We start from the raw sequence: 902,718 nt of genomic DNA on the forward strand, positions 1-902,718 counted from the left end.
CGTCGACCCCGCCAGCGAAACGATCAGCTCCAGCACCGAATCCACCGTCTCGCGCGAAAGCAGCAGCCCCGACATCCGCGCGGCGACCACGGCGAGCTCGCCGTCCAGCGGCAGCTCGCCGGAAGAGGCCTCACCCAGCGACATGCCGCCGGGTTACCAATCCGCGGGCGTCGGCAAACGTGCCGGGACATGGTCCGGGGTGAAACGGGTACCCGGTTTTTCCGCGCCCGACCGGGAGGAGCCGAAATGGAGCCCGCCGCGACGCCTTCGCCGCTGTTCGACGAGGTCACCGGTGCACTGGAAGCCCTGACCGCCGTCCTGCAGGAGGAGGACGACTTCAGGATCCTGCTGCGGCACGTGTGCCTGCAGGTGCGCCACGCCGTCCCCGGGGTGGACGAGGCGTCGATCACGCTGGTGACCGGGGAACGGCCGCACACCGCGACGGCGACCAGCGACGTCGTGAGCGAGCTCGACGCCGATCAGTACCGCCTCGGCGACGGCCCGTGCCTCGAGGCGGTCCGCAGCGGCAAGATCGTGCGCACGGCGGTGTCCGACGCGGTCGAGCGCTGGCCGGCCTTCGCCCGCGGGGCCGAGGAGGCGGGGTTCTCCAGCTTCCTCGCCGCGCCGCTGGTGGCGGACGAGCAGTTCTCCGGCGCGGTCAACTGCTTCGGGCGGCAGGGCGACGGCTTCGCGGAGATCGAAGCGCAGCGGCTCGAGCTCTACACGGCGGCGGTCGAGGCGATCCTGCGCGTGTACCACCGGTACCTGCTGGCGCGGGACACGGCGGAGAACCTCCGCACCGCGCTGACCTCCCGCGCGGTGATCGACCAGGCCAAGGGCATGCTGATGGCGATCCGCCAGATCGACGCCGACGACGCGTTCGCCTTGCTGGTGGACCAGTCGCAGCGCGAGAACACGAAACTGCGCGAAGTCGCGGAGCGCTTCGTGGCTCGCGTGGTGTCCGGCGGCGTCACGCCCTGACCGGTACCTTGGTGGCGTGGCGGGCAGCCGGATCACGGTGCGGGTGGGCGAACGGCAGCTGACGCTCTCCAACCTCGAGAAGGTCCTCTACCCGCGCCACGGGTTCACCAAGGGCGAGGTGCTCGACTACTACACGCGGATCGCGCCCCTGCTGCTGCCGCACATCCGCGACCGGGCGATGACGTTCGTGCGCTTCCCCGACGGCGTCGACGGCGGCTCCTTCTTCGAGAAGGACGTCTCGCGGCACGCCCCCGAGTGGGTCCGCACCGCGCGCCTGACCGTCGGCGGCCGGGGCGGCGATCCCGAGGTCGTCGCCTACCCGCTGATCAACGACCTGCCCGAGCTCGTGTGGGCGGCCAACCTCGCCGCGCTCGAACTGCACGTCCACCAGTGGACCGTCGGCCCCGGCGACGAGCGGAGCACGCCGGACCGGCTGGTGTTCGACCTCGATCCCGGTCCCGGTGCGACGGTCGTCGACTGCTCCCGGGTCGCCGAGCGCCTCCACGACGTCCTCACCGGACACGGGTTCACGCCGGTGGCGAAAACGAGCGGCGCCAAGGGCATGCAGGTCTACGCCGGTGTCGAGACCGACGACCCCGGTGCGCCGTCGCGGTACGCGAAAGCGCTGGCGGAGCGGCTCGCGGCCGAGACGCCGGACCTCGTCGTGGCTCGTATGACGAAAAATCTGCGTCCCGGCAAGGTTTTCATCGACTGGAGCCAGAACAACCCGTTCAAGACCACGGTGGCGCCGTACTCGCTGCGCGGGCGCGACGAGCCGACGGTGTCCACCCCGGTCACCTGGGACGAGGTGCGCGCCTGCCGGCACGTTTCGCACCTCCGGTTCACCGCCGAAGAGGTCTTGACGCGGGTCGGCGAGACCGGAGATCTTTTCGCGGATCTGGGCCGCACCCGGGTTCCCATTCCTGCGTTCGGCTGAATTTCGGAAACCGCAATTCCGGGGCCGGTGCGGCGGCGTTCCCGCCGTTCGGAGGCCATTGATTGCGGAAGCGTGATCCCGACCAGGCGCTCTTGATCGTCCTCTGTGGACTCGTGCACGTGCAGACGGGCGTGTCGCTGCACGGCGGCACCGCCCGTGCGGATCGTGTTGTGCGGCATAGTGGACGAAGTGGGTACGGTCTACGCGTAAACCGTCAGCATGAGCCGCCGGAGAGCCGGTCATGAAGATCCAGAAACCGCCGCGGCTTTCGCGAGCCTTCGGCCGCAGTTCGCCGGGGGCGTTGTGCGAGCCGTTCTCGGTCACCACGACGTTCGCCGGTGACCGGTGCACGGTCGTCTCCGTAGCGGGAGACATCGATATGGCGACGGTGACAATTTTTGTCGAATGCGCGGAGACCGCGCTGGCGGCGGGCGGGGCGCTCGTCGTCGACCTCGGCGAAGTGGCGTTCTGCTCCGGGGCCGGGCTCCGCGCGCTGCACCGGGTGCAGTGGTTCGCCGACGAGGCGGCCGTCCCGGTCGCGTGGGTGGTGCGCACCCCGCAGCTGTGGCGGTTGCTGCGGGGTACCGGCATCGCCGGCTTCGCGTGCTACCGGGACCGGGCCGACGCGCTGGCCGCGCTCGGCTGAGCCCAGTTCCACCGGCCGCGCAGGGTGCGCGGCCGGTTTTCGGCGCAAGAGAAGGGAAACGGGTGTCCGGCCTGATCGACACCGATCTCGAGTTCTGGTTCCAGCGCGGCCTGCGCGCGTATCTGGGCGAGGTGGCCAGGGCACTCGGCTTCGGCCTCGAGTCCTGCACCGTGGACGTGGACGTCCCGGTGTCGGCCTACCTCGCGGTGGACTGGCGGCTGCGCCGGTACCCCGAACGCGACGTCGCCCTGCTCTGGGACGAGGTGCACGGCTGGGCGGTCGCGGTCGAGGCCGCGTGCGGGGAGGAGATGATCGTGCTGGCCTACCTCGGCGGCGCGGACATCCTGCCGCCGCCGCGCGTGATCGTGGGGTTCCTGACCGCGCTGCGGACCGGCGTGCTGGAACCGGACGGGCCGGGGTCGCCGGTGCTGCGCCGCGCCGGCAGTCACCAGGAGCTCCTGCCGCTGCTGCCGGCCCGGTGACCGCGCCCGCTGCCGGGCCGCCACACTTGACGGTGGCGGGGGAGGTGGCGATGGGGACGGTCCCGGACGCGGTGGCGCCGATGCTGGCCGTCGACGGGCCGCTGCCGGACGACGACCGCCACGGCTACGAGTGGAAGTGGGACGGCTTCCGCGGCTGCGCCCGGATCGCGGCCACCGGCGAAGCCCGGATCACCAGCCGCAGCGGCAGCGACCACACCCACCGCTACCCGGAGCTGCGGGACGTCTTCGGCCCGGCGCTCGGCGGGCACGCGGCGGTGCTGGACGGCGAGGTGGTCGCGCTGAACGCGGCCGGCCGCCCGGAGTTCGAGCTGATGCAGCGCCGCGCGATGCACGAGCCGACGGCGAAGCTGCGGGCCGAGGTCCCGGTCGTCTACTTCGCCTTCGACGTGCTGCGCGTCGGGGGCGAGTCGCTGCTGGACCGGCCGTACGAGCAGCGGCGGCGGCTCCTCGCGGAGCTGGTCCGCCCCGCGGACGGCAGGCTGGTGGTGCCGCCCTGGTACACCCGCGCCGACATCGCCCCGGACCAGCTCCTGGCGACGGCGGCCGAGCACGGCATCGAGGGCGTCGTCGCGAAGCGCCTGGACGCGCCGTACCTGCCGGGCACGCGCTCGCCGACGTGGACGAAGCACGCGCTGACGCGGACGCGCGAAGTGGTGGTCGGCGGCTGGCGCCCGGGTGCCGGCCGCCGCGCGGGCACGCTCGGCGCGCTCCTGCTCGGCGCGCACGACGGCGACGGTGGCCTGCGCTACCTCGGCGACGTCGGCACGGGCTTCACCGACGACGCGCTGGACCACCTCCGCACCGTGCTGGCGCCGCTGGCCCGCGCGGCGAGCCCGTTCGCCGTCGAGGTGCCCCGCGACCGCGCCCGCGGTGCGCAGTGGGTCGAGCCGGCACTGGTCGGCGAGGTCGTCTACCGGCGGCTGACGCCGGACCTGCGCCTGCGCCACACTTCCTGGCGCGGCTTGCGTCCCGACCGGACACCGGACGAGGTGCGGATCCCCTGACGGCCCGGAATCGCCGGGGCCCGCGGTGTCTTGAATGAGTCATTCAGGACCTCCGAAGACCTGAATGAGTCATTCAGGACGTCGACGAAGCCGCCCGGCGCGACTTTGCCGGGGCCCCTGGCGTCCGGCGAGGTGAACGACTCGTTCATGACATTGCAAGCTGTCGATGTGATCGCCGTCACGGCCGGTCACATCAGCTCGGCCCGCGGAGTCGTGGGGGTGAAAGGCGCCGGAACCCCGGCGCCCGCGACCTCCCGAGGAGTTCCGATGTCGACTGCCTACCTGATCGTCACCCTGGCCGCCGCGGCGTTCGTGGGGTTCTCGGCCGTTTCGGTGTTCACCCGCGCGAAGTGGGTCGTCGAACCGATCACCGAATACGGCGTGCCGGAGGCGTGGTGGCCGTGGCTCGGCGCGGCCAAGGCGGCCGGCGCGGCGGGCCTCGTCGTCGGGCTGTTCGTGCCGCTGATCGGCGTCGCGGCGGCGATCGGCCTGGTGCTGTACTTCGCCGGTGCGGTCGTCACCGTGCTGCATGCCCGGTCGTACGCGCACGTGGCCTTCCCGCTGATCTACGTGGCGCCCGTCGTCGCGTCGCTGGCGCTGCTCGCCTGATCGGCGAGCCAGGTGAGTGCGGCGGCGGCGTGGTCCAGCACGGAGAGGTGCCCGTCGCCGGGGGTGAGCCGGAGCTCGGCGCGGGCGCACCGCGCGGCGAGCCACCGGCTGTGCGCGGCGGGGACCATCCGGTCGTCCTCGCCGTGCACCAGCAGCACCGGCGCGGTGATGGCGGCCGGATCGGCGCCCCACGGCGCGACGTAGGCGAGGTCGTCGTCGATCAGCCCGACGGCCCCCAGCGCGGGCTGGACGACGCTGTCGAGCCAGGACCACGACCCCTTCAACGCGGCGAAGTCGGCGTCGGTGAAGACGGCGGGATTGAACTCCGCGGCGGCTTCGTACGCCTCCTTGGCGGCGCGGCCTTCCGTGGCGGCACGCAGGGCACCCGGGTCGGCCATGCCCGCGAACCAGTCGTTCCCGTAAAACGGCGCCACCACGGCAAGACTGGCGGCCGCGAAGACGCGATCGGGTAGCAGCGCCGCGCACGCGAGCGCGTGCGAGCTGCCCCCGGAGTGGCCCAGGACGGCGAAGCGCTCGACCCCGAGCGCGTCGGCGACGGCGGCCGCGTACTCGCCGGCGTCCCCGACCGTCCGCCCCGGCACCGGCGTCGAGCCGCCGTAACCGGGCCGGTCGTAGGAGATCCAGCGGATCCCGAGTTCCTCGCCGAGCGGAAGCAGCGGCCCGGGCGGCGCCCCGAGATTGGGCGTGCCGTGGTGCCAAAGGACGGTCAGGCGCCCCGGACCTCCGCTGTCGTAAGCGTGCAAGGTCCGCCCGCCAGGCAGCGGCACGTCGTGTTCGGCGAAAGCGGTCACCGGGCGAGCCGCTCGGCCAGCCACTTCAGCGAAAGCGGGTAGCGGTAGTCGATCGCCGCGTGGCCGGCGTCGAACAGCTCGAAGTGCACCCGCTCGTCCGGCAGGCCCGCCTCGGCGATCGCCGCCCGGAAGGCCTCCGCGCCGAGGTCGAGGTAGTACTCGTCGCTCGTGCCCGCGTCGATCCACACCGCGCGCAGCGCGCGGATCGACGCCGCGTGGTCCGGCACCATCCGGACCGGGTCCCAGGCCAGCCAGCGCTCCCAGACCTCCGGCCGCACCGCGCCGGTCACCGGGTCGCACGGCAGCTCCGGCGTCCCGTCCTCCCGCGGCGAGAAGCACGCCGAGACGCCGAGCAGCTGCAGCAGCGTCGCGTCCTCCGGCTTGGTGAACGCCGGGCGCGCGCGGAAGTCCGCCCACCACTTGAGGATGTCCTGGTCGTAGCCGCGCAGGGCGCGGGCCGCCTTGCCGAAGTCCTGGAGGTAGCTCAGCTCGTACAGCGAGTCGCCCGCGTGCGTCGCCAGCGCGCCGAACAGGTCGGGGCGCAGCATCGGCGTGATCATCGCGCCGAACCCGCCCGAGGACTTGCCGGCGATCGCCCGGGACTCCGGCACCGGCAGGGTGCGGTAGCGCGCGTCCACCCACGGCACGATCTCGTCGCACAGGTACGAGTGGTAGCGGCCGGTGCCCGGCGAGTCGACGAACTGGGAGCCGCCGTACGCGGTCCACGCGTCGACGTACACGACCACGCAGCCCGGGGTGCCGCCGGCGAAGACCGCGTCGGCGGTCTCCAGGAAGGTCTGCCGGAACGGCGTGCGGTTGGCCCACATCGCGATGTGCCCGGTGTAGCCCTGGATGACGTACACCGCCGGGTAACGCTGGTCGCCGTCGTCGTAGCCCGGCGGGACGTACACCCACAGCGGCCGTTCGTGCGGGTCGCCGAGCGGGTTGCCGCGCAGCAGTTCGGAGTCCACGGTGTGCCGGTCGAGCCGGCCGGCGAGGTCGCCTTCCCAGGGCAGCATGGCGCCAGTCAACCAGAAGTACCCGGTTGCAGGGGCTAAGCGATACCTCTTTTCCGCGCGTAGCGTTGAGCCGTTCCGCCCCGACCTCCGTGTTACGGGCACGGTGGTGGGTCAGGGGAATGCGGGGAAGATCATGAAACATCCGGGGCCGTTGTACACGTTGCTCGCCGGCGTCGCGCTCGCCGGCGGGATCGGGATCGTCAACCTGGCGACCGGGACCGGCGCCGCGCCGGTCGCCGGGGCCGCGAGCGCGGCGGGTGCCGCGAGCAGCACCGCGGCGGCACCGCCGCCGGCCGCGACGACGACGTCGGAAGCGCCGAAGCCCGCGGCGCCCGCGCGGGCGGACTACGCCGGACGGGTGACCGGCGGCGGCGCGTCGGTCGCGGTGTCGGTGCGCGACGGCCACGCCATCGCCTACCTGTGCGACGGCAAGAAGGTCGAAGCGTGGCTGCAAGGCGTGACGACCGGCGGGAAACTGGACCTGAAAGGCGCCAAGAACGCCGCGCTGACCGGCATTTTCGACGCCACGGCGGTCACCGGCACGGTGACCGCGTCCGGCAAGACGTGGCAGTTCACCGCGCCGGTGGCGAAGAAGCCCGCCGGGCTTTACCGGGCGACGCCGAAGGTGCGCGGCCGGCAGGCGAAGGCAGGCTGGATCGTGCTGCCCGACGGCAGCCAGGTCGGCATCCTCGCCACGGACGACGACGCCACGGCCGCCCCGCCGTTCGACCCGGCCAAGGGCACCGCGACCGTCGACGGCGCCGCCGTGCCCGCCGAGGCGATCAGCGGCCTGGCCGGGACCGGTGACTTCTGATGACCACGGCCGGGCACCGCACCGCGGTCGCGCTCCTGGTCCCGCTGCTCGCCGGCGCCGTCGTTTCGGTGGTGCTCGGCGTGTACGGCAGCCTGCACACGCCGACCGGCGTCGCGGTGAACGTCGCCGGGTTCTCCAGCCCGCAGTCGGTGAAGGCGTGGCTGGCCACGGTGGTCGTCGTGCTGGCCATCGTCCAGCTGCTTTCGGCGCTTTCGCTGTACGGCAAGCTCGGGACGACACCGGCGTGGATGGGCGCCGTGCACCGCTGGTCCGGCCGGGTGGCCTTCCTCGTGTCGATCCCGGTGGCGCTGCACTGCCTCTACGCGCTCGGGTTCCAGTCGTTCGACACGCGCGTCCTGCTGCACTCCCTGCTGGGCTGCTTCTTCTACGGCGCGTTCGTCGCGAAGATGTTGTTGCTGCGCAGGGACGGCGCGCCCGGCTGGGCGCTGCCGCTGCTCGGCGGCCTGGTCTTCACCGGGCTGGTCGGGCTGTGGCTGAGCGCGTCGCTGTGGTTCTTCACCCAGTCCGGCTTGACCTTCTAGGCGGAGGACGAAAAGTGCGCGACGACGACACGGACCCGGTGCTGGCGCGCCGGACGGCGCTGACGGTCCTGGGTGCGGGCCTGGTGGCCGGCTGCAGCACCTACGGCGGCACCGCGGCCCCGGCGCCGTCCGCCCCACCGGCCCCGGCGGCCGGCGGCACCGAACTCGGGGCGGCCGCCGACATCCCGGTCGGCGGGGGCAAGGTGTTCGCGGACAAGCAGGTGGTGGTGACCCAGCCGGTGGCGGGGACCTTCGCGGCCTTCTCCGCCGTCTGCACCCACCAGGGCTGCACCGTGGACGCGGTCGCGGACGGCACGATCAACTGCCCGTGCCACGGCAGCAAGTTCAAGGTCGCCGACGGCTCGGTCGCGAACGGCCCGGCGGCCCAGCCACTGCCGAAGAAGGCGGTCACGGTCACCGGCGGCAAGATCACTCTCGCTTAGGTGTAGGCCTTGGCGACAGTCCGGCCGTCGACCGTCCACATCGGACTCGACGTGTCCACGTCGCCGTGCAGTGTGGTACGGCCGTCGGTGCAGGCGTACCCGTCGCCCGCGACGGCGAGGCACTGGAGGCCGTCCGCCAGCGTGAGCAGGAACGGATCGGCCGGCCCGCCGGGTTGCGGTGGCGAGGGCAGGCCGCCGGTGTAGGTCAGCAGCACAGCCCCGGCCGTCGACGTCAGGCAGACGACCCGCGGCTCCGGCCCGGCGAAGCACGGGTCGTAGGTGGTGCCGCCGCTCGTGCACCGGTAGGCGTCGTGGCGGCCGGACACCGCGGACACCGCCCCGCACCGGCCGGTGGCGTGAGCCGTTGCGGCCCCGGTCTTCGGCCGGTACTCGATGGTCTGCGTGAACCGCTGCGCGCGGCTGGTGGTGATGGGGACGTCGAAGGCGGGCCCTGTCCCGCCCGTCACGGCCCCGATTCCGGCGGCGAGGAACCAGCGCACGGTGTCACCGCCGTCCGGGTGACACAGCTTGAGCGCCGCCCAGACGTCGGCGGCCACCTCGGTGACGGGCCGGTCCGCGGTATAGCGGGCGGCCGCGACGGCGGCGGCGCAGGTCAGCACGTCCGGTGCTGGGCTGGGCCCGTCCGCTGAGCCGAACAGCGTGGCGACGCGGTGGGCCGCGGCGGCGAGCGCCGCACCGAGGGCGGCGCCGGGGTCCGGCTGGCCGTGGAGTGTTGCGGGCAGCCGGGTGAACGGGACTTCGTAGGTCACCGAGGTCCCGGGCCACAGCAGGTCTCGCTGCTGCGGCGGCCCGGTCCGCGCGGCCGATTCCGGCCAGCCCGGCGGCACGGCGATCCGGTACGGCACGCGGGCGTGCGAGGTCAGGGTGATGCCCGCGCGTCCGGCATCGGCAGTCACGCAAACCCACACCGGAGCTTGTAGCTGCCCAGGCTCGGCGGCTGCGCTGCCGGGGCCGGTCGCGTGGCTGGGGTCGGTGCTCGCGCCGCCGGAGCTGGTCGTGTGCCTGGTGTCGGTGGTCGCGTTGCCGGTGGCCGCGGCGTGCTCCGGCTCGGCGGCTGCGCTGCCGGAGCTGGCGACCTCCCCCGGATCGACCGTCACCCCACCGGAACTCGCCGCCCTCCCGGCGCAATCCGGCCGCCCCGCCGGAACCGGCTCCACATCGCGGCCGAGGGCGGCGAGGTCGAGCAGCCCGCCCCAGAACCGCCCCGGCCGCGGCAGGTCCGCGACGATGCTCCGCGTAGCGGTGTCGTAAGCGGCAGGCAGCAACCGGGTCCCGTCCGCGGTCACGACGACCGCCGCGAACCCCGGCGGCGGCGCAGGCGCCGCAATCCGCAGCCGCGGCACGCCGCCGGTGAACCCGATGTCCGCGCCGCCGCCGGTCCGGCGTGTCATAGGCGTCGCCACAGCCGGTTCCGGCGCCGGGTGCACGACCGCGGGCACGCCGGTGACCTCGACCCCCGCGACCGTCCCACCCGGACGCGCCGGAAACCCTTGCTGCACCAGGGTTCCCGCTCCGCCCAGCAGCATCGCGACCACGGCCGCGGTGAGGGCGAGCCGGGCCGGGCGGTCGTTCGTGGCCATTCGCGCCTCCCGGGGGTCCCCTGTTCTTCGCGAGTCACCGGACCCGCCGTGGTCGTTAGCCGCCGTGGCCCAACCGTGACCGCCGGGTGGCGAAAGCGGTCGCCGCGGGCGGCGGGCTCTGGCACCATCGGGCGGGTGAGCCCGGTCGAGATCGCCTGCGACGAGTCGGGCTCGGAGGGCGAAAACCTGCTCGGCGGCGAAACCGACGTCTTCGCCCACGCCGGGGTGCGGCTGACTCCGGAAGCCGCGGCCGCCTGCGTGCGCGAGATCCGGGTGCGCATCGGCTCCCTGGCCGAGGAGTACAAGGCCAACCACCTGCTGCGCGCCAAGCACCGCCCGGTCCTCGAGTGGCTGCTCGACCCCGGCGGCCCGCTCGCGGGCCGCGGCCACGTGCACCTGACCGACAAGACGCTCTTCGCCGTGCGCGCCGCGGTCGAGCTGCTGGCCGGACCGGACGCGGGAGAACTCGCCCGCACCCTTTACCGCGCGGGTCCCGCGGCGTTCGGCGCCGCTCGCTGGGAGTACTTCCTGACGGCGTTCACCAGCGTGCTGCGGCTGAACCCCCGGCGCGGCCTGACGACGTCGCCGGAGCGGTTCTTCGCGCTGGTCGACGACCTCGCCGCGACCCCGGGCGAAGCCGGCGAAATCGTCGCCCGCTTCCGCGGCGGCCGCGACCGCGTGGCCGCCTACCGCGCCCGGCTGGCGAGCGAGCCGGGCCTGGTGCCGGTGCTGGACCCGCTGGTGCCCGCGGTGATCCACACGGTCCGCCACTGGAGCGCGGACGGCACGCCGGTCGCCCTGGTCCACGACGAGCAGCTCGCGCTCACCCCCGAGCGCGTGCTGCAGCTCAAGGCCACCCTCGGCCACCGCCTGGCGGGCGTCCGGTTCGTCGACTCCCGCGCCGACGCCCGGGTCCAGATCGCCGACTTCCTCGCCGGCGTCGCCCGCCGCATCGCCTCCGACGAGCTGAACGGCCGCGGCGACGCCCGCCTGACCGGGCTGCTGAAGTCCTTTGTGGACTCAGAATCCGTCTGGGACGGGCTCGGCAGCCGAGCGATCAGCGGAGATTGCTGACTATAGTCAGGGAATGGACCGGGAGCTGATCGACGGCGTCCGGCGGTTCAACCGCACGGTCACCCAGCGCATCGGCGCGCTCGACGACGCCTTCCTCGCCCGCGACCGGCCGCTCGGCCAGGCGCGGGTCCTGTGGGAAATCGGCGCGTCCGGGCTGGACGTGCGCGAGCTGCGGGAACGGCTCGATCTCGACTCCGGCTACCTGAGCCGGCTGCTGCGCGGACTCGAACAGGACGGCCTGGTGCGCGTCGAACCGAGCGGCGCCGACGGGCGGGTGCGGACCGCTCGGCTCACCGAGGCCGGGGTGGCCGAACGCGCCACCCTCGACCGGCTGTCCGACGACGCCGCCGCGTCGATCCTCGGGCCGCTGTCCGGCGGGCAGCGCGCCCGGCTCGTCGCCGCGATGGCCGAGGTCGAGCGGCTGCTGACGGCGTCGGCGGTCGACGTCGCGGTGTCCCCGCCGGCGCGGCCCGCGGCGCGGTTCTGCCTGCGCGCCTACTTCGCCGAGCTGACCCGGCGGATCGACGGCGGCTTCGACCCGGAGCTCAGCCTCCCCGCCGCGGACGCCGAGATGACGCCGCCGGCCGGGGTGCTGCTGGTCGCCACCCTGCACGCCGAGCCGGTCGGGTGCGGCGCGCTGAAGTTCCACGGCGACGCGCCCGCCGAGGTCAAGCGGATGTGGGTGGCGCCGTCGGCGCGCGGTCTCGGGCTGGGGCGGCGGCTGCTCGCCGAGCTGGAGGCGCACGCCGCCGCCCGTGGCGTCCGGACGCTGCGGCTGGAGACCAACCGGGTGCTCGCCGAGGCGATCGGGCTGTACCGCGCGGCCGGCTACCGGGAGGTCGCGCCGTTCAACGACGAGCGCTACGCCGATCACTGGTTCGAGAAGCACCTCGCCGGCCCCCGTACCCTGGATTAGTGCGGACCCGCCCCACCCTCTCCTGGACGTCGGCCGACGCGCCGCTGCCGCGGACGGCCGGCCTCGACGAGCTCACCGGCGTCGTCGCGCGCGGCCGCGTCGCCGTGCTGAGCGGCGCCGGGCTGTCCACCGAGTCCGGGATCCCCGACTACCGCGGCGAGACCGGCAGCCTGCGCCGGCACACGCCGATGACCTACGACGAGTTCGTCACCAGCGCCGAAGGGCGGCAGCGGTACTGGGCGCGCAGCCACCTCGGCTGGCGCACGATCGCCCGCGCCGACCCCAACGACGGCCACCGCGCGGTGACCGCGTTGCGCGAAGGCGGGTACGTCGACGGCGTCATCACCCAGAACGTCGACGGCCTGCACCAGGCGGCGGGCACGGCGGACGCGATCGAGCTGCACGGCAGCCTCGACCGCGTGATCTGCCTCGGCTGCCGCCGCACGAGCCCGCGCGCGGAGCTGGACCGCCGTCTCCGCGCGGCGAACGCCGACTTCGACGGCGCGGCCACCCGCATCAACCCCGACGGCGACGTCGAACTGCCCGACGACGTCGTGCGCCGCTTCACGACCGTGCCGTGTGCGGACTGCGTGTCCGGTGTGCTCAAGCCGGACGTGGTGTTCTTCGGCGAGAACGTCCCGCGCCCGCGCGTCGAGGAGTGCTACCGCCTGGTCGACGACGCCGAGGCGCTGCTGGTGCTCGGCTCGTCCCTGACGGTGATGTCCGGCCTCCGCTTCGTCCGCCACGCGGCAAAGGCGGGCAAGCCCGTGGTGATCGTCAACCAGGGTGAAACGCGCGGCGACCGCTACGCCTCCGTGCGGGTCGACCGCCCGCTCGGCGGGGCGCTCACCGAGCTGGCCGCCCGGCTGGGCTGCGGGGATCGCGGCCGAACCGCCTGAGCACCCGGTCCTGGCGCGCTTCGCCGGACTCTCCCGGCAGCGGCGCGGCGAAGACCCGCGGGTTCAGCTCGAGCCCCGCGAAGATGGCGTCGTGGTCGTCGTCGAGCCACGCGACGAGACCGGGGTCGAGGGTTTCGTCGCGGCCGAGGGCACGGGCGAGGTCCCAGGTGTGCACGGTGCTGTCGGCCGTGCGGACCGCCAGGGCCCGCCGCCCGGTCAGCTCGCCCAGCGGGTAGTCGACGACCCGGTCCAGCGCGCCGGGCGCGGCGAACGCTTCCGCGCACACCCGCACGGAATCGGTGAACGCCGTGACGGGGTCGTCCCCGAGCGCGTCGGTGTCGCGGGCGGCCAGGAACTGGGCGCGGGTGGCGCCGCCGAGGAGCCCGACGTAGTTGAGGTTGCCGCGGGTCATGTGGTTCACCAGCGCGCGCACGTCCCACTCCGAGCACGGCGTCGGCGCGCCCCACGCACCGGCCGGGACCGCGCGGAGGTGGTGCTCGAAACCCTTGCCGGCGAGCAGGAACCGATCCATGAGCATGGGCGCCAGTCTGGCCCGGGCACCGCGGGCGGCGCTCGCGGGTTTCGGACGAGGTGGACGAGCCCGGTCCGGGTGGGTGGGGGAACCCGCCCGGACCGGGCTCTGGCGACGGACCTCCACAGCCGGTCGTCGCCTGCAAGACGCGGCGGCCGCCCAGCGCGTTACAGTGCCGTTCGCACTGATCCGACCACAGCCACGGCCGAACAGCTTTCGTGGCGACGGATACGTGCCGCTCGGGGGCGGCCTGCTTTTGGCCGGATCAGCGCGGGGCCTGCAACCCGTTCCACGACCAATGCGGCATGGCCAGCTCCGCGGGCACCTCGTCGGCCGGGCCGGGGTAGGTGAGCACCTCGGCCACCGCCCATTCCATGTACGCCCGCAGCGCGGCGCGGAATTCGGGATCGGCGGGCAGGCCGGCGTCGTCCGCGGCCTGGACGAAGCAGCTCACGAACCGGCGGCCGAGGTCGCTCATGTCGCCGTTGCCGGCGTGCATCCGCAGCATCGCGGAGTGGTCGCTGCACTCCTGCGAGAACCGCGGCGGGCCGCCCAGCACCTCGGCCCAGTAGTGAGCCAGCCGTTGGACGTGCTGCGGGTGCTGACCCGGGTGCGAGAACGGGTGGTTCAGCTCCGGGTCGGCCAGGCAGCGTTCGTGGTGGGCGGCGGCCAGCGCGAGGAACGCGGGGTCACCGCCGGCGAATTCGTAGAGCGTGGGGCGCACCCGCCGAGCCTGGCACGCGGCGCCCCCGGAAGCTAGCGCGCGCCGGCGGCCGCGCGTTCCGCGGCGGGGGAGAAGCCGCCGTAGGCCTCGACCGCCCGCTCGACGTCCTCGGTGACGAGGTCGTGGTTGAGCGCGCCCGCGGCGGCCGCGCCCTGGGCCGCGGCGATGATCACGGTCGCCCGCGCGTCGACGACGTTCCCGGCCGCCCACACCCCCGGCACGCTGGTCTTCCCGCTGGGGTCGACCGCGCCTTCGGTGTAGCCGAGCCCGCGCAGGAGTTCGTCGTGCGGGACGGTCACGGTGCGGAGGAACAGCGCCGTCCGCGGCACGAACCGGTCGCCCAGCTCGATCCCGGTCAGCCGCCCGCCTTCCCGCCGCACCGCGGTGACGACGCCGTCGACCACGCGGATGCCGCGCGCGTCGAGCCGTTCGCGGTCCGCTTCGGACGGTGGTGCGGTGTGGGCGAAGTAGACGACGTCGGGGGACCACTGGCGCACCAGCAGCGCGTGCTCGACGCTCATCGGTTCGGTGCCGAGCACGCCGAGTGGCTGGTCGCGCACCTCGTAGCCGTGGCAGTAGGGGCAGGTCACCGCGTCGGTGCCCCAGCTTTCCCGCAGCCCGGGCAGGTCCGGCAGGTCGTCGTGGACGCCGGTGGCGACCAGGACGCGCCGGGCGGTCAGCTCCCGCCCGCTCGCCAGCCGCGCGGTGAAGCCGCGCTCGAGCCGCGTGACGCTGTCTTCGAGGAAGTCGACGCCGTAGCCGGCGAGCTCCGCGCGGCCGATTTCGAGCAGCTCGGACGGCGGCAGGCCGTCGCGCGAAAGGAAGCCGTGCATGTGCTCGGCCGGGGCGTTGCGCGGGGCCCGGGCGTCGACGACGGCGACCCGCCGCCGCGCGCGGCCCAGCATCAGGGCGGCGTTCAGGCCGGCGGCCCCGCCGCCCACCACCAGGACGTCATAGCTGTTTTCGGTCATGCCGCCACGATGAACCCGGACTCGCGAAACCGACAACTAATGTTGCCGTTTCCGGGACAAGCGGGTTTCCTGGAGGCATGACGGACGCGATCACCCAGGCCCTCTCCGAGGTCGGCCCCCGGCTCAAGCGGGTCCGCACCCAGCGGCGGGTCACGCTGGCCGACCTCTCGACGGCGACCGGCATTTCGAAGAGCACGCTGTCCCGGCTGGAGTCCGGCCAGCGGAAGCCGAGCCTGGAGCTGCTGCTGCCGATCGCGCAGGCGCACCAGGTCCCGCTCGACGAGCTGGTGGGTGCCCCGGAGGTCGGCGACCCCCGCGTCCGGCTCACCGCCCGCCGCATCCCGCGCCACAACGGCGCGGCGATGACCGTCCTGCCGCTGACCCGCCAGCCCGGCGCGCCCCAGGCGTTCAAGATGATCCTGGAACCGGAGACGGGCGAGCCCGATCCCCAGGTCCACGAGGGCTACGAGTGGCTGTACGTCCTATCGGGACGGTTGCGGCTGGTCCTGGCCGACCGCGACATGATCCTGGGGCCCGGCGAGGCGGCGGAGTTCGACACGCGCTTGCCGCACTGGTTCGGCGCGGTCGAGCGGCCGGCGGAGATCCTCAGCCTGTTCGGCAAGCAGGGGGAGCGGCTCCACCTGCGGGCTAAGTCCCGTTAGCCCAGCTCGCGCTGCATCAGCAGGGTGTCGAGCCAGCGGTCCTGCTTGAACCCGACGCGCCGCAGCAAGCCCGCGTCGGTGAAGCCGGCCGCGAGGTGGAGGTTCCGCGAGGCCGGGCTGCCGGAGTCGACGATCACCGCGATCGCCTGCCGCGCGCCCGCTTCGCCGCACCGCTTCAGCAGTTCGCCGAGCAGCCGGCGCCCGTGGCCGCGGCCGGTGGTGGTCGGCGCGAGGTAGATCGTCGTCTCCACGGTGTGCCGGTACGCCGGTTTCGGCCGCCACGGCGCCGCGAGCGCGTAGCCGAGGACTTCGCCTTCGTCGGCGAGGACGAGGAAGGGCCACGCGCTTTCGCGGATCTTCGCGCGCCACTGGTCCGCGGTCGGCGGCGTGGTCTCGAACGTGACGACGGAATCAGTCGCGTACGGCGCGAAGACGGCGGCGATGCCCTCGGCGTCGGCCGCCGTTGCTTCCTCTATAGTGGACATGATGGCTATCATAGAGGAATGATTGATCCGGTCCTCCTCGGCCGCCGCCTGCACGAACTCCGCGCCGACCGCGGGTTGCCGCTGAGTGCGCTGGCCGGGACGGCGGGGGTCAGCGTCAGCATGCTGTCGGCCATCGAACGCGGCGAGAAGACGCCGACGGTCGTGGTGCTGTCCCGGATCGCCGACGGGCTCGGCTTGTCGCTGTCCCGCCTGCTGGCCGACCTCGAAACCGACCGCGTGCTCGTCCGCCGCGCCGCCGAGCAGGAGCACATCGCCGAACCGGGCGGCTGGCACCGCACGGTGCTCACCCCGGTCGTCCCCGGCGTCAACTTCGAATGGATCCGCACGACGTTGCCGCCGCACTGCGACGCGGGCGCGTTCCCCGCCTACGCCCCGGGTTCCCACGAGTTCGTCGCCGTCGAATCGGGGGTGCTGCACCTGGGCGTCGGCGAGGCGGAGTACGTCCTGAACGCGGGCGATTCGCTCTACTTTCCCGCCGACGCCCCGCATTCGTACGCGAACCGCGACGCGGATCCGTGCGATTACCACGTCGCGGCGCTGATCATGCGGCCACGCGGAAACCGGTGAATTCCCCGTTTCGCCGGTTTCGCGCGCGCCGCGCTGTTACCGTCCGGTGGTGCGGATTTGGTGCTGCGGAGTCGTCCTGGGTGCGGTTGTGCTGCTCGCCGCCTGCGCCGGCGGCGGATCGGGCACCGGGCGGCTGATCCCGCCGACGCCGACCACCGATTTCCCCGTCACGACGGAACTCCCGGTGACGACCACGGCGCCGACGCCGACAACGACACAGACGAGGGCGCACACGGCGACAGCCACCACTAAGCACACGACCACCCCGCGCCGCACCACCACCAAGCGGCGCACGCGCTGAGTCAGCGGCCGCGCAAGCGGGGCCGGGTCAGGCCGATCGCGGCCAGGACGATCAACGCGACCGCCGCCACCGCCGCGATCACCGACAGGACGGGCGCGCGGGTTTCCGCCCTCGTCAGCGTCAAGACACTGGACAGGAGCAGGACCGCCCCCACGCCCAGGTTCAGCCAGCACAACGGGGTGGTGCTCGGGATGAAGTGCCAACGCCGTTCGGCCATCGAACCTCCTTGATCGATCCGTACTCCGGATTTGCCCCGATCGGGTGAGGCTCAAACCGGCGGGAATCCGCCGTGACCCCGAGCTATCGCGAGCCTGCCGGCTTGCGCGGACCGCCGTCGATCCACTGGGCGCATGAACGTGACCCGCCGGCCCGCCGTGGTGTCCGAAGTGGACTTATCGTGACGTTCCTCGTCGTGCTGGCCCACTTCGGCACCTGCACCTACCTCACGCCGCTGCTGCGCGACGTCGTCCGGCCGTGATGACCTGAGGCGGGGCGGCCGCCGTCCTCGCCGCGCTCGTGGTTCCCCGCCGGGTGTTCCGCTCGCCGGAACGCCAGGCTGTCCCGGCCGCCGAGTCCGGTGCGACCGTCGGACCATGGCTCCCGTGATGGCGGCGATCGTCGGCCCCGGCAACATCGGCACCGATTTGCTGGCGAAGCTGCGACGCAGTGAAGTGATCGAAGTCGGTTACGTGGTCGGCGTGGTCGAGTCCGACGGTCTCGAACGCGCCCGCGCGCAGGGGATCGCGGCGTCCGCGGAAGGCGTCGACTGGCTGCTGCGCCAGGACCCGTTGCCCGACTTGGTGTTCGAGGCGACGTCGGCGAAGGCGCACGCGGCGAACGCCCCGCGCTACGAGGCGGCGGGCATCCAGGCGATCGACCTCACCCCGGCGCACCTCGGCCCGATGGTGTGCCCGCCGGTCAACCTCGGCGCCCACCTCGACGCCCCGAACGTCTCGATGATCACGTGTGGCGGCCAGGCCACCATCCCGATGGTGCACGCCGTCTCCCGGGTGGCGACGGTTCCGTACGCGGAGATCGTCGCCTCGGTGGCTTCGCGCGGCGCGGGTCCCGGCACCCGCGCGAACATCGACGAGTTCACGCGCACGACGTCGCAGGCGGTGGCCGAGATCGGCGGGGCGGGGCGCGGCAAGGCGATCATCATCCTCAACCCGGTCGAGCCGCCGATGATCATGCGGGACACGGTGTTCTGCGCGATCGGCCTCGACGCCGACCGCGACGCGATCACCGCGTCCATCCACGAAATGGTGGCCGAGGTGCAGCAGTACGTCCCCGGCTACACCCTGCGCGCCGATCCGCAGTTCGACGACGCGCGCGAGGACTGGGACGGCCACGCGCGCGTCGGCATCTTCCTCGAGGTCCGCGGGAACGGCGACTACCTCCCGGAGTACGCCGGGAACCTGGACATCATGACCGCCGCGGCCGCGCGCGTCGGCGAGCTGATGGCGCGCGCGAAGCAGGAGGTGCCCGCATGACCCGGCCGGAATTGCGCCACGACGTCCGGATCGTCGACACGACGTTGCGCGACGGCAGTCACGCGATGGCCCACCGCTTCACCGAGCAGCAGGTGCGTGACACCGTGCGCGCGCTGGACCGCGCGGGCGTCGAGGTGATCGAGGTGACCCACGGCGACGGCCTCGGCGGCTCGTCGTTCACCTACGGCTTTTCCGCCGTCGACGAACTGAAGTTGATCGCCGCGGCGCGCGAAGAGGCGAAGCAGGCGAAGATCGCCGTCCTGCTCGTGCCGGGCATCGGGACGGCGGAAGACCTGCAGCGCGCGTTCGACGCGGGCGCGGAGATGGTGCGGGTGGCGACGCACTGCACTGAGGCCGACGTCTCGCCGCAGCACTTCGGCCTGGCGCGCGAACTCGGCATGGAAACGGCCGGGTTCCTGATGATGGCGCACCGGACGCCGCCGGAAGATCTGGCGAAGCAGGCCCGGATCATGGTGGACGCGGGCTGCCAGGCGGCGTACGTGACGGACTCGGCAGGTGCGCTGCTGATGCACGAAGCGCGGGCGCGGTTCGAGGCACTGGTCGCGGAGGTCGGCGATACGGCGTGGGTCGGCTACCACGGGCACCAGAACCTCTCGCTCGGCGTCGCGAACTCGGTCCTGGCCTACGAAGCGGGCGTCCGCTACATCGACGGCTCGCTGTGCGCCCTCGGCGCGGGCGCGGGCAATTCGCCGACGGAGGTCCTCGCGGCGGTGTTCGACCGCATGGGGATCGGCACGGGCCTCGACGTCGGCGGTCTCCTCGACGCGGCCGAGGAGGTCGTCCGCCCGTACCTGCAGCGCTGGCCGAAGATGGACCGCAACGCGATCGTCCAGGGCTGGGCGGGGGTCTATTCGAGCTTCCTGCTGCACGCCGAGCGCGCGGCGGAGCGCTACGGCGTCCCGGCCCAGGCGATCCTGCGCCGCTGCGGCGAACTCGCCCTCGTCGGCGGCCAGGAGGACATGATCATCGACGTCGCGGTGCAATTGGCCGCGGAAGGGTAGCAACCGGACCCGGGCTTCGCCCGTGGTGCAGGGGTGACGACCGAAGCTCCCGACGAGACGTTCTTGCCCGAGTCGGTGCGCCGCCGGCGATCCTGGGCGTGTTCGCGTTCCTGATCGACTTCGCGTTGCACCTCACGGCGACCATCGTGGTCGCCGTGCGGCTCGGCCTGTCCTTCTGGCCCGGCCTGACCGGCCGGCCGCCGACGCGGGGGCGGCTGGCGGGGATGTGGCCGTTGACGGCGATGATGGCGCTGCCGGGCTAACGCGCGAAGCGGTCCAAGGCCGCCAGTTTCCAGGCGCGCTTGGTGTCGCTCGCGCGGTGCCCGGACCGGTCGTCGACGAGCAGTTCGGCGCCCGGCCAGGCCCGCGCGAGCTCCCACGCGGTCGTCACCGGGCAGCTGAGGTCGAGCCGGCCGTGGATCAGTACCCCGGGGATCCCGGCGAGCTTTCCCGCGTCGCGGATCACTGCGCCTTCCTCGAGCCAGCCGGCGTTCGCGTAGTAGTGCGTGGTGAGCCGGACGAACGCGAGCGCGGCGGCGTCGAGCGGTCCACTGTGGACTTCGGCGCCCGGCTCGAGGGACAGCACCGTTTCCTCCCAGTCGATCCACGCGAGGGCGGCGCGCTCCCGTTCGCCGGGGTCGGCCATCAGCCGCGCGTAACCGCGTACGACGTCGTCGTCCCCGACGCCGTCGCGGAAGCGCTGCCACGCCTCGGGGAAGAACCGGCCGGCGCCGCGGTAGAGCCAGTCGATCTCCGAGCGCCGCGTGGTGCTGATCGCGCTGAGGACGATCTCCGACACCCGGTGCGGGAAGCGTTCGGCGTACACCAGCGCGAGCGTCGTGCCCCACGAACCGCCGGTCAGCAGCCAGCGTTCGACACCCAGGTGCTCCCTCAGCCGTTCGAGGTCGGCGACGAGGTGCTCGGTGGTGTTGTGCCGCAGGCTCGTGGCCGGGTCGCTCGCGTGCGGCAGGCTCCGGCCGCACCCGCGCTGGTCGACCAGCACGACGCGGTAGCGGGCCGGGTCGAACGTCCGCCGCATCCCCGGCGTGCAGCCCTGGCCGGGCCCGCCGTGCAGCACCAGCGCTGGCTTGCCGGCCGGGTTCCCGCAGGTCTCCCAGTAGACGCGCTGCCCGTCGCCGACGTCGAGCAGTCCGTGGTCGTAGGGCTCGATTGGCGGGTACACCGCCCCATTGTCGCGGGCGCGCCGGAGGTGCCCCGGCGCGCCCCCGGCGTCAGGCCGGCTCGCCGAACCACTTCCGCAGCGCGGCGTCAAGCCCGGCGATCCCGCCGTCCTCGGCCGCCCAGGCGATGAACCCGTCCGGCCGGAGCAGCACCCCGGTGAGGACCGGCTCGCTGTCGCACTTCGCGGTCAGCACGGTGACGCGGTCGCCCCAGCCGGCCGCCGCCTGCCGCAGACCGGCGTCCTCGGCGAGGTCGAGCAGGAGGGCCTTGCCGTCCTGGAGGTGCTCGCCCAGCCGGGTTCCATCGGCGAAGGCGAAGTCCGGCGCGGCGCGGCCGGTGAGGTCGTGCTCGCCGTCGAGCGGGTACCGGTGCAGCACCCCGGAGAGCTTCTTGGCCAGGTAGGTCGCGCCGTCGTCGGTGCGCAGCAGATCGCCGACGACCTGGCGCAGCGCCTTCGTCCGGACGTCGCTGCGCATCAGCGCGACCTGCGCCCGCGTCCATTCGAGCACCCACTCGCCGATCGGGTGCCGTTCTGTCGTGTAGGTGTCGAGCAGGCCCTCGGGCGCCCAGCCGTGGACGGTCGCGGCGAGCTTCCAGCCGAGGTTGACCGCATCGCCGATGCCCAGGTTCAGCCCCTGCCCGCCGAAGGGGGAGTGGACGTGCGCGGCGTCGCCGGCCAGCAGGACGCGGCCGAGGCGGTAGGTGCTCGCCTGGCGCGCGTTGTCGGTGAAGCGCGTCGCGCTGTGCACCTTGAGCACCCGGACGTCGGCGCCGGACACCCGCCGGAAGCTGTCCTCGAGCTCCTGCGCGGTGACCGGGGCTTCGCGGTCCGCGGGCGGCCCGTCGAACTCGACGGTGAGCATCCGCCCGGGCGTCGGCCCGTGGACGTAGAGCCCGCCGGTGCCGTGCTGCCAGCCCCCGGGCAGCTTGTCGACCCCGCTGAGCTCGGCCATCGCCTGCCGCCCGGTGACGGCGGGGTCGGTCCCGGGGAACTCGAACCCGGCCAGCTTCCGGACCGGGCTGCGACCCCCGTCGCAGCCGACGAGCCAGCTCGCCCGGACGGTTTCGCCGTCGTTCAGCCGCACGTTGACGCCGTCGTCGCCGGCCTCGAACCCGGTCAGCTCGACGCCGCGCCGGATCTCGACCCCCAGTTCGAGAGCGCGCGCGGCGAGAATCGCCTCGACGGCCTGCTGCTGGATGACGACAACGCGCGACGCGGGCCCGACGTCCCGGAAGTCGGGATCTTCGAAGTCGACCCCGTTCGAGGCGACCATGATGCCCGCGAAGTGCCCCACGGGCATGGCCGGTTTCGGTCCGCCCCCACCCCGCGACTTGAGGAACTCCTCGATCCGCGCGGCGTTCTGCCGCACGTTCTCGTCCATGGCGGGCAGCAGCCCCCGCCGGTAGAAGGCTTCGGCCGTCGTCAGGTTCACCGACCCGGCCTTGATCGTCAGATCCGGCTCGGGCAGCCGTTCGACGACGAGCACGTCCACGCCCGCCAGCCGCAGTTCACAGGCCAGCATCAAGCCGACCGGTCCGCCCCCGGAGATCACCACATCCCTGTTCATGGCTCCGATGATGCCCCGAAACTTTTACCGAGTCAAACTTTATGCTGGGTCTATACTCTCGGCTCATGGCGGATCACGGACTGCGCGAGCGCAAGAAGCAGGCAACACGCCAGCTGATCTCGAACGTGGCCACCGGCCTCTTCATCCAGCGCGGCTTCGACCAGGTGACGGTGGCGGAGATCGCCGAAGCGGCGGGCGTGTCGAAGATGACGGTGTTCAACTACTTCCCCCGCAAGGAGGACCTGTTCCTCGACCGCCACGCGGAGCGCCTGGCGGAGTTGACGGCGGTGCTCACCTCCCGCCCGGCGGGGGTGTCGCCGTGCGCGGCTCTGCGCTCGCACCAGCACGCACTGCTGGCTTCGGGGCATCCCCTGTCCGGCGCCATCGCCGGCGGCCCGGGCTTCTGGTGGGTGCTGACCTCGAGCCCGGCGCTGATGGCGCGGTGGTACGAGCAGGAGCGGGAGATCGCTTCGGCGTTCACGGAGGTGTTCGTCGCGGAGACGGGCGACGCTTTCCGCTCCCGGATGGTGGCGGGATTGCTGACGACGGCGATCGCGACGATCTTTTCGCACGCGATGGAGCGGATCATCGCGGGGGAGGACGCGGACGTGGTGCGGCGGGAGCAGGTGGCGTTCATCGACGAGGCGTTCGACCTGGTGGAGAAAGGCGTCGGTGATTTCCCGGGCTAGTACCGGCACACTGTCCTGACGCGCGGAGCGAGCGTCGCGCCGGCGTACGGGAGGTTCCGTGTCCGTCGACAACACCGTCACCGGGACGGTCGGTGCGGTGGTGCAGGCGAACACGATCCGGGGCGGCGTGCACTGGCACGTCGACGCGCCGATCGAACTCCCGAAACCGCGGCAGCTTCCCGCCTCGACACGCGATTTCGTCGGGCGCGCGGCCCAGCTGGACGAGCTGAACAATGTGCTCGTCGAAGACGATCGGCCGGGAACCGTCATCGTCTCCGCGATCGACGGTGCGGCCGGCATCGGCAAAACCACCTTGGCCCTCACCTGGGCACACCAGGCGGCCGACCGCTTTCCGGACGGCCAGTTGTACGTCAACCTGCGCGGTTTCGAGCCCACCGCGGCGCCGATGCCGCCGGAAGAGGCGCTCCGGGGTTTCCTCACCGCGTTTCGCATTCCCGCGGACACCATTCCCGCGGATCTGCAGGCGTTGTCGGCGCTCTACCGCAGCCTGCTGGCCGGGCGGCGGCTCTTGGTCGTGCTGGACAACGCCCGGGACAGCGAACAGGTGAGACCCTTGTTGCCGGGCAGTGACTCGTGCGCGGTCATCGTCACCAGCCGCAACCGGCTCACCGAACTGGTGGTGCGGGACAGCGCGCGGCTCGTCACCCTCGACATGCTCTCCCCGGACGATGCACGCGAGCTCCTCGCGCGGCAGCTCGGCGACGGGCGGGTGGCCGCCGAACCGGAGGCGGTCACCTCCCTGGTCCGGTCCTGCGCCGGATTGCCGCTGGCGCTGACCATCGCCGCCGCGCGCGGCGCCGCGGACCCGCGGTTCCCGCTGACCGTCCTCGCCGACGAACTGCAGGACGAGCAGAGCAGGCTCGACAGCCTGGAGACCGGAGACCCGCGAACCGATCTCGAATCGGTGTTCTCGTGGTCGTACCGGTCCCTGCCGCCGCCGGCGGCCGGGTTGTTCCGCTGCCTGGGTGTCCATGCGGGAGCCGACCTCGGTCTCGAAGCGATCCGGACCCTGACGGACGTGTCGGCCGTGCAGGCGAGGGCGCTGGTTTCGAAGCTGGTGCGGGCGAACCTCGCGGAGCAATACCTGCCGGGCCGGTACCGGATGCACGACCTGCTGCGCCTCTACGCCAGGCGTCTGGCTGTCCCGGATGATTCCGCTGCCTTGGCACGGATGTACGCGTGGTATCGCGACCGCGTGGTCGCCGCGGTTTCGTGGCTCCACCCGGGGTTGGCGGGCGATCGCTGTTTCCCCACCTGCAGCGAAGCCGTCTCCTGGCTCGAAACGGAGTGCGGCAACCTGGTTGCGATCATCCTGGACGAGCGACATTCCGAATTCGCGGTCGAACTGGCTTGTCTGCTCGTCCCTTTCTTTCACGAGCGTCGCAACTTCGACGACTGGTCCCGGACCTTGGTCGCGGCTTTACGCAAGGCCGAAGTTGACCGGAAGGGCATGGTCGGCGTCCATGTGAGCTTCCTGGAAGCTGTGTCGCACACGCATATCAACCTCGGGGACGAGCGACTTGGGGCAGTGTCGGCCGACGACGTGGAGGCCCTCGTGTGGGTCGCGAGGACACACCTCGCGTCAGCGCGCGGTAGTCAGGCGAAGGAAGCCGCGACAACGGCTTTGATCCGGGGACGGGAGAGGGACGATCTGCGCGCTGAAGGCTGGGCCCTGACGGTACTCGCCGACGTATGCACCTATCAGCTGCTGTTCGACGAGACGGCCGATGCCCTCGAACAGGCGTTGGCGATCTGGCGGCGGCTCTCGGATCGCTGGTTCGAAGCTGAGGCGCTGATGCGGAGGGCCAAGGCTGACCGCAAGTGCAGCCAGATCACCCACGCACTCGAATGTCTCGATCGTGCGTATTCGATCTATGATTCCTTCGGCGACTTGGCTGGTAAGGCACAGGCCACCTGCCTTCGTGGCAGCATCGTGGGTCAGTTCGGCGATGCGAGGCAGGCTTACGAATGTCAGGTGCGTGCGCACCGCTTCGCGGTCGACGCGAAAGATCTCCGTTTGGAAGTTCAGGTTCTCGAAGAACTGTGCCTTGCGGCGCGGCGTGGTGGGAAGATCGCGGCGTTCCAGGAACACCACGACCGGTGGGCGGCGGTCGCCGACGCGCTCGGAGACCCCGAAGGTCCGGTGATCGCGTCGACGGAACTCGGTGAGGTGTACTCCAGGCTCGGCGACCACGCGCGCGCGATTTCCTTGCTGTGCGAACAACGTCAGCGAGCCTGCGGTCTTCGCGTCGAAGTCGAAGGACGGACGGTCGGCGCTCTCGGGCGCGCCTACGGTCGACAGGGTCGCTTTGCCGAGGCACTTCGCTGCTTTTCGGAAATTGAAGAGCTGTTCGCGGAACACAGTGAACTCCTCGAGGTCGCACTGCAGGGGCCCATGGACGTCTACTGGCAAGCCGGCCGCCTCGTCGACGCCATCGTTTGCGCAAGGCGTCGTATTGTGCTGAGCCAGGGCAGGAGTGATCCCGGGCGCGAATGCTGGGCCTGGGACGACTTGGGTCTCACTCTTGCTGATTGCGGACGATATCAGGAGGCGATCGCGGTGCACACCCGTGCGCTGGATCTCAGGTCGGCGATGGGCGTGGATTCCTATCGACGAGGCTGGGGATTCGTCCACATCGCATGGGTACACTTCGACGCGGGACGATTCGATGATGCTCTGTTGAACTTCGGCGAAGCACTCTCGGTCCGCCAAAATACGGGAAACCGATTCGGCGTCCACCAGATATTAGGGATGATCGCCGAGGTTCACATCGCGCGGCTCGAATTCGACGCCGCACGGCCTCTTGTCGAACAGGTCATGCGATTACCATCGGTGGTGACCGAGCCTGCAGTAGAGGCTTTGCGGGGATTGCTTCGAAGCTATTCCGCCAGCTACGGGTTCGAGGAGTTCGAGGCTTGCTATCGGCGTGTCCTGCCGGTGGCGCGGTTCCTCGGAGACTCGTATGTGGAATTTGTGATCCGACGACTCGCCGCCAAGGCCAGGCTCAGGGCGGGGCGAAGTGCGGAAGCCCTCGAATTGCTCCGTTGCGGTCTCGACCTCGCTGAGGCAGTGACGGACTTCGCCGCCGCGGCGGAGCTTCGCGCCGAGCTCGTCGTCGCATTGACCGGCCTTCGGCGATTCGCCGAAGCCGAATCTGAGGTGGTGCAGGCGATCCGAGCGGCGCAACTGGTGGAGAGTGAAGCCGATCATGCGAGGTTCCTGAGCCTTTGCGGGCAGATCTACCGGAAACAGGGCCGATACGACGAGGCGCGAAAAGCCTTCGTCGCCGGCGTGGCCATCTGTGACCGCAACGGCCATCCGGCGAAGGCGGAACTCTTGGCCGGGCTGGCCGAGACTTGTCTCGACGCCGGCGATCCGGGAGGTGCGGTCGATGCACAGCGTTCGTGCCTCGAGCTGGACCGTGCGGCGGGTGATGACCGCAGGGTCGCCGTCACCCTTGCCAAGCTGGCCGAAGCTCACGGTGCGGCTGTCGAACGCCGGGCAGCCGGACAATGCCTGGACGAGAGCGTCACCTTGGCGCGTCAGCTGGAGGACCCGCGTGCCGCGGCTACCGCGTTCGGTGTGTGCGCGCGGGCCGCGCAAACCTTGGGGATGTTCGACCAAGCCGAGCGGCACCTTGTCGAGCAGGGGCAACGCAGCAGTGCTGTCTTCGATCTGGCGACCGAGGCGAAGTCGTTCGCGGACCGCGCCGAACACCATCGCCGGGCCGGTCGGCACGCGGCGGCGCGTGAGCTTCATCAGCGGAGCCTGGCGTTGCGGCAGGAGCTCGGAGATCCACTCGGCATCGCCGATCAGCTTCGGAACCTGGGCCTGGTCTCCGTCGAACTCGGCCTGCTCGACGAAGCGGCCGGCTTCCTGACCGAGAGCTACGCCATGGCCAGGGACCTCGGTGATACCGCACGCCTCGCGGACGCCTGTCGGGAATTCGTGGCCTTGCACACTCGCCGAGGCGACGCTCGGCAAGGCGGCCAACTGCTCGCTCGATGTCGATCGCTGTACCAGCGGCTGGGTGACCGGGTGGAACTGGGAAGGCTGCCGGCTCGCGTCGGTGAATCGTGATCACGCCTGCCGATTCAGCGTAGCGATTCCTTCGCGCCCCGGGCCACTGCGTCCGCGACGGTTGCCAGGGCAGGGGAGTCCAGCTTCCACTGCTGCCAGTGCAGCGGTACGTCCTGTGGCCGGTCCGGGGCCAGGTCGACCAACGCGTCGCCGCGGGGGGTGGCCTGGAGTTCCGGCACCATGCCCCAGCCCAAGCCCGCGGCTACGGCGTCGACGAAGGACTCCGAGGCCGGGATGTGGTGGCGGACCAGCGTGAAGCTGCGGCGGCGGGTCAGGCTGCGGAGGAAGCGGTCCTGGAGGTCGTCCTTGCGGTCGAACACGATCACCGGGGCGTTGGGGAGGGCGGCGGGCAGGGGAGCGTCCGACAGCCAGCGCTCGATGAACGCCGGTGACGCCATCGCCCGGTAGCGCATGCGGCCCAGGCGGGTCGACGTGCAGCCCTGGATCGGCTGCGGTGAGGCCGTTACCGCGGCCATCACCAGGCCTTCGCGGAGGAGGGCCGCGGTGTGGTCCTGGTCCTCGCGCTGGAGGTCGAAGCAGATGCCGTCGGGGACTTGGGCGAGGGCCGGGAGGAACCAGGTGGCCAGGGAGTCGGCGTTCACCGCGATCGAGAGGGTGCGGACGGACGTGCCGAGACCCAGTTCGGTGAGGGCGTCGTGCTCCAGCTGGGCCAGGGAGCGGGCGAAGCGGATCAGGACCTGGCCGGACGACGTCAGCTGGATCGGCTTCGTGCGCAGCAGCAGGACCCGGCCGGTGTGTTGCTCCAGAGACTTGATGCGCTGGCTGACCGCCGACGGCGTCACGTGCAGGACCGCCGCCGCGGCGTCGAAGCTTTGCTCGTCCACTACGGCCAGCAGCGTGCGGACCTGGTCGAGCGGGAGGTCTGACATCACGAGCACTAATGTTACGTAAGAATCTTTAGCTGGAGTAATCCAGGAGGACGGTCGTACCGTCAGGGTGTGTTCACACTTCTCCTCGCCGGGTTCGGGACCGGGCTCTCCCTCATCGTCGCCATCGGGTCGCAGAACGCCTTTCTCCTGCAGCAAGGCCTGCGCGGCGGTGCCGTGGCGCCGCTCGTCGTCATTTGCGCCGTCTCCGATCTGGTGCTGATCGGGCTCGGGGTGAGCGGGATCGGGGCCGTGCTCGAGCGGTGGCCCACCGCCATCGGGGTCATTGCCGTCGGGGGTGGGGTGTTCCTGCTCGGCTACGGCTTTCTCGCGGCGCGGCGGGCGTTCCGGCCGTCGGTGATGACGGTGGGGGACGACACGACGCCGCTGCGGAAAGCCGTGCTGGCGTGTGTGGCCTTCACCTGGCTCAATCCGCACGTCTACCTCGACACCGTCCTGCTGCTCGGCTCGGTCGCGGTCGCGCACGGCGATGGGCGGTGGCTGTTCGGGGTGGGCGCGGGGATCGCCAGTGCCGTCTGGTTCAGCGCGCTCGGGTTCGGCGCCAAACGGCTGGCCGGGGTGTTCGCCAAGCCCGTCGCGTGGCGCGTGCTCGACGTCGTGATCGCCGTGACCATGACCGGGCTCGGCGTGAGCATGGTGCTCAGCCGCGTCTAGTTACCAGAGTTGGCCGCGTTCGGACGCCGGCGGACGTTCGAGGTCCAGGAGGAACTCCTTTCGCTTCAAGCCGCCCGCGTACCCCGTCAGCTTGCCGTTCTTGCCGACCACCCGGTGGCACGCGACGAGGATGCTCAGCGGGTTGCGGCCCACCGCCGCGCCGACCTCGTGGGGCAGGCCGCCGACGGCCTGGGCCAGGTCGCCGTACGTCGCCGTGTGGCCGTACGGGATCCGGGCGATCTCGGCCCAGACCGCGCGGTCGAAGGCGGGGCCCTCCGCCCGGGTGGGGACGTCGAAGGTCGTGCGCTGGCCGGCGAAGTACTCCTTCAGCTGGCGGGCGGCTTCGGGGAACGCCGTGTCGTCGCGTGGGCCGAACGTCGTGCGGTCCGGGCGGGTCCAGTGGTTCGGGAAGTACAGGCCCGTCACGACCTCGCCGGTGCCGACGAGGGTCAGGGGGCCGATCGGGGAATCGACTTCGAGGTGCTTCATCAGGTCTCCCAGGTTGTGCCGTCCGGCCGGGTGCCGCGCAGGCCGGGCAGTGCGAAGTCCGCCAGTGCGGCGGTGGTAACTGTCCGGTGTGGACTCCAGGACGTCGAGAGCCGCAGCCGCCGCGCCATGCCGGCCCAGCCCGCCGGGGTCGCGCTGACGACCCAGATGTCCGGGTCCGGGGCGGCGAAGCGACGGGCTTGGCGCAGCCACGACGCCGCCGTTTCCGGCCAGGTCACCGTCGCCAGCACCAGGCCGCCCCACGCCGCGGCGATCCGCTCGCCGTCGGCGCGGGAGACGGGGTCGGCCGCGGTGCCGAGCACGATGTGGCGGGCGGGGCCGATCAAGCGCACGAGCGCCGCCAGTTCGCGGGGTGTCATGCCGCGTCGTGGAAGACCAGGCCGAGGGTGTGACGGCGGCCCGAGCGGACCGCCAAGACGCCGTGGCGGACCGTGGCCGCCGACCAGCCGCGGGCCGAGCGGACCGGACGGTCGCGGGTGGTGAACACCAGGCCGTGGCCCTGCGGGATGAGTGTCGCCGTGCCGCGGGACTGGGCTCGCGGGCGCTGCTCCACCAGGAGGAACTCCCCGCCGGTGTGGTCGGTGCCCGGCTCGTTCAGGTTGATCACCACCTGCAGCGGGAACACCTTGTCGCCGTACAGGTCCCGGTGCAGCGCGTTCCAGCCGCCCGTCTCGTAGCGCAGCAGGATCGGCGTCGGACGCCGCTGCCCAGCCGCGTGGCAGACCGCCAGCCACTCGTCCAATGTGGACGGCCACTCGGCTTCCCGGCCCAGCCGTGCGGACCAGTCCCGGGCGATCGGGAGCAGCCGCGGATAGAGCGCCTGCCGCAGCCGCTGGACCGGCTCCGGGAACGGCGCGGCGAAGTAGTGGTAGTCGCCGTTGTCCCCGAAGCGGTGACGGCGCAGGTTCACCGTCGCCCGGAAATGTGCCGGTTCGTCCCAGAGCGACACCAGTTCCGCGCACTCCGCCGGCGTGAGCAGCTGAGGCAGCAGCGCGCAGCCGTAGTCGTCGACCTCCGCCGCCACCGCGGCCCAGTCGGCTGAGGCGACGCGTTTCTCGAAAGTGCTCATACCTGGTAGACGCTGCGGCGGGGTGAAACGTGAGATCGGAAGTTCAAGCCGCTTCCATCGTGAGCAGCAGCCGCTTCGCTTCCTCGCCGCCGGCGTACTGGCCGTACGAGCCGTCCGAGCGGACCACCCGGTGGCACGGCACCACCACCGGCAGCGGGTTCAGCGCGCACGCCGTGCCGACCGCGCGGACCGCCTTCGGGCTGCCCGCGGCCGCGGCGACCTCGGCGTAGCTTTCCGTGTGGCCGTACGAGATCTCCGGCAGGTGCTCCAGCACGGACAGGCGGAACCCGCGAGCCAGCCGGAAGTCGAGCGCGACGTCGAAGGTGTGCCGCCCGCCGGTGAAGTATTCGTCGAGCTGGCGGACGACCGGGTCGAGGCGGGCCGGGGCGCGGAGGATGCGGGGACTGATGATCGAGGCCAGCTCGGCCAGCACCGCGTCGTGGTCCTGGCGGTCGAACGCCACCTTGACCAGGCCCTGCTTCGTCGCGGCCAGCAGCAGCGAGCCGACCGGGGTGTCGAGGGTGCGGTAGGCGACGTCCAGCAGGCCTTCGCGGTCGGCGGCGGCGGCGAGCTTCTCGTGCATCGGGTTCGGGTCGAGCTCGTAGAGCTCCGGAGCAGTGAAGAAGATGTCCGTCATGAGTGCGCTCCTTCCAAGGGGTACGTGGCGCGCAGCGCCTTGACGCCGTCGGCGGCGGCCCGGCGCGCGGCGTCCGTCGTACCGCCGGTGATCTCCGCGATCTCGCGGTACGGCAGCCCGGCCAGGTAGTGGTAGGCGACGGCGAGGCGTTGCTTGTCCGGCAATCTCGCCAGCGCGTCCCACAGGTCGCCGCCGAACGTCTCCGCGCGGCCCGGCCGGTCCGGGATGTCGCCGACCGGGAGCGGGCGGCGGGCTTGCGCGCGGGTGACGTCGACGGCCTTGCGGTGCGCGATCGTGACGAGCCACGCCTGGACGTTCGCGTCCGTCGGCAGCTCCGGGTACGCCTTGAGCGCCGACAGGAAGGTCTCCGACCAGGCGTCTTCGGCGTCGGCGGGGCCGAGCACGGCCCGGCAGACGCGGAGCACCATCGGCCCGTGCTCGGCCACGATCTGCTCGAACGGTTTCACGATCACACCTTGAAGACGTCCGGGGGCGCCGGAACGTGAGGTCACACCTTCGGGGTACCGCTGACGACGGTCGCGCCCAGCTCGTCGGCGGAGTGCACGGCCGGCGTCAGCCCGGCCGCCGTGAAGACGTCAGCCAGCACGGCTGCCTGCCGTTCGCTCGATTCCACCACCACCGTGCCGCCCGGCGCCAGCCACGCCGGGGCGCCGACAGCGACCCGGCGGGCGAGGTCGAGGCCGTCCGAGCCCCCGTCGAGAGCGACGCGCGGTTCGTGCAGGCGCGCTTCGGGCGGCATGGTCGCGACGGCGTCCGAAGGCACGTAGGGCACGTTCGCCAGCAGGACGTCGACCCGGCCGCGCAGCGACGGCGGCAGGGCGTCGTAGAGATCACCCTGGTGGACGTGCGCGCCGGGCAGGTTCTCCCGGGCACAGGCGACGGCGGCGGGCTCGACGTCCGCCGCGTGCAGCTCACGCGGCCGCCGCGCCGCCGTGAACGCGGCGCCGAGCGCCCCGGAGCCGCAGCACAGGTCGAGCACCACCGGGTCCGGCGGCGCGAGCGAGACGGCGACGTCGACCAGGAACTCCGTGCGGTGCCGCGGCACGAACACCCCGGGCCGCACGCGGACGCGCAGGCCGTGGAACTCCGCCCAGCCGAGCAGGTGTTCCAGCGGCAGCCCGGCGACCCGGCGCGCCACGAGCGACTCGAGCTCGGCGGCCGTCGTGGCGGCGTCGACGAGCAGCGCGGCCTCGTCCTCGGCGAACACACAGCCGGCGGCGCGCAAGCGGGAGATGACGGAAGAAGTGTCCACCGGGGACGGACCCTACCGGACCTCCACCGCGTCCCCGGCGTTCAGGCCGTCGAAGAAGGCCGCCGCGTCGGTGGGGGTGAGGTGGACGCAGCCGTGCGAAGGCGCGTCGAGCGGTCCTGCGTGGAAGGCGATCCCGCCGGCCGCGAAGAACACCGAGTAGGGCATGTCGGTGCCGTAGTCGCCGCTGCGGTGCTCGCGGTCCTTCCACACGACGTGGAACGACCCGGACGGGGTCGCCTGATCGGGCGGGCCGAACCCGGCCGGGACCGGGCCGCGCACCACGTGGCCGTCCCGCAGCAGCCAGGCCAGCCGCTGTGCGAGGCTCACGCACGCCCCGGTCGTGACGGCGCAAGGCGGCGAAGGCGGCGGCGTCGGAGTGGGGGTGGGCGTCCGCACCAGCGGCGCCGGCTCCGCGATCGGGCTCGGCGTCGTCTCGCGGGGCGCCGAACACGCCGCCGTGACCAGCGTCAACCCCAGCAGGGTCAGCACCCCGGTGCCGCGCATCCGCCATCCCCTCGTCGAAGGTCCTCCCGGGAGCAGTACGGGTGAACGGCCCCGAAGGTTGCGCCGGGCGTGCACGCGGGTTGTCCCAGCGTGCAGCGCGGCTACCGCGGCGGGTACCCGGGCGGTCAAGGTCGAACCATGACCAAGCTGAGCGCCGAGCAGATCGCCCGGCACGCCTACGCGGCCGGGTTCCGGGGCCAGGGCCTCACCACCGCGGTGGCGGTCGCGCTGGCCGAGTCCGGCGGGCGGACCACCGCGCACAACGCCACGCCGCCGGACAACTCCTACGGCCTGTGGCAGATCAACATGCTGGGCGCGCTGGGCCCGGAGCGGCGCCACCAGTACCACCTGAAGTCGAACGACCAGCTGTTCGACCCGGCCACCAACGCCCGTGTCGCGAACAGCATCTCGAGCGACGGTCGCGACTTCACGCCCTGGTCGACGTACACGAACGGCGCCTACAAGGACCACCTCGCGGCCGCGCGCAAGGCCGCGCAGGACGTCACCGCGCACCACGGCAAGCCGCACGCGCAGAGCGGCGGCGGGGCGCTGAAAGTGGACGACGAGGTGCTGCACGGCTACGTCCGGCGGACCCGGCACGTCGCCGACGCGCTGGACGGCGCGACCGGGCAGCTGCGCGACGTCCGGGACATCGCGGAGGACAGCTTCGGCCGGATCGGCAAGGAGTCCGGGTTCGCCGGCGCGCTGGCCGGCTTCGGGCTGGCGTTGCAGCGGCAGGTCAAGGGCGTCGGCACGCACGCCGACGGGCTGGCCACGGCCGCGCAGCACGCCGCCAAGACCTACCGCGACCACGAGACGGCCACCGCGGCCGCGCTGAACGACCACGCCCGACGGAGCTGACATGGACACCGCCGCACTCGCGCGGTCCTTCGCGAAGGACCTGATCGCGCACCGGAACAAGCTCGCCGGCAAGGCCGAGGACGCCGTCCGCGCCGAATACGCCCTGCACCAGGTGGCCACCGCGCTGGACGACCAGCACGACGCGTACCACAAGGAGAGCACCGCGGTCCTCGGCCACTGGCACGGCCACGGCGCCGACGGGTTCCGCCACACCAGCGCGAAACTGACGAAGGAACTGAAGATCACGGGCGCGGCCGGCGCCGCGGCGGAGAAGATCGTCGCGCACGTGGCGTCCACAGTGGACAGTGGGCACACTGCCGTGCAGCGGCTGGTCGACGAATACACCGTCAAGGCGAAGCAGGTCCTGGACGCGGGCGTCGCCACCGGGACGCAGGCCGCGCTGATGCGGGCCGTCGGGCACGTCGCGGACCTGGCGCCGCACTACACGCGGCAGTCCGCGTCGACGCTGCGGCACGTCCACGCCGAACTCGAGGCCGCGGCGAAGAAGCTGAACGAGCTGCGGAAGGACCTCACCCACGACGGCGTGGGGGACAAGACGACGCACGCGAGCCATATTTCCGGGCGGGGCAAGGAAATCGTGCACGCCGCGCGTAAGGAGCTCGGCACGCGCGAGAACCCGCCGGGCAGTAACCGCAACCCGTACGGGCCGACCGCCGCGTGGTGCTCGTCGTTCGCCACCGCGATGTGGCGCAAGGCCGGCGTGAAGATCCCGGTGCTGCCGTTCAGCGGCGACGTCTACCACTGGGGACAGGCCAACGGGCACGCGTACGGCAAGCACTCGCTGCACGAGGCGCGGCCGGGCGACGTGCTGATCTTCGGCACCGGGCCGCAGAACACGTCGACGAGCACGCACATCGGCATCGTCGAGAAGGTCGAGGGGAACAAGGTCACGATGATCGAGGGCAACTCCGGGGACGCCGTCCGCCGGAACACGCACACGCTCTCGGCGTCGACGTTCTACGGAGGGGTTCACCCGTGATCACCGGAAAAGCCGCCGACCGCACGGTCGCCGTGGAGGTCGCGCCCGGCGGGGCGCTGCAGGAGCTGACCCTGGAAGCCGCGGCGCTGCGGCTGGAACCGGACGAGCTGGCGCGCCGCATCCTGCTGCTGACGGCGGCGTCGTCCGCGCGAGCGACGGCTTCGTTGTGGCACAGCGTGGACGGGCTCGGGTTGCCCGCCGCGGACGAGGCCGCGGAAGCGACGACGCCGGAGAGCTGGCGGGCGCAATGAGCGGGGAACGGACGACGGTGGAGCTGATCGAGGACGCCTTCGCGGAGCCGGGCCCGGGGTACGGCGCACGGCTGGCGGCGATCCGGGCCGAGGCGGCGGGGGACGGGGTGTCGCTGGCGGTGGACCTGCACGGGGCGCTGGTGGAGCTGCGGTTCGAGCGGTGGGCGTTGAACCGGGCGCCGGGGGAGCTGGCGGGGTTGATCCGGCGGCTGGCCGGTGAAGCGGGGGTGGAGGCTTTGCTGAAGGGGCGGGAGTTGCTGGGGGAGCTGCTGCCGGAGGACATGCCGCCTGGGGTGGTCGGGCCGCGGATCGGGGTGCGGCCGGTGGAGGAGCCGGGGTTCGTGGCGGGACCGGTTATCCGGCCGCGACCGGATCCCGAGGAGGACTTCACGCCGGTCACCTGGGCGACGACCTGACTCCCCGAGTCTTGAATGACTCATTCAGGGCTCCGGAAGACCTGAATGAGTCATTCAAGACGGCCGGTCGCGGCGAGGGGTCAGGCGGCCGCGTCGAGCATGCGGGTCAGGCGGTCGGTGAGCCAGCTGACGTCCGCCGGGGTCACCATCACCCACGGCTCGCCGCCCGCGTCCTCCGGGGTCACCGCGTAGCGGCCCGCCGCCGTGTCGAACCAGGCCAGCACCGGCGTCCGGCCCGCCGGACCGGTCACGCCCAGCTGACCCGCCGCGTAGCGCTCCGACGTCGCCAGCGTCGCGAGCGGACGGACCGCGCGCCCGGTGATCCCCGCCGTGCCGAGAGCCCGTTCGAACGCGTCGTACCCGGCACGCGCGTACGCGTCCATCGCTTCCCCGTACACCGCCCGGGGGAGACGTAGCTGGTCGCCCGGTCCCGGTGGCTGCTCACCCAGCATCCGCACCACCGCGGGCACCACGCCGGCCGGGCGCACCGGCTCGAGCACCAGGTCACGCTCGTCCAGGACCGCGAGTACGCCCGCCGCGTCGCGGACCGCCGCCAGCAGCCGCCACGGTGCCTCCCCGAGCACCAGCGCGTCGACGCTCAGCGACGGCGAACCCAGCACCGTGAACAGGTCCGCCAGCTCCGGGGCGACGTCGTCGCCGTCGGTGAGACCGGCTTCGGCGAGGCCCGCGAAGACGCGGACGCCCAGCTCGTCGCGCTCGGCGTGGGTGCGGCCGTGCGCGGCCACGTCGAACGGGTGCGGTGGCGGCCCGCCCGGGCCCAGGTCCTCCCAGAGGAGATCGAATTCGAGATGCGACAGGACTACCCCCGCCGTCGTCGTGGTGCGGCGCGCCACGGTCCCCCTTCCCGTCGTGGGCGGCCGGCGTCGGGCACGATGGTGCCGATGGCCGAGCCGTACCCGGTGGACGTACCCGCGAGCGGGTTCCTCGTCGTCCGCGCTTCGGGCGCGGCGGCGGCGCGGGCGGCGATCCTGGGCGGTGCCGCCGGTGCCCCCGAAGACATCCAGCTGGTGCTGCGCTGCCCGGTGCCGCGGGCGGTCGCCGAGTCCGGCGCGAAGCTGACGTTCGCCGACGCGACCCTGCACCTGCTGCCTTCGGAACGCGGGGTCGTCATGCTGACGGTCGCGGCGGCGAAGCTGTCGATCTCGTTCGCCGAGCTGCGGCCGCTGATGTTCCGGCCGGTCGAGGTCGACGCGCCGCTGCGGGCGCTGTTCGCGAGCGCGGTGGCGCACGTGCTGGCGGCCGGGCCGCGGCTCGACCCGCACGGGCTGGCCCACCACCTGCTGGGCCTGGCCGAACTGGTGCTGCGCAGCGCGCTGCGCGTCGAGCTCGACCGCGTCGACGCGCTCGCCGCCCGGCGGCGCGAGGCGCTGGAGTACATGCGCTCGCACCTGGCCGACCCGTCGCTGACCGCGGACAAGATCGCCGAAGCGCTGTACATCTCCCGGCGCCGGCTGTACCAGCTGTTCGACGACGGCCAAGGCGTCTCCGAACGGCTCAAGAGCCTGCGGATCGACCGTGCGAAGGCCGTGCTCGCCGACCCGGCGAAGGCGGGCCGCGGGATCGCGGAAGTCGCGCGGGACTGCGGGTTCACCAGCGCCCCGCACTTCTCGCGGACGTTCCGCCGGGCGACCGGGCAGACCCCGCGCGAATACCGGGAGCGGGCCCTGCGGGGGTGAGGTCGACGCCGGCCACGAGCGTCCCGGCCAGCCCGGCGACCTCCAGCCAGCCCCGGCCGCCGGGGGAGTGCAGGGTGAACACCGCCGCGCGCGGGCGGTCCGGGTCGAGCACGAGGGCCTGCAGCTGCGCGCCGGACAGGCCGATCCGCTCGACGATCACCACCGGGTAGCCGCGGGCGGTCCGCGCGCTGCTCACCTCGCGCAGGCCCGGGGTCGTGTCGGCGACGAAGTGCCGCAGGTCCGCGGCTTCTTCGAGCGGGACGTCCACCGGGACGACGCCGGCGATCAGCAGCGCCGGGTCCGCGTCGCGGTGCTCGACCAGCGCCAGCAGGCCAGCCCGCTGCTCGTGGGCGATTTCCGCGGACTGCACGGCGGCCGCTTCGAGGCCGAGGTCGCGGGCGGCGTCGGGGCCGCGCAGGCGCGCCATGAGCGCGTGCAGCTCGGCCGTGGTGCGCTCGACCGAGTCCAGGTTCACCGGGGTGATGCCCGGTACGGCGGGCAGTTTCACCGGCCACCCAGCGCGGCGGCGAACGCGGACACCGCACCCGGCGGCGGCGTCACGGGGGTGCCGGGCGTGCGCGCGACGGTCACGCCCAGCTCGCGCCCGGCGGCCGAGAACGACTCCAGCTGTGTGGCCAGGCCGCGGAAATCCGGCGCGGCCGGCAGGGGAGCGCCGTCCCCGAGGGCCCGCAGCTGTCCGGCGACCCGGGCGGCGGCCGTGGCGTGGGCGCGTTCGAGGTCGCGGGCTTCGGCGAGCACGCGGTCGAGGTCCTGCTGCCGGTGCGAGAGCCGGGCACGGGCCGCCGTGAGGTTTCCGGCGCCTGAGGGCGAGAACTGCGCTTCGGTTTCGGCGCGCTCGACGTCGTCTTCGGCGTCGACCACGGCCCGGCGCGCGGTACCGGCCCGGGCGTCGAGTTCTTCGGCGCGGCGGTGGTGGGCGAGCAGGGTCCCGGCCCAGTCGTCCAGCACCGCGGCGGCCGCGTCCATGGCGTCCGGCGTGGTGGTGAGCCCGGTCGCGGCCCGGCCCGCGCGCTCGGCCTGTGCCCGCGCCGAAGGCCCGGCCCACTCGGGGGTTTCGCCGGGCGGCCGGATTTCCCGCAGCCGGGTGGCCGTTTCGGTGCACCGGCGGGCCGCTTCGGCGACGGCGTCGGGGTTGCCCGGCACCGGGTCGAACCCGAGGCCGCGGAAGTCGGTCATCGGCCCAGCTCCTCGGCCGCGTCCGCGTCGGTGGTGCGGTAGGCCTTCGCCGCGGCACGGACAGCCTCCGCCGAAGCGGCGAAATCCTCGTGCACGCCCCGGATCCGGCCCGCCCACTCGGCGGCGAGCCCGGCGAGCGCGCCGGACACCGCGGGCGGTCCGATGTCGCTGACGTCGAGGTCCGGCACGGCGGCCGCGTACTCCGCGGCCGTGTCGGACAGCTGCCGCGCGAGCGCGTCGAGGGCGGCCGGGTCGGCGTGGAAGCCGGTCATTCGCCGAACACCGGCGGGTAGGCGGGCGGGAGGTCGTCGAGCAGGTCGTACCCGGCCGCGTACTTGTCGCGGTGCTCGGTGTCTTCCTCGCGCCGCGCGCCCTGGCCCGGCGGGTACATGCCGTACCCGCCCGCGGTGCCGCGGCCGCCCGCCGAGCCGGGGCCGAATCCGGAGGTCCCGGCGCCGCCGAGGCGGCCGGCCCCGGCTTGCCCGCCTTCGCCGAGCGCCCCGGCGCCGATCAGGCCGGTGAAGCCCGGTCCGGCGGCGCCGGTCGAGCCCGGTCCGGCGGCCCCGGTCGTCGAGGAACCGCCCGGCCCGAGCACGCCGTCCAGCGCGCCCGGCAGGCCGGCCCCGGTGAGCGCCGCGGGCAGGGCGGACGCCGTCGACGTCGCGTCACCCGGCGAGGAGCCGGGCACCCGCGGGTCGGCGGGCGGGTCGTCGAATCCGGGGCCGTGGTCCGGGTCCCGCGGGGTCACCGGGACGCGCTGGACGACGTCACCCGTCGCGCTGACCTGCGGTGCCGTGTCGAACGTCGGCAGGCGGTGCCGGACGTCGTGGCTCGCGCTCTCGTACTGTTCCATCACGCGGACGGCTTCGGCCTTGGCGTCGTCGGCCTGTTTCTTGGTCGGGAGCTTGTCGTCGAGCAGGTCGTTCAGCAGGTACCGGCCTTCGGGCCCGTCGAGCCGCTTGACCGCGTAGCCCTGCTGGAACCAGTGTTCGGCCCAGTAGTGCACGGGCTCCGGCATCTTCGCCCGCGCTTCGCCGATCGCCGAGGTGTAGGCGTCGAGGCCGTCGCCGATCTCGCGGGCGTTCGAACTCGCCGTGCTCGCCCAGCCGGTCAGCTTGCCGATCGAGTCCGCGGCCTGGACCGCGGACGGGCCGCGCCACGACAGCAGCAGGTTCTGCACCAGCTTGTGGACCTCGGCCGTCTCCGCGTCGAGGCCCTTGGCCAGCTCGGCCCACCGGTGCGCCTGCTCGCCGAGCTTCGGCGGGTCCGCCGACTGGATCATGTCCCACAGCTCGCGGTGGTCGTAGCTGTCCCAGTGGATCCGGCCGAACGACGCTTCGCGGGCGTTGACTTCCTTCTCCCGGCGGACGCGGCGAGCCTTCCGCTTCTCGCGCGCGGTCGGCTGGTGGTGCGTGGAGTGGAACTCAGGCATCGCGCTCACCCGCCCGGAGGATCTCGGCGGCTTCGTCGTCGTTGCGGCGGTGGATCGTGGCGACGCCGTCGAGCGCCTCCCGCAGCGACGCCAGCTCGTCGAGGTAGGACCGCAGCGTGGCCTGCACGCCGCCGGGGTCGGAGCCGCCCCGCAGCCCGAACGAGCGGCGCATCCAGTGCGCCACCGGGCCGTGGCCGTCGGTCAGCGGGGTGCTCAGCTCGGCGGCCGCGGCCAGGTGCGCGGACAGCGCGCGGGAGCGCTCGTCGATCGCCGCCTTCGCCTGTTCCACCTGGTCGTAGTCCAGCGTGATGAGGCCGGCGTCCGCGACCAGCGCGGCCGACCCGCCGCCTTCGGGCTTCGCCACGTCCGCCGCGGTCTCCCGCGGCTCGTCCGCCGTGAGCCGGTCCTCTTTGCGCAGCTGCTTCCGCGCGTCGGCTTCGTCCCGCACCGTCGCCATGGACGTCCTTCCCTCGCCACCCAGGCGTCCATCCTGGCCAATGCGCGCCGCGAAGAGAAGTGGGCCCGCCGCGGCTGCACGGGTGGACACGAAGACTGCACAGGCGGATAGGGCAGGATGTCCGGATGATCCCGCGTCGCGTGTCCGGAGCCGTTCTCGCCGCCTTCGCCGGGCTCGTCGTGCTCACCGGGCCGGCCGCCGCCCAGACCGGGCCCGAGACCAGCCCGGCGGCCCCGACGTCCGCGCCGCCCGCCGGCCTCGCCGCCGTCGGCATCCCGACCTGGGTGTGGGCGCTGGTCTCGATCGTCGGCCTGCTCGCGGTGATCGTCGTCGGCATCCGCCAGCTCCGGGGCCGTCCGAAGGACTAGTCCCGCGGCACCGTCACGACCCAGCGTTCGGGACGGCGGCGCAGGTACCCCCACCAGTACAGCGCCGACACGACCAGCACGCCCGCGGTGATGCCGAGGTCGAGCGCGCTCTGCTCGACCAGGACGTAGGCCAGCGCCCCGGCCGCGAGCACCGGCACCACCGGCCAGGCCGGCATCCGCCAGACGTGCGGTTTCCGGTGCGCCGCCCGGCGAGCGCCCAGTGCGGCGGCCGCGACGCTGAGGTAGAGCGCGACGACGGCGACCCCGGTGACGCCGCTGAGCGTGTCCACCGGCACGAAGCAGAGAACTGCCTCGGACAGCCCGACCACGAGGGTCGCGACCCACGGCGCGCCGAACCGCTCGCTGACCACGCTCATCGCGCGGTTCACCGGCGTCGGCCACGCCTGGTCGCGCGCGGAGGCGTAGAGCACGCGCGAGTTCTGGATGACCATGACGATCACCGCGTTGACGATCGCCGCCGCGATGCAGAGGCTGACCGCGGCACCGACGGCCGGGCTGCTCCAGCCGGTGACCAGCGCGGTGAGGTCGACCCCGGCGAGCGCGGCGGCGTCCGGCACGGCGAGGGTGATCGCCACGACCGGCACCAGGATGACGACGGCGCTGATGCCGAGCGTCCAGAACACCGTCCTGGCCACCGTCCGGCGCGGCTCGCGCATCTCCTCGGCGAGGTACACGGCGGTGCTGAAGCCCTGCACCACGAACAGCGCGACGGCCAGCCCGGTGACGACGGCGATCAGCCCGATCCCGCTGGTGCCGAGGCTCGGTTTCACCAGCACGGCCGGGCTCTGCGTGGTGTGCGTGAAGCCGAGCAGGGACACGGCGAAGATCGCGACGATTTCGATGACGAGGAAGACGCCGGTGATCCACGCGTTGGACCGCAGGTTCAGCAGGCCCATCACGGTCGACGCGAGCATCACGAGCGCGCCCGCGACCGACGGGCTGACGTCGACTGCGGCGGCGAGGTAGTCGGCCACGCCGATCGCGATGATCGGCGGCACGACGAGGATCACGATGAACGACAGCATGAAGGTCAGCCAGCCGGCGAACCGGTTCGCCACGGTCGTCACCATCGCGTACTCGCCGCCGGCGCTCGGCACCAGCGTGCCGAGTTCGGAGTAGCAGAAGGCGATCCCGACGCAGAGCAGCACTGCGAGGGCGATGGCGAGCGCGGTGCCGGTGCCGAGGTCGGCGAACAGCGGCGGCACGAGGACGAACAGCGACGAAGCCGGGGTCACGCAGCTGAGCGTCAGCAGCGTGCCGCCGCCGACGCCGATGGAGCGGGTGAGCGTCTTCTTCGCCTTGACGGCGGCGACGGCGTCGGGCGGGGCGGGAGTGCGGGGCATCGGCGTTCCCTCCGGCCGGGGGCAAGGTGCGACGGATGGAACAGCACCGATTCGGTGTTGTCAACGCCACTTTGACGACTAAATCCGTTGTCCTGGCAGCTATGAGGCTTCGTATTCGGTGACGGGACGTGACGGCGTGGCGCGGTTGCCCGGCGTCGCCCGCGTCGGGGATGATCCGGGCGTGAGCAGCCAGGACACCCCCAGCCGGCCCGCGCCGCCGGTGCTCGACGACATCTCCCGGCAGATCATCGCGCAGCTGCAGGAGGACGGGCGGCGGGCGTACGCGACGATCGGCAAGGCGGTCGGCCTGTCGGAAGCGGCGGTCCGGCAACGGGTCCAGCGGCTGTCGGACTCGGGCGTCATCCAGATCGTCGCCGTCTCGGATCCCTTGCAGGTCGGGCTGTTCCGGCAGGCGATGATCGCGATCACCGTGGACGGCCCGCTGGAGCCGGTCGGCGACGCACTGGCCGAAATGGACGAAATCGCGTACGTGATCCTCTGCGCCGGGCGCTACGACCTGCTGTGCGAAGCCGTCTGCGCGGACGACGAGGCGCTGCTGCAGCTGATCTCGACGCGGATCCGCGCGCTGCCCGGCGTCCGGCACGCGGAGGCGATGGTCTACCTCAAGCTGCGGAAGCAGACCTACCAGTGGGGCACTCGCGGAGCGTGACGACTGAATCCGAAGGTCTGTCCCTTGTGGAACTTCTGGATTAGTTGTTCGAGTTCGGCTGGACGACTGAATCGCTTGCATTGACGCTTCGGGGCGTGCGATAACCGAGGCATGACCACAACCGCCGACCGTGCCACCGTCGACGCTTCGAGCCTCGCCCAGGCCGCCCGCAGCAACCTCTGGCTGCACTTCACCCGCCACTCCACCTACGACGAGACCGACGTCCCGGTGATCGTGCGCGGCGAAGGCCCGTACATCTGGGACGCCCGGGGCAAGCGCTACCTCGACGGGCTGGCCGGCCTGTTCGCGGTCCAGGTCGGCCACGGCCGCGAGGAGCTCGCCGAAGCCGCCGCGCGGCAGACGAAGCAGCTCGCGTACTTCCCGCTGTGGGGCCACGCCCACCCGGCGGCGATCGAGCTGGCCACCCGGCTGGCCGCGGCGTCCCCCGGCGACCTGAACCGCGTGTTCTTCACGGTGAGCGGCGGCGAATCGGTCGAAACGGCGTGGAAACTGGCGAAGCAGTACTTCAAGCTCGTCGGGAAACCGGGCAAGCACAAGGTGATCAGCCGCGCGCTGGCCTACCACGGGACGTCGCAGGGCGCGCTGTCGATCACCGGCATCCCCGGCGCGAAGGCGGACTTCGAGCCGCTGGTGCCGAGCACCCTGCGCGTGCCCAACACGAACTTCTACCGCGCGCCCGAGCACGCCGACGACTACGAGGCCTACGGTCGCTGGGCGGCGGACCAGATCGAGCAGGCGATCGAGTTCGAAGGCGCGGACACCGTCGCGGCGGTGTTCCTCGAGCCCGTGCAGAACACGGGTGGGTGTTTCGTGCCGCCGCCGGGGTACTTCGCGCGGGTGCGGGAGATCTGCGACAAGTACGACGTGCTGCTGGTGTCCGACGAGGTGATCTGCGCGTTCGGCCGGGTCGGGTACGACTTCGCGGCGAAGCGCTACGGGTACCAGCCGGACATCATCACGACCGCGAAGGGCCTGACGTCCGGGTACGCACCGCTGGGCGCGGTGCTGGCCTCGGAGCGGCTGATGGAACCGTTCACCCGCGGCGAGACGACTTTCATGCACGGCTCGACGTACGGCGGGCACCCGGTGTCCTGCGCGGTGGCGCTGGCGAACCTCGATTTGATCGAGCGTGAGGGGTTGTACGAGCACGTGCTGACGCGCGAGTCGGCGTTTCGGTCCACTTTGGACAAGTTGACTGATTTGCCGATCGTGGGGGATGTTCGGGGGGCCGGGTTCTTTTACGGGATCGAGCTGGTGAAGGACAAGGCGACGAAGGAGACGTTCAGCGCGGCTGAGTCGGAGCGGGTGCTGCGCGGGTTCCTTTCGGAGGCGTTGTTCGAGGCCGGGTTGTACTGCCGGGCTGATGATCGGGCTGAGCCGGTGGTGCAGTTGTCGCCGCCGTTGATTTGTGATCAGGCGCAGTTCGATGAGATGGAGCAGATCCTGCGGGACACGCTGAGCCGGGCTTGGCAGTTGCTGTAGGCGTGGTTCCGGTCCTCCCGGGCAGCGGCGGTGGCCCGATCGGGCGGGGAAGCCGCGCTTTCCGCCCGGCGCCGCGGTTCCTGAGTACCGTGGATCGCAGGGGGCCGGGGGAGTGGCCGGTGACCGGGTCGCCCGTGTTGGTGCGGCCGGCCGCGCTCCCGGGAGGAGACCCCGATGACCGCCACCACGGACGCCCCGCGCTTGCCGTTCGAACGGCCGAACGTCCTGGAGATCGCGCCGCTGTTCTCGGTGTTGCGGCGAGAGGGGCCGGTGGTGGGGGTGACCACTCCGGCGGGGGATCCGGCCTGGCTGGTCACCGGGTTCGAAGAGGTGCGCGCGGTGTTCACCGATCCGCGGTTCGGGCGGTCGCACCCGGCGCCGGAAACCGCGTCGACGTTGTCGGACGCCGCCATTCTCAGCCGGCCGCAAGGGGACCACGAGACCGAGCACGTCGAGCACGCGCGGATGCGGAAGCTGCTCGTGCCCGCCTTCTCCGCCAACCGGATCCGGCGGCTCGCCGGGCACGTCCAGGAGCTGGCCGACGGCTGCTTCGACGCGATGGAACGGGCCCGCGCCGATGGCGGGCCGGTCGATCTGCACGAGCACCTGTCGTTCCCGCTGCCGGTGCTGGTGATCTGCGAACTGCTCGGCGTCCCGTACGAAGACCGCGAGACGTTCCGGGTGCTGTCCGACCGGATGGGCCGGATGGACATCGGCACCGGGGCGGAAGCCGCGCTGGACGAGTTCGCCGGTTACATGGGGCGGCTCGCCGAGGCCAAGCGGCGCGAACCCGGTGAGGACGTCGTTTCGGACCTGGTGCGCGCGCAGGCCGACGATCCCGCGTTCGGCGACGACGACCTCGCCCGGCTCGCCGCCGGCCTGCTGTTCGCCGGGCACGAGACGACGTCGAACCGGATCGACCTCGGCGCGCTCTACCTGCTCACCGACCTCGCCCGCCGCGACGCGCTGGCCGCCGATCCCGAGGGGCGCGTGCACGGCGTCGTCGAAGAGATCCTGCGGCTGTCCGCGCCGAGCGGGCTCGGGGTCCTGCGGTACGCGCACGACGACGTCGAGCTCGGCGGTGTGCGGATCGCCCGCGGCGACGCCGTCGTCCTGGCGATCGCGGCGGCCAACCGGGACGAGAAGGTGTTCCCGGACCCCGGCGCGTTCGACCCCGGCCGCAAGCCGAACTCGCACGTCGCGTTCGCCTACGGCGGCTGGTTCTGCATCGGCGCGAGCCTCGCCCGCACCGAACTGCGCGTCGTGTTCGGCTCGCTGTTCCGCCGGTTCCCCGGCCTGCGGCTGGCCGTCGACGTCGATGAACTCCGGATCCGGACGAACCGTGTCACCGGGGGAGTGGACCGCGTGCCGGTCCTCTGGTAGACAACGGCTGCCGTGGCAGGAGGAAACGCGTGACGCTGTGGGACAAGCTCGGGATGGACGACAAGCTCGTCAAGGTGCTGAAGGAAATCCCGGTGGGACCGGACGCGGGGGACTTCGGCCCCGCCTACGTCACGATCCACCAGCTCGCCGTCGAGCTGGACCAGCGCTTTCCCGAGGTGCGCCAGCAGCTGGACGTCCCGCTCGGCGGCGGCGCGACCCGGCACGCGGGGCTGGTCGAGCTGCTCGGCAAGGAACTGGTCGACAAGATCAAGCGCTACGGCGACGTCTACCCGATCGAAGCCGCCCAGCTGTCGGCGGTCCGCTTCCGCGAGCTGCGGCTGCGCGGCCCGGGCGGCCGCGACCTCGTCGGCGCGGCGAAGACCGACCTGCCGCTGATCCGCCTGCGCCCGCGGGACTGAGCCGTGCTCGCGCCACCGGTCCGGGTCCTGGTGGCCGAGCGTGACGAGACGGTCCGCGCCCGCCTGGCCGCCCTGCTCGCCGAGGCGGACGGCGTCGAGGTGATCGCCGCGGTCGGTGACGCGACGGCGGCCCGGACGACCCTCCGCCGCCGGCTGCCGGACGTGGTGCTGCTCGACCTGCGCCTCGGCCCGCTCGGGCCGGTCGCCCGCCGCCCGGCGGTGCTGGTGCTGGCGACGTTCGATTCCGACACGGCGATCCTGCGGGCGCTGCGGGACGGTGCGGCGGGGTTCGTGCTGCGGTCGGCACGGCGGAACGAGCTGCTGAAGGTGGTCCGCCTGGCCGCGGACGGCCACGTCGTCCTGTCCCCGGACGCCTCCCGCCGCTGGGTTTCGGCGGCGACCCGGCTGTCGGGCCCGCGAGACGAACGGCTGGCCCAGGTCGATCGGCTGTCGTCGCGGGAGCGCGAGGTGCTGATCGGGGTCGGGTCGGCGCTGACCAACGCGGAGATCGCGGCGAAGCTGGGGCTGCCGGAACCGGTGGTGCGGGAGTGCGTGACCCGGGTGGTGCGGAAGCTCGGGTGCGCGCACCGCACGCAGGCCGGGCTGGTGGCCTACGAACGGGGATTGTGCCGGCCGGGCTGACTCGCCTGACTCGGGCCCGGCGAACGGCGGCGCGGGTAGCGCCCCAATGTGGCGTTGGGTGCGTCAGACGCACCCAACGCCACATTGGGGTGTTGGGGACCGGGGTGGCGCGGAACGCGAGGGTGGGTTAGAAGCCGTCTAGGCCGATCGGGGTTCCGACGCCTGTCGGGGCGTCATAGCCCGGGCCCGCGACACACAGGTAGTCGCCGCCGCACTTCTTCCCCGCGCCCGCCGGGTCGTTGTGGCCCGTCGTGATGTCCGTGAACCGGGACGCGTTCGCGTACAAGCCCGACGGCGCCGGAACGTGCCCCGACCGGCCGATCAGCCCCGCGATGAACGGCGCCGACGCGCTGGTGCCGTTCACCGGGAGCCAGCCGCCCGCGTCCGCGTAGTGGATCGCGATCTCGTCCGCCGCGGCGGCGACGTCGGCCACCGTTCGCTTGCCGCAGTGGGTGTCCTTCTGCCACGACGGCTTCGCGATGTACGCCGAGCAGCCGCTGCCGCCGTACTGCCAAGCCGATTCCGTCCAGCCGCGGGCCGTCGACGGGTCGCGGGCCAGTGACGTCCCGCCGACCGCGATCGTCGTCGCCAGGACCGCCGGGTAGCTCGCCGCCGTGAAGCCCGCGTCACCCGAGGACGCCACCACCGCCACGCCCGGGTGCTGGTAGTGGCTCGCGAACGCCAGCGGCGCACCGCCTTCACGGGCGCCGTAGCTGTTCGACACCACCGAAGCGCCCAGGCGGACCGCCGTGTCCTCCGTCTCCGCCAAGTCGGCGAAGCCCGGCGAGTTCCCTTCGACGACCACCAGCCGGCACGACGGGCACGCCGCCGACACCATCGAGACGTCCAAAGTGGACTCCAACGCCCAGCCGAAGGACGCCTCGGGCAGCGGTGCGGAAAGCCCCTGCTGGTTGACCTTGCGGAAGCAGCCGTTGGCCGTCGTGCACGGCGGGAGGCCGTACTGCGCCCGGTACGCCGCGAGGTCGGCATCCAGGTTCGGGGCGTCGTAGGCGATCGAGATACCGACGACCGTTTCCGGGCCCGGAGTGGCCGGGAGACCGTACGCTGACGCCAGGTCGTCGGCACCCCAGCCGGCCGGCCCGTCGGCCAGGGCGCGGACCGCACCCGGGGTGTACGTGGTGAGGCAGCGCGCCACCCCGGGCTGCTCGGGACAAGCCGCGCGCGGTGCCGGAGCGGCGGTCGCGGCCGGAGCGAACGCGACGACCAGGACGGCGCTCAGCACGCCGATCAGTGATCTGTACACAGTGGACTCCCCTGTCAGACGGCGTAGACGTGGTAGGCGGCGGTGATCGTCTCGGCCACGGTCGCCCCGGCGGCGTCGGACGCCGTCACGCGCAGCGAGACGTCTGTGCCGCGGAAGGCCTCCGTGACCGCGGCGAAGTCCGCGTGGAAGACCCCGCCGCCGCGGGCGGTGACCGGCGCATCGAGCCAGGTCGTGCCGTCGAGCGAGTACTGCACGGTCGCCGCCGTGACCGGCGAAGCCGTGCTCTGCTGCAGGTGCCCCACGCTCAGGTCGAGGCTCTGCGGCCCGGACACCGTGGAGCCGTCGGGCCGCAGCCCGCCGACGGCGTACCCGAGGGTCAGCATCGGCTCGACCGCGCACGACCGGTCGACGCCACCCCGCAGCCGCAGGCAGACCAGCGCCGCCGGGAGCTGCGCGCCCTCGACGTGCTGGGACTTCCACGTCCACTCGGTGTGGGTCGCGGTGCTCTGGTGGTACATCGGCCCGGTGCGCCCGGCGTCGACCGTCAGCCCGAGGGTCGACGGCCCGGCCGCCACCGGCTGCTCCAGGGTGAGCTCGGTGTTCCCGACCGGGCTGCCCTCGGCGATCGTGGTGCCGTCCTGCGTCAGCGCGTAGTGCCCGGTGATGGTGTCCCTAGCCTCGCCGTAAAAGCCCAGACCGGTGTGCCCCGGCTGGTTGTCGCTGAACGGCGTGATCGACAGCCGCAGCAGGTCTCCGGCCCTCGTCGCGGCCGGCGCCACCGGCGCGCTGCCGTCGTCCAGCGGCAGCAGTGCGACCTCGCCCGCCGGGTGCAGCGGGAACTTGTTCCATTCCTCGGTGACCGCCGACCCGCCCCGGTAGGCGTGGAACGGCTCGTACTGGCCGCCGGCCCAGCCGGGGAACGGCCCGGGCAGCACGTACTTCGAGAACCCGCCGAACCAGCGCAGGTCCGGCGCCGCCGAGACGTACTCGACCTGCTTGCGCGGCAGCTGGATCGGGTGCGAGACGCGGCCGCTGACGTCCTCGAACGAGAACATCCCGCTGCGCTGCCGCAACCCCAGCGACGAGTACTCGCTGAAGTAGGTCGACTCGACCGCGGCGACGTCCTTCGCCGTGATCACGTACCGCTGCTGCGGAATCGTGCCGGTGCTGGCCTTCTGCAGCACGTATTCGTACGGCGTGCCCGGTCCCGGCGGGGACACCAGCCTGCTGTACGGGTACGTCTGCAGCGCGCCCGTCTTCACCGGGACGGCCGTCGGCGACACCGCGATCGGCACCCCGGGCCCGGCGTCGAAGTCGACGAGCAGGGCCGGCCCTGTCTTGGCCGCGCGGCGGAACAGGAACCCGGTGTCGTCGAGCAGTGCCGGCCGCGGCGTCACCCACGTCAGCTTGCTCGACGCGCGGGAAGCGTCGACGCGGACGGTCTTGTCCGCTTTGACCGCGAACTCGGGCTGCGCGCTGAACCGCACCTCCGTCGGGTTGCCGTCGGCGTCGGCCGTCCAGAACAGGCCGAGCGCGCTGTAGTTGCCGTCCGGGGCGCTGAACTTCGCCGTGCCGCCCGAGAAGTAGTTGACGCTCTCGTTCGGGTCGAGCAGGTTCCCGTCGTCGGTGTTGTAGAGGAACGCGACGCCGGTGTCGGCCGGCCGGCCGGCGATGTCGGTGGCGTCGACCGAGACCGTGCGCATCACCGAGCGCGGCTGGACGGCCGGGCGGGCCCCGGGGAGGGCGAAGCTCGCGCCGCCGGCAAAGAGTCCTTGCCCGCCGAAGTGCCCGCGCGCGTTGTCCTCTTTGAACTGCTTCGCCAGCGCGGGCCCGAACGTCGCCGGGTCGGCGGGCAGCGGCGCGCCGGCCAGCAGCGCGCCGACGTCGAACAGGCTCAGGTCCAGCCCGCGCCCGAGGTAGGGGAGCGCGGTGCCGGGGACCTCGTAGTCGCGGTCGCCGAGCCGCAGGTGCACGAGCGTCCGCGCCATGCCCTTCCCGGCGGCCGGCCGGACGTCGAACAGGGACCGGCCGTCGGCGGTGGTCCGGACGCTGACGCGCTCGCCGGTGATCAAGGTGGCGGACGTCGAGGGTGCCGCGGCGCCGGCCGGTGGGGGAGCGAGTCCCACGAGCCCGGCGAGCGCGACCCCCAGGACGGACAAAGTTCTTCGCACTGGCACCTCCGTGTGGTGGTTGATCACCACTACCGACGAGCCAGTGGTCCGGGTCGTTGAGACCGGTTCTCGATCTTGGCGTGAATTACCTCGATCGGCTCAACGACGCACAGTCAGGACCGGACCGCCGGCACCGGCCGTGCGACGCCGAAACCGCCGTACGGGCCCGCTTTCGCGCGCTTGCGGACCTCGTCGAAGTGCCGGTGCACCGCTTCGGCGGCGGCGTCGGCGTCGCGCAGCACGAGCGCGTCGACGATCGCCTGGTGCCGTTTCGCGGTGGCGGTCGGGGACGCGGCCGGTCCGCCGAGCTCGCTTTCGGCGATCCGGTAGACGTCCCAGAACAACCCGGTGAGCTCGCGGGCGAGGTCGAACCCGGCCTCGGCGCAGATCAGGTCGTGGAACTCGCGGTCGGCCTCGGCGGCGTCCGGGCCCTTGCGCTTCATCCGCGTGACGCACGCCTGCAGTTCGTCGACCAGCTCGGGCCGGTGGTCGGTGGCGACGCGGCGGGTCAGCTCGGTCTCGAGCATCTCCCGCACCTCCAGGAGGTCGCGCAGCCGCCCGACGTCGGTGGCGCCGCGCGCGCGGGTGCGGAACAGCAGCCACGTCTGCAGTGACTCCGATCCGGCCGATCCGACGAACGTGCCGTAGCCGTGGCGGATCTCGACGATGCCGAGCGCCTGCAGGGCCTTGATCGCCTCGCGGATCGAGTTGCGGCTGACGCCGATGTCCTCCATCAGGCTCAGCTCGGTGGGCATGGGCGCCCCCGGCGGGAGCTCCCGCTCGACGATCAGGTCGATGATGCGCTTGGTGATCTCTTCGCTGCGCTGCGGACGGGCCACTGCTGTCCTCCCCGGATGCGTCGTGAGAGGACATCCTACGTCATACGTCCAGGCCTCTTGACCGGCACGCGAACCCATCCTAGGCTCACGCCGGTCATAGGACGTCCCACGTCCTACCGTTCGAGGCCCGCAGGAGACAGCGATGTCCCAGAGCCCGTCGCTCAGCCGCCGCCAGTTGCTGCGCTACAGCACCTTCGCCGGGGCGGCCTTGGCGTTCCCCACCGTGCTCGCCGCGTGCGGCGGCCCGGCGTCCACCAACAAGACCGGTGCTTCGGCGGGCTCGCTGACCGCCGTCATCGGCTACGGCAACAACCAGACGTGGGACCCGCTGCAGACCGCGTCCGCGTTCTCGATGGCCGCGATCCTGCACTGCTACGAGTCGCTTGTGGAGGGTGACCCGGTCACCCGCGCGCCGTTCCCGGGGCTGGCCAAGGCACTGCCCGGCGCCACCGGCACCAGCCTGAAGTTCGACCTGAGAGACGGCGCCCAGTGGCACGACGGGCAGCCGGTCACCGCCGACGACGTCGTCTTCACCTACGCGCGGGCGCTCGACGAGAAGGAGAACGTGCTGATCCACAGCTTCTTCTCCACCTGGCTGAAGGAAGTCCGCAAGACCGGCGACCGCTCGGTCGAGTTCGTGCTGAAGTTCCCGTTCCCGTACGCCCTGCAGCGGATCCAGTGCTGCAAGATCATGCCGAAGCACGTCTTCGAGGGGAAGTGGGACGACGCCAAGGGCGGCAAGGTCGTCGGCTCCGGCCCGTACCGGGTCGTCGAGCAGGCCCCGCTCAGCCACACCAGTTTCGAGAAGTTCGCCGCCTACAACGGTCCCCGGCCGGCCGCGTACGACAAGATGCTGTGGAAGTCTATTGTGGACGCGGCCCCGCGCGTCGCCGCGATCTCGGGCGCGAAGCCGGACGCGCAGATCGCCGAGAACATCCCGGCCGCCAACGCCGACCAGCTCCGCAAGGCCGGCCGCACGGTCGAGTTCGCCGACGGCGGCAACAACCTCTTCCTGCTCTTCAACACCGCGCACGCGCCGTTCGACAAGAACCTCGTCCGGCAGGCGCTGCACTACGCGATAGACAAGAAGAAGATGGTCGAGATCGGGCTGAAGGGCGCCGGGACGCCGGCGACGTCGTTCATCAACCCGAAGCTCCCGTCTTCGCAACCGGCGGCGCACGACTTCGCGTACAACCCCGAGAAGGCGAAAGAGCTGCTGCGGCAGGCGGGCGTCAGCGACCTCGCGGTGACGCTGTCCACGACGAACACTTCGCTGGTCGCCGACTGCGTCAAGGTGATCAAGGAGGGCTGGGACGCGATCGGCGTCCGGACCACTTTGGACTCCCAGGACACCAAGGCGCTGTTCTCCAAGCTCGACGCGGGCACCGACTTCCAGGTCGTCGCGACGACCAACAACCCGCTGCAGTTCGGCAACGACCCCGACCTGCTGATCCGCTACTACTACGACGCCAAGTCGATCCTCACGGCCAAGTACGCCCGCTTCACCGGTCCCGACGCGCAATCCCTGCAAGCGCTGCAGGACCAGGCCGCGGCGGAACCCGACGAAGGCAAGCGGACCGCGCTCACCAAGCAGCTCCTCGACCGGATCTCCGAGCAGGCCGTGCTCTACCCGGTCGTGTTCACCCAGCTCGGCACGGCGTGGGACCCGAAGGCGATCAGCGGCGTGCGCGCCCAGGGCTACCCGGGCATCTACCTCAACCAGGCCAAGCCGGTCTAGGAGGGGACACCCGTGGCCGTCGTCGTGCGGATGCTGCTGAGCCGCATCCTCGCCCTCATCCCGCTGCTGCTCGGCGTGATCCTGTTCGTCTTCGTCGTGATGCGGTTCGCGCCGGTCGACCCGGCGCTGGCCGCGTTCGACGGCGCGAACGCCACCGCCGAGCAGCTCCAGCAGTTCCGGCTCGAGAACGGGCTGCTGGACCCGCTGCCGCTGCAGTACGTCCACTTCGTCTGGCACCTGGTGCAAGGCGACTTCGGCACCAGCGTGATCACCAAGCAGCCGGTCGGCGAGACCATCGCCACCGCGCTGCCGCTGACCGTCCAGCTCACCCTGCTCGGCCTGGTCATCGCGCTGGTGACGGCGCTCGTGCTCGGCGTGACGTCGGCGCTGTTCCGCGACCGCTGGCCGGACAAGGTGATCCGCGTGGTCACCCTGGCCGGGGTCGCCGCGCCGGCGTTCTGGGTGGCGCTGCTGCTGGTGCAGTGGCTCGCCGTCGGCCAGGGCCTGTTCCCGACCAGCGGCTACGTCAGCCCGGCCGACTCCTTCGGCGGCTGGCTGAATTCGCTGGCGCTGCCCGCGATCTCCCTCGCGCTGCCGGTGGCCGCCCAGCTGACCCGGGTGATCCGGACGTCCATGGTCGAGGAACTGGACAAGGACTACGTCCGCACCGCGCGCGGCGGCGGCCTGCCGCCGGTGGTGGTTATCGGGCGCAACGTGCTGCGCAACGCGCTCGTCACCCCGCTCACCGTGCTCGGCCTGCGGGTCGGCTACCTGCTGGGCGGCGCCGTCGTCATCGAGACGATGTTCGCGCTGCCGGGGATGGGGCAGAACATGATCCAGGCCGTCACCGACGGCGACACCGCCAAGGTGCAGGGCTTCGTGATCACGATCGCGATCGGGTTCGTCCTGGTCAACCTGATCGTCGACGTCCTGTACCTGATCGCGAACCCGCGCCTGCGGAGCCACGCGTGAAGCGGCTGCGCGGGGGCTGGCCCGCACTCGCGATCCTCGGCGTCCTCCTGCTGGTCGCCGTGCTCGGCACGCTCGTCGCCACGCACAGCCCGGACGCGCTGAGCACCGACACCGGCGGCCCGAGCGGCGCGCACTGGTTCGGCACCGACACCTCCGGCCGCGACATCTTCTCCCGGCTGGTCGCCGGCACGCGCTGGTCGCTCGCCATCGGCCTGGGGGCGGTGGCGCTCGCGCTCGTGTCGGGGGCGGTGATCGGGGCGTTCGCGGCGACCTCGCACCGCCGGGTGGACGCGGTGATCATGCGCGTCCTGGACGTCATCATGGCGTTCCCGGGCATCGCGCTGGCGGCCGTCCTGGTCGCGGTGTTCGGCCACGGGATACTCGTGCTGATCCTGGCCATCGGGTTCCTCAACATGCCACCGGTCGCCCGCGTGATCCGGGCGAACGTGCTGGCCCAGTACGGCGAGGACTACGTCGCGGCCGAACGCGTCATCGGGGCGAAGCGGTTCTTCGTGCTGACCCGGCACGTGGCGATCAACTGCGCCGCGCCGGTGCTCGTCTACTGCACGGTCACGGTGGCCGACGCGATCGTGTTCGAGGCGTCGCTGTCGTTCATCGGCGCCGGCATCCAGCCGCCGGACCCGTCGTGGGGCTCGGTGCTCGCCGACGGCAAGGACCTGGTGCTGACCGGCGGCTGGTGGGCGACGCTGTTCCCCGGCCTGCTGATCCTGATCACCGTGCTGGCGCTCAACATCCTGTCCGAGCGCATCTCGGACGCCTGGGCCGCGCCCTCGGCCCGCGCGGTCAAGGCGGCCGAAGTCGCGAAGGCCGTCGAAGCCCGCGACGACGCCGATACCGCGCCCGTGCTGCCGATCGCCGGCCTGCGCGAAGCGGGGGAGCGGCTCGCCCGCACCGCCCGGTCCCTCGACCACCGCGAAACGGTCCTGGAAGTCGACCGGCTCCGGATCGCCTTCCCCGGCCGCCACGAAGGTGTCGACGTCGTCGACGGCGTCTCGTTCAGCGTCCGCGCCGGCGAGGTCCTCGGCCTGATCGGCGAATCCGGCTGCGGCAAGACGCTCACGGCGTTGTCGATCCTCGGCCTCCAGCCGGCGGCGGCGCGGGTGTCCGGCCAGATCCGCTTCGCGCAGCGCGACCTGCTCGCCGTGCGGGCGGGCGAACGACGGCGGTACCTCGGCCACGACATCGCGATGATCTACCAGGACGCGCTCAGCTCGCTCAACCCGGCGATGACCATCCGCGCCCAGCTCAAGCAGTTCACCCGCCGCGGCGGCACGCGCACCCCGGCCGAGCTGCTGGAACTGGTCAACCTGGACCCGGAACGGACCCTGCGGGCGTACCCGCACGAGCTGTCCGGCGGCCAGCGCCAGCGGGTGCTGATCGCGATGGCGCTTTCGCGCGACCCGAAGCTGATCGTCGCCGACGAACCGACCACCGCGCTCGACGTCACCGTGCAGGCGCAGATCATGGCGCTGCTGCTGCGGCTGCAGGAGGAACTCGGCTTCGCGCTCATCCTCGTTTCGCACGACCTGGCGCTGGTGTCCGAGATCGCCGACCGCGTCGTCGTCATGTACGGCGGGCAGGTCGCCGAGCTGGGCGCCACCGCCGAGGTCGTCGGCTCGCCCCGGCACCACTACACGCGCGGCCTGCTCAGCGCGGTGCTGTCGCTGGAGGAGAACGAAGCCCGGCTCACGCAGATCAAGGGCGTCGTCCCGGCCCCGGCGGAGTTCCCGGCCGGCTGCCGGTTCGCCGACCGCTGCCCGGCCGCGCGGGCCAAGTGCCACGAAGAGCCGCCGGTCCGCTTCGGGGAGCCGGTGGCCCACCTCGTCGCCTGCCACTTCCCGGCGGTCGACACCGCGCGCGAGAAGGAGGCGACGGCGTGAACCTCCTGGAGGTCGACGGCGTCCACGTCGTCCACAAGATCCGCGGCCGCGGCCTGTTCGGCCACCAGCACGTCTACGCCCTGACCGACGCCCACCTCGTGGTGAACCCGGGCGAGACGGTCGGCGTCGTCGGCGAGTCCGGTTGCGGGAAGTCGACGCTGGCCAAGGTGATCGTCGGGCTCCAGCGGCCGACCGCCGGGACCGTCCGGTTCCGCGGGAAGCCGTTGGAGTCCGGGCGCGAGGTCGGCATGGTGTTCCAGGACCCGGCCACCGCGCTGAACCGGCGGCTCGCCGTCGCCAAGATCATCCGCGACCCCCTCGACGTCCACCGCGTCGGCACGCCGGCCGAGCGCGACGCGCGCGTCCGCGAGCTGATGGGGCTGGTCGGCCTGCCGTCCAGCGTCGCCGACGCCGTGCCGGGGCAGCTGTCCGGCGGCCAGCGGCAGCGCGTCGCCATCGCGCGTGCCCTGGCGCTGCGGCCGGCGCTGCTGGTGGCCGACGAACCGACGTCCGCGCTCGACGTCTCGGTCCGCGCCCAGATCCTCAACCTGCTGCTCGACCTGCGCGAACAGCTGGACCTGGCGATGGTGTTCGTCTCCCACGACATCCAGACCGTGGCGAAGATGAGCGACCGGATCGTCACGATGTACCTCGGCCGGATCGTCGAGGAAGCGCCGGTCGGGGCCGAGGCCCGCCACCCCTACACGCGGGCGCTGTTCTCCGCGACGCCCAGCCTGCTGCACCCGGTCGAGCCGATCGTGCTCACCGGCCCGGTGCCGTCGGCGACCCGCCCGCCCAGCGGGTGCCCGTTCCGCACCCGCTGCCCGAAGGCCACCGACGAGTGCGCAGCCGAGCTGCCGCCGCTCGCCGCGGCCGACGGTGGCCACACCTACCGCTGCATCCATCCCGAGACCCCTACCGGAGTGAGCGCCTGATGCCGAAGTTCGCCGGAATCGTCCCGCCGCTGTGCACGCCGTTCACCGACGACTTCAGCGTGGACACCGAGTCGCTGCGGCGCCACGTCGAGGTCCAGCTCGACGCCGGCGTCCACGGCGTCTTCGTCCTCGGCTCCTCCAGCGAGGTCGCCTTCCTGCCCGACGCGCAGCGCCGCGTCGTCGTCGAGACGACGGTCGACCAGGTCGCCGGCCGCGTCCCGGTGCTCGCCGGCTGTATCGACATGACGACGTTGCGGGTCGCCGAGCACATCCGCGCCGCCGAAGCCGCCGGGGCCGACGCCGTCGTGGTCACCGCGCCCTACTACACGCGCACGCACGTCGCCGAGATCGACCGGCACTTCCGCTTGCTGCACGAACGCACGGCGCTGCCGATCGTCGCCTACGACATCCCGGTCGCGGTGCACACGAAGCTCGACGGCGGCCTGGTGCTCGACCTCGCCGCCGACGGCGTCATCGCCGGGCTCAAGGACTCCAGCGGCGACGAAGCCGCGTTCCGGGCCGTGCTGCTCGGCAAGCGCGACCGCGGTCTCGACGACTTCGCCGTGTTCACCGGGTCCGAGCTGGTGGTGGACGCGGCGCTGGCGATGGGCGCGGACGGCGCCGTCCCCGGGCTCGGCAACGTCGACCCGGTCGGGTACGTGCTGATCCACGACCACTTCAAGTCCGGCAATCTCGCCGCGGCCCGCCGCGAGCAGGAACGCCTGATGAAGCTGTTCTCGATCACGTCGGTGGCGCCGCCGAGCCGGATGGGCCGCGGCTCGGCCGGGCTCGGCGCGTTCAAGGCCGCGATGAAGCTGCGCGGGTTCATCGACAACGCCGTCATGGCGCCGCCGCAGCTGCCCTTGAACGACGAAGAGCTGTTGCGGATCAAGGAGAAGCTCGTCGAAGCGGGCTTGCTCTGATGATCCGCTACGGTGCCGACTACAACCCGGAGCACTGGCCCGCCGACGTCCGCCGCGAGGACCTGGAGCTGATGGCCGAAGCGGGCGTCACGATGGTGACCGCGGGGATCTACTCGTGGGCCGCCGTCGAGCCGCGGCCGGGGGAGTACGACTTCGGCTGGTTCGACGACGTGCTGGCCGGGCTGGCCGGCGCCGGGATCGGGGGGTGCCTGGCGACGATGACCGCGTCCCCGCCGCCGTGGCTGTCCCGGCTGCACCCGGAGATCCTGCCGGTGCGCGCCGACGGCGTCCGGCTGTCGCCCGGCGCGCGGCAGCAGTTCTGCCCGTCCAGCCCGGTGTACCGCTCGCACGCTTCGCGGCTCGTGACCGAGCTGGCCACCCGGTACGCGGGCCACCCCGCGCTGGCGATGTGGCACGTGGGCAACGAGTTCGGCTGCCACATCCGGGCGTGCTACTGCGACGAGTCCGCCACGGACTTCCGGCGCTGGCTGGAGGAGCGCTACGGCACGATAGAGGCGCTCAACGACGCGTGGACGACGACGTTCTGGTCCCAGCGCTACTCTTCGTGGGACGAGATCCTGCCGCCGCGCGTGGCCCCGACGTTCCCGAACCCCGCGCAGCAGCTGGACTTCCACCGGTTCTCCTCCGACGCGCTGCTCGAGTGCTTCCGGACCGAGCAGCGCGTGCTGCGGCGGGTCACCCCGGACGTCCCGATCACGACCAACTTCGTCGGCCTGGTGCAGAAAGCCCTGGACTGGCACACGTGGACCCCGCACGAGGACGTCGTCAGTCTCGACTCGTACCCGGACCCCTACGACCCGCGCGCCCACGTCGAAGCCGCGTTCGCCTACGACCTGGTCCGGTCCACGAAGGACCAGCCGTGGCTGCTGCTGGAACAGGCGCCGAGCGCGGTGAACTGGCGGTCCCGCAACAGTCCCAAGCCGCCGGGCGCGATGCGGCTCGGCAGCTGGCAGGCGATCGCGCAGGGCGCCGACGCCGTCCTGTTCTTCCAGTGGCGGCAGACCAGCGGTGGCGCGGAGAAGTTCCACTCGGCGATGGTTCCCCACGGCGGCCGGGACACCCGGACGTTCCGCGAGACTTCCGCGCTGGGAAGGGAACTGGCCCGCGTGCCGGAGCTGGCCGGGACGCGCGTGCGGGCGGACGTCGCGCTGCTGCACGACTGGCCGAGCTGGTGGGGCCTGGAACTCGACTCGCACCCGGCGTCGCTGGAGCAGCTGGAGACACACCTCGCGCACTACGCGCCGTTGTTCGACGCCAACATCACCTGCGACGTCGTCCATCCGTCGCGTGATCTTTCGCGGTACAAGCTGGTCGTCGTACCGAACCTGTACCTGCTGGAGCGGCCGGTCGCGGACAACCTCCGCGCGTACGTCGCCCGCGGCGGGCACCTGCTGGTGTCGTACTTTTCCGGAATCGTGGACGGCTGCGACCGCGCGTACCTCGGCGGGCACCCGGCGCCGCTGCGGGACGTCCTCGGCCTGCGGGTCGACGAGTTCTGGCCCCTGGACGGAACGGTCGCGCTCGAATTCTCCGACGGGACAACGGATTCCGGCACGATCTGGTCGGAGTGGATCGAACTCGAAGGCGCCGCGGCGGTCGCCACCTTCGCCGCCGGTGACCTCGCCGGGCGGCCCGCGATCACGCGGCACGCCTTCGGGAACGGCGTCGCGTGGTACGCCGGCACCCGGCCCGAGCTGGGCCCGGTGCTGAGCCGCGTGTGCGCGGAAGCCGGGGTGACACCGGTGATCACGGCTCCGGCGGGCGTCCAAGCGGTCGTCCGGCACGGCGAGGAAAGCGCTTACCTGTTCCTGCTCAACCACGGCACCGAGCCGGTCACCGTCGACCTGCCGCACGCCGCGCCGGACCTGCTCACCGACCCGTCGCGGCCGGTGCGCGAGGTCCGGCTCGCCCCGCGAGGTGTCGCCGTCCTGAAGGGATGACAATGAGAACACTGGGGAGCTGGGCCGCTTTGCTGGCCCTGGCGGGCTCGCTGCTCGCGGTGAGCCCGGCGCAGGCCGAGCCGATGTTCGAGCAGCAGGTGCTGTTCAAGGCGGCGCAGGACCCGGGGTACAGCTGCTTCCGGATCCCGGCGATCGTGCGGTCCGCGCACGGCACGCTGCTCGCGTTCGCCGAGGGCCGCATCGACAACTGCGGCGACACCGGCGACATCGACCTCGTGCTCAAGCGGTCCACCGACGGCGGCAAGACGTGGTCGCCGCTGCAGGTGGTCAACCGCGGCGGCGGGGACACCCACGGCAACCCGGTGCCCATTGTGGACAGCCGCACCGGCCGGATCGTGCTGATCACGACGTACAACAAGGGACGTGACGACGACAAGGGCTGCGATGTGCCCTGCCCGCGCACCCCGCATTCCCAGTACAGCGACGACGACGGCCTGACCTGGTCGACGCCCGTCGACATCAGCGCGCAGGCGAAGCTGCCGGACTGGGACTCGTGGTACGCGTCCGGTCCGGTGCACGGGATCCAGCTGACGCGTGGCCGCCACGCGGGCCGGCTCGTGTTCGGCGTCAACGCGGAAACCAGCGACGGCACGCATTCGATCGAGAACCACGCGGGGCTCGTCTACAGCGACGACGGCGGGCGCAGCTGGCACGTCGGCGCGGTGAACAGCTACCCCCACCCGGTCGGCGGTACGTACACCCAGAAGCCGTCCGAGGTCACCGTCGCCGAGCTGGCCGACGGGTCGATCTACGCCGGCGGCCGCGAGCAGGGCGGCACCGATATCGGCAACCGCGACTACGCCATCAGCCGCGACGGTGGTGAGACGTTCTCCAGGTCCTTCACCACCATCCCCGACCTGGTGACGCCGATGGTGCAGGGCGCGGTGCTGCGGGTCGGCAACCGCCTGCTGTTCTCGTCGCCGTCGGACACCGACCGGCGGCGGTGGATGATGCTCCGGTCGTCGTACGACGGCGGCCGGACGTGGGAGAACGCCGAGCAGGGCACGCGGATCACCACGGACTGGTCGGGCTACTCGGACCTGGTGCAGATCGCCGGTGCGCGGATCGGGCTCCTGTACGAAGGCGGCGCGGTCGACGCCCGGGACGAGATCCGCTTCGCGCGGTTCGACGAGTCGTACCTGGGGTGGCACAACTCGGCGGGACCGTCCACACCGGACGTTTCCGGCCACGCCGACGCGCGGGTGCTCGGCGGTGCTTCCCTTGCTGCGGGGCGCTTCGGTGGCGCCGTTTCCCTGGACGGCGTCGACGACTACGTCCGTGTTCCCTACGACCCGGCGCAACCCCCGGGCGACGGCGACCTGACGTGGACGGGCTGGTTCCGCTACGGCGCCTCGAAGGGCAACCAGGTGCTGTTCTGGCTCGGCGGGATGGGCGGCACCGCCCCGCAGCTGTGGCTGCGCGGCGAACCGGCGAACCACCGGCTGCTCGCGATGATGACCACGGCCGCCGGAAGCGCATCGATCACGACCGCGCAGGCGTACGACGACCAGGCGTGGCACCACATCGCGCTGGAGCGCACCGGCGGGAAGCTGCTGCTGTGGGTCGACGGTGTGCAGGTCGCTTCCGGTGCCGCCGTGACGGGTTCGGTGAGCCAGACGGTGTCGTTCCAGCTGCAGCTCGGCCAGCGGCTGGACAACCAGTTCCGCTGGAACGGCTCGTTCGACGAGGTCGGGTTCTACCGCCGGGCGTTGACGGCCGCCGAGCTGGACGCGATCCGGCTTGGGAACGCACCCGTTCCGGCGGGCCAGGTACTGCGGCTGCCGTTCGACCGGCTCCGCGGCTGAAGCCGCTGGTCAGAGCGTCCGGCAGGTGACGGCCGGGCGGCCGGCGTCGCTGCTCTGGGCCAGGGCGATGAAGCCGAACGTCGTCGTCGCGTTGGCGTTGAGTTTGGCGTTCCACGCCGCGTTGTCGACCGTGACGGTGGAGCCGTCCACGGTGTAGTCGCCGTTCCACAAGCCGGTGATGTGGTGGCCGTCCGGGAGGGACCAGCGGACGCTCCAGCCGGAGAGGTCCTCGCGGTGGTCGTTGCGGACGGTCACCTGCACCTGGTAGCCGCCCGGCCAGGAGTTCGTCACCTCGTAGCTGGCCGCGCAGCCGAGGTCGGCGGCGGTGGTCGGGGTGGGCGGCGGCGGTGAGGTGACCGGCGCGGCGACCACCGGTGCCGAGTCGGGCACCAGGGCCGTCCCGATCAGCACCCCCGCCGCCAGCAGGACGGCGCCGGCCGCGACGGCCAGCACCAGTCGGCGCCGAGGCCGGCGGACGCGCAGCAGCCGCGTGCCCGTGCGCGGCCGGGGGCGCGGGGGCGGTAGCGGGCGGCCGTCGGTGACCGCCTCGAACAGCTGCTGGACCTCCGCCATCGACGGCCGCGCGGCCGGGTCGCGCTGGAGCATACGGGTGAGGACCTCGGCGAGCGGGCCGTCGTGCCGGGGCGGCGTGACGTCTTCGCGGGCGACGCGCAGGAGGAGGGCGATCGCGTTGTCGTCGGTGCCGAACGGGGGCGTGCCTTCCAGCGCGCGGTAGAGCGTCGAGCCGAGGGAGAAGACGTCGGCGGGGAAGCCTGCCTCGCGGCCGTTGGCGACCTCGGGGGAGAGATAAGCGGGGGTGCCCGCGATGAACCCGCCGCCGGTCACGGTGCCTTCGCCGGTCGCCCGGGAGATGCCGAAGTCGGCGATCTTGGCGACGCCGTCCTCGCCGATGAGGACGTTCCCGGGCGTGACGTCCCGGTGCACGATGCCCTCGGCGTGCGCCGCGGCGAGCGCCGACGCGGTCTGCCTGCCGATGCGCGCGACGTCTTCGGCGGGCAGGCACTCGCGGTCGAGCAGGATCTCGGCCAGGCTCCGCGACGGCAGGTACTCCATGACCAGGTACGGCTCGCCGTCCTGCTCGACGACGTCGTGCACGGTGATGGCGTGCGGGTGCCGCAGGCGGGCGGTGAGCCGTGCTTCGCGCAGCGCGCGCTCGGCCGCCTGCTCCCCGGCGGCCTCCCCGATGGCGGCGTCGTAGTCCAGCTGCTTGACCGCGACGACCCGGTCGAGCCGCTCGTCACGAGCCCGCCAGACGACGCCCATGGCGCCTTGGCCGATCCTCATCGTCAGCCGGTAGCGCCCGGCGATCAGCTCTCCTGCGTCGGTCACGACGACCTCCCGGCCTTCCCCGGAACACACGGATGCGGGGAACGATCGGTTCGAGCTTATCGAGGTGCGGGAGGTGCCGCCGAGGAGCGGGCCCGGTTGCCGGATGCGGGCTGCCGCGGCCTTCCGGCCGATGCGCCGGTCGCGGCCAGTCGGCTGTGGCGCCGATGAACGGGCCTGGTTGCGGCGGGCGGGCGGCCCGGCATCGGCTGCCCGACCCGCTCGCCGGGATGCGGGCCCCGACGTGCGCACCCCGGCGCCGACCAGCGACTCCCGCGGCCCACCCACCGCCGAAGCAGCGGGCAGGCCGCGGTCTCACGCGCCCGGCCGGTGCAGCTGGTCCCAAGCCGGCACGTACGGCGTGAACCTCAGCTTCATCCCGGCCTCCGCCGGCAGTTTGTCCGCCTTCCGCGCGTTGCAGCTGCGGGCCGCGCCGCCGCACGCCGCGACCGTGTTCAGCCACGACGTGCGCTCGCCGCCGCGGCTCAGCGGGACCACGTGGTCGATCGTCGTGGCGCGGGCGCCGCAGTACGCGCAGCGGTGGCCGTCGCGGGTGAGGACGCCGCGGCGGGACCAGCGCGGCGGCTGCGTATATCGCCACTTCATCACCACGTACCGCAGCAACCGCACGATCTTCGGGCGCGGGAACAAGCCGTACGCGAGACCGTCTTCGGCCTCGTGGATCTCCGCGACGTGCCGCACCAGCATGCGGATCGCGTGCGGCACCGAAACCGTCTGGAGCGGTTCGTAACCGGCGTTCAGGACGAGCACCTTCACAACACACCTCTTTCCTCTCGGCGAAAATCGTCGCCGAGGGGAAAGAGCCGCGTCAATCGTGTTTCACCGCAGGGGATGCGCGCGGAAGAACCGCCAGATGACCGGCGTCGCGTCGATCACCGTCGGCGTGGCCGAGTCGTTGTTCGGCTGCGTGCTCGGCCAGACGTGCCCGGCGCCTTCGACGCGGTAGTGCTCGAGCGCGCAGCCGAGCCACTTCTGCGCCACGACCCCGGGCACCGGCGTCCACGACACCGGCTCCGGGCGGCAACCGTCCCTTGTGGACCAAGCCGCCAGCCAGTCCGGGATGGCAGGCAGGCCCTTGGCCGGGTTGCCGGCGTACGGGATCGTGGTGTCGGCGGTGCCGTGGAAGTCCAGCACCGGCACCGGGCGGCTCGGGTCGCACGCGCCGCCCTGCGGGTAGAACGCGCCCGACACCGGGGCGAACGCCGCGATCCGGCCCGCCAGGCGGCACGCCAGCACCCCGACGAACCCGCCGCCGTTGGACTTGCCCGCCGCGTAGATGCGCCCGGCGTCGACGCACAGCGTGCGCTGCAGCGAGTTCAGCAGGTCGCTGGTGAACAGGACGTCGTCGGCGGCGGCCGAGTAGGGCGCCCCGGTCCAAGCCGACTCGCCGTCCGTGCCGATCAGGCCCTGGGGGTACACCGAGATCGCGTCCAGCGCCGAGAAACCGGACAGCTCCTCCTGGTACTGGGACGTCCGCTTGTGCCCGTGGAACGACAGCACGAGCGGGTACGGCCGGTGGGCGTCGTAGCGGGCGGGCAGGTGGACGGTGTACTCGCGGTCCAGGCCGCCCGAGACGACGTGCCGGGTCGTCGTCGCCCCGGGCGGGATGCCGGGGGTGCGCCCGCAGCCGGTGGTGCGGACCGGGTGGTCGGCGACGCCCGCCGCGGCGGTGGGGGCGGCGAAGGCGGTGGTCAGGGCACAGGCCGCGGCGAACGCGGCGGCCCACCGGGGAAGGCGTCCGGGCACTCGATCCTCCTTGATCGGCAGCGGGGCGTGGCCAGCATCACACCAGGTCGCGGGCCCTCCTACATTGCGTTCATAAAGTGCGCGGCCGGGCTCGGTAGGATCGACCCACCCTTCGGCCGAGAAAACCGGAAAGGACCGGAAGTGACCACCCCGATCGAGACGCTCGAGTTCCAGTCGGAAGCGCGTCAGCTGCTCCAGCTGATGATCCATTCGATCTACTCGAACAAGGACACGTTCCTGCGCGAGCTCGTCTCCAACGCCTCCGACGCGCTCGACAAGCTGCGCCTGGAGTCGTACCGCGACAAGGACCTCGAAGCGGACACGTCCGACCTGCACATCGAGCTCGAGACGGATCCGGCGGCCCGGACGCTGACGGTGCGCGACAACGGCATCGGCATGACCCGCGAGGAGGTCGTCGCCCTGATCGGCACGATCGCCAAGTCGGGCACCGCCGACTTCCTGACCAAGCTGAAGGAGGCGAAGGACGCCGCGGCGTCGCAGGACCTGATCGGCCAGTTCGGCGTCGGCTTCTACGCCAGCTTCATGGTCGCGGACAAGGTCACGCTGGTGACGCGCAAGGCGGGCACCGGCGAGGGCGTCCGCTGGGAGTCGACCGGCGAGGGCACCTACACGATCCAGGAGGTCGAGGACGCGCCGCAGGGCACCGCGGTCACGCTGCACCTCAAGCCCGAGGACGCCGAGGACCACCTGTACGACTACACGTCCCCGGCGAAGATCCGGGAGATCGTGAAGAAGTACTCGGACTTCATCACCTGGCCCATCCGGATGACCGGCGAGGGCGAGGACGCCGCGCCGGAGACCGTCAACTCGATGAAGGCGCTGTGGGCGCGCTCGGCCAGCGAGGTCACCGAGGACGAGTACCACGAGTTCTACAAGCACGTCAGCCACGACTGGCAGGACCCCCTGGAGACCATCCGGCTGCAGGCCGAGGGGACGTTCGAGTACCAGGCGCTGCTGTTCCTGCCGTCGCACGCGCCGATGGACCTGTTCCTGCGCGAGCGCAAGCGCGGCGTCCAGCTGTACGTGAAGCGCGTCTTCATCATGGACGACTGCGAGTCGCTCGTCCCCGAGTACCTGCGGTTCGTCAAGGGTGTCGTCGACGCCCAGGACCTCTCGCTCAACGTGTCGCGCGAGATCCTGCAGCAGGACCGGCAGATCCAGCTGATCCGCCGCCGCCTGGTGAAGAAGGTGCTCTCGACGGTCAAGACGATGATGACCGCCGACGCCGAGAAGTACGCGACGTTCTGGCGCGAGTTCGGCCGTGCGGTCAAGGAGGGTCTGCTCGACGACTTCGAGAACCGCGAAGCCATCCTCGAGATCTCGTCGTTCGCCTCGACGCACGACGCCGAGAAGCCGACCTCGCTGCGCGAGTACGTCGAGCGGATGAAGGACGGCCAGGAGCACATCTACTTCATGACCGGCGAGTCGCGCTCGGCCATCGAGAACTCGCCGCACATGGAGGCCTTCCGGGCGAAGGGCTTCGAGGTGCTGGTCCTGACCGACCCGATCGACGAGATGTGGGTCGACGCGGTCCCGGGCTTCGACGGCAAGCAGTTCCAGTCGATCGCCAAGGGCCAGGTCGACCTGGAGTCGGACGAGGACAAGAAGGCCACCGAGGTCGCCCGCGAGCAGCAGAACAAGGACTTCGAGGGCCTGCTGTCGTGGATGGGCACGGCGCTGGGCGAGAACGTCAAGGAGGTGCGGCTCTCGTCGCGGCTGACGACGTCGCCGGCCTGCATCGTCGGGGACACCCACGACCTGACGCCGACGCTCGAGAAGATGTACCGCGCGATGGGGCAGGAGCTGCCGCCGATCAAGCGGATCCTGGAGCTGAACCCGGAGCACGGCCTGGTCACCGGCCTCCGGGAAGCGCACGCGGCGCGGCCGGAGGACGAGGGGCTGGCCGAGACGGCCGAGCTGCTCTACGGCATGGCGCTGCTCGCCGAGGGCGGCGAGCTGGCCGACCCGTCGCGGTTCATCAAGCTGCTGGCGGGCCGGCTGGAGAAGACCCTCTGACACCGGGGCCCGGGCGGGCCGCACCCGCCCGGGCCGTCAGGGTGCCGCATTGCCGGATCGGCGCGGCCGACGTCTTGAATGAGTCATTCAGGTCCTCGGAGGTCCTGAATGACTCATTCAAGACACCGCAGGCGGTCACGGTGCCGCGTTCATCAGGTCCAGCGCGCTCTGCTGCCGGGCGGCGTCGGCCTGGTCGAACGGGCCCGCCCACAGCAGCCCGTACGCCTCGGCGCTGTTGCGGTCGTTCGCGTACGCCGAGTTCGCCTGGCGCTGCAGATAACCCGTGTACGGCCGATCCGCAAGGGCCGCGTTCAGCACCGCCAGGTCGCGGACGTACACCCCCTTGAACGTCGGGCCGTCCGCGCCGCCGCCACCCGCCGTCTCGCCCGGGTCGCGGAGGATGCCGCCCGGGTTGAGGGAGCCGTTCGTCGTCGACGCGTTCGCCATCGTGCGGGCTTTCGTCAGCAGCGCGGCGTCGCCGGTCGCGCGGTACAGCTCGGTCAACGCCGCCAGCGGCACGCCCTGGTTGTAACTCCAGACCGCCTGGCCGTTGTTCGCGCAGGCCGACGTCAGGCCGTCGTTGACCAGGTTCGAGCCGTTGATCATCCCGGAGCCCGCGAACCACGACCACCCCGCGCGGGCGCGCGCCAGGTACACCGTGTCGCCCGGGATCCGGTTGTGCAGGGCCGCGTTCAGCTGGACGTACAGCGAGTTCGGGATCGCGTTCTTGTAGCCGCGGCTCGTGCTCCACCAGACCCCGCCGCCGCAGACGCCGTCCCAGTAGGCGTACATGTGGTCCGCGTCGGCGCGGGCGGTGTTGAGGTACTTGCCGTCGCCGGTCAGGTCGTAGGCGTCGACCCACGCGAGGCCCCACCACCCGGTGTCGTCCAGGTAGTCGTTGCGGAACTGGCCGCCCTGTGCCGCGAGGTTCTTCGTGTACGTCGTGTCGATCGCGTACCGGTAGCTGCCCATGCCGCTGATCCGGACGTTGTCGATGATCGCGGTCAGGGCGTTGGCCGAGTTCCACCAGCCGGTGGTGTCGAACAGGCCGGTGCCGAGGTTGTACCGCTCCATCAGCGCGGTGGCGGCCGCGGTGCGGCGGTCCCACGCGTTCCACGTCGGGCGCGCCCAGCCGGTGCAGGCGATGCTCCCCGAACCGGCGGGCTGCCCGCAGGCGCGCAGCAGGCCGACGCCCTTGTTCGCCCAGTCGTCGGCGTTGTACATCAGGGTCCGCCAGCCGGTCGCGCCCGCCGGTGTCGCGGTGTCACCGAGCTTGCTGCCGCTCGCCCACGTCCGGCCGGCGTCGAACGAGCGGTCCAGCCAGACGTGGTCGCCGGCCGCACCGCCGGTGATCGCCGCCCAGCCCATGTCGTCGGCGTCGTCGAGGTGCAGCGAGAGCCGGCGTCCGCCGATGCTCGCCGAAGCGCCTTCGCGATCGCCGGGGGAGAGGGCGGGATCCCGGGCGTCGCAGTACTTGTCGCAGATCGTGGCCAGGGGAGCGACCGGCGACGGGGTCGGTGCCGGGGTGGCGGCCAGGACGAGGGTGAGCAGGGGAGCCAGGATGTGCATCGGTCACCTTCCGCGCTGAAGGGCGATGCTTTCCTTTGTAACAGGGAAAACCGGTTGGTCCAGTCCTTTGCGGGACAGGTTCCGGACAGGAATTCACGCCCGCCGGGAGCCGAGCAGGAGCAGGCACAGCACCGCGATCCCGGTGACGAGCCCGGCCACCAGCAGCATGGGGTCCAAGGTCGGCGACGCGGCCGCGGTCGCCTGCTGGACGGCGGGCTGCTCCGGTGCGGGGGCGGCGGCGGTCGTGGTGACGGACGGCGAGGTGGTTCCCACCGAGGCCGCCGCCGCGCCGGACGTCGGGGTGGTCGCGGTGGTCCGGGCCGGCGCGGGCTTCGTCGCCACCGGCGTGCTCGCCGGCTTCGGCGGGGCCGTCGTGGCCGCGGGCAGGACCGTAACCGACGCCCGCATGTCCGGGTGCACCGAGCAGTAGTAGGCGTAGGTGCCCGGCTGCCGGAACGTGTAGCTCCAGCTTTGGCCCGCCGACAGCCGCGGGCTCCGGAACGCCACCGGCGCGCTCGTCGTGACGACGTCGTGCGGTGCGTCGTCGTGCTGCGTCCAGGTGACCGTGTCACCGACCCGGACGGTCAGCGAGGCGGGGGAGTAGGCGTAGCCCTGCATCATCACCTGCTGCGTCGCCGCGACCGCGGTGGCCGGGGCGGTCAAGAACAGCAGCAGGCCGGCGAGGACCAGCGCGGCGGTCCGCCTCATCGGACGAACTCGATCGCGATCTCGACGCGCAGCCGGCGGCGGGCGAGCAGCCGCGTGATCCGGCGCGCCCGGCGCGGCATGCGCTGGGACGGGAGCACGTGCCCGGCGGCCCAGACGACGACGCCGTCTTCGTCGCGGTGCCGGACGTCGCCGCGCAGGCTGACCTCGCGGCCGGCGACGTGGCCCTCGACCACGAAGGGGTCCTCCGCGACTTCGTCGGCGGAGAAGGTGAGTTCGCCGCCGCGGAACACCCGGCCCAGTAACGGGATCCCGGTCCGCACCGAGCCGTCGAAGGTGACCGTGAGCGCCGAACCGGGGGTCCAGTGTCCCGCGGTCGCGGTGAGCCGGCCGCGGACGAGCGGCGGACGCGGGGAGATCTCGATGACGCACCGGTCGCGGCGCAGGGTGTAGCCCGTCCCGGGCGGGGCGGGCAGGACGGCAGTGTCGGTCATGGGGGAGTTCCTCCGGGAAGGGGGGGGCGGGTGGCCCGGCGCGAACCGGGCCACCCGCCGCGGTCAGCAGCTCGCCTGGTTCAGCAGCGGCGTGAGCACGGATTCGAGCCACACCGTGTGCGTCTTGACGTACTGGTCGAGGTTCAGCAGGTCGGTCACCTGCTGGCCCAGCGACGTCTCCAGGTGCGCGCTCTTGATGTGCGCGACGATCGGCGCGAGCGTGTCGGTGAGTACCTTCCCGCCCGATCCGTCGAACGCCGGGGCGAGCACGGTTTCCAGCCACACCGTGTGCGTCTTGATGTACTGGTCCAGGCTCAGGATGTCCTGCACCTGCTGCCCGGGAGAGGTCTCCAGGTGCGCGCTCTTGACGTGGTCGAGGATCGGCTGCAGGACCGCCTTCGGCACGCAGGAGCCGCCGGCCGGGGTGGACGGCATCGGCATCGAGTGGCTCGGCGCCGAGGTCGGGGCGGACGTCGGGGCCGAGGTCGGCGGGGCACTGGTCGGTGCCGAGCCGGTCACGGTGACGGTCGCCTTCATGTCCGGGTGGATCGCGCAGTAGTAGGAGTAGGTCCCGGCTTGGGTGAAGGTGTGGCTGAAGGTCTGCCCCGTCTGCAGCGTCGGGGACGTGAACTTCTCCGGGCCGTCGGTGACCACGATGTTGTGCGGGGCGGTGTCGTGGTTGGTCCACGTCACCGTGTCGCCGACGGCGATGGTCAGGCTCGCCGGGGAGAACTTGTACCCCATCGCTTCGACGGATTTCGCCGAGCCCGTGGCGGCGGCCGGCGCGGCCTGTTCCTGGGCGAGGCCCTGGTACAGCGGCACGGCGAGCGGGCTCTGCTTCGCCAGCGCCGCGAGGTCGACGTCCGCGGCTTGCGCCGGGGCCGCCTGCTCACTCGAGCCGCCGCGGAGCGTGGCGATGCTGAACAACGCGACCGCCAGGGCGAGGATCGCCACGGCGACCGGCCAGTGCCGTCGGCGCCGCACCTCCTCCGGTTGCCCGGGGGAGACGTGGGGGTTGTCCATTGAGGACTCCTTTCGCAGGGTGTGCGATCAGCGGCCGGGGCTGGCCGTGACGAGGAAGCTCGCCGCGAGGAGAACCACGATGACGAGCGTGGTTTCGGCGGCGACGGAGTGGACGAACGGGCGGACGGTGCCGGCGTCCCCGCGCAGGACGACGGCGAAATCGAGGCGGCGGCCGACCCAGCTGCGGCTGGCTTGCGCGGCGAGGAGCACGACCGCGAGCACGCCGAGCTTGATCAGGAGGGTCTGTCCGTAGGCGGTGCCGAACACCCGGCCGATGCCGCCGAGGGTCTGCCACGCGAGCACCACGCCCGCGGCGACCACCACGGCGACCGAGACCATCGCCAGTTTCGAATAGCGCGGGATCACCGTGGCGAGCTCTTCGGGATCGCGGCGGGCGAGGACGCCGAACAGCAGCACGGCCAAGCCGCCGATCCACGCGGAAGCGCCCGCGAGGTGGGCGAAATCCGCGATCTGCGACAGCCACGGCCGGGTGCTCTCGGCCGCGTGGCCGGTGAGACCGGTGGTGCGAAGCAGTCCGAGCACGATCGCGCCGGCCGCGGCGCGCCAGGGCAACGCCGTCGCCGCGTCGCGGCCGCGCTGCAGCAGCCAGGCCAGCACGACCCCGCCGAGCAGCCACAGCAGGGCCCTGGCGAACCAGATCCGCCCGAACTGGCTGCCGAGGGCCTCACCGAGCAGGTCCAGCGCCAGGAAGTCCGCGGCTGGGCGTTGCGCCGCCCACGCGGCTTGCAGGCCGAGCCCGGCGAGGGTGCCCAGCAGGCCGAGGAGCCAGCCCGTCACCAGCACCGACCGGGCGCCGCGGTGCCCGGCGCCGGCCGGCCAGAGCACGGCGAGGAACAGCAGCCCGCCGGCGAACAGCGTCAGGCCGGCGTAGTCGGTGGTGCGGGCGAGCACGTACCACGCCTTGACGGGATCCACGCTCACCGTCCACTCGGGACGGTCGAGGCCGGGATCCCGACCGCGGCGGCGGGCACCATGGCGGGTTCGAGAGCGCCGTCGGGCGTCCGGCAGTACCCCAGGACGAGCGCGCCGACGCCGTCCGGGCCGGTGACGCCGAGGCCGGTGGTGACGGCGCCCAGCACCGGCAGGCCGCCGACGGTGTCCAGGACCTGTTGCGCCGCACCGGGTTGGCACGCGGGGACGCCGGTGCCCGGTGGCGGTTCCGTTCGCGGTGGCGGGGTCGTCCCCGGTGGCGGTGCCGGGGTGCCGGGGTCGAGGGGCGGTGTCACCACGACGTCGCCGGGCGGGGTGGGCATCGGCATCGCCGGCTGATCGCCCGCCGGGACCACCGGGTCCGCGGGGAGCGGGGAAACCGGGACGTCCGATGGCGGCAAGGCCGAGGGTAATGGTGTGGCGCCCGGGGTTTCGACCGTGGCCTGGTGTCCGCCGTCCGCGATCGGCGGTGGGGTGGCCGCGTCGGCGGCGCCGCCGGGGTGCAGTCCGATGCCGGACGCGTAGCCGACGACGACCACGACCGCGCCGGCCAGGCTCGCGGCGATGACGTGGTCGCGGCGCACTGCGAGACCTCGCACGTTCGGTCCTCCCAAGAGCAGGAATCCGTTCGCCCGGAATGGAATGCGCCGGAATGCCGGAGCGGCCGGGGAACACGGGAATGTGGAGAGCAGAAAACCAGCAGCCCGGTTTCGAGGAGTGTTCTTCACGTGAAGCGCAGGTTAAGTTGGCCGGCCATTCGGCGGCCCGGCTCGGTGAGATGCTGCGCCGAACGCTCCGGAAACTGGACCAAACGGGTGACCGGGGTGGCTAACCCGTGGAGCAACCGTCCGTTTCGCCCAGTTCGCGGGAGCGGGTCCGCCGAGGCGGTGAGAATTGCTTAACGCAGTCGTTTCACGGTTCACCGTTGTGCGGCCGGACGAGATCACTACCGTTCCGTGACGCCCGCCTGTTCCGCGAATCCCGAGAACGCGAGGAAATCATGTCTTTCCGGTGGTCTTTTCCCGTCCGCGTCGCCGCCGCGCTGGCCGCCGCCGGCAGCGCCGTCCTGCTGTGCGCGCCCGCCGCGGCCGCGCACAGCGTGCTGATCTCCAGTTCGCCGGCGAAGGACGCGGCGGTCACCGCGTCGCCGGCCGAAGTGGTGCTCGAGTTCAACGAGCCGGTGGAGAACCGGTTCACCGAGCTCGCCGTGCTCGGGCCCGACGGCGCGTCGCACTGGGAGGGCGGCCCGGTGTCCGTTGTGGACGGTCGGGTTTCCGCGCCGCTGCGCCCGCTCGGCCCGGCCGGGGGCTACACGATCCGCTACCGCGTCACCTCCGGGGACGGCCACCCGGTGTCCGGCGCGATCCCGTTCCGGCTGACGGTGGCGGGGCCGGCGACGGCGGCGGCGGCCGCCACCATGGCGGCGAGCCCGGCCGTCGACACTTCCGTGCCCTGGTGGCCCTGGGTCACCGGCGGCGCCGTCCTGCTCGGCACCGGGTTCGCCGTGGCCCGGCGCGTGGCGCGCGCGAACACCTGAGCCACGGCGGTGTGTGCGCTCGCCGGCCGGCGGGTATCCACCCGCCATGACTCATCTCGACGACACCCGGGCCGCGCAGCTCGACGAGTTCGTGCTCGCGCGGCTGGAGGAAGACGAGGAACGCGTCCGGGCCGGCGAGCTGCCCCTGCTCGACGAGGCCGAGCGGCGGGGCAGGCTGCGGATCATGTACGCCGACGACGGCGACGGCCTGCTGCTCGCCGGCGGCCCGGTCGAAGCGATGGAGGACCGGCACCCCGTGCCGTTCGCCGAGAAGGCCGAATTCCTGCGCCGCGAGATCCGCGACGCCCACGACGACACGTCGGTGAAGCTGATCGCGTCGGTGTACGAAGCGCACCCCGATTGGCAGGACGACTGGCGCCCCTGAGCGTTTCGCCCGCCGTCACAACGGGAATGCGTCAGGCATGTCCGGAACCGTGCTCGACGAAGTGACGGCGATCCGCGAGTCGGCCGCACCGCTGCGCAGCCCGCAGGACCTCGACCCGCTGGTCCGGCGGATCGGCCACGCGCGGATCGTGCTGCTGGGCGAAGCGACCCACGGCACCGCCGAGTTCTACCGGTGGCGCGCCGAGCTCACCCGGCGGCTGCTCGCCGAACGGGACTTCTCGTTCGTCGCCGTCGAAGGGGACTGGCCGGAGTGTCATCGGGTGCACTGCTGCGCCGTCGGGGCGCCGGGCGCGCCCAACGACCCCGGGCAGGTGCTCTGGGGCTTCCGGCGGTGGCCGACCTGGTTGTGGGCCAACGAAGAAGTGGCCGAGTTCGCGGCCTGGCTGCGGTCCTTCAACGCCACCGGCGACGGGCCGCCGTGCGGGTTCCACGGCCTCGACGTCTACAGCCTCGGGGAATCGCTGCGCGGTGTCCTCGGCTACGTCCGCGCCCACGCGCCCGGGCACGTCGAGGCGGCGCTGCGGGCGTTCCGCTGCTTCGAACCGTTCGGCGAAGATCCGCGCGGCTACGGGGTTTCCGCCGAACTGGTGCCGGAGAACTGCCGCGAGGAAGTCGTGCGGCTGCTGACCGAGCTGCGGTCCGCCGCGCCCGCCGACAGCGTGCCGGGGCTCGGCCCGGCCTTCGTCGCCGAGCAGAACGCCGAAGTCGTCGCGGGCGCGGAACGCTACTACCGGGAAATGGTCCGGGGTGGCGCGCGGTCCTGGAACACGCGGGACACGCACATGAGCGACACCCTCGACCGGCTGCTGCGCGCCTACGGCCCGCACTCGAAAGCCGTGGTGTGGGCGCACAACTCGCACGTCGGCGACGCGCGCGCGACCGACATGGCCGCGGCCGGGATGCTCAACCTCGGCCAGCTGGTCCGGGAACGGCACGCGGCCGACGGCGTGGTCACGGTCGGCTTCGGCACCTTCCGCGGTTCGGTGCTCGCGGCCGACCACTGGGGCGGGGCGGTGCGCCGGATGCCGGTCGAGCCGGCGCGCCCGGGCAGTCTCGAAGGCCTCCTGCACGACGCCGTGCCGGGGGAGGAGAGCCTGCACGTCTTCGCCGAAGACACCGCGTGGGCGGAGGAGCTGCGCGAGCACCGGGCGATCGGCGTCGTCCACCGCGGCGGCGGGTACGTCCCGACCGTGCCCTCGGCCCGCTACGACGCGTTCGTGCACTGCGACGAGACGACCGCGAGCACGCCGTTGCACCAGTGGGAGCCGGAAGCGGGTGAAGAGGCGCAGACTTACCCGAGCGGGGTCTGACGCGGAGGGAGCGCCCATGGCCGGCCGGGTGTTCGCCGACCGCGACGACGGCGGGCGGCGGCTGGCGGGCGAGCTGCGCCGCCGGAACTGGGTGGACCCGCTGGTGCTGGGGCTCGCCCGCGGCGGCGTCCCGGTGGCCGCGGTGGTCGCCCGCCTCCTCGGGGCGGAGCTGGACGTCGTGGTGGCGCGCAAGATCGGCGCGCCGGGGCGGCGCGAATACGGGGTCGGCGCGGTGACCCCGGACGGCCCCGCGCACTACGACGAAGCCATCCTGCGCGCGCTGAACCTGACCACCGCCCGGCTGGCGCGGGCGGAGGACCGGGAGCGGGCGGAAGCGCGACGGCGGCTCGAGCGTTACCGCGCTGGCCGGCCCGCGGTTCGCCTGGCCGGGCGCGACGTCGTCCTCGTCGATGACGGGCTGGCCACCGGCGTCACCGCAACGGCGGCACTGCGCGAACTCCGCGCGGAGCACCCCCGGACGGTGGTGTTCGCGGCCCCGGTGGCCGCCCCCGGCGCGGCCTCGCGGCTGCTGGAGGAAGCCGACGACGTCGTCTGCGTCGCCGAACCGCCGAGCTTTCGCGCGGTCGGCCAGTGGTACGCGGATTTCCATCAGATCGGGGACGAAGACGTGCTGGACCTGCTCGAACGGTGACGCGCTGCTCCGCCCGGGGCAGGCCGGATTGACCGACTGGGTGACGGGGTATCACCCGGCAGGGGCTCCGACGGGATGGGCAGGACGCGATGATCGAACGGGACGGACTCGGTGCGGCGGCGCGCGGGCTCCGGCAGTACCTGCTGGCCGTCGCGGCCAAGCTGGACGTGCCCGCCTGGTTCTGCGAGGTGACCGTGCCCGCGAGTGGCTACCTGGCCCTCGACCGGCGCCTCGACCGCTTCCCGGACCACGAAGCCGCATTGCTGTGGGACGAGCGCGACGGCTGGTCGGCGGCGGTCGAGTCGGCGACGGGCGACGAAGTCATCGCGCTCGCCTACCTGGGCGTGGACGTCCTGCCGTCCCCGGACGAGGTCGTGGCGTTCGTGAACGACCTGTACGGCGAGGGCTACCCGGGCCGGCCCGACCCACCGGACTTCCGCACCCCGGGCGCCCCGGACGGCTTCGACGACCGGCTGGCCGCCTACGCCGCCGACCCCGTCGGCCAAGCCTGAGTCAGCGCGGCGGGAGCACGCAGAACTCGTTGCCCTCCGGGTCCGCCAGCACGATCCACGGGTCGTCGGGCGGGTCGTCGAGAACCTTCGCGCCCAGCATCACCAGGCGTTCCACCTCCGCCCGCTGGTCGAGCCCCTCCGGCGCCAGGTCGAGGTGCAGCCGGTTCTTGCCGGATTTCCCCTCCGGTACCGGCTGGAAGAGCAGCGCGGGGCCGTCGGCGAAGTCCAGCTGCCGGTAGTTCAGGCCGTGCGAGTCGGTCCACGTGCGGGTTTCGCCGTGGCCGATGGCCTTCGCCCAGAACTCGGCGAGCAGGTCGGGCTGATCGCAGTCGACCGCGACGGCCAGGATGCGGGCGGCCGTCACGACACGATCCGGTTGATCGTCGCGGCGACCAGTTCGGGTTCGGCGACCGTCACGGTCAGGCCCGGGTGCAGGAGGACGCCCCACGGTTCGATGCCGGGCACGGGGTCGTGGAAGCGGAGGCACACGCCGCCGCGGGTGGTGGTGCCGAACGTCAGGCCGCGGTCGGCCAGTGACAGCCGGACGCCGAGCGCGCGCACGGGGCTGAACGGGCCGGTCGCTTCGGCGCCGGCGATGTTGTCCAGCGGGGTCTCGACCAGCCAGGGCCCGAACCGGACGCGCAGGCCGCCGGTGTCCAGCTCCAAGCCGCTGCGCGGGCCCAGCAGGCGGCGCAGCCAGGGGAACGGGACGGCGAAGTCCGCGTGGAGCCGGTGGTGCACGACGACGGCGGGCGCCGCCGTGCCGCCGGTTGTCATGCGCCGCCGCCGATCGGCGGGACGTCGGTGTCGTCGTCGGGGGCGTTTTCGGGGTCGCGCCACTCCTCGGCGCGGGCCGGGCCGTTGCCCTGCAGCGTCCCGCGCAGCTCCGCCTTCAGTTCGTCGTCCTCGCGCGGCGAATGCTGGTCGCTTTCGCGGTGCATGGGAACCTCCTTCACGCGGTGTGCTTCCGGTTGGCGGCGCGCGCGGCGAAGATGCCGAGCGCCAGCGCGGCGAGCGCGGTGAGCCCGTGCAGCACGTTGCCCGCCCAGTTCAGGTTGATCGGGTCTTCGGGGGTGCTGAACGCGGTGGCCAGCACGCCGTACGCGGTCATGCCGGCGAAGCCCACGAACAGGACCCAGCAGTAGATGAGCGACCCGGCACGCCGGGTCGCGGCGAGCAGCCCGAGCACGCCGACCACCGTGTGGACCAGGCTGAGCAGCGGCGTCACGCTGAAGATCCAGACGGTCCGGCTCGGGTCGTGCCCGACCGCGGCCGTTTCCGGGGTGAAGAACCCGGCGACGCCGAGCACCAGGTAGAGCAGCCCGATCACGGCCACGACCGGGCGGAGCCACGGCGCTCCCGCCCGGGAGCGGATTTCGGCGGACGACATGGGGCTCTCCTTCCCTCCACGCTCGGATACCCGGCCGGAGGTGCGGGAAACGGCGGAGTGGAACGGGCCGGACGGCGGGCTGAGGAAGCCGCCGTCCGGCCCGCGGCCGGGACCCGCGCCGGTCCCTGCAGCCAGGACGCGGGCCCCTGGTCTAGGGGGAACGCCAGTCGTGCTCGCGGTAGGCGGCGCCGTGCCGGTCGGCCCCCGCCACGACGGCACGCCGCGGCGAAGCGGGTTCGGCGGGCAAGCTGGCCGGAGTGGGCACGGACGTCTCCTTTCGGCGTGTCCCCCGGCGGCTACCACCTCGTCCGGCGGCTAAACGCGCGGTCGGCGGACCGACCCCGACCGGTCGTCCGGTGCCGTCCTGAGTTTGTGCGCGCGGCCCGCGGGGGTAATCGCGCGGTTCCCCCGAGTGGCAGGAGAACGCGTGCACGAGCCGGACCAGGACCGGTGCCCCACCACTTCAGCCGTGGCCTCCGGCCGGCGGCTCCGGTTCAAGCGGCAGCTCACCGTCGCGCTCGGGAACAGCGGGCCCTCGCCCGACGACGACCGGCGCGACCGGGGTCCGCTCGGCTGGCTCGCCCGCGCCCTCCGCGTCCCCGGTCGTGAGCGGCGGGTCCTCGTCCAGAGCGCCAAGGCCACCCTCGCCGCGACCGGCGCCTGGCTGCTCGCCACCCTCGTTCTCCGTCTGCCGCAACCGTTCCTGGCTCCCTACGCCGCCGTCTTCCTCGTCGAGTCGACCGTCTACCGGTCACTGCGCGGCTGGGTGCAGCAGGTCGGCGCGGTGGCCTGTGGGGTGCTGCTCGCCGCCGTCGCCGGGCAGCTCATCCCGTGGCAGGCCGTCGCGCTCGCCGCCGTCGTGTTCGCCGGGCTGCTCGCCGGCAGCTGGCAGCGGTTCGGCGAGTCCGGGGTGTGGGTCGGGGTCACCGGCATGCTGGTGGTCTCGTACGGCACGGCCACCGAGCCGGTGCTGCTCGGCGACCGCCTCCTCGAAACCGCGCTGGGCGCCGCGATCGGGGTCGCGGTCAACACCCTGATCTTCCCGCCGCTCCACGGCGAACGCCTCGCCACCGCCGCCGCGCGGCTCGCGACGGCGCTGGCGGATCTCCTGGAATCGACGTCCGACCTGATCCGCCACGACGAACCCGAAGGCGTCGATTCCCTGCTCTCCCAAGCGAACGACGCGCGAAGCCAGGTCTTGGCCGCCGAAGACGCGGCCGGGCTGACGCGGGAAGGCCGGCGGCTCAACCTGCGCCGGGGCCGCCCGGCCGCCGGTGCCGGGCACGACCGTCCCTTGCGGACGCTCATCGCCCTGTGGCCGCCGCTGGCGCAGCTCATCGCCGCCGTGCGGACGACGTCGGCGCGCCAGGAGCACCCGTTCGCCTACCCGTGGCCGGACGCGCGGGACGCCCTCGCGGACCTCGTGCACCGCCTCGCCGGAGCCGTCGAGTCGGTCGCGGCGACCGGGGAGCCGGTCGACCTCGACGATTGCCGGGCGCTGCTGCACCGGCTCGAGCGGCGCCTGGTCTCCGCCGAGGACGACGGCGTGCCGGCCTGGCTGGGGCTCGGCGCGCTGATCCTCCCCGCGCGCCTGCTGGTGGAAAGGCTGGAAAACCGCTGACCGGGTCAGTGCACCGCGACGGCGCCGGTCTCCGTGCGGTGGCGGCGGCACTCGGTGCACACCATCGTCTGGCCCAGCAAGGCTCCGTCGCCCGACACCAGCCGGGCCACGTGCAGAGTGGGCAGGCCGCACTCCTCGCACGGGATGGGCTTGCTGTCGCGGCTGATCAGGACTCGGTTCGGCATGGGGCTCCCTGACTCGATCGAAGTCCGCGCCGGTTACCCCGTGATCGCGCCCACACTCCTCCGGCGCAGTGAACTCACCCGAATGGAGTAGGGGGCTCGGTGGTGGGCCGCGGGACCAGCTCCTGGTAGGCCCGCAGCGTTTCGGCGGCGACGCGGTCCCACGAGTAGCGGGCCACCACGCGGTCGCGCCCGGCGGTGCCGTAGGCGTGGCACAGAGCCGGGTCTTCGAGCAGCCGCCGAAGCCGGGACGCCAGCTCCCTCGGCTCGCGCGGGCGGACGAGCAGCCCGGTGACGCCGTCGACGACGGTGTCGGTCAGCCCGCCGACCGCGGCCGCGACCACCGGGACACCACACGCCATCGCCTCCAGCGGCACGATCCCGAACGGCTCGTACCACGGGGTGCAGACGACGATGTCGGCCGAGCGCAGCAGGACCGGCAAGTCCTCTCGGGACACCCGGCCGGGCCAGCGCACGCGGTCGCCGACGCCGAGCCGGGCGGCGAGTGCCCGCAGCCGCCGCGCTTCCGGGTCCTCGGCGAGCCGGCGCCGTTCAGGACCGCCGGCGATAACGAGCTCGGTGCCGGGCAGCCCGGCGAGCGCGGCGATCGCGATGTCGAACCCCTTGCGCGGGACCAGCCGGCCCACGGTGACCAGCCGGCGCGGGGTCCGGCGGCGGGCGAGCGGGCCGTCCACGGTGAACCGCCCGAGGTCGACGCCGCCGGGGACGAGCGAGATCCGCGACCGCGGCACGCCGAGCCGGGACAGCTCGAAGACCTCGTCCGAGCAGGTGGCGAGCACGCGCCCGGCCCGCCGCCCGATGATCCGTTCCAGCCGGATCCGGTCGGCCGGACCGGTGTCCCCGCCGCCGCGATAGCGCTGCTCGACCACGCCCAGCGCGTGGAAGGTCTGCACCACCGGGGTCCCGGTCGCGCTCGCCGCCAAGGCGGTCGCGACGCCCGACGTCCAGAAGTGCGCGTGCGCCAGATCCGGCCGCTCGGCCGTCCACCGGTCGCGCAGGAACCCGCCGAAATCGCCCGTTCCGGAGAGTGCGCGCTCCTGGCGCGCCGGTCCGGCGGGTACGTGCACCACCCGGAACCCCTGGGGTGCCCGGACCTCGGGCGGTTCGTCGCGGCGCTGCCGGCGCGTGTAGACGGTGACGTCGTGACCGGACCGCGCGAGCGCGGCCGAGAGCTCGCCGACGTGCACGTTCCGGCCACCGGCACCGGGTTCTCCCGGTGCCGTCAGGGGATTGGCGTGCTCGGCCACCATCGCGATCTTCACCGCCCGGCTCCCGTCCGCGAGCCGGGCGCGGGCCGGAGCAGTAGTCTCGGGCCCCGGGATCCGGGATCATTCATGTTTTCTTGGGTTCCCGGACACCGCCGGTTAAACCTCCGGCCACCGCGGGCCCCGCGACGGCCGGGCGTCGACGAAGGGATCTCCATCCATGCGGTTCACCCCACGGGGCACCCGGTTCTTCGACCTGCTGACCGATGCCGCGAGAAACCTGGTGACCGCGAGTGCGCTGCTGCAGGAGCTGGTGGCGGCCCGTCCCGAAGACCGCGAAGCGCTCGCCAAGCGCCTGCACGAGGTCGAGCACCAGGGCGACGAGCTGACGCACACGATCATGGTGGAGCTGAACAGCTCGTTCGTGACGCCGTTCGACCGCGAGGACATCCAGGCGCTCGCCGGCAAGCTCGACGACGTGCTCGACTTCATGGACACCGCGGCCGACCTGGCCGTGCTGTACCGGCTCGAGGCGTTCCCGCCGGGCACGGACGTGCTGGTCCGCGTGCTGTGCCGGTGCGCGGAGCTGACCGCGTCGTCGATGCCGGGCCTGGCGAAGGTCGGCGACCTCGAGCCGTACTGGATCGAGGTCAACGAGCTGGAGAACGAGGCCGACCGCCTCTACCGGCGGATCCTGGCGCACCTGTTCGAGCCGGGCGGGGACGCCCTCGAGGTGCTGAAGACCAAGGAAGTCGTCGAGCAGTTCGAGCTGGCCGCCGACGCCTTCGAGCACGTGGCCGACGTGGTGCAGACCATCGCGGTCAAGGAGTCCTAGTGACGGGGACGGCCGCCCTGGTCACGGTGATCGTGCTGACGCTCGTCTTCGACTACACGAACGGCTTCCACGACGCGGCGAACGCGATCGCCAGCGCCGTGTCGACCCGGGCCTTGACGCTGCGCGCCGCGCTGGTACTGGCGGCGGTGATGAACCTGGCCGGCGCGCTGCTGTCCACCGGGATCGCGGCGACGGTGGCCAAGGGCATCATCGACGTCCCGCCGGGGCCGGACGCGCTCACCGTGGTCTTCGCCGCGCTGCTCGGCGCGATCACCTGGAACCTGATCACGTGGTACTTCGGCCTCCCGTCGTCGTCCTCGCACTCGCTGATCGGCGGCATGGTCGGCGCGGCACTGGCGGCGGCGAGCACGGTGCACTGGTCGGGGATCGCGGAGAAGGTGCTGATCCCGATGGTGGCTTCGCCGCTGCTCGGGCTGGTCCTGGGCTACGCGGCGATGCTCGCGGCGCTGTGGCTGCTGCGCCGGGCGAACCCGCACCGCAGCGGCCGGGTGTTCCGCCGCTTCCAGATCGTCTCGGCCTCGGCGCTCGCCCTCGGCCACGGCCTGCAGGACGCCCAGAAGGGCATGGGCGTGATCGTGCTGGCGCTGGTGGCGGCGGGGCAGCAGTCGACGTTCGCGGTCCCGATCTGGGTGACCCTGCTGTGCGCGGCCGCGTTGTCGCTGGGCACCTATTCGGGTGGCCTGCGGATCATGCGCACCCTCGGCCGCCGCGTCTTCCCGCTGGACCCGCCGCACGGCTTCGTGGCGGAGTCGGTGGCGTCGTCGGTGCTGTACGTGACGGCGTTCGCGGTGAAGGCCCCGATCTCGACGACGCACGTGATCACGGCGGCGATCATGGGGGTCGGCGCGACCCGGCGGCTCTCGGCGGTGCGGTGGGGGATCGCGAGGGACATCGTCCTGGGCTGGGTCCTGACCTTCCCGGCGGCGGCCGCCGTGGCGGCGGCGGTGTACCTGGTGGCGGACCTGCTCACCTGAGGGCTCGCGGCGTGTCATGAACGACTCGTTCATCGCGTCGGGTGTCAGTGGCCCCGGAAAGTCGGGTCGGCGCGGTCCGCAGCGCTGCGCCAGCGTCTTGAATGACTCATTCAGGACCTCCGAAGACCTGAATGAGTCATTCAAGACGTCGGGCGAGCGGGTCACCGACGGCAGAGCGGCCTGGCAGCGTGACTTTGCCGAGACCCCGGCCGTGATGTCGTGAACGACTCGTTCATGTCGTCTGGTGAGGTGAACGACTCTTTCATGACGTCCGCCGCCGACCTGCTCACCTGACGCTGCGTTTGGCGTCTCCGGGAGCGTCGCGAATGACTCATTCGCGACCTCTGGCGTCCCCAATGGGTCATTCGCGACCTCCGCCGCTGCCGCGCCGCGCCCTCCGTCCCACCGCTCACCTGACGCCGCGTTTGTCTCTCCCACCTCCGGGAAACCGGGGCCGAGACCCGCACGCGGAAAGGGAGAGCCATGAAGGCAGTGACCTGGCACGGCAAACGCGACGTCCGCGTCGAAGAGGTGCCCGATCCCAAGATCGAGGAGGGAACCGACGCCGTCATCCGCGTCACCTCCACCGGGATCTGCGGCTCCGACCTGCACCTGTACGAGGTGCTGGGCGCGTTCATGACCGAAGGCGACATCCTCGGCCACGAACCCATGGGCGTCGTCGAAGAGGTCGGGCCCGAGGTGAAGCACATCAAGCCGGGGGACCGCGTCGTCGTCCCGTTCAACATCTCCTGCGGCCACTGCTGGATGTGCGACCGCGGGCTGCAGTCGCAGTGCGAAACCACCCAGGTCACGGCGCAGGGCAAGGGCGCCGCGCTGCTCGGGTACACCAAGCTCTACGGCCAGGTCCCCGGCGGCCAGGCCGAGTACCTGCGCGTCCCGCAGGCCCACTACGGCCCGATCAAGGTGCCCGACGGCCCGTCGGACGAGCGGTTCGTCTACCTCTCCGACGTCGTCCCGACCGCCTGGCAGGCCGTCGAGTACGCGAACGTGCCGCAGGACGGGACTGTCGTCGTCTTCGGGCTCGGGCCGATCGGGCAGATGAGCGCCCGGATCGCCCGGCATCGCGGGGCGGGCCAGGTGATCGGCGTCGACCTCGTGCCCGAGCGGCTCGCGCGGGCTCGCGAACACGGTGCCACCGCGCTGGACACCCGGGACCACAAGGACATCGGCGACACCATCCGCCAGCTGACCAACGGCCGCGGGGCCGACTCCGTGATCGACGCCGTCGGCATGGAGGCGCACGGGGCCCCGGTCGGGCGGCTCGCGCACAACCTGGTCAACCTGCTCCCGCAGGCCATCGGCGCCAAGGTCACCGAGAAGGCGGGCATCGACCGGCTGAGCGTGCTGTACGCCGCCATCGACAGCGTCCGCCGCGGCGGCACGATTTCGCTGTCCGGTGTCTACGGCGGGATGGTCGACCCGATGCCGATGATGGAGCTGTTCGACAAGCAGGTCCAGCTGCGGATGGGGCAGGCCAACGTCCGGCACTGGATCGACGACATCATGCCGGTGCTCACCGGCGACGGCGATCCGCTCGGCGTCGAGGGCTTCGCCACCCACAAGCTGCCCCTTCAGGATGCACCGCGCGCGTACGAGATCTTCCAGAAGAAGCTCGACGGCGCCCAGAAGATCCTGCTGCAGCCGTAACCCTCGGGAGGGAACTGACTCTTGCGAGCCGTCACCTCGCTGCCGTACGAAATCACCGTCGAGGACCACGTCCGGATCCCCGCGTCCGACGGGACCGTGCTGTCCGCCCGCATCTGGCGGCCGGTCTCGTCGGACGCCGAGCCGGTGCCGGCGATCCTCGAGTACATCCCCTACCGCAAGCGGGATCTCACCGCGCCGCGCGACTCGATCCACCACCCCTACCTCGCCGGGCACGGGTACGCCTGCGTGCGCGTGGACATCCGCGGCACCGGCGAGTCCGAGGGCGTCCTGGCCGACGAGTACCTCGAGCGCGAGCAGCTCGACGCCGAGGACGTCCTGGGGTGGATCGCCGCCCGGCCGTGGTGCACCGGCGACACGGGCATGATGGGGATCTCCTGGGGCGCGTTCGCCGCGCTGCAGGTCGCGGCGCGCAAGCCGCCGAGCTTGCGCGCCATCGTGATTTCCTCGTTCACCGACGACCGGTTCGCCGACGACATGCACTACATGGGCGGCTGCCTGCTCTCGGACAACGTCGCCGAGTCCGGCACGATGTTCGCCTACGCCACGCTGCCGCCCGACCCGGCGGTCGTCGGCGAGCGGTGGCGCGAGATGTGGCGGGAACGGCTGGAGGACTGCAGCCTGTGGATCGAGAACTGGCTCGGCCACCAGCGTCGTGACGACTACTGGCGGCACGCCTCGGTCTCGCAGAACTACACCGATGTCCAGGTCCCGGTGCTGGCTTCCAGCGGCTGGGCCGACGGCTACTCCAACGCCGTCATCCGGCTGCTGGCGCACCTCGACGTGCCGCGGCGCGGGCTGATCGGGCCGTGGTCGCACAAGTACCCGCACCTCGGCGAGCCCGGCCCGGCGATCGGCTACCTCCAGGAAGTCGTGAAGTGGTGGGACCACTGGCTCCGCGGCGAGGAGAACGACGCCATGGACGGCCCGATGCTGCGGACGTGGATGCAGGAGAGCGTCCCGCCGTCGACGTCCTACGAGGACCGGCCCGGCCGCTGGGTCGGCGAAGCCACCTGGCCGTCCCCGCACGTGCGGCCGCAGAAACTGCCGCTCGCGCCGCACCGGCTCGCGCGGCCGGGGGAGACCGTCGACGACGAGGCGCTGACGGTGTCCTCGCCGCTGTCGGTCGGGCAGTTCTCCGGGAAGTGGGCGTCCTACAGCGCCCCACCCGATCTGCCCTACGACCAGCGCGAAGAGGACGGCGGCTCGCTCGTCTTCGACACGGACGTGCTCACCGAGCGGTGCGAGATCCTCGGGTCGCCGGTCGTGCGGCTGGAGGTCTCCGCAGACCAGCCGGTCGCGATGGTCGCGGCGCGGCTGTCCGACGTCGCCCCGGACGGGCGCGCCACCCGCGTCACCTACGGGCTGCTCAACCTGACCCACCGCGACGGCCACGACGAGCCGGCGCCGATGGAGCCGGGGCAGCGGTGCGCGGTCGAGATCGAGCTGAACGCCGTCGCGCAGGCTTTCCCGCCCGGGCACCGGATCCGGCTGTCACTGTCCACTTCGTACTGGCCGCTGGCGTGGCCGCCGCCGACGCCGGTGCTGCTGTCCGTCCACACCGGACACAGCGCGCTCGAGCTGCCGGTCCGGCCGGTCGCCGAGCCGGACGAGCTGCCCGCCCGGCCGTTCGGGGAGCCCGAGGGCGCGCCGCCGATGGCGGTGACCGCGCTGACGCCGGGGGAGCAGCGCTGGACCGTCTCCCGTGACCTCGTCGACTACCAGTCGGCGCTGGACATCGTGAAGGACGCCGGCACCGTGCGCTTCGACGACCTCGACCTCGAGGTCACCCGGGACGTCCGCGAGCGCTACACCTGGGTTGCCGACGACTTCTGCTCGCCGGTGGCGGAGACGGCGTGGGACGTCACCTTCGCCCGCGGCGAGTGGCTGGCGCGCAGCGAGACGCGCACCCGCGTGTCCTGCACGGACACCGAATTCGTCATCGACGCCCAGCTGGACGGCTACGAAGGGGCCCGCCGGATCGTCTCGCGCAACTGGCACCGGCGGATCCCGCGCGACCTGGTCTGAGTTTCACCGCGGCGGCACGGGGTAAGCGTCCGGTGTGCGCATAGTGATCACCGGAGCCACCGGGAACGTCGGAACGGCCCTGCTGGCCGCGCTCGAGCCCGGCCACGACGTGGTCGGGCTCGCGCGGCGGCTGCCGGACACGACGGCCGAGCCGTACCGCTCGGCCGGCTGGTGCGCGCTCGACGTCGGCGATCCGGGCGCGGACCGGGAGCTGACCGCGCTGTTCGAGGGCGCCGACGCCGTCGTGCACCTAGCCTGGGCGATCTCGCCGCTGCGCGGGGACCCGCCGATGTGGCGCACCAACGACCACGGCACCCGGCACGTGCTCGCCGCGGCGGCCGCCGCCGGGGTGCCGCACCTGGTCGTCGCGTCCTCCGTGGCCGCCTACGGGCCGGCGCCGCGCTGGGAAAAGGTGCGCGAATACCACCCGTGCACGGGGATCGGGCACAGCGCCTACAGCCGCGGCAAGGCCGCGCTGGAGTCCCTGCTGGACCGGTTCGAGGCGCGGCACCCGGACGTCGGCGTCGCCCGGCTCCGGCCGTGCGCGATCCTGCAGCGGCGCGCGGCGGGCGAGTTCGCCCGCTGGCTGCTCGACCCGGCGGTGCCCGCCCGGCTCGCCGGCGGACGCCGGCTGCCGGTGCCGCTGTGGCACGACCTGCGCGCCCAGGCGGTGCACACCTCCGACGTCGCCGAAGCGATCCGGCTGATCCTCGCCAAGAGCTACGCCGGCCCGGTCAACCTGGCCGCGCCCGAGGTCCTCGACGCCGACGCGCTCGCCGCCGTCCTGGGTGGCACCCGCCTCCCGGTGCCGAAGCCGCTCGCGCGGGCGGCGGTCCGCGCGGCGTGGGCGAGCGGTGTGCTCCCGGTGCACCCCGGGTGGCTGGAGCTCGCCGATCGCGCGGCGCTCGTGGACACCACGGTGGCGGAGACCGTCCTGGGCTGGCAACCTCGGTATGACGCCGCGTCCGCGATCGCCGAACTGGTCGCCGGGCTGCGCTTGGGTGCGGGGGCGGCCGCCCCGCCCCTGGCGCCGCCGCGCGGTTCCGGGGTACTGGCCCGGCTCCGCTCGCTCACCCGGGTCGGGCCGAGTCACCAGTCGCAAGCCTGAACAGCAGGAGGGCCAGTGAGCACGGAAGCCTTCGACGCGGTGGTGATCGGCGCCGGGCACAACGGGCTGGTGGCGGCGAACGTCCTGGCCGACGCGGGCTGGTCGGTCCTCGTGCTGGAGGCGACCGAGCAGCCGGGCGGTTCGGTCCGGACGGCCGAGGTCACCGAACCGGGCTTCCGCAACGACCTCTTCAGCGCGTTCTACCCGCTCTCGGCGGTGTCACCGGTCATCAAGAGCCTGCGGCTGGCCGAGCACGGCCTGCGCTGGCGGCATGCCCCCGACGTCCTGGCGCACGTGCTCCCCGACGACCGGTGCGCGGTGCTGTCCCGCGACCTCGACCGCACGGCGGCGTCGGCCGACGAGTTCGCCCCGGGCGACGGCGACGCGTGGCGGGCGCTGTTCGCGCAGTGGCGGGAAATCCGCGAACCGCTGCTGAACGCGTTGTTCACGCCGTTCCCGCCCGTCCGCCCGGCGCTGAAGCTGCTGCGCCGCACCGGGACCGGGGACGCGCTGCGCCTGGCGCGCATGCTGACGCTGCCGGCGCGCCGGTTCGGCGACGAGCTGTTCGCCGGCGAGGGCGCGAAGCTGCTCGTGGCGGGGAACGCCGCGCACAGCGACCTTTCCGTCGACAACGCCGGCAGCGCCGTGTTCGGCTGGCTGCTCGCGATGATCGGGCAGGACGAGGGTTACCCGGTGCCCGAAGGCGGTGCGGGCGAACTGATCGCGGCGCTGGTCCGGCGGCTGGAGTCCCGCGGCGGGCAAATCCACTGTGGACGGCCGGTGCGTGAGGTCCTCGTCGGCGGCGGGCGCGCGCTCGGCGTGCGTGACGCGGCCGGTGACCCGGTCCGGGCGCGCAAGGCCGTGCTCGCCGACGTGCCGGCGCCGGTGCTGTACCGCGAACTCGTCGGCGAGGACTGGCTGCCGCCGCGGCTGGTCGAGGACCTCGGGAAGTTCGAATGGGACAGCGGGACGGTCAAAGTGGACTGGGCGCTGTCCGGCCCCATCCCGTGGACGGCCGAAGCCGCCCGGGGCGCGGGGACCGTCCACCTCGGCACCGACCTCGACGGGCTCGCGGCGTTCGGCGGCGAGCTCGCCAGGGGCCGGACCCCGCGCCGCCCGTTCCTGCTGCTGGGCCAGATGACCACGACCGACCCGACGCGTTCGCCCGCGGGGACCGAAGCGGCGTGGGCGTACACGCACGTGCCGCGCGGGACGATGGAGAACCGCTCGGCGCTGGAGCGGCGGGCGAAGCGGATCGAGGAGACGATCGAGGCCAACGCGCCGGGGTTCACCGGGCTGATCAAGGCGCGGTACCTGCAGGGGCCGACCGAGCTGGCGGGGCACAACCCGGGCCTGGTGGGCGGCGCGATCAACGCCGGGACCACGGCGATCCACCAGCAGCTGTTCTTCCGCCCGGTGCCGGGCACGGGCCGCGCGGACACCCCGGTGGACCGGCTGTTCCTGGCGGGCGCGTCGGCCCACCCCGGTGGCGCGGTCCACGGCGGCCCAGGCGCCAACGCGGCCCGCGCGGCACTGGCCCGCGCCGGCCGCCTCGGCGGCGGCTACGCGGCGGTGATCCGGGCCGCCCACCGCGCGATCTACAGCTGACTCGCGCCGCCGCCCGGGTTCGCCGGAAGGCCGTGAATGCCACATCGAGGGACCTAAAGGCCGTGGATGTGGCATTCACGGCCGTCACGGGCTGGGGTGGCCGTCGCGCGCGCGAGCGTGCTTGCCGGTGGCGAGGTCGGCGAGGCGGGCGAGGGATTCGGTGTTGCGCGGCTTGACGATGAGCGACTGCACGGCGGCCGGCAGCACCTTGCCGATGCCGCTGACGATGTGCTCGGTCATCCGGACCAGCGTGGCGCCTTCGCCGTGCGGGACGAGCGTCAGCCCGACCGCCGCCGCGCCGAGGGGCCAGCCGCGGGCCTCCAGGGACAGCGACAGGCCCGGCTCCACCGCCCGGACCACGGTGACGTCCTGGATGTGCACCGGCCACGGGCCCACGCTGTGGTGGATCCGGGAGCCGATCGCGGGCCAGTCGTGGTCGACGTCGCGGATGTGCGAGCTGCCGACCACCCACCCGGCGTAGAGCCAGCCGTCGGCGAGGACGTCGAACACGGCGTCGGGCGGTACGTCGATCACGCGGCTGACCTCGGTCACGGGGTTCCTCCTGGTCGTCGGGACGCAGGAGGAATACCCAGTGCCGGACGGGGTATGCCGTCGCCGACGAAGCGGAGGTGGCGGTGGTGGCCAAGCGACGGAAAGAGCCCGAAGGTCCGGGAGAGCTGTCCAAGCGCTCGTGGGGCGCGGTGCTGAAACGCACGTTCAAGCAGTTCGGCCGCGACAACCTGACCGACTGGGCCGCCGCGCTGACCTACTACGGCGTGCTGTCGTTGTTCCCCGGCGTCATCGTGCTCACGTCGCTGCTCGGCCTGCTCGGCCCGGACAAGATCCAGACCGTGATCGACAACGTCAACCAGGTCGTCCCGGGACAGGGCAAGGACATCCTCGTCGGCGCGATCAAGGAACTGACGGGCTCACGCGGCCTGGCCGGCCCGCTGGCGATCATCGGCCTGCTCGGCGCGCTGTGGTCGGCGTCCGGGTACATCGGCGCGTTCATGCGGGCGTCGAACGCGATCTACGGCATGCCGGAGGGCCGGCCGGTGTGGAAGGTGGTGCCGATCCGGGTGCTGCTCACCGTCGGGATCGTCGTGCTGCTGGCGTTGTGCGCGCTGGGCGTGGTGGCGACGGGGACGGTCGCGCGCCGCCTGGGCGACCTGATCGGCCTCGGCTCGACCGGGGTGCTGGTGTGGGAGATCGCGAAGTGGCCGGTGATCGCGGTGCTGGTCAGCCTGGCGTTCGCGCTGCTGTACTGGGTGGGCCCGAACGTGCGGCAGCCGGGCTTCAAGTGGCTGACCCCGGGCGGCCTGCTGGCAGTGCTGCTGTGGGTGGCGGCGTCGGCCGGGTTCGCGCTGTACGTCGCGAATTTCGGTTCGTACAACAAGACTTACGGTTCGCTGGCGGGCGTGATCGTGTTCCTTGTATGGTTGTGGATCTCGAACCTGGCCGTGTTGCTGGGTGCCGAGCTGGACGCCGAGCTCGCGCGGGGCCGCAGCATCGAAGCGGGGCGCGAGGAGGACCAGGAGGAGCCCTTCCTGCCGCCGCGGGACACCAAGGCGATGGACGAAGACGAGGCCGCGGACGTGGCGCGCGAGACGAGACGGAGCTGACCGGATGGCCGCCCGCATCACCGGACTGGTGCTCGACTGCCGAGACCCCGACCGGCTGGCGGAGTTCTGGTGCGCGGTGCTGGGGTACGAGGTGATCGGCCACGAGCCCGACGGGCTCGAGCTGGGCCTGCCGGGCGTCCCGCTGGGGGAGGGGCCGCCGACGCTGGTGCTGGCCCGGACGGAGGACCCGCGCCGCGGGAAGCTGCCGTTGCACGTGGACGTGAACCCGGTGGGTGGTGACCAGGAGGCGGAGCTGCGGCGGTTGCTGGAGCTGGGGGCGCGGCCCGCGGATGTGGGTCAGGACGGGACCGAGTCCTGGGTGGTGCTGCAGGACCCGGAGGGGAACGAGTTCTGCCTGCTGCGGAAAGAGCTGGGCACGGACTGAGCGGGGTGCCGCGGCTCGCTCGGCTGCGGGTTCGCCGACGTCTTGAATGAGTCATTCAGGTCTTCGGAGGTCCTGAATGACTCATTCAAGACACCGCAGGCCCGACCCGCCGGTGACCTTCAGCCGTCCTCTGCCGCGCAGCGGCGCCACTGCACGTGGTCGCCTTCGCGGTCCGCGTGCCACACCGCGGTGCCCGAGTCCGACTCCCACGTCGGCAACAGCCGTCCGGTCACCACGTGACCGCGCGCCACCCGGCCGAACAACTCCACGCCGTCCGCCCGGCGGGCCGCCGGGATCCACGCCGGAAATCGGGCACGGGGGAGTTTTCGTTCGATCCACTCGCGGGCCGAGCCCTCGCTGCCGTGCTCGGACTCGACGATGCTCGACACCGGCCCGTCGCCGCCTACGGCGAGGCCGATCGACGCGCGCCAGCGCACGGGGGACGGGTCGGAAGTCATCGTCCCCAGGGTCCCGGACGGCCGGGTCCGCGGGCCAGTACACGTTCGGATGGATTGGCGTTCACTCACCGTGCCTCCTGCCGCTCGACCGGACCTCCGCACTCAGATCAACTTCCCCGTAAGAGTGACTTCCAATCCTCATGACGCCTTCAACAGCCGAGCGCACGCCTTCTCCAGCACCGCGCGGGCGTCGTCGCCCTCCAGCCGGGCCGCCCGCTTGAGCGCGGGCGCGATCGTGCGCTCGGCGCGGTAGGCCTCGACCAGGCGGGGGTCCACATAGGACGAGCGGCAGACCGCGGGGGTGTTGCCGAGCGCCCGGGACACCTCTCGCATCACCCCGGCTTCCGCGCGCTTGCGGGCGGTCTCGGACGTCGGCGAACGCGGCCGCCGCCAGGACCGTCGCCGTCCAGGTGCGCAGGTCCTTCGCCGTGCAGTCCTCGCCGGCCAGCTCCTTGAACCGCTCGTTGATGTCGGCGGCGTGCACCTCGTGCCAAGTGCCGCCCTCGCGGTAGCAGAGCAGCCGGTCATTCCCGGACCGGCTGCGCAGGAGGGATTTCACCACCGAAGCCAGCGCCGCGTCGCGGATCGCCACCTCGCGGTCGAGGCCGCCCTTGGCGACGTAGCGGAACCGGCATTCGTCGCCGCGGACCGAGGCGTGCTCCCGCTGCAGCGTCGCGACGCCGTGGGTGCCGTTCTCCTCCGCGTACTCCTCGCCGCCGGTGCGGAAGATGCCCCGATCGAGCATGCGCAGCGCCGCCGCCAGGACGCGTTTCCTGGTCAGGCCGCGGCCGGCCAGGTCGGCCGCCACCGACTCGCGCCACCCGGGCAGGCGCCGGGCCATCGCCAGGACGCGGTCGTGCTTCTCCTCGTCGCGGTCGCGCCGCCACTGCTCGTGGTAGAGGTACTGGCGCCGCCCGGCGTCGTCGGTGCCGACCGCCTGGACGTGCCCGTTCGGGTGCGGGCAGATCCACACGTTCCGCCAGGCCGGCGGGATGACCAGGTCCTTGATCCGCGCGAGCAGCTCGTCGTCGGCGACCGGGGAGCCGTCGGGGTGGACGTAGGAGAAACCCCGGCCGCGGCGGATCCGCCGGATGCCGGGGCCGCGCAGGTCACTGCGCCGGAGCCGGGTGCGTCCCATCGCCGCGAAATACCCGCCGGACGGGCCGCGAAACCATGATCGCGGCGGGAAAGCACCGGACCCCGGGGTCAGTCGCGGCGCAGGGGCCGGACGGCGGGGCCTTGGACGACCTCGCCGTCGACGCCGAAGCGTGAGCCGTGGCACGGGCAGTCCCACGTCTTTTCCGCGTCGTTGAACGAAACCAGGCAGCCGAGGTGGGTGCAGTGCGCGCCGACGGTGTGCAGCTGCCCGGCTTCGTCGCGGTGGGCGGCGACCAGCTCGCCGCCCACCCGGAGGACGGCGGCCTCGCCGGGCCGCAGGTCGTCGAGCTTCTCCGCCCGCCACAGCGCCGCCACATGGTCGCCGACCAGGTACTTCGCCACGGTGAGGTTGTCCTGGGCCAGGCTGGGCACCGAACGGGCGTCGAACCGGTTGGGGTCGAACAGGTCCGCGGCCGGGTGCGGCTCGCCGAGGACCCGCGCGGCCAGGACGTGCCCGGCCGCGGTGCCGCCGGTCATGCCCCACTGGCCGAACCCGGTGGCCACCCACAGGTTCTTCGTCCCCGGCAGGTAGCGGCCGACGTACGGCAGCAGGTCCACAGTGGACAGGTCGTGCGCGGACCAGCGGTGGGTCACCCGGTGCAGGCGGGCGTGCTCGTCCGCCCAGGCCGCCAGGCGCTGGTAACGGCGCTCGACGTTGACGTGCGCGCCGACGCGGTAGTGCTCCCCGCCCGCGATCACCATCGGCGTGCCCTGCTCGGTGTACCCGCGCACGGAGTGGTGCGTGTCGGCGTCGAGGAACATGCCCGACGGCGGGTCGTTCCCCGCGGCCGGGCCCGCGACGACGAGGTCGCGCACCGGTTCGAGCCGGGCGAAGTACAGGCCGCGGTCGAGCACCGGGTAGTGGGTGGCGACGACGACTTCGCCCGCCACGACGTCGCCGCGCGAGGTGCGGACGGTCTGCCCGTGCACGCCCGTCGCGCGGGCGTTCTCGACGACGGTGCCGCCCGCCCGCTCGACCTCGGCGGCCAGCCCGAGCAGCCACCGCCGCGGGTGGAAGTGCGCCTGCCCGGTGGTGCGGACGGCGCCGAGCGCGGGCACGTCGAGCGCGACGTCCTCGGTGAACGACGCCGGCAGGCCCGCCGCGGCGGCCGCGTCGGCCTCCCGCTTCAGCGCGTCCACGGTCTTCGCGCGCGTGGTGTAGACGTAGCTGTCGGCGCGGGTGAACCCGCACTCGATCTCCAGCTCGGCCGCCGTGGCGGCGATCCACTCGGTGGCCGCCGCCTGGGTCGCGGCGTAGGCCTTCGCGGCGCCCGCGCCGTGCCGGGACGTCAGGTCCGCGTACTTCGCGCCGTGCTGCGCGCTGACCTTCGCCGTGGTGTGCCCGGAGACCCCGGCGGCGACCCGGTCGGCTTCCAGCACGACGACCGACCGGCCGCCGCGGGCGAGCAGCACCGCCGTCGTGAGCCCGGCGATGCCCGCCCCGAGCACCGCGACGTCGGCGGATTCGGGCACCGGGACGCCGGTGCGGTCGGGGGCGGGCGCGGTCTCCACCCACAGCGAAACCGGTTCGGGCAGCGCGGTCATGCGTGCGGGGTGCCCGCTCCCGCGCCCGTCAAACCGGCCATCCGGCCCCGTTTCGGCGAATCCGCCCCGGGTAGCTCTTTCCCATGGGTATCAACATCTTCGTGATCGGTTTGGACGAGGAGAACCAGCGGGTGCTGGAGCGCCTGCCGTGGGCCGGGAGCTACGAGTTCCACGGCCTGCTGACCCCCGAAGACCTGCAGCACGGGGACATCGACTTCGAAGCGCTGCTCAAGACGGCGCAGCACGAGCTGGACGCGTTCGACGGCGACGTCGGCGCGATCGTCAGTTACTGGGACTTCCCCGGCGCGTGCCTCGTGCCGATCCTGTGCGCCCGGTACGGCCTGCCGAGCGTGCCGCTGGAGGCGGTGCTCAAGTGCGAGCACAAGTACTGGAGCCGCCTGGAGCAGCGGAAGGTGATCGACGAGCTGCCGCACTTCGGCATCGTCGACCTCGACGGCGAGCGGCCCTCGCCGCCGGAGGGCGTCGGCTTTCCGATGTGGCTGAAGCCGGTCAAGTCGTTCTCTTCGGAACTCGCCTTCAAGGCCGGGAACGAAGCCGAATTCGCCGACGCGGTCGCGGAGATCCGGGACGGCGTCGGCCGGGTGGGCGAGCCGTTCGGCTACGTGCTGGACCAGGTGAAGCTGCCGCCGGAAATCGCCGAAGTCGGCGGGGCGGCGTGCCTGGCCGAGGAGGCGCTGCACGGCGTCCAGGCGGCCGTCGAGGGGTACGTCTACCGCGGCGAAGTCACCGTCTACGGCGCGCTCGACTCGATCAACTACCCGGACAGCTCGTCGTTCCTGCGCCACCAGTACCCGTCCCAGCTGGGTGAGGAGCCGGTGCAGCGGATGCGGGACGTCGCCGAGCGCGTGATGAGACAGATCGGCTTCGACAACGGCACGTTCAGCATCGAGTTCTTCTGCGACCCGGAGTCGGGCCAGGTGTGCCTGCTGGAGATCAACCCGCGGCACTCCCAGTCGCACGCCGAGCTGTTCGAGTTCGTCGACGGGGTCGCCAACCACGAGATCATGGTGCGCCTCGGCCTCGGTCAGGACCCCGCGCGCCGCCCCAGCAAGGGCAAGTACCAGATCGCCGGCAAGTGGTACCTGCGCCGGTTCTCCGACGGCGTCGTGACGCGCGTGCCGACCCCGGAAGAGATCGCCGCGGTGCAGGAGCGCATCGACGGGACGCAGATCGAGATCGTGCCCGAGGTGGGGCAGCGGCTTTCGGACCTGCCGGAACAGGACAGCTACAGCTTCGAGCTGGCGCAGCTGTTCGTCGCGGCGCACACCGAGCACGAGATGGCGGAGAAGTACCAGGCCTGCGTGGACGCGCTGCCGTTCGAGTTCGAGTAAGACCTGGTCTCGAAACTCGGCGTGTCGCCAGGTGAACCAACGCCCGCCGGTGGGCCCGGCCGACGGACCGCGCGGTCTGTCAGGGAGACTGGGGGCCAGTGCCCGCCCTCTCGACCTGGAGCCGTTGATGCCGCAAGGGACCGTCCGTTGGTTCGACGCCGAACGTGGTTTCGGCTTCCTCGCGCCCGAGGACGGCTCGCCGGACGTGTTCGTGCACGCCTCCGAGATCGTCGGGGACGGCGGCGCGAAAATGCTCCGCGAGGGTCAGGCCGTCGTGTTCGAGGTCGGCGAGAACGACCGAGGGCCCCAGGCGCTGCGCGTTCGTGTCACCGCCGATGCGGCCACCGGCAGCGCCGTGGGCCTGCTCGGCACCGTCAACTGGTACGAGCCGGGCAAGGGGTACGGCTTCGCGTCGCCGGACGGCGGCGGCGCCGACATCTTCGTGCACAGCTCCGCCATCGTGACCGGCGGCGTGCTCACCGAGGGGCAGCGGGTGGCCTTCCTGATCGTCGAAGGCGAGCGCGGCCCGCAGGCCGGGCACGTGATCCCGCTGGGAGCAGGGGCCGGCTCACCCGCTGCGGCCGGTATCGCGGACGGTGCCGACGGCACGGTGGCCTGGTACGACGAGGACAAGGGCTTCGGCTTCATCAACCCCGACTCCGGCGCCGGGGACGTCTTCGTTCACGCCCGGGCCCTGGCCGAGGGGCTGACGTGGCTCGCGGAGGGCGACCGCGTCGCCTACGAGGTGGCTAGTGGAGACAAGGGCCCGCAGGCCCGCGACGTGCACCTGGTCCGGGGCGCCGAGCCCCAGACGGCGCCGCAGCGGTCGGCACCTGCCGCGGCCGCGGGGCCGGCGGCGCGGGGCGTGCCCGTACGAGGCGGCGAGGGCGTCGTCGCGCGCTACGACGGCGACCGCGGCTTCGGCTTCATCACCCCGGACGCAGGCGGCGACGATCTCTTCGCCCACGCGTCCGTGATCATGGGGTCGGAGCCGCTGCAGAAGGGTGACCGGGTCCGGTACGCGGTGCGTCAGAGCGACCGGGGCCCGCAGGCCGACCGCATCGAACGCCTCTGACGAGGCGGCCCCAGCGATGGCTGATCACTTCCCGACGAGAGTGCTCGTTCATCCCCGTCGATGGTGCCGTCAGCAACGCGGCTGCAGCCTCCTCCAGGAGATCGATCTCCCTCGTGGTGACGGGGGCCCCGGCCGAGGCGGGACTTGCCCTCAATCCCGCGCCGGGCGATACGGACCGTGATTCCGCGGCGGGTCAGGTAGCGGCGGTAGTCGTAGCCCTTGTCGGCGTGCAGCTTGTCCGGTCGGCTCGGGTAGGTCTCCCCGGCGGCAGCCGGTGTCGAGCACGAACAAGATCCCCTGTGGCGCGGCACAGTCATCGATCCGGGGCCGCCCGCCCGGACCGCGCGGCGCTGGTCGGGACGGGGTCAGGGGTTCGATCAGTTCCCAGAGCCGGTCTTCGACCCGCCGCTGCTGCGTCGTCTTCGCCACGACTGCCCACGATCGACGACCAGGACCCGCAGGTTACGCAGTGACACACCCTTGAGTTTTGAGACGAGGTCTAAGACCGAAGCGAAGGGGGCTTTCCTCGTGGCTGCGAGGAAAGCCCCCCTTTCGCCGTGCGTGGGGTCAGCCCGACTGGGGGTCGGTGTCGTCGTGCTGGTCGCCGCCGGACGTGCCCTGCTCGCCGCGCAGGGTCTCGCGCTGGGCTTCGGGGGTGTCGCCGTGCGGGTCGTCGTCGGCGGCGGGCTCGGCGGGGTGCTGCGTGCGGTCCTCGGACGTCATCGTGGGCCTCCTGGCTTCGCGATCCTTTTCGGACCGGATACCCCCGCGCGCCCGCCCCAACCACCTGCGGCGGATCGGTTTGCGGCAATCTTCGCCGGGTAGCCGGGGGCGACGCGGTTGTCCGCCGGCGATCGCGCCGGGCCCGCGGTGAGGTGAAGGAGTCCGAGATGACCACGTCGGCGGAACCCGTCCGCCCGGGCCCCTTGGCCGCCCGGACCGTCATCCCCGCGCCGCGGTTGCTGCGCTTGCCCGGGGTCTACCGCCCGCAGGAGGACACCGCGCTGCTCGCGGCCGCGATCGCCGACCTGGCCATCCGGCCCGGCGCGCGGGCACTGGACCTGTGCACCGGTACCGGCGCACAGGCGATCACGCTGGCCCGCCGCGGCGCGCGAACCGTGCTGGCCGTGGACCTTTCGCGCCGGGCGCTGGCGTCGGCGCGGTTCAATGCGCTGGTCCGCCAGGCCGCCGTGCGCCCCTGCCGGGGAGACCTGGCGACGGCCGTGCGTCAGGGCCCGTACGACGTCGTGGTCGCGAACCCGCCGTACGTCCCGGCACCGGCCCCGGCGGTCCGCGCCACCCGCGGCTGGGACGCGGGCCCGGACGGCCGCGCGGTCCTGGACCCGCTGTGCGCGGCGGCGGGCACGCTCCTGCGTCCCGGCGGGACACTGCTGATCGTCCAATCCGGATTGTCCGATGTGGACAAGTCGTGGACATCGCTGGCCGCGCAAGGGTTGTGGGTCTCGGTGGCCCGGCGCGCCCGGATCCCGTTCGGTCCGGTCCTTTCCGGACGGACGGCGTTCCTGGAGGCGGCCGGGCTGATCGCGCCGGGCCAGCGGACGGAGGAACTGGTGGTGCTGCGTGCCGACCGCTGACCGCCCGCGCCGGGTGACGGTGGTCCCCGGCGGCCCGGTGCTCGTGGAGGGCCCGGTGGAGCTGCGCACGCCGGAGGGGGAGGTCGTGCGGTCCGACCGGTTCGTGGTCGCGGTGTGCGCGTGCCGGCGGAGCAAGCGGTTCCCGTTCTGCGACACCAGCCACCGCAAGCGGGTGCGCAAAGGTCTTGAATGAGTCATTCAGGACCTCCGGAGACCTGAATGACTCATTCAAGACGAGGGGCGAGCTGGTCAGGGCAGGGGGAACCGCAGCGAGGATTCGCCGGCCCGCCAGCGGTCCAGGAGCCGCGCGCCGAACCGGCCTTCGAGGAACTCCGTCGCCTGGATGCCGAACACGATGTCGGCCGCCAACTCGGGTTCCTGGTCGAGCAGGTCGCCGAGCACCTCGTGCCGCATCACCTGTTCGTGTACCGCGTCGGCCTCGATGTGCTCGGTGTAGAAGAACCGGCACGCCTCCGGGGCGCCGAGGCGCTTCAGAGCCTGGTCCATCCGCAGCGCGGACGGCCCGGTCGTGATCTCCGCCGCCGCGAAGTGACCGCACAGCGCGCCGCGCAACGACCGGTGCAGGCCGAAGAGGGACATCATGTTGACCACGGCCAGCATCTCGGCGGGGGCGTGGTCGATGAGCTCCAGGTAGCCGTCCGGCAGGCCGGCCGCGCGCAGGAGGTCCGTGTACAGCCGCGCGTGCGCCCGCTCCGCGCGGCCGCCGCCGAACTCGTCGAACTCCACCGCCACCAGTGCCGCCTTGGCGCGGCCGCGCAGGCGCGGGATCACCCATGCGTGCGGGTCGGCTTCCTTGTGGTGGTAGACCGAGCGGTGCGTGAAGTACTCCCGCACGTGCCCCCAGTCGCCGTGGTCGCGGAGGAAGTGCGAGACGCCTTCCGCGTCGACCGGCTCGACCAGCAGTGCGTCCAGTTCGGCGGTGACGTCGTCGCCGCCCGGCACGTTTTCGCGCAGTGCCGCGAGGAAGCGTGCTTCCAGCGCGCCGCGCAGGCGCAGCAGTTCCGGGTCCCACTCCCAGTCGGGCGACACCCCGGGCAGGCCCTGGTAGTGCAGTTCGTAGCACAGGTGCAGGGCCAGCTGGACGTCGTCGCCGAGCGGGTCGGCGGCCACCAGCCCGTCGAAGCCGAGGTCCGCGCGGGGCTGTTCGCGCAGCAGGGTGCCCAGCACGGACTCCGAAAGCGGGCCGCGCGCGGCGGGCAGGGTGGCCGCCGCGAGGGTCGAGGTCGTCATGGCTCCCGGCTACCCCGTGCGGCGGGTTCCATGCGCCGCCGGCACGCTCAGCGCGCTGAGCCACCCGACCGCGGCCTCCGGGCCACCGCGGCCGGCGACCGCGCGCTGCTGGACCGACCCGTTGCCGTCGGCACGCAGGACCGCGATCAGTGCGCGGACTTCGGTCAGGTCGCCGCTCGCCTCGAGGGGTTCCCGGACGTGCGCCAGCAGCTGCTCGACCAGCGTCCACGCGGGCCGGCGCGTCTGCCCGGCGACGTCGACGAGCTGCCCGGTGAGGCCGTGGCGCGCCGCGGCCCACACCGCCGCCGCGGCCACCTGCGGGGACACCGGTTCCGCCGCGCGCCCGCGGTCGAGGTCGGCCAGCGCCCGCCGCACCAGTGCCCGGCTCAGCAGCGCCTGCAGCAGGGCGTGGTCGACGGTCAGCGCGGTGTCGGCCACCCGGAACTCCACCGTCGGGAACCGGCCGGACGGGCGGGCCAGCCAGAACGTCTGGTCCGGGTCGACGAGCGCGCCGCACTCGACCAGCGTCTCGACAGCCCGGCGGTACTCCGCGTGGTCGCGCAGGTGCGGCGCGACGCCGGCACCGGGGAAGCGGGACTGCTGGACCATCCGCCAGCTGTGGTAGCCCGTGTCGCGCCCGTGGTCGAACGGCGAATTCGCCGACAGCGCGAGCAGGGTGGGCAGCCACCGCCCGACGTGGTTGACGACCGCGACCGCGGTGTCGGGATCGGGCACCCCGACGTGGACGTGGCAGCCGCAGGCTTCGTAGTCGGCGACCACCGCGCCGTAGGCGGCGTCGATTTCGGCGTACCGGCCCTCGCCCGCGGGTGCGGGCGCGGCCGGGCCGGGCCCGATCGGGGTGCCGGTGGCCAGGAGCGCGCAGTCTTCGGCCGCGGCGGCGCCGGCCAGCACGCGCCGGGCCGCCGTCAGCTGGTACCGGAGCTCGTCCGCGGTCGTGCAGACGCCGCTGGCGGCTTCGAGCTGGGTGAGCCGCAGCTCGCGGTGCACCCGGACGCCGTCGGGGAGCGGGCCGTGGTGGCGGTACCGGGCCAGCACCTGCTCGGCGCACGCGGACGCGTGCCCGGTGCGCGGGTTGACGAGGAGGAACTCCTCTTCGACGCCCATCGTGGGCGGGCCGTCGGCCATGGCGGGCTCCTTCCGGGCGGTGCTTCCCGCGGATACCCGCTCCGGCCGGGGAAACGCGCTCGTACCGGGGGTTGTTTGGCCACGAACGCGCACCGGGTAACTCAAGGCCATGACGACCCATGAGCGGCAACGCGCCCCTGCAGCCGATCCGCCGGCCCACGGGCTGCCCGCACCCCGGGTTGCCGCCGACGGGCTGAGCGACCGCACCCGGTGGCAGACCCCCGACGCCGTCGTCGTGGAGGTCACGGGCGAGATCGACGTCTGCACCGTGGCCCGGCTGGAAGCGACCCTCGACGACCACCTCCGGGCCGGTCCCGGCGTGCTGCGCCTCGACCTGGGCGAAGTGCGTTTCCTCGGCGCCGCCGGTCTCGGCGTGCTGATGCGGGCCCGCGAGCGGGCCGCCGCGCTCGGCATCCACCTCGTGCTCGACGCGGGCCGCTCGCACGCAGCCGCCCGCGCCCTCGAACTCCTCGACCGCTTGCGGGCTTAACCGCCTCCGGTCAGCAGGTCCACCACGTCTTCGCCGCGTTCCCGGTCCGCGAAGCGCCGCCGCTGCCGGTCGGCGCCGCCGCCCTCGGCGGTCAGCCGCGCGAGGCCGTCCCGCGCGAAGTCGAGGTCACCGGCGGTGTCCAGCGCGGTGGCCGTCCGCGCGAGCAGGTCGTCGAGCACCGCCTTCGCCGGAACCAGGTCCCCGGTGTCCGGGTGCGGGCAGCAGCCGGTGACGCCTTCGCGGGACGCCCGCCAGAGCTGCGCGCGCAGCACCTCGTTCGGCAACGGCGGCGGGGGAGCGTCGTCGTCCTGCGCGGTGGCGACCAAGGCACGGGCCAGCACCGCCAGGAGCACCGCGTCGTCGGGGGTCGCGGCGACGTCGGCGATGCGGAATTCGAGCGTCGGCTGCTTTTCCGAGAGCCGGACGTCCCAGTAGATCATCCCGCGGTCGAGGATCGAGCCCGCCCGCAGCCACGCGTCGACGATGCTCTCGTACTCGTCGAGCGAGGCGAACCGCGGCGGCGGTCCCGCCGAGGGCCACCGGCTCCACTGCTGGTAGCGCCAGCTGCAGTACCCGGTGTCGTAGCCGTCGGAAATCGCCGAGTTGGCGGTGACGGTGAGCAGCGCCGGCAGCCACGGCCGGACCCGGTTCAGCACCTGGACGCCGGTTTCCGGGTCGGGGATGGCGACGTGCACGTGGCAGCCGCACGTGAGCGAAGTCCGTGCGGTGGCACCGAAGTGCTCGGCCATCCGCTCGTAACGCGGGTTCGGCGTGATGCCCGGCGGGTCCACTTCGGACAGTGGCGGCGCGCCGGCGGGCAGCAGCCGGTAGCCGCGCCGCCGGGCGGCCGCGGACAGGTCGTCGCGCAGGCCGCGCAGCTGGCGCAGGGCCTCGGCGTGGGTCCGGCAGATGCCGGTGGCGGCCTCGGCCTGCGCGCGCGTCAGCTCGTGCTGCAGGTCGCCCTGCTCGTCGGCGGCCGCTTCGGCGGCGTCGACGACGTCGTCGCCTGCCGGGGAAAGGTGACCGCGGCGGTCGACGACGAAGAACTCCTCTTCGACGCCGAAAGTCAGCACGTCGCCGGACGGTTCGTTCACCGGTGTTCTCCTGGGGGTCGAGAGGTTCGGCGAGTACCCACGGCGCGGATCGGGCAAACGGCGTTTTCACCGCGGTACGGAGGGTATCCGGCCGGTCATGAACCCGAGCGCCACCACTTCGCCGTCGCTGCTGGCGGCCGACGCCGGTGCCACCGTGCGCCGGCTGTCCCGCCGCGTGGGCGACGGCGAACTCGTTCCCCCGGCCGAGCTCTACCGCGTGCTCGGCGCCCTGCGGCTGCTGGCCGACGACCTCACCCAGCTGCTGCCCGCCCTCCAGGGACGGCTCGAGGACGGGCTGCTGTCCGGCCAGGTGGTCCGGCACGGCGACGGGGACGCCGAGGCGGCGTGGGATTCGGTCGGCGAGGTCGGCCGGGCACTGGCGCACGCCGGGACCGTCGCCCTGCTGATGACCAAGGAACTGGAGAACTCCCAGGTCGCACTGCGTGACCTGGCCACACCGTGAGGACACCGATGTCGACCGACGCGATCGTGCTGCTCAAGAACGACCACAAGACCGTGGAGAAGCTGTTCAAGGAATTCGAAAAGGCGGGGGAGGACGCGCACCGGGAGAAGCGCCGCATCGCGGACTCGATCATCGAGGAGCTCACCGTCCACGCCTACATCGAGGAAGAGATCTTCTACCCGGCCGCGCGGGAAGCCGTGCCGGAGACCAAGGACCACGTCCTGGAAAGCGTGGAGGAGCACCACGTCGTGGTGTGGATGCTGTCGGAGCTGGTCGGCATGGACCCGGCGGACGAGACCTTCGACGCGAAGGTCACCGTGCTCACCGAGAATGTCCGTCACCACGTGGAAGAGGAAGAGGACGAGTGGTTCCCCGAGGTCCGCTCGGCGATGGGCCGCAAGCGGCTGCAGGAACTCGGGCAGCGGATGATCGACGCGCGCTCCAGCGCCCCGAAGAACCCCTTGGAACTCAAGAGCGCCAAGGCCTAGCGCTTGGCCACGACCCGGACCGACTCCAGCGCGGAGTCGGCCGGGTCGGGCAGTTCCATGCCCGCGCCGAGCCCGCTGCGGAGGTAGTCGAGGATCGGCTGGGTGAGCACCTCGCCGGGCAGCACACCGGGAGCACCGGGCGGGTACGGCGTGATCATCTCCGCCGCGATCCGGCCGGGTGCTTCGGCCACGGACACCTGCTCGGCCGGGCCGAAGAACGCGTCGCGCGGCAGCATCGCCGTCTCCAGCTCCATTTCGGCCGGCGACGGGATGTCCACCTTCGGCGGCGTCTCGAACGACGGCGCGGCCTCCAGCAGGGCGCCCAAGGCGTCGACGAGCGTGCTCGCCGTTTCTTCGTCGTCCGCATGGTTGAACTGGGCCACGATCCGGCGGTGGTCGGACAGGCCGACGGTGACGCGCCGGTGCTCGCGCAGCCAGTCGGCGGCCTGGTAGCCGCTGATGCCCAGCGGGTCGAGGTCGAGCACGACCTTCAGCGGGTCGGCCGAGTCGGCGAGGTCCGGCCCGAGGAACTCGTCGTAAAGCACGGTGAGGCCCTGCTCGCCCAGTCGGCTCCGCACCGACGTCACCAGCCGGAGCGCCCCGTCGAGCAGTTCCTTGCCCTGCTCGGCCATTTGCCGCCGCCAGCCGTCGAGACCGGCGTACACCAGCGAACTCGGGCTCGTCGTGCCGAGGAGGTCTTCCCGCGCCTTGAGCACGTCGGGGTCCACGCGGCCGCCCTGGAGGTGGAACACCGAGCTCTGCTCGACCGCGGCGCCCATCTTGTGCACGCTCGTGACGCACACGTCGGCCCCCGCGTACATCCCCCACGGCGGGAGGCCGTCGTGGAAGGGCAGGTGCGCGCCCCACGCCTCGTCGACGATCAGCGGGATTCCCCGTTCGTGGCACCATTCGGCGACCGCGCGGATGTCCCCGCAGGTGCCGTAGTCGGTCGGGGTCACCATCAGCGCGCCCTTGACGTCGGGGTCGCGCTCGTAGGCCTCGGCGAACTCCCGCACACCCGGCGGGTGCGTCAGTCCTTGTTCGGTGTCCCAGTGCGGCCGCACCCACACCGGCTGGACCCCGCTGACGATCAGCCCGGAGATCACCGACTTGTGGACGTGCCTTGGCACGAGCAGTTTCTCGTGCGGGCCGGCGACCGCGAGCATCGCGCTCTTGACCGAAAGCGAGCTGCCGCACGTCGAAAAGAAGGTGTGCTCGGCGCCGACCGCGTCGGCCATCAGCTCCTGCGCCCGCCAGGACGCCGTGGCGCGTCAGCCGGTCGTCGAGCCCGTTGAGCGCGATGACGTCGGATTTGAAGACGTCGGCGCCGACTACGTCGAGCACCCGCGGGTCGATGCCGCGGCCCTGCTTGTGGCCGGGCGCGTTGAACGGGACGTATCCGGCGCGGTGGTAGTCGCACAGCGCTTCCAGCACCGGTGCCTGGCTGTGGTCCATCGTCGGCGGGTAACCAGCGGCACACCGGGTGAAACCCGCCGCTGGTGTGGCCGGGCGTGGTAGGGGTATCCCGGTGGGCATGGAGTGGGACGACGAGCGGCACGAACGGGCGGACGAGCGAATCCAGCGGCTGAGCGAGCGGCTCTGGGCGGTCGCCACCGAGTTGCACGAGCACCCGGAACTGTCCTATGAGGAGCATCGGGCGGCCGGACGCCTGACCCGGGAACTGGCCGAAGACGGCTTCGAGGTGGAGACGGGGACCGCCGGGCTGCCGACGGCGTTCACCGCGCGCGCCGGCGCCGGACGGCCGTGCGTCGCGCTGCTGCTCGAATACGACGCGCTGCCCGGGCTGGGGCACGCCTGCGGGCACAACCTCATCGCCGCGGCCGGGCTCGGTGCCGCGCTGGCGGCTCGCGAAGTCCTGGCGGACGGCCCGGGCTCGCTGCTCGTGGTGGGCTGTCCCGCGGAGGAACGCGGTGGCGGCAAGGTCGCGCTCGCCGAAGCCGGTGTCTTCGACGACGCCGACGCGGCGCTGATGGTCCACCCCGGCGTCCACTCGTGGTCGTGGGCCCCGCTGACCGCGCAGGTGGAGGTGAAGGTGACCTTCCACGGCCGCGCCGCGCACCCGACCGGGGACCCGGAGGCGGGCATCGACGCCCTCGCCGCGCTGATCCAGCTGTTCGGCGCGCTGTCCGCGCGGCGCCAGCGGTTGCCGGCGGGCTCGCACATCCAGGGCATCATCACCCACGGCGGCGAAGCGACGAACATCGTCCCGGACCGCGCCGAGGGCCGCTTCGGGCTCCGTGCGCTGACGACCGGTGCGCTGGACAGCCTGGTCGAGGACGTGACCGCGGCCGCGCAGGGCACGGCGCTGGCGACGGGCGCGAAGGTGGATGTCGAACGCGTCGGCCGCGGCTACGCGCACTTCCGCGACAACCCCGTGCTGTCCGAGCGGTTCACCGAGCACCTGGCCGCTTGCGGCATCGCCGCGACCCCGCCGGACCCGGGGGTGTACCTGGGCTCGTCCGACGTCGGCGACGTGAGCATCCGCGTCCCGGCGATCCACCCGTTCGTCGCGATCACGGCGGAGGAGTACTCCGACCACACCCTGGAGTTCGCGGCCGCGGCGGCGAGCCCGCGTGGCCGCTCGGTGATGCTGGCTTCGGCGGCGGCACTGGCCCGCACGGCGATCGACCTGCGCACCCACCCGGCACTGGTCAGCCGGGCGTGGGACTGCTTCCACGAGCTGGCGCGGTCCGGGCACTGACCGGACGGCGCAGCAGCCGCTCCACGTGGTTCATCGCTTCGCGGCCTTCCGGGATGGCCTGCATCAGCCAGTTGTGGAACATCCCGGGGTATTCGCGGTAGTCCAGGTCCGTCCCGGCCTCGCGCGCCCGGTCCCGGAACCGGCGGCAGTCCGGGAGCAGGACGTCCCGCGTCCCGATGAACAGCGTGATCGGCGCGAGGCCGCTCAGGTCGGCGTGGATCGGGCTGACCCGCGGATCGTGCGGCGTGGAGCCTTCCGCGTACATCCGGCCCGCCTCCCGCAGCCCGGCGATGCCGAGCATGGGGTCGGTCTCGTCGAGCAGTTCCGAAACCGGGTCCGCCAGCAGGACGTCCAGCCACGGCGAGTACAGCACCAGCCGTTCGGGCTGCGGCCGCCCGGCCGCGCGCAGGTCCTGCGCGATCGCCAGCGCGAGCGCGCCGCCCGCGGAGTCGCCGGAGACCACGACGCGCCCGGCGTCGATCCCGTCGTAGGCCGCCTGCACCATCGGGATCGTCGCCGTGTGGTCGTGGTGCGGGACCAGCGGGTACACCGGCAGCGTCACCGCGCAGCCGAGCCGGGACACCAGGTCGGCGGCGTACTGCCAGTGGTGCTTCTCGACCTGCTCGACGAACCCGCCGCCGTGCAGGTGCAGGACGTGCAGGTCGCTCGACGCGCCGCCGCGCGGCCGGAAGGTGAAGCACGGGAAGCCGTTCACCTCGCGCCGCTCGACAGCACACTGCCGCCGGATCTTCCGCGGCGGCCGGGCCATCGACGGCTTCTGGTGCCGGGGAAGCCGGTGGTGCAGCGCCGAAGCGTTGTCGTAGAACCGTTTCTGGCCCGACGCCCGCAGCAGCGCCATCCGTACCTTCGCCTGCACGCTGACCACACCACACTCCTTTCGTCGGCACGCGGTTACCCGGGTGCGGACGGGGCTTAACCAGGTCTTAACGCATACCCATATAGGCATATGATAGCTCGCGTGGCCCGAGCAGCGACGACAACCGACACCTTCAACGCGGTCGCCGAACCCCGGCGGCGGCAGATCCTCGACGTCCTCCGCGACGGGGAACGATCGGTCGGCGACCTCGTGGACCTGCTGGGCCTGGCGCAGCCGCAAGTGTCGAAGCACCTGCGGGTGCTGCGGGAGGTGGGCGCGGTGGACGTGCGCGGCGACGGCCGCCAGCGGCTCTACCGGCTCAACGGGCCCGCGCTCAAGCCGATCCACGACTGGGTCCGGCAGTACGAGCGGACGTGGGCCGGGCGGTTCGACCGGATGGACGACGTCCTCGAAGAACTGAAGAAACAGGAGCACTGACGTGCAGATCACCACCCCGGCCGAGGACCAGATCCTCATCACGCGCGAATTCGACGCGCCCAAGCACCTCGTCTACCGCGTCTGGACGACGCCCGAGCTGGTGCGCCGCTGGTGGAGCGGCCACCACGGGACCACCACCGAAGTCGAGCTGGACCTGCGCCCCGGCGGCCGCTGGCGGTACGTGCTGAAGACCGGCGACGGCACCGAAGTCGGCTTCCACGGTGAGTACCGCGAAGTCGTGCCCGACGAGCGGCTCGTCTACACCGAGGTGTTCGAAATGCCGGGCGTGCCCCTCGATTCGGTGGACGGCCCGCTCAACACCGTCACCTTCACCGCGCTCGACGGCGATCGCACCCTGCTGCAGCTGCGGACCGAAACCGGCAGCAAGGAGCTGCGCGACACGATCCTGCGGTCGGGCATGGAGGTCGGCGCCCAGGGGCAAATGGTGATCATCCAGGAGCTGGCCGACTCCCTGCGCTAGCGGCCCGCAGGAACCGCTCGCCGGTCTTCGCCAGTTCCGCGGCCAGCTCCGGCGCGTCGAGCACCTCGAAGTCCACTTCGAGTAGCCCGAGGTAAAGGCCGAGCGTCGCTGCGTTGTCAGAGCCGACCTCGGCGACGCAGCGGTCCGGGCCCTCCGGCGTGACGTCGACCGCGATCGGCAGCCGGGCGCGGACGTGGGCCACCGGCGCGTGCAGCCGGACCCGGGCGTGGAACCGCCAGGTCGCCGCGCCCGCGCTGCGCTGGACGAACTGCGCCACATCGCCTTCAGGCGGCTCGCGCGGGGCGAAACGCGGGCCGTTAGGCACTTTCGGCGTCAGGCGGTCGACGCGGAACGTGCGCCAGTCGTCCCGCGCGGGGTCCCAGGCGACGAGGTACCAGCGCCGTCCCCAGCTGACCAGCCGGTGCGGCTCGACCTCCCGGCGGCTCGCCTCGCCGTGATGGCCGGTGTAGTCGAAGCGCAGCCGCTCGCTCGCCCGGATGGCGGCCGAGATCGCGGTCAGCACCCCGGCGGCCACGGCCGGGCCGGCGCCGGGCACCGACACCGTCGCGGCCTCCAGGGCCTGCACCCGGTGCCGCAGCCGCGAGGGCAGGACCTGCTCCAGTTTGGCGAGCGCGCGCACCGACGTCTCGGCGATGCCGGACACGCCGGTCGCGGTGCGGAGGCCGACCGCGACGGCGACCGCCTCGTCGTCGTCCAGCAGCAGCGGCGGCAGCTGCGCACCGGCACCGAGCCGGTAACCACCCTGGACGCCGGGAGCGGCTTCGACCGGGTAGCCCAGCTCGCGCAGCTTGCCGACGTCGGTGCGGACCGTGCGCGCGCTGACGCCGAGCCGCTCGGCCAGGTCGGCGCCGGTCCAGTCGCGCCGGGTCTCGAGCAGGGAGAGGAGCCGGAGCAGGCGGGCGGAGGTCTGCAGCATTTTCCGAGCTTCGCACGAATCGCGGAAGGAAGTCTTCCGCAATGGTTCATAGCGTGCTTCCCATGACGAACGAAATCCACCCCTTCCGCATCGACGTCCCGCAGGCCGAGCTGGACGACCTGCACCGCCGCCTGGCCACCGCCCGGTTCGCCGACCTCGTGCCCGGGGACGAGCCGGACTGGTCCCGCGGCATGCCCACGGAGGCTGTCCGGGAGCTGGCCGGGTACTGGCGCGACGGCTTCGACTGGCGGGCGCGGGAAGCGGCGCTCAACGCGCTCCCGCAGTTCACCACCGAGATCGACGGGCAGGTCATCCACTTCCTGCACGTCCGCTCGCGGCGGGCCGACGCGGTGCCGCTGCTGCTGACCCACGGCTACCCCAGCTCGATCGCCGAGTTCCTCGACGTCATCGGCCCGCTCGCCGAGGACGGCCCGGACGCGTTCGACGTCGTCGTCCCGTCGCTGCCCGGGTTCGGGTTCTCGACACCGCTGAGCGGGCCCGGCTGGGAGCTCGCCCGGACGACGGACGCGTTCGCGGAGCTGATGACCCGGCTCGGCTACGACCGCTTCGCCGCGCAGGGCGGCGACATCGGCGCCGGCGTCACCGGGCGGCTCGCCGCGGTGTACCCGGAGCGCGTCATCGGCACGCACGTCAACAGCGACCGCGGGACGATCGCGCTGGCGGGGGAGCAGCTTCCGTTGCCGGAGAACCTTTCTCCGGCCGAACAGTCCGAATTGGACGCCGCCCGCGAGGCGTGGAAAGCCGGGCGCGGTTACTTGGACATCCAGTCCCACAAGCCCGAGACGATCGCGGCCGCGCTCACCGACTCCCCGGTCGGCCAGCTGGCCTGGATCGCGGAGAAGTTCCAGGCGTGGACCGGCGACGGCGTCGACCGCGACCGGCTGCTGACGAACGTCAGCCTCTACTGGTTCACCCGCAGCGGCGCGTCCGCGGCGCGGTTCCTTTACGAGGCAGCGCATTCCGCGCACGGCTGGCTGGCGCCCTCGGACGTCCCGGCGGGGTGGGCGGTGTTCGACTCGTCGCCGGTGGTGCGGCGGATCATGGACCCGGAGGAGAAGATCGCGCACTGGTCGGAGTTCGCGTCGGGCGGGCACTTCGCCGCGCTGGAGGAACCGGAACTGCTCGTGGCCGACATCCGCGCGTTCTTCCGCGGGCTGCGCTCGTGAACGTCCGGGTGCCGATGTCCGCAGCCGACGACCTTGCGCGTGCGGGCGAGGTCGGCGTCGCCGAGGTCGTCCATTCCGGACGGGTACCCGGCATGATCGCGGGTACTCGCCCGGTCAGGAGGTGCTCCGATGGGCAAGGACTTCAAGAAAGGCGACCGCGTCCGCTGGGACGCGGGCAACCAGAGTTCGGTCGGGACGGTCGAGGAGAAGATCACCGAGGACACGCACGCCGGCAAGCGGGCGGTGAAGGCGTCGCCGGACGAGCCGCAGTACCTCGTGAAGAGCGAGAAGTCCGGGAAGACCGCCGTGCACCACCCGGACAAGCTGCACAAGGCCTAAAGCGCGGCCTTGACCTTCGCCGCGACCTCGGTCAGCTCCTCGCGGGACCGCACCCGCCAGTCGGCGGTCATGACGAAGCCGTCGCCGGCGTGGCGGGGGATCACGTGCAGGTGGACGTGGGGGATCTCCTGACCGGCGGCCTTGCCGTCGGCGAGGTAGAGGTTGATGCCCTCGCACGGCAGGTCGGTGCGGCGCAGGGCCGCGGCCAGCGTCTGCGCGACGGCGAACATCCGGCCGCCCGTCTCGGCCGGCAGCGAGGCCAGGTCCGCGTGGTGCGCGCGGGGAAGGACGAGCAGGTGCCCGGTGGTGACCGGGCGCAGGTCGACGACGGCGGCGAAGTCGTCGTCCTCGTGCACGAACGCCGCCGGGGCGCGGCCGGTGGCGATGGCGCAGAAGATGCATTCGCCGCCGTCGGTGGTCGCCGGCATGCGCTTGAGTTCAGCCATGCGGGTGACCCTAGCCGGGTGATCATCGGGCTGTCAGGTGCTTCTCGGCCCATTCGGCGAACGACGTCAGCGGGATGCCGAGGGCACGGGCGAACTCGGGCCGGGCGGGGTGGCCGACCGTGCCTGCCTCACATCCACCCACGACTTTGCCGGGACACTGACGTCTGGTGAGGTGAACGACTCGTTCATGACCTTGCGGGCCGCCGGCGACCGCTGTGATGTCGCGAATGGGTCATTGGCGACCTCCGAGGTCTCGAATGAGTCATTCGCGACTTTGGGGGAGCCCTTGTCACCGGACCAGGAACCCCGTCTTGACTTGCCGGAGCCCTGCCACTAGATGCCGTGAGGGGACCCCTCATCGCATGTGCGAGGCGGCCGGTGACCCGCTCGCTGGCGCAATGCTGCGGACTGCACCGACGCGACTTTGCCGGAGGCCCGGTTGGCCAAATGCTCTGAAGGGCCCCTTCCCGGCACTAGATGCTGTGAAGGGCCCCTTCACGGCACTAGCGAGACAGCCCCGGGGGTCAGCCCGCATCGCCCAGCCAATGGTGCAGCGCCCACCACGACCGCACCGCGTCGAGGACCCGGCCGCCGCTGTTTTCCGCCAAGGCCAGCGGGGTCAGCTCCGCGAGCCGGTCCAGCCGGTACCGGACCGTGTTCGGGTGCAGGTGCAATGCCTCCGCCGTCGTCCGCAGGCGCTGCCCGTGATCCAGGTAGGCCAGCGCCGTCGCCGCCAGCTCGCGGTGGAACGGGTTCGCCGGGTCCAGCGCGCCGAGCGACGACGTCGTGAGCAGGTCGGCGAGCACCGGCTGAGCGGCCAGCGCGAGACTGCCCGCCAGCGCCGTGAGGTCGTGGCAGCCGGGGCCCGCCAGGCGGGCCGCCGCCGTGCACAGGCGATGGACTTCCCGAAGTCCGGACAGCGGAACCGCGGGCGCGACGACGAGCACCGCGCCGTCGGGCGGTTCGACCGAGGGGGCACGGGCCGCCAAGCCGGTGAGCCTGCCCTCGACCAGGCCGTAGACCCCGCCGAACTCCAGCAGTGCCTGTTCGAGGGTGCGGGCCCGCGCCGGATCGCTGACGTCGGAAACCACGCAGTGGTACCGGCTTTCGGGCCGCAGTCCCGCCTGCCGGAGCTCCTCCGGCGTCGGCGGCGGCCCGGTGAGGAGCAGGGTGCGCAGCAGCTGGGTCCGCGCGTCGCGGACCGTGCGCGACAGCTGGAGCTCGGCCGCGTGGTAACCCTTGACGATGTGGCGTTCCAGCGCGCCGGTGTAGCGCTCGGCGTCCAGGACCGTCTCGAGGATGACGTCGTCGGGCAGCCCGGCCGCCCGGCAGCGTTCGACGGCGACGCGCGCGGCGAGCGTCCGGCCCGCCTGGACGCCGCGCAGCAGGTCGGTGAGCGGGACACCCTGCTCCGCGCGGTCGGCGCCCAGCTTCTCCGCCGTCGTGTAGTCGGCCGTGCCGGGGTTCGTCGTCGCCCGCAGCGCCGCGGAGAGCAGGAACTGGACGTGGCGGCGGTTCTCCGCTTCCGGCAGCCGCGCGACTTCCGGGGACTGGCTGCGGGCCGCGCGCACCAGCTCGTCCAGCACGGTCTCGTCTGCGGCCATCGCGTCGAGCACCTGCCGGAGCAGCGGCAACGCCGGCACGGCACCTCCCGGGCCCGTTGTGGCACGGCCACAACGCCGCCCGCGCGACGTTGGCCGAGCGGCCCTACCGGAATGGCTCCGGGGGCCGGTTATCGTGGCGATACCGGACAGTAACCGCTCTACCGCACGAAAGCCATCGAAGTCCTCGCCGCACCTCTTCAGCGTCGAAAGGTGTTCCCAGTGCGCACTTCCCCGACCCGACGGCGGTCGTACCTCTCGCGCGCGGCGTACGCGTTTTCCGCCGCCGCCCTGCTGGTGACCGGCGCCGCGGTACCCGCGACCGGTGCCCCCGCGGCCCTGCGGGAGGTGATGTTCGTCGGCAACAACTGGGACGGGACGGCGGACGTCATCCAGTCGCGGGGCTCGTTCGCCCGCATCGGGCGCGTGAACATCATCCCGGACAAGGACGACCGGCTGCGGGAGATCTACCTCAACCCGGTCAAGCTGGCGTTCTTCCTCGGCATCCGCAACGGCCCCGGCGAGGGCCACGACCAGTTCGTCGACGACATGTACACCACCCCGGACGGTGCTTCGGTGGTGGCGTCGCGGCCCAGCTTCGCCGACGTCGTGTCGATCAACCTCGGCACCGGGCGGATCAACTGGCGCTTCCCGGTGTCGGGCTTCCGCTCCGACCACATGGCCGTCTCGCCGGACGGGCGCCGCGTCGCCGTGTCCGCCTCGACGTCGAACACCGTGCACGTGCTGGACATCGTGACCGGGCAGCAGGTCGGCTCCTTCGCCACCGGCGACAAGCCGCACGAGAACGTGTTCACCGGCGGCGGCCGGTACCTCTGGAACATGTCGATCGGCGAGGTCAACACCGACCTCGACGACCCGGGCTGGGACTTCACCAAGGGGGACCGGCGGATCACCGTCGTCGACGCCACGACGTTCGCCCAGGTCAAGGTGATCGACATGCGGCAGCGCCTCGACGCCTTCGGGCGGCGCGACCTGTCCGACGCGGTGCGGCCGGTGGCGTTCACCCCGGACGAGTCGAAGCTGTACTTCCAGGTCTCGTTCTTCAACGGCTTCCTGGAGTACGACGTCGCGACCGACAAGATCACGCGCGTCAAGGAACTGCCGAAGAACCCGGCCACCAGCGACGACCGCACCACCTTCGTCAACGACTCGCGCCACCACGGCCTGTCGATGAGCCCGGCGGGCGACAAGCTCTGCGTCGCGGGCACGATGGACGACTACGCCACGGTCGTCGACCGCGCGACCCTGCAGCAGGCCGCGCTGGTGCCGGCGGTGAAGCCGTACTGGGCCACGGTCAGCGGCGACGGCACCGCGTGCGTCATCTCCGAGGCCGGCGCCGACCAGGTCACCGCGATCGACTTCGCCACGGGCCAGAAGCGCGTTTCGGTCCCGGTGGGCGACCACCCGCAACGGGTCCGGATCGGGCACGTGCCCGAGGGCTGGACCGGCCCGAGCGCCTGACCGCGGACGGCGTGGTTCGTCCGCCCGGACGGACCACGCCGTCCCGCTTCGTCGTCGCGCACCAACGGCGCCCGCCGGAATCCTCCTAACGTCACCGGGATCGGCGACGACGAGGAGGCAACGGGTGCGGACACTCTTGCGGGGCGGCCGGGTCGTCGACCCGGGAACCGGGTTCGACGGCACCGCCGACGTGCTCATCGAGAACGGCCAGGTCGCGGCCGTGGGCGCGGACCTGGACGCGCCGGACGCCACCGTGGTCGACGTGACCGGGCTCGTCGTCGGGCCCGGGTTCGTCGATCTGCACAGCCACGTGCACTCCGTCGCCGGGCAGCGGCTGCAGGCCATGGACGGCGTCACCACCGCCCTCGACCTCGAAGCCGGGCTGATGCCGGTCGAACGGGCGTACGCCGAGGCCGCCGCGGCCGGGCGGCCGCTGCACTACGGCTTCTCCGCCTCCTGGGGCGCGGCCCGCGCGCAGGTGCTCGCCGGCATCGAGCCCGACGCGAACATCGACAGTGGCCTGGCGATCCTCGGGAACCCGCGGTGGCAGCGAAGCTCGTCCAAAACGGAACTGGCCGCCTGGCTGTCCCTTTTGGACGGTGAACTGGCGAAGGGCGCGCTGGGCATCGGCGTCCTCATGGGGTACGCGCCGGCCACCGACCCCGGCGAGTTCCTCGCCGTCGCGCACCTCGCCGCGAAGGCCGGCGTGCCGACCTACACCCACGTCCGCGAGCTGGTCGAGGTCGACCCCGCGATCCCGGTCGACGGCTCGGTCGAAATCGCCGTCGCGGCCGGGGAAACCGGCGCCGCCATGCACCACTGCCACGTCAACAGCACCTCCGGCCACCACGTCGACCGCGTCCTCGCCACCCTGGACAACGCCCGCCGCGAGGGCTCGCGCGTCACCGTCGAGGCCTACCCGTACGGCGCCGGCAGCACCGCCGTCGGCGCCGCGTTCATCGAGCCGGACCGCCTGCGGCTGAAGGGACTCCGCCCGTCGAGCGTGGTGATCCTCGAGACGGGGGAGCGGGTCCGCGACGAAGCCCGCCTGCTCGAAATCAGGAAAGCGGACCCGGGCGCGCCGTGCCTGCTGGAGTTCCTCGACGAGGACGACCCCCGCGACCGCGGCCTGCTGCACCAGGCCCTCGCCTTCCCCGACGCGATCGTCGCCAGCGACGCCATGCCGGTGTACTGGAGGGACGGCCGCACCGAGAGCACCGAATGGCCGCTGCCGCCGGGCGGCACGACGCACCCGCGCACCGCCGGCACCTTCGCGAAGACCCTGCGGCTGATGGTCCGCGAAACCGGCACCTGGAGCTGGCTCGAAGCCTTCCGCCGCTGCTCCTACCTGCCTTCGCGGCTCCTCGACGACGTCGCGCCCGGCGCGAGCGGCAAGGGCCACCTCGCCCCGGGCGCGGACGCGGACATCGTCGTGCTCGACCCGGACCGGGTCACCGACACCGCGACCTACACCGACCCCACCCGGCCGTCACAAGGTGTCCGGCACCTCTTCGTGGCCGGTGTGCCGGTGATCGGTGCGGGAAAGCTCGACCCGGAAGCGCTTCCCGGGCAGCCGCTGCGGGGTGAGCCGAAGTGATCGACGACATCGAGGCGCTCGTCCGCTGCGAATCCCCGTCGGAGGACCACGAAGCCGTCGCGCGCAGCGCCGAGGTCGTCGCCGCGATCGGACGGCGGCTCCTCGGGATCGAGCCGGAACGGATCGTCACCGACGGCTGCACGCACCTGCGGTGGCGGTTCGGCGAGCCGCGGGTCCTGCTGCTCGGCCACCACGACACCGTGTGGCCGCTGGGTTCCCTGCGCACCCACCCGTTCGAGGTCCGCGACGGCGTCCTGCGCGGTCCCGGCTGCTTCGACATGAAGGCCGGCGTCGTGATGGCCCTGCACGCCGCCGCGGCGCTGCCCGACCGCGACGGCCTGTCGATCCTGATCACCGGCGACGAGGAGATCGGCTCGCCGCTGTCCCGGCCGCTGATCGAGGACGAGGCCAAGACCTGCGACGCGGTGCTCGTGCTCGAAGCCTCGGCCGACGGCGGGGCGCTGAAGACCCGCCGCAAAGGCGTTTCCCGGTACTGGGTCGAGGTCGAAGGCCGCGCCGCGCACGCCGGGCTCGAACCGGAGAAGGGCGTCAACGCCGGGATCGAGGTCGCCCACCAGATCCTCGCCGTGGCCGCGCTCGCGGACGCGGAAAAAGGCACCACCGTCGTCCCGACCGCGCTCAGCGCCGGGACGACGACCAACACCGTGCCCGCCGCGGCGAGCGTCGCGGTCGACGCGCGCGTGTGGGACACCGACGAGCAGGACCGCGTGGACCGGGCCATCCGCAGCCTGGCCCCGGTCGTCGACGGCTCCTGGATCCGGATCGGCGGCGGCATCAACCGGGCACCGCTGGACGCGAAGGCGTCGGCCGGGCTGTTCGTGCTCGCGAACGAACTCGCCGGCGAGCTCGGGCTCGGGCCGCTCGCCGAGTCGGCCGTCGGCGGGGCGTCCGACGGCAATTTCACCGCGGGGCTGGGCATTCCGACGCTCGACGGCCTCGGCGCGGTCGGCGGCGGTGCCCACGCCGACGACGAACACGTCCTCGTCGCGGAGCTGCCCCGCCGCACCCGGTTGCTCGTGGCGCTCGCCGAAACCCTGCTGGCGCGGGGAAGTTCGTCCGCGCCGACGAACGCGCGGGGCGAATCCGGTGCGGCACAACGGTGACCGGCGGGCCGGGTCCGGAGAGGATCGTCAGCGTGACTGAAGTCGTGACGAACACAGCCCCGCCGCTGCGGGACGAGGCGGCCGCCGCCGCGGCCACCGCCGCCACGACCTCGGGGGTCGCCGTCCGGACCCTGGCCGAGGTCGCCGACCTGGCCGCCGTGACCCGGCTCTTCGAGTCGATCTGGCGCCCCGAACCGGGAAACCCGCCGGTGACCGCCGAACTGCTGCGCGCCATGGTCTCGGCGGGCAACTACGTGGCCGGCGCCTTCGACGGGCCCGAACTGCTCGGTGCCTGTTTCGGGTTCTTCGGCGGACCGGCGAAGGGAGGGTTGCACAGCCACATCGCCGGCGTCGCCACGCGCGGGCACGGCCGCGGCATCGGCTTCGCGCTCAAGCTGCACCAGCGCGCGTGGGCGCTGCGCCAGGACGTCGAAGAGATCTCCTGGACGTTCGACCCGCTGGTGCGCCGCAACGCCCACTTCAACCTGACCAAGCTCGCCGCCCGCCCGGCCCACTACCTGCCCGACTTCTACGGCCCGATGCACGACGGCATCAACGGCGCCGGCGACACCGACCGGCTGCTGGCCGTGTGGAACCTGACGAGCCCGCCGGTGCGGGCGGCCGCGGGCGGTGCCCCGGCCCGGGCGGACGCCGCTGCGCTGCGCAAGCAGGGCGCCGCGGTCGCGCTGGCCGCGGACGCCGGTGGGGCGCCGGTCACTGGCCCCGCAGACGCGGCCACAGTGCTCGTCGCCGTGCCACCGGACATCGAGGCGCTCCGGCGGACCGACCCGGAGCTGGGCCGGGCGTGGCGGGTCGCGCTGCGGGACGTCCTGGGCGGGTTGATGGCCGGCGGGGCGTCGGTCACCGGATTCGATCGTGCCGGCTGGTACGTGGTCGCGAAGGAGCGCACGTCGTGAAACTCACCGGGGTGGAACTGCTCCGCGTCCGGATGCCGCTGGTGGCACCGTTCCGGACGTCGTTCGGCACGCAGGCCGAGCGCGAACTGCTGCTCCTGCGGGCGGTGACGTCGGAAGGCGAGGGCTGGGGCGAGTGCGGCGCGATGGTCGACCCGCTCTACTCCTCGGAGTACGTCGACGGTGTCGAGCACGTGCTGCGCACCTTCCTCGTGCCCGCGCTGCTCGCCGCCGGGGACCTGACCGCGAACAAGGTCGCGCCGCTGCTGGCGAAGTTCAAGGGTCACCGGATGGCCAAGGCCGCACTGGAAATGGCGGTCCTGGACGCCGAGCTGCGCGCCCACGGCGTGTCCTTCGGGACCGCGCTGGGGTCCACAACGGACTCTGTGCCGTGCGGGGTGTCGGTCGGCATCATGGACACCGTCCCGAAGCTGCTCGATGTCGTCGCCGGCTACCTCGACGACGGGTACGTCCGGATCAAGCTGAAGATCGAGCCCGGCTGGGACGTCGAGCCGGTCCGCGCGGTCCGCGAACGCTTCGGGGACATCCTGCTCCAGGTCGACGCGAACACCGCGTACACGCTCTCGGACGTGCCCCAGCTGCAACGGCTCGACCCGTTCGAGCTGCTGCTCATCGAGCAGCCGCTGGAGGAGGAAGACGTCCTCGGGCACGCCGAGCTGGCGAAGCACATCCGGACGCCGATCTGCCTCGACGAGTCCGTCGTCTCCGCGCGCTCGGCCGCCGACGCGATCAGGCTCGGCGCCTGCCGGATTGTCAACATCAAGCCGAGCCGGGTCGGCGGCTACCTCGAAGCGCGGCGGGTGCACGACGTCTGCGCCGCGCACGGCGTGCCGGTCTGGTGCGGCGGGATGATCGAGACCGGGCTCGGCCGGGCCGCCAACGTCGCACTGGCGTCGCTGCCCGGCTTCACGCTGCCGGGCGACACCTCGGCGTCGGACCGGTTCTACCGCACCGACATCACCGAGCCGTTCGTCCTGGAAGCCGGCCGGCTGCCGGTGCCGTCCGGTCCCGGTCTCGGCGTCGCGCCGATCCCGGAGCGGCTGGCCGAGGTGACGACCGCGAAGGCGTGGCTCGCGTCATGACCGCACCGGGCCGCACTTTCACGTGAAAGTGCGGCCCCCTGGTGGTCACTTTCACGTGAAAGTGCCGCCGGTCGCCGGATAGTCCACAACGGACGGAGGGTCCCATGGAGTCAGCCGAACAGGTGCTCAGCCGCTGGGCGGCGGGGGCCGGCGCGCGGGCCCGCTCGTACGCGGCCGGTGCGGTCGTCACGACGTCGCGGGTCAGGGTCCTGGTCGCGGTGCGGTACGCGGCGCTGCGCGCCGGCGTGGGCCACCGGCTGCGGGCGGTTCGTCGCCCGCGATGAAAGTTTCCCCGGGTCTCGTCGGTTTCGACGAATCGGCGGCCCCGGCACCCGTCCTAGCATCCCCGCATCGCCGGGTTCCCCCACCGTCGCCACGAGAGGCAACCATGTCGAAGCTCACCGAACTTTCCGCCTGGCTGGACCGCCGCCTCCCCGCGCTGCTGGCCGAACACAAGGTGCCGGGCGCCGCCGTCGCCGTGTACGCCGGTGGCGAGATCATCGACCACGCGGCCGGGGTGCTCAACAAGGGCACCGGGGTCGAGGCCGACACCGATTCGCTGTTCCAGATCGGCTCCATCACCAAGATCTGGACGACCACGCTGGCGCTGCAGCTGGCCGACGAGGGCCTGCTCGACCTCGACCAGCCGGTCCGGAAGTACCTGCCCGAGTTCAAGATCGCCGACGAAGAGGCCGCCGCGCGGATCACGGTCCGGCAGCTGATGTGCCACACGTCCGGCTTCGAGGGCGACATCTTCACCGACACCGGCCGCGGCGACGACTGCGTCGAGAAGTACGTCGCCACCCTGGGCGACGTCCCGCAGCTGTTCGCGCCCGGCGAGATGTTCTCCTACAACAACGCCGCCTTCTGCGTGCTCGGCCGGGTCGTGGAAGTGCTGCGCGGCAAGTCCTACAACGAGTGCCTGGCCGAGCACCTGTTCGTCCCCTTGGGACTGACGCACGCCGCGGCGAGCCCGTACGAGGCCATCCGGTTCCGGGCCGCGCTCGGGCACGTCACGCCCGGGCCCGGCGCCGACCCGGAACCCGCCGGCGTCTGGGCGCTGGCCGCGTCCAACGCCCCGGCCGGCGCGATGCTCGCCATGCGCCCGCGCGACCTGGTGACGTTCGCCGGCATGCACCTGCGCGACGGCGAAGGCCCGGACGGCACCCGCGTGCTCAGCGCGGAAAGCGCCCGCGCCATGCGGGAGCGCGTGGTCGAGCTGCCCGACCTCGGCCTGATGGGCGACGCGTGGGGCCTCGGCTGGTCGCTGTCGGAGGGCGGCGCGGTCGTCGGCCACGACGGCGGCACGATCGGCCAGTCCGCTTTCCTGCGCCTCGCGCCCGGGCACGACGTCGCCGTCGCGCTGCTGACCAACGGCGGCAACCCGATCGCCGTCTACCACGAAGTCGTCGGCCACCTGCTGAAGGAACTGACCGGCATCGAGCTCACCGCACCGCCGGTGCCGAAGCCGGACGCCCCGCGGATCGACGCCACGCGGTACGTCGGCGAGTACTCGTCGTCCGTCGCGGACATCACGGTCAGCCAGGACGACGACGGCCGCGTCTGGGTCGAGCGGGTCCCGAAGGGGATCTTCGCGGAGCTGGCCAAGCCGGAGAAGACCGAGCTGGTCGCGATGAACGGCGACACGCTGATCCTGGCCGAGCCGATGCAGGGCATGTACCTGCCGCACGCGTTCGTCGGCGACGACGGCACCGGGCGCGCGCTGTACCTGCACACCGGCCGCGCCGACCGGCGGGTGAGCGCGTGAGCAAGGTCGAACAACGGATCGCGGACGCCTTCCTGGCAGCCGGCGCGCGGGGTTTCGTGCACGCGCGGGAGATCGGTGGTGCCGGTGAGGTGGCCGTCGGCGCGGACGACCCGGTGGTGCTGGCGTCGGTGTTCAAGATCCCGGTCGCCGTCGCCTACGCCCGCGAGGTCGTGGCCGGCCGGCTCGACGAAACCGAACGCGTCCGCGTCGGGAAGCGTTACCGCATCGGCGGGATCGGCACCGCGGGCTGCGCCGACGACGTGGAAATGAGCTGGCGCGACCTCGCGCTGTTCATGCTGACCATGAGCGACAACGCGGCGACCGACGTCATTTACCACCGCGTCGGCCAGGCCGCTGTCGACCGCGTCCTCGCCGACCTCGGCCTGGGCCGCACCCGGCTGATCGGCTGCTGCGAGGACCTGTTCGCCTCGGTGCTCGCCGACCTGGGCGCCGGCGAAGACGCCGACCTCGACGCCGTGTTCGCCGGGGCGACCCCCGAGCAGACCTGGAAGCTCGCGGTGCTCGACCCGGAGCGGACGACGGCGTCCACGCCCCGCGAGATCACCACCTTGCTCGAAGCGATCTGGACCGACCGCGCCGCCGAACCGGCCGCGTGCGAGCGGGTGCGCACGATCATGGCGCAGCAGATCTGGCCGCACCGGATCTCCTCCGGGTTCGGCTCCGACGTGCGGATCGCGGCCAAGACCGGCACCCTGCCCGCGGTCCGCAACGAAGCCGGCGTCCTGTCCTTCCCGGACGGCCGCCGCTTCGCCGTCGCGGTCTTCACCCGCGCGGACTCCCTGGCCGAGCGGCAACCCGCCGTCGACGCCGCCATCGGCAAGGCCGCCCGCCTCGCCGTGGACCACCTCCGGAAGGACACACCATGACCAGGACTCGGACGGCGGGGGTCGTGCTCGGGGTGCTCGCGCTCACCGCGACCGCCTGCGGGGGATCGGGCAGCGCCGGCAGCGGGGACGGGACCCCGGTCGACGGCAAGACGTTCAGCCTCGGCGTCGGCTCCGACCCCGGCAGCCTCGACCCGCACATGACCGTGCTGTCGGTGGCTCTCCAGGTCGACCGGTTCCTCTACGACACGCTGCTGAACCTCGACGACGCCGGCAAGCCGGTCGCCGGGCTGGCCGCGAAGTGGGAGGCGTCGACGACGACCGCGTCCTTCACTCTCCGCCAGAGCCTGACGTGCGCGGACGGCAGCCCGCTGACCGCCGCCGACGTCGCGGCCAACATCAACTTCATCGGCGACCCCGCGAACAAGTCGCCGATTGCCGGGCTGTACATCGCGCCGGGCACCAAGGCCACCGCGGACGCGGCCGGCACGATCAGCGTCACCAGCGGCAAGCCCGACGCGTTCCTGGCCCGCAACATCGGCGGGGTGCCGATCGCCTGCGCCAAGGGGCTCGCGGACCGGAAGCTGCTCGCCAAGGGCGAGGCCGGCACCGGGATGTTCACCGTCGCCGAGTCCGTGCCCAACGATCACTACACGTTCACCCGCCGCAAGGACTACGCGTGGGGCCCGGGCGACTGGAAGGCGGAGCCGGGCCTGCCGGACAAGGTCGTCGTGCGGGTCATCCCGAACACCACGACCGCCACCAACCTGCTGCTGTCCGGCGAGCTGAACGCGGCCCAGATCAACGGGCCGGACCGGCAGCGGCTGGAGGGGCGCAAGCTCTTCCACGCCGATTTCACGGCCCCGATGGGCGAGGTGTTCTACAACCAGGCGGCCGGGCGGCCCGGGCAGGACGAAGCCGTCCGCCGGGCGCTGACCCAGGCGCTCGACCTGCCCCAGCTCGGCAAGGTGCTGACCAGCGGCGCCGGCCGGCCGTCGCAGGGCATGATCACGAACGAGCCGGAGGTGTGCCCCGGCGACACCGTCACCGGCAACCTCCCGGCCCACGACCCGGCCGCGGCGGCGTCGGCGCTGGACGCGGCGGGCTGGAAGAAGGGCGCGGACGGCGTGCGCGCGAAGGACGGAAAGAAGCTTTCCCTCACCGTCCTCTACGGCACCCAGCTCGGCCCGACGATGGCGCCGACCGCGGAGCTGGTCCAGCAGACGTGGAAGTCGCTCGGCGCCGACGTGACGCTCAAGGCGGTCGACAGCCCGGGACTCAGCCAGGTCCTGTTCGGCACCGGCGAGTGGGAGGTCTCCCTCGGCCCGGTCGGGTTCTCGCTGCCGAGCCAGCTGGTGCCGTTCGTCTCCGGCCCGGCCGCGCCCGACGGGACGAACTTCGCCCACATCGCCAACCCCGGGTACGAGCAGGGCGCCCAGCAGGCGGCCACCAAGCCCGGCGACGCGAGCTGCGCGGACTGGAACGCGGCGGAGACCGCGCTGATCAAGCGGGTCGACGCGGTGCCCTACTTCGACTCCGTCGTGCCGACCTACGCCAGTGGGGCGAAGTTCGCCCTCAGCCAGGGCAGCCTGACGCCGTCGTCGATCCGGATGCTGGCGAAGTGACCACGGCGGCGGCACCACCCCGGCTGCGCGGCGGCCCGTGGCCGGCGTTCGCCGCGCGGCGGCTGGCCCGCTTCGCCGTCTCGCTGTGGGCACTGCTCACCGCGGCGTTCCTGATGATCCACCTGGTCCCCGGCGACCCGGTGCGCGCGTCGCTCGGGATGACCGCGCCCGCCGCGCTGGTGGCGGCGAAACGGGCCGAGCTGGGCCTGGACGACCCGCTGTGGGTGCAGTACGGGCACTACGTGCGCAACCTGCTGTCCGGGGACTTCGGGACGTCGATGGCGAGCGGGCAGCCGGTGGCGCAGGTGATCGGCGACCGGCTGCCGTCGACGCTGCAACTGGCCGTGCTGGCCTTCGCGGTCGTGGTCGCCGTCGCGGTCCCGGTGGGCGTCGGCTTCGCGGTGCTCACGCGCGGCGGCCGCCGCCGGGGCGCGGAGCTGGGCTTCACGTCGGTGAGCGTGCTCGTCGCCGCCATCCCCGAATTCCTGATCGGGGTCGGGCTGGTGGCGTTGCTCGCCGTCGGCCTCGGCTGGTTCCCCGTCGCGGGCGCCGACGACGTCAGCGGGTACGTGCTGCCGGTGGCGGCACTGGCGATCGGGCCGGCGGCGGTGCTGGCCCGGATCGTCCGGGTCGAGCTGCTTTCCGTGCTGGGCGCCGACTTCGTCCGCACCGCGCGGGCGAAGCGGCTGCCCGCGCGGCTGGTCTACGTCCGGCACGCGCTGCCGAACGCCCTGACCGCGACGCTCACCCTGGGCGGGCTGATGCTGACTTCGATGGTGGCGGGGACGGTCCTGGTGGAGAACGTGTTCGCCTGGCCCGGCCTCGGCTCGACGATCGTGCAGTCGATCGTGACGAAGGACTACCCGCTGGTGCAGGGGATCGTGCTGGTCTACGGCGTCGGCGTGCTGCTGGTCAACCTGCTGGTCGACGTCGTGCTCGGGCTGCTCGACCCCCGCTCGGCGATCCGGGAGGCCTGATGACCGTGCGACGACGTGGTTCGGTGTGGCTGGCGGCCGTGCGCACCCCGGTGGGCGCGTGCTCGGCGGTGCTGCTGGCGGTGGTGGTCGTGCTGGCGGTGGTGGCCCCGCTCGTGTGGGGTGACGGCGCCGCGGCGATCGACACCGACGCGATCGGCCAGGGACCGTCGGGCGCGCACCCGTTCGGCACCGACTCCCTCGGCCGCGACCTCCTGCTCCGCACCCTGGTGGCGACCCGGCTCTCGATCGGGCTCGCGGTCCTCGCGACGGTGATCGGCGTCGGCACCGGCGTCGTGCTCGGGACGCTGCCGTCGGTGCTGCCCCGGTGGGCGGGGCGGCTGCTCGTCGCGGCCGTCGACATCGCGGTGGCGTTCCCCGGGCTGCTGCTGGCCCTGTTCTTCGCGGTGATCTTCGGCGTCGGCACGCAGGGCGCGGTGCTGGCGATCGCGTTCGCGATGGCGCCGGGGTTCGCCCGGCTGGTGCAGACGCTGTCGGCGTCGGTGAGCGGGCGCGACTTCATCGCCGCGGCCCGGATCGCCGGTGTCGGCCGGATCCGGCTGCTGGCCCGGCACGTGCTGCCCAACATCGGGGAGCCCCTCGTCGTCAACGCGACCATCGGGGCCGGCTCGTCGCTGCTCGCCTTCGCCGGGCTGTCCTTCCTCGGGATCGGCGTGCAGGCGCCGGACTACGACTGGGGCCGGCTGCTGCGCGAAGGCCTGGACGGCATCTACGTCAGCCCGGTGGCCGCGCTCGCGCCCGCCGGGGCGGTGGTGCTCGCCGGGCTGGCGTTCAACCTGGTGGGGGAGACAGTCGCCGCGGTGGTCGGGGTCCGGACGTGCGCGACCCGGCGCGCGGCGGGCCCGCTCCCGGTGCCCCGGCCCGCGCCCGCCGGCGAACCCGCGCCCGACGCGGTGCTCGTCGTCGAAAACCTCCAGGTGGCGTTCCCGGGACCGGACGGCTGGACCGTGCCGGTGCGCGGGGTCAGCTTCACCGTCCGCGCGGGCGAAGCGATCGGCGTCGTCGGCGAGTCCGGGTCGGGCAAGAGCCTGACCGCGCTGGCCGTGTCCCGCCTGATCGAAGCACCCGGCGTGGTCACCGCCGACCGGCTCGAGTTCGCCGGGAAGCCCTTGGCGTCGGCGACGGACCGCGAGCTCGGCACGTCGCTGGCCATGGTGTTCCAGGACCCGATGACGTCGTTCAACCCGGCCCGCCGGGTCGGCGGGCAGCTGGCCGAGGTGTCCGAGCGGCACCACGGCCTGTCGCGGCGCCAGGCGTTCGCCCGCGCGGTCGAGAAGCTGGCCGCGGTGCGCGTCCCGGCCGCGGCGCGGCGGGCGCGGCAGTACCCGCACGAGTTCTCCGGAGGCATGCGGCAGCGCGCGATGATCGGCATGGGCCTGATGGGCGAGCCGAAGCTCGTCATCGCCGACGAGCCGACCACCGCTCTCGACGTCACCGTGCAGCGGCAGGTGCTGCGCCTGCTCGCCCGCACGCGCGAAACCGAGGGCGCGGCGATCCTGCTCATCAGCCACGACATCGCCGTCGTTTCCCAGACGTGCGAACGGATGCTGGTGATGTACGCCGGGCGCGTCGTGGAGGACCTGCCCTCCGGCGGCGAAGCGCGGCACCCGTACACGCGGGCGCTGCTGGCCACCACGGTGGACCTCGACACCGACCGCGACGAGCCGTTGGAAGTGATCCCCGGCCGCCCGCCCGCGCCGGACCAGGTGCCGGCCGGCTGCGCGTTCGCCGACCGGTGCCCGCTGGCGTCGGAGCGCTGCCGGACCGAGGACCCCGTGCTCGAACCGGCCGGCGCCGGGCACCGGGTGGCCTGCTGGCACCCGCCCGCCGGTGTCCTTTCCGGACAGTCCCATGAGGAGGGTGCCGCATGAGTGCCTTGGAGTTCGACGGCGTGAGTGTCCGCTACGGCAAGCTGACCGCGGTCGACGGCGTCACCCTGACCGTCCCTTCCGGACAGGTCGTCGGCCTGGTCGGCGAGTCCGGCTCGGGCAAGTCGACCCTGGCCAGGGCGGCGGCCGGGCTCGCGCCCGTCAGCGCGGGCCGGGTCCGGCTCGGCGGCACCGACGTGCGGAAGCTGCCCCGGCGGCGCCCGCTGCAGATGGTGTTCCAGGACCCGTATTCGTCGCTGGACCCGCGGATGGCGATCGGCGAGTCGATCGCCGAGGCGATGCCGCGCGGCCCCGGACGGCAGGCCGAAGTCGCCCGGCTGCTCGAACTGGTGCACCTGGACCCCGATCGGGCGGGGACGCTGCCCGGTCAGCTGTCCGGCGGGCAGCGGCAGCGCGTCGCGCTCGCCCGGGCGCTGGCCGGGCAGCCGGAAGTCCTGATCGCCGACGAGATCACCTCCGCGCTCGACGTCTCGGTGCAGGGCGCGGTGCTCAACCTCGTCCGGGACGTGCAGCGGCGGCTTTCGCTGTCGATGCTGTTCATCTCCCACAACCTCGCCGTGGTGCGGTACGTCAGCGACATCGTCGCCGTGATGTACCTCGGCCGGATCGTCGAAGCCGGGCCCGCCGAGCAGGTGCTCACCGACCCGCGGCACCCGTACACCAAGGAACTGCTGGCCGCGGCGCCGTCCACGCACCGCAACCTGCTCGACGGCGACGACCTCCTCGCCGACACCGAACCCGCCGACCCGCACCACCCGCCGTCCGGCTGCCGCTACCACCCGCGGTGCCCGGTCGGGCCGCTCGTGCACGCCGACCGCACCGTCTGCGTCCGCACCGACCCGGCCACCGACCACCGCCCGCACCGGGCAGCCTGCCACTTCGCCGCGTGAACCCGTTTCCCACAAGGAGATCCGCATGACCCGACGTCTGGGCACCGACGACCTGTACGCCCTCGAATTCCCCGAGCACCCGGCGATTTCGCCCGACGGGGCCCGGATCGCCTACGTCGTGAGCGCCGCCGACCGCGACGCGGACGAAGTCACCCGCTCGCTGTGGCAGGTCGCCACCGGCGGCGGCCCGGCCCGGCGGCTCACCCGCGGCAAGGCCGACGTCGCACCGGTGTTCTCCCCGGACGGCACGCGGATCGCGTTCCTGCGCGCCCAGGACGGCCCGGCGCAGCTGTGGCTGCTGCCCGCCGACGGCGGCGAACCCGAGCAGGTCACCACGCTCCCGCTCGGCGCGGGCACGCCGGTGTGGCGGCCCGACGGCGCCGAGATCGCCTTCAGCGCCCCGATCGACCTCCACGCCGAGGAGGGCGAGGACGCAGCCGCGCAAGGCCGGCGCGCGCACGCCCCGGTGGTCGCCGACCGGCTCGACTTCAAGGCCGACGGCGCCGGGTTCCTGCGCACCCTGCGCAAGCACGTCCACGTCCTCGACGTCGCCACCGGCGAGGTTCGCCGAATGACGTCGGGCGACTGGCACGCGGGCGACCCCGCCTGGTCGCCGGACGGCGCGCGGCTGGCCTTCCCGGCGGCCCGCGACGCCGACGGCGACCTGACCTTCCGGTCGGGTGCGTACGTCCTCGACGCCGCCGATCGCTCGGCCGAACCCCGGCTCGTGGGCTCGGCCGAAGGCGAGTGCGGGACGGTCACGTGGACCACCGACGGCGGCGCGCTGCTCGCCGTCGGCCGCCAGGACACGGCCACGGGCCACGCCGGGCTGCTGCGCGTGCCGCTCGACGGCGGCGAGACCGTCGACCTGGCCGCGCCGCTCGACCGCAACGTGATGCCGGGCGGCCCGGGCTACCCGGGCGCGTTGCCGCAGCCGGTGGGCTCCGAAGTCCTGTTCTGCGTCCGCGACCGCGGCTACACGCACCTCTACGCCGTCGACGTCACCGGCGGCGAGCCGCGGCTGGTACTGGGCGGGAACGGGAACTCCGTGGCGGGCTTGAGCGTCGCCGGGGACACCGCGGCGGTCGTGCTGACCACGGCGACGTCGTACGGCGAGATCGCGACGGTCGGCGTCGGCGGGGGAGCGGTGACCGTCCGCACTTCGCACGGCGACGACGAGCTCGAGCTGTTCACCCACGAGGAGCGCGAGTTCACCATCTCCGACGGGACGGTCGTGCACGGCTGGCTGCTGCGCGACCCGGCCCGCACCGGCCCGCTGCCGCTGCTGCTCGACATCCACGGCGGCCCGCACAACGCGTGGAGCGGCACCGCGGACGCCGTGCACGTCTACCACCAGCAGCTGGCCGCCCGCGGCTGGGCGGTGCTGCTGCTGAACCCGCGCGGCAGCGACGGCTACGGCGAAGCGTTCTTCACCGGCGCGGTCGGCGCGTGGGGCGTGGCCGACGCCAAGGACTTCCTCGAGCCGCTGGACGACCTGGTCGCCGAGGGCGTGGCGGACCGGCGCCGGCTCGCCGTGTCCGGCTACAGCTACGGCGGCTTCATGACCTGCTACCTGACCAGCCGTGACGACCGGTTCGCCGCGGCCGTCGCGGGCGGCGCGGTCAGCGACCTGGTGAGCATGGGGGGCACCTCCGACAGCGGGCACTACCTCGGCGTCGCCGAACTCGGCGCGCTCGCCACCGAGAACCGGGCGCACTACGCGGCGCTTTCCCCGCTGGCGCAGGTGGAAAAGGTCCGCACGCCGACGCTGGTCCTGCACGGCGCGCAGGACGACCGGTGCCCGCCCGGGCAGGCCGAGCAGTGGTTCACCGCGCTGCGCGAGCAGGGCGTGCCGACCCGGCTGGTGTTCTACCCCGGCTCGTCCCACCTGTTCATCCTCGACGGGCGGCCGTCGCACCGCGTGGACTTCAACCGCCGGATCGTGGACTGGGTCGAGCAGCACGCGGGCGAGCCGGGCCGGCCGGCGCGCGTCCCGCTCGACGCCGCGCACTGGCGGCGGCGCCTGGCCGAGCTCGCGCGCAAGCACCGCGTCCCCGGGGCGGCGCTGGGCATCGCGCGCGGCGACGACGAGGTCGTCGCGAGCTTCGGTGTGCTCAACAAGGCCACCGGGGTCGAGGTCACCGACGACTCGGTGTTCCAGATCGGCTCGATCAGCAAGGTGTGGACGGCCACCGTGGCCATGCAGCTGGTCGACGAGGGCCTGCTGAGCCTGGACGCCCCGATCGCCGACGTGCTGCCGGAGCTGCGGCTGGCCGACCCCGACGTCACGAAGAAGGTGACGCTGCGGCACCTGCTGACGCACACCAGCGGCATCGACGGCGACGTCTTCACCGACACCGGCCGCGGCGACGACTGCGTCGAGAAGTACGTCGAGGTGCTGGACCAGGCCGCGCAGACCCACCCGCTCGGCGCGACGCTGTCGTACTGCAACTCGGGGTTCATCCTCATCGGCCGCGTGATCGAGAAGCTCACCGGCAAGACGTGGGACGCGGCCCTGCGCGAGCGGCTGTTCACCCCGCTCGGCCTGACCCGCACGGGCACCCTGCCCGAGGAAGCGCTGCTGTTCCGCGCGGCGATGGGCCACGTGGCCAGCGGCGACGAGGACCCGCAGCCCGCGCCGGCGTGGGGCCTCCCGCGCTCGGCGGGCCCGGCCGGCCTGATCACGGCGTCGGCGTCGGACGTCCTGGCCTTCGCCCGGATGCACCTGGCCGGCGGCGTCGGCCCGGACGGCACGCGGGTGCTGTCGGCGGAGTCGGCCGCGGCGATGACCGAGGAACAGGTCGAGATGCCGGACAAGCACACCCTCGGCGACTCGTGGGGCCTCGGCTGGATCCGCTTCGGCTGGGACGGCCACCGCCTGATCGGCCACGACGGCAACACGATCGGCCAGTCGGCGTTCCTGCGGGTGCTGCCGGCGCACGGGCTGGCGGTCACGCTGCTCACCAACGGCGGCAGCGCCCACGACCTGTACGAGGAGCTCTACGCGGAGATCTTCGCGGAACTGGCCGGTGTCGCGATGCCGCGTCCCTTCGAGCCGCCCGCGGCGCCGCCGGAACTGGACGTCTCGGAGTACCTGGGCGTGTACGAGCGGGAGTCGATGCGCATCGAAATCCTGACCAGGGAAGGGCAGCTGCGCATCCGCCAGACGGTGACGGGCTCGCTCGCGGAGCTGGTGCCGGACCCGACGACGGAGGACGACCTGGTGGCGGTCGGCCCCGGCCACTTCGCGCACAGCCCGGCGGGCATGCGGGGGTGGGTCTCGGTGACGTTCTACACGCTGCCGACGGGGGAGCAGTACCTGCACACAGGCGTGCGGGCGACCCCGAAGGCCGCGGGATGAGCCCCGTCACGTCGGGGCGGCCGAGGGAACACCGCGTGGCGTAGGGCGTTGTAAGGGGTGTCGGTACGGCGGAGTCCCCGGGCCTCACCCCTTGCCTTCACGGAATACCAGTCCGGCTGGAGCCGTGTTGAGCCTTTCGCCGCGAGGCGACCCCCGTACCGGCCTCGAACTCCCGCTTCCGCTCGCAGGTTCCCCCCAGCCTTCGCCGAGCGGAAGCGGGACTTTCTTTTTCCCGGCTTCGAGCGCCCCAATGTGGCGTTGGTTGCGTCTGACGCACCGAACGCCACATTGAGGTTTTCTCAGTAGCGTCCGTGGTGTTCGTGGTGGGTGAGGACGAGGGCTGCTTGGACGATGGTGCCGATGCGGTGTGGGCAGAGGCTGATGCGGTGTAGGGCTGACCAGCGGGTTTTGAGGATGGCCATGGCGCGTTCGCCGAGGGCGCGGGCTCGGGATTGCAGCTGGTTGTAGACCCGTTGGCGGAGGTGGAGGGGTGGTTGGCCGGCGGCTTTCTTGACCGGGGTGTAGATGCCGATGCCGGCGGAGTGGTAGGCCTTGTCGGCCAGGGTGGGCAGGCCGTGGGCTGCGGCGGCGGTTAACGCGCCGATGATGTCGAGGTCGCGGGCGGCGGAGAGGTCGTTGCGGGAGCCGGGCAGCACCGGGGAGACCCACAGCGGGAATCCGTCGGCGCTGGCCAGGAACTGGATGTTTCCGCCGAAGGCTCGGTGTTTGCCCGAGTACCACAGGTGCACGGTCCGGCCGCGGTTCTTGCCTTTGGTTTTGGTCGTGGTCGCCGCGACCCGGTCGCAGGAGATGAGGCTGCCGTCGAGGATCACGTGGGTGTCACCCCGGGCGCGGCGGTCGGCCAGGACTTGGTGCAGGTCCGGGGCTTGGGCGGCGAGGGCGGTGATGGCTTCGTGCAGGTAGCGGTAGGCGGTGGCGGTGCTGATGTGGTGGTCGGTGGCCAGCCGGTGCACGGGGGTGGCGTCGCGGAACCAGCGCAGCGCCAGGACCGCGTGCCGGTAGGGGGTCAGGGCGCGCCGGCCGCGGCGGGTGCCGCGCCGCAGCCGCTCGGTCTGCAGGACACGGGCAACGAACCAGACCAGCTCGCGCGCCACGTCGAGGGTGGCGCCATAATTGATCACGTGGGGCCTCTGGAACCTCGGACTTGATCTTCGCAAATCCAGTCCTACCAGGGGCCCCACGCCTATTCGCGGAACCACACCGCTACTGAGAAAACCTCATTGGGTGCGTCCAACGCACCGAACGCCACATTGGGCTTGTTTCATCCTGATTGTGGCTGGTCAGGGAGCTGGGTTCCGGCTGGTTGCCTGTGATGGCAGGAAGTGGATGCCGGACCAGCGTGGCGGCCCTGGTGACAAGTGAAGCCCTCGGCAAGATCGAGATGTGAGTCAACAACCCGCCGAGGGCTTCGACCCCATTTCCTACCAGGTCGTTCTGCCGCTGTCGCAGCCGACCCTGCAGATGCTGGCCGAGCTGATCCGCGCCCATCGCCGTCAGCTGCGGTCCCGCTGGCGCAAAGCCGACCCCGCCGCCCAGGCACTGGTCGTACTCGCCGTACTGCGCGACGACCCGCGCCTGGCCCACCTCGGAGCCGGCATGGGCGTCTCCGCCTCCACGGTGCGCCGCTGGGTACTGGAAGCCATCACCCTGCTCGCCGCCCGCGCCACCCGCCTGAACCGGGTCCTGCGCCGCCAAGCAGCCCGGGGTGCGCAGGTGGTGCTGGTGGACGGCACCCTGATCCGGACCCGCCGCCGCACCGGAAAAGCCAACCGAGCCAATTACAGCGGCAAGCACAAACACCACGGCCTGGTCGTGCTCGCCCTGACCGACGAGACCGGCCGGCTGTTGTGGATCTCGGCGGCGCTGCCAGGCCGCACCGCCGACATCACCGCCGCCCGCCGGCTACGCCTGCGGGAACGGCTGCACGAGTACAGCCTGACCCCGGCCGGGGACAAGGGCTTCCACGGCTGGCACAAAGACGTCCGCACCACCGGTGACTGCACCGAGTGTGGTGGCCGGTGTGAGCAGGTCGTGCTCACCCCCTACAAAGCCGAAGCCCGACGCCCGTTGACCAAGGCACAGAAGCAGGCCAACGCAGCCTTCGCCGCGATGCGCTGCGCGGTTGAGGGAGGCTTCGCCGCGCTCAAGGCCTGGCGGGTGCTGGACAAGCTCCGTCTCGACCCCCGTCATGCGACGACGTTGCTGCGGGCTCTGCTCGTGCTGACTCAGCACGAGCAGAGCGTCCGCGATGCTGCCCGGTCCGGTCCGGCTTGAGCGTTATCAGACCCGGTCAACCCGCCCTGACCAGCACATACCACGATGAAACAACCCCATTGGGGCGCTTGGGGCTTGTCATCAGTGGTGCGCGGCGGCCGCCGGCGCCGTCCCCGGCTTCTTGGCGCGGATCAGCCAGGTGCCCGCGAAGGCGGCCAGCCCGATGCAGCCCGCCACCACGAACGCCGCGTGCAGGCCCGCAGCGTCCGGGCTGCCCGCCGTCTTGTCGTCGCTGCCGATCGTGGCCACGCTGACGAACACCGCGGTGCCGAGCGCGCCGGCGACCTGCTGGAGCGTCGAGAGGATCGCGCTGCCGTGGGAATACAGGTGCTCGGGCAGCACGCCGAGCGACTCGGTGAACAGCGGCGTCATCATCAGGCCGAGCCCGGCCATCAGCAGCACGTGGATCCCGATCACCGCGATCAGCGGCGAGTTCGGGCCCAGGATCGTGAACAACCACAGTGAGACGGCCATCGCGCCGGCGCCGGGGATGACCAGCGGGCGCGCGCCGACCTTGTCGAACAGCGCGCCGACCGGACGGCCCAGCAGACCGAGCACCAGCCCGCCGGGCAGCACGGCCAGTCCGCTGACGAACGTGCTCGTGTGCAGCACCGTCTGCAGGTAGAGCGGCAGCATGATCGCCGCCGCGCCGATCAGGCAGACGAACAGCAGCGCGGTGAGCACCAGCGAGACGACGAAGCTGCGGTGCGTGAACGGCCGCAGGTCCAGCAGCGCGCGGTCACGGCGTTGCAGCCGCAGCTGGCGCCAGGTGAACACCGCCAGCGAGACGACGCCGACGACGATCGGCACCCAGGCCGGCACCAGCGGCTCGACCCCGGCCTGTTCGCCGCCGGCGGACAGCCCGTACAGCACGCCGCCGAAACCGATCGCGGACAGCAGCACCGACGGCACGTCCAGCGGCACCCGGCGGCGTTCGCTGTCCAGCTTCAGCTGCAGCGCCCCGGCCACCAGCGCGGCGATCGACAGCGGCAGCACGATCCAGAACATCCAGCGCCAGCCCAGCGACGACAGCACGGCACCGCCGATGGTCGGCCCGATCGCGGGCGCGACCGCGATGACGATCGTGATGGTGCCCATGGTCGCGCCGCGCCGCTCAGGCGGCACGAGCCGCATCACCGACGTCATCAGCAGCGGCAGCATCACCGCCGTGCCGCACGCCTGCACCACGCGCCCGGTCATCAGCATCCCGAAGCCGGGCGCGAGCGCGCACAGCAGCGTGCCGAGGCTGAACGCCGAGAGCGAGAAGAGGAAGACCTGCCGCGGCGAGAAGCGCTCCAGCAGGAACCCGGTCGTGGGGATGACGACGGCCATGGTCAGCAGGAACCCGCTGGTCAGCCACTGCACCGTCGTCGTCGGCACCCGGAGGTCGACGGTCAGGTCGCGCAGCGCGACGCTGAGGATCGTCTCGTTGAGGATCATCACGAACGCGGACAGGACGAGGACCCCGATGAGGAGCCCCGCTCGCACCGGAGCGCGGTTCAGGTCGGCGGGCGGACGGGAATCGGTGTCGGTCATCGGGGCGGGAGCTCTCCTGGGTCGGCCGGCCCGGCGAAACCGCGGGCTGTCTTGTGCAGTCTGCCCGTTTCCGGCCCCCGGTGTCACGGCGATTTCCGCAGTGCAGCGGGTCACACCGCACGATGGAGGAGACCCCCGTGACGGGCCTTGAGAGCGTCCGATATGCTTCCGTCAGTACCAAGTTCCGCAGCGCGCGATTAGCTCAGCGGGAGAGCGCTTCCCTGACACGGAAGAGGTCACTGGTTCAATCCCAGTATCGCGCACCACGAAACCACCCCCGGATTTCGTGGAAGTTGGTACCACGGGCGATTAGCTCAGGGGGAGAGCGCTTCGTTCACACCGAAGAGGTCACTGGTTCGATCCCAGTATCGCCCACTCGACAGCCCCGTTCGCTTCCGGCGAGCGGGGCCTTTTCGTTGGTCCACTTCGGACGGTCACAACAGCCTGCGCTGCAGCACGTCCGCGAGGACCGTGTCCACCACCTTCGTGAGTTCGCGCTCGTCGAGCAGGACGCCCCGGCGGCTCGCGAACAGCAAGTGGCCGCCGCCGATCAAGGACAGGGCCAGGGAATCGACGTCCGCGTCCGCGGCGATGCGGCCTTGCTCGCGCTCGGCCTTCAGGTAGTCCGCGAGCATGGCGCGTGCTTCCACCAGAATGGGCAGGCCGTCACCCGGTCGGCGTAACCGGGCGCGGAGTTCGTCGCGGAAGAACAGCAGGCTGACGAGCGCCACGGTCACCGGGTCGAACAGTTCCGTCAGGGTCGCGGCGACGTTTTCCGTGACCCTTCGTGTTCCCGCGGTGGCCTCCAGGAGCGCGGCCTGGTCCTGGAGCCGGGCGATGCGCTCGCGGACCAGCTCCGCCAGGAAGTCGTCGAAGTCGGCGAAGTACCGGTGCAGCACGCCCTTGGCGACGTCCGCTTCGGTGGTGACCGCGCGGCTGGTCAGCGCGTTCGCGCCGTCGCGCAGCAGCACGCGTTCGGCGGCGGTGAACAGCTGCTGGCGCACGTCGCGCAGGTGGACCCCGGTCGGCATGACCCCATTCTCCGGTACGCCGGAGGCGAACGCGCATTGTCCGAGTGGGCGTTTGCCCATTAGAGTGGGCGCATGCCCACTCAACCGCATGAAGCACGCCGAATGGCCGAATCGTTCGGGACGGACGCCGAACGCTACGACCGCGCGCGCCCGCCGTACCCGGAAGAACTCGTGGCCGCGGTGCGCGCCGCGAGCCCCGGGCCGGACTTTCTCGACGTCGGCTGCGGAACCGGGATCGAGGCGCGGCAGCTGGCCGCCGCCGGGTGCCGGGTGCTCGGCGTCGACCCCGACGCGCGGATGGCCGCGTTCGCGCGGTCGCGGGGGACCGACGTCGAAGTCGCGACTTTCGAGGAGTGGGACCCGGCCGGGCGCACGTTCGACGCGGTCGTCGCGGGGCAGGCCTGGCACTGGGTCGACCCGGCCACCGGTCCGGCGAAGGCGGCGCGGGTGCTGCGGCCCGGCGGGCTGCTCGCCGTGTTCGCCCACGTCTTCCAGCCGCCCGCCGCGGTCGAGGCCGCGCTCAAAGCCGCCATGCCCGGCTCGCCGTTCGCCGCGGAATCGAGGAGCGCCGCCGAGCTGTACGAGGTGATGTTCACCGGGTTCGCCGACGGGATCCGGGCGTCGGGTGCCTTCGGCGCGCCGGAACTCCGGCGGTTCACCTGGGAAAAGCGGTACACGCGCGAGGAATGGCTGGACTTCCTGCCGACGACGGGCGGCCTGACGCGGCTGGAGCCGGACGCGCTGGCGGAGGTGCTGGCCGCCGTCGGCGCGGCGATCGACGAACCCTTCGTGCTGCCGTACACGACGCTGGCGGTGTTCGCGATGAAGTCTTGACAAAAAAAGTTGTCGGTGAGAACTTGGGACGGTCACGACCTTTCGCCGACCCACGGAGTCCCCATGTCCTTCCAGGCCTACCTCGACAACGCCGAGAAGCAGACCGGCATCACCCCGCGCGCCTTCCTCGACCTGGCGGCGGGTAAGAACCTCACGAAGCACGCCGAGATCGTCACGTGGCTGAAGACGGACCACGGCCTGGGTCACGGCCACGCGACGGCGATCGCCCGCCTCGTGACGAAGGGGCCGGAGTTCGTGGCCGCGCACCACACCGACGGCGTGCTCCACCTCGACGGCCTGGCCGCCCGGACGTGATCCGGGCGGCCGGGCGGGTCATCCGATCGGGCCGAGGTACGTGCCACCCGAGACGTCGAGGGTGCGGCCGGTGACCCAGCGGCCGTCCGGCCCGGCGAGGAACCCGACCACGTCGGCGACGTCTTCGGGCTCGCCGATCCGGCCGAGCGCGGTCATCGCGGTGAGCCCGGCCGCCGCTTCCGGGATCGCCAGCAGCTGCTCGGTCAGGTCGGTCCGGATCGGCCCGGGCGCGACCGTGTTGACCGTGATCCCGCGGTGCCCCAGCTCGTTCGCGAGCGTCGGGGCGAGCGCCTCGACGGCGGCTTTGCTGACGGTGTAGGCGATCTGGCTCGGCACCGCGATCCGCGAAGCCATCGAACCGACGGTGACGATCCGCCCGCCGTCGTTGAGCAGCGGGAGCAGCCGCCGGACCAGCAGGATCGGCGTCTTGACGTTGACCGCGAGCAGCTGGTCGAGCTCGGCCTCGGTCAGCTCGCCGATCGTGCTGTGCGAGCCGATGCCCGCGTTGTTCACGAGGACGTCGAGGCCGTCGACCGCCTCGCCGACCGCCTCGGCCAGCCGCTCGACGGCGCCGTCCTCGCCGAACCGGGCGAACACGGGGAAGGCGTGGCCACCCGCGTCCTCGATCAGCCCGACAGTCTCCTTCGCCGCGGCTTCGTTGCCGCCGTGGTGCACCGCGACGCGAGCGCCGTCCGCGGCGAGCCGGCGGGCGATCGCGCGGCCGATCCCGCGTGAAGCTCCGGTCACCAAAGCGTTCTTCGTCATGTCCGGCTCCTCCGGTCGGTCCGGGCCGTCCGTGGCCCGGTGCTGACCCGAGGTTTCCGCCCGCCGCTGACCGGACGCGCACCGTGCGCGAACGGCCCGGCGGGCGGCCGGTCAGCGGCCGGCCGCGGCGGCCGGTTCGGGACTCGCCGCCGCCGGCGTCGCGGGGACGCGCCGGGGCAGGAACGCGGCGACCGCCAGTGCGATCAGCGCCGCGGCCGAGCCCATCGCCAGCACCAGCCGGAACCCGTTCTGCGACGGCAGGCTCACCGGTCCGAAGGAGATGGTCAGCCGCGCGAGGACCAGCCCCGCCGTCGCGCTCGACACCGACGTGCCGATCGAGCGCATCAGCGTGTTGAGGCTGTTCGCCGCCGCGGTCTCCGAAACCGGGACCGCGCCCATCACCAGCGCCGGCATGGCGCCGTACGCCAGCCCGATGCCCGCGCCGATGACGCTCGACACCACCACGAGCTGCCAGGTCGCGCTCATCAGCCCGATGCCCAGCGCGTACCCGGCCGCGACGACGACCGCGCCGAGCATCAGCGTCGTCTTCGGGCCGCGCGTGCGCGAAATGCGGGCCGACACCGGGGCCAGCGCCATCATCACCAGCCCCGACGGCGCCATCACCAGGCCCACCACCAGCATCGACTTGCCGAGGCCGTAGCCGGTCGCCGCCGGCAGCTGCAGGAGCTGGGGCAGGACCAGGGACATCGCGAACATCGCGAAGCCGAACACCGCCGACGCGATGTTCGTCAGCAGCACCTGGCGCCGCGCGGTCGTGCGCAGGTCCACCAGCGGCTGCGCCGTCCGCAGTTCCCAGCGGCCCCACAGCAGCAGGACGACGACCGCGACCGCGAACAGGCCCAGCGTCGCCGGGCTGCCCCAGCCCCAGTCGGCGCCCTTGGAAATCGCCAGCAGCAAGCACACCAGCGCGATCGACAGCCCGGCCGCGCCCGGCACGTCGAAGCGGCCGCCGGTGCGGACGGGCGACTCCGGCACGAGCGCGACGACCAGGCCGACCACCACGAGCCCGAGCCCGGTCGCGGTCCAGAACAGCACGTGCCAGTCGGCGTTTTCCGCCAGCAGCGCCGCGGCGGGCAAACCGAGCGCGCCGCCGACGCCGAGGGACGCGCTCATCAGCGCCGTCGCCGACCCGAGCCGCTCGGCGGGCAGTTCGTCGCGCATGATGCTGATCCCGAGCGGGATGACGCCGGCCGCGAGGCCCTGCAGCGCCCGGCCGGCGACCATCGGCGCCAGGCTGTCGGACAGCGCGCCGATCGTCGAACCCGCGACCAGCGCGCCGAGGCTGAGCAGCAGCATCCGCCGCTTGCCGTACATGTCGCCGAGCCGCCCGACCGTCGGCGTCGCCACCGCGCCCGCGAGCAGGGTGGCGGTGATCGCCCAGGTGGCGTCGGCCGCGGACGCGTGCAGCAGCCCGGGCAGGGCCGGGATCAGCGGGATGACCAGCGTCTGCATCAGCGAGACGACGATGCCCGCGAAGGCGAGGACCCCCACGACGAGGTTCGCGCGCGACGGCGTCTCGCCGCCGGGGGTGGCTGGGTCGGGCACGGGTCCTCCGTCGGGATGTCCGAATTAAATCAGTCGCTTGACTTAGCGTAGCAGTCTTCGGTTGACTGATCACGAACTGGAGGAACGATGACGAGCACCGCCGAAATCCCCGGGTTCCCGATGGCGCGCGCCGCCGGGTGCCCGTTCGACCCGCCGCCCGCGGCCCGAGAACTTCAGGCGGAGGCGCCGCTGGCGCGCGTCCGGCTGTGGGACGGCAGCACCCCGTGGCTGGTGACGCGCTACGCCGACCAGCGCGCGCTGCTGGCCGACCCGCGCGTCAGCGCCGACGTGACGCGTCCCGGCTACCCGAGCCCGGCGCCGCTGCCGAAGGGCGGCACCGGCATCAGCTTCATCCTGATGGACAACCCCGAGCACGCGCGGCTGCGCAAGATGGTGACCGCGCCGTTCACGATCCGCCGCGTCGCCGCCATGCGCCCGGCGGTGCAGAAGATCGTCGACGACCTGATCGACGAACTGCTGGCCGGCCCGAAGCCGGTCGACCTCGTCGAGGCGTTCGCGCTGCCGGTGCCGTCACTGGTGATCTGCGAGCTGCTCGGCGTGCCCTACGCCGACCACGACTTCTTCCAGGAGAACAGCAAGGTCATCATCCGGCGGGACGCGAAGCCGGAAGAACGCGCGGCCGGGCACCAGGCGCTCGTCGGCTACCTCGACCGGCTGCTGGGGCAGAAGCTCGAAAACCCCGCCGGCGACTTGCTTTCCGGGCTCGCGGCGCGCGTGCGCGCCGGGGAGCTGACGCGGGTCGAAGCGGCGCAGATGGGCGTGCTCCTGCTCATCGCCGGCCACGAGACGACGGCGAACATGATCGCGCTCGGCACGCTGGCCCTGCTGGAGCACCCGGACCAGCTGGCGCTGCTGCGCGAGTCCGACGACCCGGCGCTGGTGGCGTCAGCGGTCGAAGAACTGTTGCGGTACCTGAACATCACGCACAACGGCCGCCGCCGCGTCGCGCTCGAGGACATCGAGATCGCGGGGGAGACCGTCCGCGCGGGCGAAGGCCTGATCATGGCCAACGACATCGCCAACCGCGACCCGTCGGTGTTCCCCGACGGCGACCGCCTCGACCTGACCCGCGACGCGCACCGGCACGTCGCGTTCGGCTTCGGCGTCCACCAGTGCCTCGGCCAGCCGCTGGCCCGGCTCGAGCTCCAGGTCGTCTACAGCACGCTGTACCGGCGGATCCCCACGCTCGCGCTGGCGACCGGGGTCGAGCGGATCCCGTTCAAGCACGACGGATCCGTGTACGGCGTGTACGAACTGCCGATCACCTGGTGAAGCGGGTCAGACGCTCCGCAGCACCGACACGACCACGCCGAGGATCGCCGCCCGGTCGCCGTCGATGACGTCGTAGGCGGGGTTGCGGGGCTCGAGGTACACGTGACCGTTTCGGCGGCGGTAGACCTTGACCGTCGCCTCCTCGTCGATCATCGCCGCGACGATCTGGCCCGAGTGGGCTTCGTTCTGCTGCTTGACCACGACGATGTCGCCGTCGCAGATGGCGGCGTCGATCATCGAGTCACCGCGGACGCGGAGCCCGAAGACGGTGCCCCGCCCGGTGAGGTCGCGCGGCAGCTTGAGGACGTCGTCGACGTGCTCGACGGCCGAGATCGGCGTGCCGGCGGCGATGTCGCCGACGACGGGCACCGGGACCGAGTCGCGGTCTTCCCGCGCTTCGCCGCCCTGCAGGAACGCGCGGACGTCCATCGGGCGCGACACGCCTGAGCCGCGGCGCAGGAAACCCTTGTCCTCCAGGCTCGCCAGGTGCTTCGACACCGACGACGTCGACTGCAGGCCGACCGCTTCGCCGATCTCGCGGGTGCTGGGGGAGTAGCCGTACCGGACCACCCAGTCCCGGATCGCCACGAGGATCTTCTGCTGCCGTTCCGGCAGGGCCGCGGCGTCGAGGTGCTCGAAAGTGTCGTCGTAGGTGGTCACGGGCGTGATCCTAGAGGCTCGCGTGCCCCCGGCGCCGACCGGTCCGCCCCGGCGGGTCCCGCTGACCGGAACAACGGGTGACGGTTGGCGTCTTACCAACATGAACCAGCACTTTGCCATCTGTTGACCTAGCGGCCGTGGCGACGTATGGTCTAGACCACAATTTTCCTTCGCTCGCACCTCATTCCCGTCGCGGCGGACCCCTTCGGGCGGCCCGGACCGCGGCTTCGCCGTGCCCGGCGGGAGGCGAGCCTGTCCCCGAAGGAGCTGGTATGAACCGCAAACTGGTCGCGGCCGCGACGGGCGCCCTCCTGGCACCGGTCCTGGTCGTGGTGAGCCCCGGCGGCGTCGCGAGCGCGCACGGCTACGTGAACTCCCCGGCCAGCCGGCAGGCGCAGTGCGCCCAGGGCACGGTCCCGTGCGGTGACATCAAGTACGAGCCCCAGAGCGTGGAAGGCCCGAAGGGGCTGCGGTCTTGCGACGGCGGCAACGCGCAGTTCGCCGAGCTCAACGACGACAGCAAGGGCTGGCACGCCGCCCCGGTCGGCACGACGGCGACCTTCACGTGGACGTTCACCGCCCGCCACCGCACGGCGAACTACGAGTACTACGTCGGCGGCCAGAAGGTCGCGGACATCAGCGGCAACAACGAGCAGCCCCCGGAAACCGTTTCACACCAGGTGAACCTGTCCGGCCACACCGGACGCCAGACGGTGCTGGCGGTGTGGAACATCGCGGACACGGCGAACGCGTTCTACGCGTGCATCGACCTGCAGGTCGGCTGAGCCGCCGCCCGCCCGGGAGCGCGCGGCTCCCGGGTGGGCGGTTTTTCCGCGGCGACCACCGGCTCGTCAGGCCTTCGTCGCGGGGGCGTTCCGGTAGGTCAGGATTCCGTCCACGCCGCGCAGGAAGGTCTCGCAGATCGGGGCCGGGTCGGTCAGGCAGCCCGCGGCCATGGCGCCGTCGCGGAGGAGGACGAAGTGCCGGGCCGCCGGGCCGGGTGCGGATTCGCCGGTCGCCGCCAGTAGTTCGGTGACGGTTTCCAGGAACCACTGCCGGTGGGCCAGGACGGCTTGGTGCACCGGGTGGGCCGGGTCGGGATACTCGGCGGCGGCGTTGAGGAACGCGCAGCCGCGGAAGCCGGGGGAGCGGATGCCGTCGGCGATCGACTCCGCGACCGCGCGGACGACGTCGGCCGGTGTGCCGCCGGTGGTGCGAGCGGCCGCCACCTGGGCGCGGATGGCCTGGTCGGCCTCGGTCAGGTAGGCGACCAGTAGTTCGTCCTTGCTGGGGAAGTGCCGGTACAACGTGGCGCGGGTGACGCCGGCGTCGGCGATGACCCGGTCGATGCCGACCGAGTGGAGGCCCTCGGTGTAGAACAGCCGGCTCGCCGAGGAGAGCAGCCGGGCTCGGGCTTCGGACACGTGAACTCCTGCCTCGCGGTGCTGCGCCCAGACTAGCAGATAGAACGGTCGGTCTTGACGGCATGGCGAACCGCTGCCATAGTCGCCATCGCAAGATAGAACGATCTGTCTACCTGACTCCGGGAGCACCCATGACCACCCGCACCGTTCCGGCCGCCGGCCTCGCGCGGTCCCTGCGGCGGCTCTACTTCGCCCGCTTCGCGTTCGCCATCGTCTGGGCCGGCCTGCTGTTCACCACGGCGTCCAGCCTCGGCCCGGTCAGCGTCGCGCTGCTGGTGCTGTACCCCCTGTTCGACGTCGCCGCCGCCGTGGTCGACGCCCGGTCCTCCGGCACGGGCCGGCCGGTACTGGCGCTGTACGTGAACGTCGCGATCAGCCTGCTCGCCGGCGCCGGGCTGGCTTTCGCCGCCGCGTCCGGCATCCCTGACGTGCTGCGGGTGTGGGGGAGCTGGGCGATCGTGGCCGGTGCCGTCCAGCTCGCGGTCGGCGTCACCCGGCGCGGCCTGGGCGGGCAGTGGCCGATGATCCTCAGCGGCGGGATCTCCGTGCTGGCCGGCACTTCGTTCATCCTGCAGGCCGCGAAGGACGGCGCGTCGCTGACGACCCTGGCCGGCTACGCGACCCTGGGCGGCGTCTTCTTCCTCGTCTCCGCGCTGCGGCTGGGGCGTGCGTCGAAGAACGCGGACTGAGGCGGACGGCCGCCGGGCCGCCGCGCACCGCGGTTCGCGGCAGGCTACTTTGCTCGGGTGAGTCTCCTCGAAGACGTCGCCGAGCGCGATGGCTGGCGCTGCTGGGTGTGCGACGAACCGGTCGACCCGGACATGTCCGTGAACGACCCGCGCGGGCCCAGCGTCGACAGCCGGACCGCCGATCGGAAGGCGAAGGTTCCCGAGCGGCTCGCGCACCGCGGGTGCAACACGCGCAAGGGCGCGGTCAAGGTGGTCATCGCCTGGCCGGACCGGCTGCACGTGGCCGAACCCGCGCCGCTGATCACCGTGGCCGGGCGGCTGGAGCGCAAGGGCGGGCGCGAGATGGTCGCCCGGTGCCCGACCGAGCAGGACGCCCGGGAGGCCGCGGACTGGCTGGTGGACCGGTTCTCCCGCCTGCTGCCGGGACTGCCGGTGACCGCCGACGTCCAGCCGGGCGGCGGCCAGTTCCTCGTCGTGCTGGCGGCCGGGCGGCGCTGACCGCGAGGGTCAGGCGGCGTACCCGGCTGGCGGGTACGCCACCGCGCGCTTGGCGGTGGTCAGCCGGACGATGCCGAGGACCGCGTTGACGACGAGGGCGATGAGCAGGAACGGCACCGCCGCCATCTGGACGATCCGGAACCCCGTCGCTTCGGAGAGCAGCTGGCCGATGAGCGGTCCGAGCACCAGGGCGAGCACGGCGAGCCCGGCGGTCACCCCGGCGAGGGCACCTCGCCGTTCGCGGAGCTTCAGGACCAGCGCGACCGTCGTGCCGGCGGCCGCGCCCGTGCCGAGGCCCGACAGGGCGCGGCCCACCATCAGCAGGCCACCGGCGTCGGCGAAGGCGGCCAGCAGTACACCGAGGATGAGGAAGCAGGTCGCGGGCACGGCCACCGCGATGGGGAAGCGGGCGCCGAGCAGGAGCCCGGGGACCGCGCCGAGCGCCGCCCCGGCCAGGTAGGCGACCAAGCCGATCAGCAGCAGGCTTCCGCTGGACAGGCCGAGAGCGATCTGGAGCTCCGACAGGCCGTCGAACCGGTAGATCACGGTCAGCATGAACAGCCCGATCAGCGCGGTGAACCCGGGTCCGGGCACCTGCCACCAGACCGGGGCGGCGGCCGGGCGGGTGACATTCGGCGATGGCGGCGTCACGTACATGCGGTGACCGTATAACTTCGGGAGCACGCGTGTACGACGGATGTCGGAAGTCGGCCACGGCCGCTTTTCGGTACCGTGAATCCCGCTGGTACCAGGGGGTGGTCGACGTCGGAGCAGCCCGCGCGGGCACGCCGGCCGGCGCCGCCGATCGGGCCGGCGACCTCGTCGCGCTGACCCGGCTGGCCACCGGGCCCGGCGCGGTCGGCGCGATGCTCGACTGGCTCGCGGCGCGCACTGGCGGCACCGTGGCCTTGCTCGACGCCGACGGCGGAACCCTTGCCGTGCCGGCGAAGCGGCCCGCCCCCGAGCCGGCGATCCTGGCCGCGGCCGCCGCCGGCGTGCGCCGCGGTGGGACGCCGTCGGTGGTGCTCGGCGACGGGCCGGGCACGATCGACGTCGTCCGGCTCGACGCCGGCGACGAAGCCGCGCGGATGCCGTACCTGGTCGTCGCGAACCGGCCGGAGCGCCGGCCCGGCGACCTGCTCGCCGACGCCGCCCGCCTCCTCGGCCTGTGCTGGCGGCTGGCGGAAGCCGAACAGGCGCGGCACCGGGTCAGCTCGGCGATGACGCTCAGCCGCGAGGCCGTGCTGCACCTGCTCATGATCGGCAGCTTGGCCGCCGCCCGGCGGATCGCCGCGACACTGGGGCCCCGGCTGCCGGACGTGGCCCGCGTGTTCGTCGTGGAGTGCCCGCCCGGCCGGCGCCGCCAGGTCAGCGAGCAGATCGAACGCTTCGCGCGGGGAGGGGCGTGGATAGTGCCCTGTCCCGTCCGCCCGCACCACCTGATCGCGCTCGTCCCGCCCGCGCGGGAACACCGCCTGGAGCTGCTGATCGCCGAGCGCGTCCCGGAAGCGCGGATCGGCACGAGCCAGGAAGTGCCGCTGCGCGAGACCGCGCTCGGCTACGAACAGGCGTTCCACGCGCTGGCCGTGGCCCGCGGCGTGCCCGGCCGGTACGCCCGGTTCGACCGGCACACCGACCTGACACCGTTCCTCGGCGGCCGCGGACCGGCGTGGGCGGCCGGGTTCCTGACGCCGTGCCTGACCCACGTCCCGGCCCGGCGGGCCGACCCCGGCGCCGAGGAACTGCTGGCGACGTTGAACTCCTGGCTCACCTTCGACAGCGGCGCCGTGCGCCACCTCAAGATCCACCGCAACACGCTGTCCGCGCGGCTGCGCGTCCTCGACGACCTGCTCGGCCTGGACCTGACCCGGCTCGCCGACCGGTCGGCCGCGTGGCTCGCCCTGCGCCTGCACACCGCCCACCGGACGGTCTCCGCGCCGCCAAACGGCACGCTCGACGACCTGCTGGCGACGCCGGCCATCGTCGTCTGGGCGCGGTCCCAGCTGCTTCCGCTCGACCGGGCCGGCGCCGAGACTCTCCGGGAGTGGCTGCGCGCCGACGCCCGGCTGCCCGCCACCGCGTCGGCCCTGGGCATCTCCGCGCCGGCCACGCGCAAGCGGCTGGCCGGGATCGAACGGGCGCTCGGCCGTTCACTGCTGCACGCACCCAGCGCCAAGCACGAGCTGTGGCTCGCGATGCGGGCACTCGGCGGGCTCTGAGCCACGGTCACCGGTCACCGCGAAACCGGTGCGGCCGTTCACTGTGCAGTCCGAACCTCGCGGTTCCGGGCGGCGGGCGGCTACGTTCGGCACACTGGCCGGATGGTGTGAGGGGGAACGGAAATGTGCGCGTCGATCGGAACCGCTGTCCTACAGTGGAGTCATGGCCGATCTTGACCTGACGAACTTCAAGGCACTCAGCTTCGACTGCTACGGCACGCTGATCGACTGGGAGGCGGGGATCGCCGCCGTCCTGTCGCCGTGGGCGAAGGAGCGGGGCCTCGGCCTTTCCGAGGAGGAACTGCTGGTCGCCTACGCGGCCAATGAGGCCGCGGTCGAGCGGGAAGCGCCGGCGACGCGGTATCCCGAGGTGCTCGCGGAGGCGTTCCGCCGGACCGGCGCCGGTCTCGGGTCCGAAGTGAGTGACGACTGGGCCCGGCGTCTCGGCGAGTCCGTGCCGGCGTGGCCCGCGTTCCCGGACTCGGCCGACGCGCTCGCCCGGCTGGCCGAGCGCTACCAGCTGATCATTCTGTCCAATGTGGACCGTGCCGGGTTCGCGGGGAGCAACGAGCGGCTGCGCGGAACCTTCGCCGCGATCATCACGGCCGAGGACGTCGGCGCCTACAAGCCCGCCGCGAACCACTTCCGTGCGCTGGACGAGACGTTGCCGTCGCTGGGCGTGGCGCGTGAAGAACTGCTGCACGTGGCGCAAAGCCTGTTCCACGACCACGTTCCCGCGAAGCGCGAGGGCCTGTCGTCGGTGTGGATCAACCGCCGCCACGACCGCCCGGGCTGGGGCGCGACGCCCGAGCCGGGCGCCGAGTGGTCCTACCAGGCCGAGTACCCGTCCATGGCTGCCTTCGCCGACGCCGTCGACAGCGCGTTCGCCGGAGCCTGACGGCGGCTCGAGCCACACCCCGCGGAGGGTAGGAAACACGGGGTCTGGTTCGCCGGTTCCGACCCCGGCACGTTGGGGGTGTCAGCGTCCCGTCACCACCCCCGAGGACCACCATGAACGCGCTTCCCGAAGAGATCACGCTGGGGGACGTCACCGTCACCCGCGTCACGGAGTTCACCGGCCCGGTCGGCATGACCCCGGCCGAGTTCTTCCCCGCCAGTCCGCGCTCGTCCTGGGAGGAGAACCGCGACTGGCTGGCGCCGGACTTCTGGGACCCCGAGACCGGCGAGGTCCGGACGGCGGTCCAGACCTGGCTGCTGCGCAGCGAAGGCCGCACGATCCTCGTCGACACCGGCGCCGGCAACCACAAGGAGCGGCCCTACGCCGCGCTGTGGGGACACCTCGACACGCCGTTCCTCGACACGCTCGCGGCGGCCGGGGTGCGCCCCGGGGACGTCGACCTCGTGGTCAACACCCACCTGCACACCGACCACGTGGGCTGGAACACCCGGCTCGACGGGCGTGCCTGGGTGCCGACCTTCCCCAACGCCCGGTACCTGCTGCCCCGGCGGGACTTCGACTTCTGGAACCCCGTCAACGAGCACAAGTCCGTGTTCGGCCGGGGGAACCAGAACGTCTTCGAGGACAGCGTCGCGCCCGTGCGCGAGGCCGGGCTCGTCGACCTGTGGGACGGTTCGTACCGCATCGACGGCAACCTGCGGCTCGAGCTCGCGCCCGGCCACACGCCGGGATCGTCGGTGCTGCACCTGGAATCCGGCGGCGACCGGGCGCTGTTCGCCGGCGATCTCGTGCACACGCCGCAGCAGATCGTGACGCCCGAGGTCAACTCGTGCTTCTGCGAGGACGAAGCCGAGGCCCGCGCCACCCGGCACCGGCTGCTCGGTGCGGCGGCCGAGACCGGCGCGCTGGTGTTCCCGGCCCACCTGCCCGGGCCCGGCGGGGTGCAGATCCGGCGTGACGGTTCCCGGTTCGCGATCGCGGAGTGGGCCGGCTTCGCGCGGGTCGCGTGAGCTCCCGGCAGCCGGTCGCGCACCTGCCGTCCGGTGCGGTGCGCGGCACCCGCGACCGGTTCGGCGAGCGCTACCGGGCCATCCCGTACGCGGCCGCGCCCCTCGGCCGGGGCCGCTTCGCCGCACCCGCGGCGCACCCGGGCTGGACCGGCGTCCGGGACGGCACGCGGCCTTCGCCCACCGCACCGCAGCCGTCGCGGGACTTCGGCCGGCTCGACCTGAGCCCGTACTTCGGTCCCGGCTGGGTGCGCGGGGACGAGTACCTGACCGTGGACGTCCGCACCCCGGCCGCCGACGGCGGGCAGCGGCCGGTCATGGTGTTCGTGCACGGCGGCGGATTCGTCACCGGCTCCACCGCGGCCGCGCTCTACGACGGCCGGGCCTTCGCGCGGGACGGCGTCGTCCTGGTGACCGTCAACTACCGCCTCGGGATCCCCGGGTTCCTGGTCCTGGACGGCGCTCCGGACAACCGCGGGCTGCTGGACGTCCTCGCCGCGCTGCGCTGGGTCCGCGACGCCATCGGGGCGTTCGGCGGCGATCCCGGCAACGTCACGGTGTTCGGGCAGTCCGCGGGGGCGACGCTCACCGCGGGCCTGCTGGCCACGCCGGAAGCGAAGGGCCTGTTCCGGCGGGCGATCGTGCAGAGCGGCAGCGGCACCGGCGCGTTCACCCCGGAGCAGGCGCGGCGCGTCACCGCGGCGGCGGCCGCCGCGCTCGGGACCGAGCCGACGGCCGAGGCCTTCGCGGCCATCCCGGACGACCGCTTGGTGGCGGTCACGCCCGCACTGTCCGGTGTGGACTTGCGGACGGCGACCGCCACCGATCCGCTCGTCGGGCTCAGCCCGTTCAGCCTGGTGCTCCCGGTACAGCCGGCGGACGCGCAGGGCGACGACGTCGAGCTGCTCATCGGCACCACGACCGAGGAGGGACACCTTTACCTGGTGCCGCAAGGGAAGTTCGACGGCTCCACCGACGCCGACGTGCTCGCCGTCGCGGCGGCGAGCCGGGACGACCCCGAGGCCGCGGTCGCCGAGCTTCGCGCGGCCCGGCCGGACGCGAGCCCGGGCGAGCTGCGATCGGCGTTGCTCGGCGACGCCCTGTTCGGCGCCGGCACGGCCCGGCTGATCGCGGCACACGCTCCCGGGCCGACGTACGTGTACTCGTTCGCGCACCGCTCGACGGCGCTGGACGGCCGGCTCGGCGCGGCCCACACCGTCGAGCTGCCGTTCGTCTTCGACGTCGCCGATGAGCCGTGGCTGCACGGGGACACCGGGCTGCTGGGCCCCGGCCCGGCGCCCGCGGGCCTGGCGGCTCGGGTGCACCGCGCGTGGGTCGGTTTCGCTCGGACCGGGGACCCGGGCTGGGCACCCCACACCCCGGAGCGGCCCGTGGTGGAGGTGTTTCGCTGAGCGCTCGTGCAGCCAGCGGGAGAGCGCGAACAGGGTGCGCTCCACGCTGGACGCCATCTCGTCCCGGAGCCCGGCCACGTCGCGGGCGGTCGAGCCGAGCACGGGATCCAGGCGCAGCAGCTGCCACTCCTGGGTCACGATCGAGCCGGGACTAGCCGAGACCGCCGATGACGAGCGCGAACTCGGCGGGCGCGTCGGCGGGAGGACCTGCGAGCGCGTGTCCCATTCGCGTTCGCCGCCTTCGTCGTGGCGCACGCGGGGCGCCGTCGCGCCCCACAGCTCGATCTTGCCGACGTCGTTGATCAGGTTGTAGACGACCTGCGGCGGAGCGACCACCCAGGCTCGCCGGGCGAACGAGAAGAAGGCCGGGGCGGCACCATCGGACGAGCTGCCCGCCGGGGGCGGCGGTTTCCTACCCCCGGCAGGGGCAGGCTCGGCCGCCGCGGTCCCGGCATACTCGGTGTCATGGTCGATCAGGGGCAGCTGGCCGAGTACCTGCAGGCGTGCCGGGCGCGGCTGCACCCGGACGACGTCGGGCTGCGCACCTACGGCGAACGGCGGCGGGTGCCCGGCCTGCGCCGCGAAGAGGTCGCGAGCCTCGCCGGGGTGAGCGCGTCGTACTACGTGCGGCTCGAGCAGGGCCAGTCGGTGAACGCCTCCGATGAGGTGATCGACGGCATCGCCCGCGCGCTGCGGCTCGACGCGGACGAGCACGAGCACCTGCGCGTCCTGGCCCGGCCGCCCCGTCGCCGCGTCGCGAAGCGGCCGCCTGCCGAGCGGGTCGGTGCGGCGACCACCCAGTTGCTGGCCGGGCTGGGTGACGTGCCGGCGATCGTGCTGGGGCGCCGGACCGACGTGCTGGCGTGGAACCGGGCCGGGCACGCGTTCTTCGCCGGCCACCTCGACTTCGCCGCACCCGGCCGCCCCGCCGACCGCCCTAACATGGCGCGGCTGGTCTTCCTCGACGCGCACACCCGCGATCTCTATCCACAGTGGACAGAGAAGGCCCGCGCGGTGGTCGGCAACCTGCGCCTGACCGCGGGGAAGCACCCGGACGACCGGCTGCTGAGCACCCTGATCGGCGAGCTCGTCACGGGCAGCGCCGGGTTCGCCGCGATGTGGGCCGACCACCGGGTGCTCGCCTGCGCCGCGACAGAGTACGCCATGCGCCACCCGCTCGTCGGCGACCTGACCGTGCACCAGCAGACCCTCACGCTCGCGCACGCGCCCGAGCAGACGCTTGTGGTCGTCACCGCCGAGCCCGGCTCGTCGTCCCAGGCGGCGCTGACCCTGCTCACCGCGGCGACCGCCGAACGGCGGTGAGTCAGCCGGGCTCGCCGTAGTCGGCCGGGCGGGTGCGGAGCTTGGCCGCGATGCGGGCGAGGGCCTGCCGGTCGGTTTTCGTGAGCGGGTCGAGCACCAGCTCGCGGACCGAGCGGACGTGGACCGGCGCGGCGGTGACGACGACTTCGTGGCCGGCGTCGGTGAGCGCGGCCAGCGTGTAGCGGCCGTCGGCCGGGTCGGGGGAGCGGGTGACCCAGCCGCGGTTCTCCAGGCGCTTGACCACATTGGACAGCCGGGAGAGCGAGCCGTTCGTCAGGTAGGCGAGCTCGCTCATCCGGATCCGGCGGTCCGGGGCCTCGGAGATCTGGCTGAGCGTCATGTACTCGAACAGCGTGACGCCCGCGGTGTGCTGCAACGGCGCCTCGAGCCGGCCGGGCATCAGCAGCGCCAGGGAGATCAAGCCGGTCCAGGCTTCCTTCTCCTCGGCGTCGAGCCACCGCGGCTCGTCCGCGGCGCCGCCGGTACCCGGGCTGGTGATCGAGGCCATCGCGTCACTGTACCGCCTCGCCTTGACTTCACTCTTGAAGTCAAGGCAGACTGAAATCACTTCAAGATTGAACTCAAGGAGTGAGTAGGATGCCGGTTTCGCTGATCAACCCGGACGGCCACGTCGTGGTCCCCGACTACCACCACGTCGCCGTGGCCACCGGGGGGACGCAGGTCCACCTCGCCGGTCAGGTCGCGTGGGACGAGAACGGCGCGCTGGTCGCGCCCGGCGACCTCACGGGCCAGGTCGTCCAGGTCTACCGCAATGTCGCCAAATCGCTGGCCGCGGCGGGGGCCACGTTCGCCGACGTCGTCCGCGTGACCTGGTACGCCGCCGGCTGGCGGCGCGAGCGGTACGACGACTTCCGCGCGGGCGTCGAGCAGGCGATGAAGGAACTGGACATCACGGCGACGCCCCCGGCGGCGCTGATCGGCGTCGAGATCCTGTTCGACCCGGAGATTCTGGTCGAAGCCGAGGTCGTGGCCGTCGTGGACCGGTGACCTTCGGGTCGTCGGGGGCGTCGTGCCGGCAGGAGTCGGAGGACGCGGTCGCGATGATCGTGTCCAGCTTCTGCCGCGCGTCCACCAGTTCTCGGGCCAGGCGGTCGATCCGGTCGCGTTCGGTGATCAGCAGCTCGATCACCTCCGGGTTCGCCCGCCCGGCGCGGACGGCGGGCATGATCCCCTGGATCGTCGTGCTCGACAGGCCGGCCGCGTAGAACTGCTGGATCAGCCAGACCTGGCCGACGCCGGCCTCCGGGTAGGAGCGGTGCCCGCCGGCCGTGCGCTCCGGCACGAGCATCCCTTTTTCCTCGTAGTAGCGCAGCGAGCGCACGCTGACGCCCGTCTTTTCGGCCAGCTCCCCGATGCGCACGCGGTCCTCCTGACGTGATCTGCCGCACAAGACGTTGAACCTCACGTCCATGTCAGATTCTAGCCTGGTCGTCAAGCCGACCGAGGAGGACCTGAACCATGGAAAACCGCGCTGTACGAACACTTTCCCGGCCGATCACGCTGGGCGGGGTCACCCTGCCCAACCGCGTCGCGATGGCCCCGATGACCCGCGGGTACGCCCCCGGCGGGGTGCCGGGGGCCGACGTGGCCGCCTACTACGCCAGGCGGGCCGCCGGCGGGACCGGGCTGGTGATCACCGAAGGCAGCTACGTCGACCACCCGTCCGCCGGCCAGCACGACCTGGTCCCGCACCTGTACGGCGCCGAAGCGCTCGCCGGCTGGGCCCGCGTCACCGCGGCCGTGCACGACGCGGGCGGGCGGATCTTCGCGCAGCTGCAGCACGTCGGAATGGCCCGGCTGGCCGGCGACCCGCCGCACCCCGGCGCCCCCGCCATCGGCCCGTCCGGGCGCCCGCTCGAGGGCACCGTCCCGGGGCGGACCATGACGACGGCCGACATCGACGACGTGGTCGGGGCGTTCGGCGAAGCGGCCAAGGCCGCCGAGGACGCGGGGTTCGACGGTGTCGAACTGCACGGCGCCCACGGCTACCTGATCGACCAGTTCCTTTGGGCGGGCACCAACCACCGCACCGACGGCTACGGCGGCAGCGTGCGGGCCCGGACCCGGTTCGCCGCCGAAGCCGTCGCCGCCGTCCGGGCACGCGTGACGCCCGGGTTCCCCGTCGTCATCCGGCTGTCGCAGTGGAAGGCGTCCGACTACGACGCCCACATCGTGGCGACCCCCGAGGACTTCGGGGTCGTCCTGGGCGCGCTGGCCGACGCCGGCGCGGACGCCTTCCACATCTCCACCCGCCGCTTCTGGCTGCCCGCGTTCGACGGCGCCGACCTCACGCTGGCGGGCTGGGCGAAGAAGCTCTCCGGCAAGCCGGTCATCGCGGTGGGGTCGGTCGGGCTCGACACCGAGTTCACCGCCGCACTGGCCGGTGGCGGCGCGGGCCGCACCGGGATCGACGGGCTCCTGGACCGGCTGGAGGCCGACGAGTTCGACGTCGTCGCCGTCGGCCGGTCCCTGCTCGCCGACCCGGAGTGGACGGCGAAGATCCTCGACGGCCGCGACGACGAGGTGGTGCCGTTCACCCCGGAGGCACTGGGCGTCCTGCACTGAGCGGGGCAATCGGCGGTACGGGTTCCCCTGGCCGACGGACATACGCGGCCGGGGGATGGTCCCTACAGTGGGTGTTGCCGATCGTGACGCAGTGACGAAACCAGAGACGTGGTTCTCCACCATGATCGAGGCACACCGGACCGAAGGCAAAGCGGCGGGCGCCGTTTTCGAGGCGTGGGAACGGTTCGTGCGGGGCGAGGACCAGGTCCCGGGCGTCCGGCCCCTCGTGGCGATCTCCTGGCACCGCTGCCGGGAGCGGTACCGGGTCGACCCCCACCTGACGGAGGCCCCGGTGGCCGCCGCGGGGCGCGACCACGCTCCGGAACACGACGCCGTCTTCGCCGAACTGGGGTTCCGCGCCGCCTCGGTGGCGCACGAAATGGGGAGCCTGCACGGGGTCGTCAGCGTCACCGACGCCGCCGGGCGGATCCTGGGGGAGTGGGGCGACCCGGCCACGCTCGCCCGGGCCACCGACTTCAACCTGGTGCCGTGGTTCTGCTGGTCGGAGTGCGCGGCGGGGACGAACGGCATGGGGACCGCGCTCGAGGCGCACGGGCCGGTGCTGATCAGCGGGGCGGAGCACTGGTGCCAGGCGTTCCACAGCTGGGTCAGCGCGGGCATCGCGGTGCGGGACGTGGTGACCGGCGAGCCGATCGGCGGCCTGAACCTCTCCTGCTGGCGCAGCCGGCTGCCGCCGTCCGCGGGCGGGTGGCTGGCGAACGCGGTCGCCAAGACCCAGCGCGCGCTGCGAAGGCGGGCCCGCGACAGCGGAGCCGAGCTGGTCGCCGCCTTCACCCAGGCGGGCGCGCGCTCCGGCGCCCCGCTCGCCGCCGTGGACACCGCAGGCAAGGCGGTGATCGCGGACGACAAGGCGAGCGTGCTGCTGGGCGTCCCGGCGTCCACCCCGGCGATCGACGCGAGCCTGCGGTGGAACCCCGGGCTGCCGGAACTGATCGGCGCCGCCCGGCACGCCACCGGGCAAGCGGCGCGCAACCCCGACTGGGTCGGCTCGACGCAGATCTACACCCACCTGGCCGACGAGCCGACGGCGATCAGCATCCGGCCCGTCTTCTCGTCCGCGCACCTGATCGGGCACCTGATCTCGTTCGGGGTGGCCGAAGGCGCGCCGCTGCCGCCGGCGGAAGGACCCCTGGCACCACCGCGCCGGCTGGTCGGGGTGCGGGACAACCGGATGGTGCTGCTGCGGCTGCCGGACGTCTCGCTCGCGGAGTCGGAGGGCAACGACGTGTGGCTGTCCACCGCGCAGGGCCGCCTGCGCGCCGCGTCGCCCAGCCTGGACAAGCTCGACGCCGAGCTGGCCGGGGCCGGCTTCCTGCGCGTGCACCGCCGGTACGTGGTCAACCTCAGCCGCGTCCGGGAGGTCGAGCGCGGGGTCAAGGGCGAGCTGCTGCTCGTCATGGATGGCGGCCCGGACGAGCTGGTGCCGGTCTCGCGGCGCAACGCCCCGGCGGTGCGCCGCGCGCTGAACATCTGAGCCGCGGAGGGGTTTCGTGCGTGGCAGCAACCGCGAACGGTGGCCGGACCGGCTCGACTTGAGCGTGCTCCGGCGCGCACCGGCCGACCCCCTGGGCCCGGGCTTCGACTACGCCGCGGAGTTCGGGACCCTCGACTTCGACGCGCTGGCGCGGGACGTCGACGACGTCCTGACAACCTCGCAGGACTGGTGGCCCGCCGACTTCGGGCACTACGGGCCGCTCGTGCTCCGGATGGTCTGGCACTGGGCCGGCACGTACCGGATCGGCGACGGCCGGGGCGGCGCGGCCGCGGGCCTGCAGCGCTTCGCCCCGCAGAACAGCTGGCCGGACAACCGCAACCTCGACAAGGCGCGCCGGCTGCTCTGGCCGGTCAAGCGGAAGTACGGGCGCAAGATCTCGTGGGCCGACCTGGTGGTCTTCGCCGGCAACCGGGCGCTGGAGACGATGGGGTTCACGACCTTCGGTTACGCGGGCGGTCGTGAAGAGGTCTGGGCGCCCGGCGACGTCGACTGGGGGCCCGAGCGGGAGTGGCTGGGCGACGAGCGGCACCGCGGGGTCCGCGCGCTGGCGCACCCGCTGGCCGCTGACCAGATGGGCCTCATCTACGTCAACCCGGAGGGGCCGAACACCGTCCCGGACCCGCTCACCTCGGCCCGCGACATCCGCGAGACGTTCCGCCGCATGGGCATGAACGACGAGGAGACGGTCGCGCTGATCGCGGGCGGGCACACGTTCGGCAAGACCCACGGCCCCGCCGACCCGGACACCCACCTCGGCCCCGATCCCGAAGGCGCCGCCGTCGAAGAACAGGGACTGGGCTGGCGCAGCGGCTACGGCACCGGTTCCGGCGCGGACACCATCTCCAGCGGGCTGTCGGGTACCTGGACGCCCACCCCGACGCGCTGGGACAACGCTTTCTTCCAGACCCTGTTCGGCTACGAGTGGGACCTGGCGCTGAGCCCGGCCGGCCTGTGGCAGTGGGTTCCCGCGAACGGCGGGGGCGCCGGCACGGTGCCCGACGCCCACGACCCCGCGAAAACGCACGCCCCCACGATCCTGACGACGGACCTCGCGCTGCGGCTGGACCCGGGTTACGAGCCGATCGCCCGGTCGTTCCTGGCGCACCCGGACCGGCTGGCAAGCGCTTTCGCGAAGGCCTGGTTCAAGCTGACGCACCTCGACCTCGGGCCACGGCGGCGCTACCTCGGGCCGCTCGTCCCGGCGGAACCGCTGCTGTGGCAGGACCCGGTCCCGGCGGTGGACCACGAACTCGTTTCCGCGGCGGACGTCACTGTGCTCAAGAAAGCGGTGCTCGCGTCCGGGCTGTCGGTGGCGGACCTCGTCTCCACGGCATGGGCGTCGGCTTCGACGTTCCGCACCACCGACCTGCGGGGCGGTGCGAACGGCGCCCGCGTCCGCCTCGAACCGCAGCGCGGCTGGGAGGTGAACGAGCCCGACCGGCTCGCGCGGGTGCTGGAAACCCTGACGACGGTGCGGGAATCGGCGCGGAAGAAGAGCTCGCTCGCCGACCTGATCGTGCTCGGGGGCGCGGCCGCCGTCGAGCACGCGGCCGGGTATGCGGTGGAAGTCCCGTTCACCCCGGGGCGCACGGACGCGACGCAGGAGTGGACCGACCCGGAGTCTTTCGCCGTGCTCGAACCGGTCGCCGACGGATTCCGCAACTACGAAGGGAAACGCCTGCGTTCGACGCCGGAGCGGCAGCTGGTCGAGCGGGCGGACTTGCTGGCCCTGAGCCCGCCCGAGTTGACGGTGCTCGTGGGCGGCCTGCGCGTCCTGGGGGCCAACCACCGCGGCTCGCCGCTGGGTGTTTTCACGGCGCGGCCGGGGAAACTGACGAACGACTTCTTCGTGAACCTGCTCGATCCCGGGGTGCGCTGGCAGCCGGCCGGGGACGTCTTCGAGGGCCGTGACCGGGTCACCGGCGAGGTCTGGTGGACCGGCAGCCGGGTCGACCTCGTGTTCGGCTCGCACGCCGAACTCCGGGCGCTGGCCGAGGTCTACGCGAGCGCCGACGCGGAGGAGAAGTTCGTGCGCGACTTCGTGGCCGCGTGGGCCAAGGTCATGGACCTCGATCGCCAGTGGTGCCCGAACGGGGGTGAACGGTAGCCGCGGGCGGGTGAACGGCGCGAGCCCTTGCTGCCCGCCGTGCCCGGCGTAGCTTGATTCCCGGCCACGGAGATCGGGTGAGGAGGACGAAGGCCGATGACGAGCATCCAAGAGCGCGTCGACCTGCTCAACAAGATCGGGCTGGACGCGCAGAACAAGGCGGCGCTCGGCGCTGTGCTGGGCACCGGGAACATCGGGCAGGCCACCGAAGGGCCGGGCGGGCGCCTGCGGGCCACCATCCGCATCAACCCGGACGAGCTGACCTGGGATCCGTCCATTTTGGTCATGCCGCACGAAGGTGACCTGGAACTCGAACTCATCAACGACGACCGGAACACGCACTGCGCCCTGCTGCCGAGCAACGGCGACCGGAAGTTCATCTGGCTGGTGAACCACTCCAAGGGCCGCGCGACGCTCAACCTCGACGGGCCGGGCTACTACTGGTTCAGCTCGCCGACGGGCAACGACGAAGGCCGGGGGCTCACCGGCGCGATCGTCGTGCTGGGCGACGCGCCCCCGGAGGCCCGGCTGGACCGGCCCCAGCAGCCGCGGCCGTGAGGAGGAGGACATGACTGTCGACTACGTGGACGCCGGCGAGGCCATCGACCAGGGCAAGCTGAGCGGCAAGGTCGCGGGCGGCGAGGTCGCGCCGCCGGTGGTGGCCCGGCTCGGGTACGAGCGCATCCTCAACGCCCGCGAGGAGCCCCACAACTGGCTCACCTACTACGGTGCCTACGACGGGCAGCGGTACAGCCCGCTGGACCAGATCGACACCGAGACCGTCAAGCGGCTCGTCCCCGCGTGGATCTTCCAGGCCGGCACGACCGGGCTGATCGCGGGTGCGTCGACCTACTCCTTCGAAGCCGCCCCGATCGTCGTCGACGGGGTGATGTTCCTCTCCGGCTGGGACGGCTGGGTGTGGGCGCTCGACGCGAAGACGGGCGTGGAGATCTGGCGGTACAAGCACGCCGTGCCCTTCGACGTGTCGCTGTGCTGTGGGAACGTCAACCGCGGGGTGGCGGTGGCCGCGGGCAAGGTCTTCTTCGTCTCGGCGAACGCGCGGCTGATCGCGCTCGACGCCACCACCGGCAAGCGCGTCTGGGTCAAGACCTACGGTGACGTGCGCGCCGGCGAGAGCGCCACGGTGGCGCCGCTGATCGTGAAGAACCTGGTCATCGCCGGGAGCTCCGGCGGCGAATTCGGCGTGCGCGGTCACCTCGACGCGTTCGACCTCGAGACCGGCGACCACCAGTGGCGCTGCTACATGGTGCCGAAGCCCGGCGAACCCGGCTCGGAGACCTGGCCCGCCGAGGGCGAGGCCTGGGCGCGGGGCGGCGCGAACTGCTGGCTCACCGGCACGTTCGACCCGGAGACGAACCTGCTCTACGTGGGCACCGGCAACCCGGCGCCCGACTTCGACGGCGAAGTCCGGGAAGGCGACAACCTCCACACCGACAGCATCGTCGCCGTCGACGTCGACAGCGGCCGGATCCGCTGGCACCACCAGTGCACGCCGCACGACCTGTGGGACTACGACAGCATCGCCGAATGCATCCTGTTCGAGCGGGACGGGCGCAAGCTGCTCGGTCACTTCGACAAGAACGGCTACTTCTTCGTCCTCGACCGCACGGACGGCTCGCTGGTGCAGGTCACGCCGTTCGTGGACCGGATCACCTGGGGCGCGATCACGCGCGACGGCAAGGTCACGGCCAAGGTGTACCCGGAGAAGGAAGGCGTCCCGGTTCACTTCTACCCCGGCCCGGCCGGCGCCAAGGAGTGGACGCACGCGTCCTACAGCCCGAAGACGGGGCTCTTCTACGTCCCGGTGCAGGACACCGGGGCCACGGCGACCCGGCGGCGCCGGGAGTTCCGGGAGGGCATCCCGTATTGGGGCGCGGGAGTCGCGGTGGACATCGACGACATGGCCGGTTCGGTAAGTGCTTTCGACGCGACCGGCGAGGAGAAGTGGCGCTGGCGCAACGAGCTCCCGATGTGCGCGTCGACGCTCGCCACGGGCGGCGACCTGGTGTTCGCCGGCGAGCCGTCCGGCGAGTTCAACGCGCTGGACGCGCGCACCGGCGAGCTGCTGTGGCAGTTCCAGTGCGGCAGCGGCCACCACAGCAGCCCGACGACGTACTCGGTCGACGGACGGCAGCACATCGCCGTGCCGGTCGGCTGGGGCGGCTGGGCCGAGGGGTTCCTCCCCGGCATGCTCGGCGCGGGCCACGGCAGCGCGCTGATCGTGTTCGCCCTGCCGGAAACGTCGTAGGTCGGGCTTGCGGACCGGGTTTGCGGATCGGGCAGAGGAGGTGAATCCATGGAGCCTCAAGTCGTGGCGTGGGAGACGCCCGAGTTCGACGAGATCGCCGTCGCGCCCGAGGTGACGATGTACGTCGCCCGGCTGGACGACTAGGGCCGGTACCGAAGTGGTTCAGGGCCGTTCGGCGACCGTGGCCCCCCTCAAAGGTCTTGAATGACTCATTCAGGTCCTCGGAGGTCCTGAATGAGTCATTCAAGACGTCGGCGGACCACCCGCCGGCTGTCCACACCGACGCCGACGCCCCTGCCACTAGGGAGGTGGAGTGCCATGACGATCACCGCGGAAACGACGTTCGTCGAGACGTTGCGCGCACACTCGCGTCGCTACCACGACCAGCACCCGTTCCACGTCCGGATGAACGCGGGCCTGCTGAGTCCCGCGCAGCTGCGCGGCTGGGTGGCCAACCGCTTCCACTACCAGGAGAACATCCCGCGCAAGGACGCGGCGATCCTCGCGAACTGCCCGGACGTCGAGGTCCGCCGCCGCTGGATCCGCCGGATCACCGACCACGACGGCGCGCACGCGGGGGAGGGCGGGATCGAGGCGTGGCTGCGGCTCGGCGAGGCCGCCGGGCTGAGCCGTGAAGAGGTCCAAGACCACCGGCACCTGGTGCCCGGGGTGCGGTTCGCGGTCGGCGCCTACGTGACCTTCGCGCGGACCCGCCCGTGGGTGGAGGCGGTCGCGTCGTCGCTCACCGAGCTGTTCGCGCCCGACCTGATGGCGCAGCGGCTGGCCGCGTTCGAGCGCTGGTACCCGTGGATCGACCCCGCGGGACTGGCGTACTTCCGCGCCCGGCTCGAGCAGGCGCCGCGCGACTGCGAGCACGCGCTCGAGGTCGTCACCGAGCACTGCCGGTCCGCGGAATCCCAGGCGCGCGCCGTCGACGCGCTGTCGTTCAAGTGCGACGTCCTGTGGAGCCTGATGGACGCCATCGACCGAGCGTACCCGGAGTGACCGTGCCCGAAGTGTCCACAACGGACCGGCCGCGGCTGGCGCGGCACGTCCGGCTGAGCTTCGACCGGGCCCGGCAGCGGCCCATCCTCCTGCTGCCCGAAACGGTCGTGGTGCTCAACGGCAGCGGCGCGGACATCCTCGGGCTGTGCGACGGGCAGCGGACCGTCGCCGACGTCGTCGCCGAGCTCGGGACGCGGTACGGGACCGTGCCCGGCGACGAGGTGCGGCAGTTCCTCGCGCGGCTCGTCGCCCGGCGCTGCGTGGAGCTCGCCGATGGATAGCCCCTTCGGCCTGCTGGCCGAGCTCACCCACCGCTGCCCGCTGGCCTGCGCGTACTGCTCGAACCCCGTGCAGCTGACTGGCCGTTCCGGCGAGCTGACCACCGGCGAGTGGCGGCGGGTCCTGGCCGAGGCCCGCGACCTGGGAGTGCTGCAGTGCCACCTGTCCGGCGGCGAACCGCTGCTGCGGGGCGACCTCGTCGAAATCGTCGCGGCGGCCCGCGATCTGGGCCTGTACACCAACCTCGTGACCAGCGCGCTCGGGCTGTCGCGGCGCCGGGCGGACCAGCTGCGGGCGGCCGGGCTGGACCACGTGCAGGTCAGCGTCCAGGCCGACGAACCCGCACTGGCCGACCGGATCGCCGGGATCCGCTCCTTCGACCGCAAGCTCGAAGCCATGCGCGTGGTCAAGGAGCTGGGCTGGCCGCTGACGGTGAACGTGGTGCTGCACCGGCAGAACATCGAGCACGTCGCCGGGCTGCTCGCGCTCGCCGAGGAAGCCGGCGCCGACCGGGTGGAGCTGGCCAACACCCAGTACTACGGCTGGGCTTGGCGCAACCGCGACGCGCTGCTGCCGTCACGGGCCCAGCTCGACGCCGCCGAGGCCGTCGTCCGTGCGGCGCGCGAGCGGCTGCGCATGGAAGTGATCTACGTCGTGCCCGACTACTACAGCCGTTACCCGAAGCCGTGCATGGGCGGCTGGGCGTCCCGGCAGCTCACCGTGACGCCGGACGGCGACGTCCTGCCGTGCCCGGCCGCGCAGGCCCTGTCGCTGCCGCGCGCGAACGTGCGGGACGGCTCCCTGGCCCGGATCTGGGCGGAAGCACCGGTGATGACGGCGTTCCGGGGAACGGACTGGCTACCGGACCCCTGCCGCGGCTGCGGCCGGCGCGAGGTCGACTTCGGGGGGTGCCGCTGCCAGGCGTTCCAGCTCACCGGCGACGCCGCGCGCACCGACCCCGTCTGCCACCTCTCGCCCGACCACCACCTCGTCGAGCACGCGATCGAGACGGCGAACGCTAGTCCGTCCCGATGGGAGCCCCGCCGAAGAGCGCGAAGCTGAGGGCCCAGTAGGCGAGGTAGAGCGCGAGCAGCAGGAAACCGTGCCAGCGCTTCAACTGCCGGGTGGCGAGGAAGCCCGCCGCGAGCGTGGTCATCACGACGAGCACCGGGAGGTGCCAGGTGAGGACGTAGTCGTCGACCAGGATGCTGCCGCCCGCGAGCAGGATGATGCCGAGTTTCGCGGTGACCCCGAAGACGACGCTGCCGATGACGTTCCCGACCCCGAGTTCGGGCGCGCCCTTGCGGGTGGGTTCGACGGTCAGGAACACGTCTTCGAGGGTGAGCACGAGGGTGGCGATGGTGGCGCCGAACAGGCCGCCCTGGAGCCGGTAGTCCGCCAGGATCCCTTTCGTGCCGTAGCTGGTGGCGGCCGCGCCGGCGACGACCCCGGCCAGCGCGACGAGGGCGAGCCCGGCCGCGGCCCAGCCGGGCACCGGGCGGCTCTTGTCGAACGGCATCGGTACGGCGAACGGCGGCTCGCCGGCCGCCGGCGGGGTGCCGGGCCGCGCGCCGACTTCCAGTTTCTCGAGGATTTCCGCGTTCCGGAAGATCGGAGTCGTGCGGTTCAGCTCCCGGGTGGCCACGTAACCGAGGAAAGCGGCGAAAAGCACCACGAGCACTACGCCGTAAAGCGGCGTGAGCGGTTCCGAAAGGACGAACGGAATCAGCGCCAGCGGCGCGGCGGCGAACAGTACGAGGTACGGGCGCGGAATGTCCACTTTGGTCGGCGAAACGATCGCGGCGAGCGCGAGCACGATGCCGATCATCGAGATCGCCGTGCCGAAAACCGTGCCCAGCGCGACATCGCCGAGATCCTCGGCGTTCAGCACGACGCCGAGCGCGACGTCGTCGAATTCGATTCCGGTGAAGACGATCGCGAGCAGGAAAACGGAGACGCGCAACCCGGCCGCCGCGCCGACCAGGTAGACGATCAGCTTTTCCGCGCTGTAGATCAGCAAGGCCGCGCCGACGGCGAACAACACTATCGACATGACACCGGCTTCCTTTCGGGGAAGGCCCGGTATCCGATGATCGCAGGTCGCCGCCGATCCGGCTACGGTCTTTCCCGGCGGGTCAGTTGAGCTTGCGGGTGTCCGCGGGCAAACCCCCACCGGCGTAGACGTCTTCGGCCAGTTTCGCCAGCGCGGTCAGCGCGACGTTCTGGCTCCACGGACCGTAGGAAACGCGGGACACGCCGAGTTCCTGCGCCCGGGCCAACGAGATCGAGCCGGGGATGCCGATGAGGTTCACCTTGCGCTCGCCGAGTTCGCCGACCAGACGCGCCACCTGGTCCTCGTCCAGCTTGCCGGGCACGAAGAAGTTGGACGCGCCCGCGTCGAGGTAGGCGCGGCCGCGGGTGATCGCCTCGGCCATCGCGGTCTCCGGGTCGGTCTTGAGGAAGGCGTCGGTGCGGGCGTTGAGCACGAAGTCGATCCCGGCCGACTCCGCGGCCGCGACGGCGGCTTCGACCGCCTTCACGGCTTCGCCGAGCGGCTTCATCTGGTCCTCGAGGTTGGCGCCGACCGCGCCCACCTCGATGGCCCTGGCCACCGTGCCGCCCGGGTCGCCGTAGCCCGCTTCGAGGTCGGCCGTGACCGGCAGGTCGCCCGCGGTGCGCACGATCAGGGCGACCTCGGCGATCATCTCGTCGCGCGGGATCTTCTCGCCGTCCGGGTAGCCGCGCGAGGCGGCGATGCCGTGGCTGGGGGTCGCGAGGGCCCGGGTACCCGGCGTCTCGGCGACGACCTTGGCGGTGATCGCGTCCCAGACGTTGACGACGAGCAGCAGCTCGGGCGCGGCGTGCAGCTCCTGCAGGAGGGTGGCCTTCTCGGCGGTCGTGCTCATGCCGTCCAATCTAGAGCGGAGCGCGGTGGTTGGATGGACGCCATGCTGGACGAGGTGGCGGTGTTCGAGGGGGCCAGGGCGCGGCTGGAAGCCATCGCCTACCGCCTGCTGGGGTCGGGGCCGACGCCGAGGACGCGGTGCAGGACACCTTCCTGCGCTGGCAGACCGCGGACCGGGAGCACGTCGAGACGCCCGAGGCGTGGCTGACGAAGGTGCTCACCAACCTCTGCCTGAACCGGCTCACCTCGGCGCGGGCCCGCCGCGAAACCTACGTGGGCCAGTGGCTGCCCGAGCCGGTCTTCGCCGGGGACCGGATGCTCGGCCCGTCGGAGACCGCCGAGCAGCGCGAGTCGGTCTCGATCGCGATGCTCACGCTGATGGAGCGGCTCTCGGCGCAGGAACGTGCCGTGTACGTGCTGCGCGAGGCGTTCGGCTACACCCACGGCGAAATCGCCGGGATGCTCGACCTGTCCGAGGCGAACAGCCAGCAGGTCTACCGGCGGGCCAAGCAGCACCTGGCCACCGAGCGGCGCCGGCCGACGGTCGACGCGGCCGCGGCCCGGAAGATCGTCGAGGAGTTCCTCGCGGCGGCGCTCAGCGGCAAGACCGACTCGCTGGTGCGGCTGCTGACCGACGACGCGATCGCCGTCGGCGACGGTGGCGGCGTCGTCTTCTCGGTGCCCGAGCCGATCACCGGCGCCCTGCGGGTGGCGAGGTTCCTGCGCACGCTGTTCAAGCCGACCGACGCCAAGTGGGAAATGATCGGCGGCCGCCCCGAGCTGTTCGCCGTGGTCGCCAACGGCGTGCCCGCGCTGGTGCTGGTGGTCGGCGACCGGGTCGCCGGGGTCTTCGCGCTGGACGTGACCGCCGACGGCATCGCGGCCGTGCACGCCCAGGCGAACCCCGGCAAGCTCGCCCGCGCGACGCGCCAGTGGGCCGGCTCCGCACCGGGGGAGCCGCTCACCGGCGACTGGTGACTCAGGTCACACCGCACACCTGTCAGGTTTCGCGCCGCCATCCGGTTCAGGCAGCGAACACCCACCGGACAGGAGCGAAACCATGAAGCACCGCATCGTCGTACTCGGGGCCGGATACGCCGGAGCCGCCGCCGCGGGGCGCTTGGCCAAGCGGCTGCGCCCCGCCGACACCGAAATCACCCTCGTCAACGCCGATCCCGAATTCGTCGAGCGCGTCCGCATGCACCAGCTCGCGAGCGGCCAGGACCTCAGGCCCCGCCCGCTGGCCGACGTCTTCGCGGGGACTGGCGTGCGGGTGCGCGTCGCCGAGGTCACCGCCGTCGGCGCCGAGCGCAAGACCGTCAGCGTCGGCGGTTCCGAAGAGATCCCCTACGACACGCTCGTCTACGCCCTCGGCAGCACCGCGGCCGTCGGCGGCGTCCCGGGCGTCGCCGAGCACGCCTGCCACCTCGCCGGCAAGCAGTCCGCGCTGCGGCTGCGGGCGCGCCTGGCGGAGCTCGGCGCGGGCGCGAGCGTGCTCGTCGTCGGGGGCGGCCTCACCGGCATCGAAACCGTCACCGAGATCGCCGAAGCCCGGCCCGACCTCGAGGTCTCCTTCGCCGTCCGCGCCGGCCTCGGCGACTGGCTGAGCGAGAAGGCCCGGCGCCACCTGCGCGCGGCGATCGACCGGCTCGGCATCGTGGTGCACGAGCACACCGGCATCGCGACCGTCGGCCCGGACGGCGCGAGCACCGCGGACGGCCGGGAGATCCCGGCCCGGGTGACCGTCTGGACGGCCGGCTTCGCCGTCCACCCCATCGCCGCGGCCACGACACTGCGGGTCGCCGAGACGGGACAGATCGTCGTCGACGAGACCATGCGGTCGGTTTCGCACCCCGACGTCTACGCCGTCGGTGACGCCGCGCTCGCCCCGGGCGCGGACGGCACGCCGCTGCGGATGTCGTGCGCCTCGGGAGTTCCCGCGGGCTACCTGGCGGCCGACGCCATCGCCGCCCGCCTGACCGGGCGCGATATCCCGCCGAACAAGATCGGCTACTCCGCCCAGTGCGTCAGCCTCGGCCGCCGGGACGCGGTCGTGCAGTGGGTGACGCCGGACGACCGGCCCAAGCCGTCCGCGGTCACCGGCCGGACGGCCGCCCGGCTGAAGGAGCTGATCTGCCGGACGGCGGCGTGGAGCGTCCGCCACCCGACGTCGATGCTCCCGAGCCGCCGCCACGCGATCGCGGCCGCAAAGCCCGTCGCGAGCCCGGTCGGCTAGTGCAAAAGGGTCAATTTGGGCGCCGGAGTGCAACCGAAGTACCGGTTCGGGCGATACAGGACGGCTGGGAAGGGGACCCGACATGGCCTTGAGAAAACTTCACGCACTCCGGCACGTCCTGGTGGCGGCGGTACTTACCGGTGCCCTACTGCCCGTCGTGGCCACCGAGGCGGCAGCGGCGGCACTCCCGCCGGGTTTCGTGCTGCAGGACACCGACACCGGACTGGGGCAGTACCAACTGACCGACTTCGCTTACCTGCCCGGTGGTTCCGTCCTCACCACCGCCAAGGACGGCCGCGTGCGCTGGCTGCCCGCGGCCGGGACGGGACGGACCATCGCGACGCTGCCGACCCGCTCGGTCAGTGACCTCGGTCTGGCCGGTCTGGCGGTCGCGCCGGACTACGCCACCTCGCACACGATCTACCTGACACGCTCGGTCAACCAGAGCAGTGGCTTCGTCATGCGCCTTTCCCGCTTCACCGTCACCGTGGACACGGCGGGCGCGCCGACCGGGCTGACCGGCGAGCAGTCGCTGTTCGAGGTGCCGGGCATCTTCGACGTCCACGGCATCGACGAGGTCGCCGCCGCCGCGGACGGCACCCTGTGGTTGTCCATCGGCGACAACGGCGACTTCTCGAAGGTGGACCCGGGCGCGCTGCGGGCCCAGGACGTCAACCAGCCCTACGGCAAGATCTTCCACCTGGCCGCGGACGGCAAGGGGCTACCGGCCAATCCGTACTACGACGCGGCGAACCCGGGCTCGACCGCGAGCAAGGTGTTCGCGCGCGGGTTCCGCAACCCGTTCCGCTTCAGCATCGACCAGAACCTCGGCCTGCCGGTCGCCGGTGACGTCGGCTGGAACACGTGGGAAGAGGTCGACGTCGTGCAGCGCGGGGCGAACCAGGGCTGGCCGTGCTGGGAGGGCAGCCACCCGACGCCGGGTTACAGCGGTCTCGCGGAGTGCGCCGGGGTGGCGAACCAGCCGCCGGTGTTCGAGTACCAGCACGGCAGCGGTGCGATGCAGGGCAACAGCGTCAGCGGCGGGATCGTCTACAACGGATCCAGCTACCCGGCGGGTTACCGGGGCTCGTACTTCTTCGGCGACTACGTGACGCACAAGATCTGGACGATGAAGTACGACGACCAGGGCCGGCTCACGAAGGCGCCGGAGAACCCGCCGGTGTTCACCGACATCGGTGGTCCGGTCAAGTTCGCGGCGGCGCCGAACGGCGACATCGTCTACGCCGACATCCTCTCCGGGAAGCTGCGCCGGCTGAGCTATTCGGCCGGTAACACCGCGCCGGTCGCCAGCGCGTCGTCGACCACCGACCCCGCCACCCGGACGGTCTCGTTCGACGGTTCGGCGTCGGTGGACTACGACAACGACCCGCTGAAGTACGACTGGGACTTCGGCGACGGGACCACCGCCGTCGACGCCGGCGCGAAGGTGTCGCACGCCTACGCGGCGGGCACCGAGACGTTCACGGCGAGGCTCACCGTCCGGGATCCGCTGGGGGCGTCGGGGACGACCACCATCGCGGTCGCGCCCGGCAACCACACCCCGCAGGTCACCTTGACCACACCCGGGGACACCGCCACGTTCGCGGTGAACCAGCAGGTTTCCGTGAGCGCCACCGCGACCGACGTCGAGGACGGCGCCTTGCCGATCACGTGGACCTCCGCGGTGCGGCACTGCCCGAGCGAGGCGACGTGCCACTCCCACCCGAGCACCGGTGGTACCGGGGCGAGCTTCGCGGCGCTGTTCACCGACCACCCGGACTCGCGGATGGAGTTCACCGCGTCGGTGACCGACAGCGCCGGGGTGACCGCCTCGAAAACCTACGTGGCCTGGCCGCGTGAGCACCGGATCACCCTGCTCGGGACGCAACCCGCGGCGCTGAGCATCCCCGTCGAAGGCGGCGTCAGCACGGCGATGGTCGCCGAAGGTGCCACCTTCGACGTCGAAGCCGCGCCGCTGGGCACCGACGGGGTCTCGAAGTTCACCGGCTGGCAGGGCGGCCCGGCGGCCACCACCTGGGTCGTCACCGTCGGCACGACCGACATGACGCTGACGGCGAACTACGCCACGCCGATCGACCAGCGCTACAACGCCGACCCGGCGCTGCAGGCGAAGCTCGGGGCGCCGACCGCGGCCGAGGTCACCGACGGCGGAGTCCACTACCGGACCTACGCCAACGGGCGGCTGTACTGGAGCGCGGTGGGCGGCACCAGGTTCCTCACCGGCCCGGTGCTGGCCAAGTACCTCGCCTTCGGCGGGCACGCCAAGCTCGGCCCGCCGACGACCGACACGACGTCCACTCCGGACGGTGTCGCTCAGTACAACCACTTCGTCAACAACGGCAACGTGGGCTCGATCTACTACACGGCCGCGACGGGCGCGCACGCGCTCTACGGTGAGATCCGGAAGAAGTGGGCGGCGCTGGACTACGAGCGTGGTCTGGGCTATCCGACGACCGACGAGGCCGGCACGCCGGACGGGGTGGGCCGCTACAACCACTTCATCAAGGGTGGCAACGTCGGCTCGATCTACTACACGAACGCCACCGGCGCGCACGCCATCTTCGGCGAGATCCGCAAGAAGTGGGCGGCGCTGGACTACGAACGCGGCCTCGGCTACCCGACGACCGACGAAGGCGTGACGCCGGACGGGATCGGGCGCTACAACCACTTCAGCCTCGGCCACTCGATCTACTACACGGTGGCGACCGGCGCGCACGCGGTGAAGGGCGAGATCCGCAAGCGCTGGGCGGCGCTCGGGTGGGAGCGCTCGTACCTGCGCTACCCGACGACGGACGAGTACGTGGTGAACGGGGTGTACCGCAGCGACTTTCAGGGCGGCTACATCACGTTCACGCTCGCGGGCGGGGCCGTCGACCGGCCCTGGTGAAGCAGGCGTTGAAGGCCGGCCGTCTCCGGATCCTCCCGGAGACGGCCGGCCTTCGGCGTACCCGATGGCGGTTGGGAAGTGTTAGCGCTCACACTTTTCCCCGATCCGCCGTCCGGTCCGGTGGGGGTCGAGCCCGGACTTGCCCAGTTCCGCCCGATGTTCAGCCGAGATCGCCGTGACGCTCGGCTGAACATCGGGTGTTAGCGATAACAGAAACTTCTTGTCGGCACTGTCCGCGACGGTTATGGTGCTGTCTGTGCTCCGGTGGTGCTGACCCGGGGCACGACCCGGCGGCACGCCAAGTTCTGCTCGCAAGGAGGCGACGCATGAGCTCTCACGCGAACGTGGCTCCCGGGTAGCGGCCGTCCCGCACTTTTCCGGCCGCCGTTCTCCACCACGACGGCCAGTTCTGGCACGCCCTCGAAAGGAGACAGCAATGAGTTTTCAGGTTTTCCGGCAGCGCTGGCGGAAACTGCTCGCGGCCGGAGCCGCCGCTTTGCTCACCGGCGCGGCCCTGGCGGCCACGACCGGCACGGCCGCGGCCGCCGGCACCGGGCCGTGCGACATCTACGCGTCCGGCGGCACGCCCTGCGTCGCCGCGCACAGCACCACCCGCGCGTTGTTCGGCGCCTACGGCGGTTCGCTCTACCAGGTGCGCCGCTGGTCCGACGGCGCCACCGCCAACATCGGCGTGCTCAGCGCCGGCGGGTACGCGAACGCCGCGGCGCAGGACTCGTTCTGCTCGGGCACGTACTGCACGATCGTGCGGATCTACGACCAGACCGCGCGCCACAACGACCTGACCATCGCGCCCGGCGGCGGCGCCAACCCCACCGCCGACCAGGGCGCGAACGCCGCGGCCCTGCCGGTGACCGCGGGCGGCCACAAGGTCTACGGCGTCTACATCTCGGCCGGGAACGGCTATCGCAACAACAACACCAACGGCATCGCCACGGGCAGTGCGCCCGAGGGCATGTACATGGTCACCGAGGGCACGCACACCAACGACCGCTGCTGCTTCGACTACGGCAACGCCGAAACGAACAACAACGACACCGGCAACGGTGACATGGACGCCATCTACTTCGGCACCCTGTGCTGGTTCTCGCCGTGCAGCGGCACCGCCCCGAAGGTCATGTCCGACCTGGAGAACGGCCTGTTCGCCGGCGGCAACGGCTCGAACACCGCGAACACCGGGCGCGGCAGCGCTTTCGTCACCGCGGTGACCAAGAACAACGGCACCTCGACGTACGCGATCAAGGACGGCGACGCCCAGTCCGGCGGCCTCGCGACCCGGTGGAACGGATCCCTGCCCACGCAGGGCGGCTACCAGCCGATGACCAAGCAGGGCGCCATCATCCTCGGCATCGGCGGCGACAACAGCAACGGTTCGGTCGGCTCGTTCTTCGAGGGCGTGATGACCTCGGGCTACCCCTCCGACGCCACGGAAAACGCGGTGCAGGCGAACATCGTCTCGGTCGGCTACACCAAGAGCGTCCCGTTCCCGGTCAACGGCGCGACCTACCGCCTGACGAACCTGGCGGCGGGCAAGGTGCTCGACGCGGCCGACTGCGGCACCGCCAACGGCACCGCGGTCCGGCTGTGGGACAACCTGAACAACGCCTGCCAGCAGTGGCGCTTCACCAGCGTCGGTGCCAACAAGTGGACCATCACCAACGTCAACGCGGGCAAGGTGCTCGACGCGGTCAACTGCGGCTTGGCGCTCGGCACCGCCACGAACCTCTGGCAGTCGCTCGGCAACAAGTGCCAGCAATGGGCCGTGATCCCGGCCGGCAACGGGCGCTACGAACTGGTGGTGGAGAACAGCGGCATGGTCCTCGACGACCAGAACTGCGGCACCGCCAACGGCACCAAGACGCAGATGTGGATGTGGCTCAACAACACCTGCCAGCTCTGGTCCTTCTCGTCGTAGGCCTCAGGTGGCCGTTTCGAGGAGCTCCCGGATCCGGGAGCCGACGAGCTCGGGTTGCTCGGCCTGGATGAAGTGCGCCGAGTCGACCTCTTCGAAGCGGCCGTCGGGCAGGCTGTCCGCGTAGCGGCGCTGGTGCTCGCGGATGGCGGCGTTCTGGCGCTCCCGGCCCTTGGCCGCGCGGGTGGCGGACAGCACGATCGTCGGGCAGCCCGGGAGCCGGGGCGGCCGCGCCCGGAACTCCGGGATGGCGGCCGCCACCGCTCGCATCTCCTGCCGGGTCTGCGCAATCCCGGCCGGGGTGAAGTCCTCGGCGAGCATGGTCCGGTAGGTGTCGGCCGGGAACAGGCGCCGGACGTTGCCGCTGAGCAACCGCGCCAGCGGGCGGGCGCGGCTCAGCGGCTGCGTCACGGCGAGCATGCGGTCGACCTTCGCGGTGGTCCGGTCCCAGGTGTCGTACACCGGGGCGGTTTCCGGCAGGGGATCGACCAGCAGCAGCCCGCGCAGCCGGGAGCCGAGGCGCTCGGCCGCGCGGCGGGCGACCAGTCCGCCCATGCTGTGCGCGACGAGCACGAACTCGCCGGGGACGACCGTCTCGGTCAGCGCGACCAGATCGGCCGCCAGGTCGTCCACGCCGAGCTGCCGGGTCGTGCGGCCGCTGAGCGCGCGTCCGGCCCGGTCGTAGGTCACCGACCGGGCCGCGCCCGCCAGCGCCGGCAGTACCGGGTCCCAGCAGGTCCGGCCGCAGCCCGCGCCGGCCTCGAAAACCACCCAGTCCGGCCCCCGTCCGGATTCCTCGACGTAGACGGTCCGGCCGGACGTGGGCACCTGGCGTCCGTGGGCAGTTCGCATGGCTCCTCCACGACCTACGTTTTCACTTATGATAATGGTATCTCATGTGAAATAGTAGAGTCGTGGACACCGCCGACCTGCTCCTGCACCCCGTCCGCCTGCGCATCGTGCACGCGCTGTCCGGTGGGGGAGAGCTCACCACGTCGCAGGTGTGCGCCCGCCTGCCCGACGTCGCGAAAGTGACCGTGTACCGGCAGATCGCCCTGCTCGTCGAGGGCGGTTTCCTGGAGGTGGCGGGCGAGCACCGGGTGCGCGGCGCCGTGGAGCGCCGGTACCGGCTGCGCCAGGACCGGCCGGTGATCGGCGCCGGAGAGGCGGCCGCGATGGGACCTGACGAGCACCGCCGCGGGTTCGCGGTCGCCGCGGCCGTCCTGATCGCCGAGTTCAACGCCTACCTCGACCGCGACGGCGCCGACCCGGTCGCGGACGGGGTGTCCTACCGGCAGGGCGTGCTCTGGCTCAGCCCGGACGAACGGGCCGAGCTGGTCCGCCGGATGCTCGGGGTCCTGCGCGACTTCGCCGCCGAGGGCCCGGCGCCCGGCCGGGTGCCCTACCTGCTCAGCCCGATCCTCTTCCCGGCGGCTACCACGGACTCTTGAACGGCGGCGAAAACGCCTCCTCGTAAGGAGAAGTCCTTACGGGGAGGCGTTTCGGGTGGGCGGACTCAGGAGCAGGCGACGCCGTTCAGCGTCGGTGCCTGGAAGGGCGGCGTGCCGCCGCTGTAGCCGGCGTTGTAGCCGATCGTCGCGGTCGCACCCGTGGCGAGGCTGCCGTTCCACGAGGCGTTGTCGACCTTGACGACGTCGCCGGTGTCGGTCCAGGTGCCGTTCCAGCCCTGGCTGACGGTCACCCCGGGAGCGGTGAAGGTGAGCGTCCAGTGGTCGACCGGCGTGCCGCGGTTCTCGACGACGATTTCACCGGTGTACCCGCTCGTCCAGGCGCTGACCACCCGGTGCGTGACGTGGCAGGTGCCGGACGGCTGCGGGGTCGTGGTGGTCGGCGTGGTGGGGGTGGTGGGCGTCGTGCTCGTGCCGGGGGTCGTGGGCGTCGTCGTGACCGGTCCCGCCGCGACGGCGAGGTCGTAGGCGCGCTGGGGCACGAACTGGCCGGCGGTGGCGATGCAGCCGTCCGCTTCGCCCGGCGGCTTGACCCAGAGGAACGCGGCGATCTGGCCGTCACCGGTCTGGTCGGTGCTCGGCTTGCCGATCGCGCGGCCGCCCGGGTCGCACCACTCGCTGCCCTGCGGGCCGTTGCCGTTGCGGCTCGTGTCGATCACGCCCTTCAGCCGCGAGTCGCCGAGCTGGCCGAGAATCGCCTTGTCGTAGGACATCTCGTCGGCGGTCGCCCGGTAGTTGGACACGTTGGTGGAGATGCCGTCGGCGCTGTTCGAGATGTCGGCGGCCCGCAGCCGCGCGGCGGCGTCGCCCGCGGAAAGCCACGCGGAGTGCCCGATGTCGAAGTACACCTTGGCCTGGCCCGAGCCGGCCTTGAGCTTCTTGCCCGCGTAGGCGATCGACGCGGTGGTCTGGCTCTGCTGGTCGCCGCTCTGGCAGTTCGTCATGAGCGCGAGCACGTCGGGTTCGAGCACGATGGCCGCGGGCCGGCCCGCGAGGCCCGCCGCGACCTGGTCGATCCAGGCGCGGTACGCGTCGTGGGACGGCGCGCCGCCGCCACTCGCCCCGCCGCAGTCGCGGTTCGGGATGTCGTAGACGACCATGATCGGGATCTTCCCGGCGGCGGCCGCCGCGCCGACGTAGGAGTCCACCTCGCCGCGCACGGTCGAGGTGTTCGTGGTGGTGAACCACCGCGCCTGCGGTACCGCGGCGATGCGGTCGCGGATCACCGCGGCCCGCGAGTCGCCGGGGTTCGCCGCGACCCACTGGGCCGCATTGGTGTTCGGGTCGACGTAGAACGCCGATTCGGCGGCCTGCGCGTCACCCCACGTGACCGTGGTGAGGACGCCGGTCGCGACCAGCGCGGCGAGCGCGCCGGCTGCCACTGCCCTGCTTCGCATGCACTTCTCCTTCGGACGGCTGGGTGGCCTGAACCACCGGTGCACGGAATGGGAGCGCTCCCAGGCGACGTGCACTTTAGCTCGGGAAGTCGCCGTGGGGAAGAGTCGTTCGAATGGGCTCGCCGTACGCCGGGAACCGCCGCGGCTACGGCGGACGGCGTAGCCGCACGCCGCCGAACCGTCCAGTGCGGCCGCCGGTGCTTTACACAGCCGATCCGGCTCCTTACCCTTCCGCTCTGGAAGCGCTCCCATCAATGAGGAGGCGGAGTGCGCGGTTCACTGACGAACGCGATGTCCCGGGCGATCGTGGCCCTGCTCGTACTCGGCGCGGTGCTGGTGGCCCCGGCGGTGTCCGCGAGTCCCGCCGCCGCCGGGAAGTTCAACTACGGCGAAGCGCTGCAGAAAGCCGTCTGGTTCTACGACGCCCAGCGCTCGGGCGCGCTGCCCGCCGACAACCGCGTGTCCTGGCGGGGCCCGTCCGCGCTCGACGACGGCAAGGACGTCGGCGTGGACCTCACCGGCGGGTTCTACGACGCGGGTGACCACGTCAAGTTCGGGCTGCCGTTCGAGTTCAGCATGACCATGCTCGCCTGGGGTGCGCTGGAGAACCGCGCCGCCTACCAGGATTCCGGCCAGTGGCGGTACCTGCTGTCGAACCTGCGCTGGGGCGACGACTGGCTGATCAAGGCGCACCCGCAGCCCGACGTGCTCTATGGCCAGGTCGGCAAGGGCGACGACGACCACAAGTGGTGGGGCCCGGCCGAGACGATGGCCATGGCGCGGCCCGCCTACCGCGTCGACGACTCCTGCCCCGGCTCGGACCTCGCCGGCGAAGGCGCCGCGCAGATGGCCGCGAGCTCGCTGGTGTTCAAGGCCGACGACCCGACGTACGCGGCCACCCTGCTCACCCACGCCAAGCAGCTGTACTCGTTCGCCGACGACCACCGCGGCGCTTATTCGAACTGCATCACCGACGCGCAGAACTTCTACAAGTCCTGGAGCGGCTATCAGGACGAGCTGGTGTGGGGCGCGATCTGGCTCCACAAGGCCACCGGCGACTCGAGCTACCTGACCAAGGCCCGTACCGAATACGAGAAGCTGGCCACCGAACCGCAGACCACCACCCGCTCCTACCGCTGGACGCTCGCCTGGGACGACAAGTCCTACGGCGCCTACGTCCTGCTCGCCCAGCTCACCGGCGATTCCGAGTACGTCGCCGACGCCAACCGCTGGCTGGACTGGTGGACCACGGGTGTCAACGGCCAGCGCGTGCCCTACTCGCCCGGCGGCCAGGCCGTGCTCGACCAATGGGGTTCCCTGCGCTACGCGGCGAATACGGCATTCGTGGCGCTCACCTACTCGGACTGGTTGCGTGCCAACGATCCCACTCGAGCGGCGACGTACCATGCCTTCGGCGTCCGGCAGATCGACTACGCGCTCGGCGACAACCCGCGCGGCGCGAGCTTCGAGGTCGGGTTCGGGGTCAGCCCGCCGCGCAATCCGCACCACCGCACGGCGCACGGCTCCTGGGACGACAACATCACCGACCCGGCGCAGAGCCGGCACACCCTGTACGGCGCACTCGTCGGTGGCCCCACTTCGGCCAACGACGCGTACACCGACGACCGCAGCAACTACACGATGAACGAGGTCGCCCTCGACTACAACGCCGGCTTCACCAGCGCGCTGGCTCGCCTCTACGGCGAATACGGCGGTACGCCGTCGGCGAGCTTCCCGCCGAAGGAAACCCCGGACGGCCCGGAGATCCTGGCGCAGGGCGGGCTGAACCAGCCCGACGGCGGTACGTTCACCGAGATCAAGGCGTACGTGCTCAACAAGTCGGCGTGGCCGGCGCGCACGTTCACCGGTTCGCTGCGCTACTACTTCACCCTCGACGGCGCCACCACGCCCGCCCAGATCTCGGTCACCTCGGCGTACAACCAGTGCGACGCGCCGTCCGTGCACCAGTTCTCCGGCCAGGTGTACTACGTCGAGGTGCCGTGCTCCGGCGGCGTCGCCCCGGGCGGTCAGTCCCGCTACCGCAAGGAAGTGCAGTTCCGGATCTCCAGCACCGGCACCTGGGACCCCGCCAACGACTGGTCGCACACCGGCCTCGCCCCCAGCGGCACCGCACCGGCGGACGACCCGCGTTTGGTGCTCGCACAGGGTTCCGCGGTGCTGTGGGGGACCGAGCCGGGACAGTCCACAGCGGACACCACGCCGCCGTCCGCGCCGACGGGGGTCACCGCCACCGCCGGCAGCACCACCGTCGGGCTCAGCTGGACCGCCGCCACCGACGACGTCGGCGTGGCCGGCTACGACGTGCTGAACTCGGCCGGTGCCACGGTCGGCACCACCACGAGCACGAGCTACCAGGTCACCGGCCTGACTCCCGGCACGGCGTACACGTTCTCGGTGCGCGCCCGCGACGCCGCCGGCAACCGGTCCCCGGCCGGCGGCCCCGTGTCGGTCACCACCACGACCGGCGGCGGCGACCCCGGTACCGGCACGCTGGCCGTGCAGCAGCACGCCGGCGGCGGTGCGACGGACAACCAGATCCGCACCAGCCTGCAGGTCGTCAACCGCGGGAGCACAGCCGTCGCCCTGACCGGCGTCACCGCGCGCTACTGGTTCACCGGCGACGCCACCAACCCGGGCTACCAGATCTGGTGCGACTACGCGGTCGCCGGCTGCGCGAACGTCACCCTGCGCGTCGTGAAGCTCGGTTCACCGCGCCCGGGCGCCGACGCCTACGTCGAACTCGGCTTCACCGGCGGCTTCCTGGCCGCCGGCGCCGCCACCGGCGAGGTCCAGATCCGGGTCGCCAAGTCCGACTGGACCGCCTTCAACCAGGCCGACGACTACAGCTTCCGCACGGCGGCGTCGTTCACCGACCTCGCCACCACCACCGCCTACCAGTCGGGGACCCTCAGCTGGGGCGTCGAACCCTGATCTCCAGCCGCCCCGTTCAGTCTTCGAGCGTCCGATCGTCCCGGTGGGCACCGTAGAACCGCGCCTGCCGGGACATGATCTCGCGCATCGGTGTCCCCCTCGGAACGCCGTAGACCGTGCCCGGGAAGTCCAACGTGCGCTGCAGCTCCCACAGTTCCTCGTGCCGGTCCGGGGAGAACAGCTCGGCGGGATCCCCGGCGGCGATCCAGCCGATGGGGAGGACCGCGCCCGGTTCGAGCCGCGAATTTACGTGCAGCACGCTGTTGATCCGCAGCTCGGCACCGGCGCCGGCGACCGAGCCCGGGAACAGCGACGCGCCGGTCGCCACGAAGACCTCGTCCTCGACGGTGGCCCCGTTGACGTGCGTGTGCGGCCCGATCAGCACCGCGTCCCCGAGCACCACCGGATGCCGGGCCCGGCCGCGGACCAGCGCGTGTTCCATGACCACGACGTCCGAGCCGGTGCGTATGTCGCCGTCCTCCGCGCTGAGCACGGCGCTGTGCAGGACCCGGGCCCGCTCGCCGAGCACCACCCCGCCGCACAGCACCGCAGACGGCGCGACGTACGCCGATTCGGGTACCACGGGCCGCCGGCCCCGATGTTCGATCAACATGGCCCGACGCTACCCCGGGCCGGACGCCGTTCGGCCCAGCCGGGTCGCCCTCGAGTGGCCGTCGCCGGGCCGCCGGAACCACGACACGATGGGACCGTCGTTCTCGGGGGACTCGGGAGGCAGACCGTGAAGAAGATCGTCTTGATCCTGGTGATCGGGTTGGCCGGACTCGGGGTGAGCGCGCCCGCGGCCGCCGCGCCACGGCTGGACAGCGTGCGGGTGTGGAACGAGCTCGCGCTGGCCGCGGTCCGCGCCACCCGCGCCACCGACGCCGACGCGGCCCGGACGTACGCGATGCTCAACGTCGCCGTCTACGACGCGGTCAACGGGCTCACCGGCCCCGCCCGCGCCCCCGCGCTGATCCCGGGCCCCGGCCCGCGCGGCGCCGATCCCCAGGCCGCCGCCGTCGCCGCGGCACACGGCATCCTCGTCCGGCTGGACCCGGACCGGACCGCCGGCTACGACACACAGCTCCAGTCCGACCTGGCCGGCCTGCGTCCCGGCCGGCAGCGTGACGCGGGGGTGCGCTGGGGAAGTGAGGTCGCCGACCGGGTGGTGGCCGCCCGCGCCGACGACGGCTCGGTCCCGGTGCAGAGCCAGCCCGCCGGCTCCGGCCCCGGGGTGTTCCGGGCCGAGTGGTCCGGCGCGCAGTACCGCGACGTCCGCCCGTTCGCCGTCGCCGACCCCGCCGGGTACATCCCGGGTCCGCCGCCGGCCTTGGCCAGTCTCGACTACGCCGCCGCTTTCGCCGAAGTCGCGCTGCTCGGCGACGCCGGGATCCCCGCCCCCGACAAGCTCGCCACCTTCCAGTTCTGGTCCGTGCCCGCCGGTACCGACCAGCCGCCGGGCGAGTGGGTGAAGATCGCGCTGACCGTGTCCCACGGCCTGCCGTTGCCCAGCTCGGCACGCCTCATGGCGTTGCTGACGATGACGCTGGCCGACACCACGGTTCCCACCGTGGGCACCAAGTTCACCTACCGCCATTGGCGTCCCGCCACGGCGATCCACGAGGCGGACACCGACGGCAACCCGTCCACACAAGCGAACCCGAACTGGGCCCCACGGGCCGGCAGCGCCGGCGGGACACCGGAATACCCGTCCGGGCACAGTTCTTACAGCGGCGCGGCGGCTGCCGTGCTCGCCGGGTTCTTCTGCGCGGACGACATTCCCTTCACCCTCACCACGGACACGGCACCGGGCGGCCAGGCACGCACTTACCCCGGTTTCTCCGCGGCCGCTGCCGAAGCCGGGCGGTCGCGCGTATTCGGCGGGCAGCACTTCGAATTCAGCGACCAGGCGGGTCTGGCCATCGGCCACGGCGTCGCGGCCGAAGTGCTCGCCACCCGGCTGCTGAAGCGAAGCGGCCCGACACACCACGGAAGCTGTCCCTTGTAGACGGTTCGCGCTCGGAAACCGATGCGTCCTTTTCGCGACGTATGCGCGGGCTCACGCGGTGCACACTCACGTGTGCGATTCCGGTGACGAGAGCGTGATACCGGCGTCACCGGCACGTCCTCGGCGCCGGTTCGACTGGGCAAGCGATCGTCCGATTGCCACAGCCGATACGCCAGAAGGAGTGAACGTGCCCGTTCCGATTTCCGAAGCCCTCAGTCTCCAGGCGGAAGCCGCGCAAAGCAAGATCGCCGAGCTGCGACGGCCGGGCCGGTACCTGCTGAGCTCGGCGTTGGCGGGCGCCTACATCGGGATCGCCGTGGTGCTGCTGCTCGCCGTGACCGGGCCGCTCAACGCGGCGCAGTCGCCGTGGACGAAGCTCGTGCAGGGACTGGTGTTCGGCATCGCCTTGACGCTGGTGGTCTTCGCCGGCGGCGAGCTCTCGACCGGGAACATGATGACGATGGTGCAGGGCATGTTCGCCCGCCGCCGCGGCGTGGGTGCCGGGTTCGCCGTGATCGTCGGATCGTTCGTCGGCAACCTGGCGGGCTCGGTGGTGTTCGCCTGGCTGGTCCACGAAAGCGGGATCCTGCAGGCCGGAGCCACCCCCGGGCACGTCGCGCCCGCCGCCGCGCTGCTGGCGTCGACGGTCAAGGCCAAGGCCGCGGAGTCCGGCGCGATGCTGTTCTTCCGCGGCGTGCTGTGCAACTTCCTGGTCTGCCTCGCGGTCTGGATGGCCGCGCGGACGAAGTCGGACGGGGCCAAGCTGACGCTGATCTTCTGGTGCCTGCTCGCCTTCATCGGTTCCGGTTTCGAACACGTCGTGGCCAACATGACGGTGTTCTCGCTCGGGATGTTCGAGGACGTCCCAAGTGCGACGTTCGGGGCCTTCGCGATGAACCTGGTCCTGGTCGGTCTGGGCAACCTCGTCGGTGGCGGTGTGCTCCTCGGCGCGGGCTACGGCTTCCTCGGCCGCGGCACCCCCGCCCCGGCGGCCGAACCCCGCCCGGTCGGCGAGGCGCTCGAACCCGCGTCCGTATAAGCGGTTTCCTGCCCGCCTGAGGCCGGCCGGCGTCAGGCGGGCACGGTCAGTTTCGCGGCGCCGAAGGAAACGTCGAAGCGGTCGCACCAGATGCTCACGCTGGTGTAGGCGGCCAAGTCGGTGCCCGCGGGCAGCGGGTAGTTCTGGTTTCCCTTGTTGCCCTTGAGCTTGCCCGCGTCGAGGTGCTTGCCGTCGTCGAAGACGTCCCACCCGTCCTTGCCCGGTTTCACCGGCGCGTCGGTGAGCCAGACATGCACGTCGGGGCCGCTGCTGGTGGCGAGGTTTTCCAGGCGCAGCACGAGGGAACCGTCGGCCGCGCGCAGGACCCGGACGGTGCCGGTGGTCCGGTGCTCGTGGCTGATCAACGTGCCGGTCGCGACTTCGGCGGGCTCGGCCGGCGCCGAGGACTCCGCCACGGGCGCGGCAGCCTGCGACTTCGGCGGGGCGGGCGGAAGGCCTTCCTGCACCGTCTCGTCCACCCACAGCTGCCACGGCTGGAACCAGTACAGGGCCGCCACCAGCGCGACCAGGCCCACTGCCAGAACCGTGAGCACCCGGGACCGGGTGAGCAGGCGCCGCGTGCCGTTCATCGCATTCCTCCTCCGTCGTGCGCGCTGCTCATTCAACGGGACGAATCGCCCAGCCGGGCCACCGTGCGGGGTTACCGATCTCTTACGACGGCCTACGGCCAGGAGGCGTGTAGCGCCAGAACGACCGCACCGACACCGCTCCGGCCACGACGAGCACCCCGCACAGCAGCGCGGTTCCGGACCACGCCACCGCGAGCGGCAACGCCGAGGCCATGATCCCGGCGCGGAGGTCGCCGAGACGGGGACCGCCGGCGACGACGACCGTGTACACCCCCTGCAGGCGGCCGCGCATCCGGTCGGGGACGGCGGTCTGCAGGATCGTCTGCCGGTACACCGCGCTGACCAGATCGGCCGCGCCGGCGACGATCAGCAAAGCCACCGCCAGCCACAAGCTCGGGGCGAGCCCGGCCAGCGCGACCGCACCGGCCCAGACCGCCACCGCTGCCGTCAAAGCGACGCCTTGGCGGCGCACCCGCCCGATCCAGCCGCTGGACACCCCGGCCAGTACCGAGCCGATCGCGATCGACGAGTACAGCAACCCGACTCCGCCGTGCCACCGCGTCTCGGCGGCCTCGGGGAACAAGGCGGTCGGCATGGCCAGCACCATCGCGGCGATGTCGACGAGGAACGACATCAGCAGGACCCGGCGGCCGGCGAGGAAGCGCAAGCCGTCGAGGACCGACCGCAGCCCGGGGCGGCCGACGGGGTCCGCCGCGGGCAGGGCCGGGAGCCGGAAGGTGGCGTAGAGCGCGGCCGTGAACAACACCGCGTCGGCGCCGTAGGCGTAGCAAAACCCGTTCGGGAGAACGAGAAGCCCACCCGCGACGAGCGGGCCCAGTACCTGTCCGACCGTCGAAGCGGTGTAGTTCAGCGAGTTGGCCGCGGGCACCAGGCCGGGCGGGACGAGAGCCGGGACGATCGCGCCGCGGACGGCGGAGGACACGGCGAAGCCGCCGGACTGCACGGCGACGAGCGCGAGGATCAGCGGCACCGACCCGAGTCCGGCCACCGCTTGGGCGAGCAACGCGAGGGTGACTGTCCAGGTGAGCGCCGAGGAGGCCAGGTACAGGCGGCGCCGGTCCACGGCGTCGGCGACCGCGCCGCCGTAGAGCCCGAACACCAGGAGCGGGACGAGCCCGGCCAGCCCGGCGAGACCGACGTCGAACGACGAGTGCGAGAGGTCGTAGATCTGCACCGGCACGGCGACTTCGGTGACCATCGTCCCGACCACCGCGGCGCCTTGACCGGCGAAGGTCCGGCGGAACACGGGGTCCGCCAGCGGCCGCGTGTCCATCGCGACCCGGCGCAGGCGGTTCGTCGTCATGCGCTCACGTTCGCAGCCGCCGCCGGGTGGCACTTCCGGTAATCTGTCGACTTGTGTCGGAAAACCGCCACCGGCACGCGGCCGGGCAGGTCATCGAGCGGCACCGGCACGAGGAACACCAGCTGGTGCACGTCATCCGGGGCGTGCTCGCGGTCCGGACCGACCGCGGCGCGTGGGTGGCCTGCGCCGACCGCGCCGTCTGGATCCCGGCCAGCACCTGGCACGAGCACCGTGTCTACGGCGCTTCCGAGGTCCTCACCCTGATGTTCCCGCTCGACGACGCGCCGCTGGACGCCGCCGCGCCCGCGGTCGTCGCGGTCGGCGCGCTGCTGCGCGAACTGCTCCTCGCCAGTACCGATCCCGGTCTCGGCGCCGCCGAGGCTGCCCGGCTCCACGCCGTGCTCCGCGACCGGCTCCGCCGCGCCCACGACCGGCCGCTGACCCTGCCCGAGCCCCGCGACCCGCGGCTGGCCCACGCGTGCCGGCTCGTCACCGACGACCTCAGCCGGCCCCGCACGACGGCGTGGCTGGCCCGGCAGACGGGCACCAGCGAGCGCACGCTGTCCCGGCTGTTCCGCCTCGAGTTCGGGACCACGTACCCGCAGTGGCGCACCACGACCCGCGTGTTCCACGCGATGATCCAGCTGGCGGAGGGTGCCGGCGTCACCCAGACCGCGCACCGCTGCGGCTGGGCCACGCCGAGCGCGTTCGTCGAAGCGTTCACCCGCACCATGGGCCGGACCCCCGGCAGCTACCGGGCGCTGTCGACCTTGGCGTAGAAGTCGAGCACCGTCTCGGCGAACCGGCCGGGCGCCTCCATCGCCACGTAGTGGCCGATGCCGTCGAGGTGCGTGGCGGTCACGTTCGCGGTCACCTGGCGGAAGGTCGACGGCGTGAACTCGCCCGAGCGGCCGCCCACGGCGAGGACGTGCAGGGCCGGCGGCCAGGCTTTGGCGAGGTCCCGGATCTCGTCGCCCTCGGCGAGCATCGACCGGTAGAGCCCGGTCGCGCCGCGGAAGGCGTCCGGGCGGGCGTAGGTGCGGACGAGTTCGTCGACGTCGTCGCGGCTGAACGCCGCCGCGGTCGCGCTCAAGGACGGGATCGCGTACTCGGCGATGAACGGGCGTTCCCGGCCGGCCAGCAGCATTTCGGGAATGCCCGCCGCGGCGAGCACGCCGATGTGCCAGGCGCCGCCGCGCGTGACGTCGGCCAGCGCCTCCACCCCGAACCCCGGGAGGCCGGTCTCGACCGCCGTGTAGCTGCGAAGCAGGTCCGGGCGCGTCGCCGCGACGCGGAACGTGGTGGGGCCGCTGATGTCCTGGCCGGTGAGGTGCACCGGGCCGAGGTCGAGGCTTTCGATCAGCCCGATCAGATCGGCCGCCGCCGTGGTGCTGCTGTGGTCGGTGCCCGCGGTCGCGGAGTCGCCGAACCCGCGGAGGTCGGCCGCGATCACGCGGTGGTGCTCGCTGAGCAGGGGGAGCACGCGGTGGAAGACCCACCAGGTCTCCGGGAATCCGTGGACGAGCAGCACGGGGGAGCCGGCGCTGCCCGCGGTCACGTAGTGCAGCTCGGTGCCGTTGACCCGGACGTGGTGGTGCTCGGCGCCGGGGATGGTCGCGCCGGCGGGGGTGGGTGTCATCGACTGCCTCCGGAATGTTGGACAAGTTACTTGTCCAACGTAGCCGTTGGACAAGTAACTTGTCCATAGCGCGCGCGGCCGTATGATCCCGGCATGGAACGGTCTTCGGGAGCGGATCTGGCGCTCCTGCTGCTTCGCGGCTTCCGGGCGATGGTGGACGACGTGAGCGCGGAGCTGGAGAACCGTGGCCATCCCGGCGTCCGGCCGGCGGATGAGTTCGCGCTGCGGGCGATCAGCGAAGGCGTGGACACCGCCTCCGCCCTCGGCCGGCGGCTGTCGATCACCAAACAGGCGGCGGCGCAGCGGATCGCCATCCTCGAGCGGCTCGGCTACGTCGAGCGCGAGGACCACCCGGCCGACGCACGCCGCAAGCGGCTCCGGATCACGTCGCGAGGAGCCGAGATGATGGCGCTCGGCGGCCGGCTGCTCGACGAGATCCGCGACCGGTGGGCCGCCGAAATCGGCCACCGCCCGCTGTCGGAGCTGGAGGCGTACCTGACCAAGCTCACCGCGGGGGTGCCCGTCCCGTCCGACGACGTCGCCGACTGAGCGGCCCGGTCAGGGGACCAGCACGAGCTTGCCGCCCGGCTGCCGGGACCGGCTCAGCTTGGCCACTTCCCGGACCCGGTCGAGCGGGTAGGCGCCCGCGACCGGGACGGCCAGGACGCCTTCGCCGGCCAGCCGGGCGAACTCGCCCAGCCGGTCGTAGCGCATCGCGATGCGGGTGATCCGGGTCCCCAGCTCGCCCGCGGCGGCGAAGTCCGAGACGGTGACGACGCGGTCGGGGTCCCCGGTCAGCTCGACGAGCGCCGGCAGTGCGCCGCCGGACGGGCTGACCTGGTCGGGGCGGTCGATCCGGCCGCCGCTCGGGGCCGCGTCCAGCGCGCGGTCGACGTGCCCGCCGGCCAGTTCGGTAACGCGTCCGGCCATGCCGTCGCCGTAAGAGGTCACCCGGGCGCCGATCGCCTCCAGTGCCGCGGCCCGCCTCGGCCCGGCGGTGGCGGTCACCCGGAGACCCCGGTGCAGTGCGAAGCGCACCGCCGCCTCGCCCACGGTCGAGCCCGCGCCGTGGACGAACAGCAGCTCACCCGGCCGGACGCCGAGGTCGTCGAGCGCCTGCCACGCCGTCTCGGCCGCCATCGTCAGCGCGGCGGCCTGCTCGTCGGTGACGCCCTCGGGAATGCGGGCCCAGGTCGCCATCAGCGCGTACTCGGCGGCGCCCGCCGTCGGGCCGTCGAAGGTCGCCGGGCCGAATACGCGGTCGCCGATCGCCGCCCCGGTGACGCCTTCGCCGAGCGCGTCGACGACGCCCGCGACCTCGAGACCGAGCCCGCGCGGCAGCGGCGGCAACTGGTCGGCGAGGAGGCCGTCGACCACCGACCAGTCCGCCGGGTTCAGGCCGCACGCCCGCACCGCGATCCGGATCCGGCCGGGTCCCGGCTCCGGAACCGGGACGTCGCGGAGCACGACCATGTCCGGGGCACCGAACCGGTCGAACTGAAGAGCCTTCATGGAGATCTCCTGGGGTGATGACAGCATCTGTTGTCATCGACCCTAGCAGCGTGACGACAGGGTCTGCTGTCATATCCTGTCGGGATGCCGCGATGGGAGTCCGACGCACAGGGGCGGCTCGAGCGCGCGGCGCTCGAGCTGTTCGAGACCCAGGGGTTCGAGCGCACGTCGGTCGCGCAGATCGCGCGCGCGGCCGGCCTGGCCGAGCGCTCCTTCTATCGCTACTTCCCCGACAAGCGCGAAGTCCTCTTCGCCGGCAAGGAGCTGGAAGCCCACCTGATCGCGCAGGTCGAGGCGGTCGATCCGGACGTCACGCCGATCGAGGCGCTGCTGACCGCGCTGGGGACCGCCGACCAGGTGTTCCCGGCCCGTGAGTTCCTGAAGCGCCGCACCAGGGTGATCGCCGCCAGCCCGGCGCTGGCCGAGCGCGACCTGATCAAGCTCGCCGACGTCGCCCGTGCGCTGGGGAGCGCGCTCGAGCGGCGGGGTGTCGAGCGCGGCGAGGCCCGCCTCGTCATCGACGTGGCGATCGCGATTTCCCGGCGGGCCACGTCCCGCTGGCTGGCTGGCTCGGACGCGAGCCTCGCCGAGCTCGTCGCCCAGGCCGCCACCGAGCTGTGCGCGGTGGTCGCGCCACTGGCGCCCACGGTCCGTTGAACCCGCCTCAGCCAGAACGACGGCGGAGTTCCGGCTGGTTCAGCGCGGGCGGAACGTAGGCGACGTCGATCGGTCCGACGTCGGTTCCCGGCGGCACGATCTCGTCGACGCGGTCGAGCACGCTGTCGTCGACGAGCGTGCCGGCGCCCTCAAGCAGGTCGTCGAGCTGCTCGAGGGTCCGCGGCCCGATGATCGCCGAGGTGACCGCGGGGTGCGCGGTCACGAACGCCAGTGCGAGGTGGGGCAGCGACAGCCCGGCCTGGTCGGCGACCTCGGCCAGGGCTTCGACGGCGTCGAGCTTGCGTTCGTCGGTCATGTGCCGCCGCGCCCAGTGCAGCCGGCCGGCCGACGCCGTTTCCCCGTTGCCCTTGCGGAGGCGGCCGGCGAGCAGGCCCATCGCGAGCGGGCTCCACACCAGGACACCCAGCCCGTAGCGCTCGCAGACCGGCAGGATCTCGCGTTCGATCCCGCGGTTGAGCATCGAGTAGTGCGGCTGTTCGGACCGGAACCGGGCCAGCCCGCACCGCTGCGCCGCCCACTGGGCCTCGACGATGTCCGACGCGGGCAGGTTGGAGTGGCCGATCGCGCGTACCTTGCCCGCGCGCAGCAGGTCGGTCAGCGCGCCGAGGGTTTCCTCGATGTCGGTGCCGGGTTCGGGGTGGTGGGCCTGGTACAGGTCGATGTGGTCGACGCCCAGGCGGCGCAGCGACCCCTCGACAGCGGAGACGATCCACCGCCGTGAGCTGCCGCGCTGGTTGACGCCGGGGCCCATCGGGCCGTTGAACTTCGTGGCGAGGACGACGTCGTCGCGGCGGCCGCGCAAGGCCTTCCCGACGATCTTCTCGGACTCGCCGTCGCCGCCGTAGACGTCGGCGGTGTCGATGACATTGATGCCGCCGTCGAGGGCGCGGTGGACGATCCGCACGCAGTCGTCGGGATCGGGGTTGCCGTGCGGGCCGAACATCATGGTGCCCAGGGTGTAGGCGCTGACCTGGATACCGGTCCGGCCGAGCGGGCGGGTGCGCATGGGTTTCTCCTGCGTCGTGGCGGGGTGCGGCCGAGGCACGGCCGCACCCCGGCGGGGCGGATCAGGCCTGGGCGTACTCGGCCGCGACGTCGACGATCCAGGTGACGCCGAAGCGGTCGGCCAGCATCCCGAAGGCGGGCGCCCACTGGGCCGGGCCGAACTCCTCGATCACGGTCGCGCCCTTGGCGAGGCCCTGCCACACGGGAGTCACCTCGTCGACGCTTTCGCCGCGGACGGAAAGGAAGAACGGCTCCTCGGTGATCGTCGTGCCGTTCTCGCGGCGCGTGCGGGGTGCGGCCGGGGCGGCCGGCGCGTGCTGGCCGGGCACGTCGTAGGCCATGACGCGGAAGCCGTTGTCCGCGACGACCTGGCCGAACACGACGTGGGTGGCGCCGGGCAGCTCGGCGGGCATCCCGAAGTCGGCGTAGGTGACGACGGTGAGCTGCCCGCCGAACACCGACTGGTAGAACTCGAGGGCTTCGCGGGCTTCGCCGTGGAAGTTCAGGTGGGCGACAGCGTTCAGCGACATGGTGTTCCGGTCCTTCACGAGTGGTTCCCGCCGCCGGGGGTTCCCGGCGACGAGAGCCACTGTTCCGGGAGTAGCGGTCAGGGTTTGTCCCTTACTCGTGGCATTCTGAAAACATGCCGATCGCCTCCTCGACGACGACGTCCAGCCGGCTCCTGGCGCTGCTGTCCATGCTGCAGGCCCGCCGCGACTGGCCGGGCGGCCTGCTGGCCGAGCGGCTGGGTGTCAGCGAGCGGACCGTGCGCCGCGACGTCGACCGGCTGCGCGAGCTCGGTTACCCAGTCCAGGCGGTCAAAGGACCCGACGGCGGCTACCGGCTCGAAGCGGGCAGCCAGCTGCCGCCGCTGCTGTTCGACGAAGAGCAGGCGGTCGCGCTCGCCGTGGCACTGCGGATCGCCGTCGGGACGGGCGCGGGCATCGAGGAGGCCGCCGCGCGGGCCCTGACCACCGTCCGTCAGGTGCTGCCGGCGCGGCTCCGGCGGCGCGTCGACGCCCTCGAGGTCAGCGCGGCCGGGCGCGGCGCGGATCCCCAGGTCGACACCGAGCTCCTGCTCACGCTCAGCGCCGCGGTCCGCGCCCGGGAGGAGCTGAGGTTCGACTACCGCGCGCCGGGGCGTCCCGAGGACGCCGAGCCGCGCCGGGTGCAGCCGCACCACCTCGTGGTGCGGGCCGGGCGCTGGTACGTCGTCGGCTGGGACCCCGGCCGGGGAGACTGGCGGACCTACCGCGCCGACCGGATGACACCGCGCGTCCCGAACGGCCCGCGGTTCGCACCCCGTGAGATACCCGGCGGCGACGTGGCCGCCTTCCTGTCGGCCCGGTTCAAGGGCTCCGAGACCACGGACGCGTGGCCCTGCCGCGGCGAGGTGATCCTCGACCTGCCGGTGGCGGAGGTGGCCCCGTTCGCCGGCGACGGCGTCGTCGAGGAACTCGGCGCCGGGCGGACCAGGCTGACGGCCGGGGCCTGGTCGTGGGCCGCCCTCGCGGCGTCACTGGCCCGCTTCGACGCCGAGATCGAGGTGGTCGCTCCGGCGGAGCTGCGCACGGCGTTTGCCGAGCTGTCCCGTCGTGCCGCCCGGGCCGCGGGGGAGTCCCGGCCGCCTGAGCGCTGACGGTCGTCAGCCGTCAGCAAGGCGCTGGATGGTGGTGCTCAGCCAGGCCTCGAGAGCCGCACGATCGCCCAGCTGGGAACGCAAGACCCGCCGGCGCGTCGAGACGCCGAGGACGAAGGCGTCGATCGCGGCGGCCCGATCGCGGGCGTCCGCGTCGGCCAAACCGCTCTCGCGCAGGTACCGGTACAGCGGCTCCAGCGAGTTCTCGTCGAGGAAGGCGGCCAGCGCCTCCGCCGCCTCCGGGCGTTCGCCGGACGCCCGTTGCAGCACGAGCAGCGGGTCGTCCCCGTCGCCGCCGAACCAGCGCCGGACGATGCTCGCCGCGAGCCGCGGTCCCAGTTCGGCGCGGTCGCCGTCGAACGAATCCGAGACCGGGATCTCCACGCGGGTCGCGGCGAGGAAAAGGCCGTCCTTGCCGCCGAAGTACCGCGTGATCAGGTTGGGGGAGACGCCGGCCGCGTCGGCGACGCCTTTGACCGTGACCGGCGTGTACCCGTGGCGAGCGAACTGCCGCCGGGCGTGCTCCAGGATCCGCTGCCGGGTCGCCGCCGCATCGCGCGAAATCATGTGTACGAGCATACACATCATGTGTACGCTCATACACATGGACGCCGAATTGCGCGAAAGACTCCAGCGGACGCGCCGGATCACGACTCCCTGGAGCGACGACGGGACACGCGGCCTCACCGCGAGCCGCCTCGACGAACTGCTCGACCACTGGGCGAACGGGTACGACTGGGCCGGGCACGAGCGTCGCATCGGCGCGTACCCCTGGACGACGGTGCCGGCGGCGGGCACCACCCTGCGGGTCATCCACCAGCGGTCGGCGGACCCCGGCGCCCCGGTCGTCGTGCTGTTGCACGGCTGGCCGGACTCGGTGCTGCGGTTCGAGCGCGTCCTGCCGCTGCTCGCGGACCTGAACGTCGTGGTCCCGGCACTGCCCGGATTCCCGTTCGCCGCACCGGTTCCGATGACCGGGATGTCCGTCAACCGGATCGCCGGAATCGTCGCGGCGGCCCTCGCCGAACTCGGCTACCCGCGCTACACCGTGTCAGGCGGCGACGTCGGCGGCACGGTCGCGGAAATCCTCGCGGCCGAGCACCCGGACCGCGTCGCGGCCCTGCACCTGACGAACGTCGCCCCGCAGCACGCGTTCTCGGCCGACCCCGCGAAGCTCGCCCCCGACGCGGCGGCCTACCTGACCCGGGCGGCGCAGTGGTTCCGGACCGAAGGCGGCTACATCGCCGAGCAGTCGACCCGGCCGAACACGCTCGCCGTCGCCCTCGGCGACTCACCCGCCGGCCTCGCGGCGTGGCTCGCCGAGAAGCTGGAGTCCTGGTCGGACGGACCGGCCTTCACCACGGACGAACTGCTCACCTGGGTCACCGCCTACTGGGTCACCGGCACGATCGGCACGTCGTTCGCCAGCTACGCCGAACCCGCCGCGCTGCCGGGCCGGATCGACGTGCCGACCGTGCTGTCGGTGTTCTCCCGCGACACCAAACCGGAGCCCCGGAGCTACGCCGAGGAGTTCCTGAACGTCCGCGAGTACGTGGAACACCCGGCCGGCGGCCACTTCGCGGCCTGGGAGCAGCCCGAGGCCTACGCCCGCGATCTGCGTTCGGCGGTCGGACTGGCTCAGCTGTAGGTGACCTGGGTGGCGCCGGTGGTGGTGTTGTAGGTGATGCCGCCGTGCTGGAAGTCGTTGCGGCGGCCCACGGACACGCCGTACTCGTCGCTGGTGACGTAGCCGAGCGCGCTTCGCTCCCAGCCGAGGGAGGCCCACTTGTCCCGGATGGCGCCGTGGATCGACCACGCCCCCGTCGCCGCGGTCCAGTAGATCGACGCGGAGTTGGTGAAGTGGTTGTAGCGGCCCGCTCCGTCGGGCGTGCCCGATTCGTCGGTGGTGGGGTAGCCGAGGCCGCGTTCCCAGCCCAGTGCCGCCCACTTCTTGCGGATCTCGCCCTGGACGCTGTGGGCGCCGGTGTTGACCGTGTAGTAGATCGACGAGTTGGTCGTGAAGTGGTTGTAGCGGGCGACGCCGTCGGGCGTGCTCGACTCGTCGGTGGTGGGGTAGCCGAGGCCGCGTTCCCAGCCGAGGGCGGCCCACTTCTTGCGGATTTCGCCCTGGACGTTGTGCGCGCCGGTGCTCGGCGTCCAGTAGATCGACGCGGCCGTGCTGAAGTGGTTGTAGCGGGCGGTGCCGTCGGGGGTGGCGGTCTCGTCGGTGGTCGGGTAACCGAGGCCCTTCTCCGCGCCGAGCGCGCGCCACTTCTTCCGGATTTCGCCCTGGACGCTGTGCGCGCCGGTGCTCGGCGAGGTGTAGATCGAGCCGACGACGAAGTCGTGGTAGCGGCCGACACCGTCCGAAGTGGCGGTTTCGTCGCTCACCGGGAACCCGAGCGCGCCGGCGGGGCCGCCGAGCCGCTGGTAGGCGGTCAGGATGTCGCCGTGCACCGCCCACGCGCCGGTGTTGGGGGAGTAGTCGATGACGCCGCCGGTGTACTTCTGCTCCCAGCCGCCCGCGACCGGGGTCTCGCCGCCCACCGGCGTGCCCAGGTAGGACGCGGCACCGCCGAGTGCGGCGTAGTGCTCGGCGATCTTGTCCGGCCCGCTGCCCAGCGCGGCGGCCCGGACCTGGTCGGCCGTGCCGTTGAAGTAGTCCTGGTCGCCGGGGAAGACGCCGGAATCGGCGTACTGCCAGAAGGTGAACGCGCTCCAGCCGCCGGGGATGGTGCCGGCGTCGGTGCCGTTGTGGGCGATCCACAGTGGACTGTTGGCCGCGGTGCCGGTGTCGCCGCCGGTGCAGTTGGCCCACCAGCCGTTGGTCGTGTAGATCGCCGGCCAGCGGTTGGTGCGGTCGTGGATCGTGGTGGTGAAGTCGGTGATCCAGGCGGTCATCTGCGCCGGGGTCAGGCCGTAGCACCAGCCGGGCCAGTCGGCGGTGCCGTAGGGGTTGTACTCGATGTCCAGGACCGGGGGCAGGGTGTGCCCGTCGGCGACCCAGCCGCCGCCCTGGCCGAGGAAGTAGGTGGCCTGCGCGGCACCGGAGGAGGTGTCGGGCAGCGCGAAGTGGTAGGCGCCGCGCATCAGCCCGGCGTTGGCCGAGCCGGCGTAGTTGGCGGCGAACTGCGGGTCGACGTAGGTGGTGCCCTCGGTGGCCTTCATGTAGGCGAAGGTCGCCCCGTTCCCGGCGGCGGCGGTCCAGTCCACGGTGTTCTGCCAGTGGCTGACGTCCATGCCGGGCGCGTTCCCGGTCGCCGTGGCGGCAGTCGCGAGGGTGCTGCTGCGGGACGTGCTGTGTCCTTCGACGCGGTGCACCATCGAGCCCATGAAGTCGGAATCGGGGTGTGCCGGCGTCGTGCTCGCTTTGGCGGGGGCGGTGCTCAGCACCATTCCCGCCAGCAACGCGGGCACCACGACAAGGGCGCGCACCACCATGAAGTCCTCCCCGGTTTGATCCGCTGGGGGACTGTAACCGACGTTCAACCGGCCGAAAAGCCCCGAGTCTTCGGTGGGGGAAACGTCTCGTTGGGCAATTTCTCACTTGTTCGGCGCGAGGTTGCCGCGGAAATGTCGCAATGGTCTCGATCATCGGCCGGACCGACCCTCCAGGTGGCCCGGCTGATCGGCGAAGTAGCATTCGGAGCTCTCTCCTTCCCTTTTGGTAAAGGAATTCCCATGTCTTCCACCGGTACCGCGCCGACGCCGGTTTTCGACCCGGCTGTCGCCTATCCGGAGGCCGGTGTGCTGCGGTCTGCCGCGGAAACGGGGGATTGGGCGACCGTTTCGGGGTTTTTCGCCCGGTTCACCACTCCGGACGAGCACAGTTTCGGCGTCACCACCACGATGTCGGTGCCGGCGGCCGAGCCGATGCTGCGGGCCGTGGCCGCGCGCACCCCGCTCGGAGCTGGCCCGGGTGCTGCTCGCCGCCCAGTTCGTCCAGCAGGGGTGGAACGTCCGGGGCACCGGGCGGGCGGCCGGGGTCAGCCGCGAACAGTTCGCCGCGATGCACGAGCACCTGCGGCGGGCCGAGCAGCTGCTGATCGACGTGACCGCCCGCGAACCGGCGAACGCGGCGGCGTGGTGGTTGCGGCTCACCACCGCGCGCGGGCTCGGACTCGGCCGGAGCGAGGCCCGGCGCCGCTACGACCGGCTGACCGCCCACCACCCCGGTTTCCTGGCCGCGCAGCGCAACCTGCTCCAGCAGCTGAGCCCGAAGTGGGGCGGTTCCTGGGACGTGGCGCACGCGTTCGTCCGAGAATGCACGGCGGCGGCCCGCCCCGGCGACCCCCAGGGCGTTCTGGTCCCCGAGCTGTACCTGGAGCACTGGCTCGAGCTCGAACCCGAGGCGGGTGGCGACTACCTGCGGCAGCCCGGGATCCACGAAGAGATCACCGCCGCCGCCTCGGCTTCGGTGCTGCACCCCGCCTACCGGTCCCGGTTCGGCTGGGTCGCCGCGCACAGCACGTTCGCGATGGCGTTCAGCCTGATCGGCGATCTCCCGCGCGCCGCCGTGCACTTCCGCGTCCTCGGCGGGCGCGCGAGCGAGGCACCCTGGCACTACTTCCCCGACCGGGTCGCCGCGCACGCGCGGTACCGCGACCGCGCCCTCGCGAAAGGCTGAACCGTGCTGTCCACCTTCGAGGTCGACGGCGTCCCCGCCGTGACGGCCAAGAGATCCGGGCCGCCGGCCGCCGGCCTCGTCTTCCGCGTCGGGCGGGCCGACGAGACGCTCGCGACGGCCGGCATCACGCACCTGGTCGAGCACCTCGCGCTGCACCGGTTCGGCGTGGGCGAACACCACTTCAACGGCGCGACGGGCGCCGATCACACGTACTTCGAAATGACGGGCTCGGAAGCCGAGGTCGTCGCGTTCCTCACCGGCGTCTGCACCTCGCTCAACGACCTCCCGATGGACCGGCTGGAGACCGAGAAGTCGATCCTGCGCACCGAGGAGTCCCGGCGCGGCGGTGGCGGCCTGCTGTTCCGCCACCGCTACGGCGCACAGGGGTACGGGCTGGCCGACTTCCTCGAGCTCGGCCTCCCGCGCTTGGGCCCCGCGGAGGTCGCCCACTGGGCACGCACCTGGTTCACGCGTGAAAACGCCGTCCTGTGGGTGGCGGGTGAGCGGGTCCCGGCCGGGTTGCGGCTGCCGCTCCCGCCCGGCGCCCGGCGTCCGGTGCCCCCGCGGCCCGCCGCGCTGACCGGTCCCGCCGGCTTCTCCCACGGCGACGGCAGCGTCGCCTTCAGCACGGTGGTGCGCCGCGGAGCCGAAGCCCGGGTCTTCGCGAAGGTCCTCGAGCGGGAGCTGTTCCGCGCGCTGCGCCAGGAAGGCGGCTACTCGTACGAAGTGGGGACGTCGTACCAGGTCCGCGGCGACGGCTTCGCGGAGATCTTCGGGCTCGCCGACGCCTTGCCGGACAAGCAGGCCGCGGTGCTCGGCGGCGTCGTCGACGTCCTGGCCCAGTTCAAGGCCGGCCGGATCGACCCCCGCGACGTCGAAACAGCGCGCGCCCAGGCCGAATCCACGCTCCGCGATGCCGAGGCGGAGGCGCTGCGGTTGCCCGGGCACGCGGCCGCGCTGCTCGCCGGCAGGCCGCTGCCGTCGACCGAGGAGCGGATCGCCGAGCTGCGCGCGATCGACGTCGAGGCCGTCCACGCGGTCGCCGTCGAAGCGTGCGGCTCGATGCTGCTGCGCGCGCCGCACGGCCACGCCACGGACTGGGCCGGGTATCCGGTGGTGCCGCGCTTCTCCGCGGCGGCGGTGGCGGGGAACCGCTTCCCCGCCCACGGCCGGGCGGACAGCTACCTGATCGTCGGCGCCGAAGGGTGCAGCCTGCAGACCCCGGAAGGCGTGTCGACGGTTCGCTTCGCCGACTGCGCGGCCATGCTCGTCTGGCCCGACGGCGGCCGCCGCCTGATCGGCACCGACGCCCGGTCGGTCCAGGTCGACCCGACCCTGTTCGCCGGCGTGACCCCGGCGGTGACCGCGGCGATCGACGCGGCGGTCGGTCCACATCGGACGCTGCCGCAGGTGTCCCGCGCGCTCCCGGCGCCACCGCCCCGGCCGTCGGCGCCCCCGCGCGAACGCGCGGTGCGGATCCTCGTCGTCGTGGCGGCGGTGTTCGGTGTGATCGCGTTGCTGGCCACGGCGGGCATGGTGCTGGAACCGCCCGACGCCACGGGGTGGGCCGGGGCGGGATTCCTGTGGTTGCTCGCCGGGCTGTTCGCGTTCACGGCGCTGCGACGGCGACGGATGCGAGGGTGATCCCGGCGGGGAGCGACGGGCACCCACATCCGGTGATCCACGGCTGAGTCCCAGGTTGACCACGGCCGCGATCTTCACCCACGCGTCGGCCGGTGGGTACCGGGCGCTGCCGGCTCACCGGCCCGGGGACGCCGCGGCGTGGGGGAGCATGACGTCGGCGGCAGCCGCGGGGGTGACGCCGGGGTACAGCGCGCGGACGCCGAGCAGGCCGAGTGCGCCGCCGAGCACCTGGGCGGCGAGGTACAGCGGCACCGACGCGGGCGCGATCCCGGCGAAGGAGTCGCTGAACACGCGGCCGATGGTGATGGCGGGGTTGGCGAAGCTGGTGGAGCTGGTGAACCAGTACGCGGCCCCGATGTACGCGCCGACCGCCGCGGGGGCCCGCTCGGCGCGGCCGGAGCGGGCGAGGGAGAAGATCATCAGGATCAGGCCGGCGGTGGCGACGACTTCGGCGAGCCCGTGTGCCGCGGTGGCGCGGTGGGTGGTGCTGATCGAGACGGCGCTCGCGGAGAACATCAGGTTGGCCAGGACCGCGCCGCCGACGCAGCCGGCGATCTGCGTGGGCAGGTAGGCCAGCGCGTGCCGCCACGGCAGCCCGCCGAACACGGCGTCCACGAAGGACACGACGGGGTTGAAGTGCGCGCCGCTGACGGGGCCGAACATCAGGATGAGCGCGAACAGGCCGGCCGCGGTGGCGGCCGCGTTTTCGGTCAGCTGCAGGCCGGTGTCGCCGGGGGAGAGGCGCTGGGCGGCGATCCCGGAGCCGATCACCAGCGCGGCCAGCAGCAGGCTGCCGAGGAATTCGGCAATCAGCTTGCGGGGCAACGGCTGTTCCATGCGTGACTCCCTTGTGGACGGTCGGGCGGTCACGCGCGGGCGGGGACGCCGAGCTCGTCGAGCAGCCCGCGGACGCGGCGCTCGATCTCGTCGCGCACCGGGCGGACGTCCTCGACGCCCTTGCCCGCCGGATCGTCCAGCTCCCAGTTCAGGTAGCGCTTGCCTGGAAAGATCGGGCAGGCGTCGCCACAGCCCATCGTGATCACGACGTCGGCGGCGCGGACGATCTCGTCGGTCCACGGCTTGGGGAACTCGGTGGCGATGTCGATGCCGCGTTCGTGCATCGCCTCGATCGCCGCGGGGTTGATTTCGTGGCCGGGTTCGGACCCGCCGGACCAGGCCAGCGCTCGGTCGCCGGCGAGGTGCTGGAAGAAGCCCATCGCCATCTGGCTGCGGCCCGCGTTGTGAACGCACAGGAACAGCACGGTGGGCTTGCCGTCGTGGTGCCCCTCGATCCTCGCGAGGGCGTGCAGGCGCTGGCGGGCGAACCGCTCGGCCAGCAGTGGCAGGAAGTTCGGGATGGTGCTGTGGGCGGCGAACTGGTCGTAGCTGCCGTGCAGGAACTGCTCGATCGTCTCGGCACCGAAAGTGCCGTCGAACTCGGCCTGCAAGCGTGTCGCGGCAGTGCGCAGCGCGAGCCGCTGGTCGATGCTCAGATCGTGGTGGTGCGGGTGGTCGACGTCAGTCATCGTGGTCTCCGGGGAGGTGGACGGCGGGGGCGAGGCGGTCGATCCGGTCGGCGAGGTCGTCGTAGGCGCGGTCGAAGGCGGTGTCGGTGTCGGTGCCGGCCGGGTCGGGGACCGACCAGTGCAGGCGGTCGGCGGCCCGCGGGCCGAGTTCCTCGTGGGCGTTGTCGCACACCGCGACGACCAGGTCGTCGTCGTGCAGGACCTCGTCGATGCGCGAGGTGCGCGCCCGGGCCAGGGAAAGGCCGCGGGCACGGGCGATGCCCACGGCTCGGGGATGGACCCGCTCGGCCGGCTGGGTACCGGCCGAGGCGGCGGGCACCGTGCTGTGCCGGGCCCAGAGCGCGGCGGCCAGCTGGGAACGCGCCGAGTTGTGCGTGCACACGAACACGACCCGCGGCGCCGACAGCGTCCCCGCGGGCTGCAGGCCGGCGAGCGACGCAGGCCGCAGCCGCAGGTAGGTGCGCCGTCGGTCGCCTTCGGAGCGGGAGCGCTCGACCACCCCGGCCTGCTCCAGGAGGTTGAGGTGGTGCGCGAGCAGGTTGCCGGGCAGGTCGAGGTCCCGCCCGAGCTCGCTGGGCGAGGCGTCCCCGAGCACGAGGCGATCCACGATCGCCAGGCGCGCGGGCTCGCCGAGGGCGGCGTGCACCCGGGCGCGCGCCCGCAGCTCCGGATTCCACTCAGTGCTCATTGAGTCAATAATGATTGAGTGAAGTGCCGGATGTCAAGCTGTCCGATGTGGACAGGCGACCCGGGCCCATCATGACCCGCATGGTGAGGGATTCCGGTTCCGCGTCGGCTGCGTCCGGGCTGAGCAGCCGAGAGAGCATCTTGAACGCGGCTCGTGCCCTCGTCGGCGAAAAGGGCTACGACGGCATGGCGATCTCGGACCTGAGCGCGCAGTCCGGCCTTCCACCCAGTTCGATCTACTACCACTTCGGGAACAAGCTCGGGGTGCCGTCGGCGCTGCTCGAGCGCACCTTCGACGAGCTGCACGCGTTGTTCCCGAGCCCGTCGTCGTTCGACGACCTGGCGCCGCTCGAGCGCCTCGAGGCGTGGTTCTCGGCCGCCTGTGGTTCCCTCGACCGGCGGCCGGACTACCTCCGGCTCCTCGTCGCCATCAGCGTCGGCCCGCAGAAGGACGCCGAGGTGGTCCAGGCCACCGTGCGCCGCATCCGCGACTACGCGCACGCGTCCTGGGTGGCCGCGCTCACCCCGATCTTCGCGCCGGACGGCGAAAGCTTCGACGGTACGACCTACCGCTCGCAGGTCGGCCCGTTCGTCGCCCTGATCCGCGGGCTGGCGGAGCAGCGGGCCAAGCGGAAGCGCTGAAGCCGGGACTGTCGCCTATGTCCACTGTGGAACGGAGATCGGGCCCCCGGCCGGGGTGAGCTGCGACCGGATGATCTGCTCGACGATCCCGTCGAGCGTCGCCGGGATGTCCCGGTCGGCGCTGAGGTAACGGCGTACGGCGGCGTACGGCAGGTCGAGGACGATGAGCAGGATCTCCGCCGTCGCGCGGCCGGTCGCCGCCTTGAGGTCGGTCACCAGGCGGCGGATGTGGCGGTCCCAGTTTGCCTGGTCGGCCTCTCGCGCGCTGCGGCTTTCCTCGGGCCAGGCAGCGGGCTCGAAGGAGCCGAGGCCGGCCAGCAGCACCCGGGCGTCCGCCGGGTTGGCGCGGCACCAGGAAACTGTCCGGCGGCCGAGGGCGGCGGCCGCGGTCACCGGCTCCCCGTCGAAGAGCGGGTACAGCTCGGCGTGGAAGCCCTGCACCGCCCGGTTCCAGACGGCGGCCAGCAGGGCCGCGCGGTTGGGGAACCGGTGGTAGACGGAGCCGCTGGACACCGCGGCTTCCCGGATGACGCCGGCGATGGTGATGGCGTCGGCGCTGCCGGTCGCGAGCAGCCGCACTGCCGCGTCAAGGATCGCCGAGGTGTCGTGGACGGGTCGGGGCACGGGTTGACGATACCGAAAGCCCTCTCTAGAGTGCACTCTCTAGAGAGTATCGTCTAGACGGCTTCGGGAGATCCATGCAAAGCCTCGTCCTCTCCGGCCCCCGGAGCCTGGAATGGCAAGACCGGCCGGAGCCTCGCCTGTCCGCCGCCGGTGACGCGCTGGTCCGGCCCACCGCCTCCGCGGCCTGCGATCTCGACCGGCGGCTCGTGACGTCGCCTTCGCCCTTCGAGACGCCGTTCGCGCTCGGCCACGAGGCGGTCGGCGAAATCGTCGACCTCGCCGACGACGAGCCGGTGCTCCGGATCGGGCAGCGGGTGGTCATCCCGTGGCACATCAGCTGCGGCACGTGCGAAAACTGCCGGCGCGGCCTGCCGGGTGCCTGCAATTCGGTGCCACCGCTCGCGTCTTTCGGCACGAGCGCCGGCGGTTCGTGGGGCGGGTTGTTCGACGAGCTGGTGCGCGTGCCCTGGGCCCGGCACACCCTCACGCCGCTGCCGCCGTCCATCGACCCCTTCCTCGCCGCCTCGGCCAGTGACAACCTCACCGACGCCTTCCAGGCGGTCCGGCCGACGTTGGCCGCCCGGCCCGAGGCCGAGGTGCTCGTGGTCGGCGGAACGGCCAGCCTCGGGCTGCTGACCGTCTTGAGCGCCGTCGCGCTGGGCGCCGCGAAAGTCACCTACCTCGACGTGGACGAAGGGCGGTGCGCCAAGGCCGCCGCCGCGGGCGCGACCGTCGCCGCCGCCGACGCGTACCCCGACCGGCTCGACGGCCGGTTCGACCTGGTGGTGGACGCGTCGGCCGCGGCCGAGGGGTTCCGTTGTGCGCTGTTGTCGACCCGTCCCGGCGGCACGTGCGTCATCCGGTCCGTCTACTTCGGAGAGCCGCGGCTGCCGTACTTTTCGTTGTACGCCACGGGTGTCAACCTGGTGGTGGGACCGCCGCACGCGAGCCCGCACGTGCCCGCCGTGCTGGAACTCCTCGGCGACGGAACCCTGGACCCGGCGCCGGTCCTGGCCGGCCCGTTCGGCTATGCCGACGCCGTCGAGGTCCTGCTGGAGCCGCCGCCGGGCAAGCCGGTCTTCACTCGAACGTGCCGTGAAACGCCTCGATCCCGTTGCGCCACGTGGTGGTGAGATCGGCGCCGGGCGGGAACCGCTGGTTCAGTTCCAGGACGACCATGCCGTGCGCGAAGGCCCAGAAGGCCCGGGCTTGTTCGACGTCGCCGCCGGTCGCGTCGAGCAGCGGCTGCGCGGCGGCCGCTTCGACGCCGGGGGCGAGCAGGTCGCGGCGCAGGGGGCGTTCGGTCATCAGGCGGTGCAGGTGCGGGTGCCGGCGGGCGAAGTCGCGGTACGCGGCGGCGAGGGCGGCGAGCGGGTCGTCCGATCCCTCGACGGCTTGTGCGAACAGCTCGGCCTGTTCCTCGAACCCCAGGGAGATCAAGGCGGCTTCCAGGGCCTGCTTGTCGCGGAGGTGCTCGTAGATCGAGGACGCCCGGATCCCGACCCGGTCGGCGACGCGACGCATCGAGAGCGCCTCGGGACCTTCCTCTTCGAGCAGCTCGCGCGCGGCCCGCACGATCTCCCGGGCTCGCGGCGCGAGCCGGTCAAGCACGCGGGAGGCCATCGATCGCCCGCGTTCCCGGCAGTGCGCACATGATCGGGCAAACCCTTTCCGTGTGACCCTAACGGCGTTAGGATACCGGCCGAACACCGTTAGGGTCGCGGTGAAGAAACGTGAAGCGGGGACAGATGAGCGTCGAGGACAACCGGACACGTCAGGATCTCGCGGTTGCACCGGATTCCCTGAGCGCGTCGGTGCCACGGTTCCTGGTCGAGCTCATCGCCTGGGTCGCCGCGCCGTGGGCGCTGGCGGCGTACTCGATCTGGCTGGCCGTGCTGGCCGACGTGCTGCTGATCGGCCTGCCCACGGTTTTCGGGATGCCGGGGGCGAAGAAGCAGAAGAATCCCGTCTCGATCACGGCCCGGCCGGCGATCACCCTCGAACTGCTGCAGCCCGTCGCCGCCTGCGTGGCCGCTTTCGCGGCATGGCCGCCGGTCGTGGCTTCGCTGGTGGTCGCCGTGTCACTCGCGGCCTGCGTTCTTCAGTTCCGCCGCTGGCGCTGGATGCTCGCCCGGCGCCAGGACGGCCTCGGGTAGGAGCCCGGTCAGGCGCGGGTGTCGAGGACGACGCGGAACCGGGCCTCGCCGGACATCATCCGCTCGTAGGCTTTCGGCGCCTCGGACAGCGGCATGATCTCGTTGCGGCTGCGGATGCCGCGGTCGTGGGCCAGCCGGAGGCTGTCCTCGTTCTCGATGGCCGACCCGGTGAGGGTGCCGACCACGGAGTGGGTGCCGAAGATCAGGTCCGGCGTCCGGACTTCGACCGGGTCGGGTGCGGCCCCGACGACGAAGAGCTGCCCGCGGGTGGCGAGCCCGGCCACGAGCGGCGACATCGACGCGCCACTGGACGCCGTCGCGATGATCGCCGCCGCGCCGCCGAGGCGGGCCAGTGCCCGGCCGGGATCCTCCGTGGTGCTGTCGACGTATTCGTCGGCACCGAGTTCGGCGGCCAGCCCGGCCTTGCCGGTGCCGCGGGCGATCGCCGCGACGCGGTAGCCGAGCGTCTTGGCGTACTGGATCCCGAGGTGGCCGAGGCCGCCGATGCCCTGCACGGCAACGAGAGCGCCGGGCCGGGCGTCGGCGGTGAGCAGCGCGCGGTAGACGGTGAGTCCCGCGCACAGCAGCGGGGCGACCTCGAGGGGCTGCGCGCCGTCGGGGACGCGGACCAGCCCGCTGGCGCGGGCGTAGGCGACTTCGGCGTAGCCGCCGTCGGTGGTGGTGCCGGTCCAGGGCTGGTCGGCGCAGTTGACGAAGTCGCCGCGGCGGCAGTTTTCGCACTGGCCGCAGTGGCCGTTGAGGTAGCCGACACCGACGCGGTCGCCGGCGGTCCACGCGGTGACGCCGGGGCCGACCGCGTCGACCACGCCGACGATCTCGTGACCGGGCACGACGGGCACCGACGGATCCGCGCGCAGACCTTCGACGGCGAGGGCGTCGCTGTGGCAGACGCCGCAGGCCTCGACCCGCAGCCGCACTTCGCCGGGCAGCGGGTCGCGGACTTCGCGTTCCACCAAAGCGAATTTGCGCGTGCCGGTCACTTCGAACGCACGATAGGCGGACATCATTGGACTCCCAACGGGTTGCTCGGCGATCGGGATCGGCGGGACGAGGTCGATCAAGCGTCCTGGTGCTCGGCCATGTACCGGGCGTACCAGGTCGGCCATTCCGCGTCGTACTGACCGGTTTCCTTCTCGTGCTCGCCGTGCGCGGCCGCGGCGTCGCGCAGCGCCTGCTCGAGCTTCCCCACCGAGCCGTACGCCACCCCGTCGACCCGCCCGGGCAGCCGGTCCGTGACCTCCTGCAGGAGCCAGGTGTTGCCGTCGGGGTCGCTGAACGACGCGAACGAGGAGTAGGTGCCGCGGTCCGGGTGCGCGCCCGGGGCGAACGCGCCGGTGCTGTCGCGGTGGAACACCTCGCTCACGTCGGCACCGAGCCCTTCGAGCTCGGCGCGGGCCGCTTCGATGTCGTCGACGACGAGGTAGGTGCCGCGGACCGAGCCGGGGCTGGCGTCGGTGATGCCGTTGCCGAAGTGGACCGAGGTGGGTGACCCCGGCGGGGTCAGCTGCACGATCCGCGAAGCGCCGAAGACGATGTCGGCGTCCTCGCGCCAGCCGAGGGTCTTGTAGAAGTGCTTGGTCCGATCGACGTCGGTGACGGGCAAGACCACGACCTCGAGCTTCATGTCCATGATCGGGAACTCCTTCGCTGCGAGCCGGCGGGTTTCGCCGCTCGCCACCACGATCGCCCTTCGCGGTGTCCGTTCGCCCCCGTGAGACACCCTAGTCTTCCCCGGGCCCGCGCCCCGGGGATCGCGCTAGGGTCCGGGTCATGTCGGGTCCGGAGCTGATCGGCCGCGGCGACGAGCTCGCCGCCCTCGACGACGTGCTGGCCGCGGCGCGAGCGGGGCGAAGCCGGGTGCTGGTGCTGCGCGGCGAAGCCGGGATCGGCAAGACCGCGCTGCTGGGGCACGCCGCGGCGCGAGCGGCCGGCTTCCGGGTCGTGCGGACGGCCGGCGTCGAGTCCGAGCGCGAGCTGCCCTACGCCGGTCTGCACCAGCTGTGCGCTCCCTTCCTCGAGCGGCTCGAGCACCTGCCGGCCCCGCAGCGGACCGCGCTCGGCACGGCGTTCGGGGTGACCGCGGGGGAGCCGCCGGACCGGTTCCTGGTCGGGCTGGCGGTGCTGACCCTGCTCGCCGAGGTCGCCGAAGACCGGCCGCTGGCGTGCCTGGTCGACGACGCGCAGTGGCTCGACCGGGTGTCGGCGCAGACTCTGGCGTTCGTCGCCCGGCGGTTGCTCGCCGAACCGATCGCCCTGATCATCGCCGTGCGCGAACCCGCGGAGCAGCTCGACCTGGCCGGGTTGCCGGAGCTCGCCGTCCGCGGTCTCGGGGAGGCGGCGGCCGGGACCCTGCTGGATTCGGTGCTCAAGGGCCCGCTCGACGCCCGGGTCCGCGGCCGGATCGTCGCCGAGACGCACGGCAACCCGCTCGCGCTGGTCGAGCTGCCGCGGTTCTGGACGGCCGCCGAAGCGGCCGACGGGCTCCTCCGGCCGGACGGCGACGCGCTGGCCGATCGCCTCGAGCGGTGCTTCCTGCGGCAGCTGGCTCCGCTGCCGCCGGGCACCCGGAAGCTGCTGCTGACCGCGGCCGCGGAGCCGCTGGGGGACGCGACCCTGCTGTGGCGCGCGGCCGGGAAACTCGGCCTTGGCGCCGATCCGGCGGCGGCCGCCGAGACGACCGGGCTGATCGACTTCGGCCCGCGGATCCGGTTCCGGCACCCGCTGGTGCGCTCGGCGGTCTACCGGTTCGCGACCGCCCAGGAGCGGCAGGAAGTGCATCGGGCGCTGGCGGAGGTGACCGACGCGGGCGTCGACCCGGACCGCCGCGCCTGGCACCGCGCGCAGGCGACCGTCGCCCCGGACGAAGACGTCGCGGCCGAACTGGCGCGCGCCGCCGGCCGTGCCCAGGCGCGCGGCGGTCTCGCGGCCGCCGCGGCTCTGCTCGAACAGGCGGCCACGCTCACCCCCGATCCGGCCCGGCGCGCGTGGCGCGAACTTGCGGCGGCCCGGGCCAAACGCCGCGCGGGCGCGCTGGACGCGGCGCTGAGCCTGCTGGGCGCGGCCGAAGCCGGCCCACCGGATCCCGGGCGGGACGCCGAGATCGTCCGGCTGCGCGGGCAGATCGCGTTCGACCAGCGGCGGGGCGGCGACGCGGCCGAGCTGCTCTTGCGCGCGGCCGGACGCCTCGACGGCGACCAGGCCCGCGAGACCTACCTGGAGGCGCTCGGTGCCGCCGTGTGGGCGGGATCCGGCGTCGTCGAAGCCGCGAAGCGAGCGCGCGGGGCGCCCGCCGCGCAGGAGCCGCCGACCGCCGTCGACCTCGTCCTCGACGCGCTCGCCACGCGGCTGACCGACGGCTACGCGGCCGCCGCGCCGCTGCTGACCGAGGCGGTCGACGCCGTGCGAGCGCTGGACGCCGGCCGCGAAGACCCCGAGCGGGTGCTGTGGCTGCTGGGCAACCGGGCCGGCGGAACCGTGGCGACCGAGGTGCTGGACTACGCGGCCGGACGCGCGTTCGCCGAGCGGCAGGTCCGGCTGGCCCGCGACGCCGGCGCGCTCGTGCAGCTGCAGTTCGCCCTCAACTTCCTCGCCAACCACGAGCTGCTGGCCGGCGACCTGACCGCGGCACAGGCGCTGGTGGCGGAGGACCGCCTGCTCGCCGACGTCACCGGCGGCCGGCCGGTCGGCTACAGCGCGATCCTGCTCGCCGCCCTGCGCGGCCGGGACGCCGACGCCGCCGCGGTCATCACAGCCGCGGCGGCGGAGGCAGCCGCGCGCGGTCAGGGCCGGGTCGGGCGCTTCGCCGACTACGCGAACGCCGTCCTCGGCAACGGCCTCGGCCGGCACGACACCGCCCGCGACGCGGCCCGCCGGGTGTTCGAGCAGAACACCATCGGCCACCAGGCCCTGGCCACGGCCGAACTGGCCGAGGCGGCATCCCGGACCGGGGACGGCGACCTCGTCACCGCCGCGCTGGCCCGGATGTCCGACCGAGCCCGGGCGACCCCGACGACGTGGAACCGTGCACTGGCGGCCCGCCTGCGCGCGCTGGCCGGCGACACCCCGGAGGAGTGCTACGCCGAATCGATCGCCCTGCTCACCGGGACGCCGTTGCGAGTCGAGCTGGCTCGCGGCCACCTGCTGTTCGGCGAATGGCTCCGGCGCGAGGGCCGCCGTGCCGACGCCCGGGAACACCTGCGCACCGCGCACGCGATGACGTCCTCGATGGGCCTGGAAGCTTTCGCCGACCGTGCGCGCCGCGAGCTGCTGGCCACCGGTGAGACGGCGCGCAAACGCACCGCGGAGCCGGCCGAGGAACTGACCGCGCAGGAGTTCCAGATCGCGCGCCTCGCCCGCGAGGGACTGTCCAATCCGGAGATCGGTACGCGGCTCTTCCTCAGCCCGCGCACGGTGGAATGGCACCTGCGGAAGGTTTTCGGCAAGCTCGGGATCAGTTCACGGCGTCAGCTGCGCGAGACTCCCTTCGACGCGGTCGGCGCGCACTGACTGAGGGTGGCGCGGTTTCGGCCCTGGGGCTGTATCGAAGTCGGTGTCAGTGTGGACAGCCGGCGGGTGGTCCGCCGACGTCTTGAATGACTCATTCAGGACCTCCGAGGACCTGAATGAGTCATTCAAGACCTTTGACCTGGCGAACACAGCAGCAGCGCGGCGGGCGAGGCGTGGACGGTCTGCCGGAATCCGGGATCACGGTCGCCGAATGGCTCTGAACGATTTCGATACAGGCACTAGGCCGCCGGGAAGGTGACGAAGACCGGCGCGTGATCCGAACCCGACGCGCTGACGTGCGCGGACGGAAGATCGGTCACCGACGGAAGTTTGCCCGCATGGCTGACGTCGACAGTGGGCAGCGGCTTGACCAACGCGTGGCTGACGAGGATGTGGTCGATGAGTTCGCGACGGCCGTTGTTCACCCGGGAATAGCGGTGGTCGGCGGGAATCAGGGACGCGAGGTTCCAAAGCCGCAAGCGGTCGCCGGCGTCGGGACGGTCGAAGCCGGCGGTGCCGATCTCGGAGCCGGGCGGGCCGAGCAGGATCTGGGTGGTGGCCGCGGTGGCTTCGTCGTTGAGGTCGCCGAGCACGATGAGCCGTTGCCGCTCGCCGGATTGCAGCAGCGACGTGGCCAGGTCCCGGACCGCGGCGGCCTCGGCGGTGCGGCGGTAAAGGGCGTAGGCGCCGTAGCGGCCGCGTTCGCCTTCGTCGCGGGGCGCGAACCGGCCGCCGGGGTAGGTCAGCAGCTTGGACTTCAGGTGGCAGGTGATGAGGGTGAGCGTCGTACCGGGCGCGTCTTCCACGCGCACCACCAGCGCACCCCGGCCGAGTTGCTCGCTGCGGGCGGCGGGCGGGTCGGCGATCTGGACCGGCGCCAGCTTCGGCGGCAGGGACGCGCTGTCGGCGACGACCGTCAGCGGCAAGCGGGAGAGGAAACCGACCCGGATGCCGCGCGAGTCGGGGTGTCCCGAGCACGCGGTGTGCCACTGCCCGGGCAGCCGGCCGGCCAGGTCGTCCAGTGCCGCGGGGTCGCCGACCTCCTGGACGGCCAGCACGTCGGGGCTGATGGCCGTGATGGTGTCGCGGAGGGCGGCCAGCTTGGTGTCGTAGGCCTCCTCATCGGAAGGCCCAGCGGGGCGGAACAGGTTCTCCAGGTTCCACGTGCCGATGACCACCATGACGTCTCCCTCGCGTGCGTTATCCGAGTACTCGCGAGATCCCGGGGATCGGTTACAGCCGTCACCTGATTGCCCTAGCCGGGGTTTCCGCGACGCCGGCGAGGCCCCGGACGGGACGTTCCGCGCCCAGTCACGTCCTGGCCGGACGGGTCACGACCGGAGGACGAACTCGGCCACGTCGCGGCCGAGCTGCCGCCCGGCTTCGTGGTCGAGCCGGGTGTGGACGCCGGCCGCGATGCGGCTCAGCCCCGCTTCGTCCGCGGCGGCCTGGAACGACGTGAACCGCCGGGTCACACCCGGCAGCGCTTCGGACGTGACCGCCAGGGCCCAGCGCGGCCCGTACTCCTGGCGCAGGACCAGCGCACCCGCTTGCGAGATGACGCTGTGCGCGCCGGGGTACGCCGGGTCGGGCGGGGTGGTGGCGAGGCTCGACCAGTCCGGGACGCCGTCGGTGGCCGGGTTGCCGTCCTCTTCGGCCAGCCTGATCGCGGTGATCGGCCGCCAGATCCGGTAGTGGTACTTCGCGTCGTAGAAGGCGATCACGGCGTCGGCGAAGGTCAGGTTGAGGCGGGCGAACACCCGGGCCGCGACGAGCAGGCCGCTGCGCGAGCCGCCGACCACCGACTGCGCGATCTCGTTCCAGTGGTTCCAGATCGGCGCGGCCCAGAACCGCGCCTGCACGGTCTCGTCGGCGGTGCGGGTCGTGCTGGTGTCGCGTCCGGTCGCGGCCACCTCCCGCAGGGCGTCCGCGTACCGCGCGCCGCCGAGCGCCGGGTAGGGCCCGGGCCGGAACCGCTCCGCCCGGTCGAGCACGAACGGCGTCACGGCGGCCCAGTGGGTGAACGCGGCGGGGGCGAACGCGGGCGGCGTCGGCCGGTACTCCCCGGGTGCGGTGCCCGGCGGCAGGACCGGCGGGACCGCCGCCGAGCCGTCGTCCGCCCGCAGGCCCAGCAGCAGCCGGGCGACCAGCCGCCCGGCCCGGACGCCGGCGTCCCGCGCGGCCGCCCGCGGCACCTCCGCCAGCTGACTGGCCAGCAGGGCGGCGAGCTCGCCGGCCCGGGCGGGGTAGAGCGCGGCCAGCACGTCGTGCGCGGCCTGCGCCGCGGACGCTTCCGGCGCCGCCTGCCCCGGGACGTCGACGGTGAACAGGTAAGGCCGCCCGGTGCCCGTCGTCGCGACGACGGCGTCGTGGATCGCCGCGTGCAGCAAGGCGAAACTGCGAGTCGGGTGCACGGTCGCGGGCTGCAGGCCGGTCGTGCGCACGATGGTCAGCAGCTCCCGGTTCCAGGCGAGGACGACGTCCGCGCCGCCCGGTCGCGCGGGCGTCGCGGCGGCGACGGGTGCCGGCAGGCCGCTGGTGGCGAGCACGGCGGCGGCCGCCCCGCCGGTCACGAGCATCGTCCGGCGCGACATCGGTGTGGTCATTTCGCTCCCCAGGTCGTCGGAGGGTTCGCCTGCCGATACGGTCCCGGGTTACGGGCTGTAACCCGGGCGCGTATTCCTCAGGTGGCGGGAAGAGTCGGTGGGGAGAAGGCGGGCGGTGCCGGTGGCACAGCGGTTCCGGCGCAAGCGCGCCGAGCAGGACGAAGCGGGCGTGGCGCCGCGCCCGCGGCTGCACGCGGTCGGGGCGGACGTCTACCCGGACTGGGAGGCGGTCTACCGCGACAACGTCGACCGCGTGTACCGGCTGATGTTTTCGAAGGTGGGCAACCGGCCGGACGCCGAAGACCTCACCACGGAGGTCTTCCTGACCGCGTTGCGGCCGCTGCGCGTCTCGGCGAGCGTGGGCGAGGTCCGGGCCTACCTGCTGGCTACCGCGCGGACCGTGCTGGCCGGCCACTGGCGGCGCACGCTCGGCCGGGAGATCACCACGCTGGACGAGGAGCACGACGTCGCCGCCTTCGAAGCGGGCACTGTCGACCCGACGACGCTCGCCCGCGCCGAAGCGATCCTCGCGCTCCTGCCGGAGCGGTACGGGCGGATCCTGCGGCTGCGCTTCTTGCAGGCTTGCTCGCTGAAGGAAGCGGCGGAGCAGCTGGGCACCACCGTCGGCAACGCGAAGGTGCTGCAGCACCGGGCGTTGCGCCAGGCGGCCCAGCTGGCGGAAGGGATGGAGACGTGAGCACTCGAGGCGTCCGCCGGTTCGTGAAGGACCTCCTGCGGCGGCGACGGCCGCGCCCGTTCGCGGCCGGCCCGGACGAAGAAGCCGAGCTGCGGACCGCGGTGCTGCTGCGCGCCGCCCGGCCCGGCGGCGCCGCGGCGAGCGAGGAGTTCGTCGCCGGGCTGCACCGACGGCTCGCGCAGGAGCTCGGGGAACCGGCGCCGGCGCGTGGGGGCAACCGCCGCCGGTTCATCCAGGTGTCCTCGGCCGCCGCGGTGGCGGCCGCGGCGGGCGCCGGCGTCGAGTACCTCGTGACGTCGGCCGCGGAACCGGCCGCGACACCCCCGCCGGAGGAGACGACGCTGCGGCCGGAGAACGGCGAGTGGCGGGCCGTCGTCGCGGCGCACGACCTGCCCGAGGGTGGGGTGCGGCCGTTCGACTTCGGGGCGGTGGCCGGGTTCGTGCACCGGTCCGGCGGCCAGGTGAGTGCGGTCTCGGCCACCTGCACGCACCTGGGCTGCCGGCTGAACCTCGACGCGCCGGCGCGGCGGCTGAACTGCCCGTGCCACCGGACGTCGTTCGCCGTCGACGGCGTCGTCCTGACGCACCAGCTGCCGGTGACGCCGCCGCCGCTGCCGCACCTGGTGGTGCGCGAAGCCGGGGGAGTGGTCGAGGTGCTGGTGCCGTCCACCGGAGCGTAACCCCCGCGCGTATCCCTGGTATGAGGATTTCCGTTGGGGTGAAACACTTTCTGCTCGCCGGCGCGGCGGCGCTGGCGCTCACGGCCTGTACCGCGCCGGCGCCGCCCGCGGCGTCGCCGCCGTCGATGCCCGCCATGACGAGCATGGCCGCGCCGCCGTCGCCGCCGGTGGCCGCCACCTCGAACACGGTGGCCATCAAGGACTTCGCGTTCGCGCCCGCGGCGACGACGGTGAAGAAGGGCACCACGGTCACCTGGACCAACTCCGACCAGGACCCGCACACGGTCACCAGCACCGGCTCCGGTGGCCCGCTGCGGTCCCCGACCCTCCAAACCGGACAGTCCTATTCGTACACTTTCACGACACCGGGCACGTTCGAGTACCTGTGCACCATCCACCCGTTCATGACCGCGACCGTGACGGTGACGCCGTGACCGAAGAGCGTGACCCGGAGGGCATGACGAGGCGGCAGCTGCTGCGCCACACGGCGTGGTTCGGCGCCGCGGTGGTCCTCACAGTGACCGGCGGCGAGGTGATCAGCCGGATCGCCACACCCGGCGAGGCAGCGGTCGCCGACGACCCGAACGCGCTGCGGTTCGTCCAGATCAGCGACAGCCACCTCGGGTTCAAGGGCCCGGCCAACACCGCCGTCGAGTCGTCGTTTTCCCAGGCGCTCACCCAGATCAACGGGCTGGGCTACCGGCCGGACTTCGTGATGCACACCGGCGACTTGACCCACCTGTCGACGCCCGCGCAATTCGACCAGGTCAAGCAGATGATGGGCACGCTGAACACCGGGGACGTGTCCACGGTGCCCGGCGAGCACGACTCGGTCGACGACGCCGGGCAGAAGTACCGGCAGGCCTTCGGCGCCGGCACCGCGGGCGACGGCTGGTACAGCTTCGACGTCAAGGGGGTCCACTTCATCGCGCTGGTGAACACGCTGAGCCTGGAGAAGCTCGGTCACCTCGGGCCGGACCAGCTGGAGTTCGTCCGCAAGGACGTCGCGAAGCTCGGCTCGGACACGCCGATCGTGGTGTTCAGCCACATCCCGCTGTTCGCGATGTACCCGGCGTGGGGCTGGGGCACCGACGACGCCACCCAAGCGCTGTCCTACCTGCGGCGGTTCTCGTCGGTGACGTGCCTCAACGGGCACGTGCACCAGCTGTTCACGAAGACCGAAGGGAACATCACCTTCCACAGCGCGACGACGACGGCGTACCCGCTGCCGCAGCCGGGCACGCGCCCGGCCCCGACGCCGGTGACCCTGCCGGCCGGCAAGCTCGCCGACGCGCTGGGCATCCGCGAAGTGTCCTACCGGCCCGGGCAGCCGGGCCTGGCGGTGAAGGACGTGAAGCTGGCATGAACCTCCTCCTGCGGATCGCGACAGCGGTGTGCCTGGCGGGCACCGGCTTCCTCCACGCACAGCTGTACGTCGACGGGTACCGGGTGATCCCGGTGATCGGCCCGGCGTTCCTGGTACAGGCGTCGGCATCGATGGCGGTGGCGTTGCTGCTGCTGGCGGGCAGCCCCCTCCTGCTGCGGCTCACCGCGGCGGCCCTGGCGGCGGGCGCCTTGGCGGGCTTCGTGCTGTCGCGGACGACCGGGCTGTTCGGCTTTTCCGAGCGGGGCTTCCAGCCGGCGCCCCAGGCGTTGCTGAGCGTCCTGGCCGAGGTGGCCGTTGTGGTTCTCATCGCGATCGCGCTGCACCGCGACGGCTTCCGGTGGCGGGAGGTGGTCAGGCGGAGCCGGAGTACGGTCCGGTAGCCGGCGAACGGGTAGCGGGGAAGGATGATGGCGTGGAATCGGTCGATGCGGTTGAGGATCCGCGCGCACGCTTCGAGTCGCGGCTGAGCGGGCTCCGAGGCCGTCGGGTCTTGGCGGTCGACTACTGGGACGTCCACAACTTCGACTCGGAACCGGCACGATGGGACTACGGCGACTGGCACCACGCTGTCCTGGGCGTCGGGCTCGCCACCGACGTGGGGCCGGTTTCGCTGACCTGGACCAGTACCTTCTTCCCCTACGGCGTCGAAGTCTTCCACGACCGGATCGAAGACCACCTCGTCTTGGGAGAGGGCGGCCCGGAGCGGGTCGGTCCCGGCGCCGGGAGTACGTGGGACCGGTACCTCGGAACGCCGGTACTCGGCACCGCCGCCCGTTGGCAGCGGCTGGAACTGGGGCCGAGCCGGCGATCCGATGGCAGCGTCGTCGGACCTGCGCGCGCTGTGGACGTGCCCACGGCGGTGCGTCTCGACTTCGCCGCGGGACCGGTGTGGTTCGTCGCTGCCATCCCACGGCCACCGGAGTGGCGGCGCGCGTTCGTCGGCGGCGACGAGATCGTCATCGTCTTCTCACCCGGGAAGATGCGAGAAATCGGTTTTGACGCTGCGCTTTGAACAGGAGCCCTAACTTCGGCGGACTCAGATCTGGTAGAAGTCCGTGTAGTGGTTGGGCGAGAACCACACCACGCCGGTGGTCAGGTCGACGACGATCCGGTAGGCGTCGCGGGCTGCGCCGCACGTGCGTGGGTAGACGTCGAACTCGCGGAACGCGTGGCCGGCCGGGAGTTCGCCTTCGCGGTTCTGGTAGGTGCCGCCCGCGTAGTTGCACTGGCCGCCGGGCCAGTCGTACCAGCCGCGGGTGCCGGGGTAGCCCTTGCTCTGCCAGGTCGTGTTGGCCGAGCGGGCATCCGAGCAGCGCGACTGCGTGCAGGAGCTGTACACGGTCGCATCGGCGACCGCGGTGCTGACACCGAGCGTGGCAGCCACGGCGGTGACGGTCACGGCGAGCCGCCGCGCGGTCCGGGAAAGCAGGGAAGCGGGCACGGAACCTCCTCGTCTCGTTGGGGCTCCGGAATGGTGGCTGCCGCGCGTCGCCGGAAGGCGACCGGGAACGTGCCTGTCCGGTGAATTTCCGGCGACAGACGGCTCCACGTCAGGCACCGGTTCGGGCGTACCGCCACCGGGTGCCGGCGAGCAGGAGCAGCGCGGCGGCCTGGATGGCGGCGACCACGATGATCAAGGCTTCCACCGAATACCCGTAGAGGGCGCCGGTGAGGGCGCCGCCGCCGAGGGTGGCGATGCCCATGACGCCGGCGAAGACGCCGTAGGCGGTGGCGCGGCGCGGGCCGGGGACGAGGTCGGCGACGACCGCGCGCAGGGTGGATTCCTGGACGCCGGTCGCGGCGCCCCACACGAGTGCGCCCAGTACGACCGGCCAGACCGTGTCCGTGAACGCCAGCACCGGTACGGCCGCGGCCAGCAGCGGCAGGATCACCAGGGTGCGCGGACCGGTGCGGTCGTAGAGCCAGCCGGTCGCCAGTGCGGCGAGCGCGTCGGCGGCCATGGCCGCGGCGTAGAGCACCGGAACCACGGCGGGGGAGAGCAGGTGGCGCTCGACGAGGTGGAACGAGAGCACGCCGAAGGTGGCGAACCCGGCCATCGTGGTGGCGGTGAAGCACGCGTACACCCAGAACGTGCGTGGCAGGCGCGCGGGCTTTTCCGTTGTGTGCCGCGGTTGTGCCGGGGTGACGGCGGTTTCGTAGGCCGCCGGGTCGGGAACGCGTCCGCGCAGCCACGCCAGCAGTGCGAGCGCCGCCACGCCCGGCACGGCGAGCACGCCCAGTGCCGTGCCGTAGCCACCGTTCGCCGCGAGGACGCCCGCCACGGTCAGCGGGCCGACCAGGGCGCCGACCTGGTCCATGGCCTCGTGGACGGCGAAGCCGCGGCCGCGTCCGGTGACGGCGGTGGCGTGGGAGAGCAGCGTGTCTTTCGCGGGCGATCGCACGGCTTTGCCGACGCGTTCGGCGATGACCAGGGCGCAGGCCACCCAGAGGACGCCGGTCAGGCCGAGCAGGGGCACGCTGAGTGCGGTCAGCGCGTAGCCGCCGATCGTGAGGCCCCAGAAGCGGCGGGTGCGGTCGGCCAGCGGTCCGGAGACCAGCCGCAGGCCGAGCGCGGCGGCCTCGCCGGCGCCGGTGACGATCCCGACGACGGCGGCGGAGGCGCCCAGCCCGGCCAGCAGCGGGCCGGTGATCGAGCGCGCGCCCTCGTAGACGAAGTCCATCAGCAGGCTGACCGTGCCGAAGGCGACCACGAACCGCCACGCCGAAAGCCCGGGGTGGTGCATGGACACCTCGCTTCCGGTCACTCGCTCGACCAGGAACACCACCACGAGTGTGTCGCCTGGGCAACCCGCGACCGGATCAGGTCGCGGGCGACCGAAGGCCGGTCAAGCGGATCAGTGCCGCGAAGCCGTCGTCGGTGCCGGGCCAGTGGGCGCGGACGGCGTCGAGTCCGGCTCGGCGGACGACACCGCGGAGGACGGCGGTGACGATGATCGCGTCGTCGGCGTAGCCGAGGACCGGGATGAAGTCCGGGATCAGGTCGATCGGCAGCGCGAGATAGGTCAGCAACAACCCGAGCCGGATGCGGACGCCGCGGGGCAGGGACTTGTCGGCGGCGAGCCGGCGGATCAGGCGCAGGACGTCGGGCAGCAGCCGCAGGGCCTCCCGCAGCAGGCCGCCGCGTGGCCGGACGATCACGAGCGCGGTGACCAGGGCGAGCCACGCGAGCAGCAGCGCGGCGGCGACGCCGATGAGCAGGTCCCACCAGAACGAGCCGGTCATGGCCGCTCCGCGGCAGGCGGGAGACCATCGGCGTGGAGGGCGGCTTCTTCGAACGCGGCGAGTTCGGCGGCGGCCTCGTCGACGGCCTCGCGAGCGGCCGCGCTCCCGGGAGCGGCGAAGTAGTCGCGGGCGGCGATCTTGTCCAGCCAGCTGCGGAAGCGCTGGAGGTCGGCTTCGGATTCCTCGACCTCGGCGTAGGTGGCGTTGCCGCGGGCCTGCTCCTCGGCCAGCTCCCGGCGCAGTTCGGGAAGGCGTCCCAGAACTTCGGCGTATTCGGCATCACGGGCGGCGTTGAGCTCGGTGATCACGGCCTGTTCCTCGGCCGGGTCGGTGAAGGCCATCGACAGCACCCGCGCGACGCCGCCCTGGTGCCGGACCCGGTCGGTCAGGCGGCGGATCTCGCGGACGACGCCGGGCCTGGCGGGCAGCAGGCACACGGATTGCTGCAGGTAAAGCGCGCCCAGGGAACGGAGTTTGCGCCAGACCTGCACGCGCAGTGTCGCGGCCGCACCGGCGGTGGACACGCTGATCACCAGCCAGCCCGCGCTGTCGGCTTCGCTCGTCACATCGACATGTTACACCCGTAACATCCGCGGATCTGGCCTGATCTTTCGACTGACCGGCGAGCTCAAGCAGAAAGCCGAGGCTGCCGCGCCGGCGGCGTCCGCCGGTGCGATAGCTTTCCGAGCATCGTTCTGGGGAGGAATGAATGACCCACCGTCTTCGGGCTGCTGTCGTGCTGGTGACGATGCTCGGCCTCGCCGCTTGTCGGCCCGCCCCGGAGACTCAGCTGGGTGGCCTGCGGACGAACATCCTGATCGAGAAACCAGGCAGCGAGCCGGTGGCCCAGTACGAGGGCACGCCGGTGTACTACCCGTGCGCCGTGCTCACCAACGACGTCATCGCCGCCGCCGGGCTGAAGTACACCGACCACGCTCTCGCCGGCGGCACCCGCCTCAGCCCGGGCGCCGACCGTCCGGAGCTGGCAGGCACCACGTTCGAGCCGATCTCCTGCGGCGGCCACCTCCAACGAGCCGCCGGCCGCCGAGACGAACCGGAGATCACGCTCACGACGCTCAATGTCAAGCTCTCCAGCGCTTCCGCTTGGCGTCTGGCCACGTCGCCGCAAGCGGGGAAGGCCGGAACCGCCAACGGCGTCGAGTACCGCCGTCGCCCGGATGACGGCGACGACGAAGTCACGGTGGCCTTCACCGACGGCGGACACGGCGCGGTCAACGCCTTCACCCTCGAAGTGGACCACTTCTCGGCGATAGCGGACGGCGAAACCGTGCTGGCCAAGCTCATCGACGGTATCACCAGGAACGTCGCCGCGGGTCCCCGGCCGATGCCCGAGCACCGCTACCCGGAGCCCTACCAGCTGACCGCCGAGCCGTGCGACGCCATGCCACCCGAGGTCTTCACCGCGGTCACCGGGCTGCCGACCGATGGCCTGCAGAAGGACTTGTTCTCGGTGGACGAGAACTACGTGGTGAACGACAACGCGGTCCAGATCACCTGCCAACGCGTTTCCCTGCTCGACGGGACCGAACGGGATGCGGCGAGCCTGTCCGTCGAGCAGACGATCTACGCGGCGGGCCCGGCCGTCGCGGCCGGCGACGCCCAGCGCATGTGCGCCTACGACGCGACCACAAAGGACAGCAGCCCGCTGCCGGGGCCCGTCGGCGACGTGAGTTGCGGTGCAGTGGGGGACAGCGTGACCGGCGGGGCCACGGTTTACTTCCACGTCGGCCGCGCGCTGGTCCGGGTGAGCCTCACCTCGCACGAGATCACCGGATCGCCCGCGGTCGCCAAAGTGGCCGAGGGCGCCAAGCGGATTTACGCGCTCCTCAACCACTGAGCCGGCCGCCAGGGATTGCGGAATGTTCTCGGTCGGCTTGCGGAGCGGCCCGTCCCGAGCCGTTTCACCGGCGGTGCCGTGGGCGACCGGTGATGGTCACTGTCTCGATGTGGTGATGCTGTGCGACGTCGGGAGGGATCTCGCCGAGGGTGATCAGCCATTCGTCCGCCATGGACGCGATGGTCAGGTCGCCGGCGTCGAAGCTGAGGAGGACTCCACCGACGGATGGCTCCGTGGCGGACTCCCGGATCAGGACGGCATCGCGGAGGCGGGTGCCGACGAACCTCGTGAGGAGGCTCGGCGCTTGAGCGGGACGGACTATGCCTTCGCCGTACTCGCCCATGTCGTAGGAGCTGTCGGGTACTGATTCCGCGAGGTGGAGCAGGTCTCCCGTGCCGTGCAGCCTCAGAGCCGGGACGCGCCGAAAATGGAGCCAGAACCGCAGCAGTGCGCTCCACTGGCCTTGGTACCAGTGCGTTTCTTCGGTTACCGAGTCCAGTGTCAAGCCCAGTCGGGCTCGAAGCAGCGCCGTGGTCTTGGTGCCGTCGTCGGGAGCGAACATCGCCGCAGGATAAGGGGCCGACCTGGCGATAGCACTCGGATTCCCGCGGTTGTCGCGGCGATCGGATTCAGCCGTGGCGTGCCGCCGGCTCGGTGCGTGAACTCGGCTACTCCGTGAACATGGTCAGCGACCGAACCCGGTCGAAGCGTCGGGCGGCCAGATCTTCGTGGCGGATCAGGAAGCGGCCGACGTGTACCTGGTCCTCCAACTGGAACTGGGCCAGCGGTAGCCACTCGCTCATCAGCCGGATCGTCTCCTCCTCCACGAGCCGGTCGCGGTCCGGCACGTCGTGCGCGATCGAGTCTTCCGCCATGCCGTACTCGGCGTTCTCGCCGATGCCCAGCTCCATCGAATAGCCGCCGAGGTAGAGGTCGGCGCCCGTGGTCGCCTGCGGCCAGAGCTCCTCGAACAAGGTGCGGAGGTCTTCGAGGTGGGCGGTGTCGCCCACCTGCAGCTGGACGGCGTCCGACTCGAACTCGAGGTTCTCGGGTTCGTCGAACCAGCCCGGCATCTCCGGCTGGACCAGCGCGACGAGGTCGGACCGCAGCCGGAGGAAACCCGATTCGAACCAGTCGTCGTCGTGGGGCGGTGGCTGGTCCACCTGCGCGGTGGCGGTGCCGGCCGGAACGTGGACGACCCGCGCGAACTCGTGCTCGTCGTCCGAGTGCAGCGCGTGCTCGTGCGCCAAGAAGAACAGCAGCGACCCGTCCGCCGGGAGCTCGAGGCCGTCGGCCCGCGGCAGCTTCGCGCAGTCGAGCGAGGCGATGAACGGAAGCGGCAACCGGCCCAGGCCGCTGATGTCGGCGTACGGCCATTCGGTGCCGACCGGCAGGCGGGGCAGCCCGCCGTTCTGTCCGACGACGCCACCGTGCTGCTCGGCCGATCCGGCGCCGTACCGGTTGGGAGCGCACACCCAGATCGCCACCCGGAGAAAGCGGCCGATCCGGTCGGCCGCTTCGGCCGGGACGCCGCGCTCGATCGCCGTGCTCCGAAGCTGTTCGAGATGGTTCATGGCCGAGCACTCTCGCACATCCGCTGCCGAGGTGAGAACGCCGGAGCTGATCGGGCAAGATCGTCGCATGGTGTCCTCGCCGAATTGGCTCGACCGCTACCGGAGCGGGCAGCGGGAACAGGTGTGGCAGGAACTGCGCGGGCTCGGCAGCCGGGTCCGGGAACCCGACTGGGCCCACGAGGCACAGCTGGTCTGCGACGAGATGGCTCGACGCGCCCGTCACAACGTCGAACTCATCGTCGAGCGGCTGTCCGAGGACGGCTATCGCTTCCACGCCAACGACGACGAGCAGACTCCGGTGCCGGGCCATGTCCCGCCGACCCCGGCGGCCGCCGCGCACGCGGACTGGTTGCAGCAGCGGTTCGGTGCTGTTCCGATGACCTTGGTGTCCTGGTTGCGGATCGTCGGGGACGTCTGGCTCGTGGGCACGCACCCGAAGTGGCCCACGTCGGCGGCCGCTGATCCGCTGGTGATCGAGCTGGAGGGGTCGCGCTATCCCGGTGACGCGTCGATGCGCGAGTACGTCGAGGACGAGTGGGCCGAGTGGCTGGATCGCCGGACGGAGGATCCCGGCGCGGCCGGCCTGTTCGAGTTGCCCGTCGCGCCCGACCGGCTGCACAAGGACAACACCAGCGGCGGCGCGCCGTACGGCATCGTCCTGCCCGACGACTGCGCCGACGGGTTGTTCGCCTGGGAGGCTCGGATGCCGTTCGTCTCCTATTTGAACTGGGTCTTCGGCAACGGTGGATTCCCGTGGTCGTCGGGGGAGCAGGGCCAGTGGGAACTGAAGCTCCGCATCGTCGGGGACATGTTGCCGCTGTAGCGTCACGTGGTCGATCGAGCGAGGGGGATTTCGGCGTCGAGCACGATCGCGTCGGTGGTGTCGGTCGCGAGCAGCGTCAGACGTCCGGAATGCGCGGGGGGTGCCGGAGACCACTGCATGCGCTGCCGGTCCAGATGGTCTCCCGACTCGGCCGAGCCGCCGGTCCGGCGATACGCGGTGCCCGGCTCGTCGCGTAGTTCCCAGGTGAGGTCGGCCAATGGCGAGCCGACAACCACCCGGCCCGGGCGCTCGGTGGCCTGCCCGCGGCGTTGGCGTTTGATCCACTCCAGCTGCTCGCGCGAGGCCCGCACCCGCTCGTCGCGGTGCTCCGGGCCGGGGTTGGTGTAGAGGTCGACCACGAACCGGTCGCTCCACAGCTCCGCCGAAATCAGCGTCACCGGCCGTCCGCCGAGGTGGCCGAGCTGTCGCGGCCCCGCCAGCACACTCCGCAGCGTCGGCGGTTCGAGCGGCTCGCGGGCGACGACCGGCGCCGAACCCGCTCGCGCGGCCACGGCAGCGAAGGCACCCGTGGCCGTCGAGGACGACGACGAGGCAGACACCGTCCGGATTTCCGGCCTGATCCCGGCCTCCTCGAGGGCGTCGAGCGCGGCGCTTTCCTGCTCGTCGGTGAGCACCCCGGTATCACCGAGGGCCTCGACCTGCGCCGCGAGCCGACTTCCCAGCAGGCGCAACGGATCCACGGAAACCATGCCGACGGACCGCTCGCGCCGAGCGCGGCTGACCCCGGCTATCGCGGGTCGAAAGACCTGCGCCAACCACTGTTCCCCGGAAAGCGTCACGACTCCATTCTACTGCTGGAAGGCCGCGTGGATGTCGTGTTCGCGCGCGCCGCTGCTGACCACGAGGAGCGTGTCGCCGGGATGGAGCCGGTAGCCCGGTTCCGGGACCGCCGGTTGTCCTTTGTGGACGACGGCGGCGACGACGGTGGCCGGGGGCAGGGTCACGTCGGCCAGCCGGCGGCCGGCCGACGGCGAGGTTTCCTCGATCCGGGTCTCGATCAGTTCGACGCCCGCTGCGGCGAGGCGCATCAGGACGATGGTGTCGCGGACGCCGGCGGCTTCCTCGATCAGGGACACCAGCGGCGCGGCGGCGGGGAGCGCGACGTCGACGCCCCAGCGCTGGTCGAAGAGCCAGGCGTTGTCCGGGTCGTTGGTGCGGGCCAGCACCCGGCGGACGGCGAACTGCCGCTTGGCCAGCAGGGCGATGACGAGGTTGTCCTCGTCCTCGCCGGTGGCGGCGATCAGCAGGTCGGCGCGCAGGGCACCGGCGGCCTCGAGGACGGCGGGTTCGCAGCCGTCGCCGTGGACGAGGCGGTGTTCGCCGTCGAGGCGGTCGAGGCGGCTCTGGTCCTGGTCGACGACCGTGGTCCGGTGGCCGGCGGCGGCGAGCAGGTGGGCGGCCTGTTCGCCGAGCCGGCCGGCGCCGACGACGAGGATGTTCATGTCCCGAGCTCCTTGTCGAGGAAAGCGGACAGCCGCGGCAGTGCGGACGCCGCGACGGCGAAGCTGACCGTGTCCCCGGCCGTGGCGACGCTCGCGCCGGTGGGCAGGAACGACGCACCGTCGCGGGTGACCGCGATGACGCGGATCTCGCCGGCGACTTCGAATTCGCCGAAGGACCGGCCGGTGAACCACGCGGGCAGGGTTTCCCGGACGAGCAGGGTTTCGCCGTTGCCGAAGACGGCGTCCGGGTCCAGGTTGCGGTGGGAGAGCAGCCGGTGGATCCGGTTGGTGGTCCAGCGGACGCTCGCCACCGTGGGAATGCCCAGGTCGCGGTAGATGTCGGCCCGGCGCGGGTCGTAGATGCGGGCCACCACCTGCGGAACCCGGTAGTCCTCCTTGGCGATCCGGGCCCCGACGATGTTGGTGTTGTCCCCGGAGGTGACCGCGACGAAGGCGTCGGCGTCGTCGATCCCGGCCCGCCGCAGGACTTCCCGGTGGTAGCCGTTGCCGACCACGAAGCCGCCTCCGTAGCCAGCGGGCAGCAGCTCGCGGGTCGTGGAGTCGCGGTCGATCACGCACACGTCATGGCCGTCCACGGCCAGCTGCTGGGCCAGGGTCGAGCCGACCCGGCCGCAGCCCATGATGATCACCTTCACGTGCGGGCCTCCTTGCGGCGCAGCACGGCTTTGCGGATTTCGTCGGCGACGAGCACCAGCGAGCCGAGCGCGATGAGCAGCCCCCAGTCGGTGAGGGACAGCGGTGCGGTGTGGAACAGGTCCTGCAGCGGCGGCAGGTAGCTGATCGCCGCCATGATCGCCAGCGCGACGCCCTGGGCCGCCAGGTAGTGCGGGTTGGACCGGAAACCGATCCGGAAGATGCTGAGCCGGTCGCTGCGCACGGCGAAGCCGTTGAAGAACTGGCAGAGCACGATCCCCGCCTGGCTCATGGTGAGCGCTTCCCGGTACACGGGATTGTCGTAGGTGAACGCGGCGAACGGGATGCCCGCGCTGTGGATGCGCCAGAAGAACGCGCCGGTGACGACGACGGCTTGGACGCAGCCGAGGAACAGGAACCGCCGGACGAGCTCGGCGGAGAACAACGGCTGCTTCGGGCTTCGGGGCGGCCGCCGCATGATGCCGGGCTCGGGTGGCTCGGTGCCGAGGGCCAGCGCCGGGAGGACGTCGGAGCCGAGGTCGATCGCGAGGACCTGCACCGCGCTCAGCGGCACGAGCGGGAACCCGACGGCGGTCGCGACCAGGATCGGGACGAGCTCGCCGAGGTTGTGGCTGAACAGGTAGATCAGGAACTTGCGGATGTTCTGGTAGACCGAGCGGCCGAGCTCGACGGCGGCGGCGATGGAGGCGAAGGAGTCGTCCAGCAGCACCATCACCGCGGCTTCGCGGGCGACGTCGGTGCCGGACTCGCCCATCGCGACGCCGATGTCGGCCCGCTTCAGCGCGGGCGCGTCGTTGGCGCCGTCCCCGGTCACCGCGACGATCTCGCCGCGGTCCTTGAACGCCGCGACCACGCGCATCTTGTGTTCGGGCTTGACCCGGGCGAACACCACGTCGGGACATTCGCCGAGCAGCGTGCGCAGGTCCGCGTCGCCGGTCCGGTCCAGCTCGGCGCCGGTGACGGTGCGCGGGACGGTTCCCGGGCCGAGGATGCCGACCCGCCGGGCGATCGCTTCGGCGGTCAACGCGTAGTCGCCGGTCACCATGACCACGCGGATCCCGGCTTCGTGGCAGGCGGCGACCGCGGCGACGACCTCCGGCCGGGGCGGGTCGAGCATGCCGGCCAGGCCCAGCAGGGTCAGGCCGTTCTCGGCTTCGTCGTGCCCGGCCCCGGGACCGGAAACCTCCCGGACCGCGACCGCCAGCACCCGCAGCGCCGACCCCGCCATCTCGTCGTTGGCCGTGAGCACCCCGCGGCGGGCGGCCTCGTCCAGCGTCCGATCGCCGTGTTCGTCCCGGATCCGCGTGCAGCGCGCCAGCAGCTCCTGCGGCGCACCTTTCACGTAGGCCCAGGTGCGCCCGTCCCGGGTGTGGATGGTCGTCATGAGCTTGCGCACGGAGTCGAACGGCAGCTCGCCCGCGCGAGGGGCGGCCCGGCGCTCGGCGTCGAGGTCCAGGCCGGCCTTCGCCGCCGCGACCAGCAACGCGCCTTCGGTGGTGTCACCGAGCACGCGCCAGCCCTGCCGCCCGCTCGGCGGAACCAGCCGGGCGTCGCAGCAGAGGGCGGCCACGCGCAGCAGCTCACGGACCGGCCCGGGGTCCGCCACCTCGCCTTCGGGCGCGTAGCCCGCTCCGGTGACCTGGTGGGCGTGGCCCGCCGCCCACACCTGCTGCACGGTCATCTCGGCCGTGGTCAGCGTGCCGGTCTTGTCGGTGCAGACGACCGTGGTAGACCCGAGCGTCTCGACGGCCACCAGCTTCTTGATCAGCGCGTGCCGGCGGGCCATCCGCCGCACGCCGACCGCGAGCGCGACCGACAGCGTCGCCGGGAGCCCTTCGGGCACGAGCGCGACCATCACCCCGAGCGCGAACACGAAGGTGGCCACCAGTTCGCTGCCGGCCGACAGCCGCACCGCGAACAGCAGGACGCCGAGCGCGAACGCGGCGGTGGCCACCCGGCGCGCCATGATCGCGACCTGCCGCCGCAGCGGGCTGACGTCCGCGGCGGTCTGGCTGGTCAGCCGGAAGATCCGGCCGAACTCCGTACCCGGGCCGGTCGCCGTCACCACGGCCTTGCCCGCCCCGGCGGCGACGGTCGTGCCCATCCACACCAGGTTGCGGGCTTCGAGCCGGGGCACCTCGGCGGGCACGGCGTCGGCGGTGCGCCAGACCGGGGAGCTTTCCCCGGTCAGCGCCATGTTGTTGACCGTCAGCTCGTGGGCCTCGACCACGCGGCAGTCCGCGGACACGGCGTCCCCGGCGTCGAGCACGACCAGGTCGCCGGGCACCAGCTCGGCGGCCGTGACCTCGACGCGCTCGCCGTCGCGGATCACCCGCGCCCGGTGCGGCACCATGGCCTGCAGCGCCTCGGCGGTGCGCTCGGCCATGTACTCCTGCCCGAACCCGATCACCGCGTTGAGCACCACGACGGCGAGGATCGCGACGGCCAGCTCCAGGTTGCCCGGATCCGGCGGGTTCCCGAGGACGTAGGCGACGAACGTGATCCCCGCGGCGACGATCAGGACCACGGCGAACAGGTCGGTGAACTGCCCCGCGAACCGCCGGAGCAGTGACGCTTGCCGCGCGTGGACCAGCTCGTTGCGCCCGTGCGCGGCGAGCCGGCGGGTGGCTTCGGAGCCGGCCAGGCCGCGTGCCGAGGACCCGAGCGCGGCCAGCGTCTCGTCGGCCGGACTCGCTTGTGGTGCGCTGTCACGGGTCTCCGCGACAGCGTCGGCCACGTTGAGCAAGCCCCCCACCTCCTCGGTCACCGGGTACGGAACGCGCGGTGTCCAACGGTAAGGACGGCGGGGCAGGCCGCTCAGAGTCGAAGGTCATCGAGGAAACGACCGGAGGGCCCTTCGCACCGGCCGACCGCTCCAGCTTTATTTCCGGGTGATCCGGTAGCGCTCGGTCAGGTAGCCGAGCAGGACCAGCCCGAGGCTGGGCAGGGTGTACTTCAGCTGCGGCCAGTTGTCTTCGCGGGGCGGGTCGACACTGGCGGTTCCCGGGTAGAGCACGGCGGAGAGCTGGGTGAGCCCGTACAGGCTCGCGATGACCGCCGCGCTGTCCAGCGACTCACGCGACCGCCGCGGTTTCCACAGCTGGTACAGGGCGGCCAGGGACAACCCGGCGCCCATGCTCATGGTTTGGGCGTTGTGGAACTTGGCGTGGGGCGGCCACGTCGGATTGTGGATGTGCGTCTCGTTCCAGTCGGCGACGTACGAGCCGACCAGTGTCCCCGTCGCGGACAACGAGATGAGCACCTTGCCGAGCGGGAACTTCCTGCGGTTGAGCATTGTCATTTCCCTTTCTCCACAGTGAAAGTGGCGGCTCACGCTCGCGCTCGGTGCGCGACCTCCGCGGGATCCGGGGGAGTGGTCGGGTAGACGTCGGCGTCGAAGAAGCGGGCGAAAGGCAGAGTTGCCAGCGTCTCCGCGACTTGCGCCTCATCGGCGGCGACGACCTCGATGAACGTCGCCCGCCGGGCGGGGGAAACGTAATGGGCGCCGATCCGCCCTTCCGAGCGCAGCACCTCCAGCTGTTTCTGCTCGTCCTCCCGCAACGCGGCGAATTCCGCGAGGTCGGTGTCGTCGCGGAGGGTCGCGAACACCATGAACGTGGGCGTCGCGGCGGTGTCCTGGGGCAGTGCCATGGCCGGTCCTTTCGCGGGTGATGTCAGCTGATGACATCACCGTACCACGCTCATGTCATCAGCTGACATCACTGTGCGGGGCCGGGAGCGGACGCACTAAGCTCGCGGGATGGGACGATGGGAGCCGGGAGCCGGTGGCCGGCTGCGCGAGGCCGCACTGAACCTGTTCCTCGAACGCGGCTTCGACCAGACCATGGTGAACGACATCGCCGAACGGGCCGGCGTGACCGCCCGCACCTTCTTCCGCTACTTCGCCGACAAACGCGAGGTCCTCTTCGACGCGGCGGCCGAAGTGGAGGAGAAGTCGCTGGCCGCGCTGGAGGGGGCGCCCGCCACGGCGTCGGCGCTGGAGCTCGTCGCGGCCGCGCTCGGTGCGGTGGCCGACACGATCGGCCACGACCGCGAGCTCGCCCGGATCCGGCACACGGTGATCACGGCCAACGCCGATCTCCGCGAACGCGAATTGATCAAGCACGCCCAGATGACGGCCGCCCTCGCCGACGGCCTCCGACGGCGGGGCATCGGCGACGCCGAGGCCGACCTGGCCGCCGAAACGGGCTCCGCGGTGTACCGGGTCGCCTTCCGGCGCTGGGTCGACGCCGACGGCGACCTGGAGCTGCGCGACGCCATCGACGAGTCGTTCGCCCAGCTCCGAACCCTGACCGCGGCCGACTGATCACCCCTGCTCGCCGACGCACTCTCGAGTACGGCGGACTTCACCCGAGGTGGGTTGCCGCGATGTCGTGGAACGCGGGCTCTGATCCACCTCTGGGAATGCTCAGAAGCCGGAAGGGTGAGCGGAGAGCCAGCCGGTGTGACGGCGTTTCAGGTCGTCGCGTTCACCGGTCGTGGGCAGCAGGATGTCGGCGCCTCCGTCGTAGGGGTGATGGACGCGGTCGAAGGCAAGGCTGGTGATCATCACGCCGCCGGTTGCGTAGTCGGCGGCGGCGCGGAGCAAGTCGTCCACGAGGCCGGGCTGCCAGAACCGGCGACCGGCGTAAAGGTGGGTGTAGGTGATGAAGTCCGGGTCGGTTTCGTCCTCGCCGGTGAGCAGGGACGTCCAGTGCCGGGCGCCCGGATTCCAGAGTGCGTGTTGTGCCGACAGCGCTGGGAGTTCGGCCGTGTCCGACCAGTCGGCGGTGATGATCCGGACCTCTTGGCCGTGGAACAGTTCGTCCAGAATGGTGTTGTAGCGGTGGAGAACGATGTCGTACTCGGCTTCTGTGCCGGGATAGCGTTGCGATTCGGGCAGGCTGTGAAAACGCACCCATCGGTCGCGGTAGGCCAGCTTCAAGTCATCGGCGAACGGACGGCACTCGTTCCACTGCTGCTGCCACAGGGCTGACAGGCCGTCGTCCGGCACGTGATCACCTTTCCGTGGGCGGTCTCGTCGACTCCCCATTGGGTCGACTGAGCCCGCTGAACCTACGCGCGAAGTGACCCACCTGCAGCCTGTTATCCGCTCGCGGGGCTGTGCTGGAAGCGCTGCCGGCCGCGGGCGCGGCCATCGGCAGCCTCGACGAGACGACAGGTTCGTTCGCCCCCTGGGAAACTCATGGGGCAGTGGAGCCGGTCATGTCGGCGTGGCGGGACCTCGGCCGCGACCCGAACATCGGCGAACGTGGTCCGAAAAGGACTGGAACCCGGCCCGGTGCGCGTAAGCTGAGGGCATGACCGACTCGAGGTGGGGTTCCGGCGAAACGCCGGAGGAGCTGGCAAGCGCGTTGCGGGACAAGGCAAGGAGCGCCGCCACGCAGGCGTTGCGCACGGGCCTGGAAGACATCGAAGACCGGCACGGCCAGCACGTCGCCGACAAGGTCGCCGCCCTGGTCGACGTGGACGGTGTGTTCGCCGGCCTGGACGACCCGGTCACGGCTCGCCGGGGGCGGCCGCAGCCGGAGGACGACGAGCCGTATGAGTTCAAGCCGGTGGGCTCGCGGTAAGGGTCATTTCCGCCAGTCGTAGCTGAGCGTGGGCGGCTGGTCGGAACCCTTGGTGACGGTGAGGTGGTCATCGGGGTGCGCGGCGGCGTACCGGACCATCTCGTTGTACATGCGGTCGCGCATCTCGACGCTGCGCACCTCGATCGTGGAGCGCTGGCCCAGCTGTTCAGGGTTCACGTTCGGGTCGGTGCGGATGGCCAGGTTCCAGAAGTGCTTCTTGTCGGTGCCGTCGGCGCCCTGGCCGTCGTTGGTGAAGTAGACCTCGCCGCTTTCCTTGTTGTAGATCGTCTGCGTCACCTTGATCTGGTCGTCACCCTGGGCGGCGTTGAAGTGCCCGTTGTTGTTCGGTGAGTCGCTGGTGTAGATGCCGACTTCCCCGCCGAACGACTGGTTCTTCCCGTACTGGCCCTTCCACAGCTCCAGCCGGTAGGTCTTTCCGGTTTCGGGGTCGGTGAACTCCATGTTGTCGCCGTCGGTTCCGGTCTCGTCGAGTTTCATCCCGAGAAGGTGGCCGAGCTTGTCGTAGGAGTCTTTCCAGCCCAGGTAGCTCTGCACCGAATGCTCGCCGGTGGTGTAGAAGTCGCCTTCCTTGTTGTACCGGAAACCGAGGTAGTCGTAGATCTTCTGCGCCACCTCGGGGTTCTGCATGATCTTGTCCCAGTCCCCGTGACGCAGCGCGGTCCACAGGTCCGGGTATTTCTTCAGCAACGCGAGGAGGCCGGGTACCTCGCGGGCCAGAATCGCGCCGATTTCGACGCGGTTCCGCTTCTCGGAACCCGCGAGTTCCCACACCTGACCGGTCTTGAACCGCAGCTTCTGGCCCTCGATGAGCAGGATCGCGTCGTAGGTGGTGGTCACCCGTTCCAGGTCGGCGAGCAGGACGAGGGCCTGGGCCTTGACGGCCTTGTCCTGCGCCCACGCGACGGCGAGGTCGATCCGGCGGATCCCGAAGCCGTGCCAGCCGTGGTCGAGCTTCTTCTGGAGGTTCTGGGCGTCCGCGCGCTTGTTCCGGGCTTCCTGCTGGGCTTTCGCCAGCGCGTCGCGGATCGTCTCGAACGACTTGGCCGACTCCTCGAGGTCGTGGGCCTGGTCGTCGCGGTTCTTCTTGAACGCTTCCAGCGACGTGAGCGCCGCTTCGCCGGCCCCGCCGTGCCAAGCCTCGCCCAGCTGGACGCGCACGCTTTCCAGCAGGGTCTTGGTGTCGATGACGGTTTCCTTGGTGGCCCGGCAGGCCCGGGCGCGGTCGTCCAGTTCGGTGGTGCTGCCCTTCTCCACCTGGTCGGCGAGCGCGTAGATCTTGTCGAACACCGCCGTCACCGGTCGATCCTCCCGAAGCTGCTGTCGAGTGCCTTCAAAAAGGCGTCGCGGGCCCCGGAATCGGTGCTGTGATAGCTCTTCACGGCTATCCGGATGCTTTCGACCAGGTTGTCGACCTGCTGCTTCGCGGCGTCGAGGTCGTCCTTGCGCGTCGCCAGCCAGACGTCGTAGTCCCCGGCGAAGCCGGCCGCGCGCGCTGTGGCCCCGACATTCGGCGATCCGCCGATGGAGAGCGCCGGCGCCGTCCCCGCACTCAGCTTGGCCGCCGCGGCGTTGATGTCCGCGACGTCGACCTCGAAACCCACGGCAACTCCTCTCCGCCGTCCGAGTGACAGGTCTCGGCGGCAATGTAACAGTTTGCCGCAGGTCGGAGCCCAAGGTGCTGTTTTCAGTCCCCGGTCAGTGGCCAAAACCGGACACGGACCGTCAGCCGCAGTCGGTGCGGATCGTGGCCGCGCACTGGTCGAACAGCGCGCCTCGACGTCGATCCGGTCGTCGCAGGCGACCCACGTCTCCAGGGCCGCGTCCGCGCACGCGGGTCGCGGTCCGGTTCGCCGATCCCCATCCTCGCCTCGATGATCGGCAGCACCGCGTCCTGCAGGCGCAGCCGCTTCTCGATGAAGCGAGCTCGCAGGGACGCGGTACCGAGGATCACGCGCATCCGCTCCTGCCGGGCGGGCGCCAGAACGGCCAGGAAACCCGCGCGCAACGCGGTCCAGGCGGGCACATCGGCCGGCTGGCTCTCGACGATCTCCGTCAAGACGGCGGCGAACGTGTCTTCGCCGCCGCCGATGAGGTCTTCCTTGGTGCCGAAGTACCGGAACAGCGTCCGTTGCGAAACCCCGGCCTCGCGGGCGATCTGCGCGATCGTCGTCTGCTCGAAGCCCTGCTCGGTGAACAGCCGCAGCGCGGTGTCGCTGATCTCCTGCCCGATCATCAGCCGCGACCGTTCGCGCAGCGTGAGCGGCATCCACCGCGCCGGTGGTCTGTCCCTGGACTTTGCCCGCTTCCGTCTGGACGACGAGCGAGTGCACGCGGCGGTCACCGTCAACGCGACCGCGGCGCCCAGCCACTTGAGTCTTTTCCGCACCGATCCTCCCGAAACTGAGTGGGTGTCGGTGCAGCTTGAAGTGCCAGGGCTCACCAGGTGACGGCCGTGGTCCGATCACTGGACCGCAGTACGCCGGCCGTTGGTCAGGTGAGAGTTCGCAGCCACTCACGCAGCAGGGCGGCCTCGGCAGGGCTGAAGCCGGCGTCGACGACGGGGTCGGCGCTGCCGCCGTCGCCGAGTGCGGCCAGCAGCGCCAGGGACCGTTCGGCGATGGTCGTTCGGACGTCGGTAGCCGGTTCGGTGCTGATGATCGAGTCGATGACCGTGTCGCGCAGGGCGGTGAGCGGGCCCGGGTCGCGCTCGCCGTCGGGCTGCGCGAGCAGCAGCAGCACGGCGCCGGTGGTCGAAGCCTCGATGGCCCGGGCGGCCGACTCGACCGGAACGCGAAGCCGGCCCTGCTCCCGGGCGCGCTCGAGCAGCCGGCGCAGGATCTGGCCGTTCTCCTGGGCCGCGGCCGGGCGGCGGCCGGGGCGCAGGTTGCCGTACATCAGGGCGTAGAACTCGGGGTTGCGCAGTCCGAACTCGACGTGGATGTTCCAGCCGCGACGGATGTCGTCGATGGCGTTCTCGCTGGGTTCCAGCGCCCGCTTCTCGACCAAATAGCTTTCGAATCCGTAACTCGCCAGGGCGTCGAGCAGGCCGTCCTTGTCCCCGAACAAGCGGTACAACGCGGGTGTCTGCACCCCGGCGGCGGTCGCGACCGCCCGCGTCGAGATGCCTGCCGGACCGTGCTCGGTCAGCAGTCCGGCCGCCGCCCTCAGGATCGCCTGCTGCTGGTCGCTTCGTTCGGCCCCGGTCTCGGGCGTGGCAAGCTCGCTGCGCATATTTCGATGATAACAAGAACCGGGTGACGTTGACACTGACACTGATACGCGTTTAGCGTTGACGTTGTCACCGAAGCGCCTCGAGATCGGAACAAGTCATGTCCACCATCACTGTCGGCATCGCCTACACCTCCGGCTACGGACACACCCGCGAACTGGCCAACGCCGCCGCCCAGGGAGCCGGATCGGTACCCGGCACAGTCGCCGAGACGATCGACGTCGCCGCCATGACCGACGACGGCTGGCCCACCCTCGACCGCTGCGACGCGATCATCTTCGGCAGCCCGACCTACATGGGCAGCGCTTCCGGCGCCTTCCACGCCTTCGCCGAAGCGACCTCCGCCCGGTGGATGACTCGTGCCTGGCAAGACAAGATCGCGGCCGGGTTCACCAACTCCGGCTCGATGAGCGGCGACAAGCTGCACACCCTGCAGTACTTCTCGATGCTCGCCGCCCAGCACGGCATGCACTGGATCAGCCTCGGCCTGCTGCCCGGCTGGAACACCACCACCGCCAGCGAGCACGACCATAACCGGCTCGGGTTCTACCTCGGGGCCGGCGCCCAGACCTGGAACGACCAAGGCCCCGAGGCCGTCCACGACGCCGACCTCTCCACCGCCCGCTACCTCGGGCAGCGAGTGGCTACGCACACCCGCCGGTTCGTGGCCACCTCCGAGGTCGCCAGACTTTGATGAGTATGTCGTGTCGGATTCCCGGGGGCTTGTTCGTGGAAGATACGAACTCGGCACCGGGCCGGGGCGCAGGGGAAGGGCTTCACCATGGTGGGTCACCAGGCACGCGAGAACCGGCCGTTGCGGTTCGGAGTCGTCGCGCCGATCATGACGGACATGCCGACCTGGCGCGATCGGCTACGGGGTCTGGCCGACAGCGGCTACTCGACGATCTTGATGCCCGATGTGCCGCAGTGGCAGCCGGCACCGGGCCCGGCGCTCGCCGTGGCGGCGACCATCACCGGCCTGCGCGTCGGCACCTGGGTGTACGCGTCTCCGGTCCGCCCGGCGTGGATCACGGCGTGGGAGGCGCACTCGCTGTCCGTGCTCACCGACGGCCGGTTCGAGATGGGCATCGGCACCGGCCGGCCGGGGATCGCCGACCAGCTCCGTGAACTGGGGCTGCCGGCCACCCCGGTCGGCCGGCGGGCGAGCCAGGTGCGCGAGGTCGTCGCGGCCCTGCGCGACCTCGACGGCCCGGACCGGCGCACCCCGGTGGTCATGGCCGTGGGCGGTGCGAAGTCGCAAGCGCTCGCCGCGGAATTGGCCGACACGGTGACCTTCGTGATGCCGCAGATCGAGACGCGGGCCGAGACGAGGCAACGGGTGGAACGCTTCGACAACCGCCGCGGTGCGGAACTGGCGTTGCACGTGCCGGTGGTCGGCGAATCGGTCGCCGCGTTCATGGCCGGACCGGACACCGACCCCGCCGCAGTCCGAGCCGCGGACTCGCTGGCGTTCCTGCCCGATGATCCGGCTGCCGCCGCTGAAGAGATCCAGCGGCGGCGCGAGGAGTTCGGTTTCTCCTACTTCGTGTTCGGCGTCGACGTCGCCGGTGCCCTCGCGCCGGTCGTTGCCGAGCTCGCCGGACGGTAGCCGCGAACGGCATCACGTCACGAATTTGATCGATTCGTCGAGGAATTTCGCCTGGTACAGGTCCCCTTGCTGCCCGTTGGCGGTGAACAGGTCCGAGGTGCTCAGGTAGTTGATGTTGGTGAACACCCTGACGTTGTGGCCCGTGCGGTTTCGCGCCGACCTGGCGTTTTGCCAGACGCACAGGCCGCTGCCGGTTCCGCTTCCCCGGAACTCGTAGCACGTCGGCTGGGTCGGACCGAGATTGGGGATGTTGCCGACGGCGAAGTCGGACACCGCCCCGCCGGATACGCCCACCGGGTAGTAGAACAGGCAGAACTCTCCGTCGTCGCAGTGGCCGTCCCGTGCACCGGTCGCGTGGGCTGTACCGGCCAGGGGTATCGCCAGCCCGACCACGGCGCCGACGACGGCCATCCGCCTGGCCACGCGTCTGCTTGCCGCGGCAATGCCGGACTTCCTGATCAATGATCGCATCCTGCCTCCTCCTTCGGACCCGCGGCAGTCAAGCCGCGTGGTCGACCATCCACACCACGGCCGGCGTGCCGGGGCCGTTTAGCCGCGGACTCCGCGATCACTCGGATGGTCGAATCCGTTGGAAGACCAACACGCCCGTCACAGCTTCTTGAGCCGCCGCCGGTTGACCGTCAGCACCTCGTCCGACAGGTCCGGGGCGGCGTCGGCGATCGCGCGGGAGAGGAGCATCGCGCCGACCATCTGGCTGAACAGCGCCACCGCGCGCTCGCGGGCTTCGGCGGGGGTGAGTTCGGCGCCGGACTGGCGGGCGCGGTCGAGCAGCATGTCGGTGATGGCGGCGAAATAACCGTCGAGCCCGCGCCGGTACTCGGCCTGGGCGGCGGCGCCGTGGCGGCCGGCGTCGGAGACGAGGGCGGCCGAGGCGCAGCCGATCTCGGGGTGGTCGCGGTGCTCGGCGTCGAGGTACCCGTCGACCATGTCGTGCAGGGCCGCGCGCGCCGAGCGGGGGTGCGCTTCGCGGATCGCGTCGAGCGCCTCGAGCGAGTCGGTGAAGCCCTGGTGGAGGACTTCGAGAGCGAGGTCGTCCTTCGAGGCGAAGTGGTTGTAGAACCCGCCGTGCGTCATGCCGGCCGACTTCATCAGCTCCTCGATGCCGATGCCGTCGATGCCGCGCAGCCGAAAGCCCGCACCGGCCGCGTTGACGATCTTCTCGTGGTTGAGCCGCTTCTGCTCTTGCGTGATACGGGGCACGTCGACGACCTTCCAGGCGAGCTACCGCTTCCGATGATACTCATCATCAAACGGAGTGTCCACGGAGGAGCCTGGCTTGACAGTTAATGATGATGACCGCAATCATAAATTATGATGACGGACGTCATCGAAGACTGAGAGGACGGTCATGGACTTCGCAACCATCGGCGCCGGGACGGTCGCGCAGGCGATCGCCGGGCACCTCGTGGCGGCCGGTCACAAGGTGACACTCAGCAACAGCCGCGGCCCGGACACGCTCCAGGACGTCGTGACCCGGCTGGGGCCGCTCGCGAGCGCGGGCACACCTGCGGAAGCGGCCGCCGCCGACATGGTCTTTCTCACCGTGAGGTGGCCCCAAGTCGGTGACGCGCTGGCCGGGCTGCCCGAGTGGGACGGCCGCATCCTGGTCGACACCACCAACAACCTGGACTCGATGCGGCCGTCCGTCGCCGATCTCGGGGTGGAGACGGCGAGCGAGTTCGTCGCCGAGCGGGCGCCGGGCGCGCGCGTGGTCAAGGCCTTCAACACCCTCTTCGCGCAGTACATCGCCGCCGATCCCCGGCACGCGGACGGGCGGCAGCTGCTGTTCTACGCCGGTGACGACGAGGCCGCCAAGGCGGATTTCCGCGCCGTCGCCGACGCCCTCGGATTCGCGCCGGTCGACGCCGGAACGCTGCGCGAGGGTGGCCGCCTGATGCAGGTCGGCGGCCCGCTTTCGGCGCTGCACGCCCTGAAGCAGGACTGAGGCCGTGAAAGCGTTGGCCTACGAGAGGGCGCACGCGCTCGATGCGTTCGCCATCGAGCTGACCGAAGTCGCCGAACCCCGGCCACGGGACGGTGACCTGCTGGTCGAAGTCCGTGCGATCGGCATCAACCCCGGCGAAGCCGCGATCCGGCGGACGCGCGGCGCCGAGCCCGGCGGGCGGGTCGTCCTCGGCTGGGAATTCGCCGGGGTCGTCGCCGCGGCCGGGCCCGCGGCCACCGGATTCGCGGCCGGGGACCGGGTGCTCGGCACCGGTGACTTCACCCGCGACGGCAGCTGGGCCGAGCGCGTCGCGGTCGACCACCGGGTGGTGGCCAAGATCCCGGACGGGCTCGCGTTCACCGACGCCGCATCGCTGCCCATCGGTGTCCTCACGGCCTGGGAATCGCTGTTTCGCGACCAGGACGCGCTGCCGCCCGGTGTCGGCCGCGTGCTCGTCGTCGGCGGTGCCGGCGGCGTCGGGTCGATGGCCACGCAACTGCTCAAGGCCACGACACCGGCATTCGTGATCGGCACGGCCTCGCGGCCCGAGTCGCGGAAGTGGGTGACGGCGATGGGTGCCGACCTGGTCGTCGACCACCGCGGCGACCTGGCCGGGCAGCTCCGCGCGGTGGGGATCGACCACGTCGACCTGGTGTTGTCGACCTCGGGCACCAGCGGCCGGCTGGGGGCGATCGCCGAGGTGCTGCGCCCCTTCGGGCACCTGGCCGCCATCGACCTCACCGGGCCCTTCGATGCGGGGGCCTTGACGGGCAAATCGCTGTCACTGCACAGCGAGATGGTGTTCAGCAAGATCGTGGCCGGCGGCGACGTCGGCAGCCAGGGCCGGATCCTCGCCCGGGCGGCGGACGACGTCGCGGCGGGCCGGCTCCGCCCGATCGCCACCACCGTTCTCGAGGGCCTGACCGCCGAAAACATGAAGTCGGCGCACGCCCTCGCCGAAAGCGGCCGGACCATCGGAAAGACCGTGATCCGGGTAACCGGCTGAAGGAAACGAAAGGATTTTCCTGATATGACAACGGATCTGCTCGACGGCGAATACGTCCCCAGTGCCGACGCGACGACCCGCGGCCAGGTCGAGCTCTACGAGCGCACCGACGGCCGCGAAGGCGCGACGATGGGGGGTGGTCCGGTGGTCGTGGTGACCATGCGTGGCGCCCGTTCGGGCAAGCTGCGCAAGGTCGCCCTGATGCGCATCGAGCGTGACGGCGTCTACGCCATCGGCGCGGCGGCCGGCGGCCAGGCTCGCAATCCCGGCTGGTTCCACAACCTCGTGGCGCACCCGACGGTGCAGCTGCAGGACGGCCCGGACCGCCGGCTGATGACCGCGCGGGTGGCCGAGGGCGCGGAGCGGGAGAGCTGGCTGGCCTACGCCGAGGAGCTCTACCCGTTTTTCGCCGGCCTTCGCGCCCGGGCCGTCGAGACCGGCAACCGGGCGGTGCCGTTGTTCCTGCTCGAACCCGCCGAGAGCTGACCATTCGTTTATTTTCGCGGCAGTAGCCGGAAATGAAACTTTCATTTCCGGCTGGACGTCCGTCGGAAATCTATGCTAAAACGCAAAAACCGTTTAGCAGTACGCCGTCCAGCGCGCCCGAGGAGGACGACGATGCCCGACCTGACCCGGCGGCAGGCGATCCGGCTGGGCGCCGCATTGGTGCCCCTCGTGTGGACGGCGACCGCGCGGCCCGGCTCGGCCGCGCCCGCGGACGTCCGGGCGGTGAACGACCTGGCGCTGTGGTACGACGAACCGGCCGGCACCGAGTGGCTGCGCGCGCTGCCGATCGGCAACGGCAGGCTGGGCGCCATGGTGTTCGGCAACACGGACACCGAACGCCTGCAGCTCAACGAGGACACGATCTGGGCCGGCGGCCCCCACGACTACAGCAACACCCAGGGCGCGGGGGCGCTGGCGCAGATCCGGCAGCTGGTGTTCGCGAACCAGTGGACGCAGGCGCAGTCCCTGATCGACCAGAAGATGCTCGGCTCCCCGGCCGCCCAGCAGCCGTACCAGCCCGTCGGCACCCTCAGCCTCGCGCTGCCCGGCGGCAGCGCCTCTTCGTACCAGCGGTGGCTCGACCTGACCACCGCCACGACGGTCGTCACCTACATCGCGAACAACGTGCGGTACCGGCGCGAAGTGTTCGCCAGCGCCGTGGACCAGGTGATCGTCGTCCGGTTGACGGCCGAGACGCCGGGCTCGATCACGTTCTCCGCGTCGCTGGGCACCCCACAGCGGGCGACGACGTCCAGCCCGGACGGCACCACGATCGCGCTGGACGGGATTTCCGCGGACAGCCGGGGCATCGCGGGTTCGGTCCGGTTCCTCGCGCTCGTCAGTGCCACCGCCGAGGGCGGGAGCATCAGCAGCTCCGGCGGCACGCTGCGGGTGTCCGGCGCCAACGCCGTGACGCTGCTGATTTCGGTCGGCACCAGCTACGTCGACTACCGCACGGTGAACGGGGACTACCAGGGCATCGCGCGGTCGCGGCTGGCCACCGCCCAGGCGATTTCGTACGACTCCCTGCGCAGCCGGCACGTGGCCGACTACCAGAAGCTCTTCGGGCGCACGACCCTCGACCTCGGCCGCACCGCCGCGGCCGACCAGCCGACCGACGTCCGGATCGCCCAGCACAACAGTGTCAACGATCCGCAGTTCGCTGCCCTGCTCTTCCAGTTCGGCCGCTACCTGCTGATCTCCTCGTCCCGACCGGGCACCCAGCCGGCCAACCTCCAGGGGATCTGGAACGACCAGCTGAACCCGTCGTGGGAGTCGAAGTACACCCTCAACGCCAACCTGCCGATGAACTACTGGCCAGCCGACGTCACCAACCTCGCCGAGTGCTACGAACCGGTGTTCGCCATGATCGGCGACCTCGCGGTCACCGGCGCCCGCACCGCGCAGGTCGAGTACGGTGCCCGCGGCTGGGTCACCCACCACAACACCGACGGCTGGCGCGGATCCTCCATTGTGGACTTCGCGCAGGCCGGGATGTGGCAGACCGGCGGGGCCTGGCTCGCCACCATGATCTGGGACCACTACCGGTTCACCGGCGACGTCGAGTTCCTGCGCGCCCGCTACCCGCTGCTGAAGGGCGCCGCCCAGTTCTTCCTCGACACCCTGGTGACCGAACCGTCGCTGGGCTACCTGGTCACGAACCCGGCGAACTCCCCGGAGCTGAACCACCACACGAACGCGTCCGTGTGCGCGGGGCCGACGATGGACATGCAGATCCTCCGCGACCTGTTCGACGGCTGCGCGGGCGCGTGCCAGGTGCTCGGCGTCGACGCCGCGTTCGCCGACCAGGTCAAGGCGGCGAGGCAGCGGCTGGCGCCGATGAAGGTCGGCTCGCGCGGGAACATCCAGGAATGGCTCTACGACTGGGTGGAGACCGAGCAGACGCACCGGCACATCTCGCACCTGTACGGGCTGTACCCCAGCAACCAGATCAGCAAGCGCGGCACCCCGCAGCTGTTCACCGCGGCCCGCAAGACGCTCGAACTGCGCGGCGACGACGGCACCGGCTGGTCACTGGCCTGGAAGATCAACTACTGGGCCCGCATGGAAGAGGGCGCCAAGGCGCACGACCTGCTCCGGCTCCTCGTGCGCACGGACCGGCTGGCGCCCAACATGTTCGACCTGCACCCGCCGTTCCAGATCGACGGCAACTTCGGCGCGACGTCCGGCATCGCCGAACTGCTGCTGCACAGCCACAACGGCGAGCTGCACGTGCTGCCCGCGCTGCCGCCCGCCTGGCCGGCCGGCAGCGTCACGGGCCTGCGCGGCCGCGGCGGCTACACGGTCGGTGCGGCCTGGAGCAGCGGCTCGGCGACGCAGCTGACCATCACGCCGGACCGCGACGGCGACGTCAACGTCCGCAGCCGGCTGTTCACCGCGGCCTACGAACTGCTCGACACCACGAGCGGCGCTCAGGTACAGCCGGTGACCGTCGAGGCCGGCTTGGTCCGCTTCGCCGGCCAAGCGGGCCACACCTACCGCGCCACCGCGCTCGGCGGGCCGCCGCCGGTGGTGGAACCCGGGGTGAACTACCGGCTCGTCGCCCAGCACAGCGGCAAATCGGCCGACATCAGCGGCGGCTCCACCAGCGCCGGGGCGGCGTTGATCCAGTGGCCGGCCACCGGCGGGCCGAACCAGCAGTTCGACTTCCTCGCCTCGGACGGCGGCTTCCACCGCGTCCGGTCCCGCGGCAGCGGCTTGGTCCTCCAGGTGGCGTCCACCGCCACCGGCGCCGACATCACCCAGCAACCCGACACCGGCGCCACGACCCAGCAGTGGCGGGTGACCGACCAGGGCAGCGGCGTGGTGAGCCTGGTCAACCGCGCCAGCGGCCTCGCCATGGACGTGTGGAGCGCCTCCACCGCCGACGGCGCGCGCATCTCGCAGTGGACCGTGACCGGGGCGGCCAACCAGCGGTTCCTGCTCCAGCGGGTGTGACGGCCACGTCGCCTGACCAGCGATGTTAGTCGTGGGGCGACGTAGCCTGAACGCTTTGAGCGCGCGCTGGCAAAGACGGGGTGTCAGGGCGAAGCGAAACCCCGAGGAGCTTCATGTCGTCAGACGCGGAACTGATCGGCAGGTCGCTGCGCGGAGACACCGATGCCTTCGTGGAACTGATCAGCCGGCACGAGACCGCCCTCGGGAACTATCTGGCGCGCAGAGTGGGGCGGCAGGCCGCCGAGGACGTGCTCGGCGACGTGTGGGTGGCGGCTTACGAGTCGCGTGCGAACTACGACCGCTCGTATCCCGAAGCCAGGCCTTGGTTGTACGGCGTCGCGCTGAACCGGCTGCGCCGGCACTGGCGGTCCGAACCGGCCGAAGAGCCGGCGCCGGACCTGACCGGCGTGGCGAGTGACTGGGACCCGTGGCCGGCGGTGGACGCCCGCGTGGACACGCAGGCACTGCTGAGCCGGGCACTGGCTCGGCTCAAACCGGAAGAGCGGGAAGTGCTGGGCCTGGTCGCCTGGGAGGACCTGACGGTCGCCGAGGCCGGGCGGGTGCTCGACATCCCGGCCGGCACGGCCCGCCGCCTGCTGCACCAGGCGCGCAAGGCATTGCGTGAAGCCCCCGAAGTGGTCGCGCTGCTGCAAGTCCCGACGACGTGAAAGACAACCCATGGACGAAATGGATCTCATGAAGAAGCTGCGCGACGTGCCGTCCCCCGGTCCCGAGGCCTACGACCGTGCCCGCACGGCACTGCGGACGGCGATGGCGGAACCCGTAGCCACGGTCGTGCGACCGAAGCGCTGGTTCTCCTGGCCCAAGGTCGGCGTCGCCGCCGTGGGCGCGGCCGCCGTCGCGGCGGCCGTGATGGTGGGTACGTCGGGCGGCAGCGTCCCGGCCGGCCCGTCCGCTCCCTCCGGCGCGGCCCCGCAGGCGGTCGAGGCCCCGCTGGTGAAGCTGGCCTCCGCGGTCAAGGCGGCCGGCACGCAGCCAGGAGACGCCTCGCTGATCATCAACACGAAATTCGGGCCGGACAACAAGCCGGACCACTACTACACGCTCTACACCGACAAGGGGCAGCAGTTCACGGGCGACTCGGCGAAGACCCTGGTGGACGCGGTCGCCAAGGGCCACGCCGAGCCCGCCACGCCGTACGACGGGAAGGTGATGGCGGCGGCCCGGCTCGCCGCGAACGGCGACGTCGAGAAGGCCAGGATCGCGATGATCACCGCGTCCAACAACGCCCTCGGAGTCGGCCTGAGCCCCGCCGAGGCCGAAAAAGCCTGGGCGGCCGCCCAAGCAGAGACCGCGGAGGTGTTCCGCAAGATCGGCAAGCCGGTTCCCGCCCCCAAACCGCGTCCGACGGGCAAGGAGCTGGAAGACCTGATCGACAACCACCTGTGGAGCAACGCGGAACACGCGCTGTTCGCCAACGCCGCCGACGCGGAGGTCCGCGCGGGCGTGCTCAAGCTGTACGCGACCATCCCGGGCATGGTCGTCGGCAAGACGAACGTCGACGGCCAGGCCGCGCTGACCCTCACCCCGCCCCCCGCCATCCTGGGCGGCAGCACGGACGTCCTCATTGTCAACGCGGACAACGGCCTGCCGATCCGTGAGGAGATCACGTCGGCGGAGTCCAAACGCTATGTGGTGAACTACAAGTCTTCTCGCGTGACCCTCGCCGACGTGGCCGCGGGCAAGATCTGATCCTCGTACCGAACGGTCTCGTTGAGCGGAATGTGCCGACCATCGCCTGCGGCCGGCCCGCGCAGGATCCCGTTCGCCTTTTCGATCACCGCTCGCGAATCCAAGGCTTCGTGCGTCCGGTGAAGCCGATCATCCGGCGGGGCCGCCGTGGTTGCCGCCGCCGGGAGGGGCTGTGGTGTCGGCGGCGAGTTCGGACGGAGCGCGCCGGCGGCGGCTGAACGGGGTGTGGTGTTTCTCCTCGTGCAGGCGGGCGACCAGGTGCGGGTAGTGCAGTTCGAAGGCCGGTCGTTCGGAGCGGATCCGCGGCAGCTCGTGGAAGTTGTGCCGGGGTGGCGGGCAGGTGGTCGCCCATTCGAGGGAATTGCCGTAGCCCCAGGGGTCGTCGACGGTGACCTGCTCGCCGAACCGGTGGCTTTTCACGACGTTGTAGACGAACGGCAGCATGGACAGCCCGAGGACGAACGCGCCGATGGTCGAGATGGTGTTGAGCACGGTGAACCCGTCGCTCGTCAGGTAGTCGGCGTAGCGGCGGGGCATGCCCTCCGCGCCGAGCCAGTGCTGGACGAGAAAGGTGGTGTGGAAGCCGAGGAAGGTGGTCCAGAAATGCCACTTGCCGAGGCGTTCGTCGAGCATCCGGCCGGTCATCTTCGGGAACCAGAAGTAGATGCCGGCGAACGTCGCGAACACGATCGTGCCGAACAGGACGTAGTGGAAGTGCGCGACGACGAAGTAGGAGTCGGTGACGTGGAAGTCCAGCGGCGGGGAAGCCAGGATGACGCCGGTCAAGCCGCCGAACAGGAACGTCACCATGAAGCCGATCGACCACAGCATCGGCGTTTCGAAGGTGATCGCGCCCTTCCACATGGTGCCGATCCAGTTGAAGAACTTGATCCCGGTCGGCACCGAGATGAGGAACGTGAGGATGGCGAAGAACGGCAGCAGCACCGCGCCGGTGGCGTACATGTGGTGCGCCCACACGGCCATCGACAGCCCGGCGATGCCGAGCGTCGCGAACACCATGCCCTTGTACCCGAACAGCGGTTTGCGCGAGAACACCGGCACGATCTCGGTGACGATGCCGAAGAAGGGCAGGGCGACCACGTAGACCTCGGGGTGGCCGAAGAACCAGAACAGGTGCTGCCACAGGATCGCCCCGCCGAACTCGGGATCCAGGGCGTGGGCGCCGATCATGCGGTCGGCCAGCAGGGCGAACAGGCCGGCGGTGAGGATCGGGAAGATCGCCAGCACGAGGATGCTGGTGACGAGGATGTTCCAGGTGAAGATCGGCATCCGCCACATGGTCATGCCGGGACAGCGCAGGCACACCACGGTGGTGACCATGTTGACCGCGCCCAGGATGGTGCCGAGGCCGGACACGATCAGCCCGGCGATCCACAGGTTGGCGCCGATGCCGGGGGTGTGGATGGAGTTCGACAGCGGGATGTAGGCGAACCAGCCGAAGTCGGGGGCGCCGCCCGGGGTGAGGAACGCCGACATCACGATGAGCCCGCCGAACAGGAACAGCCAGTAGGAGAAGGCGTTCAGCCGCGGGAACGCCACGTCCGGCGAGCCGATCTGCAGCGGCAGGATCATGTTGGCGAACCCGAACACCGTCGGGGTCGCGTACAGCAGCAGCATGATCGCGCCGTGCATGGTGAACAGCTGGTTGTACTGCTCCGCGGACAGGAACTGCAGACCGGGACGGGCGAGCTCGCCCCGCATCAGCAGGGCCATGAGACCCGCGGCCAGGAAGAACGCGAACGCGGTCACCATGTACATGATCCCGATCAGCTTGGGATCGGTGGTGTGCGCCATGCGCACGAGCAGGGCGCCCTTACGGCCTGGCCGGGCTTCGCGGAGCCGTCCCGGCACCGGCGTGGGCTGGATCGGCTGTCGCGATGTGTCAACCACAGCGCATCACCTTCGATCGACGGTGTCGCTCGGTGCCCATCGAGGGTAATCGAACGCCCCGCGTCGCGTACAGGCTTGCTCGTGGTGGTCGTGCGGCCGGACCGGGCCGGGGCCTCGCCGCCGCGGGCCTTACTGCCTCACCGGACGGGATGATCGGCCCGCCGGCACCGGGCTTTGGCCTCTGCTCGCAGTCCTCCTCCCGACGCCACCATCGAAGAACCGGCACCACGCCGGTACCTCTCCTCCGTTGGGAGGCGTCATGACCTTCGCTCATCGCACCCGCGACCCCGGGCCGGCCCGGGAGGGCGGTTTTCCCGCCGGGTTGCCCGTACGCGCGCACAGCGGCCAGTTCAGCGGGCGGACCGGAGTCGTGGTGGACCGCACGCCCGACCTGCGGCCCGGCTCGGTCTGGGTCGAGTTCACGCCGGGGCACGCCCGGCTCGTGCCCGGCTACCGGCTCGACGCCGCGGAGCTGTCGGACAACTGAGCGCCCCGGAGCGCGGTCGGCGCCGACTTGGGGTCATTGGGCCCTGTCCCCGGGTTCCTTACGCCCTGCCTCGCCGCACCGGCGGCCCGCGAGTATCGAATCCGGCGATCGGGACCGGCCCGGTGGAGCGGACGACGGGAGTACGGCGTGACGGGCGCACAGACGGTCGGTCGGGCGGCGGGCCTCACGAGCGGTGAAGCGGAACTGCGGCTGCGTCGCGACGGGCCGAACAAGCTGCCCGCGCCGCACCGGCGGAACCCGGTCTTCGTGCTGGCGGCCCAGATGCTGCACTTCTTCGCCCTCATGCTGTGGGGCGCGGCCGGCTTGGCGCTGCTCGCGGGCATGCCCGCGCTGGCCATCGCGATCGCGGTCGTGGTGGTCCTCAACGGCGCGTTCTCCTTCGCCCAGGAGTACCGCGCCGACCGGGCCGCCGACCGGTTGCGGGACCTGCTGCCCGTGCGGGCGACCGTGCGACGCGACGGCAAGGCGGTCGTCGTCGACGCCGTCGAGCTCGTGGCCGGTGACCTGGTGCTGCTCGAGGCGGGCGACCGGGTGTGCGCGGACGCCACGCTCGTCGAGAGCGGGCGCCTGTCGGTCGACGAGTCGATGCTGACCGGCGAGAGCAAGCCGGTGCGCCCGGAGGAGGGCAAGCCCGTCTACGCGGGCACCTACGTGACCGAAGGCCACGGCGCCGCGGTCGTCACGGCGACCGGCGCCCGTACGCGGCTCGCCGGGATCTCGGAGATCACCGCCGGCGCGGTGCGGCCGCGCAGCCCGCTCGCCGCGCAGCTGCACCGCGTCGTGCGGGTCGTCGCGATGATCGCGATCGCCGTCGGGGTGGTGTTCTTCCTCGCCGCGCTCGGGCTCGGCCGGACGAGCACGGAGAGCCTGCTGTTCGCGATCGGTGTCACCGTGGCGCTGGTCCCGGAAGGACTGCTGCCCACGGTGACGCTGTCCCTGGCCCGCGCCGCGCAGAAGATGGCGGGCCGCAACGCGCTCGTCCGGCGGCTGGAGTCGGTGGAGACGCTCGGGGCGACGACGTTCATCTGCACCGACAAGACCGGAACGCTGACCCGCAACGAAATGTCGGTCGTGTCGGTGTGGACGCCCGCGGGCTCCGTCGACGTACGCGGTGAGGGGTACCAGCCGGCCGGTGAGCTGACCGGCTCCGCGGAGGCGGTCGCGGCCGCCGCCGCGCTCGCCGACAGCGCCGCGCGCTGCTCGCCGGACGCGCACGCCGTGCAGCGGGCCGGGAAGTGGTTGCCGGTCGGCGACCCGATGGAGGTCGCCCTGCACGTGCTCGCCGCCCGGGCGGCGGTCGGTGCGCCGCCCGAGCCGGTCACCCGGTACCCGTTCGACCCGCACCGCCGTCGTTCGTCGCTGGTCGACGCGGACGGCCTGCACGTCACCGGCGCGCCGGACACCGTCCTGCCGTTGTGCCCGGGGCAGGACGGCGAGGCCGCCGCGGCCGTGACGGCGATGAGCGCCCGCGGCCTCCGGGTGCTCGCCGTGGCCCGGCGCCGCGAGGTGCGCGGAACCGAGGCGGCGGAGCAGGACCTGGAGCTGCTCGGGCTGGTGGGGCTGCAGGACCCGCCGCGGCCCGACGTCGGCGCGGCCATCGCGTCGTGCCGGCAGGCCGGGATCAAGCTGGCCATGGTGACCGGCGACCACCCGGGCACGGCCGCCGCGATCGCCGCGGAGGTCGGCTTGCTCGGTGAGTCGGCCCTCGTCGTCGAAGGCAAGGACCTCCCCGCTTCGGACGACGAGCTGGCCGAACTGCTCGACACCGACGGCATCGTGGTGGCCCGCGTCGCCCCGGAGGAAAAGCTCCGGATCGCCAAGGCACTGCAGTCCCGCGGTCACGTCGTGGCCATGACCGGGGACGGGGTGAACGACGGACCGGCGTTGCGCACGGCCGACATCGGCGTGGCGATGGGGGCTTCGGGCAGTGACGTCGCCCGCGAGGCCGCCGACCTGGTGCTGCTGGACGACCACTTCGGCACGATCGTTTCGGCGATCGAGCTCGGGCGGTCCACGTTCGCCAACATCCGCCGGTTCCTCACCTACCACCTCACCGACAACGTCGCAGAACTCGCGCCGTTCGTCGTGTGGGCGCTTTCGGGCGGCCGGATCCCGCTGGCGATCACCGTGCTCCAGGTCCTCGCCCTCGACATCGGCACGGACCTGCTGCCCGCGCTCGCGCTGGGTGCCGAACCGCCCAACCGCCGCACGATGTCGGGACCGGCACACGGGGGCAATCTCATCGACGGGCGGGTCGTCCGCCGGGCGTTCGGCGTGCTGGGGCCGGCCGAAGCCGTCGCGGCGATGGTCGCTTTCCTGGCGGTCCTGTTCGCCGGTGGCTGGCAGTTCGGGACGGCGCCCACCGGGACGTTGCTCGCGATCGCGTCCGGCACCGCGTTCGCCGCGATCGTGCTGGGCCAGCTCGCCAACGCCTTCGCGTGCCGCAGCGAGTCCCGCTGGATCGGCCGGATCGGCTTGCGCGGCAACGCGTTGCTCGGCTACGCGGTGCTCTTCGAGGCGGCGATGCTGGCGGTGTTCCTGCTGGTGCCGCCGCTGCCCGCACTGCTCGGCGGCGCGCTGCCCGGGCCGGCGGGGTGGGGCTGGGCGCTGCTCGCGGTGCCGGTGGTGTTGCTGGCGGACACCGCCCACAAGGCGTGGCGGGCGCGTCACCGGTGACTGCCGGTGGGGATCCGCCGGGTACAAGGACTCTCGAAGACAGGGCTTTGCGTTCTCGCGGCTGCTTCCGGCACATGGCTACGGTTTCTCCGACCGCAGAATCGCGGGATCGACCGGACGTGTCCGAGGTGAGCAGCGATGACCAAAGTGATCTTTCGCCTGATGGGTGTCGCTGCTCTCCTGCTTCTCTGGCGCGGCGTCGTCACCTTCCCGACGTACGCCGTGGTCGCTTGGGCGGCCATGAGCGTGATGATCGGCATGGGTGTCTGGCAGTGGGCCGACGATTCCCGCGGGCGGGTGCGGATTTCGCCGGCGCGGGCGGGCGTGGGTGCCGCCGCGACCGCGTTCGTCGCCGGTGTCGTGGGTGCCGAGATCCTCGTGTGGTCCGGATTCCTCGTCGGTTCCGGGGTGCTGGCGGTCGTGGTGGCAGCCGGAGCGTGGGGCGTGCGGCGGGGATCTCGCGGCGGGCCGGCGGTCAGTGTCCGGACGACCGTGCCCGACGCGGCCATCGAGGAGCTCTGCCTGGTCTGGCGCCGCAGCGGCGAGGAACTGCGGCGGGTTCCGGACGACGATCCGGAGCGCGGGCAGCTGGCCGAGGTCCGGCAACTCCTGCTCGAGGAGATGGAACGACGCGACCCCGCGGGTTTCCGCCGGTGGGTCGACAACGGCGCGATGACGGGCACCGAGCCCTCGGCCTTCATCCACCCGGACCGCGGCTTCGCCGAACCCGGTTCCGCCGCGGCGGGCTGAGACCGCGGCGGGAGGTGACTTCCGGCCGCGGACCGTGGGCCGGCGTCAGATCAGTACCCGCTCGCGGTCGCGGGCGATCGAGACCGGGAAGCCGGGGTGAGTCGCGCGGAGGCGGTCCGCGAGTGCTTCGGCGCTCTCGGGTTCGCCGTGCACCAGGTGGATCGCCCCCGGCGGTTCGCCGGCGCCGGCCCACCGGACCAGCTCGTCGGCGTCGGCGTGGGCGCTGAAGGCGTCGATCTGGGCCACCTCGGCGCGGACCGGCACGTACCGGCCGTGGATCTTGATCTCCCGGGCCCCGTTGGCGAGGTTGCGAGCCCGGGTGCCCGCCGCGGCGTAGCCGACGATGAGCACGGTGTGGCGGTCGTCGGGCAGCAGGTGCTCGAGGTGGTGCAGGACCCGGCCGCCGGTGGCCATCCCGGACGCCGACAGGATGATCGAGGGCATCGCGGGATCGTTGACCCGCATGGATTCTTCGGTGGTGCGCAGCTCGACGAGGTGGCCGGGGTCGAGCGGGTCGCCGACGCCGAGGTCGGTGCGGATCTCCGGCCACCGCTGGTTCATCGCGGTGCGGTAGACGCGGAGGGCGGCGAGCGCCATCGGGCTGTCGACGAAGATCGGCAGCTCCGGGATCGCGTGGCGGTCGGTCAGCTTCTTGAGCGCGGCCAGGACGACTTCGGTGCGGTCGACGGCGAACGCCGGGATCAGGACGCTGCCGCCGCGGGCGGTGGTCCGGCGGATCACGTCGGCGAACGTCGCGAGCGCGGACGCGTCGTCGTGGGTCCGGGCGCCGTAGGTGGACTCGAGCACGAGGGCGTCGCAGGCGGGCCGCGGCTGGGGTGGCCGGAGGACGCCGTGGGCCGGCCGGCCGAGGTCGCCGCTGAAGACGATGCCGCGCCCGTCGGTGGTGCGCAGGTGGGCCCAGGCGGAGCCGAGGATGTGCCCGGCGCGGCCGAACTCCAGCCGGACGCCCGGTGCCACGGTGGTGACGTCCCCGAACCCGATCGGCTTCAGCAGCCGGATCGCCTTCGCGGCGTCGTTCTCGTCGTACAACGGCAACGCCGGGCGGTGTTTCGACCAGCCGTAGGCGTTCGCGTGCGCGGCTTCGGCGGTCATGAGGTGGGCGCTGTCGCGGAGCACGATCGGGACCAGCCCGGCCGAGCCGTGGGTGACGTACACCGGGCCGTGCCAGCCGGACCGGACCAGGACCGGCAGGTAGCCGCAGTGGTCGAGGTGGGCGTGGGTGATGACGACGGCGTCGACGTCGGTGAGTTCGCGGGGGATCGGGGCCCAGTTGCGGCGGCGCAGCTTCGCCAGGCCTTGGAACAGTCCGCAGTCGACGAGGACCCGGGAGCCGCCGGCTTCGACGAGGTACTTGCTGCCGGTGACGGTTCCGGCGCCGCCGAAGAAGGTGAGTGCGGGTTGCGGCATCGAGAACCTCCGGTGGGCTCAGTGGTCGTGCGCGGCGGCCAGGCTCGCGCGGCAGGCGCGGACCAGCCGGCGGGTGGCGGTGGTTTCGCCGCAGGACGGGCAGTGGACGGAGACGTCGCCGGCCAGCTGGTCGATCGCGACGCAGTCGTGGAGCCAGCGACGGTGGGTGCGGCAGGTGATGCGTTCCAGCGGGTTGAGGCTGTCCTCTTCCGCACGGTCTTCGGTGGTGAGGGTGATCGCCAGGCGCCGGTCGGTGATGGTCGCCGGGGCGAAGCCGCGGGGGGAGTGCTGGCTGTCCACTGTGTGCCTCACTTTCGTCTTGATCCAGGTTCCGCCGGGCCGGGGCCGGACGACGAGGGCCGGACCGCCCCGGTTTCGCGGGACCGGAGGCCCGAGCGGGTGAGGACTTTCTGCTGTCGGGAGGTGGTGCGCGGGGCGCCGCCCCGCGGCGCGGAGGTGACCCGGTTGAGGCCCTTCGGCCCTTTCCGGCGGAACGCCGGCGGCCGAACCTCGGCACACACCCGGGAGGAGCCATGCACCCGAACGCCCCCTTCGCCCACGCGGAGAACACCGCGCACAAGCGGCCGGCCGCCTGGCCGCCCACCGTCAGGGAGCGGCTCACGATCAAGGCGGCGGTCCGCTTCGCGGCGCGGCTGCCCGGACCGCGGGGCGGGTACCGCCAAGGCCGGTCCCCGAGTCCCGTGCCGGCCCGCTGTGCCGTCCCCGGCTTCGTCGCGCCGCTCACCGAGGTCCGTCGTGCGAGCTGAAGCCCGGCGTGAAGTCCTCCTGCTCGGTGCCGTCCTGCTGCTCGTCGCGGGCGGCGGGCTCGCGTGGTGGGCGGACGCGCCGGCCGCCGCGCGGCTCGTCTGGGCCGCCGCCGACGTGGTCACCCTGGTCCCGGCCGTGGTGTGGGTCGCGGCCGATCTGCGTGCCCGGCGCTGGGGTGCCGACCTGCTCGCGGTGCTGGCACTGGTTTCCACCCTCGCGGTGGGGGAGTTCCTCGCGGGCGCGATCGTCGCCGCGATGGTCGCCACCGGGCGCGTCCTCGAAGCCGGCGCGCAGCGGCGGGCGAGCCGCAACCTGACGGCGTTGCTCGACCGTGCGCCGCGCGTGGCGCACCTGCGGACCGCGACCGGGCACGAGACCGTGCCGGTCGACGCGGTGCGGCCCGGGCAGCTGATCGTCGTGCTGCCGGGTGAGGTCGTGCCGGTGGACGGCGTGCTGCCCGGCGGCGGCACCTTCGACGAGTCCGCGCTGACCGGCGAGCCCTTGCCGGTGTCCCGGCCCGCGGACGACACCGTCCACAGTGGTGTAGTCAACGCCGGGGCCGCCGTCGACGTGCGGGCGAGTGCGGCCGCGGCCGACAGCGCCTACGCCGGTGTCGTGCGGCTCGCCGAGGAAGCCGCGGCGCGCACCGCGGGGGTGGCCCGGATCGCCGACCGCGTGGCGGTCTGGTTCCTGCCCGCGTCGCTGCTGATCGCCGCGCTGGCGTGGCTGCTGACCGGCGAGGCGGAGCGCGCGGTGGCGGTGCTGGTGACCGCGACGCCGTGTCCGCTGTTGCTGGCCGTGCCGATCGCGGTGACCGGGGGCATGTCCCGGGCGTCGAAGGCCGGCGTGGTCGTCAAGGACGGTGCCGCGCTCGAAGCCCTCGGCCGCGCTTCGGTGCTGCTGATGGACAAGACCGGCACCGTGACGCGAGGCCGGCCCGAGATCACCGACATCGTCTGCGCGCCCGGGCACGACGTGGCCGAGGTGCTCGCCCACGCGGCCGGTGTCGAGCAGTACTCCCCGCACGTGCTGGCGGCGGCCGTCGTGCGCGCCGCCGCTTCGGCCGGAGTCGCGCCGGCACCCGCCGGGGACATCACCGAGGAGGTCGGTTCGGGCGTCCGTGGCCGGGTCGGCGCGCGGCGCGTGCGGGTCGGCCGCTCCCGCCGGACCGACCTGCCGTCGTGGGCGCGGGGCGCCGCGCGGCGGGGCCGGCTCGATCTCGCGTCCGTGCTGTGGGTGGAGTTCGACGGCGAGCCGGTCGCGGCGCTGCTCGCGAAGGACCCGATCCGGCCCGACGCCGCTCGCACGATGCGGCGGCTGCGTGCGGCCGGGATCGGCGAGGTCCGGCTGCTGACCGGCGATCGCGTCGACAACGCGCGTGAGGTCGCCGCGATGCTGGGCCTGGACGACGTCCACGCCGAGGTGACACCGGCGGAGAAGGTCGCCGAGGTCGACGCCGCACGCGCCCGGGGCGTGACCGTGATGACCGGCGACGGCGTCAACGACGCGCCCGCGCTGGCGGCGGCCGACGTCGGGGTCGCGCTCGGCTCGCGCGGGGCGACGGCGGCCGCGCAAGCCGCCGACGCGGTCATCCTCGACGACCGGCTCGACCGGCTCGCGGACGCGGCCGAGATCGCCCGCCGCTCGCACCGGCTGGCGGTGCAAAGCGCGGTGGCCGGGACGCTGCTGTCGCTGGTGGCGATGCTCGCCGCGGCCGGGGGTTTCCTGGTGCCGATCGCGGGTGCCCTGGTCCAGGAGGCCATCGACGTCGTGGTGATCCTGAACGCACTCCGCGCGCTGGGCGACCGCAAGACCCACGGGCCGGCGCCGGCGGCGATGGTGCGGCGGTTCGAGTCGGAGCACGAACGGCTGCTGCCGGCCCGGGCCGCGGTCCGGCAGGCCGCCGACGCGCTGGCCGAGGGCGCGACCCCGACGGCGGACACGGCCGTGCGCACGGCGTGCTCTTTGCTCATCGAGCAGCTGCTGCCGCACGAGGAAGCCGAGGAAACCGAGCTGTACCCGGCACTCGCCGCCGCACTGGGCGGGCCCGAAGGCACGGTGACGATGAGCCGGGAGCACGCCGAGATCGGCCGCCTCGCCCGCCGGCTGCAGCGGCACCTCGCGGAGGCACCGGACGGGATCCAGCCCGACCAGGTCGACGACCTCCGCGCCACGCTCTACGGGCTGGACGCCGTGCTGACCCTGCACTTCGCGCAGGAGGAGGAAGCGTATTTCACGCTCCCGTCGACGTGAGGACCGCCCGGCGTGCACCCCAATGTGGCGTTGGTTGCGTCAGACGCACCGAACGCCACATTGGGTGCGCTGGACGCACCGAACGCCACATTGGGGCGCTCGTCCCTGGCGTCAACCAACTTTCGACGCGTGCGACTAGTGCGTCGGCCGGCGGGCTTCGGCGCCCAGCACCGCCAATTCGGCGGTGCGGGCGATGTCGCCGGGGCCGACGACGCCCACGAGGACGCCGTCCGAGACCACCAGGGCGAGGTCCTGACCGGGGCGGGCGCCGATCCGGCCGAGGACGGCCGTCACCGGCGTTTCGGGAGCCACCTGCAGGCACGCCGGAGGTCGCAGGCAGACGTCCTCGACCCGGGTCGACGGACGGGCGTCGTCGGGCACCCTGGCGAGCATCGCCAGGCTGACCACGCCGAGCGGACGGCCGTCGAACGCCACCACCGGGTAGGTGCGGAACCGCCCGGACGCGGCCTGGTCGATGAACGCCCGGACGGTGAACCAGCCGGGCGCGGTGACCGGGTTCGGCGTCATGATCTCACCGACGTGGACGCGTGCGAGGACGTCGCGCGCCGGTCCGGCCGTGAGTTCGGCTCGCGCGCTGACCCCCAGGAACCAGCCGATGCCGGCCAGCCACAGACCGGTGAGGTTGCCGAACCACATCAGCTGCACCAGGCCCGCGAAGGCCAGCACGAGGCCGAGGACGTGCCCGGACCGGGCCGCGGCGACCTGAGCCCGCCGTTTGTCGCCGGTGCGCTTCCAGACGATCGCCTGCAGGACGCGGCCGCCGTCCAGCGGCGCGCCCGGCAGCAGGTTGAACACCGCCAGCACGAGGTTCGTCCAGCCGAGCCAGTTCACCGTGACCCCGACGACGCCGGACGCCAGCAGGGAAGCACCCAGGAACCCGGCGCCGGCCAGGAGGCTCGTCACCGGGCCGGCGACCGCGACCGCGAACGCCGTGCGCGGGGTCGGGGGATCCTCGGACATCTCGGTGCTGCCCCCGAAAAGCCACAGCGTGACGCGGTCGACGGCGAGCCCGCGGCTCCGCGCGGCGATCGCGTGGCCGAGCTCGTGCGCCAGCAGCGACGCCAGGAACACCACGGACCCCGCGACGCCGGTCGCCCAGTAGACGGCCGGGGGCCGGCCGGGCACGGCTCCCGGCAGCAGCGACTGCGCCAGGAGCTCGGCCAGCAAGGCCATGGTCAGGAACACGGACCAGTGTGCGCCGACGCGGATACCGGCCGGGCGCCCGAGCGGGATGGTGGCACGCATGCTCCGACGGTCCTCCCGCGAAAGCGCGCGGGCGAGGGCCGCACCGCCCCGGGGCGAGGGACCAAAGACCCCTGTGCCGCCGACGTCCGGCCGCAGCCCGGCGGCAAGCCCGGTTCGTACCGTCGAGGTGTGGCGGAAGGGATCGCGGATCGGCGACCCCGTTGACAGGAGGAAAGTCATGGACGACAAGGAAAAGGCTGTCATCGAAGCCGAAGCCCGCCGCGACGTCGCCGAGCGCGGGCGGCACGGTCCGAAGGTGGGCCGCTACCTGCACGCGGTCGAGCACCACGCGGTCAAGGAGAACGAACAGGACGTCGTCCCGGTCGTCGCGGAAGACCTGCCGCAGCCGGCGGAGGGCCGTCAGCCCTGATCCGTCCTTTGTGGACGTGATCGCGCGGGGGACGTAAGTCCCCGCGACCGGTGACCGACGCCGGTGGTGACCGGGGTCTCGCCTTCCTAGGTTGGCGAGTGAGTCGGCCGACAGCACCTACGCGAAGGAGGAGCGGACACGATGACCGCCATCGACCCCAGGATCACCGTCGGCGTGGACGGGTCGGCGGGCAGTACCGCCGCCGTCGCGTGGGCGGCGAAGATCGCCTCGCTCCGGCACCTCGAACTCAGGATCGTGCACGGGCTCCAGCTCTCCGGCCTCTACTACGGCGGCGGTCTGCCCGGTGCCGGCGCCGAAGCGCTGTTCGACGCGTTGGTGGCCGACGGCGAGAAGATCGTCGCCGACGCCCGCGCGGTCGCCGCCTCGATCGACGAGAACCTCGTCGTCACCAGCGGCCTGCCGAACGAGCCGCCGGTGCCGATGCTGCTCGAGGAATCCCGGCACGCCCGGATGCTCGTCGTCGGCCGGACCGGCGCCGGCGGGTTCACCGGGATGCTGATCGGCGGCACGGCCGCCACGGTCGCCGCCCACGCGCACTGCCCCGTCGCGGTGGTCCGCGGTCGCGAAGGCGCCACGGTCGTCCCCGGCTCGGGGCCGGTCGTCGTCGGCGTCGACGGCAGCGCGAACAGCGAGCAGGCACTGGCCGTCGCGTTCGAAGAAGCCTCGCTGCGCGGCGCGCCGCTGGCCGCCCTGCACGCCTGGAACGACGTCACTTACGAGGACACCCGCGGCACCGCCCGGATCCTCACCCAGCCGGACACCCTTGTCGCGGACGCGGAACGGCTGCTCGGCCAGCGGCTCGCGGGCTGGCAGGAGAAGTACCCGGACGTGGAGGTCCGGCGAGTGCTCGTGCAGGGCCGGCCGCGGCACGCACTGCTCGACGCCGCCGCCGAGGCGCAGCTGGTCGTCGTCGGCAGCCGCGGCCGGGGCGGGTTCACCGGCATGCTGCTCGGCTCGACGAGCCAGGCACTGGTGCAGCACGCCGCGTGCCCGGTGCTCGTCGTCCGCCCGGAGCGGAAGGGATGACCGCGCAGCCCGGGCCGAACCCCGGTTACGCCCACCTCGACCGGACGCGGCACCGGACCCGGACGGGCTGAGGCGTGCCCGCCGCGGCCCTCTTGGTCGCGGCGATCGCGATCACCCTGGTCTTCGACTTCACCAACGGCTTCCACGACTCGGCGAACTCGGTGGCCGCGCTGGTCGCGACCCGCGCGGCCACTCCCGGCGCGGCCCTGCTGCTCGCGGCCGCCTGCCACGTCGCGGGCCCCCTGCTGGCCGGGACCACGGTCGCCGACACGGTCGGCGGCGTGGTCCGGCTGCCGGCCGCCGAGGTGCTGCCCGCGGTCGGCGCGGCCGTCACGGCGGGTATCGGGTGGAACCTGCTCACCTGGTGGCGCGGGCTGCCGTCCAGCTCGTCGCACGCGCTGGTCGGCGGCCTCGTCGGGGCGGCCGGGTTCTCCGGGGTGCGATGGGGCGGCGTCGACGGCTTGCACGTGTCCGGTGTGCTCGGCGTCCTGGCCGGGCTGGCGCTGTCGCCGATCCTCGGCGCGGGTCTCGGTGCGGCAGCCGACCTGCTCGTGCGGCGAACGCTGCGTCGCGCGCGCCGCCGGGTCGACGTCGTGGTCCGGCGCGCGGAGTGGCTGACGGCCGGGGCACTCGCGTTCAGCCACGGCGCGAACGACGCCCAGAAGTCCATGGGCGTCATCACGCTGCTGCTGGTGGCGACCGGGCACCTCGGCGCGTTCGCCGTACCGCTGTGGGTGAAGCTCGCCGCGGCGGCGGCCCTGACGTTCGGAACCGCTTTCGGGGGCTGGCGGGTCGTCCGGACCGTCGGCCGCGGCATCTACCGGATGCGCCCGGTCGACGGGCTGGCGAGCCAGGGCAGCTCGGCCGCGGTGATCCTCGCCGCCGCGGCGGCCGGGGCCCCGGTCAGCACGACCCACGTCGTCGCCGCGTCGGTGGTCGGCACCGGCGCGAGCCGCCGCGCCCACCACGTGCGGTGGTCCGTCGTGGGGGAAATCTGTTCCGCGTGGCTGGTCACCCTGCCGGCGTGCGCCGTGCTGGGGGCCGCCGCGCTCCCGTTGTGGAGGTGGTGGGCATGAGGCTGCCCAAGACGTGGTTCCTGCCGCACAACCCGGACGTGCTCGGGCTGCTGCGCGACCAGGCCGACACGGTCGGCGACGTGCTGACCGCGCTGGCGGGCTGGGCTCGCGGCCTGCCGACCGGCGGGGAGCTGCACACGCCGCTGCTGGTCCAGTCGGCCGAGCGCCGGGAGGTGCTCGTGGCGGTGCGGGACGCGTTCAGCACGCCGATCGAGGCCGAGGACGTGTTCGAACTGGCCGAGCGGCTCGGGGAGATCGCCGAGGCGGCGTACATGCTCGTCCGCGAATCCGACCTGTCCCGCACTCCGCCGGACGATCACCTGCGTGCCATGGTGCTCACCGTGGTCACCGCGTTCGACCTGCTGCACCAGGCACTCGACGTCCTGCCGCACGGTGAGGCAGCGGGCATCGCCGACCAGGCCCTGACCGCCGTGGACGCCGCGGAGCACGCGTACCGGCGGGCGATCGCGGGTCTGGAGACCGAGCCGGACCTCCGCCGGGAGATGCGGCTGCGGGAGCTGTACCGCCGGGCCGAGCACCTCGCGCTGGCTGTCCAGCGGCTGGGGAGACGCACCTGGTACGCCGTCTGCAAGATCTCCTGAGGGCCGACTGTGGCTCAACCGTCGTCTCGCAGGGTGATCGTCGCCAGCGAGAACTCGCGGACGGCCGCCTCGAGCTCGGCGGGGTCCGGGTCACGGTGGTCCGGCAGGGTCAGGCCGAAGCGGCGTTGCGCGTCCGTGCGGCCGAGCCGCACGATCGCCTCGCCCAGCCGGCCGGCCACTGTGGACGGTTCCTCCTCGAGCCGGGCGCGCATCTTCCGGGTGCGCCCCCGGTGGGTGACCGTCACCTCGGTGGCGTCCCGCAGGTTGGCCCGCCACCGGTGCTGGGTGACGACCAGCAGGGCGTCCCCGAGGTCGGCGAAACCGACCGGGATGTCGTACTGCCGCCCGGTGCGCCGGCCCGTGAGGTGCAGGACCAGCACGCTCGCGTCGAGCAGGCGGTGCAGGCTCGAGCCCGCGATGGCCCGTACCAGGGGGTTCACGGCGGTGATCAGGCGTTGGGGCGGGATCCGCCGGGTGATGGTGTCGCTCATCGTCGTTCTCCTCGGGTGTGTCAGTCGTGGTAGCGGCCGAGGTGGCTCAGGAGCGGTTCGTCGCGGTAGGTCCACGTGAAGGCGTACAGGTCCTCGATCACCCGGACGGTGACGACGCCCTCGAAAGCGTCGGTGGCGGCGGGGCCGCCGAGCAGCTGGGTCAGCACCGCCTCCGCCGAACTGCTCGGTGCCGTCGTCCGTCTCCTGCGGCCGGCGCGGCGAGCACGGCCCACATCCGCCGGTGGCTGCGGACCATGTCACTCGTCCTGGCTGATCGAGAGCTTCAGGTAGCGGCTGATGCCGAACCGGCGCCACGCCCGGGCGTACTTCGGCGCTATCTGGGCGAACGCGGCGTCGGTGTCGACGATCCGCGGGTCGGTGACCTGGTACGTGACACCCCGGGACCGGACGGTGGCCGTTCCCGCGGTGAGGACGTTGCGCAGCCAGTCGACTTCGGTGCCGTAGGGCAGGGGAACGATGAAGCCGCCGTCCGGGGTGCGGGCGGCGACGATCGGGGTGGTGTACCGGCGGCCCGAGCGGCGCCCGGTGTGCTCGATCGCCGAGGCGTACCAGTGCTTGCGTCCGGCCAGCCGCAGCATCACCGGGTTGAGGACGCGTTTGTTGAACCGCCTGACGGCGTCTTTCGCCGAGCGGGACCGGTTCGCCGTCCGTGCGTGCTCTTTGTCGGACACTTGTGCTCCCTTCTCGAATCATCACCGGACTCGCCTCAGGGCCGGGTCGTTGCGGCCCCGGCCGGCTCCCGTGCCAGCAGTTCGAGGACCTCGGTGTCGTCGAGCTGGTCGAAGTCGGTGTACCAGTCGCCGACAGAGCCCTTGCGCCGCAGCGGGACCGGGCAGAGGGTCTGGTCGACGCCGGTGGCGAGCGCCCCCAGGATCTCGAGGGGTGCGACCGGCACGGCGAGGATGATCCGGCCGGCTTCTCTGGCCCGCAGCACTCGGATCGCGGCCCGGGTGGTGGCGCCGGTCGTGATGGCGTCGTCGACCAGGACGACGGTCCGGCCGGCGACCGGCAGTGGCGGGGCGTCCGGGTGGTAGCGGGTGGTGCGCCGGGCGAGTTCGGCTTTCGCCGATCTGGCGACCCGGCCGAATTCGGCTGGGGTGACCTTGAGTGCCCGGATGGTGTTCGGGTTGCTGACGATGACGTCTGGCTCGCCGGCCGCGCCGATGACGAGGTGCGGGCGGCGTGGCGCGATGAGTTTGTGGACCAGCAGTGCGTCGAGCGGGGCGTGCAGGGCGTCGGCGACCTCGCGGGCGACGGCGACGCCGCCGCGGGGCAGGCCGAGGACGATCGGTTCGTGCCCGCGTAGGTAGTGCAGCCGCGCTGCCAGGGTTTGGCCGGCTTCCCGCCGGTCCCGGAACCGCATCGTCGCCTCCCGCCGTCGGCCGTTCCCCACCCTGCCCGGTCGGCGACCGGGCCGAGCAGGGCTGGAAGTCACGGCCTTCGACGGCACAAAGTCCTTCACGGCACGGCAGCGTTCTCGGAACGACGGGCACCAGTGTCGGCCGGGGTCGCGGGCGTGGACGAGCAGGCAGCCGGAAGTGCGTCGGTCGCTCCGGTGGTGCTAAACATGCAGACGGCCTGCCCGGTGGAGGAACGAGGCGTGATGGAGCAGAGCGTGGACTTCACCGCCGTGTTTCTGGCGGGCCCGTCCCCGATGGCCGTGTTGTCCCCGGACCTGGCTTTCCTCGCCGTGAACGACGCCTACCTGGAAGTCTCCGGTCGCGGTCGCGAGGAGCTGGTCGGGCAGGACGTGTTCACCGCCTTCCCCGACAACCCCGACGACCCCCGCGGGGCCCGGACCCTGCGCGCGTCGCTGGAGCGCGTCCTGGCGACGGGGCAGCGGCACGTCATGCCGCTGCAGCGCTACGACGTGGCCGTGGCCGGGCAGCCCGGGGTGGTCGAACAGCGGTTCTGGAGCACGGTGAACGGCCCCGTGCTCGACGAGGACGGTTCGGTCCGGTGGATCCTGCACCGCGTGGAAGAGGTGACCCACTTCCTGGAACGGCTGCCGTCGAACGATGCCGGGGCGGGCGAGCGGCAGGCGATGCAGGCGGAGGTCTTCGCCCGCAGTGAGGAACTGCACCAGGCCAACGAGCAGCTGGCCGCGGCCGCCGGCATCACCGCCGCGGTGCTGGCCGACGCGCCGACCGAAGACGTGCTGGAGCTGATCGCGAGCCGGGCGCGCTCCATCGCCGGGGTCGACCAGACGCTCGTCCTGGTGCCCGACGACAGCCGCGAACACCTCGTCGTCGCTGCCTCGGCGGGAGCGCAGGCCGACGCCTATCGCTCACTGCGGCTGCCGTTGGCCGGCGCCGCCGGACCGGAGCCGGAGCCACTGAGCGTGCGGGTCTTCCGGACCGGCCGCTCCGTGATCAGCGAGGACGCCTCGCCGGCCGCACGCGATGCGGGTCTCGGGCCCGAGGTGGCCGTCGGGGCCGCGCTGGGGGTGCCGCTCGGGCCACCGGACGCCGTGCGCGGGGTGCTGGCCGTGGTCAACGTTCCGGGCCATTCGATCACCCCGACCAGCGTCGTCCGGTCGCTGGAGCTGTTCGCCGCGCAGGCCGCGATCGTCCTGGAACTGGCGGAGCGGCGCCGGGACGCCGTGCTCCTGTCGGTGCTGGACGACCGGGAGCGCATCGCGGGCGAGCTCAACACCGCCGTCGTCGGCCGGCTCTCGACGATCGCCACCGGGCTGACCGCCGCGCTCAAGATCATTCAGCGCGAAGCCGCCGCGCGCCGGGTGGGCGACGCCGTGCGGGCGGTGGACGAGGTCATCCAGCAGCTGAACTCGGCGGTGTTCGCCATTCACGCCGATCCCGTGCGCGAGCGCGCGCTGCACCGGCGTATCCAGGATCTCCTCGACGCGGCCGCCGAAACCCTGGACGTCGCGATGACCTCACGGCTCGACAGCCGGCTCGACACCGCGCTGCGCGGGCCGGTGCGTGACCGGCTGATGGCGGTACTCGACACGGCGCTGGCGGGGGTGTCGCGCCGGTCCGGGGTCCGCCACGTGACGGTGACCGTCGATCTGCGGCCGGAACCCGGCCTGGGGTGTCTGTTCGCCCAGGTCGAAGACGACGGCACCTTCGCGTCGCCGGACAGCGACGCGGTGGACCCGGCCGATCTCACCACCGGGCTCGGTGATTCGCTCACCCTGGCCGCGCGTCCGGCGGGCGGCACGGTCGTCACCTGGCAGATCCTTCACGCCGGTGACACCCCGGTCCGTTCTTCCCGGGAGGGGCGAAGGCACAGCTGAACACAGCCGGCCGTCCGGATACCGCCGATGCCGGGTATCCGGGCGGCCGGCTGCCGAGGTTTCACAGGGTTGCCGAGCTCACCAGGGCCTATCGCCGCTGCCAAGCGATGCCGCGGAAGGTGGCCTGGCCGGGGTCGTAGCCGAGACCGAGGATGATCCCGCCGGTGCCGGTGATGTGCTGCGCCTCCCAGGCTCGAAGGCCGGCGGGGGACGGCAACGGGTGCGCGCGGGTGTCCCAGTAGGCGGGCCGCATGGTGCCTTCGGCGAAGGAATAGCCGACCACGGTCCCGCGATCGTCGATGTCGGAGCACGAGCTCGTGGTGTCGGGTGGCAGCGGGTTCAGCACGGTCGCCTGTCCGGCACGGTCCCACCGAACGCATTTCTGCTCTCCGTCGGCGGTCCAGGCCCACCCGACCACCAAGCCGTGGTCGTTGATCGTCGCGGTGTGCGGCGACCCGAGATCCGGCTCGGTGGAGAGGTTCGTCACCTGGCCCCAGCGGTCCCACACGACCATGCCGTCGAGGATGTCACCGCGGTTGTCGATGGCGGGTCCGGTGGCGGTGTTCGGGGCCGGCAGCTTGCTGATCCGCCCGGCTCGGTCCCACCGCACGGCGAACTGCACGCCGGTCTCGTCCGCGGCGATCCCGACGACCTCGTCCCGGTCGTTCATCGAATATGCCGTGGTGTCGCCGCCGGCGGCCAGTGCCGCCAGCTCGACCGGCCGCCCGGCCGGGTCCCACCGCACCGATCGCCAGCGGTAATCGGGCCGGATGAAGCTGCCCAAGACCGAACCGCGTGCGTTGATCGAGACGGTGTACCCGGAAGCCGCGTCGCCGGGTAGCGCGAGCGCCTGCACGTGGCCGGCGCGATCCCACCGCACGGGCCGGGCGGCGGAGGACTGGGAGACGTATCCCGCGATCTCACCCGACTCGTTGACGTCGACCGCGCCTCCGTCCGGGTAGCCGGCGAGCGTGGGGAGCGCGGTCACGCCGCCCGCGCGGTTCCACCGGACCGGTCTGGTGCCCGACTCGCCGACGATCACGCCGGCGTCGTTCGCCGCGTGGGCGTCGGTCCGCTCGCCGGCCGACAAGGGGCCCAGGTCGACAGCGGTGTAGGTGGGCGCCTGCGCGGCCTGAGCGACAGGTGGATCGGACACGGACACCAGACCGAGCGCGACGAACGCGCACAGCGGAAGCAGCCGGGCTGAGCGAGTAGCCATCTTTTCCCTCCTCGGATGAACCGATGGCGGCCGGAGTTCTCCGGCCGCCCGCGCCAACGCCGACGACGGGCAGGTTCACCCGGCGGGCCGGGCCGACGAGTTCACGTCGGCGGATGCCCGGCTCGCTGCACGACTCCCGGTCGGTCTTCGTCGGTCCGGTCCGTCCGCGAGCCGATCTTTCGGCGGGCTTCCGATGGTGTCGTCGGCGAAGCGCCGATTTAAGGGGCGGAGGACGCCGGATCAAAGGACTTTCGTCGCATCGAGGTCGAGGTGGTCGCCGCTCCAGAACCGGCCGGCGTCGCCGGGGCGCCGTTTCCGGAGTGGCAGGCGACCGCGCAGCCGGCGGGCGGCGAGCTGGGTGGTCGACGGGAACGGCGTGCCGTCGAGCCGGGCGGTGGTGCGCAGGACGGTGTCTTCCAGCTCCTCGGTGACGGGGTTTTCGAGCTGGCGCAGCCAAACCCGCTGGTGGTACTTCTCGGCCCACACCCGGACGGCCCCGCGCAGGTCGTGCAGCTGCGCGCCCCGCTGGTGGCGGCCGGACCAGACGTCCGGCAGCGAACGGCCCAGCTCCGCGTGCCACAGCAGCGGCGGGAGGTCTTCGATCACCACGGCCATGCCGGCGTGGTTGACCGGGCTGTTGGTGACGACCCGGATGGTCCGGTCGGCCGCGGACTTCCCGCGGAACAGCCACAGGTCTCCGGTGCGCGTCACGGCGGCGGCTTCGTCGAGATCGAGCTGGGTGCCCGGCAGGGCAGTAGCCTAGACCGGTGCGCTGGTGGAAGGCAGTGGGTCTGGCGGGCCTACACCCCGGACGAGGTTCGTGATCGGCTGCACGCCCGCCTCGCGAAATCACCGGCCGCGTCCGAGAGCGACCCAGACGACGACAGCTGAGCCGGTCCGGCGCGGGCTCACCGCGCTGATGATCGTGCGGGCCGCCGCGCACGCCCGTCAGCCACGTGTGCGTTTGCCGCGGTGCGGTGGCCGGGCTGCACAAGCGATACGGCGACGTCGTGGCCGTGGCAACCGTCGATCGACCACCCCGGCGCCGCGACTCCCGGTCGCGACGGGCGGCCTTCTCCTCAAGCTCGTGCGCCCAGGGCGCGGATGGCCGGCCAGCCGAGCAGCAGGATCACCAGCCCGACAACGGGTGCCGCGATGCTCCACCACGCGACGATGGCCAGCGGCGCCGTGCCGAGAACGAGCAGGGCTGTGGCGATGAGCCGGGATCGCCGCGCGACGACCAGGGCGGTGAGCACGAGCCCCGCGCCGGCCAGCCCCAGCGTCCGGTCGAGGCCGTACCCGCCGAGGCCGATCCAGACGTAGAACAGGGCCGACACGGCGGTCAGCGCGGTCGTCCACCAGGTCCACGATGTACGAGTCATGACGCCCTTCCTCGTCAGCGAAGCCGAACGTCTTCGGCGGGGCGGCGAGGGCTGGGCAGCGCGTCGCCGGTGGGATAGCCGATCCGGAACGCCATCACGGGGTGCCATCCGGACGGCAGCAAGGCGGCTGTCGCGTCGGTGAACCGCGGAGGCAGCCCGGCGGTGCTCTCCCGGTCCATGCGTTCGAGTACCTGGTTCAGTGGCTGCACGGCCAGTCCTTCGCCGGTGGCCCACAGGTGCATGCGCTGCCAGCTTCGGCCCACCTGGAGGCGCTGCACCCGGTCGCGGGCGTCGCGTGCCACCAGAATCCCGAACGCCGCGGCGGTGGCGACCTGGCTGTCGCGGGTCGCGCGAAGCCACCCGTCGGCGTTCTGCTGCCGGGAGGTGCCCAGCAGCTTGGCGGCGGCGCGGATCAGCGGCGGCCGGCCTGAAGCGTCGATCGTGACTCCGTCCTTTGTGGACTGGATTTTCTGCCGGCTGGTCCGGTACCAGGCGAAGTCGTCGGCCGCTTGGTGCGCGTCGGCGTTGATCGCCTCGGTCGCCCGCACCGTGAGATCGCCGAACGTGTGCCCGTCCGCCCCGGTGAGCCACGCGAGCCGGACGGTGTCCGGCGTGGTGTCGGGGTCGAGCAGGCCGGTGATCGCTTCCCGGGTTTCCGGGGACAGGGGCCGGCCGGTGTCGTAGGCGCCGCGGTCGGTGTGCCGCTTCCCGATCGCGGCGAACAGCGACGATTGCGAGCGGGCTGCGTGGATCAGGCCGATCCGGGCGATGAGCTCGGGGCGTGCGGGGTCGGGCAGCAGCGTGACGGCCGGGGCCAGTTCGTTGGGTGGGCCGGCGAGCACGAGGTTCTCGAGGGCGCAGCCCAGTGACACGTCCAGCTCGCGGTGCAGCGGGTCCATGGTGCCGATGCCGCGGGTCATGTCGGCGTAGAGGTCGATCCGGTCCGGCTCGACGCGGAACAGCCACGGTTGGGTGTTGTGGGCGTTCGCCGCCAGGACGGCGGCGCGCACCAGGTTGAGCACGCTTGCCTCCGGTGGGTTCCACTCGTTCCATGCCGCGTAGGCCGACCCGCGCGCGGTCGCGTAGACCCCGCTGTCCACCGCGCGCCAGGTCAGGCCGCCGGCTCCGGCCACGGCGAGGGTGCCGGCCCCGAGCCCGAGCAGTCCCAGGACCCGGCGCCGGTCGAGCGTCCGCCCGGGACTGTCGTCGTGCTCGCGATTCATGCCGCGACCTCCTCATCGATGTCGGCGTCGGCTCGGCCGGGTGCCTCGTGCAGGTCGCCGCTACCCGCCGGAGAGCAGGTAGCCGAGGACGTCCGTCGCGGAGTAGCCGGTTGCCCCCGGCGGTAGCAGGTGGGGCAGGAACTCGAGGTCTTGGCCGAGGGTGATCAGCGGCGTCTCCTGGTATCCGTCGCGGCGGTTTTGGCCGAGTCCGACGGTCGCGACCAGTCCGTTGCACAGGCAGCGGCGGCCGATCGTGTCCTCGGCCGCCCCATGTTTGGCGACGTAGTCGGCGACCGGCTCGGCGGGGCAGCGGTAGCCGATCCGGCCCTGCGGGGTGTGGTACGGCGTGCGCAGGTATCCGAGGTCGCACAGCCGGGGCCGGGCCGCGTAGGTCTGCTCGTCGGCGAGGGTTCCGGGAAGCCGGGCGAGCTTGAACGGAAACCCGGCCGGTGAGGCGTGCGGGTCGTTGTGCACCTCGAGGGTGCCGTCGGTGGCGCGGTCGAGCAGCTGCCGCTTGAGTTCCGGGGCGATGCCGGACTCGGCGGAGAGCGCGAACGCGGTGCCGACCTGGATGCCGGCCGCGCCGGCTGCCTGGGCGGCGGCCAGGCCGGCTGGGCTCGCGAACCCGCCGGCGAGCCAGAACGGCAGCCCTGTCGCCGCCACCTTGGCCACCTCGATGTCGTCGCGCGGGCCGTACACCGGCTCCCCGCTGCCGGACAGCTGCAGCCGGCCGCGGGGCGGCGCGCTGTGCCCGCCGGCGACCGGGGTCTCCAGCACGAATCCGTCCGGGCGGGTTCGCGGGTCGCGGCTGAGCCTGGTCGCCAGGACCGCCGAAGAGATGATGGCCAGCAGCTTCGGCCTGCGCAGCGGCCCGGCGGCGGGCAGCAGTGCGGAGGGGTCGAAGTGGAGGGTGTGCCGTTGGTCCGAACCGGCGACGGCGACGGGGAAGTCGACCGGCGCGGGCTCGGCGAGAGCGTCGAGCAGACCGGGGAGTTCGGTCGGGATGCCCGCGCCCACCAGTACGTAGTCCACTCCGGCGAGCATGGCGCCGTACGCGGCGGCCGGGGTGGCGAGCTGGATCTTCTCGAGGTAGTTGATCCCGACCGGTCCGGTGTGTCCTTCCTTGGCGAGGAACACTTCGGCGAAGTTGCCCACGACGGTCAACGCGGTGGCGGCCGGACGCGCGGGGAGGCCGAGCCGGGCCACCCCGCGGAACGGCCGGCCGGGCTCGATCCCGCCCGGGACGAAGTACCGGTGGAGGATCCGCTCGACGAGGCCGGGCTCGGGAAAGTGCGCGAGCGCGCGGCGGAGGTGACCGCCGGGGTCGCCGCGCTGGAGGGTACGGGCCAGCAGCGCGTCGAGCGCGACACCGGAGACGACGCCGAGCTGCCCCGCTTCGGCGACGGTCCTGGCCAGCCGCCAGCTCGACACCGCGACTCCCATGCCGCCCTGGACGATCGCCGGGTGGCCGGGCCCGGTCACGAGTGCGCCCGCCCCGGCCGGTGTCCCCGCGCCACGGCGAGCAGAGCGGCGCCCAGTCCGGTGAGCAGCGCTCCGAGCCCGACCACGAGTGTCGTGAGGCGCGCCGCCTGGTAGGCGCGCCGCCTGGTAGGCGCCCAGCAGGGAGGCACGCAGTGTTTCGCCGGCGAACGCGGTCTCGCGCAGCTTGACGAGGTTCTCGTCGGCGCCACCGGCGTCGTGCAGGGCCTGGGAAAGCTCGGCGTAGGTGCGTCCGCGGGTGGCGCGCCGGACGTTGGACTTGATCAGGTCGGAGTACGCTTTCGCGCGTGCTCCGCTGTCCACCGGCAGTTCCGCGAACTCGCCGAGCGGCTCCGGGAGCGCGTCACGTCCGGGAAAACTGATCCGCTGCTGCGCGAGTTCGGACTTCAGCTGTGTCCGGCCCTGCCGGCCGCGCAGCACCAAGATCGGTCCGGCGGCCAGCAGCGAGCCGCCGACCAGCCACAGCAGCACAGTGCTCATCGGATGTGCGTTCCGCAACGGGATCGGCCTCTTTCCAGACGTTGTCGATCAACCCGGGCAGGTGCACCTTTTCGGCCGCGGGCGCCCGCCGCGGAGGGGCATAAGTCCCCATTTCCGCGCGGAAGGTCCTCCCGAAGGCTCGAGCGGTTCCGCGACCTGGTCACCCGGCGGTGGACGCGTAGGTCGGGTCCGTTCGGTGGTCCCGCGCGGTGTCCCGCAGGCACCGCAAGAGCACGGCGCCGTACTTCATGTCCGTGTTCGCCCAGGCGGCCCAGGTGCGCATCCAGTGTTCGGGGCGGTGCGCGGTGAGCGGGAGCCAAGTCCAGCCGGGGAACCACTTCCGGGCCGAAGCGCTGCCGATGAGGACCGCGTCGACGTGGGAGCTCTTGGCGATCAGCTCGCTGTGTTCGGAGAACGCGCGGAACAGCCAGCCTACTTCGGTGCCGCTGGCGGCCGCGGCGGTGCGCAGGCTGATCTCCTCGCCCTTGGAGGAGTGCGCCATCACGCGCAGGCCGGCGAGGTCGGTGACGTCGATTTCGGTCCGGCCCGCCGGGAGGACGTCCGCGCGGAAAACGCAGCCGAGGCGTTGGCGGAACAGCGGTTCGGCGTGCAGTTCGGGTGGTTCGGTGTGCATCAGGCTCAGGTCGAGCAGGCCGTTGTTGAGCATGCGGCGCTGTTCCTCGCTGGTGGCCTCGACGATGGCGAACCGGATTTCCGGTGCCTCGGCGGCGACCGCCGCCAGGTACTCCTCGATCCAGCCGTGGGGGACCCCGGACGGCACCCCGAGGTGCACGAGGTGCCCACCGGCCGAAGCGGCCTGGAGGACCTCCGGGACGCGGTCGACGAGCTCGAAGATCGACGACAGGTGGGTTCGCAGGCCCTCCCCGGCGACGGTCAGTTCGGTGCCGCGAGGCGTGCGTCGCAGGAGCCGGTGCCCGAGGTCCTTCTCCAGCTGGGCGATCTGCCGGCTCAGCGTGGGCTGGGTGAGGTGCAGGGCCGCCGCGGCGCGGGAGATCGAGCCGAACTCGGCCACCGCGCGGAAGTAGTCGAGCTGACGCAACTCAAGCATGAGCCGATGGTATGCCCCAGAGGCATGGGGACGGCCAGTGATGGGCATTTGTCAAATACCGCGCGGGACATGACGATCTGAGCAGCGACGACGCTCTCAGGAGGACCGCATGACCGCCGAGCTGGCTTTCGAACGATTTCCCGGTGGGCCCGCGTCGTTCTCCTTCGTGCTCGTCCACGGCTGGGCGCGCTCGCGGGCGGACTGGGCTCCCGTCCTCGAGGGGCTGTGCGCCATCGCCCCGGTCGTCGCCGTCGACCTGCCAGGGCACGGCGCCTCCCCACCGGGTGGCGGGATGCGTCTTCCGCAGGTCGCGGCCGACGTCCACGCGGTGATCGAACGCCTGGGTCTCGCCCGTGTGGTGCTCGTCGGGCACTCCGCGGGCAGCGAGGTCGCCGCCTTCCTCGCCCGCCGGGAGCCGGAACTGGTCGCGGGACTCGTGGTCGTGGATCCGGCTTTCGGTCTTCCCGACGACGACCGCGCGCGGGTCGAGGCGATGGCCGGGCGGCTGCGCACCGAAGACCCCGTCACGGTCGCGGCCGAGCACTTCGCGAGGTCCGGGCCGAGTCCGCTCCCCGGCAGGCCGGTTTCGGCCACGCCGGAAGCGATCCGCGAACTGTTCACCGAGTTCGCCTTCGCGCCCGAGGCGTTGCACTTCCGGACGCAGACGGCTGCCTTCTTCGCCGGCTTCCCGGTACCGGTGCTCGCCTTCTACCGGAACGAGGACCGGGCCCGCCTGGCGCGGGAAGTCCTTCCCGCCGCGGACATCCGGGTGCTGCCGGGCGGCCACTGGACCCATCACGAACACCCCGCCGAGGTCGTGTCCGCGATCGCCGGCTGGACGCACTGACCCGAAAAGAAAGGGACACATGACCAAGCCACAGCGCGTCGCCATCGTCACCGGAGGCGCGGGGAAACTGGGCAGTGCCATCGCCGGCCGTCTCCTCGAAGACGGCGTCGCCGTGGTGGTGGCCGATGTCAACGCGGACGCGGCGGCGGCGGCCGTCGCCGGCTTCCGCGCCCGGTTCGCCGCACCGTCCCATCCCGTCGCGGTAGACCTCGGCTCGGTCGACGCGATCGAAGCGCTGGTGAGCGAGGTGGGCGACCGGTTCGGCCGCATCGACGTCGTCGTCAACAACGCCGCGGTGAACCGCCGCTCGACGCTGTCCGAGCTCACCGCGGACGCGTGGGACCTGATGAGCGACGTCAACCTGCGCGCGCCGGCGATCCTGGTCAGCCGCGTGCTCGGCTTCTTCAAGGCGCAGCAGGGCGGCACCGTCGTCAACATCGCTTCGCGGAACTGGGTTTCCGGCGGTCCGGTCGCCTACACCACGATGAAAGCCGGCATCGTCGGCATGACCCGGTCGTTCGCGACCGAGCTGGCCAGGTACAACGTCACGGCGAACGCCGTCGCGCCCAGCTTCATCGAATCCGACTTCACGACCTACGACCGTGACGAAGCGCAGATGAGCCGGCTGAAGGAGCAGTACCGGGCGATCACCCCGTTGCCGCGCATGGCCGAACCGCGCGATGTGGCGAACGCCGTCGCCTTCCTCGCGTCGCCGGCCGCGTCCTTCATCACGGGGGAGGTCCTGCACGTCTGCGGCGGAGCCCAGCTCGCTCCGCTGCCGCGGACCCCGCTCGCCGTCGAGCACGCGGCACCGCGATGAGGTTCAGCGTCGCGACGATCTCCTTGCCCACCCTGGATTTCGGCGAGGCGATCGCCGAAATCGCCGCGGCCGGGTTCGGCGGGGTCGAGTGGCGGGTCGAGCCACGCCCCGGCAGCATCCCGGACGGGAAACCCGCGCACCCGTTCCTGGTGGACCACCGGGCCACGCTGCCGCTCGACGTGCAGGCAGCCGCCGACGTCGCGCGGAAAACCCGCGCCGCCGGGCTGGAAGTCGTGGGACTGGCGCCGTACATCGAAGCCGGCGACGCCGAAACGCTGCGCCTGGCCTGCGAACTGGCCACCGCGGCGGGTGCGCCGCAGATCCGGCTCCAGGCGCCGAGGATTTCCCGCACCGGCAAGCCGTATTCGCGGCTGTACGAGGAGACGGTCACGTTCTTCGCGGACGTCGAGGCGGCCGCGCGGGAAGCCGGAATCCGGGCACTGCTGGAGATCCACCACAACACCATCTGCTCCAGCGCCGCACTGGCGCACCGGGTCGTCTCCCGGTTCGACCCGGTGCACGTCGGCGTCATCTACGACCTCGGCAATCTCGTCTTCGAAGGCTTCGAGGCCCACGAAGTCGCCCTCGACCTGCTCGGTGCTCACCTCGGGCACGTGCACCTGAAGAACGCCGCGCACTTCCGCTCGCCGGGTGGCGGGTGGCAGCCGGGGTGGACACCGCTGGAAGACGGCGAAGTCGACGTCCCGCACGTTCTCGGCCTGCTCGACCGGCACGGCTACCGCGGCTGGGTGTCCGTGGAGGACATGAGCCTCGACCGTTCACCTCGCGCGACCTTGCACCACAACGCGGCCCAGCTCCGCGAGTGGGGCCTGCTGCGCTGACCGATCCCGCCCCGGACAAGGAGGTCCCTCATGGGTATCACGCGTTCCCGCTACCGCTGGGTGATCCTGGCCATCTGCTGGCTGGCGTTCACCCTCATCTACATCAACCGCACCGCGTGGGCGGTCGTCGCCGTCGACGCCTCGCACTCGCTCGGGCTTTCCGTGGCGCAGCTCGGGATCTTCGCCACGGCGTTGTCCATCGGCTACGTCGTCAGCAACATCCCCGGCGGGATCGTCGCGGACCTGATCGGCGGCCGCATGGCGGCCGGGATTTCCCTGGTGGCAGCGGGAATCCTCACGGTCGCGTTCGGCACCGTGACGAACGTCGGGGTGGGGATCGCGCTCCAGATCGTCATCGGCCTGGTCAGCGGCGCGGACGTCGCGTCGTTCACCAAGCTGATCAGCCGGTGGTTCCCGCCCGCCGAGCGCGGCACCGCTTTCGGCCTGTACATCACCTCGACCGCGCTGGGCAGCGTGATCGCCAACGCGTCCATCCCGGCGCTGCTGGCGCAGCTGCACTGGAACGGCGTCTACTACGTCCTCGGCGTGCTGACGGTCGTCGTCGGCGTGGTGTGCTGGACGTTCCTGCGCAACGACCCGCCGTCCCCCGTCGAACCCGCGGTGGAGCCGCCGGCACCGGGGGAGCGGCTCGGGCTGCGGGCGATGGTCAGGAACCGGAACCTGCTCGCCCTCGCGGCGGCGGGCCTGGGGATGCAGTGGGCCACGCTGGGGTTCCTGGCCTGGGGCAACTCGCTGATGGTCAAGGCGCTCGGCCTGTCGGCCGCGAAGGCCGCGCTGGTGATGGTCGTCGTCAGCACCACGGCCATCGGGGTCAAACCGCTGGTCGGGTTCCTTTCCGACCGCCTGCGCGGCACCCGCAAGGCGCACCTGATGGTGCTCAGCGGGTACTTCGTGGTCATCCTGGTTGTGTTCGGGCTTGTCCGGGACTACTCGGTGATGCTCGTGCTCGCGCCCTTCCTCGGGCTCGGCGTCTACGGCTACACGGTGCTGACGAACTCGACGGTGCCGCAGTACGCGGATCCCCGGTTCGTCGGCGGCGCGTTCGGCTTCGCCAACACCGCGTGGCAGCTCGGCGGTGTCTTCGCGCCGATCGCCGTGGGCGCGGTGTTCGGCGCCACCGGCTCGCTGTTCCTCGCACTCGCGGCCCTGGCCGCCGGTCCGCTGCTGGGCGTGTTCCTGTTGCTGTTCATCCGCGCGGACGCCGAGACGCCGGTCGCCGGCAAGAGCCGGGAGCGCGTCCACACCAGGTGACTACCGCTTGACCGACCGGGCTTCGCGGCGGGCGAGGACGTCGTCGAGGCGGGTGCCGACTTCGGCGCAGTTGGCGCGGACGACGTCCAGGAACGCCGCGAGCACCGGGGAGTCGTCGGCCGCGCGGAAGGACAGCTGCAGGTCCGGGAGGCGGACGTGCGGGGCGATGTCGCAGAACCAGACGTCCTTGCGGGTGACCAGCCGCATCCGGGCGGGGCCGAGGCCGACGCCGACGTCGCACGCCGCCAGGCCGATGATCGTGTGGACGTCCCGGGACACCGTGGCGGCGTCCAGCGCGGCCGCCCCGGCGCCGAACAGGTCACGCAGGCGCGCGGCCACGGCGGGTTCCTGCGCGGGCGCCGACATGATCAGGCGCTCGGCCGCGAGCTGCTCGAGCCGGATCTCCGCGCGGCCGGCGAAGGGGTGGGCGGTGCCGACAACGGCGACCAGGTGGTCGGCGCCGATGGGGACGGTCACCAGGCCGTCCACGCGCGCGCCGCGCGGGGTGCCGCGGCCGACCGCGACGTCGAGTTCGCCCGCGACCAGTGCGGCCGTCCCGTCCGGGCTGTTCATCTCCCGCAGGTCGAGCCGGACGTCCGGCCGGGCCTTGCGGAACCGGCCCAGCACGCCGGGCAGCGGGTCGAGGAGGGCCGAGCCGATGAAGCCCATGCGCAGCTGCCCCGTCTCGCCGCGGGCCGCGCGGCCGGCTTCGACCGCGGCGGCCGCCATCTCGCCCAGCGCCCGCCGGGCCCGGGCCAGGAACGCGGTGCCGGCCGCGGTCGGGAACACCCCGCGGGGCGTGCGGTCGAACAGCCGCTCGCCGACCTCGCGTTCGACGGCCGCGATCTGGGTGGACAGCGGCGGCTGGGCGATGCCGAGGGACGCGGCCGCGCGGCCGAAGTGCTGGTGCTCGGCCAGCGCGAGGGCGTAGCGGAGGTGACGGGACTCCATACGTTCAGGATATCGCGTGAGGGTGATCCAGCTATGAAAGTGGATAGCGCGCTCGCCGCGCGGTGGGGTGGACGGCATGACTGAAACCACCGCTTGCGTGCTCGTTCACGGTGCCTGGCACTCCTCACTGCACTGGGCCGCCACCCAGCGGGCACTGGCCGCGCAAGGCATCACCGGCGTCGCCGTCGACCTCCCCGGGCACGGCGTGACCGCGCCGCTGCCGTCCGGGTACCTCCGGCCCGGACAGCCCGGGCTGGCGACCGAGCCCTCCGCGCTCGCCGGGCTGACCACCGAGGTGCTCGTCGACGCCCTGATCGCCGACCTCGCGGAGGTGCGCCGCCGGTTCGCCCGCGTGGTCCTCGTCGCGCACAGCGCGGGCGGCGGCCCGGCCTCGGCCGCGGTCGAGCGGCACCCCGGCCTGGTCGACCACGTCGTCTACCTGTCGGCGTTCGTGCCCGCCGGACGGCCGCGCTTCGGCGACTACGTGACGGACCCGGTCAACGACGGCGCCGCCCACGCACCCCGGACCGGCGACCCCGACGTCCTCGGCGCCTTCCGGATCAACCCGCTCTCGCCCGACCCCGCCGAGGTCGAGGCGATCCGGCGGGCGTTCCTGACCGACTGGCCCGCGGACCGGCCGGGCTGGCGCCTGACGTTGCACCCCGACGAACCGGTGGCGTCGCTCGCCGGGGCATATCCGGTGACAGCCGGGCGGTGGGGCCGGGTGCCGCGCAGCTACGTCCGGCTGACCGACGACCTGGCGCTGCCGCCGGCCACCCAGGACCTGATGATCGCCGAAGCGGACCGCCTGACCCCGGAGCACCCGTTCGCGGTGCGTTCCCTGCCCGGCGGGCACTCGCCGTTCCTGACCCGCCCCGCCGAGCTCGCCGAACTCCTCGGCCGGATCGCGAAGCAGGCATGAGGCCCGCCGCGCAAGCCGTGCTGCTGTCGGGGACGTTCGTCCAGCTGATGAGCGTCACCGTGATGCAGCTCGCCGTCCCGCGCATCCGCCACGACCTCGCCGCCGGCTCGGGCGCGGGTCAGCTCGCGCTGGTCGGCTACACGCTGACCTACGCCTGCGCGCTGATCACCGCGGCCCGGCTCGGCGACCGGTTCGGCTACCGGCGGGTGTTCGTCATCGGCACGGCCGTGTTCACGCTGGCGTCGCTGGCCGCGGCCGCCGCGCCGGACGTCGAAACCCTCGTGGTCGCCCGGCTGGTGCAGGGCGCGGGCAGCGGCCTGGTCGCGCCGCAGATCCTGTCGCTGATCCAGACCGCGGTGCCGGCGGACCGGCGGGCCGGGGTGCTGGGCCGCTACGGGGCGACGATGGCCGTGGCGTCGCTGGCCGGCCCGCTGTGCTGCGGCGTCCTGCTGCACTTCGACCCGTTCGGGCTGGGCTGGCGGCTGGCACTGGCCCTGCCCGTGCCGGTGGGGATCGTGTCGCTGGCCCTGGTCCGGATCCTGCCCGGCGGGCGCGGCCCGGTGGACGCGAGCCGGGTGGATCCGGCCGGGGCCGCGCTGTCGTTGACCGGGCTGATCCTGCTCGTGCTGCCGCTGACCCTCGGCCAGGACGCGGGCTGGCCGGCCTGGACGTGGGCGAGCCTGGCCCTCGGGCTGGTCCTGCTCGTCGCCTTCGCCGCGGCACAACGCCGAGTGCGCTACCCGTTGGTGCGGCCGGAAGCGCTGACCGCGTCGAGGACCCGGTGGGGCATCGGCGCGGTGTTCCTCTTCAACGCCGGGATCCCGTCGTTGAGCCTGCTGCTTTCCTTGCACCTGCAGGGCGCGCTGCACCGCGACCCGCTGGTGACGGCGTTGACCGTCGCGCCGTACGCGATCGGCGCCCTGCTGGGCAGCGCGGTCGCCGAAGCCGCGGCACGCCGGTTCGGCGCCGCGGCGCTCGCCGCCGCGTCCGCCGGCCTGGCCGCGGTGTCGCTGCTGCTCATCCCGGCGCTGGCCGGGCCGGCGCCGCTCCTGTGGGCGGTGCTCGGGGCCGGCGGCTTCGCGTTCGGCGTCTTCACGGCATCGGCGTTTTCCCTGGTCCTGAACCGGGTTCCGGTGCCCGTGGCCAGTTCGGTGTCGGGGTTGCTGCCCACCGCGCAGCAACTCGGCGGCACACTCGGCGTCGCACTGGCGGGGGTCGTCTACACCGCCGGGGCGCTGGACGCGGCAATGGGCTACGAGGCCGTCGTGTTCCTGCTCGCGGCCATGGCCACGGCCCGCTTGCGCAAGCCCGCCGCGGAAACCACCGGAGGTGTGTCGTGGACAAGCTCGCTCTCACGGCCGAAGAACTGCTGAGCACCACCCGCGCGGTGCGGCACCGGCTCGACTTCGACCGGCCCGTCGACCCGGCCGTCCTGCGCCGGTGCGTGGAACTGGCCCTGCAGGCGCCCACCGGACGCAACCGCCAGGGCTGGCACTTCGTCGTGGTCACCGATCCGGACCGCCGCGCCGAGCTGGCCCGGCTCTGGCGCCTCGGCCTCGGCCGGGGCGACACCCCGATGTCACTGGACGACCAGCGCCGCGCCTGGCGTGAAGGCGGCTCGATGGACAAGGTCTGGAGCGGACTGCGCCACTTGGCGGAGAACCTGCACCGCGCGCCGGCGTTGGTGGTGCCGTGCGTCGAGGGCCGCACCGACGGCCTCGGCGCGGATCGTCAAGCGGGCCGGTGGGGCTCGCTGCTGCCCGCGGTGTGGAGCTTCATGCTCGCCGCGCGCCTGCACGGCCTCGGCACGGTATGGACGACGGGGAACATGCCGGTCGAACGGGAAGTCGCGGCGTTGCTGGGCATTCCGCACGAGTCGGTGATGCAGGCCGCGGTGATCCCGGTCGCGCACACCGTCGGGACGGACTTCCGGCCGGCGGCCCGGGTCCCGGTCGACGAGGTCCTGCACTGGGACCGGTGGTGACGCCGGCTCAGTTCGTCGCGCGCGCGATGCCCAGCGCGGCGGTGCGCACCGCCGGGGCGAGCCGGTCCACGGCGGCGCGTGAGTGGGCCACGATGCCGAGCGCGGCCCGGACCCGGCCGTCCAGCCGCAGGACCGGGGCGGCGACGGACACCGCGCCCAGGGTCATTTCCTCGTAGGAGTAAGCGGCCCCGGTCCGCCGGACCTCCTTCAGCGCCGCGGCGAGCCGGCCCGGCTGGGTGATCGTGTTCGGGGTCATCCGCGGCAGGCCGGCGGCGGCCACGGTGGCGAGCAGGTCCCGGCCGGAGAAGGCCAGGATCGCCTTGCCGACCCCGGTGGCGTGCAACGGCAGCCGCCCGCCCACGTGCGTCAGGGTGGGGACCGCCCTGGTGCTGGAGATCTTCTCGATGCACAGCGCTTCCGTGCCGTCCAGGACGGTCAGCTGGATGTTCTCCTGGGTGGCCTGGAAGAGGTCGTGCATGTAGGGGAGCGCGGCTTCGCGCAGGTCGCGCTGCCGCGGGGCGAGCGCGCCGATCGTCCACAGCCGGATCCCGATCCGGTAGCGGCCGTCCTCGAGGCGCTCCAACCCGCCCCACGCCCGGAGTTCGCCGATCAGCCGGCGGGCGGTCGAGACGGACAGCCCGCTGCGCCGGGCCACTTCGGTGAGCGTGAGCGCCGGGTGGGCGACGTCGAAGGAGTCGAGGACGGAGAGCAGCCGCTGGGAAACGGTCTGCCCGGGGTTGTTCGTCCGTCCGGCCACGGTGCCAGCGTAACGAGGATTGCCACTGAGTGGCAACGATGACTGGCTTCCGATCAGCCGGGAACTGAGGATCGGTACCGCGGAAGACGAGGAACAAGGAGGTTCTCGCGGTGCTGACCGACAACGAAGTGCGACCATCCGGACGGGCTCGTCTCGCCACTGAGTGGACGCTCCGGTGAGCGGGTTCTGGGCCCGGCAGGGCATCGTCCCGAACCTCCGCTGGGGGTTCGCCGCGCTGACCCTGTTCATGGTCGGCGACGGCATCGAGTCCGGCTTCCTCTCGCCCTTCCTCGACGAGCGCGGGTTCGGCTCGGGGCAGGTCTCACTGCTGTGGGGCGTCTACGGGCTCGTCGTCGCGGTGGCGGCCTGGCTGGCGGGGGCGCTGGCGGAGACGTTCGGCCCCAAGCGCGTGATGCTCACCGGGTTCGCGGTCTGGGTGCTGTTCGAGGTGGCGTTCCTGCTCGCGCTGGCGCGCGGGGACTTCGGGCTCATGGTGGTCACCTTCGGCGTCCGCGGCCTCGGGTATCCGCTGTTCTCCTACGGCTTCCTGGTCTGGGTGGCGATGGAGACGCCGCAGGCGGTGCTGGGGAAGGCCGTCGGCTGGTACTGGTTCTTCGCCATGCTGGGCCTGGGCGTGCTCGGCTCCTACTACGCGGGTTTCGTGATCCCGCTGATCGGCGAGTTCGCCACCCTGGCGTCGTCGCTGGCCTTCATCGGCGTGGGCGGGCTCATGGTCGCGCTGCTGGTCAAGGCCCGCGGCCGGGCCGAGCGCGGCGGCGGTCTTCGCGCGGTCCTCGGTGCGGTGACCATCGTCTTCGAACGCCCGAAGGTCGGCATCGGCGGGATCGTCCGGGTGATCAACACCCTCGGCTTCTACGCGTTCGTGGTCTTCCTGACCACCTACATGGTCCGCGACGTCGGACTGTCCACAGCGGAATGGCAGACGGTGTGGGGCACGATGCTCCTCGTCAACGTCCTGGCCAACGTGGTGTTCGGCTACGTCGCCGACCGCATCGGCCGGGTGCGGACCGTGGCCTGGTGCGGCGGGCTGGCCTGCGCGGTCAGCGTGCCCGCGCTCTACCACGTGCCGCACCTCGTCGGCCCCAATTTCTGGGCGATCCTCGGGGTCGCCGTCGTTTACGGCGCCGCGCTCGCGGGGTTCGTCCCGCTGTCGGCGATCCTGCCTTCGCTGGCGCCCCAGCACGTCGGCGGCGCCGTCGCGATCCTCAACCTCGGCGCGGGCGTCAGCCAGTTCCTCGGACCGGCGGTGGCCGGCCTCGTCGGCCCGCTCGGCGTCGGCGGCACGGTCTGGGTCATCGCCGGCACCTACGTGCTCGGCATCGGCCTGACCTACTGCCTCCGGGACCGTACCCGGGTGGCCACCACGACCCACATTCCGGAAAGGACAGTCGCGTGAAACCCACGATCGTGCTCGTGCCGGGGATGTGGCACGGCGGCTGGGCCTGGGACCGCGTCGCGGCCCTCCTCGAAGCGGACGGCCACCCGTGTGTGCGAGTCACGTTCCCGGGCCGGGACCGGGCTCCGGGGGACGAGACCTTCACCGGGCACTGCGCCCACCTCACCCGGGTGCTCGCCGAAGTGCCGGGAGACGTCGTGCTCGTCGGCCACTCCTACGGCGGCGCGGTGCTGACCGAGGCCGGCGACGCCGCGGGCGTCCGGGCCATGGTGTTCGTCAGCGCGTTCTGCCTCGAACCGGGGGAGTCGGTCGCGTCGGTCAACGACGCCGAAGCCGGTTCCGAGGCCGGCGTCGACGACATCCGGGAGGTCGATGACCACCTGGTGATCGACCCGGAGACCGCGCGAGCCGCGTTCTACCACGACTGCGACCCCGCCGACGCGGCGCGCGCGGCCGGGCGGCTGACCCCCGAACACGTCAGCACGCGGACCGCCGTGGTGTCCCGGGCGGCCTGGCGGGCCGTCCCGTCGCACTTCGTCGTCTGCACGGCGGACCGGGCGTGCACCCCGGCCGTCCAGCGCAAGCTGGCGAACCGGACCGGCTCGTGGAGCGAGCTCGCGGCGAGCCACTCGCCGATGTTGTCCATGCCGGCCGCGCTGGCCGGCGCGATCACCGGCTTCGCGAAGGAGGTGACGGCATGAGCGCTCCCGTCGCGATCGTCACCGGCGGAGCCGGCGGCCTGGGCCAGGCCATCGCCTCGGCGCTGCTGGCCGACGGCTTCCGCGTCGCCCTGCTCGATCGGCGTGGCGCGCGGGAAGCCGCCGGACGGCTCGGCGAATCCGCCACCGGGGTGACCGCGGACGTCACCGACGAAGCCGCGGTCCGCGCCGCGCTCGACGAGGTCGAGGCGACCTGGGGCCGGATCGACGCGCTCGTCAACAACGCCGGGATCGAACCGCGGCACTCGCTCGAGGAGCTGGACCCGGCGACCTGGCGCGCCACTCTCGAGGTCAACCTGACCGGACCGGCGCTGCTGATCAAGCACTGCGTCCCCCGGTGGCGCCGCCAAGGTGGCGGCCGGGTGGTGTCCATCGGCTCGCGGGTATGGCTCGGCGGCGGTGCGACCGGCTCGTACTCCGCGTCGAAGGCCGGCCTCGTCGGCCTGACGCGGGAAGCGTGCCGGGAACTCGGCCCGCTCGGGGTCACGGTGAACGTGGTGGCACCGAGTTTCGTGCGGACCCCGTTGAACGCCGGGAAGGGCGACGCCGGGTTCGTCGAAGCCCATGCCCGTCGCGATCGTCGCCGCCGGCGCGTTCCTCGCGCCGTTCATCCCCTGACCAGCAAGGAGAAAGTGATGGAAGACCGTCTCGCGGTGCGAGAGCTCGTCGAGAACTGGGCCTTGTGGCGTGATTCCGGCGACTGGGAGCGCTTCGCCACCGTCTGGCACCCGGTCGACGGCTGGATGACGGCGACCTGGTTCCAGGGGCCGGCCGAGGAGTTCATCGCCGCCAGCAAGGCCGGGTTCGACCGCGGGGTCAGCATCCTGCACTTCCTCGGCGGGCACACCGCCGAGATCCGCGGCGACCGGGCGATCGCGCAGACGAAGATGACGATCGGGCAGCGGGCCACTGTGGACGGTGTCGAGGTCGACGTCGTCTGCACCGGCCGGTTCTACGACTTCTGCGCCCGACACGAGGGGGAGTGGAAGATCGTGCGACGGCAGCCGATCTACGAGAAGGACCGGCTCGACCCGGTCGACCCGGCCGCCCGGCTCGTGCTCGACCCCGGGCTGCTCGGCCGCTTCCCGGCCGGGTACCGCCACCTCGGCTACCTGCAGACCGAGGCCGGGTTCACGGTCAAGGACGGGCTGCCGGGCCTGACCGGACCGGCGGTCGAGCGGCTGTACGACGAGGGTGCCCGCTGGCTGGCCGGTTCGGTCACCGCCGGCGACCCGCACTGAAGGGCTACGACGTGTTCTTGACTTGCAGCGCAAACACCTTGCGCTTCGCCGACCTGCCCACCCGCGTCGCCTCGGCGGCCGCGGCGGGCTTCACCGGGATCGGCTTGCGCCTGACCGACTACCTCGGCGCCGGACTGTCCGATGAGGACATCCGTGACCTGCTCGACCGGCACGGCGTCCGCGTCCTCGAGCTCGAGCACACCTGGGACTGGGCCGCCGGGGAGGATCCGGTGGAGGAGGCGATGTGGCGGCTGGCCGGTCACGTCGGGTTCCGGCACCTCAACATTCCGATGTTCTTCCCGCACCCGGTGCGTGACCTGATCGAGCCCTTCGGCGCGTTCTGCGACCGCGCGGCCCGCCACGGCGTGCGGGTCGGGTTCGAGTTCCTGCCCTACAGCCACGTCCGGACCATCGGGGAGGCGGCACGGGTGGTGGCCGCCGCGGACCGCCCGAACGGCGGCGTCACGCTCGACCTGTGGCACTGGTTCCGCTCCGGCGCCCGGCCCGCCGACCTCGCCGAGGTGCCGGCGTCGGCGATCACGACGGTCCAGCTGAACGACGTGCGGCCCGAGCCCGGCCCGGATCTCACGGACGAAGCCCGGCACCGCCGCCTGCTCCCCGGCCGGGGTGCCGGGGACACCGCGGGTGTCCTGCGGGCGTTGCGTACGCACGTCGTCACCGCGCCGGTCTCCGTCGAGGTCTTCTCCGACGACCTCGACGCGCTCCCGGCCGCCGAAACGGCCCGGCTGGCGTTCGACGCCGGGGCCGCCGTCCTCGATTCCGCGGGGCTCGCCGCGCCGGCCTGGCGCACGAACCTGGAGGCGGCCCGATGACCGGCTTCGCCGAAAAGACCTCGGCCGAGGTCGTCGCCGCGAGTTTCGCAGGCACCCCCGATCCGCGGCTCAAGCGGATCGTCACCAGCCTGGTCGAGCACCTGCACGCGTTCGTCAAGGACATCGAACCGACCGAAGCGGAATGGCAGCGGGCCGTCGGCTTCCTCACCGCCACCGGGCGGATGTGCGACGAGACCCGGCAGGAGTTCGTCCTGCTGTCCGATGTGCTCGGGGTGTCGATGCTGGTCGACGCGATCAACCACCGCAAGCCCGCCGGCGCCACCGAAACCACCGTGCTCGGGCCGTTCCACCTGGTCGACTCCCCGCCGCGCGAGCTGGGTGCCGACATCTCGCTGGACCACAACGGCGAGCCGTGCGTGTTCGCCGGCCGGGTGTCCTCTTCGGACGGTACCCCGCTGCCCGGCGCGCTGGTCGACGTGTGGCAGGCCAACGGCGCCGGCTTCTACGACGTCCAGCAGCCCGGCGTGCAACCCGAACGCAACCTGCGCGGGCTCTTCACCACCGACGAGGACGGCCGCTTCTGGCTGCGGACCGTCGTGCCGCGGTACTACCCGATCCCGGACGACGGCCCGGTCGGCAAGCTGCTCGCCGCCACCGGGCGGCACCCCAACCGCCCCGCGCACATCCACGTCATCGCCGGCGCGGAAGGCCACGTCCCGGTCACCACCCACGTCTTCGTCGAAGGCAGCCCGTACCTCGACTCCGACACGGTGTTCGGCGTGAAGGAGACGCTCGTCCGGCCGGTCACGACCGTCGACGACCCCGGGCGGGCCGCGCGGTTCGGCGTCGGGAACCCCTTCCGGCTCCTCGAGTTCGACGTCGTCCTCGCCGAGGTGCCGCGATGACCCGCGAATTCGTCCACGAATCCCCGCCGGGGCGGGTGGTCTTCGGTGCCGGCGCCCGGCACCGGCTGCCGGGGGAGCTCGAGCGGGCCGGGCTGCGCCGCCCGCTCGTCGTGTGCGCTCCCGGCGCGGCCGGCCTCGCGGCCGAGCTGGCACCCCCGGGCGCCGGACTGCACCCCCACGCCGCGATGCACGTCCCCGCCGCGGTCGCCGCCGAAGCCGTCGCGGCCGCGGCCGGGACCGACGGCTGCGTGGCCGTCGGCGGGGGCTCCGCGCTCGGCCTGGCCAAGGCGGTCGCCAAGGAGACCGGGTTGCCGGTCGCCGCCGTGCCGACGACCTACTCGGGCTCGGAGATGACCCCGATCTGGGGCATCACCGGCGAGACCGGGAAAACCACCGGCCGCGACCCGAAGGTCCGGCCCGTCCTCGTCGTCTACGACCCCGAGCTGACCCTCTCGCTGCCGGCGGCGTTCTCGGTGACCAGCGGCGTGAACGCCCTCGCCCACGCCGCGGAGGCGCTCTACGCACCGGATTGTTCGCCGGTCACGGCGCTCGTCGCGCAGGAGGCGGCGCGCGTCACGGCCGCCGCGCTGCCGCGGGTGTCCGCGGACCCGCTCGACCTCGACGCACGCGCGGACCTGCTCCACGGCTCCTGGCTCGCCGGAACGGCACTGGGATCGACCACGATGTCCCTGCACCACCAGCTCTGCCACATCCTCGGCGGCACCTTCGACCTCCCGCACGCACCGGTCCACACCGCGGTGCTCCCGCACGTCCTCGCGGTCAACCTGCCCGCCGCTCCCGCGGCCCGGGCCGCGCTGGAGTCCGCCTGGGACACCCCCGACCCCGCCGGTCACGTGTTCCGCCTGGCGCACGGCCTCGGCGCCGAAATGTCGCTGAAGGCACTGGGCCTGCCGGAGAACGGGATCGACGCGGTCGTCGACCGGGCGCTGGCCGCGCCCTACGCCAATCCCGCGCCCGTCACCGAAACCGTTCTGCGGCACCTGCTCCACACCGCCTTCACCGGCGAAAGTCCAACGGAGGACTCATGAGCACCCTCGAGCTGCACGCCCTGATCGACCGCCACCGGGTCGGCCGCCTGCAACGGCGTGTCCTGCTGCTGTGCCTCGGCGTGGTGACGCTGGACGGCATCGACGTCGCGATGGTCAGCTACCTCGGCCCGTCGCTCATTTCCGACTGGCACCTCACCAAAGCCCAGCTGGGCCCGGTGGTCACCAGCGGGCTGCTCGGCCTCGCCCTCGGCTCGCTGGTCGCCGGGCCGCTCGCCGACCGCGTCGGCCGCCGCAAGGTCATCGTCGCCTCCCTCGTGTTCTTCGGGCTGATGAGCGCCGCGACCGCGCTGACCACGGACGTCACCGGGTTCTCGATCCTGCGCGTGCTCACCGGGTTCGGCCTCGGCGCCGCCCTGCCCAACGCGACCACACTCGTGTCCGAGTACGCCCCCGCGCGCCGCCGCGGCGCGATGATGTCGCTGGCCTACTGCGGGATGACCCTCGGCGGCGCCGTCGCCGGGTACCTCACCAACGCGCTCGTCCAGGTCGCGAGCTGGCACTGGGCGCTCGTCGCCGGCGGGGTGCTCCCGCTGGCCTACGCCGTGGTGATCGCCGCCGCGCTGCCCGAATCGCCGAAGTTCCTCGCCCGCCAGGACGGACGGCACGCCGAGCTGGCCGCGTTGATGAGCCGCGTCGTGCCCGGGACCTTCCCCGCCGGCACGCGCTTCGTGCTGGACGAACCGGCCGTCGCCGCCAAGGTGCGGGTCGCCGGGCTGCTGACGCGCCGGTTCCGGGCCGGGACCCTTACGATCTGGGCCGGCTTCGTGGCCGCGTTCTTCATCGTCTACCTGATGAACAGCTGGCTGCCGATCCTGATGACCGACGTCGGCTTCTCGCTGACCGCCGCCGCGACCATCGGGCTGCTGCTGCAGGCCGGCGGCACGGTCGGCAACCTGGGCATCGGCTGGCTGATGGACCGCTTCGGCCGGCACCGCACGGTCGCGGCCGCCATGGGCTGCGCCGCCGTCCTGCTGGTGCTCGTCGCCGTCGCGCCGCAGGACGTCCTGGTCCTCGGCATCCTGATCTTCGTGCTCGGCATGTTCACCAACACCGTCGGCACCGGATTCCCGATCCTCTCGGCGGACTTCTACCCGACGTCGATCCGCGCCACGGGGACGAGCTGGGCGACCGGCATCGCGCGCTTCGGGGCGATCGCCGGCGCGGCCGCCGGCACCGTGCTCGTCGCCGTCGGCCTGAGCTACCGGCAGGTCTTCCTCGCCCTGCTGCTGCCCGCCGCCTGCTGCGTCCTGGCCGTCGTGCTCAAGGCCCGCTCGGCGCGGGTGACCCGGCCCGAACCCGTCGCGGCCTGAACCCGGAAGGAACCACCATGCGGTTGAAGGACAAGATCGCGCTCGTCACCGGCGCGGCCGGGGGAATGGGACGCGCGACCGCCGAGACGTTCGCCCGCGAAGGCGCGACGGTCGTGGTCGCCGACCTCCTCGACGAGGACGGCGAGAAGACCGCCGCCGAGATCCGCGCCGCGGGCGGCGAAGCGCGCTACCGGCACCTGGACGTCACCGACGAAGCCGCGTGGACCGCGGTGATCGGCGAGGTCATCGCCCGGTTCGGCCGGCTCGACGTGCTGGTCAACAACGCCGGGATCAGCGGCTCGTTCGACCCCGACCCCGGCAGCACGGCCTTCTACGACCAGCTGATGCTGGTCAACGCGAAGGGCGTCTTCCTCGGCATCAAGCACGCCGCCGCGGCCATGGCGGGCACCGGCGGCGGCTCGATCGTCAACCTGTCGTCGATCTCGGCGTCCGTCGGCCAGTTCGGGATCCACCTCGGCTACGGCGCGTCCAAGGCCGCGGTCAAGGCGATGACCCGGACCGCGGCGGTGCAGTACGCGGAGCAGGGAATCCGGGTCAACGCCGTCGCGCCGGGCATGCTGCCGCCGATGCGCACGTCCCGCGGCTCCGCCGACCCGGCCTGGCGCGCGAAGCAGATCGCGGCGGTGCCGATGCGGCGGGAAGGGGAGGTGCGGGAGGTCGCCGACGCGATCCTCTTCCTCGCCAGTCCCGAGGCGTCCTACGTGACCGGCGTCGAGATCCTCGTCGACGGCGGATACACCGCGGTCTGACTCACCGGAACACCCGGAGGGCGCGCACCAGCTCGCGGGGCGCCTCCTCCGGGACGTAGTGCCCGCCCGGCACGGCGTGCCCGCTCACCGCCCCCGGATCGGCGTGGTGGTCCCGCCAGACGCCCACGACGTCGCTGGCGGCGAGACCGCCCTCGGCGCCCCACAGGACGAGCAGCGGCGCCGCCAGCCGGCGCCCGGCGGCGTGGTCGGCCTCGTCGCGGGCGAGGTCGACGTCGAAGCCGGTGCGGTAGTCCTCGAAGGACGCCCGGAGGTGCCCGGGATCGCTGAACGCGGAGACGTAGTGCCGGAAGGTCTTCTCGTCGACGGCGCCGGATTTCCGGACCGCGGCGAAGAAGTGCGCGAGGTACGCTTCGACGTTGCCCGCCACCAGCTCGACGGCCAGCTCGGGCTGCCGGTGGAAGAACCAGTGCCACATCGCGGCCGCCGACGTCCGGTCGAAGGAGTTCATCACCACCCGCGTCGGCAGGATGTCCAGCAGCACCAGGGCGTCCACTTCGGACGGGTGGTCGAGCGCCCAGCGGTGGGCGACCCGCGCGCCGCGATCGTGCCCGACGACGACGGCCGACTCGTGGCCGAGGTGGTGGATCAGCGCGCTGATGTCACCGGCGGTGGACCGCTTGTCGTAGCCGGCGCCGGTGAGGCCGGAAGCGCCGTAGCCCCGCAGGTCCGGGACGACGACGGTGCGGTCCCGGCCCAGCGGTTCCACGACGTGCCGCCAGCATTCGCCGGTCTGCGGCCACCCGTGGAGCAGCACGGTCAGCCTCGGCCCGTCGCCGACCACGCGGTAGGCCAGCTCGACGTCCGCCAGCCGGACCGAGTCGAACGCGTCCCAGGTCATGTCGCTTCCTCGCTGTCGCGGTGATGGTGGTTTAACCGTGCCAGCTCCGGAAGCCGCCTCCCAGCCGCGAGTGCCATCCAGTGGCAGCGGGCCTCGACGATGCCCACCGCCTGGCGAGGTCGGGTAGGTGTCCGTCACCGCAAGCAAAATAGGTTACTCGGCCTTTCGGGCGATTGATGCGACTACCCGCGCAATTTCGTCGGTACGTCTCTTCGTGGTGTGCGGTATTTGCCATCCCGGTGCCGGGATCCATTTCCGGTAATGCACGAAAAACGCTACCGTGACCTGGAGGTCATCTGTTCCGGCATGATGGACCGGACAGCACCAGGAGGTACGGATGGGGCCATCCCGGATCGCCACTGCCGCCGCTCACTTCGGGCGCGATCTCTCGTTCGGCACCGCACGTGTCGGCGCGCTGATCGAGGAAGCTCGCCAAGCCGGCGCCGCGATTCTGGTCTTGCCGGACGGCACGCTCGGCGGCTCTTTCGCCGACTTCGGCCGGGCCGATCCCGAATACCCGGCGCCGGCGCTGGATCCGGCCGGGCCCGAGGTGCGGGCGGTGGCGGCGCTGGCCGCGGAACTGGTGGTGTGTTTCGGGTACACCGAGGCGGGTGAACAGGGGGAGCGGTATTCGGCGGCGGCTTGCGTGTCCGGTGACGGCGTGCTCGGCCGGCACCGCAAGGTGCACCTTTCCGCGGCCGAGGCACTGCGCCAGCGACCGGGGCGGGGATTCGCCGCGTTCGACACCCCCGCCGGCCGGATCGGCATGCTGCTCGATTACGAGAAGGCTTTTCCCGAGCCCGCCCGCGATCTCGCCGTCGACGGCGCCGAAATCGTCGCCTGCCTGTGCTCGTGGACGACCGGCAGCCGGGCGCAGACCCTCGCGCGCGACCGCCAGGCGCGGCTCTTCGACGTCTACGACTGCGTGCGGGCCGTCGAAAACCAGGTGGTTTTCGTCTCCGCCAACCAAGCCGGTGTCCTGAACGGCACCCGGTTCCTCGGATTGGCCAAGGTCGTCGGACCGGACGGGGTCACCCGGGCCCGGACCGGTTCCCGGGCGGCGCTCGTCGTCGCCGAGCTGAACGTCGAGGCGGAGATCGCGGCGGCGCGCAGCGTCCGCCACCACCTCGAAGAACGAACGGGGGCTACGCCGAGCGTCGCTTGACCCGGCTCAACGCCGCGTCGACCGCCAGGAACACCACCAGGCTCGCGCCCAGCACCGGCAGGACCCAGGCCAGCACCGCGATCCCCAGCAGGATGACCATCAGCGGGCCGCCGGCCAGCTGGCGCCACACCGGACGCGGCAACGACGTCCACCTTCCCTTGTACGGGTTGTGGATCCACCACATGCGGTAGCCGAGCGCGAGCAGGACGAGCGTCGCGACCGCCACCAGCGCGAGCAGGATCTGGTTAGCCAGCCCGAACAACGTGCCGGTGTGGAACTCCGTGGCGAGGGCGCTCAGCTTCGCCGGCAGCGAGTAGTCGCTCCACGCGATCCGCTCGGTCACCTCCGCCGTGTAGGGATCGATCGTGACCGCGCCGCGGTGGATCGGCAGTCCTTCCGCGATTTCCGTTGCCGTGTAAGGCACATCCGGCCGCGACGGGGCGACCACGGCCAGCTCGCCGCTCAGTCCCGCGGTCTCGGCGGCGGCCACGGCGCGGTCGATGCCGATCGGCTCGGCGCCCGGCCGGACCGGCACCGGGGCCGCGGCCAGTGCCGGGGCGCGCAGGTGGACCGGGTCGGTCGCCGCGTCCGCGCGGCCGCCCGCGAACTGGCTCATGGCCAGCCCGGTGACCGCCACCACCAGCAGTCCCGCCGTGAGCCACAGGCCGGCCGCGCCGTGGATCGCGCGCAGCCGGGCCCACCCCGTCTTGTCCCGGGTGGCGGGCAGGAGCACTTCACGCAGCGGGCGTTTGCGGCGAGTACGGGCCAGCCACAGGATCACGCCGCCCACGGCGACGAGGGGCACCCAGCTCGCGGCGAGCTCGGCGTAGAGCCGGCCCGGCTCGCCCAGCTGCAGGTTGCTGTGCAGCTGACGCAGCCACGTGTTCGCGGGCAGCCGGTTCTCGACCGTGCTCAGCTCGCCGTTGATCAGGCTGGTGTACGGGTCGACGAACACCGTGCGGTCCGCGGTCGAGCCGGGCACGGCCAGTACTACGCGGGTGGTGCGGTCGGCGGCGGGCGGGGTGAGGACGGACTTGAGCGTCGCCTCCGGGTGCGCCGTGAGCGCCGCCCGTACCTGCTCGGCGAGCGGGCGGCGCACCTCGCCGACGTGGTTCACGTGCAGGTCGGTCCGGTAAAGGCTGTCGTGGACCTGCGGGCTGAACACGTAGACGAGCCCGGTGAGGCACAGCACCGCGAGGAAGGGCGCGACGACGATGCCCGCGAGGAAGTGCAGCCGCCGGGAGACGAGCTGGAGAACGGTGCTCAGGCGCGGCCGCGGCGACGGCCGGGTGGCCCGGTGCGAGGGGACGGTGGGGGTCGTAGACAAGGCGGCTCCCGCGCGGCTGGAAGGGGCGTTCATCGCACGTCGATGGGCTGCTTGACCGTCTGCGTGCGGCCGTCCCCGGCCCGCAGCGTCAGCACCAGGTCCCGCCGGCCGGGGCCGGGCGTGCTCGCCTGCCCCGTCCAGTAGCCGGATCCGGCCCGGTCCAGCGGCACCGGCGTGGGGCCGAGCGCGGCGGTCACGGTGGTGCCGGTGGCCTGCGGGCCCAGCACCGACACGCGCACGTCGAGCCGGCCGGCGGCCGGGATGACGACGAGGTCCAGCGCGCCGGTGTCGTACGTGAGCCGTGTCGGCGCGACCTGCTCCCGGATCGCGGCCGGGGCCTGACCCACCGGCCCCTGCGCGTGCGCGCTCTGGCCGGAGTCGAGTGCGAGCAACGTCGCGGTGGCGATGGTGAGCACCACCATCGCCACCGCCACCGTGGTGATCCGGCGGCCGAGCTGCGCGGTGGCCGGACGGCGCGCGACGAACCAGGCGAAGTCGGCGAGGACCGCCGCCAAGGCGAGGGCTCCGGCGGGGAGCCAGCCGAGCCGGTGACCGGACCAGGCCTGGGCGGTTCCCGCGACGGCCAGCAGTGCCGCGGTGAGCAGCACCGCCGTTCCCCTGGTGATCCGGCCGCCGAGCCGTGCCTTCAGTGGACCGCGCGCGACGAGCCAGGCCACGACCGCCGCCAGCGCGAGCGCTCCGGCGGGAAGCCAGCCAAGCCCGTGCCCGGACCAAGCCTGGGCGCTCGCCGCGACAACGAGCACCGCCGCGCACCCCACCACCGAGCGCGCGAACCGGGACGCCGTGTGCCGGTCGCGGGCGACCGGGTACCGCAGCAGCACCAGGCCACCGGCCGGAATCGCCAGGGCGGCGAGGAGGCCGATGTCCGCCGCGAGCGCGAGCACCGGCGGCGTACCGGGCGGCCGCGGATCGGCGAAGGTCCACGTCGTGAGGACCGCCGACGCGCAGCCGAGGACCGCCGCGCCGCGCAGCCGCCGGTCGGCGGCCGTGGTCGCGGGCGGGCTCTTCAGCAGCAGCGCGAGGCCGAGCGTGGCGGGGACGAGCGTGGCCAGGCGGGCGAGCAGGGCGCCGCCGGCGCCGGACTCGAAGGCACCCGCCAGCAGCCGGGGGTCGAGCGCGTCGCGCACCGGCACCCACGCCGCGTACGGCCCGAACGACACCAGGGCGACGAGCGTTCCGCCGGCCAGCAGCCACCAAGTGGTCTTGACCAGCCGGCGGGTGGCTCGGGTCCGCGCGGCGGCGGGCCCGATCGCCGCGACGAAGAACGCGAGGCCGGTGAGCAGCACCATCGCCGCGACCGCGAGCGTCCGCGCCGTCAGGTGGACGGCCGTCACGACCGGGTCGCGGGTCGTCTCGATCTCGGGCACGCCGTCGGGCTGGATCGGGTAGGACACGTCGAACGTGAAGGAGCCGCTGACCGGCTCGAGCCGGATCGACGGCAGGGTCCACGCCACGGCGTAGGTCCCTTCGTGCCGCTCAGCTGGCATGGGCACGGAGATCGTGTCGTCGCGACCGTCCACGTGGGACGGTCGCGTGTGGACGACCTGGCTGCCGTCGGGGTCGAGGACGCGCACGGTGGCCAGCGCGGCCGGCACCGGGCGGTCGAAGGTCAGCACGACGGCGTCGGGGGACTTGACGACTTCCGTGCTGCCCGGGGACGTCGTGACGAGCACCGGGTCCCCGGTCACCGAGGGGGTCACGGCGAGCAGCGTGCCCCAGCAGGCGGCGACCAGCAGCAGGAGCGCGACGAACCGCCCCGCCCCCTCGCGCGGCCGCGGGACCGCGACGCGGGGACGTTCTTTGACCGCCGTCATTCGACGCCCACCTCCGCGCGCGGGGACTCGGGTTCCGGGGCGGGCACGCGCAACCGGCGGCGGTGGGCCCGGTACCCGACGACCGCGATCACGACGAGCGCGAGGCCGAACGCTCCCCACAGCACGGCGAAGGGCGGGCCGCCGGTGCTCTGCGGCACCTGGTCCACCGGGACGGCGGCGGAGTCGTCGGCGGCCGGAACCGGTTGCTGCGCACCGGCTTCGGCCGCGGGAGCGACGGGCCCGGCGCCGAAGGTGATCGCCGGTGCCGGCGAAGTCCGCTGGTTCCAGTGCGCGACCATTCCGTTGGCGAAGGTCTGCGTCGCGTCGAACAGCAGCGTCCCGTCGGCGGGCAGCGGCCCCATGGTGACGAGGAACTGCTCGAACTGCCTCGGCGCGACCGTGCCGCCTTCGACGACGAGGGTGTCCGCGACCTCGCGGACCAGCGTGCCGCCGGCTTCGACCGGCGGGTTCAGCGGCCGCGGGCGGACGGTGGCGGTCCAGCCCGGCGGCGCGTCGACCTTGACGTAGGCGACCGGCGGGGTGGGCGGGAAGACCAGCTCGAGCCGGGTCGACTTCGTGTCGGTCCGCTCGTTGGCCAGCCGGAAGGCGAAGGTGTGCGTGCCGCCGCCGTCGACGCGATCGGGCACGATGGACACTTGGGCCGCCGCGGGCGGGGCCAGTGCCAGGACGCCCAGCACGGCCGTGAGCAACGCGAACAGGGAACTGCGGTGCGCCATGGGGATCTCCTCTAACGGCGGGGTCCGGGGCCGGGTGGGAAACCCGGCCCCGGACCACTACCGTGATCGTCAGCAGGCGGATGTGGCGAGGGGGTTGAGCTGCTGGCAGGTCAACTGCGCCCGCCAGCTCCCCTTGTTCTGCTGGGCCCATCCGTTGTAGACCAGCGGAATGGGCAGCACGCCCTGGCCGCCGTAGCCGGCCTTCCCGGAGATCGAACCGTCCATCTTGGTCGTCGCCGTCGGGTCGAGCGTCAGCTGGCCCGCGACCTTCGCGTCATCGATGTTGCCGTCGCCGTTCGGGTCGACGTCGATGATCTGCATGACGTTGGAGAACTTGTTCGACACGTAGGCGTAGTAGCCGCCGCCCTTCTTGGCCCCGAAGTTGATGCCGTGGCAGCCCGCCGTGCACGGCAGGTCCTTGACGACCTTGTTCGTTCGCGGGTCGACCACGGTGACCGTCTGGGACAGCACGTTCGCCCCGAGCAACGCCTTGCCGTCCGGGCTCACCGGCAGCTGGATCATCAGCCCGCCGAACGGCGCGCCGCTCTTCGGGCCGTCCTGCGGGCTGTAGTTCGCCCACAGGTCGATCGTCTTGCTGTGCACCTTCTGCCCGTTGTCCGCGCAGGCGGCCTGCGCGAGCGAAACGCACGTGATCGATTCGCCGAGGAAGTCCGCCGTGTAGAACCTCGAAGAGTCCGGGGCCATGCTCGAGGCGATCGGGAACTGGCCCGTCTTCTCGGTCCGGACGGTGCCGGTCGGCATGTCGATCACCGACGCGTTGTTGGTCATCACGTTCGGGGTGACGACGGTCTTGCCGTCCGCGCTGGTCCAGTGCGCGTGCGGGTGCCGGATCTCACCGGTCGGGCTGACCGTGATCTTCCGGAGCACGTTCGTGCCGCCCGGCGCCAGTTCGACGACCTCGTTGCCGGCGTTGATGCCGACGACGAGCTTGTCGCTGCCCGTCTCGGTCATCACGTGCGCCGGGTTCTGGCCGACCTGGGTCTGCCGGACGAACTGACCGGTCTCCCGGTCGAACACGTCGAGCTTGTTGGAGAACCACTCCGTTTGGTAGAGGTACTTGTAGTCCTTGTCGGTCCACATGTTGTGCGGGTTGTTCATGTTGATCGACGGGGCGCCGATCTTGCGGTCGACCGTCCAGTTCGTCACGTTGACCTTGGTCGCCGAACCGACCGCCTTCTTGCCGGCCCACTCCTCGACCTCGGTGTCGATCCACACTTCGCCGACACCCGGCGTCGCGGGGAGCTGGTTGCCCTTCGACAGGGTCTTCGGGTAGGAGAACTTCTTGTCGAAGTAGGCGTCCAGGTTCGGGATCAGCACCGGGTTGCCCGCGGCGTCGTACTGCAGGATCGGTACCGGCGGCTGGATCGCGTCGAACTTGTTCTCCGCGTCCGGCTTGAACTGCTGCCAGTTGTTCGGGTTGGTGATGTTGAAGAACGTGTTCACCAGCCGGTTGACGATGTCGGAGTTGGTCGGGACGACCAGGTTCCGCGAGTTCACCATCGACGCCTTGCCGAAGTCGAGGCCGATGGTGAGCGGGTCGTCGACCACGACGGCGCCCAGCATGTACGGCGTCACCATGTCGGTGAACGCGTACAGCCCGGGCTCGGTCAGCTGGATCGAGCGCTGGCCGAAGAACGCGCCGCCGGGCATGTCGTAGGGGAAGCCTTCCGCCCCTTCGGGGGCGATCAGGCCCATCGGGTTGCGGGCACCGGTCGACTCCTTCGGGTCGACCACGAAGTTCACCGTCACGGGCGGGCCCTTGACGGCGAACTGGGCCAGGTCGTTGAGCGCGCCCTGCAGGTCGAGGCCGATCGGCAGGGAGCTCAGGTTGAGCGGCTGGTCGGCGCGCATCGTGGTCAGCTGCTGACCGAACTGCGCCAGCAGGTTCTCCGCCTTCGCCGCCGCCGGCGCGGCCTGCCGGTTGGTCGCCCCGATCGACTTCACCGCGGACAGGGTGCTGTCGAGGTTCAGTGCCTTCCCCAGCTCGCCGCCGAGCGAACCGAGCAGCGGGACCTGGCCGAGGAGGTTCTGCGTCAGGTTCCCGACCGCGCCGGCGAGGTCGGAGTTGAGCAGGCTGGACAGTTCACCCCCGGTCGTCAGGCCGCCCAGCGTGCCGAGGCGGGGCATCTCCGCCACGGCCAGCGACTGGTCACCGAACAGGTTCAGCCCGGAGTCGAACCACTTGCCGTTGTCGTCCTTCATGTGGAACGTGATCGGCACGGGACCGACCCCGATCGGCTGCTGCGCCGAGGCCGGGACCGCGGCCACCGCGGAGGCACCGAGGGTGGCGACCGCGAGGGTGACCGTGACCGCCGACTTGGCGCGACGCCGCCTCGTGCGGGCTCCTGGCGGAGCTTCTGGGGACATGAGTTTCCTTTCGATATTCGTTCGGCCCGGCGGGAAACGGGCCGTCCGGACGCAGGAAAGTGAATCACGAACTCGGCGGGGTATTCCCGGTTTTTCTGTTAACGCGACGTGAAATAATCAGCTCCGAAATGCGGAGCTCTGGTGAGTAATTGTGTCCATAAAAGCGAGGAAACTATTTGTGTTGAATAGTTCCCGGTTCAGCCGAGCAAGCCGAACACGGTGCACAGCAGCGGTCCGAGCAGTCCGCTCGAATCACATTCCGGGGCGGGCGGCGGCGCCGGTTCGGTGGGCGGGGGTTCCGACGGCTCCGGCGGCACCGGCGAAGTCTCGGGCGGTGGCGCCGAAGTGGGTGGCAGCGGCGGTTCCCCGGACGGCGGCGGGTATTCCCCGGTCGGCGCCGGCGGCCCGGGTGTCCCCGGTGTCGTCGTGACCACCGGGACGCCGCCGGTCCCGACCGGCCAGTCGGGGAGGGCCGGATCCGGCCCGGGCACCGACGGCGGTGACGTCGGAGCCGGGGCCGGGGCCGTCGTCGAGGGAGGCGGGCCGGGCGGCGTGACCGGGGGAGGGACCGGCGACGGTGGACGCGGGGCGGCGACCTCGCTCACCCACGGCCGCGGCTCGTCGCCGAGGTGGCCGGTCACCGTCCACAGTGCCCAGCCGCAGGAGGCGGCGGCCAGCAGGGCCGCCGCCAGGGTGCCGAGTTTCTTCGTCGTCACAAGCATTTCACAGGTCCAGTACCAGCTTCCGGCCGCAGGAGCGGGACACGCAGATCATCATGGTTTCGTTCGCGGCCTGCTCCTCGTCGGTGAGCAGCGAGTCGCGGTGGTCGGGAAGGCCGGCCAGCACCGGGGTTTCGCACGTGCCGCACGTGCCTTCGCGGCACGACGACAGCACCGGCACCCCGGCGTCTTCGGCCACCTCCAGGATCGACCGGTCGGCGGGGACCGGCAGGGTCAGGCCCGACCGGGCGAACTCGACGTCGAACCCGGCCGCGACCCCGGTGATCTCCTTGGGGGAGAACCGTTCCAGGTGCAGCTCGAGGTGCGGCAGGGCGGCGCACGCCGCCTCGGCGGCGGCCAGCAGCGGCTCGGGTCCGCAGCAGTAGACCGCGGTGCCGGCGGCCGCGGTGCCCAGCACCCCGGGGACGTCGGGCAGGCCGGCCCGGTCCCGCGGCCACAGCACCACCCGGTCGCCGTACTCCTCCCGCAGCTGCGCGGCGAAGGCCATCGACGAGTGCGACCGGCCGCCGTAGAGCAGCTGCCAGCCGGCCCCGGCCGCGTCGGCCGCCGCCACCATCGGCAGGAGCGGGGTGATGCCGATCCCGCCCGCGAGGAACAGGTATCGCTCGGCCGGCACGAACGGGAAGTTGTTGCGGGGCCCGCGGATCCGGACCCGGTCGCCCGGGAGCAGCGAGTCGTGCACGAAGGCCGATCCTCCGCGCCCGGCGGGCTCGCGCAGCACGGCGACTTCCAGCACCGAGCGGTCGGCGGGGTCGCCGCACAGGGAGTACTGGCGGACGATGTCCGGGCGCAGCAGCAGGTCCACGTGGGCGCCCGGCGCCCACGGCGGCAGCTGGTCACCCGCGGGGTGGCGGAACACCAGCCGGACGACGCCGTCGGCGATCGTTTCCTTGTGCGCCAGCAGCACTTCGAGGTCGAGGTCGGCCGAAGGAAGGGTGTTGACGGTCATGGCTCTCCCGGTTGTCCGCGTCGGTTCGCCCACCAAGTCAAACCAGCACCGGAAACAGCGGCGTAGCTGAGAAATGAATTCCGTGTATCGCCGTTTTCACGGCACGCGAAAGGAGTGGTGAAGTTTTCCATGACCTCACTTCGGCTCTGTTGTCAAATACTACTCATCGAAGGCGACGGCGCAAGAAGCACCTATTCCGGTTTCGAAATCTCAGCTGAGCGCGAAGCGCACTGACAGCCGGCCGTCCCTCGGCTCGGGCCAGGTCCGCAGCAGTTCGTCGTGTTCGACGGGCCATTCGCAGACGACGAGGTTGAGTCCCCGGCCGAACTGGCCGGTCAGCCGCGTCAGGAACTCCTCCGCCCGTCGCTCGTCGAACGGCCCCCGCTGCGCCAGGAAGAACACCATTCCCCGGCGCGACAGGGCGAGCAGCAGGTTGACGTCGCCGTAGTAGTCGCGGAATCCCGTCAGCAGGTTCTGCCGGCCCGCGACCGGGCCGCGCGGCGCACTGGCCGGCCGGCGCGGCAACGTCCAGGCCAGCCAGAGGGTTTCGGCGTCGGGGAGCCATTCGTTGCCGGACCGGGGTTCGCGCGGCCGTCCCGACAGCACCCGCCCGCGCCGCATCTCCAGCAACCGGTCCTCCTCCACCAGTCCCCAGCGGGTCAGGTACTGCGACACGGTCGGCGAGCTGATCAGGATGCCGAACTCGCGGCGGACCAGCTGGGAAATCGCCTGCCGCGTCCACAGCCGCTGCGGCAGCCCGCACAGCTCGGGCGGGCCCGCCACGATCGTCCGCACGACCCACGCCTGCTGCGCGGCCGACAGCGCGAACTGCTCACCGGGCCGCCGTCCCCGCCGCCGCGGCCGGAACGCCTCGTCGCCCTGGCGCTGGTAGGCGGCGACCCACGCGCCGACGGTCTTGCGCGAGACCCCGAACAAGCGGGCGACCTCCGCCCGCGTCACGCCCGCTTCGACGGCCGCGACCGCCCGCCGCCGGAGCGCTTCCAGTGCGTCCGCGGAGAGACTGCGCGCATCACGATCGGTCACGGTCAAGTCCCGGATGGTGGCAGCCGCGCTGGTCATGAGGACCTTCCTTTCGTGAACGGGATGTCACCACTCGTCCCTTCTGCGAAGGTCGCCGTAACCGTGGAGTAACGGAGCTTCGCGGCCGGCGGGATCAGCGGGAGCGGTGGTGGCCCCAGCGCCGCACCAGCTGGGCGCTCACCGCGGCCAGCAGCAGGATTCCGGTCAGTGCCGGCCAGGACAGTTCGTCGCCCTGCGGCGCGGCCAGTGCCTCGCCCGAGCCGGCCGCGCGCCGGGCGTCGAGCACCACGGGGGCCTCGCTGCCCGCCTGCGGCATCCCCGAGCCGCCGGGCACCGGGACGGTGTTCCCCGGCAGCTGCCCCGGGATCGGGGTGCCGAACACCGCGCCGCCGTCCGACGTCGACCCCGGCACGGCCGCGACCGTCCACTGCCGGCCCGCGACGGGCGTGCCACCGCCCGGCAAGCTACCGGCCGCGCCGGGTGGCGCGGGATTCGCCGGCGCGGTCGGTGCGGAGCCCGGGGGCGTGCCCGGGGCCTGGCCGCGCACGAGGATGCCGCACAGCGACGCGAGCGAACCGCGCACGGTCGACACCAGCGGCGCGAGGACCGGTGCGAGCACGGGGAGCTCGCCGAGGCGCGTGACGACCGCGTCGGCGATCCGCGTCCCCGGGATCTCCGCTTCGCCCGCCGGGACGGTTCCCACCGGGATCGGCGCGGTGCCGGCCCAGAGCGACCGGAAGGTTCCGGTCAGCAGGTTCAGCGGGTCCAGGCCGGCCAGCGCGGACACCAGCGGCTCGGTGACCGACGCGGGGGCCAGCGCCACCTGCTCGCCCGGCACGCCGGTCACCGTGGCCGAGCAGCCCACGACCGTGCCTTCGGCCGCGGTCGCGGGTGTCGCGCTCAGCAAAGCGAGCGCGGCCACGCCCGCGGTGAGAAATGGTGTCGTTTGCAAGTGCCGCCTCCTCGGGCGCCGGACTCTTGGCCCGGTCTCAGGTATTCGCGGTCTCGATGTGCCAGGCTGGGAAAACCCGGCGACGGCATCGTGACAGCTTCACCGCTTTCTTGACCAGCAGGGCGAAAACGAGCAGGAGGTTTCGTTGCGGCTGTGTTGCCGTCGCCGAACACAGGCCTCCTACCAGGACTTATGGACATTTCCACGGAATGCCGCCCGAGTCGGCGCGGCGGCCGCGGCGGGCAAATACCGGACACTCCGGTGGCGGGGCGGGTGAGGTGGTGATCAAGGCGGGTGTAACCCTTTCAATGCGAACACGGCACTTCTTTCCGGCGAAATCACCGGGCGTGATCGGGAAACCGGGTATTTGTTTACGGCGGGGTAACACGTGGTGGGCGCAGGAAAAACCGCCGATCCGGATTCCGGATCGGCGGTCGCGGGGAGGCGGGTTCAGCTGGGGAGGACCCGGTCCCGGCCGGGTACCTCGCCGTCGTCGAGCAGCGCCGCGTGGGCGGCGGGCCAGTCGTGCGGGACCAGCCGGACGTCGCGGCCGCACTGGATCCGCAGCCGGCGCCGGAACTCGGCGATGCCGGTGAAAGGCGTTGCCGAGACGAGGAAGTGCAACGTGCCGCGGCCGCTCACCGCGACCAAGGCGTGCAACGCGCCGGTGTCCGTTGGCGAGCGCGGGCGGGTCCAGGTCAGCAGCAGCGTGCCCGGCGGGCAGCCGGGGCGCTGGGAGAACATGCCGTCGCGGCCGGTCAGTTCCCAGCGGAGCAGGTACTTGTCGATCGTCGTCCCGGCCAGCGCGAGGTCGCATTCCCGCGCGATCAGCTCGGCGACGGCTTTGCGCGTCCACACCAGCCACGGCAGCCCGGCTTCGTCCGGGGGCCCGGCGGCCAGGACGTCGACCACCCGGCCCTGCTGGGCCGCGGACAGGACCAGTTGCTCCCCGGCCCGGCGGCCGCGGGGCCGGGGGCGCAGTGTCGATTCGCCCCCGGACTCGTAGGCTCGCACCCAGGAGCCGACCGCTTTCCTGGACACGCCGAACATGCTCGCGACCCTGGTCTGCGACAGCCCCGAGCCGACCGCGGCCACGGCTTGGCGCCGAAGCTGTTCCAACGCGTCCGTCGGCAGGCTCCGGGCGCCCGGGCCCCGCTGAACGTCCACCATCGCCACCTCATCCGAATTCGTCGGGCTGAAGCTTTTCCTCGAGCAAGGACCTCGGACCGTCTGCCGGCGGGCCGTCGTCTCCCTTCGTGGGTTCCGACCGGACCATCGCGGGTACAGCCGGATGGCGGAACGGAGATCGTGTCCGGCCAATGGTGCGGAACCACATGACGGATGGATGACACCGGCGTTGCCAGCTCTTTACCGAAAGTTCTTCCCGATCGGGAAGCGCGGTGATCTGCCCTGCGTCAGGGCCAAAAGCGGTGTGGCTGCCGGAAATACGTGCCACGCGTCCGCCGTGGGCCGGCGTGCCGCGACGCCCGTCTGCCCACTACAGCCTAACAATGCCGGCCCGCTTGTCACCCGATCGAGTGAGTCACGTATTTGCCTGGCTGTCCCCGCTCTTGACTTCGGGTCGGCGGGTTGGCGCGCGCGGACCTGCCGCGGGGAAGACTGTTGGCGTGCCGCGTGCGGGACGACTGGTGGACGCGCGTCCACTGGCGGGTCCGGCCCTTGCTCGCCGACCTGGCTCGTGAATACCCGGACGGACATTTCTCTCCGCCCGGAGGTGGCATGCTGTTGCTTCTTTCGGACGGCGTCGCTGTCGCGGGTGGCGCATTCCAGCACTACGACGGGGAAACGGCCGAACTCAAGCGGATCTGGACCGACCGCGCGCACCGGGGGCGCGGGTTTGCCCGCCGGGTCGTTGCCGAGCTGGAGGCGGAAGCCGCCGGGCGGGGCTACTCCCGGATCTTCCTGACCACCGGCCCCAACCAGCCCGAGGCGCGCGGGCTTTACCTGGCCGCCGGGTACACGCCGCACTTCGACGTCGATACAAGGCGTCATGCGCGGTCCGGGGTCGCGATGCCCACGCGCATCGAGGACGTCGAGGAGGGCGACGCGCACCCGGTGTGGGGCCGCTTGGGTGCCTACTGCGGCCTGCGCACCCGGGTCTTCGACGACGTGGTGCGGGCGGCGGCGACCCGGCAGGTCGTGCTGCTCGGCGCCGGCCTGGACACCCGGGCGTTGCGGCTCGACCTGCCCGCGGGGGAGCGGGTCTTCGAGATCGACCGCGCGGACGTGCTCGGCTTCAAGACCGCGGTCCTCGACTCGGTCGGTGCGCGGGCGCGAGTGCGCTGCGACCGGCTGGCCGTCGACCTCGCCGAGGACTGGGACGGCGCGCTCCTCACCGCCGGGTTTTCGGCGGAGCGGCCCACGACCTGGATCGCCGAGGGCGTGCTGCCGTACCCCGCGCGTCCGGTGGAGGAGCGGGTGCTGGCCCTGGTCGACCGGCTGTCCGCGCGCGGCAGTCGTCTCGGCTACGAGATCGTGCCCGGACAGGAGTCGGCCGAGTTCCGCGACCACGAGCTGTACGCGGGCACGGGCGAGGCCATCGGCTCCCACCTGCCGAGCCTGCTCGACGGCGATGCCCGTCCCGACTCGGCGGCCGCGCTCAGGGCGGCGGGCTGGGCCGTCACCGAACGCCCGGTCGCGGACTACACCGCGCGGTACGGGCGTGGCCCGGACCCGGCCGTCGACGACCCGATCCGAAGAGCGCGGTGGGGCTTCGGCCGGAAGACATAAGCTTCCTCAGCTCAGCGGGACGAGCGCTTCGATGCTCGGTTCGATCCGGGTGCCGGCGCTGTTGAGGACTCCGGCCAGCATCGCGTAGTGGCCGGCGAGCATCACCGTCTCGATCGCTCCGGCCGTTCCGTATCGGCCGGAGAGGTTCGCCCACTGTGCTTCGGAGAGCGAGTGGTCACGCACGACGGCGCCCAGGAGTTCGGCGTCCGGCCCCGGCCATTCGCGGAGATCGGCGGTGGTGATCCGGCGGAGTTCCTCGGTGGAGATCCCGCATTCGCGGCCGATTTTCGTGTGGTGGGCCCACTCGTAGGGACTGCGGCAGTGCCACGAGGTGCGGAGGATGACCAGTTCCCGTTCGCGGGCGGGGAGAATCCCGTCGGTGAGGAAGCTGAGGCCGAACGGCTGGTAGCGCACGGCGAGCGCCGGGTGGTGCAGGAGGAGGTCGTCCGTGATCCGCGTCGCGTGAGTTGTGCTCACAACGGGTCCTTCCTGTCGATCGTCGGTTTCCGGATGCCGTCGACCGGTGCGGTTGCGCGGTATGGCGGTATCGCCGCGCAGAGGGTGGCCAAGTCGCGCCCGGCGCGGTGCACCGTCGCATCGGGACGGACGACCGCGGCGTGGGCGAAGCCGCGGCGCAGCCAGCGGTGCAGGGAACTCCCCGGCCGGGCCACCACGAGCACGGCTCCGCGTTGTTCGATGTCCGCGCGCTGTGCGGGCGACGGTTCGGCGGTGCTGATGACGGCGAACCGGCCGGCTGTCACGTCGTCGAGGCGCCGGCCGCCGTCGACCGGTGCGTTGGGGCATTGCCGGCCGGCGAGGGAAGGCCCCAGGAGCGGGCGCACCACCAGGGCGGAGCGGTGCAGCGCCGGGGTTTCGGTTTGGAGCACGCGGTTGCGCAGGCCGGGTACGAGGTGCAGGCGGGGTGCGGCGACGCGGCGGAGGAGGTTGCCCAGTTCGCCGCCTTCGGTCATCGCGGTGCCCATCAGCTTGGCGAGCCGGATCATGGTGGTGGCGTGGGGTTTGCGTTCTGTCTCGTAGCTGCCCAGGACGGCTTCGGCGAGCGTCCCGTCGAGGACGCCGGCGAGTTTCCAGGCGAGGTTCATCGCGTCGCGCATTCCGGCGCCCATGCCCTGGCCGATGAACGGCGGGGTGAGGTGGGCGGCGTCGCCGAGGAGGAAGACCCGCCGGTCGCGCCAGCGGTCGGCGACCTGGGCGCGGAAGGTGTATTCGGCGACGCGGACGATCTCCAGCCGGTCGGCCGGTGTCTCCCCGGTCCACGGCTTGAGCAAGGGGAGCAGCGTGGCCGGTGCACGGTAGTCGTCGGCCGTTTCGCCGTCGGCCAGCTGGAATTCCCAGCGGTAGCGGTTCGCTCCGACGCGCATGTATGTGGCGGCGCGGGCCGGGTCGGAGACCTGGTGGACCCCTTCCCAGGCGCCGAGTTCGGCGTCGGTGCGGATGTCGACGACGAGCCAGCGCTGGGTGAACCCGAAGTCGCGCAGGACGGCACCGATCGAGGTTCGGGTCAGGCTGTTCGCGCCGTCGCAGCCGAGGACGTACTTCGCGAGCACGGATTCTCCTCGGCCGAACTCGGTGAACGCGACGCGCACCCCGCCGGCCTCCGGGGCGAGGGAGGTGACCTCGGCGCCGCCGCGCAGCGTGGCCGCGCTGTGCCGCTTGAGGCCCGAGCGCAGGAGCGCTTCCAGCTCGGGCTGGTCGAACATGCTGGCCTCGGGGTAGCCGTGCCTGCCGTGCGCCGCGTCACGCCGGAACTCCGCGAGCACGTGCATGTCCCGGTCCACGAGCCGCAACCCGTTGCAGCGCCAGGAAATCGCCGAAAACTCGGCGAAGAGGCCGAGCCGGCCGAGGATGCGGCAGACCTCGTCGTCGAGGTGGACGGCGCGGGGCTGGGGATAGATCGTTTCCCACCGGTCGAGGACCAGGCACTCGACGCCGTACTGGGCCAGCAGGGTGGCGGCGGTGAGGCCGGTCGGGCCCGCACCGATGATCACCACGGGGAAGTCGGTCACGAGGCATCTGCCAGGCGCCAGCCGATCGCGTAGCGACCGAGCACCGCTTTGATCGCGGAGTCGTCGCCGGTGGTCCGTACCACCGCGACCACGGCACCGTCGTCGATCTCGGCCTCGACGTCCAGCACCCCGGGGACGCCGGCCAGCGCTTCGGACAGCTCGCGGCGGGTGGCGTCGGCACGCAGGGCGGGCTTGTACGGCTTGCCGAGGTCGGTCAGCGGCAGGGCGTCGAGCACCGTGACGGTCTTCGGCGCGGCCGCGGACTCGGGGACCCGGTCGCGGGCCCAGTCGCCCAGTTCCCGCTCGGTGACCTCGGCGCCGGGAGCGAGCGTCACGTAGGCGACGGGGACTTCGCCGGAGTGGGCGTCGGGCCGGCCCACCGCGCCGGCGGCGGTGACCGCGGGGTGGGCGAGCAGGGCGTCCTCGACGAGCGCGGGGTCGATGTTGTGGCCACCGCGGATGATGAGGTCCTTGGCGCGGCCGGCGAGGTGGACGAACCCGTCGGGGTCGAGGCGGGCGAGGTCGCCGGTGTCGAGCCAGCCGTCGACGAGCTTGCCGAGGCCGTCGAGGACGTGGCCGTGCTCGTCCCGGCCGGTGACGTAGCCGGGGAACACGGTGGGGCCGCTGATCGCGAGCACGCCGGTGTGGCCGGGCGGGAGGTCTTCCCAGGTGCCGTCCTCGCGGACGCGCACGGTCTTCACCCGCTGGTAGGGCAACCGCTGACCGACCGAGCCGGGCCGGGGCGCGTCGGGGAAGCTGCGCGCGCTGGCACAGGTCGCTTCGGTCAGGCCGTAGCCTTCGACGAGCGTGATGCCGGTGCTGGCCTGGAAGCTTTCGCGGACCGCGGCCGGCAGCGGAGAGGCCCCGACCATGGCGAACCGCAGGCTGCTGATGTCGGCGTTGACCGGGCACTGCGCGAGCACCGCGTAAACGGTGGGGACGGCGCTCATCGTGGCGATCCGGTGGTGCTCGACGATCTTCCAGAACTCGCCGTAGAGCGGGACGTCGCGGTAGCCCAGCGGCCCGGCCCAGACCACGGCCTGTCCCTTGAACAGCGGCGTCAACAGGGTGACGACCAGCGCGTTGACGTGGAACAGCGGCAGCGCGGCGAAGACCGTGGCGGCGTCGTCGAGCAGCGAGTTGGCGGCCAGCATCCAGGCGTCGGCGATCTCGCCGGCGTGGGTGTGCGCGGCCAGCTTCGGTGCGCCGGTGGTGCCGCCGGTCGGGAAGAACGCGGCCAGGTCCGCCGGACCCGGCGGATCACCCAGGAACACCGAGGAGTCCTGCTCGGCCGCCAGTTCGCCGAGGTAGCCGGCGCGGACCCCGGGCAGGCTCGGCAGGTCCGGGGCCGGCTCGGCGGCGCCGGTGGGCCGCAGGACCAGCAGGGAGTCGACGTGCCCGTCCCGGGCGAGGGCTTGCGCGGTCTCCCAGACGGCCGGGGACAGCTCGGGACCGGCGGTGACGAGGACCCGCGCGCCGGACCGGCGCAGGAGCTGGGTGAGGTGCTGGTGTGAGAGGCCGCCGTTGAGGGGCGCCGCGATCCCGGCGAGCTGTGCGGCCAGGGTGGCGGGTACCAGCTCGGCGGTGTTGGGCGACATCAGCGCGACCGCGTCCTGCCGGCGGACGCCGAGTTCGTGCAGGAGGTTCGCGTAGCGGTGGACGTCGCCGAGCAGTTCGGCGAAGGTGCGCTGCCGGGATTCGCGCCAGCGCGCGGCTTCCGGCAGCACGGTGAGCGCGGTGCGGTCCGGCCAGGTGGCCGCGGCGCGGACCAGGAGGGCGTAGGTGGACGCGGGAAGGCCGCGTGCCGTCAGCGGCACGGCTTCGATCGCGGCGACGTCGGTGGGGGCGGAGTACTCCGGCCACAGCAGGTTCCCGGTCATCGGGCGTGCCTCACCACCGTGCGCTGGGTGCCCAGGTCGAGCGCGCCGTCGTCGGTGGCCACGCCGGCCTCGATGACGTCGCCGTCCTGGAGGTACCGGGGATTCCGTTCCTGGCCACGGAAGAACAGCTTCCACTTGAGCGCCGGTGGCAGCAGCGAGCCGATGATCTCCACCGGCTTCGGCGGGGCGGACAACGCCGTGCCGACGGGGGTGCCGGTCAGGACGAGGTCGCCCGGGTCGAGCCGTTGGAAACGGGCGAGAGCCCGGAGGGTTTCGGCGGGGCGGTGGATCATGTCGGCGACCGTCCGGTCTTGGCGGGTTTCGCCGTTGACGGTCAGTTTCAGCCGCAGGTCGGTGAACCGCTTGAGTTCGTCGGTGTCGAGCAGGACCAGCGCGGGCCCGGTGGGGGTGAACGTCGGGTAGGACTTGGCTTCGTAGAACTGGGTCTGGGGCAGCTGGATGTCGCGCGCCGAGATGTCGTTGGTCACCACCAGGCCCGCGACGTACCCGGCGATGTCGTCGCCGATCTCCGTGCCGACCGGGATTTCCGTCCCGATGACCAGGCCGATTTCGACTTCGTAGTCCAGGAGCCGCACGTGGGCGGGCCGCACCACGTCGTCGTGCGGGCCGCTGATCGAGCCGGACGACTTGCGGAAGAACGTCAGCGGCACGGTGTCCGGGTTCCCGCCGGTGTCCTCGACGTGCGAGGCGAAGTTGGTCATCTGGGCGACCACCCGGCACGGCGGGGTGACCGGCGAGACGAGTGCGAGGGTCTCCACGCCGACCGTGCGATCGCTCGACGCCGCCGCGTCGAGGGCTTTGCGGTCGGCCAGCAGTTGCGCGGTGGTCGTGGCGTCGGTGGCGACCTTGGCCGCCCCGGCCGGGGTGGCGACCCACCAGGCGTCGGCGGTGCGGAGGATGGAAATGCTCATGACACAGCTACTTTCAGCAGGCCGCGAAGGCGGTCGAAGTCGAATTCGTTTTCCTCGCGCAGCGCGCCGATGATGGCGCGCAGCTCGCCGAGCGCTTCCCGGCCGGGTTTGACGCCGAGGAAGTCCTTGGTGGCGGGCGGGCCCCACTGGGCCAGTCCCGACGCGGTCATCGGCGCCCAGCCGGGCTCGAGCGAGCAGTCGAACAGGTCGCCGTCGCTGAAGTGCTCGACGAGGAATCCGTCGGGGTCGCGCCAGTAGTCGAACAGCTGGCTGCCCTGGATGTGCCTGCCGATGCCCCACGACCGGCGGTAGCCCCGCTCGAGCAGGTACTCGCCGCCGGCGGCGAGCGAATCGAGGTCGGGCACCTGGTAGGCCGAGTGCACGTACCGGTTCGCCGGGCCGAGCACCATCGCGAGGGTGTGGTGGTCGGTCGGGGTGTCACCCCGGTCGCAGCGGATGAAGCTCATGACCGGGCCCCGCCCGCGCTGCCCGGGGTAGTAGAGGAAGTCGCTCACGATCAGGCCCAGGTGGGCCAGGTACCAGTCGAGCGTTTCGCGGTACTTGCGGGTCTGCAGCACGACGTGGCCGAGCCGCTGCACCTTGACCGGCTCCCGCCGCGGCCGCTGGGTGGCGTTCACCCGCGTGATGTCGTGCCCGAAGTTGAAGGTCAGTGGCTCCTGCCCCGGCAACGCCGGCAACTCGTGCGTGCCGGACACGACCCGCACCCGGGCGCCGCTCGGGTCGTGCAGGTCCACGGTGGTCCCGCCGAGGCTCTCGGGCAGGCGGGTGACCTGGTGCCCGGTCGCCTCCGCCAGGCGGAGCACGTCCGCCGGGTCGGCGGCCCGGAACGCCGGTCCGGTGAACCGCGAGCGCGGGCCGCGGCGGATCAGGACGCAGGGCGCGCCGGGTTCGGTGCCACGCAGCTGCAGCTCGTCCGCGGTGCGCAGCGACGTGGTGAAACCGAAGGCGTGGGCGAACACTTCGGCCTTGGCCAGGTCCGGCTTCTCGAACTCCAGCCACGCCAGGTCGTGCACCTTGACGACCGGATTGGGTGCCCGCCCCGGGTGTTCGCCCGGCAACGAGCCCTGCTCGCTGTGCAGGTCGGCGTGGGGATCGTGGTGGTCGATCATCGCCCCTCCCATCTGATTGACGATATCGTCACTTGAGAGCGAGTCGTCAGTCAAGTGATTCTGACGATTTCCTCATTTCTGAGGCGACCCGCTGAGGTTGCTCCGGAGGTGCGGGTGTGACCGAGCAGGTAACCGGCGACCGGCTGGACGATCCGGCGTCGGCGTTCGCGCAGGGCTTCCGGCTGAGCGGCCGGCTGCACCGGCTGCAGCCCGAGCTGAGCCGGGTGCTGCTGAACAATGGATTCGCCCTGGTCGCGTCCGAGCACGGACTGGCACCCCGGGCTCGCCGGGACATCGAGGCCGCTGCCGAAGCCGGCCGGTTCATCGTGCGCGACCCCGAACTGGCCATGGTCACGGTGGCTGGCGCGATGCTGTGTCTCGGCCGGCCGCTGTACGACCAGCCCGGCCGCGACGCCGAGGCCGCGACCCGAGGATCTCCTGCGCATGCTCGGCCTCTCCGCCGCCGAAGTGAGCGAACTCTGCCGTCGCCCCCTGCCTGACCTCGCCGCGACCGGCGCCCGCGACTTCGCCGCGTCGCTCACGTCCCGGTCGCTGGTCCGGCCAAAGCTTTGGCGCGCACTTCTGGCCGCCGCGCCCGGAATTCATGCGACATCGGCCGCGAACTCGCTTACGCCCAAGCGCATTCCGGTATCGCCGGGCTCAGGCTCGTCCTCGGCGCCGAGCCGTTCACCCCGGGTCGCTGAAGCTACCGGCCGGGGGCGACCAGGGCCGTGAAGAGTCGGGGGAGGACGTCGGTCAGGTACCGGCTGTCGGCCTTGTCGGGGAGTGCGTCGAGGATTGCGCGTTCGAGCATGGTCTCGTAGAGGGCCACGATCGTGACGACGGCGCTGTGCGGGTCGACGGTCAGGCGCATGCCGAGCCGGCCGAGCAGGTTCTGCAGGATTTCCGCGAGCGCGTCGTGGAAGCGGCGTTCGGCGGCCGCGGTCGGTTCGCGCAGTTCCGGCTGCCGCATGGCCTGGGCGCGGAATTCGGCGTTGAGCAGGTACCACGTCTCGTCGGCGGCGAGGGACTCCATGAACAGCAGGCCGGCTTGCCGCAGCACCTCGTCGACGGAACCGGGTGCGGCCTCGACTGCCTCTTCGACGGCGACGCGCAACCGCTCGGCGCGTTCCTGCATCTCCACCTCGTAGATCGCGAGGAACAGCTCTTCCTTGCTGGCGAAGTTGGAGTAGAAGGCACCGCGGGTGAAGCCGGCGCGGTCGCAGATCAGCTCGACCGGGGCGTCGCGGATGCCCAGCTCGGTGAACACCTCGTAGGCCGCCGCCATGACGCGCCGCCGCGTCTCCGCGCGCCGCCGGGTCATGCCCTTCGGGGTGCCGAGACCCGCGCTGGTGGTCGCCATGTCGCTCACCCTACTTTCCCCGTCTCACCCGGTGGAGTGACGGGATCCACTCCGCATCGGATGCATCCTGTATTACGATACACGACGTATCCAACGTGGTCAGGAGTCTTCGTGTCGTCGTTCCTCTACCGGCTGGGCCGCGCCGCCGCCCGGGCCCGGGTGCTCGTGCTGGCGCTGTGGGTGGTGGTGCTGGCGGCGGCCGGCGGGGCGGCGCTGCTGTTCAACCACGGCACCGACGACGCGTTCGCCATCCCCGGGTCGGAGTCGCAGGACGCGCTGGACCACCTCGGCCGGGTTTTCCCCGAGGTGAGCGGCACGTCGGCGCAGCTGGTCCTGGTGGTCCCGGACGGCGCGAAGGCCGACACCCCGGGCAACCGCGCCGCGGTGGCACAGGCGGTCACGCGGATCGGGAAACTCGATCAGGTCGCCACGGTCGTGAACCCGTTCGACAAGAACGTCAACGGCGCGGTGTCGAAGGACGATCGGGCCGCGTTGATCGCCGTGCCGTTGAAGGTGCAGCTCGCCGCCGTCGATCCGGCCACCCGGACCGGGCTCGCGACGATCGCCGACGACCTCGGAAAGCAGACCGGCGCGAAGGTGTACACCGGCGGCGACGCGTTCTCCAACCGGGTGCCCAAGCTCAGCCCGACCGAGGGTATCGGCCTGCTCATCGCGCTGCTGGTGCTGGTGCTGATGTTCCGGTCCCTGATCGCTGCGGTCATGCCGCTCGTCACCGCGATCCTCGGCGTCGGCGTCGCCATCGGGCTCATTTTCCTGGCCACGCTCGTCACGCCGATCTCCTCGACCGCGCCGATGCTGGCGGTGATGATCGGGCTCGCGGTCGGCATCGACTACGCCCTGTTCCTGCTCTCACGGCACCGCGATCAGCTGGCCGAGGGGCTCGACGTCGAGGAGTCGATCGCCCGGGCCACCGCCACCGCCGGGTCGGCGGTCATCTTCGCCGGTCTCACCGTCGTCATCGCCCTGCTCGGCCTGGCCGTGGCGGGGATCCCGTTCCTGACCACCATGGGCGTGGCCGCCGCGGTCGCCGTGGCACTGGCGGTCGCGATCGCCGTCACGCTGGTTCCCGCGCTGATGTCCTTCGCCGGCAAGCGGTTGCGGCCGCGCACCCCGAAACGGAAGCGGCGCCGCCGGAAGCCGCCGATCGCGCGCTGGTGGGTGCGCACCGCGACGAAGGCGCCGCTGGTCACCGTGCTGGTCGTGGTCGCCGGGCTCGCGGTCTGCGCGATCCCCGCCACGAGTCTGCGGCTGGCGTTGCCGGACAACGGAACCGAGGAACACGGCAGCCCGGCCCGTGACACCTACGAGGTCGTCAGCGAGCACTTCGGTCCCGGCTACAACGGCCCGCTGATCGTCACCGCGGACATCATCACCAGCACCGACCCGATCGGCCTGGTGAACAAGCTCGCCGACGAGATCCGCCGCGTCCCCGGGGTCGCCTCGGTTCCCCTGGCCACCCCGAATCCCAAGGGCGACACCGGCATCATCCAGGTCATCCCCACCACCGCCCCGGACTCCACGCAGACCGACGACCTCGTCTCCCGGCTGCGCGGCCTGGAACAGCACTTCCGTGACGGCTACGGGACGCAGACCGCGGTCACCGGCATCACCGCGGTCGGGATCGACGTCTCCGCCCAGCTCGGCAGCGCCCTGCTCCCGTTCGGGATCCTCGTCGTCGGGCTGTCGCTGATCCTGCTCGCGATGGTGTTCCGCTCGATTTGGGTGCCGATCAAGGCCACGGCGGGTTACCTGCTCTCGGTCGCCGCGGCCTTCGGCACGACCTCGTTCGTGTTCGTGCAAGGACACTTCGCGGACGCCCTGAACGTGACCCACACGGGCAGCGTGATCAGCTTCCTGCCGATCATCCTCATGGGTGTCCTTTTCGGACTCGCCATGGACTACGAAGTGTTCCTCGTGTCGCGGATCCGCGAGGACTACGTCCACCACGGCGATCCGCACCACGCGATCGAGTCCGGGTTCATCTCCGCCTCGCGCGTGGTGGTCGCGGCGGCGGTGATCATGTTCGCGGTGTTCGCCGCGTTCGTCCCCGAAGGCAGCGCCACCATCAAACCCATCGCCTTCAGCCTCGCCGTCGGCGTCTTCATCGACGCCTTCATCGTCCGCATGACCCTGGTGCCCGCGGTGCTGGCGCTGCTCGGCCGCCGCGCTTGGGGGTTGCCGCCGAAGCTCGACCGGGTACTGCCGGTGTTCGACGCCGAGGGCGACGCCCTCGTGCACGAGCTGCGGCTCGCCGACTGGCCCGGCACCGACGAGGCGATCAGCGCCCGCGACCTGCGCCTGGAGGACGACCGCGGCCGTCCGGTGTACCGCGACGTCGACCTGCGCGTTCCCCGCGGTGGGGTGCTGGTGCTGCACGGCACGGGGGCCTGCGGCAAGACCGCGCTGGCGTACACGCTCGCCGGCCGGGTCACCAAGTTCACCGGCGACCTCAAGGTGCTCGGCCGGGTGCTGCCCCAGCACACCCACGCCCTGCGCCGCGACGTCGCCGTCATTCCGTGCCGTGGCACGAACGACCCGGCACGGCAGATCGCCCGCGACGGCGACGCCGGGCTCGTCGTGGTCGACGACGTCGACCTCGTGCTGCGCGCGGACCTCCGCGACCACGTCCGCGGGCTCCTCGCCGAGCGGGGCACCACGACCTTCGTGCTGACCTGCCAGGACCCCGAGCGCATCGCGGACCTGCTGCCCGCGGCCGCCCACCTGCACGCCCTCACCGCCGTCCAGCCCGCCGAGGTCTTCTGATGCTCAAGCCCTTCGCCAATTCCGCCCGCGCCCTCGCCACGGGCCCGCTGACCTGGCGCACCTGGACCGGCCTGATCGCCGTCCCACTCATCATCATGGGCCTGCTCACCTGGGCGTTCTGGACACCGGACACCAACCACGGCACCGCCAAGGCCGCCGTGGTCAACAACGACGAACCCGTCCAGGTCAACGGCCAGACCATCCCGCTCGGCCGTCAGCTCGCGGGATACCTCACCCACACCGAAGATTCCGCCTACACCTGGGTCCTCACCGACGCCGACGACGCCTCCGCCGGCCTCGCCGACGGCAGCTACGCGGCCACGGTGACGATCCCGAAAGACTTCTCCGCCCGCGCCACCTCGGCCGCCACCGCCAAACCCCTGGCAGCCCGGCAGGCACAGCTGCGGGTGCAGACGTCCGACGCCGCCGGCGTCAGCGATCCCGGCCTGGCCGACCACATCGCCCAAGCCACGCAACGGACGTTGAACCAGCAGGTCGTGCAGACCTATTTGGACAACGTCTACATCGGATTCACGACGCTGCACCAGCAGGTCGGCAAGGCCGCGGACGGCGCGGCGCAGCTGGCCGACGGAACCCGTCAGCTGGACGACGCCGCCGGGCAGCTGCGCGCGGGCGCCGATCAGCTCGCCGCCGGAACCGCCCAGCTCGCCACCGGCTCCGGCAAGCTCGCTTCCGGGCTCACCCAGGCCGAGCGCGACACCGCCCAGCTGCCCGCTTTGACGCGGCAGCTGGCCGACGGCGCCGACCAGGTCGCCGACGGCAACGAACAGCTCGCCGGCGTCGTCGTGCCGCTGGCCAACCGGATCATCGCCGCCATCGACGCTCTCCCCTCGGCAAGCGGCGCCGCCCAGCAGTTCCGGCAGCTCGCCGACGAGTGCACCGGCACCCCGGCGTTCTGCGGCAAGCTCCGGGAAACCGCGGACCGGTTCACCACCGACGCGCAGAAGATCGACAACGCCAAGGCCGGTGTTCGTGCCAACGCCGTCAAGACCCGCGACTCGATCCAGGCCCTCGCCACCGGAGCCCGCAAAGTCGCCGACGGCAACGCCCAGCTCGCCACGAAATCCGGGGAGCTGGCCGCGGGTATCGCCTCCGCCGCCGGCGGTGCGCGTCAGCTCGACAACGGCGTGCAGCAGGCGAACTCCGGCGCGCGGAAGCTCGCCTCCGGAGCCGGACAGCTCAAGGACGGGACCAAGAAGGTCGACGACGGCGCCGGGGAACTCGCCACCCAGCTGAACCAGGGCCGCGACCAAGTGCCGTCCTACACCGACGCCGAACGCGCCCACCTCAAGACCGTCGCCGCCGACCCGAGCACCGCCACGACCGACGGCACCCCGATCGGCACCCTGGCCCTGACGCTGTTCGCCGCGCTCGCCCTCTGGGCGCTGGCCCTGGCCACCTACATCGTCACCCGCGCCGTGCCGGACGGCGTCCTGACCGCCCGCGAACCCACCTGGCGGATCATCCTCCGCGCCGCCATCCCCGGCGCGACCGCGGCCGCCCTCGCGGCGCTCGCCATCACCGCGATCGCCGTCCCCGTCCTGAAACTCGGCGTCGCCGGCACCATCGGCTTCCTGCTGATCGCGCTGCTCGCCGCGTCGGCGTTCGTCGCGCTCAACCAGGCCGCCACGGCGATCTTCGGCCGCGCCGGCCGGATCGCCTCCCTGGCCGTACTGGTCCTGGCGGGCGCGACCGGCGTCGTCTCGACGCTTCCCGGACCGCTGTACGCGCTCGCGGACTACCTCCCGACCCACGGCGCCGTCCTGGCCCTGCGCGCGGCGGCAACCGACGGCGCCGGCCTCACCACCGGCATCGCCCAGCTTGCCGCCTGGCTGGTGGTCGGCACCCTCGTCTCGATCCTGATCACCGACCGCCGCCGCTACCTGTCCGCCAAGAGCATCCGGCTCCGCCGCGCACACCCGCTCGCGACCGTCTGACCGGGAAAGGATCGCTCCGAAATCCACAACACCCGATCGGTAGCACGATTCCCGTGCCCGGCTCTGACCAACCGCTGTCGGCGAGTAGTCAGGGAGCCGTCGCGACCATGGCGCGCAGCTTCGGCACGGGCTTGCGTATCCCGTAAGCGACCACAGTGGACAGCCCGCCGTCCCCGTGCCAGGTGAGCAGGGCCGAGCCGGACGGCACGCTTCCTTCGACGCGAACCGGCGGCCCCGGCAACGGCAACGGACCGACGACCTTGATCGACAGGCCGAGAATCTCGGTCCAGAAGTAGTCGTCGCGCGGTGGACCGGCCGAATCGAGCCCCAGCACCGACGCGGCGGCGGCGTTGCCTTGCGCCACGGCGTTGGACCAGAACGGCCTGCGCGGCCGGTGAACCCCGACGTCCGGGCGCAGGCAGGTGACGTCGCCGGCGGCGAACACCCCCGGCGCCGCGGTCGCGCAGCACTCGTCGATGCCGACACCGAACGGACCGGCAAGACCGGTGCCGGCCAGCCATCCCGTGTTCGGTACTTCGCCGCAGCAGGTGACGACGAGGTCGGCGGTGAGAAGGGTTCCGTCGGACAGTCGCACCCCGTCGACCGGATCACCGGTCAAGGCCGCCCCACCCCGCGTCGTGCGGACGCGAACGCCGTGTTCGGCAGCTCGTGCCACGATCGCGTCGGACAGGAACGGCCCGAGGATCCGCCGCAACGGCGGGTCCGCGTCGACCACGGTGACCGGCACGCCGCGAGCTGCGCAGGCGCTGGCGACCTCCATGCCGAGGAAGCCGGCGCCGACGACGATCGCGGAGCGAGCGGTGTCCAGCCGGGTTCGCAGCCGTCGGGCGTCGGCCAAGGTGCGGAGCACCACCTCGCCCCGTTGCCCGGGAGCGGCGATCCGCCGGGCGTCCGCGCCGGTCGCGATGACCAGCGCGTCGTACTCGAGTACCCGGCCGTTCGCGGTGCGGACCAGCCTGCGGTCGATGTCGAGGCCGGCCGCCGGTGAGCGGAGTATTTCGACGTCCTGCCCGTCGAGGCGGTAGCCGAGGGTGCTGTCCGAGCTGTCGTCCTTGAGCACCGCCTTCGACAGCGGCGGGCGGGAGTAGGCACCCTGTGCTTCCGCGCCGACGAGGGTGATCCGGCCGGAATGGCCCAGGGCTCTCAGCTTCCGCGCGCTCGTGGTCCCGGCGACGGATTCGCCGACGATGACGACCGAGCGCGGCGGTGTCACCCGATCTCCCTCAAGGCGGCGACCGGGCAGGAGTTGATGGCCGCCCGTGCGGCGGCAACGTGTTCCGGCGGAACGGTGCCGCCCTCGAAGTGGTAGACGAGCTCGGCGTCGTCGTCGAGCTCGAAGACGGCTGGGCCCTGTTCGGCGCACAGGCCGTGGCCTTCACAACGGTCGTAGTCGACGGAAATCTTCATCGGTCGTTCCCTTCAGGCCGGGACGAGTTCGAGCGGCAGCCGCTCGAGGCGGTGGATGATGTTGTTCCGCGCCCACACGGGTTCGCCGGCGGGGACGATCTTCCCGACCCGGGCGACGAGTTCGCGCAGCATCGCCTGGGTCTCCAGCCGGGCGAGGCCCTGCCCGGCGCAGCCGTGCGTTCCGTGGCCGAAACCGAGCTGGCGCGCCGCCTCCCGGCGGATGTCGAAGGTGTCCGGGCTCTCCCATTCCAGCGCGTCGCGGTTGGCCGAGGCGTAGAGGACGAGCACGCGCGAACCCGCGGGCAGCTCGGTGCCGGCCACCTCGGTGTCGAGGACGACCTTGCGGCCGAACGCTCGCAGCGGGGACTCGAACCGGACGATCTCGTTGACCGCGTTGGGGATCAGGCCCGGCTCTTCCCTGAGGAGCTGCCACTGTCCCGGGTGCGTCGCGAACAGGTGCAAGGCGCTCGCGATCGCGCTTAGCGTGGTGTCCAAGGAGGGCGCCAGGTAGTCGATCATCAGGGCCGGGCATTCGGCGTGGCCGAGCTTGCCCTCGTCGGCGGCGCGCAGCAGATCGTCACCCATGCTTCCCGGCAGCACCGATCGCTGCCGGACGACGCCGCGGGCGAAGCGCATCATTCCCAGCCCGCCGGGCACGGCCTTCAGCGCCTGCCCGTTCAGCGGACCCAGGGCGTCGAAGGTCGCCGCACCCCAGCGGAGGAGGTTTTCCCGGCCCCGCCGTGGCCACCCGACGAGGTCCGGAACCACGGCCGAAGGCAGGGCCGCCGCAACATCGACGCCGTCGACGATCCGCCGCGCGACCGCGGCCTCGACCACCTGCGCGGCCTGCTCTTCGACGACGTCTTTCATCGCGCGCAGCGCCCGGGGGGTGAGCCGGTGGGCGACGAGGGCACGGCGGCGGGCGTGGTCTTCGCCGTCGCTGTTGAGCGTCGTGCCCCGCGAAAGCCGGTTCGTCACGGGGTTCAGCGCGACCCCGTCGCCGGAGATGAACGTCTCGTCGTCCAGCAGCACGGCTTTGCATTCCGCGTACCGGGGCAGGGCGTAGACCTTGTGCTTCGGCAGCCACACCACCGGGCCCAGCTCACGCAGGTTCGCGTAGTGCGGGTACGGGTCGAGGATCGCCTGCGGCGAGTAGATGTCCGGCTGGTACACGGGAACATCGGGACGCGGGGGCATCATTGCTCCTTTTCGGCGAGCTCCGGCCACACCAGGTCATGCGCTTCGAGCACCGGGTCTGCGGCCTGGCTAATGACGATATCGTCAGTCACGAGCAGGTCGTCAGTCAAGACCGTCTGCTGAAATCGTCAGGATTGACGCCCTCGGCTATCCTGTGGTCCGGCAGGCCGGGAGGACGAAGCATCCATGCCAGAGCAGGTTTCGAGCCGCTTGGAGCGGCGCAAGGCCCAAACCCGCGCGGCACTGGTCCGGGCGGCGCAGACCCTCATCGCGACGGGGCGGACGAACGTCCCGGTCCTGGAGATCACCCAGGCCGCCGACGTCGGGATGGGGTCGTTCTACAACCACTTCGAAACGAAGGAGCAGCTGTACCAAGCGGCGATCGAAGCCGCACTCGAAGCCCAGGGCGCGCTCCTCGACGAACTGACCACCGACCTGACCGACCCGGCGCAGATGTTCGCCCAGAGCTTCCGCCTCACCGGGCGCCTGCACCGCCGCCAGCCCGAACTCAGCAAGGTGCTCCTGCACTACGGGCTCGAACTGGCCACCGCCGACCACGGCCTGGCCCCCCGCGCCCGCCGCGACATCGAAGCCGCCGTCCGAGCCGGCCGCTTCACCGTCCGCGACACCGAACTGGCCATGCTGACGGTCGCCGGCACCGCACTCGCCCTCGGCCGCCTGCTCCACAGCCACCCCGACCGCGACGACGCCGAAACCACCGATCAGGTGACCGAGGACGTCCTGCGGATGCTCGGCCTCTCCGCCGCCGAAGCTCACGACATGTGCGCCAGGCCCCTACCCGACCTCGACACCGTCTTCAACCGGCCGAACCCCGTCGCCTGACGGTTGTGGCCGGAGACGCTTGAAGCAATGCGTAGCCGGTCGCCGAAGTGCCCCATCAGGGCACCTCCGACGGGCCGGGCGACCATGCCGACGGCGAGGTCGACAACGCGGCGAGCGTGTCCGCGGCGGGGAGGCGCTGGGGAAGAACGCCCGGCCGATCACGAGGGCGGCGGCCGTGCCGTGGATTCGGACGTCGTGGTCTCGGGTTTCGGTGAGCAGGGCCTCGCCCTGACCGAGCAGGGCCCGTACGTCGCGGACGCCCCTCGTCGGAGAGGTCCGCGACCGCCGGGCCGAACCCACCATCGCCGCCGACGTTCTCCGGCTCCGATGGCCCGCTCACCGCTCGCGGTTCACCACCCGCAGGATCAGCCACTGGTCGAACCACGCTCCGGCGGTCGTCACCACGAGCATCGCCAAGCCGATGACCAGGTGCCGGTAGCTGTGCAGCGGCGCGGCTTCGTCGGTCAGCTTCGCCAGCCCGAACTGCAGTCCCAAACGCAGGGCGAAGAGCACGGCGACGAGCACCAGCGCCTGCTTGGAGCGCCAGACCGCGCGCAGGTACCGGCGGCGCCGCGACAGCAGCGTGAACCACAACGTCAGGTGTACCGCGACGAGCACCAGCGGCAGCACGGCGACCCAGCTGTACCGGTCGCTGAACTGCAGGCTCAGGTCGTTGCTCGCCACCAGCAGCCCGACGAGCGCGAAGTACCAGCCCGGCAGGCCTTCGATCTTCCCCCCGTCCGGTCGGGTCGCGGCTTCCGGCATCGGCGTGGGGGCGATTCGATCGTCCATCCCCGAAGCCTGGCGCGGATCAGCGCGGCCGCGATCAGCCGCCGGGACGAGATCACGCCCGGCGTCTCCTACCCGGGTACGAGTTTCGCCGCGCCCGGGATCGGGCACGATCGGCAGATGACCTTCGCAGGCCGGCCGGGCATCCCGTGGACCGGCCGCCGCGGCCCGCTGGTGGCCGAGGCGGCCGTCCTCGGCGCGCTCGTGGTGTTCGACGCGGTGCTCGCCGCCCGCGCCGGTCCGGGCACCGGCGGGCTCACCACCGTCGCGATCGAGTTCGCGCCGGGCATCGGCCCGGTGGTGGCCGTGCTGGCCGTGCTGCGCCGCCGGTTCTCCGGCCACATCGCCGGCCTCGCCACCGCCGTCTCCGGGCTCTCGCTGCTGGGAACGGCGGTCTCCGCGGCGCTCGGCGCGGCGGGAGCGCGGCTGCCGCCTCAGCCCGGTGCGGCCGAAGTCCTCGCGCTGGCGCTGGTGGTCGGCGCGTGCTGCCACCGCCTCTCGCCGAAAGCGGCCGCCCTGCAGGCGGTTCTCGGCGGCTGCGCCGTGACGCTCGCGCCGATCCTGCGCTACGGTGCCGAAAACCCGGCCGGGCTCTACGCGACCGGGGCCGCGGTGGTCTGGGGCGGCGCGCTGGCCGGCGGGCTGGTCCTGCGCGACGCCGACGGCCGTCACCGCGCCGCGATCCTGGAGCTGCGCAACGCCGAGCGGCTTCAGCTGGCCCGCGAGCTGCACGATCTCGTCGCCCACCAGGTCACCGGCATCGTCGTGCGCGTCCAGGCCGCGCACCGGGTCGCCGAACGCACCGGCGGCGACACCGCGACCTTCGCCGAGCTGGAAACCGCCGGGACGACGGCGCTGTCCGCGATGCGGCGGCTGGTCGGCGCGCTGCGCACCGGCGACGAAGCCTTCTTCGTCCCGCCGGCCGACCTGGCCACCGCCGTCGACCGCGCGGTGCCCGACGACGAGCGCGTCCACCTCGACGTCAGCCCCGATCTCGCCGCGCTCCCGGTCGCGCCCGAGGTCGTCACCACCGCGCACCGGTTGCTCACCGAGTCCCTCACCAACGTCCGCCGCCACGCGCCCGAGGCCACCGAAGTGCGGGTGCTCGTCCGCCACGAGCCGCCCGGCGAGCTGCGCGTCGAGGTCGTCAACGACGGTGCCGGCCGACCCGCCCGCCGGGGTGGCTACGGACTGCTCGGGATGGCGGAGCGGGTGGCGGCGGTGGGCGGTACGGTGCACGCGGGACCGGCGGAGGGCCGGCGCTGGCGCGTCGCCGCGCGGCTGCCGCTCGACCCGGGCTGAGGCGAGGGGAGACCGGGGTGCCGACGCGAGTGCTGATCGCCGACGACCAGGCGATGGTCCGCGCGGGGTTCCGGCTCATCCTCGAGGGCGAGCCGGACATCGAGGTCGTCGGCGAGGCCGCCGACGGCGACCAGGCCGTGCGCCTGGCCCGGAAGCTGCGCCCGGACGTGACCCTGATGGACATCCGGATGCCCGGCGTGGACGGACTGCGGGCCACGGAACTGCTGGCCGGCCCCGACGTACCGGAGCCGCTGCACGTCGTGATGGTCACGACGTTCGGGCTGGACGAGAACGTGCACGCGGCGCTGCGGGCCGGCGCTTGCGGGTTCCTGCTCAAGGACGCGGGGCCCAACCTGCTCGTCGAAGCCGTGCACGCGGCCGCGCACGGCGAAGCGCTCGTCTCACCCGCGATCACGACGCGGCTGCTGGAGCACTTCGCGCGTCGCGACCCCGGGCGAGCAAACGCACCGGAAAACCCGCTCACCCCACGGGAACTCGACGTCGTGCGGGCTGTGGCGCGCGGCCGGACCAACGAAGAGATCTGCCGCTCACTCGTGGTGTCGATGCCCACGGTCAAGACCCACATCGGCGCGGCCAAGCGCAAGCTCGGGGCCCGCAACCGCACCGAAATCGCGATCTGGGCCTGGGAAAGCGGCCTGGTCCGCTGACCGCGGGACACGCACGACGAGCGTGCGCGCCACGATGTCGCCGAACCGCTGCCGCCGCCGGCTCACCAGCATCACCACGATCCCGGCCAGCCCCCAGGCGAACCCGTCGACGACCATCAGCAGCTCGCGGACGACGAAAGCCCCCAGCGACGGGTGGCCGCCCTCGACGGTGACGACCCGCAGGCGCAGCCAGCGCATCGCCGGCGTCTGCCCGCCGTGGCGGTACGGCCACCACGCGCTGACGAACCACAGGCCGGCGAAGTCCAGGGCCAGCATCGTGTAGAGCACGACCTTCAAGAACGTCAGCAGACCCGGGCCGTGCGGGTGGAACAGCCAGACCACCGCGATCGCGAGCAGCAGCAATGGCAGGAAGACGAGCACCTCGTCCAGCAGGAACTGCGCGAGGCGGCGCCCGACGACGCCCAGCCCCGGGCGGGAACCGGTCATGGAAGCCATGATCTCGGCCCGGGCGAGCGGGCGCACGCTGAGCGCCCTCATACCGGGGGCCGAGGCGGACGCGTCCGGATCGGCCCCCGGGCTGATCACCGGCGGGCGGCGCCGGGCCAGGCTCGGGCGCACCCACCCGCCGACGGAAGGAAACCCGGTGCGCCTCTCCCGGACAGGACTGGTGGCCGCGACGGCCGCCCTCTTCGCGGCGGCGGTGCCCGCTGCCGCCGCCGATCCGCTCGCGCCGTACACGACGCAGCAGCTGAGCTGGGGTGATTGCCCGTTCAAGCCGGCGGCCGGTGAGCCGGCCGCGCAGTGCGCGCGGGTCACGGTCCCGCGGGACTGGGCCGACCCGGCCGCCGGGCCGGAGCTCGAGGTCTCGATCAGCCGGGTCGCGGCCACCGGCGAGCGGCGCGGCGCGATCCTGCTGAACCCCGGCGGCCCGGGCGGTCAGGGGACGCCGCTCGCGGGTTCGCTGGCCGCGCTGGAGCCGTCGGTCGGCGCGCTCTACGACTTCATCGGGATGGATCCGCGCGGCACCGGGCACGCGGGCACCGACGACCACGGCTTCCTGTGCCAGGTGCCGGTCGGGCGGCTGCCGTCGGGGCCACTCGACGCCCGCGACCGGTCCGCGGTGAGCATCGCGGAGCACCAGCGGACGCCGCGGGCCGTCGCCGAAGCCTGCCAGAGCGACGCGCTCGCGCCGTTCGTCACGACCTGGCAGACCGCGCACGACATGGACCTGGTCCGTACCCTGCTCGGGGACGAGAAGCTCAACTACCTCGGCTATTCCTACGGCACCTGGCTCGGCGCCAAGTACGCCTCGTTGTTCCCCGGGCGCACCGGCAAGGTCGTGCTCGACTCCAGCGTCGACTTCGAAGGCAGGCTGCAGGCCGACTTCGAGGCGTTCCCCGTCATCGACCAGCGGCAGTTCGACGACGTCTACCTGCCGTGGCTGGCGCGCAACTTCCCCGCTCAGCTGGGCGGGACCGCCGCCGAGGTCAAGGCGAAGTGGGAGCGCGTCCGCGCCTACTACGGCACGCACGGCCTCGCCCCCGACACGTTCGACGGCGTCTTCGTCGGCAACGGCAGCCCGGTCCGCTGGCTCCTCGGCGCTTTGATCTTCCTGCTCGGCGCGCAGGCTCTCGATGGCGGCGCGGCTCCGGACCCGGCGGCCCTCGCCCCCGACCTCGACGCGGCGTCGCGGACGACCTTCGGCGTCCCGGCGGCGGAGCTGACGGCCGGCCGCGTCATCGCCGAGGCCCCGAAGCTGGCTCCCGACTACACCCAGGCCCCCGGCACCCGCTACGCCGTCGCGTGCGGCGACCAGCCCACCCGCTCCGCGGCCTGGTACCGGCGGCTCAGCGACCGGCAGGGCCCGCGCTACCCGCTGTTCGGCTGGGCCTACGGCCTCGGCGAAACGTGTGGCCACTGGTCCGATCTCCCGCGGCACGAACTGCCCGAGGTGCCCGCCGAAGTGGCCTCGAACATCCTCGTCGTGCAAGGCGAATTCGACCCGCAGACCGGCTACGAGCAGGCGGTGTCGGGGGCCCGCGCGGCCGGTGTCCCGCTGGTGTCGGTGGACGACTCGCCGTTCCACGGCCAGTACGCGCTGGCCGGCAACCCGTGCGTCGACGGCCTCGTGAACGTGTTCCTGGTCAAGAACTCCCGCCCGCGTGCCACGACCTGCCCGGGTGTGCCGCTGCCCGGCGAGGACCGGGTGTACCCGGTGGCCGGGCCGGTGCGCGGCGTGGCCGCCGGTGTCCAAACGCGACTCTCGGACGGCACGGCGAACGTGCGGGCGAAGGTCCAGGCCGAGATCAGCGCGCTGAACCGGCAGCGCTGAGCGGCTGGTGGAACCGGGTTCCCGCCTTCGGCGTCGCACGGACAGCGCGTCGTCGGAGGCGGGGCTTTACCGAACCCGAACACACCTCGGACCAGGCCTGAGCATCGCGGGCTTAGCGTCCGGGGGCATGTCACCTCGCGTCCGTCTTCTCCTGACTTCGGTACTGGCCGTGGCTCTGGCTTCGACCGCGGCGGCGTGCACCGCCGGCAGCCCGGCGCCGCAGCCCGCCGGCGCGGCGGGCGGCAAGCCGAACGTCGTCCTCGTGCTCACCGACGACCTGTCCATGAACCTGCTTCCGTACCTGCCGCACGTGCAGGACATGGCCAAGACCGGCACGTCCTTCGCGAACTACACGGTGACCGATTCGCTGTGCTGCCCGTCGCGGTCGTCGCTGTTCACCGGCATGCTGCCGCACGACACCGGCGTGTTCACCAACGGCGGCAAAGACGGCGGTTATGGCGTGTTCCACGGCCGCGGCGACGACAAGTCGACCTACTCGACGACGTTGCGGCAGGCCGGGTACCGCACCGCGATGATGGGCAAGTACCTCAACGGGTACGACCCCGAGAGCGACGGGGTGCCGCCGGGCTGGACCGAATGGGACGTCGCCGGCAACGCCTACGGCGAGTTCGACTACGACCTCAACGAGAACGGCACGATCAAGCACTACGGCAAGAAGCCCGAGGACTACCTCGTCGACGTCATGGCCGGCAAGGCCGCGCAGTTCGTCTCCGCCTCGGCGGCCGCGCACACGCCGTTCGCGATCGAGCTCGCCACGTTCGCCCCGCACGGCCCCTATACCCCGGCGCCCCGCGACGCCGATGCCTTCCCCGGCCTCACCGCGCCGCGCGGGCCCGCGTTCGACACCCTGCCGGCTTCGGCGCCGCCGTGGCTCGCGTCCCGGACTCCGTTGACGGACAAGGAAAAGATGACGATCGACAAGGACTTCCGCAAGCGCGCGCAAACCGTGCGGTCGGTGGACAAGATGATCGGCACCGTGCAGGAGGCACTGGACAAGGCCGGGGTCCGCGGGAACACCGACATCGTGTTCACCTCGGACAACGGTTACCACATGGGCGAATACCGCCTCACCCCCGGCAAGCAGACGGCGTTCGACACCGACGTGCACGTACCGCTGGTGGTCACCGGCCCGGGCGTCAAGGCCGGCGCGACGGTGAACCAGCCGGTGGAGAACATCGACCTGCGGCCGACGTTCGAAGCACTCGCCGGAGCCAAGACGCCGGCCGAGGTGGACGGCGAGAGCCTGGTGCCGTTGCTGAACGGCACGGCGCCACCGGTGTGGCGGACGGTCGGTCTGGTCGAGCACCACGGGCCGGACTTCGACCGGACGGACCCGGACAAGCCGAAGAAGAACAGCGGCAATCCCAGCACCTACGAAGCGATCCGCGGTACCACCCACACTTACATCGAATACGCCGACGGAACCAAGGAGTTCTACGACCGCGGCACGGATCCGCAGGAGCTGCGCAACACCGCGGCGCAGTTGCCGCCGGACGAGGCGAAGCAGTTGCACGACACGCTGCAGGCGATGATCACCTGCCACGGAGCGGTTGCTTGCCGCCACTGACCGCGCCGCGGCTCCGGCCGGAACCGGCGGTGTATCAGCTGTCAGACCGGCGGCGCCGCGGCGTGCCGAAGCCGAGGCGGAGAACGCTGGGCGAGTGCGCCGGTCATCGGGTGCTGTTGTCGCTGGGGGAGGGGTTCGGCGTGGTCACGCCGCCGTAGTTCAGCGCGCCGAAACCGACGACCAGGACGAGACAGGTGGCGGTGGCGACTCCGGACAACCATGTTCGACGTCGATGGTGTCGTGTCGGGGGTGCGGGTGACGTGGCTGGGAGCCGGTTGGCGGACAAGGTGCTTGCGATCACGGCGAGGATGAACAGAAGCGTGGCGCAGACGATGAACACGTCGGCCAGGTTGTAGCGAATCGGACCGAGCGCGATGAAGTCAACCGCTCCGCGCACGCTGCCCGGGGCGGTCAGGTAGTGCAACCCCAGGCGATCGAACAGATTGCTGATCCAGCCACCGACCATGAGGCCGGCGGGAACGAGAACGACCGCTGACGGCCGGCGGCGGATCAGGACGACCGCGGCGGCAGTCAGCACACCGAAGTCCATCAGGTCGAGCAGCGCGCCGGTGGCCGGGTCGGCGTACCAGTGACTGATCGTGTCGCCGACGAGGAAGTTGCCGCCGTAGTTGATTTTCGCCAGAGGTGCGTGCCGCCAGGCCCACCACTTGCCGAGTTGATCCACCACGGTGACCACCGCCAGCAGGGCAAGCACCGCCGGTCGGTGCGCCAACCCACCGATCCGTGTCACCTGGGTTGGGCGGACAGCGGTTGTCGTCGAGTCGTCGCTCATGATCGCGTCCCCTGACGGTAGCGTTCAGTGTGCTTGTTGTCGCCCAGGGTGACTGGTGATTATTGCAGGATCTTTACGATCAGTGACCGGCTGTGTGCCAACTGTCCACGAACTCGGCCCAGGAGCTGTCACCTCCCACCGGACCTGGCCGGCTGGACACTCCACCGGCGGCTTCGTGGTGAGCGAGCAGTTCAGAACGTCGTGTGGTGCTGGACGGGCTCGTCATGCGGCCGACGGACCAGCCGTAGGGTGAGCGTGTGCTCGAGCAGTCGAACCCGTGGCCGTCCGCCCCCTCCGGCGCCGTCGATTGGCTGCGGGACAGGTGCGGCGACGGCTTGACCGGATTCATGCCGCCCGCGATGCCGGACGCGGCCTGGGTGCTCAACGCCCTGTACGAACACGAGCGAGGGCCGGGCGAGACGTCGTACCACGAGTACCGCCAGGCGCGGATCGCCGAGGGACACGTCCGGCCCCACGTCTTCGGCGGCATCGACCTCGAAGCCGGGAGCGTGGCCACAGGAGGCGGGCTGGGTCGCGCCGAACACCCCGGCCCCGGCTGGCGGCGGCTGCGCTGGGCCGAACTCGCCCGGCGCACCGGTGACCCCGTCATCCCCGACGGCCTGCTTCCGTCGCACGGCTGCTTCCCCTCGGCCACGAAGGAAGGGAGCTGGCCGCTCGGCATCGTCCCGCCCACTGAAGGAAGCCTGGACCGCGAGACCTGGACGCGGCTGATCGACGTTCTCATCGAACACAGTCCCGCGGGCCCGGACACTCCCTGCCTGGCCTACTACAGCCCGCTGGTTCTCGGGGCCACCGATTTCGAGAACCTCGACGTGCGGGCGGGGAAGCTCGGCAACGCCGAGATCCTGTACGACGACCCCGAGATCGACTTCAGTCCGTCGAACCTCTGGGCCGAGGACCGCTCGTGGTGCCTGTGCACCGACTACGACCTGTGGGCCACCAAGGTCGCCGGCCCCTCGCGCCTGGTCGAAGCACTGCTGAGCGACGTCGAGATCGAGGCGGTCCGGCTGCCCTGGGCACCTTGAAGACGGATCGGCCGTGAGGCGACAGCTCGTACCACGCGTCCGCCGAGACGTTGCAGGGCGCTCCGCACCAGAACTCGTATTGGACTGCGTGCGCCGGGACTACCGGTGGGACCGGCAGGTCGACGAGCGGGCGGTCTATCTCGCCCGGCTGGTCCTCGACGTCGAGTTGTCCATCGACCCCATCGTCGAACAGCTCTGGCGCACCGGGCGAAACACCGGGTACGACGGCAACCGGTTCGGTCAGAGCGTCGACGTACTGGCTGCCCTTGCCCGGATACCCGTCACCGCGGCGGTGGACGCTTTGCGCGAGTATGTGGGTGAGGGTGAACGTTGGGTCGAGGTCCTGCAGGCCGTCGCCGGCACCTGGCCCGGCGAATGGTGGGACGACCTCGCTCCGATCGACGTTCCGTCGGCTTCCTGGCGGTGTCCGAGTCTGTCCTATCGCGACGCTCCGGTCGCCGGGTTGCTCAGCCTGCTCGCTGATCCGGATACGTCCTCCGAAACGCTCTCGGCCGTGCCGACCAGTTGGCCGTCCGCCCGGACGTGCGGAGGATCGGATTGGTCCACGCGCTCACGAAACCGAACACGGGGGACCCTGCCGAGTTCGCTGTGGCACCGAAGCCCCCACTCTTACGAACGGGCCGCCTACGTGAATGCGTTGCTGACGCTGGATCCTGACACCACACGGCAGCAGTTGCCTGATGCGCTCGCCGACTGCGAGGGCGATGTCCGGATGGCGGCCGCGCGACATGCGCCGCTCACCGGCGAGGTACGCCGACGGCTCGGCCGGCTGCGTGATTCTCCCATCGAGAACACGGACGTGCGTGCGGCCGCCGCCGAGCGCCTCGCCTCGGTGTAGGCGCGCACTGCACTGGTCGCGATCTCCCGCCACCGCACCCCGCGGACCGGTCGCAACGAGTACGGCCGGGCCCCATACGGCACGCTACCGACCCGCCGCGACCGGCTGGAGCAGCCGGTTCCGTGCGATGATCGCTTCCTGAGTGGGTGGCACCAGAAGGGCACCACCACCCTCGACCGTGCCCTGGGCGAATTCGACGTAAGGCCGTTGGCGGGCCTCGTATCGCCGGAACGCGGTCACGTGATCTCCCTCCGCACGATCGAGTTCCTCCGCGAGGAACTGAGCTCCGGTGATCGCCAGGGACGTGCCCCGGCCGGCGAGAGGGGATGCGCAGTGGGCCGCGTCGCCCACGAGCGCGACCCGGCCCCGGTGCCAGGTGGGCAGGTGAATCTGGCTGACCGAATCGAAGTAGATGTCGGGATCGGCGCGCACCGCGTCGAGGATCGTGGGGACCTTCCACGAACGGCATTCCGCGAACCGGTCGAACAGGATCTTCTTCTGCGCTTCGACGTCGCGGTAGTCGTAGTCGAGGGTATCCGACGCGAACATCAGCAGACCGATGGCTTTGTCCTTGAACCGGGCGATGCCGGCCATGTGCCCGGGATAGCTGTACATGGGATTGATCCGCTCGGCTTCGGCATCGGCCTGGCCAGGCATGTCGGTGATGGCGACGTAGAGACCGAGATGCCGGATCCAGTCCTGCTCCGGTCCGAACACGAGCCGCCGCACCGCCGAGTGCACACCGTCGGCGCCGAGGGCGAGATCGAAGCTCTCCGATCTGCCGGAGACGAAGCCGACATCCACGCGGTCGTCGTGCTCGGCGATCGAGTTCACCGACTCGCCCAGCCGCAGGTCCACGGTTTCGGGCAGCGCGTCGGCCAGGATCCGGGACAGGTCCTCGCGGGCGATCTCGATGTCGTCGGCCGAATCGCCGATATCGGCGGGCAGCCGGCCGATGGCCACGCCATTCTCGTCGACGAAATGCACCTGCTCGGTCATGCGGATCCGCGCGTCGCGGACCGCGGGCAGGATGCCCATCTTCTCGGTGACCGCGATCGCGTCGCCGCGGACGTCGATGGGCGAACCGTTGCCCCGGAGTCGATCGGCGCGCTCGACGATCGTGACGTGATGACCTCGCATCCCGAGGTCACGTCCGAGCGAGAGACCGGCGACGCCCGCGCCGGAGACGAGGATTTTCATGCGTTCTCCACAAGGTAGCCGGGAATTTTCAGCGCGTTGACCGCGACGGGTGGGCGAGCACGAAATCGCGGAGCAACCGAGCGGTTTCCCGGGCGAACTCCATCGTGATTCCGTGGCGAGCGTCCGGAATCACCGCCAGCCTCGCCCCGGGGATCGCGTCGGCGAGCTTCCGTCCGATTTCGGGACTGGCCGCGGGATCGTCCTCGCCGTAGACGAGCAGGGTGGGCGCCGTGATCTCGGGCAGGCGTCCGGTGAGGTCGAAGCCCGGGATCGCGGCCAGCCGCCGCGCATCCGCCTCCGGTGGGCGATGGACCAGGATCGACTTGAGCTCGGCCACCACTTCCTCGTCTGCTTGCCCGCGTTCGGACAGGGCGAAGGCGAGCATCCGCGCATCGCGCTGCGACGGAGACAGTTCGACGATCTCGGAGGCCACGGGTGCTTGCAGGGCCGAGGCGTCGGCGAAGGTGGCGCCGACCGTCAGTGATTGGACGGCGCCGGGTATCGACACCGCGACCTGCAGGGCGATGAAGCCGCCGAACGAGGATCCGAAGAGGTGCGCTCGCTCGTACCCGAGTCCCCTGATGAGCGCGGCGCAGTCCTCGGCCAGGTCGGGGATGCCGTAGGGATCGGGCGGGTTGACCGACGCTCCGGAATCGCGCTGGTCGTAGGCGATCGCCCGGATGCCGGCACCGAGCAGGGGCCGGAACGTGTCGTACTGGATGCGGGTGCTTTCGCCGCCGTGCAGCAGGATCACCGGCTCACCGGCACCGGACTCCGCGTAGGCGATCTCGATCTCGCCGGTCTTCACCGTGCCCAGTGAGGTGGTCACACTGGCGCCCTCCTTAAAGATACTGTTCGTCTCTTTAAGGTAGCCTCCGTCCGCCGCGCTGTCCACGGCGAGAGATGGGAAAATCGGAGGCGTGCCGGAGAACACGGAGACCTCGGAGACGACCGACGCCGGCGCGCGCCCAGCGCGACCGGGTGGCCGCAACGCTCGAGTGCGGTCGCAGATTCTCGCGGCGACGACGGAGCTCGTGGCCCGAAACGGCGTAGCCGGCCTGCGCTACGAGGAGATCGCCGAACTCGCCGGGGTCAACAAGAACAGCGTCTACCGCAACTGGCCGGACCGAGCCGAACTCGTCAGCGACGCGTTGCTGCAGTACGCGGAGGATTCCGCACCTCTCCACGACTCCGGCGACCTTCGCCGGGATCTGGTCGACTTCTTGGTGGTGTTGTCCGAGCGTGTGTCGAGCTCGATCGGCCGGGCTCTGTTGCAGGCCGGCATCGCGGCTGCCGGGAACACGGATCTGGACGAGGTGGTCCGGGCGGTCTTCGACCGACGGCTCGTCACCGTCCGCCGGCGATTCGACAGCGCCGTCGGAAAGGGGGAGATCCCCCCTGTCGACAGCTACTTCCTCACCGAACTGCTGTCCGGGCCGGTGTACCTCTACGCCATCCGGCGACGCCACCCCTTCACCCGCGAGGTGGCCGAGAAGATCGTCGATGTGGTCTTGGCCGGCCTCCACGCCGCCATGCCGTAGGGCTCAGATCAGCTGGAGCAAGATCCGCCGTCTCGTTCCCGGGGTTGCCGCTCGCCGAGTGCGCGGGGAACAGCGGTGTGCGTGGGGTCGGTCGATCGGGATCGTGCCTCGGGCGGGTGCGAAGGTGGTGGGCCGTGTGAAGAGCGCCGAGCAAACGTCGTTGCGGCTGGTGCACTGCCCGTGAAGACTGACCGCCATGCTCGTCCTGGAACCGGTGATCGACGCGGCCGACGCGACCGGGTTCACCTTCTGGCCGGTCGCAGCCCGTGTCGGGCGTTCCTTTGTCCACATGTCAGCGGGCATGTCCCCGCTCGAGGTCGGCACGGTGATGGCGGCCCTGCAGCCTCAGGGGTCCGATGCCTCTGCGGCACATCCTCGTGACGCTGTCGCCGTGCTTCAGGCCATCATCGAGACCGACTGCCTGATCGCCGCCGGCGGTCTGCTGGCCCGCGACTCGCAGACAGGGGTCGCTATCCCGCCGAGCTGCTGCTGCGGCCTGGAGGGCTGGCGCGAATGGACCACCGTCCCGCACGGTGGCCAGCCGTGGCTCGGCCACAGCCCCGCACCGTGGGTGGAGCACCTCGACAACGCCGTGCGCATCTGGCCCGACGGTGGCCTCGGCGAGGCCCCGCCCCCGATCGAGCGCGCGATCACGGCACCGTTGGATATCGTCACCGCTCAACTGCACAGCACGCACCAAGACCTCCTCGGCTTCTTGGACGCAGCCACCCAATGGGCGCATGAGTTTGCTCCCGGCATGGTCTGGGACCTCGTGGCCAAGCTCGACGACAGTTTCGCGATCACCGAACGGTGAACCCTCTCGAGGCAGTACTCCGTACTCTTTCGGCGGTGGTGACCCGGTGCCAACAGCCGGCGCCGTCCGATCAGCGGCATGACAGTGCGCTCCGCGCAGCGGCGGCAAACCCGGCACGTGCCATCCGAGCCTGCTCACGCGCCCGTTCCGTCCAAACAACTCGTTGAGAGCGGACGCGAACAGGCATCGTTGATCGCCCGTCGGACGGCCTGGTTCCACGCCTACACCGTCCAGAAGAACGTCTTCGCCCGCCCGGCGCGGACCAGAGCAGGGCACCACCGGCCGGGTCGACGGTCGGCGGCGCGAGCACGGTGACGCACCGCGCGTCGGTGAGCAGCGTGTCGTGGCAGCGGCGTCGCCACCACCGTCGGCCCGCGGCTTGCCCCGCCGCGGCCAAGGCGAATACCGGGACAACGGCCGGCCCCCAGCGCGCGGTCCACCCGATGACCTCGGCAACCACGTGGTGGAGGGCGGTCCAGGGACCGCCAAGTAGCCGCCGACCCACCCCCGGTGCTGGCGAAGCCGTCGAAAGGCGCCTGAGGTTCGCCGACATCGAGAGGCGGCTCGACACGCTCGCGTTGCCGGCGCGGTCCAGCCCAGCAGCGTCAAAATTGTCGGTGAGCCCCGGTAGTGTCCGCGATCGTGCCGACCACCCCAGCACCCACCGACAACGGCCGCGAGATCCCGGGGATCACCGAACTCGCGCGCACCGCCACCCGCCTGCACCCGAAGCCCGGCGAGCCCACCGCTCGCGACAGCCACATCGGAGGCCCACTGTGGTGGCCCGCCGCCGAGCCGTGGCCGCATTGCGACGGACGGATGCCCACCTCCAGCGGACGACCGCAGGAGGGCTGGACGCCCGAGCACCAGGTTGAAGAGCCGGTCGCGCTGGTCAGCGCGATCCAGCTCTTCCGCCGTGACTTCCCGGACCTGCCCTTCCCGGACGGCACCGATCTGCTGCAGGTGTTGCTCTGCCCCAACGAGCACAACGGTGCCGACTTCTACGGTCCCGGAGTCCACATGGTCTGGCGAGCGTCCGCGGAGGTGACCGAGCCGGCCGGGCCACCGCCACGGCCGGCGACCGTCGACGCCGAGTTCATCCCGCGTCCGTGCGTGTTGAACCCGTGCCAGGTCGTCGAATATCCGGATCTCGACGAAGTGCCGGACGAGATCAAATCGACTCTGTCGTTTGTGGACAAGGCCGGCTTCGTCGACGACGACTACGAGGGGTGGCCTCCGGTCATCCAGGCCAGCAAGGTCGGCGGCTGGGCTTTCTGGTGGCAAACCAGTCCGTGGAAACTGAACTGCGAGGACTGTGGCACGGGCCTTCGTCTCCTTTTGTCGCTGCACACCTATGAAAACGAAGACGAGCTGTGCTCCTGCGAGGTCGGCCGGCTGGATCCCGTCGGGTGGGAGTTCGGCAGGCAGGGCGCCTTGAACATCTTCGCCTGTCCGAGCGACTGCACGCATGCGTTCAAGCTGCACATCGACTGAGTTCCCGGTGATACCTCGGAGACGGTTCACAGCTCCACCCACTCGGAGCTCGTGTCGGAACCGTCGAGAAGTCGGGACCCTGCGCCACGGCACCGACGTCTGTCCGGACGTCGCGCGCAGTCTTGATCAACCAGCGCGGGCCGCGACGTCGTCGCGAGTGGAGGGTCGTCGGCTGAGCGGATCACCGGTCGCGCACGAGTTCACAGCAGCGACTTCGGCCCACGGCCGTCGTTGTGCGGCGGCCGTGGGCCGGAATCACGATCAACTGCGGAGATCGAGCGTGGAACCTCCGCGGCTTCGTGTGGATCTGGCCGGTGCTTCTACTTGTCAGGCTGGGGACGGATGGCGAGGTGAGCGCTTTGCGATCAGATGACGAAGTCTCCGACGAAGTGGGCCATCATGCCGGTCCTGTTGGCGTACACGCCCGTGAGTCCGTTGTCGTTGAGCGCGGAGATCACGCCGAGTGCGGCGGCGCCACTCGTGCCGAGATCCAGGAAGACCGGGCCGCCGCTGTCACCGAACTGGACGATCGACGTCGCTGACGTTACCCGCGTCTGATTGCACACCGTCACATCTGTGGGAATTCCGGTTTCCGGGTTGGGGCCTTCGACGATCGAGCACTGATCCGGGATCGATACGTGGCCTGAGCACTGGGTACCGGAGAATGATCCATCGAAGCAAACCGCGACGCCTTGGACCGCGACCGTCGTGGCGGCGGTGACCGGCGTGGCTTGCAGTCCACCGTTGGCGCTGCTCCACACGTAGGGGGCGTAGTTCCCGCCGTCGAGCAGCATGGAGTCGGATCCACCCTCGCTGAAGGCGTTCACGAAGGCAAAACCCATGTGGCCGGTTTCCCAAAGCGTGTTGTTCGGCTGGTCGTAGTAGCCCTGCGTCCAGTTGATGTTCGGCTGGCTGCAATGCCCCGCGGACGCCATGGCGTCGGCGCCGGTGCTCCACATTCCCCCGGCCGTGCACTCCTCCAGTTCCTCCTGCCCGGCTACGTTGAACTCCCGCCACATGCGGTCGCCGCCGATGTAGGGCTCGGAGTCGACCAAAGGTGGCCCTGCTGCCGCCGGTGCGAAGCTCTTTCGGGCGGAGGTGCCCGTTTTCGCGTTGTCCTGCGATGCGATTTTCACGACCTTGGGTAGGCCGCTGAGTTTGGTGATTTTGTCGGCGCTCTTGTCGCGAGATCGAGTGACCAGCTCGACTTTGTCCCCGAAGAGCGCCGATGCCTCTTGAGCTATGGCGGGCGTCACCTGGGTGAGACCGACCTCTACTTTGTCCGCTTTCGGATCGATGCCCCAGGTGGCCAGCGATGCCTTGACGTCGGATGTCCACGGCTGCGTGGTGGAGATCTGATCCATGACTCGTTTGAGTTCTTCGTGGCTGTACTTCACGCTGTCGACCTCGATAGCGACGTTTTGCCTCGCGCCCAGTGCTTCGCCGTCGACGTCGTCCGAGGATCGAAGTGCCGGTGTCCCTTTCAGGGCCTCGGGGTGTGCCATGGTCACGTGCAGCGTGTTCGTGGATTGGTCGTAGAAAGGATCCCCGTACGCCTGCGGTGATGCGTTGATCTCGGCTCGGAGTTCGCCGAATGGTGTGGATGAAGCTGCGGATGCCGTCGACGTGGTGAGGATTGCTGTTGTCGGACAGCTCGCTGCGACCAACAATAGTGCCAGCGTCGAATTGGGCATGAATCTTCTGTATCTCAATTCAACTCCTCGTTGCATTCAAGTGATGCCGGCAGGGGAACTGAGGTGATGGAACTTATTGTTCGGAATTCACGACCGTGCGACCGGCCAGTGGTTCGGCAAGGTCGATCATGTACTCGCCGTATCGCGCACTCGCGACGCGGTCGACGTCGCCCGTCGCGCGGAATCCGAGGATCGCCACGGTGACGCTGTCGCTTCCCTCGGTCACCTGTACGCCCGCGATGCTGCTGACTCGTTGCCTCGAGAGATCGACGACGAACGTCAGGCTCAGGTCGTCGTCGGTGCGTGCGACGAGGTTCCACTGCAGCGCAGTCAGCGCCTCCGTGCGGGTCACCGGCGTCAGGCGCTGTACGTGGCGAACGGCTGACGCCGGGACCACCCGGAGTTTTTGCTGTTGCGAGCTCATGTGCCCCCCTGGGCTGCAGTAGTCACCGCAGCGCCGACCACGCTATCCCCGTACCTGATCAACAGTCTTTCCGGCAAAGGAGTGAATCGACGGCTGCTACCTGCGAAAACCTTCCCATAGTGTCGCGAACTTCCGCATGGTGACCTTCCAGTCGGAGCAAGCCAACCGGCGCGAAATATCGATAACGGCCCAGATGCCCCCTTTTGGGAGAAGTGCCTACAGATCGTGTCCGGCTCGTGGCGCCGGCCAGGCTTCCACGAGTGAGTCGCCGCCGAGGCGGCCCGAGCCCGGCGAGCCGAGGCCGAACTGCACCGCCGAGGACTGACGGGTGCCATCAGGAACCGGCTCGGTCCAGGGCCTTCTTCTCGAACGCCTGCCAGTCGTCGACGTGTGTGGCGGCGGCGACCGGGTCCAGGGCGAGCCAGACGCGGGCCTGGGCGAGGTGGCGGATGGCGTCGGCTTCGGTGCCGCGGAGTGCGTCGATCACGGCGTCCGCGTGGTCGCCGAACGCGCGCAGGATCGCCGCGGCGTAGGCGAGGTAGCAGCGGAACTGGGTGTAGACCAGGTTGAGGTCGTCCCGCGCGTCGGCGGCCCAGTGCATCGGTCGGTACGTCAGCAGCGCCGCGCTCGCCGGAGCGAGCCGGCGGGCATTGAGGATGTGCCGGCGCAGCCGGATGGCGAGCCCGTCGAATCGGTCGGCCAGTCGTACCGCGAGCCCGTCGGTCACGGCGTCGAGATCGGCTTTGACCAGTTCTCGGCTGAGCGCGCCGCGTTGTTCGAGGTCGAGTTGGCCTTTGAGGGTGTCGTTGACCGATTCGATGAGCTGGCGGATGGACTTGAGCAGGGGTTCACCGGGGTGAGGCTGGCGGTTGCGGTAGGAGGGCCGATCAGCCGGACCCCGCGTTCGGTGAGGTAGTGGTCGAGTTCGCGGGAGACGTAGCCTTTGCCGGCGATGATCAGCAGGCCGGGTCGGTCGGCGAGCAGGTGGGGTTCGTGGTCGCAGATGGCCATGAGTACCTGCCGCTCGTCGACCTTCGGGTCGGCCAGGGCCCAGGCGATGGGGAGGCCGGCTCGGGTGCAGGCCAGGTGCAGCCGCAGTCCCCAGAACCAGTGGGAATGTGAGCGGCAGAAGCCGTATTTGGCCCAGCCGGCCGGCTCCGAGCGTTTCACGGTGAGCCGGGATCGGCCGCATTCGACCGGGGTGGAGTCGACGATCCAGGTGGTGTCGGTCCACAGGTCGGTGTCCGCGGCCAGCCAGCGCATGACCTGCTTGATCAGCGGCAGTGCGGCGCGCAGGCGGCGGTTGTAGCCGGATTGGCCGGGCAGGTAGCGGAACGCGCCGGGCATGCGGGTGGGCAGGAATCGCAGCCAGGGGGCTTCGGAGGTGAATCCCAGCAGTGCCTGGGCCACCGCCAGAGTCACCAGTTCGGCGTCGGTCAGCCTGGGCGGGCGGCCCATCCGGCGCCGGCCCGTGAGGTGGTCGTCGATCTTGACGTAGAGTGCGGTGAGAAGGGTGTTCAGGTCTGTCGTCACAAACGGATCTTGGGCACCCTTCGTCCGTCTCCGGTCACCACCCAGACTTACGCATCAATCGTCTAGGGCCTGGGAGAAACGCTGGGCGAGGCAGTCGCCTTCCTCGTTGAGATCGGGAGCGGGCGCCGGGCATCGCTCCCGGACTGTCCGACCACGCCGGCAGCTCAGCACGGTGCTGCACCTGGCGCCCTCGTAGAGCACGTGCAGGTCGATGTAGAGCAGGTCCGGCTCGTTTTCGGACCGGTGCACGACGTGCGCGTGCAGGTGCCCGATCAGGTCCTCGGCGGCGATCTTGCCGTGTGCGCCCGGAGTGAAGGGGTATCCGCCGTAACCGCCGGTCGGAAGTCGCTGCCGCACTGGCCGCATTGACCCGAGAACCTCATCCGCTTGCATCGAGCTGGGCCGCGCCCAGAAGACCGGGCCCCTGGCTCGGTACCGGCGCGTTCGCGCTCTTCGGCGGTAGATCAACGAGGGCCGTGGTTGACACGTAGGTGGTCCTCCGTTAGCTTTTTCTGCAACCGATCTCAGCAATCGATCTCAATGAGGGGTTCATGACCACTGGTCCTCCCGATCTGCGTGCCGGTGACAGTGCGCTGGTCGGGCGCCGCCAGGCTCCGCGGACCGGCGAGTTCGCCGACGGGATATTCGGCTCCGGTGGTGCGCAGGCATGAAAAAAGCCAAGACGATCATCCTCGGCGCGTCGCACTGGCATGTGCCCCTGTGCGCGGACCGGATCGCCGAGCAACACGACGTCGTGGGGGTCAGCGACCCCGACCCGTCGCGCACGGAGCACCTTGCGCGTCTTTGGGACGCGCCGCTCTACCAGTCCTGGCAGGAAGTGCTTGCGGCCCACGGGGACGCCGAACTGGCGTACGTCTTCGTCCCGCACGACGTCATGCGCGAGGTCTGCCTCGCTCTGGTCGCCCGGCGCATCCCGCTCGTCGTGGAGAAGCCGGCCGGGGTGTCGTTGCGGGAACTGGTCGACGTCCGCGCGGCCGCGGACGCCGCCGGAGTACCGGTCGCCGTGACTCTCGTGCAGCGGGGAGGCCCGACCGACCGCTGGCTGGCGAAGGCCGGCCGCTCGGAGTACGAGAGCGTGCAGTTCATCGCGGGCCCGCCCGACCGCTACCTCGTCAACGGCAGTCCGTGGATGGTCGACGTCGAGCGCGCCGGCGGCGGGTGCATGGTCAACCTCGCTCCGCACTTCGTGGATCTCTTCCTCCGCTCGGCCGGTGCGGAGGAAGTAGCGGTGACGGCGGCCTTGTCGTCGAGGCTGCACGGCCGTGGTGTCGAGGACTACGCCTCGATGACGCTGACCACGGCCGACGGACGGATCGCCACCATCGAGGTGGGATACGCGTTCCCCGGGGCGCCGCTCAAGCGGCACTGCTCCTTCATGCGGATCGGCGCCGCGGGGGCCGCGACCATCGGGTCCGACGGGAACGCGTCGTTCACCTCCGTCGACGGCGTCACGGAGACCGCGGTCATCGACGTGGACAGCGATCCGTTGTACGGATTGTTCGTCGACCAGGTGGCCGAGCAGCTGAGACGTGATTTCGTGGAACTCCCGCGGATCAGCGATCTCGAGGCCACGATGGCCGTCATCTGGGACGCGTACGCGCACGGCCGACAGGAGAGAACCGGTGTCCACACCCAGCATCGATGAGGTAGCGGCGGCAGCCGGGGTCCACCGGTCGACGGTCTCGCGGGCGTTCTCCCGCCCCGAGGCCGTCAAGCGGGAGACCCTGGAGCACGTCCGCCAGGTGGCGGCCGCCATGGGTTATCGGATGAGCCCGCTCGCCCAGGCGCTCCGGACCAAGGTCAGCACCCTCGTGCCGCTGGTCGTCCCCGACATCACCAACCCGTACTTCGCCGAGCTCGCGAAGGCCATGACGGCCGCCGCGGGGGAGCGTGGCTATCAGCTGGTGCTGTGCGTGACGGAGAACGACGCGGACGCCACGGCCCGGTACCTCGACGCCATGCAGGCGATGTACGCGCCGTTCGCGGTGATCGCCCCCTACGCCCGGGTCTTTCCCGCCGAGTTCGAGTCCCGGGGCTTCGGAAAGCGGCTGGTCGTCATCGACCGGGTCGAGTCCGGTGACCAGGCATCCACAGTGACCGTCGACAGCGCGGCCGGGATCGCGCTCGCGTTGGACCACTTGTTCGAGCTCGGGCACACCTCCATCGCCTACGTCTCGGGAATCGCGGGGACGCACACCGCCGCCGACCGACGCCAGGCCTACCGGACGCTGGCGGAGAAGCACGGGATGACGCCGATCGAGCTCGACAGCAACGGGATCGGCGTCGGCGCCGGCGAACGTGCCGCAGAAGAGCTCGTAAGCCTGCGTGAGCGGCCGACAGCCGTCATCGCGGGCAACGACCTGGTCGCCTTCGGACTCATCAGCGCACTCGGCTCGCGGGGGATGTCGGTCCCCGGCGACGTCTCGGTGGTGGGCTTCGACGGCCTGGCGTTCGGCGCCCGCAGCAACCCGCCGCTGACCTCGGTGCAGCAACCCATCGCCGAGATGGGCCGCATCGCCATCCGGCTCGCCGAGCAGGTGGCGAACGGCGGCTCGGTCGAGCACGTGGTGCTCCAGCCGCAGCTACTCGTCCGCTCCTCGACCAGGCCCGTGCGATGACCGGCCGGCTGCTGCCCGGGCTCTGTCACGTGGACCATGCCGCGTACACAGTCCCCGACCTGGACGAGGCGGTGCGCTTCTTCGTCGAGGTCCTCGGGGCGGAGGAACTCTACCGCTCCCGGCGCGGACCCGACCCGTCGTTCATGCCGGCGAACTTCGACGTCCCGCCGGACGCTGCCCTCGAACTCGCCATGCTGCGGCTCCCGCCGAACCTGAACGTCGAGCTGTTCGAGTGGCGGTCCGCGGACCGGCGGACCCAGCATCCCCGGCACAGCGACCGGGGCGGTCATCACCTGTGCTTCGTCGTCGACGACGTCGACGCGGCGATCGCCCACCTCGCCACGATCCCGGACGTCCGGATCCTCGGCGGCCGCAAGGAAGTCGGTCCCGACAGCCCCCTCGTGGCCGGCAACCGGTGGACGTACTTCGTCACCCCCTGGGGCCTGCTGATGGAGCTCGTCGACCGGTCCCGGGTGCAGAACCCCCCGAACCTCGTCGGCCCGGCGGACTGGAACCGCCCGCCACAAAGGAGCACTCCTCTCTCATGATCATCGCCGGACACACGCTGGGAACCCCGGGCCGTGACCTCGCCGAAGCGCTGCGCCTCTTCGCCGCGGCAGGTCTCGACGCCGCCGAAGTCATCTACCAGGACGACTACCCGGCGGCCATCAGCCCGTCGGACCCGCGGTCCGCGCGGCAGGCCGCCGCGATCGCCGACGCCGAAGGTGTCCCGATCGTCGCCCTCACCCCGTACACGACCGCCATCAACAGCCTCGACGCGGCGAGCCGGCAACAGGGGATCGACGAGTTCCGCGCCTGCATCGAGGCCGCGCACACCGTCGGTGCGACCCGCGTCCGGGTGTACGCCGGCGCCTGGCACCCGGGGGACACCGAGCACGCCCGGCACTGGGAGCAGCTGCGGAGCGCGCTGACCGTCCTCGCGCCCGAGGCCGCGGACGCGGGCGTCGTGCTCTGCGTCGAGAACCACTTCGGCACCATGACGCAGACCGCGGCCGATACCGCCCGTCTCGTCGGCGAGGTCGGCTCGCCCTCCGTCCGCGTCCTGTACGACCAGGCCAACCTGACCTTCACCCATGACGAGACCTGGCAGGAGGCCTTTGCCGTCCAGGGCGAGCTCGTCGGCCACGTGCACGTGAAGGACCTGGTCTTCAAGGACCCGGAGGCACCCTTCCGGGCCTCGGACACCGCCCGGGTCAAGGCCGAGGAACGCGCCGTCCGATCCCGGGTCGTCGGTACGGGCGTCGTGCCGTGGCCCGACATCCTCGAGGAACTCGTGCGCCGCGGCTACGACGACGTGCTCTCCCTCGAGTACGAGTACCGGTGGCATCCGCAGGACCTGCCCGACCCCGCGATCGGCTTCAAGGACTCCGCGCTCGCGCTCCGCAAGATGCTCGCCGCGGTGGTGCCCGCGTGACGAGTCCGGATGTGCTGCGCATCGGGGTGGCGGGCGCCGGCAACATCGCGAGCATCGCCCAGCTCCCGACCCTCGTCGCGCGCGACGACGTGGAGCTTCGGGGCCTGGTCACCCGCAAAGATGACCCGCAGCCCCTGATGCGGCGCTGGGGCTTCCGCCGTGCCTATCCTACGGTCGAGGCGTTGCTCGAGGCGGAGGAACTGGACGCGTTGTTCGTCCTCACGCCCCGGTCGGAGCACGTCCACGCGACGCGACTCGCGCTGGAGGCCGGCGTCGACGTCTTCTGCGAGAAGCCGCTGGCGACGAGCGCGTCCGACGCGCAGTCCCTCGCCGAGCTGGCCGCCGCACGAAAGCGGGTGCTGATGGTCGGGTTCAACCGTCGCTTCGCTCCGGTGTACGAGGCCGGTCGCGCGGCTTTCGGGGAGAGCGGCGCGAGCTTCTGCGTCGCCCAGAAGAACCGGGCAGGCTCCGAGTACCGCGCCACCTTCGAAAACGCGATCCACATGGTCGACCTGCTGCGCTGGTACTGCGGGGGCGAGCCCGTCGACGTCAGCGCGCACGCGGCCGGCGAGGACCGCTGGCAGGAGGACGGCGTGGCCGCGCTCGTCCGGTTCGACAACGGTCACACCGGCGTGCTCGTGGGGGCCCGCGACGCCGGCGGCTGGAGCGAGAAACTCGACGCCCACGGAGGCGCGGCGAGCGCGAACGTCACCGCGCCCGACCGGATCTCGATCACCCGGCCCGACGGGACGACCGTGCGCGAGATGTCGCCCGAGGCCTTCGGCTGGGCGACGGCGACGCAGACGTTCGGCTTCGCCGGAGCGGTTCACCACTTCCTCGACCGGGTCCGGGACCGCGGTGAGCCCTTGACGTCCGGGGCTGACGCGGTGAAGACCCAGCTGCTCCTCGATCGCATCCTCGCCGCCGCCGGGCTCCCCACCGAGGAGCAACCCGGACGAGCCTGGAGCAGCCACGCCAAGAAGTGAGGGATGTTTCGACGTGATCATCAACACGTTTTCGTATCTATGGTCGGCTACGGCGATCGATGCCATTGCGGAACTGGTCGACGATGGGTATTCGACGTTCGAAGTTCCGATCAGCTCTCCGCATTGTTGGCCGGATGAAATTTCCAGCTCGGAGCGCTCGGCCGTAAAGGCGAGGCTCAGTGATTACGGTGCGAGTATCCGATCGCTCAATGCCGGTGGATATGACATCAATCTGGCAAGTCCCGGTGCGAACATGCGTCGCAAGAGTATTGAGCACATCAAGTCGGTGATCGACTTGGCTGTTACTTGGGATGTCCCCGACGTCGTGATATCACCCGGTACGCGACGCCCCATGATTTCACCTTCACTCGAAAAAGCGCACGGATGGATGCACGAGAGCCTGGGTGGCCTGATTCCACTGGCCAAGCAGGCCGGCACGCGGCTACTTCTGGAAAATACTCCGTACTGCTTCGCTCCGACCGTCCGGGATCTGGCGGGTATCGTCAGTACGGTCGACGATGACGCGCTGAAGATCGTGTACGACGTCGCCAACGCTGCCTATATCGAGGAAGATCCCGTGACGGGCTTGCTCTCGTATCAGGATGATATTGCGCTCGTTCATATTTCTGACACGGGGTTGGAGACGTGGGGTCATGATCCGATCGGCACCGGGGTGGTGGATTTCGCAGGGTTGGGAGCTGCTGTCGAAGCAACTTGTGGAGTGAGCAATGTTGTTCTTGAGGTGATTCGCGAAGAAAACACCTTGTTCGAGTTCGGTCAAGCAATGCGCGACCTTGTCGATAAAGGCTGGAAATTGGGAAACTAGTGGAGTGGGTCCGGCTGGACTCTGGCTATCTCCTGGGGCAACTGTCGGACCATGGCGCTGTTGGGCAGGCCGTTCGTCAGCGCTGCGTGGCGGGTGACGAAGCGACGGTCCACGGCAGTGAACACCAGAGCTGACGCCACTGCCCTCGCGCGATCAGGTCGGATTTGCGACCGGCTCGCCACCGCAGTCCACGTAGATTCTTCGACGATGCCGACGGGGTTCCGACGTCCGGGAAGACGGTGGCCAACCCGAAGAAAACGCACATGACCAGCCCGCCGATGAACAGCCATCGACTGTGCCGGTACTCGATTGCGGACGTCCCAGGATCGGACGTTTCCGGCAGTGGGCACATTGAGCCTCAAGAGCTGGAGCTCGGCCGACCGGGAATATGGCTGAGAATAGACTTTGAGAAGCCGCCGTCGACGCAGATGTCCTGCCCGGTGACATAACCCGACAGCGGGCCTACCAGAAATTCGATCACGTTCGCGATATCCGCGGGTTCCCCGATCCTTGCCAGCGGAATGATGTCTTCCCGTTCTTTCTTGATCTGGGGGTCGGCGTACATTTTCTCGGTCATCGCGGTATGGGTCATGCCCGGCGACACCACGTTCACGCGGATACCGTCAGGTGCCCACTCCAAAGCGAGCGTCTGGGCCAGCATGGTCAAAGCGGCTTTGCTGGGGCTATAGGCACCTGACCCGGCATGGGGCAGCTGACCGGACATCGAGGAGGTGAAGCAGGCCGAACCGCGACTGCGCTTCAGGTGCGCGTAGCTTGCTTTGGCGAGAAGCCACGCGCCGCGGAGGTTGACGGAGAACATGTCGTCCCAGTCCTCGACGGACAAGTCGCAGATTGCGCCGGGACTGGCGATTCCGGCATTCGCCACCAGCGCGTCCAGGCCGCCGAACTCGGCTACCGCGGCTTCGACGAGCTGACCTGGCACGTCGGGATCACCGAGGTCGCCCACCAACGCGATCGCAGTACCGCCCAGCGACTGAATCGAACGGACTATCTGCTCTTGACCAGTTGTCAATTTATGGCCGCACACCGCGATCTGCGCCAGCTCGCCCCGCGCAAGAGCGGCCTCGGCGAGCCTGACGCATGTCGACGCGCCGATGCCGCTGCTTCCGCCACTGACCAAAGCTCGCATTGTGCACACTCCTCCAGCTGGGGATCAAAGTCACAGTCACCGCGCGGCTGCGCGCAGCTCTTCAGGTGTGGCGCCTTCGAACCCGAAGAACTCCAGGTACGCGGGAATCAGCTCGAACAGCATGTCGCTGCCGACCTGGATCGGGCAGCCCTTGTCCTTGGCTGCCCGCAACAACGGGGTGATGTCGGTCTTGAGCACCACATCTCCGACGTACGCACCGGGCGCGAGGCGGCCGACGTCGACCGGCAGCGGATCGCCGTCGTTCATCCCGAGGGGGGTGGCGTTCACGATCAGGTCGTAGCCGTCGGGATCCCGCGATCCCACCACGACCTTCAGGTCCGAGTAGTGCAGGCCGATGCGCTGGGAGAGCGCGTCGGAGGCGGCTGCGTCGGGATCGAACAAGCCGATCTCGGCCAGGCCGAGGCCGGCCAGCGACGCGGCGATCGAAGAACCGACCCCGCCGTTGCCGACGACGAGCGCGCGTTTCCCGGCCGGGTCGAAACCCTTGCGCAGCATGCCGCGGACGAAGCCGGCGCCGTCGAACTGGTCGGCGAGCAGCGACCCGTCCTCCCGCCGCAGCACGGCGTTCGTCGCTCCGGCGATCGCGGCGGCCGGGCTGATCTCGTCCACCAGTTCCATGGTGGCGACCTTGTGCGGCATGGTGATCAGCGCGCCGCGGACGTTGGTGAGGGCGAAGATCGATCGGAAGAAGCCCAGGTAGTCCTCGGCCTTGATCCCCATCGGGACGACAGCGGCGTCGATGCCGTTCCTCTCGAACCAGGGATTGCAGATCAGCGACGACTTGAACGTGTGCGTGGGGTAGCCCAGGTGCGCGACGAGGGTGGTCGTTCCGCTGATCATCGGGCCTCCTGCGCGTCGTTGGAGAGCTCTGACAGCCGTACGCCGGTCCACGCGCACCGCAGCCCGCCGTGCTCGGCCCAGTACTCGTCCCAATGGGCGAGCTTGATCTGGTCGCGTTTGAGGCCACGCTTGCGCAGCCGGTCCTGCAGCGTCTTCGGGGAGACGCGGACACGTACCACCTCCACGTCGATCGGCGGCCAGTCGAAGCGCTCCGCGGCCGCGGTGATGAAGGTGGGGTCGGACAGATAGGGGCTGAAGGGCGCGTCGACCACCACGGGGCAACCGAGGCGGAGGTTGGCCCCGGCGACGTCGAGCAGCGAGTCGTACTCAAGCGGCAGGATGTGGTCGCGGTAGAACGGGTTGGCCTCGCGATCGCCGGGGTCGTACCCGGCCGACACCAGGGCGGTCTCGACGAACCGCGCGCTCATCGCGTCCTTGTCGAGGTACGCGGCGCCGTGCTGCCGGGCGAGGCGCTGGGCGATCGTCGACTTGCCGGAGCCCGCCGTGCCGATGACGATGTGCAGGGTCGGCGCGTTCATCCGCGCGCGCCCCGCACCGCCATCAGGAAGTCGCGGGCGGCAGCGGTCACCCGGGTGAAGTCGCCGTCGGGCTGCCATGCCTTGGTGACGGCGCTGCCCACACCGACGCCCGCCACGCCTGCGGCGAACCACTCCTTGACGTTCTCTGCGGTGACCCCGCCGGCGGGCATGATCGGCAGGTGCGCCAGCGGTGCGAGCACGGCCTTGGCGTAGGGGATACCCGCGTTATCGGTCGGGAACATCTTGACGATGTCCGCACCCGCCTCGGCGGTCTCGAGGATCTCGGTCGGGGTGAAGGCCCCACTGATCGTCGGCACCTGGTAGCGGTTGGCGACGCGGATCATCTCTGCGTTGAGCTGCGGGCTGACCAAGAAGGCCGCACCGGCTCGGATGCACTCGTACGCGGCGTGGCCGTCGAGGACGGTTCCCGCTCCCACGGCGACACCGTCCGGTGCGTACCGGGTGGCCAGCCGTCGGATGAGCTCGACGGCCCCGGGGATGGAGAGCGTGATCTCGAGGGCGCGGAACCCGCCCTCGATCGCGGCGTGCGCGACGCGTTCCGCGCTGTCCGCGTCGGGCAGCCGGACGATGAGCACAGCACCCGACTCGTCGATCGTGCGCAATGTCGCAAGCTTGGTGAACACCGGTGTCCCGTCTGGTCGAGAGCGTGATTGACAAATACTCGCACGCTCCTTACGGTCTCTGCAACCGATCTCAGCAACCGATCTCATTGTGGAGCGCTCAATGACGACGAACTCCTCAGACGCCTCCGGGACGGCAAGCCCTTCCGAGCTCTCCGAGGTTCTGGAACGCCCTCGCCGCCCGGTCAACATGGTGGCGGGCACGATCGGCCACTTCGTCGAGTGGTACGACTGGTACGTCTACGGGCTGCTGGCCGCCGTGTTCGCTCCGCAGATCTTTCCGAGCCACTCCGCGTTCGCCTCGCTCATCGCGGCGCTGCTCACGTACGCGATCGGGTTCGTGGTCCGCCCCTTCAGCGGGATCATCGTCTCGCCGCTGGCCGATCGCTACGGCCGACGGGCTGTCCTCACCCTGTCCGTGTCCGGGATGGCGCTCGGCGCCTTGATCATCGCGCTCACCCCCGGGTACGGCACGATCGGCTACGCGGCGCCCATCCTCTTCGTGGTGGCCCGGATCCTGCAGGGCATCTCGGCCGGCAGCGAACAGCAGAGCGCCATCTCGTTCATGGTCGAGCACGCCCCGCCGAACAGGAGGGGCCTGTTCGGGTCCTTCTCGAACATGGCGAGCGGCCTGGCGACCCTCGCCGCGACCGGGGCCGCCGCGATCACCACCTCGGCCTTCTCCCCGGCCGAGCTTGCGGCCTGGGGCTGGCGCATCCCGTTCCTCGTGGGTGGCATCCTGGGTGTGGTCGGTCTCGTCCTGCGGGCCCGCGCCGACGAGACCTCCGAGTTCGAGGCCAGTTCCCTCGTCGACAAGAAGTCGGCACCCGCACGGCTGCTGGCTCTGCTCCGTGAGCATCCGAAGGCTCTGCTGCAGACGGCGGCGCTGTCCGCGCCGGCTGTGGCCTACTACACCTGGGCAACCTTCCTGCCCACCTATGCCCAGCTCACCAGCGGACGGGACAAGTCCTCCACCTTGGTCGGCAGCGTCATCGGGCTCACCCTGCTGGTCATCATCGTGCCGATCTGCGGCGCGCTGTCGGACCGGCTCGGCTGGCGCAAGATCTTCCCCATCGTGGGTGCGGTCGGCATGATCGTGCTCTTCTACCCGCTGCTGCTCCTTCTCGACCGGCCGGGCTTCTGGGTTTACGTCGTGGTGGCCGCATCGGGATGGATCGTCCTGGGCATTTGGCAGGCGGTGTACCCGACCATCCAGGCGGAGCTGTTCCCGGCGTCGGTCCGGGTGTCCGGCATCGGCTTCTCCCACCAGCTGGTGATCGCCGTCTTCGGCGGCACCGCCCCCCTGATCGCGGCCGCGTTCGTCGGCGCCGGGCACCCCAGGTTCGTCGCTCTCTACATGATCGTGGTCATCGTCGTCTGCCTCGCCGTCTACTTCACACTCCCGGAGACGGGCAGCAAGACGCTGCGAGCGACAGTCGCGCTGAAAGACCAGGAGGTCGTGGAAGGTGAGCTCGAGGAGGTCGCTGCGCGCACTCCGACGAAGCGTTCCCTGTCGTAGGCGCCGCCTGCCTCCGCGAGCAAGGCGCTTCGTCGACGAGGGTCGCTTCGCATCGAGGCCTGAGGTTGGTGACACTCCGGTGAGTGCTCGAACTCACGAGAGCCCCGGGCGCTGGGAAGCGTGTCCGGCCGTGGGGCGATCCGAAGCTCTGCAGTGGCTCGTGGTGGGCTGAGTCATTGCGGACGCGGATCGCGATGCGTTGCGCCGGACCACCGTGCGCCCGCCCACCGCGGTGACTGAGACTGCAGGCGGCAAGAGCCGGTGGAGTGCTGGGGAACCGGTCGCCGAGCAGTGCGTTCATCAGTTCCGGCAGCTCGGCCGGCAGCAGCTTGTCCGTGCACGCGGCCAGTGCGGTCGCCGGCCACCAGCGTCGTTCGATGAGGCCGGCGCGCTCGTTGGCGGTGTGGCGGAGGGGGACCTGCGGTGCGTCGTGGTCGGTGTGGGCGAGGTAGACGTGGTCGAGGCGATGGTGGTCGCGGCCGCGCCAGGCAGTGGCTGGCCTCGCTCCGGCGGGCCTGCTTGGACGAGATGGAGCGGCGCGATCCGGTGGGGTTCAGCCGTTGGCTCGCCTGCGGGGCCCGGGCCGGAAGTGATCCGAGCCGCTTCGTCGCGGTCGAACGGAGACTCGTCGAGCCTGGAGCGGACGACGCGAGCTGAATCCGGGCCGGAACGGGGCGGCGGGTGCCCGCTCCCGGCATCAGGTCCAGGTCGTTCCGGTGGCGGCCGGCTCCCGTGCCAGCAGTTCGAGGACCTCGGTGTCGTCGAGCTGGTCGAAGTCGGTGTACCAGTCGCCGACAGAGCCCTTGCGCCGCAGCGGGACCGGGCAGAGGGTCTGGTCGACGCCGGTGGCGAGCGCCCCCAGGATCTCGAGGGGTGCGACCGGCACGGCGAGGATGATCCGGCCGGCTTCTCTGGCCCGCAGCACTCGGATCGCGGCCCGGGTGGTGGCGCCGGTCGTGATGGCGTCGTCGACCAGGACGACGGTCCGGCCGGCGACCGGCAGTGGCGGGGCGTCCGGGTGGTAGCGGGTGGTGCGCCGGGCGAGTTCGGCTTTCGCCGATCTGGCGACCCGGCCGAATTCGGCTGGGGTGACCTTGAGTGCCCGGATGGTGTTCGGGTTGCTGACGATGACGCCGGGCTCGCCGGCCGCGCCGATGACGAGGTGCGGGCGGCGTGGCGCGATGAGTTTGTGGACCAGCAGTGCGTCGAGCGGGGCGTGCAGGGCGTCGGCGACCTCGCGGGCGACGGCGACGCCGCCGCGGGGCAGGCCGAGGACGATCGGTTCGTGCCCGCGTAGGTAGTGCAGCCGCGCTGCCAGGGTCTGGCCGGCTTCCCGCCGGTCCCGGAACCGCATCGTCGCCTCCCGCCGTCGGCCGTTCCCCACCCTGCCCGGCCGGCGACCGGGCCGAGCAGGGCTGGAAGTCACGGCCTTCGACGGCACAAAGTCCTTCACCTGACGGCGCGGTGGTGGTACTTCGGTGGCGCCTGGAGCGGCTCGAGGACGTGGGCCAGGCCTCGCCGTGGTGTTGCCGGCAACGGCGCGGCGTTGGCCGGCGCCCAGCCGACGCGCAGCAGCACTTGGGGGACACCGGCGTCGGTGACGAGATCATCGAGGACCTCCCGCGCTTCCGGAGTCACCAGCGGCTCGGTGAGCGCGCAGGAAGCCAGCCCGAGGGCGGTCGCTCTCAGCAGGACCGCGCTCGTCGCTTCGCCCGCACGCAGGCGCCAGAACGTGTCGTCGCCCGGGGTGCTCAGGACAAGCAGCACGGTCCCCTCGTTGTCCGGTGCGATGGCGGACGGTGCCGCCCGCCGGTGCAGCACCGCGGCGCCTGCCGGACTCCGGACGGGGGACGGACGCCCGGCATCGGGCGGGAACTCGCCGGCGATCGCCGCGGTGACCAGCCGGCTGGCGGAACGGTCCAGCACCCGCACCAGGACGCCTTCGCGAGCCGCTTCCCCGCTCAACGCGGCGAGGTACTCGCGCGGTACCGGCCAGCTCCCGTGCGGTCGCCGGTCCGAGCGGCGGTGGGGGATCGCGGCCGCCAGCACGACGTCCCGCTCGGACGGCTCGGCCCAGTGCGGGGTCACCACGGCGAGATGGCCGGGATCGGCGGCATCGGGTAACCGATCGACGGTCGTGGCCCAGCCGAGCGCACCGAACCCGACCCGCAGGTGGTGCAGGGCCGCGCCGCAGCCGAGCACCAGGTCCCGCCGGTCCCGTTCGCTCTCCGGCGGCCGGGGTTCCGGATCCGCGAAGAGGTGAAAGGTGCTGTACCCGATGCGCCACTGCCAAGGCTGCGCGTTGTGCGCCGACGGGGCGCGGACGGCCATGGCGACCGCGGTCCGCACGGTGGCGGCGTCCGGAATCCGGTGGTCCGGCATCAGTGGCCTCCCGCTCTCGGCCCCCTGCTGCTTCAGTCGACCGCGCTCGGCGGCGGAGCGGGAGGGGCTTGGGACCTTCGGTCCCGGGACTTCCGGACCCGGCTCAGGACGAGGACGCGTTCGCGGTGGGCGAACCTGCGCAGCAGGGCTGATCGCGAGATCCTGTGGGGCCCGCACGCGCACTGGCAAATGCTCGTCCCGGAGCCGGCCGAGCGCGGCGAGGTCGCTCTCCACCCCCTCACGACGCGCTGCCGGAATGTGGACTGCGGCCGTCGGGGCCTTCCTTTCCTTCGCCCGGGCCGGACTCGGCCAGTGCGGGTGCCGGGGTCCTCGGCCCACGGCCGAGACGGGTGGTGAACCAGTCGCGGGCGAGGTACGCGACCTGGTCGAGCGCACCGGGTTCTTCGAACAGGTGCGTGGCACCGGGGACGACGGCCAGGCACGTCTCCCCGGGCATAGCGGCGCGTGCGCGCCGGTTGAGGCGCAGGACGACGTCGTCGGCTCCCCCGACGATCAACAGGGTCGGGGCGCGCACCCGGTGCAGGGCCGCACCGGCGAGGTCGGGACGCCCGCCACGCGACACGATCGCGCGGACGTCGACGTCCGCTCCGGCCGCGGCGACCAGCGCGGCCGCGGCGCCGGTGCTCGCGCCGAAGTACCCGACGGGCAGTCCGGTGGTTCCCGGCTGGGTGCGCAGCCAGTTCGTCGCCTCGGCAAGCCGCCCGGCGAGCAACGGGATGTCGAAGACCTTCGTGCGGTCTGCTTCTTCGGCGGGCGCGAGCAGGTCGAACAGCAGCGTGCCCAGGCCGGCCCGGTTCAGCACCGCGGCGACGTGGCGGTTGCGCGGGCTGTGCCGGCTGCTTCCGCTGCCGTGGGCGAAGACGACGAGGCCGGTGGGGCCGCCGGGGAGGGTGAGGTGGCCGGGCAGGACGGCCCCGGCCGACCGCAGTGCGACCTCGTCGTCCCGCAGGAGCGGCGCCGGTGGTGGCCGCCGGTCCTCGGCGGCTCGCCGGAGGAGGTCGCCGACCTCTGCGTCGGAGGTCGGCCGGAAGTCCCGGTACCACTGGCCGACGGCGCGGAAGTCCGCCGGTGTCCGCAGGCAGACGACGTCGTCCGCGCTCGCGCGGAGGTCTGCGGCGGCGTCCCGCGTGGCCACCGGCACGGCGAGGACCACGCGCGCCGCGCCCTGTGCCTTGGCGACGCGGCACGCCGCGCGGGCCGTCGCCCCGGTGGCCACTCCGTCGTCCACGACGATCACGGTCCGGTCGGCCAGCGGGATCCGCTCGCGTCCGGACCGGAGCCGGGAGACCCGGCGTCGCAGTTCGGCTCCTTCGGTCTCGGTCACGGCCGCGATCTGGTCCGTGGTCAGTCCGGTGCGGCGGACCATGTTCTCGTCGATGACGCGGACCTCGTCTTCGCCGAGGGCGCCGAAGGCGAGCTCTGGCCGCCAGGGCAGCCCGAGCTTGCGCACCACGATGACGTCGAGCGGTGCGCGCAGGGCCCGCGCCACGGCGAACGCCACCGGCACGCCGCCCCGGGGCAGCCCGGTGACCACCGGGTTCTCGTCCCGGAACCGGGTCAGCCGCTCAGCGAGGCGATGGCCGGCGGCGGCGCGATCGGCGAACCGCATGAACACCTCCCGGAACGGGCAGACCGTCGAGGGTGCTCCGGAGCCCTCGCGGTGACCAGGGCACACCGTCCTCGGTCGAGAGGACTTTCGGTTCCCCGCGCGGTCCGGCCTGCCCGGGAACTGCGGACCAAAGGCCGTTCACCCGGTGACCGACGCCCGCGTCGATGCCGGTCCCGCACTCCTAGCGTGGGAGACGGAACCACAGGTGGAGGTGGGGTATGCCAGGACTGCTCGTCTCGGACTTGATGAACTGGCCGGTCATCTCAGCCGACCCGGTCACCCCGGCGGGGGAGCTGGCCACCCTGCTCCGGCGGTACCGCCTCGCCGCGGTTCCGGTGGCCGACACCCGAGCGCGTCCGGTCGGCGTGGTTGCCGCGTCCGACCTCCCCGTGCGGTCCCGGCGCCGCCGGGGCGGAAAACGCGGTCCTGTCGCCCGAGAACTCATGGCGCGGCCGGTCCCCACGGTCAACCCGGACGAACCCGTCGCAGGCGCGGCGCGCCGGCTCCTCGAAGGGCGACTGCCCCGCCTGTACGTCGTGGACGGGGCCGGGCGGCTGATCGGTGTTCTCGCCCGCTCGGACGTGCTGCGCGCAATCGTCCGCCCGGATGCCGAAATCAAGGCGATGGTGGAACGGGAGACCGGTGCGCAGCCGGCGCCGGTCGGCCTGGGCGCGGTGAGCGTGCGCGTCGACGACGGCGTGGTGACGCTCGAGGGCACGGCCGCCCGGGCCGTTGATGTCGAACGCGCAGGCCGGCTGGCCGAAGCCGTGCCGGGCGTCGTCGCCGTGCGGAACCGGGTGCGCCGCGCCGTGGCCCCGTGACGCGGCCACGGTCCAGAACACACGGATCCCGCCCGGGACCACCTTCTCCGGACGGGAGGACCATGACCGATCGCACGAAGACCCGGATGCGCTGGCAGACGACGCTGGTGGCCGGGCGCCCGGCGCACTACGGAGTGGGCGGGGAGGGACCGCCGGTGCTGTTCCTGCACGGCTGGGGCATCGCCGACCGCGCCTTCGGTAAGGCCCTCGAGACGCTCACCGCGGCCGGACTGCGGGTGTACGCACCGGCTCTGCCCGGTTTCGGAGGCACTGCGGAGCTGCCTCGTGCCGAGCACGACTTGGCCGGTTACGCCCGCTGGGTCGCGGCGTTCCTGGAGCGGCTGGAGCAGACCGAGCCGGTAACCCTGGTCGGGTACTCCTTCGGCGGCGGGGTCGCCATCCGCACCGCCCATGACACGCCGGAACTGGTGCAGCGGCTGATCCTGGTCAACTCGATCGGCGGGTCGGCCTGGACCGACGGCCGGGGCGTGCTGAAGGCGCTGGCCGAGCGGCCGCTGTGGGACTGGGGGCTGCACCTGCAGGCCGATCTCCTGCCGACCCGGCAGGCGAGCCGCGTGCTGCCGGTGGTGCTGCGCGACCTCGTTCCGAACCTCGCGCGCAACCCGGGGGCCATCCGGCGGGTCGCGCACCTGGCCCGCTCCGCCGACCTGACGCCGGAGCTGGCCGAGCTGAAGCGGCGCCGGCTGCCGGTGGTCGTGGTGTGGAGCAAGCAGGACAACGTGATTCCCGAGGTGACGCTGTTGTCGTTGCGCGCCGGACTGGGTGACCCGGAGACGGTGACGGTGCCTGGCGGGCACACCTGGCTGCTGGCCGAGCCCGAGCGGTTCGGCGAGGTCATCACCAACATCCTCGCGCTGACCGAGGAACCGCCGGACGTGGCCTGAGCGAGCGCCGCGGGAGGCCGTTGGTCCCGCGGATCGGGGTCTTCCGGCCGCGTCGGCGTGGCGCCCTCGGGTGTTGCCTGGAATCGGGGATGGAGTGCAGGAAAGGAGGGCTCGATGACATCATTGCTTCCGCGGACGATGTTCCCGGGGCTCACGGAGTGGTTCGACGAGGCGTGGCCGTTCGGCGAGCACAATCCGGTCCGGATCGAGGAGGCGGCCGAAGAGGGAAAGTACGTCCTGCGTGCCGAACTCCCCGGCTTCGACCCGGAGAAGGGCGTGCACGTCGCCACGGAGAACGGCTTGCTGACGATCTCGGCGCAGCGGGAGGCCCGCACTGAGGCGAAGGGACGCAGCGAATTCCGCTACGGGTCCTTCTCCCGGACGGTGCGGCTGCCCAAGGGTGCCGAGGCCGCGAAGATCGCCGCGACCTACCACAACGGGATCCTCGAGGTGACGGTCCCGGTGGCCAAGACCGAAGCGGCCGGGCAGGTCGAAATCCCGATCACCAAGGACTGACCGCCGGAACGCGGGCGGTGCGGCGGACGGCCGTGCCGCCCGCCTTCGTCGTGCCCGGACTCCGGGGTGCCGACCGGTCAGGGTGCCAGCTTCGCGTACACGATGATGTTGTCCCGGTAGCTGTGGACCGAGCGGTCGAAGCTGCCGCCACAGGTGATCAGCCGCAGCTGGGGATCCGGGGTGTCGCCGTAGACCGCGTCGGACGGAAACTCGTCCTTGTCGATCTGCTGCGTCCGCGCGACGACGAAGGTGAGGGTGGTTCCGTCCTTGCGCGTCACCAGGACCCGGTCGCCCGGAGCGACTTCCCGCAGGCGGTAGAAGATCCCCTTCTGCCGGTTGCCGTCGACGTGGCCGACGAGCACCGCCGGGCCGGCTTCGCCCGGAGTGGGGCCGAGGGAGTACCAGCCGGCCTGCATCGGCTTGCTCACCGGCGGTACCTCGAGGGTGCCGTCCGGGTTGAGGCCCAGCGCCACGAGGCTCGACTTCGCCCCGATCTTGGGCACCTCCACCGATGTGGGATCCGAGCGCGGCAGTTCCGCTGCGGCGGAGGACTGTTCGATACTGCTCGACGACGGCGCCGTGGGGGCGGCGGTTCCCGGCTCCCGGTTCCGGCCGGCGGTCAGCACCAGGGTCAGTGCGGCCAGCGCGGCGAGGACCACGGTCGCCAGGAGCAGTGCTCCGCGGCGACCGTGGAGCCGGGACGCACCGGTCATGCGTTCGGGCCGTCGGGCGCGGTCCCGCCGCCCCCGGTTTCCACGCCGCCCTTGGGGACCGGCGGGGTGGTGGGCTTTGCGGTGGTCTTCGGCGTGGAAGTCACCGTCTTGGTGGGCCCGGTGGAGGTGGGCCCGGTGGAGGTGGTCCCGGTCGTGGTGCCCGTGGTGGCGGTGGTGGGGGTCGACGTCGGCTGCTGCGCGATCCGGGCGACACCGGAGTGCGGCGCTTCGACGGCCGAAACCGGGCCGGCGGAAACCAGGAAACCGCCGAGCGCGAGACCGGCGGCGGTGACCACGACCAAATTCGATGAAGATTTCTTCATGAGCGAGTTCCTTCCGATTGCGTATTCCCGGCGGATCGAGGATCATTCCGCCTTGGACGGACGGGACTTCGACCGCTACCGCGGCGAATGTGCTCGGCAACCTCCCTCCTTCGCGAGCTTCCGGCCGATCGGCGTCCGCGGAAAGAGGAGAAAGTCCTCTCCCGGCTCCGGTGCCGGCCGGGCGGCGGAGACAGCTCCGGAAATCAGAGGATTTCCCGGGTTCCGTGCGCAATTCCGACGGTCGCGGGCTCGATTGCCGGGTTCGTGTCAGGAGGTGGAAGATGGAAGCCGACGAAGCCGGTCCCGCCTGGTCGCGTCCGTCCGGCGCGCAGCGAACCCTGCGCCTCACCGACGGACGACAGGTCTCGGTCGGCCTGCTCACCCCGGCCGATGCCCCCGAGCTGGGGTCGGCGATCGAGCACGCCGACCCGGAGACGTTGTACCGCCGCTTCTGCGGGTCACCGCCCCGCGTGACCCCGAAGCTGCTTCGGCGTCTGACCGAGCTGGACTACGAACGTCGCTATGCCCTCGTCGCCCGCGCTCCGGACGGGCGGGGGATCGCTGTCGCGCGCTACGAAGCCACGGGCGAACCGGGAGTGGCGGAGGTCGCCGTCGCCGTCGACCCCGCCTGGCGGCGTGCCGGCCTGGCCACCGCGCTCGTCCGGATGCTCGCCGAGGCCGCGGTGGCGCACGGCTTCACACGGTTCACCGCCACCTATCTCGCCGACAACATCCCGGTCGAGGAACTGCTGGACGAAGCCGGCGGCAAGCCGGTGATCGCGCACGGCATCGCGGAAGCCGTCGTCGCACTGGATCCGTGAGCGGCGCCGGGTTCTCCCCGCTGATCGTTGACTTTCGGCCCTCCAACCGCCTGTCCCGGGCTGTCACCATCGGGACCGGGCGTATTCGACCGCGCAGGGTGCACGGAGAACCGCGGAATCGCAGGGAGTCGAGCCATGGTGATCGGACTGGTGATCGGGATCGTGGTGCTGGTTCTGCTCGTCGGCCGGGTCGTGCACCGACGGCGTGCCCAGGACTCGGGGCCCGGCGTCCCACCCCTCGCCGACGCGCACGCCGTCGACCAGGAGCGGGCGCTGACCGCGCGGCTGCTCTCCGGGCAGCTGGCCCAGGACGGTTACCGCGACGCGATGGCCCGCCTGGCCGCGGGCGACAGAGACCGCGCCGGCGACGACGATGTGGCCCTGCTGCTCTGGCGGGCCCGGCTCGGGCCCGCCGGTGACGACGGCGCTCGAGATTTGCTCGACCGGCTCGGGGCGACGCTTCCCGGTGTGCTTCCCGGTGTCCTCTGCACCGCCGCGGTGCTGGCGTCGACCGGGGCCGGCACGGACGAGCTGATGCGGACGCTGCACCTGAGCCGGGTCCAGGCGAGGACGGTCATCGACGCGGTGACCGTTCCTTGACCCAGCGGCAGAAGTCGCCTGGCGTCAGGACTTCGTTCCGTGGAAGGGGAGAGCGGTATCCGGGCGGCGCGGACACGGCCGGATGATCACGACGGGTTCCCTTCGCCGGGCCGCGCGACCGCGGCGGCCCACCGGCGTTGCACCCCGTCCGCCCGTTCCGACTCTTCGAGGTCCAGTTCCACGCGCCGCAGCTCGTCTTCCAGCCGGGGAATCCAGTGGCGGCGCAGGGCCCGGGCCCGGATCCGGGTGGTGGCGATCTCCCGTTCGACGACGTTCAGCGCGGCGAGGTTCGCCGCGTGCCGTACCGCGGCGAGTACGGCTTCGCGGTGCGTGGTCCGCGCGTGCAGCAGCGCGGAACTGCCGAGGATTTCCGCCGGGCCTGGTTCGGGCAGTTCGCAGCGCACGTCGCCGGGGTAACGGACGCCCATCACGCTCGTCCAGGTCAGCGTGACGTCCGCGGACTCCCGGCCGGTCGCCTGGGCGAGCGCGTGGCGGCCACCGAGGAGCGAGGCCCGCAGCAGCCAGGTACGGGCTTCCTCCCACGCGGTGGCCCAGTCGTGTTCGCTGTCCCGGGCGAGCAGGCGGAGGCGGTCCTGCTCGCCGTGGAGGATGCGCAGTTTCCGTTCGAGCAGGCCGACGCCGCGGCCGGCGACGGCGAGGCGGTCGCGCAACCAGAGGCGGCCGGCGCGGCCGGGAGGGATCCGCAGCTTCGCCATCGTCAGCCTTTCCGATGCGCGGCCAGCAAAGCGGCCGGCAGCATGACCAGTTCGCGGCGGGGGAGGCGCAGCAGGACCCGCCAGGCTCGGTCGAGGGTGTCGCCGAGGTCCCGTTTCTCCTCGGCGCCCTGGTCGACGAGCTCGGTGCCGAAGGCTTCGTCGCAGTCGAGGTACCGGCGGTCGGTGTCGCTGAGGGCCCCGGCCCCGATCAGGTCGGCCAGTTCGCGGACCTGGCGTGCCCGCGCCAGCGCGGCCAGCAGCTGACCGGCCAGCGGCAGGTGGTCCGCGCGGGTGCGGCCGGGCCCGGCGCCGTTGCGCATCAGCCGCGACAGCGACGCCAGGACGTCCACGGGTGGGTAGATGCCCCGCGCCTGCATCTCCGGCGACAGCACGATCTGGCCTTCGGTGATGTACCCGGTGAGGTCAGGGACCGGGTGGGTGACGTCGCCGCCGGGCATGGTGAGCACCGGCAGCACGGTCACCGAGCCCGGTAGTCCCTTGATCCGGCCGCAGCGTTCGTACAGGGAGGCGAGATCGCTGTAGAGGTAACCGGGGTAGGCCCGGCGGGCCGGGATTTCCCCGCGGGCGGCGGAGACTTCGCGCAGCGCCTCGGCGTAGGCGGTCATGTCGGTCAGCACGACCAGGACGTGCCGCCCGCTGCCGAACGCGAGGTCCTCGGCGATCGTCAGGGCCAGCCGCGGGGTGAGGATCCGCTCGATCACCGGCTCGTCCGCGGTGTTGAGCAGTAGCACCAGCTCGCCGGCGGCGCTGCGCTCGTCGAGGGCGTCCCGGACGAACGCGGCATCGGCGTGGGTGAGGCCCATGCCGGCGAACACGACGCAGAACGGCTCGCCGGCCACGCTGGCCTGGGCGGCGATCTGGGCGGCCAACGCCAGGTGCGGCAACCCGGGCCACGAGAACACCGGCAGCTTCTGCCCCCGGACGAGGGTGGTGAGCGCGTCGATCGCGGACACCCCGGTGAGGACCGGCTCGGCGGGCGGCTCCCGGTGGACCGGGTTGAGCGGGTACCCCGTGACCGGCGCCGTTCGCGGCCCGGTCACCGGCGGGCCGCCGTCGGCCGGTTCGCCGCGGCCGTTGCCGACCCGGCCCAGCCAGCCTGGCCCGACCGGGATCTGCAGCGGCCGCCCGGTGAACGCGATCCGCGTGTTCGCCGCCGCCATGCCACCGGTGCCCTCGAGCACCTGGACGACGGCCCGGTCGCCGTCGGCCTCCAGCACTACTCCGTGCCGGGTGGTGCCGTCGCCGATCTTCAGCCGCACGAACTCGTCCCAGCCCACCCCTGCCACGCCCTCGACGACGACGAGCGGCCCGCGCAGCTCCCGCACCCCGGTGTAGTCGATCCAGTCCGACGCGGTCATTTCAGTCCCGTCAGCTCGGTGAACAACGCGTCTCGACGGCGCGCGGCAAGTGCGGTGTCCGCGGGGCCGGCTTCGTCGCGGACGCGGACCAGCGGGCCGAAGTCGAGCTCTTCGACGACCGTGGCCGGCACCCCGGCGGCCACGGTCTCCTGACACCGGTCGATCACCGCGAGCACGGCCTCGACCAGCGCGGCGGTCTTTTCCGCCGCGCAGTAGGCGTCGTTGGCGGAAAGCGCGCTCTGCTGCAGCACGGCCTCGCGCAGCAGCCGGCCGCCGAGCACCACCATCCGTTCGTGCCCGGGAAGCGCGCCGACGCCGATCAGCTCGGTCAGGGCGGACAGCCGGTCGGCCTCGGCGAGCAGGCTCACGATCCGCCCGCGGCGGACCACCCACTCCGGGTCGCCCGCCGCGGCGTACCACGCACCGATGGCCTCGGCGTCCCGGGAAAACGACGCGGACCACGACACCGCCGGGTAGTGGCGGGCGTAGGCGAGGTCGCGGTCGAGGGTCCACCGGCAGCGGACGAACCGCTCGGTGTGCGCGGTCACGGGCTCGGTGAAGTCGCCGCCGGGTGGTGAGACGGCGCCGACGATCGTGACGGAGCCGGGGTTCCCGCCCAGTGTGGTCACCGATCCCGCCCGTTCGTAGAAGGCGGCCAGCGCCGAGGCCAGGTTGGCCGGATAGCCCTCTTCGGCGGGCAGTTCGCCGGTGCGCGAGGAGAACTCGCGCAGCGCCTCGGCCCAGCGCGACGTCGAATCCGCGATGACCACGGTGTGGTAGCCCATGTCCCGGAAGAACTCCGCGACCGTGACCCCGGTGTGGATGCTGGCTTCGCGGGCCATCATCGGCATGTTCGAGGTGTTGGCGATGATCACCGTCCGGTCCGCGAGCCGCCCGCCGGTGCGCGGATCGGTCAGCGCGAACAGCTCGGCGACCACCTCGGCCATTTCGTTGCCCCGCTCACCGCAGCCGACGTACACGATGACGTCGGCGTCGGACCACTTCGCGAGCTGTTGCAGGAGAACGGTCTTTCCGGTGCCGAAGCCGCCGGGGACGGCGGCCGTGCTGCCCCGGGCGAGCGGGTAGAGCAGGTCGGTGACGCGCTGACCGGTGTGCAGCGGTTCGGTGAGCCGGCCGCGGGTGCGGTATGGCCGCGGCCGGCGGATCGGCCAGTCCTCGGTCAGGGGCACGGGCCGCCCGGCGACCGTTGCGACGACGGCGTCCGGCGGGTAAGTGCCCTCCGCGACGATCGAGCCGACCGGCCCCGGCAGCCCCGGGGGCACGAGCACCCGGTGGGGCAGGGGACCGGCGTCGAGGACCTCGCCCAGGACATCGCCCGCCGCGACCGGGTCGCCGGAGCGCACCGCCGGGCGGAACCGCCACCGGCGTCCGGCCTGACGTCGGTAGGCGCCGGGTGCCAGCCAGGTCGCCGCACTGGACAGCGGGCGGAGGAGACCGTCGAACACCCCGCCGAGCAAGCCCGGCCCGAGCTTGGCCGACAGCGGCTTGCCTTGGGGCGCCGCCGGTTGCCCGGGGCCGAGGCCCCCGGTGTACTCGTACGCCTGGACGGTCAGGACGGTGTCGCGGATCGCCACCACTTCGCCGGGCAGCTCGTCCTCGCCCAGGGTGACCAGGTCGTACATCGCGGCCGGCAGCCCGCTTTCCACCTCGACCAGCGGGCCTGCCACGCGGCGGATCCGTCCGGCGCCCATCACGTGGTCCAGAGGCGTTCGACGTCCGCGGCGACCCGCTCGAAGGCGCGGACGGCGACGGTGGCGAGGGTCAGGTCGAGGCGGCGGGTCGCGGTCTCGGCGACGATGCCGCCGGCCGGGTGCTCGGTGACGACCGCGTCGGGCCCGAGCAGTTCGCGAGCTCGCGTTGTCAGCCGTTCGAGCAGCTCGGGGTAATCCGGGGCGTCCCGGAGCCGGCGGACCGCCTCGACGGCCTCGTCCCGCAGGTGCTCGTAGGCCTGTCTGCGCACCTCGAGGTCGGCGGTCCGCAGGTCACGGCGGACGCGGGTCAGTTCGGCCGCGCGTTGCGAGGCTCCGTCGGCTCGTCCCTGTGCGCGGGCGTGGTCGAGGATGTCCCGGGCCCGCGCCTCGGCGTCCTCGGTGGTGCGGCGGGCATCGGCCTCGGCCGCGGCGAGCACCGTGTCCGCTTCGGTCTCGGCCCGCCGCAGCAGCTCGGCCCGGACCGGGGCGAGGGCCGTAGTCGTCCGGGTCAGCACGGCAGCACCACGGTCAAGGGCCGGTCCACCGGCAGCTCGCCGGCCAGGGCGCCGGCCGCGGCGACGGTGAGGATCACGACGGCGACGTCGCCGGGCAGCTCCTGCCAGGCCGTGCGCACCTCGCCGTCGGTCGAGGCCGGGAGCACGCCGACGCCGGCCAAGGCGAATCCGCTCACCTCGACCTCGTCCCCGATCGCCACGATCCGGCTCATCGTCACGCCCGCTGGATGAGGATGACGGCGACGATGAGCCCGTAGATCGCGATCCCCTCGGCCAGCCCGACGATGACCATCGCCCGGCCGAACAGCTCGGGCCGTTCCGACAGCGCGGCCAGCGCCGCGGCCCCGGTGTAGGCGACCGCGATGGCGGCGCCGATCGAGGAGCCCGCCACCGAGATGGCGGCGCCCAGCAGTGCCGCCCAGTTGCCCCCGGCGGTCGTGTCCGCCGCTTGGGCGGCAACGGTCGGCGCGGCGCCGGCGCCGCCGGCTCCGGTGGCGAGGACGAGCACGATGAGGGCGGCGACGAGCAGGACCGCGTTGGCCCCGAGGAACAGCCGAACCGCCGGGCGGCCGCGGTGGCGTAGCAGCAGCGTCGCGAGCACGAATCCGACGGCCAGTACCGGCAGGGCGAGGATCCAGGCCATCACGGCTCCTTTTCGGCTGACATGGGGACGTGCCAGGGACGGAAGGGCGTGCCTTCGACTTCGAAGACCCGGGAAAACAGCTCGTAGAACTCCAGTCGCAGGGCCTGAACGCCGGCGACCAGCGCCTCGAGGGTGAACGTGAGGGCGTTGCCGGCGAGGAACACCGCGCCGGCGCCGAGGACGCCTGCCCAGCCCTTGCCGGCCAGCGCGACCGTGCCCTGCCAGACCACCCAGCCGAGCGCGGCGTGCGTCATGCCGAACGCGGCGAGGCGGGCGAAGGACACGAGGTTCGAACCCAGGCGGACGAGCACGTCGAACAGGCCGACGCAGGTCTGGACCACGCCGGTGGCGCCCCCGCCGGAACCGGCGTACAGCCCGGCGGCGGCCAGGACGAAGCCCGCGCCCGCGACGGCGGCACCGGCCAGCGTGAGTAGTCCACTGTGGACGAAAAGGCCGCCGAACACGCCGCCGAGGCCGAGGAACACGGCGGCGCCGGCGATGCCGGACGGCGCGTAGAGCGCCAGCCGGGGCCCGCTCTCACGCCAGCGGTTGACGATGCCGAGAGCGTAGGCGACGGCGAGCAGAACCGCGCCGAGCGCCACGGCCACGACGAGCAGGCGAACCGGTTCCTCGAGGGGCGCGAGCCACAGCACCGGCAGCGCACCGGTGGGGCCGAACAGTTCCCCGTAGAGCGCGCCGAACGCGGTCGCGGCGAGCCCGGCAGTGGCGATGAACGGCCACACCGGGCGCAGCCGGGCCAGGACGCGAGGCCGGCCCAGCCGGGCCAGCACGGCCAGCAGGACGAGCAGCGCGCCGTGTCCGGCGTCGCCGAACATCATCCCGAACATCACGACGTAGGCGGCCCCGGCGACCGGGGTAGGGTCCACGTCCGCGTAGGGCACGGTGCCGTAGGTACGCACCAGGGGCGTGAAGGACCGGCGCAGCTCGGTGCCCCCGGCGAGCAGGGTGGGCGGCTGAGCACCCGGCGGCACCGGGATCGGGGCCACCGCGCAACCGGCCGGAGCCAGCCGCCGCGTGAGCGCGGGCAGCTCCGGAGCCGGGCACCACCCGGCGAGCGCGGCGACTTCGCCGCGGGCAACCGCACCGGCCGCGTAGGCCGCCAGCTGAGCCTCCCCGGCCAGCAGGTCGGCCCGCCCGGCCCGTTCGAGGGCGTCGAGATCCGGCGTCCGCGGGGCCAGCGCGGGCGTCGCGGCGGTCGCGTCCAGGCGCTGGAGCCGCCGGGCGGGGCCGTCGGCCCGGTCGTCGGCGGAAGTTTGGTCGAGCTGGACGGTTCCGGCGTCGGCGACGTGCACCAGGGCGTCGCGAAGCCGGTCCGCGGGTGCCACGACGGCGACGCGTTCCATGCGGACCGGCTGGACGGCCTCAGACCAGGGCATCGAGCACCGCCATCCCCAGCCCGCCCCGGGCCGCCAGTTCGAGCGCCGCCCGGCCGCGCCAGGCGTCCGCGGCGAGCACCGCGATCGTGCCCAGCACCGGGTCGACGCCGAACCCGGGCCGGCCCAGCAGGGCGAATCCGTCGCGTTCGACACGCGTCCACCATCGGGCCTCGGCCCGCCAGAGGTCGCCGGTTCCGGTCACCTCCGCGAGGCTCCACCGGGCCGCGGCCGGGAGCCGCTCGGCGAACCCGGTGAAGTCGGCGGCTTCGACCGCGGCGTGACCGAGCACGTCCGCCGCCCGCGCGGCGGCCTCGTCGGTCAGCCGTCGTCCGTGCAGGAACCGGGTGCGGGCGACCAGCACAGCGGCGCCGCCGCTCGCCCACGCTGCCGCTTCCGGCACCCCCGCGGCAACGCGGCGCGCCCAGGAGAGCTGGACACCGGTCGCGATCGCCGACGGTGCGTCGGCCCCCGGGTCTCCCCAGGCCGAACGCGCCAGGGCAGTGCGAAGCTCGGCAGGCGACGTGGTCGAGGCGAACCGGAGCCACCCGCTGGTCAGGCCGCCGAGCCGGTAGGGCTCCGGGCGCTCGAAACCGGCGAGCAGGCGGGCGTGCTGGGCGATGTTGTCGGCCTCGAACCAGCCGGCCAGCAACCGGACCGCCTCGGCACCCGCCCGCGGCTGCCACCCGGCCAGCACCCGCAGCTGCCACAGCAGCCCGTCCGCGATCCCGCGCTGGGCCTGGGCCAGGGTCTGGCCCGTCCGGACGTACCGGTGGTACGGGCTGTCCGCCACCGCGGGCAAGGCTTCGGCCAGCGAGGGCGCGACGGCCAGCTCACGCAGCGCGGCCGTCCCGAGCCGCCGGTTCAACAGGGCCCGGGCGCGGACGGTGCCGGCAACCCACTCGGCGGTCACCGCGCGCCGGTCCGATCCGGGTGGCCGAGCTGGTCGAGGATCGATCGTGCTTCACCGAGCACGTGCTCGACGAGCGCCGGCATCCGTTCGGCGATCAGGGCACGCACCCGATCGGCTTCGGCAGCCGCGGTCTCGGCCAGCGCGGTCGCTTCCGCCGTGCCTTCGCGGCGCACCCGCAGGGCGGCGTCGGCGCGGGCGGACGCCGCGTCGATCCGAGCCTGCGCCACGATCGCCTCGGCGCGCGCCAAGGCTTCCCGGCGGCGCCGCGACGCTTCTTTCGCGGCTTCGCGCCGGATCTCGGCGACCCTGGCCTGCGTGTCGTCGAGCGAAGCGAGCACCGGCTCGAGTTCGGCTGCCGCCTCGGTCCGGCGGTCGGCGGGCACACCGGGCCGGGCCGCCGCGCCGGGCGTGCCGGCGGGGCGGAAGCGGTCGAGGAGATCCCGTATCGCAGGCATGCTCCGGCTCTCTGGCAGGCGAGGTTCGCCCGTCCATCCTGGAAAGCCGGCGCTCGCGCAGGTAGAGCCCAAGGGCCCCCGCCGGTGGACCTTCTTCCCTGGCGGGTAGGTCGCCGCCGGGGTCAGGGTGCGGTATGACGGAAATCGAAGTCCGTGTCTACCAGGACGGCAGGCTGCTGCAGCGCCAGCTGTGCGAGTCCGAGGAGGACGCCGCCGCGACCGTCGACGAGTGGAGCGAGCTGGAGGGCGTGACGTGCGAGGTCGACGACCTGGCCGTGCGGCACCGCCAGGGCGACATCCTCGAACCCGAGCCGGCGGACCTGATCGAGGACGAACCGGGCGGCTTGCGGTGAGCTGGGCCGGCGGCCTGCACACCGACCTCTACGAGATCCGCATGGCCGCGAGCTACCTGCGCCGTGGCATGACGGGCCCGGCCACGTTCAGCCTGTTCGTCCGCCGGCTCCCGCCGGACCGGGGGTTCCTCGTGAGCGCCGGCCTCGACGAGTGTCTCGATTTCCTGGAACGCTTCCGGTTCACCGGACCGGACCTGGCCTACCTGCGTGACGTGACCGGGCTGCCGGCCGCCGATCTGGCGGCGCTGGGCCGCATCCGGTTCACCGGTGACGTCCACGCGGTCCCGGAAGGCCGGGTGGTCTTTCCGGGCGAGCCGCTGCTGGAGGTCACCGCGCCGCTGCCCGAGGCCCAGCTGGTCGAGACCGCGTTGCTGAACTTCACGACGTACGCGGGCGCCATCGCGGCCAAGGCGGTGCGCTGCCGGATCGCCGCGCCCGGCGCCGATCTCGTCGACTTCGCCGCGCGTCGCACGCACGGGCCGGACGCGGCGTTCGCGACGGCGCGCGCGACCGCCGTCGCCGGCTTCACGGGCACCAGCCATGTGGCTTCCGCGCGGCGGTTCGGGCTGCGCGCGGTGGGCACGATGGCCCACTCCTACATCGAGGCGTTTCCGTCCGAGTACGAGGCTTTCCGGGCTTTCGCCGAGGATTTCCCCGGGTCCGCGGTGTTCCTCGTCGACACCTACGACACCCTCGGCGGCGTCCGCACCGCGATCGCCGTGGCACGGGAACTGCGGCTGCCGGACTCGGCGGTCGGCGTCCGGCTGGACTCCGGTGACCTCGGCGGGCTGGCCGTCGCCGCGCGCGGGCTGCTGGACCGGGCCGGCCTCCCGCGGGCGCGGATCATGGCCAGCGGCGGGCTGGACGAGTTCGCCCTGGCCCGGCTGACCGGCGCGGGCGCGCCCATCGAGGCGTTCGGGATCGGCACGAAGGTCGGCGTCTCCGCCGACGCGCCGTTCCTGGACAGCGCGTACAAGCTGGTCGCCTACGACGGCCGGCCGGTGCTGAAGCTGTCCGCGGGCAAGGTTTCCTCGCCGGGGGCGAAGCAGGTTTTCCGCGGTGCGCCGGACGAGCCGGACGTGATCGCGTTGCGCGGGGAGCTTTGCCCGCCCGGACGCGAGCCGTTGCTCGTGCCGGTGATGCGCGCCGGACGGCGGCTCGTCGCCGATGACGTGCACGCGGCCCGCCGACGGCTGGCGGACGATCTGGATCGGTTGCCCGCCGCGGCCTTGCGGCTGACCGGTCCCGAGCCGCGGGCGGTCCACCGGTCTTCTGCTCTGCGCCGGCTGACGAATGACCTGGTCCACCGGACGGAAGCCGCGGCAGCTTCGGCGATGCAGGTGCGATGAGCCTCGATGGGCGCGCGGCGTTGTTCGCGATCACCCGTCGCTAGTCGTCCGCGGCTCGTGGTGCTGCAGAGCGGGCCACGCTCGACAGGGTGAAGGTGATGGACAGGCCGATCAGGAGGTTGAGGATCGCGGTGGTCAGCCGGGCGTCGAGACCAGTGGTGAGGCTGATCGGCACGACCACGCCGATCGCGGTGACCAGCACCATGATCCACCCGAAGAAGACCAGGGCGCGGGGTGTGGTGACCAGGAGCAGGTGCAGCAGGCCGGTCGCGGCCAGGGCGAGGGCGGCGGCGCCGAGGGTGTAGGTCAGGGTGTTCGCGCCGCCCCAGGTGCCTTCGCCCTTCGGCGCGAGGATCGGGACGTGCACGATCCCGCGCGCGGTCAGGATCCCCACCACGGTCACGAGGAGCGCCACGCAAGCGCTGGCCACACCACCGGCCCACAGCCGGCCGGCGTTGAACGTCCGGCGGTTCTCGACGTCGCGATTGTTCATCTGGCTTCCTTCCTGGTCGGGTTCCGGCGAGACGTGGCCGGAGCGATCGCAAAGCGGATTCCGGGGTTGCTGGACGTGCCTAATCTGCGTCGACGAGGGCGGTTTCCGGCGGGTACACCCAGGTGATGCCCAGCGAGCCGAGGCCGCGGTCGACGAGGTCCCGGCGGATCTGGTGGACCGTGCAGCCGCCGTAGACCAGGTGGGTCAGCCGCCTCGTGTCCGGGGCCGTGATCAGGGTGAGCACGCCGTCGCCGCAGGTGTGGTGCTCGACCTCTTCACCGGGAACGGCGTACTCCGCCTCGATCGCCGCTTCGTAGCCGCTGCGCCCGTTTTCGCCGAGCACCGCGTACAGTTCGTCCTCGATCGCCTTGACCTGCGGCGGATGATCGAGGTGATGGGTGATCAACGTGCTCCGTCGCCAGTTGCCGTCCCCGCGTGCCGTCACCGTCGTGCCCCGTTCCGTCGTCGAACTCCGGACCGCAACCTTCCTTCGCGAGGGCGCCGGCTGGACAGGGCCTTTCGTGGTGACCGCTGGAGGCCGAAGGCTCTTTCCCGCGCGCAAGCCTCCCGGCGCTGCGGGTCAGTCGTGGTAGAGGTTGATCGGTGTCACTTCGGTGGTCCCGCCGGGGCCGGTCGCCCGGATCCCGAAATGGGCCATGACCGGCTCGTCGGGATACGTCCACGTGAAGGTGTGCAGATCGACGGCCTTCGTGCCGGTGCCCAGGACCTTCGCGAGCGGCTCGGTTCCGGTGCCGGTCGGGGTCAGGATGAATTCGACGCGGTCGGCGCCGGACGCCTTGGCGGTGAAGGTGATCGTTCCGGGGCCGTCCGGCAGCATCAGCCAGCCGCCCTCGAGCGGCAGCGCCGGGTTCCAGGAGGCCAGCTCGACTTCGGGTGCCGCGGTCCGGCCGGGGAAGCCGACGCGAACGGATGTCGCGCGGAGAACGTCGCCGTTGGCGGCGGACAGTTCGGTGAAGACCACCCAGCCGCGGTTGCCGGCCGGCGTGGTGAATGTGATGTTCCCGGCGAAGGGGCGGGCCTGGTCGCCGCCGCCGACGACGGAGCCACGACCCAGTTCGGTGAGCCCGCCGGCGCGATCTTCGACCACCCGGACGGTGACAACGCCTTCGAAGGCGTGCGCCTGGCCGCTGACGTGCAGGGGCGAGGAGATCACGGCCGAGGTGACCGGCGTGTCGACGCGGATGGTGCCGGTGGTGGTCCCGGTGACCGTCCAGGTCGTGCCGGTTCGCTGCAACGCCACCACGGTTGCGATCTCGGGGACCGGTTTTCCTTCGGGCGCCCGGGCGTGGAAAGTGGCTTCGGCGCGTCCGGGGCCGGTCAGGTGGAACGGTCCTTCGGCGGGGTCGCGCATGCCTGCGACGCGGACGAGGAACAGGCGTGCCGCGGCCATGGCCGGGCGGACTTCGGTTTGTTCATCGATGGGCGGGACGAGCTGGAGCCATTCGTAGAATGCCGTGACGTCGCCGTTGAAGGAGTAGACGGTGGTTTTCGCGGTGCCGAACTGCTTCAGCGTCGCGTCCAGTTCGGCGAGCAGCGCGGTGCTGCCGAAGCTGGAAGTCGCGTTCGGGAGCAGCGGCCGGAAGTCCCGGAAGTCGGCGTGCGCCACCCCGTTGGCCACCCGGACGGTTTTGAGCGTGCCGGCGGTCGCCGGGCCGAACTGGGAGAAGTAGCCGCGCTGTCGTTCGGCGGTCGTGGGGCCGCCGAGCAGCTGGGTGACCGCCGCGGTGGCGACGGCGTCCGTCTTGGGCACCGTGCGGGTCACGGCTTCGACGCGGGCGGGGTCATCGGGCTGCCCGCGGTGGAAGAAGACCTTGACGGTCGTGGTGGCAGGGGTCGTCGACGGGCCGGTGGGCGTGGCGCCCGGCGGTGCGGCAGGGGACCCCGGGCGGTCTTGGAGGACCGCGATCACGAGCGCGCCGACGACCACGAGCACTCCGGCGATCGCGGCGATCATCGTCCACATCCTGCGGCGGTTGCGAATCATGGCCGCCCTCCTGCCCGGCTTCGGATCGCGTGGATCCTTTTCCACGCACGATTCGATTCCAGACCGGCCGGGAGGTCTCCGCGAGGGGACAAGGCGGTCGGAACGTGGGCCGGAAGACCACTGGAGCCGGATCGCCGGCGGACGGCCCGCCGGGCACAAGGACTCTCGAAGGCGGGCCTTTGCGTTCTCGCGACAGCTTCCGGTGCGTGACTACGGTGCTTGCGACCGCAGAATCGCCGGGATCGACCGGACACCTCCGAGGTGAGCAGTGCGTACGCCGTGGTCGCGTTGGCGGCCATGAGCGTGCTGATCGGCTTGGGTGCCTGGCAGTGGGCCGAAGAGTCCCGCGGGCGGACGCGAATGCCGCCGCCGCGGGCGGGTGTGGGTTCCGCCGTAGCCGCGTTTTCGCCGGTGTCGCAGGTGCCGAAATCCCGCTGTGGTCCGGATTCGTCGCCGGCTCGGGGGTCCTGGCGGTCTTCGCGGTGGCGGGCCTGCGGGCGGGACGACGCGGATCGCGCGGCGAGCGGACGGTCAGTGTCCGGACGACCGTGCCCGACGCGGCCATCGGCGAGCGTTGCCTGGTTTGGCGCCGCAGCGGCGAGGAAGTCTGGCGGGTTCCGGGCGACGATCAGGAGCGCGGGTGGCTGGCTGAGGTGCGGCAGCTCCTGCCGGCGGAGATGGAACGCCGCGACCCGGCGGGTTTTCGCCGGTGGCTCGGCAACGGCGCGATGACGGGCACCGAGCCCCTGGCCTTCCTCCGCCCGGATCGCGGCTTCGCCGGACCCGGTTCCGCCGCGGCGGACCGAGAGGCCGCGGACCGGGCACCTGGCCCGGGGACACGTGGCTCCCGGCCTCGGCGGAGTTCCCGGGCGGGCCACGACCGGCGGCGATGAGGCGCGGAACAGCGGCGCGGACGGCTCAAGGGCGCCGCCGGCACCCGTCCGGCGGTGCTCGATGTCAGGACCGTTCGTCCGGCTGTCTTTCTTCCCGGGCTCGCTGGGTGTCCCGCCGGAGCCGGAAGCCGATGCCGCTGGCGGCGAGCAGGACGGCGCCGGCGGTCAGCACGATCACCGCGCCGCCGGCGGCCCCGCCGGTGAGATCCCAGACCGCCTCGGGAACGGCGAGCGTGATGCCGAGCACCCCGGCGATGAGTAGCGACCAGGTCCGCTGCCGGCGGTAGAGCACCAGGAACCCGGTGCCGAAGGCGAACGTGAGCACGTACGCGACCGGCGCTGTGCTGGTCTCGCCGAGCGGTTGCTGCGCGCCGAACAGGGCGATCGCCGCGCCCAGCCCGAGGCCGGTCAGACGGTGCGGGAGCACGTCGGCCAGGGCAGTCCCCGCGAGGAGCAGCCCGACCGCGGCCACGGCCAGGCCGCCGCGCAGGGGCGTGGTGCCGGCAGTCGCGTCCAGCCCGGCGAGGACCGTCGCGCCGAGCAGACCGGTGGCGGCGAGCAACCCGATCACGAAGGGGACCAGCAGGTAGCCCGCGACGGCGAGCACCGTCCCGAGGCCGCACGCCACGGCGACGCCCGCGCTCCCGGCGTCGTCGGGCAACGCGACCACGACCGTGGCCGCCGCCGAACCCGCCGCCAGTGCCAGCAGGGTCGCGGAGACCCGCAACCGCGGCGACGGCTTCCGGAGCCGGGCAGTGACCAAGCCCGTGAAGCCGTGCGCGGCAACCACGCCGGCCGCGAGCAGGACCGCGGTGGCGGCCGCGACGATCGCGGTCCGCGCCGGCTTCGACCAGTCCGTCCACGACGTGGCCATGAGCAGGGCGGTGCCGATCAGCAGCAGCCCGCCGCCCAGGTACCCGGCGACCTCCGCCCAGGGAATCCGCGGCCGCCTGGCCGCCGCGCCGCGGAGCGCACGTTCGACCTCGGCCGCCTGGCCCGGCGACAGCACCGCCTCCTCGACCAGCCGTTCCAGTGCCTCGCGAACCGGCGACTCCCGTGTCATGCCGGAAGTCTCCGGAACGGCCGACCTCGCCGACAGGGACCCCGGGCCGCACGTCGCGGGACTTTGGACCTCGCCTCGAGCGGGTTCGGCAGGCCGCCGGGCAAGCGGACGCGATCGACTCCTGTGCCATGCCCCCGTCCATGTCGCCCTGGTGGTCACGACCGTGACCGCCGTCGTGTCCCCGGAGCCGGCTCGCGGTTGCGCTCGCCGGCAGAACCGGTGGCGTGGTTCAGCACGAGCTGTGCTGGAGGAGATCGAGTGCGCGGGTCTGGTGCGCGCTCGATTGGTCGAGCTCGCGGCCCATGCGCTGCAGCGCGGGATAGTCCTGATCGTCGAAGCCCTTCATCCCGTCGTGCATGGCTTGGTCCATCAGCCCGGTCGAGCTGCGCATTTCGGCATCGGCGTCGTGGAGGCAGCCGGGAGCGGTGCGGCCGGCCAGTTGCTTCTCCAGCTCGGCATTGGCGCCGTGGACCTTCTTCAACGCCTCCCGGCACTCCTGCGTGTTCGAGGGTCCGCACTCGGCCGGGATGCCCGCCAACGCCGTGCCGACCGCGTTCAAAGCGGGCGCCATGGCGGCGATGTAGGCGTCGGCCTCGGTTCCGGGGATGCCGGTCCCCGGTGGTTCGGCGACCGTGGTCGAGATCGTGACGGAGGCAACCGGGGCGCCCGGCCGGTCGCCGCACCCGGCGATTCCCGCCGTGATCGCCGCGGCCACGAGGATCGCAGATGATTTCCGCACGGTGAAAGCCCCTTTCACATCGGCGCGTCGGTGCAGTCTCCCGCGCGTGTGGTGGGTGGTCCCAGGGTTCTCGGACCGCTACGCCGGGGACCAAAGACTCCCGGTGCCGGTCGGGGCCCTGCTCGCCGGCGCCCGGTGGAGCGGGACCGCGGTGCCGCCGGGCGCGACAGGGCACCGAGACCCGGCCGGTCGTGGCGGGCGTGGACGCTTCCGCGTCGGCTGCGGGGGCCGTGCGGTGGGCCGCACGGGAAGGCCGCGCGGCGCGATCGGCCGCTGGTGATGGTGCACGTGTGCGCGCTGGTCCCGATCACCGCGCCGGACGCGGAGGCCCTCGTGGACTGCCGGCCGGCGGTGGCGGAGGAAGGGCGGCAGTGGCTCGCTGCGGCGACGTCGAGGTGCCCGGCTCACGTGGCCTGGGCGGATTCACCGGCCTGGTCGCCGGGTCGGTCGCGGTGGCGGTCACTTCCCACGGCCACTGCCCGGTCGTGGTCGTGCGTGGCGTGGACGGATCGCCCAGCGACACTGCGGCGATCCCGTTCGCGTTCCAGGCCGCCGACGCCCGCGGCGTCCCGCTGGTGGCCGTGCGCACCTGGATGGACCAGGCCATCGCCATCGGGTGGGCAGCCGCGCCGGCGACGAACCGGACGGCGATCCGCGACGAGCAGCGGCGGCTGCTGGGAAAGTGGCTCGAGCCGTACCGGACGCGGTATCCCGGCGTGCTGGTCCAGCCGCAGATCGCCACGGACAGGCCCGCTCCCGCATTGCTGGAGCACGCTCGCACGGCCCAGCACGTCACCGCGATACGAGTTCTTCCGGGCGGCTTCCGCTGCGGGACCGCGGAGCGGGGCGCGGGTGGAAGCAGCGGTTCGCTCCGGCCGGGACGTTCGCCCACCGGGTCCACAGTGGACACGTAGCCGGCGCGAACACCGCGACGGTCACCGTGCCGGCCGCGGGGATCGAGCTGGTGCTCGGCGGGACGAACGCGTTGTCGCGGTCGCTGTTCGGCCGGACGGTCCCGCCGGGCCGGGAAGTCCGGCACTTCTCGGCCGGCGAACGGCTTCCCGGAGGTTCTCGCCGGCGTCCAGCGTGCCGGGGCCGGTCATGGCTCCTCCGGGGTCCTAGGTCCCGTCGCACGGGGTCTCCCGGCACTGCCCGCCCCCGAAGCAGGCGGCGAGAGTGAGCGGATCGAGGAGGGCGGCGAGTGCTGCCCGGACGGAGGTGTGTCGTGCGGTTGGGTGTGGCGGGTGCGCTGGTCGGTGGCGCTTACCGGCGCGGCGATGTCGAGGTGGACCCGGAAAGCGGTCTGGTGACCGCGGTCGGGGTGGCCGGTCCGGGCTCGGGGATCGCGGTGCCGGGCCTGGTCGATCTGCAGGTCAACGGTTTCGGCGGGGTCGATTTCCTGACCGCCGACGTCGACGGCTACGCCCGCGCGAGTGCGGCGCTGGCCGGCACGGGAGTGGTGGCTTACCAGCCCACGCTGATCACCAGCCGGCCCGAGCAGACGGTGGCCGCCATCGAGACCGCCGCCAAGGCCCAGGCGGCCGCGGAGGGGGCGCGGATCCTCGGCGTCCACCTGGAAGGCCCGTTCCTTTCGCCCGCCCGGCCCGGGACCCACCCGGTCGAGTTGCTGCGGGCGCCGGACACCGGACTGCTGGAGCGGCTGCTGGCCGCCGGTCCGGTCACCCAGGTGACCTTGGCGCCGGAGCTGCCCGGTGCGCTGGACGTGGTCGGCGCGTGCGTCCGCGCGGGTGTGCTGGTGGCGTGCGGGCACAGCGACGCGACGGCGGCCGAGGCTCATGCCGCGTTCGACCTCGGGGCGCGGTCGGTGACGCACCTGTTCGACGCGATGCGCCCGTTCACCCACCGCGACCCGGGGATCGCGGGTGCGGCGCTGACCCGTGACGATGTCTTCGTCGGGGTGATCGCCGATCCGAGCCATCTTTCGCCCGAAGCGGTCCGGCTGGCTTTCCAGGCCGCGCGGGGCCGGGTCGTGCTGGTCACCGACGCACTGGCCGCCGGCGGCTGCCTCGACGGCCACTACCGGCTCGGCGACGTGGAGTTCGACGTGTCCGGTGGCACGGCCCGCCGGGCCGACGGCACGTTGGTGGGCACCACGATCACGTTGCTGGACGCGGTCCGGGACGCCTGTGCGGCGGGGGTGTCGCTCGAAGCCGCGGTCAACGCGGCCACTCGGACGCCGGCCGAGCTGTTTCCACGCGGTGACATCGGGTTGCTGCGTCCGGGAAATCGCGCGGACGTCCTCGTGCTCGACGACTCGCTGGCCCTGCGCACGGTCTTGCGGAATGCGCGTGAGCTGTGAATGGCTAGGTCTTCAGCGGGAGGGTGATGGTGAACGTGCTGCCCTCGCCCGGCTTTGAGGTCGCGGTGACGGTGCCGCCGTGGGCGGTGACGAGTTCCCGGACCACGGCCAGGCCGATGCCGGTACCGGCGACCGACGTCCCGGAGCGGCCTCGCCACAACCGCTCGAACACATGCGGCAGTTCGTCGGCGGGGATCCCCGGTCCGGTGTCGGAGACTTCGACGGTCGCGGTGCCGCCGGCGGAGCGGGTCCGGACAGTGACGCTGTCACCGGGCCGGGCGTAGCGGGCAGCGTTGCCGAGCAGATTTCCGACGGCCTGGTGCAGCCGATCGGGATCGGCCCGCACCGGGATGTGCCCGGCGAGTTCGGTGCGGACCTCGAGGCCGGCCGCGCGCAGCCGGGCGCTGTGGGCCGTCACCACTTCGGTGATCACAGCGGTGAGGTCGAGGTCGGTGCGGCGGAGAGAGACGGCGGCGTCTTCGGCGGCGGTCAGGTCGGCGAGGTCCCGCACCACCCGGCCGAGGCGCAACGCCTGGTCGTGCAGGCTGGTCAGCCGCTCGACGTCCGGCGGTTCGAGGCCGTCACGCAGCTCCTCCAGCCCGGCCTGCAGGGTGGCCAGCGGGGTCCGCAGTTCGTGGGCGACGTCGGCGGTGAGGTTCCGCCGGGCGCGGTCGGCCCGGGTGACCTGGTCGGCCATGCGGTCGAAGGCCTCGGCCAGTTCGCCGAGTTCGCCGGGCGCCCGGACCCGGGCTCTGGCCGAGCGGTCGCCGGCGGCGATGTGCTTCGCCGTGGTGGTGAGCCGGAGCAGGGGAGCGGCGAGGCGCCGGCTGACGAACCAGCTCGCGGTCACCGCGAGCAGCAGCGCCACCGCGGCCGCGAGGCCGATCCAGCCCCACGCGACGTCCTTGGCCGCGGACGCGGTGGACGTGCCGAACGCGAGCTGGACCGACCCGACGGTCTCGCCGTCGACGACGACGGGTGCGTCCACCCGGCCACCGCCGAGTGAGCCGGCCATCGGGTTGCCCATGCCGGGCATGCCGTGGCCTCGTCCGGTGACGGGAGTTCCGCCGGTGTCGCGGACGACGAGCCGGGCTCCGGCACCGGTGGCGATCGCGGTGGCCGCGTCCAGGTCGGCGCCGGTCCAGCTGCCGGTCCTGGTGTAGGCCGCGCCCGCGGCGGCGGCCACCTGGACCGCGACCTGCTCCCGCTCGGCGCGTTCCGCGGCGGCCAGGCCCTGACCGGTGCCGAGCAGCGCGGCCCCGGTGAGCACCAGCACCGACGACAGCGCCACCAGCACGAACGCCGCCAGCAGCCGCCAGGCCAGCGGTCCCCAGTGCCGGTGGCGGTCAGTGGTCACGGCGCAGCCCCAGCCGGTAGCCGACGCCGAGCACGGTCTGCACCACGTCCGGACCCGCGGGGCCGAGCTTGTGGCGCAGGTTCTTCACATGGGAGTCGATGGTGCGTTCGTAGCCCTCGAACTCGTAGCCGCGGACCCGGTTGATCAGCTCGTAGCGGGAGTACACCCGCCCGGGCACGGCCGCCAGCGTGGCCAGCACGCCCCACTCGGTCGGGGTGAGTTCCAGCGGCTCGCCGTGCCAGCGGACTTCGTGCCGTGACTCGTCCAAGCACAGCAGGCCGTCACCGTAGGACGCCGTGGCCGGGTCGGGGGAGCCGGTCGTCCGGTTCAGCACGGCCTGGACCCGCAACACCACTTCGGTCGGGCTGAACGGCTTGGTCACGTAGTCGTCGGCGCCGAGCTCCAGCCCGTGGATCCGGTCGTCGACGGAGCCCCGGGCGGTCAGCACGACGACCGGTACCCCGCCGTCGCGGCGGGCCGCGCGCAGCACCTCCAGGCCGTCGATGTCCGGCAACCCCAGGTCCAGTACGACGATCCCGGCGGCGTGGGTGGTGAGCAGCGTGAGCGCCTGGGCGCCGGATCCGGTGGTCACCACGGCGAAACCGGCGCGTTCGAGGTACCGGCGCAGCAGTTCCCGGATCTCCTTCTCGTCCTCGACGACCAGCACGGTGGCACTCACCCCGGCAGGTCTACCCGGTACGGCGGCGGCGGATCGAGGGTCCAAGGTCCCCGGTGCCGGTCTCCACGTCATCTCCACACCGATCACACGGGATCTCGGCGCGCGGGGCCCACCGTGAAGGTGTCCGAGGAGATCCGGAGAAGGAGGAGCCATGAAGACCCGCACACTGATCACCACGATCGCCGCGGGCGGCATCCTGAGCGTGGGCGCGCTCGTCGCGATCCCCGCGTTCGCCAGTGGCCCGCCGGCCGGGACCGGTCCGGGGCGTGACGCCGGATCGGGCCTCATGGTCCAGGGCGGCATGGGCCGGGGCGGGATGAACCGGGACGGCGGATGCCTCGCCGGTGTCGCCGACCCGAGCGGCACGCTCAGCGAGGCGCAGCGCACGACTCTGGCGGCCAACGCGGAGGAGGAGAAGCTCGCGCACGACCTCTACACCGCGTTCGCCGGCCGCTACGACGCCGTCGTCTTCGACCGGATCGCCGGGGCGGAGACAGCTCACCTGAACGCCGTGCGGAGCCTGATGACCCGCTACGGGGTCACCGATCCCACCGCGGGCCAGGCGCCGGGCCACTTCACCACCCCGGCCGTGCAGGCCACCTACGACAAGCTGCTCGCCCAGGGCGCGAGCGGTCAGGCCGCGGCGCTCGAGGTGGGGCGCACGGTGGAGACGACGGACATCGCGGACCTGCGCAAGGCCCTGGACGGGCTCACCGCGCCCGACGTCCAGCGGATCTACCAGCACCTGCTGACGGCTTCGCAGCACCACCTGACCGCGTTCGACAACTGGCTCGCGCGATGAGCACGACGTGCTTCACCCTTGCGGTGGCACCGGAAGATCCACCACGGCCCGGACGGCCAGCCGGAACGGTTCGATCCAGGAGCGGGCGAGCCCGCGGGCCTGGGTCATGTCGCGCAGGGTGGCCGTCTCGGTGGGCAAGGTGACCGAGCGGAAGGTGCCCAGACCGGTCACCTCGAGCCGGTACACCGGGCGGGGACGCCCGGCGATCTCGAGCGCGCCGGGGAACACGTCGTCCGGCGGGAACGCGAGACCGGTGATCGTCCACGGGGTGAGCACGACCATCGTCGGGACGCCCGCGACGACGGCGGCGCCGAGGACGTCGACCGTGAGCCGGGGGTTGGCGACCGGGTCGCCGCGGAACTTCTCCCGGCCGATCCGGCCGAACGCGTCGCGCACCCGGCCGGCGAGACCGTCGAGGGAATCCACGGCCCGAGTGTGGACCCGCCGGCGCAACGGGGCAAGGTGACTTTGTGCCCTAGTCACCGCCGAGATCGTGACGCAGCATCGAGCGAGTCGCCCGGACGCCGATGCCGGCGGCCCGGCGGAGGTGACGATGACTCCCGTCCGTGGTGAAGACAGGCAGCTCGCGCGCGGCGGTGACGCCCGGCCCTTGCCGGTCCGCTTGGCCGAAGCGGGGATCGGGCGCCGCCGGTTCCTGACGTTCTGCGCCGCGATGGCGACGACGCTGGCGCTGCCGGAGCGGTTCGCGCCCCGGGTCGCCGAAGCGCTGTCCACAGTGGAACGTCCGGTGGTGGTGTGGCTCGAGTTCCAGGACTGCGCGGGCGACACCGAGGCGTTCCTGCGCTCGCGCAACCCTTCGACCGCGGATCTCCTGCTCGGGATGATCTCGCTGAACTACCACGAGACCCTGATGGCCGCGGCCGGCACGGCGGCGGAGAAGGCCCGGGACGACGCGGTCGCCAAGGGCGGGCACCTCGTCGTCGTCGAAGGTTCGGTGCCCACCGGTATCCCGGGCGCCTGCACGATCGGCGGACGGTCGGCCGAGGACCTGCTGCGCAGCGCCGTGCGCGGCGCCGCGGGCGTCATCAACGTCGGTACCTGCTCGGCCTTCGGCGGCATTCCGGCCGCCGGGCCGAACCCGACCGGCGCGGTGCGGGTGGAGGACATCGTCGGCGGTGTCCCGGTGATCAACCTTTCCGGCTGCCCGGTGAACGCCGACAACCTGACCGCCACGATCGTGCACCACCTCACCTTCGGGCAGTTCCCGGCCGCCGATGACCTGGGCCGGCCGCTGTTCGCCTACGGGGAACGCATCCACGACACCTGTCCCCGCCGCGGGCACTTCGACGCCGGGCAGTTCGCCGAGGAGTGGGGCGACGAAGGGCACCGGAAGGGCTGGTGCCTCTACAAGCTGGGCTGCAAGGGCCCGAGCACGTTCCACAACTGCCCGAGCGTGCGCTACAACGACGGGACGTCGTGGCCGATCGCCGCCGGCCACGGCTGCGTCGGCTGCTCGGAGCCGGACTTCTGGGACGCGATGACGCCGTTCTACGAGCGGCTGCCGGGCGTGCAGGCGGTCGGCGGGACTTTCACGGTCGACGAGATCGGCCTGGGGGTCGTCGGCGCCACCGCCGCCGGGTTCGCGCTGCACGGGGTGGGCAAGGTCGTCCAGCACAAGCTCCTCGCGATCCGGGAAGCGCGGCGGACCCCGGAACCCGATCCCGACGAGGAAAAGGACGGTTGACCATGGCCCGGCTGGTCATCGACCCGGTCACCCGGATCGAAGGACACCTGCGCGTCGAAGTCACGGTCGACGGGGGAGTGGTCCGCGACGCCTACTCGTCCTCGACGATGTGGCGCGGCATCGAGACCATCCTCGCCGGGCGTGACCCGCGCGACGCCTGGTTGTTCGCGCAGCGCATCTGCGGGGTCTGCACCACGGTGCACGCGCTGGCGTCGGTGCGCGCGGTCGAGGACGCGGTCGGGGCGGTGCCCCCGCTGAACGCGCGCCTGCTGCGCCAGCTCATCGCGGCGGCGCAGTTCCTGCACGACCACGTCGTGCACTTCTACCACCTGCACGCGCTGGACTGGATCGACCCCGTCGCGGCGCTGCGGGCCGATCCGGCCAAGACCGCGTCGGTGGCACAGTCCCTTTCGGACTACCCGCGGGCCACGACCGCGCTGTTCGCTTCGGTGCGCGACCGGCTCAAGGGCTTTCTGGCCAGTGGCAACATCGGGCCGTTCACCAACGGCTACTGGGGCCACCCGGCCTACCGGCTCCCACCGGAGGTCGACCTGCTGGCGTTCAGCCACTACCTCGACGCGCTCGAGTTCCAGCGCGACTACGTCCGCATCCACGCACTGCTCGGCGGCAAGAACCCGCACCCGCAGACCTACCTCGTCGGCGGCATGGCCTCGCCGGTCGACCCGGACAGCCAGGACGCGATCAACGACAACACGCTGCAGCAGCTCGCCCAGCTCGTGCAGCGCGGCGTCGACTTCGTCGAGCAGGTCTACCTGCCCGACCTCTACGCGATCGCGGCGGCCTACCCCGAGTGGACCACCTACGGGCGGGGGATCGGGTCGTACCTGGTGTTCGGCGACTACACCCTGTCGGCGCCGGGCAAGGGACAGCCGCCGCGGGGCGGCCTGTTCCCGGGCGGGGTGCTCGTGGACGGCAAGCCGGGTCCGTTCGAGCGCGACAAGGTCTCCGAATCCGCGTTCCACTCCTGGTACCGCTACGACGACGCGAAGGCGTCCCTGCCGCCCTGGCAGGGCACCACCACGCCGGACTACACCGGTCCGCAGCCGCCGTTCGACCAGCTCGACGTCGAAGGCAAGTACTCCTGGCTCAAGGCCCCGCGCTACGACGGGCGGGCCATGGAGGTCGGTCCCCTCGCGCGCATGCTCGTCGGCTACACGGCCGGGGACGCGCGCATCAAGCCGCTCGTCCAGGGTGCCCTGGACCGCCTGAAGCTGCCCGCGTCCGCGCTGATGTCCACCCTCGGCCGGGTACTGGCCCGCGGCCTCGAGACCCAGCTGATGGCCCGGTATTCGCTGGAGCTGGTGAACCGGCTGCGCGACAACATCGCCGGCGGCGACCTGACGATCGCCGACAACGCCAAGTGGGACCCGGCTTCCTGGCCCGGGGGCAAGTCCTTCGGCGTCGGCTTCCACGAGGCGCCCCGCGGCTCGCTCTCGCACTGGGTGGTCATCGAGGACGGGCGCATCCGCAACTACCAGGCCGTCGTGCCCAGCACCTGGAACGCGAGCCCGCGCGACGCCACCGGCAACCCAGGGCCCTACGAAGCGTCCCTCGTCGGGACGCCGGTCGCCGATCCGGCCCGGCCGCTGGAGATCCTGCGCACCTTGCACTCGTTCGACCCGTGCATGGCCTGCGCGGCGCACGTCTACGACGCCGACGGCGAGGCCGTGGCGAAGGTGCTCGTGCAATGACGGCCTCGGCGCGGGAGACCGTCCCGGAACCGGCGGTGGTTCGGGTCCGGGTCTGGGACCTGCCGGTGCGGCTCATCCACTGGCTGCTGGTGCTCGCGCTGGCCGTGCTGAGCGTGACCGGCTACCTCATCGGCAACCCGATCCTGGCCCTGCCCGCGAGTTCCGGATGGGTCGCCTGGGTGAAGATCGTCCACAAGCTCACCGCGTACGGCTTCATCGCCTTGATCGGCGCCCGGGTGGCGTGGATGTTCCTGTCCCGGAACAAGTGGTCGCGCTGGACGGAATGGATCCCGACCACCCGCGAGCGCGTCCGCCAGATCATCCCCTCGGTGCGCTTCTACACGTTCCTCGAACGCGACGCCCCGCCGGTGGTCGGGCACAACCCGCTCGCCGGGATGACGTACACGGTGCTGTACCTCATGTTCGGCGTGGAGATCGTGACCGGCGTCGTGCTGTGGGGCGTGGAGGGCAACGGCTGGGCCGCGTTCCTGACCGGCTGGCTCACGCGGCTGTTCGCGCTGTCGACCATCCGGTTCACCCACCACCTGATCATGTGGCTCACGTGGGGATTCATGGTCCACCACCTCTACAGCGGGCTCCTGGTCGACCGCGTCGAGGGCTCCGGCCTGATGACGTCGATCTTCTCCGGGTACAAGTTCCTGCCCGGTGACCGCGGATGACGGGCGTCGCCCCCGTGCTCGTGCTGGGCATCGGCAACGAACTGCTCGGCGACGACGGCGTGGGCGTGGTCGCGGCCCGGCGCCTGGCGGCGCTGGTTCCCCCTGCCGTGGAGGTGCTGGACGGCAGCACGCTGGGGCTCCTCCTGGCCCCGCTGCTGGCGGATCGGTCAGCGGTGCTCGTGCTCGACGCCGTGTCGGAGCGCCACGGTCCGCCGGGGACGATCGTGCTCCTGCGCGACACCGAGATCCGCCGTGGACACGGACTGCGCGCCACGGCCCACGACGTCGGGCTCGTGGACGCGCTGTCCGCCGTGGAGCTGAGCGGCCGGGCACCCGGGTGCATCGCGCTCGTGGGGCTGGTGGCCGAGCCACCCCGCTGCCGGTTCGGGCTCGGCCGGCGGGCGCGCGCCGAGCTGCCCGCCTTGGTCGAGACGGCGTGCGGTGTGCTCCGGGAGTGGCGGGTTCCCGTGCGGCCGCTACCGGTCTGATCGTCACGGCCGCTCCCGCGCCGGGGCATCAGGCTCCGTGTTGCCCGGCTTCGTCGCGTTCCCGGACGAACTCCTGGACCGCGGCGAACGCGCGGGGGCCGTAGACGGTGGCCGGACCGCCGTTCATCATGATCGCGACGCCGATGGCCTCCGCGCCCTCCTCGAGGGTCGCGCCCTTGCGGACCGCCCCACGGGCGTGGGCGGCGATGCAGCCGTCGCACTCCTTGCTCACGGAGATGGCCAGCGCGATGAGCTCCTTGGTCTTCGCGTCCAGCGCGCCGGCCGCCAGCGCGGCCTCGTGCAACTGCCCGAACCCCTGGTAGACCGCCGGAATCGCCTTGCGCAGCTCCCGCGCCGGTTCCCGCAGCTCGTCCTGGACGGTCTTGCCGTATCCCATGACTGATCCCTTCCCGCGCCGGACTCGGCCGCCAGTGTGCGCCGCTCCGGCGAGACGCAGGAGGAGCCGATCGTCCCGCCACGGCGGTACTTTCGGCCCCTCCCGCGGCTCAGGCGCCGGCACCGGTGAAAGCGATTTCCCAGGCGCTGTAACCGCCGGTCAGGTCGGAGACGTCGGTCCAGCCGTGGCGGCGCAGCAGGCTGGCCGCGATCGAGGAACGGAACCCACCGGCGCAGTACACGACCACCAGGGCGCCGGAGGGGATGTCGGCCAGCCGGTTCGGCAGCTCGGCGAGCGGGACGTGCAGGGACCCGTCGATGGTTCCGCCGGCGAGTTCGCCGAGATTGCGCACGTCCAGCACCACCGGCCGCACCCGACCCGCGAGCGCGGTGTGCAGTTCGGTCGCGGTGAGCCTGCTGGCCCGGTCGACCTGGCCGGGCACGCTCAGGAACACGGCTTCGGGTTCGGGCAGGTACCCGGCGACGGTGTCGAGCCCGATCCGGCCCAGCCGGGTGATGACCTCGGTCTCGTCGCCGGGTGGGGCGATGACCAGGATGTCCTCGCCGGGGCGCAGCACCATGCCGGCGCGTTCGGCGAAGCGGCCGTCGGCCGGGACGTTGAGCGAGCCGCGCAGGTGCGCGGCCGCGAACTCCTGCGGCTCGCGGGTGTCGAGCACGATGGCGCCGGCGTCCCGCCGGGCCAGGAATTCCTCGGCCGGCAGGGCTTTGCGGTGGGCGGGCACGTCGAGCAGGTCGCGGTGCTTGCGGTTGAGCACGGCGTCGTGGCCGAAGTATCCGGGGGCCGAGGGCTGGCCTTCGGTGACGATGGCGACGAACTCGTCCTCGCTCATCGGGGTGCACGCGTAGTTGGTCAGCCGCTGCAGGCCGATGGTGGACTGCCGTTCGGTGGACAGGTTCTTCCCGCAGGCCGAGCCCGCCCCGTGCGCGGGGAACACGCGGACTTCGTCGGGCAGGGCCATCAGCTTGTGCTGCACGCTGTGGTGCAGCTCCCGGGCCAGCTCGTCGGCCGAGGAGCCGAGCGAGGACAGCAGGTCCGGGCGGCCGACGTCGCCGATGAACAGCGCGTCGCCGGTCAGGACGCCGTAGGGGACTTCGTCGTGGGCGTGTTCGTAGACCAGCACGCTGATCGATTCCGGGGTGTGGCCGGGGGTTTCGAGGATTTCCAGGGTGACGTCGCCGAGGCTGATGGTGTCTCCGTCGCCGAGTCGTTTGATGGGGAATTCGACGCCGGTGGCGCGGCGGCCGTGCCCGATCCAGGCGCCGGTGCGGGCGGCGATCTCCAGGTGGCCGGCGATGAAGTCGGCGTGGAAGTGGGTGTTGATGACGCCTTCGATGGTGAAGCCGCGGGCGTCGGCGTCGTCGAGGTATTCGGTGACGTCCCGGCGCGGGTCGACGACGACGGCGCGGCCGGTTTTCTCGTCGGCGATCAGGTAGGAGGCCTGCGAGAGGCATTCGAGGTAGTACTGGGCGAAGTACACGGTGGGCTCCAAAGGGGGTTTCAGGCGAGGCCGGGCAGCATCGCGTGCCAGTAGAAGGCGGGCAGGCCGTAGCGTTTGAGCAGCCACATGTCGCGGCGCTCCTTGGTGGTGTCGAGGAAGGGGATCGTGGGCGCGGGTTCGAGGTCGTAGCCGAACTCGGCGAGCAGCATCTTGTCCCGGGCGGTGACCAGGGGGCAGGAGGTGTAGCCGTCGTAGCGGGCCGTCGGTTCCTGGCCGGCGAGTACGGCTTTCAGGTTTTCGACGACGACGGGGGCCTGTTTGCGGATGGCGGCGCCGGTCTTCGACGTCGGCAGGTCGGCGACGTCGCCGAGGGCGAACACCTCGGGGAACCGCTTGTGCCGCAGGGTGTACTGGTCGACGTCGACGTAGCCGAACGGGTTCTCCGGGTTGGCCACCGGGCTCGATCGGACGAAGTCGGGGGCGTGCTGCGGCGGGACTGCGTGCAGCAGGTCGAAGGATAGGGTCTCCTTGGTGCCGGTGGTGTGGTCGACGATCGCGGCGGTGCGCGCGGCGCTGTCGAGCTCCACGAGTTCGCTGGTCTTGCGGACTTCGATCCCGTATCGGGCCGCGACGCGTTCGAGCTGGGCGGCCCAGACCGGGACTTTGAACATGACCGGGTCCGGCAGCACCAGCACGATCCGGATGTCATCGAGCACACCCTGCCGTCGCCAGTAGTCGGCGGCGAGGTAGGCGATCTTCTGCGGGGCGCCGGCGCACTTGATCGGCCCGGCGGGCTGGGTGAACACCGCGGTCCCGGACCGCATCCCGCGGATCAGCTCCCACGTGCGCGGCGCGAGGTCCGCCCGGTAGTTGCTGCTCACCGGCGCCTCGGCCAGCGCTTCGGTGAGCCCGGGAACGCCGCCGAAGTCCAGCTGCAGGCCCGGCGCGAGCACCAGGGTCTCGTAGTGCAGTCGCTGTCCGCTCGCGGTGGTGACGACTTTGGCCGCCGGGTCGATCGCGGTCGCGGCCTCGGCGATGTGCTCGACGCCCTTCGGGATGACTTTCGCTTCCGGGCGGCCGGTGCGCCGGACGTCGACCTGGCCGCCGCCGACGAGCGTCCAGAGCGGTTGGTAGTAGTGCGTCACCGCGGGGTCGAGCACGGTGACGTCCTCGATGCCGGCCCGGTTCAGCCGGGCGGCGACGGTGACCCCGGCGGTGCCGCCGCCGATGATCAGAACACGGTGGGGGACGGGGGAGCTGGCCATTCGAGGCTTCCTTCGCTGGTCGTCGACCCGGGTACTTCTGGTACCCCTGGGGGTATCTGTTCTCCACAGTAACCAGCCGGTGTGCATCGCGCAAGTTCCCTGTGGCGCAAGGGTCTTTCGTCTCGCAAGACGGGGAAGGATTGCTCTGAACGGTCGTCTTGGCATACCCCCGGGGGTACTTGGTACGGTTGTTGGCGTGGCTCGATCGGAATTTGCCGGTCGCCACGGTCCCCGCTCGGAAAGGAACCCAGGTGAGTTCTCTCGATGTCGCTTCCGCGCGCCATCTCATCGCGAACAACCCCGACACACTCGTGGTCGACGTCCGCACCCCGGCCGAATTCGGCACCGCCCACATCCCCGAAGCGGTCAACCTGCCGCTCGACCAGGTCGACACCCACCTGAGCCGGATCGTCGACGACGCCGGCGGCCGGATGATCCTGGTCTGCCAAGGCGGCTCACGCGCCGAACGCTGTCAGCGCGTGCTCGCCGCCGCCGGGCTGGCCGGCACGACGGTGCTCGAGGGCGGGATGAACGCGTGGGCCGCGGCGGGTGCGCCCATCACCCGAGGTGTCCCGCGGTGGTCCTTGGAGCGCCAGGTGCGACTGGTGGCGGGCGGCATCGTCCTGCTGGCGGTCCTGGTCAGTCTGTGGTGGCTCCCGGCGCGCTTCCTGGCCGGGCTGATCGGCGCCGGACTGGCGCTGGCCGCGGTCACCGACACCTGCGTCCTGGGCATGCTGCTGGCGAAGCTGCCGTACAACCGACGCGGCGGAACTGACGTCGAGGGCTCCCTCGCCCGGTTGACGCGACGCGGTTGAGCGAGAGTGGCGCGCCGGGAACAATCCCGGCGCGCCGCCAGTTAACAGATACGCCGGGGGGTATGTGAGAACGAGGAGGGCCCCATGGCCACCGTGGAACTGACCAAGACCAACTTCACCGAAATCGTGGACGGCCCGGGCACGGTCCTGGTCGACTTCTGGGCCTCGTGGTGCGGACCGTGCCGGATGTTCGCCCCGGTCTTCGAACAGGCGGCGGCCCAGCACCGGGACATCACGTTCGGGAAGGTCGACACCGAGGCGCAGGTCGAGCTGGCGCGGGCGTTCGGCATCTCGTCGATCCCGACGCTGATGGCGGTGCGTGACGGCGTCGTCGTCTACTCGCAACCGGGTGCGCTGCCCGCGGCCGCGCTCGAGGAGCTGATCGGCAAGGTCCAGCAGCTCGACATGGCGCAGGTGCGTGCCGAAGCCCGGCCACGATCGTGAGCACGTACCCTGGGGGGTACCAGAGGAGGTCGGTGTGGAGCTGAACGAAGACGTGGTCGCGGACGTGCGCAAGCGGCTGCGGCGGGCACAGGGACAGGTCGGCGGCCTGATCCAGATGATGGAGGACGGCCGCGACTGCCGGGACGTCATCATCCAGCTCGCCGCCGTCTCCCGGGCGCTGGACCGGGCCGGGTTCCGGCTGATCGCCAGCGGGCTGGAGCAGTGCCTGTCCGACGACTCGGAGCAGGGTGCCGCCGACCGTGAGCAGCTGGAGAAGCTCTTCTTGACCCTGGCCTAAGGGGCTACGCAGCCGGGCGGGAGCGGGAACCAGCGCAGGGCTTCGAAGTCGGCGGACAGCCCGCTGGGCGCGTCGACGGCGAGGTCCGGCCGCGACCGGAGGATGCGCTCGGCCCGCCGCAGGTGCTCGGCCAGCGCGTCCTCGCCGAGCCTGCGTGCGGACTGCTCCGGAACGGCGTCGAACGCGCGCAGATCCGGGACCCGCGGGGTGAACTCGGCCGAACGGGCGTGGCGCCAGAGGCCGGTGCGCGGGTCGAAACGGTACTCGGGCAGCAGCCGGTGGCCGTGCTCGGCGAGCAGCGTGACGGCGTCGACCAGGTAGTCGCGGACGGTGTCGGAGATGAAGTAGTTGAAGTTGAGCCGGGCCCAGCCCGGCTTGATCCCGTCGCAGCCGCGGGCGCTCTCTTCGTCGTAGGCGACCGAGTGCTCGGGGTCGATGGCGAGCAGCCGGTGCCCGTACGGGCCGGCGCACGAACAACCGCCGCGGGCCTGGATGCCGAACAGGTCGTTGAGGACGGCGACCACGAAGTTGTGGTGCAGGAACAATTCGCCCGCTCGGATCCGGAACGACACGATCGACAGCCTGGCCGACCGGTGGTCACCGAGCACCTGGATGCCCGGGTGCGCGGACCAGCGGTGCACGGCGTGCTGCCACAGCCGCTCTTCACGGGCCTGGATGAGGTCCGTGCCGACCGCGTCCTTGAGCGCGAAGACGATGCCGGCGCGGATGGATTCCACGATCGCGGGAGTGCCGCCTTCCTCCCGGGCGACCGGGTCGTCGAGGTAGCGGTGCCCGCGCGGGCCGACGAAGGCGACGGTGCCGCCGCCCGGGGCGGTGGGCACCCGGCTGGTGATGAGGTCGCGCCGCGCCACCAGGACACCGGGGGACTGCGGGCCGCCGACGAACTTGTGCGGGGAGAGGAAGAGCGCGTCCTTGTGGTCGCCGCGGCCGGGCGAGCTTTCGGCCATCCGGATCGGCACATAGGGGCCTGCGGCGGCGTAGTCCCAGAAGGACAGTGCGCCGTGCCGGTGCAGCAGGGCCGCGACGCGGTCGGCGTCGGTGAGGATGCCGGTGACGTTGGAGGCCGCGGAGAAGCTGCCGATCCGCAGCGGCCGGTCCACGTACCGGCGTAGTTCCGTTTCGAGCCGGTCGAGGTCGACGTGGCCGTTCTCGTCCTCGTCGATGACGACGACGTCGGCGATCGATTCGCGCCACGGCAGCTCGTTGGAGTGGTGCTCGTACGGCCCGACGAACACGACCGGCCGCTCGCCGGCGGGAATGCGGTCGGCGAGGCGGTAGCGCTCGTCGAGACCGGCGGGGATGCGCAGCTCGAGGATGCCGATCAGCTTGTTCACCGCGGCTGTTGCGCCTGAGCCGGAGAAGATCACCAGGTCGTCTTCGGTGGCGCCGACTGAGGTGTGGATGATGGCGCGGGCCTGTTCGCGCAGCAGGCCGGTGTGCAGTCCGGTGCCGGAGCTTTCGGTGTGGGTGTTGGCGTAGCGGGGCAGGACGTGCTCGCGGATGAAGTCCTCGACGAAGTCCAAGGCGCGGCCGGAGGCGGTGTAGTCGGCGTAGGTGATGCGGTGCGGTCCGTAGGGGCCGTCGAGGACCTCGCCTTCGCCGATCAGGCCCCGGCTGATCCGCTCCAGCAGCGCGGACGCGGGTGCGGTGCCGGGGCGTGCGGTCTGGGTCACCTGGGACTCCTTGCCTCGTGGGCGTGGGTCGAGCCTGCGCGTTGACGGCAGGGGCCGACGCGGGCCATGGTCCCCGGGTGGCAGGACCAACGTCCTCACCGTGGCCGAGTCAGGCCAGCATGCGCAAGTACTCGGTGTCCCCGAGCAAGTGCAGCCGGCGACGGAGGACCGGGTTGTCGGTGGACTGGCTCGCGTGCGCGGCGATCGCCCTCATCTGCCCGCGGCGATCGACGGGCACGGTCCAGTCGATCTCACCGGCCTGCCGCCCGGTGAACTCGGTGCCGAACTCGGCGTTGAGCCGCGTGGCCACCTCGTCCGGTACGGCCCAGCCGAGAACCGGGATGCCGAGCGCGGCCGCGGCGTCGAGTGCGGCCTCGGTGGCGCGGATGTGGTCGGGGTGGCCGGTCACGCCCCCGAGGTCGAAGGTGACGAGGTGGGTCGGATGGACCCGGGCAGCGATGTCGGCGATGCTCGTGGCGAGGTCGGAGACGGCTACCGAGGCCAAGCCGGAGTCCGGGTGGCTGAGCAGTGTCGTGCTGGTGATCCCGAGAACGTCCGCTGCGGCGGTCAGCTCGGCGGCGCGGACGTCGGCTAGTTCGCCTGGCCTGCCGTGCAGCGTCGACGCTTCGCCGTGGGTGAAGCACAGCACCGAGACGTCCGCGCCGCCGCGGACGAACGAGTCCAGGACCGCTCCGAGCCCGAAGGATTCGTCGTCGGGATGGGCGACCACGGCAAGGACTTGCCCGAGTCGCGGAAATGGTGCGCCGCTGGTCATGTTTGCTCCGATCGGGTGGTGACCGGCGGACTGCCGGTCACCACCCGGGTGGTCAGCGGCGGCTGAACAGCCGCCACGGCTTCCGTTCGGGCTGCTCGGCGGAGCAGGAGCAGCGCTGGGCGGCGGGGACGTCGCCGAGTACCTGTTCGACGTGGTTGCCGCAGCCCTGGTAGGACGGCTTCCCGCACTTCGAACAGACGATCCGCTGGCACATCGGGTGTTCCTCCACGAGTCTCGGGGTTGGTTTCCAAGTTCAATATACCCCTGGGGGTATCTGTGGTGCTAGCGGATCAGTGGCGGGCCCCTCGTGTTCGCCGTCCCGATGGCGGTGATCGCGGTGTGGATGCTCGTCTCCGCCCCGACCGTGCTGCTGCGGCCCACCCAGCGAGCCCTTACGAGATCCTCGTGCAATCCGCCGCTGGCGCACCGGCGCAGCCTGGCCCAAGCGCTCGACCCGCGCGTGGTGATTGAAGTGCCCGAACGGGAAGAGCTTCGCCGTCTTTCGTCGCCGGCGGAGGTGACCGAAGGCCCTACTCGCCGCGGCGGCGCGGCCGAAGACTGGCCGGGTGACCAAGCGAATCGTGATCCTCGGCGGCGGGACCGGCGGCACGCTGTCGGCCAACCGGCTGCGCCGTGACCTGGGCGACGGCGCGGACATCACCGTCGTCGACCACGACGACGACCACATCTACCAGCCCGGGCTGCTGTTCGTGCCCTTCGGCCTCAGCGCCCCCGAAGACCTCGTGCGATCCCGCCCCCGGCAGCTGCGCGACGGCATCCACTACCGCCGCGCCGCCGTCGACCGGGTGGACGCCGAGAGCGACCAGGTCCACCTGCAGGACGGCACGGCCCTGCCCTACGACGTCCTGGTGATCGCCACCGGCGCACGCCTGATGCCCGAGGAGACCGAAGGGCTGACCGGCGCCGGCCGGCGCGATACCGTGCACTCCTTCTACGACTACGAAGGGGCCGTGGCCCTGGAGTCCGCGCTGGCCGGGTTCACCGCCGGACGGCTCGTGGTGAACGTGGTCGACCTGCCGATCAAGTGCCCGGTCGCCCCGCTCGAGTTCTGCTTCCTCGCCGACTGGTACTTCACCGAACGCGGTGTCCGCGACCAGGTCCAGCTGACTTATGTCACCCCCTTGGACGGCGCGTTCACCAAACCCGTCGCCTCCCGGACCCTGGCTGGGCTGCTGGCGGAGAAGAACATCGAGCTGGTCACCGAGTTCAACACCGGAGAGGTCGACGGCACCGGCAAACGCCTGATCTCCTACGACGGGCGGGAGGTCGCCTTCGACCTGGCGGTCGTGGTGCCCCTGCACGGCGGAGCGTCCTATGTGGAGCACACGCCGGGGCTGGGCGACGAGTTCGGGTTCGTCCCGGCCGACCCGCACACCCTGCAGTCGAAGGCCCGTCCGAACATCTTCGTCATCGGCGACGCCGCGGCGCTCCCGACGTCGAAAGCCGGTTCGGTCACCCACTTCGAGGGCGAGGTGCTCGCGCGCAATGTCGCCCGGTTCCTCGCCGGGGAAGAGCTGGACGCCGGTTTCGACGGGCACACGAACTGCTTCATCGAAAGCGGCTTCCACAAGGCGATGCTCATCGACTTCAACTACGACACCGAGCCGCTGACCGGGCACTTCCCGACAGTCGTGGGCCTGCCGCTGCTGAAGGAGTCGCGGCTCAACCACCTGGGCAAGCTGATGTTCTCCTGGCTGTACTGGCACACCCTCCTGCCCGGCCGCGACATCCCCGGCGTGTCCACGCCGATGCCGCGCGCGGGCAAGCACTTTCCCGTTCCCGCCGACCACTGAGAACCCTCCGAGGAGGACACCGACATGCCCACCGCGACCTACGCCGGCACCCCGGTGCCGGTGACCGAGGACGGCTTCTTCACCGACCCGGACCGCTGGACCGAAGAGATGGCGCCCGAGATCGCCCGCGAAGCCGGCATCGACGCGCTGACCGACCAGCACTGGCAGGTCATCAAGCACATGCGGCACGAGTACGCGGAAAAGGGCACCGGGCCGACCGTCCGCGCGCTGGGCCGTACCTCGGGGGTCACCATCAAGCAGCTGTACCAGCTGTTCCCCAAGGGCCCGGCCAAGATCGCGGCGAAGATCGCCGGCATCCCCAAGCCCCGCGGCTGCATCTGAGAAGGCGGCACACCATGAGCGACAAGATCGAAAAGATCTCCCTCATCATCTCCAAGGGCTCCCTGGAGGCCATCTACCCCGGGCTGATCATGGCCAACGGCGCCCGCGCCGAAGGCATCGAAGCCAACCTGTTCTTCACCTTCTTCGGCCTGGACGCCGTCCACAAAGCCCGCCACGAGCACATCAAGCTGGCCACCGTCGGCAACCCCGGGCTGCACCTGGCCACCTGGGCCGGCGGTTTCCCCGGTGTCGCGTCGGTGATGACCCAGTACATGGCGCACAAGATGGAGAAGCTGGACATCCCGCCGATCCCGGAGTTCATCGAGATGATCTCCGACACCGGTGCCGGGCTCTACGCCTGCAAGGCTTCGGTCGACCTGTTCGGTCTCGAGAAGGACGATCTGATCGAGCAGGTGCAGGGCATCATCACCGTTGGGGAATTCTACGAGCAGGCCGCGGGCGGTCAGATCATCTTCACCTGAGCGGGACGCCGCAGGAGATGGCGGCGTAGGCGAGCATGCTGATGCCCATCACCGGCCCGACTATCCGGCTCGTCGTGGTCCGTGTCCGGCAGGGGCGCCGGAGGAAGCCGAGCGCGCCCAGCTGCAGCGCACCGAGTACCGCGATCCAAGGCGCTGCCGGGCGCACTACGAAACGGCGCCCCGGAGCTGTGACGGCCGGTCGCCTGCCACTGGCCGAGTTCGGGCTGGACGCCGCGTGCGACGGGACCGCGGTCCTCCTCCCGTAGGCCCAGGCCCGGAGGATCTTTCTTCGCCGATCACCGCCGCGGGCGCCCTGCCGTCACCTGCAGGAACGCGGCGTGGACACGACCGGTCAAGCGGCCTACCCTCGAGGAGTTCCCGGCGGCTGGCCCGGAGGCCACCACGACTGAACACCCCAGACCGAGGACGGCCATGGCAACGTCCCGCGGCAACTTCCCCAGGCGGGGGTCAACAGATCCATCGACGGATCCGCGATGAGTCCCAGTTGCGGGTTTGCGGAGGTTCCTGCGACACCGCGAACCTTCAGGGGGCGTTGATCGCCGATTCCTCGGCCATCGATTCCGCCGACTTCGCCCTGGACGGCAAGCGATACGTGGTCGCCTGCTGCCCGGAACACATGAAATCGTTGATCGAAAATGCCCGGGTCGCCTGGGTTGTCGAAGAACTGTGGTTCGGCAGGTTGTGCCGGGCCAGTCGCTTGCCTGGGGTCAGAGACGCGGACGTCGGCAGAATCGGGGTCCACGCGCGGCTGAGCCCAGCCGACCTGCGCGCGGCTCTCACCTGGAATTCGGCGCAGAACGAGCCGAGGCTGACCCTGCCCGGTGGACAGGTCGTCCCGCTGGTGCCGCCCTCGGACGACCGGTGATCGCTCGTCTTGTCAGGTAATTGTCGTGGCCGCGCTCACGAGCATCAGCTGGCACCCGCGGGGGCCGAGCGGGTCTGGCGGGTGGCAGTCCGGACAGTGGGCGCCGGGAATCTGCACGGGCTCGGCAACGGAGCGGCGTTCATCGGGCACAGGCGGCGGATTGCTGTTTGTCCGGTGTCCAGTCCGTCCTTGCTTGCCGGTCAGCGTGTGGTCGGCTCGGCGACCTGCACGCCCACGACCCCGGGCCGCGCGCCGGCGATGACCGTCGCGATGTGGCGTTCCGCTTCGTCGGCGCCTTCGGCGGTCAGTGTGACGCACCCGTCGGACACGGTGACCTGCCACGGCCGGCGGCTCGCCGTCGACAGGTGGTGCCTGATGTCGTCGGCGATGAGGTGATCCTCACGTGCGATCGTCCGCAGCAGGTCACGCCGGCTGACGACGCCGGCCAGCTTCGTGCCGGCCACGATCGGGATCACCCTCAGGTGCTTGTCGAGCATCAAGCGGCTCAAGGCCGCTTCGTGTGCGTCGGGACCGGCCGTGACGACGTCGGTCGTCATCACCTCGGCGACCGTGGCGGACGGCATCGACGCGGGTGGTGGCGGGGCGTCTTCGTGGATCAGAGTCCTCGGGTCGGGCAGGATCCGGCCGCGCAGAAGATCGGCCTCGGCCACCACGCCGACGAGGTCGCCGTCCTCGTCGACCACCGGCAGCGTCGTGAAACCGTGGGTCGTCAACAGCCGTACGACCTCCTTCACCGAGGTCTCCGGTGTGGCGGTCACGACTGATTTCGTCATCAGCTGGTCGGCCCGCATCATGGTCCTTCCGGGGTGTCGGTGAAGCCGGCTTCCCCAAGGGGCGCCGATGGTCTGGTGCCGATCCTCCCCGGATGGCGGGCCGGTCCCAAGGGAGCTTCGGGTACTCAAGCGAGGACCTTGGTCACGAAGGGGCGATCGGATCATCGGCCCCGGACGGTTACGGGCCTTGCTCGCCGGCGATGGCCACGGTGCTTCACCGCTGTCTTCGTCATGAGTCGTTTTTCCTTCCCCATAGGGACTTTGAGCCCTCGGAGGCGGCGTCGGGAGGGAGAATCGTTGAAGGTCGAGGGAGCGTCCGCAGCCTCCGATGCACTCCCGAAGCGGACTCCCTCGCGCAGAACGGTGGTGGTGGTACGGGCCGCGTTCCCCTCCCCCTGCCGCCCGGCCGCCACCACCGCGTCTGCGGTTGTCCGGCAACTGCTGCGGGCTTCTGCCCGGAACGGAGGTGCCGCACGCGAGCTGAGCCCGCCCTGCCGGCGGGCGTCGTTCGGATGGACTGGTTGTCGGCGAGGCCGCGGCGCAGCGAGCGGACCGAGTGCCGGGCTGCGCAGGTAGGTAGTCGAGCACCGCGTTGCCCGGTGCGCCGTCGTAGCCCGATTGCCGCGACGGCCGCGGTGATGTCGGCGACGTAGCCGACGAACAGCCCGGTCAACGCGAGTGCCGCGACGGTCAGGGCGAGGATGCTCGGGGACTTCGACGTGAGGAACTGCCAGACTTGCCGCAGCCACGGGGGAAGGTTCACCGTGCCACCGGTCCGACACACCGCGTTATGGATTGCCCGCGGGCGCCCCTGCCATCGCGGCGAGGGCCCACGCTCCCGGAAGGGCCTGACGCCCGAAGCGCGGCGGGCTCCACGTCGTCTCCACATCGGCCACACGGCGCCTGCGCGCACGGCGCGAATTCTGAAGGTGCCGGAGGAAGTCCGGCACGGAGAAGGAGGAGACATGAGGACCCGGACACTGATCACCGCCATCGCCGCGGGTGGGCTCGTGACCGTGGGTGCGGTCGTGGCGATCCCGGCGTTCGCCGCCGGCGGCCCCGATGGGGCCGGGAACGCTCCCGGTGCGGGCAACGGCCCGGGCGCCGGATCGAGCCTGATGGTTCAGGACCGGCAGCGGGACGGCACTTGCCTGACCGGCGTCGTCGACCCCAGCGGCGCACTGAGTGAAGCGCAGCGCGCGACGCTGGCGGCCAACGCGGAGGAAGAGAAACTCGCGCACGACCTCTACACGGCGTTCGCCGGCCGGTACGACGCCGTGGTGTTCGACCGGATCGCGGCAGCGGAGACAGCGCACCTCGACGCCGTGCGCACGCTGATGAGTCGCTATCAGGTCACCGACCCGACCGCGGGCCAGGCCCAGGGGCACTTCGCGACGCCGGCCGTGCAAGCGACCTACGACCGTCTGCTCGCGCAGGGCTCGGCCGACCAGAATGCCGCACTCGAGGCGGGGCGCGCGGTGGAGACGACCGACATCGCCGACCTGCGCAAGGCAGTCGACGGGCTCACCGCTCCCGACGTCACGCGGGTCTACGAGCACCTGCTGACCGCGTCGCAGCGTCACCTCGCCGCGTTCGACGCGTGGCTCGCGCGGTGATGACGGGGTGGGCGCCGGTGTCCCGGCGCCCACCCGCCCGAGGTTTCGGTGCGCCGCCGAGTCAGCCGGCGAGTGAGTCGAGAGCGGCGCGGATGCGTTTGCCGGCTTCGTCGGCGACCGGGCGGAGTTCCTCGCGTTCGGGCACGGTGATCATCACCTGCGGGTCGAGTGCCTGGACCAGGCTGCGGTCGTCGCCGTCGGCGCGGACGACGACGTTGCACGGCAACAGCAAGCCGATCATCCGGTCGGCCTCCAGCGCGCGGTGCGCCAGCGGTGGGTTGCAGGCGCCGAGGATGACGTAGGGCTCCATGTCGGCGCCGAGCTTCTCGCGCATCGTCGCCTGGACGTCGATCTCGGTCAGCACCCCGAAGCCCTGGTCCTTCAAGGCCGCGCGCACGGCGTCGACAGCCTTCTCGTAGGGCAGGTCGAGGGTGGTGCTCAGGTCGTATTTCATGGTGGTTTTGCTCCTCTTCGGGTTGATCGGGTCAGCCACCGTGCAGGGCTGCGGGGGCGAACACGGCGGCGGCCGCCACGCCTGTTGCGACGGTCAAGACCACGTAGGCGAAGGCTCGGCGCACGGTCCGGGCCGGTAGCCGGTTGCCGAGCCTGCCTGCGAGCAGGGAGGCCAGCAGAGCGATCCCGGCGAACACGAGAGCGATGCCGTAGTTCAGGTTCGGCACCGCCGCTGCGTGGGCGCCCAGCCCGCCCAGCGAGGTGAGCACGATGACCACCAGCGACGTCGCGACCGCTTCCGGCGCGGTGAGCCCCAGCAGCATCGTCAGGGCCGGGACGATGACGAATCCGCCGCCGACGCCGAACAAGCCGGTCAAGACCCCGACGACGGCGCCGACACCGAGGGCCTTGGGCAGGCAGCTGCGCCAGTTGACCTTGCCGCCGCCGGTGCGGCAGGCGCCGTCTCGTTCCGGGGTGCCGGTGAGCATGCGGATCGCGACCACCGCCATCAGGACGGCGAACGCGACCAGCAGCCAGCGGTCCGGCAGCAGCTTGCCCAGCGCGGTGCCGCCGAACGCGGCCGGGACGCTGGCCGCGGCGAAGACGAGCGCGACGGGCCAGCGGATCACCTTCGAGCGCCACCGGGCGACCAGTCCGCCGGCCGCGGACACGGCCACGACCAGCAGCGACGTCGGGATGGCCGCGCTGAGCGGCAGGCCGACGCCGTAGACCAGCGCGGGGATGGCGAGGATGGAGCCGCCCGCGCCGAGCAGGCCCAGTGCCGCGCCGATGATCAGGCCGAACACCGCTGCCAGCAGGAACGTCATGAGTTCAGCTCACGACCAGGGGGAGCCCGGCCCGCGCCGCCCGGTCGAACTCGTCGTCGACCGCGACGACCTGGTGTCCGGCCGCGGCGAGGACCGAGGCCGCGATCGAGGCCCGGTACCCGGCTTGGCAGTGCACCCACACCTCCCCGGCCGGTAGCTCGCCGAGGCGATCCAGCAGCTCGTGGATCGGGATGTGCACCGCACCGTCGATGTGGTGCTGCGTCCATTCCTGGTTGCGGCGGACGTCGAGGATCGTCACCTGCCGGTGGTGGCGGACCATGGCCAGCTCCCCGAAATCCGCCCGCGGGAACCAGCCGAGCGGGGCATCGCCCGTCCACGCGTCGGGGGTGCCGGTGGCCGCGGACTCGACGCGGTCGATGCCGATCCGGACCAGTTCGCGCTGTGCGTCGGCGACCTGCTCGGCGGTGTCGCCCAGCAGCGACAAGGGAGTGCCCCACGGGATGAGCCAGCCCAGGTAGGTGGCGAAGCTGCCGTCGGCGCCGAAGTTCAGGGTGCCTGCCACGTGGCCGGCGGCGAACGCGGTCCGCGAGCGCAGGTCGACCACCCATTCGCCCTTCTCGATGCGCGCGCGCAGCTCCACGGGGTCGGCCGTCTCCGGCGGGGTCAGGTCGGGGGCGTCCGGGCCGGCGCTGTTGGCCGGGCCCATGTGCGCGTAGTAGGCCGGGTAGGCGTCCAGCCCGGCCAGCAGCTCATCGACATAAGCCTGCTCATCCCGGGTCAGCACCGGGTTGACCTGCTTCTCCCGGCCGATCGTCGACCGGTCGGCCTCGGACTGGGTGGCCGAGCAGAAGCTGCCGAAGCCGTGCGTGGGATAGATCTCGGCGTCGTCGGGCAGCACGTCGGCCAGCCGGTGTGCCGACTCGTACTGGCGCTTGACCAGCTCCCCGGTGTGAGCCGGGCCGAGCAGGTCGGGCCGTCCGGTGGAGCCGTACAGCAGCGAACCGCCGGTGAACACCGCCGGGACGCGCCCTGGCGCTTCCAGGACGTACGAGAGGTGCGTGAAGGTGTGCCCCGGGGTCGCCAGTGCGCGCACGCGCATGTGCGCCCCGACCTCGATCACGTCCCCGTCGTCGATCGGGGTGCGCTCGAAGGACACCGGATCCGCGGCGTTGACGTGGTAGGCGGCACCGGTCACGCGGGCCAGTGCGAGACCGCCGGTCACGTAGTCGTTGTGGATGTGGGTCTCGAACACGTCCGTGATCCGCAAGCCCCGTACCTGGGCCAGGTCCAGCACCCGGTCGATGTCGCGCTGCGGGTCGACCACGAACGCGGTCTCGCCGTCCTCGACGAGGTAGCTGCGGTCACCGAGAGTCGGGGTGTCGATGGCGATGATCTCGATCATGAGTCCTCTCTCCTTATACCCCCAGGGGTATCTGGATCCAGAGTAGCGCACCCGCCGCCGCCGTGCCGGGTACCCCCGGGGGCATACGTCGACACGTGTTGACCTGGGTCACTCCGGCAGTGTCCTGCCGAGTGACCCGGGTGGTCAGAGGCCTTGGTCCCACGGGTAGGTCGCCAATGTCCTGAGTTGCGCTGCGCCCGAAAAGTGCGGCGATCTCACGCGCACCGGGCTTTTCCGTGTGCGACGACGACCGGGCATTGCCTGTGGATGGCGGTGGCCACCGCGATCGACCCGGCCACCGGCCCGGTGAATCCGCCCTGCCCGCGCGACAACGAGCACGATCAGCTCCGCCGAGGTCGACCGCCCGGTCAACTGCTCGGCTGCCCCAGCCGGTGGTGAGCTCGGTGCGCACCATCACGTCGGGTGCTGCGGCCTTGGCGGTGGCTGCGGCGTCCACGAGCCAGGGCGGCCCCGGGCGATCAGTGCGTCCTGGCAGGAGCGCTGCACCGCCCACGTCGACGAACGTGACCCGTCGACACCGGCCGGCTTCCGCGTTCACCGCGTCACGTTCTTCCTTCGGGCCGGACGGGGGTTCCGAGAACATCACCTGACGGGGAATCCCGAGCATCGGTGAGCTGTACCGGCAGGCGGGCACCGCTGTGCAGGGTGTGGGTTTCGTCGTTGACGGCGATCGTGATCGGCGCGGCGGCACCGGCGCGAGCGTGGATGTCGACGTGGTCGTGGGTGAGTTCGACGTGGAGCCAGTGGCCGCGGTAGCGCAGGTCGAAGTCGAGCCGGGTGAGGGCGTCGGGGAGGCGGGGGTGCAGGCGGAGGGTGTTGCCGCGGGTTTCCAGGCCGGTGTAGCAGCGTTGCAGGACGTCGGCGGTGGCGGCCATGGCGCCGAGGTGGATGCCTTCGCGGGTAGTGCCGCCTTGGGTGTCGGCGAGGTCTGCGTCGAGCGCTTCGCGCAGGAGCCGCCAGGAGGCTGGGCGGTCGCCGCGGGAGAGGATCCAGGCGTGGACGATGCGGCTGAGGGTGGAGCCGTGGGTGGTGCGGGCGAGGTAGTGGGCGATGGTGGCCGGGATGGTGGCGGGGTCGAAGCCGTGGCCGAGGCGGTGCAGGGTTTCGGTGAGTTCTTCGGCGCTGAGCAGGTAGAACAGCATGAGGACGTCGGCCTGTTTGGACACTTGGTAGCGGTTGGTGGTGTCGTTTTCCGCTTCCAGGATGAGGTCGAGGCGGCCGATGTTGCCGTAGCGGGCGCGATAGGCGGCCCAGTCCAGCTCGTCGAGGTCGCCGTAGCCGTCGAACTGGGCGAGCAGCCCGTTCGGCAGGAACGGCACGTGCAGCCGGCGGCTGAGCCGGTCCCAGTGCCGCAGTTCGGTGGCGGTGACGCCGAGGCGTTGCCACAGGTCCTCGGTGTGGTGCCCGCCCAGTACTTCGTGGGCGTCGATGACCCGGGCCAGGACCCAGGAGGTCAGCACCGCGACGTAGGCGTTGTCGTCCACGCCCGCGCCGGGCCGGCCGGGGTAGCCGTCGTGGAATTCGTCGGGTCCCATCAGGCCGCGCAGGTGGTAGCGGCCGGTCGCCGGGTCGTGTTCGGCGATCGCGGCCCAGAACCGCGCGATCTCGACCAGCAGCTCGGCTCCGTAGGCGGCCAGGAAGTCGATGTCGGCGGTGACCTGGTAGTACTGCCAGACGTTGTAGGCGACCGCCAGGTTGACGTGGTACTGCCGCCGGGAGCGGTCGGCCATCCACCGCTGTGAGCGCGGGTTGAAGAACCAGTCGGGGGTCTCTTCGCGGCCGTCGCTGCCGCTCTGCCACGGGAACAAGGCCCCCGCACCGCCGACCTCGCGAGCCAGCCGCCGGGCCTGGGGCAGCCTGCGGTACCGGTAGAGCAGCAGCGCGCGGGTCAGTTCCGGGACGCGCAGGTTCAGCAGGGGGAAGACGAACAGCTCGTCCCAGAAGACGTGCCCGCGGTAGCCCTCGCCGTGCAGACCCCGTGCGGGCACCCCGGCGTCGAGGTCGGCGGTGTGCTGGGACAGGGTCTGCGCGAGGTGGAACAGGTGCACGTTGACCGCGCGGCGCGCATTGAGTTCTTGTCCGTCACGGGAGTCGAGGCCGGCCGACAGGTGCAGTCGCTGCCACACGTGCCGCCAGGCCTGCTCGTGCGTCGCGCGCAACGCGGAGAATCCCGGGGCGTGGGCCAGTTCGTCTCGGGCGGCGTCCACTGGTTCGGAGATCGCGTGGTCGCGGGAGGTGTAGACGGCGACGGTCTTGTCCACGGTCACCGCCGCACCGGGCTCGCCCGGCACCGTCCACACGTGACCGACGCCTCCGGAGAGGCGGATCGCCTGGCGCTGCGCGTCCTCGTGACTCACCCGCGTGTGCGCCGCGAACGCGACCCGCACCCGTGACTGGCTGGTTTCGGTGACCAGCCAGCAGGTGCTGCCGTGGTGGCCGCCGACCGGCTCGGTGAGGTGGTCCTTGGCCAGCGCGGCGAACTCGGCCACGTTGCCGTTGCGGACCCGCCCGTCGAGCAGGCTGCGGACGTGCAGCGCGCCGGACCAGTTCTGCGGGGTGAGGGTGGTGCGCAGGCACGCCAGGTGCGGGCGGTCCATCGACACCAGCCGCTCCTGCCGGACGTGGATGCGCCGTTGCCTCGGATCTTCCGCCACCAGTTCGCGCAGGAGCAGCCCGTGCCGCAGGTCCAGCGTGACGTGGTGGTGCCGCACTTGCCACGTCTCCGTCGTGAACCAGGGACCGTCGTCCGCGCGGACCGTGAGCGGCAGCCAGTTCGGCAGGTTCACCAGGCTTTCGTCACACCGCAGCCGACCGTCCATACGGGATTCGAGCCGGTTGTAGACCCCGGCCGCGTAGGTGGCCGGGTAGTGAACGCCGTCGGCCGTGGCTTCCGGCGCGGCGCCCCGGGTGGCCAGGTAGCCGTTGCCGAGGGTCAGCAACGCTTCCCGGGTGCCTTCGGTGGCGGCGTCGAGGCCGGTGTAGGTGAGCAGCCAGTCGCTGTCGGGCTCGGCGCACAGCGTGCAGCCGTCCGGGCTCGTCATCCGCGTCCGCGTTCACGGCCGGACTGGGGGCACGACGGCCACGGGGCAGGGCGCGTGATGGAGGAGGGCTTGGCTGGTGGAGCCCAGCAGCAGGCCACGGAAGCCGCCGCGGCCGCGGGTGCCGACGACGACCAGTTGCGCGGTGCGTGCGTGCTCGAGCAAGGTGCGCGCCGGCCCGTCCATGGCCACGTCCGGGTGCACCGTCACGCCGGGGTAGCGAGCCCGGAGTGGGGCGAGCCGTTCGTCCAGCAGCTTCAGGTGTTCCTGGCGGATCGTCTTCCAGTTCGTCGCCAGGCTGGACTGCCAGCCGATGACGATGGCTTGGTCTGTCCAGGTGTGGACGGCTACCAGCGGGACCCCGCGGGCGTCGGCGGCCCGGAAGGCGAACGGAATGGCCGCCTCGCCGGCGGGGGAGCCGTCGACGCCGACCACGACCGGGCCGTCCTGCCTCGGTGGCGTTTGAGGATCGGCGCCGCGGACGACGACGAGGGGGCAGTGTCCGTGGGCGGCCACCTGCACGGCGACCGACCCGGCCAGCAGGCCGGTGAACCCGCCCAGGCCCCGCGAGCCGAGCACGACGAGTTCGACGGAGGCCGATCGGCCGATCAGGTGCTCGGCGGCCCAGCCGTTGACGAGCTCGGTGCTCACCTGCGCCCGTGGCGCGACCTTCTCGGCGGCGGTGCGGGCTTCGGCGAGCCACCGCTGTCCCTCCTCCGCCACCACGGACTTGTAGCCCACGAACGCTTCCGCGTACGGCGCGGCGATCGGGACCAGGGCGCACACGTGCTCGATCACCAGTGGCAGGTCACGTCGCACAGCCTCCTGTGCGGCCCACCGCACGGCCTCGGTGGCCGAGGCGGAGCCGTCCACGCCGACCACGATCGGCCGGGTCTCGGTCAGTTCCGTCATCACGTTTCTCCTCGGCCTGCTCGGACGATCGGCCGTCACCATGCTGGCTCCGGTCTGGCCCTGCCGGGAGAGACGAAAGACCCTGCGCGGGGTGCTCAGGTGCTCTATTTCGCGATGCGGTGGCGGGGTCGGATGGACGGCAGTGGCCCGACCCGCGGGAGGACATCGGTGATCGAGAAAGTCGGAAACTCGCCTGCGACGTCGATGGTGCGGTCCCTGCGGAGGTGGGCCGAGCCGGCGTTGGTGGTCGTGACTGTCGGAGCGTTGCTGGCCGGTGGTATCGGCTGGCTGGCCGGTGCCGGTGGGTTCGCGGACGTGTGCTGGGTGGCCGGGACGGTGGTGGCCGTGGTGCCCGCGCTGTGGTGGGTGATCGCGGCGCTGCGGCAGAAACGAGCCGGGGTGGACCTGATCGCCGTTCTCGCGCTGGTCGGCACCCTGGTGGTGCACGAGTACCTGGCCGGGGCGTTGATCGCGGTCATGCTGGCGACCGGCCGGGCCCTCGACGCGGCGGCCGAGCGACGCGCGTCGCACGACCTGCGGGCTCTGCTGGAACATGCGCCGCGGTCGGCGCGCCGTCGGCGCGGCGACGCCGTCGAGGTGGTGCCGTTGTCCGAGGTCGCCGTCGGTGATCTGCTGGTGGTCGGCCCCGGCGAGGTCGTCCCGGCCGACGGGCTGATCGAGAGCACCGCGGCGGTGCTGGACGAGTCGGTGCTCACCGGCGAACCGATGCAGGTCGAGCGCGCCGAGGGCGACCCGGTCCGCAGTGGCGTGGTGAACGCCGGGTCGGCGTTCGAGCTGCGCGCCACCGCGACCGCCGAGGACAGCACCTACGCAGGCATCGTGCGGCTCGCTCGCGAGGCCGGCGCCGAGAGCGCGCCGGTGGTGCGGCTGGCCGACCGGTACGCCGCCTGGTTCCTGCCGGTTTCCCTCGCCCTGGCCGGGCTGGCGTGGGTGTTCAGCGGGTCCCTGGTGCGCGCGGTGGCCGTGCTGGTGGTCGCTACGCCGTGTCCGTTGCTGCTGGCCGCGCCGGTCGCGATCGTCTCGGGGCTGTCGCGCTCGTCGCGGCTCGGGGTGATCATCCGCGGCGGTGGCGCGCTGGAAACCCTCGGCCGCGCTCGGACGCTGGTGATGGACAAGACCGGGACGCTGACCGCCGGACGACCGGTGGTCGTGGAAATCGCCGCGGCACCGGGCTGGGAAGCAGCCGAGGTGCTGCAGCTGGCCGCCTCGGCGGAGCAGCTGTCGCCGCACGTGCTGGCCGAGGCCATCACCGCCGAAGCCCGCGCCCGTGGCCTGTACCTGTCCCTGCCGGCCGACGTCGTCGAGGAACCCGGCCGCGGTGTCACCGCCACGGTCGACGGCCGCCGCGTCGAAGTCGGCAAACCGGCCCAGCCACCGGCAGAACAGCCGTGGGCGACGGCGGTGCGCGGCCGGGCCGGGCTGGACGGGGCCGCGCTCGCGTGGCTGACCGTCGACGGCGAGCTCACCGGTGCCGCGCTGCTGCGCGATCCGCTGCGCCGCGACGCTCCGCGCACCCTGCGGCGGCTGCGCGCGGCCGGGCTGCGCCGGCTGGTCATGCTCACCGGCGACCGCCGCGAGCCGGCCGAGGAGATCGGCACCGTGCTCGGCCTCGACGCCGTGTGCGCGGACCAGACGCCCGCGGACAAGGTCGCCGCCGTCCGCGGCGAACGCGAACGGGACGTCACGGTGATGGTCGGTGACGGGGTCAACGACGCACCCGCGCTCGCCGCCGCCGATGTCGGCGTGGCCATGGGCGCCCGCGGCTCCACCGCATCGTCGGAGGCCGCGGACATCGTGCTGACCACCGACCGGCTGGACCGGCTCGCCGACGCGATGGACATCGCCCGCCGCGCCCGCCGCATCGCCGTCCAGAGCGCCGCGACCGGCATGGTGCTCTCGCTCGCCGCCATGGCCATCGCGGCCGTGGGCTGGCTGCCGCCGGCGGCCGGGGCGCTGCTGCAGGAAGGCATCGACGTCGCGGTCATCCTCAACGCGCTGCGGGCGTTGCGGGGCACCCCCGCCGGCGGTGTGACGCTGGCGCCGGCCACCGAACAGCTGCTGCACCGCTTCGCCGCCGAACACGACGAGCTGCGCGGCAGCCTCCCGATGGTGCGCGACGCGGCGAACCTGCTTGCCGAGACCGGCGCGACCCCAGCCGCGTTGGCCGAACTCCAGCGCGTGCACACCTTCCTCGTCGAGCGGCTGCTGCCGCACGAGCGGGCCGAGGAGACCCAGCTCTACCCGGCGCTGGCCGCCCCGCTCGGAAGTGACGAAGCCACCGCCACGATGAGCCGCGCGCACGCCGAGATCGAACGGCTCACCCGCCGCCTGGCTCACCACCTCCGGCTCGCCGAAGCCGCCGGGCGGATCGACCCCGGGCAGGTCGACGACCTGTTGTCGGGCCTCTACGGCCTCTACACCGTGCTGAGCCTGCACTTCGTCCAAGAAGAAGAGAACTACTTCGCCCTGGCCTCGGACACCGAACCGGCAGGAGCACGATCATGACGTCGCACGATCAGCCGCAGCCGGTGTCGTTCGTGGTCGCCGGGGTGCGGTGCGCGGCAGACCTCTACTGGCCGCCGGGAGACGCGCGCCCGGTGCCGTGCGTGGTCATGGCCCACGGCGGAAGCGGGACCAAACGGCTGGGGCTGCCGGACTACGCGAACCGGTTCGCCGCCCGCGGGATGGCCGTGCTCGTGTTCGACTACCGGCACTTCGGGGACAGCGACGGCAGTCCGCGGCAGGTGATCGACGTCCGGGAGCAACGCGAGGACTACCGCGCCGCCGTGGCCCACGCCCGCACCCTGCCCGGGATCGATCCCGACCGGATCGCGCTGTGGGGCACCTCGCTCAGCGGCGGCCACGTGCTCGCCGTCGCCGCCGACGATCCGGCCATCGCCGCGGTGGTGGCGCAGGTGCCGGTCATCGACGGGTGGCGGCGCGGCCGCACCCTCGCCCAGCGGCTGCACCGTGACGTGGTCGAGCTGACGCTGCGGTTCACGGTGGCGGCCGGACGGGACCTCATCCGCTGGTGGCGTGGCGAACCCCCGTACCTCGTGCCGGTCGTCGACGAGCCCGGCCGGGTGGCGGTTTTCGTCGAATCCCGGGCCGGGGAGGTGTTTTCCGCGCTGGGCGGTGAGGCCACCGGCTGGCGCAACGCCATCGCGCCGCGGTTCGTCTTCGCCCTTCCCCGCTACCGCCGCGGCACCGCCGAGCGGCTGGCCATGCCGCTGCTGATGTGCCTGGCCGACCACGACCTCGAAGCCTCCAGCCGCTTCGCCGCCCGGATCGCCGCGAAGGCGCCTCTGGCCGAGGTGCGGCACTATCCGGCCGGGCACTTCGACGTCTACCTGCCACCGTGGTTCGACCGGCTGTGCGCCGACCAGGCCGAGTTCCTCCACGACCGGCTGGGCGCCGACGACCACACGGGCTCGGCCCCGCCTTCGGCCTCCCGGATGATGACCCTGCGGACCGGGACGGGCGAACCCCTGGTCTTCCTGCCCGGCCTGGAGTCACACGAGCACGCGCCACGGGGCCTGGGCCGGTGGTTCGAGACCCGGCAGTGCACACCGCTGGCCGAGGGCCGCGAGGTCTGGTGGGTCGCCCGCCGCGGCGACGGCACCTCACCCACCACGATCGCCGATCTGGCCCGCGAGCACGCCGAAGCCCTGCGCTGGTGGTTCGGGCGCCCGGTGGACGTGGTCGGCGTCTCCACCGGCGGCAGTATCGCGCTGCAGCTGGCCGCCGACCACCCCGACGTCGTGCGCCGCCTGGTCGTCGTCTCGGCCGCCCACCGCCTCGGCACGTTCGGACGCGACACCCAGCGCCGGGCCGTGAAGGCCCTGCGACAGCGTCGGCCACATCGCGCCGGCGCCGCGATGACCGCGATCATGGGTGCCACGCCCGCCGCCCGGCGGATCATGCGGGCCCTGGGCTGGCTGCTCGGCCCCGCCATCGCGCGCCCCACCGACCCGGGCCTGGCCGCCACCATCGACGCCGAAGACGACTTCGACCTCAAGGTCCGGCTCCCCGACATCGCGGCACCCACCCTGGTCGTCGGCGGCGACCAGGACGCCTGCTACGGGCGGGAACTGTTCGAGGAGACCGCGGCCGGCATTCCCGGCGCGGGGCTGATCCTCTACCCCGGTCGCGGCCACCTGAGCGTCTACAGAGGACAGATTGCCCGCGACATCCGTGCTTTCCTCGACACCGAAGCCGCCGCGGCACCGGCCGACACCAACGCCAGGACGACACTGCGGACAATTCCCGGACCGGAGGATGGGCTCGTGCAGGAGTACCCGATTCACGACCGCACCCAAGCCGAACAGCGCACCGCGGTCACCGAAGCCACGCTGACCGTGCCGGAGATCGGGCCCTGGCTGGGCAAGGCCTACACCGCCGTCGCCGAAACCCTGGGCCGGCAGGGCATCGCACCAGCCGGGCCACCGTTCGCCCGCTACGGTCGGCTCGACGGCGGACGCTTCCACGTCGAAGCGGGCTTCCCGGTCGACGCCGTGATCACGTCCGCCGAGGAGGTGCATCCCGCCGTACTGCCGGGTGGGACGGTCGCCGCGACGGTGCACATCGGACCCTACGACGCGATGGAACCCGCCTACGCCGCGCTCATCGCCTGGATCAAGGCACGGGGCGGCGAACCGGCGGGAGCCCCCTGGGAGACCTACCTCAGCGACCCGGCCGGACAACCCGATCCCGCGACCTGGCGCACCGACATCAGCCAGCCCTACCGCTCGGCAGGCACCGCGACGTGAGGCGGTGACGATGACGAAGGGTGAGGCGCCGAAGCAGGCGGCAACCGCGGTGCTCGTGATCGAGGACGACGACAGCATCGCCGATCCCCTCGGTGAAGGTCTGGCCTACGCCGGGTTCCGGGTCCGCCGCGCCCGGACCGGCCTGCGCGCGGCCGCAGACGAGCCTCAGCCGCGGCCGGCTCGGTGCCCGCGCGGACACCCGGGTCGGCGCACCGGACCTGCGGTCGCTCGCCACGACGGTCAACGCAATGGCCGGCCGGCTGCAGCAGCTGGTCGAGTCGCAACGGCTGTTCGTCGCCGACGCCTCCCACCAGCTGCGCACCCCGCGGCAACCGCGCTGTTCGATCCGGTCGTGCCGGCCGGCGATGGAAACCGGCATTACTTGCCGACGAGCGCCGGTGGGCGGCTTCCGCTGCGGGGCGGCGGAGTGTGGTGCCGGTGAAAGCAGTGGATGGCCCCGGCCACGGTGGCGGCGGACATGGCGAGCAGCTGGATCCGCTGCGGAAACCCCGGCCACCCGAGCTGGTAGCCCGCGACGCAGGCGATCCCGGCGACGGCCCAGATCGCGAACAGCACGCGGACCGGCCTCCGGTCGGCCTGGCTGCCGTACCTGCCGGCGAGACGTAAGGCCGCGAACGCGATGACGACCACCGCGAGCTGCGTCACGACGCTGGACCCGAGATGCAGCAGGTGCTGCCTCGACACCTGCCCGGCGAACTCGAGACGTTCGCACACCGGATCCACAGTGGACACGCAGTCCGGGACGAACAGCGCATCGAGCACCGTGCCCGCGCCGAACACGACGAGGCTCCAGCACAGCGCTACCGCAGGAGCCAGGCCGCCGAAACGTACGTGGCCCCGGCGACCAGGTCCGCGGTTCGGAACAGCTGCTGGTACGGCTGGAACACCGGATAGTGCTCACTGACGAAGCTGCGCACCGGGTCCAGGCCGGTCGGCAGAAAGAACTCCAGAAGCCACAGCGAGTACGCGCCACCGGCGGCCAGCAACAATCCGGCTGCTTTCCGTCGAGTCCGGCCGGACTCACGCAGCCGAACCCCTCCCTGCGCCACACCTCGCGCTCAGCTTGTGGCCGGACAGCGTTGCGGAACAGGGGAATACGGCATCGACCCGGTGCCAGAGGTCGCCTTCTTGAAGCCACAAGGCCTCTATCCCGTCCGTCTCCGGCCACTCATGCTTCGACCGATCCGGACGAACTCGCGGAGGAGCGATGGCCACGGTGGACGAGACCGGACACGACGCCGTTCGCCGGCGCGAGCAACGGGGCTGGGTCTGGTACGACTGGGCCAACTCGGTGTTCCCGACGTCGGTCACGACGGTGTTCGGGGCGCTGTACCTGACCGCGGTCGCCGCCGAAGCGGCGCGGCGCGACACCGCCCTCAACGGCCCGAACCCCTGTCCGGCCGACGCCGAAGGCAACCGCGACAAGCTGCACGACTGCGCGATCGGGCTGTTCGGGCTGCACTTCCCGGCCGGTTCCCTGTGGGGTTACCTGCTTTCGGCGGCGACGGTGATCCAGGTGCTGGTGCTGCCGGTCATGGGCGCGATCGCCGACCGCACCCGCGCCAAGCGGCGGATGCTGGCCGTGTTCGCGTTCGGCGGCGCGGCGGCGACCACGGCGATGGCGTTCGTCGCCGGGACGGACTGGCAGCTCGGCGTGGTGCTGTTCGTGCTCGGGAACATCGGGTACGGGACGTCGGTGGTGATCTACTACTCGTTCCTGCCGGAGATCGCCACGGCCGACGAGCGGGACGGCGTGTCCACCCGCGGCTGGGCCTTCGGCTACCTGGGCGGCGGGCTGGCGCTGGCGCTGCAGCTGGCGGTGTACGTCTTCCACGACTCGCTCGGGCTGAGCACCGCGAACTCCGCGCAGATCGCGTTCGCGACGTCCGGGCTCTGGTGGGCGTTGTTCACGCTCATCCCGTTGCGGGCCCTGCGCGGCCGCGCGGCGCCGCCCTCCCCGCGGGGAGGTGGCTGGGTGGTCACCGCCGGGTTCCGGGAGCTGGGCCGCACGTTGCGGGCGGCGAAGGCGTTTCCGCTGACGCTGGCGTTCTTGGGGACCTACCTGGTGTACACCGACGGGATCTCCACCGTGGCCAACGTTTCCGCGCAGTACGGCAGTGAGCAGCTGCGGTTCTCCGACACCGTCCTGATCACCACGATCCTCGTGGTCCAGTTCGTCGCCTTCGCCGGCGGGATGCTGCACGGGCTGGTCGCGAAGCGGCTGGGTGCGAAGAAGACGATCATGGTGAGCTTGGGCATCTGGGTGCTCGTGGTCGCATCGGCGTACTTCGTCCAAGCCGGCCAACTGGTGCAGTACCTTTTGCTGGCCGCGGGGATCGGGCTGGTGCTGGGCGGGACGAACGCGTTGTCGCGGTCGTTGTTCAGCCAGATGGTCCCGCCGGGCCGGGAGGCCCAGTACTTCTCGGTCTACGAGGTCGGTGAGCGGGCCACGTCGTGGCTGGGCCCGCTGCTGTTCGCCGGGATGGCCCAGGCCACCGGTTCCTACCGGTACGCGATCATCTCGCTGGTGGTGTTCTTCGTCGCGGGCCTGGTGCTGATGTCACTGGTGCCCGTGCGGCGCGCCATCCGGGCCGTGGGCAACGAAGAGCCCGCCGTGCTGTGAGTCACGCGGCCAGGTCGCGTCGCCGGAATCCCGCCACGGTCACGGCGGCGAGCACGGCAGTGGTGAGCACGGCGACCAGCACCGCGGCCAGGGAAACGCCGGTGCGGAGCGGATCATGGCCGATGTACTGGTAGAACGGCGAGATCTTCTGCGCGGGCCTCAGCCAGGACACGATGGGGCCCAAGCCGTTGAGCACGTACGCGACGACGGCCACGACGGCCGGGATCGCGCGGCTGGCGGTCCCGTGCCCGGTCAGGCCCCCGATGGCCGCGGCGAGCGCGCCGAAGACCAGTGCGAGCAGCGTCATGTGGAGCATCGCGGCCGCGACGTGACCGATGGGCAGCGTCAGACCGGCCAGGCGGCCTTCGAGCACGAGGGCCAGGCCGGTGACCAGGCCGAGCAGAACTGTGCCCACCACGAGCGCGGCGAGCTTCTCCAGCACGACCCGGGTCCGGCTGACCGGGTTGGCCATCAGGAGCTCGAGGGTGTGCCGGTCCTCCTCGCCCGCGACGCCCGCCGCACCCGTGGTGATCGCGTAGATCAGCAACAGCATCGGCCCCATGAACGACAGCAGCTCAACCTGCACGTACCCGGTGGGCGTGGACATGTCGGCGCCGGACGCGGCGAACAGCGCGCGCATGGCTTCGGGGATGTTCTGCAGGAACTGGCCCATGGACGGCTGGTCGCGGATGCTGGGCCACAGCGCCACGTACATCGCCACGAGCAGGACAAGGCTCACCGACCACGCGAGCAGGCCGCGTCGCTGGTCGTGCAGGGTCTTGAGCAGGATGTCACGCAGCATCGCCGGTCCCGGGTCCGTAGTAGGTCAGGAACGTCTCTTCCAGGTCGGCCTCGACGCACTCGAAGTCCAGGAGGCGGTGCTGAGCGATCCGCTTCACGAGCGCGTCGAGGGCGGCCTCGGGCGCCCCGCAGGTGAGGACCCCGCCGTCGACGGCGACGTCACGCACGCCGGGCACCGCGGCGAACACGGCCGCCGGGACGTCGTCGGCGAACCGGGCGCGGACGTGGTGCAGGGACTTCGCGCGCAGGTCGTCGACGCGGTCCACGGTGACCAGCCGGCCGGCCCGCAGCACCCCGATCCGGTCGGCGACCCGCTGCACCTCGGCGAGGACGTGTGAGGAGAACAGCACGCTGCCGCCGGTGGTCGTGTGTTCGCGCAGCAGGGCGTGGAACTCGTGCTGCACCAAGGGGTCCAGGCCACTGCTGGGCTCGTCGAGAATCAGGACGCGGGGCGCGGACATCAGGGCCAGCACCACGGCCAGCTTCTGCCGGTTGCCCTTCGACAGCGACCGGGCGGGCCGGTCCAGGTCGAGGTCGAGCCGGTCGGCCAGGACCTCTGCCCGTTTCCCGGTCGGGTCGCCGCGCAGGTGCCCGAAGTAGGTGACGTGCTGGCGGCCGGTCAACCGGTCGTACAGTCTCGTGTCACCCGGTACGTACCCGACGGCCCGGTGCACGGCCACGGCGTCCCGCCACGAGTCCGCCCCGGCCACTTCGGCGGTGCCGGCGGTCGGCCGGATCATGCCCATCAGCAGGCGCAGCGTCGTCGTCTTCCCGGCCCCGTTGGGGCCAAGGTAGCCGAACACCTCACCCGGTCCGATTTCGAAGCTCACGTCGCGCAGGGCTTCGGTCCGGCCGTAGACCTTGGTGAGGCCTTCGACCCGGATCACCGTTTCGCCGGCCATCGCTCCAGGATGTCCGCGCCGGCCGCTGGGCGCGTAGGGAATCGCGGCCCGCACGCGGCGGCGAAGGTCCTCGGTTCGGGTGACCTAGGCCCCTGGCTCCCATCGAGGCAGGCGTTCCGGAGCGAAGGTAAAGCATTGCTCATTGAGGGTCGCCTTCGCAGCGGACCGGATCACCGGCGTGGTCCACTGGAGCGATGGCGGAGATCGATGACGGCGAGCTGGATCCCCACGGTGCCGAGCCGCACGGTGACGTCGGTGGGAAGCTGAACTGGTTGCGGGCCGGGGTGCTCGGGGCGAATGACGGGATCGTGTCGGTGGCGGGGCTCGTCGTCGGCGTGGCCGGTGCGACGGCCGACCGCACCACGATCCTCACGGCCGGCATCGCCGGGCTGGTCGCCGGGGCGTTTTCCATGGCGGGTGGCGAATACGTTTCGGTGAGCACTCAGCGCGACACCGAACACGCTATGCTCCGGCTGGAAAAGCACGAGCTGAGGACCATGCCGGAGGCCGAGGAGCAGGAGCTGGCCGGCATCTACGAAGGTAAGGGCCTTTCTCCGGAGCTGGCCCGGCAGGTCGCCCGCGAACTGACCGAAAAGGACGCCTTCCAGGCGCACGCGGAGGCCGAGCTGGGCATCGATCCGGACAACCTGACCAGTCCGTGGCAGGCGGCGTGGGCATCGCTGGCGGCGTTTTCGGTCGGCGCGCTGCTGCCGTTGCTCGCCATCGTCTGGACCGGTGTCTCCCTCCGGGTGTGGGCCTGTGCCGCCGCGGCCGTCATCGGCTTGACGCTGACCGGGTGGATCAGTGCAAGGCTCGGCAACGCGAAGGAGGGCCGCGCGATCCTGCGCAACGCCGGCGTCGGTGCCCTCACCATGGTCGTGACGTACTTCGTCGGCGTCCTGTTCGGAGTCACCGTCGGCTGACGTCGGCGAGGGGCTTCGCCGTTCGGGAACCGTCCGAGGACTTCCCGTGCCTGACCAGGGTCAGCAGCGCGTGGGCCGCTCAGCTCACCCTGCCTGGCTGGGGACCGGCGAAGCAGGAGATTGAACGTGACCACCAACAACCTGCGGGTCAACCCGATCACGAATCGGCGCCGGTGACCCGGTCACCGGCCGACCTGGCTGCGGTGACGGGCGGCTGCGAGCCGAGCTTCGGCGCGTTACCGGCTTCCGGTCGGCTCCACAGGCGACTCAACGCGAAGCGGCCCGGGCCGACGAAGGCGACGAGCAGCAGAGCCCAGCAGAACAACGCCGCGGCCTCCCCGCCGTTCTGGATCGGCCACAACCCGTGTGGTGAATGCGCGGTGAAATACGCATAAGCCATCGAACCCGAACCCAGAACGGCGGCCGGACGAGTGGCTACCCCGATCAGGACCAGTCCACCGCACACCAGCTGGATCGCCGCGGCCCACCAGCCGGGCCACTGCGCGACCGGAGTCGCCGCGTTCGCACCGAACAAGCCGAACAGGCTTTTCAAGCCGTGGCAGGCGAACAAGAAACCGATTGCGATCCGGTACAACCCGACGACGTGTTCGCGAGCTGGGTCGAGACGCAGCATTTGCCCTCCTGCTGTCACGGTTCGCGGGCACGCTGAAGCGCCCGCACAAACGGGGGAGGAGAATCGGGGTTCCGATTCCTGGAATTCTTGACCCGGTGGTCATCAACGGGAAGCAGCTTGATCAGGTATACCGCTGACGCCGGAGGTCGGGGACCCGACGAAAGTCGCACTCGCGTGAAGTCTTACCGACCTCTTACCGGGTGCGTGACATCGCGTCGGCCGACCTGATGCACTCGTTGCGCCGACCGGCCGCGTCCGGTCGTTCGCAGCCGTGGCCGGTTCACGGGGCTCGGTGTCCTTGGTGGCCGATGACGGTTCCGGCGAACCGGTCTGTTGTTCGTTCGGCAGTGCGCACGGGGCGGTGGCGAACCCGGTGAGATCGAGCGGGTCACCGGGGATCGGCGGAGCCAGCCGTTGTGGTCCGGTAGTGCCTGCGGAGCTCGCAGATCCGGACGGTGTCCGCGTGGGGCGAGGGCGTTCAGGGCGATCTCGCGCGCCTGCGCGTCCTCGTCGTCGGCGCCGTCGGGCTCGACCTCGCGATCCGCCTTGTCCAGGCGGGCATTCAGAACGTCGCGTCAATGGACTTCGACACGGTCGAGAAGCTCAACCTCGACCGCCTGATCACGGCGACGCGGCAAGACGCCCGCCTGGTCCGAAGCAAGAAGGATTCGACCTCAGCCTGTGCGAACCGGCTGGGGAGCAGATCGCCCTCGACTACGACGTCATCTTCAGCTGCGTAGACCGGCCCTGGCCACGCGCGGTCCTCAACCAAATCGCCCATGCCGACCTCATCCCGGTCGTCGACGGCGGCCTGGCCATCGTGCCCTTCCCCGACCAGGGCATGCGCAACGCCACTTGGCGGACGCACGTCGCCACGCCCGGCAGGCCGTGCCTGCAGTGCATCGGGCAGATCGACGGCGCACAGGTCGCCGCGACCGCGAAGGGTTGTTCGACGACGACGCCTACATCAAGAACGCGGGCCTCGAGGTACCCGCCCGCGAGTCGCCGAGCGGGCCGGGAGGACCATTCGGTGGCGTGGCGTTCGCTCGACCCGGAGGATCGCGAGCCCGCGTCGTTCTGGACTTGCGTGGTGACGGCGCTCCGGACGGCGGTGCCCGGCGTGGGGTCGGGTGCGCTGGAGCGCATCCATGCCGACCGACGCATGCTGACCTCGCTCCCGAACGAGCCCTGATATCCGTGGCGGCCGTCGACCCTCCCGGCCGCACTGGCGAGACACCGGAGTGACCCACCCGGCGGCACGTGCGCCGCCGCCGGACTGGCAGAGGTCCTGGGAATCGGTGACTTCCGGCCATGGCGGTGGCCTTGATCGCGGGCTTGGCTGGGAACAGGTCGCCGGATGACGGCCGTTTCCCTGCACTCCGGGACTGGAAATGGCGCACCGAACGGGCACCGGGACACCCCGGCCGATCGTGGCCGTGGCGGCGGCTCGATGGGCGGCGGACGAGGCCTGCCACGGTGACCTTCCGCTCCGGTTGGTGCACGCGGTGTCCCAGCCGGCGATGGCCCATTGCGCCGCCGAGCTGCCGGCCGAGTTCTCGGCCGCCCTGGAATCGGACGGGCGCCGCCGGCGCGGCGAGGCGCGGAACGCGGTCGTGGACGGCCGGCCCGATCTCGCGGTGGAGCTCGACCTGGCGGCCGGCGCTCCGGTCGCGAGCCTGGTCGAAGTGTCCGGTGCCGCCCGGCTGGTCGTCGTCGGGTCTGTCGGGCTGGGCGGCCTTCCCGGAATTCTCGCCGGCTCCACCGCGATCGCCCTCGTCACCCAGGGACACTGCCCGGTGGCGGTGGTCCGAGGCGACCCGGGTGCCCCGGCCGGGCCGGTGGTCGTCGGGGTCGACGACTCGGTGCGCAGTGACTCGCGATCGCCACGGCCTTCGAGGCGGCGGCGTCACGGCACGCGGACCTCGTCGTGGTGCACGCGTGGCTGTGGTTCACCTCCGACAGCGCCTACGCCCACGCCCGGCGGTACATCCCGGCGTTGGAAGACCTCGAGCTCCGCGCGCGTGCGTCGCTGGCCGAGCGGCTCGACCGCGGCCGGGAGAAATATCCCGGCGTCGCGGTGCGGTGCCTGCCGGAGTACTCGGCGGACGCGCAGCTGCCGGTGGTCGGCAGTCAGGGGCAGCGGGGCTTCGCCGGGATGGTGCCGGGGCCGATCAGCCAGGCCCTGCTCTACCACGCGACCTGTCCGTTGCTCGTGGTACGGCCCGCGGCCGCGGACTCGTCGTGAACCGCCGGAGCACTTCGGCGGCCGGGATCCGCTTACGATGGGAGTTTTGTCATGAATGGCTGGGTCATCGCCGCGATCGTTGTGGTCGTGCTGCTTCTGCTGGGTTTGTCGATCAGGATCGTGAAGCAGTACGAGAAGGGGGTGTTGTTCCGGCTGGGCCGGGTCGTCGGGGTGCGTGAGCCGGGGTTGCGGTTGATCATCCCGGTCGTCGATGTGCTGCGGCGGGTGTCGCTGCGGATCGTGACGATGCCGATCCAGTCGCAGGGCATCATCACCCGCGACAACGTCAGCGTGGACGTTTCGGCGGTGGCGTACTTCCGGGTGGTGGACGCGACGAAGTCGGTGGTCGCGATCGAGAACGTGTATGCGGCGATCGACCAGATCGCGCAGACGACGTTGCGGAAGGTCGTCGGGCAGCACACCCTCGACGAGACACTGTCCGAAACGGACGCCATCAACTCCGACATCCGCCAGATCCTCGACGTCACCACGACCGAGTGGGGCGTGGAGGTCACGTTGGTGGAGCTGAAGGACATCCAGCTGCCGGAGTCGATGAAGCGCGCGATGGCCAAGCAGGCCGAGGCCGAGCGGGAGAAGCGAGCCAAGATCATCAACGCCGAAGGCGAGGCCCGGGCCGCGGCGGCGCTGGGTGATGCGTCGGACACGATGATGGCGCATCCGCTGGCGTTGCAGCTGCGGAACCTGCAGAGCCTGGTGGAGATCGGCGTGGACAAGAACACGACCGTCGTGTTCCCGGCGCCGTTGATGAGCACGATCGGCGAGCTCGGGACGTTCCTGGCGCGCGAGGCCGCGTCGGCCACCGCCGCGGTTCCGGTCCAGGCCAACGGCGCATCGGTCCCGACCTCGGCATGACGCACTCACGGGTCATCAGGAGAAGGAAGAGGATGGATATGGAAACCGTTTATGTGTCCCGCTACGAGCAGCGCGTGAAGCTCGTCGAGGACGTGGTGAAGGACAATTCGCCCTTGTCGGCCGAAGAAGCGCGCGCGCTGGCCATCCGGCTGCTGCGGACGCTCGAGGAGATTCCCGAAAAGGTCCGCTGAGGGGCTGTCATGGGAAACGAGACGCTCGTGAAGACGAGGTCGGAGCATCGGACGTCGCGGCTGTCGGTGAAGCCGGCCGGTTCTCCCGCCGGTTTCGTGGACGGCGCCTGGTGGCCGCGGACGCCCGACCTGGCCGCCGAGCTGCCGGACCTGCTCGCCGCCCTGGCCGGCCGGCTGGGCGACGCCGAGCGGGTCACCTACAACCTCACGGCCTGGGAACCGCCGGGACGCCGGCTGACCATCGGGGGCCGGTTGGTGCGCCTGGAAGGGTTCCGCTCGCAGCACCCGGCCACCCTGACGGTGATCGGGCCCGGCGGCCGGCGGCGGCTCACGCTGCTGACGGTGCCGCCCGGGACGGAAGCCGGGATCGCCGGGCAGGTGCTGAGGACGGCCTCGGAGCCGGGCAACGTCGAGACCCCCGAGGCACTGCTGGGTGCCGACGGCATGGCGTTCGCGCGGCAGCGGTGGGAAGCGGAAGGCGGCCGCCTGCGGGCACCGGCCTGAACCACGATCGGGAGGTCGAATCATGGACTCTGTCGCGTCTTCGACTCAGCGGGAGTCGGGCCCGAGGCAGGGAAGCGAATACGCTGAACTACCGGACATCATCAAGGAAGCCGGGCTGCTGAGACGCCGTCCGGTGCGCTACGCGGTGAAGGGCAGCCTGACGTTGCTGGCCTTCACCGGCGCCTGGGTGGCTTTCGCTCTGCTGGGTGACACCTGGTGGCAGTTGTTCACCGCGGCGTTCCTGGCCGTTGCGTGCACGCAGATCGCGTTCCTGGGGCATGATGCCGGGCACAAGCAGATCTTCCCCCGCCGCCGGGCGAACGCCGCACTGGCGTTCACCTCGCGGCAAAGCCGCGCGAAGCGGGGTTTCCCGGGCTGGATGGCGAAGTACCAGGCGTTCCGGTGGGTGGAGGCAACCCTGCTGGCGACGCACATCGTCGGCTACCTGACCGCGGTTTTCCTGGTCCTTTCGCCCGGTAAGGCGTTGGTGTTCATCGCGGTGCACCAGGGGCTGTGGGGTCTGTACATGGGGTGTTCCTTCGCCCCGAATCACAAGGGCATGCTGACGTTGACCGAGGGGCACCCTCTGGACTTCCTGCGCGAGCAGGTCCTCACCTCCCACAACGTGACCGGTGGCCGCTGGGTCGACTTCGCGTTCGGCGGGCTGAACTTCCAGATCGAGCACCATCTGTTCCCCGGCATGCCGCGGCCCACGCTGCGCCGCGCCCAGCCGCTCGTGCAGGCGTTCTGCGTCAGCCGGGGGATCAACTACAGCGAGGGCGGCCTGCTGGTGTCCTACGGCCAGATCCTGCGCTACCTACACGAGGTCGGCGCACCCCTGCGCGCCGACGACGCGCGGAAGAAAGGCCGTGCGGCAAGTCAGTGACACGAACGTGGTCCGAAGCGAGGCGTGGTCCCGCTGCGGAGGCCAGCGGCTCTCCGGCCGAGGTGACGACCGGAGGCCGCCTGGCCGGGCATGAGGTTTTCCGGGCGCGAGCCCGTTGACCATCGCACGTGTGGCGGAAGTCCTCCGCTGCGCAAGGAGGTTGTCATCATGATGATCCTGGTCGTCGTCCTGCTGGTGCTCTGGCTGATCACGGCCGTCATCGGCTTTGCGTTCAAGGGCTTGGTCTGGCTGGCCATCATCGGCATCGTGCTGTTCGTCGGCACTGCCGTCATCGGGTTCGTCCGCCGCAAGGCACTTCGTCGTTGACCGAGGGGAGAGAACGTGGCTTGGCGAGCACCTGAGGACGAGAGCTGGCGGCGGAGCACCCTGATCACCCATCATCGGGATCACCCGCCGCAGGTCAAGGCCCTCACCGACGAGCTGTACGCGACGCTGTCCGAGAACGGGCGCCGCGACTACGAAAACATGATTGCGGCGGAGTACGCCGGCCCCGGCGAGCGGGTCGAGCACCACCGGTGCGGTGACGGCGTGCTTACGATGATCGCCGAGCCCATCCGCGGCACCGGGGCGATGCGGCTGACACATCTGGTCTACGGCGGCTGCACCACCCACCAGATCCGGCAGGACCTGGTGGCTCGCGGCCTGGGATCGCTGGCCATCACGCGGGTGTACCCGCCGGAGGCCACTTTGCCCGAGGACGACGGCTAGGTCCCAGGGGGACCGAAGTCCCTTTGGGACGGCATTCACCGCTGGGTGAAGAGTGCGTGCGTCCAGGCCTGGTCGTCGAGGATCGTTCGTGCCAGGTCGGGCAGGTTCGGTTCGACGCGGCTGCCGGCCGCGTCGACGACAGTGGCGACGTCGCGCAGCTTGACGTTGGCGTGCTGGGAGATCTCGCGCAAGGCGGTGAACGCCTCGTCGGTGCTCCAACCGTGGATCAGCATGAACATGCCTTTGGCTTGTTCGATGACGGGCTGGGTGTCCAGCGCGTCCCTGAGCTGGTCGCGCTCAAGCGCGACGGCGTTCGAGTCGTTGTCAATCCCCATGCACCGAACCCAACCGCACTGTCGGCTGTTGCGCTGAGCGCAACCTGACGGGAGGGACTGGCAAGCTGCCATTGCCGGTCGTCACATTCTGCCGCTCGGCTTGACAGGGCGGGTCTCCGTCTCGCAATGTCCCAACAAGTGTTCGATGAATGTTCGGGTGCGCTCGTGTCTTCCCCGCGGGTGTCTCCGGTGCGTGTTCGTGGTGCTGGAGGTGCGTGGTGGCGGTGCCGGAGGCGGTGGCCGGGCTCGCGGGATCCCAGGTGTCCGTACGGCCGCCGAGCTGAAGCAGCCGAGCTCCGAGGCGCCGGCCGCCGCCGGATCGCTACCGGTCACGCCCGCACTCGCGGAGCTGCTACCGGGCGGCGGGCTGCGGCGTGGCACCACCCTGTCGGTCTCGGGCTCGACCGCCCTGGTTCTGGCGCTGCTCGCCGAGGCGACGCAGCAAGGCTCGGGGTCAGCGATCGCCGGGATGCCGGAGCTCGGGGTCACCGCGGCCGCCGAGCTCGGTATCGACCTGGACCGGTTCGCACTCGTGCCGAACCCTGGAGCCGGGGTTGTCGCGGTCGTGTCGGCGTTGATCGACGGGTTCGACCTGGTTGTCCTGGGCCTGGGCGCCGTGCGAGGAGTCCAGCCGCAGCTGGCCCGCAAGCTGGCCGGGCGGGTTCGCAACCGGGGTGCGGTGCTGATCACCGCCGGTGCGTCGCCGGGAGTCGACCTTGAGCTGCACGTCTCGCGACGCAAGTGGCGTGGCCTGACTGACGACAGGTTCGGCCACCTGGAGTACCGCGATGTCGTCGTCACCAGGCGCGGCCGCGGCGGCGCAGCTCGTCCGCAGACCGTCGCCCTCAAGCTGCCCGGCCCGGGCGGTGCGGCCGCCGCGGGCCGTCCGCTCGCCCGGCGCGGCCTGACTGAGGCCGCCGGATGAACCTTCCGCCTCGGCCGTGCACTACCGAGCAGCAGCGTCTCGCCTGATGATCGGCGATCAAGCCGGCGGCGCGGTCCGATCGGGCGCGCGCCGGGAGTTCGGCGAGCTGATTCCGCTTCGGCCATCGTCCGGCCAGCCGGCCACCTGCTTGCGCGGGCATTGGCTGAACCTCGATCTCTATGACAAGCTCGCGCCCTACAGCCATCGCTACCGGCTCCACGCCACCCTTTGCGAGGTCTTCCGCTCGGACGAGGCCTGCAACCCGTCCAAGCGGCGACTCGCCGAATGGGCTCACCTCGACGTCACGAGCCCGCGGGCGTTCGACCCGGCGTTCGGCGACGGACTCCTGCTCATCGTCCGCGCGCCACCGCCCGGGACGCTGGCCAGCCAGATCGACCTCCACCTCGACCGTGCGCAATTCGCGACCACGACGCTCAGCATCTGCGTCCCGTGCCGGGCCGCCACCCTCGACTACGTCCACGTCGCCGCGGGCTACCGGCTGCTCGGCTACGGCGGCACGCTCGTCGCGGCCGCCGTGGCCCGCGCTCCCGGTTACCGGTGGACCGCCCCGCTACCCGACGGACCGGTGGCCCAGTCGTTCCGGGCGCGCATCGCCATGCGCCGCGCCGAACCACCGTGCATCCACCGCGGTGACGGCGACGTCAGGCGGTAAGAGCCGGGGGAGTATCGGGGAACCGGCCATCAAGGAGCGACTGGACGAGCTCCGGCAGCTCGGCCGGGAGCAGCCTGTCCACGCACGCGGCCAGCGCGGTCGCCGGCCACCAGCGTCGTTCGATGAGGCCGGCGCGTTCGTTGGCGGTGTGCCGGAGGGCGACCTGCGGTGCGTCGTGGTCGGTGTGGGCGAGGTAGACGTGGTCGAGGCGGTGGTGGTCGCGGTCGCGGTAGGTGAAGCGGCTTTCGCGGGTCCAGAGCTTGCGGCCGATCTCGTCGATGACGAGCCCGGTTTCCTCGGCGATTTCGCGGCGGGCGGTGTCCTCGAGCTTCTCGCCGGGGTCCTGCCCGCCGCCGGGGAGTTCCCACCAGTGGTGGCCGGGGTCGTCGGGGTCGCGGGCGTGGATGAGCAGGACTTCGTCGTCGCGGTTGAGGAGCAGGACGCGGGCGCCGACCCGCAGGGCCGGTTCGCTGGCGGCGGTCATCCGGTGGGTCCTCGTGCTCGGCGGCTGGCGTGGCGGCCGGGCGCGAGTACCCCAGGTTCAGAAGAGCGTTGCCTCGTGGTCCGCGGCCGGGTCGGACGTTATCAGCGGCGTGGTCGCGGTCAGCGTCAGCTCGACGGCGAGTCCCGAATGGTCCGTCAGCGCCGGGTCGCCGTGGCGGGTGTCGTGGAGGTAGGAGCAGCTGGCCAGGTGCTCGATGAGCGGGGTGGCGGCGTGGGCGTGGTCGTAGCGGTAGCCGAGGTCGGCGCGACGGGCCCAGCTGTGCTCGACCGCGGTCGGGTGCAGCGCGCGGAAGGCGTCGGTGAGTCCGTGGCGCTGGGTCAGCTCGGTGTAGAAGGCGGTCTCGAACGGCGCGAACTGCCCCGGGTGGGGCGGTACGTGTCCGGGTTCGAGGACGTTGAGATCACCCAGAAGAAGGACGGGGACGTCGTCGGCGGTGGCGTCGTAGGCCTGGTGGAAGGCGTCGATCCAGGCGCGTTTGCGGGTGGTTTTCGCTTCGGTGGCGTCGCGGGAGGGGACGTAGGCGCCGAGGACGCGCACCGGTCCGCGGTCGGTGCGCACCACGATGCCGGCCAGTCGGGCCGGCAGGTAGGTCATTGCCGCGCCGATGGGGTCCACGGTGGACTCCAGCCGGGAGAGCAGCATGACGCCGCGTTCCTTGTCGGGGTGGTCGGGGTAGGTGACTGACCAGCCGGCGTCGCGGTAGGAGTCGGCGATGAGGTGGGTGCCGGGTCCGGAGCCGGTTTCGGTGAGCACGAAGACGTCCTCGGTGCGGCGGGCGAGCCAGTAGCGTTGGCGGCGGGCTCGTTCGAGGGCGGGGTTGCCGACGTTGAGCGTGAGGACGGTCAGGGGCATGCCGGGCTCTCCGTGAGGGTGCGGTGGATCAGGTCGACAATGGTGTCAGCTGTCATCTGGGGATCGGCGGCGCAGTCGATGACCTGGATGGGCCAGCCTTGGTCGTGCAGGAACGTGGTGGCGGCCAGGTAGCCGTAGGCTTCGCGGAAGCTGATCCCCGGAGGGCGTTCGAAACGGCTGTGTGTGCCGCGTGCGCGTAGCCGCCGTTCGACAACCGCCGGGGCTGCGCTGAGCGCGAACACGAGGTCGGGGCGGTAGACGCCGTGGTTGAGCGCCCAGACGACGTCGAGCGGGATCCCGTCCAATCGCTGCAGGACCAGCGACGATGCCACGTAGCGGTCGCAGAGCACGACCTTTCCGGCAGTCAGAGCCGGGAGGATTTCCGTGGCGAGCTGGTGATGCCGGTCGGCCGCGCAGAGACAGGCGAGAGCCATGTCGAGGTAGACGTCGGTGCCCTCCCGGGCAAGCTTGCCCAGGGAAGTACTGGATGGCTGGGTGGTCGCGTGGACGGGCACACCGTCGGCATCGAGCATGTCGGCGACGAGCTTGGTGATCGTGGTCTTGCCGACACCGCCGGGGCCTTCGAAGGTCACCAGCTTGCCGGGCAGGCGCGGTGCGGTCATGCGACGTCCAGCGGCAGCAGGCGGTGGTCCTCGGCGACGACAGGACACTGCTCAGTGTCGATGTCGCCGATGCGGCCGCCGCCGGCGACGACCGCGGCCGGGCAGCCTTTGCCGCACGCGGGTTCGAGGCTGCAGGCGGTGCAGGTCGGGTTCGCGCCGACGGTGAACCGGTCGTGGAAGCGGTAGTTGTCGAGGCGGGCGGCGAGGTCGCGGTCGGTGAAGATGTTGCCGACGATGAAATCGGTGTCGGGATGCTGCGAGATGGGGGTGCGGGCGGCGAAGACGAGGTAGGGGCAGACGGTGACCTCGCCCGGGGTGAAGACGTAGATGATCGTCCCCGCTTCGCAGCCGGCGAGTGGTTTGCGGTCGGTGTTGGGGAAGCGGATGTGGGCGATGTCGAGGTCGGGGCCGTCGAAGGGCGCGGTCAGTTCGAAGATCTCCTGCATGTGCATGGTCGTCTTGGCGAGTTTCCGCTGGGATTTCACGCCGCGGCCCATGCTGCCGAGCGGGTTGAGCAGGACGTAGCGGGCGCCGTTGGCGCGGGCGAACGCGCAGAGGCGGACGTACTCCTCGTTGGCGGCCAAGCTGTTCGGCGTGCACAGCAGCCCCTGCAGCAGACCGGCCGCGGCCAGCTTGCGGACGTTTGTCACGGTGACGTCGAAGGAGGCGCGGTCGCCGCGGAAGAGGCCGTGGGAGTCGGCTGCGAATCCGTCGAGGGAGACGTTGACGTGGACTCCGGCCTCGGCGAGCTGGCGGATCAGCGTGTCGTCCAGCTCGGTGGCGTTGGTGCAGATGCCGACGTCGATGCCGGCGTTGCGGAAGGCGTACACGATGCCGAGGAAGTCGGGGTGGATGGTCGGCTCGCCGCCGGTCAGCGTTACCCGCCGGACGCGGGCGTCGGCGAGGCGGGGGACGACCTTCTTCACGATCTCTGTGAGGGGCATGTCCTTGCCGTGCTTGGTGGCGGAGACGAAGCAGTGCGCGCAGCGCAGGTTGCACCGCTCGGTGATCTGGACGAGCGCCTTGCGGTACGGGGTGTCGACGGTGGTGCGGAAGTAGCAGCTCGATGCCTGCTCGGCGACGGCGATCGGACGGACGGTCATCGTTCGGTCCTCCAAGTCGGGCGAGCGGGCGGCGGTGAACCGAGTAGACCACCCAGTGCTCGCGTGGACAACAATTAAGCTTGAAATGCTCGAAAGAAAATTACAGAGCATTCTGACTACACTTGCTCGAACTAGAACTGGAACTATCCGAGTGGAAAACAAGTGAGGAGACGCTGGTGACGGACTCGGAGGTCGCCGAGTTGCTCGGCTTCCCGGCAGAGCTGCTCGACACCAGCCTCGATCAGCTGCGGACGCTGGCACTCGTCCGCGCGACCGGCAGCGCACAGCGCGCCGCCCGCGTGCTCCAGCGGTCGCAGTCCAGCGTGCAGAAGCAGCTCGACACGCTGAACGACGCGGCGATGCGGCTGATGGGCGAGGCGCTCGTCGCGAAGCAGGGCCGCGGGAAGGATTTCCTGTTCACTGGCTCCGGGGACGAAGTCGTCGCGCTCGCCGTGACTACGCTGCGGTCCTGGACTGAACGCGTTCACGGCGCTCGTCGGCGGGTCGGGTCCACCATCACGGTGGGCACCACCGAGTTCACGGTCGAGTTCCTCGGCGAGGTCTGGCCGCAGCTGCGTGACACCTTCGAACGCCGGGGCATCCAGCTCAAGATCGAGCACGTCCGGACCCGCGACCTCCGGGCCAAGCTGGATGCCGAGCAGGTCGATCTCGTGTGCGGCTCGTTCGCCGCTGAGCGCGGCCGCGGTCCGGACGTGCCCCACGACTTCCTCGAGTGGCACCGCGAACGCGTCGCGCTGCTGACCAACCTGAGCGCGCGCGAGCTCCCCGACCGGCCGGTCGCGCGCGGCGCCCTCGCAGAGCTGCCGCTGCTCACGCCGACCGCGGGACTTCTCGCTGACTTCCTCACCCGCTGGTACGGCCCGGAGTACCGGGGCAAGCTCCGCGTGGTCGCCGACATCGACGCGCTCAACTACGGCCTCAACCTGCTGAGCAGCCGGCTGATGTTCGGCTGCCTGCTCACGACCGAGCGGGTCGCCGACGCCGCCGTCGAGGGCCGGTTGCCCGGTGCGAACCTGCGCAAGATCGAGCTCGGTGCGGGCTACGACCCGGAGCTCGAAATCGTCACGGGGATCTTCGCCCGCGCCGGGGAACGGCAGCGGTACGCGACCGATCATCCGCTCAACTTGCTCTGGAACGCCTTCGCGGAAGCTGCTCCGGCCGGCCGCGGCGCTCAGCACGATTCACCCGGCGCGTAGGCAGCCGCCTTCTGGTGGAGCATCTTGAAGGTCGAGCGGTAGTGCGCAACCGTGGCCGGATCGGACAGGTAGATGGTCGCGTGCTCGTGCTTCAGGACAACGGTGAAGACCTTCTCGGCGGTCTCGTAGATCATGAAGGGTTCGATGGTCGATGCGCCGCGTGCCTCGGATGAAACGACGCGGGTCTCGATCCGTCTCCGGGTGCCCGGATCAGTGATCTCCTTGAGCTGGGCCTGCAAAACCTCAGGCGGAACGCTCTCCAAGGTCAATGCGGCCGCGCCCAGCACCAGGAAGTACCGGTGGTGGGGATTCCGATCCAGCTTTTGTGCCTGCCGGGTCAAGATTTCCTGGTCGACGTCGTCTGGCCGGGCGGCGCGCGCGCCCAGAACCGCGTGTGCGTAGTCGAACGTCTGCAGAGGCGCCGGGACGACCTTCGGCGCCCATGCGAACGTGCGAAGGGTGTAGCGGTCGTAGGCTTGCTGGAGGCTGGTTACGTCGGAGTCGAAGCTTTCGACGTACGTCGCGCGATCCGACTCCGCGTGAAGCCGGATCAGGAGCTGGCACTCGGTCGCCGCGATTTTGAGAAACCCGAAAATCCACCCCAGCCGCACCGCGGGAATCGGTCGTTCTCCCTTCTCCCAGCCGGAAAGAGTGGCCGGGCCGATGCCCATCTGCCGGGCCAGTTCGCGGAGGCTCAAGCCCCGATCGTTTCGGTGCTGTCGCAGCGCGCGGCCGAGGACGTAGAGACTGGGGTGGCTCAGGGATGCGTTGTCGATCATGCTGTCTGCCGGTCCGTGAGAACGAGATGGCTAGACGTCGTCACGATGCCCGCAGCGACGTCGGCGGCGTGGGACCTCAGGAGGTCCATCGGCTCTTCGAGCTGGTCGGCGACCTGATGCTGCTCGTCTGCTGGTGCGGTCCCGTCCTGCAATCGGCACGCGAGCGGGCCGATTCGCGCTTGGGTCGTGCGCAGCGCGTCGACGAGCTTGGACGTTTCGCGGGACATTCGGACTCCGGTCGATCGTGATGGTTCTGAAGTGGACAGACGGCGCAGCCCCGTGAGCACGCGGCAAAGGAACACGTACTCGGCGTCTTCCGCGAGCTTCAGGTCGGCTACGGAAGGCCATCGGACTTCGTTTGGTGCCATGGTGATTCACCCCGGGCGTAGCGCTCGCCTGTAGTTGGTGGCGGCGGTGTCGCGGTCGGCGACGCGACACCGCCGCCGGTCTGGGAAGTTATCCGCGCTCACTCACGTAGCTGATCGCGAGTTCCAGCGCGGCGTCATGGTCGGGCGAAGGCAAGGGAATACTGGTGACGTCGAGTTTTTCGGCGACGTGACGCGCCCAGCGATCCGCGAGACGGCGGAATCCTCCGTCGTTGTCGTCCTCGTGACCCGTGTCCGTCGCAAGCGTCGTTCGGAAGAGCAGGCTGTAGTTCGAACTGTGGTGCTGCACCAGGCCTTCGAGCTGTGCGATCTCAGCTTCGACAGGCTCTTCGCCACGGTGCTGTAGTGCGGCGCGGTAGTACGCCAGCGCGTCGGGGACGGCGCCGTTCGCCAAGATGACGTCGGCGTGCAGCCAGGCCTCCAGTTCATCGCTGATGCCCCTCGTGATGAACCACATCGTCGATGCCCAGGAATGGTTGTGGAGGATCGGTATCCCGAGCCGCTGCGCCCGCTCCACGAGAGCTGCGATCGTGGCGACTTGGAAGCCGTTCCGCCGGAGTTCCAGAGCCAAGCGGGAGACGAACGTGCTCTTGCCCGTCAGGTGCGGTCCCATGATCCCGATGGTCAGCGGTCGCTCGGCGACTCCGGGCATCATCGGATCCGTCCTTCCGCGTTCCTCAAATCAGGTAGTGCTTCGCCGGATACCGGCTTGGCGGTTGTGGTCACCGGTTCCCTCCTGCATCGTGACGTCGGAACGATCACCATGGGACCCTGACCAGCTATGATTCGGTAAGGAGGTAAACGGTGACCGCGTCGATTTACCCCCCGCCGAACGAACCGGAGACCGATGTGACCGACCAGCGAAGCGAAGTTCGGCCGGCCGCCGATCAACTCGCGGCGGAGATCAAGCGGTTCCGTGTCGAAGCGAAGCCGAGCCAGGCGGCCCTGGCGCGGATAATCGGCTACACGCGCAACTACGTGTCGATGGCGGAACGGGTGGGCCAGAACCTGCCGTCGCGCGAACTCATTGAGGCGCTGGAACGTGGGCTGAACACGGGTGGCGTCTTGCGCCGCCTGTGGGAAGAGGCGAAGCATGAGCAGGTCGCCCTGAGACGCCGGCATCGGCCACCGCGCGTCGGCCAGCTGCGGGACGACGCCGTCCGGGCCGGTATGCCGGCGCTGCGCCGCGCCCTGCTTGTCTGCGACGTACCGGACGACGGTCCCGTCCGACCGCCGCACGAATTGTGGACAGCCGTCGCTCAGGCGACGGAGCAACGTGTCCAAGCCCGCTATGCACAGCTGATCGCCGAGTTGCCTGGTCTCCTGCTGGAGCTGGGGCGAGCGCGTCAGCTGGCTGCCGATGAACGGGAGCGAGAGGACATCGCGGAGCTGCTGGTCCTCGCTTACCGAGCTGCGGACGGCTTGGCGTTCAAGTACGGCTACGTGGATCTGTCCGCTCAGATCATCACCGCGATGCGCCTGGTGACGACCGAGATCGACAGGCCCTTCCTGGACGCCGCCGTCGCATACGTGCGCACCGAGACGTTCTTCGCCAGCAAGGACTTGGAGGCCGCTGGTCGATCGCTGACACGAGCCATCGATCGGGTACCCGCCCTGAAGTCCACAGTGGAGGAATCAGTCGCTCTCGGGTCGTTGGCGATGCGGGCCGCCGTGGTTGCTGCGCGAGCGGGAAAGCCGGACGAGGCCGAAGACCACCTTGCAGGGGCGTATCGGGCTGCCGAGCACGTGCCGGAAGGTGTCTACCTCGGAACCGCCTTCGGACCGGCGTCCGTCCGCATCCACGAAGTCGCGGTCGCCCAAGAGCTGGGTGACAGCCCGACAGCCGTCCAGCGCGGCACTGGCTGGCACCCACCGCGGGAACTACCGGCCGAGCGCCGCTCCCACTTCTACATCGACCTCGCCCCGGCGCAACTCGAAGTCGGCCGACCCGAAGAGGCGTTCGCATCACTTCAGCTGGCCAAGCGCGTCGCGCCGCTGCACACGCGGGAGCACCCACGGGTAAAGACGGTGCTCAAATCCCTGCTCCGCAGTCAGCGGACGGTTCGCGACGAGCTGGCAACCTTCGCCGCGTGGGCGGACGTGAACTGATCACGTTCTCGCGATCAACCGGGGCAACTCAATCAGCGAGTCGATGACCCAGTCGGCGTTCGCCTGCACGGCCGGGTCGTCTGCCCACAGACGACCCCACGGCCCGCGCCGGATCAGGGCCGTCCACAATCCGGCGCCGTGCCCGGCGACCACGTCGTTGTCGCGGTGGTCACCGACGTACAGGAGCTCGTGGGGAGCGACACCGGCCAGCTCGACAACGCGTCGAAAGAAGGCTGGGTCCGGCTTGGCGACACCCCACTCCGCTGAGGTGGCGATGGCGTCGACGGGAAGATCGAGTCGGCGGAGCAGGTTCCCGGCTTTGGCGGTCTGGTTGCCGGCAAGACCGACCCAGAGCCCCTTCTCCCGCAGCTCGGCAAGTGCCGGTCGGACGTCGGGGTAGAGGTCGGATTCCTCGATCCGCTCGCCGTTCCCGGTTTCCTCCCGGCGTCGCCGTTCGGTGGCTACGTCGAAGTCAGGCTTGAAGTATCGGAACGTCTCGGCGTTGTCCCGCCCGGCCGCGGTGACCGCGCCGAGCACGGTCGAGAACGTGTGCCGGCCGACGCCGATCCAGTCCGCCCAGGCGTGCCACTCGCGCGTGTCGTCGAGCACGGTCTCGCCGATGTCGAGGACGACTGCCCTCACCGGCATGGCGTTTCCTTCCCATCGGCGGCGTTCCGCGTTCGAGTCTGTCACTCCGCCACCATGGAAGTTGCCTGCCCCCTGACCACTACCAGCTGGAGCCGGCCCAGGTTGGCGAGGTCGACGAGGGGATCGCCGGCCGTGACCAGCAGATCTGCGGAGAGGCCCGGCGTGAGCTGGCCGGTCCTGCCGCCGAGACCCAGCGCCTCGGCACTGGTCGTCGTAGCCATCTCGATGATGACCGCGCGGTCCAAGCCGAGGTGTTCGTAGAGCTGGAGGGCACCGGCGTAGTCGTCGAAGCCCGAGGTCCCGGCCCCGGCGTCGGTGCCCGGGATCATCCGGATGCCGTGGGCGGCCATCCACGCGAACCGGTCGACGACCTGATCGGCGCGCGCGGTCCCGAGGCGGTTCATGAAGCCGCGCCAGTCCGAGGGCCAGGCCACGCAGGCGAAGATGCCGCGTTCGGCGATCTTCGCCGCGACGTCGTCGCGAAGGTCGTAGCCGCCTCCGCCTTCGCGTAGCCAGGTGCAGTGCTCGATGGTGGCGACGCCGGCATCGGCGGCGGCCGCGATCGCGTCCGTACCGTGGGCGTGGGCCGCGACGGGTAAGCCGGACTGCTGGGCTTCGTCGACGATGGCGGCCAGCTCGGCGGCCGCGAACTGGCTGTGCCACATCTTCGGGGAGTTCGGGGTGATCTGGCCGCCGGAAGCCATGACCTTGATGACGTCCGCGCCGAGCGCGGCGTTCTGCCGCACTCGCGCTCGGAGTTCGGCTTCGCCGTCGGCGACGCCGCCGAGGAACCAGCCCGCGTCGACGAGCTGGGGGCTGAGCTGCAGGAGGCCGTCCCGGATCTCGATCACACGCCGCCAGTACCGGTGGCCGATCCGGTGGGTGAGCAGCGTGTCCAGCCAAGACCGGGTCGGTGCGTGGTCGAGGGCGTCGGCGAAGAACACCGCGTGCAGCTCCCGCCACAGCGGGCCGTCCAGCCCCGGGGTCGCTGACCCGCGAGGTCGGCTATTCCCGGCCCCAGACCCTGTCTAGGGCGTGGTTTGGGCGTCCTGGATGCGCTGGCGGATTTCGGTAGCGAGGTCGGGGTAACCGGTGTCGTCGTAGACGGTGGCGGCTTCTTGCCAGCAAGCGATCGCCTTTTCGGTGTGGCCGACGTCGTGGAGGCAGGTGGCGAGGACATCCAGCGGTTCCGCGATGGTTTTGTCGCGGTTGATGGGCGCGCTGCGGCCGATGTCGATGGCCTCTCGGCACAGCTGGATAGCTTGCTTGGGTGCCTGCAGTCCTCGCCAGGCACGTGCCAACTGAGTCAATGCGTACGCTTCACCGGTGTGGTCTCCAACCTGTTGTCGCAGGAGTAGGCCGCGCTCGCCGTGCTCGAGAGCGAGCCCATACTGGCCGAGGCCAGTATGGGCGGCGCTGAGGTTGCCTTCCACGACTGCCTCCATGCGTCCAGAGTCAATTCCCCTGCTCAGCGGCAACGCCTTGCCGAGCCACCGCAGCGACTTTTCGAACTCGCCCTGGCGCAGGAACATCAGCCCGCGGTCGTTGAGATTCCAGCCCCGGCGGGCGCCATCATCGAGGTGTTCGGCGAGAGCCGCTGAGCGGTCGATGTCCTCTCGAGCCTGGTCCCAAGCGCCGAGCGAAGACGCTATCTCTCCCCGAAGGGCCACAAGGCTTTCTTCTTGTGCGCGGTTGCCGGCCTTCTGGGCTGCGGTGACTCCCAGACTGCAAGCTTCGAGCTCTTCTTGCAGGCTGCCTGCGGAGCGGAGGAAGCGACAGGCGTAAGCGAGTGGGATGGTGTGGTGGTGGAGTTGGTGGTCGGCGGCATACTGCAACGCCGCCAGGATATTTGTGCGTTCGCAGGTGAGCCAGGCCCACGCCTGGTCGATGTCCGGGACGGGATGCTGGTGATCAGGTTCGGCCACGACCGCCGGCATCTGTCCGAACCAGGGGTGGACAAGCTGGTCTGCTGTATGGCTGGTGTGGGTGTACCAGGTGAGCAGGGATTCGATGGCGCGATGGCGGTCGTCGGCTGTGTCGTGGTGCGTGGCCTGGTCGGCGGCGTAGGCGCGGAGCAGGTCGTGGAACCGGTATCGGCCGTTCGCGGTGGGTTCGATCAGGTGTGCGGCGGCGAGCGCGGCTAGTTGGGGCCGGGTGTCGGCGGGGGATTGACGGGCGAGTGCGGCGGCGGCGGGCAGGGTGAGATCGGGCCCGGGGTGCAGGCCGAGGCGCCGGAATAGTCGTGCGTGTTCGGGTGGGAGTTGCTGGTAGGACCAGTCGAATACGGCGCGGATGGCGGCGCGTTCGTCGCCGGTGTCGCTGAGGATGTCGAGGCGGGTGTGGTCGTCGGCCAGGTCGGTGACCACGTCGGCGACGCTGTGGTGGGGGTGGGCGGCGGCGCGGGTGGCGGCGATCCGGAGCGCCAGCGGTAGCCGGGCGCACAGCCGGATGAGGTCGGCGACGGCGTCGGGTTCGGCGGCGGCCCGCTGGGCACCGAGGATGCCGGTGACGAGAGTGTGTGCTTCGGGTATGTCGAGCAGGTCGAGGGTGAGGCGGTGGGCGGCGTCGGTGACTACCAGTCCGTTGAGGCTGTCGCGGCTGGTTACCAGGACCATGCAGCCGGGTGTGCCGGGAAGGAGGGGCCGGATCTGCTCGGGGCTGCGGGCGTTGTCCAGGACCATCAGCATTCGTTTGCCTGCCAGCAGGGACCGCAGGAGCGCCGATTGCTCCTCGGTGTCGGCGGGAATGGCGCGGGCCGCGATACCGAGGGCGCGCAGGAATCCGCTTAGCGCCTCACTTGGTGTGGCCGGAGTACCGGGGCCGTAGCCGCGCAGATTCATGTGCAGCGTGCCGTCGGGGAACCGGTGCTGGTTGCGGTGGGCCCAGTGCAGCGCAAGGGTGGTCTTGCCGATCCCGCCGGCCCCGTCGACGGCGGTGATCACTACCGACCGAGTTTCCGGTTCATCGAGGTTGTGGTGGTCGGGGTCGGGTGGGGCCAGGGCGTCGAGTGCGGCCAGGTGTCCGGCGCGGCCGGCGAAGTCCCGCACTGCAGCGGGCAGTTGCCGCGGAACCACAACGCCCGAGCCCCGCCTGGAGCCGAAATGGAGTTGACCGGCGCCTCGGCCGCCTCTACCTGGCGGTATGGGGTTGGGTGAGTAGGGGTGGTCGGGGAGAGTGATCCAGCCGGTGGTGTCGGCTTCTTTCACCGTGACCGGGACGGGGCGCCAGGTGGCGGGTGCAGTGGCGGGGGTGTGGCGGATGACGTCGTCGAACAGGACGTCGGAGGCGATCACTGCCAGCACTCCCGGTGAGGCGGCCAGCGCCGCTTTCAGCGGCGGGGCGTCGCATAGTCGGAATGTTCGGATCAGTGCGGCGGAGGAGATGCCGTGGGTGTCGTAGCCGACTTCGCCGGCGTGCAGCGCGACCCGCAGTCTCAGCCGTTGCGGGTCGGGGTGGGTGTCGTTGTGCACCCGCAGCCGCGTGACCAGCGTTGGTAGCACACTTTCCACGAACGCCGTTTTGTCGGTATCTGCCGGTACAAGCGCGACGACGGCGTCTCCGCGCATCTCGCGGTAGCAGTTCTCCCATGTCACCTGGGCTGCGGCGAACGCTGCCTGCATGACCGTGTCGAGCCCATCGCGTACCGCCTGCAGGTGTGGCGCCGTCCGGCTTGGGTCCCCGAAGCTTTCGACATCCGCGACCACGATCAAATGATGCCGCGACCCCGACCCCCGCTCCGCCACCACCATCGCCCACCCTCCCTCATTCGGTCCCGTAAAGTGCGGGACCGGACCACGGTCGCAAGAATCCGGCAGGAAAGGTAGCCACTGCACTAGAGGCATCTGGTTTCGAAGCGGGGGCGTCGAGGATTCTGACCAGGGCGGTGGCCTGGACGACATGCTTGGCCGACAACCGCACCAGCCACCGGATCATCCGCCAGTCCCGCTACCGCGGTTGCTGTGCCCAAACCTGCTTGCCCAGCGCTCCGCCCTCTGCTGGAGGACCGGTGCTTGAAGGCCGCCCAGTTGAAGCAGTCGAACCCCGAGACGCCAGCCGCCCCTGGCTCGCTGCCTGTGACGCCTGCCCTTGCCGAGCGGCGGCCTGCGTCGTGGCGCCACCCTGTCGGTCTCGGGCTTGACCGCGCGTTACCGGTTGGTGTGTCCGGGCAGGACGGTGATCGTCCAGTGTTCGAGCCCGGTGGGGTTGGGGTCGTCGAGCGGCGGCGTAAATGAGGAGGGCGATACCAGCAGGCGACGTGTGATCACGACGTCGCGGGGACCGGATGCGGGGACGGTGAACTGGGTTTCGGGCTGTATGAAGTCAGGGGTCGCGAACTGCAGCTTGCTGTCGGTGAAGGCGAAAGTACCGCTGTTGGTGCGGAGGAGGGGATCGTCGATCGGTTTCGGCTCGTCGAAGGGCTCGGCAGGGAGTTCGATATTGACCGTGATGATGTGGGACTGGAACGCGCTGGCGAGTGCGATGCCGTTCGGTCCGAACGCGCAGATGTCGCCGGTGTCGAGCAGCCCGTCGACGAGGTCGCTCGGGATCTCGGTTCCGGTGGGGGTGACGTTGGCGAGGAAGAACAGGCCGGGATAGACGGCGACGGTGCGGTGGACCCGTTGGATCACGGTCATGGGTTGCACGGTAGCAGGGGTTGGTGCGCGAACCTGGGGTCCGCGCACCAACCCGGTTTACCTGATGGTGGAGTGCCGGATCAGGTTGCGCTTACGAAGTAGCCGTCGCTGTCGAGAATCCGGTAGTCCTTGTAGAAGGTGCCGACGTCGTTGCCGGCGCTGCGGTTCTGGGACAGGGCGATCGGTTTGGCGGAGTAGCCGACGGTGCCGCCGTTGTCGCTGTAGGCGGCGCCTTGGTAGGTGGAGCGGAACGGGTATTCGTCGCAGTCGAGGGTACCGCCTTGGGTGTAGCCGGTTCCCCAGAATTCGACGCAGGTGGCGACGGCTTTGGCGTGATTGCGGTTGTAGGTGGCGGTGTCGTAGGCGGGGTAGAGCCGGGTCAGCGGGGTGTCGGCCTCGACGGAGCCGGGGATGAGGGTGAAGGTGCCGGGTTTGGTGGTTTCCGGGTGGTACTGGGCCGCGGCGATGTGGTCGACGATGTCGGGGTACTTGCTGCGGACGGGGCCGAAGTTCATGACCGGGGTGCGGGCGGTGAACACGCATCCTTGGGCGGCGCCGGGGATGTAGGTGGCGGTGTCGCAGCGGAAGAAGTCGGTGCGGTCGATGACCGGGCGGGTGTTGGTGACCGGGTCGTAGAAGGTCTGGCCGACCTCGTAGAAGGCTTTGCCGTCGCGGGCGGTGGTGGTGCCGCTGGGGGTGATGGTCTGCCAGAAGCGGTGTTCGCCGGTGACCCATTCGCCCATGGTCTTGAGTGTCATGTCGGAGGTGGAGCAGCTGGTGCTGATCGCGCTGCACATGACCTGGATCCCGACCTGGGTGCCATACCACTCCGGCGGCGGGTTGCCTTCCACCTGGCCGTCATGGATGTACACGTCGGCGCGGATGCCTTGGGTGCCGTCGGTGGCTGCGGTGTAGGCGGTGGTGACCAGGAAGGTCAGCGAACCGTCCTCGGGTCGGCCGATGCCGAACCCGTAGGTGCGGCAGCTGGAGAACCGGTCCTTGTGCTGGAAGTTCGGCTCGCCGGTGTCGATCTCGAGGCACTCATCGGGGCTGACCGCGGCAGCCGCGCGTGGCTGCCCGGGTACGACGGTGGCAGAGCCGTCCTTGTTGAACAGCTGGGTGGTGAACGTGCGCTCCCGGGCGAGGCGCTGTGTCAGGGTGTCCATCGGCGCGCCGAACTGGTTCTTCGCCTGACCATCGCCGGCAGGCACCGGGGTGACGCGGTCTTTCTCCACGATGAAGAACGGCGGCGCTTGCGCTGCGACGGCGGCCGGCGCCACGACCGCGGACGCGGTCGTAATCAAGAAAAAGGACAGTAAAAAGCGCAACGATCTACTCACGGTATTCCCCTCGCGCGCACGGGAGCGCGCACCACTAGCCGCTCCAGCGGAGCGGCGGTTGGACTGCAGACAGCCACGTGAGGCGAGGACCGTGGGCCCCCCAACCCGCAATCAGACATTCACCCCAATGTGTGACAAGATCACCATGGCATGAACTGTGACGGCGTCAAAGCAGCTATCTGGGTAACTCTCGGGGCATCCATGACACTCAGCGGTGAACAGTTATGCGCCAATAGGGTGGAGTTGGAGGCTGGCCTCGGCCGTGCCGCACGTTTCAGCGGCGAGACAGGGCACGTGCGCGGATTGTCTGGGTGATCTGTTCCCGGAGCGAATCGTTCCGGACGCGATGTCGCGCAGCTGCCCGCCACCGCCGCGGTTCACCGGGGACGGCATCGCCGACGCGGGCGAGTCTGACGTGGCCGCGGCCGGTTCGCCGACCTTTGTCAGCCGTGGCGCCGGCGACCTGGAACACGCCGGTCAGGTGCGACGACCTTCGAACTTGCGAAACGTTACGGCTTTTCGGCCCGATCGCTCTTCGCGTCTCCGGCATCCTGGCTTCGGGGCAACTGGCGTAGGGCGAGCGCGGTCAGTACAAGCAGAACCGCGCCGAGCACGGTGAGCACGAGGGCCACCGTGTGCAACCCCTCGTCGGAGGCCCGTTCGCCGTAGGCGACTCCGATCAGGCTGGACGACAGGATCGCGCCGATGTAGGTGAACGTGCGCAGCAGTCCGGCGGCGACGCCGATCGTCTCCGCGGGGGCCTGGTGGTAGAGCGCCGCCTGGTTGCCGATGACGCCGAGGCCCGAGATCACCGCGAACGCCATCGTGACCGCGATCAGCAACCAGATCGGCGTCGTCGCGTGGAATGTGAGCAGACAGGCCGGTCCGACGACCGCGGCGATACCCGTGGCCAGCAGGCAGGTCCGGACCTTGCCGCCGCGCGAGAAGGGGATGGCCAGGAGTGCTGCGACCACGGACATCGGCACCATGACGTAGCCGGCTGTGGACGCGGTGAGGTGGCGTCCTTGCTCGAGCCACTGGGTGAACCCGTACAGGATGCAATAGCTCAGCAGGAACATGATCGCCACGCGGACGTAGGTAGCCGACAAAGCGCGGTTGCGCACCAGCATCCGGACGTCGATGAACGGGTGTGCGGCCCGGGTTTCCCACCAGAGCAGCACGGCGCCGAGGACCACCACCAGCCCCGCCAGCACCCAGCGCGGGTGGTGCAGGTCCTGGAGGAACACGATCAGGCTCGCGATGGCGGCGGCGAACAGCGCCATGCCGGGCAGGTCGAGGGCGCGGGCGAGGGGGACCGACGACTCGCGTTCGCGGGAGCGGCGGGGGAGCCAGCGCAGGGCCGTGGCCAAGGTCAGCAGCGCCAGGGGGACGTTGATCAGGAAGGTCACGCGCCAGCCGCCGAACGCGACCAGCAGGCCGCCCAGGGGGAGGCCGATCGTCGCGCTCGTCTGGCCCGCGATCGCGAGGGCGCCGATCGCGCCCTCGGCGCGGCCGCCGGGGTTCTCGGCCGCCCAGCGGCGGACCAGCATCATCGCCGTCGGGTAGCCCGCGGCCGTGCCGATGCCGAGGACTGCCCGGGCAATCAGCAAAAGCGTGAAGTTCTCCGCCAGCGCGCCGAGGAGCCCGCCCGCCGCGACCAGTACCAGGCCGGACAGGAACGTCTTCCGCGCCCCGAACCGTTCGGCGAGCTTGCCCATCGCCGGCTGACCGATCGCGCTGGCCAGGTAGAGCGCCGCGACCAGGCCGGCTGCCGACGCCGCGTTGACGCGGAACGCCTGACCGATGGCGACCAGCGCGGTGGCGAGCACGGAACTGTTGATCGGGTTGAGCGCCGAGCCGAGGACGAGGGGAGTCAGGTACCGCCACCCGGGAGCGATCCGGCCGGGCGTCCCGGCGACGGTCTTCACCGCTCCTCCGGCGCCGCGGGGCGCGAACGGACGGTGCGCGTTGCGGAGAGCCGGTCGAGGATTTCGATCAGCTTCGGCACGAGATCGCGTTCTTCGCCGGTCAGCTCCTGGTCCAGAGCGTCGGCGAGCCATGTGTTCCGCAAGGCGGACGCGGTCCGGACGGCTTCGCGTCCCTTCGCGGTCGGCTCGATCAGGCTCCGTCGGGCGTCGGCGGTGTCGGGACGGCGTTCGATCAGGCCCTCGCGCTCCAGCGCGGAGACGATCTGAGCCATCGACTGCGGGCGCATGTGCTCGGCCGCGGCCAGCTCACTCGTCGTAACGGCGGTGCCGCGGACGATGCGGTCCAAAGCGACGAGCTGGCTCCTGGTCCAGGGGACCGGAAGCCGGAGTCCTTCGACCCGGAGGCGCGCGCGAAAGCGCTGGACAGCCAGGTCCAGGCCTGCGGCGAGGGCCGCCGACGGGTCTGCCGTGTCTTCGTTCATGGGGCAAGAATACAGGCAAACTGAACAGGTAGACTGTCTATCTCGTCACGGTATACACCTGTAGACAAGTCACTCAGTGAAGTCTACAGTCGTATACATCAGCGGAGTCGCCGCTGATCGAAGAACGACATCGAGGCAAACAATGGATCTTCAACTGACAGGCAAGCGGGCGCTCGTGACCGGGTCGAGCTCGGGTCTCGGCGAAGCCATCGCCGGCCGCCTCGCCGCGGAGGGTGCCGAGGTCGTGGTGCACGGCCGCGACGTCGCTCGTGCCGAAAAGGTCGCCGCGGCGATCCGGGGTCAGGGCGGCCGGACCGCCGTGGCCATCGGCGACCTGGCCACGGACGAGGGTGCCGCCGCCGTCGCGGCCGCCGCGCTGGCCGACGGCCCGATCGACATCCTGGTCAACAACGCGGGTGCGTACGAGCACCTGTCCTGGACGGACGCCACTCCCGAGGATTGGCGGAACACCTACGAGGGCAACGTGATCTCCGGCGTCCGGATGATCCGGCACCTCGTCCCGCAGATGCGGGACCGGCGGTGGGGCCGGGTGATCACCATCGGCGGCGGGCTGGCGACCCAGCCGATGCAGTCGCACCCCCAGTACAACGCCACGCTGGCGGCCCGGCACAACCTCGCCGTGTCGCTCGCCCGCGAGCTCAAGGACACCGGCGTGACGTCCAATGTGGTCGCCCCCGGCGCCATCCTGGTGGAATCGGTGAAGGACCTTCTCACCGGCATCGCCCCGGCCCGCGGCTGGGGCGAGACGTGGGAGGAAATCGAGCGCGGCGCGGTGCGGGACATCATCCCGAACGACACCGGCCGGTTCGGCAAGCCGGAAGAGATCGCCGCGGCGGTCGCCTACCTCTGCAGCCCGCTGGCCGACTACGTCAGTGGCGCCAACCTCCGGGTGGACGGCGGCCTGATCCGCAACGTCACCTGACGCCGTGGCCTCAGCGCCGGGCGAATGCTGAGATCGCTTGCCGGGCGAAGCAGGTGGCGGCCAGCGCCGTGATGGCTCCGGCTTCCTCGTCGAGTTGCTCGTCCCGGCTCCTGTTTGCCGCGGCGAGGACGAGGCGCTTGGTCGCCGCCAAAGCGCCGGGCGCCATCCCGGCGAGGCGGCCTGCCAGCTCCCGTGCTTCGCCGAGGAGGGCGGAGTCGTCGATGACGGCCGTCGCGAGGCCCCAATCGCGGGCCTCGTCCGCGGTGAGCGTCCGGTTGGTGAGCGCCAGTTCGAGTGCGCGGCGCGGGCCGACGAGCCGGGGGAGCAGCGCGCTGGCACCGTTGTCCGGCGAGAGTCCGATCGCCGTGTAGGCGAGCCGGACCTTCGCCGAGCGGCCGAGCAGCACGAGGTCGGCGCCGAAGGCCAGGCCTACCCCGGCTCCGGCGACGGCGCCCTGCGCGGCGCAGACCACTGGGACCGTCAGGGCCGCCAGGTGGCGGTGCGCGGCGTGCACGACCTCGGCGACCTGGCTGACGTAGGACGCGAGATCGGCTTCGTGCGCGGCGAAGGCGCGGACGTCGCCGCCGACGCAGAAGTGTGGTCCCTCGGCGCGGACGAGAACGACTCGCGCGTCCGACCTGGTGAGCCGCTCTGTCGCCGCGGCGAGCTGCCGGCCGACGTCTAGGTCGATCGCGTTCGCGGCCAGGACCAGTTCGGCCACGTCGTCGCGCAGGTCGAGCCGCACTTCGCTGTCGGTCATCTCTTCTCCGGAGGTCGAGGACGTCTTATGCTCTAATCATAGTCCTAATTAGCCAACGAAGGGATGCGGTCCCGGTGTTCGAGGTGTATCTGCGTGGCCTGCCCTGCGCGTGGTGCGGGCATCCGGCGATCGCGTTCGTGCCCGCGGTGGGTACGAGGCACCAGTACCGGGTGTGCCGGCTCGGCGAATGTCCGGAAGGTGTACCCGCGGACCGGCTGCTGCCCCGCCGGGATCCCGGTCCGAGCGGTCCTGTCGGAGAGTCGACGGCCGCAGCTTGACGAGTAATGCTCCTATGATTAACCTACAAAGGCGATCGGACGAAGGAGTCCGTCGTCTGCCGGACCGCGATCGCCTGGTCCGGGGCAAGGGAGGACGCTGATGCTGCACCCAGACGTCAACGAGCGCTACAGCCGCGTCGGCCGCGACACGCCCGCCGGTGCGCTCTACCGGCGTTACTGGCTTCCGGTGGCCACCGAGACGGATCTCGACGCCAATCCGGTCAAGCGGGTCCGGTTGCTCGGGGAAGACCTGGTGCTGTTCCGCGCCGAGACGGGTGAGCTGGGCCTGGTGGCGGAGCGGTGCCCGCACCGCGGGGCGTCGCTCGGCTACGGGTTCCCGGACGGCGCCGGGCTGCGCTGCCCGTACCACGGTTGGAAGTTCTCCCCGCAGGGCGAGTGTCTGGAACAACCGAACCAGATGCCGCCGTCGGCTCAGTTGCAGGCGCGGGCGCGCACCACGAGCTACCCGGTCCGGGCGCTCGGCGGGCTGATCTTCGCCTACCTCGGGGAATCACCGGCGCCGGCGTTGCCGCGCCTGGACCTCTTCGCCCTCGAAGAGAGCCCGACGCGGTTCCGCGACATCGGCTACGCCGTGATCCCCTGCAACTGGCTGCAGATCATGGAGAACTCGTTCGACCCGACCCACGTCGAGTGGCTGCACGGACGGCTGTTCAACTACCACCTCGAGCGGGCGGGCGAAGAGCCGACCGTCCTCGGTGGACACCACATCAAGATCGGCTTCGACCTCGTCGACTACGGCATCATCAAACGCCGGCTGCGCGAGGGCCAGACCGAGGACGACGAGGACTGGAAGGTCGGCCACCCGGTCTACTTCCCGAACATCCTCAAGGTGGGCGGCTACGGCCTGAGTTCGTTCCAGATCCGCGTGCCGATGGACGACCACCACACGCTGCACTTCTGGTACTGCTACTACGACGTGCCCGACGAGTACGCGAACCTCGTCGAGGAGGTCCGCGCCCTGCCCGACACCTACGAGGTGAAGCTCCAGGACGCGGACGGCAACTTCCTGATGGACACCATCGACTCGCAGGACGCGATGGTGTGGGTGACCCAGGGCGCGCTGACCACCCGCGACGACGAGCACCTCAGCTCGTCGGACCAGGGCATCGCCCTCTACCGCAACCTGCTGCGCAGCCAGCTGCAGGCCAACGAGACCGGCGGCGCCGTGATGAACGTGCACGACGCGGCGACCGAAGGCGAGCTGATCCAGCTGCCGCAGGAGAAGAAGGAGCTCGGCATCGGCGGTGGCGGCGCCAACCCGATGGCTTCGTTCCTGCGGACGCAGGGCGTCCACAGCCCGCGGCTGAGCACGCTCACGCAGCGGATCGACGCCGTGGTGCGGAAGGCCGGCTGAGCGAGCCGTGGCAAGCCCAGTGGACTCCGCCGCCCCGAACTCCGCGCCCGACGGGGGCTGCCGCGACGGCCGCCACCGGACCGGGACCGGGATCTGCCCGGCCTGCGGCGAATGGCTGCCCACCGCCTGGTGCCGGGCCGCCGGGTGCGGCTGGCGGGAGGCGATCGGCGAGCCGACGATCGCGGCCGCCGTCCGCCACCACGCCGAGACCGGCCACCCCATCCGCGTGCTGATCGACTGACGCGCCGGGAACCGCCCCGCCGCGAATCTCCCACTCCGCGACCGGCCCACGACGAGGGCCCCGGTCGCGGCCACCGAAAGAGGAGCGCATCCCATGCCCCGAAAGATCGTCGACGTGCACGGCCACCTCGTCGCCCCCGCCGAGCTTTACGCCTACCGCGAGTTCCTGATCGGCAGCCGCGGGCACTACGGCCGCCGGCTGAAGGGGTTCTCCGAGTCGCGGGAGGGCCTCGGGCACGGCCGCACCGGCGTGATCCCGCCCGAGGAGCTCAAGCACTTCGCCGAGGAGCACATCGCCTGGCTGGACAAGGTCGGCACCGACGTCCAGCTGGTCTCCGCGCGGCCGTACAGCCTGATGCACTCGGAGAAGCCGGCGCGGATCGTGCACTGGTGGGCCCAGGCGGTGAACGACGCCATCGCGACCCAGGTGCAGTTCTACCCGCAGCGGCTGCAGGGCATCTGCAACCTGCCGCTGGTCTGGGGCGAGCCGGTCTCCGTCGTCTTCGAAGAGCTCGAGCGCTGCGTCAACGAGCTGGGCTTCGTCGGCGTGCTGGTCAACCCGGACCCGAGCGAGGGCCGCGCGCCGATGGAGGTCCCGGGCCTCGGCGACGAGTACTGGTACCCGCTGTACGAGAAGCTGGTGGAGTACCAGCTGCCGATGCTGGTGCACTCCTGCGGCTGCGTTTCCCTGCGCGAGAACCAGAGCCTGCACTTCATCTCCGAGGAGAGCACCGCGGTGATGTCGCTGGTGCAGTCGGATGTGTTCGACGTCTTCCCGGACCTCAAGGTCGTGGTGCCGCACGGCGGCGGCGCGATCCCGTACCAGGTGGGCCGGTTCCGTGGCACGTACTGGCAGGGCACCGAGCGCGGCGGGACGTTCGACGAGGCCATCCGGAAGCTCTACTACGACACCTGCCTCTACAGCGAGGAAGCGCTTGCTCTGCTGGTCAAGGTGATCGGCAGCGACCGCGTGGTGTTCGGCACCGAGCGGCCCGGCGACGGCTCGCACAAGAAGACGCCGACGGCCGGCTGGGCCGACGACATCGCCGGGGTCCTGCGCGGCATCCCCGCGCACTCGGAGCAGGACCTGGACCTGATGCTCGGCGACACCGCGCTGGACATCTACCCGCGCCTGCGCAAGAACCTGGAAGCGGCGGGCTGAAATGACTTCCGAACTGCTCGAACCGACGCAGACCGCGGCCGAACGGGACGCCATCGTCGGCCTGGTCCGCGAGTTCGTCCAGGAGCGGGTGGCGCCACGGGTCGCCGAGTACGACGCGGCCGAGGAACTGCCCGCCGACCTGCTCCACGAGATGGCGCAGCTGGGCTTCTTCGGCGGCGTCGTGCCGGTCGAATGGGGTGGCCTCGGCCTCGACCACGTCACGTTCACCCGGATCATCGAAGAGGTCTCGCGCGTCGACCACTGCCTGGGCGTGCTGATGAGCATGCCCTCGGCGCTCGTCGGTTCCGGCCTGCTGGAGTTCGGCACGACCGAGCAGAAGCAGCAGTGGCTGGTCCCACTGGCCGAAGGCAAGCTGTTCGGCGGCGCCGGGGTCACCGAGCCTCGCTCGGGCAGCGACGTCGCCGGCACGCAGACCCGCTACACCCGCGAAGGCGGCGGGTACGTGCTGAACGGCGCGAAGGCCTGGATCACCAACCTGGACCGGGCGTCGTTCTTCGTCACCTTCGCCACGCGGGACCCGGCGCTGGGCCGCCGCGGCCTGTCGGCGTTCATCGTGCCCGCGGACACCCCGGGCGTGCTCAAGAACCCGGTGCACAACAAGCTGGGCTTCCGGCCGCTCTGCAGTGGCGACCTCGTCTTCGACAACGTCCGCCTGGGGCCCGACGCGATGCTCGGGGCCGAGGGCGACGGATTCGCGGTCGCGATGAACGCCGTGGAGCGCGGCCGCCTTTCGGTCGCCTCGCGCGCGGTGGGCCTGGCGCAGTCCTGTTTGGACGCTTCGGTCCGCTACGCGCGGGACCGGGTCGTGTTCGGGCAGCCCATCACCGACTTCCAGATGGTGCAGCAGAAGATCGCGAACATGGCTGTCTCGGTGCAGGCCGCGCGCCTGCTCACCGAACGGTGCGCCGAGGCGATGCAGCGGGGCGAACGCGCCCGGGTCGAGGCCAGCATGGCCAAGATGTACGCCAGCGACGTCGCGCAGGCCGTGGCCACCGACGCGGTCCAGATCCACGGCGCCTACGGCGTGTCCGAGGAGTACCCCGTGGCCCGGGCCTACCGCGACGCGAAGGTGTTCCAGATCGTCGAAGGCGCGAACGACATCCACCGCGTGCTGATCGCCAAGGACGCCATCCGCGGGGAGTCACGCCGATGACCGCCGACGTCCGCGCCGCGGCTCGGCGGCTGGCGCCGGGTGGCCTCGGCGAGGCCTCGGCGCGAGACCTGCTCGCGCCCCTGGACCTGCCGTTCGTCCCGGCCACGGCGGTGGGTTCGGCCGCCGAGGCCGTGGCCGTCGCGCGGGACTTCGGCTTTCCGGTGGTGCTGAAAGCGCTCACCGACGAGGTGCTGCACAAGTCCGACGCGGGCTTCGTCGAACTCGGCCTCGCGACGGCGGACGCGGTGTCGGCGGCGCACGACCGGCTCGTCGAGCGGGTCGCGGCGCTCGGTGCGGCCGACGCCCGCGTCGTCGTGCAGCCGATGGCGCCGCCGGGTACGGACCTCATCCTCGGCTGGGTCCGGGACCCGACGTTCGGCCCGGTGGTCGTCGCCGGGCTCGGCGGGGTGACCGTCGAGCTGTTCCGCGACGTCGCCCGCCGCGTCGCCCCGGTGACCGCCGACGATGCCGAGGACATGCTGCGGTCATTGCGGTGCGCGCCGTTGCTGACCGGCTTCCGGGGCGCGGCGCCCGTCGACACCAAGCAGTTCCGCGAGCTGGCGGCGCGGGTTTCCGAGCTGGCCGTCGCCGTCCCGGAACTGTCCGAACTGGACCTCAACCCGGTGCGGGTGCTCGCCGACGGCACGTGTGTCGTGCTCGACGCCCGCGTGGTGGTCGAGCCGGTCGCCGCCGAAGAGCCGCGGGGGAGGGGCTACGACCTCACGGCCCTGGTGCGGCCGCGGAGCATCGCCGTCGTGGGCGCGTCCCGGGACGCCACCCGGCCCGGCGGCCGCATCCTGGCGTCCCTGCGCGAGCACGGGTTCGCGGGCGAGCTGCACCCGGTCAACCCGGCCGGTGGCGAAGTCGGCGGGCTGCCTGCCGTGACGTCGTTGAGCGAGCTGCCGGCGGTGCCGGACCTCTCCTGCGTAGCCCTGCCCGCCAAGGCCGCTGTCGAGTCGGTCCGCGACTGCGTCCGGCTCGGAGTGCCGGCGGTGATCGTGTTCGCTTCCGGGTTCGGTGAGGCGGGCGCGGAAGGGCAGGCGCTCGACGCGGAGCTGCGCGCTGCCGTGGAAGGTTCCGCCACGACCCTGTGCGGGCCAAACACGATCGGCGTCGTGAGCGCACACCACCGGATGGCTGCGACGTTCAGCCAGGCGATCACCGGCTTCGCGCTGCGCGAATCGGGCACCTGCCTGATCGCGCAGAGCGGCGCCGTCGCGGGCAGCCTGGTGTCGCGGGAACTGGCCGACGGCTACGGCATCGGCGACTGGGTGACGGTCGGCAATCAGTCCCAAGTGGACGTCGCCGACTACCTCGAGCACTTCGCGACACTCGACACGACCCGGTCGATCGCGGTGTTCCTCGAAGGCGTGCCCGGCGGTGACCGCTTCCGCCGCGCCCTGGCCGCCGCGCGGACCCGCGGCGTGCCGGTGGCGGTGTTCAAGACCGGCGTGACCGAAGCGGGCCGCCGCGCGGTGTCCTCGCATTCGGGCGCGCTCGCCGGCAGCGGCGCGGCCTACCGCGCGGTGCTGGCGCAGGAGGGCGCGGTGCAGGTCACCGAGCTGACCGGCCTGCTCGAAATCGCCTGGACGCTCGGCAACACCCCGCGCCCGGCCGGGCGCCGCGTCGCGGTCGTCACCACCTCGGGCGGAGCGGGCAGCGCCACCGCGGACCTGATCGACCAGCACGGACTCGCGTTGGCGGCGTTCGAGGAGCGGACCACGGCCGACCTGGCCACCGTGCTGCCCGCGTTCGCCCACGTCGACGACCCGCTCGACATCACGGCCGAAGGCACGTTCGCCGAGGGCACCGTGCGCCGCGTCGTCGAACTCGTGAGCGCGGACTCCGACGTCGACCTCGTCTGCGTGGTGCTCACCAGCATCGCGGGCGACGACGCCGTCCGGGTCGCGCGGCAGATCGCCGACGCGGCCGACGGCAGCGCGAAACCCGTGCTCGTGTCCTGGCTCGTCACCCGCTCGCTCGCCGCCGACGGCATGGCCCTGCTGGCCGAACGCGGCATCCGGGTCTTCACCGAGCCGGCCCGCATGGTCGCCGCGGCCGCCGCCCTCGTTTCCGCACCACACCCCAGGAGCACTCGTGTTTGACACCGACGCCGTCGAAGACCTGCGGGCCCTGGTCGCGCTGTCGTGCCGCATCCTCGCGGCCACGGGATGCGTCCGCGAGATCACCGGGCACGTCAGCGTCCGCGTGCCCGGCACCGACCGCATCCTCGTCCGGTGCCGCCCGCCGCAGGACCCGGGCGTGCGGTTCACCATCACCGACGACATCCACCTGGTCGGCCTGGACGCGACGAACGCCGACCTCCCGGACGGCTACGCGCTGCCGGGGGAGTGGCCGATCCACACCGAGCTGTACCGGCAGCGGCCGGACGTCGGCTCCGTGGTGCACGGGCACCCGGAGGCGTCGCTGAAGTGCGGCATCCTCGGGCTGCCGATGGAGCCGGTGATCGGCGCCTACGACCCGGGCGCGATGGAGCTGGCCGTGCGCGGCGTGCCGACGTACCCACGGGCCGTGCTCATCAGCGACCGCAAGCTCGGCGGCGAAGTGGCCGACACGATGGACACCGCCGACGCCTGCCTGCTGCGCGGGCACGGCGTGGTCGCGGTGGGCACAGACCTGCAGCAGGCGACCGTGCGGGCGATCAAGCTCGAAACGCTCGCCGAGCTGACGCTGAGCCTGCACTCGGTGCCGGGCGCCCGGCCGCAGAAACTGTCCGAAGAGGACATCGCGGAAGTCTCGGGCTTCGTGAACAGCCGCAACGCCGCGAAGACCTACGCGCACTGGACGTGGGACTACTACCGTCACACGCTCGGCGACGCCGCCGACGTGACCCGGCGCGGCTGACTCGTCAAAGGAGGAACACATGGCACAGGTAGTGGGCGGCGCCGCGGTGTCGCACAGTCCGCAGCTCTCCATGGAATCGGGCGGGTGGCGCGCGCACGGCGACCTCGAACTGCCCCGGCTCGGCGCGCTCGGCCTGACGCCGACCGAGCGGACCGAGGAGGAGCTCGAGGACGAGCTGGACCCGGCCCTGCTGGCCGAGCGGTACGAGGCCTGCCAGCGCGCTTTGGAAAAGACCCGGGACGAGCTGCTCGCGCAACGGCCCGATGTCCTCGTCGTGATCGGCGACGACCAGCGCGAGCTGTTCCTCGACGACATCATGCCGGCGGTGTCGATCTTCTGGGGCAAGTCCTTGGAGGACCGGCCGCCGGGCGCCGAAGCCTATCCGTCCACTATGGAAACGGCGTACAAGTACTACCACGCCGACGAAGTGGACGTGTACGAAACGCACGCCGGGCTGGGCCTGCACCTGGTCGAGCAGCTCGTCGAGGGCGGCTTCGACGTCGCGCAGTTCACCGAGCAGCCGAAGGACCGCTCGCTGGGCCACGCGTTCACCTTCGTCTACCGCCGCCTGCTGGAAGGCCTGCCCCGCATCCCGCTGGTGCCGATCTTCCTCAACACCTACTACCCGCCGAACCAGCCGACGCCGGGCCGCTGCGTCACGTTCGGCGAGGCGCTGCGCGAAGCGATCGACAGCTGGCCGTCGGACCTGCGGGTGGCGCTGATCGCCTCCGGTGGCCTGACGCACCCGATCATCGACGAGAAGCTGGACCGCGGCCTGCTCGAGGCCCTGGAAGCGCACGACCACGAGGCGCTGTCCCGGATCCCGGTCGACGGCCTGCGTGAAGGCAGTTCCGAGATCCGCAACTGGATCGCCGTCGGCGCGGCCCTGCACGACACCCCGGGCAAGGTCGTCGACTACATCCCGGCGTACCGCTCGAAGGCGGGCTCGGGCTGTGGCATGGGGTTCTTCACGTGGACCCGGGCATGACTCCGGTCCGGGACCGGCTGCTCGCCCTCGACTCGTGCGTGCTGTCGGACGCGCTCGACGCGCTCGGCCGGCCCGGCGCGGTCGCCGGCGTCCTGCCGGTCTGGGAAGGCGCCCGGGGGGCCGGCCGGGTCGTGACGATGCGGACCGTGCCCGCCGACGGCCGCGTCAGCCGCTCCCACCTCGGCACCGCGGCGATCGAACGGGCCGCCGAGGGCGAGGTGGTGGTCGTGCAGCAGGACACCGGCCGGCCCTTCCTGTCGGCGACCTGGGGCGGCCTGCTGGCCCGGGCGGCCTCCCTGAAGGGACTGGGCGGAGTCGTCGTCGACGGCGCGTGCCGGGACGTCGACGAGATCCGCGAACTCGGCCTGCCGGTGTCCGCGCGGGAAGCCATCCCCTTCACCGCGCGGGGCCGGATCGTCGAAGACTCGGTCGGCGTGCCGGTGCGGATCGGCGGGGTCGAGGTGCACGAGGGCGACTACGTGCTCGCCGACGGCAGCGGCGTGGTGTTCGTCCGCGCGGCCGAGGCCGAGGACGTGCTCGCGGCCGCGGAGCGGCTGGTGGCCCGCGAGCGGTTGATGGCCGAGGACCTGCGGGCGGGCCGGCTCCCGTCCGAAGTCCTCGGCACGGACTACGAGGAGATGCTCAATGGCTGACCAGACGGTCGACCGCGCGCGGGCGACCGGCACCGCCGGGCTGTCCGATGCGCTGGACAAGCTCGGCCTGCCGGGCGCCGTGCCCGGGATCGTGCCCTTCGACGCGCGGTTCTCGATCTGCGGGCGGGCGTTCACCGGCCAGTACGAGCCGGTGGACGCGCTCGGCGGGACCGTCGGCGACTACATCGACGACGTCGAGCCCGGCCAGATCGTGGTGCTGAGCAACGACGGCCGGCTCGACTGCACGGTGTGGGGCGACATCCTCACCGCCGTCGCGAACGCGCGCGGCATCGGCGGCACCGTGATCGAAGGGGTCTGCCGCGACGTCGCCGACAGCCTGGTCATCGGCTACCCCGTGTTCGCCCGCGGCCGCAGCATGCAGACCGGCAAGGACCGGGTGCGCCTCGCGCACACCGGCCGTCCGGTGCGGCTGGGCTCGGTGCTGGTGCACCCCGGCGACGTGATCCGCGGGGACGCCGACGGCGTCGTGGTCCTCGCCGCCGACCGGGCCGACGAGGTGCTCGACGTCGCGGAAGGCATCGAGCGCGCCGAAGACAGCATCCGGACGGCGGTCGCGGGTGGGCAGCGGCTCGACGAAGCACGGGCCGAGATGGGTTACCACTCCCTCCAGACGAAAGCCGGTGCGCGATGACCGCGCAGGCGACCCGGCTCGGCGAGTTCGGCACGGCGACCCTGCACGAGTCCGGCGCGACGCCGCTCCCGCCGCAGCTGCGGCCGCTCGACCCGGCGTGGCGGATCTGCGGGTACGCCTTCACGGTCCGGCTGACCCCCGGCAACAACATCTGGCTGCACCGCGCGCTCTACGCCGCCGCGCCGGGGGACGTCCTGGTCGCCTCGACCGGTGGCGCCTTCGAGTTCGGGTACTGGGGCGACATCCTGACCAGCGCGGCGATCGCCCGCCGGCTCGGCGGCCTGGTGCTCGACGGCTGCGTCCGCGACTCGGCCGAGCTGCTGCAGCTGGGTTTCCCGGTCTTCTCGCGCGGTTTGTGCGTCCGCGGCACCGGCAAGGACACCACCGGCGGCGACCTCGACGCCGACATCACCATCGGCTCGGTGGTCGTGCGGCCCGGCGACCTGGTCGTAGGGGACGCCGACGGCGTCGTCGTCTCACCGCGCGAGGACGCCGCCGTGGTCGGCGAGCGCGCGGCACGGCGGGAGGACAAGGAAGCCTCCGTGCGCCGGCGGATCGCCGCCGGCGAGTCCACCCTCGACATCTACGGGTTCTGATGGACACGCACGGGGTGGGCATCGCCGGCTGGGGTGCGGCCGGCCGGCTGATGGCCGCCGCGCTCGGGCACTCGGAGCGGTTCCGGCTCGCGGGCGTCGCGGACCTCGACCCCGCGGCCCGCGACCGCGCCGCCGCCGAGACCGGCTGCCGGGTGCACCCGGACGTCGCTTCGCTGGCCGCGTCCGGAGACGTCGACGTCGTGTACGTCGCCACCCCGACCGCCACGCACCTGGCCGCGGTCCAAGCCGTTGCCGCGCAGGGCAAGCACGTCATCTCGGAGAAGCCCTTGGCGACGACGCTGGCGGACGCGCGGCTCGCCGTCGACGCCGCCGACCGCGCGGGGGTCGTCCTGCTCGTCGGCGCGACCCACAGCTACAACGCGCCGATCCGCGTCCTGCGCCGGCTCGTCGAAGACGGGACGCTCGGGCCGCTGCTGTCGGTGTGCGCCAACTGCCACACCGACTGGCACCGCCGCCCGCGCTCCGCGGCGGACCTCGATGCGGCGCAGGGCAACGGGCTCGTGCTCCGCCAAGGCGCCCACCAGATCGACATCCTGCGCTACGTGTGCGGCGGGCTGACCGAATCCGTGACCGGCACGACGTTCGGTGGCGCGGACGGGACCGAACTCGGGTTCTCGGCCCAGCTCGCGTTCCCGGGCGGCGTCCACGCCAGCGCGTACTACGTGGGCACCGGCGGGTTCGACAGCCGCCTGCAGACGTGGGGTGTCGGCGAACTCGGCACCTTCGACGTCGCCGCAACGCCGGCGACGGCCCGGTTCTTCGCCTTGCCGGGTTCGGGGGTGGTGTCCCCGGTCTTCGGCACCCTGGCGGCGACCTTCACCGGCGGCGGCGCCTGGGTCACCCCCACCGGCGCGCTCGTGTTCGCGGGCGACGACGTCACCGAAGTCGGCGTCGAGGGCGAGGCGTCCGGCTGGCAGGCCCTGCTGGCCGAGCTGGCCGACGCGCTCGACGGCCGCCCGACCGTCCACACGGGACGCTGGGGGCTGGCGACGCTCGAAGTGGCGCTCGCCCTGCACGAGTCCGCCCGCACCGGCCGGCGCGTCGGCCTGCACCACCAGATCCCCACCCAGCCCGACCTTCAGGCGTAAGGAGAAGAAGATGATCATCGACGCGCACGCGCACGTCAACGCCCCGCCGGAGCTGTACGCCTACCAGGCGGCGCTCATGTCGTCGCGCGGTGCTCACGGACGGGGCAGCGCGGGCGTGACCGACGCCGCGCTCAAGGAGTGGGGCGAGCGCACGCTGGCCACCATGGACGGCGTCGGCACCGACCTGCAGCTGATCTCGCCGCGGCCGTTCCACTGCGGGCACTCCATGCGCCCGGCGAAGACCGTGCACTGGTGGACCAGCGCGGTCAACGACGTCATCGCCCGCCAGGCCGCGTTGTTCCCCGGCCGGCTCGCCGGCGTCGCCGGCCTGCCGCAGGCGTACGGCGAGAGCGCGGCGGACTGGGCCGGCGCCCTGGAGGAAGCCGTCACCCAGCTGGGGATGGTGGGCTGCGTGCTCAACCCCGACCCGTCCGAGGGCACCGGCCACGTGCCGCCGCTGGGCGACCCGTTCTGGTACCCGCTGTACGAAAAGCTCGTGGAGCTCGACGTGCCGGCGCTGATCCACTCGGGCAGCTGCCTCAACGACCGGGAGACCTACAGCGAGCACTTCGTCACCGAGGAAAGCATCGCGATCCTCACGCTGCTGAACTCTGAGGTGTTCCTGCGCTACCCGACGCTGAAGATCATCGTCGCGCACGGCGGCGGCTCGGTGCCGTACCAGATCGGGCGCTGGCGGGCGGCCCGCGCGCACCCGAAGCTGCGGCTGGGCCACGTGCTCAAGGACGAGTCGTTCGACGACAGCCTGCGGCGGCTGTGGTTCGACACGGTCCTGCACAACCCCGGTTCGCTCGAGCTGCTGATCAAGACGGTGGGAGCGGACCGGTGCCTGTTCGGTACCGAGCGGCCGGGCAGCGGCACCGCGCCGGACCCGGTGACCGGGCACGACTTCGACGACATCCGCCCGGTCGTCGAAGGCTTCGGTTTCCTCAGCGAGGCCGAGAAGGCCGCGATCCTCGCAGGCAACGCGCAGTCGCTGTTCCGGCTGAGCGAGGCGGTCCCTTCAGCGGGGTGACGTGAGGCGAAGGAGCCCTCCGGCGCGGCGGTTCGTCGCGCGCCGGAGGGCTCTGCGCGTTGTGGCACCTTCACCAGGTTGACGCGATAGGCTGATGCCGGTCAGCGTTCATAACTCACAGTAGTGTACTATCATTAACCTTGAGCCTGGGTCGTGGGTCGGCCGGCGGGGAGTGGGTGCCATCGTGGTTGACGAACCTGCAGACGGCGAAGGTGCACGTGTCGCCCGCCACCGTCCCGATGCCCGGCGGCCCCAGAAGGTTTCGCTGGCGATCGCCCAGCGGATCGTCGACGACATCACCGACGACAACCTCGGACCGGGCACCAAACTGGCGAGCGAACGCGACATGATGGCGCGGTTCGAGACCGGGCGCGGAACCCTGCGCGAGGCGCTGCGGTTCCTGGAGATGAACGGCGTCATCCGCGTCAAGGCGGGCCCGCACGGCGGCCCGATCGTCTCCGAGCCGGACGCCCACGATCTCGCCGGTGTGCTGGGGTTGTTCCTGCAGCTCAAGAGGATGCCGTTCAAGGCGCTGGTCGCGGCGCGCGAGGTGCTCGAACCGGAACTGGCGGCGCAGGCCGCCGAGGCCGCGGACGAGGCGCTGATCGCCGAGATCTCGGATTCGATCGACGGCATGCGGGAGTTCCTCGACGACGAACAGAATTTCCTGGCCGAGAACGACCGCTTCCACGCGGCGGTGGCCGCGGCCGCGGGCAACGAGCTGTTCGCGCTGCTGATTTCCTCGCTGCACCTGATCACGGACGGCATGCCGCTGGGGGTGAGCTACGCGCCACCCCGGCGAAAGGCGGTCCTGCAGGCGCACGAAGCCGTGTGCGACGCCATCAAGAACGGCGACGCGGAGGGTGCCCGCTGGGCCATGCGCCGGCACATGCGCGAGTTCCGCCGGTACATCGTCGAGAAGTTCCCGATGGTCTACGAACGCCCGGTGCGCTGGCGCGACGTCGCGCCCTGAGTCGTCTCCGCCGTCAGGGGACGATGTCGCGCCAGCGCAGGGGCCGGTCCAGCACCGCCGGGAAGTCGGACTCCACCCGGGTGCGGAACCGGCGCAGGTGCTTGCGCATCGCCCACCGCGCGCCCTCCGCGTCGCCCGCCTCGATGGCCTCGAGGATTTCCGCGTGGGACTTCACCACGTTCTCCCGGCGCGGCCGGGCGTAGTCGAGGCCCAGCGGCACGCCGTCGGTGATGGTGTGCAGGGACGAGATCACCAGGGCGAAGAGGTCGTTGCCCGAAGCGGCGGCCACGGCCGAATGGAACCGGTCGTTTTCGGCCAGGAAGTTCTGTTCGTCGTCGAGGAACGCGCTCATGCCGTCGATGGTGTCCTTGATGCGCGCGTGGTCTTCCGCGGTCGCGCGCTCGGCGGCGAGCCCGGCCAGCTCCGGTTCGAGGACCTCCCGTGCTGCGACGACCGACCCGAACGGCACGCCGCGCAGCTGCATGAACAGCCCGAGCACCCAGGCGAGGTCCTGCCCGTCCTGTTCGGCGACCACCGGGCCGCCGCGCGGGCCGGGCTTCAACGTGATCGCGCCGGTCATCTCCAGGAACCGCAGGGACTCCCGCAGCGTGCCCCGGCCCGCGCCAAACCGCTCGAGCATCTCCCGCTCGCCGGGCAGTTTCGCGCCCGGCCCGAGGTCGTCCCGCGTGATGTCGTCGACGATGTCCTGCGCGATCCCGAGCGCGGCCTTGTGTGAACGGCGGGGGTCAGGCCGGCGTCGTGGCCGGCGGGCCCCCTCGGCTGCGTGCGCTTCCCTGCTCGCCACCCCGCGAGCCTACCATTGCCCTGATCCCCGAACGGCCTGCTTGACGGACTGCGAGCAGGTATCTAGCCTCCTGTTGCTCCTATAATTAACCTAATGTGTTGGGGTGCATCCCAGGAGGTTCAGTGTCGAACGTCCCACTTCCCCTCGACCCGACGCTCCCGCGCACGGAGAACTACGAGGACGGCACCTCGGTGCTGCGCTCGACGTCGTTCAGCGTCGACGTCTACCACGAGAACGCGGTGCTGCTCGCCGGCACGCTGCTCGGCTCCGACGGCGATCGCCATCGGCACCTGAAGCGGCTCGAAGGAGGCCTGTTCAACCCGGCCCACCTGGCGCACTACGAGAAATCGGTGCTGGCCGAGGTGGTCGACGAGGAACTGGCGGCAATCGCGGCGGACCGGCCCGGCGACGGCGTTCCCCGCGGCGACCTCATCCCGCTGGTGCGCCGGATGGCCCTGCGGATCTCGGCGGAGGTGGTCGGGCTCGACGACATCGACGACGCGCGGCTGTCGCAGCTGACCACGCTCGTCGCCCGGCTCGGTGACGGCATCCTGATCCAGTGGGCGACCCGCGACCACGCCGAGGTCATGCGGGACGCGCTGGCCTGCAAGGACGAGTTCTGGGCGGACTTCGTGCGCCCAGCGTTGGAGAAGCGCCGTCGGCAGGCGACGGCGGGCAAGGACCTGATCTCGGTGATCCTCGCCGACACCACGATGACCTGGTCGGACGACGACATCCTGAAGGAAGCCCTGCTGTTCATGGCCGCCGCGGCCTTCACCACGGCGACGGCGGTGACGCACGCCGTCGCCGAGCTGACGAACTGGCTGCCGGACCACCCCGAAGCGCGCGAGAAGCTCTCGGACCCCGAGTTCCTGCGCGTCGCGGGCATGGAGTCGCTGCGCATGCACCCCGGGCGGCACGTGCTGTTCCGGGCGGCGGCCGAGCGCACGACCATGCCGGACGGGACCCCGGTGGAGCCGGGTCAGATCGTGCTCGTCGACAAGTTCCACGCGAACATGGACGAAGAGGCCTACGGCGGCGCGGTCGACGAGTTCGACCCCTACCGCACGATCGCCGAAGGCACCGCGCCGTACGGCTTGAGCTTCGGCGCCGGTCCCCACCAGTGCCTGGGCAAGCCGCTGGTGCTCGGCACCGCGGCCGGGCGCCGCGCCGAGCCGCGCGACGGGACGCTCGCCCTCCTGCTCGGGGCCCTGTTCCGGGCGGGTGTGGAGCGCGACCCGGACCACCCGCCGGTGCGCCCGGACAGCGTCCACGACCGCTACGAGTCCTTTCCCGTCCGGTTCACCGCGCTCTGAGGCCTCGGCGCGAAAAGGAGGTCCGATGCGTGCACGGGCGATGGTCCAGCTGGGGCCGGGAGTTTTGGAGGAGCAGGAGTTCGAGGTCCCCGTCATCGGGGACGGCGAGGCGCTGCTGAAGATCGAGGCCACCGGGATCTGCGGGAGCGACAAGACGCAGCTCGACGGCGGTCTGGCCAAGAGCGGGTGGTCCGCCTACCCGGTGATCCCCGGGCACGAGCCGGTCGGCCGGGTCGTCGAGATCGGTGCCGAAGCCCGGCGGCTCTGGGGGGTCGAGGAGGGGCAGCTCGTCGCGGTCGAATCCGTGGTGCCGTGCCAGGTGTGCGACCGCTGCACCGGCGGACTCGTGAAGTTCTGCCGCAACCGCTTCTCCTACGGCTTCACCCCGACGACGTTCGGCAGCGGGCTGTGGGGCGGCTTCGCCGAATACCTCGTGCTGCGGCCGAACACCCGGGTGCACCCGGTGCCCGAAGGCATCCCGGCCGAGGTGGCGACGCTGTTCAACCCGCTCGGCGCCGGGTTCGACTGGACAGTGCGCCGCGGCGGGACCCTCGCCGGCGACGCCGTGGTGGTCCTCGGCTGCGGGCAGCGCGGGCTGGCCTGCGCGGTCGCCGCGCGGGCCGCGGGTGCGGACCGCGTCGTCGTGACCGGCCTCGCCCGGGACCGGCACAAGCTCGAGATCGCGGCCAAGCTCGGCGTCGACGCCACCGTCGAGGTGGACAACCTCCCCGACGGCTGTCCCGACGTCGTCACCGCGGTGCGCGCGGCGCTCGGCGGGGACGCCGACCGGGTGGTGGACACGACGCCGCACGCGGTTTCCGCGATCGGCGACGCGATCGCGCTCGTTCGGCCCGGGGGAGTGGTGGTGGTCGCCGGGCTGAAGGGCGGCGCCGACCTGTCCGGAGTGGACGCCGACGCGATGGTGCTCAAGGCGATCGACATCCGGGGCGTGGTGAGCGTCGAGCCGTGGGGTTACCGCCAGGCGCTGCGGCTGCTCGGCTCGGGCCGGTTGCCGGTCGAGCTGCTGCACTCCCACACCGTGCCGCTGGCGGAGGTGCGCGAGGGCATCGAACTGCTCAGCCGGTCCGACGCCGTGCACGTGTCGGTGGTCCCCGAAACAGCGAGCTAGGGCGCACACGAAAGCGGCGGACGTGACTCCACGTCCGCCGCTTCGGCATGCCCTTTTGTTGCCGGGCAACACAAGTGCTGATCAAAAACTGTCCATTGTGAACAGCTCTTGTGTGTCACGACTGTTGCTCCTATGGTTATCAGGAATGTCATCCGGCCCAAAGGAGGGACCGTGCAACTCGGCTACGGAAGCGGGGGACGCAAGGGGCGGATGGCCGCCGTGCTGTCGCTCTCGCTCGGCATCGTGCTCGGCACCACGGCGTGCAGCGGGGGAGTCGGCGGGGACGCCGGCGGCGACTCGATCAAGGTGGGCGCCGTCTTCGCCCTCAGCGGCGTGTACGGCGCGATCGGCGGCGAAATGCTCGACGGCGTCCGGTTCGCCGTCGACGAAGTCAACGCCGCCGGCGGGGTCGGCGGCAAGAAGCTCGACCTCGAGGTCAAGGATTACCGGTCCGACCAGAGCCTGCTCCCCGGGCTCGCCAACGAGCTGCTGCAGGACGGCGTCGTGGCCGTGCTCGGGCCGGAGACCAGCACCTCCTCGGTCGTGCTGGACCCGACGATGGCCTCGGCCAAGGTCCCGATGGTCACCGCGGCCGGGCTCAACCCCAAGGGCGCCTACAGCTTCAGCGTCCAGCCGCTCAGCGGCTACTTCGACCTCGCGGCCGAATTCGCGAAGAGCCGTGGTGCCAAGGCGTTGTGCGACCTCGGCGTCAGCGGGGCCTCCTTCGAATCGCTGCAGAAGGTCCTGGAACCCGCCGCCGCGAAGGCCGGGCTGCCGATGGGCACGCGCATCCCGTTCGACGCCGCCGCGAGCTCGCTCACCCCGCAGGTGACGCAGCTGAAGAGCGACGGCTGCACGGCGGTCTTCGCGGGCGGCACCGGCCCGTCGGTGCTGGTGGTCGCCCGGGCGATGGTCGACCTCGGGATGACCGACGCGATCCTGATGTCCCAGCCCACCAACGCCACCGCCGCGACGCTGACCCAGCTCGGCGCGGCGGCGCCGTTCACCAGCTTCGGCCTCCCCAAGGTGATGGTGGCCGACCTGCTCCCGGCGGGCGATCCGGCCGAACCGGCGATCCGGCCGTTCGCGGACGCCTGGAAGAAGGCCGGGAAGCCGGCGCTGACGACGAACAACGCGATCGGTTACTCGAGCGTCCGGGTCGTCTCCCAGGCGATCAAGGACGGTGGCCCGACTTCCGAGGCGATCTACACGGACCTCAAGTCCGGCAAGGACTTTCCGACGCCGATGCTGACCTACAACTTCGGGTCGGCGCGCAACGGCACCCTGCCCGACCGCGGGGACGGCTGGTTCACCTTCGCGCGGTGGAAGCCCGACGCCAAGGCGTGGGAGCTCACCTTCACCGGCGCCGCCGCGGCCACCGGCCGCTGAGCGGGGAGAACACCGGTGCGGGAACTCCAATCATTGTTCAACGGAATCGGGCTGGGCGCGCTGTACGCCCTGGTCGGCCTCGCGGCCGCGTTCGTCCTGCGGGTCACGAAGATCATGAACTTCGCGGTGGGCGGGATCGTGGTGCTGGCCGGCCTGACGGCGGCATCACTCGCGGGAGTGCCCCCGCTGCCGCGGCTGGTGCTGCTCCTCGTGGCCGGTGCGCCGGTCGGCGCGCTCGTGCACCTCGTCTCGACGCGGTGGCTCGCGAGCCGTCCGGGGCACGGCCAGGAACACGACCTCGGCGGGGTGCTCGTGACGGTCGCGCTGGCGACCGCCCTGCAGGGGCTGGGCTACCTCCTGTTCGGTTCGGACCTGCGGTTCGCCACCCCGGTGGTGCCGGCGCGCACGCTGGCGCTCGGCGGCGGGATCACGGTCACGACCGGCACCCTGCTGCTCGTCGCGGCGGTCGTGCTCGGCGGGCTCGGCAGCTGGGTGGTGCTGGAACGCTCCCGGCTGGGCCGGGCGCTGCGGGCGGTGTCCGACGACCCGGTCACCGCCCGGCTGTCGGGCGTGCGCGTCCCGACGATGGCTTTCCTCGCCTACGCGCTGCTGGGCGTGCTGTGCTTCTTCGTCGGCGACATCTCCGCCGAGGTCGTCGGGGTCACCCCCGACAACGTCTTCCACATCATCGTCGGCGCCTTGTTCGGGCTGGTGATCGGCGGCGGCGAGCGCATCGCCGGGCCGATCGTCGGCGGCCTGGTCATCGGGATCGCCGAAGCGGTCGTGAACGCGCGAGGTGGGCAGTTCACCGCCACCGTAGTCCAATTAGGACTCGTGCTGGTGATCCTCCTGGTGAAACCCCGGGGCCTGTTCCCGGACCGGACGAGCAGGGTGGTCGGATGAACGAGCGGTTTCTGCGGCGGGCGATCCAGTCGATCGTCGTCGCGCTGTACCTCTACGGCCTCTTCGGTGGCAGCTACGCGTTCCAGGCGACGCTGACGACGGTGTCGTTCACCGCGGCACTGGCGGTGGCCTACTCCCTGGTGCTCGGCTACCTGGACGTCTTCAACTTCTCCCAGCACGCCGTGATCGGGATTTCGGCGTACGGCTTCGCGATCACAGCCGCGGCCACCGGGTCGGTGTGGTGGGCGGTGCTGGTCTCGGCGGCTTGCTCCGTCGCGCTGCTGGTCGCGGTGGCGGGCCTGAGCGTCCGGTTGACCGGGTTCCAGCTCGGCCTGGTCACCATCTCGGCGGGCGCGGTGTTCCTGACCGCGCTCACCACGTTCACCGACCTCACCGGCGGTTCGTCCGGGATCACGGACTTCCCGCGCTGGGTGGACTTCTCGGCCCGCGAGACGGGACCCGCGCTCGCGCTCGGCGTCGCCGTGCTGGTCGGCGTCGGGCTCGTCGTGCGGCTGTTCATGTCCGGGCGGGTCGGCCGCCTCGGCGTGGCGATCGGCGACGACGTGTTCCTGGCCCGGGTGGTCGGCACCAACGTCGTCGCCGTCCGGATCGGCGTCGCCGTGGTGAGCGGGCTGCTCACCGCCGTCGCCACGGTCTTGTGGGTGCAGGAGCAGAAGGTCGTGGTGCCGACGACCTACGGGCTGCCGCTGCTGATCCAGATCTTCCTCGTGCTGATGGTCGGCGGACGGCGCAGCATCTGGGGCCCGGTGGCGGCGAGCGTCGTCGTGGTCGGCGTGCCGGGCTGGATCGGCGGCCTGGACGGCAACGTCCTGACGATCGTGTTCGCGTTGCTGGTGATCCTCGTGGTCGTGCGCCGCCCGACGGGACTGTTCCCCGAGGCGCTGCGCGACCGCCGACGGCGGTGGCTCGTGCGCCGCTCACCCGCGGGTGACCTCGAGGACCGGCCCGAGATCGTCGCCCTCGCCGCGGACGGCGTCCGGAAGTCGTTCGGCTCGGTGGTGGCGCTCGACGGTGTCTCGATCGGTTTCGAGCCGGGTCGGATCACCGCGATCATCGGCTCCAACGGGTCCGGCAAGACGACGTTGCTGAACTGCCTCAACGGGATCTGGCCGCCGGAGGCCGGGCGGATCGGCCTGCGCTGGTCCGACGGCGCCGACCGGGAGGTCCGCTGGGGCCGGGTGCACCGGCTCGCCCGGCACGGTCTCGGCCGCAGCTTCCAGGTGCCGCGCCTGGCCGCGGGCCTGAGCGTGCGCGACAACGTCGGGCTGGCCTGTGACGGCTGGGGCCGGCGCGCCGACCCCGAGCGGCTGGAGGCGGTACTGGAACGGTGGGCGCTGACGGCGTGGCTCGACCGCCCGGTGGCGGTGCTGCCGCACGGCGTGCGCCGGTGGGTGGAGCTGGCGCGGCTGGAGCTCGGCGGCTGCCGCGTGCTGCTGCTCGACGAACCGGCCGCCGGGCTGACCGACGAAGAGGTCGAATTCCTGGTCGAGGCGCTGCGGCGCTGGCGGGCGGACGGGTGCGCCGTCGTGCTCGTCGAGCACGACCACGACCTGGTGGAGCGGATCGCCGACCGCACGGTGGTGATGGTGGGCGGCCGGATCGTCGGGGTCGGCGACCTCGCCGAGCTGCGCGCCCGCGGCGACCTGCACGACGTCATCGGATCCGGGACGAGGAGCTGACCGCGATGCTGCGACGAACGTTCACGAGTGCTCCGGTGCGCGCCCTCGTCCTCGAGGACGCGGACATCGGGTACGGGCAGATGGTCGTGCTGCGCGGGGTCGGCTTCACGGTCGGGGCCGGCGAGTGCGCCGGCGTGCTCGGGCCCAACGGCGCGGGCAAGACGACGCTGCTGAGCTGCCTGGCCGGGGTGCTGGGCCCGGGCCGGGGTTCGGTCATCGGATTGACCGGCGACGGCGAGCGCGTCGACCTGACGCGGGCGGGCCCCGAAGCCCGGCGGTTCGCGGGGATCTCGTTCGTTCCCGAGGGCCGCCGCATCTTCCCCCGGCTGACCGTGGCGGAGACGCTGCGGTTCGCCCACGAAGCCCTGCGCCGGCCGCGGGCGGCCGCCGACGAGGCGATCGAGGAGGTCTACACCCGGTTTCCCAGCCTCGCCGGGCGGCGGCACGTCGCCGCGGGCATGCTCAGCGGCGGCGAGCAGCAGATGCTGTCGCTGGCGCGGGCGATGGCGGGGGATCCCTCGGTGCTCCTGGTGGACGAGCCGTTCATGGGGCTGGCGCCCAAGGTGGTCGACGAGCTGATCGGCTACTTCCGCGAGCTGCGCGCCACCGGCGTGACGCTCGTCGTCGCCGACGAAAGCGCCACCACGATCGACCAGCTCGGCCCGGAACGCACCCTGGACGTGCGCGACCTGCCCACCGCGGTGGGTGGCTGATGCCGGGGGCCGGCGGCGGCCCGGTCGTCGTCACCGGGGCCGCGGGCGGGATCGGGCTGGAGTACGCCCGGGCGTTCGCGGCCCAGGGCCGTCCGGTGGCGGTGTTCGACCGCGCCGAGCGGGTCCTCGACCTCGCTTCCGAGGGGATGCTCGGCGTGGTCGCCGACGTCGCCGACGAGGACTCGGTCGACGCGGCGTTCACCCGCGTCGAGCGCGAGTTCGGCGCGCCCACGGTGCTGGTCAACAACGCGGCGCTGTTCGCGGATCTGCCCTTCACCGGGTGGCGGGACATCGACGTGGCGACGTGGGACCGGGTGCTGGCGGTGAACCTGCGCGGACCGTTCTTGTGCGCGCGCCGGGCCCTGCCGGGGATGACGGGCTTCGGCCGGATCGTCAACATCAGCTCGACGACGGCGCACGTCGGAGGTCACCAGCGGCTCCACTACGCCGCGTCGAAGGCGGGCGTCATCGGGTTCACCCGCGCGCTCGCCCGCGAGGTCGGGGCGGCGGGGGTGACGGTGAACGCGGTCGCCCCCGGCAGTACGCAGTCCGAAGGGGTGCTCGAGCGCTACCCGCGTGAGGTGCTCGACAGTGCGATCGCGGCGCGGGCGATTCCCCGTGCGGCGGTGCCCGCCGACCTCGTGGGCGCGGTCCTGTTCCTCGCCTCGGAGGCGGCGTCGTTCATCACCGGGCAGACGATTGTCGTGGACGGCGGCCATGTCTTCCTCTGAGACCGTCGAAGCCGCGATGGCCCGCTTGCTCGCGGGCCTGGGCTCCGGCCGCCGGCACGGACCGGGCCGCCGACCGGCGGTGGTCGTCGTCGACTTGCAGCGCCATTTCATCGACGCGGACCCGGGTGTCTCCGGCGCCGTGGTGGCCACGGCGGGGTTGCTCGACCACGCGCGCCGGGCGGCGGTCCCGGTGTACCTCGTGCGCATCGGCTTCGACGACCTCGCGGACGCCGACCCGGCCTGGGCGGCCCGGTTCGACCTGAGCCCGTTGCTGCGCGGGGCGCCGGGGACCGCGTTCGACCCCCGGATCGGGCCGCGCGAGGGAGACGTCGTGGTGGACAAGCGCCACGCTTCCGCTTTCGCCGGAACGGATCTGGGGACCCGACTGTCCGAAAAGGACATCGATACGGTGCTGCTCTGCGGGCTCACCACGAGCGGCTGCGTGCGCGCGACCGCGGTGGACGCGGCGTCGCTGGGACTGCGGGTGGAGATCGTGCTGCCGTGCGTGGCGGATCCGCGGCCGCTGTCGGGCCCGGTGGCGTTGGCGGACCTGGCGGACCGGTACGCGGATGTGATCAGCCTCGATGAAGCCGTGCGGCTGCTGGCCGCAGCGGCCTAAAGCGATAAGTGATGCGACAGCGAAACCCGAGGTCATCCCGGAGCCTGCCTGTCCGGCGAGGACGTTCTTCTGTTCTCCGCGGGAAAGCCGGGTCCGACCTCCCCCGCCCTCCGTTCGGATTTTCCGTCGGCGGTCAGGTTTGTCAAGGCGGGAAAGCGTGCCTTGACAAACCTGACCGCCGACTGGAGTGCGGCTGGGGAGGAGGGCGGGGGAGGTCTGGTGATGTTGTGCTCACCTTGCGCTGCCGGCCGCCTGTTCGCGTGGTGGCTTCGCTCGCCGTTACGCCTTTAGGGCCGTCTCCAGCCAGTCCAGCATTATTCCGGCTATCTCCGTGCTGTTGTTCTCCAGCATCGTCATGTGGCCGTTGCCCGTGATGCCTCGGTCGCCCAGCCAGCACTGCTCTGCTCTCGCGCCCGCCTTCTTCAGCCACTCCACCACCGCGCCGTCCAGCTCCCTGGGGTGGTCGATGTCTTCCGTGCCCGTCACCACCAGGATGTGCTTGCCCTCCAACGCGGACTCGTCCTCGATGTGGAGCTGGGCACCGCCGATGTTCGTGCGCTCGAACACTATTCGGCCGCTGATGCCCTGCAGGGAACGGAAATACGCGTCCAGCGTTTCCCTGGGGAAGCGCGTGCTCGAGCCCACCAGCTTCGCGCGGTGGAATGCCGGGGGAAACGTCAACGTCCCGTCGAGGTCCAGCGTCGTCTCGCCGGATGGCATCGCGACCACCTTGCGGCTGCCCTCGTCTCGTACCAGGTGGCCCAGCTCGGCCCCCAGGTTGCCGGGTGGTGCCGGTGCCACCCCGATCACCGCCGCGACCGCGTCCGGGTGCTGCTCGGCCAGTTTCCAGCCGAAAGCGCCGCCGATCGAGTGCGTCAGCACCACCGCCCGGCCGCCTACCTCTTCGATCACCGCCGCCAGGCCGTCCACAATGGTCTGGCCGGTCAGCTCGCCCGGTGGGACGTGGCCGCTGCGGCCGACGCCCGGCCAGTCAGCCAGGACCACCGTGTGGCCGCGGCCGAGGAAGTCGTCGGCCCAGCCCGGGTGGCCGTCCGGTGTTACGTGGTAGCACGCGCCCGAATGCACGCCGCCCGTCACCATCAGGACCGGTGGGTGGCCGTTCGGCTCCAGGGGCTCGAACACCTCGTAGTAGGTCGACGGGTCGTCGGTGAAGCCGCACCGGTGGCGGCACGGTGTCGTCATCGCGCACCCGCCGTGCGCGCTTCCTGTGCCCGCACCGCCGTCACGCCGCCGTCGACCAGGAGGTCGGTGCCGGTGATGAACCCGGCCTCGGGGCCCAGGAGGAAGGCCGCCGCGGCGGCGACGTCGGCGGGCGTGCCGACCCGCCCGGCTGCCGACGTCGCCACTGCCTCGCGCATGCGGTCGCCGCCCGGCCCGCTGAACTCCTGGTGCCCCATGGGGGTGGCGACCACGCCCGGGCTGATCGAGTTGAGGCGGGCGCCCCGCTCGCCCCACCGCGGCGCGGCGGCCTGGACCCGCAGGTGGTTGCCCCGCTTGGCCAGCCAGTAGGCGGTGCGCGGTGATCGCGCCACTTCTCGGACGCACGGCAGGTCCAGCAGGTGTTCGACCGGGGTCACGGCCAGCTCCAGTTCCTGTTCGGGCGGCAGGGCGGACAGGCGGTGCCCGGCCATGCTCGCGATGACCACGCCGGCGCCGCCGGGGGCGATGACCTCGCCGAACTCCTCGATGGCGAACGCGGCTCCCACGAGGTCGACCCGCAGGATCCGGTCGGCGGGCGCCTGGGCGGGGGACACGCCGGCGGTGTGGGCGAGCCGGCTGACCGCGCCGAGATCCGCGGCGGTGGCGGCGAGCGCGGCCACCGATGCGCGATCGGCGACGTCCACGGTCTGCGCCACCACCTGGTGGCCTTCGCCGCGCAGCTCCGCGGCGGCCCGGCCGAGCCGTGCTTCGTCGTGGTCGCCGAGCACCAAAGTGGTCCCGGCGCCCAATCGCCGGGCGATCGCCAGGCCCATGCCGCCGACCCCGACCACCACCGTCACGCTCGAGTCCATGCTTCGTCTCCCGTCCCGCCGGGCCGCGCCACTGGACAGTGACCGTTCAAGAGGTTAATCATAGGAGCAATAAGCGGTCAACCGGTGTTCCCGTGGTGCGCCGGGGAAGAGGAGTGAAGATGCCCGCGTTCGGTCTTTTTCCGCCGATCCTGTACCCGATCAGCCTGCGGGACTGGGAAGCGGACGCTACGCCGGACGACCTCCTCGGCATCGCGCGGCGGGCCGACGAGCTCGGCTACGCCTTCATCGCGTGCGGGGATCACGGCGCCCTCGCCGTCGACGAACTGCGCATCTACGGGCGAGCCCGGTTCTACGACCCGATCGCCACCCTCGGATACCTCGCCGCGGCGACCCGGCGGATCGGCCTGGTCACCCTCGTCTACCAGGCGCACCTACGCAGCCCGCTGATTGCTGCGAAGGAGCTGGCGACGCTCGACCACCTCTCCGGGGGACGGCTCATCGCGGGTTTCGGCGTCGGCAGCCGTCGCCACGAAGCCGACGCCGCCGGGGTCGAGTTCGAGCGGCGTGGTGCCATCGTCGACGATCACATCCGGGCGATGGAAGCGTTGTGGGGCAACGAAGTGGCGAGCTATCACGGCGAGTTCGCCCGGTTCGACGACCTCATCTGCGAGCCGCGGCCGAAGCAGCTCCCGCGGCCGCGCATCTGGATCGGCGGGAACCGGCTGGTCGGCCTGCGCCGCGCTCTCCGGCTCGGTGACGGCTGGGCGCCGTTCGGCGCCGACCGGGACGCGATCGCGGACGTGCTCGGCCGGGTTCGGGGCACGCCCGAGTGGGAATCGCGGCCCGGGGACTTCCGGATCGTCGCGCCGCTGGCGCCGCTGGGCGGCCGGGCGCCGCGAGGAGAACCGGCGCCGCCGTTCGAGGCCCCGGGTGACGCCGCGGCCGAACGTACGGTCGCGCTTGTCGAGGACTGGCTCGAGCTCGGCGCGACGGACTTCATCATCGACCTGCCCGCGCCGTCCCTGGCGGCGTTCCACGAGGCGCTGGCGTGGTTCGCCGAAGTCGCGGCGCCGGCGGCGGGACTGTCGCCCATGGACGCTGGGTAAATCTAGGCCTATCATGCGCATGATAAGAGTGCTGAGCACTCCGGACTCCATTCAACGACGATCGGAGTACTGCGTGACCACCAGCCCGGTTTCCCTTCCCGAAGCGCCCGCGGTGGCGCCCCTGCGCAACGACAACGCGCTCAAGCTCGGCGTCTTCGCGATGAACTGCAAGGGTGGCACCACCCTCACCAAGGTCGAGTCCGGGCGGATCGTCCCGACGTGGCCGCAGCAGCTCGCCATCGCCAAGGCGGCCGACGCCGCCGGGTGGGAGTTCCTGCTCCCGCTCGCGCGGTGGCGCGGCATCGGGGGCGACACCGACCCGAACTCCGCGCAGTTCGAGGTCTTCTCCTGGGCGGCGGGCATCACCGCGGCCACCGAGCGGATCCAGGTGCTCGCCACGGCTCACGTGCCGCTGTTCGAGCCGCTCGTCGCGGCGAAGCAGGCCGCGACGATCGACCACATCGGTCACGGCCGGTTCGGGCTGAACGTCGTGTCCGGCTGGAACGCGCCGGAGATGGCGATGTTCGGCAAGGCCAACCCACCGCACGACGAGCGCTACCGCATCGCCGAAGAGTGGATCACGCTCATCGAGCGCCTGTGGACGGAGACCGAGCAGTTCGACTTCGAAGGCGAGTTCTACCAGGCGAAGAACGCGTACCTCGCGCCGCGGCCTCTCCAGCAGCCCCGCCCGGTGATCGTCCAGGCCGGATCGTCGCCGACGGGCATGGACTTCGCCGCGCGGCACGCGGACTTCGGCTTCCAGGTGCACCCCGACCTCGGCAAGCTGCGGGACATGAACACGAACCTGCGCAAACGCGCCGAGCAGCAGGGCCGGGAGATCGGCGTGCTGACCGTCGGCACCGTCGTGTGCGCCGACACCGAAGCGGAGGCCAAGCGGTACTTCGAGCACTACGTCGACGAGCTCGGCGACTTCGCCGCCGCGCAGAACCTGATCGACGAGCTGATCGGCGGCGACAACCGGTCGTGGCCGCGCGAGCAGTTCCGCGCGATGGCCCGCGGCATGATCGCCGGCTGGGGTGGCCTGCAGCTGGTCGGCACCCCGGAGCAGATCGTCGACAAGCTCGTCGAAGTGAAGCGGTCCGGCGCCGACGGCGTCGCGCTGAGCTGGGTCGACTACGAAAGCGGTATCGCGCAGTTCACCGAGCAGGTGCAGCCGCTGCTCGTCGAAGCCGGTCTCCGGCAGTCCTGAACGGAGGGACCGATGCCCGAGGAACCCGAGCTCCACGTCGACGCGCCCGTCGCCGCGTACCCGGTGTCGGTGACCGTCAACGGCAAACCCCGGTCCCTGCTGGTCGACGGGGCCACCCGGCTGCTGGGCGTGCTCCGCGACGAGCTCGGCCTCACCGGCGCGAAGGCCGGGTGCGCGGTGGGCGTGTGCGGTGCCTGCACCGTGCTCGTCGACGGCGCGCCGACCAGCAGCTGCCTGACGTTCGCCGCCCAGGTGGACGGCGCGGAGGTGCTCACCGTCGAAGGACTCGCGGCCCATCCCGGGCTGCGCGCCCTGCAGGAGGACTTCCTGGCGGAGGGCGGGTTCCAGTGCGGGTACTGCACCAGCGGCCAGCTGGTCACGGCCGCGTCGCTGATCCTGTCCGGCGAGCTCGCCGCGCTGTCCGATGCGGACGTCCGGGAGCGGATGCTGGGCAACCTCTGCCGGTGCGGCGCGTACTACGGCATCTTCCGCGCGATCGCGAAGGCGCGAGAATGAGCACCCGGTTCGTGGCGGCCCGTTCGCTGGAGGAGGCGTTCGAGGCGCTCGCCGGGGAAGACGCGCTGGCCGTCGCCGGCGGTGTCTCGGTGGGCCTGCTCGCCAACCTCGGCCTGATCTCGGCGGCGACGCTGGTCTCGGTGTCCCGGATCCCCGAACTGCGGGGCGTGCGGGCCGGGGACGACGGTCTCGTGGTCGGGGCCGCGACGGCACACGGCCGGCTGGCCGCGGATCCCGTGCTCCGCCGCGAACGGCCCGGACTCGCGGAGATGTTCGGCCACATCGGCAACGTCCGCGTCCGCGCGTGGGGCACGGTCGGCGGCAACCTCGCGCTGGCCGAGCCCGCGCAGGACCCGCCGGTGCTGCTGGCCGCCCTCGACGCCGAGGTCGAGCTCGCGGGCACCGGCGGCACCCGGCGCGTCCCCGTGGCCGAGCTCGGCGACGGTCCGATGTCGACGGTGCTCGGCCCGGGCGAACTCATCACCAAGGTCGTCGTGCCGCCGCCGGTGGCAGGCGAGCGGTGCGCCTACCGCAAGTTCCTCCCGAAGACGGCCGACGACTACGCGACGGTGAGCGCGGCGGTCCGGGTCCGCTTCGACGGCGCCCGGATCGCCGCCGCACGGGTGTTCTGCGGCGCGGTCGGGCCGGTCCCGGTCGCGTGCGAGACGGCGGCCGCCCGGCTGGTGGGCCGGACCCGGGACGAACTGCGGGACCTCGGCGACGTCGTCTCGGCGGTCCGGGACGCGGTGTCGCCGAGGGGCGATCACCGGGGCAGCGCCGACTACAAGCGGGAGATGGCCGGGGTGTTCGTCAAGCGCGCCCTGGCGGAAATCGGCACCGGAGGTGCGGCATGATCGGTTCGGCGAAGGTCGACGGCGGAGCCACGTACGTCGCCGATGTCCGGGCTCCGGGAGCCTTGCACGTGGCCTTCGTGCACTCCCCGTTCCCCCACGCCAGGGTGACCGGCATCGACACGGCCGACGCGCTCGCGATGCCGGGCGTGGCGGCGGTGCTGACCCACCGGGAGATCGGGGAGATCCTGCTCGGCCGGGCGCTGCGGGACTACCCCGTGCTCGCGGGGGACCGCGTGCTGTGCGCCGGGCAGCGGGTGGCCGCGGTGGCAGCGGTCGACCCGGCCACCGCCCAGGCCGCGGCGGCCGCCGTCGACGTCGGGTACGAGCCCCTGCCGGAGATCACCGGGCTCGACGAGGCCATGCGGGCGGACGAACCGCTGCACCCGCGGTACGCGGAGTACCCCGGAGCGGTCGCCGCCCGGCCGGGCCCGAACGCGCAGGGCATCTGGGCCACCGAAGAGGGCGAGGTCGACCCCGCCTTCGCGGCGGCCGGCCGCGTCTTCGACCACACCTTCACCGCCGCGCGCAACCACTCCGCGCCCCTGGAGCCGCACGCGTGCCTCGTGTCCGTCACGGCGAATCGCGTCGACATCTGGGCGACGCACAAGGAGCCGTTCACCCTCCGCCGCCTCTTCGCGGAGGTCGGGAACGTCCCGGTGGAGACCGTGCGCGTCCACCTGAACCCGGTCGGCGGCGACTTCGGCGCGAAGGGGTTCCCGTACGTCGAAATCGCGTGCTACCTGCTGGCCCGGCGCACGGGAAAACCGGTGCGCCACACCATGTCCTACGACGAAGAGCTGACCACGACGGCGACGCGCCACCCCGCGCGGGTGCGCCTGCGGACCGCGGTCACCGACGGCGTGGTGCGGGCCCTGCACGCGGAAACGCTCATCGACGGCGGCGCCTTCGGCGGCGTCAAGGCCGTCCCGATGGTCGTCATCCCCACCATCCACGCGCCCTACGGCTCGTATGCCGTCGAGAACCGGCGCGAAAGCTGCGTGAGCTACTACTCGAACAACCTCCCCGGCGGGCACGTCCGGGCGCCGGGTGAGTTCCAGGCGCTCTTCGCGTCGGAGTCCCAAGTGGACGTGATCGCGCACGAACTGGGGCTGGATCCGCTGGAGTTCCGCCACGCCAACGCGGTGAGCGCGCGAGTCCGGCGGATCGTCGCGGAACTGCGCGCGACCGTCGGGAAGTGGCGGGCCGAGCCGGGCGGGCGGCGGGGCATCGGCGTCGCGCTGACCTTCCGCGACACCGGTCCCGGGCTGAGCACCGTCCGCTGCGTCATCGAGCCCGGCGGCGTGCGGGTCGAACTGTCCGTGGTGGACCAGGGTTCCGGCAGCTACTCCCTCTTCGAGCGGCTGACCGCCGAAACGCTGGGCGTGCCCCGGGACTTCGTCCGCATCCAGGCCGTCGACGTCGGCGCGGACCCGGTGCTGCAGGACTCGGGCACCGGGGCGAGCCGGGTGACCGCCGTGGCCGGCACGGCCGTGGTGGAAAGCTGCCGAGCCGCGTCGGCCGAGCTCGGCGGCGCGCCCGGCGACGAAGGCGGGTACTGGCCGGCGCGACGGCTGGCCGAGCTCGGCGTCCCTTCCGTCGTCGCCGAGGGCACGGCGGCCGCCGGCTGGCCCGCGCCACCGGACGTCGACGTCCGCAGCCACGCCGGGATCGCCGTCGAGGTCGGCGTCGACGAGGAGACCGGGCGGATCGACGTGCGCCGGGCGCTGCTCGTCGCCGACACCGGGCGCGTGCTCAACGAGGTCGCGCACCGCGGCCAGCTCGAGGGCGGGTTCGTCTACGGGCTGAGCCAGACGCTGCTCGAAGAGCTGGTCGTCGAGGACGGCGCGGTCACCACGGCGACCCTCGGCGACTACCGGATCGCGTCCGCGGCCGACGTCCCGCCGCTGGAGATCCGGGTGCTCGACCCCGCCGCGGACGACGACGGTTCCGTGAAATCCGTGGGGGAACTGGTGAACATCGGGGTCGCGCCGGCCGTGGCCAACGCTGTGTTCGACGCCGTCGGCGTGCGGCTGCACGATCTTCCCCTCACCGCGGAACGCGTCCTCGCGGCGCTCCGGGCGGGCGAGTCGCGGTGAGCGGGCCGCTCGGCCCGGACCGGTTCCGCGCGGTGCTGGGCCACTTCCCGACGAGCGTCGTCGCGGTCACCGCGCTCGACCGGGCCGGCACGCCGGTCGGGATGACCGTGGGGTCGTTCTTCTCGGTGTCCCTCGACCCGCTGCTGGTCGGCTTCTGCCCGGCGCGCACCAGCACGACGTTCCCGAAGATCCGCAGCGCGCCCGCGTTCGCCGTGAACCTGCTTTCCCACGACCAGGCGTGGATCTGCCGGCGGCTGGCGGCCCGCGGCGCCGACAAGTTCCGCGGGATCGGCTGGCGGCCCGCGCCGTCCGGGGCGCCGGTGATCGAGGGGGCGCTCGCGTGGCTCGACTGCACCTTCGCCGACGTCCACGAGGCCGGTGACCACTACGTCGTGCTCGGCGCGGTGGCCGCGCTCGAAGCGGACGGCGACGGCGTGCCCTTGGTGTTCCTCATGGGAGCGCTCGAACCCGTCCACCGCGCTTTGGGGGACTGAAGGAACCGGCTGGGGTGGACGCCACCCCAGCCGGTTCCGCGGTCACCGGGCCGGGAGTTCACCCGCCACCGGGGCCGGGACGGCAGCCGGGGCCGCGGTGTCGGCGAGCGACTTTCCGACCGACTCACGGCCGAGCAGCACCGCCGGTGCCGCGATGACGCACAGCCCGGCGATGACCACGACCACCCAGGCCAGCCCGCCGCCGGTGGTCATGAGCGTCGCGCTCACCACCGGCGTCAGCCCGCCGACGATCGCGGCGAGCTGGTAGGAGAGCGAGACGCCCGTCGAGCGCAGCTTCGTCGGGAACAGCTCGCTCAGCAGCGACGCGATGGTGCCCTGCGCGGCGGGGGTGATGAAGCTGAACAGCACGATGAACGCGACGAACAGCAGCGCCGTCGAGTGGCTGCGCATCGCCAGCAGGAACGGGTAGGTGGCGACCGCGACGCCCAGCACCGAGGCGACGTAGACCGGCCGGCGGCCGAGCCGGTCGGAAACCGCGCCGTACCACGGGATCGTGAACGTCGACAGGATCCAGCTGGCGCTGAGCGCGAGGAGCACGGTCGTGCGGGAATGCCCGGCCGCGACGGCGAAACTGACCGCGAAGCTGCCGAAGAAGGCCGCGGACATCGTCGGCGGGATGCTCGCGAGGACCCCGCGGACCAGCGGGCCGAGGTGGCTCGCCAGGCCGAGCTTCTGCCCGCGCGTCCGCTTGGCTTCGACGAACAGCGGGCTTTCGCTGATCCGCAGCCGCAGGTAGATCCCGAGCGCGATGAGGAGGAAACTCAGCAGGAACGGGATCCGCCACGCCCAGCCGAACAGGACGGGCTCCGGCAGGCCGGCGACGACCGCCATCACCAGCGTGGCGATGACCGCCCCGAGCGAGAGACCGCCCTGCCCGATGCCGGTGTACAGCCCCCGGCGGCGCGGCTCGACGTGCTCGGCGATCATCAGCACGCCGCCGCCCCATTCGCCGCCGTGCGCGAGCCCTTGCACCATGCGCAGGAGCACGAGGAGCACGGGCGCGAGCGGCCCGATCTCCGCTTGCGTCGGCAGTAGCCCGATGACGCCGGTGCCGCCGCCGGCCAGGCACACCGTGGTGACCAGCACCCACCGCCGTCCGAAGCGGTCGCCCAGGTAGCCGAAGACGAATCCGCCGAGCGGCCGGACCAGGTACCCCGTGGCGAAGGTCGCGAACGACGCGATGGTGGCCACCGCGGGACTGAGCTGGGCGAAGAACAGCGGGCCGAAGATCAAAGCCGCAGCGGAGCTGTAGAGGACGAAGTCGTAGGTCTCGATGGCGGTGCCGAGGCAGCTCGAGGCGACGACGCGGCGGATCTCCCGCCGGCTGACGGTGCTCATCGGGTACGCCCGATGGCAGGACGGGAAACCGCTGGTCTGGCGGAGGTACACCGGGCACGTGCGAGCATCGTTGCTCCTTTGTGGAAGGTGAGAGGACCGAGAGCCGGCCGGATTGCTCCTACTATTAGCCTCGATGTCTCGTTGGTCAAGCGTCACTTCCGGTCGGCTTGACACCGGGGTAGTTGCTCCTATCATTAACCTGATAGAGACGCGTTCAAGGAGGAATGATGGCTGGACAGGGCTCGCTCGAGGGCCGGGTGGCGATCGTGACCGGCGCCGGCCGGGGGATCGGCCGGGGCGAGGCCCTCGCGCTCGCGGCGGCCGGCGCCAGGGTCGTGGTCAACGACCTCGGCGTGGACCCGGACGGAGCGGGCGCGGCCGCCGGGCCGGCCGACGAGGTGGTGGAAACCATCCGGGCGAACGGCGGTGAAGCCGTGGCCAGCTACGAGTCGGTCGCCGACTGGGCCGGCGCGGCCCGCGTCGTGGCCACGGCGGTCGAGGCGTTCGGCCAGCTCGACGTGCTGGTCAACAACGCGGCCGTGGTGCGTCAGCACAAGATCGAGGACGCCACCGAGGCGGACTTCGACGTCATGGTCGACGTCAACCTCAAAGGCACCTTCGCGATGTGCCGCCACGCGATCCCGGTGCTCCGGCGCCAGGGTGGCGGGCGGATCATCAACACCACCTCGAACCAGTGGGCCGCGCCGCTGGGCAACGCGGAGTACGCGTTGTCCAAGGGCGGGGTGACCAGCCTGACCTACGCGCTGGCCTGGGAGCTGCAGAAGGACGGCATCACGGTGAACGCCGTCGCCCCGTTCGCGCTGACGCGGATGACCGCCGACCAGGCGCAGCGGGACGCGGCGCGGATCGCCGAAGGAGTGATGAGCGAGCGCCGCGCCCGGGCCAAGGAACCGCGGGCCGACGCGGCGCTGGTCGCCCCGATCGTCGTCTACCTCGCGAGCGACCGGGCCGCGGACGTCACCGGCCGGGTGTTCCGGGCCGGTGGCGGCAAGATCGGGATGTACAGCCACCCCGTCGAGACGCGCACGATCTTCCGGGACGAGCACGCCGGGCCGTGGCCGCAGGAGGAGCTCGCCGAGCTGCTGCCGCGCACCGTCCTGGCCACGGACACCAAGGCACCGCACATCGTCTGAGCCACCGTCCCCTCGGACACACGCGCGGGACCCTTGCCGAACCGGGGTCCCGCGCGTGCACCATCACAACGGCCGGTCGACGGCGGTCGCCTCGTCGATCGCGGGCCGCGCGTGGCTCAGCCGGGTTGCCATCGCGATCGTGCGCATCTCGTCGCACAGCTCGGCGCGCCGCTTCAGGTAGGTGTCCTGGAACGCCGGTGCCCGCGTGCACGCCCGCAGCTCCTCGGCCGTGTCGAACCACAGCTCGGTGACCGCGTCGAAGTTGTAGCCCGGCGGCCGGTCGACCACCGCGTTCACCACGCCGCGCCGTGTCCCCGCCGCCACCTCGCCGTGAGCTTCGGTCAACGCAGCCAAGAACTCCTCGTTCGTCGACGCGCGATCGCGCTTGAGGAAGAAGGCGAGGCAGTACGGCCGCATGCCGCCGGGGCTCGCGACGTGCTCGTGCGTCGTCAGCGTGAAGTGGCGGGCGTAGGTGGAGAAGGTCGCGAGCTCGTCCGGCTGCAGCAGCTCCATCATCTCGTCGTGCTGCCACATCGTCGTCGCGACCTCGGGGCCCGTCAGGGTGAGGAAGTTGACGCCGTCGTAGTCGAGGGCGGCGCGCGCGAACACCGTGCGGTCGAACAGGTTCAGGCAGTGCGCGGTCTGCACGATGCCGGGCCGGATCAGCGGCATGCTGCCGGCGAGCAGCGAATGCTGGCGCCAGCGGACCACGAACTCGGCGGCCGACAGTGCGGGGTTGCGTCGGGCCAGGTACACCAGCTTGGTCGTCGGCTCCGGTGTCGTCATGAACTCCTCCTCGAGCGTGCGCGGGCACTCTTGTGATCTCCCGCCGGGCTTTCTATGCTAATTATAGGAGCAACCACGACGACGTGAAGGTGGCGCCATGAGCACAGGGCAGGACCGCGGGACCCGAGCCGGGCAGGTGTGGTCGTGAGCGCGGCCGAGGCGGAGGTCGAGGTCCGCGTGCTCGCGGCCCGCTGGGAGGCCGACGGGGTGATCTCCCTGCGGCTCGCCCGGGCCGACGGCGGGCAGCTGCCGCCGTGGGACCCCGGTGCGCACGTCGAGGTCGTCCTCCCGTCCGGCCGGATCCGCCACTACTCGCTGTGCGGGGACCGCGAAGACCGGTACACCTACACCATCGCCGTGCTGCGCGAGGCCGACGGCCGCGGTGGCTCGGCGGAGATCCACGACACCGCGCTCGTCGGCAAGCAGCTGGTGATCCGCGGGCCCCGCAACCACTTCACCCTGCGCCCGGCCGGGTCGTACGTGCTCGTCGCCGGCGGGATCGGCGTCACGCCGATCCTGAGCATGGCGCGCGAACTGACGGCCCGCCGCGCCGGCTGGCGGCTGCACTACGGCGGGCGCTCGCTGGAGTCGATGGTGTTCCTGCCCGAGCTGGACGAGCTGGCGTGCGAGGCGGACGCGCCCGTCGACGTCCGGCCGCAGAACGAGTCCGGGCTGTTGCCGCTGGAGGAGATCGTCCGGGAGGCCCCCGGCGGCGCCGCGATCTACGGCTGCGGTCCCGCGGCGATGCTGGACGCGTTGCGGGCGGTGGCGAGCCGCCTGCGACCCGAACTCGAAGTCCACTTCGAACTCTTCACGGCCGGGACCGCCGAGCCGGGGGAGGACGGCGCGCCGGACAGCCACGCGCGGCCGTTCACCGTGGTGCTGGCGCAGACGGGCGAGACCGTCGAGGTGGCCGACGGCACGACGATCCTCGAAGCGGTGCGCGACCTGGTGCCCGAGGTCCCGTACTCGTGCGAAGAGGGATTCTGCGGCACGTGCTGCACGAAGGTGCTCGGCGGCACGCCGGTGCACCGGGACACCGTGCTCGGCGACGACGAGCGCGCGGCCGGGGACACGATGATGATCTGCGTCGGGAGCTGCTCCTCCGCGGAGCTGGTCCTCGACCTGTGACGACCGGTGTGGGTTCGATGGGAGTGAACATGGTGGGTCTCGATCGCGCGGCGTTCCGCGCGCGGGTGTCGAGTGGCGAGCCGCTCATGGTGCAGTGGTGCCCCGATGCGCTCACCGCCCGGCTGTGCGAGCGGCTGGGATATGACGGCGGGTACCTCGGCGGTGGCGGCCTCGGCTACGCGATGGCGATTTCCGAGGCGCTGCTCAGCGTGTCGGACCTCGCGGCGGCGAGCTGGCAGATCCGGCGGCGGTCCGGGCTGCCGCTGATCGTCGACGGCGGGGTGGGCTTCGGCGACGCGATCCACGTGGCGCGCACGGTGTGGGAGCTGGAGGCGGCCGGGGTGCACGCCATCGAGCTCGAGGACCAGGTCGCGCCGAAGCGCGCCAGCCACCACCGGCACGTCGAGCACCTGGTCCCGCTCGAGGAGATGGTGAGCAAGATCCGGTTCGCGGCCGAGGCGCGGCGCGACCCCGACCTGCTGCTGATCGCGCGTACGGGCGCGGTGCAGAACGAGGACTTCGAGCGCGCCATCGAACGCCTCACCGCCTACCACGAGGCCGGCGCCGACGTCGTGATGCTGCTGCCCGCGGACGACGAGCAGCTGGCGGCGGCGCCGGCCCGCCTCTCCGCGCCCGTCGCCACGCTCACGTCGTTCGACCTCCACACCGCCGAGGAGTGGCGGAGCCTGGGGTACGCGATCCTGATCGACGCGGTGACCGGCCAGGCGGCGGCGTTCGCCGCGCTGCGCGAGGCGTACGAGCTGCAGCGCGCGGGAAAACCCAGCGGCCGCCCGGCCGCGGAGTCGTTCGCAATCTACGAAAGCTTCCAGGAGCTGGCCGGGTTCGAGCAGCTGTACGACATCGAGCGCGCCACCACCGAACCCGGCACCTGATGCGCGTCAGCCGAGCAGCACGCGGAAGAGCTTCTCGAGGGTGTCCCGCAGCGTCGCGTCATCGGCTTCGTTGAGCGCGGTGCTGCCGATCACCTTGCGCATCAACCAGAACCCGTTGATCAGCGCCAGGGCCATCGCCGCCCGCTCGGTGCCGCGGGTGCCGGGGACGACGTCGACCACGTGCTGCTCGACGTGCTTCTCGATGCCGGCCCGCAGGATCTCCGCGGCCCGGGGGTTGGGGGCCGACCGCAGGACGAGCAGGAACGGGTCGAGGTCGCCGGCGTCGGGCGCGGTGCGGCGCACGAGCGTCGCCGCCGCGTCGCGGGCCAGCGTCGCCGGGTCGGCGCCCAGGACGGTCCGCTCGGTCAGCGACACCTCGACCACCTCCGTGAACAGTCCTTCTTTGGAGCCGAAGTAGCGGTTCACGAGCATCGCGGTGACGCCGGCCGCCTGGGCGATCTCGCGGACGCCGACGCCGTCGTACCCCGCGCGGGTGAAGGCTTCGATGCCCGCGCGCAGGATGGCTTCTCGCGTGGCAGCGGCGTCGCGCCGGCGTGGCTCAGTCATGTATACGAGTGTAGACTGGAGTTAAGTCTACAGTCGTATACATCGGGAGAACGAAATCATGGATCTGCAACTGACCGGCCGGCGCGCGCTCGTCACGGGCTCGAGCTCGGGGCTGGGTGAAGCGATCGCGCTCCTGCTCGCGCAGGAAGGCGCGGACGTCGTGGTGCACGGGCGCGACGAGGTCCGCACCCGGGCGGTCGCGGAGAAGATCGGCGCCAAGGAGGTCGCGATCGGCGACCTCGTCACCGAGGAAGGTGCCGACGCGGTGGCGGCCGCGGCCGGCGAGGTCGACGTGCTGGTCAACAATGCCGGGGCGTACGACCACCTCGGCTGGGAGGACTCGACGCCCGAGGTCTGGCTGCGCACCTACGACGTCAACGTGGTGTCCGGCGTGCGCATGATCCGCCGGTTCGTGCCGGGCATGCGCGCCCGCGGCTGGGGCCGGGTCATCCAGATCGGCGGCGGCCTGGGCGGTCAGCCGATGGCGATGCAGCCCCACTACAACGCGACGCTGGCCGCGCGCCACAACCTCGCGGTGTCGCTGGCCCGCGAACTGAAGGGCACCGGCGTGACGTCGAACGTCGTCTCGCCGGGGGCGATCCTCGTCGACTCGGTCCAGCGCCTGCTGACGGAGATGGCGCCCGAGCGGGGCTGGGGCGCGGAGTGGGCCGAGATCGAGCGCAACGCGGCCGAGGACTTCGTGCCCAACGACGTCGGCCGATTCGGTCGCCCCGAAGAGATCGCGGGTGCGGTCGCCTACCTGGCCAGCCCGTACGCCGACTACATCAGCGGGGCGACGCTGCGCGTGGACGGCGGGACGATCCGTTCGGTGCAGTGACGTCTGGACATCGTGCCTATCAAGGATAATGATAGGAGCATGATGGACGAACTGTTCTCCGTCCGAGACAAGGTCGTGGTGGTCACCGGCGGCGGCCGTGGTCTGGGCGAGATGATCGCCCGCGGATTCGCCGAGCGGCAGGCGAAGGTCTACATCGTCGGCCGCTCGGCGGAAACCCTGACGGCCACCGCGGAACGGCTGGGCGGAACCTGTGTCCCGGTGCCCGCCGACTTGTCGACGCCGGGCGGCCGGGACGCGGTGGCCGAAGCCCTGTCCGCCGAACCGGCGCTGCACGTCCTGGTGAACAACGCGGGCGCGAACGTCCGCGGCAAAGTGGACACCTACCCGGAGTCCGCGTTCGACGAGCTGTTCGCGATCAACGTCAAACCGGTGTTCGGCTTGGTGCAACGACTTCTCCCCAAGCTGAGGCAGGCGGCATCCCCGGCGGACCCGGCGCGGATCGTCAACATCGGCTCGGTGGTGGGGTTGAAGCCCTCGGGCCGCGGGTTCGCGTACTCGACGACAAAGGCGGCGGTGCACACGCTCACGCGGCACCTCGCGCTGGCGCTCGGGCCCGAATCGATCACCGTCAACGCGATCGCGCCGGGGCCGTTCGAGACGGACCTGACGGCGGGGCGGATGGCCGAGATGGTCGGCAGGCTGTCGCTCAAGCGTCCCGGCGTCGACCTCGATCTCATCGGCGCCGCGGTCTTCCTCGCTTCCCGCGCCGGGGCCTATGTGCACGGCAGCGTGCTGCCGGTGGACGGGGGACTCGCGATCACGTGAGACCACGCTCCCGGTGCGGATCCGCCGCTCTCGCGCCTACTGAAGCACTAGATTGCCGATCTCGTCCGGTTTGACGATGTTCGGAGAGTCGGTCGCTGGCAGAACGCTGTTAGAGGTGTTACAAGCGGCCAACAAGAGTACGGCCGCGGAGACGGGAACGGCCAAGACGGACGGACGAATGATCACGAATTCTTCCGGCTCTGTTCAACTGGAGTGCTGGTCGTGCTCGGCGAGCGATTCCTTCGCGGGCGGCGCGGAGCCGGTGTAGCAGTGGGACAGGTCCTCCGCCGCGAACATGGCGATCAGTTTGTGCGCGGGAGACGTGATGCTGTCTTCGACGGGGGCGTGGTGTTCGTCCGTGGATGTCATGGGCAGCTTTGGCCATGCACACCAGGGTGCAGTTTTCGCTGTACCGGTTCGCCTGCCGCCAAAGCGCTCGGTATGCAGCGGTCTTCGCGTCGAGGGGCGGTGCCTGCAGAGCCACGGCTTCCGGGGCGACGAACCACCTGGCGCGCCACGGGGAGAGCCAGCTGGACTGGGTCCGGACACTCGTGCGACCTCGGTCGCCACCTTGGGCTACCTGGTACGGGCATGCGCCCCGGTGCGGAAGCCGCCGGGCTGCCACCGCTCGGCCGTCGTGCCGCGGGCCGGAAGTTCGCCGGCCTGCTCAACGGTTCCGGTCGGAAGAACCACCACTGCACGCGTGGCTGACCGACCTGATCCGGGAACTCGAGCTGCAAGCTATCGCCGCAGGCAGCTCCGCCGTCCGAGACCGGCAAGCTCTGGGAAAGTTCAGAGAGGCGGCCAGCGCGTATGGCCTTGAAGTGCGGGACATCGCCGCCGGCGCGTTGCGGGCCGGCAAGGTTACGTTGACCACCTATCACTCCGCGACGGGCAGGGAGTGGGATGCCGTGATCCTGCCGGGTCTGGTCGAAGGCATCATGCCCGGTCGTCGGTGGTCAGGGCGGTTGCGCGTGCACCCCGAGCCGAACCCGGACCGACTGGCGCAGGACCGGCGTTCGTTCTACGTCGGGCTCACCCGGGCCAAGCGGGCGCTTGTGCTGGTCTACGGTTCGTTCTGGGAGACGGATTGGGGTTCGAAGAACGAGTACGGGGTTTCCCGGTTCGCTCGAGACGTTCTTCGGCACCTGGGTGTGTAATGAGGACGAATCCGCGGCGATCGGCGATGATCCGGCCGTCCACGCCGACAAAGTTGCGCCAGCTGGTGTGGGCTAAAGCTGCAGGTCGGTGGTGAACTTCAATGTGGGGTTATAGATCAACTCGGTCCTCCCAGTGTGACCAAGGGCCCACCGGCCCGTAGGGGACCAAGCGCCCGCTGGAGATTATGGGCTCCTCAAGCCATCCTGCCGTGTGCTGGCTCGGGGCGGGCCACCATCACCTACGTCGATGGATCGGCGTTCCCGGCCAACTTTGGCGCCGTGGAGATCGCCGTTTCAAAAGGTCATGACGAAAAGGTCGTAGGTCTCGAACCCGTACCGGGCTACCGCGGTCGCCCACCTCCGGTACGTGCCGATCTCGCCGTGAACCGTTCTCCCTTGGACGCGTTCTGCTTTGATCAGCTTGGACAGACGGCGTGGAAGTCCGTCGTCGGTCAGCGCGTCGGTGATGTCTTGGCCGCTCGCATCGGCGAGCTTGACCAGCAGTTCGCGGGCGCCTTGCGGATCGCTGACGAGGGCCGCCAGCAGCAATGCGGCGGCCTGGTATTCCTCTCTGACCAGGAAGTACTCCAAGTGCTCGGGCGGGACGGACAGCCTTACCAGGCGGTAGAGGTTGGCGAGCTTCTTCGTTGCGCGCGGGGTCGGGAGCAGCCAGACAAGGTTGGCGAGGAAGTCCTGCTCGAACTGTTGGATCCGCATGCCTTCCGGTGCGAGGTCGACCTCATCAGGTGAGCGGCTCGTTATGAGGCGCTCGGCCGCCATCGGGGTCGGGACGGCGTGCTCGACTTCCGCTCGACTCGGTGCCGCGGTGACGGTGTTCGCTCGCGTGGGGGCGACCTCATTGGTGAGTTCGTCAGGCGACGCGATCTGATCGGGCTCGTGGGCAACGGGCAGCATCGATCTCAGGAAGTCGGCGGCCTTGGTACCCATCGGGCGGAGGGCGAACGGAATGTGGAAGATCTTGTCCAGGTAGTCCAGTGGTGTGACCGCATCGCGCAGCAGGCCGCGGTGGTGCCGACCCAGTGCCTTCAAAAGCCATCGTGGGTCGACTGCCACGACGACCATGAACAGGTCCATGGTGAGGAGGAGATTCACGGCCTGGAGAACGTCGGCGACGCGTTGAGGTGTGCAGCGGTCGAGGTCGTCGACGTAGAGGACGATGCGCTGAAGCGGTGGTTTCCCTTGTCCACCGTCGTCGGACCAGGCGGTGCGCGCGGTCGCGAGGTCCTCGCTCAGCCGTCGTAGGTCGTGGTGGATGCGTCCGGTGAGACCGCGGAAGCTTTCGTATCGCTCGGCGGTGCTGATCTCGGCGAGCAGGCGGTGGAGCCGATGCGCCGGCTCGACGCGGGCGAGTTCATCGTCGGCCTTCCTGATGTCGGCGTCCAGCTCGTCCTTGCGTCGCAGCAGTTGTTTGCGAAGATTCTCGGTGGATTCGCGCAGGGTGCGCCACGCGGCGGCTACAGGTGCGAGCGCGCCGACCGTGATGCCGATCCACGTCAGCTGAGCTTGCCCGAACGAAGTGGCCACCACGATGCCGGCGATTCCGGCCAGCGTGAGGAGAAGGTAGGGCCAGCCTCGGCGGCTGAACAGCTCTCGTCCTCCGCTGATCACTGCGGCTTTCGCCACCTTGACGCTGCGCAGGGGTGCCCGAGCGGCGGCGAACCAGCCGCGGTCGGTCTCGATGCGATCGATCGCTTCGAGGTCGGCGGTTAGCCGGTCTCGATCCGTTTTCCGCGTGGATAGTGTCGTCTTCAACTGCGCGACCTGCTCGGCGGTAGCGTCGTCAGTGGTGATCTTGCTCGCGGCGAGCTCGCGGAACATGTGCTCGACGAGTCCGACCCACAGGTGATCGTCGCTGTAGTGCCACGCGTTGAACGTCACCTGCTTGATGTTCGATACGAACGTGCTGTCCGGCGACTCGCTGGAGCGCCGTGCTGCTTCCGCGAGCCATTCCCGTAGCTGCAACATGAAGGTCGACTTCCCGGAGCCCCAGTCGCCGAGTACCGCGATCGACAACGGCGGACGTACCGTCGTCGCCGCCAGCATCGCGCCGATCAGCCTGACGTCGCCTCCGATGTCGAGTCGGTCTTCGCTGCTTTCGAGATCGCTCTGAACGTCGGCGAGCACCTCCCTGCCCATTGGCGGGCTCGCCGCATCAGCGGACAGCTGCGTGCGGGACCCGAGGGCCCATCTGCGCACTGTCCCGTCCGCGGATCCGGAGAACAGTACGGTGCCGTCGTCGTCCAGGAACGCCAGCGAAGTAATCGTGCCTTCGTGGCTGCCGAAGGGCTCGCCGACCGGGTCGCCGGTTTCGCTGTCCCATTCGCGGATGAGCTGATCGGTCGCGCCGCTGATGATGCTGCGCCCGTCCGGTGTGAACCGCACAACGGTCACCGACCCGTCGTGGCGTTGGTTCGGCGATGTCGTCGGTTGTCCGGTGCCAGCATCCCAGACCCGGATACGGCCGTCGCTTCCTCCGCTGACGATGCGATTACCGGCTCGATCGACCGACACCGTCAACGCGGCGTGCTGGTGCGCGCTGATCGCTTCGCCGATGCGCTCACCGGTCTTGGTGTCCCATCGAAGCAGACGGCCGTCTTTGCTGCCCGCCGCGATGATCTGGGCTCCGTCCGGGGTGACGCAGACGGCGTTCACCTCGCCGCGGTGCCCGGTGAGCGGCTCGCCGACCGGTTGCCCGGTATCTCGGTTCCAGCGGCGTACAGTGCCGTCCGCTCCAGCGGTGATGATCCACTGGCTGTCCGGTGTGAACGTCACCGCGCGCACTCCGCCGGCGTGTCCGGTCAGCGGTTCGCCGGAGTACTGGCCGGTCTTCGGGTCCCATCGGACGATCGGGCCGTCTTCGCCGACGCGGACGAGCTGGTTACCGTCGGGAGACAGCGCGATGGCGTTCACCCAGCCGTCCGGTGCTCGAAAACGCCCAAGCGATTTCCCCGTCCTGCTGTGCCAGCGGCGGATGGATCCGTCGATACTCGCGCTGATCAGCTCGTTCCGCACGGAGTCGACAGCGAGCGCGTTGACTGCAACGGCAGGCCCGCGGAACGCTTCGGTGTGCACCGCCGTGCGACTGAACGTCCATCGGGCGATAGTGCCGTCGTTGCTGCAGCTGAACACGCGGGTGCCATCCGAGCTGGACTGGATGGCGCGAACCCAGTCCGTATGGCCGCGGTGTGGACTGCCCACAGCGGTACCGCTGGTCAGGTCCCAGCGTCGCACGGTCCCGTCATCGCCACCGCTGACGACGTAGTTCCCGTCCGATGTGACGACGACCGTGAACACGGCGCCTTCGTGGGCGCGAATGGGTTCGCCGACAGCGAGCCCGCTTCGCAGATCCCACTGCCGGATCGTGCCGTCACCACCTCCGCTGACGAGTTGGGTGCCGTCCGGCGTCAAGGCCAAGGAATGTACCCAGCCGGTGTGGCCGATGAGCGGATCTTTGAAGGTTCCCTCCGGGGAAGCCCGCTGAATGGAGCTGTCCGTGCCCGCCCAGACGACTTGATCGGTCGCCAGCGAGACGCACATGGCCCGCACCGAGCCTGGATACGGGAACGTGTTGAGCAATCGGCCATCGGTCAAGTCCCACTGCCTCAGCTTGCCGTCATCTCCACCTGCGAAGACCTGGGTGCCGTCAGCGCTGATTGAGATCGTCCAGATCATTCTGGTGCTCGTGCTGAACGATCGGATGAGCCGGCGGGTCGCGACATCCCAGATGCGAACGACGCCGTCGCCGCCACCGGTGACGATCTGCTGGCCGTCGGGCGTGACAGCCACGGCGAGCACCCAGCGCGTGTCGGCATTGATCGGACCGCCGATGGCACGGTGCTTGATGGGATCCCAACGCCGGAGAGTGCGGTCGCCGCCCCCGGTCGCGAGCCAGCTGCCGTTCGGAGCCGCTGCCATCGCGAACAAGGGCCACAAGTGCCGAGCGAAGGGTTCGTTGTCCGCCATGTGGAGGAAGTCGCAATCTTTGGGCAGAACGTAACGGCTGCATGCGCCCGATGAACGCGATTCAGCGGCGACGCGACTCTGCACCAGTGTTCGGCGCGGCGCGCGGTCACAGCTTGTCTCCAAGCTGGCGAACAGCCGGAGTTAGGGGCATGTCTCATCGAGTACGAGCTAGCTTTTGGAGGTTCCGCTGATGACTTGTCGTCTGATAGCAAAGTCGAGATCAGGTCTTCTTGAGCGCCTCCTAGGCCAAGCGTGTGCTATTTGCGTCGCTTGGATGTTGGCCTTGACTTCGAAGCCGGGCGAACTTTTCCATCGATGCCCAATTTGCTTGCCTTGTGCGAGGCTTTGTACGCCTCGACGATCGAGGTTGGAATCCGTCCTCGGTCGGCTACTTCGTGCCCGTTGTCCCGAGCCCAAGCGCGCATCTCGTGGGTGGCGGTGTACTCGCCGGATACCTCCGTATCGGTCTTGTCGCTGTCGGTCGACTGGCCAACGGCAAGCTTGACGCGGCGACCGCCGGTGCGGCGAGCGGTTGTCAATTATGGCTCCATTGCCGTGCGCAGCGCGCTGACGTTTGCGTTGGAGAGGTCGATCTCGTAGGTCACACCGTCGAGTCCGAACGGGACGGTCTGGTCGGCGCGGCTGCCGTCCGTGTCGTCGGATATCTCGATAGAGATTCGTTTGGCCATTGCGGTCATCCTTTCTGGAGTCGTTGGTCGACCTGCTGGATCTGTCGAATAGTAGCGTCGTGCGATCGTGCGCGATCGGCGGGCATGGCTGTTGACGAGGTTCTTTGTGTTTCTTTCGAGGAGCCGTTGACTGCTCGTGTCCGTGTCGGCATGGATGGTTGTGTGCGGCGACGAACACTTCCCTCGAATTCGAATCGTATGAGTGTTGAAAGAGGAGAAACGTGATGGGAATTGAGATGGGTCTGCAGCACGTCGACGGCGTTGCTGCAGCGATCCGCGAACTCGCCGAGGCGGTCCGGTCGGCCGCACCGGAGCCTCCGGCTGACCCGGACGCGTTGCTGACCGCAGAGCAGGTGGGGGAGCTGCTGCAGCTGTCGCCGAGGACCTTGAAGGACCAGGCCGCCGCTGGGGCGGTGCCGCACCACCGGTTCGGCAAGCACTACCGGTTCACCCGCGCCGACGTCACCGAGATTGTACAGCTGAGCGCGGCGCCGGTGAAGCCGCAACGGCGGCGGGTTCCGCTGGCGGAGCTGGCTCAGGACTTCCGCGCCGCGTGATGCGGGGCGGAGCAACAAGAGAAGGAGCAGAGGATGGCCTACGGCCAGGAACAGCCGGGGACCGGCGAGTGGCGGGCCCGGTACAAGCGTCCCGACGGGACGTGGGGGAGCAAGTCGGGATTCCCGACGGAGAAGGCGGCCGAGGACTGGGGGCTGGAACAGGAGGCGCTGATCCGGCGGAACCTGTGGCTGGATCCGCGTGATGGTGAGACCCGCTTCGACGACTTCGCCAAGGAGTGGCTCTCAGCGGTGGAGCCGCGGCTGGAGTTGAACACGATCGCGAAGTACCGGTCGTTCTTGGACAAGCAGCTGCTGCCGCAGTGGGGCGCGTGGCCGTTGATCGCGATCTTCAACGGGTACGTCGAGATCGAGCGCTGGCTGTCGGACCTGCACGAGGACTATGCCGAGTCCTCGGTGTTGTCGTACTTCGCCTTGTTCTCCACGATCCTCAACGGTGCGGTGCGGGCGCGGATGATCCCGGCCAACCCGTGCAACGGCGTCCGGGTGTCCAACGGCGAGTACGACACCGAGCGGCTGGTGGCGACGCCGGCGCAGGCGTTGCGGGCGGCGATGCGGCTCTACGAGATGGGGCTGGGCAGGTCGGGGTTCGTGCTGTGCTTGATGGATGTCTATACCGGCGCCCGATGGGGTGAACTTGTCGGTCAGCAGCGGCATGAGTACGACTCCGAGCGCCGGGGGATCGAGATCCGGACGCCGCTGAAGGAGGTCGGCGGGAAGGTCTACAAAGGAGGCCGGAAGAGTGGTGATCATCACTCGGATGCCAAAAGTCGTCCGGCGACTCGGCGAGGGAACGCCCGGCCGAAGAAGGGGCGCACGAAAACCCCTGCGGGCACTCGATTCGTGGCACTACCGCCGGGGATCGCGGTGCTCTACGAGGAACTGATGGACAGCCACCGGGAGCCGTTCGTGCTGTGCACGCCGGAAGGGCATCCCTGGCGGCGATCGAACATCCGGTTCTGGCGGCCGGCGTGGGACGGGGTTGATCTGGACGAGTCCGGTGCTGGGGAGCGGCGTTCGCCGATCCTGCCGATGTTCACTTTCCATGAAGGGCGGCACACGCATGCGACGTGGCTGACGGAGGACGGGATCCCGGAGGTCGCCCGGCGCGCGCGGCTGGGGCAGAAGATGAAGGGCATCGCGCGGGTCTACGACCATGTGACCCCGGCGATGGTGAACGAGATCCTGGACGCCCTGGAGGAACGCTGGCAGCGATCGCTGGCGTCGCTGTACCCGGGCGAGCGCGCGAAGCTGGTGTCCTGGTTCCCGCACCTGCGGTCCCGCCGGGGTCTGGAACCCGGCTCAGGGCCTATCGCCATCTGACGACTGAAGCCCCGCCCCTCCGGGGAGGGACAGGGCTCCTGACCTGCGAAAACATGTGGTGCGCGATACTGGGATTGAACCAGTGACCTCTTCCGTGTCAGGGAAGCGCTCTCCCGCTGAGCTAATCGCGCGAGGTGGAGACGGGATTCGAACCCGTGTACACGGCTTTGCAGGCCGTTGCCTCGCCTCTCGGCCACTCCACCGTGACAGGCTCGAGAGCCTACCGAGCGGATGACGGGATTCGAACCCGCGACCCTCACCTTGGCAAGGTGATGCGCTACCAGCTGCGCTACATCCGCACTCCGCAGCTCCGGGAAGGTGTTTCCCCGTCGCCGTGGTGTGTGAAAACCATAGCGGACCCCGAAAACGGCGGCGACACCGGGGTGTCACTCCGCCGTTGCAAGCCCGTCATCAGGCCAGATCGTGGGGGATGAGGTGGGTGAGCGCGTCGTCGACGTCGACCCACAGGTGCTCGTTGCCCGGGAGGACGACGTCGTAGGTGCGGTCGAGGAAGTCGGCCAGCTCCTGGGCCGACGCCTCGAACATGGCGTGGCCGGACGGCGAGTTCAGCTCGATCAGCACGGACTCGGGGTCCTCGACCGACGGGCGGATGCGAACGTCCCCGTCACCCGCGTCGGCCAGGAGGCCGTCCGCGAGGAGGTCGCGTGCGTACACCCACTCGACCCAGCCGGCGCGGCCGGTGCGGAAGGCGGCGACGACCGCGTACGGGTCGCGTGTGTCGTAGCGCAGCTCCACCTTGACCGGAACCGCGGGAGTCCGCGGCGCCAGCAGGTCGAAGACCGCCGTCGAGCGGAGCGTCACGTGATCGTTGCGCATCGTCCTACCCTTCGTCTCCCTTCCCGGCCCGGCCCGGCCGAGGGCGTCACCAAGTGGGACGCATCGGGAGGCCTGTTCCGTCGCGGGTGCGCCGCAGATCACCCGTCCGGGCTCATGAGCCGCCGTCTGCCGTCCGTGACCACCCCACGGCGCGCGTGTGACCGCGCGCCCCGCGGGGGCCCACGCCTCCATACTGCGCGGTTTAGTCGCCGGGCGATAGCACCGTCGCACGGATGTCGAACGTGGCGTCGGGCGGCCCCCGGGCCGGACAACCCCGGCTAGCTCGGGGTTGTTCGTTCCGTACTCGCCGGTAAGCGGAGTGTGGTCGGCGAGGACCACCCGTTTGCAGGCGCCCGGAAGTCGTACGCTAAAGTTTCTGCAACACCGCGAGCGGGCGATTAGCTCAGCGGGAGAGCGCTTCGTTCACACCGAAGAGGTCACTGGTTCGATCCCAGTATCGCCCACCGAAGCTCGACGCCGAAGGCCCCGGACACACCCGTCCGGGGCCTTCGGCGTTTTCGCGCGCCCCCAGGTCGGCTCGGCTTTCCGTAGCGGGTGATCGAACCGGAGTGAACGATCCGTTCGAGCCGGTCGTATCTGTCCGGTAGAGCGGTTCGCGCCCCCGTCGGGAGGGGGTGTTGGAACTGCCTCCGCACTTTGCCGCCACGGCGGATTTCTGTCGAACGGGACCCCGTGGGAGGGCTCATGTGATCCTCGGCACGCGCAACAGGGCACGTGCGACAAAAACCGGGACGTGTGACGGTCCGTTGGCGAACGTAACCGTCCGCTCACGCGCCGTCCGCGCGGCCGCGTCCCGGTGGCCGCCTGGTCCACTGTGGACCGCGATGCGCCGACAGTGTCCACAGTGGAGCTCCGGGGCCGGTTCGGCCGTTCGGCGGCACCTGGTCCACCCGGGTGCGGGCATCGCCCATTTTGACTACGGAATGTAATTTTCTCGGGGATACGCCCTATTACCCATCGTCATCATCTTGTTATCTTGCGGCCATTTCTTGGCGGGGAAGACGCGCAGCATGTGGCTGGAAATCCTTGTAACGATGCTGAGAGAGTCGCCGATACCTTGCCGTGTGAAGCCTCTCCGGGCACTGCGCGACCATCGACTTCGGGATGACTCTCCGAAATCACCGGCGGTGACGCAGCGTGCCTGTGAGATCAACCGAATCCTGTTCACGGGAGGTCAGATGGAAGAGTCGGTGCGGCCTTCGTACACGGTGAGCCAGCCACCGCCGCACATCGACCTCCAGGCCATCCCGCGTCCCGCCAAGAGGGAGGAGCACCCGGCGGAGCCGGCCGCGACGCCGTCCCCCAAGGCGTTGCCCGCGGCCTGGGAAGCGAGATACAGAGCCTGGGTCATCGGCAGCGACGTGTTCATCACGCTGCTGGTGATCGCGATCAGCGCGTTCGTCATCGATCGCGTTGCCCCGCACGACATGCACGCCTTCGGCACCATGCTGGCGATCTTCGTCTCGCTGCCGGTCAGCCGGGCCTGGAGCCCGCGCGTGCTCGGCGAAGGCGCGGAGGAGTACCGGACGCTGGGCCGGGGCTTCATCACCGCCGCCGTCCTGGTCGCGCTGGGCGGCCTGCTGTTCGGCGCGCTCGAGGTCCAGGTCTGGGTGTTCGTCGTCGTGCCGGCCATCGCGCTCGTCGCGTTCCCGCAGCGGTACCTGCTGCGCCAGGTGCTGCACCGCAAGCGCGCCAAGGGGCTCTGCCTGCTGCCGGTGATGGCCGCGGGCAGCCCGGAGACGGTCGCCGACCTGATCGCCCGCACCCGCTCGGAAGTGCACGTCGGCTGGCGCGTCGAGGCCGCCTGCACCTTCAGCGGCCACGGCGAGGAGCGCGACAGCGGGGAGATCGACGGCGTCCCGGTCGTGGGTCGGCTCGAGGAGCTGTCCCGCCACGTGCGCCGCGGCGGCTACCGGGTCGTGGCGATCACCGCGGACCAGTACTGGACGCCGAAGCGCCTGCAGCGGCTGGCCTGGGACATGGAGGGGACCGGCGCCGAGATGGTCGTGGCGCCGGTGCTGATGGAGGTCGCCGGCCCGCGGCTCAACGTCACCGGCGTGCTCGGGATGCCCCTGCTGCGCGTCACGGCGCCGATGTTCACCGGCGGGCGCCGGGTGGTGAAGGAGATCGTCGACCGCTTCGGGTCGGCCCTGCTGCTCACCATGCTCTCGCCGCTGCTGCTGGTGATCGCGCTCGCGATCAAGCTGAACGACCGCGGCCCGGTGATCTACCGCCAGCGCCGCGTCGGCCGCGACGGCGCCGTCTTCACCATGCTCAAGTTCCGCACGATGGTCACCAACGCCGACGAGATCAAGCAGACCCTGGCCGCGGACAACGAGGGCGCGGGGCCGCTGTTCAAGATGAAGCGCGACCCGCGGATCACCCGCGTGGGTGGTTTCCTGCGCCGGTACTCGCTCGACGAGGTGCCCCAGCTGTTCAACGTCGTGTCCGGGAAGATGTCGCTCGTCGGCCCGCGCCCGCCGCTGCCGGAGGAGACGGCGCAGTACGCGCCCGACGCCCGCCGCCGGCTGCTGGTGAAGCCGGGGCTCACCGGGCTGTGGCAGGTGAGCGGCCGCAGCGACCTGACGTGGGCCGAGAGCATCCGGCTCGACCTGCGCTACGTCGAGGACTGGTCGCTGGCGCTGGACCTGGTGATCCTCTGGAAGACCTTCCGCGCGGTGATGGGCGGCCAGGGCGCCTACTGAGCCGACCTGCCGCGCGCTTCGCACCACGGCCGCCGACCCCGCTGGAGGGGGTCGGCGGCCGTGTCCGTTCCGGGTACTCGATCGGGTGACCGTCCGCTCGCTCTCGGCTGTGATCCACGCAACTGGTTGAACGCGAAATAGTTCAACGCTCAACTCGGTTGCACCGGGTACCCGACCAACGGAAGGAACCCAGCCCCATGACCACCTTTGCCGAGCAGACCGACGGCCTCCAGGTTCCCGCGGACGTCCAGAACCTCCTCTTCCGCGAGGCCCGCACGGCCAACAGTTTCAGCTCCGAGCCGGTGACCGAGGAGCAGGTCCGCGCGATCTACGACCTCGTCAAGTGGGCCCCGACGTCGATGAACACCCAGCCGCTGCGGGCGCTGGTGCTCCGGACCGCCGAGGCGAAGGCCCGCCTGCTGCCGCACATGGCCCCGGGCAACCGGGACAAGACCGAAGCCGCGCCGCTGACCGTCGTGCTCGCCGCGGACGTCGACTTCCACGAGAACATCCCGCAGGTCTTCCCGCACGCCCCGCAGGTGAAGGACAACTTCTCCGACGAGCAGGGCCGCGTAGAGTTCTCGAAGCTGAACTCGCTGCTGCAGGTCGGCTACTTCATCATCGGCGTCCGCGCCGCCGGGCTGGCCGCCGGCCCGATGACGGGCTTCGACGCCCAGGGCGTCGACGACGAGTTCTTCGCCGACAAGAAGTGGCGCTCGCTGGTCGTGGTGAACGTCGGCAAGCCGGGCGAGAACCCGTGGTTCGACCGCCTGCCCCGCCTCGACTTCGACCAGGTCGTCGAGACCCTCTGACGCCGTTCGGGCGGGCCGCCTCCGGAACCGGGGGCGGCCCGTTCCGCGTTCCCGGACGCGCGTGAGGCGCGCGCGGGCCGCCGACTAGCATCGACGGGGTCGTCTTTGTCACTCCAGCTTGAGGAGCCGATCGTGTCCCAGTCGCCCCCCGTTTCCCCCGTGGCCGCCTCCCGTGTGGTGGTACCGGCGGGCACTACGGCGGGCGCGGCGGTCCGCGAAGCCGGCCTGCCGACCAAGGGCGAGGACACGATCGTCGTCGTGCGCGACGCCGACGGGAAGCTGCGCGACCTCGCGTGGGCGCCCGAGGCCGACGCCGAGGTCGAGCCGGTCGCCGCGAACACCGAGGACGGGCGCAGCGTCATCCGCCATTCGGCGGCCCACGTGCTCGCCCAAGCCGTCCAGCAGCAATTCCCGGATGCCAAGCTCGGCATCGGCCCGCCGGTGAAAGACGGCTTCTACTACGACTTCGCCGTCGACACTCCGTTCACCCCCGAGGACCTGCAGGCGCTCGAAAAGCGCATGAAGCAGATCGTGAAGGGCGCCCAGCAGTTCTCCCGGCGCGTTTTCGACTCCGTCGACGAGGCCAAGAAGGAACTGGCGGACGAGCCGTTCAAGCTCGAACTGGTCGACCTCAAGTCCGAAGTGGACACCTCCGAGGTGATGGAGGTGGGCGAGGGTGAGCTCACCATCTACGACAATCTCGACCCGCGCACCAAGGAACGTGTCTGGAGTGACCTCTGCCGCGGTCCGCACGTGCCGACCACGAAGTTCATCCCGGCGTTCAAGCTGACCCGCGTCGCCGCCGCGTACTGGCGGGGGAGCGAGAAGAACCCGCAGCTGCAGCGGATCTACGGCACCGCGTGGGAATCCATCGAGGCGCAGGACGCCCACCTCGAGCGCATCGCCGAGGCCGAGCGCCGCGACCACCGCAAGCTCGGCGCCGAGCTCGACCTGTTCTCCTTCCCCGAGGAGATCGGCTCCGGCCTGCCGGTGTTCCACCCGAAGGGCGGCATCATCCGCCGCGAGCTGGAGAACTACTCGCGCCGCCGCCACGAGGAGGCCGGCTACGAGTTCGTGAACACCCCGCACATCAGCAAGGGCGAGCTGTTCCACACCTCCGGCCACCTGCCTTACTACGCGGACACGATGTTCCCGCCGGTGCAGTTCGACGAGGAGAACTACTACCTCAAGGCCATGAACTGCCCGATGCACAACCTGATCTTCCGCTCGCGCGGGCGGTCCTACCGCGAACTGCCGCTGCGGCTGTTCGAGTTCGGCACCGTCTACCGCTACGAGAAGTCGGGCGTGGTGCACGGCCTCACCCGCGTGCGCGGGCTGACGATGGACGACTCGCACATCTACTGCACCAAGGAGCAGATGCCGGGCGAGCTGCGGTCGCTGCTCAAGTTCGTCCTCGACCTGCTCGCCGACTACGGCCTCTCCGACTTCTACCTCGAGCTGTCCACCCGCGGTGACTCCGACAAGTTCATCGGCGAGGACTGGGAGTGGGAGGAGGCCACCGAGACGCTGCGGCAGGCCGCCGTCGACTCCGGCCTCGAGCTGGTCCCGGACCCGGGCGGCGCGGCCTTCTACGGCCCCAAGATCTCGGTCCAGGCCAAGGACGCCATCGGCCGCACCTGGCAGATGTCGACCATCCAGCTGGACTTCAACCAGAACAAGCGGTTCGAGCTCGAGTACACCGCGCCCGACGGCTCGCGCCAGACGCCGGTGATGATCCACCGCGCGCTGTTCGGCTCGATCGAGCGCTTCTTCGGCGTGCTGACCGAGCACTACGCGGGCGCGTTCCCGGCGTGGCTCGCGCCGGTGCAGGTGGTCGGCATCCCGATCACCGCCGACCAGGTCGAGCACCTGCAGGGCATCGAGAAGGCGTTGCGCGCCAAGGGGATCCGCGCCGAGGTCGACGCGAGCGACGACCGGATGCAGAAGAAGATCCGCACGCACACCACGCAGAAGGTGCCCTTCATGCTGCTGGCCGGCGCGAAGGACGTCGAGGCGGGCGCGGTGTCGTTCCGCTTCCGCGACGGCGGCCAGATCAACGGCGTGCCGGTGGCGAAGGCGGTCGAGGCGATCGCCGAATGGGTCGAGCGCCGCGAGAACGCGTCGCCGTCGGCCGAGGCGCTGGAGACGGTCGTTCGGTGAGTGAGGGTCCCGAGCTCGTCGAGCAGCAGGGCGTCGGGGTCCAGGACGCGTTCCAGCGCCTCTGGACCCCGCACCGGATGGCCTACATCAAGGGCCAGGACAAGCCGGACGGCGACGAGGACACCGGCTGCCCGTTCTGCCGCATCCCTTCCCTGGACGACAAAACGGGCCTGATCGTCGCGCGCGGCGAGACGGTGTTCGCGGTGCTGAACCTGTACCCGTACAACCCGGGGCACCTGATGGTGGTGCCCTACCGGCACGTCGCGGACTACACCGAGCTGACGGTCGAAGAGACCCGCGAGGTCGCGGAGTTCACGCAGCACGCGATGAAGGTGATCCGCGCGGTGTCGGGCGCGCACGGGTTCAACATCGGCCTGAACCAGGGTGTGATCGCGGGCGCGGGCATCGCGGCGCACCTGCACCAGCACCTGGTGCCGCGGTGGGGCGGCGACGCGAACTTCATGCCGGTGATCGGGCAGACGAAGGTGCTCCCGCAATTGCTGGGCGAAACACGGGACCTGCTCGCCGACGCCTGGTGAGCACCAATTCGGCGCAACCGGAAAACCCTTATTGAGTGTTCAACCGAGGGTATGATGGGGGTATGTCCGAAACCCGATGGCTCAGCGACGACGAGCAGCGCGTCTGGCGTGAGTTCAACGCGGCCACCCGCATGCTCAGCGCGCACCTCGAAGGCCAGCTGCAGCACGACTCGGGCATGCCGCACACCTACTACGAAGTTCTCGTCTCCCTCTCCGAAGCGCCGGGCCACCGGTTGCGGATGAGCGAGCTCGCCGACGCGCGGCAGGCGTCGCGCAGCCGGCTCTCGCACGCCGTCGCGCGGCTGGAGGCCAACGGCTGGGTGCGCCGGGAGGCCTGCCCGACCGACAAGCGCGGGGCCTGGGCCGTCCTCACCAAGGAGGGCTTCGCCGCGCTCGAGGCGGCCGCGCCCGGGCACGTCGAGGCCGTCCGCGAGAGCCTCTTCGACCCGCTGACGCCGGAGCAGGTCACCGCCCTCGGGGAGATCAGCGCCGCGATCCGGCAGCGCCTCTCGCCGAAGTGCGCCGCCGCGCAGGCCGCCGAAGAGGCGCGCGAGCACGAGGGCGAGCTCTCGAAATCGGGCTGAGCCGGGGCGGCGCGTCGGGTTCGCCGAGGCGGGTGGATAGGCTGCATTCGCCCACCCGACCCTCGTAGCCAGGTGCCTCTGACGAACCGATGCTCAATATCTTCGCGCGTGCCTCCGTTTCCCGCGTCACCGATCCGATCGGCCAGGCGCTGGTCCGCGCCGGGCTGACCCCGAACGCGATGACCGTGCTCGGCACCGCCGGCGCCGTCGTCTGCGCCCTGGCCTTCTTCCCGAACGGCTACCTGCTCTGGGGCACCTTCACGGTGTGGGGCTTCGCCATGCTCGACCTGCTCGACGGCGCCATGGCCCGTGCCCGCGGCTACGGCACCCCGTTCGGCGCGGTGCTCGACGCGACCTGCGACCGGCTGGTCGACGGCGCGCTGTTCGCCGCCATCGCCTGGTGGTGCTTCGTCGTCGACGACAACCACCCGGCCGCCGCCGCGGCGCTGCTGTGCCTGGTGCTCGCCCAGGTCATCTCCTACGTCAAGGCCCGCGCCGACGCCTCCGGCCTGCCGGTGGACGGCGGGCTCGTCGAACGCGCCGAACGGCTGATCATCGCGCTGGTCGGCACCGGCCTGCACGGCTTCGGCATCCCGTACACCGTGGACGTGACGCTCTGGCTGCTGGCCGCCGGCTCCGTCATCACCCTGGCGCAGCGCTTCGCGGCCGTGGCGAAGGCGGCCCGTGAGGCGGCCACCGGGGAGCAGCCGGCATGACCAAGCTGACCGAGCGGCTGAGCGCTTTCGGCTACGCGGCGGGCTGGCGGCTGGCCGGCTGGCTGCCCGCCGGGTTCGGCGGCACGGTCTTCTCGCTCGGCGCCGACCTCGCCGTTCGCCGCGACGGCGGGGGCGTGCGGCAGCTGCGCGCCAACCTCGCCCGCGTCGTCCCGCAGGCCGACCCGGTCGAGCTCGACGAGCTGACCCGGCGCGCGATGCGCTCCTACGCCCGGTACTGGCACGAGACGTTCCGGCTGCCGTCGATGGACCAGAAGGAGGTCAGCGACAAGGTCGCGGCCTCCATCACCGGCGTCGAGAACCTCGACGCGGCGCTCGCCGAGGGCAACGGCGCGGTGATGGCGCTGCCGCACAGCGGCAACTGGGACATCGCCGGCGTGTGGCTGGCCGACTACCTCGGCGGGTTCACCACCGTCGCCGAACGCCTCAAGCCCGAGTCGCTCTACCGCCGGTTCGTCGAGTACCGCGAGTCGCTCGGCTTCGAGATCGTGCCGCTGACCGGGGACAGCTCGGCGATGCGCGTGCTGCTGAAGCGGCTGCGCGAGAACAAGGCCGTGTGCCTGGTCGGCGACCGCGACCTGACCACCAGCGGCATCCCGGTCAAGTTCTTCGGCGAGCAGGCGCGATTCCCGGGCGGGCCGGCGCGGCTGGCCGCCACGACCGGCGCGGCGCTGATCCCGGCCGGCTGCTGGTTCACCGAGGACGGCTGGCAGATCCGGCTGCACCCGCGCATCCGCGTCACCGCGCGCGCCGAGGTCCCGGCCGCCACGCAGGCGCTGGCCGACATCTTCGCCGGCGACATCGCCGCGCACCCGGCCGACTGGCACATGCTGCAGAAGTTCTGGCCCGCCGACCTCGAGGCCGGCGAACGGGTCAGCCTCGAAGAAGCGAGCTGAGGCGTGGCCGCGCGCCCGATGCGGGTCGGGATCGTCTGCCCCTACTCGTTCGACGTGCCCGGCGGGGTCCAGGGCCACGTGATCGACCTGACGAAGGCGCTGCTCGTCCGCGGGCACCAGGTCTCCGTGCTCGCCCCCGCCGACGACGACGCCGACCTGCCGGAGTTCGTGCACCCGGCGGGCAAGGCGCTCGGCATCCCGTACAACGGCTCGGTCGCGCGGCTGCAGTTCGGCCCGGTGTCCTACGCCCGGGTGCGGCGCTGGATCCGCGACGGCGACTTCGACGTCCTGCACCTGCACGAACCCGCCGCGCCGAGCCTGTCCCTGCTGGCACTGCTGATCGCCGACGGCCCGATCGTGGCGACGTTCCACACCGCGACCACCCGCTCGCGGACGCTGTCGGCCTTCCAGCCGGTGCTGCGGCCGCTGCTGGAGAAGATCACCGCGCGGATCGCGGTGTCCGCGCTGGCCCGCCGGGTCCAGGTCGAGCACGCGGGCGGCGACGCCGTGGAGATCCCCAACGGCGTCGACGTCGAGTTCTTCTCCTCGGCGACGCCGCTGCCGGGCTACCCGCGGGCCGGCGGCACGGTCGGGTTCGTGGGCCGCTTCGGCGAGCCGCGCAAGGGCATGGGCGTGCTGCTGGAGGCGCTGCGCCGGATCCTGCCGGAGTTCGAAGACCTGCGGCTGGTCGTCGTCGGCCGCGGTGACGAGGACCAGCTGCGCCGCGACGCCGGACCTGAGCTGGCGCCGCACCTGGAGCTGCTCGGGCAGGCCGACGACGTCGTCAAGGCGCAGGCGCTGCGCAGCGTCGACGTCTACTGCGCGCCCAACACCGGCGGCGAGAGCTTCGGGATGATCCTGACCGAGGCGATGGCGGCGGGCACGGCGGTGCTCGCCAGCGACCTCGACTCGTTCCGGCGGGTACTCGACGACGGCCACGCCGGGCTGCTCGTCGCGACCGGTGACCCCGAGGCGCTCGCGGACGGGCTGCGCGAGATGCTCGGCGACCCGGCGCGCCGGGCGTCCCTGGCCGCCGCGGCGGGGGAGCACGTGACGGTGTTCGACTGGTCGGTGGTGGCCACCCAGGTGCTGCGGGTCTACGAGACGGCGATCGCCGCCGACCCGCGGCGGGTCGCGGCGCCGGAGCGGGAGCCTGCTCGGTGAGCGTGCTCGGCTGGCTGCTTCCCCTGCTGGCGCTGGTCGTCGTGCTGGGCGGGCTCTTCCTGGTGGCGACGGCGAACCGGCTCGACCGGCTGCACGTCCGGATGGACGCCGGCTGGGCCGCCCTCGACGCGGCGCTGGCCCGCCGGGCGGTGGTCGCCCGCGCGGTCGCGGTGGTGCTGGGCGACACCGAGCTGCGGACGTCGGCCGAACGCGCCGAAGCGGCGCCGCGCGCGGACCGCGAGGCCGAAGAAGGCGACCTGACGCTGCAGCTGAGCCGCGTCGACCGGACGGGCCTGCCCGCCGAGCTGGCCGAAGAGCTGAACGACGCCGAGCACCGGGTGGTGATCGCCCGCCGCGTCCACAACGACGCCGTCCGCGACACGCTGCGCCTGCGGCGGCGGCGGAAGGTGCGGTACTTCCGGCTGGCGGGCACCGCGCCGCTGCCGGAGTACTTCGAGTTCGCCGAACCGGAGGTCTGACGTGTGGTGGGTGGTCGTCGAAGAACAGCGCGGCGGCGGGGACGCCCGCGCCTGGAACGTCACCAAGACGAAGCCGGCGGGCGGCGACCGCGAACACGCCGACGAGGTGGCGCGACGGCTCGCGTTCGAGCACCAGCCGGTGCACCCGTCGGCGGTCAAGGAGCGCAAGGTGCTGCGGGTCGGTGACGGCTACCTGGTGATCGCGACCGGGCGCACCCAGACGTTCCACTTCCGCGTGACGCTCGGCGAGACCGTGACGGCCCCCGAATGAGCTGGTGGGTGGTCGTCGAGGAGCAGCGCGGCATGGGGGACAGCCGGACCTGGTCGCTGTCGGAGACGTTTCCGCACGCCGACCGGGAGAGCGCCGAGGCCGACGCGCTGCGCCTCGCGCGGGAGTACCAGCCCGCCTACCCGTGGTCGCCGAAGTCGCGGAAGGTCCTGCGCGGGCCCGGCGGGTACCTCGTCATCGTCGAGGGCCGGACTTCGACGTTCCACTTCCGGCTGAGCGTGCTCGAAGAGATCTGAAACCACCGCGGGCGCGGCCGCGTCGGAGCGGCATGGCGTCGACGTGGTGGGTGGTCATCGAAGAGCAGGGCGGCATGGGCGACGGCCGGGGGTGGGGCGTCGCCGACGCGGCGGGGTACGCCGACCGCGACACGGCGTTCGGCGAGGCGTACCTGCTGGCCAAGCAGCACCGGCCGCCGCGGCCGTCGTCGCCTCAGAAGCGGGTGGTGCTGCGCGTGACCGACGGGTACCTGGTGCTGGTGAAGGGCAAGACGGACGTGTGGCAGTTCCGCGTGACGGTGGGCGAACAGGGCGGTGGCTGACACACTGGCGCCATGAGCGAGACCTGCGACGTCGCCCACGGCAAGGCGGAAGCGGACCCCGGTGTGCGGACCCTGGTGGCGGTGTTCGCGTCGCCGGTTTCGCGGTACCTGCTGAAGTTCGCCCGCGACCTCGGTTACCACGTGGCGCTGTTCGAGCCGGACGCCGCCCGCGCCACCGACGTGCCCGACGGCATCGAGGCGGCCACGACGCTGCCGCCGCTCGACGTGTCGGCGGACGTCGTCGTCACCGACCACCACCGGCCCGAGCTCGGCGAGGTGCTGAAGGCGGCGCTCGGCGGGAACCCGCGCTGGATCGGGGTGCTCGGCAACCCGCGGCACCCCGGTCCGCACGCGGCCGCGTTGCAGGGGCTGGGCGTGCCCGAGTCCGACATCGCCCGCGTGCACCGGCCGGTCGGGCTGAACATCGGCTCGCGCACGCCGCCGGAGATCGCCATCGCGACGCTCGCCGGCCTGCTGGCCGACCGCAACGGCCGCCCGGGCGGCTTCGACTTCTGACCTAGTGGACCGCCATCCCTTCCGGCATCGGCTCGAAGCGGGCGTGGCGGCGGGTGAACGTCGCCGTGCCCGACGTCATCGAGCGCAGGTCGATCAGGTACCGCACCAGTTCCGTGGCCGGGACCTCCGCGCGGATCACCGTCCGGCCGCCGTCGCCGGCCTCGGTGCCCAGCACCCGGCCGCGCCGGGACGACAGGTCGCCCAGCACCGTGCCGAGGTGCTCGTCCGGGAGCCGGATCGCCACCTCCTCCAGCGGCTCGAGCATCGTGATGTGCCCGTTCGCCGCCGCCTCCCGCAGGGCCAGCGCGCCGGCCGTCTGGAACGCCGCGTCCGAGGAGTCGACGCTGTGCGCCTTGCCGTCGACCAGCGTCACCTTGACGTCGACCACCGGGTGCCCGTCGGCCAGCCCGCGCTGCAGCTGGGCGCGCACGCCCTTCTCCACGCTCGGGATGAACTGGTGGGGCACCGAACCGCCGACGACCTTGTCGACGAACTGGAACCCGCCGCCGCGCGGGAGCGGCTCGACCTCGATGTCGCACACGGCGAACTGGCCGTGCCCGCCGGACTGCTTGACGTGCCGCCCGTGTCCCTTGGCCGGCTTGCTGAACGTCGAGCGCAGGCTGATCTTCACCGGTTCGGTGTCGACGTCGGCGCCGCCCGCCCGCAGCCGCGAGAGCACGACGTCGGCGTGGGCCTCGCCCATGCACCACAGCACCAGCTGGGCGGTCTCGGCGTTGCGGTCCAGCCGCAGCGTCGGGTCGCCGGCGACCAGGCGGGAGAGGTTGCGGGCGAGGGTGTCCTCGTCGCTGCGGGTCTTCGCGACCACCGCCACCGGCAGCAGCGGCTCCGGCATCGCCCACGGCTCCATCAGCAGCGGGTCGTCGGGCGAGGAGACGGTGTCGCCGGTTTCCGCCGAGCCGACCTTGGTCAGTGCGCACAGGTCGCCCGCGACGCAGTAGGGCACTTCCCGCAGGTTCGCGCCGAGCGGGGAGTAGAGGTGCGCGACGCGCTCGTCGGCGTCGTGGTCCTCGTGGCCGCGTTCGGCGAGGCCGTGCCCGGACACGTGCACCGGGCGCTCGGGGCGCAGCGTCCCGGAGAACACCCGGACCAGTGACACCCGGCCGACGTAGGAGTCGACCGCCGTCCGGACGACCTCCGCGGCGAGGGGGCCCGCGGGGTCGGCGGTGAGGGCGGCGTGTGTCCCGCCGTCCGGCGTGGTGACGTCGGGCGGCCGGTGCTCCAGCGGCGAGGGGAACGCGCGGACGATGCCGTCGAGCACCTCCATCAGGCCGACCCCGCTGGTGGAGCACACCGGGATGACCGGGTGGAACGACCCGCGCGCGACGGCGGTTTCGAGGTCGGAGATCAGGGTGTCCTCGGCGATCTCCTCCCCGGCGAGGTACCGGTCCATCAGGGACTCGTCCTCGCTCTCGGCGATGATCCCTTCGATCAGCTCGTTGCGGGCCTCGGCCATCCGCTCGAGCTCCGCCGGGTCCGGCTCGCCGACCCGGGGCGGGGGCCCGCCGGAGTAGTCGAAGTACCGCTGGGTGATCAGCCCGACGAGGCCGTTGCCCGCGGGCAGGTACAGCGGCAGCACGCCGTCGCCGAACGCGGCCCGGCAGGCGGCGATCTCGGCCATCGCGTCGGCCCGGTGGTGGTCGAGCCGGGAGACGACGACCGCGCGCGGCATCCCGACCGCGGCGCACTCCTCCCACACGGCGACCGTCGCCGCGTCGACACCCTCGGCGGCGCAGACGACGAACAGCGCCGCGTCGGCGGCGCGCAGCCCGGCCCGCAGCTCCCCGACGAAGTCGGCGTACCCCGGCGTGTCGATCAGGTTGATCTTGTGACCCTGGTGCAGCACCGGCGCGACGGAGAGGCCGACCGAGCGCTGCTGGCGGACCGCCGCGGGGTCGTGGTCGCACACCGTGGTCCCGTCGACGACCGAGCCCGCGCGCGACACCGTGCCGGAGGCGGCGAGGAGGGCCTCGGTGAGGGTGGTCTTCCCCGAACCGGACGGGCCGACGAGCACGACGTTGCGCACCTTCGCGGGGTCGTCCACAGCGACGGCGGCCCCGGTGTCGGCGTTCTTGGCTTGTTTGTCTGCCATGACGACTCCTCGGCGAACGGCTGGTGTACGGGATGTGTCCTCGATCACACACCCGCTACCCTGGTCACGGCAAGGCAGGGCTCCCGGGACCAGCCGAATGCCCGGGGGACACGGGGCAGGGGGAGTGACGTGGACAGGCGGGCGTTCTTGCGGGTTTCCGGAGCGGTGCCGGTGGCGGGCCTGGCGGGGTGGCCGCCGCCGGACGACTGGGGGCGGCTGCGCAAGCGGCTCACGGGGCCGTTGTTCCGGCCGGGCGACCCGGGCTACCCGGAGGCCAAGCAGGGCTTCTTCACGATGTACGACGCCCGGATGCCCGCCGCGGTGGTGGGCGCCGCCCGCGTCGAAGACGTCCAGGTGGCCCTCGGGTTCGCGGCCCGGCACGGCCTGCCGGTCGCCGCCCGCAGCGGCGGGCACAGCTATCCCGGGTATTCCACAGTGGACGGCGGGATCGTCGTGGACCTGAGCCGCTTTTCGGGCGTCGAAGTGCGCCCGGACGGCCGCGCGGTGATCGGCGCCGGTGCCCGGCTGGGGCCGATCGCCACGACGCTCGCCGCGGCCGGGCGGGTGCTCCCGGCGGGTAGCTGCGACACGGTCGGCATCGCCGGGCTCGCCCTCGGCGGCGGCGTCGGCCTGCTGGACCGCAAGTACGGGCTGACGTGCGACCACCTGGAGGCCGCGCGGATCGTCACCGCCGACGGCCGGGCGCGCACGGTGTCCCGCTCGGTGGAGCCGGACCTGTTCTGGGCGCTGCGCGGCGGGGGCGGCGGGAACTTCGGGATCGTCACCGGGTTCACGTTCCGGACCGTGCCGATCGCGGACGTCACCACCTTCACGCTGAAATTCCCGTCCGGTACCCAGGCCGCGTTGTTCGCCGCCTGGCAGGAGTGGCTGCCCGCGCAGCCGGACGAGTTGTGGTGCGGGGTCAACATCGACGCGGTCACCGCCAATGCCAGCGGCACGTTCCTCGGCGCCGAAGCCCGGCTGAAGGAATTGCTCGACGACCTGGTCCGCCGCGTCGGCACGCCACCCGTCGACCGGGGCGCGCGGGTGCTGGACCACCTGAGCGCGATGCGGGCGTTCGACGAGCCGGAGTCCCGGCCCGGGGCGGTCGCGGCGCGTGCGGCGTACGTCGGGACGTCGCGGATGTTGCTGCGGCCCGCCCCCGACCCGGCCGCGGTCGTCGAGCTGCTGGTCCGCGATCCGGCCGTGGGCACGCTCATCGACTCCGCGGGTGGCGCGATCGCCCGCGTCGGCGCCCGCGAGACGGCGTTCCCGCACCGCTGCGCGCTCGCCAGCTTCCAGTTCCTGCACGGCGCGGCTCCCGACAACGGCGGCGAAGCGCAGGCACGGCGCGCGCTCGCGGCGGTGCGCGACGGGCTCGGCCCGGAGTTCGGCACCACCGGGTACGTCAACTACCTCGATCCGGAAATGCCGGACTGGGCCGAGGCGTACTACGGGGTGAACCTGCCGCGGCTGCGCGCGATCGCCCGGAAGTATGACCCGCGAGGAATTTTCGCCTTCCCGCAAGGACTTTCCGAGCCCCGCTCGACTGTCCACATCGGAACGTCCTAAACTGCGCGGAATTTCTGCAGAGAGGCAGCGCGTGCTCGATCTGGCATTCTCCACAGAGGACCTGGCGCACACCCGGTTCGCGTTCTCCCCGGCGTGGGAGATCGTCGCGAGCGTCCGCGTCCTCAACCAGCCGGGCGCGCACGCGCTGCACCTGCCGTGGGTCAAGCGCGCCACCGCGGCGCTCGAGCGGGCCGGCCTGGACATCGGGCTGCTGCGCGACCTCGTCCCGCTGCGGCACCTGCCCGGCTTCCTGGCCGGGACGCCGGCGACGCCCCTGCCCGAGCTGGCCGACGAGCTCGCCGACCTGCGCGACGTCCCCGCCCGCCTCGTCCGGCGCGAGCTGGACGCGATGGCCGGGCCGCGGTCGACGGCGCTGAACCGCTTCTACCGCGATCCCGAGGCCGGTCTCGAGCGGCTCGCGACGGTGATGGAGCGGTACTGGGACCTCGTGCTGGCGCCGGACTGGCCGCGGATCCGGGCGCTGCTCGAAGCCGACGTGCTGCACCGGTCGCGGCTGCTCGCCCAGGGCGGGGCCGCCGAGCTGTTCAACGACCTCACCCCGCTGGTCCGCTGGGAGGGCGGCACGCTCACGGTGGCGCACCGGCACCTGCACGCCGCCGTGCCGCTCGACGGGCGCGGTCTCGTGCTCGTGCCGTCGGCGTTCGTCTGGCCGCGGGTGTTCTCCAAGACCGACCCGCGCTGGCAGCCGGTGCTGCGCTACCCGCCGCGCGGGATCGCGACGCTGTGGGAGACCGGCACGGCCACCGCGCCCGGCGCGCTGGCCGGGGTCGTGGGCCGCGGCCGCGCGATGCTGCTGACCGAGCTGGCCGCGCCGGCGTCCACCGCGGAGCTGGCCTGCCGGACCGGGCTGAGTGCCGGGGCGGTGTCGCAGCACCTCGGCGCGCTCAAGGCCGCGGGCCTGGTCAGCGGCCACCGTGCCGGACGTCACGTGCTCTACGCACGCACCCGAGCCGCGGAAGTCCTGGTCGGCGGCGTGCCGGAAGTGGACTGCTGAGATAGCCGCGCACTGGCCTGCTTGAAGGGTCCACCGCCGACCTACGCTCGGAGTAGTCACCTCCCGTTCTTCTTGTGGAAAGGCCTTGTCGTGTCCGAGCAGCAGACCACCCCCAGTGGCACCGTCCAGTCCGTCACCGGCACCGCCAAGGTGAAGCGCGGCATGGCCGAGATGCTCAAGGGCGGCGTGATCATGGACGTGGTCACCGCCGACCAGGCCAAGATCGCCGAAGACGCCGGCGCGGTCGCGGTGATGGCGCTCGAGCGCGTGCCCGCCGACATCCGCGCCCAGGGCGGCGTCGCCCGGATGAGCGACCCGGACCTGATCGACGGCATCATCGAGGCCGTCTCGATCCCGGTCATGGCGAAGGCCCGCATCGGCCACTTCGTCGAGGCGCAGGTCCTGCAGTCCCTCGGCGTCGACTACATCGACGAGTCCGAGGTCCTCACCCCGGCCGACTACGCCAACCACATCGACAAGTGGGCCTTCACGGTCCCCTTCGTCTGCGGCGCGACCAACCTCGGCGAGGCCCTGCGCCGGATCACCGAGGGCGCGGCCATGATCCGCTCCAAGGGCGAGGCAGGCACCGGCGACGTCTCCAACGCCACCACGCACATGCGCCAGATCCGCGGCGAAATCCGGAAGCTGACCTCGCTGCCGGAGGACGAGCTGTTCGTCGCGGCGAAGGAGCTGCAGGCGCCGTACGAGCTGGTGCGCGAGGTGGCGGCCAACGGCAAGCTGCCGGTCGTGCTGTTCACCGCGGGCGGCATCGCGACCCCGGCCGACGCGGCGATGATGATGCAGCTCGGCGCCGAGGGCGTGTTCGTCGGTTCGGGCATCTTCAAGTCCGGCAACCCGGCCCAGCGCGCCGAGGCGATCGTCAAGGCCACGACGTTCTACGACGACCCGGACGTGCTGGCGAAGGTTTCGCGCGGTCTGGGCGAGGCGATGGTGGGGATCAACGTCGAGGAACTGCCGGAGCCGCACCGCCTCGCCGAGCGCGGCTGGTAACGCCACCTCATCGGCGCCGGGGTTCGCGGTCGTAGTAGACGGTCATGGTGAGGTCGTCTTCGCCGCCGGTGACCGCCGAGGCGAAGGTGATGTCGTGGACCTGCACGTCGCCGAGATCCTCGACCGCGTCGGCGACGCGTCGCAGCAGCGCGGCGACGTCGCCCTGCCCCGGTCCCGCCGGGTTGCTCCGGGAGAAGTGGTAGCCACGCCATTGATCACGCGGGTCGGTCATGGCGTCATCTTGCTCGTGGCTCAGACGTACTCGGAGATCTCCACGCCGTAAGTGCCCGGCTCGAGGGCTTCGAAGATGTGCGGCACGTCCCCCGGATAAGAGATGTAGTCCCCGGGCAGGAGCTCCTCCGGCTCGTCCAGGACGCCGACGCGCGCCCGGCCCGCGCAGAGCACGATGTGCTCGACCACTCCGGTCATGTGCGGGTCGGAGCGCCGCGGTGTGCCCGGCTCGCCGCGGACGACGTAGATGTCGCGGCGGGCGCCGGTGGGGCAGGCCGAGAGCAGGGTGCACGCGTAGTCGGCGTGTTCGGCGAACACCGTCGGGCCCTTGCCCGCGCGGACCACGCGCACCTTCGGCCGCTCCGGCTCGACCAGCCGCGAGAACGGTACGTCGAGGGCCACGCCGAGGGCCCACAGCGTCTCGACGCTCGGGTTGCCGGTGCCGGACTCGAGCTGCGACAGCGTCGACTTCGCCAGGCCGGCGCGCTTCGCGACCTCGGTCAGGGACAGTCCGGCGCGGGTGCGCTCGCGGCGCAGCGACGCGGCGATGATGTCGAGGGGTGCGCCCGTGGGTGCTGGTGCCATTCCGTTCGCTCCATCGGTCTTTCTGTTCGTCTTGACGAACACCGGCCCGGGTGTTCACTATAGAACACATGCGTTCGATATGGCGAACACTCGATCGGGGCGTCGCCCGGGACATCGGCCTGGTCTGCGTCGCCGATTGTCTCGTGGGGGTGTCCTACGGTGCCATCGCGGTGAGTTCGGGCTTCCCGCTGTGGCTGCCGATGCTGATGTCGCTGCTGGTGTTCGCCGGCGCGTCCCAGTTCATGTTCATCGGGATCGTGGCGGCCGGCGGCAACCCGTTCGCCGCGGTGCTGGCCGGGCTGCTGGCCAACGCGCGGCACCTGCCGTTCGGCTTCGCGATCGGGGACGTCCTGGGCAAGCGGTGGCCCGGCCGGCTCGCGGGCAGCCACCTGATGATCGACGAATCCGTCGCGTTCGCGCTGGCCCAGCGCGAGGCGCACCAGCGCCGGGCGGCGTACTGGGCCTGCGGGATCGGCCTGTTCGCCTGCTGGAACCTCGGCGTGGTCGCGGGCGCGTTCGCGGGCACGGCGATCAGCGACACCGACGTCTTCGGCCTGGACGCGGCCTTCCCGGCGGTGCTCCTGGCGCTGGTCCTCCCGGCCCTGCGGGATCGCGCGGCGCGGCTGCCGGTGCTGGTCGGAGTGGTGGTGGCGCTGGCCGCGACGCCGTTCCTGCCCGCGGGGCTGCCGGTGCTGCTGGCGCTGGCCGGGGTGCTGGTGGGCGTCGCGGCCAAGGAGCCGGAACTGCAGGAGGCGCGCTGATGGACGGCGTGGAGCTGCTGGCCGGCACGGCGGTGCTGGCGCTGGGGACGTTCGCCTTCCGGTTCGCCGGGCCGGTGCTGCGCAGCCGGGTGAAGCTGTCGCCGAAGGCCCAGCGGCTGATGGCGCTGGCGGCGGTGGTCCTGCTGGCGGCGCTCGTCGCGGTCAGCGCGCTGACGGAGGGGCACGGGTTCGCGGGCTTCGCGCGGCCGGCCGGGGTGCTGGTGGCGGGGGTGCTGGCGTGGCGGAAGGCGCCGTTCGCGCTGGTGGTCGTCGCGGCCGCGGCGACGGCGGCGCTGCTTCGCCTGGCCGGAGTCCCCTGACGGCTCACGCTGTTGTCCGGTCGCCAGCGCCCCAATGTGGCGTTCGGTGCGTCAGACGCACCGAACGCCACATTGGGTGCGTTGGACGCAACCAACGCCACATTGGGGCGCTTGGGGTCGGGACCGGGCTGACCTGCCGGGACGGTGGCGGGGGAGTGCGTCTAGGCTGGTGGGAAGGTCTTTCGGGAGGTCGGGTGTCGTCGGAACCGGTCATCGGTGTGCTCGCCATGCAGGGTGCCGTGCGCGAGCACGTCGCCATGCTGGCCGAAGCGGGAGCGCGGGCCGTGCCCGTGCGCCGCGCGACCGAGCTGTCCGAAGTGGACGGTCTGGTGCTGCCCGGTGGCGAGTCGACCACGATGTCGCGGCTGCTCGAGACGTTCGAGCTGCTCGAACCGCTGCGCGCGCGGATCGCCGACGGCATGCCCGCCTTCGGCTCGTGCGCCGGGATGATCCTGCTGGCGCGGCAGACCCTCGACGGGCGGCCCGACCAGCAGCAGCTCGGCGGGCTCGACGTCGTCGTCCGGCGCAACGCCTTCGGCAGGCAGGTCGACTCCTTCGAGGCGGACCTCGACTTCGCCGAGGTGGACGGCGGGCCGGTGCGCGCGGTGTTCATCCGGGCGCCCTGGGTCGAGAAGGCGGGGGACGGCGTCGAGGTGCTCGCCACGGTCAGCGGCGTGCCCGGCGTCGGCGACGACACCGCTAGGATCGTCGCGGTCCGGCAGGGGGCGGTGCTGGCGACCGCGTTCCACCCGGAGCTGACGCCCGACGTGCGGGTGCACCGGCTGTTCGTCGACCTCGTGCGGAAGGCAGCCTGAGACGCGGTGCCCGGCCGGGGTACGGAACAGATGGAGGAGAGATGAGCGGCCACTCCAAGTGGGCCACCACGAAGCACAAGAAGGCCAACCTCGACGCGAAGCGCGGCAAGCTCTTCGCGCGGTTGATCAAGAACATCGAAGTGGCCGCCCGCACGGGCACCGGTGGTGGCGACCCGGACGGCAACCCCACGCTCTACGACGCCATCCAGAAGGCGAAGAAGAACTCGGTCCCGCAGGACAACATCGAGCGCGCCCGCAAGCGCGGCGCCGGTGAAGAGGCGGGCGGCGCCGACTGGCAGAACATCACGTACGAGGGCTACGGCCCCAACGGCGTGGCGGTGCTGATCGAGTGCCTCACCGACAACAAGAACCGCGCCGCGATGGAGGTCCGCACCGCGCTCACGCGCAACAACGGCTCCCTCGCCGACCCGGGCTCGGTCGCCTACATGTTCACCCGCAAGGGTGTCGTGATCATGCCGAAGGGCGACGCGACCGAGGACGACGTCCTGATGGCGGTCCTCGACGCGGGCGCCGAGGAGGTCAACGACCTCGACGAGAGCTTCGAGATCGTCTCCGAGGGCGGCGACCTGGTCCCGGTGCGCAAGGCGCTGCAGGAGGCCGGCTTCGAGTACGAGTCGGCGGAACTGACGTTCCTCCCGTCGGTCAGCGTCCCGCTGGACGCCGAGGGCGCGAAGAAGGTCTTCAAGCTGATCGACGCGCTCGAGGACTGCGACGACGTCCAGAACGTCTACGCGAACTTCGACGTGTCGGACGAGGTGCTCGCCGAAGTCGGCTGAGTTTTCTGAGATTGGTGCTGGAGGTCGTCGCGGGCCGGAGATGGGCTTCCGCGGCGGCCTTCGGCGGTTTCCAGGGTGGTCTGCCGGATCGGCGCGTGGAGGCGAACGTCTACGCACGGCGTTGCATTCCACGTGTCGGACGAGGTGCTCGCCGAAGTCGGCTGAGTTTTCCCCGTCACCGCAACGCTTTCGTGCCCGGGCCGGAAACTTTCCGGCCCGGGCACTGGGCTCCCGGGAGCTTGTCAGGCAGAATGTGCGCCGTGACCTCGACGACCCCCGCCGCCTCCGCCGATCTCGCCGCCGAACTGACACCCGACGAACAGCGTCTCGTCGAGTGGATCGAGGAGCAGGCCAAGGAACGCGGGAACGCCGTCGTCACGGTCGCCCCGGACGACGAGGGTGCCGGCTACTGCTTCACCGCCTGCGCGTGGGCGCTGCACCACGTGCCCGAGGCCGTCGTCGTCGGGCTGCCGGACCAGATGGGTGCGGTCCTGCTCGACGCCTACGTCGACCGCGCGGCCAACGGCGAGATCTTCGAGGTCGGCAAGCGCTACGACGACTTCTTCGACGGCGTCCCGGTCGTCCTCGAGCGGGTCAACAAGGGGCACTACCCCGAGTACTTCGGCACCGCCTTCCTCATCTACCCGGACGGCGACTTCCCGGCGCTGCAGCTGATCGTCGCGACGCCGGAGGGCAAGTTCCCCTGGCATCCGGACGCGCCCGAGGGCTTCGCGCAGTGGCAGCTGGTGCTGACCGAGAGCGGCGACCCCGAGAGCTGGACCCCGGGCGTCGACGGCCCCTAGAACTTCCGCAGGTCGGCGGCCGCTTCCGGGTACCGCAGCGCCAAGTCCGCGCCGTCCGCGAACTCCACGCAGTCGTCGGTGTACGGCGGCACGACGACGGTCCCCAGCAGGCTCCACGCACCCCGCGTGACGGTCGCCTGCCACGTCCCGGCGGGCACGACCACCTGGGGCCGTTCCCCGGCGGCGACGTCGGTCCCCAGCACCGGCCGCTCGACCGAGCCGTCCTCGTGCAGCAGCAACATCGCGGCCGGCGCGCCCGCGTGGTGGGCGTACACCTCGACGCGGTCCAGCCGGTGCGGCGCGGAGAACTCGGGCGCGACGAGCAGGTAGTAGATCGCGGACCCGGTGTCCGAGCGCCAGCTCTGCGCCCACCTACCCCCTTCGACGGGCAGCGGCTGAAGACCCAGGTGGGTGACGAAATCCGACGGCTCCGGCATGTCACCCATCCTGCCGCAGAAGCGCCCAGTAGCCTGCAATCTCGAACTGGTGTTCGCGGCGGGAAGGAAGAACGGGTGCGGGTGCTCGGGGTCGACCCCGGTCTGACCAGGTGCGGCCTGGGGGTGGTCGACGGCGGCAAGGGCCGGGCCGTCCGCTGCGTCGCCGTCGACGTGGTGCGGACGCCGGCCGATGCCGATCTGGCCCACCGCCTGCTCGGCATCTCCGACGAGGTCGAGCGCTGGATGGACAAGTACAAGCCGGCCGCCGTCGCGGTCGAGCGGGTCTTCGCCCAGCACAACGTCCGGACCGCGATGGGCACCGCGCAGGCGGGCGGTGTGGTCGCCCTGGCCGCCGCGCGCCGGGGCCTGCCGGTCGTCTTCCACACGCCGAGCGAGGTGAAGGCCGCGGTCAGCGGGTCCGGCCGGGCGGACAAGGCGCAGGTCACGGCCATGGTGATGCGGCTGCTCAACCTCGAGGTCGCGCCCAAGCCCGCCGACGCCGCGGACGCCCTCGCCCTGGCCATCTGCCACCTCTGGCGCGAGCCGATGCGGGCCCGGCTCGCCGAAGCCGAAGCCCGCGCCGCCGAAATGGCCCGCACGCACAAAGCCCGCCTCGCCGCCGCGGCGAAGCAGGCGAAGAACCCAGGAGCAGCACGATGATCTCGTCGGTACGCGGAGAAGTCCTGTCGGTCGGGCTCGACCACGTCGTGGTCGAGGTCGGCGGGATCGGCTTCGCCGTGCAGGCCACCCCGGCGACCCTCGCCACCCTGCGCCGCGGCGAAGAGGCCCGGCTCCACACGGCGCTGGTCGTGCGCGAAGACTCGCTGACGCTGTTCGGGTTCGCCGACGCCGAGGCGCGCGAGCTGTTCGGGCTGCTGCAGACGGTGTCCGGGATCGGGCCGCGGCTCGCACTGGCCACCCTCGCCGTGCTCGACCCCGGCAAGCTGCGCGCCGCGCTCGTCGAAGGCAACATCACCGTGCTCACGTCGGTGCCGGGCATCGGCCGCAAGGGCGCCGAACGGCTCACCCTCGAACTGCGGGACAAGGTCACCGCGCTCGGCGGCGCCGACGGCGCGCCCGCGGTCACCGCGCCCGGTGCCCTGCGCGCGGAGGTCGTCGAAGCGCTGGCCGGGCTCGGTTTCCCGGCCAAGCAGGCCGAGCAGGCGGTCGACAAGGTGCTCGCCGACGGCGACGGGCACACGACGGCCAGTGTGCTGCGCGCCGCGCTCGCCACCCTCGGCCGCAAGCGGTAGGCCGCGGCCGTGGAGTATGAAGCGGTGGACGAGGACGAAGCCCTCTCGGCGTGGGCTCAGACCGGCGAGGAGAACGTCGAAGGCACGCTGCGGCCCCGCAAGCTCGACGAGTTCGTCGGCCAGCCGCGCGTGCGCGAGCAACTGGAACTGGTGCTGGAGAGCGCGCGCCGCCGCGGTGTGCCGCCCGACCACGTCCTGCTGTCCGGCCCGCCCGGGCTGGGCAAGACGTCGATGGCGATGATCGTCGCGGCCGAGCTCGGCGCGGCCATCCGGATCACCTCCGGCCCGGCCCTGGAACGCGCCGGCGACCTCGCCGCGATGCTGTCCAACCTCGCGCCCGGCGACGTCCTGTTCATCGACGAGATCCACCGGATCGCCCGCCCCGCCGAGGAGATGCTCTACCTCGCGATGGAGGACTTCCGGGTCGACGTCGTGGTCGGCAAGGGACCGGGCGCGACGAGCATCCCGCTCGAGATCGCGCCGTTCACCCTGGTCGGGGCGACCACGCGGTCGGGCTCGCTGACCGGGCCGCTGCGCGACCGGTTCGGCTTCACCGGCCAGATGGAGTTCTACACCGACACCGAGCTGGAGCTGGTCGTCCGCCGCGCGGCGACGATCCTCGACATCCCGATCGACCGCGACGGCTGCCAGGAGATCGCCGGCCGCTCGCGGGGCACGCCCCGCATCGCGAACCGGCTGCTGCGGCGCGTCCGCGACTACGCCGAGGTCCGCGCCGACGGCAAGGTGACCCTCGAGGTCGCCCGCGCCGCGCTGGCCGTCTACGACGTCGACGAGCTCGGCCTCGACCGGCTCGACCGCGCCGTCCTCACCGCGCTGACCAGGTCGTTCGGCGGCGGGCCGGTGGGCATTTCGACGCTGGCGGTCGCCGTGGGGGAGGAGGCGACGACCGTGGAAGAGGTGTGTGAGCCCTACCTCGTGCGCGCCGGTATGCTCGCCCGCACCCCGCGCGGCCGGGTCGCTACCGCGGCCGCGTGGGAACACCTCGGCATGGTGCCGCCCGCCGACCTCCCGGGGCGCCCCGACCAGGGCGGGCCGTCGCAGTTCGAGCAGGACTGAACTGCCGGCAGCGGCGGGTGGGTGCTGGCGTCCGCGCTGGTACCTGGCACACTTGACAGGAGCACATACCCAAAAACCGGACATTTCGGCTGGGCCCGGTGTCCGTCGAACGGAGAATCATGCAACAGCTATTGCTGCCCCTGCTGCTCGTGCTCGTCCTCGCCGTGCCGCTGGTCATGAGCACGCGCAAGCAGAAGAAGCAGCAGGCCGCGCAGCAGGATCTGCAGAACAGCCTGGCGCCCGGTGACCGCGTGATGACCACCTCGGGTCTCTACGGCACCGTGGCCGACACGAGCGGCGACACCACGATCGACATCGAGATCGCCCCCGGCGTCGTCACCACCTGGCTGCGGCTCGCGGTCCGCGAGAAGGTCGAGCCCGTCGTCGAGACCGACGAGGACTCCGCCGACGAGGTCGAAGCCCCCGCCGAGGAGTCGATCATCGAGTCCGACGCCGGCGTGAAGACCGAAGAGCCGCAGACCACCGCGCAGGTGGCGCCGCCGCTGGAGCACGGCAAGAAGTAACCCCGCGCTCTCTCCCGGGCACGCGGCGAAAGCCCCGACGAAAGTCGGTGTGGCCTGCAACGCCGGGCTCACGCAGCACCGAGTAGTGTCTCGGTGCTGCGTGCGTGTCCGCCGTCATACCCGTGCCCGGGAGTGAATCGCACACAGTCCCTCCCGGTAACCCTCCGGGCGGGCACCGCAACGTTGGGGTCCACCCCGTCCGAGGAGACCGAAGCACTGTGGCAGCTTCAGCCGGGCATCTCCGCCCGGGACGCTATCTCGCCCTGTTCGCCCTGATCGTGATCGTGCTGTACGCGCTGGTGTTCCTCACCGGCAACCACAAGCCGACCCCGAAGCTGGGCATCGACCTGCAGGGCGGCACCCGGGTCACGCTCACCGCCCGCACCCCCGACGGCGGCCAGCCGACCCGCGAGTCCTTGAACCAGGCGCGTCAGATCATCGAACGGCGCGTCAACGGGATCGGCGTCAGCGGCACCGAGGTCCTCCTCGACGGCAACAACGTCGTCATCACGGTCCCCGGCGAGCAGGGCGACCAGGCGAAGAACCTGGGCAAGACCGCGAAGCTGGGCTTCCGGAAGGTCGTCGCGAACGCGACCCAGCCGGTCGTGCCGCCGCAGACGACGACCCCGCCGCCGGCCACCGGCACGCCGACGTCGGGCGCCCCGACCTCGGGCGCGCCGAGCAGCTCCAAGCCGCCCGCCTCGTCGAGCGCCCCGCCGTCGAGCCCGGCCGCCGGTGGTGGCGGTGCCGCCGCCGCGCCCGCGCAGCAGCAGAGCACCACCCCGACCGCCCCGAGCAGCAGCGCCACGCCGCCGCCGTCGTCGAGCCCGGCGCCGGAGCCTTCGGACGGCTCGGTCGACGCCGAGACCGCGAAGGAGATCCAGGCCGCGAAGGCAGTGCGCCAGGACCCGAAGCTGATCGGTGCCGACGGCCAGGCGAACCAGGAGCTCGTCGCGAAGGCGATGGCGTCGCTGACCTGCGCGCCGAACGCCAAGGACCCCCTCGAGGGCAACGACGACCCGAAGCTGCCGCTGGTCGCCTGCGGTGACCACGACACGTACAAGTACCTGCTGGAGCCGGAGTTCCTGCCGGGCACCGAGATCGCCGACTCGACCTCGGGCTACGACCAGCAGCGCGGCCAGTGGGTGGTGAACCTCAGCTTCAAGGCCGACGGCACCAAGACCTGGGCCGACTTCACCTCGAAGAACACCGGCCAGCAGGCCGCGTTCGTCCTCGACACGCAGGTCGTGTCCGCGCCGAACATCCAGGTGGCCATCCTCGACGGCAACACCCAGATCACCGGCAAGTTCACGCAGTCCGAGGCGAAGGACCTCTCGGACATCCTCAAGTACGGCTCGCTGCCGCTGTCGTTCGCCTCTTCGGACGCGACCACGGTGTCGGCGACGCTCGGCCTCGCGTCGCTGCAGGCCGGTCTCATCGCCGGCGGCATCGGCCTGCTGGTCGTGTTCGTCTACTGCCTGTTCTACTACCGGCTGCTCGGCGTGCTCACCATCCTGTCGCTGGCCCTGTCCGGCGCGCTGGTGTTCGCGGTGCTGGTGCTGCTCGGCCGCTGGATCGGCTACACGCTGGACCTCGCGGGCATCGCCGGCCTGATCATCGCCATCGGTATCACGGCGGACTCGTTCGTCATCTACTTCGAACGGCTCAAGGACGAAATCCGGGAGGGCCGGACGTTCCGGTCCGCGGTGCCGCGCGGCTGGGTCCGCGCCCGGCGCACCATCCTGGCCTCGGACGCGGTGAGCTTCCTGGCCGCGGCCATCCTGTACGTCATCGCGGTCGGCGACGTCCAGGGCTTCGCGTTCACCCTCGGCATGTCCACGGTGCTCGACCTGGTCGTCGTGTACCTGGTGACGCACCCGCTGGTGGCCATGGTGTCCACGTCCAAGAACGCGTTCCTGTCCAATCCGAGGCACCTGGGTCTCGGCGCCGTGCAGCAACTGGGTTCGCAGCGGAAGAAGTCGGCTTCGGTCGGTCGCGCGAACGTGAAGGAGGCCTGACGTGGGGGTCGAAGAACTGGGCACGGACGCCGACGGCGACGCCAAGGTGGCGCCGAAGCCCGGCAAGAAGGAAAGCGTCTTCCACCGGCTGTACGTCGGCACCGGCGCGTTCGACGTCGTCGGCAAGCGCAAGCGCTGGTACATGTTCTTCGCCGCGCTGGTGCTGGTCTGCCTCGCGTCGATGGTGTTCCGCGGCTTCAACCTCGGCATCGAGTTCGAGGGCGGCACGCAGATCCAGATGCCGGCCAACGGCATCCACGGCGTGATCACCGAGGAGCAGGCGAAGGAGTCGTTCCAGAAGGCGCTCGGCCGCCCGGCCTCGGAGGCGCAGAAGGTCGGCACCGGCAACGCCGCGACCATCCAGATCCGCACCGACACGCTGAACGCGGCCGACGTCGCCAAGCTCAAGCAGGGTCTGTTCACCGACCTCGGGCCGAAGGCGGGCAACGGCCAGCCCAGCGCGCAGACGATCAGCGACAGCGCGGTGAGCGCGTCCTGGGGCGGTGAGATCTCGCAGAAGGCGCTGCTCGCGCTCGGGGTGTTCCTCGTCGCGGTCGTCATCTTCCTGGCGATCTACTTCGACGCGCGGATGGCCGTGGCGGCGCTCGTCTCGCTGCTGCACGACATCCTGGTCACCGCCGGCGTCTACTCGCTGGTCGGCTTCGAGGTCACCCCGGCGACCGTGATCGGCCTGCTGACGATCCTCGGGTTCTCGCTCTACGACACGGTGGTGGTGTTCGACAAGGTCCGCGAGAACACGCGCGGCCTGCTCGGGCTGACCCGCCGCACGTACGGCGAGGCCGCCAACCTGGCGCTGAACCAGACCCTGATGCGGTCGTTCAACACGGCGTTCATCGCCCTGCTGCCGATCCTGGGCCTGCTGATCGTCGGGTACGTGCTGCTCGGCTCGGGCACGCTGCAGGACCTGGCGCTGGTGCAGCTGACCGGTACGCTCGTCGGCGTCCTGTCGTCGGTCGCGCTGGCCACGCCGCTGCTGGTCGACTTCAAGATGCGCGACCCGAAGTACGCGCAGCAGGCCGAGCGCGTCCGCCAGCGCCGCGTCAGCCAGGAGCGGAAGGCGGCGGGCGACGAGGACTTCGACGCCACGGACGACGACGCCCTGGCGAAGGAGCTACGCAAGGAGAAGGCGTACGCGGCCGCGGCCAGCGTCCCCGCCCGGATCCAGAAGCAGCGCCCGTCCGGCAAGCCCGCAGGCAAGCGGAAGCGCTGACGTGGAGCTGGAGAAGGCCCTCGGCCTCATCGCCGAGGTGCCGGACTTTCCCGAGCCCGGCGTCCTGTTCCGCGACCTGAGCCCGCTCTTCGCGGACGCGGGCGCGTTCAAGGCGGTCACCGACGCGCTGGCCGAGACGCTGGCGCCCGGTGTCGAGGCGCTCGCGGGTGTCGAAGCCCGCGGGTTCCTCCTCGCCGCGGCCGTCGGGTACGCCCGCGGCCTGGGCGTGGTGCTGATCCGCAAGCCGGGCAAGCTCCCGCAGGTGGCGGGCCGGGTGGACTACGCACTGGAGTACGGCACAGCCACGGTCGAGCTGCCGTCCGGCGTGGTCAAGCCCGGCCAGCGGATCGCGGTCCTGGACGACGTCCTGGCCACGGGCGGCACGGTGGCGGCGACCGGCAAGCTCCTGGAGGACGCCGGCGCGGTCGTCGACAGCGTGTCGGTGGTCCTGGAGCTGGGCGCGTTGGGCGGCCGCGAGGTCCTCGGCGACCGGAAGATCCACGCCCTCCGCACCTGCTGACAGGTCTGTCGCGGCTGCCAGCACTCCCGGCACCCCACCCAGACCGCCCGGCACCACCGTCCGTAGTCACAATCAGGCTTCGGGGTGGTGGGCTCACCCGCTCAGTAAAATCGCTGGTCGGGCCGGGTTCGCCGGCGGAATCGCCGGGTGCAGTGCTGTCTTGAATGAGTCATTCAGGTCTCCAGAGGTCCTGAATGACTCATTCAAGACCTCTGCCGGGCCGCTGGTGCTCGGGTCGAGGCGGCTGCCGCTCCGGGTCGCGAGGCGAACCCGCTGGTCGGAGCCTCGGCATCCCCCTGAACGGGCGCACCCGAGAGGGCTACGAGGCGCAACGGCTACCCTGGTGGTCCGAAGGCCGCACGAGCAGCAGGAGGTGCGGGTGAGCCAGGAGCTCGACGCCGCGGTGCCCCCGAAACAGGGCGCCCAGCAGAACGGGCAGGCGGCGGCACAGCCCGCGCCGCCGAAGCCGAACGGCGCGGCGCCGAACCCGTCCGCAACCCGGCGCGTCCGGGCGCGCCTCGCCCGGCGGATCACCGCGCAGCGCGCCGCCCCGGTCAAGCAGGTCCTCGAACCCCTCGCCGTCATCCACCGCGAGCTGCACCCCAACGCCGACCTCGGGCTGCTCCAGCGCGCCTACGACGTCGCCGAGGAGCTGCACCGGAACCAGCGGCGCAAGTCCGGCGACCCCTACATCACCCACCCGCTCGCCGTCGCCACCATCCTCGCCGAGCTGGGCATGGACACCACGACCCTGGTCGCGGCGCTGCTGCACGACACGGTCGAGGACACCGGCTACGCCGTCGAGAGCCTGAAGGCCGACTTCGGCGAGAAGGTCGCCGAGCTCGTCGACGGCGTCACGAAGCTGGACAAGGTCAAGCTCGGGACGTCCGCCGAGGCCGAGACCATCCGCAAGATGGTCATCGCGATGGCGAAGGACCCGCGGGTGCTGGTCATCAAGCTGGCCGACCGGCTGCACAACATGCGCACCATGCGCTTCCTGCCGCCGGAGAAGCAGGCCCGCAAGGCCCGCGAAACGCTCGAAGTGCTCGCCCCGCTGGCCCACCGCCTCGGCATGGCCACGGTCAAGTGGGAGCTGGAAGACCTCGCGTTCGCGATCCTGCAGCCCAAGAAGTACGACGAGATCGTGCGCCTGGTCGCCGACCGCGCGCCCTCCCGTGACATCTACCTGCGGTCGGTCATCACCGACCTGACCAGCAACCTCGTCTCGTCGCGGATCACCGCGAAGGTGGAGGGGCGGCCGAAGCACTACTACTCGATCCACCAGAAGATGATCGTCCGCGGCCGCGACCTGGACGACATCCACGACCTGGTCGGCGTCCGGATCCTGGTCGAGGACGTCCGGGACTGCTACGCGGCGATGGGTGTCGTGCACGCGCTGTGGCAGCCGGTGCCCGGCCGGTTCAAGGACTACATCGCGCAGCCGCGCTTCGGCGTCTACCAGTCGCTGCACACGACGGTGATCGGCCCGGACGGCAAGCCCCTCGAGGTGCAGATCCGCACCTACGAAATGCACCGCACCGCCGAGTACGGCATCGCCGCGCACTGGCGCTACAAGGAAACCAAGGGCACGCACAACGGCAACGCCATGGACGTCGACGAGATGGCGTGGATGCGCCAGCTCCTCGACTGGCAGCGCGAAGCGGCGGACCCGGGCGACTTCCTCGAGTCCCTGCGCTACGAGCTGGCCTCGCGCGAGATCTTCGTGTTCACGCCGAAGGGTGACGTGATCACGCTGCCGGTGGAGTCCACGCCGGTCGACTTCGCCTACGCCGTGCACACCGAGGTCGGGCACCGCTGCATCGGCGCCCGCGTCAACGGCCGTCTGGTCGCGCTCGAGCGGAAGCTGGAAAACGGCGAAGTCGTCGAGATCTTCACCTCCAAGGCGGAGAACGCGGGGCCGTCGCGGGACTGGCTGCAGTTCGCCGGCTCGCCGAAGGCGCGCGCGAAGATCCGGCAGTGGTTCGCCAAGGAACGCCGCGACGAGGCGATCGAGGGCGGCAAGGAAGCCATCACCAAGGAGATCCGCAAGGTCGGCCTGCCGATCCAGCGGCTGGTCTCCGCGGAGTCGATGGGCGCGGTCGCCACCGAGCTGCGCCACGCCGACATCTCGTCGCTGTACGCGGCGGTCGGGGAGGGCCACACCAGCGCGAAGCACGTCGTTCAGCGGCTGGTCGCGCTGATCGGCGGGGTCGACGCGGCGGAGGAGGAGCTCGCCGAGCGGGCCACGCCGTCGACGGTGACCCGCCGCCGCGGCTCCAACGACGTCGGCGTCGTGGTCAAGGGCGCCAGCGACGTCTGGGCGAAGCTCGCGCGCTGCTGCACCCCGGTGCCGGGCGACGAGATCCTCGGGTTCGTGACCCGCGGCGGTGGCGTCTCGGTGCACCGCACGGACTGCACGAACGCCGGTGACCTGCAGTCCCAGCCCGAGCGGCTGGTCGAGGTCGAGTGGGCGCCCTCGGCGTCGTCGGTGTTCCTGGTGGCCATCCAGGTCGAGGCGCTCGACCGGCACCGGCTCCTGTCCGACGTGACCAAGGTGCTGGCCGACGAGAAGGTCAACATCCTGTCGGCCTCGGTGACCACGTCCCGCGACCGGGTCGCGGTGAGCCGCTTCTCGTTCGAGATGGGCGACCCGAAGCACCTCGGCCACGTCCTCAAGGTGGTCCGCGGCGTGGAAGGCGTCTACGACGTCTACCGCGTGACGTCGGCTTCCTAGGGCACCCACGACCCGTCGACGGCGATCCCGGCGGCCGCGGCGATCCGGTCGCGCGAGTCCCGCAGCCGGGCGCGCAGGGCCGGCAGGTCGACGCCGAGCAGCCGGCCGTCGCGCTTGACGGCTTTCCCGGCGACGAAGACGCTGTCGACGAGCCCGGGGTGCCCGGCGGAGACGATCGTGCCCGCCGGGTCGCCGACGGGGAAGACGGATAGGTCCTCGGCGTCGAGCAGGACCAGGTCGGCGTCCTTGCCGACGGTCAGGCTGCCGGTCCGGGAGCCACGCCCGCAGGCACGGGCGCCGTCCACGGTGGCGAACGCGAGGATGTCCCGCGGCGGGATGCCGCGCTCCACCGCGAACACCGTGCGCATGGCGCCGAACAGGTCGCCGCCGGCGGACGGGCAGTCGTCGACCGACAGCGACGGCCGCAGCCCGGCGGCCAGCGCCCGGCCGGCGATGAGTGGCTCGAAGCCCATCTTCAGCTCGACGTCGGGGCTGATCGACACCGAAGCACCCGCGTCGGCGAGCATCGCCAGCTGGTCGTCGGAGAGGCCGTTGCCGTGCACGATGGTCGTGCGGTCGTCGAGCAGCCCGCGCTCCGCCAGTCCCGCGATCGGCCGGTCGCCGTGCCGCCAGCCGCCGGTGCCGTGGACGTGCGTGCTCACCGGGAGCCCGAGTTCCCGCGCCAGCGCGACATCCGCCGCGGTTTCGTCCAGTGTGGACATCACCGGGCCGCGCAGGCCCAGCGCCATGTCGTCGCCCGGCAGCAGTTCCCGCACGCGCCGGATCTCCGGACCGATGTCCGGCCCGTCGGCGCCGTAGCAGAAGATCGAGTGGCCGGGCGCCTCGCGCAGCGCGTCGATCGCGGCGTCGGCGTTCTCGGGGCCGGTGGCGCAGTGGAACCAGTCGAGCATGGTTGTGACGCCGGAGCTGAGGGCTTCGAGGCGGCCGAGGAGGTTGCCCAGGTAGACGTCTTCCGGCCGGTAGTGCGGCTTGAGCGTGCCGTGCACGGCGGTGCGGTACTGGCCGAACGTCCAGCCGGCGCCGAGCCCGCGGAACGCCGTTTGCCAGGTGTGGCGGTGAGTGTCCACGAAACCCGGCAGGACGATCTTGCCGGCGGCGTCGACGATCTCGGCGTCGTCGACGCCGATCGCGGGGGCGACGGCGGCGATCCGACCGTCCTCGATGAGCACGTCCCCGCGGGGGAGCGTGCCCACGGCGGGATCCATGCTGAGCACGAGGCCGCCTTGAACCAGAGTCTTCATCGGTGTCCTTCCCCAAGAGTTGACGTGTCAACTCTAGCGTAGACTGGCGGCATGGCGGAGCTGAGCACCGAGGACTGGGCGTTCTGGGACACCTGGATGCGCGCTCAGCGCCTGCTCGTCCGCGAACTCGACCGGGGGCTGCAACGCGACTGCGGCATCTCGAAGGCCGAGTTCAGCGTGCTGATGACGCTGACCGCGCCGATGCGCGTCGGCGAGCTCGCCGACGCGCTCGACTGGGAGAAGAGCCGCGTTTCGCACCTGCTCACGCGCATGGAGAACCGCGGCCTGGTGGCGCGGGCCGAGGACGGCGCGACCGGCCGCCGCACCGGCGTCGAGCTGACCGCCGAAGGCCGCCGGACAGCGGAGCGGGCCACCCGGGCCCACGGCGGCAACGTCCGCCGGCTCGTCCTCGACCGGCTCACGCCCGGGCAGGCGGCGGCCATCCGGGAGTGGAGCGAGCAGCTGGTCGAGCGCGCCGAGCCCGGCTAGAAGAAGGCGGCGATCAGCGCTCCCAGTGGCGGGAGCGCCTGGGCGAGCGCGCCGCCCCGGCCGGCGCCGCGCGGGCGGCTGAGGGCGAGCAGGTCGGACACGCCGAGCGCGATCCCGGCCAGGAACATGAAAGCGCAGCAGTAGAGCACCAGGGCGCGGCCCGCGCCGGCGTTCCCGGTGTGCAGCAGGACCAGCCCGGTCACCGGGCCCGCGGCGAGGAACAGGTTGTAGAAGCCGACGTTGAACGACCAGAGCCGGGTGGCGGGCAGGTTCGCGGCCGGGATCTTGAAGATGCCCTCGTGCACGCCCCGGCGTTCGAAAAGCAGCACTTCCCAGGTGAACGCCAGCAGGTGCACCAGCACGGCGACCGCCGCGAAGATCTGCGCCACGGCGTTCACGACGCCGGCTCGATCCCGTGCCGCGCGGCGATCTCGGGCGCCTGCTCCGGCGTGGCCCGGTCGACGTCGCGGAAGAAGCGGCCCATGCCGCCGGTCAGGCTGACCGCCAGGAACTGCGCGGAGGGCGTGTGCACGGTGAAGGTGTTGGTCGCGCCCGCCGGCACGCTGATCGACGCGCCGGGGCCGAGGTCGTGCAGTTCGCCGTCGACGTAGACGGTGATCCGCCCGTGCAGCACGTAGAAGGCCTTCGCCCAGGGTTCGGCGTGCGGCGGGACCGTCGGCCCGCGGGGCGCGTCGACTTCGAACACCTCGAAGGCGTCTCCGGTGTGCTCCGCGCCGACCTTGACGGTGATCCGCGCGTCGCCGGTGTCGAGTTCCGGGCCGGCGCCCGGGGAGCTGAAATGCGTCATGCCGCGACGCTAGGAACCGGGGGAGCGGCCGGGTATCCCCGGATTCCGGGATATCGCGCGGGCGGGCGGTGCGCGCATACTGCGTCCATGTGGGAGGGCCGGGCGCAGGGCGTGCGGCGGGAAGTCGCCGCACTCGCGACGGCGGGCCTCGGCGTCGCCGAGCTGCACGCCGCCGCCATCGAGCTGGTCGACCGCGTGGTCCCCGCGGAGCTCGCGTGCTGGGCTTCGCTGGACCCGGACACCGCGGTGATCAGCTCGATGACCAGCGGCCGGGCGCGCATCCCCGGCGAGTACGAGCCGCTGCTGGCGACCTACGAGTACGACGGCCGCCAGCCCCACACCTTCGCCGAGCTGGCCCGGCGGCCGGTGCCGGTGCCGGTGGCGCGGCTGTCGGACCTGCCGCGCCGCGACGCCGAGCGCAGTGGGCGGCTCGCCGAGGTGTGGCGGCCGCTGGGGCTGGGCCACGAGCTGCGCGCGGTGTTCCAGGTCGACGGCACGTGCTGGGCGGCGGCGGGCCTGGTGCGGTGCGGCGAGTTCAGCGACCGCGAGGTCGAGTTCCTGACGTCGGTCGCTCCGGCGCTGGCCGCGGCCACGCGGGTGGCGGCGCGCACGCGTGGCACGGGGGAGCCGGCGGAACCGGCGATCGTGGTGGCCGGCCCGGACGGCCGGCAGCGCGCCGCCACCGCGGCGGCCGCGCGGTGGCGGTCCGAAGTGGACGAAATCGCGCCCGGCCGGTTCGCGGTGCTCGTGCGCGCGGTCGTGGCCGGGGCCCGGGCCGCGGCTTCGGGGACGTTCCGCGCGCGGGTCCGCGACGTTCGCGGCGGCTGGATCCTGTTGCAGGCCGGCCGGTTGGTGGCCGGGGACGACGACGGCGAGACGGTGGTGACCGTCAGCCGCGCGTCGGGCGCCGAGCTGCTGGGCGTCCTGTTCGCGGCCTACGGCCTGACCGCCCGCGAGCGCGACGTGTGCCGCGAGGTGCTCGCCGGTTTGTCCACAGTGGACATCGCGGAGCGGCTGGCCATCTCGGCCCACACGGTGCAGGACCACCTGAAGTCGGTGTTCGGCAAGACCGGCGTCCGCAGCCGCGGGGAACTGACCGCGAAGCTGCTGTCCTGACGTGTCCGGGAATTGTCCGCCGACGATTCCCGGAACCGGAGACCACGGCGAAAATACCGTCCCCGGAATCGGAGGACGCATGCTACGGTCTGCAAATTGCAGGTGGGCCGGAAATGCGCGGGAGGGAGCAGCATGTCCGACGACACCACGCGGTACCTGTGCGCGGCGTCCTACCTCGACCCCGGTTACGGCACCCGGGCGATCAAGGAGTTCCTCGTCGAGCCCACCCGGCCGGTCCCGGCGTCGCCGGGGATCGACGCGGGGCGGGTGCTCACCGAGGCGGTGCGGGCCCGGGCGCGCCGGAAGAACTACGACGCGATCCTGGTGCTGCTGATGGCCGTCGTCGCCTCGCTTTCGTGGGACAACGTGCTGCTGTACGCCTGGATCGTGGTCTCGGTCCTGCTCGTGGCGGCGCGGGCGGGCAAGACCGCCTACGCGACGCAACGCACTTTCAACCCGAAGACGCTCGTCGTGATCGGCTTTTCCATCGTGGCCGTCTGGCTGCTGCTGACCTACTCGGACGTGCTCTTCGACGACCGCAGCCGGGACGCCGTGCGGTACGAGGACTACTACGACGAGTCCTCGGGCGGCGACACGGCCCGGCTCGTCGTCGGCATCGTGCTCGCCGTGGTGGTGCTCGTGGTGGTGACGATCGAGCGGTGGTCGCTGTGGAACCTGCTGACGAGCCGCTTCCGCCGCCTCGCCCCGCCGTCGCCCGACACCGGCCGCCTCACCGGGGCGTTCACCGAAGACTTCCGCGCGCAGCTCGCCCGGTACCGGCGGGAAGACGAATTCGCGGGCACCCCCGGCGCGCCCCTGGTGGTGTATCGCGGCTACAACCCCTTCGTGGGCGCTGGGTTCCGCCGCGCGGCCTGGTCCATGGCGATCCCGCTGGAGCGCGTCGAAGACGGCCCCGAGCTCACCACGGAAGCGTTGTACGACGGGATCCGCACGGCGATCGGGAACCTCCGCAACTCGAGCAAGCTGTCACCGGACCGCCGGCTGGCCGGGCTGACCGTGACGGAGGCGGTGTTCACCCCGGCCGCCGAGCTCCTCGACCACCTGGCGGAGCCGGAAGCCGCGGCCTACCTGCCGGACATCGAGCACCCGCCGCGCACGCGGCTGACCGAGGAGCACGTCGAGCAGCTCCGCACCGAGCCGAAGGAATGGGCGCGCTACTACCTCTGCTTCCAGGTCGAGACGTGGGACCGGGAGCTCGTGCTGACGACGTTCCTGCACGTCGCGGTGGACGACACGACGCTGTACGTCGAGTGGACGCCGTTCATGCTGCCGCCTCTCAAGGCGGAGTACCGGGCGGTGGACAAGATGCGGCCGGACTCGCTGCGCCCGTTCGGCCAGGGACTGCTGGCGTGGCTGGAGATGCCGGCCAGCCTGCCGGGCCGGATCGTGAACCTCGCGTCGTGGATCCGGCAGCCCGGCCGCGAGCCCGGCGTCCTCGACCCGGACCGTTACGGCACCTCGAGCACGCTGCGCGAGCTGGGATCGGTCAACCTGTTCACGGACTACTTCCAGCTCGTCGACATCGAACGCTACGAAAAGATCATCGAAAGCCGGCTCCTGCCGGCGATCGGCAAGCTCCTCGGCGACGCCGGGTTCTCGACGGCCAAGTTCGACGAGCAGGCGGCGGTCGTGATCAACAACGACATCACCATCGAGGGCGACAACCGCGCCCCGATCAACCAGACCGGGGTGCGCGGCCAGCGCGGCCGCCCGCCCGGCAAGCCCGGCGACGCGACGAGGACGGAGACCTGATGGGACACCGGATTTCGAACAAGGTCAGCATCGGCCGCGACAACTCGGGCGACATCACCCAGACGGGCATCGACGGCGGCGCGGTCTCGTCACTGCTGGACCTCGTCGAGCGCCTGACGGCCGAGGTGCGCGGCAAGGAGCTGGCGAAGCAGGAGGTGCTGGAGGACACGCTGACCGACCTGGCGGCCGACTTGCGCGCGGGCGACGCCGAGCCCGCCGTGGTGCGCAGCCGGTGGGAGAAGGTCAAGGGCCTGCTGGGCGGGGTCGTGCAGTTCTCGGAGTTGGTGGCGAAGATCTCGGACCAGGTGCAGAAGATCTTCACCTGAGTCCATTCCGGACGGCACGTGGCGGCTCTGCAAACGTCTTGAATGACTCATTCAGGTCTTCGGAGGTCCTGAATGACTCATTCAAGACGCTGGGGCGAGACTCACCCTTGCAGGAACTTGCGCAGCAGCGCCGTGACCTCCTCCGGCCGTTCCATCGACGGCAGGTGACCGGTGTCGGCGAGTTCGACGTACTCCGCCTCCGGCAACGACTCCGCCAGGTGCGCGGACAGCTCGACCAGGCCGGGCGCATCAGCCGTCCCGATCACCACCAGCGCCGGAGTCGTGATCTCGGCCAGCCGGTGCCGGGTGTCCGGGATCCGCTCCGTCCACTGTGGATCCGTCCAGTCCCGCCGGTAGACCTGCTCGCACATTTCCCGCACCAGCGTCACCATTCCGGCGGGCAGCACCGACACGTCCCGCGCCGGGCCGGCGACCGTGTAGCGGATGTTGGCGTCCGCCAGCGCCCGCACGTCCGCCGGGTCGAGGTCGCCTTCGCGGGCGCGGTAGCGGGTGAGCCGGTCGCCCGGCAGGGCCTCGGCCGTCAGGCGCGCGATGTCCGCCCGCATGTGCTCCGGCCACTCGTGCCCGGTGAGGCCGGAGCCGAGCAGGGCGATCCGGGTGATCCGCTCCGGCGCGGCGAGGGCGGCGTCCAGCGCGCACGCCCCGCCCATGGACGCGCCCACGAGCGCGGCCTGCTCGATCCCCCGGGCATCGAGCAGGGCCAGCAGATCTTCGTAGTGGGCGTGCTCGCCGGGCCCGCCGGCGGATTCGCCGAAGCTGCGGCGGTCGTAGCGGATCACCCGGTGCGTGGCGGCGAGCGCGGTGAACTGGGCGTCCCACATGCGGCGATCGCCGATCGCCGTGTGCAGCAGCACGACCGCGGGTCCCTCGCCCGCTTCGTCGTAGCCGAACGCCGTCCCGCCCACCTCGATCATCGCCATGGGCCCAAGCTAGCGGCACGACCACGTCACACACCGCAGGTTTCGCTCAGGGCGAGCGGTTATGGTGCGGTGCATGACCGACGGATTCCAGCTGACGCGCGACGGCGAAGTCGCGCGGCTGACCTTCGCCCGGCCGGAGAAGATGAACGCGATCACCTACGGCATGTGGTCGGCGATCCCGGACGTGGTGGCCGAGGTGGAGGCCGACCCGGCGCTGAAGGTGCTGCTGATCGCGGGCGCGGGCAAGCACTTCTCGGCGGGCGCCGACATCAGCGAGTTCGGCGAGCTGCGCACCACGGCGGAGGGCGCGGCGAGCTACGACAAGGCCGTCGAGAGTGCAGTGGCGGCGCTGACCTCGATGCGCAAGCCGTCGGTCGCGATGATCCAGGGCAACTGCATCGGCGGCGGCTGCCAGGTCTCGGTCGCCTGCGACTTCCGGTTCGCCGCGGAAGGTTCCCGGTTCGGCATCACCCCGGCGAAGCTCGGCATCGTCTACCACTTCGACTCGACGCGCCAGCTGGTGTCCCTGGTCGGCCCCGCGCACGCCAAGTACTTCCTGCTTTCGGGCGAGCTGATCACCGCGGCCCGCGCCCGCGAGATCGGCCTGCTCAACGACGTCTTCCCGGCGGACTCGCTGGAATCCTCGACGGCGGAGTTCATCGCGACGCTGTGCTCGCGGTCCCAGGCCTCGGTCCGCGGGATGAACCGGATCATCGAGAAGATCGTCGCCGGCCAGGAGACCTCGGACGCGGAGGTCGAGGAGATCCGCTCCGAGGCCCTGCACGGCGAGGACTACGCGGAGGGCGTCGCCGCGTTCCTCGAGCGCCGCCCGCCGCGCTTCACCTTCCGCTGAAGTCCCCGCACCCCAAGGGGAGTCAGGCGTCCAGGTACTCGCGGAAGTGCTCGGCGACCACGTCGGTCACGCCCGCCGGATCGAGCCTGCCGTCGATTTCGATGACCCGGATGCCGCGGGCCCGCGCCGAGCGGACCGCCTGCGCGGCCAGCATCCGGTCGCGCGTCAGCCGGCTGCGCTGCTCCGGGATCGTGGGCTCGTCCGGCCGGTGGCGCAGCTGGTGCTGGCGGAACAGCTCGGTCGGCACGAGCACCACCATCCGGCGCGGCGAATCCACCAGCGGGGCCACCAGTTCCGGGTACAGGCCCCGGCCTTCGGCGACGATCGGGCGCGGGGACTCCCACGCGCGCAACTCGTCCAGCGCCCGCTGGAACCGCTGCTCGAAGTCCGCCAGCTCCGCGGTCAGCTGTTCGCGGGCGGGGACGTCGTCGCCGGGCGCGTTCGCGGGGCGCGCGCGGTCGTCGTGGTGGTAGGTGGTCAGCCCGTGGCGGTCGGCCAGCAGGCGCGCGACCGTGGACTTCCCGGTCCACGGGGCGCCGCCGATCCACAGCGCCTTGCGCAGGGTCCCGAACGGATCCGAGGTCATCGTTCGACTATTGCGGCACCGGCGGGCCGAAGGCCAGCGTTCCGGCGCCGGTTGAGCCGTTCAGCGCAGGGCTGGTCACCGGCTGTCGTCGTCGACGACGAGCACGGTCGAGCCGTCGGCGAAATCGGGTGGCCCGCCCAGCTTGAAGTGGAACCGCGAGCCCGGGCGGACTGCGGCGATCACCTGCGTTTCGGCGGTGTCGAGGACGATGATCGCGTGCTCGGCGGTGACCGGTTCCGGCTGCGGCACTTCCGGCACGACCGGGATCGGCAGCGTGCCGCTGACCGAGCCGCTGCCGTCGTCCTCCGGTACGAACGGTTCGAGCGGTTCGACGGGTTCGGCCGGTTCGAACGGCGGTGGCGGGACGAGCTGCGGGCGCCGCCGCCACCAGAGCCCGGCGATCAGGCCGGTCAGCAGGCCACCGGAGCCGCTGACGGCCGACGCCAGCCCGGCGCTGATCCCGGACGGCGCTTCGGTCACCACAGTCGCGGGCACCGGCGGCGCGGCCGGCAGCGGGCCGAACCGCACGGCGGGGTCCTTGGCGTCCTCGGGCAGCTGGAGCACCTGGCCCGGCTCGATCCGCGTGGCGTCGGTGAACGGCGTCCCGTCGGGCCGCGGTCTGCCTTGGTTGAGCCGGAAGATCTCCGGGAACCGGTTCCCGTCGCCGAGCGCGCGTTCGGCGATCTTGAACAGCGTGATGTCGTCCGGGTTGTCGGCGTGCGGCACGATGTAGTACTTGACCGGCGGCGGGGGCGGCGCGGTCTGCGCGAGCGCCGGACCGCCGGCGAGCACGGCGAAGAGGACACCGGCGGCACCGGCTTGCCCGGCCCGCCCGAGGACGCGGCGCACCGCGGAAGCCCGGTTTTCGGCCATGGTCGGCACCTCTCCCCGGCGACCCCGGCGGGTTTCCGGTGTTGCCCCCTACACGGGGCCGGTGCCGGCGGGGTTCAGATCTCGTCCCAGGGAACGGTTTCGTAGGCCTTCGCGAGCAACGCCACCGCGCGGTCCGCGGGCGGCAGCACGAGGTCGTCCACGGAAGCGACCGCGCGCCCTGGCGTTTCGGAGTTCGTCACGAACACCGCGTCGAAATCGCGGAGATCGGCGGGCCGGACTTCGCGCGTTTCCTGCGGGACGCCGAGCCGCCGCAGGGCTTCCTTCTGCACCAGCATGGTGATGCCGGGCAGCACCGCGGCTTCCGGCCACACGACGGTGTCGCCGGCCAGGAAACCGGCGTTCCAGATCGACGCTTCGCTGATCCGCCCGGCGTGGTCGACGAACAGCGCGTCGTCGAACCCGGCCAGCGCGGCCTGGCGGGAGTGGTGGATCAGCCCGAACGTGCCCAGGTGCTTCACCTGCGGCAGATCGCGCTCGTAGCGGACCGTCCGCAGGCGCAGCGGCGCCGGGTCGGGCGGGCGCGGCGGGAGCGTTCGGACCAGGATCTCCGGTTGCATCGGCTCGTCGAGCGAGTGCGTGAGCACCACGACCCGCACCGACAGCGCGGGTTCGCCGGCGATCGCCTGCCGGACGTAGGAGCGCACCAGGTCGACGTCGAGATCGGTGCCGAACAGCAGCCGGGTGCTCGTCGCGAGCCGTTCGAGGTGCAGCGCGAGCCCGCGGACCCGCCCGTCCCGGACCTGCATCGCGGTGAAGTGGCCGTAGGAGACCATTCCCGCGAGTGCGGCGTCCGGGCCGAGCGGATCCCCGTTCAGCTCGTAGCGGGGCGGCACTACTGGACGGTGACGCCCGTGAACTTGACCTGCTTGGTCGGCGCCCCGGTGCCGTCCTGCGGGTTCGGGTTCGCGATGCCCGCCTTGGCGACCGCGTCGAGCACCTTCAGGCCCTCGTCGCTGATGCTGCCGAACACCGAGTAGTCCGCCGGCAGGCCCTCGGCGTTGCCGTAGACCATGAAGAACTGGCTGCCGCCGGAGTTCGGGGCGGACGTCTTCGCCATGGCGAGGATGCCGCGGCCGTACTTGATCTCCGGGAACGCCTCGTCCGGCATCGTGTAGCCGGGGCCGCCCTGGCCGTCGGTCGTCGGGTCACCGGTGGCCGACGGGTCACCGCACTGCAGCATCTGCAGGCCTTCGGTGCCGAGCCGGTGGCACATGGTGTCGTTGTAGAAGTTCTGCTTCGCGAGGCTGATGAAGCTCTGCACCGCGCAGGGCGCGAGCGACCGGTCGAGCGTCAGCGGGATGTCGCCCGCGGTGCTCTTGAGCGTCACGTTCACCGTGCCGGTCGACGGGACGTTCTTGCCGTCCGGGGTGTTCACCTTCTTCGGCGCCTTGCTGCCCGTCGTGTCGGCCTTGAAGTCGCACGTCGTCGGGTTCGGCAGCGCCTTGGCCCGCTTCGGCAGCGCGGTGCGCTGCGTCGGGATCTGGACTTCGGTCGGCGGCGGAGTGGCCGACGACGACGCCGCGGCGTCGGTGTTTTCGCCGCCGTTCGCGCTGACGATCCACACCACCACGCCCGCGACGACGAGGACCGCCACGCCGACGACGCCGGCGCCGATCCTCCGGCGTCGCTTCTGCTGCTCCAATCGGCGCTCGAGCTGCCTCTCGAGCTTGCGCTTCGCAGCTTCGCGGCGCTGCTGGTTGGTCGCCACCCCGTACCCTCCAGGTTTCCGCTCGTGTCACACGTCTGAGGTAGCGGCAGTGTATGGGCACAGCCTGTGAGGACCATGTACAGGGCCCGCTAGTCTCAACCCGATCGTGATCGGCGCCATCCGGCGCGGATGTCCGGGAGGCGTTCGGTGCTCGTCGTCGGGTTCGGCAGCGGCCCGCTGCAGGCCAACTGCTACCTGCTGGCGGAGGCCGCCGGCGGGCCGTGCGTGGTCGTGGATCCGGGGCAGGAGGTGGCCGCGCCGCTGGCCGCCGCGCTCGCCGAGCACCGGCTGGTCCCGGCGGCGCTGGTGGCCACCCACGGGCACCCCGACCACGTCGCTTCGGCCGCTGCGCTGTCGGCCGAGCACGGCGTCCCGCTGCACCTGCACCCGGCCGACGCCCCGCTCCACGACGGGGCCAGCGTCCCGCTCGGGACCGGGACCTTCGCCGGCCTGGACATCGACGTCCGCCCGGCGCCCGGGCACACCCCGGGTTCGGTGGTGCTCGTCCTGGAGACGGCCGAAGGTGGCCGGCTCGCGCTGACCGGCGACACGCTGTTCGCCGGGTCGGTGGGCCGCGGCGACGTGGCGGAAGCGGTGCGGGAGCTGGTGGCGAGCCTGCCGGACGACACGGTGGTGCTGCCGGGCCACGGCCCGGCGACGACGATCGGCCGGGAACGCGCGGGCAACCCGTTCCTCGCCGGGACGGGGGCGTGAGCATGGCCGACGAGACGACCGAGCGGATCGCGCTGTTCGAGGAGGACCCGCGCGGGCGCCGCCGCCGGGGGATCTCGGGCCTGATCGGCGTGGTCATCGTGGCCGCGGCGTTCGGCGGCATCGCCGGGCTGATCGGCGGCACGGTGACCGGGCTGGTCGTCGCGCTGGTCATCGCCCTGCCGCTGCTGTACGTGATGGCGGTCAGCATCCGCCGCCGCGTCTGGCTGGAGGGCTCGACGCTGCTCGTGCGCACCTGGGGCCTGCGCCGGGTCGACCTGGTCGCCGCGACCCGGCTCGACCTCGTCGTCGGCGACGTCCGGGGGAGCCGCACGGTCAGCCTGCTGGTCAACGCCGGGCAGCGCGGCAAGGTCGCGAAGGTCGACCTCGCGGTGTTCTCCGGGACCGGCGGGCGCGAGCTGGGCATCCTGCAGCTGCGGAAGCTGGCGAACGCGCTGATGAACAACACCGAGGCCAACGGCCTCGTCTTCGGCGAGCTGCTGGTCGCCGAGCTGAAGGCGGAGGCGCGCGGCTCCGGCGTGGCGGAGCGCCCGCTCTACCGGCTGGCGTCGGTGGCGCCGTCGGGGAAGTACGTGCAGCGCTTCACGATGGAAGCCGTCAGCCGGTTCGTGGCGACTCTCGGCTGACGTCGTCCTCTTCGCGGAGTTGCTCGAGCTGGTAGACGAGCTCCGGCACCTCCTGCGCGATGTACGCGGCCAGACGCTCGATGTGGTGCAGCGTGGCCCGGACGTCCTCCAGGGCGGCCGCGATGCGCGGGAGCGACTCCACGGCCTGGACGGTGCCCGTGACCACCCGCAGCGCGCCCCGCACGAGGCACCGCGGTCCGGCGAACAGGAACATGCGGCTTTCCTACCCCGTTCTCGCTGGTCCGGCGAGCCCGGGATGCGCCGCTGTTACGGGTGGGACGGAACGGTCTTCGTGGTGCTGCTGAGGTAGGTCGCGGGCTCGCGGGAGGCGATCAGGGCGGCCAGGACCGTCGTCACCGGGACGGCCGCGACGATGCCGACGCTGCCCGCGAGCGTGCGGATGATCTCCTGCGCGATTTCTTCGCTGCCCAGCAGCGAGCCCAGGCCGACCCCGGAGATCGACGAGTACAGCAGCACCGGCAGCGCGGCCCCGGCGTAGGCCATGACGAGCGTGTTGACCGCGGAGCCGACGTGGTCGCGGCCGATCCGCAGGCCGGAGCGGTACAGCTCCTGCCAGGGCAGGTCCGGGTTGGCGCGGCGCAGCTCCCAGACGGCGCTGGTCTGGGTGACGGTGACGTCGTCGAGGACGCCGAGCGCGCCGATCACGACCCCGGCGAGCAGCAGTCCGCGTGCGTCGATGCCGTGGCCGAGCGACCCGATGAGCGTCGACGTGCTGTCGTCGAGGCCGGTGAGCGACGCCGCGGCGGAGAAGATCGCGGAGAGGATGCCGATGAGCGCGAGGCTGACGAGCGTCCCGAGCACGGCGGCCGACGTTCTCGCCGACAGCCCGTGGGTCAGGTACAGCGCGATGAACATGATCGCGCCCGCCCCGGCGATCGCCACCACCAGCGGGTTCTCGCCGGCGAGGATGGCCGGGAGGATGAACAGCGCGATGACGACGAAGGACAGCCCGAGCGCCACCAGCGCGGCGAGCCCTTGCCAGCGGCCGAGCACGAGCACCGCGACCGCGAACAGCGCGGCCAGCACGAGCAGCGGCGTCCCGCGCTGGAAGTCGACCAGCTGGAAACTGGCGGGATCGCCGGCGTTCCCGCCGTTGTAGGCGAGCACGACGGCGTCCCCGGCGGCGAACCGCGGGGTGCTGGGCTCGATCGGGACGGTCAGCTTGAGCTGCTTCCCGGTCGCCGGCCCGTCGGTCATGGTCAGGTCGACGGTCAGGCAGGGTTTCGCGTTCGGGTCGGTCTGGTCGCCGACCTGCACCTGGCCCTGCGCGAGGCAGGGGCCGGTGTTGGTGGCGGTGATGTTCGCGTGCACGGGCGTGCCCTGGGGGACGACGCTGGTCGGGGAGGCCTTGCCCCACGGGTAGAGGACGACCATGCCGACGACGGTGGCCAGGGCCAGCGGGGCGAGGAGCCAGATCAGGAGCAGTTTGACCCGGCGGGAGGCGGGGGCGGCGGGGCCGTGACCGTGACCATGGCCGTGTCCGTGGCCGGTTTCGGCAGCGGGGGTGGTTTCCGCCGGAGTGCGCGGCTTGCTGCCACGCGGGACTCGCTGGGGTCCGGTGTCGCCTCGGCGAGCGGTGCGCTGGGGCCCGGTGTCGGCTCGGCGACTGGCGTGGGGAGCGGCGGTGTCGGCCGGGGCCCGGCCGGTGTCCCTGCGGCGGGTGGCCGTGGAATCGGCTTGGTCAGCGGCCGGGACCCGTTGCGGGCCGGTGTCGGCGCGGCGGCCGCTGCGAGGGGCCGCGGTCTCGGCCGGGATCCGGTGCGAACCGGTCTCGACGGGTGCGCGCCGCGGGCCGGTGTCCGTGCGGCGGCGAGCGCCCTCAGGCGTGCGGCGGGCCGGTTTCCCGGGCGTTCCCGGCGTTCCGGACGTCCCGGGCCCCGGCGAAGGGGACAGCTCGTCCGTCACCCGGCGAATCGGGCCGGTGTCGTCGTCGGCGAGGTCGGGGCGGTCCACCCGCACATCCTGACAGCGGGATCCCGGCGCCCGCGTCAGGGGCCGCCGTCGGACCGGTTCGTCCGGTTGCCTCAGCCGTACGCCTGGCGCAGGTGCACCCGCCGGTAGGCCGACGGCGGGGTGTCGAAGTGGTCGAGGAACGCCTGCCGCAGGGTTTCCGTCGAGCCGAAGCCGCAGCGGCGGGCGATCGTGGCCAGCGGGAGGTCGGTCCCGGACAGCAGCCGGGCCGCCTGCTCGGTGCGGATCGTCCGGACGTACCGGCCGGGCGTGGTGCCGAGGTGCGCGTCGAACAGCCGGGTCAGCTGGCGGGTGCTGATGCCCGCGCGGGCCGCGAGGGCCGGCGTCCCCAGGTCCTCGTCGAGGTGCTCGGCGATGTACGCGGTGAGGTCGCGGACCTCGCGGTGCTCCGGCGGGGGACCGGACAGGAACAGGCTCACCTGGGCCTGGTTCCCGGGCCGCTGCAGGTACGTGACCAGCGCGCGGGCCGCCTCACGGGCCAGCGACGGGCCGTGGTCGGCCTCCACCAGCGACAGCGTCAGGTCGAGCCCGCTCGTCACGCCCGCCGCCGTGTAGACGTTGCCGTGGCGGACGTACAGCGGCACCGGGTCCACCGTCACCGCCGGGTAGTCCCGGGCGAGCTTGGCCGCGTAGCGCCAGTGGGTGGTCGCGCGGCGGCCGTTGAGCAGGCCGGCCGCGGCGAGCACCTCGGCGCCCGTGCAGACCGACGCGACCCGGCGGCTGGTGCGGGCCAGCCGCCGGACGTGGGCGAGGACGCGCTCGTCGGCCGCCGCGGCCGGGCTGCCCCAGCCGCCCGCGACGACCAGCGTGTCGAGGTCGCCGGTCACCTGGTCGAGCCGCAGGTGCGGCTGCAGCACCAGCCCGGCGCCGGTGCGGATGCCGTGCCCGTCGACCGAGGCGAGCTGGAGCTCGTACGGCGGCCGCGCGCCGAGCCGGTTCGCCGCGTCGAACACATCGGCGGGGCACGCGATGTCCAGCAGCTCGGCGTCGGCGTACCCGACGATCACGACCCGTCTGGGTGACCCTGGCATGATCGAACGCTAGCAGCCGGACCGGGCGCTCGGACGCGGTTCGCAGGAATCCGGACATCGGCGGCGCGTCCGCCGTCCCGGCCCGCCATGGTCGGGGCCATGACCGATGAGCAGAAGACCCTCGCCTTCGTCGTTTACCCCGGGCTGACGCCGCTCGACCTCGTGGGCCCGCTGCAGGTGCTCAGCGCGCTCGCGCAAATGGACGCCGGCTACCGGACCGTCGTCGTCGGCGCGAGCACGGACCCCGTCGGCACGGACACGCCGCTGCGCGTCGCCCCGAGCCACACCTTCGAGGAGGTCCCGGCGCCGTACGCGGTGCTCGTCCCCGGCGGCACCGTGCCGACGCTGCGGGCGATGGCCGACGAGCGCCTCCTCGCCTGGCTGCGCACCGCGGCCGCGGGCGCGGAGCTGGTGACGTCGGTCTGCACCGGGTCGCTGATCCTCGGGGCGGCGGGCCTCCTCGAAGGCAAGCAGGCGACCACGCACTGGATGTTCCGCGACGTCCTCCCCGGGCTGGGTGCCACGCCGGTCGCGCGGCGATGGGTCGAGGACGGCTCCGTGATCACCGCCGCCGGGGTGTCCGCGGGCATCGACCTGGCGCTGCACCTGGTGGAACGGCTGGCCGGGCGGCAGGTCGCGACGAACATCCAGTTCGCCATCGAGTACGACCCCGAGCCGCCGCAGGGCGCGCTGGACTGGGCGAACCAGCCGTACGGCGACCTCAAGCCGTTGCGGGAACACACCCTGCGTCAAGGGCTGGCAGAGCACCCCGAACTGCTGGGGAAGCTGCTCGCGCACACCTGACCGACGTCGTCGGCCATCCGGGTGATCGGCGGACACGCCGCGCGCCCGGCGGTTAGATTCAGCTCGCTCGATCAGGTGATCTCGCGGGTGGGGTGTTGTAGCCGTGCGGTTCCAGGTGCTCGGCCCGATGACGGCCTCCGTCCCGCTGCCCTCGGCGGCCCAGCCGCGGCGGCTGCTCGCCGTCCTGCTCGCCCGCGCCGGCCAGTTCGTCGGCCGCGACACGCTGGTCGACGAGCTGTGGCCGGACGGCGCGCCGTCGAGCGCCGCGGCGATCGTGCAGGTCACCGTGTCGAAGCTGCGCAAGACGCTCTCACCCGGCCTCGGTGCGGCCGAGGCCGGGCAGCGGCTGCGGTCCGGGCCGCGGGGGTACGCGCTGACGGTCGAGCCGGGCGAGCTGGACGCGGACGAGTTCCTGACGTGGCTGTCGGCGGGCGCCGACGACCGCGCCCAGCGCCGTCGCGCGCTCGAACGGGCGCTGGCCTGCTGGCGGGGCGACGCGTTCGCCGACGTCGCCGGCGGGCCGCTGCTGGAGGCGCACAAGCTGTGGCTGGAGGACCGGCGCTCGGCGGCCCTGCTGCAGCTGGTCGAGCTGGAGCTGGCCGACGGCGACGGCGGGTCGGTGGTCGAGCGGCTCGGGCCGGTGGTCGCGGCCCGGCCGGCCGACGAGCGGTTCGCCGCCCGGCTCGCTGCCGCGCTCGGCACGGTCGGCCGCCGCGAATCGGCGCTGGAGGTGCTCCGCCGCACCCGGCGGGCGCTCTGGGAAGAGGCGGGGGTGTGGCCGGGCGCGGACCTCGTCGCGGTGTACCGCCGGATCGCCGGCACCGAGTGGACGACGCCGGGCCCGCCCGCCCAGCTCCCGCCCGCCGTACCCGACTTCACCGGCCGCGCGGCCGAACTCGCCGGCGTCACGCGTGCCTTGCGGGGACCGGCGCCGGTCGTGCTGCACGGCGCCGCCGGGGCCGGGAAGTCCGCGCTGGCCGTGCAGGCCGCGTGGCGCGTCCGCCGCCGTTTTCCCGACGGCCAGCTGACGGCGTCGCTGCGCGGTCCGGACGGGACGCCCGCCGAACCCGCGGCCGTGCTGGCGGGGTTCCTGCGCGCACTCGGGGCGACGCCCGCGGAACTTGCCGACCGCGCGGGCCTGCCCGGCCTCTGGCGCGGCTACACCGCCGACCGGCGGCTGCTGGTGCTGCTGGAAGACGCCGCGTCCGAAGCCCAGGTGCGTGCGCTGCTCCCGAGCGGCCCCGGCTGCGCGGCGCTGGTCACCACCCGCCGCGAGCTGCCCGGCCTCTGCGGCGCGCACCCGGTCCCGGTGGCCGAGCTGTCCACAGAGGACGCTTGGGCGCTGCTGGCCGCCGTCGCGGGAGAGGCACGGCTGCGCGCGGAACCCGAAGCGGCGCAACGGCTTCTCGGCCGGTGCGGCGGGCTCGCACTGGCCGTCCGGATCGCCGGGGTGCGCCTCGCGGCCCGGCCGAACCTGCGGGTCGCCGAACTGGCTGCCCGCCTGGCCGACGACCGGCGGCGCCTCGACGAGCTGACCGCGGGCGACCTGGGTGTCCGTGCCGCGGTGACGTCGGCACTGCGCGAGCGGCCCGCGGCCGACGTCGCGCTGCTGAGGCTGCTCGCCGAGTTTGATGGGGCAGTCCCGGACTGGTCGGCGGCGGCGCTGCTCGACCGCCCGACGGCGGAAGCCCGCGACCGGCTCGACGGGCTGGCCGCCGCGCACTTGCGGGACCCGGCGGGCACGGTCCCGCCGTTCGTGCGGCTGGTGCTGGCGGAGGGTGCGCCGGGGGAGGTGGATCCGGCCGCGCTGCGCCGTGCTTGCGAGGCCGCGCTGGTATTGGCGCGGCATGCGCTCGGCCGCCCAGCGGCTGAGCGGGGATCGGCGGATGCGGCGGGCAGCCCCACCCCAGCCAAGCCCGACCCGGCGGTGCTCCGCCGCATCGCCGAGGACCCCGTCGCCTGGGCCGCCGCCGAAACCGGGCACCTCGCGGCCGCCGTTCGGCTGGCCGGGGCGCATGGCTGGCACGAGCTGACCGAACAGCTCGCGGACGCCTGCACCGCGCTCGCCGGCACGCCGTGGCTCGGGCACGCGGCCCGTGCGGTCACCGTGGCCGGGCTGGCCGCGGCGCGGCGGCGCCGCGATCCTCGCGCGGAGGCCGAGAAGCTCTACAACCTCGGCGCCGTGCACTGGCAGCACGGGCACGCGCGGCAGGCGCGGAACTACTTCGCGATGGCCGAGCACCGCTTCCGGCTCCTGGACGATCCGCGGGGGACCGGTACGGCGCTGGCCGCGCTCGCCGACGTCCACCTCGACGGCGGTGACCCGTGCGCCGCCGAAGCCGAGCTGCGGGAAGCGCTCGAGTTGCTGCGGGCCTGCGGGGACCGGCGCGGGCAGGCGGCCGCGGCGGCGCAGCTGGGGTCGCTGGCCGAAGACGTCGGCGATGTGCGGCGGGCGGTCGAGAGCTTCGAAGTCAGCATGCTGCTCGCCCGCGAATGCGACGACGGCCGCTTGCACGACCAGGCCGCGAAGCGCTACGCCGACGTCCTGCGCCGCCACGGTGGGTGCGACCAGGCGGCGGACCTGCTCACCGGTGCGCTCGGCGGCGCCGTCCGCACGCGGGAGCGGCACTGGGAGGCGCACGTCCTGCGCAGCCTCGGCGACCTGCACACCGAAGCCGGGGAACTCGCCGACGGGCAGCGGTGCCTGACGCGGTCGCTGGCGCTGTTCGACCAGATCGGGCACCGGCACGCCGCCGCCTACACCCACCGCAGCCTGGCCGAAGCCCGCCGCCTCGCGGGGGATCCGGCGGGGGCGCGGCGGCACCTGCTGGCCGCCATGGGCGTGTTCCGGGAGCTGCGCGACCGCCGCGGTGCCGGGTACGCCCTGCTCAGCCTGGGCCGGACGCACGCGGCCGAGGACGCCGCACCCGAGGCGGCGCGGTGCCTGCGCGGCGCGGCCGGGCTGTTCCGCGAGCTCGGATTTCCGCTGTGGGAACTGCGCGCGCTGGGGGAACTGGCGAGCGTGACCGGTGAATCCCCGGCCCGTGACCGCCGTCGTGAACTCTTGACGAAGATCAGGACCTGACGGCCTCGTGCCCCGGTCCGCGGCGGCGGTGTTTGGCGAAGTTATGGCCGCCCCCATTTGGCTGCCGCCGTTCGGATCGTCGCACAAGAAGGAGCAAGGCATGCCGGGACATCGGATTCTGGCGCGGGCGGCACTGGGGCTGGTCGCCGCGGCGGCGACGGTGGTGTTCGCGACCATCGGCACCGCGTCGGCGAGCGTCGAGGTCACCAAGCTGACCCAGGCGCAGGCGGCGTCGCAGCTGTCCGCGGCCGGGGTGACGCACTCGTCCAGCGGCGGCTGCACGGACCGCTACAACTCGACGTGCACGTCGTACGAGCAGATCAACCAGAGCACGGTCAGCGGCGTCATCACGCTGAAGCGGGCGAGCGGCTGCGCGATCAACATCACCGGGGGCACCGAGACCGGGCACGCGTCCGGCACCTACAGCCACTGGAACGGCTACAAGGTCGACATCTCGCACAACAGCTGCATCGACTCCTACATCAAGAACAGCTTCGGCTACATCGGCCTGCGCGGCGACGGCTACCCGCAGTGGAAGGCCGGCTCCGGCAACCTCTACTGCGACGAGGGCAACCACTGGGACATCACGTACTACACCTGCGGCTGCTGACGTCCGGGGCCTGTCCGTCCCGAGGGCGGCGGACAGGCCCCGGTTACCGGCCGCGACGGCCGGGTACCCGCGCGGGTGGAGGTGAGGAGATGACTTCGCACAGCACCCCGGCTCCCCGCCCGCGCACGGCGCTGATCGGCGCCGCGGCGGGCTTCGTCCTGCTGGCCGGGCTCTACCTGGTCCTGGCCCCGTGGATCGCCGGTTTCGGCGGCGCGGGCGTGCTCGCGCTGAGCGACACCCTGGTCGGCCTGGTCCTGATCGCGCTGGCGATCGCCCGCACGGCCACCCGGCGGCTCGCCCTGATCGGCTGGGTCGTCCCGGTACTGGGCGCGTGGGCCGCCGTTTCGCCGTGGCTGCTTCGCCACGGCGGCGAAACCCCGCCGTCGACGGGTGCCCTGATCGGCAACGTCGTGGCGGGCGCCGTGGTCGTCGTCGCGGGCGTGGCGCTGGCCCGGCGGGTCAGTTCTTGATCAGCAGCCAGTCGCCCGAGCCGTCGCCGGGCCGGTACGGGCTGTCGGCCCGTTTCGCGATGACGCCGGGCAGGCCGTGCTGCCGGCTGGCCCCGGCGACGGCCTCGCCGCCACCGGCGTAGTAGCGCGGCACCTGCCAGTGCCGGTCCTCGATGGCCAGGCCGTCGAGGAGCTCCCGGCGTTTCGTGTACGGCAGGTCCAGGGTCGGCTTGCCGTCGAGGTGCAGGACGTCGGAGGCGAAGTAGAACACCGGGCAGTGGGTCTTGAGGCGCTTGGCGGCGGCGCCGTCGGCCTTGCGGCGCTCTTCGAGACCGTCCGCGTAGGGCTTGCCGTCCTTGATGACGACGACTTCGCCGTCCAGCAGCACTTCGGTCGAGCCGAGCTCTTCGCCGAGCTTGTGCAGCTCGGGGTACCGCCCGGTGACGTCGGCGCCGGTTTCGTCGTGCGCGGTGACCCGGCCGCCGCTGACCAGCAGCATCGTCCGCAGGCCGCCCCAGGCGAATTCGTAGGACCACGCGTCGTCGTCGGCGGGCAGATCGCCGGGCACCGCGGTCATCGGTTCGAGGAATTCGGGCGCGTCTTCGTGCCCGGGCTCGGCGGGATCGAGGCGCCGCAGGGTCCAGTCGCGGTCGTCCTCGTCGTGCCGGTTGAGGAACAGGTACTTGCCGCGGGCGCGGCCGCCGTGGAAGACGACCTCGACCTTGTGGTCGTTCCAGTGCAGGGTTTCGTACTTCCCGGTGTCCCACACCGTCATCCGGCCGCCGCCGTATTCGCCCGCCGGGATCTCGCCCTCGAAGGTGAGGTACTCCATGGGGTGGTCTTCGGTGTGCACGGCGAGCCGGGAGACGCCGGGGGAGAGCGGCAGGCCCTTGGGCACGGCCCAGGAGACGAGCACGCCGTCGCGCTCCAGGCGGAAGTCCCAGTGCAGGCGGGTGGCGTGGTGCTCCTGGATGACGAAGAGGTCGTCGTCCCCGGGCTCGGGCGGGCCGTCCGGCCAGGGTTCGGGGGTGCGGTCCTTGCCGCGTTTGCCGCGGTATTCCTCGAGTCTGTCGGCCATGGCCGCCCCGGTACCCCTTCCGCCGCAAGAGCTTCCAGGGTACCGGTCGGGTGCTCCGGCTCGGCCCGCTGGGCAGCGCGCCGGCGGTCGTTCGAGGCCGGCCGGTGTCTTGAATGAGTCATTCAGGTCGTGGGAGGTCCTGAATGACTCATTCAAGACCATCGCCGCGGCTCCCGGCCTCAGTCCGTCTCGGCCATCGCCTCCGCGAACTGGGCCGCGTACAGCCGGGCGTAAGCGCCACCGCTGCGCAGCAGCGTTTCGTGGTCGCCCTGCTCGACGATCTGCCCGTGCTCCATCACCAGGATCACGTCGGCGTCGCGGATGGTCGACAGCCGGTGCGCGATCACGAAACTCGTCCGGCCGCTGCGCAGCGAGTTCATCGCCCGCTGGATGAGCACCTCGGTCCGGGTGTCCACCGAACTCGTCGCCTCGTCGAGGATCAGGATCACCGGCTTGGCCAGGAACGCCCGCGCCACCGTGATCAGCTGCTTCTCGCCCGCGCTGACCGTGCCGCCTTCGTCGTCGAGCACCGTCTCGTAGCCGTCCGGGAGCGTGCGGACGAAACGGTCCACGTGCGTCGCCTTCGCGGCTTCGACGATCTCCTCGTGCGTCGGGTTGTCCGCGCCGTAGGCGATGTTCTCCGCGATCGTGCCGCCGAACAGCCACGCGTCCTGCAGCACCATGCCGGTCTGGTCGCGCAGCTCCTCACGGTTCATCTTCGCGATGTCGACGCCGTCGAGCGTGATCCGGCCGCCGTCCAGCTCGTAGAAGCGCATGAGCAGGTTGACCAGCGTCGTCTTGCCCGCGCCGGTCGGGCCGACGATCGCCACCGTCTGGCCGGGTTCCACGGTCAGCGACAGGTCGTCGATCAGCGGCTTGTCGGGCAGGTAGCGGAAGGACACGTCCTGGAACTCGACCCGGCCGCGCACCGGCGAGGGACGCTCCGGCGAAGCCGGTTCCGGGCCCTGCTCCTCGGCGTCGAGCAGCGCGAACACCCGCTCGGCCGACGCGACGCCGGACTGCAGCAGGTTCGCCATGCTCGCGATCTGAGTGACCGGCTGGCTGAACTGGCGCGAGTACTGGATGAACGCCTGCACCTCGCCGAGGGTCAGGCTGCCCGACGCCACGCGCAGCGCGCCGATCACCGCCACCAGCACGTAGCTCAGGTTGCCGATGAACATCATCGCCGGCTGGATCATGCCGGAGATGAACTGCGCCCGGAAGCTGGCCTGGTACAGGGTGTCGTTCTGCTTGTCGAAGATCGCCGCGGCCTCGTCGCGGCGGCCGAACACCTTGACCAGCGAGTGGCCGGTGTACATCTCCTCGACGTGCGCGTTGAGCTTGCCGGTCGTCGACCACTGCTTGATGAAGTTCGGCTGCGCCCGCTTGCCGATCTTCGCCGCCACCACGGCCGAGAGCGGCACCGTGAGCAGCGCGATCACCGCCAGCAGCGGCGAGATCAGGAACATCATGATCAGCACGCCGATCACCGTCAGCAGCGACGAGACGATCTGCGACAACGTCTGCTGCAACGACATCGCCAGGTTGTCGATGTCGTTGGTGACGCGGGAAAGCACCTCGCCGCGCGGCTGGCGGTCGAAGTACTTCAGCGGCAGCCGCGAGAACTTGGCCTCGACCTCTTCGCGCAGCCGGTACACCGCCTGCTGCACCAGCGTCGTCGTCAGCCGGGCCTGGATCAGTCCGAAGAACGACGAAATCACGAACAGCGCCAGCACGGTGAGCAGGATCTGCCCGACCTTGTCGAAGTCGATGCCGACGCCGGGCACGAGGTCGACGCGGCTGTAGATGTCGGCGAGCGTGCCGTCGCCGCGGGCGCGCAGCCCGGCGACGATCTGTTCCTTCGTGACGCCCGGCGGCACCTGCTTGCCGAGCACGCCGGCGAGGATCGCGTCGGTGGCCTGGCCGAGGATCTTCGGGCCGATCACGGTGAGCGTGACGCTGGCCGCGCCGAGCACGAGCACGCCGATGAGCGCGACCCGCTGCGGGCGCAGCAGCCGCAGCAGCCGCTTCAGCGAACCCTTGAAGTCGAGCGCTTTCTCCGGCGGCGCGCCGCCGGCCATCCAGCGGCCGGGCCCTACGGTCGCGGCACCGGTGTTCTTGTGCCGCTCGGCGGTCGGCCGTTCCCCGGCCTCGGTGACGGCGGCTTTGGGCGATTCCGTGGTGCTCACGCCGCCTCCTGTTCGGTGAGCTGGGACAGCACGATCTCCCGGTAGGTTTCGTTGCCGTCCATGAGTTCGTGGTGGGTGCCGGTGCCGACGACGCGGCCTTCGTCGAGGACGATGATCCGGTCGGCGCCGCGGATCGTGCTGACCCGCTGCGCCACGATGACCACCGTCGCCTCGGCCGTTTCCGCCACCAGCGCGCGGCGCAGGGCCGCGTCGGTCGCGTAGTCGAGCGCGGAGAACGAGTCGTCGAACAGGTAGATCTCCGGCTTGTGCACCAGCATCCGCGCGATCGCGAGCCGCTGGCGCTGACCGCCCGAGACGTTCGTGCCGCCCTGGGCGATCGGGGCGTCCAGGCCCTCCGGCATGGCTTCGACGAAGTCCTTGCCCTGCGCCACTTCCAGCGCGTGCCACAGCTCTTCGTCGGTCGCGTCCGGGTTGCCGTAGCGCAGGTTGCTCGCCACCGTGCCGGCGAACAGGTACGGCTTCTGCGGCACCAGCCCGACCGCGCGGGCGAGCACCGCCGGGTCCAGGTCGCGGACGTCGACGCCGTCCACCTTCACCGTGCCGCGGGTGGCGTCCATCAGGCGCGGGATCAGGTTGAGCAGCGTGGTCTTGCCGGTGCCCGTCGAGCCGATCACCGCGGTGGTCTCACCCGGCCGCCCGATCAGCGAAATGTCGCACAGCACCGGCTTTTCCGCGCCGGGATAGCGGAACTCGACACCTGACAGCTCCAGGTGCCCGTGCACCGCGCCGGGCCGGATCGGCGACACCGGCGGGCGGACGCTCGACTCGGTGTCGAGCACCTCGCTGATCCGCTCGGCGCTGACCTCCGCGCGCGGCACCATCATGAACATGAACGTGGCCATCATGACGGCCATCAGGATCTGCAGCAGGTAGGACAGGAACGCGGTCATCGCGCCGATCTGCATGCTGCCCGAGTCGATCCGCTGCCCGCCGAACCACAGCACGGCGACGCTGGAGGCGTTCATGACCAGCATGACGATCGGGAACATCAGCGCCATCAGGCGGCCGACCCGCAGCGACACGGTGAGCAGCTGGTCGTTGGCGACGTCGAAGCGCTCCCGCTCGTGCTTGTCGCGGACGAACGCCCGGATGACGCGGATGCCCATGATCTGCTCGCGCAGGATCTGGTTGATCCGGTCGATGCGCTCCTGCATCAGCCGGAACGCCGGGCGCATCTTCGTGATGATCGTGCCGACCGCGACCGCCAGCACCGGCACGATGACCAGCAGCAGTGACGACAGCGGCACGTCGAGGTTGAGCGCCAGGATGATGCCGCCGATGCACATGATCGGCGCGGACACCATCAGCGTGAGCGTCATCAGCACCAGCATCTGGATCTGCTGGACGTCGTTGGTGGTGCGGGTGATCAGCGACGGCGTGCCGAACTGGCCGACCTCGCGGGCCGAGAAGTCCTGCACCCGGTGGAAGACGCCGGCGCGGATGTCGCGGCCGATCGCCATCGCGGTGCGGGCGCCGAAGTACACCGCGCCGATCGAGCCGGCGATCTGCGCGAGCGTGATGACGAGCATCATCGCGCCGACGCGGATGATGTAGTCCATGTCGCCCTTGATGAGGCCGTTGTCGACGATGTCGGCGTTCAGCGTCGGCAGGTAGAGCATGGCGATCGTCTGCACGAGCTGGAGCAGGACGATCACCCACAGCGTGCTCCGGTACGGGCGCAGGTGGCTGCGCAGGAGCTTGACTAGCACAACGATTCCCCCAGTGCGGTGGTGGTCGGTTCGGGTTGCGGAGCGGCGGTGCCGGCGGTCAGGGTGGGCATCCCCGCGGAAAGCTCGTTGAGCAGCCGTTCCAGGATCGGCAGGAACGGCTCGCCTTCGGTCGTGAACCAGTTGGTGAAGGCCACCCGGACAGCGCTTTCCACGGATGCCGCCATCAGCCGGCACAACAGGTGGTCCACACCGCCCACCCGTTTCGCGATCGTTTCGGCCAGGACGCGCTCGACGGCCGCGTGGGCGTTGAGGAACTCCCCGCGCAGCATGAGCCGTCCCATCAGCTCCCGGATACGCGCAACATACGCGCGATCGGGTTCGCCTTCACGCGAATATTGCTCGAGCACCGCGTGCTTGACGGACTCCCAGAGCGGCTCGCCGTCCGGCCGCGCGAGCAGGGCTTCGCGCATCCCCTCGTGCCGGTCGACGACGACCGAGCAGACCGCCTGCTCCTTGCTGGAGAAGTAGTTGTTGAATGTGCGGGGTGACACGCCCACTTCGGTGGCGATGTCCTCGACCTTCACGTTCTCCAGCCCGCGGTCCAGCGTCAGCCGCAGTGCCGCCTGGGCGAGCGCCTTGCGTGCTTCGCGCTTCTTGCGCTCGCGCAGGGTCAGCTTGGGTGGTTCGTCCGGCGGCATGAACGGAGTGTAGCGAAAAACTTGCGTGCCCCGCAAAAAAGTGCGTGGCCCGCAACTTTGGGACGAATCGGGCACGACCGGGGATTTCGCGGTGCGCGGGCCGCGGAGCTGCGGTATCGGGCGCTGTGTGCGCTCCGTTGCCGGGTGCAAGATGCAAAAATGAGCCGAATGGCCTAGTCCGCTGCGCTCACCAGCAGCGACGGCGCCGAAATCCGGTCACGTCCAGCGATCGGGCGGAGACCGGTTGTGGACATCCGACGAACCTTTCTGCTTGCATGTCCGGCATCGCCGCCCTGGGGTCGGCGCGATGCAGTCGTTGCCGAACCTGAGCAAGGAAGAAGTGGGACCACATGGCGAGCCGGGCCCGGGAACTCCTGGATCGATCACGCGTCCTGCTGGACCGCTCGCGGGTCGCCGCCGCGCAGTACCTCACCGCGCCGCCGAAGCACCCCGGGTTCCAGCCCCCGGCGGGGCCGGCGATCGCGGAGCTGCCGCGCCCCGAAGTGACGCCGGCGCCGCCTCCCGCGGACGAAGGCGTCCTGGCCGAGATCTGCGCCAGCGTGGCGCTGCGTGACCTCAACCTGCTCGACCAGCTACTCGCCCGTCTCGAGGAGCTCGAAGCGGGGGAGGAGGACCACCACCGCCTCGCCGAGCTCTACCAGCTCGACCACCTCGCCACGCGGCTGCGGCGCAACGCCGAGAACCTGCGCGTGCTGGCCGGGCAGGACACCGCCGACGACGCCGCCCGCGCGACCTCGGTGCTCGACCTGGTGCGCGCCGCGATGTCCTCGATCGACCACTACGCCCGGATCACCATCGGCCGGGTGGTGAACCTCGGCGTCGTCGGCTTCGCCGCCGAAGACCTGGGCCGGGTGCTCGCGGAGCTGCTCGACAACGCCGCCAACCAGTCCTCGCCCAGCTCGCCGGTGCACGTCAGCGCGCACCTGACCGAGCAGGGCAGCGTGCTCGTCCGGATCGAGGACGAAGGCATCGGCATTCCCGCCGACCGCATCGACGGCCTCAACCGGCGGCTGGCCGCGGGCGGCGACCTCGACGACGCCTCGGCACGGCACATGGGTCTCGCCGTCGTCGCCCGCCTCGCCGCGCGGCACGACGTCAGCGTGCGCCTGGACCGGCGCAGCCCGCACGGCACGGTCGCCACCGTGCTGCTGCCGACCGGCGTCGTCACCGAGGTCGCCGAGAACGCGTGGTCGGGCACCCGGACCGTGACGGCCGAACCGGCCGGGACCGGCGCCGAAGCGGTGGCGGCAGGCGGCCTGCCGCGCCGCCGCCCGGGCGCCTTCCCGCACGCGGAGCCCGCGCCGGTGCCGCGCAAGCCCACGCCCCGGCCCCGGCCGGTCGAGCGGGCCACCGGCGGCACGACGGTCAACGGCCTGCCGCGCCGCGTGCCCGGCAGCATCCGCGGCGCCGCCCCGGAACCGCCACCGCCGGCCCCGGCCGCGGAACCGGCGGCGAACGGGCACGAGAAGCTGCTCGCCGACCTCGGCGCTTTCGCCGACGGCGAGCGGGCCGCGCAGGCCGAAAACCACGCCCAGCAGGACGAAACGCCCGGAGGAACCGCCTCGTGAGCGCCCCCCACCCGGCCCCGGCGAACTTCGCCTGGCTGCTCGACGACTTCGTCCGGAAGGTGCACGGGGTCAGCCACGCGCTGATCATGAGCGTCGACGGCTTCCCGCTCACCGCGTCGGACTCGGTCGGCGAAGCGGAGGCCGAGCAGCTCGCCGCGATCGCCAGCGGCCTGCTCTCGCTGGCCGGCAACAGCGCGGCGCTGTTCGGGAAGGGCGCCTGCGAGCAGATCATCATCCGGCTCACCCACGGCTACTTCCTCTTCATGGGCATCGGGTCCGGTGCCGGGCTCGCGGTGCTGACCACGGGCGACGCGGACATGAAGGTGGTCGCCTACGAGATGACCCAGTTCATCACCAACGCGGGCCACGCGCTCACCCCCGAGGTGCGTGCCGAACTGCGACAGGTGCTCACCGCGCGCCGGCCCCGGGTGTGATGGGGATGCCCGACGAGGATGTGAAACCCATGTCCGAAAAGGACACCGCCTTGCCGCGGCGCAGCCGGCGGATCCGGGCGTACGCGCTCACCGGCGGCCGGACCAGCACCCGCCACCAGCTGCTGGTCGAGACGCTGGTTTCGGTCCCGCGGTACGACCCGGCGCTGAGCGACACGCTCATGCCCGAGTCGCGCTCGCTCTACGAACGCGCCCGCGTGCGGTCCTCGATCGCCGAGCTGTCGGTCGGGCTGGACCTGCCGCTGGGCGTCGTGCGGGTGCTGATCGGGGACCTCGCCTCCCAGGGCGCGGTGTTCGTCCACCCCACCGCGCACGCCTACCACCACGACACCAACGTGCTCGAGAGGATCCTTGATGGGCTCAAGCGGCTCCCCGCCTGAGGGCGATCTGCTGACGATCTCCGCGAAGATCGTCGTCGCCGGGGGCTTCGGTGTCGGCAAGACCACGTTCGTCGGCGCGGTGTCGGAGGTGCCGCCGATGAGCAACGAAGCGTGGATGACCGAGGCCGGCGAAGGCGTCGACGAGATCCCGCCCGGCGGCAAGTCGACCACGACCGTGGCGATGGACTTCGGCCGGATCACGCTGCGCCCGGACCTGCTGCTGTACCTGTTCGGCACGCCGGGGCAGGCGCGGTTCTGGTTCCTCTGGGACGACCTCAGCCGGGGCGCGCTCGGCGCGGTCGTGCTGGTCGACACCAGCCGGATCGACGAGTCGTTCGCGGCGATCAACTACTTCGAGAACGACTCGGAGCTGCCGTTCGTGGTGGCGGTCAACCAGTTCGAGGGCAAGCCGGTGCACGACCTCGACGAGGTGCGCGACGCGCTGGCGCTCGACCCCGCCGTCCCGCTGGTCACCTGCGACGCCCGCGACCGCGCGTCGACGATCGCCACCCTGACCGAGCTGGTCAGCCACACGTTGTCGCTCGCCGTCCTGTCGGGGCCGCGTGAGCTGGCCGGCAGCGTCTCGCCGGCCTGAACCGAGGAGAGAAGAGCTTCATGCGCAGAGTCCTGATCGTGGGCGCCGGCCAGTCCGGGCTGCAGCTGGCCCTCGGGCTGCTGGCGAAGGACTACGACGTCACGGTGATGTCCGCGCGGACGCCGGAGGAGATCCGGAACGGCCGGGTGATGTCGACGCAGTGCATGTTCAACGACGCGCTGCAGCACGAGCGCGACCTCGGGCTGAACCAGTGGGAGGACGAGACCGTCCGGGTCGAGGGGCTCGGCGTGTCGGTGGCCGGCCCGGACGGCGGCCGCGCGCTCGACTGGTTCGCCGAGCTCGACCACTACGCGCAGTCGGTCGACCAGCGCGTGAAGATGGCGGGCTGGCTGGAGCTGTTCGAGGACCGCGGCGGCAAGCTCGTGATCCACGGCGTGATGACGTCCGAACTGGACGCGCTGTCCCGGCTGTACGACCTGGTGATCATCTCGGCCGGCAAGGGCGAGCTGGTCCAGCTGTTCGACCGGGTGCCCGAGCGGTCGCCGTACACGAAGCCGATGCGCGCGCTTTCCCTGGTCTACGCGCACGGCGTGCGGCCGCGGCCGGAGCACCCGGACAAGCAGGCCGTCCGGTTCAACATCGTGCCCGGCGTCGGCGAGCTGTTCATGATCCCGGCGTACACGCTGAGCGGGAACTGCGACATCCTCTTCTTCGAGGGGATCCCCGGCGGGCCGCTGGACTGCTTCGACGACCACCCGGCCCCGGCCGAGCACTTCACCCGGCTGCTCGACCTGATGCGGCAGTTCGTGCCGTGGGAGTACGAGCGCTGCCGCGACGCCGAGCTGACCGACGGGAAGGCCGCGCTGGCCGGCGGGTACACGCCGGTGGTGCGCAACCCGGTCGGCACCCTGCCCGGCGGGCCCCGGGTGCTGGGCATGGCCGACGTCGTCGTGGCGAACGACCCGATCACCGGGCAGGGCTCGAACAACGCGAGCCACTGCGCGGCGACCTACCTGACCGCGATCCTCGAGCACGGCGACCGGCCGTTCGACGCCGCGTGGATGGACGCCACGTTCGAGCGCTACTGGGAGTACGCCAAGCACATCACCGAATGGACCAACGCGCTGCTCCTGCCGCCGCCCCCGCACGTGCTCGAGATCCTCGGGGTGGCGGGCCAGAACCCGGCCGTGGCCCGGCGGTTCGCGAACGGGTTCACCGACCCGACCGACTTCCAGCACTGGTTCATGGACCCGGCGAAATGGGAGAAGTACCTGGCAGAGGTCTAGATCGGACTGTCGCCGGGGGACGATTCGGGCTACGGTGGCTACGTAGCGTGAAGGCGACCTCGGAGGTACGTGGCATGCGGGCGATGTGGAAGGGCTCGGTGTCGTTCGGGCTGGTCAGCATCCCGATCCAGCTGTACGCGGCCACCGAGAACAAGAACGTCTCGCTCCGCCAGGTGCACGAGGCCGACGGCGGCCGCATCCAGTACAAGCGGTTCTGCACGATCGACGGCGCCGAGGTCCCGTACCCGGAGATCGCCAAGGGCTACGAGCTGCCCGACGGCGAGATGGTCGTCATCACCGACGCCGAGATGGCCGAGCTGCCGCTGCCTTCGCAGCGCACGATCGACGTGCTCGAGTTCGTGCCGCTGGAGTCGATCGACCCGATCCAGTACGACCGGACGTACTACCTGGAGCCGCAGAAGAACGCGGTGAAGCCGTACGTCGTGCTGCGGGACGCGCTGCACAAGTCGAGCCAGGTGGCGATCGCGAAGGTCGCGGTGCGGCAGCGGGAGAGCATGGCGGTGTTGCGGGTGCACGCCGACGTGCTGGTGATGACGACGATGCTGTGGCCGGACGAGGTCCGCGAACCCGACTTCCCGTTCCTGCGCGACGACCCGCCGCAGATCCGCCCGCAGGAGCTGTCGATGGCCGGCTCGCTGATCGACTCGCTGGCCGAGCCGGTGTTCGAGCCGGAGAAGTACCACGACCACTACCGCGAGGCCCTCGAGGAGATGATCGAGGCCAAGGTCGCGGGGGAGGAGACGACCAAGCCCGCGGCGGTCACCGCCAAGGCCGACGTCGTCGACCTGATGGCGGCGCTGCAGGCCAGCGTCGACGCGGCGAAGAAGTCGCGCGCGTCCACTTCGGAGGCGTCCACTTCGGAAGCGTCCGATGAGGACGCGAAGCCGGCGAAGAAGAAGGCGGCGCCGCGGAAGCGGGCCCCGAAGTCCGCCTGACCCCGGACGGGTGGTCGCGCCGACACGCCGCCGTGGTCCCGCGGCCGCCCGCTTCCCGGTGGTACCAAGGAGTCATGGAATGCGCTTCTTGTGCCGCGCGGATCGACCACTGCCACGGCACGCTGGTGGTGCACCCGGAAGGCGGGTTCGCCGAGTGCACCGATCCGGCCTGTGTGGACGCCGACCGCGTGCGGCACGCGTTGATCGTCGACTGCCCGGCGCTCGGCGGCTGCGGGTGTGCCGCCGCGGCGCCGGAGAAATCGTTGCTGCGCCACGCTTCCTGAGCCTCCCGCCAGGATCCGCGAAGGCCTTCCCGCCGGGTGACGCGCACCGGCCGGGGAGGCCTTCGTGGCGTCAGGACGGTGTCAGCGCGGTAACACGATCGTGTATGCAGCCGTGTACACGGGCTTGGCGATGTGCTAACACTAACGGGGTCCTTCGGCTCTCCCTCCCCCTCGGAGCCGGAGGACCCTTTATTTTCGCCGCTGTCCGGTGTGGATATGTCAGCGAATGATGTACAGTTCAGCGCATGGTGACGTGTGAGACACGGGAAGCGGCGCTCGCCCGGATCGGGCGCGCGCTGTCGGATCCGACCCGCTGCCGGATCCTGACCGCGCTGCTGGACGGTCCCGCCTACCCCGGGCGGCTGGCGGCCGAACTCGGCCTGAGCCGGTCGAACGTCTCGAACCACCTGTCGTGCCTGCGCGGCTGCGGGCTCGTCGTGGCCGGCTACGAAGGGCGTCAGGTGCGGTACGAGATCGCCGACGCGCACCTGGCCCGCGCGCTGCGGGAACTCGTCCACGTCGTGCTCGCGGTCGAGCCGCGGGCCGAATGCGAGCCCGCGTGACGAGCCCCGGGTGCTCGGACGGGTGCTGCGCGCCGCTCGCGGTGGCGCCGGACCGCCGGGCGGTGCTGGTGCGCCGGGTCCGGCTGCTCGTGGCGGCGACCATCACTTACAACGTCGTAGAGGCGGTCGTCGCGCTGGCCGCGGGGAGCGCGGCTTCCTCGGGGGCGCTGATCGGTTTCGGGCTCGATTCCGTGATCGAAGTCGCCTCCGCCGTCGCGGTCGCCTGGCAGTTTTCCGGTGCGGACCCGGAAAGCCGCGAAAGGCGGGCGCTGAAAGCGATCGCCCTGTCGTTTTTCGCGCTCGCGGTTTACGTCACGATCGAGGCCGTCAGTACATTCTTCGGCGGTGCCGCGGCGGAAACCTCGCGGACCGGAATCGTGCTCGCGGCCGTTTCGCTCGCGGTGATGCCCGCCCTGTCCGCGGCGCAGCGCCGAGCCGGGCGGGAGCTGGGGTCGGCCAGCGCGGTCGCGGATTCGCGGCAGACTTTGCTCTGCACTTACCTTTCCGCGGTCCTGCTGGCGGGGTTGCTGCTCAACGCCCTGTTCGGCTGGTGGTGGGCCGACCCGGCGGTCGCGCTCGCGATCGCCGCGGTGGCGGTGAACGAAGGCCGAACGGCCTGGCGCGGCCAGCATTGCTGCTGACGCGCCAGGCCGCGGGCCGGTTGCGGAATCAGTACCAGTGCGCACGCCCACCGATCCGGCGGCCGGTGCCGCCCAAGATGGCCAGTGCCACGCCGGCCACCGCGAGAATGATGCCGATGGTGTAAAGCACCGGGATACCCACGATGAACCCGATGATCAAGAGAATTACACCGAGAACGATCACTTTGACACACACTCCTTCGCATGGGACCCGTCCGGCATGCCGGCCGGGCGGATGCGCTGTCACGGGGAGGATGGCCACTTTCCCGGTGCCGCAAACTGCGTCAAACGGAGCAATCTCGGATCAGTACCGGTAGTGATCGAGCTTGTACGGTCCTTCGACGTCGACCCCGATGTAGTCCGCCTGCTGCTTCGTGAGCTTGGTGAGTTTCACCCCGAGCGCGTCGAGGTGCAGGCGGGCCACCTTCTCGTCGAGGTGCTTCGGCAGCCGGTGGACGTCGGTGGCGTACTCGCCGGGCTTGGCGAACAGCTCGATCTGCGCGATCGCCTGGTTGGTGAACGAGTTCGACATCACGAACGACGGGTGGCCGGTCGCGTTGCCGAGGTTCATCAGGCGGCCTTCGGAGAGCACGATGATCGAGTGGCCGTCCGGGAACGCCCACTCGTGCACCTGCGGCTTGATCTCCTTCTTCACGATGCCCGGGAGCTTCGCCAGCCCGGCCATGTCGATCTCGTTGTCGAAGTGCCCGACGTTGGCGACGATCGCGTTGTGCTTCATGCGGCTCATCTGGTCCGCGGAGATGATGCCGAAGTTGCCGGTGGTGGTGATGAAGATGTCCCCGGTGGCGATGACGTCGTCGAGCTCGACGACGTCGAGCCCGTCCATCGACGCCTGGAGCGCGCAGATCGGGTCGATCTCGGTGACCGAGACCCGGGCGCCCTGGCCGCGCAGCGCCTCGACCGCGCCCTTGCCGACGTCGCCGTAGCCGCAGACGACGACGCGCTTGCCGCCGATCATCACGTCGGTGGCCCGGTTCAGGCCGTCCACAAGGGAGTGCCGGATGCCGTACTTGTTGTCGAACTTGGACTTCGTCACGGAGTCGTTGACGTTCATCGCCGGGAAGAGCAGCTCGCCGTCCTTGGCGAGCTTGTAGAGCCGCTTGACGCCGTTGGTCGTTTCCTCGGTGACGCCGCGGATCTCCTTGGCCATCCGGGTGAAGCGGTCGCCGTCGGCGGCCAAGCTCGCGCGGAGGGTCTCGAGGACGATCCGGTACTCCTCCGGGTCCTCTTCGGACGGTTGCGGGACGGCGCCCGCTGCTTCGAACTCGACGCCCTTGTGCACGAGCAGGGTGGCGTCGCCGCCGTCGTCGAGGATCATGTTCGGCGTTTTCCCGCCGGCGAAGGCGAAGAGCTGGTCGGTGCACCACCAGTACTCTTCGAGCGTCTCGCCCTTCCAGGCGAACACGGGGGTGCCCGACGGGGCGTCGACCGTGCCCTCGGGGCCGACGACGACCGCCGCGGCGGCCTCGTCCTGGGTGGAGAAGATGTTGCAGGAGACCCAGCGCACTTCGGCCCCGAGCGCGACGAGGGTCTCGATCAGCACGGCGGTCTGCACCGTCATGTGCAGCGACCCGGCGATGCGCGCGCCCTTGAGCGGCTGGGCGGCGGCGTACTCGCGGCGGATCGCCATCAGGCCGGGCATCTCGTGCTCGGCCAGCCGCAGCTGGGTGCGGCCGGCGTCGGCGAGGGAAAGGTCGGCGACGGCGAAGTCGAGACCGTTGCGGCGTGCGAGTTTGTCACTCATTCCTCGAGCTCTTTTCCTGACGGCTGGTTGCGGAGCGCGCGGGAGGACTCACCGAAGTGACAACGCAAAAAGGGCACCTCCCTCGCGGGAGGCGCCCTTGGATGCGTGTCGCGGGCCGAGCGTGGCGGAAAGAGTTCCGTCGCAGCGCCTCTCGGCCCGGGACCCAGGATGGCAAAGCCGCGGCGAAGCTGTCAAGCGAGCGAAAGGGCCATGAGAACGTCGTCGACGTCGGTGCCGTCGATGCGGAATTCCCCGCGCAGCACGCCTTCCACGACGAACCCGGACCGCTCGTAGACCCGGCGGGCGGCGGCGTTGTGACCCAGCACGCGCAGCGTCAGCTTGCGGGCCCCGCGCCGGCGCGCCTCCGCCGCGGCCGCGTCCACCAGCCGTCCCGCGATGCCGAGGCCCTGGCGGTCCGGGTCGACGGCGAGCCCGCCGAGCACCAGCACGTGCGCGTGGGCCGGGATGCCGAACCCCGCGGCGAGCCGGACGTACCCGGCGACGACGTCGTCGTGCTCGGCGACGAGGAAGTTCTCCGGCCGCGCGTCCTCGTCGAAGAACGGCGTGCCGGGCGGCGGCGGGGGAGCGGGGGACACCGTGGCGTCCCACGTGCGCTCGTCGATCTTGGCGAGCACGGCTTCGTCTTCGGCGCGGGCCGGCCGGACGGTGGTCGTCACGAAAGTTCCTTCCAGGCTTCTTCGACGATCCCGGCGAGCTCGCGGGGGTCGCGGTTGCCCTCGGCCGAGATGCTGCGCAGCGCGACGGTCAGGTCCGGGCCGCTGCGCTGGCAGTTGGTGACGAACGACCGGCCGGGGTCCGGCGTCGAGCCCACGGGCGCGGCGTCGTTGTGGACCAGGCACTGCACGGCGCCGACGCGCACCAGCTCGGTGCTCGGGGCGGCCAGGCCGAGTTCCTCGGCGTCCTCGTACGGCGCCACCAGTTCCGGCGACCCCGCGCGCACCGCGATCAGCTGGAAGCTGCGTTCCAGCCGGTCGTCCTGGTACTGCTGCACCACCGCGCCCGCGCCGCCGTAAGCCGCCGACGTCCGGGCGGCCGTTTCCCGGTCGGCTTTGTCGACCCGGGCGACCTGGACCTTGCTCTTCTCCACGTCGAACTTCGCGAGCGTGTCCTGGGCCCGGCCGAGCCCGCCCAGGCTCGACGGCGCGGTCAGCGCGTGCCCGCTCGGCCCGCCGAGCAGGCTCAGCACCACCCACGGCACGCCGACCAGCACCGCGCCGACGATGACCCCGATCAAGCCCGCGAAGACGGGGTGGGCGAACGGCGAGCGCGGCGGCGGTGCCGCGGCGGCGGGGAACTCTTCGGTCACCCGGGCATCGTGGCGGAACCGGGCAATCGGCGCGAAGGGAATTCCGCCGTAAGTGCCTCAAACGAGATGCGCGCGCCGCCAGATGCCTTCCGACCGGCCGCCGATCAGCCCCGCGTCGCGCAGGAACGGCACGATCTTCTCGGCCATCCAGCGGCGCGTCTCGTGGAAGTGCGGGTTCGCCAGCGCCGCGGCCCGGCCCTCGCGCGGGTCGATCCCGACGCTGCGGTAGATCCGCGGGTCGACCATGCTGTCGATGACGCCGAACGCGACCAGCGCGGTGCGCACCCGGTGCCGCTGCAGCGCCGCCTTCGACAGCTTCGGCGTCTCCCGCAGCACCTCTTCCTTGGCGAACCGGACGTGCCGGGCCTCCTCGACGACGTGGATGCGGTTGACCGAGCGGATCAGCGGCTGGATGCCGTCGTCGTCCATCATCGAGCGCTGCAGCCGGTCGGTGGTCTCCTCGGCGACCAGCACGCTGGCGAACATCGACGGCCCGGCCGCGGTCGCGCCGAACACCTTGGCGGCGCGGTGCACGACCTTCGGGACGCCGTAGCGCGGGACGCCGAGCCGCTCGGCGGTGCGGGCGAACATCACCGAGTGCCGCGTCTCGTCGCCGATCTCGGTCATCGCGTACTGCGCGTGCTCGCTGCGCGCGTCCAGGTCGAAGACGTACCGGGCGAGCAGCTGCATGAGGACGATCTCGAACCACAGGCCGACGCTCATGATGCTGGCGATCTCGTGCTTGGACAGCTCGATCCGCTGCTCCGGCGTCAGCTTCGCCCAGAGGTCCGTGCCGTAGAGGGAGACGCGCTCGAGCGGCATGTAGGCCTTGCCCTCGGCCAGCGGCGCGGCCCAGTCGATGTCGACGTACGGGTCGTAGGAGTTCTTCGCGGAGCTCTTGAGCAGGCGAGCCGCGGTGACATCCCGGTCCTGGGCCTCGACGCCCATGGCGGCCTCCGGAAAGTAGGGGGTACATGCTGTACTAGTTACTTCGGCGAGCGTACACCGGCTCGCCGGACTTGAGTAGGCTTCCCGGGTGACCAAGGTCGACGGACGGGCGGCGCGCTGGGCGGGCCAGCAGGAGCGGCGGCGCGCGGAATTCGTCGAAGCGGCCCTGGTGGCCATCGCCGAGCACGGCCCGGAGGTCTCGACCGAGCAGATCGCCGAGCGCGCCGGCGTGGCCCGCACGCGGCTGTACCGCCACTTCGCCGACGCGGCCGACCTCCAGCGCGCGATCGCCGAGCGCGCGGCCGAGCTGGTGACGGCCGAGCTCGCGCCGCTGTGGCACCCCTCGGGGTCACCGCACGAGATGATCGCGACGGTCATCTCGACGCACCTGCGCTGGCTGACCGAGCACGAATCCCTGCACCGCTACCTGACCCGCACGCAGCCGGCGCAGACCGACGTCCGCGGCACGATCGCCCGCCACCTCAGCGGGCTGTTCTCGGGGTACCTGACGGCGTTCGGCCTCGACCCGGCCCCGGCGGACACGATCGCGTTCGGCCTGGTCGGCTACGTCGAGTCGGCGACGACCCGGTGGCTCGACCACCCGGGCGCGCTCAGCCTGGCCCAGCTGACCGACCAGCTGACCGGCACGATCTGGGCGATGCTGGACCACACGCTGAAGGCGGGCGGGGTCGAGCTGGACCCGGACCAGCCGTTGCCGCTGCCCGAAGAGTTCTAGTCTTCGTCTTCACGCGCGAACTCGGCTCGGACTCCCAGCAGCCGTACCGCCCGGGTCAGTTCGAACATCCCCAGCACCTCGCGCGCGGCCCGGTCGATCTCCGCCGCGTCCGACGTCGGCGCCGGCAGGGTGATGCTGTGCGTGTGGGTCAGGAACGGCACGAACCGCACCTTGACCGCGATCCGCGCCGCCGGGCGGCCTTCGTCCAGGACGTCCTGCGTGACCCGCTTGGCCAGCGCCGAGACCTCCGCCGCCATCTCCGCCGGGTCCGTGAGGTCGCGCTGGAACGTCGTTTCGCGGCTGCGGGACCTGGCCACGTACGGGGTCGCGCTCACGTCGGCGTCGCTGATGCCGCCGCCGAGCAGCCGCAGCCACGGTCCGGTCTTCGGGCCGAACCGGGCGGCCAGCTCCGCCGCGTCCGCGCCCGCCAGGTCGAGCACCGTGCGGATGCCGAGCCCGGCCAGCTTCTTCGCGGTCTTGCCGCCGATGCCCCACAGCGCGTCGGTCGGGCGCTCGGCCATCACGGCCCACCAGTTCTCCTGCGTCAGCCGGTAGATCCCGCCCGGCTTGCCGAACCCGGTGGCGAGCTTGGCCCGCAGCTTGTTGTCGCCGATCCCGACCGCGCACGACAGCCCCGTCTCGCGGGCCACGGCGTCCTTCAGCTCGGCGGCCAGCGCTTCCGGGTCGCCGGTCTCCGCGCCGAGGAACGCCTCGTCCCAGCCGAGCACCTGCACGACGACCGGGAACTCCCGCAGCACCGCCATCACGCGCGCCGACACCTCGAGGTAGGCGTCCGGGTCGCTGGGCAGGAAGACGGCGTCCGGGCAGCGCTTCGCGGCGAGCCGCAGCGGCATGCCGGACTGGATGCCGAACTCGCGGGCCTCGTACGACGCGGTCGCGACCACCGCCCGTTCGGCGGGATCGCCGTTGCCCCCGACGACGACGGGCTTGCCCGCGAGCTCCGGGTGCCGGGCGATCTCGACCGCGGCGATGAACTGGTCGAGGTCGACGTGCAGGACCCACTTCACGGGGCCAGTCTCGCCTCAGATCCGGTGCCGCGCCACGTGGGTCCAGACGGTGCCGGTGAGCGCGAGGATCCCGCACAGCGTCACGCCCGGGTCGGGCAGGACCAGCCCCACGACCAGCAGGCTCACGGCGATGATGTCGAAGACGATCAGGACGGTGCTCCGGAGCGCGCGCGACTTCGGCCGCTTGCCCTCGCGCAGCGCGGTGGCCAGGTCGGGGTCGCTGAGCTCCAGACTGCGCTCGATCTTCTCGAGCTCGGTGCGATCGTGGTGACTGAGCATCGGGGTACTCCTTCGGCGCCGTACCCGCCGTATCGCCAGAGCGAATACCCAATCGTCCTCCGAACGAACCGCCGAACGCCTTCTGATTTCGTGCTTTTTGCTGCTCCGACCGGGTGATCCGCGCTCCGTGACCGCCCGCGAGCACGTTAAGTTGCCTCTCGAACGTGGCCGGTGACGGCCCCGGGTGACGGAGGGGGCCGTTGCGTCCTCTTCCGCGCGCCGGAACCTTCAAGCAGCTGGAGGACCTCGATGACCTTGCCCACCGAACCGATCGGCAGCATCCCGCGCCCGGCGTACCTCGTCGAAGGACTCGGGGAGTTCGCCGCCGGGCGGATCGACGCCGCCGCGCTCGCCGAGCTGGAGAGCCGCGCGCTGGCCGACACGATCCGCCGGTTCGAGGAGACCGGCTCACCGGTGCTGACCGACGGCGAGCAGGGCAAGCCGAGCTTCGCGACGTACCCGCTGGCCGGGTTGACCGCGCTGGCCCCGGACGGCGTCGTCATCCCGTTCGCCGACGGGCACACCCGGCAGCTGCCGCGGCTGACCGCGGGCCCGTTCCGCTACGCGACCCACGCGGACGAGTACCTGACCCGGGCGAAGGCGCTCACGGGCAAGCCGGTCAAGCAGGCGGTGATCGCGGCTTCGGCCGTCTCGCTGATCTACCCGGCCGACGGCATCGAGGGGTACTCGCAGGAGCAGTTCGTCGCCGACCTGGTGAACGAGGCCGAAGCGGACATCCGGCGCAGCCTCGACGCGGGCGCGGACAGCGTCCAGATCGACTTCACCGAGGGACGGCTCTCGCTGAAGCTGGACCCGTCCGGCGGCCTGCTGCGCCAGTTCGTCGACCTGAACAACGCGGTCCTCGACCGGTTCACCGCCGAGGAGCGCGCGAAGATCGGCGTCCACACCTGCCCGGGCGGCGACCAGGACTCGGTGCACAGCCTCGACGTCGACTACGCGGGCCTGCTGCCGGCGCTGTTCGACCTGAGGGCCGGGCGCTTCTACGTCCAGTTGGCCAGCGAGTCGGACCCGGATCGCGCGCTCGCGACGATCGCCGACAACCTGAAGGCGGACCAGCGGGTCTTCGTCGGCGTGACCGACCCGATCGACCCGCGGGTGGAGACCCCGGAGGAGGTCCGTGACCGCGTCCTGGCGGCGGCCCGGTACGTGCCGGCGGACCGGCTGGGGACGTGCGACGACTGCGGGTTCTCCCCGTTCGCCGACGACACGTCGACCTCGCGTGACATCGCGTTCGCGAAGATCAAGGCCCGGGTGGAAGGCACCCGGCTGGCGGCCGAGAAACTCGGCTGAGCCCCGGCGGCGTGCGCCCGGGGATGCCGCCCCGGGCTCACGCCGTTTCGGCTCAGGCCGTCTCGGCGGCGACCTTCAGGCCGAGCGCGACGAGCAGGCTCCCGAGCACGGCGTCGAGCCCGCGCCGGACGCGGCCGTCGCGGAAGACCTTCTTGAGTGCCCCGACGACCACGGCGAGGGTGACGAACCACAGGACCGTGCCGGCGGTGGCGATCGCGGCGAGTTCGAGGGTCTGCAGGGTGGAGCCGTCGGCCGGGAGGAACTGGGGGAGCAGGGCGAGGAAGTAGACGGCCACCTTGGGGTTGAGCAGGTTGGTGAACAGTCCCTGCCGGAAGGCCGCGGTGGCCTTGAGCGGCTCCGGGTTGTCGTCGCCGAGGTCCCGGTATTCGCCGCGGCGGACGGCCAGCCAGGCTTTGACGCCGAGCAAGACGAGGTAGGCGGCGCCGACCAGCTTCACGACGGTGAAGGCGATGGCGGACGCGGTGAGGACGGCGGCTACGCCGAGGGCGATCGCGACGACCCAGGCGAAGACGCCGAGGGCGATTCCGAGCCCGGCGGCGATCCCGGCGCGCCGGCCGCCGGTGAGGGCGGAGCGGGTGACGACGACGAAGTCCGGGCCGGGGGACATCGCGCCGAGGACGACGACGAGGAGGAAGGAGGCCGCGGTGGTGCCGGGGATCATGGGGTGAGCCTACGGCCGGGCCGCCACCGGTTTTCCCGCGTGCCGAACCTCTCAGGTTCGAATTTGAACTTCGTGTAGGGTCGATCTTGTGGGCGATTCCAGGGGTGACGACGTGACGGCCGAGGTGCGGACCCGGGTGCGGATCCCGCTCCGGCTGCACGGTGGTCTCGAGGTCGACGCCGAAGCCGTCACCTTCCGCGGGCTCGAAGACGGTGGTGAGCACCTCGCCCTGGTCCTCGGCACCCCCGGTGACGTCCCCCTCGTCCGCCCGCACTCCGAATGCCTCACCGGCGACGTCTTCGGGTCCGCCCGCTGCGACTGCGGCCCGCAGCTGGCCGAAGCCGTCCAGCGGATCTCCGAAACCGGGGGCTACCTGCTCTACCTGCGGCAGGAAGGGCGGGGGATCGGGCTCTACAACAAGCTCGACGCCTACGCCCTCCAAGACGGCGGACTCGACACCTACGCCGCCAACGCCGCGCTCGGGCTGCCCGAAGACGCGCGGGACTACGCCGTCGCCGCGCAGATGCTCAAGGCGCTCGGGGCCGGCGAGGTCGATCTGCTCTCCAACAACCCCGACAAGGCCGCTCAGCTGCGGGCCGCCGGGATTTCCGTGCGGGAGCAGGTGCCCACCGGGGTCTTCGCGACCGACAGCAACGTGCGGTACCTGCGGGCCAAGGCCGAGCAGACCGGGCACACGCTGAGCCTGCCCGGGATCGCCAGCTGATTCCACGCGATGTTCGGTTTCGGCCGATCGGCCGGGCAACCCGTCGATGCTGGGCAAGCGGCCCGGAGTGACCTAGTCGCTGTGGGAAATCCGGACACGATCCTCGACGACGCGCCATGGGCGGGACGGCGGATCCGCGGGTCGCCCGTTTCCTCATCACGGTCGCTGTCCACTCGATGGGTTTGCCGTGCGGGTCAGCGTCCTGGTCTGCTGCTGCGCCTGTGCGACTGATCGGCATCAGGTGCTGATGTTCGCCTGCGATCTCACTGTACTGGCTGCCTTTGGCTGCCGAAAAGCATCGAAATGATCTGAACAGTTACCTCGATCGTGTGATGAACAGATGATCGATCGTCGGTAATCTTGGTGTGTGGACAGAGAAACGGTGTGGCAAGCGGACGCGGAGGCCCTGGCCGACCGCCTCGTTTCGCTGCTCACCGTGGTGCGGTCCGCCGAAGCGGAAATCGGTGCGCTGCTGGTGGAAATCGAATCCCGTGGTGTGCTGGAACTGTTCGGCTACCGTTCCGCCGCCCGGTTGCTGGAGCATCTCGCCGACCTCCCGCGCGCCGCCGCCGACAAGGTCGTCAAGCGAGCCCAGGCTTTGCACCCCGCCCACTCTCTCGACGCCACCCCCGCCGTTGCCCCGGCCACCGGTATCGCTGCGCTGGCCGGCCGGTTGAGCACCCCGATGATCGACACCATCATCGATGCCGTCACCCGGATCCCCGCCTCTCATCGCGAGTCGGCCGAGGCGGACCTACTCGCTTTCGCCGCCGAGGGCGGCCACAAACAAGTCGCCGCCCTTGGCGCCCGGATCCTGGCCCACCTCGACCCCGACGGCACTGCCCCCGAGGACGCCGAGCCTGTCATCCCGGTACGGGAACTGTCCCTGCGCCGCAAACGCACTGGCACCTGGGAACTCACCGGCCGCTTCGACGATGAGACCGGCACCCGCGCCAGCGCGCTGCTTGACGCGCTGGCCGAGCGCCGCACCGCCGACGACGGCGGGGACTTCCGGTCCCCGCAGGAACGCTACGGCGACGCCTTCTCCGACGCAGTCGACCTGGCACTCAACTCCCCAGAGTTGCCCACCCAAGCCGGGGAACGCGTCCACGTGATGGTCGCGGTCTCCCTCACCGACCTGCGCTCCGGACTCGGCACGGCGACCCTGGGCGACACCGGTCTGATCTCGGCCGCCGAGGCCCGGATCCACGCCTGCGACTGCACCCTGATCCCCGCGGTCCTCGGCTCCGCCAGTGAACCCCTCGACTTGGGCCGAGGCCGCCGCCTGATCTCGCCGGGCCTGCGCCGCGCCTTGTTCCTGCGCGACCGTGGGTGTGCGTTCCCGGGATGCCACCGCCCGCCGCGGCATTGTCAGGGTCACCACATCCGTCACTGGTCCGAGGGTGGCTTGACCGACCTGGCCAACTTGGTGCTGTTGTGCGGCCACCATCATCGGTTGTTGCATCGGTCGGGTTGGCAGGTCCGCATCGCCACTGACGGCCACCCCGAGTTCCTACCGCCACGGTTCCTGGACAAGCGCCGAAAACCCAGGCGCAATAACCTGCATCAGCCGCTGCCATTTGCAGCCTGAACACGGGACAGGCCCGCAGCCACCGGCTCCAGGCCTGCCCCCAGATGCTGACCCGCTCCGCAGAGGCCAGCGCACCCGCCTGCGACTGGCGCGACTGATCGTCGAGCAGGGCTGGACCTGCACCGCAGCAGCGAGATGTTCATGTTCGCCGCAAAGTAGGATGACCGCCCGCACCGCAGCCCGACTCGCACCCCCGAGCAGCTGGTGCCGGATCACTCGGCTCTCCCGGATCGACCGGCGTACCGCTGCGCCGCTATGAAACGACCATCTCGGCTCGCGGCGGACACCGGTTCGTCGGCCGCGCCCAAGGCGACCGCAACCGCGCCGCGACACCCGGCAAGCCCCGCAACGCCCACGCAACTCCATGATCGGGATCGCGTTCGAGCTGGGCGGCCAACCTCCTCGGACGGCACACCTAGGTGTGATGTCCAGGGACGTTGTCCCGAGTTGAGGTGACCACTGGCGGCCTGTCGCACAGACAAGTGAAGGCCTCCGGTTGTGAAGTGGAGCTGTCTAGGAACCGCTTCACCCACCGGAGGCCTTCGTGTCCCACCCTAACGCCACCCTGACCCCACGCACCCGACTCCGACTCGCCCGCCTGATCGTCGAGCAGGGCTGGACCCACGCCGCCGCAGCGAAAATGTTCATGGTCGCGGCGAAGACGGCCGCGAAGTGGGCCGATCGTTACCGCGTCGAAGGTGTAGCCGGGATGGCTGATCGCAGCAGCCGTCCCCACCGCAGCCCGGCCCGCACTCCGAGGCCGGTGGTGCGGGCGATCGTGCGGTTGCGGTGGCGTCACCGGCTGGGCCCGGTCCAGATCGCCGGCCGGCTCGGCCTGCCTGCATCCACGTTGCACGCGGTACTGGTGCGTTGCCGGATCAACCGGCTCACCCACATCGACCGGGTCACCGGCGAACCTCTGCGCCGCTACGAACACGACCATCCCGGATCGCTGATCCATGTCGATGTCACCAAGTTCGGCAACATCCCCGACGGCGGCGGCTGGCGCTACGTCGGCCGGCGACAAGGCGAGATCAACAAGCGATCCACCGCGGGGCTGACCCGCGGCGCCGACTACAAGCCCCGCACCGGCACCGCGTTCGTCCACACCGTTATCGACGACCACTCCCGCGTCGCCTACGCCGAAATCCACGCCGACGAAACCGCCGCCACCGCCACCGCGGTGCTGCGCCGGGCCGTGGCCTGGTTCGCCGACCTGGGCGTCACCGTCGAACGCGTGCTGTCGGACAACGGGTCGGCCTACCGATCTCATGCCTGGCGCGACACCTGCACCGAGCTCGGTGTCACCCCGAAACGGACCCGGCCTTACCGGCCGCAGACCAACGGCAAGATCGAATCATCATCGACCCCACAGTGCAACCGGCGGCAAGCCACCCATCGCCCGGCTGGCCGACTTGCCCGGGATCGCCAGCTAGGTCAGGCGCTGGGCCGCCGCCGCGGCCGGGCCCGTTGTCAGCTTCTCCAGCAAGCCGATCAGCGTTGTGCGCTCCGACGGCGTCAGCGACGCCGCCCATGCCTGCTCGCGCGCGTTGTGTTCCTGGTACGCCTCGGCGACCGACGCGTGGCCCGACTCCGTCAGGTCGAGCTCGACCGCCCGGCGGTCGTGGGGGACCGTCGCGCGGGTCACCAGGCCGTCGCGCTCCAGGGTCTTGACCAGTGCCGATACCGCCGCGCGGCTCATGCCGGCCAGGCGGGCCACGTGGCGGGACTCCAGGGGGCCGGCCAGCCACAGCACGAACAGCACCCGGAAACCACCCCAGCTCCAGCCGCGGGGGCGGTGGACCGTCGACTCCCAGTCGTAGACCAGCGCGCCGGCGAGGCGGTGCAGGGTCAGGCCGAGGCGCATCGCCACCGGGTCGGTCGCGGGCAGCTCGGCCCGCGTCTTCCCGATCGCGTAGTCGACGAACGAAAGGTAGTCGAGGTCGGCCGGTCGGTCGGTCATGCGGCCAGGTTAGGCGACGAGGGGGTTCCGTGCGGCGGCGCGGCGGGCTAGCCTGAGCCGAGATAGTCAATCCTTTGACGATCAAGGAGCCCTAGCCGTGACGAAGAAAGCGTTCGCCTCTTCGGCCGACCTGGCGGAGAAGGCGCAGACCCTGGAAGTCCTGGACGACGGCGTCTACGCGCTGACGGCCGAGGGGGATCCCAACATCGGCGCCATCGAAGGCGAAGACTTCCTCGTCTGCTTCGAGGCGCTCGCCACGCCCGTCGCGGCCCGCGAGTGGCTCGCCAAACTGCGTGAGCACACCGACAAACCCGTGCGCTACCTCGTGCTGAGCCACTACCACGCGGTGCGCGTGCTCGGCGCGTCCGCGTTCGACGCCGAAGTGATCGTCGCGCACGAGAACACCCGCGCGCTGGTCGCCGAGCGCGGCAAGGAGGACTGGGCCAGTGAGTTCGGGCGGATGCCGCGGCTGGCCAAGGGCGCGGACTCGGTACCCGGCCTGACCTGGCCGACGCTGACCTTCTCCGACCGGCTCACCATCGACCTCGGCGGCGACCGCGGCGACCTCGTCCTCCAGTACTGCGGGCGCGGCCACACCGAAGGCGACATCGTCGCCTGGCTGCCCCGGCAGAAGATCCTCTACGCCGGCGACCTCGTGGAAGCGGAAGCCGCGCTGTACACCGGGGACGCGTTCCACCGCGACTGGGCTTCGTCCACTTTGGACCGCGTCGGCGCGTTCGGTGCCGAGACGCTGATCGGCGGGCGGGGTGGCGTGAGCCGCGGGAAAACCGCGGTCGAGGCCGCCGTCGCGCAGACCCGGCACTTCCTCACCACGATGATCCGCGAGGTCGGCGCGGTCCGCGACGCCGGCGGCACGCTCAAGGACGCCTTCGAACGCACCCACGCGGCCCTGAACGAGCAGTACGGGCACTGGCCGATCTTCGAGCACTGCCTGCCCTTCGACGTCTCCCGGCTGTGGGACGAGCTGGGCGGCATCGAACGGCCGGTGGTGTGGACCGCCGAACGCGACCGCGAAGTCTGGGACCAGCTCCAAGGCTAGGACGATGAGAGTTGCGGTCCTCGGCGGCGGCCCGGTCGGCCAGACGGCCGCGCTGCTGCTCGCGCGCTGGGGCGTGCCGGTCGTGCTCGTCGACGAGCACGAGGTGCGCGATCCCGTGGGGTCCAAGGCCATCTGCCAGCAACGGGACACTTTGGACGTCTGGGCCTCGCTCGGCGCGGGGTGCCTCGCCGAGGAAGGGCTCACCTGGACGACCGCCCGGACGTTCCACCGCGAGAGCGAGCTGTTCTCGCTGAAGCTGCCCGACGGCGGGTCGGCGCTCCCGCCGTTCGTCAACATCTCCCAAGCCCGCGTCGAAGAAGTCCTCGACGGACTGATCGCGCAGCAGCCGTTGATCGACGTCCGCCGCGGGCATCGCGTCACCGGCGTGACCCAGCCCGGCTGCGTCGAGATCCAGTGCGAGACGAAGGACGGGCCACGCCGGATCGAGGCCGACTACGCGATCGCCTGCGCGGGCTCGCGGGGCGACACCGTGCGGCGGGCCCTCGGGCAGCAGCTGGCCGGGTTCTCCTTCCGCGACCTGTTCCTGATCTGCGACATCCGCGCCGACCTGCCGGGCTGGGCGGCCGAGCGCCGCTTCCACTTCGACCCGCCGTGGAACCCGGGCCGCCAGGTGCTCATCCACCCGTGCCCCGGCTCGCAGTTCCGCATCGACTGGCAGGTCCCCGACGACTACGACCTCGCGGCCGAGGAGACCGGCGGCGCCCTCGACCGGCGGATCCGGGCGATCATCGGCGACCGGCCGTACGAGGTCGTCTGGCGCTCGGTCTACCGTTTCCACACGCGGCTCGTCGACCGGATGCGCGTCGGGCGCGTGCTGCTGGCCGGCGACTGCGCGCACCTGGTCGCGCCGTTCGGGGCGCGCGGGCTCAACTCGGGGGTCGCCGACGCGGAGAACGCGGCCTGGAAGCTCGCTTGGGTCCTGCGCGGCGACGCCGACGAGGAATTGCTGGAGAGCTACCACGCCGAGCGGCACGCGGCGGCGGTCGAGAACGCGGCGGTCACCACGGCCACGATGGACTTCCTGGTGCCGCAGGACGACGGGCAGCGCGCGCGCCGCCTGGACGTCCTCACCCGCGCGGCGACCGATCCGGCGGTGCACGAGCAGGTCGATTCGGGGCGGCTGGCCGAACCCTTCTGGTACGCCGATTCTCCGCTGACCACACCCGATCCGGCGCGGCCGTCCGGCGGGCGGCCACCACGTGGTGCGCTGCCGCGGCCGGGGCCGGGGGTGCTGCTGCCGGACGTCACCGTCGCGAGTGGACGGTTGCGTGACTTGGCCCGGCAAGGGTTCCTGATCTTGACGACCCCGGGCGTTCGGGCTGAGGGGTGGCGAAGTGCCGAGATCCCGGTGGGTGGGGCGCTGGGCGCGCGTCCGGGCGAAGCCTGGCTGGTCCGCCCGGACGCGTACGTCGCCGCCGTGTTACGGATAGGCGACCAGCGGGCTCACCTGGTGCCCGGTGTTCGCGGCGTCACCCGAGTCGTTGATGACGTGCGTGATCGTGCCGACGCCGCCGAGTGACACCGAAACGAGGTTGTGGAACCGGACCCCGCTGGTGTTCGGCACCTCGAAGGAGTGACTGGCCACAATGGACGGATTGGTGTTGAAGAAGCAGTAGCTGCCCAGGCCCCAGCCTTCGTGGCTGGTCACCGAGTCGGCCACCTTGTACGCCGCCCAGCCCTGCCGGCCGCCGCCGCTGGACCAGGACGCCTGGTCCGGCGGGTCGTACGGCATCTCGTTCTGGAAGAAATACGTCCGCCCGCCGTTGCCGTTCCAGAGCACCTCGTACTGCTGGTAGTGCTCGACGAACAGGCCGTACATCGTCACGTTCGCGCCGTTGACCACCAGGCCGTTGGCCGCTGTGTTGACGTTCCAGCCGACGCCGTAGGAGTGGTCGCCGCGCCACAGCCACATGTGGTCGCCGATCACGTTGTTCGAGTTGACCACCAGCGTCTGCGTGGCCTTGCCGACGGCCGCGCCGCCGATCCGGAAGAACACGTCGTGCAGCGACGTCGGGTCGGCCGCGTGGTTGGCGGTCGAGCCCGGCGGCCCGACCTGCACGAGCACCGGCGAGTTCACCGCGCCGGCGTCGACGAGCAGCCCGGCGATCTTCACGCCGTCCACATCGGACGTCGTGATGGCCGCGTTCCCGTTGGTGGGCATCAGCGTCGCCAGGCCGAGGCCGAGCACCACGGTGTCCGGACGCGTGACGTTCAGCGCCTGGTCGAGGTGGTAGACGCCCGGCGTCACGAGCAGGTTCTTGCCCGCGGCCAGCGCGGCGTTGAGCGTCGCGGCCGAGTCGGACGGGTGCGCGACGTAGAACTCGCTCAGCGAGATCGACTGCCCGGCCGGCGCGCCGTGACCCCAGCTCGTGCCGGACGAGTTCTGCCGCAGCGCCGGGACGAACACGTTGTAGCTGCCCGAGCCGTCGACGTAGAGGAACGGCTTCTCGCGGATCACCGGCGTCTGCCCGACGACCGTCTCCGGCGGGTTCGGGAACGACGCCGGCGGGGTGCCGGTCGAGCCGACGAACACCATGTTCCACACGCCGCCCTGCCAGCCGCCCAGCTCGCTGTTGCGGGTGAGGAACTGCTGCTGCGAACCGGACACGGCCACGCCGTCGATCTTGCTGTCGGCGATCAGGCCACCGCTGGCCCAGCCGTCGCCGCCGTTCCAGAGCTGGATCTGGCTGCCCCGCAGGTGCATCCGGCGGTAGGGCGCGGCCTGCGCGACCGCCCACCGTTCGACCTGCCCGGCGGGCAGCGTCACCGAGAGGTTCTCGGCGGAGCGCCAGAAGTTCTGCGTCGCGTTGCCCTTGTTGTCCGGGTTGTCGCCCTGCTGCAGCCAGTCCGCCTCGACGCGGACGTGGCCGTTGAGGGTGACGTCGTCAGGGGAGAGGCCGAGGCCCGCCACCTGCTCGTAGAAGCCGAGGTTGACGTCGGCGGTGTACGTGCCCGGCTTGAAGAGCACGGCGTAGCGCTCGGTGCCGAACTGGTTGGTGTGCTGCTGGTTCGCGATCTGCGTCAGCCGGTTCTGGATCGTCGCGGCCGGCGTCGAGGGGTCGAACACCGACACGTTCGGCCCGAGGTCCGGGTTGCGCGGATCGGTCGGCGGGATGGTGGTGCCGCCGCCGGTGCCGTGCACGGCGACTTCCCAGAGCGAATAGCCGTAGCCGGTCGCCCGCTGGGTGCCGTAGACGCGCAGGTAGCGCGCGGTGCCGGTGAGGGGCACGGTCTGCGTGCCGCCCGCGCCGGTGGTGGTCGCGTACGCGCTCGTCCAGCTGCTCGCGTCCGAGGACAGCTGGACGCTGAACGCCGTGGCGTAGGCGGCTTCCCAGGTGAGGACCACGTCGCAGAGCTGCTGCGCGGAACCCAGGTCGACCTGGAGCCACTGCGGGTCGCTGAACGCGCTGGACCAGCGCGTGCCGGCGTTGCCGTCGACCGCGGCGGACGCGGGCGTGCCGCCGTTCTCGGTCGAGGACGCGGTCGCGGTGCGGCCCTGCGCGAGGTTCGTGCTGCCGCACGCGGCGGCCTGCGCGGGCGCGGAGCCGACCACCGCCGCGGTGGTGATCGCGGTGACGAAGGTGGTGGCGATGACGAGGAGGCGGTGTACGGGGGAGAACGTCGTTGATCTCATCGGCCTGCCTGCTGATCGGGGGAGGGCGTGCGAAAGGGACCGGGCGAGCCCCACAGCTCGCGCCGGCGTCGGGTGGTGCGGCGGGTTCGCGCCCCGGCACCCGCCGGCGCCGTGAGCCGGAGGAGCGGTACCGGGTGGTGCGAGGAGCGCGAACCAGTCAGCCCGAAGGGTGCGTGTCGCGGCGGAGCAGTCCCGGGTGGCGGTCACGGAACCGGTTCCGTCGGTGAGGTCGCAGTTAACAGCGCGGGGTTCGGCGGAGTCAAGGTTCCGGCGCGGATTCTCCTCGCCCGGACCAGTCTCCGGTGTGGTCCGCGACCGTCCGGCGCAGGGAAGTTGACATTTTACGGCTCTTTATTTATATCCTGAACTAAGAGCGTGCCGACGAGCGGGACCCACACCCGCGCCGAGGACCACGTGAGCCGGTTCCGCGCCGGGGCAAGGCCGCCCCGGCGCCGGTTCGCCGTGGAGGTGCCCATGCAACGCCGCATGCCGAGAACACGGGTTCTCGCTGTCCTCGTCCTGACCGTGGCCGCCCTGCTCACCGCGCCGGCCGCGCACGCCGCACCCGTCCTGCTCTCGCAAGGCCGCCCGGTGACGGCGTCCTCGACCGAATCCGCCGCCTTCCCCGCGAGCGCGGCGGTCGACGGCGACCCCGGCACGCGCTGGTCCAGTGCCTTCGCCGATCCGCAGTCGCTGCAGGTCGACCTCGGGTCCACCCAGCAGCTGTCCCAGGTCGTGCTGAACTGGGAAGCCGCGTACGCCAAGGCCTTCACGCTCCAGGCGTCCGCCGACGGCGCCACCTGGACGTCCCTCTACTCGACGACCACCGGCGCCGGCGGGACGCAGACCCTGAACGTGACCGGCAGCGGCCGGTACGTCCGGCTCACCGGCACCCAGCGGGCCACGCAGTACGGCTACTCGCTGTGGGAGTTCCAGGTCTACGGCGGGGGCGGCACCACGCAGCCCGGTGACGTCCTGCTGTCGTACGGGAAGTCCGGCACGGCGTCGTCGTACCAGGACGACGGGGCCTGCCCCGGCTGCGTCCCGGCGAAGGCGTTCGACCGCGACCCGGCGACCCGCTGGGCGACGAGCGCGACGACCGGCTGGGTCGACCCCGGCTGGATCACCGTCGACCTCGGCGCCGTCGCGGCCGTGCACCAGGTGGTCCTGCAGTGGGACCCGGCCTACGCGGTCGCGTACCAGATCCAGGTGTCGGCCGACAACGCGAACTGGACGACGCTCTACTCGACCACGACCGGCAAGGGCTTCAAGGAAACGCTGACCGTCAACGGGTCCGGCCGGTACGTCCGGATGTACGGCACCGCCCGGTCCAACGGCTACGGCTACTCGCTGTGGGGCTTCGACGTCTACGGCACCGGCGGCAGCCCGACGACCCCACCGGCCGCGCCCCCGGCCCCGCACTTCCCCGGCACGCTGGTCTGGAGCGACGAGTTCAACGGCGCCGCGGGCGCGAACCCGGACGCGAGCAAGTGGACCGCCGAGACCGGCCCCGGCGTCAACAACGAGCTCGAGTACTACACGAACAACAACAACGCCAAGCAGGACGGCCGCGGCAACCTCGTGATCCAGGTCCGTCGCGAGGCCACGCCGGGCAGCGCGTGCCCGGTCGACCCGGTCAGCGGCAGCGGCACCTGCCAGTACACCTCGGGCCGGATCAACACCGCGGGCAAGTTCAGCTTCACCTACGGCCACGTCGAGGCGAACATCAAGGTGTCCGGCACGCAGGGGCTGTGGCCCGCGTTCTGGTTGCTGGGCGCCAACTTCTTCAGCGGCACGCCGTGGCCGAACTGCGGCGAGATCGACATCATGGAGCACGTCGGGAAGTCGCCGAACCTGGCCTACTCGACCATCCACGCCCCGGCCTACAACGGCGCGGGCGGGATCGGCGCGCCGTTCGACTTCGGCCAGGACGTCTCCGCCGGGTTCCACCGCTTCGGGCTCGACTGGGACGCGTCGCACATGACGTTCTACGTCGACGGGAACGCGTTCGAGACGATCAACCGGGATACGGTGGAGAGCACCCGCGGGCCGTGGGTGTACGACCACCCGTTCTTCCTGATCCTCAACAACGCCATCGGCGGGGACTTCCCCGGCCCGCCGGGGGCCGGCACCGTTCTCCCGCAGGACATGGTGATCGACTACGTGCGGGTGTACCAGTGAGGCTACGCTGACCGGGTCGATTCCCGGACCACCAGCGCGGTCGGGACGATGATCGGCTGTCCCGGTGGCGGCGCCCCGGCGAGCTGCGCGAGCAGCTGCCGGGCCGCCGTCTCGCCCATCGCCCGCAGCGGCTGGCGGATCGTCGTCAGCGGCGGCTGGGTGTGCGCGGCCAGGGGGATGTCGTCGAAGCCGACCACGGCGACGTCCCCCGGCACCGCGCGCCCGGACTTGCGCAGCCCGGCCAGCACGCCGGCCGCGGTGAGGTCGTTGTGCGCGAACACCGCGTCGAACTCCGGGCCCGACGCCAGCAGCTGGAGGATCGCGGCCTCGCCGCTCTCGCTCGTGAAGTCGCCTTCGATGATCAGCCGGGGATCGAGGGTCAGCCCGGCGTCGAGGACGGCTTCGTTGAACCCGTTGAGGCGGTCGGCGGTGCAGCCGAAGTCCCGCGGGCCGGTGACCGTGGCCAGCCGGGTGCGGCCGGTGGCCAGCAGGTGCCGGGCCGCCGCCGCGCCGCCGTGGCGGTTGTCCGTGCCCACCGAGGGGAACGCGGGACGGCGGCCGCGGTCGTCGATCACCACCACCGGCAGCCCGGAGTCGTGCAGCACGCGCAGGTGGCGCACCGCGTCCGGGGGTTCGATGAGCAGCAGGCCGTCGAACGCCTTCGCCGAGACCTGCCGGGAGAACTCGGCCAGGGATTCGGTGCCGCGGTTGGCGGTGGACAGCAGCAGGCCGTAGCCCTTCGACTCCACGACGTCGGCGACGCCCTGCAGCACTTCGCCCATCCACGGCCAGGTCAGGCCGGGCACCAGCATCCCGACCGTGCGGGTCACGCCGCGGGCCAGCCCGACCGCGCCGGCGCTGGGGATGTACCCGGTCGCGGCGATCACCTCGCGCACCCGGATCGCGGTCGCCGCGTCCACATCGGCTTTGTTGTTGAGAACCCTGGACACGGTCGTCTTGCTCACCCGCGCGCGGCGGGCGACCTCGGCGATCGTGACGCGCATCCGTCCTCCCGAGCGGGGGGTGGCAAGTCCTGTGGTGCCAAGGTACTCGCACCGGGCCCCGCCGCGACCGGTCCGAAATCGATCAAGTCCACCCGGACAACCGCGTGAGGCCCGCGTCGCCGCTCCGCCAGTCCGTGCGGACGGCGACGTACCGAGCCGGGCCGGTGAGCTTCACCGTCGACGTGCGGCCGCGGCCCGCGGCGCCCGCCGTCGTGTAGGTGACGCCGTCGGTGCTGGTTTCGACCGTGGCGGCCGGCACGCGCCCGGGCGTCCAGGCGAGCTCGACGGCGGAAACCAAGGCCACCGCCCCGAGATCGACGACCATTCGGCCGCCGGGCCCGGGCCGCCACGCGGTCGCCGGGTCGTCGTCGACGGCGGCGGCCGGGCTCGACATCCCGGGCGGCAGCGGTTCGGCGGGGAAGGCGCGTGCGCCGAGCGCGAGGTCGGCCAGCGGGTACGGCCGGACTTCGCCGAACACGACCGGCACCGTCCGGCGCGGCGGCAGCACCACCGTCCGGGCCCGGCCGCCGTCCGGGGTGACCGTGACGGTCGAGGGCAGCGGCCCCGGCGCGGTGAGGTCGACGCGGCTCGCGTCGCGCACGACCGCCTTCAGCCCGGCCGGGCCGCGCACGGTGAACCGCGGCGGTTCGATGCGGCCCTCGGCGGGGTCGAGGTCCAGCGTGAAGGTGGTGCCGGTCGCGGTGAGGACCTGTTCGCCGCGGTAGAGCCGGCGGGTGGTCCCGCCCTGGGCCAGGTTCGCCGTGCCCGCGGCGGCGGCGCCGGAAAGGTTGACCAGCACCAGGAAGCCGTCGGTGACGCTCGCCCGGACCGCGGGCGCGGTGGTCGCGACGCGGCCGGACGGCTTCGCGCCGGCCGGTGCCGGGTGCAGCTCCGCGAGCAGGGGAGCGGCGGGACCGTCCGAGAGGACGACGCGGTCGCCGGTGACGGTGATCGGGTTCGGGCTCTCGACGACGATCCCGGCCCGGCCGTCGATGTCCAGCCGGCCGCCGGTGCTGCGCAGCGCCGGGACCGGGTAGGTCGCCACCGCCGTCCAGGTCACGCCGTCGGGCGAGGTTTCGAGCCGGTACTTCCGCCCGGCGGCCGCTTCCCAGCTGAGCCGGGCGCGGTCGAAGGCCGCCGGCGCGCCGAGGTCGACGGCGAGCCAGCTGTCCACCCGCGGCCGGTCCGATGTGGACACCGCCCAGCGCGTCGCCGGGTCGCCGTCGTTGGCGTACTTCGCCTCCTTGCCCGCCGCCGCCGAAGACGCCGTCGCCGTCCCGGTCCGCGCGAGGTCGGGCCCGTCGCCGTCGTGGACCTCGAACGCCCAGAGCGAGTAGCCGTACTGCGGGTCCGGCGTGACGCCGAGCATCCGGACGTACCGCGCGGTGACCCGGGCGAAGGTGACGTCGTCGGTGCGGGCGCCGGACGGCGCGGCCTGCGCCTTGACCGTCACGGTGCCTTCGGCGGCGGTGTAGCCGCGGTCGCCGTCGAGGCCGGGCACGCCCGGCATGGCGAGGTTGTAGACGTTCAGGACGCCTTCGCCTTCGGCGACGCCGGTGCTGGCGTAGACCGCCGCACCGGTGGGCAGGGTGGCGAGCGCGGCGTACCCGGTGTCGAAGCGCAGCACGCCGACGGTGCCGTCGAAGCCGTGGCGGACCTTCTCGTAAGCGGTCGCGTGACGTTCGCGCACGGCGATGTTCGTCGCGGGCAGCAGTGCCGGGTTGGCGCCGCCGAGCACGAACAGCCAGTCGTCGTGGCGCGGCTGCCAGGCGAACTTGACGAACCCGGGCTTGGTCACCGTGCCCGCCCAGGCGGCGGGGGAGCGGTGGGCGAGCAGGCCCGGCCCGGCGCCGAAGTCCGCGACCCCGGCCGCGTGGGCGTCGAATTCGTCCTTGCCCACCGCGGTCACCGGGCCGCCGTGGCTCGCGCGCCACTCGTGCAGCAGGTAGCTGATGGCGACTTCGGCGCGGGCCTCCGGCTCGTACTTCGGCTCGCCGGAGAACTTCGTGATCCGGTCGGCGGGCGCGTAGGCCTGGTACGGCTCGAGCCGGCCGGCCAGCTGCGCCTCGGCGTAGGCGGCGTAGCGGTCGCCGAGGACCTGGGCGCGGAAGGCGAGCGGGATGACGTCGCGGCCGTAGAGGTGCTCGCGGTCGGCGACCATCGGCATCAGCGGCTCGCCGGCGTCGCTGGTCATCAGCAGCATGGTGCGCCAGAGCAGTTCGCCGTTCGGCTGCGCGGTGAGCACCTCGGGCAGCGGCGTCCCGGCGGCGAGGAAGTGCATCGCGTTGCGGCCGGACGTGCGCCAGAGTTCTTCCTGGTAGTGCGGGCCGAACGAGCCGTGGTTCTCGACGAGGAAGGTGTCGTAGAGGTTGGTCGCGGTGTTGGCGCTGACCGGGCGGCCGTCGACGAGCCGCGGGTTGGCGAGGTCGGCGGCGGGGAGCCCGGCTTCGTTGCGGCTCCAGGTGCCGAAGGCGTCCCGCCACGCTTGCGCGCGCGGGTCGGTCGGCGCCCAGGCGAGGGCGGGGGCGAGGGATTGGGCGTAGACGCCCATCTCCTCCAGTTTGGTGTCGCCGACGTAGCCGCCCTTGAGGCCGTTGGGCGTCCAGCTGCCGGAGGTGGGGTCGTCGTCTTCGCCGAGGGCGGTCGTGTAGGCGGCCTGTCCGGTGGTGATGCGTTCGACGTTCGCGCGGGTCGCCGCGTCCAGGTCTGTCCACAGTAGACGGGCGGCGAGCAGGAAGTACGACTGGAACGTGGTGTCGAAGAACAGCCGGCGGCCCCATTCGGTGCCGCCGGTGAGCAGGTTGGACGCGGCGAAGTGCCGGATCGTGGCGAGGGTGTGCGCCTTGAGCGTGTCCCGGTCGACGCCGGCGACCTCGGGGTCGTAGCCGTCCCGGGTGAGGAGGACGGCGTTGCCGAGCACGACGGCGAAGGTGAAGTCGCGGGCCGGGTAGACCCCGGCCTTCGTGTCGAACTGCTGCTCGGCCCAGCGGGTGTGCCGCAGCAGGACGCGCAGGTAGGTGGCGGCGACCGGGTCGGGCGGCCCCGCCGCGGCGCTCGCCCGGCCGGGCAGGTTCACCAGCAGTGCGGCGGCGCCGGCCGCGCCGAACAGGGCGAGCGCGTGCCGCCGGTCGAGCTCACCCATGCGCGGCCTCCCAAGCCGTTGACAACCTTGTCAGCGCGGATTCTGGGACGCCGCGCGTCGCGGGGGCAAGCCCGGGCGGGGATCTCGTCCGCTTTCGGACAAGACCTGGGTAATTCGTATAACGACCTATACCTCGGTCCGGGATCGAGATCGATCGCCGTCCGGGTGGGAGCAAGCTCACCGCGGGACGCCGCCTCCGGCGTGTTGGGATGACAACGTGATCAGTGACCCGGCCACCTTCCTCCTGCTCGTGCTCGCCGGCGTGGGCGCCGGCCTCACCGGGGCCACTGCCGGGCTCGCTTCGCTCGTCTCGTACCCGGCGCTCCTCGCCGCCGGGCTGCCGCCGGTCGTCGCGAACGTGACCAACACCGTCGCGATGCTCGGCACCACCGCCGGGGCGGCCGCCGGCGCCCGGCCCGAACTCGCCGGCCAGCGGGCCCGGATCGTCCCGCTCTGCGTCATCACCACCGTCGGCGGCGCGGCCGGCGGGCTCGTGCTCCTCTTCACCCCGTCCGACGCCTTCACCGCGATCGTCCCGTGGCTCATCGGCGGCGCCGCACTGGTCCTGATGGCGGGCCCGCGCCTGCGCCGCCTGGCCGAAGCCGCCGACCACCACGGCCTGAGCCCGGCCACCGGCGTCGCCGCGTTCTTCATCGGGATCTACGGCGGCTACTTCGGAGCCGCCGCCGGCGTCCTCATGCTGGCCCTGCTCGTCTCCGTGTGGAGCCAGCCGCTCGCCCGGACGAACGCGGCGAAGAACCTGGTCACCGGGTCGGCGAACTTCCTCGCCGCGATCGTCTTCGCCTGCACCGGCAAGGTCGTCTGGCTCGCCGCGCTCGCCGTCTGCCTCGGTTCGCTCGGCGGCTCGTGGCTGGGCTCCACGCTCGTGCGCCACCTGCCGCCGACGCCGCTGCGCATCGGGATCGGGCTGGCCGGGCTGGGGCTGGCCGTGGTGCTCGGCTGGCAGGCCTACGCCTGAAAGACTTCCGCTCGCAGGCTGACGGAGCCCCGCCGGACAAGGCATGATCGGCGGGGTAACGGCGAGCAGGAGACCAGATGAGCATTGTCGGGACCCGGGTCGTCCGCCAAGAGGATCAGAACCTGATCACCGCGGGCGGCACCTACGTGGACGATTTGCGGGAGGAAGCGCTTTCCGGAGCCGCGCACGCGGTGTTCGTGCGGAGCCCCATCGCGCACGCGCGGATCGGTGGCATCGATGTGAGCGAGGCGAAGGCGGCGCCGGGGGTGCTGGGCGTGTTCACCGCCGCCGACCTCGGGCTCGACCCGCACGCGGCCGGGCCGGTGGGAGAACCGTGGCTGGCCGACGGCGTCGTGCGCTACGTCGGCGAACCGGTCGCGCTCGTCCTCACCGAAGAGCGTTATCAGCTGGCCGACGCGGCCGAGCTGGTCGACATCGACTACGACCCGCTCGAAGCCGTGGCCGGCATCGGCGCCGCCCTCGCGGACGAGACGCTGCTGTACCCCGAAACGGGCAGCAACATCGTGCAGGTCAACGGCGCGGCCGAGTTCGACGACTCGATCTTCGCGGAGTGCGAGGTCGTCGTCTCGCAGACGATCGTGAACCAGCGCGTCGCGCCGGCGCCGCTCGAAGTGCGCGGTGCTTCGTGCGCGTGGGGCGCGGACGGCAGGCTGACGGTCTGGCTGTCGACCCAGAACGCCCAGATCGCCCGGACGCAGCTGGCCGCGAGCCTCGGCGCCGGCGAAGAGAACGTCCGGGTCGTCGCCCCCGACGTCGGCGGTGGTTTCGGCGCGAAGATCGGCGCCGACCCCGAAGTGACCGTGCTGGGCTGGGCCGCCAAGGAGATCGGGCGCCCGGTGCGCTGGGTCGAGTCGCGCAGCGAGAACCTCACCGCGATGACGCACGGCCGCGGGCAGCTCAACACCGTCACCATCGGCGGGAAGCGCGACGGCACCGTCCTCGCCTACCGCCTCGACGTCGTCCAGGACGCCGGCGCGTACCCGCGGACGCTGTTCCTGCCGACGCTGACCGAGCTGATGGCCGTCGGCGTCTACCGGTTCCCGAAGGTGGAGACGCGCAGCCGCGCGGTCGTCACGAACACCACGCCGATCGCGGCCTACCGCGGCGCGGGCCGCCCCGAGGCGACCGCCGCGGTCGAGCGGGGGATGGACGTCTTCGCCGCGGAGATCGGGATGGACCCGGCCGAGGTCCGCCGGGTCAACTTCATCCGGCCCGAGGAATTCCCGTACCAGACGCCGACCGGCGCCTCCTACGACACGGGCGAGTACGCGGCGGCGCTGGACAAGGTCCTCGACGCCGCCGGGTACGCCGAGCTGCGGGCCGAGCAGAAGCGCCGTCGCGAAGCCGGTGACCCGGTCGAGCTCGGCCTCGGGATCGCCGCCTACGTCGAGATCACCGGCGGCGACGGCGGTGGCGAGAGCGGCCGCGTCGACATCCACCCGGACGGCTCGGTCGTCGCGTGGACCGGCAGCTCGCCGCACGGCCAGGGGCTCGGCACGTCGCTGGCGATGCTGCTGTCCGACCAGCTCGGCGTTCCGCTGGGGAAGATCACCGTGCGCCACGGCGACACCGACGAGGTGCCCAAGGCGATCGGCACGTTCGGCTCCCGGTCGCTGCAGCTGGGCGGCTCGGCGATCCGGCAGGCGGCCGAGGAGGTGATCGCGCAGGCCCGTGAGCTGGCGGCCGACCTGCTGGAAGCGGCGCCGGACGACCTCGAGCTGGACGCCGAGCGCGGCGTGTGGCAGGTCCGCGGCGCGCCGTCGAGCACCGTGCTCAGCTGGGCGCAGGTGGCCGAAACGGCCGGCGAGGGCAAGCTGTCGGCCGACGTCTGGTTCGGCGGCGGCAAGCCGACGTTCCCCTTCGGCGCGCACCTCGCGGTGGTCGAGGTCGACACCGAGACCGGCAAGGTCGACCTGCGCCGGATCGTCGCGGTCGACGACGCCGGGCCGATCGTCAACCCGCTCACCTTCCGCGGCCAGCGCCACGGCGGGCTCGGGCAGGGCGCGGCGCAGGCGCTGATGGAGGTCGTCACCTACGACGAAGACGGCAACCCGACGACCGCGACGCTGGCGGACTACTCGTTCGTCACCGCCGCCGAGCTGCCCGACTTCGAGCTCGTCGACATGGCCACCCCGACCGACCGGAACCTGCTGGGCGTCAAGGGGATCGGCGAGGCGGCGACGATCGGTTCGACGCCGGCGGTGCACAACGCCGTGGTCGACGCGCTTTCGGCACGGGGTGTGCACCACCTGGACATGCCCACGACCCCGATCCGGGTCTGGGAAGCACTTGAAGAAGCGGGGAAGGGAAGCGCGCGGTGAAGGTCTCGATCGAGGTCAACGGGCGGGCGGTGGCCGAGGAGGTGCCGGACCGGACGCTGCTGGTGCACTTCCTGCGCGACACGGCCGGGTTCACCGGGACGAACATCGGCTGCGACACGACGTCGTGCGGCGCCTGCACGGTGCTGCTCGACGGCGAGTCGGTGAAGTCCTGCACGGTGCTGGCCGCACAGGCCGACGGCCACGCGGTCACCACCGTGGAAGGGCTGGCCGGGCCGGACGGGTCGCTGCACCCGGTGCAGCGGGCGTTCCGCGAGCAGCACGGCCTGCAGTGCGGGTTCTGCACGCCGGGGATGATCATGGCGTCGGTGTCGCTGCTGAACGACAACCCGAAGCCGACCCGCGACGAGGTCCGGGCCGGGCTCGAGGGCAACCTCTGCCGCTGCACGGGCTACCACAACATCGTCAGCGCCGTGATCGACGCTTCCGGCCAGGAGGTGGACCGGTGATCCCCGCCGAATTCCGCTACGAGCGCGTGTCCACAGTGGACGAAGCGCTGGCCCGGCTCGCCGAGCACGGCGACGAGGCCAAGGTGCTGGCGGGCGGGCACTCCCTGCTGCCGCTGATGAAGCTGCGGCTGGCCGCGCCGGAGTACGTGGTCGACATCGGCCCGGTCGACGAGCTCCGCTACGTCCGGCTCGACGGCGACGACGTCGTGATCGGCGCGCTGTCCCGCTACAGCGACCTCCAGCAGGACCCGGTGCTGCAGGAGCACGCGCCGCTGCTGGCACGCGTGTCCGGCGAGGTCGGCGACCGCCAGGTCCGCCACCGCGGCACGATCGGCGGCTCGCTGGTGCACGCCGACTCCGCGGCCGACCTGCCCGCGGCGGTGCTGGCGTCGGACGCGGTCCTGGTCGCGCGGGGCCCGGCGGGGGAGCGCCGCATCCCGGCGGCGGAGTTCTTCCTCGGCCCGTTCACGACGCCGCTGGAGCCCGACGAGCTGCTGACCGAGGTCCGGCTGCCCCGGCAGACCGGGCAGGGCTGGGGCTTCCAGAAGTTCACCCGGCGCGCGATCGACTGGGCGATGGTCGGCGTGGCCGTCGCCGGCGGCCGGGTGGGCCTGATCAACATGGGCGGCGTACCGCTGCGAGCCACCGCCACGGAGGAGGCGCTGGCCTCCGGCGCGTCGATCGCGGACGCGGCGGCGCTGGCCGCGGAGGGCACGAACCCGCCGGACGAGCCGCACGCGACGGCGGAGTACCGGCGCCACCTGGCCCGGGTGCTGACCCGCCGTGCGCTGACGGAGGCGTCGGCCCGGTCCTGACCGCCGAAGGCCCGGCCGGTCCACAGTGGACCGGCCGGGCCTTCGCACGTGATCAGGCGAGGTCGAAGCGGTCCAGCTCCATGACCTTCGTCCACGCCGCCACGAAGTCGCCGACGAACTTCTCGCGGGCGTCGTCGCTGGCGTAGACCTCGGCGAGAGCCCGCAGCTGCGAGTTCGAGCCGAAGACGAGGTCGACCGCGGTGGCGGTCCACTTCACCTCGTCGGTCGAGACGTCGCGGATCTCGTAGACGTTCTCCGCCGACTCCGACGCCTTCCACCGGGTGCCCGGCGCGAGCAGGTTGGCGAAGAAGTCGTTGGTCAGCACGCCCGGCTGGTCGGTGAGGACGCCGTGCGCCGCACCGCCGTGGTTCGCGCCGAGGGCGCGCAGGCCGCCGACCAGGACCGTCATCTCCGGCGCGGTCAGGTCGAGCATGTAGGCGCGGTCGACCAGCAGGACCTCCGGCTGGCGCTTCTCGCCGTCACGCAGGTAGTTGCGGAACCCGTCGGCACGCGGCTCGAGCACCTTGAACGAGTCGACGTCCGTCTGCTCCTGGGAGGCGTCGGTGCGGCCCGGGTGGAACGGCACGGTCGTCTCGACGCCGGCGTCGCGCGCCGCCTTCTCGACGGCGGCCGAGCCGGCCAGCACGATCAGGTCGGCCAGCGAGATCTGCGCGCCGCCGGCCTCGTTGAACTCGCGCTGGACGCCCTCGAGGATCTCCAGGACCTTGCCGAGCTGCTCCGGCTGGTTGACCTCCCAGTTCCGCTGCGGCTCGAGGCGGATCCGCGCGCCGTTGGCGCCACCGCGCTTGTCGGTGGAGCGGAAGCTCGCGGCCGACGCCCACGCGGTCGAAACCAGTTCGGCCACCGAAAGCCCGGAGTCGAGCACCTTCGCCTTGAGGGCGGTGATGTCGGCGTCGCCCACGAGCTCGCCCTCGACGGCCGGCACCGGGTCCTGCCACAGCTGCGGCTCGGCGACCCACGGGCCGAGGAAGCGGCTGATCGGGCCCATGTCGCGGTGCAGCAGCTTGTACCAGGCCTTGGCGAACGCCAGCGCGAATTCGTCCGGGTTCTCCAGGAACCGGCGCGAGATCGGGCCGTAGACCGGGTCGAAGCGCAGCGACAGGTCCGTCGTCAGCATGGTCGGCTTGTGCTTCTTGGTCGGGTCGAACGGGTCCGGGATGATCTCCGGAGCGTCCTTCGCGACGTACTGCTTGCCACCGCCGGGGCTCGTGGTGAGTTCCCACTCGTAGCCGAACAGGATCTCGAAGAAGCGGTTGCTCCACTCGGTCGGCTTGTCGGTCCAGGTCACCTCGAGACCGCTGGTGATCTGGTCCGGGCCCTTGCCGCTGCCGAGCGTGTTCAGCCAGCCGAGGCCCTGCGCCTCCAGCGGGGCGCCTTCCGGCTCCGGGCCGACGTGGTCGTCGGCCACGCCGGCGCCGTGGGTCTTGCCGAAGGTGTGGCCGCCGGCGATGAGGGCGACGGTCTCCTCGTCGTTCATCGCCATCCGGGCGAAGGTCTCGCGGATGAAGCTCGCCGCCGCCTTGAAGTCCGCGCTGCCGCGGGGACCCTCGGGGTTGACGTAGATGAGGCCCATCTCGGTCGCGCCGAGCTCCGGCACCATCTCGGAGTCGCTGGCGTAGCGCTCGTCACCCAGCCAGTCGTCCTCGGGGCCCCAGAAGATCTCCTCCGGCTCCCAGGTGTCGACGCGGCCGAAGCCGAAGCCGAAGGTCTTGAAGCCCATCGACTCCAGCGCGACGTTGCCGGCCAGCACCAGCAGGTCGGCCCACGAGATCTTCTGGCCGTACTTCTGCTTGACCGGCCACAGCAGGCGCCGCGCCTTGTCGAGGTTGGCGTTGTCCGGCCAGCTGTTCAGCGGGGCGAAGCGCTGCCCGCCGTCACCGGCGCCGCCGCGGCCGTCGTGGATGCGGTAGGTGCCCGCGGCGTGCCAGCTCATCCGGATCATCAGGCCGCCGTAGTGGCCGAAGTCGGCGGGCCACCAGTCCTGCGAGGTGGTGAGCACCTCGGTGATGTCGCGCTTGAGGGCCTCGACGTCGAGCTTCGCGAATTCCTTGGCGTAGGCGAACTTTTCGCCAAGCGGGTTGCTCTTCGCCGAGTGCGCGTGCAGCACCGTGAGGTCGAGCTGGTTGGGCCACCAGTCCTTGTTGGTGCGCGGACGGCCGCCCGTCTTCGGCTGCGGCGAGCCGATCGCCGGGTTCTCGCTCTCGCTGCCGTGCGAGGTCACGGAGTCGTGCGCGACCGGGCAACCGGCCGCCGCCTTCTGGTCCACGCCCTGCGCGCTGGACGGGGCGTTGTCCTGGGTGGAGCTCATTTACTTCCTTCCGAGAGCGGCGAATCATTTCGGGTGCGTTCGGCCGCGCAGTCGGGGCAGGTGCCCCAGTAGACGACCTCCGCTTGGTCGATCACGAAACCGTGGTCGTCCGAGGCGGTGAGGCAGGGGGTGTGGCCGACGGCGCAGTCGACGTCGGCGATGGCCCCGCAGGAGCGGCACACGACGTGGTGGTGGTTGTCACCCACGCGTGATTCGTAGCGGGCGTTCGCACCGGCGGGCTGGATGCGCCGCACCAGACCGGTGTCGGTGAGCGCACGCAGCACATCGTAGATCGTTTGGTGCGACACCGACGGGTGCTCGGCGCGCACCAGGTCGATCACCGTTTCGGTGTCGACGTGGGGGTTCTCGCGCAGCACCGCGAGCACGGCCAGCCGGGGCCGCGTCACACGGAGTGAGACGGCTCGCAACTGCGCTTCGTAGTCGGACATCACGGCTGACCCTAGGACCGTATCTGGAATGAGTCAAGTTATGACGGCGGTTCCACCCGGTGGTGTCGCGCGGCCCGGTACCCGCCTGGTTAGGCTCCGGGGCATGCCGGACACGCAGTACGAAGACCTCCTCCGCCACGTGCTCGAAACGGGGACCCGCAAAGGGGACCGTACTGGTACGGGCACGCGGTCGATCTTCGGGCACCAGCTGCGCTACCGCCTCTCGGCCGGCTTCCCGCTGATCACCACGAAGAAGGTCCACTTCCGCTCGATCGCGTACGAGTTGCTCTGGTTCCTGCGCGGCGACGCCAACGTCGGCTGGCTGCGCGAGCACGGCGTGACGATCTGGGACGAGTGGGCGGCCGACGACGGCGACCTCGGCCCGGTCTACGGCGTCCAGTGGCGCTCGTGGCCGACCCCGGACGGCGGCCACGTCGACCAGATCGCGGAGGTCCTGCGCACGCTGCGCGAGAACCCCGACTCGCGGCGGATCATCGTGTCCGCGTGGAATGTGGCCGACATCCCGCGGATGGCGCTCCCGCCGTGCCACGCCTTCTTCCAGTTCCACGTCGCCGACGGCAAGCTGTCCTGCCAGCTGTACCAGCGCAGCGCGGACCTGTTCCTCGGCGTCCCGTTCAACATCGCGAGCTACGCGCTGCTGACCCACATGATCGCGGCGCAGGTCGGCCTCGGCGTCGGCGACTTCATCTGGACCGGCGGCGACTGCCACATCTACGACAACCACGTCGACCAGGTCCGCACGCAGCTCGCCCGCGAGGCGCGGCCGTTCCCGACGCTGGCGCTGAAGCCGGCGGAGAGCCTGTTCGACTACACGTACGAGCACTTCGCGGTCGAGGGCTACGACCCGCACCCGGGCATCAAGGCCCCGGTGGCGGTGTGATCGGGCTGATCTGGGCCCAGTCGGCGAACGGCGTCATCGGGCGCGACGGGCAGCTGCCGTGGCACCTGCCGGAGGACCTGCGCCATTTCCGCTCGGTGACTGCGGGGGAAGCGGTGCTGATGGGGCGGCGCACGTGGGAGTCGCTGCCGCCGCGGTTCCGGCCATTGCCCGGGCGGCGCAACCTGGTGCTTTCGCGGACTCCGCAGGAGGGGGCCGAGACGTTCCCGTCGTTGGCTTCGGCGTTGTCGGCGGTGTCGGGTGACGTGTGGGTGATCGGCGGGGCGGCGGTTTACGCGGCGGCGCTGCCGGTGGCGGACCGGGTGGTGGTGACGGAGATCCGGGAGACCTTCGAGGGGGACACGCGCGCGCCCGAGGTGGGGCGGGCGGCGGAGTCCGTGGGGGAGTGGCTGGAGTCTTCGACCGGGCTGCACTACCGGTTCCTGACCTGGGGCTGAGCCCGGCCCGATCGGCTCGGCCGGACGTCTTGAATGAGTCATTCAGGACCTCCGGCGACCTGAATGACTCATTCAAGGCACTTGCCGACGCGGACCGTGGCGCTATACGGTTGCCTGACTAGAACACGTTACAGTTTACGTGTCCGGGCGGACCGAGGAGCGGAAATGGCGAAGCGGGCGCCACGCAGCGACGAAGCCGACTACGTCGTCGTCGGGTCGGGGAGCTCCGGTGCGGCGGTCGCCGGGCGGCTGGCGCAGTCCGGGGCCAGCGTGATCGTGCTCGAAGCGGGCAAGAGCGACAGCCAGCTGCTGGTCACCAAGCCCGGCATGGTCGCGCCGATGCACGCCGTGCCGCAGCTGAAGGGGCTCGTCGACTGGGGCTACTACTCCGTTCCGCAGAAACACGTTCTAGATCGCCGGATGCCGGTGCCGCGGGGCAAGGTCGTGGGGGGCTCCAGCTCCGTGAACGGCATGGTCTACGTCCGCGGGAACCGCGCCAACTTCGACTCCTGGGCCGCCGAGGGCAACGAGGGCTGGGACGCCGACCGCGTCAACGCCGCCTACAAGCGGATGGAGGACTTCGAGGACGGCGAGAACGCCTTCCGCGGCGCCGGTGGCCCCATCCGCATCACCCGCAACAAGATCCCGCAGGAAGGGACGCTGCAGTTCCTCGAGGCCACCGCCGACGCGATCGGCTGCGAGATCCTCGACGACTACAACGCCGAGTCCCAAGAAGGCGTCAGCCGGATGCAGCAGAACGCCGCCGACGGCCTGCGCTACAGCGCCTCGCGCGGTTACCTCCACCACGCGCCGCCGTCGCTCCAGCTGCAGTCGCGCGTGCTGGCGAAGAAGGTGCTCATCGAGAACGGCCGCGCCACCGGCGTCGAGGTGGTCGACGCCGGCGGCGGGCTGCGCACCGTGCGGGCGGGCAAGGAGGTCATCCTCGCCGCCGGGGTCGTCGGGTCCGCGCAGCTGCTCATGCTCTCCGGGGTCGGCCACGCCGAGCACCTGAAGGAACACGGCATCGACGTCGTCGCCGACCTGTCCGTCGGGGACAACCTGCACGACCACATGTTCCACGCCCTGACCTTCCAGGTGTCCTCCAGCAAGCTCCGCGGCACGGCGCCGTTCTTCGCCCGCGGCCTGGCCAAGGAGCTGCTGCGGCCCGGCTCCACCTTCCTGGCGAACTCGGTCTTCGAGGCGGTCGCGTTCCTCCGCACCTCCCAGGCCGAAGCCGTTCCCGACCTGCAGCTGCACCTGCTGCCCTGGGCGTACGTCTCGCCCAACCAGGACGCCCCGATCCGGCACGCCGTCGACAAGCGCGGCGCGCTGACCGTCCTCACCACGCTCATCTACCCGAAGAGCCGCGGCACGCTGCGGCTCGCCTCGGCCGACCCCACGGCCGCGCCGCTCATCGACTTCCAGTACCTCGCCGACCCGGCCGACCTCGAAGTGCTCGGCGAAGGTTCGGAGATGGTGCGCGAGATCATGGCCTCGAAGGCGTTCGGCGGCGCCGTCAAGGAGGAGATCCACCCCGGCGAAAACCTCAAGGGCCAGGCGCTGCGCGACGCGATCCTCAACCGCGCGACGTCGGTCTACCACGGCGTCGGCACCTGCCGGATGGGCGTCGACGAGCTCGCCGTCGTCGGACCCGACCTCAAGGTCCGCGGGGTCGACGCGCTGCGGGTCTGCGACGCCTCGATCATGCCGTCGATCACCGGCGGCAACACCAACGCGCCCTGCATCATGATCGGCGAGATGGGTGCCCAGCTCGTCCTCGGGAGCGAGTCATGACCCTCACCCCGGTCGGCCTCACCCGCCCGGCGTCGGTGACCGGCGCCTTCCTCGAGCAGCTCGTCGCCCGGGTCCCGGGTTCGGCCGGCGCGACCTGGAAGCTGACCGAGGTCTACACCGGCGACGTCCTCGTCGAGCTCCCGCAGTCCACCCCCGAGGACATCGAGCGGGCGTTCGCCGTCGCGCGCGAGGCACAGCGGAAGTGGGCCGCCACGCCGGTCAAGCAGCGGCTGGCCGTGTTCAAGCGGGCGCACACGCTGTTCGTCGACCACGCGCGGGCCGTCGCCGACCTCATCCAGGTCGAGAGCGGCAAGAACCGGCGGATGGCGATCGAGGAGACCTGCGACCCGCCGATGGTGATGAGCCACTACCTCAAGCGGGCGGCGAAGCTGCTGGCACCGGTGAAGCGCGGCGGCCCGGTGCCGCTGGTGACGTCCTCGACCGAGGTCCGGCGACCCAAGGGCGTCGTCGGCATCATCGCGCCGTGGAACTTCCCGTTCGCCACCGGCATTTCCGACGCCGTCCCGGCGCTGATGGCCGGCAACGCGGTCGTCCTGAAGCCCGACAACAAGACGGCGCTCTCCCCGCTCTACGGCGTGCGGCTGCTGGAGGAGGCCGGCCTGCCGAAGGGCCTGTTCCAGGTCGTCTGCGGCGAGGGCCCGGACGTCGGCCCGACGCTGATCGACCAGGCCGACTACGTCATGTTCACCGGCTCGACGGCCACCGGGAAGGTGATCGGCGAGCGGGCCGGCCGCAACCTCATCGGCTGCTGCCTCGAACTCGGCGGCAAGAACCCGATGATCGTCCTGGAGGACGCGAACATCAGCGAAGCCGTGCAGGGCGCGGTGTTCGGCGCGTTCGGCAACACCGGGCAGATCTGCATGCACGTCGAGCGGATCTACCTGCCGGAGTCCCGCTACAACGAGTTCAAGACGGCGTTCGTGGCGGCGGCTTCGGCCCTCGACGTCCGCGCCGCGTACGACTTCGGTCCCGAGATGGGCTCCCTTGTGTCGGTGGACCACATGCGCCGCGTCAAGTCCCATGTGGACGACGCGGTCGCCAAGGGCGCGACGGTGCTGTGCGGCGGCAAGCCCCGCCCCGACCTCGGCCCGGCGTTCTTCGAGCCGACGATCCTCGAGGGCGTCACGAAGGACATGCTCTGCGGCGTCACGGAAACCTTCGGTCCCGTGGTGGCGCTGCACTCCTACCGCACGGTCGACGAAGCGGTCGCGCTGGCCAACGACACGGACTACGGCCTGAACGCGTCGGTCTGGAGCACTGACGTTCCGGCGGCCCGCGCGCTGGCGGCCCGCATCGAGTCCGGCAACGTGAACGTCAACGACATCCTCGCGACGGCCTACGCGGCCAAGGGAACCCCGTCCGGCGGCGTCAAGAACTCCGGCGTCGGGGCCCGCCACGGCGACCAGGGCCTGCTCAAGTACACCGACGGGCAGAACCTGGCGGTGCTGAAGAAGCAGGTAATGGGCCCGCGGCCGGGGCAGCACTACGAAAAGTACGTCGAGAGCATGCTTTCCGGCCTGAAGACGCTGCGGAAGCTGCGCCTGCGCTAGCCGTCCACGAGCAGTCCGCGCAGCGGGCCCTGCAACCGCCCGGCCCGCCGCGACACACCCGGGAGCAGCACCAGCCGGTGCGTGCGCCGCTCACCCTTGCGTTCCCGCTCCGCCTGCTCCTCGGCCAGCGGCCGCCAGAGGTGGTCGACGACGTCCGCCGGGTCGGTGTGCTCCAGTTCCGCGACCGGGCGGCCGAGGTGCTCGGCCCACAGCCGCAGCCGCGTCGTGCGGGCCACCTCCGGGTCGTCGGTGGCGACGTTGACCTCGGTGTCGTTGAACAGCGAGTGCTCGTTGAGGTTCGCCGAGCCCACGGTCAGCCACTCGTCGTCGACGATGCCGAGCTTCGCGTGGACGTACACCGGCGCCGCCGATTCACCGTCGTGCGCGCTGATCGTCGTCGCGAGGAGCCGCCGGTTCCCGTCGTCCGCGTCGAGGAGCCGGCCCAGCTGGCCGCGGGTGGTGTCCGAGCCGTTGCTGGGCTTGCGGGGGAGCAGCAGGACCACGCGGAAGCGGTCGCCGGGCGGGTGCCGCAGCTTGTCGAGGAGCACCTCGGTGATCTCCGGCGACCACAGGAACTGGTTCTCCAGGTAGACGAGCCGCCGGGCCGAACGCAGGGCCCGCAGGTAGCCGTCGAGGATGGTGAATTCGCCCTTCGGCAGGAAGCCGTAGGTGCTGTTCGGCACGGTCCGCTGCAGCTGCACGCGGCTGCCGCCCACCGGTTCCGGCACCGCGGGCTCGGGCAGGTCTTCGCCCGCGACTTCGATCCAGCGCCGCCGGAAGTGGCCCGCGACGTCGGCGACCACCGGTCCTTCGAGCCGGGCCATCAGGTCGTGCCAGCCGATCGGCCGCGGCGGGTGGTCCGGGCTGTCGTGCCGGTCGCCCTCCAGCGCGGTGAAGTCGACGCCGCCGACGAAGGCCACCTCGTCGTCGACGACCACCAGCTTTTCGTGGTGGCAGTGCAGGGTCCGCTCGCGGGAGTCCAGCACGCAGCGCACGGCCGAGCCGTCGGTGAACTTGCGCTGCTCCGACCGCGCCAGCTTGCGCGAGGGCTGGAACGCGGGCACCGGGGGTCCGCCCCACAGCAGCACCCGCACGTCGACGCCGCGGCCGGCCGTCTCGGCGAGCAGTTCCCGCAGGGTCGGCGCGCCGGTCTCGCGCGTCAGCCGGAAGTCCGCGCTGGCGTGCCAGTTCGCGATGTGCACGTGCGACTTCGCCCGCCGGATCGCCGCTTCGACGGCGGGCAGCGACTCCTCGCCGTCGATCAGCACCCGCACGCGGTTGCCGTCGCGGACCGGGGCTCGCCCGCCGAGCCGGTCCCGGGTGCCGCCCGGGCCGAGCACGTCACCCCAGCCGAGCCCGCGCAGCCGCCGCCGGTGGTGGGCGCAGAGTGCGCTTTCGAGCCCGTCGCCGAGCCGCTCGTCCACCTTGTCCAGGAATGCGTGGAACGTCTTCACCCGTCCCATCGCACTACAGAACGGCGGAGTCCGCCGCGCAGTGACGCTCCGTCAAAGATCGAGCACGAGCCGCGGCGAGCGGGAGCGGGACACGCAGAGCATCATGACCTCGTTCTCGGCCCGCTCGGCCGCGGTCAGCACGGCGTCGCGGTGGTCCGGCGTCCCGCCGAGCAGGCCGGTTTCGCAGGTGCCGCACGTCCCTTCCCGGCACGACGACAGCACCGGGACACCGGCTTCCTCGACCACCTCCAGGATCGACCGGTCCGCGGGCACCGCCAGCACCCGCCCGGACCCGGCGAGCTCCACCTCGAACGCCGTGCGCGGGCCGTCGTCCGGTTCCGGGGTGAAGCGCTCGACGTGCAGGTTCTCGAAGCCGAGCGCTTCCACCGCCGCCAGCAGCGGTGCCGGGCCGCAGCAGTAGACCGCGGTGCCCGGCGCGGCCGGCAAGCCGGCCAGGTCGAGGAGGCCTTCCTCGTCCTGCGGCCGGATCGTCACGCGGTCGCCGTAGCGGGCCAGTTCGTCGGTGAAGGCCATCGACGAGCGCGTCCGGCCGCCGTAGACGAGCTGCCAGTCGGTGGCGCGGTCGAGCATCGGCAGGATCGGCGTGATGCCGATGCCGCCCGCGATGAACAAGTGCCGCTCGGCGGGCACCAGCGGGAAGTGGTTGCGGGGCGCGGAAACCCCGACCAGGTGCCCGGCGCGCAGCTCGTCGTGCACGTACGCCGAGCCGCCGCGCCCGGCGGCCTCGCGCAGCACCGCGACCTGGTACGCCGACGTGTCCCCGGGACGGCCGCACAGCGAGTACTGCCGCGGGCCGCCGGGCAGTTCGACGTCGACGTGCGCACCGGGTTCCCACGGCGGCAGCGGCTCGCCGTCCGGGTCGCGCAACGTCAGGCGGACGACGGCGTCGGCCACCTTTTCCTTGTGTTCCACCAGGAGTTTCATCAGTGTCCTTCGGGGTGGGCGAGCAGCCAGTCCCAGAGCGCGACCGGGTCCTCGAATTCGCGTTCGGCCCCGCAGTGGCAGACCGCGCGCAGCCGGTCGGTGCCGAGCACCCAGTGGATCCGGTTGACGCGCTCGCCGGTCAGCATCGGGCGGTTCACGGCGAAACCAGCCGCTGCAGCATCCGGCGCGCGGCCAGGCCGCCGGTGTCGATGTTGACCGAAAGTTCCTGGTAGCCCGCGGGTTCGGTGGCGATGACCCGCTCGAGGACGTCGAGTGCTTCGACGTCCTGCAGCACCACCGTGCGGTTGTTCTCGGCCAGGAACGCCGAAACGCCTTCGTCGTCGAGCGCGAAGTCCCGTGCCACGGCCCAGAAGTCGTGCGTCGAGTGCTCGGTCTCCGGCGTGATCGCGTAGACGACCTCGACGTGGAAGGCGTCCGGATCGCTGCCGTCCGGGCGCGGCACGGACCCGACCGGCGCGATGCGGCTGTGCAGCTTGTACAGGCACGGCGGGGTGTACTCGATGTCCTGCCAGCGCGCGATGCGCCCCTGCAGGCCGGTCGACTTGGCGTAGAAGGGCGGGCATTCCGCGTCGTCCATGTGCCGCGAGACGTAGACGACGCCGTTCTCCTCGTCGACTTCGGTCGTGATCGGCGTCGCGGCGACCTCCGGGGTGCCGATGTAGCCGCCGTGCAGGTAGGTCTCGTGCGACAGGTCCAGCAGGTTGTCGACCAGCAGCGAATACCGCGCCTTCAGCGGTTCCATCCCGGCGACCGTCGTGTAGCCGGGCGAATCGAGGTAGGGGGCCCGGGGAATCCGCGCGGCGTCGGCGTTCGCGGGGTCGCCGATGAACACCCAGACGAAGGAGTCCTGCTCCACGACGGGGTACCGCGCGAGCCGGGCGGTCCTCGGCACCCGGGTTTGCCCCGGCACCGCGACGCACTTGCCGTCCGCGCCGTAGGTGAAGCCGTGGTAGCCGCAGACGACCTGGTCGTCGACGAGCCGCGAAGGCTTCTGGGACAACGGGAACCGGCGGTGCACGCACCGGTCGGCCACGGCCGTCACGCTCCCGTCCCGGGTCCGCCAGAACAGGACCGGCTCGCCGCAAATGGTGCGGCTGAACAACTCCGCACCGATCTCGGCACCGTAGGCGGCGACGTACCACTGGTCACGGGGAATGGCGCTCATCGGAGTTCGTCCTCTCGTGGCGGGGACCCCAGCGTGGGCGGGCGGGCCCCTCGCCGCGAAGGGCGTTTCCATAAGACGGAAAGCTCAGCCGAGGGCGCGGGAGATCGCGCGGGCGCTCGTGCGGACCAGGGGGGCCAGCGCGTGCGGCGAGGCGCTGCCGTACCGCACGACGAGGGAGACCGCCGCGACCACCTGCCCGCGGGCGTCGTGGATCGGGGCGCCGACCGAGAGGCTGTCGAGGGTTACCTGGCGCTCGCTGATGGAGAACCCGTGGGTGCGGACGTCGGCGAGCAGGTGCCGCAGGCGGTCCGGGTCGGTGACGGTTTCCGGCGTGTAGCGCTCGATCCGGCCGGCGAGGACGTCTTCCTGCACGTCGGCGGGCGCGTGGGCGAGCAGGACGAGCCCGACGCCGGTCGCGGTCAGGGCGAACCGGCCGCCGACGCGGGTCAGCACCGGGACCGCCCCCGAGCCGGCGATGCGCTCGATGAACACGACCTCGGTGCCTTCGCGGACGGCGAGCTGGACGTTCTCCCGTGTGATCTGCGAAAGGTCCTCCAGGAACGGCAACGCGCGTTCCCGCAGGCCCAGGCCGCGCGGGGCGAGCGAGCCCAGCTCCCACAGCCGCAGCCCGACGCGGTAGACGCCCGCTTCGTCCCGCTCGAGCGCGCCCCACTCGCAGAACTCGCGCAGTAGCCGGTGCGCGGTGGCCGCGGGCAGCCCGGCCCGGCGCGCGACCTCGCTCAGCCGCAGCTCGGGGTGGTCCGGCGAGAACGCCTCGAGCACCTTGAGCGCGCGGCCGAGCACCGGCCCGGTGGCGCCCGGAACGCGACCTCGATGCGGCACGGCTACCTCCCCGGGATCAGCTGCGCGCGGAGCAGCTCGTCGAGGCGTCGCCACGCCGGGGACTCGGCGTTCACCGCGTTCTGGATCAGCGCCGGGACGGCCGACGGCGCGTCCAGGCCGGGCAGGGGACCGGAGCCGTAGCGCCGCCGGGTGGCCGCGACGATCCGTCCCGCCAAGACGGTGAGCGCCGGGTCCGCCGGGTCCAGGTCGTGGGCGCGGTCGTAGTCCAGGTAGAGCTGCCGCAGGCCGGGGTCGGTCAGGGCCTCCGCCTGATCGCGGAAGGACTCCGCGGCCAGCTCCGGGTGCGTCGCGTAGACCAGGATCCACAGGTCCGTCTCCATGGCGACCCAGCGTGCGGAAAAGCCCAGTCCGGGAAGGTGCTCGAGGTGCCGCGCGACCTCGGGTGGCAGCCCGTGCACCAGGCCGGACCCGAGCCGCCGGAGCCGCCGCTGCGTTTCCCGGAGGTCCTTGATGCGCGCGGTCAGCTCGCGATCGACGTCGTGCAGGGCTTCGCGGACCTCGTCGGGAGTCGCGTCGCCGAGTTCCTTGATGCGCGCCAGCGGGACACCGGCTTCGGCGAGCGTGCGGATCTTGAGCAGGTCGATCGCGTGGGCGGCGGTGTAGCGCCGGTAGCCGGACGCGTCCCGGTCGGGTTCCGGGAGCAGGCCCTTCGCGTGGTAGACGCGGACCGTCTTGATCGAAACGCCGGCGTACGCGGCCAGCCTGCCGATGGTGATCACCCCGCCATGATGCCGCGCTTGACCCTGCCCCAGGGGCGGGGTTGCAGACTCGATGCCATGACGAACGTGGATCCGGCCACCCTGCGCGCACTGGCCGATGAGGGCAACGAGCGCGCCCTGGACCGCCTTGCCGACCTGGCCGACGCTCGCGGCGACGTCGCCGCGTTGAGTGAGTTGCTGGATGAGGGCAGCATGCACGCCGGTCGGTTGCTGACGCGGCGGGCGGTCGCGGCCCGTGACCTGCTGGAGCTGCAGCGGGTGAGTGACGCCGGCTACGAGGAGGCGGGCACCGAGCTGGAGCGGCTGCTGGGCGAACCTGGCCGGTGAGTCCCCGCCCGCTGAGGTGTCTTGAATGAGTCATTCAGGACCTCCGCGGTCTTGAATGACTCATTCAAGACCGCGACCCGGGCCGGTGACGTGAACGACTCGTTCATGTCACCTGACGTCAGGGTCCCGGCAAAGTCGCGCGGCCAGCCACTCCGCCGCCGCTAACCCGCTCGCCCCACGTCCTGAATGACTCATTCAGGTCTTCGGACGTCCTGAATGAGTCATTCAAGACGCCGGCGCAACGCCGCGGACCGCACCGACCCGACTTTGCCGGGCCCCTGTCACCTGACGTCGTGAACGACCCTTTCATGGCATCGGGCCGGTGACGTGAACGAGTCATTCCCACCCCTCCTCGGGGCGTGTCGGGAAGCGGGGCGCGCCCGCCGTGTCAGACTTCGCGGCGATGGTCACTCCAGCCGATCTCGCCGACCTGCTCGAGTGCGAGCACCGCAGCCTCCTCCACCAGGCCTGGGCCGCGGGACTGCCGGGAGCACCCCGCCCCGCCGACCAGGACCTGCCGGGCGACCGCACCGAACCGGCCCCCGAAGAAGCCGAAGCCACCCGGGAAGCGATCCGCGCCGGGACACCGGTGATCCCCGGGGCCGTCCTGCGCGACGGGGACTTCACCGCCCGCGTCGGCTCGCTCGTCCGCACCCCCGAAGGCCGTTACGAGGTCCACGACACCCAGCCGGTCCGGCACGCGACGCCCGCCGCCGTGGTGCGGCTGACCGCCTGTGCCGACGCCCTCGGGGAGGCCGCCGGGCCGGACGTGCACCTCGGGCTGAGTGACGGGACCACCCGGACGCTGCGCGTCGACGACTTCCGTCCCCTGGTCGACCGGCTGCGCACCCGCCTGCGCGACCGCACCCCGCGGCTGCCCGTCCCGCTGTGGGCCGACGAACGGCCCGCCTGCGCCGGCTGCGGGTTCGCGCGGCACTGCGCGTCGGCCCGGGAGGCCGACCGCGACCTCTCGCTCGTCGCCGGGATGCGCAGCGACCAGCGGCGCAAGCTCACCGCCGCCGGGCTGGGGTCGATCGACGCCCTCGCCGCCGCCGGGCCGGGCGACCGGCCGCGGGACCTGTCGGTGACGGCGTTCGCCGCCCTGCGCGCGCAGGCTGCGCTTCAGGTCCGGCAGGACGCCACCGGCGAGATCAGCTACGAGATCGTCGGCCCCGAGGAGCTGGCCGCGCTGCCGGCGCCCGCGCCGGGGGACGTGTTCGTGGATCTGGCCGGCGACCCGCACGCCCTCGCCGGCGAAGGGCTGGAGTACCTCTTCGGCGCGGTCACCGAGGACGAAGACCGGCGGTTCACCGCGTTCTGGGCGCACAGCCGGGCCCAGGAGAAGCGCGCCTTCGAGGAGTTCGTCGACTTCGCCGCCGCGCGCGTCGCCGAGCACCCCGGCTCGCACGTCTACCACTACGCGCCCTACGAGGTCACCGCGATCAAGCGGCTCGCGGCCGTGCACGGCACCCGCGAGGAGACCGTCGACCACCTGCTGCGCAGCGGCGCGGTCGTGGACCTGCACGCGGTCGTGCGCAAGGCGCTGCGCGTGTCTCAGCGGTCGTACTCGATCCGCCACCTCGAGCCGCTCTACCAGCCCGGCGCCCGCACCAAGACCGCCGTGTCGGACGTCGACGAGTACGAGGAGTACCTGGCGTTCGACCGGTCCGGTGAGCCGGAGCGCGCGGAAGAGGTGCTGCGGCGGATCGCCGAGGACACCGAGGACGACTGCGTCTCGGCCCAGCGGCTGTTCGGTTTCCTGCACCGCGTCCGCGCCGACGCCGGGATCGACGTCCCGGTACCGGCCGAGGAATCCGCCGAGGACGCCCTGCTGCGCGCGGCCGAAGAGGACGTCGCCGCCGAGCGGCGCGCCGAACGGGCCGCGCAGCTGGCCGCGCTGGTCGACCCGCTGCTCGAGGGCCTGCCGGACGACCCCGCGGACTTCACCGCGGACGACCGGGCCCGTGCGCTGCTGGCGGCGTCCGTCGGCTACCACCGCCGCGAGACCAACCCGGCCTGGTGGGAGTACTTCCGCCAGCTGGCCGCCCCGCTCGGCGACCTCGAGGTGGACACCGCCTGCGCCGTCCCGGTGGCGCTGGAAGCGGGGGAGTGGGTGCCCCCGGCCGGGCGGGTGCGCACGGCGAAGCGGACGCTGCAGCTCGCCTGCGACCCGGACCGGCCGCACCCGTTCGCGCCCGGCGACGAGGTGCGGCTGCGCTACGGCGACACCGCCCGCGACGCCAAGGTCGTCGCCGCGTCGGCGGTCGAGCTGACCGTGGAGGAGAGCAGCCCGCCCGACGCCACCACGAACGACCGGCCGACGGCGGTCCTGCCGGGCAGCCCGGTCCGGCCTTCGCCCAAGGACGAAGCGGTCGCCGAGCTCGCCCGGCTGACCGTCGAGACGCTGCCGGAGCTGCCGCGGCACCCCGGGATCGACCTGCTCCGCCGGACGCCGCCGCGGCTGCGCTGGGGCGCGGCGCTGCCCGAGCCGGGCCCGGACCTGGTTGCCACGGTGATCGACGCGGTCGAAGAGCTGGACGGCTCGACGCTGGCCGTCCAGGGCCCGCCGGGCGCGGGCAAGACCTACCTCGCCGGCCGGCTGATCGCCCGGCTCGTGCGCGCGGGCCGGACCGTCGCGGTCACCTCCACCAGCCACAAGGCCGTGGAAAACGTGCTGAGCGCGGCGAAGAAGAGCGCCCCGGACCTGCCGTGCGCCAAGCGCGCGAAGCGGACGCCGGACCCGGCGGCGCCGTGGGACCAGCCGAAGAGCAACCCGGCGCTGGTCAAGTGGCGTGAAGAGCACGACACCGGCCACCTGGTGGGCGGGACGGCGTGGACGTTCGCCAACGCCGCGATCCGCGAAGAGCCCTTCGACTACATGATCATCGACGAGGCGGGCCAGTTCGCCCTCGCCGACGCGCTCGCGGTGTCCGTGTGCGCCAAGAACGTCCTGCTGCTGGGCGATCCGCAGCAGCTGCCGCAGGTCGTGCAGGGCACCCACCCGGCGGGCGCGGAGGCCTCGGCGCTGGGCCACCTGATCGGCGAGGCCGACATCATGCCGCCCGAGCTGGGCTACTTCCTCGACGAGACGCGGCGGATGCACCCGGCCGTGTGCGCGCCGGTGTCGGAGCTGTCCTACGCCGGGCGCCTCCACTCGCACCCGTCCGCGGCCGACCGCGGCATCGAAGGCGTCGAGCCGGGGCTGTACGTGGCCGAGGCCGACCACACCGGCAACACGACCCGGTCGGTCGAGGAAGCCGCCGTCGTCACCTCGATCGTCGCGCGGCTGCACGGCCGCGCGTGGACCGACCACGGCACGACCCGGCCGCTCACCGACGCCGACATCGTCGTGGTCGCGCCCTACAACCTGCAGGCGCGCACGGTGACCCGGGCGCTGGAGGAGGCCGGGTTCCCCGGGGTGCGGGTGGGCACGGTCGACCGGTTCCAGGGCCAGGAAGCACCCGTGGTGATCACGACGATGACGTCGTCCTCGGCGGTCGACCTGCCCCGCGGCCTCGACTTCCTGCTCTCGCGCAACCGCCTCAACGTCGCGCTCTCGCGGGCGCAGGCGCTGGCGATCCTGGTGTGCTCACCCCGGCTGGTCGAGGCCGACATCCGGACGGTGGAGCAGATGCGGCTGGTCGCGGGCATGATCGGCCTGCTCACCGCGGCGCGGCCCTGGCCGGCCGGGTAGCTCAGCTCGGCGGTTCGGCCTCGCCGGCGTCCTCGTCGACGTCCTGGCCGCCGGGCCGTTTCCGGTCGGTCTCGGGGATTTCGATGTCGAGGTCGACGTCCGGGGTGCCGGGCGGGCGGGGCACGTCGGGGCTGATGGGCTGGTGCTCGGCTTCGGTCATGCCGGGCGGTTACCCCGGCGGCCGCCGGTTCACGCCGGGTGCGGAAAGCGCCTTCCGGGGCTGGACCGCCGCGGCCGTTGCTGATATTCCTTCGCCCGTGCCCCTGGACGCGATCGACCTCCACAGCATCAACCCGTGGGAGGTGGCCTTCCTGCGCGAGGAGGTGGGCGCCTACTTCGCCCACGGCATCGACCTGGCCCCCGGCGCGACCGTCCTCGACGTCGGCGCCAACGTCGGGGTCTTCTCCGCCGCCGTGTTCGAGCGCCTCGGCGGCGACGCGCGGATCTACGCCTTCGAACCGCTCCCGCCGCTGTTCGAAACCCTGGACCGCAACGGCCGCGACTTCTTCGCGGAGCGGCTGACCGCGTTGCCGTACGGCCTCGCCGCCGCCGAGGACGAGCTCGACTTCAGCTACTTCCCGGCCGCGACCATCTTCTCGTCGTCGCTGCGGGACGAGAACAACATCGAGGTCGAGCGGCGCCGGGTGACCGCGAGCGTCGTCGAGATGATCCGCCGGGGCGGCCTCGGCGGCGGGCTCCGCCGGGTGCCCGCGCCCGTGCTGCGCGGCATCGTCGGGCGCAAGCTGCGGGTGATGCGGGAGCTCGAAACCCACCGCGTCCGGGTCCGGCCGCTCTCGGCGGTGCTCGACGAACACGGCATCGAGCGCGTGGACCTGCTCAAGGTGGACGTCGAAGGGGCCGAGCTCGACGTCCTGCGCGGTCTCGAAGACCGGCACTGGCCCCTGGTGCGGCAGGCGGTGGTCGAGGTCGAAGGCTGGCGCGAGCACCGCGAGACCGTCCGGGACGTCTTCACCGCGCGCGGGTTCACCGTCGAGGCGGTGCAGGACCCCGTCCAGGAGGCCGCCGACATCGGGATGGTGTTCGCGGTCAGCGGTACCCGAGCCAGTCGAGGTTGATCCGGGCGGTGTCGCCGGGCGCGTAGGACAGCGTGAGCACCGGGTCCGGGCCGGTGACCGGGATGTCGGCGAAGGTCGCCGTGCCCCAGTCGTCCCAGCTGTCGGAGACCTTCGGGAAGCTCAGCTGCCGCAGCGGGCGGCCGTCGGCGGACAGCGTCATGGTGCGGGCGTCACCGTTGGCGTTGGCGTACCGGACGGTGAGCGTGCCGGTCGCCGGCGCGGTGGTGGTGCGGTGGATGGTGAAGGCCGACGCCGCGCCCTCGGCCCAGAGCCCGTCGACGAAGGCGCGGCCGGAGTAGCCGGTGTGGTTCACGTTCGTCTTGACCCCGCCGGTGTTGTGCGCGTCTTCGGCTTCGAGGTGCTCCGGATCGAGGCAGCCGCCGACGGTCCCGGCGGTGTCGGCGCAGCGGTCCTGGGCGTCGGGGACGCCGTCGCCGTCGCGGTCGCCCGCGGGTGCGCCGGTCAGGGTGATCTCGACGGTGTGCGCGCCGCCGAGCGTCGCCGGGAGTTCGGCCGGGGCGGGGCGGCCGTCGAGGGTGACCGAGCGGATCACGGTGCCCGCGCCGCGCAGCGTGACGGTGAGGTCCGCGGCCCGGTACCGCAGGTGCCGCAGGGTGACGTCGCCCCAGCCGCTGGGCAGGGTCGGGGCGAAGGTCAGGCCGCCGGGGCCGAACCGCAGCCCGAACAGTCCACTGTGGACCATGTCGAGGAACGCGGTCGCCGACCACGTCTGGTCGGGCTCGGACCCCCAGTGGAACTTCACGGTGTCGCCGAGCCGCTGGTACCCGCCGTCGACGACCCCCGTGTTCCCGTTGTAGATCTCCCAGTAGCCGCTGTTGCCGCCGGCCAGCTTCGCCAGGCGCGTCGTTTCGGCGGCGAAGCCGTTCTGCTCGCCCTGCCCGGCCAGCGCTTTCGCCCACAGGCCCTGCACGAGCGGCCAGACGATCGCGTTGTGCCGGCCCGGCTGCGCGTCGGAGTAGCGCGCCCAGTTCGGGTAGGTGTCGGGCATGCCCCACGCCATTTCGCGGGCGTTGGCGACGATCGAGCGGGCCTGCGCGGGGTTCGCGACGCCGAAGAGCAGCGCGAACGCCAGCCCGGTGCCCTCCTGGTAGGCGCCGCGGGTGCCGTCGGCGAGCAGCTGGTAGTCGTACAGCCCGGTCTTCGGGTTCCAGAAGTTCCGGTTGATCGCTTTCTTCAGCGCGGTGGCCTTGGTGCGGTACGCGGCGGCTTCCGCGGCCGGCCGGCCCAGCTGCCCGGCCATGTTGGCGGCGTTGACGTAAGCCGCGTAGTAGACCTCGTTGGTGCTCAAGAACATCCCGCTCGCGACACCGGGCCAGGGCATGCTGCCGGTGCTGACCGATTCGGTGGCGTCGGCCGGGGGCGCGGGGTAGCCGGCGATGCCGTCGTTGAAGAACGACGCGCCGGTGAACAGCCCGTAGGTGCGGTTGAACCCGGCCGTGGTGGCGGCTTCCCGGATGGCCAGGGTGTTCTTCGTGGTGGTGTAGGCGTTTTCGAGGAACGCGCGGTCGCCGGTGACGAGGAAGTGGTGCCACGCGGCGGTCGCCCAGACGACCTGATCCCACTGCTGGTCGTCCTGCTGCACGCGCAGCGCGCCGCCGCCGTCCTTGTCGACCACGGCCCACAAGGTGTTGCGCGCCAAGGCGGGGTCGAGCAGGCTCGTCGCGTTCCAGCTGTTGACCGACGCGTCGCGCGTCCACGGCTGGTCGTAGCCGCCACCGGCGCGGACGAGGCCGGTGGCCGGGTCGAGCAGGCCGCTCTTGTCGTACTTCGGGTCGTAGCCGATCGTGTTGGTGCGCGCCAGGTTGTCCAGTGCCGCGTCGTAGGCGGCGCCGTACAGCGCCTGGCTGCCGGGGTTCGCGAACTCGAGCGACGGGAGCGCCGCGGGAGCCGCCACCGCGGCTCCGGTGAGCACCCCGCACGCCGTCGCCACCACCAAGGCCGCCGCGCCGAACCGCCGCCGGACGTCGTTTGCCATGCGCGTACCCCTTCGCACCGATCGCCGGAGCCAGTGCACCACGGAACGGCCGGATTTCCCGGGGAGCGGCGGGATCCTGTCCGTTTCTGTCCGGCGTCACGGTCGGATAAAGACCGTTGTGTCCGGTCGCACCGTGTGATCGGGTGTCGGGACCGCGGTCGCGCTGAGTGAGGAGGGCCGGTGGCGTTCTTCCTTTCGCGGCTGTTCGCGCGCTGGGTCCTGACCCCCGGCCGCGGCTGGCTGCTGCCGGCCGCGGTGGTGCTCGTCGTGTTCGCGACCAGCTGGCCGCTGATGGTGCTGGCCGAGCCGGCGGGCAGTGAGCTGGTCCGGCCCGGCACGTACTGGTGGTACTTCGTCGTCACCGCGACCACGGTCGGGTACGGCGACTTCTCACCCGAAACCGTCTTCGGCCACGTCGTGGGCGTTTACGTCATCGTGGGTGGGATCGCGACCCTGACGACGGTGTTCACCAAGCTCGCTTCGGTGCTGGAACAGGCGAAGGGACGGCGGATGCAGGGGACGGAGGCGGTGCGCGCGAGCGGGCACACGGTGCTGATCGGGTACACCGCCGGGCGGACCGAGCGGATCGTGGCCCAGCTGCTGGCCGACGGGGTGCCCGGGCTGGTGCTCTGCGCGGGGGAGGAGGTCGGGCTCCACCCGATGCCGGACCGGCCGGTGCAGTTCGTCCGCGGCGACCCGACGGCGGCCGACGTCCTGGCCAGGGCCGGCCTGGCGCGTGCGGCCGCGGTCCTGGTCGACGTGGCCGACGACAACGCCGCGCTGGCGGTTGCCGTCACGGTGGGCCACGCCACGCCGTCCTCGCACGTCGTCGTGACGCTGCGGGACCTCGACCGGGCCGAGCTGGTCCGGTACGTCGACCCGCGGATCCGCTGCGTGCAGTGGCACACGCCCCGGATGGTGACCGAGGAGCTGACGTCCCCGGGCATCACCGAGGTCTACGCCGAGCTGATGACGGCCGGGGGCGCCGACACGTTCTCGGTCACCCTGCCGGAGTCGCTCGGCCGGCTCCCCGCCGAACGCTGCCGCCTTGCGCTCGGCCGCTCGTACGGGGCGACGCTGCTGGCCGTGCGCACCGGCGCGGACCTGGAGGTCAACCCGGCCTGGGACGCCGAACTGCCGGCCGGTGCGGTGCTGTACTACGTCGGCCCGCGGCGGCTCACCGGCGCCGAGGTCGAGGCGGCCCTGCGGGGGGAGGTGGCCCCGCCGGGCGAGACGCTGCATACTGCAAGAATGCCGAGGAGGAAGCCGGGGGCCGCGAGGTGAGCTCGCGCGAGGGCCCGTCGCGCCGGAAATTCGGCCGGATCGACCCGTACTGCCTGATGGCCGTGCTGCCGGTGCTGCTGGTGGCCGGCATCCTCGGTGCCCTGGTCAACGTACTGCTGGGGCTGGGCTGCGCGGTCTTCGCGGGCCTGATCCTGCTGTTCGACTCGTGGGCCAACCGCCCCGGCCCGCTCCCGCCGGAACCCGAACCCGCGCCCCGCCCGGTCCGCCGGGCCCAGGCGAGGCCGCCGGCCCGCGAACCCGGCCGCCCGCCGGTCCGCCAGCAGGCCCGCGGACCGCGTCCGCCCACCGGCCGGGCCCCGGCTCCGGCCCGCGCCCCGGTCCGCCGCGCGGGACCCCCGCCCGCCGCCCGCTGAGCGCCGCCGGCGTTCGGCTGGCCAAACGTCTTGAATGAGTCATTCAGGACCTCCGAAGACCTGAATGAGTCATTCAAGACGTTTGTGGAACGCTGTCGGCCAGGATCTGTTCGCGCAGGATGTCCGCGTGCCCGCAGTGCTGGGCCAGCTCCCGGAGCACCTGCAGGTACACCCAGCGAAGCGTGCGCGGCCCGGTCCGGTGCCCGGTCACGACCACGTCCAGCGGCCGGTCCGCCACCACCTTCCGGGCCGTGGCACAGGCTTCCCGGTGGGCCGCGGTGACCGAGGCGACGGTGTCGTCGTCGGCGAGCCGGAACGACTCGTCCGGGTTCGGGACCAGGCCGAGCTCCGCGCGGGACGTGCCGCCGACGCACTCTTCGAACCACACGCGCTGCATCCACGTCACGTGCTTGAGCAGCCCGAGCAAGGTCGTCGCCGAGGGGACGAGCCGGCGGCGGGCCTGCTCCTCGGTGAGGCCGTCGAGGGCGGCCTGGATGGCGCCGCGGTGTTCCTCGATGAAGGCCTCGAGCTGGACGCGTTCGCCGTCGAGCGGCACTTCGAACGAACTCACCGGCATCTCCTCAGCCGCCGACGTGGATGCCGGGGCGGCGGTCGGCGTCCTTCTCGCTGCTGCGGATGATCTCCCGGACCACGGGCGCGGTGTCGCCGCGGCCGAGGAGCAGGTAGCGGAACAGGTGCCCGAGCGGGTTCCCTTCCGACCACTCGAAGTAGCAGTGGGGCCGGACGCCGGTGACGTCGCGCAGGGTCAGCAGGATCGCGGCGATCGCGTTGGGCGCCGCGGGGCTGTTCGTGCGGAGGATCCGGTAGCCGTCGACCTCGACGCCCCGCACCTGCAGCACGTTGCTGAACTCCGACGGGTCCACGACGTCGATCTCGAGGAACAGGACGTCGGCCGGCCCGGGCACCGGGTTCATCCCGCGCTGTTCGGCTTCCTTGGCGGCGTACTCGTCATGGTCGCCGTCCTGGCGCTTGTTGGCGATGATGTTCAGGGCACCGTCGTGGGCCAGCGAGTCGGCGACGAACCGGCGCGCCTCGTCGTCGAACTCGATGTGCTCGGCGCGCAGCTCCGTGGTCCGCGTGACCCGCGAAACCAGCGAGACGACGATGATCCCGAGGATGAACAGCGCCGAAATGGCGATCCCGTCCGGCTTCTCGATGACGTTCTCGACGAGCGCGTAGAGCAGGACGAGCGTCAGGACGACGAAGCCGGTGGCGGCGCCGCGCTGGCGGCGGCGGACGGCCGAGATGCTGACCGCGACCGCGCCCGAGACCATCATCGCGAGGATGCCGGTCGCGTAGGCGCCGGCCTGCGCGTTGACGTCGGCGCCGAACGCGATGGTGATGAGGATGCTGATCGCGGTGTAGACGAGCACGACCGGCCGGACGGCGCGGCCCCACTCCGGCGCCATGCCGTAGGTGGGCAGGTACCGCGGGACGATGTTGATCAGCCCGGCCATCGCCGACGCGCCGGCGAACCACAGGATGAGGACGCTGCTGATGTCGTAGACGGTTCCGAAGATCTCGCCCAGTTCGTGGTGGGCGAGGTAGGCCATGGCGCGGCCGTTGGCTTCGCCGCCTTCCTTGAAGGCGTCCGCCGGGATCAGCACGGTGGTGACGAAGCTGGTCGCGATGAGGAACACCGACATGATCAGCGCGGCGGCGGTGAGCAGCTTCCGCGTGTTGCGGATCCGCGACTCGAGCTTCTCTTCGGCGTTCTTCCCGTCCGCGGCGACCAGCGGCATCATGCTGACGCCGGTCTCGAACCCGGAGAGCCCGAGCACGAGCAGCGGGAAGGCGAGCACGGCCGGGCCGACGATGCCGCCGAACCCGCCGCCGCCGGCGGTCAGCGCGTCGGTCCAGCCGGAGAGGGCCGAGGGGTTGCCGAGCAGGTCGACGACACTGGCGACGGTGACCGCGGCGTTGAGCAGCAGGAACACCGCGACGAGCGGGATGGCGACCCCGACGGCCTCGCTGAAGCCGAGCAGGAACACCCCGCCGAGGATCAGCAGCAGCACGACGGTGATGAGGACGGCGTGGCCGTGCAGGAACCCGGGCAGGTAGGGGTTCTCCAGCAGGTGCACGGTCGCGTCGGCCGAGGACAGCGTGATCGTGATGATCCACGACGTGGCCACGAACCCGAGCAGGGTGAGCACGAAGAGCTTCCCGCGCCAGAACGGCAGCAGGTTCTCCAGCATCGCGACCGAGCCCTGCCCGTGCGGGCTTTCCCGGGCGACCCGGCGGTACATCGGCAGCATCCCGAGCAGGGTGAGCGCGACGATCAGCAGCGTGGCCAGCGGCGACAGCGCCCCGGCGGCGAGCGCGGCGATCCCGGGCAGGTAGGACAACGTCGAGAAGTAGTCGACGCCGGTCAGGCACATGACCTTCCACCAGGCCTGCGGTGTGCCGTGGTCCTCGCCGCCGGCCCGGCCCACGGGAGCGACCCGGTGCTCCAGCAGCCACCGGGCGACCCCGGAAGCCGGTGCGCGGGGTGGCACCGGGCTGTCGACCTTCGCCGGAATGGTCAATTCGGGTGAAACACCCATCTTCGCCTTCACGTCCCCTCAGCCCGCTGACTTCGGGGACAAGCATGCCCGACGCCTGGCGGCGCGGCGCACCGGAGGCACCGGACGGTCGTCCACTCCGGACGGGAGCCGGCCCGCCGCGGATGTCCCCTGTGGACGGTCAGAACTCGTCGGCCGCCGTCAGCTCGTGCTCGAAGGCGTCCGCGCGGGCGACGACCGCCTTGAGCGGGCGCTCGAACTCCTCCTGGATGCTGAGGTCCTCCAGGGGCACGGTGTGCTTGAGCAGGGCGACGCCGTCCACCACGGCCGCGCCGCCGACCGCCGAGCCACCGGCGAGCTCGAGGAACTTCCGCAGGTCGATCGCGTCGGCCCAGCCGACCGGCGAGGAGATCTCGATCCACGAGCCGCCGTCGAGCTCGGCGAGGTGGTGGACCGTCGCCTGCTGGGTCCGGTCGCTCGGGCCGTGCAGCCGGAACCGCAGCCAGCCGTCCGACTCCTCCAGGACTTCGTACCGCGTCCGCACAAAGTTGATCACGTCGATCCAGGTGGTCACGCGTCGAGCATGCCACGTCCGCCCGGAGTCCGGCACCGAGGACACTCCGGGCACCTGGTGACCGGGGCGGCGAGGTGCCAGACTCGGGGTATGCGCGGTCGTCGGGAAACGCGCGGCCGGCCGCCGCCCGCGACCGGGGACGTTCCGGCGGCCGCCTACCCGGTGCGGGTCCCGGTCGTCGCCCTCGTCACCTCCGCCGGCGGCCTGGACGCCCTGTCCCGGGTGCTCGGCCCGCTGCCGGCGGACCTCCCGGCAGCGGTGCTCGTCGCGCAGCACCTGGACCCGAGCCGGCCGAGCCGGCTGGCCGCCATCCTCGACGCGCGCACCGCGCTGCGGGTCGTCGAAGCGCGGGACGGAGACGAACTGACGCCCGGCACGGTGCTGGTCGCGCCGGCGGCCCGGCACCTGCTGGTCACCCCGGCGGCGCGGATCGGGCTGCTGGACGCCGGCGCGCTGCCGCCGGCCCGGCCGTCGGCGGATCTGCTGCTGGCGACGCTCGCCGTCACGTGCGGTCCCCGCGCGCTGGCGGTCGTCCTGACCGGCCGGGGCACCGACGCCCAGGCCGGGATCCGCGCGGTCGCCCGCTGCGGGGGCACCGTGTTCGCCCAGGACGAAGCCACGTCCGCGCAGTTCGGGATGCCGGGTGCCGCGATCCTCACCGGGGTCGTCGACACCGTGCTGCCGCTGCCGGAGATCGCCGGAGCCGTCCGCGCGCACGTCACGCACCCAGCGGGTTTAGGCCGGTCGACGGGGGCTACTCGCCGTAGCGGACTGACTCGACTACCGTGGATGCGCAGGTGAGGAGGTGGGCGTCGTGCCGCCCTTCCGGCGTGACCTGGTCGTCGTCGGTGCCTCGGCCGGTGGTGTCGAGGCCCTGCGCGCCGTCGTGTCCGGGCTGCCCGCCGACTTCCCGGGAGCGCTGCTGGTCACCATGCACGTGGCCGCGGGGACGCACAGCGCGCTGGCCCGGATCCTCGACCGCGCGGGCGCGCTGCCCGCCCGGCCCGCGAGCCACGGCGCGGCGATCGAGCCCGGCACCGTCTACGTCGCGCCGCCCGATCGGCACCTGCTCACCGAAAACGGCTCACTGGTCCTTTCGCCGGGCCCTACCGAGAACGGCCACCGGCCGGCGGTCAACGCCCTGTTCCGCTCGGCCGCGCTGACCGGCGGACCGCGCGTGGTCGGGGTCGTGCTTTCGGGGGTGCTGGACGACGGCGCGGCGGGCCTGCGCGCGATCGTGGACCAGGGCGGCGTCGCCGTGGTCCAGGACCCGTACGACGCGCTCTACAGCGGTATGCCGGAGAACGCGCTGTCCATGGTCGAGACCGCGTACACCGCCCGCGCCGACGAGCTCGGCACGATCCTCGACAAGCTGGTCCGGATGCCGGTGGACCCGGCCGGGGCCCGGTCGCCGTCGGACGTCCTGCTGCTGGAGGACCGCATCGCCCGGGCCGGCGTGCGTGCGGGCGCGCTCAAGCCCGCCGAACGGGACATCGCCGCGGGCTACAGCTGCCCCGACTGCGAGGGGCCGCTCACCGAGATCGATCCGGCCGGCCGGTACCGCTGCCGGATCGGGCACGCCTGGTCGGCCGAAGCCCTCCTCTCCGCCCAGGAGGACGAGCTGCGGTTCGCCCTGCAAAAAGCGTTGCGCGCGCTCGACGAGAAGGCGACCTTGGCCGGGAAGCTGGCCGCCCGGACGGGCGGCGGGCTGGCGGAGCGCCACGCCGCCGCTGCCCGCGACGCCGCCACCGCCGCGGAAACGCTGCGCCGGTTCCTGCTGCGCGCCGCCGCGGGCGGCGGGGAAGCATCGGGGGAGGCATGACCGTTTCCGCGGTGAACCTGGCGGTCGGCCGTCTCGAGGAGGCGACCGTGGTGACGGTCAGCGGCGAGCTGGACATCGTTTCGTACCCGGCGTTGCGCGACGGCCTGCTCAAGATCGCGACGGACGCGCCCGAGGGACTGGTGGCCGACATCAGGGCCCTGCGGATCCACGACACGTCGCTGGTGAGCGTCTTTCCCCTGATCGCCATGCGGATCGGGGACTGGCCGGGCATCCCGTTCACGCTGGTGGCCGCCGACCCCGGCCACCGGACGCTGCTGAGCCGCCACGTCGTCGACAGCTACGTCCCGGTCCGCGACGACCTGAGCGGGGCGGTGGCGGCGCTGGAGCACCCGGTGCGCCGGCGGAGCGAACGCACCTTCCCCCGCACCGACGGCATTTCGGCGCGGGTACGGGACTTCGTCACCGGCCGGCTGGCGCAGTGGGGAGTCCCCGAACTCGCCGAAGACGCCCGCTTCATCGCCACCGAACTGGTCGAGAACGTCCTGAAGCACACCACCTCGGAGCCACGGGTGCGCCTCGACCTGCGCCGGGGGGTGTGCACGGTGGCGGTGGCCGACCTGGACCCGCGGCCGGCCATGCTGCTCGAACGGCTTTCCCCGTTCGAACCGGGCATGGGACTGAAGCTCGTCGCGCAGATCGCCCGCACGTGGGGGTGCAGCCGGTCGTGGTCCGGCGGGAAGGTCGTCTGGGCCGTTCTCGTCCGGCGTCCTCTCACCACCGGTGACCGTTCCGCCGGGTAGCGTGTCGGATCGTGAGCGAGCCCAAAGACCCCAACGGCGAGTTCGAGTCCGTGCTGACCTACCTGAAGGAGTCGCGGGGCTTCGATTTCACGGGGTACAAGCGGAGCAGCCTGATGCGCCGGGTCCGCCGCCGGATGAGCCAGGTCGAGATCGACAGCTACGCGGACTACATCGACCAGCTGCAGGTCAACGCCGACGAGTTCGTCGCGCTGTTCAACACCATCCTGATCAACGTGACCGGGTTCTTCCGCGACCCGGACGCGTGGGACTACCTCCGCGAGCACGTGCTGCCCGCGCTGCTCGCCGAGCGCAGTCCCGAGCTGCCGATCCGCGTGTGGAGCGCCGGCTGCGCGGGCGGGCAGGAGGCCTACAGCCTGGCGATGCTCTTCGCCGACGCGCTCGGGGTCGAAGCGTTCCGGCAGCGGGTGAAGATCTACGCCACCGACGTCGACGACGAGGCGCTGGCGCAGGCCCGGCACGCGGCCTACACCCCGGCCGAGGTCGACGGGCTCACCGAGGCCCAGCTGGAGCAGTACTTCGAGCTGCAGGGCAGCCGGTACTGCTTCCGCAAGGACCTGCGCCGGTCGGTCATCTTCGGGCGCAACGACCTGGTGCAGGACGCGCCGATCTCCCGGATCGACCTGCTGGTCTGCCGCAACACGCTGATGTACTTCAACGCCGAAACGCAGACGAAGGTCCTGGAGCGGTTCCACTTCGCGCTCGCGCCGCGCGGGGTGCTGTTCCTGGGCAAGGCGGAGATGCTGCTGTCGCACGCCCGGATCTTCGAGCCGCTGGACTTCAAGCGGCGGGTCTTCCGCAAGGCGGTCAATTCCCCGGTCAGCTTCACCCACTTCGTCTCGCACGGCCTCCCGCAGCGGCGGTCCGAGGAGATCTCCGGTCTCGACGAGCTGCGTGAGCACGCGTTCTCGGCGAGCCCGGTCGCCCAGATCGTCGTCACCGAGGAGGAGACGACGGCGCTGATCAACTCGCAGGCGCAGGCCGCGTTCGGACTGTCCGAACGCGACATCGGGCGGCCGCTGCGCGACCTCGACGTCTCCTACCGGCCGGTGGCGCTGCGCGCGTACGTCGAGCAGGCCCGCCTGGAACGCCGGTCGCTGCGGATCAAGGACGTCGAGTGGCGCCGGGCCGGCGAGACCGTGTGGTTCGAGGTGCACGTCAACCCGCTGGTGAACAAGGCCAAGACGCTGCTCGGCGTTTCGGTGGTGTTCCACGACGTGAGCTGGGCGCGCCAGCTGCTGATCGAGCTGGAGCACACGAACCGGCAGCTGGAGTCGGCGTACGAGGAACTGCAGTCGACGAACGAAGAGCTCGAGACCACCAACGAGGAACTCCAGTCCACAGTGGAGGAACTGGAGACGACGAACGAAGAGCTCCAGTCCACCAACGAGGAACTGGAGACGATGAACGAGGAGCTGCAGTCGACCAACGACGAACTGCAGACGATCAACGACGCACTCCGTGAGCGCAGCCTCGACCTCGACGAGGTGAACGAGTTCCTCGAGTCGGTGCTCACCTCGATCCGCGCCGGCATCGTCGTGCTCGACGCCGAGATGCGGATCAAGGCGTGGAACCGCGGCGCGGAAGACCTCTGGGGGGTGCGGCGGGAAGAGGTCGAAGGCACCCACCTGCTGAACCTGGACATCGGCCTGCCGGTGGCGGACGTGCGCCCGATCGTGCGGGAAGCGCTGGCCGACCCGGGGTTCCACCGCGAGCTCACCCTGCACGCCATCAACCGCCGCGGGCGGGCCGCGGTCGTCCGGCTGCTCTGCGGGGCCTTGCGCAGCTCGAGCGGCGAAAGCCACGGCGCCCTGCTGATGATGGAAGAAACGAAGCACGACCCGGCCGGGTGACCCCCCGACCGGGCCGGCGCCCTATTTCGTCAGCGCGGCGATCCGCCCGAGGACCTCGTCGCGGCCCAGCGCCTGGCTGATCGCGTGGAGGTCCGGGCTGCGCGTGGAGCCGGACAGCGCGATGCGGATGATCTGCGACGCCTCGCGGATCGAGCCGGGGAACGCCTCGGGGTTCTTCTTGAACTCCTTGGCGTTGCGGGCGAAGCCGTGCTTCGCCGCCACCGCGCGGATCTGGTCGAACCACTCGCCGCCGTCGTCGAGCTGCTGGTAGTCCGCCGTGAAGTCGCGGGCCACCGCCTGGACGACGGCGGGGTCGACACCGAGCGCGGCGATGCGCTCGTCGTCCGCACCCGTCACCGCCGCGTGCAGCTGCGGGAAGAAGAACCCGTAGACGGCGCGGAATTCGCTCCACTTCTTCAGGTCCTTGCGCGGGTTCTCGGCGCCGTCGCGTTCGACGGCGAGCGCCCGCAGCGCGAGCTCGGGTTCGGCGTCGAGGACCGCGAGGAGCTCCTTGTCGAACCGCTCGGCCCAGGTGCGGACCGCCTCGAGGATCGCCGGGCCGGACAGCGTCGCGATGTGGTCGGCCGAGATGTCGTCGAGCTTGACCAGGTCGACGAGCGGGCCGGCGACGCCGCACTCGGCGAGGTTGATCGGCTCCACGAGCGCCTGCTCCAGCGGCAGCTCGGCGAGCCGGCCGTTGGCCAGGCCGCGCAGGTAGTAGAGGACGGCCTCGGTGGGGTAGCCGGCTTCGATGTAGAAGTCGACCGACGCCTCCGGGTCCTTCCGCTTGGACAGCTTGCGCTTGCTGCCGCCCTCCTGCTTCATCAGCGGCGCGATGTGCGCGTAGGTGATCGGCTCGAAGCCCAGCGCGTCGAACAGCTGCTGGTGCACCGGCACCGACGAGATCCACTCGTCGCCGCGGATCACCAGGTTGACCCGCATCAGGTGGTCGTCGACCGCGTGCGCGAAGTGGTAGGTCGGCAGCCGCGGGCTCTGGTCGGAGCTCTTGAGGATGACGACGTCGTTGCGGTTGGCCTCGGCTTCGAGCGGACCGCGGATGGCGTCGGTGAACCGGGCCCGCGCGCCGGTGTCGTCCGGGGCGCGGAACCGCACGACGTACGGCGCGCCCGCGTCGAGCTTGGCCTGGACGTCGGCCGGGTCGGCGTCGCGCCAGATCGCCCAGCTGCCGTAGTACCCGGTGGGCAGCTTGGTGGCCTGCTGCCGCTGGGTGATCGCGGCGAGCTCGTCCTTGGTGGCGAAGTCGAGGTACGCCTTGCCCTCGCGGAGCAGCTCGCGCACGTAGCTGAGGTAGATGTGCTCGCGGGCGGACTGCTGGTAGGGCCCGTAGTCGCCGCCGCGGTCGACGTCTTCGTCGGCGGTGAGGTGGAAGTAGCGGAAGCCGCGCTCGAACTGCTCGGCGGCGCCTTCGACCTCGCGGGACTGGTCGGTGTCCTCGATCCGCACCAGGTAGCGGCCGCCCGAGCGACGGGCGACGTCCTGGTCGATGGTGGCGGTGTAGATGCCGCCGATGTGCACGAACCCGGTCGGCGACGGGCCGAAACGCGTGACCAGCGCGCCTTCGGGCAGCTGCCGGGCGGGGTAGCGCTCCTCCCAGTGCCCGGGCTCGGGCAGGTCGGCAGGGAAGAGGGCGTCGATGACCGCTCGGTCCAGCATGGGTTGTTCTCCCGCGTCGTGGTGCACTTGCCCGCCGTTCGGCGTCGGCGATGGTGGTCGTTTTCGCCGACGACGAGCCTAGCCGTCCGGCTCGACGCCCTGGCCGGGCGGTCTTGTTGTGCTAGCTTCCCGGGATGCGCGGTCGGTTTCCCTTCGCCAGGACGCTCTCGGCATTGGCTTCGCTGCTGGTGCTCCCGTTGATCGCCCCGGCCCCCGCCGGCGCCGCACCGCCGGGCCGCGAATGCGCGACCCCCTCGATCGACCGGTACCAGCAGTGGCTCGCGAGCGGCGAAGGCACGACGGTCCCCGCGACCGGCAGCCTGCTCGTCCCCGATCACCACCGGTACACGGCGAAGATCTCCTTCCGGAACGCCGAGTGGCACGTCGCCGTCGTCTGGCTGGGCAACCAGTTCGAAGCGCAGGCCGACCTTTCGCGGTCGGCGGGCTTCTGGCTGACCTACCGGGCGAGTGACGACCTGTACGTCCAGCTGCGCCCGGCGTCGCACTGGAGCGGCGGCGACAAGTGGCTGACGCTCGTGCCGTCCACGCACGGGCGGCTGGTCACGAAGTTCTTCGGTTTCGCACCCGATCGGTGGACGTCGCTGCCCGAGCTGGGTACCCCGCCGTATTCGTTCGCCTCGGCGCTGCCGGAGGCGCGCGGGCTGGTGTTCGTCGGCAAGACGCCGAACGAGCTGGAGTTCCGCGGGCTGCGCGTTGACGGCTACCGGCCGCCTTGCCTGTGAGCCGGCGATGAACGTCGTCTTCGAAGCCGAGCTGTGGGAGTGGGACGCCCGGCGCACCGAAACCTGGACCTTCGTGAGCCTGCCCGCCGACGTGTCGGAGGAGATCCGCGAGCGTGCGGCCGGGCCGCGGCGCGGGTTCGGGTCGGTGCGCGTCCGGGTTAAGGTCGGCGGGACCGGGTGGCGGACGTCGATCTTCCCGGACAGCGCGCGCGGCGCCTACGTGCTGCCCCTCAAGCGCGCGGTCCGCGTGGCCGAGGGGCTCGAAGTGGGGGACACCTGCACCGTGTCCGTGGAGCTCGTCGACTTCTGAACGCCGGGATCCGCCGAAACCGGATCGGGCGGCGGGCGGATCTGTCATGATGCGGACAACGGCACCCGTAATGCGCAAGGGAGACACATGTCCGCCCAGATGGACGAGCTGATCGCCCAGTTCGAAAACTTCCGGAGCAAGGTGCGGCAGGCCGAGGCCCGCTTCGCCGGCGTCGGAGACATGCAGGAGCGGGTCGCGCGCCTGGAGAGCACCGCCACTTCGCCGGACGGGACCGTCACCGTGGTCGCGGGGGCCGGCGGGACCGTCACCGACCTGCGGCTCACCGCCGGGGCCACGCGCGTCGAGCCGGGGCAGCTCGCCGCCACGATCATGGCCACCATCCGGCGGGCCGTGGCCGGGGCCGTGCAGCAGCAGGCCGGGATCGTCGACGAAGCCTTCGGGGACGCGTTCGGCGTCGACGTCTCCGGGCAGGTCCGCGAAGCCCAGAGCGAGGCGTTCGGAACCGTGGCGCCCGAGCCCGCGTCGGAACCGCAGCCGCGGCAGCCGTCGCGGCCCGTCCGGCGGCCCGCCGCCGACGACGATGACGACTTCGGTCAGGGTCCCATCCTCCGCCGATCCTAGGGAAACCGCGATGCCAGACGGAATTCAGACGAACATCGGCGCGATCAACGCCTACGCCCGGCAGCTGCCCTTCTACGAGGGTGAAGCGGACAAGTTCGGCGCCAAGATCGACGCGGCCGACGTGACGAACGAGGCCTGGGGCCTGATCGGCCTCTACGCCAAGCAGGGCTACACCGAGCGCCTCACCGAGCTGCGGTCGCTGCTGACCGACCTCAAGGACGGCGTCGACGGCTTCACCACGAAGCTGACCAAGGCCGCGGAGATGTACCAGGGCATGGAAGACGCCGGCAAGATCGCCTTCGGGCGCTACGAGGCGGAAATCGACGCGGTCGGGGGCCAGGGCGAATGACGGAGCCGAAGAAGAGCATCGCCGACGCGCTGAACGTCGAGGCCTACGACGAGAGCATGGGCGCGAACCTCGACCGCGCGGCGGGGTACGTGCCGGTGGCCGGCACGGCGTACAAGGCGGGCAAGTCGATCGGCGCGCACGCCCAGCAGGCGTTCCAGGCCGACAACCCGAGTGAGCTGGCGTCCGCGGGTGGCGCGCTGGTCGGCGACGGGGCCGCGTTCGTCGGCGCCGCGGCGGGCGACATGGTCACCTTCGCGATGGACCCGATCGGCTGGCTGGTCAGTCACGGCCTGAACATGCTGCTCGAACTCGTCCAGCCGCTGCAGGACGCGCTGCACCAGGTCACCGGCGACGGCCCGGCGATCGGGCACGCATCGGAGAACTTCGTGACGATCGCGCAGGGCTTCGTCGCGCTGGCCGACGACTTCGAGAAGACCGGCGACACCGCGCTGGCCGAGTGGGTGGACGAAGCGGGCAACGCCGCGAAGGAAGCGCTCGGCGACTTCTCCTCCGGCATCCGCGGCATCGGCTCGGCCGCCGGCTCGGTCGCCGAGGTGCTGCAGATGTGGTCGATGGTCATGGTGGTCATCGAAGAGGTGATCAAGGGAATCATCACCGAGCTGGTGTCCTGGCTGATCACGCTGTGGCTGCCGGCGCTGGCCGCGTCGGTGATCAGCTTCGGCAGCTCGGTCGCCGCCGCCATGACCGCGTCCATCGCCAAGGCCGCCGCGGTGCTGAAGAAGGTCACCTCGTACCTGGGCAAGTTCGGCAAGCTGCTGGACACCTTCATCGAGTTCCTGGCGAAGTTCTCGACGAACGTCGTGAAGTTCACGACCAAGCTCCGCATCGGCGTGATGCCCGGCGAGACCAAGTTCGGGTTCGGCGCGGTCGCGCAGGGCTTCCAGCCGAGCAACCGGGTGCTCACGACGATGTTCGGCGCCTCGGCCGGTGCCGGGCCGCTGGTCGCCGGCGCGAGTGTGAAGGCGGGGATCGGGGCCGCGAAGGGTGCGTTCGCCGAAGGCAAGGAAGCCGTGACGCCCGAAGGGGACGAGCCGTGGTTCAACAAGAGCGAGATCGGCGGGGACCGGAGTCCGGAGGAGACCCGGAAGGACCTCGACATCTGACCGACCGGGCGGCCGCGCTCAACGCCCGCGCCGAGCAGTGGGCGGACGACGCCCAGGTCCGCCCCGGGTTCCGCGAGCGGGTCGAGGCGCTGGTGCGCGACCGCTGGCGGGAGCCGGTGATCGTGCTGCGCCTCGGCGATTCCGACGTCGGCTTCGCCGTGCCCGGCCGTCGTCTGGACGGCACGGTCGAGGGACAGGAGCAGGTCAGCCAGTTCTTCAAGGGCGTCCTGCGCGGCGTCGGCACCGCGGTGGTGTCGGTGTTCTCCCTGGCGAACGGCGGCGGCGCGGGACGGCCGTTCCAGCGCGAGGTCCGCGTGACCGGCCCGGCGGACGCGCAGGTGCTGGAGCTGGCCGACCGGCTGCGCTCGCTGCGGGGACCGTGGCTGGCGTTCTCGCCGTCGTGCGTGGCGCTGGTGGACACGGGCTCGACCTACGTCGACCCGGCGGACGCGCCCCCGGCGACCATCGTCTGGGAAGCCCGGCAGCCGCAGGCACCGGCGGTGAACTTCCGCCGGCACACGCTGACCTGGCCGGACGGCTCGAGTTTCCGGTTCCCGCTGCACGGGCGGACCGAGGAGCAGCACCTGCGCAAGTTCGTCGAGCCGCCGGGCATCGTGCACTGGGAAGGCCGGCCGGAGTAGCCGGCTGAGGGGGACATGGCGCGCACCGAGGGGGAGGAGAGCGCGCCATGTCCGTCTTTGAAACGGTACGCGCCCGGCAGGCCGGTGGCGGCGGAACCACTCGTACGCCCGAACCGCGCACAGTGACCGACCGCACCGATCGGCTTACTGCCCGCTAGATCTGCGTAGGCCACCCCCTCGCCGCCGCCTCGGCGATCGGGTTCTTCTCGCCCGTCAGCGCCACCGCCATCGACGGCTACTCGCCGTCGGTGCAGCGCGAGGCGGTCAGCGGGTCCGCCGCCGTCGCCCTGCTGCGCACGCAGGCCGCGAGCGTCGACAAGCTGCACCAGGTCACCGCCTCGCTGGACGCCCGCGCTCCGACGGGTACCTCGACGCGGCCGGCGCGCTCGGCGACCGCGTCCGGGTGGAGCGGGTCGCGGGGGGGAGATGCACACCGCGATCTACAACGGCGAAGCCATCACCGGCGGTGGCACCCGCTGCTCGGCGGGCTTCAACACCAACCGCGGCGGCCAGAACTACATCGTCGACCCGGGCCACTGCACGCGCGCGGTGTCGCAGTGGAACGTCGGCCCGTCGCAGGGTGCGAGCTTCCCGAACAACGACTACGGCCTGGCACCGCGACGGTCGGCCAGCGGATCAGCAAGAGCGGCAGCACCTCGCACCTGACGTCGGGCTCGGTCCAGCGGCTGAACGTGACGGTGAACTACGCCGAAGGCTAGGTGTACCAGCTGATCCAGACCAACGCGCTGGTCAACCCCGGCGACTCGGGCGGCTGCCTGTTCGCGGGCAGCGTCGGCCTGGGCATCACGTCGGGCAAGGGCAGCGGGACGTCCTACTGCCAGCCGGTGGGCGAGGCGCTGAGCGCGTACGGCGTCAGCCTGAACTGACCGGCGTCAGTCGCGGCGGCCGGACACTCGGCCCCACAGCCGTGGTCACTCCGGCGGTGGGGCCGATCCGGTCACGAGCACCCACGTCCGGCGGCCGACCATCCGCTTCACCAGCCAGATCGCGGCCTTGCCCGCCCGGTTCCTCAGCGAAGCGATTCCCTCGCCCATTTTCTTGAGGGCGTCCCGGAGGTCCTGGTACGCCGACTGGCGGAAGACGCAGTACACGGCGAAGAAGAGCCCGGCCACCGCGGTCGTGCCGGTCGTACCGCGCCAGTCGCCGACCGAGGCGGCGGTGAGGCCGAGCGCCGCGACCGTCACCGCGGCGACGGCCCAGCGTGCCGGAACCGAGGGCGTCAGGACGACGAACCCCGCCGCCGAGCCACCAACCACCGCCAGGAGCAGCTGCCCGCCGTGCGCGCAGGCGGCGATCCCGCAGACGGTGGCGACGACGAGTCCTGCGTTCCACGGCGTCACGACCGCGGTCTTCCCTGCGAGGGCGCGCAGCGACGCCGCCGAACCGTCCGCGCTGGGCACCGGCCGCGACGGGAACGGTGTGAAAGGCAACAGGCGCTCCAGATGCGGCTTCGCCACCAAGCCGGCCGGCTTCTCGAGCGTCCCGTCGGCAGCCCGGGCGCAGTGGCCGGTGGCCTCCAAGACCCACGTCATCGTCACGAAGACGATCCCGAAGGCCCAGGCCGCCGCTGCGAACAAGAAGAAAGTGCCCGCGGTCTGTCCTCGAGGGACGATGCCGGCCAGCGCCAGCCCGGCCGAAGCTCGCACGGCGTACCCGGCGCCCACGACCAGCCAGATCGCCACGGCCCGGCTAGCGGGGCGCGAGGTTCCGGCCCGGAGGAACTCGTAGAGCCAGGCGGGGACCCAGACGCCCGCGAACGAGACCAGGATTACCGCCGAGACCGGCGACGGAACGACCGTGAACGCGATGACCACGGCCAGCACGGCGCGGGCCACGATCACGATGGTGCTCACCGCCACCGAGTGGAGTGGTCCCCGGACGGTCACCGGCAGCCGCCCGCGTTGACTGCGGGCCGGGTGGTTCTGATCGTCGGCGAGGCCGCGGATGTCATTCCACTGGTACCGGCCCTGGTAGATCAGGTACTCGAAGACCAGCCAGCCGGTGACCGCTCCCAGCAGGCCGGAACCGCCTGGCCACTGTCCGGTGGTGACCGCTCCCACGGTGTAGGCGATCGGGATGAAGGTCCACTTGACCGTGTCGAGTGGGCGGGGGAGCACCAGGTAGGAAAGGAGTGATCGCTCGCCGGGCCGGCGGATCCGCCCGGCTTCCGGCGCCAGGTCGCTCACGGGGTAGTCGCGGCTGTTTCGCAAGTGTTCCGCCGCGCTGTGCAGGAGTTTCCGGCCACCCGTGTTGGTGAGGATCCCTTGCTGCAGCAGGAGCGCCAGCAGCGGGCCGTAGAGCGCGAACATCGTGATCATGGCCGGGACGGACAGGCTGAGGGCCACGAACACGACCCACCCGCCGAGGGCGATGGCGAAGCTCAAGGTGAGGAAGAGCAGCATGACGAAGTAGGAGCGCCTGCCGCGCCTGGGGCTCGTGATCGCCAGCATGAGTTCGGTCGCCGAGCCGGCCAGGATCCCCGGGATGGCGCGCAGCTCGGTGCGCCGGCGCCGTAGTTCGTTCTCGATGGCCCGCATGTAGAAGCTTTTGATGGTCACCTGCGTACCGAGCATGATGATGTAGCAGAGCACGGCGAACGGCAACGCCGGCGCCGCGACGTAGACGGGTTCCGGAAGGTCGTAGCAGCTTCCGGAGTTCTTGGCCGCGGCCATCGCAGCACCGCGGAACCGGCAGTCGCCGACCAAGATCGCGAACAGCCCCGCCAAGAGAGCGACGAACACGCTGGCGAGTGCGCTCTGGCTGCTGGAGGTCCCGCGGTCATCCTCGCGCAGGGCTTGGTACTCGACCAGCAGGATGTCCAGTTCCGCGCTCATGGGCGTGGATTATCACCTGCTGTCCGGGCGTGCGGCGACCGGCGCGGCGTCAGTCGCGGCGGCCGAAGATCAGCCGGTAGCCGACGAGGATGATCAGTGCGCCCAGGATCGCCAGGCCCCAGGTGCGCAGGTCGAAGAAGGTGCCGAGGTCCGTGTGGAAGAGGGTCTTGCCGACCCAGCCACCGACGAAGGCGCCGCCGATCCCGAGCAGGATCGTGATGATGCAGCCGCCGGGGTCCTTGCCCGGCATGAGGGCCTTCGCGATCAGCCCCGCGATGAGCCCGAGCACGATCCAGCTGATGACGCCCACGGGGTGCCTCCGTCCGCCTGTTTTCCTGACGGCACAGGATGGCAGGAGGCGGCCCCGTGGGCGCGGTGAGCCACGCCCACGTGATCGGGATCTCAGCCGGGCAGCGGCCGGTAGCCGGAGCACAGGACGCGCAGCCAGTCGATCTCGCCGTCCCGCACCGTGTAGTAGGCCTGCTGCTCGACGAGGTGGTCGGCGCCGTCGCGGTGCACCCGCAGCCGGTAGGCCACGTGCTCGCGGTCGGCGACCCGGCCGGTCGTCACCGAGCACAGCTCGCGGATCCGGTCTCCCGGGCCGAACCAGCGGCCGAGGACGACGTCGCCGACGATCTCCGCCGGGTCGGACGCCGTCCAGTGGCGCCCCGGGGTGAGTGCCGCGAAGTCGACCTGGCCGGCCAGGACGCCGAGTAGCGCGGCGGCGTCTTGGGCGGCGAGCGCGCGGGCGAACTGTTCGCCCAGCGTGGTTTCAGTAGCTGAAAGTCGTGACGGGCTCATCGCCGATCCACTCCCACATCGGTACGGTGCCGCCGAGCGCGGCGTTGGCGACGAGGTCGTCGTCGCCGAGGTGACGGGCGGTGAAGCAGATCGGGCAGACCAGGAACCGGCCGCCCGCGGCTTCGTAGCGCTTGACCAGGTCGGCCAGCGGCGGGCAGCCTTCGCAGGCCACGGCCTTGGCGAAGCCGTCCAGGGCGAGCCGGACCGCCTCCTTGGTGAGGAACATCAGGGTCTCGCGGTGCTGTTCGGCGGCGCCGACGGCGACGAGGAACGCCACGGTGACCTTTTCGGGGTCTTCGAGTCCGGTGGTGAGGCTGATGACGGCGCGGGTGGGCATGGCGCGCTCCTTCCGACCGGTTCAGCCTCGCCCGGGCCCGGCCGCCGCCGCATGGGGCGGATGCCTCATCTTCCGGCGGCCGGGAACGTGCTGGTGATGCCGTGTTCGAGGGCGAAGAGCCCGGCGCCGGTGCGGTTGGTGACGTCCGCCTTGGCGTAGATGTGCTCGACGTGGTTGCGCACGGTTTTTTCGCTGATCGACAGCGTCCGCGCGATCTCCCGGTTCGAGCCGCCGCCGGCGAGCAGGCGCAGCACCTCGGCTTCGCGGGCGGTCAGCCCGGCCGGGAAGGACACCCGGCGGCGGGCGGAGTGCCCGGCCGCGAGCAGCACGGCTTCGACGGCGTGCGCGTCCAGCCGGGCTTCGCGCGCGTGCCGGCGCAGGATTTCCGCGGCGTCGACCGCGTCGCGGGCCGGCCGGTGCGGGCGTGGCTCGCGCAGCGCGTGGTAGACGTCGGCGGCGGCCAGCAGGCGCGCGCACGGCGTGAGCGCGGCGCCGCCCGCGCCGAGCGGGTAGCCGGAGCCGTCGAGCCGCTCGTGGTGCGCCGCTGCGACGGCGGCGACGTCCTCCAAACCCTTTACGCGGTGCAGGATCCGGCCGGTCAGGTAGGGGTGCAGCCGGATCCGCTCGCGGTCGGCTTCCGACAGCGGGCCGGGCTTTTCCCAGACGCTGTTGGGCACGCCCAGCCGGCCGAGGTCGTGCACGAGCCCGGCCCGCCGGACGAGCCGGGTGTCCGCTTCGGACAGTCCCGCGCGCCGGGCCGCTTCGGCGGCGAGCTCGGCCACGCCGCGCGAATGCCCGATGGCGAACGGGCACTTGAGGTCGGCGAAGTCGCCGATCGCGGTGAGCAGCTCGTCCAGCTCCGGCTCGGTGAGCGTCCGGTCGCGGTCCGGGGCCTGCTCGAGCGCGGCCGTCCAGACGTCTTCGTCGAGCAGCCCGCCGAGGATTTCCGGGGCCGCGGCGGTGAACGCGGCCACGACGGCGGGGTCGAACTGGCTGCCGCGACGGGCTCCGGCCATCGCGACGGCGGCGTCCGGCCCGCCGCGGCGCAGGTGCACCTCGGCGACTTCGGCGAGGTGCACCACGCGCATCTCGATCGGCAGCTGGTCGCCGCGCGCGCCGGCGGGCAGGCCGCTGCCGTCCCAGCGCTCGAACGTGCACGTCAGCGCGTCGCGGACGGCGTCGCCCAGCCCCAGCCGGTCGGCCAGGCGGGCGGCCGAGGTGCAGTGGGAGTGGATCAGCGCCGCCATGTGCCCGCGGACCCCGGCGAGGAACACGGTGGCGAGCACGCCGCGCGCGAGCGGGGCCTTGTCCCGCCCGGCGTGGGCGGCCAGCAGCCGCAGGAACGGCAGGCCGGTCCAGTTCACCCGGTAGGTGGCGGCGCGGAAGGCGATGTCGTCGCCGAACCAGCGGGCCAGCTCGTGCGAGTCGGCGTGGCAGCCGATCCAGGCGACGAGCGTGGCGTAGAAGGTCGTCGCGCGCTGCTCTTCGTCGAGGCCGAGCCGGTCGGCGAGCCGGGTCGCGAGCAGCGCGGACCGCAGCATGTGCTCCATCGGCTGGCCCAGCCCCAGGTCGATGGCGAGCGACAGGGCGGCGAGCACTTCGGCCCGGCTCGGCTGGACGGCCATGGTCACCGCCTCGTTCGTGGGACCTCGTCGCGCCAGCGTACGTTTTTGTCGGACCCCGCGGGTAGCTTCCGGGTCATGGTGCTGACCAAGGAGGAACGCGAAGAATTTTTGGCGCAACCGCACGTCGGAGCGCTGTCGGTGGTCGAGCGGCCGGACCGGGCACCGCTCGTGGTGCCCATCTGGTACCAGTACGAACCCGGCGGCGAGCTGTGGGTGCGCACGGGCCCCGAAGCGCGCAAGACGCGGGCGATCCTCGCCGCGGGCAGGTTCAGCCTGCTGGCGCAGCGGACGTCGCCGACGGTCCGGTACGTCTCGGTGGAGGGACCGGTGACGAGGACCGAGCCGGATTCCGACGAACGGTCCCTGGAGATGGCGTCCCGGTACCTGCCGTCGGGCGCGGCCGAAGAGTTCGTCGCCTACGAGAGGAAGGAGCTGGGCGAGCACATCACGGTGTTCCTGCGCCCCGAGCACTGGCTGTCGGCCGACCTGGGGCCGGGCTGACGGTTCGGCCGAACGTGCGACTTCCGTAACGGCCCGGTCGCTCTCGGGGACTGACCCTTCGGTGACCCGACGAGCGGAGGCCGTGGATGCGGATCGACCTGTTCAACGAGATCCAGAACCCCCGCCCGTGGCCGGAAGGGCACGAGCAGCTGCGGTTCCGCCAGGCGATCGAACAGGCCGTCCTGGCCGACGAGCTCGGGTACGGCTGCTGGTGGCAGGTCGAGCACCACGGTGCGGGGGAGTTCAGCCTCTCCTCGGCGCCGGAGCTGATGCTGGCCGCGCTTTCCCAGCGCACCAGCCGGATCCGGCTCGGCCACTCCGCCGTGCTCGCACCGGGCCGGTTCAACCACCCGATCCGCGTCGCCGAACGCGCGGCGACGCTCGACCACCTCAGCGGCGGCCGGGTCGAGCTGGGCCTGACCCGCTCGACGATCCCGGAGTGGCGCCTGTTCGGCATCGAGCCGGCCGAGGCCCGCGCCCAGACGCGGCAGGCGTTCGAGATGGTGCCGAAGATGTGGACGTCGGAGCGGTTCTCCCACGAGAGCGACGACTACCGGATCGACGACGTGCCGATCGGGCCCAAGCCGCTGCAGCGGCCGCACCCGCCGCTCTGGCAGGCGGCGGCGAGCCCGGCGTCGTTCGAGGAGGCGGGCCGGCGCGGGGTGGGCGTGCTGGGCACGACGATGTGGGAGTCGCTGGACCGCGCGGGCCGCCTGATCGGCCTCTACCGCGCGGCGGCCGAGGCGTGCACGGAGCCGGTCGGCGCGTACGTCAACAACCAGGTCGGCTTCTTCACGTTCGTCCACTGCGCGGACACCGACGAGGAGGCGATGCGGAACGGCGCCGCGGCGGCCGCCGCCTGGTACACGGTGACGGCGCTGACGTTCTTCGAAGCGGCGACGGAGTTCGTGCGCCAGAACGCCCGCAACGAGGAGCTGCTGTCCGCCCCGGACGGCGGCGGCCTGACGGGCGAGTTCCTGCGCGGCGAGGCGGCGGACACCCCGTCGGAGGCGAACCTGCTGATCGCCCGGATCCTGCAGGGCGAGCGGGTCGCCGACGACGAGGTGTTCGAGGTGCTGAGCGCGCAGGACTCGCTGATCGTGGGCAGCCCGGAGACGTGCCGCAAGAAGCTGCGCGCGTACGCGGAGCTGGGCATCGACCGGATGATGTGCCTCCAGCAGATCGGCGGCATCCCGCACGACAAGGTGCTGAAGAGCATCCGCTTGATCGGGGAGCTGATCCCCGACCTGGCCTGAAATCCGTGAATGCCACATTCACGGACACTATGTCCCTCAATGTGGCATTCACGGCCTTCGTGCGCGGGGTCAGGCCGTGAAGCCGCCGTCCACCGGGAGGATCACCCCGCTCAGGTGGCTGGCGCGGTCGCTGAGCAGGAACGCCGCCGTGGCGCCGACTTCCGCGCCGGTGCCCACCTTGCGCAGGGGCGTCGCGGCGATGCGGGCCTCGACGCCGCCCGGGATCGTGCGGCGCAGCTCGTCCAGCATCGGGGTCTCCGTCGGGCCCGGGGCGATCGCGTTGACCCGGATCCCCAGCGGCCCGAAGTCGTGGGCCGCGGTGCGGGTCAGGCCGATCACCGCGTGCTTCGTCGCCTGGTACGCGCCCATGCCCGAGCTGCCGCGCAGCCCGCCGATGCTGCTGACGTTGACGATCGAGCCGGAGCCCTGCGCTTCCATCACGCCGATTTCCGCGCGCAGGCAGAGCCACGTGCCCTTGACGTTCACCGCCATGATCCGGTCGAAGTCCGCCTCCGAAACGGCGTCGAGCCGGCCGCCGCCGCCCATGGCCGCGTTGTTGAACGCGCCGTCCAGGCGGCCGAAGCGGGACACCGTCGCCGAAACGAAAGCGTCCACATCGGACGCCGAAGCGACGTCGCCCGTCGTAAAGGCGACGTCGAAGTCGGACAGCTCGGCGGCCAGTTTCGCCAGGGGTTCCTCGTGCCGGGCCACCAGCATCACCGAGGCGCCGTCCGCAGCGAACACCCGCGCGGCGTCCGCGCCGATGCCCGAACTGGCCCCGACGACCAGGACCACTTTCCCCGTCAGCTCACTCATGCCCGTCCTCCTCGCAGTGCCAGCATCGCCCGGGCGTCGGCCGGGGTCGCGATCGGTTTGCCGAGATCTTCGACGACGGCCCGGATCTTGCGGACCTGCTCGGCGTTGCTCTTCGCGAGCCTCCCCTTGCCGAGCCACAGGCTGTCCTCCAGCCCGACCCGCACGTGCCCGCCGAGCCACGCGCTGTGCGTGCCGAACGCCACCTGGTCGCGCCCGGCCGCGAACGCCGAGAAGTAGTAGTCGTCGCCGAAGAGCTTGTCGGCGATGCGCACCATGTGCTCCAGGTTCGCGTGGTCCGCGCCGATCCCGCCCAGGACCCCGAACACGCCCTGGATCAGCAACGGCGGCTTCGCCAGCCCCAAGTCCACGAAGTGGGCCAGCGAGTACAGGTGCCCGATGTCGTAGCACTCGTACTCGAACCGGGTGCCCGACTCACCGAGCGTCCGCAGCGTGTCCTCGATCCGGTCGAAGGTGTTCACGAACGGGTGTGAGTACGTGTTGAGCACGTACGGCTTTTCCCAGTCGTGCTTCCACTCCGTCACCTTGTCCGCGATGCCGGAGTAGACGAAGTTCATCGACCCCATGTTCATCGACGCGAGCTCCGGCCGCAGCTGCCGCGCCGCCGCGAGGCGTTCGTCCATCGTCATCGACGACGCGCCGCCGGTGGTGATGTTGACGACGGCGTCGGCCTGCGCGGTGATCCGCCCGACGATCTTCTCGAAGACCGCGGGGTCGGCGGTCGGCCGCCCGTCCGGTTCGCGGGCGTGCAGGTGCACGACGGCGGACCCGGCTTCGATGGCTTCCAGCGCCGCGTCGGCCACTTCGTCGGCGGACAGCGGCAGGTACGGGCTCTGCGACGGGATGTTCACCGAGCCCGTGATCGCGGTGGTGATGATGACTTTTTCGGCCGGGCGCATCAGTTCTCCTCCAAAGCGAGTGCGCGGTAAGCGTCGAGCTTGACCTCGTCGAGCGGACCGACCAGCGTCACCGCGACTTGGGTCGCACCCGCGTCGTACTGGGCTCGCACCGCCTCACGCACCTGCGCGGGCGTGCCGCAGGCGACGAGCGCGTCGACGAGCCGGTCGGACCCCGGCGGCGCGAGGTCGGCTTCGGTGAACCCCAGCCGGGTCAGCTTCGCGATCTGGTGGGGGAGGGTCAGGTAGTAGGCCAGCCGCTGCCGCGCGACTTCACGCGCTTCGGCGCGCGAGCGGCCCACGACCGCCCACTGGACGACCGACAGGAACAGGTCGCCCACCGTCTCGCGCGCCCAGCGGGTGTGCTCGGGCGTGACGAGGAACGTGATCAGCCCGTCGGCCCGCTCGGCGGCCAGCTTCGTGATCCCGGCCGAGTACGCGCCGAGCACCCGCGGGACCCCGGACGCCACCTTGTCGACGCCGTCGAGGTAGGAGCGCAGGAACGGTAGCGGGCCGACTCCGCGTTCGCGGACCGCCCCGCTGACCCCGAGCCCCAGCACGTACCGCCCGGGGTAGCCGGCCGCGAGGTCCCGCGCCGCCGACCCCGCCGACTTCGGGACGCGCTCGAGCGCGCGGGCGACACCGTTGCCCACGATCAGCTTTTCGGTGGCCGACAGCACCAGCGCCGCCGTCGTGAACGCCTCGCGCCCGGCGACTTCGGGGATCCACACCATCCGGTGCCCGAACTCTTCGAGCGCGCGCACGAACCGGACGGCGCCATCGTGGTCGAGGTCGTCCAGCTCGGCGATCGACAACGCGGTGCGCGGCAGGGACAACGTCATGAAGCCGCTTCCCGGAAAGCGGTGACCAGCCCGCGCGCGGCTTCGGCCAGCATGGTCGTGTCGTTGCTCAGCAGGACGAAGTCACAGCCGTCCCGGACCGCCCGCGCGGCCCGCTCGGGGACGCCGCCGAACGCCAGCCCGCACTTCTTCCCGGCGTCGTGCGCGGCCGCGATCGCCGACGCGACCAGGTCGAGCACGTCCGGCGACGCGGGGGTCGACCCCATCGACATCGACAGGTCCGCCGCGCCGACGAACACGGCGTCCACTGTGTCCAGTGCCAGCATCTCCGGCGCCGCCTTGATCGCTTCGACGCTCTCCAGCTGCGGGATGCAGAGGACGTCGTCGTTGCCTTCTGCGAGATACTCCGCGTTCGGGCGCAGGCCCCACGCTCCCGCCCGGCTGGTACCGCCGGCCCCGCGGACGCCGTGCGGCGGGAACCGGCACGCCCGCCCGACCGCGGCGGCTTCCTCGACGGTGTCGACGTGCGGCACGAGGATGCCCATGGCACCCGCGTCGAGGATCTTCTGGATCGTCGACGGCGTCTTGTCCGGCACCCGCACCAGCGGCGTCATGCCCAGCGCCGCAGCCGTGTTGATGAGCCGGTACGCCGTCACCAGGTCCAGCGGTGCGTGTTCGAGGTCGATGACCACGAAGTCGAACCCGGCGAACGCCATGATCTCGGCGGGCTCGGTCGAGGCGATCTTCAGCCAGGTGCCCACCGGGGTGTGCGGGCGGGTGAACAGTCCGCCGCCGGTTCGCCCGCTCACGGCATCGGGTAGTCGTCGGCGTTCAGGACCCACCCCGGTTTCTCCGAGAAGTCCACCCGCGGCGGGCTGAAGATGTCGATCAGCTGGTTCACGCCCGGGTCGCTCGCCGCGGAGGTGTGCACGGTCGGCGGCGGGATGATCGTCACCGACGGGCTGCCGATCCGCACGTGCTCGTCCTCGCGCCAGGTGGTGCTGTCGGGCAGCCACGGCGTGCGGATGTGGTGGACGTATTCCCCTTGCACGGCCAGGGAAAGCTGCTCGAAGTCGTCGTGGTGGTGCGGCGAGAGCTTGCGCGGGTCGCGCGGGCCGTCCTGCAGCGGCAGGAAGTTCACCATGAACGACCGGGTCCGGAAGATCCGCCCGAACCGCTTCGGGTCGTCCGGCACCTCCGACAGCGGGTAGAACCGGACGCGCTCTTCGGCGGGCGCCGGCCAGCGCTCCAGCAAGGCGACGCGCGGGTGGTCCTCGGCGTAGGCGTCCGCGTTGGCGACGCGCTCCCGCCACGCCGGTTCGGTGGCCTCGACCAGCCGGACCAGCGGCCCGTCGCCGTGCACGCTGATCCGCGACGCGCCGGGCGGGACCACGACCAGGCCCGGCGAGTCCACTTTGGTCGCGCCGTCGGCGGTGAGCACGGTGAACGCGGGGGAGGCGTCGGTGACGACGATCGCCAGCTCGCCTTCGAGGGTCCCGTTGTCGAGGTCGTCGCCGTCACGGGCGTCGGTGTGGATCAGGATGACGTTCTGGGCCCGCACGACCGGCGTTTCCCGCAGGTCGAGGTACTGCGCGGCCGCGATCGCGTCGCCGCTGTCGGGCCGGGCCGCGGTGGCCAGTGCCGAGCGGGGATCGTCCTTTTCGTACACGAGCGGGTCCTTTCAGGCGTCGAGGTTCAGCAGGTACGTCGGGTTGTCGCGGACCATCCGCCGCAGGTCCTTCTCCGGCAGGCCGAGGTCGAGCAGTGCTTCGCCGACGCGCAGCCACGCGTCGACCGGCTTCGGGTTGGCCTTCTGGCCGAAGTCCGACGCCAGCACCGTGTGCTCCGGGCCGAGCGCCTCGATCCAGGTCAGCAGGTTCTTCGGGTCCCACTTCTGCGTGCCCTCGGGGTCGTACATGCCGACCTCGTGCTCGATGAACGCGCCGAGCTCGATCAGCTCGCGGCACAGCGACGGGTCGGCGCCGATCACGAAGTCGGGGTGGCTGACGACCATCCGCTTCATGCCGCGCTCGTGCGCCTCCTGGAACAGCGTCTTGATGTACTCGGGGTACATGTGGCCGCCGTTGAGAACGGCCTGCTGCTCCTTGATCTCGTCGAGGATCTCGATCGCCTCGGGCTTGAGCGCGCCTTCGCCGTCGACGATGTCGATGCGCTCCAGCGTCAGCGGGACGGTGGTGGTCGGGAAGGCGCCGTCCTCGGGGTGGCAGTCGATGTGCCGGCCGGAGGAGATGGTCGGGAACCAGACGACCTTGCCGCCCATGCGCAGGGTCATCCGGACCGCGTGCACGTTGAGGCCGCCGACGGTGCTGTTCAGCGCGATGCCGCCGAAGACCTGCGCCTTGACGTCGGCGAGGCGGCCCTTCATCGCGAGGACGTCCATCTGGGTGTTGTGGTGGTGGGACTTCGCGACCATGGCGCGCAGCCCGATCCGGGCGCCGTCCTGCGCGGCCTCGACGTGGTCGAAGCGCCGGGGGAACGGGCTCGGCCCGGAGTGGACGTGCATGTCGACCAGGCCGTCCAGGACGGCGGCGATGGCGGGGCTCATCAGCGTGCCTCTCGTTCGCATTATGAAGTCAAAGTTCACTATAAGACCGGCTGTCAACCCTGTGACCGCTCTTGTGTTCACAGGTGGCGGTATTTAGAGTGACTGACGTTCGCTTCGTGAACACTAGGTTCGAAAACGGAGGACGACGATGTCCACACCGCCCAGCGCCGCGGAGACGGCCGCGCGACCCGGTACCCCGCACGGCCCGGACCCCGCCAAGGTGCGCGCCGCGGTGCGCGGCGGGACGCTCGCCTACTTCGTCGACCAGTTCGACATCTACCTGCCGATCGTCGTGCTGGCGCCGGCGACCGCGTACTTCCAGGCGGCCAACCTGAGCGCGAGCACGACCGCGCTGCTGGCGTCGCTGGTGTTCGCCTCGACGCTGATCGGCCGCCCGCTCGGCGCGGTCATCTTCGGGCACTTCGCCGACACGGTCGGCCGCAAGCGCACGACGCTGGTCGCGGTCGGCGGGTTCGGCACCATCACGCTGCTGACCGCGTGCCTGCCCGGGCACGAGACGATCGGGATGTGGTCGGTCGGCACGCTCATCGCGCTGCGGTTCGTCGACGGCATCTTCCTCGGCGGCGAGTACACGACCGCGGTGCCGCTGGCGATGGAGTGGAGCCCGAAGCACAAACGCGGGCTCTACGCCTCGATCATCACCTCGACCTCACCCGCCGCGTACGCGGTGATCGCCGCGCTCACGCTGCTGATGCTGCAGCTGCTGCCGTCGGCCGGCCTGCACAGCGCGTACGTCCAGTGGGGCTGGCGGATCCCGTTCTTCGTCGGCGCGCTGCTGGCCGCGGTGCTGTTCCGCTACTACCTCAAGCAGGTCCACGAGCCGCCGGCCCAGCTGACCGGCGAGAAGCACAAGCTCCCGTTCGTCCGGCTGCTGAAGAAGTACCCGCGGGCGCTGGGCCAGGTGTTCATCCTGATGACCGGCACCTGGCTCGCGACCAACATGGAAGCCGCCGTGACGCCCGCGCAGCTGAAGGCGCACCTCATGCTGTCCAGCAAAGAAGTCACGCTGACGATGTTGGTGATCAACGCGTCCGCCGCGCTGTCCTACCCGCTGTTCGGCATGCTGTCCCAGCGCATCGGGCGACGGCGGTTCTACATCGGCTACGGCTTCTCGATGGTCGTGCTCGGCGCGGGTTCGTACACGCTCCTGATGGCGTCGAACGGCGGTTTCGGCGCGGCACTCGGCTTCGGCGTGCTCATCGGGGTGTTCACCGTCGGCACGTTCGGCCCGATCGCGGCCTACCTGACCGAACGGTTCCCGGCGAGCATCCGGTCGACCGGCTACGGCGTCGGCTACAGCCTCGCGCTCATCGCCCCGGCGTTCTACCAGTTCTACCTGCAGCGGTTCGACGGGTTCATGCCCGCGCACCTCGCCCCGGGCGTCCTGATCGTGCTCGCCGGCCTGCTGATCAGCCTGGGCGGCTTCCTCGGTCCGGAGACGAAGGACGTCGACATGGCCGACGACAGCACGATCCCGAAACTGTCCTGAGTGGACGTCGCCGGGCTTGCCACCGCCAATCCGGTGTGGGTCGGCTCTTCGGAGCTGACCATGACCCTCGACGGGATCACCGCGTGCGTCGACGCGGGCGCCGGGGCGGTGGTGGCCAAGTCGGTCAACGAAAGCGCCGCCGCCCGGGAGCAACTGGCCATCGCGGACTACGCCTTCGTTTCCGCGGCCGGTGAGGTGCGGTCACCGGGTTCGGCCGGGCTCGGCGACGGGCTGCTCAACCGCTCCGGGCTCGCGCAAGTGGACCTCGACGACTGGCTGGCGATGCTGGCCTCCGCCGTTTCCCACGGCGCAGCAAGGGGTTGCCCGGTGATCGGGAGCATCACCCTGGGCGAACCGGCCGGGGCCGCGCGGATCGGGCACGCGCTGGCTTCGGTCGTCCCGGCGGTGGAGCTGAACATCGGTGCCCCGCACGGCCGGGAGGCCCGCGCGGTGCGGCAACTGACCGAAGTGGACGGTGTGGCCGAGGCGGTACGGGCCGTGCGGGCCGCCGTCGAGGTGCCGCTGTTCGTGAAGCTGCCGGGCCAGGCGTCCGACGTCGTCGCGCTGGCCCGTGCGGCCCGGTCGGCGGGCGCGGACGCCGTCGGGCTGGTCGGCCGCTACCCGGGCTTCCTGCCCGACCTCGACGGCGGTTCGGTGTTGGGCTCGTGGGGCGCGTGGAGTTCACCGGGGTGCCTGCCGATGAGCCTGTACTGGGTGGGCAAGGCGTTCCAGCGGCTCGACGTGCCCGTGATCGGCACCAACGGCGCCCGTACGGCGAAGGACGTGCTGCGGTTCCTCGCCGCCGGTGCGCGGGCGGTCGAAGTCGTGACGGCGTTGTGGATCGGCGGCCCGGCCGTGCTCCGGGAGCTGGCCGACGGCGTTGCCGGAATCCGCGACGACTTCATCGGCAGCGCGCTGGCCGGCACCCGCGAGTACGCGGACGTGCCGCCGCTGCCGTCCCCGGCGTGGCTGCCCTACACCGCGCGCTGGATGTCGTCCGGGCGGTAGTGCCCGCCCAGCTCGTGGGTGAGCTCCCGCGCGGTGTCGACCACGACGCGCAGCTCGGGGGTGTCGTCGCCCATCGACAACGTGTTGTCCGGGCCCACGATCGCGATCGTCGCGCAGATCCCGTACTCGTCGAAGACCGGGGCCGCCACGGCCACTATCCCCGGCGTGCTCATCGCCGAGCAGTGTCCCACCGCCCGGACGCGGTCGACGTCGGCGCGCAGCTCGTCCCGTGCCGTGCCGGAGAGGGTGCCGATAAGCCGTTCCATCGACAGCTGGTCGGCGTGGTAGGCCAGGAACACCTTGCTCTGCGCGGTGTCCAGCGGCAGGTGGCTGCCGACGCGCACGGACACCACCACGATCGTCGACACGTTCTCTTCGACCCGCGACACCACCGGCCCGGTGAGGCCCCACAGGCTCAGCACCACGCTCGTCTGCGTCGCCCGCGAGAGCGCCTGCATGTGCCGCGGTGCCAGGTTGACCACCCGGCGGTGGCCGATCGCGAACGCGCCCAGCTGCAGCAGGAGCCCGCCCGGCGCGTAACCGCCTTCGTTGCTGCGCTCCAGGAGCCCGGCCGCGACCAGGGAGGTGCAGTAGCGGTACGCCGTCGTGCGGTTGAGGCCGAGGCGCTCGGCGACCTCGCCGGCGGTGACCTCGGGCGTCGCCGGGTCGAACAGGGACAGGATCTGGCTGACCCGGCTGACGGCCTGGATGTCCGCCTGGTCGGCGCGGGTGTCCGGGGACCGCGTCGGTTTGGTCACGAGGGCCTCCGCCGAAAGTCTGGTACCGCTGTTCGAATAGTGAACACAGGCTACCGGACGCCGACCGGGTTACCGGTCCACGACATTCGTTGTCACTTCGTCAGGTCTAGACATCCGATGGCTGGCCGCCCTAACCTGACGAACGTCCACCCCGTCCTGCCGCCGCCGGGTCTGTGGCCGCGGTCCGTCACGAGGAGAGTCATGACGTTTCGCGGTCTGGTCCTCGCGGCCGCCGTCGTTTCCGGCACGGTGGTCTCGGTCCCGGCCGCCTCGGCCGACGGGTGCGGCGGCCCCATCCGGCCCGCCAGCATCATGACGGTCCGGGCGTGCGACAGCCCGGAGCGCGTGGTCGCCAAGGCCGCGGCCGTCGTTCCGCGAAAAGGTCAGCTGGCCTGGCAGCAGCGGCCGGTCACCGCGTTCACGCACTTCGGGATGAACACCTTCACCGACCGCGAATGGGGCTCGGGTGCGGAGCGGGAATCCACCTTCGACCCGCCGGCCGTCGACACCGCGCAGTGGATGCGGTCGCTCAAGGCCGCCGGTGTCACGCAGGTGATGCTCACCGCCAAGCACCACGACGGCTTCGTCCTCTACCCGACGCGCTACACCAACCATTCCGTCGTCGCGAGCCCGTGGTGGGTCACGCCCGGCTGCGCGGCCCCGGCCAGGGAGGCGGCGGAGGCGAACCGCGCCCAGGACCCGTCGGCGTACTGGCAAGCGCGGGCCGGCTGCGCCAACCCGCGCGGTGACGTCTTGCGCGACTACGTCGATTCGGCACGCGCGGCCGGGCTCAAGGTCGGCGTCTACCTGTCGCCCGCCGACGGTGCCGAGCTGCCGAAGCAGTTCTTCGCCGACGAGGTGCGGCGGATCGAAGCCAAGGTCGCCGCCGGGCAGCCGCTGAGCATCGAAGAACAGGCCACCTACGAAGACCGGGCGAGCGCGCCGCAGGGCCAGGCGCGCTACGGGACCGGCAGCGCGGTCACCCGCCGGACCATCCCGACGCTCGTCCCGCACGACGACCGCGCGGCCGCGCTCGCCGCCGGGAAGCTGCCGCGGTTCACCGTCGACGAGGACGACTACAACACCTACTACCTCAACCAGATCTACGAGCTGTTCACCCAGTACGGCCCGATCGACGAACTGTGGCTGGACGGCGCGAACCCGTGGCGCGACCACGGCGTCAGCGAAACCTACGACTTCACGACGTGGTTCCGGCTGATCCACGCGCTGTCCCCGGACACCGTCACCTTCGCCGGGCCCGCCGGCGTGCGCTGGGTCGGCAACGAAGCCGGGCAGGCACGCGAAACCGAGTGGAGCCCGCTGCCCACCACCGGCGATCCGGCCACCGCGCACAACGAGGAGCTGTTCCTCGGCGGCGCGACCGCCGAAGACCTCGGCTCGCGGGCGAAGCTGGCCGACCCGTCGGTGCGGTACCTGCAGTGGGCACCCGCGGAATCCGACGTCTCGATCCGGCCCGGCTGGTTCTACCACCCCGGCGAGCAGCCGAAATCGCCGGCACAGCTGGTCGAGATCTACCGCCGCACGGTCGGGCGGAACTCGTCGTTGCTGCTCAACGTCCCGCCCGGCCCGGACGGCCGGATCGCCGCCGCCGACACCGCCGCGCTGGCCGGCTTCGGGCAGGCGATCGCCCGGACGCAGGCCCGCAACCTCGCCGCGGGCGGCCCGCCGTCGGTCACGGATGCTTCGCTGACCACGGCGGAACGACTGGACCGGCCGCTCGACGTCCGGCTGCCCCGGCCGGTCACGTTCGACCAGATCCGGCTCGGCGAGGACATCACCCGCGGCCAGCACGTCGAAGGCGCACAGGTGCAGGCCGAGATCGACGGCATCTGGCAGACCCTCGCCACGGTGACGACCATCGGCTACACGCGGCTGGTCACGCTGCCCGCGCCGGTGACCGCCGCTCACCTCCGCGTCGTCGTCACGCAGTCCCGCGCCACGCCGTACTTGGCCACCTTCGCGTTGTACCGCACCGCCGTCTGAAAGGCCGCCATGACCCGCCACCGAGCCCTGTTCGCCGCCGTCGTCACGGTGGCCGCCACCCTCACCGGAACCGCACTACCCGCTGCCGCGAGTGGCACGCTTCCGGTCGTTTCCCCGACGCCGCAGCAGATCAGCCGGACGTCCGCGGACGTGCCGCTGCCCTCGTCGGTCGCGCTCGTCACCGACGCCGGTACCGACCCGGCGGCAAAGGAGCTGCTGACGTCGGTGTTGCGCGACCACGGCGTCACCGCGGGCGGCCACGGCCTGGCCATCCGGCTCGGCGGCACTGGTCGCGACGTTCCGGAGCAGGCCGAGGGGTACGCGCTGAGCGTGTCGCGCGGGGGCATCACCATCGGCGGCCGCGACGGTGCCGGGCAGTACTACGGCGTGCAGACGCTGCGGCAGCTGTTCGTCCACTCGGGACACGGCTGGGCGCTGAGCGGCGCGACTGTCCGCGACTGGCCGAACATGGCCTTGCGCGGGTCGATCGAGGGCTTCTACGGTCCGCCGTGGACGACGGAGGACCGGCTGCGCCAGATCGCGTTTCTCGGCGAGGTCAAGGCCAACACCTACATCTACAGCGCGAAGGACGACACGTACCTGCGCGCGCGGTGGCGGGACCCGTACCCGGCCGACGAGCTGGCGACGCTCGGGCAGCTCGTGCGGTCGGCGAACGCGCACCACGTCGAGTTCACCTACGCGCTCTCGCCGGGCGTCTCCGTCTGCTTCTCGTCGGCGGCCGACATCGCGGCGGTGGAAGCGAAGTTCCAGTCCGGCTACGACCTCGGCGTCCGGTCGTTCTCGATCCCGTTCGACGACATCTCGTACACGAAGTGGAACTGCGACGCCGACCGGACGGCCTTCGGGGCACCCGGCCAGGCGGCCGCGGGCACGGCGCAGGTTTCGCTGCTCAACACCATCACCGAGAAGTTCGTCAAGACCCACGACGGCGTCCGGCCGCTGCAGACCGTGCCGACCGAGTACAGCGACCTGAAGGACTCGCCGTACAAGACCGAGCTGCGCGAGCACCTCGACCCCTCGGTCGTCGTGCAGTGGACCGGGACCGACGTCGTGCCGCCGAGCGTGACCACGGACGAAGCCGCGCAGGTGTCCACTGTGTACGGACGCAAGGTGTTCCTCTGGGACAACTACCCGGTCAACGACTACGAGCAGTCGGCCGGGCGGCTGCTGCTCGCGCCCTACGCCCAGCGCGAAGCCGGGCTTTCGAAGTACCTCAACGGGATCGTCGCCAACCCGATGAACCAGGAGGCCGCCAGCGAGGTCGCCGAGTTCGGCGCGGCCGGCTTCGCCTGGAACGACGCCGGGTATGCGCCGCAGCGGTCGTGGCCGCAAGCCTTGGCGCGGCTGGCGGGCGGTGACCCGCGGGCCACGGCGGCGCTGACCGTGTTCGCCGACCTCGAGCACCTGGCCCCGACGTTCGGGCCGACGCCGTGGCAGCCGCAGGCACCGGTCCTGGCCGCGAAGGCCGCGGCCTTCTGGAAGGGCTGGGACGCGGGGGACCACCGGGCCCTGGCCGACCTGCGGGCGTACGCGGTCCGCATCCGTGACGCCGCCGGCGTGATCCGGGACGGGCGGGTGCAGCGCGCGTTCGTCACCGACGCACGCCCGTGGCTCGACGCCACCACACTGTGGGGCGGTGCGCTGGTGACCCGGCTCGACGCCTTGGCCGCCGCCACCCGCGGCGACCAGGCGAAGGCCGACCGCCTCACCGCGGCCGGCGACGACCTCGTCACGCGGGCGCAGGCGGTGAAGACCGGCGACACCAACCGGTGGGGCGTCCGGCAGGCCCTCGTCGGCGACGGCGTCCTCGACAGCTTGCTCGTCCAGCTTCGGGGGCGGGCATGAACGTGAGCAGGCGGAGCTTCCTCAGCGGCGCGGCGGCGATCACGGCCGGCGCGGTGCTGGCCGGCCCGGCGGGTGCCGCGGGACGGCGCGGGCTGAGCGTGTCGGGCGAGAAGTTCCTGCTGGACGGCAAGCCGTTCCAGATCGTCTCGGGTGCCGTGCACTACTTCCGCATCCACCCGGACCAGTGGCGGGACCGCCTCGAACGGCTGAAAGCGCTGGGGCTCAACACGATCGAAACGTACGTGCCGTGGAACTTCCACCAGCCGAAGCCGGGCCGCGCCGACTTCGGCGGCTGGCGCGACCTTCCGGCGTTCATCCGGCTCGCGGGCGAGCTCGGGTTCCCGGTGATCGTGCGGCCCAGCCCGTACATCTGCGCGGAATGGGAGTTCGGCGGGCTCCCGGCGTGGCTGCTGGCCGACCGGGACCTGGAGCTGCGCTGCGCGGACCCGGCGTACCTGACGGCCGTCGACGCCTGGTACGACCAGCTGATCCCGCGGCTGGCGCCACTGGAGGCCCAGCACGGCGGCCCGATCGTCGCCGTCCAGATCGAGAACGAATACGGCAGCTACGGCAACGACACGAGCTACCTGGCCCACCTGCGCGACGGCTTGCGAAGCCGGGGGATGACGAGCCTGCTGTTCGCCGCGGACGGCGCGTCGGACTTCTTCCTGCGGTTCGGCTCGCTGCCGGGCACCTTCGAGGCAGGCACCGGTGACGGCGACCCCGCACCGAGCCTGGCCGCGCTCAAGACGTTCCAGCCGGGCCAGCCGGTCCTCATGGCCGAGTACTGGGACGGCTGGTTCGACCACTGGGGCGACCAGCACAACACGCGCGACCCGGCGCAACTGGCGTCCTATGTGGATTCTCTGCTGGCCACCGGGGCGTCGATCAACCTCTACATGGCCTGCGGTGGCACGAACTTCGGGTTCACCGCCGGGGCCAACACCTCCGGCACCACCTACCAGCCGACGGTGACCAGCTACGACTACGACTCCCCGGTCGGCGAGGCGGGCGACCTCGGCGCCAAGTTCACCGCGCTGCGGCCCGTGCTGACGAGGTACACCGGCGTCTCCGCACCGGTGCCCGCCCGGTCGGCCCGGCTCGTGGCGCGGACGCTGGCGCCGTCGGGTTCGGTGCCGCTGCTGGATTCCCTGGACGTGCTGTCGAAGCCGGTCCGGTCCGCACAGCCGGTACCGATGGAACGCCTCGGCCAGGCGACCGGCCTGATCCACTACCGCACCACGGTCCAGGGCCCGCATTCCGGACCGCTGAGCATCCACGGCCTGGCCGACCGCGCCCTCGTTTTCGTGGACGGTTCGCCGCTGGGCGTGCTGGACCGCAACCGGCCGTCGGGGACACTGGACCTGAAGCTGACGAAGCCGTCGACGCGGCTGGACATCCTGGTCGACGCGATGGGGCGGGTGAACTACGGCCCCTATCTCGCCGACCGCAAGGGGATCGACGGCTGGGTGGCGATGAGCACGCAGCAGAAGCTGTTCGGTTGGGAGATCCGCCCGCTCCCGCTCGACGACCTGTCCGGCTTGCGCTTCGGCTCCGGCGGCGCCGCCGGGCCGGCGTTCCACCGCTTCACCACCGACATCGCGGCACCCGAAGACGGCTTCGTCGCCCTGCCCGGCTGGGAAAAGGGCGTGGTCTGGCTCAACGGCTTCAACCTCGGCCGGTACTGGACGATCGGGCCGCAGCGCACGCTGTACGCGCCAAAGCCGTTGTGGCGGAAAGGCACGAACTCGATCGTCGTCCTCGAACTGCACGAGCCCGGGACGACGATCGAGCTCCGGCCGGAGGCGGACCTGGGCTAAACAGCCAAGCCCACCTGCAGGAACGCCAGCAGCGCTCCGGGCCCGACCAGCAGGCAGATGCCGAGCCCGCCGAACAGGGGCTCGTCGGCCCGGTACATCCTCCACAGCAGACCGACGGCCGCCGCGACCGTGGCGGCGAGCAGGGTCAGCACGACAACGGACAACATGGGATTCCTTCGCGCAGCAGTGAACACAGCGCCAGGCAGAGGCGCCGTGGGAACGGGTTCAGCTCGCGAAGGAAGGGGGAGCGCGGGTGGACCGCGAAGCGGGGACCACGACCGCGCGGAGGACCTCGCCGGGCTGTTCGGCGCGCCCCGGCTTGGGGGCGGGCGCGGCACTGGACGAGGCCGGGGCGATCGCCCACGGGACCGGCGTGGTCGCCGGCCCGCGCGGGACAGCGGGGCGGACCGAGATGAGGTCGTGTGCCGGCGCCGTGACCACGGCCGGGCCGTCGGGGACCGGCGACCACGGCTGGACGGCCGGGGCGAGGCCGAGGAACAGCAGGACGGCGAGCAGCGACCCGAGGCGGCGGTACCGCCTCGGGTCGCTGTGCTGTCCGAATCGTCCGATGTGGTCAGGCTACCTCAGCCACCGCCGTAGGTCGCCTGGGTGACCGCGAAGACGTTGCGGTTGCCCGCGCCCTCCTGCAGCGACCACAGCAGGTCGGCGGCCGTGTCGTCCTCCCAGTACGAAATGCTCTCGCCGCTGCCCACCCACGCGAACGTGGACGAGCTCACGCCCGGCTTCCAGTAGTAGAGCTGCTTCTGGCCGGAGGAGTTGAACCACCAGCGTCCGTTGTGGGACGCGACGCCGTTGAGCTTGTACCAGGGCAGCTGCAGCGCCTGGCTCGCCGTGGTCGTGGCGGCGAACACCCCGGTGGAGTCGAACGGGTAGCGGATCGCCCGCGGCGCCCGGTTCGGGTAGTCCGTGCAGCCCGAGGAGCAGGTGTACTCGGTCATGACGATCGACTTGCTGACCCGGTCGAGCGAGATCGACGACCACGCGAGGTTCGTGCCCGACGTCGTCTTCGACGTGATCGAGCCGACCTGCGGCAGGACGTAGGCGTAGTTGTGCGCGTAGTACGTGCTGCCGCTCGCGTGCCCGATCTGGTCGGCGGTGCCGCCGGTGTCGGTCTTGAGGATCTTGCGCATGTCGAACACGCGCATGCCCTTCCCGGTGTCGGCGACGTAGAGGTAGTCGCCGTACCAGGAGACCCCGCCCGCGTGGATCGGGATGTCCTTGAAGTCGGGCGCGTCCGCGGTTCCGGTCGGCTCGACCAGCAGGACCTTGCGGTAGGCGTTCGGGTAGGTGGCGTCCCAGTCGACCAGGGTGATCCGGCTGCGCTGCTGGGCGCCGTCGCAGCCGTCCTTGGTGTACCAGCTGACCAGCACGAGCTGGTGGCCGTCGTAGTTGCCGCTGTTGGCGGTGCCGACGGCGTCACGGCTGGTCGTGATGCCCTGCGGGTAGTTCGAGCAGTCGGAGTTGTCGCCGCTGTCGAAGCGGAAACCGCCGGACAGCCCGGCCACGGAGAACGACGACGGCAGGGCCGTGCGGTCGTGGTTCGCGTTCTCCATCACGGTGTGCACGGCCGCCGTGCCCAGCGTCGACACCAGTGCGCTGTTCACGGCGTCGAACTGGTTGTAGTTCGCGGCCAGGGTGTACTGGCTCGCGGTCAGCGTGGTCGGTCCCGCGGCGGCGAGCGCGGCCGGGGGAGCGGCGAGCAGGCCCGCGAGCACACCGGCGGCGAGCGCGGCCTTGGTCAATCGGTGGCGCAACTTCATGTGACCCCCAAGAGTCCGATCGGTGCCCGGCTCATGGTCGTACCGGGCGGGTGGAGGGGCAACAGCCTTCGCCGGATGGGCGGTATCCGTTCACGCGCGCGTCTCACATTGAGACCCGTGCGGCCCGGGCGGCGTGCTGTGATCACGGACATGGAGTCCGGACCCGAACCCGACGAGCACCGCGTGTGCTTCGAGCGCGCGCTGGTGCCCGCCGGGTGGCAGATCGACGGCCGAATCCCCGTCGTGCCTACCAGCTCGACGGGACGTAAGCCCAGCCGAGGTAGTCCGACCGCTGTGCGTAGGTGCTCGTCTGGTACACCGACGGACCGGTGCTGATCGCGACCCCGCCGCCGAGCGCGAGCATGATGTGCCCGTTGCTGGTGGTGCTGGTGAAGAAGACCGCGGCGCCGGCCGGGGCGACCGAGCCGGTGTGGATCCGGCCGTTGTTCTTCTGCCACTGGTAGTGCGTGGTGGCCGAAGCGAACCGGCCGCTCGTGCCGAAGGCGCGCTCGACGAACAGCTCGCACTGGTTGTTCCAGTCGGTGTGGCCGAGCCGCGCCTTGGCGAACGCGATCGCGCTGTCGGCCCGCGGGTCCGCGGGGAACGCCGAGCCGCCCGGCTTGAGGCCGTCGGTGTCGCAGTGCGGGATGCCGCTGACGAAGCCTTCGGTGCCGGTCTTGACGTACTCGTCCGGCACCCACAGGTTGTCGGCGGTGAAGTCCCAGATCTCGTCGGCCGCGGTGGCCTGGCACACCACGGGCACCGAAGCGCCGGTGAGGTACTTGTTCGCGACGCTGCCCGCCGCGTCGGCCGCGTCACCCTTCTTCGCGCGGCCGTTGAGGTCGGCCTTCGCCGGGAAGGCGTGCGGTGTCGTGCACTGGGGCGCGACCATCGCCGTCGAGCCGGTCTTGACGTAGGCGTCGGGCACCCAGAGGCCGTCGGTGGTCAGGTCCCAGATGCTGCTGCCGCCGTAGGCCGGGCCGGTGTCCTGGCAGGCCAGGGTGACCGACGTGCCCGCCGGGTACATGTTCGCGATGCGCTGCGAACCCACCGCCACGTCGGGGTCCTTGACGGTCCGGCCGTCCACTGTGGTCGTGACCGGGTAGGCCGACGCGGCCTGCGCGGCGGGGGCGGCCAGCCCGGTGAGCGCGGTGGCCAGCCCGATGGTGGCGACCGCGGCCTTCAGTGTGGTTCTCACGTGTCCTCCAGACTTTGTCCGGCCGATGGTCGGCGGCGGGCGTACAAGAGCCGTACAAGCGCCCGGTCCGGAGTAGTACTTTCTGATGACCCCAGGTCCTCCGGACTCCCGATGTGCGCGGGCGGGGAAACGCGCGATCCTCGGTGTATCGCCTTTCCGCCTTCGCCCGAGGAGAACCGATGCACCCCGCCGACCTGATCCAAGGCCACGAGCAAACCTGGTCGTGGCTCCTGCTCGGCCTGACCGGCGCCGTCGTGCTGGCCTTCGTCGTGCTGTTCCTGTCCGCGCTCGTGAGCATCCTCGGCTCACGGCTGACCGGCGGCATGAAGCTCGTCTGGGTGATCTTCGCCTTTTGCGCGCCGTTCCTGGGCAGCCTGCTGTGGTTCGCGGTCGGCCGTCGCGACGCTTACCTGCCGGCCCGCCGATGATCGTCGCGGAAGGACTGACCAAGAACTACCGCGGCGGCACCGGCGTCTGCGGGCTTTCGTTCACCGTGCGGCCCGGCGTCGTCACCGGCTTCCTCGGCCCCAACGGCGCGGGCAAGTCGACGACCATCCGGCTCATGCTCGGCCTCACCCGCGGCGCGGGCCGGACCACGTTCGGCGGCCGGGTCTACGCGGACGTCCCCGGTCCACTGCGGACGGTCGGCGTACTCACCGACGCCGCGGCGGTGCACCCGGCGCGGACCGCCACCGCGCACCTGAGAATGGTCGCCTCGGGCGGAGGCCTGCCCGCGCGGCGGGTGCGGGAGGTCCTGGCGTCCGTCGGGCTCGAGTCCGTCGCGCACCGGCCCGCCGGCCGGTTCAGCCTCGGCATGAAGCAGCGGCTCGGCCTGGCCACCGCGCTGCTCGGCGACCCGGAGTACCTGATCCTCGACGAGCCGGCCAACGGGCTCGATCCGGAGGGCGTGCGCTGGATCCGCGACCTGTTGCGCCGGCTGGCGGCCGAGGGCCGCACGATCCTCGCGTCCTCGCACCTGCTCGCGGAGATGTCCCTGCTCGCCGACGACCTGATCGTGATCGGCGCGGGCCGTCTCGTCTCGGCAGGCCCGCTGGCGGAGTTCGTCCGGGAGCACGCGCGCACCGACGTCGTGGTGCGCGTCGAGCAGCCCGGCGTGCTGCTGGTGGCGCTGGCGCGCGATGGCCTGCGCGTGCGGCAGGAGACTGCGGGGGAGCTGGTCGTCGAGACGGCCGACACCGGACGGGTGGCCTCGGTGGCCGCGCGTGCGGGGATCGCGGTGCGCGAGCTGTTCGTGCGGCAGAGCGGCTTGGAGGACGCCTTCCTCGCCGCCACCGCGGCGGCTGTCCGGCACCAGGGGGTGCCGTCGTGACGCCGGGATCGGGGCTTGGCCCGGTGGTGGGCGTTGCGGCCGCCGCAGCTCGCGATCAGGAGGTGCGCCCGTGAAGCACGCGCTGGCCTACGAATGGTTCCGCGTCCGCTCACTCCGCTCGACCTGGCTCCTGCTGGCGGCCGCCGGCGTGATCCAGTTCGTCTCCGGCCTCTACTGGGGCCTCAAGCGCGACCTCGGCAGCCTGGACGCGCTCACCTCGGCGTTCGGCCTCGCCGACCGCATAGGCGCACTGCTGATCGCCGCCGCCGGGGTCGCCGCGTTCGGGCTCGACCACCAGCACGGCACCTGGGCCACCACGCGGCTCGTGCTGCGCTCGCCCGCCCGGATCGTCGCCGCGCGGGCGGTGGTCACCGGTGGGCTCGGGCTGCTCGGCGGGGTGCTGATGGTGGTGCTGACCGCCGCCGGGGTGCTGGCCGGCGGCGGTGCCCTGCCTGCCGGCGCGGGGGCGGCAGGCCGGGCGGCGGGCGGTGTGCTGCTGCTGACCGTCCTTTCCGGACTCGCCGGGGTGGCGCTCGGCGGCCTGCTGCGGCACACCGGCCTGGCGATCGGGACCTTCGCGGTCTGGGTGTTCGCCGGGGAGACCACGCTGGCCGTGCTCGGGCGAGTGCCGGTGACCCTGCTGCCGTTCAGCGGCACGGCGTTGTCCGCCCTGCCGGGGACGGTGGTGTTCGCGGGGCTGGTGGCCGCGGCGCTCGCGGCGGTGACCTTCACCCTGCCTCGCCGTGACGGCTGAGCGGGTGCACCCTAACCTGGGCACGATGAGGCGGGCGCTGGCGTGGTGGGACGGTCGTGCCGTCCTGCTCGCGCTCGACGTCGCGGTGGCCGCGGCCGTCATCGCGGTGACCCTGACCGGTGGCGACCCGCGTGACCCGCACCCGGCGCTCTACGTCCCTGCGGTGGTCGTCTCGGGGCTCGCGCTGCTGGTGCGGCGCCGGTGGCCGTTCCTGGTGCTGCTGGTCGCCGTGGGGTGTATGCCGGCCGGGGTGACGCTGCTGCCGCTGATGGTGGCGCAGTACTCGGTCGCGGTGCGGTACGGCGTGAGCGTCGTGACCGGGCTGGCGGTCGTCATCGCCGGGATCGCCGGGAACGTCGTGCCGGCGCTGCGGGCGCCGGCGAGCTTCACCCTGTTGGTGATCGTGCTGGGGTTCTTCGTGCTCGGCCCGGCGCTGGCCGGCCTGTGGATGCACCAGCGCGCCGCGCTGCTGGCCGTGCTGCGGGAGCGGGCCGACGAAGCCGAGCGCACCCGGACGCTGCTGGCCGACCAGGCGGTCTTCGCCGAGCGGCGGCGGATCGCCCGGGAGATGCACGACGTCGTCGCGCACCGCGTCACGGCGGTCGCGCTGCAGGCCGGTGCGCTGTCGCTGCGGGCCCCGGACGAAAAGACCGAGCAGGCCGCCGAGACGATCCGGGCCACCAGCGCGACCGCGCTCGACGAGCTGCGCGGCATCCTGCGCGTGCTGCGCGACGACGCGGTGGCGGCGCCGGGCGTGCTCGGATCGTTGGAGGACCTGGTGGAAGAGGTCACCGCGACCGGCGCGCGGGTCGAGCTGGCGCTGCCGGATCCGCTGCCCGCGGTGCCCGACCAGGTCGGCCGCGCCGTCTACCGGGTCGTCCAGGAAGCCCTGACCAACGCGGGCAAGCATGCCCCGCACGCGGCGGTCGAGGTCCGGCTGGATGTCACCGGCGACCGGCTCGCGGTGGAGGTGACCAACCGGCTGACCCCGCACGGCAGCGCCGTCCCGGGGTCCGGCTACGGCCTGGTCGGCATGCGCGAACGGGTGGAACTGGCGGGCGGCGAACTCCGGACGGGCCCGACCGGCGACGGCCGGTTCCGGGTGCTGGCCCGGTTCCCGGTGGGAGGGGAGACGGCGTGACGGTGAAGGTCGTGCTGCTGGAGGACGAGGAACTGGTCCGCAGCGGCATCCGGATGATCCTCGAGTCGGCCGAGGACCTCGAAGTGGTCGCCGAGGACACCGACGGCTCGCGCGCGGTCGAGCTGACCGACCGCTACCGGCCGGACGTCGTGCTCACCGACGTCCAGATGCCGAAGGTCGACGGCCTCGAGGTGGTCAAGCGGCTGGCCGGCCACCCGGCAGCCCCGGCGGTGGTGGTCCTGACGACGTTCGACGTCGACGAGTACGTCTACACGGCGCTGCGCCACGGCGCCGCGGGCTTCCTGCTCAAGGACACCCCGCCCCGCGAGCTGGTGACGGCTGTCCGCGTGGCCGCCCGCGGCGAGGCGATGCTGTCCCCGCGGATCACCAAGCGCCTGCTCACCGACTTCGCCTCGCGTGGCGGCAGCACGCAGGCCCGCGCCCGGCTTTCGGTGCTGACCCCGCGGGAGCACGACGTGTCCGTCCACATCGGACGCGGCCTCAGCAACGCCGAGATCGCGAAGGCGCTCGTGCTGAGCGAGTCGACCGTGAAAGTCCACATCGGACGCATCATGGCGAAGCTGGACGCGGCCAACCGCACGCAGGTGGCGATCCTGGTCCACGACGCCGGCTTGAGCTGACGAGCTATTCCCCGTCCGCGCGGCGCCGCAGGATCTTCAGCGACTGCTCGCACCAGCGCAGGTTCTCCCGCTCGAACGACAGTCCGCGCATCAGCGTCAGGTACGGCCCGACCCGCTCCACCTCGGCCAGGTAGTCGTCCTCGAACCGGCCGTCCAGCAGGCGGGTGCGGAGCCGTTCGTAGCGGGCGATCTTCGCCTCCGCGCGAGCCATCCGCTCCTCGAGCGCGCTGCGCACCGCGGCCTCGTCGCCCGCGTCGACCGCCTGGACCTGCACCAGCAGCTCGTCGCGGATCACCCCCGGACGGGGCGGGCGCGCCGTGAACTCGCGCAGGCACCGGTGGCCCTCCTCGGTCACCGAGAACAGGCGCTTGTCCGGCCGCCGCTCCTGCCGGACGACCCGCGCGGAAACCAGGCCGTCGGCCGCCATCCGGTCGAGCTCCCGGTAGAGCTGCTGCGGGGTCGCCGCCCAGAAGTTCGCCACCGAGGCGTCGAACCCCTTCGCCAGGTCGTAGCCCGACGCCTCGCCTTCGAGCAGCGCCGCCAGCAGCGCGTGGCGCAGTGCGTTACTCACTTAGTTGAGTGCTTCGCGCTGAATCCGGTCGAACTGCGCCGCCATGGCTTCGGCCAGTGCCTGGGCCGCCGACAGCGGGCGGACCATCACCGTGAACTCGTCGATCAGGCCGTCGGCGTCGAGGTGGAGGAAGTCGCAGCCCTCGACCCGCACGTCGCCGATCCGCGCTTCGAAGACGAGGGCGTGGTCGTGGCCCTCGCCGCCGCTCAGCTCGCGCACGTAACGGAAGTCTTCGAAGACGCGCAGGACGCCCCGCAGGATCGCGGCCGTGATCGCCTTGCCGGGGTAGGGCTTGAAGGCCACCGGGCTGCGGAACACGACGTTCTCCGCGAGCGTCGCGGCCATGGCGTCGGGATCGTGGGCCTCGACGGCCTTGCGGAAGCTGTTCATGCGGCACCTCACCTAGTCAATTAGTTGAGTAGAGCGTAGCAGCATGGCCGTCCGTGACCGTTCGGCGACGCACAGCTTCGGCACAGGGCGGTCACAGCCGTCGTCCCCACGCTGTGCCAAGGCCGGCTCAAGCGAAAGTCAACCGGCCGTTACCGAACCCGGACGACTGCGGAAGGACAGGCATGGCAGACGATCACGAGGGACAACGGGTCAGCAGGCGGCGGATGCTCGCCGGCGTGAGCTCGGTCGGCTTGGGAGCGCTCGTCACCGCGTGCGCGGGCAAGAGCGCGGTGACGACGTCGACCGGCGAAACCGTCGCCCTGCAGGCGGTCACCGACGCCGACCTCACCGCGCTCTTCGCCGGCGCGCGGACGTGCACCCTCACCGCGACCACCACCCAGGGGCCGTACTACTTCGACGCCGACAAGATCCGGAGCGACGTCCGCGAGGACAAGCAGGGCGTGAAGCTGCGCCTGGCCCTGCAGGTGCAGGACAGCGAGACGTGCAAGCCGATCCCGCACGCGGTGGTCGAAATCTGGCACTGCGACGCCGGTGGGCTGTACTCCGGCGCGGAGGCGGCGTCCGGTGGTGGTGGCACGCCTCCCACGGGTCCGCCGCCGACCGGCACGCCGTCCACCGGAGGGCCGCCGCCCGGCGGCGACGCCGACCTCGAGCCCACCGACGACAAGCGGTACCTGCGCGGCGCCCAGGTCACCAACCAGCGCGGGACCGTCGAGTTCACCACGATCTGGCCGGGGTGGTACCGCGGGCGGACCGTCCACGTCCACGTGATGGTGCACGTGGGCAACGAAAAGACCCTGACCACCCAGCTGATGTTCGACGAAGCGCTGAACGCGCGGGCGCTGGCCACCGAGCCGTACGCGCAGCGCACCGGCCGCGACACCTTCAACGAGAACGATTCGATCTACCAGCCGAGCATGCTGCTGAAGGTCACCCGGGCACACGACGGGTACGTCGGCTGCATCGTGCTCAACGCCGACCCCGACCACGACGGCACCTGACGGATTCCCGCACGGGTGGCACCGGGCCACCCGTGCGGACCGTATAACGCCCTACACGCCCGCGCTGCGAGGTTCGTACTGGGCGCGCAGCGCCTTCTTGTCCGGCTTGCCCAGCCCGGTCATCGGCAACGACTCGGCGACGATCACCTGCTTGGGCACGTGCACCGGGCCCTTCCGCTCCCGCACCGCCGCCTGGATCTCCGCGGTGAGGCGCTCGATCCCGGCCTCGTCCAGGGCCTCGCGCAGCACGACGACCGCCGTCACGGCCTCGCCCCACTTCTCGTCCGGGGTGCCGATCACGCCGACCTGCGCGACCGCGGGGTGCTCGGCGACGACGTCCTCGACCTCGCGCGGGAACACGTTGAAGCCGCCGGTGACGATCATGTCCTTGACCCGGTCGACGATGAACCAGAAGCCGTCTTCGTCTTCGCGGGCGACGTCGCCGGTGTGCAGCCAGCCGTCGCGGAAGGTTTCCGCGGTGACCTCCGGCAGGTTCCAGTAGCCGCCCGCGAGCAGCGGCCCGGCCACGCAGATCTCGCCGGGCTCGCCGGGTGGCACCGGGGCGCCGTCCGGGCCGAGCAGCGCCGTGCGCAGGAAGGCCGACGGCCGCCCGCAGGACGCCAGCCGCGCGTCGTCGTGGTCGCCCTTGGCGAGGTAGCTGATCGCCATCGGGGCTTCGGACTGGCCGTAGTACTGCGCGAAGATCGGCCCGAACCGGTCGATCGCCTCGCGCAGCCGCACCGGGTTGATCGACGCGGCCCCGTAGTAGACCGTCTGCAGCGACGACAGGTCGCGGGTGCGGGAGTCGGGGTGGTCCATCAGGGCGTAGAGCATGGTCGGCACCAGCATGGTGGCCGTGATCCGCTCCTCCTCGATGACACGCAGCACTTCGGCGACGTCGAACTTCGGCAGCACGACCAGCGAGCCGCCCTTGAGCAGCGTCGGTGCGAAGAACGCCGCGCCGGCGTGGGAAAGCGGGGTGCAGATGAGGAACTTCGGCGCTTCGGGCCACTCCCATTCGGAAAGCTGGATCTGGGTCATCGTGGTCATCGCCCGCGCGGTTCCCATGACGCCCTTGGGCTTCCCGGTGGTGCCGCCGGTGTAGGTGATGGAGACGACCTGGTCCGGCGGCAGTTCGACGGGCACGAGCGGCTTCGGCTCGAAGCCGGTGGCGGCCGCGGTCAGGTCCTTTCCGACGTGTGACAGCGCTTCCGGGACCGGCCCGATGGTGAGCACCTGCGTCAGCCCGGGCACCTTTTCGAGCAGCCCGAGCGCGCGCTCGACGAACGCGGGCACCGGGTCGATGATCAGCGTGGTGATGCCGGCGTCGGCGAGGATGTAGGCGTGGTCGTCCAGTGACCCCAGCGGGTGCAGCGCGGTCCGCCGCGAGCCCTGCACCTGCCCGGAGGCGATGACGAGCAGGACTTCGGGCCGGTTCAGCGACAGCAGCGCGACGGGTGCCCCGGTGCCGGCCCCGAGCGCTTCGAAGGCTTGGGCGTACTGGCTGACCTGCTCGGCGGTCCGGCCCCCGGTCAGCGTCGTGTCGCCGAGCACCATGACGGGCTTGTCCCGGTGGCGTTTGAGGGCGGACACGACCAGGTGACCGAGGTGGTTCGGGTACCGCATCGCCTGCTCGTCCATCGGGCTCCCTTCCACGGCGCCAGACTAGAACACGTTCCAGTTTTGGGCAACACGGCAGGTGGGCGTCACGGCACCGGGGCCGCCTGGGCGCGGGCCACGGCTTCGTCGCGGTCGGGCCGCAGCAGGTAGCCGGCCCGCAGCGCCCGGTCCGCCGCCGCGGTGAACTTCGCGACGTAGGTGGCGTGGTCCGGGTACAGCTGCCGGATCCGCGCCGGTGACAACGGTGTCGTCGTGCCGAGCAGCAAGCAGGCGCCCGGCACGTTGCCGCCGCTGTTGTTGGGCGCGTAGGACGCCAGCGGCGCGTCGAGGTCGGGCAGCCGGACGCCGCCGAGGGCGTTCTGGTCGCCGTCGCGCACCACGATGAGGTTGAGCAGCAGCGAGATCGGCGGTGCGGCGGGCGGGGCCGCGCCGCCGCGGGCCCAGCGGTCCAGGTGCGCGAACGCGGCGTTCTCCGCGTACCGGAACGTCAAGCTGTTGACCGGCTTGTCGCACGTCGTCGGCGCGCCGTCGTTGATGGACCGGTCGCGCGCGTTGGCGGCGTTGTAGAGATCGAGCCCGTACTGGTCGGCGTGTGCGGTGCCGGCGACTTCCCAGGTGCGCACCCGGGCGGTGTCCTGGCGAACGGAAGCCGAGGCGACGACGTCGGTTTCCGACTGCAGGACGAAGACCGGCACGTCGAGATCGGTGCGGATGCGGGCGGAGAGCGGGCCGACGACGCCGTCGCCGATCGGGGCCGCGAGCGCGGCGCGGCCGTGGATCATGATGCCGTCGTAGGCGTGGCGCACCGGCTGGATCGCGTTGGCGTAGGTGGTCAGCCGCAGCGCGGACTGCGAGTGGCCGGTGGCCAGCACGACCGACGGCGACCGGCCGCCGAACAGCCGCGGGTCGGTCCGGACGGCCTGCGCGGCCTGGGAAAAGACGTCGTAGGAAAGCGCATCCCCGCTCAGGTTCACGGTGCCGTACCGGCCCGGGTCGAGGCTGTTGAGCTTGTCGGCACCCGCCTTCTGGGTCGTCACGCCGACGTAGGCGTAGCCCTGGCGCGTGAAGTGCTCGTACGACTGCGAGAAATCGACGGGGATGTCGACGCCGAAGCTGACGTTGAGCCATTCGACCACGACGGTGCCGGTGAAGCGCGCGGGATCCGACGGCCGCACCACGACCATCCGTGTGGTGTACGGGTTGCCGGTGCTCGCGACCCGCGTGGCCCAGCGCCCGTCGTCGGTCCACAAGCCCGTCTGGGTGTACGTGTCGGCCTGTCCGGAAAGAAGATACTCCTCCTCGACGTACCCGCGCGCGGCGAGGTCGAGGACGCCCTGCGCGCCGCTGACCGGCCAGCCCCGGCCCGCGTTCGCGGGCACGGCGGTGACGGACGGTGCGTCGGCGGCGCGGGCGGTTCCGGTCAGCACGAGGCAGGGCAGGGGCACGGTCAGCAGGACGAGCAGGGCTCTGCGCATGGGAATCCTTCCTGGTGGTGGCCGCGACGGGAGGGCTCCGGCTCCCGTCACCGTCCACATCGGACACTGGTGCGGTGGCCGGCCCGGCCACCGCCTTTCGTCTTCTACTCGCCGGTACGGGCCGGGGCAACGAAGGGTCCGTCCGAAGAAGCGGAACCACCGGGAAAAGCTCAGGGAAGTGACAAATCGAAGGCCCCGGTCACGCGGATCCGGAGAAATCCGGGAAGTCCTTCCGGCGCCGCAACCTTGCGCGGGTGTCACTCGTTGCGCGACTATTCGCGGAACGTTGTGCACGTGCAAGCGCACGGGCGAGGGGGTGTGGTGACCGAGGTGGCGCCGGCGGTGGCCGGGACGGTGGACGGCCCGAGCGACGCGGCATTGATCGAGGCGGTACGCGGCGGGGACATCGCCGCGTACGGCCGGTTGTACGACCGGCACCTCGGGGCCGCGCGCCGGGTGGCGGCCGCGATCGCGGCCGACGAGGCCGAGCGCGACGACCTGATCGCGGAAGGATTCACCCGCGTACTGCGGATTCTGCGCTCGGGTGAAGGACCGGACGAGGATTTCCGGCCGTATTTGCTGACGACCATCCGGAACACGATGATCAGCTGGCGTCGGCGCGACTCGGCCGTTTCCCTCGTCGCCGAGGTGCCGGACGTCCTGCCGGGGGAGGGGAGCGACGAGCCGGTGGGCAGCCGGCTGCACGCCACCGTCGCCGCGGATGCGTTCGCGAGCCTGCCCGAACGGTGGCGAACCGTCCTGTGGCGGACCGAAATCGACGGCGAATCGCCCGCGCGGATCGCCGCCGACATCGGGATGACGCCGAACGGCGTCGCGGCGCTGGCCTACCGCGCCCGCGAGGGCTTGCGCCAGGCTTATCTCGACCAGCACGTCCCGGCCGCGCGGCGGCGCAACTGCAAGGTCGTCTCCGCTCAGCTGGCCCGGTACGTGCGCGACGGGATCGGGGACCACAAGGCCCACCGGATCACCGCGCACCTCGACCGCTGCGCGGACTGCCGGGAGCTCGCCGGCGGTCTCCGCCGGCTCAACGAGGAACTGCCCGCCACGATCATCCCGCTCATCCTGGGCGTCCCGATCGTGTCGCAGTGGCTGTCCGCCACCGGATCGCTCGCCTCGTCCGGCGCCGCGGCCGGCGCGAGCACGTCCGCGCTGTCGTGGGCCACGGCGGCGAAGCTCGCCGCGGTGAGCGCGGCGCTGGTCACGACGGTGACGATCGGCGCGAGCAACTCCGACCTCGTCCCGCCCGCTTCCGGGCCGGACGGCACGACCACGCTGCCGGCCGGGACGGGTCCCGGCACGCGAGCCCCGGCGCCCTCCGGTACGGGTGCTCCGACGTCGGACGCGCAGTCTTCACCGGCGCTCACGGAGTCCGCCGCCCCCGGCGCCGAGACGGCCGGTGAGACGGCCGGTGCGCAGCGGCCCGGCGGGTCGGCGGGGGCCGCGAACCCGACGAAGCCCGAGGTGGCGGCGGACCCGGAGCGGGGCAAGCCGTCCACGCAGGCGGGCAAGCGGCAGAACGAGAACAAGACGAAGACCCCGGGGCCGAAGCCGGCGCAGACGACGGTGCCACCGGGCTGACCCGGCCCCACGCGGGGGCCGGGTCACCCGCTCAGCAGGGCTGCAGCAGCCAGCAGAGCCGATAGTTCGCCTGGTACGTCGCCGACGTCGGCGGCGCGACGATGTTCTGCGTCCGCGCCCCGCCGTGCGCCCAGCTGGTGAAGGCGTACTTGAGGTTGAACGGCGGCAGGTTCTGCGGGCTGTCCGCGCTGATCGAGTTGGTCGAACCGGCGATCACCGTGCGGGAGAACGGCGTCCGCTGCTGCGTCCCGCCGACGGTGAGCGTCGCCTGGCTGGGGCTGGACGTGAAGTTCAGCGCGACCGTCTTCGGCTGCAGGTCGATCGTCTTGGTCCCGGTCCGGCCGGTCGAGTCCGTCGCGGTCAGCGTCAGCTGCAGGTACGACGGGTACTCGTGGTCGGGCGCGACGAACGAGCCCGAGGCCACGCCCGGGAAGTCCTGGACGTTGTGGGTGTGGCAGGTGCCGTTGGCCGCGCAGTGCCGGATCGCGAGCCGCCAGGACAGCGCCGAGGGCGGCAGCTGGCCGTCCTGGGCGTCGATCGCGCGGCCGGCGAAGGGCACCGTCTGGCCGACCGACCAGGTGAGCGCGGCGTCGGGGGTGTCGATGACCGGCACCGGGTCGAGCCCGGCCGGGGTCCCGACGGTCACCCGGACCGTCGTGGCCGCCGTCGCGCCGTGCGAGTCGGTGACCCGCAGCCCCGCGTCGACCGCCGCCGCGGCGGTGTAGGTCCAGGTGGGCCGCGGCGCCGTGGAGTCGTCGTACGCGCCGTCGGCGTCGAGGTCCCACGCGTAGGTGAGGGTGTCGCCGGCGTCCGGGTCGGTGGAGCCGGTGCCGTCGAACTGGACGGTGAGCGGCGCGGGCCCGCTGGACGGCGTCGCCGTCGCTGCGGCGACCGGCGGCCGGTTGGTGCCGCCGGGGTAGCCGACCCGGTGCAGTTCCCCGGCACCGAGCGCGACGTAGAAGAGGTCGCCGTCCGGGCCGGTGAGCACCTGCACGGGCACGTTGGCGCCGGTCACGAACGGCACCAGCCGGCTCGGGCTCGGCTGGCCGCCGGAGGTCTGCATCGCCCAGATGCAGCCGCGGGAGGAGTCGGCGAAGAACAGCGCGCCGGCGTACTCGGCGGGGTAGTTGCTGCCGGACTCGAAGGCGATCCCGCTGATCGAGGACCCGCCGGTGGGGCACGGGTCGCTCGCGACGACCTTGGCGTTGTGGTTGTAGGTGTAGTAGGGCGCGGTCTGGCCGCCCGCGGTGTACAGCGATTCGCAGCGGTCGAGGTTCGCGCCGTCGTAGCCGGCCTGCCGCGCGGTGCCCTCGAAGCAGGGCCAGCCGAAGTTCTCGGCCACGCCGTCGCCGACGTTGGCGACGCGGTTGATCTCTTCCCACGTGTTCCAGCCGACGTCGCCGGCCCACAGCTCGTTCGTGCCGGGCCGGAACCCGAACCGGAACTGGTTGCGGGAGCCGTAGGCGATGATGCGCCGGGCGTTGGCGTCGGCGCTGCCCGCGAACGGGTTGCCGGGGAGCCCGGCGCCGGTGTCGGGGTCGATGCGCAGGAGTGCGCCGTTGAGCAGCACCGGCTGCCCGGCCGCGCGGCGCGGGGACTGCGAACGCAGCGCGCCGCCTTCGGCCGACGGCGGCGAGAGGTTCGTGCCGGCGGGGGAGGGCGGGTCGGCGCAGGGGTTCCCGACCTGGCCGTAGTCGGCGAAGTTGAAGCTGGCGCCGTCGCCGCCGCCCGCGTACAGGGCGCCGTCCGGGCCGAAGGCCAGCGCGCCGATCGAATGGCTCGGGTACTGCTGGCACCAGCCGGTGACCAGCGGTTTCTCGCTGACCGCCGTGCCGTCCGGGCCCATGGTCAGCTGGGAGACGCGGCTGGTGACGACGCAGCCCTGGTCGGTCGCGCCCGGCGGGGTGGGGCAGGTGTCGCCCCAGCGCGGCGGGGTGCCGCCCGGCTCGGCGTCGAGCGTGTAGGCGACGTAGACGTACGGCCGGGCCGGGAAGGCCGGGTCGACCGCGAGCCCGAGCAGGCCCCGGTCCCAGAAGTCCTGGGTCGGGGTGCGGAGGTCGGCGAACACCGTCGCGGTGGTGTCGGCGAGCGAGTCGAAGACCTTGAGCAGGCCGCTCTTCTCGGCGATGAAGACCCGGCCGTCGGGCGCGAACGCCGCGGCGGTCGGCGAGCTCAGCCCGCCGATGGCGACGGTGTCGGTGAACCCGGCGGGCACGGCGACGGCCGGTGGCGCGGTGGCCACGGCCAGGCCGACGGCCAGCGGCGCGACGACGCCCAAAGCCAGTGCACGTCTTGATCTTCGCGGAAGCGTGAAGCGATGAGAACCCATCACGAACTCCTCATGCGGCGGGGACCGGACAAGCGCGAACGCTGTCCCCTATGGCGCGCGGAGTCCGAAAGTTGTTACGCCGTCGGCAGAAGTGTCCACGAATCGCGCAAACCTGTTGAGGGTGAATAACTCACGGGCGGGGCGGGGTTCCGGCAAGCTCGGGTCGCCGCCCGGTGATCGGCTCGCCCGAGGTCTTGAATGAGTCATTCAAGACCTCCGAAGACCTGAATGACTCATTCAAGACGTCGGCGCGGCGTCAGGGGCGGGGCCGGGCCAGCCATTCGGCCAGCAGCGCGCGTTCGGCGTCGGTGAGCGGGGCGGCGGGCGCCGCGTCGGGCTCGGGGGCGTCGGTCAGGATCCGGTGGGCCACCGCCTCCCACATGGCGTCGGCGAGGCCGGGGTCGCGGCTCGCTTCGGGTGTGGCCAGCAGAGCGAGCACCGTCCCGGTGCCGGCGGCGTGGACCAGTTCGGCCGCGCGCGGCTCGGGGACGCGGAGCCGGCCGCTCTCGGCGACGCGGTGGATGCGGCCGCGCAGGACCGCCAGGCCCGCCTCGGCCGCCGGCGAGACGCGGCCGGGGACGACGAGCAGGCCGAACACGGCCGGGTTGGCGAGGCCGAACCCGATGTGGGCGTCCCAGCCCGCCCGCAGGTCGGCCACCGGGTCGCCGGTGCCCGCGCTGTCCGACTTCGCGGCGACGTAGGTGGTGAAGACGTGCTCGGCGACCGCGTCGAGCAGCGCGTCCTTGTCCTCGAAGAACCGGTAGAGCGCCGGCGCCTGCAAGCCGGCGGCCTGGGCGACGGCGCGGACCGTCACCGCCGCGGCCCCCTGCTCGCGGAGCAGCCGCGCGGCGGTCTCGACGATCTTCTCGCGGGCTTCCGTCCGGTTCATGGTTCCAATGGTATCGCATGATTGCTAGCGATGATGCTAACGTGGTTACTAACAACGTTAACGAAGGGAATCACCATGATCGTCATCACCGGGGGCACCGGCAAGCTCGGCTCGCAGGTCGTCGCCCACCTGCTCGACCGGGTGCCGGCCGCCGAAATCGGGGTGAGCGTCCGCGAGCCCGCCCGCGCGGCCGACCTCGCCGACCGGGGTGTCCGCGTGCGCCGCGGCGACTTCGCCGACCCGGCCTCGCTGGCCGAGGCGTTCGAAGGGGCGGCGCAGGTGCTGGTCATCTCGACGGACTCGACCGGGGAAACCGCGCTCGCGCACCACGTGGCGGCGATCGACGCCGCGCGCGAAGCGGGTGCGAAGCGCGTGCTCTACACGAGCCACCAGGCGGCCGCCGGGGATTCGCTCTTCGCGCCGATGCCCGACCACGCGGCGACCGAGCGCCACCTCGCGGCGGCGGGCTCGCCGTTCGCCGCGCTGCGCAACGGTTTCTACGCGGCGACCGTCCCGCTGCTGCTGGGGGAGGCGCTGCGGACCGGTGAGCTGGTCGCACCCGCCGACGGGCCGGTGTCCTGGACCGCCCACGCCGACCTCGCCGAGGCGGCGGCGATCATCCTGGCCGAGGAGGGCCGGTTCGACGGGCCGACACCGCCGCTGACCGCGCCGGCCGCCCTCGACCTCGACGACGTCGCCGGGCTGCTCACCGAGCTGACGGGCCGCCCGATCCGGCGGGTCGTGGCCGGGGACGACGAGTGGGTCGCCGGCCTGACCGGGCACGGCGTTCCGGAGGCGCAGGCGAACATGCTGCTCGGCATGTTCCACGCCGCGCGCCGGGGCGAATTCGCCGTCACCGGGCCCGTGCTCGAAGAGCTGCTAGGACGTCCGGCGACGCCGTTGCGGGCGGTACTGGCGGCGGCGGTCGATCGCTATGAACCGGGTGTATAAACTCTAGCTATACACACCGTGTACAGTCGCCGGCATGTCGATCGGACTCACCCTGCTCGGGCTGCTCGAGAACGGCCCCCGGCACGGCTACGACCTGAAACGCGCGTACGACGACCGGTTCGGGCACGACCGCCGCGTGCACTACGGCCAGGTCTATTCGACCCTCGCGCGGCTGCTGAAGCAGGGGCTCGTCGAGGCCGACGGCGTCGAGGTGGACGGCGGCCCCGAGCGGAAGCGCTACGCGATCACCGACGCCGGGGTCGCCGACGTCGGGACCTGGCTGGGCACGCCGGAAAAGCCCGACGCGTACCTGCAGAACACGCTGTACACGAAGGTGGTGCTCGCGCTGCTGTCCGGCCGCCCGGCCGCCGAGGTCCTCGACGTCCAGCGGTCGGCGCACCTCGACGCCATGCGCGAGCTGACCCGCCGCAAGACCGGGGGCGACCTCGTCGACCAGCTGATCTGCGATCACGCGCTGTTCCACCTGGAGGCCGACCTCCGCTGGCTGGAGCTGACCGCGGCCCGGCTCGACCAGCTGGCGAAGGAGATCGCGTGAGCACCGTCCTGCTGGAGGCGACGGAAGTGCGGAAGGCCTACGGGCCGACCGAGGCGCTGGCGGGGGCGAGCCTGCGGGTGCGCGCGGGGGAGGTCGTGGCGCTGATGGGGCCGTCGGGCGCGGGAAAGTCGACGCTGCTTCACTGCCTCGCCGGGATCGTCCGGCCGGACGCCGGCACCGTCCGCTACGACGGCGCCGACCTGGCCGGCCTGTCCGACCGGGCCCGCTCTGCGTTGCGGCGCACGGACTTCGGGTTCGTGTTCCAGTTCGGGCAGCTGGTGCCGGAGCTGACGTGCCTGGAGAACGTGGCCCTGCCGCTGCGGTTGAACGGCGTGCGCGGCCGCGTCGCCGCCGAGCGGGGGCGGGCGATGCTGGCGGAGCTGGACCTGTCCGGCATCGAGGGCAAGCGGCCGGGGGAGGTGTCGGGCGGGCAGGGACAGCGGGTGGCGGTCGCTCGTGCGTTGGTGACCGCTCCGCGCGTGGTGTTCGCCGACGAGCCGACGGGAGCCCTGGATTCCCTCAACGGCGAGCAGGTGATGCAACTCCTGACGACGGCGGCCCGCGACCGCGACGCGGCGGTCGTCCTGGTGACGCACGAGGCCCGGGTGGCGGCGTACTCGGACCGGGAGGTCGTGGTTCGCGACGGACGGACCCGCCAGCTGGAGGTGACCCGGTGATCCACCGCTGGGCCGCGGACTTCGCGCTCGGGGTGCGGCTCGCGCTCGGCGGTGGTGGGGTGCGGACCGCGTGGGTGCGGCTCGCGCTGACCGCCGCCGGGGTCGGGCTCGGGGTTGTCGTCCTGCTCGCCGCCACTTCCCTGCCGCACATGCTCGGTGCGCGGGCCGATCGCTCCGCCGGGCGCATGGCCGTCGCCGGGGCCGTGGACGGGGTCGACCCCGTCTACGCCGCCGACCGCACCGACGAGTTCCGCGGGCGGGGTCTCCAGGGGTACCTCGTCCAGCCGACCGGGCCCCGGCTGCCCGCCGCGCCGGGGGTCGAGCGGCTGCCGGGGCCCGGGGAGGCCGTGCTTTCGCCCGCGCTCGCCGCCCTTCTCCAATCCCCGGAAGGGGAACTGCTGCGCCCGCGCTTCCCGCACCGGGTGATCGGCACCATCTCCGACGCCGGGCTGACCGGGCCGAACGAGCTGTACTTCTACCTCGGCTCCGCGACCGTCGCCGGGCAACCGGGCGCCGTCGCCGTCGGCGGGTTCGGTGGGGAACCCGTGCGGCGCGGGCTCGATCCGCTCGAACTGCTGCTGGTCGTGGTCGGCGCGACGACGTGCCTCGTGCCGGTGTTCGTCTTCGTCGTCACCAGCACCCGGCTCGCCGCCGCGGCGCGGGACCGGCGGCTGGCCGCACTGCGGCTGGTCGGCGCGGACCGCGGCCAGGTGCGGCGGATCGCCGCCGGGGAAGCCCTGCTCGGCTCGTTCGCCGGGCTCGTCGTCGGCGGTGCGCTGTTCCTGCTCGTACGCGCGCTCGTCCCGCGGATCACCGTGTCCGCCTTCCGCGGTGGCATCTTCGCCGCCGACGTCGTGCCGGACTGGCGGCTCGGCGTCCCGGCCCTGCTGGCACTGCCGCTGCTGGCGTGCGCGGCGGCCGTTTTCGCGCTGCGGCGGGTCGTCGTCGAGCCGCTCGGGGTCGTCCGGCGCGGGACGCGGGTGCGGCGGAAACTGTGGTGGCGCCTGCTGCCCGCGGTCGCCGGCGGGGTGCTGCTGGCCGTCCGCGCCGGGGCCGGGGACGCGCTCGACCCCGCCGTGATCGCCGGCGTCGTGCTCGTCCTCACGGCCGTGCCGCTCGTGCTGCCGTGGCTGGTCGAGCGCGTCGCGGGAGTGCTGCACGGCGGGTCGCCCGCCTGGCTGCTGGCCGTGCGCCGGCTCCAGCTCGACAGCGCGACGGCGGCCCGCCTGGTCGGCGGCATCGCCGTCGTGCTGGCCGGATCCATTGCGCTGCAAGGCGTCTACGCGCGGGCGGAGAGCGACCAGCCGCCCGCGGGCGAGGTCCAGGTGCTGGCGACCGCCTTCGCCACGAGCCTCGCCGACGTCCGGGCGTTCACGACCGCTCTCCACGCGCTGGGTGACGTCGAGGTGCAAACCCGGGGACTGGTGCGGAACGCGGCGGGGGAGGAGAGCTCCCTCGTCGTGGGCACGTGCGCCGAGTTCGCGATCGTGGGCTGCCGCGACGGCGACGTCTACGCGACCGGGCCCGGGGCGCCCGGTCCCGGCGAACAGGTCAAGTTCGCCCACGGCATCGAAGCTCCACAGTGGACAGTTCCGGCGGACCGTTACCACGTGCGCACCGGCGAAGGATCGGGACTGCTCGTCACGACCGGGGCGCTGGCCACGGCGACGGGCGTCGGGCTGAGCACGAACGCCAAGATCCCCGCCGCCGGGCCCGATGTCGTCGAAGCCGTGCGGAACATCGTGGGCTGGAACGGTGTCGTCGCGTCGCTGGGCACCGAGCGGAGCGGCACCTACGCTCTCATCACGCGGGTGCTCTCGGTGGGCTCGGTCCTGGTGCTGCTGCTCGCCGCGGGCAGCCTGCTGATCGCGGCGTGGGAACAGCTGCGCGAACGACGGCGCAGCCTCGCCGCGCTGATGGCGAACGGCGTCGGGCGCGGGGTGCTCGCCCGGTCGCTGCTGTGGCAGCTGGCGATCCCGGTGGTGGTGGCGGTCTTCGTCGCCGTGCTCGCCGGGGTCGGGCTCGACTGGCTGCTGCTCACCTGGGTGGTGCACCGCCCGATGGTGCTCGACCTGGCCACGATCGGCGTGCTGACCGCGACCGCGGCCGCCGCGGTGCTGGTCGTCACCGCGGTGACCCTGCCGGTGCTGTGGCGCACGGCGAGCCTGGAGCAGTTGCGGGAAGAGTAACGGAACCGGGTGCGGCGCAACGGATTCCGTGCCGACTGTTCGGTAGGTACCGCGATGCTGCCCGAAGGGGCGCCCTCTTCGCCGTGGTGAGGGCGCCCGGAACTCGGCGATGGTGGACGGGCAGATGTCCGCCTAGCCGAGTTCGAGGCAGCCGATGCGCACCATGTACGACGCGCTCACCGCGCGCAACATCCTCAAGAAGGACCGGCGGCCCGCGCTGGTGGCCGGGTACATCGACCGGATCAAGCTCGCGCCGTGGACCGATGCCGACTGGGCGCTCTTCCCGGACGCGCTGAAGGTGCGGATCGTCAAGAAGGCGTCCACGAACGACGGTCACGTCCTCGACGTGGAACCCGGTGACGCGCGGCCCGAGGAGGCGCCCGGCTGGGCGGCGATGCGGCGCCGGTCGGGGTTCGCGCACCCGGTGATCTACTGCAACCGGTCCACGTGGCCGAAGGTCAAGGCCGCGTTCGCCGACCAGGGCGTCGAACCGCCGCTGTACTGGATCGCGACGGCCACCGGGCGCCGCGAAATCCCGCCGGGCGCGATCGCGGCGCAGTACCTGCTCGACGTCGCGCCCGGCATCGACATCTCCGTCGTGGCGGACTTCTGGCCCGGCGTCGACGGGCCGGCACCGTCACCGACACCCCTTGCCACCGAAACCGGAGTGGAGCTCATGGAACGCATCACGGTCACCCCGCCCAACGCCGGCTCCAACACGGTCCGGCTCAACCTCTCCGGCAGTGCCGGTGCCGCGGTCATCGTCCGCCCGCGCATCAACGCCGACGGCGTGGCGAAGCCGATGTGGGTCGGCAACATCTTCGCGTGGGGCTCGGACAAGGTCGGCATCGGTCACAACCCGAAGTCCGACCCGAACTACGATGACCGCCTCACCTCCCACCGCCGGTTCTCGCTGCCGGGCGCGGTGTGGGCCGACCTCGAGTACAGCGCCGCGGAGCCGTTCGAGATCGACATGGTCGGCTGACGGCGGGGAGCGCCCGCTCGTGACCGGCCGGGCGCTCTCCGTGCTGTGTTGACAGCTTCGCCGAGCAGGTGCGAGTATCTGGATTAATCCGATTGGAAACGTTTCCAAGTCCGGTATCCGAAACTGGAAACGTTTCCAGCACCTGACTCGAGGGTAGAAGCGACGATGACGTCAACACGCGCCACGCTGCTGCAGGTGGCCGAGCGCGCCGGGGTGTCCCTGGCCTCGACCTCCCGTGCGCTGCACGGGACGGGCGCGAGCCGGGCGATGGTCGAGCGGGTCCGCGCCGCGGCCGCCGAGCTCGGGTACAGCGCGGACGCGATCGGGCGGTCGCTGCGGCTGAAGAAGACCTTTCAGGTCGCCTTCGCCGTCGCGGACATCGGCAACCCCGTGTACGTCGAGATGATGCGGGCCATCCACGAGGTCCTCGAACCGCACGGCTACCGCGTCGTCGTGATGAGCACCGGCGGCACCGCGACCTCGACCACCGAGCTGGTCCGCAGCCTCAACAGCGGGTTCGTCGACGGCATGATCGTCAGCCCACTGCGCACCGACGACCGGCTGATCCGGGAGATCCAGCAGGCGCCGGTGCCGGTCGTGGTGATCGGGCGGGCACTGGACGACCGGGGGATCAGCTCGGTCTCCACCGACTCCGCGGGCGGGATCGGCGCGGCCGTCCGCCACCTGCACGCCATCGGCCGCCGCCGGATCGGGTTCCTCAACGGGCCGCTAGACACCACACCAGGCGCGTCCCGCCAGCGCGGCTTCGACGCCGCCACCGAGACGACCGCCTTCGAGCGGGTGGACCAGGAGGTCGCCGCCGACTTCACCGTCACCGCCGGCCTCGAAGCCGCGCGCGAGCTGCTCTCCCGCCAGGACCTCGACGCGCTCGTCGCGGCCAACGACCTGCTCGCCATCGGCGCGATCCGCGCGGTCCGCGAAAAGGGACTGTCGGTGCCCGAAGACGTCGCGATCACCGGCATGGACGACACCGAGCTCGGCCGGGTCTTCCAGCCGAGCCTGACCAGCGTGTCGCTCGGCTCGACCGAACGCGGGCGCGCGGCCGCGCGGATCATGCTCCAGCTCGCCGACGACCCGGACCACGAGGCCCAGCAGATCGCCGTCGGCCCGGAGCTGATGGTCCGCGAGTCGACCGGAGGTGCGCGATGACCGCGACCCTGACGCGCCCGGCGCCCGCGGCCGGGAAGAAGAAGCCCGTCCTGGCGCGCACCCGGCGGCGCGAGGCGATCGGCCTCGTGCTGCCGTCGCTGATCCCGATCCTCGTGCTCAGCGTCGCCCCGCTCGTGGTCGGCATCTTCCTCGCCTTCACCGACGCGCGGCTGGTGCGCCACCCGGACTACGGCTTCGCCGGCGTGGACAACTTCGTCCGGCTCGCCGGCAACGACCTGTTCTGGGATTCGCTGCGGATCGGCATGATCTGGACCGTCGGCGTGACGCTGCTGCAGCTGGCCGCCGCGATGGGGCTGGCCCTGCTGCTGAACTCCGGCCTGAAACTCCAGGGCCTGACGCGGGTGCTCGCCCTGATCCCGTGGGCGATGCCGCCGGTCGTCGTGGCGATCATGTGGCAGATGATCTACTCGGCCAACGGCGGCCCGCTCAACGCCTTCCTCGGCGGCGTCGGGCTGCCGGACGACATCAACTGGCTCGGCGACTTCTCCACCGCGCTGCCCGCGGTGATCGTCGTCGGCGTCTGGGTCGGCATGCCGCAGACGACGGTGACGCTCCTGGCCGGCCTGCAGCAGATCCCGGCCGAGCTGCACGAAGCCGCGTCGGTCGACGGCGCCGGCGCGTGGCGGCGGTTCACCGCGGTGACGTGGCCGAGCCTGCGGCCGATCGTCACGTCGATCACGTCGCTGAACTTCATCTGGAACTTCAACTCGTTCTCGCTGGTCTACGTCCTCACCGCGGGCGGCCCGGGTGGCAAGACGATGGTGCCGGTGCTGTTCATCTACCTGGAAGCCTTCAAGAACCGCGAGATCGGCTACGCCGCCGCGATGGGCCTGGTGCTCGTCGTCGTGGTCGTGCTGATCCTCGCCGTCTACCTGCGGTCGCAGTTCCGCGACGACCGCACCGCCGGGAAGGGACGCTGATGCGGGTTCTCGTGCGCCCGGCCCAGTACGCGGCTCTCGCGCTCTACATCCTGTTCCTCGGTTTCCCGTTGCTGTGGCTCATTTCCGCGTCGGTCAAGTCGTCGGGGGAGCTGAACTCGCTGACGGTCAGCCTGCTGCCGAGCGAGTGGCACTGGGACAACTACACCGAAGCGCTGAACAAGCAGGGCCTGATCCGGTCCGCGGCCAACAGCCTGATCGTCGCGCTGGCCTCGACCGCGCTGTCGGTCGTCATCGCCGTGCCCGCGGCCTACGTCCTCGCGCGGCTCAAGGGCAAGGTGCGCGCCGCCGGCGTCGGGTGGATCCTGGTCAGCCAGGTGTTCCCGGTCGTGCTGATCATCCTGCCGCTGTTCCTCATCCTGCGGACGCTCGGCCTGGCCGACAGCCTCGCCGGATTGACGCTTGTGCACACGACGTACATGCTGCCGTTCGCGCTGTGGATGCTGCAGGGCTACGTCGCCGCGATCCCGGTGGAGCTCGAGGAAGCCGGGGCGATGGACGGCGCGAACCGGCTGACCGTGCTGCGCACGATCGTCTTCCCCCTGCTGGCACCCGGGGTCGTCGCGACCGCGATGTTCAGCTTCGTCTCGTCGTGGAACGAATTCTTCTTCGCGCTGGTGCTGCTGCAGTCGCCGGAGAACTACACCCTGCCCATCACCCTCACCATGTTCGTCGGCGGGGAGGGCAAAGTCGCCCTCGGCCCGCTCGCCGCGGGCGCCGTGCTCGCGGCCATCCCCAGCATCGTCTTCTTCGGCATCCTGCGGAAGAAGCTCACCAGCGGCCTGATGGCCGGGGCGGTGAAGGGATGAAAACCCTGTTCCCCAACGAGAACGCTCGAAAGGTCGGTCGATGAAGACACGACGCACACTGGTCGCCGGCGCGCTGACGGCCGTCGGACTGCTGCTCACCGCCTGCGGGGGCGGGGGCAGCGGCGACAGCGGGGACGGCCCGGTCTCCCTCACCTTCCAGTCCCTGTCCGACCAGCCCGCCGCCATCGCCGCGACGCAGAAGATCGTCGGCGACTGGAACAAGGCCCACCCCGGCGTGCAGGTCAAGATCGTGCAGGCGGGCTGGGACGGCGTCTACGACAAGCTGATCACCCAGTTCAACGCCGGTTCGGCGCCGGACATCGTGCACTACGAGGCGGCCGGGATCGCACCGTTCGCCACCGACGGCTTCCTCGCCGACCTCACGCCGTACCTCTCGGCGGAGAAGCGCGCGGACATCCCGAAGGGCGTCCTCGACTCGGTCACGGTCGACGGCAAGGTGATCGCCCAGCCCACCGAGCTGCAGTCCTATGTGGTCTTCGCGAACAAGACCCAGCTGCAGCAGGCCGGCGTCACGATCCCGACCGGTGCCTCGATGACGTGGGACCAGCTGCGCGAGATCGCGAAGGCGACGACCAAGGACGGCAAGTTCGGCCTCGGGTGGGGCCTGTCGAGCCCGACGGCCGCGTTCGTCGCGCTGGCGCCCGGGTTCGGCGGGAAGTACTTCGAGGGCACCGGCAACGACGCCAAGCTGACGGCCGGGCCGGGCGAGCAGGCGCTGCCGCAGCTCGTCGACGCGATGGCGCACCAGGACCACTCGATCCTCCCGGTCACGCTGACGCAGTCGGGCACCAAGGCGCTGGCGCCGTTCTACGCGGGGCAGATCGCGATGACCGTCCAGGGTTCCTACCAGGCGGCCAACATCGCGAAGGACGCGCCGAAGGGCTTCGACTGGGTGGTCCTGCCGCCGCTGGCCGGCTCGGCCGGGCCCGCGCAGGCCGCGAACCCGCAGACGCTGTCGGTGAACAAGGACTCGGCGCACGTCAAGGAGGCCGCGGAGTTCGTGGACTTCTTCACCAGCACCGAAAACCTCGCCGCGATCAACGAGGCCGACGCGCTGATCCCGCCGACGACGTCGGCGCGGCAGGCGCTGGCCGCGAAGCTCGCCGGCAAGAACGGGTGGGACGCGATCCTCGCCTCGGGCGAGCACCTGACCTCGGCGCCCTACCTGTTCGCCGGCAAGTACGCGCAGTGGAAGGACACCGTCGCGACCCCGGCGTACCAGCAGTTCCTCGCGCAGAAGATCGATGCGGCCGGCCTCGCGAAGCAGCTCGAGGACGGCTGGAAGAACGTGAACAAGTGACAGGAGCGGATTGGTGACCTGGCTGGAAGACCGGGCCGTCGCGGTGATCACCGGTGCGGCCGTCGGGGACGCCCTCGGCGGTGCCACCGAAGGGTGGACACCCGAGCAGATCGAAGAGCGGCACGGCGGCCGGGTGACCGGTGTCGTCGGGCCGTGGTACCCGGACTGGCGGACGGCCCGCCCGATCGCGCCGTACCACAAGGGCGACGGGCACGTCACCGACGACACCCTCATGACGCGGGCGCTCGTCGAGGTGTACGCGAAGCGACGCGCGCACCTCGACGCGTACGCGATGGCCGAGGACCTGGTGCCGCTGATGATCGGCGAGCCGCGCTGGGTGCCGGAGCTGGAGTCGACCGCGCTGTTGCTGCAGCGGGTCTTCCTCGCGGAGAAGTGGATCGTCGCGAGGCTCCACTATGGACACGTGGATCCGCGCGAAGCGGGCGTGGGCAACGTGGTCAACTGCGGTGCGGCGATGTACGTCGCCCCGGTGGGCGTGGTCAACGCGGGTGATCCGCGGGCCGCGTACGCCGAGGCGATCGACCTGACCGGCGCGCACCAGTCGAGCTACGGCCGCGAGGCGGCGGGCGTGCTGGCCGCGATGGTGGCGGCCGCGGTCGCCCCGGGCGCGTCGCTCGACGACGTCGTGGCGGCCGCGCTGGACGTGGCCCACGACGGGACCGCCGCGGCGTTGCGCGCGGTCGTGGAGACCTTCGGTGACCGGTCCGTCCCCCCGGGCACCGACGGGGAAGAACGCGCGCTGGCGGCGCTCGTCCGCGAGACCGTCGCGCCGTTCGACTCGGTCGGGCCGCACTACCGCGAGATGTCGATGGACGCGCGGCGGCCGTCGCGGACGAAGTCGATCGAGGAGCTGCCCGCCGCGCTGGCGTTCGTGCTGGCGCACCGGGGCGACTTCCGCGGCGCGGTGCTGGCGGCGGTGAACTACGGCCGGGACGCCGACTCGATCGCCGTGATGGCGGCGGCGATCTGCGCGGGCCTCGGCGGCACGGCCGTGGTGCCCGCCGAGTGGGTCGACCAGGTCGGCGACGCCAGCCGGATGGACCTGCGCGAGACCGGGCACCTGCTGGCTTCGGCGGCCGCGGACATCCTGAAGGCCGACCGCGAGCGGGCCGCCGCCCGCGCCGCGTTCCTGGAGGCGACGGCGTGAGGCTGACCTGGGCCCAGCCCGAGGACCTGCTCCCGCACGAGCTGGTCCAGTCCGCCGCGGAGGGCAAGGACGTCTCCGCTGCGCGGGCGCGCTGGATCGCGGCCGGCGGTGACCCCGTGCCCGCGGTCAGCGGCGCGGGTCTCGCGGCCCCCGGGCTGCGGGCGCTGGCGCGGGAGCTGCTGGACTCGCTGGACGCGCCGGCGCCCGAGCCGGAACCGGTCCTGCCCGCGGCGCCTTCGCTGCCGCGCGGGTCCCGGGGCCGCGAGCTGGACGCGTGGACCGGCCGGGCGGCGGGCTGCCTGCTCGGCAAGCCGGTGGAGAAGATCCCGCGCGAAGGGATCGAGGAGATCCTCCGCGCGACCGGCCGGTGGCCCCTCGACCGGTGGTTCACCGCGGTGGGACTGCCCGCCGACGTCGCCGAGCGGTGGCCGTGGAACCGCCGGTCGGCCCCGACGTCGCTCGAGGAGAACATCGACGGGATGCCCGAGGACGACGACCTCAACTACCCGATGCTGGCGCTGTCCCTGGTGGAAGAGCGCGGCCGGGGGTTCACCACCGACGACGTCGCCCAGCTGTGGCTGGACAACCTGCCCGCCGGGCGGGTGTTCACGGCGGAGCGTGCGGCGTACCGGAACCTGCTCGACGCCCGATCCGACACCGCCACCTTCCGGAACCCGTTCCGCGAGTGGATCGGCGCGCTGATCCGCGCGGACGTGTTCGGCTGGATCTGCCCGGGCGACGTGCCCGCCGCGGCCCGGCTGGCGCGAGTGGACGCGCGGCTGAGCCACACGCGCAACGGCGTGTACGGCGCGATGTGGGCCGCGGGCCTCGCGTCGGCGGCGATGGTGTGCGACTCGGTGGACGAAGTCCTCGACGCGGCGATGGCGGCGATCCCGGCGTCCAGCGACCTGGCGGCGGCGGTCCACTTCGGACGGTCGACGGCTGCGAACGGTGATGTCGCGAGTGGACTCGACCGGCTGCACGCGGAATACGGGAACCTGCATTGGGTGCACGTGCTCAACAACGCGGCGGTGATCGCGTACGCCCTCGCGAAGGGCGGCGGCGAGTTCGGGCCGAGCGTGTCGATCGCGGTGACCGCGGGCTGGGACACCGATTCGGCGGCCGCGACGGTCGGGGGAGTGGTGGGCGCGCTGAGCGGGGTGGATGAGTACTGGAGCAAGCCGTTGGACGGGCGGATCGCGACTTCACTGCCGGGTGGGGAACGGCGGATCGCGGATCTCGCGGCCCGCACGGCGAGGCTGGCGGAGGCGGCGCGATGACCGGGCGGGTCGTGGTCGTGGGGTCGGCCAACGTGGATCTCGCCGTCGATGTGCCCCGGCCGCCCAAAGCGGGCGAGACCATCCTCGGTGACCGCCTTCGCCGCAGTCCCGGAGGCAAAGGTGCGAACCAGGCCGTAGCCGCCGCGCTGGCCGGGGGTGCCGACACCAGCTTCGTCGGCGCGCTCGGCGACGACGAAGGTGCCGACCTGATCCTCGTCTCCCTCGGCGGCGCGGGCGTCCGCACCGACCTGATCGAACGCGCCGAAGCACCCACCGGCACCGCGTTCATCACCGTCGCCCCGGACGGGGAGAACGCCATCGTCGTCGCCCCGGGCGCCAACGACCACGTGCGGATCGGGGCCGCGCAGGCCGACCGGATCGCCGAAGCCGACGTCATCCTGGCGCAGCTGGAAATCCCGCTCGACGTCGTCGCGGCCGCCGCCGCGGCCAAGCGGCCCGGGGCGCGGATGATCCTCAACGCGGCGCCGTCGCGGGAGCTGCCCGATTCGCTGTGGGAGGTCGTCGACCTGCTGGTCGTGAACGAGCACGAAGCGGCCGACCTCGCGGGCGAGCCCGAGAAGCTGCTCAAGCGCGTCCCGGCGGTGGTCGTCACCCTCGGCGGCGAGGGCTGCGCGGTCCTCCGCCGCGACGAGGAACCCGTGCGGATCCCCGGCATCCCGGTCGACGTCGTGGACACCACCGGCGCGGGCGACACCTTCTGCGGCGTCCTCGCCGCCGCCCTGGCCCACGGGCACCACCTACCCGAGGCCGCCCGGCAAGCGAGCGCCGCCGCCGCGCTGGCCGTCACGCGGCCCGGGGCCCAGGCCGCCGTCCCCACCGCCGCGGAAGTCGCGGCGCTCGAAGGAAAGGCACGATGACCGCCAGTTTCGACCCGCTCGTCCCGCGGCCGATCGACCGGCCGACCGAGGTGCGCGGTCCGCTGTCCGCATTGGACGAAGCCAAGATCTTCGCCGCGCCCGCGAACCCCGCCGACCGGCCCGCGTGGCGCGCGAAGCTCCACGAATGGCGTGAAGACGCCCGCAAGCGCCACGGCTACACCGGCGCCGCCTACGCTCGTCCGCAAGCGGCCTGGGCGGCGTCCTGCTACGCCGTCGCCCAGGTCTGGCTCTGGGACGAGCTGCTCTACTCGTTCGCCGAACACCGCTTCACGCCCGAACGTTTCCTCGCCGACGCGAGAGACCGCTTCGGCGGGCTCGACGCCGTCGTCCTCTGGCACGCCTACCCGGTGATCGGCCTCGACGACCGCAACCAGTGGGACTTCTACCGCGACGTCCCCGGTCTCCCCGCCCTCATCGACACCCTGCACGCCGAGGGCCTGCGCGTCTTCGTCGACTACAACCCCTGGGACGTCGGCACCCGCCGCGGCGAGGACGACCTCACCGAGCTGGCCGCCCTGGTCAAGGACTTCGAAGCCGACGGCGTCTTCCTCGACACGCTCAAGAAGGCCGAGCCGGACTTCGTCGACCGTCTCGAAGCCGCCCGGCCCGGGATCGTCCTCGAGGGCGAGTCGAAGCTCGCCGTCGAGCGGATCGAGGACCACGCGGCGTCGTGGGCCCAGTTCTTCGCCGACTCGCCCGTGCCCGGCGTCCTGCGCGCCCACTGGTACGAGCGGCGCCACATGCAGCACCACGTCCGCCGCTGGCACCGCGACCACAGCGAAGAACTGCAGTCGGCGTGGCTCAACGGCGTCGGCGTGATGGTCTGGGAGGTCGTCTTCGGGGTCTGGGTCGGCTGGTCTCCCCGCGACGCCGCGACCGTCCGCCGGATGGTCACTCTGCAGCGCCTGGCGAAGGACCTCCTCCTCGACGGCGAGTGGACGCCCCTGGCCGAACTGCCGCCCGAGGCCGAAGCCGCCGGCGTCTACGCGTCTCGCTGGGACCTCGGGGACAAGACCTTGTGGACCCTCGCCAACCGCGGCGACACCGACTACCACGGCCCGCTGCCCGGCACCGACCTCCTCGGCGGGGTCCCCGCCCGCGGGATCGGCGCCACGGCGGACGGCTGGCGCCCCGAGCTCCCGGACCTGCCGCACGACCCGGACGCCCGGTTCCCGCACCGGATCGCGACTCGCGTCCGTCCACAACGGACCACCGGAGTGCCGGACGAAGACGCGGTCGTCGTCCCGGCCGGGCCGTACGTCCTGACCGTGCGGTACCGCGCTCGCGAGACCGGCATGTACCAGGGAGCGCCCTACGTCGACGAATGGAAGCCGCTCCCACCGCGCCTGCACGACGCCCGCACGCTGCAACGCGAAGGCGAGCTGACCACTTCGGTGGCGGTGGCGGCGACCGAAGTGACCAACGCGCAGTTCGCGGAGTTCCTGGCCGCGACCGGCTACGAGTGGGCACCGAAGCACGCGGGCGCCGCGGACGAGCCGGTCACGTACGTCGACCTCGACGACGCCCGCGCGTACTGCGCGTGGCGCGGCGGCCGGCTGCCCACCGAGGACGAATGGCAGCTGGCGGGGGAGCGGCTGCGCCGCGGCACCCCGGCCGTGTGGAACTGGACCGAGAGCGAGCACTCCGACGGCCGGACCCGGCTCGTGATGCTGAAGGGCGGCAGCGACTACGTGGCCGAAGGCTCGGAGTGGTACGTCGAAGGCGGCCGGAAGGGACCCGAGTACACCGTGAAACTCCTCCTGCCCGGCCTGGGCCTCGCCCGGAGCGCGACGGTCGGCTTCCGCTGCGCCTGGGAGGTGCCGTCGTGACCGTCTCCCGCGACCCCGCCGCCGGGGCACTGGCCGGGCTGCGCGTCGTCGACGCGTCCACGCTCTTCGCCGGGCCGATGGCCGCGATGCACCTGGGCGACATGGGTGCCGAGGTGATCAAGGTCGAGCACCCGCGCAAACCGGACCCCTCCCGCACCCACGGCGCCGCCAAGGACGGCGTCAACCTCTGGTGGAAGACGCTGGGCCGGAACAAGCGCACGATCACCGCCGATCTCGGCAGCGAAGGCGGCCGCGAGGTCTTCCTCGCCCTCGTCACCACCGCCGACGTCGTGATCGAGAACTTCCGCCCGGGCACCCTCGAGCGCTGGCAGCTCGGGTACGACGAGCTGGCGAGCTGGAACCCGGAGCTCGTGCTCGCCCGCGTCACCGGATTCGGGCAGCTCGGTCCTTATCGGTCGCGGCCCGGCTTCGGCACCCTCGCCGAAGCGATGAGCGGCTTCGCGGCGACCACCGGGGAACCCGACGGGCCGCCGACGCTCCCGCCGTTCGGCCTGGCCGACGGCGTCGCGTCGCTGGCCACGGCGTACGCGATCATGGTCGCCCTGGCGGCGCGCGCGAACACCGGGCGCGGGCAGGTCGTCGACACCGCGATCATCGAGCCGATGCTCGCCATGCTCGGCCCGCAGATCACGCGTTGGGACCAGCTGCGCACCGTCCAGCCGCGCACCGGAAACCGGTCGACCAACAACGCGCCGCGCAACACCTACCGCACCGCCGACGGCCAGTGGGTCGCGGTGTCCACGTCGGCCCAGTCGATCGCCGAACGCGTGGTCCGGATGGTCGGCCGCCCGGACCTCGTCGACGAGCCGTGGTTCGCCAGCGGTGCCGAGCGCGCCCGGCACGCCGACGAACTCGACGAAGCCGTCGGCAAGTGGATCGGGCAGCGTACGCGCGACGAGGTCGTCGCGGCGTTCGAGGAAGCGCAGGCCGCGGTCGCGCCGATCTACGACGCCGCCGACATCGTCGCCGACCCGCAGTTCCGGGCGCTCGGCACGATCCACGAGATCGAGGACGCCGAGCTGGGGCCGATGCTCATGCAGGGCCCGCTGTTCCGGCTGTCGGGCCACGACGGCGTCATCGGGTTCACCGGGCGCCCGCACGGCGCCGACACCGACGCGGTCCTGGACGAACTCGGGTTCTCGCCGGAACGGGTGGCCGAACTGCGGGAGCGGGGTGCGGTGTGACGCCGCCGCTCACGCTCCTCTACGCGCCCGCCGACCGGCCGGACCGGGTGCGCAAGGCCCTGGAATCCGCGGCCGACGTCGTGCTCGTCGACCTCGAGGACGCCGTCGCCCCGGCCCGCAAGGACGAAGCCCGCGAAAACGCCGTGCGGCTGCTGGCTTCGGTGGCGAGGCCGGTGCAGGTGCGCGTCAACCACCCGAGCACGCCGTGGCACGACGCCGACCTCGCGGCGGTCGCGGGCCTGCCGCCGTCGGTGGGCGTGCGGCTCCCGAAAGTCGAAGCCCCGGCGGAGGTCCTGGCCGTCGCCGCGGTGCTCCCGGGCCGGGACCTGCACCCGCTGATCGAGTCCGCGCTCGGCGTGGAACGGGCCCTGGAGATCGCGACGGCGTCGCCGCGGGTGGCGTCGATCGGGCTGGGCGAGGCGGACCTGCGCTCGGACCTCGGCGTGGCCGACGACGCCGGGCTGACCTGGGCGCGAAGCCGGGTGATCGTCGCGGCGCGGGCCGCGCGGCTGGCCCCGCCCGCGATGTCGGCCTACCCGAACGTCCGCGACCTCGACGGGCTCGCGGCGTCCTGCCGCGCGGGGAGGGCGCTGGGGTTCCGCGGCCGGACCGCGATCCACCCGGTGCAGCTCGAGACGATCCGGACCGCGTTCCTGCCGACGGCGCAGGAGGTCTCGCGGGCGCGTGAGGTCATCGCGCGGGTGGCGGGCGCGACGGCGGCCGGGGTGGGCGCGATCGCCCTGGCGGACGGGACGTTCCTCGACGTGGCCATGGTCGAGCAGGCGCGGACGGTGCTTTCCCTGGCCGACTAGTGTCGCGCGTCCGATGTTCGTCGACGGCGGCCCGGCGTGCGCCCCAATGTGGCGTTGGTTGCGTCTGACGCACCGAACGCCACATTGGGTGCGCTGGACGCACCGAACGCCACATTGGGGCGCTCGGCCCGAGCGTCAACCAACTTTCGACGCATGGCACCAGTACAACCGCGTTGTACGGATTTTGGACCTACGTGTGGCGCACTGGCGCCCATGCGAATTCCGAAAACGATCGTCCTCGCGCTGGCCGTGGTGGCCGGTGCACTGGCGCTGCCCGGGACGGCGAGCGCCGCCTACAGCGACCCGCTGACGACGACCACGAAGCAGAACCTCGTCTGGCACGCGACCCCGGCCGCGGCGCTCACCGCGCTGGACAACGCGCTGCCGAACGTCAGCCTCAACACCGTCGTCAACGACACCAGCTACGCGATGACCGGCTGCACGAGCGCGGAGAAGGCCGCGCTGCCCAAGGCGCCGGTGGCCACCAAGTCACTGTGCTGGGACAGCGAGCGGGCCGGCAGCACGACGTGGGTGCCCCAGGGCATCACGACCTCCGGTGACGCCGACGACGACGGCATGTGGGGTGCGGACAAGATCATCCTGTCCGGCTGGCACGGCACCACCGAGCTGGGCCGGTACAACGACGCGCGGATCCAGGCCATCAACTACGACGACCCGGCGTCGGCCGCCCACCGGATGATGTACCTGGCCGTGCCGAACAGCACCGGCAGCAGCTTCTCCTCGGCGCAGGCGCACATGGGCGGGATGGCCTGGTACGGCGACAAGATCTACGTCACCGCCGTGGGCAACACCTCGACCGCGATCCGCGTGTTCAGCACCAAGCACATCCTGCAGCTGAGCGACACGACGTCGAACGCGATCGGCAAGACCTCCGGCGGGTACGCGGCCTACACCTACAAGTACGCGATGATGCAGGTCGGCTACTACTCCTACGCGGGCGGCACGTGCAGCATGTCCTCCGACACGGGCGTGCCGTGCTTTTCGTCGCTGTCGCTGGACCGCAGCACCAGCCCGGCTTCGCTGGTGACCACGGAGTACTTCTCCGACCAGGCCCTGCACGGCCGCCTCTACCGCTTCCCGATGGGCGAGGACTACCTGCTGACCGGGACCGCGACGGAGGCCTTCCGCAGCTACGTGGGCAACATGCAGGGCGTGCTGTCCCACAACGGCAAGTGGTACGTCGCCCACAGTTCGGCGACGCTCAACGGCCAGCTCTGGGCCCAGACGACCACGGCGAGCACCTCGGCCACCTGCGGCTCGACGACGGCGTGCTGGGCGGTCCACCCGGAGGCGCTGACCTACGACTGGGCGACCGGCCTGGTCTGGTCCCAGTCCGAGTGGTCGACGGCGGACTGCACGGCGCAGGGCCAGACGTGCGGCCGCGCGGTGTTCGCGGTGCCGCTGACCTCGCTCGGCTAACCGGTCAGGAGGGACGTTCCGAGCGCCGTGATCAGGTAGAGGACCTGGCGCCCGGAGCGTTCCCGCTCGACCAGCCCGTTTTCCCTGAGTACGGCCAGGTGCTGCGAGACGGCGCTGGGCGTGACGCCGAGGGCGCGGGCCAGCTCGGTCGTGGTCGCGGGGGAGCGGAGGGCTTCGAGGAGCCCGGCCCGCGCCTGGCCGAGCAGCCGGACGGTGGCCCGCGCCGGGGGCCGGGTGCCCGCCGTCCACAGCGCGCCGCGGCCGCGGGCGGGGTAGCGGACCGTCGTCTGCGTGGAGGTGTTCCGCTTGACCAGGACGTGCGGCGAGCCGAGCACGACGGGGATGAGCACGAGCCCGCCGGGACCCCGGTTGACCGGCCGGACGTCGTCCAGCAGCAGCTTTCCCTCCTGCCAGCGCAGGTTCGGGTGCAGGCCGGCGAACAGCTTCTCGGCACCGCCGGTGGCCAGTGCGCGGGCGCGGTGGGCGACGTCGGCGTCGAGGACGGCCCGGATCCGCGGCCAGTGCGGGGCCACCAGCCGGTCGTGCGCCGCACGCAGCTCCGCGGCGATCGCCCGCAGCCCGGCCGCCGGGCGCGCGGCGAGGTCGGTGGCGGGCCCGGTCAGCTCGGCGCCGAACACGCGGGCGAGGCTGGCCCGGACCTGGCGGGCGGTCGTGCGCCGCAACGCGGCCAGGTCGTCCTCGATGGACGGACCCGAGTCCTTCGGCGCGGGCACCAGGAATTCCGGCCAGCTGGGCCGGTCGTGCACGAGCAATGGCCACGTCCACGCGAGGTCCAGGGGTTCGCGGGCGAGCTCGTCGGAAGCCCAGCGCAGCCACGGCAGGGTCGCCGCCTGGCGGTCGCGCCCGCCGAGCTGCTGTAGGCACGCCACGGTTTCCGACAGCGGGGAGACGGCGAAGCGGGTCGCCGCCAGCTCCGCGACGTCGAGTTCCACCGTCAGGGCCACGGTCCCGAGTATGTAGCACCGCGCTAAAAGGTGTCCGGCTTCGGCGAAGCGCCGAAGGATCCCGGTATGCCCCGGCTGCCTTATCGGCGCCTGTGGTGGGCGACCGGCGTCGACACCCTCGGCACCGGGGCGTTCACCGCGGCGATGCCCCTGCTGACCGTCACGGTGACGCGCGATCCCCGGCTCGTGTCCCTCGTCGCGACCGCCGCCGCCCTGCCGTGGCTGCTGCTCGCCCTCCCCGCGGGCGCCTTGGCCGACCGGCACGACCGGGCCGGCCTGATGTGGCGGGCGCAGGCGGGCCAGGCCGCGCTGGCCGGGGCGCTCGCCGTGGCGGTCGCGTGCGGCGGCGCCGGCATACCGGTCTTCGTCGTCGTCGCGTTCGGGCTCGGTACCGGAGACGTCGTCTTCGGCACCGCGGCGCAGGCGATCCTGCCGGACCTGCTCCCGCCGTCCGACCTGCCGCGGGCGAACGGCCGTCAGCAGGCCATCACCACGGTCGCCCAGCAGTTCGCCGGGCCACCGCTGGGCAGCGCGCTGTTCGGCGTCGCGGCCGCTTTGCCGTTCGGGCTCGACGCCGTCTCGTTCGCGGTCTCCGCGGCGGTGGTGGCGACGCTGTCCCGGCGAGCCCGCGGCGGTGCCCGGCGCTCCGGCGTCCGCGAAGGGCTGACCTGGCTCCGCCGGCACCGGTTGCTGCGGACCCTCGCCCTCCTGCTGGGCGTCAACGCGTTCTGCGGCCAGCTCGCCACCGTGACGCTGGCCCTGCTCGCCACCGAGGTGGTGCACATCGGCGCCCGCGGCTACGGCGTGCTGCTCGCCGGCGCGGCGGCCGGCAGCGTCCTCGGCGGCCTGGTCAACGCGCGTCTCGTGGCCCGGATCGGGACCCGGGCGGCGCTGGTGACGGCGCTGACCGTGAACGCCGGCGCGTTCGCCGAGATCGGCCTGAGCCCCTCGGCCGTCCCGATGGGGGCGTTCCTGGCCGTGTCCGGCTTCGCCACGACGCTCTGGAACATCGTGGCGATCGGCCTCCGCCAGCGGCTCGTGCCGCCCGCGCTGCTCGGCCGCGTCACCGGCGCGTACCGCCTGCTGGGCTGGGGACTGATCCCGGCGGGCACGCTGGCCGGCGGGCTGGTCGCGCACGGCCTGGGCCTGCGCGCGCCCTACCTGGTGGCGGCCGTCGTGCGCGGGCTCGCGCTGGTGCCGGCGCTGCCGATCCTGCTGCGGGAACTCCGGGACGCCGTCAGGTGACCGGCTGCGGCTCGCGTTCCGCCGCCGGTGGGGCGGGTGCTGCCCGGCGCCGGTCCCACCGCGCCTTCGCCCGCCGGTACAGCGGCGGCGCCGCCACGACGCACAGCGAGAGCGCCGCGACGTCCAGCAGGTACGCCGCCAGCCAGACGTGCTTGGCGATCTCGAAGTAGCCGTCGCCGACCACCGACATCGTCACGATGCCGAGCGCGCTCGTCACCGCCACCCCCGCCACGACGCCGTAGCGGGTCGTCGCTCGGTGACGTCGCAGCAGGGCCAGCACCGTCGCGGCCAGGCCGAGCAGGACGAGCAGCACCGGCCACCACCACAGGCCCATGCTGTCGAGCCAGGCCTGGAACGTCGTGGCGTCGCCGCCCATGTCGCCGCTGACCGGGGCCGAGTTGTCCGGGGGCCGGGTTTCCGACGTCCACGGCTCGTCCGGCAGGTAGGGCAGGCCGCGCCCGAGCGTGGCCTGCAGGCCGGTGCCGATCGCGGCCACCAGCGTGCCCGGGTTCGCCAGCAGGAGGTCCCAGACCTTGTGCTTGACCGTCGAGGGGTCCTCCAGCAGGACGTCCGCGCCGGTCAGCGCCTCCGGCCCGTCGGGGTAGTACGCGTGGCCCGCGCTCTGCTGCGCCTCCGCCGGCAGGCCGAGCTTCGCCGCCGAACCGGGCAGCTCGACCAGGCCGAGCGTGTATACCACGTTGACCGCGTTGACGTCGGCGTAGTTGCGGTCCTGCCAGGCGAGGTTCTCCCGGATCGGCGCGATGAGCTCCAGCACGAGCAGGATCGCGAGCACCGGCCCGACGATCCGGCCGGACCACCAGCGGCCCCGGCCCGGCTTGGCCGCGGTGACCGCGCACACGAGCACGGCGAGCACGAACAGCGGCAGGAAGCCGATCTTCGCCAGCCCGCCCACGACCCCGCCCACGGCGACCAGGCCGAGCGCCGCCAGCCGCGCGAAGCCGTCCTCGGCCTTGGTCGCCGCGATCACGGCCAGCCCGCACAGCAGCGTGTACGCGCCGAACAGCCCCGCGGGCTCGGCGAAGGTCGAGATGAACAGGCGTGCGAAGGCCGGCTCGAGCAGGGGGAGCAGCGGCGGCAGCAGGAAGAGCAGGCGCCGGGTGCCGCGGGCCTGCACCGCCCACGCGGCCGGCAGCGTGACCAGGAAGACCAGGAGCACGTACAGCCAGCCCAGCTTGACCAGGCTGAAGGAGCCGTCCCCGCCGGCGACGGACTCGAAGAGCACCGCGGCGCTCGACGGCTGCGGATCCGGGCACGGCGTGCCGCGGCCGAAGTCGAGCACGACGCCGCCGAGCCAGCTCGCCTTGTGATCCGGCGTCGCGGGCGTCAGCCCGGGCCCGCAGAACAGCCGGTAACCGTCCCCGTTGTCCCCGGCGCCGGTCGGTGTGCCGCCCAGCAGACCGAGGACGAGCGCCAGCACGAGCGCGGCGATCGCCGCGGTCGCCGTGGCGATCCCCACCCTCTTCATGCCGGTCAGCGTAGGTGGTCGGGTCTCCCGGTGGTTCCGGAACTCCCGATTTCCCGTTTTCGCGCCCGCTGTTCCCGGATGCCCGTGCTCAGGCGCCGGGGTGACCGCACGCGTAGACGTTCGCCGAAGCGAGCGCGACGCACGCGGGGCACGTGTTCACCGGCCGGTCGCGGCGGCCGTAGTACGGGTGGCGGGCGCCGCACAGCGCCGTGATCACGTCCCCGGGCCGCGGCTGGGGGTGGCACCGGGGGCAGTAGGCGTGCGCGGCGCGTTCGACATCGGCGCTCATGGCGCCGGAGTACCCCTGACCACGGTGCGCCAACCCGCCACCGACCGGCCGCCGGTGAAGCACCAGATCGCGATGACCGGGTCGCAGATCGCGCAGCCGAACGACGAACCGTGCGCGAACGGCAGGATCGGCTGGCCCTTGAGGTGGTGCACGACGTCCCAGCCGGTGTGCAGGAGCCAGCCGATGCCGATGAACGTCCACGAGTCGAGCCCGCGGAAGGCGATGTAGGTCATCACGGCGCAGAACACGAGCTCCCACGGCCCGAGCGCGCCGCCGGAGAGGTAGGCGGCACCCGCGCCGCCGACCACCACGGCGTTGAGCCGCCGCCGGTGCGCTTCGGGGACGAACGAGTTGAGCGCGGCGTAGAGGAGGCCGATCACGATCGGCGCGAGGATCTCGATCACGCCGGAAACGCTAGGAACCGCCCGGCCGCCGGGCCAGTGGCTGTCCGGCCACCCTCCGCCGGATTCTCGCCAGCGGCGCCCGCTCCGTAAAGTGTGGACCGGGAACGATCAGGGTGGGCTGGATGAACGTGAAGGCGGACCGCGCGAGTGCGACGCGGGAAAGCATCCTCGTGACGGCGGAGCGGCTGTTCGCCGAGCACGGGGTGCATGTGGTGTCCAACCGGCACATCAGCGAGGCGGCCGGCCAGGGCAACAACGCGGCGGTGAACTACCACTTCGGCACCAAGGTCGACCTGGTGCGCGCGATCGTCCGCAAGCACGCGGAGCCCATGGAGCGGCTGCGCGCGGAGCTGGTCGAGGCCATCGACGGCGACGGCGACCTCCGCGACTGGGTGGCCTGCCTGGTCCGCCCGAGCACGACCCACCTGCGTGAACTGGGCGCGCCGACGTGGTTCGCGCGGTTCAGCGCCCAGGTGATGACCGACCCGGCGCTGCGGGCGATCATCGCCGAGGAGTCCCTGTCCTCACCGGCGCTGGCCCGCGCGGTCGAGGGCCTGAACCGCTGCCTCGACGGCCTGCCCGCGGAGATCCGCGCCGAGCGCGGGGACATGGCCCGCCAGCTGATGATCCACATGACCGCGGAGCGCGAACGCGCGCTGGCGGAGGGGACGTCCACGCCGCGGGCGAGCTGGGACGACGCGGGCACCGGGCTGATCGACGCGATCACCGGCCTGCTCCTGGCCCCGGTGTCGCGGCCTCAGGACGTCTCGTAGGCCAGCGTCAGCCAGTTCCGGACCTCGTCGTCCACATCGGACACGTCACGCAGCTTGAGCTGGTGCCCCACGCGGGCTCCGCTCGCCCAGCGCGCCGGCGCGATCCTCGCCGTCTCCACCGGGTGCGGCAGCCACAGGTACACCAGGACGTCCTTGGACCGCGGCCGCAGCTCGGCGAGCTTGTGCTCGCGCTTGAGGAAGACGCCGACCTTGACGGCGTCCTCGTGGACGTCGCCGAGATCGCGCAGGTGCCCGACGACGGCGTCGTAGATCGCGCGCTGCCAGGGTGGTTTCCCGGCGAAGGTCTCGTCGACGGTGCAGCCGGGGACGCAGGTGTGCCCTTGGCGGGCGCGGGCGAACTCGCGGTCGCAGCGCGGGCACGTCCAGCGGGTCGGCATGCCGTCCAGGATGGCACTCACCGCGCGGCGGGGCCCGTCAGCGGGTCGGGGCCGAGCGCCGCGCAGCCAGGGCCCCGCTGCTGCCGGTGACCCCGCCGGCCGCACGTCTTGAATGACTCATTCAGGTCTTCGGAGGTCCTGAATGAGTCATTCAAGACGCTGGCGCAAGGGTGCGGACCGCGCCGACGCGATTCGGCCGGAGGTCGCGCGGCGGGGCCCGTCAGCGTGTCGGGGGAACGATGCCGTACTCGTGGATCTTCCGGTAGATCGTCGCCCGTGAGATGCCCAGCAGCTTCGCCGCCCGGACCTTGTTGCCGTCCGCGTCTTCGAGACAACGCACGATCGCGTCGCGCTCGATCGACTCGAAGCGGTTCAGTGGGCGGCGGGCGACCGCGTGGAACTCCGCCGGGAGGTCGCCGGGGCGGATGCTGCCCGCGCGGCGGCGCTGGGCCACCTTGCGCAGCACCGCGTACAGCTGGCCGGTGTTGCCCGGCCACTCCGCGCGCATCAGCAGGTGCAGGGCCGCCGCCGAACAGGTCAGCCGTCCGCCGTAGCCGAGTTTGCTCAGGACCAGGGGGACGAGCTCCGCCAGGTCCTCGACGTGGTGGCGCAGCGGCGGTACCCGGACGGTGCGCGGGAACGCCTTGAGCAGCTCGGCCAGCGCCGGCTCGGTCTCCGCCTCGGGGACCAGCGTGAGGACGACCCAAGGGGCGGCGGGGCCTTCGCGCAGCCGCCGCAGGACCGCGGCCAGCGCGTTTGCCGCCGGGGCCGTCAGCCGGTCGGCGTGGCGGATCACCAGCGTGCGGATCGGGGCCGCGGCGTGCTCGCTCAGCAGGGCGTCGCCGTCCAGGGCGTCGGCCGCGTCGACGGAGACCAGGCGGGCCGCCGGGTGGTGGCGCTGGTGCAGACCCTTCGCCAGGGTCAGCTTGCCGGTGCCCGGCTCGCCCTCCAGCGCCACCCACTCGCCGCGCTGGTGACCGGCGTCCAGCTCGTGCCCGCAGCGCAGCCACAGCGGCGCCGAACCGACCACGCCCGGCAGGTACATCGGCAGCATCGGTGTCGACGCCGCCAGCGTCTCGTCCGCTTCGATCAGCTTCACCGACAGGACGCCGCCCGCGGTGTCGGTCTCGCGCTGGCCCGGGACGCGGCGGCAGAACACGCGTACCCGCAGGCCGCTGGACAGCGACAGCGTCGCCGGGGTCCGCCGTCCTTCGGCCAGCGCCTCCGTGGCGTGGCCCAGCAGCACCGACTGGTCGGCCGGGTCGAGCAGCTGCCGGGCCCGGTCGTTCATCATCACGATGTCGTCGTTGAACGCCAGCACGATGCCCGTCCACCGGCGGCACGTCTGCAGGTAGGCCTGGAAGAGGATCATCTCGCGCAGGTCGCTGTGCCGCAGCAGGGCCTGGCGGATCTGCTCGGCCGTCGAGCGGGCCAGCGCGATGAGCAGGCCGCCCGCGTCCTTGTGCCAGCAGGTGAGGTCGACCGCGCCGATCTTCTTGCCGGAGATCGGGTGGTGGATCGGCACGCCCGCGCACGCGAGGTTCTCCAGGTGCTCGGCGTAGTGCTCGTGGCCGAACACCGTCGTCGCGCGGCCGTCCTCCAGCGCGGTGCCGATGCCGTTGGTCCCGACGGACTGCTCGCCGTAGCTGAACCCCGGCACCAGCTCGACGCGCTCCAGGTGCCGCCGCAGGTCGGCGTCGCCGGTCCGCTGGGTGAGCACGACGCCGGCCGGGTCGGTGAGGATGAGGCTGATCGGCTGGCCGTCGAACTGCTCGCCGAGCTTGTGCAGCACCGGTTCCGCGCCGCGCATCAGCGGGATGTCGAGGTTCTGGTCGCCGAGGTAGAGCGGGTCGATCCGGTCGGCCTCGACGCGGAACTCCCGCGAGCGCCGCCACGAGGCCAGGATCGTCTGGCGCACGACGCCGGGGGACACCGTTTCGGCGGTCAGGAAACGCACCCGGGTGCGGGCGAGCTCGTCGTCGGCGAGCAGGGTTCCGGGCGCGTTCTCGTCCACGTGACCTCCAGCTTCCCGCGGCCCACGTGGGTGCGGGCACACCCGTTGTGCCGCCCGTCCAGCCTAAGCGTCTCCTGCCTTCGCCGGTGTCTCAAATTGAGACGCCCCGCACCCACGGGGCGGCGGTGCCATGGGTGCATGGCCGCCGAAACGTACAACCCCTGGACGATCGTCAACCTGGTCTTCACCCACCTGGCCGAGGCGGGCCTGCACCCGACCCTCGGCGCGGAAGGCCACCCCGGAGAACCCGCCGCCGCGCTCCTGCGCGCGCTCGGCGTCGTCCCGACCGTCGAGGGCGACGCGCGCGTGCAGGCCGGCGTCCACGAAGAGCTCGCCGCGCTGCGCACGCGGATGCTCGGCGCGAACGAAACGCCCTGAGCAGCGGTTCTGTCTCAGATTGAGACCCGCGTCACCTCCGGGCGCCCCTTCAATGGTCAACGCAGGACGCCCCGGGCGGCGAGCCACGGATACAAGGAGCTGATCCATGAGTCGCCAGAGTGTGGCGAAAGCCCACCAGAAGATCCAGGAACTGTCGTGGGAACCGGCGTACCACACCCCGGTCTCGCACTACGGCACCGACTACACCTTCCAGAAGGCCAAGAAGAAGGACCCGCTGAAGCAGGTCCTCCGCTCGTACTTCCCGATGCAGGAGGAAAAGGACCACCGGGTCTACGGCGCCGAGGATGGCGCGATCCGCGGCAACATGTTCCGCCAGGTCCAGGAACGCTGGCTGGAGTGGCAGAAGCTGTTCCTCTCGATCATCCCGCTGCCGGAGATCTCCGCGGCCCGCGCGATGCCGCTGCTGTTCCGCACGGTCCCGAACCCGGAACTGCACAACGGCCAGGCGATCCAGATGATCGACGAGGTCCGCCACTCGACGATCCAGCAGAACCTCAAGCGCCTGTACATGCAGAACTACATCGACCCGGCGGGCTTCAACTCGAGCCTGCGCAACTTCCAGAACGACTACTGCGGCACCATCGGCCGCCAGTTCGCCGAAGGCTTCATCACCGGTGACGCCATCACCGCGGCGAGCATCTACCTGACCATCGTCGCCGAAACGGCGTTCACGAACACGTTGTTCGTCGCCATGCCGGCCGAAGCCGCCGCGAACGGCGACTACCTGCTGCCCACGGTGTTCCACTCGGTGCAGTCCGACGAATCCCGGCACATCAGCAACGGGTACGCGACGCTGCTGATGGCGTTGTCGGACGAAAGCAACCACCAGCTGCTCGAACGCGACCTGCGGTACGCGTGGTGGAACAACCACGCCGTCGTCGACGCGGCGATCGGCACGTTCATCGAATACGGCACCAAGGACCGCCGCAAGGACCGCGAAAGCTACGCGGAAATGTGGCGCCGCTGGATCTACGACGACTACTACCGCTCGTACCTGGTCCCGCTCGAGAAGTACGGGCTCGTCATCCCGCACGACCTCATCGAAGAAGCCTGGAACCGGATCTGGAACAAGGGCTACGTCCACGAGGTCGCGCAGTTCTTCGCCACCGGGTGGCTCGCCAACTACTGGCGGATCGACCCGATGACCGACGAAGACTTCGAGTGGTTCGAGTACAAGTACCCGGGCTGGTACGACAAGTACGGCAAGTGGTGGGAGAACTACGCCCGCCTCGCGACGCCGAACGGGCACCACCCGATCGTCGCCGAAGGCGTCGGCTACGTGTACCCGCACCGGTGCTGGACGTGCATGGTGCCGTGCCTCATCCGCGAGGACATGGTGGTCGACGAGGTCGACGGCCAGCACCGGACGTACTGCTCGGAGACGTGCCGCTGGACCGACGCGGAGGCGTTCCGGCCCACCTACCAGGGCCGCAACACCCCGAACATGGGCCAGTTGGTCGGCGCCCGCGAGTGGGAGACGCTCTACCACGGCTGGAACTGGGCCGACGTCGTCTCCGACATGGGTTTCGTGCGCGACGACGGCAAGACCATGGTCGCGCAGCCGCATCTGAACCTCGACCCGAAGAAGATGTGGACGCTCGACCACCTGCGCCGGATGCCCGAGGTGCAGTCGCCGAACGTGCTCCTCAACCAGATGACCGACGAGCAGCGCGCCGCCTTCGTGGCCGACTACAACCGCCAGGGCCCGGCCGGGCGCCCGGCGCCGCAGCAGGCCTGACACGACCACTAGGGCGGCACTTTCACGTGAAAGTGCCGCCCCCAGGTGGGCACTTTCACGTGAAAGTGCCGGAATGGGGCTGGGATGGCGGAAAAGCACCGCGTCCGGTTCGAGCCGGTCGGGATCGAAATCGACGTCGACGAGGACACCACGATCCTGCGCGCCGCCGCCGAGCAGGGCGTCATGCTCATGCACGGCTGCAAGGAAGGGCAGTGCGCGGCCTGCAAGTCGTTCATCCTCGACGGCGACGACGTCGAACACGACCGGTATTCGACCTTCGCGCTCCCCGACTACGAAAAGGAGGAAGGCTTCACGCTGCTGTGCCGGGCCCACGCCTACGAGGACCTCACGATCGAGCTGCTCAACTACGACGAGGAGATGATCCAGTCCGGGCTGCCGATCCAGGAGGCGACCGTCGAGGTCGTTTCGAACGAGCACGTCACGCACGACCTGCGGCACCTGGTGGTGCGGCTCGACGAGGAACTGAAGTTCTTCCCCGGGCAGTACCTGGACTTCGCGGTCCCGGGCACCGACGAGACGCGCTCGTTCTCGATGGCCAACACCTCGGCGCGCGACGGGCTGCTCGAGTTCGTCATCAAGATCTACCCCGACGGGCTGTTCTCCCGGTTCCTCGATGCCGAAGTCGCGGTCGGCGACCGGTTGCGGGTGACCGGCCCGTTCGGGGTGTTCACTCTCCGGGACAACCCGGGCGCGGACCTCGTCTTCGTCGGCGGCGGCGCCGGCATGGCGCCGATCCTGGCGCTGCTGCGGTCGATGGCCGAGCGCGGCCTCGACCGGAAGGCGGTCTTCTACTACGGCGCCCGCCGCCGCCACGACCTCTGCTTCGAGGCCGAACTGCGGGAGCTGGAGGAGAAACTGCCGGGCTTCCGTTACGTACCGGCGCTTTCCGAGCCGGGTGACGACGACTGGACCGGCGAGACCGGCTTCGTCACCGACGTCCTGCGCCAAGCCGGCCTCGACCTGACCGGAGCCGACGCCTACGTCTGCGGGCCGCCGCCGATGGTGGAAGCCGCGCTGGAACTGCTGCCCGCGCTCGGCGTCGCCGACAAGCGCGTCTTCTACGACAAGTTCACCACCACGGGCGAAGGGTAAGGAAACCCATGACAGCCACCCAAGAACGCAGCGTGCCCAAGCCGACGTTCACCGACGCCGAGGCGGGCGCGAAGGTCTTCCCGGACTCCACTGCCCGCCAGTACAACTACTTCACCCCGGCCAAGCGCAAGCAGAGCCACTACGAGGACGTCACCGTCGAGGTCCAGCCCGATCCGCGGCACTACCTGTCCCAGGGCTGGCTGTACGCCTTCGCCGACGGCAAGGCCGGCTACCCGCTGGAGTGGACCGCGCTGAAGGCGTGGGGCTCGGACCGCCCGGTGCCCGAGCGCGGTCCCGGGTCGGGCGGCAAGGGCTACGACTGGCCGGCCCACGGCTGGCACGAGTTCCGCGACCCGAACGAGGAGTGGGAGCTCACCCTCTACCGGTACAACGCGAACGTCGTGCGCCAGCTCAACCAGAACATCGACGCCGCGCGCCAGGCCAAGGCGTTCGAGCAGTGGAACCGCAACTGGGTCGAGTTCGTCGCCAAGCACGTCGGCGCGTGGATGCACGTCGACCACGGCCTCGGCCTGTACCTGTTCGCCAACGCCAACCGCCGCGCGCCGACGAACATGCACAACAACGCGATCTCGGTGAACAGCATGCACCGGATCCGCGCGGCGCAGGACCTGGCGCTGTACAACCTGACCCTCACCGAGGAGGTCGAGGGCTTCGACGGCACGGCCCACCTGGCCACCTGGAACGAGGACCCGGCCTGGCAGGGCGTGCGCGAGACCGCCGAGCAGCTGACCGGGATCTGGGACTGGGGCGAGGCGGTCTTCGCCGCGAACGTCGTGTTCGAACCCCTCGTCGGCGAGCTGTTCCGCAGCAACCTGGTGCAGCAGGCCGCGCCGGCCAACGGCGACTTCGTCACCCCGACGCTGATCGGCGCCGAGGAGTTCGACTTCTCCGAACGCGACCTCCGCTACACCAAGTCGCTGTACCACCTGCTGATCAACGACAAGGAGTTCGCCGACCACAACAAGGCGTTGCTGCAGAAGTGGCTCGAGGACTGGGTGCCGAAGTGCATCGCCGCGGCCCGCGCGCTGCAGCCGCTGTGGTCGCAGCCCGACGCCAAGCCGATCCGGTTCGAGGACGGGCTCGACCGCGTGAAGAGCCGGTTCGCCGGAATCCTGTCCGAACTGGGTCTCAAGGCACCCGAGGAGCTGGGCCAGTGACTGTCTTCAAAACCGCGGAAAGCCCGTACAAGGCCGACAACACCGCGTCCAACATGTGCGGCTTCACCCTGATGAACAACCAGGTCGGCGCGATCATCGCCGAGGTCATGGCCGCCAAGGACAACGTGACCGTGACGCCGCTGCCCTCGATGATCCGCGTCGACGCGGTCGGCCGGACGGACGTGGTCTACGCCGAGGTCGACGAGGCCGCCGGCGAGGAGGAGGGCTGGTTCAACGCGGCCGAGTTCGAGGAGAGCATGTCCACCCACTACGGGCGGATGATCCACGAAGACGACCGAACCATCATGTTCGCCAATCCCGAGGACGCGGCGGAATATCTCGACTTCGACCTCAAGCCTATTCGCTAGGAAACCAGCACTCGGTCCGGCTCAGGAGGATCAACCATGTACGAAAAAGACGGCGAAAAATACTTCGTGGTGGACGCCCACACCCACTTCTGGGACGCGAGCCCGGACAACTGGGTCAAGGGGCAGGAGGAATACGCCAAGGGCTGGATCGAGTGCTTCCACGCCTACCAGGGCCTCGGCCCGAAGGAGACGCACTGGCCGATCGACCGGTTCCAGAAGTACTCCGAGGAACTGATGATGCACGACCTGTTCGAGGTCGGGCACGTCGACACCGCCATCTTCCAGCCGACGAACCTGCGGCAGTGGTACAAGAACGGCTTCAACACCACCGAGGCCGACGCGGCGCTCGCCGAGAAGCACCCCGGCAAGTTCCTCGTCAACACCACGTTCGACCCGCGAGAAGGCGACGCGGGGATGAGGGCGTTCGAAGAACGCGTCAAGCGCTACGGCTGCAAGGGCGTCAAGCTCTACACCGCGGAGTGGTACGGCGATTCCCGTGGCTGGAGCCTCAAGGACCCGGAAGCCGCGCGCTACCTCGAGAAGTGCGAGGAGCTCGGCGTCAAGAACATCCACGTCCACAAGGGACCGACGATCTGGCCGCTGGACAAGGACGCGTTCGACGTGTCCGATGTGGACCACGTGGCGACGAACTTCCAGGGCCTCAACTTCATCGTCGAGCACGTCGGCCTGCCGCGCATCGAGGACTTCTGCTTCATGGCCACCCAGGAGCGGAACGTCTACGCGGGGCTGGCCGTCGTGGTCGGCGGCCTGATGCACGCCCGGCCGAAGTTCTTCGCGAAGGTCATGGGCGAGCTGATGTTCTGGCTCGGCGAGGACAAGCTGGTCTTCGGCGCTGACTACGCCATCTGGGAACCCAAGTGGCAGGTCGAGGGCTTCGTCGACTGGAACATGCCGGGCGACGACGAGCTGTCGGACTTCCCGCCGCTGACGGTCGACCAGAAGAAGAAGATCCTCGGGCTGAACGCCGCGCGGCTCTACGACATCGACGTCCCCGAGGAGCTGAAGCTCGCGAACCCGGAGAACGTCGAGCCGGTCGGCGTGCCGAACTCATGACCACCCTGGTGCTCGGTGCCCGCGCCGCCGTGTGGGCGGCGCTGGGCACCGTCCGCGATCCCGAACTGGACGAACCCCTCACCGACCTCGGGTTCGTCGCCCGCTGCGAGGTGGACGACGCGGGCCACGCCGTCATCCGGCTGCGGCTGCCGACGTACTTCTGCGCGCCCAACTTCGCGTTCCTCATGGTGGCGGACGCCTACGATGCCGTGGCCGGGGTGCCGGGCCTGACCGGGCTCGACATCAAGCTGGACGACCACTTCGCCTCGGACGTCATCAACCGCGGAGTGGCGGCCCGGCAGGGGTTCGTCGCTTCGTTCGAGGGCGAGGCCGCCGACGAACTCGACACGCTGCGGTACGACTTCGTCCGCAAGGCGGTGCTGGCCGGCACCGACCGCGTGTGCCGGTCCCTGGCCGGGCGTGACCCGACGTCGCTGACCCTCGGCGAGGTCCCGCCGAGCCCGGACCTCGACCGGCTGCGGGCCCGCCGCCGCGAGCTGGGCCTGCCCGCCGGCGACGGCGACCCGCTGCTGCTCGACCCGGCGACCGGGCTCGCGGTCGCCCCCGCCGACGCGAAGCGCCACCTGGCGTTCGCCCGGCTCACCCGCACCAGCATGGAGGCCAATTCCGGCGTGTGCCGCGGCATGTTGCGTGCTCGGTACTCGCTGGCCGAAGACGAGGAGGGCACGGGATGAAGGCCGTGCGGCTGCAGAAGTACCACCAGCACCCGGTGATCGAAGACGTCCCGGAGCCGCGCGCGACCGGACCCTTCGACGTCGTGGTCAAGATCGGCGGCGCCGGCGTGTGCCGCACCGACCTGCACATCATCGAAGAGCAGTGGGCCGAGAAGTCCGGCGTCGCGCTGCCGTACACGATCGGCCACGAGAACGCCGGCTGGGTGCACGAGGTCGGCCCGGCGGTGACCAACGTCGAGGTCGGGGACACGGTCATCCTGCACCCGACGCCGACGTGCGGGCTGTGCCACGCCTGCCGCGCGGGCGACGACATGCACTGTCCGAACGGGACGTTTCCGGGCATCAACACCGATGGCGGGATGGCGGAGTACCTGCTGACGTCGGCGCGGGCGTGCATCAAGCTCGACCCGTCGACCCAGCCGTCCGACGTGGCGGCGCTCGCCGATGCCGGGATCACCGCCTACCACGCGGTGCGCAAGTCCGTGCCGCTGCTGTATCCGGGCACGACGTGCGTCGTCAACGGCGCCGGCGGCCTCGGGCACATCGGCATCCAGTCGCTTCGTGCGTTGACGGCTGCTCGGGTGATCGTGGTGGACCGCAACGCCGACGCGCTCGAGCTGGCTTCGACGCTGGGCGCCGACGAAACCGTGCTGGCCGACGGCAAGCAGGTCGACGCGGTGCTTGACCTGACCGGTGGCAACGGTGCCGAGGTCGTGCTCGACTTCGTCGCCGAGCAGGGCGCCCAGCAGGACGCGTTCGCGATGACCCGGCGCGCCGGGTCGCACTTCGTCATCGGCTACGGCTCGAACATCGAAATCCCGACGATCGACATCATCTCCACCGAGCGCAACATCATCGGCAACCTGGTCGGCACCTACAACGACCTCGTGGAGCTGATGGTGCTGGCGCAGGCCGGGAAGGTCACGCTGCACACGAAGAAGTACCCCCTGGACGCGGCGCTCGACGCGCTGGCCGACCTCGACGCCGGGCGCGTGCGCGGCCGGGCCATCCTCACCCCCTAGGAGCAGGCACATGGCGAAGGAACTGCGGTTCGGCTCGGACGCCCGCGACCTGCTGCTGTCGGGCGTCGACAAGCTGGCGGAAGCGGTCAAGTCCACGTTGGGTCCCAAGGGCCGCAACGTGATCATCGAGAAGATCACCGGTTCGCCGGTGGTCACCAACGACGGCGTCACCATCGCGCGCGAGATCCACCTGAAGAACCAGTTCGAGAACATGGGCGCGCAGCTGGTCAAGGAAGCGGCGATCAAGACCAACGACGTCGTCGGCGACGGCACCACCACGGCGACCGTGCTCGCCCAGGCGATCGTCCACGAAGGCATGCGGGCGATCTCCGGCGGCGGCAACCCGGTGCTCGTCAAGCGCGGCATCGACCACGCCGTCGGCCTGCTGGTGGCGCACCTGGAGAAGCAGGCGCACCCGGTGGTGTCCGAACAGGACTACGCGCGGGTGGCCGCGATCTCGGCCAACGACGACGACGCCGTCGGCGCCGTCATCGCGAAGGCCCTGCACACCGTCGGCGACGGCGGCGTGGTGACGGTCGAGGAGTCGCCGTCGATCGGGATGAGCGTCGACTTCGTCGAAGGGTTCGAGTTCGACAACGGCTACCTCTCGCCGTACCTGGTCACCGACCCGGGCCGGCTGGAGGCGGTGCTCGACGACCCCTACATCCTGATGTGCGCGGAGAAGATCACCAAGGTGCAGCAGCTGATGCCGTTGCTGGACAAGGTGATGCGCGCGCCGAGGCCGTTGGTGGTGATCGGCGAGACGGTCGAGGGCACGGCGTTGTCCATGCTGGTGCACAACCACATGAACGGCACGTTCCAGTCGGTCGCGATCCGCGCCCCCGGCTTCGGCGACCGGCGGCTGCACAAGCTGGAGGACCTGGCCGCGATCGTCGGCGGCGCGGTCCTTTCGCGACAGTCCGGGTTCACGATGGAGACGATGACGCTGGAGCACCTGGGCCGGGCCAAGCAGGTCCGCGTCACCGAGAACCGCACGACGATCGTCGGCGGCGCGGGCTCTTCGGAAGCGGTGGACTTCCGCGTCGGCCAGCTGCGCGCGGAACTGGAACGCGCCCAGTTCGGCGTCGACGAAGACGTACTGACCGAGCGCATCGGCGCCCTGACCGGCAAGGTCGCGGTGGTCCACGTCGGCGCGGCGACCCCGGCGGAGCTGAAGGAGCTGCAGCACCGGGTCGAGGACGCGCTCTCGGCCACTCGCGCGGCGATGGCCGAAGGCATCGTGGCCGGCGGGGGAGCGGCGCTGCTGCACGCCGAGAAGGCGCTGGAAGGCCTCGGTCTCGAAGGCGACCAGGCGGTCGGCGTGGAGATCGTCCGGCGGGCGCTGGCCGAACCGGCGTTCCTCATCGCCCACAACGCGGGCCACCCGGCGCACGAGATCGTGGCGCGCACCCGCGAACTGGGCGAAGACGAAGGCTTCGACGCCCTGCACGACCGCTACGGCGACATGATCGCGATGGGTGTGGTGGATCCGCTGCGCGTCTGCCGCTCGGCGGTGCAGAACGGCGCTTCGGTGGCGGGCCTGCTGCTGACGACGAACTCCCTCATCGCCGAGGAACAGACCCCGTGGGGTGGCAGTGCGGCGCTGATGACGGAGTTCGGGCCGCTGGACGAGGGCTTGCACCAGCCTTCGCCGGACGCGAGCACCCCGCAGTCTCTCGGAATGGGTCCCTCCGTCGGCTGAGCGCGCGCCGCGGAGATCGAAGGTCCCCCTATCGGCGTCCTGAGCCGCCGTTGGGGGGACCTTCCCCGTGCGCGGGGCGCGCGGCGGTGCCACCCTGGTGATCATGACGCACTACGTTCTCGCGCAGACGGTGGCGGCGGTCGGGGAGTTCGAGGCCAAGGGCTTCCTCGGCACGGTGGGCAAGATCGCCGCCGCGACGGTGATCTTCTTCATCGCGATCGGCTTGGTCGTGGGCTTGCTGCTGGGCTTCTTCATCGGCCGCTCGGTCGGGCGGCGGCAGGGCCCGCGCTGACGCCAGGCCGGTTCAGGGGGCGAGGCCGTGCCGGGCGAGTTCGCGGCCGGCGAGTTCCTCGATGACGTCCCGGTCCCGCTCCCGCCAGCCGGTGGCCACGTTGGTCCCGGAAGCCAGGCGCCGCAACGGTTGCGTGGTCAAGGCCCGCAGCGCGAGCAGGTCGAGGCCTTCGTCCCCGAGCTCCCGCAGCCGGGCGGCGGCGGTCGCGTGACGGGCGAAGTGCCAGCGCAGCGGGAGCCAGGTCACGACGAGCGTGAGCACGGGCAGCACGACGATGATCGCCGCCATCCACCACGCGAGGCTCTCCACGGCTTCGATCTGCCAGCGGCCGGCGTCGGCGAGCTGGTTGCCGACGGTGGAGCCGCCGTGCAGGGCGTTCGCGAGCGCGTCGCCGACGAGCGGGATGCCGCCGGCGGAGTTCGCGGCGCCGTCGAACGTGCCGCGCAGCCCCGTGCCGGCGTTGACGAGCCCGTCGCCGGGGGCGCGCAGCTTCATCACCTGGTCGTACACCGAGGTGGCCAGCCACACCGCGAAGACGACGAGCAGCAGGGCGAGCAAGTCGCTGACGAGCTGGGCGGTGCGGCGGATCGGCCGTTCGGCGTAGAGCTGCATCGAGGACGCCTTTCGCGGTGGGGGAGCGCGGCCACGGCAACGTACCCGCGTGGCTGAAGCGCGAATCCCTCCGGTCGGAGCCTCGAATCGATCTATGACAGCCGTCATAGTGTGCTGGCGGCCACAACGTGCTCTCATAGGACTATGACCACCGTCATAGACATCCGCGAAGCGGGCGACGCCGATCGTGACCGCGTCGGCGCGCTGGTCGCGGCCTGCTCACCGGCCAGCCTGCGGCGCCGCTTCCTCATGGGCGGTCCCGCCGAGCCGGCCGAGGTCTTCCGGCGCTACCAGCGCTTCCTGCTCGCGGGACCGCCGGCCGGTGCCGCGCTGCTCGCCTTCCGGGACGGCACCCCGGTCGGCCTGCTCAACTTCGTCTCGGAAACCCCGGGCACGGCCGAAATCGGCGTCCTGGTCGCCGACGCGTGGCAGCGGCAGGGGATCGGCAGTGCGCTGAGCCGGTGGCTGTGGGCGTCCGGGCGGTGGCCGGGCTGGACCGTGCGGGCCACCGTCCAAGCCGGAAACACCGGAGCCGAAGCGCTGCTGCTGGGGCAGGGCTTCCGGCCGGTGCCGTCGTACGAGCGGGGCGAGCGCGACTTCGCACTGGCCGTCCCCGACTGGGCTATCATGACGGACGTCATGAAGGAGGCAGCCGATGACGAGGACGCCGCGCGAGCGGATGGTGCTCAGCGCCGCGCAACTGGTGCGGATCCACGGTGTCGGGGCGACCGGCATGCGGGACGTGGCCGTGCACGCCGAAGCCCCGCGGGGCTCCCTGCAGCACTACTTCCCGGGCGGTAAGGACCAGCTGATCGCCGAAGCGGTCGCGTGGGCGGGCGATTACGCCGCCCGGCGGGTGGCGCGCGTCCTCACCAAGATCGAGGACCCGACGCCCGGCAAGCTCTTCGCGGCGATGGCCGGCCAGTGGCGCGACCAGTTCACCGACGACGGCTTCGACGCGGGCTGCCCCCTGGTCGCGACGGTCGCCGACACCGCGGCCACCAGCGACAGCCTCCGCGAAGCGGTCGGCAAGGCCTTCGACGGCTGGCAGCGCCCGGTCGCCACCGCCCTCGAGCAGCTGGGCGTCCCGCCGTCCCGCAGCGCCTCGCTGGCGGTGCTCATGCTCAGCACGCTGGAGGGCGCGATCGTCCTGGCCCGGGCCCACCGGGACGTCGCGCCGCTCGAGACGGTGGTCGAGGAACTGCGCCCGTTGCTGGACGGCGCCGTCGACCGGCGGCGCCGCCGCGAAATCTGACGTGTACGCGCTGATGCCGTCCCACCTCGGGACCGGGCGCCTGCTCCTGCGCCCGTGGGCCGAGGCGGACGCCGGGGACCTGCGCGCCCTGCACGCCGAACGCGGAAAGGGAACGCCCGCGCTCGGGGAGATGCGGGACCTCATCGCGAAGATGTCGGCCGCTACAACGGGGATCGCCCTGATGCCCGTCGAACGCCGTGCCGAAGGCGACTTCATCGGCTATTGCGGGCTGATCGTCGGCCGCGCCACCCTCGAGGAACCCGAGATCGCGTACGAGCTGTTCCGGCGCGCGCACGGAAACGGTTACGCCACCGAGGCGGCCGCCGCGGTGGTCGAAGCCGCGGCGGCGACCGGGCGGAAGCGCCTCTGGGCGACTGTCGGTGCGGAGAACACGCCGTCGTTGCGTGTCCTCGAAAAACTCGGGTTCGCGCGGGATCACGTGTCCACAGAAGACAGTGGCGAGGTCGTCTGGCTGACCCGCTCGCTGCGTTAAAGCTCCCGGAAGAACTCCCGGATGTCGCGCACCAGCACGTCCGGCGCCTGCAGCGACGCGAAGTGCCCGCCGTCGTCGTACTCCGACCACCGCGTCACCGTGTTCGACAGCTCGGCCAGCCCGCGGAGCGCGTGGTCGCCCCGGAAGTTCGCCACCGCCGTCGGGACTCCGGACGGGGCCGGGCGCTCGCCCCAGCCGTCCTGGGCCGCTTCCAGGTAGAGGCGCGCCGCCGAGCCCGCGGTGCCGGTAAGCCAGAAGATCGTCACGTCGGTCAGGATCGCGTCCCACGACACCGGCGCCTGTCGCGTCGCCGACGGGTCCCAGTCCACGAACCACTCCAGGTTCCACGCGAGCTGCCCCACGGGCGAATCGTTGAGCGCGTACGCCAGCGTCTGCGGCCGGGTGGCCATCTGCGTCGCGTAGCCCGAGTGCGCATACCACCAGACCTCGTTCTCCCGCGCGCGTTTCCGGTCCTCTTCGGACAGTCGCTCGAGGTCGCCCGGCGCGGTAGGCACCCCGGCGTTCGCGACGGCGTTGACGTGCACCCCGATGACCGACGTCGGCGCGACGCGGCCCAGCTCCGGCGAGACGATGCTGCCGAAGTCGCCGCCCTGGGCGCCGTAGCGCTCGTAGCCCAGCCGCCGCATCAGCTCGGCCCACGCCCGGGCCGTGCGGCGCGTGTTCCAGCCCGGCTCGGCCGTCGGGCCGGAGAACGCGAAACCGGGGACCGAAGGGGCGACGACGTGGAACGCGTCGGCCGGGTCGCCGCCGTGGGCGCGCGGGTCGGTGAGCGGGCCGAGAACGTCGAGTAAGTCGGCGACCGTGCTCGGCCAGCCGTGGGTCAGGATCAGCGGCGTCGCGCCGGGTTCGGGGGAGCGGACGTGGAGGAAGTGCACGCGCTGGCCGTCGATCGTGGTCGTGAACTGCGGGAACGCGTTGAGCCGCGCTTCCCGCGCGCGCCAGTCGAAGCCGTCGCGCCAGTATTCCGCCAGCTCACGGAGGTACGGCTCGCTGACGCCGTAGCCCCAGCCCACGCCGGGCAGCTCACCCGGCCAGCGGGTGCGGGCGAGGCGGTGGTGCAGCTCGTCGAGGTCGGCCTGCGGGACGTCGATGCGGAAGGGATCCATGTCCGGCACCCTCTCGCCCGAGTAGGACAGGAGCTGTCCTCGACGTCCGGCAGACTCGCACCATGCGCGAAACCCGCCTGCTCCGCCTGCTGTCGCTGCTCCAGCTGCGCCGCGACTGGTCAGGCACCGAGCTGGCCGAACGTCTCGGCGTGACGACCCGCACGATCCGCCGCGACGTCGACCGCCTGCGCGAGCTGGGCTACCCGGTGCACGCGGCGATGGGCCCGGTCGGCGGCTACCGCCTCGGCGCCGGCGCCGAACTCCCGCCGCTGCTGCTCGACGACGACGAAGCGGTCGCGGTGGTGGTCGGCCTGCACGCCGGCGGCGTCTCGGGCCTGGAAGAGGCGTCGCTGCGGGCGCTGACGAAGGTCGAGCAGGTCCTGCCGTCCCGGCTGCGTCACCGCGTGGCGGCACTGGAAGCGAGCGTCCTGGCACTCCCGGCCCGCGGCCCGGTGGTGGCGGCGGACGTCCTCACCGCGGTGTCGGCGGCGATCCGCGCGGCCGAAACCCTCCGCTTCGACTACGTGAGCCACGACGGCCGCGAGTCCCGCCGCGCGATCGAACCGCACCGCCTGGTGTCGTGGGGCCGCCGCTGGTACCTGGTCGGCTGGGACCCCGAGCGCGCGGACTGGCGGACGTTCCGCGCGGACCGCCTGACCCCGCGCACCCCCAACGGCCCCCGCTTCAGCCCCCGCGAACCCCCGGACGGCGATCTCACGGCGTACCTCAAGCGCACGATGGGCCGGGACATGTGGCCGCTGCGCGCCCGGCTGAAGCTCTACGCGCCGGCGTCCGCACTGGCCGGCCGGGTGGAGGGCGAGCTGACGCCGATCGATGAGGGGACGTGCCGGCTGGAGCTGGCTTCGGACTCGTACGACATCGTGGCGTTCGTGGTGGGGATGCTCGACGTGCCGTTCGTGGTGGAGTCCCCACCGGAACTGGCCGAACGGCTCGCGGTGCTGGCCTCGCGGTACGCGTCGGCGGCCGGCGGGTGAGAGGGTTGGGCGTGGGTGTAGGCCCGTAGCCCGTGGCTGCGGGCCTGTCCCGTGTTCAGGCTGCGAATGGCAGGGGCTGATGCAGGTTGTTGCGTCTGGGTTTTCGGCGTTTGTCCAAGAACCGCGGCGGTAGAAATTCGGGGTGGCCGTCGGTGGCGATGCGGACCTGCCAGCCGGAGCGGTGCAGGAGCCGGTGGTGGTGGCCGCAGAGCAGGACCAGGTTCGCCAGGTCGGTCAAGCCGCCCTCGGACCAGTGGTGGATGTGGTGGCCCTGGCAGTGCCGGGGTGGGCGGTGGCAGCCGGGGAAGGCGCAGCCGCGGTCGCGCAGGAACAAGGCGCGGCGCAGTCCGGCTGAGATGAGGCGGCGGGCGCGGCCGAGGTTCAGCGGTTCGCTGGCGGAGCCGAGGACCGCGGGGATGAGGGTGCAGTCGCAGGCGTGGATCCGGGCCTCGGCGGCCGAGATCAGACCGGTGTCGCCCAGGGTCGCCGTGCCGAGTCCGGAGCGCAGGTCGGTGAGGGAGACCGCGACCATCACGTGGACGCGTTCCCCGGCTTGGGTGGGCAACTCTGGGGAGTTGAGTGCCAGGTCGACTGCGTCGGAGAAGGCGTCGCCGTAGCGTTCCTGCGGGGACCGGAAGTCCCCGCCGTCGTCGGCGGTGCGGCGCTCGGCCAGCGCGTCAAGCAGCGCGCTGGCGCGGGTGCCGGTCTCATCGTCGAAGCGGCCGGTGAGTTCCCAGGTGCCAGTGCGTTTGCGGCGCAGCGAGAGTTCCCGCACGGGAGTGGCGGGCTCGGCATCCCGAGGGGCGGTGCCATCGGGGTCGAGGTGGGCCAGGATCCGGGCACCGAGGGCTGCGACCTGTTTGTGGCCGCCCTCGGCAGCGAAGGCCAGCAGGTCCGCTTCCGCGGTCTCGCGGTGCTTGGCGGGGATGCGGGAGACGGCATCGATGATGGTGTCGATCATCGGGGTGCTCAACCGGCCGGCCAGCGCAGCGATACCGGTGGCCGGGGCAACGGCGGGGGTGGCGTCGAGAGAGTGGGCGGGGTGCAAAGCCTGGGCTCGCTTGACGACCTTGTCGGCGGCGGCGCGCGGGAGGTCGGCGAGATGCTCCAGCAACCGGGCGGCGGAACGGTAGCCGAACAGTTCCAGCGCACCACGGGATTCGATTTCCACCAGCAGCGCACCGATTTCCGCTTCGGCGGACCGCACCACGGTGAGCAGCGAAACGAGGCGGTCGGCCAGGGCCTCCGCGTCCGCTTGCCACACCGTTTCTCTGTCCACACACCAAGATTACCGACGTTCGATCATCTGTTCATCACTCGAAGGGGCGGTGTGCGGCGAGCCGGAGCCAGGTTTGCCGGGCGTGGCGGGCCAGTCGGCCGCGGCGGAGGGGCGCGGGGTGGTCGGGCCGGGCGTGCATCTGTGTCCAGGCGGTGAGTTCTGTGGCGAGGCGAACGATGACCCGCCTGCCGGCGAGATCGAGCAAACCGGTCGGCGCGGCCACCCACGCCCCGTCACGAACCTCACCGTCGGCGTGGCAGGCGGGTGTCCACACGCGCACGGGGATTCGGTGTGCCGCCGCCGGAATCGGGTGCACGGACACCGGCTCGTTGCGCCCGGATGGCCCGGGCCAGACCTGCCAAGGGCATCAGTCGAGCAGGTCCGGCCGGACTCTGGCGATCTCCTGGGTCAACTGCCGGACCGTGGCGATGTTCGGCAGTCTCAGTTCCACGTCCACTTTGGCGTCCGGCAGGGGTTTCACCAGCGCGCTGTGGCGGATCGCGAAACGGCCGTCCGCGGGGGTGAATACGAGGGCCGACCGTACGGGCTTCGAGTTCGGGTCGCTCTCGGCCGGCGGGCGCGGTTCCCGGCCGCGCACGGCACGCAACTCCTCCCACGCGATCAGGCCGGATTTGCGACCGGCTCGCCACCACAGTCCACGTTGGTCGGCGACGAAGCGGTGCATGCGGGGGAAGAAGCCCATCATCACCAGCAGGCCGCCCAGCGCGAACGCGCCGAAGAGGAACGACGCGGCGGCCGGAGGAAGGTTCTTCGCTCTCGACGAAGCTGACGGATGCCCGACGTCCGGGAAGACGGCGGCCAATCCGAAGAGGACGAACATGGCCAGCCCGCCGATGAACAGCCACCGGCCGGTCCGGTATTCGATGACGGGCGTCTCAGGGTCGGGGGACCATGTCTGTTCGGGCACGGACGGCAGCGTAGTCGAAGGCGGCTCCGGCAGTGGGGGTTTCGCGACCTGCGCCCCGGAGCGCGCTCGACGAGCAATGCGTGAGTCCGGGTGGTGGCCGGAGACGGGCGAAGGGTGTCCAAGACCGGTTTGTGACGACAGACCTGAACACCCTTCTCACCGCACTCTACGTCAAGATCGACGACCACCTCGCAGGCTGGCGTCGAACGGGCAGACCTCCGAGGCCCGCTGGCTGGCGGCCGAGACGATCGTCGACTCCCACCCCGGTCGAATGCGGCCGATCCCGGCCCACCGTGAAACGCTCGGAGCTGGCCGGCTGGGCCAAGTACGGCTACTGCCGCTCCCACTCGCGCTGGTTCTGGGGACTGCGGCTGCACCTGGTCTGCACCCCGGCCGGGCTCCCCGTCGCCTGGGCCCTGGCTGACCCGAAGGTCGACGAGCGGCAGGTGCTCGCGGCGATCTGCGACCACGAACCCCGCCTGCTCACCGAACGTACGCGTCGCCCAACCGCGCCACCGGCCAGCCTGTCACCCGGTCCCTGACCGCCTACGACCACTGACCGAGTCACGCATTACTCGTTTAGGTGTGCGTCCCGCCGTCCACGCGGATCTCCGTGCCCGTGATGAACTCGCCGTCGTCCGAAGCCAGCATCGCCACCACGCCCGCCACCGCCTCGGGGCGGGCCACCGCGTTGCCGACCTCCGTGGTCAGCCCGGTCGGGAGGATCGGCAGCAGGCGGCCGAACAGCGTGAAGTCGACGTCCTGGGGCAGCCAGCTCGCCGCCGAATCCGTGATCCCGCTCTTCACGCTCCCCGGCGCGACGCTCACCGCGCGCAGGCCCTGCTTGGCGTACTCCAGCGCCAGCGAGTGCGTGAACGCCTGGATCCCGCCCTTGCTCGCGCAGTACGCCGCCATGTACGGGTGGGCGAACGAAGCCGACGTCGAGCTGAAGTTCACCACCACGCCCTTGCCGGAAGCCAGCAGGGCGGGCAGCGCCGCGCGGGTCACCAGGAACGTGCCGGTCAGGTTGACCGCGAGCACCCGGTTCCACAGCTCCAGCGACGTCTCGTGCGTGTGCGACGCCAGCAGGATGCCCGCCGCGTTGACCAGGACGTCGAGACCGCCGAGGGTCTCGATCGCCGAAGCCACGCCGTCGGCCACCGCGGCCTCGTCGGCGACGTCCATCGTCAGCTTCTCCGGCACCGGCAGGTCGTCGAGGCCCTTGACGTCGGTGGCGACGACCCGCGCTCCCTCCTCCAGCAGGCGGAGCGTGGTGGCCCGGCCGATGCCGGAACCGGCGCCGGTGACGAGGATCCGGCGATCGCGCAGGCGTTCCATGGCGATCACCGTAGCCAAGAACTCAGAGCGCGGGCATCCTCTCCGCTTCCGGCGGCGGGCCCGGCGGGGTGCCGTCGCCGAACGGGCGGCCGCCGAGCTGCTCGCGGTCGTGCGGGGTCAGCCAGCCCGAGACGTCCGGGCCGAGCGGGACGATCCCGGTCGGGTTCACGTTCTTGTGCACCACGTAGTAGTGCTCCTTGATCTGCGGGAAGTCGATCGTGTCGCCGAACCCGGGCGTCTGGAACAGGTCGCGCGTGTACGCCCACAGCACCGGCAGCTCGGTGAGCTTCTGCCGGTTGCACTTGAAGTGGCCGTGGTAGACCGCGTCGAACCGGACGAGCGTGGTGAACAGCCGGACGTCGGCCTCGGTGATCGTGTCGCCGACCAGGTAACGCTGGTCCGCGAGCCGCTCCGACAGCCAGTCCAGGCGGGCGAACAGCTTGCGGTAGGAGTGCTCGTACGCTTCCTGGGACCGGGCGAACCCGCACTGGTACACCGCGTTGTTGACGTCGGTGAACACCTTCTGCGCGACGTCGTCGATCTCGTCGCGCAGCTTCTCCGGGTACAGCTCGGGCGCGCCCTCGCGGTGGTAGGCGGTCCACTCGGTGGACATGTCGAGGGTCATCTGCGCGAAGTCGTTGGTGACGACCTTCCCGCTGGGGACGTCGACGAACGCGGGCACCGTGATGCCGCGCGGGTACTCCGGGTCGCGCTTGAAGAACGCCTCCTGCAGGCGCTCGATGCCGAGCACCGGGTCGCGGCCGTCCGGGTCCAGGTCGAAGCTCCAGCTCCGCTCGTCGTGCACCGGCCCGGCGATGCCCATGGACAGCGCGGGCTCCAGGCCCAGCAGCCGCCGGACGATCACCGCGCGGTTGGCCCACGGGCAGGCACGCGCGACGATCAGCCGGTAGCGGCCCGGTTCGACCGGCCAGCCGTCACGGCCGTCGGCGGTGATGCGGTCCGGGAGGTAGTTCAGGTCCCGCTGGTACTCGCCCTTGTCGCTCATCGCGTCCTCGGCTCCTCGTCGGTCGGGGGAGCGGCGTCGAGCGCCGCGGCCAGCCGGGCCAGCACCGGACCGGCCGTCCGGATGTCTTCGGCGCTCAGGTGGTCGAACACCGAAGCCCGGACGCGGGCCAGGTGGCTCGGGTAGGCCGCCTCCAGTCTGGCCAATCCGGCGTCGGTCAGCACGGCGTTGGACGCGCGCCCGTCCTCCTCGCAGCGCCGCTTCTCGACCAGCCCGCGGCGGGCGAGGTCGTCGACCACCCGGCTGATCCGGCTGAGCGACAACGCGGTCGCCGCCGCCAGCGCGGAGATGCGGAGCAGGCGATCCGGTGCCTCCGACAGCGAGACGAGCACGCCGTAATCGCTGATCGTGAGGCCGGTCTCCGGCAGGAACCGGTCTTCCAGCGCGCGCGGGAGTACGGTCGTGACGCGGATCAGCGACCGCCAGAACGCGGCTTCCCCGGTGTCGAGCGCGGACAGATCACCCATACCGGCGACTCTACCGAAAGCTTGCTTGCGCAACCAGCCAAAGTGAGTACAGTGTCGTTGAACCCTCAATCAATCGGGGGTCGCCACCACGAGGAGAGAAGACCAAAGATGACCAGCGCGACCACCTACCCCCAGCTGACCGGCGAATACACCCTCGACGCCGCCCACTCGCGGATCGGGTTCGTCGCCCGGCACGCCATGGTGACCAAGGTGCGCGGCAGCTTCAACGAGTTCACCGGTGCCGCCACGATCGACGGCGACGCGCCGGAGAAGTCGAGCGTCCAGGTGACCATCCAGGCGCACAGCATCGACACCCGCAACGCGGACCGCGACGGGCACCTGAAGAGCAACGACTTCCTGTCGATGGACGAGTACCCGCAGATCACCTTCACCTCGACCGAGATCAAGCAGACCGGCGACACCAGCTTCGACGTCACCGGTGACCTGACCATCAAGGACGTCACCCGCTCGGTGACCGTCCCGTTCGAGTTCGAGGGCTCCGCGAAGGACCCGTTCGGCAACGACCGGATCGGCTTCGAGGGCTCCACCACGATCAGCCGCAAGGACTACGGCATCACCTGGAACGCCGCGCTCGAGACCGGTGGCGTGCTGGTGAGCGACAAGGTCACGCTGGAGTTCGAGATCTCCGCGATCAAGTCCGCCTGACGCCGGGAGCGGGAACCGGGCTCACCGGTTCCCGCTCGCCCGCAGGTTCTCGATCCCGACGTCGAGCGCCGCTTCGAGGTGATCGATGCGGCCGGTCGACAGCATCACCACCACGCCGCCCTGGATCCCGGCCAGCAGGGCGGCCGCGGTGCGTTCGGCGTCCAGGTCCGCGGCGACCTCGCCGGCGGCCTGCAGGTGCCGGACGCCGGCCGCGATCTCCTGCCGCCATCGCTCCAGCATGTCGCCGACGACCTTTTGCGCACCGGGGGTTGCGCGGCCCAGCTGCGAGATGAGCACGTTGAGCGGGCAGTGCTGGCCCCGCGCGGTGTAGTGCGAGACGACCGTGTCACGCCAGCGCCGCCAGGCCGCCCACGACGTCAGCTCGCCCAGCTGGGGCTGCTGGGCCGCGATGACCTGGTCCGCTTCGTACCGGGCCACCTCCAGCAGCAGGTCTTCCTTGCCGCCGGGGAAGTAGTGGAAGAGCTGGCTCTTGCTCGTGCCGGTGCGCGCCCGGATGTCGTCCAGCGTCGTGACGGCGACGCCGCGCTCCCGGATCTCCTTCGCGGCCCCTTCGACGATCCGCTTCCGCGTCGCGGCGCCCTTGGGGGTCAGCTGCTTGGTGACTGGACTCACGGGTCCACTCTAGTCCGTTCGGGCGGTTCCGGCCCGAGGACGATTGGCGGGACCCGGGAACGGGGAATCGATTTCCCGGCCCGGGGAGGGAATCATGCTGCTGGACAAGTTCGTCTTCGACGGGGAGCCCGCGCAGGTCGGCCGGGTCCGCGCCTGGGTGCGCGACCGCCTGGCCGCGGCCGAAGAGGTACCGGACGAGGTGACGGCGGACGTCGTGCTGATCGCGGGGGAACTGGCCGCGAACGCCGTCCGCCACGCGACGGGACCGGTGCGCGCGCTGCTGACGTGCGCGGATTCGGCGGTGTGGATCGGCGTCGAGGACGCGGGCGGAGCGGCGTGGTTCGACCCGGCGGCCCCCGACGTGGCCCCGGTCGGCACCGGGCTGAAGCTGATCGCGGCGTGCAGCCGCCGGCGCGGGCACTTCCACCGCGCGGACGGCGGCAAGACGGTCTGGGCGGAGATCCCGATCGGCACCTGAGCGCGGCCGGGATGTCATGAACGAGTCGTTCATGACGTGAGGCGACAGGGCCCCGGCAAAGTTACGCGGCTGGGCCGCTCTGCCGCCGGTGACCCGCTCGCCCGACGTCTTGAATGACTCATTCAGGTCTTCGGAGGTCCTGAATGAGTCATTCAAGACGCTGGTACAACGCTGCGGGCTGCACCGACGCGACTTTGCCGGGACCCTGACGTGAGGCGAGGTGAACGACCCGTTCATGACGCTCTCGGGCCGGTGTTCCCGGTGAGGTCGGGTGGTGCCGGCTGCTGCTGTGGTGTCGCGAATGACTCATTGGGGACCTCCGAGGTCTCCAATGAGTCATTCGCGACCTTGGCGGAGCCGGTGTCACAGGCAGAGGAGCGCGTCTCGACTTTGCCGGGAACCCGCGCCCGGCGCGGTGACGTCCGGGAAGCGGTCAGTGCGGGGTATTGCGCGCGTACTCCGTCAACGCGCTCCGGTTCTGCAAATTCGACTTCGCCATCAAACTTGCCACGTGCTTCTCCACCGTCCGCGGCGAGATGTGCAGCCGCCGGGCGATGTCCTTGTTGCCCATGTTGTCCGCCAGCAGCTGCAGCACCTCGTACTCGCGGACCGTCACCCCCACCGAACGCAGGCCCGCCGGGAGGCGGTCCGAGCCCGTGCGGCGCTGGCCGACCGCGACGCCGGTCTTGCGCAGCAGCCCGCGGCACGCGCTCGCCACCGCCGTCACCTCTGCCTGGTGGAAGTACTCCTCCGCTTCCTTGAGCCACGTCACCGGGTCGCCCCAGCCGTCGGCCGCGGCGGACTCGGCCACCATGCGCAGGCCCAGGTGGCGGCTCATCGGGAACGGGGACGCCGCCTCGATCGCCGCCGTCACCGCTTCGTCGGCCAGGTCCACGGAACCGGCCCGGCCGTGGCGGACCGCGTCGCCCAGCAGGACGAACTGGCGGTTCCAGCGCATGCCGCTCACCGCCGCCGGGGGACGCTCGGGCGGGGCCGTGCCGTCGAGTGCCTCGATCAGCAGCCGCAGGCCGTGCTGGCCCGCCAGGTGGAAGCGGCTCGGCTGGCGCTCATCCAGGGCCAGGACCTGCGCCAGCTCGCGGCGGGCGCGTTCGGCGTCCTCCTCCAGCAGCGAGCAGAACACCTGCGCCAGCCCGACGCTCAGCACCATCTCCTGCGCGCTGTTGCCGCCCTCGGCGCGGAAGTCGTCGAGGGCGGCTTCCATCCGGGGCCGGTCCGCCTGGTGGGCGGCCACCATCGCGCGGGTCATGTGCGTGTACTGCAGCAGCGCCACCAGCCGCAGCCGGCCGAGGACGGCGAGGTTCTCGTCGAGGATCTTCTCGGCCTGCGCGAACTCGCCGCGCATCACCGCGTGCACCGCGCGGCTCGCGTCGACCGCGCAGGTGAGCGTGATCGCGCCGGTGCGCTGGGCCTCCGCGCGGGCGAGGTCGAACGTGCGGACGTCGCCTTCGGCGAGCATCCGGTGCCCGCCGAGGCGGACCAGCACCTGGGTGCGCAGGTGCGTCAGCTGGTGGCGTTCGGCCAGCCGCCGCGCCAATTGCAGGTAGCGCTCGGCCTCCGCCAGGTCCGTCTCCAGTGCCACCATGCCGAGCACCTGCAACGCCTGGCACGACACGAAGGGCACGCCGGCGCGCTCAGCGACCTGCCATGCCTGTTCGGCGAGCTGCCGGGCGCGTTCGGTGTGCGCCGGGCCCGGGATGTCCAGCCACAGCGTCGCTTCGACGGCGTCGAGGGCCGCCTTCTGCTCCTCGGTCATCTCGCCGCCGAGCGGGGCGCGGGCCTGCTCGATCTGGTTGAGGCACTCGTCGTGCCGCCCGCCGATGTAGGCCGCCCAGGCGAGCTGGATGTGCAGGTCGACCGCGCGCTCCAGCCGGCCGATCTCGGCGAAACGAGCGGAAAACTCGACCGCGCGGTCGAACTGCCCGGTCTGCCCGAGCGCGTGCAGCAGGGATTCCAGCGCGTCGGCGCGGTCGTCGGGGCTCGCCGTGGCCAGCAGGTCGACGGCGCGGGTCAGCATGGTCACCGCCGAGTCGGCCGCGCCGCCGTCGAGGGCGCGGCGGCCGGCCTCGGCGAACAGCCGCCCGGCGCCCGGGTGGTCCAGCGCCGTCAGCCGCAGCGCCGCGGCCAGCGCGCACAGCTCGCCGGGCAGGCCCGGGTGCAGCTGCTCGACGGCGTCCGCGGCCCGGCGCGCCAGGTTCGCCTTCGTCGAGGGCACGAGCCGGGCCAGCAGGGCCTCCGCGGTGAGCGGGTGGCGGAAGGCGTACCAGCCGGGCGTGGTCTCGTCGGTGGTGACCAGGTGCGCGGCGACGCTCGCGCTGATGTGGTTGTGCAGCATGCGGTCGTCCATGTCGGTGACCGCCTGCACGACCGACAGCGGGAACCGCCGGCCGAGCACGGCGGCCACCGAAAGCAGCGTTTCGCCGTCCGTGCCGAGTGCGTCGACGCGCGCGGCGATGCTGCTGATCAGCGCCTCCGGCACGCGGGCCTGCAGCTCGCCGACGACCTGCCAGCCGTGCGCGCCGCCGACGAGCAGCCCGTCGGTGACCATGCCGTGCAGCAGTTCCTCGACGACGAACGGCACGCCCTCGCTGTTCTGCCACAACAGGTTCGCGACGGCGGCGGGCACGGCCTCCGGCTCGGTTTCCAGGCAGGCGGCGGCGAACTCGCGGGTGCTCGCGGCGTCGAGGCGGGTCAGTTCGAAGGTGTGGCTGGCCGAGCGCTGCGCCGCCGCCGTCGCGAGCCGGAGCGCTTCGCCCGGTTCGTTGCGCAGGGTGCCGATCAGCATCACGCGGCTCGACGCCAGGTTGTCGACGAGGTATTCGACGATGAACAGGGTTTCGGCGTCCGCGTTGTGCAGGTCTTCCAGCACGATCAGGCAGCCGCCCTCGCGCCCGGCCACCGACAGCAGCCGGAACACCGCCTCGGCCAGGACGAGGAGGTTGCCGTTGTCGTGCGGGCGGTCGCCGCGGTACCAGTCGGGCACGAGCCGGGCGAGCACCGGCACGAGCGGGTCGAGTTCGGGGGCCGCGGGCGGGTGGCCGCCGCGGAAGTGCGACAGCAGGGCCTCGGCCAGCGGCCGGAACGGCACCATCGGGCCGATCGAGCTGGCTCGTCCGCGCAGCACGGGGAGCCCGGTCGCGAGTGCCCGCGCGGCGATGTCGGCGGCGAGCCGGGATTTCCCGATCCCTCCCTCGCCGACAAGGAAGAAGGCCCCACCGTGGTCGGTGCGGGCCTTCTCCAGAGCCTGGGACAGCGCGCCGAGCTCCCTCTCGCGCCCGATCAGGCGCGTCGATCGGATGCCCATCGCGGTCACTATAACCGGACGGACCCCCTCCGGGCGTAGGTCGAAATACCGACGCCCGGGTCCGTCTCACTATCCGGGGAACGCGCCCGTGACGACCGTGATGTCCATCGTCGTCAGGGAGTTCTGGCTGACCCGCGCCGCCTTGCCGGAAAGCGCGTGGTTGCGCGCGCCCGTCCGGGCCGACGTCGGGAGGGTCAAGTCGCCGATCGGGTTGTCCGTGCCGGCGAAGTCGTGCTCGGTCATGCAGGTGGCTCCACTCTCGGTAGTCGTACGGGGTGAAACGGAAGCTATTCGGCGAAGGCGACGGTGAAGACCGGCGTGATGTCGAGGGTGCTCAGGTTGTTCTGGCTCAGCCGCGGTGCCTGGCCGGACAGCGCGCGGTTGCGGGCGCCGGTGCGGGTGGACACCGGCAGGGTCAGGTCGCCGACGGGGTTCTCGGGGAAGTCTTGCTCGGTCATGGGGTTTCGCTTTCGGTGCCGGGGGACGGGGGGAAGGAGTCAGAGAGCGAAGGTGCCGTTGGTGACGACGGTCGGCGAACCGAGCGTGTCGAGCGTGACGCCGGAGCGCCGGGGCCGGGTGCCCGCGAGCGCCTGGTTGCGGGCACCGGCGTGGTTCGCCCGCGGGAGCACCAGGGCGCCGACGGTGGCTTCGGCGGTCTCGGTCGTGGTTTCGCGCATCTGTGGTTCTCTCCTCGTGAGGTGGGGCGGATCAGCGGGTCGGGGCTTGCAGGAGCAGGGCGGACGGGACGCGGGGGCCGAAGCCGAGGCGCAGCAGGCCGTACCCGATGCCGGCCAGGCCGGTGAGCAGGCCGGGGGAGGGCACGCCGTCCGGGGTGCCGCAGCGCGCGCCGTCCTGTTCGACGGCGGTCAGCAGCAGGCCGGTCCGGGTGGCGAGGGCGGCTTCGGCGCCGGTGTGGCCGGTCTCGGCCAGCACGCCGAGGACGTCGGTGATGCCGGTTTCGCCGTGGCACAGGGACAAGTCGCGCAGCGGTTCCTGGGCGGCCAGCCGCCGGACCTGCTCGTCGAGGCCGCCGAGCACGTCGGGGTCGCCGGCGTAGGCGAGCACCTGGCCGGCGAGGCCGGAGCACCAGCCGTGCCCGGTCGCGGCCTTCGCGGGCGGCAGGGTCGCGGTCTCGCGCGGGTGCCCGGACAGGGCCCAGTCGACGCCGGCCGCGCCGTGCGCGAACCCGGGGTCGGCCAGATCGGGGTCGATGGACCGGCTCGCGAGCTCGGCCGCGTAGGCACCGGCGAGCACGGTGGCGAGCTCGAGGCCGGTCTGCGCGGCGACCGAGCGCAGCGCGACCAGCCCGCCGGCCAGCCCCGTGGTGAACCGCGGTGACGTCCGCGGCGTCGGGGCCGGCATCACCGCGACCGTGCGGGCGCAGAGGTCCAGCAGGTCCGGCCGGTCGAGCAGCCGCGCGAGGCGGGCCGCGGCGTAGGCGACGCCGCCGAGCCCGAGCAGGCCGCCCGGGCCGGCCGCTTCGGCGAGCTCCGGGTCGGCTTCGAGCGCGGAAACCAGCGACGGCAGGCCGGAAACGGCCTTGCCGGCCAGGTCCCGGTAGCGGTCGATGCCGGTCAGCTCGGCGAGCTGGGCGAGGAACAGTGCCACGCCGGGGTAGCCCTCGCCGAGCCCGCCGCCCATCGGCAGCACGGTCCAGTACTTCTCGTCGACGAGCTCCAGCCCGACCCAGTTGACGCGCCCGCCCGCCGTGCAGGCGCGGGCGATGATGGCGTCGGCGACGCCGCACGCGGCGGAAAGCAGGTGCGCGGGTTCGGGGGTCTTGCTCGGCAGGATGCCGTCGCTTACCCCGCTTCCGGCGTGCGTCTCGGCGTCGGGCCGGGTGGCCAGCGCGGCGGAGATCAGCCACTCCTGGTCGCGGCGGTCGATGGTGGTCATGCCGGCGATCTTCGCCCGCACCGTCGCCAGCGGCGTCGTGCCGAGCAGCCCGGCCAGCCGGTTGCGCTCGGTGTCCCAGACGTCGGCGGAGCCGGGCTCGCCGGTGAACATCGGGACGTCGCCCGCCCACAGGTCGGTCAGCTCCGCGGCCACCAGCGCGCGGCGGACCTCGTCGGTGCTGTCGTCGTGCAGCAGCCCGAAAGCGTCGTCGCGCGCGGCCGCGTCGGCCAGCAGCGACGGGTGCGTGGTCTCGTCGAGCAGCCGCGTGTAGAAGCTCGTCGGGCGGACCAGCACGCGGATCCCCGCGCCGGCGCAGCTTTCCAGCAGCGCGGCGAACTCGGTCGCGCCGGCGGCGATGGCGTCGTACCCGGCGCGGAACCCGGCCAGCAGCGCGGCGCCGTGCTCGGCCGGCTCGACGTCGACGCCGCCGAGCGTGGGCCGGTTGACACCGGTGCCGACGCCGCCGGGCACGCGGACCAGCCGCATCCGGTCGGTGCCGGCGTCGAGCCAGTCGACGCGCTCCAGCGCCGGGGCCGCGGCGCGGCCGCCGCCGAGCCCGGAGATGTCCACCGCGCCGTGCTCGCCGACGATCATCTGCGGCAGCAGCATCGTCCGGTGCACCGAGCGGGCGAGCAGTTCCGCGGCCGGGTCGGTTTCGGTGCTTTCGGCCGGCAGCACGGGCTGGAACAGCGTTTCGATGTCGATCAGCACCGGCTGGTCGCCGGCCGCGATGATGTTCTCGAAGTGCACGTCGGTCCCGTCGAGGGCGTGCAGCAGGGCGAGCAGCACGCCTTGGCGGCGGTAGAAGCGGTCGACCTCGGTCAGGTCCGCGCACGGCCGGTGCTCGACGAACCGCAGCCAGCCGTAGCCGGGCCGGGTCAGCACGTCGACGGTCGCCAGCTCCAGGCCGGGGACGCGCGGGTTGAGCCAGCCCACCAGCGCGGTGAACGCCGTGTGCAGGTCGAGCGGGCGCGGCTTGTAGACGACCCGCGCGCCGCCGGCGAACCGCAGTTCGCGGACCGCGCGGCCGCGCTGGTGCGCGTCCCCGGTGCCGCCGCTGACCTCGACCAGCGGGCCGGGGTCGGTGCCGACGAACGCGGCGAGGGCCGCGCGGTCGGCGTCGAACCGGGCCAGCAGCTCGGTGGCGGCGGCGATCGCGTGCAGGGACGCCTGCGCGGCGAGCCGGGCGAGCACCGGGTAGCGGTGCAGCAGGTCGGTCAGGCCGGCGGGGGTGCCGGTCCGGCGGACGAAGTCGGCGAAGCGCGCTTCCGGCGTTTCGCCCTCGAGGATCTCCTTGTGCCGCGCCCGGCCGAGCTCCAGCACCAGGGTGCGGGCGGCGAGGCCGGCCAGCTGGTGGCCGAGCTGCGCGGCGCAGCCGTCCGCGACCCCAGCGGCGTCGACGGCGGGCGAACCCGCTGCGGCAGCCGCGATCGCGGCGCGGGCCGCGTCGGTGAAGGGACGGAACACCGCGGCGAACGCCGTCCGCCAGCCGTCGCTTTCACGTGAAAGCGGCGCCCCCAGGTCGTCGCTTTCACGTGAAAGTGCCGCCTCGGCGAAGTCCACCCACGCGGGGCGGGTGCCGGGGCGCCGCTCGTGCGGGGTCAGCCCGGCCGCCCACCAGGTGGGCGGGAGCGTCGTGGTCGCCGGGTTCGGCTGCGGGGGAATCACGGGATCGAGCATGCCAGCGGGTGACGCCGGTTACATGGGGGTGCTACGCCCGCATTCCCGCCCGGCATGGGGGCGCTCTGGGGGTTAATGGGGGATCGGGCGGGAAAACGCCTGGTCGCGAAGTGGGGACACGGCCGGACGGACGTGGCGGTTGCGCCGTTCGGCGGGCGGGTTCCCCGGGCCCCTGATGGAGGTGCGCGCCGGGCAGGCCACCCATCCGGGGCAGCCCGGTACACCGGACTTCGCGTTCGCGCGCGCGGCCGCGACGCCCGCGCGCGAGGCGGACCGGGGTGGGCGGACGGCGCGGGAATGCGGGGCCCCCGCACCCATGTGCGCCGGGCGCCGGCCGATGACGATTCGTCGTGAGAAGTTCGCGGCCCGCACCGCGGACGTTCCCCGAACGCACAGGGAGCGACGCACGATGACCACCTTCCAGATCGAGCAGACCCCGGACCGGCCCGCCGTGTCCGCGGGGCCCCCGCTGAAGTTCGTCCTGTCCAGCGTCCAGTCCGACTCGCACATGTGGAACCTCGTCGCCCTCCAGCTGATCATGGAGGAGATGGGCCACGAGGTGGTCAACCTCGGTGCCTGCGTCCCGGTGGAGCGGCTGCTGGCCGCCTGCCGCGAGGAGCGGCCGGACTGCCTGGTGATCAGCACCATCAACGGCCACGGCCACGTCGACGGCGCCCGGGTGATCTCGGCGCTGCGGGCCGACCCGGTCCTGTCCGGGCTGCCCGCCGTCATCGGCGGCAAGCTCGGCGTCCACGGCGACGCGAACAGCGCGCTGGAGGCCGAGCTGCTGGCGCTGGGCTACGACGCGGTGTTCCACGTCGGCGCCGGCGATTCCGGCCAGGCGATCGAGTCCTTCCGCGAGTTCGTCGCCGCGAACATCCGGACCTTGCGGTGACCGCTGCCCGGTCGGTGTTCAGCGCGTTCGTGGCCGAGCACCGCCGCCGCCGGACGCTCGTCGTCCAGCCGCGGATGGGGTTCTCCGACCCGGCCGCGATGCGCCGCGGGCTGCGCGCGGTGGCGGGGGCCGGCGTGCCGGCCGTCGGCACCGTGACGCTCGACAGCTACACCCGCACCGGGCAGCACGACCTCGCCGCGATGTCCGTCCAGTCCGGGGTCCCGCTCAACGGCTTCCCGCTGGTGGCGCTGGGCCCGGCCGCGACCGCCGAGCTGGTGGCCGGCCTCCCCGGGTTCCCGGTCCAGGTCCGGCACGGCTCGGCGCAGCCCGAAGACATCTTCGACGTGATGCTCGAAGCCGGTCTCGACGCTTCCGAAGGCGGGCCGGTGTCCTACTGCCTGCCCTACAGCAGCGTGCCGCTGCGGACGGCGGCGAAGTCGTGGTCGCGCTCGGCGTCGCTGCTGGCCGGGCAAGCGGTCGACTGCCACTTGGAGAGCTTCGGCGGCTGCATGCTCGGCCAGCTGTGCCCGCCGGGCCTGCTCGTCGCGCTTTCGGTGCTGGAGTGCCTGTTCTTCGCCGAGCACGGCGTGCGCAGCGTGTCGGCCAGCTACGCGCAGCAGACGAACCCGGAGCAGGACGCCGAAGCGCTGTGGGCGATGCGGCGGCTGTGCGACGAGGAACTGGCCGGCGTGGACCACCACCTCGTGCTCTACACCTACATGGGGCTGTTCCCGGAGTCCGCGGCCGGGGCGCGGGAGCTGGTCGCCGAGAGCGTCCGGCTGGCCGTGCGCACCGGCACCGAGCGGCTGATCGTCAAGACCACCGCGGAAGCGCACCGGATCCCGACCGTCGAAGAGAACGTCGAGGCGCTGCGGCTGGCGCACGCCACCGCGCTGGAGCAGCCCGCCCCGGCCGCGCCACCGGGGGACACCGAGGTGTACGCCCAGGCGCGGCTGCTCGTCGACGAGGTGCGCTCGCTCGCCCCGACGCTGACCGAGGCGCTGCCGGCGGCGTTCGAACGCGGCCTGCTCGACGTCCCGTACTGCCTGCACCCCGACAACGGCGGCGAAACCCGGTGCGTGCTCGACGACGAAGGCCGCCTCCAGTGGTGGCACACCGGCCGGATGCCGCTGCCGCCCGCGCTGGGCGGCCGCCGCGGCCACGACCGGGTCAGCGCGACCCGGCTGCTCGCCGACCTGTCCTACCACCGCCGACGGCTCGACCCGGTCCTGTCCTGAACCGCCCGACCAGCTGGGAGTGAGAACGCCATGGAGTACACCGTTCCGCCGGACCCGCGCACGCACCTGACCGCGGAGCGCACCCGGCACGTGCTGGGCCTGCAGCACAAGCTGCTCGCCGAGGCGCGCGCGTTCCTGGGCGCCCGCGGCTTCACCGAGCTGCTGCCGCCGGTGATCGGCCCGGTCACCGACCCGGGCGGCCGCGGCGCCAAGCAGGTGGACGTCGACTTCTACGGTCACCGCTACAAGCTGATGACCAGCGCGATCCTGTACAAGCAGGCGTCGCTGCTCGGCTTCCCGAAGATCTTCTACGTCGCGCCGAACGTGCGGCTGGAGCCGCTGGAGACGGCGAACACGAGCCGGCACCTGGCCGAGTTCCACCAGCTCGACGTCGAGGTCGCCGGCGCGTCCCGCGACGACGTGCTCGACCTGCTGCAGGACCTGGTGGCGCACGTGGTGCGCCGGGTCGTCGAGGACGCGGGCGACGTGCTGGAAGCGCTGGGCCGCGACTCGGGCGCGTTCACCGACCTGCTCGGCGGCGCGTTCGGCAGGCTGTCGCACGCGACCGCCGTCGAGACGCTGCGCGAGCTCGGCCACCCGCAGAGCGCGGACGCCGAGATCGACTGGGCGGGCGAGGCGATCCTGTCGGACAAGCACGCGCGGCCGTTCTTCCTCGTCGACTACCCGAAGGGCTCGCGCGGGTTCTACGACCGGGAAAGTGTTTCGGCGCCCGGTGTCCTGCGCAACTTCGACCTGATCGCGCCTGAGGGGTACGGCGAGCTGTGCAGCGGCAGCGAGCGTGAGCACGAGTACGGCCGGATCGTCACGCGGATGCGCGAAACGGGGGAGAACCCGGCGAAGTACGCCTGGTACCTCGATCTGGTCCGCTCGGGGATTCCGGCCAGCGCCGGCTTCGGGCTGGGCGTGCAGCGGTTCACGCGGTACCTCGCCGGGCTGGACGCGGTGTGGCAGGCGACGGCGTTCCCGAAGCTGCCGGGGGTGGTCTCGCCGTGACCGCGCTGGAGGCGTCCGGTTTCCCCGCCGACCAGGTCCGGGAACGCGCGCGTTCGGGGGCCGCGGCGGTGTTCCCGCCCGCGTCCTCGTACGGGACTTCCTTGTTCGGTGGGGCCGCGGGGGATGCCGCGGACCTGCTGGAGTCGGCGCGGCTGGTGCCGCCGGTGTTCGTCCCGCGGCGGCTGGAGAAGCTGATCGAGCTGGGCCGCGAGCCGCTGTACGGCGACGTCTCGCTGTCGACGTCGATCGGCGGGTTCGCGTCTTCGCTGCCGGTGTACTTGTCGGCGTTCGGCTCGACGCAGGTCGCGGGCGAAGGGCTGGGCGCGGCGGCTTCGGCGCAGGCCGCGCAGCTCGGGATCCCGATGGTGATCGGCGAGAACGTCGTCCCGGTGCACGGCCACGGGCGGACCGGCGGCCCGTCGGCGGGCACGTTGCTGGAGCGCCTGCGCGCCTACGGCGACGCGGTCCCGGACGGCCTCGGCGGCGTCGTCGTGCAGCAGAGCACGGAGGACGCCGACGCGGAGGTCTGGAACCTGGTGTATTCCGACCCGTCGGCGGCCCCGCTGCTGGACTCCGGGCGGCTGGCGTTCGAGCTGAAGGTGGGGCAGGGCGCGAAGCCGGGGCTGGGCGGGATGACGCTGGTTTCGCCTTCGGCCGCCGCTTCGCTGGCTTCGGCTTATTCGGTGGATTTCTCCTTGGGTTCGCGGGTGCTGCGGAGCAGCTCGCCCGGGACGTTCACGCCGGAGATCCTGCGGCAGCAAATCCGCTTGATGCGCAACAACTTCCCGCGCGCCGGCGTGTGGGTGAAGCTCCCGCCCGGCCGTGATGTCGCTTCGGCGGCCGCGGTGGCGTGGGAGGCGGGAGCGGACGCGGTGACGGTCGACGGGGCCGAAGGCGGGTCGGGGTGGGCGCCGTTGTCGTTCGCTTCGGTCGGGCTGCCGTTGGGTGAGTGCTTGACGCGCATCGGTACCCCGGCGGGGTGCCTGCTGGCTTCGGGCCGGATGTGGGAAGGCACGCGGGTGGCGAAGGTCCTGGCTCTGGGCGCCCGCGCGGCGGGCCTCGGGCGGGCGGCATTGCTGGCGGTGGACACGGATCCGGTGTCCGGGCTGGTGCGGTTCGCAGAGGCGCTGGCTTTGGAGCTGCGGCTGCTGCTGAGCGCGCTGGGTCAGTACCAGGCGGACGCGCTGACGCCGGAGGACGTGTGGTTCCCGGGCACGCCGGAGCCGGTTCGCGAGCAGGTGCTGTCATGACGCGCCGATTCGCCGGCCGTTGCGCCGGTTCGAAGGTCTTGAATGAGTCATTCAGGACCTCCGAAGACCTGAATGAGTCATTCAAGACGTCGGGCGCGCCGGCGATCGGCGGCGCGTCATGACCGCGGTCGACGAGCCCCGCGCCGCGGCGGTGGGTGACGTGGCCCGCGCTGGGGTGGCCGATCCGAGCAGTGTGGCCGCCGGGCCGGGCAGCGCGGCGCCTGAAGCGAGCGCGAGCCACGTGGGCAAAGCCCTGCCTGCTCCCTTCCTCGGCCTCGTCCTCGCCATGGGACTGTCCTCCTTCGGCGACGCGGTCTGGCTCATCGCTCTCTCCATCACCCTCGTCGGCACCGCCGGTCCCGCCCTCGCCGGCCTGGTCCTCGCCCTCGGCTCCCTCCCCAAAGTCCTCACCCTCCTGGTCGGCGGCGCAGTAGCCGACCGGACCGGGCCGCGGCGCGTCCTCATCACCACCGATCTCATCCGCGCCGGTGCCATGCTCGGCGGGGCCGCCGCCGTCCTGGTGGTCGGGCCCGACGTTCCGCTGCTCGCCGGGCTGATCGTCGTCATGGCCGTCGCCAGTGCCTTCTTCATCCCGGCCTCCGACGCCCTGCGCCCGAACCTCCTGCCGCCCGAGCACCTCGTGCGGGGGAACGCCGTCTACCTCGCCGCCGTGCGTGGGGGGCAGGCTGCCGGTGGGGCGCTCGGGTCGTGGCTGGCCGGGCTCGGGGGGCTGGTCACCGTCGCCGCCGTCAACGGGGTCAGCTTCCTCGTCTCCGCGCTCGCCGCCGGGAACACCAAGACGCTGACCAGCAAAGAACCGCGTGAACGCGTCAAGCTCCGGCAGCTGGGCAAGGAAATAGCCGAAGGCGCGCGGTACGTCGCGAGAAGGCCCGCGCTGCGGACCGCCATGATCGTCACCGGGCTGCTCGAACTCAGCGGGGCCGGGCCGATCAACCTCGGGCTCGTCCTGCTGGGCGGGAACCAGGGCGCGGGCTGGCTGCTCACCGCCATGACGCTCGGCGCGTCCCTCGCCTTCGTCGTCTCGGTCAAGTGGCCGCCGCGGGAGAAGGCCGGGCGGCTCGCCACCGCCGGGCTCGCCGCCCAGGTCGGCTGCCTGGCCCTGCTGGCCACCGGGAACCTCGCCGTCGGCATCGCCGCCTTCTTCGCACTCGGGCTGGTCGCCGGGCTGACCGCGCTGGTGCTCGTCAGCCTCGCCCAGCGGTGGTCGGCGCCGGAGATGCGCGGGCGCGTGATGTCGATCCTCGCGCTCTTCACCCTCGCCGCCACCCCGATCGGCAACCTGTTGATCGGCGTCCTGGTCGAGGCGCTCGGCGTCCCGCTGACCATGTTCGCCCACGCCGCGGTCGCGCTCGTCGCGCTCGCCCTGCTCGTCGCCACCCCGGCACTCGGCCGGGCCGCCCTCACAGAGGAGAAGAAATCATGAGCAACCCCTTCGAAGACGAGAACGGCACCTTCCTCGTCCTGGTCAACGACGAGAACCAGCACTCGCTCTGGCCGTCCACTGTGGACGTCCCGGCCGGCTGGCGGACCGTGCACGGCGAGGACACCCGCGCCGCGTGCCTGGAGTACGTCGAGAAGAACTGGACCGACCTGCGCCCGGCGAGCCTCGTCGCCGCGATGCGCTGACCCTTCCCCGCCGGCAGTGAACGAACTGGAGCTGATCACCGTGAACCACGACGCCCGGCAGCTGCTGGCGGCCTGGAACGACACCACCACCGACGTCCCGGAGGCGGGCCGCACGCTCACCCGGCTGCTCGCCGAGCAAGCGGCCCGCACCCCGGACGCGACGGCGCTGGTGTTCGAGGGCGAATCCCTCACCTACCGCGAACTCCACGAGCGAGCCGGCCGGCTCGCGAACCTCCTCGTCGAGCGGGGCGTGGGCCCCGGCGTCCTCACCGGCGTCTGCGCCGACCGCTCCCTTGAGCTGGTGATCGCCCTGCTGGGGGTGCTCAAGGCCGGCGGCGCCTACGTCCCGCTCGACCCGGACTACCCGGCCGACCGCCTCGCCTACATGGTCGCCGACAGCGCCGCGCCGGTCGTGCTCACCCAGACCCACCACGAAGACCTCTTCGACGCCGAAACCATCCTCCTCGACGCCGTCGACCTCACCGCCTACCCGGCCACCGCGCCGGAACCGGCGACGTCCACAAAGGACCTTGCCTACGCCATCTACACCTCGGGCTCGACCGGCCGCCCCAAGGGCGTGCTGGTGCCCCACGAAGGCATCGTCAACCGGCTCGCCTGGACCCAGGCCGAGTACGGCCTCACCGCGGGGGACCGTGTGCTGCAGAAGACTCCGTCCAGCTTCGACGTCTCCGTCTGGGAGTTCTTCTGGCCGCTGCTGACCGGCGCCACGCTCGTCGTCGCGCGCCCCGGCGGGCACCGCGATCCCGCTTACCTGGCCGGGCTCATCCGCGCCGAGCGGATCACGACCGTCCACTTCGTCCCGTCGATGCTGCAGGCCTTCCTCCTCGATCCCGCGGCCGCGACCTGCACCGGCCTGCGCCGCGTGCTCTGCAGCGGGGAAGCACTGCCCGCCGAGCTGCAGGCCCGGTTCTTCGCCACCCTGCCCGGCGTCGAGCTGCACAACCTGTACGGCCCCACCGAAGCCTCCGTCGACGTCACTTACTGGGCTTGCGATCCCGGGCAGCCGTCCGTCCCCATCGGACGTCCGGTGTGGAACACCCGCACCTACGTCCTCGACGCCCGGCTGGAGCCGGTGGCGCCCGGGGAAGCGGGCGAGCTGTACCTCGCCGGCATCCAGCTGGCCCGCGGCTACCACGGCCGCCCGGGGCTCACGTCCGAGCGGTTCGTGGCCAGCCCGTTCGAGCCGGGGGAGCGGCTGTACCGCACCGGCGACCTGGCCCGCTGGGACGAAACCGGGGCGCTGCACTACCTCGGCCGCACGGACCACCAGGTCAAGATCCGCGGCCTGCGCGTCGAGCTGGGCGAGATCGAGGCCGTCCTCGACCGCCAGCCCGGTGTCGGCGGCTCGTGCGTGCTGGCCCGCGAAGACCGCGCGGGCGACCAGCGCCTGGTCGGCTACCTCGTGCCGGACGGGACCCCGGACCTCGGCACCCTGCGTGCGGCCTTGGCGGAGAACCTGCCGGAGTACATGGTCCCGGCCGCGTTCGTCGTGCTCGACGAGCTGCCGCTGACCCCGAGCGGCAAGCTCGACCGCAAGGCCCTGCCCGCCCCCGACTGGGCGGCCGCCCGCACCGGCCGCGCCCCGCGCACCCCGCGGGAAGCCGCGCTCTGCAACCTGTTCTCCGAGATCCTCGGCGTCGACGGCGTCGGCATCGACGACGGCTTCCTCACCCTCGGCGGCCACTCCCTCCTCGCGGCGAAGCTCGTCTCCGGCATCCGCGCCACCCTCGGTCTCGAAGCCGCGATCGGCGACGTCTTCCGCGCGCCGACCCCGGCCGGGCTGGCCGAACTCCTCGAAGGCGCCGCCCCGGCCCGCGTGCCGCTGGCCCCGCGGCGACGCCCGGACCCGATGCCGCTCTCGTTCGCCCAGCGGCGGCTGTGGTTCCTCGACCAGGCCGACACCTGGAACGCGAGCTACCACGTCCCGCAGGCCGTCCGCCTGACCGGCCCGGTCGACGCCGAGGTCCTGCGGCTGGCCGTCGGCGACGTCGTCGCCCGCCACGAAGCCCTCCGGACGATCTTCACCCGCGACGGCGACGAGCCGGTGCAGCACATCCTTCCCGGCGGGGAAGTTCCCTGGATCGTCGAGGAGTCCACAGAGGACAGCTTGAGCCGGGACCTGACCGCCGCTACCGAGGCCGGTTTCGACCTCGCCCGCGAGCTGCCGATCCGCGCCGCGTTGTTCACCCTGCCCGGCGACGCCGCCGTGCTGCTGCTCGTCGTGCACCACATCGCCTGCGACGGCTGGTCGATGGCGCCGCTGCTGCGCCAGGTCGGCGAGGCCTACGCGGCTCGCCTCGCCGGAGATGTTCCACAGTGGACGCCGTTGCCGGTCCAGTACGCGGACTACACGCTGTGGCAACGTGAGCTGCCGGTCGACCGCGACCTCGCGTACTGGCGCGACGCGCTGGCCGGCGTGCCCGAGGAGCTGCCGCTGCCCACCGACCGGCCTCGTCCGGCGGTCGCGAGCCACCGCGGCGGCGTCGTCGCCATGGACGTGCCCGCCGAGATCCACCGGAAGCTGACGGCGCTGGCCACGGAGTCGGGTGCGACGCTGTTCATGGTGCTGCAGGCCGCGTTCGCCGCGCTGCTCACCCGGCTCGGCGCCGGTGAAGACGTCCCGGTCGGTTCGCCGGTCGCGGGTCGTACCGATGCCGCCCTCGACGACCTCGTCGGGTTCTTCGTCAACACCGTCGTCCTGCGCACCGCCACCGGCGGCGACCCCACGTTCCGCGAACTGCTGGACCGGGCCCGCGAGACGTGCCTGGCCGCGTTCGAGCACTCCGAGGTGCCGTTCGAGCGGGTGGTCGAGGAACTGAACCCGGCCCGCTCGCTCGGGCGCCACCCGCTGTTCCAGGTCCTGCTGGTGCTGCAGAACAACCTCGCCGCCGAACTGGCCATCGACGGCGTCCGCGCCACCGGCGAGCGCGTTGACATCGGCTACGCCAAGTTCGACCTGGCCGCGATCTTCGAGGAACGCGACGGCGAACTGACCGGCCTCCTGGAGTACGCGAGCGACCTGTTCGACCGCGAGACCGCCGCCGCGCTGGCCGGGCGCCTGCTGCGCGTCCTGGCCGCCGTCGCCGACGACCCAGACACCCGGCTCGGCGACTTCGACCTCCTCGACGCGGCGGAGCTGGCCCAGGCGACGACGGGCGGCATGCTCACGCCGGCCGCACCGGCCGGCACGCTGCACGAGGTCATCGAGGGCCACGCCCGCCACACACCGGACGCGACCGCGCTGCTGTTCGACGACCAGACCGTCACCTACGCCGAGCTGGACGCCCGCGCCAACGGCGTCGCCGCGCTCCTGACCGGCGTCCCGGCCGGGCGGATCGTCGCGATCTGCCTCGACCGCGGGCCGGACCTGGTCGCCGCCATCCTCGGCGTGCTGAAGGCCGGCTGCGGGTACACGCTGCTGGACCCGTCGTTCCCCGCCGAGCGGCGGCAGCTGCTGGCCGAGCAGGTCGACGCGCCCTTCGTGCTCGACGACCTGTCCGGCGTGCGGCCGACGACGACCGCGCCGGGCCGCGCGGTGTCCCCGGCGGGGCCCGCCTGCGTCATGTTCACCTCCGGGTCCACCGGCACTCCGAAGGGCGTCGTCGCCTCGCACGAAGCGGTCGCCACCACCATCCTGGGCCAGGGCTACGGCGGCGACGTCTGGCTGCAGACCGCGCCGGTCTCCTGGGACGCCTTCGCGTTCGAGCTGTTCGGCGCGCTGCTCACCGGCGCGGCCTGCGTCCTGCAGCCGGGACCGAAGCCCGAGCCCGCGCTCATCGCCGAGCTGGTCGCGCGCCACGGCGTCACGACGGCGTTCTTCTCCGCCAGCCTGCTCAACTTCCTCCTCGACGAGTACCCCGGCGTGTTCGAGCACGTCCGCGAGGTCTACACCGGCGGGGAAGCGGCGTCGGTCGCGCACCTCACGCGGGCGGTCGGGACCTTCCCGGACGTGGCCTTCACGAACGGCTACGGCCCGGTCGAGAACATGATCTTCGTGACCTCCCGCCGCATCACGAGCGCCGACCTCACCGGCGCGCCGATCCCGATCGGGGTGCCGCTGCACGGCAAGCGCGCGTACGTGCTGGACGAGCGGCTGCGGCCGGTCGCGCCCGGTGTCGTCGGCGAGCTGTACGCGGCCGGCGGCGGGATCGCCGACGGCTACGCGGGCCGCCCGGACCTCACCGCCGTCCGCTTCATCGCGAACCCGTTCGAAGCGGGGGAGCGGATGTACCGCACCGGTGACCTGGTGCGCCGCCGCGCCGACGGCGTGCTGGAGTACGTGGGGCGCGCCGACGACCAGGTCAAGATCCGCGGGTTCCGCGTCGAGCCGGGCGAGATCCGGACCGCGCTGGGCACGCACCCGGCCGTCACCGAGTCCGCCGTCGTCGTCCGCGAAGACCGGCCGGGACAGAAGCTCCTGGTCGGCTACGTGGTCGGCGAGCCCGCCGACTTCCGCGCGTACCTGGCCGAGCGGCTGCCGGAGCACCTCGTGCCCTCGGCGTTCGTGCTGCTCGACGCCCTGCCGCTGACGGCCAACGGCAAGCTCGACCGCCGCGCGCTGCCCGCGCCGGAGCGCACGAGCACGAGCCGCGCGCCGCGCACCCCGCGGGAAGAAGTCCTCCGTGGACTCTTCGCCGACGTGCTCGGCGTGGCCGAGGTCGGCGTCGACGACGGGTTCTTCGCGCTCGGCGGGCATTCCCTGCTCGCGGCCCGGCTGGTCGCGCGGATCGGCGCGGTGCTCGGCGCCCGGATCGGGGTGGCGGACGTCTTCCGCGCGCCGACCGTCGCCGCCCTCGCCGCGATCCTCGACAGCGCGCGGGAGGCCCGCCCGGCCGTCGTCGCCCGGCCGCGACCGGCGGTCCTGCCGCTGTCGTCGGCCCAGCGCAGCCTGTGGTTCGTCGAGCAGCTCGACCAGGCCGGGGCGACCTACAACGTCCCCCGCGCGCTGCGGCTGACCGGCCCGCTCGACGTGGCCGCGCTGCGCCAGGCGTTCGCCGACGTCGTCGAGCGCCACGAGGCCCTGCGGACGGTGTTCCCGGACACCGACGGCGTGCCGCGCCAGGAGATCCGCCCGCTGACCGGGCTGCCGTGGACCGAAGACGCGGTGGACGTCGCCGAGTTCGCCGCACGCGAATTCGACCTCGCCACCGACCTCCCGATCCGCGCGGCCCTGCGGCGCGAGGGCGACGACCACGTCCTGGTCGTCGTCACCCACCACATCGCGAGCGACGGCTGGTCGTTCGCCCCGCTGCTGCGCGACCTCTCCACCGCCTACGCCGCCCGCGTCGCCGGTGAAAGTCCGAAGTGGACACCGCTGCCGGTGCAGTACGCGGACTACGCGTTGTGGCAACAGGAATCGCCCGGCGACTCCCTGGAGTACTGGGCCGAGACGCTCGCCGGGCTGCCGGACGAGATCAACCTGCCCTTCGACCACCCGCGCCCGCCGGTCGCGACGCACCGGGGCGCCACCCTGCCGGTGACCCTCGGCGCGGACCTGCACGCCCGGCTGCTGGAGCTGGCCCGCGGCGAGCACGCGACGCTGTTCATGGTGCTGCAGGCCGGGTTCGCCGCGCTGCTGTCCCGCCTCGGCGCCGGGGACGACGTCGCGATCGGCACGCCGTCGGCGGGCCGCCCGGACGCCGCGCTCGACGACCTTGTCGGGTTCTTCGTCCACACGCTCGTGCTGCGGACCGACCTCGGTGGCGACCCGAGCTTCACCGAGCTGGTGCACCGGGTCCGCGAGCGCGCGCTGACCGCGTTCGACCACGCCGACGTCCCGTTCGAGCGGATCGTCGAACGGCTCAACCCGGCCCGCTCGACCGCGCGGCACCCGCTGTTCCAGGTCATGCTGGCGCTGCAGAACAACGTGGCGGCCAACCTGGCCCTGCCCGGCGTGACCGCGGCCGACGTGCCGGTCGCCACGGCGACCGCGAAGTTCGACCTCACCCTGAACCTGGAGGAGAACACCGGCGCCGACGGCACCCCGGCCGGCATCGGCGGGTACCTGGAGTACGCGACCGACCTCCTGGAGCCCGGCACCGCGGCCGACCTCGCCGACCGGTTCGTCCGCCTGCTGACCGCGGCCGTCGCGGACCCCGCCGCCCCGCTGTCCACAGTGGACCTCCTGGCCCCGGCGGAAGCGGCGGCGATCGACGCGGCCAACGCCGCGACGGCGATCCCGGTCCCGGACACCTCCGTGATCGAGTTGTTCGAAGCTCAAGCCGCCCGCACGCCGGACGCGCCCGCGCTGGAGTTCGGGACCACGACACTGACTTACGCCGAGCTGAACGCCCGCGCCAACCAGCTCGCCCGGCACCTCGCCGGGCGCGGCGCCGGACCCGAGCGGTACGTCGCCCTCTCGCTGCCCCGCGACGAGCAGCTGATCATCGCCATGCTCGCGGTGCTCAAGACCGGCGCCGGCTACCTGGCGCTCGACCTGGACTACCCGGCCGACCGCATCGCGATGATGCTCGAGGACGCCGACCCGGCCCTCGTGCTGACCCGCGAGGAACTCGTCTACGCCGGGGAAGCCGTGAACCTCGAGCACACCGCGTCGCCGGACAGCCCGGCGTACGTGATCTTCACGTCCGGCTCGACCGGCCGCCCCAAGGGTGTCGTCGTCCCGCGCCGCCCGCTGCTGAACTTCCTCCTGGACATGGTGGACCGGTTCGGCATCACCGCGGACGACCGGCTGCTGGCCGTCACCACGGTCGGCTTCGACATCGCCGGCCTGGAGATGTTCGCGCCGCTGCTGGCCGGGGCGACCGTCGTCCTCGCCAGCCGCGACGACGTCCGCGACAGCCGGGCCCTGGCCGCCCTCGCCGAGGACGCCACGCTGCTCCAGGCGACGCCCAGCCTGTTCCACGCGCTGCTGGCCGAGCCCGCCGACCTCTCCGGCGTGCACGTCCTGGTCGGCGGCGAAGCCCTGCCCGACGACCTCGCGGCCGCGCTGCGGGCCCGGGCCGCGTCGGTGACCAACATGTACGGCCCGACCGAGACGACGATCTGGTCGACCACCGCCCGCGTCGGCGAGGGCGCGCCGACCATCGGCACGCCGATCGCCAACACGCGGGTGTACGTGCTGGACCGGGCGCTGCGGCCGGTGCCGCCGGGCGTCCCGGGCGAGCTGTACCTCGCCGGTGACGGCGTCGTGCGCGGCTACCTCGGCCGGCCCGACCTGACCGCCGACCGGTTCGTCGCCAACCCCTTCGCCGTCGGCGAGCGGATGTACCGCACCGGCGACCTGGTCGCCCGCCGCCGCGACGGCGAGCTCCGGTTCCTCGGCCGCGTCGACCACCAGGTCAAGATCCGCGGCTTCCGGATCGAGCTGGGCGAGATCGAGGCCGTGCTGGCCGCGCACCCGGCGGTCGCGCTGCGCGCCGTCGTCGTCCGCGAAGACCGGCCCGGCGACAAGCGCCTGGTCGCCTACGTCGTGCCCGCGTCGCCGGTCGAGACCGAAGACCTGCGCCGCCACCTGGCCGCCGCGTTGCCGGGGTACATGGTGCCCTCGGCGTTCGTGCTGCTCGACGAGCTGCCCCGGACGCCGAACGGCAAGCTCGATCGCAAGGCGCTGCCCGCGCCCGCCGTCGAGACCGGCGCGGGCCGGGTCCCGCGGACCGCGACCGAGCACGCGCTGTGCGAACTGTTCGGCGAGGTCCTCGGCGTCCCCGAGGTGGGCATCGACGACGGCTTCTTCGACCTGGGCGGGCACTCGCTGCTCGCCACCCGGCTGGCCGGGCGGATCCGCGCGGTGCTCGGCCTCGACGTCACCGTGCGGGCGCTGTTCGCGAACCCGACCGTGGCGGGGCTGGCCGAAAGCCTCGGCGAGGCGGTCGTCGCCCGGCCGGCCGTGACGCGGCGGGAGCGCCCGGACCGGCTGCCGCTGGCGCCCGGCCAGGAGCGGCTGTGGTTCCTGGCGCGGATGGACTGTGAGGACACGGCCTACCACATGCCGATCGCGCTGCGGCTTCGCGGCGACGTCAACCCCGGCGCGCTGGCCGCGGCACTGTCCGATGTGGCCGGTCGCCACGAAGCCTTGCGCACGTACTACGCCGAGGACGAATCCGGCCCCTACCAGGTCATCCTGGACTCCTTCGAGGTCCCGTTCGAGGTGGCGACGGGCTCGGTCGCCGAAGCCGCGAGGACCCCGTTCGACCTGGCCGCCGCGCCGCCGGTGCGGTCGTGGCTGTTCGGCGAGGGCGACGACCACGTCCTGCTCGTGCTGACCCACCACATCGCCGGCGACGGCTGGTCGATCCCGGTGCTGCTCGGCGACCTCGCCGAGGCGTACGCCGCCCGGCTCGGCGGCCACGCTCCGGAGTGGACGCCGCTGCCGGTGCAGTACGCGGACTACACGCTGTGGCAACGGGAACTCGACACCGACCTCGCCTACTGGACGGGCGCCCTCGCCGGGCTGCCGGAGGAGCTGGCGCTGCCGTACGACCGCGTCCGGCCCGCCACCGCCGACCACACCGGCGGGTCCGCGGCGGTCACGATCCCGGCCGGGCTGCACGCCCGGCTCCTGGAGCTGGCGGCCGGGCAGCGCGCGACGCTGTTCATGGTGCTGCAGGCCGCGCTCGCGACGCTGCTGGCGCGGTTCGGCGCCGGCGACGACATCCCGATCGGCACCCCGGTCGCCGGGCGCCCCGACCCGGTCCTCGACGACCTCGTCGGGTTCTTCGTCAACACCGTGGTCCTGCGCACGGACCTCAGCGGCGCGCCGGCGTTCACCGAGCTGGTGGCCCGCGTCCGCGAGGCCGACCTGAGCGCGTTCGAGCACGACGACGTCCCGTTCGAGCGGCTGGTCGAAGAGCTGAACCCGGCGCGCTCGGCGGCGCGGCACCCGCTGTTCCAGGTGATGCTGGTGCTGCAGCAGGACACCCCGGTCGTCGCACTGTCCGGAGTGGACACCGAGCCGTACGAGGTGGCCCGCGCGGTCGCCAAGTTCGACCTCACCGCCGCCCTGGAGGAACGCCCCGACGCCGGTGGGATCACCGGTGCCTTCGAGTACGCGACCGCGTTGTTCGACGCCGCCACCGCCGAGCGGCTGGCGAGCGCGTTCGTCCGGCTGCTGGAGCAGATCGCCGACGCGCCCACGACGTCCATCGCGGACTTCGAGGTGCTCACGACCGCCGAGCGCGAACTCGTGTCGGACGCTGGGAACGCGGCGCGGGTGAGCGACGCGCCCGTGGACTGCCTGCACACGATCGTCGAGCGGCAGGATCCCGGCGCCGTCGCGATACTGTTCGAGGGCGAGTCGCTGACCTACGGCGAGCTGAACGCCCGCGCCAACCAGGTCGCCCACCACCTCCTCGACGACGGCGTCCGGCGCGGCGAGGTGGTCGGGGTCCTGCTGGAGCGCGGCCTCGACTTCGCCGTCGCGGTGCTCGGCGTGCTCAAGTCCGGGGCCGCCTACACCCTCCTGGACCCGAGCTACCCGGCCGAGCGCCTGGCCGCGGTCACCGCGCAGGCCGGCGTCAAGCGCGTGCTGACCGCCCTGCCGAGCCACCCGGACACGGCGAACCCGGACGTCGAGCTGACCCCGGCGGACCTGGCCTGCGTCATGTTCACCTCCGGCTCGACCGGCGTCCCCAAGGGCGTCGCGACTTCGCACCGCGGGGTCGTCGCGACGATGGGCCAGGGCTACGCCACCTTCGACGCCGGCCAGGTGTGGCTGCAGTGCGCGCCGGTGTCGTGGGACGGCTTCGCGCTCCAGCTGTTCGGCGCGCTGCTCTACGGCGGCCGCACGGTTCTGCAGCCGGGCCAGAACCCGGAGCCGGAGCGGATCGCGGCGCTCGTCGCCGAACACGGCGTCACCGTGCTGCACGCCTCGGCGAGCCTGTTCAACTACCTGCTGGACCAGGAGCCGCAGGTCTTCACCGTGCTTCGGCGCGCGATGACCGGCGGCGAGCCGGCGTCGGTCGAGCACGTCACGAAGGCGCTGCGCGAGTACCCGGACGTCGAGCTGATCAACGGCTACGGCCCCGCGGAAAGCATGGGCTACACGACGTTCCACCCGATCACCGAGGCCGACCTGACCGGCACGGCAATCCCGATCGGGCGGCCCGTCGCGAGCAAGCGCGCGTACGTCCTCGACGCGCACCTGGCACTGGCCGCGCCCGGCGTCACGGGTGAGCTGTACCTCGGCGGCCACGGCCTGGCCGACGGCTACCGCGGCCTGCCCGGCGCGACGGCGGAGCGGTTCGTGGCGTCGCCGTTCGTGCCGGGGGAGCGGATGTACCGCACCGGTGACCTGGTGCGCTGGCGTGCCGACGGCGTCCTCGAGTACGTCGGCCGCGCCGACGACCAGGTCAAGGTCCGCGGCTTCCGCGTCGAACCCGGCGAGGTCCGGGCGGTGCTCGCTCGCCACGACGGCGTCGAGCAGGCCGCGGTCGTCGTCCGCGACGGGCGCCTGATCGGGTACGTCGTCGGCGATGCCGAACCGGCCGCGCTGCGGGCGTACCTGGCCGAGCGGCTGCCCGACTACCTGGTGCCGTCGGCGATCGTGCCGCTGGCCGAGCTGCCCCGGACGGCGAACGGCAAGCTCGACCGCCGCGCGCTGCCCGCCCCCGACTTCGCGGCGGCGTCCCGGCGCCGGCCGCGGACCGTCACCGAGAACGTCCTGTGCGGACTGTTCGCCGAGGTGCTGGGCCTGGCCGAAGTCGGCCTGGACGACGGGTTCTTCGACCTGGGCGGGCACTCGCTGCTGGCCGCCCGGCTGATCGGCCGCGTCCGCGCGGTGCTCGGCGTCGAGCTGGGCATCCGCGACCTGTTCCGCACCCCGGCCGTCGCCGGGCTGGCCGAGGTCCTCGGCGACGCGGCTCCGGCCCGGCCGCCGGTGACGCGGCGCGAGCGGCCCGAGCGGCTGCCGCTGTCGTTCGCGCAGCAGCGGCTGTGGTTCGTCGACCAGGCCGAGGAGCCCAATGCGGGCTACGACGTCCCGCGTGCCCTGCGCTTGCGCGGCACCCTCGACGTGGCCGCCCTGCGGGCGGCGCTGGCCGACGTCGTCGAGCGGCACGAGTCGCTGAGGACGGTGTTCCCGTCTCACGAAGGCGAGCCGTGGCAGGAGATCCTGACCGCGCCTTCGGTTCCGTGGGACTTCGCGGAGTCCACTGAGGACTCATTGCCGGACGTTCTCGCCGAAGCGGCGGCGCACGTGTTCGACCTGCGTACCGAGCTGCCGATCCGGGCGCACCTGGTCTCGGTCGCGCCTGACGACCACGTGCTGCTGCTGGTGCTGCACCACATCGCGTCCGACGGCTGGTCGGCCGCGCCGCTGTGGCGTGACCTGGCCACCGCCTACGCGGCCCGCGTCGACGGCGAGGCGCCCGGCTGGGCGCCGCTGCCGGTGCAGTACGCGGACTACACGCTGTGGCAGCGCGAAGTCCTCGGCGACGACGAGATCGCCGGTCAGCTGGCGTTCTGGCGCGACACCCTCGCCGGGGCGCCGGAGGAACTGGCCCTGCCCGCCGACCGGGTCCGCCCGGCCGTGGCGAGCCACCGCGGCGGCTCGGTGGACTTCACACTCGGCCCGGACGTCCACAAGGGACTGGCCGAGCTGGCCCGCCGCGGCGGCGCGACGCTGTTCATGGCGCTGCAAGCCGGGTTCGCGGCGCTGCTGTCACGGCTCGGCGCGGGTGACGACGTCCCGCTCGGCACCGCGGTCGCCGGCCGTGGCGACACCGCGCTGGACGACCTCGCCGGGTTCTTCGTCAACACCCTGGTCCTGCGCACCGACGTCGCCGGGCAGCCGACGTTCCGGCAGCTCCTGGCGCGCGTCCGCGACGCCGGCCTGGCCGCGCTCGCGCACGCCGACGTCCCGTTCGAGCGGGTCGTCGAAGAGCTGAACCCGGCCCGGTCGGCGGCGCGGCACCCGTTGTTCCAGGTGATGCTGGTGCTGCAGAACAACGCCACCGCGCGGCTGAGCCTGCCCGGGCTGGCCACCGAGGGCGTCGCGGTCCGCCGGGACGTCGCCAAGTTCGACCTGACGGCGGGCATCGAGGAGAACCACGCGGCCGACGGCAGCCCGGCCGGGCTGACCGGGCAGCTGGAGTACGCGGCCGATCTGTTCGACGCGGCTACCGCGGCCGCCATCGCGGAGCGGTTCGCGCGGTTCCTCACCGCCGCCGTCACCACGCCGGACGTCCCCGTGACCGACCTCGACCTGCTCACCGGCGAGGAGCGCGCCGCGCTGCTGGCCCAGGGCACGACCGAGGTCACCGCGCCCGCGCTGCGGCTGCACGAACTGGTGGAGCGGCAGGCGGCCTGGGCACCGGACGCGACCGCGCTGGTCTTCGAAGGTGCGTCGCTGACCTACCGGCAGCTCGACACCGAGGCCAACCGGCTCGCCCGGCACCTGGTCGCCGAGGGCGTCCGGCCGGGGGACCTGGTCGGGGTCCACATCGGACGATCGCCGCGGCTGGCCGTCGCTTTGCTCGCCGTGCTCAAGGCCGGCGCCGCCTACACCGTGCTGGACACGGACTTCCCGGCCGAACGGCTGACCGGCGCCCTGCGGCGGACCTCGGCCGCGCTCGTCCTCACCGACGGCCGCGCGTTGCCGTGGCGCCGGATCGACGTCGTCGAAGACGCGGCCGCGATCGCCGTCCGCGACGGCGGCGTGCTCGGCCTGCCCGGGAGCCCGGACGACCTCGCCGTCGTCATGTTCACCTCCGGTTCGACGGGCGTGCCCAAGGCGGTCGCGGCCCCGCACCGCGCCGTCGTGGGCACGCTGACCGGCCAGGACTACGCCGGGTTCGGCCCGGACGACGTCTGGCTGCAGTGCGCGCCGGTGTCGTGGGACGCGTTCGGCACGCAGCTGCTCGGCCCGCTGCTGGCCGGCGGCACGGTCGTGCTCCAGCCCGGCCAGCGCCCCGAGCCCGCGCTGATCGAGGAGCTGGTCCTGGCGCACGGCGTCACGGTCCTGGACGTCTCGGCGAGCCTGTTCAACTTCCTCGTCGACGAGCACCCGGCGGTGTTCGGGACGGTCCGCCGCGCGATGACCGGCGGTGAGGCGGCGTCGCCCGCGCACCTGGCGAAGGTGCTGCGGGAGTACCCGCACGTGGCGGTCGTCAACGGCTACGGCCCGGCCGAGACCATGGGGTTCAGCACCTTCCACGCCGTCACGGCGGCCGACGGCCCGGTGCCGATCGGGCGGCCGCTGACCGGCAAGCACGCCTACGTCCTCGACGCCCGGCTGCGGCCGGTGCCCGCCGGCGTTGTCGGCGAGCTGTACCTGGCCGGCGTCGGCACCGCCCACGGCTACCTCGGGCAGCCCGGCGCGACGGCCGAGCGGTTCGTGGCGTCGCCGTTCCGGGCGGGGGAGCGGATGTACCGCACCGGCGACCTCGCCCGGTGGACCGGCGACGGCGTGCTGGCGTACGCCGGCCGCGCGGACGACCAGGTCAAGATCCGCGGCTTCCGCGTCGAGCCCGGCGAAGTGCAGGCCGTGCTGGCCGCGCACGAGGGGGTCACGCAGGCGGCGGTCGTGGTCCGGGATGGGGTGCTGGTCGCCTACGTCGTGGGCACCGCCGACCCGGCCGTGATCTCGGAGTTCGCCGCCGCGCGGCTGCCGGAGTACCTGGTGCCGTCGGTGATCGTGCCGCTCGCCGAGCTGCCGCGGACCGCCAACGGCAAGCTGGACCGGGCCGCGCTGCCCGCGCCGCAGCGTGCCGTCACCGGGCACGTGGCGCCGCGGAACTCCGTGGAGGCCGCGCTCGCCGCGATCTGGGCGGACGTCCTCGGCGTGCCGGAACCGGGGGTGGCGGACAACTTCTTCGCCCTCGGCGGGCACTCGCTGCTGGCGGCCAAGGTGACCGGCCGGATGCGCACGGAGTTCGGCGTCCGGCTGGGCGTGCGGGCGCTGTTCGAAGCGCCCACGATCGCGGCGCTGGCCCGGCTGGTACCGGAGGCGTCCACTGTGGACTTCGAGCCGATCCCGGTGCGGGCGCCGGGTACCCGGACGCCGCTTTCGCCGGTGCAGCGGGGATTGTGGTTCGCCGAACGGCTCGCCCCGGGCTCGGCGGAGTACCTCGTCCCGCTGGCCCTGCGGATCGGCGGCGGCCTCGACGTCGAGGCGCTGACGGGTGCGTTGTCCGCGCTGGTGGCGCGGCACGAGGTGCTGCGCAGCCGGTTCGTGGAGCTGGACGGCGAGCCCGTGCAGGTCGTGGACCCGGTCCGCCCGGTGCCGCTGCCGGTCACGGACGTGGCCGACGTCGAGGCGTTCGTGCGGTCGCAAGTGGACACCCCGCTCGATCTCGAGCACGGTCCGGTCTTCCGCGCCGCGCTCGGCCGGGTGTCCGACACCGACCACGTGCTCGTCCTGCTCCTGCACCACATCGTCGCAGACGGGTGGTCGATGGGCGTCCTGGCCGCCGAGCTGCGTGACCACTACGCCGGGATCCGGCCCACGGCCCTGCCGGTGCAGTTCGGTGACGTCGCCGCCTGGCAGGCCGCCGCGTCCGACGAAGCCGGGCTTGCCTTCTGGCAGCAGGCACTCGACGGCATGCCGCACGTCGCCGAGCTGCCCGCCGACCGGCCGCGTCCGCTCACCCGCGACATCGCCGGCGCCAAGGTCCCGGTGCACGTCCCGGCGCCGGTGGTGAGCCGGCTGGCGGCGCTCGGAGCCGAGCACGGCGCGAGCCTGTTCATGACCGTCCTGGCCGCCTTCGAGGTCCTGATCAGCCGGCACACCGCCATGCGGGACTTCGCGATCGGCACCCCGGTGTCGGGCCGCAGCCACCCGCAGACCGAGCCGCTCATCGGGCACTTCGTCAACACCGTGCCGCTGCGCGCGGACCTGACCGGCGACCCGGCGTTCACCGAACTCCTGCAACGGGTCCGCACGAGCACGCTGGCTGCGTTCGACCACGACGACGTCCCGTTCGACCGGATCGTCGAGCTGCTGCGCCCGCAGCGCGACCTCACCCGCACCCCGCTGGTGCAGATCGTGTTCGCCCTGCAGAACAACGAAGAGGCGGGCTGGGCGCTGCCCGGACTGGCCGTCGAGAAGCTCGCCGTCGACACCGGGGTGAGCAAGTTCGACCTCGAACTCGCGCTCGCCCAGGACGCCGGCGGCGCCCTGACCGGCATCTTCGAGTACCCGACCGCGCTGTTCGACGCCACCACGATCGAGCGGCTGGCCGGCCACTTCACGACGCTCCTGCGGCGGATCGCCGACGCGCCGGGCACCCCGGTCGGCGAGCTGGACCTGCTGAGCGAGGCCGAACGGGACCACCTCGTGCACGGCGTCAACGACACGGACGTCGCCTACGACGAGTCCGTCTGCCTGCACCACCTGATCAGCGAGCAGGCGGCGCGGACCCCGGAGGCGACCGCGGTCGAATACCTCGACGAGAGCATCGGCTACGCCGAGCTGGAACGCCGGGCCGGCATCCTCGCCGCGCGGCTGGCCGCGCACGGGGTCGGCCCGGACGTACCGGTGGGCTTGCGGATGGACCGCTCGATCGACCTGATCGTCGGCCTGGTCGCGATCCTCAAGGCGGGCGGCGCGTTCGTCCCGATCGAGACCGACGCGCCCGAACCGCGGGTGCTCGGCATCCTCGGCGACGCGCATTCCCCGGTCTGCCTGATCAACGAAGGCGCACCGGCCCCGGAAAACGCGGACGTCGTGTTCCTCGAAGTGTCCGGTTTGGACGGTGAGGCCCCGGAGCTGCCGGACACCACGCACCCGGACAACCTGGTGTCGATCTACTACACCTCGGGTTCCACTGGAAAACCGAAGGGCGTCGCCAGCACCCACCGCGGCTGGGTCAACCGGCTGCGCTGGCACCAGGACACCTACCAGCTCCAGCCGGGCGAAGCTGTCCTGCAGAAGACGACGCTGGTGTTCGACGACGCCGCCGTCGAATGCCTGTGGCCGCTCATCGTCGGCGGCCGCGTCGCGCTGATCCCGCCGGGCCTGCACCGCGACCCGGCCGCGATCCTGGCCGGCGCCATCAAGCACCGGGTCGTCAACCTGCAGTTCGTGCCGAGCATGCTGACGCTGTTCCTGGAGCAGCTGACCCCGGCCGACCGCGCCGCGCTCAAGCCGCTGCGCAACGTCATCACCAGCGGCGAGGCGCTCCAGCCGGAACTGCTGAAGCTGTTCTTCGACCGCTTGGGCGAGCACGCGATCCTGCACAACCAATGGGGCGCCACCGAAGTCTCGATCGACTCGACCATGCGCGAGTGCCTCCGGTCCGATGTGGACGGCGCGGGCTCGGTGAGCGTCGGCTCGCCGATCGCCAACAACCGGATCCACGTCCTCGACGAGCACCTGCGGCCGGTCCCGGTCGGCGTCCCCGGTGACCTGTTCATCGGCGGCGTCGGCCTGGCCCGCGGCTACCTCGGCGACCCGGCCAAGACGGCGTCGGCGTTCCTCGCGAGCCCGTTCGTGCCCGGTGACCGGCTCTACCGCACCGGGGACCGCGGCCTGCGCACCCCCGACGGCGCGCTGACCTTCCTCGGCCGCCAGGACTCGCAGGTCAAGATCCGCGGCATCCGCGTCGAGCCCGGCGAGGTCGAGCAGGTCCTCCTGGAACTGCCCGGCGTCCGCGAAGCCGCGGTCACGGTGTGGCAGCCGGTGCCGGGGGACAAGCGGCTCGCCGGGTACGTCACCCCGCAGGCCGGCGTCACGCTGACCGAGGGCGGGATCCGCGAGCAGCTGCGCGAGCGGCTGCCCGTCTACCTCGTGCCGACGGCGCTGAGCGTGCTGCCCGAGTTCCCGACCACCACGAGCGGCAAGATCGACCGCAAGGCGCTGCCCGCGCCGGCCGCGGCCGGCGCCGAATACCGCGCCCCGGAGGGTCCGGTGGCGGAACTGGTGGCGTCGGTGCTGGGGACCGTCCTCGGCGTCGAGCGCGTGGGTGCCGACGACAACTTCTTCGACCTGGGCGGGCACTCCCTGCTGGGCGTGCGGGTGGTCGCCGAGCTGCGCAAGCGGCTCTCGGCGGACATCCCGATCCGGCTGATCTTCGACTCGCCCACCGTCGCGGAACTCGCCGACGCCGTCGCCCGCGCCACGAAGCGCGAGTTCGAGGCCATCCCGAAGCGGCCGGACGGCCCGGCGCCCCTGGCCGGGGTGCAGGTCGGCATGTGGCTGGCCGACCGGATGGCGCCGTCCAGCGCCGAGTACCTGGTGCCCAACGCGGTCCGGCTGCGCGGGCCGCTGGACGTCGACGCGCTCGCCGCGGCCCTGACCAAGCTGGTGGCGCGGCACGAGATCCTGCGGACCCGGTTCGTCGAGATCGACGGCGAGCCGAAGCAGGTCGTCGACCCCGCCGGGCCGGTGCCGCTGCCGGTCACCGAAATCGACGAGATCGAGCCGTTCCTGGCGGTGCGGGGCATCGACCTCGCCACCGGCCCGGTGTTCGCCGCGGCGCTCGGCCGGCTCGCCGGAGACGACCACGTCCTGGTCCTCTCGGCGCACCACATCGTCCTGGACGGCTGGTCCGAGGGCATCCTCGCCGAGGAACTGCGCGACCTCTACGCCGGCGCCGACCTGCCGCCGTTGCCGGTGCAGTACGCCGACGTCGCGGCCTGGTCCCAGCCCAGCGAAGCGGACGTCGAGTTCTGGCGGGCGCAGCTCGCCGGCGTGCCGCAGGTGGTGCAGCTGCCGACGGACCGCCCTCGGCCGCCGGTACGGGATCCGCGTGGCGCGCGGTACGAGTTCACCGTGCCCGCGGAGCTGGCCGCGCGGCTCGGCGAGGTCGGCGCGGAAGCCCGCGCCAGCCTGTTCATGACGCTGCTGGCCGGGTTCCAGGTGCTCGTCTCGCGGCACACCGGGCTGCGGGAGTTCGCGATCGGCAGCCCGGTCGCCGGCCGGGACCACCCGGACACCGAGCGGCTGATCGGCCAGTTCGTCAACACGCTCGCCCTGCGCGCGGACCTGACCGGCTCGCCCGGCTTCACCGAACTCCTCGGCCGGGTGCGCGAGACGGCGCTGAACTCCTTCAGCCATCAGGAAGTCCCGATCGACCGGGTCGTCGCCGAGCTGCGGCCCGACCGCGACCCGAGCCGGAACCCCCTGGTGCAGCTGATGTTCGCGCTGCAGACGGTGTCCGCGGGCGGCTGGGAGTTAGCCGGGCTCGACTGCGAGCCCCTCGGTGTCGAGACCGGCGCGGCCAAGTTCGACCTCGCCATGGTGCTGCGCGAGCAGGCCTCCGGCGAAGTGGGTGGGGTTCTCGAGTACCCGGTGGCGTTGTTCGACGAGGGCACGGTCGCCGCGTTCGCGCAGCGGTACCTGCGCCTGCTGGCCGGGTTCGCCGCCGACCCGGCGCGTCCGGTCGACCGCGTCCCGATGCTCGACGCGGCCGAGGTCACCGCGGCCGAAGCCGGCGCGCCGGGCGGGACGTTCGCCGGGCTGGTCGAAGCGCAGGTGCGGCGGACCCCGGACGCCCCGGCCGTCGTGGCCGGGCCGGACTCGCTCACCTACGCCGAGCTGGACGCGGCGGCCAACCGCGTGGCCAGGGTGCTGCAGAGCCGTGGCGCCGCCCCGGAAACGGTGGTCGCGCTGCTCCTGCCGCGCTCGGCCGACCTGGTCGTGGCGCAGCTCGCGGTGGTCAAGACCGGGGCGGCGTTCCTGCCGATCGACCCGGGCTACCCGGAAGAGCGCATCCAGTACATGATCGACGACGCCGACCCGGTGCTCACGCTGCGCGAGCTGCCGGAGTCCACAATGGACGACGGGCCGCTGGACGTCGAAGTGCGGCCGGAGAACGCGGCGTACGTGATCTACACGTCGGGTTCGACCGGGCGGCCGAAGGGGGTCGTCGTCAGCCACGCCGGCCTGGGCACGCTGGTGGCCAACACCGTCGCCGCCTACCGGGTCGGCCCCGGCGACCGCGTGCTGCAGTACGTCTCGCCGAGCTTCGACGCGTCGATCCTCGAGCTGTGCGCGTCCTTGATGACCGGCGCGGCCCTGGTGGTCACCCCGCCCGGCCCGCTCCTGGGCGACCAGTTGCGGGACGTCCTCGCCGAGGGCCGCGTGACGCACGCGCTCATCCCGCCCGCGGCACTGGCCACCGTCGAGGACCCGGACCTGCCGGACTTCCGGACGGTCGTGGTCGGCGGCGACGTCTGCCCGCCCGACCTGGTCGAAAAGTGGGCGCCGGGCCGGCGGATGCTCAACATGTACGGCCCGACCGAAGCCACCGTCGTCTCCACGGTCGGCGAGCCCCTGGTGCCGGGGGACGCGGTCACCATCGGCCGCGCGCTGCGGTACACGAGCGCGTACGTCCTGGACGACCGGCTCCAGCCGGTGCCGCCGGGCGTGGCGGGCGAGCTGTACGTCGCGAGCCCGGGCCTCGCCCGCGGCTACCTCGGGCGGCCGGGCCTCACCGCGAGCCGGTTCGTGGCGAACCCGGCGGGCGGGCGGATGTACCGCACCGGCGACCTCGTCCGGCGGACCCGCGCCGGGGAGCTGGAGTTCCTGGGCCGGACCGACGACCAGGTCAAGATCCGCGGCTTCCGCATCGAACTCGGCGAAGTCGAGTCGGCGCTGCGGGCGCACCCGGCGCTCACGGCGGCGGTCGTGCTCGCGAAGCCCGATCCCGCCGGCCAGAAACGCCTGGTCGCCTACGTCGCCGGCGACGTGACGGCGGCGGACCTGCGGACGTTCCTCGGGCAGCGGCTGCCGGAACACCTGGTGCCGAGCGCGTTCGTCGTGCTCGACGCGCTGCCGGTCAACGCCAGCGGCAAGCTCGACCGGGCCGCGCTGCCCGAACCGGCCGAGGAGACGGCGGACTACGTCGCTCCCCGCAGTCCCGAGGAGCAGCTGATCGCCGACATCTGGGGCGAGGTGCTCGGCGTGCCCCGCGTCGGGCTCGGCGACGACTTCTTCGCTCTCGGCGGGCATTCCGTGCTCGCCGCCAAGGTCCGGATGCGGCTGCAGGCCGCGTTCGGGGTGGACCTCTCCCTGCCCGTGCTGTTCCAGACCACCACGGTCGCCGCGCTCGCCGCCGTGGTCCACACCGAGATCGAGGCCGAGCTCGCCGGCATGTCCGAGCAGGAGCTCCTCGACTCCCTCACCGAGGAGGCCAGCGCATGACCACGTTCGACATCCGCCCCGGCGCGGACGCCGACGCCGAGCGCGCCGCGCGGCTGCGGGCCGCGGTGCTCGCGAAGCGGTTGCGCGGCCGGGCCGCCACGCCGGCCCGGGCGTTCGGCCGGGCCGATCGCGGCGCCCCGCTGCCGCTGTCGGCCGGGCAGCAGCGGCTGTGGTTCCTGGACCGGCTCGACCCGGACAGCGCCGAGTACGCCGTGCCGCTCCTGCTCCGGCTGGAAGGCGCCCTCGACGTCGAGGCGCTCCGGCGGTCGCTCGACGCCTTGGTGGCGCGGCACGAGATCCTGCGCACGACCTACACCGCGGAGGACAACCGGCCGCGCCAGGTGATCGGGGCGCCGGCCCCGGTCGACCTCCCGGTGGTCGAAGGCGACCTGGACGCGGTGCTGACCGACTACGTCAGCCGTCCCTTCGACCTGGCCACCGGCCCGGTGTTCCGGGCGCTGCTGGTCCGCGAGGCGCCCGAGCGGCACGTCCTGGCGCTGAACGTGCACCACATCGCCTGCGACGGCTGGTCCCTGCCGATCCTGATGGACGACCTGCGCAAGCTCTACACCGGCACCGAGCTGCCCCGGGTCGAACTGTCCTATGCGGACTTCGCCGTCTGGGAACAGTCCCGGGTGGACGCCCACACGGCCGACCTCGCGTACTGGAAGGAGCGGCTCGCCGGGCTGGAAACCCTGGAGCTGCCCGCGGATCGCCCGCGGCCGGCCCAGCGCGACCACCACGGCGCCTCGGTCCGCTTCACCATCCCCGCGGCCGCCGCCGAAGCGGTACTGAATCAGGGAAAGCAGACGGGCGCGACGCCGTTCGTGACGCTGCTCGCCGCCGCGTACGTCGTGCTCGGGCGGCACACCGGGCGCGAGGACATCGCCGTCGGCACCCCGGTCGCCGGGCGCGGCCGGGCCGAGCTGGAGCACATGGTCGGGTTCTTCGTGAACACCGTCGTCGCCCGCGGCGACCTCTCCGGCGACCCGGACTTCGCCGCCCTCGCCGACCGCGTCCGGGTGGCCCGGCTGGCCGACCAGGCGCACGAGGACCTGCCGTTCGAGCGGCTGGTCAAGGAGCTGGCGCCGGAGCGCGACCTCGCGCACACCCCGGTCGTCCAGGTCATGTTCGCCGTCTACGACTCCTCGACCGGTTCGCCGGACCTGGGCGGGCTGAAGGTGTCGCCGGTGGACCTCCCGTCGACGACGGCGAAGTTCGACCTGATGATCTCCTTCGTCCGCCAGGCGGACGGGTCCGTGGCGGGCGTGCTGGAGTACGCGACCGCGCTGTTCGACGAGGTCCGGATGGTGCGGATGGGCGAGCACTTCGTCCGGCTGTTCACGGAGCTGGCCGCCCGCCCCGGCGCCCGGCTGTCCGAAGTGGACATCCTCGGCGCGGACGAGCGCGAGCTGCTGCTCCGGACGTGGAACGACACCGCCGAGCCCTACCTGCGCGGGACCGTGCACGGCCGGATCGCCGCGCAGGCCGCGTCCACTCCGGACGCGATCGCCGTCCGGTGTGGACGGATCGAGCTGACCTACGCCGAGCTGGAGGACCGCGCCACCCGGCTGGCCCAGCGGCTGCGCGCCCACGGCGTCGGCGTCGAGACCCCGGTCGGCGTGCTCTGCGAACGCGGCCCGCTGCTCCTGCCGGTCCTGCTGGCCATCCTCAAGACCGGCGGCCACTACATCCCGCTCGACCCGGCCTACCCGCAGGACCGCAAGGAGTACATGCTCCGCCAGGCCGGCGCCCGCGTCCTCGTCACCACCCGCCGGTACGCCGGCACGGACCTCGGCGACGTCGTCGTGCTGGCCGACGAGCCGGTCGCCGACGACCCGGTGCCGTGGCGGGACCCGGTCGTCGACCCGGAGAACCTGGCCTACGTCATCTACACCTCCGGCTCGACCGGCCGCCCGAAGGGCGTGATGATCAGCCACCGCGGGGTGCTGCACTACCTGGACTGGTGCCGCCAGGCCTACCGCGCCGACGAGGGCGACGGCGCCCCGGTGCACTCGTCGCTGGCCTTCGACCTCACCGTCACCGGGCTGTTCCTGCCGCTGCTGTGCGGCACGACGGTGACACTGGTGCCGGAGGACGAGCACCCGGTGGCGGGCCTCGCGGACGTGCTTTCGAGCGGGCGCAAGTTCAGCTTCGTCAAGCTCACCCCGGCCCACCTCGAACCGCTGCGCCGCTGCCTCGCGCCGGAAGCGGCCGGAGCCGCCGCGCACCTGGTCGTCGGCGGCGAGCAGCTCACCGCGGAAGCACTGGAGTTCTGGCGGGAGAACGCTCCCGAAGTCGGGGTGGCCAACGAGTACGGCCACACCGAGACGTCGGTGGCGAACGTGATCAACCTGCTGCCCGCCGCCGAGTGCGTGACCACGCCGATCTCGGTCGGGCGCCCGATCTGGAACACCGAGGTCTACCTCCTCGACGAGCACCTGCGGCCGGTCCCGGTCGGCGTCACCGGCGAGCTGTACGCCGGTGGTGCCGGAGTCGCCCGCGGCTTCGCCGGCAACCCCGGCCTGACCGCGGCCAAGTACGTGGCCAACCCGTTCGGCCCCGGCCGCCTCTACCGCAGCGGCGACCTGGCCCGCTACTTGCCGGACGGGCGCCTGGAGTTCGTCGGCCGCACCGACCACCAGGTCAAGGTGCGCGGCTACCGGATCGAGCTGGGCGAGATCGAGGCCGCGCTGGTCGGCGGCCCCGGCGTCACGGAGGCGGTCACGGTGGTCCGCGACGGCGCCCTCGCCGGGTACGTCGCACCATCCACTGTGGACGCCGACGCGCTGCGGGCGCACCTGTCCGAGCGGCTGCCGGAGTACATGGTCCCGGCGACACTGACCACTTTAGACACCCTGCCGCTGACGTCGAACGGCAAGATCGACCGGGTCGCCCTGCCCGCACCGGACGCGGCGCCGGTCTCGACGTCCGGCGTGCTCCCGCGCGACGAACTCGAGATGGCCCTCGCCAAGCTGTGGGAGGACCTGCTGGGCCGCCGCGTCGGCGTCACGGACGGCTTCTTCGACGTCGGTGGCCACTCGCTGCTGGCCGTCGTGCTGGTCGACCGGATCAAGGCCGAGCTGGGCGCGACCGTCGGCCTGGCCGAGGTGTTCCGCGCCCCGACGATCCGGGCGCTGGCCGACCTCATCCGCGCCGGGGACCACGGCGGGGGACTGGTCGTGCCCCTCTCGCCCGGCCGCGCCGGCGTCGCGCCGCTGTTCCTGCTGCCGCCGACCGCCGGGAGCCCGTTCCCGTACCTGCAGCTCGTGGCCGAACTGGACCCGGCGCTGCCGGTGTTCGGCTTGCAGGCGCCCGGTTTCGCGCCCGGTGAGGACCCGGTACACACCATCGAGGAGCTGGCCGCGGCCTTCGTCGCCGACCTCCTGCCGGTGGTGGGGGACCGGCCGATCCGCCTCGCGGGCTGGTCGCAGGGCGGCTCGGTGGCGTTCGAAATGGCCGCCCAGCTGGAAAAAGCGGGCCGGGCCGTCGAGCACCTGTGCGTCATCGACGCGACCGTCCTCGGCGTCGACGACTACGGCAACCCCCTGCCGGAGGTCGACACCAGCGATCCCCTGGCGTGGTTCGGCGAGGCCGTGCTGAAGCTGGCGCCGGGCGCCGTCGACACCCTGGACGAGATGCTCGCCGAGGCCCGGGACCGCGGGATGGTCTCCGAAGTCGCGGGCAACGCGGTCGTCGAGCAGATGGCGCGGGTCTACCTCGCGGGCAAGGACGCCGTCGAGGCCTACCGCTGCCGGGCGGTCGTCGACACCGGGATCCACCTCATCACCTCCACCGGCACCCACCCGGTGAAGGGCCGCCCGGAGGTGCGGCCGGAGAGCTGGCGCGCCCGCACGCGCGGCGAGCTCACGGTGACGCCGGTTTCGGGCCACCACTGGGACATGGTCGAGCCGCCGCACGTGGCGGAGCTGGCCCGGGCCGTGCTGGCCGGGCTCGCCGTGACCGCCGACGAGTGAAGGAGAACGCCATGACCGAAGACCTCGCGGTCGCCGCACCGGCCCCCGCCACCGTCACCGACCCGCGCGCCGGCAGCTTCCGCGTCGACGCCCATCACGGCGAGATCCTGCAAGGGGTGTTCGCGACCGGCGGCCGGCTGCGCCGTGGCCTGGTCACCCTGCCGTGCCCGCTCTACAGCACCCGCGCCACCTTCCTGCCCACCGAGGACAGCGGCACGACCGTGCGGCCCGCGTGGCGCACCAAGGCCCGCCGCGCCGCCGACCTCACCCTGGCCCGGCTCGGCCACCCGGTGCCGGGCGGGCTCCTCGACATCACCAGCGACATCCCGTTGTGTCGCGGCTTCGGCTCCTCGACGGCGGACGTGACGTCGGCGATCGGCGCGGTCCTCGCCGCGACCGGCCGCCGGCTCACGGCCGCCGAGGTCGGCGCGCTGGCCGTCGAAGCCGAAACCGCGTCCGACTCGCTCATGTACGGCGGCCGGGCCGTGGTCTTCGCCCATCGCGAAGGCGAGCCGATCGAAGACCTCGGCGAGCTGATGCCGCTGGCCGTCCTGGGGTTCGGCACCAGCCCGGGCGGCCGCGGCGTCGACACCCTGGAACTCACGCCCGCGCGCTACACGTCGTGGGAGATCGAGGCGTTCCGCCCGCTGCGTGGCCTGCTCCGGCGGGCCATCGCCGACGGGGACGCGGGCCTGCTCGGCCGCGTCGCCACCGCCAGCACCCTGCTCAACCAGCGCCACCTGCCCGTCCCCGGACTGGACGACATCCTCGCCGTCGCCCGCGCCGCCGGGGCCACCGGCGTGCAGGTCGCCCACAGCGGCGACGTCGCCGGGCTGATCTTCGACGCGACCGACCCCGAAACCCCGGCGCGGCTGGAGTTCGCCGCGGCGCGGCTCGACGTGACCGAAACCTGGCAGTTCGAAACCGAGAGGTGAGTCCGATGACCCTTGCCGCACCCGCTGTCAGCCGGTCCGTCGTGGAGGCGACCGAGCTGCCCCGGATCATCCGCGTCCGGCCCAACTTCCACGTCGCCGCCTTCGGCCTGATGAAGCTGCTGCCCGCCCGGTTCATGCTCGACCGCGCCGAAGAACGCGGCGAAGTCGGCCCGGGCACGACCGTGCTCGAGACGTCGTCGGGCACCTTCGGCCTCGGCCTCGCCATGGTCTGCCGGCTGCGCGGCTACCCGCTCACGATCGTCGGCGACCCGGCGATCGACGCACCGCTCAAGCGCCGGCTCGAACACCTCGGCGCCCGCGTCGAGATCTGCCCGGAGCCCAGCCCGGTCGGCGGGTACCAGCGCGCGCGGCTGGACCGGCTCGAGGAACTGCGCGCGGAGTACCCCAACCACTGGGTACCCGGCCAGTACAGCAATCCCGACAACCCGCGGTCCTACGCGCTGGTGGCCGAGCAGCTCGCCGAGACGATCGGCGTGCCGGACTGCCTCGTCGGCGCGGTCGGCTCCGGCGGTTCGACGTCCGGCACGAGCTCCTTCCTGCGGATGCTCGTCCCGGAAATGACGCTGATCGGCGTCGACACCCAGCGCAGCGCCATCTTCGGCCAGCCGGACGGGCCGCGCGTGCTGCGCGGGCTCGGCAACAGCCTGGTGCCGCCCAACGTCGAGCACGGCAGCTACGACCAGGTGCACTGGATCGGCGCGGCCGAGGCGTTCGCCGCGACGCGGGAGCTGTACGCGCGCCACTGCCTGTTCATGGGCCCGACCAGCGGCGCGTCGTTCAAGGTGGCGGACTGGTTCGCGCGCCGGAACCCGGACGCCACCGTCGTCGCGCTGCTACCGGACGAGGGCTACCGATACCAGGACACCGTCTACTCCGACGAGTGGCTGCGCGCGCAGGGGCTGGCGCACGCGGGGGCGGCCGAGCCGTACGAAGTGCTCACGCCGACCGAGCCCGGCGGGTCGTGGACGTGGCTGAACTGGGGCCGGCGGTCGCTCGCCGACGCGTCGTGATGCGCACGCTGCTGCTCGTCGAGAGCAACACGACCGGCACCGGGCGGCTGTTCGCGCGCCAGGCCCGCTCGCTGGGGTTCGAGCCGGTGCTGGCCGCGGCCGATCCGTCCCGGTACCCGTACGCGGCCGAGGACGGCGTCCGCGTCGTCCGGTGCGACACGGCGGACGCGTGCGCGGTGCTGGCTTCGGACGTCGGCGAACCCGCGGGCGTGACGACCAGCTCGGAGTACTTCATCCCGGTGGCGGCGCGGATCGCGGCGAAGCTGGGCCTGCCCGGACCGGATCCCCTCGCCGTGACGGAGTGCCGGAACAAGGCACACCAGCGGGCCGTGCTGGGGGCGCCGTGCACGGTGGCGACGTCCGTGGAAGAGGCCGTCGCGGCGGCCGTCGAGTTCCCGGTCGTGCTGAAGCCGGCCGAGGGCTCGGGCAGCGTAGGCGTGCTGCGGTGCGAGACGCCGGAGGCGGTCGCGACGCAGGCGGCGGCACTGCTTTCGGTGACGCACAACGAACGCGGGCTGCCGGTGCCGGCGCAGGTGCTCGTGGAGCCGTATGCGAGCGGGCCGGAGTACTCGGTGGAGCTGTTCGGCGACGTCGTGGTGGCGGTGGTCCGCAAGCACCTCGGCCCGGCGCCGTACTTCGTCGAGGTCGGCCACGACGTCCCGGCGGCGCTGCCGCCCGCGGACGAGACGGCGCTGATCGACACGGCCCGGGCGGCGGTGACCGCGCTGGGCCTGGGCTTCGGCGCCGCGCACGTCGAGATCCGCCTGACGCCGTCGGGCCCGCGGCTGATGGAGGTCAACCCGCGTCCGGCGGGCGGCATGATCCCGGAGCTGGTCCGCGCGGCGACCGGGGTCGACCTGGTGGCGGCGCAGGTTTCCGCCGTGCTGGGCCTGCCGCCGGACCTGCGGGCCTCCCGCCGGGCGTGCGCCTCGCTGCGGTTCCTCACCGCGACCTCGTCTTCGGTGGTGTCGGCGGGGGACGCGGCGGAGCGGGCGGCGGCCGTCCCGGGCGTGGCCGAAGCCCGGCTGTCCCGCCCCGACGGCACCGTGGTCCGCCCGGCGCGGGACTACCGCGACCGGGCCGGGCACGTCCTCGCCGTTTCCGACCGCCCCCGCGGCGCCCGTGCGGCGGCCGCGGCCGGCCTCGACCGCCTGCGTGCCGCCCTGATCCCGGAAGGCCCCCACCGATGACCCTGCGGTTCCTCATCGCCACCGTCGCGCAGACCGCCGCGGTCCGCCCGCCGAGTGTCTTGAATGACTCATTCAGGTCACCGGAGGTCCTGAATGAGTCATTCAAGACCTCCGGGCCCGCCGAACCCCACCCGGAGACCCCGGAAGGAGCACCTCGATGACCATCGCCCCAGGCGGGACCGGCAGGCTCACCAGCCCCATCTCCGCCGCGGCCAGGGAAATCCTCTTCGACCGCGACACCGCACCCGCACCCGATCCGGTCGCGGCCGAGCTCGGGCTGATCAGCCAGGTCGACCGCGCCCACGTCGTCATGCTCGCCGAACGCGGCATCGTCGGGCCGGGTCCCGCGGCCGAACTCCTGCGCGGCATCGAAGACCTGCGGGCCCGGCGGTTCGCGCCGCTGCACGACGTCCCCGCGCCCCGCGGCCGGTACCTCGCCTACGAATCCCACCTGATCGACACCCTCGGCCCGGAAGTCGGCGGAGTCCTCCACAGTGGACGGTCGCGCAACGACCTCAACGCCACCGTGGTCCGGCTCCGGCTGCGCGAACCGCACGAACGGCTGCTCGCCGAGTCCGACGCCCTCGGCCGCGCTCTCCTGGACCGTGCCCGGCGCTGGGCCGAGGTCACCATGCCCGCCTACACCCACCACCAGCCCGCCGTGCCGATCACCTACGGCCACTACCTGGCCGGGGTGGCGAGCGCGCTCGTCCGGGACGTCGAAGGCGTGTGGCAGGCCGGGGCGGAGCTCGACCAGAACCCGCTCGGCGCGGGCGCGGTCGGCGGCACGTCGCTGCCGGTCGACCAGCACCGCACCACCGCGCTGCTCGGGTTCGCCGCGCCGCTGGCGAACTCGCTGCACGCGGTCGCGTCGCGGGATCTGGTGCTGCGCCAGCTGTCCGCGGCCACCGTGCTCGGCGTGCTGCTCTGCCGCGTCTCGCACGACCTGCAGGCGTGGACCAGCGCCGAGGCCGGGCTGCTGCGGCTGGCCGACGACGTCGTCGGGTCGAGCTCGATGATGCCGCAGAAGCGCAACCCCTTCCTGCTGGAGCACGTCCAAGGGCGGGCGCTGGCGCCGCTCGGCGCGTTCACCGCGTCGGCGAGCGCGATGGCCACCGCCCGCTTCACCAACGCCATCGCGGTCGGCACCGAAGCCGTGGCCCCGGCGTGGGCGGCGCTCGAAGCGGCGACCGACGCCGTCGTGCTGCTCCGGCTGGTCGTCGAGGGCGCCGAACCGGTGCCGGAGCGGATGTACGACCGCGCGGTCGACGGCCAGACCGCGGCCACCCACCTCGCCGAACGGCTCGTCGACGCCGGTGTCCCGTTCCGGCAGGCCCACCACGACGTCGGCGCGATCGCCAAGGAGGCACTGGCCGGGAACCTGCCGCTGCACGAGGTTGCCCGCGTCCGGCTGGCCGGGCAGCCCCCGCACGTCCTGGCCGCGCTCGACCCGGCCGAAGTCGCGCAGCACGCGGCGTACGGCGGCGGCCCGGCGCGGGAGTCCGTGCTCGCCGCCGTGACCGAGGCCGAAACCGCGTTCGCCCGCATCCGGGCGGCCGCCGAAGAACGCCGCTGGCGCTGGAGCCAGGCCGAAATCGGCCTCGACGACGCCGTCCGAACCCTCATCCGCTGACCGCCAAGGAGCCTGTTGTGACCACTTTCGCCGACGACCTCGCGACCCTCCGCCCGGAGACCTCCGCCAACCAGGGCGCGTACGTCGAACTCCGCAGCGACACCTTCACCCTGCCGACGCCCACGATGCTGGAAGCCGCCGCGCGTGCCCCGCTCGGCGACGACGTCTACGGCGAGGACCCGACCGTGGACCGGCTGGAGCAGCTGTCCGCCGAGCTGCTCGGCAAGCAGGCCGGCTGCCTGATGCCGAGCGGCACGATGGCCAACCTGACCGCGCTGCTGGCGCACTGCCCGCGTGGCGGCAAGGCGATCGTCGGGCACGAGTCCGATGTGTACGTCTACGAAGCCGGCGGCGCGTCGCTCTGCGGCGGCATCGTCTACGACCCGCTGCCGAACCTGCCCGACGGCACGATCGACCCGGCCGCGATCGCCGAGGCGTGTGCGGTGGACCGCAGCGACCCGCAGATCGCGCCGCCCGCGGTGCTCAGCCTGGAAACCCCGCAGAACCGCTGCGGCGGGCTGCCGCTGCAGCTGGACTACCTCAGCGAGGTGTCCCGGCTGATCCGCTCCCACGGCGTCGCCCTGCACCTCGACGGCGCCCGCCTGTTCAACGCGGCGGTCGCGCTCGGCGTCAGCCCGGCCGAGGTCGCGAAGCACGCGGACACCGTGCAGATCTGCCTGTCGAAAGGCCTGTGCGCCCCGATCGGCTCGGTCCTGGTCGGCGACCGCGTGACGATCGCGGCGGCCCGCCGCATGCGCAAGATGCTCGGCGGCGGCATGCGCCAGGCCGGCATGATCGCGGCCTGCGGCATCGTCGCACTGACGGAGATGACCGAGCGCCTGGCCGACGACCACGCCCGCGCGGCCCGCCTGGCCCGCGGCCTGTCCCGCATCCCGGGCGTCCGGCTCGACCCGGGCCCGCCGCTGACCAACATGGTGTTCTTCAAGGTCCGCGACGACCGCTACACGACCCGCACTCTGATCGAAGCGGCCCGGCGCCGCGGGATCCGGGTGGAGGAGCTGGGCCACGACCGCATCCGCGCGGTGACCCACGCGGGCGTGGACGACGACGCGGTGGACCGCGCGGTCTCGGTGTTCGGCGACCTCCTGGGCCACGACGCGATGGTGCGCTGACGGCGGTGTCTTGAATGAGTCATTCAGGACCTCCGGTGACCTGAATGACTCATTCAAGACCTCAGCCCAGCGCGGCGTCCAGCGACCGCGACGGGACCGCGTCCAGCGCCGACAGCGTCTCGGCGTCCAAAACCACCGACCCAGCCGCGATGTTCGCCTCCAGGTGCCCGACGCTCGCCGTACCCGGGATGAGGTGGACGTTCGGCGCGTGGTGCAGCAGCCACGCCAGCCCGATCTGCGCCGGCGTCACCCCCAGCGCCGCCGCCGCGGCCTGGACCGCCGGCTCGTCCGTCACCTTCGGCAGGCCCGGGAAAGCGCCGCCCAGCGGGAAGAACGGCACCCACGCGATGTCCTCCGCCAGGCACAGCCGGAGCATTTCCTCGTCGTCGCGGGCGACCAGGCTGTAGGCGTTCTGCACGCAGGCGATGCCCGCCGGCAGGGCGCGCCGGAGGGTGTCGAGGCCGACGCTGCTGAGGCCGATCGCGCCGATCTTGCCTTCGTCGCGCAGCGCCGTCAGCACCGCGAGCTGGTCGTCGACGTCGACCAGCTGGTCGCCCTCGGCCAGCAGGCCCGGCCGCAGCTCCGCGCGGCGCAGGTTGACCAGCGTGACCCGCTCGGTGCCGAGCGTCCGGAGGTTGTCCTCGACGCTCTTGCGGAGTTCTTCGGGCCGCTGCGCGAGGCGGAGCGGGATCGGGCCGCCCGGGTCCGGGTCGGCGCCGACCTTGGTGGCGATCAGGACGTCGTCGCCGGCCGCCTCGCGGATGACGTCGTTGACGAAGCCGTTGCCGTAGAACTCGGCCGTGTCGATGTGGTCGACGCCCAGGTCCAGGGCCCGGCGCAGCAGGGCGACGGCCGCGGCCCGGTCCTCGTGCAGGCGCTCGAGCTGCATCGCGCCGAACCCGACGCGGGAGACGGTGCGGCCGGCTAGCTGGCTGGATGACATGGCTGTCCCGCTTTCGTGCGATGATGGCGAAGCGGAGGAACCTCCGCTAAGTCGACCGTAGCACAACCGGAGGGACCTCCGTTTTGCCTTCGTCCGAAACCGGGCGCCCGGTGCGCGCCGACGCGCGCCGCAACCGCGAGAAGCTCGTCGAGGTCGCGCGCGCCGCGTTCGCCACCGACGGCGCCGTCGCGCTCGAGACCATCGCCCGTGAGGCCGGCGTCGGGATCGGGACGCTCTACCGGCACTTCCCGACCCGCGAGGCTCTCGTCGAAGCCGTCTACGCGGCCGAGCTGGACGACGTCTGCGCCAGTGCCCCGGCACTGCTCGAGCAGCACCCGCCCGCGGTGGCGCTGCGCGCGTGGATGGACCGCTACGCCGCCTTCTTCGCGACCAAGCTGGGCATGGCCGACACCCTCCGCGTCAGCCTCGGGACCGGGCGCATCGTCACGGCGGAGACCCGGCGGCGCATCGTCGCGGCGATCGGCGCGATCCTCGAAGCCGGCGCGGCGGCGGGCACCCTGCGCGCCGACGCCGACCCCGAGGACGTCACCTTCGTGCTGCTGGGCGTGTTCCTCTCGGCCGGGCACGAGCCGGAGCGGATCGGGCGGCTGCTCGACCTCGTGGCGGACGCCGTGCGGCCCTGAGTCACTCCGGGCGGATCGGCAGCTCCACGTCGTCGCGCAGGAACAGCGGGATCCGGTCCGCCGGAGCCGGCGCCTCGACGCGAGTCCCTCCCGCATAACGGTTTCCGGTCACCGCGTCCGTCCACACGGCACCGGACGGCAGATACACCTCGCGGCTCGTGACGCCCGCTTCGAGCACCGGCGCGACCAGGAGGTCCGGGCCCAGCAGGAAGGCGTCCTCGACCGTCCAGCACTCCGGGTCGGCCGGGAAGTCGACGAACAGCGGCCGCATCGGCGGGATGCCCTGCTCGTGCGCCACCCGCATCTGCGCCATCAGGTACGGCCGCAGCCGTTCCCGCAGCCGCAGCGACGCCGTGATGGCCGTGTAGGCGGAGTCGCCGTACGACCAGACCTCGTTGGGGCCGCCGGTCATGTCCGGCCCGAACGGCGGGCGCGGGTCGCGGAAGCCGTGCAGGCGGAACAGCGGGCAGCACACGCCGTACTGGAACCACCGGACCATCAGCTCCCGGTACTCCGGCGACGCCGGGTCGCCGCCGTGGAAGCCGCCGATGTCCGTGGTCCACCACGGGATCCCGGCCAGCGCGACGTTCAGCCCCGCCCGCACCTGCGCGCGCAGCGACGCCCACGTCGCCGCCACGTCCCCCGACCAGAGCGCGGCCCCGTACCGCTGGCTGCCCGCCCACGCCGAGCGGGACAGCAGCACCACCTCGTCGTCGCCCTCGGCGCGGATGCCGTCGTGGAACGCCTGCGCGTTCGCCTGCGGGTAGAGGTTGAACACCTCCGCGCCCGGCCCGGCGTGGAAGCCGAGGTTGTGCGGGTGGCCGGGCTGGATCTCCGGCTCGTCGCCGTCCAGCCACCACGCGCGCACGCCGAGGTCGTAGTAGTTCTCCTTGACCTTGGCCCAGACGAACCGCCGCGCCGCCGGGTTCGTCGCGTCGTAGAACGCGACCGGCATCTCGACGTCGAACCCCTTGTCCTTCCAGGGCGCGTGCGCCGGGACCCCGCTCTCGGCGGCGACCAGCAGGCCGCGTTCGTGCAGCTCCTGGTAGTTCGCCGACAGCGGGCTGACCGACGGCCACACCGACACCATCAGCTTGACGCCGAGCTCGTCCAGCTCCCGGATCATCCCGGCCGGGTCCGGCCACTCGGCCGGGTCGAACCGCCAGTCGCCGAGGTGCGTCCAGTGGAAGAAGTCCGCGACGATCACCGACAGCGGCAGTCCCCGCGCGTGGTATTCGCGCGCCACGGCCAGAAGCTCTTCCTGGGTGCTGTAGCGCAGTTTCGACTGCCAGAACCCGGCCGCCCACTCGGGCAGCATCGGCGCGTGCCCGGTCGCGTCGGCGTAGTGGCCCAGGATCTGGCGCGGGCCGTCGCCGGTGGTGATCCAGTAGTCGAGCTGGCGGGCGTCGTCGGCGACCCAGCGGGTGCCGTTGGCGGCCAGCTCGACCCGCCCGACGGCCGGGCTGTTCCACAGGAAGCCGTAGCCGCGGCTGGAGAGCAGGAACGGCACCGACACCTCGGCGTTGCGCTGCACCAGGTCGAGCACCAGGCCCTTCTGGTCGAGCCGGCCGTGCGTGTGCTGCCCGAGCCCGTACAGCCGCTCGTCGTCGTAGGCGGCGAACCGCTGTTCGAGCCGGCCGTAGCCGTTGCGGGACGGCATGAACAGCCGCGCGCCGGGCCACCAGAAGTGCGCCCGCTGCTCGGAAAGCAGCTCCTCGCCGGTGTCCGTGCGGACGAACTTCAGCTGCGCGTCGATCCCGGTGTCGGTGTCGGCGACCGCCACGATCGCGGTGAGCGCGCCGTTGACGACGCGCCCGGTGCGGCCGTCGGCCGAGGCGGTCGCGGCGGACGGCTTCGCGGGCAGCAGCGCGCCCGGCACGTCGTCGAGGATCTTGTGCCGCCCGGCGCGCACGCGCAGGCTCCCGTCGCCCCACGGCTCGACGCGCAGCACCTCGTGCCGCACGCGGACCTCCAGCGCGCGGCCGTCTTCGGTCGTGGCGATCAAGCGCTCTCCTTAGTCTTTGACGGCGCCGCTGGTCAGCCCGGCGACGACGTACCGCTGGGCGACGACGAGCAGGACGGCCGCGGGGATCGCGGCGAGGACGGCGGTGGCCATGATCCCGTTCCAGTCGGCGGACTGGTTACCGACGAACCGGTAGATGCCCACGGTGATCGGTTCGAACGACTGCCCGGTGGTGAGGGTGACGGCGAACAGGAAGTCCGCCCAGGCGAACAGGAACGAGAACAGGCCGGCGGTGACGAGCGCGTTGCGGCTGACCGGCACGATGATCGAGAAGAACGTCCGCCAGTACCCCGCGCCGTCCACTCTGGACGCTTCGGTCAGCTCCTTCGGCACCGAGATCATGAACGCCCGCAGCAGGAGCACGGCGAACGGGATGGTCGCGGTCGAGTCCGCCAGCACCAGCCCGAGGTAGTTGTCGATCAGGCCGAGGTTGCTGAACACCGTGTAGAGCGCGTTCGCCATCACGATGCCCGGGATCATCTGCACGATGAGCAGCACGAACACCAGCACCGGACCGCCGCGCACCTTCAGCTGGGCCAGCGCGTACGATGCCGGCGCGGCGATCACCAGCGACACGAGCACCGTGCCGAGCGCGACGACGACGCTGGAGAGCAGGTTCGGCCCCTGCGTCGACCACGCTTTCCGGTAGCCGTCCAGGGTGCCGCCGACCGGGAAGAACGCCGGGTCCGGGCGCAGCAGCGCGCCGCTGGGCTGCAGGGACGCGTTGACCATCCAGTACAGCGGGAACAGCAGCACCGCGACGATCAGGACGCCGAAGACCGTCCGGGCTTTCACGCCGCCGCCTCGGCCAGTGTCGCCTTCGCCGAGCGCAGGTAGAGCAGCCCGAACACCGTCGCCACCAGGATGAGGACGTTGCCGACCGCGGCGCCCTGCCCGAACGCGAAGTCCTGGAAGGACAGCCGGTAGGACCACGTCGTCAGCGTCTGGGTCGCGTTGGCCGGCCCGCCGCCGGTGACCACCATGATCACGTCGAACACCTTGATCGTGTAGACCAGCCCGAGCATGAGCACGATCCCGGTGACCGGCCGCAGCAGCGGCCAGGTGACGTACCGGAACCGCTGCCAGGGACCGGCGCCGTCCAGTGAGGCGGCTTCGTAGAGCGACGCGGGGATCGCGCGCAGCCCGCCGTGCAGGATGACCAGGTTGAACGGGATGCCGATCCAGATGTTGGTGAGGACGACCGCCGGCAGCGCCCAGCCGGTGCTGCTGAGCCACGGCACCGCGTCGAGACCCACCGCGCGCACCGCGGCGTTGAGCACGCCGTGGTCCTGGTCGAACATCCAGCGCCAGACCGCGCCGCTGACCACCAGCGGCAGCAGCCAGGGGAGCAGCAGCAGCGACCGCAGCAGTGCGCTGCCGAGGAAGCGGCCGTTGAAGAACACCGCCAGCGCCAGCCCGATGCCGAACTGGAAGACCAGCGACCCGGCGGTGAACAGGACCGTGTTGATTACCGCCGTCGAGAACAGCGGGTTGCCGAACACGGCGGCGTAGTTGGCGAGGCCGACGAAGGGTGCTTCGCCGGTGTAGAACGACTTCACCGTGTAGTCCTGCGTGCTCATCACGACGTTCGCGGCCAGCGGGTAGCCGAAGAACACGACGACGTAGCCGAGCGCGGGCAGCAGGAACAGCCACGCGGCGAACCGGTTGTCCCGCCGGGACTTGCGGCCGGCGCGGGGTGGCGCCGTGACGGCCGGGGCGACCAGAGTCACGACCCGCTCGCCTGCTGCGCGGCCTTGAGAGCCTGGTCGGCGGGCAGCTTCCCGGTCAGGGCCGCCTGGAGGGCGTCGGCCAGCGCCTGCGAGACCTTGGGGTACTTCTCGCCGAGTTCCGCGGTGCGGGAGCGGGCGGTGCCGACCTCGTCGACGAACGCCTGCATCGCGGGCTGCTGGGCGCCGAACTTGGCCGCGGTGGCCGTCTTCGACGGGATGTAGGCGTGCGCCTTGCTCCACTCCAGCATCGTCGGTTCCGAGAGGATGCAGGAGAGCACCTTGCCCGCGGCCTGCTGGGTGGGGCCGCCGGTGACCGGCACGGCGCCGACCTCGCCGCCGAGGGCGACCACCGGCTTGGCGCCCGCCTGCGGCACCGGGATCGGCACGACGCCGTAGTGCAGGGACTGCTGCTCGTCGAGCCGGGCCAGGTTCCACGACCCGTTGACCATCATCGCCGCGTTGCCCGCGACGAACTGGTCGGCGACGTCGTTCTGGTTCCAGGTCACCACGGACTTCGACGCCGACCCGGAGTTCACCAGGTCCGTCACGAATTGAAGCGCTTTCACGGACGGCGCGGAGTCCAACTGGGACAGTTCTGCCCCGTTGCTCCAGAAGAACGGCAGGAACTGCCAGGTGCCTTCTTCGGAGGGGATGGCGGAGAAGGCGAGCCCGTACTTGCCGTCCTTGGTCAGCTTGGCCGCGGCGGTCTTGAGCTCGTCCCAGGTCTTCGGCGGCTGGACGCCGGCCGCGGCGAGGAGGTCCTTGTTGTAGATCAGCGCGAGCCCGTTGACGCCGGGGGCCACGCCGTACACCTTGTCCTGGTAGGTCCCGGCCTTGACGATGCTCTCGTAGTAGCCGTCGGTGGTGATGCCGTAGTCGGCCAGCGGGGTCAGCGCGCCGGTGGCGGCGACCTGCTGCAGCGTCGGGTTGTCGGTGAACAGCAGGTCCGGCAACGTCTTCGAGCTGGCGCCCTGCAGGACCTTCGGCAGCATCTGGTTCGTCGGCACCTTCTGCCGCTCGATCTTGATGCCGGTCTGGCCCGCGCACGTGTCGAGGATCTTCTGCCAGGCCGCCGATCCCTGCTCGTCGGCGTAGTAGTCGAGCTCGGTGATCGAGCCGGCGGGCTGGGCGTTGTTCGACGTCGTGGGCGCGGGACTGGGGCTGCAGGCGGCCAGGAGCGCGGCGCTCGCGGCCAGGACGAGGGCGCGACGGGCTACGGGCATGGCGATTCTCCTTCGGCGGTGGAGCAGAACCGGGATCAGGCTCGGGGCGCGGCCGTGCTTTCGCGCCGGGTGAGACGAGGCCCGAGCAGGCGGACCTCCGGGGTGGTGTGGCCGGCGAGCCGGCGCATCGTCATCTCGACGGCCTGGGTGCCGACCTCCTCGGCCGGGATGGCCACGTTGGTCAGCGCGACGGCGTGCTGCTCGGCCATGCTGTCCGGGCAGACCGCGATGACCGAGATGTCCTCGGGCACGCGCAGGCCGCGGTGGCGCAGCTCCGCCAGCAGGCCGGGCAGGACGGCTTCGTTGTGCACGACCAGGCCGGTCAGGTCCGGGTCGGCGGTGAGCAGGTCGTCGAGGCAGGCGCTCACCGCTTCGTAGGAGTGGGCGCACGGCCGGTTCGCCGCCCGCACTTCACGCGTCTTCGCCGCTTCGTCGAAGCCGCGCAGGAACCGGGTCGCGTAGCTCGTCCCGCGCCGGTAGACGGCGGGGGAAGGGCCGATCAGCCCGATCGAGCGGTGCCCGAGCTCGGCCAGGTGCGCGACGCACGCCGAGGCGGCGGCGGTGAAGTCGAGGTCGACGCAGCTGAGCCCGGCCGGGTGGTCGGGCACGCCGATGAGTACCACCGGCAGGTCGAGCGCGAGCAGCATCGGCACCCGCGGGTCGGCGGTTTCGACGTCCATCACCATCAGCGCGTCGGCGATCGCCGAGGACGCCACCCGCTGCAGCGCGGCGGGGCCTTCGTCCTTGGTGAGCAGCAGCAGGTCGTGGTCGTGCGCGCGGGCCGCGGTGACCGCCGAGGCGACGAACTCCATCACCACGGCGACGTTGAGGTCGGTGCGCAGCGGGACGACCAGTGCCAGTACGTTGGTCTTGCTGCTGGCCAGCGCCCGCGCGCCGGCGTGCGGGTGGTAGCCGAGCTTGCGGATGCTGTCCTCGACCAGCCGCCGGGTCTTGGGCGAGATCGAGCGCTTGCCGCTGATCACGTACGACACCGTGCTGGGGGCGACTCCCGCCGCGCTCGCGACGTCGTTGATCGTGACCACGGGCAGCCTCCTGGGGACGGGGCGGGAGATCATTGTCGAAGCGCATCGACGATGGCACGAAGGTAAGCGACACCCGCCGGAAACACAAGCGTGATTCGCGATTCCCCGCAATTCGATTCCCATTCGACAGCGATGGTGTTCGTCGAAATTGTCGAACGCCGCTGATGGCGGTTCTTCGCGCAGCTCAGGGGCAAGTTCCGGCCGTTCGCGCGGAGTAGCTGGGAGCGTGCCCAGCAAGTCTTGACCTGCCGTCGACGCGGCTGTAATAGTCGTCCGCATCCCCACCTTCGACGCGAATGTTCCGCGCCGCGCCGTCGAAACGATTCGACGAATCCGGAGGCCGTCCGTGCGCCAGTCCCCGTTCCGCCGCGTCCTCGTCCCGGTGGTGACCGCGACCCTGCTGCTGGCCCCGTCGCCGGCGCTCGCGGCGCCGCCACCGCCGTTCCGCGATCCGGCGCTGCCGGTGGCCGCGCGGATCGACGACCTGCTGTCCCGGCTGACCGCGGACGAGAAGATCTCGCTGCTGCACCAGTACCAGCCCGCCATCCCGCGGCTCGGCATCGGCGTGTTCAAGACCGGCACCGAAGCCCTGCACGGCGTCGCGTGGTCGACGGACTACGACAACAACGGCGCGGTCGTGAAGGCGGACGGCACCGTGTTCCCGCAGGCCGTCGGCCTGGCTTCGACGTGGGACCCGGCGCTGGTCAAGCAGGTCGGCGCGGCGGTCGGGCAGGAGGCCCGCGGCTTCAACGCGCGGAACCCGACGCTGTGGGGCTTGAACCTGTGGGCGCCGGTCGTCAATCTGCTGCGCGACCCGCGCTGGGGCCGCAACGAGGAGGGCTACTCCGAGGACCCGCACCTGACCGGCGCGCTGGCGACCGCGTACGGCCGCGGCATCCAGGGCGACGACCCGCGCTACCTGCAGGCCGCCCCGACGTTGAAGCACTACCTGGCCTACAACAACGAAGTCAGCCGGGACACCAGCAACTCCTCGGTGCCGCCGAAGATCCTGCACGACTACGACGAGCAGGCGTTCAAGATTCCCCTGGAAGCCGGTGCGGCCAACGCCGTGATGCCGTCGTACAACCTGGTCAACGGGCGCCCGAACACCGTGAGCCCGGACCTCGGCGGCGCGCTGCGGAAGTGGGCGCCCCAGGACATCGCCGTCGTCAGCGACGCCGGCGCACCGTCCAACCTGGTCAACTCCGAGAAGTACTACGCCACCAAAGCCGAAGCCGACGCGGCGGCGATCAAGGCCGGGCTCGACAGCTTCACCGACAACGACACCAACGGCGCGATCACCGTCGCCGCGGTCAAGGAAGCGCTCGAGCGCGGGCTGCTGACGATGGCCGACGTCGAAAAAGCCGACCGCCACCTGCTTTCGCTGCGGTTCCGGCTCGGCGAGTTCGACCCGCCGGGCCGCAACCCGTACGCGAAGATCACCCCGGCGGTGATCAACTCCCCGGCGCACCAGGCCCTCGCGCGCAAGGCCGCGGACGAACAGGTCGTGCTGCTGCGCAACAACGCGAACGCGCTGCCGCTCTCTGCTGCCGCCGGCCGGAAGGTCGCGGTCGTCGGCCCGCTCTCGGACACGCTGTACGAGGATTGGTACAGCGGCGCGATGCCGTACCGCGTCACCCCGAAGCAGGGCATCGCCGAGCGGGCCGCGGTGACGTCGTCCGAAGGCGTCGACCGGATCGCGCTGAAAGATCTGGGTACCGGCCGCTACCTGACCGCGCCCGCGACCGCGGGCAAGGTGACCGCCGGCGGGACCACGGCGGGCACTCCCGAGTCCTTCGACGTCTACGACTGGGGCGCGGGCAAGAACACCCTGCGTGCCGCCGCGAACGGCAAGTTCCTGAGCTTCTCCGGCGGCGCCCTGGTGAACGACGCCGACCAGCCGTCGGGGTGGTTCGTGCAGCAGCAGCTGAAGCTCGACCCGCAGCCGGACGGCAGCTACGTCCTGGAGTACGCGGGCAACGAGGTGAACGAGCCGTGGTTCGGCCCGAACCGCTTCGCCGCCGTGGGGGCCGACGGGGTGCTGACGATCTCCGCCCCGGACGCCGCGCACGCCACGAAGTTCGGCCGCGAGGTGCTGAGCAGCGGGATTTCCTCGGCGGTCGACGCGGCCCGCGGCGCGGACACGGCCGTCGTCGTGGTGGGCAGCATGCCGTTCATCAACGGCCGCGAGGCGAACGACCGGACCAGTACTTCACTGGCCCCCGCGCAGCGCGCGCTGATCGAGGCGGTCGCGAAGGCCAACCCGCACACCGTGGTCGTGGTCGAGAACAGCTACCCGACGACCGGCTGGGACACGCTGCCCGTACCGGCGATCGTGTGGACCAGCCATGCCGGCCAGGAGACGGGACACGCGGTGGCGGATGTCCTGTTCGGCGACGTCGACCCGGGCGGACGGCTCACTCAGACGTGGTACGCCTCGGACGAAGGGCTGCCGAGCATCCTCGACTACGACATCTCCAAGACCGGGATGACGTACCAGTACTACCGCGGGAAGCCGTTGTACCCCTTCGGGTACGGCCTGAGCTACACGAGCTTCCGGTACGGCCCCACGCGGGCTTCGCTCGCCGGTTCGTCGGTGCGGGTGAGCGTGGACGTGACGAACACGGGTGCTCGTGCGGGAACGGACGTCGTCCAGCTGTACTCGAAGGATTCCGGCGTGCAGCGGCTGCGGGACTTCGAGCGCGTGACGCTCGCCCCGCACCAGACGCGCACGGTCCAGTTCTCGGTTCCGGTGGCGGACCTGGCGGCGTGGGACCCCGCGCGGGGACGATCCGTGGTGACGGCCGGGTTCCGCGAGTTCTCGGTGGGCCGCAACGCGGTCGACCTCGGCGCGGCGCAGCGGGTGTTCGTGCCGGGGGAGCGGGCGCTGCCCCGTGACCTGAGCCGGTCGACTCCGGCGGAGAACTTCGACGACTACTCCGGGATCACGCTCACGGACACGGCCAAGACGTCCGGCACGTCGGTGGCGGCCGCGGCCGGGAACTGGGTGGCTTACCGGAACGTGGCTTTGAACGGGCCCGCGCGGTTCTCGGCTTCAGTGTCCACAGTGGAGCCTTCCAGCGTCACGGTCCGCCTGGACTCACCAACCGGCCCCGTCCTGGGCACGGCCCAGGTGCCGTCCACCGGGGACCGGTACGCGTACACGACGGTGACGGCGGCCCTGGCCAAGGCGACCGGACGCCACGACGTCTACCTCACGTTCGACGGACCGGTGAACCTGGCCACCTTCTCCCTGCGGTGATGGGATGTCATGAACGGGTCGTTCACCACGTCTGGCGACAGGGCCCCGGCAAAGTCGGCTCAGCACGGCCGATCCGGCTGCCCGCATGTCATAAACGGGTCGTTCACCTCACCAGACGACCTGAACGAGTCGTTCACGACATCACGGCCGGGGTCCCGGCAAAGTCACGCGGCCGGGCCGCTCCGCCGCCGGTGACCCGCTCGCCCCACGTCTTGGATGACTCATTCAGGTCTTCGGAGGTCCTGAATGAGTCATTCAAGACGCTGGTGCAACGCTGCGGGCTGCACCGACGCGACTTTGCCGGAGCCCTGACGTCTGGCGAGGTGAACGACGCGTTCATGACGTGCGGGCGGTGACCGATGCGGCGGCTGGGTCTGGTGTTCTGGTCCGGGCGCATCCGCCGGCCGCCTCGGCCTGACTTTGCCGGAGCCCTGGGGCCGACGTCTTGAATGAGTCATTCAGGACCCCAGAAGACCTGAATGACTCATTCAAGACACCCCACACGCGCCCCGCGTGCCAGGATGCCTGCGGTGATCAGGGTTTCCGGCCCACCCCGGCGTACGGCAGCGCGTTGATCGCCGGGTCGTCGGACATGTCCCCGGCGCCCTCCGGCTTCCACATCGCGCAGCCGACCACGCCCGGGTCCACCAGCTCGAAGCCGTCGAAGAAGGCGAGGACCTCGTCGTGGGTGCGGGGGACCGGCTGGTTCTGCTGGTCCTGGTTGCTCTTGTACACCTCGACCGCCTCGTCGAGGCGCTGGGAGTCCGAGTCCGCCGCGACGTGCGTGACGGCCAGGAAGCTGCCCGGGGCCAGGCGGTCGCGGTAGCGGGCGAGGATGCCCACCGGGTCCCACGAGTCCGGGACGAAGTGCAGCAGCAGCAACATGAACACGGCGACCGGCTCGTCGAGGTCGAGCAGCTTGCCCGCGCCGTCGAAGATGTCGTTGACGTCGCGCAGGTCCGCCTGCAGCACCAGGGTGTTGTCGTTGTCCTGCAGCAGCAGTTCGCTGTGCGCGACCGCGACGGACTCGCGGTCGACGTAGACCACCCGGCACGACGGGTCGGCCTGCTGGACGATCTCGTGCAGGTTGCCCACCGTCGGGATGCCGGAGCCGATGTCGAGGAACTGCCGGACGCCCTGGCCGACCAGGTAGCGCGCGGCGCGGCGCAGGAACGCGCGGTTGAGGCGGGCCGCGTCGCGGACGCCCGGCATGATCTTGAGGATCTGCTCGCCGAGCGCGCGGTCCGCGGCGAAGTTGTGGTCGCCGTCGAGCCAGAAGTCGTACACCCGCGCCGGGTTCGGCACCGAGGTGTCGATCTCCGGCGGTACCCAGCTCAGCTCCCCGGTCACAGGACCTCCCACCCTCGCGGACTCCGGAGCCGCGGAGTCTAGCGCTAAGCTGGCGCGGTCACGAGGAGACGAGGCCATGACGAACTTCCCCGGTCGCTGGCCCGTGCTCGGGCACACCGTGCCCCTGCTGCGCGACCCGCTGAAACTCTTCACTTCCCTGCCCGCGCACGGAGAAGTCGTCAAACTCCACCTCGGCCCGCTGCCGGTGCACGTGGTCACCACCCCGGAGCTGGCCTGGCAGGTGCTCGCCACCGACGCCGACAAGTTCGACAAGGGCCTGGTCTTCGACAAGATGCGCCCGCTCTTCGGCGACGGGCTGGCCACGTCCAACGGCGAGCTGAACCGCCGCCAGCGCCGCCTGGTCATGCCCGCGTTCGGCCGCACCCGGATCGCCGGCTACGCCGAAAACACCATGACGAAGCTGGCCGACGAGCTGACGAGTTCCTGGCAGCCCGGCGAAGTCGTCGAGTTCGACCAGCGCATGCAGGACCTCGTGCTGACCATCGCCGGGCAGACGCTGTTCTCCACCGCGCTCGGCGACGAAGCGCTGTCGGAGATCCAGCGCTCGATCCCGGTCATGCTCAAGTACGTGCTGGTCCGGGCCTTCTCGCCGAAGTTCGTGGAGCGCCTGCCCATCCCGCCGAACCGCAAGTTCGACGCCGCGGCCGCGCGCCTGCGGGACGTCATCGGCGAAACCGTCGTCGCCGCCCGTGAACAGGGCGCGGACCACGGCGACCTGCTCTCGATGCTGCTGCTGGCCCGCGACGAAGACACCGGCGAGGGCATGTCCGACCGCCAGGTGCACGACGAGGTCATCACGATCCTCACCACCGGCGCGGAAACCACCGCCGTGGCGCTGGCCTGGTTCTTCCACGAGCTCGGGCAGCACCCGGACGTGGAACGGCGCTTCCACGCGGAGGTCGACGAAGTCCTCGGGGGCCGGGCCGCGCGCTTCGAAGACCTGCCGGACCTGGTGTACACGCACCAGATCGTCAACGAGATCGTCCGCCGCACCCCGCCGCTGATCCTGATGCGCCGCGCCCGCGAGGACGTCGAGCTGGGCGGGGTCCGGATCCCGGCCGGCACCGAGGTCGCGGTCAGCCAGCACACGCTGCACCGGGACCCGCGGTGGTTCCCGGACCCGGACCGGTTCGACCCGGACCGCTGGACGCCCGGCCACACCGCGGAACTGCCGAAGGGCGCGTACATCCCGTTCGGCGCGGGCGCCCGGCTGTGCCCTGGCCACGTGTTCGCGCCGACGGAGATCGGCATCGTCGCCGCCACCATCGGGGCGCGCTGGCGCCTGGTCCCGGTGCCGGGCAAGAAGGTGTACGCGCAGCTCAAGGCGACGATGCAGCCGAACCGCCTGCCGATGACGGTGGTGCCCCGGACCTGACGGTGCCGGTTCCACTACCGGGTGTAGTGTTCTCGGGTCCGAACAGCCCGGCCCCATCCGGAGGAGTACGGCGTGAGACTGCCGGTCAAGCTGACGTCCGCGTTGTTCGCCTGCGGGGTTCTGCTCGCTTCGCTGACCGCGGCGATGCCCGCCGAAGCCGCCTCGATCTCTTGCACCGACACGGATTTGCCGGTCACCGGTCCCGGGCTGCCGCCGCTGGTGCCGGGCGCGCCGGCGACCGTGCACGGCCGGCTGTGCCTGCCCGCCGGCGAGGCACCGGACACCGTCCAGCTGCTCGTGCACGGCGGGACGTACAACAGCGCGTACTGGGACCTGCCCTATGACCCGCAGCGGTACTCCTACCAGCGCGACATGGCCGCCCACGGCTACGCGACGTTCGCCGCGGACCAGCTCGGCGCCGGGCGCAGCAGCCACCCGCTGAGCCTGCCGCTGTCGGTCTGGGCCGCGGCCGAGTCGATGCACGAGGTCGTCGGGCACCTGCGCGCCGGGCGCGTCGGCGGGGTGCCGTTCGCGAAGGTGGTCATCGTCGGGCACTCGGTCGGGTCCGGGGTCGTCGCCGTGGAGGCGTCGACCTACCACGACGTCGACGGCGTGGTCCTCACCGGCATCACGCACCTGCCCGCCCTGCCGGTGCTCGCCCTCGGCGCGGCCCTCGGCCTGCAGCCGGCCCTGCTCGACGGCCAGCTCGGCTCGCTGGGCAGCGATCCGCTGTACTTCACGACGAAGCCGGGCGCGCGTGCCGGGCTGTTCTACGCCGACGGCGACGCCGACCCGGCGGTCATCGCGGCGGACGAAGCCACCAAGGACCAGGTTTCGGTGCCCGGGATGGGCACGGTGGCGTTGTTCGGGATCGTGTTGCCGGCGACGCAAGGAATTACCGCACCGGTTTTGCAGGTGGTGGGGGAAAAGGACGTCCTTTTCTGCGGTCTGCTCGCCCTGCGTGACTGCGCGCACCCCGATGTGCTGCGGGCGCAGGAAGCGCCGTACTACGCCGACCCGTCGAAGCTGTCGATGTACGTCCTCCCGGGGGCGGGGCATTCCGTCGCGTTGCACGAAAACGCCGCCGATTACCGGGATGCCACCCGATCGTGGCTGCAGGGCGACCTGGGGATCGCTCCGCAGGGTTATCACTCGATTGGATGAATGCTGTTTCGTGCGCCGGACGCCTTTTCGCGCCAAGATAAATCGGCCATCAGACCGGTGCGCGTGCGTCGAAACCAGGACAGGCTGAGGTGACTGCTCCCCAACCCCGCGGCGACCAGCCACGGAAGAAGCCGTCCGCCGAACGGGCGGCGCGGCGGCTCGGCACGCTCGCGCGCAAGTGGGGCTACCTGATCAGCACCACGGCGTACCTGCCGCACACGCCCGAGGAGATCGAGCGCGAGCTGGGCGTCCTGGTCACCACCGTCTTCGACGCCGTCGCCGGCGACCCGCCGGACCTCGACGCGGCCGCGGCCGTGGGCGGCAAGCTCGTCGAGCTGCGGTGCGTCGGCACGGACAGCCTGCGCCGCACCCTGGAGGTGCTCGGCAAGGCACTGGTGCGCGAGCCGGAGCTGCACCGCCTCGACGGGCTCGCCGAGCGGGTCGTCCTGGTGCTCGGCGCGCTGAGCTCGGGCTACGGCGAGATGCTGCGCGAGGACATCCAGAAGCGCCAGGAGGGCTTGAGCCGCGCGCTGCTGAAGGTGGAACAGGAGACGCGGCAGAAGCAGGTCATCACGCGCGCGCAGTTCGAAGAGGTCTTCGCCGGCTCGGCCAGCGGCGTCGCGCTCACCGAACTGGACGGCCGCGTGCTGCGGGCCAACGCGGCGCTCGCCAAGACGCTCAACCGCACGCCGGCCGAGATCGGCGCGCTGAGCCTGTTCGACCTGGTGCACCCCGAGGACGTCGAGCAGCTGCGGGACGGCTACCGCGAGCTCGTGGCGGGCAAGCTGCACCGGCTGCGCACCGGACGGCGGCTGGTCGGCAAGGACGGCGAGCCGATGTGGGCCACGTTCGCGGCGTCGGTGATCCGCGACGCCGTCGGCGCGCCCCGGCAGCTGCTCACGATCGTCGACGACGACACCGAGGTCTCGCTGCTGCAGCGGCGGCTGTCGCACCAGGCCCTGCACGACGTCCTCACCGGGCTGCCGAACCGCCAGTTCTTCAGCACCCGCTTGGAAACCCTGCTCCGCGACGCCGACCCGGCCCGCGGGGTCACGCTGTTCCACCTCGACCTCGACGGCTTCTCCCAGATCAACGGCGGGCTCGGCCAGGAGCTCGGCGACCGCGTGCTGCGCGGGGTCGCGGCGAAGCTCAAGACGATCTTCGACGGCGAGACGGCGCTGGTCGCGCGGCTCGGCGGCGACGAGTTCGGCGTGCTGGTGCAGAACGCGGCGGAGACGCCGGGAGTGCTGACGCTGGTCCGCCGCATCACCCACGAGCTCGCGGAGCCGGAGTACGTCGACGGGCAGCGCGGGGTGGCGGTGTCGGCCGCCATCGGCGTCGTGCACCGGCCGCCGCGCGACGTCACGCCGGTGGAGCTGCTGCGCGCGTCGGACCTGACGCTGCGGCGCGTGCAGCGCACGGGCAGCCAGTGGGGCCTGTTCGACCGGGAGCTGGACCGGCGCGACCGGCACGACTTCGGCCTGGCCGCTGGGATGGCGGGCGCTTGGGAGAACGGCGAAATCGAGGTCTGCTACCGGGCGCTGGTGTCCGCGGGCGACGGCGCCGTCCAGGGCGTCGAGGCCCGGCTGCGGTGGAACCACCCGGCCGAAGGGGTGCTCGAGCACGAAACGTGCCTGCGGCTGGCGACCGAAACCGGGCTGGCCCTGCCGCTGGGCACGTGGCTCCTGCGCACGGCGGCCGAGCGGCTGCTCGCGTCCGGGAGCGAACTGCCGCTCACCGTCGAACTCACCCCGCAGCAGGCCGCCGACCCCGAGCTGGTCGGCGAAATCCGCGGGGTGCTGGAGTCGACCGGCCTGGCCCCGGCGGCCATCCGGCCCGGCTTCCCGGCCGCGGCGCTGCTCGCGGAGTCCGGCGACGCGGCCGACAACCTCAAGGTGCTGGCCGAAATCGGCGTCCCGGCGGAACTGCACGGCGTCGCCGACGCCGCCTGCCTGACGGAGTTCCCGGCCCGCGCGGTCCGCCTCGCGCCGAGCCTGGTGGAGCGGCGCACCCACCCGCTCGTCGAGCCTTCGCTGACGGCGCTGATCGACGCGGCCCACCAGGCCGGCGCCGAAGTCGGCGTCGCCGGGGTGGCGGACGCGGACGAGGCGCGGTGGTGGCGGGAGCGCGGCGCCGACCGGCTGTCCGGCCCGGCGTTCCCCGAACCGCCCGGCCTTTAGCCAGCCCTGGCCCTGGCCCGGCAACCCGAACCAAAGGTCTTGAATGAGTCATTCAGGACCTCCGAAGACCTGAATGACTCATTCAAGACGTTCGCACGCGCCGCCGGCCGTCAACGAACCTCGGACGCGCGACACTAGATCCGCACGAGCACTTCGTCGAGGGACTTGCGCCGCAGGTCCGGGACGACGCAGTCGTCGGCGGGGTAGCCGACCGGGATCACCGCGAACGCCTTTTCGTTGCGGGGACGGCCGAGCAGCTCGCCGAGGAAGCGCATCGGCGACGGCGTGTGCGTCAGCGCCGCCAGCCCGGCCACCTGCAACGCCGTCAGCAGCATGCCGACCGCGATGCCCACCGACTCGTCGACGTAGTAGTGCTTGCGGACGCCGCCGTCTTCGTCGAGGGCGAAGCGCTGCTGGAACACGACGATCAGGTAGGGCGCGTCGGTCAGGTGCGGCTTCACCGCGTCCGTGCCGAGCGGCCGCAGCGCGTCGAGCCACGCCTCGCCGAGCCGGCCGCCGTAGGAGATCCGCTCCTCCTCTTCGGCGGCTTCCCGGAGCCGGCGGCGCACGTCGGGATCGGTGACGAGGACGAACGTCCACGGCTGCTGGTGCGCCCCGCTCGGCGCGGTGGACGCTACGGCGATCGCGTCCAGCACCGCGCGTTCGGGCACCGGGTCGGCGGAGAACATCCGGACCGAGCGCCGCGCTTCCATCCGCTGCCGCAGCGAGGCGGCCCGGGCGAGGGCTTCGTCGTCGGGCAGCCGGGCGGGCCGGTAGGGGACCGGGTGAAAGGTCATGTCCGGAGTGTGGCGGGGGACACGCCGGTCGCAGCAGGGCCAAACGTACGATTCGCGGTGTTGAGCGTCCGATATGCGGACGGTAAGGTCAGCCTTGCCTCGATTTTTACGCCGAACGGCGCAGTGCAACTATGCTGAATGGTCCTGTCGCGCGAAGTGATCTCGTCATTACCCTCCAGTAGCAGACAGTGGTGCCGATCACAGTCGTTCCGGGAGGCTCTATGGCGTCGCGCGTCCGTGGACCCGGCTCCGAAGACCGCCGCGAACTGCGGATCCGGCACCTCACCGGCTGCCTTCCGTGCACGCTCAAATGCGCGTACTGCGGGCTGCCGGTGCGGCTCACCGGGCCGGGCGACCATCCCGGCTACGGCGTGGTCGAAGAAGTGACCGGCGACCTCGTGCTGCTGCACCGTTTCTGCCGCGGCGCGCTCGGCCGCTGCCGGACGCGGGGGTGCGTGCTGCGGCGCGCCCACCTCGGCCGCGCGACCGAGCAGTACGAAACCGGACGGCGGCGGCCGGGGCGTTACCAGCGCCTGGGCGTCCGCAGGTCGGCCGACCTCGATCTGTACCGGAAGCACTGGCGGGTCGCGAAGATGCGGTACGCGTGCAAGGCGTGCCGGTACTACACCGGCTCGCACTGAGCCGGTCCTTCCATCACGACGCGGAGGACTCGTGCTCGTTCGTCTCATCCTCGGCCTGCTCATGACCGTCGTCGGCCTCGCCGTCGCCGGGAAGCGCGTGGCCTTCCTGTACCAGCTGATCAAGGCGGGCCAGCCCGACACGAAGCGCTCGAACGAGCTGGGTGCCCGGCTCTTCGCGCAGGTTCGCGAAGTGTTCGGCCAGCGCAAGCTGCTCAAGTGGTCGATCCCGGGTGCCGCGCACTTCTTCACGTTCTGGGGCTTCGTCATCCTGGCCTCGGTGTACCTCGAGGCCTACGGCGCCCTGTTCGACGAGAAGTTCGCGATCCCGTGGATCGGCCACTGGGCGGTGCTGGGCTTCCTGCAGGACTTCATCGCCGTCGCGGTGGCCGTCTCGCTGGGCGTGTTCACGATCATCCGGATCCGCAACGCCCCCGCGCGCAAGGACCGCGCGTCGCGCTTCTACGGCTCGCACACCGGCGGCGCCTGGCTGATCCTCATCATGATCTTCAACGTCGTCTGGACGATGTTCTTCTTCCGCGGCGCCTCCTCGGCGTCCGGCAACTTCCCGTACGACAACGGCGCGTACGTCTCCCTCGGCGTCGGGAACCTGCTGGAGCCGCTGGGCCACTCGACGACCGAAGTGCTCGAGACCGTCGGCCTGCTGCTGCACATCGGCGTCATGCTGGTGTTCCTGTCGATCGTGCTCTACTCCAAGCACCTGCACATCTTCGTCGCGCCGATCAACGTCTCGGCGAAGCGGCTGCCGGACGCGCTCGGCCCGCTGCTGCCCATGGAGTCGGGCGGCGTCCCGATCGACTTCGAGGACCCTGGCGAGGACGACACGTTCGGCCGCGGCAAGATCGGCGACTTCACGTGGAAGGGCATGCTCGACTTCGCCACGTGCACCGAGTGCGGCCGCTGCCAGTCGCAGTGCCCGGCGTGGAACACCGGGAAGCCGCTGTCGCCCAAGCTCGTCATCATGAACCTGCGCGACAACCTCTTCGAGGAGGCGCCCTACATCCTCGCGGGCACCGAGCACGAGGAGGCGCGCCCGCTGGTCGGCCCGGAGGCCGACGGCGGCGTCATCGACCCGGACGTGCTGTGGTCGTGCACCACCTGCGGCGCGTGCGTCGAGCAGTGCCCGGTGGACATCGAGCACGTCGACCACATCGTCGACATGCGCCGCTACCAGGTGATGATCGAATCGGCGTTCCCGACCGAGCTGGGCGGGCTGTTCAAGAACCTGGAGACCAAGGGCAACCCCTGGGGACAGAACAACTCCGAGCGGCTCGCCTGGACCAAGGACCTCGGCTTCGACGTCCCGGTGTTCGACGGCGAGCTGGGCGAAGACGTCGAGTACGTCTTCTGGGTCGGCTGCGCGGGCGCGTTCGACGACCAGGCGCGCAAGACCGTCCGCGCCACGGCCGAGCTGCTGCACATCGCCGGCGTGAACTACGTCGTGCTCGGCAACGAGGAGTCGTGCACCGGCGACCCGGCCCGCCGCGCGGGCAACGAGTTCCTGTTCCAGATGATGGCCCAGCAGACGGCCGAGACGCTCAACGCCGTGTTCGAGGGCCGCGAGCCGCGCCTGCGCAAGATCGTCACGACCTGCCCGCACTGCCTCAACACGCTCAGCCGCGAATACCCGCAGCTGTACGGGCACTACGAGGTGGTTCACCACACGCAGCTGCTCAACCGCCTCGTCCGCGGCGGCCAGCTGACCCCGGTGAAGGGCGTCGAGGACGGCCCGCGCGTCACTTACCACGACCCGTGCTACCTCGGGCGCCACAACAAGGTCTACACCCCGCCCCGCGACCTCGTCGGCGCGGCCGGCGCCCAGCTCACGGAGATGCCGCGCCACGCGGACCGCGCTCTGTGCTGCGGCGCCGGCGGCGCGCGGATGTGGATGGAGGAGCAGATCGGCAAGCGCATCAACCTCGAGCGCGTGGACGAAGCGATCGCGACCGACGCGGAAACGATCGTGACCGGCTGCCCGTTCTGCCGCGTGATGCTCACCGACGGCCTGGTCCAGCGCCAGAGCGAGCAGAAGGCGGAGAACGTCGACGTCCGCGACGTGGCCCAGCTGCTGCTGGAGCGGGTCAAGACCCCGGACGGCTCGGCCCCGAAGGTCTGAACCGGTTCACCCGTTCGCCGGATATTCCCGCACCCGCCGCACGGCTCTTCCTCGAGGGAGCGAAGAGCCGTGCGGCGGGAGGAGTGCCGATGGCCGAGGCGAGGATCGAAACGCTCGGCGGGTCCGGTGCGCGCTTGGCGGTGCGCCGCGGTTCGTGGCTGGTGGGGCGCGGGCCCGACGCCGACCTGAGGGTGCCATCGGAGCAGGTGTCGCTGCGGCACGCCTGGGATCCGCCGCGCCGGGCGCGGAACCTGGGTGGCCGACGCCGGGTCGGCTCGAGTTCGGCCCGGTGGCCGCGCCCTACCTTGACGGTGAGGGTGGCGCGTCGCAGACCCGGACCTGGCAGCGCTCGTCCGGCGTCTCCTTCGGCGACGTCTCCGCCGGGACCATCAACAACGCCGGGCGCGACATCCACCACAGCTACGACCACCGCCGGCACTACGAAATCACCACCCCCGAAGGCTAAGCGATCACCCTGCCGGCCACCGGCAAAGGAGCCGGCCGCGCGATCATGGTGCTCGGGTACCTGATGGTCCTGGCCGGGTTCGGCATCTGGGTGACGGTGATCTTCCGGTTCATCAAGGCGGGTTCGGATTCGGTCTCGACCGGGTCGTTCGGCGCGCCACCGCCCCTGCTCGGCCCGGAGGTCTTCGACGCGGCGTGGTGGTGCTGATCGGGATGGTCATGGCCAAGGCGGCGCGCGAGCGGCGCCGGAACGGGAGGCGCTAGTGTCGCGCGTCCGATGTTGGTCGGCAGCAGCCCGGCGATGCGCCCCAATGTGGCGTTGGTTGCGTCTGACGCACCGAACGCCACATTGGGTGCGCTGGACGCACCGAAGGCCACATTGAGGTTTTCTCAGTAGCGGTGTGGTTCCGCGAATAGGCGTGGGGCCCCTGGTAGGACTGGATTTGCGAAGATCAAGTCCGAGGTTCCAGAGGCCCCACGTGATCAATTATGGCGCCACCCTCGACGTGGCGCGCGAGCTGGTCTGGTTCGTTGCCCGTGTCCTGCAGACCGAGCGGCTGCGGCGCGGCACCCGCCGCGGCCGGCGCGCCCTGACCCCCTACCGGCACGCGGTCCTGGCGCTGCGCTGGTTCCGCGACGCCACCCCCGTGCACCGGCTGGCCACCGACCACCACATCAGCACCGCCACCGCCTACCGCTACCTGCACGAAGCCATCACCGCCCTCGCCGCCCAAGCCCCGGACCTGCACCAAGTCCTGGCCGACCGCCGCGCCCGGGGTGACACCCACGTGATCCTCGACGGCAGCCTCATCTCCTGCGACCGGGTCGCGGCGACCACGACCAAAACCAAAGGCAAGAACCGCGGCCGGACCGTGCACCTGTGGTACTCGGGCAAACACCGAGCCTTCGGCGGAAACATCCAGTTCCTGGCCAGCGCCGACGGATTCCCGCTGTGGGTCTCCCCGGTGCTGCCCGGCTCCCGCAACGACCTCTCCGCCGCCCGCGACCTCGACATCATCGGCGCGTTAACCGCCGCCGCAGCCCACGGCCTGCCCACCCTGGCCGACAAGGCCTACCACTCCGCCGGCATCGGCATCTACACCCCGGTCAAGAAAGCCGCCGGCCAACCACCCCTCCACCTCCGCCAACGGGTCTACAACCAGCTGCAATCCCGAGCCCGCGCCCTCGGCGAACGCGCCATGGCCATCCTCAAAACCCGCTGGTCAGCCCTACACCGCATCAGCCTCTGCCCACACCGCATCGGCACCATCGTCCAAGCAGCCCTCGTCCTCACCCACCACGAACACCACGGACGCTACTGAGAAAACCTCATTGGGGCGCTCGTTTTAGCGTCGACCAACTTTCGACGCCCGCCAGGTCGCCGGGCTGGTCCGGGCGGTGCGCACGGAACTGGACGCGGCCCGCCTCCCGCCGGCCGCAGGTCCGCCGGTGCTGCCCAGCGGGTGCGGGAGCTGCTCCGGGACGCCAGGTGGTCTCGCGACCGCGGGCGCGGGGTTGTGGACCGCACTGGCGGCGGTCGGGGTGCCGCTCCAGCCGTCCACATCCCACGTCGGGCGCGCCCACCCGACACGCGGCGCCACCAGCGAAAACGCCGTCCTGACCGCACCTGTCACTCCGAGAGTCCTTACCCGGAGCGACTTTCGTCGTACCCCCGAACCGCACGGAACCCGATTTCCGGCTCCCTCGCGGTGAAAAACGGCCCGGACACCTTCCTATTCGGACGACTTCTCCCGACCACACCCGGCTGACGGGTGACCGTCCGGCTACTCCCCGTCAGAGTGCCCGCCGCGTTTACAACGTTCCGGCAACCGCCTTGACAGGGCCTGTGGTACGTACCACTCTAACCCCAACATTGGTCTACACCATTTGGGGAGCCTGGCCGTGGCGGCCGGGTATCGAAAGGACGGCATCGAGTGAAACGCTGGCTCAAGCTGGCGGCGGGCGCCGCCGCATTCACCCTCGCGACCGCAGGCTGCGCGGGCTCCAGCGGATCGGACACCGCGGCCTCGTCGAGCGGGAACGCCGCGATCAGCGGCGACGTCACGGTCTGGCTGATGACCGGGTCCGCGCCGACCACCCTGACCGACGCGCTCAACAAGGAGTTCGAGGCCGCGCACCCCGGGGTCAAGGTCAAGTACGAAATCCAGCAGTGGGACGGCATCCAGCAGAAGCTGACCACCGCGCTGGCCGGCGGCACCCCGCCGGACGTGATCGAGATCGGCAACACGCAGACCGCGGCGTTCGCCTCGCAGGACGGCGTGCTGACCGACCTGTCCGGGGACAAGGACAGCTTCAATGGTGCGCAGTGGCTGAAGGGCCTCGCCGACTCGGGCACCTACGACGGCAAGACCTACGGCGTCCCGTTCTACGCGGCCAACCGTGAGGTCATCTACCGCAAGGACATGTTCGAGCAGGCCGGCATCACCAAGCCGCCGACCTCGAACGACGAGTGGATCGACGCGATCACGAAGCTGAAGACGAAGTTCGGCTCCGACCCCGACTTCCAGGCGCTGTACCTGCCGGGGCAGAACTGGTACTCGCTGCTGTCCTTCATCTGGGACAACGGCGGCGACATCGCCCAGCCGGACGGCAAGAACTTCAAGGCGACGCTGGACAGCGCCGGCGCGAAGGCCGGTCTCGAGTTCTACAAGAAGCTCGTCGACACCTCCGGCACCAAGGCGCCGAAGGACGCGGACGAGGCCAAGCCGCAGCAGGCGACCGTCTACGGCGCCGGCAAGGTGGCCATGATGATCGGCCTCCCGTGGGAGCTGGCGACGGCCGCGAAGACCGACGCGAGCCTGACCGGCAAGACCGGTGCCTTCGCGATCCCGAGCAAGACCGCCGGCCAGAGCGCCCCGGTCTTCCTGGGCGGCTCGAACCTGGCCATCCCGGCCAACAGCAAGAACGTGGCCGCGGCCAAGGAGTACATCAAGCTGCTCTCCAGCGCGAAGTACCAGGGCCAGCTCGCCGCCGCCGGCGTCGTGCCCGGCACGTCGACCGACCTGACCGGCCTGGACAAGGACCCGCTGGGCAGCGTCATGGCGAAGGCCTCCACCAACGGCAAGGCCGTGCCGGCCAGCCCGAAGTGGGGTGACGTGGAGTCCGGCCAGAACCCGGTCAAGGACATGCTGACCGCGTACCTGACCGGCAAGAAGACGCTCGACCAGGCGACCGCCGACGCCAACGCAGCGCTGAACAAGCTCATCGGCGGATGACAGCGACCGCGAATGTGACGATGCCGGCGGGGGCGACCCCGCCGGCATCGCCGCGCGACGCGGGGGTCAAGAGGCGCAAGCGGGGCCGGTTCGGCGACCGGGTGCTCCCGTACCTGCTCCTCCTCCCCGCCCTCGCGGCGATCCTGGTCCTGCTCGCCTGGCCGCTGGTCCAGGTGCTCGCGATCAGCTTCCGCAAGCTCGACATCGGCCAGCTCGTCTCCGGCAAGACGGTCTGGATCGGGTTCGACAACTACACGAACACGCTCTCGGACCCGGAGTTCTGGACCGTCACCTTCCGGACGCTGGTCTTCACCGCCGCCATCGTGGCCGCCACCATCCTCGGCGGCCTGCTGCTGGCGGTGCTCATGCGCCACCTCGGCCCGGTCGTGCGGATCATGGTCCAGGTGACGCTGGTGCTGGCCTGGGCCACCCCGGTGATCGCCACGACCACCGTCTTCCAGTGGATCTTCGACCAGCAGTACGGCATCCTCAACAAGACCCTGGACCGGCTGGGCTTCCACGGCTTCATCGGCTTCTCGTGGTTCTCCAGCGGCCCCAGCACGCTGGCCGTGATCGGGCTGCTCATCGTGTGGCAGGCCGTGCCGTTCGTGACGTTCTCGCTGTACGCGGGCATCATCGGCGTCTCGCGGGAGCAGTACGAGGCCGCCGGCATCGACGGCGCCAGCGCGTGGCAGACGTTCCGCGCGGTCACCTGGCCCGCGATCCGGCCGATCACCACCATGGTGACGTTCCTGTCGGTGCTGTGGGACTTCAACGCCTTCGCCCAGATCTGGGCGATCCGCGAGGGCGGCCCCGACGGCGGCAGCACCACGCTGGCCGTCGTGCTGTACCTCAAGGGCATCGCGGGAAACCACTTCGGCGCGGCGGGCGCGATCGCGACCCTGATGCTGATCGTGCTCGCGCTCATCACGGGCCGGTACATCCAGCTGCTCACCCGGACCCGGGAAGGTGATCTGTCGTGAAGAAGTCGCTGTCGCAGCGGATCGTGCTCTCGGTCATCGGCGTACTGGTCGCGCTGGCGATCGTCTTCCCGACGTACTGGATGTTCGTCACCTCGCTGCGGACGCCCGGCGAGATCCTGTCGCCGAAGTACGACCTGATCCCGACGTCGTTCTCCTTCGGCAACTTCGCCACCGCGCTGGGCAAGGACAACTTCCCGACGTACCTGCTCAACAGCCTGATCGTCACCGTCGGGTCGGTGCTGTGCGCGCTGATCGCCGGGACGCTGGCGGCGATCCCGCTGTCGCGGCTGCGCTTCACCGGCCGCAAGGGCTTCCTGGTGCTGGTCATGGTGGCGCAGCTGGCGCCGGTGTCGGCCCTGTTCATCCCGCTGTTCCTGCTGATGCGGGACGCCGGGCTGCTCAACACGCTGCCGTCGCTGCTGCTGATCTACTTCGCCACCACGCTGCCGTTCACGGTGTGGATGCTCTACGGCTTCGTCAACGGGATCCCGTACGAGCTGGAAGAGGCCGCGATGATCGACGGCTGCAGCCAGACCGGCGCCTTCCGCCGGGTGACGCTGCCGCTGCTCGGGCCGGGACTGGTCACCACGTCGGTGTTCAGCTTCATCACCGCGTGGAACGAGTACCTGTTCGCGCTGGTCTTCATCCAGGACAAGCCGAAGGAGACCCTGCCGGTGTGGCTCGCGTCGTTCCGCACGGCGTTCGCCACCGACTGGGGTGGCGTCATGGCCGCGTCGGTCATCTACGCGGTCCCGGCGCTGATCTTCTTCCTGCTCGTGCAGCGCAAGCTCGTGTCCGGCGCGACCGCCGGCGCCGTGAAGGGGTAGTGCGTTGACTTCACCGGAGAAGCTCGCCGAAGCCGTCCTTCTGCCCGGGTTCGCCGGGACGACCGCGCCGGACTGGCTCCGCCGGCGCATCGCCGACGGCCTCGGCGGGGTGGTGCTGTTCGGCCGCAACGTCGTCGACGACGAGCAGGTCGCCGCCCTCACCGCGCAGCTGCGGGGAGAGCGGGACGGCGTGGTGGTCGGGATCGACGAGGAGGGCGGCGACGTCACCCGCCTCGACGTGAACACCGGGTCGTTCGTGCCCGGCCCGCTCGCGCTCGGCGCGGCCGACGACCCGGAGCTGACCACCGCGGTCGCCGCCGCGCTCGGCGAACGGCTCGCGGCCTGCGGCGTGACGCTCAACCTGGCGCCGTGCGCGGACCTGACCCTGGCGGCCGAGGACCCGATCATCGGCGTCCGGGCGTTCGGATTCGACCCGGCGAAGGCGTCGCCGCACGTCGCGGCCTACGTGACGGGGCTGCAGAAGTACGGCGTGGCGGCGTGCGCCAAGCACTTCCCGGGCCACGGCGCCGCGACCGAGGACTCGCACGTGGCGCTGCCGGTGCTGCCGCGAACCCCGGAGGAGCTGCGGGAGATCGAGCTGGTCCCGTTCGCCGCGGCGATCCGGGCCGGCGTCCGCTCGGTGATGTCGGGCCACCTCGTCGTGAAGGCGTGGGGCGAGGAGCCGGCGACGCTCAACCGCGTCGCGCTCACCGACGTCCTGCGCGGCGAACTCGGCTTCACCGGCGCGGTCATCACCGACGCGCTGGAGATGGGCGCGGTTTCGGGCGCGTACGGCAAGCACGACAGCCTCGGCCGCTCGGCCGTGCGGGCCCTATCCGCGGGCGCCGACGCGCTTTGCCTCGGCGGCGCGGCGTTCGAAGCCGAGCACCTGAACGCGTGCGTCACGGCGATCGTGGCGGCGGTCGCGGCGGGGGAGCTGCCCCTGGACCGCCTGGCGGAGGCGGCCGCGCGGACAGCGGCGCTGGGCACCGACCCGGCACCGGCCACGGTCGGCCCGGTCGACCGGCGGCTCGGCCTCGAAGCGGCCCGCAAGGCGCTGCGCGTGCGCGGCGAACCGCGGCTGGACGGCCCGCCGCTGGTCGTCGACGTCCAGACCGAGCCCACCATCGCGGCCGGCCCGATGCCGTGGGGCCTCGGCGCGCACCTGGCCGAGCTGGTGCCGGGCACGCGGGCGATGACGGCCACGCCGGACGACGCGGCCGCGGTGCTTGCGGCGGCCCGCGACTTCCGCAGCGTCGTCGTGGTCACCCGGGAGGCGCACCGGCACCCGCGGGTGCGCGAGCTGCTGGCCGAGTTGTCCACTGTGGACTACATCCGCGTCGAAACCGGGGCACCGGGGCCGGCGGACGAGGGCGGCCCGCGCATCGACACCTTCAGCGGCTCCTACGTGAGCCTGCGCGCGGCGGCCGAGTACCTGGCCTGAGCCGTTCCCCGAAGCCCCGCCGGACTCCTCCGGCGGGGCTTCGTCCTGTTTGCCGCATCTCCAGAACCGGCTCCCGGCGTTTGTACGGGCCTTGTACCGGCGGCCGTCACGCTGTGGCCACACCGGAAACTGGAGGACGGACAAATGAGAATTCGGATCGGGAAGCGGACGGTCGCCGTGGTCGGCGCCGCCGCCGCGATCGTGCTGGGGGGCGCCACGCCGGCGCTGGCGGCGACGGGCACGGTGCACACCGACTCCGGCGCGCCGCTGACCGTGCGCTCGGCCCCGAGCACCGGCGCGACCTCGACCGGCACGGTCGCCGACGGCACCGCCGTCACGATCGACTGCCAGACGACGGGCGAGACGGTCACCGGCAAGTACGGCACGAGCAACATCTGGGACCACATCCCGAGCGGCTACATCACCGACACCTACGTCTACACCGGCTCCGACGGCCGGATCGCCCCGGACTGCACCGACGTGCCGGTCCCGCCGACCACCGCGTGCTCGACGTCGGGCCTGAACGACCCGAACACCTGCGCCCAGGCGGTCACGAAGGCGAAGTCGCGGATCCACACGAACTACGACGCCTCCTACGACGGCTGGTGCGACCGCATCAACGCCCAGAACTACGGCTTCACGGCGAGCGGCTCGACCACGGCGTACGTGCACTGGACGCAGATCCCCAGCACGTACAAGCACGCGAACAGCACGGACGTCCCGGCCGGCGGCCTGGCGTTCTTCTCCAACGGCGGCGCGGGCCACACGATGATCTCCATCGGCGGCGGCAAGTTCCTGTCGAACGACATCAACGGCGCGGGCACCTACACCGAGACGACGATCGACCAGATCAAGAGCAAGTGGGGCCAGACGTACCTCGGCTGGGCGCAGCCGTGGTTCAAGGTCAACCACTGACCCGCTGACCCGCGCGGGACGGCGACACCCCCGGCCACCATCCCCGGCCGGGGGTGAACGCCCGACGTGGCCCCTGCCCACCTCCCCCGGGCAGGGGCCCGCCGCGTTCAGGCGATCACGCCCTCGACGTCTCCGTCCGGGGTCCGGCACACACAGGACTGGCCGACCGGCAGCGACTCCACCATCGGGCACGTGCCCAGCCGCGTGACGCACACGGTCCCGATCCTCGGCGGCGGTGCGCTGTCGCTGTCGGTCAGGACCGCGACCACCACCACGGCCACGGCCGCGACCAGGAACGCGGCCAGGCAGCCGAGGGGCTTGGCCAGGCCGCCGGTCTTCGCCGGCGTGCCGACGGCGGGGACCGGCGGGCCCCACGCCTGCGGGTTCGGCCGAGCCGGGGGCGGGCCGAGCGGCTGGAGCGGGGGCTGGGCCGGGTACGAGCCCGGCGGGACCGGGGGCGGCCCCGGCTGCTGCGCTGACGGCGTCGGTCCGGCGGAGCTGCGCCACTTCTCCGCGTACCGGCGACCGAGCTCGGCTTCGACCGCCTGCCGGCGTGCGGGCGGGAGGTCGCTGCTGCGCGCCAGCTCCTCGAGCTGCGGGAGGGGCAGGTGGGCGTAGTCCTCGGTCACGGCTGGTTCGCCTCCATGCCCAGCAGGCGGTGCACCCGGCTGGGGGAGAGCGGGGCGAGCCGGAAGCCCTGCAGCGTGTCGACGGTGCTGCGCAACGACGCGGAATTCTGCTTCAGCACGCGCAGCATCGCCACCAGCTGCAGGGTCATGATCTGGATGCGGGCGTTGTCGCGGAAGATTTCCAGCGCGGGCAGGATCGCGCGAGTTCCTTCGGCCTTTTCCCGCATTTCCCGCACCTCGCCGAGGTACTTCTCCCATTCGCGATCGATTTCTCGGAAAGCGGCTTCGCGGTTGCGGATGTCCTCCAGGACCTGCTCGCGCATCGCGGCCGGGACGTTTTCGCCGCGCAACCGTTCTTCGAGCGCCCGCTGTTCCTGGCGGGTCTGGTCGACCCGGTCTCGAGCCTCGCGGTGCAGCTGGTCGAGATCGCCGCTGATGGCGAAGCCGGTGACGTAGCCGATCACGAAGTCGGTCAGCTCGTAGATGATGATCGCGTTGCCGAACATCATGTCCGACAGCCGCTGCGCCGAGGACTCGCGCTCGATCCGGCCGAGGATGCTCTGGTTGAGCGCGCTGAGGAACTCCACGGTCAGCCGCAGCGACTCGTACGAGACGTGCATCCGCTTTTCCGTCTGCACGAGCCGGTACGCCCATTCCCGCTCGGCGTAGCCCGCCGGGAGGACGCGGACCGCGGCCTCGACGTCCTGGTAGCGCTGGCTTTCGATGTGCTCGGCGACCTGCTCGATGACGGTGCGGATCCGCCCGTGCAGTCCGGCGACGCCGTCGCGCACCTGCTGGTCGACCGCGGGGTTGCGGCCGATGTTGGCGCTCAGCAGGTCGGTCGCCTCGACGCTGTGCCGGGCGCGGACCGCCAGCACCTGGGTGATGTGCCCGTCGAGCAGCTGCCGGATCGTGCCCAGCGCGCTCGACCGCTGCACCCGCTCGACCGGATCTTCGGTGAGCAGCACCTGGCCGGGGGAGTCGACGAGCGCCTGCAATCGCTCAGCCAGCCTGACGAGCTGGGGGTCGCGGTCGGCGCCCGCGTTCCGCAGTTCCGCGGCGACAGCCGCGCGGCACTGCGCCGACTCCGGGTGCTGTTCGAGCAGTTCGACGCTGCGCGCGACCTGGCCGCCGTACCGGCGCGTGATCGACTCGCGCAGCGCGCGGGAGCCGTCGGTCACCGCCTCGCGCGCCGAATCCTTGACGCCTTCCAGCAGGCCTTGCACGAGTGCGCCCACGATCAGGCTGATCGGGTCCATCCGGGACCACCTCCGAGCGGATTGTCCTGCTTATCCATCGGAGAAAGGGGGTTTCCCGTAACGATTCCGGTCGCGTTAATCGAAATCGGGAAATGGCGGGACGTGGAGATTCATCGACGTTTCGGGTCGATCATGTGGTGCAGGACGAAAATGCCGCCGATCGCCGGGCGGTCGGTGCGCTCGTGGTCGGTGGCCACGTACTCGTCCAGCACCGCGAGAATCCGCCGGTCGAGCTCCTCGACCTCGTCAGGGGACAGGTGCAGCAGGAACTTCTCGTACACCGCCACCGATTCCGGGCCCGCCGCCGTCAGTTCCTCCTGGAAGATCTCGATCGGCGCGAAGCGCGTCTCCGCGTCGGCGGTCGCCAAGGGGCCGTCCAGCCACCACGTCTCGTTGTCGGCGCGGTACGGCTTCTCCAGCGCGCCGCTCGGGCCGGTGCGGACCGGGGCCGGGTGCAGGAGGCCGGCGGCCACCAGCTGGCGGACGTGGTGCAGGACCGTGCCGGGGTCGCGGTCGAGGCGGTCGGCCAGCTGCTTGTTCGTCAGCTCGTCGACCAGGCACAGCCGCATGATGCGCAGCCGCAGCGGGTGGCCGAGGGCCTTCGCCTCCTCGGGCGTCGCCGGCCGTCGGCGCCGGGGTTCCGTCATGAGCGGAGCGTAGTCCATCGATGGAATCCGGTCACATCGATGGAGAAAACCCCATCGATGTGCGATCCTCCACCAATGACCACCGCGTTTTGGCGGCTGTGGACCGCCGCCGGCCTGTCGAGCCTCGCCGACGGCGTCCTCAAGGTCGCGTTGCCGCTCGTCGCGGTCGGCTACACGCGGTCCCCGGCGCTGATCGCGGGGCTGGCCTTCGCTTTCAGCCTGCCGTGGCTGCTCCTCGCGCTGCCCGCGGGCGCACTGGTCGACCGGCTCGACCGCCGCCGCGCGATGCTCGCCGCCAACCTCGTCCGCGGCGGCCTCCTCGCCGGTGTCGCGCTGCTGACCGTCTTCGGCGGGGGCTCGATCTGGGCGCTGTACGCCGTCGCCGTCGGTGTCGGCTGTGCCGAGACGATCTACGACACCGCGGCGCAGTCGATCGTCCCGCAGGTGGTCGGCCGCGCGGAGCTGGCCCGGGCCAACGGCCGGATGTTCGCCGCCGAGCAGACCGCCAACGAGTTCGCCGGTCCGCCGCTCGCCGGCGTGCTGGCCGCCGCCGGCGTCATCGCCGCGCTCGTGGCACCCGTGGCGTTGTGGGCCGTTGCCGTCGCGGCCCTGCTGCTCGTGCGCGGCGAATACCGGATCCCGCGCGAGAGCCGCACCACCCTGCGCGCCGACATCGCCGAAGGGCTGCGTTTCCTGGTGCGGCACCGGGTGTTGCGGACGTTCTCACTCATGGTCGGGACGTTCAACTTCGCCACCGGCGCGACCTTCGCCGTCCTCGTCCTCTACGCGGTCGGGCCCGGCTCGCCGATGGGCCTGTCCGCACCGGCGTTCGGCCTGCTGATGGCCGCGAGCGCCGCGGGCGGGCTGACCGGGTCGCTGGTCGCCGAAGCCGTCGAACGCCGCCTGGGCCGGGTCCGCGCGCTGTGGGTTTCCTGGCTCACCGGCGGGCTTTCGGTCGGCACGCTCGCGGTGACCGCGAACCCGTACGCCGTCGGCGCGGGCTTCTTCATCGGCGGCGCGGGCATCCTGGTGTCCAACGTGGTCATGGTGTCGCTGCGCCAGCGCCTCACCCCCGACCGGCTGCTCGGCCGGCTGAACAGCAGCCACCGCCTGGTCGCGTGGGGAACCAAGTCCCTCGGTGCCCTCGCGGGCGGCGCGATCGCCCAGGTTTCGGGGCTGCGGATGGTGTTCGTGGTGATGGCGGTGCTGGCCTTCGCCGTCGTGGCCGGGCTCCGCGTGGTGACCGAGGACTCCCTGGCTCAGAGCGGGTGCGTCTCCGCGTAGGCGTTCCAGACCTTCTTCGGCACGCACATCCGCCACGCGTCGAGGACGAGCTCGCGCATCTCCTCGACGTCGATCGCCGCGAGCCGACACCGGACCCACTGGTACCGCAGGTCCGACGGCTCGGGCAGCAGGAACTTCTCCGGCTCACCCGCGATCAGCGCTTCGCGTTGCTCACGCGGGAAGGCGAAGCCCATCAAGGTCTCGTCCCGCGACAGCGCGAGGAAGACGATCTGCCCGATGCGGAACTTGACCCGGTCGCGCACGATCGCTTCGTACGCGCGGGGGAGCGTCGCCGCGAAGGCACGAACCTCGTCACCGGTGACCATGCCGCTCAGTAAACCGCAAAAGCCGGTGGCACCGAAGTGCCACCGGCTTCCGCGAACGTCACGCCCGGCAGGTCCGCCCGCGGTTCACGCAGTTGACCAGCCCGTTCATGATCCGCTGCGACATCACGTTCGCGAAGTCGTCGTGGTCGGAGAACGGGTTGTGCTTCTCCTGGGGGAAAGCGTCCACTTTGTACTGCTTCTTGACCTGGATGTCGTGCGGGATGTCGTAGGTCAGCGAGACCTGCAGCTGCGGGACCGCCTTGAACCCCTTGGCGCACCGGCCGTTCTGGTCCGGGAAGACGATGTGCGTGCGGTGGTTCGCGCTGTCGGTGTTCTGCCCGTCCCAGCAGCTCGGGAACGTGTGCACCCGCTTGACCTTGCTGTTCTGCGGGCAGATCGGGTACTTCTCGGTGACGCGGTTCTCGAACCCGGTGCACGTCCAGCTGGCGCGCGCGTTGGCCGGGCCGTTGGTCGAGACCTTCGCGTCGCCGTAGAGCACGCGCAGGAACTTCGGCATCGCGACGACCTTGCCGACCGGGCTGCCGCGGAACGTCAGCTGGACCTTCTGCGGCCGCAGGATCTTGCCGTCGTTGCCGGGCAGCTCGTTGTTGCCGTCCTGCCCGGGCAACGCGCCGCCCGCGGTGCTGCTCGTCGGCGGCGTCGGCGATCCGGTGTCCTTGCCGGGCTTCGTGGTGCACGGCAGGTTCCCGATGCCGCCCGGCTTCGGCGCGAACCGGCCGATCGCGGTGAGGATCCGGTCGATGATCGCCTTCCGCCGGTCGTTCAGCGGGCCGACGATGCTGTTCTGGACGAGGTTCTGGCCGCCCTGGCCCTGTGCCGCCGCGACGCGCTGGTTCGCCTCGTCGGTCTGGGTGTCGAGCTGCTCGAGGTTGCTGTCCACTTCGGCCATCGCCTGGTCCGGGATGTCCGGCAGCTTGCTCGCGACGTCCGGGCAGGCCACCTGGACGGTCTTCGCCTCCTGCGCGGCCTGCGCCCGGTCGCCGTCCGGCGCCTTGGCGGGCTCGTTCTGCTCCTTCTCGCCGGTGTCGATCCGGACGACGGGCCAGAAGTAGGCGGACTTGTCGCCGTTGCGGCAGGTGGTACCGGCCTTCACCAGGCTCTTGTTGGTCGAGTCGGCGTTGGTGGAGAGGTTGCCGACGTAGTCGTGCAGGTGCTGGGCGCCGTTGCGGACGCCGGGCTGGGCGATGAAGTTGTCGGGGTTGAAGTGCTGGTTCTCGTTGCGGCCGCAGTCGACGGTGAACGTGCCCGTCGCGGCGCCGTAGACCGGCCGCGGGTCGAACTGGTTGGGTTGCACCTTCAGGATGTCGATGTAGAAGGCGGGATCGGCCTCGTCGGCGCTGGCTTCACCGGTGTTTCCGGTGGTCGTAGCGACGACGATGCCGCCGACCGCGATCGCGAGGGCGAGGCCGCCGGTCGCGATCTTGGTTCTGCGGGACAGGCGGTGCCGTCCTTGGGCGCGGGACATGGGGAATCCTCCGGGGTGTCGGGCTGGCGGGAACGCGCGACACTGAACGGGTACGAGCCCAGGCTCGTCCCCGTCAGGAATACGTCGGCAAGGAACGGTTTTCCGGCTGGTCCACTGACCCGACATCAGTGGGTGCGCGCTCACCTGCCCGTGGCCGCGCCGTCACCCGGCTGGTTATCGTTCCGTTATGGAAGTTACACGGGGCTTTGACACCGGGCAAGCACTGAAAAAAGTTTGAACCGAACTGAACCCCCGTCCGTATCCCCAGGTGAGGCCCGGGGAATGCGCCCGGCCGGAAAGCCTTGTGCGACCCCGGGATCAGCGCAGCGGCGCGGGCACCGCGGGAATGGCGGCCAATGCCGAGCCGAGCCGGTGGCCGACCGCGAGGCCGACCTGTTCGCGCACCTCGGCGAGTTTCCCGACGTCGATTCCGGTCGCGATTCCTTCGCCGTGGAAGAAGTCGACGAGGTCGTCGGTCGCGACGTTGCCGGACGCCCCCGGGGCGAACGGGCAGCCGCCGATCCCGCCCAGCGCGGCGTCGAACCGCCGGATCCCGAGCGAGAGCCCTTCCCACGCGTTCGCCGCCGCGCGGCCGTAGGTGTTGTGCAGGTGCAGCCCGAGCGGGACGTCCGGCAGTTCGTCGCGGACCGCGGAGACGACCGCGCGCAGCTGACCGGGCCGGGCAGCCCCGATGGTGTCCGCGAGGTGGACGACGCGCGCGCCGAGCCGGCCGAGCCGCGCGGCGACGTCGGCCGTCCGGTCCGGATCGGTGTCGCCGTCGAACGGGCAGACGAACGCCGTCGCGACCGACGCCTCGATCGCGACCCCCGCTTCGGTGAGCAGGTCGGCGCATCCGGCCAGCCGGTCGAGCGCCGCGGCGGTGGGGACCCCGGCGTTCGCGGTGCTGTGCCCGTCGCTCGCGGAGACGACCAGCCGCACCGACTTCGCGCCGGCGTCGATCGCCTGCCGCGCCCCGCGTTCGGTGAACACGAGGGTGTGCAGGCACGCGGGGGTGTCCGGCAGCAGCGCCCGGAGCACGTCGCCGGTGTCGGCCAGCTGCGGCACCCGGCGCGCCGAAACGAACGAGCCGACTTCGAGCGCGCGCACGCCGGCGTCGACCAGGGCGCGGGCGAGCCGGATCTTTTCGTGCGTCGGCACGGTGAGCTGCTCGTCCTGCAGCCCGTCGCGCAGCACGACCTCGGTGATGAGGACTTCGGTCACGTCAGATCACTCCGTTCTGTCGCAGCTCGGCGACGGCGTCGCCGGTGATGCCCAGCTCGGCGAGCATGGCTTCGGTGTGTTCGCCGAGGTCCGGCCCGAGCGCGCGGGTGCGGCCGGGCCGTTCGGCGAGGCTGGGCACGATGCCAGGGAAGGTGACTTCGGCTTCGCGGTCTTCGCCGAGGCGCACTCGGTGCCGTTCGTGCATGCCCCGGGCCTCGAAGTGCGGATCCTTCGCGATGTCGGCGGCGGTGAGGATCGGGCCGCTCGGCACGGCCGCGGCGAGCAGCGCGGCTTCGGCGGCTTCCTGGGGGAGCGTCGCCGCCCACGCGCCGATCGCGTCGTCGAGCAGGTCGGCGTGGCGGACGCGCCCGGCGTTGTCCGCCAGCCGCGGGTCGGCCGCGAGGTCCGCGCGGCCGATCGCGTGCATGAGCCGGCGGAAGATCGCGTCGCCGTTGCCGCTGACCACGATGTACTTGCCGTCGGCGCAGCGGTAGGTGTTGGACGGCGCCACCCCGGGCAGCGCGGAGCCGGCCGGGCCGCGCACGACGCCGTGCGCGTCGAAGTCCGGGAGCAGCGACTCCATCAGGGAGTAGACGGCTTCGTAGAGGGCGACGTCCACGACCTCGCCGGGGCGGGCGCCCGGCTCGCGTTCGCGGCGCAGCAGGCCCATGAGCGCGCCGATCACCGCGTAGAGCCCCGCGACGGAGTCGGCGAGGCTGACCCCGACGCGCGTGGGGGCTTGGCCGGGGTAGCCGGTGAGCGCGCGCAGGCCGCCGATCGCCTCGGCGACGCCGCCGAAACCGGGCCGGTCGCGGTAGGGCCCGGTCTGGCCGTAGCCGGAGACGCGGACGACGACCAGCCGCGGGTTGCGCGCGCGGAGTTCGTCCGGGCCCAGGCCCCAGCGTTCCAGCGTGCCGGGCCGGAAGTTCTCGAGCAGGACGTCGCTGCGGGCGGCCAGCGCGCGGACGATGTCCTGGCCTTCGGGGCGGCGCAGGTCGACGGTCACCGATCGCTTGTTGCGGCCGAGGGTGCGGAAGAGCAGCGAGGTGTCGCCGCCGTGCAGCCGCCAGCGCCGGAGTTCGTCGCCGGTGCCGGGACGCTCGACCTTGACGACGTCGGCCCCGAAGTCGGCCAGCAGGCGCCCGGCGGTGGGTGCGGCGATGAAGTTGCCCAGTTCGACCACCCGGAGACCCGCGAGCGGCCCGGATTGTTCACTCATGCCCGTCTCCAAACCACTATATGGGTTACTAACTCAGAATACGGGCGTGTGTCGCGCAGTCAACGGGGGTGAGCGTCGCTAGACTGAGCGGCACACCACAGGCACGGGGCGGGGCGATGGCAGAGGAAGAGCGCAGCGGCGGCGGGACGACGCCGGTACTGGTGCTGCGCAAGTTCAAGCAGATCCTCGAGTCGTTCACGATCGACGACCCGGAGCTGACGCTGCAGCAGATCACCCGGTCCACCGGGCTGCCGGCGAGCACGTGCCAGCGGCTGGTGCACAACCTGGTGCGCGAGGGTTTCCTCGACCGCTACGACGACACCTACCGCGTCGGACTCGGCCTGGTCCGCTGGGCGGCGCCGGGCACGTTCGGCCTGGACCTGGTCCGCCTGACCCGGCCGGTGCTGCAGCAACTGCGCGACGAAACGGGCGAAACGGCCTGCCTGTACGTCCGCGACGGCGCGTACCGCACGGTGATTTCGTTGGCCGAATCCCGGCACCCGGTGGTCCGGCTGTTCGTGGTCGGCATGGTGATGCCGCTGCACGCGGGTTCGGCGGGCAAGGTCTTTCTGGCCTGGGACAAGCTGGCGATCAAGGACGCGATCGGCCACGGCCTGGCGCGGTTCACCCCGCGGACGGTGGTCGACATCGACCTGCTGACCGAGCAGCTCGACCAGATCCGTTCGGCGGGCTACGCGGCGAGCTTCGAGGAGCGCGACCTGGGGGCGGCGTCGTTGAGCGCCCCGGTGTTCGGCCTGAACGGAGAGGTCAGCGCGGCCATCGGCATCGGCGCCCCGACCCAGCGCATGACGGCGGCGGATGTCCCGCGGCTGGCCCCGGTGGTGGTGGAGGCGGCCCGGCGTGCGTCGGAGCGGCTGGGGTACCGGCCGGGTGTGGAGCAGGTCGCCGCCCTCTGAGCGGGCCTCTGGGAGGGCCGGTCCGCAGCGTTGCGCCAGCGTCTTGAATGACTCATTCAGGACCGCCGAAGACCTGAATGAGTCATTCAAGACGTCGGGCGAGCGGGTCACCGACGGCAGAGCGGCCCAGCCGCGTGACGTTGCCGGGGCCCCGGCCGTGATGTCGTGAACGACTCGTTCATGTCGTCTGGTGAGGTGAACGACCCGTTCATGACCTCCGGATCCGGGGCTACGTCCCCCTTGTCCGAATCCGCGCCCCGGCCTGCGATCCGGCGCCGCCTGACACATCCTGTCCCCGTCCGGTGAGTCCTTGACTCCATCCACCTGTCGTCACATCATGAGTTCGCCAACCACATAGTGGCGAAGTCAAAGGAGACGACGGATGGCCCACATCCCGGACACCGCGCCGGACACCGGCACGATCGCGGGCCGGCTCGACCGGCTGCCCATCACCCGCACCCATCGGCGGGCCACCGTCGCCGTCGGGCTCGGGCTGTTCTTCGACTTCTACGAGGTCTTCCTGACCGGCGTGCTCAGCTCGGTGCTCGTCGAAGAGTTCAAGCTGACCAAGGCCGAACTGCCGCCGTTGCTCGCCTCGACCTTCGTCGGCATGTTCTTCGGCGCCCTGCTCCTCGGCCGGCTCGCCGACCGGTTCGGCCGGCGCGGCGCGTTCCTGCTGAACCTCGGGCTCTACTCGGCCTTCTCGCTGCTCGGCGCGTTCAGCGGCAGCGCGCTGATGCTGCTGGGCACGCGGTTCTTCGCGGGCATCGGCCTCGGCGCGGAGCCGCCGCTGGCCGACACCTACCTGAGCGACCTGCTGCCCGCCCGCAAGCGCGGCCGCTTCATCGCCTGGGCCTACACGCTCGCCTTCTGCGGCTTCCCGGTCGTCGGCTTCCTCGCCCGCGGCCTCACCGAACACGAAGTCTTCGGCATCGCCGGCTGGCGCTGGCTGTTCGTGATCGGCGCGCTCGGCGCCGGCGCGGTCTTTCTGCTGCGCCGCGGCCTGCCCGAATCACCGCGCTGGCTGGACTCCGTCGGCCGCACCGAAGAGGCCGAGCACCTGGTCGCCGGCATGGAAGCCGAAGCGCGCGGCGCCACCGTCGACACGCCGGCCCCGCGTCGCGGCGAAACCCGCAAGCGCGCCGCCGCGCCGGTGCGCGAACTCTTCGCCCCCACCCTGCGGCGGCGGACCTGGATGATGGTCGTCTTCCACATCCTGCAGACCCTCGGATACTACGGCTTCGGCACGCTGGTCCCGCTCGTCCTCGCCGCCAAGGGGTACGCCGTCTCGCAGTCGCTGCTGTTCGCCGCGCTGACCTACCTCGGCTACCCGGTCGGTTCCGCGCTGTCGCTGCCGATCGTGGAACGCGTCGAGCGCAAGTACCTCGTGGTCGGCTCGGTGCTGGCGATGGCGGTATTCGGCATCGCGTTCGGCTACGCGGGCTCGATGGCGCTGATCCTCGTGTTCGGCTTCCTCTACACCGCGACCAGCAACCTGTTCTCGAACGCCTTCCACATCTACCAGGCGGAAATCTTCCCGACGGCGTTGCGGTCGACGGCGTCCAGCGGCACCTACTCGCTTTCGCGCCTGGCCAGCGGCGCGATGCCGTTCGTCCTGGTCCCGCTGCTGAACTCGCACGGCCCGACGACGCTCTTCCTCGTCGTCGCGGGCGCGCTCGTGGTGGTCGCGGTGGACATCGCCGTCCTCGGCCCGCGCACCACCGGCCGCCGGCTGGAGAACGTCAGCGGCGAAACGGCCGCGCAGCCGCTTCGATGACGCCGGCCGCCGCGCCGGCCGGCTGCCGGGCGGTGTCGACGACGAGGCGGTCGCGCGTCCACGGCTCGTACTCGCGGTCCAGGATCTCCTGCCACGTCGGCGGCACCAGGCCGGGGATGCCGACGTCGCGGGTTTCCGCGCGGCGCCGGTGTTCCGCGGGGTCGGAGCAGACGATCTCGGCTTCGAGGACCCGGGCGCCGGCCCCGAGCCCGGCCTCGCGCCAGGCGTCCCGGGTCACGGCGAGCGGGTTCACGCATTCGGCGATCACGCTCACGCCGGTGCGGAGCAGGTCGGCCGCGACGTCCTGGGCGACCACGTAGCCGACCGGCCCCAGCGGTTGCGCCAACGACGAGGCGCGGACGATCGCCTGCTCGATCGTGTCGACGCGCAGGAACGCGAAACCGGTGCGGCGGGCCAGTTCCGCGGCGACGGTCGTCTTGCCGCTCGCGGGCAGGCCGCCGACGACGATCAGCAGCGGGGGCACCCGGGCATGGTCGCACGCGTGCTCAAGAAGCGGCGCGTTTCCGCCCGACGAGGCTGCGCCGCAGGGTGGCGAGCGCCCGGTGCTGGGCCACGCGCACCGCGCCCGCGCTGGCGAGGCCGACCGCGGCGGCCGTTTCCTCCGCCGTCAGCCCGAGGATGATCCGCAGCACCAGGATTTCGCGCTGCCGCGGCGGGAGCGTGTCGAGCAGGCCGGACGACCAGTCGAGCGCGGCCGCGCGTTCGACCTCTTCACCTGTCGGGTCGCCGCCGGTCCAGCGGTCGGCGGGCGGCTCGGCGACCGGGCTCGTGCGGTCGCGTGCCCGGCGGCGGTGGAAGTCCGAAACCTTGTGCGAGGCGATGCCGAAGACGAACGCCAGGAAGCCGTCGGCCTCGTAGCGGTAGCCGGGCAGCGCGTTGACGATCGCGAGGAGCACGTCCTGCGCGCAGTCCTCGGCGTCGGACGAACCGTCCTGCCAGGTGCGGAGCCGGCCGAGGCAGTAGCGGAACACCGGCGGCCGCAGGACGTGCAGCAGTCCGGCCACCGCGGCGTGGTCGCCGCGGATGGCCGACCGGACGAGGGCCGGGTCGAGGGTGAACGTGGCCGAGGGAGCGGAGGCGCCCTCGGCGGAGTGCGGCGACATCGGCCTCACCCTTTCCCACACTCGCCGTCGCGGATGATCACGACGCTAAGTCACGCACCGTGGCCGCCACACCGGTCGGGAGGCCGCTGCGGCCCGGGTCTTCCGGCCCTGGTGCGCACCGCCGCGGTGTGCCGCCGGTGCCGCGCGGCGGTGGCCGGGCCGAACGGCCCTATCGGGTTACAAGGGGAACCGATCACGCTGGTGGCCGGGTATTCACAGGAGAAACACAGGGACGCGATGGTGGACGACGTGGGCTTCGGGCTCCTGCTGGACCGGCAGCAATGCCTGGCGCTGCTGCGGACGGCGAGCCTCGGCCGGGTGGTTTTCACCCACCGGGCGATGCCGGCGGTCCGCCCGGTCCGCTTCACCGTCGTCGACGACGCCGTGGTGTTCGCCGTTCCGGCCTCCAGTCCCCTCTACGCGGGCGCGCGCGACGCCGTCGTCGCGTTCGAAGCCGACGAATACGCCGACGACCTCGGCGCCGGCTGGTACGTCAGCCTGCTCGGCCGGGCCACCGAGTCCGGCGCGGTCGACCTCGCCTGCTCGTGTCCCTGCCCGCTCCCGGCCGGGCACCGGTACCTGCGCATCCCCGCCGAATCGATCAGCGGGCACCGGCTCGCCTGCCACGCCCAGTAACGAACCCGCTCCGCCGACCGACCCACCGGATGGACGAACCGGATTGGGCCGACGCGGGCAGTCTTCTGTGGCACCCTTGACGGCCCGGGAGTAGCCCGGGATTCGGGCGGAGCCAGCGGGGACGACGGGTAGTGACGGACGAGATCAGCATGCCGGCGATCCTCGCGGCCGTGGGCGGCATCGCCCGCGAGCTCGAGCTGCCGTCGCTGCTGGAACGCGCGGTCGCGACCACGTGCGAGCTGGTGGGAGCCCCGCGCGGCCGCCTGGAGCTGCCGGAAAACGGCGTCGCCCGCTACGGCGGCGAGCCCGGCGCCGGCGCGGTCGAGGTGCCCGTGCGCGCGGGTTCGCGGGTGTTCGGGACCCTCCTCGTCGAACCCGGGAACGGCGGTTTCACCCGGCGTGAACGGGAAGTGCTGGGCGCGCTCGCCGCGGCGACCGGGATGGCCGTCGAAAAGGCGTTGCTCGTCGACCAGATGCGCCGCCGCGAACGCTGGCTCGAGGCCTCCTACGACGTCACCGGCGCCCTGCTCGCGTCGCAGGACCTGCGCGCCACGCTCAGGCTGATCGCCGAACGCGCCCGCGTCGTCGCCGGTGGCACCGCGGGCGCGATCGCGCGCCCGGCCGGGCCGGGACGGCTGGTGTTCGACGTCGTCGAGCCGCCGGGGGAGGACGCCGACCGGCTGATCGGCCTGACTGTGCCCACCGAGGGCACCGCCACCGGCGTCGCGTTCGCCACCCGCCGCCCGGTCGTGGTGCGCGACTACGGCGAGCACGTCCAGGAACAGCAGCGCGACCGCGCCGGGCCGATGCCGGCGATGATCAAGGACCTCGACTCGGCCATCTCGGTGCCGCTGCTCGTCGGCGAGGACACGCTCGGGGTGCTGGTGGTCGCGAAGTTCCGCGACAAGTCGCCGTTCACCGACTCCGACGTCCAGCTGGCCGAGACCTTCGCCGGGCACGCCGCGCTCGCCGTCGAGTTCTCCCGCGCGCAGGAGGCGCGCCAGCAGCTGGCGGTGTTCGAAGACCGCGACCGGATCGCCCGCGACCTGCACGACCTGGTGATCCAGCGGCTGTTCGCGACCGGCCTCGGCCTCGAAGGCGTGAGCAGGCTGATCGCCGACCCGGTGGTCGCCGCGCGCGTGGCCGGGTTCGCCCAGGACCTCGACGGCACGATCCGCGAGATCCGCAACAGCATCTTTTCGCTGCAGGCGCCCGCGCAGGCGCACGGCAGCCTCCGCGCGGAGCTGCTCCGGGTCGCCGTGGACGCCCGCGACACACTGGGGTTCGAGCCGCGCGTCGGGTTCGACGGGCCGCTGGACGCCGCGGTGCCGGACGCCGTCCGCTCGGACCTGATCGCGTCGCTGCGCGAAGCCCTGACGAACGTCGCCCGGCACGCCGGGGCGACGTCGTCGTCGGTCGACGTCACCGTGGACGGGCTGGGCCGGCGGCTGACGCTGGCCGTGCGCGACGACGGGACGGGACCGCCGCCGGAGACCGGCCGGGTCAGCGGGCTCGCCAACCTGGCCGCGCGCGCGGCCCGGTGGGGCGGGACGTGCGCGCTGGTCGCCGCCGACGGGGGCGGTGCCCGGCTGGAATGGACCGCCGAGCTGCCGGCGCGGGCCGGCGAGCAGGGGAGTGGACGATGACGATCTCGGTGTTCCTGCTCGACGACCACGAGCTGGTCCGGACCGGGCTGAAGACCGTCTTCGAGGCCGAAGCGGACATCGAAGTGGTCGGCGAGGCCGCGACGGCGGCCGAGGCGCTGGTGCGGATCCCGCAGGCGAGCCCGGACGTCGCGATCCTCGACGTCCGGCTGCCGGACGGTCAGGGCGTCGAGGTGTGCCGCGAGATCCGCTCCACTGTGGAGCCGCCGCCCGCGTGCCTGATGCTGACGTCCTATTCGGACGACGACGCGCTGTTCGGCGCGATCATGGCGGGCGCGGCGGGCTACATGCTGAAGCAGGTCTCCGGCCGGTCCCTGATCGACGCCGTCCGCACGGTCGCCGGCGGTGGGTCGCTGCTGGACGCCACGCTCACCGCGTCGGTGATGAACAAGCTGCGCGGGGAGAACGTCGCCACCGCGGACCCGCGCTACGAGCAGCTGAGCCCGCAGGAGCGCCGGGTGCTCGACCTGGTCGCGGAGGGCCTCACCAACCGCCAGATCGCCGAACGGCTGTTCCTGGCCGAGAAGACGGTGAAGAACTACGTTTCGTCGGTGCTGCACAAACTCGGCGTCGAACGGCGCACGTCGGCGGCGGTCTACATGTCCCAGCGGCGCGCCGGTCCGGAACGATCGGGCTGAATCCGCGACCGATCGGACGAAACCCGTGGGGCGTTCGACGTATCCGGCGGCCGATGCGGTACACCTGTCGGGGGAACGCACGGATCGGGGTGCGCGGTGGAGGGGACGACATGTCGGGGTTGTCGAGCGGGGACTACGTCACGCAGCAGATCCGGGCACTCGCGCAAGCGGTGCGCCGGGAAGGGGCCGGAGGGGTCGGCACGCGCAGCTTCCAGCTGGCGGAGCACCTGGCGGCGGAGGGCGGTGTGCACCGCGGCGACATCATGACGGCGACGGCGACGCTGCTGGCCATGACGGCCTGGTGCGACGGCGAAGTCGAAGCGGCCCGCAGATTCGCGGAGCGGGCCGGGGAGAACGAGGACGATTCGCGGGAGCTGGTGACCCACCTGCTGCGGCTGGAGGCCGGCGCGGACCAGGGCTGGCTGCCGCAGGAGCAGGTGGAAGCGCTGCTCGAATACGCGCGCAAGGCTCGCCGCGGTGACCTGGTGCTGCGGGTGCGGGCGATCGCGGGCGCGTCGCGCGGCGGGCGGCACCGGCGCGCGGACTAGGCCGGGCGGGTGCCCGTCACCCGCTCACGCCGGTCAGCGCGAAGAACTCCTGCCGCGTCTTGGGTTCCTCGCGCAGCAGGCCGTGCAGCGACGAGGTGACGGTCAGCGCGCCGGTCGCCCGGACCCCGCGCAGCGACATGCACAGGTGCTCGGCCTCGATCACCACGCCGACACCCTTCGGCGCGAGGTGCTCCTGCAGCCAGTCCGCGACCTGCTTGGTCAGCCGCTCCTGCACCTGCAGGTCGCGCGCGAACAGCTCGACGACGCGGGCGAGCTTCGACAGGCCGAGGATCCGGTCGCCGGGGAGGTAGCCGACGTGCGCGACGCCGCGGAAGGGCAGCATGTGGTGCTCGCACAGCGACTGCACCGGGATGCTCTTGGCCAGCACGAGCTCGTCGTAGCCCTCGTCGTTGGGGAAGGTCGTCAGCTGGAAGTCGCGCGGCCGCAGCATTTCCGCGTAGGCGTGGGCGACCCGGCGCGGCGTGTCGCCGAGGTGCTCGGACGTCGGGTCCTTGCCGAGCGCCCGCAGCAGGTCGGCGACCGCGCGCTCCGCCGCGTGCAGGTCGACGGCGTCGCGGTCGTGGACGACACCGAGGTGCCGCAGCGGAACGGGTTCGACGCTCACGGGCGTGCCTCCTTCTAAAAGCAAGTCGAGGCGACGTTAGAAGCTCGTCCCGCTTTTCGTCAACCGTTTTGTGTTTTAGAATGCGGTGATGCACGAACCCCAGGCCGGCGCGCTGGCCGCGGTCGCGGCGCTCGACGAGCCGACCCGGCGCCGGCTGTACTCCTACGTCGTCCGCCAGCCGGTCCCGGTGAGCCGCGACGACGTCGCCGCCGCCCTCAGCGTGCCTCGCGCGACCGTCGCGTTCCACCTCGACCGCCTGGTGGACGAACAGCTGCTGGCGGTCGGCCACGAACGCCGCACCGGCCGCACCGGCCCGGGCGCCGGACGGCCCGCGAAGCTGTACCGGCGGTCCGACCGGCAGGTGAGCGTCTCCCTGCCGGAGCGGCAATACGAACTGGCCGGTCAGCTGCTCGCCACGGCCGTCGAGGAAGCTGACGAGACCGGCGGCTCGGCCCGCGAGATCCTCCTCCGGCGGGCCCGGGAGCGCGGCGTGGAACTGGCCGGAGGCGCCCCGGACATCCTGGGCACGCTGGAAGAACACGGCTTCGAACCGCGCGCCGACGGCGATCAGGTGCTGCTGGGCAACTGCCCGTTCCACCAGCTGGCCCGGACGCACCAGCGGCTGGTCTGCGAGATGAACCTCGGGTTGGTCGAGGGCATGCTGGCCGGGGCGGGGGACCGGGGCCTGCGCGCGCGGCTGGAACCTGGGCCGGGGCTCTGCTGCGTGCGGCTCGGGCCGGCTTAGCGCGGGAGGACGAAGAGGATCGCGCCGAAGCCGACGAGCGCGACCGAGGCGATTCGGTGCAGGTGCCGGGCGGGGAGGCGGCGCGCGAGTCGCGCACCGAGCAGCACGCCGGCCGCGGCCAGGACGCCGAGGAGGCTGCCGAGTCCGAAGTGGACGGAGTCGTGCGCGGCGTAGCCGAGCGTGGCGAAGCCGACGAGCGGAAGCTGAACAAGCTGCCCGGCGGCGACGGTGGTCAGCGCGGGCACGCCGAGGGCGAGCAGGACGGGAACGAGGAGCACGGGCCCGCCGGTGCCGGTGAGTGCTGATCCGAAGCCAACGAAGACCCCGACGGCGACGGCCGCGGCCGGGGACAGGTCATGGCGCCCGCCGGGCATCGACCCGGGCTCGGCCGAAACGTCGCGCCGCCCGCGCGGCCACAAGTTGAAAGCTCCTGACCCAGCCGTGAGCGTCGCCAGCACCAGCCACAACACCGTCGCCGGGACCGCGCCGTTCGCCAGTGCTCCCGCGGCCGCCGCCGGGGCTGCGCCCAGCGTCAGCCAGCCGCCGAAGCGCCAGGGCATCGCCCGGGTGCGGGCATAGGCCGCCGTGCCCGCGATCCCCGTGAACAGGAAGCACCAGCTGCTGGTGCCCGCCGCCGCGTGGATGTCGAGGCCGGTCAGCCACGTGAGCGCCGGGGGCAGCAGGACCCCGCCGATGCCGACGACCCCGATGCAGATCCCCACCGGGACCGCGAAGAGCAGGACGGCGATGCCCACCGGCCGACCGTAGCCGCACCCCGGGGCCGGGGCACGGCGAACAGCCGGTTACTTCTCGCCGAGCGCGCCCACGACGGACGTGGTGATCGCGCTCGCGCCGAGTTCCGTGCCCGGCTTGATCCACGGATCGGTCGGCTCGGCGCCGGCGATCGTGCGCTCGCCGATGAACCCGCCGGTCACCGGGTCGATGATCAGCTGGCGGATTTCGTGCCGGTCGTCGAGCCCGAGCGCGACGCCCGAGCGGCCGTCGAGGTTCGCCGACGCCGCCAGCACCGTGATGCCCGGGATCTTCGCCAGCGCCCGGTACCACTGCGCGCGCAGCTCGGCCGGCATCAGCCCGGCCCGCAGGATCTCGATGCCGAAGTGGAACATCACCGTCGGCGTCGAGCCGCGGCCCTTCGTCAGGTCCCGCAGCTTCGCGTACAGCGCCGCCGGGTCGTGCGGCAGTGCCGCGTAGAACGCCGGGCTGTCCCAGTCGGCGGGATCACCGCACTTCTTGGCGGGCTTGGCCTTCGGGAAGAAGTCGCCGCACGCGCCCCGCCACTGCCCCTGGTCGGTGTTCGTGATCTCCGGCTCGGGCGCCTGCGCCTGCGGCACCGAACCGCCGAGGAACTTCCCGGTGCTGAGGATCTTGCGCGTCTCCTGCCAGACGTCCCGCTCGGCGGCCGGGATCCACCGGTCGACCTCCTGCTCCCACAGGTACGTGTAGCCGGCGCCGTCCGCGGTCTGGACGCCGCGCCCGACCCACGTGTGCTCGGCGACGAGGCGGAACTGCCCGGGCCCGACCGGCTGGTCGACCGCGCCGACGCTGAGGTCCGCGGCCCGGTTCAGCACCTGCACGGCCGACATCAGCTTGACGTCGGGCACCGGGGCCGCCGGCACCGGAGCCGGTCCGGCGGCGGGCGGCGCGGGCTCGGAGGGACGCACCACGACGACGGCGGTCAGCGCCGCCACAGCGGCCGCGACCGGCACGGCGAACCGCCGGAGTCGCTTGCGCCGCAACGGAATGACGGAGCTGTCCAGCTCGGCCATGACCTTCGCGCGGGCGGCGGTGAGGTCGGCCGGCGCGGTGCGGGCGTCGCGGTGGAGCAGCTCGAGGGTTTCGTCGAGCTCGTTCATGACGGGTTCTCCTCGGTGGGGACGAGCAGGGCTTGGAGCCGGTGGCGCACGCGGTGCAGGCGCGAGCGCACCGTGCTCGCGGGCACGCCCAGGGCCTCGGCGACTTCGGCCGGTTCGAGCCCGGCCCAGGACGTGAGCAGCAGGACGTCGCGGTCCTCTTCGGACAACGCGGCCAGCGCGCCGGCCAGCACGCGGAGGCGGGCCGCCGCGTCGACCCGGCCGGCCACCGCGGTGTCGTGGTTCTCGGCCGGGCGCTCGCCGGCCCCGGCCTTCGCGGTCAGCTGGAAGCCGCGCACCTCCTGGCGCACGTGGTTGCGCAGTAGGTTGGTGGCGATCCCGTAGAGCCAGCCGCGGATCGGCGCCTGCGCCGGGTCGTAGCTGGCCCGTCTCCGCAGCGCGACGACGAACGTCTCGGCCACGAGGTCGTCGGCGGCGTGCCCGCCGACCCGGCCCGCGAGGTATCCGCGCAGCGGCGGGGCGTACTCGTCGAAGAGCCGCGAGAAGACCTCTTTCGGATCTCGCGCGGCGAGGTCGGGCCGGTCGAGCCGTTCCACGATTCTGGTCACGCTACTGGTTGTCGCCGATCTCGGCTCGCGTCCCGCTCGCCCGCCCGGATGAGACGCAGGCCACATCGGGCGAACAGCGGGGGCGGGTCCGGACAACAACCCGTATGCACAGGGGATCCGCGTGGGTGCTGGCCGGGACGTGCGCCGGCGCGGTGGTGGCGATCCTGGTGGTGGCCGCGTCGATGCGCCCGCCGGATCCCGCCCCGGCCCAGCCGCCCGCCCCGCCAGCGCTTTCGACGAGCGTCGCCACGACGGCCACCTCGGCCCCGTCGCCGCCGCACCGGTTCCCGGCGAGGTGAGGACGCGTGCCCCGGCGCGGGAGGCCCGGCGCGCGGCGATTCGGCGGTACCGTCTCCGACGTGGGGACACGGCGCGAGGTGGAAGGGGCCAGGGTGGTGGACCGGGCGAAGGCGGGGGAGCAGACGAAGGCGCCGGCACCCGGACCGCGGCAGCCGAGCCTGGCCGATGTCGCCGGCATGGCCGGGGTCTCGCACATGACCGTCTCGCGCGTGGTCAACGAGAGCGGGCCGGTGCGCCCGGAAACCCGCGAGCGCGTCCTCGCCGCCGTGCAGAAGCTCGGCTACCGGCCCAACACCGCCGCGCGGACCCTGGTCACCGGCCGGTCCGGCACGCTCGGCGTGGTCGCGCTGGAGTCGAACCTCTACGGGCCGGCGAGCACGTTGTACGGCATCGAAAACGCGGCGCGCGAGTCCGGCTACGGGGTCGCGATCTGCAGTGTGACCCGCCCCGGCCGGACGTCGATCGGGGACGCGGTGGAAAGCCTGCGCCGCCAGGCGGTCGAAGGCATCGTGGTGATCGCCCCGCACGTGACGGCGGGCCGCGCGCTGGCGGCGGCCCCGTCGGACATCCCGCTGGTGGCCGTCGGCGGCGGCGAGTCCGCGCCGGTCCCGGTGATCTCGGTCGACCAGTACGACGGCGCTCGCCGCGCCACCGAGCACCTGCTCGCCTTGGGGCACCGGACGGTCTGGCACCTCGCCGGCCCGGAGGACTGGCTCGAGGCCCGCGACCGCGAGCGCGGCTGGCGGGAGACGCTGGAGGCGCGCGGCCTGCGGGTCCCGGCGGTCGTGCGCGGCGACTGGAGCCCGCGCTCGGGCTACGAAGCCGGGCGGACGCTGGCCGGCAAGCGGGGACTGAAGGCGGTGTTCTCGGCGAACGACCAGATGGCGCTCGGCCTGCTGCGCGCGTTCACCGAGGCCGGGATCCGGGTGCCGGAGGACGTGCACGTGGCGGGCTTCGACGACGTACCGGAAGCCGCGTACTTCCCGCCGCCCCTGACGACGGTCCGCCAGGACTTCATCGAGGTCGGCCGGCGCACGTTCGGGCTGCTGGAGGAGCGCATGGCGGGCGGCGACGCCGGGGCCCGGCACCTGGTTCCCGCGGAGCTGATCGTGCGGGAGAGCACCGGCCCGCGCTGAACCGTCCTGAATGACTCATCCAAGACAACCGACGCACGCTGTTAGCGCTAACACGACCTCGGCACTGATCCATCCCGGTGTTGTATCTTGACGACTTCTGTGTGATCGGCAAAGGATCGTGTTCGATTCTGGTCCCCCGCCGTGCCAGGAGGTCCCGCATGCGCCGCGTCCGGACGTTGTTCGCCGCCCTGCTCGCGTTCGTCTTCGCGCTCGCCGGGGTGACCGTCCCGCAAGCCGCGGCGGCGCCACCGAAACAAGGTCACACCGTCACCTACGACGGCTACTCCTTCCTCGTCGACGGGCAGCGGACCTACCTCTGGTCCGGCGAGTTCCACTCCTACCGCCTCCCCAGCTCGGACCTGTGGCTCGACATCTTCCAGAAGATGAAGGCCGCCGGCTTCAACTCGACGTCCCTCTACTTCGACTGGGGCTACCACTCGCCCCGCCAGGGCGTCTACGACTTCAGCGGCATCCGGGACCTCGACAAGCTCCTCGACATGGCGCAGCAGGCCGGGCTCTACGTCATCGCGCGGCCCGGTCCGTACATCAACGCCGAGGTCGACGGCGGTGGCTTCCCGACCTGGCTGTCCACCACGCCGGGCCACACCCGCAGCGCCGATCCGGTCTACCTCAAGTACTCCGACGAGTGGCAGACGCAGATCGATCGCGTCATCGCCCGCCACCAGCTCACGAACGGCACCGGCAGCGTCCTCGCCTACCAGGTCGAAAACGAGTACTACAACGGCAACGCCGACGGCCGCGCGTACATGAAGCACCTCGAAGACAAGGCCCGTGCCGACGGCATCACCGTCCCGCTGGTCGGCAACAACAACGGCACCTTCAACGCCGGCGAGGCCGCGCTCGACGTCGACGCCGCCGACTCCTACCCGCAGGGTTTCGACTGCTCGAACCCCACGCGGTGGAACGGCGTCCCCGACATCAGCTACGACCACGTCCCCGGCAAGCCGCTGATCACCGCCGAGTTCCAGGGCGGGGCCTTCGACCCGTGGGGCGGCCCGGGGTACGCCAAGTGCGCCCAGTTGATCAACGACCAGTTCGCGAACGTCTTCTACAAGCAGAACATCGCCGTCGGCGCGACCGGGCAGAGCTTCTACATGCTGCACGGCGGTACCTCGTGGGGCTGGAGCGCGATCCCGCAGAACTACACCTCCTACGACTACGGCGCCGCGATCACCGAAGCCCGCCAGTTCGACCCGAAGTACAACGAAGACAAGCTGATCGGGTACTTCACCCAGTCCGTCGCCCCGCTGACCAAGACCGACGGGCTGGCCGCCGCCCCGCTCACCGATCCCGCGCTCACCGACACCGCGCGGATCAACCCCGACACCCGCACGCAGTTCCACACCCTGCGGCACACCGATTCGACGTCGACCGCCACGAACACCACGAGCATCGCGCTCGACCTCGCCGCGCACGCGGGCTACACCTACGACGACCGGGCGGCCGAGGTCGGCTACACCGGAACCTGGAGCCACGTCGGGCCGGAGGTGAACTACACCGGCGGCGACTACCAGCACACGGAGTCCTTTTCGGAGGTCACCGGGGACAGCGTCAGCATCCCCTTCACCGGTACCGGGATCCGCTGGGTGACGTCGAAGGACCCGAGCCACGGCATCGCCGACGTCTACCTCGACGGGTCCAAAGTGGACACCGTCGACCTCTACGCGGCGAGCAAGCAGAACCAGGTGACCGGCTACGAGGTCCGCGACCTGCCCGCCGGGGCGCACACGCTGAAGATCGCCGTCACCGGGCAGAAGAACGCCCAGGCCACCGGCCCGTTCGTCGTGGTCGACGCCGTCGACCTCCTGGCGGGCAGCACCGACTACTACCCGGTCGTGCCGCAGCAGCCGGGCACCGGCATCACGCTGAACGGCCGCCAGTCGAAGATCCTCGTCGCCGGCTACGACCTCGGGGCCGCGCGGCTGCAGTACTCGACGTCCGAAGTCATGACGAGCGCGGCCATCGGCGGTCGGGACGTCGCCGTCCTCTACGGCGACCACGGTGGCCCGGGGGAGACCGTCCTGCGGTTCGCGCAGCAGCCGTCGGTGCAGGTCCTCGGCGGCAGCGCAACGTCCACTTGGGACGCCGCCCGCGGCGACCTGCGGCTGAACTACACCCACGACGGCCTGGCGCGTGTGCTCGTCACCGCACCCGGCGCGCGGCCGCTGCTCCTGCTGCTCGCCGACAAGGCGACGGCGGCGACGTTCTGGCGCCAGGACACCGCGGCGGGACCGATCCTGGTCCGCGGCACCGACCTCGTCCGCACGGCGGCCACGCAGAACGGCACCCTCGCCCTCACCGGCGACACCGGCACCGACGGCGCGTTCGAAGTCTTCACGACGGCGAAGGCGGTGCTGTGGAACGGTTTCCCGGTACCGGTGCGGCCGACGTCGAGCGGCAGCTTCACGAGCGCCGCGCCGGCCGCCAAGCCGGTCACGCTGCCCGCACTGACCGGGTGGAAGCACCAGCAGGAGTCGCCCGAGAGCCAGCCCGGTTTCGACGACTCGGCGTGGCCGGTGGCCGACAAGGACACCACCAACAGCTCGACGGCGCTCGGCACGAAGCCGGTGCTCTTCGCCGACGACTACGGCTTCCACACCGGCAACACCTGGTACCGCGGCCGGTTCACCGGCGACGGAAAGCAGACCGGAATCACGCTGTCGAGCCAGAGCGGCGGTCCGGCCGGCGCGTTCTCGGCGTGGCTCAACGGAGTTTTCCTCGGCAGCTCGAAGGATCCGCAGCACACCTTCCCCTTCCCGGCGGGCACCTTGCGGCCGGGCGAAAACGAGATCTCCGTGCTGACCGTGAACATGGGCCACGAAGAGGACTACGGCGCCGCCAACGGCAACAAGGCCGCCCGCGGGCTGACCGCCGCCCGGCTCACCGGCGCGCCGCTGACCTCGGTCACCTGGCGGCTGCAGGGCGTCCGCGGCGGCGAGACCGGGCTCGACCCGGTCCGCGGGCCCCTCAACACCGGCGGCCTCTACGGCGAACGCGCGGGCTGGTCCCTGCCCGGCTTCCCCGACGGGAACTGGACATCGGCGTCCCTGCCCGCGAAGGACACCACCCCCGGCGTCTCGTGGTACCGGACGACGGCGGACCTGGATCTGCCGCGCGGCCAGGACACCTCGCTCGGCCTGACCATCACCGACGACCCCGCGCGGCAGTACCGGGCGCTGCTGTTCGTCAACGGCTGGCAGCTCGGCCAGTACGTCAACTACCTCGGACCGCAGCACAGCTTCCCGATCCCGAACGGGATCCTGAACCCCAACGGCCACAACACGATCGCCGTCGCGGTGTGGAACCTCGACGGGAGCACCGGCGGCCTCGGGAAGATCGCCTGGACCAACTACGGCAGTCACCGCTCGCCGCTGACTGTCCGCCAGAACGCCTCGCCCGGGTACGACCCCGCGCGGTACGCGATGCCGCCGGCGCCCACCGCGAGCGTGTCGCTGACCGCGCCGGACACGGCGGCGGGTGGGCAGCCGTTCACCGCGACGGCGACCGTCCGGGTCCCGGCGGGCGCGCCCCCGGCGTTCGACGTCAAGCCGGCGCTGAGCCTGCCGGCCGGGTGGACGGCCGGTCCCGCGTCGCCGCCCTCGGCCGCGCGGATCGACGGCGGCGGGTCGGCCACGTTCACCTGGACCGTGACCCCGCCCGCCACTGTGGACACCGCGGCGCTGAAGGTGGCGGTGGCGTACCGGCAGGCAGGCCGGCCGGGCTCGGTGACCGGGGAACGGATCGTCGGTGCGGTCCCGCCAGCACCACCCGCGGGCCAGGTCGCGGTCAGCTCGCTGCCGTTCCTGACCGCGACGAACGGCTGGGGTCCGGTCGAACGCGACACCAGCAACGGCGAGGCGGGCGCGGGCGACGGCAAGCCGATGACCATCGGCGGCGTGGCGTACGCGAAGGGGCTCGGTGTCCACGCGGCGAGCGACGTCCAGCTCTACCTGGCGGGCACGTGCACCCGGCTGACGGCTTCGGCCGGCGTGGACGGCGAAACCGGCACCGCGGGCAGCGTCGCCTTCAGCGTGTCGGTGGACGGCACCACCCGCGTCACGACGCCGGTGGTCCGCGGCGGCCAGGCCGCGGTGCCGATCGACGTCGACGTCACCGGGGCCCAGGTCCTCGACCTGCTGGTGAGCGACGGCGGGGACGGCAACGGCAACGACCACGCCGACTGGGCGCTGCCGACGCTGACGTGCGCTACGCCGCCTGCCGGGTGACCTCGGGAAGCGGGCGCACGACGAACGTCGCCCGCACCTCCCGGCGTTCCCGCCACAGGTGGTACAGCGCGAGCCCGAAGATGATCGAGCCCATGACGTTCGCGACGAAGTGCCACCAGACGCGGTAGGTGGTCAGGCCGGGACCCGCGTCGACGAGCCCGAAGAACGTCGACAGCCCGATGGCGCGCGAGCCGAACGCCACCGACAGCGTGAGGACGAGGTGCTCGAGCCCGTGCAGGCCCTGCATCCACACGCCCATCTTCGCCCAGCGGCGGGCGCGGGTCCGCAGCGCCCGCCGCGTGATCACCATGACGCCCGCGAGACCGGCCAGGAAGATGAAGTTGCCGGTGAGGTGCAGCAGCTCCATCCCGAAGGTCGGCCGGCCCGGCAGCACCAGCTGCAGGCCGTTCGCCAGCCCGGTGCCCCACGGCGTCATCCACGCGGGCGAGTCCGGGTGGCCGAGCCAGTAGCCGACCTGGGCGATGTGCTCCTGGACGTGCCCGAGCTGCCCGAGCACGCCGATGCCGATCACCGCCGCCGAGCCGCGGTACACCCACGGCCGCACCGGCCCGCGGTTCGCGTAGGCCAGGACGCCGACCGCGGCCCACATGGCCAGTGCCCAGCCGACGATCAGGATCGCCCCCGCGATGTCCCAGCCCGACGTCCCCGCCATCGGCATGTCCATGACCGCCTCCTGTCGCCGGGACCGACCGTAACGCCGCCGCGGGACGGCTAACGTCTTCCCGTGTGCGCGGCGGCCGGGGACAAACCGTTACAGGACAACGGGTTTCGCTCAATTCAGGACAAGTCGGACGGCGAGTGCGGTGATCACGGCGCTCGACGCCAGTGCCGTCACGAGCCGCCCGCGGGGGCCGGTGAGGACCCGGCCCAGCAGCGCGCCGCCGCCTGCGAGGAGGGTCTGCCAGCTCGCCGAGGCGGCGAACGCGGCGAGCACGAACACCCCTTGGTCGAGGGCCGGCACCGGCGTCCCGGCGCGGCCGCCGACCACCAAGGCGGCGAAGTAGACGACGGTCGCCGGGTTGACGAGCGTGATGCCGAGCAGGCCGGCGTAGGCGCGGCCGGGCGTGAGCGGGGCCACGGGCCGTTCGGTGGCGTCCCGGTGCGACCGCAGGGCCAGGACGGCCCCGCGCACCGCCAGGACGGCGAGGATCCCCGCCGAGACCAGCCGCAGCGGCCCGGCCACCGGCGTGACGACGCTCGCGATCGCGGCGCCGCCGAGCACCGCCACCAGCGCGTACACCCCGTCGGCCGTGGCGACGCCGAGGGCGGCCGCGATGCCGGTCTTGAGGGAGCTGCGGGCGGTGAGCGCGACCAGGTAGGTGCCGACGGCGCCGACCGGGATCGCGATGCCGTAGCCGGCCACCAGCCCGTCCAGCAGCGCAGCGGTCACAGCACGGGCGGGATCGGCCTCCGGGGGCAGCGCTGCTGCTGGACCGGCGCGGTGGTCGCGGCGGTCGGCAGGAGGGGCGTGCGGCAGGAAGTCATGCGGCGATGGTGTAGCCGCCGCACCGGCCGGGCAACCGGTTTTCCAGCCGGTGCGCCCCGGGCTGCTGTGCTTCAATCGGCCGGGGAGCGGGACGTCGAGGTGAGAGAGGGCGTTGAACGATGCGGGTCGACCTGAGCGGGAAGACGGCACTGGTCACCGGGTCCACCCAGGGCATCGGCTCGGCGATCGCGGCGGGGCTCGCGGCCGCGGGCGCCCGCGTCGCGATCAATGGCCGGAGCGAAACGGGGGTCCAGAAGGCCATCGCCCGGTTGCGCGAAGACCTGCCGGACGCGGACTTCCTCCCGGCGCCGGGCGACGTCTCGGAAGAGGCGGGCGCCGCGCAGGTCGTCGAGGAGGTTCCGGACGCCGACATCCTGGTCAACAACCTCGGCATCTTCGGCGCCCAGGAACCGCTGGACATCACCGACGCCGACTGGCGCCGCTACTTCGAGGTCAACGTCCTGGCCGCGGTGCGGCTCACCCGCGCCTACCTGCCCGGGATGACCGAACGCGGCTGGGGCCGGATCCAGTACATCGCCAGCGATTCCGCGATCGTGATCCCGGCCGAGATGATCCACTATGGAGTGTCGAAGACGGCGTTGCTCGGCGTCTCCCGCGGGTTCGCCAAGCACGCGGCGGGCACCGGCGTCACGGTCAACGCGGTGATCGCCGGGCCGACGCACACCGGCGGCGTCGAGGACTTCGTGTACCAGCTGGTGGGCAAGGACGTCCCGTGGGACGAGGCACAGCGGGAGTTCATGAAGCAGTACCGGCCGCAGTCGTTGCTGCAGCGGCTGATCGAGCCCGAGGAGATCGCGCACCTGGTGGTGTACTTGAGTTCCCCGTTCGCCTCGGCCACGACCGGGGCGGCCGTGCGGGTCGACGGCGGGTACGTCGACTCGATCGTGCCGTGAGGCCCGTTCCCGCCCAGGAGCACGGGGGAACCCCGGGAGGGAACGGGGGAGTGGGGGACGGGGGTCTTCACCGCGCCGCCACTACCTACAACGACCCGCGCGGACCGGTGTTCCGGTTCCGGGGGTGACGTGCGTCGCCCGGGGTACCCCGCGCAGGGGTCGCCCGGACGAGCGCGCCGGCTGTCGTGATCGGCCCGCGTGGTTCATGATCGACTCCATGGACCACATCGAGACACCGGCGAAACCCGCCCGCGGCCTGCACCGGGTGCTCCTCGCGGCGGCGGCGGGCGCCTTGATCGCCGCCGCCGCGTGGGTGGCCCTCTGGCTGGCCATGCACCTTTAGGGGGAACGACTACGGCGTGACCGGGATGTTCGTCAGGCCCGACTTGGCGTTCGTCACGGTGTTCGACGCGTACACCACGTTCGGGTTCGCCGCGCACTTCGACACCGAGCTGATCTTGATCGCGTAGGCGCCGGCCCCGCCGAGGTCGGACTTGTTGTTCCGCCACACGTTCCCGCAGCCGTTGTCGAACGACGGGCTCGTGCTGGTGTTGTGGTTCTCGTAGCCGTTGGCGAACGTGCCGGGCGCGGCGAACGTGCCCGTGTTGTCCTCTATCGTGTAGCCGATCCCCTTGACGTCGATCCAGGAGTCGGCCGAGTTCTCGCCGCTGATCCCGCGGCCGTCGAAGGTGTTTCCCCGGATCAGGCCGCCCGTCGTGCCTTCCTTGACGTCGATCGGCTCGGCGGCGATGAACGGGCCGATGTGGTTGTCCAGCACCTGGATCCGGTCGCCGCGGTCGACGCCGCCGGAGTTGCCGTGGCAGGCCCAGTTCGAGTTGGCCGAACCGAGGTAAACGCCCTCGCCGTAGCCGGGCTGCACGAGCCCGGTGTAGGTGATCGTGGAGTTCTTCAGCACGCTGTCGGCCGACGACCGGCGGAAGTGGATCGCCTCTTCGTCGACGTGGTGCACGGTGACGCCGTCGATGGTGGTGTGCGGCGAATTGTCGACGACGATGCCCTTCTTGGACTCCTGGACCGTGAACCCGGTCAGGTTCCAGTACGGCGCGCCCGAGAGCCAGAGGCCGTAGCCCGGGTCCCAGCCCGCGGTCGGCGTCGGACAGTCGGGTGCGTCACCGGACGGGCCGTCGTTGATCAGAACGGCGTTCGAGGGCCCCGAAAGGGTGATGGGCTTCGCCGCCGTGCCGGGTTTCGTCGTGACGAAGGAGCCGCGGTAGGTGCCGGCCGCCAGCTTGATCGCCTGCCCCGGCACCGCGTTCGCCAGTGCGGCCTGGAGCTGGGCGGCTGTCGAGACGTTCACGGTGTCGCTGCTCGGTGGGGGAGTGGTCGTGGTCGTGGGCGGCGTCGTCGGCGTGGTGGTGACCTGGCCGCCGCCCGTGCACGCGGCGCCGTTGACCGTGCAGCCGGCGGGCAGGCCCGCGCCGGAGACGTTGAAGCCGAAGCTCGCGGTCGCACCAGGGGCGACCGCGCCGTTGTACCCGGCGTTCGTGAACTTGTAGTGCTGCCCGGTCTGCGTCTTCACCGAGCTCCACGAGCTGGTGACCGCCGAGCCGGCCGGAAGGTCGAACTCGACCGTCCAGCCGGTGGCGGGCGCGTCGCCGCGGTTGGCGATCGTGTAGCCGCCGCCGTAGCCGCCGGTCCAGACCGACGACTGCCCGAAGGTCGCGGAGAGACTCGCCGACGCGGCGCGCGCGGTCACCCCGCCGGTCAGGGCGAGAGCGACCGCGGCGGCGGAAACGGTTGTGGTACCGAGGAAAACGGCACTTCGTGGGGACACCGATGGCCTCCGGAAAAGAGAAACAGCGGAGGTGTTGCGGCGGACACCCGGACGTTCCCTTTATAGGCGACCTCGGCGAGGCCCGTCAATGGACTGAACAACAGTCACGGATGTGAACGGCTACCCGGTGATGCTCGGCGCGCCGGTTTCGAGGTGCCCGCTGAACCGGCGCAGGAACTTCGGGTCGGCGTCGAGCGTGGCCGACAGGTCGTACCACCCGGACCCGTAGGCGACCGGGTTCCAGTCGTCGGTCACCGTCTGCCCGGCGGCGAGGATGTAGGTCCACGGCCCGTCGGTGCGGTAGTGGTTCGCGGTGACCGTGACCTTGACGGCGGTCGTCCCAGAGTTGCGCATGGTCAGCCGCAGCTTGTTGTCGGTGGTGTAGCCGCCGAGGACGTCGACGCCCGCGCCGGCGCTGTTCGCGTCCCCGGCGAGCACCCAGCGGAACCGGTTGGGCCCGTGCACCGCCACGCCGTACTTGCCGCCGCCGTAGAGCTGGATCCGCCAGGTGTCGCTGACCTGCGCCCCGGGTGCGACGTCGTAGGGCCACGGGCCGTCGGTCTGCCCGTCGTTGCGGTAGGCCATCAGCTGCACGGCCGCGGTGCCCTGGTTGGCGAACGTCGTGGTGAGGATCTTGCGGTCGGCGCTCAGCGACGTCGTGACCAGCGGCCGGTAGGGGAGCGCGCGGGCGGGCCGGGTCCCCGTCTCCTGGACCGGGACCTGCTGCGTGCCGGTGGCGGGCGGGGCGGGCTTCGGCAGCTTCTTCTGCGTGTCGTCGGCCTGCTTGCGCAGTGCGGCGGTGTCCGGCAGCAGCGGGATCTGGGTGCTCGGCGCACCGAAGTCGAAGCACGTCATGAGGTCGCCGCAGAGCGCGCGCCGCCACGCGCTGATGTTCGGCTCGGCGACGCCGGTCCAGCGTTCCAGGAACCGGATGACCGACGTGTGGTCGGTGACCTCGGAGCTGACCCAGCCGCCGCGGCTCCACGGCGAGATCACTGTCATCGGCACGCGCGCGCCGAGGCCGATCGGCTGGCCGCCGATGTACTCGCCGGCGGTGCCGGACGGCGCGATCGGCGGGGCGACGTGGTCGAAGAAGCCGTCGTTCTCGTCGTAGTTGATGAGCACGACGGTGGACTCCCACAGCTTCGGGTTGGCCCACAACGCGTTGAGCACGGTCTGGGTGTACGCGGCGCCGTCGACGGGCCGCGCTTCGGGGTGCTCGCAGTAGCCGTAGGGCGCGACGATCCAGGACACCTTCGGCAGCGAGCCGCTCGCGCAGTCGGCCTTGAACTCGGCGAGGACGTGGTCGACATCCTTGCCCTGCCCCGAATCCGGGCCCCAGGTCTGGAACACACTGGCGCGCCGGGACAGTTCGCTGGTGTAGTCCTGGTGGTAGGCCTGGAAGAGCCACAGCGGGTTGTCACCGTAGTCGCCGACGAAGGAGCCGCTCGCGTCCCCGACTTCCTTGTTGGCGTAGACCTTCCACGAAACACCGTGCTGCTGCAGGCGTTCGGGGTAGGTCGTCCAGCTGAAGACCGGCTTGTAGTCGGCGGGGTTGTAGTTCGCCGGGCCGCCCGCCTTGCCCTCGGCGTCGATGGTGCCGGTGAACAGGTAGAGCCGGTTGGGCGTGGTCGGGCCCTGCACCGAGCAGAAGTAGTGGTCGCACACGGTGAACGCGTCGGCGAGCGCGCGGTGGAACGGGATGTCGCCCTGGCCGAAGTAGCCCATGGTCATCTCGCCCTTGGCGGGGATCCACGCGTCGTTGGCGCCGCCGGCGATCGCCTGGTGCTGGTCGGTCCAGCCGTGGCCGAGGTCGCCGAGGTCCTGACCGTCCACTTTGGTCGTGTCCACCCGGAACGGCAGGAGGTACTTGCCGTCGCCGCGCCCGGAATCGGGCTGGTGGAAGATGTCCTGGCCGTTCGGCTGGACGATCGCCGACCGGTCGCCGTAGCCGCGGACGCCGCGCATCGTGCCGTAGTAGTGGTCGAAGGAACGGTTCTCCTGCATGAGGACCACGACGTGTTCGACGTCGGAGAGGCTGCCGGTCGCGCGGGGCTCGGCGAGTGCCTCGGCCATGCCGGGCGGCAGGGCGCCGAGGGCACCGGCGGCGGCGACCCCGCCGAGGAAACGACGTCGGGTGAGCGCGTTCGGATCGGCCATCACGGGAGCCTCCAGGGGCCTCGGCAGGGGCGGCGCGACCAGCGTAGGTGATCGAAGGTGCTCGAAAACACCGACGTTCGGACGTAATAGTGCAATCTGGTGTTCATCGGCTGTTCGGTTCGCGGTGCGCCCGCGTGACACTTTCCGGTGACCGGGAGCTGAACGGGAACCGGGCGGGGAATCTTGATCAGCACGAACCCCCTGACACACAGGGGAGAAAGCGGGAGGAGAGCACGATGAAGACCCGAATCGCTTCCCTGGCGGCGGCCGGTGCGCTCGCGGTTTCCGGGGTCGTCGCCGCGGCGGCCCCGGCGTCGGCCGACCCGGTGCCCGGCAGCGCGAACCAGTTCTACGCCTACTGCTCGGTGGATCTGCTCGGCGTGCCGATCGCGTGCACGGAAACCGACGCAGCCCACGCCACGCACGTCTGCCAGTACCTGGCGACCCCGCTGGGCATCGGCCTCGACTGCATCCAGCGCTGACCCGCGTGGTTGCCCGAAAGTACCCGGTGGTCCGGACCATCGGGTACTCGTCGGAAAATGTCCGACCGGTTAGCCTTGTTCTTCGCCACTTCGCCGTCCATACTTTGTTGTGATCCACAACAAATAGGGCGCCGGTGAGCCGCCAGCCGTCGCCCGCGGAAGAAGAAGAGGCGACAATGACGTCGACCAGGATCCCCACCCGGTGGCGCCGGACGGCCCGGTTGCTGGCCGTCCCCGCCGCCCTGCTCGCGCTCGGCGCCGTGGTGGCCGCCCCGCCGAGCCAGGCCGCTTCGGTTCTCGAGAGTTTCTCCGACGACTTCGACGGTGCCGCCGGGAGCGGCGTCGACGGTTCGAAGTGGGTGCACGAGACCGGCGACAACGTCAACAACCACGAACGGCAGTGGTACACCGACGGGACCGCCAACGCGGCCCTCGACGGCCAGGGCCACCTCGTGATCACCGCGAAGAAGGAGAACAGCGGCAACAACTGCTGGTACGGCGCGTGCGAGTACACCTCGGCGCGGCTCAACACCTCCGGCAAGTTCTCCACGTCGTCCGGGCACGTCGAAGCCCGGATGAAACTGCCGCGCGGGCAGGGCATGTGGCCCGCGTTCTGGATGCTGGGCACCGACATCGGCAGCGTCGGCTGGCCGAACTGCGGCGAGATCGACGTCATGGAGAACGTCGGGTTCGAGCCGAACACCGTGCACGGCACCATCCACGGCCCCGGCTATTCGGGTTCGGGCGGCATCGGAGCGGCGTACAACGGCCCGAACTTCTCCGACGACTTCCACACCTACGCCGTGGACTGGTCGACCGACAAGATCGTGTGGTCGGTGGACGGCAACGTCTACCAGACCCGCACGCCGGCCGACGTCGGCGGCAACGCGTGGGCGTTCAACCACCCGTTCTTCGTGATCCTCAACCTCGCGGTCGGCGGCTACTGGCCGGGCGACCCCGACGGCAGCACGCAGTTCCCGCAGCAGCTGGTGGTCGACTACGTCCACGTGAGCTGAGCGGCCCCCGATCGGCGGGACCGGCTCGCTCCCCGTGCGCGGCGGGGAGCGGACCGGTCCCGCGTCTTTTCCCGGGTCCGGCTTCCGGACGTCATGAAGGGGTCGTTCACCCTGCCAGGCGTCGGGGCCCCGGCAAAGTCGGGCCGGAGGTGGCTGGCGGATGCGCCCCAATGTGGCGTTGGGTGCATCCGGGACCAGAACACCAGCCCCAGCCGCCACATCGGTCACCGCCCGCAAGGTCATGAACGACCCGTTCGTGACGACCCGCGACCCCCGCAGACCGCGCACGACTTTGCCGGAGCCCTGACGTCCGGCGGCTGGCCCGCGCGACGTGGTGCCGGGCGGTCTTTTGGTACAGGCCTGTGACACTTCTGGTTCAGACCTGTCGAACAACCCCGACGGGCCGGCGATCTTCTCCGGACACAGTGATCGGAGTGCGCTCGAGCGAGCGCGCTTCGGCACCCGGAGGAGCTCATGTCCCGTACCCGCATCCCACCCGTCGCCGGCGGGATCGCCGCCGCGGTGGCCGTCGCCATCGCCGTGACCTGCTGGGTGCTCTTCCCTCCGGAACTCGCCGGCCGGGCGAGCGCGGCGCGGCCGTCGATCGACCTGGCGCTGCCGTGGCCGTCGGACGGGCAGGCGAGCGCCGAGGTGCTGGGCCTGGGCTCACTCGGCAGCCGCGGTGAACAGCAGCCGGTGCCGATCGCCAGCGTCACGAAGGTGATGACCGCCTACGTGGTGCTGAAGGACCACCCGCTCGACGCGGCCGAGGCGGGCCCGCAGATCACCGTCGACGAGCAGGCCGAGGCCGAATCGACGTCGGCGGAGGAGTCGACCGCGCCGGTCCGTGCGGGCCGCCGGATCAGCGAGCGGGACCTGCTGGCACTGATGCTGGTCCCGTCCGGCAACAACGTCGCCCGGCTGCTGGCCCGCTGGGACGCGGGCAGCCAGGAGGCGTTCGTCGGGAAGATGAACCGCGAGGCCGCGGCGCTCGGCATGACGAGCACGACGTACACCGGCGCGAGCGGGGTCGAGGACTCCACCACGAGCACCGCCACCGACCAGCTGCGGCTGGCGCGCGAGGCGATGAAGCTACCGGTGCTGCGCGCGATCGTGGCCACGCCGAGCCTGCGCGTCGACGGTGTACCGGGCACGGTGGTCAACACGAACACGCTCTTGGGCAGTGACGGTGTGATCGGCCTGAAGACGGGTTCGTCGACGGCCGCGGGCGGCGCGCTGATGTGGGCGGCGCAGGCTTCCGGTGGTCGGTTGATCCTGGGGGTGGTCCTGCACCAGAGCCCGGGCGGCACCCCGGCGGCGGGCTTGAAGGCGGCGTTGGAGAACAGCCGCCGGCTGATCGCGGCGATCCAGCACGAGCTGCCGAGGGCGGCCACCCGATGACGGCGACCGTGCAGCCTGGCGACCCGAGTTCGGCGGTCACCCAGCCGCTGGGGCGGGGCAGCGGGCATCCAGGAGCCGAGCCCGCCCGGTTGTCGGGGTCGGGCGGCGGACGCCTGCCCACCTCCAAGCGGTGGGCCGGGATCTGGCGCCGCGGCCGCGTCATCGCCGCGTTCGCCGTGCTCATCGCCCTGCTCCTCCTCGCCCACCCCCTCGTCCCCAACTGGCCCGGCAACGCGGGCAGTCTCCTCGAAACCTTCCTCCCCTGGACCGGCGCCCTCGTCCTCCTCCTGCTCGCCACCGCCCTCCTGCGCCGCTCGGCCCTCGCCCTCGTCGCACTCCTCCTCCCCACCGTGATCTGGACCGCCGACTTCGGCGGCAAGCTCTTCGACCACCGCGGCACCGGCGGCGACCTCACCGTCGTCTCGCACAACGTCAACGACGAAAACCCCGACCCCGCCGGCACCGCGCGAACCCTCGCGGCTTCGAACGCGGAAGTGATCGCGCTCGAGGAACTCAAGCGGTCGGAGATCCCGAAGTACGAAGACGCCCTCGCCGCCCGGTATCCGCACCACACCGTGCAAGGGACCGTCGGGGTCTGGAGCACCTTCCCGCTCCGGGACACCAGCCCGGTCGAAATCATGCCGTGGACCCGCGCCCTCCGGACCACAGTGGACACTCCCAAGGGGCCCGTCGCGGTGTTCGTGGCGCACCTGCCGTCGGTGCGGGTGCGGCTCGACTCGGGGTTCACCGCCGACGGACGCGATGCCGCTGTCGAACGGCTCGCCGCCGAAATCGCCGCGGACCCCGCGGAAAAGACCGTGCTCGTCGGCGATTTCAACGGGACCGCCGACGATCGGGCGCTGGCCCCGATCACCGCTCGCCTCAAAACCGCGCAGGACGAGGCCGGGGACGGGTTCGGGTTCAGCTGGCCCGCGTCGCTGCCGCTGGCCCGGATCGACCAGATCTTCGTCGGCGGGGTGCGGGCGGTGGCGGCCTGGACGCTGCCCGCGACCGGGAGCGACCATCTGCCCGTGGCGGCCACGATCGCGCTCTGACTCCGGGCGCGAACATGCGCCTGAACACCGTGGTCACGGCGCAGCCGGTGAATCACAAACGAAGCTTTCCGCAGGCCGGGGCCCGGTATCCGCGCGAGCAGCGACGCCGGGGCACGTGACCACACCGTTACGCGACCCAGGGTTGACCGCGAGGGTGTTATCGCTAACACTACTCCTCGCCGTCACCGGAACAGGTGACGCAGATCCAGTCGACGCGGACGGAGAGGGGACGCCGGTGGCTGAACGACCCCGCTCCGGCGGACCCGTGCGGGTGACCGCGGCCGGGACGCGGCAGCCGAGCCTGACCGACGTCGCGGGTGTGGCCGGTGTTTCGCACATGACCGTGTCGCGGGTGATCAACGGGACCGGCCCGGTGCGCCCCGAGACGCGGGCCCGGGTGCTCGCGGCGATCGAGGAACTGGGCTACCGGCCCAACTCCGCGGCCCGCGCGCTGGTCACCGGGCGGACCGGGACGCTCGGCGTCGTCGCGCTCGAGTCCAATCTGTACGGTCCGGCCAGCACGCTGTACGGCATCGAGAACGCCGCCCGCGAAGCCGGGTACGCGATCACGATCTCCAGCGTGAGCCGGCCGGGCCGGTCGTCGATCGCCGACGCGGTGGAAAACCTGCGCCGCCAAGCGGTCGAGGGCATCATCGTCATCGCCCCGCACGTCAGTGCGGGCCGTGCGCTGGAAGCCGCGCCCGCGGACTTCCCGGTCGTCGCCGTCGGCGGCGGGGAGACCGCGCCCGTGCCGGTCATCTCCGTCGACCAGCGCGACGGCGCCCGCCGCGCCACCGAGCACCTGCTCGCCCTCGGTCACCGCACGGTCTGGCACGTCGCCGGGCCGGAGGACTGGCTGGAGGCCCGGGATCGAGAGCTCGGGTGGCGCGAAACCCTGGAACGCCACGGGGTTCCGGCCCCGCGGGTGATCCGCGGCGACTGGAGTTCGCGGTCGGGCTACGAGGCGGGGCGATCCCTTGCCGCGGAACCCAAGCTGGACGCCGTGTTCGCCGGCAACGACCAGATGGCGCTCGGCTTGCTGCGCGCCTTCGCCGAGGCGGGCGTTTCGGTGCCGCGCGACGTGCGCGTCGCGGGCTTCGACGACGTACCCGAGGCGGCGTACTTCACGCCGCCGCTCACCACGGTGCGCCAGGACTTCATCGAAGTCGGCCGGCGCACGTTCGGCCTGCTCACCCAGCGGATGGACGGGGGCGACCGGCACGCGCGTGCCTTGGTCGTACCCGAGCTGATCGTCCGCGAGAGCACCGGGCCGCGTTAGCACGGCGAACGCGCCCCGCTCGAGAAGACCCCTCCGAATGTTAACGCTAACAAATTTGATCACCGTCGATCGAGGAGTGAACGTGCTGAAGAAGCGATGGGCCGCCGCGGCGGCCGCGGCGGCCGGACTCGTGCTGCTCACCGCCTGCGGGAGTGGTGGCTCTTCCGGTGGCTCCGGCGGGGCGATCACGCTCGGCTTCGCCCAGGTGGGCGCCGAGAGCGGCTGGCGGACGGCGAACACGAAGTCGATCCAGGAGTCGGCCAAGACCGCGGGCATCGAGCTGAAGTTCTCCGACGCGCAGCAGAAGCAGGAGAACCAGATCTCCGCGATCCGCTCCTACATCCAGCAGAAGGTCAAGGTCATCGCCTTCTCGCCGGTGGTGGAGTCCGGCTGGGACACCGTGCTCAAGGAAGCCAAGACGGCCAACATCCCGGTCATCCTCACCGACCGCGCGATCGACTCGCCGGACAAGTCGCTCTACAAGACCTTCCTGGGCTCGGACTTCATCGCCGAGGGCAAGAAGGCGGGGCAGTGGCTGACCAAGGAGTTCGGCAGCGCCACCGGCCAGGTCAACATCGTCGAACTGCAGGGCACCACCGGCTCCGCGCCGGCGAACGACCGCAAGAAGGGCTTCGCGGACGTCATCGCGGCGGACCCGAAGTACAAGATCGTCGCCTCGCAGACCGGTGAGTTCACCCGTGCCAAGGGCAAGGAGGTCATGGAGGCCTTCCTGAAGTCCCAGCCCAAGATCGACGTCCTCTACGCGCACAACGACGACATGGCGCTCGGCGCCATCGAGGCGATCGAAGCCGCGGGCAAGGTGCCGGGCAAGGACATCAAGATCGTCTCGGTCGACGGCGTGAAGGACGCGCTGACGGCGCTGGCCGACGGCAAGATCAACCACGTCGTCGAGTGCAACCCGCTGCTCGGCCCGCAGCTGATGGACCTGGTGAAGAAGGTCTCCGCCGGCGAGCAGGTGCCCGCCCGCATCGAAACCCAGGAAACCGAGTTCGACCAGGCGTCGGCCAAGGCCGCCCTGCCGCAGCGGCAGTACTGAGAGGTCCCGCATGCCCGCCGAAATCCTGACCATGACCGGGATCCGCAAGGAGTTCCCCGGCGTCCTCGCCCTCGACGGCGTCGACTTCCGCCTGTTCCCGGGCGAAGTCCACGCGCTGATGGGGGAGAACGGCGCCGGCAAGTCCACCCTGATCAAAGTGCTGACCGGGGTGTACGGGGTGGACGCGGGCACGATCACTCTCGCCGGGACCACTGTCGCTTTCGGTGGTCCCGGCGAGGCCCAGCAGGCCGGCATCAGCACGGTCTACCAGGAAGTCAACCTCTGCCCGAACCTGTCCGTGGCGGAGAACGTCTGCCTCGGCCGGGAACCCCGCCGCTTCGGCCGCATCCAGTGGGGCCCGATGCGGCGGCGGGCCGAGGAACTGCTGGCCCGGCTGGACGTCCACGTGGACGTCTCGGCCGAGCTGAGCACCTGCTCGATCGCGGTGCAGCAGCTGGTCGCGATCGCCCGCGCGCTCGACGTCGACGCGCGGGTGCTCGTCCTCGACGAGCCGACGTCCAGTTTGGACGCCGGCGAGGTCGAGCAGCTGCTGAAGGTCGTCCGGTCCCTGCGCGAGCAGGGCCTGGCGATCCTGTTCGTCTCCCACTTCATCGACCAGGTCTTCGCCATCGCCGACCGGATGACCGTGCTGCGCAACGGGAAGCTGATCGGCGAGTACCGCACCGCGGACATCACGCCGGTCGACTTGGTCACCAAGATGATCGGCAAGGAGCTGCGGGTCCTCGAAACCCTCGAGGACTCCGGCCCCAGCCGGGCCGAAGTCGCGGACGCGCCGGTGCTCCTGTCCGCCGAGGACCTCGGGCGCAAGGGCGGGGTCGAGCCGTTCAGCCTCGACATCCACGCCGGCGAGGTCGTCGGCCTCGCCGGGCTCCTGGGCTCGGGCCGCACCGAGCTGGCCCGGCTGCTCTTCGGCGCCGACCACGCCGACAGCGGATCCGTGAAGATCGACGGCGAGCCGGCGAACCTGCGCACCCCGCGCGCCGGGCTCGACCGCCGGATCGCGTTCTGCTCGGAGAACCGCAAGACCGAAGGCCTGGTCGAAGAACTGACCGTCCGGGAAAACATCGTCCTCGCGCTCCAGGCCTCCCGGGGCTGGGCGCGGCCGCTGTCGCGTCGCCGGCAGGACGAAATCGCCCGGAAGTACATCGAAACGCTCGACATCCGCCCGGCCGACCCCGAAGCACTGGTCGGCCACCTTTCCGGCGGGAACCAGCAGAAGGTGCTGCTGGCCCGCTGGCTCATCACCGAACCGCGGCTGCTGATCCTGGACGAGCCGACCCGCGGCATCGACATCGGCGCGAAGACCGAGATCCAGCGGCTCGTCACGCAGCTCTCGGCGGACGGCATGGCCGTCGTCTACATCTCCGCCGAGCTGGACGAGGTGCTCCGGCTGAGTCACCGCGTCGCCGTGCTGCGCGACCGGAAGGTCGTGGCGCAACGGGAAAACCAGGGGCTCACCGCGGACGACGTCATGGCCACGATGGCCGAGGGGGTGCAGGCATGACCGGCCTGGCGAAGAAGCGGCTCTTCTGGCCCGTGGTGGCGCTGCTCGCGCTGCTGCTGGGCGACCTGATCGCGAGCCCGGCGTTCTTCTCGATCGAACTGCGCGACGGTCACCTCTACGGGAACCTCGTCGACATCCTGAAGAACGGCGCCCCGCTGATCCTCATCGCGATCGGCATGACGCTCGTCATCGCCACCCGCGGCATCGACCTCTCGGTCGGCGCGGTCGTCGCGATCAGCGGTTCGCTCGCGTGCCTGTGGATCGCCGATCACCCCGACGGCGTGGGTGCCACGCTCGTCGCGGTCGGGCTGGCGCTCGGGCTGTCGCTGGTGCTCGGCGTGTGGAACGGCTGGCTGGTCGCCGCGTTGGGCATCCAGCCGATCATCGCGACGCTCATCCTGATGGTCGCCGGGCGCGGGATCGCGCAGCTGATCTCCGGCGGGCAGATCATCACGATCAACTCCGCGCCCTACGAATGGATCGGCAGCGGGTTCGTGCTCACCCTGCCGAGCGCCATCCTCATCGCGCTGGCCGTGTTCGTGCTCGCGTCGCTGCTGGTCCGCCGCTCGGCTCTCGGGCTGCTCGTGGAAGCCGTCGGCGGCAACCCCGAAGCCAGCCGGCTGGCCGGGCTCCGGTCGGCCCGGCTGACCTGGCTCGTCTACGTCTTCTGCGCGCTGTGCGCGGGCATCGCCGGGCTGATGATCAGCGCGAACGTGCACAGCGCCGACGCCAACCACGCCGGGCTGTTCATCGAGCTCGACGCGATCCTCGCCGTCGTCGTCGGCGGCACGCAGCTGACCGGCGGCCGGTTCTCCATCGGCGGCGCGGTGATCGGCGCCCTGCTGATCCAGACGCTGACCACCACCGTCTACGCACTGGGCATCCCTCCCGAGGCGATCATGCTGTTCAAGGCCGTGGTCGTGCTCGCGGTGTGCCTGCTGCAGTCGCCCGCGTTCCGCCGCAAGCTCCGCCGCCGCAAGGCCCGCCCGGCCGCGTCGGCTCCCGCGTCCGCTCCGGAGAAGGTCGAGGTCACGGCATGACCACGCTGACCCGCATCAAGGGCTACCGGCCGCAGCAGCGGCACCTCCCGATCCTCGCGACGATGGCGCTGCTCATCGGCGCGTACGTCTTCGGCGCGGCCAGCTACGACGCGTTCGGGTCCGGGCAGGTCGTGCTGGACCTGTTCATCAACAACGCGTTCCTGCTCGTGGTCGCGGTCGGGATGACGTTCGTGATCCTCACCGGCGGCATCGACCTGTCCGTCGGCTCGGTCGTCGCACTGTCCACAGTGATCTCCGGCGACCTGCTGCAGAAGCACGGCTGGCCCGCGTACGCGGCGATCGCCGTGGTGCTGGTGGTCGGCGCGCTGCTCGGCGCAGGGATGGGCGCGCTCATCCACTTCTTCGAGATCCAGCCGTTCATCGCCACGCTGATCGGGATGTTCTTCGCCCGCGGGCTCTGCTACACGATCAGCACCGAGGCGTACTCGATCGACAACGCGACGATCGCGACCCTGGCCCAGACGCAGATCCCGCTCGGCGGGGAACTGCACATCTCGATCAGCGTGGTCGTCGCGCTGGTCGTCGTGGCCGCCGCGGTCTACGTGCTGGCGTTCACCCGGTTCGGCCGCACGGTCTACTCGATCGGCGGCAACGCGCAGTCCGCGATGCTGATGGGCCTCAAGACCGGTCGCACGAAGATCGCGGTGTACACGATCAGCGGGTTCTGCTCGGCGCTGGGCGGGCTGCTTCTCGTGCTGTACAAGTCTTCCGGCGACCCGCTCAACGGCGTCGGCCTGGAGCTGACCGCGATCGCCGCGGTCGTCATCGGCGGCACCATCCTCACCGGCGGGTCCGGCTACGTGCTGGGCACCGTGCTCGGGATCATGGTGCTGGGCATCATCCAGACGCTGATCACCTTCGACGGCACCCTCAACTCCTGGTGGACTTCGATCATCACCGGCGCCCTCCTCTTCGTCTTCATCGTCCTGCAACGCCTGGTCACCCGACGCACCCGCTAGCGCGAAAGCGGCACTTTCACGTGAAAGTGCCGCTTTCGCACCCCGCACTGTGAGCGCTCACACTCGAAGGAGAGGCATGCTCCGCAGAATCCGGCGGCCCTTGGCCGTGCTGGCGGCTCTGACCTTGTTCTCCGCCCTGCCCGTGACCGCGGCGGGGGCGGCGGACGCCGACCCGGCGCTCGCCGGGCACTGGACGTTCGACGAAGGCAGCGGGACCACCGCCGCCGACAGCGCGGGGGACCACCCCGCGACCCTGAACGCCGGCGCGGGCTGGGCACCCGGCATCCGCGGCGGCGCGCTGACGACCGATGGCACGAGCGGGTTCGCCGACGCCGGCGCGCCGGTGCTGGACACCACCAAGAGCTTCTCCGTGAGCAGCTGGGTCAAGCTCGACAAGACCTCGGGCTTCCAGACTTTCGTGAGCGTCGACGGGAACCAGGTCAGCAACTTCTTCCTGCAGTTCCGCGACGACTCGCGCCGCTTCGCCTTCACCCGCCTCGCCGGGGACGCGCCCGCCGACGGGGTCGTCGCCTCGGCGAACTTCGACCCGGTCGCCGGCCAGTGGTACCAGCTCACCGGGGTGTTCGACGCGGCGGTGTCAACGCTGTCGTTGTACGTGGACGGCACCCGGCAGGCCACGGTGGCCGCGCCCGCGGGCTGGGCCGGCACCGGTCACCTGGTGATCGGCCGGGGCAAGTACGGCGGCAACCCGGTGGACTACGTCGACGGCACGATCGACGACGTCCGGGCCTACTCCGGCGCGCTCACCGCGGCCGACGCCGCCCGCCTGGCCATCGCCGGGCACTGGACCCTCGACGAGGGCACCGGCACCACCGCGGCCGACGACTCGCTCGACGCGCGCACCGCCACCCTGACCGGCGGCGCGACCTGGGGCGACGGCGTCGTCGGCACCCACGGCGTCGCCCTCAACGGCACCGATGCCGCGGTCGAGGCTCCGGCTCCGGTCGTCGACACCGCGCAGAGCTTCTCGGTGTCCGCCTGGGTGAAGCCCTCGGCGGCCACGGGTTTCCGGACCGCGGTGAGCGTCGACGGCTCGACGATCAGCGGGTTCTACCTCCAGCGCGCCGCCGACAGCCGGTTCGCCTTCACCCGCCGCGCGGGCGACGGCGACACGGCGTCGTCCTCGGCGGTGTCGACGCTGCCCGCGCAGGCTGATCAGTGGCAGCACCTCGTCGGCGTCTACAACCGCGCGGCCGGCACGCTTTCCCTGTATGTCAACGGAACCCTGCAGCAGAGCGTTCCGTTCGCGACGCCGTGGACCGCCTCCGGGCACCTGGTCATCGGGCGCGGCAAGTGGGCCGGCAGCCCGGCCGACTGGTTCGCCGGGGGAGTCGACGACGTCCGCGCGTACCCGACCCCGCTGACCTCCTCCGCCGTCGCCGCGCTGGCGGCCAGCGGATCGTGGCACTTCGACGAGGGCGTGGGCACGATCGCCCGTGACGCGAGCGCGAACGCCGCCGACGGCACGCTTCGCGGAGCCACCTGGACCGCGGGCGCGGCGGGCAAGGCCGTCCAGCTCGGCGGCAAGTCCACTGTGGACATGGGTACCTCGCCCGCGTTCGACACCGGCACCGGCTCGCTCTCGCTGGCCGCCTGGTTCCGCACCACCGCGGACGGCACCCTGGCCGACCACGGCGACGGGTACGCGCTCGGCGTGACCGGCGGCAAGCTCACCGCCCGCGTCGGCACCCTCCAGGTGACCACCACCGGCGGCGGTCTCGCCGACGGCAACTGGCACCACGCCGCCGTCGTCCTCGACCGCGCCTCCCAGCGGCTCACCGTCTACGCCGACGGCGACGCGGCCACGGTCACCAGCACCTGCGGCACGCCGTCGGGCACCACCCTGGACGTCTCGGCCTGCCCGGTGTCCGGGACCGCGGCCGCGCCGCTGACGGTCGGCGCCGGGTTCACCGGCGCGGTCGACGAGCTGGAGCTGCGCCGCTTCCCGCTCACCGCCGCCCAGATCGGCACCCTCGCGGGCGCCAACCAGCTGGCCGTGGACGCCAACGTCGTCCGCGCCAACACCCGCCCGACCACCTACGGCTCGATCCTCGAGGACATCAGCCACTCCGTCGAAGGCGGGCTGTACGCGGAACTCGTCCGCAACCGCACCTTCAAGGAGGCCTACCAGCGCGGCAGCGGCGCTGGTGACACCCCGGTCCCGTACTGGTCGCTGGTCACCTCGCCGGGCGCCACCGGCAGCTACACGATCGACACCGCCACGCCGCTCAACACCGCACTGGACCGGTCGCTGAAGCTGCACGCCGACGCGGTCCCGGCGGGCGGGCGCGTGGCCGCGGCCAACGTCGGCTACTACGGCGTCGCCGCGAAACCGGGCACGAAGTACACCGGCAGCTTCTTCGGCAAGGGCGCGTGGACCGGCGCGGTCCGGGTCACCCTGGAGAAACCGGACGGCACCGTGCTGGCGAGCAAGGACGTCCAGCCGGTCGGGCCCGCGTGGACGCAGCAGACGTTCAGCTTCACCACGCCGTCGACCATCGCCGCGTCGACCGACAACCGGATCGTCGTCTCCCTGGTCAACAAGGGGAAGACGGCGCTGGCCGGTGACGCCTGGTTCCAGCAGGTCTCGCTGTTCCCGCCGACCTTCAAGAACCACGGCGTCCGCCTCGACCTCGGGCAGAAGCTCGCCGCGATGAAGCTCGGCCTGTTCCGCGTCCCGGGCGGCAACTACCTCGAAGGCAACACCCTCGACACCCGGTTCGCCTGGAAGAACACCATCGGCAAGCCGGAGGAGCGGCCCGGCCACCAGAACACCGCGTGGGGCTACTGGTCCACCGACGGCTTCGGCATCCTCGACTACCTCAAGCTGTCCGAGGACATCGGCGCCCAGCCGCTGCTGGCCCTGTTCGCCGGCTACACGTTGAACGGTCAGCACGTCGACCAGGCCGACTACCCGCAGTACGTCCAGGAAGCGCTCGACGAGATCGAATACGCCATCGGCGACGCCACCACGACGTGGGGCGCGAAGCGGGCCGCCGACGGGCACCCGGCGCCGTTCGACCTGCACTACGTCGAGGTCGGCAACGAGGACTGGTTCGACGGTTCCGGCTCCTACGCCTGGCGCTTCACCGACATGTACAACGCCATCAAGGCGAAGTACCCGCAGCTGACGGTCATCGCCACGACCGGCGGCCTGCAGGGCGGGGCCGCGTCGAGCACGCCGACCGGGGTCCGCCCGGACGCCGCGGACGACCACTACTACCAGTCGCCGCAGTGGTTCACCGACAACTCGACGCGCTACGACACCGCGGACCGCTCCGGCCCGGACATCCTCGTCGGCGAGTACGGCGCCCAGGACGGCCGGCCCACCGGCACCCTGGCCGCCGCCATCGGCGAAGCCGCGTTCCTGACCGGGCTCGAACGCAACAGCGACGTCGTCATCGGCTCGATGTACGCGCCGGTGCTGGTGCAGGAAAACCAGGCCAACTGGCCGGTGAACCTGATCGGCTTCGACGCCGGGAGCAGCTACGGCTCGCCGTCGTACTGGGTGCAGCAGATGTTCTCCAGCACCCTCGGCAAGCAGATCGTGACCAGCCGCCTCAACCAGGGCAGCCCGCTGCGGCAGGTGGTCAACGTGACCACCAAGAACGGCCGGAAGACGTTCACGGTCAAGCTCGTCAACCCGGCCGGGCAGGTGCAGACCGCGCGGCTGGCGCTCACCGGCGTCACCGCGGTCGACGGCACCGGGACGCTCACCACGCTCACCGGCGACCCGGCGGGACGCAACACCCTCGCCGCACCGGCCGCCATCGTGCCGCAGACCAGGGAGCTCACCGGACTGGCCGCGACGTCGAAGCTGACCCTGCCCGCCAACTCCGTGACCACCCTGGTCATGACCGGCCGCTGAACAACACCAGGAGAGAGGACACCGTGGGAGAACCACTAACCGTCGGCGTCGACTTCGGCACGCTGTCGGGCCGCGCGGTGGTCGTGCGCGTGGCCGACGGCGCCGAGCTGGGCAGCGCGGTCTTCGAGTACCCGCACGGAGTGCTCGACGAGACGCTGCCCGCCACCGGTCGTGCGCTGCCGCCGGACTGGGCGCTGCAGGTGCCCGCGGACTACGTCGGAGTGCTCCGCGAAGCCGTCCCGGCGGCGTTGCGGGACGCGGGTGCCGACGCGGGCGACGTCATCGGCATCGGCACCGACTTCACCGCGTGCACGATGGTGCCGACGACCGCGGACGGCACGCCGCTGTGCGAGCTGCCCGGGTTCGAAGGCGACCCGCACGCGTACGTGAAGCTGTGGAAGCACCACTCGGCCCAGCCGCAGGCCGACCGGATCAACGAGCTGGCCCGCACCCGCGGCGAGAAGTGGCTGCCGCGCTACGGCGGGCTGATCTCCTCGGAGTGGGAGTTCGCCAAGGGACTCCAGGTGTTCGAAGAGGCGCCCGAGGTCTACGGCGCCATGCGGCACTGGGTCGAAGCGGCCGACTGGATCGTCTGGCAGCTGACCGGGACCTACGTCCGCAACGCGTGCACCGCCGGGTACAAGGGCATCCTGCAGGACGGCCAGTACCCGAGCCGCGACTTCCTCCGCGAGCTGGCGCCGGGCTTCGAGTCCTTCGTGGCCGACAAGCTCGAACACCCCTTGGGGCAGCTGGGTGCCCGCGCGGGGTCGCTGTCGGCGGAAGCGGCGGCGTGGACCGGGTTGCCCGAAGGCATCGCGGTCGCCGTCGGCAACGTCGACGCGCACGTCACCGCCCCCGCGGCGAACGCCGTCGAGCCCGGCCAGATGGTCGCGATCATGGGCACCTCGACGTGCCACGTGATGAACGGTGCCGACCTGCGCGAGGTCCCCGGCATGTGCGGGGTCGTCGACGGCGGGATCGTGACCGGGCTCTGGGGCTACGAAGCCGGGCAGAGCGGCGTCGGCGACATCTTCGGCTGGTTCACCGAGCACTTCGCGCCGGCCGGCCACGACGAGCTCACCCGGCTCGCCGCGCAGCAGGAGATCGGCGAGCACGGGCTCGTCGCGCTGGACTGGCACAGCGGCAACCGGTCGGTGCTCGTCGACCACGAGCTGTCCGGCGTGATCGTCGGCCAGACCCTCGCCACCCGCCCCGAAGACGTCTACCGCGCCCTGCTGGAGGCCACGGCGTTCGGCACCCGCAAGATCATCGAGACCTTCGGCGAGGCCGGCGTCCCGGTCACCGAGCTGATCATCGCGGGCGGGCTGGTCAAGAACGCGCTGCTCATGCAGATCTACGCCGACGTCACCAACCTGCCGCTGTCGGTCATCGGCTCCGAGCAGGGCCCCGCGCTCGGCTCGGCCATGCACGCGGCCGTCGCCGCCGGAGCCCACGCGGACATCCGCGCGGCCGCCGCGGCGATGGGCTCCGTGCGGCGCGCGGTCTACCAGCCGGTGCCCGCGCACGTCGCCGCCTACGACGAGCTGTACGCCGAATACACGACGCTGCACGACTACTTCGGCCGTGGCGGCAACGATGTCATGCACCGGCTCGCCGCCCGCCGCCGTGAAATCGCGAAGGGACGGTCCTGATGTCGTTGACCGACGAAGTGCTCGACACCGTCGCGGAACTGCGGGAGACCGTGGCGAACCTGCACGGCGAGCTGACCCGCAACGCGCTGGTCATCTGGACCGCGGGCAACGTCTCCGCGCGCGTGCCCGGCCGCGACCTGATGGTCATCAAGCCCTCGGGGGTGTCCTACGACGACCTGTCCGCCGAAAGCATGGTCGTCACCGACCTGCACGGCGAACTCGTGCACGGCGACCTCGCGCCGTCGTCGGACACCGCCGCGCACGCCTACGTCTACCGGCACATGCCCGAGGTCGGCGGCGTCGTCCACACGCACTCGACGTACGCGACGGCGTGGGCCGCGCGCGGCGAGCCGATCCCGTGCGTGCTCACGATGATCGCCGACGAGTTCGGCGGGGAGGTCCCGGTCGGGCCGTTCGCCCTGATCGGCGACGACTCCATCGGCCGCGGCATCGTCGAAACGCTTCGCGCGAGCCGGTCGCCGGCCGTGCTCATGCGCAACCACGGGCCGTTCACCGTCGGCCGCACCGCCCGCGACGCCGTCAAGGCCGCGGTGATGGTCGAGGACGTGGCCCGCACCGTCCACAAGGCCTTCGAGCTGGGCACGCCCGAACCCCTGCCGCCCGAGGACGTCGACCGGCTCTACGCCCGGTACCAGAACGTCTACGGCCAGCACTGATATCGAGGAGAACGATGACCCGCGCGTCGAAACCCCAGCTCTGGTTCCTCACCGGGAGCCAGGCCCTCTACGGCGAGGAGACCCTCGAACAGGTCGCCGGCCAGTCCCTGCGCATCCAGCAGCTGCTGGCCGCCTCCGGCGGGCTCCCCGCCGAGATCGTCGGCAAGCCGGTGCTGACCGAGTCCGCGTCCATCCGGCGCGTCCTGCAGGAAGCCAACGCCGACGCGGCCTGCGTCGGCGTGATCGCGTGGATGCACACCTTCTCGCCGGCGAAGATGTGGATCACCGGGCTGGACGCGCTGCGCAAGCCGCTGCTGCACCTGCACACCCAGCTCAACGAAGCCCTGCCGTGGTCCACCATCGACATGGACTTCATGAACCTCAACCAGGCCGCGCACGGCGACCGCGAGTTCGGGTTCATCCAGACGCGCCTCGGCGTGCCGCGCAAGACCGTCGCCGGGCACGTGTCCGACCCGGCCGTGGTGGCGCGGATCGACGCGTGGGCGCGGGCCGCGATCGGCGCCGACCACCTGCGCAACCTCCGGCTGGCCCGGTTCGGCGACAACATGCGCGACGTCGCCGTCACCGAGGGGGACAAGGTCGAGGCGGAGCTGCGGTTCGGCGTCTCGGTCAACACCTACGGCGTCAACGACCTGGTCGAGGTCGTGGACTCGGTGTCCGATGTGGATTCGCTCGTGGCCCGGTACGCCGAGGACTACGACGTCGTCCCGGACCTGGCGGCCGGGGGAGCGCGGCACGAGTCGCTGCGCTACGCGGCGAAGATCGAAGCCGGGCTGCGGAAGTTCCTCGCCGACGGCGGCTTCGGCGCGTTCACCACGAACTTCGAGGACCTCGGCGGCCTGCGCCAGCTCCCCGGCCTGGCCGTGCAGCGGCTGATGGCCGACGGCTACGGCTTCGGCGGCGAAGGCGACTGGAAGACCTCGGCGCTGCTGGCCGCGGTCAAGGCGATGAGCGTCGGGTCCGACCGGGGCACGTCGTTCATGGAGGACTACACCTACCACTTCGGGCCGGGCACGCCGAAGATCCTCGGCGCCCACATGCTCGAAGTCTGCCCTAGCATCGCCGCCGCGAAGCCGTCGTGCGAGATCCACGCGCTCGGCATCGGCGGCCGCGAGGACCCGGTCCGGCTGGTGTTCGACGCCAAGCCCGGCCCTGGCGTCACGCTGGGCCTGGTCGACCTCGGCGACCGGTTCCGCCTGGTGGCCAACGAGATCGAGGTCGTCGCGCCGGACGAGCCGCTGCCGAACCTGCCCGTGGCGCGGGCGGTCTGGGAGCCGGCGCCGTCGCTGTCGACGTCCGCGGAGTCGTGGATCACCGCGGGCGGCCCGCACCACACCGTGCTCACCCAGGCCGTGAGCACCGAATCCCTTCGCGACTTCGCGAACCTGCTCGGCGTCGAGCTGCTGGTGATCGACAAGGACACCACGCCGCACGACTTCGCCGACCGCATCCGCTGGAACCAGGCGTACCACCGCCTCGCCCAGGGTTTCTGAGAAAGGAATACGGAACAATGAAGTTCACCAGAGGAATCGCGGCGCTCGCGGCCGCGGGGCTCGTGCTCACGTTGTCCGCGTGCGGCTCGAGCCAGAAGACCGCGGACCAGGCGGCCCCGTCCGGCACGAGCGCGGCGGGCGGCCTGGTCGGCGTCACGATGCCGACGAAGTCGTCGGAGCGCTGGATCCACGACGGCGACAACATCAAGTCGGCGCTGGAGAAGCTCGGGTACAAGGTCGACCTGCAGTACGCCGAGAACGACATCCCCACCCAGGTGAACCAGATCGAGAACCAGATCACCAAGGGCGCCAAGCTGCTGGTCATCGCCTCGATCGACGGCACCGCCATCACCACCCAGCTGCAGGAGGCGGCCGACCGCAAGATCCCGGTCATCGCCTACGACCGGCTGATCCGCAACTCGCCGAACGTCGACTACTACGCCACGTTCGACAACTTCAAGGTCGGCGTCGAGCAGGCGAACTCGCTGGTCAAGGGCCTGGGTAACGGCCCGGGGCCGTTCAACGTCGAGCTGTTCGCCGGTTCCCCGGACGACAACAACGCCACCTTCTTCTTCAACGGCGCGATGTCCGTCCTCAAGCCGCTGATGGACAGCGGCAAGCTGGTCGTCAAGAGCGGGCAGACCGACTTCGCCCGCGCGGCCATCCTGCGCTGGGACCCGGCCACCGCGCAGCGGCGCATGGAGGACCTGCTCACCAAGACCTACACCGGTGGCGCGAAGGTCGCGGGCGTGCTTTCGCCGTACGACGGCCTGTCGATCGGCATCCTGTCGGCGCTGAAGAGCAACGGCTACGGCACCGCCGGCCAGCCCTACCCGATCGTCACCGGGCAGGACGCCGAGGTCGCCTCGGTCAAGTCGATCATCGCCGGTGAGCAGTACTCGACGGTGTTCAAGGACACCCGCAAGCTGGCCGACACCACCGTCAAGATGGCCGACTCCGTCCTCAAGGGACAGAAGCCCGAGGTCAACAACACCACGGACTACGAGAACGGCAAGAAGGTCGTCCCGTCGTTCCTGCTGCAGCCGGTGACCGTGGACAAGTCCAACTACCAGAAGGAGCTGGTGGACTCCGGCTACTACACGGCAGGTCAGCTGAAATGACCGAACTACTCGGCATGCGCGGGATCACCAAGACCTTCCCCGGGGTCAAGGCGCTGTCCGACGTCACGCTTTCCGTGCGCCAAGGGGAGATCCACGCGATCTGCGGGGAAAACGGCGCCGGGAAGTCCACCCTGATGAAGGTGCTTTCGGGCGTCTACCCCCACGGGACGTATGACGGCGAGATCACCTTCGACGGGCAGCGGTGCGAGTTCGGGTCGGTGCGCGACAGCGAGCGGCGCGGGATCGTGATCATCCACCAGGAACTCGCGCTGTGCGGCCAGTTGTCGATCGCGGAGAACATCTTCCTCGGCAACGAGCAGCACAAGCGGGGCTGGATCGACTGGAACCGCACCAACCACGAGGCCGACGCGCTCCTGCGGCGCGTCGGCCTCGCCGAAAACGCCACGCGGGCGGTGCAGGAGCTCGGGGTCGGCAAGCAGCAGCTCGTCGAGATCGCGAAAGCGCTGTCCAAAGAGGTGAAGCTGCTCATCCTCGACGAGCCCACCGCGGCGCTCAACGACGACGACTCGGCCCACCTGCTCGACCTGCTGCGCGGGCTGCGCGACGAGGGCGTCACCTGCGTGATCATCTCGCACAAGCTGGGCGAGGTGACCGCGATCGCCGACACCGTCACGATCCTGCGCGACGGCAAGACGATCGAGACGCTGGACGCGGCCGGGCTGACCGAGGAACGCATCATCACCGGCATGGTGGGGCGCGACCTCGAGCACCGGTTCCCGCCCCGGGAACCGGACATCGGCGAAGAGGTGCTGCGGATCGAGGACTGGACCGTGCACAGCCCGACCCAGGCCGGCCGGGTGATCGTCGAAAACGCGTCGCTTTCGCTGCGGCGCGGGGAGATCGTCGGCCTGGCCGGGCTGATGGGCGCGGGCCGCACCGAGCTCGCGATGAGCGTGTTCGGCCGGTCCTACGGCAAGGACATCTCCGGGCGGATCATCAAGCACGGCAAGGAGATCGACGTCCGGTCGGTGCAGGACGCCGTCCGCCACGGCATCGCCTACGCCACCGAGGACCGGAAGCGCTACGGGCTCAACCTGATCGAGGACATCCAGCGCAACGTGTCCGCGGCCGGGCTGGGCAAGCTGGCGAAGCGGGGGTGGGTGAACGAACACGCCGAGCACGACACGGCCGCCCGCTACCACCGCGACCTGCGGATCAAGGCACCGTCCGTGCGCAGCGTCACCGGGAAGCTCTCCGGCGGCAACCAGCAGAAGGTCGTGCTGGCCAAGTGGATCTTCACCGACCCGGACGTGCTGATCCTCGACGAGCCGACCCGCGGCATCGACGTCGGCGCGAAGTTCGAGATCTACACGATCATCAACGAGCTGGCCGCGCAGGGGAAGGCCGTGCTGGTCATCTCCTCCGAGCTGCCGGAGCTGCTCGGGCTCTGCGACCGGATCTACGCGCTCTCGGCGGGCCGGATCACCGGCGAGGCGACCCGCGAACAAGCCACCCAGGAACTGCTCATGCAGTACATGACCAAGGAACGGCAATGACCACGACCGAAGCGCGGCCCGCCGCGCCCCCGGCCGAGCGCTCCGCCCGGCGGATCTCGATCAACCCGCGCCAGAGCGGTATCTACGTCGCGTTCGCGCTGATCGTGGTGCTGTTCGAGGTGCTCACCGGCGGCGCGCTGCTGGAACCGCAGAACATCTCCAACATCATCGTGCAGAACAGCTACGTGCTGATCCTCGCGATCGGGATGATCCTGGTGATCATCTCCGGGCACATCGACCTCTCGGCCGGTTCGGTCGTGGCGATGACTGGCGCGGTGTCGGCGGTGCTGATGGTGAACTGGCAGCTGCCGTGGTTCTGGGCGGTGCTGATCACCCTCGTCGTCGGCGCGGTGATCGGCGCGTGGCAGGGTTACTGGGTCGCCTACTTCGGGATCCCGGCGTTCATCGTGACGCTCGCCGGCATGCTGGCGTTTCGGGCGCTGACCCTGACGGTGCTGGGCAACCAGGGCATCGGGCCGTTCCCGGACGCCATCCGCACGCTGTCGAACGGCTTCACCGACGGCTACCTCGGCAACATCGGCCTCGGCCCGCTCGGCGGCGCCGACCTGGTGTCGCTGCTCGCCGGCGTCGCGGCGGTGGCCGGGATCGCGTTCACGCAGTGGCGGAAGCGCTCGGCGCGGCTGGGCTACGGCCAGGACGTCGACCCGTTCGGAGTGTTCGTCCTGAAGATCGTGGGGATCGCCGTACTGGTGCTCGCGCTGGTCGTGCAGCTGGCGCGGTTCAAGAACCTGCCCTGGGTGCTGATCCTGCTGGCGGCGCTGGTGCTCGGCTACTCGCTGGTGGCCGGGAAGTCGGTGTTCGGCAGGCACATCTACGCCGTGGGCGGCAACCTGCAGGCCGCGACGCTCTCGGGCGTCAAGGTCAAGTCGGTGACGTTCTGGATCTTCGTCAACATGGGCGTCCTGGCGGCGCTGGCCGGGATCATCTTCGCGGGCCGGCTCAACCAGGCGGGTCCGACGGCGGGCGTCAACTTCGAACTGGACGCGATCGCGGCGGCGTTCATCGGCGGCGCGGCGGTCCAGGGCGGCGTCGGCAAGGTGGTCGGCGCAATCACCGGCGGCCTGATCATGGCGGTCATCAACAACGGCATGTCCCTGATCGGCGCACCGAGCGAGCGGGTGATGCTGGTGAAGGGCGTCGTGCTGCTGGCGGCCGTAGCGTACGACATCTGGACGAAACGCCGCGCGGCCTCCTGAGGTCCATTCGCCGAAAAGGGGCTTTCCCCCGTTGCGGGGAAAGCCCCTTTTCGAACTTCTCGAAATGCTTGACCGGGTGCTAACGGGACGGTCATAGTGCTGGTGATTCCCTCACCAGTGGAGGACCCATCCCATGCACAAAGTCGTGCGTTCCCTTGTGGTTTCCTTGACCGTGGCCGCTTCGGTGGCCACTTCGGCCGGTGTCGCAACAGCTGCGACGTGGTCGTCTTCGGACAAATGGGCGACCTGGTCCAACGGCGGTTACACCGTCCGCAACGACGTCTGGGGCAGTGGCGCCGGCCCGCAGACCATCTGGGCGAATTCGTATTCCAACTGGGGTGTCTGGTCGGATCAGCCGAACACCGGCGGCGTGAAGTCGTACCCGCATTCGGCGAAGAACGTCGGCAAGAAGCTGAGCGCGCTCGGAAAGGTGTCGAGCAGCTTCAACGTCAGCCGTCCCGGCAGTGGCGCTTACGAGACCGCGTACGACATCTGGGCGGACAACAACGCCTACGAAACGATGCTGTGGATGAACAAGCAGGGCGCGGTGGGCCCGCTCGGCAGCAAGCAGACCACCGCGACGGTCGGCGGGCACACCTGGGACGTCTACAAGGGATCGAACGGCTCGAACGCGGTGTTCTCGTTCGTGCGCACGTCGAACACCGACGCGGGCACGGTCGACGTTCTCGCGGTGCTGAACTGGATCCGTGCCCGCGGGTGGTTCGGTGACGTGACGCTCGGCGAAGTCCAGTTCGGCTTCGAGATCACCTCGTCCGCCGGGGGACTGGACTTCGCCGCGAACAGCTATTCCGTCACTTCGTCCTGACTCGCTACTGCGAACAGCGCTTGCCGGTGTTGATGCAGTTGACCACCTGGTTCATCAGGCGCTGGCCCATGACGTTGGCGAAGTCGTCGTGGTCCGAGCGCGGGTTGTGGCTCTCCTGCGGGAAGGCGTCCACTTTGTACTGGCCCTTCACCTGGACGTCGTGCGGGATGTCGTAGACCAGCTTGATGACCAGCTGCGGCACGTTCTTGAAGCCCTGCGGGCACTTGCCCCGCTGGTCGGCGAACACGATGTGCGTGCGGTGGTTCGCGCTGTCGATGTTCTTGCCGTCCCAGCAGTTCGGGAACGCGTGGATCCGCTCGACCCGGCTGTTCTGCGGGCAGATCGGGTAGTGGTCGGTCAGCCGGTCCTCGAACCCGGTGCACGTCCAGCTGGGCCGGGCGTTGGCCGGGCCGTTGGTGCTCTGCTTGGCGTCGCCGTAGAGGATGCGGAGGAACTGCGGCATCGCGACGACCTTGCTCGCGCCGCCGCTGGTGAACGTGATCGTCGCCGAGCGGACCCGCTGGATCTCGCCGTCGTTGCCGGCCACTTCGTTCTTGTCGTTTACGCCGGGGAGTTCCGCGGGCTGGCCGGTGCTGTTCTGGCCGCCGTTGTCGAGCCCGCCCTGGCCGTTCTGCTTGAGCACGCACGCGGCGAGCCCGCCCAGGTTGGTGGGTTTCGCCGCGCGGCGGCCGATCGCGATGGCGATCCGGTCGATCGTCGCCGCGCGCTTGTCCTTGAGCGGGCCGACGACGGCGTTCTGGATGTCCTGCGGCGTCTTGAGGTCGCCGTTCGCGATCCGCTTGTTCGCCTCGTCGATCTGCGTGTCGAGCAGGTCGAGGTTGCGGTTCACCTCGTCCATGGCCTGGTCGGGGACGTCGGGCAGCTTGCTCGCGACGTCGGGGCAGTCGACCTGGGTGCTCGCCTTGTCCTTCGCGCTGCCGGCCCGGTCGGGCTGGGTCGCGGGCGGGTTCTTCTCCTCGTCGCCGGTGTCGATGCGCACGACCGGCCAGAAGTAGGCGGACTTGTCGCCGTTCTTGCATGTCGTCCCGGCCTTGACCAGGCTCTTGTTGTTCGAGTCGGCGTTCGTCGACAGGTTGCCGACGTAGTCGTGCAGGTGCTGGGCACCGTTCTTGATGCCCGGCTGGGCGATGAAGTTGTCGGGGTTGAAGTGCTGGTTTTCGTTGCGGCCGCAGTCGACGGTGAACGTGCCGCGCGCGCCTTGTCTCTGCAGCGCTTTGTTCACGTTAACACCGCTGGGGACCTTCGCGATGTCGAGGAAGAACGACGGATCGGCCTCGTCGGCGCTGGCCTCGCCGGTGCGCCCGGCGGTGGTCGCGACGACGATGCCGCCGACGGCGAGCGCGAGGGCGAGACCGCCGGTCGCGATCTTCGTGCGGCGGGTGATGCGATGCCTGCCCGTGGCGGGAGTGCGGGTGGTTTTCCGGGCCATGGTCACCTCGTTCGGTTTTCCGGGCGCGCTGGAGTGCAGCTGCGTGCCCGGTGGGGAGACGCGCGGAACCCGGGGGAGTGCCACCGCGTCCGGGGCACTGGTTCCGGCACTGGCAGAAACGGCTCCCGTCGAGGGGCGGTTCAAGCGCCGATTCGCGCGTTACCGTTTCGTTATTTATGGAAGGTGAACGAAGTTCACGTCTGCCGGTGTGATCGCTAACATCGACCCATGCCCTTGGACGACGGCCCCCCGCTCGCCCGCCGGGGGCGCGGCACGCTCGGCGTGATCGCGACCGGGGCCACCGCGTCCGGGCCGGCCCTGCACGGCCTCCGCGCGGCCGCCCGCGAGCAGGGGTACGCGCTGAACGTCTTCAGCGTCCCGGGCCCCGGCGACGCGGCGGTGTCGGCCGCGGTGGCCGGGCTCCGGCTGCAAGGCGTGGCGGGGATCGTGGTGCTGGACGCGCGGTACGTCCCGGACCCGGCCCCGATCCCGCTCGTCCCGGCCGCCTCGACCGACCAGTACGCGGGCGCCCGCCGCGCGACCGAGCACCTCCTGGACCTCGGCCACCTGACGGTCTGGCACCTCGGCGGCCCCGAAGACGGCCCGGCGGCCCGCGCCCGCGAGCGCGGCTGGCGCGAAACCCTGGAGCGCCACGGAGCCGAGGTACCCCCGGTGGTCCGCGGCGACTGGTCCGCGAGATCCGGATATCGAGCGGGCCAGTCACTGGCGGCCGAACCGGGTGTGCAGGCGGTGTTCTCGGCCAACGACCACATGGCACTGGGTTTGCTCGCGGCGTTTTCCGAAGCGGGGATGCGTGTCCCGCGCGACGCCCATGTGGTCGGCTTCGACGACGTTCCGGAGGCGGCTTACTTCGCGCCGCCGTTGACGACGGTGCGGCAGGACTTCGTGGCGGCGGGCCGTCAGACGCTGGCGGCGTTGGTGGCCCGGATCGAGGGTGTCACGGCTCCGGTGCGGGGGACGGTCGAGGGGGAGCTGGTGGTGCGGGAGAGCAGCCGCTGCCTGCGGGCGGGCTAAAGCGTGAGCCGGTCGCCGAGTTCGCGGATGTGGTCGGCGGTTCCGCAGTCCAGGTCCAGCTGACGGCGGCGTTCCGCCACGAACGCCCGCCCCAGCCCGGTACGATCCGAAGTGGACATCGAGCGGCGCAAGTCGTTCAGCAGCCCGCGTTCTTCACCACGCACGTGCGCGTCCACGATGTTCTCCAAGTGCGGCAACGCCTTCTCGAAGTCCTCGCTCTCCAGTACGGCCAAAAGGTCGTCGCCGAACGGGGAACCCGGCGAGTCCGGCCGGACGATCCGCTCGGTCGCCGTCGCGTGGGCCACCAGCAGGGCCGCCAGCTCCGCGACCAGCGCCGGGCGGTCCGCTTCCGCGTTGCGGAGGTCGCGCAGCAGCTGCTCGAACCGGCGGTGGTCGGCCAGCAGCACCTCGACCAGGTCGGACCCGGGCGCGGCGGCGGTCGGGCCCGGCCGCATCCAGCCGAACGTCAGCTCGACCGCCTGGCGCCAGTGGCCGTACTCGGTGGCGCGGCGGGCCGGGTCCATCGCCGGCAGCCACTGGCCGGCACGGTGCCAGTTGCGGCGCAGTCCCTCCAGGTCCGGCCAGTACCCGACGGACAGCCCGGCCGCGTAGGCCGCGCCGAGGGACACCGTCTCCGCGACCATCGGGCGGACCACCGGGACGTCGAGGACGTCGGCGATGAACTGCATCAGCAGGTTGTCGGCGGTCATCCCGCCGTCCACCTTCAGCGACGAGAGCGCCAGCCCGGAGTCGGCGTTCATCGCGTCGACGACCTCGCGGGTCTGCCAGCCGGTCGCCTCCAGCACCGCCCGCGCGAGGTGGCCCTTCGTGATGTACGACGTCAGGCCGGCGATCACCCCGCGGGCCTCGCTGTGCCAGTGCGGCGCGAACAGCCCGGAGAACGCGGGCACGATGTAGCAGCCGCCGTTGTCCTCGACCGTCCGGGCCAGCGTTTCGATCTCCGGCGCGCTGCCGATCAGCTCCAGCCCGTCGCGGAACCACTGCACGAGCGACCCGGTGACGGCGATCGAGCCTTCGAGGGCGTACACCGCGGGCTCGTCGCCGATCTTGAAGCCGACCGTGGTGAGCATGCCGTGGGTGGACAGCACCGGCGTCGGGCCGGTGTTGAGCAGCAGGAAGCTGCCCGTGCCGTAGGTGCACTTCGCCTCGCCGGGCGCGAAGCACGTCTGGCCGAACAGCGCGGCCTGCTGGTCGCCGAGCGCCGCCGCGATGCGGATGCCGGGGACCACGCGCGAAGTGGTGCCGTAGACCTCGGTGGAGGACCGGATCTCCGGCAGCATCGCGCGCGGGACGTCGAAGAAGTCGAGCAGCTCGTCGTCCCAGCTGAGCGTGCGCAGGTTCATCAGCATGGTGCGCGAAGCGTTCGTGACGTCGGTGACGTGCACGCCGCCCTCGGCACCGCCGGTGAGGTTCCAGATCAGCCAGCTCTCGATGGTGCCGAACAGGACGTCGCCGCGCTCGGCGCGTTCGCGCAGGCCGGGGGTGCGGTCGAGCAGCCAGCGGATGCGCGGCGCGGAGAAGTACGTCGCCAGTGGCAGCCCGCACAGCTGCCGCACGCGGTCGGCGCCGGGCTCGCGGGCGAGCTGTTCGAGCATGGCGTCGGTGCGGGTGTCCTGCCAGACGATCGCGCGCCCGACCGGGTTACCCGTCCGCCGGTCCCACAGCACGGTGGTCTCGCGCTGGTTGGCGATCCCGAGCCCGACGACCTGCTCCGCGCTCGCCCCGGCGTCGGCCAGCGCCTGCGGCACGATCCGCGACAGGTTCCGCCAGATCTCGACGGCGTCGTGCTCGACCCACCCGGGCCGCGGGAAGTGCTGCTGGTGTTCGCGCTGCACGACCGAGACGAGCCGGCCGCGGGCGTCGAACAGGATGCACCGGGTGGAGGTGGTGCCCTGGTCGATGGACATCACGTACCGCTGGACCATGGTCCTCCCTTCACCATCGGGACGCGCCCAGGTCCCGCGACACCGCGCGGGCCGCGTCGCGGACGTGGCCCAGCAGCCGCGGGCTCGGGCTGCCGTCCGGCTCGCAGATGCGCTCCACCGCGCCGGACACCCCGATCGCGCCGACCACGATGCCGCCGTGGCCGCGGATCGGGGCCGCGATCCCCGCTTCGCCGGAGATCATCTCGCCGTTCTCGGCCGCCCAGCCCGCCTCCCGTACCTTCGCACACGCGCGCTTGATCGCGGTCTGGGTGACCAGCGTCCGGCGCGTGTAGGACTCCAGGTCGGCCTTCAACGTCGTGTCGTAGGCCAGCAGGACTTTGCCGAGCGCCGTCGCGTGCAGCGGCAGCAGCGTGCCGACGTCGAGGGTCTGCAGGCTGTCGTCCGGGCGGAACACGTGGTGGACCACGAGCACCCGGCCCTCCAGCGGTGCGCCGATCCGGACGGCCTCGCCGCTGCGCGCGGCCAGCGCGTCCGCCCAGTTGATCGCGCGGGAGCGCAGCTCGTTGACGTCCAGGTAGCTCGTGCCCAGGTGCAGCAGCGCCGCGCCGAGCTGGTACTTGCCCGAGTCGCGGTCCTGCTCGACGAACCCGACGCCCTGCAGCGTGCGCAGGATCCCGTGCGCCGTGCCCTTGGCCAGCTCCAGCGATTCCGCGATCTCGCCGACACCCAGACGGCCCGAGCCGCGCGCCAGCAACCGCAGGATCGCGGCGGCGCGCTCGATGGACTGGATCGGACCGGGCACGGCCCCAACCTAACCCGACCGGCCCTGATTCGACAATGTCGAACATCCACATCGGCCGTTCGACAATGCCGACCGCCGTCCGTTGACCGGCCGGAAATGCGAACTTAACTTCACTCCACCAGTAGGGGGACAAGGTCCTTTGTGGAGGAAAGCAATGGTGCGAAACCTCAAAGCCCACGGGCTCGGCGGCGAGATGGCCGCCGAGTTCGTGGGCACGATGATCCTCATCCTGTTCGGGTGCGGGGTGGTGGCGCAGGTCGCCGCCGCGGGCATCGGGGACCACGACAGCATCGCCTGGGCCTGGGGGCTCGGCGTCACGCTCGGTGTTTACGTCGCTTCGCGGATCAGCGGCGCCCACCTGAACCCGGCCGTGACCATCGCGCTCGCGGTGTTCAAGGGCTTCGAGTGGCGCAAGGTCGCTCCCTACGCCCTCGCGCAGACCGCCGGCGCGTTCCTCGCCGCGATGCTCGTGCGCTGGAACTACACCGAGGTGCTCAACGCCAAGGACCCCGGTCTCACGATCAAGACCCAGGGCGTCTTCTCCACCCTGCCGGGCAACGGCACGCTCCCGGTGGGTGACTGGGGCGCCTTCCGCGACCAGATCATCGGCACCGCGATCCTGCTGATCGTCCTGTTCGCCATCACCGACCTGCGCAACACCTCGCCGGGCGCGAACCTGGCCCCGGTCGTCGTCGGCTTCCTCGTCGTCGCCATCGGCATGGCCTGGGGCACCAACGCCGGCTACGCGATCAACCCCGCCCGCGACTTCGGCCCGCGCCTGGCGTCCTGGCTGACCGGCTACGACACGGCGTGGTCCGACCAGTACGGCTTCCCCTACTGGTGGATCCCGATCGTGGGCCCGATCATCGGCGCCCTCGTCGGTGGCGCGATCTACAAGTACCTGATCGAGCGCTTCCTGCCCGCCGGGGACCCGCTCGACGCCATGCCCGCCAAGGACCTCGAGCCCGCCAACTGAGTGAGGAGTACCCCGATGCCTGACTACGTCGGCGCCGTTGACCAGGGCACCACGAGCACCCGCTTCATGATCTTCGACCACGGCGGCAACGAAATCGCCCGCCACCAGCTCGAGCACGAGCAGATCCTGCCCAAGCCGGGCTGGGTCGAGCACGACGCCACCGAGATCTGGGAACGCACCCGCTCGGTCATCGCGACCGCGCTCAACAAGGCCAACCTGGCGCACAGTGACTTGGCCGCGCTGGGCATCACCAACCAGCGCGAGACCACCGTCGTGTGGAACCGCCGCACCGGCCGCCCGTACGGCAACGCGATCGTCTGGCAGGACACCCGCACCGACCGCATCGCCTCGGCGCTGGAGCGGGAGGGCAAGGGCGACGTCATCCGCCGCAAGGCCGGCCTGCCGCCCGCGACGTACTTCTCCGGCGGCAAGCTGCAGTGGATCCTCGAGAACGTCGACGGCGTGCGCGAGGACGCCGAGAAGGGCGACGCGCTCTTCGGCACCACCGACTCGTGGCTCATCTGGAACCTGACCGGCGGACCGGACGGCGGCGTGCACGTCACCGACCCGACCAACGCGTCGCGGACCATGCTGATGGACCTCGAAACCCTGGACTGGGACGACGAGCTGCTGTCGTTCTTCAACGTCCCGCGCGCCATGCTGCCGACGATCCGGCCGTCGTCGAACCCGGGCTTCTTCGGCACCACCCGCGCGGACGGCCCGCTCGGCGGCGAGGTCGCCATCACCGGCGTCCTCGGCGACCAGCAGGCGGCCACCGTCGGCCAGGTCTGCTTCCGGCCCGGCGAGGCCAAGAACACCTACGGCACCGGCAACTTCCTGCTCCTCAACACCGGCCAGGAACTGGTCCGCTCGCAGCACGGCCTGCTCACGACGCTGTGCTACCAGTTCGGTGACGAGAAGCCGGTCTACGCGCTGGAAGGCTCGATCGCGGTCACCGGCTCGGCCGTGCAGTGGCTGCGCGACCAGCTGGGCATCATCAGCGGCGCGGCGCAGAGCGAAAGCCTGGCCCGCCAGGTCGAGGACAACGGCGGCGTCTACTTCGTCCCGGCGTTCTCCGGCCTGTTCGCGCCGTACTGGCGGTCTGACGCGCGCGGCGCGATCGTCGGGCTCACCCGCGCCACGACCAACGCTCACATCGCGCGGGCCACCCTGGAAGCGATCTGCTACCAGACCCGCGACGTCGTCGAGGCCATGCAGAACGACTCCGGCGTCACGCTCGACGTGCTGCGGGTCGACGGCGGCGTCACCGCCAACGAGCTGTGCATGCAGCTGCAGGCGGACATCCTCGGCGTGCCGGTGTCGAAGCCGGTCGTCGCCGAGACCACCGCGCTCGGTGCCGCCTACGCGGCCGGGCTGGCCGTCGGCTTCTGGCGGTCGACCGACGAGCTGGAGCAGAACTGGAACGAAGACAAGCGCTGGACGCCGTCGTGGAGCGACGAGCAGCGTGCCGAGGGCTACGCGGGCTGGCAGAAAGCCGTCGGCCGCACGCTCGACTGGGTCGATGTGGAGTGAGGATCCGATGAGGAGAAGTTCGGTGGAAGCCGTGCCGCTGTCCCCGCAGTACCGCGCGGAGACGTTGAAGAAGCTGGCGCGCGAAGAGGTCGACGTGCTGGTGGTCGGCGGGGGAGTGACCGGGGCCGGCGTCGCGCTCGACGCCGCATCGCGGGGGCTCTCGACCGCGCTGGTCGAGGCCCGTGACTTCGCCGCCGGCACGTCCAGCCGGTCGTCGAAGCTGATCCACGGTGGCCTGCGCTACCTGGAGCAGCTCGACTTCAAGCTGGTCCGTGAGGCGTTGAAGGAGCGCGGGCTGCTGCTGCAGAAGCTGGCCCCGCACCTGGTGCGGCCGGTGAAGTTCCTGGTGCCGCTGCAGCACCGGGTGTGGGAACGCGGCTACATCGGCGCCGGCGTCACGCTGTACGACACGCTCGGCGGCGCCCGCGCGCTGCCGCGGCACCGGCACCTGTCCAAGCGCGGCGCGTTCAAGGCGGCGCCGGGCCTGGCCGACGACGCGCTGATCGGAGCGATCCAGTACTACGACGCCCAGGTCGACGACGCCCGCCACACGATGACGATCGCGCGGACGGCGGCCGAGCAGGGCGCTTCGGTGCTGACCCGGGCCCGGGTGACGTCGCTGCTGCGCGACGGTGAGCGGGTCGTGGGCGCGAAGGTCGTCGACCGCGAGAGCGGGATCGAGTTCGAGATCCGGGCGCGCACGGTCGTCGCCGCCACGGGCGTGTGGAGCGACGACATGGCGAAGGCGGCCGGCATCCCCGCGCCGTTCACCGTCCGCGCGTCGAAGGGCATCCACCTGGTGGTGCCGCGGGAGAAGATCGACCTCGACACCGGGCTGATCCTGCGCACCGAGAAGAGCGTGCTCTTCGTGATCCCGTGGGGCCGGCACTGGATCGTCGGCACCACCGACACCGAGTGGGACCTCGACCGCGAGCACCCGGCGGCGAGCCGCGCGGACGTCGACTACGTGCTGGAGCACCTCAACAAGGTGCTGCGCACGCCGGTGACCCACGACGACATCGAAGGCGTCTACGCGGGTCTGCGGCCGTTGCTCGCGGCGAAGGCGGCCGCGACGACGAAGCTGTCGCGGGAGCACGCGGTGGCGCACCCGGTGCCGGGCCTGGTGATCGTGGCCGGCGGCAAGTACACGACGTACCGGGTGATGGCCGCGGACGCGGTCGACGTGGTGGTCGAGGACGTCGGCCGCCCGGCCCCGCCGTCGTGGACCGACCGGCTCCCGATCGTCGGCGCGGACGGCTACCACGAGCTGTGGGACGACCGGTTCGGCGTCGCTTCGCGGGCGGGCCTGACGGTCCCGCAGGTGGAGCACCTGCTGCAGCGGTACGGCACGCGGATCTGGAACCTGCTGGACCTGATCCGCGACGAGCCCGAGCTGGGCTCGCCGATCCCGGGCGCTTCGGAATACCTCCGTGCGGAAGCGGTGTACGCGGCTTCGCACGAAGGCGCGCTGCACCTGGAGGACGTCCTGACCCGCCGGACGCGCATCTCGATCGAGGAGCGCGACCGAGGTGTCACGGCGGCCCCCGAGGTCGCGGCGTTGATGGCCCCGGTGCTGGGCTGGGACGCGCACCGGACCGAGCGCGAGGTGGCGAACTACCTCGCCCGGGTCGAGGCGGAGCGCTCGGCGCAGGAGGCTCCGGACGACGCGGCGGCGAACGCCACCCGCCTCGCGGCCCCGGCGCTTTTGCCGGGCTGACTCAACCGATCGCCGCCGCCGCGCGTGGACACACCCGGAACCACCTGACAGGGGAGGAGCAGGGGATGTTCAGAGGTGTTCTCGCGACGGCGGCGGCGATGACGGTGCTCGCCGCGGCCCCGGCGAGCGCGGCCGAGGTGACCGGGCCGGTCGACCTGGGCACGCTGCCCGGTGGGCTGACCAGCTCGGGTTTGCTGGTGACGAACCACGGCACGGTGTTCGGCGAGGCGTACGACAAGGCGTTCGACGTGCACGGCGCCCGGTGGGACGCGGCCGGCCGGATCAGCGAGCTGCGGCCGCTGGACGGCTACAGCACGGTGAAAGCCACCGCGCTCAACGAGGCCGGCGTCGCGGTCGGGGATTCGACCAACCACTTCACGACCGGGAGGGCCACCCGCTGGGACGCCTCGGGCGTGCCGGCCGAGCTGGAACAGCCGACCGGTTTCCCGGGCTACCCGTGGTCCACGCCGGTCGCGGTCAACGAGAGCGGCATGGTCGCCGGGACCGCCTACGGTGCGCCCGGCCCGGACGCCGTGGTGCGCTGGGACAGCCTGGGCAAGGTCACGGTCCTCGGCCTCGGCCGGGCCCGGGCGATGAACGACGCGGGCGCGGTGATCAGCGAGACGACGTACTGGGACCCTGCGGGCACCATCGTCGAGCTGACCGACGGCGGTTCGCTGCACGACATCGACAACGCCGGCACCGTGGTCGGCAGCATCGGCGGCCACGCGGCGAAGTGGGACCCGTCGGGCCGGTCCACGGTGCTCGACACCACCTGGGAAGCGAGCGAGGCGCTGGCCATCGCCGCCGACGGGTCGATCGTCGGCGAGGTGCGCGACAAGGACTTCACCACGCGGATCGCGCGCTGGGACCCGGCGGGCACGCTCACCGTGCTCCCGGACGGCGGACAGTTCACGGCCGTGAGCCCGTCGGGTGCCGTGCTCGGGCAGCTCGGCACGGGGACGCCGGTGGTCTGGGACCGGGCCGGCCGGGTACTGCCGCTGCCGGTGCCCGAGGGCGGGATCTGCCTTGCGAAGGGGCTGAACGACTGGGAGGTCACGGGGTCGTGTTCGCTGCCGGGCCAGAACTCCCACGCGGTGCTGTGGCGTTTCGGGGAGCCGGTCGGCAACCAAGCTCGGTGAGCACGTACCGGGCGTTGGCGGAGATGACCGGGTTGGTGTGCCGGTAGTACGGCAGCTGGATCACGGCCATCGACAACGCCCAGCCGCGGCCGCGGGCCCAGGTCGCTTCGTCGGCGCCGACGGCGTCGCGGAAGACCGGGCGCGTGGCCGCGGACAGCAGGTTCCACGCGGGGATCAGGTCGCACGCCGGGTCGCCCAGACCCGCGGTCGCCCAGTCGAGGACGCCGCTGAGGCGGCCGTCGCGCAGCAGCAGGTTGCTGGGCATGAGGTCGGAGTGGACCCAGCACGGCGGTCCGGTCCATTGTGGAGCTTCGAGCGCTTCGGACCAGACGGCGAGGGCCGCGTCCGCGTCGAACGGCTCATCGGTGCGGCTCAGCTCGTCGATCGCCCGGCGGGTGGCCCGGTCGACCGGTGCCAGGGGTTTGCCGCGGTACGCCGGGGGACCGTCCGCTCGCCGCGACCGGAGTGCGCGGACGAACTCGGCCAGGTCGCGGGCCGGTGCGGGCCGCCCTTCGAGGGCGGGTGCGCCGTCGAGCCAGCGGTGCACCGCCCACGGCCACGGATACCCCTCGGCCGGTTCGCCCACCGCGACGACGGCCGGGACCGCCACCGGCAACCCGCCGAACGCGGCGAGCACCCGGCGTTCCTTCGCGATGTCGGACGCGCCGCCCGCGGTCAGCGGGAGCCGGACCGTGAGGCCGGTGCCGAGCCGGTACACCGCGTTGACCGTGCCACCGGAAGCCAGGGGAGTGAGGGGCGAGCGGGCCCACCGCGGGAACTGCCCGTCGACGAGCCGCCGGACCAGCGCGGTGTCGATCGCGTGCTCGTCGGCGTGCATCCGGCCCATGCGATCACGCAACCACGCACGTCAACCGGGTTTCCGTGACGCCAGGCACCCCGGATTGCACGGTGATGCATGGCCGTGCATAATCATTCGCATGTCCAAGGTGCTCACTTCCCTGCCCGTCGGCGAGCGTGTCGGTATCGCCTTCTCCGGTGGCCTCGACACTTCCGTAGCGGTCGCGTGGATGCGCGACAAGGGCGCGGTGCCCTGCACCTACACCGCCGACATCGGCCAGTACGACGAGCCCGACATCGACTCGGTGCCCGGGCGCGCCGGGCAGTACGGCGCCGAGATCGCGCGGCTGGTCGACTGCCGGGAAGCCCTCGTCGAAGAGGGACTCGCCGCGCTGACCTGCGGTGCGTTCCACATCCGCACCGGCGGCCGCAGCTACTTCAACACCACGCCGCTCGGCCGCGCCGTCACCGGCACGCTGCTGGTGCGCGCGATGCTCGAGGACGACGTCCAGATCTGGGGCGACGGCTCCACCTACAAGGGCAACGACATCGAGCGGTTCTACCGCTACGGCCTGCTCGCCAACCCCTCCCTGCGGATCTACAAGCCGTGGCTCGACGCCGACTTCGTCACCGAGCTCGGCGGCCGCAAGGAGATGTCGGAGTGGCTGGCCGCGCACGACCTGCCCTACCGCGACAGCACCGAAAAGGCCTACTCCACCGACGCCAACATCTGGGGCGCCACGCACGAGGCGAAGTCGCTGGAGCACCTCGACACCGGCATCGAGATCGTCAAGCCGATCATGGGCGTGGCGTTCTGGGACCCCGAGGTCGAGATCCCGGCCGAGGACGTCACGATCGGCTTCGAACACGGCCGGCCGGTGACGATCAACGGCAAGGAGTTCGCCACCGCCGTCGACCTGGTGCTGGAGGCCAACGCCATCGGCGGCCGCCACGGCCTGGGCATGTCCGACCAGATCGAGAACCGGATCATCGAGGCGAAGAGCCGCGGCATCTACGAGGCGCCGGGCATGGCGCTGCTGCACGCCGCCTACGAGCGGCTCGTCAACGCGATCCACAACGAGGACACCCTCGCCAGCTACCACAACGAAGGCCGCCGGCTCGGCCGCCTGATGTACGAAGGCCGCTGGCTGGACCCGCAGGCGATGATGCTGCGCGAGTCGCTGCAGCGGTGGGTCGGCACCGCGATCACCGGCGAGGTCACCCTGCGGCTGCGCCGCGGCGAGGACTACTCGATCCTCGACACGACCGGCCCGGCGTTCAGCTACCACCCGGACAAGCTGTCGATGGAGCGCACCGAGGACTCGGCGTTCGGCCCGGTGGACCGGATCGGCCAGCTCACCATGCGCAACCTCGACATCGCCGACTCGCGGGCGAAGCTGGAGCAGTACGCCAGCCTCGGCATGGTCGGCGGCTCGAACCCGAAGCTGATCGGCGCCGCCCAGGCCGCGTCGACCGGCCTGATCGGCGCGATGCCGGAGGGCGGCGCCGAGGTGATCGCCTCGCGCGGCAAGGCCGACGACGTCGAGCTGCTCGACAACGCCGCGATGGAGTTCGGCACCGACTGATCCGCGCGTTCCCGAAGGCGGCACTTTCACGTGAAAGTGCCGCCTTCGGCGCGTTCAGGGGACGAGCACGACCTTGCCGGTGACCGTGCCGGATTCGGCCAGTGCCAACGCTTTCGCGGCTTCGGTCAGGGGGATGCGCGCGGCCACCTGCGCCTTGAGCTGTCCCTTCGCCGCCAGTGCGAAGACGGCGGTGAGGTCTTCGGCGAGCCGCGCGCGGAACCGGGCGAGGTTCCGCTTGCCGCCCCAGACGTTGTAGAAGTGCGCCCGGCGCCGGTTCGGCACGGCGTTCCACCACAGCAGCCGCGCGACCAGCTTCAGCACGGCGGGCTTCGGGTTGCCGCCGGTGTTCACCGTGGACGCGCTGCCGTAGGCGAGCAGGGCGCCGCCCGGGGCGAGCAGACGGAAGGAGTCGACGATGCCGGGGCCGCCGACGTGGTCGAAGACGGCGTCGACCCCGCCGGGCGCCAGCTCGCGGACCCGGGCCGGGACGTCGCCGCGGTAGTCGAGCGCGGTGGCGCCGAGCGCGGCCACGACGTCGAGGTTGCGGGCCGAGGCGGTGCCGATCACGGTGATGCCGGCCGCGCGGGCGAGCTGCACGAGCGTGGTGCCGACGCCGCCGCTCGCGCCGTGGACCAGGATCGTGCCGCCGGTCTTCACCTTCGCCCACCGGTGCAGCATCTGGTAGGCCGTGATGCCGTTGACCACGAACGTCTCCGCTTCGGCGGCGTCCAGGCCGTCGGGCACCGCCACCAGGTCGGCGGCGGGGACGGCGAGGTGGCTGCGCCACCCGCCGATCTTGGTCATGGCGGCGACGCGGCGGCCGACGAGTGCCGGGTCTTCGGCTTCGAGCACCGTGCCGACGACGTCGTAGCCGGGTACGAACGGGAACGGCGGCTGGTCGTAGTACTTGCCGCGCCGCATCTGCTGTTCGGCGAACGAAATCCCGCTCGCCTCGACGCGGATCAGCGCTTCGCCGGCGGCGAGCGTCGGCAGCTCGCGGTGCTCGACGCGGAGGCCGTCCGGCTCGACGAGGCCGGGGAGGACGATTTCGGTGACGGTCATGATGCTTCCTTCCGAGTGTGAGTGACTGGTCAATCACTCGATGGGCGTGAAAAGGACGTGCTGGTCAGGGTCAGTTTTTGCCGGGGTGCCGGATGCCGGCGGAGAGGACCGCGGCCCACTCGCCGGCGTGCTCGTCGAGGTCGAGGGTGGCGATCAGGTGGCAGAGCTGGCCGTAGGCGATGAACCGCTGCACCTGCTCGCCCTCGGCGCCGGAGCGCGTGCGGGCGAACTCGGTCACCTTCGCCAGTCCGCGCCGCACGGCGTCGGCGATCTCCGGCGTGTCGGCGGCCGACTGGGCGTGCACCTGCAGCATGAGCAGGTTCCGGTCGGCGATCAGTTCGGCGTAGGCGCCGCCCATTTCGTAGAGGATCTTGTCGGGGTCTTCGTCGTCGGCGCGGGCGGCCCCGTTGGAGAGGGCGTGCGTGACGAGCTCGTAGCACCGGTCGAGCGCGGCGACGAAGAGGGAAACCTTGCCGGGGAACAACTTGAAGACGTAGGCGGGGGAGATGTCGGCCCGTTCGGCCACCGCGCTGATCGGCGTCCCGTGGTACCCGCCCCGCGCGAACTCCGCGATGGCGGCGTCGACGACGACGTCCCGCCGGGCGTCGGAGGTGGAGAGGGTGGCACCGCGTTTCGTCATGTGAGTGACTGTACACTCACTCTGGTCGGGACGGCAAGCTTCAGTGCTCGGGGGCGCCGCCCATCATCCGGAGCATGCCGGCTCCGCCGGTGCGGAAGAAGCGGGTCGTCAGTGTCGCGGCGAGCAGCAAGAACGCGATGTTCAGCCACGTCGTGTAGTTCCACGACACGCCTTCGCGCAGCACTGTCGCCGAGCGCTCGGCCGGGATGAGGCCCGCGCCGCCGAAGAGCAGCTCGACCACGTACCCCGCGCCGACCATCGCCGCGTAGAACGTGCCGAGCAGCACCAGTGTCATCCGTGCGCCGTAGTACTTCCGGTAGATGTTCAGGATCGGGAGGATCAGCAGGTCGGCGAAGATGAAGGAGACCACGCCGCCGAAGCTGATGCCGCCGTTCCACAGCACCGCGGCCAGCGGCACGTTGCCGATCGAGCAGACGAACGCGAGGATCGCGACGACCGGGCCGATGAGCGGCCCCCAGATCGCCGAAGCGACGGGGTGGTCGGTGAAGAACAGCGCCCGCCACCACGATTCCGGCACCCACGCGCCGACCGCGCCGGCGATCAGCAGCCCGATCACCAGGTCGCGCAGGATCGCCGCCCACTCCATGACGAACACGTGCGCCACGGCGGTGAAGCCGTCCCCGGAGAACAGCCGCTGTCGGAAGGTGCCGGTGCCCTGGACGGACATGTCCATCGCCGCGTGGCCCTCCATCGACCCGGCGATGCCCTTTTCCGCCTGCTCGCGGGCCTTCTCCAGCAGCTGCCGGCGGACGAACAGGCGGAACAGCACCGCCAGCAGCACGATCATGATCGGCCCGCCGACGAACTCGGCGGCGGTGAACTGCCAGCCCATCAGCAGGGCCAGGATGATCCCCAGCTCGACGACGAGGTTCGTCGACCCGATCTCGAACGCCATCGCGGCGGTGAAGTGCGCGCCCCGGCGGAACAGCGACCGCGCCAGCGCGACGGCGGCGTAGGAACAGGACGACGACGCCGCGCCGAGCAGCGACGCCACCGCGAGCGTGCGCGGCCGGTCGTCACCCAGCAGCCGCACGATCGTCGACTTCCGGACCACCGACTGGACGACAGCGCTCAGCAGGAACCCGAGGATCAGCGCCCACAGGATCTCCCAGGTCATCGACCCGGCCATGGCCAGTGCCTCGCCGATCTCCGCCACGTCCGCCACCTCCCTCGCGAAAAGGTACCCCCGGGATCGCGACGGGGAAACGCGAACGCCCGCCGTGTCCTTTGTGGACGCGGCGGGCGGTTCGGTGAAAAGGGCTCAGACGCCCGCGGTGGAGGAGATCCAGTCGCGGTACTTCGTGATGTTGATGTACGCGGTGTACGACTGCCGGTCGCTGGTCGAAGCCACGCCGACCTGCTTGCCGTTCGCGTACATCGGGCCGCCGGAGTCGCCGCCCGCCGTGATGCCGTCGCCGCGGTTCGCGCAGACCGAGACGCCCGCCGCGCCGTCCGGGCAGTCGATCGACGTCACGCTGACCTTCGCCACCTTGAGCAGCTGGGACTGGCACTCGATCTCGGGCTTGTCGGTGCAGGTCGCGCCCCAGCCGTAGACCTCGGCCTGATCGCCCACCTTGACGTCGCCTTCGCTGCCCAGCGGCGCGTACTCCGTCTGCACCTGCTGGTCGATCTGCACCAGCGCGATGTCCGCGTCGGGTGCCTCGTGCACCGAAGTCGCGTTGACCGTGGTGCCCTTCGTCTGGTCGAGGTCGCCGACGTGGAAGCTGATCGCCTGGCCGTTCGCGCCCTGCGTGCAGTGGCGGGCGGTGAGGATCCAGTCCGGCGCGATGATCGTCGCCGAGCAGATCTCCTGGCCGCCGGCGAACATCCGGGCCGCGGAGTGGAGCGAGTCGGCGTTGCTGCCGTCGATGATGGCCGGCTGCGCGGCCAGGGCGGGCGCCGCGGCGACGAACGCCGAAAGGAAAACACCGGAGACGACTACGCCGGTTCGCGCGATACGCACTTTAGGATCAACCTCCAGCCGCGGACCGGGGCCTCGCGGTGACGGGGTGGTCAAGGACACACCTACCGTCACCGCTGTGGGTGATTCTCCGAAACCCGCCGATAGTCGGTTGATCAAGGACGCGACTTTCGTCGTGCGCCGTCCGGCCCAGCGTGCTGCCAACCGAGTGACAACGACGCCGGCGATGTCAGCGAATCGCTCACGGGCGCGACGACGTCTCGTTAAAGTCCCGCTCGATGGGGCCAGAAGTGCGGTTTCACCTGCTCGGACCGCTGACCGTGACGGTCGGCGGCCGGCCGCTGCCGCTCGGCGGGGCGAAGCAGCGGGTACTGCTGGCGCACCTGCTGCTCAACGCCAACCGGACGGTCACGCCCGGCCAGCTCGTCGAGATCATCTGGCCGCGGGAACCACCGACGTCGGCCACCGCCAACCTGCAGACCTACGTCTGGCGCCTGCGCCGCCTGCTGCCGGACACGCTCCTGCGCACCCACGGGCCGGGGTACTCGCTCGCCGTCGATCCCGACGCCGTCGACGCGCACCGGTTCACCCGGCTCGTCGGCGACGCGAAGCGCGCGGACCGCCCCGAAGCCGCGCTGGCACTGCTGGCCGAAGCCGAAGCGCTGTGGCTCGGCGATCCCCTCGAGGACCTGCCCACCGCGCCCGCGTGGGACGCCGAACTCGGCCGGCTCGTCGAGAACCGGCTGGCCGCGGTCGAGGAACGGCTGGCGTTGCAGGTGTCGCTGGGCCGGCACGACCCGGCGATCGCGGAGCTCACCGTGCTGCTCGCCGAGCACCCGTACCGGGAACGCCTGTGGCAGCAGTACTTGCTCGCGCTCACCGGCGCGGGCCGCCGGGCCGAAGCGCTGCGCGCGTACTCGACCGCGCGGGAGCGCCTGGTCACCGAACTCGGCGTCGAACCGGGGCCGGAACTGCGGGCGCTGCAGGCCGCGATCCTGTCCGGCGAGCCGCTTCAGGCGCCTTCGCCGGAGCCCCGGCCGGTGCGGCAGCTCCCGGCGGACCTGCCGGACTTCACCGGCCGCGAAGACTACGTCCGGGAGCTGGAAACCGCCGTCGGCCCGGCGCCGGTGGTGCTGACCGGCGCACCGGGCACCGGCAAGACGGCGCTCGCCATGCACGTCGCCCACCGCCTCGCCGAGCGGTACCCGGACGGCCAGCTGTACGTCGACCTGGCCGGCACCGGCACCCCGCGCGAGCCGGCCGAAGTGCTCGCCGACTTCCTGCACGCGCTGGGCGTCACCGGGAACGCCGTGCCGGCCGGGCTCGGCCAGCGGGCGGCGCTGTTCCGCTCGCGGCTGGCGGGCCGTCGGATGCTGCTCGTGCTCGACGACGCCGCCACGGCCGCGCAGGTCCGGCCGCTGCTGCCCGCCGACGCCGGGTGCGCCGTGCTGGTGACGACGCGCGGGCGGCTGCCGGAGCTGGAAGGCGCGAAGCACGTCGAGCTCGGCGTGTTCGGCGAACGCGAGGCCTCGGCGCTGCTCGCCGGCGTCGCGGGCGCGGACCGGGTCGTCGGCGAACCGGCCGAAGCGGCGGCGATCGTGCGCTGCTGCGGCTACCTGCCGCTGGCGATCCGGATCGCCGGCGCGCGGCTGGCCGGGCGGCAGGCGTGGAGCCTGCGGACGCTGCACGACCGGCTCGCCGACGAGTCGAGCCGGCTGAGCGAGCTGCGCGTCGGCGACCTCGGCGTCCGGCCGAGCTTCGAGCTGAGCCTGCGGCAGCTGCCCGCGCGGGCGCGGACCGCGTTCTGCCGCTCGGCGGTGCTGGGCGCGCAGGACTTCCCGAGCTGGGTGGTCGACGCGGTGCTCGGCCGCGACGACACGCACGAGGTGCTCGACGTGCTCGTCGACGCCAACCTGGTTTCGCTCGCGGGCCGGGACGCCGGCGGGCAGCCGCGCTACCGGCTGCACGACCTGCTTCGGTGCTACGCGGCGGAATTGCTGGCGGAGGAACCGGTTGCGACGCAGCGGGAAACGCTTTCCCGCGTGCTGTCGGTGCTGCTGGCGCTGGCGAAGACGGCCGCCGCGGGCCTGCCCCCGGCGTTCGGCGCGATGACGGGCCCCGCGCTGCCCGCCGCGAGCCCGAAACTGCCCGCCGCCCCGCTGGAGTGGTTCACGGCCGAACGCAAGCTCCTCGCCGGCGCGGTCCAGCTCGCGGCGGACGCGGGTCTCGACGAACTGGCCTGGCAGCTGACGGCGGCGGCGGTCCCGTTCTACGACCTGCGCGGCGCGTACGACGAGTGGCGCCGCAGCCACCTGACCGCGCTGGCGGCCGTCGAGGCGGCGGGGAACCGGGCGGGCGCCGCGGTGCTGCACCGCGGCCTCGGCCAGGTCCGGCTGTACCACGACGAATACGAGGCGGCGGTCGGGGACATGGACCGCTCGGCGGCGCTGTTCCGTTCGCTGGGCGACGTCCGTGGCGAAGCGCTGGCGGTGGCGGGCCTCGGCACGGTCGCGCGGGTCCGGGACCAGCCCCGCGAGGCCCTCGGCCACTACCGGCGGGCTCTGACCGGTCTCGAGCGCGCGGGTGACCGCACCGGCGTTGCCCAGATGCGCAACGCGATCGGCTCGACGTACGCGCTGCTGGGCGAGTTCACCGAGGCGGAGACGTGGCTGCGGCGGGCCCGTGACCTGGCGCGGGAGATCGAGGACCCGCACCGGGAGGCGAAGGTGCTGACGGAGCTGGGCACCCTGCACCGCGACGCCGGGAGGTTGCCGGATTCGCTGGCGTGCTTGCGGTTGGCGCTGAGCATCCTGGAGGACCTCGACGACGAGCGGTGCAGCGCTTACGCGTTGCTCGGCATCGGGCAGACGCTGTTGAAGGCGGGGGAGCCGGTGCAGGCCCGCGGGGTGTGCGACCGGGCGCTGCGCGTGTTCCGGGAAACCGGGAACCGGCAAGGGGAAACGACCGGGCTGGCGCTGCTGGAGCAGGCCCAGCGGCGGCGCAGCCCGTCGGCGGCGACCCGGGCTTGACCGCGGTGCGGGCAGGCCGGAATCGCACGAGCGGGCGCGCATCGCGGGCTGCTGCGGCCGCTGGTCCAGGCCCAGGTGGGATCGGGCGAGCGGTGCGGAGGTTGACGCGGTCGGCGGTGGGCCTCGCGCCCGGGCCGAATCGGCGCGGCGGCCCAGCCGCTCGCGCCTCGGCGTGCCGCGAAACCGGGAACCGGCAAGGGGAAACGACGGGGCTGGAGCAGGCCCAGCGGCGGCGCAGCCCGTCGGCGGCGACCCGGGCTTGAGCACCCGCGCGGCGGCCGCCGACGTCCTTCGATCCCCGCGCCGGGCGCAACCCCCAGCCACGCCCGGCGCGACCCCGATCAGTTGCTGTTGCCCGGCTTCCAGCCCAGGTAGTTCGCGAAGTACCCCTGGCGGGCGTGGCCGATCGCGCCGTTGACGCTCGTCGCCCAGACGCCGCCGGTGCCGTCGGCGATGCCGACGTGGCCGTAGGCCGAGATGTTCCAGAACACGAACGCGCCGCGGGGCGGGGTGCCCGTCGTGTGGCGGGCGCCGTCCGAGGAACGCCAGTGCTCGATCGCGCTCGCGTGGTGCGTCGTGCGGTTCCAGGCCAGGCGCACCGCCCGCTCGCAGTAGCCCTGGTAGGCGGTGCTGCCGTTGCGGCTGGAGAACCAGGAGATCGCCTGGTTGGCCGTCCGCGCCGCGACGAGGTCGGCGGCCGAATCGGTGAGGACGGCGCCCGGCTCGGCGATGTCCGCGGCGGTGACCTCCGAGTACACCTCCGACGGCGCGGTGGCGGCCGAAGCGACGGTGGCGCCGCCGAACAGCAGGGCGGCCGACAGCGCAGCGGCCTGGCAGATGGTTCGCATGGGTGTGTCTCCCTCAGTGGGCCGGGTGCCCCGGCGTTGGGAGAACCCTGCGGGCTGGCGCTACACGGCCACTACACCGCCGCTCTCGCCGGACGGTGACAAAAACCGGGTCCGCCCGGCCAAACACGCGTGACAAATTCCCAAGCAACGGAAAAGGAGAATAGCCGGTTGGACAGTTTCCACCTACGATCCGAAAGTCCGTTCGACGATGAAAGGATCCGATATGACGGAAACCCCCGTTCGTAAAACCGGCCGCCGATTCCTCGGAATGGGAATGGCCGCGTTGCTGGCGGGCGCGGTCGCCGTGGCGGGTGCCGGGCCGGCCGCCGCGGCCGAGAAAACGCTCACCTACAAGGGCGGGTTCCCGCTGATCGGCGACCAGCAGGTCTCGGTGGTGGTCAAGGCCGACATCCCGGCGACCGCGACCGCGGGCACGCCGGTTTCGGTGCCGTTCAGCCTCGACGTCGACGCCGGCCAGGCCGCCGGTGACGGCCTGCGGCTCGTCGGCGCCACCAAGGTCTCCGGCGCGATCAAGTCGAAGGTCAACGTCGCCATCGCCGGCCAGTCGGTGGCGATCCCGATCGAGCTGCCCATCCCCGAGACGCCCGTGCCCGCCGAAGGCTCCCTGAAGTTCACCGCGCAGGGCCAGGTCGACTTCACCGTCCCGGCCGGCACCCCGGCCGGTGAGGCCACGAGCAGCGTCGACGCGGCGGCGACCACCCACGTCGTCACCGACAGCAGCCTCGGCGAGTTCGACGTCGACCTGACGCTCGACCCGCCGGACCAGGACGCCACCCTGGGCACGACGACGGTCAGCTGACGCGAGCGCACCCCCGCCGGAATCCGTCCGGCGGGGGTGAGCCGGTGCCGGAATCCGGCACCACGGGAAATGCCGGGATCCACCGGAAACCGTTCCTTCCCAACGTGTTCCTCCCTTAGTAGGTACCGGATGCACGGGCCGGGCGCGGAGTATTCCGTGCCACCACACCGCCTCGTCACCGGCTGGAGGTCCACCTTCGTGAAAACCATGCCAGGAGTCCTTCGTGGACTCGCGATCCTTTCGGCCGCCACGGCCGCGGCCGTAGCGCTGCAGGCGCCGGCCGCCGCGGCCGCCGCGCGCAGCGACCTCGGCATCACCATGCAGGCCCAGGAGAAGGACCAGTGGTGCTGGGACGCCAGCGGCAACACCATCGCCGACTACTGGGGCCATTCCCTGACCCAGACCCGGTTCTGCCAGATCGCGCACAACGAGTCCGGCAGCGACTGCGCCAACAACCAGGGCTACCTGTCCGACCAGCAGCGGGTGTTCCGCTACCTCGGCTTCACCAGCGCCGGGACGTACAACTCGAACGGGCAGGTCCTGACGTTCACCGGCATCAAGAACCAGATCGACGCCGGGCAGCCGATCGGCACCCGCATCGGCTGGCGCTCCGGCGGTGGCCACATGCACGTGCTCTACGGCTACGACAATTCGAGCGGCGCCACCCGCGTCGAATACGGCGACCCGTGGCCGAACAACAGCCGCTACAACTCGATGAACTACGACACCTACCGTTCGAACACCCAGTTCCAGTGGACCCACACCGTGTACGGAATCGAGGGATGAGCGTGCTGCGGAAAGCGATGGGCGCGGCCGTGCTGGCCGGCGCCGCGATGCTCGCCACGGCCGGGGCCGCGAGCGCGGCGGACGGGCCAGCCGGCACCCCGACCGCCGCGGACACCGCCGCGATCGGGCAGCTCACCGGGAGCCCGGCGACGGCGGACCGGCTGGCCTCGACGAAGTTCCCCGGCGCCCGCGCAGCGGCGGCAGCGAACGCCGCGAAAGCCGACCCGCGCACCCAGGTCGCGGTGTACGAGCCGACGGCGGCGTTCGTCGCGGGGAAGTCGGACGTCCCGGCCGAACTCGCCTACGTCGCCGTGCCGGCGCGGACCGGCGACGGCGCGGAAGCGACGGTCTGGGCCGAGCGGCAAGGCCCGGCCTGGACCGTGGTGAACGTGGCGTCCGGCGACTACGAGCAGCGCTACGCCCAGGCCGCCGCCGGGGGCTACCTCCTGCACGAGCCGCAGGTCAACGCCTGGTACGCGGTCCACGGCGATTCCGTGACGGTCCTCGACGGCTCGGTCACCGGCCTGGCGGCGGGCACGAAGCTCGCGCTGGCGGACTACCGGGCGGCGCTGCACCAGAGGTACGCGGACAAGCTGCCGGGTTCGACGTACGACCGCGACGGTGCGGGCGGTGGGTACGGCGGCCGCGAGCGCGCGGTCCCGGCCGCGGACCCGGGCGACGTCCCGGTGCTGCCGTTCGCGCTCGGCGGGGTCGTGCTGCTGGCGGCCGGCGCGGTCGTGGTGCCGCGGCTGCGGCGCCAGTAGCGGGACGTCCCGAACGACCGCCCACCGCGTCCGGCGACAGGGCTCCGGCAAAGTCGCGTCGGTGCAGCCCGCAGCGTTGCACCAGCGTCTTGAATGACTCATTCAGGACCTCCGAAGACCTGAATGAGTCATTCAAGACGTCGGGCGAGCGGGTCACCGACGGCAGAGCGGCCCAGCCGCGTGACGTTGCTGGGACCCCGGCCGTGATGTCGTGAACGACTCGTTCATGTCGTCTGGTGAGGTGAACGACCCGTTCAAGACGTCCCGGCGGCCCTTGGCAGGTGATCATGATCAGGGCACAATGCGCCATGCCCGTTCCTTCGGCTCCGCCGGAACCGGCGCGCCCGAGTGCTTCGGACCTCGCGCTGGTGGAGGCGCTGCAGCGCGACCCGCGGGCGCCGTGGACCCGGATCGCCGCCGCCGTGGGCACCGACGCCACGACGGCGGCCCGCCGCTGGGACCGGCTGCAGGCGGCCGGGCTCGCCTGGCTCACCGCGTACGTCACCGCTCCGACCACCACGGTCGGGTACGTCGACGTGGCCTGTCGCCCGGACGCGCTCGCCGCCCTCACCCAGGAGCTCTGCGGCTGGCCGGCGGTGTTCAGCGTCGAGCGCACGACCAGCCGGTTCGGGCTGTTCCTGTCACTTGCGGCGCGCGACCTCGACGCACTGGACGCACTGGTCACCGGCCGGATCGGCGCCCTGCCCGGGGTGCTGGAGGTGCGGTTCGCCGTCGCCACCCGCGTCTACCGCGAGGGCAGCGGCTGGCTGGTCAACGCGCTGGCCCCGGAACAGCGGGCGGTGCTGGACGACACCGCGGAGCAGGCCCGGCTGGTCGTCCCGCAGCAGTGGAACGACCGGGACCTGCGTGCGCTGGTGGAGTCCCTCGGCGAGGACGGGCGGCGCAGCTACGCCGAGCTGGCCCGCGACTGCCGGATGAGCGAGTCGGCGGTGCGGCGCGCGCTGGCGCGGATGGTGCGCAACCACGAACTGGACTTCCGCTGCGACCTCGCGCACGTCCCGGCGGGCTGGCCGGTGATCGCGGGCTACCGCCTGGACGTCGCCGCGACGGACCTCGACCGCGCCGGCGCGGCGATCGCCCAGCTCCCGGAAACCCGGCTCTCGGCGGCGGTCGTGGGGGAGGGCAACCTGGTCGTCTCGGCGTGGCTGCGCGAGCCGGCCGGCTGCACGGCCTACGAGTCGGCGCTGGCGGCCGCGGCCCCGGGCGCGCGCGTCGTCGACCGCGCGATCACGCTGCGGATGCCCAAGCGGATGGGCCGCCTGCTCGGTCCCCGCGGCCTCGGCGGCACCCACCAGGCGATCATCCCGGCGCGCTGAGCGTAGGGTCGGAGGCGGATCTCCGGCACGGGAAAGGGCGCAACGGGTGGGCGAGTCGAACTGGGCCGGGAACCACACCTATGCGGCGGGCACCGTCCTGACGCCGCGGACGGTGGACGAAGTGCGGGAGGCCGTCGCCGGCGCGAGCCGCGTCAAGGCCCTCGGCAGCCGCCACTGCTTCAACGACATCGCGGACTCCCCGGGCGGGACGCTGCTGGACCTGCGCGCGCTCGACGCCGGCGTGGAGATCGGCGACGGCACGGTGACCGTCGGCGGGTCCGCGCGCTACGGCGACTTCGCCGAGCAGCTGCACGCCGCCGGCTTCGCCCTGCCCAACCTGGCTTCGCTCCCGCACATCACGGTGGCCGGCAGCGTCGCGACCGGCACCCACGGCTCCGGGCGGCGGCAGCCGGGGCTCGCCGCGGCCGTCTCGGCGGTCGAGCTGGTCACCGCCGACGGCGGCCTGCGGACGTTCACCCGCGCCGACGCCGAGTTCCCCGGCCTGGTCGTCGGGCTCGGCGCGGTCGGGGTCGTCACCCGGCTGACGCTCGACACGGTGCCCGCGTTCGACGTCCGCCAAGACGTCTTCGACGCCCTGCCGTGGGAGGCCGCGTACCGGCACTTCGACGAGATCGAAGACGCCGGGTACAGCGTCAGCCTCTTCACGAACTGGGCGAACGACGCCATCGACCTGGCGTGGGTCAAGAGCCGGGAAGGCGCTTTCACCGAGCGGAGCGAGCTGTTCGGCGCGGTTCCCGCGGACGGCCCGCGACACCCGGCGCACGCCGCGGGGATCACGGCCGGGAACTGCACGCCGCAGCAAGGGGTTCCCGGCCCGTGGCACGAGCGGCTGCCGCACTTCGCGCTCGCGTTCACCCCGAGCGTCGGGGACGAGCTGCAGTCGGAGTACTTCGTGCCGTACGAGCACGCGACGGCCGCCATCGCGGCGGTCCGCGAGCTCGCCGGGCTCGTCGCGCCGGTGCTGCTGGTGTCGGAGATCCGCGCGATCGCGGGCGACGAGCTGTGGCTGAGCCCGTGCCACGGCGGCGACCGCGTCGCGCTGCACTTCACCTGGCAGCCGCGTCAGGCCGAGGTCGAGGCGGTCCTGCCGGTCCTCGAGGAACGCCTGGCCGGGTTCGGCGCGCGGCCGCACTGGGGCAAGCTCTTCCACGACGTCCGCGGCGACTACCCGCGCCTGGCCGATTTCCGGGCGCTGGCGGCGACTCTCGACCCGGGCGGCAAGTTCCGCAACCCGTTCCTGGACCGGCACGTCTTCGGCACCTGATCCGCCGGGACGGCTCCCGGCGGGCCACCCGCCCGTCGTGGCGCTCCGGCGACCGGGCCTGGTCCGGTCGTCCGGCGGCGGGAGAATCGCCCCAATGTGGCGTTGGGTGCGTCTGACGCACCCAACGCCACATTGGGTGCGTCGAGCGCACCGAACGCCACATTGGGTGCGTCGCCGCCGGTGCCGCCGGGCCCCGGTGGTCCCTGAGCACACCTGCTGCCGGAGCGATGGTCCAGACTGGCCGTACTAGCTCGCCGGGGGAGCCGTGGTGGCGCGCACGATGAGATACGTGTCGAGCACCTGCGCCGTGCGCTCGTCCGCCTCGCCGTCGAGCAGGCCCAGCAGGATCGTCACCGCCGCGCGGCCCGCCGCCTCCGTCGGCATCGCGATCGTCGTCAGCGGCGGCGCGGAGATGGCCGCGAACACCAGGTCGTCGAAACCGACCAGGCTGATCTCGTCCGGCACCGGCACGCCGCGGGCGTTGAGCCGCGCCAGCGCGCCGAAGGCGACGAGGTCGTTGTAGGCGACGATCGCCGTCACGTCGGCCGCCAGCGCGAGGTCCGCGCCCTGCAGCCCGCCCTCGAACACCGGCGGGAACGGGCCGAACTCGACGACGTCGGTGCCGTGCCGCTCGGCCGCCTCCGCCAGGCCGTGGCGCCGGGCCCGGTTGGCCCACGACGCCCGCGGCCCGCCCAGGTAGGCGCAGCGGCGGTGGCCGAGCGCGGCCAGGTGCTGGATCGCCTGCCGCATCCCGTCCGCGGCGTCCATCACGATCGACGGGATGCCGGCCACCTCCCGGTTGAGCAGCACCAGGGTGGTCTGCCCGGCGAGCGCGCGGAGCTGGTCGTCGGTCATGCTCGGGCTGCACAGCACGACGCCGTCGACCTGCTTCGCCATCCGGCGGACGAGGTTCTGCTCGGTCGCCGGGTCCTCGTCGCTGTTGGCGAACAGCACGGCGATGTCGTCCTGGCGCGCGCGGGCCTGGACGCCGTTGAGCACGCCGGTGAAGAACGGGTTGCCCAGGTCCGAAACCACGATGCCGATGTGCCCGGTGCGCGCGGTGGGCACCGGCTGGGGCGTGCCCACCGCGTGGTAGCCCAGTTCGGTCGCCGCGGCCAGCACCCGCGTGCGGGTCTGCCGGCGGACCAGATCCGGTGACGTGAACGCCCGGGACACCGTCGAGATCGACACGTTGGCGAGGCGGGCGACGTCGTGAATCGTCACGGTCACGGCTACTCCTCATGGTCCTGCACCATGATGGAAACGCCCGGCAGCGTTGTCAACAAATGCTGCAAACCCATCATGCGTTTCCAGTAAGCGCTATCTCGAATCACCCACCTCCGTTCGGAGTACCTTTGTTTCGATGAATTCGACGAACGTTGACACTCTTGTCCGGAACGCCTTACCGTGACGACCGGAACTTTCTCCCGAACGCCTCACCCATTTCGTCACCTTCCGCGCGGCCCGGGCGGGCCCCGCCGATCGGAGACCCATGCCGGGGAGCCGGAGCCGCACCGCCGCGGACCCGCCGAGGCTGGCCGTCGTCGGCACGTCCGGCTACGCGTTCAGCTACCTGCACCGCGCGCGCATCCTGCACGACGAGGGCCTGGTCCGGTTCGCGGGCATGGCCGACATCCGGGTGCCCTCCGCCGCCGCGATCGCGCTGCTGCCCGAGGGGGCCACGGCGCACCTTGGCGTCGACGACCTGCTCCGCCGGTGCCGCCCCGACATCACCGTCGTCGCGACCCCGCCGCACGCCCACGTCCGGGTCGGCGGCGCGGTGCTGCGCGCGGGCGGTGACCTGCTCCTGGAAACCCCACCGGTGCTCGACCTCGCCGGGTTCACCACGCTGACCCGGCTGGCCGCGGAATCCGGCGCGGCCTGCCAGACCGGGTTCCAGAGCTTCGGTTCCCCGGCCCTGCCCGTCCTGCGCGCGGCGATCGACGCCGGCCGGCTCGGCGACGTCGTGGGCGTCGGCGCGGCCGGGGCGTGGATCCGCACCGACGCCTACTACCGCCGCAACCCGTGGGCGGGCCGCCGGTGGCTCGACGGCGAGGCCGTCGTCGACGGCGCGCTGACCAACCCGTTCTCCCACGCGGTGGCCACCGCGCTGCTCGTCGGCGGGGTCGGCGGCCGCGACCCGGCGGAAATCGCGCTCGAGCTCTACGGCACGCGCGACATCGAAGCCGACGACACCGCGTGCCTGCGCATCCGGTTCGCGGCCGGTCCCGAGGTCGTCGTCGCCGCGTCGCTGTGCGCGGAGCAGGACCACGAGCCCTACGTGGTCGTGCACGGCACGAAGGGCCGCGCGAAGTTCTGGTACAAGAGCCACCGCCTGGAGCTCGACGACGAGCGCGTCCACCTCGGGGCCCCTGCCGACCTGCTGCGCAACCTGGTGGCCCACCGCCGGGACCCGGCCGGGGTGCCGCTGCTCGCGCCGCTGGCGCGGACCCGGGCGTTCGCCTCGGTGGTCGGGGCGGTCCGGGACGCGCCGTCGCCGTCGCGGATCCCGGCGGGCTGGATCCGCACGGTCGGCGAGGGGGCGAGCCGGCACCCGGTGGTGCGGGGGATCGGCGAAGAGGTCGCCGTCGCCGCGGACCGGCTGGCGCTGTTCTCCGAAATCGGCGTCCCGTGGGCGAGCGCCGCGCGGGCGGCGAGGACCGCCCAACGCACCGGATAGCGCGTGCCGGTGCCCATCGCGCTGGCAGCCCCGGTCATCCACCCGGTTGCTGTAAGCGCTTTCTCAACGTGCCCTCATTTCCCTGAAACCATTGCTGCACAAGGGTTGTACTCCCGATTCGACCGTTGACACCGGTGTGGCGCACTGCCTACCGTGAGCGCGCTGACAGCGTTTTCAGAAAAGTGCTGACCGGCTGAGGACGGAGAATTCGATGGGGCGGACAACTGTGCGTGGGACCCGGCGCGGGCTCGCCGCGCTGGCCGTGGTGGTTCCCCTGCTGCTGACCGGGGTGGCCGCGTGCGGCTCGGGCTCCGGGTCCGGCGACGGGGACGTGACCATCACCTTCGTCTGGTGGGGCAGCGACGGCCGCGCGAACCTGACGAAGAAGGCCGTCGAGCTGTTCCAGCGGAAGAACCCGAAGATCAAGGTGCAGACGTCGTTCTCGGCGTACGCGGCCTACTGGGAGAAGCTGGCGACGCAGACGGCCGGGGGCAAGCCGCCGGACGTGCTCAACGTCGACACGCGGTACCTGGCCGAGTACGGCGGCCGGGGCGTGCTGGCCGACCTGAACCAGGGCGCGGGCAAGGCGATCTCGCTCGCCGACGTCAACCCTGAGCTGGCCGCCACCGGGGTGTACCAGGGCAAGCGGTACGCCGTGCCGTGGGCGCAGAACACCCCGGCGATGATCTACGACCCGGCGGCCTTCACCGCGGCCGGCGCGGACCCGGCCAAGGGCATGACGTGGCAGCAGTACGCCGACGCGACGCAGAAGGTCAGCGCCGCCAGCGGGTTCGCCGCGCGCGGTGCGACCGACTTCGGCATCCTCGACACCACGCTGGAGATCTGGCTGCGCCAGCAGGGCAAGCAGTTCTACACCCCCGAGGGCAAGCTCGGTTTCACCGCCGACGACCTGCGCCGCTACTGGCAGCTCGCGAGCAGCTTCCGGGACGCCAAGGGCGCCTCGCCCGCGGACGTCACGGCGTCCTACAACACCTCGCCTGAGCAGGCGCCGCTGGGCAAGAAGCTGACCAGCTCGGAGTTCGCCTACGACAACCTGCTGCCCGCGTACCAGAAGGCGAACGGCAAGCCGCTGAACGTGGCGCCGTACCCGAGCGACAAGGCCGGTGAAACCGGGCAGTACCGGCGGCCGTCGATGTTCCTGGCCGTCTCGGCCCGCAGCGCGCAGCAGGAGGCGGCCGCGAAGCTCGTCGACTTCCTGGTGAACGACGCCGAGGTGGGCAAGATCGTCGGCACCGACCGCGGGCTCGCCCCGAACCTCAAGGTCCGCGCGCAGCTGGCGGGGTCGGCGACCGGCAACGACAAGACCCTCTACGACTACGAAGCCGCGCTGGAACCGAAGCTCGGGGCCGCCCCGCCGGTGCCGCCGAAGGGTGCCGGCGCGATCCAGAAGCTGCTGCAGCGCACGTACGAAGAGGTCGCGTTCGGGCGGATGAGCATCGACGACGCCGTCAGCCGGTTCATGACCGAAGCCGAGAAGGGGCTGTCGTAGCCGATGACGACCCTGCGTACCCCGGACCCGCCGGTCGCTCCCGAAGCGGCCGTGCGCGCCCGGCCGGCCCGGCGCCGCCGGAAGGGCCAGCCGGAGGCCTTCGCGTTCCTGACGCCGTGGCTGCTCGGCGCGGTGGCGCTGACCGTCGGCCCGATGGTCGTCTCGCTGTACCTGTCGTTCACCGACTACGACCTGTTCACCGCACCGGACTGGGTCGGCTTCGGCAATTTCACGCACATGTTCACCGACGACGACCGCTACCTGCAGTCGGTGAAGGTCACGCTGATCTACGTCCTGGTTTCGGTGCCGCTGAAGCTGACGGTGTCGCTGCTGGTGGCGATGCTGCTGAACACCCGCCGCGGCGCGAACGGCTTCTACCGGGCGGCGTTCTACGCGCCGTCGCTGCTCGGCGCCAGCGTCGCGGCGGCGCTGGTGTGGCGGGCGCTGTTCATGGGCGGCGGCCCGGTGAACGAGGTGCTGGCGTTCTTCGGCTGGCACACGCCGAGCTGGGTCGACGACCCGCAGTTCAGCCTGGCCTCGATCGTGCTGCTCGGGGTGTGGCAGTTCGGCGCGCCGATGGTGATCTTCCTGGCCGGGCTCAAGCAGATCCCGGCGGAACTGCACGAGGCCGCGGCGATCGACGGCGCGGGCGCGTTCCGCCGCTTCCGGCACATCACGCTGCCGATGCTGTCGCCGGTGATCTTCTTCAACCTGGTGATGGAGGCCATCCACGCGTTCCAGGCGTTCACCCCGGCGTTCGTCATCGGCGGCGGCCGCGGCGGCCCGGCCGATGCGGACCTGTTCTACACGCTCTACCTGTTCGAGGTCGGCTTCCAGGACTTCCGGATGGGCTACGCCTCGGCGATGGCGTGGGTGCTGCTGGCGGTGATCGCGATCGTGACGGCGATCGTCTTCCGCACCGCGAAGCTCTGGGTGTTCTACGACGACGCCGAGGAGCGGACATGACCGTGCTCCCGCGTTCGGCCCGGTCGTTCGGCTGGCACGTGCTGTGCCTGGTGATCGTGGCGGTGGTGCTGTACCCGTTGGTGTGGCTGGCGTTCGCGTCGGTCAAGCCACCGGACGAGATCCTGTCGAGGCTGGCGCTGCTGCCGACGCGGTTCGTCTTCGACGGCTACACGAAGGGCTGGGAAGGCGCGGCGGACGTCGGGTTCGGCCGCTTCTTCTTGAATTCTTTCCTGGTGGCCGGGCTGTCGGTGGTGGCGAACGTGCTGTCGTGCTCGCTGGCCGCGTACGCCTTCGCCCGGCTGAACTTCCGGTTCCGCGGCGCGCTGTTCGCGTTCATGATCACGACGTTGATGCTGCCCTACCACGTGACGCTGATCCCGCAGTACGTGATCTTCCAGCAGGCCGGGCTGGTCAACACGTTCGTGCCGCTGATCCTGCCGAAGCTGCTGGCGACCGAGGCGTTCTTCGTGTTCCTGATCGTGCAGTTCATGCGCGGCATCCCGCGGGAACTGGACGAGGCCGCGATCATCGACGGCTGTTCGGTGTACCGGACCTTCTGGCACGTGGTGCTCCCGCTGTCGAAACCGGCGCTGGTGACGACGTCGATCTTCACGTTCATCTGGACGTGGAACGACTTCTTCACGCAGATGGTGTACCTCAACGACACGGAGAAGTTCACGGTGCCGCTGGGGCTGCGGCTGTTCGTGGACACCAGCAGCCAGTCGAACTTCGGCGCGATGTTCGCGATGTCCGCGCTCGCGCTGGTCCCGATCGTGCTGTTCTTCCTCGCCTTCCAGCGCCTGCTGGTGGAGGGCGTGAGCACCAGCGGCCTGAAGGGGTGAGGGGATGCGCGAAGCGACGTGGCGGGCGGGGCTGGGGGAGTTCTCGGACTGCCTGCTGGCGGGATTGCTGGTGGCACTGGCGTCGGTGCCGGTGGTGACGGCGGCCCCGGCGCTGGTGGCGGGTTGTCGTGCGGTCGACCGCTCCCGGAGGGGGGTGGGCGGTCCACTGTGGACGACGTTCTGGGCGGACTTCCGTGCGGTGGTCCGTGGTGGGGTGGTGTTCGGGTTGGGGTGCCTCGCGGCGGTGGTGGTGTTCGCGGTGGACCTGGAGGTGGCGGGTTCGCTGCCGGGCGCCGGGTTGCTCCGGCCGGTACTGGGGGTGCTGGCCGGAGCGGCGGTGGTGGTCGCGGTGCGGACCTGCGAGTCCGTCTCGTCAGGCGAACCGTCCTGGCGCCGCGCAACCTTCGCCGCCGCCCGCGGCACCGCAGCCTCACCCGGCAATGTCGCACTCCTCGCCGGAGCCGTCCTCCTCTCCGCCGTCCTCGTCTGGATGCTCCCCATCCTCGCCTTCGTGGTCACCGGCCCCCTCTGCCTCGCCGCCGTCGCGACCCGCGGTCCGCGGTCATGATCCCCGCCGTCGTCGTCTTCGGGACCGCCGGGCACGCCCTCACCCACCTCCGCCGCGCCCGCGCGCTCCACGATCGCGGCGAGATCGTCCTCGCCGGCGCGTGCGACGTCCGCGAGCCGCCGGAAGAAGCCTGCGCGCTCCTGCCAACCCACGCCAAACTCACCACCGACCCCGGAGAACTCGCCGCCGGCGCGGACATCGCCGTCGTCGCGACGCCGCCGCACACCCACCTGCCGCTCGCCCGCGTCGCACTCCAAGCCGGGTGCCACCTGCTGGTCGAGAAGCCCCCAGTGCTCGACCTCGACGGATTCGGCGAACTCGAGCGGCACGCCCGTGACCGCGGCCTCGCCTGCCAGACCGGGTTCCAGAGCTTCGGCTCGGCCGCCGTCCCGCTCGTCCGGGCGGCGATCGGGCGCGGGGAGATCGGGACGGTCACCGGGATCGCCGCCGCCGGGGCCTGGATCCGGCGGGACCGGTACTTCGGGCGGACCGAGTGGGCGGGACGGCGCCGCGTCGGCGGGCAGCCGGTCGTGGACGGCGCCCTCACCAACCCCTTCGCGCACGCCGTGGCGACCGTTTTGCTGCTCAACGGGACCGCGAACCTGCTCCCGGACCAGCTGACCGTCGAGCTCTACCGCGCCCGCGACATCGAATCCGACGACACCGCCTGCGCCCGGCTCGCCTTCGCCGGCGCGCCGGACATCGTCGTCGCGGCCACGCTCGCCGCCGCGGCCGATCACCAGCCCTACGTCCTCGTGCACGGCACCGAAGGCCGGATCCGGTGGGAGTACAAGACCGACCGGCTGGAGATCCGGGGGACGCCGATTCCCGTCGACCCGCCCGAAGACCTCCTGGTCAACCTCGTCGAGCACCTGCGTGACGGCGTTCCGCTGCGGGCGCCGCTGTCGGCGACCCGGGCCTTCACCGCGCTCGTCGAGGCGGTCCGCGACGCGCCCGAGCCGCGGCCGCTGCCCAGCGGGTGGGTCCGGGCCGTCGGGAGCGGGCCCGACCGGCACCACGTCGTGCCGGGCGTCGACGTCGCCGTGGACACCGCCGCCGAGCGGCTCGCCCTCTTCTCCGAACTCGCCCTGCCCTGGACCGGCGCCGGTGCGCGCGCCGGAGAGAGAGGTGATGGTGGTGCGTAGGTACGCGATCGTCGGCCTGGGCTCCCGGGCCGGGCTGTTCGCCCGGGCACTGGCCGGGTCGCCGCGGGCGGAGCTCGCCGCCTTCTGCGACTCCACCGAGACCCGCATGCGCGTCCACAACGGCTGGCTGGGCACGGCGGTGCCCGGCTACCGGCCGGCCGACTTCACCGCCATGCTGGCGAAGGAACGCATCGACGTCGTCGTGGTCTGCACGCCCGACCACACGCACGCGGACTACGTCGTCGCCGCGCTCGAGGCCGGCTGCGACGTCGTCACCGAAAAGCCCATGACCACCGACGCCGAAGGCGCCCGCCGGATCCTGGCGGCGCGGCGCGAGACGGGACGCTCGGTGCGCGTCACCTTCAACTACCGCTACAACCCGGTGCACCGCCGAGTGCGGGAACTCCTGCGGGACGGCGCGATCGGGGAGATCGGCTCGGTCGAGTTCAGCTGGCTGCTCGACACCGCGCACGGCGCCGACTACTTCCGCCGCTGGCACCGCGACAAGGCGAACTCCGGCGGCCTGCTCGTGCACAAGTCCGGCCACCACTTCGACCTCGTCAACTGGTGGCTCGGCAGCGGCCCCGAGACGGTGTTCGCGCTGGGCCGGCTCTTCTTCTACGGCGAGGAAAACGGCCGGAAGCACGGGCAGCGGACGGAATACGTGCGGGGCACCGGCACCACCGGCGACCCGTTCGCGCTCGACCTCGACCGCTCGCCCCGGCTGCGGGCGCTCTACCGGGACGCCGAGACCGAGGACGGCTACCTGCGCGACCGCAACGTCTTCGCGCCCGGCATCACGATCGAGGACGACCTGTCGGTGCTCGTGCGCCACCGCGGCGGCGCGGTGCTGAACTACCACCTTCACGCGTATTCGCCGCGCGAGGGCTACCGCGTCGCCTTCTCCGGCAGCGAGGGACGGCTGGAGCTCGACGTCCGGGAAAACGAGCACGCGGGGTCCATCGGTGACCTCCCGCCAGGGGCGCGGGCCGAACCCGGCCGCGCCCGGCTGACGCTGCAACGGCTCTGGGCGCCGCCCGAGGTCGTGCTCGACCAGGTTCTCGGCGAGGGCCACGGCGGCGGGGACGAACGGATGCTCGCCGAACTGCTCGGGGACGCCGAGCCGGACGCCCTCGGCTGCGCGGCCGACCACGACGCGGGGCTGGCGGCGCTGCTCACCGGGCTGGCCGCCAACCGGTCGCTGGTGACCGGACAGCCGGTCGCCGTCGCGGACCTGCTCGCCGAGATCGGGGAGCCGGCGTGAGCCGGGCGGCGGTCGGGGACGGGACGCTGGAGCTGGTCGAGGACGACGACGGCCGGGTGCGGGTCTGCCTCGGCGAACTCGTCCTGGCCGAGTACGTGGTCGCGCCGCCGACCCCGGCCGGGGATTCGCCGAAGCCGTACCTGCACCCGCTGCGCACCACCGCGGGCGAGGTCGTCACCGCGGTCCGGCCGCACGACCACACGTGGCACAACGGCCTGCAGTTCACGATGGCCCACCTGTCGGGCGAGAACTTCTGGGGTGGCCGCACCTACGTGCGCGGCCGCGGGTACACCCCGCTGGACAACAACGGCACCGTCGGCCACGTCCGCTGGGAAAGCCTGGTGTCCGCGGCCGGGCACTGCGAACTGCGGCACGAACTGGCCTGGCGCACCGCGGCCGGGCGGCGCTGGCTGACCGAGCACCGAACGCTGCGCTTCGGTGACGTCTGCGTCGACGACACCGGCGGCGGGCACTGGACCCTCACCTGGACCAGCCGGCTGCGCAACACCAGCGGCCGCGAGCTGCGCTGGGGGAGCCCGGTCACCGAGGGCCGGGACACGGCGGGCTACGGCGGGCTGTTCTGGCGCGGGCCGCGCTCGTTCGTCGGCGGCGACGTCCGGACCCCGGACGGCCGGACGGCGGACGGCGCGATGGGGCACCGCGCGCCGTGGCTCGCCTTCACCGGGCGGCACGACGTCAGCCTGCGGACCTCGACGCTGCTGTTCGCCGACAGCCCGGCCAACCCTGCCTACCCGACGGCCTGGTACGTCCGCGCCGAGCCGTTCCCGGTGGTCAGCTTCGCCACGACCTACCACCGGCCGTGGCTGCTCGAACCGGGCGGCGAACTGACGCTGACCCACCACCTCGTCGTCGTCGACGGCGAGCCGGATCCCGCCCGGCTGGCCGAGCTCGCGGCCCGGGCGGCCGAGTGAAGGAGCCGCCATGCTCTGGAAAGCTTTCGCGGGGTGCCTCGCCCTGATCGGACTGACCTGCGCGCCCGCGTCCGCGCACGGACAGGACCCCGGCCGCGTCGTGCTCGGCGCGCACGACGGCTGGGCCGCGGCGACCACCGGGACGACCGGGGGAGCGGCCGCCACGAGCGTCCGCACGGTGACCAAGCGATCGGAACTCGCCGCCGCGCTGGCGGCGGACCCGGGCGCACCGAAGATCATCCGCGTCCGGGGCACCATCGAGGGCAATGTGGATGCTCAGGACCGGCCGATGAGCTGCACCGACTTCGCCGACCCCGGCTACACCCTGCCCGCCTACCTGGCGGCGTACGACCCGGCGACCTGGGGCAAGGTCGAGCCGTCCGGGCCGCTGGAGGAGGCCCGCGCCCGGTCCCAGGCCAACCAGGCGGCGCAGGTCGTCCTCGACGTCGGGCCGAACACGACCATCATCGGCGACCACGGCACGCTGCACGGGCTGACGCTGCGCGTGACCGGGGACAACGTGATCCTGCGGAACCTGAGCTTCGCCGACGCGCACGACTGCTTCCCGCAGTGGGACCCGCTGGACGGCGCCGACGGCAACTGGAACTCCGAGTACGACAACGTCGACCTGGTCGGCGCGACGCACGTCTGGGTGGACCACAACGACTTCGGCGACGGCGGGAACTCCGAGCAGCCGACGTACTTCGGGCGCAAGTACGAAGTGCACGACGGCCTGCTGGACATCGTGAACGGCTCCGACCTCGTGACGGTGTCGTACAACCGGCTGCACGACCACGACAAGACGATGCTGATCGGGAACACCGACAAGCCCACCTACGACGTCGGCAAGCTGCGGGTCACCGTGCACCACAACCTCTTTTCGGAGATCGGGCAGCGCGCGCCGCGGGTCCGGTACGGGCAGGTGCACGTCTACGACAACCTGTACTCGGTGCGGGACGCGGAAACTTACACGTATTCGCTGGGCGTCGGCGTGGAGTCCCGGATCTACGCGGAAAACAACTTCTTCCGGATCCCCGCTTCGGTGCCGCTCGGCGCGCTGGTCAAGTACTGGAAGGGGACCGTGCTGCACGCGACCGGCACACTGGTGGCCACCGGCACGGCGTGGCCGGAACCGGTGGACCTGCTGGCCGAGTACAACGCGGCGAACGACCCGGACCTCGGCTCCGACGCCGGGTGGACGCCCGCGCTGGTGGAGCGTCTCGACCCGGCGTGGCAGGTTCCCGCGCGGGTGCTCGCCGGCGCCGGTCCCGGCGGCCGCTGACGTTTCGACACTTTCGGTGTTTTCTGAAAAGCGCCGCGGGCGGCGACCATCCGGGCGACTTGCCCGCCGCCCGCGGCGAACGACATTGACACCGACTGCCCGCAACCCGAAACTCGGTGACGAGAAAGCGCTTTCACAACCCGGTCGGACGTTTTCGTCAGCGCCGATTGAAGAATCAGACCAGGGAGTGATGCATGGTTTCCCCAGTGATTTCCCGGATGATCCGGGTGGCGGCGGTCGCCGCGCTCGTGGTTTCCGCGGCGGCCGGCACCGGCGCGAGCGCGTCGGCCGCCACCTGGCCGAGCCCGAGCACGAACGTGCCGGTCGGCGCGACGATCAAGGTCACCAGCGGCACCTACGACGGCGGGCTCAAGCGGTTCTACGGCACCGGCGACCTCGGGTCCGGCGGCCAGGACGAGGGCCAGGACCCGTTGTTCCAGCTCGCCAACGGCACCACGCTGAAGAACGTCGTCCTGGGCAGCCCGGCCGCCGACGGCGTGCACTGCCTCGGCACCTGCACGCTGCTCAACGTCTGGTGGGAGGACGTCGGCGAGGACGCGGCGACGTTCAAGGGCACCTCCGCCTCGCAGACCATGACGATCGACGGCGGCGGCGCGCGCAAGGCGTCGGACAAGGTGTTCCAGCACAACGGTCCCGGCACGATGTACATCCGGAACTTCGAGGTCAGCGACTTCGGCAAGCTGTACCGCAGCTGCGGCAACTGCGGGACGCAGTACAAGCGCAACGTCGTCGTCGACAACGTCACCGCCACCGCGCCGGGCAAGGCGCTCGTCGGCATCAACACCAACTACGGCGACACCGCGAAGCTGACGCGGATCACCATCGTCGGCGACTCGAGCCGCAAGATCGAGCCCTGCCAGAAGTACAAGGGCGTGACCAGCGGCGAGCCGACGAAGATCGGCAGCGGTCCCGACTCGACGAACTGCCTCTACACCACCGCCAACATCACCTACCGGTAGTCCGAGCCGCGCCGCGGGTGCCGGCCGCCGTCCGGTACCCGCGGCGTTCCCAGGGAGGCGTCATGCTCAAGACCCTGCTCGTCGCTTCGGCGCTCGCGGGCGCGGCGCTGGCCGCCCCGCCCGCCGGCGCCGCGGTCGTCAACGTCGTCGTGGCCAAGGACGGCACCGGCACCCACACCACCGTCCAGGCCGGGATCGACGCCGTGTCGGCGGGCGGCACGGTGTCGATCAAGCCCGGCACCTACCGCGAGGTGATCACCGTGCCCGCGGCCAAGACCGGGGTGACCCTGCGGGGGACCACCGGCAAGGCGGCCGACGTAGTCGTCGACTACGACAACGCCAGCGGGACGAAGAAGCCCGACGGGTCGACCTACGGCACGACCGGCAGCGCGACCGCGACGATCGCCGCCAACGGCTTCACCGCGACGGCGCTGACCTTCCGCAACTCCTTCGACCGCAAGGCCCACCCGGAGATCACCGCCACCCAGGCCGTCGCGGTCAAGACGACCGGCGACCGGATGGTCTTCGACAACGTCACCTTCCTCGGGCACCAGGACACGCTGTACGCCGACACCGCGGCCGTCGGCACGACCGGCCGCCAGTACTACCGGAACTGCTCGATCAGCGGCGACGTCGACTTCCTCTTCGGGCGCGCCACCGCCGTGTTCGACCGGGCGACGATCACCGCGCTCGACCGCGGCTCGAACCCGAACGGCTACCTGACCGCGGCCAGCACGCGGCGCACCAACCCGTACGGCTTCCTGATCGTGGGCAGCCGCGTGCTCAGCCCGGCGGCGGCGTCGAGCTTCTACCTGGGCCGGCCGTGGCACCCCAGCGGCGACGTCGACGCGATCGCGCAGGTCGTCATCCGCGAGACCGCCCTGCCGGCGGCGATCAAGGCGGCCCCGTGGACGGACATGTCGGGGTTCTCGTGGAAGGACGCCCGGTTCTTCGAGTACCACAACACGGGTGCCGGCGCGGGCACCGGCACCGACCGGCCACAGCTGACCGCCGCGCAGGCCGCGGACTTCACCGCGCAGCGCTACCTCGCGGGCGGCGACGGGTGGAACCCCGTGCACTGACCGTGAAAACCCCTCGAGCCTAGGACACCCCATGCGCCTGCCCCGCCTGCTCGCCGTCTTGGCCGCCGTCCTGCTGAGCGCGCCCGCGGCCGAAGCCGCCGGCTACCCGGACCCGGGGTACGTCACCGGGGACATCACGGCGGTGCACGACCCGTCGATGATCCGGGCGGCCGACGGCAGCTACCTGCTCTACTCGACCGATCAGTACCTGCAGATCCGCCGCTCGACCGACCGGATCCACTTCACGAAGATCGGCTCGGTCTGGCCGAACGGCGCGCCGTGGACCGCGCCCTTCACCGACCCGGCCCACCCGGGTTACCTGTGGGCACCGGACATCTCGTTCCACAACGGCAAGTACTACCTGTACTACGCGGCTTCCACGTTCGGCTCCCGCAACTCGGCGATCTTCCTGGCCACCAGTGCGACCGGGTTGCCGGGAAGCTGGACCAACCAGGGCATCGTCACGCAGACGAGCACGAGCGACGACTACAACGCGATCGACCCCAACCTGTTCGTCGACTCGGGTGGCCGCTGGTGGCTGAGCTTCGGGTCGTGGTGGACCGGCATCAAGATGTACCGGCTCGATCCGGCGACCGGCAAGCGCAGCACGTCCGACACGGCGCTGCGGAGCATCGCCCAGCGCACCGGCAGCACGTCCGCCGAGGAAGCGCCGTACATCGTGCAGCACGGGAGCTACTACTACCTGTTCGTTTCGTGGGACCTGTGCTGCCAGGGCACGAAGAGCACGTACCGCGTGATGGCCGGCCGGGCCACGTCGATCACCGGGCCGTACACCGACCGCGACGGCGTCCGGCTGACCGCGGGCGGCGGCACGCAGATCCTGGCGAGCCACGGCGACGTCCACGGTCCCGGGCACGTGGCGGTGCTGCACGACACCGACGCCGACGTGCTGGTCTACCACTATTACTACTCCGACGCGACGCCGGCGACGGGCAAGCTCGGCATCAACCTCATCGGTTACGACAGCGCCGGCTGGCCGTACGTTTATTGACTTCCGGGAGTGCCGTCATGCGCCTGTTCCTGACGATCGCCGTCGCCTTGTCCGTGTCGGCCGCCCCGGCGGTGGCCGCCGACGTCCCGGTCACCGACGCGAACCTCGCGTACACCGGCCGCTGGACGACCGAGTCCGCCGGCGCGGTCCCGCACTGGGCCGGCGCGTACGTCACGGCGAAGTTCACCGGCACCACGGTGAAGGTGAAGGCCCGTGACGCGGTGAACTTCTACGCCAGCATCGACAACGGCCCCGACGTGTTCTTCGCCGGGGTGAAGGGCGTCGTCGCGCTGACGCCGTCGGCGCTGCCCGCCGGCACGCATTCGCTGCGACTGTCCTACCGCTCCGGCGACACGATCTTCCAGGGCCTGGTCCTCGACGCGGGCGCGAAGACGGCCCCGGTCACGCTGCCGTCGAAGCTGGTCGAATTCGTCGGCGACTCGATCACGTACGGCGCGCTGACGAGCAAGCTCGCGCTCTCCGCCTACGGCTGGCAGGTGGGGGAGAAGCTCGGCGTGCGGCACACGCAGATCGCGCGCTCGGGCTACTGTCTGGTGGCGGCGTCCGGCTGCGTCGGCCAGGCGGCGCAGTTCTTCCGCACCGACAGCACCGGCGACGCGGCATGGGACTTCACGCGGTACCAGGCCGCCGCGGTGGTGATCAACCTCGGCACCAACGACGCAGGGCACAGCGTCAGCGGGCCGGTTTTCCAAGCGGCGTACACGAAACTGCTGCGGGACATCAGGGCGAAGTACCCGGACGCGACGCTCTTCGCCTTCGAGACGTTGAAGAAGCGGTACGTCACGGAGACGAAGAACGCGGTCGCGGCGGTGGCGGACGCGAAGGTCCGGTTCATCGCCACCGAAGGCTGGCTGACGACCGGCACGGACTACGCGGACGGCGACGGCCACCCCAACGACGCCGGCCACGCGAAGATCGCCGACCGGCTGGCCCCGATCCTCGCCCCGGTCCTCGGTTCCTAGGTGCGGCACCCGGAACGTTCACCAGGCCCGGCGGGGCGCTTCTGGTGCCCCAAGCGCCCCAATGTGGCCTTGGTTGCGTCTTGCGCACCGAAGGCCGCCTTGGGTGCGTCTGACGCACCGAAGGCCACCTTGGGGCGCTTGGTGGCCGCGCCTAGGCAGGGCCCAGCGCGGCGCCCGCGACCGCACCGCCTGGCTCTTTCAGCTCGATGAACAGGGAGTGCGTCGGTGTCGTGCCGACGTTCTCGCCCGCGTGCTCCTGCGCCGCGACCCAGCGCACTGCGCCGGCGGGCAGGTCCACGCCGACCTCGCGGCCGCCGGAGGAAATGCGGCGGCGGAACGCGCTCAGCGTGACCATCACCGTGTCGGGGTGCCGGTGGGGCGCGGTCCGGTCGCCGGGGCGGTCGCGGTACTCCAGCACGCGCACCCGCTCGTTCTCGAAGACCACCTGGTACAGCTCGGGGTTCGTCTCGGCCGGGTCACCGGTCATGGCCGCCTCCTTCGTGGGACGTGAGTACCATGATGGCATGGCAGTACCATATGAGTCCACCGGCCGGCGTCGGCAGAAGGGCCGGACCCGGGCCGCGCTGGTCGAGGCCGCGCACGCGCTGCTCGCGGACGGCGGGTCGCCGACCGTCGAAGACGCCGCCGCCGCGGCCGGGATTTCCCGCACCACCGCCTACCGCTACTTCCCCAACCAGCGCGAGCTGCTGCTCGCCGCCTACCCGGAGATCCAGGACGACGCCGGCCTGCTGCCCCCGGACGCGCCCGCCGATCCCGCCGCGCGGCTCGAGCTGGTGATGCGGGAGTTCATCGCCTTCACACTGCGCTGGGAACCGCAGCTGCGCGCCCAGCTCCGGCTGTCGCTGGAGCCCGGCGCGCCGCAGCCGGTGCTGCGCCGCGGCCGGGCGATCCGCTGGATCGAGGAGGCACTCGCCCCGCTCGCGGACACCCACCCGCACCTGGACGTCCACGGCCTGGCCACCGCGATCCGGTCGGCGACCGGCATCGAGTCCCTGGTGTGGCTGACCGACATCGGCGGGCTCGACCGCGCGCGGGCCGCGGAGGTGCTGGCGGGGTCGGCGCGGGCCATCCTGCGGGAGGCCCTCCTTACGTGATCGACACCGTCGCGACGCACGAGTCGGTGCCGTTGTCGAACGTCGTCGACGCCGTCCCGATCGCAGTCACCGGCACGTCGAGGCCCGAGGACAGCGTCAGGCTCGTGCTCCCCGACGTCGGAATCGAGCGGGTGTAGATCGTGTGCGTGGTGAAGCCGTCGCGGTAGGAGATCCGCAGCAGCAGGTTGCCCGCGTCGCCGATGTACGGGCCCGACGACGTCGTCGCCCCGGTCATGTGGTGGTACCCGCCGGACGTCTCGTACCTGAGGGTGAACGAGCCGCCGAAGTCGCCGGAGTGGCAGACGCCCGTCTTCTGGGCGAAGGTGGCCGCCTGGGCCGGGGCCGCCAGCACCGTCGCACCGGCCACGAGTGCCGCCAGCCCGGCTCGGATCGCAGTCTTCATGGCGTCATCCTGACGGGCCCCGCTTCTGTTTCGCTTCCCTCACGCGGTGGTGCGGACCAGCAGGACCGGACAGTCCGCCTGGTGCAGCAGCGCCTGGCCGGTGGAGCCGAGCAGGAGACCGGGGAAGCCGCCGCGGCCGCGGTCGCCGAGGACGACGAGCTGGGCGCCGGCGCTGCGCTCGATCAGCTCCCGCCGCGGGTGGGCGTGCACCAGGACCCGCTCGACCTCGACGTCGCCGGTGTCGTGGGCCAGCACCCGCTCGCCGAGCAGCCGGTGCCCGGCCTCGGTGACGCACCGCGGATCCCGCCGCGGCGGCGGGGTGTCCGCCCAGGCGTGCAGCACGACGAGCGGCGCACCGCGGGTCCGCGCTTCGGCCAGCGCGGCGGCGAGCACCCGGGAGCCGGCTTCGCTGCCGTCGATCCCGGTGACGATGGGGCGAGCCGCGGCGTCCGGCTCGTCCCAGCTGTCCCCGCGCACGACGACGGTGTCACAGCGGGCGTGCGTCCCGACGGCCGCGGCGACCGAGCCCGCGAGCAGGCTGGTGAGCCGCCCGTGCCCCGCCGAGCCGACGACGAGCAGCGCCGCGGACCTCGACGCCTCGATGAGCGCCTGCGCCGCGCGGTCGGAGTCGAGCCGGGTGACGGCATCGGGCACACCTTGCGCGGCGGCGAGCTCCTGCGCGGTCCGCAGCGCGCGGCGCCCGCGCGCCCGCAGGGCGTCCACGAGCTCGTCCGGCGGCGGCACGACCCCACCGGCGAGCAGCGCGGGAACGTCGAGGGCGTGCACGACCTCGAGGGGCGCACCCCGCAGCCGGGCGGTCCGCGCGGCCCACCGAACGGCGTCGAGCGACTCGGCCGACCCGTCCACCCCGGTGACGATCGGCGGTCCGGTCATCTTCAAGACTGTAGGCCGGTGCGGTCGTCGCCGGGAGCGGTCTCGCCGAACGTCTTGAATGACTCATTCAGGTCTTCGGAGGTCCTGAATGACTCATTCAAGACGGTGGAAGGTGGGTGCATGTCCGTGCGGTCGCGGCCGCCGCCGGAGTCGGGCAAGATCTGCGGCGTCCCTCGAACGGTCCGGAGGCGCGATGGCGGTGCTGGTCGTGGCGGCCGCGGTGCTCGGGCTGCTCGTCGGGTCGTTCCTCAACGTCGTGATCCACCGGGTGCCGCGCGGCGAGTCGGTCGTCCGCCCACCTTCGCGCTGCCCCGACTGCGGCCGGGAAATCCGCGCGCGGCACAACGTCCCCGTCCTCGGCTGGCTCGTCCTGCGCGGGCGGTGCGCGGGGTGCGGCAGCCGGATCAGCGTCCGGTACCCGCTCGTCGAACTCGGCACGGCGGTCCTCTTCGCGCTGCTGGCCCTGCGGCTCGACCCGCCGGACCTGCCCGCCTACCTGTACTTCGGCGCGATCGGCGTCGCGCTCGCGCTGATCGACCTCGACTGCCGCCGGCTGCCGGACGCGATCGTGCTGCCCTCCTACCCGGTGCTCGCCGTGCTGCTGGGCGCGTCGGCCTGGTACCGCGACGACTGGTGGGCACTGGCCCGCGCCGGGATCGGCGGGGCCGCCCTGTTCGCCTTCTACCTGCTCCTCGCCTTCGCCTACCCCAAGGGCATGGGCTTCGGCGACGTCAAGCTGGCCGGGCTCCTGGGCGGCATCCTCGGTTACCTCTCCTGGACGGCGTTGCTGCTCGGCGCGTTCGGCGGCTTCCTGCTCGGCGCGGTGGCGGGAGTCGTCGTGCTCGCGGCGGGCAAGGGCGATCGCAAGACCGCCTTGCCGTTCGGGCCGTTCATGATCGCCGCCGCGCTGATCGCCGTCTTCGCGGCCGGGCCGCTCGGCCGGGCTTACCGGGAGCTGACCGGCCTGGCCTGAGCGGTCACCGGTTGCCGGACCAGCTGAGCACCGACACCTGTCTCGCGCCGGCCACCGGGTGGGCCGGGTCGCCGTCGATGTAGGCCACCCGGGCCCGGGCCGCCGCCGGGGTGCCGCCCGGGAGGCACGTGCTCGCGCCCGGGCAGACGTACGCCGCCAGGTAGACGCCGAAGACGAAGCCGGGGGAGTCGTCCGGGACCTCGATCACCGCGCCGGTGAAGGACACGCTGCCGGTCAGCTTCACCTGCAGCGACCGCGCGATCACGCCGAACCGAAAGATCGGCTCGATCGCGTTGTTGAGCGTGATGTCCAGGACGGCCTTCGGCGCGTACGTCGTGCCCTGCACGTAGAACCGGTTCCCGGCGTTGTTCACCGAGGTCACCAGCGCGCACGCCGCGCTGTTCGTGTACAGCAGCTGCGTGCACCCGTTCTCCGCGCGCAGGGCGGGCGGGGTGTAGGTCAGTTCCAGCTGGAGCGCGTCGAGCTGTTCGGTGCCCTTGTGCTTGACCGCGGCGGTGTAACCCAGCTGCGCACCGGTGAACCCGCCGTCGTACACCTGCTGCGACAGCGCGGCGGTGACGTCGACCAGGTCGGTGTGCAGCACCTTGTCCGAATACGCCGGCACGCCGAACTTGTCCGCGCCCAGCTGGACGGACAGGGTGTCCTGGCTCGCCCCGTTGTCGTTGCCGTGCACCACGCGGATCTTCGCGGACTGGAGCAGGGACCCGGCCGGGATCGCGGCGGGCGGGGCGTACCCGGTCGCGGTCACGGTGGCGGTCTGGTTCCCGTTGCCGTTGTTCGTCCACGTCGCGAGGTTGCCGTCCACAGTGGACAAGCTGCCGGCCGGGGCGCTGGTGAACGTCCCGGTCGGTGTGCCGGACGGTGTGAGCGTCGTGGTCACCGGGGCATCGGCACCGGAGGTGAGCCCGTACATCGCGACCGGCGGCTTCGTCCCGCTGTAGGACCCGCAGATCTCCGCCTCCGCGGCCTTGACCGCGAGCCGGCTGTCGCCGCCGAAGACGAACTGGGCGCCGACCGCGTTCGCGTCTTCGATCGGGTTGTCGCACGCGCCCGGGATGGCGGAGTTCGCCGCCGAGGGCGCGGCGATGACCCGGCCGGTGCGGTCCACCGGCGTGCCGGCGACCAGGTGGCCGCTGTTGATCGTCCAGACGTCGTCGCCCGCGGGCAGGCCCGGCGGGCGCGCGGTGGAGCTGTTGCGGAAGTCGAAGTAGTAGGCGCCCGGCTTGAACCACCAGATGCTGTCCTTGCACGGGCTGCTGTTCGACATCAGCGTGGACAGCCCGACCGCGTCGTCGTAGAAGCCGGGCTCGAACGTCACCACCGGGCCGGTACAGCCGGGCACGTTCCGGTGGGCGGGCACCGACGTCAGCGCCGGGGCGTAGCCGGGATCGGCGCCCAAGGCCGACCCGCCGTAGCCGCAGGACGCCGCGGGCGTGCTCCGGATCGTGCCCGCGCAGGCCCCGCGCGCGTACACCGCGGTGTTGGTGTCGAGCGCGCCGTTGACGACGTTGATGTTCGAGTTCGAATAGACGACGCCGTGGACGCGGAACGACGATCCGGTCGGCTGCTGGATGTTGAGGCCGTCCTCGCCGCCCGTGCCGAGGGTGAGGATCGCGTTGCCCGGCCGGTTGCACAAGCTCAGGGACGGGCACTGGATCAGCACCTTCGCCGGGTCCGCGGAGCACGTCACGGCGGCTGAGCCCCCGCTGCCGAAGTTCGGCAGGTCCAGCGTGTCGGACCCGCCGAAGCAGTGCTGCCCGGGCGCGCCGGTGAAGGTGCTGCCGCGGATGCCGTTGATCGCGGCCTGCAGCGCGCCGTCGGCCGTGTAGGCGGCCGAGGCCTGGTCGCGGAGGTTGACCGTGGCGCGGACGCTCGAGTCGGCGAAGGACAGCAGGGCGCCCAGCACCACCGCGACGACCGTGACCAGGATGAGCACCAGGGGCAGCGCGGCCCCGGTGTCGTCGCGCTTCATGTCTGCCTCCGTTGCCCGAACAGGGTGATGGGGTAGGGGTCGGCGCCGGCCGCGACCGCGGTGAAGGTGAACCGCACCCACAGCGGCACGGCCGCGTCGGTGCAGGTACTGGAACAGGTGACGGCCGGGCTGCCCGGCTGGACGTTGTGCGCGACGACCACGTCGGACACCGGCGACGGCGAACCGAGGCAGCGCAGGCGGTGCAGCTCGGTCCCGGAAACGTAGTAGGCGACGATCGCGGTGCGCCGGGTCGCGGCCGGCGTGCTGGTGTCCCAGTCGTCGGAAAGCAGCCGTAGCACCGAAACCGGCGTCGCCGCGGTGCCGCAGACCTGGCCGCCCGCGTCATAGGCCGCGCCCAGCTGGACCGACGCCGAGAACGGGACCTTGCCGTTGGCGACCTGTCCCGTGAAGTCGCGCAGCCCGGTCGCGGCGACGTCCTGGGCGAAGAACGCCGAGCTCTGCTGGGCGTCGTGGGAGACGGCGAGGCGGGCGGAGGTGGCGTCGGTGTTCTTGATCGAGACCATCACCGCGGTGGCGATCGGCGCGGCGACCACGCCCAGGATCACGATCACGATGAGCAGCTCGATGAGGGTGAACCCATCGTCGGAGCGCCGGTTCAGCACGGCGCCTCCCCGAGCCCGCAGCGCTTGCGCACCACGACTTCCAGGCGTTCGCTCGCGCGCCCGTCGCCGCTGGCGACCTGCACGGTCAGCTGCTGCAGCCCCGTGTCGGTGCCGCAGGTGGCCGACCACGCCGAGCCGGTCCAGTACTTCACCGAGGCCACCGAGCTGGTGAACCCCGCCGGCACCGTGAACCCGGCCGGCGCGGCGTACTTCGCGGGCGCCGCGCACGCGAAGTACCCGCCCGCCATGACCTGGTTCTCGATCGCCTCGACGAAGTCGCGGACGCCCGCGCCCGCGGTCGCCTGCTTGCGGTGGACGTCGGACATCAGGACGCTCACGCCGATGCCGCCGACGATCGCGGCGACCGCGACCCCCAGGATCGCGATCGCGACCAGCAGTTCGAGGAGGCTCTCGCCCCGGTCGTCGGCGCGCATCAGACGTGCACCTGGGTGAAGATGCCGTACATCGCCGACACGAGCGCGACCGCGACGAACCCGACGACCAGGCCCATCACCACGATCACGGCGGGCTCGAACAGCGCGGTCAGCTTCTTCAGCCGGTAGTCCAGCTCGCCTTCGTAGTACTGGGCGGTGACTTCGAGCTGCGTGTCGAGGGTGCCGGTGTCCTCGCCGACGCGGATCATCTGCGCGGCGGTCACCGGGAACAGCCCGGAGCCGGTGAGCGGGCGGGCCAGGCCCTCGCCTTCGAGCACGGCGTGCGCGACCCGGGCGAGCGCGCGCATGAACACGCGGTTGCGCAGGGAATCCGTGGCGACTCGCAGGGCTTCCGGCAGCGGCACGCCGGCGCTGACCATCGACGACAGGATCCGGCAGAACCGCTCGACGAGCGCGTGCCGCACGGTCGGGCCGATGGCGGGCACGGCGAGGAGCACGCGGTCCCGCGCGTACCGCCCGCCCGGCGTCCGCACGCCGAGGACGTAGGCCGTGATCACGGCGGCGAGCCCGGCCAGCAGCGCCCACCACCACTGGCCGAGGAAGTCGGTGACGGCCAGCAGCATCCGCGTCGGCAGCGGGAGCTTCGCGTTGAGGCTGGCGAAGAACACCTTGAACCGCGGCAGCACGAAGGTCGCGAGCACCACGACGGTGACGACGGACATCAGCGCGATCATCGCCGGGTAGATCAGCGCGGCCTTGATCTTGCGCCGGGCTTCGAGGTCGCGTTCGAGGTAGTCGGCGAGCTGGTCGAGGACGACGTCGAGCTGCCCGGTGAGCTCCGCCGAGCGCAGGATCTCGCGGTAGAACTCGGGGAAGATCTTCGGGTGCCGGTCGACGCAGTCCGACAGCCGGTCGCCGCCGCGCAGGCCGAGCTCGACGTCCCGCAGCATCCGGGCCACCGACGAGTTCGCGGCCTCCTCGCCGAGGATGCGCACCGCGTCGATGAGCGGCAGCCCGGCCCGGACGAACGCGCCGAGCTGGCGCGAGAGGTGCAGGACGACTTCGCGCTTGACCCGCGGCGCGGTCAGCTCGAGGCTGAGCACGCTCTTCTTCTCGGTGAGCTCGATGTTCCGCAGCTCGCGCTCGTACAGCGCGAGCGCGGCGGAGTCGAGGTCGGCGGCCTTCTGCACCCCGTGGGTGCGCTGCCCGTCCGGGCCGGTGGCGACGTAGGCGTACCGGTTCATCGCGCGCCTCCGGTGAGGTAGATCGACCGCAGCACCTCGGCCGGGGTGGTGACGCCCTCGGCGATCAGCCGGAGCGCTTCGTCCTGCAGCGTCCGCATGCCTTCCTTGCGGGCCAGCTCGTGGACCTCGCGGTGCGGCGCGCTGTCCAGCACCAGCGAGCGGATCCCGTCGCTGACCGGCATCAGCTCGTAGACGCCGGTGCGGTCCAGGAACCCGGTCTGGGCGCAGAAGTTGCAGCCGGTACCCCGGACGAACCCGCCCGCCGGGCCGTCCGCGTTCATCGAGTCCAAAAAGGACAGCTCCTCGGCAGAGGGCTGGTAGTACTCGCGGCAGCGCAGGCAGATCCGCCGGACGAGCCGCTGGGCGACCACGGCGGTGACCGAGGACGCCACCAGGAAGTTCTCGATGCCCATGTCCAGCAGCCGGTGCAGCGCCGACGCGGCGTCGGTGGCGTGCAGCGAGGAAAGCACGAAGTGCCCGGTGAGCGCGGACTGCACCGCGATGCGGGCGGTGTCGACGTCGCGGACCTCGCCGACGAGGATGACGTCCGGGTCCTGCCGCAGGATCGACTTCAGGCCGTCGGCGAAGGTGACGCCGGCCTGCTCGTTGATCTGGATCTGGTTGATCGAGGACATGGTGTACTCGACCGGGTCCTCGATGGTCATGATGTTGCGCTCGGTGCTGTCGAGTTCGCCCAGCGAGCCGTAGAGCGTCGTGGTCTTGCCGCTGCCGGTCGGCCCGGCGCAGATCACCATGCCGTACGGCGACTGCAGCACCGCGCCGTAGCGCGCCGCCATCTCCGCGGGCATGCCCAGCTGCGGCAGCCGGAACAGCGGGCGGCTCTTGTCCAGCAGCCGCAGCACGACCTTCTCGCCGCCGACGACCGGCGTGGTCGCCACCCGGATGTCCACCGGCCGGTCCTCGACGGCCATGCTGATCTGGCCGTCCTGCGGACGGCGGCGCTCCACGATGTTCATCCCGCCGAGGATCTTGATCCGGCTGGTCACCGCGGGCCCCATCGAGCCGGGCAGGTCCAGCACGTCGTGCAGCACGCCGTCGATGCGGTAGCGGACGCGGACCCGCTCGGCCTGCGGCTCGACGTGGATGTCGGAGGCCCGGTCGCGCAGCGCCTGCTTGATCATCAGCGCGACGACGTGGACCACCGGTGCGTCGTCGTTCGCGGTGGCCGCCGGTTCGGCGCGGGAGGCGTCGCGGCGGACGGCGTCCCGCGCTTCGAACGCCTTGACCTGCTGGTCGACGCCGGTGAGCGCGCGGTAGGTCCGCTCGACGGTGGCGAGGATGTCGGCGCGGGCGGCGATCGCGATGGTCACCGGGCGGCCGAGGGCTTCCTGCAGCGCGGGCGCGGTGGCCGGGTCGGCGACCGCGACCAGCACGGCGTCTTCGCGGACGGCGAGGGGGATCGCGCAGAGCTCGCGCGCTTGCGCCTCGCCGAGCAAGTCGGCGGCGGCGCGGTCCGGGGTCACCGTGCGCAGGTCGACGGTGCGGGGCTGGGTGCGGAGTCTCATGCCGGCACGCTCCGGGGCCGCGGGCGCGGGTCGATGTCCTGCGGGTGGAGGCTGCGGGCGGCCGCGTCGGCGGGGGAGACCAGGCCGGCCGCGACGAGCGCGGACAGCGACTGCTCCAGCGTCACCATGCCTTCGCGATGCCCGGTCACCAGCGCGTTGCGCAGCTGGTGCGGCTTGCCCTCCTTGATCAGGTTGCGCACGGCGGTGTTCGCGACGAGGACCTCGAACGCCGCGACGAGCCCGCCGCCGACGCGCGGCAGCAGCCGCTGGTAGACGATCCCGGTGAGCGCCGCGGCGAGCTGCACCCGCACCTGTTCCTGCTGCCCGGCCGGGAAGACGTCGATCATCCGGGCCAGTGACTGCGCGGTGTCGTTGGTGTGCAGCGTGGCGAAGACCAGGTGCCCGGTTTCGGCGATGGTGAGGGCGAAGCGGATCGACTCGAGGTCGCGCATCTCGCCCACCATCAGCACGTCCGGGTCCTCGCGCAGTGCGCTGCGCAGGGCGGCTGGGAAGGATTCGGTGTCGGTGCCGACTTCGCGCTGGTTCACCGCGGACCGCCGGTGTTCGTGGACGTACTCGATCGGGTCTTCGACGGTGAGGATGTGGCAGGCGCGCTCGTGGTTGATCCGGTCGATGACGGCGGCGAGCGTCGTCGACTTGCCGGAGCCGGTCGGCCCGGTGACGAGCACCAGACCCTGGTGCCGGCGGGCGAAGTCGCCGAGGATCGGCGGCAGGCCGAGGTCGGCCATGGCGGGGATCCGGCGCGGGATCATCCGCAGCGCGACGACGGTGGCGCCGCGCTGGGTGAAGGCGTTGCCGCGGACGCGGGCGTGGTCGCGCCAGCTGAAGGAGAAGTCGAATTCGTGGGCGGCGCGCCAGGAGCGGGCCTGGTCGTCGGTGAGCAGCTCGCCGAGCAGGGCGTCGGTGTCCTCGCCGGTGAGCACGGGATGACCGGCGACCGCGGCGAGGTCGCCGTGCACGCGCAGCTGGGGCGGCAGGCCGGCGGTGAGCAGCAGGTCGGTGCCGCGGGCGTGCCAGAGCGCTTCGAGCAGGCCGTCGGCGCGGCTGCCGGTCAGGGTGGGCATGGGTTCCTCCGGGGCGAGGGAGGGCCGCGGGGTGGGAATCCACCCCGCGGCCCGCGGACTCAGTGGGTGCAGGCGCCGCTGGCGGTGACCACGCCGCCGGCCGCGAGGCCGATGGTGTAGCTCTTGGCAGCGGGAGCGTTCTTCAGGTAGCCGTTGTCCGTGAGGTCCTTCATGACGAGGGCGTAGCTGCCGGTCTTGGCGTAGAAGGCCTCGTCGGCGGTCTGGACGCTCTTCCAGTCGGTCTCGCAGGCGGCGGCCTGACCTTCGCCGTTGAACGCCTGCACGGCGAACACGACGACGCCGGCGAGGACGCCGAGGATCACGACGACGATGAGCAGTTCGATCAGGGTGAAGCCGTCCTCGTTGGCGCGGGCGGCACGCAGTCTTTCCAGCATGGTTCTTCCTTTGCTTCGCAGGGGTTTCAGGGGTGTTCCGGAATCAGCAGGCGGCCACCTCCGGCGATCGGGTCCCCTTCCAAGCGCCGGCGACCGCGCGCACGCTCACGTACGTCGGCTTGCTGTTGCTGAGCAGGGGGATGGTGACCGAAAGGTTCGTGGTGGCCGTGGTGTTGGTGGGGTTGTTCGGGGTCAGCGAGGTCAGCACTTCGAACCCCGGTGGCAGCGAGGCCGGGTAGGTCCAGCCGACCGTGGCCGAGGGACCGCCGCCGCTGCTGTTGCACTTGACGTTGGAGAGGGTCGGAGTGTCCGGTGTGGACAGTTTCAGCGCCGCCGCCGCGGCGGTCCCGGGCCCGCTCTTCAGCCAAGCCGCCTCGGCCTGGCCGCCGATCGCCGTGGCCGCCAGCAGCGCGGCCGCGACGGCCACCCGGGTGGTGCTCACTGGCTCACCACCGTGACGGTCACCGGGATCGTGAACACCGCGCCCTGGCAGGAGTCGTCGGCGGCGGCCGCCATCGACACCGCGGTGGTCAAGGTGAGGGTCGCGCTCGCCCCGGCGGCCAGTGCGGTGCTCGGCTGCTGCGCGATCCACGTCACGGTGCCGCCCGGGCAGCCGCCGGTGGCGGTCGGCGTCCCGTTCCCGGTGATCGAGCTGACCTTCACCGGGTACGGGTTCAGGTTGGTGATCCGGATCAGGGCCGTGCCGGACACCCCCGGGTAGAGCAGGCCGGTGGTGAGCGCCGAAGCGTCCACCGTCGCGGTCGACGGCGCGGACGCGGTGCCCGCCTTCGCGCCGGCCGTGCCGGAGCCGGAGCTCGTCCACGCCGCGACGGCGATCCCGCCGCCCAGCGTCGCGCCGACCACCGTGGTGACCACGAGCACGCGGCGCAGGGTCGGGTTGTTCATGGCTTGACCGCCGTTCCTGTGTACGTCAAGGGAAAAGTGAGGGCGCGGCACGCGGCGGGCGTGCCGGGGAGCATGTGCGTGGTGAGTGCGACGTCGGCGGTGCCATTGCCGGACACCGTGACGGGCGCGGCGAGCGCGTCCACCCGCACCGACGAAGCGGGGCAGGCCGCGACCGTCCGGCCCCGGTCGTCGACGGGCTTGCCGACCGCCGCCGACACCGCCTCGACCCGGATGGGGAAGTTTTCGGCGTTGCCGAGCCGGATCCACCGCGTCCCGGTCGCCCCGGGAAAGAGCGCGGTGGCCCGCCCCGGCACGTCGCCGATGGCGAACTGCTTGATGCCGTTGCCGTTCGCGGTGTTCGCCACCGGCGTCGGGCCGAGCGCGAACCACCCGAGCAGGACGGCTGCGAGCGCGCCGATCCGCCGCCTGGACATCTTCCGGATCAGGCGTTGGAGGACAGCGTGGCGGTGAGCGGCAGCGTGAACGTCTGGCTCTTGCAGGCGTCGGTGGCGTTGCCGTTCATGGTCGCGGTCAAGGTGTAGGTGCCTTCATCGTGCGCCGCGATGGTGCCCGCCAGGTCCCCGGGGACGCTCGTCACCGTTCCGGCGGCGCAGCCGTTGACCGCGTTCGAAGAGCCGTTGCTGATGCTGTTCACCACGACCGGGTAGTCGTTGGGGTTGGAGATCTTCACCGTGAAGGTGGTCGAGCCGCCGGGGTAGAGCGCGCTGCCCGAGTTGCCTGGCGTGATCACCGAGGCGACATCGGTCTTCGAGGTGACCGAGCCGGTTCCGGCGCCGGTGCTCGTCCAGGCCGCGTAGGCGACACCGGCGACGGCGACCGCTCCGACGGCACCGAGGACGACCGCGGATCGCTTGCTGATCTTGCGCATGGGTTCTCTCCAGGAATTCGCTGTGTCGGGGAGGCCCGGGTGGACCGTCACGAAGAGTGTGCGAATCCGGGGGTGCCCGGCACCTCAGGCGACCGGCCCGAGTGCGAAGGACAGAGGTCCCTTGCGCCGTTCGGCCCAGCGTGTTACGCGCGCGGGATCGAGCCGCGAGAACGGTGTTTCACCGGGAAAAAGTTCCGATACGGGACCGTGACCTGCGGTGATTCATGGTCTTTTCGGTCCGCCGCCGCAGGTCGGCGCGGCGGGCTCCCGGCGGTCGCCGAAGGGACGCGCGGGGCCGTTTCGGGCTCGGGGCGAGGATAACTTTCGGTGACAATTCCCCGCGCGATGAAACGAAGTGGCCGAAGACCCTCCGGTAGGCCCTTGACGCGCCTCCCGGCGTCGCCCGATCATTCCCGTCGCTCACCCCCGGGAGAACGAGGTACCCCGTGAAGAACCGCCTCGCCGTCGTGGTCCTCGTGTGCGCGGCCGCCGTGCTGGTCCCGGCCACCGCGCACGCCGACCCCTCCGACGGCGGCACTTTCTCCGTGCTGAGCTACAACGTCGCGGGGCTGCCCGAGGGCATTTCGAGCGCGCCGACACCGCGCGAGCCCGCCACGACGGCGATCGGCCAGCGGCTGGGCCCGTACGACGTGGTGCACGTCGAGGAGGACTTCAACTACCACGCCACGCTCTACGCGGCCGACCAGCACCCGTACCGCACCCCGACGAGCGGCGGCGCGGGGATCGGCAGCGGCCTGAACACGCTGTCCTCGCTGCCCTACGACACCGGCGACTTCGAGCGCGTGCGCTGGAACTCGTGCCAGTTCGACTCGGGGGATTGCCTGACGCCCAAGGGGTTCACCTTCATGCGGCTGAGGCTCGCCGAAGGCGTCTACGTCGACGCCTACAACGTGCACACCAACGCCGGCACGAACGACGGCGACGAGGCGTCGCGCGCGTCGAACCTGGCGCAGCTGACGGCGTTCATCCGCAGCCACTCGGCGGGCAACGCGGTGCTCGTCATGGGCGACACGAACACGCGCTACACCCGCGCGGCGGACACGATCGCCGCGTTCGCCGCGGACAACGGCCTCACCGACGCCTGGGTGAAGCTCGTCCGCGGCGGGGCCGCGCCCGCGCCGGGCAGTCCCGCGCTGGTCTGCGACCCGCAGCAGGTCACCGACGACTGCGAAGTCGTCGACAAGGTCCTCTACCGCGGCAGCCCGCTCGTGTCCCTCGACGCGACGGCGTACCACAACGAGCACGCGGGGTTCCTCGACGACGCGGGCCGCATGCTGTCCGACCACGACCCGGTCAGCGTCCGCTTCGGATGGACGCGCAACCCGGAACTGCGCCTGTCGGAGCAGTTCGGCGGACCTCACGGCGACTACTTCACCGACGTCGCCGCCGTCCCGGCCGGCGCCCGCGTCCGGACGCTCTCGCTGCGCGCCGGCTCGCGGGTGGACCAGCTCGGGGTGACGCTCGAGAACGGCACGGCACTGGTGCACGGCGGTTCCGGTGGGACAGCGGCCGCGCTGACCCTGGGTGCCGGCGAGTACGTCACGACGGCGACGGTGTGCCAGGGCAGCTACCAGGGGCACACGCGGATCTTTTCGGCGGCGTTCACGACGAGCACCGGCCGGACCCTGGCGGGCGGCACGGCGACCGCGGACTGCGTGACCCGCACGGCGCCGGCGGGCTGGCAGCTCGCGGGCTTCCACGGGCGCGCCGGCGGCGAGGTCGACAAGATCGGGTTCGCCTACACCCGGCGCTGAGCGGTGCGCCGGGCCGACCAGCCGAGCAGGGCGAGTTCCAGCGCCGCGAACCCGGCCAGCACCACCGTTCCCGGTGCGAAGAGCATCGCCAGCCCGACGAGCAGCACCGGCAGCACCAGGCCCGCGTACGCCGCGAGGAACAGCGCCGCCAGCACTTCGCCGCGGGTGAGGTCGTCGGCAAGCGCCGCCACCGTCCCGACCGACGCGCGCAAGCCGAGGCCGAACCCGGCGCCCGCCAGCACGCTCGCGGCGAAGAACAGGGGGAGCGAGGCCGCGAACGCCGCCGCGGTCAGCAGCACCAGCCCGGTGCCCATCAGCACGTACCCGGACCGCAGCTGCGGGCGCGTGCCGAGCCGCGAGAACGCGATCTGGGCGAGTGCTGCGCTGCCCAGCATGGTGAACGGCGCGAGCCCGGCGAGCAGGCGGGACGGCTCGTGCAGTTCGTGCGCCAGCAGCGTCGGCGCGAGTGCCATGAACAGGCCGCTCAGCGCGAAGGCCGCGAACGCGCCGATGGCGGCGCCGGCGAACTCGCGCCGGGCGGACGGCGGGAGCGAAAGCCGCTGCGGGCGGTAGGCCGGGCGCTCCTCGCGGCGCTCGACCGTCTCCGGCACCAGGCTCACCGCGATCGCTTCGAGCAGGAGCACGACCAGGAAGACCGCGAACGGCGTGGTGAGCGGGTGGCCGGCGAACCGCGCGAACACCCCGCCCACCAGCGGGCCGAGCGCCAGGCCGCCGGCGTTGACCACGGTCGCGGTGAGGGCCGGGGCGCGCAGCTCGGACAGGTGCGCGGTGGCCGTCGCGGTGATCACGCCGATCCCCGCGCCGCTGACCAGCCGGGCGACGATCAGGCCCGGGACGTCCGGCCAGAGCAGGAACAGGGCGGCGGCGAGGGCTTCGGCGAGCAGCCCGGCGAGCAGGACGCGGCGGCGGCCCAGCCAGTCGCTGACGTGCCCGGCCAGGTACAGGCTCAGCATCACCCCGGCCGCGTAGGCGGCGAAGACCACCGTGACGACGAAGGTCGGAAAGCCGTCGCGCTGCTGGTAAAGCGCGTACAGCGGGGTCGGCACGGTGGAGAACGCGAGCGCCGTCGCGAACGCGACCGCGACGACGCGGAAACCCAGCCCGTGGCTCACGCGGAGCCGGGCGGGGGAGAGGGTGACGGACATCGGGACCTTCCAGGACGCCAAGGGATCTTCCGCTCTCCACGATGTCCCCGCCGACTCAGCAAGTCCAACGAAAAGTGCTGGTGTCAGTTATCGCCCTGGACGATAAGTTGGGTGTATGGAGACGCGTCAGCTCGAATACTTCGTCGCCGTCGCCGAGGAGCTCAGCTTCACCCGGGCCGCCCAGCGGGTGTTCGCGGTGCAGTCCACCGTGTCCGCCGCCGTGCGGTCCCTCGAAGCCGAGCTCGGCACGCGGCTGTTCGACCGGTCCACCCGCCGGGTCGCGCTTTCGGCGGCGGGCACGGCGTTCCTGCCCGAAGCCAAGGCCGCGATCGAGGCCCTCGAACGGGCGCGCGCGACCGTCCAGGAGGCGTCGGAAGGCCTGCGCGGCAGCCTCCGCATCGGCACGCTGACGTCGATCGGCGACCTCGACCTGCCCGGGCTGCTCGGGGCGTTCCACCGGCGCTACCCGCTGGTGGACATCCACGTGACGGTGTCGATCACCGGGTCCACCGGGCTGGCCGACGACGTCCGCCACGGCCGCCTCGACGTCGCGCTGGTGGGCCTGCCCGAGGCCGACCTCGCCGGGCTGGACGTGCTGCGGGTCGACACCTGGCCGTTCGTCGTGGTGCTGCCGGCCACGCACCGGCTCGCCGCCCGGAAAGCGGTCCGCCTGGCCGATCTCGCCGGCGAGTCCTTCATCGACACGCCGCGCGGGTTCGGCAACCGGGTGCTGCTGGACCGCGCCTTCGACGCGCTCGGCTCGCCGCGGCGGGTCACCGTCGAGGTCGCGGACCTGCGCCCGGTGCCGGGGTACGTGCGCGCCGGGCTCGGCGTCGCGGTCGTCCCGGACACGGTCGGGCCGCCCGAAGCGGACGTCGTGGTCCGGCCGCTGGCGGGCACCGGGCTCGACTGGCCGCTCAACCTGGTCACCGCCGCGGCGAAGCCGCCGAGCCGGGCGCTGCGGACGTTGCTCGACCTCGTCGAGGGCAGTATTTGAACGCGTTCAACTCTTTCGGTACGGTGGGGTCATGAAGGTCGTGATACCGGGAGGGACCGGCCACCTGGGGCGCGTGCTGAGCCGCGCACTGGCCGGGGGCGGGCACGAGGTCGTCGTCCTGACGCGAGGGGAGGGCGCGGGGGAGCAGGGGGTGCGGAACGTCCGCTGGGACGGGCGGAGCGCGGGGCCGTGGACGCGCGAGATCGACGGCAGCGACGTCGTCGTCAACCTGGCGGGCCGGTCGGTGAACTGCCGCTACACCAAGGCGAACCTGCGGGAGATGTGGAATTCCCGCATCGACTCGGCCCGCGTCGTCGGCGGCGCGATCGAGCGTGCCGCGCGGCCGCCGCGGGTGTGGCTGCAGATGAGCACGGCGACGATCTACGCCCACCGCCACGACGCCCCGAACGACGAAACCACCGGTGTACTGGGCGGCGCCGAGCCCGGCGTGCCGGCGTACTGGTCCTACAGCGTCGACATCGCGCGGGCGTGGGAGCGCGAGCAGGAGGTCGCCGCCACGCCGCGCACGCGCAAGGTCGCGCTGCGGACGGCGATGGTGATGAGCCGCGAGCCCGGCGGCGCGTTCGAGATGCTGCACCGCCTGACCCGGCTGGGCCTGGGCGGCCCGGTCGCCGGCGGCGCGCAGTACATGTCGTGGATCCACGAGGCCGACCTGCTGCGGGCGATCGACTTCCTCATCGGGCACGACGAACTGAGCGGGCCGGTGAACCTGGCGGCCCCGCAACCGTTGCCGTACCGGGATTTCCTGCGCGAGCTGCGTGCGGCGGCGGGTGTCCCGTTCGGCCTGCCGGCGACGCGCTGGATGGCGGCGATCGGCGCGTTCGTGCTGCGCAGCGACCCGGAGTTGCTGCTGAAGAGCCGTTTCGTGGTACCGGGACGGCTCCTGGACGCCGGATTCGAGTTCGGCTTCCCGTCCTGGCCCGCCGCGGCGGCGGACCTGGTGCACGGTCCACTCAGGACGGTCAGCTGAGCTCGGCGTTGTCCCGCAGCCGCCGCAACATCAGCGCGAGGTGCAGCCGGAACCGCCCGGCGGGGGAGTCGACGTCGAACCCGAGCACGGCCTCGGCCCGGGCAAGCCGGGCCGGCATGGTGCTGTGGTGCCGGTGTAGGACCGCGGCCGCCTTGCGGGCGGAGCCGGTCGCGCAGAGGGCCGAGAGCGCGGCGAGGGTGTCTTCGCCGTGGGTCTCGCTCGCGAGCCGGTCGAGGGCGCGGACATCGGGGAGATCATCCGGAGCCAGCGTGCCGTCGAGGGCGGCGAGGCTGCCGAGGTGCTCCCAGTGGATCACGGGGTCGTCGTCGGAGGTGAACCGGAGCGCCGTGCGCGCGAAGGCCCAGGAGCGGGCGACTTCGATGGCCGGAACCGCGGGGCCGACGCCCACTCGGCGGTAGCCGGGGAGCGAGTGCCCGTTGCCGACTACCGCGGACGTTGTCGATCGCCGGGTGCCGTTCGAGTGTGGCCCCGGCTCGAGGATCGGTGCCGCCGTCCGTCCGCCACCGCCGTCCGGAATCGGGTCCGTCTCCGCCGTCAGCACCGCGCGCACAGTGCCCAGCACCGCCGACCGCCCCGCGGGTACCTCCCCGCCCACCGTCGCCAGCACCCGCAACCGCGCCGACGGGCCGAACCCGAGCAGGTGCAACGCCCGCGACCGCTCCGCCGTCCCGGCCTCCTCCGACAGCGCCAGCTCCACCAGCGCCGGGTCGCCGAGTTCCGGGCGCGGCACCCCCGAATGCTCCAGCAGGATCGCCGTCGCGATCGCGAACCGCTCCAGCAGCATGTCGTCGAGCGGGAGGGGCGTGCCCGCCCGGGCCACCCACACCACCACCCCGCCCTCCAGCTCCCGCACCGCCGACCCGTGCGGAGCCGTCCCGGGCGCGGAAACCGCGCCGCCGGGTACCGCGCGCAGGGACAGGCCGCGGCCGGGCGCGTGCACGCCGACCGGGCAGCCGGCGAGGCCGGCCGTGCTGCGCACCAGGGTGTCGAGGTCCGCGCGGGCGGTGATCAGGCGGTCGAAGAACCCGATCACCCGTACGGCGTTCTCGGCGTCGGCATCGAGCCCGGACAGCCGCAGCAGCAGCCCCTTCATGCCGCCACGATAGGCGCGCCCGCCGCCGGATGGCGAGTTCCGGGCCGCCAACGCCCGCCGCGTGGCGGTGGCCCGCGCGGGGGCGGGCGGCCGATGATCGGTGCCATGACCTACGCGATCGACCCCGAGCTGCTGCCCTGGCTGGACATGCTGCCCGCGGTGGCACTGACCGACCACGAATCCCTGCTGGCCGCGCGCTCTTCGATGTCGCAGCTGGGAGAAGTCCTCCCGAGCTACGAACCCGCGAACCCGATCGACGTCCGGGACACCGCCGTGCCCGGTCCGTCCGACGCACCGGACGTGCCGGTGCGCGTCTACGCCCCGGCCGGCCGCACCGAAGCCGTGCCCGGCCTGCTCTACATCCACGGCGGCGGGTTCGTCCTCGGCGACCTGGACATGTTCCACACCACGCTGCTGCGGCTGGTCGACGAGCTGGGCATCGTGATCGTGTCGGTCGACTACCGGCTGGCGCCCGAGCACCCGTTCCCGGCACCGGTCGAAGACTGCTACGCGGCACTGACCTGGCTCGAAGCCAAGGCGGACGAGCTGGGTGTCGACCCGGGCCGCCTCGGCGTCGGCGGCGAGAGCGCGGGCGGCGGGCTTTCCGCCGCCGTCGCCCTGCTGGCCCGTGATCGCGGCGGCCCGGCGCTGGCCTTCCAGTTCCTCGGCATCCCGGAACTCGACGACCGGCTCGGCACTCCGTCGATGCGGGCCTACACCGACACGCCCGTGTGGAACCGCCCGAACGCCGTCTTCAGCTGGACGAGCTACCTCGGCGCGGAACCGGGCGGCGAAGACGTTTCCCCGTACGCGGCCCCGGCGCGAGCCACCGATCTGGCCGGCCTGCCGCCCGCGTTCGTGACGACATGCCAGTTCGACCCGCTGCGCGACGAAGGCATCGAGTACGCCCGCCGCCTGGCCCACGCGGGCGTCGCGGTCGAGCTCCGCCACTACCCGGGCACGTTCCACGGCTCCGGGCTGGTCGAGGCGGCGGAGATCTCCCGGCGGATGTTCGCCGACGAGGTCGAAGCCCTGCGCCGCGGGCTGCGCGTCTGACCCACCCAGGTCCGTGAATGCCACATCGAGGGACCAAGTGTCCCTCGATGTGGCATTCACGGACTTCGTCAGGGAGCGGTGACGTCGATCAGCACCTTCCCTGTGACGCCGTCTTCGGACGTCGCGTGCGCCTTCGCCGTGTCGGCAAGGGAAAAGCGGTGGATCGGAACGCCCCGGTCCTCGCCGACCCGCAGCGCACCGTCGGCCAGCGCCGCGGTGACGTCCTCCGTGCCCGCCTTCAGCTTGTCTTCGCCCACCGTGTACAGCACCAGGAACTGGTAGCGCGCGTTCAGCCACACGTTGGCCCCGAACTCGAGGGCCACCGTCCCGGTGCCGCGGTCGTCGCCGTACATCGCGACGGTGCCGCGCGGGCGCAGCACCTCGGTGTGCAGCTTCGCGTTGACCCCGGCCGCGACTTCGACCACCACGTCGACGCCGTCGGGAGCGACTTCGCGGATCCGCGCGCCCAGTTCCGGGTCGGGGTAGCGGAAGACGTGGTGGGCGCCGGCCGTGCGGGCGAGGGCGGCCTTCTCGTCGCTGCTGACCGTCGCGATCACCGTCGCGCCGGCCCAGCGGCCGAGCTGGATCGCCGCGTTGCCGACCGCGCCCGCGCCGCCGCTGACCAGCACCGTGCGGCCCTCGAGGGCGCCGGGGGCGAGCCGGGACGGCCCGTCTTCGGCGACGGTGAGCGCCCGGTGCGCGGTCAGCGCCGGGATACCGAGCCCGGCACCCTCGTCGAAGCCCGCGCCGTCGGGCAGCCGGACCAGTTTGGCCGCGGGCAGCACCGTGTACTCCTGCGCGGTGCCCGATCCGGGCCCGTAGGCCCCGGCGATGACGACCCACACGCGGTCGCCCGCCGAGAAGCCGGTGACGTCCGGGCCGACGGCGTCGACCACGCCGGCTCCGTCCTGGTTGGGCACAGTCTCGGGGACGTCGGCGCCCGGTTCGGCGCGGGCACCGGCGCGGGCCTTCCAGTCCGTGGGGTTGACCGCGGACACCACGATCCGGACGCGGACCTCGCCCGGGCCCGGCTCCGGCACGGCGCGCTCGGTCAGCGACAGCACCTCGGGTCCGCCGTGGCGGCGGTAGACTACTGCTTTCATGTCCGGTGCAATCCCGCCCGACCCGCGGTTATTCCCCGCGCGCCGCGAAATCGACCGGTGGGAAATCGGTTTTTCGCCGCCGGGAAAAGCGGAAATCGGCGCCACGCGGGTGATCCCCCGGCCGGGCGATTTTCCGTGTTGCCCGCGCGAAACCGGCCGCCGTCACAGAAACTGAGCGCGTGGGAGAGGAAAAGCGCACGCCGGGGGACGAGCGGCCGAAGCGCGACGAGCGAGAACCGACACCGATCTTCGACGCGGTGTTCAGTGCGACGCGCGCGAAGGCGAATACGGGTAATCCGGCCCAGGAACCGGACAAAGCCGGGCGGTGAGCGGACACCTGCCACACCGGACGTGTGGCAGTTTGTTCGACGTCCGCAGTGAACATGTAGCATCTCGGGTGCCCCAGCACCCGGCGGCCGAGGAGTGACCCGTGGCAGGCGTCGTCAACAGCATGATCGCCGCCGAGTACGCGGCGGGTGCCACGATCTCCGAGCTCGCCGAGCGCTGGGGGATCGACCCCCGCCAGGTGGTCGAGCGGATCTCGGCCGCCACCCGCTCTTGAGCGCCCTCAGATCGCCCGTTCCCCCTTGCCGAGCACGACGATCCCGCCTTCGCTGACGTGGTAGTGCCCGCGGTCGCGGGCCAGGTCCACGCCGATGTGCGCGCCCGGCGGGACCACGACGTTCTTGTCCAGGATGGCCCGCCGCACCACCGCGCCGCGGCCGACGCGGGCGCCGTCGAGCAGCACCGACCCCTGCACCACCGCGCCCTGCTCGACCAGGACGTCGGGGGAGAGCACCGAGTCCACGACCTGGGCCCCGGAGATGATGCAGCCGTTGCTGACGATCGACTGGTTCGCCGAGCCGCCCTCGACGAACTTCGCCGCCGCGCGCTGGCCCGGGTGGGCGAGGATCGGCCACTTCCGGTTGTAGAGGTTGAAGATCGGGTGCGTCGAGATCAGGTCGGTGTGCGCCTCGTAGTAGCTGTCGATGGTCCCGACGTCGCGCCAGTAGCCGTGGTCGCGCTCGGTCTCGCCGGGCACGACGTTGCCGTTGAAGTTGTAGACCGCCGCTTCGCCGGACTTCACCAGCGCCGGGATGATGTCGCGGCCCATGTCGTGGTGCGAAGCCGCGTTCTCGGCGTCCGCGTGCAGCGCTTCCAGCATCACCTTGGTCGTGAAGATGTAGTTGCCCATCGACACGTACGACTCGTCGGGGGAGTCCGGCAGGCCCGGCGGGTCGTCCGGCTTCTCCATGAACGCGTCGATCATCAGCCCGTCGGTGGTGCGGATGACGCCGAACGAGCTCGCCTCCGACCGCGGGACGCGGATCCCGGCCACCGTCACGCCGGCGCCCGAAGCGATGTGGGCGTCCAGCATCTGCCGGGGGTCCATCCGGTAGATGTTGTCCGCGCCGAACACCGCGATGTAGTCGGGGTCCTCGTCGTAGACCAGGTTGAGGCTCTGGTGGATCGCGTCGGCGCTGCCCTGGTACCAGCGCGGCCCCAGCCGCTGCTGCGCCGGCACCGGCGTGACGTACTCGCCGGTGAGCGACGAGAGGCGCCACGTCGTCGAGATGTGCCGGTCGAGCGAGTGCGACTTGTACTGCGTCAGCACGCACAGCCGCCGGAACCCGCCGTGCACCAGGTTCGACAGCACGAAGTCGACCAGCCGGTGCACACCCCCGAAGGGCACGGCGGGTTTGGCGCGGTCGGCGGTCAGCGGCATCAGCCGCTTGCCCTCGCCGCCCGCGAGCACGATGCCCAGCACGTCGGCTCCAGTGTTCACGACGACCTCCCGCACGCTTCGTAGAGGGCGACCGTCCGTTCGGCGATCGCCCTCCAGCCGAACTCGCCGACCGCGCGCTCGCGGCCGGCCGTACCCATCGCGGTGGCCCGCTCCGGGGACCCCACCACTTCGTTCAGCGCGGCGGCCAGTCCCGCCTCGAACCCCTCGGCGTCACGCTCGTCGTAGTGCACGAGCAGGCCGGTCCGGCCGTCGTCGACGACCTCCGGGATGCCGCCGACGTCGCTGGCCACCACGGGCGTGCCGCACGCCATCGCCTCGAGGTTCACGATCCCGAGCGGCTCGTAGACCGACGGGCAGGCGAACACCGCGGCGTGGGTGAGCAGCTGGACGACCTCGTCGCGCGGCAGCATCTCGGGGATCCAGCGGACCCCGGTGCGGGACTGCTCCAGCTCGGCGACCAGGCCGCGGAACTCCGCGTCCAGCTCCGGCGTGTCCGCCCCGCCGGCGCACAGCACCAGCTGGACGCCCGGGTCGAGCTTGGCGCCGGCGCGGACCAGGTGCGGGACGCCCTTCTGCCGGGTGATCCGGCCGACGAACAGCACGTAGGGCCGGTCCGGGTCGATGCCGTGCTTGGTGAGGGCGTCGCGGCCCGGGTCGGGCCGGTAGAGCGTCGTGTCGATGCCGTTGTGGATCACGTGCACGCGCTCGGGCGGCACCGCGGGGTAGGCGGCGAGGACGTCCCGGCGCATGCCGCCGCTGACCGCGACGATCGCGTCGGCGGACTCGTAGGCCTCGCGCTCGATCCACGACGAAACGCGGTAGCCGCCGCCGAGCTGTTCGGCCTTCCACGGCCGCAGCGGCTCCAGCGAGTGCGCGGTGACGACATGCGGGATGCCGTGCGTCAGCTTGGCCAGGTGCCCGGCCAGGTTCGCGTACCAGGTGTGGCTGTGCGCGAGGTCGTGACCTTCGAGGGCGTTCGCCATGGACACGGCGATGTCCATGGTCGTGAACGCGGGCTGGCGGTAGCCGTGGGGATCCGTGTGCCCGGTGGCGCCGGCGCGGTCCGCGCCCCAGCAGTGCACGTCGAGATCGACCAGCGGCCGCAACTCCCGGGCGAGGAACTCCACGTGGACCCCGGCGCCGCCGTAGACCTCCGGCGGGTACTCCCGGGTGAGCAGGCCGACCTTCATGACCGGAACCCTATGGCCTCACGGGGGTTTCGCGCAGTCTGACGTCCAGGGGAAATACTGGAGTTTTCGGTCACGGTTCCCGGGTGAAGACGAAGTGGCCGACGCCCTTCGCCGCGGACCGGACCTGCCAGTCGCCCGGTCCGGTCGCCGGGCCGGACGCGTACTGCATCCGGAAGTCCGGCTTGCGCGGGGCCACCGAGGTGTCCAGCCAGTGGTAGTTCACCCGCAGCGCCAGGCTCATCAGCGGGTTCGCCGTCGCGATCCGCTTCTGGACCAGCTTCACCGCCTCGCCCCGGTCGGAGAACTCGTCGAGGATGGCGCACTCGCAGAAGTAGGCCAGGGTGCCGATCTCACCGGGGCTGGCCACGCTCGCCCCGTTCAGCCGCGCGCCGAGCTCCGTGCCGACCCGCGCGTAGTCCTCGGCGCTCGCCCAGTTCCCGAACACCACCGGCGACGGCCACGGCAGGCCCTGCGCGCCGTCGACCGCGGCCGCGCTCAGCACCAGCACGCCGGTCAGCCCGAGGGCGAGCACCGGCGGCCCGGTCCGCAGTTCCGCGCGCTCGCGAGCCTGGGCGTACCAGGTGCCGAACGCGGCGACCGCGAACGCACTCGCCGCGGTCACCGGCGCCACGTAGTACCAGTGGAACGGGCCGACGCCGATGAACGAGTAGGCCACGTAGTAGAGGACCCCGCCGCCGGCCAGCGCCGCGACCGGGCCGAGCGCGGGGAAGCGCGGCCACCGCACGGCGAACCGCGCCGCCGCCCACGCGGCGAGCGCGATGACGCCGAGCAGCGCCGGCACGAACGACACGAACACGGTCACCGGCCAGCCGAGGTAGTACATCATCGGCCCGGTGCTGTAGCTCCACGGCGCGAACAGGCCCACCTGCGTCTGCTTGATGGCGAGCGTGTCGGGCACGAAGGAGCCGAAGGCGATCCAGCTGACCAGGAACCACGGCGCGGCCGTCAGCACCGCGCAGCCGGCCGCGGGCAGCAGCCGCCGCCGGATCGCGGGCGCGCTGAGGGCGATGACCACCACGAACACCACGAGGTCGATCCGGGTGAGCACGGCCAGGCCCGAGACCACGCCGAACCAGAGCGGCCTGCCTTCGACCGCGACGACCGTGAGCACCAGCAGCACGGCCGGGATCAGCAGCACCTCCAGCCCGACCGCGGACAGCACGAACGGGTTCAGCAGCACCAGCGCGACCCCGAGCACGCCGGCCGCGGGCGGCAGCGCGAGCGCCCGGCCGAGCCGCTGCCACGCCCACCCGAGCGCGGCGCCGCACGCCACGGTCAGGACGCCGAGCGCGACGACCGGGTGCGGCCCGCCCACCACGCGCGTCACGAGGGTGAGCGCGCCGAGGAGCAGGACGTTCAGCGGCGACGTCGCGGAGTTCGCGGGCGAACCGGGGATGATGCCCCATTCGCCGTGCACGGCGAGGTTCTTGGCGTAGGCGAGGGTGATGTAGGCGTCGTCGGTGAGGCTCCCGCGCACCACCAGGAAGACGACGGCGCCCAGGAGCGCCCCGTAGACGGGCAGCCACCGCCCGCGCGTGCTCGCCGGTTCGTCGGTCGTTCGGTCCGCGTCAGTCTCCGCCAGCACCTGTCCACCTCGCGGAAGCGCCGCCGGCGCGGGATCCGCCCTTGTCACGATCGAATGCCCCCGGGGGCCGCCCGGAGGTCACCCGATCGTGACACGGTTCGCGTGGGACCGCAGTGTGGCCGCGTTCCATTGTGGAGCGTCAGCGCGTCCGGCGGCGGGTCGTGACGAGCACGAGCGCGATGCCGCTGGTGAGGAGGAGGGCCCCGAGACCGAGGACCGGGCCCAGGTCGGTGCCGGTGCTCGGGAGGTTCCCGTGGCCACGCGGGGTGGTCGGGACGGTCGGGTTCGGGCCGGTGGGGGTGGTCGTGCCCGACGTCTCCGTCGGGGTGGTGACCGTGGTCGAGGTGACCGTTGTGGTGCCCGATGGGGGGGTGGTGTCCGAGGTGGGGGTGGTGCTCGGACCCGTGGTCGAGGTGGGTGCCGTGGTGGTGCTTGTCGGGGTGGTGCTCGGGACCGTGCTCGTCGAGGTGGGCGCCGTGGTGGTGCTCGTGGGCGTGGTGGTGGGTGCCGTGGTGGTGCTTGTCGGGGTGGTGCTGGTGGGCGCCGTCGAGGTGGTCGTGACCGTGGTCGTGGTGGTCGGCTCGGGCGGCTTGACGCATGAGGGCAGGTCGCCGGTGAACGGGTACGCGTGGAACTCCTGCCCGCTGCCCTGCCCCACCCCTGAACCGTGGACCAGGTTGCCCGCCGTGAAGAAGCGGCCGTTCGTGCCGGGGAGGGTGACCGTCGTGGTGCCTTCCGGGCGGCCCGCGAGCACGCTGCCCTGGAACATGCCGCTGCCGGTGAGGCGGACCACCTCGGCGTCGGGGAAGTTCCACAGCAGGCGGGGCCGCAGCCGGTTGAGCGGGTCGGTGTCGTCGAGGCTGCCGCTGTAGGTGTTGATCACGCGGGCCGAGCCGGTGAGGTTGACCAGCACCGTCGCCCCGTCCGGGATGCCGGTGAACGTGATGCCCTGGGTGGCGCCGCCGGGGCCGGCGATGTCCTGGGTGACGGTGAAGACCTGGAGCGCCGACTTGCCGTCGCCGGTGAAGAGCGTCTGGTGGTTCTGGTTCACGACGGTCCCGGTGGCCGCGGCCCGCGCGTAGCACTCGCTCGCGGCGGTCAGCTCGGCCCGCAGGCCCGCGTACGGCTTCATCGCCGCGGGGTCGTGGACGAGCGTGCCGATCACGGTGCCGCTGACGCTCCCGGCGTGCCGCACGACCCCGCCGGCGGAGTCGCCCACGGCGTCGAGGCGCTGCCCGTCGGTGACCGAGAGGTTCCCGCCGACGGTGAGGTAGTCGGCCCCGTCCGGCGGCGGGACGCGCGAGCCGACCCCGGCGACGCCGACGTTGTAGATCGAGGAGCCCGAGGTCTTCCGCAGCGTGAAGTCCCCGCCGACGACCACCCGCCCCTCCGCCTCCGCGGCGCTGCCGGTGACGCGCATGTCGCCGCCGGCGAAGACGTTGATGGCGTTGTCGCGCCCGGCGAACGCCCCGTTCCCGACCGGCGGGAAGGTGCCGGGACACGTCCCGGGCACGCACGGCCCGAGCCCGCCGGGCAGCGGATCGGCGGCCGCGGGCCGTCCGGCCGGGATCGAAAGGACCACGAGCCCGCAGGCCGCCAGCGCCGCGAGGGCGGCATGGGTCACGCGCACGGGACCTCCCCTGTCCACTGTGGACTTCCGTGCGGGACGATAGCGGCAGCTCAGGCGGGGTGCCCGCCGATCCACCCGATCGGGGAGTGCGGGAGCACCGTCATGCGCTGCACGGTCCCGACACCGCACCCGGGGTGCCGGAGTGCGCTTCCGCCACGGCCGCCTGGGCGGCGGCCCGGCCGGGGTGCAGGGGCAGCGTTTCGGCCAGGCCGAGGATGTGCAGGGGCCGGGCCACCGCCACGTCGTCCGGCGCGATCGCGAAGGCCACGTTGCGCGCGTCGGCGTCGCGGTGGGCCTCGACCAGGACGCTGAGCACGGTCGAGTCGCAGAAGGTGGTGCCGGTGAGGTCCGCGACGACCCCTCGCGCCCCGGCGCGGATCGGGGCCAGCAGCCGGTCGCGGAGCCGGCGCGCCGAGCCCAGGTCGAGTTCGCCGGTGCAGCGGACCGTGACGATTCCGGCGTCCGTGCTGGTGGAAAGCTCGGGCGCGGTGCGGTGCTCGGTCATCGGTTCCCTCCAGACGTCCCCGGGCGGGTGGTACCCCGGGCGGCGTGAGATCACTCGTCGGCGGCGTGTCGCTGCGACATCCGGGCGATTTCGATGCGCAAGCGTTGCGTTCGGACATAGCATATTCGGTGCAGCACCACCGTTTCCCGGTACACCGCCGGCCGCGCCGGATGCCACGCCCCGCGGCCGGCCGGATCCGGCTGACGCGGGCCGGATCGCCGGCGCTCCGCGGCGCTGGCAGGGGGACGCGGCAGGCCATCGCCCCGCCGCCGCGTCCCTCCCCGATCCGGACGTCGCTAAGCTTCGGCAGTTCGCCGTCCGTGAGGCGAAGGGAAGCGGTGGAAGCGAAGAACGTCGACGCAGGAGCCTGGGCACCCGGCAAAGTCGCCGAGCTACTCGGCGTCTCACCCGTGACGCTGCGCAGCTGGAGCGCGCGGTACGGGATCGGGCCCCCGGCCGGCGCCGGACGGCACCGCCGCTATTCCGACGCCGACGTCCGCCGCCTCCAGCAGATGCAGCGCCTGGTCGCGCGCGGCATGCCGGTGCGCGAAGCGGCGGCCGCGGCCTTCGGCGGCGAAGCGGACACGCCCGAGATCCCGGCCGCCGACCGGGCGCGCGAGCTCGCGGACGCGGCGGAGGAGCTGCAGTCGGCGACGGTGGCCGGCCTCCTCGACGAAACGCTGGGCACGCTCGGCCCGGCCGCCGCCTGGACCGACGTCCTGGCCCCGGTCCTGCGCGGCCTCGGCGACCGCTGGCAGCGCGGCGACGTGTGCTTCGCCTCGGAGTGGGCGCTGACGACGGAGATCTCCCTGGCGTACGAGCGCTTCAGCGCGCGCTTCCCGGCGGCCGTCCCCGGCCGGCCGGTGCTGCTGGCGTGCTGCCCGGCCGAGCGGCACTCGCTGCCGATGGAGGCCCTGCGGGCGACGCTGGCGGAGGCGGGGATCCCGGTGGCGTATCTCGGCCAGCTGGTCCCGGCGGAGGCACTGGCGGACCTGGCGGCCCGCCTCGACCCGGTGCTGGTGGTCCTGTGGTCGATGACCCCGCCAACCGCGGACGACCTCCTGGCGGCCCGGGTACAGGCCCTCGGCCGCGCGGTCGGCGCGGCGGGCCCGGGGTGGGACAACCTGGGCGACCGCGGCTACGCGAGGGTGAACGACCTCGAGTCGGCGGTCGAACTGGCGGCGGCGCACGCCGAGCTGTAGCCGGTCCCGGCCCCGGCGGGCCCGCACCCGAGCTGCAGCTGGCCCGCATGTCGCTGCCGGTCCTCCGCCTCGAAGCGCCCCAAGGTGGCCTTCGGTGCGTGAGACGCACCGAAGGCCACCTTGGGTGCGCTGGACGCAACCAAGGCCACATTGGGGCGCTCGGCGCACCCCCGGCCACTTGGCGCACCGAAGGTGACTTCGATACGCCGGAGTCCACATTGGCTGCGCCGCACGCGACGACAGCGCACGAGCGGCGCCGAAGTTGCGCAGGGCGCAATCGAGGCCGCGCCGGACGCAGTCCACATTGGTGCGCCCCGCGAGATCGAGTGCGCCCGGCTCAGGTCAGCTTTCCGAGCGCCCGCGTAAGCTCCGGCACCACTTCGTCCCCGAGCCGCTCGAACTCCCGCTTCAGCAACGGCCCGGCCAGCTTCGCCAGCCCGTGGAACTCGATCGTCGCCTGGTACCGCACCTTCGTGCCGCTCCCGTCCGGCGTCAACGTGAAGTCGTCCGTCGACGTGGCCGTCTTGTTCGACCCCACGAACGTCACCCGCCCCGGCTCACGGCGCGTCAGGCGGTAGTCCAGCTCCGTCTCCCGGCCGCGGAACTCCGACACGTTGTGCCACCGCGCGCCGACCTCGATCGGGCCCGCGTCGGTCCGGGTGCACGACTTCGTGCCCGGGTCCCACTCCTCGGTGTGCGCGAAATCCTGCAGGTACCCCGCGACGGCCTCGATCGGCGCCGTCACCGTGAGCGTTCGTTCGACCTCGACCACGACGCCTCCCGGAGATTCGGTGCGAGTTCGCTGCAACCGTACCGAGCGCCGCCCGGCGGGGCGCGATGACCGCTTCGCAGACATCGATGTCATTTTTCCGAATTCTTGTCCACCTTGTCTTCTTGACCGCCTCAACACGCTGAGCGGAAGCTTCCTGGCAACGTTGTCAGCCTGTCGGGAAACGGAGTTCGCATGGCCGAGGAGTACGGCATCACCGCAGATGTCGAGCCCGCGGAGGTCGCCGCCGTGTCGCGGCGGCACGTCTTGGCCGCCGGGACCGGCCTGCTCGCCGGGTTCGGGCTCGCGGCGGTCCTGCCCGGGGTGGCGTCGGCCGCGCCTGTGGTGGCCGGGAAGACCGACCTCGCGCTCTTCCGGCCGGTCCAGGTCTCCTCGACCGCCTACGCCGCCACCCCGGCCGAGTTCGCCGTCGACGGCCTCGCGCAGGTCGGCGTCCGCGGTTCCGGCTGGCGCGCCGCCCCGGGCGACGGCCAGTGGATCGTCGTCGACCTGCAGGCCGCCTGCCGCATCGACTCCGTCGTGCTGACCTTCGAGGCCCAGCCGGGTGACCCGGCCTTCGACGCGAGTGCGTCCCGCAGCCGCACCAGCGGCGCCGAGATCCAGTCGAGCTACGCGACGGCGTTCGACCTCGACGTCTCCGACGACGGCCGGGCCTGGCGCACGGTCCACCACACCGAGGCCGGCACCGGGGGCGTCGTGACCATCCCCCTCGCCGTCACCGCGCGCTGGGTCCGCTTCACCGCGAGCCGCCGCTCGACGACCAACCCGCTCGGCCTCAACGGCTTCCAGGTTTTCGGTACCGGGCCGCAGAACCGGCCGGCGGTCCACGGCTGGACGAGCTTCCCGGTCCGCCCGAACGACGACCCGCCCGCGCTCGCCGTGGCCCCCGACGGCACCGTGCCGCTCGAATCCGGCTGGGTGCTCACGATGGACGACTGGGCACCGACCGGCGACGGCAAAGCGCTTTCCGGATCCACAGTGGACACCCGCGGGTGGTTGCCGGCCAACGTTCCCGGCACCGTGCTCGCGTCGCTCGTCGAGCAGGGCCAGCTGCCGGACCCGGTGTCCGGTATGAACAACCTGCACGTCCCGGAAGCGCTTTCCCGTCACGCGTGGTGGTACCGCCGCCACTTCGGCCTCCCGCGCGGCCTCGACACCTCGCCCGGCCGGCACGTCTGGCTCGAGTTCGACGGCGTCAACCACGAAGCGCAGATCTGGCTCAACGGTGCCGAAATCGGCACGCAGAGCCACCCGTTCGGCCGCGGCGCCTTCGACGTCACGGCGGCGCTGCGCCGCTCCGGCGAGCAAGTCCTCGCGGTAAAGATCTCGCCGATGCCGCGCCCCGGAAGCCCGGGGGACAAGGGCGCCGACGGCAGCTCCTGGGTCGACGCGGGCAACACGATGTTCGACAACTCGCCGACCTACCTCGCGGTCTCCGGCTGGGACTGGATGCCCGCGGTGCGCGACCGCGCGTCCGGCATCTGGGACCACGTCCGCCTGCGCTCCACCGGCGCCGCCGTGCTCGGTGACGTCCGCGTCGACACGAAGGTGCCCGACGCGGCCACCGCCGAAGTGACGCTGACCGTGCCGGTCCGCAACGCCGCCGCGACCGCCCAGCGGGTCAAGGTCAGCGCCGCGTTCGGCCCGGTCAGCGTGTCGAGCACGGTCACCGTCCCGGCCGGGGAGAGCACCGACGTCGTGTTCCCGAAGCAGGTCGTGAAGAACCCGAAACTGTGGTGGCCCAACGGCTACGGCGCCCCCGACCGCTACGACCTCACGCTGACCGCGGCGATCGGCGCGAGCACCAGTGACCGGCGCACGGTCAAGATCGGCCTGCGCGAGATCGGCTACCAGTACGACCTGCCGATCGTCATCGCCGACGGCCGCGCCACGCAGACCGTCGACCTCGCGCCGCAGACCGCCCGGTTCGTCCGGATGCAGGGACTGAGACGCGCCACCGGCTGGGGCTTCTCGCTCTGGACGATGTCCGTGCTCGACAGCTCGGGCACCGACGTGGCGCAGGGCAAGCCGTCGAGCTCGCTGTCGGTGGCCGACGGCAACCCGCCCGAGCGGGCCTTCGACGGCGACCCGAACACGCGCTGGACGTCGGCCTACGACGACAACCAGTGGCTGCAGGTCGACCTCGGCGCCGCGACGGCGTTCGACAAGGTCGTGCTGACCTGGGAAACCGCGTACGCGGCGACCTTCAAGATCCAGGTGTCGCAGGACGGCGACACCTGGACCGACGCGGCTTCGGTGGACAACAGCCCGAAGCCGCTGACCTTCCTGGTCAACGGCGTCAAGATCTTCGCCCGCGGCGGCAGCTGGGGCTGGGACGAACTGCTGCGCCGGATGCCGGCCGAGCGGACCGACGCCGTCGTCGCGATGCACCGCGACATGAACTTCACGCTGATCCGCAACTGGGTGGGGTCCTCGTACCGGCAGGAGCTGTTCGACGCCTGCGACAAGTACGGCATCCTGCTGTGGAACGAGTTCTGGGACGGCTGGTCGACCGACCCGGCCAACCACGACATCTTCCTGGCGCAGGCGAAGGACACCGTGCTGCGCTACCGCCACCACGCGTGCGCGACGGTCTGGTTCGGCTGCAACGAAGGCACCCCGCCGCCGGTCATCGACAACGCGCTGCGCGACATCGTCCATTCCAGCACCGACCTGCTCTACCAGGGCAACTCCGCGGGTGGCGTGATCACCGGCGACGGCCCGTACTACTGGCAGGACCCGAAGCGGTACTTCACCGGCGAGGCGACCGGCGGCAAGGCCGGGTTCTGGAGTGAGATCGGGCTGCCGACGGTGTCGGTCGTCGAGAGCATGCGCAACCTGGTCGGCGAGGACGACCCGGGCTGGCCGATCGGCGCGCCGTGGTTCCTGCACGACTGGTCCACCAACGGGAACCAGTCCCCGCAGAGCTACCTCGCGGCGATCGACGCGCGGCTGGCGCCGTCGACGAGCCTCGCGGAGTTCTGCCGCAAGGCGCAGTTCGTCAACTACGAGAGCATGCGCGCGATCTTCGAGGCGTGGAACGGGAAGCTGTGGGCCGACGCCACCGGCGTGCTGCTGTGGATGTCGCACCCGGCGTGGCACAGCACGGTGTGGCAGACCTACGACTACGACCTCGACGTCAACGGCAGCTACTACGGCGCGCGCAAGGGCTGCGAGCACCACCACGTGCAGGCCGACCTGACGACGTGGCAGGTCCGGGTCGTCAACCACACGCCGGGCGCGCTTACCGGCGTCACCGCCACCGCGCGCCTCTACGGTCTCGACGGCGCGGCACTGGGCCCGGGCCGGCAGCAGAAGCTCGACGTGTCCCCGATTTCGGCCGCGGCGGCGTTCACGGTCCCGTTCGCCGACGGTCAGCCGGACCTGCACTTGCTGCGGCTGACCCTGACCGACGCCGGCGGCGCGGTCCTGTCGGAGAACACGTACTGGCGCTACCGGACGGACACGGCGATGCGCGCGCTGAACCAGCTCCCGGGCGCGCGGCTGACGACGTCGCTGCGCCCGGACGGCGACGCGTACACCGCGACGGTCCGCAACGACGGCCACACGGTGGCGGCGATGATCCGGCTGTCGCTGCGGGAGAAGAACGGCACCGACCGCGTCCTGCCGACCCGCTACGGCGACAACTACTTCTGGCTGCTGCCGGGGGAGAGCCGCACGATCCGCGTCGAGCCGCGGCGCCGGGTGCCGAACGCGAAACTGCTGGTGGAGGCGTACAACGTGGCGGCGAAGCTGACTAGCTGACTTCGTCGTCTTCCTCGTCCGGTGGGGGCACCTGCCGCCGGGCGAGGAAGATCAGCAGGGCGATGATCACCACCGGGCCGGTGAACAGGGCGATTTCGTCCCAGCCGCCCTGGTGCATCATCACCACGCGGGCCGCGGTGTCCACTGTGGTCATGCGCCCGACACCAGGTAGATGCCGACCGCGGTGTAGCCGACCATCAGGGCCAGCAGCGGGTACTGGCCCACCGTCCGGTACCCCGCGCGCAGCAGCCCGAGGGCGCGGTCGTGCGCCGAGCCGACCGCCAGGACGTGCCCGAGCACGATCGCGCCCACCTGCATCACGGCGATGAGCGCCGTCGACACGAGCGTGTAGTCGACGACGGCCGGGTCGAAGCCGCGCTGGCCTTCGAAGAGCGCGAACGAGAAGTAGTGGGCCACGGTGTACCCCACCATGATCGGCACCAGCGTGTGCGCGAACCCCGCGTACGGCTCGGTGCCCTTGCGCAGGTACGGCCGCGTCAGCCGGATGCCGCCCGCGTACGCCAGCGCGGTGAGCGCGATCGCCGCGAGCAGGCCGGCCGTGGCGAGCGGGACCGACGGGTCCAGGTCGCTCCAGAACGGGAGCCGGGTCAGGCCGTCGAACGCCGTCGAGCCCAGGACGACGAGGATCAGCGGCGTCAGGCCGGGGGAGCCGCTCAGCGCGAGCAGGCCGTCGAGCGGGGACCGCACGACCAGGCGGCCGTCGGCTCGGCGCCCGAACGGGGACAGCCCGGCGATCAGCACCGCGTAAACCTCGAACCCGTCGCCGCGGTCGAACCAGCGGGGCCCGTAGACCGCACCGCAAGTGACGTGTATAACGCCATACACGGTGACGAACGCGGCGATCAGCCGCGGCGAGTCCGAGTGGCCGGACGCCAGCTCCAGCCAGAGGAACGCGAGGAGGCTCGCAACCGCGGGCCAGTGGGCGAGCCGTTCCGGCACCGGGCGGCGGCCGGGGAACAGCGAAGCGAGCGTGCGCAGCGGGTTCATCCGCCGCCAGACCGGGCCGAAGAGCAGCGACAGCGGCACCAGCCCGACCCAGAACCACGCGTAGAACCACGCGGGCGCCGGGTTGGCCGCCGAGGTGTCCGGGCCGAACCACGCCATCCCGAGGAACCCGGCGAAGCCGAGCAACCCGAGTCCTTTGAGGACGAACGACACCGCGCGAGAATCGATCACGCCCGCGAACGGCAGCGGACGTCCGGCCTCCAAGCCTCGCAGCCGCGGGGTTTTCCACAGCAGCGTCAGCGCGACGAACGACGCGAGCACGGCCGCGGCGCCCGCGTAGAGCGCGAGCCAGAGCGGGACCGGCAGGTCGGAGCGCCCGCCGAGCCCGTGGGCGAGGACGATCGTCACGCGCCGACCCGCAGCTGGGTCAGCTTCGCCCCGCTGTGGTGCAGCTCGACTTCGAACAGTCCCGGGACGTCGGCGGTGAACGACACCGAGCCGCGCTGTCCCGCCGTCAGCTCGACCTCCTTGTCGTAGCCGTGGACGTGCAGCTCGTCGGCGGTGTCGGAGGTGACTTCGAGCCGGACGGCGCGGCCGGGGGAGACCTCGACCCGGTCGGGCCCGGCCACCCGCTTGCCGCCCTGGACGGTGAACCGCGCGACCTGCTCGCCCGCGGGCGCCGGTGGCGCGGGGGACGCGCATCCGCCCAGGACCAGGGTCAGCATTGTCACCAGCACGAGGGTCCGCGCCATCGCCGTCCTTCTCGTCGTGCGGGTTGTCCGGTTGCGGGCACCCCGGAGTTGCCCGGGCGGTTCGCCCGGCTTATCGTGTGACGAACAGTAACAGTTACTTCTGTTCACGGAATCAGGAAGGCGCACGCGATGCTGCTGGCGCAGGAGAACAGTCCCCCGGCCGGGGGCGCCCAGTTCGGCCAGATCGTCGTCGCGCTGCTGATGTTCCTGCTGGTCTTCATCCCGCTGGCGATCTTCGTCCTGCGCACGCGGGCCGGCAAACGGACGCTCGTGGGCCGCCTCGCCGACTGGTCGGGCGAGCTGTCCGGGTTGCCGCGCTGGGCCGCGCTGCCGATGTTCGTCGCCTTCCTCTCCGGCATGTCCGCGCTGATCGGCGTCTACTGGGACGTCCCGATCCACATGGAGCTCGGCCGCGACGAAGGCCCGCTCGCGAACCCGTCGCACTACCCGATCTACTTCGGGCTGATGGGCATCTTCGCCAGCGGCGTGCTCAGCGCCGCGCTGGCCAAGGGGAAGCTGCCGAAGCGCACCTTCAAGCTCGGCCCGCACTGGCGGGTGCCGATGGGCAGCGTGCAGATGATGCTGACCGGCCTGGTCGGCATTGCCGGCTTCCCGCTCGACGACGTCTGGCACCGGCTCTTCGGCCAGGACGTCACCGAGTGGGGCCCCACGCACGTGCTGATGATCGGCGGCGGCGTCGGCGTGGTGATCGGCCTGCAGCTGCTGCTGGCCGAAGCCCGCCAGGCCGGCGCCACCGGCCCGTTCGTCCGGCTGCTCGGGCCGGTGCTGGCCGGCGCCTGGATGATGGGCGCGTCGGCGTTCCTGATGGAGTTCGACCTCGGCGTGCCGCAGTTCCCGATGCTCGCCCAGGTGGTGCTCGTCGGGCTGATCGGCAGCTGGACGCTCGTCTGCGGCCGGCTCTCGTGGGGGCCGGGCGGCGCGCTGATCGTCGTCGCCGTTCTGCTGGTTTCCCGCGCGGTCTTCTCGATCATCCCGCTGGTGGCGGACCTGCACGTCGCTTCGCTGCTGCCGTACGCCGCCGAAGCGGTCGTGATCGAGGTCGTCGCGCTGCTCGTGCGCGGGCCGCTGTTCCCGGTCGTGGCCGGCCTGGCGAGCGGCACCCTCGGCCTGCTCGGCGAGTGGGCGTTCTCGCAGTGGCTGATGCCGGACCCGTGGCCCGCCGCGGACCTCGGCCTCTTCCTCGCCTTCGGCGCGGCCGCGAGCGTCGGCGGCGCGCTGATCGGCGCGTGGCAGTACCAGCGGATCGAGGACGTCGCCGCGGGCACCCGCCTGCCGCGCGCCTTCGGGGCCCGGCACGCCGCCGGTCTCGTGGGCGCGCTCGGGGTCGTCGCGCTGATGGCGGCGGTCGCGGCGCCGCTCGCCCCGCCGGCCGGGCTCGCCGCCGACGTCCGGCTGACCGAAGCCGCCGCGGGCCAGGAGATCTCCAACCCGCACGGCGGCGGCACGCCCCGCTGGGTGGACGCCACCGTGACGATCAGCCGGCCCGACCTCGCCGACGACGCCGTCTGGCTCACCGGGTTCGCCTGGCAGGGCGGCGACTTCTACTCCGCGCCGCTCGAGAAGCTCGGTCCCGGCGTCTACCGCACGGCCGAGCCGCTGCCGGTGTTCGGGCAGTGGAAGGCGGGGATCCGGCTGCACGTCGCCAACCGGCTGATGGCGCTCGCGCCGATCTACGCGCCCGCCGATCCCGCGGCCGGCGCGAAGGTCATCACGGCCGAGTCCGGGAAGCGCGACTTCGTCTCGGAGATCTCGTTCCTGCAGCGCGAACGCAAGACCGACACCCCGCTCGTGCTGTGGACGGTCGCCTACGTCGTGGTCGGGCTGATCTTCGCCGGGATGTGGGCCGCGTTCGCGTGGCTCTACGCGGCCGCGGCGGCCGGCGACGCGGCGCGGCGCCGCCAGACCGCGAGTTAGTGCTGCCCGACGAAGTCGGGTGCTGATTTCGTGCCCTCCGACGAACTAGGCTGGACTCGTCCCGCCTAGCTTCGGGAGGTGCTCGTTTCGGTGAACCTGCGCCCGCACGCCAGCCTCGGCCGCGTCCTCGACGACCTCGGCGGCACCCTCTTGGACCTCGTGCTAGGCGACGGCGACCGCCCGGGCGGCATCGGCGGCGTCGCCATCCACGACCCGCTCGACGAACCCGCGCTGCCGCAGCACGCCCTGGTGCTCGGGGTCGGGCTGGCCAAGCCCGCCGAAGTCGTGCGGCAGCTGCGCACACTGGCGCGCCACGACGCGGCCGGGCTCGTGCTGCGCGCCCCGGTCACGGTCACCACGGCGATCACCGCCGCCGTCGAGGAAACCGGCGTCGCGCTGCTGGGCCTGGCCCGCGGCGCCTCCTGGGCCCAGCTCGCGGCGATGCTGCGGTCCCTGCTGGCCGAGGGCGACGTCGGCGACGCCGAACCGGAGACCCTGGCCGGGCTGCCGTCGGGCGACCTGTTCGCGGTGGCCAACGCGATCGGGGCGCTGATCGACGCGCCGGTCACCATCGAGGACCGGCGCTCGCGCGTGCTCGCGTTCTCCGGCCACCAGGACGAAGCCGACGCGTCGCGGGTGGAGACCATCCTGGGGCGGCAGGTGCCCGAGCGGTTCTCGCGGATGCTGGCCGACCGCGGGGTGTTCCGCGAGCTCTACCGCAGCGACCAGCCGGTGTTCGTCAGCCGGCCGCCGGACAGCATGGACGGGTTCACCATCCCGCGGGTGGCGGTCGCGGTCCGGGCGGGCGACGAGATCCTCGGCTCGATCTGGGCCGCGGTGCGCGAGCCGCTGACCCCCGACCGCACCCAGGCCCTCTGCGACGCGGCCCGCCTGGTGGCGCTGCACCTGCTGCGCGTCCGGGCGGGCGCCGACGTCGAACGGCGGCTGCGCGCGGACCTGCTGAGCACGGCGCTCGAGGGCGGGGCCGCCGCCCGCGAAGCACTGAGCCGGCTGGGGCTGGCCGACCAGCCGGTCGTCGTGCTGGCTCTGGCAGTATTGGAGAACGGCGCCGAGGACGCGGAAATCGCGACCGAGCGCCAGCGCCTGGCCGACGGCCTGGCGATGCACCTGAGCGCGGTCCACCCCCGCTGCGCGGCGGCCCTCGTCGGCGACACGGCGTACGGCCTGGTCCCGGTGACCCGCGACGCCGACGGCGAGCGGCGCGCCCTCCGGATCGCGAAGGACTTCCTCGATCGGGTGGGCGACCGCGTCCGGGCGGTGGTCGGCATCGGCCCGGTGGCCCGCAGCGCGGCGGAGCTTCCGGAAGCCCGTGCCAGCGCGGATCGCACCCTGCGGGTGCTGCGGTCGGGGAGTGGTGCGGGGCGGCGGGTGGCGTCGCTGGCCGATGTCCACGTCGAGGCGCTGCTGCTGGAGCTGCAGGACCTGGTGGCCGTGCGGGGAGATCGCCCGACCGGGCCGGTCGCGCGGCTGATCGAGTACGACGAGCAGCACCACGCCCACCTGGTCGAGACGCTCCGGGCCTGGCTCGACGCGTTCGGCGACGTGATCGCGGCGTCGGCGGCGGTCCACGTGCACCCCAACACGTTCCGGTACCGCTTGCGGCGGCTCGCGGAGGTGGGCGGGTTCGACATGACGGATCCTGAGGCCCGGTTCGCCGCGATGCTCCAGCTCCGGGTGGTCGCCCCGCCCGCTCCCTGATCGCGGTGCTCGCCCAAGTCCGTGAATGCCACATCGAGGGACCAAGTGTCCGTGAATGTGGCATTCACGGACCCGCCCGCTTGATGATCGACGTCCGAATTGTCGGTGATTAACCACCGGAAACCCGACCAGACTTGGTGAGTTACCTACTTTCGACCGGTGTGCGACCCCTTCGGGGCATGTGAACCTGCACGGACTTCACGTCAGGTGATCAAGCTTCCACGGAGGTGTACCGGGTGTCACGCAAACGGGTCATCGCAGGGACGGCGGCGGTGAGCGCGGCCGTCGTCGCGGTGTCGCTGCTCACGACGGGTTCGCCCGCCTACGCGACCATCGCCCAGCCGTCGATGCACGCGCTGAACCCCCTCGCGATGCCGTTCGGCAGCGTGCTGCGGTCGCAGCAGGAGATCGGGGGCGTGCCGGTGTTCGGCGGCCAGCTGGTCCAGGTCCGCGACAAGGCGGGCGCGGTGCTCGCCACGCACGGCCGCACCACGAAGAAGACCGCGGGCGCCTTCCCGGCGAGCGACGCGGGGGCCGCGGACGCCGCCATCGCGGACGTCGCCAAGCGCACCGGCCTGGCCGCCGACACGCTCAAGGCCGACGCGCCCCGCGCCTACTGGTACGACGCCACGCTCGGCGGCGCGAAGGGCGACGGCGTCGCGGTGCCGACCTACCAGGTCACCGTGCACGGCAAGAAGCTGAACGACAAGTGGACCGAGGTCGTCAAGGCCGGCACGCGGGACGTCGTCACGTCGTGGTCGGAGGTCCGCGAGGCCAACCGCGACGTCTGCGACGCCGACCACAAGGTGGTCAGCGGCAGCACCGCGTCGGTCCGCTGCGGCACCGCCTTCGACGTCACCCGCAAGGAGGGCGGCGCCGAGTCCAGCGTCGCCGACGTCAACAACGTCTACACGTTCTTCGGGCAGGCGTCGGACTTCTACCAGAAGTACGTCAACGTCGACCTGACGAGCCTGATCGGCGCGGACTACTCCGACGGCACCGGCAAGGCGCTGCGCGGCACCGTCCGGATCTGCGTCGACGGCGAGTGCCCGTTCGCCAACGCCTTCTGGGACGGCGAGCAGATGGCCTTCGGCGAGGGCGTCACCACCGACGACATCACCGGCCACGAGCTGACCCACGGCGTCACCCAGCACACCTCCGGGCTGAGCGGCGGCCAGGCCGACTCGATCAACGAGGGCCTGTCGGACGTCTTCGGCAAGTTCATCGGCATCACGTCGAACGACCCCAACGACACCGGCGACAACCGCTGGCTGCTCGGCGCGGGCTCGTCGCTCGGCGCGATCCGGAACATGAAGGACCCGCGCTCGTCGCTGACCCCGCAGCCGGACATGGTCAACGGCCCGGGCTGGGACACGAACAACCCGGACGAGCACATCAACGACGGCGTCGTGAACAAGGCCGACTACCTGATCACCGACGGCGACACCTTCAACGGCCAGACCGTCCGCGGCCTCGGCCTCGACAAGTCCGTCCAGATCTGGTGGGGCGTCGAGAACACGCTCACCCAGAGCGCGACCTTCAAGGACGTCGGCGACGCGCTGAACTCCTCGTGCGCGGCCCTCGCCAAGGCGGGCACGGCCGGCATCACCACCGACGACTGCACCCAGGTCGGCAACGCGGTGAAGGCCACCCAGCTGGATCAGGACCCGAAGTAACCGTCAGCGGGGGAGCGACGCCAGCCCGGCGAGCAGCCGGTCGACGTCGCCCTCCGTGGTGTAGGGCGCGATGCCGGCCCGGACCGCGCCGGTGTCACCCAGTCCGAGGTGCCGCGAGCACTCGATCGCGTAGAAGCTGCTGGCCGGGGCGTTGACCCCCTGTGCGCCGAGGTGCTCGTACACCGCCTGAGACCGCACCCCGGCGACCGAGAACAAGGTCGTCGGGGTGCGGTGGCGTCCGGGTGCGCCGTACCGGGTGACGAACCCGAGCGCGTCCAGGCCCGCGTCGAGGCGGGCGAGCAGCGCGGTTTCGTGCTCCTCCAACTCCGTCAGCGACGCGAGGAGCCGCGAACGGCGGGAACCCGTGCCCGGCACGAGCCCGGCGAGGAAGTCGATGGCCGCCGTCGTGCCCGCGAGGAGTTCGTACGGCAGCGTGCCCAGCTCGAAGCGTTCCGGGACGGCGTCGGTCGAGGGCAGCAGCTTGTCCGGGTTCAGCGTCTCGAGCAGTGCGGGTGCCGCCGCGACCAGGCCCAGGTGCGGGCCGAGGAACTTGTACGGCGAGCAGGCGTAGAAGTCGGCGCCGAGCGCGGTGACGTCGACCGCCGCGTGCGGGGTCAGGTGGACGCCGTCGACGTAGAGCAGCGCGCCGGCGTCGTGCACCGCCGCCGCGATCGCCGGGAGGTCCGGGCGGGTGCCGAGCAGGTTCGACGCCGCCGTGACCGCGACCAGCCGCGTCCGGTCCGACAGCAGGGACGTGATCGCCGCCGGGTCGAGTTCGCCGGTCGCGGGGTCGAAGTCGGCCCAGCGCACGGTCGCGCCGGCTGCCTCCGCGGCCTGGACCCACGGGCGGATGTTGGCGTCGTGGTCGAGGCGGGTGACGACGACTTCGTCGCCGGCGCCCCAGTTCTTGGCCAGCGTGCGGGAGAAGTCGTAGGTCAGCTGGGTCATGCTGCGGCCGAAGACGACGCCGGCCGGGTCGGCGGCGAGCAGGTCGGCCGCGGCCTGCCGGGCCTCGGCGACGACCGCGCTCGCCCGGCGCTCGGCCGCGGTGACGGTGCCGCGGTTGGCGATCGCGGCGCAGAGCGTTCCGGCGACCGCCTCGCCGACGACGTCGGGCACCTGTGAACCGCCGGGGCCGTCGAAGTGGGCGGCACCGTCGGCGAGGGCGGGGAAGTGCTTGCGGATCGTGGAAACGTCGTAGGTCACGGCGCCAGCATGCCCACCCGGGCGAACGACCTCAAGATCTCCGCAGGGGCGCCGCCGCCGTGGCGGGTACCTGGGGTGGCGCGGGTACCGGCCGCCGGACCGGGGCCGGGGCCTTCAGGTGCCGGCGCAGGCGTTGCGTCGGCTTCTCGACGTAGTTCCACGACAGCTGCCCGACGAGGTACGCCGACGGCACGGCCAGCAGGATCAGCAGCCACACCTGCCGCACCCCGGCGAGGATGAACAGCTGCTGGATCGGGAAGCCCCAGATGTAGGTGCCGTAGCTGCCGTAGACCCACGGCCCGGCGGCCTCCAGCTTCCGCGGCCAGTGCATGGCCAGGGTGATCGCCCCGTACGCCGCGCTGAGCGCCAGCAGGTACCGGCTCGCGGGCGTCTGGCTCAGCGCCAGGTAGGCACCGAACAGCACGAGCGCGACCCACGGCTTGAGCGGGATCCGGTCGCGGTAGGCGTGCAGCACCATCCCGATCACGAACGGCACCAGGAACGACACCGTCGAGCCGATCGGGACGACCAGCAGCGAACCGCCGAGACCGTGCTGCTCGAACGTCGCGTGCAGCATCGTGTCGGTGTAGACCATGCCGCCGAGGACGAGGAACAGGACCAGCCGCGGCAGGCCGATCAGCACGACCACGCCCACGACGAGGACGAGCGCGTAGCCGAGCAGCTCCATCGGCAGAGTCCAGATCGCGCCGTTGACCGAGAAGGGGTACGGGTTGTTCGCGAACACGCCCGGCAGGTCGTGCTGCATGTAGAAGAGCACGGTGGTGCCGACCAGGTAGCGCCACGTCTGGATGTGCGTCCAGTAGTCGTGCGCGGGCCACGTCGTGACCAGCGGGCCGATCACGAACACGGTCACCAGCAGCACCACGACCAGCGGCGGCATGATCCGCAGCAGCCGCCGCGCGGAGAAGCGCCACCACGACGGGTCGCGCGCCCAGCTGTCCTGGATCTGGTAGCCGCTCATCGCGAAGAACCCCATCAGCGCGATGTACCCCGGTGACATGTGCCAGGACGCGGGGAAGATCGTCAGCCGCTGCGGGTGCAGCAGCGGCATGCTGTGGTCGACGATCACGGTGATCGCGCCGATCATCCTCAGCCACGCGAAACCGACGTTGGGATTGGCGTGAATTTTTGGCGAGCTCGGCACGGGGGCAGATGCTAACCCATCCAGTCGCGGCGCTTGCCCCGAACGGCCGAGAAACTCACCGCCCGCGGTTGCGCGGGTGCTCGCGGGCGCGCCGTTCGTTGCCGTGCTTGTAGTTGCCGGTCACCCGGGCCATGAGCTGCTGCGGGTCGTCGCCCCGCGCGATCGCGGCCAGGAACCGGGCCGCCGCGGCCCCGCGGAGGGTGCCCGCGGGACGGCCGTGGTGCGTGATCGTCACCGTGCCGCCCTCGCCGGCGTGGTGCGCGAAGCCCTCCGGAGTCCCCATCCGCCCAGGGTGGCACGGCGGGCAACCGGTTTTCCCCGGGTCGGGTCCGGGGGATACCCGGATGGCGCACCCGCGGCGACCCGACAGAATGCGTGGGATGCGGGGGAGACATCTACTGGCCGGCGTGCAGGTACTCGTGCTGGTGGCGCTGCTGGTCTCGTACAACGACGGCCGGTGGCGGTTCCCGGCCTACCGCGTCGACCTGGACGTCTACCGGCTCGGCTCGGCCGCGCTGCTGCACGGCCACGACCTCTACGGCACGCTGCCGCCGACCGGCGACGGCCAGCTCCTGCTGTTCACCTACCCGCCGTTCGCGGCGGTCGTGCTGGCCCCGTTCGCGGTCCTGCCGTACTGGGCCGCCTGCCTCGCCCTCACCCTGCTGACGCTCGGGGTGCTGGCCCTGGTCCTCCGGGCCCTGCTGCGCGCGCTCGGGGCGCGGTGCGACTGGTGGCGGGTGGCCGTGTTCCTGCTCGTCGCCGAGGCGCTGGAGCCGGTCCTGCGGACGCTGTACGCGGGCCAGATCGACCTGCTGCTGCTCGCGCTCGTCGCCCTCGACGTCCTCGTGGCCGTGCCGAAGTGGCCGCGCGGCCTGCTGATCGGCCTCGCCGCCGCGATCAAGCTGACCCCGGCGGTGTTCCTGCTCTACCTGCTGCTCCGCCGCGACACCCGGGCCGCGGTGACCGCCGCCGTCACGTTCGCGGGCGCGACGGCGCTGGGCTTCCTGCTGGCCGGCGCGGACTCGGTGCGGTACTGGACCGGGGCGCTGTGGGACACCGGCCGCGTCGGTGAGCCGACCTACGCCGGCGATCAGTCGCTGCTCGGGCTGCTCGCGCGGCTGGGGGTGCCGCCCGGGGCGCGGACGGCGTGGTGGCTGCCGCTGGTGGCGGTGGTGCTGGTGCTGACGGCGCTGGGCGTCCGGCGGGCGCTGGCGGCGGGGGAGCCGGTGCTCGCGCTCGGCCTCACCGCCGTCGGCGGGCTGCTGGTGTCGCCGATCTCCTGGACGCACCACTGGGTGTGGGCCGTGGTCGTGCTGGCCGGCTGGGCCGAGCTGGCCCGCCGCACGCGGCGCCGCGGGTTCGCGGTCCTGGCCGGCACCGGGGTGCTGCTGTTCGTGGCGGGACCGCAGTGGTGGTGGCCGCGCGGCGGCGAGGTGGAGCGGCACTGGAACTTCGTGCAGCAGCTCACCGGCAACGGCTATGTCCTCTTCGGACTCGCAGTGCTGGTGACCGCGGTGCTGACGCGGTTCCCCGGGCCGGACGACGACTTCAGCGGCGCGGTCCCGGCCCGCGCTGCAGCCAGCCCGCTCCCAGGATGAGCATGGCCGTGCCGAGGCCGAGGGCCAGGCAGACGCCGGCGTTGTTCATCGGCAGCACCTCGGAGACCGCGTCGGGCAGCGGGAGCAGCCCGGCCAGGCCGGCCGCGGTGTAGACGGCGCCGGCGGCGACCAGGAACCGGGCGGCCAGCCGCTCCGAGCGCGAGCAGAACACCGCCGCTGCGCCGGTCAGCAGGTGCGTGAGCGCCCACGGCCCGGACACCGCGAAGAGCCCGAACAGCTCGCGGGGGCCGCCGCCGTCCGCGACACCAGACATCAGCTCCAGCGCGGCGAGCACGAGGAACAGCAAACCGATCAGCATGCCCATGCCCTGCACGGGGGCGGGGCCCCGCCGGGTCCCGGGTTCGGTGGCGGTCATGTCTCCCGGGTTCCCCGCCTGGGTCCTTTTAATGCACGGCTTCCGGGGTAACCGGGGTTCCGACGAAAGGTGAGCCGATGACCGAGTACCGCCACACCGCGACCGCCGACATCCCCGCCGACGAGCTGTTCGCGTTCCTGAGCCACCCGGAGAACCTGCCCCGCTACTTCCCGGAGATGAAGGTGGCGCAGCCGCGCGGCGGCGACACGGTGCACGTCGAGGCCGAAGTGCACGGCGAACGCGTCGCGAGCGAGGCCTGGCTGCACACCGACGAGGGCACCCGGTCGCTCAAGTGGGGTGCCGAAGGCCCCGACGACTACCACGGCGAACTGCGGATCGCCGAAGCCGGCCCGGCGTCCTCGGAGATCACCGTGACGCTGCACAGCGTCCGCGAGGCCGAAGGCGGCGAAGTCCAGCGGGGCCTCGAGGAGACGATCGCCGCGATGACCCACGCGGCGACCTCCGACGCCGACGTCGAGGCCGCCGAAGGCCAGGGCGGCTGGACGAACTACGACGCGAAGAGGGACTCGTCCAGCTGAGGCGGGAACGGGCCGTAGGCGTTGCCTCGGGCCCCGCGGGTGCGCAGCGCCGGGATCGCGAACAGCAGCTTGAGCAGGGCCGGCGGCGCGGTGCCGCGCCCGCGGGCCCGGGCCGCGGCGGCCCGCTTCTCCACGCGCACCTGGTCGGCCTGCACCCGCTCGATGGCGCGGATCCGGTCGGCCTGCACGGCCGCGAGGTCCTCGTCGGTGACGTCGCCGCGGCGCAGCGCGGGCACCAGGCGGTTCGTGGCGGCGACGGCGTCCTGCACGGCCATCAGGATGCCGTTGCCGCCGACCGGCGAGATGACGTGCGCGGCGTCGCCGAGCAGCAGCAGGCCCGGCCGGTGCCAGCGCTCGACGCGGGAGATGTCCACCGACAGCAGCGTCGTCTGCGAGAAGTCGGTCAGGAGGTGAGCCCGGTCGGCCAGCCACGGCACGCGCTCGCGCACGAAGGCGCGGATCGGCTCGACCCCGCGCTCACGCAGCGCCGGGTACGCGCCCTTCTCGATGCTGTAGCCCACCTGCCAGTCGCGGACGCCGCCGAGGACGCCGACGTAGGCGTCGCGCCCGAAGTAGAGGTCGAGGTCCGCGTCGGGCGGGTCGCCGGGGGAGCGGGGGAGCCGGAACCAGAGCAGGTCGGTGGTGGCGCCGAGCGGACGCGCTTCGAGCCCGGCCAGGCGCCGGACGGTCGAGAACCGGCCGTCCGCGCCGATGACGAGGGACGTCTCCAGCTCACCGCCCCGGAAGCGGACCCCGGTCACCGCGCCGTCCGCTTCGAGCAGGCCGGTGACCTTGGCGTTCGTGCGCAGGCGGAACGTCGGCAGTGCGTTCGCGCGCTCGGCGAGGAAGTCGAGGAACCGCACCTGCGGCATCAGCGCGACGTAGCCGAACGGCGTGCGTAGGCGGTCGTAGTCGGCGCAGCTGTAGCCGCCGGCCGGGGTGTGGAAGCGGAACGAGCGCGCCTTGAAGTGGTCGAGTTCCAGCAGGTCCCCGGCGAGGCCGAGCCGGTCGAGCAGTTCGAGCGTGTAGGGGTGCAGCGAGTCGCCGCGGAAGTCGCGGTCGAAGTCCGAGCGGGCTTCCAGCACGGTGACGTCGATCCCGGCGCGGGCGAGCAGGTAGCCGAGCAGCAGCCCGCCGGGGCCGCCGCCGGCGATGGCGACGCTCATGCCGGGTCCACTGTGGACAACCGGAACACCGCCATCCCCGGCACGTGCTCGAGGATCCGCTCGTGGCTCGCGTCCTGGGGGACCGGGAACGCCTTGATCGCCCACGGCACGGACATCGCGGCCAGGTAGGTGGCGACGACTCGCGCGGCTTCGTCGCCGGCGACCGGTTCGGCCCGGCGTTCGGCTCGCTCGCCGGCCGCCAGCAGCGCGCACTCCGGTGCGGCGAGAAGGTTCACCACCCAGTCGCGGTCGCGGACCGGTGAGACGAGGTAGTGGCCGCCGTCCGTCGCGACCACGGCCAGCGGTACCCGCCGCGGCGCGCCGGAGCTGCGGCCGCGGGTCTCGACGACACGTAGCGCGTACCCGCCTTCAGGGGGCGGCTCGGCCGGGGCCCCGATCAGCTTCGCGGTCATTTCGGCGTTCATCGCTCGGACGTCCACGAGGTCCACGGTAGCAAAACTCGCTAGATTGTCTAGCTAACTTAGAATGGCCTGGTGGAAGACGGTCCGGTCGCCCTGCGGGTGAACTTCGCCCTGCGCGAATTGCTCTCCCTGGCGCACGACGTCCAGGCGGCGCTGGCCCGGCGGCTCGGGCTGGGCGCCACCGACGTGCAGGCGCTGCAGCACCTCGCCTTCGGCACGCCGATGGGCACGGTCGACCTCGCGCACGCGCTGAAGATCCGCTCGGCGTCGGCCACCGTGCTGGTCGACCGCCTCGAAGCGGCCGGGCACGTCCGCCGCGGCCCGCACCCCAGCGACGGCCGCCGGGTCACGCTCACCCTCAGCGAAGCCGCCCGCGACGAGGTCCGGGTCGCGCTCGCCCCGCTCGTCGCCGCGATCACCCGGTTGACGGACGGGCTGGCACCGGAGCACGCCGAGGTCGTCGCGCGGTTCCTGGGCGACACCACGAAAGTGCTCCGCGCGTACGCTGCGGAGCCGCCGGAAGCGGGTTAGCGTTCCCGCATGCGAGACGAGCCCGCGCTGTGGCTGTTCGCCGACCAGCTCGGGCCGCACTTCCACGGCACGCCCGAGCACCGGCACCGGGACGTCCTGGTGATCCGCTCGGCCGCGGCCTTCGCCGCGAAACCCTTCCACCGCCAGAAACTGCACCTGGTCCAGGCCGCGCTGCACCGGCTCGCCGCCGACCTCGGCGACCGCGTCACGCTGCTCGACGCGCCCGACTACCGCACCGGCCTGCGCCGGTTCGGCCGGCCGGTGGTGGTGCACGAACCGACGTCGCACGCGGCCGACGCCTTCGTCCGGCGGCTGCACGGCGAAGGCGTGGTGACGGAGATCCTGCCGACGCCGGGGTTCGTGCTGTCCAAAGCGGACTTCGCGACCTGGGCCGATGGGCGCACCCGGTTCGTCATGGAGGACTTCTACCGCGACCAGCGCCGGAAGTTCGGCGTGCTGCTCGAAGCGGACGGCGAGCCCGCAGGCGGGCAGTGGAACTACGACCACGACAACCGGCGGCCGCCGCCGAAGACCACCCGCCTCGACGTCCCGGCGCCGTGGCACCCGCGGGAGAACGAAATCGACGACCGCGTCCGCGCCGAGCTCGACGCGGCCGAGCGCGCGGGGGAGATCCACCCGGTCGGCGTGGACGGGCCGCGGCGGTTCGCCGTCGGGCACGACGAAGCCCAGCGTGCGCTCAAGCGGTTCCTCGACCACCGCCTGCCCGTGTTCGGGCCGCACCAGGACGCGATGCTGACCCACGACTGGGCGATGGCGCACGCGCTGCTGTCCGTCCCGCTGAACCTCGGGCTGCTCGACCCGCGCGACGTCGTCCGGCGGGCCGAGGAGCGGTACCGGGCCGGCGACGCGCCGCTGAGCAGCGTCGAGGGGTTCGTCCGGCAGGTGCTGGGCTGGCGCGAATGGGTGTGGCACCTGTACTGGCACCACGGGCCGGAGTACCTGCGCCGCAACGCTTTGCAGGCCCGGCGGAAGCTGCCGGAGTGGTGGTGGTCGCTGGACGCCGACGCCGTCGAAGCGGCCTGCCTGCGCACCGCGCTCGCCGGCGTCCGCGACCGCGGCTACGCCCACCACATCGAGCGCCTGATGGTGCTGGGCAACCACGCGCTGCAGCGCGGCTACGACCCCGCCGAGCTGAACCGCTGGTTCGCGACGGCGTTCGTCGACGGGTTTCCCTGGGTGATGCCGGCCAACGTGATCGGCATGAGCCAGTACGCCGACGGCGGGGTCGTCGGGACCAAGCCGTACGCCGCCGGAGGTGCCTACATCAACCGGATGAGTGATCACTGCCCCGGCTGCGTGTTCGACCCGAAGAAACGGACCGGGCCGGACGCGTGCCCGTTCACCGCGGGCTACTGGGCGTTCCTCGACCGGAACGCCGGGCGGCTGAAGGGAAATCACCGCATGCGGCAGCCGTTGAGCGGCCTCGAGCGGCTCGCGGACCGGGCCGAGGTCGTCGCCCGGGAAGCGGAGCGCGACCACTTCTGAGTTCGCACCATTGTGTGACTAGCCGGGTGGGGCGGGCGCTCTTACGGTTGTTGTCTCCCTTTCCCCGGCGAAGGCGATCCCCCGATGCCCGACGCAGATCCGCGCGCCGGCGTGCTGTCCAAGCGCGCCCTCGTGACGGCGTCCCACGCGGTGGAGCGCGCAGCACTGGCCGAAGGCGCGGGCGACGACACGGTCGTGTTCGCGCTGTTCCAGCGGCTCCCGTACTTCGAACGCGAGCGGGAGGTGTACGCGCGGATCGCGCGGCGGGCCGCGGTCACCGTGGTCGGCATGGTCGACTCCGGCCGCCCCGACCTGCCGCACGGCGTCACCCCGGTGCTGCTGCGCCCGGACGAGCCGATGGCGCGCGAGTGGTCGGTGGCCGTGCTGTCGCCGACGTTCGGCGCGTCGGTCGTCGCGCAGGACCTCGACGAGATCGACCCGCAGGCGTCCGCGGTCGAGGCCGCCCGCCTGTTCCGCGGCCGCTGGGGCTTGCGCCGCGACGAGGCGTACGCCGAAGTGGTCCGCCTCCGCGACGCGATGGGCGACCGCCTGCCGCCGGCGGTCCGGCGCAAGGTCGGCGAAGTCCTGGCCTCGGTCGAGACGCCGCCGGCACTCGACGTCGAAAGCCGCGCCGAGGCCGCGCTGCGGCACGTGGCGGCCAAGCTGGACAAGGCGCGCGTGCGGCCGCGCCCGGCGTCCGGTCCGGCCGTCGACCCGGACACGGGTCTCGACACGTTGGCGGGCATCCAGTCGTGGCTCGGCGACGCGACCGACACGGTCCCGCTGGGCCTGGTCTTCGTCGCGGTGGACGACCCGGTGGCGGTCGAGCGGCGGCACGGCACCCGCGTCCGCATGCACACCGAGCAGAACATCGCCGACCTCCTGCGCGACGGCCTGCGCCCCCTCGACCGCGCGGTGCGGCTCGGGCCGGGGGAGTTCCTGGTCGTCCAGCCCGCGGTGCACCCGGCCGAGCTGACCGAACGCGGCCGCCGGCTGGAGCGCCGCCTGGCGGCCCTGCACGCGACCTACCCGTTCGTGGACCTGCACCCGCGCACGACGACGTTGCTGACCCGCCGCCGTCCGCTGCCGCTGCAGACCCTGCGCGCCCGGCTGCGCGAGGTCCCGGCGGTGACCCTGTGGCCGCCGAGCCAGGGCTCGCTCCCGATCCCCGAGTCCCGCCCGGTCGCGGTGCGCTCAGGCGGCGGCGAGTGGTTCGAGTGAGCGTATAACGCCCTATACCGCCCGCCGTGACGCCTCCAATGCCGCTTTACGGCTACGGCTCAGCACGGACGCCGCCGTCGCGAGCACGAACAGTCCACACGCGACACCGGCCGCCACCCGCACCCCGGCGGTGCAGGCCGCGCGGGCCGCCGCGAGCAGCTCGTCCGCCGCCGCCAGCCCCCGCGAAGCCACCTCAGCCTGGGCCGGGCCCGCCGACGCCAGCCGCGCGGCCGCCTCCGGCACCCCCGGTGGCACCACCAGCCGTGCCGCGTACACCGCCGCGGCGAGGGAACCGAACAACGTCGTCCCGACGCCGGCGCCGAGTTCGTAGCCCGTCTTCTCGACCGCGGCCGCGCCGCCCGCCCGCTCGGCCGGGGCCGCCGTGAGCAGCGTGTCCGTGCTCGACGTCAGCGACAGCGCCATCCCGAACCCGGACGCCACCAGCCACCACGGGGACGTCAGCGCTCCGGCCGCCGGGGCCAGCAACGCCACCGCCGTCACCGCGAACCCCGCCGTGCGGACCCGCGCGTTGCCGAAGCGGGTGAGCAGCGCGGGCGCCCCGACGCTGCCGGCCGCGGACGCCGCGAGCACCAGGAGCAGCCGGGCCGCCGCGGCCGTCGGGGACAGGCCGAGCACCACCTGGAGGTACTGGGCCAGCAGCAGGCCGAGACCCACCAGCGTGCTCATCACCAGCAGTACCCCGCCGACCGCACCCGGCACGCCCGGCCGCCGGAACAACGTCAAGTCCAGCAGCGGGACCGCCGCCCGGCGCTGGCGGCGCACGAAGAGCCCGAGCAGGACGCACCCCGCCGCCCCGGCCGCGAAGCCGCCCCCCGACGGCCCGGCCGCGAAGGCGATCCCGAGCACGCCCCCGGCCGCGAGCAGCGCGCTGAGCGCGTCCCACGGTCCCCGCCCGGGCGGCGACCGCGGCAGCCACCGCAGGGCCGCGAAGCCGGCGGCGAGGATCACCGGCGGGTTGACCAGGAACGTCGACCGCCAGCCCCACGCCTCGACGAGCACCCCGCCGAGGACCGGTCCGAACACCGAGCCGGTCCCGGCGATGCCGCTGCAGACCGCGATCGCCGTCCGCCGTTGCCGCTGCTCCGGGAAGAGCTCCCGCAGCAGCGACATCGTCGTGGGCATGATCATCGCACCGCCGCAGCCGAGGACCGCCCGCGCGGCGAGCAGTGCCGGGACGTTCGGCGCGGCCGCGCAGGCCACTGAAGCCAGGCCGAACACGGCGTAGCCGGTGACGAGCACGCGCCGCCGTCCGTAGCGGTCGCCGAGCGTGCCGAACGGGAGCAGCAGTGGCGCCGCGGTGAGCGGGTAGATCGCGACGATCCACACCTGCGCGGCGGCGCCCGGCCGCAGCTGCCGGACGAGGTCGGGCAGTGCCACGTGCAGCACGGTCGCGTCCACCGCCACCAGGAACAACCCGGCCCCGAGCACGGCCGGCAGCGCCCAGGCGCGCGTCACGGCCACAGCAGGCCCGCCAGGTGCCGGGCGACGACGTCGACGTGCGGCGGGTCGATCACCGAAAGGTGGTGCGCGCCGACCGGGACGATCTCCAGCCGCGGGCACAGCTCCGCCCACCCCGCCGCGAGGTCCGTGCGCGAATACCGCGGTTCCATCGCGAGCCCGGCGGCGTACGGCTCGGTCGCCCGGTACAGCACGACGCGGCCGTCGTAGCGGCGCGGGGTCCCGCGTTCGGCCGCCAGGGTGTCCAAAAAGGACTGACGCTGGTGCCGCAGCACGCCGGGGCTGAGCAACCCGGCTTCGGCCACGCGCCGCATGGTGAGCTCGATCTGCTCTTCTTCGGGCAGCGGCGCAAGTTCGTCGTGCCCGAGCCGGACGGCACGGCCGTACGTGCCTTCGACGTACCCGGTGAACCGCAGGAACCGCCGCGCGGACGACGCGCGCGGGTCGAGGTCCGGTTCCGGCAGCGGCAGCATGGTGTCGATCAGCGCGACGAGCTCGACCGGTTCGCCCTCGTCGGCGAGCCGCGCGGCGACGCCGTAGGCCAGCGCCCCGCCGAACGACCACCCGGCGAGCCGGTAGGGCCCGTGCGGCCGGCGCGCGCGGACCAGCGGGAGCAGCCGTTCGACGCGTTCTTCGATGCTGGCCCCCGGCACCCGTTCGAACCCGGCACACGGCACGCCCGCGGGCAGCCGGTCCAGCAGCGGGCGGTAGACGGTGCACGTGCTGCCGCCGGGGTGGAACAGCAGGAGCGGCGCGGTCCCGGCGTCGCCCGGTTTCAGGAGGCGTTCTCCTCGCGTGTCGAGGATGGCCCGCGCGACCTCGGCGATGGCGGCGAGGGTGTCGTGCTTCAGCAGCTCGGCGGGGTCGACGGGGGTGTCGAGTTCGGTCGTGAGGCCGTCGGCGAGCAGGCGCGCGAGCTGCTCCGGCCGGGCGGCGCCGGTCAGCCGGAGGTGCGTGCCGCCCGCTTCGGCGCCGGTGTGCTCGCGCCACAGCCGGAGCACGAGCCGGTCGGCGGCGTCCCAGGCGCGGCCGCGGGCCGGCCGGGGCGGGTCGTCGTCGCGGGGCGCGAGATCGCGGTTGAGGTCGGCGAGGGTGGCCCCGCGGAGGAAGGCGGCGGGATCCGGGTCGGCGCCGAGCTCCCGCCGGACGGCTTCCCGGATCCGGTTCGCCATCAGGGAGTCGAGCCCGAGTTCGACGAGCGGGACGTCGGCGTCGAGGCGGTCGGGGGCGAGTCCCATGATCGCGGCGACGATCGCGGTGAGCCGGTCGCCACCGGGCGGCGCGGCCTCCGGCTCGGCGGGCGGCGGGGTCTCCGCGGCCGGGGCGGATTCGTCGGTGTACCAGTGGCGCACGTGGCGCCAGGGCATCGGGGGCACGTCGGTCAGCCGGGCGCTGTCGTCCGGCGCGGAGAGGGTGATCCGGGTGCCCGCGCAGTACAGCTCCGCCGCGGCCGCGCCGAACGCGCGGACCTCGTCCTGGCCGCGGCGCAGGGTGCCGGTCACCACCGCGTCCGCGCCGAGCGTCCGGGCCAGCGACCCCCGCAGGATCGGGTGCGGGGACACCTCGACGAACACGCGGTGCCCGTCGGCGGCGGCCGCGGTGACGGCCTGCCGGAACCGCACGGGGCGGCGCAGGTGCGCGGCCCAGTACCCGGCGTCGAAGTCCGGCAGCTCGCGCGGGTCGGGGAGGACCGTGTCGTACCACGGCACGAGCGGCCGCCGCCCGCCCAGCTCGGCGAGCGCGTCGCGCAGCTCGGGCAGGACGTGCTCGACCCCGCGCGAGTGCCCGGCGACGTCCACCGGCAGCCGCCTCGCGGTCCGCCCGGCCGCCGTCAGCTCCGCGACCAGCCGGTCGATCACGGCTGCGTCCCCGGTTACCGTCACCTGTCCGGGCGCGGCATCGACGGCGAGTTCGACGCCGGGGCGGGCCTCGACCTCGTCCGGGGTCAGCTCGACCGCGGCCATCGCCCCGCCGGCGTCGACGGTGCCGAGCAGCCGCGCCCGGGTCGCGACCAGGTGGACGGCCTCGTCGGCGCTCAGCACCCCGCTCACCACGGCCGCGGCCGCGGACCCGAGCGAATGCCCCACGACGGCGGCCGGCCGCACCCCGAGCGCCTCCCACCGGGCGGCCAGGGCGACCTGCGTCCCGAAGATCGCCAGCTGCGTTTCGGGCAGGGAGAAGGGTTCGCGGGAGGTCAGCAAGGCGCGCAGCGACCGCCCGGTGTGCTCGGCGAAGGGATCCCCGAGCTTGTCGACCTGGGCGGCGAACGCCGGTTCGGCCGCGAGGAGGCCGCGGCCCATCCCGGTCCACTGGGAACCGTGCCCGGAGAAGACGAACACCGGCCCTTCCCCGCCGGCGGCGCGCCCGGTGGCGGCCCCCGCGGGCAGCGGATCGGCCCCGGCGCCGACCGCGCGCAGCAGCGCGGCGAGTTCGCCGAGGTCCCCGGCGACGACGGCGGCCCGGTGCGGACCGGCGTCGTCCCGCCGGAACAGCGTGTGGGTGACATCGGCGAGGTGCGCGCGTTGGCCAGCGGGGGTGCCGAGCCAGCCGGCGAGCTGGGTGGCCCGCTCGCGGAGCCGGTCCGGGGTGCGGGCGGACAGCAGCCCGATCCGGATACCGGCGCTCTCGCCTTGGCGCGTTTCAGCCGGTGCCGCTGCCTCCTCCAGCACGACGTGGGCATTCGTCCCGCCGAACCCGAAAGCCGACACCCCCGCGACCGCGCGCCCGCCACGCCGCGGCCACGGCGTCGCCTCGCGCACCACCCGCAACCCCAGCTCCTCGAACGCGATGTGCGGGTTCGGCGCGGCGAAGTGCAGCTGCGGCGGCACCTCGCCGTGCACCAGCGCCAGCAC

The 902,718-nt window shown here is 71.9% G+C and carries 865 protein-coding genes, 6 tRNA genes, 10 pseudogenes and 1 riboswitch (2 of these 882 running past the window's edge); of the genes and pseudogenes, 498 read left to right on the forward strand and 383 right to left on the reverse strand.

Features of this window, described 5'->3' with window-relative positions:
- Positions 1-144 carry the beginning of a GAF and ANTAR domain-containing protein gene (locus H4696_RS03725; RefSeq protein WP_086861884.1) on the reverse strand. Its footprint begins 594 nt before the window's first position, so only the first 144 of its 738 coding nucleotides appear in the window; the start codon lies at positions 142-144; its stop codon lies beyond the left edge, outside the window.
- A 102-nt stretch (positions 145-246) separates the two neighbouring features.
- On the opposite strand from H4696_RS03725, the gene H4696_RS03730 reads away from it, so the two are divergent.
- The 6 genes from H4696_RS03730 (at position 247) to H4696_RS03755 (ending at position 4,680) form a co-directional block, all read left to right on the forward strand.
- A complete protein-coding gene (locus tag H4696_RS03730; RefSeq protein WP_086861883.1) occupies positions 247-981 on the forward strand; it encodes a GAF and ANTAR domain-containing protein in 735 nt (244 codons plus the stop codon).
- A 16-nt stretch (positions 982-997) separates the two neighbouring features.
- Positions 998-1,918 (forward strand): non-homologous end-joining DNA ligase, encoded by a 921-nt coding sequence (gene ligD / locus H4696_RS03735; protein ID WP_169735035.1) that lies wholly within the window; start codon positions 998-1,000, stop codon positions 1,916-1,918.
- Between the two features lie 241 nt (positions 1,919-2,159).
- Positions 2,160-2,564 (forward strand): STAS domain-containing protein, encoded by a 405-nt coding sequence (locus tag H4696_RS03740; RefSeq protein WP_086861882.1) that lies wholly within the window; start codon positions 2,160-2,162, stop codon positions 2,562-2,564.
- A 62-nt stretch (positions 2,565-2,626) separates the two neighbouring features.
- Entirely contained in the window at positions 2,627-3,046 is a 420-nt protein-coding gene (locus H4696_RS03745; RefSeq protein ID WP_086861881.1) for a DUF6292 family protein, read from the forward strand.
- Between the two features lie 50 nt (positions 3,047-3,096).
- Complete coding sequence (ligD, locus tag H4696_RS03750; RefSeq protein WP_192782049.1) at positions 3,097-4,071, forward strand: non-homologous end-joining DNA ligase; 975 nt, start codon at positions 3,097-3,099, stop codon at positions 4,069-4,071.
- Between the two features lie 267 nt (positions 4,072-4,338).
- Positions 4,339-4,680 (forward strand): DoxX family protein, encoded by a 342-nt coding sequence (locus H4696_RS03755; protein WP_086861880.1) that lies wholly within the window; start codon positions 4,339-4,341, stop codon positions 4,678-4,680.
- On the opposite strand, the gene H4696_RS03760 is transcribed toward H4696_RS03755, so the two are convergent.
- Together H4696_RS03760 and H4696_RS03765 are read right to left on the reverse strand one after the other, a co-directional pair.
- On the reverse strand, positions 4,638-5,492 hold the full coding sequence (locus tag H4696_RS03760; protein ID WP_086861879.1) for an alpha/beta fold hydrolase: 855 nt from the start codon (positions 5,490-5,492) through the stop codon (positions 4,638-4,640). The genes H4696_RS03755 and H4696_RS03760 overlap by 43 nt on opposite strands.
- The gene (locus H4696_RS03765; RefSeq protein ID WP_086861878.1) at positions 5,489-6,511 is read right to left on the reverse strand and encodes an alpha/beta hydrolase; all 1,023 of its coding nucleotides are present in this window, start codon (positions 6,509-6,511) and stop codon (positions 5,489-5,491) included. The genes H4696_RS03760 and H4696_RS03765 overlap by 4 nt, the downstream gene beginning before the upstream one ends.
- A 133-nt stretch (positions 6,512-6,644) precedes the next feature.
- Between H4696_RS03765 and H4696_RS03770 the strand changes: the two genes are divergently transcribed.
- The 3 genes from H4696_RS03770 to H4696_RS03780 are packed head-to-tail and all read left to right on the forward strand — an operon-like array spanning position 6,645 to position 8,310.
- Entirely contained in the window at positions 6,645-7,325 is a 681-nt protein-coding gene (locus H4696_RS03770; RefSeq protein WP_086861877.1) for a hypothetical protein, read from the forward strand.
- A complete protein-coding gene (locus H4696_RS03775) occupies positions 7,325-7,867 on the forward strand; it encodes a DUF6529 family protein (RefSeq protein ID WP_086861876.1) in 543 nt (180 codons plus the stop codon). The genes H4696_RS03770 and H4696_RS03775 overlap by 1 nt, the downstream gene beginning before the upstream one ends.
- 14 nt (positions 7,868-7,881) lie before the next feature.
- A complete protein-coding gene (locus H4696_RS03780) occupies positions 7,882-8,310 on the forward strand; it encodes a Rieske (2Fe-2S) protein (protein WP_086861875.1) in 429 nt (142 codons plus the stop codon).
- Here H4696_RS03780 and H4696_RS03785 read toward each other — a convergent pair.
- Entirely contained in the window at positions 8,307-9,911 is a 1,605-nt protein-coding gene (locus H4696_RS03785; protein WP_086861874.1) for a hypothetical protein, read from the reverse strand. The two genes, H4696_RS03780 and H4696_RS03785, sit on opposite strands and share 4 nt — an antisense overlap.
- A gap of 135 nt (positions 9,912-10,046) precedes the next feature.
- On the opposite strand from H4696_RS03785, the gene H4696_RS03790 reads away from it, so the two are divergent.
- Genes H4696_RS03790 through H4696_RS03800 form a run of 3 tightly spaced genes read left to right on the forward strand, consistent with a single transcriptional unit; the run spans position 10,047 to position 12,800 of the window.
- A complete protein-coding gene (locus H4696_RS03790) occupies positions 10,047-10,985 on the forward strand; it encodes a DUF3800 domain-containing protein (protein WP_192782050.1) in 939 nt (312 codons plus the stop codon).
- A gap of 13 nt (positions 10,986-10,998) precedes the next feature.
- On the forward strand, positions 10,999-11,901 hold the full coding sequence (locus H4696_RS03795) for a MarR family winged helix-turn-helix transcriptional regulator (RefSeq protein ID WP_086863705.1): 903 nt from the start codon (positions 10,999-11,001) through the stop codon (positions 11,899-11,901).
- Positions 11,901-12,800, forward strand: a complete 900-nt coding sequence (locus tag H4696_RS03800) for an NAD-dependent protein deacetylase (RefSeq protein WP_086863704.1) — start codon at positions 11,901-11,903, stop codon at positions 12,798-12,800. Before H4696_RS03795 ends, H4696_RS03800 begins: the two co-directional genes overlap by 1 nt.
- On the opposite strand, the gene H4696_RS03805 is transcribed toward H4696_RS03800, so the two are convergent.
- From H4696_RS03805 to H4696_RS03815, 3 genes are all read right to left on the reverse strand, one after another.
- Complete coding sequence (locus H4696_RS03805; protein WP_086863703.1) at positions 12,748-13,338, reverse strand: TIGR03086 family metal-binding protein; 591 nt, start codon at positions 13,336-13,338, stop codon at positions 12,748-12,750. The genes H4696_RS03800 and H4696_RS03805 overlap by 53 nt on opposite strands.
- Before the next feature lie 259 nt (positions 13,339-13,597).
- Complete coding sequence (locus H4696_RS03810; RefSeq protein WP_086863702.1) at positions 13,598-14,056, reverse strand: group II truncated hemoglobin; 459 nt, start codon at positions 14,054-14,056, stop codon at positions 13,598-13,600.
- Positions 14,057-14,088: 32 nt separating this feature from the next.
- Positions 14,089-15,027, reverse strand: a complete 939-nt coding sequence (locus H4696_RS03815) for an NAD(P)/FAD-dependent oxidoreductase (protein ID WP_086863701.1) — start codon at positions 15,025-15,027, stop codon at positions 14,089-14,091.
- A 77-nt stretch (positions 15,028-15,104) separates the two neighbouring features.
- Between H4696_RS03815 and H4696_RS03820 the strand changes: the two genes are divergently transcribed.
- Positions 15,105-15,689, forward strand: a complete 585-nt coding sequence (locus H4696_RS03820; RefSeq protein WP_192782051.1) for a helix-turn-helix domain-containing protein — start codon at positions 15,105-15,107, stop codon at positions 15,687-15,689.
- On the opposite strand, the gene H4696_RS03825 is transcribed toward H4696_RS03820, so the two are convergent.
- Positions 15,686-16,174, reverse strand: a complete 489-nt coding sequence (locus H4696_RS03825) for a GNAT family N-acetyltransferase (RefSeq protein WP_086863697.1) — start codon at positions 16,172-16,174, stop codon at positions 15,686-15,688. The two genes, H4696_RS03820 and H4696_RS03825, sit on opposite strands and share 4 nt — an antisense overlap.
- Positions 16,175-16,192: 18 nt before the next feature.
- On the opposite strand from H4696_RS03825, the gene H4696_RS03830 reads away from it, so the two are divergent.
- On the forward strand, positions 16,193-16,762 hold the full coding sequence (locus tag H4696_RS03830; protein ID WP_086863698.1) for a helix-turn-helix domain-containing protein: 570 nt from the start codon (positions 16,193-16,195) through the stop codon (positions 16,760-16,762).
- An 88-nt stretch (positions 16,763-16,850) separates the two neighbouring features.
- Positions 16,851-17,063, forward strand: a complete 213-nt coding sequence (locus H4696_RS03835) for a hypothetical protein (protein WP_086863699.1) — start codon at positions 16,851-16,853, stop codon at positions 17,061-17,063.
- Position 17,064: 1 nt separating this feature from the next.
- Here the strand turns inward: H4696_RS03835 and H4696_RS03840 are convergent, their stop codons facing one another.
- Complete coding sequence (locus H4696_RS03840) at positions 17,065-17,280, reverse strand: hypothetical protein (protein ID WP_086863700.1); 216 nt, start codon at positions 17,278-17,280, stop codon at positions 17,065-17,067.
- 72 nt (positions 17,281-17,352) lie between these two features.
- Between H4696_RS03840 and H4696_RS03845 the strand changes: the two genes are divergently transcribed.
- The 4 genes from H4696_RS03845 (at position 17,353) to H4696_RS03860 (ending at position 19,841) form a co-directional block, all read left to right on the forward strand.
- On the forward strand, positions 17,353-17,541 hold the full coding sequence (locus H4696_RS03845; protein ID WP_143265315.1) for an MFS transporter: 189 nt from the start codon (positions 17,353-17,355) through the stop codon (positions 17,539-17,541).
- Between the two features lie 115 nt (positions 17,542-17,656).
- The gene (locus H4696_RS03850) at positions 17,657-18,556 is read left to right on the forward strand and encodes an acetaldehyde dehydrogenase (acetylating) (protein ID WP_192782052.1); all 900 of its coding nucleotides are present in this window, start codon (positions 17,657-17,659) and stop codon (positions 18,554-18,556) included.
- Positions 18,553-19,578: a 4-hydroxy-2-oxovalerate aldolase gene (gene dmpG, locus H4696_RS03855; RefSeq protein ID WP_086864839.1), complete on the forward strand. Its 1,026-nt coding sequence runs from the start codon at positions 18,553-18,555 to the stop codon at positions 19,576-19,578. Before H4696_RS03850 ends, dmpG begins: the two co-directional genes overlap by 4 nt.
- Before the next feature lie 98 nt (positions 19,579-19,676).
- Positions 19,677-19,841, forward strand: coding sequence for a hypothetical protein (locus H4696_RS03860; RefSeq protein WP_158104431.1), 165 nt, complete (start codon positions 19,677-19,679; stop codon positions 19,839-19,841).
- Here H4696_RS03860 and pip read toward each other — a convergent pair.
- Both pip and H4696_RS03870 read right to left on the reverse strand, forming a co-directional pair.
- Complete coding sequence (pip, locus tag H4696_RS03865; protein WP_086864840.1) at positions 19,838-20,761, reverse strand: prolyl aminopeptidase; 924 nt, start codon at positions 20,759-20,761, stop codon at positions 19,838-19,840. The two genes, H4696_RS03860 and pip, sit on opposite strands and share 4 nt — an antisense overlap.
- 49 nt (positions 20,762-20,810) lie before the next feature.
- Entirely contained in the window at positions 20,811-22,328 is a 1,518-nt protein-coding gene (locus H4696_RS03870) for an FAD-dependent monooxygenase (protein ID WP_086864841.1), read from the reverse strand.
- Positions 22,329-22,393: 65 nt separating this feature from the next.
- Here H4696_RS03870 and H4696_RS03875 point away from each other — a divergent pair, with 65 nt between their 5' ends.
- Positions 22,394-23,017, forward strand: coding sequence for a TetR/AcrR family transcriptional regulator (locus H4696_RS03875; protein WP_086864842.1), 624 nt, complete (start codon positions 22,394-22,396; stop codon positions 23,015-23,017).
- Positions 23,018-23,075: 58 nt separating this feature from the next.
- Positions 23,076-27,119, forward strand: a complete 4,044-nt coding sequence (locus H4696_RS03880) for a tetratricopeptide repeat protein (protein ID WP_086864843.1) — start codon at positions 23,076-23,078, stop codon at positions 27,117-27,119.
- A 14-nt stretch (positions 27,120-27,133) separates the two neighbouring features.
- On the opposite strand, the gene H4696_RS03885 is transcribed toward H4696_RS03880, so the two are convergent.
- Positions 27,134-28,009, reverse strand: a complete 876-nt coding sequence (locus tag H4696_RS03885) for a LysR family transcriptional regulator ArgP (RefSeq protein ID WP_225956216.1) — start codon at positions 28,007-28,009, stop codon at positions 27,134-27,136.
- Between the two features lie 69 nt (positions 28,010-28,078).
- On the opposite strand from H4696_RS03885, the gene H4696_RS03890 reads away from it, so the two are divergent.
- On the forward strand, positions 28,079-28,681 hold the full coding sequence (locus H4696_RS03890) for a LysE/ArgO family amino acid transporter (RefSeq protein ID WP_086864844.1): 603 nt from the start codon (positions 28,079-28,081) through the stop codon (positions 28,679-28,681).
- Here H4696_RS03890 and H4696_RS03895 read toward each other — a convergent pair whose 3' ends face one another.
- The 7 genes from H4696_RS03895 to H4696_RS03925 are packed head-to-tail and all read right to left on the reverse strand — an operon-like array spanning position 28,682 to position 32,671.
- Positions 28,682-29,170, reverse strand: coding sequence for a methylated-DNA--[protein]-cysteine S-methyltransferase (locus tag H4696_RS03895; RefSeq protein ID WP_086864845.1), 489 nt, complete (start codon positions 29,168-29,170; stop codon positions 28,682-28,684). It lies immediately after the preceding gene.
- Positions 29,170-29,547 (reverse strand): hypothetical protein, encoded by a 378-nt coding sequence (locus H4696_RS03900; protein WP_086864846.1) that lies wholly within the window; start codon positions 29,545-29,547, stop codon positions 29,170-29,172. The genes H4696_RS03895 and H4696_RS03900 overlap by 1 nt, the downstream gene beginning before the upstream one ends.
- The gene (locus H4696_RS03905) at positions 29,544-30,257 is read right to left on the reverse strand and encodes a 2OG-Fe(II) oxygenase (RefSeq protein ID WP_086864847.1); all 714 of its coding nucleotides are present in this window, start codon (positions 30,255-30,257) and stop codon (positions 29,544-29,546) included. Before H4696_RS03905 ends, H4696_RS03900 begins: the two co-directional genes overlap by 4 nt.
- Before the next feature lie 43 nt (positions 30,258-30,300).
- Complete coding sequence (locus H4696_RS03910) at positions 30,301-30,894, reverse strand: methylated-DNA--[protein]-cysteine S-methyltransferase (RefSeq protein ID WP_086864848.1); 594 nt, start codon at positions 30,892-30,894, stop codon at positions 30,301-30,303.
- On the reverse strand, positions 30,891-31,367 hold the full coding sequence (locus tag H4696_RS03915; protein ID WP_086864849.1) for an RNA polymerase sigma factor: 477 nt from the start codon (positions 31,365-31,367) through the stop codon (positions 30,891-30,893). Before H4696_RS03915 ends, H4696_RS03910 begins: the two co-directional genes overlap by 4 nt.
- A gap of 35 nt (positions 31,368-31,402) precedes the next feature.
- Complete coding sequence (locus H4696_RS03920) at positions 31,403-32,167, reverse strand: putative protein N(5)-glutamine methyltransferase (protein ID WP_086864850.1); 765 nt, start codon at positions 32,165-32,167, stop codon at positions 31,403-31,405.
- 12 nt (positions 32,168-32,179) lie between these two features.
- Positions 32,180-32,671 carry a L,D-transpeptidase gene (locus H4696_RS03925; protein ID WP_086865393.1) on the reverse strand — a complete coding sequence of 164 codons (492 nt, stop codon included), beginning with the start codon at positions 32,669-32,671 and terminating at the stop codon, positions 32,180-32,182.
- A gap of 138 nt (positions 32,672-32,809) precedes the next feature.
- Here H4696_RS03925 and H4696_RS03930 point away from each other — a divergent pair, with 138 nt between their 5' ends.
- The 4 genes from H4696_RS03930 to H4696_RS03945 are packed head-to-tail and all read left to right on the forward strand — an operon-like array spanning position 32,810 to position 35,199.
- Positions 32,810-33,532 (forward strand): transglycosylase SLT domain-containing protein, encoded by a 723-nt coding sequence (locus H4696_RS03930; protein WP_086865392.1) that lies wholly within the window; start codon positions 32,810-32,812, stop codon positions 33,530-33,532.
- A 1-nt stretch (position 33,533) separates the two neighbouring features.
- Positions 33,534-34,532 carry a CHAP domain-containing protein gene (locus H4696_RS03935; protein WP_086865391.1) on the forward strand — a complete coding sequence of 333 codons (999 nt, stop codon included), beginning with the start codon at positions 33,534-33,536 and terminating at the stop codon, positions 34,530-34,532.
- Complete coding sequence (locus H4696_RS03940) at positions 34,529-34,783, forward strand: hypothetical protein (RefSeq protein WP_086865390.1); 255 nt, start codon at positions 34,529-34,531, stop codon at positions 34,781-34,783. Before H4696_RS03935 ends, H4696_RS03940 begins: the two co-directional genes overlap by 4 nt.
- Entirely contained in the window at positions 34,780-35,199 is a 420-nt protein-coding gene (locus tag H4696_RS03945; RefSeq protein WP_192782053.1) for a hypothetical protein, read from the forward strand. Before H4696_RS03940 ends, H4696_RS03945 begins: the two co-directional genes overlap by 4 nt.
- Positions 35,200-35,279: 80 nt before the next feature.
- Here H4696_RS03945 and H4696_RS03950 read toward each other — a convergent pair whose 3' ends face one another.
- Complete coding sequence (locus H4696_RS03950) at positions 35,280-36,053, reverse strand: ESX secretion-associated protein EspG (RefSeq protein WP_086863163.1); 774 nt, start codon at positions 36,051-36,053, stop codon at positions 35,280-35,282.
- A gap of 48 nt (positions 36,054-36,101) precedes the next feature.
- Here H4696_RS03950 and H4696_RS03955 point away from each other — a divergent pair, with 48 nt between their 5' ends.
- Positions 36,102-36,896, forward strand: a complete 795-nt coding sequence (locus H4696_RS03955; RefSeq protein WP_086863162.1) for a helix-turn-helix transcriptional regulator — start codon at positions 36,102-36,104, stop codon at positions 36,894-36,896.
- Here the strand turns inward: H4696_RS03955 and H4696_RS03960 are convergent.
- From H4696_RS03960 to H4696_RS03980, 5 genes are read right to left on the reverse strand one after another with little or no spacing between them, the layout of a single operon-like run.
- Complete coding sequence (locus tag H4696_RS03960; protein ID WP_086863161.1) at positions 36,808-37,404, reverse strand: hypothetical protein; 597 nt, start codon at positions 37,402-37,404, stop codon at positions 36,808-36,810. The genes H4696_RS03955 and H4696_RS03960 overlap by 89 nt on opposite strands.
- The gene (locus tag H4696_RS03965; RefSeq protein ID WP_086863160.1) at positions 37,401-38,093 is read right to left on the reverse strand and encodes a hypothetical protein; all 693 of its coding nucleotides are present in this window, start codon (positions 38,091-38,093) and stop codon (positions 37,401-37,403) included. The genes H4696_RS03960 and H4696_RS03965 overlap by 4 nt, the downstream gene beginning before the upstream one ends.
- On the reverse strand, positions 38,090-38,365 hold the full coding sequence (locus H4696_RS03970) for a hypothetical protein (protein WP_086863159.1): 276 nt from the start codon (positions 38,363-38,365) through the stop codon (positions 38,090-38,092). Before H4696_RS03970 ends, H4696_RS03965 begins: the two co-directional genes overlap by 4 nt.
- Complete coding sequence (locus tag H4696_RS03975; RefSeq protein ID WP_143265268.1) at positions 38,362-39,525, reverse strand: PPE domain-containing protein; 1,164 nt, start codon at positions 39,523-39,525, stop codon at positions 38,362-38,364. The genes H4696_RS03970 and H4696_RS03975 overlap by 4 nt, the downstream gene beginning before the upstream one ends.
- Complete coding sequence (locus H4696_RS03980; protein WP_086863157.1) at positions 39,518-39,982, reverse strand: hypothetical protein; 465 nt, start codon at positions 39,980-39,982, stop codon at positions 39,518-39,520. Before H4696_RS03980 ends, H4696_RS03975 begins: the two co-directional genes overlap by 8 nt.
- Positions 39,983-40,107: 125 nt before the next feature.
- On the opposite strand from H4696_RS03980, the gene H4696_RS03985 reads away from it, so the two are divergent.
- Positions 40,108-40,350, forward strand: a complete 243-nt coding sequence (locus H4696_RS03985) for a hypothetical protein (RefSeq protein WP_086863156.1) — start codon at positions 40,108-40,110, stop codon at positions 40,348-40,350.
- Here H4696_RS03985 and H4696_RS03990 read toward each other — a convergent pair.
- A complete protein-coding gene (locus H4696_RS03990; RefSeq protein ID WP_192782054.1) occupies positions 40,347-41,714 on the reverse strand; it encodes an APC family permease in 1,368 nt (455 codons plus the stop codon). The genes H4696_RS03985 and H4696_RS03990 overlap by 4 nt on opposite strands.
- Positions 41,715-41,895: 181 nt before the next feature.
- On the opposite strand from H4696_RS03990, the gene H4696_RS03995 reads away from it, so the two are divergent.
- The 5 genes from H4696_RS03995 (at position 41,896) to H4696_RS04015 (ending at position 46,331) form a co-directional block, all read left to right on the forward strand.
- A complete protein-coding gene (locus H4696_RS03995) occupies positions 41,896-42,384 on the forward strand; it encodes an Lrp/AsnC family transcriptional regulator (protein ID WP_086863797.1) in 489 nt (162 codons plus the stop codon).
- A gap of 111 nt (positions 42,385-42,495) precedes the next feature.
- Positions 42,496-43,887 (forward strand): aspartate aminotransferase family protein, encoded by a 1,392-nt coding sequence (locus tag H4696_RS04000; protein ID WP_086863798.1) that lies wholly within the window; start codon positions 42,496-42,498, stop codon positions 43,885-43,887.
- Positions 43,888-44,061: 174 nt separating this feature from the next.
- Positions 44,062-45,270 carry a cytochrome P450 gene (locus tag H4696_RS04005; protein WP_143265328.1) on the forward strand — a complete coding sequence of 403 codons (1,209 nt, stop codon included), beginning with the start codon at positions 44,062-44,064 and terminating at the stop codon, positions 45,268-45,270.
- A 29-nt stretch (positions 45,271-45,299) separates the two neighbouring features.
- Positions 45,300-45,689 (forward strand): hypothetical protein, encoded by a 390-nt coding sequence (locus tag H4696_RS04010; RefSeq protein WP_086863809.1) that lies wholly within the window; start codon positions 45,300-45,302, stop codon positions 45,687-45,689.
- Positions 45,690-45,692: 3 nt separating this feature from the next.
- Complete coding sequence (locus tag H4696_RS04015; protein ID WP_086863799.1) at positions 45,693-46,331, forward strand: response regulator transcription factor; 639 nt, start codon at positions 45,693-45,695, stop codon at positions 46,329-46,331.
- Between the two features lie 127 nt (positions 46,332-46,458).
- Here the strand turns inward: H4696_RS04015 and H4696_RS04020 are convergent, their stop codons facing one another.
- From H4696_RS04020 to H4696_RS04030, 3 genes are all read right to left on the reverse strand, one after another.
- A complete protein-coding gene (locus H4696_RS04020; RefSeq protein WP_249027173.1) occupies positions 46,459-47,595 on the reverse strand; it encodes a S53 family peptidase in 1,137 nt (378 codons plus the stop codon).
- A 14-nt stretch (positions 47,596-47,609) separates the two neighbouring features.
- Positions 47,610-49,727 carry a hypothetical protein gene (locus H4696_RS04025; RefSeq protein WP_192782055.1) on the reverse strand — a complete coding sequence of 706 codons (2,118 nt, stop codon included), beginning with the start codon at positions 49,725-49,727 and terminating at the stop codon, positions 47,610-47,612.
- A gap of 113 nt (positions 49,728-49,840) precedes the next feature.
- On the reverse strand, positions 49,841-50,566 hold the full coding sequence (locus tag H4696_RS04030; protein ID WP_086863801.1) for a FadR/GntR family transcriptional regulator: 726 nt from the start codon (positions 50,564-50,566) through the stop codon (positions 49,841-49,843).
- Between the two features lie 142 nt (positions 50,567-50,708).
- On the opposite strand from H4696_RS04030, the gene H4696_RS04035 reads away from it, so the two are divergent.
- Genes H4696_RS04035 through H4696_RS04065 form a run of 7 tightly spaced genes read left to right on the forward strand, consistent with a single transcriptional unit; the run spans position 50,709 to position 60,822 of the window.
- Positions 50,709-52,304, forward strand: a complete 1,596-nt coding sequence (locus tag H4696_RS04035) for an ABC transporter substrate-binding protein (protein WP_086863802.1) — start codon at positions 50,709-50,711, stop codon at positions 52,302-52,304.
- 12 nt (positions 52,305-52,316) lie between these two features.
- Positions 52,317-53,276, forward strand: a complete 960-nt coding sequence (locus H4696_RS04040) for an ABC transporter permease (protein WP_086863803.1) — start codon at positions 52,317-52,319, stop codon at positions 53,274-53,276.
- A complete protein-coding gene (locus H4696_RS04045; RefSeq protein WP_086863804.1) occupies positions 53,273-55,177 on the forward strand; it encodes a dipeptide/oligopeptide/nickel ABC transporter permease/ATP-binding protein in 1,905 nt (634 codons plus the stop codon). The genes H4696_RS04040 and H4696_RS04045 overlap by 4 nt, the downstream gene beginning before the upstream one ends.
- Positions 55,174-56,112 (forward strand): oligopeptide/dipeptide ABC transporter ATP-binding protein, encoded by a 939-nt coding sequence (locus H4696_RS04050; RefSeq protein WP_086863805.1) that lies wholly within the window; start codon positions 55,174-55,176, stop codon positions 56,110-56,112. Before H4696_RS04045 ends, H4696_RS04050 begins: the two co-directional genes overlap by 4 nt.
- Positions 56,112-57,035 (forward strand): dihydrodipicolinate synthase family protein, encoded by a 924-nt coding sequence (locus H4696_RS04055; RefSeq protein ID WP_192782056.1) that lies wholly within the window; start codon positions 56,112-56,114, stop codon positions 57,033-57,035. Before H4696_RS04050 ends, H4696_RS04055 begins: the two co-directional genes overlap by 1 nt.
- Complete coding sequence (locus tag H4696_RS04060) at positions 57,035-58,996, forward strand: beta-galactosidase (protein WP_086863806.1); 1,962 nt, start codon at positions 57,035-57,037, stop codon at positions 58,994-58,996. The genes H4696_RS04055 and H4696_RS04060 overlap by 1 nt, the downstream gene beginning before the upstream one ends.
- Before the next feature lie 2 nt (positions 58,997-58,998).
- Entirely contained in the window at positions 58,999-60,822 is a 1,824-nt protein-coding gene (locus H4696_RS04065) for a sialidase family protein (RefSeq protein ID WP_086863807.1), read from the forward strand.
- 9 nt (positions 60,823-60,831) lie between these two features.
- Here H4696_RS04065 and H4696_RS04070 read toward each other — a convergent pair whose 3' ends face one another.
- From H4696_RS04070 to H4696_RS04080, 3 genes are all read right to left on the reverse strand, one after another.
- Positions 60,832-62,172 carry a protein kinase domain-containing protein gene (locus H4696_RS04070; protein WP_192782057.1) on the reverse strand — a complete coding sequence of 447 codons (1,341 nt, stop codon included), beginning with the start codon at positions 62,170-62,172 and terminating at the stop codon, positions 60,832-60,834.
- 312 nt (positions 62,173-62,484) lie between these two features.
- Positions 62,485-62,946, reverse strand: coding sequence for an HNH endonuclease (locus tag H4696_RS04075; protein ID WP_192782058.1), 462 nt, complete (start codon positions 62,944-62,946; stop codon positions 62,485-62,487).
- A 63-nt stretch (positions 62,947-63,009) separates the two neighbouring features.
- Positions 63,010-63,936: a CE1 family esterase gene (locus tag H4696_RS04080; protein WP_143265508.1), complete on the reverse strand. Its 927-nt coding sequence runs from the start codon at positions 63,934-63,936 to the stop codon at positions 63,010-63,012.
- Positions 63,937-64,077: 141 nt separating this feature from the next.
- On the opposite strand from H4696_RS04080, the gene htpG reads away from it, so the two are divergent.
- Entirely contained in the window at positions 64,078-65,973 is a 1,896-nt protein-coding gene (gene htpG / locus H4696_RS04085) for a molecular chaperone HtpG (RefSeq protein ID WP_192782059.1), read from the forward strand.
- Between the two features lie 135 nt (positions 65,974-66,108).
- On the opposite strand, the gene H4696_RS04090 is transcribed toward htpG, so the two are convergent.
- The 6 genes from H4696_RS04090 to H4696_RS04115 all read right to left on the reverse strand — a co-directional run bounded on the left by H4696_RS04090 (position 66,109) and on the right by H4696_RS04115 (position 71,275).
- Complete coding sequence (locus tag H4696_RS04090) at positions 66,109-67,542, reverse strand: glycoside hydrolase family 76 protein (protein ID WP_086864548.1); 1,434 nt, start codon at positions 67,540-67,542, stop codon at positions 66,109-66,111.
- A 93-nt stretch (positions 67,543-67,635) separates the two neighbouring features.
- Positions 67,636-68,250 (reverse strand): cupredoxin domain-containing protein, encoded by a 615-nt coding sequence (locus H4696_RS04095; protein ID WP_192782060.1) that lies wholly within the window; start codon positions 68,248-68,250, stop codon positions 67,636-67,638.
- Positions 68,247-68,702 carry a hypothetical protein gene (locus H4696_RS04100; RefSeq protein ID WP_192782061.1) on the reverse strand — a complete coding sequence of 152 codons (456 nt, stop codon included), beginning with the start codon at positions 68,700-68,702 and terminating at the stop codon, positions 68,247-68,249. The genes H4696_RS04095 and H4696_RS04100 overlap by 4 nt, the downstream gene beginning before the upstream one ends.
- Positions 68,703-68,765: 63 nt before the next feature.
- Positions 68,766-69,725 carry a cupredoxin domain-containing protein gene (locus H4696_RS04105; protein ID WP_192782062.1) on the reverse strand — a complete coding sequence of 320 codons (960 nt, stop codon included), beginning with the start codon at positions 69,723-69,725 and terminating at the stop codon, positions 68,766-68,768.
- A 27-nt stretch (positions 69,726-69,752) separates the two neighbouring features.
- Positions 69,753-70,661, reverse strand: a complete 909-nt coding sequence (locus H4696_RS04110; protein WP_192782993.1) for a CopD family protein — start codon at positions 70,659-70,661, stop codon at positions 69,753-69,755.
- 2 nt (positions 70,662-70,663) lie between these two features.
- Positions 70,664-71,275, reverse strand: a complete 612-nt coding sequence (locus tag H4696_RS04115; RefSeq protein WP_192782063.1) for a hypothetical protein — start codon at positions 71,273-71,275, stop codon at positions 70,664-70,666.
- Between the two features lie 401 nt (positions 71,276-71,676).
- Between H4696_RS04115 and H4696_RS04120 the strand changes: the two genes are divergently transcribed.
- From H4696_RS04120 to H4696_RS04140, 5 genes are all read left to right on the forward strand, one after another.
- A complete protein-coding gene (locus H4696_RS04120; protein ID WP_086865671.1) occupies positions 71,677-72,213 on the forward strand; it encodes a copper resistance CopC family protein in 537 nt (178 codons plus the stop codon).
- Positions 72,214-72,259: 46 nt separating this feature from the next.
- The gene (locus tag H4696_RS04125; RefSeq protein ID WP_086863333.1) at positions 72,260-72,598 is read left to right on the forward strand and encodes a hypothetical protein; all 339 of its coding nucleotides are present in this window, start codon (positions 72,260-72,262) and stop codon (positions 72,596-72,598) included.
- A 37-nt stretch (positions 72,599-72,635) separates the two neighbouring features.
- Complete coding sequence (locus H4696_RS04130) at positions 72,636-73,928, forward strand: erythromycin esterase family protein (protein WP_086863334.1); 1,293 nt, start codon at positions 72,636-72,638, stop codon at positions 73,926-73,928.
- Positions 73,929-73,944: 16 nt separating this feature from the next.
- On the forward strand, positions 73,945-74,580 hold the full coding sequence (locus H4696_RS04135) for a phosphoribosyltransferase (protein ID WP_086863335.1): 636 nt from the start codon (positions 73,945-73,947) through the stop codon (positions 74,578-74,580).
- A gap of 89 nt (positions 74,581-74,669) precedes the next feature.
- The gene (locus H4696_RS04140; protein WP_086863336.1) at positions 74,670-75,092 is read left to right on the forward strand and encodes a DUF6292 family protein; all 423 of its coding nucleotides are present in this window, start codon (positions 74,670-74,672) and stop codon (positions 75,090-75,092) included.
- A 1-nt stretch (position 75,093) separates the two neighbouring features.
- Here the strand turns inward: H4696_RS04140 and H4696_RS04145 are convergent, their stop codons facing one another.
- From H4696_RS04145 to H4696_RS04160, 4 genes are read right to left on the reverse strand one after another with little or no spacing between them, the layout of a single operon-like run.
- A complete protein-coding gene (locus tag H4696_RS04145; protein WP_086863337.1) occupies positions 75,094-75,456 on the reverse strand; it encodes a VOC family protein in 363 nt (120 codons plus the stop codon).
- Positions 75,453-75,869, reverse strand: coding sequence for a hypothetical protein (locus H4696_RS04150; RefSeq protein WP_086863338.1), 417 nt, complete (start codon positions 75,867-75,869; stop codon positions 75,453-75,455). The genes H4696_RS04145 and H4696_RS04150 overlap by 4 nt, the downstream gene beginning before the upstream one ends.
- A complete protein-coding gene (locus H4696_RS04155; protein WP_166641521.1) occupies positions 75,866-76,033 on the reverse strand; it encodes a hypothetical protein in 168 nt (55 codons plus the stop codon). The genes H4696_RS04150 and H4696_RS04155 overlap by 4 nt, the downstream gene beginning before the upstream one ends.
- Positions 76,034-76,044: 11 nt before the next feature.
- A complete protein-coding gene (locus H4696_RS04160; protein WP_086863339.1) occupies positions 76,045-76,482 on the reverse strand; it encodes a DUF4383 domain-containing protein in 438 nt (145 codons plus the stop codon).
- A gap of 427 nt (positions 76,483-76,909) precedes the next feature.
- Here H4696_RS04160 and H4696_RS04165 point away from each other — a divergent pair, with 427 nt between their 5' ends.
- Positions 76,910-78,103, forward strand: coding sequence for an FUSC family protein (locus tag H4696_RS04165; RefSeq protein WP_249027148.1), 1,194 nt, complete (start codon positions 76,910-76,912; stop codon positions 78,101-78,103).
- Between the two features lie 5 nt (positions 78,104-78,108).
- On the opposite strand, the gene H4696_RS04170 is transcribed toward H4696_RS04165, so the two are convergent.
- Together H4696_RS04170 and H4696_RS04175 are read right to left on the reverse strand one after the other, a co-directional pair.
- The gene (locus H4696_RS04170) at positions 78,109-78,288 is read right to left on the reverse strand and encodes a hypothetical protein (RefSeq protein ID WP_086863340.1); all 180 of its coding nucleotides are present in this window, start codon (positions 78,286-78,288) and stop codon (positions 78,109-78,111) included.
- Between the two features lie 74 nt (positions 78,289-78,362).
- The gene (locus tag H4696_RS04175; RefSeq protein WP_086863341.1) at positions 78,363-79,568 is read right to left on the reverse strand and encodes a glycosyltransferase; all 1,206 of its coding nucleotides are present in this window, start codon (positions 79,566-79,568) and stop codon (positions 78,363-78,365) included.
- 163 nt (positions 79,569-79,731) lie between these two features.
- Here H4696_RS04175 and H4696_RS04180 point away from each other — a divergent pair, with 163 nt between their 5' ends.
- The 6 genes from H4696_RS04180 (at position 79,732) to H4696_RS04205 (ending at position 87,771) form a co-directional block, all read left to right on the forward strand.
- Complete coding sequence (locus H4696_RS04180) at positions 79,732-80,346, forward strand: DUF47 domain-containing protein (protein ID WP_086863342.1); 615 nt, start codon at positions 79,732-79,734, stop codon at positions 80,344-80,346.
- Positions 80,346-81,341 carry an inorganic phosphate transporter gene (locus H4696_RS04185; RefSeq protein WP_086863343.1) on the forward strand — a complete coding sequence of 332 codons (996 nt, stop codon included), beginning with the start codon at positions 80,346-80,348 and terminating at the stop codon, positions 81,339-81,341. Before H4696_RS04180 ends, H4696_RS04185 begins: the two co-directional genes overlap by 1 nt.
- Positions 81,342-81,824: 483 nt before the next feature.
- Positions 81,825-83,009, forward strand: coding sequence for a zinc-dependent alcohol dehydrogenase (locus tag H4696_RS04190; protein WP_086862347.1), 1,185 nt, complete (start codon positions 81,825-81,827; stop codon positions 83,007-83,009).
- A gap of 21 nt (positions 83,010-83,030) precedes the next feature.
- Positions 83,031-85,055: a CocE/NonD family hydrolase gene (locus H4696_RS04195; protein WP_192782064.1), complete on the forward strand. Its 2,025-nt coding sequence runs from the start codon at positions 83,031-83,033 to the stop codon at positions 85,053-85,055.
- Between the two features lie 34 nt (positions 85,056-85,089).
- Positions 85,090-86,163: an NAD-dependent epimerase/dehydratase family protein gene (locus H4696_RS04200; protein WP_086862348.1), complete on the forward strand. Its 1,074-nt coding sequence runs from the start codon at positions 85,090-85,092 to the stop codon at positions 86,161-86,163.
- Between the two features lie 15 nt (positions 86,164-86,178).
- On the forward strand, positions 86,179-87,771 hold the full coding sequence (locus tag H4696_RS04205) for a phytoene desaturase family protein (RefSeq protein WP_086862349.1): 1,593 nt from the start codon (positions 86,179-86,181) through the stop codon (positions 87,769-87,771).
- 84 nt (positions 87,772-87,855) lie between these two features.
- On the opposite strand, the gene H4696_RS04210 is transcribed toward H4696_RS04205, so the two are convergent.
- The gene (locus tag H4696_RS04210; RefSeq protein WP_086862350.1) at positions 87,856-88,323 is read right to left on the reverse strand and encodes an SRPBCC family protein; all 468 of its coding nucleotides are present in this window, start codon (positions 88,321-88,323) and stop codon (positions 87,856-87,858) included.
- Positions 88,324-88,406: 83 nt separating this feature from the next.
- Between H4696_RS04210 and H4696_RS04215 the strand changes: the two genes are divergently transcribed.
- Positions 88,407-89,393: a YihY/virulence factor BrkB family protein gene (locus H4696_RS04215; RefSeq protein WP_169735063.1), complete on the forward strand. Its 987-nt coding sequence runs from the start codon at positions 88,407-88,409 to the stop codon at positions 89,391-89,393.
- Positions 89,394-89,397: 4 nt separating this feature from the next.
- The gene (locus H4696_RS04220; protein ID WP_086862352.1) at positions 89,398-89,778 is read left to right on the forward strand and encodes a VOC family protein; all 381 of its coding nucleotides are present in this window, start codon (positions 89,398-89,400) and stop codon (positions 89,776-89,778) included.
- 119 nt (positions 89,779-89,897) lie between these two features.
- On the opposite strand, the gene H4696_RS04225 is transcribed toward H4696_RS04220, so the two are convergent.
- The 4 genes and pseudogenes from H4696_RS04225 to H4696_RS51470 form a co-directional block, all read right to left on the reverse strand.
- Positions 89,898-90,236, reverse strand: a complete 339-nt coding sequence (locus tag H4696_RS04225; RefSeq protein ID WP_225955583.1) for a hypothetical protein — start codon at positions 90,234-90,236, stop codon at positions 89,898-89,900.
- Between the two features lie 138 nt (positions 90,237-90,374).
- Positions 90,375-91,374, reverse strand: a pseudogene (locus tag H4696_RS04230) (DNA topoisomerase IB).
- A gap of 68 nt (positions 91,375-91,442) precedes the next feature.
- On the reverse strand, positions 91,443-91,871 hold the full coding sequence (locus H4696_RS51465; RefSeq protein WP_420831553.1) for a Rieske (2Fe-2S) protein: 429 nt from the start codon (positions 91,869-91,871) through the stop codon (positions 91,443-91,445).
- 18 nt (positions 91,872-91,889) lie between these two features.
- Positions 91,890-92,880: pseudogene (locus tag H4696_RS51470) on the reverse strand (NAD(P)/FAD-dependent oxidoreductase); the annotation flags it as partial.
- A gap of 142 nt (positions 92,881-93,022) precedes the next feature.
- Between H4696_RS51470 and H4696_RS04240 the strand changes: the two are divergent.
- Positions 93,023-94,291, forward strand: a complete 1,269-nt coding sequence (locus tag H4696_RS04240; protein WP_086862354.1) for an ATP-grasp domain-containing protein — start codon at positions 93,023-93,025, stop codon at positions 94,289-94,291.
- A gap of 127 nt (positions 94,292-94,418) precedes the next feature.
- Positions 94,419-95,366 carry a cold shock domain-containing protein gene (locus H4696_RS51475; protein ID WP_086862355.1) on the forward strand — a complete coding sequence of 316 codons (948 nt, stop codon included), beginning with the start codon at positions 94,419-94,421 and terminating at the stop codon, positions 95,364-95,366.
- Between the two features lie 128 nt (positions 95,367-95,494).
- On the opposite strand, the pseudogene H4696_RS04250 reads toward H4696_RS51475, so the two are convergent.
- From H4696_RS04250 to H4696_RS04255, 3 genes and pseudogenes are all read right to left on the reverse strand, one after another.
- Positions 95,495-95,611 (reverse strand): annotated as a pseudogene (locus H4696_RS04250) (IS5/IS1182 family transposase); the annotation flags it as partial.
- A gap of 49 nt (positions 95,612-95,660) precedes the next feature.
- Positions 95,661-95,795 (reverse strand): annotated as a pseudogene (locus tag H4696_RS49755) (IS5/IS1182 family transposase); the annotation flags it as partial.
- Positions 95,796-95,933: 138 nt separating this feature from the next.
- Positions 95,934-96,089 (reverse strand): hypothetical protein, encoded by a 156-nt coding sequence (locus H4696_RS04255; protein WP_169735064.1) that lies wholly within the window; start codon positions 96,087-96,089, stop codon positions 95,934-95,936.
- Positions 96,090-96,256: 167 nt separating this feature from the next.
- Here H4696_RS04255 and H4696_RS04260 point away from each other — a divergent pair, with 167 nt between their 5' ends.
- Together H4696_RS04260 and H4696_RS04265 are read left to right on the forward strand one after the other, a co-directional pair.
- Positions 96,257-96,961, forward strand: a complete 705-nt coding sequence (locus H4696_RS04260; protein ID WP_086862357.1) for a HemK2/MTQ2 family protein methyltransferase — start codon at positions 96,257-96,259, stop codon at positions 96,959-96,961.
- Positions 96,948-97,154 (forward strand): CDGSH iron-sulfur domain-containing protein, encoded by a 207-nt coding sequence (locus H4696_RS04265; protein ID WP_086862358.1) that lies wholly within the window; start codon positions 96,948-96,950, stop codon positions 97,152-97,154. The genes H4696_RS04260 and H4696_RS04265 overlap by 14 nt, the downstream gene beginning before the upstream one ends.
- Positions 97,155-97,210: 56 nt before the next feature.
- Here the strand turns inward: H4696_RS04265 and H4696_RS04270 are convergent, their stop codons facing one another.
- Together H4696_RS04270 and H4696_RS04275 are read right to left on the reverse strand one after the other, a co-directional pair.
- Positions 97,211-98,212 (reverse strand): iron-containing redox enzyme family protein, encoded by a 1,002-nt coding sequence (locus H4696_RS04270; protein WP_086862359.1) that lies wholly within the window; start codon positions 98,210-98,212, stop codon positions 97,211-97,213.
- A 9-nt stretch (positions 98,213-98,221) separates the two neighbouring features.
- A complete protein-coding gene (locus tag H4696_RS04275; protein ID WP_086862360.1) occupies positions 98,222-99,358 on the reverse strand; it encodes a carboxylate-amine ligase in 1,137 nt (378 codons plus the stop codon).
- A gap of 109 nt (positions 99,359-99,467) precedes the next feature.
- Here H4696_RS04275 and H4696_RS04280 point away from each other — a divergent pair, with 109 nt between their 5' ends.
- Positions 99,468-99,848, forward strand: coding sequence for an STAS domain-containing protein (locus H4696_RS04280; RefSeq protein ID WP_086862361.1), 381 nt, complete (start codon positions 99,468-99,470; stop codon positions 99,846-99,848).
- Here H4696_RS04280 and H4696_RS04285 read toward each other — a convergent pair.
- Complete coding sequence (locus H4696_RS04285; protein ID WP_086862362.1) at positions 99,845-100,942, reverse strand: carboxylate-amine ligase; 1,098 nt, start codon at positions 100,940-100,942, stop codon at positions 99,845-99,847. The two genes, H4696_RS04280 and H4696_RS04285, sit on opposite strands and share 4 nt — an antisense overlap.
- Before the next feature lie 97 nt (positions 100,943-101,039).
- Here H4696_RS04285 and H4696_RS04290 point away from each other — a divergent pair, with 97 nt between their 5' ends.
- Together H4696_RS04290 and H4696_RS04295 are read left to right on the forward strand one after the other, a co-directional pair.
- Entirely contained in the window at positions 101,040-101,405 is a 366-nt protein-coding gene (locus H4696_RS04290; RefSeq protein WP_086862363.1) for a hypothetical protein, read from the forward strand.
- Positions 101,406-101,413: 8 nt separating this feature from the next.
- Positions 101,414-101,893 carry a hemerythrin domain-containing protein gene (locus H4696_RS04295; protein ID WP_086862364.1) on the forward strand — a complete coding sequence of 160 codons (480 nt, stop codon included), beginning with the start codon at positions 101,414-101,416 and terminating at the stop codon, positions 101,891-101,893.
- Here H4696_RS04295 and H4696_RS51035 read toward each other — a convergent pair.
- Positions 101,890-103,131, reverse strand: coding sequence for an aminotransferase class I/II-fold pyridoxal phosphate-dependent enzyme (locus H4696_RS51035; RefSeq protein WP_476693035.1), 1,242 nt, complete (start codon positions 103,129-103,131; stop codon positions 101,890-101,892). The two genes, H4696_RS04295 and H4696_RS51035, sit on opposite strands and share 4 nt — an antisense overlap.
- A 296-nt stretch (positions 103,132-103,427) precedes the next feature.
- Here H4696_RS51035 and H4696_RS04305 point away from each other — a divergent pair, with 296 nt between their 5' ends.
- Positions 103,428-104,615, forward strand: a complete 1,188-nt coding sequence (locus tag H4696_RS04305) for an amidohydrolase (RefSeq protein WP_086862365.1) — start codon at positions 103,428-103,430, stop codon at positions 104,613-104,615.
- Here H4696_RS04305 and H4696_RS04310 read toward each other — a convergent pair.
- Positions 104,566-105,501 carry an alpha/beta hydrolase gene (locus tag H4696_RS04310; protein ID WP_086862366.1) on the reverse strand — a complete coding sequence of 312 codons (936 nt, stop codon included), beginning with the start codon at positions 105,499-105,501 and terminating at the stop codon, positions 104,566-104,568. The genes H4696_RS04305 and H4696_RS04310 overlap by 50 nt on opposite strands.
- A gap of 93 nt (positions 105,502-105,594) precedes the next feature.
- On the opposite strand from H4696_RS04310, the gene H4696_RS04315 reads away from it, so the two are divergent.
- On the forward strand, positions 105,595-105,930 hold the full coding sequence (locus H4696_RS04315; RefSeq protein WP_086862367.1) for an ArsR/SmtB family transcription factor: 336 nt from the start codon (positions 105,595-105,597) through the stop codon (positions 105,928-105,930).
- 1 nt (position 105,931) lies between these two features.
- Positions 105,932-106,411, forward strand: coding sequence for an SRPBCC family protein (locus tag H4696_RS04320; RefSeq protein ID WP_086862368.1), 480 nt, complete (start codon positions 105,932-105,934; stop codon positions 106,409-106,411).
- Here H4696_RS04320 and H4696_RS04325 read toward each other — a convergent pair.
- Positions 106,380-107,348: a helix-turn-helix transcriptional regulator gene (locus H4696_RS04325; RefSeq protein WP_086862369.1), complete on the reverse strand. Its 969-nt coding sequence runs from the start codon at positions 107,346-107,348 to the stop codon at positions 106,380-106,382. The two genes, H4696_RS04320 and H4696_RS04325, sit on opposite strands and share 32 nt — an antisense overlap.
- A gap of 62 nt (positions 107,349-107,410) precedes the next feature.
- Here H4696_RS04325 and H4696_RS04330 point away from each other — a divergent pair, with 62 nt between their 5' ends.
- Positions 107,411-108,535: an epoxide hydrolase family protein gene (locus tag H4696_RS04330; protein WP_192782065.1), complete on the forward strand. Its 1,125-nt coding sequence runs from the start codon at positions 107,411-107,413 to the stop codon at positions 108,533-108,535.
- Between the two features lie 129 nt (positions 108,536-108,664).
- Positions 108,665-108,874 carry a hypervirulence associated TUDOR domain-containing protein gene (locus tag H4696_RS04335; RefSeq protein ID WP_086862371.1) on the forward strand — a complete coding sequence of 70 codons (210 nt, stop codon included), beginning with the start codon at positions 108,665-108,667 and terminating at the stop codon, positions 108,872-108,874.
- Here H4696_RS04335 and H4696_RS04340 read toward each other — a convergent pair.
- Entirely contained in the window at positions 108,871-109,320 is a 450-nt protein-coding gene (locus tag H4696_RS04340; RefSeq protein WP_086862372.1) for an HIT family protein, read from the reverse strand. The genes H4696_RS04335 and H4696_RS04340 overlap by 4 nt on opposite strands.
- Positions 109,321-109,844: 524 nt before the next feature.
- Positions 109,845-110,963: an RsbRD N-terminal domain-containing protein gene (locus H4696_RS04345; RefSeq protein WP_086862373.1), complete on the reverse strand. Its 1,119-nt coding sequence runs from the start codon at positions 110,961-110,963 to the stop codon at positions 109,845-109,847.
- 180 nt (positions 110,964-111,143) lie between these two features.
- Between H4696_RS04345 and H4696_RS04350 the strand changes: the two genes are divergently transcribed.
- The 13 genes from H4696_RS04350 (at position 111,144) to H4696_RS04410 (ending at position 128,514) form a co-directional block, all read left to right on the forward strand.
- On the forward strand, positions 111,144-112,403 hold the full coding sequence (locus H4696_RS04350; protein WP_086862374.1) for a YncE family protein: 1,260 nt from the start codon (positions 111,144-111,146) through the stop codon (positions 112,401-112,403).
- A 124-nt stretch (positions 112,404-112,527) separates the two neighbouring features.
- Complete coding sequence (locus H4696_RS04355; RefSeq protein WP_249027089.1) at positions 112,528-114,000, forward strand: amidohydrolase family protein; 1,473 nt, start codon at positions 112,528-112,530, stop codon at positions 113,998-114,000.
- Entirely contained in the window at positions 113,997-115,124 is a 1,128-nt protein-coding gene (locus tag H4696_RS04360; RefSeq protein WP_086862376.1) for a M20 family metallopeptidase, read from the forward strand. The genes H4696_RS04355 and H4696_RS04360 overlap by 4 nt, the downstream gene beginning before the upstream one ends.
- Before the next feature lie 32 nt (positions 115,125-115,156).
- A complete protein-coding gene (locus H4696_RS04365) occupies positions 115,157-116,041 on the forward strand; it encodes a GNAT family N-acetyltransferase (protein ID WP_086862385.1) in 885 nt (294 codons plus the stop codon).
- Complete coding sequence (gene menC / locus H4696_RS04370; RefSeq protein WP_086862377.1) at positions 116,038-117,141, forward strand: o-succinylbenzoate synthase; 1,104 nt, start codon at positions 116,038-116,040, stop codon at positions 117,139-117,141. The genes H4696_RS04365 and menC overlap by 4 nt, the downstream gene beginning before the upstream one ends.
- A 104-nt stretch (positions 117,142-117,245) precedes the next feature.
- Positions 117,246-117,425: a hypothetical protein gene (locus tag H4696_RS04375; RefSeq protein WP_086862378.1), complete on the forward strand. Its 180-nt coding sequence runs from the start codon at positions 117,246-117,248 to the stop codon at positions 117,423-117,425.
- A gap of 104 nt (positions 117,426-117,529) precedes the next feature.
- The gene (locus H4696_RS04380) at positions 117,530-118,909 is read left to right on the forward strand and encodes a serine hydrolase domain-containing protein (protein ID WP_086862379.1); all 1,380 of its coding nucleotides are present in this window, start codon (positions 117,530-117,532) and stop codon (positions 118,907-118,909) included.
- Positions 118,906-119,796: a serine hydrolase gene (locus H4696_RS04385; protein WP_143265210.1), complete on the forward strand. Its 891-nt coding sequence runs from the start codon at positions 118,906-118,908 to the stop codon at positions 119,794-119,796. The genes H4696_RS04380 and H4696_RS04385 overlap by 4 nt, the downstream gene beginning before the upstream one ends.
- A complete protein-coding gene (locus H4696_RS04390; protein ID WP_086862380.1) occupies positions 119,793-121,379 on the forward strand; it encodes an ABC transporter substrate-binding protein in 1,587 nt (528 codons plus the stop codon). The genes H4696_RS04385 and H4696_RS04390 overlap by 4 nt, the downstream gene beginning before the upstream one ends.
- Positions 121,376-122,356 (forward strand): ABC transporter permease, encoded by a 981-nt coding sequence (locus tag H4696_RS04395; protein WP_086862381.1) that lies wholly within the window; start codon positions 121,376-121,378, stop codon positions 122,354-122,356. Before H4696_RS04390 ends, H4696_RS04395 begins: the two co-directional genes overlap by 4 nt.
- Positions 122,356-124,245, forward strand: a complete 1,890-nt coding sequence (locus tag H4696_RS04400; protein WP_192782066.1) for a dipeptide/oligopeptide/nickel ABC transporter permease/ATP-binding protein — start codon at positions 122,356-122,358, stop codon at positions 124,243-124,245. The genes H4696_RS04395 and H4696_RS04400 overlap by 1 nt, the downstream gene beginning before the upstream one ends.
- Positions 124,242-125,153 carry an ABC transporter ATP-binding protein gene (locus tag H4696_RS04405; RefSeq protein ID WP_086862382.1) on the forward strand — a complete coding sequence of 304 codons (912 nt, stop codon included), beginning with the start codon at positions 124,242-124,244 and terminating at the stop codon, positions 125,151-125,153. The genes H4696_RS04400 and H4696_RS04405 overlap by 4 nt, the downstream gene beginning before the upstream one ends.
- A 25-nt stretch (positions 125,154-125,178) precedes the next feature.
- Positions 125,179-128,514 carry a serine hydrolase gene (locus H4696_RS04410; protein ID WP_086862383.1) on the forward strand — a complete coding sequence of 1,112 codons (3,336 nt, stop codon included), beginning with the start codon at positions 125,179-125,181 and terminating at the stop codon, positions 128,512-128,514.
- 299 nt (positions 128,515-128,813) lie between these two features.
- Here the strand turns inward: H4696_RS04410 and H4696_RS04415 are convergent, their stop codons facing one another.
- Positions 128,814-129,656: a transposase family protein gene (locus tag H4696_RS04415; RefSeq protein WP_086864916.1), complete on the reverse strand. Its 843-nt coding sequence runs from the start codon at positions 129,654-129,656 to the stop codon at positions 128,814-128,816.
- Between the two features lie 262 nt (positions 129,657-129,918).
- Between H4696_RS04415 and H4696_RS04420 the strand changes: the two genes are divergently transcribed.
- On the forward strand, positions 129,919-130,809 hold the full coding sequence (locus H4696_RS04420) for a transposase family protein (protein WP_086864670.1): 891 nt from the start codon (positions 129,919-129,921) through the stop codon (positions 130,807-130,809).
- Between the two features lie 81 nt (positions 130,810-130,890).
- Here H4696_RS04420 and H4696_RS04425 read toward each other — a convergent pair whose 3' ends face one another.
- A complete protein-coding gene (locus H4696_RS04425) occupies positions 130,891-132,345 on the reverse strand; it encodes a DHA2 family efflux MFS transporter permease subunit (protein WP_086864671.1) in 1,455 nt (484 codons plus the stop codon).
- Positions 132,346-132,536: 191 nt separating this feature from the next.
- Between H4696_RS04425 and H4696_RS04430 the strand changes: the two genes are divergently transcribed.
- Positions 132,537-132,611 (forward strand) — tRNA-Val (locus H4696_RS04430).
- 37 nt (positions 132,612-132,648) lie between these two features.
- Positions 132,649-132,720: transfer RNA gene (locus H4696_RS04435), tRNA-Val, on the forward strand.
- 59 nt (positions 132,721-132,779) lie between these two features.
- On the opposite strand, the gene H4696_RS04440 is transcribed toward H4696_RS04435, so the two are convergent.
- Positions 132,780-133,376, reverse strand: coding sequence for a TetR/AcrR family transcriptional regulator (locus tag H4696_RS04440; RefSeq protein WP_086864672.1), 597 nt, complete (start codon positions 133,374-133,376; stop codon positions 132,780-132,782).
- 102 nt (positions 133,377-133,478) lie between these two features.
- Here H4696_RS04440 and H4696_RS04445 point away from each other — a divergent pair, with 102 nt between their 5' ends.
- Both H4696_RS04445 and H4696_RS04450 read left to right on the forward strand, forming a co-directional pair.
- Positions 133,479-134,210: a class I SAM-dependent methyltransferase gene (locus H4696_RS04445; protein ID WP_086864673.1), complete on the forward strand. Its 732-nt coding sequence runs from the start codon at positions 133,479-133,481 to the stop codon at positions 134,208-134,210.
- A gap of 63 nt (positions 134,211-134,273) precedes the next feature.
- Entirely contained in the window at positions 134,274-134,525 is a 252-nt protein-coding gene (locus H4696_RS04450) for a DUF4287 domain-containing protein (protein ID WP_086864674.1), read from the forward strand.
- Between the two features lie 18 nt (positions 134,526-134,543).
- Here H4696_RS04450 and H4696_RS04455 read toward each other — a convergent pair whose 3' ends face one another.
- Positions 134,544-135,290 (reverse strand): SDR family oxidoreductase, encoded by a 747-nt coding sequence (locus tag H4696_RS04455; RefSeq protein WP_086864675.1) that lies wholly within the window; start codon positions 135,288-135,290, stop codon positions 134,544-134,546.
- 111 nt (positions 135,291-135,401) lie between these two features.
- A complete protein-coding gene (locus H4696_RS04460; protein ID WP_192782067.1) occupies positions 135,402-136,856 on the reverse strand; it encodes an MFS transporter in 1,455 nt (484 codons plus the stop codon).
- 87 nt (positions 136,857-136,943) lie between these two features.
- On the opposite strand from H4696_RS04460, the gene H4696_RS04465 reads away from it, so the two are divergent.
- The gene (locus H4696_RS04465) at positions 136,944-138,149 is read left to right on the forward strand and encodes a cytochrome P450 (protein WP_086858303.1); all 1,206 of its coding nucleotides are present in this window, start codon (positions 136,944-136,946) and stop codon (positions 138,147-138,149) included.
- A 6-nt stretch (positions 138,150-138,155) separates the two neighbouring features.
- On the opposite strand, the gene lexA is transcribed toward H4696_RS04465, so the two are convergent.
- The gene (lexA, locus tag H4696_RS04470; protein WP_086858304.1) at positions 138,156-138,809 is read right to left on the reverse strand and encodes a transcriptional repressor LexA; all 654 of its coding nucleotides are present in this window, start codon (positions 138,807-138,809) and stop codon (positions 138,156-138,158) included.
- A 272-nt stretch (positions 138,810-139,081) separates the two neighbouring features.
- Between lexA and H4696_RS04475 the strand changes: the two genes are divergently transcribed.
- Positions 139,082-139,594 (forward strand): lytic polysaccharide monooxygenase auxiliary activity family 9 protein, encoded by a 513-nt coding sequence (locus H4696_RS04475; RefSeq protein ID WP_086858305.1) that lies wholly within the window; start codon positions 139,082-139,084, stop codon positions 139,592-139,594.
- 66 nt (positions 139,595-139,660) lie between these two features.
- On the opposite strand, the gene H4696_RS04480 is transcribed toward H4696_RS04475, so the two are convergent.
- Positions 139,661-140,233, reverse strand: coding sequence for a TetR/AcrR family transcriptional regulator (locus H4696_RS04480; protein WP_086858306.1), 573 nt, complete (start codon positions 140,231-140,233; stop codon positions 139,661-139,663).
- Positions 140,234-140,364: 131 nt separating this feature from the next.
- Between H4696_RS04480 and H4696_RS04485 the strand changes: the two genes are divergently transcribed.
- On the forward strand, positions 140,365-140,922 hold the full coding sequence (locus tag H4696_RS04485; protein WP_086858307.1) for a hypothetical protein: 558 nt from the start codon (positions 140,365-140,367) through the stop codon (positions 140,920-140,922).
- A gap of 57 nt (positions 140,923-140,979) precedes the next feature.
- On the forward strand, positions 140,980-141,420 hold the full coding sequence (locus H4696_RS04490; RefSeq protein WP_086858308.1) for a hypothetical protein: 441 nt from the start codon (positions 140,980-140,982) through the stop codon (positions 141,418-141,420).
- 9 nt (positions 141,421-141,429) lie between these two features.
- Here the strand turns inward: H4696_RS04490 and H4696_RS04495 are convergent, their stop codons facing one another.
- Positions 141,430-142,077, reverse strand: coding sequence for an MFS transporter (locus H4696_RS04495; protein ID WP_086858317.1), 648 nt, complete (start codon positions 142,075-142,077; stop codon positions 141,430-141,432).
- A gap of 98 nt (positions 142,078-142,175) precedes the next feature.
- On the opposite strand from H4696_RS04495, the gene H4696_RS49770 reads away from it, so the two are divergent.
- The 5 genes from H4696_RS49770 to H4696_RS04520 all read left to right on the forward strand — a co-directional run bounded on the left by H4696_RS49770 (position 142,176) and on the right by H4696_RS04520 (position 148,300).
- On the forward strand, positions 142,176-143,639 hold the full coding sequence (locus tag H4696_RS49770) for a helix-turn-helix domain-containing protein (protein WP_211299653.1): 1,464 nt from the start codon (positions 142,176-142,178) through the stop codon (positions 143,637-143,639).
- Between the two features lie 163 nt (positions 143,640-143,802).
- Complete coding sequence (locus tag H4696_RS04505; protein ID WP_086858310.1) at positions 143,803-144,537, forward strand: haloacid dehalogenase type II; 735 nt, start codon at positions 143,803-143,805, stop codon at positions 144,535-144,537.
- 113 nt (positions 144,538-144,650) lie between these two features.
- Positions 144,651-145,568 (forward strand): MBL fold metallo-hydrolase, encoded by a 918-nt coding sequence (locus H4696_RS04510; protein ID WP_086858311.1) that lies wholly within the window; start codon positions 144,651-144,653, stop codon positions 145,566-145,568.
- Complete coding sequence (locus tag H4696_RS04515) at positions 145,565-146,977, forward strand: carboxylesterase/lipase family protein (protein WP_086858312.1); 1,413 nt, start codon at positions 145,565-145,567, stop codon at positions 146,975-146,977. The genes H4696_RS04510 and H4696_RS04515 overlap by 4 nt, the downstream gene beginning before the upstream one ends.
- 465 nt (positions 146,978-147,442) lie before the next feature.
- Positions 147,443-148,300, forward strand: a complete 858-nt coding sequence (locus tag H4696_RS04520) for a helix-turn-helix domain-containing protein (RefSeq protein ID WP_086858313.1) — start codon at positions 147,443-147,445, stop codon at positions 148,298-148,300.
- Between the two features lies 1 nt (position 148,301).
- On the opposite strand, the gene H4696_RS04525 is transcribed toward H4696_RS04520, so the two are convergent.
- Positions 148,302-148,808, reverse strand: a complete 507-nt coding sequence (locus tag H4696_RS04525; RefSeq protein ID WP_086858314.1) for a MarR family winged helix-turn-helix transcriptional regulator — start codon at positions 148,806-148,808, stop codon at positions 148,302-148,304.
- 89 nt (positions 148,809-148,897) lie between these two features.
- Between H4696_RS04525 and H4696_RS04530 the strand changes: the two genes are divergently transcribed.
- Complete coding sequence (locus H4696_RS04530; protein ID WP_086858315.1) at positions 148,898-149,308, forward strand: RidA family protein; 411 nt, start codon at positions 148,898-148,900, stop codon at positions 149,306-149,308.
- On the opposite strand, the gene H4696_RS04535 is transcribed toward H4696_RS04530, so the two are convergent.
- Positions 149,211-149,681 carry a MerR family transcriptional regulator gene (locus H4696_RS04535; protein WP_211299654.1) on the reverse strand — a complete coding sequence of 157 codons (471 nt, stop codon included), beginning with the start codon at positions 149,679-149,681 and terminating at the stop codon, positions 149,211-149,213. The two genes, H4696_RS04530 and H4696_RS04535, sit on opposite strands and share 98 nt — an antisense overlap.
- Before the next feature lie 98 nt (positions 149,682-149,779).
- On the opposite strand from H4696_RS04535, the gene H4696_RS04540 reads away from it, so the two are divergent.
- The 9 genes from H4696_RS04540 to pqqE all read left to right on the forward strand — a co-directional run bounded on the left by H4696_RS04540 (position 149,780) and on the right by pqqE (position 159,124).
- A complete protein-coding gene (locus H4696_RS04540) occupies positions 149,780-150,886 on the forward strand; it encodes an oxidoreductase (RefSeq protein WP_192782068.1) in 1,107 nt (368 codons plus the stop codon).
- Between the two features lie 91 nt (positions 150,887-150,977).
- A complete protein-coding gene (locus H4696_RS04545; RefSeq protein ID WP_249027159.1) occupies positions 150,978-152,381 on the forward strand; it encodes a DNA-binding protein in 1,404 nt (467 codons plus the stop codon).
- Positions 152,382-152,397: 16 nt separating this feature from the next.
- Positions 152,398-154,509 carry a catalase/peroxidase HPI gene (gene katG / locus H4696_RS04550; protein WP_086863489.1) on the forward strand — a complete coding sequence of 704 codons (2,112 nt, stop codon included), beginning with the start codon at positions 152,398-152,400 and terminating at the stop codon, positions 154,507-154,509.
- A 96-nt stretch (positions 154,510-154,605) separates the two neighbouring features.
- Entirely contained in the window at positions 154,606-155,067 is a 462-nt protein-coding gene (locus tag H4696_RS04555; protein ID WP_086863488.1) for an MSMEG_3727 family PQQ-associated protein, read from the forward strand.
- A 10-nt stretch (positions 155,068-155,077) separates the two neighbouring features.
- Complete coding sequence (locus H4696_RS04560; protein ID WP_086863487.1) at positions 155,078-156,778, forward strand: PQQ-dependent dehydrogenase, methanol/ethanol family; 1,701 nt, start codon at positions 155,078-155,080, stop codon at positions 156,776-156,778.
- A 48-nt stretch (positions 156,779-156,826) separates the two neighbouring features.
- A complete protein-coding gene (pqqA, locus tag H4696_RS04565; RefSeq protein WP_086863486.1) occupies positions 156,827-156,922 on the forward strand; it encodes a pyrroloquinoline quinone precursor peptide PqqA in 96 nt (31 codons plus the stop codon).
- A gap of 174 nt (positions 156,923-157,096) precedes the next feature.
- Complete coding sequence (gene pqqC / locus H4696_RS04570) at positions 157,097-157,783, forward strand: pyrroloquinoline-quinone synthase PqqC (RefSeq protein WP_086863485.1); 687 nt, start codon at positions 157,097-157,099, stop codon at positions 157,781-157,783.
- The gene (gene pqqD, locus H4696_RS04575; protein WP_249027158.1) at positions 157,780-158,064 is read left to right on the forward strand and encodes a pyrroloquinoline quinone biosynthesis peptide chaperone PqqD; all 285 of its coding nucleotides are present in this window, start codon (positions 157,780-157,782) and stop codon (positions 158,062-158,064) included. The genes pqqC and pqqD overlap by 4 nt, the downstream gene beginning before the upstream one ends.
- Entirely contained in the window at positions 158,057-159,124 is a 1,068-nt protein-coding gene (gene pqqE / locus H4696_RS04580) for a pyrroloquinoline quinone biosynthesis protein PqqE (protein WP_086863484.1), read from the forward strand. The genes pqqD and pqqE overlap by 8 nt, the downstream gene beginning before the upstream one ends.
- On the opposite strand, the gene H4696_RS04585 is transcribed toward pqqE, so the two are convergent.
- Positions 159,081-160,115, reverse strand: a complete 1,035-nt coding sequence (locus tag H4696_RS04585; RefSeq protein WP_086863483.1) for a sodium:calcium antiporter — start codon at positions 160,113-160,115, stop codon at positions 159,081-159,083. The two genes, pqqE and H4696_RS04585, sit on opposite strands and share 44 nt — an antisense overlap.
- A gap of 82 nt (positions 160,116-160,197) precedes the next feature.
- A complete protein-coding gene (locus H4696_RS04590; protein ID WP_086863482.1) occupies positions 160,198-160,968 on the reverse strand; it encodes an isocitrate lyase/PEP mutase family protein in 771 nt (256 codons plus the stop codon).
- Between the two features lie 137 nt (positions 160,969-161,105).
- Between H4696_RS04590 and H4696_RS04595 the strand changes: the two genes are divergently transcribed.
- The 4 genes from H4696_RS04595 to H4696_RS04610 all read left to right on the forward strand — a co-directional run bounded on the left by H4696_RS04595 (position 161,106) and on the right by H4696_RS04610 (position 168,044).
- Positions 161,106-161,945 (forward strand): sigma factor-like helix-turn-helix DNA-binding protein, encoded by an 840-nt coding sequence (locus tag H4696_RS04595; protein WP_338064947.1) that lies wholly within the window; start codon positions 161,106-161,108, stop codon positions 161,943-161,945.
- A gap of 82 nt (positions 161,946-162,027) precedes the next feature.
- On the forward strand, positions 162,028-163,203 hold the full coding sequence (locus H4696_RS04600) for an NAD(P)/FAD-dependent oxidoreductase (RefSeq protein ID WP_086863481.1): 1,176 nt from the start codon (positions 162,028-162,030) through the stop codon (positions 163,201-163,203).
- Positions 163,204-163,285: 82 nt separating this feature from the next.
- The gene (locus H4696_RS04605) at positions 163,286-166,111 is read left to right on the forward strand and encodes a PQQ-dependent sugar dehydrogenase (protein WP_192782069.1); all 2,826 of its coding nucleotides are present in this window, start codon (positions 163,286-163,288) and stop codon (positions 166,109-166,111) included.
- A gap of 436 nt (positions 166,112-166,547) precedes the next feature.
- Positions 166,548-168,044: an arabinofuranosidase catalytic domain-containing protein gene (locus H4696_RS04610; RefSeq protein ID WP_086862554.1), complete on the forward strand. Its 1,497-nt coding sequence runs from the start codon at positions 166,548-166,550 to the stop codon at positions 168,042-168,044.
- 3 nt (positions 168,045-168,047) lie between these two features.
- Here the strand turns inward: H4696_RS04610 and H4696_RS04615 are convergent, their stop codons facing one another.
- Positions 168,048-168,893: an alpha/beta fold hydrolase gene (locus H4696_RS04615; protein WP_192782070.1), complete on the reverse strand. Its 846-nt coding sequence runs from the start codon at positions 168,891-168,893 to the stop codon at positions 168,048-168,050.
- A 62-nt stretch (positions 168,894-168,955) separates the two neighbouring features.
- On the opposite strand from H4696_RS04615, the gene H4696_RS04620 reads away from it, so the two are divergent.
- Positions 168,956-169,492, forward strand: a complete 537-nt coding sequence (locus tag H4696_RS04620; protein WP_192782071.1) for a helix-turn-helix domain-containing protein — start codon at positions 168,956-168,958, stop codon at positions 169,490-169,492.
- Between the two features lie 65 nt (positions 169,493-169,557).
- Here the strand turns inward: H4696_RS04620 and H4696_RS04625 are convergent, their stop codons facing one another.
- A complete protein-coding gene (locus tag H4696_RS04625) occupies positions 169,558-170,892 on the reverse strand; it encodes a glycoside hydrolase family 6 protein (RefSeq protein WP_192782995.1) in 1,335 nt (444 codons plus the stop codon).
- Positions 170,893-171,174: 282 nt separating this feature from the next.
- Here H4696_RS04625 and H4696_RS04630 point away from each other — a divergent pair, with 282 nt between their 5' ends.
- Positions 171,175-173,859 carry a glycoside hydrolase family 9 protein gene (locus H4696_RS04630; RefSeq protein WP_086857009.1) on the forward strand — a complete coding sequence of 895 codons (2,685 nt, stop codon included), beginning with the start codon at positions 171,175-171,177 and terminating at the stop codon, positions 173,857-173,859.
- A 16-nt stretch (positions 173,860-173,875) separates the two neighbouring features.
- Here H4696_RS04630 and H4696_RS04635 read toward each other — a convergent pair whose 3' ends face one another.
- Positions 173,876-174,472 (reverse strand): gamma carbonic anhydrase family protein, encoded by a 597-nt coding sequence (locus H4696_RS04635; RefSeq protein WP_086857008.1) that lies wholly within the window; start codon positions 174,470-174,472, stop codon positions 173,876-173,878.
- Positions 174,473-174,598: 126 nt separating this feature from the next.
- On the opposite strand from H4696_RS04635, the gene H4696_RS51130 reads away from it, so the two are divergent.
- Both H4696_RS51130 and H4696_RS04645 read left to right on the forward strand, forming a co-directional pair.
- Positions 174,599-175,867 (forward strand): vanadium-dependent haloperoxidase, encoded by a 1,269-nt coding sequence (locus H4696_RS51130; RefSeq protein WP_086857007.1) that lies wholly within the window; start codon positions 174,599-174,601, stop codon positions 175,865-175,867.
- Positions 175,868-176,054: 187 nt separating this feature from the next.
- Positions 176,055-176,906 (forward strand): formate/nitrite transporter family protein, encoded by an 852-nt coding sequence (locus H4696_RS04645; protein ID WP_086857006.1) that lies wholly within the window; start codon positions 176,055-176,057, stop codon positions 176,904-176,906.
- Positions 176,907-176,938: 32 nt separating this feature from the next.
- Here the strand turns inward: H4696_RS04645 and H4696_RS04650 are convergent, their stop codons facing one another.
- Positions 176,939-177,496: a DM13 domain-containing protein gene (locus tag H4696_RS04650; protein ID WP_086857005.1), complete on the reverse strand. Its 558-nt coding sequence runs from the start codon at positions 177,494-177,496 to the stop codon at positions 176,939-176,941.
- Between the two features lie 82 nt (positions 177,497-177,578).
- On the reverse strand, positions 177,579-178,820 hold the full coding sequence (locus H4696_RS04655) for an MFS transporter (protein ID WP_143264952.1): 1,242 nt from the start codon (positions 178,818-178,820) through the stop codon (positions 177,579-177,581).
- A gap of 53 nt (positions 178,821-178,873) precedes the next feature.
- On the opposite strand from H4696_RS04655, the gene H4696_RS04660 reads away from it, so the two are divergent.
- On the forward strand, positions 178,874-179,599 hold the full coding sequence (locus tag H4696_RS04660; RefSeq protein WP_086857004.1) for a helix-turn-helix transcriptional regulator: 726 nt from the start codon (positions 178,874-178,876) through the stop codon (positions 179,597-179,599).
- On the opposite strand, the gene H4696_RS04665 is transcribed toward H4696_RS04660, so the two are convergent.
- Positions 179,572-180,459 carry an alpha/beta fold hydrolase gene (locus H4696_RS04665; protein ID WP_086857003.1) on the reverse strand — a complete coding sequence of 296 codons (888 nt, stop codon included), beginning with the start codon at positions 180,457-180,459 and terminating at the stop codon, positions 179,572-179,574. The genes H4696_RS04660 and H4696_RS04665 overlap by 28 nt on opposite strands.
- A gap of 93 nt (positions 180,460-180,552) precedes the next feature.
- Between H4696_RS04665 and H4696_RS04670 the strand changes: the two genes are divergently transcribed.
- Positions 180,553-181,008: a MarR family winged helix-turn-helix transcriptional regulator gene (locus H4696_RS04670; protein ID WP_169734845.1), complete on the forward strand. Its 456-nt coding sequence runs from the start codon at positions 180,553-180,555 to the stop codon at positions 181,006-181,008.
- Positions 181,009-181,017: 9 nt separating this feature from the next.
- Here the strand turns inward: H4696_RS04670 and H4696_RS04675 are convergent, their stop codons facing one another.
- Positions 181,018-181,971, reverse strand: coding sequence for an NADP-dependent oxidoreductase (locus H4696_RS04675; RefSeq protein WP_086857002.1), 954 nt, complete (start codon positions 181,969-181,971; stop codon positions 181,018-181,020).
- Between the two features lie 84 nt (positions 181,972-182,055).
- Here H4696_RS04675 and H4696_RS04680 point away from each other — a divergent pair, with 84 nt between their 5' ends.
- Positions 182,056-182,628, forward strand: a complete 573-nt coding sequence (locus tag H4696_RS04680; RefSeq protein WP_086857001.1) for a TetR/AcrR family transcriptional regulator — start codon at positions 182,056-182,058, stop codon at positions 182,626-182,628.
- Positions 182,629-182,635: 7 nt separating this feature from the next.
- On the opposite strand, the gene H4696_RS04685 is transcribed toward H4696_RS04680, so the two are convergent.
- Both H4696_RS04685 and H4696_RS04690 read right to left on the reverse strand, forming a co-directional pair.
- Positions 182,636-183,655, reverse strand: a complete 1,020-nt coding sequence (locus H4696_RS04685) for an aldo/keto reductase (RefSeq protein WP_086857000.1) — start codon at positions 183,653-183,655, stop codon at positions 182,636-182,638.
- Positions 183,656-183,716: 61 nt separating this feature from the next.
- On the reverse strand, positions 183,717-184,184 hold the full coding sequence (locus H4696_RS04690; protein ID WP_086857011.1) for a VOC family protein: 468 nt from the start codon (positions 184,182-184,184) through the stop codon (positions 183,717-183,719).
- 113 nt (positions 184,185-184,297) lie between these two features.
- Between H4696_RS04690 and H4696_RS04695 the strand changes: the two genes are divergently transcribed.
- Positions 184,298-185,293 (forward strand): helix-turn-helix transcriptional regulator, encoded by a 996-nt coding sequence (locus H4696_RS04695; protein ID WP_086856999.1) that lies wholly within the window; start codon positions 184,298-184,300, stop codon positions 185,291-185,293.
- Positions 185,294-185,299: 6 nt separating this feature from the next.
- Here the strand turns inward: H4696_RS04695 and H4696_RS04700 are convergent, their stop codons facing one another.
- Positions 185,300-185,860 carry a TetR/AcrR family transcriptional regulator gene (locus H4696_RS04700; protein ID WP_086856998.1) on the reverse strand — a complete coding sequence of 187 codons (561 nt, stop codon included), beginning with the start codon at positions 185,858-185,860 and terminating at the stop codon, positions 185,300-185,302.
- 37 nt (positions 185,861-185,897) lie between these two features.
- On the opposite strand from H4696_RS04700, the gene H4696_RS04705 reads away from it, so the two are divergent.
- Complete coding sequence (locus tag H4696_RS04705; protein WP_086856997.1) at positions 185,898-186,941, forward strand: epoxide hydrolase family protein; 1,044 nt, start codon at positions 185,898-185,900, stop codon at positions 186,939-186,941.
- Here the strand turns inward: H4696_RS04705 and H4696_RS04710 are convergent.
- On the reverse strand, positions 186,932-188,734 hold the full coding sequence (locus H4696_RS04710; protein WP_192782072.1) for a GH25 family lysozyme: 1,803 nt from the start codon (positions 188,732-188,734) through the stop codon (positions 186,932-186,934). The two genes, H4696_RS04705 and H4696_RS04710, sit on opposite strands and share 10 nt — an antisense overlap.
- Before the next feature lie 478 nt (positions 188,735-189,212).
- Here H4696_RS04710 and H4696_RS04715 point away from each other — a divergent pair, with 478 nt between their 5' ends.
- The gene (locus H4696_RS04715; RefSeq protein WP_192782073.1) at positions 189,213-189,920 is read left to right on the forward strand and encodes a hypothetical protein; all 708 of its coding nucleotides are present in this window, start codon (positions 189,213-189,215) and stop codon (positions 189,918-189,920) included.
- Positions 189,921-189,923: 3 nt separating this feature from the next.
- Positions 189,924-191,564 (forward strand): peptidase M16 family protein, encoded by a 1,641-nt coding sequence (locus H4696_RS04720; RefSeq protein WP_192782074.1) that lies wholly within the window; start codon positions 189,924-189,926, stop codon positions 191,562-191,564.
- A 114-nt stretch (positions 191,565-191,678) separates the two neighbouring features.
- Here H4696_RS04720 and H4696_RS04725 read toward each other — a convergent pair whose 3' ends face one another.
- The 3 genes from H4696_RS04725 to H4696_RS04735 are packed head-to-tail and all read right to left on the reverse strand — an operon-like array spanning position 191,679 to position 193,778.
- Positions 191,679-192,401 (reverse strand): aquaporin, encoded by a 723-nt coding sequence (locus H4696_RS04725; RefSeq protein WP_086864070.1) that lies wholly within the window; start codon positions 192,399-192,401, stop codon positions 191,679-191,681.
- A 29-nt stretch (positions 192,402-192,430) separates the two neighbouring features.
- The gene (locus H4696_RS04730) at positions 192,431-193,090 is read right to left on the reverse strand and encodes an arsenate reductase ArsC (RefSeq protein WP_086864071.1); all 660 of its coding nucleotides are present in this window, start codon (positions 193,088-193,090) and stop codon (positions 192,431-192,433) included.
- The gene (locus H4696_RS04735) at positions 193,083-193,778 is read right to left on the reverse strand and encodes an arsenate reductase/protein-tyrosine-phosphatase family protein (protein WP_086864072.1); all 696 of its coding nucleotides are present in this window, start codon (positions 193,776-193,778) and stop codon (positions 193,083-193,085) included. Before H4696_RS04735 ends, H4696_RS04730 begins: the two co-directional genes overlap by 8 nt.
- An 80-nt stretch (positions 193,779-193,858) precedes the next feature.
- Between H4696_RS04735 and H4696_RS04740 the strand changes: the two genes are divergently transcribed.
- Entirely contained in the window at positions 193,859-194,419 is a 561-nt protein-coding gene (locus H4696_RS04740) for a TetR/AcrR family transcriptional regulator (RefSeq protein ID WP_086864073.1), read from the forward strand.
- Positions 194,420-194,434: 15 nt separating this feature from the next.
- Here the strand turns inward: H4696_RS04740 and H4696_RS04745 are convergent, their stop codons facing one another.
- Positions 194,435-195,043 carry a TetR/AcrR family transcriptional regulator gene (locus H4696_RS04745; RefSeq protein WP_086864074.1) on the reverse strand — a complete coding sequence of 203 codons (609 nt, stop codon included), beginning with the start codon at positions 195,041-195,043 and terminating at the stop codon, positions 194,435-194,437.
- Between the two features lie 74 nt (positions 195,044-195,117).
- Between H4696_RS04745 and H4696_RS04750 the strand changes: the two genes are divergently transcribed.
- Positions 195,118-196,176, forward strand: a complete 1,059-nt coding sequence (locus H4696_RS04750) for a zinc-dependent alcohol dehydrogenase (RefSeq protein ID WP_192782075.1) — start codon at positions 195,118-195,120, stop codon at positions 196,174-196,176.
- Here the strand turns inward: H4696_RS04750 and H4696_RS04755 are convergent.
- Entirely contained in the window at positions 196,124-196,654 is a 531-nt protein-coding gene (locus H4696_RS04755; RefSeq protein ID WP_249027300.1) for a TetR/AcrR family transcriptional regulator, read from the reverse strand. The two genes, H4696_RS04750 and H4696_RS04755, sit on opposite strands and share 53 nt — an antisense overlap.
- A 122-nt stretch (positions 196,655-196,776) precedes the next feature.
- On the opposite strand from H4696_RS04755, the gene H4696_RS04760 reads away from it, so the two are divergent.
- Complete coding sequence (locus tag H4696_RS04760; RefSeq protein ID WP_211299859.1) at positions 196,777-197,199, forward strand: hypothetical protein; 423 nt, start codon at positions 196,777-196,779, stop codon at positions 197,197-197,199.
- Positions 197,200-197,207: 8 nt separating this feature from the next.
- Here the strand turns inward: H4696_RS04760 and H4696_RS04765 are convergent, their stop codons facing one another.
- The gene (locus H4696_RS04765; protein WP_338078651.1) at positions 197,208-198,173 is read right to left on the reverse strand and encodes an alcohol dehydrogenase catalytic domain-containing protein; all 966 of its coding nucleotides are present in this window, start codon (positions 198,171-198,173) and stop codon (positions 197,208-197,210) included.
- A gap of 104 nt (positions 198,174-198,277) precedes the next feature.
- Positions 198,278-198,850 (reverse strand): VOC family protein, encoded by a 573-nt coding sequence (locus tag H4696_RS04770; RefSeq protein ID WP_086865499.1) that lies wholly within the window; start codon positions 198,848-198,850, stop codon positions 198,278-198,280.
- A 140-nt stretch (positions 198,851-198,990) separates the two neighbouring features.
- On the opposite strand from H4696_RS04770, the gene H4696_RS04775 reads away from it, so the two are divergent.
- Entirely contained in the window at positions 198,991-201,726 is a 2,736-nt protein-coding gene (locus tag H4696_RS04775; protein WP_192782077.1) for a helix-turn-helix transcriptional regulator, read from the forward strand.
- A 239-nt stretch (positions 201,727-201,965) separates the two neighbouring features.
- On the opposite strand, the gene H4696_RS04780 is transcribed toward H4696_RS04775, so the two are convergent.
- Together H4696_RS04780 and H4696_RS04785 are read right to left on the reverse strand one after the other, a co-directional pair.
- Positions 201,966-202,907 carry an endonuclease/exonuclease/phosphatase family protein gene (locus H4696_RS04780; protein WP_211299818.1) on the reverse strand — a complete coding sequence of 314 codons (942 nt, stop codon included), beginning with the start codon at positions 202,905-202,907 and terminating at the stop codon, positions 201,966-201,968.
- Positions 202,908-203,057: 150 nt separating this feature from the next.
- On the reverse strand, positions 203,058-204,332 hold the full coding sequence (locus H4696_RS04785; RefSeq protein WP_086864577.1) for a vanadium-dependent haloperoxidase: 1,275 nt from the start codon (positions 204,330-204,332) through the stop codon (positions 203,058-203,060).
- Positions 204,333-204,447: 115 nt separating this feature from the next.
- Between H4696_RS04785 and H4696_RS04790 the strand changes: the two genes are divergently transcribed.
- Genes H4696_RS04790 through H4696_RS04815 form a run of 6 tightly spaced genes read left to right on the forward strand, consistent with a single transcriptional unit; the run spans position 204,448 to position 208,108 of the window.
- Positions 204,448-205,029: an RNA polymerase sigma factor gene (locus H4696_RS04790; RefSeq protein ID WP_086864578.1), complete on the forward strand. Its 582-nt coding sequence runs from the start codon at positions 204,448-204,450 to the stop codon at positions 205,027-205,029.
- Entirely contained in the window at positions 205,026-205,709 is a 684-nt protein-coding gene (locus H4696_RS04795) for a QcrA and Rieske domain-containing protein (protein ID WP_086864579.1), read from the forward strand. The genes H4696_RS04790 and H4696_RS04795 overlap by 4 nt, the downstream gene beginning before the upstream one ends.
- Before the next feature lie 38 nt (positions 205,710-205,747).
- Complete coding sequence (locus tag H4696_RS04800) at positions 205,748-206,143, forward strand: plastocyanin/azurin family copper-binding protein (protein ID WP_249027223.1); 396 nt, start codon at positions 205,748-205,750, stop codon at positions 206,141-206,143.
- On the forward strand, positions 206,140-207,075 hold the full coding sequence (locus tag H4696_RS04805) for a metallophosphoesterase family protein (RefSeq protein WP_086864580.1): 936 nt from the start codon (positions 206,140-206,142) through the stop codon (positions 207,073-207,075). Before H4696_RS04800 ends, H4696_RS04805 begins: the two co-directional genes overlap by 4 nt.
- Positions 207,072-207,476 carry a hypothetical protein gene (locus tag H4696_RS04810; protein WP_086864581.1) on the forward strand — a complete coding sequence of 135 codons (405 nt, stop codon included), beginning with the start codon at positions 207,072-207,074 and terminating at the stop codon, positions 207,474-207,476. The genes H4696_RS04805 and H4696_RS04810 overlap by 4 nt, the downstream gene beginning before the upstream one ends.
- A 32-nt stretch (positions 207,477-207,508) precedes the next feature.
- Positions 207,509-208,108 carry a hypothetical protein gene (locus H4696_RS04815; protein WP_086864582.1) on the forward strand — a complete coding sequence of 200 codons (600 nt, stop codon included), beginning with the start codon at positions 207,509-207,511 and terminating at the stop codon, positions 208,106-208,108.
- Positions 208,109-208,132: 24 nt separating this feature from the next.
- Here H4696_RS04815 and H4696_RS04820 read toward each other — a convergent pair whose 3' ends face one another.
- The 4 genes from H4696_RS04820 to H4696_RS04835 form a co-directional block, all read right to left on the reverse strand.
- Positions 208,133-208,537: a ribonuclease domain-containing protein gene (locus tag H4696_RS04820; protein ID WP_086864583.1), complete on the reverse strand. Its 405-nt coding sequence runs from the start codon at positions 208,535-208,537 to the stop codon at positions 208,133-208,135.
- Between the two features lie 109 nt (positions 208,538-208,646).
- Positions 208,647-209,879: an MFS transporter gene (locus H4696_RS04825; RefSeq protein ID WP_338078652.1), complete on the reverse strand. Its 1,233-nt coding sequence runs from the start codon at positions 209,877-209,879 to the stop codon at positions 208,647-208,649.
- A gap of 37 nt (positions 209,880-209,916) precedes the next feature.
- Complete coding sequence (locus H4696_RS04830; protein WP_086864209.1) at positions 209,917-210,339, reverse strand: YkvA family protein; 423 nt, start codon at positions 210,337-210,339, stop codon at positions 209,917-209,919.
- Positions 210,336-210,905, reverse strand: coding sequence for a Chromate resistance protein ChrB (locus H4696_RS04835; RefSeq protein WP_086864208.1), 570 nt, complete (start codon positions 210,903-210,905; stop codon positions 210,336-210,338). Before H4696_RS04835 ends, H4696_RS04830 begins: the two co-directional genes overlap by 4 nt.
- Positions 210,906-211,048: 143 nt before the next feature.
- Between H4696_RS04835 and H4696_RS04840 the strand changes: the two genes are divergently transcribed.
- A complete protein-coding gene (locus H4696_RS04840; protein ID WP_143265356.1) occupies positions 211,049-212,197 on the forward strand; it encodes a hypothetical protein in 1,149 nt (382 codons plus the stop codon).
- A gap of 64 nt (positions 212,198-212,261) precedes the next feature.
- Here the strand turns inward: H4696_RS04840 and H4696_RS04845 are convergent, their stop codons facing one another.
- Both H4696_RS04845 and H4696_RS04850 read right to left on the reverse strand, forming a co-directional pair.
- A complete protein-coding gene (locus H4696_RS04845) occupies positions 212,262-212,759 on the reverse strand; it encodes a hypothetical protein (RefSeq protein WP_086864206.1) in 498 nt (165 codons plus the stop codon).
- 106 nt (positions 212,760-212,865) lie between these two features.
- Positions 212,866-213,771: a DUF1963 domain-containing protein gene (locus H4696_RS04850; RefSeq protein ID WP_086864205.1), complete on the reverse strand. Its 906-nt coding sequence runs from the start codon at positions 213,769-213,771 to the stop codon at positions 212,866-212,868.
- 67 nt (positions 213,772-213,838) lie between these two features.
- Here H4696_RS04850 and H4696_RS04855 point away from each other — a divergent pair, with 67 nt between their 5' ends.
- Positions 213,839-214,594, forward strand: coding sequence for a hypothetical protein (locus H4696_RS04855; RefSeq protein ID WP_086864204.1), 756 nt, complete (start codon positions 213,839-213,841; stop codon positions 214,592-214,594).
- A 2-nt stretch (positions 214,595-214,596) separates the two neighbouring features.
- On the opposite strand, the gene H4696_RS04860 is transcribed toward H4696_RS04855, so the two are convergent.
- From H4696_RS04860 to H4696_RS04885, 6 genes are all read right to left on the reverse strand, one after another.
- Positions 214,597-215,394 carry a hypothetical protein gene (locus H4696_RS04860; protein ID WP_192782079.1) on the reverse strand — a complete coding sequence of 266 codons (798 nt, stop codon included), beginning with the start codon at positions 215,392-215,394 and terminating at the stop codon, positions 214,597-214,599.
- Positions 215,395-215,403: 9 nt separating this feature from the next.
- Complete coding sequence (locus tag H4696_RS04865; protein WP_086864202.1) at positions 215,404-216,057, reverse strand: potassium channel family protein; 654 nt, start codon at positions 216,055-216,057, stop codon at positions 215,404-215,406.
- Positions 216,054-216,713, reverse strand: a complete 660-nt coding sequence (locus tag H4696_RS04870; protein ID WP_086864201.1) for a potassium channel family protein — start codon at positions 216,711-216,713, stop codon at positions 216,054-216,056. Before H4696_RS04870 ends, H4696_RS04865 begins: the two co-directional genes overlap by 4 nt.
- Complete coding sequence (locus tag H4696_RS04875; RefSeq protein ID WP_086864210.1) at positions 216,710-219,469, reverse strand: cation-translocating P-type ATPase; 2,760 nt, start codon at positions 219,467-219,469, stop codon at positions 216,710-216,712. Before H4696_RS04875 ends, H4696_RS04870 begins: the two co-directional genes overlap by 4 nt.
- A 144-nt stretch (positions 219,470-219,613) precedes the next feature.
- Complete coding sequence (locus H4696_RS04880) at positions 219,614-220,027, reverse strand: DUF6640 family protein (RefSeq protein WP_225955586.1); 414 nt, start codon at positions 220,025-220,027, stop codon at positions 219,614-219,616.
- Positions 220,028-220,062: 35 nt separating this feature from the next.
- Complete coding sequence (locus tag H4696_RS04885; RefSeq protein ID WP_086864199.1) at positions 220,063-220,383, reverse strand: muconolactone Delta-isomerase family protein; 321 nt, start codon at positions 220,381-220,383, stop codon at positions 220,063-220,065.
- A gap of 109 nt (positions 220,384-220,492) precedes the next feature.
- On the opposite strand from H4696_RS04885, the gene H4696_RS04890 reads away from it, so the two are divergent.
- A complete protein-coding gene (locus H4696_RS04890) occupies positions 220,493-221,059 on the forward strand; it encodes a TetR family transcriptional regulator (protein ID WP_086859715.1) in 567 nt (188 codons plus the stop codon).
- A 102-nt stretch (positions 221,060-221,161) separates the two neighbouring features.
- Here the strand turns inward: H4696_RS04890 and H4696_RS04895 are convergent, their stop codons facing one another.
- Positions 221,162-221,746 (reverse strand): DUF3885 domain-containing protein, encoded by a 585-nt coding sequence (locus H4696_RS04895; RefSeq protein WP_211299674.1) that lies wholly within the window; start codon positions 221,744-221,746, stop codon positions 221,162-221,164.
- Positions 221,747-222,053: 307 nt separating this feature from the next.
- Between H4696_RS04895 and H4696_RS04900 the strand changes: the two genes are divergently transcribed.
- Positions 222,054-222,326 carry a hypothetical protein gene (locus H4696_RS04900; RefSeq protein WP_086859717.1) on the forward strand — a complete coding sequence of 91 codons (273 nt, stop codon included), beginning with the start codon at positions 222,054-222,056 and terminating at the stop codon, positions 222,324-222,326.
- A 3-nt stretch (positions 222,327-222,329) separates the two neighbouring features.
- On the opposite strand, the gene H4696_RS51135 is transcribed toward H4696_RS04900, so the two are convergent.
- From H4696_RS51135 to H4696_RS04915, 3 genes are all read right to left on the reverse strand, one after another.
- Positions 222,330-223,643, reverse strand: coding sequence for a DUF4474 domain-containing protein (locus H4696_RS51135; protein WP_086859719.1), 1,314 nt, complete (start codon positions 223,641-223,643; stop codon positions 222,330-222,332).
- Positions 223,640-223,948 carry a hypothetical protein gene (locus H4696_RS04910; protein ID WP_086859720.1) on the reverse strand — a complete coding sequence of 103 codons (309 nt, stop codon included), beginning with the start codon at positions 223,946-223,948 and terminating at the stop codon, positions 223,640-223,642. The genes H4696_RS51135 and H4696_RS04910 overlap by 4 nt, the downstream gene beginning before the upstream one ends.
- Before the next feature lie 83 nt (positions 223,949-224,031).
- Positions 224,032-224,613 (reverse strand): TetR/AcrR family transcriptional regulator, encoded by a 582-nt coding sequence (locus H4696_RS04915; RefSeq protein ID WP_192782081.1) that lies wholly within the window; start codon positions 224,611-224,613, stop codon positions 224,032-224,034.
- Here H4696_RS04915 and H4696_RS04920 point away from each other — a divergent pair.
- On the forward strand, positions 224,603-224,794 hold the full coding sequence (locus H4696_RS04920; RefSeq protein WP_143265060.1) for a hypothetical protein: 192 nt from the start codon (positions 224,603-224,605) through the stop codon (positions 224,792-224,794). The genes H4696_RS04915 and H4696_RS04920 overlap by 11 nt on opposite strands.
- Positions 224,795-224,837: 43 nt before the next feature.
- On the opposite strand, the gene H4696_RS04925 is transcribed toward H4696_RS04920, so the two are convergent.
- Positions 224,838-225,578 carry a TetR/AcrR family transcriptional regulator gene (locus H4696_RS04925; protein ID WP_086859722.1) on the reverse strand — a complete coding sequence of 247 codons (741 nt, stop codon included), beginning with the start codon at positions 225,576-225,578 and terminating at the stop codon, positions 224,838-224,840.
- Positions 225,579-225,676: 98 nt separating this feature from the next.
- Here H4696_RS04925 and H4696_RS04930 point away from each other — a divergent pair, with 98 nt between their 5' ends.
- On the forward strand, positions 225,677-226,270 hold the full coding sequence (locus H4696_RS04930) for a flavodoxin family protein (RefSeq protein ID WP_086859724.1): 594 nt from the start codon (positions 225,677-225,679) through the stop codon (positions 226,268-226,270).
- An 87-nt stretch (positions 226,271-226,357) separates the two neighbouring features.
- Positions 226,358-227,185: an LLM class flavin-dependent oxidoreductase gene (locus tag H4696_RS04935; protein WP_225955587.1), complete on the forward strand. Its 828-nt coding sequence runs from the start codon at positions 226,358-226,360 to the stop codon at positions 227,183-227,185.
- 12 nt (positions 227,186-227,197) lie between these two features.
- Here the strand turns inward: H4696_RS04935 and H4696_RS04940 are convergent, their stop codons facing one another.
- Positions 227,198-227,656, reverse strand: a complete 459-nt coding sequence (locus H4696_RS04940) for a peptidase inhibitor family I36 protein (protein WP_086859726.1) — start codon at positions 227,654-227,656, stop codon at positions 227,198-227,200.
- Positions 227,657-227,794: 138 nt separating this feature from the next.
- Positions 227,795-228,406, reverse strand: a complete 612-nt coding sequence (locus H4696_RS04945; RefSeq protein WP_086859728.1) for a TetR/AcrR family transcriptional regulator — start codon at positions 228,404-228,406, stop codon at positions 227,795-227,797.
- Positions 228,407-228,554: 148 nt separating this feature from the next.
- Here H4696_RS04945 and H4696_RS04950 point away from each other — a divergent pair, with 148 nt between their 5' ends.
- The 6 genes from H4696_RS04950 to H4696_RS04975 all read left to right on the forward strand — a co-directional run bounded on the left by H4696_RS04950 (position 228,555) and on the right by H4696_RS04975 (position 235,335).
- Positions 228,555-229,151: an NADPH-dependent F420 reductase gene (locus H4696_RS04950; protein WP_086859730.1), complete on the forward strand. Its 597-nt coding sequence runs from the start codon at positions 228,555-228,557 to the stop codon at positions 229,149-229,151.
- Positions 229,152-229,155: 4 nt separating this feature from the next.
- On the forward strand, positions 229,156-230,157 hold the full coding sequence (locus H4696_RS04955) for a zinc-binding alcohol dehydrogenase family protein (RefSeq protein WP_086859732.1): 1,002 nt from the start codon (positions 229,156-229,158) through the stop codon (positions 230,155-230,157).
- 24 nt (positions 230,158-230,181) lie between these two features.
- Positions 230,182-230,643, forward strand: a complete 462-nt coding sequence (locus H4696_RS04960) for a nitroreductase/quinone reductase family protein (RefSeq protein ID WP_086859734.1) — start codon at positions 230,182-230,184, stop codon at positions 230,641-230,643.
- A gap of 132 nt (positions 230,644-230,775) precedes the next feature.
- The gene (locus tag H4696_RS04965) at positions 230,776-233,622 is read left to right on the forward strand and encodes a glycosyl hydrolase family 95 catalytic domain-containing protein (protein WP_086859736.1); all 2,847 of its coding nucleotides are present in this window, start codon (positions 230,776-230,778) and stop codon (positions 233,620-233,622) included.
- A gap of 113 nt (positions 233,623-233,735) precedes the next feature.
- Positions 233,736-234,290, forward strand: a complete 555-nt coding sequence (locus tag H4696_RS04970; RefSeq protein ID WP_086859738.1) for an RNA polymerase sigma factor — start codon at positions 233,736-233,738, stop codon at positions 234,288-234,290.
- Positions 234,291-234,300: 10 nt separating this feature from the next.
- Complete coding sequence (locus H4696_RS04975; RefSeq protein ID WP_225955588.1) at positions 234,301-235,335, forward strand: hypothetical protein; 1,035 nt, start codon at positions 234,301-234,303, stop codon at positions 235,333-235,335.
- 129 nt (positions 235,336-235,464) lie between these two features.
- Here H4696_RS04975 and ctaD read toward each other — a convergent pair whose 3' ends face one another.
- The gene (gene ctaD / locus H4696_RS04980) at positions 235,465-237,246 is read right to left on the reverse strand and encodes an aa3-type cytochrome oxidase subunit I (RefSeq protein WP_420831494.1); all 1,782 of its coding nucleotides are present in this window, start codon (positions 237,244-237,246) and stop codon (positions 235,465-235,467) included.
- A 259-nt stretch (positions 237,247-237,505) separates the two neighbouring features.
- Between ctaD and H4696_RS04985 the strand changes: the two genes are divergently transcribed.
- From H4696_RS04985 to H4696_RS04995, 3 genes are all read left to right on the forward strand, one after another.
- Complete coding sequence (locus H4696_RS04985) at positions 237,506-237,733, forward strand: hypothetical protein (RefSeq protein WP_143265061.1); 228 nt, start codon at positions 237,506-237,508, stop codon at positions 237,731-237,733.
- A gap of 147 nt (positions 237,734-237,880) precedes the next feature.
- A complete protein-coding gene (locus H4696_RS04990) occupies positions 237,881-240,430 on the forward strand; it encodes a cation-translocating P-type ATPase (protein ID WP_086859740.1) in 2,550 nt (849 codons plus the stop codon).
- A gap of 138 nt (positions 240,431-240,568) precedes the next feature.
- Positions 240,569-241,180 carry a hypothetical protein gene (locus H4696_RS04995; RefSeq protein WP_086859742.1) on the forward strand — a complete coding sequence of 204 codons (612 nt, stop codon included), beginning with the start codon at positions 240,569-240,571 and terminating at the stop codon, positions 241,178-241,180.
- 45 nt (positions 241,181-241,225) lie between these two features.
- On the opposite strand, the gene H4696_RS05000 is transcribed toward H4696_RS04995, so the two are convergent.
- Together H4696_RS05000 and H4696_RS05005 are read right to left on the reverse strand one after the other, a co-directional pair.
- Positions 241,226-242,608: an MBL fold metallo-hydrolase RNA specificity domain-containing protein gene (locus tag H4696_RS05000; protein WP_086859743.1), complete on the reverse strand. Its 1,383-nt coding sequence runs from the start codon at positions 242,606-242,608 to the stop codon at positions 241,226-241,228.
- Between the two features lie 18 nt (positions 242,609-242,626).
- The gene (locus tag H4696_RS05005) at positions 242,627-242,920 is read right to left on the reverse strand and encodes a hypothetical protein (RefSeq protein WP_249026987.1); all 294 of its coding nucleotides are present in this window, start codon (positions 242,918-242,920) and stop codon (positions 242,627-242,629) included.
- A 221-nt stretch (positions 242,921-243,141) separates the two neighbouring features.
- Here H4696_RS05005 and H4696_RS05010 point away from each other — a divergent pair, with 221 nt between their 5' ends.
- Both H4696_RS05010 and H4696_RS05015 read left to right on the forward strand, forming a co-directional pair.
- The gene (locus H4696_RS05010; RefSeq protein WP_086859747.1) at positions 243,142-243,375 is read left to right on the forward strand and encodes a DUF2267 domain-containing protein; all 234 of its coding nucleotides are present in this window, start codon (positions 243,142-243,144) and stop codon (positions 243,373-243,375) included.
- A complete protein-coding gene (locus tag H4696_RS05015; protein ID WP_086859748.1) occupies positions 243,365-245,629 on the forward strand; it encodes a heavy metal translocating P-type ATPase in 2,265 nt (754 codons plus the stop codon). The genes H4696_RS05010 and H4696_RS05015 overlap by 11 nt, the downstream gene beginning before the upstream one ends.
- A gap of 135 nt (positions 245,630-245,764) precedes the next feature.
- Here H4696_RS05015 and H4696_RS05020 read toward each other — a convergent pair whose 3' ends face one another.
- Positions 245,765-246,895 carry a site-2 protease family protein gene (locus H4696_RS05020; protein WP_086859749.1) on the reverse strand — a complete coding sequence of 377 codons (1,131 nt, stop codon included), beginning with the start codon at positions 246,893-246,895 and terminating at the stop codon, positions 245,765-245,767.
- A gap of 178 nt (positions 246,896-247,073) precedes the next feature.
- Here H4696_RS05020 and H4696_RS05025 point away from each other — a divergent pair, with 178 nt between their 5' ends.
- From H4696_RS05025 to H4696_RS05040, 4 genes are all read left to right on the forward strand, one after another.
- Positions 247,074-247,265: a hypothetical protein gene (locus tag H4696_RS05025; RefSeq protein WP_086859751.1), complete on the forward strand. Its 192-nt coding sequence runs from the start codon at positions 247,074-247,076 to the stop codon at positions 247,263-247,265.
- Between the two features lie 141 nt (positions 247,266-247,406).
- A complete protein-coding gene (locus tag H4696_RS05030; RefSeq protein WP_086859753.1) occupies positions 247,407-248,312 on the forward strand; it encodes a universal stress protein in 906 nt (301 codons plus the stop codon).
- A 74-nt stretch (positions 248,313-248,386) separates the two neighbouring features.
- Complete coding sequence (locus H4696_RS05035; protein WP_211299673.1) at positions 248,387-249,388, forward strand: inorganic phosphate transporter; 1,002 nt, start codon at positions 248,387-248,389, stop codon at positions 249,386-249,388.
- A complete protein-coding gene (locus H4696_RS05040; protein ID WP_086859755.1) occupies positions 249,385-249,990 on the forward strand; it encodes a hypothetical protein in 606 nt (201 codons plus the stop codon). Before H4696_RS05035 ends, H4696_RS05040 begins: the two co-directional genes overlap by 4 nt.
- A gap of 14 nt (positions 249,991-250,004) precedes the next feature.
- Here the strand turns inward: H4696_RS05040 and H4696_RS05045 are convergent, their stop codons facing one another.
- The 4 genes from H4696_RS05045 to H4696_RS05060 form a co-directional block, all read right to left on the reverse strand.
- The gene (locus H4696_RS05045; protein WP_086859757.1) at positions 250,005-250,481 is read right to left on the reverse strand and encodes a nitroreductase/quinone reductase family protein; all 477 of its coding nucleotides are present in this window, start codon (positions 250,479-250,481) and stop codon (positions 250,005-250,007) included.
- A 20-nt stretch (positions 250,482-250,501) separates the two neighbouring features.
- A complete protein-coding gene (locus tag H4696_RS05050) occupies positions 250,502-250,648 on the reverse strand; it encodes a hypothetical protein (RefSeq protein ID WP_158104301.1) in 147 nt (48 codons plus the stop codon).
- A 90-nt stretch (positions 250,649-250,738) separates the two neighbouring features.
- Entirely contained in the window at positions 250,739-251,173 is a 435-nt protein-coding gene (locus tag H4696_RS05055; RefSeq protein ID WP_249026988.1) for a nitroreductase family deazaflavin-dependent oxidoreductase, read from the reverse strand.
- Between the two features lie 35 nt (positions 251,174-251,208).
- Positions 251,209-251,865 carry a phosphoribosyltransferase gene (locus tag H4696_RS05060; RefSeq protein ID WP_192782082.1) on the reverse strand — a complete coding sequence of 219 codons (657 nt, stop codon included), beginning with the start codon at positions 251,863-251,865 and terminating at the stop codon, positions 251,209-251,211.
- A 240-nt stretch (positions 251,866-252,105) separates the two neighbouring features.
- Between H4696_RS05060 and H4696_RS05065 the strand changes: the two genes are divergently transcribed.
- The gene (locus tag H4696_RS05065; RefSeq protein ID WP_158104323.1) at positions 252,106-253,758 is read left to right on the forward strand and encodes a PAS domain-containing protein; all 1,653 of its coding nucleotides are present in this window, start codon (positions 252,106-252,108) and stop codon (positions 253,756-253,758) included.
- An 88-nt stretch (positions 253,759-253,846) separates the two neighbouring features.
- On the opposite strand, the gene H4696_RS05070 is transcribed toward H4696_RS05065, so the two are convergent.
- The 6 genes from H4696_RS05070 to H4696_RS05095 form a co-directional block, all read right to left on the reverse strand.
- Positions 253,847-254,977, reverse strand: a complete 1,131-nt coding sequence (locus tag H4696_RS05070) for a hypothetical protein (protein ID WP_225955589.1) — start codon at positions 254,975-254,977, stop codon at positions 253,847-253,849.
- 240 nt (positions 254,978-255,217) lie between these two features.
- Entirely contained in the window at positions 255,218-255,688 is a 471-nt protein-coding gene (locus H4696_RS05075) for a hypothetical protein (protein WP_249027025.1), read from the reverse strand.
- Between the two features lie 368 nt (positions 255,689-256,056).
- Positions 256,057-256,359: a hypothetical protein gene (locus H4696_RS05080; RefSeq protein WP_086861114.1), complete on the reverse strand. Its 303-nt coding sequence runs from the start codon at positions 256,357-256,359 to the stop codon at positions 256,057-256,059.
- A 14-nt stretch (positions 256,360-256,373) separates the two neighbouring features.
- Positions 256,374-257,582 (reverse strand): Acg family FMN-binding oxidoreductase, encoded by a 1,209-nt coding sequence (locus H4696_RS05085; protein WP_086861112.1) that lies wholly within the window; start codon positions 257,580-257,582, stop codon positions 256,374-256,376.
- 60 nt (positions 257,583-257,642) lie between these two features.
- Positions 257,643-259,562, reverse strand: coding sequence for a nitronate monooxygenase (locus H4696_RS05090; protein ID WP_225955590.1), 1,920 nt, complete (start codon positions 259,560-259,562; stop codon positions 257,643-257,645).
- Positions 259,563-259,722: 160 nt separating this feature from the next.
- Positions 259,723-260,631: a LysR family transcriptional regulator gene (locus H4696_RS05095; protein WP_158104411.1), complete on the reverse strand. Its 909-nt coding sequence runs from the start codon at positions 260,629-260,631 to the stop codon at positions 259,723-259,725.
- 109 nt (positions 260,632-260,740) lie between these two features.
- Between H4696_RS05095 and H4696_RS05100 the strand changes: the two genes are divergently transcribed.
- From H4696_RS05100 to H4696_RS05115, 4 genes are read left to right on the forward strand one after another with little or no spacing between them, the layout of a single operon-like run.
- Positions 260,741-261,478, forward strand: a complete 738-nt coding sequence (locus H4696_RS05100; RefSeq protein WP_086864178.1) for an alpha/beta fold hydrolase — start codon at positions 260,741-260,743, stop codon at positions 261,476-261,478.
- 19 nt (positions 261,479-261,497) lie between these two features.
- Positions 261,498-262,298, forward strand: a complete 801-nt coding sequence (locus tag H4696_RS05105) for an SDR family NAD(P)-dependent oxidoreductase (RefSeq protein WP_086864177.1) — start codon at positions 261,498-261,500, stop codon at positions 262,296-262,298.
- Positions 262,295-263,140 (forward strand): sugar phosphate isomerase/epimerase family protein, encoded by an 846-nt coding sequence (locus tag H4696_RS05110; RefSeq protein WP_192782083.1) that lies wholly within the window; start codon positions 262,295-262,297, stop codon positions 263,138-263,140. The genes H4696_RS05105 and H4696_RS05110 overlap by 4 nt, the downstream gene beginning before the upstream one ends.
- Before the next feature lie 30 nt (positions 263,141-263,170).
- Complete coding sequence (locus H4696_RS05115; protein WP_086865038.1) at positions 263,171-264,412, forward strand: MFS transporter; 1,242 nt, start codon at positions 263,171-263,173, stop codon at positions 264,410-264,412.
- Here the strand turns inward: H4696_RS05115 and H4696_RS05120 are convergent, their stop codons facing one another.
- A complete protein-coding gene (locus H4696_RS05120; RefSeq protein WP_086865039.1) occupies positions 264,413-265,363 on the reverse strand; it encodes a LysR family transcriptional regulator in 951 nt (316 codons plus the stop codon).
- Positions 265,364-265,439: 76 nt separating this feature from the next.
- Between H4696_RS05120 and H4696_RS05125 the strand changes: the two genes are divergently transcribed.
- Genes H4696_RS05125 through H4696_RS05135 form a run of 3 tightly spaced genes read left to right on the forward strand, consistent with a single transcriptional unit; the run spans position 265,440 to position 268,269 of the window.
- Complete coding sequence (locus H4696_RS05125; protein WP_086865048.1) at positions 265,440-266,285, forward strand: alpha/beta fold hydrolase; 846 nt, start codon at positions 265,440-265,442, stop codon at positions 266,283-266,285.
- Positions 266,282-267,658 (forward strand): MFS transporter, encoded by a 1,377-nt coding sequence (locus H4696_RS05130; RefSeq protein ID WP_086865040.1) that lies wholly within the window; start codon positions 266,282-266,284, stop codon positions 267,656-267,658. The genes H4696_RS05125 and H4696_RS05130 overlap by 4 nt, the downstream gene beginning before the upstream one ends.
- The gene (locus H4696_RS05135; RefSeq protein WP_086865041.1) at positions 267,622-268,269 is read left to right on the forward strand and encodes a nitroreductase family protein; all 648 of its coding nucleotides are present in this window, start codon (positions 267,622-267,624) and stop codon (positions 268,267-268,269) included. The genes H4696_RS05130 and H4696_RS05135 overlap by 37 nt, the downstream gene beginning before the upstream one ends.
- A gap of 7 nt (positions 268,270-268,276) precedes the next feature.
- Here H4696_RS05135 and H4696_RS05140 read toward each other — a convergent pair whose 3' ends face one another.
- Positions 268,277-269,026, reverse strand: coding sequence for an IclR family transcriptional regulator (locus H4696_RS05140; RefSeq protein ID WP_086865042.1), 750 nt, complete (start codon positions 269,024-269,026; stop codon positions 268,277-268,279).
- 175 nt (positions 269,027-269,201) lie between these two features.
- Between H4696_RS05140 and H4696_RS05145 the strand changes: the two genes are divergently transcribed.
- Genes H4696_RS05145 through H4696_RS05180 form a run of 8 tightly spaced genes read left to right on the forward strand, consistent with a single transcriptional unit; the run spans position 269,202 to position 277,252 of the window.
- Entirely contained in the window at positions 269,202-270,443 is a 1,242-nt protein-coding gene (locus tag H4696_RS05145; protein WP_249027258.1) for an MFS transporter, read from the forward strand.
- A complete protein-coding gene (locus H4696_RS05150; protein ID WP_086865044.1) occupies positions 270,440-271,144 on the forward strand; it encodes an alpha/beta fold hydrolase in 705 nt (234 codons plus the stop codon). Before H4696_RS05145 ends, H4696_RS05150 begins: the two co-directional genes overlap by 4 nt.
- The gene (locus H4696_RS05155) at positions 271,141-272,403 is read left to right on the forward strand and encodes an SDR family NAD(P)-dependent oxidoreductase (RefSeq protein WP_086865045.1); all 1,263 of its coding nucleotides are present in this window, start codon (positions 271,141-271,143) and stop codon (positions 272,401-272,403) included. Before H4696_RS05150 ends, H4696_RS05155 begins: the two co-directional genes overlap by 4 nt.
- 17 nt (positions 272,404-272,420) lie before the next feature.
- A complete protein-coding gene (locus H4696_RS05160; protein WP_158104436.1) occupies positions 272,421-273,236 on the forward strand; it encodes a sugar phosphate isomerase/epimerase family protein in 816 nt (271 codons plus the stop codon).
- A complete protein-coding gene (locus H4696_RS05165) occupies positions 273,233-274,102 on the forward strand; it encodes an intradiol ring-cleavage dioxygenase (RefSeq protein ID WP_086865046.1) in 870 nt (289 codons plus the stop codon). Before H4696_RS05160 ends, H4696_RS05165 begins: the two co-directional genes overlap by 4 nt.
- The gene (locus H4696_RS05170) at positions 274,099-275,151 is read left to right on the forward strand and encodes a maleylacetate reductase (RefSeq protein WP_192782084.1); all 1,053 of its coding nucleotides are present in this window, start codon (positions 274,099-274,101) and stop codon (positions 275,149-275,151) included. The genes H4696_RS05165 and H4696_RS05170 overlap by 4 nt, the downstream gene beginning before the upstream one ends.
- Entirely contained in the window at positions 275,148-276,482 is a 1,335-nt protein-coding gene (locus H4696_RS05175) for an MFS transporter (RefSeq protein ID WP_086863887.1), read from the forward strand. The genes H4696_RS05170 and H4696_RS05175 overlap by 4 nt, the downstream gene beginning before the upstream one ends.
- A gap of 17 nt (positions 276,483-276,499) precedes the next feature.
- The gene (locus H4696_RS05180) at positions 276,500-277,252 is read left to right on the forward strand and encodes an SDR family NAD(P)-dependent oxidoreductase (RefSeq protein WP_086863888.1); all 753 of its coding nucleotides are present in this window, start codon (positions 276,500-276,502) and stop codon (positions 277,250-277,252) included.
- A 1-nt stretch (position 277,253) separates the two neighbouring features.
- Here the strand turns inward: H4696_RS05180 and H4696_RS05185 are convergent, their stop codons facing one another.
- Complete coding sequence (locus tag H4696_RS05185) at positions 277,254-278,111, reverse strand: alpha/beta fold hydrolase (protein ID WP_086863889.1); 858 nt, start codon at positions 278,109-278,111, stop codon at positions 277,254-277,256.
- A gap of 337 nt (positions 278,112-278,448) precedes the next feature.
- Here H4696_RS05185 and H4696_RS05190 point away from each other — a divergent pair, with 337 nt between their 5' ends.
- On the forward strand, positions 278,449-279,276 hold the full coding sequence (locus H4696_RS05190) for a carbon-nitrogen hydrolase family protein (RefSeq protein WP_086863890.1): 828 nt from the start codon (positions 278,449-278,451) through the stop codon (positions 279,274-279,276).
- Here H4696_RS05190 and H4696_RS05195 read toward each other — a convergent pair.
- The 9 genes from H4696_RS05195 to H4696_RS05235 all read right to left on the reverse strand — a co-directional run bounded on the left by H4696_RS05195 (position 279,257) and on the right by H4696_RS05235 (position 290,412).
- A complete protein-coding gene (locus H4696_RS05195; RefSeq protein ID WP_225955591.1) occupies positions 279,257-280,603 on the reverse strand; it encodes a PepSY-associated TM helix domain-containing protein in 1,347 nt (448 codons plus the stop codon). The two genes, H4696_RS05190 and H4696_RS05195, sit on opposite strands and share 20 nt — an antisense overlap.
- A gap of 29 nt (positions 280,604-280,632) precedes the next feature.
- Positions 280,633-282,438: a copper resistance CopC family protein gene (locus H4696_RS05200; RefSeq protein ID WP_086863892.1), complete on the reverse strand. Its 1,806-nt coding sequence runs from the start codon at positions 282,436-282,438 to the stop codon at positions 280,633-280,635.
- Positions 282,435-283,175: a DUF1775 domain-containing protein gene (locus H4696_RS05205; RefSeq protein WP_086863893.1), complete on the reverse strand. Its 741-nt coding sequence runs from the start codon at positions 283,173-283,175 to the stop codon at positions 282,435-282,437. Before H4696_RS05205 ends, H4696_RS05200 begins: the two co-directional genes overlap by 4 nt.
- A gap of 69 nt (positions 283,176-283,244) precedes the next feature.
- Complete coding sequence (locus H4696_RS05210; protein ID WP_225955592.1) at positions 283,245-285,563, reverse strand: YncE family protein; 2,319 nt, start codon at positions 285,561-285,563, stop codon at positions 283,245-283,247.
- A 197-nt stretch (positions 285,564-285,760) separates the two neighbouring features.
- Positions 285,761-286,285, reverse strand: a complete 525-nt coding sequence (locus tag H4696_RS05215; RefSeq protein ID WP_192782085.1) for a hypothetical protein — start codon at positions 286,283-286,285, stop codon at positions 285,761-285,763.
- A gap of 1 nt (position 286,286) precedes the next feature.
- A complete protein-coding gene (locus H4696_RS05220) occupies positions 286,287-287,252 on the reverse strand; it encodes a PDR/VanB family oxidoreductase (RefSeq protein WP_192782086.1) in 966 nt (321 codons plus the stop codon).
- Between the two features lie 210 nt (positions 287,253-287,462).
- The gene (locus H4696_RS05225; protein ID WP_086861994.1) at positions 287,463-288,332 is read right to left on the reverse strand and encodes a helix-turn-helix domain-containing protein; all 870 of its coding nucleotides are present in this window, start codon (positions 288,330-288,332) and stop codon (positions 287,463-287,465) included.
- Positions 288,333-288,426: 94 nt separating this feature from the next.
- Complete coding sequence (locus H4696_RS05230) at positions 288,427-289,245, reverse strand: hypothetical protein (protein WP_143265177.1); 819 nt, start codon at positions 289,243-289,245, stop codon at positions 288,427-288,429.
- A 450-nt stretch (positions 289,246-289,695) separates the two neighbouring features.
- A complete protein-coding gene (locus H4696_RS05235) occupies positions 289,696-290,412 on the reverse strand; it encodes a helix-turn-helix domain-containing protein (protein ID WP_338078653.1) in 717 nt (238 codons plus the stop codon).
- Positions 290,413-290,880: 468 nt separating this feature from the next.
- Here H4696_RS05235 and H4696_RS05240 point away from each other — a divergent pair, with 468 nt between their 5' ends.
- A complete protein-coding gene (locus H4696_RS05240) occupies positions 290,881-291,996 on the forward strand; it encodes a bifunctional GNAT family N-acetyltransferase/class I SAM-dependent methyltransferase (RefSeq protein WP_276328941.1) in 1,116 nt (371 codons plus the stop codon).
- A 6-nt stretch (positions 291,997-292,002) separates the two neighbouring features.
- Here the strand turns inward: H4696_RS05240 and H4696_RS05245 are convergent, their stop codons facing one another.
- From H4696_RS05245 to H4696_RS05265, 5 genes are read right to left on the reverse strand one after another with little or no spacing between them, the layout of a single operon-like run.
- Entirely contained in the window at positions 292,003-292,473 is a 471-nt protein-coding gene (locus H4696_RS05245; protein ID WP_158104365.1) for a carboxymuconolactone decarboxylase family protein, read from the reverse strand.
- The gene (mhpA, locus tag H4696_RS05250; protein WP_086862531.1) at positions 292,470-294,023 is read right to left on the reverse strand and encodes a bifunctional 3-(3-hydroxy-phenyl)propionate/3-hydroxycinnamic acid hydroxylase MhpA; all 1,554 of its coding nucleotides are present in this window, start codon (positions 294,021-294,023) and stop codon (positions 292,470-292,472) included. The genes H4696_RS05245 and mhpA overlap by 4 nt, the downstream gene beginning before the upstream one ends.
- A complete protein-coding gene (locus H4696_RS05255) occupies positions 294,020-295,903 on the reverse strand; it encodes an acyl-CoA synthetase (RefSeq protein WP_086862530.1) in 1,884 nt (627 codons plus the stop codon). Before H4696_RS05255 ends, mhpA begins: the two co-directional genes overlap by 4 nt.
- A complete protein-coding gene (locus H4696_RS05260; protein ID WP_086862529.1) occupies positions 295,900-296,835 on the reverse strand; it encodes a fumarylacetoacetate hydrolase family protein in 936 nt (311 codons plus the stop codon). Before H4696_RS05260 ends, H4696_RS05255 begins: the two co-directional genes overlap by 4 nt.
- Positions 296,832-297,977 carry a VOC family protein gene (locus H4696_RS05265; protein WP_225955593.1) on the reverse strand — a complete coding sequence of 382 codons (1,146 nt, stop codon included), beginning with the start codon at positions 297,975-297,977 and terminating at the stop codon, positions 296,832-296,834. The genes H4696_RS05260 and H4696_RS05265 overlap by 4 nt, the downstream gene beginning before the upstream one ends.
- Positions 297,978-298,081: 104 nt before the next feature.
- On the opposite strand from H4696_RS05265, the gene H4696_RS05270 reads away from it, so the two are divergent.
- On the forward strand, positions 298,082-298,465 hold the full coding sequence (locus tag H4696_RS05270; protein WP_225955594.1) for a hypothetical protein: 384 nt from the start codon (positions 298,082-298,084) through the stop codon (positions 298,463-298,465).
- A 206-nt stretch (positions 298,466-298,671) separates the two neighbouring features.
- On the opposite strand, the gene H4696_RS05275 is transcribed toward H4696_RS05270, so the two are convergent.
- Entirely contained in the window at positions 298,672-299,328 is a 657-nt protein-coding gene (locus tag H4696_RS05275) for a TetR/AcrR family transcriptional regulator (RefSeq protein WP_086862527.1), read from the reverse strand.
- Between the two features lie 111 nt (positions 299,329-299,439).
- Between H4696_RS05275 and H4696_RS05280 the strand changes: the two genes are divergently transcribed.
- Entirely contained in the window at positions 299,440-302,112 is a 2,673-nt protein-coding gene (locus H4696_RS05280) for an MMPL family transporter (RefSeq protein WP_086862526.1), read from the forward strand.
- The gene (locus H4696_RS05285; RefSeq protein ID WP_086862525.1) at positions 302,112-304,070 is read left to right on the forward strand and encodes a YhgE/Pip family protein; all 1,959 of its coding nucleotides are present in this window, start codon (positions 302,112-302,114) and stop codon (positions 304,068-304,070) included. Before H4696_RS05280 ends, H4696_RS05285 begins: the two co-directional genes overlap by 1 nt.
- Positions 304,071-304,158: 88 nt before the next feature.
- Here H4696_RS05285 and H4696_RS05290 read toward each other — a convergent pair whose 3' ends face one another.
- The 3 genes from H4696_RS05290 to H4696_RS05300 are packed head-to-tail and all read right to left on the reverse strand — an operon-like array spanning position 304,159 to position 306,695.
- A complete protein-coding gene (locus H4696_RS05290) occupies positions 304,159-305,304 on the reverse strand; it encodes an NAD(P)/FAD-dependent oxidoreductase (protein ID WP_086862524.1) in 1,146 nt (381 codons plus the stop codon).
- Entirely contained in the window at positions 305,301-305,498 is a 198-nt protein-coding gene (locus H4696_RS05295; RefSeq protein WP_086862523.1) for a ferredoxin, read from the reverse strand. Before H4696_RS05295 ends, H4696_RS05290 begins: the two co-directional genes overlap by 4 nt.
- A 12-nt stretch (positions 305,499-305,510) precedes the next feature.
- Complete coding sequence (locus tag H4696_RS05300; RefSeq protein ID WP_086862522.1) at positions 305,511-306,695, reverse strand: cytochrome P450; 1,185 nt, start codon at positions 306,693-306,695, stop codon at positions 305,511-305,513.
- A gap of 186 nt (positions 306,696-306,881) precedes the next feature.
- Here H4696_RS05300 and H4696_RS05305 point away from each other — a divergent pair, with 186 nt between their 5' ends.
- Positions 306,882-307,538 carry a TetR/AcrR family transcriptional regulator gene (locus tag H4696_RS05305; protein ID WP_086862521.1) on the forward strand — a complete coding sequence of 219 codons (657 nt, stop codon included), beginning with the start codon at positions 306,882-306,884 and terminating at the stop codon, positions 307,536-307,538.
- A gap of 336 nt (positions 307,539-307,874) precedes the next feature.
- Here H4696_RS05305 and H4696_RS05310 read toward each other — a convergent pair whose 3' ends face one another.
- Positions 307,875-308,330, reverse strand: coding sequence for a hypothetical protein (locus tag H4696_RS05310; protein ID WP_086862520.1), 456 nt, complete (start codon positions 308,328-308,330; stop codon positions 307,875-307,877).
- Positions 308,331-308,447: 117 nt separating this feature from the next.
- On the opposite strand from H4696_RS05310, the gene H4696_RS05315 reads away from it, so the two are divergent.
- Together H4696_RS05315 and H4696_RS05320 are read left to right on the forward strand one after the other, a co-directional pair.
- A complete protein-coding gene (locus H4696_RS05315) occupies positions 308,448-309,629 on the forward strand; it encodes a sensor histidine kinase (protein WP_086862519.1) in 1,182 nt (393 codons plus the stop codon).
- Between the two features lie 17 nt (positions 309,630-309,646).
- Positions 309,647-310,297, forward strand: a complete 651-nt coding sequence (locus tag H4696_RS05320) for a response regulator (protein WP_169735073.1) — start codon at positions 309,647-309,649, stop codon at positions 310,295-310,297.
- Here the strand turns inward: H4696_RS05320 and H4696_RS05325 are convergent.
- The gene (locus H4696_RS05325) at positions 310,178-310,744 is read right to left on the reverse strand and encodes an RDD family protein (RefSeq protein WP_158104364.1); all 567 of its coding nucleotides are present in this window, start codon (positions 310,742-310,744) and stop codon (positions 310,178-310,180) included. The two genes, H4696_RS05320 and H4696_RS05325, sit on opposite strands and share 120 nt — an antisense overlap.
- Before the next feature lie 157 nt (positions 310,745-310,901).
- Between H4696_RS05325 and H4696_RS05330 the strand changes: the two genes are divergently transcribed.
- Both H4696_RS05330 and H4696_RS05335 read left to right on the forward strand, forming a co-directional pair.
- Positions 310,902-312,590 carry an alpha/beta fold hydrolase gene (locus H4696_RS05330; protein ID WP_086862535.1) on the forward strand — a complete coding sequence of 563 codons (1,689 nt, stop codon included), beginning with the start codon at positions 310,902-310,904 and terminating at the stop codon, positions 312,588-312,590.
- A 169-nt stretch (positions 312,591-312,759) separates the two neighbouring features.
- Positions 312,760-314,178 carry a sulfatase family protein gene (locus H4696_RS05335; RefSeq protein ID WP_249027096.1) on the forward strand — a complete coding sequence of 473 codons (1,419 nt, stop codon included), beginning with the start codon at positions 312,760-312,762 and terminating at the stop codon, positions 314,176-314,178.
- Between the two features lie 103 nt (positions 314,179-314,281).
- Here H4696_RS05335 and H4696_RS05340 read toward each other — a convergent pair whose 3' ends face one another.
- The gene (locus tag H4696_RS05340; protein ID WP_086862515.1) at positions 314,282-314,971 is read right to left on the reverse strand and encodes a signal peptidase II; all 690 of its coding nucleotides are present in this window, start codon (positions 314,969-314,971) and stop codon (positions 314,282-314,284) included.
- 257 nt (positions 314,972-315,228) lie between these two features.
- Here H4696_RS05340 and H4696_RS05345 point away from each other — a divergent pair, with 257 nt between their 5' ends.
- Complete coding sequence (locus tag H4696_RS05345) at positions 315,229-316,017, forward strand: hypothetical protein (protein WP_086862514.1); 789 nt, start codon at positions 315,229-315,231, stop codon at positions 316,015-316,017.
- 88 nt (positions 316,018-316,105) lie between these two features.
- On the forward strand, positions 316,106-316,876 hold the full coding sequence (locus H4696_RS49785) for a hypothetical protein (protein ID WP_225955596.1): 771 nt from the start codon (positions 316,106-316,108) through the stop codon (positions 316,874-316,876).
- Between the two features lie 84 nt (positions 316,877-316,960).
- Here the strand turns inward: H4696_RS49785 and H4696_RS05360 are convergent, their stop codons facing one another.
- Both H4696_RS05360 and H4696_RS05365 read right to left on the reverse strand, forming a co-directional pair.
- A complete protein-coding gene (locus H4696_RS05360) occupies positions 316,961-318,076 on the reverse strand; it encodes an FAD-dependent monooxygenase (protein WP_086862513.1) in 1,116 nt (371 codons plus the stop codon).
- Between the two features lie 28 nt (positions 318,077-318,104).
- Positions 318,105-318,971, reverse strand: a complete 867-nt coding sequence (locus H4696_RS05365; protein WP_249027095.1) for an alpha/beta fold hydrolase — start codon at positions 318,969-318,971, stop codon at positions 318,105-318,107.
- Positions 318,972-318,996: 25 nt separating this feature from the next.
- Here H4696_RS05365 and H4696_RS05370 point away from each other — a divergent pair, with 25 nt between their 5' ends.
- From H4696_RS05370 to H4696_RS05380, 3 genes are all read left to right on the forward strand, one after another.
- Positions 318,997-319,617, forward strand: a complete 621-nt coding sequence (locus tag H4696_RS05370; protein ID WP_086862512.1) for a TetR/AcrR family transcriptional regulator — start codon at positions 318,997-318,999, stop codon at positions 319,615-319,617.
- A gap of 196 nt (positions 319,618-319,813) precedes the next feature.
- Positions 319,814-320,431, forward strand: coding sequence for a hypothetical protein (locus H4696_RS05375; RefSeq protein ID WP_086862511.1), 618 nt, complete (start codon positions 319,814-319,816; stop codon positions 320,429-320,431).
- Positions 320,432-321,061: 630 nt separating this feature from the next.
- On the forward strand, positions 321,062-321,925 hold the full coding sequence (locus H4696_RS05380) for a YwqG family protein (RefSeq protein WP_225955597.1): 864 nt from the start codon (positions 321,062-321,064) through the stop codon (positions 321,923-321,925).
- Positions 321,926-322,290: 365 nt separating this feature from the next.
- Here H4696_RS05380 and H4696_RS05385 read toward each other — a convergent pair whose 3' ends face one another.
- The 5 genes and pseudogenes from H4696_RS05385 to H4696_RS05405 form a co-directional block, all read right to left on the reverse strand.
- Complete coding sequence (locus tag H4696_RS05385; protein ID WP_143265222.1) at positions 322,291-323,619, reverse strand: chymotrypsin family serine protease; 1,329 nt, start codon at positions 323,617-323,619, stop codon at positions 322,291-322,293.
- A gap of 73 nt (positions 323,620-323,692) precedes the next feature.
- A complete protein-coding gene (locus tag H4696_RS05390; protein ID WP_143265221.1) occupies positions 323,693-324,043 on the reverse strand; it encodes a hypothetical protein in 351 nt (116 codons plus the stop codon).
- Between the two features lie 334 nt (positions 324,044-324,377).
- Positions 324,378-324,770, reverse strand: coding sequence for a hypothetical protein (locus H4696_RS05395; RefSeq protein ID WP_169735072.1), 393 nt, complete (start codon positions 324,768-324,770; stop codon positions 324,378-324,380).
- Positions 324,771-324,782: 12 nt separating this feature from the next.
- A pseudogene (locus H4696_RS49790) lies at positions 324,783-325,576 on the reverse strand (IS982 family transposase); the annotation flags it as partial.
- 54 nt (positions 325,577-325,630) lie between these two features.
- Positions 325,631-325,933, reverse strand: a complete 303-nt coding sequence (locus H4696_RS05405; protein ID WP_086862507.1) for a hypothetical protein — start codon at positions 325,931-325,933, stop codon at positions 325,631-325,633.
- 310 nt (positions 325,934-326,243) lie between these two features.
- Here H4696_RS05405 and H4696_RS05410 point away from each other — a divergent pair, with 310 nt between their 5' ends.
- From H4696_RS05410 to H4696_RS05435, 6 genes are read left to right on the forward strand one after another with little or no spacing between them, the layout of a single operon-like run.
- Positions 326,244-327,242, forward strand: coding sequence for a Gfo/Idh/MocA family protein (locus H4696_RS05410; protein ID WP_086862506.1), 999 nt, complete (start codon positions 326,244-326,246; stop codon positions 327,240-327,242).
- Positions 327,220-328,215 (forward strand): LacI family DNA-binding transcriptional regulator, encoded by a 996-nt coding sequence (locus tag H4696_RS05415; RefSeq protein WP_086862505.1) that lies wholly within the window; start codon positions 327,220-327,222, stop codon positions 328,213-328,215. The genes H4696_RS05410 and H4696_RS05415 overlap by 23 nt, the downstream gene beginning before the upstream one ends.
- Positions 328,212-328,763: a VOC family protein gene (locus tag H4696_RS05420; protein ID WP_086862504.1), complete on the forward strand. Its 552-nt coding sequence runs from the start codon at positions 328,212-328,214 to the stop codon at positions 328,761-328,763. The genes H4696_RS05415 and H4696_RS05420 overlap by 4 nt, the downstream gene beginning before the upstream one ends.
- Positions 328,760-329,650 carry a sugar phosphate isomerase/epimerase family protein gene (locus H4696_RS05425; protein ID WP_086862503.1) on the forward strand — a complete coding sequence of 297 codons (891 nt, stop codon included), beginning with the start codon at positions 328,760-328,762 and terminating at the stop codon, positions 329,648-329,650. The genes H4696_RS05420 and H4696_RS05425 overlap by 4 nt, the downstream gene beginning before the upstream one ends.
- Positions 329,647-330,636, forward strand: a complete 990-nt coding sequence (locus tag H4696_RS05430) for a Gfo/Idh/MocA family protein (protein ID WP_086862502.1) — start codon at positions 329,647-329,649, stop codon at positions 330,634-330,636. Before H4696_RS05425 ends, H4696_RS05430 begins: the two co-directional genes overlap by 4 nt.
- Before the next feature lie 13 nt (positions 330,637-330,649).
- A complete protein-coding gene (locus H4696_RS05435; RefSeq protein ID WP_086862501.1) occupies positions 330,650-331,462 on the forward strand; it encodes a sugar phosphate isomerase/epimerase family protein in 813 nt (270 codons plus the stop codon).
- A 358-nt stretch (positions 331,463-331,820) separates the two neighbouring features.
- Here the strand turns inward: H4696_RS05435 and H4696_RS05440 are convergent, their stop codons facing one another.
- Genes H4696_RS05440 through H4696_RS05455 form a run of 4 tightly spaced genes read right to left on the reverse strand, consistent with a single transcriptional unit; the run spans position 331,821 to position 334,656 of the window.
- Positions 331,821-332,612: an SDR family NAD(P)-dependent oxidoreductase gene (locus H4696_RS05440; RefSeq protein ID WP_086862500.1), complete on the reverse strand. Its 792-nt coding sequence runs from the start codon at positions 332,610-332,612 to the stop codon at positions 331,821-331,823.
- A gap of 36 nt (positions 332,613-332,648) precedes the next feature.
- Positions 332,649-333,473, reverse strand: a complete 825-nt coding sequence (locus H4696_RS05445; RefSeq protein ID WP_192782088.1) for a shikimate dehydrogenase family protein — start codon at positions 333,471-333,473, stop codon at positions 332,649-332,651.
- A complete protein-coding gene (locus tag H4696_RS05450) occupies positions 333,470-334,012 on the reverse strand; it encodes a P-loop nucleotide/nucleoside kinase family protein (protein WP_086865644.1) in 543 nt (180 codons plus the stop codon). The genes H4696_RS05445 and H4696_RS05450 overlap by 4 nt, the downstream gene beginning before the upstream one ends.
- The gene (locus H4696_RS05455) at positions 334,009-334,656 is read right to left on the reverse strand and encodes a bifunctional 4-hydroxy-2-oxoglutarate aldolase/2-dehydro-3-deoxy-phosphogluconate aldolase (RefSeq protein ID WP_192782089.1); all 648 of its coding nucleotides are present in this window, start codon (positions 334,654-334,656) and stop codon (positions 334,009-334,011) included. The genes H4696_RS05450 and H4696_RS05455 overlap by 4 nt, the downstream gene beginning before the upstream one ends.
- Positions 334,657-334,756: 100 nt before the next feature.
- Here H4696_RS05455 and H4696_RS05460 point away from each other — a divergent pair, with 100 nt between their 5' ends.
- A complete protein-coding gene (locus tag H4696_RS05460) occupies positions 334,757-336,172 on the forward strand; it encodes an MFS transporter (protein WP_086865642.1) in 1,416 nt (471 codons plus the stop codon).
- A gap of 697 nt (positions 336,173-336,869) precedes the next feature.
- Here the strand turns inward: H4696_RS05460 and H4696_RS05465 are convergent.
- The 3 genes from H4696_RS05465 to H4696_RS05475 all read right to left on the reverse strand — a co-directional run bounded on the left by H4696_RS05465 (position 336,870) and on the right by H4696_RS05475 (position 340,184).
- Positions 336,870-337,526 carry a phosphoribosyltransferase gene (locus H4696_RS05465; RefSeq protein WP_192782090.1) on the reverse strand — a complete coding sequence of 219 codons (657 nt, stop codon included), beginning with the start codon at positions 337,524-337,526 and terminating at the stop codon, positions 336,870-336,872.
- 95 nt (positions 337,527-337,621) lie between these two features.
- Positions 337,622-338,554 carry a nitroreductase family protein gene (locus tag H4696_RS05470; RefSeq protein WP_086857667.1) on the reverse strand — a complete coding sequence of 311 codons (933 nt, stop codon included), beginning with the start codon at positions 338,552-338,554 and terminating at the stop codon, positions 337,622-337,624.
- A 238-nt stretch (positions 338,555-338,792) separates the two neighbouring features.
- Positions 338,793-340,184: a phosphoribosyltransferase gene (locus H4696_RS05475; RefSeq protein WP_086857669.1), complete on the reverse strand. Its 1,392-nt coding sequence runs from the start codon at positions 340,182-340,184 to the stop codon at positions 338,793-338,795.
- A gap of 218 nt (positions 340,185-340,402) precedes the next feature.
- Between H4696_RS05475 and H4696_RS05480 the strand changes: the two genes are divergently transcribed.
- The 3 genes from H4696_RS05480 to H4696_RS05490 all read left to right on the forward strand — a co-directional run bounded on the left by H4696_RS05480 (position 340,403) and on the right by H4696_RS05490 (position 342,426).
- Positions 340,403-341,005 (forward strand): CBS domain-containing protein, encoded by a 603-nt coding sequence (locus tag H4696_RS05480; RefSeq protein ID WP_086857666.1) that lies wholly within the window; start codon positions 340,403-340,405, stop codon positions 341,003-341,005.
- A gap of 62 nt (positions 341,006-341,067) precedes the next feature.
- Complete coding sequence (locus H4696_RS05485; protein ID WP_211299633.1) at positions 341,068-341,910, forward strand: alpha/beta fold hydrolase; 843 nt, start codon at positions 341,068-341,070, stop codon at positions 341,908-341,910.
- A 114-nt stretch (positions 341,911-342,024) separates the two neighbouring features.
- Positions 342,025-342,426 (forward strand): Hsp20/alpha crystallin family protein, encoded by a 402-nt coding sequence (locus H4696_RS05490; protein ID WP_086857665.1) that lies wholly within the window; start codon positions 342,025-342,027, stop codon positions 342,424-342,426.
- A gap of 77 nt (positions 342,427-342,503) precedes the next feature.
- On the opposite strand, the gene H4696_RS05495 is transcribed toward H4696_RS05490, so the two are convergent.
- Positions 342,504-343,139 carry a class F sortase gene (locus tag H4696_RS05495; RefSeq protein WP_086857664.1) on the reverse strand — a complete coding sequence of 212 codons (636 nt, stop codon included), beginning with the start codon at positions 343,137-343,139 and terminating at the stop codon, positions 342,504-342,506.
- A complete protein-coding gene (locus tag H4696_RS05500; protein WP_158104275.1) occupies positions 343,136-343,462 on the reverse strand; it encodes a hypothetical protein in 327 nt (108 codons plus the stop codon). The genes H4696_RS05495 and H4696_RS05500 overlap by 4 nt, the downstream gene beginning before the upstream one ends.
- A 281-nt stretch (positions 343,463-343,743) precedes the next feature.
- On the opposite strand from H4696_RS05500, the gene H4696_RS05505 reads away from it, so the two are divergent.
- Positions 343,744-344,283 carry a GNAT family N-acetyltransferase gene (locus H4696_RS05505; RefSeq protein ID WP_192782091.1) on the forward strand — a complete coding sequence of 180 codons (540 nt, stop codon included), beginning with the start codon at positions 343,744-343,746 and terminating at the stop codon, positions 344,281-344,283.
- Between the two features lie 135 nt (positions 344,284-344,418).
- Positions 344,419-344,883 carry a hypothetical protein gene (locus H4696_RS05510; RefSeq protein ID WP_086865650.1) on the forward strand — a complete coding sequence of 155 codons (465 nt, stop codon included), beginning with the start codon at positions 344,419-344,421 and terminating at the stop codon, positions 344,881-344,883.
- A gap of 86 nt (positions 344,884-344,969) precedes the next feature.
- Here H4696_RS05510 and H4696_RS05515 read toward each other — a convergent pair whose 3' ends face one another.
- Genes H4696_RS05515 through H4696_RS05555 form a run of 9 tightly spaced genes read right to left on the reverse strand, consistent with a single transcriptional unit; the run spans position 344,970 to position 352,610 of the window.
- A complete protein-coding gene (locus H4696_RS05515; RefSeq protein ID WP_192782092.1) occupies positions 344,970-345,599 on the reverse strand; it encodes a V-type ATP synthase subunit D in 630 nt (209 codons plus the stop codon).
- Between the two features lie 2 nt (positions 345,600-345,601).
- Positions 345,602-346,978 carry a V-type ATP synthase subunit B gene (locus H4696_RS05520; protein ID WP_086862916.1) on the reverse strand — a complete coding sequence of 459 codons (1,377 nt, stop codon included), beginning with the start codon at positions 346,976-346,978 and terminating at the stop codon, positions 345,602-345,604.
- A complete protein-coding gene (locus H4696_RS05525; protein WP_086862917.1) occupies positions 346,975-348,690 on the reverse strand; it encodes a V-type ATP synthase subunit A in 1,716 nt (571 codons plus the stop codon). The genes H4696_RS05520 and H4696_RS05525 overlap by 4 nt, the downstream gene beginning before the upstream one ends.
- Positions 348,690-349,205 carry a V-type ATP synthase subunit E gene (locus H4696_RS05530; protein ID WP_086862918.1) on the reverse strand — a complete coding sequence of 172 codons (516 nt, stop codon included), beginning with the start codon at positions 349,203-349,205 and terminating at the stop codon, positions 348,690-348,692. Before H4696_RS05530 ends, H4696_RS05525 begins: the two co-directional genes overlap by 1 nt.
- Complete coding sequence (locus tag H4696_RS05535) at positions 349,199-349,417, reverse strand: V-type ATP synthase subunit F (RefSeq protein WP_192782093.1); 219 nt, start codon at positions 349,415-349,417, stop codon at positions 349,199-349,201. The genes H4696_RS05530 and H4696_RS05535 overlap by 7 nt, the downstream gene beginning before the upstream one ends.
- Before the next feature lie 2 nt (positions 349,418-349,419).
- Positions 349,420-349,848 carry an ATP synthase subunit C gene (locus tag H4696_RS05540; protein WP_225955598.1) on the reverse strand — a complete coding sequence of 143 codons (429 nt, stop codon included), beginning with the start codon at positions 349,846-349,848 and terminating at the stop codon, positions 349,420-349,422.
- Positions 349,848-351,245, reverse strand: a complete 1,398-nt coding sequence (locus tag H4696_RS05545; RefSeq protein ID WP_192782094.1) for a V-type ATPase 116kDa subunit family protein — start codon at positions 351,243-351,245, stop codon at positions 349,848-349,850. The genes H4696_RS05540 and H4696_RS05545 overlap by 1 nt, the downstream gene beginning before the upstream one ends.
- Complete coding sequence (locus H4696_RS05550; protein ID WP_086862920.1) at positions 351,232-352,155, reverse strand: hypothetical protein; 924 nt, start codon at positions 352,153-352,155, stop codon at positions 351,232-351,234. The genes H4696_RS05545 and H4696_RS05550 overlap by 14 nt, the downstream gene beginning before the upstream one ends.
- A complete protein-coding gene (locus tag H4696_RS05555; RefSeq protein WP_086862921.1) occupies positions 352,152-352,610 on the reverse strand; it encodes a hypothetical protein in 459 nt (152 codons plus the stop codon). Before H4696_RS05555 ends, H4696_RS05550 begins: the two co-directional genes overlap by 4 nt.
- Positions 352,611-352,744: 134 nt before the next feature.
- Here H4696_RS05555 and H4696_RS05560 point away from each other — a divergent pair, with 134 nt between their 5' ends.
- On the forward strand, positions 352,745-352,963 hold the full coding sequence (locus H4696_RS05560) for a hypothetical protein (protein ID WP_086862922.1): 219 nt from the start codon (positions 352,745-352,747) through the stop codon (positions 352,961-352,963).
- Positions 352,960-354,312 carry a nicotinate phosphoribosyltransferase gene (locus H4696_RS05565; RefSeq protein WP_249027119.1) on the forward strand — a complete coding sequence of 451 codons (1,353 nt, stop codon included), beginning with the start codon at positions 352,960-352,962 and terminating at the stop codon, positions 354,310-354,312. Before H4696_RS05560 ends, H4696_RS05565 begins: the two co-directional genes overlap by 4 nt.
- Before the next feature lie 40 nt (positions 354,313-354,352).
- Here H4696_RS05565 and H4696_RS05570 read toward each other — a convergent pair whose 3' ends face one another.
- The 5 genes from H4696_RS05570 to H4696_RS05590 all read right to left on the reverse strand — a co-directional run bounded on the left by H4696_RS05570 (position 354,353) and on the right by H4696_RS05590 (position 359,505).
- Positions 354,353-354,805, reverse strand: a complete 453-nt coding sequence (locus H4696_RS05570; RefSeq protein ID WP_086862923.1) for a DUF6069 family protein — start codon at positions 354,803-354,805, stop codon at positions 354,353-354,355.
- 79 nt (positions 354,806-354,884) lie between these two features.
- On the reverse strand, positions 354,885-355,250 hold the full coding sequence (locus H4696_RS05575) for a hypothetical protein (RefSeq protein ID WP_086862924.1): 366 nt from the start codon (positions 355,248-355,250) through the stop codon (positions 354,885-354,887).
- Positions 355,251-355,385: 135 nt separating this feature from the next.
- On the reverse strand, positions 355,386-356,780 hold the full coding sequence (locus tag H4696_RS05580) for a Gmad2 immunoglobulin-like domain-containing protein (protein WP_158104374.1): 1,395 nt from the start codon (positions 356,778-356,780) through the stop codon (positions 355,386-355,388).
- 987 nt (positions 356,781-357,767) lie between these two features.
- Positions 357,768-358,766: a DUF2157 domain-containing protein gene (locus tag H4696_RS05585; protein ID WP_086862926.1), complete on the reverse strand. Its 999-nt coding sequence runs from the start codon at positions 358,764-358,766 to the stop codon at positions 357,768-357,770.
- 229 nt (positions 358,767-358,995) lie between these two features.
- Positions 358,996-359,505, reverse strand: coding sequence for a hypothetical protein (locus tag H4696_RS05590; protein WP_192782095.1), 510 nt, complete (start codon positions 359,503-359,505; stop codon positions 358,996-358,998).
- A 371-nt stretch (positions 359,506-359,876) separates the two neighbouring features.
- On the opposite strand from H4696_RS05590, the gene H4696_RS05595 reads away from it, so the two are divergent.
- Together H4696_RS05595 and nagA are read left to right on the forward strand one after the other, a co-directional pair.
- Positions 359,877-360,419, forward strand: coding sequence for a universal stress protein (locus H4696_RS05595; RefSeq protein ID WP_086862928.1), 543 nt, complete (start codon positions 359,877-359,879; stop codon positions 360,417-360,419).
- 311 nt (positions 360,420-360,730) lie between these two features.
- Positions 360,731-361,825 (forward strand): N-acetylglucosamine-6-phosphate deacetylase, encoded by a 1,095-nt coding sequence (gene nagA / locus H4696_RS05600; protein WP_192782096.1) that lies wholly within the window; start codon positions 360,731-360,733, stop codon positions 361,823-361,825.
- A gap of 4 nt (positions 361,826-361,829) precedes the next feature.
- On the opposite strand, the gene H4696_RS05605 is transcribed toward nagA, so the two are convergent.
- Complete coding sequence (locus H4696_RS05605; RefSeq protein ID WP_086862098.1) at positions 361,830-363,182, reverse strand: sensor histidine kinase; 1,353 nt, start codon at positions 363,180-363,182, stop codon at positions 361,830-361,832.
- On the reverse strand, positions 363,172-363,861 hold the full coding sequence (locus H4696_RS05610) for a response regulator transcription factor (protein WP_192782097.1): 690 nt from the start codon (positions 363,859-363,861) through the stop codon (positions 363,172-363,174). The genes H4696_RS05605 and H4696_RS05610 overlap by 11 nt, the downstream gene beginning before the upstream one ends.
- A gap of 151 nt (positions 363,862-364,012) precedes the next feature.
- On the opposite strand from H4696_RS05610, the gene H4696_RS05615 reads away from it, so the two are divergent.
- Positions 364,013-364,663 carry a ferritin-like domain-containing protein gene (locus H4696_RS05615; protein WP_086862099.1) on the forward strand — a complete coding sequence of 217 codons (651 nt, stop codon included), beginning with the start codon at positions 364,013-364,015 and terminating at the stop codon, positions 364,661-364,663.
- A gap of 12 nt (positions 364,664-364,675) precedes the next feature.
- On the opposite strand, the gene hybE is transcribed toward H4696_RS05615, so the two are convergent.
- Positions 364,676-365,089 (reverse strand): [NiFe]-hydrogenase assembly chaperone HybE, encoded by a 414-nt coding sequence (hybE, locus tag H4696_RS05620; RefSeq protein WP_086862100.1) that lies wholly within the window; start codon positions 365,087-365,089, stop codon positions 364,676-364,678.
- Between the two features lie 127 nt (positions 365,090-365,216).
- Here hybE and H4696_RS05625 point away from each other — a divergent pair, with 127 nt between their 5' ends.
- Genes H4696_RS05625 through H4696_RS05640 form a run of 4 tightly spaced genes read left to right on the forward strand, consistent with a single transcriptional unit; the run spans position 365,217 to position 369,248 of the window.
- Positions 365,217-366,368 carry a hydrogenase small subunit gene (locus tag H4696_RS05625; RefSeq protein WP_086862101.1) on the forward strand — a complete coding sequence of 384 codons (1,152 nt, stop codon included), beginning with the start codon at positions 365,217-365,219 and terminating at the stop codon, positions 366,366-366,368.
- 2 nt (positions 366,369-366,370) lie between these two features.
- On the forward strand, positions 366,371-368,080 hold the full coding sequence (locus tag H4696_RS05630; protein WP_086862102.1) for a nickel-dependent hydrogenase large subunit: 1,710 nt from the start codon (positions 366,371-366,373) through the stop codon (positions 368,078-368,080).
- Positions 368,077-368,760, forward strand: a complete 684-nt coding sequence (gene cybH / locus H4696_RS05635; RefSeq protein WP_086862103.1) for a Ni/Fe-hydrogenase, b-type cytochrome subunit — start codon at positions 368,077-368,079, stop codon at positions 368,758-368,760. The genes H4696_RS05630 and cybH overlap by 4 nt, the downstream gene beginning before the upstream one ends.
- Positions 368,757-369,248, forward strand: a complete 492-nt coding sequence (locus tag H4696_RS05640) for a hydrogenase maturation protease (protein WP_086862104.1) — start codon at positions 368,757-368,759, stop codon at positions 369,246-369,248. Before cybH ends, H4696_RS05640 begins: the two co-directional genes overlap by 4 nt.
- Positions 369,249-369,276: 28 nt before the next feature.
- Here the strand turns inward: H4696_RS05640 and H4696_RS05645 are convergent, their stop codons facing one another.
- The 3 genes from H4696_RS05645 to H4696_RS05655 form a co-directional block, all read right to left on the reverse strand.
- Positions 369,277-369,645: a carboxymuconolactone decarboxylase family protein gene (locus H4696_RS05645; RefSeq protein WP_086862105.1), complete on the reverse strand. Its 369-nt coding sequence runs from the start codon at positions 369,643-369,645 to the stop codon at positions 369,277-369,279.
- Between the two features lie 109 nt (positions 369,646-369,754).
- On the reverse strand, positions 369,755-371,143 hold the full coding sequence (locus tag H4696_RS05650) for an MBL fold metallo-hydrolase (RefSeq protein ID WP_086862122.1): 1,389 nt from the start codon (positions 371,141-371,143) through the stop codon (positions 369,755-369,757).
- 20 nt (positions 371,144-371,163) lie between these two features.
- Positions 371,164-372,369 carry an NAD(P)/FAD-dependent oxidoreductase gene (locus H4696_RS05655; protein ID WP_086862106.1) on the reverse strand — a complete coding sequence of 402 codons (1,206 nt, stop codon included), beginning with the start codon at positions 372,367-372,369 and terminating at the stop codon, positions 371,164-371,166.
- 251 nt (positions 372,370-372,620) lie between these two features.
- Between H4696_RS05655 and H4696_RS05660 the strand changes: the two genes are divergently transcribed.
- The 3 genes from H4696_RS05660 to H4696_RS05670 all read left to right on the forward strand — a co-directional run bounded on the left by H4696_RS05660 (position 372,621) and on the right by H4696_RS05670 (position 373,926).
- A complete protein-coding gene (locus H4696_RS05660; RefSeq protein WP_086862107.1) occupies positions 372,621-373,184 on the forward strand; it encodes a rhodanese-like domain-containing protein in 564 nt (187 codons plus the stop codon).
- 84 nt (positions 373,185-373,268) lie between these two features.
- Entirely contained in the window at positions 373,269-373,628 is a 360-nt protein-coding gene (gene trxA / locus H4696_RS05665; protein WP_086862108.1) for a thioredoxin, read from the forward strand.
- 34 nt (positions 373,629-373,662) lie between these two features.
- Positions 373,663-373,926, forward strand: a complete 264-nt coding sequence (locus H4696_RS05670; RefSeq protein WP_086862109.1) for a metal-sensitive transcriptional regulator — start codon at positions 373,663-373,665, stop codon at positions 373,924-373,926.
- On the opposite strand, the gene H4696_RS05675 is transcribed toward H4696_RS05670, so the two are convergent.
- The 3 genes from H4696_RS05675 to H4696_RS05685 all read right to left on the reverse strand — a co-directional run bounded on the left by H4696_RS05675 (position 373,923) and on the right by H4696_RS05685 (position 376,609).
- Complete coding sequence (locus H4696_RS05675; RefSeq protein WP_086862110.1) at positions 373,923-375,620, reverse strand: aminotransferase class V-fold PLP-dependent enzyme; 1,698 nt, start codon at positions 375,618-375,620, stop codon at positions 373,923-373,925. The genes H4696_RS05670 and H4696_RS05675 overlap by 4 nt on opposite strands.
- A 109-nt stretch (positions 375,621-375,729) precedes the next feature.
- Positions 375,730-376,350 carry a PIG-L deacetylase family protein gene (locus H4696_RS05680; RefSeq protein ID WP_249027069.1) on the reverse strand — a complete coding sequence of 207 codons (621 nt, stop codon included), beginning with the start codon at positions 376,348-376,350 and terminating at the stop codon, positions 375,730-375,732.
- A 97-nt stretch (positions 376,351-376,447) separates the two neighbouring features.
- Complete coding sequence (locus H4696_RS05685) at positions 376,448-376,609, reverse strand: hypothetical protein (RefSeq protein ID WP_169735048.1); 162 nt, start codon at positions 376,607-376,609, stop codon at positions 376,448-376,450.
- Between the two features lie 352 nt (positions 376,610-376,961).
- Here H4696_RS05685 and sqr point away from each other — a divergent pair, with 352 nt between their 5' ends.
- The 4 genes from sqr (at position 376,962) to H4696_RS05705 (ending at position 379,919) form a co-directional block, all read left to right on the forward strand.
- Positions 376,962-378,209, forward strand: coding sequence for a type III sulfide quinone reductase, selenoprotein subtype (sqr, locus tag H4696_RS05690; protein WP_086862112.1), 1,248 nt, complete (start codon positions 376,962-376,964; stop codon positions 378,207-378,209).
- A gap of 24 nt (positions 378,210-378,233) precedes the next feature.
- Positions 378,234-378,551, forward strand: a complete 318-nt coding sequence (locus H4696_RS05695) for a TusE/DsrC/DsvC family sulfur relay protein (protein ID WP_086862113.1) — start codon at positions 378,234-378,236, stop codon at positions 378,549-378,551.
- Between the two features lie 14 nt (positions 378,552-378,565).
- Positions 378,566-379,033, forward strand: coding sequence for a DsrE/DsrF/DrsH-like family protein (locus tag H4696_RS05700; RefSeq protein WP_086862114.1), 468 nt, complete (start codon positions 378,566-378,568; stop codon positions 379,031-379,033).
- Positions 379,034-379,586: 553 nt separating this feature from the next.
- Positions 379,587-379,919, forward strand: coding sequence for a hypothetical protein (locus H4696_RS05705; RefSeq protein ID WP_086862115.1), 333 nt, complete (start codon positions 379,587-379,589; stop codon positions 379,917-379,919).
- Positions 379,920-380,119: 200 nt separating this feature from the next.
- Here the strand turns inward: H4696_RS05705 and H4696_RS05710 are convergent, their stop codons facing one another.
- Positions 380,120-380,878 (reverse strand): CBS domain-containing protein, encoded by a 759-nt coding sequence (locus H4696_RS05710; RefSeq protein ID WP_086862116.1) that lies wholly within the window; start codon positions 380,876-380,878, stop codon positions 380,120-380,122.
- 800 nt (positions 380,879-381,678) lie between these two features.
- Here H4696_RS05710 and H4696_RS05715 point away from each other — a divergent pair.
- Positions 381,679-382,329: a DUF2202 domain-containing protein gene (locus H4696_RS05715; RefSeq protein WP_086862117.1), complete on the forward strand. Its 651-nt coding sequence runs from the start codon at positions 381,679-381,681 to the stop codon at positions 382,327-382,329.
- A 61-nt stretch (positions 382,330-382,390) separates the two neighbouring features.
- Here the strand turns inward: H4696_RS05715 and H4696_RS05720 are convergent, their stop codons facing one another.
- The 5 genes from H4696_RS05720 to H4696_RS05740 all read right to left on the reverse strand — a co-directional run bounded on the left by H4696_RS05720 (position 382,391) and on the right by H4696_RS05740 (position 388,943).
- Positions 382,391-382,783: a DUF302 domain-containing protein gene (locus tag H4696_RS05720; protein WP_086862118.1), complete on the reverse strand. Its 393-nt coding sequence runs from the start codon at positions 382,781-382,783 to the stop codon at positions 382,391-382,393.
- Between the two features lie 31 nt (positions 382,784-382,814).
- Positions 382,815-383,609, reverse strand: a complete 795-nt coding sequence (locus H4696_RS05725) for a sulfite exporter TauE/SafE family protein (RefSeq protein WP_086862119.1) — start codon at positions 383,607-383,609, stop codon at positions 382,815-382,817.
- Between the two features lie 4 nt (positions 383,610-383,613).
- Positions 383,614-384,972, reverse strand: coding sequence for an MBL fold metallo-hydrolase (locus tag H4696_RS05730; protein WP_086862120.1), 1,359 nt, complete (start codon positions 384,970-384,972; stop codon positions 383,614-383,616).
- A gap of 563 nt (positions 384,973-385,535) precedes the next feature.
- Complete coding sequence (locus H4696_RS05735) at positions 385,536-388,034, reverse strand: glycoside hydrolase family 65 protein (protein ID WP_192782098.1); 2,499 nt, start codon at positions 388,032-388,034, stop codon at positions 385,536-385,538.
- A 12-nt stretch (positions 388,035-388,046) separates the two neighbouring features.
- Positions 388,047-388,943, reverse strand: a complete 897-nt coding sequence (locus H4696_RS05740) for a universal stress protein (RefSeq protein ID WP_086862246.1) — start codon at positions 388,941-388,943, stop codon at positions 388,047-388,049.
- A 204-nt stretch (positions 388,944-389,147) separates the two neighbouring features.
- On the opposite strand from H4696_RS05740, the gene H4696_RS05745 reads away from it, so the two are divergent.
- Together H4696_RS05745 and H4696_RS49805 are read left to right on the forward strand one after the other, a co-directional pair.
- Positions 389,148-391,469, forward strand: coding sequence for a heavy metal translocating P-type ATPase (locus H4696_RS05745; RefSeq protein ID WP_086862251.1), 2,322 nt, complete (start codon positions 389,148-389,150; stop codon positions 391,467-391,469).
- Positions 391,466-393,733 carry an alpha/beta fold hydrolase gene (locus H4696_RS49805; protein ID WP_211299746.1) on the forward strand — a complete coding sequence of 756 codons (2,268 nt, stop codon included), beginning with the start codon at positions 391,466-391,468 and terminating at the stop codon, positions 393,731-393,733. The genes H4696_RS05745 and H4696_RS49805 overlap by 4 nt, the downstream gene beginning before the upstream one ends.
- Positions 393,734-394,111: 378 nt before the next feature.
- Here the strand turns inward: H4696_RS49805 and H4696_RS05765 are convergent, their stop codons facing one another.
- Positions 394,112-394,534: a DUF998 domain-containing protein gene (locus H4696_RS05765; RefSeq protein ID WP_158104358.1), complete on the reverse strand. Its 423-nt coding sequence runs from the start codon at positions 394,532-394,534 to the stop codon at positions 394,112-394,114.
- A 20-nt stretch (positions 394,535-394,554) separates the two neighbouring features.
- Positions 394,555-394,743, reverse strand: a complete 189-nt coding sequence (locus tag H4696_RS05770) for a DUF998 domain-containing protein (RefSeq protein ID WP_086862243.1) — start codon at positions 394,741-394,743, stop codon at positions 394,555-394,557.
- Positions 394,744-394,961: 218 nt separating this feature from the next.
- Between H4696_RS05770 and H4696_RS05775 the strand changes: the two genes are divergently transcribed.
- Positions 394,962-396,377, forward strand: coding sequence for an MFS transporter (locus tag H4696_RS05775; protein WP_086862242.1), 1,416 nt, complete (start codon positions 394,962-394,964; stop codon positions 396,375-396,377).
- Between the two features lies 1 nt (position 396,378).
- On the opposite strand, the gene H4696_RS05780 is transcribed toward H4696_RS05775, so the two are convergent.
- Together H4696_RS05780 and H4696_RS05785 are read right to left on the reverse strand one after the other, a co-directional pair.
- Positions 396,379-397,179, reverse strand: coding sequence for an ABC transporter permease subunit (locus H4696_RS05780; RefSeq protein WP_086862241.1), 801 nt, complete (start codon positions 397,177-397,179; stop codon positions 396,379-396,381).
- Positions 397,169-398,080 (reverse strand): ABC transporter ATP-binding protein, encoded by a 912-nt coding sequence (locus tag H4696_RS05785; RefSeq protein ID WP_086862240.1) that lies wholly within the window; start codon positions 398,078-398,080, stop codon positions 397,169-397,171. Before H4696_RS05785 ends, H4696_RS05780 begins: the two co-directional genes overlap by 11 nt.
- A 194-nt stretch (positions 398,081-398,274) precedes the next feature.
- Between H4696_RS05785 and H4696_RS05790 the strand changes: the two genes are divergently transcribed.
- Positions 398,275-399,003 (forward strand): VIT1/CCC1 transporter family protein, encoded by a 729-nt coding sequence (locus tag H4696_RS05790; protein ID WP_086862239.1) that lies wholly within the window; start codon positions 398,275-398,277, stop codon positions 399,001-399,003.
- Between the two features lie 157 nt (positions 399,004-399,160).
- On the opposite strand, the gene H4696_RS05795 is transcribed toward H4696_RS05790, so the two are convergent.
- The gene (locus H4696_RS05795; protein WP_086862238.1) at positions 399,161-399,637 is read right to left on the reverse strand and encodes a DoxX family protein; all 477 of its coding nucleotides are present in this window, start codon (positions 399,635-399,637) and stop codon (positions 399,161-399,163) included.
- Positions 399,638-400,083: 446 nt separating this feature from the next.
- Here H4696_RS05795 and H4696_RS05800 point away from each other — a divergent pair, with 446 nt between their 5' ends.
- From H4696_RS05800 to H4696_RS05835, 9 genes and pseudogenes are all read left to right on the forward strand, one after another.
- Complete coding sequence (locus H4696_RS05800) at positions 400,084-400,377, forward strand: ThiF family adenylyltransferase (RefSeq protein WP_276328938.1); 294 nt, start codon at positions 400,084-400,086, stop codon at positions 400,375-400,377.
- A 651-nt stretch (positions 400,378-401,028) separates the two neighbouring features.
- Positions 401,029-401,436, forward strand: a pseudogene (locus tag H4696_RS51480) (universal stress protein); the annotation flags it as partial.
- Between the two features lie 80 nt (positions 401,437-401,516).
- Positions 401,517-401,882, forward strand: coding sequence for a universal stress protein (locus tag H4696_RS49820; protein ID WP_086862236.1), 366 nt, complete (start codon positions 401,517-401,519; stop codon positions 401,880-401,882).
- Positions 401,883-401,933: 51 nt separating this feature from the next.
- Positions 401,934-402,755, forward strand: coding sequence for a slipin family protein (locus H4696_RS05810; protein WP_086862235.1), 822 nt, complete (start codon positions 401,934-401,936; stop codon positions 402,753-402,755).
- A 38-nt stretch (positions 402,756-402,793) separates the two neighbouring features.
- Positions 402,794-402,946, forward strand: a complete 153-nt coding sequence (locus H4696_RS05815; RefSeq protein WP_192783149.1) for a DUF6307 family protein — start codon at positions 402,794-402,796, stop codon at positions 402,944-402,946.
- 27 nt (positions 402,947-402,973) lie between these two features.
- Positions 402,974-403,450, forward strand: a complete 477-nt coding sequence (locus H4696_RS05820; RefSeq protein WP_338078654.1) for a DUF5994 family protein — start codon at positions 402,974-402,976, stop codon at positions 403,448-403,450.
- 22 nt (positions 403,451-403,472) lie between these two features.
- A complete protein-coding gene (locus H4696_RS05825) occupies positions 403,473-404,336 on the forward strand; it encodes a fatty acid desaturase family protein (protein WP_086862232.1) in 864 nt (287 codons plus the stop codon).
- A gap of 168 nt (positions 404,337-404,504) precedes the next feature.
- A complete protein-coding gene (locus H4696_RS05830; protein ID WP_158104355.1) occupies positions 404,505-404,663 on the forward strand; it encodes a hypothetical protein in 159 nt (52 codons plus the stop codon).
- 15 nt (positions 404,664-404,678) lie between these two features.
- Positions 404,679-405,065 carry a hypothetical protein gene (locus H4696_RS05835; RefSeq protein WP_086862231.1) on the forward strand — a complete coding sequence of 129 codons (387 nt, stop codon included), beginning with the start codon at positions 404,679-404,681 and terminating at the stop codon, positions 405,063-405,065.
- 35 nt (positions 405,066-405,100) lie between these two features.
- On the opposite strand, the gene H4696_RS05840 is transcribed toward H4696_RS05835, so the two are convergent.
- Positions 405,101-405,400: an ANTAR domain-containing protein gene (locus H4696_RS05840; RefSeq protein WP_086862230.1), complete on the reverse strand. Its 300-nt coding sequence runs from the start codon at positions 405,398-405,400 to the stop codon at positions 405,101-405,103.
- A 193-nt stretch (positions 405,401-405,593) separates the two neighbouring features.
- Between H4696_RS05840 and H4696_RS05845 the strand changes: the two genes are divergently transcribed.
- Both H4696_RS05845 and H4696_RS05850 read left to right on the forward strand, forming a co-directional pair.
- Positions 405,594-406,325, forward strand: coding sequence for a hypothetical protein (locus H4696_RS05845; RefSeq protein WP_249027077.1), 732 nt, complete (start codon positions 405,594-405,596; stop codon positions 406,323-406,325).
- 46 nt (positions 406,326-406,371) lie between these two features.
- A complete protein-coding gene (locus H4696_RS05850) occupies positions 406,372-406,998 on the forward strand; it encodes a GNAT family N-acetyltransferase (protein WP_086862229.1) in 627 nt (208 codons plus the stop codon).
- Here the strand turns inward: H4696_RS05850 and H4696_RS05855 are convergent.
- Genes H4696_RS05855 through H4696_RS05870 form a run of 4 tightly spaced genes read right to left on the reverse strand, consistent with a single transcriptional unit; the run spans position 406,988 to position 410,081 of the window.
- A complete protein-coding gene (locus tag H4696_RS05855; protein WP_086862228.1) occupies positions 406,988-407,482 on the reverse strand; it encodes an NUDIX hydrolase in 495 nt (164 codons plus the stop codon). The genes H4696_RS05850 and H4696_RS05855 overlap by 11 nt on opposite strands.
- A gap of 57 nt (positions 407,483-407,539) precedes the next feature.
- Positions 407,540-408,355 (reverse strand): endonuclease/exonuclease/phosphatase family protein, encoded by an 816-nt coding sequence (locus H4696_RS05860; protein ID WP_086862227.1) that lies wholly within the window; start codon positions 408,353-408,355, stop codon positions 407,540-407,542.
- Positions 408,346-408,978: a dTMP kinase gene (gene tmk / locus H4696_RS05865; protein ID WP_086862226.1), complete on the reverse strand. Its 633-nt coding sequence runs from the start codon at positions 408,976-408,978 to the stop codon at positions 408,346-408,348. Before tmk ends, H4696_RS05860 begins: the two co-directional genes overlap by 10 nt.
- Positions 408,975-410,081, reverse strand: coding sequence for a radical SAM protein (locus H4696_RS05870; protein ID WP_086862225.1), 1,107 nt, complete (start codon positions 410,079-410,081; stop codon positions 408,975-408,977). The genes tmk and H4696_RS05870 overlap by 4 nt, the downstream gene beginning before the upstream one ends.
- Positions 410,082-410,257: 176 nt before the next feature.
- Here H4696_RS05870 and H4696_RS05875 point away from each other — a divergent pair, with 176 nt between their 5' ends.
- Positions 410,258-411,298, forward strand: coding sequence for a LysR family transcriptional regulator (locus tag H4696_RS05875; RefSeq protein WP_249027076.1), 1,041 nt, complete (start codon positions 410,258-410,260; stop codon positions 411,296-411,298).
- On the opposite strand, the gene H4696_RS05880 is transcribed toward H4696_RS05875, so the two are convergent.
- From H4696_RS05880 to H4696_RS05890, 3 genes are all read right to left on the reverse strand, one after another.
- The gene (locus H4696_RS05880) at positions 411,274-412,077 is read right to left on the reverse strand and encodes a Scr1 family TA system antitoxin-like transcriptional regulator (RefSeq protein WP_086862224.1); all 804 of its coding nucleotides are present in this window, start codon (positions 412,075-412,077) and stop codon (positions 411,274-411,276) included. The two genes, H4696_RS05875 and H4696_RS05880, sit on opposite strands and share 25 nt — an antisense overlap.
- On the reverse strand, positions 412,074-412,445 hold the full coding sequence (locus H4696_RS49825; protein ID WP_225955602.1) for a hypothetical protein: 372 nt from the start codon (positions 412,443-412,445) through the stop codon (positions 412,074-412,076). Before H4696_RS49825 ends, H4696_RS05880 begins: the two co-directional genes overlap by 4 nt.
- An 88-nt stretch (positions 412,446-412,533) precedes the next feature.
- Positions 412,534-413,118: a hypothetical protein gene (locus H4696_RS05890; RefSeq protein WP_086862222.1), complete on the reverse strand. Its 585-nt coding sequence runs from the start codon at positions 413,116-413,118 to the stop codon at positions 412,534-412,536.
- Positions 413,119-413,267: 149 nt separating this feature from the next.
- Here H4696_RS05890 and H4696_RS05895 point away from each other — a divergent pair, with 149 nt between their 5' ends.
- Positions 413,268-414,572, forward strand: coding sequence for a helix-turn-helix domain-containing protein (locus H4696_RS05895; RefSeq protein WP_086862221.1), 1,305 nt, complete (start codon positions 413,268-413,270; stop codon positions 414,570-414,572).
- Here the strand turns inward: H4696_RS05895 and H4696_RS05900 are convergent, their stop codons facing one another.
- The 7 genes from H4696_RS05900 to H4696_RS49830 form a co-directional block, all read right to left on the reverse strand.
- The gene (locus tag H4696_RS05900) at positions 414,573-415,220 is read right to left on the reverse strand and encodes an HAD family hydrolase (RefSeq protein WP_192782099.1); all 648 of its coding nucleotides are present in this window, start codon (positions 415,218-415,220) and stop codon (positions 414,573-414,575) included.
- A gap of 41 nt (positions 415,221-415,261) precedes the next feature.
- Complete coding sequence (locus tag H4696_RS05905) at positions 415,262-416,197, reverse strand: amidohydrolase family protein (RefSeq protein ID WP_086856827.1); 936 nt, start codon at positions 416,195-416,197, stop codon at positions 415,262-415,264.
- Between the two features lie 51 nt (positions 416,198-416,248).
- Entirely contained in the window at positions 416,249-418,969 is a 2,721-nt protein-coding gene (locus H4696_RS05910) for an ATP-binding protein (RefSeq protein WP_086856826.1), read from the reverse strand.
- 396 nt (positions 418,970-419,365) lie between these two features.
- Entirely contained in the window at positions 419,366-419,854 is a 489-nt protein-coding gene (locus H4696_RS05915) for a hypothetical protein (RefSeq protein WP_086856825.1), read from the reverse strand.
- An 80-nt stretch (positions 419,855-419,934) separates the two neighbouring features.
- Positions 419,935-421,194, reverse strand: a complete 1,260-nt coding sequence (locus H4696_RS05920; protein ID WP_143264942.1) for a NucA/NucB deoxyribonuclease domain-containing protein — start codon at positions 421,192-421,194, stop codon at positions 419,935-419,937.
- 509 nt (positions 421,195-421,703) lie between these two features.
- Entirely contained in the window at positions 421,704-423,122 is a 1,419-nt protein-coding gene (locus H4696_RS05925) for an MFS transporter (protein WP_211299609.1), read from the reverse strand.
- The gene (locus H4696_RS49830; protein ID WP_086856822.1) at positions 423,119-423,604 is read right to left on the reverse strand and encodes a MarR family winged helix-turn-helix transcriptional regulator; all 486 of its coding nucleotides are present in this window, start codon (positions 423,602-423,604) and stop codon (positions 423,119-423,121) included. Before H4696_RS49830 ends, H4696_RS05925 begins: the two co-directional genes overlap by 4 nt.
- 142 nt (positions 423,605-423,746) lie before the next feature.
- Between H4696_RS49830 and H4696_RS05930 the strand changes: the two genes are divergently transcribed.
- Complete coding sequence (locus tag H4696_RS05930; RefSeq protein WP_086856821.1) at positions 423,747-424,547, forward strand: SDR family NAD(P)-dependent oxidoreductase; 801 nt, start codon at positions 423,747-423,749, stop codon at positions 424,545-424,547.
- A gap of 10 nt (positions 424,548-424,557) precedes the next feature.
- Here H4696_RS05930 and H4696_RS05935 read toward each other — a convergent pair whose 3' ends face one another.
- On the reverse strand, positions 424,558-425,307 hold the full coding sequence (locus H4696_RS05935; RefSeq protein WP_086856820.1) for an enoyl-CoA hydratase/isomerase family protein: 750 nt from the start codon (positions 425,305-425,307) through the stop codon (positions 424,558-424,560).
- A gap of 378 nt (positions 425,308-425,685) precedes the next feature.
- Here H4696_RS05935 and H4696_RS05940 point away from each other — a divergent pair, with 378 nt between their 5' ends.
- The 13 genes from H4696_RS05940 (at position 425,686) to H4696_RS06000 (ending at position 438,405) form a co-directional block, all read left to right on the forward strand.
- Entirely contained in the window at positions 425,686-426,960 is a 1,275-nt protein-coding gene (locus tag H4696_RS05940) for an aromatic ring-hydroxylating dioxygenase subunit alpha (RefSeq protein ID WP_086856819.1), read from the forward strand.
- A gap of 7 nt (positions 426,961-426,967) precedes the next feature.
- On the forward strand, positions 426,968-427,201 hold the full coding sequence (locus H4696_RS05945) for a hypothetical protein (RefSeq protein WP_143264941.1): 234 nt from the start codon (positions 426,968-426,970) through the stop codon (positions 427,199-427,201).
- Between the two features lie 93 nt (positions 427,202-427,294).
- A complete protein-coding gene (locus H4696_RS05950) occupies positions 427,295-428,362 on the forward strand; it encodes an amidohydrolase family protein (RefSeq protein ID WP_086856817.1) in 1,068 nt (355 codons plus the stop codon).
- Position 428,363: 1 nt separating this feature from the next.
- Positions 428,364-429,536 carry an acyl-CoA dehydrogenase family protein gene (locus H4696_RS05955; RefSeq protein ID WP_086856816.1) on the forward strand — a complete coding sequence of 391 codons (1,173 nt, stop codon included), beginning with the start codon at positions 428,364-428,366 and terminating at the stop codon, positions 429,534-429,536.
- Positions 429,533-431,641, forward strand: coding sequence for an acetate--CoA ligase family protein (locus tag H4696_RS05960; RefSeq protein WP_192782100.1), 2,109 nt, complete (start codon positions 429,533-429,535; stop codon positions 431,639-431,641). Before H4696_RS05955 ends, H4696_RS05960 begins: the two co-directional genes overlap by 4 nt.
- Positions 431,634-432,401 (forward strand): 3,4-dihydroxyphthalate decarboxylase, encoded by a 768-nt coding sequence (gene phtC / locus H4696_RS05965; RefSeq protein ID WP_192782101.1) that lies wholly within the window; start codon positions 431,634-431,636, stop codon positions 432,399-432,401. Before H4696_RS05960 ends, phtC begins: the two co-directional genes overlap by 8 nt.
- A gap of 19 nt (positions 432,402-432,420) precedes the next feature.
- Entirely contained in the window at positions 432,421-433,389 is a 969-nt protein-coding gene (locus H4696_RS05970; RefSeq protein WP_086860300.1) for a DODA-type extradiol aromatic ring-opening family dioxygenase, read from the forward strand.
- Positions 433,386-434,042 (forward strand): RraA family protein, encoded by a 657-nt coding sequence (locus tag H4696_RS05975; protein ID WP_086860326.1) that lies wholly within the window; start codon positions 433,386-433,388, stop codon positions 434,040-434,042. The genes H4696_RS05970 and H4696_RS05975 overlap by 4 nt, the downstream gene beginning before the upstream one ends.
- The gene (locus H4696_RS05980; protein WP_086860304.1) at positions 434,035-434,694 is read left to right on the forward strand and encodes an RraA family protein; all 660 of its coding nucleotides are present in this window, start codon (positions 434,035-434,037) and stop codon (positions 434,692-434,694) included. The genes H4696_RS05975 and H4696_RS05980 overlap by 8 nt, the downstream gene beginning before the upstream one ends.
- Positions 434,691-435,290, forward strand: a complete 600-nt coding sequence (locus tag H4696_RS05985) for an RraA family protein (RefSeq protein WP_086860306.1) — start codon at positions 434,691-434,693, stop codon at positions 435,288-435,290. Before H4696_RS05980 ends, H4696_RS05985 begins: the two co-directional genes overlap by 4 nt.
- Positions 435,290-436,399 (forward strand): Gfo/Idh/MocA family protein, encoded by a 1,110-nt coding sequence (locus tag H4696_RS05990; protein WP_086860308.1) that lies wholly within the window; start codon positions 435,290-435,292, stop codon positions 436,397-436,399. The genes H4696_RS05985 and H4696_RS05990 overlap by 1 nt, the downstream gene beginning before the upstream one ends.
- Before the next feature lie 10 nt (positions 436,400-436,409).
- Positions 436,410-437,432 carry an amidohydrolase family protein gene (locus H4696_RS05995; RefSeq protein WP_086860310.1) on the forward strand — a complete coding sequence of 341 codons (1,023 nt, stop codon included), beginning with the start codon at positions 436,410-436,412 and terminating at the stop codon, positions 437,430-437,432.
- A 184-nt stretch (positions 437,433-437,616) separates the two neighbouring features.
- Complete coding sequence (locus tag H4696_RS06000; protein WP_143265082.1) at positions 437,617-438,405, forward strand: FadR/GntR family transcriptional regulator; 789 nt, start codon at positions 437,617-437,619, stop codon at positions 438,403-438,405.
- A gap of 13 nt (positions 438,406-438,418) precedes the next feature.
- On the opposite strand, the gene H4696_RS51140 is transcribed toward H4696_RS06000, so the two are convergent.
- Entirely contained in the window at positions 438,419-439,210 is a 792-nt protein-coding gene (locus H4696_RS51140; protein ID WP_086860314.1) for a FadR/GntR family transcriptional regulator, read from the reverse strand.
- Positions 439,211-439,332: 122 nt separating this feature from the next.
- Here H4696_RS51140 and H4696_RS49835 point away from each other — a divergent pair, with 122 nt between their 5' ends.
- The 8 genes from H4696_RS49835 to H4696_RS06045 all read left to right on the forward strand — a co-directional run bounded on the left by H4696_RS49835 (position 439,333) and on the right by H4696_RS06045 (position 447,710).
- Positions 439,333-440,526, forward strand: a complete 1,194-nt coding sequence (locus H4696_RS49835; protein WP_086860316.1) for a cytochrome P450 — start codon at positions 439,333-439,335, stop codon at positions 440,524-440,526.
- 25 nt (positions 440,527-440,551) lie between these two features.
- On the forward strand, positions 440,552-441,655 hold the full coding sequence (locus H4696_RS06015) for a zinc-dependent alcohol dehydrogenase (protein WP_086860318.1): 1,104 nt from the start codon (positions 440,552-440,554) through the stop codon (positions 441,653-441,655).
- 171 nt (positions 441,656-441,826) lie between these two features.
- Positions 441,827-443,044, forward strand: a complete 1,218-nt coding sequence (locus H4696_RS06020; protein WP_158104308.1) for an ABC transporter substrate-binding protein — start codon at positions 441,827-441,829, stop codon at positions 443,042-443,044.
- Positions 443,045-443,059: 15 nt separating this feature from the next.
- Entirely contained in the window at positions 443,060-443,947 is an 888-nt protein-coding gene (locus tag H4696_RS06025) for a branched-chain amino acid ABC transporter permease (RefSeq protein WP_086860322.1), read from the forward strand.
- Positions 443,944-445,647 carry an ATP-binding cassette domain-containing protein gene (locus H4696_RS06030; RefSeq protein ID WP_192782102.1) on the forward strand — a complete coding sequence of 568 codons (1,704 nt, stop codon included), beginning with the start codon at positions 443,944-443,946 and terminating at the stop codon, positions 445,645-445,647. Before H4696_RS06025 ends, H4696_RS06030 begins: the two co-directional genes overlap by 4 nt.
- Before the next feature lie 5 nt (positions 445,648-445,652).
- Positions 445,653-446,360, forward strand: a complete 708-nt coding sequence (locus H4696_RS06035; protein ID WP_086865221.1) for an ABC transporter ATP-binding protein — start codon at positions 445,653-445,655, stop codon at positions 446,358-446,360.
- Positions 446,360-447,091, forward strand: coding sequence for an SDR family NAD(P)-dependent oxidoreductase (locus tag H4696_RS06040; protein WP_086865222.1), 732 nt, complete (start codon positions 446,360-446,362; stop codon positions 447,089-447,091). The genes H4696_RS06035 and H4696_RS06040 overlap by 1 nt, the downstream gene beginning before the upstream one ends.
- Positions 447,078-447,710: a cysteine hydrolase family protein gene (locus tag H4696_RS06045; protein ID WP_086865223.1), complete on the forward strand. Its 633-nt coding sequence runs from the start codon at positions 447,078-447,080 to the stop codon at positions 447,708-447,710. Before H4696_RS06040 ends, H4696_RS06045 begins: the two co-directional genes overlap by 14 nt.
- Positions 447,711-447,989: 279 nt before the next feature.
- Here H4696_RS06045 and H4696_RS06050 read toward each other — a convergent pair whose 3' ends face one another.
- Both H4696_RS06050 and H4696_RS06055 read right to left on the reverse strand, forming a co-directional pair.
- Positions 447,990-448,913, reverse strand: a complete 924-nt coding sequence (locus H4696_RS06050) for an alpha/beta fold hydrolase (RefSeq protein ID WP_086865224.1) — start codon at positions 448,911-448,913, stop codon at positions 447,990-447,992.
- On the reverse strand, positions 448,910-449,743 hold the full coding sequence (locus tag H4696_RS06055) for an SDR family oxidoreductase (RefSeq protein WP_086865225.1): 834 nt from the start codon (positions 449,741-449,743) through the stop codon (positions 448,910-448,912). The genes H4696_RS06050 and H4696_RS06055 overlap by 4 nt, the downstream gene beginning before the upstream one ends.
- 119 nt (positions 449,744-449,862) lie before the next feature.
- Here H4696_RS06055 and H4696_RS06060 point away from each other — a divergent pair, with 119 nt between their 5' ends.
- The 6 genes from H4696_RS06060 (at position 449,863) to H4696_RS06085 (ending at position 455,980) form a co-directional block, all read left to right on the forward strand.
- Positions 449,863-450,810 carry a TIGR03619 family F420-dependent LLM class oxidoreductase gene (locus H4696_RS06060; RefSeq protein ID WP_143265466.1) on the forward strand — a complete coding sequence of 316 codons (948 nt, stop codon included), beginning with the start codon at positions 449,863-449,865 and terminating at the stop codon, positions 450,808-450,810.
- 73 nt (positions 450,811-450,883) lie between these two features.
- Positions 450,884-452,020 (forward strand): LLM class flavin-dependent oxidoreductase, encoded by a 1,137-nt coding sequence (locus tag H4696_RS06065; RefSeq protein WP_192782103.1) that lies wholly within the window; start codon positions 450,884-450,886, stop codon positions 452,018-452,020.
- Positions 452,021-452,032: 12 nt separating this feature from the next.
- Complete coding sequence (locus tag H4696_RS06070; RefSeq protein ID WP_086863627.1) at positions 452,033-452,536, forward strand: (2Fe-2S)-binding protein; 504 nt, start codon at positions 452,033-452,035, stop codon at positions 452,534-452,536.
- Positions 452,533-453,390, forward strand: coding sequence for an FAD binding domain-containing protein (locus H4696_RS06075; RefSeq protein WP_086863626.1), 858 nt, complete (start codon positions 452,533-452,535; stop codon positions 453,388-453,390). The genes H4696_RS06070 and H4696_RS06075 overlap by 4 nt, the downstream gene beginning before the upstream one ends.
- A complete protein-coding gene (locus H4696_RS06080; protein ID WP_086863625.1) occupies positions 453,387-455,486 on the forward strand; it encodes a xanthine dehydrogenase family protein molybdopterin-binding subunit in 2,100 nt (699 codons plus the stop codon). Before H4696_RS06075 ends, H4696_RS06080 begins: the two co-directional genes overlap by 4 nt.
- Positions 455,483-455,980, forward strand: a complete 498-nt coding sequence (locus H4696_RS06085) for a flavin reductase family protein (RefSeq protein ID WP_192782104.1) — start codon at positions 455,483-455,485, stop codon at positions 455,978-455,980. Before H4696_RS06080 ends, H4696_RS06085 begins: the two co-directional genes overlap by 4 nt.
- A gap of 42 nt (positions 455,981-456,022) precedes the next feature.
- On the opposite strand, the gene H4696_RS06090 is transcribed toward H4696_RS06085, so the two are convergent.
- On the reverse strand, positions 456,023-457,339 hold the full coding sequence (locus H4696_RS06090; RefSeq protein WP_158104396.1) for an MFS transporter: 1,317 nt from the start codon (positions 457,337-457,339) through the stop codon (positions 456,023-456,025).
- Between the two features lie 227 nt (positions 457,340-457,566).
- Between H4696_RS06090 and H4696_RS06095 the strand changes: the two genes are divergently transcribed.
- Positions 457,567-458,493 carry an SDR family NAD(P)-dependent oxidoreductase gene (locus H4696_RS06095; protein WP_086863623.1) on the forward strand — a complete coding sequence of 309 codons (927 nt, stop codon included), beginning with the start codon at positions 457,567-457,569 and terminating at the stop codon, positions 458,491-458,493.
- Between the two features lie 63 nt (positions 458,494-458,556).
- Here the strand turns inward: H4696_RS06095 and H4696_RS06100 are convergent, their stop codons facing one another.
- Positions 458,557-459,279, reverse strand: coding sequence for an EthD domain-containing protein (locus H4696_RS06100; RefSeq protein ID WP_086863622.1), 723 nt, complete (start codon positions 459,277-459,279; stop codon positions 458,557-458,559).
- 144 nt (positions 459,280-459,423) lie between these two features.
- On the opposite strand from H4696_RS06100, the gene H4696_RS06105 reads away from it, so the two are divergent.
- On the forward strand, positions 459,424-460,410 hold the full coding sequence (locus H4696_RS06105) for a PDR/VanB family oxidoreductase (RefSeq protein WP_086863633.1): 987 nt from the start codon (positions 459,424-459,426) through the stop codon (positions 460,408-460,410).
- Positions 460,411-460,439: 29 nt separating this feature from the next.
- Positions 460,440-461,303 (forward strand): isocitrate lyase/PEP mutase family protein, encoded by an 864-nt coding sequence (locus tag H4696_RS06110; protein WP_086863632.1) that lies wholly within the window; start codon positions 460,440-460,442, stop codon positions 461,301-461,303.
- A 6-nt stretch (positions 461,304-461,309) separates the two neighbouring features.
- On the opposite strand, the gene H4696_RS50665 is transcribed toward H4696_RS06110, so the two are convergent.
- The gene (locus H4696_RS50665) at positions 461,310-461,870 is read right to left on the reverse strand and encodes a TetR/AcrR family transcriptional regulator (RefSeq protein WP_169735123.1); all 561 of its coding nucleotides are present in this window, start codon (positions 461,868-461,870) and stop codon (positions 461,310-461,312) included.
- Between the two features lie 58 nt (positions 461,871-461,928).
- On the opposite strand from H4696_RS50665, the gene H4696_RS06120 reads away from it, so the two are divergent.
- A complete protein-coding gene (locus H4696_RS06120; protein ID WP_086863621.1) occupies positions 461,929-462,708 on the forward strand; it encodes an SDR family NAD(P)-dependent oxidoreductase in 780 nt (259 codons plus the stop codon).
- A 39-nt stretch (positions 462,709-462,747) separates the two neighbouring features.
- Positions 462,748-463,494, forward strand: a complete 747-nt coding sequence (locus H4696_RS06125) for an SDR family NAD(P)-dependent oxidoreductase (protein WP_225955604.1) — start codon at positions 462,748-462,750, stop codon at positions 463,492-463,494.
- Between the two features lie 204 nt (positions 463,495-463,698).
- On the opposite strand, the gene H4696_RS06130 is transcribed toward H4696_RS06125, so the two are convergent.
- Entirely contained in the window at positions 463,699-463,863 is a 165-nt protein-coding gene (locus H4696_RS06130; RefSeq protein ID WP_158104395.1) for a hypothetical protein, read from the reverse strand.
- 455 nt (positions 463,864-464,318) lie between these two features.
- Here H4696_RS06130 and H4696_RS51145 point away from each other — a divergent pair, with 455 nt between their 5' ends.
- Positions 464,319-464,654 carry a 3'-5' exonuclease gene (locus H4696_RS51145; RefSeq protein ID WP_158104394.1) on the forward strand — a complete coding sequence of 112 codons (336 nt, stop codon included), beginning with the start codon at positions 464,319-464,321 and terminating at the stop codon, positions 464,652-464,654.
- Between the two features lie 294 nt (positions 464,655-464,948).
- On the opposite strand, the gene H4696_RS06140 is transcribed toward H4696_RS51145, so the two are convergent.
- The 3 genes from H4696_RS06140 to H4696_RS51490 all read right to left on the reverse strand — a co-directional run bounded on the left by H4696_RS06140 (position 464,949) and on the right by H4696_RS51490 (position 469,327).
- Positions 464,949-468,638: a P-loop NTPase fold protein gene (locus H4696_RS06140; protein ID WP_086863619.1), complete on the reverse strand. Its 3,690-nt coding sequence runs from the start codon at positions 468,636-468,638 to the stop codon at positions 464,949-464,951.
- 257 nt (positions 468,639-468,895) lie between these two features.
- Entirely contained in the window at positions 468,896-469,063 is a 168-nt protein-coding gene (locus tag H4696_RS51600; RefSeq protein WP_476693090.1) for an Lsr2 family DNA-binding protein, read from the reverse strand.
- Positions 469,064-469,177: 114 nt separating this feature from the next.
- A complete protein-coding gene (locus H4696_RS51490; protein ID WP_211299782.1) occupies positions 469,178-469,327 on the reverse strand; it encodes an Lsr2 dimerization domain-containing protein in 150 nt (49 codons plus the stop codon).
- A 224-nt stretch (positions 469,328-469,551) separates the two neighbouring features.
- On the opposite strand from H4696_RS51490, the gene H4696_RS06150 reads away from it, so the two are divergent.
- A complete protein-coding gene (locus H4696_RS06150) occupies positions 469,552-469,884 on the forward strand; it encodes a helix-turn-helix domain-containing protein (protein ID WP_086863618.1) in 333 nt (110 codons plus the stop codon).
- A gap of 153 nt (positions 469,885-470,037) precedes the next feature.
- Positions 470,038-471,225: a tyrosine-type recombinase/integrase gene (locus H4696_RS06155; RefSeq protein WP_192782999.1), complete on the forward strand. Its 1,188-nt coding sequence runs from the start codon at positions 470,038-470,040 to the stop codon at positions 471,223-471,225.
- 56 nt (positions 471,226-471,281) lie between these two features.
- Here the strand turns inward: H4696_RS06155 and H4696_RS06160 are convergent.
- From H4696_RS06160 to H4696_RS06175, 4 genes are all read right to left on the reverse strand, one after another.
- Positions 471,282-471,356 (reverse strand) — tRNA-Val (locus tag H4696_RS06160).
- Position 471,357: 1 nt separating this feature from the next.
- A tRNA-Cys gene (locus tag H4696_RS06165) sits at positions 471,358-471,428 on the reverse strand.
- A 23-nt stretch (positions 471,429-471,451) separates the two neighbouring features.
- A tRNA-Gly gene (locus tag H4696_RS06170) sits at positions 471,452-471,524 on the reverse strand.
- A gap of 112 nt (positions 471,525-471,636) precedes the next feature.
- Complete coding sequence (locus H4696_RS06175) at positions 471,637-472,062, reverse strand: SsgA family sporulation/cell division regulator (protein ID WP_033293569.1); 426 nt, start codon at positions 472,060-472,062, stop codon at positions 471,637-471,639.
- A 392-nt stretch (positions 472,063-472,454) separates the two neighbouring features.
- Here H4696_RS06175 and H4696_RS06180 point away from each other — a divergent pair.
- The 14 genes from H4696_RS06180 to H4696_RS06245 all read left to right on the forward strand — a co-directional run bounded on the left by H4696_RS06180 (position 472,455) and on the right by H4696_RS06245 (position 483,499).
- Positions 472,455-472,526: transfer RNA gene (locus H4696_RS06180), tRNA-Val, on the forward strand.
- Between the two features lie 735 nt (positions 472,527-473,261).
- Entirely contained in the window at positions 473,262-474,788 is a 1,527-nt protein-coding gene (locus H4696_RS06185; protein WP_169735122.1) for a sugar transferase, read from the forward strand.
- A gap of 197 nt (positions 474,789-474,985) precedes the next feature.
- Entirely contained in the window at positions 474,986-475,600 is a 615-nt protein-coding gene (locus H4696_RS06190) for a malonic semialdehyde reductase (RefSeq protein ID WP_086863617.1), read from the forward strand.
- A gap of 132 nt (positions 475,601-475,732) precedes the next feature.
- The gene (gene thrS / locus H4696_RS06195; RefSeq protein ID WP_086864688.1) at positions 475,733-477,760 is read left to right on the forward strand and encodes a threonine--tRNA ligase; all 2,028 of its coding nucleotides are present in this window, start codon (positions 475,733-475,735) and stop codon (positions 477,758-477,760) included.
- Positions 477,757-478,299: an HIT family protein gene (locus tag H4696_RS06200; protein WP_086864687.1), complete on the forward strand. Its 543-nt coding sequence runs from the start codon at positions 477,757-477,759 to the stop codon at positions 478,297-478,299. Before thrS ends, H4696_RS06200 begins: the two co-directional genes overlap by 4 nt.
- A gap of 62 nt (positions 478,300-478,361) precedes the next feature.
- Positions 478,362-478,883, forward strand: coding sequence for a MarR family winged helix-turn-helix transcriptional regulator (locus H4696_RS06205; protein WP_086864686.1), 522 nt, complete (start codon positions 478,362-478,364; stop codon positions 478,881-478,883).
- 89 nt (positions 478,884-478,972) lie between these two features.
- Positions 478,973-479,599, forward strand: coding sequence for a phosphatidylinositol phosphate synthase (gene pgsA, locus H4696_RS06210; protein ID WP_086864685.1), 627 nt, complete (start codon positions 478,973-478,975; stop codon positions 479,597-479,599).
- Complete coding sequence (locus H4696_RS06215) at positions 479,596-480,513, forward strand: phosphatidylinositol mannoside acyltransferase (RefSeq protein ID WP_086864684.1); 918 nt, start codon at positions 479,596-479,598, stop codon at positions 480,511-480,513. Before pgsA ends, H4696_RS06215 begins: the two co-directional genes overlap by 4 nt.
- Positions 480,514-480,531: 18 nt before the next feature.
- Complete coding sequence (locus H4696_RS06220) at positions 480,532-481,677, forward strand: glycosyltransferase family 4 protein (protein ID WP_192783000.1); 1,146 nt, start codon at positions 480,532-480,534, stop codon at positions 481,675-481,677.
- Positions 481,674-482,156, forward strand: a complete 483-nt coding sequence (locus H4696_RS06225; RefSeq protein ID WP_086864689.1) for an NUDIX hydrolase — start codon at positions 481,674-481,676, stop codon at positions 482,154-482,156. The genes H4696_RS06220 and H4696_RS06225 overlap by 4 nt, the downstream gene beginning before the upstream one ends.
- Before the next feature lie 10 nt (positions 482,157-482,166).
- Positions 482,167-482,427: a hypothetical protein gene (locus H4696_RS06230; RefSeq protein WP_225955608.1), complete on the forward strand. Its 261-nt coding sequence runs from the start codon at positions 482,167-482,169 to the stop codon at positions 482,425-482,427.
- Entirely contained in the window at positions 482,424-482,681 is a 258-nt protein-coding gene (locus H4696_RS06235) for a hypothetical protein (RefSeq protein ID WP_086864682.1), read from the forward strand. The genes H4696_RS06230 and H4696_RS06235 overlap by 4 nt, the downstream gene beginning before the upstream one ends.
- Positions 482,682-482,713: 32 nt before the next feature.
- Positions 482,714-482,983, forward strand: a complete 270-nt coding sequence (locus H4696_RS06240; RefSeq protein WP_192782105.1) for a hypothetical protein — start codon at positions 482,714-482,716, stop codon at positions 482,981-482,983.
- A gap of 12 nt (positions 482,984-482,995) precedes the next feature.
- Positions 482,996-483,499 carry an XdhC family protein gene (locus H4696_RS06245; protein WP_086865116.1) on the forward strand — a complete coding sequence of 168 codons (504 nt, stop codon included), beginning with the start codon at positions 482,996-482,998 and terminating at the stop codon, positions 483,497-483,499.
- Position 483,500: 1 nt separating this feature from the next.
- On the opposite strand, the gene H4696_RS06250 is transcribed toward H4696_RS06245, so the two are convergent.
- Positions 483,501-485,609: an elongation factor G-like protein EF-G2 gene (locus H4696_RS06250; RefSeq protein WP_086865117.1), complete on the reverse strand. Its 2,109-nt coding sequence runs from the start codon at positions 485,607-485,609 to the stop codon at positions 483,501-483,503.
- A 129-nt stretch (positions 485,610-485,738) separates the two neighbouring features.
- On the opposite strand from H4696_RS06250, the gene H4696_RS06255 reads away from it, so the two are divergent.
- From H4696_RS06255 to pdxS, 3 genes are all read left to right on the forward strand, one after another.
- Complete coding sequence (locus tag H4696_RS06255; RefSeq protein WP_086865118.1) at positions 485,739-487,181, forward strand: FAD-binding oxidoreductase; 1,443 nt, start codon at positions 485,739-485,741, stop codon at positions 487,179-487,181.
- 31 nt (positions 487,182-487,212) lie between these two features.
- Positions 487,213-488,196 carry a DUF5937 family protein gene (locus H4696_RS06260; protein WP_086865119.1) on the forward strand — a complete coding sequence of 328 codons (984 nt, stop codon included), beginning with the start codon at positions 487,213-487,215 and terminating at the stop codon, positions 488,194-488,196.
- A gap of 90 nt (positions 488,197-488,286) precedes the next feature.
- Positions 488,287-489,207, forward strand: coding sequence for a pyridoxal 5'-phosphate synthase lyase subunit PdxS (gene pdxS / locus H4696_RS06265; protein ID WP_169735208.1), 921 nt, complete (start codon positions 488,287-488,289; stop codon positions 489,205-489,207).
- Between the two features lie 7 nt (positions 489,208-489,214).
- On the opposite strand, the gene H4696_RS06270 is transcribed toward pdxS, so the two are convergent.
- Together H4696_RS06270 and H4696_RS06275 are read right to left on the reverse strand one after the other, a co-directional pair.
- Positions 489,215-489,439, reverse strand: coding sequence for a hypothetical protein (locus H4696_RS06270; RefSeq protein WP_086865121.1), 225 nt, complete (start codon positions 489,437-489,439; stop codon positions 489,215-489,217).
- 20 nt (positions 489,440-489,459) lie between these two features.
- On the reverse strand, positions 489,460-490,023 hold the full coding sequence (locus H4696_RS06275) for a helix-turn-helix domain-containing protein (RefSeq protein ID WP_163046677.1): 564 nt from the start codon (positions 490,021-490,023) through the stop codon (positions 489,460-489,462).
- A 68-nt stretch (positions 490,024-490,091) separates the two neighbouring features.
- Between H4696_RS06275 and H4696_RS06280 the strand changes: the two genes are divergently transcribed.
- The 5 genes from H4696_RS06280 to H4696_RS06300 all read left to right on the forward strand — a co-directional run bounded on the left by H4696_RS06280 (position 490,092) and on the right by H4696_RS06300 (position 493,519).
- Positions 490,092-490,784: an AzlC family ABC transporter permease gene (locus H4696_RS06280; RefSeq protein WP_192782106.1), complete on the forward strand. Its 693-nt coding sequence runs from the start codon at positions 490,092-490,094 to the stop codon at positions 490,782-490,784.
- Positions 490,784-491,104, forward strand: a complete 321-nt coding sequence (locus H4696_RS06285; RefSeq protein ID WP_192782107.1) for an AzlD domain-containing protein — start codon at positions 490,784-490,786, stop codon at positions 491,102-491,104. Before H4696_RS06280 ends, H4696_RS06285 begins: the two co-directional genes overlap by 1 nt.
- 194 nt (positions 491,105-491,298) lie before the next feature.
- Positions 491,299-491,919 carry a pyridoxal 5'-phosphate synthase glutaminase subunit PdxT gene (pdxT, locus tag H4696_RS06290; protein ID WP_086858842.1) on the forward strand — a complete coding sequence of 207 codons (621 nt, stop codon included), beginning with the start codon at positions 491,299-491,301 and terminating at the stop codon, positions 491,917-491,919.
- A gap of 41 nt (positions 491,920-491,960) precedes the next feature.
- A complete protein-coding gene (locus tag H4696_RS06295; RefSeq protein WP_086858843.1) occupies positions 491,961-492,716 on the forward strand; it encodes a YebC/PmpR family DNA-binding transcriptional regulator in 756 nt (251 codons plus the stop codon).
- A 251-nt stretch (positions 492,717-492,967) separates the two neighbouring features.
- A complete protein-coding gene (locus H4696_RS06300) occupies positions 492,968-493,519 on the forward strand; it encodes a DUF4262 domain-containing protein (RefSeq protein WP_169734940.1) in 552 nt (183 codons plus the stop codon).
- Here H4696_RS06300 and H4696_RS06305 read toward each other — a convergent pair.
- Positions 493,516-493,956 carry a cupin domain-containing protein gene (locus H4696_RS06305; RefSeq protein WP_086858844.1) on the reverse strand — a complete coding sequence of 147 codons (441 nt, stop codon included), beginning with the start codon at positions 493,954-493,956 and terminating at the stop codon, positions 493,516-493,518. The genes H4696_RS06300 and H4696_RS06305 overlap by 4 nt on opposite strands.
- A 75-nt stretch (positions 493,957-494,031) precedes the next feature.
- Between H4696_RS06305 and ruvC the strand changes: the two genes are divergently transcribed.
- The 8 genes from ruvC (at position 494,032) to H4696_RS06345 (ending at position 503,313) form a co-directional block, all read left to right on the forward strand.
- The gene (ruvC, locus tag H4696_RS06310; protein ID WP_072478481.1) at positions 494,032-494,616 is read left to right on the forward strand and encodes a crossover junction endodeoxyribonuclease RuvC; all 585 of its coding nucleotides are present in this window, start codon (positions 494,032-494,034) and stop codon (positions 494,614-494,616) included.
- Complete coding sequence (ruvA, locus tag H4696_RS06315) at positions 494,613-495,209, forward strand: Holliday junction branch migration protein RuvA (RefSeq protein ID WP_086858845.1); 597 nt, start codon at positions 494,613-494,615, stop codon at positions 495,207-495,209. The genes ruvC and ruvA overlap by 4 nt, the downstream gene beginning before the upstream one ends.
- 9 nt (positions 495,210-495,218) lie before the next feature.
- Positions 495,219-496,286, forward strand: a complete 1,068-nt coding sequence (gene ruvB, locus H4696_RS06320) for a Holliday junction branch migration DNA helicase RuvB (RefSeq protein WP_169734941.1) — start codon at positions 495,219-495,221, stop codon at positions 496,284-496,286.
- A 119-nt stretch (positions 496,287-496,405) separates the two neighbouring features.
- Positions 496,406-496,810 carry a preprotein translocase subunit YajC gene (yajC, locus tag H4696_RS06325; RefSeq protein ID WP_169734942.1) on the forward strand — a complete coding sequence of 135 codons (405 nt, stop codon included), beginning with the start codon at positions 496,406-496,408 and terminating at the stop codon, positions 496,808-496,810.
- 218 nt (positions 496,811-497,028) lie between these two features.
- The gene (gene secD / locus H4696_RS06330; protein WP_169734943.1) at positions 497,029-498,828 is read left to right on the forward strand and encodes a protein translocase subunit SecD; all 1,800 of its coding nucleotides are present in this window, start codon (positions 497,029-497,031) and stop codon (positions 498,826-498,828) included.
- 1 nt (position 498,829) lies between these two features.
- Positions 498,830-500,059: a protein translocase subunit SecF gene (secF, locus tag H4696_RS06335; RefSeq protein ID WP_086858848.1), complete on the forward strand. Its 1,230-nt coding sequence runs from the start codon at positions 498,830-498,832 to the stop codon at positions 500,057-500,059.
- A gap of 1 nt (position 500,060) precedes the next feature.
- The gene (locus tag H4696_RS06340) at positions 500,061-500,579 is read left to right on the forward strand and encodes an adenine phosphoribosyltransferase (RefSeq protein WP_086858849.1); all 519 of its coding nucleotides are present in this window, start codon (positions 500,061-500,063) and stop codon (positions 500,577-500,579) included.
- 379 nt (positions 500,580-500,958) lie between these two features.
- Positions 500,959-503,313 (forward strand): RelA/SpoT family protein, encoded by a 2,355-nt coding sequence (locus tag H4696_RS06345; protein ID WP_086858850.1) that lies wholly within the window; start codon positions 500,959-500,961, stop codon positions 503,311-503,313.
- Here the strand turns inward: H4696_RS06345 and H4696_RS06350 are convergent.
- Positions 503,310-504,575, reverse strand: coding sequence for an amidohydrolase family protein (locus H4696_RS06350; RefSeq protein WP_086858851.1), 1,266 nt, complete (start codon positions 504,573-504,575; stop codon positions 503,310-503,312). The two genes, H4696_RS06345 and H4696_RS06350, sit on opposite strands and share 4 nt — an antisense overlap.
- Positions 504,576-504,626: 51 nt before the next feature.
- Between H4696_RS06350 and H4696_RS06355 the strand changes: the two genes are divergently transcribed.
- Positions 504,627-505,064, forward strand: coding sequence for a MarR family winged helix-turn-helix transcriptional regulator (locus H4696_RS06355; protein ID WP_086858852.1), 438 nt, complete (start codon positions 504,627-504,629; stop codon positions 505,062-505,064).
- On the opposite strand, the gene H4696_RS06360 is transcribed toward H4696_RS06355, so the two are convergent.
- Both H4696_RS06360 and H4696_RS06365 read right to left on the reverse strand, forming a co-directional pair.
- Positions 505,061-505,462, reverse strand: coding sequence for a DUF1304 domain-containing protein (locus H4696_RS06360; RefSeq protein WP_086858853.1), 402 nt, complete (start codon positions 505,460-505,462; stop codon positions 505,061-505,063). The two genes, H4696_RS06355 and H4696_RS06360, sit on opposite strands and share 4 nt — an antisense overlap.
- A complete protein-coding gene (locus tag H4696_RS06365; RefSeq protein ID WP_086858854.1) occupies positions 505,459-505,872 on the reverse strand; it encodes a cupin domain-containing protein in 414 nt (137 codons plus the stop codon). The genes H4696_RS06360 and H4696_RS06365 overlap by 4 nt, the downstream gene beginning before the upstream one ends.
- An 87-nt stretch (positions 505,873-505,959) precedes the next feature.
- Here H4696_RS06365 and H4696_RS06370 point away from each other — a divergent pair, with 87 nt between their 5' ends.
- The 3 genes from H4696_RS06370 (at position 505,960) to H4696_RS06380 (ending at position 509,087) form a co-directional block, all read left to right on the forward strand.
- A complete protein-coding gene (locus H4696_RS06370) occupies positions 505,960-506,988 on the forward strand; it encodes a helix-turn-helix transcriptional regulator (RefSeq protein ID WP_086858855.1) in 1,029 nt (342 codons plus the stop codon).
- A 132-nt stretch (positions 506,989-507,120) separates the two neighbouring features.
- Positions 507,121-508,761, forward strand: coding sequence for a hypothetical protein (locus H4696_RS06375; RefSeq protein ID WP_086858856.1), 1,641 nt, complete (start codon positions 507,121-507,123; stop codon positions 508,759-508,761).
- On the forward strand, positions 508,761-509,087 hold the full coding sequence (locus H4696_RS06380) for a hypothetical protein (protein ID WP_086858857.1): 327 nt from the start codon (positions 508,761-508,763) through the stop codon (positions 509,085-509,087). The genes H4696_RS06375 and H4696_RS06380 overlap by 1 nt, the downstream gene beginning before the upstream one ends.
- A gap of 101 nt (positions 509,088-509,188) precedes the next feature.
- On the opposite strand, the gene H4696_RS06385 is transcribed toward H4696_RS06380, so the two are convergent.
- Entirely contained in the window at positions 509,189-510,028 is an 840-nt protein-coding gene (locus tag H4696_RS06385) for an alpha/beta fold hydrolase (protein WP_086858858.1), read from the reverse strand.
- A gap of 73 nt (positions 510,029-510,101) precedes the next feature.
- On the opposite strand from H4696_RS06385, the gene H4696_RS06390 reads away from it, so the two are divergent.
- Positions 510,102-510,881: an enoyl-CoA hydratase-related protein gene (locus tag H4696_RS06390; RefSeq protein WP_169734944.1), complete on the forward strand. Its 780-nt coding sequence runs from the start codon at positions 510,102-510,104 to the stop codon at positions 510,879-510,881.
- Between the two features lie 22 nt (positions 510,882-510,903).
- Here the strand turns inward: H4696_RS06390 and H4696_RS06395 are convergent, their stop codons facing one another.
- From H4696_RS06395 to H4696_RS06410, 4 genes are all read right to left on the reverse strand, one after another.
- Entirely contained in the window at positions 510,904-511,467 is a 564-nt protein-coding gene (locus tag H4696_RS06395) for a DEAD/DEAH box helicase family protein (RefSeq protein WP_086858859.1), read from the reverse strand.
- A gap of 75 nt (positions 511,468-511,542) precedes the next feature.
- Complete coding sequence (locus H4696_RS06400; protein ID WP_086858860.1) at positions 511,543-512,340, reverse strand: hypothetical protein; 798 nt, start codon at positions 512,338-512,340, stop codon at positions 511,543-511,545.
- 74 nt (positions 512,341-512,414) lie between these two features.
- A complete protein-coding gene (locus tag H4696_RS06405; RefSeq protein WP_086858861.1) occupies positions 512,415-513,194 on the reverse strand; it encodes an aminotransferase class IV in 780 nt (259 codons plus the stop codon).
- Positions 513,194-514,069, reverse strand: a complete 876-nt coding sequence (locus H4696_RS06410; protein WP_086858862.1) for a peptidylprolyl isomerase — start codon at positions 514,067-514,069, stop codon at positions 513,194-513,196. The genes H4696_RS06405 and H4696_RS06410 overlap by 1 nt, the downstream gene beginning before the upstream one ends.
- Before the next feature lie 147 nt (positions 514,070-514,216).
- On the opposite strand from H4696_RS06410, the gene H4696_RS06415 reads away from it, so the two are divergent.
- Both H4696_RS06415 and H4696_RS06420 read left to right on the forward strand, forming a co-directional pair.
- Positions 514,217-514,783: an MBL fold metallo-hydrolase gene (locus H4696_RS06415; RefSeq protein ID WP_086858863.1), complete on the forward strand. Its 567-nt coding sequence runs from the start codon at positions 514,217-514,219 to the stop codon at positions 514,781-514,783.
- Positions 514,784-514,785: 2 nt separating this feature from the next.
- Complete coding sequence (locus tag H4696_RS06420) at positions 514,786-515,427, forward strand: hypothetical protein (RefSeq protein WP_086858864.1); 642 nt, start codon at positions 514,786-514,788, stop codon at positions 515,425-515,427.
- On the opposite strand, the gene H4696_RS06425 is transcribed toward H4696_RS06420, so the two are convergent.
- From H4696_RS06425 to H4696_RS06435, 3 genes are all read right to left on the reverse strand, one after another.
- Entirely contained in the window at positions 515,399-515,641 is a 243-nt protein-coding gene (locus H4696_RS06425) for a hypothetical protein (RefSeq protein ID WP_086858865.1), read from the reverse strand. The two genes, H4696_RS06420 and H4696_RS06425, sit on opposite strands and share 29 nt — an antisense overlap.
- A gap of 53 nt (positions 515,642-515,694) precedes the next feature.
- Positions 515,695-517,401 (reverse strand): YibE/F family protein, encoded by a 1,707-nt coding sequence (locus tag H4696_RS06430; protein ID WP_086858866.1) that lies wholly within the window; start codon positions 517,399-517,401, stop codon positions 515,695-515,697.
- A 71-nt stretch (positions 517,402-517,472) separates the two neighbouring features.
- The gene (locus tag H4696_RS06435) at positions 517,473-518,450 is read right to left on the reverse strand and encodes a GlxA family transcriptional regulator (protein ID WP_086858867.1); all 978 of its coding nucleotides are present in this window, start codon (positions 518,448-518,450) and stop codon (positions 517,473-517,475) included.
- Positions 518,451-518,549: 99 nt separating this feature from the next.
- On the opposite strand from H4696_RS06435, the gene H4696_RS06440 reads away from it, so the two are divergent.
- From H4696_RS06440 to H4696_RS06455, 4 genes are all read left to right on the forward strand, one after another.
- Positions 518,550-519,254 carry a DJ-1/PfpI family protein gene (locus tag H4696_RS06440; RefSeq protein WP_192782108.1) on the forward strand — a complete coding sequence of 235 codons (705 nt, stop codon included), beginning with the start codon at positions 518,550-518,552 and terminating at the stop codon, positions 519,252-519,254.
- A gap of 103 nt (positions 519,255-519,357) precedes the next feature.
- Complete coding sequence (locus H4696_RS06445) at positions 519,358-522,339, forward strand: BTAD domain-containing putative transcriptional regulator (protein WP_192782109.1); 2,982 nt, start codon at positions 519,358-519,360, stop codon at positions 522,337-522,339.
- A gap of 100 nt (positions 522,340-522,439) precedes the next feature.
- Positions 522,440-522,949 (forward strand): hypothetical protein, encoded by a 510-nt coding sequence (locus H4696_RS06450; RefSeq protein WP_086856592.1) that lies wholly within the window; start codon positions 522,440-522,442, stop codon positions 522,947-522,949.
- An 89-nt stretch (positions 522,950-523,038) separates the two neighbouring features.
- Positions 523,039-523,419 carry an SPW repeat protein gene (locus H4696_RS06455; RefSeq protein WP_086856579.1) on the forward strand — a complete coding sequence of 127 codons (381 nt, stop codon included), beginning with the start codon at positions 523,039-523,041 and terminating at the stop codon, positions 523,417-523,419.
- On the opposite strand, the gene H4696_RS06460 is transcribed toward H4696_RS06455, so the two are convergent.
- From H4696_RS06460 to H4696_RS06475, 4 genes are all read right to left on the reverse strand, one after another.
- Positions 523,409-524,476 carry a DNA polymerase ligase N-terminal domain-containing protein gene (locus tag H4696_RS06460; protein WP_086856580.1) on the reverse strand — a complete coding sequence of 356 codons (1,068 nt, stop codon included), beginning with the start codon at positions 524,474-524,476 and terminating at the stop codon, positions 523,409-523,411. The two genes, H4696_RS06455 and H4696_RS06460, sit on opposite strands and share 11 nt — an antisense overlap.
- 179 nt (positions 524,477-524,655) lie before the next feature.
- Positions 524,656-526,665, reverse strand: a complete 2,010-nt coding sequence (locus H4696_RS06465) for an ABC transporter ATP-binding protein (RefSeq protein ID WP_086856581.1) — start codon at positions 526,663-526,665, stop codon at positions 524,656-524,658.
- Positions 526,662-528,395 (reverse strand): ABC transporter ATP-binding protein, encoded by a 1,734-nt coding sequence (locus H4696_RS06470; protein ID WP_086856582.1) that lies wholly within the window; start codon positions 528,393-528,395, stop codon positions 526,662-526,664. Before H4696_RS06470 ends, H4696_RS06465 begins: the two co-directional genes overlap by 4 nt.
- A complete protein-coding gene (locus H4696_RS06475) occupies positions 528,389-529,054 on the reverse strand; it encodes a TetR/AcrR family transcriptional regulator (protein WP_086856583.1) in 666 nt (221 codons plus the stop codon). The genes H4696_RS06470 and H4696_RS06475 overlap by 7 nt, the downstream gene beginning before the upstream one ends.
- 350 nt (positions 529,055-529,404) lie before the next feature.
- Here H4696_RS06475 and H4696_RS06480 point away from each other — a divergent pair, with 350 nt between their 5' ends.
- The 9 genes from H4696_RS06480 to H4696_RS06520 all read left to right on the forward strand — a co-directional run bounded on the left by H4696_RS06480 (position 529,405) and on the right by H4696_RS06520 (position 535,761).
- Positions 529,405-530,643 carry a sensor histidine kinase gene (locus H4696_RS06480; protein WP_086856584.1) on the forward strand — a complete coding sequence of 413 codons (1,239 nt, stop codon included), beginning with the start codon at positions 529,405-529,407 and terminating at the stop codon, positions 530,641-530,643.
- Complete coding sequence (locus tag H4696_RS06485) at positions 530,640-531,077, forward strand: roadblock/LC7 domain-containing protein (protein WP_086856585.1); 438 nt, start codon at positions 530,640-530,642, stop codon at positions 531,075-531,077. Before H4696_RS06480 ends, H4696_RS06485 begins: the two co-directional genes overlap by 4 nt.
- Before the next feature lie 29 nt (positions 531,078-531,106).
- Positions 531,107-531,475 (forward strand): DUF742 domain-containing protein, encoded by a 369-nt coding sequence (locus tag H4696_RS06490; RefSeq protein ID WP_086856586.1) that lies wholly within the window; start codon positions 531,107-531,109, stop codon positions 531,473-531,475.
- Positions 531,450-532,070 (forward strand): GTP-binding protein, encoded by a 621-nt coding sequence (locus H4696_RS06495; RefSeq protein ID WP_086856587.1) that lies wholly within the window; start codon positions 531,450-531,452, stop codon positions 532,068-532,070. Before H4696_RS06490 ends, H4696_RS06495 begins: the two co-directional genes overlap by 26 nt.
- Positions 532,071-532,090: 20 nt before the next feature.
- Entirely contained in the window at positions 532,091-533,317 is a 1,227-nt protein-coding gene (locus tag H4696_RS06500) for a styrene monooxygenase/indole monooxygenase family protein (RefSeq protein WP_086856588.1), read from the forward strand.
- Between the two features lie 74 nt (positions 533,318-533,391).
- Complete coding sequence (gene ku, locus H4696_RS06505; RefSeq protein WP_086856589.1) at positions 533,392-534,273, forward strand: non-homologous end joining protein Ku; 882 nt, start codon at positions 533,392-533,394, stop codon at positions 534,271-534,273.
- Between the two features lie 74 nt (positions 534,274-534,347).
- On the forward strand, positions 534,348-534,557 hold the full coding sequence (locus H4696_RS06510) for a hypothetical protein (protein WP_086856590.1): 210 nt from the start codon (positions 534,348-534,350) through the stop codon (positions 534,555-534,557).
- 245 nt (positions 534,558-534,802) lie between these two features.
- Positions 534,803-535,120 (forward strand): Cd(II)/Pb(II)-sensing metalloregulatory transcriptional regulator CmtR, encoded by a 318-nt coding sequence (cmtR, locus tag H4696_RS06515; RefSeq protein ID WP_086856591.1) that lies wholly within the window; start codon positions 534,803-534,805, stop codon positions 535,118-535,120.
- Positions 535,105-535,761 (forward strand): cation efflux transmembrane domain-containing protein, encoded by a 657-nt coding sequence (locus H4696_RS06520; protein ID WP_192782110.1) that lies wholly within the window; start codon positions 535,105-535,107, stop codon positions 535,759-535,761. The genes cmtR and H4696_RS06520 overlap by 16 nt, the downstream gene beginning before the upstream one ends.
- 28 nt (positions 535,762-535,789) lie before the next feature.
- On the opposite strand, the gene H4696_RS06525 is transcribed toward H4696_RS06520, so the two are convergent.
- The 5 genes from H4696_RS06525 to H4696_RS06545 form a co-directional block, all read right to left on the reverse strand.
- Positions 535,790-535,945 carry a hypothetical protein gene (locus H4696_RS06525; RefSeq protein ID WP_086678182.1) on the reverse strand — a complete coding sequence of 52 codons (156 nt, stop codon included), beginning with the start codon at positions 535,943-535,945 and terminating at the stop codon, positions 535,790-535,792.
- 120 nt (positions 535,946-536,065) lie between these two features.
- Positions 536,066-537,526: an adenosylhomocysteinase gene (ahcY, locus tag H4696_RS06530; RefSeq protein WP_192782111.1), complete on the reverse strand. Its 1,461-nt coding sequence runs from the start codon at positions 537,524-537,526 to the stop codon at positions 536,066-536,068.
- 82 nt (positions 537,527-537,608) lie between these two features.
- Positions 537,609-537,685: riboswitch (S-adenosyl-L-homocysteine riboswitch) on the reverse strand.
- Between the two features lie 32 nt (positions 537,686-537,717).
- Positions 537,718-538,203, reverse strand: a complete 486-nt coding sequence (locus H4696_RS51150; protein ID WP_086862599.1) for a GNAT family N-acetyltransferase — start codon at positions 538,201-538,203, stop codon at positions 537,718-537,720.
- A complete protein-coding gene (locus H4696_RS51155) occupies positions 538,200-538,853 on the reverse strand; it encodes a hypothetical protein (protein ID WP_086862600.1) in 654 nt (217 codons plus the stop codon). The genes H4696_RS51150 and H4696_RS51155 overlap by 4 nt, the downstream gene beginning before the upstream one ends.
- Positions 538,854-538,910: 57 nt before the next feature.
- Positions 538,911-539,801: an AurF N-oxygenase family protein gene (locus tag H4696_RS06545; protein ID WP_086862601.1), complete on the reverse strand. Its 891-nt coding sequence runs from the start codon at positions 539,799-539,801 to the stop codon at positions 538,911-538,913.
- 88 nt (positions 539,802-539,889) lie between these two features.
- Between H4696_RS06545 and H4696_RS06550 the strand changes: the two genes are divergently transcribed.
- Positions 539,890-540,537: a TetR/AcrR family transcriptional regulator gene (locus tag H4696_RS06550; RefSeq protein WP_086862602.1), complete on the forward strand. Its 648-nt coding sequence runs from the start codon at positions 539,890-539,892 to the stop codon at positions 540,535-540,537.
- On the opposite strand, the gene H4696_RS06555 is transcribed toward H4696_RS06550, so the two are convergent.
- Positions 540,534-541,565 carry a DNA polymerase IV gene (locus H4696_RS06555; protein WP_086862603.1) on the reverse strand — a complete coding sequence of 344 codons (1,032 nt, stop codon included), beginning with the start codon at positions 541,563-541,565 and terminating at the stop codon, positions 540,534-540,536. The two genes, H4696_RS06550 and H4696_RS06555, sit on opposite strands and share 4 nt — an antisense overlap.
- 15 nt (positions 541,566-541,580) lie before the next feature.
- Positions 541,581-541,844 (reverse strand): DUF3040 domain-containing protein, encoded by a 264-nt coding sequence (locus H4696_RS06560; protein ID WP_086862604.1) that lies wholly within the window; start codon positions 541,842-541,844, stop codon positions 541,581-541,583.
- Positions 541,845-542,093: 249 nt separating this feature from the next.
- On the opposite strand from H4696_RS06560, the gene H4696_RS06565 reads away from it, so the two are divergent.
- A complete protein-coding gene (locus tag H4696_RS06565) occupies positions 542,094-543,155 on the forward strand; it encodes a cobalamin-independent methionine synthase II family protein (protein WP_086862605.1) in 1,062 nt (353 codons plus the stop codon).
- A 52-nt stretch (positions 543,156-543,207) separates the two neighbouring features.
- Here H4696_RS06565 and H4696_RS06570 read toward each other — a convergent pair whose 3' ends face one another.
- On the reverse strand, positions 543,208-543,837 hold the full coding sequence (locus H4696_RS06570; RefSeq protein WP_086862606.1) for a LysE family translocator: 630 nt from the start codon (positions 543,835-543,837) through the stop codon (positions 543,208-543,210).
- A gap of 112 nt (positions 543,838-543,949) precedes the next feature.
- Here H4696_RS06570 and H4696_RS06575 point away from each other — a divergent pair, with 112 nt between their 5' ends.
- The 4 genes and pseudogenes from H4696_RS06575 (at position 543,950) to H4696_RS06585 (ending at position 547,588) form a co-directional block, all read left to right on the forward strand.
- Positions 543,950-544,561, forward strand: coding sequence for a GTP cyclohydrolase II (locus tag H4696_RS06575; RefSeq protein WP_086862607.1), 612 nt, complete (start codon positions 543,950-543,952; stop codon positions 544,559-544,561).
- Positions 544,562-544,928: 367 nt separating this feature from the next.
- Entirely contained in the window at positions 544,929-546,152 is a 1,224-nt protein-coding gene (locus H4696_RS06580) for a DUF222 domain-containing protein (RefSeq protein WP_192782112.1), read from the forward strand.
- 230 nt (positions 546,153-546,382) lie between these two features.
- Positions 546,383-546,517 (forward strand): annotated as a pseudogene (locus H4696_RS51495) (IS481 family transposase); the annotation flags it as partial.
- A 179-nt stretch (positions 546,518-546,696) separates the two neighbouring features.
- A pseudogene (locus H4696_RS06585) lies at positions 546,697-547,588 on the forward strand (IS481 family transposase).
- Here the strand turns inward: H4696_RS06585 and H4696_RS06590 are convergent.
- Positions 547,585-548,115: a MarR family winged helix-turn-helix transcriptional regulator gene (locus tag H4696_RS06590; protein ID WP_086857513.1), complete on the reverse strand. Its 531-nt coding sequence runs from the start codon at positions 548,113-548,115 to the stop codon at positions 547,585-547,587. The pseudogene H4696_RS06585 and the gene H4696_RS06590 sit on opposite strands and share 4 nt — an antisense overlap.
- 97 nt (positions 548,116-548,212) lie before the next feature.
- On the opposite strand from H4696_RS06590, the gene H4696_RS06595 reads away from it, so the two are divergent.
- Both H4696_RS06595 and H4696_RS06600 read left to right on the forward strand, forming a co-directional pair.
- Positions 548,213-549,175 (forward strand): MBL fold metallo-hydrolase, encoded by a 963-nt coding sequence (locus H4696_RS06595; protein WP_086857512.1) that lies wholly within the window; start codon positions 548,213-548,215, stop codon positions 549,173-549,175.
- Positions 549,176-549,179: 4 nt separating this feature from the next.
- Entirely contained in the window at positions 549,180-550,715 is a 1,536-nt protein-coding gene (locus H4696_RS06600) for an FAD-dependent monooxygenase (RefSeq protein ID WP_086857511.1), read from the forward strand.
- Here the strand turns inward: H4696_RS06600 and H4696_RS06605 are convergent.
- The gene (locus H4696_RS06605) at positions 550,617-552,830 is read right to left on the reverse strand and encodes a discoidin domain-containing protein (RefSeq protein WP_086857510.1); all 2,214 of its coding nucleotides are present in this window, start codon (positions 552,828-552,830) and stop codon (positions 550,617-550,619) included. The genes H4696_RS06600 and H4696_RS06605 overlap by 99 nt on opposite strands.
- A 486-nt stretch (positions 552,831-553,316) precedes the next feature.
- On the opposite strand from H4696_RS06605, the gene H4696_RS06610 reads away from it, so the two are divergent.
- On the forward strand, positions 553,317-555,011 hold the full coding sequence (locus H4696_RS06610; RefSeq protein WP_225955610.1) for a discoidin domain-containing protein: 1,695 nt from the start codon (positions 553,317-553,319) through the stop codon (positions 555,009-555,011).
- A 2-nt stretch (positions 555,012-555,013) separates the two neighbouring features.
- Here the strand turns inward: H4696_RS06610 and H4696_RS06615 are convergent, their stop codons facing one another.
- Together H4696_RS06615 and H4696_RS06620 are read right to left on the reverse strand one after the other, a co-directional pair.
- Entirely contained in the window at positions 555,014-556,015 is a 1,002-nt protein-coding gene (locus H4696_RS06615; RefSeq protein ID WP_086857508.1) for a LacI family DNA-binding transcriptional regulator, read from the reverse strand.
- Between the two features lie 82 nt (positions 556,016-556,097).
- On the reverse strand, positions 556,098-559,157 hold the full coding sequence (locus H4696_RS06620) for a discoidin domain-containing protein (RefSeq protein ID WP_086857507.1): 3,060 nt from the start codon (positions 559,155-559,157) through the stop codon (positions 556,098-556,100).
- Between the two features lie 217 nt (positions 559,158-559,374).
- Between H4696_RS06620 and H4696_RS06625 the strand changes: the two genes are divergently transcribed.
- The 4 genes from H4696_RS06625 to H4696_RS06640 all read left to right on the forward strand — a co-directional run bounded on the left by H4696_RS06625 (position 559,375) and on the right by H4696_RS06640 (position 563,760).
- A complete protein-coding gene (locus tag H4696_RS06625) occupies positions 559,375-560,136 on the forward strand; it encodes a sulfite exporter TauE/SafE family protein (RefSeq protein WP_086857506.1) in 762 nt (253 codons plus the stop codon).
- A gap of 77 nt (positions 560,137-560,213) precedes the next feature.
- Positions 560,214-562,478, forward strand: a complete 2,265-nt coding sequence (locus tag H4696_RS06630; protein ID WP_086857505.1) for a xanthine dehydrogenase family protein molybdopterin-binding subunit — start codon at positions 560,214-560,216, stop codon at positions 562,476-562,478.
- The gene (locus H4696_RS06635; RefSeq protein ID WP_086857504.1) at positions 562,475-562,945 is read left to right on the forward strand and encodes a (2Fe-2S)-binding protein; all 471 of its coding nucleotides are present in this window, start codon (positions 562,475-562,477) and stop codon (positions 562,943-562,945) included. Before H4696_RS06630 ends, H4696_RS06635 begins: the two co-directional genes overlap by 4 nt.
- Positions 562,942-563,760 carry an FAD binding domain-containing protein gene (locus tag H4696_RS06640; protein WP_086857503.1) on the forward strand — a complete coding sequence of 273 codons (819 nt, stop codon included), beginning with the start codon at positions 562,942-562,944 and terminating at the stop codon, positions 563,758-563,760. Before H4696_RS06635 ends, H4696_RS06640 begins: the two co-directional genes overlap by 4 nt.
- A gap of 52 nt (positions 563,761-563,812) precedes the next feature.
- Here H4696_RS06640 and katG (H4696_RS06645) read toward each other — a convergent pair whose 3' ends face one another.
- A complete protein-coding gene (gene katG, locus H4696_RS06645; RefSeq protein ID WP_086857502.1) occupies positions 563,813-566,089 on the reverse strand; it encodes a catalase/peroxidase HPI in 2,277 nt (758 codons plus the stop codon).
- Positions 566,086-566,538, reverse strand: coding sequence for a Fur family transcriptional regulator (locus H4696_RS06650; RefSeq protein ID WP_086857501.1), 453 nt, complete (start codon positions 566,536-566,538; stop codon positions 566,086-566,088). Before H4696_RS06650 ends, katG (H4696_RS06645) begins: the two co-directional genes overlap by 4 nt.
- A 103-nt stretch (positions 566,539-566,641) precedes the next feature.
- Between H4696_RS06650 and H4696_RS06655 the strand changes: the two genes are divergently transcribed.
- From H4696_RS06655 to H4696_RS06670, 4 genes are all read left to right on the forward strand, one after another.
- Complete coding sequence (locus H4696_RS06655) at positions 566,642-567,439, forward strand: thymidylate synthase (protein ID WP_086857500.1); 798 nt, start codon at positions 566,642-566,644, stop codon at positions 567,437-567,439.
- Entirely contained in the window at positions 567,436-567,894 is a 459-nt protein-coding gene (locus H4696_RS06660) for a dihydrofolate reductase (protein WP_086857499.1), read from the forward strand. The genes H4696_RS06655 and H4696_RS06660 overlap by 4 nt, the downstream gene beginning before the upstream one ends.
- 165 nt (positions 567,895-568,059) lie before the next feature.
- Entirely contained in the window at positions 568,060-569,688 is a 1,629-nt protein-coding gene (locus H4696_RS06665; RefSeq protein ID WP_086857498.1) for a GMC family oxidoreductase, read from the forward strand.
- Complete coding sequence (locus H4696_RS06670; protein ID WP_086857497.1) at positions 569,685-571,259, forward strand: succinic semialdehyde dehydrogenase; 1,575 nt, start codon at positions 569,685-569,687, stop codon at positions 571,257-571,259. Before H4696_RS06665 ends, H4696_RS06670 begins: the two co-directional genes overlap by 4 nt.
- On the opposite strand, the gene H4696_RS06675 is transcribed toward H4696_RS06670, so the two are convergent.
- The 6 genes from H4696_RS06675 to H4696_RS06700 form a co-directional block, all read right to left on the reverse strand.
- On the reverse strand, positions 571,256-572,722 hold the full coding sequence (locus tag H4696_RS06675) for a phospholipase D-like domain-containing protein (RefSeq protein WP_225955611.1): 1,467 nt from the start codon (positions 572,720-572,722) through the stop codon (positions 571,256-571,258). The genes H4696_RS06670 and H4696_RS06675 overlap by 4 nt on opposite strands.
- Before the next feature lie 42 nt (positions 572,723-572,764).
- Positions 572,765-573,658 carry a PDR/VanB family oxidoreductase gene (locus H4696_RS06680; protein ID WP_086857495.1) on the reverse strand — a complete coding sequence of 298 codons (894 nt, stop codon included), beginning with the start codon at positions 573,656-573,658 and terminating at the stop codon, positions 572,765-572,767.
- Positions 573,658-573,816 carry a hypothetical protein gene (locus tag H4696_RS06685; protein ID WP_086857494.1) on the reverse strand — a complete coding sequence of 53 codons (159 nt, stop codon included), beginning with the start codon at positions 573,814-573,816 and terminating at the stop codon, positions 573,658-573,660. Before H4696_RS06685 ends, H4696_RS06680 begins: the two co-directional genes overlap by 1 nt.
- Complete coding sequence (locus tag H4696_RS06690) at positions 573,813-574,844, reverse strand: aromatic ring-hydroxylating oxygenase subunit alpha (RefSeq protein ID WP_086857493.1); 1,032 nt, start codon at positions 574,842-574,844, stop codon at positions 573,813-573,815. The genes H4696_RS06685 and H4696_RS06690 overlap by 4 nt, the downstream gene beginning before the upstream one ends.
- A gap of 84 nt (positions 574,845-574,928) precedes the next feature.
- Positions 574,929-575,687, reverse strand: a complete 759-nt coding sequence (locus H4696_RS06695) for an IclR family transcriptional regulator (RefSeq protein WP_169734880.1) — start codon at positions 575,685-575,687, stop codon at positions 574,929-574,931.
- A 2-nt stretch (positions 575,688-575,689) separates the two neighbouring features.
- Entirely contained in the window at positions 575,690-576,427 is a 738-nt protein-coding gene (locus H4696_RS06700) for a MerR family transcriptional regulator (protein ID WP_086857491.1), read from the reverse strand.
- Between the two features lie 57 nt (positions 576,428-576,484).
- On the opposite strand from H4696_RS06700, the gene H4696_RS06705 reads away from it, so the two are divergent.
- Both H4696_RS06705 and H4696_RS06710 read left to right on the forward strand, forming a co-directional pair.
- On the forward strand, positions 576,485-576,754 hold the full coding sequence (locus H4696_RS06705; RefSeq protein WP_086857514.1) for a hypothetical protein: 270 nt from the start codon (positions 576,485-576,487) through the stop codon (positions 576,752-576,754).
- Between the two features lie 403 nt (positions 576,755-577,157).
- The gene (locus H4696_RS06710) at positions 577,158-580,448 is read left to right on the forward strand and encodes a TM0106 family RecB-like putative nuclease (RefSeq protein ID WP_086857490.1); all 3,291 of its coding nucleotides are present in this window, start codon (positions 577,158-577,160) and stop codon (positions 580,446-580,448) included.
- Position 580,449: 1 nt separating this feature from the next.
- Here H4696_RS06710 and H4696_RS06715 read toward each other — a convergent pair whose 3' ends face one another.
- Positions 580,450-580,608 (reverse strand): hypothetical protein, encoded by a 159-nt coding sequence (locus H4696_RS06715; RefSeq protein ID WP_192782113.1) that lies wholly within the window; start codon positions 580,606-580,608, stop codon positions 580,450-580,452.
- Between H4696_RS06715 and H4696_RS06720 the strand changes: the two genes are divergently transcribed.
- Positions 580,607-581,524: an FkbM family methyltransferase gene (locus H4696_RS06720; protein ID WP_225955612.1), complete on the forward strand. Its 918-nt coding sequence runs from the start codon at positions 580,607-580,609 to the stop codon at positions 581,522-581,524. The two genes, H4696_RS06715 and H4696_RS06720, sit on opposite strands and share 2 nt — an antisense overlap.
- Here H4696_RS06720 and H4696_RS06725 read toward each other — a convergent pair.
- On the reverse strand, positions 581,496-583,520 hold the full coding sequence (locus tag H4696_RS06725) for an MGH1-like glycoside hydrolase domain-containing protein (protein ID WP_086865553.1): 2,025 nt from the start codon (positions 583,518-583,520) through the stop codon (positions 581,496-581,498). The two genes, H4696_RS06720 and H4696_RS06725, sit on opposite strands and share 29 nt — an antisense overlap.
- Positions 583,521-583,700: 180 nt before the next feature.
- Here H4696_RS06725 and H4696_RS06730 point away from each other — a divergent pair, with 180 nt between their 5' ends.
- Both H4696_RS06730 and H4696_RS06735 read left to right on the forward strand, forming a co-directional pair.
- Entirely contained in the window at positions 583,701-584,804 is a 1,104-nt protein-coding gene (locus H4696_RS06730; protein ID WP_086865552.1) for an ion channel, read from the forward strand.
- Positions 584,801-585,178: a hypothetical protein gene (locus H4696_RS06735; RefSeq protein ID WP_192782114.1), complete on the forward strand. Its 378-nt coding sequence runs from the start codon at positions 584,801-584,803 to the stop codon at positions 585,176-585,178. The genes H4696_RS06730 and H4696_RS06735 overlap by 4 nt, the downstream gene beginning before the upstream one ends.
- A gap of 73 nt (positions 585,179-585,251) precedes the next feature.
- On the opposite strand, the gene H4696_RS06740 is transcribed toward H4696_RS06735, so the two are convergent.
- From H4696_RS06740 to H4696_RS06750, 3 genes are all read right to left on the reverse strand, one after another.
- On the reverse strand, positions 585,252-585,749 hold the full coding sequence (locus tag H4696_RS06740; protein WP_086856255.1) for a DinB family protein: 498 nt from the start codon (positions 585,747-585,749) through the stop codon (positions 585,252-585,254).
- Positions 585,750-585,759: 10 nt separating this feature from the next.
- On the reverse strand, positions 585,760-587,742 hold the full coding sequence (locus tag H4696_RS06745; RefSeq protein ID WP_086856256.1) for an APC family permease: 1,983 nt from the start codon (positions 587,740-587,742) through the stop codon (positions 585,760-585,762).
- Positions 587,743-587,881: 139 nt separating this feature from the next.
- Positions 587,882-588,274 carry a hypothetical protein gene (locus H4696_RS06750; protein WP_086856227.1) on the reverse strand — a complete coding sequence of 131 codons (393 nt, stop codon included), beginning with the start codon at positions 588,272-588,274 and terminating at the stop codon, positions 587,882-587,884.
- A 90-nt stretch (positions 588,275-588,364) separates the two neighbouring features.
- On the opposite strand from H4696_RS06750, the gene H4696_RS06755 reads away from it, so the two are divergent.
- Genes H4696_RS06755 through H4696_RS06770 form a run of 4 tightly spaced genes read left to right on the forward strand, consistent with a single transcriptional unit; the run spans position 588,365 to position 592,728 of the window.
- A complete protein-coding gene (locus H4696_RS06755) occupies positions 588,365-589,075 on the forward strand; it encodes a chemotaxis protein CheB (RefSeq protein ID WP_086856228.1) in 711 nt (236 codons plus the stop codon).
- 13 nt (positions 589,076-589,088) lie between these two features.
- The gene (locus H4696_RS06760) at positions 589,089-590,096 is read left to right on the forward strand and encodes a chemotaxis protein CheB (RefSeq protein WP_249026830.1); all 1,008 of its coding nucleotides are present in this window, start codon (positions 589,089-589,091) and stop codon (positions 590,094-590,096) included.
- Positions 590,093-590,857, forward strand: a complete 765-nt coding sequence (locus H4696_RS06765; RefSeq protein ID WP_086856230.1) for an anti-anti-sigma factor — start codon at positions 590,093-590,095, stop codon at positions 590,855-590,857. Before H4696_RS06760 ends, H4696_RS06765 begins: the two co-directional genes overlap by 4 nt.
- An 11-nt stretch (positions 590,858-590,868) precedes the next feature.
- Positions 590,869-592,728, forward strand: a complete 1,860-nt coding sequence (locus H4696_RS06770; protein WP_086856231.1) for a CheR family methyltransferase — start codon at positions 590,869-590,871, stop codon at positions 592,726-592,728.
- A 21-nt stretch (positions 592,729-592,749) separates the two neighbouring features.
- Here H4696_RS06770 and H4696_RS06775 read toward each other — a convergent pair whose 3' ends face one another.
- Positions 592,750-594,402, reverse strand: a complete 1,653-nt coding sequence (locus tag H4696_RS06775) for a glutamate--tRNA ligase (RefSeq protein ID WP_086856232.1) — start codon at positions 594,400-594,402, stop codon at positions 592,750-592,752.
- A gap of 134 nt (positions 594,403-594,536) precedes the next feature.
- Between H4696_RS06775 and H4696_RS06780 the strand changes: the two genes are divergently transcribed.
- The 8 genes from H4696_RS06780 to H4696_RS49855 all read left to right on the forward strand — a co-directional run bounded on the left by H4696_RS06780 (position 594,537) and on the right by H4696_RS49855 (position 599,038).
- Positions 594,537-595,145 (forward strand): hypothetical protein, encoded by a 609-nt coding sequence (locus H4696_RS06780; RefSeq protein WP_192782115.1) that lies wholly within the window; start codon positions 594,537-594,539, stop codon positions 595,143-595,145.
- A 7-nt stretch (positions 595,146-595,152) separates the two neighbouring features.
- Positions 595,153-595,455, forward strand: coding sequence for a DUF1905 domain-containing protein (locus tag H4696_RS06785; protein WP_086856234.1), 303 nt, complete (start codon positions 595,153-595,155; stop codon positions 595,453-595,455).
- An 87-nt stretch (positions 595,456-595,542) separates the two neighbouring features.
- The gene (locus H4696_RS06790; RefSeq protein WP_086856235.1) at positions 595,543-596,037 is read left to right on the forward strand and encodes a YbaB/EbfC family nucleoid-associated protein; all 495 of its coding nucleotides are present in this window, start codon (positions 595,543-595,545) and stop codon (positions 596,035-596,037) included.
- 10 nt (positions 596,038-596,047) lie between these two features.
- The gene (locus tag H4696_RS06795) at positions 596,048-596,386 is read left to right on the forward strand and encodes a hypothetical protein (protein WP_086856236.1); all 339 of its coding nucleotides are present in this window, start codon (positions 596,048-596,050) and stop codon (positions 596,384-596,386) included.
- The gene (locus H4696_RS06800; RefSeq protein ID WP_086856237.1) at positions 596,383-597,510 is read left to right on the forward strand and encodes a hypothetical protein; all 1,128 of its coding nucleotides are present in this window, start codon (positions 596,383-596,385) and stop codon (positions 597,508-597,510) included. Before H4696_RS06795 ends, H4696_RS06800 begins: the two co-directional genes overlap by 4 nt.
- On the forward strand, positions 597,441-598,151 hold the full coding sequence (locus H4696_RS06805) for a hypothetical protein (RefSeq protein ID WP_338064852.1): 711 nt from the start codon (positions 597,441-597,443) through the stop codon (positions 598,149-598,151). The genes H4696_RS06800 and H4696_RS06805 overlap by 70 nt, the downstream gene beginning before the upstream one ends.
- Positions 598,152-598,577: 426 nt before the next feature.
- Positions 598,578-598,817, forward strand: coding sequence for a S1 family peptidase (locus H4696_RS49850; RefSeq protein ID WP_225955613.1), 240 nt, complete (start codon positions 598,578-598,580; stop codon positions 598,815-598,817).
- Positions 598,818-598,870: 53 nt separating this feature from the next.
- On the forward strand, positions 598,871-599,038 hold the full coding sequence (locus H4696_RS49855) for a S1 family peptidase (protein ID WP_225955614.1): 168 nt from the start codon (positions 598,871-598,873) through the stop codon (positions 599,036-599,038).
- Between the two features lie 45 nt (positions 599,039-599,083).
- Here H4696_RS49855 and H4696_RS06815 read toward each other — a convergent pair whose 3' ends face one another.
- From H4696_RS06815 to H4696_RS06835, 5 genes are all read right to left on the reverse strand, one after another.
- Positions 599,084-601,006 carry a hypothetical protein gene (locus tag H4696_RS06815; protein ID WP_086856239.1) on the reverse strand — a complete coding sequence of 641 codons (1,923 nt, stop codon included), beginning with the start codon at positions 601,004-601,006 and terminating at the stop codon, positions 599,084-599,086.
- A gap of 49 nt (positions 601,007-601,055) precedes the next feature.
- Positions 601,056-601,316, reverse strand: coding sequence for a GlsB/YeaQ/YmgE family stress response membrane protein (locus H4696_RS06820; RefSeq protein WP_086856240.1), 261 nt, complete (start codon positions 601,314-601,316; stop codon positions 601,056-601,058).
- A gap of 92 nt (positions 601,317-601,408) precedes the next feature.
- The gene (locus H4696_RS06825; RefSeq protein WP_086856241.1) at positions 601,409-601,807 is read right to left on the reverse strand and encodes a hypothetical protein; all 399 of its coding nucleotides are present in this window, start codon (positions 601,805-601,807) and stop codon (positions 601,409-601,411) included.
- Positions 601,779-602,144, reverse strand: a complete 366-nt coding sequence (locus H4696_RS06830) for a DsrE family protein (RefSeq protein ID WP_086856242.1) — start codon at positions 602,142-602,144, stop codon at positions 601,779-601,781. The genes H4696_RS06825 and H4696_RS06830 overlap by 29 nt, the downstream gene beginning before the upstream one ends.
- A 65-nt stretch (positions 602,145-602,209) precedes the next feature.
- Positions 602,210-603,769, reverse strand: coding sequence for an HD domain-containing phosphohydrolase (locus H4696_RS06835; protein ID WP_086856243.1), 1,560 nt, complete (start codon positions 603,767-603,769; stop codon positions 602,210-602,212).
- Positions 603,770-603,844: 75 nt separating this feature from the next.
- Here H4696_RS06835 and H4696_RS06840 point away from each other — a divergent pair, with 75 nt between their 5' ends.
- Positions 603,845-604,270, forward strand: coding sequence for a pyridoxamine 5'-phosphate oxidase family protein (locus H4696_RS06840; protein WP_086856244.1), 426 nt, complete (start codon positions 603,845-603,847; stop codon positions 604,268-604,270).
- 86 nt (positions 604,271-604,356) lie between these two features.
- Positions 604,357-605,526, forward strand: coding sequence for an LLM class flavin-dependent oxidoreductase (locus H4696_RS06845; RefSeq protein ID WP_086856245.1), 1,170 nt, complete (start codon positions 604,357-604,359; stop codon positions 605,524-605,526).
- A gap of 69 nt (positions 605,527-605,595) precedes the next feature.
- Here the strand turns inward: H4696_RS06845 and H4696_RS06850 are convergent, their stop codons facing one another.
- Genes H4696_RS06850 through H4696_RS06875 form a run of 6 tightly spaced genes read right to left on the reverse strand, consistent with a single transcriptional unit; the run spans position 605,596 to position 610,622 of the window.
- Entirely contained in the window at positions 605,596-606,342 is a 747-nt protein-coding gene (locus H4696_RS06850; protein ID WP_086856246.1) for an SDR family NAD(P)-dependent oxidoreductase, read from the reverse strand.
- The gene (kce, locus tag H4696_RS06855) at positions 606,339-607,259 is read right to left on the reverse strand and encodes a 3,5-dioxohexanoate:acetyl-CoA acetone transferase (protein WP_086856247.1); all 921 of its coding nucleotides are present in this window, start codon (positions 607,257-607,259) and stop codon (positions 606,339-606,341) included. Before kce ends, H4696_RS06850 begins: the two co-directional genes overlap by 4 nt.
- Positions 607,259-608,098, reverse strand: a complete 840-nt coding sequence (locus H4696_RS06860) for an LLM class flavin-dependent oxidoreductase (protein ID WP_086856248.1) — start codon at positions 608,096-608,098, stop codon at positions 607,259-607,261. The genes kce and H4696_RS06860 overlap by 1 nt, the downstream gene beginning before the upstream one ends.
- The gene (locus H4696_RS06865; RefSeq protein ID WP_086856249.1) at positions 608,095-608,865 is read right to left on the reverse strand and encodes an HpcH/HpaI aldolase family protein; all 771 of its coding nucleotides are present in this window, start codon (positions 608,863-608,865) and stop codon (positions 608,095-608,097) included. The genes H4696_RS06860 and H4696_RS06865 overlap by 4 nt, the downstream gene beginning before the upstream one ends.
- The gene (locus tag H4696_RS06870; RefSeq protein ID WP_086856250.1) at positions 608,862-609,725 is read right to left on the reverse strand and encodes a cupin domain-containing protein; all 864 of its coding nucleotides are present in this window, start codon (positions 609,723-609,725) and stop codon (positions 608,862-608,864) included. Before H4696_RS06870 ends, H4696_RS06865 begins: the two co-directional genes overlap by 4 nt.
- 12 nt (positions 609,726-609,737) lie before the next feature.
- The gene (locus H4696_RS06875) at positions 609,738-610,622 is read right to left on the reverse strand and encodes a DUF6282 family protein (protein ID WP_086856251.1); all 885 of its coding nucleotides are present in this window, start codon (positions 610,620-610,622) and stop codon (positions 609,738-609,740) included.
- Positions 610,623-610,770: 148 nt separating this feature from the next.
- On the opposite strand from H4696_RS06875, the gene H4696_RS06880 reads away from it, so the two are divergent.
- On the forward strand, positions 610,771-612,132 hold the full coding sequence (locus tag H4696_RS06880) for an MFS transporter (RefSeq protein ID WP_086856252.1): 1,362 nt from the start codon (positions 610,771-610,773) through the stop codon (positions 612,130-612,132).
- The gene (locus H4696_RS06885) at positions 612,133-613,140 is read left to right on the forward strand and encodes a beta/alpha barrel domain-containing protein (protein ID WP_086856253.1); all 1,008 of its coding nucleotides are present in this window, start codon (positions 612,133-612,135) and stop codon (positions 613,138-613,140) included.
- Here H4696_RS06885 and H4696_RS51160 read toward each other — a convergent pair.
- A complete protein-coding gene (locus H4696_RS51160; RefSeq protein WP_086856254.1) occupies positions 613,107-613,898 on the reverse strand; it encodes an IclR family transcriptional regulator in 792 nt (263 codons plus the stop codon). The genes H4696_RS06885 and H4696_RS51160 overlap by 34 nt on opposite strands.
- Before the next feature lie 201 nt (positions 613,899-614,099).
- On the opposite strand from H4696_RS51160, the gene H4696_RS06895 reads away from it, so the two are divergent.
- Genes H4696_RS06895 through H4696_RS06905 form a run of 3 tightly spaced genes read left to right on the forward strand, consistent with a single transcriptional unit; the run spans position 614,100 to position 619,588 of the window.
- Entirely contained in the window at positions 614,100-615,902 is a 1,803-nt protein-coding gene (locus H4696_RS06895; RefSeq protein WP_192782116.1) for an alpha-L-fucosidase, read from the forward strand.
- A gap of 9 nt (positions 615,903-615,911) precedes the next feature.
- On the forward strand, positions 615,912-617,768 hold the full coding sequence (locus tag H4696_RS06900; protein WP_086865154.1) for a glycoside hydrolase family 84 protein: 1,857 nt from the start codon (positions 615,912-615,914) through the stop codon (positions 617,766-617,768).
- Positions 617,765-619,588, forward strand: a complete 1,824-nt coding sequence (locus H4696_RS06905) for a beta-galactosidase (protein ID WP_086865153.1) — start codon at positions 617,765-617,767, stop codon at positions 619,586-619,588. The genes H4696_RS06900 and H4696_RS06905 overlap by 4 nt, the downstream gene beginning before the upstream one ends.
- Here the strand turns inward: H4696_RS06905 and H4696_RS06910 are convergent.
- The 3 genes from H4696_RS06910 to H4696_RS06920 all read right to left on the reverse strand — a co-directional run bounded on the left by H4696_RS06910 (position 619,585) and on the right by H4696_RS06920 (position 622,567).
- The gene (locus H4696_RS06910) at positions 619,585-619,755 is read right to left on the reverse strand and encodes a hypothetical protein (RefSeq protein ID WP_158104438.1); all 171 of its coding nucleotides are present in this window, start codon (positions 619,753-619,755) and stop codon (positions 619,585-619,587) included. The genes H4696_RS06905 and H4696_RS06910 overlap by 4 nt on opposite strands.
- 417 nt (positions 619,756-620,172) lie before the next feature.
- A complete protein-coding gene (locus H4696_RS06915; RefSeq protein ID WP_086865152.1) occupies positions 620,173-621,369 on the reverse strand; it encodes a hypothetical protein in 1,197 nt (398 codons plus the stop codon).
- Positions 621,370-621,616: 247 nt separating this feature from the next.
- Positions 621,617-622,567 (reverse strand): hypothetical protein, encoded by a 951-nt coding sequence (locus tag H4696_RS06920; RefSeq protein ID WP_192782117.1) that lies wholly within the window; start codon positions 622,565-622,567, stop codon positions 621,617-621,619.
- 179 nt (positions 622,568-622,746) lie between these two features.
- Between H4696_RS06920 and H4696_RS06925 the strand changes: the two genes are divergently transcribed.
- From H4696_RS06925 to H4696_RS06945, 5 genes are all read left to right on the forward strand, one after another.
- Positions 622,747-622,995, forward strand: coding sequence for a PLD nuclease N-terminal domain-containing protein (locus H4696_RS06925; RefSeq protein ID WP_086865693.1), 249 nt, complete (start codon positions 622,747-622,749; stop codon positions 622,993-622,995).
- The gene (locus H4696_RS06930; RefSeq protein ID WP_192782118.1) at positions 622,992-623,897 is read left to right on the forward strand and encodes an ABC transporter ATP-binding protein; all 906 of its coding nucleotides are present in this window, start codon (positions 622,992-622,994) and stop codon (positions 623,895-623,897) included. Before H4696_RS06925 ends, H4696_RS06930 begins: the two co-directional genes overlap by 4 nt.
- A 70-nt stretch (positions 623,898-623,967) precedes the next feature.
- Positions 623,968-624,651, forward strand: a complete 684-nt coding sequence (locus H4696_RS06935; protein WP_086858560.1) for a hypothetical protein — start codon at positions 623,968-623,970, stop codon at positions 624,649-624,651.
- A 25-nt stretch (positions 624,652-624,676) separates the two neighbouring features.
- Positions 624,677-625,792: a sensor histidine kinase gene (locus tag H4696_RS06940; protein ID WP_086858559.1), complete on the forward strand. Its 1,116-nt coding sequence runs from the start codon at positions 624,677-624,679 to the stop codon at positions 625,790-625,792.
- The gene (locus H4696_RS06945; protein ID WP_086858558.1) at positions 625,789-626,433 is read left to right on the forward strand and encodes a response regulator; all 645 of its coding nucleotides are present in this window, start codon (positions 625,789-625,791) and stop codon (positions 626,431-626,433) included. Before H4696_RS06940 ends, H4696_RS06945 begins: the two co-directional genes overlap by 4 nt.
- Positions 626,434-626,437: 4 nt before the next feature.
- Here H4696_RS06945 and H4696_RS06950 read toward each other — a convergent pair whose 3' ends face one another.
- Positions 626,438-627,004: a PadR family transcriptional regulator gene (locus H4696_RS06950; RefSeq protein WP_476693041.1), complete on the reverse strand. Its 567-nt coding sequence runs from the start codon at positions 627,002-627,004 to the stop codon at positions 626,438-626,440.
- A complete protein-coding gene (locus H4696_RS06955) occupies positions 627,005-627,394 on the reverse strand; it encodes a nuclear transport factor 2 family protein (RefSeq protein ID WP_086858557.1) in 390 nt (129 codons plus the stop codon). It abuts the gene before it with no gap.
- Positions 627,395-627,576: 182 nt separating this feature from the next.
- On the opposite strand from H4696_RS06955, the gene H4696_RS06960 reads away from it, so the two are divergent.
- On the forward strand, positions 627,577-628,416 hold the full coding sequence (locus H4696_RS06960; RefSeq protein ID WP_086858556.1) for a peptidase associated/transthyretin-like domain-containing protein: 840 nt from the start codon (positions 627,577-627,579) through the stop codon (positions 628,414-628,416).
- Positions 628,417-628,467: 51 nt separating this feature from the next.
- On the opposite strand, the gene fadD8 is transcribed toward H4696_RS06960, so the two are convergent.
- Complete coding sequence (gene fadD8 / locus H4696_RS06965) at positions 628,468-630,072, reverse strand: fatty-acid--CoA ligase FadD8 (RefSeq protein WP_249026945.1); 1,605 nt, start codon at positions 630,070-630,072, stop codon at positions 628,468-628,470.
- A gap of 50 nt (positions 630,073-630,122) precedes the next feature.
- On the reverse strand, positions 630,123-631,511 hold the full coding sequence (locus H4696_RS06970; protein ID WP_192782119.1) for an alpha/beta hydrolase domain-containing protein: 1,389 nt from the start codon (positions 631,509-631,511) through the stop codon (positions 630,123-630,125).
- A gap of 321 nt (positions 631,512-631,832) precedes the next feature.
- On the opposite strand from H4696_RS06970, the gene H4696_RS06975 reads away from it, so the two are divergent.
- A complete protein-coding gene (locus tag H4696_RS06975; protein WP_249026944.1) occupies positions 631,833-633,110 on the forward strand; it encodes a sigma-70 family RNA polymerase sigma factor in 1,278 nt (425 codons plus the stop codon).
- A 31-nt stretch (positions 633,111-633,141) separates the two neighbouring features.
- On the opposite strand, the gene H4696_RS06980 is transcribed toward H4696_RS06975, so the two are convergent.
- Together H4696_RS06980 and H4696_RS06985 are read right to left on the reverse strand one after the other, a co-directional pair.
- The gene (locus H4696_RS06980; protein WP_192782120.1) at positions 633,142-635,439 is read right to left on the reverse strand and encodes a PQQ-dependent sugar dehydrogenase; all 2,298 of its coding nucleotides are present in this window, start codon (positions 635,437-635,439) and stop codon (positions 633,142-633,144) included.
- Positions 635,440-635,695: 256 nt separating this feature from the next.
- Positions 635,696-636,328, reverse strand: a complete 633-nt coding sequence (locus tag H4696_RS06985) for a TetR/AcrR family transcriptional regulator (protein ID WP_086863958.1) — start codon at positions 636,326-636,328, stop codon at positions 635,696-635,698.
- 75 nt (positions 636,329-636,403) lie between these two features.
- On the opposite strand from H4696_RS06985, the gene H4696_RS06990 reads away from it, so the two are divergent.
- From H4696_RS06990 to H4696_RS07065, 16 genes are all read left to right on the forward strand, one after another.
- A complete protein-coding gene (locus tag H4696_RS06990; protein ID WP_086863959.1) occupies positions 636,404-637,279 on the forward strand; it encodes an NmrA family NAD(P)-binding protein in 876 nt (291 codons plus the stop codon).
- A gap of 34 nt (positions 637,280-637,313) precedes the next feature.
- Complete coding sequence (locus H4696_RS06995; protein ID WP_086863960.1) at positions 637,314-637,835, forward strand: PadR family transcriptional regulator; 522 nt, start codon at positions 637,314-637,316, stop codon at positions 637,833-637,835.
- Positions 637,832-638,512, forward strand: a complete 681-nt coding sequence (locus H4696_RS07000) for an ATP-binding cassette domain-containing protein (RefSeq protein ID WP_192782121.1) — start codon at positions 637,832-637,834, stop codon at positions 638,510-638,512. The genes H4696_RS06995 and H4696_RS07000 overlap by 4 nt, the downstream gene beginning before the upstream one ends.
- Entirely contained in the window at positions 638,509-640,701 is a 2,193-nt protein-coding gene (locus H4696_RS07005) for an FtsX-like permease family protein (RefSeq protein ID WP_086863480.1), read from the forward strand. Before H4696_RS07000 ends, H4696_RS07005 begins: the two co-directional genes overlap by 4 nt.
- A 154-nt stretch (positions 640,702-640,855) precedes the next feature.
- Positions 640,856-641,686, forward strand: coding sequence for a hypothetical protein (locus tag H4696_RS07010; RefSeq protein ID WP_086863479.1), 831 nt, complete (start codon positions 640,856-640,858; stop codon positions 641,684-641,686).
- A gap of 165 nt (positions 641,687-641,851) precedes the next feature.
- Positions 641,852-642,856, forward strand: a complete 1,005-nt coding sequence (locus tag H4696_RS07015; RefSeq protein ID WP_086863478.1) for a LacI family DNA-binding transcriptional regulator — start codon at positions 641,852-641,854, stop codon at positions 642,854-642,856.
- Positions 642,853-643,797: a carbohydrate ABC transporter permease gene (locus H4696_RS07020; protein WP_086863477.1), complete on the forward strand. Its 945-nt coding sequence runs from the start codon at positions 642,853-642,855 to the stop codon at positions 643,795-643,797. The genes H4696_RS07015 and H4696_RS07020 overlap by 4 nt, the downstream gene beginning before the upstream one ends.
- The gene (locus tag H4696_RS07025) at positions 643,797-644,624 is read left to right on the forward strand and encodes a carbohydrate ABC transporter permease (RefSeq protein WP_086863476.1); all 828 of its coding nucleotides are present in this window, start codon (positions 643,797-643,799) and stop codon (positions 644,622-644,624) included. The genes H4696_RS07020 and H4696_RS07025 overlap by 1 nt, the downstream gene beginning before the upstream one ends.
- 40 nt (positions 644,625-644,664) lie before the next feature.
- Positions 644,665-645,945, forward strand: coding sequence for an ABC transporter substrate-binding protein (locus tag H4696_RS07030; protein ID WP_086863475.1), 1,281 nt, complete (start codon positions 644,665-644,667; stop codon positions 645,943-645,945).
- 13 nt (positions 645,946-645,958) lie between these two features.
- On the forward strand, positions 645,959-647,113 hold the full coding sequence (locus H4696_RS07035) for an ADP-ribosylglycohydrolase family protein (protein WP_086863474.1): 1,155 nt from the start codon (positions 645,959-645,961) through the stop codon (positions 647,111-647,113).
- Complete coding sequence (locus H4696_RS07040) at positions 647,110-648,393, forward strand: ADP-ribosylglycohydrolase family protein (RefSeq protein WP_086863473.1); 1,284 nt, start codon at positions 647,110-647,112, stop codon at positions 648,391-648,393. Before H4696_RS07035 ends, H4696_RS07040 begins: the two co-directional genes overlap by 4 nt.
- Positions 648,390-649,271, forward strand: coding sequence for a ribokinase (locus H4696_RS07045; protein WP_086863472.1), 882 nt, complete (start codon positions 648,390-648,392; stop codon positions 649,269-649,271). The genes H4696_RS07040 and H4696_RS07045 overlap by 4 nt, the downstream gene beginning before the upstream one ends.
- Complete coding sequence (locus H4696_RS07050; RefSeq protein WP_192782122.1) at positions 649,268-651,121, forward strand: SUMF1/EgtB/PvdO family nonheme iron enzyme; 1,854 nt, start codon at positions 649,268-649,270, stop codon at positions 651,119-651,121. The genes H4696_RS07045 and H4696_RS07050 overlap by 4 nt, the downstream gene beginning before the upstream one ends.
- Entirely contained in the window at positions 651,118-652,326 is a 1,209-nt protein-coding gene (locus tag H4696_RS07055; RefSeq protein ID WP_086857643.1) for a CaiB/BaiF CoA transferase family protein, read from the forward strand. Before H4696_RS07050 ends, H4696_RS07055 begins: the two co-directional genes overlap by 4 nt.
- On the forward strand, positions 652,323-653,138 hold the full coding sequence (locus tag H4696_RS07060) for an HpcH/HpaI aldolase/citrate lyase family protein (RefSeq protein ID WP_086857642.1): 816 nt from the start codon (positions 652,323-652,325) through the stop codon (positions 653,136-653,138). The genes H4696_RS07055 and H4696_RS07060 overlap by 4 nt, the downstream gene beginning before the upstream one ends.
- A 213-nt stretch (positions 653,139-653,351) precedes the next feature.
- Positions 653,352-654,578 carry a hypothetical protein gene (locus H4696_RS07065; RefSeq protein ID WP_086863139.1) on the forward strand — a complete coding sequence of 409 codons (1,227 nt, stop codon included), beginning with the start codon at positions 653,352-653,354 and terminating at the stop codon, positions 654,576-654,578.
- Here H4696_RS07065 and H4696_RS07070 read toward each other — a convergent pair.
- Positions 654,575-655,543, reverse strand: coding sequence for an ArsR/SmtB family transcription factor (locus H4696_RS07070; protein ID WP_249027135.1), 969 nt, complete (start codon positions 655,541-655,543; stop codon positions 654,575-654,577). The genes H4696_RS07065 and H4696_RS07070 overlap by 4 nt on opposite strands.
- 66 nt (positions 655,544-655,609) lie before the next feature.
- On the opposite strand from H4696_RS07070, the gene H4696_RS07075 reads away from it, so the two are divergent.
- Positions 655,610-656,788 carry an MFS transporter gene (locus tag H4696_RS07075; protein WP_086863140.1) on the forward strand — a complete coding sequence of 393 codons (1,179 nt, stop codon included), beginning with the start codon at positions 655,610-655,612 and terminating at the stop codon, positions 656,786-656,788.
- On the opposite strand, the gene wsfD is transcribed toward H4696_RS07075, so the two are convergent.
- The 3 genes from wsfD to H4696_RS07090 all read right to left on the reverse strand — a co-directional run bounded on the left by wsfD (position 656,781) and on the right by H4696_RS07090 (position 658,967).
- Positions 656,781-658,274 (reverse strand): glycan biosynthesis hexose transferase WsfD, encoded by a 1,494-nt coding sequence (wsfD, locus tag H4696_RS07080; protein WP_169735093.1) that lies wholly within the window; start codon positions 658,272-658,274, stop codon positions 656,781-656,783. The two genes, H4696_RS07075 and wsfD, sit on opposite strands and share 8 nt — an antisense overlap.
- Positions 658,275-658,362: 88 nt before the next feature.
- Positions 658,363-658,563 (reverse strand): hypothetical protein, encoded by a 201-nt coding sequence (locus tag H4696_RS07085; protein ID WP_086863142.1) that lies wholly within the window; start codon positions 658,561-658,563, stop codon positions 658,363-658,365.
- The gene (locus H4696_RS07090; RefSeq protein ID WP_086863143.1) at positions 658,560-658,967 is read right to left on the reverse strand and encodes a DUF6010 family protein; all 408 of its coding nucleotides are present in this window, start codon (positions 658,965-658,967) and stop codon (positions 658,560-658,562) included. The genes H4696_RS07085 and H4696_RS07090 overlap by 4 nt, the downstream gene beginning before the upstream one ends.
- Before the next feature lie 122 nt (positions 658,968-659,089).
- Between H4696_RS07090 and H4696_RS07095 the strand changes: the two genes are divergently transcribed.
- Positions 659,090-659,740 (forward strand): TetR/AcrR family transcriptional regulator, encoded by a 651-nt coding sequence (locus tag H4696_RS07095; RefSeq protein ID WP_086863154.1) that lies wholly within the window; start codon positions 659,090-659,092, stop codon positions 659,738-659,740.
- Here H4696_RS07095 and H4696_RS07100 read toward each other — a convergent pair.
- Together H4696_RS07100 and H4696_RS07105 are read right to left on the reverse strand one after the other, a co-directional pair.
- Entirely contained in the window at positions 659,725-660,138 is a 414-nt protein-coding gene (locus H4696_RS07100; RefSeq protein ID WP_225955615.1) for a DUF5655 domain-containing protein, read from the reverse strand. The two genes, H4696_RS07095 and H4696_RS07100, sit on opposite strands and share 16 nt — an antisense overlap.
- A gap of 220 nt (positions 660,139-660,358) precedes the next feature.
- Positions 660,359-662,152, reverse strand: a complete 1,794-nt coding sequence (locus H4696_RS07105; RefSeq protein WP_086863145.1) for a sigma-54-dependent Fis family transcriptional regulator — start codon at positions 662,150-662,152, stop codon at positions 660,359-660,361.
- Between the two features lie 138 nt (positions 662,153-662,290).
- Between H4696_RS07105 and H4696_RS07110 the strand changes: the two genes are divergently transcribed.
- From H4696_RS07110 to H4696_RS07155, 10 genes are all read left to right on the forward strand, one after another.
- On the forward strand, positions 662,291-662,530 hold the full coding sequence (locus H4696_RS07110) for a hypothetical protein (RefSeq protein WP_086863146.1): 240 nt from the start codon (positions 662,291-662,293) through the stop codon (positions 662,528-662,530).
- Positions 662,531-662,636: 106 nt separating this feature from the next.
- Positions 662,637-664,289 (forward strand): ferritin family protein, encoded by a 1,653-nt coding sequence (locus tag H4696_RS07115; protein ID WP_086863147.1) that lies wholly within the window; start codon positions 662,637-662,639, stop codon positions 664,287-664,289.
- A gap of 84 nt (positions 664,290-664,373) precedes the next feature.
- Positions 664,374-665,402, forward strand: coding sequence for an NADH:ubiquinone reductase (Na(+)-transporting) subunit F (locus H4696_RS07120; RefSeq protein ID WP_086863148.1), 1,029 nt, complete (start codon positions 664,374-664,376; stop codon positions 665,400-665,402).
- 8 nt (positions 665,403-665,410) lie between these two features.
- A complete protein-coding gene (locus tag H4696_RS07125) occupies positions 665,411-666,580 on the forward strand; it encodes a ferritin family protein (RefSeq protein WP_086863149.1) in 1,170 nt (389 codons plus the stop codon).
- Positions 666,577-666,948: a propane 2-monooxygenase effector subunit MimD gene (gene mimD / locus H4696_RS07130; RefSeq protein ID WP_086863150.1), complete on the forward strand. Its 372-nt coding sequence runs from the start codon at positions 666,577-666,579 to the stop codon at positions 666,946-666,948. Before H4696_RS07125 ends, mimD begins: the two co-directional genes overlap by 4 nt.
- Before the next feature lie 36 nt (positions 666,949-666,984).
- Positions 666,985-668,022, forward strand: coding sequence for an amidohydrolase family protein (locus tag H4696_RS07135; protein WP_086863151.1), 1,038 nt, complete (start codon positions 666,985-666,987; stop codon positions 668,020-668,022).
- Entirely contained in the window at positions 668,019-668,717 is a 699-nt protein-coding gene (locus tag H4696_RS07140; RefSeq protein ID WP_192782123.1) for an iron-sulfur cluster assembly protein, read from the forward strand. The genes H4696_RS07135 and H4696_RS07140 overlap by 4 nt, the downstream gene beginning before the upstream one ends.
- Positions 668,714-669,739 carry an NAD(P)-dependent alcohol dehydrogenase gene (locus H4696_RS07145; protein ID WP_086865442.1) on the forward strand — a complete coding sequence of 342 codons (1,026 nt, stop codon included), beginning with the start codon at positions 668,714-668,716 and terminating at the stop codon, positions 669,737-669,739. The genes H4696_RS07140 and H4696_RS07145 overlap by 4 nt, the downstream gene beginning before the upstream one ends.
- A 10-nt stretch (positions 669,740-669,749) precedes the next feature.
- Positions 669,750-671,441, forward strand: coding sequence for a chaperonin GroEL (groL, locus tag H4696_RS07150; protein ID WP_086865441.1), 1,692 nt, complete (start codon positions 669,750-669,752; stop codon positions 671,439-671,441).
- 103 nt (positions 671,442-671,544) lie between these two features.
- Positions 671,545-671,733, forward strand: a complete 189-nt coding sequence (locus tag H4696_RS07155) for a hypothetical protein (RefSeq protein WP_192782124.1) — start codon at positions 671,545-671,547, stop codon at positions 671,731-671,733.
- 12 nt (positions 671,734-671,745) lie between these two features.
- Here H4696_RS07155 and H4696_RS07160 read toward each other — a convergent pair whose 3' ends face one another.
- Positions 671,746-672,345, reverse strand: coding sequence for a hypothetical protein (locus tag H4696_RS07160; RefSeq protein WP_086865506.1), 600 nt, complete (start codon positions 672,343-672,345; stop codon positions 671,746-671,748).
- A 144-nt stretch (positions 672,346-672,489) separates the two neighbouring features.
- Here H4696_RS07160 and H4696_RS07165 point away from each other — a divergent pair, with 144 nt between their 5' ends.
- The 3 genes from H4696_RS07165 to H4696_RS07175 are packed head-to-tail and all read left to right on the forward strand — an operon-like array spanning position 672,490 to position 674,093.
- Positions 672,490-673,146, forward strand: a complete 657-nt coding sequence (locus H4696_RS07165; protein ID WP_225955616.1) for a GNAT family N-acetyltransferase — start codon at positions 672,490-672,492, stop codon at positions 673,144-673,146.
- A complete protein-coding gene (locus H4696_RS07170) occupies positions 673,079-673,600 on the forward strand; it encodes an LmrA/YxaF family transcription factor (protein ID WP_264086317.1) in 522 nt (173 codons plus the stop codon). The genes H4696_RS07165 and H4696_RS07170 overlap by 68 nt, the downstream gene beginning before the upstream one ends.
- Position 673,601: 1 nt before the next feature.
- Positions 673,602-674,093, forward strand: a complete 492-nt coding sequence (locus tag H4696_RS07175) for a GNAT family N-acetyltransferase (RefSeq protein WP_249027290.1) — start codon at positions 673,602-673,604, stop codon at positions 674,091-674,093.
- On the opposite strand, the gene H4696_RS07180 is transcribed toward H4696_RS07175, so the two are convergent.
- Positions 674,090-675,220, reverse strand: coding sequence for an epoxide hydrolase family protein (locus tag H4696_RS07180; protein ID WP_086865509.1), 1,131 nt, complete (start codon positions 675,218-675,220; stop codon positions 674,090-674,092). The genes H4696_RS07175 and H4696_RS07180 overlap by 4 nt on opposite strands.
- A gap of 62 nt (positions 675,221-675,282) precedes the next feature.
- On the opposite strand from H4696_RS07180, the gene H4696_RS07185 reads away from it, so the two are divergent.
- Positions 675,283-676,215, forward strand: a complete 933-nt coding sequence (locus tag H4696_RS07185) for a helix-turn-helix transcriptional regulator (RefSeq protein ID WP_192782125.1) — start codon at positions 675,283-675,285, stop codon at positions 676,213-676,215.
- A 55-nt stretch (positions 676,216-676,270) separates the two neighbouring features.
- On the opposite strand, the gene H4696_RS07190 is transcribed toward H4696_RS07185, so the two are convergent.
- Positions 676,271-677,479 carry an HNH endonuclease signature motif containing protein gene (locus tag H4696_RS07190; protein ID WP_420831555.1) on the reverse strand — a complete coding sequence of 403 codons (1,209 nt, stop codon included), beginning with the start codon at positions 677,477-677,479 and terminating at the stop codon, positions 676,271-676,273.
- Positions 677,480-677,861: 382 nt separating this feature from the next.
- Positions 677,862-678,422: a hypothetical protein gene (locus H4696_RS07195; RefSeq protein ID WP_086865413.1), complete on the reverse strand. Its 561-nt coding sequence runs from the start codon at positions 678,420-678,422 to the stop codon at positions 677,862-677,864.
- Between the two features lie 131 nt (positions 678,423-678,553).
- Between H4696_RS07195 and H4696_RS07200 the strand changes: the two are divergent.
- Positions 678,554-678,907: pseudogene (locus H4696_RS07200) on the forward strand (IS982 family transposase); the annotation flags it as partial.
- Between the two features lie 94 nt (positions 678,908-679,001).
- Here the strand turns inward: H4696_RS07200 and H4696_RS07205 are convergent.
- Genes H4696_RS07205 through H4696_RS07215 form a run of 3 tightly spaced genes read right to left on the reverse strand, consistent with a single transcriptional unit; the run spans position 679,002 to position 681,251 of the window.
- Positions 679,002-679,760, reverse strand: a complete 759-nt coding sequence (locus H4696_RS07205) for an SDR family NAD(P)-dependent oxidoreductase (protein WP_086865419.1) — start codon at positions 679,758-679,760, stop codon at positions 679,002-679,004.
- A 22-nt stretch (positions 679,761-679,782) separates the two neighbouring features.
- Positions 679,783-680,766 carry a glutathione S-transferase family protein gene (locus H4696_RS07210; RefSeq protein WP_086865414.1) on the reverse strand — a complete coding sequence of 328 codons (984 nt, stop codon included), beginning with the start codon at positions 680,764-680,766 and terminating at the stop codon, positions 679,783-679,785.
- Positions 680,763-681,251 carry a MarR family winged helix-turn-helix transcriptional regulator gene (locus H4696_RS07215; RefSeq protein WP_086865415.1) on the reverse strand — a complete coding sequence of 163 codons (489 nt, stop codon included), beginning with the start codon at positions 681,249-681,251 and terminating at the stop codon, positions 680,763-680,765. The genes H4696_RS07210 and H4696_RS07215 overlap by 4 nt, the downstream gene beginning before the upstream one ends.
- A 108-nt stretch (positions 681,252-681,359) precedes the next feature.
- Between H4696_RS07215 and H4696_RS07220 the strand changes: the two genes are divergently transcribed.
- On the forward strand, positions 681,360-681,917 hold the full coding sequence (locus H4696_RS07220) for a YceI family protein (RefSeq protein ID WP_086865416.1): 558 nt from the start codon (positions 681,360-681,362) through the stop codon (positions 681,915-681,917).
- A gap of 21 nt (positions 681,918-681,938) precedes the next feature.
- Here H4696_RS07220 and H4696_RS07225 read toward each other — a convergent pair whose 3' ends face one another.
- Positions 681,939-682,550, reverse strand: coding sequence for a TetR/AcrR family transcriptional regulator (locus H4696_RS07225; protein WP_086865417.1), 612 nt, complete (start codon positions 682,548-682,550; stop codon positions 681,939-681,941).
- Between the two features lie 94 nt (positions 682,551-682,644).
- Here H4696_RS07225 and H4696_RS07230 point away from each other — a divergent pair, with 94 nt between their 5' ends.
- Positions 682,645-683,028: an ATP-binding protein gene (locus tag H4696_RS07230; protein WP_086865418.1), complete on the forward strand. Its 384-nt coding sequence runs from the start codon at positions 682,645-682,647 to the stop codon at positions 683,026-683,028.
- 433 nt (positions 683,029-683,461) lie between these two features.
- Here the strand turns inward: H4696_RS07230 and H4696_RS50680 are convergent, their stop codons facing one another.
- From H4696_RS50680 to H4696_RS07255, 5 genes are all read right to left on the reverse strand, one after another.
- Positions 683,462-686,350 carry a helix-turn-helix transcriptional regulator gene (locus tag H4696_RS50680; protein ID WP_192782127.1) on the reverse strand — a complete coding sequence of 963 codons (2,889 nt, stop codon included), beginning with the start codon at positions 686,348-686,350 and terminating at the stop codon, positions 683,462-683,464.
- Positions 686,351-686,419: 69 nt separating this feature from the next.
- Positions 686,420-686,593 carry a hypothetical protein gene (locus H4696_RS07240; protein ID WP_158104460.1) on the reverse strand — a complete coding sequence of 58 codons (174 nt, stop codon included), beginning with the start codon at positions 686,591-686,593 and terminating at the stop codon, positions 686,420-686,422.
- Between the two features lie 44 nt (positions 686,594-686,637).
- Positions 686,638-686,808: a hypothetical protein gene (locus tag H4696_RS07245; protein ID WP_158104459.1), complete on the reverse strand. Its 171-nt coding sequence runs from the start codon at positions 686,806-686,808 to the stop codon at positions 686,638-686,640.
- 39 nt (positions 686,809-686,847) lie between these two features.
- Positions 686,848-687,027 carry a hypothetical protein gene (locus H4696_RS07250; RefSeq protein WP_192782128.1) on the reverse strand — a complete coding sequence of 60 codons (180 nt, stop codon included), beginning with the start codon at positions 687,025-687,027 and terminating at the stop codon, positions 686,848-686,850.
- A 31-nt stretch (positions 687,028-687,058) separates the two neighbouring features.
- The gene (locus H4696_RS07255; RefSeq protein WP_338078656.1) at positions 687,059-689,914 is read right to left on the reverse strand and encodes a type 2 lanthipeptide synthetase LanM family protein; all 2,856 of its coding nucleotides are present in this window, start codon (positions 689,912-689,914) and stop codon (positions 687,059-687,061) included.
- Between the two features lie 421 nt (positions 689,915-690,335).
- On the opposite strand from H4696_RS07255, the gene H4696_RS07260 reads away from it, so the two are divergent.
- From H4696_RS07260 to H4696_RS07320, 13 genes are all read left to right on the forward strand, one after another.
- Positions 690,336-690,821, forward strand: a complete 486-nt coding sequence (locus H4696_RS07260; RefSeq protein WP_086861966.1) for a cobalamin B12-binding domain-containing protein — start codon at positions 690,336-690,338, stop codon at positions 690,819-690,821.
- On the forward strand, positions 690,818-692,059 hold the full coding sequence (locus tag H4696_RS07265) for a methylaspartate mutase (protein WP_086861967.1): 1,242 nt from the start codon (positions 690,818-690,820) through the stop codon (positions 692,057-692,059). The genes H4696_RS07260 and H4696_RS07265 overlap by 4 nt, the downstream gene beginning before the upstream one ends.
- A 30-nt stretch (positions 692,060-692,089) precedes the next feature.
- Positions 692,090-693,073, forward strand: coding sequence for an asparagine synthetase A (locus H4696_RS07270; RefSeq protein ID WP_086861968.1), 984 nt, complete (start codon positions 692,090-692,092; stop codon positions 693,071-693,073).
- Positions 693,070-694,323, forward strand: a complete 1,254-nt coding sequence (locus H4696_RS07275; protein ID WP_086861969.1) for a glutamate synthase-related protein — start codon at positions 693,070-693,072, stop codon at positions 694,321-694,323. The genes H4696_RS07270 and H4696_RS07275 overlap by 4 nt, the downstream gene beginning before the upstream one ends.
- Before the next feature lie 118 nt (positions 694,324-694,441).
- Complete coding sequence (locus tag H4696_RS07280) at positions 694,442-695,767, forward strand: MFS transporter (protein ID WP_192782130.1); 1,326 nt, start codon at positions 694,442-694,444, stop codon at positions 695,765-695,767.
- A complete protein-coding gene (locus H4696_RS07285) occupies positions 695,764-695,970 on the forward strand; it encodes an MbtH family protein (protein WP_086860440.1) in 207 nt (68 codons plus the stop codon). The genes H4696_RS07280 and H4696_RS07285 overlap by 4 nt, the downstream gene beginning before the upstream one ends.
- Before the next feature lie 16 nt (positions 695,971-695,986).
- Complete coding sequence (locus tag H4696_RS07290) at positions 695,987-716,035, forward strand: non-ribosomal peptide synthase/polyketide synthase (RefSeq protein ID WP_192782131.1); 20,049 nt, start codon at positions 695,987-695,989, stop codon at positions 716,033-716,035.
- Positions 716,032-720,012: an amino acid adenylation domain-containing protein gene (locus tag H4696_RS07295; protein ID WP_086856793.1), complete on the forward strand. Its 3,981-nt coding sequence runs from the start codon at positions 716,032-716,034 to the stop codon at positions 720,010-720,012. Before H4696_RS07290 ends, H4696_RS07295 begins: the two co-directional genes overlap by 4 nt.
- Positions 720,013-720,023: 11 nt before the next feature.
- Positions 720,024-720,947 carry a GHMP family kinase ATP-binding protein gene (locus H4696_RS07300; RefSeq protein WP_086856794.1) on the forward strand — a complete coding sequence of 308 codons (924 nt, stop codon included), beginning with the start codon at positions 720,024-720,026 and terminating at the stop codon, positions 720,945-720,947.
- Positions 720,948-720,952: 5 nt separating this feature from the next.
- Positions 720,953-721,978, forward strand: coding sequence for a pyridoxal-phosphate dependent enzyme (locus H4696_RS07305; RefSeq protein ID WP_086856795.1), 1,026 nt, complete (start codon positions 720,953-720,955; stop codon positions 721,976-721,978).
- Complete coding sequence (locus H4696_RS07310; protein ID WP_143264940.1) at positions 721,936-723,168, forward strand: ATP-grasp domain-containing protein; 1,233 nt, start codon at positions 721,936-721,938, stop codon at positions 723,166-723,168. Before H4696_RS07305 ends, H4696_RS07310 begins: the two co-directional genes overlap by 43 nt.
- A gap of 157 nt (positions 723,169-723,325) precedes the next feature.
- Entirely contained in the window at positions 723,326-724,801 is a 1,476-nt protein-coding gene (locus H4696_RS07315) for an argininosuccinate lyase (protein ID WP_086856797.1), read from the forward strand.
- Between the two features lie 17 nt (positions 724,802-724,818).
- Entirely contained in the window at positions 724,819-725,934 is a 1,116-nt protein-coding gene (locus H4696_RS07320; RefSeq protein WP_249026861.1) for a GntG family PLP-dependent aldolase, read from the forward strand.
- A gap of 61 nt (positions 725,935-725,995) precedes the next feature.
- Here H4696_RS07320 and H4696_RS07325 read toward each other — a convergent pair whose 3' ends face one another.
- Positions 725,996-726,877, reverse strand: coding sequence for an aldo/keto reductase (locus H4696_RS07325; RefSeq protein WP_086856798.1), 882 nt, complete (start codon positions 726,875-726,877; stop codon positions 725,996-725,998).
- Between the two features lie 83 nt (positions 726,878-726,960).
- On the opposite strand from H4696_RS07325, the gene H4696_RS07330 reads away from it, so the two are divergent.
- The gene (locus H4696_RS07330) at positions 726,961-727,521 is read left to right on the forward strand and encodes a TetR/AcrR family transcriptional regulator (RefSeq protein WP_086856799.1); all 561 of its coding nucleotides are present in this window, start codon (positions 726,961-726,963) and stop codon (positions 727,519-727,521) included.
- Between the two features lies 1 nt (position 727,522).
- On the opposite strand, the gene H4696_RS07335 is transcribed toward H4696_RS07330, so the two are convergent.
- The 5 genes from H4696_RS07335 to H4696_RS07355 are packed head-to-tail and all read right to left on the reverse strand — an operon-like array spanning position 727,523 to position 733,540.
- Positions 727,523-729,526: a glycoside hydrolase family 31 protein gene (locus tag H4696_RS07335; RefSeq protein WP_086856800.1), complete on the reverse strand. Its 2,004-nt coding sequence runs from the start codon at positions 729,524-729,526 to the stop codon at positions 727,523-727,525.
- A 9-nt stretch (positions 729,527-729,535) separates the two neighbouring features.
- A complete protein-coding gene (locus H4696_RS07340; protein WP_086856801.1) occupies positions 729,536-730,339 on the reverse strand; it encodes a carbohydrate ABC transporter permease in 804 nt (267 codons plus the stop codon).
- Positions 730,336-731,274, reverse strand: a complete 939-nt coding sequence (locus H4696_RS07345) for a carbohydrate ABC transporter permease (RefSeq protein WP_086856802.1) — start codon at positions 731,272-731,274, stop codon at positions 730,336-730,338. Before H4696_RS07345 ends, H4696_RS07340 begins: the two co-directional genes overlap by 4 nt.
- Complete coding sequence (locus H4696_RS07350) at positions 731,271-732,497, reverse strand: sugar ABC transporter substrate-binding protein (protein ID WP_086856803.1); 1,227 nt, start codon at positions 732,495-732,497, stop codon at positions 731,271-731,273. Before H4696_RS07350 ends, H4696_RS07345 begins: the two co-directional genes overlap by 4 nt.
- 35 nt (positions 732,498-732,532) lie before the next feature.
- Positions 732,533-733,540 carry a LacI family DNA-binding transcriptional regulator gene (locus H4696_RS07355; RefSeq protein ID WP_086856804.1) on the reverse strand — a complete coding sequence of 336 codons (1,008 nt, stop codon included), beginning with the start codon at positions 733,538-733,540 and terminating at the stop codon, positions 732,533-732,535.
- A 346-nt stretch (positions 733,541-733,886) separates the two neighbouring features.
- Between H4696_RS07355 and H4696_RS07360 the strand changes: the two genes are divergently transcribed.
- A complete protein-coding gene (locus H4696_RS07360) occupies positions 733,887-736,802 on the forward strand; it encodes a glycoside hydrolase family 3 C-terminal domain-containing protein (protein WP_192782132.1) in 2,916 nt (971 codons plus the stop codon).
- A gap of 534 nt (positions 736,803-737,336) precedes the next feature.
- On the opposite strand, the gene H4696_RS07365 is transcribed toward H4696_RS07360, so the two are convergent.
- Positions 737,337-738,152 (reverse strand): SAM-dependent methyltransferase, encoded by an 816-nt coding sequence (locus H4696_RS07365; protein WP_086858025.1) that lies wholly within the window; start codon positions 738,150-738,152, stop codon positions 737,337-737,339.
- Between the two features lie 76 nt (positions 738,153-738,228).
- Here H4696_RS07365 and H4696_RS07370 point away from each other — a divergent pair, with 76 nt between their 5' ends.
- The 3 genes from H4696_RS07370 to H4696_RS07380 all read left to right on the forward strand — a co-directional run bounded on the left by H4696_RS07370 (position 738,229) and on the right by H4696_RS07380 (position 742,892).
- Positions 738,229-739,548: a cytochrome P450 gene (locus H4696_RS07370; protein ID WP_086858026.1), complete on the forward strand. Its 1,320-nt coding sequence runs from the start codon at positions 738,229-738,231 to the stop codon at positions 739,546-739,548.
- Positions 739,549-739,620: 72 nt separating this feature from the next.
- Positions 739,621-740,712: an alpha/beta hydrolase gene (locus tag H4696_RS07375; protein ID WP_086858027.1), complete on the forward strand. Its 1,092-nt coding sequence runs from the start codon at positions 739,621-739,623 to the stop codon at positions 740,710-740,712.
- An 89-nt stretch (positions 740,713-740,801) separates the two neighbouring features.
- Complete coding sequence (locus H4696_RS07380) at positions 740,802-742,892, forward strand: EAL domain-containing protein (protein WP_192782133.1); 2,091 nt, start codon at positions 740,802-740,804, stop codon at positions 742,890-742,892.
- Between the two features lie 134 nt (positions 742,893-743,026).
- Here the strand turns inward: H4696_RS07380 and H4696_RS07385 are convergent, their stop codons facing one another.
- Entirely contained in the window at positions 743,027-743,689 is a 663-nt protein-coding gene (locus tag H4696_RS07385) for a nitroreductase family protein (protein ID WP_086865241.1), read from the reverse strand.
- Between the two features lie 221 nt (positions 743,690-743,910).
- On the opposite strand from H4696_RS07385, the gene H4696_RS07390 reads away from it, so the two are divergent.
- From H4696_RS07390 to H4696_RS07430, 10 genes are all read left to right on the forward strand, one after another.
- The gene (locus H4696_RS07390; RefSeq protein WP_086865242.1) at positions 743,911-744,330 is read left to right on the forward strand and encodes a hypothetical protein; all 420 of its coding nucleotides are present in this window, start codon (positions 743,911-743,913) and stop codon (positions 744,328-744,330) included.
- A 31-nt stretch (positions 744,331-744,361) separates the two neighbouring features.
- On the forward strand, positions 744,362-746,464 hold the full coding sequence (locus H4696_RS07395; RefSeq protein WP_086865243.1) for a (Fe-S)-binding protein: 2,103 nt from the start codon (positions 744,362-744,364) through the stop codon (positions 746,462-746,464).
- 289 nt (positions 746,465-746,753) lie between these two features.
- Entirely contained in the window at positions 746,754-746,930 is a 177-nt protein-coding gene (locus H4696_RS49875; RefSeq protein ID WP_225955617.1) for a hypothetical protein, read from the forward strand.
- 45 nt (positions 746,931-746,975) lie between these two features.
- Positions 746,976-747,137, forward strand: a complete 162-nt coding sequence (locus H4696_RS49880) for a hypothetical protein (RefSeq protein ID WP_225955618.1) — start codon at positions 746,976-746,978, stop codon at positions 747,135-747,137.
- Positions 747,138-747,408: 271 nt separating this feature from the next.
- Complete coding sequence (locus H4696_RS07405; protein ID WP_086864916.1) at positions 747,409-748,251, forward strand: transposase family protein; 843 nt, start codon at positions 747,409-747,411, stop codon at positions 748,249-748,251.
- Positions 748,252-748,863: 612 nt separating this feature from the next.
- Complete coding sequence (locus H4696_RS07410; RefSeq protein WP_086858552.1) at positions 748,864-750,165, forward strand: sugar ABC transporter substrate-binding protein; 1,302 nt, start codon at positions 748,864-748,866, stop codon at positions 750,163-750,165.
- Entirely contained in the window at positions 750,162-751,148 is a 987-nt protein-coding gene (locus tag H4696_RS07415) for a carbohydrate ABC transporter permease (protein ID WP_086858551.1), read from the forward strand. Before H4696_RS07410 ends, H4696_RS07415 begins: the two co-directional genes overlap by 4 nt.
- Entirely contained in the window at positions 751,145-751,975 is an 831-nt protein-coding gene (locus H4696_RS07420) for a carbohydrate ABC transporter permease (protein ID WP_086858550.1), read from the forward strand. Before H4696_RS07415 ends, H4696_RS07420 begins: the two co-directional genes overlap by 4 nt.
- 4 nt (positions 751,976-751,979) lie before the next feature.
- The gene (locus H4696_RS07425; protein WP_086858549.1) at positions 751,980-753,419 is read left to right on the forward strand and encodes a glycoside hydrolase family 3 protein; all 1,440 of its coding nucleotides are present in this window, start codon (positions 751,980-751,982) and stop codon (positions 753,417-753,419) included.
- Between the two features lie 144 nt (positions 753,420-753,563).
- On the forward strand, positions 753,564-754,334 hold the full coding sequence (locus H4696_RS07430; RefSeq protein ID WP_086858548.1) for an SH3 domain-containing protein: 771 nt from the start codon (positions 753,564-753,566) through the stop codon (positions 754,332-754,334).
- Positions 754,335-754,441: 107 nt separating this feature from the next.
- Here H4696_RS07430 and H4696_RS07435 read toward each other — a convergent pair whose 3' ends face one another.
- The 3 genes from H4696_RS07435 to H4696_RS07445 all read right to left on the reverse strand — a co-directional run bounded on the left by H4696_RS07435 (position 754,442) and on the right by H4696_RS07445 (position 756,869).
- On the reverse strand, positions 754,442-754,963 hold the full coding sequence (locus H4696_RS07435) for a hypothetical protein (RefSeq protein ID WP_192782134.1): 522 nt from the start codon (positions 754,961-754,963) through the stop codon (positions 754,442-754,444).
- On the reverse strand, positions 754,960-756,222 hold the full coding sequence (locus H4696_RS07440; protein WP_192782135.1) for a hypothetical protein: 1,263 nt from the start codon (positions 756,220-756,222) through the stop codon (positions 754,960-754,962). Before H4696_RS07440 ends, H4696_RS07435 begins: the two co-directional genes overlap by 4 nt.
- A 110-nt stretch (positions 756,223-756,332) precedes the next feature.
- Positions 756,333-756,869: an ArsR/SmtB family transcription factor gene (locus H4696_RS07445; protein WP_192782136.1), complete on the reverse strand. Its 537-nt coding sequence runs from the start codon at positions 756,867-756,869 to the stop codon at positions 756,333-756,335.
- A 75-nt stretch (positions 756,870-756,944) separates the two neighbouring features.
- Here H4696_RS07445 and H4696_RS07450 point away from each other — a divergent pair, with 75 nt between their 5' ends.
- Positions 756,945-758,153, forward strand: coding sequence for an MFS transporter (locus H4696_RS07450; RefSeq protein ID WP_086861854.1), 1,209 nt, complete (start codon positions 756,945-756,947; stop codon positions 758,151-758,153).
- Here H4696_RS07450 and H4696_RS07455 read toward each other — a convergent pair.
- The 4 genes from H4696_RS07455 to H4696_RS07470 all read right to left on the reverse strand — a co-directional run bounded on the left by H4696_RS07455 (position 758,129) and on the right by H4696_RS07470 (position 762,405).
- On the reverse strand, positions 758,129-758,479 hold the full coding sequence (locus H4696_RS07455; RefSeq protein ID WP_086861855.1) for an MmcQ/YjbR family DNA-binding protein: 351 nt from the start codon (positions 758,477-758,479) through the stop codon (positions 758,129-758,131). The genes H4696_RS07450 and H4696_RS07455 overlap by 25 nt on opposite strands.
- Before the next feature lie 58 nt (positions 758,480-758,537).
- The gene (locus tag H4696_RS07460) at positions 758,538-759,965 is read right to left on the reverse strand and encodes a DUF1996 domain-containing protein (protein WP_086861856.1); all 1,428 of its coding nucleotides are present in this window, start codon (positions 759,963-759,965) and stop codon (positions 758,538-758,540) included.
- A gap of 318 nt (positions 759,966-760,283) precedes the next feature.
- On the reverse strand, positions 760,284-761,186 hold the full coding sequence (locus H4696_RS07465) for a hydroxymethylglutaryl-CoA lyase (protein ID WP_086861857.1): 903 nt from the start codon (positions 761,184-761,186) through the stop codon (positions 760,284-760,286).
- Between the two features lies 1 nt (position 761,187).
- Positions 761,188-762,405, reverse strand: coding sequence for a CaiB/BaiF CoA transferase family protein (locus H4696_RS07470; RefSeq protein ID WP_086861858.1), 1,218 nt, complete (start codon positions 762,403-762,405; stop codon positions 761,188-761,190).
- 116 nt (positions 762,406-762,521) lie between these two features.
- On the opposite strand from H4696_RS07470, the gene H4696_RS07475 reads away from it, so the two are divergent.
- Both H4696_RS07475 and H4696_RS07480 read left to right on the forward strand, forming a co-directional pair.
- Positions 762,522-763,322: an IclR family transcriptional regulator gene (locus H4696_RS07475; protein ID WP_086861859.1), complete on the forward strand. Its 801-nt coding sequence runs from the start codon at positions 762,522-762,524 to the stop codon at positions 763,320-763,322.
- A gap of 382 nt (positions 763,323-763,704) precedes the next feature.
- The gene (locus tag H4696_RS07480) at positions 763,705-765,099 is read left to right on the forward strand and encodes an MFS transporter (protein WP_086861860.1); all 1,395 of its coding nucleotides are present in this window, start codon (positions 763,705-763,707) and stop codon (positions 765,097-765,099) included.
- On the opposite strand, the gene H4696_RS07485 is transcribed toward H4696_RS07480, so the two are convergent.
- Both H4696_RS07485 and H4696_RS07490 read right to left on the reverse strand, forming a co-directional pair.
- Positions 765,065-765,583: a P-loop nucleotide/nucleoside kinase family protein gene (locus tag H4696_RS07485; RefSeq protein WP_211299730.1), complete on the reverse strand. Its 519-nt coding sequence runs from the start codon at positions 765,581-765,583 to the stop codon at positions 765,065-765,067. The two genes, H4696_RS07480 and H4696_RS07485, sit on opposite strands and share 35 nt — an antisense overlap.
- Positions 765,584-765,605: 22 nt before the next feature.
- Positions 765,606-766,223, reverse strand: coding sequence for a sigma-70 family RNA polymerase sigma factor (locus H4696_RS07490; protein WP_192782137.1), 618 nt, complete (start codon positions 766,221-766,223; stop codon positions 765,606-765,608).
- A gap of 237 nt (positions 766,224-766,460) precedes the next feature.
- Between H4696_RS07490 and H4696_RS07495 the strand changes: the two genes are divergently transcribed.
- The 4 genes from H4696_RS07495 (at position 766,461) to H4696_RS07510 (ending at position 769,709) form a co-directional block, all read left to right on the forward strand.
- Positions 766,461-766,859: a pyridoxamine 5'-phosphate oxidase family protein gene (locus H4696_RS07495; protein WP_086861862.1), complete on the forward strand. Its 399-nt coding sequence runs from the start codon at positions 766,461-766,463 to the stop codon at positions 766,857-766,859.
- Between the two features lie 149 nt (positions 766,860-767,008).
- Positions 767,009-768,505: a sensor histidine kinase gene (locus H4696_RS07500; RefSeq protein ID WP_086861870.1), complete on the forward strand. Its 1,497-nt coding sequence runs from the start codon at positions 767,009-767,011 to the stop codon at positions 768,503-768,505.
- Positions 768,502-769,161, forward strand: a complete 660-nt coding sequence (locus H4696_RS07505) for a response regulator (RefSeq protein WP_086861863.1) — start codon at positions 768,502-768,504, stop codon at positions 769,159-769,161. Before H4696_RS07500 ends, H4696_RS07505 begins: the two co-directional genes overlap by 4 nt.
- 110 nt (positions 769,162-769,271) lie before the next feature.
- Positions 769,272-769,709, forward strand: a complete 438-nt coding sequence (locus H4696_RS07510) for a hypothetical protein (protein ID WP_086861864.1) — start codon at positions 769,272-769,274, stop codon at positions 769,707-769,709.
- 16 nt (positions 769,710-769,725) lie between these two features.
- On the opposite strand, the gene folE is transcribed toward H4696_RS07510, so the two are convergent.
- A complete protein-coding gene (gene folE / locus H4696_RS07515; RefSeq protein ID WP_192782138.1) occupies positions 769,726-770,334 on the reverse strand; it encodes a GTP cyclohydrolase I FolE in 609 nt (202 codons plus the stop codon).
- An 88-nt stretch (positions 770,335-770,422) separates the two neighbouring features.
- Here folE and H4696_RS07520 point away from each other — a divergent pair, with 88 nt between their 5' ends.
- Positions 770,423-771,079, forward strand: coding sequence for a helix-turn-helix transcriptional regulator (locus tag H4696_RS07520; protein ID WP_192782139.1), 657 nt, complete (start codon positions 770,423-770,425; stop codon positions 771,077-771,079).
- Here the strand turns inward: H4696_RS07520 and H4696_RS51165 are convergent.
- The 3 genes from H4696_RS51165 to H4696_RS07535 are packed head-to-tail and all read right to left on the reverse strand — an operon-like array spanning position 771,076 to position 773,519.
- Positions 771,076-771,834: a sulfite exporter TauE/SafE family protein gene (locus tag H4696_RS51165; RefSeq protein WP_086861867.1), complete on the reverse strand. Its 759-nt coding sequence runs from the start codon at positions 771,832-771,834 to the stop codon at positions 771,076-771,078. The genes H4696_RS07520 and H4696_RS51165 overlap by 4 nt on opposite strands.
- Positions 771,835-771,882: 48 nt before the next feature.
- On the reverse strand, positions 771,883-772,953 hold the full coding sequence (locus tag H4696_RS07530) for a CU044_5270 family protein (protein ID WP_169735034.1): 1,071 nt from the start codon (positions 772,951-772,953) through the stop codon (positions 771,883-771,885).
- Entirely contained in the window at positions 772,950-773,519 is a 570-nt protein-coding gene (locus H4696_RS07535) for an RNA polymerase sigma factor (protein WP_249027056.1), read from the reverse strand. Before H4696_RS07535 ends, H4696_RS07530 begins: the two co-directional genes overlap by 4 nt.
- Before the next feature lie 104 nt (positions 773,520-773,623).
- On the opposite strand from H4696_RS07535, the gene H4696_RS07540 reads away from it, so the two are divergent.
- The 3 genes from H4696_RS07540 (at position 773,624) to H4696_RS07550 (ending at position 779,202) form a co-directional block, all read left to right on the forward strand.
- On the forward strand, positions 773,624-773,818 hold the full coding sequence (locus tag H4696_RS07540) for a hypothetical protein (RefSeq protein ID WP_192782140.1): 195 nt from the start codon (positions 773,624-773,626) through the stop codon (positions 773,816-773,818).
- A gap of 93 nt (positions 773,819-773,911) precedes the next feature.
- Complete coding sequence (locus H4696_RS07545; protein ID WP_192783006.1) at positions 773,912-774,955, forward strand: substrate-binding domain-containing protein; 1,044 nt, start codon at positions 773,912-773,914, stop codon at positions 774,953-774,955.
- A 158-nt stretch (positions 774,956-775,113) separates the two neighbouring features.
- Entirely contained in the window at positions 775,114-779,202 is a 4,089-nt protein-coding gene (locus H4696_RS07550) for a beta-galactosidase (RefSeq protein ID WP_086864793.1), read from the forward strand.
- Here H4696_RS07550 and H4696_RS07555 read toward each other — a convergent pair.
- Together H4696_RS07555 and H4696_RS07560 are read right to left on the reverse strand one after the other, a co-directional pair.
- Positions 779,183-779,887 (reverse strand): DUF6008 family protein, encoded by a 705-nt coding sequence (locus tag H4696_RS07555; protein WP_086864792.1) that lies wholly within the window; start codon positions 779,885-779,887, stop codon positions 779,183-779,185. The two genes, H4696_RS07550 and H4696_RS07555, sit on opposite strands and share 20 nt — an antisense overlap.
- Before the next feature lie 108 nt (positions 779,888-779,995).
- Complete coding sequence (locus H4696_RS07560) at positions 779,996-780,613, reverse strand: LysE/ArgO family amino acid transporter (protein ID WP_169735250.1); 618 nt, start codon at positions 780,611-780,613, stop codon at positions 779,996-779,998.
- Between the two features lie 215 nt (positions 780,614-780,828).
- Between H4696_RS07560 and H4696_RS07565 the strand changes: the two genes are divergently transcribed.
- Together H4696_RS07565 and H4696_RS50700 are read left to right on the forward strand one after the other, a co-directional pair.
- Positions 780,829-781,623, forward strand: a complete 795-nt coding sequence (locus H4696_RS07565; RefSeq protein WP_192782141.1) for an SDR family NAD(P)-dependent oxidoreductase — start codon at positions 780,829-780,831, stop codon at positions 781,621-781,623.
- A 217-nt stretch (positions 781,624-781,840) separates the two neighbouring features.
- The gene (locus H4696_RS50700; protein WP_264086318.1) at positions 781,841-781,966 is read left to right on the forward strand and encodes a hypothetical protein; all 126 of its coding nucleotides are present in this window, start codon (positions 781,841-781,843) and stop codon (positions 781,964-781,966) included.
- Between the two features lie 9 nt (positions 781,967-781,975).
- On the opposite strand, the gene H4696_RS07570 is transcribed toward H4696_RS50700, so the two are convergent.
- Both H4696_RS07570 and H4696_RS07575 read right to left on the reverse strand, forming a co-directional pair.
- Complete coding sequence (locus H4696_RS07570; protein ID WP_192782142.1) at positions 781,976-783,418, reverse strand: cellulose binding domain-containing protein; 1,443 nt, start codon at positions 783,416-783,418, stop codon at positions 781,976-781,978.
- 120 nt (positions 783,419-783,538) lie between these two features.
- Complete coding sequence (locus H4696_RS07575) at positions 783,539-785,578, reverse strand: phosphocholine-specific phospholipase C (RefSeq protein WP_192782143.1); 2,040 nt, start codon at positions 785,576-785,578, stop codon at positions 783,539-783,541.
- A gap of 236 nt (positions 785,579-785,814) precedes the next feature.
- Here H4696_RS07575 and H4696_RS07580 point away from each other — a divergent pair, with 236 nt between their 5' ends.
- From H4696_RS07580 to H4696_RS07660, 17 genes and pseudogenes are all read left to right on the forward strand, one after another.
- A complete protein-coding gene (locus H4696_RS07580; RefSeq protein WP_086865699.1) occupies positions 785,815-786,060 on the forward strand; it encodes a hypothetical protein in 246 nt (81 codons plus the stop codon).
- 176 nt (positions 786,061-786,236) lie between these two features.
- A pseudogene (locus tag H4696_RS07585) lies at positions 786,237-787,073 on the forward strand (glycoside hydrolase family 16 protein); the annotation flags it as partial.
- Positions 787,074-787,550: 477 nt separating this feature from the next.
- Positions 787,551-788,477: a D-alanyl-D-alanine carboxypeptidase family protein gene (locus H4696_RS07590; RefSeq protein ID WP_192782144.1), complete on the forward strand. Its 927-nt coding sequence runs from the start codon at positions 787,551-787,553 to the stop codon at positions 788,475-788,477.
- Positions 788,474-789,532, forward strand: a complete 1,059-nt coding sequence (locus H4696_RS07595; RefSeq protein ID WP_086864618.1) for an endonuclease/exonuclease/phosphatase family protein — start codon at positions 788,474-788,476, stop codon at positions 789,530-789,532. The genes H4696_RS07590 and H4696_RS07595 overlap by 4 nt, the downstream gene beginning before the upstream one ends.
- A gap of 235 nt (positions 789,533-789,767) precedes the next feature.
- A complete protein-coding gene (locus H4696_RS07600; protein ID WP_086864617.1) occupies positions 789,768-790,811 on the forward strand; it encodes a LacI family DNA-binding transcriptional regulator in 1,044 nt (347 codons plus the stop codon).
- 37 nt (positions 790,812-790,848) lie between these two features.
- Positions 790,849-791,868, forward strand: a complete 1,020-nt coding sequence (locus H4696_RS07605; RefSeq protein ID WP_225955619.1) for an ABC transporter substrate-binding protein — start codon at positions 790,849-790,851, stop codon at positions 791,866-791,868.
- Positions 791,869-791,878: 10 nt separating this feature from the next.
- On the forward strand, positions 791,879-793,393 hold the full coding sequence (locus H4696_RS07610) for a sugar ABC transporter ATP-binding protein (protein ID WP_086864615.1): 1,515 nt from the start codon (positions 791,879-791,881) through the stop codon (positions 793,391-793,393).
- Positions 793,390-794,433, forward strand: coding sequence for an ABC transporter permease (locus tag H4696_RS07615; protein ID WP_086864614.1), 1,044 nt, complete (start codon positions 793,390-793,392; stop codon positions 794,431-794,433). Before H4696_RS07610 ends, H4696_RS07615 begins: the two co-directional genes overlap by 4 nt.
- On the forward strand, positions 794,430-795,413 hold the full coding sequence (gene yjfF, locus H4696_RS07620; RefSeq protein ID WP_086864613.1) for a galactofuranose ABC transporter, permease protein YjfF: 984 nt from the start codon (positions 794,430-794,432) through the stop codon (positions 795,411-795,413). Before H4696_RS07615 ends, yjfF begins: the two co-directional genes overlap by 4 nt.
- Positions 795,414-795,489: 76 nt before the next feature.
- Entirely contained in the window at positions 795,490-799,302 is a 3,813-nt protein-coding gene (locus H4696_RS07625; protein ID WP_086864612.1) for a LamG-like jellyroll fold domain-containing protein, read from the forward strand.
- A gap of 23 nt (positions 799,303-799,325) precedes the next feature.
- Complete coding sequence (gene araB, locus H4696_RS07630; RefSeq protein WP_086864611.1) at positions 799,326-800,954, forward strand: ribulokinase; 1,629 nt, start codon at positions 799,326-799,328, stop codon at positions 800,952-800,954.
- The gene (locus H4696_RS07635) at positions 800,954-801,631 is read left to right on the forward strand and encodes an L-ribulose-5-phosphate 4-epimerase (RefSeq protein WP_086864610.1); all 678 of its coding nucleotides are present in this window, start codon (positions 800,954-800,956) and stop codon (positions 801,629-801,631) included. Before araB ends, H4696_RS07635 begins: the two co-directional genes overlap by 1 nt.
- Before the next feature lie 14 nt (positions 801,632-801,645).
- Complete coding sequence (gene araA / locus H4696_RS07640; protein WP_086864609.1) at positions 801,646-803,145, forward strand: L-arabinose isomerase; 1,500 nt, start codon at positions 801,646-801,648, stop codon at positions 803,143-803,145.
- A 17-nt stretch (positions 803,146-803,162) separates the two neighbouring features.
- Complete coding sequence (chvE, locus tag H4696_RS07645) at positions 803,163-804,266, forward strand: multiple monosaccharide ABC transporter substrate-binding protein (RefSeq protein WP_086864608.1); 1,104 nt, start codon at positions 803,163-803,165, stop codon at positions 804,264-804,266.
- The gene (gene mmsA / locus H4696_RS07650; RefSeq protein ID WP_086864607.1) at positions 804,263-805,783 is read left to right on the forward strand and encodes a multiple monosaccharide ABC transporter ATP-binding protein; all 1,521 of its coding nucleotides are present in this window, start codon (positions 804,263-804,265) and stop codon (positions 805,781-805,783) included. Before chvE ends, mmsA begins: the two co-directional genes overlap by 4 nt.
- Positions 805,780-807,000: a multiple monosaccharide ABC transporter permease gene (mmsB, locus tag H4696_RS07655; protein ID WP_086864606.1), complete on the forward strand. Its 1,221-nt coding sequence runs from the start codon at positions 805,780-805,782 to the stop codon at positions 806,998-807,000. Before mmsA ends, mmsB begins: the two co-directional genes overlap by 4 nt.
- 133 nt (positions 807,001-807,133) lie before the next feature.
- On the forward strand, positions 807,134-807,826 hold the full coding sequence (locus H4696_RS07660; protein ID WP_086864605.1) for a glycoside hydrolase family 12 protein: 693 nt from the start codon (positions 807,134-807,136) through the stop codon (positions 807,824-807,826).
- A 4-nt stretch (positions 807,827-807,830) separates the two neighbouring features.
- Here the strand turns inward: H4696_RS07660 and H4696_RS07665 are convergent, their stop codons facing one another.
- Positions 807,831-809,276: a DUF1996 domain-containing protein gene (locus H4696_RS07665; protein ID WP_086864604.1), complete on the reverse strand. Its 1,446-nt coding sequence runs from the start codon at positions 809,274-809,276 to the stop codon at positions 807,831-807,833.
- A gap of 228 nt (positions 809,277-809,504) precedes the next feature.
- On the opposite strand from H4696_RS07665, the gene H4696_RS07670 reads away from it, so the two are divergent.
- On the forward strand, positions 809,505-810,311 hold the full coding sequence (locus H4696_RS07670) for a substrate-binding domain-containing protein (RefSeq protein WP_086864603.1): 807 nt from the start codon (positions 809,505-809,507) through the stop codon (positions 810,309-810,311).
- Here the strand turns inward: H4696_RS07670 and glpK (H4696_RS07675) are convergent.
- Both glpK (H4696_RS07675) and H4696_RS07680 read right to left on the reverse strand, forming a co-directional pair.
- Positions 810,308-812,257 carry a glycerol kinase GlpK gene (glpK, locus tag H4696_RS07675; protein WP_086864602.1) on the reverse strand — a complete coding sequence of 650 codons (1,950 nt, stop codon included), beginning with the start codon at positions 812,255-812,257 and terminating at the stop codon, positions 810,308-810,310. The two genes, H4696_RS07670 and glpK (H4696_RS07675), sit on opposite strands and share 4 nt — an antisense overlap.
- Before the next feature lie 10 nt (positions 812,258-812,267).
- Positions 812,268-813,020, reverse strand: coding sequence for an IclR family transcriptional regulator (locus H4696_RS07680; RefSeq protein ID WP_086864601.1), 753 nt, complete (start codon positions 813,018-813,020; stop codon positions 812,268-812,270).
- 154 nt (positions 813,021-813,174) lie between these two features.
- Between H4696_RS07680 and H4696_RS07685 the strand changes: the two genes are divergently transcribed.
- The 4 genes from H4696_RS07685 (at position 813,175) to H4696_RS07700 (ending at position 818,388) form a co-directional block, all read left to right on the forward strand.
- Entirely contained in the window at positions 813,175-813,996 is an 822-nt protein-coding gene (locus H4696_RS07685) for an MIP/aquaporin family protein (protein ID WP_086864600.1), read from the forward strand.
- Between the two features lie 15 nt (positions 813,997-814,011).
- Positions 814,012-815,529, forward strand: coding sequence for a glycerol kinase GlpK (glpK, locus tag H4696_RS07690; protein ID WP_086864599.1), 1,518 nt, complete (start codon positions 814,012-814,014; stop codon positions 815,527-815,529).
- 7 nt (positions 815,530-815,536) lie between these two features.
- Positions 815,537-817,246 (forward strand): glycerol-3-phosphate dehydrogenase, encoded by a 1,710-nt coding sequence (gene glpD / locus H4696_RS07695; RefSeq protein ID WP_086864598.1) that lies wholly within the window; start codon positions 815,537-815,539, stop codon positions 817,244-817,246.
- 65 nt (positions 817,247-817,311) lie between these two features.
- Positions 817,312-818,388, forward strand: coding sequence for a hypothetical protein (locus H4696_RS07700; RefSeq protein WP_086864597.1), 1,077 nt, complete (start codon positions 817,312-817,314; stop codon positions 818,386-818,388).
- On the opposite strand, the gene H4696_RS07705 is transcribed toward H4696_RS07700, so the two are convergent.
- Complete coding sequence (locus H4696_RS07705; protein WP_086864596.1) at positions 818,303-819,235, reverse strand: aminoglycoside phosphotransferase family protein; 933 nt, start codon at positions 819,233-819,235, stop codon at positions 818,303-818,305. The genes H4696_RS07700 and H4696_RS07705 overlap by 86 nt on opposite strands.
- Before the next feature lie 91 nt (positions 819,236-819,326).
- Between H4696_RS07705 and argG the strand changes: the two genes are divergently transcribed.
- Positions 819,327-820,772, forward strand: a complete 1,446-nt coding sequence (argG, locus tag H4696_RS07710) for an argininosuccinate synthase (protein ID WP_086864595.1) — start codon at positions 819,327-819,329, stop codon at positions 820,770-820,772.
- A 54-nt stretch (positions 820,773-820,826) separates the two neighbouring features.
- On the opposite strand, the gene H4696_RS07715 is transcribed toward argG, so the two are convergent.
- The 4 genes from H4696_RS07715 to H4696_RS07730 form a co-directional block, all read right to left on the reverse strand.
- Positions 820,827-821,834 (reverse strand): medium chain dehydrogenase/reductase family protein, encoded by a 1,008-nt coding sequence (locus H4696_RS07715; protein ID WP_086864594.1) that lies wholly within the window; start codon positions 821,832-821,834, stop codon positions 820,827-820,829.
- A gap of 70 nt (positions 821,835-821,904) precedes the next feature.
- The gene (locus H4696_RS07720) at positions 821,905-822,474 is read right to left on the reverse strand and encodes a TetR/AcrR family transcriptional regulator (RefSeq protein WP_192782145.1); all 570 of its coding nucleotides are present in this window, start codon (positions 822,472-822,474) and stop codon (positions 821,905-821,907) included.
- A 40-nt stretch (positions 822,475-822,514) separates the two neighbouring features.
- Positions 822,515-823,651: a permease gene (locus H4696_RS07725; protein ID WP_086864619.1), complete on the reverse strand. Its 1,137-nt coding sequence runs from the start codon at positions 823,649-823,651 to the stop codon at positions 822,515-822,517.
- Between the two features lie 105 nt (positions 823,652-823,756).
- Positions 823,757-824,458: a S1 family peptidase gene (locus tag H4696_RS07730; protein ID WP_086864592.1), complete on the reverse strand. Its 702-nt coding sequence runs from the start codon at positions 824,456-824,458 to the stop codon at positions 823,757-823,759.
- A 236-nt stretch (positions 824,459-824,694) separates the two neighbouring features.
- Between H4696_RS07730 and H4696_RS07735 the strand changes: the two genes are divergently transcribed.
- Complete coding sequence (locus H4696_RS07735) at positions 824,695-827,445, forward strand: AfsR/SARP family transcriptional regulator (protein WP_225955620.1); 2,751 nt, start codon at positions 824,695-824,697, stop codon at positions 827,443-827,445.
- A 341-nt stretch (positions 827,446-827,786) separates the two neighbouring features.
- Here the strand turns inward: H4696_RS07735 and H4696_RS07740 are convergent, their stop codons facing one another.
- Positions 827,787-828,293 (reverse strand): hypothetical protein, encoded by a 507-nt coding sequence (locus H4696_RS07740; protein ID WP_086863471.1) that lies wholly within the window; start codon positions 828,291-828,293, stop codon positions 827,787-827,789.
- 274 nt (positions 828,294-828,567) lie between these two features.
- Between H4696_RS07740 and H4696_RS07745 the strand changes: the two genes are divergently transcribed.
- The 5 genes from H4696_RS07745 to H4696_RS07765 all read left to right on the forward strand — a co-directional run bounded on the left by H4696_RS07745 (position 828,568) and on the right by H4696_RS07765 (position 833,285).
- Complete coding sequence (locus H4696_RS07745; RefSeq protein ID WP_225955621.1) at positions 828,568-829,113, forward strand: DUF6801 domain-containing protein; 546 nt, start codon at positions 828,568-828,570, stop codon at positions 829,111-829,113.
- 207 nt (positions 829,114-829,320) lie between these two features.
- Positions 829,321-829,899 (forward strand): papain-like cysteine protease family protein, encoded by a 579-nt coding sequence (locus tag H4696_RS07750; protein WP_192782146.1) that lies wholly within the window; start codon positions 829,321-829,323, stop codon positions 829,897-829,899.
- Positions 829,896-830,663 (forward strand): hypothetical protein, encoded by a 768-nt coding sequence (locus tag H4696_RS07755; RefSeq protein WP_086863468.1) that lies wholly within the window; start codon positions 829,896-829,898, stop codon positions 830,661-830,663. The genes H4696_RS07750 and H4696_RS07755 overlap by 4 nt, the downstream gene beginning before the upstream one ends.
- A gap of 308 nt (positions 830,664-830,971) precedes the next feature.
- The gene (locus tag H4696_RS07760) at positions 830,972-832,000 is read left to right on the forward strand and encodes an Lrp/AsnC family transcriptional regulator (RefSeq protein ID WP_086865377.1); all 1,029 of its coding nucleotides are present in this window, start codon (positions 830,972-830,974) and stop codon (positions 831,998-832,000) included.
- 46 nt (positions 832,001-832,046) lie between these two features.
- Entirely contained in the window at positions 832,047-833,285 is a 1,239-nt protein-coding gene (locus tag H4696_RS07765) for an FAD-binding protein (protein ID WP_192782147.1), read from the forward strand.
- Between the two features lie 246 nt (positions 833,286-833,531).
- Here H4696_RS07765 and H4696_RS07770 read toward each other — a convergent pair whose 3' ends face one another.
- Positions 833,532-834,515 carry a LacI family DNA-binding transcriptional regulator gene (locus H4696_RS07770; protein ID WP_086858544.1) on the reverse strand — a complete coding sequence of 328 codons (984 nt, stop codon included), beginning with the start codon at positions 834,513-834,515 and terminating at the stop codon, positions 833,532-833,534.
- A gap of 262 nt (positions 834,516-834,777) precedes the next feature.
- Between H4696_RS07770 and H4696_RS07775 the strand changes: the two genes are divergently transcribed.
- From H4696_RS07775 to H4696_RS07835, 13 genes are all read left to right on the forward strand, one after another.
- Positions 834,778-835,965 (forward strand): Gfo/Idh/MocA family protein, encoded by a 1,188-nt coding sequence (locus H4696_RS07775; RefSeq protein WP_086858543.1) that lies wholly within the window; start codon positions 834,778-834,780, stop codon positions 835,963-835,965.
- 211 nt (positions 835,966-836,176) lie between these two features.
- Entirely contained in the window at positions 836,177-837,475 is a 1,299-nt protein-coding gene (locus H4696_RS07780) for an ABC transporter substrate-binding protein (protein WP_225955622.1), read from the forward strand.
- 3 nt (positions 837,476-837,478) lie between these two features.
- A complete protein-coding gene (locus H4696_RS07785) occupies positions 837,479-838,441 on the forward strand; it encodes a carbohydrate ABC transporter permease (RefSeq protein WP_086858542.1) in 963 nt (320 codons plus the stop codon).
- Positions 838,438-839,283: a carbohydrate ABC transporter permease gene (locus H4696_RS07790; RefSeq protein WP_086858541.1), complete on the forward strand. Its 846-nt coding sequence runs from the start codon at positions 838,438-838,440 to the stop codon at positions 839,281-839,283. The genes H4696_RS07785 and H4696_RS07790 overlap by 4 nt, the downstream gene beginning before the upstream one ends.
- A gap of 4 nt (positions 839,284-839,287) precedes the next feature.
- Entirely contained in the window at positions 839,288-839,851 is a 564-nt protein-coding gene (locus H4696_RS07795) for a DUF624 domain-containing protein (RefSeq protein WP_086858540.1), read from the forward strand.
- On the forward strand, positions 839,848-840,996 hold the full coding sequence (locus H4696_RS07800) for a Gfo/Idh/MocA family protein (RefSeq protein WP_086858539.1): 1,149 nt from the start codon (positions 839,848-839,850) through the stop codon (positions 840,994-840,996). The genes H4696_RS07795 and H4696_RS07800 overlap by 4 nt, the downstream gene beginning before the upstream one ends.
- Positions 840,983-842,260 (forward strand): Gfo/Idh/MocA family protein, encoded by a 1,278-nt coding sequence (locus H4696_RS07805; RefSeq protein ID WP_169734927.1) that lies wholly within the window; start codon positions 840,983-840,985, stop codon positions 842,258-842,260. Before H4696_RS07800 ends, H4696_RS07805 begins: the two co-directional genes overlap by 14 nt.
- On the forward strand, positions 842,257-843,192 hold the full coding sequence (locus H4696_RS07810) for a DUF6807 domain-containing protein (protein WP_086858537.1): 936 nt from the start codon (positions 842,257-842,259) through the stop codon (positions 843,190-843,192). The genes H4696_RS07805 and H4696_RS07810 overlap by 4 nt, the downstream gene beginning before the upstream one ends.
- A 10-nt stretch (positions 843,193-843,202) precedes the next feature.
- Positions 843,203-844,474 carry a pectate lyase family protein gene (locus tag H4696_RS07815; RefSeq protein ID WP_086858536.1) on the forward strand — a complete coding sequence of 424 codons (1,272 nt, stop codon included), beginning with the start codon at positions 843,203-843,205 and terminating at the stop codon, positions 844,472-844,474.
- A gap of 209 nt (positions 844,475-844,683) precedes the next feature.
- Positions 844,684-845,454: a pectate lyase gene (locus H4696_RS07820; protein ID WP_086858546.1), complete on the forward strand. Its 771-nt coding sequence runs from the start codon at positions 844,684-844,686 to the stop codon at positions 845,452-845,454.
- A gap of 62 nt (positions 845,455-845,516) precedes the next feature.
- Positions 845,517-846,536 carry a pectinesterase family protein gene (locus H4696_RS07825; protein ID WP_086858535.1) on the forward strand — a complete coding sequence of 340 codons (1,020 nt, stop codon included), beginning with the start codon at positions 845,517-845,519 and terminating at the stop codon, positions 846,534-846,536.
- 31 nt (positions 846,537-846,567) lie between these two features.
- Complete coding sequence (locus H4696_RS07830; protein ID WP_086858534.1) at positions 846,568-847,548, forward strand: arabinan endo-1,5-alpha-L-arabinosidase; 981 nt, start codon at positions 846,568-846,570, stop codon at positions 847,546-847,548.
- 17 nt (positions 847,549-847,565) lie between these two features.
- Entirely contained in the window at positions 847,566-848,531 is a 966-nt protein-coding gene (locus tag H4696_RS07835; RefSeq protein WP_086858533.1) for an SGNH/GDSL hydrolase family protein, read from the forward strand.
- A 151-nt stretch (positions 848,532-848,682) separates the two neighbouring features.
- Here H4696_RS07835 and H4696_RS07840 read toward each other — a convergent pair whose 3' ends face one another.
- A complete protein-coding gene (locus H4696_RS07840) occupies positions 848,683-849,018 on the reverse strand; it encodes a cupin domain-containing protein (protein WP_086858532.1) in 336 nt (111 codons plus the stop codon).
- Between the two features lie 37 nt (positions 849,019-849,055).
- Here H4696_RS07840 and H4696_RS07845 point away from each other — a divergent pair, with 37 nt between their 5' ends.
- Positions 849,056-849,646: a TetR/AcrR family transcriptional regulator gene (locus H4696_RS07845; RefSeq protein WP_086858531.1), complete on the forward strand. Its 591-nt coding sequence runs from the start codon at positions 849,056-849,058 to the stop codon at positions 849,644-849,646.
- On the opposite strand, the gene H4696_RS07850 is transcribed toward H4696_RS07845, so the two are convergent.
- Both H4696_RS07850 and H4696_RS07855 read right to left on the reverse strand, forming a co-directional pair.
- On the reverse strand, positions 849,639-850,049 hold the full coding sequence (locus tag H4696_RS07850) for a hypothetical protein (protein WP_086858530.1): 411 nt from the start codon (positions 850,047-850,049) through the stop codon (positions 849,639-849,641). The genes H4696_RS07845 and H4696_RS07850 overlap by 8 nt on opposite strands.
- Before the next feature lie 39 nt (positions 850,050-850,088).
- Entirely contained in the window at positions 850,089-850,943 is an 855-nt protein-coding gene (locus tag H4696_RS07855) for a universal stress protein (RefSeq protein ID WP_086858545.1), read from the reverse strand.
- A 193-nt stretch (positions 850,944-851,136) separates the two neighbouring features.
- On the opposite strand from H4696_RS07855, the gene H4696_RS07860 reads away from it, so the two are divergent.
- Positions 851,137-851,916, forward strand: a complete 780-nt coding sequence (locus H4696_RS07860) for a prepilin peptidase (protein WP_086858529.1) — start codon at positions 851,137-851,139, stop codon at positions 851,914-851,916.
- Positions 851,917-851,920: 4 nt separating this feature from the next.
- Here the strand turns inward: H4696_RS07860 and H4696_RS07865 are convergent, their stop codons facing one another.
- Genes H4696_RS07865 through H4696_RS07915 form a run of 11 tightly spaced genes read right to left on the reverse strand, consistent with a single transcriptional unit; the run spans position 851,921 to position 860,972 of the window.
- The gene (locus H4696_RS07865) at positions 851,921-853,909 is read right to left on the reverse strand and encodes a hypothetical protein (protein WP_086858528.1); all 1,989 of its coding nucleotides are present in this window, start codon (positions 853,907-853,909) and stop codon (positions 851,921-851,923) included.
- Positions 853,906-854,532: a prepilin-type N-terminal cleavage/methylation domain-containing protein gene (locus tag H4696_RS07870; RefSeq protein WP_086858527.1), complete on the reverse strand. Its 627-nt coding sequence runs from the start codon at positions 854,530-854,532 to the stop codon at positions 853,906-853,908. Before H4696_RS07870 ends, H4696_RS07865 begins: the two co-directional genes overlap by 4 nt.
- Positions 854,526-854,966, reverse strand: coding sequence for a type IV pilus modification PilV family protein (locus H4696_RS07875; RefSeq protein ID WP_086858526.1), 441 nt, complete (start codon positions 854,964-854,966; stop codon positions 854,526-854,528). The genes H4696_RS07870 and H4696_RS07875 overlap by 7 nt, the downstream gene beginning before the upstream one ends.
- Entirely contained in the window at positions 854,966-856,171 is a 1,206-nt protein-coding gene (locus H4696_RS07880) for a type II secretion system F family protein (protein ID WP_192782148.1), read from the reverse strand. The genes H4696_RS07875 and H4696_RS07880 overlap by 1 nt, the downstream gene beginning before the upstream one ends.
- Positions 856,168-857,697, reverse strand: coding sequence for a GspE/PulE family protein (locus H4696_RS07885; RefSeq protein ID WP_086864348.1), 1,530 nt, complete (start codon positions 857,695-857,697; stop codon positions 856,168-856,170). The genes H4696_RS07880 and H4696_RS07885 overlap by 4 nt, the downstream gene beginning before the upstream one ends.
- Entirely contained in the window at positions 857,694-858,782 is a 1,089-nt protein-coding gene (locus H4696_RS07890; protein ID WP_086864347.1) for a type IV pilus twitching motility protein PilT, read from the reverse strand. The genes H4696_RS07885 and H4696_RS07890 overlap by 4 nt, the downstream gene beginning before the upstream one ends.
- 59 nt (positions 858,783-858,841) lie before the next feature.
- Positions 858,842-859,177: a competence type IV pilus major pilin ComGC gene (locus H4696_RS07895; protein WP_086864346.1), complete on the reverse strand. Its 336-nt coding sequence runs from the start codon at positions 859,175-859,177 to the stop codon at positions 858,842-858,844.
- 43 nt (positions 859,178-859,220) lie between these two features.
- On the reverse strand, positions 859,221-859,619 hold the full coding sequence (locus H4696_RS07900; RefSeq protein WP_086864345.1) for a hypothetical protein: 399 nt from the start codon (positions 859,617-859,619) through the stop codon (positions 859,221-859,223).
- Positions 859,616-860,083 (reverse strand): hypothetical protein, encoded by a 468-nt coding sequence (locus H4696_RS07905; RefSeq protein ID WP_192782149.1) that lies wholly within the window; start codon positions 860,081-860,083, stop codon positions 859,616-859,618. Before H4696_RS07905 ends, H4696_RS07900 begins: the two co-directional genes overlap by 4 nt.
- Positions 860,080-860,517, reverse strand: coding sequence for a hypothetical protein (locus H4696_RS07910; RefSeq protein ID WP_086859023.1), 438 nt, complete (start codon positions 860,515-860,517; stop codon positions 860,080-860,082). The genes H4696_RS07905 and H4696_RS07910 overlap by 4 nt, the downstream gene beginning before the upstream one ends.
- A gap of 8 nt (positions 860,518-860,525) precedes the next feature.
- The gene (locus tag H4696_RS07915) at positions 860,526-860,972 is read right to left on the reverse strand and encodes an LEA/WHy family protein (RefSeq protein WP_086859024.1); all 447 of its coding nucleotides are present in this window, start codon (positions 860,970-860,972) and stop codon (positions 860,526-860,528) included.
- Between the two features lie 446 nt (positions 860,973-861,418).
- Between H4696_RS07915 and H4696_RS07920 the strand changes: the two genes are divergently transcribed.
- On the forward strand, positions 861,419-862,747 hold the full coding sequence (locus tag H4696_RS07920; RefSeq protein WP_086859025.1) for a jacalin-like lectin: 1,329 nt from the start codon (positions 861,419-861,421) through the stop codon (positions 862,745-862,747).
- On the opposite strand, the gene H4696_RS07925 is transcribed toward H4696_RS07920, so the two are convergent.
- The gene (locus H4696_RS07925; protein WP_086859026.1) at positions 862,732-863,913 is read right to left on the reverse strand and encodes an MFS transporter; all 1,182 of its coding nucleotides are present in this window, start codon (positions 863,911-863,913) and stop codon (positions 862,732-862,734) included. The two genes, H4696_RS07920 and H4696_RS07925, sit on opposite strands and share 16 nt — an antisense overlap.
- A gap of 115 nt (positions 863,914-864,028) precedes the next feature.
- On the opposite strand from H4696_RS07925, the gene H4696_RS07930 reads away from it, so the two are divergent.
- Both H4696_RS07930 and H4696_RS07935 read left to right on the forward strand, forming a co-directional pair.
- Positions 864,029-864,910, forward strand: a complete 882-nt coding sequence (locus H4696_RS07930) for a LysR family transcriptional regulator (RefSeq protein ID WP_192782150.1) — start codon at positions 864,029-864,031, stop codon at positions 864,908-864,910.
- Positions 864,911-864,941: 31 nt separating this feature from the next.
- Positions 864,942-865,901 carry a TIGR01777 family oxidoreductase gene (locus H4696_RS07935; protein WP_192782151.1) on the forward strand — a complete coding sequence of 320 codons (960 nt, stop codon included), beginning with the start codon at positions 864,942-864,944 and terminating at the stop codon, positions 865,899-865,901.
- Here H4696_RS07935 and H4696_RS07940 read toward each other — a convergent pair.
- Positions 865,894-867,015 (reverse strand): PucR family transcriptional regulator, encoded by a 1,122-nt coding sequence (locus H4696_RS07940; protein WP_086865601.1) that lies wholly within the window; start codon positions 867,013-867,015, stop codon positions 865,894-865,896. The two genes, H4696_RS07935 and H4696_RS07940, sit on opposite strands and share 8 nt — an antisense overlap.
- A gap of 105 nt (positions 867,016-867,120) precedes the next feature.
- On the opposite strand from H4696_RS07940, the gene H4696_RS07945 reads away from it, so the two are divergent.
- Positions 867,121-868,071 carry an alpha/beta hydrolase gene (locus tag H4696_RS07945; RefSeq protein WP_086865602.1) on the forward strand — a complete coding sequence of 317 codons (951 nt, stop codon included), beginning with the start codon at positions 867,121-867,123 and terminating at the stop codon, positions 868,069-868,071.
- A gap of 68 nt (positions 868,072-868,139) precedes the next feature.
- Here H4696_RS07945 and H4696_RS07950 read toward each other — a convergent pair whose 3' ends face one another.
- Positions 868,140-869,174 carry an NADPH:quinone reductase gene (locus H4696_RS07950; protein ID WP_086856147.1) on the reverse strand — a complete coding sequence of 345 codons (1,035 nt, stop codon included), beginning with the start codon at positions 869,172-869,174 and terminating at the stop codon, positions 868,140-868,142.
- Positions 869,175-869,353: 179 nt separating this feature from the next.
- Between H4696_RS07950 and H4696_RS07955 the strand changes: the two genes are divergently transcribed.
- Both H4696_RS07955 and H4696_RS50710 read left to right on the forward strand, forming a co-directional pair.
- Entirely contained in the window at positions 869,354-869,503 is a 150-nt protein-coding gene (locus tag H4696_RS07955; RefSeq protein WP_169734801.1) for a hypothetical protein, read from the forward strand.
- A gap of 101 nt (positions 869,504-869,604) precedes the next feature.
- The gene (locus H4696_RS50710) at positions 869,605-869,736 is read left to right on the forward strand and encodes a hypothetical protein (protein ID WP_264086319.1); all 132 of its coding nucleotides are present in this window, start codon (positions 869,605-869,607) and stop codon (positions 869,734-869,736) included.
- A 6-nt stretch (positions 869,737-869,742) separates the two neighbouring features.
- Here H4696_RS50710 and glgC read toward each other — a convergent pair whose 3' ends face one another.
- The 5 genes from glgC to H4696_RS07980 form a co-directional block, all read right to left on the reverse strand.
- Complete coding sequence (glgC, locus tag H4696_RS07960; RefSeq protein ID WP_169734802.1) at positions 869,743-870,960, reverse strand: glucose-1-phosphate adenylyltransferase; 1,218 nt, start codon at positions 870,958-870,960, stop codon at positions 869,743-869,745.
- Complete coding sequence (gene glgA, locus H4696_RS07965) at positions 870,957-872,111, reverse strand: glycogen synthase (protein ID WP_086856148.1); 1,155 nt, start codon at positions 872,109-872,111, stop codon at positions 870,957-870,959. Before glgA ends, glgC begins: the two co-directional genes overlap by 4 nt.
- A gap of 70 nt (positions 872,112-872,181) precedes the next feature.
- Positions 872,182-873,717, reverse strand: a complete 1,536-nt coding sequence (locus H4696_RS07970) for a hypothetical protein (protein WP_338064851.1) — start codon at positions 873,715-873,717, stop codon at positions 872,182-872,184.
- Positions 873,718-873,856: 139 nt separating this feature from the next.
- Positions 873,857-875,347, reverse strand: a complete 1,491-nt coding sequence (locus H4696_RS07975; protein WP_192782152.1) for a choice-of-anchor A family protein — start codon at positions 875,345-875,347, stop codon at positions 873,857-873,859.
- A gap of 100 nt (positions 875,348-875,447) precedes the next feature.
- Positions 875,448-875,852, reverse strand: a complete 405-nt coding sequence (locus H4696_RS07980) for an STAS domain-containing protein (RefSeq protein ID WP_086856149.1) — start codon at positions 875,850-875,852, stop codon at positions 875,448-875,450.
- 338 nt (positions 875,853-876,190) lie between these two features.
- Here H4696_RS07980 and H4696_RS50715 point away from each other — a divergent pair, with 338 nt between their 5' ends.
- On the forward strand, positions 876,191-877,054 hold the full coding sequence (locus H4696_RS50715; protein ID WP_086856150.1) for a MerR family transcriptional regulator: 864 nt from the start codon (positions 876,191-876,193) through the stop codon (positions 877,052-877,054).
- A gap of 337 nt (positions 877,055-877,391) precedes the next feature.
- Here H4696_RS50715 and H4696_RS07990 read toward each other — a convergent pair whose 3' ends face one another.
- Positions 877,392-877,826: an SRPBCC family protein gene (locus H4696_RS07990; protein ID WP_086856151.1), complete on the reverse strand. Its 435-nt coding sequence runs from the start codon at positions 877,824-877,826 to the stop codon at positions 877,392-877,394.
- Positions 877,827-878,018: 192 nt separating this feature from the next.
- Between H4696_RS07990 and H4696_RS07995 the strand changes: the two genes are divergently transcribed.
- Positions 878,019-881,609 carry a discoidin domain-containing protein gene (locus H4696_RS07995; RefSeq protein WP_086856152.1) on the forward strand — a complete coding sequence of 1,197 codons (3,591 nt, stop codon included), beginning with the start codon at positions 878,019-878,021 and terminating at the stop codon, positions 881,607-881,609.
- On the opposite strand, the gene H4696_RS08000 is transcribed toward H4696_RS07995, so the two are convergent.
- Genes H4696_RS08000 through H4696_RS08010 form a run of 3 tightly spaced genes read right to left on the reverse strand, consistent with a single transcriptional unit; the run spans position 881,602 to position 883,327 of the window.
- Positions 881,602-881,763, reverse strand: a complete 162-nt coding sequence (locus H4696_RS08000) for a hypothetical protein (protein ID WP_158104260.1) — start codon at positions 881,761-881,763, stop codon at positions 881,602-881,604. The two genes, H4696_RS07995 and H4696_RS08000, sit on opposite strands and share 8 nt — an antisense overlap.
- Positions 881,760-882,983 carry a hypothetical protein gene (locus H4696_RS08005; protein WP_249026825.1) on the reverse strand — a complete coding sequence of 408 codons (1,224 nt, stop codon included), beginning with the start codon at positions 882,981-882,983 and terminating at the stop codon, positions 881,760-881,762. Before H4696_RS08005 ends, H4696_RS08000 begins: the two co-directional genes overlap by 4 nt.
- Positions 882,980-883,327, reverse strand: coding sequence for a cupredoxin domain-containing protein (locus H4696_RS08010; protein WP_086856153.1), 348 nt, complete (start codon positions 883,325-883,327; stop codon positions 882,980-882,982). Before H4696_RS08010 ends, H4696_RS08005 begins: the two co-directional genes overlap by 4 nt.
- Positions 883,328-883,456: 129 nt before the next feature.
- Between H4696_RS08010 and H4696_RS08015 the strand changes: the two genes are divergently transcribed.
- The 3 genes from H4696_RS08015 to H4696_RS08025 all read left to right on the forward strand — a co-directional run bounded on the left by H4696_RS08015 (position 883,457) and on the right by H4696_RS08025 (position 888,657).
- A complete protein-coding gene (locus H4696_RS08015) occupies positions 883,457-885,262 on the forward strand; it encodes a hypothetical protein (protein ID WP_086856154.1) in 1,806 nt (601 codons plus the stop codon).
- A 78-nt stretch (positions 885,263-885,340) separates the two neighbouring features.
- Positions 885,341-886,981: a PucR family transcriptional regulator gene (locus H4696_RS08020; protein WP_249026826.1), complete on the forward strand. Its 1,641-nt coding sequence runs from the start codon at positions 885,341-885,343 to the stop codon at positions 886,979-886,981.
- Positions 886,982-887,217: 236 nt separating this feature from the next.
- Complete coding sequence (locus H4696_RS08025; protein WP_143264911.1) at positions 887,218-888,657, forward strand: M4 family metallopeptidase; 1,440 nt, start codon at positions 887,218-887,220, stop codon at positions 888,655-888,657.
- Between the two features lie 3 nt (positions 888,658-888,660).
- On the opposite strand, the gene H4696_RS08030 is transcribed toward H4696_RS08025, so the two are convergent.
- The 3 genes from H4696_RS08030 to H4696_RS08040 are packed head-to-tail and all read right to left on the reverse strand — an operon-like array spanning position 888,661 to position 891,311.
- Entirely contained in the window at positions 888,661-889,863 is a 1,203-nt protein-coding gene (locus H4696_RS08030) for a cysteine desulfurase-like protein (protein ID WP_192782153.1), read from the reverse strand.
- Positions 889,864-889,894: 31 nt separating this feature from the next.
- Positions 889,895-891,028 carry an acyltransferase family protein gene (locus tag H4696_RS08035; protein ID WP_276328968.1) on the reverse strand — a complete coding sequence of 378 codons (1,134 nt, stop codon included), beginning with the start codon at positions 891,026-891,028 and terminating at the stop codon, positions 889,895-889,897.
- A 55-nt stretch (positions 891,029-891,083) separates the two neighbouring features.
- On the reverse strand, positions 891,084-891,311 hold the full coding sequence (locus H4696_RS08040) for a hypothetical protein (RefSeq protein ID WP_086865494.1): 228 nt from the start codon (positions 891,309-891,311) through the stop codon (positions 891,084-891,086).
- Positions 891,312-891,408: 97 nt separating this feature from the next.
- On the opposite strand from H4696_RS08040, the gene H4696_RS08045 reads away from it, so the two are divergent.
- On the forward strand, positions 891,409-892,626 hold the full coding sequence (locus tag H4696_RS08045) for a glycosyltransferase 87 family protein (RefSeq protein ID WP_225955624.1): 1,218 nt from the start codon (positions 891,409-891,411) through the stop codon (positions 892,624-892,626).
- Here H4696_RS08045 and H4696_RS08050 read toward each other — a convergent pair.
- Positions 892,577-893,002, reverse strand: coding sequence for a DUF4383 domain-containing protein (locus H4696_RS08050; protein ID WP_225955625.1), 426 nt, complete (start codon positions 893,000-893,002; stop codon positions 892,577-892,579). The two genes, H4696_RS08045 and H4696_RS08050, sit on opposite strands and share 50 nt — an antisense overlap.
- A gap of 77 nt (positions 893,003-893,079) precedes the next feature.
- On the opposite strand from H4696_RS08050, the gene H4696_RS08055 reads away from it, so the two are divergent.
- Positions 893,080-893,541, forward strand: coding sequence for an SRPBCC family protein (locus H4696_RS08055; RefSeq protein ID WP_086865492.1), 462 nt, complete (start codon positions 893,080-893,082; stop codon positions 893,539-893,541).
- Here H4696_RS08055 and H4696_RS08060 read toward each other — a convergent pair.
- Both H4696_RS08060 and H4696_RS08065 read right to left on the reverse strand, forming a co-directional pair.
- A complete protein-coding gene (locus H4696_RS08060) occupies positions 893,511-894,707 on the reverse strand; it encodes an FAD-dependent oxidoreductase (RefSeq protein ID WP_086865491.1) in 1,197 nt (398 codons plus the stop codon). The two genes, H4696_RS08055 and H4696_RS08060, sit on opposite strands and share 31 nt — an antisense overlap.
- On the reverse strand, positions 894,704-895,147 hold the full coding sequence (locus tag H4696_RS08065; protein WP_086865496.1) for a nitroreductase family deazaflavin-dependent oxidoreductase: 444 nt from the start codon (positions 895,145-895,147) through the stop codon (positions 894,704-894,706). The genes H4696_RS08060 and H4696_RS08065 overlap by 4 nt, the downstream gene beginning before the upstream one ends.
- Before the next feature lie 54 nt (positions 895,148-895,201).
- On the opposite strand from H4696_RS08065, the gene H4696_RS08070 reads away from it, so the two are divergent.
- From H4696_RS08070 to H4696_RS08080, 3 genes are all read left to right on the forward strand, one after another.
- The gene (locus H4696_RS08070) at positions 895,202-895,660 is read left to right on the forward strand and encodes a MarR family winged helix-turn-helix transcriptional regulator (protein ID WP_086865490.1); all 459 of its coding nucleotides are present in this window, start codon (positions 895,202-895,204) and stop codon (positions 895,658-895,660) included.
- A 9-nt stretch (positions 895,661-895,669) separates the two neighbouring features.
- On the forward strand, positions 895,670-897,166 hold the full coding sequence (locus tag H4696_RS08075; RefSeq protein ID WP_086865489.1) for a cryptochrome/photolyase family protein: 1,497 nt from the start codon (positions 895,670-895,672) through the stop codon (positions 897,164-897,166).
- An 84-nt stretch (positions 897,167-897,250) separates the two neighbouring features.
- Complete coding sequence (locus H4696_RS08080; protein ID WP_086865488.1) at positions 897,251-898,387, forward strand: DICT sensory domain-containing protein; 1,137 nt, start codon at positions 897,251-897,253, stop codon at positions 898,385-898,387.
- Between the two features lie 12 nt (positions 898,388-898,399).
- Here H4696_RS08080 and H4696_RS08085 read toward each other — a convergent pair whose 3' ends face one another.
- Positions 898,400-899,869, reverse strand: coding sequence for an MFS transporter (locus tag H4696_RS08085; protein ID WP_192782154.1), 1,470 nt, complete (start codon positions 899,867-899,869; stop codon positions 898,400-898,402).
- Positions 899,860-902,718: the 3' portion of a type I polyketide synthase gene (locus H4696_RS08090; RefSeq protein WP_086864923.1), read on the reverse strand. The gene runs 1,302 nt beyond the window's last position; only the last 2,859 of its 4,161 coding nucleotides appear in the window; the start codon falls outside the window, past its right edge — the gene reads right to left on this strand; it ends in the stop codon at positions 899,860-899,862. Before H4696_RS08090 ends, H4696_RS08085 begins: the two co-directional genes overlap by 10 nt.

Source organism: Amycolatopsis lexingtonensis (genome assembly GCF_014873755.1).
Lineage (GTDB): Bacteria > Actinomycetota > Actinomycetes > Mycobacteriales > Pseudonocardiaceae > Amycolatopsis > Amycolatopsis lexingtonensis.

Coding starts and splice junctions, on each gene's coding strand:
- H4696_RS07845 (WP_086858531.1), top strand. CDS start 849,056: ATGGCAGTACCATATGAGTCCACCGGCCGGCGTCGGCAGAAGGGCCGG.
- H4696_RS07295 (WP_086856793.1), top strand. CDS start 716,032: ATGACCACGTTCGACATCCGCCCCGGCGCGGACGCCGACGCCGAGCGC.
- H4696_RS06280 (WP_192782106.1), top strand. CDS start 490,092: ATGCGTTCGATATGGCGAACACTCGATCGGGGCGTCGCCCGGGACATC.
- H4696_RS05045 (WP_086859757.1), bottom strand. CDS start 250,481: ATGAGCGACACCATCACCCGGCGGATCCCGCCCCAACGCCTGATCACC.
- H4696_RS06490 (WP_086856586.1), top strand. CDS start 531,107: ATGTCCGAAAAGGACACCGCCTTGCCGCGGCGCAGCCGGCGGATCCGG.
- H4696_RS07800 (WP_086858539.1), top strand. CDS start 839,848: ATGATCCCCGCCGTCGTCGTCTTCGGGACCGCCGGGCACGCCCTCACC.
- H4696_RS06510 (WP_086856590.1), top strand. CDS start 534,348: ATGGAATGCGCTTCTTGTGCCGCGCGGATCGACCACTGCCACGGCACG.
- H4696_RS08055 (WP_086865492.1), top strand. CDS start 893,080: ATGACCGAGTACCGCCACACCGCGACCGCCGACATCCCCGCCGACGAG.
- H4696_RS06100 (WP_086863622.1), bottom strand. CDS start 459,279: ATGACGACACCGGAGCCGACGACCAAGCTGGTGTACCTGGCCCGACGC.
- H4696_RS05825 (WP_086862232.1), top strand. CDS start 403,473: ATGGACTCTGTCGCGTCTTCGACTCAGCGGGAGTCGGGCCCGAGGCAG.
- H4696_RS06910 (WP_158104438.1), bottom strand. CDS start 619,755: ATGTTGTCCGTTGTCGTGCTGACCCTGCTCGCCGCCACGGTCGCGGCG.
- araA (WP_086864609.1), top strand. CDS start 801,646: ATGACCCGCGCGTCGAAACCCCAGCTCTGGTTCCTCACCGGGAGCCAG.
- H4696_RS06905 (WP_086865153.1), top strand. CDS start 617,765: ATGAACGTGAGCAGGCGGAGCTTCCTCAGCGGCGCGGCGGCGATCACG.
- H4696_RS07760 (WP_086865377.1), top strand. CDS start 830,972: ATGCCCGTTCCTTCGGCTCCGCCGGAACCGGCGCGCCCGAGTGCTTCG.
- H4696_RS04405 (WP_086862382.1), top strand. CDS start 124,242: ATGAGTGCCTTGGAGTTCGACGGCGTGAGTGTCCGCTACGGCAAGCTG.
- H4696_RS07285 (WP_086860440.1), top strand. CDS start 695,764: ATGAGCAACCCCTTCGAAGACGAGAACGGCACCTTCCTCGTCCTGGTC.
- H4696_RS07910 (WP_086859023.1), bottom strand. CDS start 860,517: ATGTCCAGGCGGCGGATCGGCGCGCTCGCAGCCGTCCTGCTCGGGTGG.
- ligD (WP_192782049.1), top strand. CDS start 3,097: ATGGGGACGGTCCCGGACGCGGTGGCGCCGATGCTGGCCGTCGACGGG.
- wsfD (WP_169735093.1), bottom strand. CDS start 658,274: ATGAAGAGGGTGGGGATCGCCACGGCGACCGCGGCGATCGCCGCGCTC.
- H4696_RS05685 (WP_169735048.1), bottom strand. CDS start 376,609: ATGTGCCAGCGGATCGTCTGTTCGAAGTGCGGGAAGCCGTCCTACCAG.
- H4696_RS07635 (WP_086864610.1), top strand. CDS start 800,954: ATGTCGTTGACCGACGAAGTGCTCGACACCGTCGCGGAACTGCGGGAG.
- H4696_RS05070 (WP_225955589.1), bottom strand. CDS start 254,977: ATGGCTACTCGCTCAGCCCGGCTGCTTCCGCTGTGCGCGTTCGTCGCG.
- H4696_RS06830 (WP_086856242.1), bottom strand. CDS start 602,144: ATGCCCACCCGCGCCGTCATCAGCCTCACCACCGGACTCGAAGACCCC.
- H4696_RS07885 (WP_086864348.1), bottom strand. CDS start 857,697: ATGAGACTCCGCACCCAGCCCCGCACCGTCGACCTGCGCACGGTGACC.
- H4696_RS03935 (WP_086865391.1), top strand. CDS start 33,534: ATGGACACCGCCGCACTCGCGCGGTCCTTCGCGAAGGACCTGATCGCG.
- H4696_RS06175 (WP_033293569.1), bottom strand. CDS start 472,062: ATGCGCAACGATCACGTGACGCTCCGCTCGACGGCGGTCTTCGACCTG.
- H4696_RS07720 (WP_192782145.1), bottom strand. CDS start 822,474: ATGACGAAACGCGGTGCCACCCTCTCCACCTCCGACGCCCGGCGGGAC.
- H4696_RS05310 (WP_086862520.1), bottom strand. CDS start 308,330: ATGGACGATCGAATCGCCCCCACGCCGATGCCGGAAGCCGCGACCCGA.
- H4696_RS05090 (WP_225955590.1), bottom strand. CDS start 259,562: ATGAGCACTGTGCTGCTGTGGCTGGTCGGCGGCTCGCTGCTGGCCGCC.
- H4696_RS05260 (WP_086862529.1), bottom strand. CDS start 296,835: ATGAGCATTTCCATCCTCCGCACCGCCGACGCCTGGTGGGTCGCCACC.
- H4696_RS04530 (WP_086858315.1), top strand. CDS start 148,898: ATGCCGGTTTCGCTGATCAACCCGGACGGCCACGTCGTGGTCCCCGAC.
- H4696_RS06455 (WP_086856579.1), top strand. CDS start 523,039: ATGACTTCGCACAGCACCCCGGCTCCCCGCCCGCGCACGGCGCTGATC.
- H4696_RS03970 (WP_086863159.1), bottom strand. CDS start 38,365: ATGACCGGCTTCCACGCCGACCCGGCCGCCCTCGACGCGCTCGCGCGG.
- H4696_RS06285 (WP_192782107.1), top strand. CDS start 490,784: ATGGACGGCGTGGAGCTGCTGGCCGGCACGGCGGTGCTGGCGCTGGGG.
- H4696_RS04940 (WP_086859726.1), bottom strand. CDS start 227,656: ATGCGATCATTGATCAGGAAGTCCGGCATTGCCGCGGCAAGCAGACGC.
- H4696_RS05585 (WP_086862926.1), bottom strand. CDS start 358,766: ATGACACGGGAGTCGCCGGTTCGCGAGGCACTGGAACGGCTGGTCGAG.
- H4696_RS04670 (WP_169734845.1), top strand. CDS start 180,553: ATGGAACGGTCTTCGGGAGCGGATCTGGCGCTCCTGCTGCTTCGCGGC.
- H4696_RS04340 (WP_086862372.1), bottom strand. CDS start 109,320: ATGGCTGAACTCAAGCGCATGCCGGCGACCACCGACGGCGGCGAATGC.
- H4696_RS07775 (WP_086858543.1), top strand. CDS start 834,778: ATGCCGGGGAGCCGGAGCCGCACCGCCGCGGACCCGCCGAGGCTGGCC.
- H4696_RS07925 (WP_086859026.1), bottom strand. CDS start 863,913: ATGTCCGTCACCCTCTCCCCCGCCCGGCTCCGCGTGAGCCACGGGCTG.
- H4696_RS06895 (WP_192782116.1), top strand. CDS start 614,100: ATGACGTTTCGCGGTCTGGTCCTCGCGGCCGCCGTCGTTTCCGGCACG.
- H4696_RS04330 (WP_192782065.1), top strand. CDS start 107,411: ATGACGAACGAAATCCACCCCTTCCGCATCGACGTCCCGCAGGCCGAG.
- H4696_RS07945 (WP_086865602.1), top strand. CDS start 867,121: ATGACCTACGCGATCGACCCCGAGCTGCTGCCCTGGCTGGACATGCTG.
- H4696_RS06220 (WP_192783000.1), top strand. CDS start 480,532: ATGCGGGTCGGGATCGTCTGCCCCTACTCGTTCGACGTGCCCGGCGGG.
- H4696_RS06755 (WP_086856228.1), top strand. CDS start 588,365: ATGCGCGGTCGTCGGGAAACGCGCGGCCGGCCGCCGCCCGCGACCGGG.
- H4696_RS05115 (WP_086865038.1), top strand. CDS start 263,171: ATGGGTATCACGCGTTCCCGCTACCGCTGGGTGATCCTGGCCATCTGC.
- H4696_RS04425 (WP_086864671.1), bottom strand. CDS start 132,345: ATGACCGACACCGATTCCCGTCCGCCCGCCGACCTGAACCGCGCTCCG.
- H4696_RS04440 (WP_086864672.1), bottom strand. CDS start 133,376: ATGCCGACCGGGGTCCACCTGCGCGACGTGCGCCAGCAGCTGTTCACC.
- H4696_RS04510 (WP_086858311.1), top strand. CDS start 144,651: ATGAACGCGCTTCCCGAAGAGATCACGCTGGGGGACGTCACCGTCACC.
- H4696_RS04845 (WP_086864206.1), bottom strand. CDS start 212,759: ATGTTCGCTCCCGACGACGGCACCAAGACCACGGCGCTGCTTCGAGCC.
- H4696_RS07160 (WP_086865506.1), bottom strand. CDS start 672,345: ATGCAGCTCTACGCCGAACGGCCGATCCGCCGCACCGCCCAGCTCGTC.
- H4696_RS06275 (WP_163046677.1), bottom strand. CDS start 490,023: ATGGCACCAGCACCCACGGGCGCACCCCTCGACATCATCGCCGCGTCG.
- H4696_RS03765 (WP_086861878.1), bottom strand. CDS start 6,511: ATGCTGCCCTGGGAAGGCGACCTCGCCGGCCGGCTCGACCGGCACACC.
- H4696_RS05735 (WP_192782098.1), bottom strand. CDS start 388,034: ATGACGAGCCCGGACGGCTGCACGCTGTGCGCCGAGCCCGACAGCGAC.
- H4696_RS08075 (WP_086865489.1), top strand. CDS start 895,670: ATGCGAGACGAGCCCGCGCTGTGGCTGTTCGCCGACCAGCTCGGGCCG.
- H4696_RS06590 (WP_086857513.1), bottom strand. CDS start 548,115: ATGACCGACCGACCGGCCGACCTCGACTACCTTTCGTTCGTCGACTAC.
- H4696_RS04155 (WP_166641521.1), bottom strand. CDS start 76,033: ATGCACCGCGAAAGCGACCAGCATTCGCCGCGCGAGGACGACGAACTG.
- H4696_RS04600 (WP_086863481.1), top strand. CDS start 162,028: ATGAAGCACCGCATCGTCGTACTCGGGGCCGGATACGCCGGAGCCGCC.
- H4696_RS07350 (WP_086856803.1), bottom strand. CDS start 732,497: ATGCCCGTAGCCCGTCGCGCCCTCGTCCTGGCCGCGAGCGCCGCGCTC.
- H4696_RS04290 (WP_086862363.1), top strand. CDS start 101,040: ATGAACCCGAGCGCCACCACTTCGCCGTCGCTGCTGGCGGCCGACGCC.
- H4696_RS05120 (WP_086865039.1), bottom strand. CDS start 265,363: ATGGAGTCCCGTCACCTCCGCTACGCCCTCGCGCTGGCCGAGCACCAG.
- H4696_RS05560 (WP_086862922.1), top strand. CDS start 352,745: ATGACGGAAATCGAAGTCCGTGTCTACCAGGACGGCAGGCTGCTGCAG.
- H4696_RS07030 (WP_086863475.1), top strand. CDS start 644,665: ATGAAGACACGACGCACACTGGTCGCCGGCGCGCTGACGGCCGTCGGA.
- H4696_RS05130 (WP_086865040.1), top strand. CDS start 266,282: ATGAGGCCCGCCGCGCAAGCCGTGCTGCTGTCGGGGACGTTCGTCCAG.
- H4696_RS51490 (WP_211299782.1), bottom strand. CDS start 469,327: ATGGCCAAACGAATCTCTATCGAGATATCCGACGACACGGACGGCAGC.
- H4696_RS07930 (WP_192782150.1), top strand. CDS start 864,029: ATGGAGACGCGTCAGCTCGAATACTTCGTCGCCGTCGCCGAGGAGCTC.
- H4696_RS05265 (WP_225955593.1), bottom strand. CDS start 297,977: ATGGGAGGGGCGATGATCGACCACCACGATCCCCACGCCGACCTGCAC.
- H4696_RS07735 (WP_225955620.1), top strand. CDS start 824,695: ATGGGGCCAGAAGTGCGGTTTCACCTGCTCGGACCGCTGACCGTGACG.
- H4696_RS07700 (WP_086864597.1), top strand. CDS start 817,312: ATGTTCAGAGGTGTTCTCGCGACGGCGGCGGCGATGACGGTGCTCGCC.
- H4696_RS04125 (WP_086863333.1), top strand. CDS start 72,260: ATGACTCATCTCGACGACACCCGGGCCGCGCAGCTCGACGAGTTCGTG.
- H4696_RS05505 (WP_192782091.1), top strand. CDS start 343,744: ATGGAAGCCGACGAAGCCGGTCCCGCCTGGTCGCGTCCGTCCGGCGCG.
- H4696_RS07860 (WP_086858529.1), top strand. CDS start 851,137: ATGGCGGTGCTGGTCGTGGCGGCCGCGGTGCTCGGGCTGCTCGTCGGG.
- H4696_RS03965 (WP_086863160.1), bottom strand. CDS start 38,093: ATGACCGACTTCCGCGGCCTCGGGTTCGACCCGGTGCCGGGCAACCCC.
- H4696_RS04675 (WP_086857002.1), bottom strand. CDS start 181,971: ATGAAGGCTCTTCAGTTCGACCGGTTCGGTGCCCCGGACATGGTCGTG.
- H4696_RS06835 (WP_086856243.1), bottom strand. CDS start 603,769: ATGGCCGTCCAGCCGAGCCGGGCCGAAGTGCTCGCCGCCCTGTCGCTC.
- H4696_RS05315 (WP_086862519.1), top strand. CDS start 308,448: ATGACCTTCGCAGGCCGGCCGGGCATCCCGTGGACCGGCCGCCGCGGC.
- H4696_RS03900 (WP_086864846.1), bottom strand. CDS start 29,547: ATGACACCCCGCGAACTGGCGGCGCTCGTGCGCTTGATCGGCCCCGCC.
- H4696_RS05935 (WP_086856820.1), bottom strand. CDS start 425,307: ATGACCGACAGCGAAGTGCGGCTCGACCTGCGCGACGACGTGGCCGAA.
- H4696_RS07915 (WP_086859024.1), bottom strand. CDS start 860,972: ATGCGCAAGATCAGCAAGCGATCCGCGGTCGTCCTCGGTGCCGTCGGA.
- H4696_RS07850 (WP_086858530.1), bottom strand. CDS start 850,049: ATGAAGACTGCGATCCGAGCCGGGCTGGCGGCACTCGTGGCCGGTGCG.
- H4696_RS05975 (WP_086860326.1), top strand. CDS start 433,386: ATGACTCCGGTCCGGGACCGGCTGCTCGCCCTCGACTCGTGCGTGCTG.
- H4696_RS04505 (WP_086858310.1), top strand. CDS start 143,803: ATGGCCGATCTTGACCTGACGAACTTCAAGGCACTCAGCTTCGACTGC.
- H4696_RS06930 (WP_192782118.1), top strand. CDS start 622,992: ATGATCGTCGCGGAAGGACTGACCAAGAACTACCGCGGCGGCACCGGC.
- H4696_RS04190 (WP_086862347.1), top strand. CDS start 81,825: ATGAAGGCAGTGACCTGGCACGGCAAACGCGACGTCCGCGTCGAAGAG.
- H4696_RS07550 (WP_086864793.1), top strand. CDS start 775,114: ATGCGCCGCGTCCGGACGTTGTTCGCCGCCCTGCTCGCGTTCGTCTTC.
- H4696_RS06860 (WP_086856248.1), bottom strand. CDS start 608,098: ATGACGTTGTCCCTGCCGCGCACCGCGTTGTCGATCGCCGAGCTGGAC.
- H4696_RS08000 (WP_158104260.1), bottom strand. CDS start 881,763: ATGACCACAGTGGACACCGCGGCCCGCGTGGTGATGATGCACCAGGGC.
- H4696_RS07940 (WP_086865601.1), bottom strand. CDS start 867,015: ATGAAGGGGCTGCTGCTGCGGCTGTCCGGGCTCGATGCCGACGCCGAG.
- H4696_RS06795 (WP_086856236.1), top strand. CDS start 596,048: ATGCCAGACGGAATTCAGACGAACATCGGCGCGATCAACGCCTACGCC.
- H4696_RS05125 (WP_086865048.1), top strand. CDS start 265,440: ATGACTGAAACCACCGCTTGCGTGCTCGTTCACGGTGCCTGGCACTCC.
- H4696_RS05190 (WP_086863890.1), top strand. CDS start 278,449: ATGGGGCCATCCCGGATCGCCACTGCCGCCGCTCACTTCGGGCGCGAT.
- H4696_RS03805 (WP_086863703.1), bottom strand. CDS start 13,338: ATGCTCATGGATCGGTTCCTGCTCGCCGGCAAGGGTTTCGAGCACCAC.
- H4696_RS05375 (WP_086862511.1), top strand. CDS start 319,814: ATGCTCGTCCTGGAACCGGTGATCGACGCGGCCGACGCGACCGGGTTC.
- H4696_RS05300 (WP_086862522.1), bottom strand. CDS start 306,695: ATGCCCCCGCGTCCCGATGTTCCCGTGTACCAGCCGGACATCTACTCG.
- H4696_RS06390 (WP_169734944.1), top strand. CDS start 510,102: ATGACCGACGGATTCCAGCTGACGCGCGACGGCGAAGTCGCGCGGCTG.
- H4696_RS08015 (WP_086856154.1), top strand. CDS start 883,457: ATGCTGCTGGCGCAGGAGAACAGTCCCCCGGCCGGGGGCGCCCAGTTC.
- H4696_RS05630 (WP_086862102.1), top strand. CDS start 366,371: ATGGCCCGGCTGGTCATCGACCCGGTCACCCGGATCGAAGGACACCTG.
- H4696_RS04705 (WP_086856997.1), top strand. CDS start 185,898: ATGGACGCCGAATTGCGCGAAAGACTCCAGCGGACGCGCCGGATCACG.
- pqqE (WP_086863484.1), top strand. CDS start 158,057: ATGGATAGCCCCTTCGGCCTGCTGGCCGAGCTCACCCACCGCTGCCCG.
- argG (WP_086864595.1), top strand. CDS start 819,327: ATGTCCAAGGTGCTCACTTCCCTGCCCGTCGGCGAGCGTGTCGGTATC.
- H4696_RS03785 (WP_086861874.1), bottom strand. CDS start 9,911: ATGGCCACGAACGACCGCCCGGCCCGGCTCGCCCTCACCGCGGCCGTG.
- H4696_RS07170 (WP_264086317.1), top strand. CDS start 673,079: ATGCGGGACGTGGCCGTGCACGCCGAAGCCCCGCGGGGCTCCCTGCAG.
- H4696_RS07125 (WP_086863149.1), top strand. CDS start 665,411: ATGACAGCCACCCAAGAACGCAGCGTGCCCAAGCCGACGTTCACCGAC.
- H4696_RS07895 (WP_086864346.1), bottom strand. CDS start 859,177: ATGCTGGAAAGACTGCGTGCCGCCCGCGCCAACGAGGACGGCTTCACC.
- H4696_RS07505 (WP_086861863.1), top strand. CDS start 768,502: ATGACGATCTCGGTGTTCCTGCTCGACGACCACGAGCTGGTCCGGACC.
- H4696_RS04160 (WP_086863339.1), bottom strand. CDS start 76,482: ATGTCGTCCGCCGAAATCCGCTCCCGGGCGGGAGCGCCGTGGCTCCGC.
- H4696_RS05020 (WP_086859749.1), bottom strand. CDS start 246,895: ATGCGTGCCACCATCCCGCTCGGGCGCCCGGCCGGTATCCGCGTCGGC.
- H4696_RS07750 (WP_192782146.1), top strand. CDS start 829,321: ATGCCAGGAGTCCTTCGTGGACTCGCGATCCTTTCGGCCGCCACGGCC.
- H4696_RS06035 (WP_086865221.1), top strand. CDS start 445,653: ATGCTGCGACGAACGTTCACGAGTGCTCCGGTGCGCGCCCTCGTCCTC.
- H4696_RS07140 (WP_192782123.1), top strand. CDS start 668,019: ATGACCACCCTGGTGCTCGGTGCCCGCGCCGCCGTGTGGGCGGCGCTG.
- H4696_RS05440 (WP_086862500.1), bottom strand. CDS start 332,612: ATGCGAGCTTTGGTCAGTGGCGGAAGCAGCGGCATCGGCGCGTCGACA.
- H4696_RS04220 (WP_086862352.1), top strand. CDS start 89,398: ATGGCCGCCCGCATCACCGGACTGGTGCTCGACTGCCGAGACCCCGAC.
- H4696_RS06775 (WP_086856232.1), bottom strand. CDS start 594,402: ATGCTGGACCGAGCGGTCATCGACGCCCTCTTCCCTGCCGACCTGCCC.
- H4696_RS06190 (WP_086863617.1), top strand. CDS start 474,986: ATGACCACCTTTGCCGAGCAGACCGACGGCCTCCAGGTTCCCGCGGAC.
- H4696_RS05490 (WP_086857665.1), top strand. CDS start 342,025: ATGACATCATTGCTTCCGCGGACGATGTTCCCGGGGCTCACGGAGTGG.
- H4696_RS06545 (WP_086862601.1), bottom strand. CDS start 539,801: ATGGGCGTCGAGGCCCAGGACCGGGATGTCACCGCGGCTCGCCTGCTC.
- H4696_RS08010 (WP_086856153.1), bottom strand. CDS start 883,327: ATGGCGCGGACCCTCGTGCTGGTGACAATGCTGACCCTGGTCCTGGGC.
- H4696_RS05445 (WP_192782088.1), bottom strand. CDS start 333,473: ATGATCAGCGGAACGACCACCCTCGTCGCGCACCTGGGCTACCCCACG.
- H4696_RS07210 (WP_086865414.1), bottom strand. CDS start 680,766: ATGAGCGACAAGGGCGAGTACCAGCGGGACCTGAACTACCTCCCGGAC.
- H4696_RS07325 (WP_086856798.1), bottom strand. CDS start 726,877: ATGTCATCCAGCCAGCTAGCCGGCCGCACCGTCTCCCGCGTCGGGTTC.
- H4696_RS06940 (WP_086858559.1), top strand. CDS start 624,677: ATGAGGCGGGCGCTGGCGTGGTGGGACGGTCGTGCCGTCCTGCTCGCG.
- H4696_RS49850 (WP_225955613.1), top strand. CDS start 598,578: ATGCACACCGCGATCTACAACGGCGAAGCCATCACCGGCGGTGGCACC.
- H4696_RS05830 (WP_158104355.1), top strand. CDS start 404,505: ATGATGATCCTGGTCGTCGTCCTGCTGGTGCTCTGGCTGATCACGGCC.
- H4696_RS06110 (WP_086863632.1), top strand. CDS start 460,440: ATGGTGGGTCTCGATCGCGCGGCGTTCCGCGCGCGGGTGTCGAGTGGC.
- trxA (WP_086862108.1), top strand. CDS start 373,269: ATGGCCACCGTGGAACTGACCAAGACCAACTTCACCGAAATCGTGGAC.
- H4696_RS06015 (WP_086860318.1), top strand. CDS start 440,552: ATGCGTGCACGGGCGATGGTCCAGCTGGGGCCGGGAGTTTTGGAGGAG.
- H4696_RS06040 (WP_086865222.1), top strand. CDS start 446,360: ATGCCGGGGGCCGGCGGCGGCCCGGTCGTCGTCACCGGGGCCGCGGGC.
- H4696_RS05205 (WP_086863893.1), bottom strand. CDS start 283,175: ATGGCGCACCGCAGTTCCCTGTTCGCGTTGCTCACGGCCGTGCTGGGC.
- H4696_RS04305 (WP_086862365.1), top strand. CDS start 103,428: ATGGAGTGGGACGACGAGCGGCACGAACGGGCGGACGAGCGAATCCAG.
- H4696_RS07075 (WP_086863140.1), top strand. CDS start 655,610: ATGCCCCGGCTGCCTTATCGGCGCCTGTGGTGGGCGACCGGCGTCGAC.
- H4696_RS05080 (WP_086861114.1), bottom strand. CDS start 256,359: ATGACTCGTACATCGTGGACCTGGTGGACGACCGCGCTGACCGCCGTG.
- H4696_RS07580 (WP_086865699.1), top strand. CDS start 785,815: ATGAAGACCCGAATCGCTTCCCTGGCGGCGGCCGGTGCGCTCGCGGTT.
- H4696_RS05850 (WP_086862229.1), top strand. CDS start 406,372: ATGATCGGCGATCAAGCCGGCGGCGCGGTCCGATCGGGCGCGCGCCGG.
- H4696_RS06665 (WP_086857498.1), top strand. CDS start 568,060: ATGGCGAAGCGGGCGCCACGCAGCGACGAAGCCGACTACGTCGTCGTC.
- H4696_RS07240 (WP_158104460.1), bottom strand. CDS start 686,593: ATGACCGAGCACGACTTCGCCGGCACGGACAACCCGATCGGCGACTTG.
- H4696_RS07120 (WP_086863148.1), top strand. CDS start 664,374: ATGGCGGAAAAGCACCGCGTCCGGTTCGAGCCGGTCGGGATCGAAATC.
- H4696_RS07575 (WP_192782143.1), bottom strand. CDS start 785,578: ATGGCCGATCCGAACGCGCTCACCCGACGTCGTTTCCTCGGCGGGGTC.
- H4696_RS05955 (WP_086856816.1), top strand. CDS start 428,364: ATGACTTCCGAACTGCTCGAACCGACGCAGACCGCGGCCGAACGGGAC.
- H4696_RS06655 (WP_086857500.1), top strand. CDS start 566,642: ATGCCGGACACGCAGTACGAAGACCTCCTCCGCCACGTGCTCGAAACG.
- H4696_RS04120 (WP_086865671.1), top strand. CDS start 71,677: ATGTCTTTCCGGTGGTCTTTTCCCGTCCGCGTCGCCGCCGCGCTGGCC.
- H4696_RS05725 (WP_086862119.1), bottom strand. CDS start 383,609: ATGACGTTCCTGCTGGCAGCGGTGTTCGGCCTGATCATCGGCGCGGCA.
- glpK (WP_086864599.1), top strand. CDS start 814,012: ATGCCTGACTACGTCGGCGCCGTTGACCAGGGCACCACGAGCACCCGC.
- H4696_RS07555 (WP_086864792.1), bottom strand. CDS start 779,887: ATGGACATGCCGATGGCGGGGACGTCGGGCTGGGACATCGCGGGGGCG.
- H4696_RS07665 (WP_086864604.1), bottom strand. CDS start 809,276: ATGGCCCGGAAAACCACCCGCACTCCCGCCACGGGCAGGCATCGCATC.
- H4696_RS04960 (WP_086859734.1), top strand. CDS start 230,182: ATGACAACGGATCTGCTCGACGGCGAATACGTCCCCAGTGCCGACGCG.
- H4696_RS04555 (WP_086863488.1), top strand. CDS start 154,606: ATGACGAGCATCCAAGAGCGCGTCGACCTGCTCAACAAGATCGGGCTG.
- H4696_RS05040 (WP_086859755.1), top strand. CDS start 249,385: ATGAGGCTGCCCAAGACGTGGTTCCTGCCGCACAACCCGGACGTGCTC.
- H4696_RS05990 (WP_086860308.1), top strand. CDS start 435,290: ATGGACACGCACGGGGTGGGCATCGCCGGCTGGGGTGCGGCCGGCCGG.
- H4696_RS05655 (WP_086862106.1), bottom strand. CDS start 372,369: ATGGCCAGCTCCCCCGTCCCCCACCGTGTTCTGATCATCGGCGGCGGC.
- H4696_RS06570 (WP_086862606.1), bottom strand. CDS start 543,837: ATGATCCCCGGCACCACCGCGGCCTCCTTCCTCCTCGTCGTCGTCCTC.
- dmpG (WP_086864839.1), top strand. CDS start 18,553: ATGACCCGGCCGGAATTGCGCCACGACGTCCGGATCGTCGACACGACG.
- H4696_RS03795 (WP_086863705.1), top strand. CDS start 10,999: ATGGACCGGGAGCTGATCGACGGCGTCCGGCGGTTCAACCGCACGGTC.
- H4696_RS05810 (WP_086862235.1), top strand. CDS start 401,934: ATGAATGGCTGGGTCATCGCCGCGATCGTTGTGGTCGTGCTGCTTCTG.
- H4696_RS05745 (WP_086862251.1), top strand. CDS start 389,148: ATGGTGCGGTCCCTGCGGAGGTGGGCCGAGCCGGCGTTGGTGGTCGTG.
- H4696_RS05720 (WP_086862118.1), bottom strand. CDS start 382,783: ATGAAATACGACCTGAGCACCACCCTCGACCTGCCCTACGAGAAGGCT.
- glgA (WP_086856148.1), bottom strand. CDS start 872,111: ATGAAGGTCGGCCTGCTCACCCGGGAGTACCCGCCGGAGGTCTACGGC.
- H4696_RS05010 (WP_086859747.1), top strand. CDS start 243,142: ATGCACCCGAACGCCCCCTTCGCCCACGCGGAGAACACCGCGCACAAG.
- H4696_RS05985 (WP_086860306.1), top strand. CDS start 434,691: ATGACCGCGCAGGCGACCCGGCTCGGCGAGTTCGGCACGGCGACCCTG.
- H4696_RS05995 (WP_086860310.1), top strand. CDS start 436,410: ATGATCATCGACGCGCACGCGCACGTCAACGCCCCGCCGGAGCTGTAC.
- H4696_RS03945 (WP_192782053.1), top strand. CDS start 34,780: ATGAGCGGGGAACGGACGACGGTGGAGCTGATCGAGGACGCCTTCGCG.
- H4696_RS04590 (WP_086863482.1), bottom strand. CDS start 160,968: ATGAGCACGACCGCCGAGAAGGCCACCCTCCTGCAGGAGCTGCACGCC.
- H4696_RS05540 (WP_225955598.1), bottom strand. CDS start 349,848: ATGGCCTGGATCCTCGCCCTGCCGGTACTGGCCGTCGGATTCGTGCTC.
- H4696_RS07460 (WP_086861856.1), bottom strand. CDS start 759,965: ATGTCCCGCGCCCAAGGACGGCACCGCCTGTCCCGCAGAACCAAGATC.
- pqqC (WP_086863485.1), top strand. CDS start 157,097: ATGACGATCACCGCGGAAACGACGTTCGTCGAGACGTTGCGCGCACAC.
- H4696_RS04100 (WP_192782061.1), bottom strand. CDS start 68,702: ATGACCGACACTGCCGTCCTGCCCGCCCCGCCCGGGACGGGCTACACC.
- H4696_RS07540 (WP_192782140.1), top strand. CDS start 773,624: ATGCACAGGGGATCCGCGTGGGTGCTGGCCGGGACGTGCGCCGGCGCG.
- H4696_RS06925 (WP_086865693.1), top strand. CDS start 622,747: ATGCACCCCGCCGACCTGATCCAAGGCCACGAGCAAACCTGGTCGTGG.
- H4696_RS05200 (WP_086863892.1), bottom strand. CDS start 282,438: ATGACGGCGGTCAAAGAACGTCCCCGCGTCGCGGTCCCGCGGCCGCGC.
- H4696_RS05710 (WP_086862116.1), bottom strand. CDS start 380,878: ATGATCCGATCGCCCCTTCGTGACCAAGGTCCTCGCTTGAGTACCCGA.
- H4696_RS06380 (WP_086858857.1), top strand. CDS start 508,761: ATGGGACACCGGATTTCGAACAAGGTCAGCATCGGCCGCGACAACTCG.
- H4696_RS07780 (WP_225955622.1), top strand. CDS start 836,177: ATGGGGCGGACAACTGTGCGTGGGACCCGGCGCGGGCTCGCCGCGCTG.
- H4696_RS03840 (WP_086863700.1), bottom strand. CDS start 17,280: ATGGCCGAACGGCGTTGGCACTTCATCCCGAGCACCACCCCGTTGTGC.
- H4696_RS06615 (WP_086857508.1), bottom strand. CDS start 556,015: ATGCGCGTCACGATCGCCGAGGTCGCCCGCCGCGCGCGGGTGAGCAAG.
- H4696_RS07250 (WP_192782128.1), bottom strand. CDS start 687,027: ATGCGCGAAACCACGACCGAGACCGCCGAAGCCACCGTCGGCGCCCTG.
- H4696_RS04060 (WP_086863806.1), top strand. CDS start 57,035: ATGATCCGCTACGGTGCCGACTACAACCCGGAGCACTGGCCCGCCGAC.
- H4696_RS06675 (WP_225955611.1), bottom strand. CDS start 572,722: ATGGGACGGGTGAAGACGTTCCACGCATTCCTGGACAAGGTGGACGAG.
- H4696_RS04520 (WP_086858313.1), top strand. CDS start 147,443: ATGGTCGATCAGGGGCAGCTGGCCGAGTACCTGCAGGCGTGCCGGGCG.
- yjfF (WP_086864613.1), top strand. CDS start 794,430: ATGACCACGCTGACCCGCATCAAGGGCTACCGGCCGCAGCAGCGGCAC.
- H4696_RS06095 (WP_086863623.1), top strand. CDS start 457,567: ATGGCTGGACAGGGCTCGCTCGAGGGCCGGGTGGCGATCGTGACCGGC.
- H4696_RS03930 (WP_086865392.1), top strand. CDS start 32,810: ATGACCAAGCTGAGCGCCGAGCAGATCGCCCGGCACGCCTACGCGGCC.
- H4696_RS05275 (WP_086862527.1), bottom strand. CDS start 299,328: ATGGCGACCACCAGCGCGGGTCTCGGCACCCCGAAGGGCATGACCCGG.
- H4696_RS06450 (WP_086856592.1), top strand. CDS start 522,440: ATGCCGGGACATCGGATTCTGGCGCGGGCGGCACTGGGGCTGGTCGCC.
- H4696_RS06710 (WP_086857490.1), top strand. CDS start 577,158: ATGGTCACTCCAGCCGATCTCGCCGACCTGCTCGAGTGCGAGCACCGC.
- H4696_RS04090 (WP_086864548.1), bottom strand. CDS start 67,542: ATGCACATCCTGGCTCCCCTGCTCACCCTCGTCCTGGCCGCCACCCCG.
- H4696_RS06480 (WP_086856584.1), top strand. CDS start 529,405: ATGGCGAGCCGGGCCCGGGAACTCCTGGATCGATCACGCGTCCTGCTG.
- H4696_RS05860 (WP_086862227.1), bottom strand. CDS start 408,355: ATGCCCCTGACCGTCCTCACGCTCAACGTCGGCAACCCCGCCCTCGAA.
- H4696_RS05285 (WP_086862525.1), top strand. CDS start 302,112: ATGCTCAAGCCCTTCGCCAATTCCGCCCGCGCCCTCGCCACGGGCCCG.
- H4696_RS04560 (WP_086863487.1), top strand. CDS start 155,078: ATGACTGTCGACTACGTGGACGCCGGCGAGGCCATCGACCAGGGCAAG.
- H4696_RS06140 (WP_086863619.1), bottom strand. CDS start 468,638: ATGGCGGACAACGAACCCTTCGCTCGGCACTTGTGGCCCTTGTTCGCG.
- H4696_RS05495 (WP_086857664.1), bottom strand. CDS start 343,139: ATGACCGGTGCGTCCCGGCTCCACGGTCGCCGCGGAGCACTGCTCCTG.
- H4696_RS06565 (WP_086862605.1), top strand. CDS start 542,094: ATGACCTTGCCCACCGAACCGATCGGCAGCATCCCGCGCCCGGCGTAC.
- H4696_RS04525 (WP_086858314.1), bottom strand. CDS start 148,808: ATGGCCTCGATCACCAGCCCGGGTACCGGCGGCGCCGCGGACGAGCCG.
- H4696_RS06705 (WP_086857514.1), top strand. CDS start 576,485: ATGACGAACGTGGATCCGGCCACCCTGCGCGCACTGGCCGATGAGGGC.
- H4696_RS03925 (WP_086865393.1), bottom strand. CDS start 32,671: ATGCGCGGCACCGGGGTGCTGACCCTGCTGGGGTTGACGCTGGTCACG.
- H4696_RS06090 (WP_158104396.1), bottom strand. CDS start 457,339: ATGAGCACCGTCAGCCGGCGGGAGATCCGCCGCGTCGTCGCCTCGAGC.
- H4696_RS06900 (WP_086865154.1), top strand. CDS start 615,912: ATGACCCGCCACCGAGCCCTGTTCGCCGCCGTCGTCACGGTGGCCGCC.
- H4696_RS04150 (WP_086863338.1), bottom strand. CDS start 75,869: ATGACAACCGGCGGCACGGCGGCGCCCGCCGTCGTCGTGCACCACCGG.
- H4696_RS04035 (WP_086863802.1), top strand. CDS start 50,709: ATGTCCCAGAGCCCGTCGCTCAGCCGCCGCCAGTTGCTGCGCTACAGC.
- H4696_RS04885 (WP_086864199.1), bottom strand. CDS start 220,383: ATGGCACTGCCCCAGGACACCGCCGCGACGCCCACGTTCATGGTGTTC.
- H4696_RS08040 (WP_086865494.1), bottom strand. CDS start 891,311: ATGGGGACTCCGGAGGGCTTCGCGCACCACGCCGGCGAGGGCGGCACG.
- H4696_RS04855 (WP_086864204.1), top strand. CDS start 213,839: ATGGTGTCCTCGCCGAATTGGCTCGACCGCTACCGGAGCGGGCAGCGG.
- H4696_RS06500 (WP_086856588.1), top strand. CDS start 532,091: ATGCGCAGAGTCCTGATCGTGGGCGCCGGCCAGTCCGGGCTGCAGCTG.
- H4696_RS04375 (WP_086862378.1), top strand. CDS start 117,246: ATGGAGTCAGCCGAACAGGTGCTCAGCCGCTGGGCGGCGGGGGCCGGC.
- H4696_RS05510 (WP_086865650.1), top strand. CDS start 344,419: ATGGTGATCGGACTGGTGATCGGGATCGTGGTGCTGGTTCTGCTCGTC.
- H4696_RS06630 (WP_086857505.1), top strand. CDS start 560,214: ATGAGCATTGTCGGGACCCGGGTCGTCCGCCAAGAGGATCAGAACCTG.
- H4696_RS04475 (WP_086858305.1), top strand. CDS start 139,082: ATGAACCGCAAACTGGTCGCGGCCGCGACGGGCGCCCTCCTGGCACCG.
- H4696_RS04410 (WP_086862383.1), top strand. CDS start 125,179: ATGACCCGACGTCTGGGCACCGACGACCTGTACGCCCTCGAATTCCCC.
- H4696_RS05515 (WP_192782092.1), bottom strand. CDS start 345,599: ATGGCGAAGCTGCGGATCCCTCCCGGCCGCGCCGGCCGCCTCTGGTTG.
- H4696_RS05900 (WP_192782099.1), bottom strand. CDS start 415,220: ATGCCGGTGAGGGCAGTCGTCCTCGACATCGGCGAGACCGTGCTCGAC.
- H4696_RS07670 (WP_086864603.1), top strand. CDS start 809,505: ATGCCCTTGGACGACGGCCCCCCGCTCGCCCGCCGGGGGCGCGGCACG.
- H4696_RS07520 (WP_192782139.1), top strand. CDS start 770,423: ATGCACGAACCCCAGGCCGGCGCGCTGGCCGCGGTCGCGGCGCTCGAC.
- H4696_RS07840 (WP_086858532.1), bottom strand. CDS start 849,018: ATGACCGGTGACCCGGCCGAGACGAACCCCGAGCTGTACCAGGTGGTC.
- H4696_RS04130 (WP_086863334.1), top strand. CDS start 72,636: ATGTCCGGAACCGTGCTCGACGAAGTGACGGCGATCCGCGAGTCGGCC.
- H4696_RS05425 (WP_086862503.1), top strand. CDS start 328,760: ATGATCATCGCCGGACACACGCTGGGAACCCCGGGCCGTGACCTCGCC.
- H4696_RS07020 (WP_086863477.1), top strand. CDS start 642,853: ATGACCGCGACCCTGACGCGCCCGGCGCCCGCGGCCGGGAAGAAGAAG.
- H4696_RS03755 (WP_086861880.1), top strand. CDS start 4,339: ATGTCGACTGCCTACCTGATCGTCACCCTGGCCGCCGCGGCGTTCGTG.
- H4696_RS03910 (WP_086864848.1), bottom strand. CDS start 30,894: ATGACGGACATCTTCTTCACTGCTCCGGAGCTCTACGAGCTCGACCCG.
- H4696_RS06995 (WP_086863960.1), top strand. CDS start 637,314: ATGTCGATCGGACTCACCCTGCTCGGGCTGCTCGAGAACGGCCCCCGG.
- H4696_RS07855 (WP_086858545.1), bottom strand. CDS start 850,943: ATGACCGGACCGCCGATCGTCACCGGGGTGGACGGGTCGGCCGAGTCG.
- H4696_RS05165 (WP_086865046.1), top strand. CDS start 273,233: ATGACCGGCTTCGCCGAAAAGACCTCGGCCGAGGTCGTCGCCGCGAGT.
- H4696_RS04880 (WP_225955586.1), bottom strand. CDS start 220,027: ATGCTCAACCGCAGGAAGTTCCCGCTCGGCAAGGTGCTCATCTCGTTG.
- H4696_RS49880 (WP_225955618.1), top strand. CDS start 746,976: ATGGTGCTCGGGTACCTGATGGTCCTGGCCGGGTTCGGCATCTGGGTG.
- H4696_RS05480 (WP_086857666.1), top strand. CDS start 340,403: ATGCCAGGACTGCTCGTCTCGGACTTGATGAACTGGCCGGTCATCTCA.
- H4696_RS04935 (WP_225955587.1), top strand. CDS start 226,358: ATGGTGGGTCACCAGGCACGCGAGAACCGGCCGTTGCGGTTCGGAGTC.
- H4696_RS04380 (WP_086862379.1), top strand. CDS start 117,530: ATGTCGAAGCTCACCGAACTTTCCGCCTGGCTGGACCGCCGCCTCCCC.
- H4696_RS07095 (WP_086863154.1), top strand. CDS start 659,090: ATGAACGTGAAGGCGGACCGCGCGAGTGCGACGCGGGAAAGCATCCTC.
- H4696_RS07145 (WP_086865442.1), top strand. CDS start 668,714: ATGAAGGCCGTGCGGCTGCAGAAGTACCACCAGCACCCGGTGATCGAA.
- H4696_RS07300 (WP_086856794.1), top strand. CDS start 720,024: ATGACCGAAGACCTCGCGGTCGCCGCACCGGCCCCCGCCACCGTCACC.
- H4696_RS07260 (WP_086861966.1), top strand. CDS start 690,336: ATGACCACCTTCCAGATCGAGCAGACCCCGGACCGGCCCGCCGTGTCC.
- H4696_RS05520 (WP_086862916.1), bottom strand. CDS start 346,978: ATGACCGCGTCGGACTGGATCGACTACACCGGGGTGCGGGAGCTGCGC.
- H4696_RS06245 (WP_086865116.1), top strand. CDS start 482,996: ATGAGCGAGACCTGCGACGTCGCCCACGGCAAGGCGGAAGCGGACCCC.
- H4696_RS07615 (WP_086864614.1), top strand. CDS start 793,390: ATGACCGGCCTGGCGAAGAAGCGGCTCTTCTGGCCCGTGGTGGCGCTG.
- H4696_RS07450 (WP_086861854.1), top strand. CDS start 756,945: ATGACCACCGCGTTTTGGCGGCTGTGGACCGCCGCCGGCCTGTCGAGC.
- H4696_RS06300 (WP_169734940.1), top strand. CDS start 492,968: ATGTGCGCCGTGACCTCGACGACCCCCGCCGCCTCCGCCGATCTCGCC.
- H4696_RS05325 (WP_158104364.1), bottom strand. CDS start 310,744: ATGACCGGTTCCCGCCCGGGGCTGGGCGTCGTCGGGCGCCGCCTCGCG.
- H4696_RS05915 (WP_086856825.1), bottom strand. CDS start 419,854: ATGACCGTGATCCAACGGGTCCACCGCACCGTCGCCGTCTATCCCGGC.
- H4696_RS06745 (WP_086856256.1), bottom strand. CDS start 587,742: ATGGGTGTTTCACCCGAATTGACCATTCCGGCGAAGGTCGACAGCCCG.
- H4696_RS04925 (WP_086859722.1), bottom strand. CDS start 225,578: ATGCGCAGCGAGCTTGCCACGCCCGAGACCGGGGCCGAACGAAGCGAC.
- H4696_RS04445 (WP_086864673.1), top strand. CDS start 133,479: ATGGCCGAATCGTTCGGGACGGACGCCGAACGCTACGACCGCGCGCGC.
- H4696_RS04655 (WP_143264952.1), bottom strand. CDS start 178,820: ATGACGACGAACCGCCTGCGCCGGGTCGCGATGGACACGCGGCCGCTG.
- H4696_RS06425 (WP_086858865.1), bottom strand. CDS start 515,641: ATGTTCCTGTTCGCCGGACCGCGGTGCCTCGTGCGGGGCGCGCTGCGG.
- H4696_RS04260 (WP_086862357.1), top strand. CDS start 96,257: ATGACCACGTCGGCGGAACCCGTCCGCCCGGGCCCCTTGGCCGCCCGG.
- H4696_RS05815 (WP_192783149.1), top strand. CDS start 402,794: ATGGAAACCGTTTATGTGTCCCGCTACGAGCAGCGCGTGAAGCTCGTC.
- H4696_RS04105 (WP_192782062.1), bottom strand. CDS start 69,725: ATGGACAACCCCCACGTCTCCCCCGGGCAACCGGAGGAGGTGCGGCGC.
- H4696_RS04985 (WP_143265061.1), top strand. CDS start 237,506: ATGACCTTCGCTCATCGCACCCGCGACCCCGGGCCGGCCCGGGAGGGC.
- H4696_RS07230 (WP_086865418.1), top strand. CDS start 682,645: ATGCTGCTGGACAAGTTCGTCTTCGACGGGGAGCCCGCGCAGGTCGGC.
- H4696_RS04455 (WP_086864675.1), bottom strand. CDS start 135,290: ATGACGAAGAACGCTTTGGTGACCGGAGCTTCACGCGGGATCGGCCGC.
- H4696_RS07660 (WP_086864605.1), top strand. CDS start 807,134: ATGCACAAAGTCGTGCGTTCCCTTGTGGTTTCCTTGACCGTGGCCGCT.
- H4696_RS06765 (WP_086856230.1), top strand. CDS start 590,093: ATGACCGTTTCCGCGGTGAACCTGGCGGTCGGCCGTCTCGAGGAGGCG.
- H4696_RS07155 (WP_192782124.1), top strand. CDS start 671,545: ATGACGCACTACGTTCTCGCGCAGACGGTGGCGGCGGTCGGGGAGTTC.
- H4696_RS06560 (WP_086862604.1), bottom strand. CDS start 541,844: ATGCTCAGTCACCACGATCGCACCGAGCTCGAGAAGATCGAGCGCAGT.
- H4696_RS04005 (WP_143265328.1), top strand. CDS start 44,062: ATGACCGCCACCACGGACGCCCCGCGCTTGCCGTTCGAACGGCCGAAC.
- H4696_RS04735 (WP_086864072.1), bottom strand. CDS start 193,778: ATGAGCACTGAGTGGAATCCGGAGCTGCGGGCGCGCGCCCGGGTGCAC.
- H4696_RS07115 (WP_086863147.1), top strand. CDS start 662,637: ATGAGTCGCCAGAGTGTGGCGAAAGCCCACCAGAAGATCCAGGAACTG.
- H4696_RS06475 (WP_086856583.1), bottom strand. CDS start 529,054: ATGCCGCCGGACGAACCACCCAAGCTGACCCTGCGCGAGCGCAAGAAG.
- H4696_RS06520 (WP_192782110.1), top strand. CDS start 535,105: ATGCGAGCCCGCGTGACGAGCCCCGGGTGCTCGGACGGGTGCTGCGCG.
- H4696_RS05555 (WP_086862921.1), bottom strand. CDS start 352,610: ATGCCTGCGATACGGGATCTCCTCGACCGCTTCCGCCCCGCCGGCACG.
- H4696_RS06185 (WP_169735122.1), top strand. CDS start 473,262: ATGGAAGAGTCGGTGCGGCCTTCGTACACGGTGAGCCAGCCACCGCCG.
- H4696_RS07795 (WP_086858540.1), top strand. CDS start 839,288: ATGCGCGAAGCGACGTGGCGGGCGGGGCTGGGGGAGTTCTCGGACTGC.
- H4696_RS49830 (WP_086856822.1), bottom strand. CDS start 423,604: ATGAACGAAGACACGGCAGACCCGTCGGCGGCCCTCGCCGCAGGCCTG.
- H4696_RS07610 (WP_086864615.1), top strand. CDS start 791,879: ATGCCCGCCGAAATCCTGACCATGACCGGGATCCGCAAGGAGTTCCCC.
- H4696_RS05420 (WP_086862504.1), top strand. CDS start 328,212: ATGACCGGCCGGCTGCTGCCCGGGCTCTGTCACGTGGACCATGCCGCG.
- H4696_RS05570 (WP_086862923.1), bottom strand. CDS start 354,805: ATGAACAATCGCGACGTCGAGAACCGCCGGACGTTCAACGCCGGCCGG.
- H4696_RS04730 (WP_086864071.1), bottom strand. CDS start 193,090: ATGACTGACGTCGACCACCCGCACCACCACGATCTGAGCATCGACCAG.
- yajC (WP_169734942.1), top strand. CDS start 496,406: ATGCAACAGCTATTGCTGCCCCTGCTGCTCGTGCTCGTCCTCGCCGTG.
- H4696_RS04840 (WP_143265356.1), top strand. CDS start 211,049: ATGACCCACCGTCTTCGGGCTGCTGTCGTGCTGGTGACGATGCTCGGC.
- H4696_RS07025 (WP_086863476.1), top strand. CDS start 643,797: ATGCGGGTTCTCGTGCGCCCGGCCCAGTACGCGGCTCTCGCGCTCTAC.
- H4696_RS06825 (WP_086856241.1), bottom strand. CDS start 601,807: ATGAGCCCGTCACGACTTTCAGCTACTGAAACCACGCTGGGCGAACAG.
- H4696_RS06235 (WP_086864682.1), top strand. CDS start 482,424: ATGAGCTGGTGGGTGGTCGTCGAGGAGCAGCGCGGCATGGGGGACAGC.
- H4696_RS06395 (WP_086858859.1), bottom strand. CDS start 511,467: ATGACCTCGGATCCGTTCGGGACCCTGCGCAAGGCGCTGTGGATCGGC.
- H4696_RS05840 (WP_086862230.1), bottom strand. CDS start 405,400: ATGGGGATTGACAACGACTCGAACGCCGTCGCGCTTGAGCGCGACCAG.
- H4696_RS06715 (WP_192782113.1), bottom strand. CDS start 580,608: ATGACCGAAGCCGAGCACCAGCCCATCAGCCCCGACGTGCCCCGCCCG.
- H4696_RS07270 (WP_086861968.1), top strand. CDS start 692,090: ATGGAGTACACCGTTCCGCCGGACCCGCGCACGCACCTGACCGCGGAG.
- H4696_RS05485 (WP_211299633.1), top strand. CDS start 341,068: ATGACCGATCGCACGAAGACCCGGATGCGCTGGCAGACGACGCTGGTG.
- H4696_RS05880 (WP_086862224.1), bottom strand. CDS start 412,077: ATGATCGACAACGCATCCCTGAGCCACCCCAGTCTCTACGTCCTCGGC.
- H4696_RS07740 (WP_086863471.1), bottom strand. CDS start 828,293: ATGCGAACCATCTGCCAGGCCGCTGCGCTGTCGGCCGCCCTGCTGTTC.
- H4696_RS04450 (WP_086864674.1), top strand. CDS start 134,274: ATGTCCTTCCAGGCCTACCTCGACAACGCCGAGAAGCAGACCGGCATC.
- H4696_RS05970 (WP_086860300.1), top strand. CDS start 432,421: ATGGCACAGGTAGTGGGCGGCGCCGCGGTGTCGCACAGTCCGCAGCTC.
- H4696_RS07370 (WP_086858026.1), top strand. CDS start 738,229: ATGACGAACTTCCCCGGTCGCTGGCCCGTGCTCGGGCACACCGTGCCC.
- H4696_RS04975 (WP_225955588.1), top strand. CDS start 234,301: ATGGACGAAATGGATCTCATGAAGAAGCTGCGCGACGTGCCGTCCCCC.
- H4696_RS05255 (WP_086862530.1), bottom strand. CDS start 295,903: ATGACCGGGAACCTGCTGTGGCCGGAGTACTCCGCCCCCACCGACGTC.
- H4696_RS05295 (WP_086862523.1), bottom strand. CDS start 305,498: ATGAAGATTTCCGTCGACTACGACCGTTGTGAAGGCCACGGCCTGTGC.
- H4696_RS07385 (WP_086865241.1), bottom strand. CDS start 743,689: ATGACCTTTCACCCGGTCCCCTACCGGCCCGCCCGGCTGCCCGACGAC.
- mmsA (WP_086864607.1), top strand. CDS start 804,263: ATGACCGAACTACTCGGCATGCGCGGGATCACCAAGACCTTCCCCGGG.
- H4696_RS05220 (WP_192782086.1), bottom strand. CDS start 287,252: ATGACCGTCAACACCCTTCCTTCGGCCGACCTCGACCTCGAAGTGCTG.
- H4696_RS03770 (WP_086861877.1), top strand. CDS start 6,645: ATGAAACATCCGGGGCCGTTGTACACGTTGCTCGCCGGCGTCGCGCTC.
- H4696_RS07445 (WP_192782136.1), bottom strand. CDS start 756,869: ATGACGGAACCCCGGCGCCGACGGCCGGCGACGCCCGAGGAGGCGAAG.
- H4696_RS04325 (WP_086862369.1), bottom strand. CDS start 107,348: ATGCTGCAGACCTCCGCCCGCCTGCTCCGGCTCCTCTCCCTGCTCGAG.
- H4696_RS05525 (WP_086862917.1), bottom strand. CDS start 348,690: ATGGGCGCCGGACGGATCCGCCGCGTGGCAGGCCCGCTGGTCGAGGTG.
- H4696_RS04000 (WP_086863798.1), top strand. CDS start 42,496: ATGACCACAACCGCCGACCGTGCCACCGTCGACGCTTCGAGCCTCGCC.
- H4696_RS07745 (WP_225955621.1), top strand. CDS start 828,568: ATGGCCGCGTTGCTGGCGGGCGCGGTCGCCGTGGCGGGTGCCGGGCCG.
- H4696_RS07825 (WP_086858535.1), top strand. CDS start 845,517: ATGCTCAAGACCCTGCTCGTCGCTTCGGCGCTCGCGGGCGCGGCGCTG.
- H4696_RS06075 (WP_086863626.1), top strand. CDS start 452,533: ATGAGCACCCGGTTCGTGGCGGCCCGTTCGCTGGAGGAGGCGTTCGAG.
- H4696_RS03955 (WP_086863162.1), top strand. CDS start 36,102: ATGGCCGAGCCGTACCCGGTGGACGTACCCGCGAGCGGGTTCCTCGTC.
- H4696_RS03980 (WP_086863157.1), bottom strand. CDS start 39,982: ATGGCGACGGTGCGGGACGAAGCCGACGCGCGGAAGCAGCTGCGCAAA.
- H4696_RS07625 (WP_086864612.1), top strand. CDS start 795,490: ATGCTCCGCAGAATCCGGCGGCCCTTGGCCGTGCTGGCGGCTCTGACC.
- H4696_RS07835 (WP_086858533.1), top strand. CDS start 847,566: ATGCGCCTGTTCCTGACGATCGCCGTCGCCTTGTCCGTGTCGGCCGCC.
- H4696_RS05640 (WP_086862104.1), top strand. CDS start 368,757: ATGACGGGCGTCGCCCCCGTGCTCGTGCTGGGCATCGGCAACGAACTG.
- ahcY (WP_192782111.1), bottom strand. CDS start 537,526: ATGAGTGACAAACTCGCACGCCGCAACGGTCTCGACTTCGCCGTCGCC.
- H4696_RS07205 (WP_086865419.1), bottom strand. CDS start 679,760: ATGGAACGCCTGCGCGATCGCCGGATCCTCGTCACCGGCGCCGGTTCC.
- H4696_RS07100 (WP_225955615.1), bottom strand. CDS start 660,138: ATGCCGACCCGCTGGACGTGCCCGCGCTGCGACCGCGAGTTCGCCCGC.
- H4696_RS07605 (WP_225955619.1), top strand. CDS start 790,849: ATGTTAACGCTAACAAATTTGATCACCGTCGATCGAGGAGTGAACGTG.
- H4696_RS07475 (WP_086861859.1), top strand. CDS start 762,522: ATGGCAGAGGAAGAGCGCAGCGGCGGCGGGACGACGCCGGTACTGGTG.
- H4696_RS04135 (WP_086863335.1), top strand. CDS start 73,945: ATGGCCGGCCGGGTGTTCGCCGACCGCGACGACGGCGGGCGGCGGCTG.
- H4696_RS05730 (WP_086862120.1), bottom strand. CDS start 384,972: ATGATCGAGATCATCGCCATCGACACCCCGACTCTCGGTGACCGCAGC.
- H4696_RS06080 (WP_086863625.1), top strand. CDS start 453,387: ATGATCGGTTCGGCGAAGGTCGACGGCGGAGCCACGTACGTCGCCGAT.
- H4696_RS04900 (WP_086859717.1), top strand. CDS start 222,054: ATGACCGACTCGAGGTGGGGTTCCGGCGAAACGCCGGAGGAGCTGGCA.
- H4696_RS04390 (WP_086862380.1), top strand. CDS start 119,793: ATGACCAGGACTCGGACGGCGGGGGTCGTGCTCGGGGTGCTCGCGCTC.
- H4696_RS03740 (WP_086861882.1), top strand. CDS start 2,160: ATGAAGATCCAGAAACCGCCGCGGCTTTCGCGAGCCTTCGGCCGCAGT.
- H4696_RS07315 (WP_086856797.1), top strand. CDS start 723,326: ATGACCATCGCCCCAGGCGGGACCGGCAGGCTCACCAGCCCCATCTCC.
- H4696_RS05775 (WP_086862242.1), top strand. CDS start 394,962: ATGGCCACGGTGGACGAGACCGGACACGACGCCGTTCGCCGGCGCGAG.
- H4696_RS06130 (WP_158104395.1), bottom strand. CDS start 463,863: ATGACATCCACGGACGAACACCACGCCCCCGTCGAAGACAGCATCACG.
- H4696_RS51465 (WP_420831553.1), bottom strand. CDS start 91,871: ATGACCGGCGGCACCGCGGCCGGGCACGTCCTGGCCGCGCGGGTCCTC.
- H4696_RS04865 (WP_086864202.1), bottom strand. CDS start 216,057: ATGAACATCCTCGTCGTCGGCGCCGGCCGGCTCGGCGAACAGGCCGCC.
- H4696_RS04275 (WP_086862360.1), bottom strand. CDS start 99,358: ATGGCCGACGGCCCGCCCACGATGGGCGTCGAAGAGGAGTTCCTCCTC.
- H4696_RS05000 (WP_086859743.1), bottom strand. CDS start 242,608: ATGCCGCAACCCGCACTCACCTTCTTCGGCGGCGCCGGAACCGTCACC.
- H4696_RS07165 (WP_225955616.1), top strand. CDS start 672,490: ATGACCACCGTCATAGACATCCGCGAAGCGGGCGACGCCGATCGTGAC.
- H4696_RS05340 (WP_086862515.1), bottom strand. CDS start 314,971: ATGAGCGACGACTCGACGACAACCGCTGTCCGCCCAACCCAGGTGACA.
- H4696_RS06960 (WP_086858556.1), top strand. CDS start 627,577: ATGGCAGACGATCACGAGGGACAACGGGTCAGCAGGCGGCGGATGCTC.
- H4696_RS07510 (WP_086861864.1), top strand. CDS start 769,272: ATGTCGGGGTTGTCGAGCGGGGACTACGTCACGCAGCAGATCCGGGCA.
- H4696_RS06250 (WP_086865117.1), bottom strand. CDS start 485,609: ATGGCAGACAAACAAGCCAAGAACGCCGACACCGGGGCCGCCGTCGCT.
- H4696_RS04095 (WP_192782060.1), bottom strand. CDS start 68,250: ATGAGGCGGACCGCCGCGCTGGTCCTCGCCGGCCTGCTGCTGTTCTTG.
- H4696_RS04770 (WP_086865499.1), bottom strand. CDS start 198,850: ATGGACATGAAGCTCGAGGTCGTGGTCTTGCCCGTCACCGACGTCGAT.
- H4696_RS06355 (WP_086858852.1), top strand. CDS start 504,627: ATGGCGGAGCTGAGCACCGAGGACTGGGCGTTCTGGGACACCTGGATG.
- H4696_RS04255 (WP_169735064.1), bottom strand. CDS start 96,089: ATGACGTCCGAGGACCGCACGCAGCACCCCGCCGAGCCCGCCGCCGAC.
- H4696_RS05175 (WP_086863887.1), top strand. CDS start 275,148: ATGAGCACCCTCGAGCTGCACGCCCTGATCGACCGCCACCGGGTCGGC.
- H4696_RS05170 (WP_192782084.1), top strand. CDS start 274,099: ATGACCCGCGAATTCGTCCACGAATCCCCGCCGGGGCGGGTGGTCTTC.
- H4696_RS05410 (WP_086862506.1), top strand. CDS start 326,244: ATGAAAAAAGCCAAGACGATCATCCTCGGCGCGTCGCACTGGCATGTG.
- H4696_RS04850 (WP_086864205.1), bottom strand. CDS start 213,771: ATGAACCATCTCGAACAGCTTCGGAGCACGGCGATCGAGCGCGGCGTC.
- H4696_RS04335 (WP_086862371.1), top strand. CDS start 108,665: ATGGGCAAGGACTTCAAGAAAGGCGACCGCGTCCGCTGGGACGCGGGC.
- H4696_RS05065 (WP_158104323.1), top strand. CDS start 252,106: ATGGAGCAGAGCGTGGACTTCACCGCCGTGTTTCTGGCGGGCCCGTCC.
- H4696_RS06400 (WP_086858860.1), bottom strand. CDS start 512,340: ATGGCCGAAAACCGGGCTTCCGCGGTGCGCCGCGTCCTCGGGCGGGCC.
- H4696_RS07215 (WP_086865415.1), bottom strand. CDS start 681,251: ATGGGTGATCTGTCCGCGCTCGACACCGGGGAAGCCGCGTTCTGGCGG.
- glpK (WP_086864602.1), bottom strand. CDS start 812,257: ATGGTCCAGCGGTACGTGATGTCCATCGACCAGGGCACCACCTCCACC.
- H4696_RS07430 (WP_086858548.1), top strand. CDS start 753,564: ATGAGAATTCGGATCGGGAAGCGGACGGTCGCCGTGGTCGGCGCCGCC.
- H4696_RS07280 (WP_192782130.1), top strand. CDS start 694,442: ATGACCGCGGTCGACGAGCCCCGCGCCGCGGCGGTGGGTGACGTGGCC.
- H4696_RS03990 (WP_192782054.1), bottom strand. CDS start 41,714: ATGCCCCGCACTCCCGCCCCGCCCGACGCCGTCGCCGCCGTCAAGGCG.
- H4696_RS05110 (WP_192782083.1), top strand. CDS start 262,295: ATGAGGTTCAGCGTCGCGACGATCTCCTTGCCCACCCTGGATTTCGGC.
- H4696_RS07880 (WP_192782148.1), bottom strand. CDS start 856,171: ATGAACCGGTACGCCTACGTCGCCACCGGCCCGGACGGGCAGCGCACC.
- H4696_RS07045 (WP_086863472.1), top strand. CDS start 648,390: ATGACCGGGCGGGTCGTGGTCGTGGGGTCGGCCAACGTGGATCTCGCC.
- H4696_RS05390 (WP_143265221.1), bottom strand. CDS start 324,043: ATGAGCTCGCAACAGCAAAAACTCCGGGTGGTCCCGGCGTCAGCCGTT.
- H4696_RS07490 (WP_192782137.1), bottom strand. CDS start 766,223: ATGTCGCCGCACTCCGCCGAGGGCGCCTCCGCTCCCTCGGCCACGTTC.
- H4696_RS05385 (WP_143265222.1), bottom strand. CDS start 323,619: ATGCCCAATTCGACGCTGGCACTATTGTTGGTCGCAGCGAGCTGTCCG.
- H4696_RS07050 (WP_192782122.1), top strand. CDS start 649,268: ATGACCGCCAGTTTCGACCCGCTCGTCCCGCGGCCGATCGACCGGCCG.
- H4696_RS07245 (WP_158104459.1), bottom strand. CDS start 686,808: ATGACCGAGCAAGACTTCCCCGAGAACCCCGTCGGCGACCTGACCCTG.
- H4696_RS07715 (WP_086864594.1), bottom strand. CDS start 821,834: ATGACCGTCACCGAAATCGTCCTCCCCGGCCTCGTCGAGCCGGACGGC.
- H4696_RS03815 (WP_086863701.1), bottom strand. CDS start 15,027: ATGACCGAAAACAGCTATGACGTCCTGGTGGTGGGCGGCGGGGCCGCC.
- tmk (WP_086862226.1), bottom strand. CDS start 408,978: ATGACCGCACCGCGCCTGCCCGGCAAGCTGGTGACCTTCGAAGGCCCC.
- H4696_RS04740 (WP_086864073.1), top strand. CDS start 193,859: ATGGTGAGGGATTCCGGTTCCGCGTCGGCTGCGTCCGGGCTGAGCAGC.
- H4696_RS05890 (WP_086862222.1), bottom strand. CDS start 413,118: ATGATGCCCGGAGTCGCCGAGCGACCGCTGACCATCGGGATCATGGGA.
- H4696_RS06240 (WP_192782105.1), top strand. CDS start 482,714: ATGGCGTCGACGTGGTGGGTGGTCATCGAAGAGCAGGGCGGCATGGGC.
- H4696_RS06670 (WP_086857497.1), top strand. CDS start 569,685: ATGACCCTCACCCCGGTCGGCCTCACCCGCCCGGCGTCGGTGACCGGC.
- H4696_RS05225 (WP_086861994.1), bottom strand. CDS start 288,332: ATGACCAGCGCGGCTGCCACCATCCGGGACTTGACCGTGACCGATCGT.
- H4696_RS07875 (WP_086858526.1), bottom strand. CDS start 854,966: ATGCGCGCCGACGACCGGGGCGAGAGCCTCCTCGAACTGCTGGTCGCG.
- H4696_RS06385 (WP_086858858.1), bottom strand. CDS start 510,028: ATGGCGATGATCGAGGTGGGCGGGACGGCGTTCGGCTACGACGAAGCG.
- H4696_RS05870 (WP_086862225.1), bottom strand. CDS start 410,081: ATGACCGTCCGTCCGATCGCCGTCGCCGAGCAGGCATCGAGCTGCTAC.
- H4696_RS05155 (WP_086865045.1), top strand. CDS start 271,141: ATGAGCGCTCCCGTCGCGATCGTCACCGGCGGAGCCGGCGGCCTGGGC.
- H4696_RS06050 (WP_086865224.1), bottom strand. CDS start 448,913: ATGACGACACCGTGCCGCCACCGGTGCGGCTTCACCGACGACCCGTCG.
- H4696_RS07830 (WP_086858534.1), top strand. CDS start 846,568: ATGCGCCTGCCCCGCCTGCTCGCCGTCTTGGCCGCCGTCCTGCTGAGC.
- H4696_RS06045 (WP_086865223.1), top strand. CDS start 447,078: ATGTCTTCCTCTGAGACCGTCGAAGCCGCGATGGCCCGCTTGCTCGCG.
- H4696_RS05715 (WP_086862117.1), top strand. CDS start 381,679: ATGAGGACCCGGACACTGATCACCGCCATCGCCGCGGGTGGGCTCGTG.
- H4696_RS04465 (WP_086858303.1), top strand. CDS start 136,944: ATGACGAGCACCGCCGAAATCCCCGGGTTCCCGATGGCGCGCGCCGCC.
- H4696_RS04685 (WP_086857000.1), bottom strand. CDS start 183,655: ATGCGCACCCGCCCGCTCGGCCGGACCGGTATCCAGGTCAGCGCCTAC.
- H4696_RS05545 (WP_192782094.1), bottom strand. CDS start 351,245: ATGCCCTGGTCTGAGGCCGTCCAGCCGGTCCGCATGGAACGCGTCGCC.
- H4696_RS05645 (WP_086862105.1), bottom strand. CDS start 369,645: ATGGGATACGGCAAGACCGTCCAGGACGAGCTGCGGGAACCGGCGCGG.
- H4696_RS50700 (WP_264086318.1), top strand. CDS start 781,841: ATGGACCACATCGAGACACCGGCGAAACCCGCCCGCGGCCTGCACCGG.
- H4696_RS07415 (WP_086858551.1), top strand. CDS start 750,162: ATGACAGCGACCGCGAATGTGACGATGCCGGCGGGGGCGACCCCGCCG.
- H4696_RS06055 (WP_086865225.1), bottom strand. CDS start 449,743: ATGGACTCGAGCGTGACGGTGGTGGTCGGGGTCGGCGGCATGGGCCTG.
- H4696_RS05210 (WP_225955592.1), bottom strand. CDS start 285,563: ATGTCCCCAGAAGCTCCGCCAGGAGCCCGCACGAGGCGGCGTCGCGCC.
- H4696_RS03905 (WP_086864847.1), bottom strand. CDS start 30,257: ATGAGCACTTTCGAGAAACGCGTCGCCTCAGCCGACTGGGCCGCGGTG.
- H4696_RS07495 (WP_086861862.1), top strand. CDS start 766,461: ATGGTGGACGACGTGGGCTTCGGGCTCCTGCTGGACCGGCAGCAATGC.
- H4696_RS04915 (WP_192782081.1), bottom strand. CDS start 224,613: ATGCCGCTCACGCTGCGCGAACGGTCGCGGCTGATGATCGGGCAGGAG.
- H4696_RS04665 (WP_086857003.1), bottom strand. CDS start 180,459: ATGACACCCACCCCCGCCGGCGCGACCATCCCCGGCGCCGAGCACCAC.
- H4696_RS04890 (WP_086859715.1), top strand. CDS start 220,493: ATGGGACGATGGGAGCCGGGAGCCGGTGGCCGGCTGCGCGAGGCCGCA.
- H4696_RS08050 (WP_225955625.1), bottom strand. CDS start 893,002: ATGACCGCCACCGAACCCGGGACCCGGCGGGGCCCCGCCCCCGTGCAG.
- H4696_RS49825 (WP_225955602.1), bottom strand. CDS start 412,445: ATGGCACCAAACGAAGTCCGATGGCCTTCCGTAGCCGACCTGAAGCTC.
- H4696_RS07935 (WP_192782151.1), top strand. CDS start 864,942: ATGAAGGTCGTGATACCGGGAGGGACCGGCCACCTGGGGCGCGTGCTG.
- H4696_RS05740 (WP_086862246.1), bottom strand. CDS start 388,943: ATGACGGAACTGACCGAGACCCGGCCGATCGTGGTCGGCGTGGACGGC.
- H4696_RS05855 (WP_086862228.1), bottom strand. CDS start 407,482: ATGACCGCCGCCAGCGAACCGGCCCTGCGGGTCGGCGCCCGCGTCCTG.
- H4696_RS07565 (WP_192782141.1), top strand. CDS start 780,829: ATGCGGGTCGACCTGAGCGGGAAGACGGCACTGGTCACCGGGTCCACC.
- H4696_RS04950 (WP_086859730.1), top strand. CDS start 228,555: ATGGACTTCGCAACCATCGGCGCCGGGACGGTCGCGCAGGCGATCGCC.
- H4696_RS06495 (WP_086856587.1), top strand. CDS start 531,450: ATGGGCTCAAGCGGCTCCCCGCCTGAGGGCGATCTGCTGACGATCTCC.
- H4696_RS06365 (WP_086858854.1), bottom strand. CDS start 505,872: ATGACGCATTTCAGCTCCCCGGGCGCCGGCCCGGAACTCGACACCGGC.
- H4696_RS05950 (WP_086856817.1), top strand. CDS start 427,295: ATGCCCCGAAAGATCGTCGACGTGCACGGCCACCTCGTCGCCCCCGCC.
- H4696_RS04750 (WP_192782075.1), top strand. CDS start 195,118: ATGCAAAGCCTCGTCCTCTCCGGCCCCCGGAGCCTGGAATGGCAAGAC.
- H4696_RS04605 (WP_192782069.1), top strand. CDS start 163,286: ATGGCCTTGAGAAAACTTCACGCACTCCGGCACGTCCTGGTGGCGGCG.
- H4696_RS06985 (WP_086863958.1), bottom strand. CDS start 636,328: ATGAACCGGACGGAAGCCCGCGAGAAGATCGTCGAGACCGCCGCGCGG.
- H4696_RS05360 (WP_086862513.1), bottom strand. CDS start 318,076: ATGAAAATCCTCGTCTCCGGCGCGGGCGTCGCCGGTCTCTCGCTCGGA.
- glpD (WP_086864598.1), top strand. CDS start 815,537: ATGAGGAGAAGTTCGGTGGAAGCCGTGCCGCTGTCCCCGCAGTACCGC.
- H4696_RS04690 (WP_086857011.1), bottom strand. CDS start 184,184: ATGTCGCTGAACGCTGTCGCCCACCTGAACTTCCACGGCGAAGCCCGC.
- kce (WP_086856247.1), bottom strand. CDS start 607,259: ATGCGCCCGGCCGAAAAAGTCATCATCACCACCGCGATCACGGGCTCG.
- mmsB (WP_086864606.1), top strand. CDS start 805,780: ATGACCACGACCGAAGCGCGGCCCGCCGCGCCCCCGGCCGAGCGCTCC.
- H4696_RS06215 (WP_086864684.1), top strand. CDS start 479,596: ATGACCAAGCTGACCGAGCGGCTGAGCGCTTTCGGCTACGCGGCGGGC.
- H4696_RS07085 (WP_086863142.1), bottom strand. CDS start 658,563: ATGAGCGCCGATGTCGAACGCGCCGCGCACGCCTACTGCCCCCGGTGC.
- H4696_RS05785 (WP_086862240.1), bottom strand. CDS start 398,080: ATGGCCGGCGAAACGGTGATCCGGGTCGAAGGCCTCACCAAGGTCTAC.
- H4696_RS05060 (WP_192782082.1), bottom strand. CDS start 251,865: ATGCGGTTCCGGGACCGGCGGGAAGCCGGCCAAACCCTGGCAGCGCGG.
- H4696_RS04400 (WP_192782066.1), top strand. CDS start 122,356: ATGACCGTGCGACGACGTGGTTCGGTGTGGCTGGCGGCCGTGCGCACC.
- H4696_RS49805 (WP_211299746.1), top strand. CDS start 391,466: ATGACGTCGCACGATCAGCCGCAGCCGGTGTCGTTCGTGGTCGCCGGG.
- H4696_RS07785 (WP_086858542.1), top strand. CDS start 837,479: ATGACGACCCTGCGTACCCCGGACCCGCCGGTCGCTCCCGAAGCGGCC.
- H4696_RS06845 (WP_086856245.1), top strand. CDS start 604,357: ATGCGGATCGACCTGTTCAACGAGATCCAGAACCCCCGCCCGTGGCCG.
- H4696_RS05475 (WP_086857669.1), bottom strand. CDS start 340,184: ATGCGGTTCGCCGATCGCGCCGCCGCCGGCCATCGCCTCGCTGAGCGG.
- H4696_RS03825 (WP_086863697.1), bottom strand. CDS start 16,174: ATGTCCACTATAGAGGAAGCAACGGCGGCCGACGCCGAGGGCATCGCC.
- H4696_RS06875 (WP_086856251.1), bottom strand. CDS start 610,622: ATGAGCCCCGCCATCGCCGCCGTCCTGGACGGCCTGGTCGACATGCAC.
- H4696_RS04225 (WP_225955583.1), bottom strand. CDS start 90,236: ATGACTTCCGACCCGTCCCCCGTGCGCTGGCGCGCGTCGATCGGCCTC.
- H4696_RS07480 (WP_086861860.1), top strand. CDS start 763,705: ATGGCCCACATCCCGGACACCGCGCCGGACACCGGCACGATCGCGGGC.
- H4696_RS08060 (WP_086865491.1), bottom strand. CDS start 894,707: ATGAGCGTCGCCATCGCCGGCGGCGGCCCCGGCGGGCTGCTGCTCGGC.
- H4696_RS07455 (WP_086861855.1), bottom strand. CDS start 758,479: ATGGTCACCGGTGACGAGGTTCGTGCCTTCGCGGCGACGCTCCCCCGC.
- H4696_RS07905 (WP_192782149.1), bottom strand. CDS start 860,083: ATGAACAACCCGACCCTGCGCCGCGTGCTCGTGGTCACCACGGTGGTC.
- H4696_RS07950 (WP_086856147.1), bottom strand. CDS start 869,174: ATGAAAGCAGTAGTCTACCGCCGCCACGGCGGACCCGAGGTGCTGTCG.
- H4696_RS03730 (WP_086861883.1), top strand. CDS start 247: ATGGAGCCCGCCGCGACGCCTTCGCCGCTGTTCGACGAGGTCACCGGT.
- H4696_RS07010 (WP_086863479.1), top strand. CDS start 640,856: ATGCGCACCATGTACGACGCGCTCACCGCGCGCAACATCCTCAAGAAG.
- H4696_RS04970 (WP_086859738.1), top strand. CDS start 233,736: ATGTCGTCAGACGCGGAACTGATCGGCAGGTCGCTGCGCGGAGACACC.
- H4696_RS05500 (WP_158104275.1), bottom strand. CDS start 343,462: ATGAAGAAATCTTCATCGAATTTGGTCGTGGTCACCGCCGCCGGTCTC.
- pgsA (WP_086864685.1), top strand. CDS start 478,973: ATGCTCAATATCTTCGCGCGTGCCTCCGTTTCCCGCGTCACCGATCCG.
- H4696_RS04065 (WP_086863807.1), top strand. CDS start 58,999: ATGAGAACACTGGGGAGCTGGGCCGCTTTGCTGGCCCTGGCGGGCTCG.
- H4696_RS05700 (WP_086862114.1), top strand. CDS start 378,566: ATGAGCGACAAGATCGAAAAGATCTCCCTCATCATCTCCAAGGGCTCC.
- H4696_RS08080 (WP_086865488.1), top strand. CDS start 897,251: ATGCCCGACGCAGATCCGCGCGCCGGCGTGCTGTCCAAGCGCGCCCTC.
- H4696_RS04965 (WP_086859736.1), top strand. CDS start 230,776: ATGCCCGACCTGACCCGGCGGCAGGCGATCCGGCTGGGCGCCGCATTG.
- H4696_RS06435 (WP_086858867.1), bottom strand. CDS start 518,450: ATGCCAGGGTCACCCAGACGGGTCGTGATCGTCGGGTACGCCGACGCC.
- H4696_RS07530 (WP_169735034.1), bottom strand. CDS start 772,953: ATGAACGAGCTCGACGAAACCCTCGAGCTGCTCCACCGCGACGCCCGC.
- H4696_RS51035 (WP_476693035.1), bottom strand. CDS start 103,131: ATGGCCGACGCGGTCGGCGCCGAGCACACCTTCTTTTCGACGTGCGGC.
- H4696_RS04780 (WP_211299818.1), bottom strand. CDS start 202,907: ATGGTGGTCATCGGCACGTGGAACCTGGAGAACCTGTTCCGCCCCGCT.
- H4696_RS04585 (WP_086863483.1), bottom strand. CDS start 160,115: ATGTCGATAGTGTTGTTCGCCGTCGGCGCGGCCTTGCTGATCTACAGC.
- H4696_RS04830 (WP_086864209.1), bottom strand. CDS start 210,339: ATGACCGGCTCGTTCTGGTGGGACCTGCTCATCGGCGTCGCCGCCGCG.
- H4696_RS04240 (WP_086862354.1), top strand. CDS start 93,023: ATGGGTATCAACATCTTCGTGATCGGTTTGGACGAGGAGAACCAGCGG.
- H4696_RS03870 (WP_086864841.1), bottom strand. CDS start 22,328: ATGAACAGGGATGTGGTGATCTCCGGGGGCGGACCGGTCGGCTTGATG.
- H4696_RS04700 (WP_086856998.1), bottom strand. CDS start 185,860: ATGATTTCGCGCGATGCGGCGGCGACCCGGCAGCGGATCCTGGAGCAC.
- H4696_RS06725 (WP_086865553.1), bottom strand. CDS start 583,520: ATGGCAAACGACGTCCGGCGGCGGTTCGGCGCGGCGGCCTTGGTGGTG.
- H4696_RS06605 (WP_086857510.1), bottom strand. CDS start 552,830: ATGAGATCAACGACGTTCTCCCCCGTACACCGCCTCCTCGTCATCGCC.
- H4696_RS05030 (WP_086859753.1), top strand. CDS start 247,407: ATGACCGCCATCGACCCCAGGATCACCGTCGGCGTGGACGGGTCGGCG.
- H4696_RS06610 (WP_225955610.1), top strand. CDS start 553,317: ATGCCGAGAACACGGGTTCTCGCTGTCCTCGTCCTGACCGTGGCCGCC.
- H4696_RS06690 (WP_086857493.1), bottom strand. CDS start 574,844: ATGAGCGCCATTCCCCGTGACCAGTGGTACGTCGCCGCCTACGGTGCC.
- H4696_RS07815 (WP_086858536.1), top strand. CDS start 843,203: ATGCTCTGGAAAGCTTTCGCGGGGTGCCTCGCCCTGATCGGACTGACC.
- H4696_RS06125 (WP_225955604.1), top strand. CDS start 462,748: ATGATGGACGAACTGTTCTCCGTCCGAGACAAGGTCGTGGTGGTCACC.
- H4696_RS05305 (WP_086862521.1), top strand. CDS start 306,882: ATGCCAGAGCAGGTTTCGAGCCGCTTGGAGCGGCGCAAGGCCCAAACC.
- H4696_RS04995 (WP_086859742.1), top strand. CDS start 240,569: ATGACCAAAGTGATCTTTCGCCTGATGGGTGTCGCTGCTCTCCTGCTT.
- H4696_RS07440 (WP_192782135.1), bottom strand. CDS start 756,222: ATGGACCCGATCAGCCTGATCGTGGGCGCACTCGTGCAAGGCCTGCTG.
- H4696_RS05535 (WP_192782093.1), bottom strand. CDS start 349,417: ATGAGCCGGATCGTGGCGATCGGGGACGAGGTCGAGGTGAGCGGATTC.
- H4696_RS07705 (WP_086864596.1), bottom strand. CDS start 819,235: ATGGGCCGGATGCACGCCGACGAGCACGCGATCGACACCGCGCTGGTC.
- H4696_RS05625 (WP_086862101.1), top strand. CDS start 365,217: ATGACTCCCGTCCGTGGTGAAGACAGGCAGCTCGCGCGCGGCGGTGAC.
- H4696_RS07980 (WP_086856149.1), bottom strand. CDS start 875,852: ATGACCGAGCACCGCACCGCGCCCGAGCTTTCCACCAGCACGGACGCC.
- H4696_RS06990 (WP_086863959.1), top strand. CDS start 636,404: ATGATCGTCATCACCGGGGGCACCGGCAAGCTCGGCTCGCAGGTCGTC.
- H4696_RS08045 (WP_225955624.1), top strand. CDS start 891,409: ATGCGGGGGAGACATCTACTGGCCGGCGTGCAGGTACTCGTGCTGGTG.
- H4696_RS04775 (WP_192782077.1), top strand. CDS start 198,991: ATGTCGGGTCCGGAGCTGATCGGCCGCGGCGACGAGCTCGCCGCCCTC.
- H4696_RS06840 (WP_086856244.1), top strand. CDS start 603,845: ATGGTGCTGACCAAGGAGGAACGCGAAGAATTTTTGGCGCAACCGCAC.
- H4696_RS04930 (WP_086859724.1), top strand. CDS start 225,677: ATGTCCACCATCACTGTCGGCATCGCCTACACCTCCGGCTACGGACAC.
- H4696_RS07805 (WP_169734927.1), top strand. CDS start 840,983: ATGGTGGTGCGTAGGTACGCGATCGTCGGCCTGGGCTCCCGGGCCGGG.
- H4696_RS04495 (WP_086858317.1), bottom strand. CDS start 142,077: ATGTACGTGACGCCGCCATCGCCGAATGTCACCCGCCCGGCCGCCGCC.
- H4696_RS06980 (WP_192782120.1), bottom strand. CDS start 635,439: ATGGGTTCTCATCGCTTCACGCTTCCGCGAAGATCAAGACGTGCACTG.
- H4696_RS04540 (WP_192782068.1), top strand. CDS start 149,780: ATGGAAAACCGCGCTGTACGAACACTTTCCCGGCCGATCACGCTGGGC.
- chvE (WP_086864608.1), top strand. CDS start 803,163: ATGAAGTTCACCAGAGGAATCGCGGCGCTCGCGGCCGCGGGGCTCGTG.
- H4696_RS51475 (WP_086862355.1), top strand. CDS start 94,419: ATGCCGCAAGGGACCGTCCGTTGGTTCGACGCCGAACGTGGTTTCGGC.
- H4696_RS07305 (WP_086856795.1), top strand. CDS start 720,953: ATGACCCTTGCCGCACCCGCTGTCAGCCGGTCCGTCGTGGAGGCGACC.
- katG (WP_086857502.1), bottom strand. CDS start 566,089: ATGAGCTCCACCCAGGACAACGCCCCGTCCAGCGCGCAGGGCGTGGAC.
- H4696_RS03775 (WP_086861876.1), top strand. CDS start 7,325: ATGACCACGGCCGGGCACCGCACCGCGGTCGCGCTCCTGGTCCCGCTG.
- H4696_RS03830 (WP_086863698.1), top strand. CDS start 16,193: ATGATTGATCCGGTCCTCCTCGGCCGCCGCCTGCACGAACTCCGCGCC.
- H4696_RS06955 (WP_086858557.1), bottom strand. CDS start 627,394: ATGAACAGCTTCCGCAAGGCCGTCGAGGCCCACGATCCCGACGCCATG.
- H4696_RS06650 (WP_086857501.1), bottom strand. CDS start 566,538: ATGTCCGACTACGAAGCGCAGTTGCGAGCCGTCTCACTCCGTGTGACG.
- H4696_RS04055 (WP_192782056.1), top strand. CDS start 56,112: ATGCCGAAGTTCGCCGGAATCGTCCCGCCGCTGTGCACGCCGTTCACC.
- H4696_RS05980 (WP_086860304.1), top strand. CDS start 434,035: ATGGCTGACCAGACGGTCGACCGCGCGCGGGCGACCGGCACCGCCGGG.
- ku (WP_086856589.1), top strand. CDS start 533,392: ATGCGGGCGATGTGGAAGGGCTCGGTGTCGTTCGGGCTGGTCAGCATC.
- H4696_RS05930 (WP_086856821.1), top strand. CDS start 423,747: ATGGATCTTCAACTGACAGGCAAGCGGGCGCTCGTGACCGGGTCGAGC.
- H4696_RS07890 (WP_086864347.1), bottom strand. CDS start 858,782: ATGCCCACCCTGACCGGCAGCCGCGCCGACGGCCTGCTCGAAGCGCTC.
- cybH (WP_086862103.1), top strand. CDS start 368,077: ATGACGGCCTCGGCGCGGGAGACCGTCCCGGAACCGGCGGTGGTTCGG.
- H4696_RS07185 (WP_192782125.1), top strand. CDS start 675,283: ATGCGCGAAACCCGCCTGCTCCGCCTGCTGTCGCTGCTCCAGCTGCGC.
- H4696_RS04140 (WP_086863336.1), top strand. CDS start 74,670: ATGATCGAACGGGACGGACTCGGTGCGGCGGCGCGCGGGCTCCGGCAG.
- H4696_RS04615 (WP_192782070.1), bottom strand. CDS start 168,893: ATGCGAACTGCCCACGGACGCCAGGTGCCCACGTCCGGCCGGACCGTC.
- H4696_RS05795 (WP_086862238.1), bottom strand. CDS start 399,637: ATGCTGCGTCTCGACCCAGCTCGCGAACACGTCGTCGGGTTGTACCGG.
- H4696_RS03820 (WP_192782051.1), top strand. CDS start 15,105: ATGACGGACGCGATCACCCAGGCCCTCTCCGAGGTCGGCCCCCGGCTC.
- H4696_RS07790 (WP_086858541.1), top strand. CDS start 838,438: ATGACCGTGCTCCCGCGTTCGGCCCGGTCGTTCGGCTGGCACGTGCTG.
- H4696_RS06780 (WP_192782115.1), top strand. CDS start 594,537: ATGCGCGGTCGGTTTCCCTTCGCCAGGACGCTCTCGGCATTGGCTTCG.
- H4696_RS06850 (WP_086856246.1), bottom strand. CDS start 606,342: ATGAGTGAGCTGACGGGGAAAGTGGTCCTGGTCGTCGGGGCCAGTTCG.
- H4696_RS06295 (WP_086858843.1), top strand. CDS start 491,961: ATGAGCGGCCACTCCAAGTGGGCCACCACGAAGCACAAGAAGGCCAAC.
- H4696_RS06785 (WP_086856234.1), top strand. CDS start 595,153: ATGAACGTCGTCTTCGAAGCCGAGCTGTGGGAGTGGGACGCCCGGCGC.
- groL (WP_086865441.1), top strand. CDS start 669,750: ATGGCGAAGGAACTGCGGTTCGGCTCGGACGCCCGCGACCTGCTGCTG.
- H4696_RS06070 (WP_086863627.1), top strand. CDS start 452,033: ATGCCCGAGGAACCCGAGCTCCACGTCGACGCGCCCGTCGCCGCGTAC.
- H4696_RS07110 (WP_086863146.1), top strand. CDS start 662,291: ATGGCCGCCGAAACGTACAACCCCTGGACGATCGTCAACCTGGTCTTC.
- H4696_RS04650 (WP_086857005.1), bottom strand. CDS start 177,496: ATGAACGGCACGCGGCGCCTGCTCACCCGGTCCCGGGTGCTCACGGTT.
- cmtR (WP_086856591.1), top strand. CDS start 534,803: ATGGTGACGTGTGAGACACGGGAAGCGGCGCTCGCCCGGATCGGGCGC.
- H4696_RS06030 (WP_192782102.1), top strand. CDS start 443,944: ATGAACGAGCGGTTTCTGCGGCGGGCGATCCAGTCGATCGTCGTCGCG.
- H4696_RS05790 (WP_086862239.1), top strand. CDS start 398,275: ATGGCGGAGATCGATGACGGCGAGCTGGATCCCCACGGTGCCGAGCCG.
- H4696_RS05960 (WP_192782100.1), top strand. CDS start 429,533: ATGACCGCCGACGTCCGCGCCGCGGCTCGGCGGCTGGCGCCGGGTGGC.
- H4696_RS03875 (WP_086864842.1), top strand. CDS start 22,394: ATGGCGGATCACGGACTGCGCGAGCGCAAGAAGCAGGCAACACGCCAG.
- H4696_RS04710 (WP_192782072.1), bottom strand. CDS start 188,734: ATGGTGGTGCGCGCCCTTGTCGTGGTGCCCGCGTTGCTGGCGGGAATG.
- H4696_RS05615 (WP_086862099.1), top strand. CDS start 364,013: ATGAAGACCCGCACACTGATCACCACGATCGCCGCGGGCGGCATCCTG.
- H4696_RS50665 (WP_169735123.1), bottom strand. CDS start 461,870: ATGACTGAGCCACGCCGGCGCGACGCCGCTGCCACGCGAGAAGCCATC.
- H4696_RS04180 (WP_086863342.1), top strand. CDS start 79,732: ATGCGGTTCACCCCACGGGGCACCCGGTTCTTCGACCTGCTGACCGAT.
- H4696_RS04295 (WP_086862364.1), top strand. CDS start 101,414: ATGTCGACCGACGCGATCGTGCTGCTCAAGAACGACCACAAGACCGTG.
- H4696_RS04170 (WP_086863340.1), bottom strand. CDS start 78,288: ATGCCGAACCGAGTCCTGATCAGCCGCGACAGCAAGCCCATCCCGTGC.
- H4696_RS06915 (WP_086865152.1), bottom strand. CDS start 621,369: ATGAAGTTGCGCCACCGATTGACCAAGGCCGCGCTCGCCGCCGGTGTG.
- H4696_RS06370 (WP_086858855.1), top strand. CDS start 505,960: ATGTGGGAGGGCCGGGCGCAGGGCGTGCGGCGGGAAGTCGCCGCACTC.
- H4696_RS05910 (WP_086856826.1), bottom strand. CDS start 418,969: ATGGTGGTGGCGGAGCGGGGGTCGGGGTCGCGGCATCATTTGATCGTG.
- H4696_RS06305 (WP_086858844.1), bottom strand. CDS start 493,956: ATGCCGGAGCCGTCGGATTTCGTCACCCACCTGGGTCTTCAGCCGCTG.
- H4696_RS06600 (WP_086857511.1), top strand. CDS start 549,180: ATGAGAGTTGCGGTCCTCGGCGGCGGCCCGGTCGGCCAGACGGCCGCG.
- H4696_RS05025 (WP_086859751.1), top strand. CDS start 247,074: ATGGACGACAAGGAAAAGGCTGTCATCGAAGCCGAAGCCCGCCGCGAC.
- H4696_RS06800 (WP_086856237.1), top strand. CDS start 596,383: ATGACGGAGCCGAAGAAGAGCATCGCCGACGCGCTGAACGTCGAGGCC.
- H4696_RS05095 (WP_158104411.1), bottom strand. CDS start 260,631: ATGCTTGAGTTGCGTCAGCTCGACTACTTCCGCGCGGTGGCCGAGTTC.
- H4696_RS04695 (WP_086856999.1), top strand. CDS start 184,298: ATGCCGATCGCCTCCTCGACGACGACGTCCAGCCGGCTCCTGGCGCTG.
- H4696_RS05180 (WP_086863888.1), top strand. CDS start 276,500: ATGCGGTTGAAGGACAAGATCGCGCTCGTCACCGGCGCGGCCGGGGGA.
- H4696_RS04680 (WP_086857001.1), top strand. CDS start 182,056: ATGCCGCGATGGGAGTCCGACGCACAGGGGCGGCTCGAGCGCGCGGCG.
- H4696_RS07755 (WP_086863468.1), top strand. CDS start 829,896: ATGAGCGTGCTGCGGAAAGCGATGGGCGCGGCCGTGCTGGCCGGCGCC.
- H4696_RS04485 (WP_086858307.1), top strand. CDS start 140,365: ATGACCACCCGCACCGTTCCGGCCGCCGGCCTCGCGCGGTCCCTGCGG.
- H4696_RS06880 (WP_086856252.1), top strand. CDS start 610,771: ATGTCCACACCGCCCAGCGCCGCGGAGACGGCCGCGCGACCCGGTACC.
- H4696_RS06815 (WP_086856239.1), bottom strand. CDS start 601,006: ATGAGCGCGGAACTGGACATCCTGCTGGTCGAGTACCAAGCCCTGCGC.
- H4696_RS04280 (WP_086862361.1), top strand. CDS start 99,468: ATGACGACCCATGAGCGGCAACGCGCCCCTGCAGCCGATCCGCCGGCC.
- H4696_RS03895 (WP_086864845.1), bottom strand. CDS start 29,170: ATGAAGCACCTCGAAGTCGATTCCCCGATCGGCCCCCTGACCCTCGTC.
- H4696_RS06350 (WP_086858851.1), bottom strand. CDS start 504,575: ATGAAGACTCTGGTTCAAGGCGGCCTCGTGCTCAGCATGGATCCCGCC.
- H4696_RS05450 (WP_086865644.1), bottom strand. CDS start 334,012: ATGAACGCGCCGACCCTGCACATCGTCATCGGCACGGCGGGCTCCGGC.
- H4696_RS07015 (WP_086863478.1), top strand. CDS start 641,852: ATGACGTCAACACGCGCCACGCTGCTGCAGGTGGCCGAGCGCGCCGGG.
- H4696_RS07590 (WP_192782144.1), top strand. CDS start 787,551: ATGTCCCGTACCCGCATCCCACCCGTCGCCGGCGGGATCGCCGCCGCG.
- H4696_RS06060 (WP_143265466.1), top strand. CDS start 449,863: ATGCCCGCGTTCGGTCTTTTTCCGCCGATCCTGTACCCGATCAGCCTG.
- H4696_RS06420 (WP_086858864.1), top strand. CDS start 514,786: ATGGCCGACGAGACGACCGAGCGGATCGCGCTGTTCGAGGAGGACCCG.
- H4696_RS07500 (WP_086861870.1), top strand. CDS start 767,009: ATGCCGGCGATCCTCGCGGCCGTGGGCGGCATCGCCCGCGAGCTCGAG.
- H4696_RS07995 (WP_086856152.1), top strand. CDS start 878,019: ATGGCCGAGGAGTACGGCATCACCGCAGATGTCGAGCCCGCGGAGGTC.
- H4696_RS07390 (WP_086865242.1), top strand. CDS start 743,911: ATGGCGTCGCGCGTCCGTGGACCCGGCTCCGAAGACCGCCGCGAACTG.
- H4696_RS06270 (WP_086865121.1), bottom strand. CDS start 489,439: ATGACCGACCCGCGTGATCAATGGCGTGGCTACCACTTCTCCCGGAGC.
- H4696_RS05580 (WP_158104374.1), bottom strand. CDS start 356,780: ATGATCGCCGCGATCGCCGGAGTGCTCGTGGTCGTCGGCGCGCTCGTG.
- H4696_RS06375 (WP_086858856.1), top strand. CDS start 507,121: ATGTCCGACGACACCACGCGGTACCTGTGCGCGGCGTCCTACCTCGAC.
- H4696_RS07065 (WP_086863139.1), top strand. CDS start 653,352: ATGCGAATTCCGAAAACGATCGTCCTCGCGCTGGCCGTGGTGGCCGGT.
- H4696_RS03985 (WP_086863156.1), top strand. CDS start 40,108: ATGATCCCGCGTCGCGTGTCCGGAGCCGTTCTCGCCGCCTTCGCCGGG.
- H4696_RS07135 (WP_086863151.1), top strand. CDS start 666,985: ATGTACGAAAAAGACGGCGAAAAATACTTCGTGGTGGACGCCCACACC.
- H4696_RS05185 (WP_086863889.1), bottom strand. CDS start 278,111: ATGACCTGGGACGCGTTCGACTCGGTCCGGCTGGCGGACGTCGAGCTG.
- pqqA (WP_086863486.1), top strand. CDS start 156,827: ATGGAGCCTCAAGTCGTGGCGTGGGAGACGCCCGAGTTCGACGAGATC.
- H4696_RS04610 (WP_086862554.1), top strand. CDS start 166,548: ATGAGTTTTCAGGTTTTCCGGCAGCGCTGGCGGAAACTGCTCGCGGCC.
- H4696_RS04725 (WP_086864070.1), bottom strand. CDS start 192,401: ATGGAACAGCCGTTGCCCCGCAAGCTGATTGCCGAATTCCTCGGCAGC.
- H4696_RS06440 (WP_192782108.1), top strand. CDS start 518,550: ATGACCGATGAGCAGAAGACCCTCGCCTTCGTCGTTTACCCCGGGCTG.
- H4696_RS07470 (WP_086861858.1), bottom strand. CDS start 762,405: ATGAGTGAACAATCCGGGCCGCTCGCGGGTCTCCGGGTGGTCGAACTG.
- H4696_RS05780 (WP_086862241.1), bottom strand. CDS start 397,179: ATGCTGCGTGACATCCTGCTCAAGACCCTGCACGACCAGCGACGCGGC.
- H4696_RS50680 (WP_192782127.1), bottom strand. CDS start 686,350: ATGGGCATCCGATCGACGCGCCTGATCGGGCGCGAGAGGGAGCTCGGC.
- H4696_RS06150 (WP_086863618.1), top strand. CDS start 469,552: ATGGGAATTGAGATGGGTCTGCAGCACGTCGACGGCGTTGCTGCAGCG.
- H4696_RS05695 (WP_086862113.1), top strand. CDS start 378,234: ATGCCCACCGCGACCTACGCCGGCACCCCGGTGCCGGTGACCGAGGAC.
- H4696_RS05940 (WP_086856819.1), top strand. CDS start 425,686: ATGCTGCACCCAGACGTCAACGAGCGCTACAGCCGCGTCGGCCGCGAC.
- H4696_RS07595 (WP_086864618.1), top strand. CDS start 788,474: ATGACGGCGACCGTGCAGCCTGGCGACCCGAGTTCGGCGGTCACCCAG.
- H4696_RS06205 (WP_086864686.1), top strand. CDS start 478,362: ATGTCCGAAACCCGATGGCTCAGCGACGACGAGCAGCGCGTCTGGCGT.
- H4696_RS07180 (WP_086865509.1), bottom strand. CDS start 675,220: ATGGATCCCTTCCGCATCGACGTCCCGCAGGCCGACCTCGACGAGCTG.
- ruvA (WP_086858845.1), top strand. CDS start 494,613: ATGATCTCGTCGGTACGCGGAGAAGTCCTGTCGGTCGGGCTCGACCAC.
- H4696_RS51600 (WP_476693090.1), bottom strand. CDS start 469,063: ATGCGCGCTTGGGCTCGGGACAACGGGCACGAAGTAGCCGACCGAGGA.
- H4696_RS05460 (WP_086865642.1), top strand. CDS start 334,757: ATGACGACGAACTCCTCAGACGCCTCCGGGACGGCAAGCCCTTCCGAG.
- H4696_RS06720 (WP_225955612.1), top strand. CDS start 580,607: ATGCCGGGCGGTTACCCCGGCGGCCGCCGGTTCACGCCGGGTGCGGAA.
- H4696_RS04785 (WP_086864577.1), bottom strand. CDS start 204,332: ATGACCACACCGATGTCGCGCCGGACGATGCTCGTGACCGGCGGGGCG.
- H4696_RS05105 (WP_086864177.1), top strand. CDS start 261,498: ATGACCAAGCCACAGCGCGTCGCCATCGTCACCGGAGGCGCGGGGAAA.
- H4696_RS06680 (WP_086857495.1), bottom strand. CDS start 573,658: ATGAAACTCCTGGTGGAACACAAGGAAAAGGTGGCCGACGCCGTCGTC.
- H4696_RS05215 (WP_192782085.1), bottom strand. CDS start 286,285: ATGCTTGTGACGACGAAGAAACTCGGCACCCTGGCGGCGGCCCTGCTG.
- H4696_RS04810 (WP_086864581.1), top strand. CDS start 207,072: ATGAACCTCCTCCTGCGGATCGCGACAGCGGTGTGCCTGGCGGGCACC.
- H4696_RS03885 (WP_225956216.1), bottom strand. CDS start 28,009: ATGTCAGACCTCCCGCTCGACCAGGTCCGCACGCTGCTGGCCGTAGTG.
- H4696_RS06970 (WP_192782119.1), bottom strand. CDS start 631,511: ATGCGCAGAGCCCTGCTCGTCCTGCTGACCGTGCCCCTGCCCTGCCTC.
- H4696_RS06620 (WP_086857507.1), bottom strand. CDS start 559,157: ATGGGTGAGCTCGACCGGCGGCACGCGCTCGCCCTGTTCGGCGCGGCC.
- H4696_RS05470 (WP_086857667.1), bottom strand. CDS start 338,554: ATGCCGGACCACCGGATTCCGGACGCCGCCACCGTGCGGACCGCGGTC.
- H4696_RS06460 (WP_086856580.1), bottom strand. CDS start 524,476: ATGGCCGACAGACTCGAGGAATACCGCGGCAAACGCGGCAAGGACCGC.
- H4696_RS06790 (WP_086856235.1), top strand. CDS start 595,543: ATGTCCGCCCAGATGGACGAGCTGATCGCCCAGTTCGAAAACTTCCGG.
- H4696_RS05100 (WP_086864178.1), top strand. CDS start 260,741: ATGACCGCCGAGCTGGCTTTCGAACGATTTCCCGGTGGGCCCGCGTCG.
- H4696_RS06120 (WP_086863621.1), top strand. CDS start 461,929: ATGGATCTGCAACTGACCGGCCGGCGCGCGCTCGTCACGGGCTCGAGC.
- H4696_RS07220 (WP_086865416.1), top strand. CDS start 681,360: ATGACCAGCGCGACCACCTACCCCCAGCTGACCGGCGAATACACCCTC.
- H4696_RS03975 (WP_143265268.1), bottom strand. CDS start 39,525: ATGCCTGAGTTCCACTCCACGCACCACCAGCCGACCGCGCGCGAGAAG.
- H4696_RS05465 (WP_192782090.1), bottom strand. CDS start 337,526: ATGCGGTTCCGGGACCGGCGGGAAGCCGGCCAGACCCTGGCAGCGCGG.
- H4696_RS05085 (WP_086861112.1), bottom strand. CDS start 257,582: ATGAATCGCGAGCACGACGACAGTCCCGGGCGGACGCTCGACCGGCGC.
- H4696_RS04270 (WP_086862359.1), bottom strand. CDS start 98,212: ATGACGACCTCGACCCTCGCGGCGGCCACCCTGCCCGCCGCGCGCGGC.
- H4696_RS04635 (WP_086857008.1), bottom strand. CDS start 174,472: ATGTTGATCGAACATCGGGGCCGGCGGCCCGTGGTACCCGAATCGGCG.
- H4696_RS07685 (WP_086864600.1), top strand. CDS start 813,175: ATGGTGCGAAACCTCAAAGCCCACGGGCTCGGCGGCGAGATGGCCGCC.
- H4696_RS07865 (WP_086858528.1), bottom strand. CDS start 853,909: ATGAAGCGCGACGACACCGGGGCCGCGCTGCCCCTGGTGCTCATCCTG.
- H4696_RS03850 (WP_192782052.1), top strand. CDS start 17,657: ATGGCTCCCGTGATGGCGGCGATCGTCGGCCCCGGCAACATCGGCACC.